Genomic DNA, 922,746 nt, shown 5'->3' on the forward strand with positions numbered 1-922,746 from the left:
GGATAATCCAGATGGTAAGAGTACCCCTGCGGAGTCATACTCCAGCTGTCAAATCCTTACGCAATACCTTATTTATCTATCTAGTAATCGGAACACTACTTCCGCTTCTCTTAGTAGGATTCGTAACCTACACCTCTATTTACTCCATCCTTTCAGGTAAAATTGGCAACGGGATCAGCGCAAGTCTGAGACAGGAAGCCTCAAGCCTGGAGAATGCCATCGACAATATGGATTTTGCCTCCAAACAGTTTGCTTTGGACGGTCAGATTGTGCAGGAGATGTCCTCATTTATTCAGGAAAAACAAATTTTTCGCAAATCGCAAATGATGAATTCCATCAACCAGAAGATCAATCTAGTCAATTTTACGAACCCTTATATTGGACTTACAGCCTACATTATGCCGGACAGCGATGATCCCGTTCTGTTCACCAACATGAGCGCACGCAGAAATTTTGATATCAGTACATTGCCGTCCTTTATGCGATATAACGGGGCTGACTATTATGGACCACATCCCACTATGTACGCTGTTGGTGATAATCTCGTGTTCTCTGAGCAGCGGATTGTCCGTGTGCCGGGCCAGCATAAGCTATATATTTATTTGGAGACGAATTATAGTTTGTTTCGAAAAATCTTTAATCAGGAGTCCTACGGGATGAAAGTAAATCATCTGCTGGTCAATCAGCAAGGTAATAGTACAAAAGTGATCGATGGCAAACTTCCGCTAAGTATTATTAAAGCTGCGGGAAGCAACTCCAATCTCACCCATGAAACGCTAAGCGGATATCATCTGTTTCGTTACGCGAGTCCTCAGGGCTGGAAACTTATTGCCGTTGTGAAAAAATCCGAATTCAACAGTGAAATTTATTCTTGGTTTTTTAAAATGATCTTACTTGCCTTTTCCACCCTTCTTTTTGCCGGATTTCTGGCTTGGATCATCTGGAGGAAAATTTATGGTCCGTTGCGTAAGGTCAACCTTGAAATCAACCGAATGGCGGAAAATGTTACCGCTCCGGTAGCCTATACGAATGTGGAAGAATTTGATTTCGTGCTTACCAACTTTCAGCAGATGAAAAAACAGGTGAATGAGCTGATTGTTGCGGTTGCCCATAATGAGAAACAGAAAAGCCAATTTGAGATTGAGAAGTTGCTCAGCCAGATCAATCCTCATTTTTTGCATAATACCTTAAATACGGTACAGTGGATGGCCCGGCTAAACGGCCAGAAGGAGATCGACAAGCTGGTCACTCTTCTTGTAAAGGTGCTGCATTATAATCTGGGCAAGCAAAGCATCATTGTTACCATTGGCGAGGAAATTGAAGCGATTCGAAATTATATGGAGCTGCAGCGTATCCGTTATGATTATGAATTTGAATTTAACGTTGAAGCTGATGAGGATGTATTGTCTGTGGCTGTCCCGAGATTTTTGCTTCAGCCTCTGGTGGAGAACTCGATTTATCATGGATTAAGCGATAATGGCAAGGTAGATGTTGAGATAATGAAACATGGTGAAGGAGAAGTTCAGTTATGTGTAAAAGATAACGGCGCTGGGATGGATGCAGATACATTAGATCAGCTGTTGTCTGATGATGGAGCGAAAAAACGGGGACTTGGAATTGGTTTTTCATATGTGAACCGGATGCTTAGAACCTATTATGGAGAACAAATGAAGCTAGAGATGTTCAGTAAGCCAGGAGAAGGTACGGTTGTATCTATTGTGATTCCGAGGAAAGGTAAGGAGGACTTCGATGATTAAGGCTGTAGTTGTCGATGACGAGAGACTCGTGCGAAAAGGCTTCATATCCCTGATTGATTGGTCATCCTTAGGGATTGTTATAGTTGGGGAGGCAGGTGATGGTAAATCTGCTTTGGAGCTGCTTCAACAGCAGGAAGTAGATTTATTATTTGTGGATTTGACCATGCCTGGCATTTCAGGCTTCGAGCTTATTAAAATGGTTAGACAACGGTTCGCAGGTATTCGCTGTGTTGTCCTTACTTGTCATCATGAATTTGACTATGTTCAGGAGGCTATGCGTTTAGGTGCCGTTGACTATATTGTAAAAACACTGCTTGAGATGGAAAATGCGGATGAAACTATCAGACGTCTTGTCGATCGTATTAAATGGGAGGACAATACGCGGGATGCTCTGGTTCGTGGGGAAAGTAAACGTATGGCTGCTGATAAGGCTCTGCTATATTTGCCATTAAATCATCAATGCAATGAAGAAGAATTATTTCAGCTGTCCAGCGTGAAAAATAATCCGCTTATTACTTTTCATGAGATGTGGATGTCGCCCTTATTGCATCGTTTCTCAATAGATGAGAGCAAGCGTGAACTAAAGATCCAGCTATCCGGACGATGGCAGACCGCGCTGATCAGTGGATTGAGAGATCAACCGTTACAGGAATTAGAGGAACAGCTCACTGCGAAATTACGCCGTATTCTATTTTATCATCCTGAACCTGAGGATTTGACCTCATTGAAATATGAAGACATAAAGAAGGAACCAGGGGCTCCTTATTCAAAACAAGAGGCGGATAATTTGCTGGAGCAAGCACAGAATTTGAAGTGGACAATTGATGGAAATGAGTGGGAGAAATTTGTAGCAAACATACTTCAGCAGAAACCCCGTTCTGATCAGTTTCTGGCGTTTGCACACTCTCTAATACAAAGTTGGAGTTCTTTACTTTTAAAGCCTGAAGATGCTGCTCAACTGGAAAAGGACATTTCCCATAATCTGAACTGGTGTCATTGGAAGAACTGGCTGCGGCGATTTTCTGATCATGTGGGACGAAGAATGCTGGAGCTTGGATTAACTAAAGAGGTTATGTCCTGTCTTATTCGCGCAGTTCGTTATATGCAGTGCCATGCAGGTGACAAAATCAATCAGAGCGACGTAGCAGCCGTCATTAATATGAGCCGTGGTTATTTCAGCCAGTGTTTCGCTCGTTTTGCCGGAGAGACATTTGGTGAATGTTTACGGGGAATGCGGCTGGAGCTTGCCAAATCACTGCTGCTGGAGACTACACTTCCCGTCTGTGAGATTGCTTCGCGGTCCGGTTTTGAGGATGATCGTTATTTCAGCAGATTGTTTAGAGAACGTATTGGTAAATTACCAAGTGAATTCCGTGCGGAGGGGAAAAACCAAATATGAAATTTTGGAAATCTATCCTCCTAGTGTTTATGGTCATTGGAATGACATCATGTCGTGACAATATCGGTACTGTAGATTCAGTTGCAAGCCCTCAGGCAGGGGATGAAGATACTTCTATCGCTTATAGTAAATATGAGGATCCGATTGTGATCCGGGTGGGATTTAAGGTTCCCGACTCGCGACTTAATACAGGTGACAGCAACGATAACAATCCAATCACCCGTTATTTAGAGAGCATTACGAATATCAAAGTGGTTCACTCCTGGGAAGCGAAGGGTGAGGATGCTTTTACGCAAAAGGTGCAGCTTGCCATTGATAGCAACGATTTGCCTGATGCCATGGTTGTGGATCGGGATCAATTGAAGAAATTAATTGATAATGACATGATTGAAGATTTGACAGAGACATATAAAATATATGGATCTGAACTTATCAAGGATATGTACAATTCTACAAAGGGAGAGGCATTAGAGGACGCTTCCCGCGACGGTAAATTATATGGATTACCGAATGTAGCTATTGATGCAGACTCTCCCGTGCTGCTCTGGGTACGTCAGGATTGGCTGGAGAAGCTGGAGCTGCGACCTCCACAAACTTTTGAAGACATCGAGAAAATTGCCAAAGCTTTTATTGAAAAAGACCCTGACGGGAATGGAAAAAGAGATACCGTCGGTCTAAGCGGCTACAAAAATATCGTATATGGAACTAAACCATTAGTTAATGGTCTGGATGCTGTTTTTAGTGCATTTCATGCTTTCCCCACGAATTGGATTAAGGATAACAACGGAAATATCGTGTATGGCTCCATTACACCAGAAACCAAACAAGCGCTTGCTAAACTTGCTGATTGGTATAAACACGGGTTGCTGGATCCGGACTTTGCACTATATAAGGAAACTCAGGAGCCTATTATTACAGGTAAATCAGGGATGTTTTTTGGTCCTTGGTGGATGCCTTATTATCCTTTGTCAGAGGCAGTGGCTTTGGATACGAAGGCAGAATGGAGAGCATATGCAGCTCCAGTTGATGATTCCGGTAAGTTTGTCGCTCATTTGGCTCCGGTAACAGATCGATATCTTGTTGTGCGTAAAGGGTTTGAACATCCAGAGGCTGTAATCAAGCAATTGAACGTGTTTACAAGACTCGAAAGAAGACAAGATCCTAATCAAGAGGAGGTAAAAAAGCTGGGTGATTTCTCTGCGCAGACAGGCATTCAGCTGCGTGCTTATTATCCGTTCGATCTTTTGATAGATTATAGGGATGCGATTGAGAAACATTATGCTGATATCCAGCAGGCTTTGCACGGAAAGATAGACCCGGATACATTAAATTCTGATACCCGGCTCATTTATGATCAATGGGTAGCGGAAACAGAGCAGCCCAAAAAAGATCTTGAAGGCTGGAAAGCAGCGAATGCGTATAAATATGGAGTAGCTGTGTTAACCTCAACTGCTATAGAGGGAGTGCGTGGGGTCTTTTATGGAAACACCCGACTTATGAAGACCAAATGGCCGGAACTGCAGAATCTGGAGAATGAGACGTTCTTAAATATTATTGTGGGTGATTCACCGCTTAGTGATTTTGATGTGTTTGTAGCTAAATGGAAGAGTATGGGCGGGGAAGAGATTACGGAAGAAGTTGCTGAAATTGTAAAGCAAAAGTAAACGTAAAAGTGGGATGCCTCAACAGCCGAGTGGCTTTGGGACATCCTTTTTCTTATGTTCTATTCTTCGTTTGTACTGATTTTTTGCAGCAGGAAATGTAGTTGCTCTACTTCTTCATCGGTTAAATGGCCCACAAGGCTTTTATTAAATTCATCTAAGATGGACTGTAAAACTGGGAAGAAATCGATGGCTTTCGGGGTAGGATATAGAAGGTGGGAGCGTCGATCATTAGGATCGTCTTTGCGCTCGATATACCCCGAATTCTCTAATTGCTTCACAGAACGTGCTGTAGTTGCTTTATCGAACTTCAATTCGGCAGTTAACTGATCCTGAGTAATGCCTGGCCGAGAAAGAATCAATTTAAGAAAGCTATGCTGTCCACCACTACCGATTCCATAAGGGACAAACTGCTTAACCAGTTTCTTTTGATTTTGACGGTGAAGATGGGAAATTAGCTTCCCGATAGGCTCTCTTGCCAATATAGACACCTCTTTGGGTTATAAGTTCGCTCATTTTTTGCCTTGAAATAAAGTGTACAATAAAGTCGTTGCGCACGCAACTAAATTGTTGTACACTGGGTATGGCGAGTTTGGTTGCGTGCGCAACTAAACGGTGATTATTAATATTTAATGAGGTGTTAGTTATGAGTTCTGTAAGTGCAACCTACCAGGAGGATAAAGAAATTCAGAAGAAGCGCTGGATGATTTTAATTGTTCTGAATATTTTTACGTTTATGTCCACTCTTGATGGTAGTATTGTCAATATTGCTCTGCCTGAGCTATCCAAACAACTGAAGTTGCCCATGGCGCAAATCGAATGGGTAACTACAGGTTATTTAATGGCGATCTGTGCAGCGATACTTTTCTTCGGCAAGCTTGGAGATATCGTAGGAAAGATTCGAATCTTTAAGATTGGCACCATTATATTTGTTATTGGATCTATGCTGTGTGGGCTTAGTGTAAGTTTACCAGCCTTGATCGCTTCGCGTGTTATTCAAGCCTTGGGTGCTTCGATGACCATGGCGAACAGTCAGGGAATTGTTACGGATATCTTTCCTGCCACGGAGCGTGGTAAAGCCCTTGGTTTCATTGGTACATTCGTGTCTCTGGGAAGTATAGCTGGTCCAAGTTTAGGCGGGATTATGGTTTCCACCTTAGGCTGGGAGTATATCTTTTGGGTTAACGTGCCTATTGGTCTGATCGCTATATTTTTTGGCTGGAAGGTATTGCCTAAGGATTTAACGAGAGTGAAATCTTCGATTGATGTGCCGGGCAGTTTACTGTTCGCTGTTTTTATTATTACTTTGTTCGCAGGATTATTACTAGGACAACAGCTAGGGTATGGTAACAGCTTAATTGTTACATCAATAATTGTTGCTGTCGTCAGCTTCATTGCTTTCATATGGACGGAGCTTCGTAGAAAAGAACCGTTGTTGCAGCTGTCATTATTTAAGAATCCGTTGTTTTCTTTAAGTATATTATGTGGTTTTCTCGTATTTACAGCGAATTTCTGCTTCAATATTATCGCGCCGTTTTATGCACAGAACATGCTTAATTTATCGCCATTCTATGCAGGCTTCTTGTTAATGTTGTTGCCGATATGTATGGTAGTCGTGGCTCCAATGAGTGGTGCGCTATCGGATAAAATAGGCTCTGAATTTTTGACTTTTGCGGGGCTGGTGGTCATGGTTATTGCACAGTTCGGATTAGCACAGCTTCATGTAGGAAGTTCTGTTGTGCTGGTAGGTGTGTGGATCGCTATGCTGGGTATAGGAAGTGGCCTGTTTCAATCGCCGAACAACTCGCTTGTTATGTCTAAGGTACCAAGAACACAGCTTGGTTCTGCGGGTAGTGTCAATTCGTTAGTTCGTAATGTCGGTATGGTTGTCGGCATTACAATTGCTACTACAATTCTTTTTCAAGTGATGAGCAGTAAAGCCGGCTATAGAGTGACAGGGTTAGTTCCCGGCCGACCAGAGTTATTTATCGAGGGTATGCATGTAGTGTTTGTAACCTCGGCATCCATATGTCTAGTGGCTGCTTTATTAACTGGCTGGAGATTGGTGAGTGCAAGAAGCGCCAGAGTGCAGTCATCGGAAAGATAACATAAAATGAAAAAGATCCTTCTGGCGCTACGGCTAAGAAGGATCTTCTTTGTGATGAAATTGTAGGGCTTCCTTAACGGCTTGCAAGTATTGATATTGATAACGCTCATCCGGTTCCAGATAGGCGCCTTCAGCCCATTCATTCCAGGCGTTGATATAAATATATTCACTTTTGAACATTTTTTTGGCGCGCTCAATTTGTCGTGAAAGGTATTGGCCGAATTTTTGAGGATTAGCACCTAAGGTGCTTTGTCCGGCAGGGCCTTTCCGTGGTGTGTTATCCCAGTTGACAAAGGCTCCCGGATATATGATTTCTCCGTCCCTATGGGGTGTCCGCTCCAACATGGATTCCCATAACTCATCATAATCAATTACGATATGCCTCTGATCCTCCACCTGCTTTGAGCTCCATAAATGCTTAACCCCGCCATGTGCGAATGTGTAATGCGGCTCAAATTCCAGACTGGCATCGAATCCTCGCTCTTTCTGTAGGGGGAAACCGCCCAGTGTCCGGACCAGATGAAGTCCTTTAAGTCCGTTCTGCAGAGCCAATTCGCGCCAATATTGAAGCATTTCTTCACAGCGCGGGATACTAGCAGATCTATAAATGATAAAGACAGGCTTATCTTCCACTCGGATATAACGATCATCTTTGAAGGCTTCCAGCAATGCAAAAAAGTGCATTCGCCAATCCCGTTCTTCTCCGTATTCCTGTGGCATCAGTACATCCTCTTCGGTGCCATCCCAGCTACGTGTCCATGGTTCGTTAGCCCAAGAAAGGCAAAAGGGGAAGTCAGGCTCTTTGCTCGCAAGAATCTGCTGAACCGGTTGTTCCAGTAGTCGCCTGCCATTAAACCAATAGTGATAATAACAAAAACCGTAAATGCCATGAGCCCTTGCAGTCTCTGCCTGCCATTGTTTCACTTTAGGATCCGTTAAATCATAGTAGTTATTATTTAATGGCTTCTTGGGCTGATCATGTTCAGGATAAAGGGCTGCAGCCTTCCTGACATTTGTCCATTCTGTAAAACCCTCACCCCACCAAGAATCGTTCTCTGTGATCTGATGAAACTGAGGCAATACAAAAGCAATGCATCTCAAGTCATGCCACCCCCTATGGTTCCTTGAATATTTTTCTCAGCAGTAACTTTCCTTGCTGGATATAAGAATGGTTATATTTAAGTTCCTTTAGAGCACGAGAGGCAGAAATTCTCCTTTCTTCACTATGTGAAAAATAGTGCTTAAAGCTTTCGGAGAGCTCTTTGAAGTTCTGGAAACGAATGAGATCTTCTTCTGCAATTCGGTAATTATGAAGATGGGGATGATCCTCCACTAACTGAAATACACCGCAAGCGGTGACCTCCATAATCTGCTGCATAGAACCAGTGCAATTGATGACGATTTTTGCTCCATTATAATAACTGGACATATCTTTACTATGGGTGATATCCAGGAAATTTCTGGGGGGGTCCCAACCACGCCCGGCGATCATTACCTTAAGGCCTTGAAGCAGGTCTGAATACGCCAACGTGTAAAGCACACTATCGATTTGAAAATCGCCGAGAATGAGTACGTCACTCTGATAACAGTCCTCCACACGTCTTGGATAATAGAGATCCGTATCCGCAGCATATGGGAGATAACTGGAATGTTTGCCCCATAAACCCTGATAATAGATCAGATTAGCTATGTTCTGTGTGAAAATATAATCGAATAACAATGCCAGATTACGTTCTGTTGGAGTAAGACAAGCTGCATCTGCCATCCATACCGCTTTGGGAACGTTGGAAGTTTTCAGAGCAGGGAGGTTCTCCTCCGGAAATAGGGTCTCCGATCCTAGAGCTAATATTAGATCAGGTTGAAAATGGGCTAAATATTCCTCCAGATTATGCTGGAATTTAATAGCAAGTACTTCTTTGACCAAATGCCTTAGTTGATCTTTAAAAAGTCGTACATTAGGCATTTTATCGCTGGCCTCTGTAGGAACCAGCAGCAATATTCTTAATTGCTTGAGTTCCCGTTGCAGCGGCTCTGCTCTATAAGAGTTCATCTCAAGGATGAGGTTATGGTGTTGCGATGGATTAACTTGGCTGATGGTGACTTCGTGACTTGAAGGCCTTTCAGGAGTGAGCCTATTAGCTGTCTTCTTCATAATTCCTCCTGTATTCTGTGGAGCCAGTCGTCCGCTCTAGCACCGAGTCTTGCTAATCATTATATGTGTAGGGGGTTATTTTGACTTTAGGTATAAGACCATTAATCAGAGCCCTGAAGATAAAAAGCGGATTTAGTGAAAGCTGTATATCTATCTATGACAGGGCTGGCTTGTTTAACATAAGATATGCTATAAAACCTGAAAGGGATGATCGCCTTGCCAACCTTCGATAACGTTCTAGTTACAGGAAGTCAGACCATTCAAAATGATCTGCACGTTAATGGAAATGAGACTATCGATTCGAATCTGCATTTGAATGGTAGTCAGACCATAATGGGAAGCCTAAATGTGAACGGCAGTGAATCCATACTTGGTCATCTGGGGGTAACCGGTGAAATTAGCGGGGCAGGCACCATTAGAGCTGCAACCCGGTTGATCGCTACGAACCAAGCAACATTGCCACCAGGCGCTCCTACCAGCCTGCAACAGGTTCGATACTTTTCTGTAGGTGCTGTAGGTCAGACTGGTCTCGTGCTGAAGGGCACGGATGGAAATGATTATGTATTATTTATCGATTTGACCGGCGGAACACCTAATATCGGTATCCAACGGGCTTAATCAAGACAAACAAACATTCTCAGCATCAGATTAATAAAAAAACAGCAAGTCTCCTAAGTACAAATAGGGACTTGCTGTTTGAGGTTTCTATTAATTCTTAAAGCTATGAATTGGAGCTGGGATTCGTCCGCCACGATTAACGAAGTTTGCGCAGTTGAAGCCGTTTACTGCCATAACTGGTGCATATCCGAGCAGACCGCCAAATTCGACCATTTCACCAACGTCCTTGCCGATTACTGGAATCACGCGAACCGCAGTGGTTTTGTTATTCACCATGCCGATAGCCGCTTCATCGGCGATGATGCCGGAAATAGTCTCCTTGGTGGTGCTTCCTGGGATAGCTATCATATCCAGTCCTACGGAACACACACAGGTCATAGCTTCCAGCTTCTCTAGTGTAAGGGCACCCCGCTGAACCGCTTGAATCATGCCGTGATCTTCACTGACCGGAATAAAGGCTCCACTAAGCCCACCTACATAGGAGGAGGCCATTACGCCACCTTTTTTAACATTGTCATTTAGGATCGCCAGAGCAGCGGTTGTTCCCGGAGCGCCAGCTTCCTCCAGACCCATGACTTGAAAGATTTCGGCAATGGAATCACCGATTTCTGGAGTAGGAGCTAAGGATAGATCGATAATCCCAAAAGGAACATTCATCCGTTTGGAAGCCTCTTGAGCAACTAGCTGACCGACACGTGTGACTTTGAAGGCTGTCCGTTTAATGGTTTCACATAAGGTTTCAAAATCCTGCCCTCTAACCTCTTCAAGCGCACGTTTGATTACACCAGGACCGCTGACGCCAACGTTGATGACACATTCCCGCTCTCCAACCCCGTGAAATGCTCCGGCCATAAAAGGGTTGTCCTCAACTGCATTACAGAAGACTACCAGCTTGGCGCAGCCGATGGAATCCCGATCCTTGGTGCGTTCCGCAGTTTGGATAATGATGTCGCCCATTAATTTCACAGCGTCCATGTTGATTCCACTTCTGGAGGAACCGACATTGACCGAGGAGCAGACTCGTTCAGTGACTGCCAATGCTTCAGGAATACTGTCAATCAAAATACGATCGCCTTTGGTGCAGCCTTTTTGTACAAGTGCAGAGAAACCGCCGATAAAGTTAACGCCTACCTCTTTTGCAGCCTTGTCCAGGATTTCAGCAACAGGTACATAGGTATCTGTCTTCACCGCACCAGCGGCAATAGCGATGGGTGTGACAGAGATCCGTTTGTTAACAATAGGAACCCCAAATTGTCTTTCCAGATCTTCACCCGTCTTTACGAGCTTTTCAGCGGATCTGGTGATTTTGTCATATACATTTTGATTAAAGGTGCGCATATCCGTGTGGGCACAATCCATGAGGCTGATCCCCATCGTTATGGTACGCACATCCAGATTCATTTCACGAATCATCTTATTCGTTTCTTGTACTTCCACTAGTGATATCATGGTCAGCCATCCTCCTAGATTCGGTGCATAATATTAAAAATATCCTCATGCTGAAGCTTGATTTCCACGCCAATCGATTCGCCAAGCAAATGTAATTCCTCTACAATATTCTCAAAAGCTTTAGTTGAGCTAGAAATGTCTACAATCATCATCATGTTAAAATAATCTTGAACAATCGTCTGCGAAATATCCAGAATGTTCAAATTGTGTTCGGCTAGATATGTACATACTTTAGCAATAATCCCTACTTTATCTTTTCCCAATACAGTAATAATTCCCTTCATGAATACAGCCTCCCTTTGTATTTATTGATTTCACCGTGTATACGGAAATGAACCATTCCAACTATTATTGCAAATGATGAAACAAGCTTCAACCAAAGGTTTTTTGTCAGTTTGATTAAATATTTATTTTGACAGCTGAAATTATAGAAAATTCATTTGACAGCCTATAAAAAATGTGATGAACTGAGAGTTTGATATGATAGTCTGAAGGAGTAAATATGACTACACAAAAATATAAAGACATGGTTGAGCAAAGAACGAAGATGACCCTCCAGGAATGGACGGAACAGGCGGAAGTGAAGGAAAAGGACATTTATCGTTTTTTGCATAATTTAAAAGGCACTGCTGGAACTGTCGGATTACCAGATGTCGAACAATTTGCCGAGGATACGCTGCCCTATTTCATGGAAAGCAGTCTTAAGAGTTGGTCGGTCGAGGAATGGGGGGATTATTTATATCCACTGATTCCATTGTTTAATGTCCATTCATTGGCAGCTTCAAGCTCTGTTAAAGCATTGGATAAAAAGGGACCCGCTGAGACGCTCACGCAGAATGATATTCTTCTTATCGATGACGATGTAGAGCTAGTTGCTTATCTGAAAGAGTCGTTGGAGAGGCAGAATTACTATGTAAGCATTGCCTTATCTGCTGAACGGGGACTCAAAATCTTTTATGAAACGAAACCAGATCTCATTCTGCTGGATATTCTTTTACCGGATAAAAGCGGGATTGAGGTGTTGAACCAAATTATCGGCAAGGCCAAAAAAGAACGAATTCCCATTATCATTATTAGCGGGGAGTACTCCAAAGCGACGCAAATGCAGGCGTATTCGTTGGGGGTGATGGATTTTTTACCGAAGCCTGTAGATATTGATTTATTTCTGGTATTGATCAAAAATCGCTTTCAGCTCAAGAGAGAATGGCAGGAGTCCATCATCGTGGATGATTTGACCGGCGCATTCAATCGCAAACACTTTAATCAAGTTATGAAGCAGCTGATTGGTGATTTTAAGCGGACCAACCGCGTATTTTCGTTAGCGCTGATTGATTTGGATTATTTTAAAAACGTTAATGATACATATGGTCACCTAATCGGAGACGAAGTTCTGCAGGGCTTTTCAGAGCTTGTGAAGAATTCCATCCGTCTGGAGGATACCTTTTGCCGTTATGGGGGAGAAGAGTTTGCAGTGTTCTTACCTCACACGGATGCGGAATCTGCAATGTTGGTTATACAGCGTATTCAAGAGCGGTTTGCGGCGACTGACTTTTTTGCAAAAAATGAAATCTTTCATGTGACTATCTCTAGCGGGATTTCTGAGGTAACAGATGCCGAGAATATAGCCGATAAATTGATTGAGGAAGCAGATCAGGCTCTTTATGCCAGTAAGCATGCTGGAAGGAATCAGACAACGCTTTATTCGGATCATTTATCCACTACTAAAAAGCATTCGGTTCTGAATGTGATTGTTGTAGATGATGATACGCTAATTCGGAGAATTGTGACGAGTCAGTTCGCCATTTGGGAGCCGGATAATATTGCTGAGGTGAAGGTCAGCAGCTATGCGAATGGGCTTGATTTCCTGCAATCGGATTGGTATGCCGTGGATGAGAAGTATATTATTTTGCTGGATGGTGTGATGCCTGATCTGGATGGAGTAGAAGTTCTGGAAAGAATCCGCAAAACGTATCCGGAAGTAAATATATTAGTGATCATGCTGACGGGAAGAAATAATCAGGCGGATATTGTACATGCCCTGCAGATGGGTGCCGATGATTATGTAGTGAAACCGGTTCATATGCCTGAGTTATTGTCGAGAATAGAGCGGTTGGCTCATAGATTTTTGTTCTAATTGGTTTCTGAATATGTTGTGAGCACCAGGAGAGATCTAAAGCGGAGGGAATTAGGCAGCTATGCAAAAGGTAATGGTAGTGGATGATGAAGAAGTATTACGAATGTTAATTGTAGACACCTTAGAAGATTTGGAAGACGTGGAGATCCATACTGCCGAGAACGGATTAGAGGCGCTTTCAAAATTGTCACAGGATCATTATGATTTGGTGATATTGGATTATATGATGCCTGAAATGACAGGGATTGAAGTCCTAGGCCAACTGGATGATGAGAAAAAGAAGGCTACAGCTATTTTAATGTTAACAGCCAAAGCCCAAGATGTAGATCGTCTTCGAGCGGTAGATGCAGGCGCACGTTATTTTATGCCAAAACCTTTTAGTCCGATGGAACTCTTGCAGATTGTGGAGGGGATCCTAAGTGACAAAGGGAAGCAGCTCTAATCACAGTATTAAAAATAGATATTTTCGTATCATTGCCTTGGTTTTTTCGTTAATCATTATTATGGGATCTGTATTTTTATTTTTCATAAATAATGAGCAGAACAAATTAAGTAGAGACCGTGAAGTTCTGCAGAATAAGGCGGACACGATTAACGAATTGGCGACTGCATTAAATGAGGTTTTTTTCCGAGCGAGGGGATTCAGCGCACTTAAGAGTGCCAATGAATTAGATCTCCTAAACCTAGGACTTGTTAACTTTGATAAGATTCTGGATACCTATTCTAATCTCAATTTATCTCCGGAAGAAGCCTTGTTTAGAGATGGTTTGAAAGCATTTTATGTTCAGTACAAAACTAAAGTTTTACCTGAAGCGATTCGGTTTGTCGAGGCAGACGATTATGTGTCTTTGAGAGCTCTATCCGCAGATGGCAACACGAAATCAGTGAATGATTTTTTAATGTATACAAAAGAGTACAAGCAACGATCCGATGCCGCATTAAATACTATGGCTATGGATTACATCAAACGTGCCAATGAATTTACCTTTATCGCATTCTTTTTCAGCACGATTATTCTGCTAATCTTCACCTTTATGATCTGGCGGATTCTGAAGAACCTTATAGATCCTATTCTGAAGCTGGAAGGGGCAACCCATTCCCTGGCTGCAGGAGAAGAAATTCTTCTGGGCAAGCTTAAGAATCAAGATGAAATTGGCCGACTTTATGATGCTTTTCTTAATATGGCTAGAAGTATTCAAGATAAAGAAGAAGAATTAATGATGCAGAATGAAGAGCTGCATGCGCAGCAGGATGAACTTCAGGATCAGCAATATAGGCTGCAACGCTCGCTTAGTGAAATTGAAAGTATGATGAAAGCTTTGGATCAATCGTCTGCGGTCGGGATCCTTACTGCTAAAGGTGTCTTTACCTACGCGAATGATAATTTAAGTGGATATACCCGCTATAAAAAGTCTGAGATTATCGGTTACACCTATAAGTTATTTGAACTTTATAATATCTCTGACGAGGGTTATCAGAAAATCTTTAACAAATTAAATACAGGCGGAGTGTGGAACAATGAGCTGCAGATTCTAGCCAAAGACGGATTGCCCATCTGGCTGCAACTAACGATTGTGCCGTACCTGAATGAAGAGGGTGTGATTTATCAATACATCCTTATTGCGAACGATATCACCTCAATGAAGAGCGTACAGCAGGAGCTAGCCGAAACGTTAAAAAATACAGAACAGACCAAGATGATGCTTGAGCTTAATAATCAGCTGAATCATGATATTACTTATACCTTGGATAAGCATGAATTTGCTGATAAGTTTATTGAGTTTATGCATCGCTTGTATGCCTTTGATTCGAGTTTCTTCCTGCTTGTGAAAGATAATATCGCAGCTGTGAAAGGCATTCCGCAGGAGAATGTGGAGCGTTATCTTGATCATGAGAACAATGAGATGTTATATCGCTTGCAAGCGGAAAAAACGTACCTAATCAAGCGTTTGGCCACACAACCAGAGCAAGGGATTTCTGCGAGTGAGGTCTATGTTTACGACTTCTACACTACTGTTGTGAACGCAGAGGATGAGATTCTTGCAGTGTTCTGTGGCAGCCGGATTGGTCATTCCTTCAGCAAAGAAGAGATTAATGAGGTTCAGGGGATGATGAACCGCGTAGCGCTGGCGATTGAACGTTTATTCATGTATGAAGAGATTGAACATGGACGAAAGCTGAATCGGGACATCGTAAATAATGTGAACGAGGGCATACAATTTGTGAATACAGAAGGTATGCTCCTGCAGATGAATAAAGCGTTGAGCAACATTTTTAATTATGAGTGGACAGAAGGAACTTTGATTCCCCGACAGAAATGGATGGATTATTTCATCGAGCACTCGAATGAGAACCATGAACTTCGGATGTTTTTTGAAAAAGCGATTGCTGAGGATGCTCTGGAATCCAGCAGCATGCAATACTCCATTGGAACTGAATCGATGAAGCATATTGATGTGTATGCGATCCCTGTATTCCGTCGCGAGCTGCGTATTGGTACATTGTTTGTCTACAGAGATATCACTAGAGAATATGAGCTGGACCTTATGAAATCTGATCTTGTCAGTACGGTAAGTCATGAGCTAAGAACACCGCTATCGAGTGTGCTTGGTTTCACAGAACTGCTATTGTCTAAGACCATGAAGCCTGAGAAGCAGCTTAAATATCTGGAGACGATTCATAAAGAAGCTAAACGACTGACGGAGCTCATAAATGATTTTCTTGATTTGCAGAGAATGGAGTCAGGTAAGCAGCAATATATCACGGAGCATTTGAATCTCAGTGAAATTGTATTAGGCGTAATTGATCAATATAAACTGAGCAGTACCCATCATGTGCTCCTAGTGGATGAGGCTTTGAATGCGGATGTTGATGTGGACAAGGATAAGATTGTCCAAGTTCTGACGAATCTGTTAAGTAATGCGATTAAGTTCTCGCCTGATAACAATGAAGTTAAAGTACTGCTGCATAACGAGTCGGATAGGATTATTGTACGTATCCAGGATAATGGTCTTGGCATTCCTAAGGATCAAATAGGACAGCTATTCCAAAAATTCAGAAGAGTGGATAATAGCGCCTCTAAAAGAATTGGAGGAACAGGACTTGGACTTGCTATCTGTAAGGAGATCATTGAGAAGCAAAAGGGAAATATCGGTATAGATTCCGTAGAAGGAGAAGGCACTACCGTCTGGTTTAGCCTCCCTATCCTCCATGCGGAAGCGAGCCGGCAACAGGATGAGCTTAATAAATGGAGCACCGATAAAGAGCTCAAGCCTAATGTAATGATCGTTGAAGATGATTACAGTCTTTCGTTGCTTTTATCAGAAGAGCTTAAAGGGAAGGGCTTCCGTGTTACCCATCATTACCATCCACAGCAAGCTTTTGATCAGGCCTTGAAAACACCATTTGTGGCGATAGTGGTAGATTTGATGTTGGGTGAAGAGCTGGATGGCTGGGATTTGATCCGAATGCTTAAAGAAGATCCAAGAACTGAAAATATCCCTATCGTTATTTCTTCTGCTCTGGATCAATCGGATAAGAATCAATTAAACGATGTAATTCAAAAATATTTAACTAAACCTTATCCGCCCGGCGAGCTATCGAATACGCTTGAGGAGATAGTGAAGATTAAGACGGGGATCGGCGAGGTGTTATTTCCCGAAAGTAAGCAAAAATTATAGCTTTTATTTATCACAATATTTTATAAATAGTATCACTTTTTATAATGAAACCGATCAAAACAGGTTAAATCATACTGTTTTGATCGGTTTTTACGTACTATATAGATACTTTTTCAATAAATTACAATTATTAGGTTAAATCGACATCATTGATCGTTTACAATTATTGTGATAGCCTGATTTCATGAGGTACGGATCATCAGAAGATTTCATGTTTAGGAGAGGTGGATATTGTTGCAACTACAGGTAACGAACAGTCCTTTTAACGAGAGCCAAGTCGAGCTACTCAATCGTCTTCTACCATCCTTAACGGAGACACAGCAAATATGGCTTAGCGGTTATTTGTCGGCCATGGGCCTTACTACTGCACCATCGGCAGGTGCCGGGGTTCAAGCAGTGCAATCAAATACGATAGGAAATGCGGAAGGTAGTGCCGTTAGTCAACCTGTAGCTTCACGTGAAGTGACCGTGTTGTTTGGGTCCCAGACAGGGAATTGCCAACGGCTGGCTGGGAGCTTGTCCCGCAAGCTGGAGGAGCAAGGATTTCAGGTCACGATCACTGCGATGAACAGCTTTAAGCCCAATGCACTTAAGAAGGTTGAGAACCTCCTATTGCTGGTCAGTACTCACGGTGAAGGCGAGCCGCCAGATAATGCACGGATGTTCCATGAATTTCTCTATAGCAAAAGAGCCCCTCAATTAGAGAATCTGAAGTTCTCAGTGTTGGCACTGGGGGATACCTCTTACGAATTCTTTTGTCAGACCGGCAAAGACTTCGATCAGCGGCTTGAGGAACTTGGCGGCAAGCGGTTAAGTCCGCGTGTGGATTGTGATCTTGATTATGATGATTCGGTTACCGAATGGTTTGAAGGCGTGATTGGTGCCTTAAATGCACATTTAAATGCTCCGGCCATTGCGGCAAAAGCGGTTCAAGCTGCGGAAGACACAGATTCTCAGGAGCCTTTGTATACCCGCAACAATCCTTTTAAAGCGGAAGTATTAGAAAATCTAAATCTGAACGGACGCGGTTCCGACCGGGAGACCCGCCATTTGGAGCTATCACTAGAAGGCTCTAACATACAATTTGAGCCAGGGGATGCGCTGGGTGTCTACCCGGAGAATCATCCTGAATTGGTAGACGCTATTATTCATACTATGGGCTGGAATCCTAATGATATTGTTCCATTTAATAAAAAAGGGGAAGAAGGTTCCTTACGTGAGGCACTTCTTCACCACTATGAAATCACTGTATTAACCAAACCGTTGCTTGAGCAAGCGGCGAAGTTATCTTCTTCTAACAAACTAAAGGATTTATTGGCGCCAGAACGTGCGCAACAGCTTAAGGAATATATTCAAGGCCGCGATCTGCTCGATTTGGTTCAGGACTTCTCTCCATGGGAAGGTTCAGCCAGTAACTTTGTGACTATTTTGCGCAAGCTTCCAGCACGACTCTATTCAATTGCTAGCAGCTATAAAGCTAATCCAGATGAGGTTCATTTAACGGTTAGAGCTGTACGTTATGAGGCACATGGCCGTGAGCGTTATGGGGTCTGCTCGGTACATTGTGCTGAAAGAGTCCAGCCGGGAGATACGTTGCCCATCTACATTCAACATAATCCTAACTTTAAGCTTCCAACAAATCCTGATGCGCCGATCATTATGATTGGACCGGGGACAGGCGTTGCACCCTTCCGCTCTTTCTTGGAGGAACGTGGCGAGCTTGGGGTGGAAGGTAAATCATGGCTGTTCTACGGAGATCGGCATTTCGTGACGGACTTCCTCTATCAGACGGACTGGCAGAGAATGCTAAAAGACGGCTTGTTAACTAAGCTGGATGTTGCTTTCTCCCGTGATACCGAAGAGAAAGTATATGTTCAGCATCGCATTCTGGAAAAGAGCCGCGAGGTCTACGAATGGCTGCAAGCGGGAGCTCATATTTACATTTGCGGTGACGAGAAGCATATGGCACATGATGTTCATTCTGCTCTGATTACTGTCATCCAGCATGAGGGTGGGCTGAGTCCTGAAGAAGCGGCAGCTTATTTGGATAATATGCAGCAGGCGCAGCGCTACCAACGTGATGTTTACTAATGGATAGAGGAAAGTTATCGAATGACTTCGGGGGGAGATAACAACAATGGCAAACAATGAAAAGGTTAAGCCGATCGGCGGGCCTCCAAGTGATGTTGAACACATTAAGCAAGAGAGTAACTATCTGCGGGGCGCGCTTGTTGAGACATTAAGCAATCCGATTACCGGAGGTTTGCCGGAAGATGATAATCGGCTGCTGAAATTTCACGGAAGTTATATGCAGGACGATCGGGATTTACGCAATGAGCGTGAACGGCAAAAGCTGGAGCCTGCATTTCAGTTCATGCTTCGTGTAGTTGCCCCAGGCGGGGTAGCGACACCAGAGCAGTGGCTAGTGATGGATGATCTGGCACAAAAATACGGTAATGGGACCTTACGTCTGACTACCAGACAGGCGTTTCAAATGCACGGGGTACTCAAATGGAATCTTAAGAAAACCATTCGCAGCATTAATGATACGCTGATGACGACGCTGGCAGCTTGCGGCGATGTTAACCGTAACGTAATGAGTAATCCGAATCCTTACCAGTCAGAGGTGCATGCAGAGGTCTATGAATGGGCGCGCAAAGTGAGTGATCACTTATCCCCACGTACTCCCGCCTACCATGAGATTTGGCTAGACGGTGAAAAGGTAGTAGATAGCTTAGGCGAACGTGCGGAAGTAGAACCAATCTATGGTCCGGTATATTTACCTCGTAAATTTAAGATTGGTTTAGCGGTGCCACCTTCTAATGATGTGGATGTATTCTCGCAAGATCTGGGTTTTATCGCTATTCTGGAAAATGAGAAGCTAGTAGGCTTTAACGTTTCTGTAGGCGGCGGTATGGGGATGACTCATGGGGATACCAGTACTTATCCTCAGTTGGGACGTATTATTGGTTTTTGCCGTCCCGAACAGTTGATTGATGTGGCAGAAAAGACCGTAACGATCCAGCGGGATTATGGCAATCGCTCTGTCCGCAAAAATGCAAGGTTCAAATATACGATTGACCGCCACGGTCTGGAATGGTTCGTTGACGAACTGCATGAAAGACTCGGATGGCAGCTTGAAGCGGCACATGATTATCATTTTGATCACAACGGAGACCGTTACGGCTGGGTGAAGGGTACCAATGGAAAATGGAATCTGACACTTTATATCCAAAGCGGACGGATTCATGACCAAGAAGGATACACCTTGATGACTGGCTTGCGGGAGATTGCTAAAATCCATACTGGAGATTTCCGGCTAACGCCGAATCAGAATCTAACGATTGCCAACGTCACTACTGCCAAAAAACGAAAAGTAGCTGAGCTGGCTAAACAGCATGGACTTACAGATGGAGCACATCTTTCTGCATTGCGGCGCAGCTCCATGTCCTGTGTAGCACTGCCAACCTGCGGACTTGCGATGGCTGAAGCGGAACGTTATCTGCCTTCGTTGATAGATAAGCTGGAGCTTGTTATAGATAAAGCTGGTTTGCGCGACGAGGAAATTGTAATCCGGATGACCGGCTGCCCTAATGGATGTGCTAGACCGGCGCTGGGTGAAATCTCGTTTATCGGCAAGGCTCCAGGCAGATATAATATGTATTTAGGAGCAGGCTTTACGGGTGATCGCCTCAATAAAATGTATAAAGAAAACATAGATGAGAAGGAGATCCTAGAGACGCTTGAACCTATTCTTCACCGATATGCCAAAGAACGTCAACAAGGTGAGCATTTTGGAGATTTCGTGATCCGTGCAGATTATGTTAAAGCCGTTACCTCTGGACTTAATTTCCATGACTAAATGAAAGTAGATTTAAAAATGTCCCGGGGCCAGTTGGATGGCTGCCGGGGTATTTTTTGTGGTTTGGGCGTAGTTAGGTGCGCGAGGTGTCGTGTCGTACACAAAATGCTCCAGAGGTAAAGACGGTAGACAAGAGTAAATGAGCAGCAGATAAGCAGCAGATAAGCGCATACGAGTAGTAGATGAGCGGAAGATGAGTAGTAGATGAGCGATAGTAGAGCAGTAGATGAGCGCGACGAGCGGCAGTAGACTAACAAGGTGACGGACTCAGGAGCCCTTATTTTCTGAAACCTTGCCAATTTGCAGAGTATTCGGACACCAGCGCTGTTATGGGTATGAAAAGAGGCCGAAATAGGCCTTTTTCAGAGGAATAGCGTCTCTCCAGTCCGAAAGTTGCTCAAAACGGCTTAAATTGCACAAATAGCGTCATCTGAGTCCGAAAACCACAACCGAGTGTTCAAAAAGTAAAGAACGGCAGATGAGCAGCAGATGAGCGGCAGATGAGCGATAGTAGATTAACGTCAGAGTAATGAAAGAGTCGAATTAGATCGTGTGAAAGAGTGAAATCAGATCAGTAGGAGCAACAGTAGAGTAGTACGCAGAATAGCCAAACAAAAGAGCAGCAACCGACTAGCGGAACAATAGACGAGCAATAGTAAACTAACATCAAAGTAGTAACAGTCCAGCAGCAGACTAACAGCAGTAGATCACCGTTGACTGACAAATCTAGCAGCAGCCTTTATTTGATCTACAATAATCTAGTAAGATCCCAACATTTGCGCTACAACAGATCCATCAAAGTAGTAACAGTCCGACAGTAGACTAACATCAAAGTAACAACAGTCCGGGAGCAGACTAACAGCAGTAGATCACTGTTGACTGACAAATCTAGCAACAGTCATCTTTTGAGCTACTATAAGTAAGCATTATCCTAACATCTGCGCTACAACAGATCTAATTTTAAAAACCAGCAAGTCCCCAATCTTGGGAGGCTCGCTGGTTTATGTTTTTAAGGAGCGATGCCGGAGAGCAGTACATCGTTTTGATACAAGGTTACTTTGTTCCAAGTGCTGAAGGAAACTTTGGTTGGGTCGAACGAATAGTCATTTGCTTCATTGAAGTTAGACCAGTCGCTTTTATGCACTCGTAATTGGATTTCTCCTGACTGTCCACCGGCAGGTATGGAGCCCGCGCTAGCGTTGAAAGTAAGCTCAACATAAGAGTCGGCGTTCGTTCCACTAGTGGACCCAAGGGCAACTGATATATTAGAAGCACCGATCTGCGCCCAATCGATCACACCATTGAGGGAGGCGCTTCCATCTTTAGTAAAGTAATAACGAATTTTCAGTCCATTTAGATTGACTGCCGTTGTTCCGTTGTTATAAATGTTGAAGTAAGGTTTGATTGAGTTATCTGTAGCATTGGTATCTGCTGCACGGTAGTAAAGTGCCAGATTACTGGATGGCGAGCCGGTAGGAGTGGCTGTAGGTGTTGCTGTTGGCGTTGGTGTTGGTGTTGGCGTTGGTGTTGGCGTAGGTGTAGGTGTAGGTGTAGGTGTAGGAGTTGTGCCACCATCCGGCACAGGTTGGTAACCAGGCGTTGTATAAATTTTATTAAGCACGGAGGTTGCTAAGGTTCCGTTTGCTCCATTAACGACTGTATTTCCCCAGTTGCTGAGTGTTCCTGCTGGACCGCTGGCTAGATCCAGATATTCGACGCCTCCGCCATTACCATACCAGGACCAGGCGAGCCATCCTACCTTTTTTTCCTTAGTGTAGCTCATAATGGTGGCTTCATCGACATCTCCACCCGTGTGCTTGTCACCGAATTCGCCGATAATCACGGGGGCTCCAATGGCCAAGGCACTATCGATATTGCTCTTAACGGTAGCAGCATTACCTCCGGCATATTCGTACATATGAATCGAGAAAATAGTATTTTTTAAGGTATCTGAATTAAATACAGCCTGACCACTAGTGAAAATGGATTGTGGGTATTGACCCCATCCCGCTGCATCTACAACTAAAGTGTTCTTAATGCCCGCATTTCTTAACGCAGGAATTGCCGCTTGGTAACCACTGGCCCATGTTGCAGTGTTCCAAGAACCGTACCATTCATTAGCAATATTCACAATGACACGATCTTCTTTACCAATCAAAGCATCCTTGATGCTGATCCAATAGTTGACTGCAGCGTTAAGATCAGATGTGTTGTCTGAGCCAGTAGCATCATGCACTTCCAGCATGGCAATCAATTTATACTGATCACAAAGCTTAAGAATATTTTGGACATCCGCCAAGGTATCGAGAGACCACTTGCTGCCATTAGAAAGTACAATTCTGACGGTATTGGAGCCAGTGGCTGCAATGGCCGGTATTGCAGTAGCCAGATCGTTTTTGTACCAAGTGTGTGCATGATTAACCCCACGCATTACAAAAGGACTGCCGGTGGCATCATACAAAGTGGTACCGCTTACATAAAAGCCCTTAACAGAAGTGTTTGCTGCCGCTGCCTGCTGTTGAGGTAAAGAAATAGAAAGAGTAAGGATACTAATTAATACTAACAAACTGATTTTCCGGAACGAAAAATGCTTACTGAATTTCATCAACATTTCCTCCTTAATCAAATAGGGTTGCTTCTTAGATTATGCGTATCCTTCAGGTGGTTGCAGTAAATGCACTCAATTACAGGCATGTATCACCTCCTCAGTTATTTTGAATATAACATATAAAGGAATTTTTAGGAATAATAAATAATTTAACGATAACAATAATTTTATGTTTTATTAGAAAATAAGACGAAGTGCTGATCAGGCACTCGTCTTTCATCTAACATTATCATAAAAAATGATGTTATTTTTAGATTCAGGAAGGAAAATATAATTTTTTTTGACTAATGATTTGGATTTCTCGCGATTTTCTTTCATAATATAAAGGGTAAACTAAATACAAAAGAAGAACCGTTGCCCGAGAGCGATGAGTTCTGTACAGAAGAGGCGATATTATGATTATCATGAAAACGATGGAAGAGATCGAAAAAATGCGTGCGGCGGGAAAAATTCTCGCTGAATGTCATCGTCAAATTGCGCAAATTTTGCAGCCTGGTATTACGACCTGGGAAATTGATGAATTTGCAGAAAAATTTATATTGTCTCAAGGAGCTACTCCTGAGCAAAAAGGATATAATGGGTACCCGTACGCAACCTGTGCATCTGTAAATGATGTAATATGCCACGGATTCCCGAAAAAAGAGCCGCTAAAAGACGGGGATATCGTAACCATTGACATGGTTGTTAACTTAAACGGCTGGTTGGCAGATTCGGCCTGGTCTTACGGCATTGGCAATATTAGTGAACAGGCGACCAAACTTCTAGACACTACTAAGGAATCGTTATTCCGTGGAATCGAGCAGGCGGTTGCAGGCAACCGTATCGGGGATGTTGCGCATGCCATCCAAGTTTATGCAGAGTCTAACGGATTTTCTGTAGTACGTGATTTTATTGGCCACGGGATCGGTTCAGAAATGCATGAAGCTCCGGAAGTGCCTCACTATGGTCCAGCAGGGAGAGGGCCTCGTCTTAAAGAGGGGATGGTATTTACCATTGAGCCCATGCTGAACACAGGCAGTTACAGAACAAAAATTGATGCGGATGGTTGGACTGCGCGTACCATTGACGGCGGATTGTCAGCACAATATGAGCATACTTTAGCGATTACCCCACAAGGAACGATTATCCTGACTGAACTGTAATTTTGATGAAAAATAAAATGACCAGTCTCCGTAATGGAGATTGGTCATTTTTTATTAATCCGTAATGTTGCGAGTGTAATATTCAATGATATCTTTTCTCCTAATAATTCCAACAAATACACCCTCATTATCAATCACAGGAACGAAATTCTGATCCGCAGCGAGCGTCAGCATATCTTCCATTTCTGCATTAATGAGAACACTTTCGTTATGAACATGCTTTTGGATGTCGCTTACTTGAACTTCCCCTATATTGTCAAAGGTTAAGTCTGCTGTGTTTTTTAGCTTCCACAATAGATCACCCTCCGAAAGTGTTCCTACATATTTTCCTTCATTATCAATAATAGGGATAGCCGTGTAATGGTGCTGTTCTAATTGTTCTAAGGCTTCCAGCATGGATAGTGAGTTAGTGATATAGGCAACTTGATCTTTTGGCAACAAAAAAGAGGATATTTCCATCGGCATGAACTCCTTTGTATTATGTTTTTTTGATTAGGCTACTTTTATTTAAACATACTTTTGGAATGGATAGAATTTTAAATTTTCATCCCTTAAATTATAGGTAATAAGTCCTATTGAATAGAGGTCGTATTTTGTCGATTAAAGATATATTATCCTAGAGTGGAGTTGTTCAGATGGCATTGTATCGAAGGCTTTCTTTAACGTTTAAGTTTGTTATGGTGGTAAGTTTAGTAATTATTGTGATCTTTTTCTTTAGTTTAGTCGCAAACCTGGCTAATCTGCGTAGTGTGAGCATATCCAACGGTGAACTTCAGGCAGAGATCGCAGGGAAAAGTTATGCGGAGACCATTCAGAATAGAATGATAGACATTCAGTCGACGGGTGAAGCGCTCGCTGAGGTACTGATTGAATCAAGAGAACGTCAAACCTTGGACCGTGAAGATGTTGTTTCTACAATGAAAACTATGCTGGAGCACAGACCAGAAATTTTTGGGATGAGCATATTATGGGAACCCAATGCTTTTGATCAGAACGATCAGGCTAATATAAATAAGATGCCATATGATGACGGTACGGGGCGTTTTATTCCTTATGTCTTTAGAAATCAAGGTGCAATTAAGGTTGAACCCTTAAAAAATTACGATGTAGAAGGTGCGGGTGATTATTACCTTTTACCTAAAAAAGAGAAAAAACCGGTCTATATTGAACCCTATTCCTATGAGACGACTGGTGGAGCAATAGAGATGATTTCGGTCATGCTGCCGATTTTGGATAAAACGGGTGCATTTCTTGGGACTGTAGGGTTCGATGTTTCGTTAACCCAATTGCAGGAAGAAGCTGTTAACTATAAACCTCTGGGAGGTTATGTTTCTTTAATCACTGGTAATGGCAAATATGCAGCCAATCCAAATGATCCTCAAAGTGTACTCAAAGAGTTCGGTGATACAGAAGATAAAACATTACTGTGGAAGCGTGTGAAGAATGGGGAGGCCACACTGGGATACACGATAAATTCCAAGGGAGAAGACGTGCTGCGGACTTTTGTTCCGATACCAATGCCTGGAAGTGACCAGGTCTGGTACACACAGACAGCGATTTCTAAGGATGTAATCATGGCTGATTATGAACAAGCCAAAACAGAATTTTTTATCATTATGATTATTGGTATTTTGATTTTAGCTGTTATTGTTGGTCTTCAGCTATGGTTGATGGTAGTTAAACCGCTTCGCTTGTTATCTGATAAATTGCAGCTGATGTCTCAGGGTGATTTGACTCAAACCCTGCAGGTTCGAAATGATGATGAATTCGGCAAGATGGCTACACATTTTAATCATATGACCCATAAGCTTCGAGAAATGTTTGGACTTGTTGCTGATTTATCAATGTCTGTGGGAGCTACCTCTGAAGAGCTGACAGCTAACGCTGAGCAGACTGGGAAAGCTGCTGAACAAATTGCTGTGGCAATTGGACGAGTAGCCGAAGGAGCGCAGCTGCAGAGTGATTATGCGGGTGATTCTTCAATGGCGATGAGCGAGCTGAATGTTGGAGTGCAACGGATCGCTGACTCTTCGTCATCGGTGTCTGCGTCTGCAGATGAAGTTACCGATCAGACGAAAAAGGGCAGTGCGCAGCTTCAAATGGCAGTGAACCAAATGTCAGAGTTAAAGCTGTCTGTGGATGAGACGAGTCTGGCAATCGAACGTTTAGGCGAACGATCTGCTCAGATCAGCGGGATTATAGGCCTGATTTCGAACATAAGTAAACAGACCAATCTGTTGGCACTAAATGCGGCTATTGAGGCGTCCAGAGTGGGTGAACATGGCCGAGGTTTTGCTGTAGTGGCCTCAGAAATTCGTATGCTGGCAGATCAGACTAAAAAAGCTGCCGAACAAGTTACTGCTTTGGTTGAAGATGTGGTGCAAGATACTAATCAAGCTTCAAAAGCAATGGCTGTCGGCAATGAAAAAGTAATTCTTGGTGTGCAAAGTGTATCTGATAGTGATCTTTTATTTACTTCGATTCTGACAGAGATGACGCAGGTGACTGATCAAATCCAAGAGGTGTCCGCAGCTGCACAGCAGATGACCGCGGGTACGGAGCAAATTTCAGTTACAGTTAAACAATTAGCCGATCTTGCTTCGGAAGCTTCATCTGACTCCCAAAGTGTGGCAGCAGCCTCAGAGGAGCAGCTTGCTTCTATGGAAGAGATCTCAGCTTCGTCGGAGTCACTTAGCTCAATGGTGCAAGACCTGTTGGATAAATTGTCCTATTTTAAAATTTAAATTCCCTTTTCAAATTTTAGAAAAAGGGCTATCCCCTAAGCTATGAAAATGACTGCTGTGTCGAAAGCACATGCTTAGTCACTGGAAAATACGCTTAGTAACCTGCTAAGGGACACAGTGATCCTTAAACGTAGGATTATCCGATATTTGGAATGTTATCGGACTCCAGTGCAGCTATTGGCCCAAAAAATGCTTAATATGAGCCTCTTTCCAAGGAATAACGTCGCTGGTGTCCGAATTCTAGCTGTAAAGGATAAAAACATGTAAATAACGTCAACTGAGTCCGAAAGCCCCGCAGGATAATGAAAGTGTAGTTGAAGCAGACCGCGAATGACCAAAAAACGCCGAACAGCGATTCTTCGAGAACAGAAGAATCGCTGTTTTGTTGATTTTAAGATTTTGAAAGTGAGGAGGTCAGTCTCCACTCGTAGAATCACTTATGACACAGCTCCTTCTTTCTTCCCATTTTGTTCATAATGCAGAAGAGTATCTATTTGGTGTTAGCTGTGCTATAATCAATCTATCGAAAGTATTTACCTGGCGAATTCACATAGCGTAGAGGGTTATTCTTTAGACGTTAATAACCTTGTACCATATGTGAATTTTTATTTTTTTAGAGATTTTGTAAGAGATTTTTTGAGGATAAGAATAACATGTAAATAAAAATAAGGTGGTAATTATATTATGCAAACAGGAACAGTGAAATGGTTTAACGCAGACAAAGGTTTTGGTTTTATCGAGGTTGAAGGTGGAGAAGATGTATTCGTACATTTCAGTGCAATTACTGGTGACGGATTTAAGTCCCTGGATGAAGGACAACGTGTAGAATTTAACGTAGTTCAAGGCAATCGTGGTCAACAAGCTGAGAATGTTGTAAAACTGTAAGTAGTAAAATGAATCCCCAAACGTATCGTTTGGGGATTTTTTTATAGAAAGGTGGCGGATGTAAATGCAGGTGTTTGAAGACTGGAATTTAAAAGTTAAGAAAACCTTTAACGCTACAAGTAACAAGGAAGTATTGACGGTATCTGAAGCGGGAAGCTTGCTTGGGCTGTCTAAAGATCAAATGAAAAGTTATGTAGATCAGCATAAGTTGACTAAAGTTCCGATCATGAGAAGTGTCGTCAGATATCTTTTACTGAAGAGCGAGATCGATATGATTGTGAAAAAAATCTAAGATCAGCATTAATAAATAGGGTAGACCAATCCTTGATAGGATATGGTCTTTTTTTGTCTCACAAATTTCTTATAAATAGAAACTTATCGACCCGAAGATCGTCTATAATAATGGGATATTTTAGGTAACAGTGTCATCCAGCAAAAAATATCCTCACATACTGGTGGTTATCTATCAAAACATTACGTGATATCTAAGGAGAAAATTATGAAACGACTAGAGAGTAAAGATTATTACAAAGCTATTGAGCCTTTAGGAAAAGTGAAAATAAATACGATGTTCGCTGAGTCAGTGGTGAAGCAAGTCATACCTGGCAGCTTATATGTTGACGATATCGTTAACCCGCGTGCTTTTTACATTGCACACCCTTGTGGAATGTCTTTATTAATTGGTGAGTCGGATAATGAAGAGTTTAAGCGCGACCTTTTTGATTACATAACCAATAAAAATATGATTCGGCATCATCAAGAGTTGCTGCAGGCTGATCCAGCGGGAGGTTGGCCGGAAGTTATCGCTCATTGGAGTGAACAGGAAATGCTCCATAGAAATACAAGGGTCAACTTCAGCTTTAACCGCGAGAGATATCTGAACCAGAAAGCTTCTTATCTTAACCAAGACCTTGAAGTGGTGCGAATGAACAAAGAACGGTTTATGGCGGCAACAGGAGGTGTCAATCCTAAGGATTTTTGGAGGAATGAAGAGCAATTTCTTGCTGAGGGGCTGGGCTTCAATATTCTTGATGCTGGGGAAATTGCCTCTACGGCATTTTCGGGTTTTGTTAATGAGTATCAACTGGAAATTGGCATAGAAACCTCAGAAGCACATCGGGGGAAGGGCTATGCCTACGCTGTCTGTTCAGCCTTAATCGAATACTGTCTAGAACATCAGCTTGAGCCGGTGTGGGCGTGTCGTCTGGATAACGAAGGTTCTTTCAACTTAGCGCATAGATTAGGCTTTGAGACAACCTACATGATTCCCTATTACCGGCTGGTAGAATCCGTCATCAGGAAGGGTTAAGGATCCGAATGAAAAATAAACAGATTACCCATTCAGCTTCTTCTTTTTCTTTAAGTAGAATTGAGAAAAAGAAGGTGAAGAAGAAAACTAAGACCAGCAGGAAAAAAAAGATCTGGCTATTTATGCTTGCTATCGTACTTATTGCTGGGCTAGGATCTTATGTTTTTCGTAAAGAACTGCTGATTTTCGGATTTAATAATGTTGTGGCTCCAACTATAGAACACACGCTTGATGGGTCATACGTTCCTTTAAAAAATAATGAAAATGCTGAAGCTCCTGGATTCCAACCCACGACGGATAATAAGGATCGTCCATTTTCTATCCTCCTATTGGGTACTGATCAGCGGGGAAAAGAGAACGGGCTTTCTGATTCGATTATATATACTGTGATTCGGCCAGTTGATCATAAAGTATTGTTCGTGTCGATCCCTCGTGATTCCTATGCAGAAATTATCGGAGCGGAAAATGTTAAAGGAGCTAGGAAAGAAACCAAGATTAATGCAGCACATTCCTATGGCGGTCCTCAGATGAGTGTAGACACCGTTAAAAATTTATTAAACGCGCCTATCGAATATTACGCTACTATTAATTTCAACGGTCTTGTGGGCGTTACAGATGCTCTAGGGGGTGTTGAACTTCCGATTACCAAGGTGATTGAGAACAAGAGCCCGGATCATGAGAAATTAAGAATTGAACCGAACAAACCAATTTATTCTGGCGCTGAAGCATTAATGTATGTAAGATACCGTGAGGATTCTGATTTTAAACGAACGGAGCGGCAGCGGATCTTTTTGAAATCTGCGCTTGAACGGATGAAGAGAGTAGATAATATCCTTAATATACAGAAAATCATCGAAATAGCAGGCAGTAATTTCCAAACCAATATGAAGTCAGACTTTATTCTTGATTTGGCGAAAAGAGTAATTCTCGAGGGGGGTACTCCTGAGATCACAAGCCATATGTTGCAGGGTGAAGGCAGACGGAAGGATCAATGGTATTATATGCTTGACGAAAATGATGTGAAGCGTACCCATGAGTTGATTGAGATTTGGCTGAATCCTGACTCTACCGATATGGATCTGGCCGCAGCTTCTGCGGATGACGCAGCATAGATGTTGTGACTGAATTATTTTATTTTTCATGTGGAGGTTGATCTCTCTGGCTGCAAAAACAAATGAGCAAATGTTACTCGAATTTAAGTCCCTCATCCCGTTCGTAGAATCTTTAGGGGAAGTATCAGACAAACATTGGAATCAGCCTATTGCAGCTGGTAAATGGACTGTAAAGGATATCATCTGTCATCTCATGTTATGGGATAAATATTTTTATGAAGGTGCGATTAAGAAAATAATTCTCCGGGAACCGATCACAACTAAGCATTTGGATTTTAACGAGTTTAATGCTAACGCTGTAGAATATGCTAAATTATTATCTGAACAAACATTAATTGAACAATTTGTACGTTATAGAACTAAAATCATAGATGCAGCTGCAGGGTTAACGGAAGATGAATTCAATCAGGAATATAAGGACGGAGATCGCAAAAAATTCAGCGTTCGCAAGTATTTGAGAAGTTTTATCCCACATGATAAGCATCATAAAAAACAGATTGAGCAGTTCTTAAAACCTTAAACCTTGGCGCGGTTTTGAACTAACTTCATGGATTGGCGTATGAGGATAGGACCAAACATGCTTCCGGCAGAGGCGGCAATTAAGGAATGGAAGGGGAATTTTATAGCAAAATAAAAGACCCATCCAGCAACAATATCAATAAGGATGAACTTCTTGATCTCGGATAATGGAATGGTCACGAAGACAATGGATTGTTTGTTTCTCACAGCAATGACCTCCTAATTTTAAGAAAACATCTTATAAATCCACTGTTCATTCTATTTTGGAACTAAGATGTCCCATTCCGTCTAAATCTACAATCGAATCGTAAAAAAAGGAAGTATGCCTTGCGGATCTTTTTCGCAAAGTGTACTTCCTTTTTTGTATGTGAGGATATTATCTGACTAATATTTGGCAGGGTATGGAAAGTCACAGAAGATATATTCAATCACTAGTACAATGTAAGCGTTATCTTTTTGTGAAAATATATCCTAAAGGAGCTAAGCTATGAGAGTGAAGAGACTATCTTTTAACCAGCTTGTGTTTATCTGTTTAGGTTTTCAATACTTGTTAATGCGTTTGTTCTCTGCCGGCGAGGCGATCGTTATCACATCGATAGAGCTAGTAATATATATTGTTTATACTGTCGCCACCCTTGCCGGATTGTTTCTCCGGAGCAGACGAATTGATAGTGAAGCTGTATCTGGGTTGTCGTCGTTATTTTTCAGCGTGTTATGGACGGTATCTTTGTTCTCACAGTTTCGGAAAGAAAGTTATCCAAATGCTTTAACAATCATTAATTCGCTGGGGGTGTCTTCAGCGGTAATCGTGATGCTCACACAATTTATTATTTTGGCCAAGGCTTAGGCTTTAGCTGAAAAAAAAGGCGGGTGCCCCAGCAGCCATTTCATGGCTTATGCGGCACTCGTTTGTTTTTTTTCATCCCCAGAAATGAAAGCTCACCCTGTTCATTCCGTTTAAATTCAAATTCACTGTCATGCTTGGTATGATGGAATCTTGTTTCTGAGATAGGATAGAACGGTGTAACCTCTTCATCATTCCAGACAAAATAATAGTCCTGGCCCCTACGCTCTACGCTCGCTTTGCAGCCAAATCCCTCATAGGTCCCCATATATTCAGCATACATGCTATCATCAAGTGGGAAGGCTTGCGGGAATATCGGCATCTCGGCAGGCTCACCGAATACTAATCCAGATAGAGATTCCGTTAACTTGGTAATGGGGACACAATCATAATTGGTCAACATGATGACGGTCGTCTGCTCTTCTGGATATCTGTGCATTTCACTTCGGAAGCCGCGATAAGCGCCGCCGTGATACATTCTTTTGCGATCATAACGTTCGTCCAAAAACCAACCAAAACGATATTTGAGATTACTTGAATGAAAAGCCATCTCCAAAGTATCGTGGGATACTAATTGATCGGAGTATAACGCTTGATCCCACAGGAAAAGATCAGCAGCCGTCGAATACATAGCACCCGCTGATAGGATAGAGCTCATATTTATGTATTCACCCTGAGTATACTCACCCCATGAGGAATGATAAGGTGAGGCTAATTTTGAAATGATTTGCTGATTGTTATAAACTCCTGTATTTACCATGCCAAGAGGCTGTAATATAAAAGTAGTGATATAATCTTCAAATGTCATGCCTGTAATCTTCTCAATAATCATTCCTAATAAATAATAACCTGAATTATTATAGGAAAACGATGTGCCAGGCATAAATGCAGGCGGTTGACTCACAAATAGCTGTAACATCTCCAGTGGAGTCAGCTTCAGCTTATTTAATTTTTGATTATATTCGGGTAGAGAAGTGTAGTTGGCTATACCCGAGGTATGTCCCAGCAGATGAAGGACGGTAATCCCCTCGAATGCATGCTGTTCAGGAAGATACTTAAGGATCGGATCTTCCAGTCGCAGACGTTTTTGTTCTTTTAGCATCAGAATTGCCATGCCAGTGAATGACTTGGTTAATGACCAGATCCGGAATTTGGTATCTATAGTGTTCGGAACCTGATGTTCAAGATTCGCATATCCGTATGCTTTTTGTAGCTTGATTTCTCCATGCTGAGCTATTAAGACTGTGCCGCTCAGTGGCCAGCTTTGTTCGTATTTTTCTAAATATTGCTCCAGACGCTGGGATTGTTTATCCACAGGTAACCCCTCCTTAAAGGCATATTCTAACATAATACTAAATTCTGTTGAAGCGGAGAGAAATCCATGAGATATGATTGTTTAATTATTGATGATGAAACTGAACTTGCGGAGAGCACCTGCGAATATTTTAATTTGTTTGATGTTCAAACCGCGTTTGTTACAAGCGCTGCTGCCTGCCGGAGCTTTTTGCGTGAGCATCAAGTCTCAATGTTACTGCTTGATATTAATTTAGGCGGTGAATCCGGCTTCCAGTTATGCAAAGAGCTGCGTCAGACGATGGGGATTCCTATCTTGTTTATTAGTGCCCGCTCCAGTGAAGATGATGTATTGATTGCTCTTGATATCGGAGGAGATGACTATATTCATAAGCCGTATACCCTGAGAGTGCTGCTCGCAAAAGTGAAGGCGGTGCTTAAACGCCACAATAACGAAGTTATAGCTGAGGCAGCGGTCCTTCAAGCCGGCTCTATCCAGATAGACCCTGAACTTAGGAGGGCAAGCCTTAATGGCTTAGCTCTCAAGCTGAAAACGATGGAATATAAACTGCTCAGCTATTTGATTCAGCATAAAAATAGGGTAATCCCCAAAGAGGAGTTATTTACAGAGGTATGGGGAGATGTTTTTGCGGGGGATGGCACCTTAAATGTACATATTCGCCATCTACGCGAGAAGATTGAGCAGAATCCTAATGATCCTCAGTACATCCGTACAGTATGGGGCATCGGTTATGCTTTTGAGGACAAATAGTTATGACTAAAAAACTGCTGTTGGCTCTTCTACTTACTATATTTGCCGCAAGTTTAACGCTCACATTCCTAATTCTTAATTTGCAGGAGGAGACAGGAACAGATAGAGTGGCTATCAATACCATTGTGAAGCTCACGGAACAGAACTGGGACAAGCTTGATCCGAACCTGTACAAGGAAGGTCCTTATGAATTTTCCATTATCGATACCGCGGGAGTACATAAATATCAGACGGGAAATGCGATTTCCGTTACCGTTAACGAAGCCATCAACAATCGGGATACTCTAGTGGACGTTTTTGTTCAGGATAAGATGGTGGGTAAGGTGATTATTAATAATGATTACCATGCGATTTTTATACATATGAAAAAACAATTTATACAAGTTTCTATTGTGATGCTGCTACTGCTTACGGTTCTAGGCATTCTCTATATTTGGTTCCTGAATCGATCGGTTCTCCGTCCGTTTCGCAAAATGCAGCTATTCGCGAAGCATATCGCGAGAGGTGATCTGGAAGTTCCGCTGGAGATGGATCGTAATCATCTGTTTGGTGCTTTTACCGAAAGCTTTGATATGATGCGGGAAGAGCTTGCAGCGGCTAGACACAGCGAATATTTGGCGAATAAAAGTAAAAAGGAACTGGTTGCTAGTCTCAGTCATGATATTAAAACACCAGTTGCTTCGTTAAAGGCGATTACGGAACTGATGTTATTAAGCGCAAGGGATGAGAAGACCAGCAGACAGCTTAACACTTTGTATTCAAAAGCGGATCAGATTGATCGTCTGGTGACCGATATGTTCCATTCGACCTTAGAGGAACTAAATGAACTTAAAGTCAGCTTAACGGAGGAGCAAAGCCACCTGCTGATCCAAATTATAAATAATGTAAATTTCTATGAACGGATTTCAGCAGCAGCAGTGCCTGACTGTATCATTACGGTGGACTCCTTGCGGCTGCAGCAGGTGATTGATAATGTTGTGAATAATTCCTACAAATATGCCTACATAGACACACCTATTGATATTAGGTTCGAGATTACGGATCATTATCTGGAGGTAGATATTCTGGATTATGGCCCCGGGGTTCCGGAGGAGGAGCTGCCTTTAGTTTTTAATAAATTTTTTCGGGGCAGTCTGGCCGTGAGCCAGAATGGTGCGGGTCTAGGCCTGTACATTTCCCGTTATATGATGCAAAAAATGCAAGGCGACATTGTGTGCTCCAATCGGGAGGATGGATTTACAGTCAAACTGCTAATTCCTTTAGCAGGACAGAATTAAGAATTAGCTAAGGATTGCACAAAGACATGTTAAGAACATTTAACGTACGATAAGGTTGCAATTACGAATGAGCTTGTGATTGCAGCCATTATATTTCGCGTAGAGCAATGATTTTCTTTTAGCGCAATTAATGAGCATGAATGTAAATGGAGTGTTCAACATGAGCGAAGTGAATAATAAAGTGCTGATGCAGACTAATAAGCTTGGAAAAACCTTCTCCCATGGAGGAACTCAGCAGCATGTTTTGAAAAATCTGGATCTGACCTTATATCATGGTGATTTCACGATTATCATGGGCAGCTCTGGTTCTGGTAAATCAACACTGCTGTATGCCATTTCGGGTATGGATAAGCCAACGCTTGGAGAGGTTCTATTTGAAGGTCAGGATATCACAGCCATGAGTAATGATCAGCTTGCGATATTCCGGCGGAAGAATTGTGGGTTCGTGTTTCAGCAGATTCATCTGCTGGATACGATGAGTGTCCTCGACAATGTATTATCTAGTGCTTTTCTTGTACAAAAGGATAGAGCAGGGGCTGTGAAAAAAGCCAAAAAGCTACTCTCAGATGTAGGTCTGGATGACTCTGTCTGGGGCAAGTTTCCGGCGCAAATCTCAGGTGGCGAAGCTCAGCGGGCGGGTATTATCCGGGCATTGATCAACAGTCCAAAAGCGGTTTTCGCTGATGAGCCGACAGGTGCGTTAAACAGTTCAGCAGGAATAGGTGTATTGCGCGTCCTCACTGAGGTGAATAGGCAAGGGCAAAGCATAATTATGGTTACACATGATCTTAAAACCGCGTTGCGTGGTAATCGGATATTGTATCTGCGGGACGGAGTCATCGTTGGTGATTTGCGTCTTACCCCTTATAGCGAAGATAACGGACCTGAACGGCAGCAGCAAGTACAGTCCTTTCTAACCGAATTGGGGTGGTAGGGATGAGCAGCCTAATAGGAAAACTAGCTTGGTCAAATATTCGTAAAAGAAAAAGCGCCACGTTTACGCTCTTCATTTTGATCATGATAGCTGTGCTGCTGCTGAACATTGGCCTTACGGTCAGTTTAAAGCTCAATTCTTTTCAGCAAGAAAAAATGACTGAATTAAGGACTCCAGAAATAAGTGCATTTTTCCCAAAAGATGATCATCTAGAAGAGTATGAGGAGCTTGTGGATAGTTATTCATATACAGAAACCTGGGAGAATGAAGCAGCAATTCTGTTAGCAGACGCTAAAATGAAGTACGGACAAACGGACACTACGGTAGCTTTTATAATTCTTAACATGGATACACCGCGGACCAAGGGACTATTCAAGACAACGACTCCGCTAGGATCTAAGGATGCGGATATGATCTATTTGCCTTATTTGTTCCATGTTGGATCGGGGTATAACCTTGGCGATACCTTTTCTTTTGTATACGATAATAAGCCATTCTCTTATACCATAGGTGGATTTATTGAGGAGCCGTTGCTAGGGACGTTAACTAATGGAGCTTTAAAAGTATTTTTGAATGATGAAGGTTATAAGCAGTTGGAGAAACGTCTTGGAACAGAAGCTCAGTACAGCTTTCTATCAGCAGATTTAACCGATCCTTCAAAGGATGTAAAGCTGGAACAAATGCTAAGTGAGCGGATTTTTGCCTCAGGAAGTACGGATCAATTTCAAGTCATGCGGGCAGAGGTTGGTCTCCAAGGGAACCGTGTTTTTGTTAATCTTTTAGCGGCCATTCTGATCGTATTTGCCCTGATTATGGTTCTAATCTCGCTTATTGTCATCAGGTTTCAAATATTGGGACATATTGAAGACAATTTGACGAATATCGGTATTTTAAAAGCCAACGGTTATACTTCATGGCAGATTAAAAACGCGCTTCTGCTACAGTTCACCTCAGTGTCAATCATCGCAGCTATACCGGGAGGTGGGTTATCTGGGTTTGTTATGCCGTTGGTAGGAAATATGATTTCGTCTTCAATCGGACTTCTGTGGCCAATATCCTTTGAAGGGGTCAGTGCAGTACTTAGTTTGGTTATTGTCTCTGGACTAGTGCTACTTGTTACCTATCTGTCGAGCCGGCGAATTCGGAACATTACTCCGATTACAGCTCTGCAGAGCGGAATCCTCACTCACAATTTTAAGCGGAACCCAATTCCACTCGAAACATCCCGAATGAATCTGCAATTCAGCTTAAGCCTTAAAGCTTTAGTAAGGCAAATGAAGCAGAATATGATGATCGTATTGATCGTTGCCGGATTAACCTTTTCTAGTATTTTTTGCTCTATATTGAATTTCAACTTTAAGGGAGACACCTCAGCAGTTATAAAACTGGTAGGTATAGAACGCAGCGACTTTTTGTTGTTGCCGAAAAACGGTGACCTACAGCAGGGGAAGTTTACAGAATTAGAAGCCATGCCAGGGGTTGAAAAGTTGACTGTATTGGATAGCATGGTCGCTTCGATTAAAAATACCAGCTTTATGCTCCGGGTATCTGACGATTATAGCAAGCTGGAGACACAAACCATATACAAAGGGCGAGAGCCTATTTATGATAATGAAATTGTGATTTCCGGTGTTATTGCAAAGTTGAAAAATACAGAAATAGGGGACGAGGTACCTATCACTTTTAATGGTGTGACGGAGAATTATTTGGTCACTGGCTTAAGCCAGCAGATTAGCCAACTTGGAATGGTGGCGAGTATGACCGGTGATGGAATGAGAAGACTTCAACCGGAGTACACCCCTCTGTCCATCAATGTGTATCTGAAAGAGGGGGGAGATGCGCAAGCTTTTGTGAAGGATCTGGAAGCACATTTCCCCGGAAAATGGAATATTACTAACATTCGAGAAACGGTTGATAGTACGCTCAGTACATTCACTGCCGCAGTATCTTCTATGACAGCAGTCATCACTGTGGTGACGATTATAGTAGTAAGCCTGATTTTATATTTAGTGATTAAGACTTTGATTCTGAAGCGGAAGCGTGAGTTCGGCATTCTTAAAGGAATGGGTTATACCACTTTTAATCTGATGACGCAGATTACCTTTAGTCTGTTTCCGGTGATTGTGGTGGGAGTAGCTTTGGGGAGTATAGGCGGTTATTTTTTCTCGGACTCTGCGTTTGTACTATTGCTCTCGAGTTTAGGGATTTATAACGTCCAACTGGCGGTTAGTTTGCCACAAGTATTGCTATTGTGTGCAGCCATTCTAGTAGTCGCTTATGCGGTGTCTATGCTTGTTGCCCGGCGAATTCGGAAGGTTAGTGTTTACGATTTGATTATGGACTAAGCAAAAGACAAAAAAACAACGAGCAGGAGGTTTGTTACTCCATACTCGTTGTTTTTTTTACATATTCATTCGTCCGTCATCATAATTGAATTGCCAATCAATGCCGAATTTATCTTTTAGACTACCATAACAAGAGCTCCAGAAGGTTTCTTGCAGTTCCATAACTACTTTACCGCCCTCTTGAAGTTTATTGAAATATTTCTTTATGTTATCTAAATCCTTACTAACTACGGAAAGACTAATATTGTTTCCTTCGATAAAAGGCATGCCTGGAAAAACATCAGAAAACATTACATTACTGCCTTCGATATTCAAGCGGGTGTGCATAACCAAATCTTTAGCTTCCTCAGGAAGAGTGAAATTGGGATCGGGTGGTGTTTCACCAAAGGTCATGATTTGTGGACGTTCAGTGCCAAACACCTCTGCGTAAAACTCTGCTGCGTCACGACAATTCCCGTTGAAATTAAGATAAACATCGATAGACATTTTTTTCACTCCTTAAAGGTTTGTTAGCGGCACATCAAAAGTTCTTAAAATTCAAAATACCTTATCACATCCACATTGTATCATTTACCAGTTTATAAACAAATATACTTTTAGTCTCATTATTAAACTTTTATTTCATCTACTATCTTCTAATTAAAAATAGGATATGGTAGTATTCAAGAAAAGGGATAATTTTCTATAAATTAAATAAAATTATATTTATGATAAATAGTTGGGGTGGATTTGGGCTCGTGTTTGATCTTTACCACTGAGAGGAGGTGATGGTGAGTGCGGGTAAGGCATAGAGGAGGTGACAATTCTTTAAAGGAGTGAATACTGCAATTGTAGCATCGCGTGGCTATTAATAAATTATTTACGAATTTATTTAATTGTCGAAAGGAGAATAATAAATGACAAAAGCACTAAGGAAGCAAATGTTGTTATTGCTTACGATCATGGCTTTAGTTATCACCGGATATGCTCCTTCTACCACGTATGCCAGTGAGGCACATGTTGACAATCCGTTTGTAGGAGCTACAGCATATGTGAATCCTGATTATGCCGCACTGATTGATACCTCTATTGCTCAGGTTACCGATAGTACTTTAGTTTCCAAGATGGAGACCATTAAAAAATATCCGACAGCCGTATGGCTGGATCGAATTGCTGCAATTTATGGCGGAGAGGACAATGGAGGTAGAAAAAGTCTGGAACAGACTTTAGATGCCGTACTCGCGCAAAAGCAACCCAATACGCCGATTACAGCCACGTTCGTAATTTATGACATGCCTGGGCGGGATTGCCACGCTCTTGCCTCCAATGGCGAGCTGCCACTGACAGCTGCGGGTCTTACAACCTATAAGTCAGATTATGTTGACGTAATCGCCAGTATTTTTGCAAAGCCCAAATATAGTGACATTCGTATAGTGACTATCGTAGAGCCGGACTCGCTTCCGAATCTAGTCACCAATCTCAGCACACCACAGTGTGCTCAAGCTAACTCCACGAATATTTACCGTGATGCTACGCGTTACACTTTAAATGCTCTCCATGCCATTCCGAATGTATATACTTACATGGATATTGGCCACTCCGGCTGGCTCGGATGGGATACTAACCGTGGCCCCGCTATCGACCTCTTTACTTCGGTTGTGTCAGGCACTACAGCTGGACTTGCTAGTGTCGATGGATTTATTACGAATACAGCCAATACCACTCCACTAGTAGAACCTAATCTTCCAGATCCGAATCTTACGATAGGCAGCCAGCAGCTTCGCTCCGCAAGTTATTATGAATGGAATCCGTATTTTGATGAAGCCGATTTCACAGCAGCTTTGTATTCAGGTTTTGTAGCAAAAGGTTGGCCTTCCACGATCGGCTTCCTTATTGATACCTCCCGTAACGGGTGGGGTGGACCTAATCGCCCGACTAGTGCAAGCGGAACAACCGTTAACGCTTATGCAGATTCCGGTCGGATTGATAAACGTCTCCATCGCGGCAATTGGTGTAATGCCAGCGGCGCTGGAATTGGAGAAGTTCCACAAGCAGCCCCTGCAGGTTATGCAGCCTCACATTTGGACGCATTTGTCTGGGTGAAACCTCCGGGAGAATCTGATGGTTCCAGCAGTGCCATTCCAAATAATGAAGGCAAGGGCTTTGACAGAATGTGTGATCCGACTTATACCAGCTCAAGCGGCACACTGACCGGTGCATTACCTAATGCGCCTGTATCAGGTCACTGGTTCCATGATCAATTTGTTCAGCTGGTACAGAATGCTTACCCTGTAATTCCTCTGAGCAACGGAGGGGGCACTGTAGTTCCAGAGGCACCCACTAACTTGGTAGCGACAGCGGGAGATGCAAAGGTAAGCCTGAGCTGGAGCGCATCCAGTGGTGCGACTAGTTACACGGTAAAACGAGCGACCACAAGCGGAGGGCCGTATACCACAGTAGCGACAGGATTAACAGCTACGAGCTACTCCAACACCGCCTTAACGAACGGAACAACTTATTACTATGTTGTAAGCGCAACCAATAGTGTGGGAGAGAGTGTGGATTCTACACAAGCGAGTGCGACTCCAGCAGCAGTGGCGACTGTTCCCGCGGCACCAACCAATTTGGTAGCGACAGCAGGTGAGGCGAAAGTAAGCCTGAGCTGGAGCGCATCCAGTGGAGCGACTAGTTACACTGTGAAAAGTGCAACCACAAGCGGAGGACCGTACACTACTGTAGCGACAGGGCTAACGGCAACGAGCTACACCAACACGGGCCTAACGAACGGAACAACCTATTACTATGTTGTAAGCGCAAACAATAGTGTAGGAGAGAGTGTGAATTCGGGACAAGCAAGTGCGATCCCAGCAGCGGTGGCAACTGTTCCAGTGGCACCAACTAACTTGGTAGCGACAGCAGGAGATGCGAAAGTGAGCCTGAGCTGGAGCGCATCCAGTGGTGCGACGAGTTACACTGTGAAAAGTGCAACCACAAGCGGAGGACCGTACACCACTGTAGCAACAGGGCTAACGGCAACGAGCTACATCAACACGGGCTTAACGAACGGAACAACCTATTACTATGTTGTAAGCGCAACCAATAGTGCGGGAGAGAGTGTGAATTCGGCACAAGCGAGTGCTGTTCCACAAGTTCCGGCAGCAACTAGTCTGACGTTGCAGTATCGGGCGGGAGATACTAATGCGACAGACAATCAGATCAAACCTTATTTTAATATTAAAAATAACGGCACAGCCGCAGTGAACTTAAGCGATCTTAAAATCCGTTATTATTTCACTAAAGATAGTAATCAGACGTTAAACAGCGCAATTGACTGGGCACAAGTTGGCAACAATAATATTCAAGTCGCCTTTGCAGACTACACAGGCACGAATGCAGACACTTACGTTGAACTTTCGTTTACTTCTGCAGCTGGTTCCATTCCAGCTGGAGGCCAGTCCGGAGATATTCAGCTCAGAATATATAAATTCGATTGGACTAATTTTAACGAAGCCAATGACTACTCCTTTGATGCTACTAAAACTGCTTATACTAACTGGGATAAAGTGACACTTTATCAAAGTGATGCTCTCGTATGGGGGATTGCTCCGTAACGGATAGCAGGGGATATTTAAAAGAGCCGCTGGAGTGTGATAAGCTCCCATCATAGTAGACAGTAGAAAAAACAAAAACTTCTACTGCTACAATGATGGGAGTTTTTCTAATGTCTAATAGAAGTCCAACATCTTTAAAAGTAAAATTACATGTCGTAGGGCTGTGCCTTGAGCACAAGTCAAATCCAAACTATGAGGCAAAGCAGCTAGGTCTTAGTTCACACACAGTTAGAGAATGGATTAGGAAATATAAAGCAGATGGTTTGGACGGGTTGAGGGAATCGAGAACATGGAAATCATACCCAAAGGAATTGAAGCTTGCTGCTGTTAACGAAGTGTTGTCTGGTCGTTGCTCCGTTGAAGAGGTGACAAACAAGCATTATATTTCAAGCAGAAGTGTTTTGACAAAATGGATTACCAAGTATACTAATGAGATAGAATTGAAACCTACACATACAGGAAAAGGACTATCTCATATGAACCAAGGACGTAAAACAACTTTCGAAGAACGCATTGAAATTGCACAATATACCATCGCTAATGGATTGGATTATCAGAAAGCGATTGAAAAGTACGGAGTATCTTATCAGCAAGTTTACGCATGGGTCCGGAAATATCAAGTTGGCCGCGAGGAGGCTCTTCAGGACAATCGCGGTCGCAAAAAGCCTGTAGAAGAACTAGATGAGCATGACCGCCTTAAACTACGGATTAAAGAGCTAGAAGCGCGAAATGAATACCTAGAGATGGAGAATGACTTCGCAAAAAAGTTGGCGGAGATCAAGCGACGAAATACACGCTAACCCTCGTTCGACAAGTAAACTTGTATCAAGCGATTCAAGAACTGAACAAAGAAAAAGGTCACGCAATTACGAAGTTGTGTGCGTTAGCTGGGGTTGCTCGATCTGCCTATTACAAGTGGTTAAAATGGAAACCCTCTTGCATAGAACTTGAAACTCGTGCGTTAGCGAAAGAAGTAAAGCTACGATATGACAAGCGAAAAGGGATTCTTGGCTATCGTCAAATGCGCACGCAATTAAACCGAAAGCTCAAAAAGCAGTACAACAAAAAGCGTTATTACCGAATTATGTGTGCTCTTGGGCTTAAAGCAGTCATTCGCAGAAAACGAGCGAGTTATGTGAAAGCTACGGAGATCCATGTAGTTGAAAATGTAATGAACCGTAACTTTGATGCCAATTCTCCTAATTCAAAATGGTGTACAGATGTGACTGAACTGAAGTACGGGAATGGACGCAAAGCCTATTTGAGCGCTATTATTGATGTATATGATAATTCCATTGTCTCATGGGTATTAAGCCATTCCAACAACAATAAACTCGTGATGGATACGTTGAAGAGGGCTTACGCAAAGAATCCTGGCGTATCCCCTCTTTTACAAAGCGACAGAGGCTTCCAGTACACGTCTCATGAGTACAACCGACTTCATATAAAATACGGATTTAAGAAAAGCATGTCTCGTGTGAGTCGGTGTTTGGACAACCAACCTATTGAGCGTTTTTGGGGTACATACAAGTCAGAAAGCTATTATCTTACAAAGTATGACACCTATGATGATGTCCTTACAGAGGTTAGCAAATATATTCACTACTACAATAATTACCGCTACACAGAGTGTTTGGATGGCTTGTCACCTAGCGAATACCGACGAGCTGCATAACGAAGATACCTCAGTTCTGGCAATACGAACTGAGGTATCTAAACTAACTATTTTTGTTTTTTACACTGTCCACTTGACAGGGAGCACTTCAGTGATCCTGGCGGCTCTTTCTGTATTATTTAATTCGTTTACCGAGTAGCACAAGCAGCCAGATGATTCCAGCCCCAACAATGGCGTGACCAAGCCCCGCAATATGGGGCAGGAAGCTAATATCACTGCCGTTAATTTGCAGCATTCCACGTGTAGCCATTGCACCAATCGTGATTAGAAGACCAATGTTATAGACAATGTACCATGCACCAAAAGATTTAGCCTCATGGATATTAAATAACTTATCTAAGATCATAGCAATAATAAAGAAAAAGAATCCTAAGATTAGAATGTGGGTGTGAAGCGCAACTAATATAGTATCTCCTGTGAAATCATTCATTTTAGTAATTTCGCGATAGGCCACTCCGGCTATCAAACCAAGAATTGCATAGAAAAAAGACGTGTAATACAATTTTTTCATAAGAATATCTCCTTTGTAGTTATCGTTATGATTGAAGTGTATCAAGCAATTAAGAACGCAATATGAACAAATGATTACAAGGTGAAATAAATCACTAGTTTATAAATACATTATATCCTAAAGGAAGTTTCACTTTCCACGACGAACTGTACTACTAGAGAAATGAGAGGAGACTTAAGGAAAATATGAATGATAACGTTGAAGTATTTCCGGTGCTCGAAACTGACCGCTTTATTTTGAGAAGAATTACACTGGATGATGCTAAAGAAATATATGATTATTTTTCAAAAGATGAAGTGACCCAGTATTATGATCTGGATAGCTTCACCGATATACAGCAAGCGATCAACCTTATCGAAAGATGGGATGAACGTTTCAAAGGCAAACAAAGCATTCGCTGGGGAATAGCCAGGCGTGAGGATAATATAATGATTGGTTCATGCGGATATCATAACTGGGCGCACAGAAATTTCAAAGCAGAGATTGGGTATGAATTATCTCCACTTTATTGGCGGCAGGGTGTGATGACGGAAGTTCTGACAGCTATTATTGCGTATGGCTTTGAGCATATGAAGCTCCATCGAATTGAGGCGTTTTATGATCCGGCTAATATTGCCTCCAAGAAGTCGCTTTTGAAAGCGGGCTTTAAGTATGAGGGGTTGTTACGCGAATCTTTTTTTGAAAAAGGTAGATTTGTAGATGCGGAGATTTGCTCTTGGTTAGCTTCCGATACGAACTAAGAAGTGTAAAATTAATAAAAGCAAGTTAACCATAATGCGAGAGGACGTATTATGGTTTTTTGTTTGTGATACAATAAATAGATTATCGAATTTATCCTACGTGGTACTAATCCAACATACATATCATGATGAAAGAAGGTGAAGGTATGGAGTTTGAGTATTTGCTTCGTGTAATTGGCGCGGGAATTTGTGGCGTATTAGTTGGATATGAACGCAAAAGCCGGATGAAAGAAGCTGGAGTTAGAACACATTTTGTTGTAGCCTTAGGTGCTGCACTCATGATGGTCATCTCCAAATATGGGTTTCAGGACCAAGCGGATTGGCCTAATCTTTCTCTTGATCCCGCTCGGATAGCTGCTCAGGTAGTAAGCGGAGTAGGTTTTTTGGGAGCAGGGATGATTTTTATGCAAAGACACACAGTCAAAGGGCTCACTACTGCTGCAGGGATTTGGGCAACAGCCGGAGTGGGCATGGCTATAGGGTCTGGTCTTTATATTCTTGGCGTAGGAGCAACGATAATCATTTTACTTGGGCAAAAGATCTTACACAGTCGTAACAGCTGGCTGGCCGCACCAAAAACCCAACAGCTCGTTATAAGTCTAGCTAACACAGAAGGCACTATGGGCCGAATTCAAGAGTTACTTAAAGAACACAAAATTGCTGTTCTAAGTTTTCATGCTGAAAATAACAGTGTAGAATCCGAATTAAACGTAGAAATCGTTGTAAGATTGCCTGAATCATTTAATCCAGTGCAATTGTTATCGATGATCCAAGAGGACGCAGCCGTTAAGACCGTTGAGTTTCAATGATTTTTTAGCACCCTCGATGTAACTAACTCACTTCGCATCAAAGGTTACCTCCCTTTAGAGAGCTTCCTTTTGATGCGAGTGTTACCTTCCATTTTACAATCGATTCACACACCTCACATTAATCCAAACAAAATACTTCTTTCAGTCTTTCTATCCCAATTAATAGGTTCAAGATTCAAATTAAATGCTAATTCATGGGTATGTGTGTTATGTCTGTGTTATATATTTAATGGTTTTTGTGTTGGTTATCTTTAGTTAACCGCTTACATTTATTTTTAAATAAAAAATATGTCATTTATATTGACACATAAACCATGACCCTTTATTATTAATCCCATCACTGGAGAAACTAAATTAAAATTTAAATCAAACAATACATTATCAGCGCTTTATTTGCAAATATTTTCTTGTTTTTGTGGTTTATTAATCCAGTTAATGCACTGGAGAAAATAATTAGGAGAATGCCCGTGAAAAAGCACGATCAGGATTTCATGAAGCGACAAAATCGTTTAACGGTTTTCGAAATTATAAAAAATCAACAACCGATTTCTCGCGCTTCTATTGCTAAACAGACTGGTATGAGCCCTACGACTGTAAGTCGAATCGTCGGAGAGTTGACGGAGGAAGGATATTTACTCGACTCTGAGCAAGTATCATCAGGATTAGGTCGGAAATCAACGTTAATAGGTATGATTGACACTTCTGTATTATCGGTTGGCGTTGAACTAGATCGCAGTCTTATGTCTATTGGAATTGTGGACTTACAAGGACAGCTTATCTGCAGTAGTCAATTTCCCCGTACACCAGACGAAAGTCCAGATCGAACGCTGGAACGAATTAAGGATGCCATCGATCAATTGTTCCAGCAGCATGTGATTGACAGAACACGTATCGTGGGTATTGGCGTTGGACTTCCCGGCATTGTGAATAACGAAGAAGGAATTGTTGTCTTCTCTGTTCAGCTAGGATGGAAAAATGTGCCGTTAGCCAAACGCTTGAAGGAACTGACAGGTTTTGAAATCGCTGTGGACAATGAGCTGAAAGTAAGGGCTCTTGCAGAACATCTTAAAGGAGCCGCAGTCGGCTCCAGCCGTACGGCATTATTGGGGTTCGGTCAAGGCGTGGGTTCTGCGATGATTCTCGAGGGAGAGATTTACCGAGGGGTGATGAACAGTGCGGGTGAAATTGGGCATACGACAGTGGATCCTAACGGAATGATGTGTGAGTGCGGCAAAGCGGGCTGTTTACAGACTTATATAAATATCAGTTCTTTATTATCTGAAGCTAATCGGATTCGCCCGATCCGTACGATTGAGGAGTTATTCGCAGCAAAACATGCAGGAGAACAATGGGCGATTCACTTGATCGACCGTGCACTCATGTATATGGCGATCACCATTAATAATGTCGTATGCATGTATAACCCCGACAGCGTGATTTTGAGTGGAGAACTCGTGGACAAATTCCCGGATATATACGAAGAAGTTGAGCAGCTGTACCTCTCGCGCTTTACATGGGAGCCGCTTCGGGGTTCCTTTACGATTCATCGTTCGTTGCTGAATGAGAAGGGTGTAATTATCGGATCGGGACTTTTATCGCAGAACCGATTTTTCGCCTTAGATTAAATTAACTACTGCTAGGGAGGGTGTACAGATGGGATTTACAACATTGGTAGAAGAATATCGTGGAGGCCTGCTGGAGAATGTGCATTATGGTGCAGTTAGTGTAGTTGATGAGAAGGGCAGCATTTTGTACAAAGCAGGTGATCCGGAGCATATGACTTATCTTCGCTCTGCTGCTAAGCCATTCCAAGCTTTGCCGGTAATGAAACGCCGGATCGATGAAGTATATGGTTTGACAAGTAAAGAAGCATCGCTGTTTACCGCTTCACACCGGGGAGAAGCCTTCCATATTGAAGCGCTTGAAGCTCTTTTTCAGAAAATGGGATTAAAAGAAGAGTCACTTCATTGCTGCTCTACATACCCGCTGAATGAAGAAGCCAAAGCAGAACGTCACCGGGCAAATGAGCCAACTCGTAAAATCTTTCATAACTGCTCAGGCAAACATGCAGGTTTAATGGGCCTTAGCAAATATATGGGTTGGGATATAGACACTTATTACGATCCTAACCATCCTGTACAACAGGAGATTCTTGAGATGATGGCTTATATCGCTGAAGTTCCCAAAGCGTCCATCCCGCAAGGTATTGATGGCTGTGGACTTCCTATCTTCGCACTTCCGCTTCATAAAATCGCTTATTCCTATCTAAAGCTAGCGTGTCCCGATTTGATTGAGGATACGGATATACGTAAGGCAGCCGCTGCCATTGCAAAACTTATGAACGATAACCCGGTTATGATTGCTGACACGAAATTTGTATGCTCAGAGCTCCTGAAGGATGACAATCTGACAGCTAAAGGTGGAGCAAAAGGGGTATACGGTATCGGACTCCGTAAAGAACGAATGGGGATATCACTGAAAGTATCCGACGGATCAGAACAAGTCTGGCCATGTATTATCGCATCGATTCTAGAACGTATTGGTTACAGCAATCAAGACACAATTGATCGCTTATATGCACTTGTGCCTAACACGATTGTTAATGATGGCGGTACTGTGGTCGGCGAACGCCGTGCTGTATTTCAATGGGAGATCTAGAGCATAAGGTCAAGAATAATCTTCAAGTTTGGTGATTAATCGGACTAGAAGCTTTTCTAATACATCGTTTGAATAGGGGAGTGTAAAAAATGAAAGCAAAAGGAAAAGTATGGTCAATGTTCATGCTGCTGCTTATTACAGTAGTAGTGACTGCAGGGTGCGGCAACAAAGCGAGCAACGAGGGACAAAAAGGCAATACTGCTGGTGGAACTGAAACTAGCACCCCAACTACAAAGAATGATAAAGACATTGTAATTGCCATCAATTCTAACTTTATTACGCTGGACCCTCATAACGCAAGCGATACGCATTCAATCAGCGCTGCCAGAACGATGTACGAAGGTCTGATGGGTTTTGACGAGAATATGAACGTAGTTCCTGTTCTTGCCGCAAGCCATTCCATAAGTGAAGACGGGTTGGTCTACACGTTCACACTGCAAGAGAATGTTAAATTCCAAGACGGTACTGACTTTAATGCTGAAGCGGTTAAAGTAAACATCGCCCGTATTCAAGATGAGAAGAACAATCTGAGACTGCGCAAAAGCTTCGCAAAGGTAGCGAAAGTGGAGACTCCTGATGCTAAAACCGTGGTTATTACACTCAGCGAGCCGTACAACGCATTTTTAAATAAAGTAGCTATGGCACCTATTATTAGTCCGAAAGCTTTAGAAGAAAATGGCGCCGATATTTCGAAAAATCCTGTAGGAACGGGACCATTTAAGTTCAAAGAATGGGTGCAAGGCGACCGCTTGGTTGTCGTTAAGAACCCTGACTACTGGCAAGCTGGGTTGCCAAAAGTAGATAGTGTGACCTTTAGACCTGTTCCAGAGAATGGATCACGGATAGCCATGCTAAAAACCGGCGAGGCGGATTTTATTTATCCAATGCCAACTGAGCAAGTATCTGAGGTTGAAGGTCTTGAAGGAATTACTGTAGATACCATCGATTCGACAATTGTTCGTTATGTAACGTTAAATACGATGAAAAAACCTTTTGATGATGTGAAGGTTCGTCAAGCCATTAACTATGCTATCAATAAAGAAGCTTATATCAAAGTTGTGAAATCGGGTCTTGGCGCTAAGCTTGATTCCACGATGTCTTCCAAAACACAATACTATTCCCCACAAACAGGTTATGACTATGACATTGAAAAAGCTAAACAATTGCTTGCTGAGGCAGGATATCCTGATGGATTCGAAACCGAAATTTGGGGTGAAAATGAATCCGAAACTATGAAGGGTATGCAATTTATTCAGCAACAGCTAGCACTTGTAGGGATTAAGGTAGACGTGAAATCCATGGAAGGCGGCACATTGTCCGACCAAATTAACTCTGCTAAGACGCCAGAAGAAGCAAAAATTCAAATGTGGTATGTCAGCTGGTCTCCGTCTTCAGGTGATGCAGATGGTGCAACCAGAGGGTTGTTCAGTAGTGAAATGTTCCCGCCTGCTGGCTCAAATACAGCTTATTATAAAAATGAAAATGTAGACAAGTGGATCGCTGAGGCGAATAAATCTGTTGATCCAGAAGCGGCTAAATCCATTTATGGCAATATTCAAAAAACAATATGGGAAGATGCTCCATGGGCATTCATGGGCGTCGACCAAATCATCTCAGGCAAAAGATCGTATCTGGAAGGAGTTAAGGTCTTCCCGGATGGTTCCATTAATGTCCTGAATGCAGAAGTGAAATAATGCTAAACAAACGTTAGGTTTAATATCCCAAGAAATGAACGAGGCCGCTTCTGTAGTATGGTGGGAAGCGGCCTCACTAAATCATTTGTCGATACTGAAGGGGGCTTATGAGTTGGGTAGATATGCTTTACAAAGACTCCTCGGGGTTATTCCGCTGTTGTTCATTGTATCGGTGCTTGTCTTTTTGTTTATTCACTTAATCCCAGGCGATCCAGCCCGACTTATTGCCGGTAAAGATGCCACACTTGAAGAGATTCGTGGAATTCAGGAGCAGCTGGGTCTCAATCTGCCTTTGTGGAAGCAATACATAAACTACATGGGTGATCTGCTAAGTGGGAATCTGGGCAATTCGATCCGTTCAGGGATCCCGGTTACCGACATGCTAGAAAGCAGAGTAATGCCAACGTTGTGGCTGACTTTTCTCAGTATGGCCTGGGCTCTAATTATTGGTCTTCTAATTGGCGTGGTTTCAGCCGTTTATCGCAATCGGTGGCCAGATCATTTAGGGACGTTGACAGCCATTTCAGGGATGTCTATTCCTGGATTTTGGTTAGGCTTGGTACTCATTCAAATTTTCTCGGTAGAGCTTGGTTGGTTTCCAACAGGTGGTGTTGATTCCTGGAAGTCCTATATTCTTCCTTCCATTACACTTGGGATGGGAATTATGTCTATGTTGGCCCGTTATTCTAGGTCATCTATGCTGGAGACCCTTCGGGAGGATTATATCCGTACAGGACGTGCAAAAGGCTTACGCGAGTATGTTGTTATCGGCAGGCATGCGCTGCGCAACTCTTTGATTCAGGTGGTTACCGTAGCTGGACTTCAGTTTGGGTTCCTGCTCGGCGGCTCTGTAATGGTTGAGACGGTATTCAGTATTCCGGGTCTTGGCAGGCTGCTAGTAGACTCCATTTTGTTCCGGGATTATACAGTCATTCAAGCCTTACTGCTTCTGTTTGCTACACAATTTATTCTTATCAATCTATTAGTAGATTTATTGTATGGCGTACTTAATCCGAAAATAAGGTTTTCTCAGTAGCTAATGCGACTAAGAAGCAGAATTTCAATAGATTTATAGGGTGAATTTAGGATCAGGAGGGATATCATGAGTGACAATTCGGCGGTGATGGGAGCAAAATCTCCATTACCCGGAGAGGTACTGGCCCCGGGGAAAACAAAAGGCCGTATGGGTGTTTTTTTACGTAAGTTCAGTAAACAAAAGATGCCCCTTGTGGCCGCATTTTTTATTATATTGCTATTCCTAATTGCAATTTTCGGGCCATTTCTGACCCCGTATAATCCTGATGAACCAAACTACGATGCCCTTATGGCGGGTCCTTCTGCTGCACATTGGGCCGGGACAGACGAATATGGCCGTGATATTCTAAGCCGTTTGATTGATGGTACTCGCTTAACCTTAGCGGTCAGTCTCAGTTCTGTCTTCATCGCAGGCGTACTTGGAACCATCCTAGGTCTGTTAAGTGGATATTATGGCGGTTGGCTAGATCGGATTATTATGCGTGGCAGTGATGTACTATTTTCATTTCCTGACTTGCTGCTTGCCATTGGAATCGTCGCCATCCTCGGTCCGGGTCTATCCAACGTTGTTATCGCAGTTGCAGTCTTTGGGACTCCATCGTTCGCCCGGATTATTCGGAGCGTAACGCTATCTGCGAAAGAAACATTGTTTGTCGAAGCGGCTCGTTCCATGGGAGCGAAGCATCGCCGGATTATTTGGCGTCATATTTTTCCTGAGACCGTGCCCAGTATTATCGTTAATCTATCCATGAAGATTGGCGGAGCGATCTTGGCTGCTGCATCACTAAGCTTTCTCGGAATGGGTGCAAAAACAACGGAGCCTGATTGGGGCGCAATGTTAAGTATGGGACGTGATTATTTAAGTATTGCTCCACATATCGTTTATTTTCCGGGGATAGCCATCTTTTTAACTGTACTTGCATTTAACCTGGTCGGGGACGGACTGCGTGATGCTCTTGATCCCAAAATGAAAAACTAAGGAGGGACAAGACATGACTCAACATTTGCTGGATGTACAAGGGCTGAAAACGGAGTTCAAACGCGGCGATGGAAGTATTACTGCGGTTGCGGGGGTAGACTTTGCCATTAAGAAAGGTGAAGTGCTAGGCCTGGTTGGTGAATCTGGTTGTGGCAAAAGTGTAACCTCATTATCGATCATGCGGTTGCTTAAAGATACGCCGGGTAGAATTTCTGAAGGTTCTGTGCGTTTTGAAGGAAAGGATTTGACGAAGATTTCTGAGAAGGAGATGCGCCAAATCCGGGGAAATGATCTGGCAATGATTTTTCAGGAGCCGATGACCTCTCTTAATCCAGTGCTGCGGATTGGGCTGCAATTAACAGAGCCGATTAGACTGCATTTGGGTTATGGACGCAAGAAGGCTCGTGAGCATGCGATTCATATGTTGCGGCTTGTAGGTATCCCTCGCGCAGAGGAATTAATCGATGAATATCCGCATCAACTATCCGGCGGGATGAGACAGCGGGTCATGATTGCAATGGCCATGTCTTGTCATCCTAAGCTGTTGATTGCCGATGAACCCACGACCGCACTCGATGTAACGATTCAAGCGCAAATTCTTGATCTGATGAAGCAGTTGAAAGATGAACAGGATATGGGAATGCTGCTCATTACCCATGATCTTGGAGTAGTTGCCGAATTATGTGACCGGGTAGTTGTAATGTATGCAGGTCGTGTGGTGGAGGAAGCCTCTGTTCAGGAGCTGTTTGCCAGACCGCAGCATCCGTATACCAAGGGATTGATTCAATCGGTACCTAAGCTGCGCCAGAATGTACATCGCTTGGAGTCTATAAAAGGGAATGTGCCAGACCTTTCACAAATGCCTGCCGGCTGTAAGTTTGCGCCTCGCTGCGAATTTGCCATGGAGCGTTGTCTGTCGCACGAACCTGAGCTACTTCCGATTGAGGGACTAGAGCGCAAGAGCCGTTGTTGGCTTACACAGCAGGAGGACACGGAAGGAGCGGGATGTTTATGAAAGAGACTCCACTAATTGAAGTTAAGGGTTTGAAGAAGTTGTTTTCTGTGAAGAAGGGCTTCTTCGGAACGACTAAATATTTGCACGCCGTTGATGGGATTTCATTCGCCATTCGTAAAGGAGAAACGTTCAGCCTTGTAGGTGAAAGTGGCTGTGGGAAATCGACTACGGGCAGGCTAGTGACTCGCTTACTGGAACCCAATCATGGAGAAGTGTGGTTTAAGGGGCAAAATATTAGCCATATCTCAGATAACCAAATGCGGCCTCTGCGCAAAGATATGCAGATGGTGTTTCAAGACCCTTACGCTTCACTTAATCCACGCATGAAGGTGAAGGATCTTGTCGCCGAACCCCTGCTTATTCATACAAAGCTGTCCTCCAAAGAGCGGGATAAGCTAGCTTGCGAACTGCTGGAGACCGTTGGATTGAACAGTTTGCACGCTGAGCGATTTGCGTTTGAGTTCAGCGGTGGACAGCGGCAACGGATTGGGATTGCCCGGGCTTTGTCAGTGCGCCCTAGTCTAATCGTGGCGGATGAACCCGTGTCAGCACTGGATGTATCGATTCAGTCCCAAGTGTTGAATCTGTTACAGGACTTGCAGGAGGAATATGGCCTGACCTATTTATTCATCTCTCATGATCTTAGTGTGGTCGAGCATATTAGTGATCGAATTGGGGTCATGTATCTGGGTTCCCTTGTGGAGACGGCTGATAAGGATACATTGTATGACCGTCCCTTGCATCCTTACACCCAAGCGCTGCTATCTTCAGTTCCCGTGCCCGATCCAAGCTTGAAGAAGGAACGCATTATTCTAAAAGGTGACCTTCCAAGTCCCGTTGATCCGCCGACGGGCTGTCGCTTTCATACAAGATGCCCTTCCTGTATGGAGATCTGTAAGCAACATGTGCCTGTATTCCGGGAAGTTGAACCAGGTCATGAGCTCGCTTGTCATCTGTTTGATGAAGAAATGTTGAAACTAGAACGATAATTTTAAATGTGAGTACACTTTACGGAAAAGAAGGGACAGCTATGAATATCTTGTTCGATTCTGCTAATGGGGCGGATATGCTTATCTACTTAGCCTATGAAGAGGAGCCTTTTCCTCTTCGGCTGGGAGAAGCTCACAAACAGAGTGGCAGTGTGACATGGTTATATGCTCGTTCTGAGGAAGAGTCCGATGTGTTAGCTGTTGGAATGGGAAAACGCAAGGCTCTTACGCTTGAGAAAATTCGTCGAGCAGCGGGATCTGCCGCCCGCTTAGCTCTAAGAGAAGGGCTGAATTTCGCTTCATTTGTTCGTAGGACAGCAGAAAGTGATATTTCCGCTGCGGATGAGCTGCAAGCATGGATTGAAGGCTGGCTTCTCGGATTATATCGTTTCCAAACCTATCGTGGCGTTACTAAAATAGACAATTCAGTTGATTTGCTGCTCCAGACAGCCGATTGGCCTGAGCTGACTAAGCTTGAACTGGAAGTTGTACTAAGTACTGGCCGCATACGCGCTGAAGGAGCAGTGGTTGCTCGCGATCTGGTGAATGAGGTGCCCGGGACTCTAAATCCGGATCGGTTCGCAGAATGGATGGTCGAATATTTCGAGCGTGATAACGCAGCAGTGAAAGTTCATGTTTACCGGGGGCAGGAGCTGGTTGACCTACAGATGAATGGGTTGCTGGCGGTTGGAGCAGGCAGTAAACACTCCCCGGCCCTCGTTGAAATTCGCTATGAGAGTAACCCTGAATTGCCAATGCTGGCATTGGTGGGTAAAGGTGTTACCTTCGATTTGGGTGGGATGAATGTTAAGACCGCAAGTGATATCAGCGATGCACGTATGGATATGGGTGGCGCAGCAGCTGTTATTGGGGCGCTGGATATTTTAGTACGGAATCAAGCTCATGTAAATGTGACCGCATTGATCCCAGTTGTTGATAACGTACCAGATGCTGAAGCGATGCTGCCATCGTCTGTTATACGCTATCCTAATGGGCTGACGGTTCAGGTTGCAAATACGGATGGCGAGGGGCGGCTTATTATCGCGGATGCGCTTATTCATGCAGCAAATATCGGGGCAACTAAGGTCATCGATATTGCAACACTTACTGGAAATGTTGGCGCAGCGCTAGGATTAGGTATCGCCGGCATATGGGGTGATGGAGAGATGACGCAGAACCTCGTCGAAATCGGTGAGCGCAATGGTGAGCGACTGTGGCCCATGCCGCTTATGGATGAATATGAAGTCGATCTTCGAAGCAATTACGCTGATCTACGTAATGTTAGTACTTCACCTTTTGCAGGTGCGATTACAGCAGCGCTTTTTATACGGCGTTTTGTAGCGGAATCGCTGAGCTGGGTTCATATTGATATGGCTGGGACGGTTCAGTACAAGCAGGATGTGGGGTATTCAGAAGCTGGAGCAACGGGCTATGGTGCTCGACTGCTCGCTGATTATGTCATGAAACAGGCACAACAATAACAACCGGAAGAGTGGGGGAAAGTTATGAGATTGGAAGTCATCGCTACCTGTATGGACGATGCTCTTACAGCCGAAGCGAACGGGGCTGACCGCCTGGAGCTCATTACTGCGATTACGGAAGGCGGTCTAACACCAGGGATAGGATTGGTGCAACAAGTTGCTAAATCGGTTAGCATTCCTGCGTTTGTTATGGTTCGCCCGCACAGCCGTTCTTTTTGCTATTCAAAGTATGACATTTTGACCATGGCAGCAGAGATAAAGCAAATTGCAGCCAGCGGAGCGGCGGGGATTGTGATTGGTGCGTTAACACCGGAAGGGACTATCGACGAGCGAGCGCTTGAAACATTATTGCCGTTGACCGATGGATTGCAAGTAACCTTCCACCGTGCTTTTGATGAGTTGAAGGATCAAATAGAAGGTTATCGAACGCTTTGTAAGTATCCGCAAATTACGCGTGTACTCACTTCTGCTGGGCCAGGTCCGGCACCAGAAGCTATTCCTGCTATGCGGAAGCTAGTCGAGGAATCAAGAGGTAAAACGGTAAGTATACTGGCTGGAAGCGGTTTGAAGCCGGAAGGTATTACTTCATTTATACATCAGACTGGAGTAACAGAAGTGCATTTTGGGTCGGCTGTTCGTTATGATAAAGACGCTTTGTCGCCAATCGATCCAGCAGCCTTACGGGCGTTAGCAGAGAGTATTCATTCTAACGGCTAATAATAGATAGTGAAAAGGTGAATGGGTTATGCAGAAGGTTGAGAGCTACGTAGTTGGAATCGATTTAGGAGGCACAAAAATTGCCGCAGCATTGTTCGATTCAAAGGGGACCGTGTTGAAACGGGAACTGATGGAAACGGCTGGGGCACGTACCGCTAAAGAAGTGGTGCAGCGAATGATCGATATGATCCGCTCCGTATCCGAAGGACGACCACTCACTGGAGTGGGGCTGGCTTCTCCCGGAGCTGTAAATAGCCAGGACGGGATCGTTATTCACGGCACCAATCTTCCGGAATGGGATAATGTTCCGCTGAAGCACTGGATGGAGTCGGAGCTAGGCGTTGAAGTAAAGGTAGTGAATGATGCGAACGCTGCGGCTTGGGGTGAGTATGTCCGAGGAGCTGGCAAAGGTGCAGACAACATGGTTTATGTTACCTTTAGCACAGGGATTGGAGCAGGTATCGTCATTGACGGCAAGCTGCTTCTTGGCAAAAATTCATTTGCTGGTGAACTAGGTCATAATATTATTGACCCGAACGGAACGGAATGTAGCTGTGGAAGATTCGGCTGCTGGGAAGTTTTCGCTTCGGGCACAGCGATTCGGGATATGGCGCTGCGAAGTATGGAGAGCAGACCGTCGATGATTACGGAACTGGCTAATATAAATGGAGAAAAAATTACTTCGCGGCACGTATTTGAAGCCATGGCACTTAACGATGCCGTGGCCGTCGAGGTTATTGACCGCAGTATTCATTATATGGCACTAGGTCTAGCCAATGCAGTTCATACGTTCAATCCTGATCGGATCGTGATCGGTGGAGGCGTGAGTAAGGCTGGAGATTTGTTATTCCCTGCACTGGTGGAGAAGACGGAGCAATTTGTCATGGATCCATATAAGGGTACTTTTACAATTGAACCTGCCGCTCTCAAAGACGATGTAGGTTTAATTGGAGCCGCAGCATTATTTCATACCGCTTAGGTGGAGTGAAAGATTGATTATAGCTTTCATTAACGAGGAGTTGGAGAGATGGGTGCAAGAGAAGAAAGAACGAAATGGTTCTTACAGGATAGGTTCGGGATGTTTATCCATTGGGGATTATATTCAATTCCTGCTAGAGGGGAATGGATACGCGGTAACGAGCGGATGAGTAGAGAGCATTACATGACGTATTTCGATGAATTTGACGCCTCTCGATATGATCCGAAGAAATGGGCAAGTGCAGCAAAAGCTGCGGGTCAGAAATACGCTGTTCTTACGACCAAACATCATGACGGGTTCTGTCTGTTCGATAGTAAGCTGACTGATTTCAAAGCCACTAATACGCCCGCTGGGCGTGATCTAGTGCGGGAATATGTAGACGCTTTCCGGGCTGAAGGGATTGCAGTAGGTCTATATTACTCTATCATAGACTGGCACCATGAGGATTATCCCGGATATGGAGATAAGGCACATCCTGATCGGGATAACGAAGCGGCTAAAGATAAGCCGATTGATTTCGATAGATACTTGGAGTATATGCATGGGCAAGTAAAGGAACTGCTCACCAATTACGGTAAAATCGACATTATGTGGTTTGACTTCTCCTACGATAATATGACAGGGGAGAAGTGGAAGGCGACGGAGCTTATCCGGATGATTCGTTCCATACAACCTGATATTATTATCGACAATCGATTAGGTGGCAATATTCGTGCGGCAGAACCTGAGGAATATGCTGGAGATTTCTTCTCCCCCGAGCAGATCATTCCACCTGGCGGCATTGTTGACGTAAACGGCCAATCCATCCCTTGGGAAGCCTGCATTACCCTTAATGACAACTGGGGTTATCATTCCGAGGATAAGAATTATAAATCAACCAAGCAAGTCATCCGTACGATGGTCGAATGTATCAGTAAGAATGGTAACCTGCTCCTCAATGTTGGACCAGATGCTAAAGGTGAAATGACACGGGAATCACTGGTTATCCTTGACGAAGTTGGGGAGTGGATGCGCCTTAATGGAGACAGTATTTATGGATGCGGGAAGTCTTTGTTACCTAAGCCAGAGTGGGGACGTTATACGCAAAAGGGCAATAAGTTATATGCGCACGTTTACGACCGTGGAATTGGCCCGATCTATTTCCAAGGCTTGAAAGGGAAGATTAAAAAGGCCAGATTACTACGTGATGGTACCGAGCTAAAGGTGGAGGCGCCGTGGATGGCTGAGGAATATTCGGATGTTGACGGTGGAGCGTTTATTACATTAAAAGGCGCGATGTTACCTGATGAGATGGATACGGTTATCGAGCTTGAACTATTTAATTAAATCAGAAGGAGTTGTCCTAGCAGCCATTCATGGCTTATGGGACAACTCCTTTTTTTCGTATTCTTCGCTAACATTTGCACATACGAAACACCTATCGGACACAGATGACACTAAACCCAGAAATATCGCACGTTTGGGATGCCAACGGACCGCATAGCCGCTATTGCCTTGAAACACCCCGATATGGAGCTCTTTCGAGGGAATAACGTCATTGGAGTCCGAAGCCCTGTTCCAAAGGCAGAAAATGTGCAAATTAAGTCATCTGGGTCCGTAACTCTTAGAGGGTGACAATACTGTTGAAGCATTTGAAGCAGGCATTCAACGAGTCAGAAAACAAAGCGGCAATTCTCCAAATAACAGGAGAATCACCGCTCTGCGAATACTAGAGGCGAGCCTTGCGGAAGCCTTCATATATATTGAGGACCGCAACTAAAATCAAGACTGCTATACCTCCACCTACTAGCCCCGTTTCAAATTGGTTAGCTGTAGTAGTTAATAAATTAGACATGTAGTTAATGAATTCTTGGTTAAATACATTCGGATTTATAAGGATAACAGCGAATACAATAAGTACAATGAGCTCGAGGACCGTATTACATAATGCTAATTCTCTAGTCCATTGTCTCTTGATTAATTTATATATAGTTAATGCGACTTCTAATCCGATCACAATAAGAATAATAGGCCAATAATCAAGTAACACATGCTGATTAAAAGCTGGGGCTACGAAGTTAAGTGCGCCTTCACCGCCTCTATAGACTCTGATCAGGTGTTCAGCATTAAAATAAACAGTAGCCCAAATGGCAGTCCACAGTAAACTTCCGAACACTTCGAAGCTTGTAATTGCTTTTTTCTTATGGACAAGCGCGATATCCTTCAAATCATCAGGAGTCCATTTCCTTAATTTTGTAGTAAGCGGATGCCCTTCCTTTCCTTTATCCGCCCGTTCGATAATAGCGAACACAACAGTTATCCAAAAAAAGACTTGGATTCCTACTTCAAGGAAGGTTCCAATTCCTGTACTTATAACTGCAGTAACAATATCCGCAACTGTTTTATCGCCGCTGTAGCCAATCAAGTAATCAGCAACCAGAGCGATTAAAGAAACAACTACAGCGATTGGTATAATCATTTTTAATAACGTAACATATAAATCGAAATAGCGTGGGCCGATGAGATACATGGGCTGATCGCGGTACTCACTAGCTAAAATAGCTGGATTGCCCAATTTTTCAAGGACGGCCTTTACCTCTTTTTCGTCATAATCATCCGGTAACATATCCTCGATGGTTGATCGTAATTCTAATGCGATGTCTTCCCGATTTTGTTCCGGTAACCTCCGAGTAACTTCATGAATGTAAATCTCAATTAGCTTCATGGTCATCCTCCCCTTGTAATAGGCCGTAGAGTTCTTTCGAATTCTTAAGCCATTCTTCCTTTAGCTGTAAAAAAATCTCTACGCCATAGTCACTTAGAACATAATACTTACGGGGTCTGCTCTCGGATGTGTCCCAGCTGCTCGTCACTAATTCCTGTTTCTCTAATCGGCGAAGTAATGGATATAAGGTGCTTTGATCGATGATGATGCTGGATTCCTCCAACAATTGAACGAGCGAATATCCATACTGGGGTGTTCGTAATTGACTTAAAACGGCTAGCGTTAACGTACCTCTTCTAAGCTCTGTGATTAAAGAATTTAATAAAGTACTCATTCACCCACCTCATTATTTAAAATATAAGGATTTATAATCTCTTATAAATTGTTCTTATATTTTTGGTTTAAACGCTTGTTGTCCTTGAGAGGACGTCGAAGCCGCTTATACTTACTATGTGTCATACAGTATTCAATCTATACTATGCATCATACACTATTGTTGTTCCAACATCAATTGAATAAAATAATCTTCTAAGAAATAAATAAGAAAATTTTTCTATTTTGTGAAGCAGTTTGATTAAAAGGAGGTTGTGAAATGACCTCTTCAGTTTGGGGTGGAAGATCGATAAGTACATCACGAAATATCAAACATTCGGCATTGTTCTAAAGGGAGCAGAGCAGGTCATTGAGTTTGTGGAGGCGAATCGTTACTTATTGGAGGGGCGGCCGCAGACTTTTCAACACGGCGACTATCATGTAGGGAATATGATCATTACGAAGTCGAGGGAACTTGGAATTATTGATTTTAATAGATTTGATTATGGTGATCCTTGGGAGGAATTTAATCGCATTTCTTGGTGTGCACTAACGAGTCCAGAGTTCGCACCGGGCCGAATCCATGGGTATTTTAATCATGATGTTCCAGATCTTTTCTTTAGGCTTTTTATACCGAAGTGGTATTTGGCAAGTTATACTGAGTGAAAAGACTCAGCTATTTGAGATTAGTTAGGGGAATTGAGCGATGAATATACTGATTGCTGAAGATGAAACTGATATAAGAAAACTAGTGAAAATACATTTAGAAGATCGATTCTATCGAGTATTCGAAGCCAAGGATGGCATTGAGGCTTTAGAGGTTGTTAATCAACATGAAATAAATCTTGCCATTCTGGATATTGTAATGCCCAAGCTTGATGGGCTTAATCTGTTGCGACAGATAAGAGAGAAAAGCCATATTCCGGTTATCTTGTTAACTGCCCGCGGTGAAGAAATTGATAAGGTTGTTGGTTTAGGTCTTGGAGCGGACGATTATATGGTGAAGCCATTTAGTGCTTCAGAGCTTGTGGCTAGGGTTGAGGCGCAGCTGAGACGAAGAAATGTATACGATCTTAGCCAATCGATAACTGAAGAAACAATCCAACATAGAGAATTGAAGCTGAATTTAAAGGAATGTATGTTGTACATAAATGAAAGTCCGGTTCTTTTAAATGCCAAGGAATATAAGGTATTACAATGTCTGATGCAGAGTCCTAATCAAATTTTTACGCCCAAAAAGTTATATGCAGCGGCGTGGGAAGAGGATTTCTATAGTGATAATAATACGATTATGGTTACTATCAGCCGTCTAAGGAATAAGATTGAACGGGACCCACACCATCCCGAATTTATCGTCACAGTGCGTGGACTAGGTTACAAATTCTACAATCCAGGTAAATAAGATGAAAAAACATAATATATCCTATCAATTGTTAAAAAACTATATCGCGATCTTTCTTATAACAACGGTTATCACGATATTGGTGATTGTTGCTTTGTTTAGCATGAACAGGCTGGGATCTAAGGACATTATTTATAATCAGTTAACGGCTGCTAAACTTATGCAAAATGACTATCAAAGAATTGACACTAGTGTTATTAATGATGTCGGGGGCAGTTTACAGGTTGTGAATTCCAATTACGAAGTCATACACTCCATTGGCAACAATCCATTTACGTCCAAGCAGATTAGTGTCAAAGAATTTACGGATTTTCTAATGAATACTGGAGCTAACAAAGATATGATCACTGTTGAATATAATGAGCAGGAACATTTTTGGCTGATCGTCTTTTTACCTATACAAGTGAAGATGACAGGCAGTTTCCATTGGAATTCAGATTCACCTATGCAGGATCATACCCTTCAAATGCTTGGGTTTATTGGGTTAGGTTATTTGTTGATTTTGATTCTAAGCACGATGATTTATGCGAGAATTACAGCGGTTAGTTTCATTAAACCCTTAGACCAGTTGTCCGCTGCTGTTGAAAAGGTTAAGAATGGGGATTATTCAGCAAGAGTACAGGTAGGCGGAAATCGGGAGTTTAGTCAACTGGAGCAGGCTTTTAATCATATGGCAGAAGTGATTCAGATCCAGACCTCGTTAAAAGAACAGAGTGAAATCAATCGAAAAAATCTAATATTGGATATATCCCATGATTTAAAAAATCCATTAACAAGTATTATGGGTTACGCAGAGCTTGAACTAAAAGAACAGGTGAGCGGTCGGATAGAACATTTGGAATTTGCCAAAATAATATACGAAAATAGTATCCGTGCCAATGTATTGATTCAGGATTTGTTTGAATTATCGAGAATGGAAAGTCCCGAATTTCGTTTGGATGTTACAACAGATGATTTCTCAGAATATTTGAGAGAAGAAATGATACATATGTTGCCCGAGCTTGAGGCTGCGGGTCTGATTCCTGATTTTGTAATCGAGCCAGAAGAAATAATTCTACAGTTTGATAAAAAAAGAATGAACCGTGTATTCTCAAACCTGCTTTATAATGCCATCGCTTATCAGGAGCGAGGTTCTAAGTTTCAAGTTGTGCTGGAAAAGGTGAGTGATGGAGCCAAGCTTACTTTTGTTAATTACGGTCAACCATCAGCCTTGAACCCGGCAGGTTCTGGATTAGGGCTACTCATTGTTCAGAAAATAATAACTGCTCATGGAGGAACTGTTCAGCTGAATACGCAGGATAACCAGTTTGAAATTATAATTGGGCTGAACTGGAAAATTTAAGGTCTATGTAAGATTACATTAAGTCGTATGAAATTTCCCAATGCTAAAATGGTTGATATTCAGTCTATTAACAATTTTACATGGGGGATTAGATTATAATGATTGATGAGAAATTAAGTAAAAGGCAATTGATCTTGGGCGTTATATTAGCAGTAATGTACTTTTTAGGATTGTTCTCTATTCTCTTGATCCGGCCGATTATGGAGATTCTTAACCATGTTTTTATTTGGCAGCCAGAACAACAAAATCGAATGGCCTTACTGTTGAATAGTCTGATCTACATAGGAGTGATTATAGGTATTAGAGGGTTCTATAAACAAGCTGTTCATGATTTCACACAACACTGGGTGCGTAATATGGTATGGATGGTTTGGGGACTTTGTTTGATTATTATCATCGGAAGTATGTTGATTCCCACACTAATTTCCATCTTTCATCCCATTACAAAGTCTGTTAATGAGGTGGATTTACGGGCAATGTTGTCTTCGTATCCATTTATTTTTACAGTGAATGTGGTATGGATTGGTCCCGTGATTGAAGAATTAGTGTATCGGGCGACCATTTACAGAACGATCCGCAGGAAGAGTCGTCTTCTGGCTTATCTGATATCTTGCTTTTTATTTGGCTTCCAGCATGTCTATAGAGCCGTGGTTTTTCAGGGTAACTATAACGAAATGTGGAATATCTTCTCCTATATGACTGCTGGATTAATCTTTGCCTACCTATATGAGAAAAGAAAAAATATATTAGTGCCTATAGTTGCACACATGGCTAGTAATGGTTTATCTGTGCTTCTCTATTTCTTAAGTTAATACGAAACTTGACTCCACATCAGATTACTAGTAAACTGATAATCAAATAGATCCAATTCCAAAGCAATGGATGTGGCATAATGCGAAACAATGGATTCACTGAAGACAACAAACTAAGCTTGTTGATCTGGCTGCGGCTGGTAAGAGTTTATGACAATAGTAACGATCTTTCCAATGAGTTCTTGAAGCAGTTTGATTTAACGGTTAGCCAGTTTGATGCGTTAGTACAAATACTATTACATCAGCCTGTGACACAGATGGATATTGCAGAGCATTTAACCATTACTAAAGGTGGAGTATCACATATGCTTGGCAGATTAGAAAAAGAAGGATGGATTGAGCGTAAGCAGGATTGGAAGGTGAAGTATATTTCTTTAACTGAAAAGGGCCAGGCGCTTATCGAGAAAGTTCTTCCTTTGCAATCGGATTTCCAAGCTTCGTTATTCGATCCACTGACGGACGAGGAGAAAAAGGTATTTTACAGCATGCTTAAGAAGATTCACCGCCATATCCAGAATGAGAATCGAATTCCACGAGGAGTTTAGTAGTATTGTAAAAGCTTTATTCTGAATAAAGCTTCCTTTTTTCAGCATCAGTTTACTAGTAAACCATAATCATATTAGGAGGAAATTAAAATGAGCCAACAACAAATAACCGGACAACATCATGTATCAATGATTACTAAAGACGCTAAACAAAACCTATGGTTTTATACAAAAGTTCTGGGACTAAGACTTGTCAAAAAAACCGTAAATCAGGACGATCCAACCATGTACCATTTATTCTATGGCAACCCTAATGGCGCTCCAGGCACCGAGGTATCCTTTTTTGAAATGCCAAATGCAGGCCGGACCCGGAAAGGAACGAACAGCATTTCTGCAATCTCTCTTCTCGTTCCTAGCGATGAGGCCTTAGTATATTGGGCTAACAGATTAGATACATTTGAAATCGCTCATGAAGCTATCGTAAGTATAGAGGAGCGTAATTCGCTTACTTTTCAGGATAGTGATGAATTAACGGTTCATCTGGTGTCCGCAGAAAAAGATAATGTGACTCAGCTGGTAGAACCTTGGATTACTGATGATATTCCACCACAATATGCCATTGTTGGTTTGGGTCCCGTTGAATTGACTGTCCGTGAGGCTAGCCGTACAAAGGCTGTTTTAGAGGATATTTTAGGCTATACACAAGTTCGTAGAGTGCCATCCATGGGTGACCCGAAGGTAATGGTGGATATTTATGAAACAGCTAAAGGCGGCTTGTACACTGAACTTCAGCTCAAAGAAGTTAATGATCAAGACCGGGAAAGACCGGGAAAAGGCAGTATTCATCATGTGGCTATAAGAGTGAAGGATCTGGAAGAGTTAACCGCATGGGCTGCTAAAATCACAGCTGAAGGGTTCAAGAACACAGGGGTCATTGATCGTTATTACTTCCATTCCTTGTATTTCCGTGATCCGAACCATATTCTTTTTGAGCTTGCTACAGATGGTCCAGGGTTTGAGATTGATGAATCTTTTGATGCGCTGGGCGAGAATTTGACCTTACCTTCTTTTCTGGAAGAACGCCGGGAAGAGATTGAATCGAAACTTCATCCTATCCAATAATATAGCTAAGAAATAAGAAAAACTATGAGATTGGAAAAAATTATATTAAAATCATTCCTATAAGGTTAGACGATGGTTTGATAAGGTTCACTTAAGGAGGTAAAGTGTGACGAATAAAATGATAGCTACTCAGCGTTTATATAATCAGAAGATCGTTGATTCCAAGCTAATCAAGCCCGAACAGGTCGTTAAAGAATTAGGGGCAATACAGGCGCAGGATTACATGCAGGCGATGTGGGCGATCGGATTACGTACTCCATCTTCGAATTTAGCTGATATAGAGTGTGCTATCGTTGATCGCAAGATGATTCTGAATTGGACGCTGCGTGGTACGCTTCATTTTGTCCCACCGGAAGATGTAAAGTGGATGCATCAGCTATCTGTGCCGCGTTTAACGGGACAAACAAAGCGACGAAATGCAGAGCTTGGGCTAGATGATCAGACACTAGAACGTTGTAGACATATTATAGTTAATGCTTTACAAGGTGGAAAGCAGCTAGATCGTGCTCTTTTACTTCAGCTAATAGAAGAAGAAGGTATTCACACAGGGAACCAGCGTGGTTATCATATGTTGTGGAATGTTGCGTACCAAGGGCTGATTTGTTTCGGGCCGATGAATGGTAAGCAGCAAACGATTGTTTTGCTAGAGGAATGGGTGCCTCATTTTCGCGATCTTACTTACGAAGAGTCATTGTATGAACTCGCTCGGAGATATTTCACTGGACATGGTTTAGCAACTGTTCAAGATTTTGCTTGGTGGGCAGGCATAACCCTTACAGATGCCAGACGAGGACTGGAAGCGGCCAAAAGTCAACTGCAATCAGAGGTTATTGATGGCACTGAGTATTGGATGTCTGCTGATCGGCTAGAGTCAACTGCTGAGGAATCGGGCGTTCATCTGCTTCCGGGTTTTGATGAGTACATTCTTGGTTATAAAGACCGAAGTGCCGTTCTAGAGCCCGACGTTGCTCCTTTGATAGTTCCGGGGAATAATGGTGTTTTTCTTCCAACGATTGTTGTGGAGGGTCAGGTTGTGGGTACATGGAAAAGAACCCTAAAGACCAAGGGGATTGAGATTATGATCCATCCTTTTGCCGATCTGGGCGATACGGAAAAGTTGGTACTTAAAGAAGCTGAGCGATATGCGGCATTTATTGGGCTGCCGATACTCAAAATGAATGTGAGTGGTTCATTGATATGAGTATTTCACTATTCTCATCATTCTCACCGTTTTCATCTTTCTTACCATACTTTTGTGCGCACCTTTAACGCTAACGGACACCAGTGCACTTATTAGCTCCTAAATGCTGATTTGCTGAGCTTTTCGGACTCCAATACAGTTATTCCCGTCGCAGCACCACTTTTGCCCCCTGTTTTTGCGGAATAGCGGCATCTGGGTCCGATAGATTCGTAAAAAGACTACTTTTAGCTCAATAGCGCCTCCTGAGTCCGAACGACAGAACGGCATAATGGTTGAATGGATACCGATTACCGGATAACCGCTCACGAATGCACTCTGAGTAAAAAATAACCCGGCAGGGCGACCTGCCGGGTTTATTTCATAAATCTTATAGCTAGCTTAATTAGATTCGTCTAGCTAATTCAGCGCCTTCCCAAATCGCATTAAGCGCTCTACGCGCTTGCACCGCATCGCCAATTATATGATAAGGGATGGAGCTTTCCTCCAAGAAATCCTGAAGAGGTTGTTTGTTGAGGGCGCGTGAACCTACGGCGATTACTACATAATCAGCAGGTAGGCTGTGAGATTCGCCGTCTTTTTCAACAATTACGCTATCCCCTTGAATCGCCATACATTTGCTGTTGGTTATTAATTCAACGCCATGTCCATATAGACTTTCCATGACACAGATTTTACGCAAAAGTCCTAGATCATTAGCAACATCGGCTTGCATTTCAACTACAGTGATTTGATGTCCGCGTTCTACAAGCAGCTCTGCGACCTCAAGCCCCACTAAACCGCCACCGATAATAACGACTCTTCCTTCTGGATGAACCGTTCCCCACAACACATCATGTGAATTGACCACATGTGAACTGTCGACGCCTTCCACAGGCGGAATAATAGGAGAAGATCCGATTGCAAGAATGACCTCATCTGGACCAATTCCTTGGATTAATTCAGGTGTAACCTCTGTATTCAATCGAATGTCTACACCTTCACGTTTAGCGGTTTCTCCCATATTCAGAGCGGCTGCAGCCATTTCCTCTTTACGTGGTGCGGCGCCGGCAATATAAAGCTGTCCGCCTAGAATGTCATTTTTTTCGCATAATATTGGATGATGCCCACGTCGTTTCAGTGTGACAGCTGCTTCTAATCCACCAGGGCCACCACCAGCAATAAGTATTTTCTTGGGGATATTCGTTTGCTGCAATTCATATTCACTTTCACGGCCGGTTGCAGGATTAAACACACAGCTGATAAATGGCACATTAGGATTCACGAATCCATCGAAGCAGCCTTGGTCGCAACCCACACATTTAACGATGGTGTCTGCACGTCCGGCTAAAGCTTTATTGCAGAATTCCGGATCAGCCAGCTGCGCACGCCCAATGGCTACAAAATCAGCCAAACCCTCCGCGATTATCCGGTCTGCAATTGCTGGATCATTAATACGGCCTACGGCAATAACAGGGATGTTAACCACAGATTTAATTTGTGCTGCGTTATCTACATTGAAGCCCACAGGTAAATCGATTGGCGGAACTTCATATTTAATTGCAGCGCCAGCAGGGACCCCACGAGATACATTAATAGCATCAATTCCAGCTTCTTCAGCGAGCTTCGAGAAGAGCTTCATATCTTCCAGCGTAAGTCCGCCCGGTAGATCCTCAATTGCAGAAATTCTCATCAAGATAGGGAACCCAGGTCCAACCGCTTCCCGGATAGCGCGGATACAAGCCAAGGGGAAGCGGCAACGATTCTCCCAAGAACCGCCGTATTCATCCTGACGAAAATTCATTGCAGGACTTAGAAATTGTTGGGGCAAATAACCATGGCCGGCATGGAATTCCACGCTGTCAAATCCGGCTTTCTTCGCACGTGAGGCTGTATCTGCGTAAGCTTGAACCATCTCGCCGACTTCATGATGCGCAAGTTCACGTGGTATATGACTTACGCCTTCAAATGGAACAGGTGAAGAGGAGACCTGAATTAGGTTGGGAGTTACTTTACCTCCATGCCATAACTGTAGACAGCTTTTGCCTCCTGCCTCTCGAATAGCTAATGCTAATTGAGCCATACCTGGAATAAATTTATCATCATAAAGGGCAGGAGCATCATCGGAGGCCGCCGTTGGGTGAATAGTTGTTACTTCTACAGTATTTAAGCCGTTGCCGCCTTTAGCTCGTGCTACATGGTAATCAATCAGACGATCACTGACGTATCCACCCGGCGCATTCATTTTCGTGCCCATCGCTGGTAAAATGACCCGGTTCTTAAGCTCCATATTTCCGATTGTGCCCTTGCTAAATAAATGTGTGAATTCCATATGATAACTTCCTCTCTACATATAGGTTAAAAATAAATAGGTTATTTTAACCTATATTAGCGAAAGGGTAGGGTGAAAGTATGTGCAAAAAATCACGAGTGATTTGGCAGAAATGTAGTAATTGAGGTAATATAAGAAAATGATGAACCGGATACGTATTCCGGAAGCCCGGAGGATGATTATGGATATTGAAGTTTTGATTCTGGCCCAATTAATGAAAGGGGCCAAACATGGTTATGAAATTAAAAAAAACATTATTTTTGTAATGGGCAATGATAAAATCGTAAACAATAACTCGCTTTATCCAAAGCTGAAATTATTTGAAAAGCGAAAATGGGTAATCAAAAAAACGGAAATTCAGGAACGCCGGCCTAAACGTTATGTATATTCTATAACTACTGAGGGTGAGGAGCGGTTTAACACCTGCTTAACAGAATTTACGCTGGAGACTATTCGAATTGATAATGAATGGTCTATTCGTCTTGCTTATTATGAGCTTTTGGATCAGGAGACACGTAGAAGATTGCTTGATTACAGAGAGACTTATATGAACGAAAAGCTGGACCATTTACAGCAATTATCCAAGGTAGTAGGCAATAGTGAGGATATGGATTACTCTGAGGAGCTCTATTTTTACACCCGAAGTATGGTTTTACGAGAGATCGAGTTAATTAAGGAGCTGTCACGTAAATTAGAAGCATAAGGAAACAGTTTAGCACCCTATGAACCAATCATTTTTTAAAATATGAGGAGGTACAATAGAATATAAGATTGGAGAGTCAAGCTTATGACTGTGAAGAAATACTTAAGTATGATACAAAAGTAGCAAACGATAATGAGTATAATTTGATGATTACTAATAACAGTCCGTTATTTTTGAAAAGCGTAGTTGTAACAGAAGAAGAAGAAGAAGAAGATAACAAGCACAAAAATGCTTTAATTGATGCTAATATCAACCGAGGTAATCAGAAGTGAGGATGCCCCCTGCTCAATAGAGAGCAGGGGGCATCCTCCTTAATTTGGCTAGTCTTTTATTGTTCGCCTTTATTTTTTGGCTTTAAAACCTGATGCTTGCATAAGCTTGGTGAATACTTCGGTGTTTTCGTAGATTCCAGTAAATAATTGTGCATTTTTGCCCATAGCTGTGATTGGAATATCAACCGCAGTATGGCCTGAGGTCGTCCAGTCCACTACAAAATTGTGTTTGGAATTGGCGATGGCGAATGGACCGTCTTCTTTGGATATGCCGTCACCGGACTCATCATCTGCGTCAACTGCTTCAATAGAAAATCCGCCGGTCTCATGGTCGGCAAGAACTAGAACCAGTGTATCTGGATTCTTTTTGGCGAAGTCTTTGGCTACTTGCACGGATTTATCCAGTTCTTGACCTGATTTAATCGTCATTTTAGCGTTGTTTTGGTGTGCAAATTCGTCAGTGCCTTCTTCTTCCACCATAAGGAAAAATCCCTTTTTATTTGTTGCTAGCGTATCTATAGCTTTCTTAGTCATCTCGGGCAGCGATACCACCGGATTATAAATATCCCCTTCACCCTCAGGATTTTGCTGGAACATTTCCTCGTTTGCGAATATTCCCAGCAGCTTGCCGTCTTTTGCTTTTTGCATATCCGCTTTGTTCGTTACATAGGTGTAGCCCAATTGTTTAGCTTTATCAACAAGGTTACCTTGTGTTCCTTTGCTTTTCTCTGAAGGATCTTCAGCGGGTTCATCTGGGAATTTCCCGGGATTGCCTGCAGGGTACCAGAAATCCTCACCCCCACCAAGCAGAACATCAACCTTGCTCTTAGTCAGAAGCTGGAGGGCGATATCACTTTGCTTTGAGCGGTCTTCGACGTGAGCACCAAATGCGGCGCCAGTCGCGTCTGTAATCTGACTAGTAGTAACGACACCTGTTGATTTTCCGGCATCTTTAGCATATTCCATAATGGTTTTAACACTTTTTTTATCGGCATCCATTCCGATAGCTCCATTATAAGTTTTCACACCGCTGGCATAGGCTGAAGCAGAAGCAGCCGAATCTGTAACAGGGACAGTGGAGCTTGTATGAATTAATCCAACGTATGGCATCGAATCCATTGCTAGATTTCCTTTTTCACCTACGGTGGCAAGCCGGATGGCATCACGCTGAGCAGCACCCATTCCGTCTCCAATAAACAGAATTACATTTCTTGTGTTCGAAGATGCTGCGTCTGCTTGATTAGGTGCATGAGTAGTGACTATGCTGGATACAAAAAGAGCCGTTGCCGCTGTCGCTACAATTGCTGTTTTGACGCCATGCTTTTTCGGTGATTTCATAATTTCCCTCCTAATGTATGTTTACAGTCTCATATTATAGTAGTTACATTAAGAGAATGTTTTCTTGTCTTGTAAAAAATGTAAAATGATATAGCGAATATAAATTATCCGAGCTGTGATAAAAGATTTTAAAATAGAAAATATCTAGGTGTATTATTGGCATATTGGATATATTCATCTCTGAATACGGACTTTAAATGTTGCTCTTCTTGAAGAATTAGTAAATGAATCGCGGCAATGTTAAGAAAGAATATTAGGAGTGTTAACAGATTGGGGTACATCAGATACAATCCCAGAAACATGAGATCAAACCCGACAAATGCAGCGTTTCTACTATATTTATAAATACCGTGTGTGATGAGTTTGGTTAAAGTAGTCTTATCAATCCCAACTCTCCATGAAGTGCGCATAGCAATCATAGCTTGAATGAAAATGAAACATCCGAGCGCAGCTATAACAACACCGCTAAAGTGCAGTACAGGAATATCAAACGTTTTGCCTACAAGTGTAACCATAAAAGACTCTGCTAAGGAAAAAACAAACCATGCTGCGCCCCATAAAAAAGTAGAGGTTTTTACCAATAGCTCGGTATAATAGATTTTAGATAGTTTAGAGCCTTTAGCCAGAACGTTTCCTTTAATGTGGTTTTTCTTGTAAAGTATAAGGAGCTTTAATAGATAAGAAATTAGGAAGATGCAGAAAAGAAGTAGAGATAGGATATTTTTAAGATCGCTCATTATAATTTCCTCCTCAGCAATACATATGAATGATTGCTCATATGTTTGTTTATATCTTATTTCCTAATATTGTACATGTCAACTAATTATTGATTTAGGGGGATATCGTGAAAACAAATGTATACAAAAAACGGTGGCTTTGGGTGTTGGTTATCGTGGTTATTGCACTTGCAGGTACTGTAATCGGTATGCTGCTTACGCAAACTGGGCTTGCAACCTTTACTTCCAATGCTTATGGAGTCTCTTTGAAGTATCCAACGGAATGGGTCGTCGATTCAGCAGATGATGAGAAGGGTCAGGGGGAGGATGGTTTTTTTCAATTATCCGCTATGTCTGGAGAGGGACAATCAATAGATGAAGTAGCTGAAATTATTGCCTCCCATCAGCTGAAGCCTTATGGCTCCAATCCGCAAATCACTGAACTGACATTAGAGAGGTTAAAAGAGGAAGAGAAGGCAAAGTTGATTATGCCTTCTGCTGACCAAGGGGAGGAATGGAATCATCAAGCGGCGCTTATAATTAAATATCCCGAAGCGGTGAAAATAGGAGATGATGTATACTATTATTTTATTTTGCAGGGCGATAAGGAACATGTGGAGGAGATAGGTCAGACCGTAAGATTTACAGGTAAACCGTAAAGTGCTTGTGCACGAAGGTAGTCTACGGGTTTATTTACAGGGATATCCAAGAAATATTCCGACTGCCATGTTTGCGTTTTTTGAGCTTGGCGACTCGTGGGATTGTCCCAAGGCGGGTAGACTCGAAAAGCTCTTTTTCCACCTTCACCTTTAGCAGATAGAATATCTTGTTCTCCTAGGACAGCTTTTGGAAAAATAAATTGGCCAAAGTGATTCCCATTTCGTGTACTTATAACGAAGAGATCAGCAGGATTTGAGATGTCATAGGGTTGGATGGGATGATCTCCAATTCGCTCCCATAGTGTCACAAATTGCCCGACTTTAGTGGGTGTGATTTTAGCCACCCGGAATCTAATGGCCAGCGCATTTAAGGTAAAGATATATGCTCCGTATTCCGCATTTTGCGGTTCAAGAATTGGTTCGGAGCAATCAAACCTGCAAGGATTATATACTTCTTCCATGGTAGCAAGTAAGTCACTATGTAGGGTATCTAAAAAGCTCATCTTCTTATCATTCATCTGTTATTCTCCCATTTGAGTTCGTAATGTTCACTATCTTAATGCAAGTGAACCGAGTTCACAAGTCTAGGAATAATAGAGAAATTGGGCTTATGCTAAACTAGGGATCTTCAGAAGTGGTTATGGCGGAAACCTATTCGGGGAGTTGTTTGTTTTACTTACTGACGTATTGTCATTTGTTGGATTTTTTTATTAATATGGTTTTCCAAAGAAAAATAGTTTGTGATTTTTGGGGGAGTAGAAATTTTGGATATGATGAACATACTGGTTGAAGAACGCCATTGTCCTTTATGTAAAGAATTGAATCGTTGTGGCGCTGAAAGCGGTGACTGTTGGTGTTTCCATACAGAAATTCCACTCGAATTGCAGGAACAGATCCCGGAAGAACTGAGAGGGAAAGCTTGTATCTGCCAAAAATGCGTAGAAGCATTTAATAAACATTAACCGGGATATTAATTAATTCTCGACGAAAACCGTAATTTCATTGTATATAATTAAAGTGTAATCTAAAAAAATAATGGAGGCGCAGATGAGGAAGCCAATAATTGCAGTAGATATGGATGATACAATTTGCCATCTAGTGAAGCGAGCCATATACCATAATAATAATGATTTTCCCACGCATCTGCTACGGTATGAGGAAATGCTTGATTGGAATACGGATCATTTACGTCATCCGGATTGTACACAAGAGATTTTCTATGGGCGGCCCGGTCTGTATGAAGAGCTTGAACTGTTTGACGAACATGTCGTAGGAGAAATGGAGAAACTGCATAACGCTTATGATGTAATTATTGTTACGGCAGCCCAACCCCAGTCGGTGGTGGAAAAATGGAACTGGTTGCAGAAGCATATGCCGTTTATTCCGATTGAAAATTTCTTTACCTGTAAGCGAAAAAATCTTATTAACTACGATCTATTGATCGATGACGGGGTGCATAACCTGGTTCCGGCATTGCAGGGGGGAAGAAAAGTGCTTTGTATTCCGCATCCATGGAATTTGCGGGCCCGTGAACAATATGCTTTTCCATTATTGACCTCATGGGAAGGTGCAAAAGAGAAGATAGATCAGATGTTAGGACGTCCAAAGAGCGAATGAGACTGTTTTTTATAGATGATGTACAGAAAAATATCCTCCACCAAAAAATGAAGGTATCCCATTAGCCAGTGTGGCTTTTGAGATACCTTTTTTATATCTATTGCAGAAGGACAATTTCATTTTTATGCTCTGGATGTAAATATGTTGAATTAGTGACATTTCGATTCTTGGACTCTTTTCTTTGTATATTATTGTATATAAAAGGAGTGGAGATAGTAGTGAGAACAATCGGAATTGATTTAGGAACGACCTATAGTCTTGCTGCTTATTGGGACGGCAGTCAGGCTGTAATTATTCCCAATGTACTTGGGGAGCATGTAACACCCTCGATTGTTAGTGTAGATGCAGAGGGAGAAGTATTAGTTGGAAGAATCGCACAGGAACGACTGATTACACATCCACAGTTAACCGCCTCGACTTTTAAGCGCTTTATGGGATCAGCAAAAAAATACAAACTAGGTACGATGACTTTTACTCCTGAAGAGTTATCTTCTTTTGTTCTGCGGTCACTGAAAGAGGATGCGGAAAATCATCTAGGTGAGTCCGTAACGAAAGCTATAATCAGTGTTCCGGCTTATTTCAATGATGTTCAGCGGAAAGCAACTAAGAAAGCGGCTGAGCTGGCCGGTTTACAAGTAGAGCGGCTTATTAGTGAACCTACGGCGGCAGCACTCGCTTATGGTCTGCATCAGAATCAGGAGACTTCATTTCTTGTTTTTGATCTGGGTGGAGGAACCTTTGATGTGTCAATTCTGGAGCTTTTCGAAGGGGTAATGGATGTTAAGTCGATTGCCGGAGATAACTATCTTGGCGGGGAAGATTTCACAGAGATACTAGTGGCCTACTTTATCCAAAAGAATAAGCTGGACGCGGAATCGTTAACACCAATAACGAGGTCGATGTTGTATAAGCAGGCAGAGCAGAGTAAACGAATTCTTGGTACAGAGTCTGCTGCGACTATGCGGATAGTTATTAAAGAGGAAGAATACGTGCTGACTATAGATCGCTTAGAGCTTGAGCAATTGGTGCAACCGTTACTAATACGTCTAAGGCAGCCGATAGAAAGAGCATTACGGGATGCTTCTTTGCAGCCTTCCGATCTGGATGGGATTGTGATGATTGGGGGTGCGACTAAAATGCCTCTGATTAAGCAAATTATCAGCCGTATGTTCGGGAAAATGCCTTATGCGAATATCAGCCCAGATGAGACCGTCGCACTTGGAGCTGCGGTTCAGGTAGCTCTGAAGCAGCGTGATCAAGCGCTGGATGAAATGATTTTGACGGACGTTTGCCCCTATACATTAGGGACCAGTGTTTTGCGTAGAGGTTCAAGCGGACAAACGTCATCTGGACATTACTTTCCGATCATTGAACGTAACACTCCGATTCCTGTTAGCCGGGTAGAACGTCTATATACAGCCGCAGATAATCAGAAGATCATAAGTGTGGATGTGTATCAGGGGGAGAGTCCTCGCGTTGAAAATAATCTTTTCCTAGGAGAAATGGAGTTTCAGATTCCGCAAGCACCTCGGGGAGAAGAAAGTATTGATGTCAGATATACATATGATGTGAATGGGATTCTTGAGGTGGAGGTTACAACAGTTTCAACAGGTCAGAAGCATCAGATGATCATCGAGCAAAATGCTGGTGCAATGACGAAAAAGCAAATTGAAGCTCGTTTACTGGAACTGCGGAGTATCAAAATTCATCCGCGTGAGCGTACCGAGAACAGGCTTCTGCTTGCTAGAGGTGAGCGTTTATATGAAGAGGTGCTTGGGGACCAACGGAAGTTTATCGCACAGTGTCTGAAAGTATTCGAAGATGCTTTATATACTCAGAACGAGAAAGTGATTGAAAAAGCGGCACAAGCTTTCAATGAGCAATTGGCGGAAATTGAAGGGTGGTCATACTTCACATGACAATCTGGAGTATGTTGGAGATTGAACCCACAGATGAACTAGCTATCATCAAAAAGGCCTATGCCAAAAAACTGAAATCGCATCACCCCGAAGATGACCCTGAAGGATACCAGCAGCTTAGAGAAGCTTATGATACAGCTGTGAAATGGGCCCGCTCCGGGCAGCGTATAGCAAGCACTGTCCCTTCATTTGTAGGTGAGGATAAGAAAGAAATAGCGGAAGCAATATCAAAAGAAATAGAAGAAATGGTGATACAAGCAGAAAAAGTAATACGAGTAGATGAAGCTGAGGAGGAAGAAGGCGAGGAGGAAGAACAAGAAGTTGAGGAGGTAGACACCGAGGAAGAAGTAGAAGGGGCAACTTCTATACCGCATGAAAACGAGTGGGCGCTGGTTCGCCCTCTTCCCATCCAACTTGATGCTGATCTTCAAGAACAGCCAGCAGATATTTTTGACAGACAAATTAGGGAACTGTATGCGGATTTCTCGCGCCGGATTAAACAAGCTTCGTGGCATTCACTTTTGAATGAAGATTTCATGTGGAGTATAGAGCATCGTGATCGGCTAAGGGATAAGCTTATGTTGTTCCTTGATCAGCATCGGAATTTGCCTCATGCCGTATGGGAGGCTTTGGATTCATTTTTTCATTTTCGTGAGGACAAGGAAATATTTCTTCAACGTTATGATAATAAGTTAGTCGAGTACATACTAGGGCAGGTCGACGGAAGTTTGGAGATGCGTTATGAGTGTTTCCTTTTGCAGGCGTCTCTTGAGTTTGACATAGAACACTATCTAAATTTGAGGCGATCCGCTCAATTCATGCTGATGGAGGATAAACATACTGAAGCTGGTCAACTGCTCGACGAAGCAAATAAGCTGTTTCAGAATGATCCGGATCTGCAATTAATGCGAGCTAAGTATTGTCTGGATACTGCTGATTATATGGAAGCGCTGGTGTGTTTAAACCAAGTAACCACTATGTGGCCTAACGAAAGAGACGGTTACTTATTAAGAGGGCGGCTTCTCTACTATTTGCAGCGTTATGAGGAAGCGATGAAGGATTGTGAATATCTGTTGCAGGAGGATGCTGGAAATAGAGATGTGCAATGTTTAATTCTGGAATGTAAGATTGCACGTTCTCAAATTGAGGAAGCTCTTACACAAACGGAGACAAATGAGCCTAAAAAAGACGAGTTCGTTCATTTTCGTTATCTTGCGAATAAGTACATGTTGAAGAACAAAAAACTGTATCCACAACGTCTTCGTATCTCTTCGCTAGTAACCATTGGAAAGAACATTATAGGGCCTATATTATTCTATCTATTGGTTTTCCTGAAATTAAGCTGGTTCTATATTTTGGTATATACCATATGTTATTTTTCAGTTTCTGAGCTTCCCCCGCTTGTCAATGCGGTGTTCATTCTTATTATTCTATGGAAAATCAGGAACATTTGCAAAACAGCATACTTATTCTCGAACTAATATCAGGAGGCTCTACATGCTGAAGGAATACAATGTTAAGCAAAGAAAACGATTGGAAATGTATTTCCGCTGTCTTTCCTCTACCTGCATACGTGGTCTCTTAGGGAGATACTATGTGGTTTATGAGTTTGATTTCAGTAATGTCTTCTTCAAAAGAGGATTAATCAAAAATGCTTGTGAAAGATGGAATATCGAGGATGCTAACTCCTTTCATCGCCAAATTCGCTGGCTTTTAGAAGATGGCAACCGTGCAGAATATAGATCTTTACATGCTCGTTTAGCCACACTTTCCGAAACCTCACGCAGTAAATATCTTGAGGCACATAAGGATCATGAGGATTTTGTTAATCTGAAGGTTGTTGCACAAGGAATACATCAGTTGCCTTCTGGTGACATTTCTGCTTTTGGGTTAGCTTGGGTAATTTATCTGAGCCGGATTGGTTATGTTGAGGATTATTTGAAGAAGGAAGAAGCCTGGGAATACAAAATAGAAGCAGCAAGGCAGCTACAAGAACGTTATAGCAGTTGGGCGGATTATTATATAGCCTATTCCTTGGGCAGCAAATTTTCATTAGTACAATCCGGCGGATTAGATAATCTTTTTGAGACGGGATTGCAGAAGCTCATGCGAAATAGCAGCATTCTATACAGGGAAGCCGTTTGGGGGCAAAATCTGCAGCCGGAAGCCACTTAGTCCGTACTTAGGTAATTAATACCTATTGAATACCTATAGAATACCTATCCCGTGTAGCTTAAGGACCCAAAGGACGCTATTTGCAAATTTATAGCCCTTTGAGCCGGTTTTCGGACTCCAGTGCAGCTATTCCTTGAGGAAGGGGTCTTTTGTGGTGTTTTTCATGTCAATAGTGGCTATGCGGTCCGTTAGGATTCCAAATGGGGGATAATGCAGCATATAAGGTCAGCTGTGTCCGATAGGCTATTATGTCGTAAGTGTAAATGTGATATAAGCAAACGAAGTTTAGTGTTACAACACGAGCAAAGGTTTCGCTCAACGGATCAGATCAAAGAGCAAGCTAAAAGTAAAACGCAGCCGGAAGACCAAACAGTAAAACCCAACAGTAAAACCAAACAGTAAAACCAAACAGTAAAATCCAACAATAAACAATAAGACCCAACAGTAAAACCTAACAGTAAAATCCAACAGTAAACAATTAGACTAAACAGAAAATAGTAAGACTAAAACCAACAGTAAAACTCAAAAGTGAATCACAAAAAAAGAGGGAGTTCCAGCTGCTATAACATAGCTTTTGTAATTCTCTCTTTTTGTGATGCCGGATTAATCTTGACAGGATCTGATATTTGTATATAATTGGAATAGACCGACGGTCGGTCAATAGAATGGAGGACGTTTCAGATGAGAATTTCCAAAGAAGCGGAAGAACGTAGAAATGAAATATTGGATACAGCAGAAATGCTGTTTTTTACGAAAGGGTATACCAAAACGACAGTGAATGATGTCTTGCAGGCTATAGGTATTGCGAAGGGAACCTTTTACTATTATTTTAAATCGAAGGAAGAGGTCATGGATGCTGTAGTGCTGCGATTTATTGATGTTGGTGTAGCAACCGCTAAGCAAATTGCTGCAGATCCTAAGCTGACCGTTCATGAAAAGCTGCTGCAAATCATTATGGTGCAAAAGCCGGATACGGACAGAAAAAGCCAAATGATTGAGCAGTTCCATCAGGCTGATAATGCACAGCTGCACCAGAAAAGCTTGGTGGAAACCATTTTGCGGCTAACTCCTGTTTTGACGGAGGTCATTGAGCAGGGCATAGAGGAGGGACTGTTTCACAATCCGTATCCCCGGGAGACGATGGAATTTCTATTGATCACCTCTCAATTTCTTTTTGATGAAGGTATATTCAAGTGGCAGCCTGAGGAAATCATCCAGAAGATAAGAGCTTTTATCTATACGATGGAAATTACGCTAGGGGCGGAGAAAGGTAGCTTCGACTATGTGTTTCAAATGTTTGAGTAGGGGAGAGGGAATATTCTGAACAACAAATCCTTCGGAAATTTTATGATCATTTGGATGGGGGAGTGGATATCCAGTATTGGCAGCGGGTTGACGGCTTTCACCTTAGGGGTTTATGTGTTCCAGATGACGCAGACTGCCTCTAGCGTGGCACTTTTAACCTTATGTGCTTTTCTCCCTTCCATTGTGCTCAGTCCTTTTGGCGGCGTGTTAGCGGATCGGTTTGATCGTCGATTGATGATGATAGCAGGGGATTTGTTATCTGCTTTTGGACTAGTATATGTTCTCATCATCATGCTGCTGGGTGAACCTCATTTATGGCAGATTTGTCTGGGTGTGACGTTTAGTTCGATTTTTGTATCCTTGCTTGAACCTGCCTACAAGGCTACCATTACAGATTTATTAACAGAGAAGCAATTTGCCAAGGCCAGTGGTTTAGTTCAGCTTGCTGCGTCCTCAAAATATCTTCTTTCCCCTATCCTTGCCGGGATTTTGCTTAGCTTTATGGATATAACAACTATCCTGCTTATAGATATCTCAACCTTTCTAGTTACAGTTCTTGCAGTGATGGCTGTTCGCAGGAATCTACAGACTGAACACAGAGTCCCAACGAATCAGTCGTTTGTAAAAGATTTGAAGGAGGGCTGGGATGCTCTTATTTACACGAAAGGTGTACTGCAGCTTACGATCATTTTGTCTGTCGTTACTTTTTATGTGGGTTTTCTCCAAACCTTATATACGCCTATGCTTCTACCCTTTACGGATACGAAAACTCTAGGCACGGTATTGTCTGTAAGTGCTATAGGGATGTTGCTCGGCAGTCTGATTATTGGAGTTTTTAGCATCGATCGTAAATATATTAAAGTATTAGCGCTCGGCCTAGGATTCGCCGGTTTGTTTTTTTCATTGGTGGGTCTGACCACGAATGTTGCTTTTATTACAGCTGCTGGCTTTTTATTTTTTGCAACGTTGCCTTTTGTTAATACCAGTGCTGACGTTATGATTCGCAACCATATCCCAAATGACACACAGGGGCGGGCATGGGGGATCATTGGCATTTTATCACAACTCGGTTATGTGGCTGCGTATGCTTTTGCTGGCATATTGGCTGATCAAGTGTTTAATCCTCTTTTGCGAGAGGGAGGTCTGCTTACTTCATCAGTAGGTAAGGTGATAGGCACAGGGGAAGGACGGGGAATCGGTTTATTATTTATCATCTCTGGTTTGCTCATCATTATTATGGCATTTGTGATCCCCCGAATGAAATCCATTCGCTGCCTTGAACATGAATAATTAAACGAATTAAAAACCATAAAGGAAAGAAACGAAGAGAAAGTTTGGAACTGTAGGAGCGATAGCGACCGCCTTTGTCTCCGGAAGTCCAAATTTTCGCGCAGTGACACTAATTCTAGTGATTATCTGTAGGTGGATTCAACTAAGGAGAGGAGAAGGCCCGTCAATGCTGCTACGAATTGTAAAAAGAGACCTTCAACGCAATAAAATCATTACCTTCGGATTATTTGTGTTTATCATGTTATCGGCTTTGCTTGTTGCTTCTGCGTCGCAAGTGATTATGGAGTTGTCGGGGTCCTTGAATCAGCTATTGATTAAATCCAAAGCCCCTCATTTCGTGCAGATGCACGCAGGACAAATCGACAGCTCAGCAATCGAGAGCTTTACAGCTACTAATCCACTGGTGAAAGATCAACAAACCGTAGAGATGCTTAACTTGGATGGATCTAACGTTTATCTAGGCAGTAACCAAGGCTCGGAAGCAAACAGCGTGATGGATATCGGCTTTGTAGAGCAGAATCCTTCGTTTGATTTGCTGCTGAATTTAGAGAACAAGGTGATTGAGGTATCGGCAGGAGAAATCGCTGTCCCCATTTATTATATGAAGCAAAAGAATCTGAAAATCGGCGACGTAGTTAGCGTTTTAGGTGAACAGTTCGATAAAAAGTTTGTGATTACTGATTTTGTAAGGGATGTCCAAATGAATCCAGCCATGGTCAGCTCCAAACGTTTTGTCGTAAACGCTGCTGACTTTACAGCGCTTAAACAAAAGCTCGGCGAACCTGAATACCTGATTGAATTTCAGCTTACGGATCTATCCAAGCTCAATGATTTCCGCAATGAGTATCAATCCTCAAATCTGCCCAATAAAGGCCCCTCTATTGACTATCCTTTATTTAAAACGCTGAATGCACTGACGGATGGGATTATCGCAGTTGTTATTATTTTGGTAAGTGTTCTGCTGATGCTGATTGCTATTTTATGTCTCAGATTTACGATGATCGCTACCTTGGAAGAGGATTACAGAGAGATAGGTGTCATGAAAGCGATTGGGATCACGCAGCAAGATATTCGCAGCATTTATTTAGCAAAATATATCGTGATGGCAGCCGTCGCCTCTGTATGTGGATATTTACTATCTTTAGGTGTGGTGCGTTTGTTTACAGCCAATATTACTTTGTATTTGGGCGTTGCTCCTGCCAGTATCCTTCAATATTTTGTTCCTGTCCTGGCGGTAGGTTTGATCTTTGGAGTTGTTGTATTCTTTTGCCGGATGATTCTTAGACGCTTTAATCGCATCACGGTTGTAGAAGCTTTACGGTCAGGTACGAGGGGTGAAGCAAGGATTAACACAAGCAGATTTTCACTTAGTAAGCGTAAATTTGTTAACGTGAATGCTTTTCTCGGGGTAAAAGATGTTTACGGGCGCTTCACCATGTACGGATTATTGTTCTTCGTATTTGTGATCAGTTTGTTTATCGTTCTAGTGCCAGTGAATATATTGAATACCCTTCAGTCTCCCCGGTTTGTTTCTTATATGGGCGTCGGTCAGAGCGATATTCGTATAGATTTGCAGCAATCGAACCAAATAGAGAAGCGTTTTAATGAGATGATAACCAAGCTTGAAAATGACCCGGACATCTCTAAATTATCTCCACTGATTACTTCTAGATTTAAGGTATTAGGTAGTGATGGTGTATGGGAATCGCTAAATGTTGAAACCGGTGACTTTACTATTTTTCCGCTCTCGTATGTTAATGGAGGAACTCCTAGCAGTGCAAGTGAGATCGCTCTTTCTGACCTGAACGCCAAGGAACTGAATAAAAAGGTGGGGGATACCGTTCTTTTAGAAGTTGCTGGGGTGGCAAAAAAATTGACTGTTAGCGGGATCTATCAGGATATAACTAATGGTGGCCGAACCGCAAAAGCGCAATTGTCATATGATCCGAAGACGGTTCTCTGGTATGTCGTAGCTTTGGATGTGAACCCGGGAATTTCCGTCCAGGCAAAAATGGATCAGTACACCAAATTATTTTATCCAGCAAAAATCACTCATCTGCAAAGCTATTTAGCTCAGACATTAGGAAATACAATTCGCCAATTGAAGCTGGTTACAGGCTTATCCATCGTTATCGCATTTTCGATTTCGATATTGATTACCTCTTTATTTCTGAAAATGCTGCTTGCCAAGGATTCTTCGCAAACCGCTATTTTGAGAAGTGTTGGCTTTACGTTAGGAGATATTCGTAGGCAGTATCTGGTAAGGATGCTGATAATATCAGGGCTGGGCGTCATTCTTGGTACTTTTGCGGCTAACACTCTCGGGCAAAAAATTGCACAAATGCTAGGCTCTTTTATGGGTGCTTCTAAGATACAGTTTGTAATCAATCCGGCGGTAGCCTATCTTATTCTTCCGCTACTTTTCATGCTGATTGTAGCGCTCACCACCGTAACAAGCACGATCTCAATGAGAAAATCCAGTATAGCCAAACTAATTGTCGAATGATAGGAGGTGGCAGAATGTTCATATTAGAGACGAAGGGGTTAAAAAAAAGTTATTCAACAGGGCAAGGAACTCCGCAGTCGATATTAAAGGATGTTCAGCTTCAGGTGTCACAGGGGGAATTCATAGCTGTCATGGGACCTTCTGGTTCAGGAAAATCAACATTGCTGTATACGATCAGCGGGATGGATAAGTTGACAGCGGGAAGTGTTATTTTTAAAGGGCAGGAGATCAGCGGAGTTTCAGAGAACGAATTAGCCGGACTGCGCTTAAAGCATATGGGCTTTATTTTTCAGCAAATGCATCTGTTAAAAAACTTGAATATCCGCGACAATATCATCCTGTCTGCTTATCGGGCGAGAACCAGCAGCCGTAGAACTATCAATAAAAGAGCAGCCGAGTTAATGAACAAAACAGGAATTGCTACGCTGGCTGAACGTGATATTACACAGGTGTCAGGAGGACAATTGCAAAGAGCAGCAATCTGCAGAGCACTCATTAATCAGCCAGATATATTGTTTGGCGATGAGCCAACCGGGGCGCTTAACTCAAAAGCAGCTAGTGAAATCATGGACATATTAGCAGATATTAATCAATCAGGAACAACGCTTATAATCGCCACACATGATGCTAAAGTCGCTGCTCAAGCTGAGCGTGTCTTATATATGCTAGATGGCAGCATTGCAGCTGAGCAACAGCTTGGAAAATATAATCGCGTAGATGGTGAATTGAAAAGGCGGGAGGAGAAGCTTGCGGCCTGGCTATTAAAGCTGGGATTCTGATTGGGAATCTAGGATCATACCCATAACGTTTCTCATACACTATCCAGAAAGGAGTTATGAACCTTATGGATAGAAACTGCAAACTAAGCAATGTGACACAAGCTTATCTGAATGCTTATTATAATATTCTAAATACCATGATTAGAAGAATGACATGTGTTCCGCTATCGTGTAGTATATCAGACACCTTTATTCAACAGATGATACCGCATCATATCGCAGCTATTGAGATGTCTCGTAATATTCTTAAATACACGACCAATCTTGAAATACAGCGTATTGCTACAAATATCATTTCAGCACAAACCAAAAGTATCTCCAATATGCAAGCTATCCAGTGCAAATGTAGAATGCTGACGAATACAGATTTTGAACGATCTCAATACATGAAGAAATTCGAGCAAATAACGCAAACGATGTTCTCAGAAATGGGATCGGCAACTGTAACCAACGGAGTGAATGCGAATTTTGTACGAGAGATGATACCCCATCATGAGGGCGCTGTACGAATGTCAAACAACGTTTTACAGTTTAATATCTGCCCAGCACTAAAACCTATTTTATATGCAATAATAACCACTCAATGCGAAGGCATTAAACAATTAAAAAAACTATTAACGCACCTCGATCATTGCTGATATAAACCGAACAAAAAAGCAATTGCCCCGGCACATCCGGATAACTGCAATTGCTTTTTTATTCACTTACTAATTCTTTAGAAAGCTTACGGCACTACGTAGATATTGGGTTTAGACACAGTGGGCATACCGTTGCCTAGGAAAAATCCTGTGTGCGGAGGTTGATTGTAAGCTGTATTCTGCCAGGCAATGCTCAACCGATATACTGGATCATGCATTAAGGTATATATTTTATTAGTGGTGATGTTCGTAGTTGTATAGATTCGTAGAGCCGAGTTATCGGACTTTCTCCAGATAGCCTCTTCGCGCCAGTCTCCAAGCAGGTCGGCCTGTAGGCTTGGCGTTGCTTTGGTACTATTGTTGGATGCTACGCTCGCTCCGGTTAATAAATTGGTAACGGAGTTGCTTGCAGGGTTCCATTTGTCAATCTTGACACCATCCAGCAGTTCGCGGGACAAGTCGCCATCCCACCAGATTCCAAAATTCACAGAAGGCATTGTGCTGCTTATTTTGGTGCCTGTAATGGAGTATAGGCCAACGCCGTGAGCCCATACCTCTTCCCCGGGATAATTGGGATCAATATCGGCAGCCATCCCCCGGCCGGTATCTTTTCCCGTGTATACACCCCATAAGACCGTCCCGTTTGCAGCATCCCATACCGCAGCGCCATAGGGAGAACTAGTATTTTCCATGACTTTAAAAACTTCGAGACCGGGGCGGTTCGGATTTAAATCGCCTACATGCAGCGCGTCTCCATGACCCAGCCCTGTATTGTATAAGGTCGCACCGTTATTATCAATGTTTAAGGCACCATAAATGATCTCATCCTTACCATCGTTATCCACATCGGCTACACTTAAGCTATGATTACCTTGACCGGCGGTTCCAGCATTGGTGGAGCTATTGCTATCAAAGGTCCATTTACGGGTCAAAGCACTGCCATTCCAGTCAAAAGCTACAACGACTGTGCGTGTATAATAACCACGTGCCATAATGATGCTTGGATGTACTCCATCCAGATAGGCTACTCCTGCTAAAAAGCGGTCTACTCGATTGCCGTAATTGTCACCCCAACTGGATACCGTTCCTCTGGCAGGAACATAATCAATTGTGCTTAAGGCTTTCCCCGTTTGTCCGGAAAATACACTCAGATATTCAGGTCCGGTCAGGATATATCCACTGGAATTGCGATAATCTGCACTTGCGTTTCCAATGGTTACGCCAACTCCGTCAACCGTACCGTCTGCTGTTTTGCAGACTACTTCGGCTTTACCATCACCATTGAAATCATAGACTAGAAATTGAGTATAATGTGCGCCAGCCCGAATATTTTTACCCAGATCAATTCGCCATAGCCGAGTTCCATTCAGCTTATAGGCATCCAGATAGACGTTGCCTGTATAGCCACTTTGCGAGTTGTCTTTGGAATTGGAAGGATCCCACTTCAACACGATTTCATATTCCCCGTCACCGTCTAAGTCGCCTACGCTGGCATCATTGGCACTATAGGTATAACTTACGCCATCTGGTGTAGTGCCGCCAGCCGGAATCTGAATTGGAACGTCCAAATAATTGTTGGCCCATACATTTGCTGCTGGAGAATCAGATTGCTCAATACCGCCAACGATTGCTCGAACTGTATAGCTAGACGAAGCTGTGCCGGCGTTATCCTGATAATTCGTGCTGTCCGTGATTGGGGTAACGTTTACTTTTGTGCCATTGCGGTATAAATTAAAAGAAACCGACAGTTCTTCTGTTCCGAGTAGCCGCCAGCTCACAAATACACCGCTGGATACCTTCACTGCTACTAGTCCCCGATTTAGCTTTTCCGCTTGCCGGGCAGCTGCTGCCGACACAGAGGAAAGAGAGCCAAAAGCTGCCGTCCCTAAGGTAAAGACTAAAAACCAAATGATTACAAGATACCCTGATTGATGTAACCGCTTACTCATTAACGAAGCCTCCTTTTCATTTTTGGTTCACGAGGGTTACACAGGATGTCATAGTGAACAGTACATAATATTTCATAAAGATAAAAATATGTTTTAAATTTACTTGAACCATTTTATATGAGTACGGCTTCACTCACACGGAAAGGAATACATAACATGGAAAATATGAGCTATAATTTAAAATTCGCAACACTTTGTGCCAAATATAATCTGGGTCTGTTGATGAATGAACCTGAACCGATAACAGGTGGACTCTTGCACAGAATGTATCGCCTGCAAACGGATAAAGCGCAATACGCAGTAAAGGCCTTAAATCCTCAAATTATGCAACGAGATACAGCTATGTCCAATTATATTTTTTCTGAAATGGTTGCGAATCTGGCTTATCAAAAGGGGATCCATGCTGTTCCGGCAATCGTATCTAATGGCAGTAGTATGCACGAGGTTGAGGGGCAATTTTATTTATTGTTTCCATGGGTTCAGGGGAAGGCATTACCTTTAGGTGAAATAGATTTAGATTGTTGTAAAAAGATTGGGGCAATTCTTGTGCAGCTCCACATCATCGATTTCTCACAGGGAACGGATGATCATCACTTTGAAACGCTTATAGCGTCTAATGCTGCAGTTGCCAATTGGAAAGAGCTTGCTCTCAAAGGAGAGCAGCAGCGTGCAGAATGGTCAAGCTTGCTGGCAGATCACCTGCATAAGATAGAGAATTGGGAGGCATTGATTCATTCTTCAGCGAGTCTATTGACGAATCATTATGTTATCAGCCATCGGGATTTAGACCCCAAAAATGTCTTGTGGGATGAGCAGAAAGTTCCGATAATAATCGATTGGGAAGCAGCAGGACCTATTCATCCGACAGTAGAGCTGATAGATGTAGCTTTATATTGGTCAGGTTCTGAATCGGGAGATTTAAGCAAAAAGGCATTCTCAAATTTGATTAACAGCTATCTGGAGCATGGCGGAGAGATTTATGCGGATTGGCAGGTTGTGCTCAACTATGGCTTTTTGGGAAAATTAGAATGGTTAGCTTACAATATCAGACGTTCGCTAGGACTGGAGAGCTCGGATGACGCAGAACGGGAGCTGGGTACTTGTGAGGTAATCCGTACGATTAATGCATTACAGAACTATGCAGATTTTATTCCACAATGTTTATTATGGTTGGGAGATTTAGATAACCGTCACTACCTTTGGTGAGGATCATTTAGCAGGCCAACCTGCCAGGGAGTTTTATCGGAAATTAGGATTTAGTCCTTTGCAGGAATATGTTCCCGATGGACCGGATGGGGGTTCACGCCAAAAGTTTAAACTGACTGTAAGTTAAAAAGGAGGACTTATGAAGAAGTTTATAGTTATATCTGGCGTCTCGCTATTTTTGCTGGCGATTTCTTTTAACCCATTGTTCAACTATATACGTGAAAACAGGCAGGAAAGCAGATATGACTCCATGGGATGAAGAGGAGAAGGCCCCGCCTGGTGATATTGTCAAAGTTCAGTTCTTATTAAATGATCAAAAAATCTCCACCCCTGATGAAATATGGCTATCCAATCGGGACAGAGGCAGCAGATATTTTTCGTGGATAGATATTCTCACAGTAAAGGACCGAAAGACTGGTGAGGAACAAGTAAGTATAGTCCAAAGACTGACCGATGATAGTCAACCCATGGAAACAAGAAAATGGAAAATCATCACGATTGCACAAAACGGAGAAGTAGACGAAGAGGTTCTCAGCTATGCGCAAAGAAGCATCAATCATTTAGGTGTCAAGCTAATCGAGTTCTCCGGTACCTCCCTTATGGGTATGGGGTATTATTCAGATGTTACTAAGGCCTATCCTAGTATTTTCTTCCCACTCCTATTTCCGTTTCTAACTGGAATAGCGGGTCTCCTGTTATTGATTTTTCTGGTTGTTCTATTACTGTTTGAGCTTTATCTTAGACGCGTTATTAGAAAAAGAAGGCGATAAAGAACACAGGGTACATTCTGAAATTACTTGTAGTTTCGAATTACCTTTAATTTAGTGATAGTTGATAAGGCAAACAGCAGCAGTAAGACTCCGATTGAACCCATGACAGGACCAGGGCTGAAGAGATCAGACAAGAACGAGACAGCAGTAAGACCAATGGATGGGGCTACACTAATGATAGAACCTAATACACCGAACACCCTACCCTGGATGTCTTCTGAAACTTCCAGCCTAAGGATTGTATTAATCAGCAACGTGGAGAATGAGAACATGAAGCCAATCACAAGAATGATAGGAATGGCAATCGCAGCGGAAGTGACGAATGATAACAGGAGGTACAGGGGACCGAGACATAGCAGTCCAGTCATAATAAGGAAACCTCTGTTTTTCAATTTGGAGCCAAGCAGCAAGATCAGTCCGGACCCGATCATATAACCAAGTGGAATACAGGCTTCAATAAGTCCAAACTGAAAGGGAGTGGAATCCCACGCTTTGACGGCCATAACCTGCGTCAACATCAGGGAGGGGACAAAAAATAAGGTTAAGGTAGGAAGCATAATCATAACGGCGCGTGCGAAAGGATACCTCCAAATATAGCGAATTCCATCAACCAGATCCTGTGTGAATTTCCGTTCTTTCTTGGGTGCGTTATTTAATTGAGTTGGCAAAGGAAGGGAGCGAACTGCTAAAACGAGCAGAAAGGAGAGGAAAAATGTAGCTCCATCAAATAAAATAGCGTCGGCTGCTCCAAAACTCGCTACGAAAATACCACCGGCTGAATAACCAATAGTCCGGCAGATGTTTTCAGACAAGTTCAACAATCCTACCGCTTTTTGTAGATGTTCTTTACCAACAACAGTAGTGATAGAAGCTTGGTATGCCGGGGACTGGAATAAAGCTGAAACGGTCGTAAGACCCGTCAGTATAGCGACTATAATGAACGATGTAGAGGGCAGGGAAATGGCTAAAGCAAGTGTCACTACGAGTCCGCAACTTATCAGATCGGTGATCAGCATGAGGGTTCGACGATTGACCCTATCCGCAAAAGTTCCCCCTATCGATCCAAGTAAAGAACTGAGCACTAAATTGATTATCGTGATGATGGCAATCATTTTGGCGCTGCCGGTCGTTTGCAGTACCCATAAACTTAAAGCAATACTATGAAAAGTGTTACCGAATAAGGAAATGGAGTACGAACTGAGTAGCAGCAGGAATCTCCGATTTCCCCAAAGAGAGGGATGAGCTTGAACAGCAGGGGGAACTTGTTTCACTAATAAAGGACCAGACATAAGTTATGCTCCCTTCAACTTAAACGCTTAAGTGAATAGCCAAAAAAATTATTCTACAAAATAACAATTATTTTCTTGTGCGGAGTAGTCAGAATGATGCAATAATTTGTCCATTAGTTCAAATGCAGTAGCCGCTTTATCCCCTGTGAAAATGAATTTATGAACGTCATCGCCTAATATTTCCGGACAATTGCAGGTACAAAGAACAGAGAGTTGTTCGAACCTCCCGTTTTTTTCAACGTAACTTCCAATAAACTCATTAATGACAATGGCCTCTTTATAGCCCCCCTCCTGTAAGAATGTATTTAATTTCTCCAAATTGACAACGGTGAATATCGCTTCTTCAGGTAATGGAATACTGTCCTGAATAAAACGGGTGAGGAAAGAGTTATTGAAGCTCTCCATAATTAAACATACCTGTGAAAGGTCCTGTGGTTTTACCTTTTGCAGAGCTGCTCGATAGTTGAAAAGGACCTGCTTAAAGAGTTTATCTTCAATCATGCTGTCGATCAGAATCAAAGGAATTCCTTCTACAAAATGCTTGGAGATCGAATAAAAGGCTTCCTCGCGCACATCGATCAGAAATACAGCCTCCAGCTTTCTTTCTACGATAATATCCAAAGAAGGCTGGTCAACATCAAGTGAATATAGCAGCGTATGGTAACCAGCATTTGTTAACCGTTGTTCCAAGGCATGTATAAATGAGAACTGGGCATGGAGCTTCCAGTGTGGGGTATGGGCTGAGGTGTTAACGAGCACACCTACCAATCCTGTTTTCTGATTCGCAAGTGAACGTGCCGCCAGATTGGGTATGTAGTGTAGTTCCTCGGCAAGCTGAAGAATCTGCTGGCGCGTTTTCTCAGGAATGGTTTGGTTGCCGACACGATTCAGAACATAGCTCACTGTTGCGACGGAGACATTGGCACGAAGTGCGATGTCCTTCATGGTTGTCTTTTTCACCAGTAAATAGCTCCCTTATCCTTGTGATATTTTCTAAAGATTAACATTCTGATCCCAAAGCGTCAATGGGAAGTGAGTGTGCAGTTAGATGACCCTGCTAGGTTCTAGAAATGGAAGAATTGCGGTGAAATTAATCTATCGGAATCAATAGATTCCATGTTATTCTAGTTAATAAAAATAATAGAAATAGGGGGAGTGTCGATGAAAAAATTGCTCCATGTTCTCTTTGTTTTAGTATTACTAATAGGTTTAAATGTAAGTGAAGGGAACACTGCATCTGCTGTACAGGCTAAACAGGTGTTGCGTATTGGTTTTGATTATATTCCTGTAGATCTAGATCCTGCCTCTTCCACAGATAGTAGTACGACTACGGTCATTAAAGGGATATTTGAGGGATTGGTGCGTTTGAATGATGCGGGAGAGGCGGTTCCCGGGATAGCCAAGTCGTGGACAGTCTCCAAGGATGGGAAAACATACACGTTCTCCTTGCGGCCGAGCGCAAAATGGAGTAATCAGCAGCAGGTTAAGGCTTCAGATTTTGAGTATGCATGGAAACAAGCGCTTGCACCTCAGTCTATGAATAGCTATGCATTCAAAATGTTCATAATTGCTAACGCAGAGAATTATCATAAAGGGAAGCTAAAGGAGTCTTCGAAAGTGGGTGTGAAAGCGTTAAATAACGATACACTCCAAGTGACTTTGAATGAAAAAACTTCACATTTCCCGCAGCTTCTCGCGGAAAGTATTTACATGCCAATTAATGCGCAAGTCGCGAAAGCAGATAAGAATTGGGCGTACAATATTAAAACTATGGTTACTAATGGCCCTTTTAAACTGCAACAGTGGGATGAAAATTCGATTCATCTAATTAAAAATCCAAACTATTATGCGGCGCAAGAAATTCGTTTCTCAGAGGTGCATCTACTTCGGCCTAAAGCTGGAACACCTTCGCCAACTATGGCCTACTTAAACAATGAAGTTGACTGGGTAGGGGCAAAAGATGAGCTGATAGATAAGGCTTCTTTAAATTCTGTATTCCCTCAGGAGTTATATGCTTTGCCGTATGCTTCTACATATTATTATCAGTATAATCTAAGCAAAGCACCTTTCAAAAATCTGAAGATACGTAAAGCATTAGCCATGGCAGCTAACCGAGAATCTATCGGCTATGGTACACCTGCTTACGGTTTTATTCCTCGGAGTATTCGTGGTTCCAAGTTGAATTTTAGATCAGAGATTATTGATACACGGTATTTCAAAGAGGATGTAATACAGGCTAAGAAATTACTTCAGGAAGGTTTGAAGGAAGAGGGCTTAACTCAGCTTCCTAGTTTTTCGATTATTATAAATGAAGGGCATGAAGAAATTGCAGAAGCCGTTATTAACAGCTGGAACAAAAATCTGGGCATTACAGTAGGCTTTGAGGTTCAACCCTGGGAAGATCTGCTTGATAATCGTCTTAAGCTGAATTATACAATGGCAAAAGCGGCTTGGGCAGCCGACTATAACGATCCATCGACTTTTTTAGATTATTTCACATCTTGGAGCAGCGATAATGATTCGGGCTGGAGCAGTGCACTTTATGATAGTTATATTAAACAAGCTAGGCTTACATTAGACACTAGCGAACGAAACAAGCTTTATGCAAAAGCTGAAAAAATGCTCATTGACCAAATGGTCATCCTTCCGCTGTATTATTTTTATGCTGATGTTTTGCATAAACCTAACATTAAAAAAGTAAGTGTAGAGTATGATGGTTCCATATCTTTTTCAAGAGGGTATTTAATCTAAAAAATTATAGTAATAAAGACTATGAGGATACTTCCGCAGTTATTGGGAGTGTCCTTTTTGTATGGAATTAATCACCTTTGTGAAACCGCTTCAGATAACGACACAATATTGTGAAAATTTTCACCTATTTATTAAAAATTTTAATATATAATTAATTTATAATCAAAAACAAGGGGGATTTAAAATGAAGTTATTTAAAATGATGTTAGTAGCAGGCGTCTCGGTTGCAGTCTTGTCTGGTTGTGGTGCGAATAATAATAATGCGACTAATTTGGCGGCTACTACGGCTCCAGCTACAGAGCAAACGGATGCAGTTACTACAGCTTCAATCGTAAATCAAGCAGATGCGTTTACCAAGGCTGTAAGTAAAGATGGAAACTGGATTATTGCCATTCTAAATGATGTGACCATTGCCCAAGATGTTGTTGTTGAAGGCGAATTCCATGATAAAGGGGCCGCAGACGGCGACATCTACCGTAAGATTGCTCTTTATGCCCAAGACGCTGATCACAAAGTTACTGCCAATTACACACTCACTGTACCTAAGTTAACTGTACAAAGTGAAAATTTACGAGTTCAAGGCGGAACCATTAAAGGTGATGTTTATGTAGATGCGAACGGATTTAATCTGCATGAAACTTCGACTATTGATGGAAATCTTTACTTCGCAAACGAAGATGTGAAAGCAACTGCAGGGATTGAAGGTAAAGTGACTGGGGCAACTGAAGTTAAATAAGTTAGTGATGATTTCGATTAGGTAGAAGTAGAAGGACTAACTATATAGATAGAATTATCCGGATAGGTTCAGGAAAAAGGAATCAGTATGAATGGGCTGACTCATAATGGACTACACCCCATCTAGTTACCATATGAGAGCCAACGGCTTCGAAGTAACAAGTAATGGAGTATTGAAGCAGTGAATTATTGGAGTATGAAGTAATGGAGTATGAAGTAATGGAGTATGAAACATTGAAGTGTACAGTAGATGGTTTTAACTGTATTTTGTACAACTAAAATGCTCAAAACGCCCGGCCAATGCAAATAGCTGTATTTTGTACATCTATTTTCCTGATTTAATACTCTATAGGCTATTTCTCTAGTTTTTAATTGTATAGAATACACTTAAAGTTAGAATTAGCCCTTGTGGATATCGAATAAGTGTATAGATTGCAGTTATCTTACAGATATATCAAGATAGTGCGCTACAACGGAGTGGTTATCCGAAAGCTACGAATGATTAAGCTTAGCTCATAACCTATCAAGCAAATCACAACAGACCCAAAACACCAGTCAGCGAACCTCCAATAACGGAGAATTGCTGCCTGGTTGTTTTTTTGTGGATGATGAATATATGAACTATTGTTGATTTTCTTCCTATTGACTTATAATATTACTATCACTACTAGGAGGAACACATATGTCTAAGGAGTATTCGCGCACATATATTGAGAGCGTAAAGCTTGAAATGTTAAATAGGTTGGGATTAAAGCAGGTGTTCTTCAAGGAGCAAATAGGGGACAGCCTAATTTTTGAAGCTGTGGGCTTTGATAAAGGGGCAAAACACCGTTTTTGCGTTAGACCAAAGACGAAAACGATTGATGAATTCATTTCAGGCAAATGGATGAAGGTACGCAGTTTTATAATCAAAAGTGTGGATATTTAATGTTGAACGCTAAAAAGGTAGCCCCGTTAATCGGAGTTACCTTTTTATTTTTTTAATACATAGTCATTGATAATGTGAAGTATCTCCATACAGATCGATGGTTGTATTGTTATCAGTTAGGGTTACTTTACATAATGCAGTAGAGAGAATATCCGGTAACTCCCCTATTTCCTGCAATGATTTATTAAGAAAATAAGCCATAATGACTTTTAAAGTCATCCGATGGGTGACGATGAGCACCTCTAGCCCTACGTTATCGTTTATGATGCGCTCCATTGTCGGCACTACTCTTCCTTCAAGCTGCTTATAAGTCTCACCTGAGGTTAGAGGAATATATAGATCGGGTCTGGTGAAAAAATGGGAATATTGTAAAGGGGATTCTAGTTGTATCTGATCCGTATTCATTCCTTCCCAGCTCCCCATGTTTATTTCCATTAAAGAAACTTGCTGTTGAATAGGTAAACTCCGCTTTCCCCGTAAAATCTGCGCAGTATGCAATGCTCTTGGACTAGTACTAGAATAAATTGCGCCTAAGTTTTCTACTTGCAAACGATCCCTTAACCATTCGGCCTGCTGTTCGCCCAAGGCTGTAAGCGCAGAATTTTGATGCCCTTGCATTCGTTTTTGTAAATTCCATTCTGTTTGCCCGTGGCGGGTTAAGTATAATACTGTCTTTGTCATTAACAAAACCTCCCTTATGAATAGTTGTAAGTATAAAAGAAATAAATATAAATAAACAATATATAATAGTTAACATCCATAATGTATAGTTATAGTAAAATGACTGAGGATAAGCGGCGAATACAGATATTATTTTATGAAGTGAGGAAGAGATCACGATGAACTATCATGTATTAAAATTGTTTTATTACGTTGCGATCACAGGTAGTGTGACCAAAGCCTCTGAACGTTTGCATATCAGTCAACCCGCTATATCAGCGCAAATCCGTAAGTTTGAACGGGAGAATCATATTTTGTTATTTGAAATTAAAGGAAAGAGGATGGTGCTCACCCCTTTAGGAAAAAGGTTAATCGAACCTCTTGAGAAGTTTTTTGCCATGGGTGATCAAGTCCAGCAAATCATTGAAGACTATCACAAATTTCCTGAGGGGAATCTGCGGATTGCAGGTAATTATTTGGCAACAAGCATCCTCATTCCCCGGTGGGCGTCATTATTCAAACAATCTTTTCCGGAAGTTAACATTCAGATCACTACTACTAATTCTCATGGTGTTATGAAAAAATTAAATAATTTTGAAGCAGACGTAGCGATTTACAGTGATATGGAGTTTCCTACGCATAATACAGGAGTGTTCGAACATCGGGAGTTATATAGGGACGAGTATGTATTCGTGGTTTCTTCCCAGCACCCTTATGCCAATCAGCAGGTAAGCTTTGAAGAAGTGATGTCTGAAGCATTTATTATGAGAGAAGAGGGCAGTGCAGCCAGAGAGCGGCTTGTCCGGTTGTGTGAAGAAAGAAGTGTACAGCAGCCAACGATTGGGCTTCAATTTAATGGAGTGAATGAAGTTATTCAAGCTGTGATTGCCGGTTATGGAATTAGTTATGTATCTGCTTTGTTGGCGAAACCTTATCTTGATCAGGGAACATTAGCTAATGTAGCAGTAGAAAATGTAGTCTCCAAGCATTCGATATGGATGGGCTACAGAAAGAAGGAACTTCAAGAAAGTTATATGCAGTCGTTTATTACGTTCGTTATGAAACAATTAAGTTTAAAATAATATTAGGAAATTAAAGATAAGCTTATGGTAAACTATGGATAAAAGTTAGGAGGGGTTATAATGGATCAAATTATATTCAAACAAATTAAGTTTGTGCGTAGTGTTACTGTGCGTGCTGTCGAGGGACTATCTGAGGGAATTTTAGATAGTATTCCAGAAGGTTTTAATAACAATATCCGCTGGAACTTGGGACATATTTATTTGGTGCAAGAGAAGTTTGCCTTTCATTCTGCTAGGGAGCTTATACAATTGCCGGCAAGCTTTGAACGCTTATTTGCGAAAGGGACTAAACCAGCCGAGTGGAATGAGGAACCGCCAACGCTTGAAGTTTTACTTGAGATGCTTACGGAGCAACCCAAACGGATCCAGGAAGCTTTTCACAATCGCTTAAGTGAGCAAGTAACCCCTCTTACAACAGGAAGTGGATTAACCTTAAATTCAATCGGTGAATTCATAAATTTCACACTTTACCATGAAGGTATGCACTTCAATACAATAAAATTATTAAATCGCTTTGCAGATAAATAAATTCAAATAACAAAAGATATCGATATATAATTGGTATCTTTTGTTAGCTTTATGATCAAAAAAAAGATTTGTAAATGAAAAGGTTATGTGATAATCTAATTTATGTAATACATGTAACCGGTTACACATTGGGGGATGAATTAAAGAATGATGACGATCAAAGATGTCGCAAAAATAGCTGGAGTTTCGGTAGCAACAGTCTCACGGGTTATAAATGAATCTGGATATGTGAATATCGATACTCGCAAAAAGGTTGAGGCAGCGATCAAAGAAATGAATTATACCCCTAATGAGGTTGCAAGATCATTGTACAAGCGGAAATCTAAATTAATCGGGCTGCTCTTGCCTGATATTACTAACCCGTTCTTCCCGCAGTTAGCGCGGGGGATAGAGGATCGGATGCAGGAGCAAGGTTATCGGATCATCTTTGGCAATAGTGATGAGAACGAGGACAAAGAGATGGATTATATTCAAACCTTTATCCAAAATAATGTCATTGGCATGATATCGTCAACCAACTTCCCTGAGAGCGACGTTTATTCTAACTTGAAAATTCCGGTCGTATTTCTGGACCGTACTTCTAACGATAGCCCTTCCGTATACGCAGATGGCAAAAAGGGCGGACGTCTTGCAGCACAAGAGATTATCGCACGGGGAAGCAAAAAAATCACAGTAATACAAGGACCGGCGCATATCAAACCTGCACAAGATCGATTTCTTGGGGCGATTGAAGTACTTAATGAAATGGGAATCAGCTATAATGTGATCCAAACTTCATCCTTCTCCCATACAGTAGCAGAACAATGGGCTGTGGAGTTATTTGCTAAATATATAGATACAGATGGCGTAATTGCCAGTAATGATATTGTCGCGACGGCAGTCATTCATGAAGCACATCGTTTAGGTAAAAGAGTGCCGCAGGATCTGCAAATCATCGGATTTGATGATATCCCGCTTAGCAGCTTGTTGTCACCTGCTTTATCCACCATTCGCCAGCCGGCACATGATATGGGTAGAGAAGCGGCGGGTTTACTTATTAAGCTAATTGAGCAAGATAAGGTGGAAGAGAAGATTATTCAACTACCCGTTAGCTTTGTGGAGCGGGAAACTACAAGAAGTAAAGAATAAATGACAACATGAGAAAGGTTGATGAAAATGGCTAAGATTTGTGTAATTGGCAGCTGTTCAATGGATTTAGTAGTGACTTCGAATAAGCGACCTCACGCGGGTGAGACTGTGCTTGGAGAACAATTCTCCACCGTTCCGGGCGGTAAGGGCGCGAACCAAGCAGTCGCTGCTGCCCGTCTTGGAGCAGAAGTTACGATGGTTGGTTGTGTAGGTGATGATTTCTATGGTACCGCTATCATGGATAATCTGAAAAAGAATCGCGTTTTTACCGCCAATGTGGAACCGGTTACACATGCCGAAAGTGGCACAGCCCACATCATTTTAGCGGAAGGCGATAACAGCATTATCGTTGTAAAAGGAGCCAATGATTTAGTTACTCCTGCATTGGTTGAACGGGCACTTGAGAATATTAAAGGCTCTGACATGGTATTAATCCAACAAGAAATTCCGGAAGAAACGGTGTCTTTTGTAAGTGAGATTTGCCACAAATTCAATGTGCCTATGTTGCTTAACCCAGCACCTGCTCGTCCTATCAGTGAAACGATTATAAACAATGCCACCTATTTAACACCCAATGAACATGAATGTGCAATATTATTTCCTGAGATGAGTACTGCTGAAGCTTTACGCAAATATCCCAATAAGTTATTTATAACCGAGGGCAGCAATGGTGTGCGTTATTACGATGGTAAGCAGGAAGTTTTAGTTCCCACCTATAAAGTGAATGCTATAGATACCACTGGAGCAGGAGATACTTTTAATGCGGCATTTGCTGTTGCTCTAGCTGAAGGCAAGTCTATTCGAACTAGTGTAAAGTTTGCCAATCGCGCGGCTTCTTTATCCGTCACAAAATTTGGTGCCCAAGGTGGCATGCCAACAAGAGTAGAGGTGGAGGTGAGTCTTTAATTATGAAAAAACAAGGAATCTTAAACAGTCATATTTCCAAAGTGCTTACTGATTTAGGCCACACCGATACGATTGTCATTGCTGATATTGGATTACCCGTTCCACCTGGTGTTCCAAAGATTGATTTAGCACTTAAATTGGGAGTTCCCAGCTTCCAAGAGCTTGTCGAAATCATTTCAGAGGATATGGTCATTGAGAAAGTTATCGTAGCAGAGGAATTAGCTGAAAAAAATAAAGATACCTCTGAATACTTGAATGACAAATTTAAGGAAATACCTATAGAGGCGATTTCACATGAACAATTTAAATGGTTAACCCAGCATGCGAAGGTCATCATTCGTACGGGGGAAGCTAAGCCTTATGCAAATTGTATTTTACAAGCCGGGGTCTATTTTTGATAAAAAGGGGGTTCAAAGCGTATGCACATTACGATGAAAGATATTTATAAATCTTTTGGGGCTAACCGTGTGTTGACGGGTGTGGATTTTGAACTGAAGGATGGCGAAGTTCATGCCCTAATGGGAGAAAATGGCGCAGGCAAGTCTACTCTGATGAACATTCTGATTGGACTGCATCAGCGTGATCAAGGGACCATTACTATAGATGGTCAGGAAACATACTTTAATAATCCCAAAGAGGCTGAACGTTATGGGATCGCTTTTATCCATCAGGAGCTGAACGTGTGGCCGGATATGACGGTTCTAGATAATCTGTTTATTGGTAAGGAACGAACCTCCAAACTAGGGATCTTAAATATGAAAGAGATGAAAGCGTTAGCAAATGAACAATTTCGTAAGCTCTCCGTAACGATTCCCTTAAATCAAGAGGCGGGGGAATGTTCGGTAGGTGAGAAACAGATGATTGAGATTGCAAAAGCGCTTATGACTCATGCAAAAGTTATCGTCATGGACGAACCGACAGCGGCATTAACCGAACGGGAAATCCAAAAATTGTTCGAAGTCATAACTTCCCTTAAAAAGGAAGGCGTCTCCATCGTGTATATTTCGCACCGGATGGAAGAGATCTTTACGATATGTGACCGAATAACGGTCATGCGAGATGGGAAAACAGTAGACACGAAGCCTATTCCAGAGACTAACTTCGATGATGTAGTTCGGAAGATGGTAGGGCGTGAATTAACTGACCGGTTTCCTGAGCGTACCTCCAAACCCGGAGAGGTTGTTCTTGAAGTCAAAAATGCCACGAAAAAAGGGCAATTTAAAGATGTTAATTTCTCCGTTCGTTCTGGTGAGATCTTAGGCTTCTCAGGATTAATGGGATCTGGACGAACAGAAATGATGAGAACCTTATTCGGATTGGAATCGTTAGACCGTGGTGAGATTATGGTACGGGGAGAAAAGGTCACGATTCGAAATCCCAATGATGCGATGAAGGTGGGGATAGGATTCGTTACGGAGGATCGGAAAGATGAAGGGTTAGTGCTTGATTTCTCTATTCGAGACAATATGGTCCTTACAAATTTATATAGCTTCGCTCCTAAGGGTGTAATCATTGATAAAAAAGAACAAGAATTTGTAGACATACTTATCAAACGGCTGCACATCAAGACACAGTCTTCCTCCACTTTGGTCCGGAATTTATCCGGGGGGAATCAACAAAAAGTGGTCATCGCCAAATGGATTGGGATTGGCTTAAGTGTGCTTATCCTCGATGAACCTACCCGTGGAGTGGACGTAGGAGCTAAACGGGAGATCTACCAGCTCATGAACGAATTAACGGAACGTGGAGTCGCCATTATCATGGTATCGTCAGAGCTTCCTGAAGTTTTAGGAATGAGCGACCGGATCGTAGTGGTTCATGAAGGGGAAATTAGTGGAGAGCTATCACAACAAGAAGCTACGCAAGAAAAAATCATGACGTTAGCTACAGGGGGGCAATAGTAATGACAACTATCAAAGGTGAGAGAGAAAATAAAGGTTTTCAAATCGGGCAAATTACACAGAAGCTAGGTCCATTACTAGGGCTGATTATTCTAATTGTTATCGTTACGGTGTTGAACCCAAGCTTTATGGAGCCCCTTAATATCCTGAACTTGCTTAGACAAGTTGCCATAAATGCGCTTATCGCTTTTGGGATGACCTTTGTTATTCTAACGGGTGGTATCGATTTATCGGTGGGTTCTATTCTAGCCCTATCCAGTGCCTTCACAGCTAACCTGATGTTGTCAGGTTGGGATCCTGTCTTAGCTATTATTGTAGGTTGTTTAGCGGGTGGTGTGATGGGGATGGTCAACGGACTGATGATTACCAAAGGTAAAATGGCACCATTTATCGCTACGTTGGCGACCATGACGATTTTCCGGGGATTAACTCTTGTATACACAGACGGTAATCCAATCACAGGTCTTGGAGACAGCATGACCTTCCAATTGTTTGGTCGTGGATATTTACTGGGAATACCTGTACCTGCTATAACAATGCTCATCGTCTTCGCAGTCTTATGGGTTGTATTGCACAAAACTCCATTTGGTCGTAAAACCTATGCCATTGGTGGTAATGAAAAAGCATCAATTATTTCAGGGATTAAAGTAGACCGCATTAAAATTATGATCTATTCATTGACCGGTATGTTGTCCGCATTGGCAGGAGCTATCCTGACTTCCAGATTGAACTCAGCACAACCCACAGCAGGCACATCCTATGAGCTGGATGCTATCGCAGCTGTAGTATTAGGCGGTACGAGCTTAACTGGTGGTCGTGGACGTATCGTAGGCACATTGATTGGTGCACTGATTATCGGGATTTTGAACAATGGTTTGAACTTGCTCGGCGTATCCTCTTTTTACCAAATGGTGGTCAAAGGGATCGTTATTGCCATTGCCGTACTCATAGACCGTAAGAAAGCCGTATAAGGGGGATTCCAACATGAAAAAGTTAACTTTGATTCTTACTTCCTTACTATTAATTCTCATGACAGGTTGTTCCTTGGAGCCTCCAGAGTGGGCTAAGCCTAGCAGTGGTGGAAGCATGGAGAATATGAAGATTGGATTATCCATATCTACTTTAAATAACCCCTTCTTTGTATCCGTTAAAGATGGTGTTTTGGCCGAGGCTAAGAAGCAAGGCTTGGAAGTCCTTGTCATTGATGCCCAAAATGATTCTGCTAAACAAAGTAATGACGTCGAAGATTTGATGCAAAAAGGTGTGAATGCGTTATTGATCAATCCTGTAGATTCATCAGCGATCTCGACGGTAGTGCAAACAGCTAACAGTTTAAATATTCCCGTCGTTACTTTGGACCGTTCCGCAGATCAAGGGGATATCAAAGCTCTTGTTGCCTCTGACAATGTAAAGGGTGGCTCTATGGCGGCAGAATATATTGTAGAGCAGCTTGGGAAAGGTGCAAAGGTCATCGAGCTAGAAGGATCCCCAGGAGCGTCAGCGACTCGGGAACGCGGTAAGGGATTCCATGAAATTGCGGACAGCCAGCTAGATGTCATTGCTAAGCAAACGGCTGATTTCGACCGTACGAAAGGCCTGACCGTTATGGAGAACCTTCTACAAGGAAATCCTGGTGTACAAGCAGTTTTCGCTCATAATGATGAAATGGCGCTAGGTGCCATTGAAGCCATTCAAAGTTCAGGCAAGAATATCCCTGTGATTGGTTTTGATGGAAATGAAGATGCACTTAAATCCATCGAAGCTGGTAAATTAACAGGAACCGTTGCTCAGCAGCCTGAATTAATTGGCCAGCTAGCCATTCAAGCCGCTAAGGATGTATTAGAAGGCAAAACCGTAGAAAAGCTGATTGCGGCACCGCTTAAACTAGTTGTTAAAGAGTCAAAATAATAACCATTATAGAAAGAGACTGCGCTCGCCGATTTGGCGAGCACAGTCTTTTTTGCTGTACATTGCAGCTTATTCTTCAATAACTCTATCCGGTAGCTGTGTAACATAGCTGTCTGACAAATGGAGCAGTTGTAAGGCACGCTCGAATTCGTCTTCTGTGGATTGCAGAGGTTGATCGCCGTTACCAGATAAAGTATAATGCTGGCCATCCTCGAAGCCACTGCCGGATAAGAAGAGCTCTTCGTTATTTACGAAAGATCCTGTAGGCAAATAATACCGTTGTGGAAGTAAGTTATATGTTGATTGATTCAAGAGATCTTGTCCGAAATGAATATGATCTGTAAGAGAGACACCCAATAAATTAGATACGGTAGGTAAAATATCCACTTGCCCGCCCAGCTGTTCTTTTACACTAGGTGTTGTAATCCCTGTCGCTGACATGATCAACGGAATATTAATCAATTCACGTTCCGAATATTCATGGCCGAGAATCTCTTCCAGTAGGAGATGATCATCCTCTTTTAGAGAGAAGATAGGCAGCCCACGATGATCCCCGTACAATACGATCAAGCTGTTATCCCACACTCCGTTTTGTTTGAGCTCATCAATAAAAAGTCCTAGCGCATAATCAGCATAATTCTGAGCCCGAATATAATCGCCAACAAGCGTTCCTTCGAATCGCACTGGAAGTGTCATTTTGTATTTATCCTCTGGGATGGAGAACGGGTTATGAGATGACATCGAAATTACATGGGAGTAGAAGGGCTGGTCATCCTGATCCATTCTTGCCAGCTCTGCAGCGGTTTTTTCATACAAAACTTCATCAGAAGCGCCATAAAATACTGTGTCTTCTTCCCCGAAGTAAGTTTTATCATAATAACGATTGAATCCCAAAGCACTATAAAGCTCACCACGGTTCCAAAAGTCGACTTCGTTCGTATGGAATGTTGCCGTATCGTAACCTTGTGCTTGCAGCAGCTTGGGTAAGCTTGGAAGCTCTTTAGGAGCGTACATTTGGGTAGCTGGACCATCAGGTGGTACATAAAAAGAAGTGTTTACAATAAACTCTGCGTCAGAAGTGTTGCCTTGTCCAACCTGCTGGTAGAAACGCGGGAAGTAGAAGCTGCTGGCCGCAAGCTTGTTCATATTTGGTGTGATTTCTTGTCCATCAATCTTTAGATTGATTAAGAAGTTCTGGAAAGACTCCATTTGCAGAATGATTAGATTTTTTCCTTTGGCGGCTCCAAATAAAACCGGGTTAGAGATCGCTTGAATTCCTTTGGTTTTATCAATAGTGGATTGCGTAATCTCAGAGACGTCAATTTGTTCTTCCTCTTGATCAGCTAGCAGAGAGTAGGCTTCATAATTAAGAATGCCCATTTGCTCCGCTTTAATCGTTTCGTTCATACTGGCACGGTTTGGAAAAATATTCATTGCACAAATGATGATGGAAATACAGAACAGGACTGCCACCGCTTTACGGTTACTTTTGCGCGACATGGCTTTTTTCCAATCCAGTGCTTTCTGTTTTCTAAACATCACCAAGCTGATGACAATGATATCCACAAAGATAAGCATATATTGAGGACGAAGGACCGAAAATATACTTTTCTTTACGGCTCCCACTTGTTTGACCTGATCTAATACTTGCGAAGTAGCAATGATGCCAAAATGATTATGATATACAATTAATGAGAAAAATAGAGTAGTAATCAACACATTGACAAGCATGTAAATTGCAATTTTTCGTTTCGTAGCGAACCATTCAATCAAGCAAAAGACTAGAAGTACAAAAGGGATTTCTTTAAGCCAAGTGGTCCAAGTAGGGCCATCTTCAAATAGAAAATACCAGGCAAAATAGCTTTTTACAAGCATAATGAGAGAGAAGAATAGCAGGGATCTTTTACTGAGGGTACGAGGTTCTTTAAACGGCATTGCTTATGCCCATCCTTTTCTTTTTAGATTAGTTCATTCTATTACATTGAAGCGTTTAAAATCAACTAGATTTGGGTATGTCTGAGTGAAATTTTCCTGAATATTACAGTTTAGGTGGATTGAATAGTTCGCGATATATAAAAATTTTTTATGAAGATGAACTTTTTACAGTGCTCCTGACTCATATAGGGGAGAGAGGTGAAGGCATGGATGTTATGCGATTGGTGAAAAAAGCCAAAAAAGGAAATAAAGAAGTTTTGCTGCAATTAATTATGTCTGAAAAAGATGTTTTTTATAGGCTTGCGTACAGCTATATGGGAAATGCGCAAGATGCAATGGATGCCATGGAGGAAATGATAGTTACGTTATACGAGAAGATTGATCAACTTAAGAAAGAGGAGTCTTTTTACAGCTGGAGTAAAACGATTTTGGTAAATGGCTGCAAAAGGCAGCTTCATAAGCGAAGCAAACTGGTGTTATTAGAGGATTGGAGCTCCAATGATAAGATGGAAAGCGTCCATGTTGCACCAGGCGATCCTTATCATAAAAGTGAACAGCAAATGGATATGCAGACGTTATTGTTACATGTGAACGAGCAGCAAAGAGAAGCAATTCAATTAAAGTATTTTCATGATCTCGATTATCAAACGATAGCTGACATTACACAGGTCTCGATCGGAACTGTTAAATCAAGAATCTACAATGGATTACAAACGCTAAAAAATCATTACAGAGGTGATGTTGATGAACGATAACGTCGAACAACGATTAGTGGATGAGAAGAGGAATTTAGAGTCCATAACTGCACCTGTGGGTTTAGAAATGAGATTAAGAAATGCTTTAGACTCGGCACCCCCAAAAAGAATAAAAAGAAAAAGCTCCCCCCTCTGGAAGATTGCAGTCGTCATCTTATTAGTGATAGTGGTTTCTGGAAACAGCTATAATGCCTTCGCTTATTATGGAAAAAAGTTATTTGGTTTTGATGAGGTGTTAGAGGGAACTTTGCAACAACTCAATGAACAAGGAATGGGACAAAGCATAGACAAAAAGACGACGTTAGCAGATGGCACAGAACTTACGATTAACGGAATTATGGCTGATGCCAATCAATTTATTGTGTATTATACGTTAATCAATCCTAAGGGACTAGAGGAGACGGGAGATCATTTTAGTCCTTCTAAAATAGAAGGGTTTCTCACGAATTCTAACATAAGAAGTGGCGTATCTTTAATCAACGACGAACATACAGAAATAAAAGGCACGATGACATTTGATAGCGTAAACCCATTTTCGAAAAAACTATCACTTCGTTACTGGGAACCTCTACAGAAAGGGCAGATGAGTGAAGGGAGCATAACGTTTTCTTATAATCCAAATCAAGCGATGGGGACTCAGATCAAGCAATCGATTAATAAAAAGGTCAAAGCCGACAGAGGATCAATTACCTTCAAGTCGATCACGGCCACACCAACCATGACTGTGATTAAAGGGAGTATGAATGTCGAGAATTTCGATCGAATAAGATTAGGGCTAGAAGGCATTCAATTAATTGCCAATGGAAAGCCTGTAGAAATATTAGGTAGTAGCAATAAAACCTCGCTGGGTGGGAGATCATTTGATATTCGTTATGACACCTTGCCAAAAGAACTACATTCATTGCAGCTGGTTGTTAAAGAGTTTGTTGGATATCAGAAGCTGGAAGAGAAGTATCCTCTAAATGCTGATAGTAATGAGCCGATTCTACTGGGGGATAAAGAATTATGGATTAAGGATGTGTCCAATACCGCTCAAGGGATTGAAGTAACTATTGCTACAGATGAGGATGTAATGCTGGATGGTGTGTCTATAGAAAATGCTGGCGAAAACACGGCTTTAAAAACAACAATTAATCAAAAAGAGTCAGAACAAACGAACGGTAAACTCATGAAGGAACGCACCTTATTATTTGATACACAAACGAAACCTGAAAATATTCTGATAGAAGGAATACATTATATGAAGGAATATAACAAGGTGATTGAGATTCCAGTGGATTAAAAAGAGGTGCCATATCCATAATTTATGAAATATAGTAAGCTATAATAGTCTGAGAAAGTGAGGGGGTTATGGAAAATATAGGAGCTTATAAAGTGAGTCGTCCATCGTTAATGTCGCTTCTGTTTTCTATGATTTTTTCAAGTAGCATACTACTGTTAAATGCCAGAAATAATATGGAGTATAAAGTATTACTTTATTTTGGTTATATATGGTTGACCTTCTGTCTGATTGTTGTAATCATATTGCTCTATAGGATCATTACGATTAGAAAGTTCATTGAGGTTCGGATTCTTCCAGACTCTATACTAGTAGATAACAAAGAAATTCAAGCGAAAAAAATTGAGAATATTTATGTAAAGGGCTATTTCATACCCGTAATAGGCATTAAACCTGTAGATCACAAATTTCCTCCCTATAGATTATGTTTTAGTTTTCTTGACGAAGAATACAAGGGAATGAAAGAACTAACCGCATGGGCCGAACATAATCAGATTAAACTATCTAAAAAAAGATTTATGAGATGGCTTTAACCGGGCTCTGACCAGTCCACCATACCGCGCTATATGCGCACTGCGGAGAGGATGGGTGTCCCAAAAGCCGAAAATGGCTACTGGGGCACCTCATTTTTTTTGCTCCATCATCGAACCCCAAAACGTCGCTCGTTTCCTCTATCTGCGAATCCAGAAACGTCGTTCGCTTCCTCCATCCGCAAATCCAGAAACGTCGTTTGCTGCTATCACCGATTTCCCAAACCTCGCGCACATTCTCCATCATCGAACACTCTAATTTTGTCACCTCCGCTATCCCCCAAAAACTACTCTTTCTTCGATCACATTTGCGCACCCGGAAGTGGCTAACGGACTCAGATGACCCTTAGACGCGTCATATCCCACTTTTGGAATCCTAACGGACCGCATAGTCGCTATTGGCCTGAAAAACACCCCAAATGATGCCTTTTCGACGGAATAACTGCGCTGGAGTCCGAAACCTTGCTCCAAAGCCGAAATATTCGCAAATAACGTCATCTGGGTCCGAAAAGCAACCGTCATCCATCATCGAATCCCCAAACGTCGTTCGCTTCCTCCATCCGCGATTTCTCATACTTCGTTTGTTACCGCTATCACCGATTTCCCAAACCTCGCTCACATTCTCCATCATTCAACCCCAAACCTCGCTCACATTCTTCATCACCGAATCCTCAAATTTTGTTCTCTTCCGCTATCACACTCCCAAGCCACACTTTCTTCGATCACATTTGCGCGTCCGGAAGCATCTATCGGACTCAGATGACCCTTAGACGCGTCATATCCCACTTTTGGAATTCTAACGGACCGCATAGTCGCTATTGGCCTGAAAAACACCCCGAAAGCAGCCTTTTCAGGGGAATAACTGCACTGGAGTCCGAACCCTTGCTCCAAAGCCGAAATATTCGCAAATAACGTCATCTGGGTCTGAAAGTAACCGCCATCCATCATCGAACCCCAAAAACCTCGTTCGCTTCCACTTTTGGAGTCCTGACTGCCGCATAGAGACTGATTACGCCAATACGCTAATAGGTGGGATGAATGGAAAACACTTAGTTTTTGTTGCAAATACAACAATTATGGTATACTATTTTCCTGTCACATCTGCATAACACCATATAAATAGAGCTCAAAATAAGAGTTTATTTGTAAATTGATATTTTAAAAGGAGAAAACACAATGGCTATAAATATAAAAAAGTGCACGTTCGAAGATTTAGGTTCACTTCAAGGAATTAGTGTTGAAACATTTAATGAGACATTTAGTAATCAGAATTCACCTGAAAATATGAAAGCCTACTTGGATAGAGCATTTAACTTAAAGCAATTAGAAAAAGAATTGTCGGATAGCTCATCAGAATTCTATTTTATTTATTTTAATGAAGAAATAGCCGGGTATTTAAAGGTTAACACCGATGATGCTCAATCTGAAGTAATGGGCAATGATTCGCTTGAAATCGAGAGGATTTATATTAGGAAAAAATTTCATAAACAGGGGCTTGGGCAATATCTAATATATAAAGCTATAGAAATAGCGATACAATGTAATAAAGAGAAGATTTGGCTGGGGGTTTGGGAAAAAAATAAGAACGCCATTAGCTTTTATGAAAAAATGAAGTTTGTTCATACAGGAACTCATTCTTTTTATATGGGTGATGAGGAACAAATAGACTTTATTATGACAAAACAACTATAACATTTCTCTAAAATGATGTTAACTAAGGAGCGATAGGAGGCTTAGAATGAAGCAACTTTATATAAAACAAAAGGTATTCAGTCTAAGTGGTAAATTCACGGTAAAGAATCAGCAGGAGCAAGATGTCTATTACGTAGAGGGCAGTTTTATGCAAATTCCCAAGACTTTCTCTATTATGAATACAACAAGAGAAGAAGTCGCACTAATTACGAAAAAGGTGTTCAGTTTTTTACCAAAGTTTTTTGTTGAAGTAGATGGTCGAGAGGTGTTAACGATTAAGAAGGAGTTTTCTTTCTTTAAAGCACGTTATACGATTGATGCGGCTGACATTGAGGTACATGGTAACTGGTGGGACATGGATTTTCAGGTTTTACAGCATGGTGTAGTCATCGGTAAAGTGAACAAGGAGTGGTTCACTTGGGGTGATAGCTATAAGGTTCAAATATTGAATGATGAGATGGAGACGCTCATGATTGCGTTCGTTGTCGCTATTGATTGTGTGAAGGCTGACCAAGCATCTGCATCTCATCAGTGACGATTTAACATTAAAGCTGAAAACTTAACAAGGTGACGTGGACGGAATTAATTCAGCAGGTGCTGATGAGTGTAATTGGCTTAGTTTATTTATGATGCGTTGAACCGTAGTATAAGTAGGAGCAAGTTTAGTTTTTTGATATTGCCTATGTTAGATCTTATTGTTGATTTTCATTTTTTGGAAAAACGCCCATTGCGCCCAAGCGCCCTTTCCACGAATGCATATGATGATTATGCCTACTCATTGAAAGGAGCGATCACATATGGGATTTTTTCCAACACCGGGAGCCGGCGGAGGATTTCCAGGATTCCCGGGCGGACCTGGCGGACCTGGCATACCGGGAGGACCCGGAGGACCTGGAGGACCCGGGGGACCAGGGTTTCCGGGAACCCCCGGACAATTTCCGGGGGGTGCACCAGGAGGCGTTCAAGCGCCGACGGCTCCTCCACCGCAATTCGTGCCGCAAATGTCGACTACCACATTTGCCATTGATCCCGGCGGGATCAGACGCTGCCTGTTCCGCAACACATACATTTGGCTGAACAACGGCGAGCAATTTTGGTTCTTTCCAGTATTCGTCGGGCGTAATTCTATTGCAGGGTTCAGATGGAACGGTTTTTTCTGGTCGTACTTTGGTATTGATTTGAATCGGATCGCTTCGTTCACGTGCTTCTAAAGCAGACAGCGATAGAGAACAGCCAGCAGGCTGTTCTCTATGTTGTACAAATTATCGTGTCCCGGGAGTTGTGAATTACGCAAAAGATAGATAGTAAAGAATCGTTTCCCCTGACGCTAACGTCAATGCTGGATAAAAAAAAGGACCACTCTGCGAAGGATAACCTTAAAGCTTGCCGTTACAGACAGCGCGTTGAGTCATATCATTAATCACGGTAATGCGGAGGGTTGGGCACGTTGGGTGATCCATTCTGTTATGAATTCAATTAGTTTTTTTGCCGCTGGAGAGGCATTTTTAATGGAGGCGGCTGCAATGCCAATAGAACGATAATGCTCTCCTTCTAATGGGCGATAACATACATTGTCGGGGAGATGTGACAGAATCATTTCGGGGAGTATACTTACTAGGCAGATTTACAAATCCCAAGTCAGCGGTTCCATCGGCAATCCATTCTTCTATTTCAGAGTAGTTACCATCAAGTAGTTTTATTTCAATATGTGGAAACTGATTTTGAAATTGTTTAATGATTTGGGGCATCCATTGGATCGATACACTAGAGAAAGTACCTATTTTCACAGTGCCAATCTCAACTACCTTACTGAAAATCTGATATTTTAAAAGATTCATAATGATTTCTCTCCTCAATAATATATGAAAAAAATTCATTAAACTAATAATTAATATTCATTATTTTTATCTTAATTATAATAGTATAATCTGTTTTATATAAAAACATCTACGATTAAAGGGGAGTTTGAGCGGAATGGTTCATGAATCAAACGGATCTTATTATGCAGTCATATTTTCAAGTCAACGTACGGAGGGGGATAACGGATATAACATTATGGCTGAAAAAATGGAGCAGCTTGCGTCCGGGCAACCAGGGTTTTTAGGAGTGGAAAGTGTCCGGAATTCTTCAGGAGCGGGTATTACGATTTCTTATTGGGAGAGCTTAGAGGCGATTAGTAACTGGAAACAGCATCAATCTCACAAAGTTGCTCAGGAGAAAGGTAAGAAAGAATGGTACCAAAATTACAAAGTAAAAATTTGTAAAGTTGAAAGAGAGTATTCTTGAGTGGTAACATATCACTGCAAAGTAATTGGGAATCAATCCATTGAAGCGTACAACAACAATCATTTTATTTCAAAAGGATGCGAAGAAACTTATCCGAGAAAATAGAAGATTCCGTTACTAATTAGATAAAATATAGATATGGGATGATTATTAAATGAACTATCAAATTAAAAGGGCGACCCTTGAAGAAAAAGAAATCCTCAACAACCTAATGCAATTTTATATGTATGATTTCTCCGAGTATATGGATTTGCACCTTGAAGAAAACGGAAAATTTAATGATTATCCTCTCAACGATTACTGGACAGAAGCCTCGAATTTCCCATATCTGTTAACTCTGAATGAGAAAAATGCTGGATTCGTTTTAGTCAAATTAAAAAATAGAGATGATGATTTATACTTTTCCATTGCAGAGTTTTTTATTATAAAAAAGTATCGGAGAGTAGGATTAGGTAGACTAGTTGCAAAAGATATTTTTAATTTACATAAGGGGCAATGGGAAGTTTATCAAAAAGATAATAATGAGCCCGCACAACGCTTTTGGAAAAAGGTAATAGAGGAATACACTGGCGGAAAATTCACTGAACGAATTGAAGCAGGGAGAAAGACACAGGTGTTTGTTAATTGAGTTTGAATCTTAAGCTAACAGGATACAGTAGATCAATAAAAAGCGGCAGTCGTGGACTTTATTTACTAGTTCAGGGCTGCCGTTGTTTTTTAGGTTCTCCAGAAGTGATGTTATAAGCCAGTTGCTTTGGTATTTTTGAGTAGTACAAAATCTCTTCTGGTGTTAAAATTACCCAAAAAGTATTTTAGGAGGCTAAGACGGGAATTATGCTAAATATACAGCAGATTGTAGAACTTATTCCTCATCGGTATCCGTTTATTTTAGTGGACAGAATTATAGAGTTGGAGGAGAACAAGAGAGCAGTAGGTATAAAAAAAGTATCCATTAATGAACCGTTTTTTAGCGGCCATTTTCCTGAGCATCCTGTAATGCCAGGTGTTTTAATTGTGGAGGCATTAGCCCAGGTAGGAGGAATCACAATGTGCAAAAACGAAAAGCTGATGGGCAAGATAGGGTTATTAGTTGGCATTGATAATGCCCGTTTTAAGCGCCAAGTAACGCCTGGGGATCAGCTTCTTCTCGAATTCGAAGTCAATCGGATGAAAGGTGAGATTGTAAAAGGCAAAGGCATCGCAACAGTAAATAGTGAGCTGGTATGTGAAGCTGAGATTTCTTTTGCATTTGTGCAAAAAGGAGGTTCAAAATGAAAAGGATGCCGTTTGTACGACCAACTGAACATTACGATCTGCAAATTAAGGATATCGACGAGCAAATATGTGCATTGATCAAGCAACGAAAGGAAATCTCGAATAATAATCCAGGATTCCCACCGTTTGAATCTATCTCTAAATGGGCAGAAAATTATGAGCTCTATGAGGATTTTTTGAAAGCGGTATTTGGGACATTGCTAAGTGAAGAGCATTTTAAACCGATGGTTGAGCCAATTGATTTTAGAAAACATATTGCAGTTCTTAAATCAATTGAGAAAGATGAATTATTTTATACACTGACCTCTATACGTCAATACAGTAATGCTAGTGTGGTCACCCTTAATATAGATTGGGACATGACAACTGAGCTTCCAGCAAATTCTCATAGCCATAGCTTTTTCGAGCTGTTTATAGGAGAAGAATATGATAGTCGAATGACGAATGGCGGAAGTTCAACCGGACAAGCTTCTTATAATTACGTGATTTCTCCACCGCTTTCTGACGATCCTTCTGGCGTTACATTAGAGTTCAGGAAATATGGTAAACCCTTCAAGAACAATGAGACAGGAGATCAAATTGTTTTTAGGCTGTAGTACTTATTTATTCATCGGAAAATATTGCTTATAGCTGTCTCCATTGCTATGATCAAAAGTGGAGATCCGAGCGAAGTTAAATTAGGCGCCGCTCCATATCACAGTTAACGGATTTTTAGTGAAATAAAAACCGGCCATCCTGAGGGGATGGCTGTTTTCTGTGTAAAACAAATTCAATGATTCATTTCCAGCCATAAAAACTACGAAGGTACAGTTTATAATGTGGATATTCAGGAATACGAAAATTGATGACCCCATACAGACTTCAGATGTCTGTATTTTTTTGCTAATTGTGGTTCTATAGTATGATTTTTTGGGATTATTTGAAAAATGGTTGAGAAATACTTAGTGTATAGTCAATACTGTGACTTATAATGTTAGCTTAGGTAATGATCTAAAACCCTTAATATAACCTTGAATATATTCATTTACGCAGCAAAAGGCTGAAAGGAAGTCATCTCTTGTTTGAAACCCTACTTTTGAATTTTTTGTTTTTGCTTTTTCCAGTATTAACATTTCTGATATTTTTTGAGAATCGGGCCTATTCCTACAATAGATTGATTCTCGTTTTTATGTCAGCAGTGACCATGAGTCTCTGTATCGCTAAACCTATCAGACTAGAAATTGGCTATATTTTTGATTTAAGGTACATTCCGTTTATTATTGTGGCACTCTTTGGAGGATATAGGAATGTTTTTCCTCTATATATTATTTTGAATGCGTACAGATTCTATGTGGGTGGAGATGGCGTATTTTATTCGTTTCTATTTGCGACGGCGATTCTGATTTTGGTGCCGTTATATAAAAACAGATTTTTAAAATTACCATCGAAAGGTCGTGTGATTGCGGCAAATCTGATTGCTTTGCTAATTATGGGGGTTTATCTGTTTATTTTAGGTTTGGTTCAGGATTCTTTAGACAGGCAATTTTGGATTCTTTCATTAAATGCTTTGACGACTCATGTTGGGGTGATGAGTGTCATTATGATTTTGATTGAAAAAATTATATCTAATATTAAAAATCGGGAACGGATTGTCCAATCGGAAAGATTAAATGTCGTCAGCGAGCTAGCGGCAAGTGTATCCCATGAAATCAGAAATCCACTTACAGTGACTAGTGGTTTTTTGCAGCTATTAAATAAATCTAAAACAATGACGCCAGAGGAAAAGGGATTTGTAGAGTTGTCTTTACAAGAGCTACAGCGAGCAGAAAAAATTGTAAGTGATTATCTCTCCTTTGCCAAGCCACAATCTGAAAACATGGTTTACTCCAATATGAAGGCAGAATCAGAATATACTAAAAATATCATAATGCCTTATGCCACCATGCACAAAGTAGATGTTCAATTCAATTTTAATAATTCCTTAAATAAAAATTATGACCGGAACCAGATTCAGCAGTGTCTAATTAATTTATATAAAAACGGTATAGAAGCGATGAAGGAAACCGATGGCGGAACGCTATTTATCGATATATTTGAAAAAAAGCAAAATATTATGATCAGTATCAAAGATAACGGAGTCGGCATGACTAAAGATGAAATATCGCGACTCGGTAAACCGTATTATTCTACTAAAGCAGAAGGGACGGGGCTGGGTATGCTTATGGTCTACAGTACCGTCGATAAAGTGAAAGGAAATATTGAAGTCGATAGTGAAAAAGGCAAAGGGACAACATTCCTTATAACCATCCCAACATAGGCAAGTTGCAGAGAGTATCTTTTGCTGTTTATACCCCACTAGGAGTGTGTAATACCTTTCATGAATGGATTTCGTGTAAAAAGGGCAACGTGCCTGCGCGAGTCCCATCTGGAGGTGCAGCAGTGGAGATATTTGTAACTATAGGCGTCAAATTGGTCATCAGCTTTTTTGGTTTGTGGATCATTACCTTTATTACCGGCCGCAAGACGCTTAGTCAATTGACACCACTTGATTTTCTGTCTTCATTGATTTTAAGTGAAATTGTCGGCAATACGATATATGATGATGAGGTGAAGATCTGGCATCTGCTGTTTGCTCTTTTTATTTGGACCGCATTATCTTATCTGTTCGAAAAGGTGACTACCCATTTTGTGAAATTCGGGAACATGGCGGAAGGCCGGACAGTGCTGCTAATTGACGATGGCATAGTGAATCAGGATTTGTTGGAGAAATATGATATTGAGTATACCCAACTGCTGTTCATGCTGAGGCAACAAAATATCTTTTCCCTAAGTGAAGTACGGTATGCTCTGCTCGAAACGAACGGTTCTCTATCGGTAATGCGCAAGTCTGAAGATGAGCAATCTTCTGCTTTTTCCGTTACAGTTATTGATAAAGGCAGGGTACTGGAAGAGTCTATGCGTGGCAGAGCGATGAACAAGGAGCAGATTAAGGAACGCGTCAGAGAGCAGGGCTATAATTGCATTGAGGATATTGCCTATGCTGAATATAAAGAAGACGGAACGCTCTATATCCTTCCCAAAAACAAACCATAAATCCACATGATGAGACGCTGGAGCCGGGAGGCTCAAGTGTCTTTTTTCAAATCAGGAGTGCCTAGTGAATAATAAATCTTAATGGAGGTAAGGATGATTAGTTTAGGATTATGGATCTTAACCGCTCTAATTGTGCTAGTTGTTGTAATGTTTCACGCAGGAGCATTATTAGATTTTATCCGGCCTAGTGTCCTACAAACTCAGCTTTTTGGTCTTCACATTACATTGTTTGGAGTAGTTGTGATATTAGCCTATGAGGGTGGCCGCGGGATAGGCGTTTTTATTGGATTAATTGGGCTGTTTACGGGTATCTTGGGCTCTTTTAGAGATTCCTCTAAATCGGAGGATAAAAAGAATATCTGACAGCTTATATATTTACTAACTTTCGGAGGGGTATAACTTTATGGAGATTTCTATATGTAAAGCAGACGCGAGTGACGCAGCGTTTATTCATGAAATGCAAGTCAAAGCCTTTATGCCATTGCTGGAGAAATATAAAGATTATGAAACCAGCCCAGCCAATGAATCTGTGGAACAAATAAGGGATCGAATTAATCAGTCTTTTGCAGATTATTACATGATTAAGAGTTTTGATATTGTTGTGGGTGGTGTCCGCATCGTTAAAAAGGAAAATAAAACTTATCGGGTCAGTATCAAAGAAATGGGAGCTGGATAGTATTATACAAGAGCAAAGGAATTGCTATTTATATGAAAAGTTAGGGTATAGAAGCACGGGGGAAACCAAAAAAATAAATGACAACTTAATATTAGTTTTTTATGAAAAACATATGAGTTAAAGCCTTAGGATTATACTTGAAAAAAAAGACAGCGGGCAGTTCATGTCCACTGTCTTTTTAACATACAAATCAATACACTCGAATACGCTTCACAAATAACGATATAATCAATCCTATACCTGCAATTGCTGCGATAAATAAGTAAGCATGTGTAATTCCAGCGGTTAATATTTCAGGCTGTGCAGCGGTTGGATGTGTGTTTGCGAATCGTGTTTGTCCACTAGACATTAGCGTAACAGCGAACGTTGTACCAAGAGCACCTGCAATTTGCTGAAGTGTACTCATAACAGCAGCCCCATCCGGATAGTATTTCACAGGTAATTGATTTAACCCATTGGTTTGAGCGGGCATAATGACCATTGCTAATCCGATAAACATTGCGCAGTGTATTAAAATAAAGGTTAGGCTACTGGTTTCAGTTGAGTTTCTTGTAAATAGAAAACCAGCAATGGTTGTGATGGAAAATCCAAGCGGCAGCAATAATTTCGGACCGTATTTATCGAATACTCTACCCGTAACTGGAGCCATAGCCCCGTTAATAACACTGCCTGGAAGAAGTAGAGAACCAGCCATTGTGGCCGATAACAACAAACCTCCTTTTAAATATAAAGGTAATAAAATTGCAGAAGATAAAATGATCATCATTCCTAAAAAGAGCATTATAAGACCTATCGTAAACATGGGATATTTAAATACCCGTAAATTCAACATTGGGGTTTCCAATTTAAATTGCCGTAATACAAACAAGATTAAGCTGATGAAACCAATAATAAGAGGCAACAAAACAATGATTTCACTCAAAGAATGATCAGCAAAGTTACTAAAACCAAAGACGATTCCACCAAATCCAAGCGTAGAAAGCAAGATGGATAAAATATCTATTTTAGGTTTTGTGATGTTGGCTACATTTTTGATGAATGTTAATCCGAAACCTAATGTAAATAACAATAAAGGTAAGCTTATCCAAAAGATATACTCCCAGCCAAAATGATCTACAATTAAACCAGATAGAGTAGGTCCAAGGGCCGGTGCACACATAATAACGAGCCCCATCATTCCCATGACAGTTCCGCGTTTATGTGCAGGGAAAATAATAAGAATAATATTGGTCATTAATGGAAGCAATAAGCCTGTCCCTAAGGCTTGCACTAAACGTGCAATTAATAATGAGCTGAAATTAGGGGAGAGGGCAGCAATTAAAGTACCGATAATAGAAAATAGCAAGGAAGCTGTGAATAATTGTCTAGTGGTAAACCATTGCATTAATAGGGCGGATATTGGAACGAGGATTCCTAATACAAGTAAATATCCTGTGGTTAGCCATTGAACCGTTGAGGCGTTGATTGAAAATTCATCCATTAAATTTGTAAAAGCCATGTTTAAGGCGGTTTCACTAAATAGCCCGACGAATGCACCTAGCATAAGCGAGAAGGCCATAAGGGCGGGACGTTTAACTTGAACAGTTGATGTTGATTCCATGATTATGATGAACCTCTTTTCAGAATTGTGATTCGGATTATTTATGCTGGATAGATGATATATCAACTATGAGGAGGAGAGAAATGCTCTAAGCACCTCTTACATTATCCTGCACACGAGTTAACAAAGTCTTAAGTGTTGAGTAATCTGAAGCAGATAATCCTGACTCGATAATTTCGTTTAAATTGACCGTCACCTCATTTATAGTATTCTCTAATTTCCGTCCTTCTTCTGTTACATATACATTTACCGCTCGGCGATCTTGCGCACTTGTTACTTTGCGTATGTAACCTTTGCTCTCTAAGCTGGCGATCATTCTGGCAACACTGGCTTTGTCCTTACCAAGATTAGCAGCAATCTCGTTCTGAGATAGACCTTCTTTCTCAAGCATCAGAGCCATAAGTAGATGCTGTTCAGGTGCAAGTCGAAAAGGAGCAAGTAACTTTGTTAAATAATTTGCTATTTCTAAATGCAAATCTCGAATGACCAAACCTAAAGGTTCTCTTGAATCCATATGATCTCTCCTAATTGAAGAATAGATGATATATCAACGTTATTGATTTGTCTATATTAGCATAAAGTTATGGATGCTTGTCAAGTTAAAGAAAATGAATAGAATCATAGAATTAAATACAAGCGGTAAAGTTGTTTAATGCCCAATCACTTGATGATACATAGTCATATGCTGTTGTGAAATTAAAATAAAATAATTAGGGAGGGATTTAAATGGGGTATAACTGTGTTGGGGGCGTTCAAGAACAAAAAAAGGCTCCAGTTTGTATTAATCCTTGGACATCAACGGGTACGATTCTTGTGCTTTACATTCTCCTCGTCATTATCCTTAAAACTTGTTGGATCTAGAATTTATGTAAATTGACGCCCCGAAGTTTTTTTCTTCGGGGCGTTTCTTTGTTTTCTTTAGCAGGATAGACTTAACGGGAATAATCGGGTTGTGTCATAGAAATGGGCTGAGGATTGGCAAGTACCCATTGCACCGCCAGCTCGCATAATCTGGCTGGTTGCTCATTGCCAGCAATGTTGCGGAACCGCTTGGCGAGTGCAGCTGCCTCTTGAAGAAGGGCGGGCGTTAAAGGCGTGCCCGTGCTAAAATGCCGTATCAGTGCATCCAGCATTTTACGGTAATCGGCATCCCAGTTTCCTCCGCCATTATTAAGTATTTCATGAGACACCCGCCCTGTGATGCGGATAACCTCACCCTGCACCGTTGTCGCATGTCCTGAAGCAGGGACAAGAAAATCCCACAGCTCTTGGTGCTGTGCGGGCCATGCGGCTGCCGTTACCTTGATGGGAGAAATTCCGTCATGTCTCTCCAGTTTCGCTATAGGCTCGACATCAAATTGCCGGTACAGCTCCAGGAGAGCATTTGCAGTTTCATCCAGTCGATCTTTATTGTAATTTGTTCTGACGAATTCAAAATCCTTGCCGATACGCCGCACGGATTCCTTCATCTCCGGCGTAATTGCTGCACCTGCATCCAGCATAATTCGCGAGATTTCTGCCATGTGAACTATATCGATATTCCGGCATTGTAATAATCCTTTGGCGAGAGGTGTGTTTTTTCGCTTATTTTCTGCATGGACATTTGCACCGCGTTCCACCAGATCCCGCACTACTTTTGTTTTGTAAGAAGCTGCTGCTGAGTGCAGCGGTGTCTCATTCTGGTAATCCAGAGCTTCCATATCTGCACCTAGCTCAAGGAGTAAGGGGACATTTCCGGACCAGGTTGCAGCCTGAGCATGAAGAGGGGTACGCTTATAGTTGTCGGCAGCGTTGATGTCAGCACCCTGCTCCACAAGCCAGGAAACCATTTCATCCGGTATTTGCCGGAAGCTGAGGGCGGTACCTTTGCTGTAACCCCCACGGGCATCCCATTCGCATAGCTCAAATACCTCTTTTAAGGCAGATATATCATTCGTTTTAACCAGCTCGGCAAAATTGGCGGGTAATGTTTTTTTCTTTTTGCCCATCTCATTTTTCCGCTCCTTTATTAATAGATAAATAGCAGATAACTTCTTGCAAGTTTATCATATAGGAGAATTGAACACTAATTCATGCAGGACGAAAAGGTTGAAGATATAAACGTAACTTTATTGGAAAAGAGTGGAATATCGTTTATATGTCGATTTCGAATCATAGACTAATAGAAAATAAAAACATTAAGCTTGTGTCTTGGAAATATATTCGAGATTTACGAAGGACATCGAAATTACGCTAACACTAGGCAGTCAGACAAAGCGATCGACTCTGCTTTTGTTGTTTTTTAAGTTCGTTCATTTCTAATTTTTCTGAACTCCTTAGGAGTTATGTTTAAGTGTTTTTTAAAAGACTGGATAAAGTGATTGGCGTTATTGAAACCAACTCGCTGTGCGATTTCAGTTATCGTGTAGTCAGTTGCTATTAACAAATCACAGCTTTTATTAATGCGATATTTAATTAAGTAGAAATACGGAGTCATAAGGATACCTTTCTTAAAACCTCGAGTGCACTCCGATACACTTAGATGTGCTGTGTCTGCTATTTCCTTCAATGTCAAATTATTAGAATAGTTTTTGTGAATAAAACTAAGCATTAATTGTAGTCTCTCTTGCTGGAGTCTGTTATATTTAGACGATTCCTCAGAGGATAGAGAAAAATTTGATATAAGGATTAACCATAACTGGACAGTTTTGATAGAAACTTCGTACTCCCATCCCCATTTTTTTTTCGATTCAAATTCTTTTTTCATATCCCAAAGAATTTGTAGGATTTGATTATGCCAGTCCTTATCTCCTTTGATTTCTAAACTTAACAAGAATGAATTGGTATACGGAAGTACATACTTTTTTTCCATTGCACTTTCAGAATAAAAAGCGAGTAACTTCTCTGGGAAGTTAAAACTAACATATTCACCCTCTTGGTTAAGGTACGTAACAATATGAAGTACGCTCTTATTAATAAAGATGGCCTGACCTGCTTCTAAATCATAATTGATTCCGTTGACTTGTATGGTTAGTTTCCCTTTGGTCACTAAAGTAATTTGTAGTTCTTGGTGCCAATGTAGATCGTTAACCCCTCTGCCATTAGGAATAGATTCATAATTGGTATGAGTGTACATGATGTATGGAAATGCATCATCAGGAAATTGAATGGCTTCGTGCAATTGCTTTTTCAAAGTGCTTATTCTCCTTATTTGACGATATTTCTATATAAATTAAAGATATAGTTGCACAATATAGACCCTGACGGTGATATTATTATATCCAGCCTAGACTTATCATACAATTCTGTGCACAGGGATTGTCACACATTTTGGAGGAACTATGGTTAGTTCAAATAAACCGCCTATACTATTTCATCCGTTTATTCTGTTATTTATCAGTATTTTGTCCGTTTCTATCTCTTCAATCATGATTAAACTATCAGATACACCTACTTCAGTGGCCGGGATGTATAGATTGTTTATTTCTGTAATCATCATGCTCTGTTTTACATCTGGGAAAATGGCTCGTTCTGCTGAGATGAATAAAAAAGATTGGGCCATCGTTGTTTTATCCGGCCTATTTCTAGGGTTACACTTTTTATTCTGGATGGAATCATTGGTCTATACTTCAGTTGCAAGCTCCATGGTGATCTTATCGTTACAGCCGCTATTTGTTATGATGGGGTCTTACTTTTTATTCAAAGAACATGTTAACCTGCTAACCGTTTTTTGCCTGATTGTTGCTCTTTTAGGTTCGATTGTTATTGCATGGGGAGACATATGGGTTTCGAAAGATGCACTAATCGGCGATGCTTTATCGTTAATTGGCACATTCTGCGCTTCAGTCTATCTGTTGGCCGGGCAAAAAGTAAGCGGCAAAATCAATGCAAATATATACAGCATTTTCGTCTTTTTTATTGGTGGTACTGTTATGCTCGTGTACAATTTGATAGATAATGTCTCATTAATTAATTATGCTTCATCAGATTGGATTTATTTTTTGCTTCTTGCAATAATTCCAACTATTTTTGGTCAATACATCTTTAACCTTTTGTTAAAGTCGATTGGAGCAACTACTGTCTCGGTTGGGATTATTGGTGAGCCTGTTCTTGCCATTGTCCTTGCATACCTATTATTAGGGGAAACTATGTCATTATTCCAGCTTTTAGGCGGCATAATAACCTTACTCGGTATGGGAATGTATTTTTGGTCGAAATCTTTAAAGTACAACATTCAAAATAAGTAAATGAGTAGTCGGAAATATGTATAGGGGGATGGAAAATGGTAACTATTGATGATTTTTTGAAACTTGATGTTCGTGTTGGAACGATTATTAAAGCGGAGTTTTTTGCAAAAGCAAAAATACCTGCGATTAAACTCCAAATTGATTTTGGACCAGATATCGGAAGCAAAACATCAAGTGCACAGATTACTAAACGATATAGGCCTGAAGAGATTGTAGGGCAACAAATCATTGGGGTAGTTAACTTCCCTGCTCGAAATATAGCGGGTTTCCTATCAGAAGTATTAGTTCTTGGAGGAATACCGGATAAAGGGGATGTGGTTCTCTTGAAGCCAGATATTAAATTACCTAATGGGACACCTATTGGGTAATATAGGGTAATTGTAGTATACAAAAATTGATAGTAATCGGAGAGAAGACCATGGAAGAATTAACAAGCTTAGTATCTGAAAGTATTGAGGCAAGTAAAACGGCGCTAGTCGTGATCGACCTGCAACAAGGAATTGTCCTCAGTCCAAAGCAGGGGCCGCATACAAGTGCTCAGGTGGTTGAGAATGCCTGCAAATTAGCTCAATCCTTTACGGAGAAAGGAGGATTTGTTGTTCTAGTGAGGGTGTCATGGCTAGATGGGCAAGATATGCTTAAACCTAAAACTGATTTACAAATGAATTCTGTCACCTATCCAGAAGGTTGGGACAACATCGTGCCAGAATTAGCGAATATCAAAAATGCACATCTGATTTCCAAACGTCAGTGGGGGGCATTTTTCGGTACAGATCTTGATTTGCAGTTACGGCGCCGCGGAATAGATACGATCGTATTATGTGGTATTTCTACCTCGATTGGTGTGGATACTACTGCTAGAGAAGCTTATCAGCTTGGTTATCATCAAGTTTTAGTAGAAGACGCTATGACCGCGATGACTAAAGAAGAGCATGATTATGTATGCAAAACTATCTTCCCTCGTATAGGTAAGATCCGGTCGAGCGATGAAGTAATATCCATGTTGAAATAGTATGAAAAAAACCTCAGGCTTTCTCTGTAATCTCAGAGATTGTCATGAGGTTTTTTGCTTGAAATTATGTGCTTACATAAAGATGAGGAGAAGTATCCCAGCTAAGAAGCAGTAATAAGAGAAATACTTCAAATTACCTTTAGCCATAATCCCCATAAACCAGCGCATGGAGAAATAAGTAACGATAAGTGTAGTAATAAATGCAATCAAGTATGGAATTGCTAGCTGCGAGCGGTTAGGATCGTGGGCAATATCAGATGCGCCCATAACAAGTCCGCCCAAACTGACAGGAATATAAAGCATAAAAGAAAAGCGTAAAGCAGTTTCTTGCTTCATTCCCACAGCGATGGAAGAGATGACAGTTGCACCAGAGCGGCTTATCCCAGGAATAAGGGCGACTGCTTGGGCAAGTCCGACTATAACTGCATCCTTCGCTTTTAAGTCACCATCTTGTTTACGGCCGCGAAGGTTACGGATCAACCATAAAGCTACCCCCGTAACCAGCAAGGCGATGGATACGGTATGAACTGACGAGAAGATATCCTCAATCTGATCCTTGAAGAGTAAAGCAACGATTACCGCAGGCAAGGTACCGATGATGATGTACAAAGAGAACAGGAAATCTGACTTATATTCCTCTTTGCGGGTCAGAATAAATTGAACGAATCCAGTGATCAATCTTCCGATATCTTTACGGAAAATAAAACAAATCGCGATTAGTGAAGCCGTATTTGTTAAGATTTCAAATGATAGCCCATTTTGTTTTAAGCCTAGCAATTTCTGTGCGATGATCAAATGGCCGCTCGAAGAGACGGGGATTGGCTCAGTTGCCCCTTGAACAAACCCTAGAAACAAGTATTTAAGCCACAGTATAATATCTTCCATTTTACCTCCCAGTATTTTTGTAATCTTTTCAATCATATCGTATTCAATAAAGAAATGACAATAGAACCATCGTGCCATATTCAATTGGACGAGTTATACTAATTCGTAAGACTATTAAATGAGGTGGAACTATTTGTAGTACATTACTAAAAATTCAGAAGCATGATATTCCGAGAGCAGCCAGTGTTCTGGCCGAAGCATTTGCTAAAAATGATCCTTTATATCAGCATATCTTGCCTGATGAATCAACCAGATTACGCGTGTTGAATATTTTTTTTCATCGTTACATTGAGATGTTGTATCCATATTCGGATTTACTAACGACTTCTACTAACTTTGAAGCAGTGGCTTTAGTGTTCCATTTGGAGCGTCAGACAGGGACATTGATTTCGAACGTCAGGTATATGAAACAGATAGTCCTTGCGATCATCAAGTCATTACCGATCTGCCGAATCATTGGGGTGCGAGGATTTATACGTGGTTTATCTATTTTGCGTAGTATGAGTTCTTTATGGTTATCAATGTTTGGGGATCAGAAGGTTAAACATTTGGATATGCTTGCAGTGCAAGAACAATATCGAGGCCAAGGATATGTATCAAAAATCATGACACCGCTGCTCGCGGAATGTCGTGTGAACAATACATTATGCACGTTAGAGACACAGACGCCGAGCAACTTGCCCATTTATGAGCATTATCATTTCCGTACGGTTAAAGTCATTCCTCTACCTAATAGCCCACTTGAGCAGTATTGTATGGCGTTTACGCAAGGAGTTGCTGAGTAGTTAATAAAAAAGGGCCGTCTCATTCAGCCAATTCATGGTTTTTGGGGCAGCCTTTTTTTGCTTAGTCCATAAGGGTTAATGAAGCTTCAAGAGAAAAATCAGGGGATTTCTCCCTGTAATTCTGCGATCTTTTGTCATCCGGCTAGAATCTATTATTTTGTTTAACAAAAATAGCATAAGCTTCGAAGGATTGTTATAATAGAAACATATATTCCCGTGTTTCAGAACCCTATACAGGATGTATAGGGGTTTTATTTCTTTTAGTGAGGGTGATCGAGAATAAGTATGGCGTTGTCCGTACAGGGAGAAGAGGACCGGAGAGTTCCGCAGGAAATTTTAAATTATGAAGTGATGGCGAGGTTAGCAGAAAGATGAATTGGTCGGATTTTGGCGAACGAAACAAACGATTGAATCCCCTGTGGAATTTGGGGGCTGGCATGAACCTTGGCGAAATCCAACCTTACAAAGAAATGGTATCTTTAAGCGTTCTGCTGCAAGTCTATTATCTGGAGTTAGAATCGAATGAGAGAAGATCCAAAGAGGATATTATAGAACTTACTTGGACTGCACTGGAACGTTTTAATATCGCCAATCTTGGGACTACCGAATCCGTAGAGCGTCTCGTGGACGGTTTATTGTGGAGCGGGAATGGTGGAGATTTCGAATCCTTTTTCTATGATGATGTGACCCGGCAAATGTCCGTGCAGAAATATAAGTATTTCACGGTGGACGAGGATGCGACCCGCAGCAGTTGGGAAGAGAATGGAAGAACCATCTATCGTCTCTCCGAATATGCAATGGAGCTTATTTTTATGAGCCATGAGATTATTGATGAATTTCAGATCAGCATCAAACTGCTCGAGATTCAAATGCATATTAAACATGGGCGCGTAACTCGGGCTCTTCAGGATGTTAATGAACTGATCTCCCGTGTCCGTAAGATGACCCAGCAACAGCAAGAATACCGCAATGCGTTACGCCGCAATCCGAAGCATATTTTTAGTGAATTCGGAGTGGCTCGGCATCAGCGACTCGAAGAGATTCATCATCAGTTCGAGGAGGAACGCAAACATTTTGATAGTATTCACCGTTCTCTGGCCAGGCTGGCCAATGATGAGAAAGACGTAATCGACTTCAATGAGATCCGTATTCTCTCTGAACGAGTCGAGCTTTCTAGGCGTGTACACGATGAGCTGGCTGAGGTAGTGTTGAATATTTTTGAGATGGAGACCAATTTAAGATTGAACTTTCCTGAATTATTCTGGGGAGCAGCCGGGTTTAACTTCCGTACTCACGTATGGGAGGAATGGGTGAAAGAAGAGGGTCTGCCAAGTGGTGACAGTCTTGAACTGCTGCTCAGCGGATTATTCGCTCCGAATCAGGACTTCGTTTATCCGCTTCCTTGGGCTTGGGAGGAACAAGAGGTAGGGTTTATCCCTGACTTAGTGATGGATGATTTCGAAGATGAGGTGGACGCAGAGCCTGTTCAATATATTCCTAAAGGTATCCCATGGGCAAAAGTAGTGGATCTGTGGAAGCCGGTTTTTACTGCCTTGGCTGAGCAGGGAAGCTTTACCTTTACTGCAGACGCTTTTTCCGCCGAAGAACTGACAGGGTGGGCAAACACACCGGATGCTGTTGATCTGTGGGTGCAGTTTTTTCATACAGATTTTTTAGTGCAGGAACAGGCACCAGAAGGTGGTAGCGGCGTTTCTGATGAATGCCAACAGCTAATCCAATATGTGCTTGCAGAAGATCTTCTGTTGGAGAGTTTACGCGGCAAAACGCTGCGGACGAGCATTGCTCCAGAACCAGCCTCAAGGGTACGGTGTCCTGGTCTGGATATGAGTCCATATATGATTACGATTGTGGAGAGGTGAGAAGTTACTAACATGAGTTATACATTAGAACAGGTACAGCAAGCTTCGCGGCTATTTTTTGAATTGCTCCGTAAAAAAGTAATTCCTCTTGATGACCCTGCAGCGGCAGAATGCCTTCAGGATGCAGGAACTTATGATGCACTTCAGTATGTTGCCAAAGAAGGGGGCTGTCGGGTGATGAATTCCGGGCACCGTCTCCATCTGCTAGTTAATCCGCTGGGGTCAGTGTTTGCAACCAATTTCACCCAGTTAAAGAACAAATATTCACGTGTTGAGCGTAAAACACACTTACATATTATCAATATTATTATTCTGGTTTTTCTGGCCGAAATGGATCAGGATGAGACTCATTTTAAGTCGGGGCAGGACAGTATGTCCTATATTCAAATTGCTGATCAGGTGTCCTCGCTCTTTCAGACGTGGATTCAGATGGATGAGGATGGGCGATTTAGCCAGCAGTGGCAGCTTGATATCCAAGCGATGTCTAAGGTATGGACCAGTCTGTACATGCAGACTAAGAGTCAGGAAGAAAGCGATCTTCTGACCAGAGGCGCAGGCTCACGAATTGGACTGATCCATGAAGGCATGAAACTTCTGGAAGAGGAGAAGCTCGTATTCATCTCTGAGACAGAGAAGCGTATCTTTCCTCGGGAAGAGCTGTATGAGAGAATGCGTTATTTATATCATGATGTCGATCGATACCAGGAATTAAAGAGCCTCATTGGAAGAACTTTAGCTGAGAAAGACGGTGCTACCTATGCCGCGGATTGAACGCATACGAATTACAGGACTTAAATACGAGAAGATGCTCAAGAAATACGACGATATGATTCTGGACCTCTGCAACGAAGAGGGACCCGCTAATACGCTTATTACGCTCATGAATGGCGGTGGAAAGGGAGTACTGCTGCAATCCATTTTTCAGCTGTTAATGCCCAAAACACCATGGGGCAAAGACAGTGAGAACCAGGTTGAGGCTTTTTTTCATAATCATAAAAAACAACTTAAACCGTACACTTTTCACGTAGCTATCGAATGGCATCTCGACAACAATGAGCGCAATGAGTATATGACTACGGGAATCGCTATGACGGCACATAATTCGCTTGATCAGCAGGATATCAAAGTGGATTACTTGCTGTACGCGCTTACAGATTACGGTGAAGCGGCTGAACTTACGCTATCAACGTTGCCGTTATTTGACGAAGTGACTGCTGAACCTACGAGTTTTGAAACGATCCAGCAATTTGTACGCGATCGGCGGGGGGAGATTGTACCTTTTGGCAGCCATAGCTCGGATTTGAAAAGATATTATGACTTCCTGGCTATCCGGGATATCCATATCGCCGAGTGGCGTAATATGCGGCGGATCAATGGTGAAGAGGGCGGTATCAAAGGTTATTTTAAAAAGAATGATGCCTTCACCAATCATAACTTGTTCGAAAAGCTGATTATTCCTGAAATCGGATCTAGTCTGAATGAAGGATTAAAGGAAGACGACAATACGCTGCAGCGGATGTTTATCGATACAGCAACAGTGGCTCAGCGCTTGCCGATGCTTGAACAGCGGGAGCAGGTCTATTCAGAGTTTCTTGGTATGGCCGCACCGCTTTATGAGCTGGTGAAACTTGGCGTGGAGGCGGAAAACGTAGTACAAGAAACTGAACTACGTGGACGCCAAATCTATACGGTTATCTATGAAGAGCAGAGAAATGCAGAAGTTGAGCGAAGTAAGATTGCTGATGAACTGGCTGGACGTTATCAGGATGCGAAGCAACTGCGCTTTGAGACAGACAATCTTAAATACTTACGCAGCAAGGAAGAAACGGAACTGAAGCAAGAAGAGTTTAAGAAGCTCAGTGATGATCAGAGCCGTGCGCGTGGTCGGTTGGAGGATTCCAAAGCGCAAGAGAAGAAGCTTGAAGTAGCTTATTTTCTGGCTAAACGTTTGCTCCATACCCGGCAAATTGAGCAGTGGCAAAAAGAAATTCAAGCTATCGAAGGTTCTCTGGAGATGAAAGAACGGCAAGAGGTCATTCAGGCAGCCAAGGAACAGCTGCGGAAACAGTGGGATGTGGTGTTTAATCTCTGGCAGCAAACGATTAGAGAGTTTGAGACAGCGCAGCAAGACCTGACGGCGGAAGAAAGGGAATTGCGCAAGGAAAGGGAAAGTTTCTTGGTAGAGCTGGCGGGGCTGGATAATCAGATCAATGAATTGACCTTATCTATTCGGCAATATACGGAAGAACTCGGAGCATTCGCAGCCCAATATGGGCAGGATGCCGCCCATTCTCCGGCAGCTGCGCTGCAGCGTACGGTCTCAGCGGCCAAAACGATTCTTCAAGACATTGGAGACTTGGAAGAACAGCACAAGCAGGAAGAGATTCGGAAGCTGGCACTGCATAAGAGTCATGCTGAGCTGAGTGAGAAACGGCGTTCTTATGAGCGTGAAGCGGACGAGCTTGGGGTTCTGCTTGAGTCACAGACTCAGAAAGAATCCCAATTATGGTCACAGCTCGTTGTACTGCTGGAAATGTATGAAGAGCATAATCGTTTAGGAGCTACTGGCCTTTTTGAAGAACAAGATGTTATCCCGGCACGTTTTATCCGAAAAATAGATGAAGTAGAGCAACAGACTAAACGTTCCAGAAGGGATTACTATAATCAGCTCATGGATGTGGAACTACAGAACCAATCCTACTGGCTACCCAATTCAGATATTCTGACGGTCAAAGATACACTCGATTCGTTAAAGATTCAATCAACGCTAGGTAGTTCCTACTTAAATGACCGTCCGTATCTTGAACGTGAGGAAGAACTGGAGCAATATCCGTTACTTCCATATAGTTTGATTTTGACCCGGCGCGAAGCTGATAAAATTCAGCCGGAACTGATGAAGGACACCTTGCTGAAATCAGCGGTGCCGATCTTTATCCGTGAAGAGATGGCAGCTTCGCATCAAGCATCCTTCATGCTTTTTGCGAATCAAGGGCCGCAAATGGTCTTGCAGCCGGATCGTTTCCAGGATTGGAAGAGTAGTATTCAGGGGAAGCTCAAAGAACAGGAGCAGATCCTTCAGGACTCTGAAGCTTATTTATCTAAGTTAAAATCGGTGCGTCAGGAATATGAACGTTTATTCCAAAACGAGAATACCATGACGCTTACAACCAAGCATGAGGCCCTTATTAAACTGCAGGCTGAACTTCAGCAGAGCATTATCAATCTGAGCAATGAGATGAATGAGAACGAAGGGACGCTTACCCGGATCGGACGGGAGCTCGCGGAGAACAAAGCTCTAAGTGTGGAGCATGAGCAGAGAGCGGGGGTTCTGCAAGCTTGGATTGAACGGACGAAGAAACAGGAACAAGATTATAAGGAAAAACAAAAAATAATCGAACGAAAGAATCTGGTGAGTAAAGAGTTAGCAGGTAAAGATCAGCAGCTTGAACACCTAAAGGTGCAAATGGAAAGCTTGAGCGGACAACGCAATAAATGGACGAGAGAAACCGAATATGCGATGTTCCCTAGACTGCAACGATGGTTTCCTGAGATTGTTTTCCCAACAGATCGCCAGCTTTCTGATGAAGGAGAAGTCATACCTGTAGATCCTGTAGAGCAGAATCTTCTCTTGCAGCAGCTCAGTACCGTTGAAAGCCTGCAGCAATCACTTACCGAAAATGAGCTGGAAGTTCGGACAAGAGCTGCACAGATTAAGGCAGCAAGCGAGAATCTGGCTGAGCTTGAATCCAGCCTGAATCAAGTAGATGTGAATTGGCGGAAGGCGACTGAACCTACGGAAACGTCCGAGTCTATTATGGCTGCAAGAAATCGCCAAAAGACGGATACTACTTCGTTAGAGGAAGACTATCAGATTGTTCACGACGGTTACATCCGCTGCCAGACTGAATTGGAGAACTTGCAGAAAGAGTTGCGCAAAGTAGAGAAGGGTATCAAGGAGAAACATGAACGTGCCGTGGAGCTTTGGAATGAGGCGCTAGAGGATAAGGAGACAGAAATTCAGGAGCGCTGCCAAGCGAATGAGCTTATGCTTAACCAGTGTAAAAGATCCTTGGATCGAATGGATGTCCTCATCCAGACTTTATCCAATCAAATCAAAATAATGAATGCGCATATTGAGGATCGCGTCAACCTACGGAGTGTACCAGAAGAAATAACGCTGAGGGTTAGAGAAAGCTGCGAGCCTCTAGTAGCCGACTGGCTTCTCCGCATCAAGGATAGCCGGATTAGACAGGATGAAATCTCCAAAAAGGTGAAGGAAGAGAAAAATTCATTAACCGAAAAACTTGCGAAAAATGAACGGAACTCCGAACTGGAGACCAAGATTCTAGATCGATTGAATACGGTCCATTGGGATAATTTCTCTATTGCACTGCAAGTCCTAGATTCCATGCTACGCAGTTCGCGTGATCAGATCGAGAGCATTCAAAGCGATAAGGAAGGCATGGATCTCTCCCGCAAGATGTGGGTAGGCCGGGCTTCTCTACGTGTGGTACAAATCATTGATATTATGAAGCGAATGGAACGCCGGATGATTATTCATAACGAGAATAATTATGCCTTCCCGCTGGTACGTCTGAATTACAAGAATATCAATGTGCCAAGAACAAGCGATGAGGTAGAGCCGATGGTGAGTGACTACTTCAATCAATGTATCAATGAATTGCTCAAAAAGTATCCAAAGATAGAACAAGTGCCGGCACTGGTAATCAAAGAGGTTATTAATGACGGACGAATTGTCTATGCGGCGCTGCAGAACCGCTTTCCAGTTCTTCAGGTGTATAAACCGGTAACGGAGAATTATTTCCTCTACGCCGCACCGGAAGATTATCATTATTCGGACTGGGAGATTATTAATCGCGGCGCACTGGATGAAGCTGTCGGCAGTGGGGGGCAACGTCAATCTGTACAGCTGCTGGTCGCAATGATGATCATGACGCATAAACGGGTGAATCGTGAGAATAAAGGCTGGACGGTCTTTTTATATGACAATCCTTTCGGAGAAATGGTCTCCAATAACGTGCTTGACCCCGTCTTCGAAATTTCCAAGGCACTCAAATTCCAATGGCTGATTGTTACGCCGCCGGAGCTTGTCAAGAATGATGTCAGCGTGCGTTTTGGCGTGTATTGGCAGCTTTATTTTGGAGGCGTCAAAGGGGACATGCTGGAATCAACCCTGATCAAGGGAGGAAGAAAGCTTATTCCTGTCTCGTTGTTCTGAGTATGGAATGAAACTTAAAGAAGCTCCAGTATGCATCACGCTGCTGGGGCTTCTTTTTATTAAATGTTAAAGATATTTTGTTTATTTAGGTTTGCGTTCGGAAATATAAGAACCGGTGAGCGTTAAAAAAGTTCCCGTTAGGATTGCCCAGGTGATCTTTTCATTCAGAACAAGGGCGGAAGCTGCCACTGTAATTACAGGAACAATATAGATATATACACTTGTTTTTACAGCCCCTAGAATCCCTACAGCTTTATTCCAAGTCAAAAAACACAGTGCCGAGGCACCCAGACCTAAGAAAAGCAGGTGAGCTACATTTGAAATTTCTTTAAATCTACTCGGACCTAGCTGAAAATCAAACAGAAACAGAGCAGGCAGCATAAACAGCAGACCATAGAAAAATACTCTGCGGGTAGCCCCTATAGTATGAACCTTTAATACGCTTATTTTTCTCATCAACACTGAATAAATTGCCCAAACCACAGGTGCCAGCAATGCCAGCAAGTCACCGATGGGGTTCAGCTGCAGAAGAAAACTCCCGTTCAGCCCAATTAATATAATTCCTGCCAAGGCTATCAAAAATCCTATAATAAACTGCCTACGAAATTTCTCTTCTTCTAAAAAGAAATGAGCGATCACCGCCGTGAAAAATGGAGCGATGGAGACAATCACACCTACATTGGATGCAAGGGTATAGACTAGGGCAATATTTTCTATAAGAAAATATAACGTGACCCCACAAAGACCTGCTGAGATAAAGAGTAATTCCTCTTTAAAGGATGTAGTTCGGATTGGACGTGAATAGATCAGTAACAGTACAAAGTACCCAATAAGAAAACGGAAGAACAGAATTTCCACAGGCGTAAAGTCTTTTAACAGTATTTTAGTGGAGATAAAGGTGGTTCCCCAGATTAAAATCGTAAGTAATGCCAGCAGATGTCCTGTGTTAATCTTGCGTTGATTTATCATATCGTAAGTTCCGTTGATGACTTTACTCCCGTTTGCTGAACAAATATACGCATATATTGCTTAGGGGTTAAGCCTATGAGTCTTTTGAAAAAATTTGTGAAATGGCTCTGATCACTGAAACCGGTTAGAGAGGCCACTTCTATTGGCAATATTCCTTGTTCTAAAAGTTTTTTTGCGTGGTTAATGCGAATGGTTTCCAAGTAACGGTAAGGTGATATTCCTTTCTGTCTGGTAAATAAACGCAGCAAGTGATATTTACTTAAGCCGCTCAATTCACTTAGCTGGTTCAGCGTAATGTTCTGCGCATAATGTAACTCTATGTATTCGCAAATGATTTTAATTTCAGAAGTAGGCTCTTGAGCGGGACAGAGGGTTTCTGTCTCCGTGTATTCTCTCAGAAGCTGCTCCAGGAGAAATAGAAACAACTCTTCTTTTTGAAAATCGGATTGATCCTCTAATATCATTTGGTGCAGATCGTGTAAAGGGCTCGACAGTTCACTTTGGTAGAGAACATTGTGTGTGAACCGCGGTAAGTAGTCTATGCCGGTAATTTCTAGCACATACTCACGCATGACTTCCGGCTGAATATTGATGCAGCGATAGTCAAGCGTTCTCCCGTCTATCTGTTCACAGGCATGGGGATCCGCCGGATTAAAGATGACCACATCTCCGCTGTTAAGAATATGCTCTTCTTGGTTACATAGCAGATGTCTCTTTCCTTGTTCAATAAAACCTATGACATAATAGTCATGAAAATGGTTGGGAAACTTCTGCATAATACCTTCGAATCGATACGCCTCAAATTTTAAGTCATGATCGAAAACTACAGTTCGAACTTCACGAGTCATTGCTGCACCTTCTTTTCCAATTATGTATAACCATTATATTGTGAAAATTAGGGGCATTCTTGCATGATGTTGCGATACCACATCTTCTACATGATAGGTTCCTCAGGTGTAATGATCGTTGGAATACTCACAGTAAAAGTTGTTCCTTGCTCCAGAATACTTTCTACAGAGATCGCTCCGCCATGATTATGTATAATATTTTGTGTGATCATATAACCTAAGCCTGTTCCTGTTTCTTTGGTCGTATAAAATGGTTTGCCGAGGGCATTGATCTGTTCCTCTGTCATCCCACAGCCTTCATCCTGCACACTGATTCGGGCTTCTCTGTCATAGGTTTGCACATGAATATAGATGTTTCCCCCATGATTCATTGCTTCCATCGCATTTTTAAGTAAGTTAATAAATACCTGCTTCATCTGATAAGCCTCACCATTAATCCAAATGGATTGATCAGTACAGACAGGGAGGATCTTGAGATTTTTTAGGGCAGCTTGTCCATTCATTAGTGTGGTGACTTGTTCCAGCAAAGACAATAAATCCACTGGTTTACTAATATGAGTGGTTTGGGGTTTAGATAAGACAAGCAGTTCGTTGACGATGAACTCGATGCGTTTCAATTCTGACTCAATAATGGAAATATATTTATCATTCATCCGCTCGGAAGAGCGCAGTAGCTTCATAAAGCCATTAATGGCTGTAAGAGGATTCCGTATTTCATGAGCGATTCCAGCGGCTAACTGTCCTGCTGTAGATAATTTCTCGGACTGTATCAGTCGTTCATCTTCCAATACTTGCTCGGATATATCTTTGAATATGCCAATGTACGCTTCGTTTCCCTCATAAATGATTGGCAATGTAATTCCATCCACATATTTCTGCTGGTTATTTAAACAATTAATCAGGTAGCAGACAGAACCTGTTGTTCTATCAGTGTTGAATTTCTTTCTTCGTTCTGAGAGAATTTCATAATTAGAGTAGTCTACAATATCCATAGTCGATAGACCAAGCACTTGATCTAGGCTTTCTGCATGGATTAATTGTAAACCTGCCGAATTTGCATATAGAACAATCCCTCCCCTAGTGATAAGCACGGGCTGAGGCAGTTCCTCCAGCAGCTGTAGAAAAGAGCTCTCTTTTTCAAGTAGATGGGTCTTCACAACCTGAAGCTGAGTCTCCATCTCCCTGATCAGGGTCTTATTCTCGAATTGAGTAAGATAAAATATGGGTTCACCATTGTCATCCGGAAGGATAGATATGGAGACGTTTAAAGATAACCGGTGTCCGGTTGGATGGAAATAATCTAATTCGAGTCTCTGCGGATCAGTACTCGTAGATGGAAGAGAGCTTCCTAATGAAATGAATTTATGAATCTGATCTAGAAGGGTACGGACGGTTGGAGAGGGTGTCGTTAACTCGTTTTCATCATACCCCAAGAGGTCGCATAATGCTGAATTCAGTTTTAGGAACGTTCCATCAAGCGAAATAAGGGCCATACCCATCACGGCTTGGGTAAAAACAAAGTCAAAACCTTGAAAATCATTTGTCCGCACAGCAGGTTACCTCTCTTCTTTATAGGGGAGTGAGTGTTATCTCAAAATGCAATATATCCAACAGTCATAGTATAAAACATATAACTCAATAAAACATATAAAATTTCTGGGTTATTAGATATTCATACAACAGTTAAATAAAATCAGGTAGAATGGGAAGATACGTTGCATTTTAAGACAAGTGGAGGCGTTGTATCATGTTATCAGTTGTTGGTGAAATTCAAGGAATTAATCGTTACCCGGTCAAGTCATTTGCGGGTGAGAATTTAGAAAGCTGTATGATTGAACCGTATGGAATGCTTGGTGACCGTTTTTGCTCCTTTTACGATGAGTCAAAAGAGGGCTGGCGAAAATATATCACCGCTAGAAATATTCCGAATATGCTTACCTATCAAGCGCAATTTATAGATGGACAAATCCATGTAACGGCATCAGACGGGCGAACCTTTGGATGGGATGATAATCTATTGGAAGAAATCCAAAGCCAAACCAAAACTCCAATCACTATGTCTGGTCTAAAAGCTGCACATCCTCAGCCAGAACATCCGCAGCTCCTATCCGTGGATGGCGCTAGTATTCTACTCATTACGGATGCCAGCTTAAAAAAAATGGAAGCAACCTGGGGGCATTCCTTGGATCCACGGCGTTTTCGCGGGAATTTTGTTATTGCGCTGAATGATGATTCTCTTTTTGAAGGAGATTGGATTGGACGCCGGCTTAACATTGGGGACGCACAGCTACAGGTAGATAGTTTTTGTGAGAGATGTGTTGTGATTACGATGGACCCGGATAGTCTCCAGAAGGACCCAGTGCTTTTGAAAAAACTGCATAAAGAGTTTGATTTGCATTTTGGAGTTTATGCTTCAGTAATCAAAACTGGGCAAATTCGAATCGGAGATAAAGTAGAATTAGTAGATTAGATACATGGTCCCAATATTGCAAACTTCCTTTACATTACTCCATGGATAAATTATCCTTTAAAGGATGACGATTTCATATCGGGAGGTTATGTATGAAGAAGAATTTGGCATCCCTATTAGTTGCATTGCTTCTACTGGTAATGTATGTCCCTACGAGTGCATTAGCAGCAGATAGCGGCAAAGGGCAAACGTATGTGAACACTCAGAAGGTGGCAGCAGAGAAGGCAGCATTCTTAACGGAAAAGCTGGGAACGACTAGTCTCCAATATGCTCTTATTGATGGCGATAATATCGTTGTGAGCGGTCAATCTGGATATAGTCATGTGGAGAGTAAGACAGCACCAAGCGCTACAACGATGTATGGAATTGGCTCAACGAGTAAAATGTATACAACAGCTTCTATTATGAAGCTTGTTGAGCAAGGGAAAGTAGACTTGGACGGTTCAGTCGTATCTTATTTGAATAATTTTACGATGGAAGATCCTCGGTATAAGCAAATCACTGTACGGATGCTGTTGAATCATTCCTCAGGTCTTGCTGGCTCGAACTTATCCAATTCTTTTTTATTTAATGATTCTGATCCTATTGCAAAAGATAGTTTACTAGAAACGTTGTCAACACAACGTCTGAAGGCCGATCCAGGTGCCTACTCAGTATATTGTAATGATGGATTTACGCTGGCTGAGTTGATTGTTGAAAAGGTCAGCGGTACGGACTTTACCACATTCATTCATCAAAATTTCACAGAACCTCTAGGGCTTGAACATACGAAAACGCCTGTAGATTCTGTAGCTTCTTCTCAGCTGGCTAGTGTCTACAATGCTACCTACTCAGCAGCTTTACCCAAAGAAACCATTAACGTGATTGGAACAGGTGGTATCTATTCCACTGCAGAGGATTTGGTGCGCTTTGCAACTATTTTTACGGGCCAATCGACTGGCATTTTGTCAGAAAAGTCTGTGAAAGCGATGGAACAAGAGGAATATAAGCGTGGAATATGGCCTAAGGGAACAGATAATTCGTTAGCTTATGGATTAGGCTGGGACAGTGTGAACTTATATCCATTTAACCAGTACGAAATCAAGGCTTTGACAAAGGGGGGAGATACGGGTCTGTATCATACCTCATTAGTTGTATTGCCCGAACAACGGATGGCAGCAGCAGTAATATCTTCTGGCGGAGCAAGTACAACGGACCAGATGCTTGCCAACGAAATTTTACTCAGTGCCTTACAGGAAAAGGGAGTTATTAAGGAACTGAAAGCTACACCTACCTTTAAAGCTTCGAACAAAGAGGATATGCCGCAAGAATTGGTAAACTATGCGGGTGTCTATGGTGATTCTACGCAACTAATGAAGATAGAAGTTAGTAAAGCTGGGGAATTGAGTATATCTTCGATTATAGCTCCTACAATGCCAGCGCAGAAATTTTCATATAATTCGAACGGTGAATTTTTAGATGCCGAGGGTACAAGTAAAGTTAGCTTTGTGAAGGAGAGCAATGGCCGTATCTATCTTTGGAGTCAAGGGTATGGGGTAATTCCAGGACTTGGTGAAACTGCCGTTATCCAATATGCAGCTGAGAAGCTTGAACCTAATGCCCTATCTCAAGAGGTCACTACTGCTTGGCAGCAGCGTCAAGGGAAATTGTATTTTGATGTCAGCGAGAAGTACAGCTCCCAATATTACATGAGTATGCCGGTAGCTGGAATCGCTATGTTCCCTGACGCACCTGGTTATATGGGCTCGAATAAAATAACTGGGCCTAATAAAGCAGAAATGACCGTGCAAATTCCAACCATCGCTGGACGCGATCTTGCGGATCTTATTTTTGAAGAGAAAAATGGTGTGGAGTATTTAAAGATTGGCAATCAATTATTTATACATCAAGATGCGGTTAAACCGATTTATGCAGGCCCGCAATCTATGGTAACGATCCAATCAGATGGATATGCTAGATGGTATGGAGTTCCTGAAACCGCAACAGGTAAGATAATGACAGTAGAGCTGCCAACCAAGAGTTCCTTTGCCGTCTATGATGAGAATGGTGTATGTGTGAATTACTTTACCATTAGCGGTCTTAAGCAAGTCAAACTTCCTAGCAACGGCAAAATTGTATTTGTAGGTGATGTCGGTGCGAAGTTTGAAGTGACCCTCAAGGCGCAATAAACGTATATAAAAAAAGAATCCTGTTATCAAGATTTTCGTCTTGGTAACAGGATTTTTTATTTGAAATTTTGTGAGAATTCTTTTATTTTATCTACCAATATCCCTTTGAGCTGATCAGTACCTTCCTTTGGAGCCTTATAGGCCTTATAACCTCCAAAAGATTCAATACAAATCGCAGCTTCTTTCAGATCATCAGGGAAATTTTTCTCTATTAATTCTTCGGTTTTCTTGGGTTTCTCGTTACAAATGTAGTAGCCCATCTTCTTAGTCAGTAACTCATCTTTATTTTTTTTGATAAAGTCACGAATGGCTTTATATATTTTTTCATCTCTTACTCCTGCCCCTAAAATAATGCTATCAAATGCCTCGATATTTGGCTTCTCTAATTCTATATTGCAAATTTTGCTCTGAGGTAGCTCTTCTGATAATACTTTTGCACATTGTTCTGTTGCTCCAGATTTTGTAGCGTATAGAATAAGTACTGCCATTGTGTTCCCTCTTTTCAGTTAAGATTAATCGCGTTCCCTCATGGAAAAAATCTCGTAAATCAATTATCTTGATTATCAAGATATAGTATATTTTAGCGAATATGCTGATCATTTGTCAAGCCAACGGCAAGCTCCTGAGTGTTAATTAGATATCCTTATTATGGTATCATGGGAATAATATTAATCTAATGCTAACAATATCTTTAAGGAAATAAACAAAAAAAGAGGAGTGAACATAAATTGGGGATCATCGTAATGCTAATCATCTATTTGTTGCTTGGAATATTTGTGATTAAAGTAGGCATCGATAACTCTAGAAGTACGCAACTATCAAAAGAAATATTAAATGAGTTAAAAGAAATCAAAGAACTAATGATCAGAAATAAATACGAATGAATTCTATATAAGGGTGGAGGTGAACGAAAGTGAAAATTGGACTTATACTTATAATCCTTGCTTTTTCTAACCTGTTTCTAAGGATATGGATTGTTAGCCCGGACAAAGAAAAACTTCCGGAAGAAGGTTATGAGCTTAATATAAAAGTGAAGCTTATACTTGCACTTGTGGGATTAATTACGGGGGTTGTGATCATAATTGCCGATGGCCCAGAGGGTGTGGTTATGAAGTGGTTTTGGATTGTAGTTATAATAGTTGCAATAGGGTTTCAGTCGTTTATCGACTGGAAGTTTCTAAAACATACGAAACAGCACATAGTTTCACTTATTCTGTTAGTCCTGGGTGTGGTATTAGTTTATTTTATATTCTGACCTAGTCTCATTCGTACCGGTTTCTAACCCATATGACGTTAATTGCTGAATAATCGCTTTTTTACAGCATTTCGGACTCCAGTGCAGCTATTCGTTAGAAAGTGACTTATATTAGGTGTTTTTTATACCAATAGTGGCCATGGAGTCCGCTGGGATTTTTAAAGTGGAAATATACTGCTGTTAGTGTCAATGGAGTCTGTTAGTGACTTTGTAACTGCTGATGGCATCGAATCATACGAAGAAAAGAGGTGTTTCGGCAGCCAGCATATGGCTTGTTGGGCACCTCCTTTTTGGGTTCACATTATACTTCTGCTTTCGTAGCCACGAGAGGACAGAATCCAGGGTTCGTTATACATAATTCTTGAGCGAATTCCGGTTGGAGCTTGGAGAGCTCGGCGAAATAGCTGCTGATTACGTGATTACCACTTGCAGATCCATTTTGGAAAGACAGTGAGTTAAAAGTATGGACATGATTGTAATAATACTTTTTTTCCCGTTTGGGGAGCTTATAGACATGCGGAGGTGCGTAGGTTACAACATCAAAAAGATTGGCATACCGGTAACTCTTCTGCACATATTGTTTGAAAATATTAACGAAGTCCGGATCGCCTACCCGTGGGGAACCATAAGTATAGAGGTTAGGTGAGGTGTAAGAGGTATTTGCCGCAATATCTAAGGTACATAAGGTGGCGAGCGCTGCACCGAGGCTGTGGCCCGTAATGTATAAGGTCTTGTCGGGAGATAGCTTGGAGAGCGTAGAGAAGATGCCATCCCGAGCTGAAGAATAAATGTTGGTGAAGCCACGATGGGTGAGAGAGTCTTCTTTAAGATATTTGAACCGTTCCTGTGAAGCGAGGACGTTGGATATCCAATTGGTCGTCGTACTGGTTCCCCGAAAGGCAATAATAATCTCTTGTGGAGACTCCAAAATAAAGCCGAAACGTTCCCATACATTATTGAAGGATTGTGCTTCAATGGGATGACATAGCTGATAATCTAATGGAATGACGAAAACTCCATCTATATTTGAAAATTGTGTATAGGTCTGCCCGCAGACTGCAGCTAGAAAGATCGCCCTTTGCCCTTGCTCATTCCTCTTACTCACGTGCATCCCGCCTTTCTTTCCTACACTATATTAGGGGGATGAAGGAGTGATTCCTAAGAAAAAGGATTCCCTGAAACTTCTCTCTGAGTTACTATATATAAATAACTCCAACAGGAGAGAGAAGGGGGAAATGCATACATGAGCAACTTATTGGAAATTTTACACAAGGAAGTCGTACCGGCAGAAGGCTGTACGGAGCCGATTGCAGTTGCGTATGCCGTCTCCTTGGCGGCAGAGCTTCTCGAGGAAGAAATTACGGGGATTCAGCTGCATCTCAGCGGTAATATTATCAAAAATGCAATGGGAGTGGGCATTCCCGGGACAGGCCAGACAGGCCTGCCCATCGCAGCAGCCCTTGGAGCGGTGGTCGGCCGTTCTCACAAGGAACTGGAAATTCTGTCAGGTCTGACACAGGCTGAGTTGAAGATGGCAAATGACCTGCTGGATAGAAAGCTGCTAAAAGTGGAGATAAAGGACACTCCTGAGAAATTATATATTGAAGCCCAGTTGTTTACGCAGAACCATACGGCGACTGCCATTATTGCCAGAGAGCACACCCATATAGAATATTTGGCTCTGGACGGGGAGAAAATAACACCCCGGAATTCAAAAGCCGACTGTGGCAAGCCTGGTCTTTCCGACACGGAAGAGTATGCGGGCTCAGTTGATCAGATATTCGAGTTTATCTGTACCGCTCCTTTTTCAGAGCTTAGCTTTCTCTTGGAAGGAGCGCGGATGAACAAAGCGATCTCTGATGAGGGATTGCGAGGCGATTATGGCTTGCAGGTAGGTAAGAAAATGAATCAGCAATCTGCGGTGAATCTGTTCGGCAATGATGTAGCGAACAGAATTATCGCGGCTACCGCAGCGGCTTCAGATGCTCGAATGGATGGCAGTGCAATGCCTGTGATGACAACTGCGGGCAGTGGTAATCAAGGCATCGCCTGTACGCTTCCCGTTATAGCTCTGGCGGAATTGCTGGGCAAAGATGAAGAAATGCTAGCTCGGGCGCTTGCACTGAGCAATCTGGTCACTGTGCACATCAAACATTATATCGGGCGGTTGTCCCCATTATGTGGTTCAGGGATTGCAGGGGGAGTAGGAGCAAATAGCGGGATCATTTATCTCATGGGCGGCAGTCTTGAGCAGATCAAGCATGGGATACAGAATACGATAGCTTCTTTGTCAGGTATGATCTGTGACGGTGCGAATTCTACCTGTGCGCTGAAGATTTCCACCTCCACCAATACGGCGATCCAGGCAGCCACACTAGCTATGAACAACATTGCTCCTACAACCAAGGATGGTGTGATTTTCGAAGAGGTGGAAGATACCATCCGCAACATGGAGCGTTTGGTTCAGGAAGGGCTGGCGGATACTGACAAGACCATTCTCAATATTATGCTCTCCAAAGGCGGAGCGAATTAGCTTCCAAATAAGTTGAAAACAAGATAGAACATCATAATTAAGACCGCCCGGTTTCCTGCATAAAATGGCAGGAAGCCGGGCGGTCTTTGTAACACTTCGGCAAAACATAGGTCTGCGAGAAGATTTGCATTAAATTTTAACATAACTTATTCTGAGTTAATAAAGGCATAGAGACTGAGGGTATAAAAAGGAGATAATATGACAGAGAAAATAGATATAGGCTGGAATTTTGCGAATAGTTATATTCATCTGCCGGAATCAATGTTTACAAGAATTAAGCCAACGCCTGTGCGTAAACCGGAACTGATTATTTTTAATGAACCATTGGCTGCTACTCTAGGGCTGAATAGCACAGCACTACAGAGCAAGGAGGGTCTTGGAATTCTTGCCGGCAACGAAGTTCCTGAAGGTACCGTGTCGCTTGCGCAAGCTTATGCTGGACATCAATTCGGACATTTTACCATGTTGGGAGACGGTCGAGCAGTGCTGCTGGGCGAACAGATCACCCCTCAAGGTGATCGTGTAGATATTCAGTTGAAGGGTGCGGGAAGAACCCCATACTCTCGTGGTGGCGATGGCCGGGCAGCGCTTGGACCGATGTTACGCGAATATATCATCAGTGAAGCTATGAATGGACTCGGGATTCCTACGACTCGCAGCTTGGCGGTGGTAGCTACAGGGGAGTCGCTAATCCGGGAAACGGAACAGCCGGGGGCGGTTTTGACCCGGATCGCGGCGAGTCATTTGCGTGTTGGAACTTTCCAATATGCTGCTGCATGGGGGACTGTGGAGGATCTGCGTATTCTGGCTGATTACACATTGCAAAGACATTATCCAGAAGCTCCTGTGGAAGATAATCCATATCTTGTTCTGCTTCGGGAAGTAATGGAACGTCAAGCAGCGCTAATTGCCAAATGGCAGCTTGTAGGTTTTATTCACGGAGTGATGAATACCGATAATATGGCCCTTAGCGGAGAAACGATTGATTATGGTCCATGTGCCTTCATGGATGTGTACAATCCTGAGACAGTATTTAGTTCCATAGACCAGCAAGGTCGTTATGCCTACCACAATCAACCCGGGATTGGCGCATGGAATCTCGCCAGATTTGCCGAGACTCTCTTGCCATTGCTGGCTGACGATCAGGCACAGGCAATTAAGCTGGCTGAGGAGGCAATTTCAGATTTTTCGGAGCGGTCCTATCAATATTGGCTAACGGGAATGAGAGCGAAGCTGGGAATCTTTAACGAAGAGTTAGAGGATGTTGCTCTGATTGATACCCTCCTTGAACTGATGCAAAAATATCGGTCTGACTACACTAATACATTTCGGTCTTTAACTTTAGGCGTAATGGAAGATGCTGATCTGTTTGGCACTCCTGAATTTAAGCAATGGAATGAGCTGTGGCAGGCGCGCCTTAGCAGGCAGCAGGAATCACAATCCTCTTCACAGGAGCTGATGCGTACCAGTAATCCTGCGATTATTCCGCGGAATCATCGTGTGGAAGAAGCGCTTGAGGCGGCGGTAGAGCGGAAAGATTACGATGTGATGGAGAGGTTACTTCAAGCATTGTCTAACCCATACGCCTACTCCCCTGAACAAGAGGAATACTCGGCACTTCCTGAGGAATCCGCATGTCCATATCGTACATTCTGCGGTACTTAAATTGCTTATAATCTATCTGGAAAATGGGGGAAGGAAGAATGTTTCATGCTTATGATGTTCTAGCCAACCAGTTGCTGGCCAATGCAAATGATCCGAGTTGGTATGTGCCCTTTGAAGTGGCGGTTAAAGACTTAAGTGAAGAAGAAGCTTTTTGGAAGGTAACGGAAGAAAGCAATAGTATTGCTGAGATTGTGCAGCATCTGCTTTACTGGAATGAAACTTGGCAAACAAGGTATAAAGAAGCCAGTGTTCATGCGGTTCCTTCAGTGGATAATAATAATACCTTTGTCGTTGCAGAAGGGAAAACGTTCGAAGCGTTGCAAAAACAACTTTTAGAGGTTCTTTTACATTGGCAGGAATTGATTAAGAAAGAACAATTGGAAGCTGATGTTCAAGGATTCCCAGACAGTAAATGGTGGGAAGTACTCGGAAATGTAACAACCCATAATGCTTATCATGTGGGCCAGATTGTTTTTATTCGAAAAATACAAAAAAGCTGGAACCGCAAGGTGAAGTGACATTGTGAAGTAAATCCTAAAAAAATAAAATTAAAAAGGCGTTAGCGGATGCACATTCATCTGGCTTTCGTCTTTTTTTACGTATTAATACTTACATATGCTTAATCATATACTCATAAACGCTTGTAAATACTTATTAAATGACTTATGATGACTTTAGGAGGTGGATTACCTTATGTATCAAGAGGAACGATTATTAAAAATACTCGAATATTTGAAACAACACCAAGCAATGAGTGTTCAAGATATCTGTACGCAATTTGAAGTCTCAAGAGATACTGCCCGACGGGATATTGTTAGGTTAGTACAAGAGGGCGTCGTTGTTCGGACGCATGGCGGTCTAGCGTTACCAGAATTACAAAAAGAATTATTATCTTACCAGGATCGTTTGATCGATGAATCCGAGAGTAAGCAGAGAATAGGGAAGATCGGAGCCGCGCTTATCCAAGATCGTGAGACTGTGATTTTAGACGTATCGACCACTGTACAGTTTGTTGCTGAACAAATTAGTGCACAGGATATTACGGTTGTCACGCATTCAATAGATAATGTAGGGATTTTATCCCATCGTGAGGATCTGCAAATTTATGTACTTGGTGGTTACTTGAATGTGAAAAACCGCTTGTTATATGGTTCTTCCATTATCGATAAACTTAGTGAAATTCGTGCGGATAAAGCCTTTATTGGAGCGTCGGCGATCTGTGCTGATGGGCTCTATTATCCTTATGAAGAAGATGCGCGGGTAAAAAGAGAAATGGCTCGAAGATCTGATCAAGTGATTTTAGTAGCCGATCACACCAAATTTAATGCCAAATCCTTTTATCGGCTAGACTTTGACTTCATTGATATTTTAATTACAAATCGAGAGCTTCCAATCGAGATCAGAGAAGTTCTAGATCAGAAGAACATCACAGTTATTGAGTGTCAAGATGAAGCTGAAGAGGTTCGAAATCAAGAGTGATAACGAAATGGAGGAGAACGTTTATGACTTATATTTTGCAAAATGTACAAGTAGTGCTTCAGAATAGTATAGTTTCAGCGGCCAATGTATGGATTTCTGAAGGAAAAGTGATGAGGATAGACTCAGGAGATACCTCTATTCCAGAGGGTGAGTATGAACGGATTGATGGCGGAGGGCATTTGTTAGTGCCCGGAATGATAGATGTGCATATTCATGGTGCTAACGGGTTTGATATGATGGACGGTACTGAAGAGAGTATTCAAGAAGTATCGAAGGCTTGCGCAGCATCTGGTTGCACCTCATTTCTGGCTACCTCTGTGAGTTCTACGATGGAAGATCTTTTAGAGATGATTCGTAGTGTCAAACGTGTAATTGGGCATGAAGTGGGAGCAAAGATCGCAGGCATTCACTTAGAGGGACCTTATCTAAACCCCAAGAGAAAAGGAATGCAAAATGAAAAGTATCTGCGGCATCCTAACTTAGAGGAAATGAAGCTCATTTTCCAAGAAGCTGGATCACTCATTAAAATGGTTACGATTGCTCCTGAGCTGCCGGGAGGCATGGAGCTTCTTTCCTTTTTGAAGGAACGGGGAGTGGTGATAGCAATTGCTCATTCGGATGCCACATATGAGGAATCCAAACAAGCTTTTGCCGCTGGGGCAAGTCATGTTACGCATTGTTTTAATGGCATGCGGCCGATCCATCATCGAGATCCGGGGATTGTGGTTGCCGCTTTCGAAGAGAAACATGTAAGCCTGCAAGCTATTGTGGATAATGTCCATCTGCATCCTGCAATTATCCGATTGATGCATACCATGAAAGGACCAGAAGGAATGGTCTTGATCACAGATGCGTTACAAGCAATGGGGTTAGGGGATGGGAACTATATATTTGGAGGACATCAGGTTACGGTATCTGGGGGCATAGCGCGATTGGAAGATGGCACGCTGGCCTCCAGTACAGTTACCATGAATGAAGCCTTACGTTATACTGTCGAAACTGGAATTTCGCTGACAGATGCCGTACAAATGGCTTCAACTACACCTGCTAATATTCTTGAACTTCAACAAAAGGGGACGATAATCACTGGCTTAGATGCTGACCTGGTCCTCATGGATGATGAATTTAAAGTGCTCTGGACAATGGTAGGAGGGCAAATCTTACAGCTGTGACCGATATTCATGTGCGGTTATTCCGAACACGCTCTTAAAATGCCTGTTCAGATGAGTTAGATCCACAAATCCGCAATCTACAACAGCTGCATAGATATCCTTGGTTCTCTCAATGGACTGCTTGGCACGCTCTACCTTGCAATTTAAGAAAAATTGATAGGGCGATATTCCTGTATGTGTCTTAAACTCGCGAATAAACTGATATTTGGACAGACCAAATTCTGTGCAGAGATCGTCCAGCTTCAGCACATGGTCTAAACTGCAGTACATCATTTCCTTTGCTTTTTTGAGAAATTTATTATTCGTTCTACGATCGGTAACTATTTCAGTATTAGATACTAAATGAACCAGAGTGAATAACAGTTCACTGCACAAAGACTCCTCTTTGCCATTCTGGATGGCATGGTTTAGGGCTAATATGCACTGCGCCAATTTGTCATCGTATAAGATAGGAGTGGCGAAGCGGAGTTCTTTTTTATCTAGTATCTCTCGCATTAGGGTTGGCTTAATATAAAGCATGACATAATCAATGCCACCTTTATCATACGCATTGCCATCATGTGTTTGTTCTGGATTAAACAACATTACGCCATTTTTATGTGAGGATTGCAAACTACCGTCAAGATTATATTGCTGAATGCCACGAAGGGTCACACCGAGTGCATATTCCTCATGGCAATGTTTTTTATAGGTGAAATCAGTAAGGCTGGCGGATAAGGACAGGATCTCTGCTGACTTTTTATAGTTAAATCTCTCCACGTTCTTAACCTCCGCGACTTTATAGGATTCCCGATATCATAATGGCTGAGTATACTAAAAACAGTGCCATCACGGTATTTAGAACTTTTTGATGATTTTTCATAAATGTTCTGAAGATTGTCCCAAATACAACCCATGTCGTAAATGCAAAAAATCCGATCACAGTTATAATTATAACAAACATAAACAAGGCAAGCGAAGAGGTATAGAATGGCATTACGTAGTTGGGAATGACCGTTAGTGTAAATACTAGCACTTTAGGATTCACAAGCTGCATAAGCACGCCTGAGCGGAAATTGGCATTGGGGTCAGGCTGGTCTTCCATTGAACCCATTTTAAAGATTTTATAAGCAAGGTAGAGCATATATAAACTCCCAATGACTTGCATAATGATCAGGATATTTGGGATGATTTCTACTAGAACACGGTTCAGCAGAGTAGAAATGATAAGTAATAAGCCAAAAGCCAGCGTGGATCCGTATACATACCCCATTGATTTTTTAGCCCCGGAATGTTGCACGGAAGAAAGAATAACAATATTGGTAGGACCGGGTGTAAATGTAGCGACAACGCAATAGATCAGAAAGGACAATATATTCATGATGACCTCCAGTAAAGTAGTTCTATGAATATAAACCTTTCAGTCTGAATGCTGATAGTATATTATTGCAGGATTTTTAAGAATTCCGGCCGGGAATAGAAGAGGTGTACGAATCAATGAATAAGAGTAATCAAATGGCCATAAGCACACTTTCTCCAGCTGATTTTGAATCCACATGCTCTGTTTTTGAAATTTCAATCCCAGATGCTTTTGAAAAAGAAGGGCTTGATCATTTACAAGACGATATCCAAAGTGAAATAGATCATAAAAAGCAAATGGTGATGACTTCACTGGATACTACAACTGCGGAGCCTTACTTCCTTCTTGCAAAAATAGAAGAGCAGGTGGTCGGTACGATTTCCTTTGGAGCTTGTGGCGAAGATATTCAAACCTGCACGGATCATCAGTTAGATGAAATAGGGGAATTGGGCAGTCTATACATTATGCCAAGTTATCAGGGTCAAGGTGTGGGTTCAGCCTTAATTAAGGAAATGATGATATTTCTAAAAAAGCAAGGGGTAGAGCGGTTTTGTCTGGACAGCGGGTATAAACGTGCACAAATCAGGTGGCAACGTAAATTTGGGAAACCTTATAAAGTAGTGGAAGACTATTGGGGACCTGATTCCGTCCATATGGTTTGGTTGTGTAATGTGAGTGATCATTTAAGCTAGAGATATATTTTTCATAAAAATAACAGTCCCTTTGCTGCGCGCAGAGGGATTTTTTGTTTTGTTGGATAAAACGGGTGTAATGTCGTTTGACAGATGATCTTTTGCCGGGTAATATGAATCTTAGATTTAGTAAATTAGTAATTTAGTAAATGAGTAAATTAGTAAATCATAAAATGGAGAGTGACTAATCATGAAAATTCCAACAACTCTAAAACATAAACCTGTAATCGTGTCAGAAAATTACGAGCAGGTTGATGGCCGCTACGCCGGGGACACAGATGCAAAAGGTCTGTCCCTAGGATTAGCACAATGGAACGATAGAGGAAAAGTCGACATCTCAGCAAAGGTATGGAGACATACAGGGGACAAATGGTCGAGACAGTCCGAAGAGCTGCCAATGCACAGAGTGCTTGACCTGGCAATTTTGATTTGCAGAAGTAGTTTGTATTTTCAAGAGGCCTATCGTTTTCCGAAAATGTATGATCCCGAGAGCCCTATGATTGATCGTGTTGGGCTGCAAGGAGATGCAATGAGTGTATCTGTCTGTGCAGACAATCCCATGATTGATAATGATATTAAGCTGTTCGCCCAGGCGCTTAGTGATGATGGTGAAATGATTGGAGAACGACTTTCGGTATTGTCCCGTTTATTAAAAGAAATGGGGTACTGAAATTTAGCAGAATTGTTTGTGGAAGGAGAATCATGAATCATAATGGACAAAAGCAAACGTAAAGAACTTCAGGAGCAATATAAGCAGCTCAAGACTTACATGGGTGCTATTCAAATTACAAACAAAATAAGCGGAAAAATATTCGTTGACAGCTATCCCAACCTGAAGAATAAATGGATGACTATACAGATGCAATTAGATATGGGCAGATTTGCGAATGCAGAGCTGCAAAAGGACTGGAAGGAACTTGGAGCAGAAGCTTTCAGCTATGAGGTATTAGAGCAGAAGGAGTCAGAAGACTTAACCGACGTGCGCTGGGAGCTTAAACTATTGAAAAAGAAGTGGTTCGAGAAATTGCAACCCTTTGATGACAAAGGATATAATAAGCCACTTACCCATTAAGCCAAGTATAAAGAAACCTTTAGCTTTCATAGCAAGGGTTTCTTTTTTTTGGATCGTATTTCACTCCGGATTTTATGTGTCGTAATATTATATATGTTTTGTCGCATTTTCCTACTAAAAAAGCTGTTTATTATGTGTTATTTTTATAGCAGATGTCAGAATAACATATATACGGGAGGCACAAGTAAATGACCATTAGAATTGGTAAGCTCAGCTATTGGCATGTGCATGCATGGGATTATACCAAGCAAGCTCAGGAGCATGAAGATACCGTATTAGCTGCAGTTTGGGACGAAAACGTAGAGCGTGGGAACAAAGCTGCGGAAAGCTTGAATATTCCTTATTTTGAATCACTGGATGATCTGCTTGCGCAAGAGGATATAGATGCCGTTATCGTGGATGCACCAACGAATATGCATAGAGACGTAATCATGGCTGCGGCCAAAGCGGGTAAACATATTTTCACAGAAAAAGTTATTGCCCCAACGTTAAAAGAAGTTAACGCAATCATCGCAGAAGTTAACGAGAACAAAGTGAAGCTAACGGTCTCCTTGCCTCGTTTAAATGACGGCTATACATTAACTATTCAAGAGATTCTAAGTCAGGAACTGCTCGGCAAGATTACTTACGTTAGAGTTCGCTTATCCCATAACGGAGCAACGGAAAGCTGGCTTCCTGATCATTTCTTTAGCTTGGAGCAATGTGGAGGCGGAGCTTTGATTGATCTGGGCTGTCATCCCATGTATTTGGCGAAGCTTTTCTTAGATCAAGATGTGACTGGGGTAAGTGCTAATTTTGGTTATGTAACCGGTAAAGAAGTGGAAGATAATGCCGTAGTGACACTATTTACGGATTCAGGAGCAATTGGTGTGGTGGAGGCTGGTTTCGTGAATAGTCATTCGCCGTTTACTATCGAGGTGCATGGAACTGAAGGAACGCTGCTTTACGGAACACCAGAGAATAAGCTTCTTCTTAGAACGAACAAATCCACGGATAAAGAAGAAGGCTGGAAAGAAGTAGCCCTGCAAAGCAATCGTGAAAGCGCCTTCCATCAATGGGTTGATCATATTCAAAATAATACACTTGGCACTCAAAATGTTGAAATGGCAGTTGAGCTTACCAGATTAATGGAGGCGGCGAACCGCTCGGCTAAAGAAGGCTGTGTAATTCCGATTGGGAGGACTTAACGTTGAGCAGCTTTCCCTATGAGATGATGTTTGAGAAGCAGGATATGCTTGAAAGATTGGATATCACGATTCTATGGGGACATTACGAGATTACAGTGTTTAGATTTCATTTGACATCTTTTCCACCGGGCAGAGTAGTCGAGTTCCATAATCATTCTGAATTTGAATTTCATTTCATTCCGCGCGGGAAGGGAGAAGTCATTCTTGGGGATCAAAAATATCCTCTTTCAGAAGGAATGTTCTATCTAACCGGACCAGGTGTTATGCATCGTCAAGAGGCGGATGCTGATGAATCTATGGAAGAGCTATGTCTGCATGTTGACATCAAAAAGAGGATCAGGGATGATGCTGATCTTTGGGAGGTTGCGGAAGCTGAAACCTGTGTGGAGAAGCTGAAGTGTTTACCCTTGGTTCCAGCACAAGACTATCACGGGGCTATGAAGTGTTTTCGAGAAGCGTACGAAGCATGCGATGGGAAGTTGACCGGATATTATACTTCAATTAAGCATCTTGTGATCAGTATTTTACTAAAGGCCGTTAGAGCGTATGATTCAGGCGGGATCCGCACGGAGGCGCCGGTTAGAGATATGCTGACTTACCGGTATCAATACGCAATGCAATATATGGAAGCGAATTATTCAGGAACGGTTACCTTAGAAAATGTTGCGGAAAAGCTAAATATTAGTTCAAGGCAGCTGCAGCGGGTGTTTAAGCAAGTAAATGCAGAACAATCATTCAGTAGGGCGCTTGAGGATATTCGATTGCAAGCGGTCTGCCGCAAGCTTGAAGAAAGCAATTATCCGATAGAACAAATCGCACAGTCGGAAGGGTTTACCAATGCTACCTATTTGCATATTGTCTTCCGCAAGCGGTTAGGTATGACACCGGCAACTTATCGAAACAGCAAACAAATCCATTAGAGGTGAGGGTGAAGGATATGAGTAAGGTTTTTCGTGTAGGGATTATTGGATGTGGTGGTATTGCGAATGGCAAACATCTTCCAAGCTTGAGCAGACAAAGTAAGGTTGAAATCGTGGCTTTTTGTGACATTATTAAAGAACGTGCTGAAGAAGCAGCGGAGAAATACGGAAATAATAAAGCTACTGTCTATACGGATTACACTGAACTATTAAAAGATCAATCCATTGATATTATTCATGTGCTTACGCCTAATGATGTCCATGCGGAAATATCAATCGCTGCTCTAGAAGCCGGAAAACATGTGATGTGCGAAAAACCAATGGCTAAGACGGCGGCAGATGCCAAACGAATGGTTGAAGCAGCGAAACGTACAGGCAAGAAGCTGACCATTGGATATGACAACCGGTACAGAGAAGACAGCTTATATTTGAAAAAAGCTTGTGAGTCCGGAGAGCTTGGTCATATTTATTTTGCAAAAGCACATGCCATCAGACGGAGAGCCGTACCGACCTGGGGAGTATTTCTTGATGAAGAGAAACAAGGCGGCGGTCCGCTTATCGATATCGGAACCCATGCGCTGGATCTAACCCTTTGGATGATGGATAACTATAAACCAAAAGTTGTGCTGGGCACTAAATATCATGAACTTTCACAAAAAGAAGAAGCCGCCAACGCATGGGGACCGTGGGACCCTAAAAAGTTCACCGTAGAGGATTCAGCCTTTGGAATGGTCGTAATGGAGAATGGTGCAACAATCATGCTGGAAGCGAGCTGGGCTCTGAATTCACTAGACATACATGAAGCGAAATGCAGCTTAAGTGGGACGGAAGCAGGCGCAGATATGAAGGACGGACTTAGAATTAACGGAGAGAAATTCAGCAAGCTGTACACCAATAAAATTGAGCTTGGGGCAGGCGGTGTTGCCTATTATGAAGGAAAAGCTGAAAGTGCTCCGGATATAGAATTAAGAAAGTGGATTGAAGCGATTGAACAGGATAAAGACCCGGTTGTAACTCCTGAACAGGCTTTTGTCGTTTCGCAAATATTGGAAGCTATTTATGAATCGGCGCAGACCGGCAAGGCTGTGTATCTGGATTAGATTTTTGACAACTATAGCGATTTAGAGTAATATCCACTTGTGATTTAATTATAGGGATCCGAGACAAGACTCTCTCTTTACCGGGAGAGTTTTTTTGTTTTTTTACTTGTTTAGACTCTGGGTAATAGGGGTGGAAATCGTGGATACTGTTGATCGCAATCATGTGCTTATTGTGGAAGATGACGATAATATTAGACGTTTTATATCTATAAATTTAACGAATAATGGGTTTGTGGTTAGTGAAGCTGCTTGTGGAGAAGAAGCATTGCAGAGCTTTGAGGTGAGCCGTCCAGATGTTATGGTTCTGGATATCATGTTGCCTGATTCTAATGGGTTCGAAATATGCCGAAAGCTAAGAGAGAAAGACGCTGGGGTCATCATCATTTTCTTAACCGCACGTGGACAGGATTTGGACAAAATCAATGGCCTTGAAATGGGTGCTGACGATTACATTGTTAAACCTTTTAATCCATTAGAATTGGTAGCACGTATTAAAGCTATTTTGCGCCGTACAGAATCCGCTCTAAAGCCGCAAAGAACTATACTTCAAGCTGGACCGATCCGGCTGGATTTGAACGCGAACAAGATGTTTAAGCAGGATGACAGCATTGAATTAACTCCGAAGGAATTTCAGTTGATGAAAACCTTTCTGGAGCATCCGGATACAGCACTCTCTAGAAATGAATTAATGAATCTTGTCTGGGGAGAGGATTATATTGGAGATCCCAAAACGGTGGATGTTCATGTGCGTAAGTTAAGAGAGAAAATTGAGGTTGATGCTTCTAATCCGCATTGGCTTGAGACGGTATGGGGGCTCGGTTACCGCTTTAGAAAGGATGGTTGAAGAATGGGGATTCAGAAAAGATTAGTAGGAAGCTATTTTATACTCATTTGTCTTACTGTGCTCATTCTTGAAATCATTCTTAATGTATCTTTGCGATATTATTATTTTCATAACATAGAGGAAACCTTGATGAATCAAGCAGAGCTATCGGCTTCTTTTTTTCAGCAATACTTTGGGGACCAGGATCTGGTGGAACAATCGGATAGGTTACTGAAGGGTTTTGCGAGTCATTCTGATGCACAGGTGCAGATTATTAATGTTGAAGGCTGGCTGTTGCAGGACTCAAATGGACTTCAAGGCGATCTAACTATGACTGAGTACATAGATGTACAAGCAGCAATAAAAGGGCAGCCCGGCAGTTGGAAAGGTGCGGACCCTAACACAGAGGAAGCAATTTACGCGGTATCTTATCCCTTGCAGGCTAATGGAAACATAGTGGGGGGAGTCAGATTTATCACGTCCTTAACGGAAACTATACATACAGTTAAACATATTACGGTTTTACTGATCGGGGTGGGGATAATCGTTATTGGCATTGTCACCTTACTTGGATTATTGCTGTCTTGGACCATAACCAGATCAATTAAAGATCTGAAGCAGGCAGCAGACCAGATGACCGAAGGAGATTTCAGCATCAGAGTGCATAAGCGCTATCAAGATGAGCTTGGTTCATTGGCGGATACGTTAAATATGATGGCAAGCCGAATCTCCAAGAGTGAACAGCTTAAGAATGATTTTATCGCTTCCGTATCCCATGAACTGCGAACACCCTTGACCTCGATCAAAGGTTGGGCAATTACCTTAAAGGCGAGTGAGGTGAGTAATCAACCTCTATTTTATGATGGGCTTGATATTATTGAATCCGAAAGTGACAGGTTAACTCATATGGTGGATGAATTGTTGGATTTCTCTAAGTTGGATAACGGAAGAATCGCCGTTCACTTCACATCAGTGGATCTAACAGAACTGCTGCAGCATATCGGCAGACAACTTACCCCTAGAGCGACCCGACAAGGCATCTCACTAGAAGTGAAAATAGAAGAACATCTGCCAGTGATTCAAGCTGACGAGAATCGTGTGAAGCAAGTCATGATTAATCTCATTGATAATTCACTCAAATTTACTGGTTCATCAGATCGGATTTTAATCAGCGCCCATACGGTTCCAGGGAAAGTCGTGATTTCTGTAGAGGATACAGGCTCAGGTATCGCAGAGACGGATTTAGAGAATGTGCGGCAAAAATTCTACAAAGGGGATCAACAGGCTTCGGGCAGTGGCTTGGGTTTATCCATCTCGGAACAGATCATTAAATTGCATCATGGAGAGCTGCGAATAAGCAGCACTTTAGGCAAAGGAACGATTGTCCAATTTGACTTACCGATAGAATAAGAATTCAAATTTAACTATTTCATAACCACTTTCACCTCTTTCAAAGATAAAATACTATATATGCGGACAAGCGAGGAGTCGATGATCCAAATGCCGGGCAAATTCATAAAAATTGGTACCCTGTTTACAACTTTATTTTTGCTCGGAGGATGCGGAGTCCCGGCAACACCCGGAGAGCTGATTAAACCTCCATCATCAGAAGCAAGCCTAGAGCGAGACAAAACGAGCCAGGAATTTATTAAGTGGCTTCCAGACAAAGCTCAATTGATAACTCCGATGAAGGGACAAGAGGATAATGCCATCTCTTTTGGCGATATGGATGGAGACGGAATTGACGAAGCCGTAGTTGTGTATGAGTACAGTAAAAACAAAGGATATACTATAAAAGCAATGTTGTTGAGGCAGGAAAATGAAGCTTGGCAGAAGATTTCCGAGGTTGAGGGGTTTGGGTATGGTCTAGATTATGCCGGATTCTTTGATGTTGATGAAGATGGCCATAAGGAGCTCGCGCTGGGCTGGTCATTGGGTGAGGCTGGGAATGGTCTGGATATCTATACGCTAAGTGAAGATAAACTGAAGCTGTTATCGAAGAAAGCGTATCAGGGCAAATTTGATCTGAGGTAATCATTCAATTTAATCATCCGTAGCGCTTCAATGTGAAAAAAAGAAGTAAAAGTGCTCAGCACAACAAGAAAACTACAGAAATTAAATAGAGGTTGTTTTATGCTCATCTCTACCAAAATTGCAAAGCTGGACAGATCCGTACTTTTTCTCACCACCTGCTTAGTTGGCGTGGGTACTGTTGCTATTTATGAAGCGACTACGGATACGCGGTTAGACGGTCTTTACATAAGTTATTTGTATTTATTTGCTTTATTTTGCCTACCCATGTTATTCATTGCTTTGGTAGATTATAAGATTCTATTAGGCAGGTTAGCGTATCTCTTTTATGGCGTGGGCATAGGTTTACTCGTACTAGTCAAGCTGGTTGGAGAAAATCTCAATGGTGCCGTGCGTTGGTTAAGCATTGGGAGCTTTCAGCTTCAGCCCTCCGAGCTGGCTAAAATATGTACGGTGCTGCTCATTGCTCATCTATTAGGTACACGAGAGGGCCAGCAGCTGCGGTTTTTTCAAGATTTAGTACCGGTTTGTTTCGTTTTTTTAATTCCTTTCATTTTAATAATGGAGCAGCCCGATTTGGGTACAGCACTCGTATTTGTTGGCATATTACTTAGTATGCTGTGGATTGGCAACATCCGTGCTCTATATATGATTCTGATCCTTAGTGTTGTGATTATTTCGATCGGCACGATACTATGGCTGTATTATGCCAACTTCGACTTGTTATCCAAGATTGTCGAGCCCCATCAACTGTCACGAATCCAATCCTTTTTGGACCCGCAGAGCGATCCTGATAAATCTTGGCATGTGAAAAACGCAATGATAGCCATTGGCTCCGGAGGATTATCGGGCAATGAAGGTATTTTTTTGCGAAAAGGATATATTCCATATGCGTATTCCGATTCGATCTATGTAGTCATCGGGGGGAAATACGGTTTTATAGGTTCATCCGTGCTGCTGATGCTTTATTTACTGCTCGTGTACCGAATGATCTTTATTGCGCTGGATAGTAGGGACCGTGCGGGTACCTATATTGTCACCGGGTTTATCGCCATGTTCATCTTTCAAGTTTCCGTTAATCTTGGGATGCATATTGGGTTGCTGCCCCTGACGGGGATTTCATTGCCTTTTATTAGTTATGGAGGCAGCTCATTGCTAACTAATATGATTGCGATTGGCATGGTGTTAAGTGTTAAAGTTCATAAGGATGAAAGCACTGATTGAATTAGCTATTGGAACTGAGTGGAGGAAATTATGTCTAACAAACGCAAGTGGACAACAACCCGTAAAATTCTGACGAGCATTGGTCTTGTCTTAGGCGCAGCTATTATAGGGATTGGAGTATATGCAGGGTATTTATATAAAAAGACGGATGATGCGATACAGCGTATGGCAGCTCCAGTCACCATCCAGCCCACAGCTGCTCCAGAGGAAAAAAAGGAGACGGTATCGGTTGAACCTATGATTTTTCTGCTAGCCGGGGTAGATAGTCGGGATGGCGGTGGTGGAGTAATGAATACCGATGTTCTGATGCTTGTCAGCTTCAATCCGGACACGAAGTCGACGAGTTTCTTATCATTACCACGGGATTTGTTGCTAAAACCTAAATCGTTGCCTTCCCGCAAAGCCAATTATTATTATGCTTATCATTACATAAAAGACAAAACAGAGGCTATTCCAAATACAAAAGAGTTCTTCAGCAATTTGCTCGGTCTGCCGATAGAGCACATGGTTGTGGTGAATTTTGATGTGTTGCAGAAGACCGTGGATTTGCTTGGCGGACTGACTATAGATGTCGATATGGATATGAAATATACCGATACGGCAGATGGTACACACATCGATTTAAAGAAAGGCTTGCAGAAGCTGGATGGCAAACAAGTTCTTGATTTTGTACGGTACCGTAAATCGAATCAAGGAACGGCTGAATCCTCCGATTTCCAGCGCAATGATCGGCAGCAGCAAGTAATCAAGCAGATTCTGGATAAGCTAGGAAATTTCCAAGGCGTGTCCCAATGGGGAAATGTATTGGATATCATTGGTGAAAATGTGAAGACGGATATTCCTCAAGCAGATCTGCAGCAGTGGTTATTCAACTTCCCTAAACTTAAACCAGAGCATATTAATTCCTTACATGTGGAATCTCTTTGGAAGAGTCCGTATGTCTATGTGAATAAAGAGGATCTAAAACAAGCACTTACTACTCTGAGTACGGAAGCAGGCGTCAGCTCCGAAAGCTCATTACACTTGGAGAATGTTGGGACGGTGGATTAACATCAAAAAACTGCTCTTAGGAGCAGTTTTTTTGTAGCTTTCTGCCGGCTGTGAGTTTATGTAGAAAATAAGGTGAAAGAGTTTTTTACCTCGTATTGAGCTTCCAATTAATAGTATAATAAGAACTCGTAGGAGTTATTTCAATATGTTGTAGAGAGCTTATCCACAATAACTTTATGCGAATACATACTCATATTTTTTTGAGGAATAAGGAGATGAGAGCATGACTGTAAAAACTACAGCGGAACAAATCCGCATTATCGAATACGATTCTTCTTATGCTGGGGCGGTCGCAGAAATGTGGAACCGCAGCAACGAAAGCTGGGGCGGAGGCACTAATCAGAGAACTGAGGACAGTGTGCGCCGTGAGATGGAGATCTCGTCCAATCTTAATGCCTTTCTTGCCGTTGATGGCAAAGAGGTAGTCGGCTTCTGCAGCTTCGCCCACTACCGTCAAGATGAAGGGGCTTTGTATGTCCCGCTATTAAATGTGCGCCCCGATTATCACGGATACAAGGTTGGCCGCAATCTGATTCTGAACGCTGTTCGCCAAACAATAGAAGCGGGCTGGCCACGTCTTGATCTGTTCACTTGGGCAGGTAATACGAAAGCCGTACCGATGTATAAGAAATGCGGATTTTTTTGGGAGAAAAATGAAGATTACGTCCATCTGATGAACTTCATTCCAACTGTATTGCAAACGGAAGCACTTGCTCCTTATTTTGAAGAACTGGATTGGTATGCAGACAGTACCCGTGAACTTCCCATCCAGCCAGATGGCCGCCAGGAGCGTGGCTTTGATTTCTTTGATTATACTTGGCAAAAGGGAGAACTCTCCTTGCGGGCGGAATTCGAGAAGACTGGCCGCGGTCTGACCGCTCTTGATACACCAGACTATGAAATCTCCACGGAGATTGATGATCATGATCTTGTGTTCGGTTCGACCTACAAGATTCGCTATCGCATCAAGAATCGTTCGGCGTCTGAGCTGGCCATTGAGATCGAAGGCCAGAACGATAAAAATATCCGTTTTACTCTATCTGCTGCGCGAACACTAGCACCAGGTGAAACGGTTATCGTGGAAGGTGATTTTGAGCTTGATTCGGTTCGGGAAGAGCAGAACGATAAGAAGACACACCCCGTTGTTTTGAGCAAGTGGATCATCGGTGGCAAGCGTGCTGAATTCCGCATTGGCGTTGCTCCTAAATTCCCACTCAAAATGAAGATAGCGCTGCCACACCGGGAACTATATCTGGGTCTTCCTTCGGAACTGTACCTTAATGTGGAGAATAATTTTGCTTCAGAAGCAGAATTTTCTTTTGATTTGCCCGAAGACGAATTCCTGATGTGGGCGGACCGTACAGTAAGCTTTACTGTTCCAGCTAAGAGTAAGGCTTCTATTCAAGTACCCTTTACCCTAAAGTCATACGGTCTTTATTCACAGGCTATTGAGGTAACGGCCGTTCCGGTTGGAGAGAAGGCAGTCACCTTTATCAGCAAGCTATCCGTTCTAATGAAGGGAACGCATGGCCGCTTTGGTGGGGAAAACGGGGATCAGTGGGTGGCTGTAAATGGCGCCTACTCCATTCATCTTAATAATACCGACAATGGAATGTGGATTGAATATCCCGGCTCGAGCCATAATTTCTGGTTGACCCATCCGAAGTTAGGCAAGCCATTCGCAGAAGAATTCTCTAAGAAACAGGCCAAAGAAGTAAAGATCTATTCTGAAGGGGAGAGTCAGGTGCTCGAAGCCCTTTACGAGTCGGAAGAATTTCCGGGTCTTGAGATAAAAAGAGTGGCTAAGCTATTTGCTAACGGAATCGCTGAGTTTTATAGCGAGGTCTGCAATACCAATAGTGACATCCTGGAAGAAGACATGTATCTGTTGACGAATTTCGGCTTTTTCGGTAAACAGCTTATCTTGCCATATCAGGGCCAATACGTGGACATGGGCGATGCTTACTCAGGCGATCCAAGTCTTTGGGACAGTGCACAAATTACGGAGAACTGGTTGTTCTGCAAGGAAGAGAACGTCACATGCGGAATCTGCTGGGATCCTTCGCTAAAATTACTTCGCCCGGAATACCCGCTTGGGCTGGAGCATAATCTTGGCCGAATCTCCGCTGGAGATGTCGTACGGACAAAAACTATGATGTTTGCTCTTAACACCTTCCTTAAGTGGTCGGAATTTCGCGCCTTTGCCCTAAAACAGCAGAATTCGGTCATACCGGTGTTGGATGACCATCTTGAGCTAACGCTCGGCGGTGGAAATCCGTTTGCGGCAGGGGCACTTCATGCCGAGCTAATCGAACGAAAGGTGACACCGCTTGATGGAAGCCTTGAATTGTATGTACAGGCTGATGGAGAAGAGGAGCGAAGTGTCGCTGAGATGGAGTTGCAAAGAGGACAAAATTTGCACTCCGCAGGTTTTGAGCTCTCTACTGAGGATACAGAATCACCAGAACACAACGAATCTGGCCGTAAGGTCCGGGTCGTCTATCGCGGTGAGGACCGCATTCAAGAGCGAACAGGCCTCTGGTTTCCACAAACGGAAACAAGCGTTGTTTGTGGGATAGAAGAAGGACCTGCGGGTCCCATTTACACAGTGACCAACGGAGTTCTATCTATTGCAGCTGCTCCTGATTTCGGCAGTGTTGTGCATTCCTTGAAGCACCGAGGAGAAGAGTGGTTGGACAGCACCTTTCCGAAAGCAGAACCACGCTCCTGGTGGAATCCTTGGCATGGTGGACTCGGTGTGGGTATTTCTGGAATAGGCGGATTTAGCCGGTTGCAGGAGCCAAGAAGCGCAGCTTGGACGGAGCAGATGGATGATCACGGCAACGTCTGGAAGGGTTTGAGACTGACCACTTCGATGGAGAAGCAGGAAGCAAACCGGGGGATCACGATCAATCAGCATTACCTCATGCTGCCCGGAGTTCCTGTGCTCTGTGTGTTGATTTCAGTAACCAATGAAAGTGGAATGACGCTGCCGCATTATTCGCTATCCGAGGATAGTTACTTTAAGCCTTCACCAATCTATTCGGAAGGCTGGATGGAGCTCCCAGAGGAAGGCAACTTCCCTATCGGGAAGGTCGAAGCCCATCTGGAATCCAAGGGGCTTATCCGAATCGGTGCAACTTCGCGTAAAGACATGCTGCATGTGGTGCATAGTTATCCTAATCAGAGAGCTATGTCTTACGTGAACAATAAGGTATTCACATATGGTGTGAATCACCATCTACTACTTCTGAACGGAGAAACCGCTTGGACACAGCCGACCTTCATGATCATGGGAGAGCTCGCTCTGGATCCAGAGGTAATTCGTAATCTTATGAAGGTGACCTTTGCTAGTGCTTCTGACAAAAAGGAGACTATAAATGCCAATCATTGATATTCACATACATCTGTCGGACATCGATAGCTTTCATCAGACAGCACAGGACCTCTCCAAAGTTGATTACACAGCTGCTGGGCTCAAAGCGGAGTTTGACAAGAACGACGTTGTTCTCGGCATTGGAATGGGGGTCACGGAGCAGACGAAGGGTGCCTTTCCTGACTCTGCCTCTCCCAATCCGATGGGGCTTGACTTGGAAGATAGTGTGCCGCCATTCTTAATGGAATGCGTGGGCATTAATCCGAATATGCTCGGAGGAAAGGATGCTTTGGATGAGCTGGACCGAATTGAGGCACGGCTGCAAGCTCCTGAGGTAGCTGGTATTAAGCTTTATGCCGGGTACTATCATCATTACGTTTATGACAAAATCTACTCGCCGATCTATGAGCTGGCGGCCAAGTATGGCACGCCTGTGGTTATTCATACCGGTGATACGTATTCGATGAATGGATTGCTTAAGTATGCGCATCCGCTTACCGTGGACGAACTAGCGTTCCAACGGCGCGACGTGAACTTTATGATCTGCCATTTAGGCGATCCATGGGTGATGGATGCTGCCGAAGTGGTCGCCAAGAATCCGAACGTCTATGCCGATTTGTCCGGTCTCGTTGTTGGTGATCGGCCTCATTTTCAGCGGTTCATGAATGAACCCCTGTTTATGGATCATTTTCGCCGGGCGCTGGTATACTCTGATCACTATGAAAAAATGTTGTTCGGTACCGATTGGCCACTCGCGCCTATTGACCTGTATGCGGAGTTCGTCCGCCGACTTGTGCCTGAGCAGCACCACGAGAAAGTATTTTATGAGAATGCCTTTGCATTATTCCCACGCATCCAGCAGAGAATTGCAGCGCTCTGAGCGGAGCGGGACAGTATATTTTAAGCGCAGGAAAATAATATAATTACGAACAAGCCATCCTTAGTTAGTACTAAAGGGTGGCTTATTTTTGCATTTGTATGAAACCATGCCTATTTTTAGATTGAGTTTCCAAATTTTAATCTTCCTTTTCTTTACTTAACAGATCAGCTAGCTCAACCGAATTCTTATTTCTTAAATCCAGCATCTTTTCGCTATTGCTAGCTTTAATCAGGAAACCATCTTTCGTTTTAAAATCCATATAAAGGCTGAATCCGACCACCTTTGAATTAGCGTAAGTAACAGTCATTCGATAAGTTGGTTGACCGACATCAACAGACCCGCGTACTTTTTTTACAGTTCTTATAGCATCTTCGAAGATTTGAAGGCTTTCACGGTCAGTATAAGTGATTTCTGTTGTTTCGGATACAAGATTGACACTTAAGATCTTTTGCGTGGGTCTGACTAATACAAATAATAAAATCAGTAAAATTATCAGTGAAAATGATAGAATACTAAATTTTTTCATAACCTGCCCTCCTTACTTAAGAATAATGCAGACCAATCACTTAGTTTCCAAAATAGTTATAAATTTCAGCTGAGTGTGCGTTGGTTATCTCATTGTTGGAATCTTATAAAAGTTCCTAGGGTTCTATTTATTATTTGCTACTGGACTGGTGAAACCTTTATTAAAATAATAAACGTCTAAGAATGTATACATATTTTAGAAATAATGTGCTTGCTTTTTAATTATACGTTTGTATAATGAATGTATTACACAAATGTATAACAAGGAGAAATAGGGATGAATATCAAAATCAAACGCTTGCCAGATGCTGAACTGGAAATTATGCTGGTGATTTGGCGAGCCGAGAGTTGGGTTAGCTCCTCTTACATTTTGAATCAACTGGGGGATAAACGTAAGTGGGCGCTTGCAACTTTGATGACAGTGCTGTCACGGCTGGTTGAAAAGGGCTTTCTATCTTGCGAAAAAGAAGGGCGGAGCAACCGTTATCTCGCTGCAATTTCTGAGACAGATTATAAAGAGAGCGAAGGGAAGTCTACCCTTGAAAAGCTTTTTGGCAACTCTGTGCAGGATATGGTGATGTCCTTATACAATGGGAAGGCGATTGATAAAAGCGATCTTGCTGAGTTGCGGGAAATGCTCGATAGAGTAGATAAGGAGGAATCCTGATGATAACAGGTCTTTTTACAGATTTTCTGGTTATCTCTGTGACCATAAGTTTAGTTATTATCGGCTTAATCACATTAACTCCCTTGTTAAGAAAACATTATTCGGCTAAGTTGAGCTATTGGATATGGTTGATCCTAACCCTGCGATTATTGTTGCCATTCAACTTTTCCTTTACCAATCCTCCTGTGGCGATTCAGCTACCCGAAGGTCAGGCCATAGCAACTGTCTTTCAAAGCTCAGTGTCCCAGAATTTGCAGGCGGATACGTCAGTAATCTCTCAGCCGGTCCAGACAGGGGATGTAAGCCATATCCCTTCTATAACTAATATCTTAGCGTACATCTGGGTTACTGGAGCTGTGCTTTTTTTAGGGTATCATTTGCTTAGTTATTTCTTTTTCAGAAAACAGGTATTACGTTGGAGCAGCCCTCTTCAGAGAGAGGATATGTTCTCCAAGCTCAAACAAGTCGCTAAAGAAATGCATGTAACACCCGCCATTCCGGTTCTGATAAGCAGTAAAGTTCCGAATCCGATGCTAATGGGTTTTTACAAGCCAACACTATTCTTGCCGCATGATCAATATAGTGAGGAAGAGCTGGAGTTTATCTTAAAACATGAGCTGGTCCATTACAAAAGGCATGACATCATATATAAGCTGTTGCTACTGATTGTGCAGGCAGTGCATTGGTTTAATCCATTGGTCTGGTTCATGGCACGCGAAGCTGTCCGCGAAATTGAAATTTATTGTGATGACACCGTTGTACGTAAGCAAAATGCAGCATATCGAAAGAAATACTGCGAAGCTATTTTATCGGTTATGCAAAGTAATGCTACTCGGCATGTAGCTTTATCAACGAATTTTGCAGGAGGAAAACACTCGATGAAGCAGCGATTCGGCAGTATTTTAAATATGAAAGAAAAACGAAATGGAGTAGGTGCATTTCTTGCGGTCTTAATGGTGGTTGGTATAACTGCAGTGCTAGCAGCCTGTACGAACCTAACCGGACAATCTACAGATACGGCGCTCAAACCAGGTACTATTTATTCCTACAGCTCTAGTGGTGAACAAGTTGTTGTGCGTGACGCTGGGAATACGTATTCCATGGACGAGGATGGTAATGTCTCTGTCTCCTATCGGAAAGGGGAGATCCAAGCGCAAACGCCTTTAAAACTTGATACGACTGGAACTGAAATGGGGATGGGGAGAGCGGATACCGGATTTTATATCTCCGAGGACAAAACCGCAATTGTATATGGATTTGCGGATGGTAAAGAATCCCCTCTACATGTATTAATCAGCGATGACATGGGGAAATCGTGGAATAACTACAACATTGAAGGTGCTAAGGGTTATGATGCCAAGTTCATCGGGTTTACTGACAAGCAAAATGGTTGGATCGTCTCCGGAGGTTCTGTAGGTGTGGGACGTTCGCTAAATTATGTATATCAGACCTCTGACGGCGGGAAGACATGGACGGAGCTTGGAAATCCTAACGATTTATACGCGGAAAGTTTAGCCGGGGCAGGGTTTTCTAACAAGGATATCGGATTCTTGGGGTTCAGATATTATGAAGATAATGGGCCTGTTATTTATTGGACTAAAGGTAAGGGTAAGTCATGGGAAAAGCTCGTGGTATCCCTGCCGGAAACCTTTGATGAATATCAAAAAACGCCGCTTTCACCTATTTTTAATGGAAAAGAGGGATTGTATCCTATTCTGCTCAGCAAAGAGGGCAACACTGTAGGTACCATCTATCTGTCGAGTAAGGACAACGGCCTGAAGTGGACGTATGATTCAGCATATGATCAAATGGGCGATTCTAAATAGGAGCAAGTGGAGCAGGGGGTGGTCTACAAAGATCCCGCCCCTTTTTTATATGGAGGGCTGACGATTTTAATATGTAGTGGCTTTTAATTGTATTTCGTACAGCTATTTTCGCTCGAAAAACTCGCTCCTGAAGATAGTTGTATTTTGTACACCTATTTTTTAGTTTTTTGCCGCTAAAGCTGATAACTGTGATTTTTAATTGTATAGAATACAGTTAAAGTGAGAAGTTAGCCTTTTACAGACGAAATAAGTGTATAGAGTGCAGTTATCTCATAGGTTGCATAAAGTTACAGCGATTTTTCTCCGAGGGTTGCCCAAAGGAGACCTTAAAGTCGGATAGCTACGATTTATCATTATCTGCTTAAACTTCCGCTACAAACCAAAAACACCAGGCAGAGCTTCTCCAATAATCGGATAGTCAATGCCTGGTTGTCTTTTTACTATTTTTTTAATAACGAGACTTTATTTGAATCTATCATCATCTGCTTTAGTATAACGCCTCGTCACCGATAAAAGAGGAATAAATTACTTTTTCCAGCCTCCACCGCTATGTGAGGAGGACTCTACATAGTCTACGTTGATTTTGCCAGTGCTCGTTCCTACCTCAGTGTTGAAATTATATTGTCGCAGGTTCCAATCATCGAAGGTTCCCTGCCAGTCATTATCTACGATGAAGGTGTAACGTGTTGTGGCGGAATTAGTGCCTCGAATATGAGAGCAGACTGCTCGTGATCCGTAGATACCCATTTTATAGCCTTTGGAATTTTTAGTACTGCTGTCTAGCACTGATTTTATGCCTTGAAAATAAGGTACTATATTGTTTGTGATTTCGGTAGAGGTCATATCGCGGTCTATGGCAAAATAAATCGGAGTGCTGCTGGTTTGTCCCAAATCACTTGCTAAGCCTACAGCCGTTTCAGCATCTTTAACACCATTGGCTTTCGTAAAATGATCGAGCGATTTGCTGATTTGATAAAGGGATATGATATATAATCCCCCATCTGAAATCCGTGTAATCTCAGCTGAGGTGAGACCATCCTGATATCCTTCCACGCGATTTAAATAGCGGCAAACGAATGTGAATTTATTATTTTTAAGTGTAGTTAATCTTGCTGCTGTTACATTTGTAGCTGTATCACAACCTAAAGCCATTGTAATTGCCTTCTTTCAATTATTTTGTTTAAGGTTTGGCGCCAACCTCCCTATCAATATATGAGAAAACTTTCACAGATTCTTGGGGGAACCACGAAATGAGAGAAAAAGAGGCAGATTGAGAGGATTAATAGAAGGAGAGACTTTGATCGCTTATTTTACTTTCATTATGGATGGAGGCGGGAAAGGTAGGAGCGCTGCACTAGTAAAGGATGGGATTACTTATGTATCAGCTAGTCACTGGGAAGCGGCAGGGTTGAAGGTTGTATGGGATAAATCGCATCAAAGAGCGAAGTTTACTGGATGGGGAAAAAAGATAGCCGTTCGTATTGGAAGTAAACAGGGAGTTTATATCTAACAGATTCCGCAGGACAAACTCGCTTGCTAACGAACCTTGGTTCGCAGTTATTCGATGCTGTTCAATTCGATTTTCAGAAGACGCCGAAAGGTCTAATCTATCTAACCGTAACAGATGTTTACGGAGAACCACATATCAATAATAAATGGTATACGATGATTATTAAGGATGGAATGGTCATTCGCCAGGAATGGACGAGGATTTTCTGCTGATTCGGTCCAATCAACAAGGTTTCCTCATGATGATAGATCGCAAAACAAGTGCCAAAACATTGTTGTACAAGGCACTTCTTGACGTAGAGCAGCAAAAATATGCCGAAACAAACGACCTTCCTTTTTTTGGAGATAATCTGAAGTTCCTGAAAAGAGAAGGGGATGCCCTGCTTTTTAATAATGAATATGTACAAGACGGTAAGGTTTATAAGTTTATGCTGGACGATTCATAATGGGGAGGCTGAGTGGCGTCTCCGCAGGTTATCATAGTAAGATTTGATCCCAAGGTTTAAGAACCTTGGTTTTTTTGCTAACTAGAATAGTATAAGATCATGCTTAAACGGGTCAATGATTCTCCTGGATTATAATATACATGGGGTTTGTCTGCGTTAAACGTGATAGAATCACCAGATTTTAATAGATATTCATTATCATTGACACGCAAAGACAATTCACCATCAAATACAGTGATTAATTCTTCAGTTCCTTCCATATGTGGATTGGCATCAAGGTATCCACCTTCGTCTATCTCGACTGTATAACCCTCAAATCGTTTGCTTTCATCAAATGGGAAAGATGGATACACTCGATATTTTCCGTTGTCTTCAAGCAGTGGTTGAATTTCATTTCTTAATATCACTCTTGTGTCAGGCTTTGGGTAATCTATTAGCGTAGAAAATGAAGTTTTTAATCCATTAGCGATCTTCCAAATGGTTGTAATGGTAGGTGTTGATTCGCCTCTTTCGATTTGACCAATCATTGTTTTGCTTACTCCTGTTAATTCTGCCACCTTTTCCAGGCTTAAATCTTTACTTCTTCTAATCTTTTTTATATTCTCCGCAATGATTTGATTTATCTCTTCCACGGTAATTCTCCACTCCCTATTTACTTTATAACGACCAAGATATACAATAAAACGCACATGAGGACGTTATAACGTTCGATAAATACATTATAACATACAAAAAGGGAAGGGGAGAAATGAGTTAGTGATTGTTTCTTTGTTTTTATATGCATTTGTTGCTAGCTTTACTCCGGGACCCAATAACATTATGGCAATGACTTTTGCAAACCAGTTTGGTTTACGAAAAACAATGAAATTCTGTTTAGGAGTGGGCACAGGTTTTTTCGTGATCATATTGTTATGTTGCTATTTTAATATACTTCTGATTAATCTTATCCCAAAGATTGAATCTATTATGGCTGTGATAGGCGGAGTCTACATGTTTTATTTAGCATTTAAAATTATTACAAGTAAACATCAAGAAAATGATGGAAGTGGCGATAAACACAACAGCTTTATTCCGGGTATGCTTTTACAATTTATTAATCCAAAAGGGATATTATATGGAATCACAGTTACATCTACATTTATTCTTACCTCTCATTCTTCCTATTTTAGTTTATTGAGTTACTCTATAGTCTTAGCTCTCATAGGTTTTATGGGCACTTTTAGTTGGTGTTTATGTGGTTCTCTTTTCAAAAAAATGATATCTAAATATAGAAGTCAATTTAATATACTGATGGGATTGTTGTTAGTGTATTGTGGAGTTTCGATAGTGATAGGATGAATAAATGAAGCCTCATGTCAATAACGCCATAACATTGAACCGGCTTGATAACCTGATCCCAATGTCCAAAATAACAAGTTATCGCCACGTTTGATCAAACCATGTTCAATTGCACAATATAAGGCCAGAAAGGGACTGCTTGTGCCAGTATAGCCATATTCGTCGGCTACATAAATTATTTTATGCTGATCCAGGTTCAGCTTAGCCTGAAGTAATTTAATATTAGCCAATGTAAATTGTGAAAAACAAAAAACTTGTATATCCTCGAATGTTAGGTGATGTTTGTTCAATAATTCAACAATAGATGTTTCCGCAAATCGTACACTGTCTATTCCGCTGAATCTCCCCCAGTGTAAGTAGCGGTGTTCAGCCCCATCACGCAAAGACTTAGCCAATCCTTGAGCGGGGTACACAATTTCTTCTGTAAAACGGCTGTCCGAAAGATACCTTACGTCAATTAATCCACTCTCTGAATGGTCTTTTTCTAAAATGAGGGCTACGGCGGCATCGCCAAAAATTGAATATGTTATTGGATGTGATGGATCAGCCCATAAATTTAAAAAATCCGAACCGATAACCAACGCTCTATCTTTATCAGGATCATCGTATAAAGTACGAGCAGCCTGTTCAACCGCAATAAACATTCCTATACAATTACCATTCAAGTCATAGCAAAGCGTATCATCTTTACCTTTGATAGCTTTGTGAATAAGCAATGAATTCGTAGGTGATAAATATTCCGGAGTTGAGCTGGAAAAAAGAATCAGGTCTATATCTGCAGATTTCAATGAAGCAGCATCAATTGCTTGTTGAGCGGCATTAATCGCCATCGTCAACGAGTTCTCCTTCGTTCCTTCAATAACATGGCGGTTTTTTCTGCCTGTCTTTTTAAGAATCCGCTTAATATCTATGCCTTGCTTTTGAAAATGGTCAATAAAATATTGGTTGTTAATCACTCTTTCAGGACAATAAATGGAGACTTGTTTTATCGAGATACCTTCTAACATAGCATGATCACCCCTTGTAATAATTTTGCAATCACATTACATTAAGTAATCTAAAAGTATCTGTTTACCTAACAACGCCTGCTCATTTCTATAAGCTTGTTTGTCCAAAAAAATTTGTGATGTTATAGTTTATTATCTTAATAAAGCATAACACTAATTAGTAAAAAATTCTATAAATTCCTAAAAGTGTAACAAAATCAACGAATCTAATATATCCACTAAGATTAAGTCCACAGCAACCATGTTGCGGGTGGACTTTTTTGCTTTTTATATTTTTGAATTAGGGATGAATAAATCAGTGGTACTTTACAAAAACTTTATTCGATTAAGTCACTACTTTGCCAAATCAGGAGGGGTTCTTATTAAACCATTTATCGTTATAGTAGCGCTATTACTCGTTACTGCTTGTTCGGGTAATAACTCGGCCAACAACCAAATGACTACTCAACAAACGAAGGTTGACAATCATGCTCGTAAAACTACCTCAACGTCAACTTTAACGCAAGCATCTTCCATTTCCACGGAGAATGCAGGGAATTCAACAATTAAGACTAAACAAGTTCCTGGCGATGTAACGAAATGGCTGGATGGGTTCATCCGCACCAATCCACCTACAGGAGGCACAACAGACCAAACAACGTATCCGCAGCAGTCGGCCAAACCACAATATTCTGCAAATCCGCAACATTCTGCTGTCCCGCAGAAGTCTGCAAATCCACAACCATCCGCCAATACATCCCAATCAGTACAGCAAGTATTGGATCTTGTGAATAAAGAAAGAACGAATGCAGGCTTGAAGCCCCTTAGTTTAAATAGCGAACTTTCGAAAATGGCTTTGGCTAAAGCGCAGGATATGTATGACAACAATTATTTTGACCATCAGTCTCCTACGTATGGATCTCCGTTTGATATGATGAAAGCCTTCGGGATCTCATACAATTCAGCAGGGGAAAACATCGCCAAAGGTCAGTCGAGTGCAGAAGAAGTAATGAACCAATGGATGAACAGTCCTGGTCATCGTGCCAACATCCTGAATAGCAGCTTCACAGAAATTGGAATAGGTTACTATAACAGCGAGTGGGTTCAAGAATTTATTGGTTAGTGCGATTAAAGTAATAAACTTAACAGGGGTGTCCTAATAAGCTAAAAGTGGCTGTAGGGCATCCCTACTTTTCTGAAGTCTGCAAAATGAGATAGGGGATATTGAATCCGTATAGAACGGGTTATTTTTTGTGTTTTTTTATATGATAACGAATGAAAGTGACCAATAGAATCAGAAGAAATGGCAGGGTGTAAGCTAGGTTAGTGATCAAGGGCCATGTAATATTCACGATTTCCTCAAGCTCAGACTCTTGTGTGTAAGTCGTTACAGATAACAGCAGGCAAACAAAAGCAAGAGGGAAAACAATTAAACGTTCATCCTTCAATCTCAGAAGCTCCTTTAGTACTTTAATAAGAATAAGCAGCAGGATAGAAGCCTTGAAATAGAAGCCGATAATGAGTGAAAAACCAATCACGGATTCGATTCTTTCAATGGTTTCCTGAAAATAAATGAGTCTCGCCAACTGATATAATGAATATTTTAAGCTGCCGGACAGTGGTCCCAGTACCATAATACTGCTAATGACAGAAGCAATTAACGTCAGGGCATTGATGATGAGTGCAAGATACATTTGTTTTCCCAGTTTAGAATTGTCTTCTTTACGCACGAACGGTAAAATCATCGAAAAAACGATAAGCTCGGAATAGGGAAAGCCATAGACTACATATGCAGCGCTTAGGATAGGCCTAAATCCATCAGGCATGATGGGCAGTAGGTATTCGGGATGATATAACCCTGCTACGAGTATCCAGACTAAGATGATAAATCCGAACATTAGTGACATTAGGACGGCTGCCATGCGGGCAATCACTTCGATTCCAGCTAGAGCTGTCATCGCAATCGTTATAAAAAACATGGTATTTACCGCGTAAGTGGGCGTTTCTTTTAACATCGTACTTTTGAAAAAGGTTCCGATCTCAATTACAATTCCTGCGACATTCCAAAACAGCACACAAGTGAAAGGAATTAGGAGGACAAGGGTCAGTCCGTTTCCAAGTACGGAGCGGCTTTGTTCCACAAGCGAAAGATCTGGCGCTCGTCGGTTCAAATATAGAATGCCGGAAAGCAGAAGCATTCCTATGGCCGAGGCGATTAAGAGGGATATCCAGGCTCCGTTGCCGGCAAAGTTAGTTAATGATGCAGGGACGATGACGATTGAGGAACCGGTCATAAAGAAGAGAAACAGCATGGACATTTGGATCGAGCTAACACGTTCTTGCTTATTCATACGCTCCTCCTCATTCTTTAAGCTTATGAAATGGTTGGGTTGATCCAATGGACGATGTGCTCAGCTGGAGCCGTAAGTAAATTGAAGATGGAGTCTAAATTGGGCCATGGCTTAGCTGCAATAAAGATAAATCCGAGATAAAGTACGGGTAGTAATAATACTCCATAAACTACTCGATCGCGGATGGAGGCTTGCCTAAACCTTGGAATGTCATGGGCTAGCATAGCGGAAGCTAATAAGAGGACGCAGATTATTTTTCCCACCATAGCTACTTCTCCTTTGTTCCGAATATTGTACCTGAGTTCATTCCAGTGCTTAACACTTTGACATCAACGTTGATATCGAACTGAGTCTGGGCGAATGTATCCTTCCATTGAGGCTCTAGTTGTTTCCACAGCTGCGGATTTTTCCGGTAAATCTGATTGCCAATTCCGAGTGCGTCGATCTTTTTTGTTTTCAAAAACTTGGTTGCATGCTCAACCTGTTGTTCAACCTGAGTTATGACACGCTGCTCAAAAAGCTTCATGTCCTTATTGTTTTTTATATGTGAGCAACGTAATTCTCCGATCATCCCTTCAATAGCAATTTTTACACCGACGGATACAGAACCATTTTTCACGGTTGGAGTAAGCGTACTGTTGAAGGTAAGCACTTCAAGCGTTTCTTTTTTTCGCAGCGGTTCTTCGGTCTCATCCGGGCAAGGAAATTCTAGTACTCCATAGATATATCTATCCGTCAGCATCATGAATGCTTCTGTATCCTTTTCCTTTAGGATGTCAATCATTTTCCCGTCATGGATTACAGCCAGCCCAGATATCAATGGTTTATGATCCAAACTGGTCTTATGCAGGTAAGGGATGATGGAAGTATTGGAGGGGCTACACATTTGTATAGCCAGCTCATAGAGAGGAATCTTGGAAGTTTTTGCGGCATATAGAGCACCGCTCGTCTCCATTCTCTTATACTGTTGACCAATGGTCTGCTCGATAAACGGGTTGATATCTAAAAATGGTGCCGCAGATTGCTCAGCGATGAGAGGAAGAACGGTACCACGCGGTTCTTGATCTCTGGAGAAAAAATCAAGCACCTCCCGGATGTTCGAGGTTCTGGCTAGTTGCTCCCCGATTAATATGACACGCATATGATCCCATTTGGCTTTTCGACCAAATTTTGCCGGGATCTCCCTTATTGCTTCAAAAAAGGTTTCTCCACTTGTAACAATATTAATTCCCTTCGACGCTGGATCCCCTGCTTGTCCCATTTCTATTTTGGTGGAAGGATTATAGAAATGTGTCGTGATCACAATCCGATTGTCTTCGCTTTGGTCAATGGCGACCGCCTGCACATACCCATACTCGTCCAATTCTTTATTATCCCAGCATCCGCTAGTTAGAGTGAGTACAAGAAGGGAAATTAGTATGGTAGTAAGTCGCTTCACTATATCTACTTCCTTCCTGAAGTCTTTTTATATAGGTGTCGATTCCGTGGTGAATGAAGCAGCAGTCTTCTCGGAAGTAGAAAAATAGAATCACGTACTCTTTTGAGATCTAGCGGAGCTAACGAGTCTAAATACGGTTCTCCTAAAGAGCGCAAGGTAGCCAGATGGAGGTAAATTAGAATAAAACCGACCATGATGCCAAGTCCTCCGAACGTTGCCGCGAGAATCATTAAGGGAAACCGTAAAATCCGCAGCGCAATTGCCATATTGTATTGAGGTAGCGCAAATGAGGCAATGCCCGTCAAAGCGACGACAATGACCATGACCGGAGAGGCAATCTGCGATTGAATAGCCGCTTGTCCAATGACCAATGCTCCAACGATACTGACGGCCGATCCAATCGGTCTGGGTAAGCGTATGCCCGCCTCTCTCAAAAGCTCAAAGAAAAACTCCATGATCAAAGCTTCAACCATAGCCGGAAAGGGGATTCCTTCGCGTGTGTTTAGAATGGCAAGCAGCAGAACCGTGGGAATTAGTTCGGAATGGAAGTTGGATAAGGCAATATAGGTACTGGGTAACAGCAGGGCGATGATGAAGGCAGCGACCCTAATCAATCTTATCAATGATGAAAAAATGGTTCGGTAGTAATAATCTTCGCTATTCGTAAAAAACTCCATGAAATTCCCGGGACAGATCAGAATGGAAGGACTTCCGTTAACCATAGCAATAATCTTCCCGTCTAGCAGAGCTGTTATAGCTGTATCCGGTCGTTCTGTGTAGCGGACTTGTGGAAATGGTGAGTAGAGAGAATCACCGATCCACTCTTCGAGATAGGAGACGTCAAGAATTTCTTCCTGATCAATACTTGCTATACGTTGTTTGAATTGATTTAATGCTTCTGGTTTCACCACTCCATCCAGATAACCATAGGACAACGTTCTTTGAACCTGCTTACCAGAGGTAAAGAACTCGAACTTAAGATTAGTAGATTTTAGCAAACTACGAATAACACCTATATTACGCTCTAAGCTTTCTATAAAGCTGACGTGGGGACCTTGAACAGTAGGCTCTGAAATGGGCTCAGAGGTTTGGCGCTGTTCTACATCAAAGGCATAATAGGCAACGGCTTTTTGCCAACCTGTAAAGAAAAGGACAACTTTCCCATCAAGAATCCCCTTAATGGCTTGACCGATATTGTCCATTAATTCAAGCAGCGGTGATGAAACACCATTTTTTTCAAAATAAGAGATGACATCTTCAACGGTTACGTCCAAGGTGGGCCCCAGCTCATGCGGAACTATATTTTGCAAGACATCTTTAAAATAATTTGTAGGGTCAGACTTAGTAAGTGTATTGAAATAGACGGATGAGGCTTCATACTTAAGATCCGGGCCATAATGCCATGGAATAACCTTTAGGTCTGAGCAATTGGCAAAACAGTCATTAATAATCTGCAAGTTGTCTTCGAGAGACGCAGAGATAGCATGGGAAAAAAGATCCTTCATTGAAAGCTCATTTTCGGCTTCGATTTGAGGGGGCACCTTAGGATTAGACGGAGGCGTCTTGGCGATAAAAAATTTCCGCATGCAATTCTCCTTAAATAAATTAGATGTTAAGTGTGATTTTTATCTTCTCCCTTATTTAGGAATTTATTCGGAAGATAGAGATAGATCAAATTCTTCGCAAAATGAACAATTGGAACTGGCTCATGGAGGAGTTGCGATGTTATAATGAACATAATTTTTTCAGGAGGTGCTCCTTGTGACCCATTCCATTCGTTTATGGTAGTCCGTGGTGCAAGACAAGTGGACTCATTCATTTTTTTGAGATAAGGAAATGAGTTTATTTGTGATGTGCCTGTTTCAGTGTGCCTATGCTCATGGAATGAGTTTATTTAAGTATTTAATCAAAGGAGATGACCTTATGCAAATACAATGGAAAAAAGCCTTCGCCCTTATTTTTAGCGGACAGATTTTCTCGATTCTCACGAGTTCGATGGTTCAATTCGCGGTGATCTGGCACTTGACGGAATCGACAGGGTCAGCGGCAGTTTTGATGATTGCTGGGTTGGCAGCGTTTTTGCCGCAAGCGGTCTTGGGTCCTTTCGTAGGGGTTTGGCTGGACCGTTGGAATCGTAAAATAACAATGATTATTGCTGATAGCGCAATAGCGCTTTTCAGTCTGATATTAGGTATTTATTTCATGTGGGGGGAACCGGGACTTGGTTTTGTGTATGTCATTCTGAGCTTGCGTTCAGCGGCTTCGGCCTTTCATGCCCCGGCTTTTCAGGCGGCTGTTCCGTTGATTGCACCTGAAGAAGAATTGACAAGAGTCGCGGGCTGGCAGCAGATGGTGTTCTCTTTCTCGAATGTAATTGGTCCTGCACTTGGGATAGCGGTTTACTCGGCAACTTCGCTTGGGGCGGTATTGCTACTCGATGTGGCCGGGGCTTTGATTGCGAATCTGATGCTGTTCATGGTGAAGATCCATCAGCCTAAAGTGCAGGCTACAGCTGCGCCGTCTTTCGTTCAAGAATTCCGATTGGGCTGGAACGCACTCATTCAAGCGAAACCCATTGTGTTGATTACGGGGGCTACTGCGGTGTTTAGTATCGCATTTATGCCGCTGGCGACACTGTTTCCTTATATGACTTTGTCTCATTTTGGCCGTGGAGGATACAGTGCCAGCCTGGTGGAAGCGGTGTTCAGCATCGGGATGATTTTAGGTGGTCTGCTATTGTCGATGTTCTCATCAAAATGGAGCGACATTAGCTATATGAGCGTAGGTCTGCTAGTCATCGGTCTTACCTGTGTGATCAGTGGTTTGATTGGTCCGAATGCATTTGTGATCTTTGCCATTCTCTCGTTCTTCATGGGCAGTGCGGCACCCTTCTTCAATGGTCCCTTCATGGCGATGATCCAGCGTTCTTTTGAACCCGAGATGCTTGGGCGTGTCATTTCACTTGTGACCAGCATTATGATGTTGTCTTCGCCAATTGGACTGCTGTTGGCAGGACCTGTAGTGGATCGATACGGAGTGCAGCTATGGTTCCTCGGTTCAGGAATTGTGGTGATGCTGACCGCTCTGTTTATTTTCATCCAGTTTCGGCGGCTGGCGTCCGCGATTCCGATGAATTGATTAGGGTAAAAACTTTCCTATGAAAAGAGTTTATTGGCCGGTCCGAGAGGATCGGCTTTTTGGCGGTTCTTCATATTTTTCCAAATTATAATATGATAGAATTACGTTCACTTGGAGGGATACATAATATGAATCTTAACATTGCTATCTGTGACGATCAGAGGCAAGATGCCTCGCGGTTGGAAGAATTACTCAAGAAGCAGATGACTAGCCTGCAAGGGATGACCGCCTCTATTGAGATTTATGAATCAGGCCAAACCCTGCTTCAGACAATGACGTCTACCGCATACGATATAGTTTATCTGGATATGGAGATGCCCGAGTATAACGGTATAGAAGTCGCTGAGAAGATCCGGCTCAAAGATGCCAGGGTATTAATTATTTATGTCACCATTCATACAAGTTATATGAGAAGAAGCTTTGCGGTTCATCCCTTTCGCTATTTGCTGAAACCTATTGATGAACATGAACTGCAGACCGCCACAGTCAAAGCCATTCAGCAATGCTTGCAAAGAAACAATGTGCTGACATTCTCAATCCATCATATGAGCTATAATTTAAGGGTAGATGATATTATGTATATCACGGTAGAACGAGGTAAAAAGTTGGTCCTTTATACTGAACAAGAGACTTACTCGTATTATGGTAAACTGGGAGAGTTGGAAGGACAGCTGGGATCACATGATTTCTGTCGCGTACATACGGGATTCCTGGTAAATTGGCTGCATGTTCGTTCTTTAAGCAAGGAACTTATTCAGCTGAAGAACGGGGTGGAACTTCCAGTCAGCCGCAGTAAAAGCTCTGATTCTTTACGGTCTTACCATGCCTTTATAGAAAAGAGGCTCTTAAGATAAATGTCTTTCATCCGGGAGATTAGTCCTTACTTTTTTGGTGTATTTATGCTCATCCTTATATATGTTCCGCAAGGGGTCACATTTTATATTTTTCTCAAGAAATTTCTAATCCTGAACAGGAGCAAAAAGTCATTTATAGGCTGTCTTATTATCTTTTATATGGTTAAATCGCTTACTGCTGCTAGCTTATCTCTAGTTGATTCGGTCATCCTTCACCTGATTGTGTATAGTCTGATTACTATTATTTATTTCCGCGGCAGTGTGCTACAAAAGCTGTTCTTTAGCAGTTTCTATACAGTGTTTACGGTTGTTATTGAAATGTTGGTATGGTATGGGATTCAGCATATCCCGCTCAATACCGGTGGAATAAATGAAGCTAATTTTTGGTGGTTATCTTTTTCTTTCCTATTTGTTATCTTGCTAAGCATCATGTTATGTCTGCTATTGTTGCGGTTATTCAAAGTGGACACCACTACGTTATTGTCGAATCAGGATTGGGCTGTGTTGAATCTTGTTTCGGCGGGTTCTTTGCTTATTATTATTGTGAATCTGAGACATTCCAGTGATAAACCTTTTAATATTCCGCTTGATTTTGTATTCATCCTGCTTGGGATTCTTGTAATTAATGTGGCTGTAATGTTTATATATCAAAAGTTAATGAAACGGATGCAGATCGAATTCCATAATCATGTGCTTCAGCAGCAAGTGAAGGATTACACGAGTAAACTGAAAGATAATCAGGAAGCACAGCGTTTGCGGCATGATCTGAATCATGTGCTGATCCTTATTCATTCTCTGCTGGATGAAGGCGCTTTAGAAGAAGCCAAGCGATATATTGCAGAGGTTGCTTCGACACAGGAGGCGGGAGAAAAGTTTATTTCTTCTGGAAATATCGCTATTGATGCCATTTATAATGAGAAATTCGCAAAAGCTGAGCTACATCAAGTTACAATGCAATCTCATTTTCGCATCCCGCAGGACCTGTCACTTGCAGGCAAAGAGGTTGATATTGCAATTATTCTAGGCAATGCATTAGATAATGCAATTGAAGGGGTTCAGAGATTACCAGAGTCAGAGCAGAATGTTATTGAGCTGGAAGTAATTTATACCGAAGGGTTATTGGTGATTTCTTTAAAGAATCCTGCATCTCTGCTTACAGAGGACGGGCAGGGCTCTTTTTTGTCCAGCAAGCGGAACTTTGGGAGTAGAGGGTTCGGAATCGAAAGCATTGAGTATGCGGTTCAACAGCTTCAAGGAAGCGTCAGTTTCAGATATGAGAATGGGCAGTTCATGATGTTGGCGGTATTACCACTGCCTGAGTAGCAATCCGAAACCAACTACTCCACCTAACCTGCAAGTTACGGTCTCTTCCCGCGGGCAAGCAGCGGTCCATGATATATTGAGGCTGTTCTTATTAAAGGGAGGGTATTCCGTTGACATTGTCATTGCTCATCAGTGCAGTCCTTCAGCTCATCTTATTCAGCATCATTCCCTATACATACTGGTTTTTTACAAGCAGAACAACATCATCCTTTGCCATGTGGATTGGCTGGAAGAAACCCCAATTGATTTCTAGGAAGCAGTTCATACTATGTTTTATACTTACGATGACTATATTCACCAGTCTGGGAATGCTTACAGCAATCTACATGCTGGATAGGAATACTTTGGCCAGCTCACAGTTTTATGGTACAGGTCTTAAAGGTTTGATTCCGGCATTGATTTATTCTTGGTTGCAGACTAGCTTGTCCGAAGAGATTCTGTTCCGCGGCTTCATTGGAAAACGGTTAAGTTCGAAATTCGGATTCGGAATTGGAAACTGTGCTCAAGCTTTATTATTTGGTGTCGTACATGCTGTGCTGTTATACAGTAGTGCCGGATTTTTGAATTCTGCTGTTGTAATGCTTCTTACGGGTCTTGTGGGTTGGAGTATCGGAATATTGAATGAGAAGTTATCCGGCGGTTCGATCATTCCAGGTTGGGTCCTGCACGGGCTGACTAATCTGATTTCCTCCATTTTTATGATGTATCAATGGATGTAGCGATCAAAGTTTTTAGAGAGTACATTTTAAAAATATGGTAAACTAAAAAAGTCTTAAATTATAAGATTAAAGTTTATATACCATTTTTATTGGGAGGTAGATATTATGAAAAACAATGTCAGCTTGCAAAATTATATGGGGAAAACGTTTAACTGATCAAGCGTGTTAGCGTTCCCCACCATTCGAAAGGGGAAAATCATTTGAATCAGGTATTATTAATCATCGATGCACAACAAGAATTAATGGATGGAAACGAAAAGGAAAGTGCGGTATTCAATAAAGAGCAGCTTATCCGGAATATTAATAAAGTGATTGAACAAGCAAAAGAAGCCAATGTCGAAGTTGTGTTTGTTAGGGATCTTGATGTCGCTGAAGGAACAGGTGCAGGCTTTCAAGTGCACAATGAAATCAATAGGTCTGTAAATGCCAAAATCTTTGATAAGCTGGCAACGAATTCTTTTCACGGAACTGAACTGCTACAATATCTGAAAGATCAGCAGATTGAGCATGTGGTCATTATGGGATGTAAAACTCAACACTGCATCGATACTGCGGTTCGGACGGCTACGGTTAGCGGCATGGATGTTACATTGGTCGGAGATGGTCATTCTACAACGGGCAATGATGTTTTAAGTGCAGAACAAATCATCAAGCATCACAATAAAACATTACATGGGCACTACAATGTCGAACATTTTTCTATGGTCAGAAGTTCCGAAGAAGATTTGTTTCGCCCAACGCATGACTCTTATAGATAATAATTCAGAGGCGGCACTTAAATGTGCCGCTTTTTGCTGTTTTGCATTACCTCTGATTTTCCTCACCTATTCTGATAGACATATTCGCCTAAACCATTTCCATCCCATCTTTATGGGATTGTTCTTGCAAGGGATCTACTTATAATTGTTAGTAATTCTTAAACAATATGAGTAGGGACGGGATCAACATGATAGCAGCAAAAGATATAGAGTTTAAAAGCAGACACGGGCAGCGGCTGGGGATGATGGCGGCTATTTGTATGGGGGCGTTTATTTCCCATTTTACAGCCGGAATTGTGAATGTGTCGCTTCCTTTTATTGTGGATTATTTTCAGACAGAGCTTGGGAAGGGATTATGGATCACAACAGGGTATCTGCTAGTGATTACGGCACTTCTTCCTGTTATGGGGAAACTGGGCGACCGTTATGGTTTTCGCCGGATTCACAATCTTGGATTTGTGATCTTTACTGTGGGTTCCATCCTGGTCGCTTTTTCACCTAATTTACCAATATTGCTAACGCTCAGAGTTATACAGGGAGTAGGAGCTGCGATTTTCCAAGCAACTAATATTGCGCTCATCACCATTCATATGCCGAAAGAGCAAAGAGGACGTGCACTCGGAATTTTAAGTACAGCTGTCGCACTGGGCGGGATGACGGGACCTATAGCGGGAGGTTTGATTGCAGAGTGGCTGAGCTGGAAATGGTTATTTTTAATCCATGTTCCTGTGGCGATTGTGGCTACAATTATGGCATATCGGTACATACCCAACCGTGTGCAAGAGCGCAAACCGGGTGCTATCAGCTTCGTGGGGGCCAGCTTGTTTATGGCATTCATCACCTTGGTTCTTCTCGTAATAACAAATGGGAGCAAATGGGGCTGGGTGTCCGTGTGGACGATGACAAGTTTGGTGGGGGGGTTCTTGTTACTGATTACTTTTCTATTCTGGGAACGGAAGCAAAAGAATCCTTTTCTACCCTTACAAGCTTTGAAAATTCCAACTGTAGCGGGAGGCTTGATCGTTAGCTGTGCCTCTTTTATTCTGTCTAATACATTGCTTGTCCTTATTCCATTTTATTTGATGGGGGCGGCGGTTCCGTTCTCGTCATCTACGACAGGATATATTATGGCGGCTTATCCCATTGCCTTGGCGTTTGCAGGTCCTCTCGCAGGCTACTGTTCCGACCGTTATGGCTCTCATCGTCTGATGCTTATGGGACTGAGCTGTATGGGAAGCGGGTTTATCTTGTTGCTGGTGTATTTAGACCATATACCGGTTTATGGAATCGCGGCGATTCTATCTCTTATAGGCCTTGGTATGGGGCTCATTGCCTCTCCTAATAATAGCTTTATTATGCAGCAGACGCCTCGGGAACACGTAGGTTCGATTGGCGGATTAATTGCTTTAACAAGAAATGCGGGGATGGTCTTTGGCTCAGCACTTGGACTTGGTGTGATGAGTGGAGGGACAGGACAAGGGAGTCAGTTGCAGGCGTACAAATTGGTTTTTGAGATTAATATTTTCATTTGTTTAGGCGTTATTGTACTAATGATTGTTATAAATAGAAGGTCATTTAAATCTGCTTGATCTAAAAAAATGTGTGTGTAATCACAACTCAAGGTTTGGTGTTCTGTTACGTTGGAAGTAACGAATGATTATCTAGATATGGAGGATAACGATATGTTTTGTTACCAATGTGAACAGACACCGAATGGCGGATGCACCGTTGTAGGGGTATGTGGCAAAAATGAAACCATTGCGAGTTTACAAGATACGATGATTTTTGCATTAAAAGGAATTGCAGCTTATGCGACACATGCCCGGCAGCTAGGATATAGCGACCCCGAGGTGGATCGTATCACCCACGAAGCTTTGTATATGACGTTGACCAATTCCAACTTTAATACGCAGGAACATTTGGAGATGGCGATGAAGGTCGGAGATGCGGCGGTGCGCATCATGGATGTACTGGATCGTGCGCATACGGACCGCTTTGGCATTCCGCAACCAATCACAGTCAGTCAGAACAAAATTGAAGGTCAATGTATTGTTGTGACTGGACATAATTTATATGCGTTGGAGGAATTACTGCGGCAGACAGAGGGGAAAGGCATCAACATTTATACTCACTCAGAAATGCTGCCTGCGCATGGATATCCTGCACTCAAAAAGTATAAGCATCTTAAAGGCAACATCGGCAAAGCGTGGTATGATCAGCGTAGATTGTTTGAGCAGTTTCCCGGTGCAATTCTTGCTACCACAAACTGTGTAATGCCGATTAAAGGCACTTATGCAGACCGCTTTTTCTCATATGAAGTAGCGGGGCTGGAAGGTGTAGAGAAAATAACGGGCGACGACTTCTCCCCACTAATTAATCGAGCGTTGTCCCTACCTGCGGCTGATGTAGAGTCAGATCTGGTACTCACGACCGGATATCATCATGAAACTGTAATCGGGTTAGCACCAGAGATCATTCAAGCAGTCAAAGACGGGCATATCCGCCGGTTTTTCGTCATTGCAGGCTGTGATGCGCCAGGTACGGGCGGGAATTACTACCGTGAGTTGGCGACTTCCTTACCGAACGATACCGTCATTTTAACTACTTCTTGCGGAAAGTTCCGCTTTAATGACGTAGATTATGGCACCGTTGGAGACACCGGTATTCCGCGTTACATTGACCTTGGGCAATGTAATAATTCCGGTTCTACAGTGAAGATTGCCATGGCTCTGGCTGAGGCATTTGAGTGTACGGTGAACGAGCTGCCTGTCAGCATCGTGCTGTCTTGGTTTGAGCAAAAAGCAGTGGCTATTCTGCTAGGCTTGTTCAGTCTCGGCATTCAGGACATCCGCATCGGACCAAAGCCACCCGAGTTCATCTCGCCAGGTGTACTGGATGTGTTGGTAGAGCTTTTTGGGTTGAAGCTAATTACTACTGCTGAGGAAGATATGAACGCGATGTTGGCGTTGTCGTAGAGTAAAAATCAAAGGTTGCCGCCCATAAGGGATTGGCAGCCTTTTTTTGATAGGGGATTTAGGAGTTACATCATTGTCGAAGCACGGCGATCCGTAAAGGATGATCATGCTTCTTAACTTGCCATTACGAGATGAACTTATCGCGTGCTCGCCACATAATTATAGAGGGTATCTCTCAACTCGAACTCGTACGTCAAACCATTAACAATCCCCACAACATGATCGTTGTCATACAGATCAAGCATGAATACAGCCATTTCCTTCGCGGTATGATATTTCGGCACAGTCCCATGATATTCGAATTCGGGGACATCGAAAGAAAGCTTCGCGAATTCTGTTTCTGTTGCGGCAGGTGCCAGCACTTTAGCCTGCATAAGTGCACCTTGACTCTTCAACTCATGAGAGAGTCCTTCAGTAAAGGCACTCACATAGAACTTAGTCGCACAGTACGTAATGGCATTTCCCACAATCGTATAGCCGCCACCGGATGAAACGTTGATTAATTGTGTTCCTTCAACATTGGAGTAATCACGAACGAATAGAGAGGAAAGGATCGTCAACGATTCAATGTTCAGATGCAGCATTGCAGAAATTTTATCTAAATCTTGCTTGGCCACTGAAGCGAAATTTCCAAATCCCGCATTGTTGATCCAAGTTTCGATTTCGAACCCTTGTAGATCCTCATAAAGCTTATAAGCATTACTAGAAACGGATAAGTCAGTCACTCGAATAACGACAACTACATCGGGGTAGTTATGATTGATTTCAGATTTTAGCTCCTCCAGTTGCTCCCTTCTGCGGGCTGTAACAATTAAGTTTTTACCGCGAGCCGCAAAGGCTAGAGCGGTTTCATAACCTATACCTGAACTGGCGCCTGTAACTACAGTATATTTCATGTGAATTCCTCCGTTTTTACAAGAATATTTAGTGTTTCAACAACGATGTAATCATAAAGCTTAGAGTTTACTCTAAGTCAAATGTTTTTTATAATTATGGGGACTCTTAAAATCAACATAGATTCGGGGGCTTGTATGTATACGATCAGCGATGTAGCCAAATTACTAGGGATTACCGCATATACACTGAGATATTATGAAAAGGAAAAGATTATTGCTCCGATACGGAATGCGAATGGAGAAAGAATATATGATGACTCCAATCTTGCTTGGCTGCGATTTGTGATGAGGTTGAAACAAACCCAAATGCCGATCTCACAAATTAGAGAATATGCGCAGTTATATTTAGAAGGAGAGCATACGGCCCAAGCCCGCTTGAACCTTCTTGAGAATCATAGTAACTCTATACAGAGCCAAATCAGAAACTTAACAGCCACAGAGAAGATGTTGAAAGACAAAATTGCAGCCTACAAAAATTCCCTTACGAAAGAGACAGGCATTCACTAAGCAGGCAACATAAAAGTATGCTAATGATTAAGATAATTGAGAGTTCAAAGAAAGGGCCCTCACGATTCATTGATAGACGCTAGTTCCGCACGTATGTTTGCGGAACTAGCGTCTTTTGCTTTTGGGCTAGACTCCGGAAAAATAGCCGTATGCCTAGCTATTCGCATCCTCGTCTCATTCGGCAATACCTTATTGACAGCGCTAGATGTATTCGTTATTGTGTTTAGAAACATGATTCAATTGAGAATGATTATCTCTTGAGAATTTAAAGGGAGTTTGCGAATCAGCTATGGACGTTCTGAAACTTATACAAATATGGAACCAGGTGATTATGAGTGTGCTGGACGTAAGGCTAAAGCAGGCCGGAACCGAGAACGATTTGAATCAATACCGTTTGCCAGCAAGCGCATTTATATTCGCTTTCCAAGGACAAGGCGAGTTGTGGGTTGATGATGAGGTGTGGCTGTGCGATCGTTTTCATGTACTGCACGCCGGCAAAGGCTCTTTGGTGACGGTTCGGAGCCGAGAAGCGCTGAATGTATATATCGTACTCTACAAAGCGTCTCTCCCCGCTTCGGCCTCGCGCGAATTTCATATGATGATGGAGGAATCCGACCCGTTTCTGGAAAGCTGGGGGTTCCCGCCTGGCGAACCGCTGGCCATGCTCGAGCTGCTTCAAACGATACGCGACGGTTGGCTTAATTCTGACGACGGATTGACCCGGCTGTCGGCCAAGGGAGACTTTATCCGCTTCGTTCACGCTGTCCTGAGGGAGCGTCTGTTCGGAGCCGGTGAGCCATCTTTATCGGAGCAAGTTATTCGGCATTTGTCCAGGAATTACCGCCAGCCGATCTCGTTTGAGGAGCTTGCTCGGCAATTGAATTACAGCCAACAATACATTTCGCGAAAATTTAAAGAACAGACGGGGCTCAGTCCGCTGGACTACGTCATTCGTTTCCGAATGGAAGATGCGAAGGCTCTGCTGGCCGGCACGATAGCAACGCAACAGGAAATAGCATCACATGTCGGTTATCCGGACCTCATTTATTTCAGCCGCATGTTCAAAAAGTATGCCGGCATGACGCCAGGCCAATATCGTAAACGATACGGCCAGTTCGTTTCAGATTATGCAAGGAATATGTCACAATCGTCCGTTGTTCTAAGCCGGTCATTAAGCTATCCTTTTTATGTGAGTGATATTGATTATCAATTTCAACAGGATGGGGCGAATAAAATGACTAGAGCAACCAGAAGTTTTTATGCAGTGATGCTGTTATGTTTGACCGTGATGTTAACAGCTTGTGGTGGGGCGGTGAACAACGGAGGCGCAACGAACAGCCAGGTTGCCGTCAGCGCTTCTCCAACCATGGTCACCCAAGAGTCAGAGGTTTTGACATCTTCGGAGATCAAGGTAGTTAAGACTGCTTTCGGCGATGTCGAGGTTCCTGCACATCCTCAGCGCGTAGCGGCAATTTCTTATCTCGGCACCGTACTTGCGCTGGAAGTCCAGCCGATCGCAGCCGAATCGTTCTTGATGTCGAGTCCTTATCTTGAGGGAATGCTGGACGTCGTGACGGATGTTGGTGACTCATTAGAGAAGCTGCTGGAGCTCAATCCGGATTTAATCATAACGCATAATCCACAGCCTGAGGTAGTCGATAAATATCAGATGATCGCACCTACGGTATCTGTTCCTTACAATCAGTTTGCATCCATTCAGGAGGAAATGATGTATTTCGGCGACTTGCTGGATAAACGCGAGGAAGCGGAGAAATGGAACGAACAATTCGAGAAGGACATTGCAGACATTCGGGAGAAAGTCCAACAAGCCGTTCCCGAAGGAGAGACGCTTTCAATTATGCAAGAGTACGATGGAAACGTGAGCCTTTTTGGTCCGAAGTCGGGACGAGGCGGCCGGCTAATGTATGAAATAATGGGGCTGAAACCGCCGACGACGGTTCCAGAATTTATGCTGAAAGAATCCTACTATGAATTTTCGCTGGAGAAACTTTCGGAGTACATGGGTGATTATTTGATTCTGACGACAGAAGCCAGCTTGGAATCGCTGCAGGCTGATCCGATCTGGGGGACGCTCGAGCCGATTCGCAACAATCGGGTATTTTTATGGACGGAGAACCAATCCTGGTACCGCGACCCAATCGCCGTGAAAAGACAAATCAACGAATTGACCGACTGGATCATGGAGGCAGCGAGTCGGTAACTGCCCAAAGTATGGATTGATCGAACAACGGTAAGTTAAAATCAGAACTTGCCGTTACAGCCAGCGCGCTGATCCGTACCATTAGGGACGACAGGGAATTTTTGAGCGGAAAGTTGGAGAGTGCTGTAATAAGGATGTGGAATAGTTCGACAGAGGGTGTCCCAAACGTCATAAATTGACGTAGGGATACCCTCCTTTTTTAATGAGTGAGCGAAGCGAGAAGGAGGGAAGGAGCTAGAGATTGTGCTGAACGGGCAAGGTTATATCTCTTCCTTTGCGAAGGTTATTTCCAAAATTCAGGTGAAAAGTAGGTAGACTCAGGACAAGCGATCACTATAATGGAAATATGAGACATTCATAGAACCGATCAATAGGATATAAATAGAATCTGGCTGAGTAAAAAAAGCGATTAGAGGAGGCCATCTCGTGGGAAGATCATTCGCAAATTTGCATATCAAGTCGAACAACCTTGAGAAGACTGTCGAAGCATTAAGAGAGCTAAGCGAAGGGCATGCCAAAGTATTAGGCAAGTCCAATCATGAGGCTCCAGAGAGCAAAGTTGTCATGTACGTAAGCAAAAGCAACGAGAACTGGATCAGCGTGCTCCACGATTACTTTGTATGGGGTACGGTGAAGGAGGCCGGCAAAACGTTGTCCCAGCTTATCGGGGAGCCAGTGATGACCGCCGGATATATGAATGAGGAAATATTCGAGTTGTCGTTGTTCGAGAATGGAGACATTCAAGCCGAAAAGATCTTTTGTGAACAGTGGACGAGGGATGAATATGAACAACTCCGGGAAGAGCGTCTCAATGATGACTACCTGCGAAAAGCGTTGGATATCCGTAATGAGGATTTTGACGGCTTCATTGACATAACGAGTCCGGGACAAGCCGTAGATAAGCTGTCAGAACTCGTAAGTATGTCTTTATGGAGTGATTGGGAGTGGATCCCGTACGAAGAAACTCTCAGAAAACGATTTGTGAAATATGAATTTTGAAAATACACGAGCAAATGGCTAAGGACAGCTGAGATGACATTTTAGTACATGGCGGTGAGCGAAAAGAAATGGATAGATTAAAGAACAGCGGATTTTATAAGCTTAGATTCTTCATAAGGCCGGAAGAGTTTGAAAGCGTTTTGAAGCTTTTTGAACATAAGCAAGCGCAATTTCATCTAACCAATTATGCCCAGACAGAGCATGATCTGAATCAGGTGTATGAGGCGTATAAGACCTTTTATGATTATTTTAGGGCAGAAGAAAAAAGGAATGAGGGTTTCCCTTTCTTTGTTTATTCTATTTCTGTTGCGTCTGATAATGAAAGCTCTGGATTTTTCGCGAGAAATGAAGGTGTCTATTTTCCATATTACGGACAATGGGCAGAGGATGAACTGCCGTGTATCTTGCTATCATTTCCTAAAGGCTTTCAAATAGATTTGGAAGATGAAAAAGGGAAGTATTATATCTATGAGGATATTCGGGACCATAAGCCATTAACATATACGTTTTTCGATGAAATAACGGGTACTATTAAAAAAATGACAAGGCCGCTTCGCTTCTCGGCGCATGATGCAGATGCTATGAAGGAGCAAAAGCCTTCTGTGCGTATAAGCCATGGTGCGATGCAAGATTTGAGCAAATCGTGGATTTTCAATAAATATGGGCTTGTGATGGGTGGAAAATAGTTCAGGGCAAATGACACCGAAGCACTGGCCAAGCTGGAGAATTCAAAAATTGGGGATTGATATGTTGCACTCTCTAAAATTTCAGTATTATCTTGGATAAAAAAGCTCCTCAACCTGCAATATTTTAAAGAATTCTCTTATTTGGAAGAGTTGCATGTTGGGGGCAGCAGGAGGAGTATTTATGTACATCGTATCTCGGCCAAAACCGCTGTCTGATGACCAAAACCAAGCACTTGCGAAGGAAGATGCCGCTGTTTATCCACCGGGCTACCTCCGGTTTTTGCGGCGATTCGGCGAAGGAACTTACAGAGGGTGGTTGAATGTTCAGCTTCCGGATGCGGAGGTGCTCAAACCTTTTGCAGAGTACGGATTATGGGAGCATGACGAAAACAGCCCCATTACTGAGCAACAGATCGGGGAGTGTATCGTTATAGGTACAACGGTTGACGGTGATTTTCTGGCAGTGTATCCACAGACAGCTGGGCTGCTCTGGCTACCTCGGCATGCGGAGCACGTGAAGGCGATTTTCCTGCAGGTACCGGAGCAGGAAGACGAGGGGATGTACGCTTTGGTGCTGGACGAAATATATCGTCAGGTGTATGGAATCATTCAAGGGGAGAGCGTCTATTATGAACCGTGGACGGGCACTCGCAGCCATCGCTTTTTGCGTTTGCCACAAGGGCAGGACCAGCTTACGCTACCCGAACTGGCTGGATTGTGCCAACATGAATTTCCGCCGGATTTGTTTTATGAGAATGCCTATGCTTGTTTCCTGTTCTACCGGCAGCTGGGAGGCTATGTACGATTGAATTATGCCTACCAGCAAGAGGTGGCCGTCTTCTATGAACAGGATACGGGGCAGGCGTTTGCCGATATGGAGCAGTGGCTCTTGTCGAAAGGCTGCGAAGCGATTTCAGAAAATAACAGCTGATCTGGGTGCTCCTTACGTATGGGAGAGGGAGGTAGGCATGAAACTAGTTTTTACTTTGGATACACATGGAACGTGTGTGGGTCAATTTGTCAGAGTCAGTTGCTAAATATAATAAGCATGCAGATAAGGAAACCCAAAATCAACTACTGGACCTAGTGAAAAAATGGATGCTCGAAAACAATTGGCTAAATGGAAAGTTAAATCAAGCACGGAAACTACTTTCGCAAGACATGGAGCTTTATGAAGTCAGCCAGAAATTGCAGATGCCATTAGAAGAGATTGAGTATATCCTTCTCCGTATGAATGACTATGAGCCAACTGATATTCATCCTGATAACCTTGTAGTAGAAAAAGCGCCGCCATATCATTTGTAGAAGGCTGGAGCTAATAGAAGACATCCTGCCTGAGCGGATCCACTAACGGAAAGGAGGAAGCCGATGCAAGAAATAGAGACGCTGGCGATAGAGATCGCCGATGCTGCTAGAACGTCTTTTCGCACTCTTTTTGAAAATGGCGAACGTTACTATTACTGTACTCTATACACTACTGGCGAGGGACATGCGCCAAGTATCTCCGCCTGGTCGTGGGAAGCTTTGGAGATGGAAGCAGCCAGGCAAGGAGTGGAAAGTGACACACCGGCATCGACGATTGCGGAACTTATCAAATGGTCTTATGCGGATTCGCCCTATTGTTGTTTCGGCGATGAGAACTTCGATAACGTTAAACAACGATTTACCGAGCGTCCTTTCATTGCGGATCTTGAGAATGACGAAGGGAATCGTGAGTTTGATTTGAGGCTGAAGGCCATGGAGCTGGCGATGAAAATGCTCGATGATGAAGGTGTGTTTGCCTTGAATCAACTGCGAGAGTCAGTATGCGTCCTTGTCGAAGTCATGCCGCCGGATGAGATCAATACTGAGATCGCCCTCCGTTTGAATCGGGCAGAATCTTCGGCTATGCAAGTATGGTTGGCGGAAGCGGCGGAGTAGAAGCATCCGCTTTCGGGAACCGTCTACTATATTCGGATTTAATAAAATGGTCGAGATTAAGCAGGGCGTAAGCCTTGGGGCATGTGAGGAAATAATGGAAATTTCAAAATGAAGGGAAAATAATGTATGAGCAATCTTTTCCGATTCATTCCTATTAGCCAGCTAGCAGATAAATTTCCCGAAGGATCTTGGTGGGCGAAGTTTTACCAAGATTTTAGTGACGAGCAACTTGCCGCTTACTATGAAGGGGATTTGACGCTGCCTTCTCTTAATCTAGATTGGGAGCAACCTTTCCCGCAACAAAAAGAGGTAATCATCATTTTTATAGAAGGAAATTTTACTGTAGACAATCTTTATAATAAAGAAACTGATGGCGCCATAGGGCTTTTGGTGACCGGTAATTTGAGTGCAAAAAATATAGCTGTAGGAGGTCAGGAAATTTATGTTTCGGGCAACCTGATGATTGAGGAAATATTATGCGGCTCCTACAATCATGGGGAAACGATTGTTAAAGGTGATCTCAGCGCTGCGGTTTTAGTTCAGGATGACGAGTACAGTTTCAAAGTGGTCGGACATAAATCGATCGCCTGCTTAGTAAATGTGTGGGAGGGGGACGGCGTATTTCAGGAGCTTCCGGTGGACATTCATGAGGTGTTGATTGATGAAGTTTTTTTGGATATGGATGAGGATGAGGAGGACTTTTCCTTTGCCACACTGGTGAACGTAATTAAAGAAGGCCGTTCTGCTCTAAAAAAAATAAATGAATCCCCCGCTAGCAAGAACGCAGTTCATTTATATTTCACCCATAACACGATCAATGAAGAAAATATATTGAAGTTGACGCAGTGTATTTTAATGCCAAGTGACAAGCCTTCTTTTAATTTTCGCGAGCAAGACGTTTTTTTCAAAGTTCAACTGGAGCATATTGATGCTGACGGGGATGAGCGGGATCTTAGCGTTTATATGAATGATAACCGGCATCACTATTATATTTGGCTGGAGCAAGATCATTCTGTCGGTTTGTTGAAGAGAACCATAGAAGAAGGGTCTGAGTGGGAGGACATTACAGAAGAGACTCAGGAACAACTAGCAGAGATTAGCGATTGCTGGACGATGTTGCTGACCTGCGTTAATATGGCTGAGCTTTATTTACCAAACATTGAGGTACAGTATGTGCAAGACATTTTGCAACACACTGTAATTCAGGAATTAAATTCGGAAGTGGAGGAGAATGGCGGGTTCTGGGACGGCTCCAAATGTTACAGCTTCCGTCAAACGCATACGGACGAGGACGGAGACCTCCTACATGGTCGGATTGAAATCAGGACTCCAGATGAAACGTATTATTTTTATACACTGGACAATGGAACTTATGTTTCCCGGCATTATCAGCCGCCCGATCAATATGGCAAGCAGGACATGCCCTATTTGGATCTTAGGCGCTGGGAAGCATCAGAGCGGTATTTTACAAGATTTAAACAATTTATTACTGAGAAGATAGAGTCAGGTGTGAATAGTTAGATCTTGATATGCTTTAGAGGAAAGGATGATAGAAATGCCAAATGATAGCCAAGCTGGTCCTTCAGCTGGTTCTGTTAGAGAAGTTGGTAGTTATCCTATCAACCTGACAGGTCCACGTAGTCATACTCTTGTCCTTAAGCCCGGTGTGGGCAGTCTATCAATGGGTCCGTCGCAATTGGGGAAAAAGGTTGACCTTCATGTCGCGTCTGATGCGCCTATCGATTGGACCGTATTCGATGTCTTTGCCACACCGGCCGGCTCTCCCTGGCCGAGATTTCTGCATTATACAGGCAGTGATTTAGGCTTCTTTGACTGGGCACAGAAACGTCCCATTGAAGAGATGACATGGACTCCGATCCTGTCTGCAGACACGGTGGCGGACGCCAGTCAGTCCAATTTGCATGGCTTGCATGTCAAGTTGGAACCATCCGGGAGGTCCCTTAGCCTAATACTTCCGAAGCAGCCTTTCCGCCTGAGTGTGTCTGGCGATCTATCACGCTTCTCGGCCACAGGTGATATGCCATCTTCTCTTACACTAGCACCGCGCACCGGCCGACGTAAGAATGATTCCCCTTTTTTGCTGCCCGATATGGGGGAGCTGCACCAGGTAACGAGCTTGACGCTACATAACGCACCGCTGGGACAGCCCATCTCGCTAGAGTGTCTAAACCGGTACCCAAACCTTAAATCACTGAGTTTGTGGGGAAACTTCTGCGATTTGAATCTATTGGCTCATCATACCGAGTTAACGAATCTGGAGCTGCGCTTCATGCCTGATCTGGAGGATTTGCCGACCTTGAACGCGTGGCCGTTGCTTGACAGATTTATCGCCTACAATGTGGAAGAGAGCGCTGGCAAGCATCTAAAAAAGCAAATGAAAACTCGCGCTGAAACCCGTCCTTGGACCGACCATGCTTCAGTGAGCCAATTACGAAAGCCAGAGTGGTGGACGACCGAGTTTGGCCGCCCATTCTCCTCCTGGACTAAACGTCTAGCCAAGCTGGCTAATGAAGCTTACAACGTTGCACAGGTAACCTTGTCCGAGGCCCATAGCTTTGCTGAAGCAGAGGCCGCCATTACCGCTTTCACCGTGCGCTTCAACAATCTTAAGGGCATCGAAACCACCGAACGAGAAGATCTTGGTGAAGCGGTATGGCAACTTAGCCAGTCTGACCACCTGATTGGCCAGCCTATCACAGAGGAGATGGCTCAACGCTGGTTCGATGCAGCGCGCGATTACTAAATGAATTGAAAGTCACACCCCTAGAATAGAAATCGGATTGACCCAGGGGTTTATCCAATGTCTATTCTAAGGGGTGCACTTTACTATACTGGCGGGGTTTTTTTATACGATCATCCCCATTTCTCGGAGTCTATCTTTAATTTTCTTTAAACGAGCTTCTTTTTCGCTGTCTTCAGTTAATACCTCTACAGATGTTTCGTTATACTTCTTAATGATCCTCTTTAAAGTTAATTCTTTCATTTCCTTTTTACTGTGGATGGTAACAGGAGGGACAGTTGTATAGTTTTCTATGGTCTTGGGATCTGCAGAAATTCGTTCTAGTAAACTAAGTAGAAGCACCAGTCTTTGCTGGCCCAACCTCGGAACTTGGTATAGTTTTTTCCATGTGGAATTTAATAGATGATCAAGGTCTGTATATCCCTTTGAGTATAAAGCGTTTATGAGGCCTGTTAAATTTGGACCCCGTTCTTCTTCATGAGCCACAGCAACAATACAAGCAATATTCTTAGAATAAAGATGCGCCGGAAGTGGAAAAAAATGTATTAATGCCGCATTTCCGTCGATGATGTCAATCATGATGATATACCTCCATTAAAATATGTGTTCACTATACATGTTTAGTATTCTGGCAAGGTTGTAAGTCAGTAGGGTGAATTTCCCTGACTTGGTACAATAGATTGATACACTCTGCATTATTAAACCCCAAGCTACTGATCATTTTCTGAACACCAGCAAAACCCATTACATAAGCTCTTAGAATATGTAGCAGATATGATTCGTTGCGCTTCATAATCATTGCTAAGTAATGATATGATATAGGCATCAATTTTGTGGGGTGCACTGATATGGATTTCCGAATCAAAGAACTAGTTAATGCTACACAGCAAACCTATGGATTGGACAACTACTACTTACATACAAATGAAATTTATCGCGAAGTTACGATGCTGGGAGAAACCGACTATTTGCTTAGTATGGAATGGTTTCCTTCTCACATTAAGGAATGGAAGGAGGATTATAATCCGGAAGGAACTGCAGTCATTACGCTTGACTTACTATCCCGCAACTATAAAAGTGTTATTTTTGTTGGAGGGAAATCTTATGCAAATCGAACACCATTCCAAAACATTGAAATAAACGGCGTTATTCAGTGGATGGAAGCTGAAGTAGGGCTTGAATATGGTAAACAATTCTACCTATTGAAGGAAGAAAGAGGAGAATATCATTTTGCCGAATGTATAGACGGTATCCCCATCTCCCCCGGCGGGCGAATGGAATTACGCTTCGATGCGGAAGGTAGGATTATTTTTTATAGTGTATATGGCCAGTTTCCTTCTAGCTCCCTTGTGCACAAAGAGCATTATTCTCTCACGCTTCAAGCGGTAGAGCCACTGGCGAAAAAACAACTACAGCTTATCGAATATCCAGTGTACGAGATGAAGCATCTCCTGCCGATCTATGGGATAGAAGAAATCTACATTACAAATGATGGAACAACCACAATTCCATTTGAGATGATATCAGGTACGAGAGCACGACTGAATATTGATCAAGTAATACATTGGGAGCAAGTGGACACGGAACAGTTCGCAAGGACGGAGATCCGTCTGCAAGAAGTAGTTACAATCGAACAGGCAGTAGCACGTGAGCCGCATCCAGATTCATTTTCAATCACAGACGTAGAACAAGCCCAATGTATAGCCGCAGTCGAAGCTGGTTTAAGCCAGCTCTATCCGGATGAATCCGGACAATGGATTCTGAAGACTTTACATCGGGAAAGAGGACATATTCAAGCGACATTGAGGAGGAATGCGCCAAGTAATCGTATTTTTCAGCGTAAGATCCTCCTGTTTATCGATACGAAAAATTATAAGGTTATAGATTATATGGATAACAAGTTAATGCTCGATACGTTTGATGAGTTCCAGAGCGAAGGGGAAATTGCTGTGAGCCATGACGAAGCTTATGACAAGCTCAGGGGATGGTTCGAATTAACACCCGTCTATGTGTATAATCCTGGGCAGAAGAAGTATGTGCTGTGCGGGAAGCTGGATTGTGATTTTGCAGTGAAGGCTACTAGCGGAGATGTGGTGGAGTTGGGTAGTTTGGATTGATAGTGAAACCAGATTGATTTAGTCAAAAAGATAACTTCCGAAACTCATGTCCAAGAGACATGGGTTTTTCTTTATGTAGTTGGATGCCAAAAATTTAGACTTAATGAAAATAATTGTATAAAAATTTGATTTACTCGCAGAGAAATTCTAGTGTATAGCGTCAAATATAAGTAGACGTTAGAAAAAAAGAAAGTTCCGTTAGGTACAAGTATGAAATGAGAGACAATAACCGTTTTAAGGATGGTGAATGAGTTGGGTTTCAAAATACGTAAAAACACGGTGCAGTCCGTCTGGATGATGTGGGAAAAAGCTTTTGCGTTGCTTTCACATTTTCGCGGATCGCATAAGTCACGCTTTGGAATATGTACCGTGATGCTAAAAAAGCATCGGGGACAGCCTATTGTATGCCAAGACGCCACGGTCATCAATCAGGGAGAGTGGGTGGGAGAACTCCACCTCGACAATGAAAGAATCCTGAAGTTGATCCGGTCCGAAGGATCGGATCGTGCCGCATTGCAAACGGCTCGCATGCTGCGCAAATCAATGCAGCAAATCAACGAAGCCTTCGAATCGCAGTCCGAGTTCAGGCAGGTCAAGGCTTTATTGGGGATTACACTGCTCCATCGGGGATTAACACACGGTCTTGGCTTTGAACAACAAAATATAAAGTCCGGCGTTTTCGAACGCATCACCACCATCTATCTTCGATTGCTGCTGTCTGCCATGCATCCTGAAGGGAGACAAAGAATCAATCGGCGAACAGAGCAACTGGTCCCGATGTTACTGATCCATTCACGCGCCTCACTGAAAAATCGATTCTCACCCGGACAGAACTACTCTGGATAGGTCTAAAGCTTGTTATATGGAGGTGTAATCATGCTTACATATCTGATAGGAGGAATACTATGTGCCGCCACTCTTTACATGTTTATTCCGAGTTTGATTACGCGAGTGAGCGGCTTTGGTGTCTTTCGCAAAGGAACGGTGAAAAAACAGGTGGCATTCACTTTTGATGATGGGCCACATCCGAAATATACGCCGGAATTGCTGGATTTATTGAAGTTACATCAAGTGAAGGCTACTTTTTTCGTGCTTGGATCGCGAGCGGAGCAGTATCCAGATCTGATCAGAAGAATGGATCGGGAAGGCCATCAGATTGGCATCCATAATTATTGCCATACATCTAACTGGCTGATGCTGCCCAGTACTGTTAGGCGAGAACATCTGGACCGCTCCGCTGATATTATAGAGTCTATTGTCGGAATCAGACCCAATCATTACCGTCCACCCTGGGGATTAATCAATCTATTTGATTTCTTTCGGCACAAGCAGTATCGAATTGTTTTATGGTCCCTGAAGGCGGGCGACTGGAACATCCGGGCCTGTCAAACCCGGATGCAGGCCATTCTATTAGGTGGAATCACCGATGGCTCCGTTGTTTTACTTCACGACAGCGGTGAGACTGCGGGCGCGGACCGGCATGCTCCTTATTTTATGCTGCAAGCTCTAGAAGAAGTGCTAAACCAACTGCAGGCAAGAAACCTGCAATTTGTTCGGCTTGACGAAATGTCTTGACGTTGCTATTTAGACTTAAATTGTTTGCGGAAGCAGAGCGGCGAGATGCCCATTATTAATTTGAAGGTTCGTCCAAAATGGGAGGTGTTATCAAACCCAACCATTCCCGCAATTTCAGTAACATTAAACGAAGAGCCAACCAGCAAATCACGCGCTTTTTTGATGCGGATATTATTGATATATTCAATGAAGCTGAACCCGGTGGATTCTTTAAAAGTTCGGCAAAGGTAGGAGGAGCTTATGTCGAATTGCCGTGAAATCTCACAGAGCTTAAGTGGTTCCATATAATGTTGATTTACATAATTAACGATGTCCAGGACTTTCTTATGTGTACGATTGGATTCCACAAATGAAGCTGTGCGGCTGTCAAATAGTTTACGATTAAGATAGAGGAGCAGCTCCACCAATAATATTTGTTGGTACTGTTCGTATCCGCGGGCTTGCTTCTTTCCCTCCTGGATCATCTTCTGAAAAAGCTGTTCGATGAAATATTGATCCATCCCGGTCATCTTCAAAGCGCGGTAATCACTTTTGAACAATTCGAGCAGTTCCTCACATTGACTGCCGGTGCAGAAATGCTGCAGGAATTCTTTTTTAAACAGGAGTGTTACCCGCTCATACATATTGCAGCCTGAATTGACCAGTTTGTGCATTTCGTGAATATCCATAAATAGCAGTGTTCCGCCCGCAACCTGATAGGTTCTGTCCCCTATAAAATAATAAAAATCCCCGGATATTAAATACAGAATCTCATATGCATCATGATAGTGTCTTGCAGGCATGCTGGTGTATACCTGTTTCTTGCGGCTGATGTCAAAAAGAGTAGACTCATAAAATACCGGCTTCATTCAGCACCTCCTAAGAGGATTGTAGACTTAATCTATGGTTTGTAGCAACATATGTATAAAAATTAATAAATACAAGAAAATACGTGCTGTTTGGACAAACTTTTTGAGATAAGCTTGAACTGAATTACCAAGTGTTGGTAAAAGGAGGGCTGTCATGCTCAGATGGGTTGGGGATAAGGTTCACTGCCGCTAAAAGTTAAAGCGCTTAAACTATTCAATTAAAGGAGAGATTGCGGTGCTAAATTCAACGAAGAGTAAGGTTTCCAAGAAGATGAAATTTTCATTGATGATTCTGCTCAGTTTTTCAATGATTTTTTCTTATGGCTGTCTGTCCAAAACATCTCAACAGAAAAGTTATGCGGCAGGGAACCCTGATTCTAACTTCTCACCGGCAACACTTCAATTCTTGCGTGACAACACAGGACTGGATGGTGAGCAGTGGAACAATATTATGATGCTTGTCAACAAACCGGAGCAGGACGATCTGAACTGGATCGATTTTTACGGATATTGTGAAGATATTGATGATGACCGCGGGTATACGATTGGAATATTTGGTGCAACTACAGGCGGCTCAAATGATACCGGTCCTGACGGTCCGGATCTGTTCAAGGCATATGACGCTGCTAAAGGCGCGAGTAATCCTTCGGTTAAAGGTGCATTGGCCCGGATCGGTGTTAAGGGTTCGATGAAAGGGAAGATCCTCGAGATCAATGAAAGCGAAGAGAGCTTCTGTAGAAAAATCGGCAATTTGCAAGATGATCCCGAGTGGAGAGAGGCTATGTGGAAAACGTTCTACAATATCTATATTAAATACAGTGTGGAGCAGGCCCGCAAACGCGGCTTTAACTCGGCATTAACTATTGGTTCCTTCGTGGATGCAGCGCTGAACCATGGAGCTACCGGCGGCTCCGAGACCCTTCAAGGGCTTTTGGGTAAATCCGGAAGCAGCACGGATGAGAAGACTTTCATGACCAAATTTTATAAAGAACGGACCAAGATTGTGGATACTAATGAGTACAACTCTCCGCCTAACGGCAAGAACCGTGTGAAGCAGTGGAGCAATTTGCTGAACATGGGAGAGACAGACCTGAAAGGTGCAGATTCGGCAATTCTTCAAGTCACCGACTGGGAACTCCAATAACAGGAATGTAAGGGCAGTAGAACCACCGTTCTTCTCGGTGACTGCGGTTCGATGATAAGTGAGATTAAGGAAGAGGGAGATGGGCTGAATGGATAACAACCAATCTTATCTCAAAAATAGATTTTACAAGGTAATCAGTCTAATGGTTATAGGTTTGCTGCTTGCCATGGAGTTGACCGGGTTTGTCTCAGCAGGAAGAGAGGGAAATGAGGAAGATCTTGCAAGCGAAGCAACTGCAGTTCAGGAAACGATTGCCCAGTGGATTTTTAAAGACAAAGGCGAGAACGGTGTATTTCCGGCTACAGGCGGGGTATATCAGACGGCTTCATCCATTCGTGATGTAGGAACTAATACGAATGCGTACACCTATGAGTCAGGTGAGAACAGCGTACGCAACCAGGGGTGGCATGAAGGAACGGGCCTGAAATACTGGCTTGCCACGCTTTCTACCAAAGGTTTCGAAGGTATCTTCCTCTCTTCACAGCAAACTTCTTCAAGTACAGGACCCAGGGATTTTAAGGTGCAATACAGTATAGATCAACAGGAATGGACAGATGTTACGGGCGGCAACCTTGTTTTAGCCCAGAACAATTTTAATTGTTCCAATAATTCCTGCAAATTAACTAACCTCGCTTTGCCTGCGGGAACAAACAATCAAGATGTACTCTATATCCGCTGGGTGGTAAACTCTGCGAAAAGTGTAAGCGGGGGAACGGTGTCCAGCTCAGGCTCAAGCAGAATCAAAGATGTGATAATTAAAGGAACACGCAGCAGCGGCGAACCTGGGGACACTCCCACACTTGAGGTAAGCAAAACTCCCGCTTCAGGGGCTGCAGATGTTTCCCTTAACGCAGAGATCACAGTGAAGTTTAACAAAGCGATCAGTCTCGACAGTGGTTATCAAGTTGTAATCACGGAAAACAATCTCCCTCTTAATAACATTTCTGCTTCGCTCCTCGGTCAAGACACAGTCAGAGTCAGCCACCCTAATTTTACTGCCGGCAAAACTTACAACGTGACCGTCCCTAAAGAGCTTGTTAAGGGGACTGCGGATGGCCGGACACCTGAGAACGATATTACCTGGAGCTTTAAGACAAAGTCTCCGGATACCGGCATCAAAACACCAACGCTGCTGAACATGACTTTTAACGGGGACCCAAAGACAAGTATCGCCTTTGACTGGTATACAGCCGAAACCGTCAGAGGTACAGTAGTGCAAGTAGTGGAGGCCTCCAATGCGGGAGGAAGCGAGTTTCCGGAACAACTGGCAGCTTCTTATGAGGGCAGCTCAACAGTTATTGAAACCTTAATGACATCAGGAGACAGAAGTTCTCAAAAGTATAAAAAGTTCGCCAGCCACAAGGTTATTGCAAGCGGTCTTAAGCCTGGAACCCAATATATCTACCGGGCCGGTAACGGTGATGCGGACGGCTGGAGCGAGGCGGGTTCTTTTACCACGGACAAGGCGGATAATCAGGATTTCCATTTCCTCTATGTAACCGACACCCAAGGCTCAAGTAAATCGAATTTTGATCTGTGGCAGGATACTTTTAAGAGAGCTATTGAGAAAACGGTAGATCCCAAGTTTGTTCTTCTTACAGGGGATCTAACGGATGACGGTGATCTGGAGCAGCTGTGGCAGTGGTTCTTGGGTGTGCCGAAAAAGGAATTTGCCAATGTGCCATTTGCACCGATTATCGGCAACCATGAGATAGAAGATTATCCGAATAACAACTTCTATAACCATTTTAATCTTCCAAAAGATGTCGGGACGGGTGCTCATGACGGTTCGGTATATGCTTTCGAATACGGCGATGCCCTGTTTATGCAGATCAATTCCCAGTACGAAGGGGAGGTCAAGCCATACAAAGCGGATATTCAGTTCACCAAACAATTGGAATGGATGCGGAATCAGGTGGCAAAGACCGATAAAAAGTGGAAATTCGTCTCGATGCATAAGGGAGCGTATTCTTCAGGGGATAATGCTTCGGCAGAAAGCGACCGGGTAGAATTTTACCGGAAATATCTGATTCCTGTATTGGATGAGCTGGGTGTGGACATGGTTTTTGAAGGTCATGACCATATGTATATGAGGTCTTTTCAAATGCTGAACAACGTTCCGATTAAGAATGTCATTACCGATGAGCAAGGAAATGTGCTGAATCCCAAAGGGACCGTATATCTAATGGGCAACTCGGCAGCTTCGAAATTCTATGCTATTAATCCAGATGCAGACACTTTTTTTGCAGCAAAAAACGATCAGCCCAACAAGAAAATGTTCGTGGATGTTTCCATTACAAGCGACGTGCTGAAATTCACATCCTACACAGCAGTTAAAGATAAACCCCTTGCCGTCTATGATGCTTACAGTATTAAACGGACTGATGTCAAACCCGGCATTGTCCAAAATCCAAGCGCAGTAAGACAGTCAGGGAACCGTGCAGTTCTTTCTTGGAAAGCGCCAGCAAATAGTTCTGAGCCGGTGCGAGGTTACCGGATTTACGAGAAAAATGATAAAGTCAGCACAAACTGGAGCGTGTATGTACCGACGGTAAGCGGTCAGACGAGTTACAGCTATACATTAAACGGCATAGATTCTGCTAAAGCCTACAATTTCGTTATTAAAGCAGTGGGGACAAGAAATAACTCGCTTCCAGCAGAGGCAGGAATACAATGAAAGGATAGAGGAAGCGTTGACGGAGCTTAGGCATCCGTTAACGCCTTTTTTTAGTTGTTGAAGCTGTCCATTCCTCCTACGGTAACTCCTCAGAAAGATAGCCTCACTTTTTACCAGATCATGATTCATTGCGCATTGGCGTGACTTTTGTTCCTTTTAACGGCATAACCTCTGCATTGGTACCTTCAAAATATAACGGCAGTCCTTCTGCCAGGATAGTCAAGAGGGTTTGGGTTGGGTCCTACGAAACCTAGAATGGGGATGATAAATTTAAGTGCCATCCATTCATAGACACCAGGTAAGCCGTGAATCAAAAATACGCAGATCCATGACAGTAAAGCTGCAGCCAAAATTGTACTACCTAAATACCCGAATGCTTGAATTATTCTTTTCATATTCGCACCTAACGTATAAGAAAGTGTCTAATAGTTAGAAGAATATAACTGTAAAAATCACTTCAATTGCTAACATATCCGAGGCTCGATACGGTTATTTGGATAATACCACCATAGGGAAATCTGAAAAACAAACATTTGTACAACTGTATTTGTCTTGTACCGTTCTTTGAAGTTAGTAATAAACTATATCAATCTCAGAAAAGGAGTTGATTTAGTTGGCTAACAGTGATATACGTCTTACTCTTTGGTCGGGTACTAATTTTACCAATCGTCGGATTCGATTCAGACGTGGAGGAGTTGCGGTTCGTGATCTTGGAGCGTTTCGGTTTAACAACGTTCTCTCGAGTTTCCGTCTCAGAAATGTTGTGGAAAGCTCTCAAGTAACGCTTGTGCTTTTTTCGCGAATTAACTTTCAGGGATCGTTCCGTGTGTTCCGTGGCAGCCAAAACGTAGCGAACTTGAATAATTTTAACTTTAACAATGTCACATCTTCGTTGATATTGGTAGGACGTATCCTTACAAGCTCCGAAATTTCCCAAATTCAAAGTACCGGTAGAGCGCCTCGAGATGTCCTCGTAATAAGACAATAATAATGCAAAGGGGGCCCCTAGGGCGCCCCTTTTTTACAAATATCAGTAGCACAGGTCAAGACAAAATATGCATAGAATTTAATATAAAATAAGAGAATAGGTGCTGCTCCCGCAAACAATCCTCCTTTAAACTAGTAACGTACTTAACAAAATCTGCTAGAGGAGGATTCAAATGCGCAAAAAGGTTATCGGGAGAATTTGCAGTACAGTTATGATTTGCAGTCTGCTTGCAGCAGGCAACGGAACGACCTACGCCGATGGCGCCAATAACTCTGATGCTCCTACCAACAAATCGGTCAAAAACGTAATCCTGTTTATTACGGATGGGATGAGCTTATCCGATGTGAACTTGGCCAGATGGTATCAGGGAGGGCAGGCGCTTGCGATGGATAAGTATTTCAGCGGGCTGGTGAGAACATATTCTACGGATTCACTGACCACAGATTCCGCTGCGGGAGCTACGGCTTATGCTACAGGCCATAAGGTTAAGAGTGAGACGGTATCCATACTTCCAGACCGAATAACGATGCCTTTCATAAGCGCAGTTAAGCCAGAGGACGTGAACAAACCTCTGCCTACCCTTATGGATGCAGCGAGAATGGCAGGGAAAAGTACAGGAACGGTATTCACTTGTGAATTAACGGATGCGACGCCGGCTACATTTTTAAGTCATGCATACACGCGTGACAATGCGCAGTCTATTGCAGAACAGATGGTCTATAGTGGTGTAGATGTTCTACTTGGGGGTGGTTCCGGGTATTTGGTACCCGGCAAAGAAGACATTAACCGCAAGGACGGAGAAGATTTAACCAAAGTTCTGAAATCAAATGGGTATGAATACGTAACGGATAAAGCAGGGTTAATGAATTCTAAAACGAATAAAATCTGGGGTCTCTTCAACCCCGAAGCACTGGATGCTGATTTTGACCTGAACCCGCAAAAGCAACCGAGCCTTGCTGAAATGACCAAAGTAGCGATAGAGAAGTTGTCGCAGAACGAGAACGGTTTTATTCTGATGGTCGAAGCAAGCCAGATTGACTGGTATGGTCATGATAACGATCCAGTGGGTATTATGAGTGAGACCTTAGCGTTTGATAAAGCCTTTAAAGCCGCTGTTGACTTTGCAGAAAAAGATGGCAATACAGCAGTCTTATCGGTTTCGGATCATGCTACCGGCGGGCTCAATATGACGAACTATGATTCTACCAAAGACCTAATCTCCGTGCTGAAGAAAGCGAAGCATACCAGTTATTACATTGAAGGCAGTATTAATGAGAGCAATTTCAAAAAGGTCCTTGCAGATCATTATGGACTTAGTGATCTAACCAAAGAAGAAGCAGATCAAGTCAGATTGGGAATGCAGGATAACCTTTCGCCGGTCATCGGTAAAATTTTGGGGGATAAAATAGGTGTAACCTTCTCTACGGATGATCACACATCGGAAGAAGTTGGCTTATTCGCGTACCATCCGGCTAATTTTAAACCGACTGATTTCGTGAACAGCGGTGTAATCCAGAATACGGATGTGAATAAGTATATTCAAGAAGTGACCGGACTCAATCTGGCGCAGCTTCAGGATACACTGTACGTATCCAGTGATAAATTCAAGGCCAAAGGAGCTACGATTACCCTAGATAAGACTGATAAGAATAATCCGGTGGTTGTAGTGAAAAAAGCAGGCCAAGTTCTCAAGCTGCCTATAGATAAAAATATCGCCATACAGGATGGCAAAACAACGAAACTAAATGTGCTGACGGTAATGATTAAAGATAAAGTGTGGATTTCGCAGGATGCTTTGGACTTGATTCTCTGATTCTTAATGTTCATGTTGTGATCTGTCGGATAAAAGTTAAAGCGCTTAAACTTGAGAACCCCTTTTTATAAGGGGTTTTTGGGTTGGAAAAATAAATTCCGACTTGCATTAAGAGGAGGAAAGTGAAGTTTTTATCGTTTTGTTGCAGGCTTTTTTCCATAGGTCATCAAGCGCCAAACCTTTTCTAAGGGTCCCATGGAAAAGAACTTGAACCAGATGGTACTAAAAATGATTTGAATAAAATAAATCAGAACTGCGATGTAGAGAATATCTTTCGGTGAAACGACTTCGAGACCTATCATTGAAATGATTGCCGTCCCTATAATGCTTTGTGCTACATAATTTGTAAACGCCATTTGACCCACCCGTGATATGGGTTTCAGGAATTTCACCATTTGTTTATTTTCTAATAGTAGAAATAATGTTGTTAAGTAGAACAAAGTGGTTGGGAGAGATCCTAAGCCCGTAACTGAATCTACATTGCTGCTCCCACTTTGAGAAGCGTTCCAAATCCATAGTGAAAAACCAATGAACAACAGAAATGATACCATTTGAATTCCTCTAATTGGTTTAGACAATTCTTGTATGTGTGTCAGCCAACCTGACTTTGCGGTTAAAAAACCAGCTAAAAACATAATAAAGATTTGTATAGCATCATTAGAAAAAATATCAAGGATAGATGATATAACCCCTAGAGTGGGTAGAAATATTTTTGCCACCAAGGAAATGATGTAAATGGATGTCATACCTATCAGCCATTTTTTAAGTGTAGAAACCGTTGAGTGATAAAAAGGGATCAGAAACAATCCGATAATGGCGTATGCGGGCAGAATGGTTCCCCAAAAGATAAATACATGAATGATTCCCAGCAGCAAAAGGATTAGTAAACGTCTAGCCATACGCCATCTGGGTTTATCTCCCCGGCTTTCGGCTCTTGAGGCGAAAATGTATAGACCTACACCAAATAGAAAGGAAAAAATAGAAAAGAACTTTTTTTGTACGAAGATGATTATCAAGCTATGGATGATTCCATTAATGCCACTATAGTCTGGTAAGGGATCTCCTTCCATAATAACTTTAAAGGCTCCAACATTTATAAGCAGAATGCCGAAAAGAGCAAGTCCGCGAATGATGTCGAGTGAAATGATTCTTTCTTTTTGCGAAATGGAGGGATTCATTAATAGTGCTCCTTTGAAAATATTTTTATTTGCTTAGGAGTTAGTATAAGTTGCGAACCTTACATTAAATTGATGCCAACATTACAGGATCCTTAAATTTGATGAAATGTTCCAACTCCAGTTGAATTAGAATCAGTTTTATGGTTAATATGAATACTAAATCATTTTGGGGTGTGAACTAGAAATGTCAGCATATACTCAACCGATCTTTGTGGCAGCGATCTTTTTTGTGGTTTTAGCATTTGCCTTATTTATCCCATGGCTCATTTATACCTATAGAAAATATAATTACCTTCCCTTTTCTACCACGTTAGTTTCGTTTTCGTTTATCTTTTACTTTCTAGCAGCGTTATTTTTAGTATTGTTGCCGTTGCCGGAAATACGTAATACTTGTTCTCTTCAAAAACCGGGCACACAACATTATTCACTTATGCCATTTCAATTTATAGTGGGCACCTTTGGCAATAGTGGCATCGTGTTATCACAGCCAGCTACTTATAGACTGTTATTTAGCCAACCCTCATTCTATCAAGCTTTTTTTAATTTCTTGCTATTATTACCTTTTGGTGTTTATCTGCGTTACTTTTTTCATGATAAAAAATATTGGAAGAAAGCTCTAGGCTTCACGTTCCTATTAACTTTATTTTATGAGATAACACAGGTAACCGGTATTTACGGGATTTATAATTGCCCTTATCGTATTTTTGATGTGGATGATTTATTGTTAAATACTTCTGGCGGAGTACTGGGGTTCTTTATTGCTCCAGCCGTGTTGGCGTTATTCCCATCAAAAAAGAAAATTAAGGAGAAAGCAGAAAGATTATTAGCTCTTGATGAAGTAAGAGGGATGTCTGTGTTACTGGCTGTTATTATTGATCTATTTATCAGCAACCTAGTAGTTAAAGTTGTGTTGAGTATGACCAACGTTAATATGGTTAGTGAATTTATTGCGAGCACAATTACACTTTCTGTAACCTTTTTTATTATTCCGATAATTTGGAATGGATCGACAATCGGTACGAAAATAATGCGTTATCGCTATGACAGTAAAATAAGTCGAGTGGAAACTAACAAGCGATTATTTAAACGCTTTGGTGCCATTTACGCGATGTACTTCATAACAGTCATTGCGAATATTTTGAATAATGTGGAACTATCAATGGATTCTCCATTTTATAAGGCATCTATATTCTTAACGCTAGGTGCTGGATTGACCTCCATTATTTTAACGATCGTGTTGTTCATCCATATTGTCTTAGTCGTGTTTGGCAAACAAAAACGCCGCTTTTACTTTGATGAAGCTTCTGATTTATATACAACCAGAAAAAAATGAATGCTATTCAATAGCAAAGGGATACTCCGTAGTCTTAAATGGCTACAGGGTATCCCTTTTTTTGTAGATTTAAGCTTGTTGTAAGGTTGGCATGAATTTGCTGTAAGGTTCGGTGCCTATAGTATAAGTATCAGCAAATTATGAGGTGAAATGAATGGAACCATTATTAAAAGTAGAAAACGTAAAAAAAGTGTACGGGAAGTTAAGTGCTGCTTACACAGCGTTGGAAAACGTGTCTTTTGACATTCATGAAGGTGAGTTTGTAGGGATTATGGGACCTTCCGGAGCGGGAAAATCAACCTTGCTAAATTTGTTAGCAACCATAGATTCTCCAACAGAAGGAAAGATATATATGAAGAACAAGAGTATTCATGATCTGAAGGAAGCAGCTTTGTCAGACTTCCGGCGTGAACATCTCGGGTTCATCTTTCAAGATTACAATTTACTCGATTCCTTGACGGTAAAGGAGAACATATTGCTTCCCCTGGCGATTGCTAAAATTCCAGCGAAGAAAATTAATCACCTCGTGACTCAGATCTCTAAAGTATTTGGGATTGAAGATTTACTGGGGAAATATCCTTACCAAATCTCTGGGGGTCAAAAGCAAAGAACCGCTGCGGCTAGAGCGCTCGTGACAGAGCCAGCACTGATTTTGGCTGATGAACCAACAGGTGCACTTGACTCTAAATCAGCAACAGATTTATTGGAAAGCTTAAGTACTTTAAATGAAAATAACAATTCGACCATTATGATGGTAACCCATGATGCCTTTGCCGCAAGCTTCTGCCGCCGGATTATTTTCATCAAAGATGGTTCGTTTTCAACAGAAATCTATCGTCGTGATCAGACACGCAAAGCCTTCTTCCAAGAGATCTTAGATGTTCATGCGGCCATTGGGGGTGAGGTAGATGACGTTATTTAGTCTAGCAAGAAAAAATATAGCCAGAAATTTCTCGCAATATTTTTTATACATTGCATCGATGGTGTTTAGTATCATCATTTACTTTACATTTGTGACCTTAAAATATAGTGATACGATAGCAGAACAGACGGCTTCATCCCAAAAACTGGGTTCCCTAATGAGTGGCGCGGCAGTCATTCTTATCTTTTTCGTGTTCATATTTATAGCTTATTCCAATTCATTTTTTATGAAAAAACGTAAAAAAGAAGTCGCACTGTATGCGTTGCTGGGGGTACGTAATCGTCAAATAGGTTTTATGCTCTTTTTTGAAAATTTGTTATTAGGATTATTCTCTTTAATAGTAGGGATTGTATTTGGCTTCCTCTGTTCAAAAGGATTTATGACGATTTTGATTCATTTAATGGGTTATGACGTTGTAGCACCCTTTACATTTTCAATGGCGGCAGCGATGAACACGGCTATCGTATTTCTAGTTATATTCTTAGTGACATCATTTCAAGGCTACCGCTTGATCTATCAATTTAAGCTGATTGATTTATTTCATGCTTCCAAAAAGGGAGAAGTGGCGCCTAAACCATCTATGATAGTAGCTGTTCTTGGAGTGTTACTTATTGTCTTGGGCTATTGGCTTGCAATGCAGGACCTTTTCACTTCTAAGGTATGGGCAAAAATCGGATTTCTCATGACCGTATTAATTATTTTAACAACGGTAATTGTGGGTACATTTTTATTGTTCCACAGTGTGACTGGCTTTGTGTTAGCAATGATTAAGAAAAATGAAAAGTGGCTGTGGAAAGGCCTTCATGTAATAACCATATCGCAGCTGCTCTATCGTATCCGTGGGAATGCACGTACATTAACTGTGATTGCTGTGTTGAGTGCTACAACAGTAACTGCCGGTGGAGCGGTCTATAGCCTGTATTACAATACGAATGACTCGGCAAAAACGATTAATCCGAATACCTTTATGTATCAATCAACAGATGCAGAAATGGATAAACAAGTAAATGCTGTACTGCCAGCTACAAAATATGATGAAAATATCGATGCGCTATCCATTACGTTTCATACAAAAGAATTAAACTCACCATCCTCGTTCGATAGCTCTGATAAAAGAGGGTATACAGTTATCGATGAAAAAACATACAACAACTTAGCAAATGTACAGCATAGAGAAAAATTAAATGTAAAGGATGGTTACGCGGTTATTTTAGATATCGGATATGACAAAAGGTTCTCACCTATGTATACAGGAAAAACTATAACAACAGGCAACGGCCATCCACTCACATTCCAAAGCTTTAAAACACAAACCGTATTGAATGCAGGCACAGCAGGTATAACAGTTGTAGTCTCGGATGAACAGTATAAAGTATTACGGAATGATGGAGAAGTGCTACGCTATCGTGTTCTTGGGATAGAGGATGCCTCTGTGGATTTATCTGCAAAAATCGCAAACCATTTGCCTGAAGAAGCGCCATTTTCCAGTAGGCCTCAAGATTACCAAACAAGCTTGGAAAGTGTGGGTTCTCTACTTTTTATAGGAAGTTTCCTTGGGCTCGTATTTCTGGCTGCAACAGGCAGTATCATTTACTTTAAAGTTTTAACAGAGGCAGAAGAGGATAAAGCACAGTACAATATGCTGCATAAAATGGGTGTCAGTGCAAAAGAAATGCAGAAATCCATTGCGTCACAGGTATTCGTTATCTTTGTTGTACCGCTTATAGTAGGGTTATTGCATAGTGTAGTGGCTTTAAAAGCATTCTCTAGTCTACTGATGATAGATTTAGCAAAGCCAGTGTTGCTCTGGATGATTGCTTATACCGTAATTTACGGGTTGTATTATTTCTTAACCGTAGCTTCATACAATCGTATTATCACACTAAATAATAGAACAGAAGGATGATTGAGATGAAAAAATTTCTAACCACTATGGGTATTTTGTTTGTTATTGGGGTTGTAGGTGTCTTTGCTCTAGCAAAGATTGATTTCAATCGCATGAATGCCGAAAATTACTATTTACAAATTACAGAGGATGGGGAACCCCATGAATATAAACTGAGTGATGGTACAGTGATGACTTCCTATTCGTATACACTAGAGGCTACAAATGCTAAAGGTAATACAATTCCACTGGAATTTAATGCACAAAAAAATCTTCGTAAAGGCGCCTACTTAAAAATGTATGTAAAAAAAGGTGATCAAGTCTCCTCATATGATGAAGTGAAAGTAGAGGATATTCCGCTAAAAGCAATAAAAAACTAATAAATTGAAGAAGGGCTGTCTCCAATAAAGGTAATGGAGCACAGCCCTTTTCTCTGCCTAATGAGTAAGTAAGGCATTTGTATTATAAAAGTATAGTAATGGTGGTTCCGGTATTTTCAATGCTCGTCATATCGAGGTTCCCCTCATGAGCCCAAATAATGTCTCTTGCGATGGCCATTCCTAAACCAGTACCATGCTTGCTGGTTGTATTTGTACCCCGATAGTAGCGTTCGAAAACCTGTTCCAGATCTTTAGTTGGAATACCCTGACCATTATCAGAAATCGAAATTTGGGTATGACATTCGGGACCTGTATCCACTCGAATCTTCACCACGACATTTTCATCGTTATGCACCAGCGCGTTGTAGATCAAGTTAAGGATCGCTCGTTTTAGTAACTTTTTATCTACTTTATGCATTGCTTTAGCCACATTCGCCTCAAACTCTATCTGCCGTTCACCAAAGGTCGGGTCATTTAAAAGTTCAATCGTCATTTCTCGTAGAAACTGAACGAGATTCACCTCTTCAAATTGCAGGGATAGCTGGTGATTACGTAAACGTGTTGTTAAATTGAGGTCATCTAACAGATCTTTCATATACATCGATTTACTTTTGATAATTGACGTGTATTCCTGTAATTCTTGGGCTGTTAAATCTGTGGCACTGTCGTTAATAAATTCTGCATAACCTTGAATAGAAGCAAGTGGTGTTTTCATGTCATGTGAAACATTGCTAATCCATTCCTCACGCATTTGATCGAGACGTTTACGCTCCTCTTCATGCCGATCGAGCTTTTCAGATAGTTCATTCATATTACGAAAAACATCTTCATAAACACCTTTGGGAGTAGGCATTTTCTTAAAACGTCGTTCCCTGAGCTGTTGAATACCCTCTATTAATGTATGAAGGGGTGCAGTTAACTTTTTCCCAAATAGAAATCCAATGATGATTACAATAAGCACATCAACGATTAAAAAAATGGAAAGAAAAACATTAACATCTTTGAAAATTTTAGCGTAGTCATAGGTCATTACGTAGCGGCCTATTTTAGGATTATTAATCCCTAAAAAGTAACTGAAATTTTGGGCTTCGCTGACAAAAACCGTCGTGCGTGCATCTAATTCTTTATATTTATACATTTGGACAATTTCAATAGGAGAATACTCTGTTTTCAATTCTTCAGGGGTATAAAAGGCTGCTGCTTGCTCCCCTTGGTCATTCAAGAATTGTACCCAGGCGCTCATTTCTTGTAGTTTTTTGAGACCTTCTTCGTTCACAACAGGTTTGCCAGCCTGTAGTTCTACGTATTGTGAAAAGGTTCGGCTAAAGGTTTCTGCAGATGCTTCTTCAGTGCCAAAGTTATTATTATTTACCTTTATAAAGAATAGGGAAAGGAACAAAATCGCGTTTACAATACCAACGATCACAACAATAGTCATAACCGATCTTAGAAAGCGGAGTGTCAATTTCCATTTCAACTAGGCTCACTCCTTGGTATTTAATTTATAACCTAACCCTTTAACCGTCAAAATAAAGGTAGGATTTGAAGGGTCGGCCTCAATTTTTTCGCGTAATCGCCGAATATGTACCATCACTGTATTATCGGAACCAAAAAAGTCCTCACCCCACACCTGTCCAAACAAGGTTTCTTTGCTTAGAATCTGATTGGGATGATGCATAAAACAGCTCATTAAACCGACTTCTTTGGCGGTTAGCACGAGGACCTCGCCATTCTTTTTTAATTCTGTCTCATTGGCACTAAGCTCAAAGGGGCCAGCTTGTAAGCTTTTCGGAGCCTTTTTTTCTTCTGTAAAGCCAGCTCTTCTCAGTTGTGCCTTTACCCGATAAGCGACTTCTTTCGGACTGAACGGTTTAGTAATATAATCATCGCCACCTATCGCCAGTCCTAACAGCTTATTAATTTCCTCGTCTTTTGCAGACATAAATAAGATGGGTGCATTTGATGTTTCCCGAATTTTTCTGCATAAGTCATATCCTTCTCCATCTGGGAGCATAATATCTAGCAATATAAGCTCAGGATTATACTCCTGGAACTTGTCCCAACCCTCTGCAACGGTCCCGGCAGTTACAACGTCTGGAACACCTTCTTTATGTAAAACAGCCTTCATTAGACGCGCTAAATCATCTTCATCGTCTATGATTAATACCCATTTACGACTTGCCATTTATTTCCCTCCAAATCCGTCTTTATGTACATTATTACATTATAAAGGACTCTTTATTTCTTGCGCAAAAAAATCGCAAAAGAAAGGCTTGCATGAAGATGGGGATTACATAGACGAACATAGCAAAGCAATATTCGGTGATTTATTAAAAATTCATTCTAGATATAGCCAAATCAGGTAAGGAGGAGAAATTGTTACGCCCCCTGCCTTCCATGGCATTGATCTGCACTGTATATAGCCCTTTGAAGAAGTTCGCTAAAATGATGGAAGAAGGTGAGTTACTGTATTCGCTTGAGCTCGAAGAAGAACTTGCAGACAGCTTTTGGAATGCCATTAGATGGCAGCGACTTGCAGGTGCAAGCAGCCTTAACAGGAACAACTGCAACCAATGCTGATTTGCAGAATATTTCACAGGATGACTTTGTACGTACAGCCGTGATTATGCTGGTCGGAATCATAATTGTGCCAATAGTCATTACGCGCTCTGTGTCCAGCTCTCTGTTCATTATTGCTTCCTTGGTGCTAGAGTACTTACTTCTCTTGGAATCAGTGAAATCTTGAGCTGGATCGTTCCATTTTTCAGCTTCATTATGATTACAGCCCTAGGCGTTGATTACAGCATATTCCTGATGATGCGGTATAACGAACTTGAAGGGGATGTTGGATCGAGAATTGAGTGGCATCACGTTATATGGTTGGTGTAGTATTGTCTGCTGCCTTTATTCTAGGAGGTACCTGCGCCGCGTTGATTCCTTCGGGCGTAATGACACTTTTACAGGTAGCATTCGTAATAATCATTGCACTATGATTACTAAGTGTAGCGGCCATGCCGGTGTTCTTGACTGCATTAAAGCAGCTTGCTAGCAAATTAAATGGTTCAAGCAACGGTGCTACATCAAAGAATGTAGTTGACAAATCGAGTCATATTTAGAGGGCAGTAAAATTTAAAAATACATGCGTATTACGTATGCTGAGAACAATAGAAAGAATCTTCGGGGACCTTTGTGGTCCCTTGTTTCACCATATCAGAAAGTATATAATTATCGACTATACCTTACAACTTTATTACGCTATAATCAACGTAAAGTCACCAGATGACCTAAGAGTAGGATGATTTTAATAGATTAATTAATATTAGCTTTTGATATGCCGAAACGTATTTTGTTATTGTAATAGGTTGTTTATATTGTTTATGATATTAATAAAGGTGTTAATTAAATCTAGAGTAGGTAGATTATGAGTCTAAATGACAACGTATTAATTAAAATTCGTGATATGCGAGAGAGTTATACACCAGTTGAACGATTGGTCGGAGATTACATTTTAGAAAATACGGAAGAGATCCCTCATTTGTCGATTAAGGAATTGGCTCAATCGAGTAAGACAAGTGATGCATCTGTCCTTCGTTTCTGTAAGACGATGGGTTACAGCGGATACCGCAATTTTATTGTGAGTATATCGGCATCTTTGGGTTCTCGTGATGAGGATTCAAAGGCTCAATATACTGATATTCAGCCAGGTGATGATCTCTCGACAATTATATCAAATATTTCATTGAATAATTGCAAGTCCATTGAGGATACGCTTAGCGTTATTGATCGAAAAGAAATTACAAGAGCTGTAGAATTACTATGTCATAGTAAGCGAATTGTTTTCTTTGGAATAGGTGCTTCGGGACTCGTTTGTATGGACGGGGAACAGAAGTTCTCGCGAATTAATAAGATGTGTCATGCCTATACAGATGGTCATAGTCAGCTCACGGCAGCAACTTTACTTGAGAAAGATGATGTTGCCATTTTCATTTCTAACTCTGGAGCAACTAGTGATATTATTGATGCACTGGAAATTGCCCAAAAGAATAGAGCGAAATGTATTGCGATTACGAAGTACAATAAAAGTGAGCTTGCGGAGCGGGCGGATATTGTATTGAGCATATCCACACCTGAAATAACAATCCGCAGTGGGGCTATGGGCTCGCGTATTGCGATGCTTACGATCATCGACATATTATTTGCTGGTGTCGCAAGTGCTGAATATGAAGAAGTAAAAACCTACTTAACAAAAACGCATAATATATTAAAGAAAAAACTTAGAAATTAGGTTCTGATAGAATGAATGTGGAGGAAAGCATTGATCATGGATCAATGCTTTCTTTTTTTGTATTTCATTCACTTATTCGTGTACTAAAATGTACTACTTATCAATCTATGTCAGATTATCTACATGATGAATACGTTGATCTAATGAATATAATAAGTAGTTTAATTCAATAATTAATAGCTTGGCACACAATTATGAGGAAGAAAATGAATGGAATCGAAGACGAAACATCATCCGGTTGAACACGGATGATGTAACTTTATGTTTCGTTTGGAGCAATAATCAGCAAATAATACATTTTTTTAAATCGCTTTAACCTTAGAGCCATAGCGATCAAAGCAATTGTTAAAAATTTAAATTGCATCTTGTAAGCGCTTTATAAATGTGGTATAACATAGTATGTAAGAAATGAAATAAAACATCAGAAATTAATTTCTTAGTGAAATTATATTTCAAAATCTATTGACGAAGCGATGGTGTTGTATTAGTATAAGAACATAATAATTGTAAGTTAATCTAACACGTTTTGTTAATTAAATGACAGATTAAGGCTGGGAAGAAGGAGGATGGCTATGAATGACTACCTTGCGGGATTGACAACAGAGGCTGTGAATCCAGACACATTAATGATTGATGAATGTACTACGGAAGAAATGATCCAGTTAATGAATCAACAAGATGCACTGGTCCCCAGAGCTATAGCTGAGGAGATTCCGCAGATTGCAAAGGCGGTAGATATTCTACATCATAGGTTGTCTAATGGTGGAAGAATGTTTTACATAGGAGCTGGCTCATCAGGAAGATTAGGTGTTCTGGATGCTTCCGAATGTCCTCCTACCTTTGGTACAGATCCTTCCTTGGTGCAGGGCTATATTGCTGGTGGTGATATTGCTTTGCGTACTGCGGTTGAAGGCTGTGAAGACGATATGGATGAAGGGATCGCATTAATCGAAAGCATTGGTGTAACAAACAAAGATGTACTTATTGGGATTTCGGCAAGCGGTAGTGCAAACTACGTTATTGCAGCTTTAGCGAAAGCAAAGGAACTTGGAGCAGCCACTATCGGTGTTTGTAACAACAGAGGCTCAAAGTTCGAACCCATTGTAGATGTTTGTATAACACCTGTTGTAGGACCTGAGGTCATTAGCGGTTCGACTCGATTAAAAGCAGGAACTGCTCAAAAGTTGGTGCTTAATATGCTGACAACATGCACAATGGTCAAGTTAGGAAAAACGTACAACAACTTGATGGTTGATCTGAAGGCTAGTAATTTTAAGCTCGTAGATCGCTCGATTCGTATCATCATGAACACGACTGGTGTAGATACATCAACCGCCGAAGAAACACTTGAAAAAGCATCTATGAACTGTAAGCTGGCAATTATGATGATTAAATCGGGGTTAGATGCAAAAGAAGCAGAACAAGTACTTAACGCAAACGGAGGACGCTTGAAACAGGCAATCGCATCATTGGTCTAGGTGAGAAAAGTGAAATAACAGGATGGATGCTATTAATAATTGAGGAGGCTGTTTTCGATGAAAAAAAGATCACGTGGATTAACTCTGTTTTTGTCAGGAATCATGATGGTATCACTATTATCGGCTTGCGGAGGAAACGGAAATAACGCTCCAGCTTCTACAGATTCCGGTAACACAGGAACTAGTAACGGTGGTTCTGAGCCTAAAAAGGATACGATTACAGCGCTTTTACCTCCGATATCAGCGAACTATCAAACACGTTTTGCTGATATGGAAAAAGAATTTAATACACTACATCCTAACTTGACTTTGAAAATCGAGCCAGCGAGCTGGGAAGATATGACGCAAAAACTTGATACTCAAGTAAATGCAGGTTCTCCTCCAGATATTGCTTTTATCGGTGCTTCAGGAATTTCGAAATATGCAGCACTTAATGTACTAATCGACCTTAACGGTGCCCTTTCTGATGAAGCCAAGGCAGATTATGACGAAGTTCCATTGAAATATTTCCAACTAGGTGACGCTCAATACGGCCTACCAGCGTATATGGAAATCCACACTATCGGTGGTAACAAACAATTCCTTGAAGAAGCCGGAATTGATTGGAAAAGCATTCAACAAAACGGTTGGACTTATGAAGAGTTCCGTAATGCAATTTCTAAAGGCGTAGTGAAAAATGATAAAGGTGAAACTACTCGTTATGGTTTCGTGTTCGCAACATCTGGTGTAGCATCTAAAGACTATCTAGCTATTCTTGCTAAAACTGCTGGTTTACCAGATTACTTCGATAAAGATCTTAAATATACGTATACAAGCAAAAACTTCTTGGGGCTACTTACATCTATTCGCGAAATGATCAACGATGGTTCTATGCCTAAAGAGCTAAGCTCTATCGATGCTGGTAAACGGTGGAACATGTTCCTAACGGGTCAAACGATGATTACAGGTAAAGGTTTATCTGCATTTGAAAACTCTGCTCGTCTAAACAATGAGAAGATTAAAGCGAACGATGGTTCAGCTGTTGCAGATTCTATTGAAGTTGATTATATTTCACTTCCAGTCCCAACATTCAACGGTGCCGATTATGTCCCTACTTCAATCGTTGATGGTTATATCGCACTTCGTGGTAAAAAAGCTCCATCTGAAGAGCACATCAAAAATATTGCCCTAGCAACGAATTTCTTGTCTTCTGGTTCAATTGCTGCTAACTACAGTAATGAGCTGTTCTTATCACCAATTACTGAATCTGCACGTAATGCAGAAGTACTTGAAAAATTCCCTCGTAACGAAGATAACGTTGCTGCAGGTAAAGCTATGATGGCAAAAGCGCTTCCGGCTCGTACAGATATTCCTACTGATCTGGCTGCTGAAGCATTAAAAATTGAAACAGAAGTTATTATTCCTAAACTACAAGCCTTACTTGCAAATGAGATTGCTCCACAAGAAATGTATGATGCAGTTAAAGCAGCTGCAATTAAATCTTTCGGTAAAGATGGTATTGTAGTTGACTAGTCTGTCGTAGGCTGACATGTGAAAGCTGTGCGTAGCTAGAACGTACAGCTTTCCTTCTAAATTAGCTAGAGCTTGTACTGTTTTTAGAAGAGAGGTGCGACCCAATGAATCAAACGTTGACTAAAAGAAAAAAATTGAAACTCGAAAGTGACTCAGGTTGGGGATACGCGTTTATCGCAGTAGCACTTATTGCGTTTTCTTTATTTACCGCATATCCAGTCATCAATGCTTTTATTATCAGCTTACAAAAATATGGTCCATTAGGATCCACTTTTGTCGGCGTGGATAACTTCGTTAACTCTTTTTCAGATGAACTTTTCTGGAAAGCGCTGAAAAATACGTTAGTATATACGCTATTAACTGTTCCGTTTAATATTCTTCTATCATTTTTAATTTCAATTTTGATTATTCCTTTCAAGAAAAAAACACAAACGATCTTTAAAGCACTATATTACTTGCCAGCCGTAGCATCTGGTGTAGCGCTTTCTGTTGTGTGGCTGTGGATCTTCGATCCGTTAAAATCAGGTATTGCCAATAAGCTCGTGAGTTTTTTAGGTATTGAAAATCAAAACTGGCTTGGTTCCAGTGCAACTGCAATGTTCTCACTTGTATTAATGTCATGGTTATCAAGTCATGGTACAGCAATTATTATTTATATAGCCGCATTACTCGCTATTGATAACAGCTATTATGAAGCAGCTGAAATTGATGGCGCGTCTTTCCTGCAAAAGCTTTGGTTTATCGTTGTCCCTTTCCTTAAGCCAACAACGCTATTCCTACTTGTTACTGGTGTTATCGGTTCCTTCCAAGTATTCCAAAACGCTTATCTTATGACAGGCGGTGGACCAGACCATGCAACAACAATGGTAGGTTTGTTAATCTTTAACAATGCGTTCACATATTTTGAGTTTGGTGAGGCAGCGGCACAATCATTAGTTCTAGCAGCGATTATCGGATTTATCTCATTCCTTCAATTCAAGTTTATAGGTAAAGATGTAGAATACTAGGAAAAGGAGCAGAATACTATGGGTTTGTACAACAATAGCTTAAGAAGCAAAGGGTATCTGTTTATACGTAATGGTGCAAACATTACGTTCCTTATCCTATTTGCCGCAGCTACCATATTCCCGATATACTTTATGGTCATCTCCTCGTTCGGTGATCCGGTAGAAGCTGGTGCAATGAGCTATTCTATCCTACCATCGAAGATTTCATTTGAATCTTATAAATTCTTCTTTAACTTCAGCCCACATACATGGGACTGGTTATTGAACTCCTTTATAGTGGCAGCGTGTATCACGGTATCTAACGTATTTTTTGCTACACTTGCTGGATATGCTTTTGCAAAAATGAAATTTAAAGGGAAAAACATTTTGTTCGCTATTTTGCTGGGATCTATGATGATTCCTGTTCAAGTCACTCAGGTTCCACTATATATTTTGATCGTAAACATTTTTGAATTACAAAATACGTACACAGCGTTGATTATGCCGAGCATAGTAACGGTATACAATATCTTCTTGGTTAAGCAGTTCATGTCCTCCATTCCAGGTGAAATTATTGAATCTGCTAAAATCGAAGGTTGTTCCCAGCCTAAAATCTTCTGGTATATCATTATGCCTCTATCTAAAACAATTATGGCAGTACTAGCAATCCTAACGTTCATGGCGGCATGGAATGACTTTTTCTGGCCGTTCCTAGTAACGAATACGATGGATATGCAAACCATTCAGGTCGGCTTGAAAAACTTTCGCTTTGCGAATACAACTTACTTTGCACCGATGATGGCGGGGGCAACCATTTCAGCAGTTCCAATGTTTATTTTGTTCTTCAGTTTACAAAAATACTTCCTTGAAGGGGTAACAGTTGGAGCGGTGAAAGGTTAATGGACAAACAATCAAAAGTTGATGCAACATACTTAGTTGGCTTGATGTCAGGTACATCAGTAGATGGTATTGATGCAGCAGTAGTTAAGCTTTTCCCATCAGCCGAAAAAGAGCATGGAGTAGAGATTGAATTACTGGCTTTTGAAAACACACCTTTTGAGGTGCAAGTTAGAAACTCCATATTTGAGCTTTTTGATCCCGCTAGCGCTACGATTGATAAGGTTGGCGCAATGAATATGTGGCTTGGCGAATTATACGCCCAAGCCACATTATCCGTTATAGGGAAATGCGGCCTTTCGCACTCGCAAATATTCGCAGTAGGATCACATGGTCAAACAATCTATCATGCTCCGGAAGAGAATGTTATGGGCGGCTATAATCTGCATTGTACTGTTCAGATTGGGGATGGTGCAGTTATCGCCAATCGCACAGGAATTCCTTGCGTATCAGACTTTCGAGTTGCTGACATGGCAATGGGTGGACAAGGAGCTCCGTTAGTACCATTTACCGAATACTTATTGTTTAACAATCCAGAGAAAACAATTCTGATGCAAAATATTGGCGGAATAGGCAATGTGACTGTTTTGCCTGTAAATGCCTCACCGGATGAGGTATTTGCTTTTGATACGGGTCCTGGAAATATGATTATCGATGGCCTTGTATCGCAATTATTTGCACCAATGACCATGGATGTTGATGGCGAAATTGGTGCGGGCGGTCAAGTGATTGATGAGCTATTGAAATGGATGCAGCAGGATAAATATTATACGATGCCGTTACCAAAATCGACAGGCAGAGAACGGTTTGGCCAACAATACGTGGCACAAATTATTGAAATGATGAAGGTTAATCACTGGAAAGCGGAAGATGTTGTTGCAACAGCTACGTACTTAACTGCCTGGAGCATCGTCGATAGCTATGAACGGTATATTGCACCGCAGCATCAGGCTGAGCAATTGTTAATTGGCGGCGGTGGAAGCTATAACAAGACGCTTTTGCGTGATTTACAACACTTATTTGCACCGCATAACGTGCAGGTGCTGACGCAGGAGGATATCGGTGGTAATAGTGATGCTAAGGAAGCAATTGCTTTTGCTCTGCTAGCGTATTACACGATGGAGCGCTTACCAAACAATATCCCGCTAGTAACTGGAGCTTCACAGCCAGTAGTAATGGGCAAAATTTCCTGGCCCTATATTGGACGTTCACAGGAGGCTTAAATGATGCAAATCAGAACCTTTTCAATTGAAGATCACTCTGCAGTTGTAGAGCTTTGGAATCGTGAGGCTACAAAATATGATTATAAGCCATTTACAGAGCGAGAGTTTCAAGATACATTCATCGACCATCCTTATTTTGACGCTGACTGTATATGGGTAGGCTGTGACGAAAAAGGGATTGTTGGTTTTGCAGCTGGCTGCTGCGGTGACGATCTCCCTCTTGGAGATGTGGCGGGTTATATTACGAGTGTTATTATAGATACCCATGTGGCTTCTCTGGAGTTTTACGATGCTTTTCTATTGCGTTTAGAAAAAAGATTCCAAGAACTTGGGAAAAGACAAGCGGATGTATTGTTTTTCAACCCTGTTAAGCTGAAGTGGAGTATACCAAGTGCACCTCAGCATGAGCATAATAATGCCCCGGGCATCAGTAAGGACCAGCCATTATATGAAGCTTTAATTGCTAGAGGCTACGAAGATCGAGCGAGGCAATGCGGCATGTATTTAAGACTCGGAAGCTTTATAGTTCCCGAAGATATTTTAGATAAGGAAACCAATGCAAATAGCAAGGACTATTACATTACTTCCTATGTCCCTGATTTACATACAGGGCTTGAAGCAACGCTTGCTGCCCTGCAAAATCCGCAGTGGAAGAAGGATGTTGTTACTTATGTGAAGGTTGGCGCACCACTTGTAGTAGCTGTGTACGGCAACGAGGTTGTGGGCTTTGCGGGTCCAATTATTTCGCAGCCTGATGGAAGAGCATTTTTTTGCGGTATCGGAGTGCACCCAGAGCATGAGGGTCATGGCCTTGGCAGTGTATTATTTTTCAGAATGGTTGAAGCTTTTCAAAATGTGGGCTGTCAATATATCTCTCTATTCACTGGAAATAATAATCCGGCTCTTCGAATCTATCAAAAAGCGGGCTTTACTATTGAAAAACAATTTTCTATATTGCGGAGGGAACTTTAAAGATGAGCGAAAAATTCACAGTATTAGCAATTGGAGCGCATGTTGGTGATGTGGAGCTAGCTTCTGGTGGTGTGCTCGCTAGTCATAGTTTAAAGGGAGATCGCATTGTGACACTAGCGTTAACTGCGGGTGAACGAGGGGTCCCGGCAGGACAGGATATGAAGGAATATCGTCAGCAAAAAGTGAAAGAGGCACAGGTTTTTGCGGATATGCTAGGCGGTGAAGCCATTGTATTCGATGATTATTGTGACGGAGAGTTGGCTGACAATCAAGAAATTCGTATGGAGGTTTGTGATGTAATTCGTCGCGTGAAGCCTAATATTATTATTACACACTGGAAAAACAGTATGCATAAGGATCACGCGCTAACGCATCATATCGTAAATGATGCCCGTTTCTTCGCAAGTCTATCATCCTTTGAACGAGCGCTCCCCGCGCACTTTGCAGCAAGATTATATTACTCCGAAAACTGGGAGGATGCGGTTGATTATGTCCCTTACGTATATGTGGATTTCGATCAAGCGGCATTTGATCTATGGATAGATGCATTAAGCAAGCATTGGTTTGTGACGAATAGCAAATCTTTCAAATACATGGATTATTATAAAGCACTAGCAGTTGTTCGCGGCTGTGAAGCAAGAAAGACATATGCAGAAGCATTTATGGTGCCTGCTGAAACGGTGAAGGTTAGGCAGTCTAGTCTTTGGTAACTATTAAACTAGCTAAGAGGGAGTGTTTCTATGTATAGCAGGAAACATTCCCTTGTTCTATCCATTTATGCGAAAAAGCAGCTAGGAGGCAGCTTCATATGGTGTTAAATGGGATTGATTCTATAACGAATTATCGTTATTTGTTCGAAGGTAAGCGCGTAGGATTGATTACAGCGCCGACAGGTCTTACGAAGGATTTTGCATCAACGATTACTATATTACATGAAAATTTTAATCTTGCTGCGATGTTTTCACCTGAGCATGGCGTTCGCGGAGATTTGGATGCAGGGGCAGTAGTAGACACTTACATGGATCCTTTTACGAATGTTCCAGTCTATAGCTTGTACCGTAAAGACTCCAAGCGTTTAACAAAAGAAATGCTGAATGAAGTAGACATCATTGTATACGATATTCAAGATGTTGGTGTACGCTATTACACATTTATTTATACGATGCTTTATGCACTTGAAGATTGTGCAAATGCAGGTGTAGAATTTGTTGTTCTTGATCGTGTTAATCCGCTTAACGGGGTAACGGTAGAAGGGAATGTCTTGAAGCCCGGCTTCAAATCATTTGTTGGAAATTACGAGCTAGCCGTGCGATACGGCTTAACAGCAGGTGAGGTAGCAACGATGGCAAATGATCAAATGAATTGGAATGCATCGCTGCATGTCGTTCGTTTGGAAGGCTGGGAACGGAGCATGTCCTTCCCGGATACAGGATTAACTTGGGTTCATCCTTCACTTGGAATGCCACGATATGAAACAGCGTTATTATATACAGGAACATGTTTATTTGAAGGCACGAACTGCTCGGAAGGACGAGGCACAACGTTCCCGTTTGAAATGATTGGTGCTCCGTTCATTCAAGCGCAGCAATTGGCAGATGAGATGAATGCAAAAGGTATCCCGGGTGTGCTTTTTCGTCCAGTTCATTTCAAGCCAACGTCATCTAAACATTGTGGCGAGCTATGCGGCGGGGTACAAATTTACATTACAGATCTCCAAGTGCTGAGGCCTTTAGAAGTTGGGGTAACCTTATTATTTACGATAAGAGATTTGTACGAGCAATTTTCATTCCTGCCTCCTGTGAAGGAGGGCTCTCGTCCATTTATCGATTTGCTGGGGGGAGACAACATGTATCGTACGGAAAATATGCAAGCCAAGCAGCTGCTTGAACAGTTTGCAGCGGAAAGCAAGCAATTTGCAGAAATAACACAGCAGTATCATTTGTATCGCTAGAGGAAGGTGAATAATTGATGAGAACAATAGAACATATGAGCTTGCGCGAAAAGATTGGACAAATGTTCGTAACAGGCTTCCCTTCAACCGAGATCACTCCTGAGCTGAAGGAAGTTATTGAGCATTATAAAGTCGGCAATATTATTTTATTCTCACATAATATCGACAATAAATATCAATTAGGCGAGCTTGTTACTGAGCTGCAGCAATGGTACACGACACATACTGGTATCCCGGGTTTTATTACGATCGACCAAGAAGGAGGTCGAGTCACTCGTATGCCTAAAGACGCGACCAATGTTGCTGGAGCCATGGCAATTGCTTCTTCAGGAAGACCTGAAAATGCGTATGCAGCAGGCAGAATGACTGCCAGAGAATTGAAAGCATTAGGTATTAATTTTAATCTAGCTCCAGTTATGGACGTTAACAATAATGCATTGAATCCAGTCATAAATGTTCGTTCATATGGTGATTCTGTTGCAACAGTATCCCAGTATGGAATTCAAATGATGAAGGGATTGCTCGATGGAGGCGTCATGTCCTCACTTAAGCATTTTCCAGGTCATGGTGATACAAATGTCGATTCACATATTGGCTTGCCTACCATTGAAAAAACACTTGAGGAATTAGAGCAGCTTGAGCTGCTGCCGTTTAAGGCCGCAATTGAGCAAGGCGCTCAAGCGATTATGAGTGCACATATTTTATTTCCGAAAATTGAAAAATCCGGTGTGCCCGGAACTATGTCTCATACCATTATTACAGAGATATTAAAAGGAAAATTAGGATATAAAGGGTTAGTTGTATCGGATTGTTTAGAAATGGACGCGATCAAACGATACTATGGTACGGCAAAAGGAGCGTTAGGAGCTGTTAAAGCAGGTATTGATTTGGTATTCATTAGTCATACTCCTGAGACAGTGAAGGAAGCGATTCATTTGATCGAAGAAGCTGTAGCCACCGGTGATTTGGATGAAGCGCTGATTGATGCAGCTGTTACAAAAATTTTAGCTTATAAAGCACAATATGCGACGATTGAGGAGCTAGATTATGAACTAGTTGGCTGCGATGTACATCGCCGAGCAAATGAGCTAATGCGTACGGAAACGATCTGCCTCATTAAAGGTGAGCTCCAGCCCATTCATACCGGTGACGAGCAAGTGTTATTTATGGGTTCCTATTCATACCGCACCGATCTTGCGTCCAGCAGCTTGAATCAAGCTCTTAGCTTTCCGCAATATATGGGGGAGCATTTTAATACAGCTTATGAGATTATCGACATTGACCCGAGCGAGGAGCAAAACAACGCTGCGCTGCCAAAGGTACAAGGCTACAAGCATATTGTTATCGGCTTGTTCAATGCGCGTGAAAACAAAGGTCAGCTTGCGCTTGTTCAGAAGCTGCTGGCAGCAGGCTGCAAAGTAACGGCCATTACATTAGGTCGCCCGTATGATTTACCGTTAATCGAAGGCGAGTTCTGCGGAATTGCGGCATTTGAGTATACACTTGATGCATTCAAATCACTCCTTCCAATCCTAAATGGTGAGGTTGTACCCACCGCCAAGATTACGATACAGATGTAGATAAAAAGTACAACAAGGGGACATAGGTATGGCATTTATCGTTGGAATTGATGGGGGTGGCACGAAAACAGCTGTCACCATTACGCATGACCAGGAAGACTCTTTATTCACCTTTACTGTAGGGCCTATTAATTATAACGGTGGTGATGCTGATGCTATTGCCGCCTCCTTTGAGGAAATTTTTAGTCAAACGAAGCTCTACTGCGGTAATTTACAAGAAGTTGCTCATATATGTATAGGTGCGGCAGGAATAAGTAATCCGCTGGTCATCAATTTTTTGGAGCAGCATGTGAGAAATAACGGTTATATCGGGCCATTAACGATTACAGGCGATCAAGAAACCGCATTATACGGGGCACAAAATGCGATGCAAGGCATCATTCTCATTGCCGGTACAGGATCGATTTGCTTTGGGGTCAATGAAAAAGGAGAGCAGCATCGCACAGGAGGTTTTGGTCATCTGATTGATGACGAGGGAAGCGGTTATAGTATTGGGCGCGATCTATTATCCGGATTAGTTCAAGTGGAGGACGGAAGAATAACCGATACGGTCATCCCAGCGATGGTATATGAGCAGCTTGGATTAAGCACTGTGAAAGAGATTATTGGCTTTGTTTATGATAAAAATACGACGAAAAAAGATATTGCGCAGCTCGCACCGATTATGACGACCGCATGCGAGAAGGGCGATGCACATGCAATAGCGTTAGCGGAGAAATGTGCAGCCAATCTATATGAGCTTGTTGTGCCTGTTATTGAACGGCTTAAGCTATATGAAAGTCCGATTGCGATTGCAGGAAGTGTGCTGCAAAAGTCTCGCTTTGTGAAAGAAGCCTTGGAGCGAAAGCTCGCACAGAGCTACCCGCAAACAAAGTTGATTTTGCCGATTAAGGATGCAGCCTACGGTGCTGTCCTGTTAGGAAGATCAAAAAAGAACAACGACTAGTTTTTGTCGCTATGGAAAAATAAGGGTGTGTCATAAGTCCGAGCAGTTGGACTTGCGACACACCCTTATTTTAAAATGGTAGGAATCAAAAATGGCTTAAAATTTATCAGTCAAATAAAACACGGCTTGTTGTTTCGGAAATAGAGCTTGAAGGATGTTAGCGTGCTCAGTACTGTCCTTTGCTGCGCCTGCTTCATTATAGCCGAACATGATATAAGTCATTAGCTCGCGTTCATCTACTTCTATTGAAGTATAGGGATTGGTATGATTACTAGCATCGGAAACAGAAAGCTGCTTTTGCTTATAATCCAAGTAGATACAGTCCTCATTACTGCGAAGTGCAATATGCAGCTCCTGGTCTGCAATTATGTTGCTACGGTTTAGGCGATCTTCTAATTCAGGCTGAAGCTTATGGAAAGTTGAACTGAGATTGATCATTTTCCACATCGCCATATTGATTTGAATTGAATTAGCTTGATGCTGTTGGTAATAGGAATATAGCTTATGGTCCTCTGGGAGCATCGCTAATATTTGCTTTGCATTTTGACGCAGCTGACATAAGGCATGAAACAAAGCTTCAACGCCGTTTTCGGCTTCGTTCAAATACAATAATTCATTAATAAATACTTGTTCAGTATCTTTCTTTTCAATGATGCCATAAGCGACGATTTTTCCATTTCTGCGAAGGAGCAAGCAGTCAACTTTCTTCCATTCCGGCCAGGTCAATAAATCATTCCAATACGTTCTACTTCGGATCACGGTGTAGGTACGATTCTTATTGAATTGTTCATAGATGAAACGGATATCATCGAGATAACAGGCTTCAAAAGGAATGATTTCATCACTGTTTTGCTGCTGCTCCAAACTTGCTGGTTTTTCAATTGCGAAAGCAGTCTCCGGAATAAGTCTCCAGCCAGCCTTTTCATAAAACGCATGCTTGCTAGCCAAAAGCAAGCTTATATCATAATCGGTTTCTTTCATATAGTTGGTCTGCGCATGAAGAATTTTGTGTGCAAGCCCCAGCCCGCGGTAATTTAGATCTGTTCCGACACTCCCCATTGCACCTGTTTTCAAGATCGCTTGACCGACTCTAATATGAAACGGGAAAATTTGTACATTGGATGCAATCTTACCGTCTACCATCGCAAACCATGTTGTATCTGGATCATATGTGGTGTCGAGGTCTAATCTTTCTTGGAAAAAAGCTCGGCCTACGGAAAAGCATTCATCTAAAATATCGTAAATCTTTTCAAGCTGCTCTCTAGTTGGATGGTTCATTACGATGATGTTTGGTGTCGTCGTCATCTTTCATTTCCTCCTGCGCCGTAATGTTGGGATAAATTTAATAAATGAAAAAAAACGGTTTTTTTTGAAATTTAATTTCTTAACTTATAGTTTAATGTTGAAAAAAAAATTCGTCAATAATGGAACGTGTGGAATCATAGATAAACCGTTCAAGAAATTTTTGCGAAAAATCGGAAATATTTTCATACCATTGATTCCTGCATTTGTTGGAGCGGGTTTAATTGCGGGGAAGTATGATTTCGCAAATTGAGCTAGACTTAAATGAATTGCCAGAATCAGAGAAAAAGTAGCGGAGTACATTCTTGCAAATGCTAAAGAAGTGCTGCATATGACCATACATGAGTTAATGGAACAAACCTGAGCAAGTACTATATTAAGCATGGACGGACTTATTTATACTCTGACGCAGTAATCCGCACCATTGCAGATACGAGGCGAGTCCTTTACCTACACAGAATTTCAAACAGATGTACTTGCCATAATTCAGTTGTCAGATGAGTAGCTCTGCGTAGCAAAAAAACTGGATAAATTGTTAATTTTACCCCTATATTCACTAAAATCGATTATAATAAAATTTATGTTCAAGCCGATTACCTATCCTAAGTTAATAGGATAATCATACGCAAAAAGGCATAGTGATGAATCGCCTATGCTATAAGGGTTATAGAGTTTTCAAATACACACTTATGTATAAGAGGAGGCGAATGATATGACGATAATGCCTGTTATAGTAATGATCTTAGTATTTGTACCTGCCATTGTACTCATGGTAAGCATGCCTTATTTAACAAGAGAGACGATTAGTTTTGGGGTCACCGTCAGCCCTGTACAATTCCATAGTGAGCCTCTGCGCCAGATGCGGAAGTCATATGCTAGGATTAGTGCTACCTTACATACCATCCTATTCATTATTTGTATCCTCTGTCTAATATACGGTGATGAACATTCCAAGCAACCAAGTTGGATCATTGTCACTTATTCACTCGCCATGGTCGTAATCTCCCTAGTCATAAACATTAGCTATTATTTCAAAATGAAAAGTTTACTACCTATGCTGCCTATTGCTCTGGAACCATCGATCATGGCAGTGGACACTGGATTTCGGAAAAGAAACATTGGCTTGTCTAATAAATGGTTCCTCATTCATGTTTTAATTATTGTTGTTACTATTGTAAATGTGCTACGCAACTACGATCTGATTCCTGATCAGATTCCGATCCATTACAACAGCAGTTGGAACGTAGACGGCTATGCAGCTAAATCTTATAGTTCTGTGTTTATGCCTACGATCATGCAAGTGTTCATAACACTTTTGTTCATATTTGAGAATTGGAGTATTCGCAGAGTGAAGCAGCAGGTTCAACCCAATGATCCTAACCGTTCCATCAGACAAGACGCAACTTACCGCCGTACTTGGTCATATTTTATGCTTACAGCAAGCTTCTTAATAGTTATCCTGTTTTCCGTCGTGCAACTAAATATGATATCTCAGCTTAACATGAATTTCGCTATCCCTATTATCCTAATCATAATAGCCCTTATCATCCTATACGCCTTGGCCTTAACGTTCTGGGCTGGTCAGGGTGAAAGCCGCTTGGAGCGATCTGCCGATAGCTCCAATGTCAGACCTGTCCATGATGATGAAAAATGGCTATTAGGTATGGTTTATTTCAATCGCAAAGATCCAAACCTAATCGTCAAGAAAAGGCTCGGAGTCGGCTGGGGATTAAATTTCGGTCACCCAGTAAGCTGGCTGTTTTGGCTCGGAATTATTGTACTGTTAGTTGTGGTGCGGTAACAAAGCTTGGAGGTTAATACTCACCGGAGTATAGGCGAAGTTAGAGTTTCGAAACAGAATATTTACCGAAAAAAACGCCTAAAGGGCGTTTTTTTATTATCTTTAAGTGTCTCAGTAATATCTATTTTGAATTAAACTGCATATTAAAGAGTATTTCTCGTATTAATATCTCTTTGTTACAATCAGATTGTTATCTAAAGGAGGGTATAAAATGAACTATCGCAAATTAGGAACTAGTGGCTTACATCTAAGTGAGATTGCTTATGGTAATTGGATTACACATGGTGCTCAAGTGGACAATGATACTGCCCATGCTTGTGTTCGCGCTGCATTGGATGTAGGGATCACAACATTTGATACTGCAGATGTATATTCCGATACGAAAGCTGAGATGGTGCTGGGCCAAGCATTAAAAGGAGTGCACAGAGCTGATATCGAATTGTGTACCAAGGTGTGCCATCCCACAGGGACGGGACGTAACGCAAGAGGTCTGTCTCGCAAGCATATTATGGAGGCGTGCCATGCTTCACTGAACAGATTACAGACCGATTATATTGATATCTATTATGCGCATCGCTTTGACGCAACAGTATCCCTTGAAGAGACCTTTTTGGCTTTTTCGGATCTGGTGCGTCAAGGTAAGGTTCTCTATGTCGGGATAAGTGAGTGGACGGCGGATCAGATAGCAGAAGGTGCTAGTTTGGCGAGGGAATTGAAGGTGCCATTGGTGGCTAGTCAACCTCAATATTCGATGTTATGGCGCGTGATGGAGACGGAGGTAGTTCAAGCTTGTGAGCGGGAAGGGATTGGACAGGTGGTCTGGTCACCGCTTGCTCAAGGGATTCTTTCAGGTAAATATATGCCAGGGCAACCATTGCCAGAGGGTTCTCGTGCTTCAACCGCTGCGGGCTCACCATTTATGAATAAATTGGCGGGTCAGTGGCTTCGGACTGAGGTGCTTGAGGCGGTCTCGAATCTCTCTTCCATCGCCAGTGAAGTTGGGTTGACGCTTCCGCAGTTGGCTATAGCATGGGTGTTGCAAAATACACAAGTCTCCTCTGCAATTATTGGGGCATCCAAGCCTGAGCAGGTTATAGAAAATGCCAAAGCTGCGGGAGTTCGTCTGGATAGGGAAGTGATGTTGGAAATCGATAGGGTGCTAGAAGGACTCGTTGAACGTGATCCTAGAAAAACGGGCTGAATATTATATTATTCACCATTAATAGCTTCTGAACTCATTTGTCCTATGATCTCTAGTAACGCGGATAAGGAGGCACGATCGCAATCGGTTCTCCAAGCGGCATAAAGGGGAATCGATGGTGTGCTTTCTTCAAAGGGACGAAATGCGACACCTTCACGCTGAAAAATAGCAACTGAAGAGGGCACAATGGAAACTCCAAGATTAGCAGCTACCAAATTTACAATGGTGTACATCTGAATGGCTTCCTGTACAACATTCGGATACATGTCGTGTTGGGCGCAGAAGCTCATAATGAGGTCATGAAAAGGAGCTCCTAAATGACGCGGGAACGATATAAACGGCTCTAAAGCTAAAGAGCGAATGGATAACACCGGTAATTGAGATAGGTGATGCTGCTCTGGCAAAACGGCAATAAGCGATTCATTGACTAAGGGACGATGGTCGATATGTTTGCCCGACTCTGTATAACGTACAAATCCAATGTGAATCGTTCCTTCATGTAAAGCCTGCCATTGCTGAGCAGACGTCATCTCATGTAATCTGAGTTGTACTTGTGGATAACGTTCCCGAAACATTTTTAACATATTAACCAATACTCCACCAGCTGCAGAATCTATAAATCCAATGTTCAAATGTCCGATAATTCCTTGATCGACTAATTGTGTTGTTTTAATAGAGCGTTCCAGTTGAGATAAAATGGATTTAGCCTCTTCTAGAAATACCGCCCCCGCTGGCGTGAGACGAACTTGTCTTTTGTTCCGTTCTAATAGTTTCACACCAATCTCATTCTCCAGAGCTTGAATTTGCTGGCTTAAGGGAGGCTGTGTCATATTTAGCTTCTCTGCTGCACGGTTAAAATGCAGTTCCTCTGCTACTGCGATAAAGTATTGCAATTTTTTTATGTCCATACTTTTCATTCTCCCTTGAAATGCTTCTTCAAGCAAGTATAAGGATCTTTGAAGAAAAATGAAAGGAATGACATGTCCTTTGAGGTGTTTTATTCGAGTGCCAAATGCGCTAGACTTGGAATGGGTACCCAGAACAATGATGTACTGTTTGATTGGTCATAAAGGGGGAGATCTACGATGATAAGAGGATTAACAACAGCAGGTTTGGGTGAGATTAGTTCCAATGAAGAATACATCAGACTTGCGAGCCAATTCGGGTTTCGGTCCATAGACGTCAATCCATTAGAGTTGGTACAGCAATATGGCAAGGATGGGGCAGTTCAATTGTTGGAAAGTCATGGCGTCATGCTAGGATCTTTTGGTTTAGAGGTAGATTGGCGCACGACAGAGGATAGCTTTAGGGAGAGTCTGAAATCGCTTACCCAGATGGCTGAGGCCGCTGCTGACTTAAAGTGCACCACATGCTGCACATATATTTTACCTTCGACTGATCTTCCGGTCGCACCGTTTATGATTGCAGCCACTAGACGTTTAAGACTATGTGCAGAAATATTAGGCGCTTATGGTATTTCGCTAGCCTTAGAGTTCGTTGGCCCTCATCACTTACGTAAACAATGGGCAAATCCGCTGATCTGGACGATGCATGATACGTTGAACTGGATAGACACCATTCAAGTGAGAAATATCGGCTTGTTGCTGGATTCCTATCATTGGCATACAAATGGATTAACAAGTGAGGATCTGCTGAAATTACAACCGCATCAAATCGCGTATGTCCATATCAATGATGCTAAACCTCTGCCCATAGAAGAATTGCTTGATTTTGATCGATTGTATCCAGGGGAAGGGGCTATTGATCTTACAGGCTTCCTGGGAAGCCTTACAAAGATCGGGTATACCGGCGTTATCGCCCAAGAAGTGCTGGCACCAGCCTCCGCACACAGTTCATCTGAATTATTTTCCCGTTCCAAAGCAGGTTTCGATAAAGTATTCTCATTGCTAGAAATCTAAACACATCGAACTCTACATTAGAAGAAGCGTTAAGGAAGGAATCAACTATCTGCTCTATGGGATAGTTGATTTTTTTCCTCTAAACATAGGATTACATACGTCTATAGGCCTCTTAATATAGTATAATCATACTGTATTGCTCAAAGTTGGAGATAGGGATATAGCACTATTAAATACTATTGACGAATGAGGAGTCTATGAGAACTTCGGAGAATAAAATTAAGTTAAGTCATATGTTGTACATAGTAGTATTCATCTGCCTGCTGATTGCAATACGCTGGAGCTGGTACAATCATTTTACTCTGTCTAATCCTCCTGTAGTGGAGCAAGGTGTGCTCGATTTGCGGGGAGTGGACCTTGAATCACTAAGCTCTTTTCCATTGGATGGAGAATGGGAGTTTTATCCTCAACAATGGGTGAATGCCGCCAATGTGGATAGCGTTTTAAAAGGCCAAATGCTTCAGGTGCCGGGTAACTGGAGTACCGCATTTAATCCTTCAGAGCAAAAAAAGGCATATGGATACGGAACTTATCATATGCGTATTTTGCTAGATCAACCCTTGTCTGAGCCGCTAAGCTTTTGGTTCCAGTCCATCTATACTTCTTCTGAAGTGGAGATCAATGGAACAGTGCTCGCACGGTTTGGTGTGTTATCTGACGAGAAGGAAGAGCATGTTTATGTGACGAAAGCATTCTTAATCAGTTATACACCTACAGATCAGAAGCATCTGGATCTATTTGTTCGGACGTCAAACTATGAGTCTCCACTAAAAGGGGGCATAATTCGGTCCGTGGAGTTTGGCATTCAACATGAAGTAGACACTATATACTGGAATTCCATTGGCTTGCAGCTAGTCGTAGGGGTCATGCTTCTTCTACATGGGTTGTATTTATTGATTATCTATCTGATGGATGTACGAAAAACAGAGCTGATTATTTTTTTCCTCATGATGGTCGCTGCGGCTGTATCCATTGGGGTTGAACATAATGGACTAATGTTCCGGTTTCTTCATGTTGATTTTGCCTGGATGTTGAGGTTAAAGGTTCTTTCGTATATAGGGTTTTGTCTATTCCTTTTATTGATGGGAAGAGAACTATTGGGGAATCGACGGAAAGGCAAGGCGTTTTATAGTTACATCCTGTCAGTTCTCATTTTTACTTTATTTATTATTGTAGGTCCTGAAGAGGCAGTGTTATATATCATCGGAAAAGGGTATTACATGATCCTGTATTACGTTCCAGTGTGTTGGACGGTATATTATTTTTGGAAGATGGTATCCTTACGAGCTGAAGGTGCTCTATTTTTATTGTTTTCAGTGTTAGCAGTACTAAATAATATGTTGTGGGGGGCTGTCTACTATGCCAGTAGCTCACAATTTATGTTTTATCCCGTAGATTTAATAGCTGCCCTTGCCGCATTTTCCGCCTATTGGTTTAGGAGATATTTTCATCAATCCCATCAAAATGTGTTACTGAACGCTCAATTGGCGGAATCCAATAAATTAAAGGACCGTTTTCTAGCCAATACATCACATGAGCTGCGCACTCCACTGCATGGGATTATGAATATTGCCCAAAGTGTGTTAACAAGAAAAAAACATGTGCTGGATGAAGAGAGCCAGCGTGACATGGAATTGCTAATTATGGTCAGTCGCCGGATGTCGCTTATGCTGAATGACTTGCTTGATGTTGTGCGATTGCAGGATAAGCGGATTGTGATGAATATAAAGGTCTTGCAAGTGAGGTCATTGGCTGAAGGTGTACTGGATATGTTACGCTTCTTAACCGGTGGGACGAAGGTAGAGCTTCGAATGTCTATAGATGAGAAACTGCCTCGTGTTTATGCGGATGAGGAGCGATTGGTGCAGATTCTGATTAATTTAGTTCATAACGCACTAAAGTACACCGAACAGGGAAGTGTTGAACTGGCCGCAGAACAAGTAGGTGGGGATGTATGGATACATGTTACGGATACAGGAGTAGGTATGGATGAAGCTTTGAAAAAGCGTGTTTTTATGCGCTATGAACAAGGGGCTTACGGTCAAGGCGGCATTGGGCTGGGACTTAGCATCTGTAAGGAGCTGGTCGAACTGCATGGCAGTGAATTATTGCTGCAATCGCAGCCGGGTCAGGGAAGTAAGTTCAGCTTCAAATTACCTGTAGCCAAAGGGAGCTTGCAGTCATCCATTCCGGATGTCTATGCAGAAAAAGATTCGGATCCATTGTCACCATTCAGCACGTGGATAACTGCTGAGAAATCAGCTATGGTGGCTGCCACCTATAATACAAAGGAAGTAGAGCCACTCTCGAAGCTCGATACAGACGCTGATATCATACATGTGCTGGCAGTTGATGATGATTCGGTCAATTTAAAAGTTTTGCAAAATATTTTATCAGATGGAGCTTATCGGATTGATACAACGACTTCAGCCCGTGAGGCGCTGGATATGTTGCATCATGAGCAGTTTGATTTGGTTATCGCTGATGTGATGATGCCGGGCATGTCTGGTTATGAATTGACAAGATTGATACGCGAGCGGTTTACGATGTATGAACTTCCTATTATTCTATTGACCGCTCGCAGTGAGCAGGAGGATGTCTACGCAGGTTTCTTGGCTGGCGCTAATGACTATGTAACCAAGCCAGTAGATGCCATAGAATTGAAGTATCGTGCTTCGTCGCTCACTTCTATGAAGCAAGCAGTCAATGATCGTTTGAGAATGGAGGCTGCTTATTTACAAGCGCAGATCCATCCACATTTTCTCTTTAATACATTAAATTCGATTATGTCCTTGAGTGATTTTGACACTGTCAAAATGAAAGATCTTTCAGATGCGTTCACTACTTATCTGCGGATCAGCTTTGACTTCTTAAATGCAGGCAAACTTGTTTCGCTGTCGCAAGAGCTGGAGCTGGTCGAGAATTATGTATATATCCAGCAGCAGCGTTTTGAGGAGAGGCTGCAAGTTGAATGGGAAGTAGACGCGAATCTCCAGCTTCTAATTCCTCCGCTGACGATTCAGCCACTGGTCGAGAACGCCGTCCGGCATGGGATCTTAAGTCGGGCAAAAGGTGGAACCTTGCGTATTCACATCGAGACACATGCGGAGGCTGTTCATTTTATCATTGCAGATACGGGGATTGGAATGGATGAAGCTCAAGTCAGCAAGTTATTACAGCCCAAAAGTCTTAAGGATCAAGGAATTGGTCTCCTTAATACAGATCGGAGATTAACACAATTATATGGACAAGGCTTGAAGATTCAAAGTATTCCTGGGGTGGGAACTACAGTGTCTTTCATTATTCCTGATTAGGATGGTTGTAAAACCATCCTTTTCTGTCCAGCTGTAATTGAGTGGATGTGATTTGGATGATCAATTCTTCCACGGCGGATAAGGTTGCAATTATACAGACAATGGTTGTCCAAATGGTGTGGGTACTATGGGAAAGCCATAAAGGAGTTATAAATAAGAGGAGCCCGGTGAGTTTATTGCCGTAGGTATGGATGCTTGCGTAAGTTTTGAATCTCCGGAGGGCGATCCCTATCGATGTTATGCGGATGACCGCGATCAAGAAGATCCATAAGATGAATTCGAGTGTAAGACCCAGAAACGGATACAAAGTAAATAAGCAGATCCCGATTAGTATCGTGTCGGCAGCAGAATCCAGCTTTGCTCCGAGATGACTTGTTGTGCCTGATTTTCGGGCAATTGGACCATCTATCAGATCGGTGACTCCGCAAAGGATATAAATTGCAAGAAAGGGCGAACTTAGGGGCTCGAAGAATAACAGCATGATTGCCAAAATAATTCTGCCAAGTGTAATACAGTTAGGTATAACTTTCAACTTCAATCCCACCTTTGTTCATGACCTCATTTAATTCTATTGTACCAGAGGCAGAGTATATGCTATATGCTATTTGGAAAAGGATTATAAGATAGTATTGAAGAAGTAGTGAAGTAGAAGTATAGATTAGGATTCTAGTAGTAATTCAGGAGGGATTTTATGAAGCAGAATACAAACTTAAAGGTACATACATTAGCTGATATCGAACATCTGAAAATTCACGGCAGAACAACAGGTTTACTTTCTCCACTAACGTTATTTTGGACAGGCAGTGCGGTCGAATTAAATGTTAAAAGTTCTGAGCTATGGCTTGAAGTAGAAGCAGATTATGATGTTTATGAACCTTGGATTAGCATCCTGATCAACTCCGTTCCTGTAAGCAGACAAATGTTAGTAACAGGCCGGTATTGGATTTGTGTATTTAGAGGCATGAATGATCGTGTTGTGAAAAATGTCCGTATTGTAAAAGATGTGCAGGCAATGAGTGGAGACCCTGGCTGCTCTTTGCAGATACATGCGGTGAAGATGGATGGGAAATTTCTGCCGGTTGCGGACAAACCCCACAAGATAGAGTTCATAGGTGACAGTATAACATCCGGTGAAGGAAGTATAGGTGCCAAGGCTGAAGAAGACTGGATACCAATGTGGTTTAGTGCCATTAACAACTATACTAGCATGACGGCAGATGCTTTAAATGCAGAATATAGAGTTATTTCTCAAAGTGGCTGGGGCGTCCTTACTAGCTGGGATAATAATCCGCACGGTAATATCCCTGATTGTTATGAACAGGTTTGTGGTCTTCTAACTGGAGCAAAAAACGAAGCTTTAGGAGCTTTTCAAGAACACTCTTTTGAATCCTGGCAGCCAGATGTTGTGGTAGTTAATCTAGGAACAAATGATGGGGGCGCTTTTCAATCGCCAGAATGGAAAGATGAGGTAACAGGGGAAAGCCATAAACAACGCTTAAATGAAGACGGGACCTATCATGAGGATGATATACAAGCTTTTGTCGATGCCGCCGAGAAATTTCTGATGAAGCTTAGAAAAAATAATCAACATGCACATCTCGTATGGGCATACGGGATGCTTGGTATCCCCATGATGCCGGCGATCTACCGAGCGGTCGATGTTTATAGCAAGAAAACAGGGGACAAGCAGGTTTCAGTGTTGCAGCTTCCAAATATGACGGATGAGACCATAGGGGCAAGAAGTCATCCGGGAGCATTAGCTCATGAACAAGCGGCAAAAGAGTTGACGGGGTATTTGAAAGGGATTCTAGCGGGCGAAAGTTAATGATGAATTCATAAAAAAACAAGCCGGAGCGTAAGGAACACGCTCCGGCTTGTTTTATTTACTTTAGTCTATTTGGTGGATACAGACTTGAACCATTCGTTAACTTCTTTGGTGATTTGGTCACCACCATTTGCTTTCCAGTTGGAAACAAAGGAGTCAAAGGCATCTACTGGAAGCTTGCCGTAAATGATTTTGTTGAAGGTTTCCATTTCGGATTGACGAAGCAGATTCCATTTGGATACCATCGTTGGTGTCGCAGCACCAGTGAAATAGTTCTGTCTACGAATGTCTATTTGCGACATAACAACTTTTGCAGCGGCCCAGTTTTCCGGTTTACGGAACTCAGCCATTTGTTTTTCATAAGGAGTTACAGGTGTTTCACCATCAGCAAGTTTAACCAATGTCTTCATGAACAGATCAGGAATACGAGCCGGTCCAGTTAAGAAAGGAAACTCATTGGAGAAGTCTTTAATCTTCTCTTTATCACTAGTAGGCTTTCCATCAATCATGTCCCAATCGTAGCCTTTAGCAAAGCCGTATTCAAATTCACTACCAGCTGCAGGATTAGCTAGGTTATCAAGCAAGTAGTTGTAGTATAAGAAAATTGCTTCAGGGTGCTTAGCATCTTTGTTAATCATGATACTAGCGTTTACCCCAGAGTTCTGCCATTTGGTACCGATGAGTCCGTCTGGACCTGCTGGAACCGGATAAGCTTTGATCTTCGCTCCAGGTACATTTTTCATAAGATCGGGAGCCGGCCAGTCTGGAACCCAGTTTGCTCCTGGTAGAATACCTGCGGCGCCTTTTGTCCAGCTTTCAGCAGATTTACCTTCATCCCAAAGTGCGGAGTCTGTGTGAATATAACCTTTTTCCATCCACTCACTAAGCTTAGCAAGGGCTTGTTTAGCACCAGGATTAATGGAACCGTATTCTAGATTGCCATCGGCATCTTTATTCCATTGTTCCTCAATCGTACCATAAGCACCGAATAACCAGTCGAGTTGGCCCATCCAGGTGTTTGTATTGTTTTTCAAAGAAATCGCAAGTGGGAAAACATCTTTAGGTGCTAGACCGTCAGGGTTTTCGTTCTTGAATTTGTCCATAATGATCTCAAGATCGGCGATTGTTTTTGGAGCTTGAAGGTTCAGCTTTTCCATCCAATCTTCCCGTAACCAGAGAAGGGTATCGTCATTATCGGTATATTCAAGGATCGGCATATTGTATTTCTTACCGTCTTTTGTGAATGGATACCAAAGTTCTGGGTGTGCTGCAGCATGATCTTTTAGAATTTTATTAGCATACTTGTCAAACAACTCATCGATAGCAATGAACTGACCGGAATCAATCAGTTGATTGGTCAACACTGCATTGGTTGGTACAGAAACGAAGTCAGGCAGCTTTTCGCCAGAAGCAATGGCAAGCTGAAGCTTTTGTCTGTATTGATCGTCATTGGCAGGATACCAAGTATCTTTATGCTTCATGCCCAGTGTTTCCAGCATCCAGCGATCGTGAACATTGTTTTCTTTTGTATCGCCTTGAACATATTTCTTCGGCATCAATACCGAACTGAACTCGATGGGTGGATCGTATTTACCTTTTTCAAAAGCAGCATCTGCTTCAGATAAACTAGTCTCAGACGATGTGGTATTGTTTTGTTTGGCGTTTTCATTATTTCCGCCGCCACTGCCACAGGCTGTGAGTGTGATAAGTGCTGTGACCGTTAACAACGACCACATTTTTTTGAACTTGATCATTCTTTAATTCCCCCTACTGTGTATGATCTTTACAAGTGTAACTTTAACAACTAGTCGGGGATGGCATCTATATGAGATTTTTAGTTTCGATAGGACTCTATCATGCTATTTATTATTGTCTCGATATTCCTGCGGTGTTACTCCGAACTGTCGTTTGAATACTTTTATAAAATAAGCAGGGTCCATATAGCCAATCTCCATGCTGATTTCATAGACTTTTTTAGAAGTGTTTTTCAGCTTATGGCAGGCCCGATCCATGCGCAGGCGCGAGATATAATCGCTTATTCCTTCACCCGTTTCAATCTTATAAATTTTTGATAAATGAGTCGGATGGAGGTTTACATGGTCAGCCAGAACCCGTAATGAAACATCTAAATGCAGGTTTTTGTCTGTGAAATCTTGAATCTTTTTCACATATTCAGACCTGATGTCCTTAATTTCGTTAGACGTTCCTTCTTTCAATTTGCTCAGGATGCTGAGGGACCATTTTCTAAGTTTACCGATGGTCGAGAACGCTTCACCGCTTTGCAACCAACCGAGATCGTCTCCCACTAAGTTAGCTAGAGTATGTCCATTTCGGTGTGCGAGATTCGTGAAGGATGCAGTGATTAAAAAACCGGCCTCCATGCAATGCTCCCACGATTCAGACCATTTCTCATCCAGCTCCGCGCAGACAGCGAGTAGTTTCTCTTCCGCAGCATCCCAATGCCCACTTTCAAGCAGGTGAATTAGTGTCGGCGGGGTGTAAAGGGCATCCAAAGGTCCTTGGGTGGTGGAAGGTTCAAATTCGCTGACCCGCATTACGAATTCGCGCTCGTCTCCCACGATCTGCCGGAAATAAGCTGTAGCCTGACGGAAACGGCTCGACACCTTCTCGGGAAACTGGAACCACTCGGTGATTACTATGGACAGGGAACCTTTCAGAAATTGCTTAACCTTATACTGAAGCTGTAAAGAAAGCTTTTCTAGGATGGTTTCTTTGCCGATGTCGGATCCTTTCTCTTTAAGCTGAAGCAGAAACACAAGATATCCATGTTCTTCTTTAACGCCCCAGACCTGCATGAATTCACCCATAATCTCTTCAGCCATATTGATGATGGCATATTCAATTAAGGTTTGATCATTATTGTTATAATGGCTAAATTCTTCTTCCATGCGTACAAGCATCAAAGCGCAATCGCCAGAATGGAAGGGCAAATCATAATTTACGAGCTTCCGTTCCCATTCGCCAGCTTGAAATTGATGACCTTGCAAGGCATCAAGCAGCAGTTGACCACGTAAAAGCGGCAGATTTTCCCGTAGGGTAAACTGGGTTCGTTTAAGCGAACTGATAAGTTCCCATTCTGTGTTCAATTGCTCGATGGCAGTTTTGACTGCACCGATGATTTCATCATCGGTAGGTGGCTTAAGCAAATAATCGACAGCATTATGCTGGAGTGCTTTTTTGGCGTAATCGAACTCCGAATGGCCTGATAAAATAATGCATTTAATCTTTTTATCACGTTTTCTTATCCGCTCTATTAATTCAATTCCCGTCATTTCGGGCATTTGGATATCCGAGATCACAATATCAATCGGGTTGGTATCGATAATTTGTAGCGCCTCACGTGCCGAATACGCTTTATGCACCTGTTCAATTCCTAGCGTATGCCAGGGTTTAGTCATGGCAAGATTATCTACCCAGTGCGCTTCATCGTCTACTATAATCATTTGCATGTTGTTATTCTCCTTGATGATTCTTAAATTTAGAATATTCATCCTCAGTAGGGATTTCCCAGATAATCTCTGTTCGGAAACCTCCAAGAGGGGATGGTTTAAAGGTTAGACAGGATTGATTACCGAACAGGTGCATGATCCGCTGATTCGTATTCCAGAGCCCACAGCCCATTTCTTCCTGCAATGGCTCCTGCATTTTACGATTCAAAGCTTCTAACTGCTCCGGATTCAAGCCAGGCCCGTCGTCATCAATATAAATCTTGCAGAAGCCGTTCGAAATCTCACCACTAATGCTAATCTCACCCGATGAATACGATTTGGCCACTCCGTGAATGACTGAGTTCTCCACAATAGGCTGAAGCATTAGACGTGGCACAGACTGGCTTAACATGTTCTCAGGGATTTCGATATGATAATCAATTCTGGCATTGCGCAGCTTTTGAATATCCAAATAGTTGACGAGCAGCTTGATTTCTTCATCCAGTGACGCGGTTTCCCGTTCCATTCGGGTAGTATAACGATAGTAAGCACTTAAATTATAAGCCATTGAGACGACAGCGTCCTCATCCTTCATTTGGGCCATATTGATAATATAACCAAGGCAGTTATAGAGAAAATGTGGATTGATTTGCGCCTGCAGTTGCTTAAGTGTAGCTTCGCGGGCACGGATTTTCTCATTGAACACATTCTCTATCAGGTCTTGAATTTGATGGGACATATCATTAAAGCGATGGAATAGAAACGAAAACTCGTTCCGGCCCTCGTTATGAAGACGTACAGAATAATCTCCACGCTGCACGCGCCGTAAGCCTTTAATTAGCTTTTTGATAGGATATTGAACATTTCTGTATAGTAATATGGAAGCGGAAATTCCCATAACAAACAGCAAAATCATCGAGATATAGAACAAATCCTGACTGAGCGAAATGGGTTTTAGGATTTGATATAGAGGGACAACATCTATTAAATTCCAATCCAAATAGGAGGACTTCACAGAGCTGACCAGGTAGTTCTTGCCATTGAGTTTGACTACATCCTGGGTAGTGTTCTCAGGTGAGTGTTTATCCAGGTAAAGAATGAGTTCTTCAGATAACTGCTTGTCCGCACTGCGATTCAGAATTGGCGAGTTCCCTTTATGATAGAAAAAAGGATCACCTTGTCCACCTTCCTTGTACGTATCCAGCATGTTCTGAATATTCTCATAACTGAAGCTGGCTTCAATCACCAAGTTGCTTCCCGTCAACATCCCCGGCTGAGCTAAGGAATCCGTATAGAACCAGTAAAAGGATTTTAGCTCGTCTTTAGATTCCAAGCTATGATCGCCATACGTCCATTTTCCACTCATATTTCTTTTTAAGTAATCCTCATCATACCCAAATGTCCGGTTGTAGTTGGAGATGACATCTTTATTTTGCTGTGAATGTACGGCATATCTGGCAGGCCAAATATCTGCAACCCCGGATTGAAGCACCATCTTTTCCTGAATGACATACCGGGTCTGCATCTGATCATATCGATCCGCCCAAATGTTTAATCCGTTGAAGGCTCTGACATTGGGATCTCTAGAAAGGATAAGGGCGAAGTCCATCATCTGATTAATACGCGAATCAATTTGACTGGACAGAAAAGTGAGCTGCTTCGTATTGGACACCTGCAGCTCTTTGCTTACAACATCGTATGTGACGTTATTTGAAAAGGTATACATGATAATGATGGGGATGAACAAGAGTATGATCAGGCAGTTTATTTTGGCAAACAAACTAAACCGGGATTGTGTTAATTCTCTCAGGGATGTAAAGCGCTTCCAAATATTCATAAATGTACCCTCCAGATGATGTCCTAATAAAACCATATCAAGCCTAACAATGTTATATAGTCAAACCTGAGAAACGCCTGATACTATTTATAGCAGAGATCCCCATCACACACAAAATATTTTTTTTGGGAACAGGAGAGAGCTATGGAGGCTAATTCAATACAGCAGGTAGGCCTGGAAAATAAACCAAGTATAAAAAGAAAAAGAAAAAAAGGCTATAAACAACCATGGGTGCTCCACTTCATGGTATTACCAGCGGCAATTATGGTTTTTATTTTTTCTTATATCCCCATGTCAGGAATACTCATGGCATTTCAGGATTATAAGCCTGCATTAGGATTTTTTGATTCCGAATGGGTCGGACTTAAGCATTTTAGGTACATGTGGGAGAACGATTATTTCCTGCAAATCACCTGGAATACACTGTTTTTTGCTTGCTCCAAAATTGTTTTGAACCTGATTATTCCTTTTATATTCGCTTTGTTGCTCAATGAGGTAAGGAATATGGGTCTTAAAAGATCTATTCAAACACTCGTCTATCTACCGCATTTCTTGTCTTGGGTTACCCTTTCAGGAATTCTGATCGATATCCTAGCACAAACAGGGATCGTCAATCAGTTTATTTCGTCCGTTTTCGGCATAAAACCGATCTTTTTTCTAGGGGACGGCAATTGGTTCCGATTTACCATCATAGCCAGTGATGTTTGGAAAGAATTTGGTTTCAACACGATCATTTTCCTAGCTGCGCTATCCGGCATTAATCCATCACTTTATGAAGCTGCTGAAGTGGATGGGGCAGGTCGCTGGAAGCAAACGATGTATATTACCATACCAGCACTTATTCCAATTGCTATTGTAATTGCGACCTTGGCACTGGGCAATGTATTGAACGCCAACTTTGACCAGGTATTTAATCTATATAGTCCTTTGATCTATCAACAAGGGGATATCATTGATACCTTTGTGTACAGAGAAGGTCTTCTCAGCGGACAATTCAGCTTTGCGACCGCAGTTAATCTTTTTAAATCGGCAATTAGTTTAATTCTAATCGTTATTTCATACCGACTTGCCTATAGATTTGCAGGGTACAGAATTTTCTAGAAAGGATGACAACAAATGTACCATAAAACCCTTCCATATCGAATATTTAGCATATTCAACAATGTGCTCCTAACTATCCTTTCGGTGCTCTGCTTGCTGCCATTGTATCACTTACTCATGGTATCTCTTAGTGCGTCCGCCCCAGCCAATGCTGGTTTGGTCACCTTTTGGCCAATTGGCTTCACTTTGGAGGCCTATGCAAAAACTTTTAACAACACTAATTTTCTTACATCCCTGTGGGTGTCGGTAGAGCGGACAATCCTAGGAACAGCACTTGCACTGGTAGTAAATACGGTTGCAGCCTATGCTCTTTCTAAGGAAACTAGAGTTTTCCGGGCGCGTAATATCTACCTTTGGTATTTTGTCGTAACCATGCTGTTCAGTGGGGGTCTGATTCCGGGATATATCCTGATTCTAAAGCTCGGGCTGATGAATTCTTTGATGGCACTTATCCTACCTGGATTGGTAGCCGTATTTAACATCATTTTGCTGCTGAACTTCTTCCGTGGTGTACCTAAGGACCTTGAGGAAGCGGCCTTTATTGATGGGGCAGGACATTTTAAGACCTTTTTGAAAATATATTTACCAGTCTCCTTACCAGTCATTGCAACGGTTTCTCTATTCATGATGGTGGGTCATTGGAACTCTTATTTTGACGGTATAATCTATATCAGAGATTCGGATAAGCTGCCGCTGGCGACGTTTATGCAGACCATTATCGTTCAGGCAGATATGTCCAAGCTTGATCCGTCAGCCGTAGCTAACTTGTCTCAACGGACCATACGGGCTTCACAGATTTTCATAAGTGCGCTACCGATATTGTTGGTTTATCCATTCCTGCAACGTTATTTTGTGACAGGGATCGTAGTCGGCGCTGTAAAAGAATAGTCAAAAAAGAGGGAGTTACTGGACTAGTCCATGTAGCTCCCTTTTTTTGTAGGTATGGCATGAAAAATAGACACCCGAGATGAATTGCGCCTTCTAAAATACGGTGCTATACTTTTGGCATGAAATATGCTCGGAGGTGGTACAGTGCTAATGTTGAAATGCCCATTAGCTAGAAGTTCCTCACGCAAAGCCTAATATAGGGCGATACTTTGCGTGAGGTGCGATGGATGGATATATCGCCCAACTTAATTTTATCGTTTCTATAAATGGGCTTTGCACCTTATGAACTTTTAATATAAATAAGGGGCTGAAAAGCGATGTGTACACCATTTATTAGAAACCATCAATATAACTTAATTAAGAAACAAACGAAATTTGTTCTGCATACCCTGCGAACCGTTGCGGATCGCAGAGTCTTGGAGACTGTAAGATATAGTGCTGCTACGAACATTATTGAGGCATTTCCTTCTCTTACGGAGAATCACAAGCAGATGCTGGAACAAATATCGACCTTCGAAACTGCAGAAGATTTCCAGAGATATCTTAGTGAATTAGAACCATACCTAGAGTCATATCCGACGATTACGCTGAAGCAGATTCAGAAGCTATTCCCTAAGAATAAGAAACTGAAAGTACCTGATCTACAACTCATCGACTATCGCAACATAACGTATTTGAGTTGGATAGATATTGCCAGTAATAAATTATTCATTATCTATCCGTACGAAGGACAGTTCATTGGTATAGAGGGTAGAATTACACCAACGCACAAAAAAGGGTACTGCATGTTCTGCAATCGGCATCAAGAGCTTGCATTCTTTTATGTTAAGACCAAGAATGTGAACGTTTCGCCGGATAATATTTCTGCTGTGGGTCAATACGTATGTTTGGATAATCAGGAATGTAATCGGAGCATAACCGATACAGCTAAGCTTGAGAGGTTCATTCTCTCTGTCCGCAAATAATGTTTAGAAAAGGCTCCCTTAGTGGGAGCCTTTTTTGTTAAAAGATATCGTCAGGATATAGACAATTCGTTTCATTGAAGCAATGAGGCACGACATTAGTGGATATAATGAGAAAGGGGAGTTAGTAGTATAATTCTTCGTAAGATTCAGTGACTGAATAAACAATATAAGCGTTTACAAACAGAAAATTTGAGTAGTTATAAGAATAGTCAGAAAATTTCCATATGACGTGCTTTGTTACTTAAGCTATAATGAGGTCTAAAAAAGAAAACGGGGCGTTATAATGAATCAAATTAAGGGTAACAAAAATCTTCTCTCGGAGAAGGAGGAACGCTTCTCTTCCGCGGGCTTTATTTTTGCCGCCATTGGCAGCTCGGTTGGGCTAGGGAATATGTGGAAGTTTCCTTATATTACAGGGGAAAATGGGGGGGCAGCTTTTTTCCTTCTTTTCATCGTCTGTTTGGTGCTGATAGGGTTACCGGTGCTGTTGGCAGAACTGGCTATCGGACGCAGTGGGCGTGGTAGTGCGGCGACCTCTTTTATGCGGGCTGGAGGCGGGAAGAGTTGGTTTGCAGCTGGAATGTTGCAGGTGCTTGCGCCGTTTCTAATTCTCTCCTTTTATATTATTGTTGCTGGCTGGACGCTGAACTATTCGATGATTGCTTTTAATGGACAACTATTCAGCACTACTGATTATGCAGGCGAATTCAATTCGTTTGTCTCTGGATATATGCCAATCGTTTGGCAGGGGATAGCCATTCTGATTACGGCGGGTGTAGTCATCCTTGGTGTATCAGGCGGGATTGAGAAATTTAACAAAGTATTAATTCCTGGTATGGTCGTACTCCTTGTAGTGTTAATGATTCGCGCGGTAACCTTACCGGGTGCATCCGCAGGGGTATCCTTTTTCCTAAAACCGGACTTTTCAGTGTTGACAGCGGAATCTGCGCTAGTTGCATTGGGACATGCCTTCTTTTCATTATCGCTCGGGATGGGGATTCTCCTGACTTACGGATCTTATGTTGATAAAAAACAATCGCTGGGTACCGCTGCCATCGCAATCGGTGCAGGAGATTTGTTATATGCTTTTATCGCAGGCTTGATTATTTTTCCGACGACGTTCTCATTTGGTATTGCTCCTGATCAGGGGCCTTCGCTGATTTTTATCGCTTTGCCAGCCGCTTTCTCGGCTATGCCTTTTGGTGCGCTCTTCGGCGGTTTGTTCTTTATCTTGCTGGCGATTGCTGCTCTAACCTCAGCTGTATCGCTGCTTGAAGTGCCTGTATCCTTCACAATGGAGCGCTGGAATTGGAGCCGGAAACGTTCGGTTTGGATTTTGACGCTGATCTGTTTCCTTCTTAGTATTCCTTTAGCGATGTCACTGGGAATGTTCCCGGAGCTAACGATTGGTGGCAAATCTCTATTTGATGGGCTGGATTTTATCACCTCTAACATTATGCTGCCGCTTGGAGGTCTGCTGATTACCATCTTCGCCGGTTATTTCTGGAAAGGTGCAGCGGAAGCCGCTGGACTACAGGCGCGCTGGTTCCGTGTTTGGCTGTTTATGCTCCGTTATGTGGCGCCGATCCTAGTGTTCCTAGTGCTGCTCCATACCTCGGGAATTATTTCTTTCTAATTCTGAAATTTATTTATTCAAAAATAGCTCTACGACCCTTGTTGGTTGTAGGGTTTTTTTGTGTTGAAAAGAGGGGATTAGATTGATTTTTAATTCCTACTTGACTAGGTGGAATAATTGGAATATAGTATAAAAAAGCTTGAACGGTATGGAAGGGAATGTAACTAACTAATCAATCCTTAACTAATAATTGTATACAATTATACAAATATATTATTGGGGTTCGGACCCCATAGATTATCGATGAGGAGCAGTATAGAAATGGCGATACGATCACGAAGGTTATCAAAGGATAATACCTACTATGAATTAAAACAAAAAATTATTGATAGCGAGTTTGAACCGAATCAACCTGTAAATGAAGAAAATTTGGCGGCCTTGCTCGGAGTCAGCCGCACACCTCTAAGAGAGGCGATACAGAGACTGGAGAACGAGGATTTTCTGGTTCGACAGCCAAATGGAAGACTGCGGGTAGCTTCAGTAACCCGTAAAGAGGTTGAAGAAATATTTCTTATTCGCAGCATGCTTGAAGGCTATATTGCAAGAAGTGCAGCTAAGCATGCCACAGAGAAAGATATTGTTAACTTAACGACGATGATTACAAAAATGAAACACTCGTTCCAGCTTGGTGATAATCAGAATTTTGTTACTTATGGATTTGAGTTCCATGATTATTTATCAGAAATCAGTGAACTTAAAACCTTCGAGAAGGTTCTGAATCAATTAAGAGATCATTCGCTTCGTTATTGTCGATTCGTCTCTATGCATGGGGATTGGAACACACAAGCGGATGAAGAACATGATCTTATTTTACAAATGATCGCTGCTAAAAATGAAGATGGTGCTGAAAAAGCCATGCAAGATCATATTTTAAGCAGTCTATCGACTGCGCTTGATCGCATCAAAGGGATTGAAGAAAAGCTGGAAGCATAACGAAAGGGGAGTACATCAGCTATGAAACCACTAAATGAGGTTGAGCAAGCTTTAGCTAATCAATTAATAGAGGTTCGCAGAAACCTGCATCGTGAGCCTGAATTAGCGTATGAAGAGTTTAAAACCACAACAAAATTACGGGAATGGCTGACCCAAGCCAATATTCACATCCTTGACTTGCCTTTACAAACAGGACTCATCGCAGAGATCGGGCAGGGTCACGGACCCATAGTGGCCATTCGTTGTGATATTGATGCACTTCCCATAGAGGAACAAACTGAATTGTCCTTTGCCTCAGAGATCCCAGGAAAGATGCATGCCTGTGGTCACGATTTTCACACGGCTACTATTTTAGGTGCTGCATTATTATTAAAGGCTCGTGAAAGTGAATTACCTGGAAAGGTTAGAGTATTGTTTCAACCCGCGGAAGAAACAGGGCATGGGGCGGAAAGTGTCTTAGCCTCGGGAGGACTCCAGGATGTGGCGGCTATATTTGGTCTCCATAATTCACCTGACTTGCCTACAGGAGCTTTTGGAACAAGAACAGGAGCTTTAACAGCCGGTGTTGACCGGTTTGAAATTACAATAAAAGGTGTCGGCGCTCATGCTGCTTATCCTGAAAAAGGTGTGGATACGATTGTAACTGCGGCTCAAATCATTACCGCTCTACAAACCATCGTAAGTCGTCAAAACAGCACCACGGAACCAGTAGTGTTAAGTGTTACCCGAATTAATGGAGGCTTCACATGGAATGTATTGCCGGAAAAAGTCGAATTAGAAGGTACAGTAAGAACTTACAATGAAGAGATTCGCCGCAATATTCCGATACAAATGACTCGTCTTATCGAAGGGATTGCTGCGGGAGCTGGGGCAGAGGCACAGTTACATTGGTATCCAGGTCCACCCGCAACGATAAATCATGGGGAATGGGCGGACTTTACCAAAAAGATCGCCTCAGATTTCGGCTATGAAGTACATGATATTCCTCCACAGATGGGTGGAGAAGATTTCTCTTTTTATTTACAACAGATACCGGGTGCTTTTGTGAATATAGGATCAGGTCCAGCCTATCCCTTACATCACCCTCGTTTCGATGTTGATGAAGCTGCGATATTACCAGCTGCTAAGTATTTCGCTTTATTGGCAGAACAAGCGCTGGTGAAGCAGCAAGAGGAAGCTTAATCCTATATATGATTGAGGGGAATGGAAATGATTGAATTAAAGAATGTTTACAAATCGTTCACTCGGAAAGGGACCACTATTGATGCTCTTAAAGGGATTGATTTAAAGGTCGAAAAAGGCGATATATTTGGGGTTATCGGCTATAGCGGTGCTGGGAAAAGTACATTAATTCGTTTAGTCAATTATTTGGAAAGACCCACCAAAGGACAAGTTATGGTCGCTGGACGTGATTTGGGAACATACAACGATAAAGAGTTGCGTACCGCTAAGAAAAATATCGGAATGATTTTTCAACATTTTAATCTATTAGAATCTAAAAAAGTTTTTGATAATGTGGCGATCCCTCTAGTTCTCCTAAAAAAGAATAAAAATGAAATCCGCCAACGGGTAATGGAGCTGCTAGAGTTTGTTGGATTAAGTGACAAAGCGGGGAGTTACCCGAGTGAGTTATCAGGTGGTCAGAAGCAACGTGTCGGGATTGCCAGAGCGCTTGCCTCGAATCCGTCTATCCTTTTATGTGACGAAGCGACCTCTGCCTTAGATCCACAGACCACACATTCTATCTTACAGCTATTAAAAAAAATCAATGCTGAATACAACATTACCGTGATGATCATTACACATGAAATGTCCGTGATTCAAGAGATTTGTAACAAGGTAGCGGTCATGGAAGAAGGCCGGATTATTGAGCAAGGAAGCGTTCTAGATGTATTCGGAAGTCCAAAACATCTGACCACGCAAAATTTCGTGAAGACGGTTATTCAAAATAGCATGACCTCTAGCGTGCGGAAATCTATCAAAACAGAACCCGGAAGTCAGCTGTACAAGCTTAATTTTGTGGGAGCAAGTGCCTCCGAGCCTATCCTGTTTGAAATGATTCGCTCCTGCGATATAAAGGTCAATATTTTATTTGCGAATACGACGGAAATTCAAGAAACAACACTGGGAACAGTGATCATTCAATTCGATGGTGAGGCAGCAGAGATTAACAATGCATTATCTTTCTTAACAAGAAATGGAGTCGGTGTAGAGGAGGTAGAATCTAATGTTTTCGACCACAGTAACAGGTGATCAATTTCTGCAGGCGATTATAGAAACCATTCAAATGGTAGGGTTCTCCTTGTTTGTTGGCTCCCTGATTGGGATCCCATTTGGGATATTGCTTGTCATCACTCGTCCGGGTGGGGTTTTGGAGAACAAAGCGCTTTACGCCGTACTAAATCCGATTATCAACATCATTCGCTCATTGCCTTTTATTATTTTACTGGTTGCGATTGTGCCTTTCACACGATTGATTGTTCATACTTCAATTGGGACAAGCGCAGCGATCGTACCCTTGATTATCTATATCGCACCTTATATAGGGCGGTTGGTAGAGAACTCACTGCTTGAAGTGAATCCGGGAATCCTTGAAGCCGCTGAGGCGATGGGAGCCACTCCTTTTCAAGTCATTTGGTACTTTTTATTGCCAGAGGCGGTTGGATCCTTAATCCTGTCTCTTACAACAGCGACGATTGGTCTGATAGGTGCAACTGCAATGGCTGGAACGGTAGGGGGAGGCGGCGTGGGAGACTTGGCGATCGTATATGGATACCAACGCTTTGACACTGTTGTCGTAGTAGCCACCGTGATTATCCTCATTATTTTAGTGCAAGGGATTCAATCTTTAGGCAACACGCTAGCAAGAAAAATTCGCCGTTACTAGTTACTACATATTCTGGGAGGGACTCGACAGATGAGTGAATGGAGTAAGCAAGATCGTTTTAACGCATTATTATCAGGAGAACGGGCGGATCGTCCAATCGGAAGTGGTTGGCGCCATTTTATCGACAAAGAACAAACTGCGGATGATTTAGCAGAAACTACGATTTCTTTTACGAAAAAATATGATTGGGATTGGGTCAAGATTAATCCAAGAGCGACTTATCTGGCGGAAGCTTGGGGGAATCAATACGATTTTACGGATTATCAGACCGTATTTCCGAGACAGCAAACGACGGCTATTCCAACAGCGGCTAGTCTGTGGGATATCGATGTTAAAAAGGCAGTCCAGTCAGCCCCTTTGGCAGAGCATTTAGATGCGGTTAGAAAAATTCGCCAAGGGTTACCAGATACCCCACTAATCCAGACGGTATTTTCACCATTAACAGTGCTGCTATTTATTGTAGGACGTTCTGCTTACGTTACTAAAACGGTGTTTGGTATTGAGCACCCGGTAACTTTGGAATCCTTGTTTAAAGAACATCGAGCGGCAGCACACCATGCGCTACATGCGATTTCCTTAACTTTAGCCGATTATGTACAAGAGTTACAGCAAGCGGGCTCTGACGGTTTGTTCTACGCAGTGACGGGCACAGCTCACCCAGGATTATTTGATGAAGCAATGTTTGATGAGCTGTCCAGACCTTATGATTCTATTGTGTTAGAAGCAGCAAGCTATGGAAAAAACATTCTTCATACTTGTGGAGCTTACGCCCAGCCTGAGAAGTTCAACGATTATCGGATTGATGGGATCAGTTGGGATACGATAGCCGAGGGGAATCCAGGGTTAGAGGCAAATCTCAAAGCTACTAAAGTGGGGGGAGTCGATCATGGGTTGTTTGCGGTAAACGATATTGCCCAAATCAAGCAGCAGGCTGAAGATGCATTAAAGTTAATGAAAGACCAGCCGTTTATTCTATCTCCAAACTGCGCAATCCCACTCAATGTGACGGATGAGGCGTTGGCACAATTTAAAAAATCTATATTGGAATAGGGGAAGTAAGTATGAAAAAGTTAATGTTAGTGATGATGATAGGTGTTCTTGCAGTGTTGACGGCTTGTGGCAATAAAGAGGCGGGGGATTCTGGAGATAAGAAAAAGCTTACCGTTGGATTTGGTGTTGGAACCTATGAGGAACAATTCCGCCAATCGATTCTACCGATTTTAGAGAAACAAGGGTATTCCGTTGACATTAAAACCTTCTCGCAAAATATGCAGGTCAATCCAGCAATGAAAGAAGGCTCCATTGACGCAAGTATATTCCAAAGTACAGCCTATATGGAGGCCATTAACGAAGAAATCAATGCAGATATGGTCGGAATTGCTTATGTTCCAGGTGCTCCACAAGGTCTTTATTCTGTAAATCATACCACGCTAGACGATGTTAAAGACGGTACAACCGTAGCTGTTCCGAACGATCCGGTAAACCAAGAGCGTGCACTACGTATTCTGGAAGAATTGGGTTGGGTCAAAATTAAAGAAGGGGCGGGCGTAGCGGATTTCAATATTAATAGTATGGAACCGGATAAATATAATATTGATATTAAAATACTGGACCCCGCTCAAATCCTTGTCTCCCTTCAAGATGTTGATTATGGCGTTGTAAACGGTAATTATATTGCCAATTCGGACAGAAAGATTACGGATGCTTTGAAAATAGAAAACACACCTATGGAACACAGAATTATCGTATCGGTTAATAAAAAGGATGAAAATTCTCAGTGGGCTAAAGATTTGAAAGCTGCTTATGAATCCAAAGAGTTTGAAGAATATATTCTTGGATTAGAAAAATATGATGGTTTCATTCTACCTGAAGCTTGGGACAACAATTAATTAAGGAAGTGAACGGAGTGACCAAAGAAAAGATTCATTTTATTGGTGGCGGACAGATGGCGGAAGCGATCATCCGCGCATGTATAGCGAATAACACCTTGTCTGTAAATCAAATTAGTGTATCGGATATTAATGAAGCGCGTCTGCAGTTTTTGAATACCAAATACGGTGTGGATACGGAGAGTTCGCAAGAGCATAACCTGTCTACAGCAGATGTGATTGTAGTGGCAGTTCGCCCACAGGATGATTTAACTACACTTGGTCAAAACGTACAACAATTCGCTACAGCTTCTGCCGCAATCGTATCGATTGTGGCGGGTGTGACAAATGATCAATTAGCTGGGTATTTTGGAGCTGAACGGTCCATTATCCGGGTTATCCCCAATACTTTAACCGATACAGGATATGGCTATAGTGGTGTAGCGTTAAATGCTTATGCTACTCGTGATCAAGTGGAGCATTTTTTACTTGGCTTTGGAAAAGTACAATATCTGGATGAGGCGTTAATGGATGTTTTCACTGGATTTGGTGTGGCGGGTCCTAACTATATCTATTATTTCATTGAATCTCTCGTGGATGCAGGTGTACTTGCCGGACTGCCGCGTGAGCAAGCCTGGAAGGTTGCATTGGAGAATCTGATGGGATCGGTAGCAATGCTGCAACAGACAGGGCTGCATCCACGACAGCTGCTGGATATTAATAATTCACCTGGCGGTGTCGGCATGCATGGCTTGTACGAATTAAACAACAGTGATTTCGCAGCGGGCCTGCAAAGAAGTGTTCTGGCAGCCGTAAAACGTACTACTGAGCTGGGAGTGAAGTAATCATGACAACGATGAAATGGGATCATTTAGTTCACTATGTCAATGATTTGGCCAAACCGGTTGAGATCTTTGGAGCTCATGGATTGGTTGCTTTTAAAGGAGGATCTCATAAAGATTGGGGAACCTATAATGCCTTAAGTTACTTTGGGCTAACCTATCTCGAGTTTCTGGGCATTGAGAATCTTGAGCTGGCAAAGGCAACTGAACATAATCTAGTGGTGAAAGATGCAGTTGAACTTTTACCAGAACATGAAGTTCTAAGTAGAGTAGTCATCCGGACGGATGATATTGAAGAAGTAGCGGCTTCCCTGAAAGCAGCAGGCTTATCATTATCTCCAATTATCGATGGTAAGCGACTAGATAACGAGGGCAGATTAATAGAGTGGCGGATGATGACCATTGCTGGTGACTTTGGGGGACTGGTCTATCCGTTCATCATTCAATGGAGCGGAACGGATACAGAGCGAGTGGAAAGATTAACATCATCTGGAGTCATTAAGCCTCATCCTGCGGGAGAAGTCGAAATCGTCCGTGCTGTATTTCATGTCTCCGATCCTGAAGCTGCAGCCAACCATTGGGGAACCATATTCGGACTGCCTGTTACGAAGTCAGAGGATGATACCTTCAGCCTTAAGATTGGCGATAGATCATTTGCTTTCGTGCAAGGAGACGAGAACCAATTCAAGCAGGTGGTTTTTGAAACGGATTCGTTAGAGCTGAAAGGGAAGACGATTCGGATTGGTGATGGGGAGTATGTTTTCGTTTAAGGGACTAGTATCTTTATAACTTTAGAAATAAAGACTTACTTGAAGGGATCGATACCTCGAGTAAGTCTTTTTGCTATTCACCGAAGGTACTAATGATGCTGGCATTTTTTTGTTTTAATCAATTTGTAAGATTTATTGAATTCCATTATATGGTACGATATCCATGGTATAAAAGGAATGAAGATAATTTCTCTTGCTTGGCACTATGGATTTTGATAAACATAATGGATAATTTAAATATTACATATGGAGGTAATTACGGATGAAAACTCACTATTACTTGGATTGGTTTTATGATAAGGGTTTTTCTGAGAAGTTAGTCAATGTGTTGCATGAGGATATAACAGACAGAAAATCGCTGGTTATGATTAGCGCTGAATCGTCTGATTTTAGTGATGAACAAGTTAATATTGATAGTGTTTTTGAAAGGACATGGTTTAATCAGGCTAACATTTATTTTGATGAATATCATTTCATTGATGACCGCACGCAGAAGGAAGATGCCCAGCGATTAATTCAAAACGCCTCTGTCGTTTTTTTATGTGGTGGAACCGCTCGGAACCAAAAGCACCTTTTGACGGAATATGAATTATCGGATTTGATTAAAAAAAGCAATGCTGTTGTAATGGGAACAAGTGCTGGTGGGATGAACATGTCTGATGAATATGTGGATGAATGCACTGTTTGTGAAGGTATGGCTCTTAATCACTTTTCTTTTGAAGCTCATTTTGATCATGATAACACCGCGATGATTGAGGAGCGTTTCCCTTTATCGAATAAAATGGATATTTATGTGGCGGCAGACAAAGATGGTGCTGTACGTGTGAAGGGCAGCAAAATCGACATTATAGGCAATGTATATTTAATTTCCCACTCAAAGATTCAGAAATTGGCTGAGACGCTCTAATAATGGTTGAGTGGTTGTGACACTGACGGTTAACTGAATGGTATTTGTTTTGAGTCCCTATTTGACAGCACCTTACGAGCAAATCGAGTTGATTACTATTTTGAATTTATATCATTCCAGATCCACGTAAAGTTATCGGATTCCGCGATTGTAAGGATATGAAGTTTCAAGTGAAGAAGCGTTTGATACAGTGAGAGGAGAACTCAAGTCTCTTTTCTTATGGACTGGGTCTAGAAAGGAGTGAATAAGCAATGGAGTGGAAAGGCGATGCAAATGCCAATAAAATAAGAGAGTCTCAGTTCACTGAGGAACTATCGGAGTCACAATTATCGGCTTTAGAATATGTTACGAATTACGCGCGAACTCGAAAAAGTGAAGCAGTTCAGACTATCCATGAAATTCTTCAAATGTCTAATGTGGATCGGGAAGAGTTTGAAGATGCTGTGGTCAAAATAAAGTCACAGGCGAAGATTGCTCTACATTTCCATCCAGATCGACTAGATCCGGTAAAGAAAAGTGTTGCAGAGGCGCTATTGGAGCAAGGCGTGTACAAGAGCCAATTTGAGACCTTGTTATCCAGTGGTAGTGTATCAGCCTATTCTGGCGGTCCACGTGATTTGTGGGAGGAAAGACTATTTGGAGGGGCATACCAACAAGAGGGTGCTTCGAATAGCGAACGCCCTAAATATGGCGCTCTTGATTTGATGCTTCATTCGGATGGGCCAGCTCCGCGCTTTGGCTCCTGCTATTTCCTCCTGTCCCCTGAGGTTTCTTATCGCAGTACATACACCTATATGGATTCGCATCAAAACCCTGTACAGAAAGGGACATATGCAGAATTTGATGATATGATGGCGGCATTACTAGAGGAGATTTTCTTAAGAGATTCCGCTCTAGGGGAAAAAGATCTTCGATCACAAAAATTAGTTGACCATCTTCGGGACAACCTCACAATGCCGTTTTCAGACTCTTCAAAATGTGAAGCTAAACGTAATCTTAACCACTATATTGAAGCGCAAGTTCATGGAAACATCCGTCTAAAGGAAGATGTGGAAATCTTAGTAGCCGATCCTTCATTCAAGGGTACTCCAACAGGGCAAGTCCTGGAGCAAATATGTTTACAGTATGCCATCCAACTCTATTGGCACATGGGATTCGCGATGTGGGTAGACGAAGTGCCTTCGGATTTTAGAGGGCCTACGATGCCCTCCTTGGCTAAGCGTATTGCTCATCACGGTTATATCGATACGAGCATGATTGGATCTGCTGCTATGCACTTAAAGCATGATCCTGCAGCATGGCGGGACCGAGGAACCGAAAAAGAAGTACTTCAAGAATTAAAACTCTTATGGCATGTTTTGGTACGGTACGGAAAGCCGCTCCGAAACTTTAAGTTGTAAGAAGCCTTGGTACGCTTGAAGTTAAGGCATTTAAGTAAACAAACAAACAAATAAATAAATAAATAAGCAAGCGAATTTCCCTCCGTATGGGATATTTGACTTGTCATTGATGGGATGTTCGCGTGAATCAATGTTATTTAACTCCTCCTAATAAATATTGGTGGGAGTTTTTTTTGCATGTGGAAATTTTCTCGATTAGGTAGATTTACAAAATATGGAATATATGCTATCTTATCTATGAAAGCGCATCCAAGAGATGGTATATTGAACTTTTATTTACCATATTTAACATAGGGAGGAAAGGTGGAAATGAAAAATTTGCTCAAGAAGGCAATCACAATGATGCTGGCATTTACTCTGCTACTTGGATTGATGACAGCGCCGCCCGTTCATGCAGACAACGCACTTTTCACAATTGAAAGCGAAAACGCTCAGCTCACCTCCGATCTTCAAGTGACGACCCAAATTTACGGACAGCCCAAACCCGGATACTCTGGAAGCGGATTTGTCTGGATGCAGAATTCCGGTACAATTTCCTTCACAGTGACTGTCCCAGAAACCGGCATGTATACGATCTCCACACGTTATATGCAGGAGCTCAGTGCTGACGGCAGGCTTCAATCTTTAGCCGTTAACGGCGTTACGAAAGGGTCGTATATGCTGCCCTATACGACCACATGGTCGAATTTCGATTTTGGCTATCACAAGCTGAATCAAGGCAGCAACACTATTCAACTGAAGGCTGGCTGGGGTTTCGCTTATTTTGATACCTTCACTGTGGATTATGCCGATCTTGATCCCCTGGATGTGCAACCTGTCCTCAGCGATACTCAAGCGACTCCGGAAACTCAGCTTCTGATGAATTATTTAACGGAGGTTTACGGCAATCATATGATCTCCGGCCAGCAGGAGATTTACGGAGGCGGAAATGACGGCAATTCCGAGCTGGAGTTTGATTGGATTCACAATTTAACGGGAAAGTATCCGGCGATCCGCGGATTTGATCTGATGAATTACAATCCGCTTTACGGCTGGGAGGATGGTACGACCGCCCGGATGATCGATTGGGTGAATAACCGGGGCGGGATCGCGACAAACAGCTGGCATATCACTGTGCCCCGAGATTTCACCGCCTATCAGCTCGGGGAATTTGTAGATTGGAAGAAAGCCACCTACAAGCCGACAGAAACCAATTTTAATACAGCCAATGCGGTAGTTCCAGGTACGAAAGAATACCAATATGTACAACTGGCCATTGGGGATTTGGCGGAGCAACTGCAGATTCTGCAAAATAACAATGTGCCGGTTATCTTCAGACCCTTCCATGAGGCGGAGGGCAACGGCGGATTGAATGGAGAAGGTGCATGGTTCTGGTGGGCTTCGGCAGGCTCGGAGGTATACAAGCAGTTGTGGGATCTGCTCTATACTGAACTTACAGAAACGTACGGTCTGCACAATTTGATCTGGACCTACAACAGCTATGTCTACAGCACTTCTCCCGCATGGTATCCCGGCGATGATCAGGTGGATATTGTAGGCTATGATAAATACAACACGATCTATAACCGCTATGACGGTTTGTCTGGTGTTCCCAATGAGGACGCGATTACCTCGATTTTCTATCAGCTTGTTGATTTAACCGGCGGTAAGAAAATGGTAGCCATGACGGAGAACGACACCGTTCCAAGCGTTCAGAATCTGACAGAGGAAAAATCGGGCTGGCTCTATTTCTTACCGTGGTATGGTGAGCATCTCATGAGTTCCGCCTTTAATTATCCGGCCACCTTAACAACGCTGTACCAAAGCAATTATGTAATCACGCTCGATGAGCTGCCTGATTTGAAGGTTAACAATCCAATTCCAAGTGCGTCTATCACACCTGCGAACGTCGAATTTGATAAAAATGCCTCCAATGAGAATGACAAAGCCATCACCGTGAATTCAAACGGCAATACGTTAACCGCTCTCCGGGCAGGCGCAAATACATTAATAGAGACTCAGAATTATACCTTGAGTGGAAATACGCTGCTGCTCAAAAAAGCATTTCTGGCGACACTGCCGGTTGGCGAGCATTCGATCATCTTTGATTTTAATAAAGGACAAGATCCCGTGTTAAAAGTGAAAATTGTCGATTCCACGCCAAGCGCATCCATTGCGCCCGTGAGCGCTGCATTTGATAAAGCGGCGAATCTAACCCAGGATATTTCCGTAGTCCTTACCTTAAATGGACACCAGCTTGCAAGTATCACAAATGGAAATTCCACACTTTTAGCGAGTCAGGATTATACGGCATCAAGCGCTGCTGTTGTTCTGAAAAAATCCTATCTTTCCACGCTTCCGCTGGGACAGAATACCATAACCTTTCATTTTAATGGAGGAAATAATGCTGTTCTTACAGTGAACGTAGCGGATAGCAGTGTTCCAGTACCCACTGGAGATTTGACGGTCCAAGCTTTTAATGGCAACACAAGTGCCTCCACCAACGGGATTTCACCCAAAATCAAAGTTGTCAATACCGGTGATTCAGCGATTCAACTAAGTGATGTGAAGGTCCGGTATTACTATACGATTGATGGCGAGAAAGATCAGAGTTTCTGGATCGACTGGGCCAGCATCGGAAATGCGAATGTAACCGGAAATTTCGTTAAGCTGGCGACTCCTGTTGCCAGTGCCGATTATGTTTTGGAAATTGGTTTCACGAGTTCGGCTGGAACACTTAATCCAGGTCAGAGCGCAGAAATTCAAACCCGTTTCTCCAAAAACGACTGGTCCAATTACAACCAGGCTAATGATTATTCGTTCAAGGCATCCAGCAGTCAGTTCATCAACAATGAACAGGTCACCGGGTATATGAATGGTCAGCTTGTGTGGGGGATTGAGCCGTAAGCTTTTAATGAAAAAAGGTATCTTTGTGTAATACAAAGATACCTTTTTTCATTTGGGAAGAAGCAGGGACTGCAATGGGAGAACCATTTCTGAAGTAGCCAGATTGCTCGATGATCAGTTTCTGGAGAAGGAAAAGCTTGAATTGAGCAATGTTACCATCGATTGTGTTGACATATTTGCAGAGCTGGAGCAAAGAAATTTTGTTGAAATTAGGGAATTGGGTGCTTGTGTGGAATTTTTGTAGTCAGTCACGATTCTCCTGAGTCGTTCCTATGGTGTGCAATGTCGCATTAATCCGGCTGTAATGTCGCAAAAGTACATGGAAATAGAGTATGAAGATAGATTATACTCGCTTTATTGATCTGATAATGAAAATCATTATCATACATAAGGGGGAGTCAGCATGAAAAGAACAAAGAAGAGGCAAGCAACCGGTAGAAAGGTAGATGCTGCCCAAAAAGCAGGACTATTAATGATATGGATGATGGCGCTGGTACTTGTGCTAACGGCTTGCGGTACTGGAGGGGGAGCAAATGCGGGCACTGCCGCACTGCCATCTGCTTCAGCCGAGCCGTCACCTACATCTGAGACACAGGCTCAGACTGCAGCCTTCCCGGTTACCATCTCGCATATGAAGGGCGAATATACGCTGACTGAGAAGCCGAAGGTCATCGCCGCGCTTGATGTGAAATTCATCGATCAATTGTTAGCGATAGGCGAGCATCCGGCAGGCAGCGTTGTAGCTGGAGCGAAAGATGCAAAGTTTCCAGAATATTTAAGTGAACAATTGGGTGATGTGAAGGTCCTGGGCACACGCGATGAGCCCAATCTTGAAGCTATTGTAGCGATGAATCCGGATCTTATATTGATGACCGACTTTCAGGAGCAGGTGTATGACAGCGTCAGTAAAATAGCGCCCACAATAGTACTCGACTTCTATGAAGATTGGCGGGATACATCGGCTACCATCGGTATGATAACGGGCAAGCAGGCGGAGGCGAAGGTAGTGCGTCAAGCCTACGAGGACAAAATCGTCGGACTGCGGGAACAGCTGTCGGCGAAGCTGGGTGACGAAACGGTAGCTCTGATTCGCCCAAGACCGGAAGGTATTCGCGTACACGGTCCCGAACATCGGACCGGAAGCATTCTTTATGAGGATTTGGGATTGAATATCCCTGCATTCGTTCAGGAGATCAAAGATGATACCTCCGTTGAAATTTCGATGGAGACCATCGCTGATATCGGAGCAGATCACTATTTCCTGTTATCGGATGAATTGTTTGCCAAAGAGGCAGAGGCAATGGCGAACAGTCCGGTCTGGAAATCTCATGATGCCGTTAAAAATAACCGCGTATACAATGTGAATTCAACGCTATGGATCGCTTATTATGGGCCAATTGCCCTCAACATTATTGTAGATCAAACCGCGGAAGCGCTGTTGGGATCGCATTAAAATGGACAACTATCTGTCGTCGGCCACCTGGAAACAAATGGCGGAGGAATACCGTCTGTGGGTAGGTGAACCGCCTGAAGGCAACGTTCGTACAATTGCCCTTAGCCATTTGCACGAAGAAGCTGCATGCCGCGAATATGTAAGCTGGCTTAAGGGTTATATCGGTGCGCCTGATATGCAGGTTGCCGCTTCCATGCTGGCCAAGCGGATCGGTTATCTGTGGATCGCACCGATGCTGACCGCTATGACCCTTCATAACCGGGAAGTCTCCATCCCGCTGGAGAACTGCTTCCTCTATCATCCGGCTTCCCCAGCTTTTAAAGGGGATACGCGTTTTCCTTTCCTTGCGCTGAACGGGCTTCGAGCGACGGCGGCACCGGAAGACAGGGAAGCCTGGCGAGAAGAGATCGTAGAGGAAATTTTCGCGGTACGTCTTGCGCCGATGCTGCACACGCTTGCTGCAATTGGTCCCGTCTCCATGGCAGTACTTTGGGAGAATATTATGGTACGCATTGCCCCGTTGTATTCTCCTGGAACAGATGAATTTGGGCAAGAAAGGCAACGAATGCAAGCCGATTTTGCCTTCCTGACCCGGATAGCTCCCGGACAATTGTTCGGCGCAAGACGCAATCCGTTTACCCGGTTCACAGAGAACAATGACCTGGCTCCGGTTGCAAAAAACAAGCGTATCACCTGCTGTTTTTATTACAGGATGTCGGCGGAATATTGCGGAAAATGTCCGAAAATTGACAATGAGAATGAATCTCAATTAAAATGACAACAGCAACGCACTCACTTATGTTGCGGACGCGCTTTCACTAAAGCATGTAATCCTATTCAGTGCGCCCGTTAAACAGAGGATGCTATTGTCAGGAGATGAGAGAAATGCCGCTCAAAGAACAGGCAAGTTTATGGAGTGATACAACGATCAAGATGCTTGATGTGCGCAGCGGTACTTTGCCACCCGGCGGCGTTATGAGCGAAACCGGATTAACAGCCAATGTGTTGCTGCTGGCAGGCGGCGGGGAAGGTAGGCTTGTGATGAATGGCGAAATTTGCCATATCCAGGCCTATTTCGCTTGTCACGCAGTCAAGGGATCAGCATTTACTTTGACTGCTGGATCAGAAACCATTCATTATACCGTTATTATGTACAAGGCTTTTCCAATGTTGGGGGCTGCCCATGTTCTGTTTCCGCAGCGCAATCACCCATTACGAACTTCATTTGTTCACCGTCCTGTGCTCCTGGCTGAACTGCATCAGACTGCGGAACAAATCGAAGCCAAATGGAGCCGGGGCGAAGGGCTGGAGCGTTTCCATGCGAATGCGCTACTGCAAGGAATGCTTTACGAGCTTATTATGGAGTATGAATGTGGTCAGAAAGGCACAGAGGCGGATATGGTGGATGTTGTCGCTGCCTATATAGCGGGGCATTATCGTCAGGAGCTGGAGCTTAAGGAGCTGGCAGCGCTTGCCGGATGCAGTACAAGACAGTTACAGCGGCGATTCAAACAGGAGAAGTTACTAGGACCGATGGAATATGTAATCCAGCTGCGGATGGAGAGTGCCGAGCGGATGTTGCGTCATACGGATGCTCCCATCGGCGAAATTGCAGAAAAAACGGGCTATCGCGACATGTATTACTTTAGCAGGGCATTTAAGAAATATCATGGAGTTCCCCCGCAGATCTACAGGCGCACTGCCGCTTCAGGGATCGGTGCTCTCTCAGCATATTCTGGGCTGCCGGATCGCCTGGCCTCATCGTACGAGTCGCTGCAAGGCCCGGTAATTTGTCATATGCGAGGCGAATATTGCGTCACCGCTATTCCGAGGCGTATCGCCGTACTCGACGTTCAATATGCAGACCATTTGCTTGCGCTTGAGATATCCCCGGCAGGAAGTGTAGGAACGGGCAGTGCAGCGTTAAAATTCCCTCAATATATCAGGGAAAGGCTTAAGACAACGGAAATGCTCGGAACTTATGAGTACCCGGACCTGCAAGCTGTCGAACGGCTGCGGCCGGATTTGATTGTCTGTACTGAGGTGCATGCCCAGCATTATGAACGGTTAAACCGGATTGCGCCAACCCTAATGTTTCAACGGAATGAGAGCTGGCAGACGATTTTGAGCCTGTTCGGTGAATTGACGGACAAGCGGACAGAGGTGGAGCGTATTATTGCGGATTACCTGCGCCGAACAGCATTGCTGTCTGAGCAGCTTGCAACGGCGCTGGCGGGTCAGAGCGTGGCCTTGATCCGTCCGCGTGAGTCGCTGGTACGGGTACATACTGCCTCCCATCGCACAGGTGCCGTGCTGTACCGGGATCTTGGTCTGCCAGCTCCTCTATTTGTCGCAGACACTTCCGACACGGCTTATCATATTACAGTTGATAGACTGCCGGCTGTGCATGCCAGCCATTATTTTTTACTTAGTAATGAGATGATGCAGGAGGGGATATCTGCGACAGAGCAAAGCGTGCGAGGGATGTTGGATTCCGATGAGCGGCCGTATATATACCCGGTAGATGCCGCTACATGGATCGGCTGCTACGGACCGACAGGTATCAATTACATTGTGGATCAGGTAGCCCGTACCTTGCTGGCCTGAGCGGTATCTAAGAGCATCCGCTAATTTTAGGCTAAGTTTTAGCCTAAACGTGAACAAGCTCCGGTGATTATCACAGGAGCTTGTTTGTGCTGCGGATTATTTTTTGTTGGGATAGCGCTTAGAACTATCTGTTGGCTCATGCAGGTGCTAAGGGCAGGGCTTTCTTTACGTTATTCCAGATCATTGACAATTATTGTAATGATGGTGTATTGTAAGTGATAAGTAGTAAGTAGTAAGTAGTAAGTAAATCAAACGCTCACCATACGGAATAAATATCATCCTGTAAATACGAATTAATGGATAGGGGTGGATGGTTATGATGGATCTTAAATTAGTACCAAGTTTTTCATTGATTGCGCTTAATGCACAGAGAAGTCTTCAGATGACTACTGTCAAGAAAGTGTCTTTGCGCTGCATGGCAGCAGCGGTTATATTGGAGCTTTACTTAGAGGGATGTTTTACACAATCTGAGAACAAGTTAACTTTGCACAAGGAAGCACTTGATCAATCTCATTCAACACTCTATAGAGAAACTGTTCTACAATCCTTACTTCATAATAGTGCTGAGGTGAAGGGTGACCTAAATTGGTGGTTAAAGAAGGCTTCGAGGAAGTCTAACCATCAATTAAAAAAGTTCGAAACCGCGATTTCAGATGATCTTCAAGCCATGAATTTGCTTGAAGATATACCAAGCCTGATAGGGAGCGACATGTATTTTGATTCTGCTGAAGTTGAAATTAGAGCCTATCGCAGTAATATGGAGGCGTACACGAGCATTACAGAGAATATGCGGGCAGAGATTTTGGAAGAGGGCCCAGTTACGGATGAGGTCATTTGTATGCTATGGCTACTTCGTGAAAGTGGATGTATGCAAGATTTCTTCTCGCTGAACGAATTAGAACAGGTGAATATCAAATTACATGATCTATACCAAAGTAACTTATGGGCAAAGGCATTGTTTCCTATACAAATCCGCCAGGGAATTGAGTTAGGCATCAAACGTTTTTTAGCATTGAAGACAAAGTTTGCGAAGACATTTATCGGCAGTAGTCTCAATCTTATCTTCCCTGCCCTAGAGCGATCACGAGCTGTCTTTATAGAAACAGAGTCTTGGTTTGATAATTCTAATCAAAGGTTAGACGCAGTTATTACAAGATTAATGTCCTATGGACATGAAGTTAAGGTGCTGGAGAGAGGATCAATTGCGACCCTTAAAATTGATAATTTGCTCTACGATGCGATCCCACATTTTGTAATGATGAAAGTGCCAATTCAAGGTGTGCGTCTTATTCCGAAGCGCCCGCTGTAAAGGAGTTGGTTATCAATGTCTAGACAACGATCCATGGAGAATATTATGGCGTCAGAATATGTATCGATAGGGGAATTAGTAAGAATCACAAATGCTCGTTATAGTACACTCAAACATTACACAGAAGAAGGCATGCTGCCCTTTGAACAGGCAGAGGAGAACTTAACACGCAGATATAAAAGAGAAGAAACCGTCGCGCGCATTCTTTGGATCAAAGAAATGAAAGCAAACGGTTTATCTATCCCACAAATTAAAGAAGCTTTAGGAATGAATTAAATATTTCTTCACCTTGCAGTCAAATCTAAACCTAACTCCGCGGGAGCTTCCCCCCATACTGCGCGCGCAATTGCTGCAATTTATCCAGCTTGCTTAGACTACTGTCCCTGTTTGCTAATCCCACTCCAAGGATCAGATTCTCAATAATATAGGTGGGGCCAACCATGGAGTGGAACTCCCAAACCTCACCTCTCCCGGCATAAAGCACGATATCTGCATCTTGCGATCGCGGGTAGACGAGTCTATCTGTGATCAGGATGACTTGGTAATTTACTTCACGTGCATGGTTCAGTATGACTTCAATCTCAGGCAGTATTTGCACAAATCCAAAGACAAGCAAGACATCTTGTTTGTCAGCATGCATTAAGGTCTCTAGCAGCTCATGGCCGCTGGGGGCCATTTTTTTCATTTGAAGACCAAAACGCGCCATTCGATAGATCATTAGCTCGGCTAATCCGGCGCAAGGGCCAGGGCTGTATACATAAATAATCCGAGCTGTTGATATTGCATCTACTGCACGCTTTAGTACATCGTCACTTAAATAGCGGCGTGTTTCTTGCAAATGATGTGAACAATTGTCCAGCAGCAGTTGAGGGAGTGAGGTATCGTCTGATCGCTGCATGGCATCACGCATTTTTACAGAAGGTGTGGATTCAAAGCGGAAACGGAGCCGGTTTTTAAAATCTTTGGCATGTTTATACCCCGCAGCTTTCCAGAACCGTGAAACGGAGGCAATGCTCAAATGCAGCTCGTCTGCCATTTCTTGTTCGGTCATATAGACCACACGTTGCTCATTTTTCTGAATAAAGTCGGCAATTATCCGTTGATTAGGCGAAAAAGCGCGATGGTTCCAATCTTTATACAATCTCTCAATCCTCCTATGATGATGCGATAGATAGAATATAACGTGCGAATATGTTGTAAATATTTTTACAACGTTAAAAATATTGAAAAAAATATTACTCTCATTTAACAAATGAAAAAAGCTGTGATGACATGGCCTTCTTATAATGAAGATAAATTCTTATTGGGAGGCCAAATATTTCATGAGCACGATAAAAACGCGTTACACACTGACTCAGTCACAAAAAATGATGATTTTTGTACTGTCGATGTCGCTTTACGGGTTGTCCAATATGTTTACCGAGCTAGTGCCTGGGATCAAACTGGGCCCGATTGAATTATCCATTGAATATTTCGCTTTCATTCCTTTGACATTATGTATGTTGTTTCACCCCTTATATGCGGCGGTCGGAGCAGCTGTTGGTGAGGTAATCTTCGGGGAATTGATGTTAGGTCAATTTGGTGGTTTAGGGGAGCTGGAGAAATTTATTACCTTCTCACTGGCGATGTATACCGCAGGCCGCATGGTATCTGATCCGAAGAATCGTAGACAGGTTGGAGTGGCTGCGATTACCGGCGTGGTGATTCACCAGTTTTTTAGCTCCGTTATAGATATTGTGAAGGTATGGGTAGGGGTAGAAGAGCTAGAGGCTGTTAAAGGGCTGGCAGAAAGTATCGTTGTAATTGAGGGAGTAGGGTTCCTGAATGATGTACTCTTCTCCGGCATTTTGTTCGCGCTGATTCCTACTATGTATCTGGTTCCGCGTTTATATGGAAAAATTGAACCATTGATCGGCATGAAGCCACGTGAGCGGAATATGAAATATGCAACAGGAGCATGGCTATCTCCTAAGCTGGTCATTGCCGGAACCTTTCTAGTGATGGTAGCGGTGGGTTCGGAATTGTTATCGGAATCGGGCTGGAACTTCGGTGATTTTGAGCTTGCAGGAGCGGAATCGAATGAAAAGACCTTGATTTGGCTCAGTATGTTGGTAGCGGCTGTAGTAGCGGCAACGGCGATTATTACACTGCTTCGGCGTTCGGCACGAAAAAGACAGGAAGCGGGTCAAGCAGATGCGTAATACAATTCTTGAATTGAACAAAATTAACTTTACGTATCCGGGAGCTGAACAACCAGTACTGCAAGACGTAGACTTACGACTGGGAGAAGGAGATTTTATTGCGATCATCGGCAGTAATGGCTCCGGGAAATCTACTCTCTGCAAATGCTTTAACGGCTTAATTCCTCATTATTACACTGGTGATTTCAGTGGAGAGGTGACAGTTTGCAGCCAATCTGCGGATGGAAAAAGTGTAGCAGAGCTGTCCAAACGTATCGGTTATGTTTATCAGGATTTCGAGAATCAATTGGTACGGCCGACGGTACTTGATGATGTGTCTTTTACACCTCTGAATTATGGGTTTACGGATTACAAGGAACGGGGAGAGCGTGCGCTGGCGTTAACCGGACTTAGTGACTTGAGGCATGAATTTATTTGGCAGTTAAGTGGTGGGCAAAAACACCTGCTCGCTCTGGCCGGAGCATTAGCTATGGATCCGGAAATTCTGGTTATCGACGAACCCGTAGCCCAGCTGGATCCGCAGCATGCCCGTCATATCTATGATATTTTGCAGCGTTTGAATGAAGAGCATGGAAAGACCATTGTAGTGATTGAGCATCATGCGGAATTTATTGCGGATTATTGTAAAAATGTTGTCCTGATGGATCAGGGTAAAATGCGCTGGCAGAAGCCTGTGCGTGAAGCTTTGTCATCTGTAGAAGAATTGCTAGAGCTGGGCATTTACCCACCGGATGTGACCCGGGCGGCTTGGCTGCTACAGCCTGATGATCAGAAGTCAAAGCTGCTTCCCTTAAATGCTGAGGAAGGCAGTACCCGCATGATGCTTCGTCAAGGTGCCAATGTGGAGACACTTCCAATCGGACGTATTCAAGATCAGCTCCCCATAGCTGCAAAAGAAGAAAATTCTATTGCTCAGCTGGAGAATGTTCACCTCTCTTACCGTACGATTCATAAGGTGCTGCATCCTGTACTGAATGGAATTCAGCTAGAACTGCGGCAGGGAGAGTCCATTGCTCTTATTGGCAACAACGGAGCAGGTAAATCTTCATTAATGAAGCTGATTGCTGGTATTGTCAGACCTACAGCTGGAACCGTAAAGGTTAAAGAAATGACGGTGAACGGGTTGCCGCCTGAACGTCTCTCCGGTACGGTAGCTTACGTATTCCAGAATCCGGAGGAAATGTTTATCGAGGATTCTGTGCGTAAGGAAATCGCTTATTATCTGAAGGCGCGGATATTACCAGATACGGATGAAAGAGTGGATGAGATGCTAAAGGCGTTTCGCTTAAGCGAGCTGGCTGAACGGGATGCCCGACTGCTAAGTGGCGGGCAGCAGCGCCGGGTATCCTTGGCGATTGGTGCCGCGGTTAAACCCGCCATCATGCTGCTTGATGAACCGACAGCTAATCTGGACATTTCGACCAAACAAGAAATGGTACATGTGCTGGAGACGCTTCGTAATCATGTGAAGACGGTCGTCATCGCAACTCATGATATGCAGCTTGTCTCAGAATGGGCCAGCAGAATAATTGTAATGCATCAAGGGCGGATAATCGCGGATGGGACGAAGGATGAAATTTTCGCTGACGGCCCTCTTTTACGGCGTGCGGGTCTGGCTCAGACCCAATTGATGGAGCTAAGTCGTATGCTCGGTCTCCCTAGAATTTGCAGTAGCTTAGAAGAGTTTGTGAGTTTAGTGGAAAAGAAGGAGGTAGCTGCAATCCATGGAAGCCGTTAAACGGGCACTTGACCGTATATCTGTAGAACAAATCAAATTGGAGTTACTCGGGACCGCATATAACAGCAGCAGCACTTTTCTGGGCAGGCTGGACCCGCGAACCCTGCTGCTCTGGTATCTCTTTTTTGCCATCGTGCCTTGGTTTGTACATAACCGGACAATCCTGTTAGGGATGTTCGTGCTTATGGTTTTAACGACCGTCCTCTCCCGGGTCAGCCCTTATATTATTTTTATATTATGTCTCGGCTTAATCAGCCAGATTGGCTGGATGTTTATATTGTCGCTCTTTTTCGGCGGGGGGATTGAATCCTTGCTGCCTATGCTGACACTGACGCTTAAGCTTTCGGTGATTTCGCTGGCAAGTATTACGGTTTTCTCAAGTCTTGATCCGGAACGACTTAGTGACGGCTTACTATCTTTAGGAATCCCTGATACCTTTGCGTTCAGCTTATCTTATGGCTATCGTATTTTGCCTACTTTACTGGAGGAATTCCATCAAATTCTACTTTCCTTTAGATTGAGAGGGCAACGACCGCTTCAACATGGAATTTTCTACTGGCGAACAATAACGTATTATTTGCGAATCGTCATTCTGGCATTTTACCCGCTCATGTTGAACACAGCTAAACGTTCTCGAACAACGATTGAAGCTCTTGAGACTCGGGGATTTAGCTACGGGCTTAATAATAAGAAAGTGAAGAAGATCAAGTTATCTTATTTGAAAATGAAGCGGTCCGACTGGTACTTTTTATCCGGATCCATTGCTTATGTCATCTTGATATTCTGTATTGGTTATCTCTACCCTGAACTGGTGTATTAACATAACTTACAAGCTCAAAGGAGACGAATTAGACATGATGAATATTGATCTGCATACCCATGGTAAATTATCTAAGAAATCTACGTTTTCCCCCGAATATTTTGCGGAGATGATGTTCGAAGCCAAGGCAAATGGATTACAGGCTGTAGCATTGACCGAGCATTTTAATACTTCTAATTTCTTTGCGATGTATGATGCGCTGGATCAGACTTATCCCTATAACGGGCATTATTACGATGTGAACGGACTTAAACTGTTTCCAGGCATGGAAGTGGATATCGCGGAGACAGGTCACATCCTGTTGATCGGACTGAAGGAGAATGTTCTAGCTGTCCGCGCTTTACTAGATGAACATACACAGGAGGGGAATTTCATACCTTTTAAGCAGTTGCTTGATATGGCCGACGAACATAATCTTTGGAAAATCGGAGCCCACCCCTTCCGAACTTCTACGCCTTTACATCAACTGGATCCGGCATTGCTTCAGCGATTAGACGCTTTTGATTTCAACGCTAAGGATATTTACATGCAGGGGGTGGAGACTTATAAAAACTTGATCACGCCCTTTGCTGAGAAGCTGGGTATGCCTGTGATTGCTGGCAGTGACAGTCATCAGTGTTTGCAGTATGGCAGTGTTGTGAATCGACTGCAAGACTCCTGCTCAACTGTGGAAGAATTGAAGGAAGCTATCAAACAAGGAAACTATGTAATAGAGGTTTCTCCGTGTCTTCATACCAAAGTAAAAGCTTCGGTAATGATGAAAAAACTATTGAAGCAGTTAATTGGCGAAGCCCCCTCCAGAGATGAAGCGGAGTTAGGATATATGGCGTAGAAAGTAGAAGAGGGTTGTTCCATAAGCCATGAAATGATGAAATGGCTACTGGGACAACCCTTTTTGTTGTTCGCTGGATTTCATTACTTTTGCATGTACAAAGATAACTATCGGACACAGATGACTCTAAACGCAGTTTTATTCCAGATTTGGGATGCTAACGGACCGCATAGTCACTAATGGCACGAAAAACACCATATATGAACCTCTTTCAACGGAATAACGGCTCTGGAGTCCGAAACTCTGCTCAGAAGGCTGGGAATTTGCCAATAACGTCATCTGGGTCCTCAAATCTTAGAATGTATGAATTATCGTTTGTCTTTCGAATCTTTATTGCTGACTCGGGTGGGTCTGGTCACCCAATTCGTGCGATTCATCGGTTTTACAGTATCAATTCTTGAATTGGAAGGTTCCTTCGAAGGTTCTGTGGATTCAGTTTCAGTAGAAGCTGTACCCTCTTGATCTACGGTTTTTTTTCTCGATAGTCCTGTACCATCATGTTTGCCTCTGTTCCATACTCTTCCCTTACTCATACATACACTCCATTTCTATACGCTTATTTATAAACCATATCATATAAGGACAAGTTAAGGAAGAAAGACATAGCACAGATCGAAGAATTTTTCAAGTTATAAAGGTTACTGGAGATTTCATTTTATGGTGGCTATAATAGTACTGATATTGAAAGGAGAGTACTTATATTATGGCAATCAAGATCATAACAGACAGCGGTTCAGACCTGCCCCTTGACTACATGGAGAAGTATAATGTTTCCGTGATCCACCTACCGGTTCATTTTGGGCATGAGTTAATGCCGGCAGATACGGACACGAAAAGCTTTTATGCTCAAATGCGCGAATCCAAGGAGCTGCCTACCACAGCTAGTCCAAGTCCCAACGAATTCCTTGAGAAGTTCAAGCAAGTGGAGGAGGGAACTGACATTATGGTCATTTGTATGTCCTCTAATATTAGTAGCACTTATCAGACGGCTATGATTGCTATGGAAATGTATAAGGATGAAGGACATACCAATGCAATAGAGGTTATAGATTCCAAAAACTTCTCAGGCGGGCTGTCATTGATTGTCGGCCTGGCGGCGCAGTGGTCCTTAACTTGTTCAAGCTTGCAAGAGCTCAAGGAAAAGGTACTTCAGCAGATAGAGGAAGTTAACGCTTATTTTACGCTGGACACTCTGGAGAATGTAATGAAGGGCGGACGTCTAAGTCGGCTCTCGGGAGCCGTAGCGTCTGTACTCAATATAAAGTTGCTGCTCAAAATCAGCGAAGAAGGCACTGTCGAAGTAGTGGAGAAGACCCGGGGTCTTCCAAAAGCACTGAATCGTCTGCTTGCGCATTTGGATGAGAAGCAGCATGATTACGAGAAAGCGGTTATCGCTATTGTACACAGTAATTGTGAGAAGCTGGCACTCGAGATTAAAGAACGCATTTTACTAAAGCATCCCTTCAAAGAAGTCTTACTCTCAAGCATGGGTCCGGTAATGGGAACCTATGCTGGGGAAGGCGGAATTGGCGTAGCTTTTTAAAGTAGTGATCCTCACAATCCAGACAAATTACGATCGTACATGGGACGGTTTCCCGTGTGCGATTTTTATTTTATTCCTATGTGATAATTTAGCTATTCTTTAGATTGTGTTTAGGCTCTGTTAATAATCACAGAATATAGTTAGATGGGGGGATTATCATGTATACAATATTGATCGCTGATGATGAAGCAGAAATTGTGGAATTGCTAAGATTATATTTAGAGAAAGAGTACAACATTTTGGAAGCGAACAGTGGAACTGAAGCCTTAACGCAGGTGCAGAACCATAAGGTTGATTTGGCAATACTAGATATTATGATGCCGGGTCTGGATGGACTGCAATTATTGAAAAAGATACGCGAGGTGCATCATTTTCCAGTGTTATTTTTATCCGCCAAAAGTGAACATCATGACAAGATTCTGGGTCTTGAACTAGGAGCTGACGATTATATTTCGAAACCGTTTAATCCATTAGAAATAGTAGCCCGTGTTGGAGCACTGCTGCGGCGTGTACATCATTTCGATGCGCAAGTCGTTGAGGAAAAAGAAGCTGAACAGATCGTATTAGGTGAATTAATGCTGGATCAAAGCCAGTGTCTGCTCTATCGATCAGGTGAACCTGTGGTGCTTACTTCTACCGAGTACAAAATTTTGGAACTAATGATGAAGCAGCCTGGACGAGTCTTTACACGCAAAAAAATATATGAGGCCGTGTGGGAAGATTTCTATGTGTACGAAGATAATAGTATCATGGTACATATCAGCAATATCCGGGAAAAAATTGAGGAAGACTCCAAAAAGCCAGTATATTTAAAGACTATTAGAGGGCTGGGATACAAAATTGAAGCGCCTATGGAGCAATAGAGATCAACGACCTTTACAATCATCGCTGACGCTGGATTTTTTGTTGTTTATCTGTATTTTGTTTTTTCTCGTGATTGTATATTATTTGTTTATTAATCTTGATGTGACCCATATTTTTGAAAAAAATAAAATCGCTGATCCTGATTTGAAGGTGGAAGCTAGTGCTTATCGAGATAATCTGGAGCATGGGATAGAAACCAAACGTCTTCTGCGTAGCGGGGGATGGATCGAGGTCTTGGATCAAGACATGAAGGTCACCAAGGTTGTTGGAGAAAAAAAAGACGGTGTAACCCAATATACCAGTAACCAGCTTTTAAAAAGTTTGGAAAATGGAGAAGATCAAGCTTACTATTACTCGTTGACCACGCTAAATGCTCAGAGCGAATCGGAGTGGCTGCTGCTGAAGCTGCCGCGGGAAGCTATCACCATCACCATAAATAGTGATCCCTTCGTCGCCTACTTTAATCATTCGCTTTCATACTATGTCTTTTTGGGTGTGGGAATGATTCTTTTGCTAATTATCGTGTACAGCTATTGGGTGGCGCGGCGAATCAGGAAACCACTGCGTATCATCACGCTTGGATTGAAGCAGATGATTCAGGGGAATTATGATACTCGAATCGCTTTATATGCAGAGAAGGAATTTTCGCAAATTGGAGAGACTTTTAATTATATGGCAGATGTAATTGAAAAGACGACCAAAGAAAAACGCCAGGCAGAAGAAAGTAAGAAACGGATGATGGTTGATCTGTCCCATGATCTAAAGACGCCGATAACGAGTATACAGGGCTTTGCACAGGCGCTTGTAGAGGGCAGAGGCGAGGATGAAGAACGCCAAAAAAGATATTTAAGCTATATTTATAATAAATCCTCACAAGTTACTAAGCTGATTCAGAACATGCTGGAGCTGTTAAAAATAGATTCACCGGATTTCTTGCTACGAATGGAGCGTCAAGAACTGGGCGAATTTATTCGTGAAATCATTGCAGATACCTACGGAGAGATTGAACAAAAGAATTTTGTTTTGCATCTAAATGTTCCCGAAGAGGATGTGTTCTTGAACTTTGATGCGGAGCTGCTCTCGAGTGTGGTTCATAATTTGATCTCCAATGCACTGATCTATAATCCTCCAGGTACACATTTGCGTGTGGAGGTGATCCCTTTGGAGAAAGAAGTCACGATTGAAATCGCTGATACTGGAGTGGGTATTCCAGAAGAGCTGTGGTCCACAATGTTTGATCCGTTTGTTCGGGGAGATAAAGCGCGGACAGCTTCGGGAGGAACAGGGCTAGGTCTCTCGATAGCTATGAAAAATACAGAGAAAATGGGGGGTACGCTTCATCTCAGTCGCCGAAAGAAGGAACCTACGGTGTTCACCATCCGGATTCCGAAATAACGAGCTGGAAGACATCCAAATCAGAAGACGGGAGAGAAACTATGGCTAAACTGAACAATTTCATCAGAGTTTGTCTAGCGATCCTTTTAGTGTTAGGCATTGTATTTTTAGGCTCACGCGTAGATTTTTTATTCACACCGATCCTGTCTTTGTTCAGTGTCATTATAGTGCCTTTAATGCTGGCGGGTTTCTTTTATTACCTGCTGCGGCCACTGATCGATACCTTGGAGAAATATAAGCTGAATCGTTCTTTGGCGATTATCATCGTATATGTAGTTATTTTAGTGCTTCTGTTTGCTTTTATTATCGGTGTTTGGCCTTCACTTCGCACACAATTAGTTAATTTCGTCGATAATATGCCGAATCTCATTGCCTCCTTGAATCAACAGCTGTTGAAACTAGAAGATAATGAATTTCTGTCTGCGTTGATCCCTGCTGATGCGAATCCAGCCTCCACATTGACGGATTATTTGAATAAAGGGTTTACGCTGTTAACGAATTACGTTTCAGGACTGTTCTCTTTTGTTTCGAATTTCGCGATCATTTTGTTCACCTTTCCGATTATGTTATTCTACATGCTTAAGGAAGGTGGGAAATTCGGACGTAAGATTGTAAGTTTCTTCCCAAAGAAGTATCGTGAAGAAGGAACTACAATGATGACTGAAATCGACAGTGCGCTTAGTGGCTTTATCGTGGGCCGGGTGCTTGTTAATTTAGCCTTAGGCGTTCTGATGTATATTGGTTTCCTTATTATCGGCCTGCAATATGCATTGCTGTTGACTGTAATCGCAGTTGTGATGAACTTCGTGCCTTTTATTGGTGCGATACTGTCTAGTATCCCTATTTTCATCATCGGATTCATTCAATCGCCGTCTATAGCCGTCTGGTCCATCATCATTGTTCTGGTAGCGCAGCAGATACAGGATAATTTAATCGCTCCCTACATCTTTGGGAAAAAGCTCGATATTCATCCACTGACAACGATTATCCTGGTATTGGTTGGCGGGGATTTAGGCGGGATCATAGCGATATTGCTGATTATTCCGCTGTATATGATTGTTAAAATCGTCTTGACCAAGGCCTATTATTTGTTTGTCAAGCAACGACGGGTAGAGATAGAGGTAGAGGAGAGTCCTGATATCTCTTAAGGTAATAAAACATTATGGAGGGATTTCTATGAATGAAGGAACGGAGCAAGGACTAATTCATATTTCAGATGATGTGGTGACTTCGATCGTCGGGCAAGTGGTTCTGGACACACCGGGTATTGCCGGCATGTCAGGAAGCAGTATCTCGGACAACTGGGCTAAACGTCTAAGCGGTAAAAATGTAAAAAAAGGAATGTCCGTTGAAGTAAAAGAAGTGGATGTTGCCATCGATCTTCAGGTCATAGTTAATTACGGATGTGTGATTCAAGAGGTCTGCTATATGCTGCAGCAAAATGTAAGAAATGCTGTTGAAAATATGATGGGACTGTCTCTAGTTTCCGTAAATGTTAAGGTTGAGAAGGTCGCACTGCCATTCTAAGAATAGCCCATTTAATAGGCACCGTAATCTAGGCTTCTGCATAGAATGGAGCAAATCCATTTACGGAGGTCAGAACATCCATGTCGACATTTAACACTGGGCAGCAACAGAATGTGATTTATCAGGCCGATCCTGCTGTGATCCGGCACCTGCACGGTGTCCGTGATTCCCTACATCAATCTTGCAAGCCATACCTTAACCATAAGGTGAACGTACAGACAATAGATGGCTTTGTACATGAAGGCGTTATAGCCGGAGTAGATAATAAACACTTGTATCTGAATGTTGCAGCTAATGGGCAAATGCCCCGCGGGTTTTACAACCCTCATCAGCCTTATCATCCTCATCCGGGCCCGGGACCTGGCCCATATCCAGGACCTTATCCAGGTCCCCCATACAATAATAATGTGATTTTACCGCTTGTGTTGTTTGAACTGCTTGCTATCTCTTTAATCTAGTGCTTGGGTTTAATTGAAGAAGGACATGTGCAGGATTTGTGGTCATACGTTGACGCATCCCGCCAGGTCCTTTTTTTGTAGGCGTAAAGTATGTGTTAGAAGGAGGTGTTCTCATTATCACTTTAGGGATATAATGGGTACAAACTCTGGGAGGTGGCATATGATTAGATACCCTTTTTTGAAAAAAAATGCGACGATAGGCGTTACAGCACCTTCATCTGGAGTAGGCATTCAAAATGCAGAACTTCTTACACTGGCCTCCAGCCGGTTGAAGTCGCAAGGATTTAATGTCATTATCGGCGAAACGGCATGGAAGCAAGATAAGGCTAAATCTGCACCAGCCAATGTTCGTGGTCATGAGTTTAATGAGATGATCAATGATGACGGAATCGATGCCCTTATTCCGCCTTGGGGCGGGGAATTGTTAATTGAAGCTCTGGAATATATTGATTTTGATGCTTTGCAGGACAAATGGATCGTGGGATATTCAGATATAAGCGTCTTGCTGCTTGCGGTCACGCTGACAACCGGTCTGGCTACTGCTCACGGAGCGAATCTCATTGATTTACGGGGAGAGTATTCAGATGATACTACAGCCCTCTGGCAGGCGGTTCTAGAGACATCAGTGGGTGAGTCCATTGTCCAGCATTCATCTCTTAAATATCAGCGGGAATGGCAGCATGATGTGCCTTCGCCATGCGTTTTTCATTTGACAGAGGAGACCTATTGGAAGTCTCTAACTACAGATGCTGTAACGATGAAAGGACGTCTGTTGGGTGGTTGTATAGATGTAATTAGGCATTTAATCGGCACGCCCTATGGAAAGCTCCAGCATTTTCAGCAAGAAATGATTCATGACGAACCTATAGTTTGGTATTTGGAAAATTGTGAATTGAACACAGCGGATTTACGCAGATCTTTAGTGCAGATGAAGCTGGCAGGGTGGTTTGAGAATTGTTCGGGGATTATGTTTGGCAGAAGTCCAGCTAATCGGCCTGTGGATAACTATACTGCCGAGGATATCTATGCTGAACTTTCTGAAGAGCTTAAGGTACCGATCGTTTATGATATCGATTGTGGTCATGTCCCGCCGCAGGTTACTTTTATTAATGGAGCTTATGCAGAAATTGAAGTGGCAGATGGAGTAGGGACGGTAAAGCAATATTTCTATGAATAGCGTTATATCAAAAAGGACAACCCCTTGGGTTGTCCCTTTTACTATCATTAGTTCCCTGTATTTACAATCGCTGTGATTTCCTCATCCAGGTCCAGTCTTACATCTTCACGATAGGCGCGAACACCATATTCGCTGAGCATGTAACGCAGGATCGCTTCAATCATATTGGACTCCACTAGAAATTGACTGCGGCCCTGTACCCAAACCTCTGCAGAGTAACCGGTATCTTCTTCCCAGCTCAGTTCCACCTGAACATCCTCTGGGCGAACAGCCTTTCGTTCCGCCATGTGCAGACAGAGGGCATTGATGATCTCATCCATGCTTAGAACGATTGTAGACATTAGTAACGACCATTCTGTTCTTCTAAGCGGCGACGTTCTTTTCTACGACGGAAGAAGGACATCACGAGCATAACCAGTACATAGATAGCTAGCATATTAACGGCAAAGCCTAGGAAGTCACCAAAAGCTCCCATTCCACCAAACATTCCACCGAATAATAATCCGGCCAAACCACCGATCATCATGCCCTTCATTAAGCTGCCGCCGCTGAAGAATCCACGTTTCGTATTAGCGGCAGATCCTGCTGTGGAGCTTTTAGTGCTGTCACTTTTTTTGATGTTATTTGTTGTTGTTGATTTTTTTGGAGTTGTTGAATAGCTGCGAGTGCCGGATTTGAAACCGCCGCCACCTCGACGTGCATCGGCAAAGTCTGGAGCAGCCACTGCAAAAAATAGAGTGAAGGCCATTAGAATCATCATTACGCGTTTCATTGGTTTCATTTAGTACGAAAACCCTCCTGTGAGCATGAATTTTTGTGTATGGTCGGTAATACGCAGACATGCCCCACAAGGTTTCAATTTTATTTATCATAATTTATACTTTTATGCACAAAAAAAGCGTGGATCCAGGATCCACGCAAACAGCAGTTAGAGAGTCGTCATTCGTTACTTATACCCATCAGCGACAAGCTCAAGCGCTCCGGTTGCCGGATCGATGATCATGCCATGGATAGGTACATTAGGGGGAAGCAGTGGATGACGTTTAATCAGGTCCACAGTCTGAATTACCCCTTCTTCGACATTGTCAAACCCACGCAGCCATTTTGTTAGTTTGATTCCGGAATTCTCCAGTGTAGACAGCACTTCTTCAGATACGCCACGTTCTTTAATGGAATTGATCATATGGTCTGCATTGAGGGAGGCCATACCGCATTCATAGTGTCCAACCACGATTACTTCTTCAGCATCTAGTTCATATAGAGCTACCATTACACTACGCATAACACTACCGAAAGGCTGAGAAATAACCGCACCAGCATTTTTGATAATTTTGACATCACCGTTTTTGAAATTCATGGCTTTCGGCAATAATTCAACGAGTCTAGTGTCCATACAGGTGATGATCAGCATTTTTTTGTCAGGATAACGACTGGTTAAATAAGCTTCATAGTCCTTATTCTCTACAAAACTTTTATTAAAGTTAATAATTTCTGATACGTGGCTCATATTAGCTTCCTCCCTTAAAATCCTTGAATTGTACTTACGTTGCGCATATCTCTTACCATGATATTGTTGCCATAAATCTGAGAATCACTGACCAGCTTATAGGAAGAGAAACGTTCCTCTGCATCGAGTCGCATCTTGTCTTCATAAAAGATTTCCTGTTGCCGGCTTACGATAAAGGGAAGAGAATTCGTCTCTATCCTAGAATCGCCTTGCTCCACTTCTGAAACAATCAGTAACACATTAATTCCGTCACACCCGCAGCCTACCGTATCATAAAAGAGCTTGAAAAATCCTGGCTGATCTCCAAGCCTTTCCTTCAACTTCCTTTCTGCGAGAGGTGTAACTTGAATCATCATAGCCCTGTTCACGCTCCTTGATTTTTGTTCGAAGCATGCTCTGCTTCTTATGTAACTCATTAAATATTTAAAATTAGAGATGTAATCTCTGAAGTTGATTATACTCATTCAAAAAAGTATCATCAAGAGGAGTCTGTAAAACAGAGAAAGCAGGTGGAGTAGAATGGAACAACAAGTAAAGGAACGATGGGAACAATTCAGCGAGTTATTGGCAAAAATTAGTGGATATTCAGAGGCCATAGAATTAATGCACTGGGATTTGCGCACAGGTGCACCGCGTAAGGGAGTAGAAGTTCGTTCCGGTACGATTGGGATGCTGAGTGGAGAATTGTTCAGACTCGAGATTTCACAGGAGATGGGTGACTTCACAGCATTTTTCAGTCGTCCAGAAGTGTTGAGCCAGCTTACAGCTAATCAACAAAAGATCGTCAACGATTGCCGCAAAGAGTATGAGCGCAGTAAGAGTATTCCTTCCAAAAGATTTGAAGAGTACGCTGTCCTGTCTGCTCATTCCCAAACGATCTGGGAAGAAGCTAAGGAGAACAATGACTTTGCTACATTTGAACCTTATTTGAGCAAAATCGTAGCTCTGAAACAAGAGTTCATCGATTATTGGGGTGTAAATGGCACACGTTACGATACGCTACTAGATATGTATGAGCCTGATCTCACGGTAGAGAAGGTGGATGAAGTGTTCAGTCGCCTCCGCAGCCGCTTGGTTCCGTTAGTGGAAGCTATCGCTGCTTCACCTAATAAACCTGATACCAGCTTCTTGCAGCAGATTTTCCCTAAAGAGCAGCAACAAAAGTTTGGTAACTTTATTCTGAAGCAAATGGGCTATGACTTCGACGCAGGCCGCTTGGATGAGAGTGTGCATCCTTTTGCTACAGGGCTGAATCCAGGTGACGTTCGTATTACGACCGCTTATTTACTTGATAACGTGACTAGTGCCGTCTTCAGTTCACTGCATGAAGGTGGACATGCGCTTTACGAACAAAATATCAGCCAAGATTTAGTGGGAACACCACTGGCTCAAGGCGCATCGATGGGGATTCATGAATCTCAGTCGAGACTATGGGAGAATATGATCGGCCGCAGCCGTGCGTTCTGGCAACGTTATTACGGTGATCTACAGCAGCATTTCCCAGAGCAGCTTGCTAATGTAGATGTAGAGGATTTCTACCGGGCTATTAACAGTGTGGAAAATTCATTCATCCGAATTGAAGCAGATGAGCTTACATACAATCTGCACATTATTGTGCGTTACGAGATCGAAAAGCTTATTTTTAATGAAGGTCTATCTGTCAAAGATCTGCCTCAGGTATGGAATGCTAAATATCAAGAATATTTAGGTATTACACCGCCTAATGATGCACTTGGTGTATTGCAGGATGTGCACTGGTCCGGTGGAGACTTCGGATATTTTGCATCCTACTCTTTGGGGAATATGTACGCTGCCCAAATCTTGAATACACTCCGCAAGGAGCTGCCGAACTACGATGAATTGATTGCTGCGGGAAATCTTTTGCCGATTAAAGAATGGTTAACAGAAAAAATCTACCGTTTCGGAAAAAGCCTGACCCCTTCGCAAATTATCGAACAAGTAACAGGTGAGCCGCTGAGCCCAGATTATCTGGCTGATTATTTGGAGGAGAAATACACGGAGATTTACAAACTGTGATCCAGTGAGGTCCGCGTGGTATAATAGAAAGAAAGCTTAGACGGAAGGATATGGATATGGCAAATACTCACACCTACACCCGGAGAGAAGAAGTCGCGAATGCGATTACGCACGGGATCGGAGCTGTATTAAGCGTCGCTGCACTTGTCCTGCTTGTTGTTTTTGCAAGTCTGAAAGGAACGGCATGGCATGTGGTCAGCTTCTCCATTTATGGAACGACAATGCTGCTTCTGTATCTCAATTCAACACTTGTGCATAGTCTCAAAGAGGGCAAGGCGAAGGATTTGTTCGAATTTTTCGATCACTCCTCTATTTATCTGTTTATCGCAGGCACGTACACTCCCTTTTTGCTAGTAGCTATTCGGGGAACACTTGGCTGGAGTTTATTTGGAGTCATTTGGGGGATCGCAGTATTTGGCGTTTTCTTCAAAGCATTTTTTGTTAAAAAGTTTCTGTTCATGTCTACGGTATTCTACATTGCTATGGGGTGGCTGATTGTTATCGCCTGGAATCCTCTTTCGGCAGTTGTAGCGGACGGTGGTATGATTCTGCTGATGGCTGGCGGAGTGCTTTATACTTTAGGTACAGTTTTTTATGTATGGAGAGGGTTTCCGTTCCATCACGCGATCTGGCATGTATTTGTTCTTGCAGGCAGTGTCACACATTTCTTCGCCATATTGATTTATGTACTGCCAATCCAATAATTTCAAGCGGATTTATCGCGGAAAATATGGATTTTTAATAAAGAAAGAGATGACAAGCAAAAGTGCTTGACATCTCTCTTTCTTTTAGGTATCATAAGGGACGTTGTGAAGGTGTAAAGTGTTTTTCCTTGACGAAGGGGTTGTCCTTAATGAGTCAGGAGAATAGGCTCGAGAAAACGAATCGTATCAATTTGCTTTTTGCCTTCTATGAACGACTGCTTACAGATAAGCAGCAAACATTTCTTAAATATTATTTTCACGATGATTTTTCCTTGGGAGAAATCGCCGCTGAATTTGAAATCAGCCGCCAAGCTGTTTATGAGCATATTAAACGGGCTGAGCAAGTCCTTGAGAATTATGAAGAAAAACTTGGACTATTAGTGAAACATGAGAGTCGTACTAAATATTTAGAAGAGCTGCGCAGACTGCCGGAGAATGGGATGCTGCCTGAGCAATATAAACTTCGGTTCGCGGAGATCGTGGATCGCTTGCAGAGGTTAGAGTAGCACGAAGGGAGAAATCTGCATATGGCGTTTGAGGGTTTAACCGGAAGATTGCAGAATGTGTTCAGCAAGCTACGCGGTAAAGGTAAGGTATCCGAAGAAGACGTAAACGAAGCTATGCGTGAAGTGCGGTTAGCCCTTCTGGAAGCCGATGTTAACTTCAAGGTAGTTAAAGAATTCGTAGCTAAGGTGAAAGAAAAGTCCATCGGCAAGGAAGTCATGGACAGCTTTACGCCTGGCATGGTAATTATCGACATCGTCAACAAGGAACTAACCGAGCTGATGGGCGGAAGCCAAGCGAAGCTGGCCAAGTCGAACAAGCCACCGACCGTCATTATGATGGCGGGTCTACAAGGGGCTGGTAAGACAACCACTTCGGGTAAGCTAGCTAAGCTGTTACAGAAGGGCAATCATCGTCCGCTCCTCGTTGCGGGAGATATTTACCGGCCTGCTGCTATCAAGCAGCTGCAAGTGCTGGGAGAACAGATCAAGGTTCCTGTATTCTCGCTGGGTGATCAGACTAGTCCGGTAGAAATTGCCAGACAAGCTGTACAACATGCGAAAGATAACGGACTGGATTATGTTATTATCGATACTGCAGGCCGCCTGCATATTGATGAAGAACTAATGGAAGAACTCAAGCAGATTCACAATGTTGTAAATCCTGATGAAGTACTTCTTGTAGTAGATGCTATGACGGGTCAAGACGCCGTGAATGTAGCCGAGAGCTTTAATAAGCAGCTTGAGCTTACAGGGGTCGTATTGACGAAACTCGACGGCGACAGCCGTGGTGGTGCTGCACTGTCAGTAAAAGCTGTTACCGGTTGCCCGATCAAATTCGCCGCTTTAGGGGAGAAGATCGACGCGCTGGAGCCGTTCCATCCGGAACGTATGGCTTCGCGGATTCTGGGTATGGGCGACATGCTGTCGCTGATTGAGAAAGCCCAGGCGAACATTGATACTGACAAGGCTAAAGAAATGGAACGTAAGATGCGTAATGCAGAGTTTACGTTCGATGATTTCCTTGAGCAAATGGATCAGGTGAAGAAGCTAGGCCCTATCGATCAAATTCTTGATATGCTTCCGGGTATGAACAAAGCCAAGGGTATTAAAGATTTAAAGGTCGACGATAAGCAAATGGGACGCGTTGAAGCCATAGTTCATTCTATGACTAAGGCGGAGAAGCAACAGCCTGAGATCATTAACCATAACCGCCGCAAGCGTATCGCAACCGGCAGCGGAACCTCAGTCGCTGAGGTCAACCGCCTCATCAAACAATTTGATGAGATGCGTAAGATGATGAAGCAATTCTCCGGCATGATGGGCGGAGGCGGCAAAGCCTCCAAGAAAAATGCCATGAAGCAGCTTAAAGGTCTTGGTGGTGGAAAAGGGCTGAAATTCCCTTTTAAATGATCTTGAATGTCTGTCCAACTAATGTTGGAAACTATTATAAGGAGGTGATTTTTCGTGGCAGTACGTATTCGTCTAAAAAGAATGGGAGCGCATAAAGCGCCTTTCTATCGTGTAGTGGTTTCCGATTCCCGGTCCCCTCGTGACGGTCGTTTTATCGAGGAAATCGGTTATTATAATCCGATTGAACAACCGGCAGTAGTTAAGATCGATGAGGAAAAAGCTCTTAAATGGCTTCAAACAGGTGCGCAAGCATCTGATACCGTCCGCAACTTGCTTTCCAAAGCAGGCGTGATGAAGAAGTTTCATGAGCTTAAGCAACAGAAATAATGACTGATTGCGAGGGTCCTCTATGGAAGAATTAGTTGGAGTAATTGCTAAGGCTTTAGTGGATCATCCAGAAGATGTGACGGTACGGGCTGTGGAGAAAGAACACTTGATTGTCTATGAGCTGTCCGTACATCCAGATGATGTAGGAAAGGTCATCGGCAAGCAAGGCAGGATCGCCAAGGCGCTCCGTACAGTAGTCACATCTGCAGCAGTCAAGAGCGATAAACGCGTAACTGTAGATATTTTATCTTAAATAATGCGTACAATGAGGGGCTAGGGATAGTATATCCCGGCTCCTTTTTGTTCAAATATATAGATGAAGCTTGTAAAGGAGAGGGTTATATGACGGAAGAATTAACCGTAGGCCGGCTTGTGAATACGCATGGAATTCGCGGGGAGATTAAAGTATTATCCCATACCGATTTTCCTGAGGTTCGTTTCGCTAAAGACAAGAAACTGTTCGTCATCCCTGCGGATGGCAGTGCAAAATTTGAAGTGACTGTAGAATCCGCTCGAGAGCATAAGGGTATGTTTATCGTTAAGCTTAAGGGATATACCAATATTAACGAAGTGGAAAAGTATAAGGGAAGTTTGCTTAAGGTACCAAGTAATGATCTGGTTGATCTGCCAGAGAACGAATATTACTTCCACCAAATCGTTGGCTGTGAAGTTTATACGGATGATGCTGGAAATGAACCGCTTGGCACAATTACGGAAATTTTACAGCCAGGTGCAAATGACGTGTGGGTTGTTAAGCCTGCTAAAGGGCAAGACATCCTTATCCCTGTAATTAACGATGTAGTGCTGAACGTGGACATTGAGGCCAAACGAATTACGGTTCACTTAATGGAAGGACTATTGCCATGATCAGAATTGATGTGCTAACGCTCTTTCCGGAGATGTGCGAAGGCGTATTTAGCACAAGCATTCTTGGTAAGGCACGCGAAAAAGGGATTGTATCTTTGAATGCTGTGAACTTTCGTGATTTCTCAGGAAATAAGCACAACAGTGTAGATGATACACCGTATGGCGGGGGCGGGGGCATGGTACTGAAGCCTGACCCGATCTTTGCAGCGGTAGAACATGTATTGGGGATCGAGGCTAGTCCTTTGGAGAATGGTTCTGAATCTGCAGTCCCGACGCCTTCCTCTGTGAAGCCGCGCATCATTCTTATGTGCCCGCAAGGAAAGACGTATAATCAGAAGATTGCTGAGGAACTGGCACAAGAGCAGCATCTAATCTTTATATGTGGTCATTATGAGGGCTACGATGAGCGGATACGGGAGCATCTGGTTACAGATGAACTGTCGATTGGCGATTACGTGTTAACGGGTGGAGAACTACCGGCACTGACGGTTATTGATTCAGTAGTTCGGCTACAGCCAGGAGCGCTTGGAAATGAAACCTCTGCGATCACGGATTCGTTCAGTACAGGGCTGTTGGAATATCCCCACTACACTCGGCCAGCTGAATTTCGGGGCTGGAAGGTACCAGATATGTTGCTGAGTGGCCATCATGCCAACATCGAAGTATGGCGAAGAGAGCAAGCGTTACAGCGTACATTTGAACGTAGACCTGATTTGCTCGAAAGTGCAGAACTAACGTTGAAAGACAAGAAAACACTGGAACGTCTGAAAAATGAAATCAAGCCGGAGTAAAATTTTAATAAAACAGGCATATTTTACGTCTTTTTAACGTATCTTACGTTAAGGAGGCGTTTTTGTTATGTTTACTTAAATATAAGAAGGGCTATAATCTCGTATTTTTTTTTGCGTAATTTCCAAAACAAATGAGCATATGTGCGTTGAACTCTTCTATTTGGGGTAATAGATAGAGGTGGCGTAATACTATATGCAGCTTACGATGCAGCAAGCTTAACTATTGAAAGGAATGAACTGAAGTGACTACGAAGACGCGTGAAGAATTCAAGCCTAGCGTGGACACGATCCACAAAGAAGCGGAGCCGCTCCGCACCGTGAATGATATTATCGATTATTATACAAATCGCAAATCGTAATTCCCATTCGCCCTTTAAAGCTTGAACATATAAGATTAATAATTAAGTATGAATAAGCAAGTCCAATAAAACCATTAGAGTATAGCGAACGAAAGTTCACTACATCTAATGGTTTTATTGTTCCTGCTAAGAGAGGTCAAACCCTGTGACTCTGATCAGAATGTAAACACCCCCTCTTCAAGGAAAATTAAAAACTCTTTGGAAAGGGGGTGTTTGGTTAACTATAAAAATTCGTGGAGGCGCATTCTACTCTTTGCGAAAGAGGCGATATACTCCTGTAAGTAGAGCGTAAAGCGCAAAACATACGAGAACAGTAACTGCCCATGCATAGTTGCGAACGGTATAGGTAAGCGATGATAAAATAATAAAGATGGTAATACGCAGTACGCCTTCCTTAATAAACTGTTTACGTGCTACATTCATTCGATTGGCCTCCTTGAATGGATAGGATGGTACGGATAACAAGCCGAAAATATGTCTTTCCTTATATATAACCTTTGGGAATACAAAAAATGCAGAGAACGGAAAGTAAATATCGATGCAAACAAATGACCTATGTAACTTAGCCGTTACCGACCTGTACTCCTCACCATAGAGTATATCATTACGAATGAGGAGGAGTACACTAGTGGAGGCTTATTATAATTGCTTACGTTGTAAGAATAGAAGGGTACGTATCCTGACTACTGATGGCAGACAGCATGAAGGTGTGATTACAGATGTGGACAGATATAATGTTTACTTAAGAACAGGATCAAATGGACCTGTGCAGACTTCTGCATTTTTTGGTTACCCTTATGCTGCAGACAATATTTTAACTCTCAGCTTGTTCACGCTGTTGGCTATTGCATTAATTTAATCATGATGATGCAAAAACAGACCGTCCGCTCATCCGGACGGTCTGTTTATTAGTGGTTGGTTACTCTACTGTAATTGCGCCTATATCAGAGCTTAAGGACAACAATGGACCTCCTCCGTTAACATCACGTTTGCCACCCTCAACCCCGGTGATCTGGCCTAGATCACTTTTAGCCACCAAGCTACATTTCACGCCATCGGCTAGAACAGCATTGAGGCTACCCACATTTGTTGTCGCTTTAAGGCGGCTATCACTCTTCATTCCGGCTATATCCATGCGTATGCTTCCTGTATTAGACTCTAGAGTGGACTTACCGGTGATGTTCGCTCCTTCGATATCAATAGCTCCAACGTTGCTGACGATGCGGTAGTTTCCGTCCAGATTGCGGAGATGAATTTGTCCGACATTATTGGTGATTTGATATTCATCCATACTGGTGGGGATCTCTATAGTATAGTTAATACTAAAATCCGAATAGCCGTATTTATCTTGAGCCCAAGTCCATAAATCCTTCTTCGGATTTGATTTGGAATTTGTAGATACCTTCAAAGTATCGCCACTAACGTCTATTGAAATCTCAGCGTCATCCAAGATTTTCTGACGGTCAGCTTTATGGGCAGAGCCGTTATGCGCTAAGATTGTTGCACTTACATTAATTTGATCACCCGTAGTTGATGTAACTTCAATTTCTCCCACTGCATTGTTCATGCTAAGCACTGAAGCAGAGCCGATCTCTTTTGATAAGGATAGTTCTTTGCTAATGCTGTTTGCTTTAACTTCGTCGACCACCTTGGTAGCTGTATCCTGAACGGCTTGCTCCACGCTTGCAGCGGCTTTACCTAACTCTTGCTTCACAGCCTCACCAATATTTTGCTGCACATCTTCAGTAATATTCTTTCCTAGTTCGTTATTAGCGGATTGCCTACCCGGTAACTCTGTGCATCCTGCCAGAAGTACGATGGACAAGACGGCTACAGCTGCCATTACGCTAGTTGTATTACTCTTTTTCATTGAATAAAATCCTCCTTATTTTAGGGTATATGTGTTTTTCCCTAAGCGCTACGTTATGTACGTACTTCTGTAAGTATAGCCTACGGGGATTTATTGTAAAAACGGCTGTAGACGGGTTAATATACTGGACCAAAGACTAGGTATTTAAAAAGTGTTCACTACACTTCAAATTTCAATTGTGCTAAAATGTAATATAGATCTTACGCTGACATTAAAATGGGTAAGGATACATATAAAAAGAGCGAAGATGCTCTCATATATAATCTTCAGCAGCTACTGAAAAGCGCTTTTTAAAGTGAGATGTGCTAGGGCTAGTTTGCGAATACGATATAGACCGTTGCCTTACTTGCATCACAGGGCGGTCTTTTTATTTTCTTACCTCAATTAAATCATGAAGAGCGGAGGGAGCCAGATGCAATATGTAGTTATTTTGCTTGCCTTGCTAGCGCTGGGTGTTGTGTATTATATAGCTCAGAAAAAGAAAACAAGCAGCTCAAGCAATCCTTTGCGCACCACTAGCAGTAATGTGATCTCAATGGATAGTCATCGCAAAGCCAAACAGAGTCCAGGGGAGCAGCCTTGCTCTTCTTGCAAGAAGAAGAATGGAAAGTTGATCTTCTATGCTCAAGACAACGGAACCGTGGTCGGCTTGTGTAAAGACTGCCAGTCTAAGGCAAAAAAAAGAGATATGTTGCCGTTATAAAATAGAAAAATAAGTTGTATTAGCCCGTCCTTTATGATATTATTAACTCTGTTGTGTGGAATACGGTGGTCCGCTGCGGATAATGAGGGAGAGCTTAGATCTCTCCGGAAGAGGCAAGAACACCTGTACGGAAGGAGGAAGTCCTTAATGAATATCCTACAAGCTATTACGCAAGAGCAACTTCGTAAAGATATCCCTAGTTTTCGTCCGGGTGACACTTTGAAGGTGCATGTAAAAGTTATCGAGGGAACTCGTGAGCGTATCCAGTTGTTCGAAGGCGTTGTAATCAAACGTCGTGGCGGTGGAATCAGTGAGACTTTTACGGTTCGTAAAATTTCTTACGGTGTTGGTGTGGAAAGAACATTCCCAATCAACTCGCCTAAACTCGAAAAAATCGAAGTGGCTCGTCGTGGTAAAGTGCGTCGTGCTAAGCTTTATTACCTTCGTGAACTACGTGGTAAAGCAGCGAGAATTAAAGAAATTCGTCGCTAGAATAGTGACAGAGGAGAGGGGCTTGAGTTCAAGCCCCTTTCGCTTTATTTTTTTTTGAAAATATAAGAAAAGCATAAGTTTTACGTTATACATTATTCTTAAATTTCTCGCATAAACGCTTACCGTCCTTAAAAGGACGCTGAGGGCGTTTTAGCTTGGTATACAATGCGTGTGACATATACGCTTGGGGATAAGCTTCTCCGAAAAGGCCTCCTGAAGGAGTATCTGTGGAGGGGTTTTTGGCAGGAGTTTTTTTGTGTTGTATAGTAAGAGTAGTATTAAGAGAGGACGGTGAACTATGCAGCAGGAACAAAGCGAAACTTTGGAATCAAGCGAGCAGAACCCACGTAAACAGAAAAATGAAGTGCTGGAATGGGTCAAGGCCATTGCGATTGCTTTAGTTCTGGTTATACTGATTCGCTGGCTTTTATTCAAGCCTTTTATTGTAGATGGACCTTCCATGCAGCCTAATTTCCATACGGGAGAACGTGTTATCGTTAATGAAATTTTATACGATATAAGATCACCGCAGCGGGGTGAGGTTATTGTATTCCACGTGCCATCTGAAGGCAGAGATTTTATTAAACGTGTAATTGGTGTGGCTGGAGATACTGTGAAAGTAGAAGGAGATGTAGTTACAGTTAACGGTGAGGTTGTTAACGAGACTTACATCCAAGGCGCTATTGATGCTGCGCATAGTAACAACGCTCTGTATAATAATAAAGATTTCCCAAATGAAAAATTCACGGATGGTACTGTACCAGAAGGACATATTTTCGTTATGGGGGATAATCGCTCGGATAGTACAGACAGCCGGATGATTGGCTATGTGCCGCTGGGTGATATTGTGGGTCGTGCAGATTTAATCTTCTGGCCGATAAAAGATATTACACTGATTAACCATTAAGTTGACAGAAGTCAAAGGAGGTGACGGCAATGGCCATTCATTGGTTTCCTGGTCATATGACGAAGGCTAGGCGGCAAATCGAGGATAAGCTGAAGCTGATTGATGTTGTTATAGAGTTGCTCGATTCCCGTCTGCCGCTTTCCAGCCGCAATCCGATGATTGACGATATTTTGCGGGACAAGCCGAGATTAATTATTTTGAACAAAGCGGATCTGGCGGATCCGGAAATTACTCGGAAGTGGCTGGCTTACTTTAAGGAACAAGGGCATGTTGCCCATCCTGTGGATGCATCTACTGGAACAGGCGTCAAGGAGATTCCGGAGCAGGTCAAGCTGCTGCTGAAGGAAAAAATTGATCGGCAGATCGCAAGAGGAATGAACCCACGAGCTATGCGCGCATTGATCGTCGGTATTCCTAACGTCGGTAAATCAACGCTGATTAATCGAATGGCTGGTAAGAGTATCGCTGCTACGGGTGACCGCCCGGGGGTTACTAAGGGCCAGCAGTGGATTAAAACAGGAGGTAATCTGGAGCTTCTGGATACTCCTGGTATCTTATGGCCGAAGTTTGAGGATCAAGACGTGGGTTACCGCTTGGCAGTGACGGGTGCGATCAAAGAAGAAATCCTGAACATTGAGGACATTGCTTTTTATGCAGTGAAGTATTTGGTGAAGGATTATGGTTCCAGATTTCAAGAACGCTTTGGTATTGAGAAGCTTCCTGAGGATCTTGAGAACCCTGATGAGATCGTCGCAGTTATGGAAGCCGTGGGCCGCAAACGCGGTTGTCTGATTAGCGGTGGACGTGTTGATCTGGAAAAAGCTTCACGTGCTTTGCTGCATGAGCTGCGGGCAGGTAAGCTTGGTCGTTTTACGCTGGAAACACCTTAAAGGCGTTTAAATGAATGGGTATGGAAGAGCCATCCGGAATTTTTCGGGGGCTCTTTTTTTTGCCGATTTGGATCAAATTGGAGTGGTTATTTGTACATGACCATGTGAGCTTTACTATGGTAAGCTGACTTATGTAGTTTATAGAATAAATTATAATTGGCGGTGACAGATTCGTGAGTACGATAGATATGTTGAGCTATGAAAAAGAGGGCTGGGAACAGTCTTATCGCCGTATAGCCGGCGTAGATGAAGTAGGCAGAGGTTGTTTGTTTGGGGATGTTGTTGCAGCAGCGGTGATTTTGCCGGAAGGGCTTATTATTGATGGCGTCAACGACTCTAAGAAGCTTACAGCGAAAAAAAGAGATGCCTTATTCGAGATTATTATGGAGCAGGCGATAGCTATTGGTGTAGGTTATGTGGATTCCCGCATGATTGATGAAATTAATATTAAGCAGGCTTCTCGTCTGGCGATGAAAAAAGCGGTAGAAGGTCTTAGTCATACCCCGGACTATATGTTAATCGATGCTGAAAAAGTAGATCTTCCGTTGCCGCAGCAGGCGATCATAAAAGGGGATGCTAACAGCCAGTCCATTGCGGCAGCTTCGATTATAGCTAAAGTAACAAGAGATAGACTGTGTGAAGGGGTGTGGGAGGAATTATACCCTGATTATGGGATTGCGATACATAAAGGTTATGCGACCAAGCTTCACAGGGAACAAATTACGGCGTTAGGTCCGACACCTATGCATCGGCGCAGCTTTATTGGGAAGATTCTTGCTGAACAGCAAACCCTTTTTTAAAATATCAGAATATAAAAGACGCCAAAGGCGCTTGAGCTTGGATAAATTCACCGCTCAAAAAAGTCGGATTAATACCGATATAGTAAGAAGAGAGAAAATGGAGGGAGGAGAAACGGTATGAATATCGGAACATTGATCCGCGGATTGCTCGGGGATAATAAACCGGGAGCGGCCAAGTCTTTGGAATTAAAAGAAGGGCAAGTTGTACGTGGTGTTGTTTTGTCTGTATCGGATTCGGGAAAAGAAGCCGTTGTGCAGATTCAAGGTACACCTGTTCGTGCGGAGTTGGAAACACCACTACTGCCAGGAGAGACCCTGAACTTGCAGGTTGGAGCACCCGGAGAAGGCGGATTGCCCGTATTGAAGCCGGTCTCCCTCGGCGAAATGGTGTTAGCTACGCCGCAAAACATGGGCGAGGCGTTGGAATCGCTTGGGCTTACTGACTCCAAAGCGGGTCGGGAAATTGTGTTGGCGATGCAGTCGGGTGGTATTCCGCTTACCAAAGAGACAGCGGCGATTCTGGATGCTGTAATGAGTGCGAAACCTGCGGGCGTGCCGACCTCAGAGTGGCTTGATGCAGCTGTCATTTCTGTAAAGCGGGGCCTGCCGGTTACCCCTGAAAGTGTGAAAGGATTGCAGCAGGCGGTTTTTGGTCCGCAGCTTCATCAGCTTTTGTCAGCGCTCGAAGAACAGATTACGATTTGGGCAGGTCAAGTCGCCGGTGAAGAAACAACAACAGCTGAAGCTAAAGCTGAAATGGGTACCCAAACCGGAAAGCTGAATGCTCCTGTAACGACAGGTACAGGCGCTGTGATTAACGGGGAAGCGGTATCAGCAGGTGATGCTGATGCGGAAATGGACCAGGTGGCGGTTAAAGGGACTGGACAACCTGTAAGTAAACCTGCTGAAGGTAGCACTGGTGTTACTACTACAAGCGGAAGTGCTGCTGCAACGGGAGGGGCAATGGGAGCCGGAGTTATTTCTGACGAACCTGCAATTCCTTTGAATTCAGTGAAATCAGAAATATCGGGAAGTGCAGCTGCGAGTACAGCTGAAGCTCCTGAGAATGAAACCGGTATTGTAACTGCCAAGCCACTGGTGCCCGAAGAGGCTGGTGAGGTTGTTCAGCTCTTGAAGAGTGGAAATACTGGTGAACCTTTGGCTGGGAAGACAACTTCTACGATTGCTGCCGGGACTCAGAGTAGTGCCGCTAACACGCAAGGGGACGGGATTGTAAACAATCAAAATAGTTCTAATGGGAGCGAAACTCATGGCAATGAAATGAGTCTAAATAAAGATAGAGCGCAGGGCAGTGTCAGTGGCGCGAATACAAGCGCCACTGGATCAGCTGGTGCAGATAGCCAAGCTGCTGCGGCAAACCAAGCTGGTGCAGCAAGCCAAGCTGCTGCGCCTAGCGGGGCTGCCCTGCTCGCGAAGCTGCAGGGCGTGCTCACCGAGCTGCGCGGCAGCATGCCGCAGCTCGCGAACGTCCCGCCCGCTGACGCGGCGGGACAAGATCCTGCCCCCGCGCCGGCAGCGCCGCGCGGGGAGACCACGGCTGCTGCGGCTTCGCCGGTGCAGCCAGACACCGCCCCACCCGCGGATGCGGAGTCGTGGGTGGGGCGGGTGTTGAAGCTGCTCGGTGCGGAGCACGAGCAGCAGGCCGTGCGCGGCGGCGCTTTGCCGGCCGCGGAGACGGCGCGAGCGGCAGCGGGGACAGCTGCAGCCGCGCTAGGCAGTGTCGGCGGGGAGCAAGCTGCCGACACGTTGAAGGGCGTGCTGCTGCAGCTTATGAGCAGCAGCGAGGTGCCGCCCGCGGTAAAAGATGCCGCGAGCGGGCTAGTGCAGCAGCTGACAGGCCAACAGCTGCTGCTGAATACAGACCGGACTGCTCCCTTCGCGCAGGTTACACTGTTCTTGCCGCTGCAAGGTCCAGATGGGCAGGAAACTGCATCGGTTCATATCCAGTCCAGGCGGGGCCGCAAAGGGGAGTTGGATGCAGCTAACTGTCGATTATGGTTCGATTTGGACATGAAGCAGCTAGGGCAGACATTGGTAGACGTGCAGGTTGTAGATCGAATCGTTAGTCTTAAGCTTCATAATGATCATCCGTGGGTGCTTGAGCTGCTGGAGACGCGGCGTGATGATATAAAAACTGCAGTAGAATCCATCGGTTATCAATTATCAGGTTTAAGAACCGAACCCTTGCCAGAATTGAATTTACCTAAAGAGCTTGCTGGTTCCAATACTAATAAGTTTGTTGATTATGTTCCTGAGGCTTACAAAGGAGTGGATTACCGTATATGAATGAGCCTGTACAGCCAATTTCACAAGGGCTCAAAAAAGCGGTCGCTCTCAAATATAGTCCCGGACAAAACGAGGCTCCTGTCGTAGTAGCCAAGGGACAAGGCGCGATAGCAGACCTTATTCTGCAAAAGGCTAAGGAGAGCGGGGTTGCTGTTCAGGAAGATGCAGCCCTCGTGGAGGTTCTTTCAAAGCTTGATCTGGACCAACAGATTCCGTCTGAGCTCTATCAGCTGGTGGCAGAAATCCTTAGCTTTGTGTATCAGAGCGATCGTTCCGCTGGTGAACGGGGGCGAGAATGAAAGAGCCATATGTAAGAAAACACTATAACCGCAAAGAGAAAGGAACTGCTGCAGAGAACGGAGCTGTGCAGTACCTATCTTCTAGCGGGTATATGATATTGGAACGGAATTGGCGTTGTCGTACTGGAGAGCTTGATATCATTGCGGAGCGTGAAGACTGTATTGTTGTTGTCGAAGTTCGTAGCCGCAGTGGAGAGCTGCTTCAGGGAACTCCAGAAGAATCGGTGAATGCTCGCAAAATAAACCAGGTTCGGAATACAACACAGGTTTATTTGCATATGAAGGGTTATGAGGAACGGCGGGTTTCTTTTGATGTAATTAGCGTCTTGTTAAATGACGATCTTAGCCTAGCTTCACTTAGTCATATTCGCGAGGCGTTTTAAGAGTAACTCACTTTTCTCATGCGATTCTTTATGAATTTACTGCTGATCTGATAAAAAAGTCTTTACATACCTTCCGCACTGTGGGTCATTTCTCAAAAGAAATGGGTAAACATTAGGAGTAACTTTTTAATGTCATCATGAGGAGGGCTGTCTAGTGAAGAATAAACCTTCTGAAATGCAGGTTAGTTTTACATGCCAATATTGCCAGCAGAAGATTGAAGTGAAATTTAAAGCAGAGCCAATATCTGTCGTCTGTTGCGATAATTGCAATAAGACCTTCACGGTAATGCGGCCCACTATAGCGGAGGAAATATTAATAGATTGGGAAAATGAAGCGTTATTTCAAAAAATCCGGGCTGAAAAGTCGCAAAACAGCAATAGCAGTCTCTTAGCGCTTGTAATTAGAGTTATTGAACTGCTTACATGGCGTGACAAAGGCAATGGACAGGTGGAAGCGATCAAGGAGATGCGTGGCTGGCTTATTGACAATGAGGAGGCGCCTCCTTTAGCTGAACTGATTCAGAGTGATGTTAATAAACGTTCGAGTAAGCGGCGCGACTGGGAAAAGTAACATTAACAATAAAGAGGTATTCCGTCATCGCCTCATGACATAGAATGATACGTATAATTTCGTGAGAAATTAGGCGGAAAAGTCCTCGGGGCTCCGAATTTCCTAGGGTTTATGGGTAGTCGGAGCTTTTTTCATACATACTGTCATTAGAATAGGAACAAAGGGAGGGTGCAAATGGCTAAGGTTTTTTTCACATCAGATCATCATTTTGGGCATAAGTTGATCATTGATTTTGAATCCAGACCCTTCAACGATGTAGAGCAAATGAATGAAGTTATGATTGAAAGTTGGAATTCGGTAGTGAATCCGGACGATAAAGTATTTCATTTGGGAGACTTTTCTTTTTTTAATAAGGAGGCGACTCGTGCGATTGTGGCCAGGCTGCATGGATACAAAATCCTGATCCTTGGCAATCATGATCGCGGCCGCAGCCGAAGCTGGTGGCTTGAGGCAGGTTTTGATGAGGTTAGTGAATATCCTTTGATTTATAAGGATTTCTTTTTCCTCTCACATGAGCCTATGTACATGAATAAACATATGCCTTACGTAAATGTGCACGGCCATATTCATGGGCAAAAATATGAGGGAAACAATCATTTTAACATTTGTGTAGAGCATTGGAACTATAAACCGTTGACTTTTGAGCAGATTAGGGACTCGGTCGTAGTTAAAGAAGGAGATTGATGTAGGTCTTTAGAGATGCGCTTTCGCTTTTATGTAAAACTTGAATTTCTTATTCTAGAGATAAATTGCTCACAGATTGCGTTAGGACACAACTTCTATAATGTACTTAACAGCTAATATATATTTGGAAAATAAGGAAGCACCTTTTTTCTTGAAGCTATGACACCCCAAATTAGGGTGTATTTCAGGAGATGAGGTGTTTTTATTATGTATGGGAAAATGTTTAGCGCGTGTCTGTATGGGATTGAAGGGGTAATGATTGGTGTGGAAATCGATCTTGCAAATGGATTGCCGCAGACGAATATCATTGGCTTACCAGATTCAGCAATTCGCGAGGCTGTTGAACGAGTTAGGGCTGCCGTTAAAAATTGCGGTTACCGCTATCCACAGCAGCGTATTACGATCAATCTTGCCCCAGCTGACCTGCGTAAAGAAGGTTCCGCTTTTGATCTAGCGATTGCTTTAGGCATACTGATAACTAGTGGCCAGTTGATTATGCCTTCAGCTCAAGAGATGCTTTTAATTGGAGAGCTTGCGCTCGACGGCAGTCTGCGTCCGGTATCGGGTGTGCTGCCGATGGTTGAAGCAGCGCGTAAAAGCGGGTTTAAAGCCGTTCTGCTCCCGCAGGGCAATGCGGCAGAAGCCGCTTTAATCAGTGGCATGAATGTTTACACCCTCAACCATTTGCAAGCGTTAGTGAATGCTGCTGAACCTGTGGCCAGCTTTGGTCCGATTATAGATAAGCTAGTTCCTAAAGAAGAATCTGAAGGATCACCACTTCCTTTTCCTGTATCCGTGAGTATGGGGGCGGGGGCAAAAGAACAACCTCCGGTGCTTGTTCTTTCTGTAGAGCATCTCAAATATAACCCTATATATTCTGATTCTGAGGCTGCTTCTTCCGAAGCTAATGAGATTATGGATGATTACAGTGATGTGCTTGGACAGCAACATGTGAAAAGAGCACTAACTATCGCGGCTGCAGGAATGCATAATATTATGCTCATCGGTCCACCTGGCACAGGCAAGACGATGCTGATCAAACGCCTTCCCAGTATCCTTCCGCAATTGTCGGACAGTGAGGCGCTGGAGGTAACCAAAATTTTTAGTGCGGCTGGAAATTTGAAGGATGCACACAACGGTTTGCTGCGAAGTCGTCCATTTCGTTCTCCACACCACACGATATCTTCTGCCGGATTAATTGGAGGGGGCGGTATTCCCAAGCCAGGTGAGGTAAGTCTTGCACATCGAGGTATTCTGTTTCTGGATGAATTGCCAGAATTCTCTCGGAATGTACTTGAAGTGCTGCGACAGCCCCTCGAAGATGGGGTGGTTACTATAAGTCGTGCCCGAGCTTCCTTTACTTTTCCTGCCAAATTCATGCTCGCTGCATCGATGAATCCGTGCAGCTGCGGCTTTTTTGGAAGCGGTATCTCCCAGCAAAATTGTACCTGTAGTCCTGCCAGGATTGCCCAATATCGGGCAAAAATATCTGGTCCTTTATTGGATCGGATCGACTTACAGGTTGATGTTCCCCGCCCGAAGGAATGGGATCGGCAGGGGCATGTTTTATCGTCAGCAGATATGCGTGCGGAGGTGTTGGCTGCTCAGGCCATCCAAGCTAAACGTTACAAACGACTGGCGATTTCATGGAACAGTGAACTTTCCGGTGCTTCCCTTCGGAAATATGCGAGCCTAAACCGAGAGAGTGCTCAAATGCTGTATGACATTTTGGAGAATTTAGGTCTAAGCATGCGAGCGCATGATCGGATTATTAAGCTATCCCGTACCATAGCTGATCTAGAGGGTGCACAGGATATTTCTTCTGCACATCTCGCGGAAGCTGTGCAATACCGTAATCTGGATCGGCAGGTAATAGCGGAGGAATAAAGATAAAAGAGCAGCGATTCCCGTTATGGGAGAATCGCTGCTCTATATTATGGACCGTTAGTTACGAACACCGCCGAATCATTATTATCCTCTGATGTTTACGGAACGGACCTAGAGGACGTTATTTGCAAGTTTTTAGCCCTTGGAGCGTAGGTTCGGACTCTGGAGACGCTATTCCTTCGGAAGAAGGTTATATTGGGTGATTTTCATTCCAATAGCTTCCATGAGGTCCGATAGCATTCCAAATATGGGATTAAGTTGCGTTTAAGATCAACTGTGTCCGTTAGCTACTTCGAATGCGAAATGCCACGTATTCAAACGAAGGTTAGATCGTTTAGTGAATTTCACATACATTTTTCTCTATAATTTCTTACAGTACATTCAATTCTACTTCGATATTGCCACGAGTAGCACGGGAGTAAGGACATGCGCCATGGGCAGCTTCTACCAAAGATGCTGCGGTTTCTCTGTCAACGCCTTTAACCAGCACGTCAAGCTTAACCGCAATGCCGAACCCGCCATCTTCAACTTTACCAAAGCTAACAGTAGCCGTAACTTCACTGCCTTCAATCTTCACTTTGCCAAGTCGAGCAACCATGTTTAGGGCACTGTCAAAACAAGCGGAGTAGCCAGCTGCAAATAATTGTTCAGGATTAGTACCTTCACCACCGGCACCACCCATTTCGCGTGGTGTACTGATCGTAAGGTTGAGTTTAGGACTTTCTGATTCTATATAACCGTTTCTTCCCCCAACCGCTTTAACTGTTGTTTCATACATCTTTTGTTGAATTGTCATCATAATAAATCTCTCCTATTCATTAATTAGTTTGTGTACAATCTAATTTATCACAATTAATATAAAAGTCAAATTAATTTTTTGCTATTATTATGATGTGTGAGTGAATTATGATAAAATAAAGAGATAAGGCAGGTGAATAAATATGAAAATGAGTGAAGAAGATATGCAGAAAATGACTACAACCCCAGAGCTGCTGATCGAGAATCAGCTCTGTTTTACCATTTATGCTTGCTCGCGTGAGATTACAAAGCTGTACCAACCGTATTTGGATAAGATCGGTTTAACTTACTCCCAATACCTAGTAATGCTTGTGTTATGGGAACGGCAGCAATGTACAGTGAAAGAGATTGGTGAGGCGTTATTTTTGGATTCAGGAACGCTGACTCCGCTATTGAAGCGCTTGCAAGCCGCAGGCCTGATTATACGTGAACGCTCGATGCAGGATGAGCGAAAAGTATTAATCTCACTAACGAAACAAGGCTGGGCACTCCAAAGTGATGCCGTGTGTATTCCCGGCAAAATGATGGAAGAAACGACACTGACTAATAATGAATCCATAGAGCTACTTGATCAGTTTAAAGACTTATTGAATCGTGTTCACGAAGCTAATATCCAAGATAGTAAAAAGTAAGCGTAGTAAGGAGTCAATGCGATCGTTCGCATTTCGGCATGAAATCAAGCGAAAAAATGTGTACAAATCATGAATATATTTAAGGTAAGCGTTTTAAAAACATGTTACACTATTCTGGGTTCCTTTGTATGGCATATAGGTAAATATAAGCTTAGTCTTATAGATTTACACAATGTCTCTTGCAGAAATAGTGCCATTCTTTTTACGAGTGGTAGATCAGTTTCTGCTGGTTCCGGAATAGTGCTGCATGTATAACATCAGCCTATCCCTAACCCCGCGGCAATCAAAACGGAAAGCGAGATGACGACAGGCTGCCTGTTTAGTCACCACGCTACTTTAGGAGGCTACCGCTATGAATATCCACGAGTATCAGGGAAAAGAAGTGCTTAAGAAGTACGGTGTAGCCGTACCGAATGGAAAAGTAGCTTATACAGTGGAGGAAGCGGTAGAAGCCGCAGAGTCACTGAGCACACCAGTTGTTGTAGTTAAAGCTCAGATTCACGCAGGTGGACGCGGTAAAGCTGGAGGAGTAAAGGTTGCTAAGAATATCGATGAGGTGCGTAGTTACGCAACTGAGATTCTTGGAAAGACTCTAGTAACTCACCAGACTGGACCGGAGGGTAAGGTAGTAAAAAGACTGCTCATTGAAGAGGGTTGTCAAATTGTTAAGGAGTATTACATTGGTATCGTAGTTGACAGAGGAACTGGCCGAGTGGTCATGATGGCTTCTGAAGAAGGCGGTACTGAGATTGAAGAAGTAGCTGCAACACATCCGGAGAAAATTTTTAAAGAGATCATTGATCCGGCAGTGGGTTTGCAGACTTTCCAGGCGCGCAAGCTGGCTTACAGCATCTCTATTCCCAATGAGCTGGTAGGCAAAACTGTGAAATTCATGCAAGCGCTATATTTAGCTTTCGTGGATAAAGATTGCTCTATTGCCGAAATTAACCCATTGGTAGTGACTGCGGATGGGAATGTGATGGCACTGGATGCCAAACTGAATTTTGATTCCAATGCCTTGTTCCGTCATAAGGATATTCTAGAGCTGCGGGATTTGGATGAAGAGGATTTAAAGGAAATCGAAGCCTCGAAGTATGACCTTAGCTATATTGCGCTTGATGGCAATATTGGGTGCATGGTAAACGGTGCAGGTCTCGCGATGGCGACTATGGATATTATTAAGTATTATGGGGGCGAACCCGCCAACTTCCTGGATGTAGGGGGCGGTGCAACGACCGAGAAGGTAACAGAAGCCTTTAAAATCATTTTATCGGATGAAAAGGTGAACGGGATTTTTGTTAATATTTTCGGCGGTATTATGCGCTGTGATGTTATCGCTAACGGTGTTGTAGAAGCGGCTAGTCAACTGGGTTTGACCAAACCGCTGGTTGTGCGTCTTGAGGGAACAAATGTTGGATTAGGCAAGCAGATTTTGGCTGGATCGGGACTTAATATTGTTGCTGCTGATTCTATGGCGGACGGTGCCCGTAAGATTGTGTCTCTTGTGCAATAATGGCCTGATTTAGGAAGCCAGTTATCGTATTTGACAATATAAGTAGGGATGTGACTTAAGGCATGAGCATTCTTGTAGATAAAAATACGAAAGTTATCACGCAAGGAATTACAGGATCAACGGGTTTGTTCCATACTAAAGGTGCGCTGGATTATGGAACACAGATGGTTGGAGGGGTAACACCGGGTAAAGGTGGAACATCTGTCAATATCACGCTTGAAAATGGCAGTGAGGTTAGCCTTCCGGTATTCGATACTGTTGTAGCTGCTAAGGCGGCTACAGGCGCAACCGCTAGTGTAATCTATGTACCGCCAGCATTCGCAGCAGACTCCATAATGGAAGCCGTGGACGCAGAACTCGACTTGGTGATTTGTATTACCGAAGGGATTCCAGTGCTTGATATGGTAAAGGTGTCCCGTTATATGGAGGGGCGCTCTACTGTATTGATCGGACCCAACTGTCCGGGAGTTATCACTCCTGGGGAATGCAAAATAGGAATTATGCCGGGTTATATTCATATGCCAGGGTATGTAGGTGTTGTCTCGCGCAGCGGAACTCTAACCTATGAGGCTGTTCATCAGCTGACCACGCGTGGAATCGGGCAATCTTCAGCTGTAGGTATTGGCGGAGACCCTGTTAAAGGCTCGGAGTTTATTGATATTCTGAAGCTTTTTAATGAGGATCCGGGTACAAAGGCAGTCATCATGATTGGTGAAATTGGCGGAACCGCAGAGGAAGAAGCAGCAGAGTGGATTCGTGAGCATATGACTAAGCCGGTTGTAGGGTTTATTGGCGGTGCTACTGCCCCTCCTGGCAAACGTATGGGGCATGCGGGTGCTATTATTTCCGGAGGCAAAGGAACAGCGAGTGAGAAAATTGCCGTACTTGAATCGTGCGGAATCAAGGTCGCTCCTACACCTGCCGAAATGGGCTCAACGCTTGTGAGTGTGCTTGAAGAACGCGGTATTCTTAGCGCATTTACAACGCATTAATTATTTTATATAATTGAAGGAATTCACTCTACGCGAGTGGGCTTCTTTCGTGTATAATTATTTCAGAGGTAAGCAACCTTTTGTTCCTATCCAAGGGATGAAAGGTTGCTTTTTTTGTTTTTTAATATAGAAAAATATTGAATTAAAAGAAAATATTGCATTCGTCAAATTCATGTTACAAATAGGGAAGGCTAACCCTTCCATTAAAGGAGAGTAAACTTATATGGAAGAAAAAGATCTGCTGTTTGGTTTTAATGAAGTGGAGGGGATTGGCTGGAAGAGTATCGACAAGATCCGCAGAGCCGGCTTAATGTCAGAACGAGCATTTTCCTGTAGTGCAAAAGATTGGGAAACGATCGGATTGAACAGAAAGCTGTCGAATTATCTTGCTTCCATATATACGTTAGAGTGGATCGCCAAAAGGCGCTTATTAATGGAAGAATGTGCAGTGAAGATGGTAACTGTGTTTGATGCGGCTTATCCTGTTTTGTTGAAGGAGACGACACAGCCACCGTGGATCCTTTATTATCGAGGTCGATTGGAACTGTTATCAACTCCTAGTGTGGCGATGGTTGGCACTCGTGTGCCAACAGCATATGGACGAAAGGTAGGGGAGATTCTCGCGGAGGAGCTTAGTGCAGCAGGTCTAACGGTGGTTAGCGGACTTGCGAGGGGGATCGATAGCATTTGTCATGAAGCGGCGCTAAGAAGCGGTGGAGGGACGATAGCGGTAGTGGCAACAGGGTTGGACAAAGTCTATCCAACTGAGAATATTGAGCTGGAGCGGCGTATCTCTCAAAAAGGGCTTGTCATCACAGAGTATCCTCTTGGAACTAAAAGTCATCCTGGATTATTTCCACAGCGTAATCGGATCATAGCAGGTTTATCACGGGGGACAGTGGTCGTGGAGGCTGACAGTCGCAGTGGATCACTTATTACAGCCGATGCTGCCTTGGAAGCTGGAAGGGATGTCTTCGCAGTTCCCGGACCTATCACATCACCTAAGAGCAGAGGGGCGTTAGAGCTTATCAAACAGGGTGCAAAGCTGGTAACCAGTGGATTAGATATTATAGAAGAATATACTTCTTATTTGCCGACAAACGTAATAAAAACAGGGAATAATAGCACTACCGAACAGACAGCAGACGACTTTATGATTGAAAAGAAATTGACAAATGAGGAGTCTCACCTATACCATATACTGCATCAAGGCCCTTTTATATTGGACGATCTGCTTGTAAGAACAGGATGGGATTTTGGACATTTGCATTCAGTTCTGTTATCTTTAATCATAAAAAAAGCGGTAACACAATTACCAGGAGCTATTTATAAGGTAATTTAATATAGAGGTGCGAGTGTTAACGAGGAGGAAGAGTCTATGGCAGATGCATTAGTTATTGTCGAGTCGCCTGCAAAAGCGAAGACAATTGGCAAATATCTAGGTAGTAAATATATTGTAAAGGCATCAATGGGACATATTAGAGATCTACCGAAGAGTCAAATTGGTGTTGAGGTGGAGAATGATTTCAGTCCCAAATATATTACTATCCGCGGTAAAGGATCTATATTGAAGGAATTGAAAGACGCTAGTAAAAAAGTTAAAAAAGTTTATCTCGCAGCTGACCCCGACCGCGAAGGGGAAGCAATTGCTTGGCATTTGGCGCATGCGCTGGATTTAGATAATACACAAGAATGCAGAGTTGTTTTTAATGAGATCACCAAACAAGCGGTAAAAGATGCTTTTAAGACACCGCGTAAGATTAATATGGATCTCGTGAATGCACAGCAGGCTAGACGTATTCTGGATCGACTGGTAGGGTACAAGATTAGCCCTCTATTATGGAAGAAAGTCAAAAAAGGTTTATCTGCTGGACGTGTACAATCCGTTGCCGTGAAGATCATTATGGATCGTGAGAATGAAATCTCCGCTTTTGTACCCACCGAATATTGGAGCATAACAGCCAAGCTTGGAATACGGGATTCCGTCTTTGAAGCTAAGTTTCATAAGCTGAATGGTGTGAAAAAAGAACTGAACCAGGAAAGTGATGTTCAGGAGGTTCTTGAAGCCATTAAGAACGCATCTTTTAAGGTGAGTGATGTGAAGGAGAAGGAAAGACAACGTCATCCTTCGGCTCCTTTTACCACCAGCTCCCTACAACAGGAAGCAGCCCGTAAGCTTGGATTCCGTGCCGCTAAGACAATGTCTGTTGCACAGCAGCTATACGAAGGTGTGGAACTCGGTAAAGAAGGTACCGTAGGTTTGATCACTTATATGCGTACAGACTCCACGCGTCTCTCTGTCACCGCTCAGGATGAAGCTAAAGAGCTTATAACAGCTAAGTATGGTGAGAAGTTCTTGCCAGAATCCCCACGGCAGTATTCTAAAAAGGCAGCTGGAGCACAGGAAGCGCATGAAGCGATTCGTCCTACCTCGGCATTACGCGAACCTGAAATGGTCAAAGAGTTCTTGAGCCGTGATCAATTCCGTCTCTACAAGCTAGTGTGGGAGCGGTTCGTATCAAGTCAGATGTCTTCTGCCCTGCTGGATACGCTTTCGGTCGATATTGCTGCAGGTACTGCTACATTCAGAGCTGTTGGTTCGAAGGTTTCATTCCCCGGGTTCATGAAGGTTTATGTAGAAGGCAACGATGACGGAACTACAGATGAAGACAAGTATTTGCCGCCGCTTCAAGCGGGAGATGCTTTAAATAAGCAGGAGATCGAGCCTAAGCAGCACTTTACACAACCGCCTCCACGATATACGGAAGCAAGACTTGTAAAGACGCTTGAGGAGCTGGGTATAGGCCGTCCAAGTACATATGCCCCAACGCTGGAAACCATCCAGAAGCGTGGGTATGTGGCTATTGAAGAGAAAAAATTCATGCCAACCGAACTTGGCGAGCTTGTTATAGAGCAGATGGAGCAATTTTTCCCGGAAATCCTAAACGTTGAGTTCACGGCGAACATGGAAGGGGATCTTGACCATGTGGAAGAGGGCTCAGAAGACTGGGTAAAGGTTCTTGCAGAGTTTTACGAATCGTTTGAGAAGCGTTTGGTGTTCGCGGAAGAAGAGATGAAAGAAATTGAGATTGAAGATGAAGTCTCTGATGAGATCTGTGAGAAATGCGGCAAACCTCTCGTGTATAAGCTGGGTCGCTTTGGAAAATTCCTAGCATGCTCTGGCTTTCCTGATTGCCGAAACACAAAACCGATTATCAAGGATATTGGCGTAACTTGTCCTAAATGTCATGAAGGTAAGGTTGTGGAGCGACGCAGTAAAAAAGGGCGTGTTTTCTATGGCTGCGATCAGTACCCTGGTTGTGATTTCGTTTCATGGGATAGACCTTCTATAAAACCATGTCCATCATGTGGATCTTGGATGATTGAGAAACGTAATAAGCAAGGAACCAAGCTACAATGTACGTCTTGTGATCATACAGAGGCGGTTCTAGACAACGAAGAAGAATTAGCAGATTAATAGTCTCTATGGGAGGAAAAAAGACAGTGTCAGATACAGCAAAAGTAACAGTAATTGGAGCGGGTCTCGCAGGAAGCGAAGCCGCTTGGCAAATAGCATCACTAGGAGTACCGGTAAGATTATATGAGATGAGACCCGTAGTAAAGACACCAGCCCATCACACGAATCAATTTGCTGAACTGGTATGCAGCAACTCCTTGCGTGCGAATGGACTAGGAAATGCTGTAGGTGTATTGAAGGAAGAAATGCGGCGTTTGAACTCTCTTGTATTAGGTGCTGCTGACCGACACGCGGTACCCGCAGGAGGAGCACTCGCCGTAGATCGTGACGGATTCTCAGGTGAGATCACCCATACTTTGCATAATCATCCGCTCGTTGAAGTCATAAATGAAGAACTTACGCATATACCGGAGGAAGGGATTGTTGTTATTGCAACGGGCCCTCTAACTTCACCGGCATTATCTGCTGAAATAAAAGGGCTGCTGGGTGAAGAGTATTTCTACTTCTATGATGCAGCAGCACCGATTGTTGAGAAAGACACCATTGATATGAACAAGGTGTATTTGGCTTCCCGTTATGATAAGGGAGAAGCGGCTTATCTGAACTGTCCGATGACAGAAGAGGAGTTCGACGTGTTTTATGATGCGTTGATTTCTGCTGAAACAGCAGCTCTCAAGGATTTTGAGAAAGAGATATACTTTGAAGGCTGTATGCCTATTGAAATCATGATGAAACGCGGTAAGCAAACAGCGTTATTTGGCCCAATGAAGCCAGTAGGACTTATCAATCCGCATACAGGTAAACTTCCTTACGCGGTTGTGCAACTCCGTCAGGATAACGCTGCCGGCACACTTTACAATCTTGTTGGTTTTCAGACCCATTTGAAATGGGGCGAGCAGAAGCGTGTATTCTCGCTGATCCCAGGTCTTGAGAATGCTGAATATGTTCGTTATGGTGTGATGCACAGAAATACATTTATTAATTCTCCTAAACTTCTGCACCCTACCTATCAGATGAAAGGCAAGGAAAGACTCTTTTTTGCTGGACAGATGACAGGTGTAGAAGGTTATGTTGAATCAGCTGCTTCCGGGCTCATAGCTGGTATTAATGCTGCACGGGCAGCACTCGGACAGGAAGGACTGATCTTCCCGCAGGATACTGTTCTAGGCAGCATGCCAGCTTATATTACTTCAGCCGATCCAGAGCATTTTCAGCCTATGAATGCCAATTTTGGTCTGTTGCCGAAGGTAGAGAAGAAGATCCGCAATAAGAAGGAAAAGAATGAAATGTTAGCTCATCGCGCTCTGGACAGTCTTGCCGAGTATGCCAACCGTACAGGACTCGCTTATTCGGAGCCGGAGGTTGTCGATATCGAACAAAGCCCATCTTAAGGAGGTAACTTACAATCATGGTACCCAGCTTTCATGCGACTACAATTTGTGCTGTAAGACATAACGGACAGGCAGCTATAGCAGGTGATGGACAGGTTACATTCGGAGAGAGTGTTATTATGAAGACGACGGCCAGAAAAGTCCGTCGCCTGTACAGAGGACAAGTAATAGCAGGTTTTGCGGGGTCCGTTGCGGATGCTATTACCCTATTCGAAAAATTCGAGGGCAAGCTGGAGGAGCATCATGGGAACCTGCAGCGGGCTGCAGTTGAATTAGCGAAGGACTGGCGTCAAGATCGTATTCTTCGGAAGCTTGAAGCTTTGATGATTGTTATGGATAAGGAAGGAATGCTCCTGATCTCCGGAAATGGTGAAATTATCGAACCGGATGATGACGTTCTTGCGATTGGTTCCGGTGGTAATTTTGCGCTGGCTTCAGGTCGAGCACTCAAACGTCATGCACCCAATCTTTCCGCTGCGGATATTGCTAGAGAATCGCTTCAGGTAGCATCTGAAATTTGTGTGTACACTAATTCCAACATTATTGTTGAACAATTATAGACTCAGTGCCATAGAGACAAGGAGGAATTCACGATGGTGAATCAATCGCTTACACCCCGTCAAATTGTAGCCGAATTGGATAAATATATCGTAGGTCAGAAGCAAGCCAAGAAATCGGTAGCTGTTGCGCTCCGTAATCGGTATCGGCGCAGTCTGCTAACAGAGGAACTGCGTGATGAAGTCGTCCCTAAGAACATCCTGATGATCGGACCTACAGGTGTGGGTAAGACAGAGATCGCCCGGCGTCTAGCAAAGCTTGTTAATGCACCGTTCATCAAAGTGGAGGCTACTAAATTCACTGAGGTCGGTTATGTAGGTCGAGATGTGGAATCTATGGTTCGTGATCTGGTAGAGACTTCTATTCGTATGGTCAAGCTTGAGCGTACGGAGAAGGTTAAGGATCGTGCGGAAGAACTGGCTAATGAGCGGATCGTTTCTATATTGGTCCCTTCCTCTTCCAAAAATAAATCACAAAAGAATCCTTTCGAGATGATTTTTGGAGGGAATTCTGCACAAGAGGACTCTAAAGAAGACACTGAGCAGGATGGAAGTTTAAGTGAACGCCGCCGTGGGGTTAGATTTAAGCTGTTAGCTGGTCAGCTGGAAGATGACATCATTGAAATTGATGTTGAGGATACAGCGCCAACTATGATGGATATGTTTGCAGGTCAAGGTAACGACCAAATGGGTATGAATATGCAAGAGATGTTCGGCAGTTTGCTGCCTAAGCGGACGAAGAAACGTAAGCTTCCTATTCGCGAAGCGCGCAAGGTACTCATTCAGGATGAGGCGGCTAAGCTGATTGATATGGATGATGTGATCCAGGAATCCGTGACTCGGGCTGAACAATCAGGCATTATTTTTATCGATGAAATCGATAAAGTAGCAAGTCAGGGAAAAGGGTCTGGACCGGATGTGTCGCGTGAAGGCGTGCAACGGGATATTTTGCCGATTGTAGAGGGTTCAACCATTATGACGAAATACGGTCCTGTGAAGACGGACTATGTACTCTTTATGGCTGCCGGAGCTTTCCATATTGCTAAGCCTTCAGATTTGATTCCAGAACTTCAAGGCCGTTTTCCGATTCGCGTAGAGCTGAGCAGTCTAACGTTAGAGGATTTCGTTTCTATTTTGACGGAACCAGAGAATGCTTTAACTAAACAATATGTGAATCTGCTTAAAACAGAAAATTTAGAAGTGGAATTCCAGAAGGATGCTATACATGAGATCGCCAAAATAGCGGCTTCAGTGAATCAAAATATGGAGAATATAGGTGCACGGCGTCTTCATACTATTTTGGAGAAGCTGTTAGAGGATCTTTCTTTTGAAGCCCCTGAGCTGACTTTGGAGAAAATGGTTATTACCCCAGAGTATGTGCGCGAGAAATTGGCAAGTATAGCTCAGGATCGTGATTTAAGTCAGTATATTCTTTAAAGCGACAAAAAAACAAAAAATCTATGTATTTTGAATTTGGGCATAACGGATTAGATAAATTACAAATTGGTGTCGTGGAAACGTAAAAATATGTCAAAACATGCAATTAAAAAGAAAATAATGAGTTAAAAATGTAAATAAATAGTAATAAAGTGCTAAAAGCCCTGTCTTTTCTAAAAAGATAGGGCTTATTTCTTATTGTAATAATATACAAATTAAATGAAAATCAATGTATGTGAAAATGCTAAGTGTTGTTCATTGCGACAGCGTTCGACGGAATACCGTAAATTTTGAGTATTTTTCTTCTTTATTTGTCGAAAGCAAGCAGGTTTTTTGATGGAAGTTGTGGAATTCTTTTCATTATGATAGCTTTGAAAGGAGGAATTGTCTTGGGATTGCTGAATAGTGTCAGTTTTCAACGATTGCAGGGAGGCATTGATGCTGCCTATAAACGACAAAGTGCTCTAGCAAATAACGTGGCTAATCAAGATACGCCCAATTTCAAACGTTCTGATGTTTCATTCGAAAGTATCCTGCAACAACAGGAAAGTGGAATCCAATCTACACTTAGAGCGAAAGTTTCGGATACCCGGCATTATCAATTTGGCAGCAACACAATTGTTCCCGCTGCTGTTGAAAATACTGATGAAACTACCTCTATGAACAATAACGACAATAATGTGGATGTAGATCGCGAAATGGCGTTAAGCGCAGAGAACCAGCTTAGGTATAGTTCTTATGTTGAACAGATTAACAGCCAGATTTCGATGATGCGAGCCGTAATTCAAGGAGGATAAGAGAGTATGAACTTTGGTAGTAGTTTTGGGATCAGCGCATCTGCATTAACGGCTCAACGGTTGCGGATGGATGTAATTTCTTCCAACGTAGCCAACGCTGAAACTACAAGAGCATCCGTGGTTGATGGCAAGGCTGTTCCTTACCGACGTAAGTTGGTGGTTTTGGAAACGAACGAAAGTAATAAATTCTCGAATATACTAAATTCGAAAATGAACAATAGCAATGAAGGGGTTAAGGTGCAGTCGATCATAGAAGACACTTCACCATTGAAACCGGTATACAATCCGAGCCATCCTGATGCGGATGCTGAAGGATATGTCTATATGCCAAACGTAGACATTACCAAAGAAATGGTTGATATGTTATCTGCATCTCGTTCTTATGATGCCAATGTCACGATGCTTAATGCATCCAAGGCTATGGTAAGCAAGGCACTCGAAATTGGTAGATAAATGAATGTTAATTAACTTAAGGGGGGGAAACAGTTGATACAGAATATATCTAATGGGGTTCAGGCTGTACAGCAGCTTGCTATGAAACCGACATCTTCCGAAGTTTCATCCACTCCTGCTAATTCGATGGAGAGCTTTGGCTCTTATCTTGAGGATGCGCTCAATAAAGTGGCTGATCAGGAACAACAAGCTAAGGATATGAGTAATAAATTTGTATTGGGAGAAGTGAACATTGACGAAGTGATGATTTCTTCCCAACAGGCTCTACTGAGTTTACAGTTGACTACACAAGTCCGGAACAAAGTGATTGAAGCCTATCAAGAAATTATGAGAACTCAAATATAATAAATCCTAGCTTAGTTTCGGATGGGGTGACACTGTGAATGAAAGATTTGCCCAATATCGGGAGAAGGTTCTCTTGTATTGGAACAGATTTAGTGGTAAACAGAAGATTTTATTCTTTTCAACATTGTTTATCATTCTAATAATAATCGTAGTTATGACCATGCAGCTTTCAAAAACAGAATATGAAGTAGCATTTCAAGATTTGGACAGTACGGATTCGGCTGGAGTAATGAAAGCCTTAGATTCAGCAGGTGTTTCATACCGATTAAGTCAAGATGGAAAGAGTATTTCTGTACCAAGTACAGAAGCAGCTCGGGTCAAGGTGGATATCGGTTCTCAGGGGATTGTTCAAGGTGGTTCTATCGGATATAAAGTCTTTGATGAAAACTCATCGATGATTGGTACAACAGATAGCGAGTTTAACGTGAAGTACAATAATGCATTAAACGGTGAAGTTGAACAGTTAATGAGACGCATGCAAGGGATTAAAGATGCAAAAGTGCTGATTAATTTGCCTAAAGAGACAGTTTTTGCCTCACAGGCTGATCAGGAGCAGGCATCTGCATCCGTTGTGCTTTCATTTGATCCAGGATTTAGACCTACTCAAGACAATATTGACGGGTATTTCAATCTTGTGAAAACTGCTGTGCCCAATTTGCCAATTGACAACATTACCATTGCAAATAATGAAATTGAATTAATGCCAACAGCTAAAGGTGGACAGGCTGGAGTCACAAACCAAGTTGAAGAAAACTTCGCTCTTCAGAAAAAATTCGAAGAAGAAGTAAAGAAAAATGTGAAACAATTCCTTAGCACTCTTACCGGTCCTGATAAAGTGGATGTTCTTGTGTTCTCAAAGTTGAACTTTGACAAGGAAAACCGGAAGGAAGATCTTGTTACCCCTGTGGATACAGAGAACATGAAGGGGATTGAGATCAGTTCACAGATAATTAGTAATTCGTATTCGGGTCAAGGAAACACGACTGGCGGAGTGGCTGGCACTGGTTCTCAAGATGTTACGGGCTATCCTTCTGATGCGGGTGCGGATACTTCTACCTCGGAGGAATCTTCTGAAACGAGGAACTACGAAGTTAACCGAATTACTAAAGATGTTATTGCTAGTCCGTATACTGTTAAAGACTTAACCATAAATGTTGCAGTTGAACCACCTTCAGGAGAAAAAACTTTAGATGATGCAACATCAGCTGCAATTCAAAATATTTTGGTGAATATTGTTCGCGCTTCTCTTGCAGATTCAGGTACTACATATACAGACGCTGATTTGACCAAAAAGGTTTCGGTCTACTCGCAACAATTTGGTGGCACCGATGCCAACACCGTTAAAGGTGGTCTCGCTTCTTGGATGATATGGGCTATCGGAGCAGCAGCATTGCTGGTTGGAGCAGGTGGAGGATATCTAATCTACCGGAGTCGTAAACAGACTGTGGAAGAGGAAGATGAAGACATTCCATTGCAGGTTCCTACTGAATTTCCTTCTATTAACTTGGAGAGCGTGACGAATGAAAGTCAAGTTCGTAAGCAATTGGAAAGTTTGGCCAAGAAGAAGCCAGACGAATTCGTAAATCTGCTGCGTACATGGCTTGCAGACGAACAGAGGTGAACTAATGGCAAAGGCTAGCCAGCAGGGACTTAGTGGCCGTCAAAAAGCTGCGATCCTGCTTATCACACTAGGGCCCGAGGTATCGGCGCAAATTTTCAAACATTTAAGAGACGAGGAAATTGAACAGCTGACTCTTGAAATTGCCAATGTTCGCAAAGTGGACAGCAGTGAAAAAGAGTCGATCATGTCTGAATTCCATCAGATATGCCTCGCCCAGGAATATATATCACAAGGCGGTATTAACTACGCTAAAGAAATTCTGGAGAAAGCGCTTGGGTCAACAAAAGCAATGGAGGTCATTAATCGTCTGACTGCAACATTGCAAGTAAGACCTTTCGATTTTGCACGAAAAGCGGATCCTAATCAGATTCTCAACTTTATCCAGAATGAAAATGTACAGACTATTGCACTTGTATTGTCTTATCTGCAATTTGAACAAGCTGCCGCAATCCTCTCCTCGCTTCCTCAAGAGAAGCAGGCAGAGGTGGCGAGAAGAATTGCTGTTATGGACAGCACCTCTCCGGAGGTAATTACGCAAATTGAACGTGTGCTGGAGCAGAAGCTTTCCGCTACAGTAACTCAGGATTATACAAATGCTGGTGGTATCGAATCGATTGTACAAATCTTGAATGGGGTTGACCGGGGGACAGAACGTACGATTCTGGATTCTCTCGAAATTCAAGATCCAGAACTTGCCGAAGAGATCAAGAAACGGATGTTCGTATTCGAAGATATTGTCAATGTGGACAATCGTTCGATCCAACGCATTATCCGTGATATTGATAATGCGGATCTACAGCTTGCTCTCAAGGTTGCCAGCGAAGAAGTACGGGATGTTATTTTCAGAAATATGTCCAAGCGTATGGCAGAAACGTTCCGAGAAGAAATGGAATACATGGGTCCTGTGCGGCTGCGTGATGTTGAAGAAGCACAGACTCGTATTGTAGGCACGATCCGCAGACTCGAAGAGTCTGGTGAAATTATCATCGCTCGTGGCGGAGGAGATGACATCATTGTCTAAGCTGATCAAACACTCCCAGTATGTTCCGGTTGATGTCTTTAAAAGATTGGAACAGGCCCGGCAATATGCGGGCCTAACTGAGGAGCCCGTTCCCGAGGAGACTTTAAGCGAGACTGACTATCATGATCCCGCACGTGAAGAGGCAGAAGAGACGCGTAAGCAAATGCTTAAGGACGCTCAGGATTTTGCTGAAGAGCAGGTTCGGAATGCATCTCTTGAAGCGGAACAGATTGTAGAGTCCTCGAAAGCGGAGGCTGAAGAGTGGTGGAAACAACGGCGTGAGCAGGATGAACATCTGATCGAAGCTATCAAAGCTGAAGCTCATCAGCAAGGTTATGAGGAAGGTGTTTCTCAGGCTGAGGAAGAGATGAAGCATAAGATTGCAGAGATGATGGAAGAAGCGCGTGCTGTTTTGACTGAGGCTTATAAAGCTAGAGAAGTTATTATTCAGGAAGCGGAGCCTTTTTTAGTAGAGTTAAGCTGTGATATTGCAGAAAAAATTGTGGACAAGCAATTAACAGTAGAGCCACAATTCGCAATGGACTTAATTCGCAAAAATCTGGCTCGTAAGCGAGAACAGGGTTTGATCTCACTTTGTGTATCCCCAGCGCAGTTCGCTTTTGTGAATGCTGCTCGGGAAGAATTATCACTAGCTGTTGATTCACAGGCTGAACTGCAAATCTTGCCCGACTCAACGGTAAAAGACCAAGGATGTGTTATCCGCTCTTCCTTTGGCAGCATAGATGCTCGAATCGACACTCAGCTCGCAGAGATCAAAAAAGAGCTGGTAAGAATTGCGCTGGACACCGATGAGCAGAGAAATGGGGAAGACGATGCTTAATAGCAACCGTTATAAGGAGCAACTTCGTAATCTCGATCCGGTGAGGATCAATGGGAAAGTGACGCAGGTAATCGGTCTAATGGTTGAATCGGAAGGTCCTGACGCAAGTATAGGTGATGTATGCTACATCTACCCTTCTAAAGGAAACAAACCGCTGCAAGCTGAGGTCGTTGGTTTCCGTGATAACAAGGTACTATTGATGCCACTTGGTGAACTGCAGGCGATTGGACCTGGTTGTGATGTAGTGGGCACTGGTAAGCCGCTTAGCGTGCAAGTAGGTTCTGAATTATTAGGAAAAGTACTGGATGGTCTGGGGCAGCCGCTTGATGGCTCTCTCATTCCAGCACGAATGCCACATAGCTCTACCTTTAATATTCCTTCCAATCCACTTAATAGACCGCGGGTGCAGGAGCCCATTAGTATCGGTGTGAGAGCGATTGACGGTTTGCTAACGATTGGCAAGGGACAACGGGTCGGTATTTTTGCTGGCTCGGGGGTCGGTAAGAGTACTTTGATGGGGATGATTGCCCGGAATACATCAGCTGACGTAAATGTTATTGCTCTGATTGGTGAGCGTGGCAGAGAAGTATTGGATTTCATTGAACGAGATTTGGGACCAGAGGGCTTGCAGCGATCCGTAGTAATTGTTGCTACCTCAGACCAACCTGCATTGATTCGCATAAAAGGTGCGCTTATCGCTACAACGATTGCCGAGTATTTCCGCGATCGAGGCCTTAATGTAATGCTGATGATGGATTCGGTCACCCGTTATGCTATGGCCCAACGTGAAGTTGGACTTGCAGTTGGAGAGCCGCCAGCCATGCGGGGATATACACCTTCGGTGTTTGCAAGCTTACCCAAACTGCTGGAACGTGCTGGTACAGGTCCTACAGGCTCTATAACAGCCTTCTACACGGTACTAGTTGATGGTGATGACATGAACGAGCCAATCGCAGATGCAGTCAGAGGAATACTTGACGGACATATCGTACTCAATCGAAACATTGCTAACAAAGGACACTTTCCAGCAATAGATGTTCTTTCCAGCATAAGTCGAGTAATGAAGGATATTGCTCCAGAAGAACAGATTGCAGCAGCGGAGAATGTGAAGCGCCTTATGGCCGTTTACAAGGATTCAGAGGATTTGATTAATATTGGAGCTTATCAGAGAGGCTCTAATGCTCAAATCGACGAGTCGATGGAATTTATCGACAGTATATGGGATTTCACCAAACAAAAGGTGAATGAAAAAGTTACGCTGGCTGAAGTTCAACAGTCTTTAATTTCACAGTTCTCAAGGAGTTGATTCGGTATTATGAGGTTTCATTATACTTTTCAAAAAGTCGTTGACTTGAAGGGCAATGAGAAGACACAGGCAGAATGGATGCTCTCAAGCGCGCTTGGAGAATTGCAGGCACAGGAAAGAAGCCTGGATGAACTCATCTTTCAGCGGAGTGCTATCATGCTATCCTTACAAAATGCCGCAGAGCAAAAGACACCTATGGTTAAGATTCGTGAAATGCAGGAGTATGTGGAATATCTGGATAAATGCATTGCCCGTAAGCATACGGACATTAGCCGTGCACATCAAGAAGTCCAGAAGAAACAAGATCAGTTAAGCACTAAGGTTTTAGATGAAAAAGTATGGTTGAAGGCAAAAGACAAGGCTGAGACATTGTTTCAGCAAAGTATGATTTTACGGGAACAAAACGAACTGGATGAGATGGCAACCGTCCGCTTCGCGATGAAATCCCTCTAACCCGGGAGGTTTCCGCTAGTGGCTAATATTGATAATGATATGGAACTTGAAAATGAAGGGTCAGCGGGGAAATTTGAGCGGTTCTTATTCTTAATGATACCGATTATATTCACGCTAGTACTGCTTGGAGTACTGTTGACGCTTTTTAATATGGACATTCGTAATAATGTACTTGAAGTTGCGAATAAAATTCCTATCCTGGAAAAATGGGTTCCTGATCCGCCTGCAGATCCTTCTAAACCGAAGGAAGAAAGCAAAAAGCAGGAAGTGAGCTCAGCGACAACGATTAAGGAGCTTAAAGCTCAGCTCGCCCAGCAGGAAGAAAACCTGAAGAAGGTTACAGATGAAAAAACTGCCCAGGATACCAAGGTTCAGGCGCTAGAGTCACAGATTGAAGGAATGAAGAAGGAAGCTGAAACCGCAGAGGCAAGCACAGAAGAAGCTGAGGATCCTTATCAGAAACAGGTTTCTGATTTGGCTAAGCTGTATGCGGGCATGAAAGCTTCAAAGGCTGCACCGATCATGGAGAATTTAACTACAGAAGAAATGGTGCAGATCTTCAGTGTCATGAGTAAAGCGAGTAAAACTGCGATTTTGGAAAAAATGGATCCGCAAAAAGCTGCAGATGTAACGATAAAGTTAAAAGAAACTACATCTTCGAGTGACATGGCGATTGCAGCTCTTCAATCTAGATTGAAGAAAGACGCCGGTACAACAGCAACTGCGACAACCAGTACGAATTTGGATAAGGAAAAGTTGAATCAGACCTTCAGTTCAATGACTCCTGCTAATGCAGCATCGTTACTAGGAGAAATGTACAAGATTAGCCCTGATAAGGTTGTGACGATTATGAATACCGTAAGTGATAGTGTTCGTTCATCTATTTTGGGAGAAATGACTAAAAATGATAGCGCGCAAACTGCGAAAATTGTTAATCGTCTGATGGGTGCTAAATAGATAGGGAAAGGAGGTGAAAAATAAATGAGTTTAGTCGTTCAATCGCTTGTGAGTGCAAACACAACTGCAGTAAATGGGAGTACATCGACTACAACGGGCACAACAACGACAGCTGCACCATTTGCTCAAACCCTGGTACAAACCATGGGAGGCAATGCCAACACCTCGTCGACTCCAGCTGAACCCCTATTGGCAAATCTAGCTTCTTTGCTGCAAGGCCTGTTAAAGGAAGTGCAGCCGACTGGAGAAGAGCAAGCAGGGCAAGACACTCAGAAGGGTGATCTCCTTGAAAAACTTGCTGCTGATGTTGAGAAGCTGGATGAAAGTATCAGTAGTGATCCTGCTCTGTTGGTAGCCTTACAGGCTTGGATTCTTCAGGTATCTGCACTTTTATCTGGAAGCCATGCCACAGAGGATGGCACTGCTACAACGGAAGCAGAAGTGGCTGGAAGCTTGTCCCCATTGGCACAGAATGCTGATACATTGAGATTTGCAGTTCAAGACGACCTGCAAAGTTTAGTTTCTATGATTCAGGAAGCTGCAGTGAGTGGCAATGAGGAAGTAGCAACTAAGGGAATCAGTTTATTGAATAATTTCACAGCGCTTTTAGAAGAGTCCTCCTCTAACACTAATAAAGGGAAGGGAAAGACGAGCAATGTGAATGCTGCTTCTGTTTCTTCCGTAGAACAGCCCGCTATCACTGAAAGCAAAAATAATCCAACGGATAAAACACTTCAGAATGTGAGCAATCGTTCCGGAGAAGCTGTTGTAGTGAAAAATGATACGGTTGTCAGCTCGCCAGTGACCTCAGGAACTGTGCAAGAAGCTGAAGCAGAGACTGCGAACACGCCGTTAATCAAGACAGGTGTAACCGGGGAAACGAAGTCAACAGAATCCACTCTAGATTCCACGCTAGGAATTACAGCTAACGAAGGGGATCATGAGGTTGTTACTGCGGGTCAGTTATCTCTGCGCGGAGGAATTACAGCACCGCTGAAGGCTGAAGTGCCAGCAGCGCCTGTTCCGGTTCAGCAATTTGCTCAAGAAATGACAGGTTTCATTACAGGCAAATTAGAGATTGTGCAAAAAGGTGGGATCGCTGAAGCGACTATATCCCTTTTTCCAGAAAATCTCGGACAAGTTGATGTTAAGATCACAATGCAAAATGGTCATTTAGTTGCCCAGTTCATGACTGAACATACCGGTGCTAAAGATATGCTGGAGCAACAAATGAACCAGCTTCGCGCTGCATTGCAATCTCAGGGTCTTCAAGTGGAGAAGCTGGAAGTTACGCAAAATAATACCCCACTTAATTCGCAATGGGGGCAGGAAGGACGCCAACCTAATTCCGGAAGTGGACAGCAGGGTAGACGTTCCAAAGAAAGCAGAGAGGAAGCCAGTGATGCCGTTCTTGCCGCAGAGCTGAATGGTGAATGGAAGGACTGGGTTTCAAATGCGGGACAAGAAGATCAGTCCCAAGGTGGATCTTTTTCTGCTAAGGCTTAACTCTAATAACAAACGAAAGAGAGGTGAGTGGTTATGGCGACAACAGTTCCGGTCTCTACTAAAGATCAGTGGAATTATACAACTCCCGACTCTAGTGCACGGACAACGGGTAATTCTACTTTAGGTAAGGATCAGTTTTTGAAGATTTTGATTACTCAGCTGCAAAATCAAGATCCGATGCAACCGATGGAAGATAAAGAATTTATTGCGCAAATGGCCCAGTTTACATCCGTGGAGCAATTGATGAATATCTCTACTCAGCTTAATGCTATGAATCAGTCCCTTGGATCTGTATCCGGGTTGATTGGTAAAGATATTACTTGGACAGACACCGCCACAAAGCTGCCTAAGACAGGTAATGTTGAATCTATCGTTGTTAGCAATGGTATTCAATATGCGGTTGTGGGAAAAGACAGAATTGCTTTAACCGATATTACACAAATTCAGAATGCCGCAGCAACGCCAGAAAGCGGTTCTGGTACAGATAGTAATACTCCGGAGAATAGCGGAGGAAGCGGGGCGAGCATATGAGTGACAGGCTTACTATAGGCCAGCTGTATCCTGCGTCCCTGCATTCTACAACGTTACAACGATCTTCGCTGCCTAAGCAGTCTGTGGCGGGGGAAGCTTCTTTTGAGAGTTTGCTGCAACAGAAACTATTAAAATTCAGCAATCATGCTGCTAAGCGCCTAGAACAAAGAGGGATAGAGCTTGGTAGCGGTCAGCTGGATCAAATTTCATCTGCTGTGGACAAAGCTGCTGCTAAAGGAAGTAAAGAATCCTTGATATTAATGAAGGATTTGGCGTTTATCGTTAGCGTTCCTAATCGCACAGTAGTTACTGCTATGGATGGTAACTCGATCAAAGATAATGTATTTACACAAATCGATAGTGCAATAGTGATTTCATAATAGGCTGGTCCTAACGGAAAGCCGAGGCGGCCGCTGACCGACTGACGCGGTCCCAATTCACTTGGAAAGTTATTAGGACTCTATAATCTGGGAGGACATTAAACATGTTAAGATCAATGTATTCAGGGGTTTCAGGAATGAGAGGCTTTCAAACTAAGCTTGATGTAATCGGTAATAATATTGCTAACGTCAACACTATCGGGTTTAAATCCGGACGTGTTATGTTCAAGGATATTATGAGCCAAACCGTTTCTGGTGTTACTGCACCGGGTGAGGATGGTCAAGGTGGGGTAAATGCGAAACAAGTTGGACTAGGTGTTAGTATTGCTTCTATAGATACCCTACATTTGGCTGGTAGTGCTCAAACCACCAACAACCCAACAGATTTACGTATCGATGGAGATGGTTTTTTTCTGGTTAAGCTTACTGAGGATCAAGATACTGCATTTTTGACCCGCGCCGGAGATTTCCACATTGACGCTGCGCGTAATCTTGTTACCGCTGACGGACTTCATGTTTTAGATTCCGACGGTGGGATCATTCAATTAGGTGACGATGTAACGGCGTTTTCTATCTCTAATGATGGAACAATTGTTCAGACCATGGAAGATGGAACGACTGGAGCTGGGGTGAAGATTGGTGTAGCCAAGGTTACTAACCCATCTGGTCTGGAGAAAATCGGAGGCAATCTGTATCGTATGACACTTAATGCGAATGCAGAAGGCGAACTAGTTCCGACTACAGCGAACAATACAGAAGATGGCACCGGGGCAATCATCTCTGGACAGCTGGAAATGTCCAATGTGGATCTTACCAATGAATTTACAGAAATGATCGTATCACAGCGTGGATTCCAGGCGAATTCCCGTATCATCACAACTTCTGATGAAGTGCTGCAGGAAGTAGTAAACCTGAAGCGTTAATTTAATCAATAAATTCTATATTTTCTTAAATGGTTCATGCGGAGTCGTGGGGGAGTTACTCCTCCCCCTATTTTGTTAGGAGGCCTGTTATGATATCGGTAACAAGATTAAATGGAACACCGATGTGGATCAATGCCCTACTGGTCGAAATGGTAGAAGAAAGCCCGGATACATACATTACGCTCGTAACCGGAAAAAGACTGATCGTTCTCGAAAAAGCCGATGAGGTTATTACGAAGATCCGGGATTATAACAGGGACATAGGCACATATGCTGCCACCATTAAAATCCAGTCAATGGAGGAGCTAACATGAAAAAGATGATGCCGTGGCTCATCACGATATTACTAGCGATTACTCTGATCGTGGTCGCCGCATTTTTACTATTGGACAGGATCTTTCCGAAAGATACGAACGAGGTAAGTGCTGCTGTTCAAAATGTGGAAACAAAACATTTAACTGCAGATGAAATCGTCGAATTGACGGCAGAGATCATTGATATCAAAACAAATCTTGCTGATCCCGATTTTATCCTTCAAGTAGATTTCGCCTTCCAACTGAGTTCTGCGAAATCAAAGGAAGAATTCGAAAAAATAAAAGAGATCAAAATCAAACCAATAATTATCAAGACGCTTGCAGATACCAAACCTGAGGACCTTAATGGAGCGAATGGAAAAGATCAGCTTAGCAGTAAGCTTATTAATCTGATCAATAAGACATTGACTGAGGGCCAAATTACTCAGATCGAAATCACCAAATTCCTTTTGGCTTCTGTGTAGCTTTATTCCTGATAATTCTTTGATAGGGGGGTGATTGAATTGGTTGATGTACTATCACAAAACGAAATTGATGCTCTGCTTGCTGCACTTTCTTCAGGTGAGATGGACGCCGATGAACTTAAAAAGGAAGAAACTCAGAAGAAAATCCGCTCTTATGACTTTAAACGGGCTGTCCGCTTTTCCAAAGATCATATCCGCAGTCTTACACGGATACATGACAATTTCGCCCGTTATCTTACAACGTATTTTTCAGCCCAATTGCGCACCTTCGTTCAGATTAATGTCGTTCAAGTAGAGCAGCTCCCTTATGATGAATTTATTCGCTCCATACCGAAAATGACGATATTGAACATTTTTGAAGCTGAACCTTTAGAGGGCCGCATGGTAATGGAAGTTCATCCAAACATTGCTTTTGCTATGCTGGACAGGTTGCTTGGGGGCTTTGGAACTGCACCTTCTAAGATTAATGCTCTAACTGAGATCGAAACAACGATTATGGAGCGTATCTTTAGTAGATGTTTTGAGAGTCTGCAGGAGGCTTGGAAAACGGTGCTGGATATTCATCCGCGGATGGAAGCTCTTGAGACGAACCCGCAGTTCATGCAGATTGTATCGCCCAATGAGACCATTGCATTAATCTCTCTAAGTACCAAAATTGGAGATACAACAGGCATGATCAATCTTTGTATACCGCATGTCGTTCTAGAGCCTATCATGTCCAGACTTTCTGTTCACCAATGGTTTGTGACAGAGAAGAAGACGCGGGATGAAGATGAGCTACTGGCCATTAGAGCTAGAGTTCATAAAGCGAAGCTGCCGATTGTTGCTGAACTTGGAGAATCGAGCTTATCCATATCTGAATTCCTAGGGCTTAGTGTCGGTGACGTGATTTCTCTCAACAGAAACGTAGATTCTGGACTGTCAATTAAGGTAGGGGAGAAGCTTAAGTTCATCGGAAGTCCCGGAATGGTTAAAGATCGGGTAGCCGTGCAAATAGACGAAATTGTCAATGAAGGAGTTGAAGAATTTGACGAGTAAAGATTATTTATCCCAAGAAGAAATCGACGCCCTTCTGAGACAATCTGCGGAGGGCTCATTAGCTCCTACGGAGAAAACGGTAGATGACTATCTAACACCGTTTGAACAGGATGCTTTGGGCGAAATTGGTAATATAACGTTTGGCAGTGCAGCAACAGCACTTTCCACTTTACTAGGGAAAAAAGTAGATATTACAACCCCTCAAGTTTCGATCATTACACGCGGGGAGTTTGAAATTGCTTTTCCTAAACCGCATGTAGCTGTTCACGTTCAATATGTGGATGGGTTTCAAGGGATTAACTCACTTGTTATTAAGATTAGGGATGCACAGGTCATTGCCGATCTGATGCTTGGCGGTGCCGGCGAACCTAAGGATGAAGAGTTGAATGAAATTCATATTAGCGCTGTGCAAGAAGCTATGAATCAAATGATGGGTTCTTCTGCTACATCGATGTCTACGATTTTTAATCGTTTTGTTAATATCTCGCCTCCGGGTATCGACATTTTGAATATGTCCAGCGGAGAAGGAGTAGGCAGTCTGCCAGACGATGAAACCCTAATTCGTATTTCGTTCCGGCTTAAAATTGGTGATTTGATAGATTCTACTATTATGCAGCTCTTGCCTGTTCAGTTCGCAAAAGATATGGTATCCATGCTACTTGGTGATGTTAGTCCGGCAGAGGAGGAGGCAGCGGTCACAATGGCTGAAACACCTGCTATGACTAATTCTGCGGAGACACCACCTCCAGCACCTCCGGTGCAACAGGCGCCCTCACAGCCCGCAGGAGGAACGCAACCACCATATCCACCGCAGGGTATGCCAGCGTATCCAGGGATGCCAGAAGGCGGGTATTATTATCCTCCAGCGGGTATGCCAGCGTACGGAATGCCTGGGATGCCACCATACGGTATGCCACCGCAAGGGATGCCATATGGACAGACACCACCGCTTAATTCTGAGGCAAATCGCAATGTAAATGTACAGCCTGTGCAATTTGCAAATCTGAATGGTGGGGCCTTTGGTCATATTGATGAAAATAATTTAAATTTATTGATGGACATACCGCTTAGAGTAACCGTAGAATTAGGAAGGACCCAGAAGCAGATCAAAGATATTTTAGAAATGTCACAAGGCTCAATTATTGAGCTGGACAAGCTCGCAGGTGAGCCTGTAGATATTTTGGTTAACAACAAGCTTATTGCCAAAGGTGAAGTCGTTGTTATCGACGAAAACTTTGGCGTACGCGTTACGGATATCGTCAGCCAGTGGGACCGAATTCAGAAATTACAATAAGCATACTTAGGGAGGATTTTGTAAAAATGGCTAACCGAATTCTAATCGTGGACGATGCAGCATTTATGAGAATGATGATCCGTGACATTTTGTCGAAAAACGGATTTGAAGTAGTGGGCGAAGCTCAGGACGGTTCTCAAGCGATAGAAAAATTCAAGGAACTGCGTCCGGACCTCATCACGATGGATATTACTATGCCTGAGATGGACGGAATCGCCGCCCTGAAAGAAATCAAAAAAGTAGATCCGGCTGCAAAGGTTATTATGTGTTCAGCCATGGGCCAGCAGGCTATGGTTATCGATGCAATCCAAGCAGGAGCTAAAGACTTTATAGTGAAGCCTTTCCAAGCTGACCGGGTTATCGAAGCTATTAACAAAACGTTGGGCGTGTAGGATAAAGTCATGTTATATTCCGAAACGCTCGGAAGCAGTAACACCCTGCTGAATTTGTTTAAAGTTATTATTGTCCTGGCGATAATCATTGTACTTATAGTGGTACTGATTCGTTTTCTTGGACGACGTAATCAGACCTTTATGAGCAACCGTTCTATAAGAACGCTTGGTGCAATAGGGCTTGGACCTAATAAGTCGATGCAGGTTATCGAACTGGGAAGCAGTCTTTACTTAATCGGGATTGGTGAAAATATATCCATTTTGGATAAAGTCACCGATCCGGATGAGGTAGCATTGATCATTGCGGCATTTGAGGATCAGTCCTCTAACCAGAATAATTTCCTCGCACCGCTTATTGCCAAGGTAAAGGTAAAGCTGCGTGGGGAGGTTCCATCTCAGGAAATTGAACTTAGTGAAACATCATCTTTTTACGAGACTCTGCAATCCAAGCTTCGTTCTGCACCAGAGCGTAAAGAGAAAATGGAAGAGCTGCTTCGGGATGATGTTACTAAGGATGAGTCGAGGAATATATGAAAAAGAAGCTAATTCTTGCTATTCTGCTGTTCGGTATTATCAGTGTGGTTATGATGACGCCGATACATGCTGATCCTATACCTAATGTTAATATTCAGGTCGGTAATGAAGGTTCAAGCAGTGGTACCAGTTCCATATCAATTCTTCTTCTTGTAACGGTTCTGAGTATTGCTCCGGCGTTTCTGGTTCTTATGACTAGCTTTACTAGAATTGTAATCGTATTAGGCTTTGTGAGAACCTCGCTGGGTACTCAGGCTATGCCTCCAAACCAGGTGCTGGTAGGACTTGCTCTGTTTCTGACCCTGTTCATTATGTCACCAACGCTGGCCACAGTGAATGAAAATGCGTTGCAGCCGTATATGAAGGGGACAATCACACAAACTGAGGCTTTTGATAAAGCTGCTGATCCGATGAAAGAATTTATGTTTAAACAGACGAACACCAAAGATCTTCTGTTATTTATGAAATACACCGGTTATACCGGATCTACTAAACCGGCTACATACAGTGATATTCCACTGACGGTGATGGTGCCAGCTTTTGCAATTGGCGAATTGAAAAAGGCTTTTACAATGGGCTTCTTAATTTTCATACCATTCCTGATTATTGATATTGTTGTGGCGAGCACACTGATGGCCATGGGGATGATGATGCTTCCCCCGGTTATGATTTCATTACCTTTTAAAATAATGCTCTTCGTACTGGTAGACGGCTGGTACTTAGTCATTAAATCACTACTTCTTAGTTTTAACACCTGACCTAAAGAGGAGGCATGAGGGATGAGTACGGAGTTTATAATCGGGCTAGCAAGCCAAGCCGTATATTTAGTGCTGGAAGTCAGCGCACCCATGCTGATTCTTGGTCTGGTGGTAGGGCTAATAATCAGTATTTTTCAGGCTACGACACAGATTCAGGAACAGACGCTAGCGTTTGTTCCCAAAATCGTCGCAGTGCTATTGGCTTTATTGCTATTTGGTCCGTGGATCATCACGAAGCTGATTGACTTTACAAGCCAAATTTTGGGTAATCTCTATATGTATATTGGTTAATCAATGAACATGGAGACCATACTGCAAAGTTTACCCGTCTTTTTGCTTATTTTTTGTCGAATAACCGCTTTTTTTGTTGTCGTTCCTGTATTTTCTTCACAAGGAGTCCCGACAACCTTTAAGATTGGCATTTCTTTTTTTGTAGCATTGGTTGTCTTTAGTGCTAACGGAACAGGGCTTACGATCCCGCAGGATTTCAGTTATATTTTGCTGATTGCCAGAGAGGTATTAATAGGATTATTGCTAGGTTTCGTTGGATATTTGATGTTTATGGCGATTCAGACAGCAGGTTCATTTATTGATATTCAGATTGGCTTCGGTATTGCTAATGTTATCGATCCTATGACTGGAACGTCTGCACCAATTCTTGGTAATTTCAAATATATGATAGCCCTGCTAATGTTTCTGAGCATGAATGGTCATCACCATCTGCTAGATGCTATTGTGTACAGTTATAAATGGGTTCCTATGAATAACGATTTATTTCTAGGCATGATTGACGGTAGTTTATCAGAGTTTCTGGTTCGAACATTTGCTCAGTCCTTTGTACTCGCTTTTCAAATGTCGGCTCCTTTAGTAACTGCGCTGTTTCTGACTGATGTTGGCCTTGCTTTCTTGGCGAGAACGGCTCCGCAATATAATGTATTTGTTATTGGGGTTCCGCTCAAAATCATTATAGGTCTTGCACTGCTTTTAGTGCTGATGCCTGGTCTGGCTGTGCTGTTTCAGAATCTCTTCGATATCATGTTCGAATCCATGGAGAATTTATTGAATCTCATGGGGAAGAGTCCGTAGGTGACCGTAAGGGGAGCGTATTATGCCTAAGACGAAGCGGTATAGACTGGATCTTCAACAATTCGCCGGTGAAAAGACGGAAAAAGCAACCCCGAAGAAACGGCAAGATGCTCGTAAAAAGGGTCAAGTAGCCAAAAGTGCTGAGCTATCCGGTGCAGTTGTATTGTTATCAGCAGTAGTTAGCTTGATGATGTTTGGTGGTTTTATGAAAGAACGCTTCATGAAGCTATATATGGATGTATTTCAGAATCAAATGACACTGGAGGTTACTCCTGAGAATATAACGCTGCTATTTAATCAATATGGACTACAAATACTGATTTTGCTAGCTCCATTACTTGGAATAGTTTTTGTTATGGCGCTGGTAAGCAATCTGGCGCAGGTGGGCTTTATGACCACGGGAGAGGGGATCACCCCTAAATTCAGCAAGCTTAATCCGATAAAAGGGTTCAAAAATATTTTCTCCATGCGTTCGTTTGTCGAGTTCCTGAAATCCATATTTAAGCTTCTAATTATTGCTTATCTGGTATATAGCACTTTATGGGGAGAAAAGAAGAACTTTGCATCCCTGTCGCATATCAGTGCGGAGGGGATTTTTAAATTTGCGGCCAAGCTGACGATGAGTCTTGGTTTGAAAATCGGGGCTGCACTATTGGCTATGGCTTTTCTGGACTACATGTATCAGAAGTACGAGCATGAAAAAAGCCTGAAAATGTCCAAGCAGGATATCAAGGATGAATACAAAAAAATGGAGGGTGACCCTCTAATCAAAGGTAAGATCAGGGAACGCCAACGTAGAATGGCCATGCAGCGTATGATGCAGGAAGTTCCAAATGCGGATGTAATCATTACGAATCCTACGCACTTTGCTGTTGCGCTTAAATATGACGGTACCAAGATGGAAGCGCCGCAGATTATAGCAAAGGGTCAGGATTATGTAGCACTTCGCATCCGGGAGCTGGCTAAAGAGCACGGCGTCGTGACTATGGAAAACAAACCGCTGGCACGGGCATTATTCCAAAGGGCAGAGATTGGAGATGTCGTTCCAAATGATCTGTTCCAGGCTGTGGCTGAAGTGCTGGCATATGTATATAAGCTTAAAGGTAAGAGGAGATAAGGCGGGGGGGTTAGGACATTGAAAGCTAAAGATTTAACAGTTTTGCTAGGCATCATCGGGATCGTGCTTATGATGATTCTGCCTATCCCGTCCTGGCTATTGGACGTTTTGCTTGTTATTAACATCTCAATCGCATTAATTATCATTCTGGTTGCTATGAATACGAAAAATGCACTCGAATTTTCAATTTTTCCTTCACTGCTCCTAGTAACCACACTTTTTCGTCTGTCACTTAACATCTCGACTACAAAACTGATCCTGACTTACGGAGATGCCGGTTCAGTGGTATCTACTTTCGGTAGCTGGATCGCTGGCGGACAGATTGCGGTTGGATTTATCGTGTTTCTGATTTTGGTAGTAGTACAGTTTATTGTTATTACCAAAGGTTCAGAGCGCGTAGCTGAGGTAGGCGCTAGATTTACCTTGGATGCGATGCCCGGTAAACAAATGAGTATTGATGCCGATCTTAACGCAGGCATGATTAACGAAACCCAGGCACGTGAGCGCCGGCGTAACGTAGAACGCGAAGCGGATTTTTTCGGAGCCATGGACGGTGCAAGTAAATTCGTTAAAGGAGACGCGATTGCGAGTATTATCATCTTGCTGATCAATCTCATCGGTGGATTTATTATCGGTATGATGGTTCACGGGATGGACTTTGCTACTGCGTTATCCACTTATTCTGTATTGACCATCGGGGACGGTCTTGTCAGTCAAATTCCAGCTTTGCTTATTTCGACAGCAGCCGGCTTGATTGTTACTAGAGCTTCTTCGGAAGGTAATCTTGCAGAAGAGCTGACAGGACAGTTGTTGTCCTATCCGAAATTGTTGTATATTGTCGCAGTTACGGTAGCTTTTCTTGGACTCTTTACACCCATACATATGATTACAACGCTCCCATTGGCCGGATTGCTGGCTTTTGCAGCCTACCGTATGGGACAAAATTTAAATAAGAAACAGATTGCCGAAGAGCAACTTGTTGAAGAGAAGCAGATTGAAGAGGTACGAAGTCCGGAAAGTGTCATTAATTTGCTGTCAGTTGATCCCATTGAATTCGAGTTTGGTTATGGTCTTATTCCTTTGGCGGATACAGGTCAGGGAGGCGATCTGCTAGATCGTATCATCATGATTCGACGGCAATGTGCCCTAGAAATGGGTCTTGTAGTACCTGTTATTCGCATTCGCGACAATATTCAACTAAAACCGAATGAATATGTCATAAAAATTAAAGGAAATACAGTTGGCGGTGGTGAATTATTACTTAATCATTACCTTGCAATGAGTCCAGGATATGATGATGAATCTATAAACGGTATTGAGACCATCGAACCATCCTTTGGGCTTCCAGCATTATGGATTGATGAATCGGTTAAAGAGCGGGCTGAATTGTCCGGCTATACTGTAGTAGACCCTCCATCTGTTGTCGCAACACATCTGACGGAGTTAATCAAACGTCATGGACATGAGCTGATAGGAAGACAAGAAACTAAGATGCTGGTGGACAACCTTAGGGATAATTATCCAGTGCTCGTCGACGATCTTATTCCTTCCGTATTGGCGATTGGGGATGTGCAGAAGGTTCTTGCTAAGCTGCTTCGTGAAAAAATATCGATCAGAGATTTGGTTACGATTTTTGAGACATTGGCGGATTATGGGACATACACCAAGGATCCTGATATTCTCACTGAATATGTTCGTCAGTCCTTGTCCAGACAGATTACCCAGCAATTCTCACAAGTAGGAGAGACGCTGAAAGTCATCACGGTGGGGCCTAATCTTGAAAAGAAAATTTCCGAGAGTGTGCAGCAATCTGAACAGGGAAGTTATTTGGCACTAGATCCAACTTCGACACAAACGATCTATCAGCGGTTAAGTGAACAGATTAATCGATTGCTGCAGACAGGGCAACAGCCAATAGTGCTCACATCACCAACCATTCGTATGTATTTGCGGCAGGTGATTGAACGAACGATGCAGGATATTCCTGTACTGTCTTATAGCGAGCTAGAGCCTAACATTGAAATACAAAGCGTCGGAGTGGTGAATTTATGAGAGTGAAGCGTTACGTGGTCGATTCGATGCCTGACGCCATGCTTTCCATTCGCAACGAGCTTGGGAGCGAGGCCGTCATTTTAAGTACAAAGGAAATCAAAATCGGCGGATTTTTAGGGTTATTTAAGAAGAAAAAAATAGAAGTTGTAGCAGCAGTAGAAAAGGCAGAGAAGAATAATGTTCCAAAAAAGCCGGCTGCGCCAGCGATGAACATTCCACGGAGTGCAGTACCACAGGCTTATCAAAAAGCTTCATCTGCTTCCACTACACCTTCTATACCTTCCGTACCTTCTGTTTCATTAGAAAAGCCAGAAGAGTCACGGACGTTTGCAGAGATTGCTGCAGCCTTATCGGAAGCTATCAATGTACAAGAATCGATAGCCAAGCATCCGGAGCCAGAACCTGAGCAAAAACTTCCTGAATTAAATCTGGAAGATGCACCTTCTATATCAGCGTTGTATGAATCATTAGGATTAGAACAATCGCCAGAGGTTGCCACTGCTCTCGAAAATGATGTTCTTCGTGAGATTAGAGATATGAAGCTCTGGATGGAGCGAATTGCCAGACAATCCTCAGGTGGAAGAGAACTGCCAGACAGTCTGCAGGAGCTACGGGATCTTTTATTAGAGCAAGAAATGGATGCTGTGCTTGTTGAGGAATGGATCAGTAACATCTCGGAACGTTGGGTGGATGAAGGGCGTACTTGGGGACCAGAGAAATTTATGGGATCTCTTAAAGAACAGATTGATGGTTTCCTGACGGGACGAATTGCTGATGGAATTGCCCGGGATACTCAAATTGTATATATTGCCGGACCCACTGGAGTTGGAAAGACCACAACCATAGCTAAGCTTGCGGCAGAACAGCTATTTAAGCACGGACGCAAGGTAGGTTTTATCACCTCCGATACGTATAGAATCTCAGCTGTGGAACAGTTGCGAACCTACGCTGCTATTCTCAATGTTCCATTGGAGGTTGTCCAATCGCCAGGAGATTTGCAAAGAGCACTCTTTCGCTTGGAGAGTTGTGATCTAGTATTAATGGATACAGCTGGCCGAAATTATCGTAATGATATGCTAGTAGCCGAACTGCAAAGCTTGCTTGCGAAGGAATTGAGAAGTGAAACTTATCTTGTGCTTAGCTTGACCTCGAAAAGCCGTGATATGAAACTTATTGCAGAGCATTTCGGCAGATATAGGCTGGATAAGGTTATTTTCACAAAGCTGGATGAGACGGGGAGTTACGGCCCGCTCTTTAATGTCCTGAATGACTTCCCGCTTACCTTGTCTTATATGACCGATGGTCAAAATGTTCCTGATGACCTGCTTATGGCTACCAAAGGACAGCTGAGTGAGTTGCTTCTTGGAACAGGTGAAACATGATGGATCAGGCACAATCCTTAAGACAGCTTGTATCCAGTCAGGATTCTAAAGTAGCTGTAAGAGGGGGATCATCCGCCAGGATCATTACGGTGTGTAGTGGTAAAGGGGGCGTTGGTAAGTCGAATTTTACACTTAACTTCGCTCTAACTTTAAAGGCTATGGGCAAACGGGTTTTGCTGTTCGATGCAGATATCGGCATGGCTAATATAGACGTGTTGATGGGCGTATCGGCGAGATATAATCTTTATCATTTGTTAAAAAGAGAAGCGGATATCGAGCAGATTATTCAATACGGTCCGAATTCGCTCCCTTTTATAGCAGGTGGCTCTGGAATGGATGAGCTATTCACGCTTTCAGAGTCTGATCTTGATTATTTCACAAATCAGATAACACTTATCGCGGACAGCATGGATTTTATTTTGTTCGATACAGGCGCTGGTTTATCTAAGGAAACGATGAAGTTTATAACTTCTGCCGACGATTGCCTAGTGGTTACTACACCAGAACCAACAGCTATCACAGATGCATACGCATTAATGAAGGTTGTGAATCGTTCCTATCCTGAGACTTCCTTTAAATTGATTGTGAACCAGGCAGGTGATGAAAGGGAAGCCATAGCGACAAGCGACAAGATCCGAATGGCCGCCAGTCGTTTTTTGCAATTAGATATTTCTTATCTTGGTCATATAAGCTCAGATGCCCATGTAGTGCAAGCTGTCAAAAGGCAAACGCCATTCACATTGGCTTTTCCAAACAGTATTGCTGCAAAAGATATACATCGGCTTGCCCTAAGTTATTTGACCATTGATTCTAAAAAGAGCACAAAAGTCCAAGGGATTAAAGGCTTTATCCATAAATGGTTAAAGCGGAGTAAATAGTTGTTCTGAATTTGGGACAGAGGTGGAAATGATATGAAGCCATATAAAGTATTGGTTGTTGATGATTCGGCATTTATGCGCAAGATCATTTCCGATTTAATTGAAAATGACGCTGACTTTCAGGTGACGGCAACAGCAAAAAACGGTCGTGAGGCTATCGAAAAAATCAATGAGCTTCGTCCAGATCTGGTTACTATGGATGTAGAAATGCCAGAAATGAACGGCCTGGAAGCGCTGAAAATAATAATGGCCTCAGACCCTCTGCCAGTGATTATGCTGTCAGGGATCAATGAAGAGGGTATGAAGGAAACCATTCTTGCACTGGAATGGGGCGCTTTTGACTTTATTCGTAAACCTTCGATTACCAACTCTCAGGATATCATGGGAGTGGGAGAATCCTTAAGGGAACAAATGAAAGAGGCTATGATGGCCCGGGAGCAGCGCGAAGCACGTGCTTCTGCATTTAAGTTGCCAGACATACCGCCAGTAGAAGTCGCACCGCCAACTGTACCGAGAGTGATGCCCGGCAAACCCAAGGTAGAACCTAAAGCTTCACTCAAAAATGAAGTGATCAAAAAACCGCGGGTGAAGCAGCCGTTAGATCATACTGTTCCTAAAAGAGCAGCCAAACCATTAATCTCTACTCCACCACCTTTATCAGAAAAGAGTAATGCAAGGTCAAGAGTAGAGAATAACGCTACCCCACCAAAACCGTTGCCTAAACCTAAAGTGGAAGTGTCTTCTGACGCTCCTGCAAATCCTCAGGTCCGGAAGTATGGGAGTAATGATCTGCAAAAGTTGGTTGCCGTGGGGTGCTCTACAGGTGGACCACGTGCTCTAAAGGTATTTCTGGAGAAGATTCCTGCGGATTTTCCAGCGCCTATTGTTATCGTGCAGCATATGCCGCCTAACTTTACCAAATCACTAGCCCAGCGACTGAATACCTTTAGCCCGCTAGAAGTGATTGAAGCTGAGCAGGGGATGATATTGCAAAAAGGAACTGCTTATATAGCACCTGGAGGCTATCATTTACAAGTTGTCCCATCCTCTAGAGGGCAATATGTGGTTGTACTCACAAAGGAGGAGGCACGTAATGGCCATCGACCTTCTGTGGATGTTTTATTTGAATCATTGCTGCCGCTCACATCGTTAGAACGTCATTTGTTACTAATGACAGGGATGGGTAGTGATGGGGCAAGAATGATGAAAACCTTATACGACTCTGGGGTAACCTCAACCTTTGCTGAAAGCGAAGAAACATGTGTCGTATATGGAATGCCGCGATCTGCGGTGGAATTACAGTGCGTCCAGCACGTACTGCCTTTGCAAGAAATTGCTCCAAGGCTGGTGCAAGCTGTTAAATAACAGAAAAGCGAACTCAAAGGGGAGGTGCTCACTGATGGACATGAACCAATATTTATCCATGTTTATTGATGAGTCGAACGATCATCTGCAGTCATTGAACGAGAGCATGATGGGGCTGGAAGCGAATCCTGAGGACATTAGTATTGTACAGGTAATATTCCGCTCTGCGCATACCTTAAAAGGTATGGCAGCAACTATGGGCTTTGAAGATTTGGCTTCACTCACACACCAAATGGAAAATGTTCTTGATTTGGTACGCAACAACAAACTGCGCATGCAGGATTTCATTTTTGATACGTTGTTCAAAAGTTTGGATGCCTTGGAGTCTATGGTTGAGGATATTACGGGAGGAGGCGAGGGTAAAGCGGATGTTTCGTCTATCGTCTCCTCCTTACAGGCTATAGTCCGGGGAGAGATTCCTGTTGCGGGTGGTGAGGCAGCTTCTGTCTCAGGACCTGCTGCACAAGCGGTTGAAACCCCGATTCATTTAGATGAGTTTCAATTTTCTGTTCTAGAACAGTCGATTCAAGAAGGACATCAAGTATTATATGTGGACGTAACCATTCGCAAGGATTGTCAGCTTAAGGCAGTACGTGCATATATGGTGTTTGATCTTTTGGAGCGTTCAGGTGAAGTGGTTAAATCCTTCCCATCCGTTCAGGATATTGAACAAGAGAAATTTGATCAAAGCTTCTCTCTATATTACATAACTCAAAAAAGTGCTGATCAAATTCAGGCTATGATTCTAAATCTGTCTGAGATTGACAAGGTATCGGCAGTAGCATTGGATCAAGATTCTCTGCAACAGCTGGGTCAGGAAGCAGCAGCAGCCTCTGAAGTGGCAGCCACGACTACTGAGGCTCCAGCTGCACCTGCGGCTTCTGCCGCTAAACCCCTGCCAACCAAAGAAGAGGGCAACAAACCGGCAGCTCACAAAACAGGTGGTGCACCATCACGTACCATTCGTGTAGATATTGAACGTTTGGACGTGTTGATGAATTTATTCAGTGAACTTCTTATCGACCGTGTCCGATTGGAACAGCTGGCTTCTGAGGTTCAAAATGGTGATCTTACAGAAACGGTTGAGCATATGGGCCGGGTAAGCGGAGATCTCCAGAATATTGTAATGAAGCTGCGGATGGTTCCAGTAGATACAGTATTTAACCGATTCCCACGTATGATTCGTGATCTAGCCAAGTCACTAGACAAAAAAGTAGATCTTATCATCACAGGAGCAGAAACTGAGCTAGACCGAACGGTCATTGACGAAATCGGGGATCCGCTGGTGCATTTATTGCGTAATGCAGTTGACCATGGTATCGAATCCATTGCGGATCGTGTTGCTGCTGGTAAGCCGGAGACCGGAACGGTCTATTTGCGGGCTTTCCACAGTGGTAATCACGTCTTCATTGAGATCGAAGAAGATGGAACAGGGATTTATCCGGAGAAGGTTCTGAAATCTGCTGTGAAGAAGGGTGTTATAACACAAGAGCAGGCAGCCAGTATGTCAGACGACGAAGCTTTTCAGTTGTTATTTGCCCCAGGCTTCAGTACAGCAGAGGTCATTTCTGATGTTTCAGGGCGCGGGGTAGGGCTAGATGTTGTGAAATCTAAGATTTCTTCTTTGGGCGGCAATGTAACGATTTATTCTGCTCCAGGTAAAGGAACAAATTTCTCAGTACAACTGCCTCTAACTCTATCTATCATTGCTGCAATGCTTATCCGTTTAGGTTCTGAGAAGTATGCCATTCCTTTGACTTCTATAGTGGAAACCGGAATCGTGAAGCAATCTCAGATCCGTACAATCCATGGCAATAAAATGGTAGAATTCCGTGATTCACATATTCCTCTGGTTTCGCTAAGTCGTCTCTTTTCAGTACCAGATTATGATGAGAGTACCGAAGAAGAAACAGAAATCGTAGTTGTGCGCAAGGGAGAAAGATTAGTTGCCTTAGCAGTACAGGATTTTATTGGCCAGAACGAGGTTGTGATTAAGAATCTGGGTAAATATTTGCCTGATGTACAAGGAATATCTGGCGCAACCATTCTTGGTGATGGTCAAGTAGCACTTATTATTGATCCCAACGCTTTTATTAAATAACTAGGATAGAACAGGGAGGTTCATTCCATGGCTGAAGATATTAAAGTGATAGTGTTCAAATTAGGCGTAGAGGAATATGGAATTGAAGTTGAGAAGGTACAAACTATTGAGCGCATGATGCCCATTACTCGTGTACCTAAGACCTATTCATTTATCAAAGGTGTAATTAATTTACGTGGTGTTGTTATTCCTGTAATTGATTTACGGGGCCGTTTCGGCATCGAAGAGGCTGAACACACCGATCAGACAAGAATCATCATCGTATCTGTTAATGAAATGGAAGTAGGCTTCATTGTAGACTCTGCAAATGATGTTATAGATCTGAACAGAGATTCTATTGATACACCTCCTGATGTTGTTGGCGGCATCAAGGCGAAGTATTTGGATGGGGTGGCCAAGATTGGAGACGAGCGCTTACTGATTATGCTCAACTTGTCAGAAGTGCTTAACAAAAGCGAAATCGTTCAATTAGAAAGCCTAGAGGGCTAACCTGTGGAACTATTTAAGCACTATAAGGATTTCAAAATGGATGTGCTTAAGGAAGTTGGGAACATTGGAGCTGGAAATGCAGCCACCGCATTATCACAGCTCTTGAACAAGCCGATAGATATGGCTGTTCCTAAGGTACAGCTCCTTAACTTTGAAGAAATTACTGATAAAGTTGGCGGAGCCGAAGAACTAGTATATGCGGTGTTTCTACGTGTGGAGGGTGAAGCTCCAGGTAACCTGTTTTTCATTCTGTCACCAGAAGCGGCAATGAACTTGCTTAGTCGTATTGCAGGCATTGAGCTGTCGAGTGATGAAGAGCTTGGAGAAATGGAACTTTCTGCGCTAAGCGAAATTGGCAATATTTTGGCAGGTTCGTATCTTTCTTCTCTAGCAGACTTCACCTCACTTTCTATGTATCCAACGGTTCCGGCCCTTGCTATGGACATGGCTGGCGCCATCCTTAGCTACGGTCTGCTGCAATTCGGGCAGATGGGGGACGATGCATTGTTGATCGACACTACCTTCTTTGAGGGGAAAAACGAAATTGAAGGGCAATTTTTCCTTATTCCCGATCCGGAATCATTCCCGAAAATCTTCAAATCGCTAGGAGTTCCTTTTGAAAATGATTGAAGAACAAAGCATTATTAAAGTAGGGATGGCGGATCTTAACGTTGGCAGCCAAGATAGTTTAATTCGTACCACAGGTCTTGGCTCCTGCGTGGGATTAACATTGTTTGACCCTGGAAAAAAGCTCGCAGGGATGGCGCATGTGATGCTCCCATCATCTGAGATTGCTAGGGAAGGGCAGCTAAACATCGCTAAGTTTGCAGATACCGCAGTGCCGGAGCTCTTATCCCGTCTGCTAGAGCTTGGGGCGGTTCGGAGCCGGATCGTAGCCAAGATGGCCGGAGGTTCACAAATGTTTGCCTTTGCCGGGGGGAGCGACACCATGAGGATCGGGCCTCGTAATGTTGAATCTTGTAAACTAGCACTTGAAAATTTAAAAATTCCGTTAATCGCAGAAGACACAGGCGGCAATTATGGCCGTACGATAGAAATAGCCTGCAACACTGGTATATTGTTTATTCGCAGTGTGCAAAAAGGCGCTAAGGAACTATAATTATGAATATGATTGGAAACATTTTGATAAACTTGGTGTCGGGTTTGGTAGGTTTCATATTTACCTTTTTTGTAACCTACAGTAACAATGTATTGGGTACTAGTTTATTAAGAAGCCTAATTGCATTTATCATCTGGTTTCTGCTTGCTTTTCTCTTAAGATGGGTATTGGGTTTTATTATGATTCAAACATCGCCTCCGGATGAAGTGGACACTGGCGGTGAAGAACTTGGGGCGAAGCTGGACATCAGCACCCCTAATGAGGATGAAGAATTAATCAATCTACTAAAACCGAAGCCAGGACAAGGAAACGAAAATAGCGAGGGATTTAAGCCTCTTACACCTCCTAAGCTAGTTTCGATGAAGGATCCTGAAGAATTGGCCAAGGCCGTTCGTCACCTGAAAGAAGAATAAGTGAGGGCTGAGGCGGAATCGGTGATCTTATTGGAAGGTACATTTCGCCGCGAATGCTCGCTGACTAAACTTTGGGAAGGGTGAAAGCTATTGAACGAGCGTAAAGCTTCTCAATTGGAAACTGACGAGCTATGGGAACAGTGGAAAGAACACAGAGACCCTGAAGCCAAAAAGAAGCTGATAGAGAGTTATCTCCATATTGTTGATTATGTATCCAGTCGTTTGGCTGTGGGATTACCCAAAAATGTATCCAAAGATGATTTAGCCAGCAATGGGGTTATGGGACTAATTGATGCGATTGAGAAATTCGACTACAAACGAGGATTGCAATTTCAGACCTATGCGTCCTGGCGTGTGCGTGGTGCGATATTAGATTCATTACGCCAAAGTGATTGGGTACCTAGATCCGTTCGGGAAAAAGCTAAAAAAATCGAGGACGCTTATCAGCAGCTGGAGCAGAAGCACTTAAGGTCAGTTAGTGACGAGGAAATGAGCCAATACCTTAATATTAGTGAACTGGAATTTCAAAATATGTTGCAGGATGTGGCTGTGATGTCACTTTGCTCACTGGAAGACCCGATTCGTGAAGAGGAATCAGAGACCCGAATGTCCATACTGGTGGACGATAAAGCTAAGAATCCGGATAGCAAGGTAAATGAATTCTACTTGCGCGAAGCGCTCACCAAAGGTATTGAGAAATTAACGGTGAAAGAAAGGACCGTTGTGTCCCTTTTATATTATGAAGATTTATCTTTAAGTGAGATTGCAGAGGTCATGTCGTTATCTCCTTCAAGAATTTCGCAGTTGCATTCCAAAGCTATTTTGCGGCTGAGGGGAACGCTCGAGAAGAACCGTGATCTCCTTATGCAGAACGATTAACCGTTAGCGGTGACAAGGGGGAGCAAAATTTGATCGGTCAATATGCTTTGAATCAGTACTTGAGTATAACTTTTTCGGAGGACAAAGGGATCGCGTATTTGCAGTTCTCCAAAAAGGATGAGAATTTTTCCTGCTCATCTACAGAACTGGAAGCCTTCCTGCACAGTCACAATATTCGCTACGGTATCAAGAGTGATGTTGTCGAACGTATTTGTAGTCATCCTGAGGAGTTTTTTTGGAGTAAAGTTCCGATTGCTGCAGGTTATCCTGCTGTGCATGGCACGGATGGACGAGTTATGCTTACAGTAGATCTGGAAGAGGACCGCAAACCGCTTGAGAAAGCGGATGGTAAGGTCGACTATAAGGACTTGGTCCGGCTTCGTAATGTACTTAAAGGAAAGTTAATAGCTAAAATTATCCCTGCCCAGCCTGGAAAGCTAGGGATGACTGTAACTGGTGATGAGCTTGCTTTCAAGGCTGGAAAGGAAGCTCATTTTAAAATCGGGAAAAATGTACTCATTGATAATGACGGCACTTCGATGTATGCAGCGATTGATGGACTGGTAACGTTAACTGATAACGGGAAAATCAATGTGTTTCCTGTATATGAAGTGAATGGTGATGTGGATTACAGCACTGGAAATATTGATTTTGTAGGTACGGTCGTCATACGCGGGAATGTCCTTTCAGGCTTCACTGTAAAGTCTGCCGGTGATATTCGGGTTGTAGGCGGCGTTGAAGGTGCAGAGTTAATCTCTGGGGGCTCCATTGAAATTACTGGTGGAATTATCGGATATAACAAAGGCCAAGTTACCGCTGGAAAAAGTGTGAAGGTTTCTTTCATTCAAGATGGAAACGTAACCGCTGGGGAAGATGTAATTGTTTCTCAGAGTATTATGCACTCCAATATACGTGCTGGTAGAGATGTTATCTGTAACGGCTCTAAAGGTTTGATTGTGGGTGGAATCGTTCAGTCTGGAGAAAGAGTTGTAGCAAGAACTATAGGTAACACCATGTCCACTGCGACTGTGATTGAGGTAGGCGTGGTTCCAGAGCTTAGAAATGAGATTAACGAGCTTCGTCAAGAGTTGCGGCAGCTGCTGGAGAACGAGGATAAAACCTCTAAAGCTTTGTATCTATTAAATCAATTGGCTACTAACGGTCAGCTCCCTGCGGATAAAGTGGCGCTTCGCGTCAAATTAAATGCTACTAAACAATCCCATCAACGTGAAGAAAAAAGAATTAAAGAACGAGTGCTAGAGATAGAAAGAATGTTAGAAGATACAGGTAGAGCGAGAGTTGAGGTTATCAAAACCATTTATGGCGGTTCAAAGATCATGATCGGCAGATATACCCGATTTGTTAAGGATGCTACGGAGCGGGTTGTGTTTATTTACAGTGATGGGGATATATCTTTAACGCCGTACAATTAATCGGGCGGGCAGCATTTGCGGCCGGCCATTACTTGTGAGAGAAGGGTTAAGATGAGCCTAAAACCGGTAGAACTGCAAATTGCTTTGCCTCGCACCACGGAGGCGGGCAAGCTTCAGAATGAATCTCAGCAACGTCCTGCTATCGACCAACATCAATTGGCTGGGCAAAATGTAAAACAAAGTCAGGAATTGGCCATGCGGAGCACTGAAGTGGATGAGTCTTCTGAATCAGCTTTACGGGATGGCGGTGGAAAAGGCAATCCTCATTCAGGTGGAAATTCTTCTTCAGATAAACACTCGAACTCGCCTGCAACCCGTGATGCCGAGCATCCTTACAAAGGCCAACGCATTGATCTAAGTCTTTAATAAGAATCCACATGAATCTACATCTGAAATGTAAAAGGAGATAAGGCACTTGCAACCATGGGTTTATATTGTGCTAGTAGGTGTCGCTGCTATTCTTTATGCCCTTTTACTTCCCGCACGTGTAAAGGAAGGAAAAGCTAATCAGCAAAGCCTCAAGGAAACAGAGGCTGCGCTTGAGCTATATATGGCAGACATAGAGCGCGAGAATGAGGAACTGGTACAATTAGTTAGTAGTATTAAACAACAATCGCAAACTAATCATAATTTACTGCAGGGACAGGTTAATGAATTACAGAGTCAAGTGGTAGAGTTGCAGAACAGCTCTTTAAAGCTAGAAGCACGAGTGGCCGAGGAAGAGAAGGGTTTGAAAGAACTTGCAGTGACGGTTGAACAAGGTTCGAAGGTTAAAGTTGGTGTTAACGAAGATACGTCTCTGCCAGCAGAGATGAGTTCAGTGTCGCCAGATGTGAAAGCGAAACCTATTAGTTCGATAAAATTACGTTACCCAAGATTGTTTGAACTGCATGAGCAGGGCAAATCGATAGACTCCATTGCCAAGACGGCTGGACTTCAGCGAGGGGAAGTGCAACTGATTCTGCAACTTGCCAAACAGGAGGAATCGGTATGATTAAGAACCGTTCATTCTTGTTCGGACTAGGCACAGGACTAATTACTGGCGCTTTATTACTTCAGTTAATGATCTCCGGTGGAGCGGCTCCACTTACCAAAGAACAAGTTCTACAGGGTGCTGAAAAATTGAATATGAAAGTCATCGATGAAGCTGCAGAATCTGCCTCGGGGGAAGCTGAGAATGATAATAAAGAGGAAATCACAGAGACTGAGGGATCGACAGTAGTAAGCAAGGAGAACGTCAGCCCCTCTGCGCCGGCTGCTGCAGCCTCCCCCACGCCGGTAGTGTCACCTACAGTACCTGAGAGCTCTGATAAAGCCATTGCGCCAAACAAGCCATCTACGCCTACTGACGGGAAGGTTGAGCAGCCAAAGATCACTCCAAAGGCTAGTGCCGCTCCAACCGCTGTAGCACCTGTAACGCCTAAAGTCACAGCAAATGCTAGTGTTTCTGTTCGAATTCCATCTGGAAGCACATTGACCGCAACAACAGATATTTTAGCGAAGGCTGGCGTCATTAAGGATAAGTCTACTTTTCTAGAGGCTGCAAACAAACGAAAGATTAATACGAAAATTCAATCCGGTTCTTATAGCTTTAATAAGGGAGAGAGTATTGACTCCATAATAGAGAAGTTAATAACTTTAAAGTGATCGTTGCATACACTGAGATAATATGGTATAGTAATTGACGGTGTTAAAACACACGCCGGTTGATTTCGACAAGGGGTGCTTTCTTCTGAAGAAAGTCTTGCTGAAAGATGACGCATGGCGGAGGAGACACACAATAAACCAAACTTAGGAGGTGTGTGAAGATGGCAGTAATCTCCATGAAACAGCTTCTAGAAGCTGGGGTACACTTCGGTCACCAGACTCGTCGTTGGAACCCAAAGATGGATCGTTATATCTTCACTGAAAGAAACGGAATTTACATTATTGACTTGCAAAAAACAGTCAAAAAGGTAGAGGAAGCTTACAACTTTGTAAAAAGCGTCGCTGGTGACAACGGCACAATCCTATTCGTAGGAACAAAGAAACAAGCTCAAGATTCCGTAAAAGAAGAAGCAGAACGTTCCGGTATGTTCTTCATTAACCAACGTTGGTTGGGCGGAACGCTTACTAACTTCCAAACTATTCAAAAGCGTATTGATCGCTTGAAGAAATTGGAATCTTGGGAAGAAGACGGTACTTTTGAAGTACTACCTAAGAAAGAAGTTATCCTTCTTCGCAAAGAGAAAGATCGTCTTGAAAAATTCTTGGGCGGTATCAAGAACATGAAAGGTCTTCCAAGCGCGTTGTTCATCATTGACCCGCGTAAAGAGCGTATTGCAGTTGCAGAAGCTCGCAAATTGGGTATTCCAATCGTAGCTATCGTTGATACTAACTGTGATCCAGACGAAATCGACTACGTAATTCCAGGTAACGACGACGCTATCCGCGCTGTTAAATTGTTGACTGGTAAAATGGCAGACGCTGTTGTTGAAGCTCACCAAGGCGAAGACACAACTACTGCTTAAGTAGCGGCTAGCACATACAAGAACTTAAATGAAAAGGGTGGTTGGCAGGTGGATAACCTCTCACTGCCCTTTTTTTAGGATAAAGGCCTTGAATAATGTAAGAAAACGACAATTACCTGGAGGGAATAAACAATGGCAGTTGATGCAAAAGCAGTAAAAGAACTTCGTGAAAGAACAGGCGCTGGTATGCTTGATTGTAAAAAAGCGCTTGAAGAAGCTAATAACGATATTACTAAAGCAGCAGAATTGCTTCGTGAAAAAGGTCTGTCCGCAGCAGCAAACAAAGCAGGACGTATTGCTACTGAAGGCGTTGTAGAATCTTACATCCACGCTGGCGGCCGCATTGGTGTACTTGTAGAAATCAACTGCGAAACTGACTTTGTTGGTAAAACAGATTCCTTCAAGGAATTTGCTCGCGATATCGCTATGCAAATCGCTGCAGCAAACCCTCGTTATGTTCGTCGTGAAGAAGTACCACAAGAAGATGTTGAAAAAGAAAAAGAAATCCTGAAAGCTCAAGCTTTGAACGAAGGTAAGCCTGAGAAAATCATTGAAAAAATGGTTGAAGGACGTATTGGTAAATATTACGAAGAATATTGCTTGCTTGAGCAAACTTTCGTTAAAGACCCAGACAAAACAATCTCCCAATTGTTGAATGAAAAAATCAGCACCATCGGAGAAAACATCTCGATCCGTCGTTTTGCTCGTTTTGAACTAGGCGAAGGTTTGGAAAAGAAAGTGGATAACTTTGTTGAAGAAGTTATGGCACAAGTTAATCAATAATAGCTTCATCATAAATATGAAGAATTGAATAAAGGCAAGCATCAGAAGAGCGGAACACGTACACGTAGTGTTCCGTCTTTTGCAGAAAGTGAGGGTATACATTTGGAACAGCCGGTATTTAAGAGAGTAGTCCTTAAGGTAAGTGGAGAGTCTTTGGCAGGACAAAACGGATATGGTATTGATGCCGACATGATTATTTCCATCGCTGAACAGATCAAGGAAGTTGTAGAACTTGGCGTTCAGGTTGCAATTGTTTGTGGCGGGGGTAACATTTGGCGCGGGATCGCGGGCAGCGCAAGCGGCATAGATCGCGCTACTGCAGATTATATGGGCATGCTGGCAACAGTAATGAACTCACTTGCTCTTCAGGACGCATTAGAGCAAATTGATGTGCCAACAAGAGTGCAGACTTCGATCTCGATGCAGCAAATTGCTGAACCATATATTCGTCGTCGTGCGATTCGCCACTTGGAGAAGGGCCGGGTTGTTATTTTTGCAGCAGGCACAGGTAACCCATTCTTCTCAACAGATACTACTGCAGCACTTAGAGCGGCAGAGATCGAAGCAGAAGTTATTCTGATGGCGAAAAATAAGGTTGACGGAGTATATTCTGCTGATCCGTTCAAAGATAGTACAGCTGAGAAATTCGAACAGCTTACTTATATGGATGTTCTGAATAAAAACCTCGGTGTTATGGATTCAACAGCTTCATCTTTATGCATGGATAACAATATACCGCTCATTGTATTCGCCATTACAGAACAAGGCAATATCAAACGTGTCGTTCTCGGTGAGAAGATCGGAACGATTGTTAAAGGGAGTGTAGATTAATGCCACAATCGGTCAAAAAAAATGCTGAAGAGCGTATGGACAAAGCGATTTCATCGCTGAAACGTGACTTGGCAACATTACGTGCAGGACGTGCAACAACATCGCTTCTCGATCGTATTCAAGTTGAATATTACGGAGCACCTACTCCAATTAATCAGCTGGCCAACATAAGTACTCCGGATTCCCGGACACTGTTGATTCAGCCGTGGGACAAAACATCGATGTCTGATATTGAACGGGCGATCATGAAATCCGATATCGGATTGACGCCTGCCAATGACGGCACCATTATTCGTCTTTCTATCCCTCCGCTGACTGAAGAGCGTCGGACGGACTTGGTTAAGCTGACTAAGAAGTTTGGTGAAGAAGCGAAAGTAGCGATCCGCAACATTCGCCGTGATGCCAACGATGATATTAAAAAGATGGAGAAAAACGGTATCTCTGAAGATGAGTCCCGTGGCCATCAGGAAGACATTCAAAAAACAACGGATAAGTTCATAGCCGAAGTTGACAAAGTGCTTGTCTCCAAAGAAAAAGAGATTATGGAAGTTTAATGATATTCAAGAGACTTAAGGCCCCTCCGTTAATGGTGGGGTTTGTCTCTTTCTGATAAGAGCTTGGAGGAAACGGAAATGATCAAACGGATTCAAGCGTGGCTGAGCCGTAAAGACAGGCAACAGTCAGTCGAGATTTCACCGGATAACATTCCCCGGCATGTGGCTGTGATTATGGATGGTAATGGACGCTGGGCTAAACGGCGCGGCTTACCGCGCGTTATGGGTCATCAGAACGGCATGAAGGCTGTCAAACGTGCTACGATCGCTGCAGACGAATTAGGTATTAAATACTTAACGATGTATGCGTTCTCGACAGAAAACTGGATACGCCCGAAAGAAGAAGTCGATTACTTGATGCGTTTGCCTGGGGAGTTTCTGGCGATTGAGCTTGATGAGCTAATCGAGAAGAATGTTCAAGTACGCATGATGGGTGACGCTGACGCTTTACCTTCATATACCCGTAAGGCTATGGAAGAGGCGGTAGCTCGAACAAAAGAGAATACTGGATTGATCTTAAATTTTGCTCTTAACTATGGTGGACGCAATGAAATAGAAGGCTGTATGCGCAGTTTAGGGAAAGATATCCAAGCTGGTATATTGTCGCCAGAAGAAATTACATCAGAGTTGATTAACAACAGACTATTAACTGCTGGTTTACCCGATCCTGATTTGTTGATACGAACAAGTGGAGAAATTCGGCTTAGCAATTTTATGTTATGGCAGATTGCCTATAGTGAATTGTGGTTTACTGATGTGTACTGGCCTGAGTTCGACAAAGAGCATTTGCATCAGGCCGTTGCTGAATATCAACGACGAACACGCCGTTATGGTGGACTGAAGTAGCTTGTTAGGAGATGGAACCTTTGAAGCAGCGATTGATTACCGGAATTGTTGCCGGAGTATTATTTTTAGGGTTATGTGTACTGGGAAACTGGCCGTATCAGGTTCTGCTTATTGCTATGGCTCTTATAGGTTTTTATGAATTTGTCAAAATGATAGGTATTCCTACGCTTTCCGGTACTACTTTTCTGGGTTACGCAGCTATTCTAAGCTTCATGATCCCATGGAATTTGCTTGGTGTTTCTGAGCCGCTGTCCTGGGAGCAAGGGATTTGGATTCTGCTGTTATTGTTCCTTCTGGTCACCGTTTTCACTAAAAATAAATTAGATATTCGAGTAACAGCCTTGCTGTTTACTGGTATTGTATACATTGGAATGGGCTTCTCTTATATGGCCGAGGCTCGTGCATCGGATGACGGACATGGTTTGTTCTGGACTTTTTTGCTCCTGTTCTGCATTTGGGGCAGTGATGCGGGGGCATATTTTGTAGGCAGAAGCTTTGGCAAGAACAAGCTCTGGCCGGCCATCAGTCCTAACAAAACGGTGGAAGGTGCTGTTGGCGGGGTACTGATCTCGATGCTTATTTCTATCGTGTTTGCGCTGCTTGCTCCTGAACACTTGGCGATAGGACGAGCATTGCTTATTGGGCTTTCTTGTGCGATATTAGGACAGCTTGGAGATCTTGTGCAGTCAGCTTATAAACGTGCGTATGGCATTAAAGACTCAGGTACACTTTTGCCAGGGCATGGCGGTATTCTTGATCGATGTGACAGCTGGATTATCGTATTTCCATTCGTACATATTGTAATGCTTATGCCTTACTATTAAACGAAGGGAGAGAGAGTATAACTATGAAAAAAATAAGTGTTCTAGGTTCGACGGGTTCGATCGGCACTCAGACTCTAGATGTCATCGCAATGCACCCAGACTCTTTTGAAGTAGATGGCTTGGCGGCCGGAACAAATACAGCATTATTACTGGAACAAGTTCGTCGTTTTAACCCGCGTAGAGTCTCTGTGGCAACGAAAGAGCTGGCAGATGAGATTAGATCCAGCCTACCTTCTGGTATAGAGCTTTACAGCGGGAATGAAGGGCTTGTTGAAGTGGCGGCTGGCGGCGATGCCGAAATGGTCGTAACGGCTGTTATGGGAAGCGTAGGGCTTCAATCAACACTAGCGGCAATTGAAGCCGGCAAACATATTGGACTCGCCAATAAGGAGACATTAGTAACGGCCGGACATTTGGTCACTGATCTTGCTAATCGTAAGGGAGTTAAGCTGTTGCCGATTGATAGTGAGCATTCAGCTATATATCAATGTCTCAATGGCGAGAATATCTCAGATATTGCCTACATCACTTTAACAGCATCCGGCGGCTCATTCCGTGACTTTACGCGTGATCAGCTTAAGGATGTGACGGTAGAAGATGCGCTTCGTCATCCGAATTGGAGCATGGGCGCGAAAATAACGATAGATTCTGCTACAATGGTGAACAAGGGCTTAGAGGTTATTGAAGCGCATTGGTTATTCGGTCTTCCGTATGAACAAGTGAATGTGCTGCTTCACCCGGAGAGCATCATTCACTCTTATGTTGAATTCCGTGACAGCAGTATTATTGCCCAGCTTGGCAATCCCGATATGCGTGTCCCGATTCAATATGCACTTACTTATCCAGATCGTTGGGAATCTCCGGCACAGCGTTTGTCGTTAGCTGAGATAGGACGTTTGACCTTCCGTGAAATGGACTTTGAACGTTACCCTGCACTGAAGCTAGCGATAGATTGCGGAAAAGCTGGTGGAACGGCGACTACTGCTTTCAACGCTGCGAACGAAATAGCAGTTGCTCGATTCTTAAGTCATGAGATCTCGTTCCTGCGTATTGAGGAGATTATCGGAGAAGTGCTAGATTGTCATAATAACGAGCATAATCCGAATCTGGAACAAATTGAATCCTGTGATAGACGTGTTCGAGAGCTGGCAGCTACGCTGTAGAACGTAGAAAGATCTCCTTTTAAAAATATAAGAAAGTATAAGTTTCACTTTATACATTATCCTTATATTTCTCGCGTAAACGCGTACCGTCTCCTTAAGGAACACTGATGGCGTTATTGCTTGACTGGAAATACTTACTTTGCCCTAAAAATAGGTTGGGACAGTTGATTCTCTTGTGCCTGATCGGAGAATAATGATAAATTAAGAGGACATACTTCGGTCTTACACCTAAAGGGGGATGATACGTTTGGAAATGGTTCAGGTCGTTTTTTTAACGGTGCTCATGTTTTTTGTACTTGTGACTGTACACGAATGGGGTCACTATTATTTTGCCAAACGCGCCGGTATTCTCGTGAGGGAATTTGCTATCGGTTTCGGTCCGAAACTGTTTTCTTATAAACGGAATGAGACTCAGTTCACTCTTCGCTTACTGCCTTTTGGCGGTTATGCCCGCATGGCTGGTGAAGATCCTGAGATTGTCGAGATTGGTTCTGGACAGACCATTGCGGTAAGGCTCGGACAAGACAATAAAGTTAAAAACATTTATCTGGATGCACTAGATACCCGTAGAAATGTTATCCGTGGTGAGGCGCTGAGTACCGATCTCGAAGATAAATTGCAGATTACCTTAGATGTGGACGGAGAAGTTACTACTTATGATGTCCATCCGCAAGCGATGATGATTAAAGGGACGCAACAGACACAAATTGCACCTAAAGATCGTCAATTCGGCAGCAAGACCGTGGGTCAGCGTGCGTTGGCTATCGTTGCGGGTCCTGTGATGAACTTTCTGTTAGCTTTTGTACTCTTCGCCATTCATTTGCAAATGGTCGGGATTCAAGTTGAAAATCCTACTTTTGTTAAGATTGGCGACGTCTCCGAAGGAATGCCGGCGCAAGAAGCAGGACTCCAAAAGGGCGACATCATTGTCTCCATCAATGGTGAGAAAATCGGTGCTGATTACCAAAAAATGATTAGCTTGACCTCGGAGTCCAAAGGTAAAGAAATGAACTGGACGCTGCAACGGGGAGAAGAAACCCTTAACGTTAAGCTAGTTCCTCGTAGTATGGAAGGACAAGAAGGCGGTAAAATAGGCATCACTCCTGAGCTACCTACTCGTAAAGCTGGTTTTGGCGAGACGATAACAGGTTCAGGAAAAGCTATGGTCGATACGACAGAAGCTATCTTTTTGGGCTTTAAACAATTGATCAATAAATTCAATATGGATGATATTGGAGGTCCGGTTCGTACGTTTGAGGTAACCGGTCAAATTGCTCAACAAGGTATTCAGTATCTTACATACTGGGCCGCTATTTTGAGTCTATATCTGGGGATATTTAACCTCTTGCCGATACCGGCACTCGATGGAAGCCGTCTGGCATTCCTAGGTGTTGAGGCACTGCGTGGCAAACCTGTGGATCCGGGTCATGAAGGCATGGTTCACTTTGTAGGTTTTGCACTGCTATTTTTATTAATGATTGCTGTTACGTATAATGATATTTTACGTTTGATCAGCGGCTAATTTTCTTCGGGAGGCATTCCATTACATGGCTAAAGATAAACAATTCGTTACGGAAATCACGCCGCAAAGCGAGGATTTCTCACGCTGGTATATTGATGTTATTAAAAAAGGAGACTTGATGGATTACTCTCCTGTTCGTGGCTGTATTGTATTTAAGCCAGAAGGCTATGAAATATGGGAGCATATTCAGGAGGAAATGAACCGTCGCCTCAAGGAAACTGGGCATCGAAACGCTTATTTTCCAGTGTTCATTCCAGAGAGTTTCTTTCAGAAGGAAAAGGATCATATTGAAGGCTTTAATCCAGAGCTGCCATGGGTAACAGAAGCGGGTGGTGACGTACTTGAGGAACGTCTCGCAGTTCGTCCTACTTCAGAGACCATGTTCGGCCACATGTACTCTAAATGGATTCAATCTTATCGTGACCTTCCTGTACTTATCAATCAATGGGCGAACGTGGTTCGTTGGGAGAAACGTACATTACCATTTATCCGCACGACTGAGTTTCTTTGGCAAGAAGGGCATACCGCGCATGAGAATGAAGCGGAAGCTCGTGAAGAAACTATGCGGATGCTGGATAACTACCGTGATTTTGTCGAGACCTATCTTGCCATTCCGGTTATTACTGGACAAAAGACACCTTCCGAGCGTTTTGCCGGTGCGGTAGATACGTATTCTATTGAAGCGATGATGAAGGATGGACGCGCTGTTCAGGCTGCTACTTCACATTACCTCGGCACCAAGTTTGCCACAGCTTTTGAGATTCAATATTTAAGCCGTGACAATAATTTGGAGTATGTACACACTACTTCATGGGGCTCAACCACTCGCTTGATTGGCTCCTTGATTATGGTACATGGAGATGACCGCGGTCTTGTTCTGCCGCCTAAGGTAGCTCCAACGCAAGTTATTATGATTCCTATCGGACCTCCTAAGACCCGCGAAGCTGTGATTGGGCGGACGGACGAGCTGTTCAAGGAATTGAAGAATGCTGGCGTTCGTGTACGTGTGGATGATCGTTCAGATGTTACTCCAGGCTGGAAGTTTAATGAATATGAAATGCGTGGAGTGCCAGTACGTTTGGAGCTTGGACCACGCGACATGGAGAATGGCGTCTGCGTTCTCGTCTCACGTGTCACCGGTGAGAAGAAGGTTATTCAACAGGAAAACCTCGTAGAAGAGGTTCAAACAATGCTTGAACAGGTTCACAACGAAATGTTCGAACGTGCCCTGAAATTCCGCGAGGACCACTTCTATTCTGTGGATTCCTTGGAGGAAATGAAGGCTTCGATGGATGAAAAACGTGGATTTGCTCTAGCTGGATGGTGTGGTTCCGAAGAATGCGAGTCCAAAGTTAAGGAAGAGACAGGTGCGGGTAGCCGCAATATTCCTTTTGATCCAGCGGAGACTAAGCAAGTCTGCATTTGCTGTGGCCAACCAGCCAAGCATACTGTGGTTTTTGCAAAGGCATATTAATCTTTAGGCACCGATCAACAGTCTTGTAGTATTTTAATTTAGCTTCTGGAGAGAGGAGTCGGCGGGCCGTAAGAACCCAATGCTTTTTGAAACCAGAAGCTTTTTAAAATATAAGAATTTATAGGAATTCGCTATAAATTATCCTTATATTTTTACGAGAAACAGTTATCGTCTTTAAAAGGCGACAACATCGTTTCTTCTTATCATATTGTACTTTCACTGTATATCATGGATAGTTTTAACTGGGTTATTAAAGGTGGGAGGAAAGCATGGAACAAAACCAGGAGAGAAGAAAAAGGTTCGAGCTCTTGATGAAGCAGGGTGAAATTCCGCCTGCAATCATGGATCCCTACTTTTTAGACGGGTATATAGAACGTGTTGAGATCAGTCGCGGCAACCGGGACTGGCAAATCGTTATTACGAAAGAAAGTCTGGTTCCAGCACAGGTATATCGGACATTTAGCCTTAGAATGCGGGAGAAGCTACAGCATATAGCTAAAGTAAGCTTTTTGTTCCTATATGATGAGAAGGTTAGTAGAGCGGAGCTTGTCCAAGAATATTGGGGACTGTTTCTGGAGTGGGTGCATCGGGAGATTCCATCGGTAAACGGCTGGCTGACCCGCTCCTCACAGGAGCTTAAAGAGGATACTTTAATGTTAACGATGAGTGATTCCACTTCGATGGAGCTGGCTCGCAAAAAAGGCATCGATGGAGCAATTATTAAATTTTATGATAAGTATTTCGGTCTCTCCTTAAAAGTTAAATTACTAATGGCGGAGAACGAAAATAATAATGTTGAAGCATTCGAAGAATTTCAGCAAAAGCTTCAGCAAGAACAACGCGAGATTGTTGAGCAGATGATGACTGCTGTGGAAACAGAAGCTCCTGCTGATGATAGCGATCCTAATGAAGTAATTAAGCTTCAAGTGGGGTATGAAATTAAGGAACAGGCTGTGCCGATTCTTGAAATTCAAGATGAAGAGAAGAAAATTACAATTCAGGGTACCATTTTTGGTCTGGATCGTAAGGAGCTTCGCAATGGCAGTACCTTGTTCACTTTCAGTCTGACCGATTTTACGGATTCTCTACAAATGAAGATGTTCGCGAAGACTAAAGATGATCTGAAGGTTATGAGTCAGCTAGCTAATGGCAAATGGGTAAGAGCACGCGGAAAAGTAGAATATGACCGTTTTATGCAGATTCCTGAGCTCGTGATGATCCCTTCGGATTTAACGGAAGTTAAGGCACCGCCTGCACGTAAAGATACTGCTCCTAAGAAACGGGTGGAATTCCACCTTCACACTACGATGAGTACGATGGATGCGGTCACTCCGATCACTACCTATGTCAAAACAGCTGCCCAGTGGGGTCATCCTGCGATTGCTATTTCTGATCATGGTGGCGTTCAGGCTTTTCCTGATGCAAACCATGCAGCTCATAAGCATAAGATAAAAATGATTTATGGTGTGGAAGCTAATGTTGTGAATGACTCTGTGAATATTGTCGAGAATGCTCAGCCTTTGGACTTGAAGACAGCTACCTATGTAGTGTTTGATATAGAAACCACGGGTTTATCGATTACCCGCAATAATATTACGGAGCTGGCGGCCATTAAAATGTGCGAAGGCAAAGAAGTAGACCGTTATTCTACTTTTGTTAATCCGCATGAGAAAATCCCTTATCATATTCAGCAATTGACCAATATTACGGATGAAATGGTAAAAGATGCTCCTGATCTTGAACCAGTACTGCGTAAGTTTGTTGAATTTGTGGGTGACAGTATCCTTGTAGCTCATAACGCCAGGTTTGATATGGGTTTTATTCAGGCCTCGTTACGTAAAATAGGTGAACCTGATCTTCCGAATCCATCTCTTGATACGCTTGAGCTCGCTCGCTTACTATATCCAAGCATGAAGAATCACAGGCTGAACACATTAGCCGATAAATATAAAGTTCTTCTGGAAAGCCATCACCGTGCGATTGATGATACCATAGCACTCGGCGGTATATTAACAGGATTGCTCGCAGATGCTGAAAAGATGAAGGGCATGACCCGCCTTGATCGACTAAACGATTATGTGGGTAATGATCTTTCGAACACAAGACCGTTCCACTGTAATATTTATGCACTTAATCAAATAGGCAAAAAAAATCTTTATAAGCTCATTTCCATGTCACATACGGAATATTTCAAACGTGTACCTTGTATTCCAAAATCCAAGCTGGAAGAGCATAGAGATGGACTGCTAGTGATTTCCGGTTGTGAACGTGGAGAGTTTTTTGAAGCAGTACTCAACAAAACGACTGAGGAAGCCATGGAGGTTGCTCATTTTTATGATGTGCTGGAGATTCAGCCATTGACCATGTACATGCACTTGGTGGACAAGGGTTTTGTAGCAGGCCCTGATGAGCTTCGCGATGTAGTCCGCAAGGTTTGCGAAATAGGGGAACAGTTAAATAAACCTGTTATCGCAACGGGGAATGTGCATTATCTTGAACCCCGGGACAAGCTGTATCGTGATATTACGATTAATGGGATCACAGGCTTTAGTCCGCTTAAAGACCAACGCAAACCGGATGCACACTTCCGCACAACGGATGAAATGCTGTCTGAATTCGAATTTCTCGGTGCTGAAAAAGCGATGGAAGTCGTTGTCACAAATACAGTTGAGCTGGCGGAGCGTTTTGAAGAACTGGAGCTATTTCCAGATAAGCTATTTACACCAATTATTGACGGGGCGGACGAAGAAATTCGCGAGACCTGCTACAATACAGCCAAATCCATTTACGGTGAAGAGCTGCCTGAAGTAGTTATTGCCCGTTTGGAGAAAGAGCTTGCACCGATTATTAAATACGGGTTCTCTGCCAACTATTTGATTTCTGAACGTCTCGTAAAAAAATCAAATCAGGATGGGTATCTCGTAGGCTCGCGGGGTTCCGTAGGTTCTTCTGTAGTCGCTACATTTCTTGGGATTTCAGAAGTTAATCCGTTGCCTGCGCATTATATTTGCCTAGATCCCGAGTGTCGCCATAGTGAATGGTTCCTGGACGGTAGTGTGCGGAGCGGATTCGATTTACCAGATAAAGTCTGTCCGGATTGCGGTCAGAAGCTCAAAGGTGAAGGCCAGGATATTCCGTTCGAGACCTTCCTTGGATTTAAAGGGGATAAAGTTCCCGATATCGACTTGAACTTCTCAGGGGAATATCAGCCGAATGCACATAACTTTACCAAAGAAATGTTTGGTGAGAAAAATGTATTCCGTGCCGGAACGATTGGTACCGTAGCTGAGAAGACAGCCTTCGGATTTGCAAAAAAATACGAAGAACTTCACCAGAAACGTTGGCGTGGAGCTGAAGTTGGCCGTCTGGCGGCTGGCTGTACAGGTGTTAAACGTAGTACGGGACAGCATCCGGGTGGTATAGTCGTTGTTCCAGACTATATGGAGGTAGAAGATATTACGCCAGTACAATTCCCGGCGGATGATGTCAATGCTGAATGGAAGACCACGCACTTTGATTATCACGCCTTTGACGCGAATTTGCTGAAGCTTGATATTCTGGGTCATGATGATCCGACGATGATGCGGATGCTTCAGGATTTGACAGGTGTGGATCCAACTTCTATCCCGATGAATGATCCGAAAGTTATGAGCATGTTTAACTCTACAGATGCACTTGGAGTGAGACCTGACGAAATCAGATCACCGGTTGCGACCTATGGTGTGCCCGAAATGGGGACCAAGTTCGTACGTCAAATGCTTATTGAGTCGAAACCGTCCAGCTTTGCTGACTTACTGCAAATATCAGGTTTGTCTCATGGTACTGGAGTTTGGCTTGGTAACGCTCAAGAGCTTATAAAGAATAACACGTGTAACATTAAGACCGTTATCGGTTGTCGTGATGACATCATGCTCTTCTTAATTTATAAAGCGGGAATGGATGCGAGCTTGGCCTTTAAAATTACCGAGAGTGTTCGTAAAGGTAAAGGTTTGTCTGACGAATGGATCGAGGAAATGAAAAAGTGCAAGGTCCCACAATGGTATATTGATTCTTGTCTGAAGATTCAATACATGTTCCCGAAGGCGCATGCTGCTGCATACGTAATTTCTGCAGTACGTACCGCCTACTTCAAGCTGTATCATCCTATTGAATATTATGCGACTTATTTCTCTGTACGTGCAGCAGATTTTGATATTGAATTGTGCTGTAAGGGGTATGAAGCCATCAACCGTCAGATCGTAGAAATCGAGCAAAAAGGATTTCAGGCTTTGCCTAAGGAAAAGGCTATGTTGCCTGTCCTTGAGATGGCTTTGGAGATGACGGCACGTGGGTTTACATTCAAAAACATTGATCTTTACCGCTCAGAAGCGAATAAGTTTATTGTTGATGACAAGAGTTTGATTCCTCCGTTTTCCGCATTAGCGGGAATTGGTGAGAATGCTGCTATCAACATAGCTGCTGCGAAAGATGCTGGAGAGTTCCTGTCTATTGAAGATTTCCAGCAGAAATCAAAGGCAAGTAAGACGGTTATTGAGCTGCTGACTGGCATGGGCTGCTTCCGCGGCTTACCGGAAAGCAATCAACTTTCCCTATTTTAAAGGCTTTAACAACACTTATTTCATGGCTAGAAAAGAGTGCTCCAAAGGGGGAGTCAAGGGCTAGCACTTGTCAGTCCAGTTTCCCTATGGTATAATTTCTTTGGTAATAATGAGATAAGTCCGTTGTGTAAAGAGTGGGGAAACCCACTCTTTATCTTTGGTATATAGCAAAAGACAAGTTCGTGGAGGTAATTTTCTTTTGAGCACACCCAAATCTAAAATTAAACAAACGGTAGAGCAGATGCTCGGGCCCTATCTCGACGACAATGGTTTCGAACTGGTGGACGTTGAATACGTGAAGGAAGGCTCCAATTGGTTTCTGCGTATATTCGTAGATAAAGAAGGCGGCATTGATATTGATGACTGCGGGATCATTAGCGAATATTTCAGTCAGAAGTTAGATGAGAATGATCCTATTCCTGAGGCATATTTCCTTGAGGTTTCCTCGCCGGGAGCAGAGCGTCCTCTCAAAAAAGCTGCGGATGTAGCTAAAGCGGTAGGTAAGGACGTGTATGTGACTGTTTATGAGCCGATTCAAGGACTCAAAGAATTTGAAGGTCGTTTGCTCTCGTTCGAGAACGAGGAACTGCTCATCTCCGCGGGCAAAAAAGAACATGTAGTACCGTACGCCAAGGTCGCAAGTGCGAGATTGGCCATTATTTTTTAACGTCTTGAAAGGGGGGCCGGAAATTCATGAGTATGGAGTTTATTGAAGCAATGAATGAGCTGGAGAGGGAGAGAGGCATCAGTAAAGATGTGCTGTTTGAAGCGATTGAAGCGGCGCTGATCTCTAGTTATAAACGTAATTTCAATGCAGCACAGAACGTGCGTGTTGACATGAATCGCAATACAGGTGTCATTAAAGTGTTTGCCCGCAAGTTAATTGTTGAGGAGGTCCTGGATACAAGGACTGAAATCTCATTGCCGGCAGCCAGAGAAATTAACCCGCATTTCCAGCTGGAAGATATCGCTGAGCTTGAAGTGACACCGCGTGATTTTGGACGTATTGCCGCACAGACTGCTAAGCAGGTTGTAACTCAACGGATTCGCGAAGCAGAGCGTGGACTTATCTATAATGCTTTTATCGACAAAGAAGATGATATCGTTACTGGACTAGTTCAACGTCAAGATATGCGGAACATATACATTGATCTTGGTAAAATCGAAGCGGTTCTTCCGCTTAGCGAATTGATGCCAGGTGAAAAGTTCAAACAAAGCGAACGCATCAAGGCTTATATCACAAAAGTTGAGAATACAACAAAAGGTCCGCAGATTATGCTCTCCCGCAGTCATCCTGGATTACTGAAGCGTCTGTTCGAGCTTGAAGTTCCTGAAATATTTGACGGTGTAGTTGAGATTCGTTCTGTAGCTCGTGAAGCTGGCTTCCGCTCGAAGATTGCTGTGTATTCCCGCAATCCAGAAGTAGATCCCGTTGGTTCTTGCGTAGGTCCAAGAGGCACACGCGTTCAGACCATCGTTACTGAGCTTCGCGGTGAGAAGATCGATATCGTCCGTTATTCTGATCTGGTGCAGGAATATGTTGCGAATGCACTAAGCCCTTCCAAGGTTCTTGAAGTTCAAGTCTTTGAAGCGGAGAAGATGGCGAGAGTTATCGTTCCTGACTATCAATTATCACTGGCTATCGGTATTAAAGGGCAAAATGCACGTCTTGCCGCTAAACTTACCGGCTGGAAGATTGATATCAAGAGTGAAACTCAAGCGGAGCAGGAATACGGCAGACCGAAATCTTCTATTGATGAAATGCATCAGGATTCCGTCTCCATAGATTAATTAACCTGCTTGACGGGAGGCGTTTGGTATGAAACAAAAAAAGGTGCCGCTGCGTAAATGCGTTGCTACCCAAGAGATGATGCCTAAAAAAGAGCTGATTCGTGTGGTAAGAACGCCTGAAGGTGAAGTGCTGATTGATCTGACGGGTAAGAAGTCAGGCCGTGGTGCTTACATATGCGGCAAGCTTGAATGCTTTCAGCTGGCACAAAAGAACAAAGCACTTGACCGTGCATTGAAATGTCAAGTGAGTCCTGAAATCTACGCCCAGCTAGCCCGGGAGTTTACATCCGTGGAAGAGCAGTTTCTAGCAGCAAAGGATAGTGAGGATAATGAGTAAGGCGCTTTCTTATTTAGGGCTTGCCATGAGAGCAGGCAAGATAGTCACCGGTGACGAGGCTGTACTCAAAGCTGTACGGTCTTCAGAGGCGAAGCTGGTCGTTCTGGCAGGTGACGCTTCAGATAATACCCAAAAAAAGTTCCGTGATAAATGCGGAACTTACGATATTCCACTAGTAATCGCATTTCACCGGGATGAACTCGGTGCAAGTATTGGTAAAGACCAGCGTGTAGTACTGGCCATTACGGATAAAGGATTCGCGGAAATGATCTCCAAGCAACTCGGAGATACTGTCGGAGGTGGATTTATTGACTAAAGAAGAGAACAAAGATAAATTGCGCGTGTACGAATACGCAAAGTCACTAAACATGAGCAGTAAAGAAATTATTACTATTCTGAAGCGTTTGAATGTCCCCGTGAATAATCATATGAGTGTCATGGAGAATGGATCCGTGAACAAAGTTGAACAGTTCTTTAAGGATATCAAATCAAACGCTGCAGCCAAGCGGGATACCGGCACCAGCAGCCGGCCGGTAACAACCGGTGCGGTAACAGCCGAACCTCAAAGTGCTCAGAATGCCAACAAAAATCAACAGGAAAAGCAGGTAGGTATGAACAGTAACCAAAACAACAACCAATCGACGACGTCCCCAAGGCCCCAAAGCGGACAAGATTCCCGCAGAACACAAACAGGTTCAACGCAGAATGCACGTCCGCAACAAAGCGGTGCTCCACGTACTAACAGTACTAACAGTACTAGTAGCAGCCGCCCGCAAAGCAGCACTACCGGCGGCAATCGCCCACAAGGTAGCAATACCGGTGGCAGCCGTCCGCAAGGCAGTAATACTGGCGGCAACCGTCCACAAGGTAGCAATACCGGTGGCAGCCGTCCGCAAGGCAGCAATACTGGTGGTAGCCGCCCACAAGGCAGCAACACCGGTGGAAGCCGTCCACAAGGAAGCAACACAAGTGGCAGCCGTCCGCAAGGACAAAACAGTGCACCACGCACTGACAGCCGTCCACAAGGTCAATCTGGCACAGGCGGAGGTTTCACACGCGGTGATGACAGAGGTCCTAAAAAGAACACAACTGGTGGCAGACCAAATAATAATCAAAGACGTTTTGATGATGGTAAAGGTGGTAACTACCGCGGTCGTGGTGGTAAGAATGGTCGTGGCAAGAACCAGCCAATGGTACACCGCGAGAAGATCGATAACACACCTAAGAAAATCATCGTTCGTGGCAGCATGACCGTTGGTGAAACAGCGAAATTGCTTCACAAGGATGCTTCTGAAGTAATCAAAAAGCTGATTTCAATGGGTGTTATGGCTACCATCAACCAAGAACTTGATATCGACACCATTTTGCTACTCGCTGCTGAATTTGGCGTAGAAGTAGAAGTGAAGATTCCTGTTGATGAGGACAGCTTCGAAACAGTGGAAGAGAATGACAATGAAGAGGATCTTCAGACTCGTCCTCCAGTAGTTACTATTATGGGTCACGTTGACCATGGTAAAACTACACTGCTTGATGCTATTCGTTCGACAAATGTGACTCTAGGCGAAGCCGGCGGAATCACTCAGCACATCGGTGCTTATCAAGTCGAAATCAATCAAAAGAAAATCACGTTCCTTGATACACCTGGTCACGAAGCATTTACTGCTATGCGTGCTCGTGGTGCACAGGTTACGGATATGACAATTATCGTAGTTGCTGCTGATGACGGTGTTATGCCTCAGACCGTTGAAGCTATTGCACACGCTAAGGCTGCTGGACTTCCGATTATTGTCGCTGTTAATAAAATCGACAAGCCGGGCGCAGATCCTGATAAGGTGAAGCAAGAGCTTACAAGTTATGAACTTGTTCCTGAAGAGTGGGGTGGAGATACCATCTTCGTTAACCTCTCTGCGAAACAACGTATTAACTTGGAAGAACTGCTGGAAATGATCCTGCTCGTAGCTGAAGTTAATGAGTACAAAGCGAACCCTGACAAACGGGCACGCGGTACTGTTATAGAAGCTGAGCTTGATAAATCCCGTGGACCAGTTGCTCGTATACTCGTTCAGAACGGTACGTTGAAAGTCGGCGATGCCTTTGTAGCAGGTAACTGCTTCGGACGTGTACGTGCGATGGTCAATGATAAAGGTCGTAAGATTAAAGAAGCTGGACCATCTACTCCAGTAGAAATTACTGGTTTGACTGAGGTGCCACAAGCTGGCGATCCGTTTATGGCATTCGAAGACGAGCGTAAAGCCCGTGCGATTGCTGATAGACGTTCCACTTCCCAACGTCAATCTGAGCTGAATACGAACACCCGTGTAACTTTGGATGATCTGTTCCAGCACATTAAAGATGGCGAGATCAAAGACCTTAACGTGATTATCAAAGCTGACGTACAAGGTTCAGTCGAGGCGCTTAAAGGATCCTTGGCTAAGATCGAAGTGGAAGGCGTACGCGTGAAGATCATTCACAGCGGTGCTGGTGCGATTACTGAATCCGATATTACGCTTGCAGCAGCATCTAATGCTATCGTTATCGGCTTTAACGTTCGTCCAGACGCACAGACCAAAGCAGCTGCTGAGCAAGAAAAAGTAGATGTTCGTCTGCACAACATTATCTACAACGTAATTGAAGAAATCGAAAGTGCCATGAAAGGTATGCTCGATCCTATCTATAAAGAGAATGTTATCGGTCACGCTGAAGTTCGCAGCGTGTTCAAAATCAGCAAAGTGGGTACCATTGCAGGATGTATGGTTACTTCTGGTAAAATTACCCGTAATGCTGAAATGCGCTTGATCCGTAGCGGAATCGTAGTGTTCACAGGTAAGGTTGATACTTTGAAACGTTTCAAAGATGATGCCAAAGAAGTGGCGCAAGGTTATGAATGTGGCATAACTTTGGAACGCTATAATGACGTCCAAGAGGGCGACATTATCGAAGCGTTTCTTATGGAAACTGTAGAGCGCTAAGCGAAGAGGTGAATATAGATGTCTAAAATTAGAGCAGGACGAGTGGGCGAGCAGATCAAGAAAGAGCTTAGTCAACTTATCCAAAGCGGTCTGAAAGACCCTCGAATCGGTTTTGTAACTGTAACTGGCGTAGATGTGACTAACGATCTATCGCAAGCCAAGGTATACTTAAGCGTGTTCGGGGATGAAGAGCAGAAGGCAGACTCGCTTAAAGCGATTGAGAAAGCCAATGGTTTTCTTCGCTCAGAGCTTGGCAAGGCCATTCGCCTTCGGCATACACCGGAGCTGATCTTCAAGATCGACGAATCTGTCGCTTATGGCAGTCATATTGAGAAGCTTCTTGGAGAGCTTCATAAGAACGATTAGAAATAAGTGATTAAAGTGGGGTTCAAAATAGCGTTATGCTATTTTGAACAACCTTTAAAAAGGAGACGGCGAATGCAGAGCTATGAACAAAGTCTCCAGCAGACCCGTGAGTTTCTGCTGGAACACGACGATTACCTTGTAGTGTCGCATGTTCAGCCGGACGGAGATGCAGTCAGCTCCACCCTTGCGGTGGGCTGGCTTCTCTCATGTCTGGGCAAAAAGTACACTATGCTGAATGAAGGACCGATCCCGAAGCGAATGGAATACCTATGGCATTCGGATGAAATCATCAATATGGCCTCTAGTGAACCGCCCCGTCAATACAGCAACGTCATCTGTGTGGATTGTGCGGATTTTCAGCGAGTAGGGCTGACAAACCGCTATTTTGCGAATGAGGCTCTTATCCTGAACATTGATCACCATCCAACAAATAACGGTTATGGATTCGTTAATTTAATCAAACCGGATGCAGCTGCGACAGCGGAAATATTGTTCGACCTGCTGAAGACATTCGAGATCGAATGGGATATTGATATCGCCACAGCTATATATACGGGTCTGTTAACAGATACCGGTGGTTTTCGTTATACCAACACATCACCAAAAGTAATGGCAGCTGTATCTGAGCTATTATCCCTTGGAGTTAACGGTCCTGAACTCGCTGAGACATTGCTTGAAGAAATGACGCTGCCACAGGTTAAAATATTAAATAAAGCCTTAAATACGCTGGAATTATCTCCTGAAGGGGATATTGCCTGGCTATATGTTACACCCGAGCATATGATCGAATGTGCTGCTGCTAATGAAGATTTGGAAGGAATCGTAAACTACCCTCGTAATATACGGGGCGTGGAAGTAGGCATTCTTTTTAAAGTTATTCATGAACATGCGGTCAAGGTTAGCCTACGTTCTGCCGGTAAAGTAGACGTGGCTGCATTGGCGCAAACGTTTGGCGGCGGCGGTCATACCCGTGCTGCAGGTGCGCGTATAGAAGCTACGCTTGAAGAGGCAATAACTCAGGTGCTTGAGGAGGTAAGACGTCATTTATGAGTGAATTAGAAGGTGTTCTGGCGGTTTATAAACCGGCAGGCTTCACTTCACATGATGTTGTAGCCAAGGCACGCCGTATTCTCGGCATGAAACGGATTGGTCATACGGGGACACTAGATCCCCAAGTGACTGGTGTATTGCCGCTTTGTCTGGGACGTGCGACTCGCGTTGTGGAGTATATTCAGGAGCTGCCCAAAGAATATGTGGCAACACTGAGACTGGGGATGTCCAGTGATACTGAAGACTTAACTGGAACCATTACGGAAACTGTAGATGAGGTTCATGTATCTGAGGAAGAGATTCTTGCAGTGCTTGCCTCTTTCAAAGGTGTAATTTCTCAGGTTCCTCCCATGTACTCTGCGGTGAAAGTGGATGGCAAACGTCTTTATGAATTGGCTAGAGAAGGCAAGACCGTTGAACGAAAAAGTCGTGAAGTAGAGATTTATGAAATCGAAATGACGGATATGACTTGGGAAGGTAATCATCCCGACATCACTTTCCGGGTATTATGCTCCAAAGGCACGTATATTCGAACACTTTGTGTTGATATCGGTCGTGCGCTTGGACTGCCGGGTGTAATGGTGAAGCTGGAGAGAACAATGTCGGCAGGAATTTCTGCCAGCCATTGTTTATCCCTTGAGGATATTGCCGCGCACAAGGAAGCCGGAACATTAGAAGATCATTTAATCGCTGCTGATGAGGCAATTTCGCATTTGCCTAAGCATACCGTTATGGATGAGAAGAAGAAGGCAGCACTGCAGGGTCAACGTTTGTCTTCGCGGTTCATTGCTCCAGAAGTGAAGACAGCAGGTCAAATTCGGCTATACGATCTTCAGGGATTGTTTCTTGGCATTTATGAGCTGGAAGAGACAGGTGCTATTGCCCCAGTAAAAGTGTTTGCACAAGCTTAAATCAATTTTACCAAGTGAATTGTAGGTGAGAAACAGCGTGAGAACCGTAACGTTAACCTATCCGATGTCGCCGGAGACTGCTGCCGAATGGGCACAACCTCAAGTGGCTGCTCTAGGGCAGTTTGACGGCCTGCATCGTGGACATGCCAGTGTCATTACATCCGCTGTGGCCTTAGCCCGTAAACAAGGTGTGCCGGCTGCAGTCCTTACATTTCATCCTCATCCCAAAGATGTTATGGGTAAGGGGGATTATGAAGGGTACTTGACGCCACCCTTTGAAAAGCAAGAGATTCTTGCCAGCATGGGTGTAGATATCCTGTATGTTATTGAATTTAATGAGCAGCTTTCCCGGGTTAGTCCACAGAATTTTGTCTCTGTTATGCTTTTGCCGCTACATATTGTAACTGCAGTTGTTGGCTTTGACTTTCGCTTTGGCTACCAAGGTGAAGGCGATGTTGAGATGCTTCGTAAGCTGGGTGAAGGTGTTATGAATGTGGAAGTTGCTCCTCCTTTTCTGCTTGAAGGCGAAAAGGTTAGCAGCTCCGGCATTCGCAAAAGTCTCCAAAATGGAGATCTGGGACTGGCAAACTCCTGGTTCGGACGTTGCTATCATCTGCGTGGTGAAGTGGGGCATGGTGAGAAGAGAGGCCGCACAATTGGTTTTCCAACTGCCAATTTGAAGCTCAGTGATCATTTTGTCATTCCGACCAAAGGTGTATATGCGGTTCGAGTCTTTTATAAGGATAAAGTTCTGTACGGGGTTATGAATGTGGGCGTTAAACCAACCTTTCATGAGGGTGTGTTGACTCCGAGCTTTGAGGTACATCTGTTTGACTTCGAGGGTGACCTGTATGATCAAGAGCTTAAGGTAGAATTGGTATCTTACATTCGTCCAGAACGGAAGTTTGACTCCATTGGGGCATTGATTACTCAGATTGGCGAGGATGCAGAAACCGCGAAGAAGATTCTGGAGTATAATTTATAGTCATCCCGGACAAGCCGTTTACTTTTGTTAATGGAGATGCTATACTAAGTAACGTTGCTGGCTTACAGCATCATAACCTTAGCTTGGTTGCACGTTCTCACCGACGGTGACGAGGCTAGTGGCGATTATATTGAAGGAGGTGAACAGGATGGCATTAACTCAAGAACGTAAACATCAATTGATCGACGAGCACAAAACTCACGAATCCGATACTGGATCCCCTGAGGTGCAAGTTGCTATCCTAACGGAGAACATCGTTAATTTGACTGACCACTTGCGTACGCACAAGAAAGATCATCACTCCCGTCGCGGATTGTTGAAAATGGTTGGACAACGTCGTAAACTTCTGGCGTATTTGAAAAACAAAGACATCAGACGTTACAGCGCCCTGATCGAAAGACTGGGATTGCGTCGTTAATTTTCCATAAGATTACTCTTAAAGCAGCCTGGTTGTATACCGTATGTCCTTCTCGGAGCGACAGCGGGACAGCTGGGTTGCTTTTTGAAAATTTAGGGAAAACTTAATATTAGGATCGATGAGATTATTCGCAAAAACGGCGACTTTACTTTTCAGTAAGGCCCAGCCGTTTCTTCTTATATGCATACAGAATAGGTAGCCTCCCTTTGGGACAAGCCTTTCCAATTCATTTAGATCGATATGTGAACCTGCTATTTTAGACTGCGGGTCTACTACTATTCAAGGAGGTATTTATGGAAAAACGTGTAGAAATGCAGCTGGGTGGAAGACGCCTTGTGCTGGAAACGGGCCGCCTGGCTAAACAAGCAAATGCAGCTGTTATGGTGCGTTACGGGGATACTTCGGTATTATGTACCGTTACGGCTTCGAAAGAGCCTAAGGATCTGGATTTTTTCCCGCTTACAGTTAACTATGAGGAAAGATTATATGCGGTAGGTAAAATTCCTGGCGGATTTATTAAACGGGAAGGTAGACCGAGTGAGAAAGCGATTCTGTCAAGTCGTTTGACAGACCGTCCAATCAGACCACTATTCCCTGAAGGATTTCGTAACGATGTTCAGGTATTGAACATGGTAATGAGTGTGGATCAGGACTGCGCACCAGATATTGCTGCTATGATCGGTACTTCAGCTGCACTTAGTATTTCCGATGTGCCTTTTGATGGACCCATCGGCGGCGTTGCTGTAGGTCGGATTAATGGAGAGTTTGTGATCAATCCGGATATGTCTCAGCAAGCAATCAGTGATGTTTATGTAGTGGTTGCTGGAACGAAGGATGCAATCATGATGGTTGAAGCAGAAGCGAACGAAGTGACGGAAGATGTGATGCTCGAAGCGATTATGTTCGGTCATGATGAAATCCGCAAGATCGTTGCAACCATTGAAGAACTGGTTAAAGTGGCTGGTAAAGAAAAAATGGCTGTGAAGCTGCATACAGTGAATGCTGACGTGAATACTGAGGTCCGTGCATTTGCTGAGGCTCGTCTGGTGGAAGCCGTTAAAATAGCTGAAAAACATGCGCGTCAGGAAGCGATTGATGTCGTTAATGATGAAGCGGTTGCGTATTTCGTAGAGAAGTACATAGAAGCACCGGAGCTTCTGAAAGATGTTAAAGAAGTCCTACATGATATCGTGAAGGATGAAGTAAGACGTCTAATCACACATGATAAGGTTCGTCCAGATGGACGTAAACTTGATGAAATCCGTCCGATTGAATGTGATACAAGTCTGTTACCGCGTACACACGGTTCCGGTCTGTTTACACGTGGACAAACACAAATCCTTAGCGTTTGTACCCTTGGAGCACTAGGTGATGTACAAATTCTCGACGGAATCGATCCTACTGAAACAAAACGTTTCATGCACCATTACAACTTCCCGCCGTTCAGCGTAGGGGAAGCTCGTCCGCTTAGAGCACCAGGACGCCGTGAAATCGGTCATGGAGCACTTGGAGAACGTGCATTATCCAAGGTTATTCCTAGTGAAACTGAATTCCCGTACACGATTCGTCTAGTATCAGAAGCGATTGAATCTAACGGTTCTACTTCCCAGGCAAGTATCTGTGCCAGCATTCTGGCTATGATGGACGCTGGTGTGCCAATCAAAGCACCGGTAGCCGGAGTAGCAATGGGTCTGATCAAAGACGGAGAGCATGTCTCCATCCTGACGGATATTCAAGGTATGGAAGATCATCTCGGAGATATGGACTTCAAGGTAGCTGGTACAGCAGAAGGTGTTACAGCTATTCAAATGGACATTAAGATTGCCGGTATCGACCGCAACATTCTTCAGGATGCACTTCAGCAGGCTAAAGAAGGCCGTCTGTTCATCTTGGACAAAATGAATGAAGCGATCTCTGCGCCAAGACCTAATCTGTCCAAATATGCTCCAAAAATCATTATTATCAACATCAATCCGGACAAAATCCGTGATGTTATCGGTGCTGGTGGTAAGATTATCAATAAAATTATTGAAGAAACCGGCGTAAAAATCGACATCGAACAAGATGGCCGTGTCTTTATCGGTTCTTCAGATGAAGAGATGATCCAAAAGGCACGTTCGATTATCGAAGGACTAGTGCGTGAAGTACAAGTCGGAGAAATCTATGTGGGTACAGTTAGACGTATTGAGAAATTCGGAGCATTTGTTGAACTAATTCCGGGTAAAGACGGATTGGTACACATTTCCCAATTGTCCACTGAGCGCGTAGCTAAGGTTGAAGATGTTGTAGCTGTCGGGGATACAATTACCGTTAAAGTTACCGAAATCGACCAACAAGGCCGGGTTAACCTGTCGCGTAAAGCGGTATTGACTTCGGAAACTGGAGCTAAAGCTTAAGTTTCAATTGTAGAGGTACCTTTTCTAAAGTACCTAATAGCATAATAAAAGGAGACAGAAGCGATTGCGTTCTGGCTCTTTTTTTATATGAAATAAAGTAAAGTGCATCACTATCACGCCTCTTGCCTCTGTTCTTATGACATAAATTCCTCTCTTGTCTCATAGATTGGGACAAAGTGTCTTTGTATTCGTGTGGAACGGACTACAAGTCGTTTCTGCCGGGGAGGAAGTCGTCATGAAGACGGAAAAAGTGGCTTTAGTGGTTGCTTGTATTGCGATCGTGATAGGAATTGGCAGCACTCAGGGACCGGTAAAGGACATGCTTGCGCAATTGAAGCCGCAGGATGACCTAGCTGTGTGGAAGGATATTTCTAAGCCGGAGAACAATGATCTTCGGACACGGATTGAGACCGCCGCAGCCAAACTTAATGCCCCTCCAGTGAATGCCGTGGTTGATCGGGTATGGAAGGCGATTCCGGGTTATAACGGACTTGAGATTGATGTAGAGAGTACATATCGGAATGCTCTTTTGGCGCCAAAAGAACCTATAAAATTTATGTATCGGCAGATTGAACCACAGATATCACTGAATCAACTGGGAGCTGAACCCATATATCGTGGGAATCCGGCCAAACCGATGGTATCGTTGATGATTAATGTGGCGTGGGGAAATGAGTACATTGTGCCAATGTTGGATGTTTTGGATGAAGAGAACGTTAAAGTTACGTTTTTTCTGGATGGGAGCTGGCTGAGTAAAAATCCGGAGCTGGCTAAAGAAATGCTAAAACGTGGTCATGAGATGGAGAATCATGCTTATACCCACCCTAATATGAGTACTTTAAGTCGTGCGCGAGCTACTGTAGAAATTGAGAAGACACAAAAGCTGTTAAAGGAATCGCTTGGAGTCACTAATAAATGGTTCGCACCCCCTTCTGGTGATTTCGATCAGGAGACAGTAGAAATTGCCAGCAGTTTAGGGCTCAAGACCGTACTATGGACCGTGGATACCGTGGATTGGCGTAATCCTTCTCCTGAATCTGTAGTTGCCAAAATCACAAGCAAAGCGGAACCAGGCACTCTAGTCTTAATGCATCCCACAGCCTCATCCTCCAAAGCTCTGAGGGCCATGATACGTGGAATCAAAGCAAAAGGGTTGCAGTTAGGTACAGTTAGTCAAACGCTCTCAGCAGAGCGGCTGATCCCCTCTAATGTTGAGTGAGAGCTGTATTTCTGGTAGGATTATAGGCACGTGTAATTAAATTAGATAGAACATGGCTATTTGCCAGGAGGACTTGAAGTGGAAAAAATAGTGTTATCCAATGGTTTACGAGTGGTAATGGAGAAAATCCCGACTGGCCGGTCCGTTTCTTTCGGAATCTGGGTAAAGACAGGCTCTCGGAATGAACACCCTGGAAACAACGGGATATCCCATTTTGTAGAACATATGCTTTTTAAAGGTACGGATCGGTACAGCGCCAAGGATATTGCTGAGCAGTTTGACGCCATCGGGGGCAATGTAAATGCGTTTACCTCAAAGGAATATACATGTTATTATGCTAAAGTACTGGATGAGCATCTGCCCATCGCTGTAGATGTATTAGCGGATATGTTCTTCCGTTCACGGATGGACGCTGAAGAGCTGGAGAAAGAAAAGAATGTCATCCTTGAGGAAATCTCCATGTGCGAAGACACGCCGGATGATCTTGTACATGATTTGATGTGTGCTGCTGCCTACAAGGACCATCCGCTAGCGTATTCCATCCTTGGCTTGAAGGAACGGCTGATGGAGATGAAGCCGGATGATCTTCGGGCGTATATGAAGGAACAATACACGATTGAGAATACGGTTATAAGTGTAGCCGGCAACATTAGTGATGGATTGATCGAACTGCTGGAACAGCATTTTGGTTCTTTTGATAATCATGGTACAAGTGCGCCGCTGACTCCACCAGATTACTATGGAGAACTCTTATTTCACCGCAAGAAAACAGAGCAGAATCACATCTGTCTTTCCTTGCCTGGCGTACGTTCTGGCGATCCCTTGCAATATGCTATGGTGCTGATCAATAATGCCGTAGGCGGAGGGATGAGCTCCCGTATGTTCCAGGAAATTCGTGAAAAACGCGGATTAGCTTATTCGGTGTATTCCTATCACAGCTCCCAGGCAGATTCTGGTCTGTTTACGGTCTATGCCGGTACAGCGCCCAAGCAAACAAAAGATGTCATGGAGTTAATCAAGGAAATGATGTACGAACTTGCTACCAACGGCCTCAGTGAAGATGAGCTGAGAAAAGGCAAGGAGCAGCTTAAAGGCAGTCTCATTCTTAGTCTCGAAAGCACTAGCAGCCGAATGAACCGTATCGGAAAAAATGAACTTATGCTCGGAAGACATAATACATTGGACGATATGATCGCCAAAATTCAGCTAGTGACGATGGACAATATCAACAGTGTGCTGGACCATATGTTCGCGGAGCCGCTTTCTTTAGCGATGGTAGGCTCATCAGATAAAGCTATTGCAAATGTTAGGAGAGATGATCTTGTCTTATTACGTACAAATCAATAAACTTACTGGAAACGAGGATGTAAATCTTCCTTGTAAAATGTCGGAGCAAGCTTCCGGTTATGATCTTTATGCTGCAGTTGCGGGTGAAATTGTACTTGCACCAGGAGAGCGTGCTTTAATTCCAACAGGGATTTCACTGGCTATGCCAGAGGGGCTTGAAGCGCAGATCCGTCCGCGTAGTGGACTGGCCTTGAAGCACGGGATTACCTGCTTGAATACACCTGGAACTATAGACGCTGATTACCGCGGAGAGATCAAAGTACTCTTGATCAATCTGGGGCAGGAGCCGTTTGCTATCGCTCGCAATGAGCGGATTGCCCAAATGGTATTTCAAGCTGTTCCAGTGGTTAATTTGGTGGAAGTGGAAGAGTTGTCCGAAACACAACGCGGAGCCGGAGGCTTTGGTCATACTGGCAAATAAGATTGTTGATATAATTCATTTAAAAAGCTTACGAATTCATGCCCAAGGCATGATTCGTGAGCTTTTTTTGTTATACAGAGTTAATTATCAAAAACATTATTTTCTTCGATTGTTATGCAGATAGCATTTTATAAAGTGCTATCTGCTACTCCAACTACATCCGATTTCCCCATCGAATAAACTCAGCATTTTCATTGGCGCTCTGCCACAACTCTAACCCTACCGTCAAATTAAAAACGAAGCCCCTATCGGACCTCAGCGCTCTTATTAACAACAAATCTTCTTAATTTGGCTGTTTTCGGACCCCAGTGTCACTATTGGATCAAAAACACCTGATATCGAACCTGTTTATGTCGAATAAGAGCTCTCCAGTCCGAAACTCCTCCTAAAAGACAAAAAATACACAAATAGTTGCATCTCGGTCCGTAACTCATCAGCCGTAAGCCATCTGCTCATCAGCCATCAGCCATGCGTGCCGGGGATTTCATTTCCGCTCTTCACCCATTAACTATGCCCAGCATAAGATGCTTTATAGTCGATAGTGTATGTTGAAAGGAGCGTCATCCCTATGCTTACTGGCGTCAGGATCGTGTTCCTGGGCGGGGACGCGAGACAGCTTGAAGTGATTCGGAAATGTGTGGAATTGGATGCGACGGTAAGCGCTGCCGGGTTCGATAAGTGGGAGACCCCTAGCCCAGGGGTGAGCCTGGAACAATTGACGGTAGAGCTGCTAAGTAATGCAGATGTATTAGTGTTGCCTACGGTAGGCTGTGATGATGAAGGAAATATTAGTGCTCTATTTTCTTCTGAGCGTTTAACGATTCTGGAGGAGCATTTCACTGCGCTGCCATCCGATTGTTTAGTGTATACCGGTATGGCTAAAAGTTACTTGCGCGGGATGTGTACCAAGCACTCACTAAAGTTAATCGAACTGCTTAATCGTGATGATGTGGCTATTTACAACTCTATCCCGACAGCGGAGGGAGCGCTGGTAATGGCCATTCAGAACACGGATTTTACGATTCACAGCTCGAAATCAATGGTGCTTGGTTTAGGTAGAACTGGATTTACAATGGCTCGAAGTCTACAGGGACTGGGGGCTAGTGTAAAGGTTGGTGTCAGAAAACAAGAACATTATGCACGTGCTGAGGAAATGGGCTGGAAGCCTTTTATGACCAGTGAGCTGCTGCTTCACGTACCGGATGTGGATCTTATATTTAATACGATACCAAGTATGATCATCACCGCTCAGGTGCTCTCGCGGCTTGCGCCGCATTGCGTAATTATTGATCTGGCATCTGCACCAGGCGGTTGTGACTTTCGTTATGCTGAAAAACGTGGGATTAAGGCGATGCTGGCTCCAGGACTCCCTGGCATTGTAGCTCCAAAAAGCGCTGGGATTATTATGGCAAATGCGCTGGTACAGTCGATTTCGGACGAGGCTTTAATCAAGGGGGACGAATAAAATGGATTGGCACGGAAAAACAGTAGGGTATGCGATCACTGGATCTCATTGCACTTTTGCTGAGGTAATGCCACAAATTCAGCGCTTCGTAGACGGGGGAGCAAACGTAGTACCTATAGTTTCAGCATCTGTACTAGGAACAGACACCCGCTTTGGGACATCGCAAAATTGGTTAAAACAGTTGAAAGATATAACAGGGAATGATATCATTTCTACAATTGTTGAAGCGGAGCCGCTGGGTCCTTCCAAGCTGCTGGATGTGCTGACAATAGCACCTTGCACAGGAAATACAACGAGTAAACTGGCTAATGCCATGACGGATAGTCCCGTGCTAATGGCAGCTAAATCGCAGATGCGCAACGGACGTCCACTAGTTCTAGCGATATCTACAAATGATGGATTGGGCCTAAATGCCGCAAATATTGCTAAGCTTCTGGTGGCTAAACATATTTATTTTGTACCATTCGGTCAAGATAACCCTGAGGGTAAACCTAACTCGCTCGTGGCACGCATGGATCTTATCCCGGAAGCTTGCTATGCCGCTTTGCAAGGTAAACAACTACAGCCGATGATCATCGAACGGTTTCATTCAGCATAGAAAATTAACAGAGCTCGGCTGATTTTGTTGTGGACAATAAAAGGGGAGATGCACCAAATGAGCAATGAGAAGTGCCAAGATAACGTAGTGGAAACAGCTAAGTTCATTGCTATCAAAAAAATATAAGCAATATTGCTACCGTCCTCAGGTTCGAGGGCGGTACAGCCATTTAACAACTTACTTAACGAATAAGCTCACGTACCGTAATCTTTTCACGAATGATTAGTGTGTTTGCTTTGATAATAATGGGGGAATTATACATGGGTATTCTGGTACAAAAATTCGGAGGAACATCGCTATCCACACCGCAAGCTAGAGAACACGTAATCCGCAATGTCAAAAGAGAGCTGGCAAGTGGCTACAGTCTTGTTATTGTTGTATCGGCCATGGGCCGTCGCGGAGAGCCTTACGCAACAGACACTTTGCTGGATTGGGCCGTGCAGAACGGAGATGCACTTCCTGACCGGGAAAAAGATCTCCTGATGTGCTGCGGTGAAATTATTTCAGCTACTACTCTATGTGGGCTGTTGGAGAATGAAGGTATCGCTTCTACAGTATTAACGGGAGCTCAGGCAGGATTTCTGACAGACAGCAACTATGGCAATGCCAGAATTCTGGATGTACGTCCGGAACGCATTCTCCGTGAGCTGCGTGAGGATAAAGTGGTTATTGTTACCGGGTTCCAGGGCCAGACTGAAGCGGGTGATTTAACAACTTTAGGCCGTGGCGGTAGTGATACCTCTGCTACAGCACTTGGTGCTGCTCTTCATGCTGATATGGTGGATATTTATACGGATGTTAACGGGATACTTACAGCTGATCCACGGATCGTTGAAGATGCTAAGCCATTAACTTACGTTAGTTATACAGAAATTTGCAATATGGCTCATCAGGGAGCAAAAGTCATTCATCCACGTGCGGTTGAGATTGCTATGCAGGCACAGATTCCAGTTCGTGTTCGTTCAACCTTTTCAGAAGCTGAAGGTACGCTGGTTACGAATCCAGAAGGATTTAACGATATCCAAGCAGGGGGTATTGTGGATCGATTCGTTACAGGGATTGCTTATGTCAGCAACGTTACACAGATTTCTGTGGAATGCCCGGACGGTAACGGAACCGGAGTGCAATTGCAAATCTTTAAGAGTATGGCAGATAACGGGATAAGCGTTGATTTTATTAATGTAACACCTACGGAAGCTCTTTATACGGTTTTTGATGACAAATCAGAGAAGGCTATTTCTGCTCTGCAACAGCTGGGTTTGCGACCTAAGAGTTTATCGGGTTGTGCCAAAGTTTCTGTTATCGGGGGAGGAATTAACGGTGTGCCTGGTATTATGGCGCGCATCGTTGAGGCGCTTAGCTCGCAAAACATTCAAATTCTACAATCCGCAGATTCGAATACAACGATATGGGTGCTTGTGAAAAAAGAAGATATGGTGCAGTCCTTGCGTTCGCTGCATGCTATGTTTGAATTGCACCGCTGACAAGGAGGAATTCAAAGTGGATTTCGGAAGATTAATAACAGCCATGGTAACCCCTTTTGATGGGGATGGAGAAATCAACTGGGATGTAACTTCACAGCTTGTCGATTATTTAATTGAGGTACAGAAATCAGAGGCTTTGGTTGTCTGCGGAACGACAGGGGAATCGCCTACGTTAAGCGATGAGGAAAAGCTGCAGCTGTTTTCTTTTGTGCTGGAAAAGGCGAATGGACGTTGTAAAGTTATTGCTGGAACTGGCAGCAATAACACGAAACATTCCATTCATCTGACGAAGGAAGCAGAGAAAATAGGTGTAGATGGAGTGCTTTTGGTCGTTCCTTATTATAATAAACCGAATCAGGAAGGTCTTTATCAGCATTTTTCCACGATTGCTTCAGAGACTTCATTACCAGTGATTCTATATAATGTTCCAGGTCGAACAGGTGTAAGTATGAGCGTGGCCACTACCCTGCGACTTGCTGAGATTCCGAACATCATTGCTACGAAAGAATGCGCGTCTGTGGATCAGGTAACACTTATTGCCTCTGCTTGTTCAGATGATTTCCGTGTATATACAGGTGATGATGCCTCGGGTCTTGCCAGTCTGGCTGTTGGTGGATACGGAATTATAAGTGTATCTAGCCATGTGGTTGGTGCGCAGATGTCAGAAATGATTTACGCTTATACCTCCGGCAATGTTCAGCTTGCTGGAGAGATTCATCGCCAGCTGTTCCCGATTTTTAAAGGAATGTTTGAATGCCCACAACCGCTGCCCAATCCATCAGCAGTAAAATATGCTTTAGGACTCAAGGGGATCCCTGTGGGCGGAGTCAGATTGCCACTTATTTCGCCAACGGAAGCGGAAGCGGCTTTTATTGAAGGTCTATTTCACTAAGAATTAATCATTGATGATGAACGTTCTAAACCGGCTACTCTATTGGGGGAGCCGGTTTTTGCATTTATATTTTTTTTCTGAAATATTGAGGCGAATTTAAGGAAAGAATTTGGATACGAGGCGGATGACTTGTCTTTTGCCAAAAAAATCATGTATAATGATCTTAAGTGACTGGGTGCGGTTAAAATTAAATATGCGGTAATCTTCCGTCAATGTAATACATTGTGAGACAGGATAGGTCCCAAGATGAGTCTGTTTAAATAAATGACATGTCTTCGCGCGAGGGGCGCGACGGTGAATTTTGACGGCGTTTGTCCGCTTCAATATGAACTTTACTGCCCGGAATCGGGAGCTTTCGCATTGCGCATTTTACAGATTTCAGGAATTTCCTTGTTGATTGGAAGTTATTAGCTGTTTGAAGAATGTGTTCAGCGCCGCTGAAATAATCGAAGTTCGATATTTACCAATAAAAGTATGACGTCCAACATCATAGGAGGGTTAGATTCATTTGTCCAAAAAAAACAACAACGATAAATTGACGATTTTCGCATTGGGCGGAGTCGGAGAAATCGGGAAAAACATGTATGTTATTCAATACGGAGCTGACATTGTAGTCGTGGATTCGGGACTCAAGTTTCCGGAAGAGGATATGCTCGGTATTGACATCGTAATTCCTGATATCTCGTATTTGACAGAGAACCGTGACAAGGTAAGAGGTATTGTGCTTACTCACGGACACGAGGATCACATCGGTGGTCTGCCTTATGTCCTGAAGAATTTGAATGTTCCAGTCTATGGAACAAGATTAACTTTAGGCCTTGTAGAGAACAAATTGAAGGAAGCGAACCTGCTGGGTGACACCAAACGGATTCTGATCAACGAAGATTCAGAAATTCAATTGGGGAACTCACTTAAGGTAACTTTCTTTAGAACCAATCACAGCATTCCTGATTCCGTGGGTGTATGCATTGAGACTCCGGAAGGAAATGTTGTTCATACGGGCGATTTCAAATTTGACCACACCCCAGTCAACGGTCAATTTGCAAATCTGCATCGGATGGCAGAGATTGGCCAAAAGGGCGTGCTTGCTCTTTTGTCGGATAGTACGAATGCTGAGAAACCAGGCTTTACCCCTTCTGAGAAGAATGTCGGTATTGTGCTGGAAGATATTTTCCGCAAAGCTGAGCAACGTGTCGTTGTAGCAACTTTTGCTTCCAATGTGCACCGTATTCAGCAAGTGGTTAATGCAGCAGAATCCACGGGTCGTAAGATTACAGTAATTGGCCGTAGTATGGTTAACGTTGTATCTATCGCTTCTGAGCTTGGGTATCTGAACGTACCTGACGGTATGCTGATCGAACCAGAAGAAATGAATAGAATGGCAGCTAATCGTGTCGTTGTTCTTTGCACAGGCAGCCAAGGCGAGCCAATGTCTGCATTGACACGTATGGCGCGTTCCAGTCATCGTAAAGTAGATATCCTGCCAGGCGATACCGTTATTATTGCGGCAACACCTGTACCAGGTAATGAGAAATATGTAGGCCGTACCATCGATGAATTGTTCCGTCTTGGTGCTGATGTGATTTACAGCGGTTCCAACTCCGGCGTTCACGTATCCGGTCACGGTAGCCAAGAAGAACTTAAGCTTATGCTCAACCTCATGAAGCCGAAATTCTTCATTCCGATCCACGGTGAATTCCGCATGCAACGCAAACATGCTTTGCTGGCAGAATCCGTTGGCGTAGATCCACAGAACATTTTCATCACTGAAATCGGTGAAATTGTTGAGATCCAAGGCGGTGCCGCTCGTAAAGCTGGTAAAGTAACGGCTGGTAACGTATTGATTGACGGACTAGGTGTAGGCGATGTGGGTAACATTGTATTGCGTGACCGTAAGCTGCTGTCTCAAGACGGTATCTTGGTTGTCGTGGTTACACTTAGCAAACAGAATGGTGCCATTGTTTCTGGACCTGACATCATTTCACGTGGTTTCGTTTATGTTCGGGAGTCCGAAGGACTGCTCGACGAAGCTAACCGAATTGTATCCAGTACATTGCAACGCCTGATGAGTGAAAAAGTAAATGAGTGGGCTTCCCTAAAAACAAGCGTAAAAGATTCGCTGGGCCGTTTCTTATATGAACAAACGCGCCGCAGACCGATGATTTTGCCAATTATCATGGAAGTGTAAGGAGAGTTTCTCCTTCAAAGAATATATAGCTAGGGCTGAGCCCCTTTTCCCCGGAAATATTGGACGGTTTCCTCGGGAGAAGGGGTTTTTGCATGTCATAATTACTTCATAAGCTGAAAATTGCATAAGGCAGCACCCTGAAATGTCATACTAAGGATTGTTAGTAAGGCAACAGCAGACTAGAGCTGCATATGACAAGGGAGAGCTGCGAAGATGAACTACATCGAAGGATCAAATGGAGCAAAAAATGAGGAAGTTGTCCCAGGAGAAACTAATCCGAATCCTAATGAAAATATGCCGCCCACTGCAATGGGAGCGATTAAGGAGCTTGGACAAACGGTAGTCCCAAGTGGAGAGCCTGATATTTTTTGCTTAACGATTATTGGTCAGATTGAAGGACATATTGTAATGCCTCCACAGAACAAAACAACAAAGTATGAGCATATCATTCCACAGCTGGTGGCTGCTGAGCAGAATAAAAACATCAAAGGTCTGCTTATCATTTTAAATACGGTAGGTGGAGATGTAGAAGCGGGATTAGCAATTGCGGAAATGATTGCATCCCTCTCCAAGCCAACGGTAACCGTGGTCATTGGAGGCGGGCATAGTATCGGGGTGCCGATTGCAGTTTCCTCCACTTATTCGATCATTGCCGAAAGTGCAACGATGACGATTCATCCGATTCGTATGAATGGTTTAGTGATCGGAGTGCCGCAAACGTTCGAGTATATGGAGAAAATGCAGGAACGTGTCGTTAAATTTGTGACTTCCCATTCGCGTATTTCTGAAGAACAGTTCCGTGATCTCATGTTTAAGACAGGTGAGCTCAATCGTGATATCGGGACGGCTGTGGGGGGCTTGGATGCCGTTAAATATGGCCTTATGGATGAGGTCGGCGGGATCGGAGCGGCTCTAGCGCATCTCAACCGAATGATCGGCGGAGATTTCTCTGCATCGACTCCAGGAGGGATTACGCAATGACACTGTACACAGTAGTTGCAATGGAACAGGTGTGGGAGGGGGCATTTAACAATTATGCAACAACCCGAGAAGTGAGTGTGCAGGGCATGCTGATGCAGGTAGAACCGATGGAGGAAGGGCGTGCGCGGATCGTGAGATTATTGGATTGTCCACTGAACCGTTATCTAGATCCGGCGTTCTCTCCAGGTGCGATAATTACATTAACATAAAGATTCAATTTCTGACAAAAGAGAACATAGGTACGCCACGCCATTATATGGTATAATGTTGTTCCGGGGGTGGCTGGCGTGGCTAAACGAAAAAAGAAGAAGAAAAAAGCGCTGCTCGGCAGCGTTTTAAAATATGAAATATATGGAATTTTATTAATAACTATTTCCGTCATTGCACTGTCTGGTGAAGCAGCCGTAGGGCGCTCACTTTCAAGTATGGCGGGTTACTTATTAGGGAGATTTTATTTTGTGTTGCCGCTTGTCGGCATTTTTTATGGACTTATGGTTATGATCCATCGAAGATGGCCTTCCTCGTGGAACAGCAGGCATACTGGCGTGCTTCTGCTTCTGTTGTCTATGTGCCTTATGAGCACAATATCTGCAATGGAGCAGAAGCTTGGCCCGTTGTCTTTGTTACATCCTGGCAATGTAATGACACAAATACATAATGATCTTTCGGGATCACTTTCACCTGGCTCGAACGACAGCAATGTCTATATGCTGGGTAAGGATATAAGCGGAGGTTACATCGGCGGGTTGGAGTATGCAGCGCTGTTATGGCTTTTTGGCAGTCTGGGCGCTAAGCTGCTTATGATCGTCATGCTGGCGATCAGCTTTATGCTAATTACCAACTTGTCATATGTGGAGATTTTTACGCTTTTGCGAGTGCGATCGGTTAAGTTTGTGGAGGGGATTCGTCTCCATGCTGCAAATCGCCCGAAGGCGGTCCCAGTAGCGGCGAGACCATCTAGAGCCGCTGCTCCAGCTAAAGCTCGGCAGGTGAAGCAGCCTGTCTATGATGACGAGGATGAAGAAGACGAAGACGATCGGTATCTGCCTAATCGCAAACAACCTGTCCTTTTGAAAAAAATATCTGGCTGGTTCTCAGGTTCCACGCGTTCACAGGTGGAAGCAGATCCTGAGGATGACGATCAGGGTCCAATTGTGACAAGTGCTTCGAGCGGTCCGATTATTTCGGGATTAACACCAGATAGCCGTGTAATTCCATTAGAGGATATCGATCATGATTTTGACGATGCGGATCTGGATATTGAACCTGTGACGCCTATTATTCGAGATTTCTTTGAACATATCCGTTCAGAAGGTTTAAACGAAGAAGATCGGGAAGAGTGGAGTGAATTCTCACCCGCAGCTCGTGGTGAAGCAGCTAAACCTGCTGTAGCCGGAGCTAATGCCGCTAAGCAGCAGCCTACGGATGAGTCTGAGGAGAATGTAAGTATTGACTTGGAAGGCCTGCTAGGTGCTTCTCCAGATGGAGAGATTATTCCCGCTCCTCCAGCACCACCGCCACCGAAGCCATATAAGCTGCCATCGTTCCGTCTTTTAGCCAAACCTAACAATGGTGGCAAAGCTGGAGATCAGAATGATTATATGCAGACAGCCCGTAAATTAGAAGCAACACTTGAAAGCTTTGGGGTACGAGCTAAAGTGCTGGAGGTAGTAAGAGGCCCAGCTGTTACAAGATATGAGATACAACCGGATATTGGGGTTAAGGTTAGCCGTATTGTAAATCTGACGGATGACATTGCCCTTGCACTTGCAGCCAAAGACATTCGGATGGAAGCACCGATTCCGGGTAAATCTGCGATCGGGATAGAAGTTCCGAACTCTGAAGTGTCTATTGTTACCATGCGCGAAGTTATGGAAACACAGATTTTTCAGGAGGCTGAATCCAGATTATCGATTGCTTTTGGCCGTGATATTTCCGGCCAGACCATTATCGGCAATCTGGCTAAGATGCCCCATTTATTGGTGGCCGGTGCAACTGGCTCCGGTAAATCAGTCTGTATCAACGGGATTATAACAAGCATCTTATACAAAGCTAAACCTGATGAGGTCAAATTCCTCATGGTCGATCCTAAGATGGTCGAGCTGAATGTGTATAACGGAATTCCCCATCTTTTGGCTCCGGTTGTCACAGATCCAAAGCGGGCAAGCCTAGCCTTGAAGAAGATCGTAGTCGAAATGGAGAAGCGTTATGAGCTATTCTCCAAATCGGGAACACGGAATATGGAAGGTTATAATAAGCTAATGGCTGAGAATCCAGCGGCTATTCTACCGTATATCGTTGTTATTGTGGACGAGCTTGCGGATTTGATGATGGTTGCAGCCAATGATGTTGAGGATGCGATTTGCCGACTTGCACAAATGGCGCGGGCGGCAGGGATTCATCTAATTATCGCTACACAACGTCCTTCAGTAGATGTCATCACAGGTTTAATTAAAGCTAATATTCCATCCCGGATCGCTTTTGGCGTATCGTCCAATGTGGATTCACGTACCATTCTGGATATGCCCGGTGCAGAGAAGTTGTTAGGCCGAGGTGATATGTTGTTCTTACCAATGGGCGCATCTAAGCCTATTCGTGTACAGGGAGCTTTTATGAGTGACCAAGAAGTAGAGACTATTGTTCAATATGTCAGCAGTCAAGGTGAAGCCGAATACGATGAGTCCATCGTTCCTGAAGTGGATGATACAATCACTGAGGATCAGGAGCCACAGGATGAATTATACGAGCAAGCCGTACAAATTGTACTAGAGGCTAAGCAGGCTTCAGTGTCGCTGCTGCAGCGACGTATGCGGGTCGGTTATACCCGTGCAGCCCGGTTGATTGACTCTATGGAGGCTCGTGGGGTCATCGGTCCTTACGAGGGCAGCAAGCCGCGTGAGGTGCTGATGTCACTTGAGCAATATCAGCATAACAAGATCAGCTCCTAAGCTGTAGAAGCCCGTTGAAACCTTCAATAGACAGTAAAAGAGATGGCCACTTTATGAAGTGGACCATCTCTTTTTTTGTATCCTGAGTACTTATTTGACTCTTGGCGCAGCAAGCAAAGCTTCAACAATATAATCCAGTTGCACATTTAGAGAATAGATATCACTGTAATAACCTAAGCCAAAATCGATCTCCATCAAACGGCCTTCTTTCACGGCAGGGATATTGTTCCAAATTGGGTTTTGGGTCAGATCAGCCATACCATCATAAGAGGAGCGGAAGATATAGTCACCACTGTATTTGCCAAGGACTTCAAAGGATACGGATTCCCCATCCGCACCAGTCGCCGTATCTATTTTCTGTTGAATGATGTCCGGCGCCTTCATGCCTAAATATTCATAAATGATTTGTGAACCACGTCCGAATTGTTTGCTCGCCACAACAGCCATGCTGTTGTCTTTTCCACCTTCCATGATGGATATTGTGTGATCAAGAATACCAGCTTCTTGCAGCTTTTGTTTGCTGACCTCAACTTTTTTATGGAAATCAGTAAATAATTCTTTTGCTTGATCTTCTTTGCCTACGACTTGTCCAATAAAGGACACCCGTTCTTCTGTTGACATTTTTTCATACGGAACTAAGACTGTTGGCGCAATTTGGTGAAGGGCTTCATAAGTTTCCTCTGACGGCACAATGATAAGATCGGGATTAAGAGCAAGGATTGCTTCAGGGCTAGCCTCAAACCAGGTGCCAAGCTTTTGCACATCTTTTAGCTCATCTTCAAATGCTGCACCCTCGGATACATCGGATACACCTATAGGTTTAATGCCGAGAGCCAGTACATCACCGAGCAAATAAAGAACTACAACTCTTTGTGGACTAGCGGGAACGGCAATGTCTCCTTTAACTGTGGAAATTATCCGGGTTTGTGCTTCGACAGCAGCTTTGTCTGTATTTGCCCCTGTACTTGTTTCTGCTGAGGGGGTGGGTTTCCTATTGCTTGATGCATTTGAATTTGTGGTTCCCGTGGAACAAGCGCTTAACACTATGGTAAAGCATAATAACAGGGTGAGCAGTAATGATGGTTTGGCATTTCTAAACATTGGTAATTCCCCTTCTCCGTTATATTGATAATGATTATCATAATCAATATAACGGAGAGGTTGTGTTCGGGCAATGTCAATTTGTGCACCTTGAGATGGCATATCACGCCAACTGGAGTGGGTGATAACTTTATTTTTGTATCGGACAGGGGAGATTCCGTAATATTTTTTAAACATTTTTCCTAGATAATAGCCATCAGGATAACCTACTGCAATTGCGATGTCATGCAAGCTAGCCTCTGTGTTCAGGAGCAATATTTTCGATTTTTCCATGCGGATGTTGATTAAGTACTGAGCAGGGCTAGTCTGCAGCTGTGTTCTGAATAATCTGGATAATGTTCTAGGACTGCTGTTTACCGCTTTAGCTAATTTTTCAAGAGAGAAGGTTTCCTTATAATAAGTCTGCATATAGCGAATTGCTTGATCTAGCGGATCAGGTTGAATTAACTGTGTTTCCAGCGTATGCAGCTGCCTAAGCATCTCATAAATCCATTGATAAAAAAGTGTTTTGACATACAGCCGATCCAAAATCCCTGTTTTGCTCCAATCAGTAAACATGTTCTCCATCTTATCAAATAAGGGCAGTGGACTAGTAGGCGTAAATCCATATTGGAGATTAAAGGGATTATTGTGTTCCATGATTGCTTTTAGATTGTTGCGTGAGGCGAGTGAAAGGTTTGCTTTATATAAAATTAAGTAATACTCCAGTAGTTCATCCATGCGTAAAAATTGAATGTTCATTCCTTTTCCACCATGAAGGATATGAAAGTTGCTGATCTCGTGCGGGACCTCGTCAATTAGTATTTCGGCCTTGCCGTTTATGATCAACAAGAATGCACTTGAGGGCAGCTGATAATGTGAATTCAGATCACCTGATCGTTGAAAAGTATGGCGTATATCAATAATTTCTATTAATGCGTGGTTCCACAATAACATGTGGTCCTTTAAATTCATGATTAATATCAACTCCAACGTTTTCTTATTTCGATTATAGTTGATAATCATTCTCAATTACAATGAAATGCTATTACTTCTTTTTTAGTAATGCATAGGATGTCCTGACAGTCGTCATAATAACTTTAGCCATTCATGCAGAACTCACAAAAGAAAGGTAGAGCGAACCCCTATGAAGAAACATAAGTTGTGGATCTTTGCTTCTTTAACCCTTGCACTTGCTGCCGCACCGTTTGCAGGAATGTTGCTCCAGGGTAATGGCATAGTACAGACCAAGCAAAGTGCTGCTGCGTCATTTGTCCATGAACTAAATCATCCTGAAGAAGAGGCCTTGCCTGCCTTCAGCACGACTCCGATTAAACTCGGTTCTTCTGGTCAGGATGTTTATGAGTTGCAAGGACGTTTAAAACATCTGGGCTTTTATGAAGGGAAAATAGACAGTCAGTTTGGTCCGAAAACGAAAAATTCAGTAACGTGGTTTCAATGGAAGTTTGGAATGAAGTCTGATGGCATCGTAGGCGCTAAGACTAAGTTGAAATTGTATAACGCAACTAAGAACTGGAAGCCGACAGAGTCGGCTTCAGCAACCGGAAATAATACAGCAAACAACAACACCGGTAACAAAACAAATACAACCAATAATTCGGATTCAGCGTCTCTGTCTTCAGGGAATACGATGGGATTATCAGAAAATGATCTCAAAATTATGGCTAATGCCGTCTATGGTGAATCAAGAGGTGAACCTTTCGAAGGTCAAGTTGCTGTTGCTGCAGTAATCTTGAACCGGGTAAAATCTCCGAGCTTTCCTAATACACCGTCTGGCGTTATTTTTCAGCCGGGAGCTTTTACAGCTGTAGCTGACGGGCAGATTTATTTAGAGCCAAATGAGCAGGCACGAAAAGCAGTGCAGCAAGCGCTGAATGGCTGGGACCCTTCGGGTGGATGTTTGTATTATTTCAACCCTAAAACGGCGACCTCCAAATGGATTTGGACTCGTCCACAGGTCAAGACTATCGGCCAGCATATTTTCTGTATGTAGATAAGTAAAGAAGTAAATCCAGAGAGCAACCGGGAAGAGGCATCCGGTTGCTTCCTTACTTTGGAATGGTTTAGAATGGTTATTAATTCATAAACATGTTAATGAGCAACTATCCACGCGGTAAAGGAGTTTTGGACTTGACTAATAATGTATTTCAGCATGGCAACGTTGCAGGTATGCGTATTCACGTGATGCCTACCAAGGCGTTCAAGACCTACGCCATCTCACTTTATGCCGGCGTCCCACTTAATGAGGATATGGTCACCCCTACAGCACTTGCTCCATTTGTGCTCCGCAGAGGTACCGCTTCTTATCCAGAGACTACTCAATTCCGCGAGCGTTTGGAGGAGCTGTATGGCGCTGGATTTGGTTTTGATATTTATAAAAGAGGCGATTATCAGATTGTTCAGTTTCGCATGGACACCATTAATGACTCCTTCGTGCAGAGTCAGGAGAGCTTGCTTGAACAATCCTTTGCTTTTCTAGGAGAAGTCCTGACCCGTCCATTGGTCGAGGATGGAAGCTTCCGTCCTTCCTATGTTGCAACAGAGCGTGAAACAGTGCGCAAGAAGCTGGAATCTATCGTAAATGATAAGATTCGTTATGCAGCGGAGCGCTGTATCGAAGAAATGTGCCGTAACGAGCCCTATCGTCTTCATCCACTGGGTCAAAGAGCGGATTTGGACCGGATTACCCCAAAAAGTTTGTACGAATCCTATAATTCATGGCTGGATGGAGCTATTTTGGATCTCTATGTAGTGGGAGATACGACTACTGAGGAAGTTGAAAAGCTTGTGCAGCATCACTTCGGACGCATTCAGTCGGAGGTGGGCTTATATAGCTCCAAGTTTGTCCCAGTATCCGTTAGCGAGGTAAGGACGGTAGAGGAGAAGCTGGATGTCAGTCAGGGCAAGTTGAACATGGGTCTGCGCACATCAATTACGTATAAGGACGATACATATGCGTCCGCACTTATGTACAACGGAATATTAGGAGGGTATCCACACTCCAAACTCTTCGTCAATGTACGGGAGAAGGCCAGTCTTGCATATTATGCTTCTTCACGCTATGACGGTCACAAGGGGATTGGAACGATACAATCAGGCATCGAAACGCAAAATTACAACAAAGCTGTTGAAATTATAGAGAAACAACTGGAAGAGATGAAAGCTGGCAACATCAGTGATCTGGAGTTAAGCCAGACCAAAGCCATGATCCGCAATCAGCTTTCCGAGATTCCGGATTCTGCTTTTGAGATGATCTCTTACGACTTCAACCGCCAGTTGTCAGGAAAAGAACGGACAGCGGATCAGCTGCTAGAAGAGGTGGAACAAATCGGTGCAGGGGAAGTAAAAGCCGCAGCGGAGACCTTTCAGCTGGATACGATTTATTTCTTGACAGGGAAGGAGGAATAGAGATGGAACAGATTCAATACGACAGACTTCAAGAGACCCTTTATCATGAGGTGATGGATAATGGGCTTCAGGTTTATGTATTGCCAAAACCAACATTCAAAAAAACTTACGCCACATTTGCAACTAAATACGGTTCTGTAGATAACCATTTTCATGTCGCAGGTGGAGAAGAGACCACTGTTCCTGATGGTATAGCTCACTTTTTGGAGCACAAAATGTTTGAAGAGCCAGAAGGCGATATTTTTGCCACTTTTGCCTCAAATGGAGCTTCAGCTAACGCTTTTACAAGTTTCGATCAGACGGTTTATCTTTTCTCGGCAACAGAAAACATAGAGACCAACCTTAGTACACTCGTTGATTTTGTGCAACGACCTTATTTTACGGATGAGAATGTAGAAAAGGAAAAAGGGATCATTGGTCAAGAAATCAATATGTATGCAGATAATCCAGACTGGCGTGTGTACTTTGGCCTTATTGAGGCGATGTATTCGAAACATCCGGTTCGGATTGATATTGCCGGAACTATAGAGTCGATTAGTACGATTACGAAAGAAACACTGTACACTTGTTACAATTCTTTTTATCATCCCAGCAATATGCTGTTGTTCGTAGTGGGTGGTGTGGATCCGGAGAAGGTATTCTCCTTGATTCGCAGCAATCAGCAGGGGAAATCTTATGGTAAACAAGGTGAGATTAAGCGTATTTTTGAAGAGGAGCCGGAACAAGTCGCTACGAAGCGCTTAGAAAGCAAACTGGCTGTTTCGATGCCTAAGATTATGTTTGGATTTAAGGAAAAAGTTGATGGTCTTACAGGTGAAGCTGCGCTTAAGCGTGATTTGGCCACTAAGCTTATGCTTGATTTGCTGGTTGGCAGCAGCACAGCGTTGTACCAAAAGCTCTATGATGAAGAACTGATCTCAGACAGCTTTGGCCATGAATTTAATAGTTCAGAACAATATACTTTTTCAGCTATGGGTGGAGATACCAAGGACCCTGATTTGCTTCTAAAACGAATAAAAGAAGAAGTGGATCAGATCTTAAAGTCTGGCTTTGCTGAGAAGGATTTCGAGCGGGCACGGAAAAAGAAAATAGGCGGATATTTGCGCATGCTGAACTCCCCTGAAAGTATCGCACATGAATTTACACGTTACCAATTCCGCGGTGGTGACCTGTTTGAAGTTCTGCCTATTTACGAATCGATTACTTTAGCTGAAGTGAATGAGCGTTTACATGCCCATGTAAATTGGGAGCAGCTCGCTGTTTCACTAGTGGTGAGTCCTTAAATGGCGCTTTTGGGAGAGAGCAACAAACCATTAGGAGAAATGACAGTTCTGGTGACAGGGGGCAGCGGGGGAATCGGTGGCGCCATTGCAGAACGGTTTGCCTCTGTGGGCATGAATATTGTTATACACTACAAGCACTCACATGAAGCTGCTAATGATGTCGCTCGGCGTTGTATGGCCCTTGGAGCAAAGGTAATGACTGTAAATGCGGATATGAAGGATCGCAGTCAGATTGTACGAATGGCGGAGAAGCTTGAAAGCAATGGAATGCAGCCGGATATCCTTGTTAACAATGCCGGTAAATCTCATTACGGGATGCTCGCTGATGTGAGCGAAGAGGAATGGGACGATATTATGGCCATTAACTTGAAAGGTACCTTTATGTGCAGCCAGATTTTTATGCCGTACATGGTATCCCAGCGTTATGGTCGAATCATCAACGTTTCTTCCGTGTGGGGAATATCGGGAGCCTCTTGTGAGGTCGCTTATTCAGCTAGTAAAGGCGGAGTAAATGCTTTTACTAAGGCGTTAGCCAAAGAATTAGCACCTTCTGGCGTAACTGTGAACGCGGTAGCTCCAGGAGCGGTTAATACGAATATGTTGTCTAACCTACAGGAGGATGAGGTCCGGATGCTGGAGGATGAGATTCCGGCGGGACGTTTGGCTACTCCGAACGAAATCTCCTCATTGATTTACTTTTTGGCACTGCCAGAATCCGGGTATATTACTGGGCAGATCATTAGCCCTAACGGTGGCTGGATTACGTAATGCTTAACTTGGAGAAAAGCTCCAGCATAAGAAGCTATCGTCTGAGACATATTATAAGTGTTGTTTTTTAATCTCTCGTAAGGCGGCTTACAGCCTGTATGCAGGTGTTCGACCGTAAACATGAAGGAGGATTTAAGATGACACAAGACGATAGCGTAATCAAAAATTTTGACACCTGGAAGAAATTCTTAGGTAAACGGGTTGTACAGGCAGAGAAACTTGGGATGAGTCAAGACACAATCTCAAAGCTGGCTTTTGAAATCGGGGAATTCCTTGATGAAAAAGTGGATCCAGCAAACACTCAAAACCGTGCGATCAAAGAGCTATGGGATGTCGGCAACGATGAAGAAAAGCAAACGATTGCTAAACTCATGGTCAAGTTGGCGAAAGACAACGCCTAAGCTTGCGGAAAAGCTCCCCCTGTGGGAGCTTTTCTGCAATTATTACAGGACTGACCTTGCCTTTCATTTTTATTTTATATATCATTAACATGACCCGTGTAAAAGACCGCTTTGCCGGGGCAGCTTTTTTTGCTGTATTGGCAAAGGGTAGGGAAAAGGAATCTATGAGGTGTACAAGTGGAATATAAACAGTGGTATATGGAATACAAGATTCACAAGAACAGACCCGGTCTGCTTGGTGATATCGCTTCAATGTTAGGGATGCTGGAAGTTAACATTCTGACGATTAATGGAGTTGAAGGAAAAACTCGCGGAATGTTGCTGGAGACCAATGATGATGAGAAAATTATGCTGATGGGCGAAATGCTCAAAAAAGTTGATAATATTACAGTTTCAGCTCTGCGGTCTCCTAGGCTCGTGGACAAGCTGGCTGTGCGCCATGGGCGATATATTGAACGGGATTCAGATGATCGGAAGACGTTTCGTTTCACCCGCGATGAGTTAGGTCTATTGGTTGATTTTCTCGGTGAGCTGTTTAAAAAAGATGGGAATCAGGTTGTAGGACTGCGTGGTATGCCCCGTGTAGGAAAGACGGAATCCATTATAGCTGGCAGTGTCTGTGCTATGAAACGCTGGACATTTGTCTCGTCCACACTGTTGCGGCAGACGGTGCGGAGTCAATTGGCTGAAGATGAGATGAACCCACATAATGTATTTATTATTGATGGTATAGTTAGTACGATCCGCTCTAATGAGAAACATTATAATTTATTACAAAATGTTATGAGCATGCCAAGCACAAAGGTTATAGAGCATCCAGATATTTTCGTACGCGAATCTGAGTACAGTTATGATGACTTTGATATTATTATTGAGCTGCGGAATAATCCAACTGAAGAAATCTTGTACGAGTCGTTTACGACGAGCTACAGTGATGATTTATAGAACACAAACAATGAAGAATACACTTCCGAGCATGTTTATTTATAAAGCTGGTTAAGGAAGTTTACATTCATAGAACTTACAGGAGGTGATGGTATGTCGGAACTGGGCCGGCAATTGAAAGAGGCACGTCTGCAAAAAGGGATGAGTCTTGACGATGTCCAGGAAGTAACAAAAATTCGCAAAAAGTATTTGGAAGCCATCGAGTCTGGAGACTACAAGGTGCTTCCAGGAAGTTTTTATGTGAGGGCGTTTATCAAAACGTATGCAGAAGCAGTAGGCATGAGTCCTGACGAACTGCTCGAGGAGCATGGGAACGTACCTGCACCACCCGCAGACACGACCATGGAGACGGTGATTCAAAAGCGCAGCCGTAGACCCGAAACCGAACGGAATGCAAAATGGCTGCCAACGGTGCTAATGTGGACATTCCCTATATTGATTATTGTAGTGATTTACATTTATGCTTCTAGTTTAAACAAAGCAGACCCTGATCAAGTTGATCAAACAAATATCACCAATAATGTGCAGGATCCTAATACAGCACAAACTTCTCCACCCGCATCAGGAGGCGGTGTTGTAGCGCCTACTTCCTCGGCAGGTGCTGAAGCAACTACAGAGCCAACTACGGAGCCTACGCCAACACCGACGCCAACGCCGACTCCTCAATCTATCACGGTTACACCAGATGGGAAGTCAGGCAAAACAACGAAATTTAAGGTCACAGCTCCTGCCGGAAGCGAAGTTAAGGTTGAGATTGTTGCATCCGGAGTAAGCTGGCTTGAAGTTTACAAAGGCGAGAACTCTAAAGGTGAAAAACTCTCCTTCGGAAATACAGCTGCAGGAGAAACTATGAGCTTCGTTCTTGGTAGTGAGGGCATGTATATTAAGTCTGGGTATTCCCCAGCAACTGAGATTACCGTAAATGGTCAAGTAATCACGGATGAGAAGACTTCTTCACGTCTCCTGCTTAATCTTGACGACGGTTCTGGAAGTGAAGGTACCCAAAGTGAAGGGACAGGCGAATAACAAATAGGATGTATAGACTTTGGCTTTAGGGAGAACATAAGACTGTTTTCAGTTTTAGCCAAAGTGAGGTGTACATCTTATGACAGTTAGCTGGATTGTAGCTGGCCTTGGGGTTGTTGTCAGTCTCATCGGATACTATTTGACACCAGGTGCTTGGGGATACGGAATTCTCGGATTCGGTATTGCACATATTGTGCTAGGAATTCTGGATATGTTTCGTAATCCGGTCCGAAGCAGATAGAAGCTGTAGAAATGAACGTCTCCAACGGCGTACTTCCGGTGGAGACGTGTTTCTACCCTTTGAATCAAACTCACTCGAAGGAAAAGCTCCACTTAGTGGGGCTGTTTTCTATGTCGGGTGAGCTACATAATGATTTATCCAAAATTAGACTTAATAGTACCATTCTCTTATAATAGTAGCAGACTAATTGTATAAAGGACGTGGAGTTTAATGAGTTCAGAATGTTCATTTGATATTGTATCCAAAATGGATATGCAGGAGTTAACGAATGCTATTCACCAAACAGAGAAAGAGATCGACAACCGCTTTGATTTTAAGAACAGCAAAAGCAGTCTGAAGATGGAGAAAGACGCACTTATAATCGCCTCTGAAGACGAATATAAGCTAAACGCTGTTATTGATATTTTACAATCAAAGATGGTGAAAAGAGGCATCACCCTAAAGAATCTGGACTTTGGTAAAGTAGAACCGGCTTCCCTGGGATCTGTACGTCAACGTTTAGGGCTTAAGCAAGGCATTGATCAGGAGAATGCGAAAAAGATTAATATTCTGATCCGTGATTCAAAATTAAAGGTGAAGAGCCAGATCCAAGGGGATCAAATTCGTGTAACCGGCAAGAGCCGCGATGATTTGCAGCAGATTATTCAGATTTTGCGTAAAGCTGATTTGCCGCTGGATCTACAATTCATGAACATGAAATAGAATTTTGTGCCCCGCAGTGCTTATTAGCACTAACAACGCGGGGTGCTTTCTGTTTTTTTGACACCTATTTATTGCTATAATATACTTGCTTAAGTAGAAATGGATTAGCCTGATTTAGGCAATTTGTATGAACGATTTAGGGGAGGAAAACTTCAGTGAATTTGCCCAACCGCATCACGCTAGCTCGTATTTGCCTGATCCCGATTATGATGTTTTTTTTACTGGTGGATTTCAGTTTTTATCCAGAACCGATACATTGGGGCTCGTTTCAGCTATCTGTTAATCATTTGGTAGCAGCTGTAATCTTTTTGCTTGCGGCCAGCACGGATGGAATAGACGGCTACATTGCTAGGAAATATAATATGGTCACCAATCTCGGTAAACTCCTTGATCCACTTGCGGACAAACTGCTGGTATCTGCAGTTCTGATTTCACTTGTGGAGCTGGGCAGATGCGATTCATGGATTGCTATTGTAATCATCAGTCGTGAGTTTGCAGTCACCGGACTTCGCCAGATTGCATTGCTAGAGGGAAAAGTGGTTGCCGCCAGCAAATGGGGCAAGATAAAGACGGTTGTACAAATTGTTGCGATCTCACTGCTGTTGTTGAATAATTTCCCATTTCAATTTGTCAGTATTCCTGTAGACGATATTGCTATTTGGGCCGCAGCGCTGATCACTATTTATTCTGGAATTGATTATTTTGTGAAGAATAAGGATCTGCTACAGCTGCATAATGCGTAAGAATGTAAGCTGGACATACAAGGAAAGGTAATAGGTGAAGCACCTATTACCTTTTTTGAAATCTAAAAGCAGTGTACCTACATTATAACTAGGAGGCGAAAGCCAGGTATGAAAGCGGAGATTATTGCAGTAGGGACAGAGCTTTTGCTCGGTCAAATCGTGAATAGTAATGCCCAGTTTTTGTCTATAGAGCTAGCTGCCATCGGGATCGATGTATACTTTCAAACTGTTGTCGGTGATAACAGCAGCCGCCTGCAGCAAGCCATCGAGATCGCTCAGAGTCGGGCCGACGTTATTATCTTTACAGGCGGAATTGGCCCCACTGAGGATGATCTGACTAAAGACGCACTGGCTGCATCGCTAGGTAGAACGCTCCACATTGATCGTTTGGCGATGGATCATGTACAACGTTTCTTTGATGATCGTAAGATCGTTATGACCGAAAATAACCGCAAACAGGCACTTATAATTGAAGGAACTACACCGTTGCCGAATGAAATCGGTCTTGCGGTTGGGATTGCTTTTGAGCATGAGAAGAAATATTATATTGTGCTTCCAGGTCCACCTCGTGAGATGAAACCGATGTTCGTAGATAAAGCAGTACCGTGGCTACAGCAGCACGCCTTGACGAACGAAACACCGCTTTATTCAAAAATGCTCAAATTTGCCGGCATCGGAGAATCACTGCTGGAGGACAAGCTCATTGAGCTGATTCGCAGTCAGACTGATCCAACGATTGCTCCGTATGCCAAAGAGGGAGAGGTAACTGTTCGTATTTCGACAAAGGCCCCTTCTGAGCATGAAGCTACAAAAAAGCTGGAGATACTGGAACAACAAATCAAGGAGATTTTGCCGGAACATTTGTATGCGAACATTGATGTGCCGCTAGAGCAATTGATAGTGGATTGGATGGCGGATGCCGGCCTGACCTTAAGTGCGGCAGAGAGCTGCACCGGAGGTTTGCTGATGGAGAGTATAACAAATATTCCAGGCAGTGCTTCGATGTTTGCCGGCGGAATCGTCTGCTATTCAAATGACTTAAAGAAAAAGCTGCTGAATGTGCCAAGTGCTTATTTGGAGGGACCCAATGCCCCTGGAGCCGTAAGCCGAGAAGTTGCCGAGGTGTTGGCTGACCAAGTGAGAATGATTGCAGACAGCGATTTCGGCTTATCTGTTACAGGTGTAGCTGGACCGGGTTATTCTGAACGAAAGCCTGTTGGACTTGTATTTATCGGCTTGGCTGAACGGGGACGTAAGACAGAGGTTTATGAGCTTAATCTTAAAGGTACGCGGGAAAATATCCGCTTACGAACAGTTAAGGCTTTGCTGTATCGTCTCTGGCGGAGACTTGAGGAACGCAAGGTGGAGACACCTCTTGAGGGTTCAGACTTGTAATGGGAGATTAGCCCAGTTATAATAAACACATACGGAAGAACCGTGGCACTGAGATTTCTTTGCTGCGGTTTTTTGTATATTTGCAGAGATTTTGATCACGATGCTTTCTCATGATCATAAGTCGTTGATGTCCGGTGAAGTGGAGAATTTAATTAACTTCTATCTCCGGAGGGAGGCTTACAATAAAAGGGATAAATAACGCCCAAGACAAAAAAAACGAATGTATGTTCGAAAAAAAGCTTGGCAAGACCTTAAAAACACGTTATTATATTACTATAAACAGTGAAGGAAGTGGTCTGATTGTCAGATCGTCGTGCAGCGCTTGATATGGCGCTTCGTCAAATAGAAAAACAATTTGGTAAAGGTTCGGTAATGAAACTGGGAGAATCCACGCATATGCAAGTGGAAGTTGTACCTAGCGGATCTTTGGCACTTGATATTGCGTTAGGTATAGGCGGACTTCCAAAGGGACGTATTATTGAAGTATATGGACCGGAATCTTCAGGTAAAACAACAGTTGCTCTTCATGCTATTGCAGAAGTGCAAAGACAAGGCGGACAAGCTGCTTTTATCGATGCCGAGCATGCGCTTGATCCGAAATATGCACGTAACTTGGGCGTAAATATCGATGAATTGCTGCTTTCTCAGCCAGATACGGGTGAACAAGCGCTGGAAATCGCCGAAGCACTTGTTCGTAGTGGAGCCGTTGACATTATTGTCGTTGACTCCGTTGCTGCTTTGGTACCTAAGGCTGAAATTGAAGGCGATATGGGTGATTCCCACGTCGGACTGCAAGCTCGCTTGATGTCTCAAGCACTTCGTAAGCTTTCTGGTGCCATTAGCAAATCGAATACGATTGCTATCTTTATCAACCAGCTTCGTGAGAAGATCGGTGTTATGTTCGGTAACCCTGAGACAACTCCGGGTGGTCGTGCATTGAAATTCTACTCCTCTGTACGTTTAGATGTACGTCGCGTAGAGAGCATCAAGATGGGGAACGATGTGGTTGGTAACCGTACTAAGATCAAGATTGTGAAGAATAAAGTAGCCCCTCCATTTAAACAGGCTGATGTTGATATCATGTATGGTGAAGGGATTTCCAAAGAGGGAAGTCTTGTAGATATCGGTACTGAAATGGATATCGTGAATAAGAGTGGTGCATGGTATTCCTACGAAGGCGAGCGTCTCGGCCAAGGTCGTGAGAATGCTAAGCAGTTTTTGAAGGAACATCAGGATATTGCCCTTATTATTGAGAATAAGATCCGTGAAGCAAGTAATTTATCCACTATTGTTGCTGCGCCGAATAATGATGAGATTGTTGCAGAGCAAGAGGAAGAAGAAAAATTGCTCCTCGAAATCGAATAGTATATTAAACAATAGGACGCCCTGTGATTGATTGTTGCAGGGTGTCTTTTCTTAACAAGTATTGAAAGTAAGACGATAACTGATCTATTGCTATGAGGTGACAAACAACTATGGTAATACAACTGGATTTTGAAGCAGAAGAACAAGATGAGCAGGTGTTATCTGATTTTCCTGAAGGAGAACTCTTAGAGATCACTAAAGTAGAACGTCAAAAGAAATCTGACCACCGTTATATCATACATTTCGGAGCATATAACATGACTGTGCACGAGGACGTCATGATTAAATATCGAATGATTACTGGTAATTCTTTTATGAAGGCTGATTTGGAAGAAATTGTTGTAGCTGATGAGCGTCAACGAGCTTATGTGGAAGGCCTCCGTTATCTTGAACGTAAACCACGCACCGCTATGGAAATGACTCGCCGTTTACGCCAGAAGGAAATAGGAGAGACTATTATTGCGGAAGTGGTGCAGCGGCTACAGCAGGAAAGATTTCTTGATGACCCTTTATATGCTAAGCAATGGGCGGAGCAACGAATAGCGAACCAGCGGAAAGGGAAGATGTGGATTCGACAAGAGCTACGTGAGAAGGGGATTGACAAAACCCTTATATCGGAAGCTTTGGAGAATATTACTCCTGAACAAGAGCTGGAGAGTGCACTCGAAACAGGGCGCAAGAAATGGAATCTCATCCGTGGAGACGCTTCAGATAAGCGAAGAAAGACTGGAGCCTTCCTTATGCGCCGTGGATTCTCGGGCGATATGGTTCGCCAAGTGATCAATACTTTACTTGCGGAAGACAATTATGAAGGTGAAGATGAGGAGTTTTACTAGAATCACTGATTCTCTTGACATTAATGCGTATATCGACTCTCTTGACAATGTCTTTTTATAAATAATAAAATATAACATGAATCGGCATAAAATTAGAATCCTTTTTCCTTCCCAAAAAGGAGACTGTTTTAAACGGTTCACGTACAACTCATATGAAATGTAATCGCCGGATAAGGCGGGCAGTGTGCATGTGCAGCATGTGCAGTATGGCAATCGGTTGTTTACCGGTTTTTTGTATGGTGATGAACGGATAGTTAAACAACTGCACAATTCCCAGGGATATACCTTGGAGAGGAACCAACGAGGAGGTGAACAGATGCTGGAATCATGGATCTGGGTCATTATCGTTCTCGTTGTAGCTGCAATATTCTTTGGGTTCGGTTATTTTATTCGTAAATCCCTTGCAGAAGCTAAAATCCAAAGCGCAGAAAGAGAAGCCGTTGTCATCGTTGAGAATGCGAAGAAGGACGCTGAGGCGCTGAAGAAAGAAACAGTATTGGAAGCTAAGGACGAAGTCCATAGAATCCGTACTGAAGCTGAGAAAGAAACTCGTGAACGTCGGAATGAAATCCAACGGCAAGAGAGACGTTTGCTGCAAAAGGAAGAATCTCTGGATAAAAAAATGGAATCGCTTGAAAGAAAAGAAGAACAAGTAGCTAACAAAGAGAAACGAATTGATGAAACCCAACAGCAAATTGATGTTATTTACAAAAACCAAGTCACTGAATTGGAACGTATCTCCAATTTAAGCATCGAAGATGCAAGAAGTATCATTCTTAGCAATGTTGAGCAAGAAGTTCGCCATGAAACGGCACAAATGATCAAAGAAATTGAACAGCAGGCGAAAGAAGAAGCGGATAAGAAATCCCGTGAAATCATTACACTCGCTATCCAACGCTGTGCAGCTGATCACGTGGCGGAAACAACGGTTTCAGTTGTTACGTTGCCGAATGAAGAGATGAAGGGTCGGATTATCGGTCGTGAAGGCCGTAATATTCGTGCGTTGGAAACTCTTACAGGTATCGACCTCATTATTGATGATACGCCGGAAGCAGTTATTTTGTCGGGATTTGATCCAATCCGCCGTGAAGTGGCCCGTACGGCACTTGAGAAATTGGTGGCTGATGGACGTATTCACCCCGCTCGTATTGAAGAGATGGTGGAGAAATCCCGCAAAGAAGTGGACGAACGGATTCGGGAATATGGTGAGCAAGCTACTTTCGAAGTGGGCGTTCACGGTTTGCATCCAGATTTGATCAAGATTCTGGGGCGTCTGAAATTCCGTACAAGCTATGGTCAAAATGTATTGAAGCACTCCATGGAGGTTGCTTATTTAACAGGACTGATGGCCGGTGAGCTTGGGGAAGACATCGTGCTTGCAAAACGTGCAGGATTACTTCATGATATCGGCAAAGCGCTGGATCATGAAGTGGAAGGTTCGCACGTTGAGATCGGCGTTGAACTAGCGAAGAAATATAAGGAACATCCGGTTGTTATCAACAGTATCGCATCTCATCATGGAGACTGCGAAGCTACCTCGGTTATTGCTATGTTGGTTGGTGCCGCTGACGCATTGTCGGCTGCTAGACCTGGTGCTCGCCGTGAAACACTGGAAACGTATATTAAACGTCTAGAGAAGCTGGAAGAAATCTCAGAGTCGTTCGAAGGCGTTGAGAAATCATTTGCTATTCAAGCGGGCCGTGAGGTGCGCGTGATGGTACAGCCAGAGAAGATTGACGATGCAGAGGCATTCCGTCTTGCTCGCGATATTACGAAGATGATTGAAAGTGAACTGGATTATCCAGGACATATCAAGGTTACCGTTATTCGTGAGACACGGGCTGTTGAATACGCTAAATAGGCAATAAGTAGATAACATACGCTTCGGAAATAACGATATTTATGATCGTTTCCTGGTACATGTTTCTGCTAGGAATATAAGGTTAAAGGATAAGATATAACTTATACTTTCTTATATTTGATGAAAATTGGCCCCTAAGCGGGGCCTTTTTTCTTTTAAATATGAAGACTTATCCGTTAGATGAAGAGGTTAAGATTAGGAGGAGAGAAACATTAAAGTACTATTCATTGGAGATATCGTAGGTAGTGTAGGTAGGAAGGCACTTCGGGAGATGTTGCCCTCATTAAAAAGCAAATATCAACCACATATAATCATAGTTAACGGTGAAAATTCTGCTGCCGGTAGAGGGATTACTAAAGCGATCGCAAATGAATTTTTTAACTGGGGCATTCACGGAATCACCATGGGTAATCACACATGGGACAACAAGGATATCTTCGAGTTTATCGACGATGAGGCCCGGATTATCCGTCCTGCTAATTTTCCTCCAGGAACACCAGGAAGAGGATATACGGTTGTTAAAGGTAACGGGAAAGAGCTGGCTATAGTTAACCTGCAAGGCCGTACATTTTTGCCTGCGATTGATTGCCCTTTCCGTGTGGGTGAAGAAATTGTGGAAGAGCTACGTAGAGATCATAAATGCATTCTCGTTGATTTCCATGCAGAGGTTACCTCCGAAAAAATCGCCATGGGCTATTTCATGGATGGTCGCGCATCAATTGTAGTTGGGACCCACACTCACGTGCAGACGAATGATGATGTGATTTTGCCAGGTGGAACGGCTTACTTGACCGATGCGGGTATGGTTGGTTCAAGCGAAGGGATTCTGGGTATGGAAAGAGATGCAGTACTTTATAAGTTCACTACACAGCTTCCAGCACGATTTGTTGTTGATGAAGGCAAATGGCAGCTTCACGGTTTATTTGCAGAATTAGACGAGAATACTGGCGCGGCTACCCGTCTGGAGAAAATACGGCTACGTGAAGATGAATGGGTAATGAGCTAGTAGTAGGATAAGATAAGTGATTTTCTGGGTAATTTCGCCGAATAAGGGTAAAGTGTGATATTTATTATATCGAAAAAGAGTATCTATTGTACCATTTTCTCCAGAGTAGTCCGCAAAAAGAAGGAATTATTTCTTCTCTCGCGAATAACATCTAAAGTAGTGGAAGAACACCATTATTTTCCCAGGGGAGGTACTTACTATGGATGTATTAAAAGTATCAGCTAAATCCAATCCAAATTCCGTCGCCGGCGCTTTAGCAGGTGTTCTTCGTGAACGTGGATCGGCCGAATTACAAGCTATTGGAGCTGGAGCACTGAATCAAGCAGTCAAAGCAGTTGCCATTGCCCGGGGATTTGTTGCACCAAGCGGAGTAGATTTGATCTGCATTCCGGCATTTACAGACATTGTGATTGATGGAGAGGATCGAACCGCGATTAAATTGATTGTAGAACCCAGATAATAGAAGCATAGAACGATGAACCTGTTTACTTATGTAAACAGGTTTTTTGCTTTTGGTATATAGTCTGGCGTTTTTAAGCATAGAATCTGGAATAGGGCTGCATGAAAGCGAGGGCTTGGGATGAGAACCGATAAGCTACAGGTTGCGGATTTTCATTGTGATGTGCTGAGTAAAATGCAAGCATCACCGGATATGGATTTTAAGAATGATCCCCGGTTGGATGTTACCGGAGAGCGGTTGGTAGCGGGCGGTGTAGAATTGCAGATTTTTGCGATATACCTTTCGGCAAGTAGAGGTAGACCTAGCTTTGAGAATGTTTTAGGACAAATTGATTTGTTCCGGAAAAAAATATTAGGCGCAGAGAGCCTTCAGTGGCTGCGTTGGAAGGAGGAGGTAGGTAAACGAGCAGTTGGAGCACCTCCATGGGGAATGCTCTCTCTGGAGGGTGTAGACGGTCTAGAAGGGAACCTATTTTATGCACAGCTCTGCTTTGAGCTTGGCGTGCGGTTTTTGGGGATCACTTGGAATTATGCCAATTGGGCAGCGGACGGAGTATTGGAGCAGCGCAACGGCGGATTTACGGAAAAAGGGCGAAAGCTGATCGAATGGTGCAACGACAGTGGAATGTTGCTTGATGTGTCACATTTGTCTCAAGCAGGTTTTTGGGAGCTAGCCGACTTAAGCACACGTCCGTTTATAGCTTCCCATTCGAACGCCGCAAAGATCTGCGGGCATGTTAGAAATTTAAATGATGAACAGATTAAAGCATTAATTGCAATGGACGGAAGAATGGGCCTGACCTTTTATCCGTGGTTTGTATGTGATGATGGAAAAGCTCGTATAGATGATTTGTTTAAGCATATTGATCATGTATGTAGTCTGGGTGGGGAGAAACATATGATGTTTGGTTCGGACTTTGACGGCATTGACACTTGGGTAGAGAATATGGAACATCCGGGAAAATACCCTGAGCTTGCCGAGCACCTGCTTCGTTACTATCCAGAAGCTTCCGTTAAAGGTTGGTTATATGAGAATGCGGTCTCCTACTTGCGTACAAACTTACCTTCACAGGTGTCTAAATCATGACAATCCTGTTCTAAAAGTATGAATTGTCGAAAAAAAGGCCCTCGTTATGATGTGGGGCTTTTTATTTTTGGTTAAGAAGATGTATAATGGTTAATGGCTTGTACAGATACTAGAGAAAATACAAGGAGTGACTTTACTATGAGTAAGACTGTACCCGTAGGTGTGTCGGCTAGACATATTCACCTTACGCAAGAGCATGTGGAGGCTTTGTTTGGCCCAGGATATCAACTAACGGAGTTCAAACCCCTCTCTCAACCAGGACAGTTTGCAGCAAATGAGCAAGTAGCAGTTATCGGCAGCAAAGGTAAATTTGACAAAGTAAGAATTTTGGGACCTGCTCGTCCGGCTTCCCAATTAGAAATTTCCCGTACTGACTCCTTCGCACTTGGCGTGAAAGCTCCAGTTCGCGAATCTGGAAATATTGATGGAACACCTGGCATTACGCTTAAAGGACCTGCTGGCGAAGTAGAATTGGAACAAGGCGTTATCATCGCCGCTCGTCACATTCACTTCCATACTTCTGAAGCTGAAGCTTGGGGCATTGCTGATAAGCAATTGCTTAAAGTTCGTCTCGGAGGCGATCGTGGTCTCGTATTGGAGAACGTAATTGCACGCGTATCAGACAGCTTTAAACTGGATATGCATATTGACACTGACGAAGCTAACGCTGCAGGTGCCAACAACGGCGATACTGCTGAAATCGTAGAATAGTCATCATAGTTATAGCAAAGATAAGGAGCGGGGGAGAAATCCTCCGCTTTTTTGTGCGTGTCTGATCCGCGTGCTGTAAGGATTGCGTGTCTGATCCGCGTGCTGTAAGGATTGCGTGTCTGATCCGCGTGCTGTAAGGATTGCGTGTCTGATCCGCGTGCTGTAAAGATTGTGTGTCTGATCTGAGTGCTGTAAGGATTGTGTGTCTGATCCGCGTGCTGTAAGGATTGCGTGTCTGATCCGCGTGCTGTAAGGATTGCGTGTCTGATCTGCGTGCTGTAAAGATTGCGTGTCTGATCCGCGTGCTGTAAGGATTGCGTGTCTGATCCGAGTGCTGTAAGGATTGCGTGTCTGATCCGCGTGCTGTAAGGATTGCGTGTCTGATCTGCGTGCTGTAAGGATTGTGTGTCTGATCTGCGTGCTGTAAGGATTGTGTGTCTGATCCGCGTGCTGTAAAGTTTGCGTGGTTTACCCGACCGCTTGTACATATCGGACTGTATCGCAGCTATTTCAGCATTTTGATCTATTTTGCCAAGGTATCGGACCGCATAGCTCTTATTGCCTTATATTTGTACTGAATTGGGCTTCGAAGGTGTGAATAAGTGCATCTGAGTCCGATAGCATCGCCAAAAACCATGAATCTTCAAAATAAGGGCGTCTGAGTCCGATGGATCAACAGGATCAACAGGATCAACAGGATCAACAGGATCAACAAATGATACGCCCCAGGATAAATTGAGGAGGAGTATTTTACGGTTAGCAAAATATTTCTGTACGAGCAGAACGAATAGTATCCTGAAATGGATTTTTAATGAAAATTGGTGTGATGATAAAGAAAATCTATTATTATGTAACTTATTGTGTTATGATTATGGTTTATGACGTGACAAAAGGATTTATTGTTAAGAATATATGTATTAGAAATTAAGGAGACCCAATGACATTTAATGAACTGAATATTGTGCCTGCAATTTTGAAGGCTTTAAGCAAAGAAAACTATACATCACCTACACCAATACAGGAGCAGTCGATTCCAGCTGTATTAGCGGGTAGAGATTTACTTGGATGCGCACAAACGGGAACAGGAAAAACAGCTGCATTTTCCGTGCCTATTATTCAATTGTTAAGCGAACAATCCAACCCAAACAAATCCAATAATGTGCGACGCATTCGCTCGTTGATTTTAACACCGACAAGAGAACTAGCGATTCAAATTGCTGATAACATAAAAGCGTATAGCCAATATACAGATATCCGCTCTGCTGCCATTGTTGGCGGTGTGTCACAGAAAGTGCAAGAACGCGCACTGAATCAAGGTGCCGATATTCTTATTGCTACCCCTGGTAGACTTATCGACCTGATCAATCAGAAACGTGTAGATCTGCAATATGTACAAATTTTAGTTCTGGATGAAGCTGACCGGATGCTGGATATGGGCTTTATTCATGATGTGAAACGAATCATCGCCAAAATGCCTACGAAGAAGCAAACTCTGTTTTTCTCGGCAACGATGCCAACTGAAATTTCTAAATTGATCAAAACATTGCTTGTGAATCCAGTGAAGGTAGAAATCACACCCGTGTCATCTACTGCGGATAGAATCAATCAATCGATCTATTTATTAGAGAACGGAAATAAGCAAAACCAGTTGAACCTGCTATTACAGGATAAATCCATCGTTTCAGCTTTGGTGTTTACTCGTACCAAACGTGGTGCGGACCGTGTTACCCGCGATCTGGCTAAAGTGAACATTGCTGCTCAAGCCATACACGGCAATAAATCTCAAAATGATCGCCAGAACGCCTTGCGGAATTTTAAAAGCGGTGCGACTCGTGTTCTCGTAGCTACGGATATAGCTGCCCGGGGAATTGATATTGATGAGCTGTCTCACGTAATTAACTTCAACTTACCGAACATTCCGGAAACCTATGTGCACCGGATCGGTCGTACAGGCAGAGCGGGATTGAGCGGAACGGCAATTTCTTTTTGCGAAGCTGAAGAGCTTCCTTTCCTTAAAGATATTGAAAAATTGATTGGAAAATCGATTCCGGAAGTTAAGGATCATCCTTATCCGATGTCTCGTAAAACGCAAATGAAGACAGATCGTTCGGCGAAACCGTCAGGTTCGAAAGCAGCAGCTTCGAGACCATCGTCTTCCAGACCGTCGAATTCCAAACCAGCAACTGCTAAACCTGCGGCAACAAAACCGGCAGCAACAAAATCAGCGGCATCCAAACCAGCTAAAGCAAAACCTAAGTCTAACCCTCCATTGAAGCCAAAGTCCGAGTGGTTCACAAAAGGAAGACAAAAAACGAGCAGCAGATAAGTAAGTTTGAATGCGTATCGTTTCTATAGCAAAATAAAAAAACGTCAGAGTAAATTGAACTGCACCCCAATTGTTAGCACAACTAACATTTGGAGGTGCAGTTTTTTATGTTTTATGTCCTGATGATTTACAACAAAAAACAGCCGCTAAACAGTTCCTCACTGTACAACGGCTGTTGTTATTTCATTTATGCGGTTGCTTCAATTGTATTGTCCTGAACATAGGGGCTCAGTTCTTGCTGAAGTCCTGTGCTGATGGAAGTCATAGGGAGGCGAAGCGTATCCGAGGATAGTAGGCCGTTTTGGTTAAGCATCCATTTAATTGGAGCGGGATTCGATTCCTTGAACAATAGGCGGATGATCGGCAGTAGTTGTTCAAAGCTTTCTTTAGCGAAGTCCACTTGACCAGATGTAAAGGCTTCAAAGATACGAAGGCATTCTGCCGGATAAACGTTGGCAGTAGCGAGCATACCCCCAGCTGCTCCGCAGCTAAGCATTTCATAAAAGAGGGAATCATCGCCGCCAAGCACAGGTTTGGCACCTGTACGGACTAACTCTGTAACCATTTTTGTACTGCCTGAGCAGTCTTTTAAACCGACAACATTATTCATTTCTAGGATTGTACGTGCAGTATCTACCGTCATGGCGGTACCTGTACGACTTGGAATATCATAAGCCATGATTGGTATGCCTACTTCTGCAGCTTTGCGGAAATGGGCAATGATACCCTCTTGTGAAGGACGACTATAATAAGGTACGACTACTAGTGCACAATCAGCACCAAGGTTTGCAGCAATTTCCGTGCGTGCAACCGTAGAGGCTGTATCATTGGTACCTGTACCAACTACTAAGGGGATTGATGTGGATTGTAGAAGCTCACGGGAAGTGTTTACTAGAAGCTGCATTTCATTTACGGTTACAGTGGGCGATTCTCCGGTGGTTCCATTAACGACCAGACCTTGTATGCTGTTGTTAATAATGTTCTTTACATAACGCTGATACGAATCCAAATCAACTTCACCAGCAGCATTGAACGGGGTGACCACGGGGACATAAACTCCATAAATCTGTTGTTCTGTAAGCATAAATTATCGGCCTCCAAAATATTTTAATTCCTCTACATACACTTTACCATGGAAAGTAGCATCGTCGTTAGCTATAATAAATGATATGGATCATCAAAAATATTGATGTTAGGGTGAGGTAATGGATTTAACCTATTTACGAACCTTCCGCGAGGTGGCTAAACGTCAGAGCTTTACGCGAGCTGCTGAAGAATTGGGATATGCACAATCAAGTGTGACGATGCAGATACAGAAGATAGAGAAGGAATATGGAGTACCTTTAATAGAGAGGCATGGCCGTCAGCTGCGGCTTACCCCGCCAGGAGAAGAGTTATTGAAGCTGTTCGTGGAGATTTTGGATTTGTATGATCGTTCAAAAGAAACCATCGCCCAGCAAATCGGAGGAACGATAACTATTGGGACGATAGATTCTTTAGCGGCCTTTTATTTACCTCCTTACCTGCAGCAGCTAAGGACTAAATTTCCGAAGCTGGATATTCATCTGCAAACGATGCAGGAAGCTAATCTTCTTGCCAAAATAAAAGATGGCGAAGTAGATCTAGGCTTAATGTTGGATCGCACCACTGCGGATTCCATCCTTGAGCGTACGATCGTCAGAGATGAGCCGCTTGTATTGATAGCCCCCATTCATCATCCGCTTGCCCAGATGGATACGGTAACCCTAAACGATCTGAATAACTGTGAGCTAATAGTCTCGGAGGAAAGCTGTATTTACCGCAGTCTGTTCGAGAATTTGTTAAAAGAGCACGGGATCATATTCCGCATAGGTTTTGAGCTTTCGAATCTGGAGGCCATCAAACGTTGTGTAATGAATGGTCTTGGAATTGCTTTGTTACCAAAAATCGTGGCAGAGGAAGAAATTGAACGAGGAAGCTTGGCGGAGCTGTCCTTTATTCATCCCGAAATTCACTTTGATCTGCAGCTTCTGATGCACCCTAAGAAGTGGAAATCACAACCGCTGCAATTTTTAATCCAAATGTTGCTTGCAAATCATTAATTTATTCCCATCAGGATCTTTCACAACAAACCAATGCTCATCTTGAATTTCAGTTACTAGCTCTACACCGAGAGCCTTCACATAATTGAAAGAGGCTTGCAAATCATCGGTCAGTAACAAAAAAGCTGGTGTTGTAATGGGCGGTGTTCCTTCAGGTTCTAAGCCGCCCCACAACGGCATGGTATCCAGTATGATTCCAGTGTTTCCCTGCATAGGCAGCGGGCATAAATGACCGTTCATGATCTTACAATCTGTCTCTGGAAGCCCCAGGACTTGGCAATACCAGCGACGGGATTTTTCAATATCATGTACGGGAATGAATACACTGCCAATTAAGTTCTTTACGGGGCTTTTTATTGTGGAATTTAAAGCGGACATTGCTTGTTCATTCATTTAAAGACCTCCCAAATCCGAAATGGATAAACCTTTATTTGGAAATTATGTATCTAATCTATTTAAATCATACAATCAATAGGACTCCAAGGGAATTGTAAAGGGTTATATTTTCATATGAAAGTAGCCAAAAAATTTGACATTGAAAATGAGTTTATGTTATATAAAAAGAAGAATTAGCACTCATCTAAGAAGAGTGCTAATCACGGAATGATGAATAATAAGGTTATTTTGAAAGGAGATTTATTTATTCATGGCCAAAAAAGAGTTTAAAGCCGAATCGAAAAGATTGCTGGAAATGATGATTAACTCCATTTATACTCAACGGGAAATTTTCCTGCGTGAACTGATTTCCAATGCAAGTGATGCGATTGATAAGATCTATTACAAAGCCTTAGCTGATGAAGGCCTGGTCTTCAATAAAGAGGATTATTATATTAAAGTGACCGCCGATAAGGCGAACAGAACCTTGACGATTTCCGATACAGGTATCGGGATGACACAAGAAGAGCTGGAGAATAACTTAGGAATTATCGCGAAGAGTGGATCTCTTGCTTTTAAGAAAGAGAACGAAGCTAAAGATGGCCACAACATCATCGGACAGTTCGGGGTGGGCTTCTACGCTGCGTTTATGGTGGCTGATGACGTTATAGTGATCAGTAAGGCATTAGGAAGCGACGAGGCCTTTAAATGGGAGTCTAAGGGCGCTGACGGCTATACCATCGAGACTGTTGAGAAGGATTCTGTCGGCACTGATGTGATTTTGAAGATTAAAGAGAATACTGAAGAAGATCAATATGATGAATATTTGGAAGAATATCGCCTGAAATCCATCATTAAAAAATACTCCGACTTCATCCGTTTCCCAATCAAAATGGACTTGAAGGAACAAAAGCCAAAAGAAGGCACGGAGAATGAGTTCGAAGAAGTTGTTCAAGAACAAACCGTAAACAGCATGGTGCCAATCTGGCGCAAGAACAAAAGCGAGCTGACTACAGAAGATTACGATAACTTCTATGCAGAGAAACGTTACGGCTTCGATAAGCCGCTTAAACATATTCATATCAGTGCTGATGGTGCTGTAGTGTACAATGCGATTTTGTTCATCCCAGAAAATACACCGTTTGACTATTACACAAAGGAATATGAAAAAGGTCTTGAGCTCTATTCCAACGGTGTGTTGATCATGAACAAATGTGCGGATCTGCTGCCTGATTACTTCAGTTTTGTAAAAGGTATGGTGGACTCAGAGGATCTTTCCTTGAACATTTCCAGAGAGATGCTCCAGCATGACCGTCAGCTGACTTTGATCGCTAAGAATATTAAGAATAAAGTGAAAAGCCAACTGCAAAGCCTGCTGAAGGATGAAAGAGAGAAATATGAGCAGTTCTATAATGCTTTTGGCAGACAGCTTAAGTTTGGTGTTTATAACGATTATGGGATGCACAAAGACACCCTCCAAGATTTACTGATGTTCTACTCCTCCAAGGAGAAGAAGCTGGTTACGCTGGACGAATACGTCTCAAGAATGCCAGAAGATCAGAAGTATATCTACTATGCTTCCGGAGAGTCGATCGACAGAATCGAGAAGCTCCCGCAAACCGAGCTTGTATCGGATAAAGGGTATGAAATTCTCTACTTCACTGATGATATTGATGAATTTGCGATCAAGATGATTCAGTCTTATAAGGAAAAAGAATTTAAATCCGTATCCAGCGGAGATCTGGGGATCGAAGCCGACGAAGCGGACAAGCCAACGGAAGCGGAAGAGAACGAAAACAAGGAGCTTTTTGAAGCGATGAAGGACATCCTGTCCGGCAAAGTGAAAAATGTTAAAGCTTCCAAACGTTTAAAGACTCATCCGGTATGTCTCTCTGCAGAAGGTGAGCTGACGATCGAGATGGAGAAAATTCTGAAATCGATGCCGAATGGCCAAGAGGTGCAAGCGGATAAGGTACTTGAAATCAACATCCATCACGAAGTATTCCAGTCCTTGAAGGCGGCAGCAGAGAACGACAAAGAAAAGCTCGGTTTATACACGAACCTGCTGTACAACCAAGCGCTGTTGATCGAAGGTCTACAGGTTAGTGATCCTGTTCAATTCACCAATGATATTTGCAAAATCATGAAATAATATGAAGTACAGAGACCATCCAATTGTATTATGATTGGGTGGTCTTTTTTATTTCAGCATTTCATTTTGTTGTGCGAAAAAGGTAGTAATCAATTTCAGAGTCATTATTTGTGCAACCGCTGATCGAATAGATAATTTCACCTTGTGTGCTTTTTTTACTCGTCACTTCGGAGCAGGTATCGGTTCTGACTCCTGTGTTGCTTCCACCGAATGCATCATTAGAGGTATCATAGCTATAATTAATCACGTTACCGTCAAATTTCAAATCCTTAAATATAGGATCGCCTTCATCTGTGTAACTTGTAACGCGTATATTGTCTGCTTTTTTGCTGGAGAGATTCGTTATAAATTGCTCGAATTTATCGAGGTTGTACACTTTTTCCCAAGAAACAATATCCCCTCTACTGATGGCTTCTTTGGAAGTATAGGGCTCACTTTTAGGTACAGAATTGACTTGATTATCGGAGCAACCCCATACCCCTGCTAGTAAAAGAACAGAGAGTGTAAGCAAATTTACCTTTTTCACTGAGGGACCTCCTTGTAACGTATTTATATAAAAGACGGAGATTAACTGGAAAAGTTACAGTGAGCTTGATTTTTCACATTGACAATAAACAACAAATTGATTATTATTTTCTCTAACTTGAATATGTAAAAGCAAAGAAGAGAAAGAGTACCACGGCAATTCTTTCAACAGAGAGCTCCGGTCGCTGAAAAGGAGTAAAGAAAACCCTTGGGAATATGGTCTCAGAGCTGCGCATCGAAACCTTATGGGTTGTAGGCTGCGCCGGAACCTGCATCCGTTACAGTGCTAGGGTATAAACGTTAATTAACGTCGTACCTGAAGAGGTAAATGTCATGAGGCATTTATAAAATTAGGTGGTAACACGTGAGTAGAACTCTCGTCCTTTGTGGATGGGAGTTTTTTTGTTGTCAAAAAAAGGAGGAGAAGGTTAATGAGTAATGTGTTTATAGGTGGTGCTTGGCCGTATGCGAATGGATCTTTACATCTTGGGAGATTATCAAGTGTGTTGCCTGGGGATGTGCTGGCACGATATTTTCGCTCCAAAGGGGATAACGTATTATATGTATCAGGCAGTGATTGCCATGGCACACCCGTAGCGGTTCAGGCTGCGAATGAAGGGATTACACCCGGAGCTTTTGCAAGCAGATATCATGAGGAGTTTCTGAAGTGTTTTAAACAGCTGGGATTTAGTTATGATCTATATACTCGAACGGATCAACCGCAGCATCATAAGGTCGTGCAAGAGTTGTTTACAAAGCTACTAGAGAATGGTCATTTACATAAAAAAACCATTGCGCAATGTTACTGCGAGGTGGATCAGCGCTTTTTGCCAGACAGATATGTGGAAGGGACTTGTCCGGTATGTGGCCAGCGGGCGCGAGGGGATCAATGTGATTATTGTTCTACGATTCTAGATCCTGCCGATTTGTTAGACAGAGTCTGCAAATTATGTGGTAATACACCATCAGAAAGGCCGACAGAACATTATTATCTTAGCTTATCTAATTTTCAGTCTGAATTAACGGAATATGTAGAGGAAGCACAATTTTGGAGAGATAACGCTATAAAACTGACCAAACGTTATTTACAAGAAGAGCTGCAGGACCGCGCGGTAACAAGAGACTTGTCTTGGGGTGTAGATGTTCCTGTGGCTGGATTTGAAGATAAAAAGATTTATGTTTGGATTGAGGCGGTAAGTGGTTATTTATCAGCCAGTAAGCAGTGGGCTGCACAGTCCGGAGGAAGCTGGGAGGATTTTTGGTTAGAGGAAAAAGGGGAGATTACTGCTTATTATGTGCATGGTAAAGACAATATTCCTTTTCACACTTTAATATGGCCGGCTGTGTTATTAGGAGCTGGAGGTCTGCATTTACCGGACAGGATTATATCTAGCGAATATTTAACCCTTGAAGGGCAGAAGTTCTCCACTAGCCGAAACTGGGCGGTCTGGGTACCTGATATTTTAGAGCGGTATCAGCCAGATTCTATTCGTTATTTCTTAATTGCTAATGGACCCGAGAAGCGGGACACGGATTTTTCCTGGAGAGAGTTTATTTATAGCCATAATGGAGAGCTGCTTGGAGCATTTGGTAACTTTGTGAACCGTTCATTGGCTTTTGTAGATAAGTTTTATGAAGGGAAAGTGCCGAATGGGCAATTGGATAAGGGGTGGAATGACAACATTGACCTCTTGTATCTCGAATCAGGGCGGCTTATTGAGGCTGGGAATCTAAAAGATGCGCTGGAGTATATTTTTTCTTATGTGCGCAAGGCAAACCAGTATTTCGACCTGCAAAAACCATGGATACAGATAAAAGAGGATCAGGTTTCTTGTGATTCTGCAATATACACATGTGTGCAGATTATTGCGAACCTAGCGAATTTGTTACATCCGTTTCTGCCGTTCTCTTGTGACAAGATCAGGGGGTTCCTGTCGTTAGAACTACCGAATTGGCAGCCTTGCTCGGTACCCCCTTACCAACAGGTTACTGATTTACAATTATTGTTTGAACGAATTGATATTAACCGTATTAAAGAAGAAGAGGATAGGCTCGTTCAACAGCAAGTGAATAAATAGAGCTGGTATTATCCATTCTTGAAACTCTCAATAAACTTTGAAGCCAATGATGACAAGTATTTATCCTTAATCCAGACGGCGGCGACCCGCGTGCGTAGTGATTCACTACTAATTTCTTTATAGATCAAATTACTATTACTCGTTAATTCGAAAGCGGATTTGGGGATGATTCCGATGCCAAGACCAGCGTTTGCCCAGAGCAGTGTTGTTCTAGCATCATCATTCATACAGAAAATCAGCGGATCAAAGCCGTTCTCAAGACATGTTTCCCGGATAAGCTGCTCAAAACGGCGGTAGATAATAAGCGGCTTATCCTTTAGCTCACCGATCTCAATAAAGTTTTCATCCGTTTTCCAGTCATACTCAGGTGTCATTACGGCAATCATAGGTTCAGCTTGTGTGTAAAGACATTCTAAATTTGTACCATTAAAGGGTGTCCTAACAATCCCGACTTCGACAATGCCTTTATTCAAGAGGTCAATGATTCTAAAGGTATTTCCTTCATGAATCTCAAACTTCACACCTTTATAGGTTTTGTGAAATTCACATAGCCGATCTTGAAGCAACGTAGCTCCAGAGGAAGAAACTGTACCAATGGCTAGGGTTCCTTTTAAACCTTTGACAAAATCAGTGAGCTCACGGGCAGTGGAATCTGCCAGCTCCAGAATTTGTTGGGCACGGTCCCGCAAAATGGCTCCAGCTTCAGTGAGCTGCACGCTGCGTGGACCTCGTTCCACTAGCTTTACACCGAGTTCTTCCTCCAGGAGCTTTAGCTGCTGGCTCAGTGGAGGCTGGGCCATTTGCAGTTTTTTGGCTGCAGATGTGATCTGTCCTTCCTCAGCTATCGCCATAAAATATTTAAGCTGTCTAATATCCATATAAAAATCCTCCGAACTTGAGATATGCTAATCGTATGGGAGCGATACGAATCCAATATTATTAATATGTGAGTAGATATGCCATAATCATAACTGTTCTTATACATATTTCAAGTGGTTAAATACTTCTTATGTTGGGTGTGGATAAATTTGTTCAAAATTGCAGTATATTTAAAGCCGTACAAAAAAGAAGCGATCATTGGACCGATCTTCAAACTGATGGAAGCGATTCTGGAGCTGATTTTGCCTACCATTGTCGCATTGATCATCAACAACGGGGTTGGCAATCATGACAGCGCCTATGTTTACCGCATGGGTGGCCTAATGGTTCTGATGTCACTGCTTGGCTTCGGCTGCTCCATGGTATGCCAATACTATGCAGCCCGGGCTTCACAGGGATTCGGTACGACACTACGCAATAAGATGTTTAGACATATTACATCCTTGTCGTATGCTGAACTGGATACCTTAGGTACGCCTACACTGATTAATCGGATTACCAATGACGTAAACCAGCTGCAAATTGCTGTGGCCATGCTGATTCGTCTAGTTATTCGTGCACCGTTTATCTGCATCGGGGCTATCCTAATGTCCATGATTTTGGATTTTAGATTATCGCTGATTCTAATAGCGGCAACACCGGTTTTTGGCATTATTTTATATTTTATTATCACCCGCAGTGCTCCTTTGTACCGAAAATACCAGCAGAAGCTGGATGCCCTTGCGCTCGTACTGAGTGAGAATTTATCGGGGATTCGAGTGATTCGTGCTTTTGCCAAAAGACGTACAGAAAAAGAACGTTTTGATGCCTCATCTGATGATTTGACTACTACGGCGATCCGGGTTTCGCGGATTTCTGCTTTGCTTGGGCCGATGACTACACTTGTAGTAAATGCGGCGATCATAGCTATTTTGTGGGTAGGCGGAATTCATATCGATGGGGGCCGATTGTCTCAAGGGGAGATCATTGCCTTCATCAATTACATCACTCAGATCTTGCTGGCGCTGATAGTGGTCTCCAACTTGGTTATTATTTTTACAAAAGCCTCATCCTCAGCGAATCGTGTGAATGAAGTGCTTGGTGTTAAGGTATCCGTGTCCGAGGAAGGAAATGCATTGATTGCAGAACCTGCCCCTGCTGCCCCTGCTATACAATTCGATCACGTATCCTTTGGGTATAATACGACAGGTGAATCGGCATTAGAGGATATATCTTTAGTAATTAATCGCGGAGAGACCGTGGGCCTGATTGGCAGTACGGGTTCAGGTAAGTCTACTTTTGTGAATTTGATCCCTCGTTTTTATGATGTGGTGCAAGGTGAAGTGAAAGTGGATGGTGTGGATGTCAGAGATTACAAGCTGCACCAGCTTCGTGAGAAAATAGGGATTGTACCGCAAAAAGCTGTGCTGTTTACAGGAACAATCGCTGAGAATATACGTTGGGGTAAGGAAGATGCAACTGAGGAAGAAATCATGCAGGCAGCCTCTATCGCTCAAGCGGAGGAGTTTATACGTAAATTACCCGAAGGCTTGAATACGCAAGTATCTCGTGGTGGATTAAATTTATCCGGTGGACAAAAGCAGCGCTTAACCATAGCTCGTGCAGTAGTAGGTAAGCCATCGATTCTTATTTTGGATGACTCCTCCAGTGCGCTGGATTTCTCCACAGATGCGGCACTTCGAAAGGCTCTTAAAGAGAGCAGCCAGGAAATGACCGTGCTCCTTGTCTCGCAGAGGGTAAGCACTGTAAGACAAGCGGATAAAATAATGGTATTTGAGGAAGGGCGGATCGCCGGTGTCGGAACCCATGAGGAGCTGATGCGGGGTTGTGAAGAGTATAAAGAAATCTGCCTGTCCCAGCTATCAAGTGAGGAGTCGGGCCAATGAACAAAAACAACATTTGGAAAAGACTTATTGTATACACAGGGCATTATAAAAAAATAGCTATAGGCGCAGTAATCTGCGCAATACTCAGTGTGATTGCCAGTCTAATTGGCCCGTTGCTTATCGGCAGCGCCATCGATTTTATGATCGGGCCGGGAGAGGTTGATTTTGACGCCGTACTTAGACTGCTTTTGATTCTGGCAGGGGTGTATATTGTCGGCAGCTTTTTCGGATGGCTTCTTACCTACCTGACTAATCGAATTGCCTACCGGACTGTATATGACTTACGGCGGGAGCTTTTTGATAAATTAAATGTTTTGCCGTTAAAATTTCATGATAACCACCCGCAAGGGGACAGCATCAGCCGGTTTGTTAATGACATGGATGCGGTCTCTGATGGACTGCTGCAAGGCTTCTCAACACTGCTCACGGGGATCATCACCATCGTGGGGGCAATTGCACTCATGTTGTACATTAGTCCTTTAATGACCTTAGTTGTTCTTCTGTCAGCACCCGTTACATTTTTTGTGGCAAGATTCATTACGATGCGCTCCCAGAAGATGTTTAAGGAGCAGGCTAAAATTCTGGGCGGTCTCAACGGATACGTGGAGGAAATGATCGGCGGACAAAAAGTGGTCACTGCTTATCATTATGAAGACCGTGCACTGACCCAGTTTGAAGAACGAAACGAGACTTTGTACCAGACTGGCGTGAAATCACAATTTTACGGTTCTTTGTCTAATCCGACAACACGGTTAGTAAATAATATTACCTTCTCTGTTATCGCGATGATCGGAAGTGTTATGGTGATTCGCGGGCTTATGACGGTAGGGGATTTGTCCAGCTTTTTGATCTTCTCCAACTTGTTCGCTAAGCCGTTTAATGAAATTACAGGTGTGATTACGCAGCTTCAATCGGCAACAGCATCAGCGCAGCGGATTTTCGCCATTCTAGACCTATCGCCAGAACCAGCTGATGCAACAGACGCCAAAATTATGAATACAAGCCAAGGAACAATTACCTTTGAAAAAGTATCCTTTGCTTATAATCCTGAACGTCCTCTGATTAATGATTTCAGTCTGGAAGTGAAACCAGGTACCCGGGTTGCAATTGTAGGGCAGACGGGAGCGGGGAAGACGACACTGGTTAATCTGCTTATGCGTTTTTATGATGTGGATAGGGGTTCCATCAAGATTGACGGCGTGGATATCAAGACGATTACCCGGGACAGTCTGCGGCGTAATTTCGGGATGGTGTTGCAGGACACTTGGCTGTTTGGCGGCACAATTAGAGAAAATATTGCCTACGGTAAACCTGAGGCTACCGAAGAAGAGGTCATCGCTGCTGCTAAGGCTGCTAATGCTCATAGCTTCATTAAACGCCTGCCTGAGGGATATGATACGAAGATCAGTGGCTCAGGAGATAATTTGTCGCAAGGACAAAAGCAGCTGCTAACCATAGCACGAGTGATGCTCGTAGATACACCTATGCTCATTTTGGATGAAGCCACCAGCAGTATTGATACGCTGACTGAGGTACGGATTCAGAAGGCTTTTCTAAAAATGATCGCAGGCCGGACCAGCTTTGTAATTGCCCACCGTTTGTCAACGATTCGAGAATCGGATCTCATTCTTTTCATGAAGGACGGAGACATTGTGGAGAGTGGTACGCATGACCAACTCCTAGCTAGCGGTGGATATTACGCCAGATTATATAACAGTCAGTTCGCATCAGCGTAGACTTTGCATTTAGAAAAAAGAGCATTCAATCCCGAATTTGGGGGTGAATGCTCTTTTTGTCGGGTGGATAGTTAGTTTGGCTAAGCTTAGCTTGGCTTGGCTTGGCTTGGCTTACCTTACCTTACCTTACCTTACCTTACCTTACCTTACCTTACCTTACCTTACCTTACCTTACCTTACCCTTGCGGACCGTATTGCAGCTAAATTGTGTTTTTGGCGCCTTTTTTCAAAGTAACGGACTGCATAGCACTTATTCGGCTGATTTTGCAGCAAAAAGGAGCGGATATGGCACAATAGCTGCATCTGAGTCCGAACGAAGTGGAAAAAGGCATGATTTTGTGAAATTAGGGCGCCTCGGTCCAATACGTAGGAATGGCAGCCATCGCCAAAGGTAAATTGCTTCTGTTCCAGTGTAGAATGCTTAGAAAGTAGTTCGCTTACGTGCCAAGGTAGTTAGCTCATCGTCCCCAAAGTAGTTTGCTTAGCGTTCAAAGTAGTTAGCTCATCGTCCCCAAAGTAGTTTGGATAGCGTTCCAAAGTTAGTTATCTCACCGTCCCCAAAGTAATTTGCTTAGCGTTCCAAAGTAGCTATCACATCGTCAGCAAAGTAGTTTGTTTACCCTTGCGGACCGTATTGCAGCTAAATAGTGTTTTTGGCGCCTTATTTCAAAGTAACGGACTGCATAGCACTTATTCGGCTGATTTTGCAGCAAAAAGGAGCAGAAATGGCACAATAGCTGCATCTGAGTCCGAACGGAGTGGAAAAAGGCATGATTTTGTGAAATAAGGGCGCCTCGGTCCTATACATCGTGGCACCAACGAAGTCGATTGTTTAGCGTTCAAAAGTAAATTGCTTACCCTTACGGACCCGGTTACTATTCACCTCGCGCGCTATAGGGTGGGAATTTCCGATAAAAATATTTGTGAACGAATGAACTATCTGGACGGGCTAAACGTATTATAAGAAACGTATATTGAAGACGACGAAGCTATAGTAAATATGACTTCTCGAGAGTGTTATGAGATTGGAAGGGGAGTGGCAAGATGTTGACAATCAAACATTTTACCAAGAGCTACAAGGGTGGCAAGAAGGCGGTAAATGATCTGAATTTGGTGGTCGAAAAAGGTGACATCTATGGCTTTATCGGTCATAACGGTGCGGGGAAAACAACAACTATCCGAGCAGTGGTCGGAGTTTTAGATTTTGAGGAGGGAGATATCGAGATTGGTGGGTACTCCATTAAAAAAGATCCCTTAGCCTGCAAAGCGATTACTGCGTATATTCCAGATAATCCGGATCTATACGATCATCTGACGGGCATTCAGTACTTGAATTTTATTGGTGATCTTTTTAGTGTATCGAAAGCGGATCGGGAGTTATTGATAAAGAAGTATAGCGATGAATTTGAGATTACCTCTAATCTGGGGGATTTAATCTCCGCATATTCTCATGGTATGAAACAGAAACTCGCGATTATCTCCGCGCTTATTCATAAACCGAAGCTACTCGTTCTGGATGAACCCTTTGTGGGACTTGATCCAAAAGCGGCACACACGCTCAAGAAAATCATGGCGGAGATTTGCAGCCAGGGCAGTGCGATCTTTTTTTCGACGCATGTACTGGATGTGGCCGAGAAGCTCTGTAATAAGATTGCCATTATCAAAGCGGGTGAATTGATCACTCATGGGAAAACAGAAGAGGTGAAAGGTGACAGTAGCCTTGAAGATGTGTTTTTGGAGTTGATTAAACATGATTAATATCTGGCGATTGACGAAAATTCAGCTGATCTCATCGTTTGGGTTAAATAAAGCTTTGCATACAAGGGATATGAAAGAAAGACGAAAAATGCTTTTGCTGAGCATCGGTATCTTAATAGGGATTGTCATGATGGCAGTAGTTTCATTTGGATATAGCTTCATGATAGCAGAGACCCTTGAACAGATAGGCCGGCCAGAGCTGCTGCTTGCGATTATGATGGCTGTTACTTGCTTGATTGGATTTTTTACAACGATCTATAAGGCGAGTGGGGTATTATTTGGCTCCAAAGATTACGATCTCGTAATGTCGTTGCCTATCAAAACGAGCCATATCGTAGCAAGCCGTGTAGTTCAGCTCTATGTGCTGAATATACTGTTCTCATTGATGGTGATGGTGCCAGCAGGTGTAGTTTATGCTATAAAGGTAAATCCGGCAGTAGTATATTATTTATTTTTCATGATAACGCTGCTATTTATCCCATTAGTGCCAATCATTGCTGCAACAATTATAGGGGCATTGATTAGTTGGATTTCCTCACGTTTTAAAGGAAGTCGTTTAATAAGTCTCATTCTGACTTTTGCCGTAATCATTGTTATTATTTTGGGTTCAGGCCAAATGAATGGGAATGACCCGCAGTTACTTGCGGATATGAGCACACAAATTGCCGATCAAATCTTCAACTTATATCCTTTGACGGTTATGTATGTAGATGCTGTCTGCTCGTATCAGGTAGCTCCTTTGCTATTATTTATAGGGATTTCGTTACTTTCTTTTATGTCGTTTACCCTTATTCTTGGCAGCAAATATAAAGCAATACACACAGGCCTTACGACTTCTTACTCAAAGAATAAGTATCAAATGAGGTCACTTGCAGTCTCTTCACCGCTTTACACATTGTATAAAAAAGAGCTGCGCCGCTATTTCAGTTCTTCTATATATGTGCTAAATACGAGTATCGGTATGGTTATGTTACTTGTCATGGCGATTACCTTACTGTTTGTTAGCTCAGAGCAATTAGGACAAATTATTGAGATACCTGAACTCTCTAACTATCTAAGCAGATTGGCGCCACTATTTGTTTCCCTCTTTGTAGCATTAAGCTGCACGACATCGAGTTCGATTTCGCTTGAAGGTAACCATATTTGGATTTTAAAAAGCGCCCCCGTTCCGACAAAAACCATATTATTAAGTAAAATCGCAGTGAATCTCACCATTACAGTACCGATTGTGATTGTTAGTAGTGTGCTTCTTATGATTTCTCTGGGCACAGGCTGGATGGAGAGCTTGTTATTGCTAATAATCCCCGTCCTATACGCTTGTCTTACCGCAATGGTAGGTGTGATCGTTAACTTGAAGCTTCCTAAACTGGAGTGGACCAATGAAGTCTCTGTAATTAAACAAAGTGCTTCGGTCCTTGTAGCGATGATTATAGGATTTATCAGCTTGCTGATTCCATTTGGTTTGAGTTTTCTTTTATCCGATCTAAATGGTAATCTCGTTATGTTAGGTATTGGTGTGGTGATATTTGTGGCATGTGGAGTGATGTATAGATACATTCAGTCCAAAGGAGAACTTTTATTTCGGGCTCTTTAAAAAAGGGCATTCCAAAAGCCGAAATCGGCTGCTGGGATGCCCTTTATTTGTGCCAAGATTTATTGTCGTGAAAAATCCCCTAAGCTCTACTGTCGCTCATTAGCTAACTGTTCAATTCCACTCACCATTATTTTTAGACCTGTATAGAACATCTTATCGGAGCCAATTTCATTAAAGATATTGTTTTCGTACATTCGTTTTATAACATTAGGTCCATCCCCTGATAAGTGCTCAAGCGATTGTTTAAATACCTCTCTAGCATCTCCATTAGGTTCATTTTTCATGGCTAAGTCAATTCGATCCTGCTCATATTTGTCCAATTCGAAAGAGATTACATAGTTTAACACGCAAGCAATTAAGGAGAATTTGTCACTATCGCTTAAAGGAAGATGATCCACGATCTGAAGCAAAGTATTCAGTAAAGATAGATAATTAGGTTCAGAAGGCAAGGTTCTCATCATCAGCTGAGCCGAGCAAGGATACTTATGTAAAACCCCGCGGATTCGATCTGCAAAATGAAAAAGCTGTTCTTGCCAATCACCTTCGAGATTCGCAGTTTCGAGGGCTTCTTTGGCGATCTCATTAGCCAGTGTCTGGAAAATACTCTGTTTACTCTTAAAATGCCAATAGAGAGAGGCGGCTTGTATATTTAATAGTTCTGCTAATTTACGCATACTAAATGCCTCTATGCCGATATCATCTAGCAGCTCCCAAGAAGCTTTTATTATATCTTGTTCAGTGATTTGCAGATTTTTGATTCTCATCGAAACGACCTCCTGTTACTGTCTTCTTTTATCATAAGCGAAGATGGATGGCTGGTCTACCATCGTTAGATTACCGGTTTATCTTACACTGTTAGATATTTTTATTTACAAGCAAATAAACGGGTGCTATATTAATCTTACACTGTTAGTTTAACGGTGCGATTTTTTAAAAAGGAGGCAGCGGTTAGCTATTTTATTAGTAAAAATTAAAAAGGATGTGTATAGACCCATGAGTAATCTACAAGTGGAACAATCCCAACCAGTCACCAAAGAATTTTCTATAAAAGCAATACTTCCCGTAATACTGGCACTTATAACAGGAATGTTGCTGGTTATGCTCGACAGTACAATTATGAATGTAGCGATCCCGCAGCTTGAAAAAACCTTTGATGCCAGCCTAAAAACAATACAGTGGGCCATCACGGGTTATACGCTGGCTTTATCCGTAATTATCCCATTGGCCGGATGGTTCTCGGATAAGTTTACTGCCAAACGTGTTTTTTTAGCTTCGATCGTATTGTTTACCATAGGTTCTTTATTATGCTCAATGGCACAATCCACAACAGAGCTGATAATCTTTCGTATTTTGCAGGGATTAGGCGGAGGGATGATTGCTCCAATTGGTATGGCTATGTCATTCAAAATCGCACCTCCCGATAAAAGAGGTTCAATCATGGGATTGCTTGGCCTACCGATGTTAATTGCGCCTGTTCTTGGTCCTGTACTGTCAGGATGGCTGTTGGAATATGCAAGCTGGCACTGGATTTTTCTGATTAATGTCCCCATTGGTATTATTGCAATGATTGTTGGAGTGAAATTTCTTCCGGTAATAGAGAAGGGGAATAAAGCTAAATTGGATATTTGGGGTGTGATTTTATCACCACTCGCTTTCTCCAGCTTGGTATTTGGGGTGCATAGAGGGGGAGTGGACGGCTGGGGGGATCGTATAACGATTATATCTCTTGCGTTCAGCTTCATTGCTTTAGCCTTGTTTATTTTCGTGGAATTGCGCCAAAAAGAACCGTTATTGGAACTTCGCTCTTTTCGATCTCTAGAATTTAGTAAAGGTATGATTTTGACCTGGATTAATCAGTTCGCCTTATTTGGTTCGATTCTGTTAATTCCAATTTTTTTGCAGCAGGTCAGAGGTTTTTCTTCCTTTGAATCGGGACTTTTAGTTATTCCTCAAGCTTTAATATCCTTTGCTGGCATGATTATTGGAGGAAAATTATTTGATAAGTATGGAGCTCGGCCCGTTGTGTTCTCTGGACTTGTGCTGCTGTCCACCGGACTCTTTCTTTTGTCACGTTTACAAAATGATACAAGTGTATACGTTATGATCAGTTATTTTGCCATTATGGGACTTGGCCAAGGATTAACTACTATGCAGCTCGGTACACATGTGCTTAAGGCCGCTCCGAAGGATTTGATCAGCCGTGTGACCCCACTTACTGCCTCTGCACAACAAATTGTGGGTTCCTTTGCTGTCGCTATAATGTCGGGCTTATTGACTTCGAATATAGCTACTCAAATGAGTCAAGGAAATCAGAAGCTACCTTTAGAGGCTATGGTTGCAGGATTCCACGACACGTTCCTAGTTTCATTGGGCTTGGTGCTGTGTGGTGTGGTTCTTAGTCTCTTTTTGCATAATCCGAAGAGCTGATCCTATCGTACTCTACCAATATTTTAGCGATGTTTATGGATTGTATCCTTGGTATAATTCAAAGATTGATAACCAAGGGGGAATCTCTTAACCCGTGAAGAATATATTTGCTAGATTTACTATAATGACCCTCGCTGTCGTGCTATACGCCGGAGTATTTATTCAGCATATATCGGCCGATAACGGGGTTCCTTTTGAGGATATAAACACTAGTTATGCAAAAAAAGAAATCATAGATTTATATAACCGGAATATATTAACTGGCACCTCGAATACTAAATTTTCACCTACTCAATCGATTACTAGAGCTGAATTTATTACAGTTCTTGATCGTCTGTTGAAGCTTGATCCAGCGTTGAGTCCGGTATCTCCTTATACCGACGTAGCCAAAAGCGCTTGGTATTACGGCTGGATACAGGCAGCAATTCAGCTTGAACTGGCGAACGGCACTTCGGCAACTACTTTTGCACCCGCAAAAGCAGTTACTCGGCAGGAAGCGGCTGTGTGGATAGCCAAAGCGCTAAAGCAAACAAACACTGCAACTACCGCACAAACCAATTTTAAAGATCGGCAACAAATTGCTAGCTGGGCAAGTGCTGCTGTAGCCAAGGTTAATGATCGCGGATTAATGAAGGGCGATAATAGCGGAAATTTTCGACCCACGGACCCGATAACCAGGCAAGAGACGGCAGTGCTGATGGATCGGGTGCTGCAACATACAAGCTGGGCGGCAGAGCTGGAAAGTGATCCGGACAAACGTATTGTTATAGGCTGGCAGTATGGTCTCACGACGTCACAATTTGAGAATCATGTTTTGCAATCGAACGTCAACACACTCTCACCACGTTGGTATTATGTTGGAAAAACAGGGACAGTAACGGATTCGACAGATGTCTCGCTGGTAACTTGGGCAAAAAAGAATAAAAGGCAAGTCTGGGCGATGGTTGGCAATCGATCGGATCAAGAAGCGACGCATCAAATGCTGTTGAGTACAACCGCAAGGAATACGGCAGTCAAACAATTAGCTGCTTTAGTGAGTAAATATGGATTAGATGGACTAAATATAGATTTTGAAAATGTAGCGGCCGAAGATCGTGTGTATTTGACTTCGTTTATTACTTTATTGGCCGAGAAAATGCATTCGCTCAATGTTATTCTGTCGATGGATGTATCCCCTGATCTTGGAACGGATTGGACAGAAGCTTTTGACTATGCTGCCCTAGGCAAGCAAGTGAATTACATGGTGATGATGGGGTATGATGAGCATTATGACGGGAGTCAAGTTCCGGGGTCCAATGCTTCGCTTTCTTATGATCAAAAGGCTGTGAATACAATCCTAAAAGTTGTACCTAGTCAAAAAGTTATATTGGCATTGCCCTTATATAATCGGGATTGGACACTGAACCAGAAGGGAACGGTTTTATCCTCTGAATATATTACGCTTCCGGAGCAAAATCAGATCATCAGCAGCTATGCATCGAAACCTGTGTGGAATTCTACTCTGGGACAATATGTCGCGAGCTACTCGAAACAAGCTATAAAACATACGATTTGGATTGAGGATGGGCGTTCATTAATAACTAAATACAACTTAGCGGTTACTAAAAAACTAGCTGGAGTAGCTTATTGGTATATAGGCGGAGAAAGCTCTGATATATGGGCTAGTTTAAGGAATGCAGAGAAATTTTTCGATTACACTTTTTAAAAATATGAAAGACTGGATGCGAATAGCCGCTTAGCTAATTGCTGTCCAGTCTTTTTATTGGGTTACTAAGTCGCAACTGCTAGAATGAGTTTGATTAAATCAGCCTCGAGTTACGTATTTTTTGAAGTTTTTTACCTTTAGAACTTTAACATTTTGAGCTAGAAGTTTCTTGTCACTAACGATCCATGTGTGATCTTTGGAGTTTTTTCTACGAACCGCAGCGAAGTTATACTTATTTCCTGCATAAATCTTAAAGCCCTGTGCAGCGCAATCCGCACAAAACTTAACACATTCACCTTTATTCCAATCTGGAAAAGAAATCTGCTGGAAGACATTTCGTTTTACGAGTAGGGTGGCACCCTGAACATTGGTTACCTGTTTATTTTCCATATGAAGATAACGAAGCAAAAGTAGCTTCTTATCATTTAAATACATATAGTGAGCTCGTTTTCCAACGATATCAGCTTTAGTTTTATGGAGGATGTTCATACTATCCGTTAAATAGTTGGCAGAGTAATAATCGTCGTCATCAAATTTAGCGATACAACTATAATTCGCTAAGTGCACACCAAAATTCAGACAAAACCCGAGTGAACGATATTCTGGTAGTTTATAGATCCGTACGTTTTTATGTTTTTTTGCAGCTTGTATATAATCTTCTATTCTCAAGCTATCATTATTTATGATCACGATAAGTTCTTTAGATTTGAAATTCTGTCGTTGATAGTTATCAAACATGGTTTTAATACAATCAATTCGTTTCGTACAAGTTAGAATAGACACAGCAGATGAAGTAGATTCAGCAGTTAACTTCATAACGGAATCTTTGGACTGCGTCCAACAAAATTCCTGTAGTTTTTAATATTCCGGATGATCTTATGGTTAGCTATTAACGTACTATCACTGATAATCCATGTATGTTTTGAAGAGTTTTTTCTACGTATGGCAACGAAGTTATTTTTACTCGCAGAATAAACCTTATAACCTTTCTTTCTGCTTCTGCTGCAAAAGAGATCATCCTCACCTACGTTTTTATTAGGAAATTTCACATGATCGAATACTTTTCGTTTGAAGACGAGCGTAGCGCCAGGGAGATGGGTAACCGTCCGGTGTTCATCATTTGCAAAACGAAGAATCAAAGTCTTTGAACCTAGTAAATACATATAGTGAGCCCGTTTTCCAAGGATATCAGCTTTAGTTCTTTGTAAGGTCAGATTACTTTCCGTCAAATAATGAGGGGCATAATAATCGTCGTCATCAAATTTGGCGATGGTATGATATTTGCATTTTGTTACGGCATAGTTTAAGCATGAACCGAGAGATTGATGTTCAGGTTTACGAAATATCTTAATATTTTTGTGTTTTTTAGCTAAGGTTAGGTAGGGGGATAGTGGAATTTTATTATTATTGATAATAATGATAAGTTCTTTATTTGCATATTTTTGTCTGCTGTAATTTTGAAATAGGTTGTTTAAATAATTATGGCGATTGGTACAGGTAATAATGGAAATACCTTGTTGGTTCGCCTTGTAGTGAGGTACAGCACTCATTTAACCAACCCCTCATATGCATTTTTGGGAAAAGTCTCATTTATACGATATGTCCAAGTTAGGATAGAGTCACGGCATATCAACCTCTTAAAAGCAAAATGGACTTGTTTAGAGAACACAAAACCCACAGTGATAGCTGTGGGTTTTGTAAGAGAGACACATCATATGAAACGCTTTGGATGTTTGTTCAGAAATAAGACTCAATGATGGAAATACCATTCTCAATTCTCGCCTTACTCTGCGTTAAATAATCTTTGGTCCAATCATCTAGGTTAGACATATCAAAACTCCGGTACATCCCTGTATAAACAATAATCTCTCTTAATCGAAGAAAAAGAGGAATTAGCTTCAGCTCATTTTCTGAAATACTGTTCTCTTTAACGTAGCCTTTTAGAAAGTGCTCCATAAAACGCTGACATTGAAGCTGCCTGTCCTCCATACTATCATCCCCGTAAACGTAGACTAGATAATACAGTTGAATGGCGATATCTTCTACAAACCAGCTGTACTGAGCTTCATCAAAATCAAACAAGGTCAGCTTACCATTGTCGACCAAAAAGTTGCCTACATTGATATCCCCATGGATGAGACCATAGGTATTTATATCAGCGTCGAGATGCTTTAGCCGATCCATAAGCGCCTTACAGCTTTCTAAAACGCCACTTTGGGATGAAGGAATAAACCTGGTTACATTCTGCAGGTAGTAGTTCTGATGCCACGCATGTCTTTTGGTGTGTGGTTTATAAGATTTTGCTAATCTGTGCATTTGTCCAGTGATCATGCCACACTGCTCATAGAGCTCTACATCTTTCAGGCAGTCTGGGTAACCTATTCGTTTCCCTTGTGCTTTTTCAAAGGAAGATACCCTAAAGCACGAATCACCGATCTCTATTTGCTCAACTAAATTACCCTGAAGAGAACATACGGGTCTTGATACTGAAACGCCATGATCTGCTATGTATAGAATCCATTCAAGTTCAGCCGCCAACAAATCCTTACTACGTAGCGAGCTATGAGTAAATCTTAGAATATATTGATGGTTACTAAGTTGGTATTCATAAACAAAATTTTGAAATCCGCCAATGAACGTTAGCTCATCTATGGGGATACCATATTTCGTACAGGCGGCACTTACAATCTGGTCATTAAATAAGGACTTAATCTTTTGTTCCAAGGGTTCTACTCCGTTCTACATTACAATGATTTTATCGAAATCGTTCTGGAGCTTTCCTGGATCTCAATAAGCAGCGGCCGTTCTTGTGGGTTGAGATTTGGGGCATGAATAGCCAGCATAAGTCTGCCCGTCAAATCACGAAACAACATCCCAGGTCCGCCATCTTTGGCATAAAGAGGCTCAGGATCATGTTGCCAAGGTCCACTAATGTCACCGCTGATGGATCGGGCTAAACCCATGGCATAACCACCGGCTCCACTGCTAGACCACAACATAAGCAGCTCACCACTGCTAGTCTGATGCATAAAAGGACCGTCAGTTACGTACTGCCCTTCTTTGCCACCTACCGTCCAAGGAGCTTGTGAAGCCTGGAAAAGCAGCACGGGTTCACCAATACTAGCGCTTAAATCCTCCTTCAGCCGAACGGCATACATTTCTCCATCCGTCACTTCAATCCATTCACGGCAAAAGATCATCCAAGGTTTGTCTTCTTTATCTACATATAACGTTCCGTCAAGGCACTCCCAAGAAGCAGGGGTAATCGGATGATTGCTGATAGGGAGATAAGGACCCTCAGGTGTTTCCGCGCTTAATATTTGTGTCCCCCGTGGAACCCCATGTCTTTTAAAAGAAGCGAACATATAATATTTTCCGTTGTAGCGGTGAACCTCTGGTGCCCAGAAATGATGATCAGCCCAAAAATTAGGATCTGGACGAAAGGCAGCAATGGGTTCGGACCATTCCTGAAGATCTGAGCTGATATATACATCGAAGCCGTGAGGTGTGCCACTCCAAGCTGTTAGGCCATCTGTGGTGCCCCCAATTCACAAGCTATCATCTGCTTAATTTTACAATATCTTCATTAGGCTTGGAAGCGTTACTTCATTTGCTCGCCTAGTAGCAAACGTATTTTCATTACTCCTGGTGTACAGCCGTAGTTTTTTCGGAAGACACGTATAAAATAATTAGTCTCCATGCCCAGCTGAAGCGCAATATCTTGAACGGGGATCTCCACATCCTCCGTCATTAATTGCAGCGCCCGCTCCAGCCGCAGATTCTGCAAATACTTATGCGGAGTGACCCCGTATTCCTGCACGAATAAACGCTGGAAATGCTGCACGGAGTAGCCGACTGCTGCTGCAAGATTGGAGATCAGAAGCGGTTCTGTGTAATGCTCGTTGATCAGCCCGACGGCTGTAGTTAGGGCTTCATTTCGGACAGACTCGAAGGCTAGACGATTAGCGGAGCTTTGTGAACTCTTGGCAGGGCGCAGCATTAAGAGCAGTCTATAGAGCGTGATAGACAACTCCTGCATCCACATCTCGTCTTGCCGATTGGAGGCAGGAGAATTCACCGTATGCCAAATTTGGCCGATTTCTTCCCAGCATTGTTCAAAACGCTCCGGTCGATAAGGAGCAGAAGGGAGCAGTTCAAGCGCTTCCAGCAATCCTTGAGCTTGACTGCCTTGAAAACCGATAAAGCCAACATGCCACGGTTCATGAGAGGTAGGATAATATTCATGACCTCGATCTGGTGGGAAGGCAAAAGCCATCCCCGGTTCCAGTATGATTTCTGTGCCATTTTCCAGATCACGAAATAAACCGGTTCCGGTCCGGATCAAAAAGATTTGATACACAGGAAATCCTGCTGGGCGCACATGATGGAATTGGATATGACGACCTACAGAGTAGGGGGATAGGGGTAACGTTCCAGAGTCGCGTGGTAATTCAATCAGAGAAAAAGGCAGCAGGTTTATCACCTCATCTTCATTTTGTGCTATCACTTCGAGACTATATTCCTACTGATTGAAATGACTTTTCTTATATTATAAATAGTATAAATGATGATTCCTGAATTAGATAGCTTACGCTTCTAGCCTGTCATCAGAGAATAGTCCCATTCCATAAATGGGCAGAATTGAGAGGATGATCGTACACAATGAATAAAAAACATTCCCCGATAAGCAGTAAAGCTGGTGTCATGCTGCACGGTGCTGATTATAATCCTGAACAATGGCTTAAATATCCGGAAGTATTGCGTGAGGATATCCGATTAATGAAGCTGGCGGGCTGCAATGTCATGTCCGTAGGCATTTTCTCGTGGGTATCTCTTGAACCAGAAGAGGGTGTGTTCACTTTCGAATGGTTGGATGGTGTACTTGATTCTTTTGCAGAGAATGGGATTTACGCTATCTTGGCAACGCCAAGTGGTGCCCGCCCAGCATGGATGTCGCAAAAATATCCAGAAGTCTTAAGAGTGGAGCGTAACCGTGTTCACAATTTGCATGGCTTCCGTCATAACCATTGCTATACCTCACCAGTGTACCGTGAGAAAACTGCAATTCTAAATGCAAAGCTAGCGGAACGGTACAGCCAGCATCCAGCCATTATCGGGTGGCATATTTCGAATGAGTTCGGTGGGGAGTGTCACTGTGAGCTCTGCCAGGATGCTTTTAGAGAATGGCTGAAGGTGAAATATAATAACAGTTTGGATGAGGTGAATCATGCTTGGTGGGCTACTTTTTGGAGCCATACCTATACTTCATGGTCACAGATTGAATCCCCAGCTCCACATGGTGAGACACAAGTACACGGCTTGAATCTTGACTGGCGGCGTTTTGTTAGTGAACGGACAATTGATTTCTGCCAGCACGAGATCAATACGGTTCGTCCTTACAATCCAGAGCTGCCTATCACGACGAATATGCATATGATCGATGGCATTGATTACCGCGAGCTGGCCAAAATCCTGGATGTGGTCTCATGGGACGCTTATCCAGACTGGCATTATACCGAAGACGGTGATGATACTAGATTGGCAGCATGGACGGCGATGCACTACGACTTAATGCGCTCTTTTAAAAAGAAACCGTTCCTGCTGATGGAAAGCACGCCATCCCTTACGAACTGGCAATCGGTCAGTAAGCTGAAACGTCCTGGTATGCACAAGCTGTCTTCCTTGCAAGCGGTAGCGCATGGTTCGGATTCTGTGCAGTATTTTCAATGGCGCAAAAGCCGCGGATCAAGTGAGAAGTTCCACGGTGCAGTTGTAGACCACAGTGGCCACTCCGAGACTCGAGTATTCCAAGATGTAGCGGAAGTAGGCAAGACGCTGGCGGGAATGACGGAAGTAGTGGGTACGTCCACTCCGGCGCAGACGGCGATTATTTTCGATTGGGACAACCGCTGGGCGATAAAGGATGCGCAAGGCATCCGTAATTCCGGATTACGTTATGAGGAGACGGTGCTGCAGCATTATCGTGCCCTTTGGGAGCTGGGCATTCCAGTTGATATTATAGGCTCTGGAGATGATCTGTCTGCTTACAAGCTGGTTGTTGCCCCTATGTTATATCTGATTAGTGAAGAGAATGGAAAGCGTATCGAGAAATATGTGGAGCAAGGCGGCACATTCCTCGCAACCTATTGGTCAGGCGTAGTTAACGAAACGGATTTATGTCATCTGGGAGGATTCCCTGGTCCACTGCGCAGAACACTGGGGATTTGGGCAGAGGAGACAGAAGGGCTGCACAGCCGTGATCTGAATGGGTTAGTAATGGAGGCAGGTAATAAACTTAAGCTAAGCGGTGACTACGATGCGCATGAGATTGCCGAGCTGATTCATTTGGAAGGTGCAGAGGCTTTGGGGCATTATCGCAACGATTTCTATGCGGGCCGTCCAGCGCTTACAGTCAATCGTTTTGGTGAAGGAAATGCGTACCATCTTGCTACCCGTGTGAAAGACACTTCGTTCTATGTTGAGCTATACGCAGCGATCACATCTAAGGCAGGAATTACCCGTGCGATGGAGAGTGAACTTCCAGCAGGTGTGACTGCACAACTTCGCACAGATGGCGAAAGTGATTATGTTTTTGTGCAAAATTTCAGCGGCAGTCCGCAAACGGTAGAGCTGGATGGAGCGGAATACACAGACTTGGAAACAGGTCTTTCAGCTCCGGCCCTATTGAATCTAGCGGTGAATGGACTTGCGATGTTGAAGCGTAAAGCATTAGTATAATAAAAAGGCAGGACCTGAGTTTCAGGTTCTGCCTTTTTTTTGAATAGAATCAATTCTTAACTCTTCCCATCATAATGGTGTTATACAATTTGCCGTCCGATAGAAGTTTATCTTTCTTTAAAATCCCTTCGATTTCAAAGCCAAGCTTTTGATATAGCTTAATAGCGTTGGTGTTCGTTTCCAGCACATTTAGGGTGATCTTTTGAATACCGTTAGTGTCAGCCCAGGCAATCGATTCGGCGAGAAGATTTTTTCCAATACCATATCCCCAATAATCCTGCAGCACACATACTCCAAATTCTACTTTATGAGCAAATCTTTTTAAGGAATAACCTTCGCATCTGGAGAACGCAACGATTTGATTATCAACTACTGCGACTAGAAAAAGGTTATTATTTTTCTCTGAATCGGCTTGAATAAGCTGTTCAAACCCTTTTTCGTCAATAAAGGCTTCGCCTGGTTCCCGATCTAAATTCTCGGTTTCTCCATCGATCCGCACTCTTAATTCAGATAACACTTTAGCGTCTTTAGAGGCAGCAGATCTAATGCTATATTGGATTCCATTCACTGTAAATGTTTGAGGATTAATGATCATATGTCCTCCGTGACGATGGGTGATGTTAGAATTATTGCTTCGATGCCCTCAATGATCCGAGTGAAATAAGCTGCTTCATGAGGCACAAAATGAGTCCGATCCACTCTCTGTTGAATGTTGATTTTTTGCCCGTTTGAATCGACTTTGAAACCATTGATTTGTAGACTATGTATTTCTCCCTGCCAAAAGCTTCGGAAGTCCGCAAACTTTGTGATAACTATTCCTGCAACCTCTTCTTCTTGCAGCTTAAAATCGTCCAGAGGATAAGGATTGTTATAAACAAAAACATGCGCTCGTTCTTTATCGATAAGATTTTCTTTGATCATACAGTAAGGAATTGTATCTAAGGGAATCAGCTCATCAAAAGCTAGCTCCAAACCGAGTTCTTCTTGGACCTCGCGAATCCCGTCCTCTACCGTTTCGTGTGTCAGCAAATGTCCAGCGGCCGTGATGTCCAGCAATCCTGCATAATCTTGTTTCTGCTCACTACGAAGCTGTAAATAAATATAGGGGATTTCTTGGGTTTTGCTTATAAACCAGCAGTGGAAGGTCTCGTGCCAATGTCCTAACCGATGTACTTCTGCCCGTGGAGCTGTACCGATTCGGTGACCCGCTTCATCAAATATAGTAAGTATCTCATTATGCATAGAAAAGCTCCTTTGTGAAAATATCTACTGCTTAAAGCCTATCATAAAAACGATCGAATTGCTTAATGTCCCCAAGTGATTTTTATTGACATCGTTAAGAAATATATGTATATTTTTGGATGTTAATCAAAGGAGGAGTTAAATGAATTTAGTAGCCATGAAGCGGGAAGACTTGGACACTTTAAGTGATGAAAGGTTAGGATGGGCCTGTATGGAGCCTACCTTTCAGCTGATTCGCGGAAAATCGCCATCGACCAAATCAGAAGTGATCTCGAAGCTCACAGAGGGGCAACAAGCCTTATGTATGTTCAGAGTGCTATATGGTCACAGCTGTAATTCCGAAGGAGAATATTATGCTTGGATTTCCTACATGCAAGACCTGCCAGGGTATTGGACAGGGGTGATAGGAGGCATACGATTTTTTGACGAATCACCCATGATTCTTTTGCTTCAGGAAACAAAGACATTTCTCGAGGAAAGAAATCATCGACTGGGTAAAGAGTGGGCGGATGCTGCCATCACGGATTTGGATCGAGACCCTCAGCTGTTAGAAGTAATTACTGGGTTATTCGAACGATATAAGAACCTGACACCAAATACGCATAGAATAATTGGCGAATATATTCGCACTCATCCAGAGGAGTTTGTAGAACTAGGGAGTTCATAATTATGAATATGAAGAAACGTTATATATTTCTCGTACTTATTTTTTTATTGATCGAAATCCCAGTAATCATTAATCTCTACCATAGTTATAATTCATTTGAGAATTTAGTGTTGGATCAAATCGACGAAACAGAAATCACCTCTATCGAGATTGAGAAATACTCAGTGGATGAAAAGGTAGTGATTGAAGATCCGAAGGAAATTGAAAAGATCATTTATGCTTTTTCAGATGTAAAATTGAGAAGAAGTAGTGCTTTGGACAAATCTACGGAGACCTACTGGATAAGTATTATTGTGAATAACAGCTTGAGGTTTGGCATGAATCTTACGGATACTAACTTCCTGTATGTGACGGATCTTGATAAGAAGGACAAATACAGTTCGGGAAACTTTAGAATGACTAGTGATTTTGATGTGAATTCCATTGCAAGCTTATTTAAATGACGCAGAAGGATCAACCACCACTGGTACTGTGATTTTCGGACCCAGATGCCCCTATTTGCGAATTTACCGCCTTTTGAGCAGGTTTTCGGACTCCAGCGTCGCTAATGGTCATGAAAGAGCTTATAATTGGTGTTTTTTGCGCCAATAGCGGCTATGATCCAAATAGCGGATAAAACGGTGTATAAGGTCAGCTGAGTCCTTTAGGTGCTGCATGTGCAGATCGCTCAGTTGAGTCTTTTAGCTGCTGCGTATGGAGATCGGTCAACTGTGTCCTCTAGCTGCTGCATGTGCAGATCGGTCAGCTGAGTCCTTTAGCTGCTGCGTGTGCAGATCGGTTAGTTGAATCCTTTAAGCTACTGCGTATGTAGATGGGTCAGCTGAGTCAAAAAAAATGGGTGCCCCTATGGGACACCCATTTTTGTATGGATTATCTAGCCATCCATCCGCCATCCACATTAAGAACGTGACCGTTCAAGTAGTCAGATGCTGCGGAAGCCAAGAATACGGCAGGACCTTTAACATCATCAGGCGTTCCCCAACGTGCTGCAGGGATACGGTCTAAGATAGAGTCCGAACGACTTTGGTCGGCACGGATTGGTGCGGTATTTTCAGTAGCCATATAACCTGGTGCAATTGCATTGATGTTCAGACCGGAGCCTGCCCATTCATTTGCAAAAGCTTTAGTAAGACCAGCAACCCCGTGTTTACTCGCAGTGTAACCAGGGACATTGATTCCGCCTTGATAGGAGAGCATGGAGGCGATGTTAATGATTTTGCCGGATCCTCTTTCCAGGAAGTGGCGGCCTGCAATTTGCGACAGAAGGAACACTGTGTTCAGGTTCAAATTGATTACATCAAACCAGTCTTTTTCACTATGATCTTTTGCCGGTGCACGGCGGATCATTCCGGCGCAGTTTACGAGAATGTCAACATGTCCGGTCAGCTCTAGCGCTTGGTCAAAAGTGCTTTGCAGCTTGCTATGATCACTTAAGTCAGATTCGATACTAACTGCTTTTACTCCAAAAGCTTTTGCTGCATTTACAGTTTCTTCACTCGAATTAAGGGAGACTGATGCAACATCTGCACCGGCTTCTGCAAATGCAAGCGCGATTCCTTGTCCAAGACCTTGAGCTGCGCCTGTTACAATAGCTGTTTTACCTGCCAAGCTGAATAATGATGACATATAAATTACGCCCCTTTATTGTAAATGGATTGTTATTCCGGGTTTACCCGCATTCAATTGTAACGCCTGCACTGCGGAACTGTTCTGCCGTTTCGGGGGAGAGCCCATTGTCCGTCAGGATCACGTCAACTTCTTGTAGGGAAGCGAAGGTACGCAGTGCAGTATGGCCGAATTTATGATGATCTACAACCGCGAATACCTTACGGGCTGTAGATACAAGGGCTTGCTTGAACTCAATTAAATCTCCGGTATAAATGGAGAGTCCATGCTCTATATGAATAGCAGTCGATGAAAGGAATGCTTTTTGAATATTAAGCTTTTGTACATAGGAGACGGCTTCAGGACCAGCCAACATATTACGGACACGATAACCACCGGGAACGACCAGACGGATGTTATCTTTGGGAACCAGTTCGCTGATGATGTATACATCATTGGTGACTACCGTTAGTGGCATATTGTCCAGACGCCGAGCAATTTCAAGCGTAGTGCTACCGCCGTCAAGAGCGATAATATCGTCCGGTTCAATATGAGCAAGCGCACGCAAGGCAATCTCCGTCTTTTCGTCAGAGTATTTATCCAGCGGGTCTTTGGAGGGCAAAATACCAAACTGGTCGCTTTGTGCCAGCACAGCTCCGCCATGTACACGTACGATCAGCCCTTGTTCCTCCAGCCTGCTTAAATCCTCGCGTATTGTTTTTCCAGTAACCTGAAGCTTATCGCTCAGTTCATTCACCGTTACATCTTTTTGGTTCAGCATAACTTCCATAATCATCTCGTGTCGTCGTATCGGGTTCATCCGCCTGCCTCATCTTTCCGTAGTTGATTTATCTCTATTGTAATTCTTTCATGGATACGGGGTCCATATCATCATATCTTTTATTATCGCCAGCCATACTCCAGATAAAAGTATAGTTATGAGTGCCGACACCACTGTGGATGGACCAGCTTGGAGAAATAACCGCTTGTTCGTTATGCATTACGATATGGCGGGTTTCATCAGGTTCTCCCATCAAGTGGAATACAACGGAATCGTCCGGAAGATCAAAATAGAAATAGGCTTCCATCCGGCGTGGATGGGTATGTGCTGGCATTGTGTTCCACATGCTGCCTGGTTTCAGTTGGGTCATACCCATAACCAGTTGGGCACTTTGCACACCATTTGTGTGAATGAAGCGGTGGATTGTCCGCTCGTTAGAGTTCTCCAGACCACCCATCGCACCGGATTCAGAATCGGCCAGTGTGGTTTTGGTAGTAGGGTAGGACTGATGAGCTGGAGCAGAATTCAAATAGAATTTAGCAGGCTTGGAAGCGTCTGCACTTTTGAAGACTACATCTTTAGAGCCTTGACCTACATAAAGACATTCTTTGAAATCTACTTCATATTCTGTGCCATCTACAACCACGGAGCCTTTACCACCGACATTGATGATGCCCAGTTCACGGCGTTCCAAGAAATAAGTAACCCCAAGTTCTTTAAGGTCAGTAGTTAGCGCAACCTCTTCTTTTACAGGATTAGCTCCACCAACGATCATACGATCTTCATGAGTTAGGACAAGCTTTAGCTCATCAGGTGCAAAAATAACGGGAATGTGGAATTCCTTACGGAGGCGCTCAGTGTCAAATTGTTTTACTTCATTAGGATGGGATGCGAAACGTCTTTCCATTGAATGTTCAATCTCCTTTGTGTACATATTATCGTTCGTATAGGTACACTTTAGTACATTTATGTTCATTTTACAAGTACTAATCTTTTTTATTTCGTTTATTTATGTTTATTTATTGGTTTTTCCAATTGCAAAATGAACGGAAAGTGTGCACAATAGAGCTATTATGCTCGATTTTCATGAATGCCGGAAGATGATATAAAACTGAAATGATGGAGGTTGAAAAGTAATGCCGGGGTTGAAAAATATCCAGAGTACTTATAAGGAACGTCAGAAAGAAATTATTTTTAATATAGCACTGGAAGCGGAGCAACGCTCTTTATTGGAAAGTGGACTCTGGTTCCATGATGATGTGCGAAATAACTTTTATTATGCTTCGTATCTTTTTGCAGCGGCTGTTGATGATTCTTTTGAGCTGCCTTTTGATCGTGAGCAAGCGAAACAGAAAGCACAGGATGTGCTGCTGGAGATCTTAATGCTTCAGAACCGGCAGCCTGGCACGGAGTTATACGGCCATTGGCCACTCGGATTAAATCCAGTGCCGCGAGATGCGTCACCGCATGAGTTACCAGTGGAGCTTATGGGCAACCTGCTGGCGTATTTTTGCAAAAGATACGGAGGAGCATTAAACGCTCAACTTCGCATAGTTCTGAATACAGCGTTTGGACATATTTATCGCAGTGATTTCTACCGTAAGCCGGTGGTTACTTTTGGGCATCATGAAGCTAAATATACAGCTGCTAAGCTGATTTTTGGCACCATGTTTGCGGATGAAATATTGCTTGAGGATGGCCGGCAGAGTCTGAAGGATACACTGGCTTATATTCGTACTAAAGGGATGCCGGAATACGGCAGTCTTCCGTGGTTTTGGCATTGGGTGCAGGCATTCACCTGTGCGTTGGAACTTGTCCCGCCTGAGGATACGGAGCTTACTACAAGCCTTAAAGAAATGCTTGACCATTTATGGAATGTACGAGCTGAATTCTATCTGCGTGGCGCTTGGGTTGGTGCGCATTCTAGAGGCTGGCCGCATGATGTTCCCGGCGATGCTAATGTGCTTCATGATTATGTTCAGTTTGGAGATTTCCAGCTGCCTGAGATGATGCCGCGCACGGAGTATGCCGGTTTATTATTCTATCAAGCATCCGATGAAATATTAGCCGCAGCCATGAATCACCAGTCACCAGTGGAAGTAAGGAAGATTACTCAGAAGGTTGTCCCAACGGATCCACAGCCGCAGCCTTTGCTTCATTCCTATGCTTATATTACAGAAGAGTTTGCAGCAGGCGGGATGTGGGAGCGGGTTGAGGAATTCGATAATGAGCAGCTTCGCTGGGCTTTTTCGTTACCTGTGAGTGGAGAGGGAGGCGCAAATCAGCTGTATTTCTTCCACCCGGGACAAGGCTACAATGAGGGAGATCCCCGCCATCAAAGCCGTTATATGGAGGTTCTCTATCACAAGAATGTCATCATTTCTCTATTCCCAATCCCCCAGGGTGAAAAGAATACGATCATCGGTGTACTTCCCCAAGGGGAATGGAAACAAGAGCCTAACACATTGTACGGGCAGGTTGGTGAGACGTATGTTGTTATTTATTTATCTCACTCTTATCAGCTGCAGGAACGGTCCAGATTCATAGAGGTATCAGTCGCAGGGATGCCGGGTGGTGTGATCGTTGAAGCATTGGGCATTAAGAAAGCGGCTGAATGTGGTATTATTGGTTTAGAGGCTTTTGCCGCAGCTATGGCTCATAAAGAAAGGAATTTCGAAGTGGGAGAGGGATTAGCAGCGAATTATACCAACATGGATGGTGAAAGCTTAGTTCTGAGTATTAGTAGGGAGTCAGAATTACCGCAAGCTCAGCTTAATGGAATCCAGATCTCATTAGATCATTATTCAGTATAAAAAATACACAATTGCTGTGATAAATAGTAATCCAAGTCGGCCTTTTTGGCCGGCTTCTTTAATAAGGAGGTACATGAAAGGATGTGATGCCCCATTGCACAGCCCGCAATAGATACCTAAGTATCCGTAAACGTGATTTTGTCCAAAATACTTATAATTGGGGTGAGCGACAATTTATCTGGATAAACTAGACCTAACGATTTGGTAATTCAATCCTCCCTAAGCACATTTCCCTTTAGAATAGCGGTGTTAGGTTACTAAATAGTAATTAATTACATTAAACCCTATTTTTCTGAGAGACATTTGTCACAATAAAGGTTAATATCTAAGTGAGATAGAAATGATTGCGCTTACTTATTTTCTAATAAACCTAATCATAATGAATGCGAGGGATATAACAGTGATTGAAACTGAATTTCGTGTAGAAAATGACTTTCTAGGCAGTAAACAGGTAGATAAGAACGCTTATTATGGGATTCAGACACTACGCGCAGTCGAGAACTTTCCTATTACGGGCTATCGGGTTCACAAAGAGTTAATCAAAGCGATGGGGATTGTAAAAAAAGCCGCTGCGCTTGCAAATATGGAAGTTGGCCGTCTCTATCGAGGGCTTGGAGAGGTTGTAGTGAAAGCAGCAGAAGAAATCATCGAGGGTCAATGGCATGAGCAATTTATTGTAGATCCTATTCAGGGTGGTGCGGGTACCTCGTTAAATATGAATGCGAATGAGGTTATTGCTAACCGTGCTTTAGAACTGCTTGGCCATGAAAAAGGAGACTATCGTCACTTAAGCCCCAATTCACATGTAAATATGGCGCAGTCTACAAATGATGCGTTCCCGACGGCAATTCATATTGCCACACTTTCACTGCTGGAGCAGCTGCTTGTAACGATGCACAGAATGCATGATGTGTTTGCGGTAAAAGCGGATGAATTCGATCCTGTGATAAAAATGGGTCGGACACATCTTCAAGATGCAGTGCCGATTCGTCTGGGTCAAGAATTCGAGGCTTATCGCAGAGTGCTGGAAAGAGATATCAAACGTATTGAACATACACGCCATCATCTGTATGAAGTCAATATGGGGGCAACAGCAGTAGGTACAGGATTAAATGCTGATCCTCGTTATATTGAATTGGTGGTAGAGCACTTAGCTGAGATCAGTGAATTGCCACTCGTAACGGCAGATCATCTCGTCGATGCCACCCAAAATACAGACGCCTATACAGAAGTGTCTGCTGCCCTAAAAGTATGCATGATGAACATGTCCAAGATCGCTAATGATCTGCGATTGATGGCCTCCGGTCCGCGTACTGGGTTTAATGAGATTTCATTGCCTGCACGCCAGCCTGGATCTTCAATTATGCCGGGTAAAGTTAACCCGGTTATGGCAGAGGTCATCAATCAGGTGGCTTTTCAAGTCATAGGGAACGATCATACGATCTGTCTGGCTTCCCAAGCGGGTCAACTGGAGCTGAATGTTATGGAGCCTGTGCTTGTGTTCAATCTCATTCAGTCCATCAGCATCATGAACAATTCCTTCCAAGTCTTCACAGACTTCTGTCTGGCTGGGATTGAAGCCAATAAGGAAAAGCTTGAGCGGGATGTGGAGCGGAGTGTCGGAATCATTACGGCTGTGAACCCGCATCTGGGGTATGAAGTGGTATCGCGGATCGCTAGAGAGGCGATTTTGACTGGGGAATCTGTACGGGAATTGTGCATTAAATATAATGTACTAACCGAAGAAGAGCTTAATCTGATTCTGGACCCTTACGAAATGACACATCCGGGAATTGCAGGAGCAGCTTTATTGCATAAAGAGTAGAATGTTCCGGAGGATCGAGCTTTTTGCTAGGAAAAAGCAAACCCCCGCCACCGTTTAGGGTGACAGGGGGAGATCCTAAATATGTTTATACTTATATGAATCTACTTCGCGATTGTCTGAAGTAGGTTCTTTTTTTTACATTTCAGGCTTAAAAGAAAAATAAAGAACGTAATAGACCGCGTTTTCTTGGCGGAGCCGTTAGCCTGGTAGTGGCAGTGGACTGGGAATTTTCATAAGAGGTGAGCGGTTTGCCGTTAGACACTTGCAACGGTTCTATGGATGCCGCTATTTGCTTGATCATTATTCGTAGATCCTCAAGCTCCTCACGCTGCTGTAGCAGTTGTATCAATACTACTTCGTCGGCTTTTTGATCGAGTGCACGTTCAACATTGTTGATGCGAGACAAGATATCCTTCATAGGCTCAGCATCTGTGTGCTGTAGTGGATTTTCCTGTTGTGATGTGGAAATTTGCTGCTCATTCGTGAGTGTGAGTTGTATACATTCCAAGGCTTCTCCGTGATTAATACGGTCTTTAATATGATTGAGCAGGCCGATTTGCTGCTCTGAGAACACATAATGGCCAAATCGGTCTTTTGGAAAAAAATCAGGGAACATGGCAGCCCAACGTTTAATTGTGGTTATACTAACTGACATCAGCTCTGCGGCATCTTTTGTTTTTAGAATATCCATTTCGATTCCTCCAGTTCACGTAGTCATGTTATGAGTAATATTCGTTGTCCAGCAGCGGCTCCCTGCACGGTTGACAAAGGTAGTGCGTATTCGCTAAACAAAGTGTAATTACGAGCAATCTCACTCTTTTGAATTTCACTATCTTGCTTTTCCATTCCAAATTGAGTACAGATGAGCCTGCTCAGGGGTATAATTGCATTAGAGGTGAAGGCGATGAACAGGATTGAAGATGAGGAACAAATGACTGAGGAGCAATGGCAGGCTATTTTGCAAAACGATGTTGCTTATAACGACATATTTTTTTATGCGGTGAAGACTACAGGAATTTTTTGTCGACCCTCCTGCAAATCCAAAGCACCCAATCGGGAGAATGCGTGTATTTTTCAGAATGCTGAACAAGCGCTGGCAGCCGGATTTCGTCCTTGTAAAAGATGTAAACCGACAGGTGAGCGTCTTCCTGATAAGGAATGGGTAGCTTTGATGACTGAATACATTGATCATAATTATATGGCCCCCCTCACCCTTGAAACGTTAGCTGAGGTATGTCATGGCAGTCCTTATCATTTACATCGAACCTTTAAGAAAGTAAAGGGAATCACTCCTGTGGATTATATACAGCAAAAGAGAATCGCTAAGGCATCTGAGTATTTGCTTACTACAGAGCAGGCAGTTGCTGAGATTGCATTACGCGTGGGTCTGCCCAATACGTCATATTTTATTACTTTATATAAGAAAAAAACGGGGTATACGCCTACACAGTTTCGTCAGCTTAACAAACAGAAAGTAACGTTGGCTTCTGATTTTATTTTGGAGGGACCGAATCATGGAGAATAAAACAAATGCTATTCTATACTGGACATTATTAACCGATAAGGACTGGAGTTTTTATATTGCTGCCACAGAGAATGGGTTAAGTTATGTGGGTTCGCAGCAGCAACCCTTTGAGGAATTAAGTGAATGGGTTAGACGTCGTTTTCCGGGGAGTGAACTGGTGCAGGACGATGAGAAGATGGCGCCTTATGTGAGGGAGCTTAGTGAATATTTGCAAGGGAACCGGCAGAGCTTCGGCATTCCTTTTGATTATCAGGGTACTCCTTTTCAGCTTGCGGTATGGAAGGCGTTATGTGAAATTCCATATGGGCAAACCTGGTCCTATTCGGATATTGCCACACATATACAAAAACCAGCTGCGGTGCGCGCGGTAGGGACTGCCATTGGTGCGAATCCGATTCTGATTACGGTGCCCTGCCACCGGGTTATTGGTAAGAATGGGACATTAACAGGATACCGGGGTGGTTTGGATATGAAGACCAAACTACTTCAGTTGGAGAGAGGAGAGTATACAGCAGATATATGAAAATAGAGTCCAATTACACCTCCCCAAAAACCTTGCTGAATAAAGGAACAGGTTATCTGTCAGGCTACAGTCATTCCTTAAATCCATATACGGGCTGCACTTACGGCTGTTCCTATTGTTATGTGCGCCAGATGCCTGTCTCGCTGTTCCGCAAAGAGGAGTGGGGGACGTGGGTAGATGTTAAACAAGAAGCGGCTGTGATTTTACAAAAAGAACTGCACAAAGCGAAGGCGAAAGGTCCCGTCTCTATTTTTATGTCGTCAAGCACAGATCCCTATCAACCGGTAGAGCACAAGGAACAGGTGACGAGATCTTTACTGGAGGTTATGGTACAAGACCCGCCCGATTTCCTATTCGTGCAGACCCGTAGTCCGCTGGTTCGCAGAGATATAGATTTATTATTACGTTTAGAGGATAAGGTTCGAGTAAGTATAACTGTAGAAACAGACCGTGAAGATATTCGGCAAAAATTCACACCAAGCGCTCCACCCATTGCGGCAAGACTGAAGACGTTACAGCTTCTACGTGAAGCTGGCATCCCTGTTCAAGCTACTATAGCGCCAGTACTGCCAAGCAGTCCAGCTTTTCCAGCGACCTTAAGGGCTTTGGTGGATAGAGTCTGTGTGGATGACTATTTTATGGGCGACGGCAGCGGCGGCAAACGCACACGGAGATTAGGGATTTATTCCCTATATGAAGAGCTGCAACTGGAAGATTGGTATGATCCTGCAGCATATCGCAGAGTGTATGAAGGACTTCAGCAAGTTTTTTCCGAAGAGGAGCTATTCTTGAGCCAGAAGGGGTTCGAGCCTTAATCTGAAACATGGTATAATAAATGAGAGCATTCATACTTAGTATTTAATATACTTAATATCCGTAATAGCTTATTGGAGGATTAGTGTGGCAAAAGCAAAGGTGGCCAAGCGGCCCACAAGAGATGAATTTGTGCTTGAGGAGTTAGGTAATCAGTTAGTTGAAGCTAAGCAAGAAGGTTCTGAGATTTTATTGACCGTATGGGGAAAAGAAGAAGAGGTACGCGGCATGATCGTGGAAATGGATTCGCGAACCGGGAAAGTACACCTCAGTAATCATGAAGAAATCATAAAAGTTCCTTTTATGGATATCATGCAGGTTAATTATCCCAGAGATTAATGGGCACGGCAGCAACAGGAGGTCCTGAAAGCTATATTAGCTTTGGGGCCTCTTTGATCATAAAGTTAACGAATAGAGGATATTGAAAGGTAGGTCAACAATGCAAGTAACCAAAACCAACGCAATGCGAATGCTGGATGCCAAAAAAATCGGCTATAAAGTGTTCGCTTATGACAATGAAGATGGACTCATCCATGGCACGGCTGTGGCTGAGAAGATTGGAAAGGCGGCAGAGACGGTTTTTAAAACGTTGGTCGCTCATAGCGGTGCGAATCTTTATGTATTTGTTATCCCGGTTGCCGAAGAGCTGGATCTCAAAAAGGCGGCCAAAGCCGCCGGAGAGAAAAAAATTGAGATGCTGCCAGTGAAGGATCTGCAGAAATGGACAGGCTATATCCGCGGTGGTTGTTCACCTGTTGGAATGAAAAAGCTGTACCCCACGTTCATTGACAGCAGTGCAGAAGGGCTGGACACGATGGCTGTCAGCGCTGGGAAGATTGGCCAGCAAATGGACGTAGCCCCACAGTTACTCGCTGAGGTTGTGCATGCGAAGTTTACAGAACTAATCAAATAGCCGAGCAGCAAGCTGGCCTAAATATTCCTTCAATGCTAACCCTGTTGTGGAGATCGCTCCTGGGGAGGGACTGAACTTGGCGGGCTGCAGTGCAATATCAGCGCTGGCGATATAATCCGTAGGATAGGCTTGCGCTGTTAGCCCCGCATTCTTAAAGTGCAACATCGCACGGGACATATGAAAACCTGAAGTAACTAGTATAGGCTTTTTAAGTCCGGTTTGTTGCAGGATGGCTGCGGTATTTATAGCGTTTTGCTCCGTGTTGAGGGATTGATTCTCGATCAGGATATCCTCTTCGGGTATGCCGAGACCCAGTAGTTGTCTTTGCGCGATATCCGCTTCATTACCACTGTCGGAGAATACTTGTCCGCCAGAAAATAAGATTGGCAGACCTGTCTGCCGATGGAGGCGAACAGCAGTAAGCAGGCGATTTGCTGCTGATCCGTATAAATTGCCCTCGCCATCTATATCCGGTGTGCCAGAGCTGGCGCCCCCGCCGAGTACGACGATGACATCTCCTTGCAAAGTATCCGGCTGCGGATATTTCCGTTCTAGACTGCCGATCAGCGCATCGCTGACTAAGGGTGTCATGGAGAAATACATTAATAGTGTAACCCCGAGTAGAACTAGTGCTGGCCGGCGGTTTTTTTTCCATAACCAAATGACTAGACCTAGCAGAAGCACGATAAACAGACCGGGAGGAAGCACAAAGCTGTATACAAATTTGATGATGTAAATCAACAGTATCAACCGCCTTCTAAAAATATAAGTTCAGGTTGTATTGTAACATGAGATTGCAAGATTACATATTTACACGCGTATCCTTATACAAAACGGATATTGCCGCAGCTATCAGGATCATCCCCATAAAAGCGGGTGCGGCATGACCAAGTGATACATAAATTTGACCTCCAATGACAGGTCCAATCATTCTGGCTAAAGCCTGAATAGATTGGCTACCTCCTTGAATCCTTCCTTGTTCACTAGAATCGACAGACTTGGAGAGCATCCCATTGAATGAAGGCCCAAAAATCGAATCCCCAAAACCAAATATAAACATTCCAGCGATAAAAAGCGGATAGTATGAGAACAAAGCAGATAGCGCAATGAGACTGTAGCCTATAATCTCCGAAACCATTCCAAGAATTGCGATCTGTTTATCACTAAGTTTCAGCAAAAGCTTAGGCATGATGAAACCCTGTGAAAGGATGTCTTGGAAGCCCATAATTGAAAACATCAGTCCGATTAGTGCAGGCTTCCAGCTGAAAGTATCCATTGTGAATTGTGAAAAAACAGCCTGTAAAGATCCGTTGGGTATCCAAAGTAAGAATGCTGAGACCAGTAGCCTTTTTAAGTTTTTTATGGACAATATGCTTGCAAGCTGTGTAAATGGATTCAGTCTTACCAAGGTAATTTCTTTCAGTCTATTGTTCTTGTCAAGGCTCTCAGGCATAAAAAAGAATCCGTAAAGAACATTCAATAAGGTTATTATGGCTCCAAAATACATGGGTACAGAATAACCAAACTTGGCAAGTAATCCGCCTAGCGTTGGACCAATGACGGTACCTACACCTACTACCGCACTCACCCAGCCAAAGTATTTAGTTCTCTGTTCTGGAGGAATGATATCAGCAAAATAGGCGAAGATAGTACCTATGCTTCCGCCTGTTATACCTTCTATTATGCGTCCAACAAAAAGTACCCATAACGCTCCTCCTATCCCAAAAACAAAGTACCCAATTGCGGAACCTAAAAGGCATACCAAAAGTAATGGACGACGCCCGTATTTGTCACTCAAAGCTCCAAGTGCAGGGGCTGCAAAAAATACGCAGACTGCATAAACAGAGGTCAGCAGTGTGACAACTATAGCCTGTTCTCCCGGATTGCTTATATAAGGCTGCACTAAAAAGGGGACAACGGGCATGATGATACTGAAGCCTATTCCGCACAGAAACACAGAGATCAAACCGAAGATTAGAGCGTGTTTATCTACGGATTGATCTATGTTCTGTTTATTATGTGATCTGAATTTGAACATTAAATTCTCTCCTCAAAAGTTGATGTTTTGATTCCTTGGAAACAAATTTGGTACATCACCATTTTTATCACGTCTTTGTTTCCGTGTCAACAAAATAATGACCATAAAAATGCAGCCTTACTCATAAGAGCCCGGCTGCATGGAGTTTCATTTTCATTATTCGAATTTATTCGGATTAAAATCTATACCCTGTTTCTTTATTTCTGCATCCAAATGCCTACTATACTTTTCTACGAAGGTAAGCATACTGTCAAATTGCTCCTCAGTTACCTGCTCAAATACGGCTTTATCCCGCTCTTGGAACTCTTTGTGCAGGTCCTCATGGACGTTATAAATTACTTTCCCTTGTTCAGTAAGCTTAAAATAGATTTCTTTTTTGTTATCCGATTTTTGGTAGCTTTCGATGAGGCCCTTTTGGATGAGCTTCTTAGTTAATTTACTTATGGCACCGCGAGTCATATAAAAGGACTCTGCAAGTTTTGTGACGTTGGAATCTGCATTTTTTTCAATGTATTCGATGCAATGTACTTCAGAAGGTTTATAACCCTTAAGACTGTCTTCCATCTTATCCTTATTAAGCCAAACCATCTTGTTATATACGTCCCTGAAACCCATCATGACCTGATCTTCTTTGTTCATGGCCTGTCCTCCCAGCGCTCTTACATTAACAAATTATATTGATTTTTTGTTTCTATTTCAACAATATTAAAGTAGAGGATAGTTTGTTTTATTGAACTTTAGATAAAAATAACAGGTGAGCAGTAACGGAGGAAGTTCAAACATTCCCCGCAGTTACGCCCACCACCTTTTTAAGCTTAGATAAATTAATCTTAAGAAACTGCGGTTTCTTCTTAAGAAAGTTCATCCGCTTGAAGCTGCACCAAAGATTGTTTGTCTGTTATCATAAGATTAAGATGATTGGACAGCTGTGGGATGATTTCTCGAAGGTAGGAGGACTGCATAATGAAGAGTATCCGGGTACTGCTCGCAGATGATGAACCGGTGATTTTGCGAGGCCTAAAAAAACTGATTTCATGGGAGAAGCTTGGACTGACCATTGTTGGAGAGGCCAGTGATGGAATCGAGCTGAAACAACAGATCGAGGATTGTGATCCTGATCTGATTATTAGTGATATAAGCATGCCAGGATATACAGGGATTGATATTATCCGTGAAATTCATGAAGCTGGCAGAGCAGTGAAGGTTATTTTTATAAGCGCTTATCAAGAGTTTACGTATGCCCGTCAAGCACTGCAATATGGTGCGCTGGATTATTTGGTGAAGCCCGTGAACAAAAACCAGCTGGAACAGGTTGTGAGCAAAGCCGTTTCCCTTATTCGTCAAGAAACAGAAGGCGAGCGCAACAAAGAGAAGCTGAACCATTATGAACAGAGAAACCGCAGATTAACGATCGAAGAATTGCTCGACAAGCTGACGGACGGCAATAAGGGGACAGCAGACACCTTGCTTGATATGGAGATTATTGCGCTAAGTCGCTACGTCAGTATTTGTTTGGTAGAGACGGACGAATCGTCGGGGCAGCCTTCCAGATGGGAAGAACGCGAACGTAAGCTGATTGATTTTGCACTGTCTAACATTATTAAAGAAACCGTGGAGCAAAGCGATAATAGTTATATGTTCCGTAAAGGGGAACGTTTTTGTATCCTGCTCCAGCATGAGCATGCTGAGGAACCAGCGGGAATTGCCTTAGATCTCCATGACAAAATCACAAGTTTTCTGAAATTAAAGGTGACCCTTGGAGTAGGCAATCCTGTTGACGGTATGGATGATGCTGATGAATCTTATCGTCAAGCTTTGAAAGCGCTAAATTATAAATATTTTACAGGGCCTAATCGTGTGATTTCTGTTAAAGAGAGCAGGTATGAGAGTGAATCATTGATTCAAACTCCGCTGCATGAAATCCAGTCCGCCCTTGGGATTGCCATGAAATCACAACATAAAGAGCAAATTGAGCAGGAGTGCCTGCGATTATTTCAGACGATCCGGCAGATGGCAGACGGAAATAGAAACCAAGCCGTTTCTACCGTATACAATACATTTTTGCAGCTTGAACAGGAGCTTATTCAATTTGGTGTGGAGGCAGGGCCCTCACTTCAGGATACAAATCCGATTCTTGAACGATTGGCTAATTATTCTACCTTTCAAGAGGTGGAGGAAGATTTCCGTGTGCTTTTGAGCAAAATGTCTGGGCAAATTGCCAGTCGCATGGGCAATAAGGAACTGAAGCAGCTTTCCCAGGTGAAGGCTTATATTGAGGAGCATTATCCAGAAAATATTACACTGGAATCTATGGCAGGGATGATGTTTATGAATTCCTATTATTTCAGCAGCTTTTTCAAAAAACATACCGGACAGAACTTTAAGAATTATGTCACTGAGGTGAGGATGAATCATGCCCTTCGTTTATTGCTGCAAAGCGATATGATGGTTTATGAGATTGCCGATAGTGTAGGCTACAACAATGCCCGGCATTTTAGCGATATGTTTAAGAAGAAATATGGCAAGCTGCCACAAGAATATAAGCAATCCTTCAAAAGCCAATAGTCAGATGGATAGCAAAGGGGATGCCTTCATTCATGTTTATCTGGGGCCGAAGATCCAAAAGTATATTTGTTAAATTCTCCGCTTCCTTTTTATTAGTCGGCTTAATTCCGCTTTTTGCACTTAGTTACATTTCTGTGCAGACTTTTTCCGGATATGTCGAGCGTTACACAACAAGTAATTTGCAGCAAATGGTACTATATATGAGCTATAATCTGAATTCTGCCTTCAATCAGTACAATGAGGTCTCTAAGCTGATGTATACGGGACGATATGAAGGTTTTATCGAGAGTTATTCACAGAATCAAACCTATAATGTAAATGAGCTGGAGCAGATCAATACGATTCCTATTGAAACCTTTCTAAAAACAGTTCTCTACAGTGATTCCTACATCACCAGTGTTTATTTTCATAGGGAGTCAGACGATAAGCTCTACTATCAGGAAAAAGAAAACAGAGGGGTCAACTTTGATCTGCTGCCTTATCAAGAGTGGTTAACTAAAATGGCTCCAAATCCTTCACAAGTGGCAATTTTCCCTACCCATTCCGAAGAATATTACACAGGTTCAAAGCGCAGTGTGTTCACTATCGGCCGTACTTTAATTGATATTTCTGGGCGTGTCACCAAAGATCCCAAGATAGTAGGGACCTTATTTATGGACGTGGATGTTTCGTTATTTAATCAGTTCTTCAGAGAATTAAATCTGGGGGGACAGGATGAATTATTTCTGCTGGATGGCGACGGAAATGTATATTTCACGAATGAGACAAGGTCAGCGAATGGAGAGGCTTTTCGGGCTAAAAAGGACGAGGAGATGATCGTTCTCAGTGAAGAGATTCCTTTTCTTAAAGGCACGGTGACTGCCAGAATTCATCGGGCGAATTTATTCGATCAGCTTTTTTCAGCCCGTACGACGGTGTTTATAGCGATGTTTATTTGTGCGATTGCAATGATCATCATGGGTGTCTGGTTCTCAAGGCGGCTGGCTGCTCCGATTCGGAACTTAATTAAGCAAATGGCTATCGTAGAATCCGGTAATTTGGATACCCAGATGGTCGTGAACAGCAATGATGAAATGGGTAGACTTAGCCATGGTTTTAACCGAATGGTCGAGCGTTTACAAGCCTATATCGATGAAGCTTACGTTGCCCAGATCAAGCAGAAGCAAACGGAGTTAAATGCTCTGAAAAGCCAGATTCGTCCGCATTATTTATACAACACCCTGGAAGTCATTCGAATGAATGCGGTGGATAAAGATAATGATGAGGTCGCAGATATGATTTTATCGCTCTCTAACCAGTTGAAATATGTAATCGACTATGGAGAGGATAGGGTAAGCATACGACAGGAGCTGGAGCATCTACGGGATTATTTCTATATTATCTCTGTGCGGTATGAGAATAAATTTGAGCTTGTAGTCGATCTCTCACCCGAAGTGGATCTGAACTGGTACATTCTGAAATTGTCACTTCAGCCGATAGTTGAAAATGCTATCCAGCATGGCTTGCGCAGTCAAGGCAGAGGGACAGTTGGATTGACGATCGAAAAGAAAGATGAAATGTTGTTGGTTACGATCTATGATGATGGAATCGGTATGAGCAAGGAAAAGGTACAGCAGTTGGCTGAAACCTTGGAAGAGCCTAGTTCGCCTAGCAAAAATGTTGGACTAAAAAATGTACATGAACGAATTCGTACAGTGCACGGTGCAGAATACGGATTATCCATCAGCAGCCGGGAGCATATTGGGACATCGATTCTATTGTTGCTTCCGATTGTAGAGGACCCTTATAAAATCTCAGATTCGGAGAATGCGTAAAGGATGGACGATGAACGGAAGACTGCGGTCTTTCGTTCTTTTTTTACTTATTCTTAAATTCACCGCATATCCCGCTTAAAAAAGTTCATTCTAACTATTTATAAGGAATGCTATTCTATTAGCAACGGAAACGCTTTCGAGAGATGATGCGCACATCTTGCTTCAGTTTCCACGGTTCACTAAAAGGGGAGGCTATTATGATATGTACAAAAAAACAATGATGAAACTATCCGTATTGTTACTCGCCACTACAACAGTTTTGACTGCTTGCGGTGGAAATAATAATAATGCAGGGAGTAAGGCAACCGATACGCCAGCATCCGAAACGCCTTCAAATACACCACAAGAGACCAAAAAAGAGGTTAGCTTTACGATAGGTTACGCCTCCGGAGATCCGGCCACTAAAAAGGCTATCTCAGATACGGTCAAAAAGTTTACAACAGCTAATCCGAATGTCACTATTAAAGATTTGAGCGAAACTTCATCCGCTGCCTATCTTGATTGGCTTAAAACAAAGGATGCTGTGGGTGAATTCCCGGACCTGGTGGAAATGCGTGATACAGAAGTTTTTGCCGATGCGGGTAAGATTGTAGAGCTGCCTTCCGATCTGCTAGATTTGTTCGAAGCCCCACCACAAGTGGATGGTAAGGTGTGGAACGCACCGCTGCAAGTGAACGCTCCCCAAGGGATTATCTACAGCAAAAAAGCATATGCGGATGCAGGGATCACCGAGCTTCCAAAAACCTATGACGAATTCATCGCCATCCAAGAAAAATTGAAAACATCGGGCATTACTCCGATTGTAGTAGGTGGAAAAGATATTTTCCATATGGGTTTCTGGGTTAACAAATTCCTGATTGATGAGGTCTACTCGAAAGATGCAGATTGGAATTCCAAACGTACCGCTAAAACGGTCAGCTTCACAGATGCTAATGTAGTTCAAGGCATAACGGACTTCAAAGAATTGTTCAAGAATTATGTAGATAAAGGTTGGCTCAGCACGGGCGACAATCAGACCGCTTCGATTCTTGTTTCTGGCAAAGCAGCACAATTGTACTCCGGTACGTGGATGTTTACACAAATCGCTGAAGCGGACCCGAACTTTGAATTTGGCTTCTATGCTCTTCCTGACCGTGAAGGGAAAATCAATGTCATAGGTCTTCCGTCACCTGCAGGCTGGTCTTTATCGGCTGAAGCCGCTAAGGATGCAGACAAAACAGAAGCCATCAAAGACTTTATCCGTTTCTTCTTCGCCCCAGAACAGTATTCGAACTATTTAGCAACCATAAATGCGATTCCTTCAACAAAAGAGAAAGTAACCTATGACACAAGTGAACAAATGCAAGTGGCTTTGGATCTTATTGCTGACCCGAATGTAGTGAAATCCTTGGCGATCAATAACTGGTGGGGAGACAATCTAATCCCTCCACAGTTCCGTAACTGGTACTACAAACTGTTGCAGGATCTCGTGGTAAAAGATGGAGATGTAGCGAAGTACATGAAAGATGCGGATACAGAGTATGACAACCAAGTGAAAGCTAATCAGATGTAAGAGCAGCGCCTGATCGAGCAACCTCTGCTGCTGCAGAGGTTCTCTTTTTAACAAGCACGGTCTTTAAGGGAGGGAGAGTAGCCATGGCTACATCCGCAGTAAATGCTGACAAGTCATTGATAGGCACTGTGCAGCAGAAAAAGAAAAAGAAAAAATGGCAGTCCTACGCTCTGCTGTTCATATTACCATCATTTATTTTGTACACCTTGTTCGTTATCGTCCCAACGGTTGGGAGTGTCTATTTAAGCTTCACCTCATGGGATGGCATTAGCGACAACGTAAGGTATATCGGCTTCGCTAACTTTGTGGAAATTTGGAATAGTCCAAGGGTGCATAACGCACTGAAAAATACGATGATCATGACCATTTCACTTGTTGTTCTAGAGAATATTGCAGCAATTGCAATGGCTATGATGGTCGATAAGGTACGCTGGTTCCGGAATTTATTCAGAAGTGTATTTTATTTCCCTACGTTGCTTAGTGGGATCGTAATGGGTTTCGTCTGGGCGATGATCCTGAATTACAACTTTGGTGTATTTAATCAGATCCTGGAGTCTGTTGGACTCGGAAGCTGGATTGTGGATTGGTTGGGCAATCCTAAATATGCGATGCTGTCGATTATTTTGTCTACCGTTTGGAAAGGCGCGGGTTATTATATGATCATTTACCTCGCTGGATTGCAAGGCATTCCGCAGGAATTAAATGAGGCGGCCAGTATTGATGGGGCAGGGGGCTGGCAACAGTTCCGGCATATTACCTTTCCGCTGCTTGCGGGGTCAATGACTGTATGTATGGTATTATCGATGATCAGCGCCTTGAAGATTTTTGATCAGATTGCCGTCATGACCGATGGTGGTCCGGGCTTTGAGACGGAGACATTAACTTATATTATTTATAAAGTCGGGTTTGGTGAATTAAGACAAGGTTTTGGTACTGCACTGGCGATGGTCTTGTTCTTAATCATACTCATCATTACAGTCTTCCAAGTGAAGGTTCTCCAGAAGCGGGAGGTGCAGCTCTAAGATGACGATGCAGACACGCAAAAGAGTTGGGCAAATCGCACTTTTCATTGTTACATTATTAGTGGCTATTATCTTTTTCTTTCCTATTTTCTTTAATTTAATGTCAGCCTTCAAGAGTAATGCAGAGATTATGAAGGATGCAATCGCTTTTCCGAAAACCCTTTATCTGGACAGCTTTAAATATCTGTTAACCGAAACAGAGTTTCCACGGGCTATTCTGAATAGTCTGATTTTGACAGCAGTTTCTATTGCGGCACAGGTCTTGATTATTCCGATGGCGGGCTACGCAATTGAACGCAGAAATGCCAGATGGACTCGGTTCATGTTCGTTTACTTTTTAGCAGGAATGATGATCCCTTTTCAGGCGTATATGATTCCTCTGTTTAAAGAGCTTAGAATGCTGGGGTTATACGGCAGCCTTGCCGGCCCAATTCTAATTTATGTAGCCGGTGCGGTGGGCTTTGGATGCCTGCTGTATACAAGCTTTGTCAAAGGCATTCCTAGAGAAATTGAAGAAGCGGCGGAGATCGACGGATGTTCTCGTTATGGGATATTCTGGAAAATTGTTTTCCCGCTGCTAGGACCCGTCACAGCCAGTATGGTGGTCTTAAACGGACTTGGAATCTGGAATGATTTCCTGATGCCGATGCTGGTATTGCCTTCAGGACAGGCTAAAACTATGGTCGTGGAAATTTACCGTTATATCGGAGAATTCTCCTCACGTTGGGATATGATTTTTGCAGGAACAGCAATGTCGGTTGTACCTGTGCTGATTGTGTTTATCGCCTTGCAGAAGTATTTTGTTAAGGGGATTGCGTCTGGTGCAACGAAGGGTTAATTCATAAAAGGGATATATCCTGTAACCACTTAGTGGGCTGCGGGGTACATCCCTTTTTTTGTAAGCGAAACAATCACTAAAGCGTATTTGGATTCGCGGTTAAACGGCGGTAGCCCATTGGCGGGAGACCTGTCCAGCGTTTGAATTGCTTGCTGAAATGGGACACATCCCGATACCCCAGCCGGTGGGCGACCGATTCGACAGATAGGTTATTATCCATTAGCAGCAGTTTGGCGTGACGAATGATCAAGCGGGATAAATATTGTCTTGGCGACATGCCATAAATTTGGTGGAAAACACGATTGCAGTGAGTTGTACTGTATCCAAGCTTTGCCGCAATGTGCTCAATACCGCCGCCTCTTTCGCCTGTGCTTGCAGCGGTGGAGACAGATTCTTGCAGCAGTCCTTCGATCGCGTTAGCTAGAGCGACGGTATTTTCCGTAGCCTCTGTATCTGTCAGAAGGGGCATTTCCGAAAGTACCCAGCCGCTGAGCGCGGTTAGAAGTTGCAGCGAAGCATGCAATGTAATCAGACGATTTCTGTGTGTGTCCTTTGACTCTGACAGAATGGAAGAATTAATGATCACATCTAGAGCGGAACGAATGGCTCGCAGCTCCGGGGTATTCCCACTTAGACTAACAGCGTCTGCTGTTAATAATGCTCGCCGTAAAATCAGATCATCAATATCAAAATGCAGGCAGTAATAAGTCATGTCACGACTAGCATTCGAACCGAGGCTGCTATGTTCTACACCGGGACGAATGAATAAAATATCACCGCTTTGCTGGATAAAAGATTTATTGCCGACCGTCATATGTTGCTCACCCTGCAGTACAACGTTAATCTCAAACATGGGATGAGTGTGTACGGGATATTGCCAATCCGGATTTACTTTTCTCCAATGCGCGGCGAAGATATGGAAAGCCGCTTGAATGTCTGGAGCCATCTGGCCATCAATAGAATTATGAAAAGCGGGATCATTCGAGATCATTTCAATCCTCTTTTACTGTAAAGTTTGGCTTCATTATAACATAGGTTTTTGTTGATGTTTGATTTGCCCAAATAATAGAAGGCTTTAACCCTGTTGCACTTCCGGAAAGATCGATAACATGGAGATATAGCCCGGTAGTATCCGGGACCATGCTGGAAGGAGTGTTATTATTAATGTCGCATAATCAATTTTTTAATGCCCATCATTCACCGATCGGTGCATTTGCGAGTTTCACTTTAGGATTCAAAGGAGCTAGTGGAGGTTTCGATCTGGAGATTGGAAAACCACCTAGACAAAATATATTCATAGGATTAGAACGTGCTGATGGGAAGGGATATGACACACTGCCATTTCATGAGATCGGAGGAGAGGACGAGAGCAAACGCTATGATATCGAGAATCCGGATCCTAATCCTGACAAGGAGAATATTCTGTTCCCTTTTCAAGAGCGTGAGATTTCTAGAGATTTTCATGTAGCCACAGACGGCTGGAGTGCGGGTGATTTGACCTTCCGGATTCTGTCCCCCGTTCGTTCTGTACCCGATCCAGAAACTGCCTCTATAGAAGAAATGAAGGATGTACTGCTGCCTGCAGTGCTGGTTGAACTCGAAGTGGACAACACCTCATCCGCAACCTCGCGCCGTGCATTCTTTGGTTTTCAGGGAACAGATGTGTATAGCGGAATGAGAAGACTGGATGATGTATCATCGGAGATTACTGGCGTTGGCCAAGGAAGATTTATTGCAATTGCTGCGGAAAAAGGAACTGCAAAGTCCGCACTGCACTTCACAATGGAGGATATTCTAACGGAGGAGCTGCAGGAGAATTGGACCTTTGGGCTGGGACGAGTCGGTGCTTTGCTCATGGATGTTCCAGCCAGAGTAAAAGAAACTTACCGCTTTGCTATCTGTTTTCACCGTTCAGGTTATGTCACCTCAGGAATTGATGCTTCCTATTATTATAATCATTTTTTCAACAATATAGAGGCAGTGGCTGCATATGCATTAGCTAGATTTGATATCCTTAAGCAAGAAGCGGAGCAAGCTAACGATAGATTTACTCATGATGACCTATCCGCAGATCAAACCTTTATGTTAGCGCATGCGATACGTAGTTATTATGGCTCCACACAATTGCTGGACTACAAGAATAAGCCATTTTGGATCGTCAACGAAGGCGAATACCGGATGATGAATACCTTTGATCTTACCGTCGATCAGTTATTTTATGAGCTGCGTTTGAATCCTTGGACTGTACGTAATGAACTGGATATGTTCGTGGAAAGATTCAGCTACGAAGATACGGTGCGTTTCCCGGGTGAGGATACAGAGTATCCAGGTGGAATTAGCTTCACACATGATATGGGTGTAGCCAACGTAGTTTCACGTCCGGGATATTCTGCTTATGAGGTCTATGGCATTGATGGTTGTTTCTCACATATGACACATGAACAATTGGTTAACTGGGTGCTGAGTGCAGCAACTTATGTAGAGCATACAGGCGACCGGGGCTGGATGGAACGTAATCTCAGTATTATGGAGAAATGCCTGAATAGCATGGTAAATCGCGATCATCCAGATCCTGAACAAAGAAATGGTGTCATGGGGCTTGATAGCTCACGTACGATGGGCGGAGCAGAAATTACTACGTATGACAGTCTGGATGTGTCTTTAGGTCAGGCTCGTAACAATATTTATCTGGCAGGAAAATGCTGGGCTGCTTACTTGGCTATGGAGAAAATATTTGCAGAGCATGGGCGTGCGGAACAGTCCAAAACAGCAGGTGATCAGGCTGAAAAATGCGCCGCAACAATGGTGGCAAGTGTTACAGCAGACGGGTATATTCCGGCTGTCATTGGAGAAGGCAATGACTCTAAGATCATTCCGGCTATCGAAGGTCTTGTGTTCCCTTACTTTACAGGCTGCAAAGAAGCTCTTGATCGTAATGGACGGTTCGCCGCCTATATTGGCGCACTCGACAAGCATCTGCATGCGGTGTTACAGCCGGGAGTATGCTTATTCGAAGACGGAGGCTGGAAAATCTCCTCAACTAGCAACAATAGCTGGCTCAGCAAAATCTATCTCTCCCAGTTCATCGCCCGCAGCATTCTGGGATTGGAATGGGAGGAACGGGGAGCGGCAGCGGATCGTGCTCACGTAGCTTGGCTTACCCATCCGGAGTTGTCGATTTGGAGCTGGAGCGATCAGATTATTTCCGGTGAGATCACGGGCAGTAAATATTATCCGCGTGGCGTTACAGCGATTTTGTGGTTAGATGAGAAATAAGAGTAGATAGTTTCAATAAGTAGAAACGGAATATGCAAAAATACTAAGAGGGGGCTACCCCTCTTTTTTGCTGTGTCGACGCTCCCTCCTTGATTCAATCTACCCCCTACTGAAGGGTCTTCATTCAAGAATTAACTTGTCGATAGATCTAATTGCTGCTATAGTCATACTGACTTATTAAATGCGTTTAATAAGTCAGTATGACTATAGGTGGGAGAGCCATGGCGAGTGAGAAACGACTTCCTTCACTGCAAATGAAATCTGAAATTATCCGAAATATTCGAACAGCATTATTAGAACTAGGAAAAGCAACGAAGGCAGAGTTAAGCCATAAATTACAATATAGTTTCCCGACGATAAGTAAATTTCTAATGCAGATGGAAGAGGCAGGGGAAATAACGATCAGCGGTCTGGATGAGTCAAGTGGTGGAAGAAGGGCAATAAGATATGCCTACAATCCGAATTATCGGTTAGGTATGGCTATTTTTTTGGAAAAAAATGAAACGAATTATACCATCTATAATTGCATTGGTGAGGTAATCAAAGAAGGGAGTTTGCCCAGTATTCTTGAGGAAGATGTTAGTAAACTGGTCACGCTTATTGAAGATGAAAAAAAGGCCAATCCTAAAATCCATTCTGTGGCTATTGGAGTTCCAGGTGCGGTGAATCATGGGCAGATTTTTCTGATTCCGGGTTATGAGAAATATCAGAATTTAGATTTGAGAAAACACATAGAAGATCAACTATCCATTCCGACAATCGTGGAAAATGATATGAATGCGGCTGTAATCGGCTATATGACGCAACGAAATTTGAAAGAGAATACTTCTCTAATGTATCTGTATTTAGGGAAAAATGGTCCGGGAGCTGGGATCGCGGTCAATGGTGAAATTGTGCGAGGAAAGACGTTTTTTTCAGGGGAAGTTCAATTCTTGCCCCAGTATGACAATAGAAATTTCATAGAGGCATTAACTGGAGATCCTGGTGGATCAAATATGCAATCGAATCAAAGCGTGGATGCGATTAGTCGATTAGTGGCTACTATGACTTCTATTTTGAATCCGCATTATATTATTTTTTGTGAGGATGAATTAGCTCCAGCTATGCTTAATCAAATCGCTGAGCGAAGTGCCACATACGTTCCGAAGGAGCATCTTCCTGCGTTAGCGGTGAGTAACTTGAAGCGTGATTATCTGAATGGATTACAAAGTCTTGGATTAGGATTATTAGTTTCACAACAAATAGATGAGAACAATTAAGGAGATAACTATGGCAACTTTTTTTCTTATTATTATTTATTTAGCCTTTATTAGTTTAGGCTTGCCAGATTCATTGCTTGGATCCGCTTGGCCAGTGATGAGAATGGACTTAAATGCTTCATTAGGTACGGCTGGAATTCTTTCGATGGTCATTGCAGTAGGCACAATAGTGTCCAGTTTGATGAGTGGCATTATCCTTAAACGTTTTGGTACGGGGAAAGTGACTCTTGTTAGCTGCATCATGACTGCTGTAGCGTTGCTTGGTTTTGCATGGTCACCTTCGTTAGTGTGGTTAATTGTTGCTGCGATTCCACTCGGTTTAGGTGCGGGATCTGTAGATGCCGGATTAAATAGTTATGTTGCTACGCACTATAAAGCCCATCATATGAGTTGGTTACATTGTTTCTGGGGAGTGGGCGCCACGCTGGGTCCTATTATTATGGGCTCTTTTATCTCTGGTGAAGGTCTATGGCGGCAAGGTTATCTTACGGTTGCTTACATACAATTGAGCTTAGTCATTATTCTATTCGTTACACTGCCTTTATGGGATAGAGTGGCTGGGAGTAATAACCACCCGAATGCTGAAAGTGATCCCGAGTTCAATCATCCGGAGCTAGAGCATGCCGGAGAGAACACAAAACCTTGGAAATTAAGAGGGGTGAAGCTAGCGATGTTAACCTTTTTATTTTATTCTGCCATAGAAACGAGTATGGGGTTATGGGGGAGCAGCTTTCTTGTAAACATTAAAGATATTCCTGCATCAACTGCAGCGACATGGGTATCGTTTTTTTATCTAGGGATTACTTTTGGTAGAATGGTGACGGGTTTCATTACTTTTAAAATGAGTAATAAACAGCTTATTCGATATGGTCAACTCATTGCTTTAATCGGTACGGTGCTGTTAGTATTGCCGCTTCCAACTATAGTTTCACTTGTAGGATTTATGATTATAGGTTTAGGGTTAGCCCCCATTTTTCCGTGTATGCTACATGAAACCCCTGAACGATTCGGGAAGAGACATGCTCAGTCAATTATGGGCTTTCAGATGGCAACAGCTTATACCGGCACCACGCTGATGCCGCCTTTTATCGGCTTATTAGCTTCGAAATTCACGCTGGGTATTTTTCCTGCGATGATCGTTTTTTTTGCCATCGTTATGCTCTTGTGTACAGAAAAGCTTAATCATTACTCAGCAAAAGTAAATGTCGGTTAAATTTGAATTGAATATATTACGGACTAACCCTTCATATATATAGCTATAGGAGGGGGGAGCTGTACATGTGGTTGTTAATTATTATAGGTGTTGGATGTCTCTCCGGTTTTATATTGTTTAGAAAGAATATATTGGCCGCTGATCAAGAATATTTTCAAGGACCGGAGAAATTGTCCATCATCATCCCCGCAAGGAATGAAGAATATAATTTGCGTCTTCTGCTCGACTCACTCCAGCTCCAAACCATTACCCCCTATGAAATTATTGTTGTGGATGACTTCTCGGAGGATCGGACCAAGGAAATTGCCGAAAGCTGTGGAGTTAAGGTTATTGCAAATAGCAGTCTCCCTGAGGGATGGACGGGCAAGAGCTGGGCAGTATGGAATGGATATTTGCAAGCCTCGGGCGATATTTTTGCTTTTCTGGATGCAGATATCCGGTTAAAGCCTAACGCTCTGGCCTCATTATTAAAAGCAAGGGAGCTATCGAAAGGTGTCATTTCGGTAGTTCCTTTTCATCATACAGAAAAGCTGTTTGAGAAACTTGCCTTAATTATGAATATGCTGGGGATCTTCACATTCACCTCCGTTTTTGAAAAGAATAACGCCAAAAAAGGATTATACGGTTCGTGTATTCTAGCTTTAAGGCAGGATTATGAAAAGGTTAATGGCCATCAAAGCATTAGATCTGAAGTGCTGGATGATTTGTCTTTAGGAGAGAAGTTTATCGCGGCAGGTGTTCCCATTAGAAATTTTATCGGTTATGGCTTAGTATCTTTTCGTATGTATCCGAAGGGGATAAAAAGTGAAATTGAAGGCTTCAGTAAAGGGGCTGTCTTAAGCACCTCAACGTTAAGCCCGCGGACGATTATTCCAATTGCACTTTGGGTGGTCGGGCTCATCATCTCAGAAACTGTGTTTATTTTTGCGAATACTTCTTGGGGATTGCCGTTACTTTTTGGTTATCTCCTTTATATGTTCCAGCTCTTTTATTTTATTAAATATGTAGGGGTTTTTGGCATCGTCATTCCAGTATTTCACGTGGTTGCTACTCTTTTCTTTATCTTGATTATGCTTTATTCGATATATCAGGTCGTTTTTCTGAGGCATGTAAGCTGGAAAGGAAGGCATATCCAGGTGGGAGGCCATAGGGACTAATGATCATATTGTGGGTTGCGGGTTTATTTTTGTCGGGATCTCTTATGTTTTCCTATTGGCTTGGGCTGGCGCGTAAAAAGAATTTAAAGGTCATAGGCGACGGTAATCCGGGGGCTTTGAATCTCTGGAAGTCATCTGGGTATAAATTCGGAATTTTTGGGGTGTTGTTGGATTTTTTAAAAGGATATCTGCCTCTTTTATGGGTAATGGGAAGCCATTATAGTCAGGGTTATTTCATTATTCCGCTTGCCTTAGCTCCTATTGCCGGTCATGCCTTCTCTCCATTTCTTAAAGGAAAAGGAGGGAAGGCGATTGCCGTAACCTTTGGGGTATGGAGTGCATTGACAGGATTCAAAGCCTCTTTAGCGTTAGCGGTCATCCTGGCAGTGTTGAAAGTGCTCGGCAGCGGGTACAAAAGCAGAGGAAATTCACCTGTCTCGGATGGTGTGCAAGTGGTTAGCGGAATGCTGCTCCTTTTTGTCTATTTGTGCATCAGTAAGTGGTCTGCTCCTATCCTATGGGTATGGCTTGGGAGCTTTGTAATCCTTGTGTATACGCACAGGTTAGAATGGATTGCATGGGTGAAGGAATATTTAAAAAGGGAGCGGGGGCATTGAAGTTACTTTTATCTCGTATAGGTTAATAAACAGGTTTCCAGCGATTAATTTCGGGGAAGCCTGTTTTTTTCGGTTTTATAAAGATGCGTTATCTTTAAACAGAAGATTTTATAATGGCTAAAGTTGGTGCATTTTAGTATCTTTAATTATAAATGCTTTCAATTTAGAAAGTTACAGAGATAGGGTTATGAACTAAAGGGGGGCTTGTGATGAAGATCGGCGGCAGACTAAGAAATGGAGGCACATTGTTTACCCATCTGATTTTTTCATTCACATTATTAGCCGTTGTTTTAATCGGACTTGTGGGCAGTTATCTGTATGTTCAGGCTAATCGCTTAATGGTGGATGAGATTGCCAGAGACAGCAAGCAACGACTGATGACTTCAAGTGATTTTGTGGAAAATACACTGCTGCAAAAATACGAAAACAGTATCCGCAACCGAGCAGTGTCTACCTTGTCGTTAGAGAATCAATCTATGCTGAATTATTTACTGGACAGTGAATGGGAAGGTAATACGAGCAGAATATTAGCTTTTCGCAAGGATCTCGAAATTTTCAAGCTTACTAATGAAGGCGTTTACAAAATATCCACATACTTCGAGAAAGGTAATTATATCATCGATAACAGCCAGTTTTATTCGAAGCTGGACAATTCTCCAGATGCTTCCTTCTTAAAAACATCAGTTACACCAGCCTTAAACCGCTGGACTTATAGAACGTTATCGGATGAAGAAGAGGTGTTGACTTACGCAATCGCCCTTCCCTACGGTGCTTTATCAAAAACATCAACCGGAACCATGTATATTGACGTTAGCTTAGAATACATCAATAAAATGATCTCCAGCACGATGAGCTCGCCGATGGAAAAGCTATATGCTTTTGATGAAAAGGGCAGCCCTATTATCCATACGGGCTCGAACGTCGAAGAGGGGCTTAAGACTGCTAAGCAATGGATGGAGTCAGCGGGGAATAATAAGGAAATTCATTATAATAAACGCGACAAATATGTGCTGTCTTTTAAAAATGACCAAACCTCGAATAATCAATGGAAATACGTATTAATACGGCCTATGAATTCATTTGTATCCTCATCAAAGCAGCTGAAGAGTCAAATATTTGTCAGCTGTATCCTGGTATTGTTAATTGGGCTTCTATTCGCTTATTTGATCTCCAAACGTGTATATGTTCCTATGAAGAAGCTTGTAAACAATGTTCGCAGCTTTTATCATCCAGGCACCGTAAACTATTCGCAAAATGAGTTTGCTATTATTGGTAGTACAATCTCAAAGCTAGGTCAAAAAATCGAAACCTTAGAATCTAAAGCTAAAGTGAATGAACTAAAAAATCTGGTATTAGGTGCAGGTGCTGGCTCGGATTACTACGATTATTTACCTTTGCAATGTTATTACATGACTAGCTATATTCGTATAACCAAGGGAGATTGCGAGGAATTCAGGGCTTTTTATGAACAGCATGCTGCCTATAGCTTTTATAAATTCGTCAGCTTGAATACCCAGGAAGCGGCGCTTATCTATTTCAGTGAGTTGAATAAGGATCCCGAAGAGCTGGAGCTTTTATTATTGAAGGAGCTGGAGCTTATAAAAAATGGATTGCCCGAGCAACTACACTTTGGAGCAGCGCTTGGATCGAAGGTTCAGGCACCTGAAGAAATCCCCTTTTCGTATCAAAATGCCTTACATGCCTATCGTTATCGGTTTATCTATGGTTCGGAAGCTATTGTGCGGTATTCACATATCCCGCTCAACGATGTTACGCCACACTTATTCTCTTTTGATCTTTATAAAAATGCATTAAAGGCAGGCAATGACGTTACGATGAATAGGTTTATGGACGATTTCCAGAGGGTCCTGGAGAAAGGTGATGTCCAATTGGAGACGGTTGAGTTAGGCTTGCTTCAGTTGGTTACGGTTCTGTATCAGACCATTATTGAGCTTGATCTGCAACAAATCGTTTCGCCTTCCAGTCTGTTCGATGAGTTCAAAAAGGAAACGTTGGCCGAAACACTTGATTCCATTCGTGATTTATCAGCACAAATTACAGCTTATATTCAAGAGTCAGGTAATCACGCACATACGGAGATCATTCATAAATTAAAAATCTTTATCGATGATAATATTCAAGAGGATTTATCGCTAAATAAATTATCTGAGGTTGCTTCGTTGGCGCCATCGTATATTTCTACCTTGTTCGGAACCGTTATGAATGAATCATTCACTGAATATGTAACCCGAGTGCGGTTGGAGAAGGCGGCTGATTTATTAAGAGAAAAAAAGCAGCTGTCCGTGGCTGAGATTTCTGCTCAGGTGGGTTATCGTAACCCGCAATATTTTCACAACAAATTCAAAACACGTTACGGAGTTACACCGGTCCAGTATAGGAATGCAGGCAATGCAAACCATTCGAGCCATTCAAGTGCATAATTCTCTAATCCATGTGGAAAAGGCAATCGTCTCGCGATTGTCTTTTCTTTTGTTTGAAAAATTATAGCCCCAATACGAAGATAATTTACTGATTTTAATGAATTTACAATAGAAAAAGCGCTTACAATACCCTAACGTAAGGGGTGTTCAGACACAGTCTTAACGCAAAATCGTATTCGGAAGGAGAAAACAACTATGAACCCGGCAAGCACTGCTGGCATTCAAAAACAGGGAGAGAATCTTAAGCCGAAAGTCTCGAGGTGGACACATACTTGGCGCCAATACAAAAAAAACAAATATTTATTCTTATTACTAGCTCCCGTGATCATCTGGTATACCGTATTTGCTTATGGCCCGATGTATGGCATTCAACTGGCTTTTAAAGATTATTTTATTCGTGATGGAATTTGGGGAAGTCCTTGGGTCGGCTTTAAGCATTTCGAATATTTGTTCACAGCTTCACCCGACTTTTGGAAAATTATTAAGAACACGCTTATTATCAGTTTTTACCATATCATCTTTGGTTTTCCTGCACCGATTATATTGGCGCTGTTATTTAACGAACTTAGGTTTTCCTTCTTCAAGAAGGTTGCACAGACGATTTCCTATTTACCCCATTTTTTATCCTGGATCGTTATTGGGGGGATATTGATCACTCTGTTATCTCCGAATTCGGGTGTGGTCAATTATATTATTCAGTGGCTCGGCTTTGATCCCATTTACTTTTTAGGCAGCGAGAAATATTTCCGCTTTACGCTCGTTATGTCAGGAATATGGAAGGAAATCGGCTGGGGAACGATTATATACTTAGCTGCATTAGCAAGCATTGATTCCCAAATGTACGAAGCTGCAGTTCTGGACGGAGCCAATCGCTGGAAACAAACGTTATTTATCACCATTCCTTCGATCCTGCCGGTGATTGCTATTCTGCTTATTCTTCGGGTAGGGAGTGTGCTGGATGCTGGCTTCGATCAAGTCTTAACACTTTATTCACCAGCTGTATATGGGGTGGCGGATACGTTAGATACTTATGTGTACCGGATAGGTCTGCAAAACTTTCAGTTCAGTCTAACGACGGCTGTTGGATTATTTAAAAATGTGGTGGGTCTTATCCTGGTGTTATTTGCAAACTTCATAACGAAAAAAATGGGGCAGGAAGGTCTTTATTAATGAATGAATGTAAGGAAGGAGTAACTACAATTGAAGCTATCCACTGGTGAAAAAGTATTCCAAGTCTTTCTAATCCTATTTGTAATCATTCTTTGTATTACGATGATTTATCCCTTCTTGCATGTGCTCTCTATATCATTTAGCACACCTGCGGAAGCCCTTCGGCCGGGAATTCATTTCTATCCTAAAGAAGTTTCCTTCTTTGCTTGGAAGCGTGTACTGACAACTGATACGGTCTGGCAAACGATGGGAAATACGGTTTTTCGCACAGTTGTAGGAACGGCTCTGACACTGGTGTTTCTGTCACTGGGAGCATATCCGCTGTCTCGCAAATATTTGCCGCACCGGGGATTTTATACAATGTTCATTGTTGTAACGATGTTTTTTGGCGGCGGGCTTATCCCTACCTATCTGCTAATCAAAAGTCTGGGACTTATAAATTCGTTATGGGTTTATATTGTCCCCGGCCTGCTCAGCACGTTTAATCTTCTGCTCCTGCGAAATTTCTTTATGGGTATACCGGAGGAACTGGAGGATTCAGCTAAAATAGATGGGGCTAATGATATGCGGATCTTATTTACGATTGTTATTCCGCTGTCGAAGCCTGTTCTAGTAACATTAGCCCTATGGACTGCAGTAGGGCACTGGAACGCTTGGTTTGATGCAATGTTATATATGCAGGATCAATCAAAGATTGTACTGCAGCTCTTCTTAAGACGGCTTGTTATTTCAGCCGAAGGAGATCCGATGTTACCACTTCCTACTAATGAGCAGGCTCCTGAAATGGTCAAAGCAGCTATTATTATGTTTACAGCGCTGCCTATATTAATGATCTATCCATTCCTGCAACGTTTCTTCGTCAAAGGAATTATGGTTGGATCACTTAAGGGTTAGAAGACTCAGAATGGTTTAAACAGTCCGCTATATCCGCGAGCTGTCTAAATATATAGATGAACAAGAAAAGGGAGGAAATAAAAGAATATGAGGCATACATCCAAGAAATGGTTGGAAATTGCTGCGATAGCCCTATCGGCTTCACTTGTCATGAGTGGTTGTGGCGGGAATGCGGCGAATAATAGCACTAACGAAGCTAAGCCGACGAATCAAGGTCAAGGGGGGACATCAGCAGCTGAAGCTCCGATTGAAATTATTTGGGCGAACAACTTTAATACGCCAGAAGAAGACGGTAACTATGTGCAAACCGAGCTAGAGAAGAAATTTAATGTAAAAATCAAAAATATTAAATTGGAACGTGGAACTTGGAAAGAACAATTTTCGGTGCTTCTAGCTTCTGGAGATATTCCTGATATCTTCCCGGTCGATGCAAACGAAACGGATATGGTGCAATGGGCAGATCAAGGGATCATTGCGACAATTGATAAGGCTGAAATTGAATCCCTGATGCCGAAATATGCAGCAGCATTGGATTCCGTTGATTCCGGGGCATGGGGCGTAGGCTTATACAACGAAAAAAACTGGGGGATCCCGAAAATTTGGCCAGGTGGTCTTGATGGATTTATTCCGGGCTATAATGAAGCCTGGCTGAAAAATATTGGCTACTCAGAACCACCCAAGACATTGGAAGAGCTTGAAGATGTACTCACCAAATTTGTTAATGAAGATCCGGACAAAAATGGGAAGAAAGATACTTACGGCTTAATCGGCCGCGGCAAGCTTCCAGAACAATTGTTCACAAGTGTGTTCTCAGCCTATGCTGTTTCCCCTTATCAATTCAAGAAGGATGCTTCCGGGAACGTAGTTTATGGAGGCGTTACAGAAGAGACACGATCAGCATTGGCGTTATTGAGCAAATGGTACAAAGCGGGTCTGATTGATCCTGAATTCATAACTAGTGATAATAACGAAATCAATATTAAATTTGCTGATCAAAAAGTGGGTATGGTGGATAACGGGAAGTGGGGCAATTTTTATAAAGAATCTGGGTTTGTCGCAAAACCTGGTCTAGAGAAAGGTCAAATATTCGTGCCTGGCAAGCCGTTTACAGCTCCAGATGGCGTTGCTTATTCATTCGCGTATGGTGCAAGACAGGCGCCAGTATTGTTCGGTGTTCAACTCGAAAAGGATGAGAAAAAACGCCATAAAATTATGGAAATTCTTGAATATGTGTCTACGGATTCCGAAGGTTTTCTGCTGACAGGTTTCGGTCAATTGGGGGTGAGCTATGATATGGAAGGGGACCTTGCCATTCCAAAAGCGGATGAAGAGGTTAGTGCTCCGAAGATGGGAGCGGGCAATTTCTATAATCCACTTAGCTCCACAGACACTTCAATGGAAAAACATACGGTAAAACAAGAATTGCTAGATTTGAGAGACAAGATCACTCCAGGTGTTACACCATTGCTTGATGTACTAGGCCCAGCGGTATTGACAAGCAAACCCAAGTATTGGGGCAATCTGAAGACGTTACAAGATACGTTTGTTATCAAGGCGATTACAGGAGAAGCGAACACGGGTAAAGATTTTGATAATTTCAAGGATAGCTGGCTAAAAGCCGGAGGTCAGGAAGTAACGGATGAAGTAAATAAAGTGTTGGCGGATCGTAAATAGAGCGGTTGTCCGCTGATTAGTACTGGATGATAGGCTGGAGCAAAAGCTTGCTCCAGCCTATTTATTAAACCCTTAAGAGAGTTGATTCTAAGATAACGGAGGTAGAAATGAGCGAATTAATTATTTATGAGCAGCCGAATGAAGCCCTGGGGAAAGACGATTTTACAGTAAGCGTAAGAGAGCCTGGTGGGGTATGGCAATCTCTGTTTGTTTTTGAAGCAAAGGTGGATATGCATCAGGTTCGGTCGACATCGATGGTTTATTTTGATATGGATGGCACGGTGGAGGTCTCTGTTCATTGTAAAAAACAACAGATTGAACAAGCGGTTATTCGCCCTTTGGCATCCCAAATCTCCTTTCAAATCGAAGAGAATACCCTTTTGTTCACATTGGAGCACCCGTGTAAGCTTTCCATTGAAATCAATGGAGAACGTTTTAGTAACTTGCATCTTTTTGCCAACCCCTTGGAGACAGCCCCTCCTAGACATGACGATGATAATGTAGTGCTTGTCCAACCAGGAATACATCAATTTGCGGCTATCGCAGAACAAGTTCAGCGTTTGTCAGAAAGGGCTAACGGGGAGCGTCAGACGATATATTTTATGCCCGGGCTTCATCAATTCGAGAATCCAATGCTGCATATCCCTTCTGGGACCACCGTTTATATTGCCGGAGGCGCGATCCTTTGTGGATCCATAATGATTGACCATGCTGAGAATGTTGTTGTTCGCGGCAGAGGTGTTCTGTATTTGGCGGATATGGAGAAAACGACTTATTTAAGAGGCGTTCAAATCCAGCATTCTGAACAGATTGAGATCGAAGGGATCATCACGCTTGATCCTCCGCATTACAGTATATATATCGGAGCGTCTAAGCATATTCGCATTCATAACTTCAAAGCTTTCAGTACACGCGGCTGGTGTGATGGAATTGATATGATGGCTAGCTCAAATGTGGATATTAAAGATGTGTTCTTGAGAACTTCTGATGATTGCATTGCCATTTACGGCAGTCGTGGAGAGTATTACGGAGACTCACGCCATATCACGGTTAAAGATTCCATACTCTGGGCGGACGTCGCTCATGCCATACATGTCGGTATTCATGGTGATCACCAACATAATGGCGATTTTATAGAAAATATTTGGTTCGAAAATATCGATGTGCTTGAACATCACGAGCCGCAGGAAAATTATTGGGGCGTTATGGCAATTTGTGCAGGGGACAACAATACCATTCGTAAGGTTACTTTCAAAAATATCCGGGTGGAGGATTTCGAACTAGGTCAGCTGTTTGATGTCCGCGTGGTGTGGAATAAAACCTATAATCCGGTGCCAGGACGCTGTATCGAAAATATTGAATTTAGCGATATCCACTACAATGGGAAGAATACCCATCCTTCCCGTATATTCGGCTATGACGAGGAAAGAGGTGTGAAGGACATTTATTTTTATAATCTCCAGATTAATGGAGAGGTTATTGTCGACCTGAATAACAAACATTTTGTAGTGAATGAATTTGCCAGCGGTATTTATTTGCATTAAATCAGAGGATGTAAATGAATGGAGGAGAACAATGAATTCACTTAGAGGGCTACTCTTTGGAAAATCGCTTAAACGTATTTTTAGGATCACAGTTTCCTTAAGTTTGTTGGTAACGCTAGTGCCTTTATCAGCAGAAGGAGCCGCAGTAGAATCGACAGAGCTGTCGATAATTACGGATTACCAACCTGCCATTAATGAGGTTATAGATGAAAGCGGATTCAAACATCCGGGTGTTGGCCTGACCAAGGATATTCTTGAGAATATTAGGACACAGGTACGGGCGCAAAAAGAACCCTGGATCACTTATTATAATCAGATGCTTCTCTCTCCGGCAGCTTCAAGAACGGTCACTTCCAACAATCAGAGTGGTGCGAATCCGTTGAAACCAGCGAGCGATGCTTTTAATAGCCAAGGCTTTAATTCAAGATTTATAGCGGATGGGTTGAAGGCTTATACACAAGCTCTATTGTATGTAATATCAGGTGATGAGGTTTACAGAGCTAATGCCATGCATATTATCCGGATTTGGTCACAGATGGACCCTGAGAAATACGTGTATTTTAATGATGCACATATTCATACAGGAATTCCGCTTAATCGAATGGTTACTGCGGCGGAAATCTTAAGGTACACAAGTACTCAAACTGAAGAGCTGAAATGGACGGAACAAGATGTCGCTGATTTTACGAATAATCTTATTAATCCGGTTATTGAAACATTCCAACACACCAATGATCGTTTTATGAACCAGCATCTTTATCCGCTGCTTGGAGCTATGTCAGGTTATATTTTTACAGGAAATAAAGATAGGTACAATGAGGGAGTTGAATGGTTTACCGTCAATAAAACTGCTGTCGATCAGGGGCAAAATGGCGCGATAAAAGCATTATTCAGATGGGTTGATACAAATATTGTAACAGGGAAAAAAGTTAATCCTCCCGTAGTTCAGCATGTTGAAATGGGCAGAGATCAGGCGCATGGCGCTGGGGATATAACGAATGTAGAGATTTTATCACGTTTATTATTGGCTCAGGAAACAAAGGTAGATCCGGTAGAGGGGACTGTTTCTAATACGCCAAATGCGGTGGGTCCGTATGAGTTTCTAGATCAACGGATTTTAAAAGCTGCCGACTACTTTGCGCAGTATATGATTGGCTATGATACACCATGGTTTCCAGTGGCGGCACATACAGATGTAAATGGAAATCCAACGATTATCTATAAACACTTGGCTGGCGGTTACAGGGGGAGAATTGGCGGTAATGTCTATGACCTTTATTATTATTATAAATATTCAGCTGGAATAAATATGGAGGTTGAAGCTCCTTACTTTAGCGAGATGTTTACTAAGAGATTGCCTTTCTATTGGGAGTCTCCGGATGGAGGCGGGGATTATTGGCTGTACATCCCTAAAGAAGCAGAGGGCGAGGGTACGCTCAATCTGCCGAAGGGGATAACGAATCCAGATTTGAGAGAACTAGAAGACCGGTATACGAAGCTTGATAGTCACTCCACCACAAAACAAGAAGGAGACACTACTTACGTTGAGATTACCGCAACAGATGAGGGCAGTAAAATTGCTTATGTGGGTGCAAGCAGCGGCGAACGAACCATTGCTTTTAAGATTCGGACTACTGGCATAGCAACCATGGAGGTGTTTGGCGATACCGTTACGCTGCCTGATACAAAGGGGCAATGGAGGTATATTCAGTATGCGTTCAATGAGTTCCAAGGCTTCAGCGATCTTGTCTATTTTAATGTGAAAGGAAATGGGACAACAGTCGATATTGACCATATTAATTTAAAAGCTGGGGCACAGCTTACCCCTCCAGTATTTACATCAGGGAAGGCACCGGTATCTTTATTTACCTATGAGGGTTCTACAGCGGCAATTCAATTTGATTTCTCTGCGACAGACGCAGGTGCAACGGATGTTGTTGCCTATCAAGCGGATCAATTACCTGAGGGCGCACTGTTCAATGAAACTTCAGGTGTGTTCTCTTGGTCTGGAGCACATGCGGGAACGTATTCCTTTGTAGTGATTGCCTCAGACGGAACTTCGGTTACAACCAAGGATGTTACTGTTGTAGTAGCGAATGATCGGCAATCTGCCGTCAACGCTGTCATTTCTCCTTATCATGCTGATGTGCCTTACATTTCGGCAACGTTAGCTCACTATAAGCAAGTGCATGCTGAGGTAATGGATGTAATTACTAATGTCACTGACGAGGTCTTCTATCAGAAGTTATTTGACCTGAATCTTGCAGTGCAAAGTCTTAAAGAATTGACGCCTTTAATGAAAGATGGAAGTGTTAATTTTACGAATATGTTTGTCAGCTCAACCTTTGGTAATGCAGTCCCGAACCTGCTGGACAACACAAATGATAGTTTTGTGGGGTATTATACAGCGCAGGATCGGGCGCATTACATGGATTTAGGACCGGATTTTCAAATATCAGCAGAAAGCTTTGAGCTTCAGGTAAGAGCTAGTTTTCCGGAGAGAATTGGCGGCGTTGCAATGTTCGGATCGAATGACAAAGAAAATTGGACCCGCTTAACTCCCGGTTTGACAACAGTTACTGAAGAGATGCAGAGACTAGAGGTTCAAGCAGGCCTGGAGCATGAAAAATTCCGATTTTTGAAAATGGAAATGATAAAGCCTTCGAGTACTATGCTGGAAATTGCTGAATTTAGAATCTTTGGCCAGCGGTATGAGACAGTAAATCAATTAGAGTCCGTGTCCATTCACTCAGATCAAAGCTTAAAAAATCGGATTATTCCAGGGGATACGATTCAATTATCCTTTAAGTCTACAGAAATGATCCATAATGTCACGGCCAATATACAGGGTCAACCTGTTGCAGTCAGTTCTGTGGACAATATCAACTGGACAGCTAAGCTTGTGGTGAATGAAAATGTTCCATCAGGTACTGTGAAATTTAAGATCAATTATAAAACGGCAGCTGGAGAGGATGCTGTAGAGACTATTTTTACAACAGATGGTTCTACTTTATTCATTGCAGATCAGACAGGGCTTGTCGCTAATGTGCTTGAGATAGCAAATCTAATCGATTCCAGTGGAAGGAATCCGGCTGATCTTTTGGCAACAGCAAAAGTTTTATTTGATAATCATTTAGGTTCTATCACGGATTTTCGTTTAAATGGCAGTGGTTATGGTGCCTATCTAACCTTTGACTTTAAAGAAGGTGGCCAGGCATTGCTGTCTAGGGTAGAAGTAATCGGAAGGCAAGATAATTATGCGGGCAGAATTAATGGAACAGTGGTGCAAGGCTCCAACGACAATGTGACGTGGACTACGATCTCTAATGCAGCCTGGAATACGCCGGAATGGCAGACGTTGACGATTAACAGCACAGAACCCTATCGTTATATCCGCATCACCAATGGAAACAACTGGTATGGAAACATGGCTGAACTACGTTTGTATGGTGATGTTAAAATCAATTCAAAGCTTGATGCGGTGTCCATTAGCTCCGACCAAAGTATCCAGAAACGAATTGTGTCTGGGAACACGGTGAAATTGTCTTTTAAAGCAAGCGATGCAATAAACCAAGTGAATGTCAATATTCAGGGTCAAGTCGCAACCATTGCTACTGTCGATAAGATCAATTGGACGGCTGAAGCGGTGATGGGCAATAACGTACAACCTGGACCTGTGAACTTTAGTATTAAATACAAGACAAAGGAGGGAATCGAGGGGCCGGAAAAAACATCAACTACAGATGGTTCATCTCTGTACATTCCCGATGAGACCGAGTTGATTAGTAATGTGCTTGCGATTACTAATTTAAGTGATTCCAGTGGGAGAACATCCACTGATCTCAGGAATGTTGCGGGATCATTATTCGATGGAAATGCAGGCTCAATTACGGATTTTCGGGTAAATGGCAGTGGATATGGAGGATTTATAACGTTTGATTTTAAAGAAGGGAATAGGGTTCAGCTGTCCAAGGCAGAGGTGCTTTCCAGGCAAGATAATTATTTTACACGAATCAATGGGACTGTGGTTCAGGGTTCGAATGATAATACAAGCTGGACGACAATCTCCTCTCCTGCAGGAAAAACGATGGATTGGCAGACCTTAAGTATTAGTAATGCAGAAGCCTATCGTTATATCCGGATCTATAATAGTAGTAATTGGTTTGGAAACATGGCAGAATTACGCTTTTATGGTGTAGTAAAAGGGGCAGATCATACAGCTCCGGTGACAATGGATGATGCGCCACAAGGTTGGACTAACAAGGATACGTTGGTAACCTTCACAGCTACAGATGCGGGCTCTGGTGTTGCGGTAACCTATTTCACAGTAAACGATGGCGAACAGCAAACCGGGAATTCAGTTATTTTGTCCAATGAAGGAACACATAAGTTAGTTTATTGGAGCGTTGATAGAGAGGGTAATGTGGAACAGCCGCAGAAGACTGCTGTGGTGAAGATTGATCGGACCGCACCACAGGTGGTAATTAACGGAGAGATTTCCTATACCATAGAGCAGACATTAAACATCACCTGTAGTGCAGCTGATACTGTATCAGGCATCACTTATTCGCCATGTGATTCAACGCTCGCAGATGTAAAGGCGTATACGCTGGAACCGGGAACTCATAGTGTAACTGCGAAAGCCGAGGATGCGGCGGGCAATGTCGGGTTGGCAGAGCATTCGTTTAGTGTATATGCGACATTTGACAGCTTGTCGGCATTAACCGAAACTTTTGCAGCTGAGACGGGTGCTCCAGATTTAGAAAACGTAACCAACTCACTTTTGCAGCAGCTGGCTAACGCAAAAGAAAAAGCTGAGCAGTATGCTGGCGCAGAAGTTCACAGCTTGCTGGAAGCTTTTAATAGTGAAGTGAACCTCCAGAGCAATCAGGTGTTCACTTCTGAGCAGGCAGAGGTTCTAGTCCGTTGGTCACAATGGCTCCAGAATACAACTCCGCTTGCTGGTGGAGCCCCTGGAAAGCCAGTGTTGTCTGACAATAATGGGCACGACACCGGGCTTCGAGATGGCAGATATACCGTCACCATGAATCTTTGGTGGGGGAACAACGGTACCGAATTTAAGCTCTATGAAAACGATGTGCTGATCAGTAACCAGATGCTGACGGACAGCTCACCGAATGCGCAAGCCATGAGTACGGATATTGTGGGCAAATCAAATGGAACCTACACGTACACGTGCGAGCTGGTCAACAGCTTCGGTTCGACAACCTGCGATCCGCTTATCCTTACTGTTACCGATGCAGTGCCGGGCAAACCATTAGTATCCCACGACAACTGGAGCGGGGATGGAACTTATGACGTTGTGATGAATATGTGGTGGGGAACCAATGGTACTGAGTACCGTTTGTATGAGAATGGAGAAGTGATCGACACCCAGACACTAAACACGGCTACCCCTGCGGCTCAGATGACAGTTACGAAACTTAAAGATAAAGCACCAGGTGTATATGAATATTACGCAGTATTAGTCAATGCATCAGGCGAGACATCTAGTGAGAAAATCACAGTAACTGTCAAGCCAAGAAACTGATCATAGAGCTGATGAAATAGGAAGGCCCTTTCTTCGGGATGACCGAGGGAGGGGCTTTTTTATAGCTGTAAAGGATACTATTGAGGGATTGAGACGTTGAATAACGAACGGAGAATTAGGGAATTCTGTAAATTGACATAACACCTATAGGTGTTATAATCAAAAGTGAACCCAAAAGGTGTTATATTAATTGAATGCTGGAGGCTATTTATTATGCAAACTCAAGAACCCTTACAAGAAATTCGTCAAACGATTTTACTAGATGCGCCAATAGAAAAGGTTTGGAAAGCTGTTGCCACGGCAGAAGGAATGGCAGCCTGGTGGATGCCTAGTACATTCGAGCCTGTTGTTGGGCATGAATTCATCCTGCATGCTGGACAATTCGGAGATTCTCCTTGTAAAGTAACCGAAGTTGATCCTCCGAATCGTGTTGGTTTTAATTGGGGGAAGGATTGGCATCTTGCTTTTGAACTGAAAGAAATCGAAGGGAAAACTGAATTTACCTTGATTCATTCTGGATGGGACCCTGAAAAAGTTACTGAATTTGGACAACCACATCCAATCGTACGCGGCTTTATGAACAGCGGCTGGGAAAAAATCGTCCAAGAAAAACTTCCTGCTTATATCGAGGCTTAATATGCCGGTTGCTGAAGCAGGACATGATGTATTTCAGGCGATAGCAGATCCTACCCGCCGCAGTCTGCTAAAGCTGCTCGCTAATAAGGAAATGTCTATAGCATCTATTACGGATTGTTACCCGATCAGCCGAACCGCTGTTAATAAGCATTTACAGGTATTGTCCGATGCGCAGCTTGTTAGCAGTCAGAAAGTCGGACGGGAGACCCGGTATAAGCTTCAGCCAGAACCTTTGCTGGAGCTGCAAGATTGGCTTGCCTTTTTTGAAGGTTATTGGGCTAATAAATTGTTTGCGCTTAAAGAATATGTTGAGGCTGACTCAGAGGAGAAGTAATAAACCGGGAGGCGTGAGATCGCGCTCCCCGGTTTTTTGTGTTGTTTAAATTCAGTTTATAAAAGGGAGTTACCATCACAATACAAACTAAAACGTTGGAGGAATTGTAATGGTAAATGAACGCAAAAAAATAATTGAGCCCAACCCTGGAGATTGGGCCGTCGAAGCGCGTGGGCTCGTCAAAACGTTTGGTGACAATCGCGCAGTTGATGAAGTAAATCTAAACGTTAAGGCAGGCACAATTTACGGTGTTCTTGGTCCCAATGGGGCTGGAAAGACGACGGTAATTCGGATGCTGGCAACGTTACTTCGTCCGGATGCGGGGTCGGCGCGAATCTTCGGGCATGATGTGGTAAAGGAGTCGCAGATTGTTCGGCAATTGATAGGGGTTACGGGACAATATGCTTCTGTGGATGAGTCACTTAGTGCTACAGAGAATCTGATTATCTTTTCACGTCTTTTAGGGTTAGGGCGGGTAGAGGCGCGGCAAAAGGCAGCGGAGTTGTTAGAAGAGTTTGGTCTGACGGAGGCGGCGAAACGGCCACTTCGAAATTTCTCTGGCGGTATGCGCCGACGTCTGGATCTTGCAGCGAGTCTGATTGCCCAGCCTCCGCTTATCTTTTTGGATGAACCAACAACAGGCCTGGACCCACGGACACGTTCGCAAATGTGGGATACCATTCGTCGGTTGGTGAACACAGGATCAACAGTGCTGTTAACTACACAGTATCTTGAAGAAGCCGATCAGCTGGCCGATCGCATTGCAGTTATTGATCATGGCCATGTCGTTGCAGAAGGCACCGTGGATGAGCTAAAAGCTTCAGTGGGCACCACCTCGCTGCACTTAAAAGTCCAAAATCTTAAAGATATCGCTCAAGCGCGCCGGATTGTGGAACATGTGCTGCATATCCAGTCTATTGTGCCGAATGAGGCTGGGAAAATTACTGCACCGATGGCGAACGCTGATTTAGTCACTGATTTGCTTATTGCACTCCGCGAAGCGGGGATTCCACTTGCGGAGATGAGTGTGCAGAAACCGACGCTTGATGAAGTGTTTTTGACGATCACTGGCCATGGAGTTACGGATGAGGCGTCCCAAGCGTCACAAGAATCAATTAATAAGGAGGCAGCAAGAGCATGAGTATGAGAACTTCTACTATTAGTCCAGGTGCGACCCGACAATTGAAAAACCATACGAGCTTCAAACAATCTGTTCGTAACTCGTTAACGATGGCTTATCGCGGGATATTGAAAATCCGCCGCACACCCGAGCAATTGTTCGACGTAACGCTGCAGCCAATTATTTTCACACTAATGTTTACTTATATTTTTGGTGGAGCCATATCAGGAGATGTAGTGAGCTATTTGCCCGTTATTATTCCTGGTATTCTAGTGCAGACTGTAATCACGACCTCCATCGTCACTGGGGTCCAACTGCGGGAAGACATGGATAAAGGGGTGTTTGACCGCTTTAAGTCATTGCCGATTGCCCGAATAGCCCCATTAGCCGGAGCTTTGTTGGCAGATACAATTCGATATACGATCGCAACTGTGCTTACTTTTGTCATGGGCTATATTATGGGTTACCGACCTGATGGCGGTCTGGAGCATGTCGCAATTGCTGCGCTTTTGGTTATCGTCTGCTCCTGGTCGATTAGCTGGATTTTCGCTTTCTTTGGTGTGATTGCCCGAACCGCTTCCAGCGTACAAGGGATATCAATGATTGTGCTGTTCCCACTCACTTTTCTATCCAACGCCTTCGTGCCTGTAGATACGATGCCTAACTGGCTGCAATGGTTTGTCAAAGTAAATCCAATCTCGCATCTTGTGTCAGCTGTCCGTCAGCTTGCTAACTCTGGAACCGTAGGCTGGGATTTCGCTATCTCACTTATCGGAGCCGCTGTGATTGTTGCGATTTTTGCACCTATTACTGTGCGTGCATATATGCGCCGGACATAATTAGAGATGAAGAAACAGCAGAAATGCCGTTTTTTTTGTGTTTATTATTATGTTGAAAAAGCCGTGATCAAAGGATATCCCAAGATTACGGCTTAAATTTGTTGAGGGGGGACTTGCAAAGAGGCTTTTTAGAATTACTTATCTTTTTTAAAAAAGGTATGAATTAAATTGGAGACCGATCTATCATACAATATTTTAGCAGTTTCCTCATTTTGAATATGTCCACCCAAATGCAGATGAATGACGCCATGCAATGACGCCCAAACCAGGTTAACAACAAGGAGAGGGTCTTTCTCATTAATAAACCCTTGTTCGATCGCTTCTGTAATAAGGGCTATCACTTGTTGTAGTGCCGTAAAGATAGCATGTAAGCTTTCCTCCTCCGGTTTGAATTCACTAAAGGCCCCTCCGAACATAACCATATAATAGCTGGTATGATTCCGTGAGAAATCCCAATAAGCTTGTCCAAGCCCGCGAAGATATAAATTTAGATTATCTTGTTTTGGAACCGCTTGAAAGGCAGCAGCTAATAATTTACACCCTTGCAAAAAAAGCTCCTTCGCTAAACCTTCCTTGTTTCCAAACAAGTTATAAATGATCTTTGTGGGACATTCCATTTTTTCAGCAACCTTGCGAATAGTTACACCTTCGGGTCCGGATTCATGCATGATGGCCGCAGCGGCTTCGATAATGTTCAGTCTTAATGTTTCCGCATGCTGTTGTTTTGCTTTTGGGTAGGTTGTAACAGATTGAGCATCTATAGAAGATATTTCGGACGATTTTTGCATGTAGTTTCACTTCCTTAGAACTTTACTTTAGCTTTTTAGATAGCCGTTATTTCTAAACCTTATTTTACTGATGTAGAAGAGAAATAGCCAATAATTAAATGTGTAGAACTTTATTTGACAACGCAACCTCACTTGGATACAATGATTCATATTGAAACAGTGTTTCTAGATGGTCATTAAAGGGAGAGATGATAGCAATGATTACAATTCAAAATAAATGGGCGTTGATTACCGGAGCTTCTTCGGGTATAGGTGAAGCGTTTGCTCGAGAACTTGCAGCCAAAGGAAGTCACTTAATTTTAGTCGCCCGTTCTGAAGATAAATTGATTGCTTTAGCGGGAAAATTACAACGAGAATTTCAAATTCAAGCGGAGGTTCTAGTTGCTGATTTATCTCAAGAAGGTTCCCCTGACAGGCTCTATCAACAATGTGTAGAACGTGGCTTGAACGTTGATATTCTTATTAATAATGCAGGTTTTGCTACGCATGGGCTTTTTGAACAACTATCTGGTTCGAGACAACATGAAGAAGTGATGCTAAATGTATTGGCGGTTGTAGATCTGACCCATTTGTTTTTGCCAGAGATGTTAAAAAGAAAAAGCGGAGTGATTATAAACGTTGCATCAACAGCAGCATTTCAACCTCTTCCTAATATGGCTGTATATGGAGCGACAAAAGCTTTTGTATTATCATTTACACAAGCGCTATGGGAGGAAAATCGGAAACGGGGCGTACAATTTCTTGCGTTATGTCCGGGGTCTACGGAAACAGAATTTTTTAATGTTGTAGGAGCCGATGAAGCTTCGGTCGGGAAACGAGATACTCCAGAAAATGTGGTTCAAGTGGCTATTCGTTCGCTTCAAGCTAAAAAAGTGTTTGCTGTCCCAGGATTTACAAACTATATTTCAGCTCAAATGTCACGTTTTTTCACACGTAAACAAATGCTTTATTTTGTTGGACGCATGCTCCGTACGCGACATTAATGGGTCAACGTATTCAAGCTGGTGTATTCCTTAGCAATGATTAACTATTTTAATTATAAAAAAACAACAAAACAGCGGTTCTCCCCAATATGGGAGAACCGCTGTTTTGTGTTTTGACTTGCTGACTTTGACTCCGTTCGCTTGAATTTACATCAACATCAGTAACATCACCAACACCAACACCAACAACAACATCAACGTCAACGTCAACGTCACCATCAACATCACCATCAACGTCAACGTCAACATCAACGTCACCATCACCATCAACATCAACATCACCAACATCATCAACATCTACAACAACAACATCAACAAAATTACCAATCGACTTCTAAATCACATCGCCGACTCATAATTGTCCACTGTGGTACGGACCCCAATGGTGTTATTAGTATGTTTTTCGCAGTTCCAGCGTAGTTTCGGACTCCAGTGCAGCTATTCCCTAGAAGGGGTTCTAAATATGATGTTTTGTGCGCCAATAGGTGCATTGAGGTCCCATAGGATCAGAAAAGTGGGGGATTTCTGCGAATAAGGTCAACTGAGTCCGATTGTACCTCGTTCGTCAAAGTAAGGCGAGGTAAACACTTATGTTCTTGCAGTCAACCTTATTGTATTAAGGTTCAATAAAAAGGACAAAAAACCAGCGTTGGTTGCTTCAACAAAAATTTAGGCAAGCAAGGCTGGCTAACGGACCCCAATGACGTTATTAGCATATTTTTCGCAGTTCCAGCGCAGTTTCGGACTCCAGTGCAGCTATTCCCTAGAAAGGGTTCTAAATATGGTGATTTGTGCGCCAATAGGTGCATTGAGGTCCGATAGGATCAGAAAAGTGGGGAAGTTCTACGAATAAGGTCAACTGAGTCCGATAGTACCTCGTCCGCCAAAGTAAGGGGAGGTAAACACCCTCGCCCTCGCAAATAGCCTACTAGTAATTATCTAAGTCTACGCAAATAGCCTACTAGTAAACACCCCCGTCCTCGCAAACAACCTACTAGTAAACACCATCGTCCCCGCAAATACTACTGGCATGAACCTTCGTACACGTAACTCCGTATTGGAAGCTACGTCATGCGCAGAAAGCAATTGGATTTAATCAAAGAAGGTTCGGTCCTCAAATTATTTTGGCCTATTTTTCCATTAACTACTTCATCTGTCGTAGTAATTATGTTATACTGCAACTACTACGACAGATGAAGTAATCATGGGGGGATATTCTTGATCAGCAGTGATGTTATACGCGGCTACAATGATACGATGATCCTCTACATGCTGCTGGACGGGGAATCTTACGGGTACGAGATTTCCAAAAATATCAGGCAGTTAACGCAGGAGAAATATGTCATGAAAGAGACAACGTTATATTCTGCCTTCACCCGACTGGAGAAAAACGGGTATATAGAATCCTTTTATCTGGATGAGAGTCTTGGCAAGCGGCGTACGTATTACCGGATTACCTCGTTGGGTCTCGCCTATTACCGAGAAAAATGTGAGGAATGGAAGGTTACGCAGCAAGTTGTAAACCAATTTATCAAGGAGTGGTGATAGAGCATGGAGACGATCATAGTATATCTGGATAATATGTTTGCGGGTCTGCCAAAGACTCAGGAACTGGAACATCTGAAGCAAGAGCTGCTATCCGGGATGGAGGAGAAGTACCTAGAGCTGAAGCTTGCTGGCAAGTCGGAGAATGAGGCGATTGGTATCGTCATATCGGAATTCGGCAATATTGAAGAGCTGACAGCGGAGCTTGGCATCGATCCAGTTGCGCCGGAACAGGCTATTCCGGTGCTGACGGAAGAAGAGGTTTACGCTTATGCGGCGGCCAGACGAAGCGCTGGATTATGGACGGGTATCGGCGTTTTTCTCTGCGCATGCGGAGTGGCGTTTTTGATCACTCTGGATACAATATTTGAAAATAAGGCTGTTATGAGTGATAAAGGTTCTATGCTGGGGCTGGTCGGAATGTTCTTGCTGGTCGCTATCGCGGTCGGGATGTTTATACACAGCGGAATGAAGCTGGATCGCTTTAAGAGTCTGGAGCAAGGTTTTCAGCTGCCTTACGCTCTAAAGATGGCGCTTCAACGGAGCCAAAGTCTTTATGCTCCGACTTACCGTCTTTCTCTGATTACAGGAGTCTGCCTGTGTGTGCTGTCGCCGGCTTTTATCTTCACCACTAGCTATGTCAACGATGACTATGCTCCCTATGGAGTCGCTGCTTTTCTGTTTATTGCGGCTGTAGCGGTGTTTCTGTTCATCTATTACGGGAATATCCAGGGTACTTATACGAAGTTGCTGGAGGAGCCGAATATCATTGCAGAGAAGCAGGAAGAGAACCGATTTGTTGGAGTTGTTGGGGCTGTGTTATGGCCTTTGGCGACGGCGATTTTTCTGTTCACGGGTTTTGTCTATGGGCGCTGGGACATCAATTGGGCAGTATTCCCAATTGCGGGTATCCTGTCCGGCATGTTAAGCAATGTTAATCATGTTCTGAACCGTAAAGATATCTCCTGATGGTGTTGACTACACTTGTACATTCCTGAACTAGATAGATTATATGTAAGGTATTCTACCAGTAGATTTGGCTGGAGAATGCCTTTTTTTGTTGGATTTTAACAGGTGAGCTAAATGAGCTCTTTAATATTTTGACATTTAAATTTTAAGTACGGACTTGGACATATGTTGAGAGAAAGAGAATATGAATATACAACAATAATCTTGTTAAAGAAGCGACAATACATTAACTAGTTAGGAGAAATGATCGATGGAATTCGAACTGGGCAGCATTTTGAAACTAGTAAAACGTAGGCTGCTGTTCATTATTGTATTATGTATCGCTGCAGTCGGGCTCGCTGGTAGTGTTAGCTATTACGTTTTACAGCCGAAATACGAAGCGACAGCTTCTATACTTATTCAAGGGGACAGGCAGCAGAAAGCAATTAATGACATTATGGCCGGACAAAAGCTGGTCACTACTTACGGGGAGATCATTCGAAGCAGCAGGATAGCGGAAGAGGTCGTCAGAAAGCTGCAGCTAAAAATGACAGCAGAAGAGTTACTCAAAAATGTTAAGACAAGAACCAATAGCGAGTCACTCGTAACAACGGTAATTGTGACTGATTCAAAAGCTCAACGGGCAACAGATATCGCGAATGGCTTCGGAGAGGCCTTTAATGCGAATATTCAATCGATTATGGGAGTGGAGAATGTTGTATTTCTCGACCGTGCCAAGGTTCCTTCTGATCCTGTCTCACCTAAGCCCGTCTTCAATATGGCTGTTGCCTTCGGATTGGCGCTGATTACCGGGATTGCAATCTCTATCCTCCGGGAATTGATGGAGAAACCCGTGAGAAGTGCCAAAGATATTCAGCTTGATTTGCAGCTTCCGCTTCTGGGAACCGTGGGCAAATTAAAGCCACACAAACGACGGAATAAAGCGAAAACCAAATCAGCAGAAGGAGCCATCAGTTATGAAGAAGAAAACGCCAAAATTATATTGCCTGGAACAACCGAAGTCATCTAGCGGAGATCAATTCCGAAGCATACGCTCCAATATTCGTTATACCCGCGTTGGTGGAGAGATCCGCTCTTTATTAGTCACAAGCTCGCTTCCGGATGAAGGAAAATCAACGGTAGCCATAAACCTGGCGATTGCCATGGCGGAAGCTGGTAAGACAGTTCTACTCATTGATGGGGATCTACGTACGCCAACGGTGCATAAGGCATTTGATCTGCCTAATTGGATCGGGCTTAGCAGTATCTTAGTGGATCATACCCGCTTAGAGGATTGCATTATTTCTATTGAGGAAGCAGAAGGTTTGTCTGTATTGACCTCTGGTCCGATTTCACCAAATCCCGCTGAATTACTAGGCTCTGAAGGAATGAAGCGATTGTTTGCAGAGCTGAGCGTGCGTTTTGATACGATTGTCATCGACTCATCCTCTGTATTAATGCCATTTTCGGATGCCCTTATTTTGGCAACGATGACTGAGGGGGTATTGCTAGTTGTGAAATCCGGAAAAGTGCTCTTAAAGCACACGAGTTCTGCCAAGCACTTGTTAGAGCAGCAGGGAGCACATTTACTGGGAGCCGTATTGAATTATCGGAAAAAGAGCAGGCGTTCCAAGATTCGTGGTGAAGATTTTGCCGAGTGGGCCTCTTCTTCAGGAATGGTCTGACGTCTATGTCATTTGCTTCTCTTCGTTATTTGCTCGGGAATATCACTTACGCTGGTGCTCAGTTTGTGATTGTGATCCTGCTGAATAAATTCGGGTCTTCGGCAATCGTGGGGCAATATTCGCTAGGGCTTGCAGTTACTGCTCCGATCTTTATGCTGTCGCATCTACATCTTCGTTCCGTATTAATCGTTGATTCATCGGGGAAATACAGTTTTGGAGACTTTCTGGGCTTACGGCTGATAACAACCGCCCTTGCGTTTACGATTACCGCAGGTTTTTGCATAATGAGTGGTTTGGATTGGAATACAGCATTGGTTATTTTCTTCATCGGTCTGTATAGAATCGTTGAATCAATCAGTGATATTTTATTAGGCATCGTTCAAAAGGAGGAGAGATTAGATCAAATCTCAATCTCCAGAATGGCAAAAGGGTTATTCTCCATTCTAATCTTCATCCTCGTATTTATCCCTACACAGAGCCTTGTTCTTGCCTTGTTAGTCATGATAATCGGATGGTTAGCGATAACGATTGGATATGATGCTCGTAAAGCGAGAATATACACTTCTCTCAGGCCACTCTTCAACAAAAGAAGCCTATGGAGTTTACTGATCGTCAGTTCACCGCTAGGCGTGGTATTGGCGTTGATGTCGTTAAATACGAATATCCCATTATACGCGATTTCCTATTTTAAAGGGGAGCATGACTTAGGTATTTATGCTTCACTCTCATATATGATTGTTGCCTGCAATGTTGTCGTCACCGCACTTGGTGAAGCCATAACACCACGTCTTGCCAGGTGGCACGCAGGCGGGAGACACAAGGAGTTTGTCACTTTACTCAGCCGAATGATAGCGATGGGTTTGGGTTTTAGTGCGGTCGCTTGTTTGATAGGGTGGTTGTTTGGACACAAGCTGTTAACCGTATTATTCAGTTCAGACGTGGCAGGAGAGTTAGGGTTGTTTCATTGGCTGCTGGCGTCCACCATGCTGGTATTTATTTCATCCTACCTGTGGTACGCCATAACGGCTACCGGAAGGTACAAAGCCCAGATTCCATTGTTTTTGTGCACAGCATTCACTAATGGCTTGTGTTGTCTGATCTTCGTACCTCATTACGGGGTAGTAGGTGCTGCGATGGGAGCTAGTTCGTCGTTATTTGTACAGATGATTGGCAGTGTAGTTGTGCTGTATCGTGTCATCGGAAAGGCAAGAAATCGGGAACAGTCGGAAGCGGCAGCATAAGTTCTTGTTTTATAGGAAAGTAGGAAAGTAGGGACTTGTATGACATCTGTATCTGTTGTAGGGAAGCCCTACACCATGCACAATTTATTTCTGTTTGCGGTCATGGGGTACATCATATGCCTTCCGGCGCAGATTGATTTTGGGGGAGCCTTCCGTATCGCCCCGTCGGATCTCTTCTTAATGTTAGGTTTATTTGCCGCTGGATTCCATCTCAAATTGGACCGGAGGATATTCAGTTCATGGCATTGGGGCATGCTGTTCATTTTTGTTTTAGCTTCCTTTGTATCCATTTGGCGCAACGGCTTCATTACTCAATACGCCCTGCTGCAAAAAGATATTGGATTTATTCTCCTTTTGTTGACCTACATCATGCTTGTGCAAGCAGCAGATAGCTGGGAACGGTTATATAAAATGCTCCGATTTTTCCTGATCAGTGTGCTGCTCTTAAATGGTGTTGCCCTATTCGCTTTTTTCAGCGGAGTAAAGGTTCCGTTCATGGTGCAAGACGGGCGGTTGTCCGGCATGTTAATTGATCCCAATGCATACGGGGGATTGCTGGTGACGGCTTTTGCCATTCATATCATGACGAGTGGGGAGAAGATAAAGCTGCTGCGGGGATGGGTCAGCGTACTAGCGACGATAAGCTTAGCCGGGGGCATTATAATGACCTTCTCGCGCTCGTCTTGGATTGGTCTGTTCCTAGTATTACTTACACTTCTGATTACCAAACCGTCCAGACTGATCAAGATCGGTATGGGGTTTGGGGTGGCTTTTATAGCTCTGCTGCTGTATAAAGGCACCGCTTATCTAAATGTGCTGGAGTCTATGTCCAGCAGACCTTCCCAGATCCAGTCGCGTCTTGACATCATTGACAAAGCGGTGGATTGGATCGCACAAAGTCCGTTATTAGGCATTGGGCTTGGTTCCTATAATTACGAACTGCGCATTATTATCCACAACACCCCTATATGGTTTTTGACTGAATTCGGCTTATTGGGCTTGATTGTATATGGCGGATTTATGATTTGGTTCTTTATTGTGGGTATCCGTTCTTATCGTGCAGCAGATCCGATTCATAGACCGATTATTATGGCATTGCTGCTGTCCCATGCGGCGATGATTGGGTTATCGATGGGCATTGAGGCGTTATTCCAGCGGTATTGGTGGTTCATGATGGCGATGAACGGAGCTTGCATCCGGTTAACAGACAAAAACCTGAAAGGAGAGATGCCCTATCGAACCCAACACGTTGAAAGGCCAACTGGGCGCAAGCTTCGACAACGAGCAGAGCAACCTCAATAAAAGCTCAAGTAAGGACATCGGGAGTGTTCCAGCTGAGGAAGGCTTACAAGCAAAGGTTGCTTTTGTAGCCTCCATATATGGGCATTTCGAGAGTTTTCATTTACCTTACATGGTGTTATTGCAGCAAAAAGGGTGTGAAGTCCATGCTTACGCTCAGCCGGGCGAAGCCAGACAGCGCTTGGAACAGCGGGGAATTGTATGTCACGATGTACCTATACAACGAAGTCCTTTACAGTTGAAGAATTGGACGGCTCTGCGGATCTTAACTAAAAGCTTCCAAGCGGAAAAATTTCAGTTCGTCCATGTACATACACCAGTGGCTTCGATTCTCGGACGGATTGCAGCCCATAGAACAGGTGTCCCCAGCCTATTGTATACAGCTCATGGTTTTCATTTTTTTAAAGGTGCTCCTCTTCTGAACTGGATGCTTTATTATCCGTTGGAGTATTTGATGGCCCGTTGGACGGATGTGCTGATCACTATCAATAGTGAAGATTATGAGCGCGCTCAAAAATTCCCTGTGCGAAAAAAAGTAACTTATGTGAGTGGAGTCGGGCTTGATCTTCAGGTATACGGTAGCGGTGAGAGGGATAATGAAGTTGCAAAAATGAAGGGGGAAAGTCGTCGCCAGCTATTTGATTTACCTAAGAGATACAATGATAATCCTTCATTCGTTGTTCTCTGCGTCGCTGAGTTAAATGCTAACAAGAACCAAAAACAGTTGATCCAAGCACTACATCATTTGGGTGATCAAGCAAGCGATATTCATCTAGCATTCGCAGGTACAGGTCCTTTCGAGCAAACTCTTATAGAACTTGCTACTCGGTTAGGGGTTAGGGATCAGGTGCATTTTCTGGGGTTTCGAAGAGATATACCGGATTTGCTACAAGCGTGTGATGTTGCGGCACTCGTGTCCTATCGCGAGGGGTTACCCCGGGCGATTATGGAGGCGATGGCAGCAGGTAAACCCGTGATCGGCACACATATTCGGGGCATTCGCGATTTGATTGAGCATGAGTCAACGGGCATGTTGGTTCCAGTAGATGATATTGCTGCTACGGCAAAAGCACTGGTTCAACTGCGAGCGGATGCAGCTTTGACCGCAGCAATGGGGAAAGCGAATAAGGACAGGATTATTCGCTATGGATTGCCTGCGGTGCTTTGTGAAATGGACTCGATTTATATAGAAGCGCTGAAAGAACCAGGGATAAAGGCATTTCCGACTGAATTGCAACCGGGTCTGACAGCAGATAGATAATTCATTCTCGCATATACGACAACAAACGAATAAACGAATAATTAGTTAATTAGGGAGAAAGAAGTGATGAAAATGCGGATCGTACGTTTAGTCATGTTGGATGCGGGAATTATAGCGGCTTCAGTGTGGCTTGTGTTTTTACTTCGGTTTGATTTTCAAATCCCTGAGCAGTACATGTGGATGCTTCCGTGGGCGATACTCATTCACATTACGGTGTACGCAGCGTTCTCTTTTGGATTTAAGGTGTATAACAATATCTGGCGATACACCGGTATAGGTGAGTTATTGCAGCTGCTAAAAGTGAGTGCTTTAACACTTTGCGGAGTGGTCGCTGTCAATGTATCTACGCATGTATTCGTCCCTTCTTATCGATTGCCGATTTCGATTTATTTTGCAGCGGGATACGTATTTCTCGGCATTGCCGGCTTACGTTTAGTAAACCGTCTCATCAACGATAGATTTGAAACAGCGGGGGCAAAGGGTTCATCCGAAGGCAATCTGCTAATCGTAGGGGCAGGGAAAGCAGGCATCCTCGTTACCAAAGATATCAAGCATTCAAGATTTAAATTCATGAACCCAGTCGCCTTCATAGATGATGATATCTCAAAGCGCAAGCTGGAGCTTATGGGGTTACCGATTGTCGGTAACCGTAACTTCATTCCCCAGGCAGTCGAGCAGCTGGATATTTCGTTCATTATCATCGCTTTGCCTACGGCTCCACAAAAGGAATTACTGGAGATCATCGAAATCTGCAAATCTACCAAAGCTCAGATCAAGTTAATGCCCAGTATGACCGATATTTTGGACGGGAAAATGGCCATTAACATGATCCGTGAAGTATCCGTAAATGATTTGCTGGGGAGAAGCCCAATAGAAATTAATACGGAAGAGATTCGTGAGAATTTGGGAAGCGAGTGTATTCTCATCACCGGTGCAGGCGGTTCAATTGGTTCGGAGTTATGCCGGCAATTGGCTGCGTACCGTCCGAAGGAAATGCTGCTTTTGGGGCATGGAGAAAATAGCATTTATCTTATTGAACAAGAATTGCGGCAGTTATATCCCGATCAGATCATTCATCCCATTATAGCGGACATTCAGGATGTATCGCGGATTGATAACGTTTTTCAAAAATTCCGCCCCTCCATTGTGTATCATGCCGCTGCTCACAAGCATGTTCCTCTTATGGAGATGAATCCAGTAGAGGCAGTTAAAAATAATGTGATCGGCACAAGGAATGTAGCGGAAGCGAGTGCTAAATATGGCGCTAAACGGTTCATCCTCATCTCATCGGATAAGGCGGTTAATCCTACCAGTGTTATGGGGGCCACGAAACGAGCCGCGGAAATGATCATTAATGATCAGAATTCCTTAAGCAAGACGGTTTTTGCTGCTGTACGTTTTGGTAATGTGCTGGGCAGTAGGGGAAGTGTCATTCCGTTATTCAAAAGACAAATCGAAAACGGCGGCCCGGTGACGGTTACACATATGGATATGGTGCGTTACTTCATGACGATACCCGAAGCGGTACAGTTGGTTATTCAAGCAAGTGTGCTGGCACAAGGGGGAGAAGTGTTTGTGCTGGATATGGGTAAGCCAGTTCGTATATACGATCTAGCGAGGGATTTAATCCGCTTGTCGGGTCTCGAGCCTGACAAAGATATTCCCATTGTGGTCACTGGCATTCGTCCTGGAGAAAAATTGTTTGAGGAGCTTTTGACTGAAGAAGAAGGGTTATTGGTCACTAACAACTACCGTATTATGATTAGCCGCCCGCAAAGTGTCTCCAGATCTGAACTGAATTTGGTGTTGGGGGTTCTGGAGAACTTGTGCAAACGGTATGAACTGATGCCAAGCAGTCATCAGATCAAAAAACTGCTAAAGCAGCTAATTCCAAGCTATTCGGGTTTTCAGGAAGAAACGCAGGTGGGCACACATGATCTTGAACGCATTAAATCCGAAGTTCATGCGGGAATCTGACCTATGAAGTCGACTAAGTATTCATGGATGACAAGATTATGGGGCAAGCGCGACAAGCCAATTACAGGTAAACGTTCACGCATGCGGCGGGTGGGACGATACAGCCTGATTGTTATTCTTGTTGTGGTTGTAGTTGGGGGGATCTGGATTGGAGGGATATTGAATCCAGAGCATCGTTTTAACAAGGCGATTCTTAACCCCTTGACGATCCCTAGCTCTAATGTGGTTACGGACAATGAAGAGATGGTACAGTCGCTCAGCACACCAGCCCCACAAGCGCAAACGGATGAGCTTATCCTAACAACGCCTACACAAACTCCAGCTGCGGCGATTTCCCCAGCAGACAAGAAAAGCTCATCCTTTAATGTAGTGCTGATTGGAACAGACACTTGGGGCGGAGAAAGCTCGCGGGCAGATACGATCATGGTTGCCCATGTGATGCCGGATCAACGGAAGGTGAATATCGTATCTGTGCCGCGGGACACGCGGGTTTATGTGCAGAATGTCGGTTATACCAAGATCAATCATGCACATATCGTTGGTGAGACAAAGGGTGGGAATCAGCAGGGTACGCTGACACTGATTCAAGCCGTTAGTGATTTTATGAATATTCCTATTCATTACTACATCAAGACGAACTTCTCCGGTGTTCGTGATTTCATCGATTCGATTGGCGGGATCGATATGCTAATTGATCAGGATGTGACCATCACTCCGGAGATCACCATCAAGAAAGGTGAGCAGCATCTGGATGGTGCCCACACGCTTTATTTAGCAAGGGAGCGCTACTCGACTCCGGAGGGTGACTTTAGCCGCCAACGGGAGCAATTCAATATCGTTCGGGCTGTAGCCAAAAAGCTATTAAGTCCGGAGCATATTCCTGATCTAGCTGGACTGCTACTGCGTGAAAAGAAAGACATTATTGATACGAGTTTTAGTGACAGTGATTTGATGAGCTTAGCTTGGCTATTCAAGGGAATGGATTCCGCGGATTTTGCTTACGAACAGATTCCTGGCCATAACAGCTCTGCTCTAGATCCGCTCGTCCGAACTAAAGTGTATTACTGGAGTGCTAATTCGGAAGAGGTAAAGTCACTCACAGAACGTCTTTTTACGGAATAAGAGAAAGGCGGGGGGATGACTACCATGTATCGCCATATGAAGCGGGGCTTCGATTTGGTGGGAGCGATCTTTATGTTAGGTGTGTTTAGTCCGGTCATGGCTGTAGTGGCGTTGCTGATTCGGATAAAGTTGGGAAGTCCTATTTTGTTCAAGCAGCAGCGGCCGGGAATGGGAGAAAGACCCTTCTACATCTACAAGTTTCGAACCATGGCTGAAATGTATGATGCGCAGGGCCAGCCGTTATCGGATGCTCGGCGTTATATCAAATTCGGCGGATTGATTCGAAAGCTGAGTCTGGATGAGCTGCCGCAATTAGTGAATGTTGTGAAGGGAGAAATGAGTCTGATCGGACCAAGACCTTTGCTCATCCGTTACAGCCCGCATTACTCTGAACGGGAGCGGCTGCGATTCACTGTAAGACCCGGAATCACGGGATTGGCGCAGGTATCTGGACGTAATACTTCGGAATGGAAACAGCGGCTTTCCTATGACGTTACCTATGTTGAGAAGCTGAGCTTTAGATTAGATGCGTTGATCTTATGTAAAACTGTGCTGAAGGTTATCCGCCAAGATGACGTTGTGGCCAATCCGGGTGAGCATAGTCTGCCGCTCGATGAGTACAGAATGAACCAAAAGGAGGGGTCGGCATGAATTTGCGGTTTAGTCCGCTTCAGGAAGATGATATTCACCTTGCATGCCGGCTCTTACAGAGCAACTTGCCAGAGTCGGTCTACAATCAAACCATATTCGCCTGTGGCGGTTATCCCGAATATTTGAAAGCAGCATGTAAATGCGGAAGCCATTCAGCAACACTGCTGATTGGTGCCTATTCTGAAAATCTTCTTATTGGATTCGCTGAATGGCGAAGAATGGAACAGATGCTGGTTCTGAATAACTTGAATGTGGACGCAGCTTATCGAAAAGACGGCATCGGCGGCAAGCTTATGGCGTACGGGGAGACGTTAGCCCAAAAGGATGGCATTTCGAAGCTGGTACTTGATGTATTTTCGTGGAATGAGCAAGCTCATGCTTGGTATTTGCGGCTTGGTTTTGCAGAGGAAGGCCGGACTTACTGGTATGTAAGAGATTTGGCTCCATCGATTGATAGGGATAGAGAAGTATTGGCGTACATCATAGATGATTACCCGATGGCAGAGGCACATCATCAAAAGTATGGATTCTCTGCTCTTAGGATTAGAACAAAAAAAGAGACTTCAGTAGTGGGCCGGCTAGGTGAACAGTATTATCGTATCCAACTGCAAAATGGAGGGTGGAGTGGCTGCAATCTTTTGACAGACGTATTAATGGATTTAGACCGGGAGAAAAGGCTGCTGTTGCTTTCTTCAGATGCTTATTTGCGTGAGCGAGACCCCGAGCTAATCTTAAGCACTGAAAGTATACGTATGATCAAAATATTGGAGAATCAAGAGGTGCTGTATGAGTAACTTTATCGTGCTAGGCAGCTCTAGTTCAGAGGAATGGGATGCCTATTTGAACCAGTTAGAGACGAAGGATATCTATTTCTCCTCAGCGTTTTTTCGGCTGTTTGAGGACGGAGAGCACCAGCAGGCAGAGCTGTTTGTATTCAAGCAAGGAGACCAGCTCATAATGTATCCTTACTTGCTTCGCTCCATAAGCCATCTTCCTGCCGTAATCCAACTGGGGCTTGATGGTGATTGGTACGATATTAGTACACCTTATGGATACGGGGGACCGATATCGAATCTCCCTCCAGGAGCCGAACGAAGTGAGCTGTACCGGCAATTCAGTGAAACGTTCACGGATTACTGTAGAGAGAAAAAGATCATGACCGAGTTTGTAAGATTTCATCCCTTGATTGGCAACGCTACGGAATATCAAAGCGGTCTGACCACCGAGTGGAATAGAAATACAATATATATTGATTTGACTGTGGGTTCGGAGGCAGAGCTCATCCGGCATTATGGCAGCAATCATAAACGGAATATTCACAAAATAAAGTCTGCGCCCTTTACAATTCGGAATTCCAATCTGAAAGATCGTATTGAGTCCTTCAGTGAATTGTATTACGGAACACTAAATGATTTACAGGCGGATTCTTTTTATTATTTCCCCAAAAAATTTATAGAAGATACTAGTTATCTACTTGAGGGGAGAGTAGAGCTATTCGAAGCTATGGTTGGGGAGAAAACGGTGGCAACCAGCATCGTGTTACATGAACGACCGTGGATGCATTATCACCTATGTGGTTGGGATCGCGCCTATCTGCAGTGGTCACCTACCAAATTGCTAATTCACGCAGCAGCCAAGTGGGGGATGGAAAATGGCTTTGAACGTTTTCATCTTGGCGGGGGATATAAGGGGAATGACGACTTATTTCAATTCAAGCATAGATTCGCGACACAACTGGAACCCCTTGACTATTACTTAGGTAAACGAATTTTTTTTCCAGAGTTGTATGAGCGGATCATATCCTTTTGTGACACTAGAGTATCAGGAAGTTACTTTCCGCTCTATCGGCATCCAGAACTCGATATGATATGTATTCCATCTGGAGAAATCGGTCCAAATGGAGAAAGGAGCTTCGCATGAGCATTCGTCAAACGAGCATTTTGCCACGAATCTTGTTATCCCCGCCGCATATTAGTGGACGTGAGCAGGTCTACATGGAGGACGCTATACACTCTGGTTGGATTGCTCCTATTGGTCCGCAAGTCGATGCGTTCGAGCGGGAGATGGCCGCCTACACAGGATCAAAGGGTGCACTAGCGTTAAGCTCTGGCACGGCGGCGATTCATCTCGCACTTCGTCTAGCCGGTGTCACACAAGGAGATTACGTGATCTGTTCAACGCTCACGTTCGTAGCTAGCGCCAATCCTATTTTATATTTGGGGGCCACCCCCGTATTTGTCGATTCAGAGCCTGAGACCTGGAACATGTGTCCGCTAGCTTTTCAGCGGGCCTGCCAAGATTTGAATGACAAAGGGCTGCTGCCAAAAGCGGCTGTTGTCGTCAATTTATACGGACAAAGCGCAGACATGGAGCCCATTGTAGAAATAGCTAACCGATATGGAATTACCTTGATTGAGGATGCTGCCGAATCACTGGGTGCTTTCTACCAAGGCAAGGCCAGCGGAACCTGGGGCCAATTCGGAATCTATTCTTTCAACGGAAATAAGATTATTACGACCTCAGGTGGGGGCATGCTCGTATCTGACGATACCGAAGCCCTAGAGCAAGCGCGCTTCTGGTCTACGCAAGCCCGAGACACTGCCCCTCATTATCAACATTCCGAAATGGGATACAACTATCGGTTAAGCAACCTGTTGGCAGCCATAGGACGCGGTCAATTAGAACTGCTTGAAGAGCGAGTAGAGCGTCGCAGATCTATTGGCCGGCGATATAGGGAACGTTTAGGTTCCATACCGGGTCTTCATTTTATGCCGGAAGCGCGCAATTGTCGCAGCACGCACTGGTTGAGTGCGCTGACCATTGATGAAGAAGTGGCAGGGTTCTCTTCACAACAACTTCTGTCATGTCTGGAACATCACAATATAGAAGCTAGACCTGTATGGAAACCGCTGCATTTACAACCGTTGTTCGAGAGCAATTACTACTATCCTTACAGTGAGGAATACAGTGTATCGGATAAATTATTTTCAACAGGTGTCTGTCTGCCTTCTGGAAGCTCTTTATCGGATGAGGATTTGGAACGTGTCATTTATGCGATAGAGACATGTAACCAATACCGTTGATTCATCTTATTTAGCCTTCCATCCACTCGCAGCTGATCCGCTTTCCTTCACATACAAAGTGGCTTGTGCGGTGCCATCCGTTCGCATAGCCAGACTGCCAACTGGGGCGGTTACGACTCCCTCGGGCGAACCTTCCACTATGAACACTGCGGGCAACACTGCCCCGCCAGTGAGGCGAATGGCCCGTTTGAAGTTACCGTAGGTCGAGAACCATTCAAGAAGCGAATAAGGATTATACAAGGTGCCTAGTGATGTGCCTTGCATGCCGATTAGTGTTTCGAATTCTAGAATTCGCTTTACCTTCACTGCTCGGGTATCAAACACCGCTACATTATTGAGGCGCAGAGACGGTTTAGCTGCACCGTAAGAAGAGACTAGCACTACCTGATTGGTTCCGCTATTGCGGACGATCATATTGTCGACAGTAGCCATTGCGTCAGACTCCGTTGTGAATAAATGCAAGGTATTGCCCGTTAAATCCTGTGCATCTATCGTCCCCACATAAAGATCTCCTCCGTCGATTCGGACACCACTTGCTAAGGTGGAACCCGAGCCGTACATTCCTAACGAACCGATATGCAATCTTGGTTTACCTCCGGCAGCATTAAACGCTGCATAGATCGCAGGGCCTCCGATGCCATCGAACTTGGCGCTAGCGATATCAATAAATTGTGAATAGATCGTCTGTAGGCCGAAGCTAGCTTTGTGATCGGTGGAGCGGATAGCCAAATGATTGATTTTCAGCGTCAATCCATAGGACAGTAAGGCTGGACTTACCGATCCGCTTACACGCATATCTAGTGAACCGATGTCGAGTGTCCAGAGTCTAGCGATAGCATCTGTAAGCCCTGCTGATAGATCGTTACCGAAACCAATGGTTGTCAAGGAGTCGAATCGCTGATAAAAGCTGCGCGTTCCTTTAAAGACATCGGGTTCAAGATCGAGAGAGTTAGCACCAGTAAATCCAGGCGCGCCACCGCGGCTATTATTCAGAACCGCTCTGTTGACATGAAGCTGGTCTACAAAATGGACCACAAAGTTCTTTCGTCCAGCAGTCTCACAGCGGGCATATCCGATGTGCACATTAACGGAGGGGATTTCTTCTGTCCCTCCAATGAAGATATTATCCCCATAGCAATCGTGAGAGTACACTGACTCTATCGTTATATTTTGCGAAGAAGAAATGAACAGGCCGTGAAGCTGATCGTTGACGGCTGTTTTAACAGTCGATGCACTTCCATCAATTTCAAGGGTGCCCGCGATTGTGATATTTGAGGCATTTAAGATGACTAGAACCCTAGTGTCTGAGGGTGGATTCGGGGCAAGCACAAGTTTGGAGCCGGCTTCAAAACTTAAATTAGTTTTGGCTGGAATTCGAAGACACCACCAGTCGAGGACGGAGGGGTTACGCATGCGTCCCGAAGATACCTTATATATACCAGGAGGAAAGATTACTACTTTGTTTTTGGCGTTTCCCGCATTGATAGCATTTTGAATCGCTACTGTATCGTCCTTGATACCGTTTCCTACAGCGCCGTACGATCGGACGTTCACATAACCGTTAGTCTCAGGGTCTAATTTAATAGATGTGACCGCACCGTCAGAAAGGATGGACGTAGTCACCGAGCTGTCTGGAATAGGGGCAGTAGCCATATACTTCACTCCTTTATACTTTGATTTTGTATTTTATGTGAATTTTTCGGGGAATGCACGGTACAAAGATCACTCTTAGCGGGCGAAAGGAGTTTTTTATTTTGAAGGTATTGGTAACTGGGGGGTTAGGCTTTATTGGGTCCCATGTGGTTGATCGGCTAATAAAAAAGGGCATAGAAACTGTGATTGTTGATAATGTATCCGGAGCCTCCGGTCTGACTTATATGAATCCTGCTGCGGTTTTGTATAAGTACGATATTCGGGATGAGACTTTGCATGAGGTTTTTAGCCTTGAAAAGCCAAATGCAGTCATTCATCTGGCTGCACAGATCGACGTCAGAGAATCACAGCGGAACCCGTTATTTGATGCAAATGTGAATATTGTTGGCACGCTGAATGTACTGCGCATGTGCGAGATCCATCAGGTTCAAAAGCTAGTTTATGCCTCGTCGGCAGCGGTTTATGGGAACCCGGAATATTTGAGCATTGATGAGCAGCATCCCATAAATCCCGAGTCCTGCTATGGTCTATCCAAAAGTGTACCAGAGTCATATATTCGGATGTTTGCCAGCTTACATGGGCTTAAATATACGATTTTGCGTCTCGCTAATGTATATGGGCCAAGGCAAAGTTCGCATGGAGAAGCTGGCGTTGTTTCCGTTTTTCTGGATCGTATAAAGCAAGGGAAGGATCTCGTTATCTATGGGGACGGTGAGCAGACAAGAGATTTCGTCTATGTGGAGGATGTGGCGCAGGCGTTCGTTGATGCGGTTCAGACCGACGGCAGAGTGAATAATGAGACGATGAATATTAGCTGTGGAATACCAACCTCGATAAATACGATGGTTCGGATGTTAGGGGACATCACAGGTCGGGATTTCCTGACAACCTATGCGGAGCCTCGTCCGGGGGATATTCTCCATAGCTATTTAAATAATCAAAAAGCCCAGGAATTATTGTCTTGGTTCCCTAACCATAACTTTCATACCGGGCTCGAAAAAACAATTACTGTCCGCTTAAGTGTAGGAAGTGCAGTAGATCATTAAAAGCACCCATTGAAAGGGGGCACTCCGCATGGAACGCAAAATGAACTCGGAAATGTTCGTTCTTCGTAGTGTAGCCTGCTTAAGTATAGCCCTGCTGCATGCTCTTTATCGGGTTTATGACGATGGAAATACACCCTGGGTAGAGTCGGTGGGTTTACTGCTAACGTTTGGCACACCTGTATTCGTATTTATCTCTCAATTCGTGTTGTCATTTGCCTATCCCAATGAAATTCCAGCGAGATTTTGGGAGAAAAGAATCAAGTATATTTTATTGCCTTACTTTTTTTTCGGGACCTTGTATGCAGGACTAAAAGGATTGGAGATGTCGGGTAGTGACGGCATTCCTTTGCTGCAGGCTTTTTGGTATTACCTCTGGCGTCATTTGCTGATTGGAGATTTCCATGGCTATTTTATACTGATTATCTTTCAGTTTTATGCTTTATTCCTCTGGTTTCAGACGTATGCGAAGCGGCTTAACCCCCGCACTATTCTAATCGTATCGTTCCTTATTAACGTTATCTATTTGGGTTTCTTCAACTTTACTACGCCCGCAGATACGGCTGCCGCCCATTATTTCTGGGATAAAATGTACTGGATTTTCGCACCAGGTTGGATTTTTTACTTTACAGTAGCCTATTACTTGGGACGAAATGAGCTGTGGTTCCGGGAAAAATTAAAAAAGTTCCGCATAGCGGTATACACGCTCCCGGTTCTGACAGGTGCGCTTGTGCTGTTCGTGAATAGTCAAGGCTGGATAACGGCGCATAGCTCCAAAAGAATTGATATGCTTCTATTCGCCTTAAGCATGATTTTGCTGCTCTTCTCCGTGGCATCGAAAATGAAGAAAGTGCCACGTGTACTGGAATGGAGCAGCAGATACTCTTTTGGCATATACTTGCTTCATCCTTTGCTATTGGCTATATTCGTCAAGCTTCCAGCTTCATTTGGGTTGCAAAACCTTGGACTATTTAGTGTTCTGCTGCAATTTGTCGGTTGTGTGGTAGGCTCGGCACTTATAATGAATTTAGCGAATCGAATTCCTGGCGGAGCGTATGTATTCGGTCGGATCGGCGTAGGGATAAACCCAAGCAAACCACCGAAATCGCTGGATAAGCCGATAACTCCGAGTATTGGGAATGCAAACTAGCTTGGATTTGACCGGCCGCTAATCGTCTGTGTTTAGGTGATTAGTGGTCTTTTTTTTGTTTTTGCATTTATTGCGATTACTTCGCTAATTACATTGCTAATTACATTGCTAATTACATTGCTATTACATCGCGATTACATCGCACTAGCAGCATCCTCTCAATTCTCATTAAAAAAGCAAAATAGTTGTAAAAAGTACAATTAAGCTCTTATGCTCGCAGCTTTGGGGCAGTTTAATTGCATATTTTACAACTATTATTCTAGAATCCCGCCATATTGAGGCAAATGCTCGTATTTAAGTGTACAGAGTGCAACTAAATCCACAAAGGCTACCTTCAAAGCGTATATAGTTGCACAAAATACAATTAAACAAACTTCGTCGTAACCTCGCATTAGCTACACTGTGCGTTTGCGGTAGATGCAATTAAACTAACTTCGTCGTTACCTAACATTAGCTACACTCTTGCACATTGGCGGCAAAGTCCCAGTATAATTGTTGTATTGTAGTCAGTTCACACGAGGTTTTGTTTGTTCGGACCGTATTGCAGCTATTTTCACTTTTTAGTTGATTTTACGATAGTTTCGGACTGTATTGCGCTTATTTCCATAAAAACACACATTATGGAAGCTACTTTACACGAATAGCTGCATCTAAGTCCGATAATTTAGCAAAATGAATGAAATTATTAAAATAACGGCTCCTCAGTCCGATCTATAGTGAGGGGGATCTAATTAGATGAACTTCGATTATAGTCGAAGGGAACTAAATTAGTTAGAATAATTAGGTAGTCCCTTTATGGTTTTTTACATCCAGAGAATAATGCATCGTGCAGAATATTAGGAGGAAATGAATAGTGGAACTTGGAGTAAGCACATTTGTCGAGACCACACCTGATGTCCAAACGGGTGAGACAATAAGTCATGCAGAACGACTACGTGAAGTAGTGGAGGAAATTGTACTTGCCGAAGAGGTGGGATTAGATGTATACGGAGTAGGTGAGCATCATCGGCATGATTATGCGGCATCTTCACCTGCGGTTGTACTGGCTGCAGCTGCTTCGTTGACTACTAAGATCCGGTTGAGCAGTGCTGTAATGATCCTGTCTTCAGCCGATCCGGTGCGTGTGTTTCAGGACTTTGCAACGCTGGACGGAATTTCGAACGGACGTGCGGAGATTATGATCGGCCGGGGTTCGTTTACAGAGTCTTTTCCTCTATTCGGATATGATCTGAAGGATTATGAAGAACTGTTTAATGAGAAGCTGGAATTGTTATTAGCCATCCAAAAGTCAGAAAAAGTGACCTGGAAAGGCAAACACCGAGCAGCTATAGAAAATTTGGGGATTTATCCGCGTCCGGTTCAAGATCCTTTACCGATTTGGATCGGGAGTGCAGGAAGTCCAGAGTCTGCGATCCGCACAGGATCACTAGGTTTGCCTTTTGTTTTAGCGATTATAGGGAATGTTCTACCGCTGGATTATGCGTCACATGTACAGCTTTACAAAAAAGCAGCAGCTGAAGCCGGGCATGATATTTCAAAATTTCCAATCGCTTCGCATTCACACGGGTTTATAGCGGAGACTAATCAGTTAGCGCTGGAGAAATTTTTCCCTTCAACGCATGCCCGGACCAATGTGCGGGCGAAGGAAAAAGGAACACCTCCGTACCATCGTGCAGATTATGATGCAGCGTGCAGCTTAGATGGCGCCCTTTACGTAGGTGATCCAGAAACTGTTGCTAATAAAATCATTCATCTGCGCAAGCATGTGGGAATTACGCGATTCTTTTTACATGTGCCGCACGGCACGATGCCGCATGAGGATGTTATGCAGGCGATTAGACTGCTGGGCACCGAAGTGGCCCCACGTGTTCGGGAAGAAGTAGCGCGCTGGGAAGCAAGTAATCGGTAATTTAGTAAGCTGCGTCCTTAGGACGTGGCTTTTTTTGTAAGGTATACTGAAGAAATGAATAACGTTTTATACAGGAGGGGCAATGGATAAAATTCATTATTTATCTCAATTCAATTTGCTTCAATCGTTAGGACTGGAAGATCTAATTGAAATGGAAGAATTAACGCGAATAACAGTAGTCCCCAAAAATACATATATCCAAACACCGTCAACCTTTTCTGAAGGACTGTTTTTTGTGAAAAAAGGGAAGGTTCGTTTATACCAATTAAATGCAAACGGTAAGCAATTTACATCGGATATCCTTAATGAAGGCAATGTTTTTGGTGAAATGGGTGTGATTTCTTTTGGAACGAAGGAACATTATATTGAAACGATTGAGGAAAGCCATATCTGCACAATTGATCCTGGAAGGTTTGAAGAATTCATCTCTCACCGGCCTAGGTTTATGATGTCATTATTGCAAGTATTGAGCGACCGCATAAAAAGTATGAGTCAGTTAACTCAAAATCTAGCCATTGGAAATCTGCATGATAAAATATTGTGTGTTCTTTTAAAGCTGGCGGATCAGCATGGGGTTGAGCATAAGGATAATTGTTACAAAATTAATGTTCCTCTATCGCATCAAGAAATCGCTAATTTAATTGGAGCCAGCAGAGAAGCTGTAACAGTGGCATTACAAGAATTGGTGAAAGCGGAAGTTATTCGGACAGGGTTCAGAACTATCTATATCCAGCGAGACAAGATTTTGGAAAGAAATATAACATAGCTATCGAGTTGTAAACGAGATTACAGCTTCATTTTTAGAAACAACGGTATCCTAGCTATGACATGAAGGTGATTTAAGCTTTCAAATCATAGTGAAGGGACGATTTCCATGGAACGCAGGAAGGGCGCTCGGAAGGTTACTGAAATTCCCGTTGAGATTGTAGAACTGCTGAATAAAGGATATTTACAGAGCGTGAATTTAACGGAATGGCTTGCTGTGGATCATCTTATATTGCTGGAAAATGTACTGAATGAGCTAGGTTTTGAACAGGAAGCTAAACCAATTTTACAAAGGCTGAATGCGTTATCGGAAAAGAAAATCATGAAGCTCATCCCGGTGATTTCACGTGAGTGGCAGCTTCTATTTGACTGTAAATCAGAGCTGGAACGTTCCCGACTATTTGCTGTGTTAGCTCATCATAACTCCGATAGTGTTCGCTGCTGGGCTGCTTATATCGTGGGGCAGAATCATCAATGGAGTCTAGTTCAAAAACTAACAGCAATCCGTCCTTTTGCAGCGGATGGTCATTTTGGGGTGCGTGAGATTTCTTGGATGGCTTTGAGGGAATCAGTCATTGCCGAGCTGGAAGCGTCCATTGAATCGTTAAAGGCTTGGGTTCATGACCAGGACGCGAATATTAGGAGATTTGCGGTCGAATTGACGCGCCCACATGGGGTATGGGCAAAGCATATTACAGCGCTCAAAGAAAATCCAGCGATTGCCCTACCGCTATTAGAACCGCTTAACTCTGATCCGGCAAAATACGTTCAGGATTCTGTAAGCAATTGGTTAAATGATGCTAGCAAAATCAATCCGGCATGGGTACAGCAAATTTGTGATGAATGGTTGAACCTATCAGGTACCAAGGAAACAAAGCGGATTGTAACCCGGGCTACAAGAAGTATTACTGATCAAAAATAAAATTAGTGCATCACTTTAGACTGGATAATCAAACGTCAAACACTATGGGCTAATAAGTGTTGGCGTTTTTTTATTATGGAGTTAACTTGGATAATTCAAGAGAAAGACTACTTCCTATTTATTATTTAAACCAAACTTCGTGAAAATATTTATATTGTTAATCCTCAGGTCATCTGTTATACTCAGAAACACCGAATGTTACAAAAACTAACACTAATTAAAGGAATGGAGGATTTTCGTATGAAAAAACAAATAATTCGTAATGTAGGCGTCACGTTATCCATGTTTTTAGTGGTGAATTCGTTATCCAGTGTCATGTATGCTAACACAACGAATGATGCGTATAAGCCAAAAACCCATGTTCTGAAGGCGAATTCGGAGACTGTTCGATGGGGGAATATTGGTAAGGGAGATCCAGCTCTGACTGTACATTCGGGAGACATCGTAACGGTTGAGGCTATTACACATCACTCTGGTGATGATTACGAGCGGATGATTAAAGGAGATGCGGGAGTGGAGGATATTTTCCACTGGATTGAAGGGGAGAAGAACGAAGCGCTCCGCGGGCCAGGCGTACATATTATGACGGGTCCCATCGCAGTAGAAGGTGCTGAACCAGGGGATGTGCTGGAAGTGAAGATTCTGGACATGAAGCTGAGACCTAATGGAAATGAACAATACGCTGGAAAAACATATGGCGTGAATGCCGCGGCGAACTGGGGTTATCTATACGGAGATATGGTGGAGGAGCCGAAAAAGCGTGAGGTAGTAACCATCTATGAGATGGATACGGAGGGTGGAACAGATTATGCAACAGCTGTATATAACTACAAATGGTCTGTGCAAACCGATCCGGATGGTCAAGTGCACCCGACAATTGACTACCCGGGTGTTATCGTTGACCATAAAACGATTGATAAGAATTTCGGTGTGCTAAAAGGTGTGAAAATTCCGGTGCGTCTCCACTTTGGTACAATGGGTGTGGCGCCGAAAGAAGCGGATGTTGTTGACTCCGTTCCACCTTCTTACAACGGCGGTAACGTAGATGATTGGCGGATTACCGAAGGTGCAACGATGTATTATCCTGTATCCGTAGCTGGTGCACTACTGTCGATCGGTGACCCGCATGCCGGTCAAGGCGATTCGGAGATTAACGGTACTGCGATTGAGACATCGGTCACTGGGGATATACAAGTTATTCTTCATAAAAAAACATCGCTTAACAACAAGCTGAAAGGTTTAAACTTCCCATTACTTGAAAATGAGAACGAGTGGGTCGTGCATGGATTCAGCTACGCTAATTATTTGGAGGAGCTGGGGGCTAGTGCTCAGACGGATATCTTTAAAAACTCATCCATCGACAAAGCAATGAAGGATGCCGCTCATAAAACAAAAGATTTTTTAATGGCTGGAATGGAATTGAGCGAAGATGAAGCATACTCTCTGATGTCGGTGTCAGCTGATTTTGGAATTACACAAGTGGTGGATGGAAACTGGGGCGTTCACGCCTTAATTGATAAAGGTCAATTCGGCGATTCCGAGCGCAAGCCCGTGGTTTTACGGAGCAGCTTTGAGAACTTTGGAGCAAAGGTTGGCTGGCAGCCAGCCACTAAGACAGTTACGCTGAGCTACAATGGCAATGTACTGGAGATGAAGGTTGGAGCGACAACGGGAATTTACAACGGAGAGACAGTGAAGCTTGTAGCCCCATTAAGTGTTGTGAATGAGAAGGTTGTGGTCAGCGAATATTTCGTGAACTTTTATAAAGCTAAGCTGGCTAAGACAGAGTAGGACGAAATAGCAATTATTTGATAATTCTAATAAAAATCCAGATGAGAAAAGAACCGTCTTTATAGGCGGTTCTTTTTCTTATATATTTAAGCCGTCTTGATTTTTGTGGCGTTTCAATAAAATTTGGTTTTCTACACGTACCAGTCCATCCAGACAATAGATTGATTCATGCATAAACCGTTCCATCTCTTCAAGATTCTCAACTAAGATGTGAATATGCAGAATACAAGGTCCTGTCATTTCGTATAATACAGCTACACGTTCGTTTTCTTTTAATACGTCGACGATATGATTCAAATGAGCAGGTTCTACTTCAAGTTCCAGGTAGGCGGAGATTTTCTTTCCTAACTTTTCGGCACTGATGACAATCGAGAACTGTTCAATAATCCCTTGATTGACTAGCCGATCAATACGGTCTTTCACCGCGACACTTGATAAACTGACTTCTTTAGCTAGATCAGTATAGGAAATTCTGCTGTTTTGGGCCAGCCGCATCAAAATATGGTTATCGATAGGATCTAGCATGCGGATTCGTTCACCTCTTTTTTCGTAATTGTATCAGAAAAAAAGTGGAAATGCCTAGTAGCGCTTTACAGTAGAAGTGTGTGACGGCATTCTCTGCTGAAGATAGTTGACATAAAAGAATTATTTCACTATACTGGCTGTAATCTTATATACGATATACGTTGAAGGAGCCCAGTAGTAACTTAGTCCCTGTTCCAGAAAGCCGGGGGTTGATGAAACCCGGTACACACTAAGCTTGCGAATTACACTTTGGAGTATCTCGGGTAACACCGAGCGGAATGGCGAACGATATCTCGTCAAGAGTGGTATCAATGGTATGCTTGAGCATAAGCGTTTCATGGGTGCAATCTGGGTGGTAACACGGTTATTCAATCGTCCCTATGTCTACAATAGACAAGGGGACGATTTTTTTGTTTTTAAATATAAGGATTTATAGGGTTCACTTCATCAATGATCCTTATATTTCTCGCTGAAACGGTACCGTCCTAATCAGGAGGGCAAAGCCGTTTCCGCTTGGCGGACTGATGTTTCATTATAGGATAACTACTAATTTTGAGGGGTGTAAGGCAATGAATATTATCGACGAACTAGAATGGCGCGATGCCATCAATCAACAAACAGATGCCGAAGGGCTTAGAGAACTGACCAATCAAAAATCGGTATCCCTGTACTGCGGTGTAGATCCAACTGGTGACAGTATGCATATTGGCCACTTGATTCCGTTCATGGTGCTCAAAAGATTCCAGCTGGCAGGACATCGTCCGGTTATTCTAATTGGTGGGGCTACGGGAACGATCGGTGATCCAAGTGGACGTCAATCCGAGCGCTCTTTGCAAACGCTGGAGCAAGTCCAAGCCAACGTTGATGCACTTACAGCACAAATGAAAAAATTGTTCGTGACTGATGGCGACAATCAAATCCGCATGGTGAACAACTACGATTGGACGCATAAAATCAATGTTATCGAATTTTTGCGTGACTATGGTAAAAACTTCAGTATCAATTCGATGCTTGCCAAGGATGTTGTAGCGAGCAGATTGGACAGCGGAATTTCCTTTACGGAATTCTCCTACCAAATCCTGCAATCCCTGGACTACCTGCACCTGTTCCAGCATGAAGATGTGCAGCTGCAAATCGGTGGTTCTGACCAATGGGGGAACATCACAAGTGGCTTAGATCTGATTCGTAAAAAAGAAGGTTCTGAAGCGGTGGCATTCGGACTTACCATCCCGCTTATGCTGAAAGCCGATGGTACAAAATTCGGTAAAACAGCTGGTGGAGCCATTTGGTTGGATCCGAACAAAACGACAGCTTTTGAATTCTACCAGTTCTGGGCAAATACAGATGACCGTGATGTTGTGAAATACCTGAAGTACTTTACATTCCTCTCTAAAGAGCAAATTGATGCACTAGCAGAAAAGGTGCAAACCGAACCGCATAAACGTGAAGCGCAAATAACACTGGCTGAAGAAATGACCAGATTCGTGCATGGTGAGGAATTGCTGGAGCAGGCTAAACGCATTACTGCCGCTCTGTTCAGTGGAGATATTAAATCTCTGACCGCTGACGAGATCGAGCAAGGCTTCAAGGAAATGCCGACCTACGAAACGACATTGGAGTCCAAAAATATCGTGGAGTGGCTGGTAGATCTAGGAATTGAGCCATCCAAACGTCAAGCGCGTGAAGACATCACCAAAGGCGCAATTTCCATGAACGGTGAAAAAGTTAGCGATGTAGCATTTGAAGTTACAGCCAGCGAAGCCATCGGCGGACGTTTTATCATTATCCGTAAGGGTAAGAAAAACTACAGCCTGGTGAAATTGTCCTAATAATAAGAAGCCTTCCTTATGAATAAGGAAGGTTTTTTGTTGTATTTTAAGTATAGAGGCAGACTATTTGCATATTAAGTGAAATTTGAAAGGTGAAATCGTCAAAATTATGGTAAGCTTAGGATTCGTGTGATTTATGGATTAACATGATATTCTACAACTATAACAGAAAATTAGGAGTGGTAATTTGAGAAGACAAAAACCAATGACCATGGAAGAATTGATGAATGAGTTACAAGGACAGAAAACGTATCAAGAAGATCCCAATCACATCTCTTTCGAGAAATTGTTTAATGAAGCGTTTATGAGTAAGTATTCCAATTACAAAAGTTTCGATGAGTTTGTAACCAAAGGGAACTTTCAAGTAAAGACAGAAGAAGATGTTGCTGACATACCTGATGAACTCTTTGATCGTCATGTTGTTAGGGAGACGAAGTTTGCGGATTGGAAATCCATGTTGGAAACAGCAAATAGAGAATACGTCCGTAATTAATAAGACTTAGTCTCTAACTACCGTTAGTTAGACTCATCCACAAAGAAACTGCACACCCTTATTGCTTTGTTCCAACGGACAATGGGGAGTGCAGCTTTTTTATGCCCAGTTATTCGACCAGCTATGATGTTTTACTCATCGTTGACTTGCAGATCTATGATTTAATTGAACAAATAGGAATTAGGTTCTACAAAGATAGTATTACATAGGAGGGGCAGAATCGTATGACTGCATGTATACAAACCTCTAAGCAGGAGACCCTTCATGTCATGTGGAAAACCGTCTCAGAGGATTGTAATCTAGCCTGTGATTATTGCTATTACAGTACAGCCGGGGGACATCCTCAGCAACCGATCCGGGTGATGGATACGGAGCTTCTGGAGCGGTTTATCGCTCAGTACATGAAAAGATCATCAGGGATAGCGAATTTCTCTTGGCAGGGTGGGGAGCCATTATTGGCCGGACTTTCGTATTTTGAACAAGTGATTTCATTTCAAGCTAAGTACGCTCCGCCTCATACGATGATCAGTAATGCACTGCAGACCAATGGAACGCTTATCCATGAGAAATGGGCGAAATTTTTTAAACGGTATAACTTTTTGGTTGGGATTAGTCTGGATGGCCCAGAGCCTATTCATGATGCTCATCGTGTAACGGGTTCGGGGAAAGGCAGTTATAGTCTAGTTATGCGTGGGATTCGTCATTTACAGAATGAGGGTGTGGAGTATAGTATTCTGACGGTGATTCATGAAGATAACGTGACGAAACCAGAGGAGTTGATGGCATTTTATCTAGAACATACCTTTCCGAATATTCAGTTTATCCCCTGCATGGATTTTGTTTCTCAGAAAAGTGATGTAGCGGGACGTTTCCGAATTACACCTGAACAATACGGAGTCTTTTTATGCCGTACATTTGACCTTTGGTACAACGGTGGGTATCCAGAGCTTCCTATTCGTATTTTTGAGAATATGCTTCTTGTATTCATGCATCGTGAGGCAGAGTTATGCGTTCACAACTCATGTTGCCCGAAGATGATGGTGCTTGAAACGAACGGGGATGCCTACCCTTGCGATTTCTTTATTGATGAAGAGCATAGGTTAGGAAATATCGGCCAAACTGACCTGAAAGCGCTGCTAACCAGCCCAGTATATGATGATTTTTTGTTAATGAAGCCCAATATGAATGAATCATGCTATAAGTGTGAGTACCTTAGCTTTTGCAATGGGGGATGTCCGCGCAACCGGAATTGGCTTGATGTTAATGATCGGACTGAGGTTGATTATTTCTGCCATAGTTACAAAATGTTCTACTCACACGCCTATGAACGCATGTTATTACTGGCGAACCGACTTAGATCGGAGCGGATGCTGGAGTACAGGAAAAGTGCAAAACCACTTCCAGGTCGAAATGATCCATGTCTCTGCGGAAGCGGGAAGAAATTCAAAAATTGCTGTCAGGCATTATAGCTTTGACTAGATAAGGTTGTCCCAACAGTCATGCAAAGGATTGGGAACAACCTTTTTGTTATGCTATAGAACCATATGATTTCTCGCCATTATTGCCGCACCAGTCACCACAGCTTCTTCTTTTAATATACCTAGGGAGAAGTGAGGTTGGTATTCAGGATAACGGTAAGTGTTTCTCTGTGCCACCTCCACCGCTGTTTGGAAAAACAACTCGTGAGAGTGAATGAGCGCACCGCCTAGAATGATGGTCTCTGGATGAAACAGGTTGATAACGTTAGCGAGCCCGATCCCGAAATGGCTGGCAGCTTGGGTAAATAATTCACGCGCATGTGGATTACCGTCTCTAAAGGCTTGTACCAATACATCATAAGTCAGCTTCTCAGGCGCCACTTTATATCTTTGGAGGATCAGATCGTTGTCCATTTTCGCCTCCGAGCGTGCACTTTGTTCTATGGCCTGCACAGATACAAATGCTTCCAGAGCCCCGTAGTTCCCGTCATGATTTAATCGGGGTCCATCTGTCTGGATGATCATTTGACCAATGGCATCTTCCATATCCATTGTGCCATGAACAATACTTCCATGCGACATCATCGCATAGCGGAGTCCTGCTCCAGCATGTACATAAAGCATATGCTGAATGTTTGCGTGACGGATAGACCATCGTTCCCCAAGCAATGCGGAATTGGCACCGTTGTCCAACCAAGCTTTGAACCCCGTCCGTTCCTCCACCAATTTGCAAATCGGAAGATTGTTCCAGCCCGAAGAAGGGAAGTGCAGCGGCTTTAGGATCAAGCCATGTTCCCGATCAAGTGGCCCCACAGCCCCTATTCCTATCCCGATGATTTGACTGTCCACTAACTGATGGTCCCGAAGGAAAGCGCGTATTTGATTACTGATATGATCTATAAATCTTTCAGGTGTGAATGCCTGATCCATTCGCCAGTGAACAATTGATTTTGGGTTCATTTGCATATCAAATAAACCAAGAGAAGAATACACCCTGGAAATCTCTAAACCGATTATATAACCGTAGAAAGGATTGATCTGGTATAAAATAGGTCTTCTGCCTCCGCTAGATTCTCCAAATCCGCTTTCTATCAGCAAGCTTTCTTCGGTCATCTCATCCAATATCCGCGTCATTGTGCTTTTGGTAAGTGAAAATGTCTGTAGAAGATCCAACTTGGAAACAGTGCCTTGTTCGGCGATTCGGTCGTATAGAAGTTTTTTTGGTGATGGAATTTGTGTCGAGCGCTTTTCCACGATATACCTCCAAGCTATATATAGGATGAACTTGTAAGATCGTTTTTTATATAGTTTGTATTTATTAACATGAATATAGTATAACTCATAAACCCTTGGTTGTATTTTACCGTTCAAAAAACTTAATTCCATTTTGGGAAAAAGTGATATAATGAAATTACGACAGATTATAAAAGGGTGGATTCCATGAGAACAACTATGAAAACAAATATGATACCGAATACAGACCTGAGGATAAGTCTACTGTTTCAGTTGTTTTGGGTATTTGTTCGAATTGGTCCAGTAACCTTCGGGGGAGGTTATGCGATGATCCCTATGATCGAACGGGAAATTTCCGCTAAACGAAAATGGCTGGGTGAAGAAGAGATGGATGAAATTCTATCTTTAGCTGGTGCTGCACCTGGTGGTGTAGGTGTAAATGCAGCGGCATTCATTGGTTATCGTCTTGCTGGTGTGACGGGGGCGATTGCTGCAATCGCAGGGATAACGATTCCGACCTTTATCATTGTTTGTTTGCTTAGCGCCGTGTACTCCCAACTGGCCGACCAACCAAAAGTCATTGCCGCTATGAAAGGGATTAATGGTGCAGTTATTGCTTTGATCCTAGTAGCTGCATATCGAATGGCCAAGAACGCTATAATTGACAAGACTACCGCAGTTACGGCGTTAGTTATACCGGTTGTTTTACTGGTTTTCGGAATTAATCCCATTTACGTGATTGCAGTTGGTTTATGTATTGGGTTTGTATATCTGCAAATTAAACAGCTCTTAGGGCTCCAAGTTCGAACGGAGAAGGAGTCCTTGAAAGCTTCTGATGAAGAATCGAATTATCCGGAGTATTACATCTAGGGGGAAGCGATGTGATTTGGAATTTATTTTTCACTTTTATAAAAATAGGTCTTCTGTCTTTTGGAGGAGGGTACGCCATCATTCCGATGATTCAGCATGAAGCCATGGCTGGGGGTTGGTTATCCGAAGGGGAATTTCAAGAGGTAGTTTCCATCGCAGGGATGTCACCTGGTCCTGTTGCGACGAACAGTGCAACCTTAATCGGATATCGTATAGCCGGAATGGAAGGAGCGATTGTGTCAACATTAGGCATGGTTCTGCCCTCATTTTTAATCATCATTGTTATTTCTGTCTTCTTTTATCGGGTGAGGGATAGTCAATGGATTAAAACGTTATTTTATGGTTTGCGGCCAGTGATTACAGGCTTGATTGCCTATGCTGTGATTCGTTTTGGCTTAAATAGCGTGGAACATGCTTTTATTACTTGGCAGACCCTTGGCATGTTGATCATTGTATTCGCTGCACTTTATGGTTTAATGAAATATAAGCTGCATCCGCTCACCATTATCGTTGCTTCTGGCATTCTTGGGGTAGCTTTTTTTTAGACAGAGCCGGGACGATCCCAGATTGGAGGTAAATCATGTCAGAGAATATAAGGGCATGTTGTTCAGCTAGTCGAAATCAAGTCGCGAAACAAGAATCTATTGATGTTTGTAAGGAGAACACAACGGTTCAAGGAGTAACAGGGGAAAAAGATTTCTCGGACATGATCCTTATCCCTGGAGGCACTTTTCTTATGGGGACGGATGATAAGGAAGGGTTCCCCGCAGATGGAGAAGGGCCGACTAGGAAGGTTACCTTATCTTCCTTTTTGATGGATGCAACGGCGGTTACGAACAAGCAGTTTGCTGCTTTTATCCAGGAAACAAACTACGTTACAGATGCGGAACGTTTTGGATGGTCTTACGTGTTTCATTCTTTTGTATCCATGGAAACTGGGAAAAAGGTGACCCAAGTAGCCACTCAAACCCCCTGGTGGTGGGTGGTGGAGGGAGCGGATTGGTGTCATCCTGAAGGTCCGGATTCCCATGTAGATGAACGACTTGATCATCCGGCTATTCACCTATCATGGCATGATGCGGATGCATATTGTCGCTGGGCTGGTAAACGTCTGCCTACGGAAGCGGAGTGGGAGTATGCCGCACGAGGAGGACTGGTTCAGAAACGGTATCCTTGGGGGGATGAATTAAAACCAGGCGGAGAGCATCGCTGTAATATATGGCAGGGAAAGTTTCCCGATAAAAATCATGCCAGTGATGGTTTTGCAGGTACCGCACCTGTAAGTTCCTATCTGCCTAACGGCTATGGTCTTTATAATATGTCAGGAAACGTGTGGGAATGGTGCGCGGATTGGTTTACTAAGGACTATCATTTATCTTCCGAATCCGTGAATCCGAAAGGTCCAGTAAGTGGTGTCGCAAGATCGATGCGCGGAGGATCATATTTGTGCCATAAATCTTACTGCAACCGTTATCGGGTGGCGGCTAGAAGCAAAAATACTCCAGACAGCTCTGCCGGAAATATTGGCTTTCGATGTACGGCTGATTATACAAGTTAAAGCACTTTTACGACTACTACATAAGAAGGAGGAACTTCCTTGTCCTCTATCATCCATAGTCAGTTTGACATCAACGTGCTGGACGTCCTAAAGATTCAATATCAGAAGCGGATCCTGTTCGATTATGTCCAGTCTTGTTATACCGTCTCTTATATCCAAAAAGGTGAGGTATTGACGACATCCTCCGAAGGAGAATATGTTGCTTCTGCCGGAGATGTGATGATCCACCGTCCTAACGAGCCTTTTAATGTGATCTCCAAAACGGATGGCGTACATTATCTGTTTAATATTAACGCTAAAGTTAAAGACGGAGATGACTTCTTTAAGTTATTCCCTTTAGGCAAGGTGATTCGGGTCCGGGATCGAAGCGAATATGAGCGGAGGTTTGACGAGTTGCGAAGCCTGTGGTTGCAGGAGGAAGATGATTTCAGGAATGTTCAGGTCGGTTCATTGGCATTTTTTCTTCTTTATGAAATTATGGAGAGTACCAAGCTTGGCGGGCGACGTTCTTCACGAGATCCCTTTATCACGGACCGCTTTAATGAAGCGTTGCAATATATGGAGGAGAGGCTTGATCAGGAGATTAGTAGAGAGGAGCTTTCCAAGCTCTATCATATGAATCCTGTTTATTTTAGCCGGGCATTTCAGAAAATATATAAACTGACACCCATGCAAATGCTGCGAAAATTGCGGCTGCAGCAAGCTAAACAAATGCTGGAATATACGGATTTTACAATCGAGCATATCTCCCAGAGATGTGGTTATTATGATGCTTCACACTTCAGCAAGGTATTTCGTGGCGAATACGGCAAGGGGCCGGCAGAGTACCGGAAAAGTATCGAATTTACAAAAACAAACATCGCTACTCCATAGCGGAGCTTTCCATATTCATTTACTCTTATGAGCATGAGCAGATCATTCTAAGCTGCCCGAATCGAGCGTAACCATTTCGATGAAAAGGAAAGGCAGGGAATAAACTCATGAGAATCTTGTATTTGGATTTGGATTCGCTTCGCCCGGACCATCTGGGATGTTATGGCTATCATCGGAATACCTCCCCGAATATCGATTCAATCGCAAAAGAAGGTGTCACCTTTACCAACTACTATTGTTCAGATGCTCCTTGCCTGCCGTCTCGTTCTGCTTTAATGTCGGGGCGATTTGGCATTCATAATGGGATTATAGGGCATGGCGGAACCGCTGCTGATATGCGTAGAGAAGGAGCAAAACGTGAATTCAATGACCGGTTGGGGAGGGAGAGCCTTCCGGCTATATTAAGGCAAGCTGCGATGAAAACTGCATCGATCAGCACCTTCTCCGAACGACACTCGGCTTGGACCTTTAACGCCGGGTTCCAAGAAGTGTTTAATGTTGGTGGCAGAGGGCATGAGACGGCAGAGCAGGTGCTTCCAGTGGCACTTAAATGGCTTGAGGATAATGGGGAGTCCGAAAATTGGTTTCTGCATCTGAATTTCTGGGATCCGCATACACCTTATCGTACACCTGAGAGCTACGGTAATCCGTTCGAGAAGGAGCCTTTACCCGATTGGATCACGGAAGACGTGTTTGAGCTTCACCGAAATAAGAAGGGGCAGCATAGTATTGAAGATATGAATGTGCTCGCGAAATCGCATTATCAGCTGCATTTCAGGCATCAGCAGGAGATAGAGAACCGTGATGACCTGCGTGTTATCTTTGACAACTATGATGCTGGAGTTAAGTATCTGGACGAGCATCTCGGAAAAGTTTTTTCTAAGCTGAGAGAACTTGGCGTGATGGAAGATACGGCTATCTTGATCTCTGCGGATCATGGAGAGAGTCTGGGTGAACTAGGAATTTACTCCGAACATGGCACAGCAGACGAGGCGACTTGCCGTATTCCGATGATTGTTCGCTGGCCAGGGGGCAAGAAGGGAATCGTGGAGGAGGGGCTACATTATCACCTTGATCTAGGACCTACATTAGCAAGCCTTTTGAATTTGAAAGCGGCTGCTTCTTGGGATGGTGAAAGTTATGCAGGTACCATTCTGGAGGGGGATTTGGGAGGGCGTGAGTATCTCGTAATCTCACAATGTGCGCATGTGTGTCAACGCAGTGTTCGGTTTGCGGATTGGTTATATATACGTACCTATCATGACGGACACCATGGATTCCCGCAAGAAATGCTGTTTGATTTGAAGCATGATCCTTATGAACAACATAATCTTGCCGAAGTGCGTAAAGACGTTTGTATGGAGGCTGTCTATCTGTTGAATGAATGGCATGATAATATGATGGGCTCCATGGATTGTGATATCGATCCATTATGGACGGTACTTATGGAAGGTGGACCCTACCATGCCAAAGAGTATCTGAGCTCATCCTTATAGGATGCTTAATAATATCCTAGTAAATGCGGCGAATGAAAGACATATGAAATGGAGGTTGCCCTGAATGGGCAACCTCCCTATTTATGTTCTCGCTTTTTGTGGATCTATTAAAGATCCGGGAAGCCTCAAAACGGTCTTCGTCCCGCTACCCTCCTTACTATACAGCAGAACGCCGCAAGGATCGCCATACTTAAGATTTAGACGATTATTGACATTTAGGAGACCGATATGATCTCCTGATTCTATATTCTTACCAGCCAGCAACTCCGTAAGTTGTTCCAGTCTTGTTGTATCGATGCCTACACCATTATCTTCTACCACGATTTCAAGTAGCCCCGCTTCGTTTTTCTCTACGGAGATCAGCAAAATTCCTTGTCCTTGTGCCTCAAGCCCATGACCAAGCGCATTTTCAACAATAGGTTGAAGGATCATTTTAGGCACGGGAATGTGTAACCATTCCTGGGGACACAATAGCTTGTAAGTAAATTTGTCCGGGAAACGGCCTTGGTAAATCCTCACACAAGATTCCGCGATTTTCAGCTCTTCCCCAAGAGTTACCTCCTCTTTGCCTTTGATGCTGTACTTGAGCATTGTGCTTAAGGCGGTAGTCATCTCGAAGATATCCCGATTTCCTTTTACGATCGCAACGCCCTTGATTGTATCTAAAGTATTGCTTAAGAAATGCGGATTAATTTGACTTTGTAAATACGAATATTCCGCCCGCTGCTTTTCCAGATCGGTCAGATAAAGTTGAGTTGAAGCATCGATTAATTGGTCCGTCAAATCGTGGATCCGTGTGGTCATATCGTTGAACTGTCGAGAGATGATTTCAATCTCAGCATAGCCCTTTAAATCGACCTTGTTGTTCAATATCCCCAGACTTCCGCCCTTTAATTGATTCATATAGCGCATAAGCCTAGACAACGGTCTTAAGAGATTCATCATAAGCACAGAATAGGGGATAGAGACGACCAGCAAGATTAAGGCTAGAAGAGCATAGCTGACCTTCTTCAATTTCTCCAGTTCTTTCATTAAATTATGGACAGGAACAGCGGTTATGATTTTTCCAGAGATCTCCGGTAAGCTAAAGGACTGAATTGCATATTTCTTTCCATGAACGGTCTCGACGATGGACTCTCCATCCCTTCCAGTTGCCCGAGTTTGAAACTGCTGGAGCATATCCTCCGGCTCATTGCTATTAGAGTAGATCATGCCTTTATCATCCATCATAAAAAAGCTGGTTCCGACCAATCGGGGATACTCAGAAATTTCAGTTTGAATGGCCTTCATATCTACAATAACTGCGAGATAGCCAATTTTTTCACCATATAGGGACGTGTCACCTGAAGCGAAGATGTTCATCCCGAAAAGCAGTTTTCTCTTGTCGATGACTTTGTCTGGAGGACTGTATCCGCGATAATGAACGATTCCATCCTCCTCAGCTGTTTTCATAAGATCGATAGCATATTTTGTTCTTCCTGCTAAGGAAATACGTGTGTTTGAGCTGCCGATAACAATAATATCTAAGATATCCGTGTTCATATTTCGGGCGATGCTCAACAATCCTTCAACTTTTTGGGATAGATCGTAGACTCGAAGCTTATCATTCTCGACTAGGAACTTTTGGACGGTCGAATCGTAACCCACATTCATCATCATGGAAGAAACGTTGGCATAGTTGTCAGAAATCCGTTGCTTGAGGAGGGAGACCAGCTCTGTATTGTATTGCGTATTTTGATTAATGATAGTTTCGCTTGATAGTTGGTAGACTCGTGAAACGATGATTGGGATAATGGCAACAATAAATAACCCGAATAGCAAAACCTGAGTTCGGATGGATAGTCTCTTAAATGTCTTCATTGTTTTGTTCCCTATATTGTGTAGGTGTCATTTTGAGATGCCGTTTAAAAATTCGTGTGAAATAGAAATAATCCTGAAAACCGCATTTCTCACCGATTTGGTAAATGGAAAGGTTGGTTTTGATCAGCGTTTTACAAGCGTATTCAATTCGTAAACGACTGATATGTTCGATGATGGTCTCGCCGACCTCTTTTTTGAATAATTGGCATAAATAATTTGGACTTAAAAAAAACTGATTGGCTAAATGCTGGATCGAAATTTCTTGATTGAAATGGTTGCGGATGTATAACATGATTTCTTTGACTTTGTGGTTTGAGATTCGTGAAATATCAGTTTCGTTTCTGTTCATAAAAATATCAAGTGTCATAAGAATCAGATCATCAATCATAGCTTCAGCCGTGCCGTACCGATAATAGAGCTGTTCATATCCTTCAAAAAAACGGCCGCTAACCCGAGTCCCTTCCCGAGGAAATAAGTAGAGGATCGATGTATAGAGCAAATAGGCTTCTTTAATGGTGAACGTTCCCTCTTTGAATAATTTCTTTATCGATTCCATGGCTGCTATGAAACCGAGCCGGTCTTTATTATGAAGAATCCGGGAAATCTCTTTGAGTTTCTCGTCGATCGTTATTTCCTGCTGTGGATTCACCCGGTAACATCCGGGCATCCCCGTTGCGAACATACTGAAAGCAGCATGAGAGGCGGACTCTAAAGACGCATCCAATTGGTGTATATCCGAAATAGGAGGACCGATCCCGACTCCGCATTCTTGTACAACTTCTGTTTGTTCAAGACCCTGGAGGAAGACTTCGTATTGGCACTCTTCCAATAAGTAACCATACCGACGGCGGCTCATTGGGAAACACAGGGAAGAGAACTGCCTGACATCTACAGGTGAACTTAACCCTTGGATAACAATGGGGATATGAGGGGTATCTTTCGACAAGGGTATTTTCTTCTCATCCAACCATAAGTTAATTCGTTCAAGATCTCCGGAACAAACCGCTTCATAAAGTTCGAAGTCGTGGATAGGTTGTTCTTTAACTGTCTTGGAATCGTGTTGCTGGGCTATTCGGTTGAGCATACCTTCAATTTCTTCGATTTCAAAGGGTTTGAGACAATATCCGAAAGTACCATAATTCATTGCTTTTTGTGCATAAGCGAACTCGGCATGTCCGCTGAGTACGATAAAGATCGTATCAGGCGCGATGGCCTTGCCACGTTGAATGAGCTCTAGTCCATTCATAACAGGCATCTTGATATCTGTTAGAACAAGGGTGGGGCGAAGCGATTGAATTAATTGAAGGGCTTCTTGCCCGTTTTCGGCATCGTCGATCACTTCAAAGCCGTATTTCTTCCAATTCACTCCTGCTTTAATTCCTTCTACAATCCACTTCTCATCATCTGCAATAATTACTGAACGCATAAGTGAATCCCCCTCTCTTTATAGAGCTCTTAGATTTATCCTAGCGATTGTGGACCATGGGGGGTATGGACTATCTTACGCTCACTATGTCCGATATTACGTGCTACAGGAAGGTCTCCCGCAAAGGTGTGAAAAATCCACATGACCGGAGTTGTATTCTCTATACAAGAGAATTTACACTCCCGATATAATTTACCATATAAATCGCTTACAAGCATAACAATCTCATACAGAAAGGTGGGGAGAAGATTGGCTGATTCTGTAACCACTCGAACGCCTAAGCGAAGCTTAAAAACTCTTGCTCCAAAGCAAAGTTTAGGGAAAACGATTTTACAGTACAAGTATTTTTACCTTATGGTTCTACCGGTGTTAATCTGGTACGCCCTCTTCAGCTATGCTCCCATGTACGGTGTAACGCTAGCGTTCAAAACATTTAATTACAGTGAGGGGATTCTGGGCAGTCCTTGGGTTGGATTGGAGAATTTTCAAACGCTGCTGACCGACCCCGATTTTCGCAAGGCGTTTTGGAATACGGTCATTATCAGCTTGATGAAGCTGGTCACTCATTTCCCGATGCCCATTATCCTGGCGATTGTTTTATATGAGTTTTCCAGGACAAAAATGAAGCGGTTTTTTCAGACGATCCTGACGTTCCCGCATTTTATATCGTGGGTTGTACTGTCGGGGATTATTATCAATATTTTAAGCAAGGACGGGATTTATAACCAGATCATCATGCTGTTTGGTGGAGATCCGAATTCTCCTCTTGTCGATGAAAGTGCATTCAGACCCGTTCTGTATATCACGCATGTGTGGCGAGAGATCGGTTGGGATTCAATCATTTACCTGGCGGCTCTGGCAGGGATCAATCCTGAGCTGTTTGAAGCGGCTGAAGTGGACGGAGCGAACCGGTTTCGCCGTTTGCTAAACATCGCATGGCCGGGTTTGAAGAGTACAGTCGCAGTTCTGTTAATCCTTCAAGTTGGACAACTACTAACCCAAGGTTCGAGCTTCGAGCAAATTTTCAACCTGTATAGTTCGCCGGTATATTCGGTTGCCGACACGATCGATACTTACATTTATCGGACTTCCTTCACGATTGGAGGAGACTTTGGATATATGACCGCCGTGGGTGTCGTCAAGTCCATTATCAGCCTAATCCTTTTATGGGCGGCCAATACGTTCGCTAAGAAGATGGGCGAGGAAGGACTGTATTAATCTGCAGGAAAAGGGGAGAAGCAAGTGACCGACATAACGGTTAAAAAGAGAAAAAAGTGGAGTGTTTTCGATATCGTCGCATTCGTGGTGCTGGGGCTCCTAGCAATAGTAACATTTTTTCCCTTCTATAATGTTCTTATTATCTCTGTGGCAAAGTTCGAAGCGATTAGTAAAAGCGACTTTTATATTTTTCCGCTTTCGTTTGACCTGTCCGCTTACAAGCTTTTGCTTCAGGATATGAAGTTTTGGACTTCCATCTTTAATTCTGTCATCGTAACAGTGGTTGGCGTGTTGTTCAGCATGACAATCTCTGTGGCGGGAGCTTACGCATTATCCAAGCGGGGTATGCCCGGCAGAAACATAATGCTTAGCTTGATCTTGTTCACTATGTTTTTCAATGGCGGTTTAATTCCTTTTTACTTAGTCGTTAAAGATCTAGGATTCGTAAACAATATACTCGTCATGATCATCCCTGCGGGTCTCAATACGTTTTATCTAATCATTATGAAAAACTATTTCAATACCATTCCAGAAAGCTTGGAAGAATCGGCTAAGCTGGATGGGGCGAATGATCTGTACATTCTTTTCAAAATCATTATTCCAATTTCTGCTCCATTCATGGCGACTTTTGCTTTGTTCTATGCTGTGGAAAGATGGAATGAATGGTGGTATGCATTAATTTTTATCAGTGACGCGGCAAAAGCACCCCTTCAGATTTATCTACGGGAGACACTTATTACTTCGAATTCCTTGCTAAGCCAAATGGCACAAACGATGGCCGAGCAGGAGCAGACGGGAAAGGTCTACACACCTGCACTTCAAATGGCAGCGATTGTAGTTTCGAGTATTCCGATTATTGTTGTTTATCCGTTCCTGCAGAAGCATTTTAATAAAGGCATTATGGTGGGTTCAATAAAAGGATAAGAAAGATTTTAAATAGATTGATTCTATCCTAAAATAGTATAAAGGGAGGTTTCAAGCATGCATAGAAAGAAAATAATGACATTGGCATTATGTATAACTTTGTTGGCTTCAGTACTCACGGCTTGCGGTGGAGGCAATAACGGCAAAGGGCAGGCTGGTTCAAACGGTGAAACATCTCCGAATTCTTCTAACTCCACTGATAATCCTTACAAGGATCCAATGACTATTTCTCTTGGGTTTTGGGATGCGGATGCCGAGATTGCTAACCTCGAAAAGGACCCGATCGCTAAACAAGTGTTGGAGAAATTCAACATCACACTAAAACCTGTCAATTTGTCTTGGGATGACTATACCCAGAAGATTCAAATGTGGGCCGCCTCCGGCCAATTGCCAGACATTTTCGCGATCGACGCCGTCGGTACACAATATCAGCGCAAATGGGTGAATCAAGGCGTTGTTAAAGCGCTCCCGGATCTTTCAAAGTATCCGAATCTTGCAAAATACTTCGAATCGCCAGATATTAAAGGATTAGGAGTAGATGGAAAGTATTATACTGTACCTCGCCGGATGTTCCCGAGTGTCGATTGGAGTGCACTGGACCGTATGGTTTTCTATCGTTGGGATCTTGCTCAAAAGGCTGGGATCACCAAAGAACCAGAGACATGGCAAGAGTTTGAAGCCATGCTTGATGCAATCGTAAAGTCGGATCCGGAAGGCAAGCATGTTACTGGTCTTACGACGACAACTACCAAGATGCTGGGCGGATTCTTCTGGTTGTATGGCAACCCGGTTGCTACTAGTGATGGAAGCGGCAGTGATTTTAAATGGATCAAAGAGGATGGAAAGTTTATCCCTGCTGTATTCTCTAAAAATGCGCTGCCAGCGCTGCAAAACATGAAGAATATGTACGAAAAAGGATTGATCGATCCAGACATCGCGCTTGTTAAACCAGCAGAGTCCTATGACAATTTCGTAGCAGGCAAAGCAGCTGCTCTCCTGAGCGGTGGAGGTTTCATAAATTTAAATAGCGATATGTATGAAAAACGCTGGAAAACAGCTTATCCGGATAAGGATATGACGGAGAGCGTGAAGGCGCTCAAACCGCTTATCGGTCCTGATGGTGAACGTTCACATTCCATCTTTAAAACATACTGGTCAGAAAGCTATTTCAGCAATAAGATTGACGATAAAAAGATGGATCGCATCATGGCACTCTATGATTATGTGTTGTCTCCTGAAGGCAAGGATCTGTTGACTTATGGCATCGAAGGTGTAGATTACAAGCTCGAAAATGGGCAGAAGGTTGTCATTGAAAAGGGTTCGTTAAATGAGAAGTATCCAGCTAGCAGATTTCTGAAGAATTTGGTAGCTTATGAAACTTCAGATAGCTATAACATGGATAACCCGACGATTGCTAACGAAGGAATCCGCAAAGAAGCTGTCGATTACATCGACTGGATTCAGAACAATACAAAGGTGCCAGAATACGACATTCGGTTAACTTATATGTCCACCCCAACAAAGGATAAATTTACTGTGCTTGACCATGATGATTTGCTTAAGATCATGCTTTCCAAAGAACCTGTTGAGAGTTACTGGAATAGCATTGTGAACGATTATAAGGCTAAAGGCCTTGATAAAATGATTGAGGAAGTAAATGAGAAGGCCAAGGAACAAGGTATTGAATAATGGATAAATAGAGAAGATCCGGGCGGAAGTAGCCCGGATCTTCCGTTTAATTATTTGAAGTATGGCTTAGACGGTGCGGCGCTACTGACCGCATACTTATAAGATTGGGAGGGTAAAGTTTATGAACCTTAGCATTCACTTGACAGGGTTAACTGAGAAACAGCTAGCAGCTGTTTCAGAAGTAGCGGGAATATTGAGAATTCGAATGGAACGCTCAGGGATACCAGTGAATTGTAAGAAGCAAGGGAAGGGCATTCGAATATCTTACGATGAGGCTCAGGTCACCATTGTGTATGAAGAGGAACATCAGTTGATCCGGGCACTCAGCCGATTTCTTGAGAACATACGCCGTGGAGAACGAGTTGAAATTAATGAACGACCGGTTTATGAACAGTTAGGCTTCATGGTAGACTGTTCGCGAAATGCGGTTCTTAACTATGAAGGATATAAGGAATTGATCCGGCGTTTAGCGCTTATGGGATATTCAACGGTTCAGTTGTATACGGAAGACACCTACGAACTGGAGGGATACCCTTATTTCGGCTATTTGCGAGGCCGATATACAGGAGATCAAATTCGGGAGCTGGATCAGTATGCCGCGTTATTTGGCATAGAACTGGTTCCTTGTATTCAGACCCTGGCCCATCTCGGACAAGCATTGAAATGGCAGGCACATGCACCGCTTGTGGATTTCCAGGATATTCTCCTTATTGATGATTCCAGAACTTACAAGTTAATTGATCGAATGTTTGCTTTTATGTCGGCTCATGTAAGCAGTCGCCGCATAAATATCGGGATGGACGAAGCTCATATGATGGGACTTGGTAAATACCTGGATAAGCATGGGTATCAGGATCGATCCTCATTAATGTTAAAACACTTTAGCACTGTTATGGAGATCGCCAGAAAATATGCTTTCCAGACGATGATGTGGAGCGACATGTTTTTCCGTCTGGCCAGTGCCGGAGAATATTACGATGCCGAAAGTCCAATTAGCCCTGATATTGTAAAGCTGATTCCTGAAGATGTTACCTTGATCTACTGGGATTATTATTCGGAAACGCAGGAGAAATACGACGGGATGTTAAGCAAACATAAGCAGCTGAATGATCATATTGGATTTGCAGGTGGTGCTTGGAAATGGATGGGCTTCGCGCCAAACAATGAATTCAGTCGCCATGTCAGTCTGCTGGCTCATGATAGCTGTGTTAAGCATGGAATTCAAGAAGTGTTGATTACCGCATGGGGAGATAATGGCGCTGAAGCTTCCGTTTTCTCGGTTCTTCCTACCCTTCAACTTTGGGCGGAGCTGAGCTACACGGGATGTTTCGTGGAGAACCATGTCAAAGAAAGATTCAGCAGCTGTGTGCAAGGCAATTATGATGACTTTATGGCACTTGATGCGGCCAACCTGGTTCCGGGTAATTCGGCTCCGGGGGGATGTTCTATCAATCCGGCTAAATACTTGCTTTATCAAGATATTTTGTGTGGTTTGTTTGATCGACATGTTATTCCTAACGCGTATTCGAAGCATTATCAGCAAAGTGCAGAAAAGCTCGAACAGGCGATCACTCGCAATTCGCCTTGGCAATCCTTATTCTCTGTACAAGCCAGCTTGTGTCGCTTGCTCGAAATAAAGAGCGAAATCGGGATTTCTATACGCGACGCTTATCATCGGGGGAATTTAGAGGAATTGGCTCACTTTGCCAAGGTGACTTTGCCACAATTATCTGATTTGGCCAGACAATTCATGGACGACTATCGAGTGCAATGGGAGCTGGAAAATAAGGTATTTGGTCTTGATGTTTTTGATCTTCGTATGGGAGGAATGCTTGAGAGAATCAGAACGGCGATTCATCGAATCAATCGTTATGTCGAAGGGAACGTGGAGCAGATTGCTGAATTAGAAGAGGAGCTTCTGACGTTCGACGGTCTTGTTGACGAGGGCGACCCCAGGACGATAAGTGCGAATTTATGGCACACGATTGCAACACCATCCGTGATCGCTGGGGTTTAAGAAGGGGGTGAGGTTATGATTGATACTAATCTGGACCATCAAAAGGGCACAAAGCAGCCCAACCTTTTGCTTATCACCGTAGATCAGATGCGTTTTGATTGCCTGAGCATTATGGGACATCCCGTCGTTGAGACACCCAACCTGGACGCTCTGGCATCAAGGGGGATCTTATTTGAGCACGCTTACTCGGCTACCCCCAGTTGTATTCCCGCCAGGGCTGCTATCATGACAGGAATGGGGCAGAGATCACATGGGCGGGTTGGTTATCAGGATAGGGTTGAATGGAATTACGCCCATACGATTGCCGGAGAGCTTGCTCAAGCTGGTTATCATACGCAGTGTGTTGGCAAGATGCATGTGTATCCTGCACGTAATCTATGTGGATTCCATAATGTGGTGCTTCATGATGGATATCTTCACTACAATCGGGATAAGAGCAAAACGTTACAGGATGAACACTATGATCAAGTGGATGATTATTTGCAGTGGCTGCGAAGACAAACTAATGCTAACTCGGATATCACTGATTTAGGCCTTGATTGCAACGCCTCAACGGTTGCCCGCCCCTGGCACTTGCCGGAAGCGATGCATCCCACGAATTGGTGCGTGACCGAGTCGCTAGAATTTTTGCGAAGAAGGGACCCTGGAAAACCATTTTTCTTATGGTCTTCCTTCGTTCGCCCGCATTCCCCATTGGATCCGCCACAATGTTATCTAGATATGTACAAGGACTTGGAATTTCCCGATCCTCCAATCGGAGACTGGGTGGACGAGAGTGCGGCCTTAAACGGAGCTAAGGATCCAACTTCTTCGTTCACTAATTTGCCAAAGCGCAGATTGGATCGTGCCCGTGCGGCGTATTACGCGCTAATTACGCATCTTGACGACCAAATTGGGAGGTTGATCAATGGGCTGCAGGAGTATGGAGTTTTAAATGAAACTTTGATTCTATTTACTTCTGATCATGGTGAAATGATGGGGGATCACCATTACTTCCGCAAATCTCTTCCTTATGAAGGAAGTGCTAAGATTCCTTTCATAGTGTTTGATCCGGGAGAAACGCTTGGACTTCTTGCAGGCTCCCGGCCTGATTCCATTGTAGAGCTTCGCGATATTATGCCCACATTTCTTGAAGCTGCTGGCGTCCAAATACCAGTTCCAGTAGAAGGGCAAAGTGTGTTGCCGCTGTGCAGGGGAGATCAGACATTATGGCGATCTTATATTCATGGGGAACAAGCCTATGGAGAAAAGTCCCACCACTTCTTAACGGATGGAAGAGAGAAATTTATTTGGTATTCTCAGACAGGGGAAGAGCAGTATTTTGATCTAGCGGCAGACCCCTCAGAGAAGATTAATGCGATAGGCTGTACTGATAAATTTGAGCGTATAAAAGAGTGGAGAGAGCGTCTTATTCACGAGCTGGAGGGACGAGAGGAAGGGTTTGTAAACAACGGCGAATGGATTGCCGGACGCCCAATATCTCATATTCTAAAGGCATCCCAATTGGGGAAATAATCATAACATAGGGCAACCAGAACTCACAGGTTGCCCTACGTCTGTTACGGATATAAAGAAAGGTTAGTGAATTTACCAGCTACTCCGGCGTTCAGGCAAAGGGTCCTGATCTTGAATCATTCGATGGACGAGCAATTCAACCATCGAATGGCGAATATCACTATAATCGGGATCTTCAAAACGATTGGAGTTTTCATGAGGATCCTCTTTCAAATCATACAATTCGCCGTAGGTCTCACCTGCGAAAATCACCAGCTTATAACGTGTTGTACGCAAACACTTAGCGTTAATGCCGCGGTCATGAGCAATATAAGCGGTCAGGGCAGAATTGCGCACATGGGACTCTCTTCCAGCCAGCACCTCCATCTGTGACACACCTTGAATTCCGTAGGGAGTTTTGAGACCTGCGGCTGCAAGCAGTGTGGGGACAATATCAACATGTTCCATCAAAGCAGGGACCCGTTGCCCGGAAGCAATCCCAGGACCGCGTACGATCATCGGGATTCGTGTTAACCCTTCATAAAACCACGGCCCCTTGTAAATTAGTCCATGGTCACCGAGCAGTTCTCCATGATCGCTGGTAAAGAGGATGACTACATCATCGTACATTTCTTTTTGACGCCAAGCTTTTATAATACGTCCGATCTGCGCATCAATGAAGGTAATCATCGCATAATAATTTCGGGTGAGCCGTTTCATATGCGCTTCATCAAGAGAATGCTCCTCACCGCCACCAGGCCAATATCCTCCCTGACTCTGACGCAGCAGATGTGGAGGACGAAGATGCACGTCATCTGCTTCTCTGGCTGGAGATGGAATGTCAGTGTCAGCGTACATATCCGCGTAAGCTTTTGGAGGGTCAAAGGGGTGATGTGGATCGACGAAACTGGTCCATAAAAATAGCGGTTGCTCGGTTTTGTGGGCGAGGATAGCATCGATACTCCGTTCAGCAATCCAATAAGTCTGATGCAGCTCCGGAGGGAGTTCGCTCTCCCACACATCGTTTTGAGCATTAGAAGCTCTGTAATGATCCTTGCTGAAACGCTCTGCCACTTCAGGGTTACGCTGTCTAAGCCACTCCATATATTCCCCGATACAATTGTCTTCCGTAATATGATGTTCATCAAATCCGTAGTACGTTCCATCGGAAGCTCTTCCGCGGTCACGATAAGCAGGCTCTTCATATTCTTGTGAAAAGTTCCCCTTCATCTGAGGGCGGAAATGCATCTTTCCTATACCGATGGTTTTATAATCCGCTTTCTTTAAATGATCGCATAAGGTAAGTTCGTCTTCTCTGAGTGTGGTACCGATGTTCCAGGCACCATGAACATGCGGATACCTGCCTGTAAAAATGGAAGAACGTGAAGGCGTGCAAACGGGACTAGCGCAGTAAGCGCCAGTGAAGAGTGTGCCTTCCGAAGCAAGCTGGTCAAGTTCAGGTGTCAGTACGGAAGCGTTTTCGATACCTAGTGCGTCCGCGCGCATTTGATCTGTGGTAATTAACCAAATATGAGTTCTTTTTGACATCCGTAATAACCCCCTATGAATATAGTGTATAGCATCACAAAAGCCCCTAGCAACCAATGAATTCTCCATATATTTCATTAGAATCGTCCATATGGGTTGATATTTTTATTACCTATAATTAAATAGTCTATCTCAATGTTGGAGGAGAAATTATATGCGGAAGTTATCCATATCAGGGGATCATTTTATATTGGACGAACAACCCATCCGGTTGCTTTCTGGTGCGCTTCATTATTTCCGGATCGTTCCGGAATATTGGCAGGATCGTTTGCTGAAGCTGAAGGCTTGTGGATTGAATACTGTTGAAACCTATATTCCTTGGAATTTACACGAACCAGAGGAGGGGAACTTCAATTTTGCTGGATTTGCTGACATCGAGGCTTTCGTTAGACTTGCCGGAGAGCTTGGTTTGCACGTGATTTTGCGGCCAAGTCCTTATATTTGTGCGGAATGGGAATTCGGTGGATTGCCAGCTTGGTTACTTGCGGACAATAACATACAACTGCGTTGTAATGATAACGTCTATTTATCTAAGTTGGATGCCTATTTCGATGAGTTGCTTCCACGTCTGCGGCCCTTGTTAAGCACTAACGGTGGGCCTGTGCTTGCCCTTCAAGTAGAGAACGAATATGGAAGCTTTGGTAGTGATAAGACTTACCTGAATGATCTAAAAGCAGGAATGATCGCCCGCGGCATGGACGTTCTGCTGTTTACTTCAGATGGAGCTGAAGATCATATGCTCCAAGGCGGTATGATTGACGGAGTGTTCGCCACTGTGAATTTTGGTTCACGGGCAAAGGAAGCCTTTGCTAAACTACGTGAATATCAGCCTACGGGACCGTTGATGTGTATGGAATTCTGGAATGGATGGTTTGACCACTGGATGAAACCGCATAATACACGCCCCGAATCTGAAGTAGCGGAGACTTTGGATGAAATGCTGGCTTTAGGAGCCTCTGTTAACTTCTATATGTTCCATGGGGGGACGAATTTTGGATTTATGAATGGGGCAAATCTTTTTGACAAATATGAGCCCATCGTAACCAGCTACGATTATGATACGCTGCTGGACGAATCCGGTAAGCCAACTGCAAAATTCTATGCAGCACGAAAAATAATTGAGAAATACGTAACGTTACCGCCACTGGAATTACCGCCGTTATTAAAGTCACAAGCTTATGGTAAAGTGTTGATGACAGAAGCAGCACCACTGTTCACTCAGTTAGACGTTTTGTCTACCCCAGAACATAGAGCATGTCCCGAGCCAATGGAGAAACTGGGTCAGAATCATGGGTTCATCTTATATTCGACGAGGATCAGTGGACCCCGCAGCAGTATGGAGCTCGTCCTTCAAGAAGTACGTGATCGTGCGCTTGTATTCGCGAATGGGGCCTTTGTCGGTACAGTTGAACGCTGGGATCCGCGAGGAATTCCATTAGAGGTTCCAACGGAGGGACTGCAGATCGACATCCTTGTGGAGAATATGGGGCGTGTAAATTATGGCCCGCTGCTTTGTGATCCAAAAGGCATAACCTGTGGCGTTAGACTCGGCTATCAATTCCTGCATGATTGGACCATTCATTCTTTGCCTTTAACCAATCTTAAGGGATTATCATTCACACCGATAGATTGCGAGCAACGTCAGCAGCCTACTTTTTACCGGGGGAGCTTTCAAGTCAGTAAGTCTGAGGATACTTTTTTGCGGCTGGACGGATGGAGTAAAGGTCAGGTTTTCATAAACGGCTTTAATTTAGGGCGCTACTGGGAGCAGGGTCCAACTAAAACACTATACTTACCAGCGCCGCTTCTGCGTCAAGGTGATAACGAGCTTATCTTATTCGAACTACATGGCGTAATGGAGCCAGTGGTTACTTTTGTAGATACACCGGAGCTCACATGATATTTAACGGTTGAGTAAGTATCATGATTCTATAGTACGGGTCTGATGATTTTTAATATATAATCAAGACAGCCCAACAATTTATAGGAACTGAAAATGCACGATTAGGGTGGGTTAGAGGAGGATTTTAAATGAGCTATGATTTGATGGCATTTGAGACGTCTAAAGCACCGCAAGAGAGAGCAACGTTTATGGAGTGGTATGAGCAGCAAGTGCAGTGGTCGGAAGACCATGCCTATAACGATCCATCGGTTTTATCGGAGGCGCTGCAACGCTTTTATAGTGAGTTGTCTGAGCAATTTCCTAATATGAATGTAGAGGACGAGATTTTTGAGGCGATGGAGGAAGCCGGAACGGATAACCGGTTAACTGACTACTCGCTTGGCTCATCCGTCATCTATGCGGCTTTTGCGTATTCCGTAGCTGACGAAGCTTATACGGCGATGCGGGAGTTGGCTATAAAACATAAAGTTGGATTTTTTGATGTAAGCAGCAACGAAGGTGATATTATTTTTCCTTGAAGCAATATGATTTAGAGTGTAGACAGCTGGTTGCTCTCCTAGTTGTGAATGAAGGGGCAACCAGCATGTTTTTTATCTTCTTTACTCTACTACAGACGGAATAATACACTCCTTAATCAGAGGCCAGCGGTCACGAGGCTGAAGTGTGAATTCTGAGGCGATGGTTACGACAAGATCCTTTTCTGGAATGCAGCAAATGACATTACCACCATCACCTAACGCTGAGTAGGTGTAAACCCCGTCTTCTTCGCGTAGCCACCACAAGTAACCGTAATGATTAGGGTTCATCGCTGTTGATTCCTCAATCCATGTCTCCGAAATGATCTGATTTTGCTCCCATTGTCCACGGTTCAAATATAATAAACCAAAACGCGCCATATCGCGTGGAGACAACGTAAGTCCCCATCCTCCTGTGGTGATACGATTTGGGTCTTCCACCCACCCCTTCACATTTACCCCAAACAAATCATCGAACCCAAATGAGCTCATCTCATAATCCGGGATTTCATTCATTCCGATAGGTTTAAATAAACGTTCGTTGGCGAACTCACGGGCACTTTGTCCAGTGCTGCGCGTGATGATGGCAGAAAGCAGATGTGCTCCAGCGGTAGAATATTTGAAATCCCCAATTGTTCCTTGTTGGCCTAGCATATCCAGCGTATATTTTACCCAGTCAGGCTGCATACACATTTGCTCCAGCGGTTCGTGCCAATCTGCAAAAGCATAAGGTGCGGTCATCGTAAGGAGATGGTGCAAGGTGATTTCTTGTTTTTGCGGATCTTGAGCAGCGTTTGGAACATAGTCCGGGAAAAACTCCAGTACCTTTTGATCTGCATTGTTAATAAAGCCAGCATCTATGGCAATGCCTATGAGCGCGGATATGATACTTTTTGTTACAGAGGCCACATGATGTGTGTCATTCGGGCCAGCGCCATTATAATATTTTTCATAAGCGATAGTTCCACTTCTTATCACAACAATCCCGTTGATATTGCTATACTCGGATTTGATCCTTGATTCTAGTTCTGAAAGCATATCAGCATCCATTCCCAAGTTTGCGGGGGCTGAGATTTGCCAATCTGAAGTTGGATAATTGTTTTTGAGCATGAAAGTATCTCCTTTATGAATTTTTTTTCTTTACTGGAAAATAGACCTGGGTAACCAGATCCTCAGGCACAGCGGCTTGTATCGGGTCCGTTACATATATTTCATAGGGCGAATTCACCATTTCATAACCTTCATTTTCTATCCATTCTCTCAGCTTTGCATAGACCGAGGTCAATTCTGAATAGGCGCCTTTAAGAACAGATCTCGCACAAAGAGCATCAGGCAAATCTCTTGTACCTTTTACAACCTCTTTTATGGGGAGAGCAAACTCTGTATCATTTCCGGCTGGATTATATTCATGGCTGTGATAAATTGTTATTGGCGTACCGAGCAAAGTGAGTTTTTCAGTGGCGATTTTTTCATATAGCCCGCTAAAATAATGTCCATAACCTAGCGCATAGTCATCACTGCTCAACATCTGACGCGTAAAAAGAATATTCATAGGCTGAGTTTCAACAAGCTCTACTTTTATCTCATTCAGGTAGGACATCATGGGGATACCTTTCTCCAAATTTAATACATCACTATTGATTTGTTTTAAGGTGTATTCATAAGTACTTATTTTCTCCTGTATTTCTTTTTTCTTGAGATTAAGGGCTGAGTAGAGCTTCTCTTCTGAATGATCCTGTTCCCATTGCAAAATGTCTCTGATTTCTTCCAGCGAGAAATAATAAGCTTTTAGACGATTGATAAAAAGCATTTTTTTAAGTTGTTTGATGGAGTAATACCTATAACCGTTCTCAGGGTTAATCTCATCGGGATGAATTAATCCGATCTCATCATAATATCGAAGCGTCTTCGTAGAAACTTCGCATATCTTCGAGAATTCTCCAATCGACAGCAAAAAGTCATCTCCCTTTTTCGTTTGAATTAAGCTTCCAAGCTAAAACATCGATGTTTGGTTCTAGCTCTACTTAACACCTTACCCTAAGGTCAAAGTCAACAGCAAAATAGTGAACCGATTCCAAGGTTACGACAATATATAGGTAAATGGCCATTCAGAAAGGAGTAGCCAACGGGGCTACCCTTATTTATTAGAGTGTATCATTTTAGCTAAAGCCTTCAAATATTTCCCATAAAACTTCTAGAACATGTTAAGATTTTCACAAGAAAAGATTATAGGAATGGAGAGGAGAACATTTTGTCTAGAAAAAAATACGTATCTTTATTCGTTTTGTTTATCGTCCTGTTATCGGGTTGCGAAAAAAACAATGCCGATATATCCAATAATACAGATGTAGATGTAACTGATGATCAAGAATATAACTTGCTGATTACGAATAACAGTCCGTTATTTTTAAAAAGTGTAGTTGTTACCGTTGATGAAGGAAATGACGTTCAAATTAACTCTTTGATCGACAGTAATATTAAGCATGGTGGGGTAGCAAAGTTCCCCATAGATAATGGAAAGCATTTATTTAAGGTTACACTCAATCCGAAAGATAATTACTCGGTCAGTAAAGAATTTAAGGAAGAATTTAAAGCAGGAGAGATTGTTGAATATCAGATCCTAATAGAACAAAACGAAGTATCTATTCAAAAGATTAAGGATATTAAATAGCAGACTCAATTATAGCAATGAAAAAGCAGGTGGACTAGCCACCTGCTTTACCGATCACCACACTTTAATATAATTTTTGCCCTTATTCAAAAGTGTAAGAGGTCCTAAAGTGCTTTTATTCTCTTTCTTGTTATCCAGAAAATCTGTATCCAGAATTATATTGCTGCCATCCGGATTCTCAAACTCGGCATCCACGATGCGCACCCGCGGCAAAGTCTCAGTTGAATGTACCTCACCTAAGAAGTTAACGAAGCTTTCAGGCAGATCAATGGAAAGGAGTCCCTCATCTCCTTGATCTACAATAAAGAAGTCTGGATCAAAGCTTTCCTCAACCAGCTTTACATTCTCTCTTTCGAAAGGCTCAGCACTGTTTAAATAAGCGTTGTTATTAATGAACATAGGCTGTTCAACGAGTTCAAACTCCTCAAGATCACCGTGTAACTTATGGACATTCTCGATATACTCCGCCAAAGAGGTGGTGTAGTTATTGAAATGTGATGTTCCCACGCCTGTCCATCCATCTTTTCCAACAATGATATTGTTATAGAATCGATCGTCCCCACCATAAATAAGTGAGAAACCGGCAATTTTTGTACTATGCGGAAGATGATATTGCGTGGACCGGTTTAGTACCTTTCGATGAACCATCCTGCCGCCGATCAGATTGTTGATATAGGCTCCACCTTGGGCTACATTCTCTAAAGCATGTTTAGCTGTCAAGATATTATGGTCAACAATGTAAGGGCCATGGCTTACTTCTATAAACAAATCCCGGTGATTTTGATAGAACAGATTTTTACTGATTCTTGTCCCTTGGGTCTGCCAATCCAGCCATAAACCTAAAGTACAATCGTGAATCCGGTTATGGTGGATGTGAGTATCGATCGGTGCGTGAAGCTTGATCCCGGCAATTTCGTGGCCCCAGAATTCCCGTTTTATCGCAATGTTGTAAATATGGTTATGATGAATTTCGCTGAAAATACAACCTAAGTGGCCGACGATGGCATTTTGGCCGCAATCATAAATGGTATTATGGCGGATAAGATGTGAACCGATCGATTCTTTGCTCCAGCCCTGACGCTCAGCAGTAAAGACGGATTCAAGCTGATATTGATATCCGGGTTTGTCTTTTCGAATGGTACGGTAATTATGGCCTGTGGAAGCTTCTTTGCCGATACTGATAGCGCTGCATTTGGCATCGTGAATGATATTATTTTCAATAATCCAGCCTTTGCTCCAGTTAGTGCCTAGCAGTCCGGGCTGGTCTGCCGTTGGAGGTGCCCAAGGTGTTGCAGCATGCGCCATTTCAAAACCTTTTACAGTAATATAATCAATCCCGGTTTCTTCAGGGTAGAAACAAGATCTGCGTACATTGATTTCTACCAGTTCTTTGTTCGGGTTGGCACCTTGGAAATTAGCGTAAATCGTGGTGTGGTCAGGGCTTACTTTGGCAAACCAAACATAGGTTGTCTGTTTTGGATTTTGGACCGGAACCATCTCATGTGTCCAGAGATCCTTGAACTCCAGCTTTTCGACGGGAGCTGCCAGTTGATCATACTGACTGACCTCATAAAAAGACATGCCATTTAGATATACATCGCCTAAGTGTCTTGTCTCCTCTATAGTGACGAGCCAATCGCCAGACACTTCCTCAACATACGGATTAAAGCTGCCAAAAAACGTGTTCGGCAAGATCACTTTCCAAATATGATTCTCAACCTGCTGCCAATCTTGTATATGTTCAGAGCCTTTTATGACAACCTGCTCGTCTTCAGCGGCTTGATAAATAATTCTTCTTTGTTCGCTTAATCCTTTGTATCTCGGTTTTACCCATTCGCGATATATCCCTTCATGAACGATAATCTTGTCCCCAGCCACAGCTGCTGAAGCCGCTTTATTGATGGTTAAAAAGGGATCATGTTGAGTACCTTGACCTTGATCTGCACCAGTTTTTGATACGTGATATTCCATTGTCCTATAACCTCCGCTTGGTTGACTTTATCCAATATTATAGGAAATAACGTTGTTAGTTCTATACTTTATATAGTACACTTTAAGACAAAATTAGTGTTTTCGTGAAGGAGAATCTACTTGTGGCCCTTTTTTGAAAAACATGGTGTCAGCGAAAAAGATTACTTTAAACTCATTCCCTTGAAAAACTATCATTTTCCACTTCATTTTCATCGGGCATTTGAGATTATTTATGTCAACGACGGGCAGTTATCTATCACCATTGATGGGAAAAGCTATCAGGTGCAGAAAAATGATCTGGTTTTTATTTTTCCTAATCAGATGCATGAATTTGAGACGATTGATTTTTCGGAGATTATGGTGATCCTTTTTTCCACAGAATTGATAGGTGATTTTCACATGAATTATAAAAGCTTTATTCCAACTGACAATGTCCTCCATGCTGTGAATGAACCTGATTGTTCAAAGCTGGATTCGATTTATAGCCAGAAAAGTTTCCTGTATGGTGTATGCGCGGGGTTGATCTGTCAGACATCATTTGCTCCGGTCAAACAGTCCCCGCAAACAAAGGTGCTCTATAAAATCCTGCTTTTTGTAGAACAAAATTATTCTGCCGATTGCACATTAAAAGCTGTAGCAAAACATCTGCAATATGATTACCCGTATTTATCAAAGCTGTTTGTCCAGCTGATGAAAATACCCTTCACAGATTACTTGAATCACTATCGGATCTCACACGCATGTTATATATTAAAAAACTCGAATGTGACTATTGGTGAAGTCGCCAACCTTTGCGGCTATAGCAACTTACGGTCATTTCATCGGAATTTTCAGAAAATCACCCATCAATCGCCGAAAGGGTATCGGGTTTCCAATCCGCCTGATAAGAAAATGAACTAGAAGACTTTAAGACGGTAGGGAAGAGGATAAAAAGAACTCCAAAACCACGAGTATAGTGGTCTTGGAGTTCTTCTTTTTTTATTGTTGCATCATAATTCTGTAAATCAGCATGGCTGCTTCGGCACGTGTGGAATGGGCAGTTGGTGTAAGCTGCTGCTGAGAGTCTCCTTTAATGAGACCTGCTGATACCAGCGCCGCAATATCATTTGCCGCATAATTAGAAATTTGATTATGGTCAGTGTAGCCGTCTAATGCAGAGGAAGAGGTCGTATTCGATTTCCATACCTCTGCAGCCTTCAATGCCCTAGCTGCCATAACAAACATCTCTTGTCTGGAGATGGAATCATGAGGGTGGTAAAGACCGTCGGTTTGGCCCGTAACGACCCCTAATTTCTGAGCAGTCATAAGTCCCTCATAAAAATAATCGTTAGGTGACACATCAGCAAAGCTATTTCCTTCTGCTGCGGATAGACCTATAGCTCTAACTAATAAAAGTGCGAAATCTGCACGTGTAATAGTCTGTTCGGGTCTAAACTCTGTTTCCGTTACACCATTAATGACACCTTTTGATGTTAGTACTTCTACAATAAACTTCGCCCAATGAGAATCTGTTATATCCCTGAACGTTTTGTGATTGTAAACGGCGGCGTATTGTCCAGATGAATTTGTTGTTGAGAAAATAGCTTGCTTCTTATCTGAATCATAATTCCCGCCTAATACCGGTTGGATGACTCCGTACTCATTGACGTTCCACACTACAATAAAGGTGTTGCTCAATGGAGGTACAGCTTCTAGATAAGGAAGCCCAATTTGTATGGCTGAATTTAAGCTCTCTAATTGAACTGTTGTACCATCCAAAAGTAGCTCGTAATCAATAAGCAAACGTTCACCCAATCGCTTCTTTAAACTTCCTGTTGTATCGACAGATTTGAGGAGCAAAGTAACTGTCTTCACATTGTCCAGTGTCTTCGCCGGGAATAGATTATCCGGAAGTACAAAGGTAGCTAGTGTTGTATTGATCTCAAGCTGCAATGTGGAAGTTCCAACAAGAAATGCAGCGGCAGGGAGAGTGACTTCAAATGAGCTATCATCTGACGATTGTTCCTCTGCAAGCTGAATTCTTAGGATATTATGGCCTGCAGAATTAGGTTTGGCTAAAGCGATAATCTTTTGTAAGGAAGATTCAGTCAATATCGCACTAGTTTTTCCTCCATTCATAGTAGTAGGTATCTCAATCCTTACGCTACCGTCCAAATGGAGTATAGTAGTGGCCGAATCTCCAACCGATGATCCGGGACTGCCTGAGCTCGGGGCAGCCGTCGGACTTGGAGAAGCCGTCGGACTCGGAGAAACAGTCGGACTCGGAGAAGCCGCCGGGCTCGGAGAAGCCGTCGGACTCGGAGAAGCCGTCGGGCTCGGAGAAGCGGTCGGACTCGGAGAAGCCGTCGGACTTGGAGAAGCCGTCGGACTTGGTTCCGGTCCATCAAAAGGAATGAACTTCAAGAAATCGCCCCAGATTATATTCCCGTCAGCATCCCGAGAGTAATTGACTACAGGATTTAAGCTGACAAAGTTAGAATCGGTCAGTTCTAAACCTGATTTATTCGCCGATCGCGTACCGTCAAACATGAAATTATTGTCCGCAGCTAAAGAAGCTGGATATTGGTCTTTTGCAATGTTGGCAGTTCGGTAAGATAAGAAACCGTCAATCGTAAAGTCAGCAGTAATGTGATCATAAGTGGTGAAGCTTATATTACCACGCATATTGTTAAATCCGATGTTGTTGATGGCGATCACACCTGGATTACTATTGCTTGTAAAACCATAAGCGCCATTACCAAAGGCGATTGAATCGCGAATGGTATGTGTGACATGAATGCCTTCGCCACCAAGCTTGAAGCCATTTTTATCACCGGCACCTACGGTTCCGTCTGTTAAGAACCCATTGTTGAAGGTGGCGCTGTGCTCAATCAGCACTGAACCTATCGCTCCTGAGCCTGCTTTCGTATATAAGTCCCAGCCATCGTCGATATTGTTATGCGCCAGACAACCTCTAAAAATATTACCAACACCCGCAGTCAATTTTGCCGCAAAGCCATCGGCATTATTGTCGGATGGATCACGGTTGTCGAAAGAGGTACTGTTGAGAATTAAGTTGTAGGAAGGCCATTCACTGAGTTCTATCGCGGTACCATCTGTTCGGCTGATTTGTAGACCAGTGTCACCATTCGCATAGAAACGGCTATTTTCAACGATGTTATAATTGCCTCCCACTGTAAAGCCCTTGGTATTCCCAGCTGAGCGAGTGAAATCAAGTCCCTTCACATGCCAATAGTTTCCGCTCAAGAGAACGCCTTCTGTTTTTTTGTCAAAATCAAAGATAGGTCTTGCTCCTGGTGCTGCTTCTATATACTTTTTGGCGGAGGCTTTACCATCATTGTACTTTTTAATCTCAAGTGGTGATTTCCGCACATAACGACCCTCAAGCACAATAATATGCTGACCTGGTTTAACGAAATCAATCGCAGTATCGATATCAAGTGGGAGATTGATCGTTCCATCTCCGGAGCTTGATCCGGTGGGCGATACGTAGATCTCATCATCTTCGTTATAACTTTTTAGGGTGACGGTAAAGTTGCTGATAATCTTCTCATAAGAGGTCAAATACTGAGTATCATCTGGTAAAAAAGTAATACTAAAGTTCGTATCTCCTTGATCAAGAAGTCTCGTGGGAATAGAAAGACGTTTACCAGCTATTGCCTCGATATCCTGAGCGATGATCGTAGAACCTTGCTTCAACGTCACCGTTCCGTTGACATTAGAGCGTACAATCATTTGGTAAGCTGGATCTGAAGTTTTACTTAGTGAAAGAATATTTAAGCTAGGTGTGACGGGAATCGCAGGTGGTTCTATTTTAGGAGAATCTGTAGCTGCTGAAGTGACTGTTAATTGAATATTGCTTACATTAATTGTGGCTAAACGAGCGGCATAGAATCCGACGTACATTTTTGAATCCTGTACGCTAAGAATGTCTGGTGTGAAATGAATAGCTTGCTGGCCATTATTGAGCTGTCCTGTAAAACCACTATTCGTCTTTGCTAACGTTAAATGGTAAGGTGCTGCAGGAACAGTATTGGCAGGTGCCGGACGTTCTTTTTGAAGCATGATGGTTTGAATCCCTTTACTGCCAGTCCCATCCGTTTTTTCAACTCCAGTGCGGACAAAAAGCTGTGTGCCCAGATCGCTTTTCGTCCCACCGCTATAACCACCGAGGGCAGCTATATTGGATGCAAAGACGCTAGAATTTCCTTGTGTGCCGATGACGTCACGTGCCATAATGCCAAAAGATTCTTGCCCGTCATATGGATTTTTTGCAAAAGCCAACACTTGGACATCCGCAGACAGCACGAAATTATCTTCCGAAGCATCTAGCTCGGTGTAATAGAAGGTAATGCCGTCATGATCTTCGGTGACTTTACCGCCGCCTTCCAAAGCGATCAGCTGGGCGGATCCATCCTCGTTGACAATCGTCTGATTGTTAGCAGCTGAAGTGGACTGACCGAATTGAATGCTTTTCCAAATGGGATCCATCTTTTCTTTTACTGTAACGGAATACGTAATGGGCTTAATAGAAGAATCGGTAGGGAGTATACCAATTTCATACAATCCAGCTGCCTGATTGTCGAACTTGGAAGTGTCGAGCGTATAGCTGTTTAGCTTCTCTCTATCTGAATTATCATACACTTTGGATACGAGCAGATTTTTGCTGTCAAAGTTGTCGTTAATAAAAAAGGTAGTTTTAGGATAGCTGGTGACTTCGATGCCTACTAGTTTTTTAACGTTGACCTTAACTTGAAAAGAGGTTATTAAGCCTTTATGCGCAATTGTGATTTTTTTATCGCCAGATGTCGTGGTGTCGAGAGGAGAGACTTTGTATTCATTGTTCAACAGCCGAATCTGTGTACCATCACTGTAATGAGCATAAACCACAAGTCCTTCTAGTTTGAGGGAGTCACCGATATAGTAGAGTGTTTGTTTAGGTTCATTTCGAATTTCTAAAGCGGATAACGTCGCTGCTTTTACTTCCACATTAAAGGTCGTTGTGATTGCCGGCGCCTCTGTTGAAGTAACGGATACCGCTGTGGAGCCTGATTGCGTAAATAGATACGGTAATAAATCGCTGACCGGTTGTCCGTTAATGGAGAGGGAATAAAGATCACTGGTCAGTTCTTTGGTCAAGAAGCCGTCATTATAATTGGCAACAAGAACAAGACCTTCTGGATCGAACGTATCCCCTGGATAATATACGGTTTTAGCTGGATAATACTTCACTGATAATGAGGTCATAGATAATGGAACGATTTGCAAAGGAATGCTCACGAAAGCACCGTTGTAGTTAATGGTTATGATATTTTCTCCAACCTTGCTGCTATCAAAGCCTGTAACAATATAATCCGTAGAAGACAAAACTGCCTCACTCTCATCAGAAAAAATAGCCTTAACGACTAATCCAGTCAAATCAAGGGATTCACCAACCAGATAAGTGGTTTTCGTCATTGCGCTGGTATCAGCGGTTAAGCTGGTTACGATTTTGGATTCAAGCTGGATGTCTATGTCACTGAAAGTAACAGTTGCATCTCTAGCTACATAGATTCCGGCAAAAAGAGTATCTGTGAACGTATCGTCCAGTGTTATGATTTCGGTCTGATCACCCACACTTAATCGATAAGTATCTCCTGTTTTTTTAATACTTAGCGAATATACAGCTCCTGCGGACGGGGCCTGGATATCGCTAAAAGGATTTAACTTCACTTGGGTGTCTTTTTTATAAAAACCTTTCATTACCTGATCCAAAGCACCCACCGCCGCATAGTTAGAAGTGGTTGTGTTTGTATCTCCGTTCGTCCCAACACTGTCGCGGAGCATAAGACCGAAGGATTTCTGGTTAGGTGTGCTGACAGTGCTATTGCTATTAAAAGCAATCACTGAAGCGGTCGCTTTCAGTTCAAAGTTCGCATCCACCGGAATCTCTTTCGAATAAAAAGATAATCCCTCATCGCTGCTGGAGATTTTGCCGCCGTAGGTCGTCATCGTTACAGAGGTTGGACTTTCAATTATAGGCTCGGGGTTCTTAGTTGGACTAGTGTTGCCTCCGAAGGCGCTGAAGCCCCAAGGTCCTAACTCGATTTGACCTTCTTGACTGAATTGAATATTACGGAACGTAACCGTAGTATTTCTAGCGGTATAAAGGCCCGCATATTGAATGGAGCCGTCAAAGCTTTCGATCGTTTTGATTTCATTACCGATGCGGACAATATACAGATTTCCGGTCTTTTTGATGCTTAATTCGTAATTCTCTCCTTGGGCAGGGCGATTAACGTTATCAAACACGTACCCAAGTTTCTGTAGGCTTGTATTTTGCGATTTGTGAAACGTTTTCATTTCTTGATCCAAAGCACCCACGGCGACATAATCTCCAGAGTAGGCTCCGAATTGGTTATCCCACACATTGCCGCGCAGCATTATTCCGAAGGAAACTTGGTTATTGGCTGTCCAAGCATCCACGTGAGCCGTTGCCTTCAACTCAAAATTAACACTTGGATCAACCTCTTTAAAGTAATAAGCGATACCTTCCGTGCTGCCCGATACTTTGCCTCTATCGTTCGAGCTTCGCAGTGTAGCTGATCCATCCGTGTTCTCCGTAATGCCAAAGTTGGCTGCAGTAATCTTGTCTTGCCCCCCAACATCACCAAATACGCTGCCTTGCCATTCACTTTGAATGTTAATCATTCCTTCATAAGGATCAGGTGCTTCCTCTGCAAACATCGATAACGGAAAAGAGGAACACAAAAGCAGGAAGGTTACGAGCATGGCTAACAAACGTTGTTGTTTTCTCAATGATTAAAACCTCTCCTTATATGATCGATTTTGACCAAAGCTAAGCTTGATCATCCGAAATTATACGTTATCACTAAAGCGTACAGCTATAATCAATACGCCATATAACGCTGTTTATGCAGTAGGAGAGGGAGAATCTGAGTTAATGACACCCGGTTTATGCCTTTGCTTCTGCTACTTATGTGGAGTTTTCGGAGCTTGGTGTTGGTGGTTAGCACGCTGGCGTGGTGGTTACGGGCGCCGAAACTGCCGATAAGTACGTTCGCAGTGGAAGTCCGCGATCGTTTGAGCGAAAATTACGCCCGCCATTGGAGTTACGGACCGTAATGCAGCTATTTCAGCTAATTCGCTCATTTTCCCTGAGTTTCGGACTGCATAGCTCTTAATGAGCTGAAAAAGTGGATCAGAGCAGTGTTTTTGAGTAAATAGCTGCAACGGAGTCCGATAGCGTGGCGAAAACGAGGAAATTCAGCAAATAAGGGCTATACGGTCCGAACGTAGGGAGTGCATTGGTGATAGTCGTAGGTATTCTATAAGATACGTAGATTCTGGGGAAATCAAAGCCAATACACGGGCTTGGGCTGTCGGTAATTCCTTCCGCGGTTGTCGTTACGGACCGTAAGGCAGCTATTTCAGCTAATTCGCTCATTTTCCCTGAGTTTCGGACTGCATAGCTCTTAATGAACTGAAAAAGGGGATCTGAGGGGTGCTTTTGAGTAAATAGCTGCAACTGAGTCCGATAGTGTGGTGAAAACGAAGAAAATTGGCAGATAGGGGCTATACGGTCCGAACGTAGGGAGTTCAACTGGCGAGAGTGCATTAATGGATGGCAAACAGATTAAAACTGGCTTACAAAGTGAACCAAATCATCTAAATATTGCTCAACAACAATATGTCGTGGGAAAAAGACTGCGGTCAAATATGTTCTTAATGGTGATGAGGCATTCTTTTTTGAGAGCATAGAGTGATCAGCATCAGGAAGATAGAAGACGGAGAGTAGGTTTTTAGGAATTTTTTCACGGTAAACACGTTCGGTTTCCTCAACATCTACATTTATATCTTGCCCGCCAAGAACTAAGTGGACAGGAGTAGTGAAGTTTTTTAAATCCTCGCTCGCATCTGACTGATAATTTTTAGAGAAAAAACCCCATTTTTCTTTGGAAATTAAATCGTCCGATTGTGCAATTCGCAAGTAACTTTCATATGACGCCTGTTCCTTAAGTAGCAGTAGGATTTGCGCGTTATAATCTTCTCTCTTTTTTATCTCCTTTTCCGAAAAACCTTCTAAAATCATCTCTTGTCTGGTATTGTATTGTCCTTGAGAAATCCATTGAATGGCGGGGGATACAAGAATACTGAAGGCGAGATCAGGCACTTTTTTAACAATCTTGGGAATCACCCAGCCCGCCTGACTTGCTCCCCACAAACCAATAGCTTGAGCATCAATCATAGGTAAGGCTTTAGCCCAGTTAATCGCATATATAGTTTCTTGTGCTCTATCCTCCATGCTTTGCTCTAGCCAGTTCCCTGAGGAACCCCCAATACCTGGTTTGTTAAGAGATAAGGAAGCATATCCGGCAGAGGCGAGCTTTTCCCACAAAGGTTTATATCCATCATCGTAAGTATCATTAACTGGGCCATCCCCATGAACAAAAACTACCAGTCCGACGGTTCCAGAGTAGCTTTCGGGCAGAACTAAGGTTCCTGTTAGTTGACCTTGAGGCGTATCAATTTCAATTTTTTGCTCAGTCATTGAGAAAGAATGTTGCTGTAGTACGAACAAGACCGCTGCAATTAACAACGAAATGGTAATCATCCAGACAGTTAGCTTAATTTTCTTTTTCATTCATTGATCCCCCAGATTGTAGCGATGTTTTTCTTGTCATGTAATGCCAAATAGGCTCTTTAAAAAGTAAATGTCTTACCGCGCTATAGTTAGATTTATGGATCTCAAAGTTCAACTGCTGGTACATATTAATGGCTCGTTTATTCTTGTTAGCAACATGTAGCGTTAATTTTTCAACCTTAGAATGACTGTTTACAAAATCCGCCGCCCAACCCAGCAACTCTTTGCCAATTCCCTTATTGCGGTGACTGGACCGAACAGCCAAATGAGCCACATAACACTCTTTTGCTCTAGGTTGATAATCCAAAAAATATAACCCAAGGATTAACTTACAAACATTTAAGTATCCAAATTTCTTGAATAGCTGCAAAAAGGGAGCCCGATTTAGTGGTTTAATTGATCCTTTTTTAAGGGAGAGCGTATCCTGCCATTTTAAGTAGATAGTGCCAACCACTTCTCCGTTTTCATAAGCGATTATTTGTTTAGATGATAAGGAAGAAGAATCTTGTTCCCAAAGTCTTATAAGTAGATCAGCAATTTCATTGTCCTCGAGAGAGAGGAGAGAGTGAAATTTCCCGTGAAATGCATCTACCAATAGCCTGCTTACAGCCTCACGATCTTGTTCCTGGTAATGGGCGATGATAACCTCGTTTGTACTCATTTAGTAGTATCAGCTAGGGCATGCTCGATTTGAATTTGAAGCTCATAATGAAGCTTGTCGTTGTTAAACATGGATAGGTACGATTTTTCCAGAATGATGATTGGTCCCAATACCATGTAGTGATGCCCATTTAAAAAGTGTTCCAGCTTGGCAATTTCATGATCTACATCCTGATCGTCTGTTACAAAAAATGCTTTATAGAGATAGCACCCTTTTTCTAAAAAAATGTCAGGGGCGGGAGTGGTTTCAATGGTTTCAAAGCATAAGGTTACTTGTTCAGAATCGTATACATAATGCAAATCTGTTTCAAATAAATGATGGTTCTGCGGTCTTTTTTCATATAAACTTCGTGCAGTTAGTGTTTCGTTATCCTCTAGCACCAACCACTTTTTCAGATAACGATTGTCCACATGTTTAATTTGATAATCCCCCTCCATGTTGCCATAATCTGCATGTTCTTTTAGTACCTTTTGTATAAATTGTTGCAGCATTATTAATTGGTTTATTTCTGAGTTGATTTTGTTTAGCGATTTCTCTAACAGCTGTTGGTAGTCATTCGTTGCGGATTTATTCATACTTTGGTTAATGGTACTGACAGGGATGTTTAATTTGCGGAGCAACAGGATATGTGCCAATTGATAGATCTCATCGATGCCGTACATCCGGTACTGATTATTGTCTATATAGGATGGAAACAGGATTTCTTTTTCTTCAAAATATCGAATCTGGTGGATAGATACATTCATAAGTTTTGATAGTTCTCCAATTGTAAGGTACGGATTCAAGGGCGGTGCTCCTAACTGTAAGTTATTTGATAAAATAACTATAAACCTTAGGTCAGACCTAAGGTCAAGCGTCGATTAAAATACGGGATAAGCAGAGCACTTTTTTTCTAAATAATGATTAGTAATAGTAATGGGTGGTATTGAAAAAGACTTAGATTTTGGAAGGACAATGCGGGGGTACAACGGATTAGATTCATGATCATTTTTTTTGTATGAGCCTTGTTGGTATGACCTTAGAGTTGCCATTACGGACCGTAATGCAGCTATTCGTACATTTCCGCTCGTATTCCAAAAGTTAGGGACTGCATAGCTCTTATTAGCTGCAAATCGACTCAAAATGGGGTGGTTATGAGCATATAGTTGCAACTGAGTCCGATAGCGTGGCGAAAACGAAGATAATTGGGAAATAAGAGCTATACGGTCCGAACGTAACTTTGTTAATCAAACCAAACTAATCAAAACAAACTAATCAAATCAAATCATCACATTCTAAGCTGATAGGTTCGATTGCGTTCTTTTCCACCAACGATCTCTAGTAGCTGCTGTTCAACTAACTCATGTAAAACACGTCGGGCATGACGATTAGTGACTCTAAGATGATGGGTGAGTTCAACAGGTGTGAAAGGACGCAGAAGACGTCTTGCGAAACGAAGTGTTTCAGCTTCTAACCATGTTAATGAAGAGGGCACGTCTGAAGCCATGAATTTGCCGATGAATGCGAGTACTAGTTGTTGACATAGCTGAGGCTCGTCCGTGATTGAGGGATAGGCGATGGATAGGAAGGTCCAACCGTCTAGCGATAATAAGGAATGGCGTCTACATAAATCTTTGAATCGTCGTACATCAAGATCTCTAGCATGCGGACCGTAGCCTTGAATCTCAATTCCGCCCTTTGCTCCACCTGGCATATAGGCCAGATCAAGATAACGATAACCATTGTTGAAATCGCGCACTTCCCATTCCGGGAACAAGTAGTTGAAGTTTCCTACAGCAGGAAACCATACCGCACGTAGAAATTCGACTGTTCCATAGCCCAACCCTTTTGCAAGAAGCTCCTGTCTGCGGGGATTGTTCTCCTTATCCAAGTTGATCTGTAACCATTCCTCTAGTTGCTGTTCGAATCTGAACATTTTGTGTATCCTCCTTAAGTAATTTTTTTTGAAAAAAGAAAAAGCCGCTCCCATACAATTCCTCCTGAGCTCAGCCCAGGATAGAGATTGTATAAAAGCGGCGTGTTCTTCACGACCTATAGTTGCTATTATAACGAGTGCTGAAGATTTCTTCAATGAGTTACTGTGTATAAAGATGACGAATCTGATTAGGTTTTAGTTGAAGGAAGCTAGCAGGGTGAACGAGCTAAATTTGCTGAAGTTAATAGTTACTCTAAAAGCGGATTCTTCCCTCAGCGCGGCCGCATGGCTTTTCTAGGACGATCATCATGTGGTTACTGATCCGCAAAAATGGATTACGTGCTCTGCGCAATATCATTATTCATTTTCGAACGTTGCGGACCGTATTGCAGCTATTCGTACATTTTCGCTCGTATTCCAAAAGTTACGGACTGCATAGCTCTTATTAGCTGCAAATCGACTCAAAATGGGGTAGTTATGAGCGAATAGTTGCAACTGAGTCCGATAGCGTGGCAAAACCCTCATTTTTCAGCAAATAAGGTCTCCTGAGTCCGCATGCGCGCGGTGTAAGTATTCAGAGTTCCCAACGACGTCAGAATTGTCTATCTAGTCCAAGTCGTCAGATTATCATTGTGTCCATGTCTTCCATGTCCCAAAGTCGTGTAACTCCAGCATGAACGGACCGTATTGCAGCTATTCGTACATTTTCGCTCGTATTCCAAAAGTTACGGACTGCATAGCTCTTACTAGCTGCAAATCGACTCAAAATGCGGTAGTTATGAGCGAATAGTTGCAACTGAGTCCGATAGCGTGGCAAAAACCTCATTTTTCAGCAAATAAGGTCTCCTGATTCCGCATGCGCGCGGTGTAAGTATTCAGAGTTCCCAACGACGTCGGATTTATCTATCTAGTCCAAGATGTCAGATATCATTGTGTTCATGTCTTCCATGTCACCAAAGTCATGTAACTCCAGCATGAACGGACCGTATTGCAGCTATTCGTACATTTTCGCTCGTATTCCAAAAGTTACGGACTGCAAAGCTCTTATTAGCTGCAAATCGACTCAAAATGGGGTAGTTATGAGCGAATAGTTGCAACTGAGTCCGATAGCGTGGCAAAACCCTCATTTTTCAGCAAATAAGGTCTCCTGAGTCCGCATGCGCGCGGTGTAAGTATTCAGAGTTCCCAACGACGTCAGAATTGTCTATCTAGTCCAAGTCGTCAGATTATCATTGTGTCCATGTCTTCCATGTCCCAAAGTCGTGTAACTCCAGCATGAACGGACCGTATTGCAGCTATTCGTACATTTTCGCTCGTATTCCAAAAGTTACGGACTGCATAGCTCTTATTAGCTGCAAATCGACTCAAAATGGGGTAGTTATGTGCAAATAGCTGCAACTGAGTCCGATAGCGTGGCAAAACCCTCATTTTTCAGCAAATAAGGTCTCCTGAGTCCGCATGCGCGCGGCAGATACATTCGAGTTGCCAAAGTAGCATAAGTCGCCCAACTGGTCCTTTCATTTCGTCATTAAACTCATCAAGCTCATACCGTCGTCCTACTCATCGTGCTCATTTCGTCGTCCTACTCATCATGCTCATATCGTCATCATCCTCACACCGTCATCCTACTCATCATGGTCATATCAGACCATCTTTTCATACAAGTCCCGCTTTTTCAGAAAAAAATCCTAATAAAGGCCCATTACTTTGTCGAATTGTGAAGGAAATTAGAAAATTTTATAGAATTATCTATGTTCATCTAAACTTTTTACTCTTCAACACGTGTTGCAGGATGGCCCTGGTGATTGCTGCAGCTTTACTCTTCCATAAAAGGGGCCGATACGATGCTCAAAAGGACATTACTTATCTATCTGATTGGTTTAATTTTATTATCTGCGATTCCTCTATCCATTCTTATGGGTCACGATAAACAAGGGAGTCACCTGCAAGTGCAGCATGGAGTCATGGATCTCGCAGCTTGGGATTACGAACAGGATAAGATTATCAAGTTAGACGGTGAATGGGAGTTTTATTGGAATCACTTATTAACTCCTGAGCATTTTAGGGCGGGTAGCGCAGATATACCTGCTTCTTCAGCTTGGATGGAGGTGCCCTCCCGGTGGAACGGCAACATCGTTAATGGAAGCCCTTTACCCGCCTTCGGTTCTGCCACCTATCGGATGGTTCTAAAAAACCTGCCCGTAAGTGGGGTATTCGCCTTGAAAAAAACAAATATCCGCTTTTCAAGCAGGATTTTTGTTAATGGACAGTCAGTTATTGAGGATGGTAATCCTGCTGCTAATGAAGCTGATTATCGGTCAGGAAATATCCCGCAGATTGGGCTTTTTTCGTCTGATAAGGGAGATGTAGAAATCATAATTCAAGTCTCCAACTTCGATTATGTAAATGGGGGCATTCCGGTTTCTTTATCCTTTGGTGAGGAAGCAGCAATGATGGAGGTTCAGCAGAAGAGTACGGCCCGTGAATTTAGCACCGTTGCTATTTTAGGCACACTTGCCCTTATCTTTTTTATCTGCTTTGGGGCAGCGTCCTTATACCGTAAGCAGGATTACTCTTTACTTGTGTTTGCGACTATTTGTTTGCTGTTTGCGATATATCATGGGTTGATCGGTGAGCGTTCACTCTTACTCTTTTTCCCTAAACTTTCGTTCATAATGCTCTACAAAGTAAAGGATATAAGCTCCATCTCCTGCTTTATTGTGCTCGCAATATTTTTTTACCAAATGCACAAAAGCATAATATCTTTAAAATTTACTCAAGCCATAACGATTGTTTTAGGCAGCTTTATAATTCTGGTCGCCATCCTGCCGATTCGTTCTTACACGGTCATTTATCCGTATGTGATTATTTTATATGAGCTGATGTTAATTTGGATGTTATGTAGAGTGGCCACCCTGTATATCAGAAGCGCAGAAGTAAATAGAATCAAATTGCTGCTGATGTTTATGGCGATTCTAGCTATTAATCTATATTCCATAGATATTATTCTGTTTGCTCTATCTATAAAAGAGAACCTTTGGCTCGGACAGTTTTACATTGTGGCTTTTAATATCATCATGATCGTGCTGATTGTTCTACGTTTTTTTGAAGCCTACCATACCATAGACGAGATGAAAAACCAGTTGATTGGGCTGGATAAAATTAAAGATGAATTCCTTTCCAACACCTCACATGAACTAAAAACACCTCTAAATGCCATAGTGAACATTACAGCTACGCTGCTGGATGGGGTTGAGGGTCCAGTTAATGAAAAACAAGCGCAGAATCTAGCGATCGTAATCGGGAGCGGCAGAAGATTAACACATATGGTAAATGAACTACTCGATTATTCCAAAATGAAGTACGGAGACATCACATTATACAAAAGCAAACTGGATTTGAAAGCCGTTGTTGATTCCGTCATTGGCATTCATTCTTTTCTGCTCGGAGAAAAGTCGATCCTGCTCGTTAACAGAGTCGCTTCGAATTTCCCTATGGTGAATGCAGATGGCAATCGCCTGATTCAAATTTTCCACAACTTGGTTGATAATGCGATTAAATTTACGGAACAGGGTGAAATAGAGATTAGTGCCAGAGTTATTCAGGAGTGGGTGGAAGTACGTGTGGCAGACACAGGTTTGGGAATCTCACCGGAAATGCAGGAGCGTATTTTCAAAGCTTTTGAGCAGGTGGATGAGGCGGAGATTCATAGTCATGGTGGAACAGGACTCGGATTAAGTATTACTAAGAAGCTAGTAGAACTGCATGGCGGGAACATAGCTGTGGAATCTACAGTGGGAAAAGGTTCGGTGTTTATTTTTACACTTCCACGGTGGGATAAAGCGGTTAAGCCAATCACGAGACCTACCCTTAAGGCGGTACATTCTTATAAAGAATTAAGTTTCTCCCATGGTGGTTATCCCCTTTATATCAAAGGCGAGATCGATGAGCCCATTTTAGTAGTGGACGATGATTTTGCCAATCTGCAATCTATGATCAATCTGTTTAAGCTAGAGAAATATTCTATTGTGGTTGTTAATCGCGGGCAGATGGCACTTGAGGAGCTAGCGAAAAACACAGATTTTTTTCTGGTGGTACTGGATATTACCATGCCGGACATTTCGGGTTACGAGGTTCTGCAAAAGATTAGAGAGAGATTTACTCCTTTTGAGCTGCCTGTGTTAATGTTGACGGCCAAGAACAGGGTGAGCGATATGAAGATGTCCATGGATAACGGTGCAAATGACTATGTGGGAAAACCTTTTGAAGCTGAAGAGCTAATGGCACGTGTTAAAAGTCTGACCCGATTGAGAGCTTCCGTGAAGACTGCCAAAGACGCCGAAATAGCTTTTTTACGATCCCAGATCAAACCTCATTTCTTATACAATGCTCTGAATTCAATTGCTGAACTATGTGTGGAAGAACCTGAGAAGGCCGAAGAGTTGACACTGCAGCTGTCACAGTATTCGCGAAGCAGCTTTGATTTCAAACAACTGGATTCACTAACGAGTCTGGAGAATGAGATTGAGCTGGTAGAGGCTTATATCAATATTGAAAAAGCACGCTTCGGTGCCAGATTAAATGTGGAATATGATGTGAGAGTTAATACGGATTACCGGATTCCTCCGCTGATTCTACAGCCTTTGGTCGAAAATGCAATAAGGCATGGCCTAATGTCCAATTTGCGGGGTGGCACGGTAAATATATCTGTAAAAGAATTAGAGAATTCGGTGATTAGCTTTATTGTGGAGGATAATGGATCTGGAATGAGTGAGCATAAATTGAAAGAAGTAATGAAGTCAGATGTAGATAAAAGAGGGGTGGGGCTGTGGAATATCAGTCAGCGCATCAAGCTATTATATGGAAAAAATATTCATATTCAAAGTGCTGAAGGATTAGGCACAACGGTATCTTTTGAAATTCCAATACAGCAGCTTAAGCGGATGGGAGGTTAAGGCATGCTGCGAGCGATTATTGTAGATGATGAGGAGTTATCGGTAAAACGCCTGAAGCGGATCTTATCGCAGAGCGGAGAGATTGAAGTCTATGAGACGTTTTTGGATCCAGCGGAAGCCTATGCTTTTGCGAAGGCCAATCCGATAGATGTAGCTTTTTTGGATATTTCTATGCCTGAGACGAATGGGATGAAGCTTTCTAGCCTTTTGCATGAATTGGATGAATCGATAGATGTGGTTTTTGTAACCGGATTTGATGAGTATGCGCTGCAGGCTTTTGACCTAAGTGCAGTGGATTATCTTTTGAAGCCTGTAACTGCGGAGCGGTTGTCTAAGACGTTAGAGAAACTCAAAAAAATGAATCGAAATACAACGGCTGAGCCTACGTTAGAAGTTTTTTTGTTTAATGGTTTAAAAGTGTATCGCAGAACGCAGAACAGAGAGCTAATCAAGCTGAGAAGTCCAAAAACAGAAGAATTATTTGCTTTTCTGGTTAGTAAAGGAACGGTTAGCCGGGAGGAAATTATCGACACGTTGTGGAGCGGATTGGAGCCTGAAAAAGCATGGAAGAATCTGAACTCGACGCTGTATTATATTCGAAAAGCAATCGGCGCCAATTATATAAAAGCAAGCAGGAACGAAATTCATGTAGTAGAGAGCAGCATTTATTGTGATCTGTATGAATTTGAGCGATTGTTAAAGCAAATCAGGCAAACCTCTGAAAGACATGTTGAATGGATGATTCAAGCAGAAGTTTTATACTCAGGAGCATTACTCAAAGGAAAAGCCTATGAATGGGCTAGTAGCAGGACCCGGAGACTCGAGCATGAATATATAGGATTGCTGGAGCTGGCTGCAAGATTTCATTTAGAGCAGAATCAGCAGCATCAAGCACTACATTATTTTGGAGAAATATTAAAATTAGATTCCTTGCGAGAGGACATCTATCATGAAATCATCAACTTATTAATTGAATTAGGGCGAATGAATGAAGCACAGCGGAAATTTGGCCAATTGGAAGAGATGTTGCAGCAAGAGCTCGGAACAACACCTGATCCTAAACTCAAAGCGTTAATGAAACAGAAGTTATTGTAATGGAAGGAACCTTCGAATGGATGGTTATCGAGGGTTCTTTTTTTGTTTATTTTTTGTTTATCTTAATTTTGTATAATACTCTCGATTATTGTCGAATTAATGACATGATTTATGCTAGAGGGGGAAATAGAGTTTGAAGCCATCATTTATGAAAATAGGCATTAGTATTTCTTTATGTACTGGACTTGTGGTGCAGGGGGTGGGTCCTATGCAAACTCCAATCATAAGTGCAAAAGCTAGTTTCGGTTGGATCGAGAATAGCCCAGCTATAATAACGTCCATCAATGAAGATGACTATTCCAACGCAGGGGTTGAGGTAGCCAGCTTTTTGACAGGAAAAGTATCGGATCCAGCGTCAACAGGGATTGCTGTAGTAGCTTTAGATAATACCAAAGGGGCCTGGCAGTATTACAACACGGTGGGAAGAATTTGGTATAATATCGAGCCGGTGTCGAACAGTAATGCTTTTCTGCTGCTGAAATCGGAGAAAATCCGTTTTGTCCCGGCTAAAGACTGGAACGGAACTGCTTCCATTAGCTTTAAGCTATGGGATACAACAGCATCAGGTTATCAAAATTATCAAAAAAATGCGAATACCACAGTATCTGCCGCGTTCAGCTCAGATCCGGGTATAGCCGTAATTACTGTAAATCCAGTGAACGATGCACCTTATCTGACAGAACTAAATGGTGGGGACTATCTTAGTTTTGACGGCAACGGGGATTATGTGACCTTCCCGGATCAACGGATTTATGGGAATTCTTTTACAGTTGAAGGATTTTTGAAGGTAGATGCTTTTCAGACCTGGATGAGATTTTTTGAATCATCGATCGCAGAGCAGAACCACAATATTTTTGTGGGTTTTAACGGCAAACGGATGAATTTCACTGCCTACACTAATAAGGGAGATATTAATGTCACTGAGGATTTCCCGATTTCTAAATGGGTTCATGTCGCGATTGTTTATGATCACAGTCAGAAAAAGGGACGGATTTATTGGGATGGTGTACTTAAGGCAGAAGGGGCTATGGATTTAAGTACTGTAGGCAACGTTGCACGTCCGAATAACTGGCTTGGAAAAAGCACGTGGAGACAGGACGGAGATTATAACGGTGGAATGAGAGACGTGAGGTTCTGGAGTAAAGCCAAGACCCAAAGTGATATTGTTCGAGAAATGAATGTCGACTTGACAGGCTCGGAGCCTAATCTGGCTTTAAACTATAAATTAGCGAATAGCAATGATGGGAATGTCGCTATTAATACTTCTGGTCTTCCCCTTAAGAACGGTACAATTACTGGGGCAACCTGGAAGCAGGACACAGGTTTTATGGGGAATACTACAACCGATAAAAACAAGTCGGTCTCACGATCCTTTAAGGTCCTCGATGTGGATGGAGATGACCTACAAGTATCAGCTACTTCCTCGAATACGCTCTTAATTCCGAATAATGGACTGAAAATAAGTGGAAGTGGTGAGCAACGAACTTTAGAAATAACACCCGCAGCGAATGCTTTTGGCACCAGTGTGATTTCAGTCAAAGTAAGTGATGGAACATTAAACAACACCTACACTTTTAATGTGACGGTAAACAATACGGGGGATGTAATCGTAACCGGAGTGTCTTTGGATAAACCATCACTGAGTTTAACACAAGGAGAAGCAGGGGACACACTTAGTGCCGTAATAACACCTGCTGATGCCACGAACAAAACAGTAAATTGGAGCACTAGTGATGAAACTGTTGCAACCGTTGTAAACGGAGTGGTAACTCCAGTTGGCGTTGGAACAGCGATCATCACGGTAACGACTACTGATGGAAGTTTTACTGCTTCGTCTGTAGTAAATGTAAGTTCTCCAATCCCGCCGGTTGTGAACGTAACTGGTGTGAAGCTAGATCAGGAGACACTGGAATTAACAGCTGGAGAAGCTGATGGACTCCTAAAAGCAACAATAGAGCCTGCCAATGCAACGGATAAAGACGTGATCTGGAGCTCCAGCGATGAGACAGTTGCGACCGTTGTAAACGGAGTGGTAACTCCGGTTGGTGAGGGTACAGCTGTTATTACGGTAACGACGAAAGATGGAAGTTTTAAGGCTTCAACCACAGTAAATGTAAGTGCTCCAATCCCGTCGGTTGTGGACGTAACTGGAGTGAAGCTAGATCAGGAGACACTGGAATTAACAGCTGGAGAAGCTGATGGACTCCTAAAAGCAACAATAGAGCCTGCCAATGCAACGGATAAAGACGTGATCTGGAGCTCTAGCGATGAGACAGTCGCGACCGTTGTGAACGGAGTAGTAACTCCGGTTGGTGAGGGTACAGCAGTTATTACGGTAACGACCAAAGATGGAAGTTTTACGGCTTCAACCACAGTTAGTGTGAGTGCCCCAATCCCTCCCATTGTGGACGTAACTGGAGTGAAGCTAGATCAGGAGACACTGGAATTAACAGCTGGAGAAGCTGATGGAATCCTAAAAGCAACAATAGAGCCTGCCAATGCAACGGATAAAGACGTGATCTGGAGCTCCAGCGATGAGACAGTCGCGACCGTTATAAACGGAGTGGTAACTCCGGTTGGTGAGGGTACAGCTGTTATTACGGTAACGACCAAAGATGGAAGTTTTAAGGCTTCAACCACAGTAAATGTAGCCGCTCCTAAGCCACCTAGCGTTATCGTAACTGGGGTGACTTTAGACCAGACAGAACTTAACTTAACGGTGGGTGAAGGCGACGGTAATCTACAAGTTACAGTAGCACCTGCTAATGCGACAAATAAAGGTGTGATCTGGAGCTCCAGCGATGAGACAGTAGCTAAGGTTGTTTATGGAGTAGTAACTCCGATTGGTGAGGGAACAGCCATCATTACGGTAACGACGAAAGATGGAAGTTATACGGCTTCTACAACCGTCACTGTGAAGGCTCCTGTTAAGCCAGTTACAGCACCAGGAATTCCAACATCTGTAACTGCAACTGCAGAGAATGGTCAAGCAATCATCACCTTTATACCGCCGGTGAACGATGGAGGCAGCGAAATCATAGGATATATTGTAACTGCTAATCCGGGAGGTTTGACGGTTATGGGAACTGGAAGTCCGCTGACAATCAGTGGTTTGACGAATGGAACAAGCTATACCTTCACGATACAGGCAATCAATAAAGCTGGCATCAGCGAATCCTCTGCTGAGTCCAATGCAGTTGTTCCTAGCACTTCATCTGGTGGTGATGTTGTTGTTCCGTGGCAACCAACCCCATCAGCAACTCCGGCACCTGTGGTAAATGATGCTTCCATCCTAATCAATGGTAAAGCGGAAACAGTGGGAACCGCAACGAATGGTAAACGGAATGAGCAAACGTTAACCACCATTGTGTTAGATCAGAAGAAGCTAGAGGACAAGCTCGCCACTGAAGGTAAAGGTACGGTAGTTTCTATCGCTGCAAATAGTAAATCTGATGTTATAGTTGGCGAACTAAACGGACAAATGGTTAAAAATATGCAGGGTAATCAGGCAATTCTTGAGATCAAAACAGGAAATGCGACATTTACACTGCCTGCTCAGCAAATTAATATTGACGCTTTGAACGAGCAAATCGGCAAGTCGGTAGCTTTGCAAGATATTAAGATACAGATTGAAATTAGCGCCCCTACAGCCGATAAAGTTAAAGCTTTAGAAGCAGCTGCGCAAAAAGGATCCTTTTCATTAGTTTCCGCGCCAGTTAATTTTACGGCCAGAGGTATCTACGGAGATAAGAGTATTGAACTTTCCCAATTCAATACGTATGTTAAACGTACCATAGCCATTCCTGAGGGGATGGACCCGAACAAGATTACAACTGGAGTGTATGTTGATTCCGAAGGTTCGGTACACCATGTACCTACTAAAGTGGTTGTAATTGATGGCAAATATTTTGCTACTATCAACAGCTTAAGCGGAGGTACTTACTCCGTAATCTGGCATCCGCTTGAATTTAGTGATGTGGCTAATCACTGGGCAAAAGAGGCAGTGAACGATATGGGCTCTCGATTAGTCATTGAGGGAACAGGTAATGGTCAATTTACTCCGGATCAAGCCATTACCCGTGCAGAGTTTGCGGCGATTGTTGTACGCGGTCTGGGACTTGAGATGGAACAAGCTGCAACACCATTCTCAGATGTAAAGACCACGGATTGGTATAACAGTGCGATCAACACAGCATTTGCTTATCAATTAATCAATGGTTTTGAAGATGGTATGTTCCGCCCTGATGAACATATTACCCGCGAACAAGCGATGTTAATTATCGCCAAAGCGATGAAAATTACAGCGCTACAGACTAAGCTTTCTGTTCAATCGGCTGACGTTTTGTTAGCTCCATTTACAGATAGTAGTGAGGTTTCTAACTGGGCGATCAGTGGAGTTACTGACACTTTGCAGGCAGGCATTATCATGGGAAGAAGCAGTAAAGGGCTTGCTCCAAAAGATGATATGACAAGAGCTGAGGTTGCAGAGATCGTGAAGCGGCTACTTGAAAAGTCAGATTTAATTTAATCTACTAAGCTCCAGAATTGTGATGAAGAAAGAGGATTCGTTCAAAGAACATTGAACGAGTCCTCTTTTCTTTTTATGGTTAGCCAAGCAGGAGAATGGCTAGTTATCCAGAAAAAATAACTTAGATCGTTTATACGATAATTAGAAAAGAGGCGAAATCTATGGAAATAAATCCACTCATTAATGATGTATTTCAGGCAGCAGAATCAGGCCATGTAGAACGGCTGAAAGAAATCCTGGAAGCTCATCCGTACCTTGCGAATATGGAGAATAACGAGGGTCTTACACCGCTTGGTTATGCCGCGCATTTTGGTAAAGTGGAAGCTGTTCAGGTTTTGTTAGACTATGGTGCTGACATTGATGCAATGTCACATTCCCAAATCAGCTATATTCCATCCAACACAGCATTACATGCGGCAATTGCTGGTGAGCGAAATATGGAGGTGATCCGGGTTCTTTTGCAACATCAGGCCAAGACCAATATATTTGATAGTGATGGTTATACTTCCTTACATTCTGCTGCTTTTCATACGGATAATGTAGAACTAATAGAGTTGTTAATCGAACATGGCGCCGACATTTCTGCTAAAATTAAAAGTGGTGAATCTGCATGGTCGGTTGCGATTAAGCAGAGTAATCATAATGTTGCAGAATTTCTCCGCGGAAAAGGAGTAGTCTTGAATGAAAATCACAGTGGATGATAAGAATGATTCAACGGTAGCTATAATCTCTGGAGAAGAGATCATTATCAATAATGTAAGGGATGCCTTAGACTTAATGATGAATGTGAAATACCAAGGATGCGATAAAATGCTTCTGAGGAAGGAACAGATTACGGATGATTTTTTCGAGCTAAAGTCTGGAATTGCTGGTGAGATTGCTCAAAAATATACAAACTATCAGATGAGAGTTGCTATCGTAGGAGAATTTACAAGCTATAACAGCAAAAGTCTGAATGATTTTTTTTACGAATGCAATCAAGGCGATAAGATGTTGTTCAAAAGTACTGAAGCTGAGGCTTTAGCAGCCCTTCATTTATGCAAATCGTGGAGATGATCTTGAGAGGAGATATATCATGGATGAAAGTAAAATCACATATGAATCGATCGATGCCTATATTTCCGGGTTTTCGCTTGAGGTTCAGGAAATCCTTAATACGTTAAGAAAGGTGATAAAAGAGGCGGCACCGGAAGCAGAGGAAAAAATAAGCTATCAGATGCCTACTTTTGCATTACACGGAAATTTGGTGCATTTCGCTGCTTATCCCAAGCATATTGGATTCTACCCCACACCAAGTGGAATTAATGCTTTTAAAGATGAATTATCAGGCTATAAAGGTGCTAAAGGTTCCGTTCAATTCCCCATTGATAAGCCTATGCCTTATGAATTAATTAGCAAGATTGTAACCTTCAGAGTCTCTGAGAATCTAAAAAAAGTTGAAGCAAAATAAGGCGTCTACTGGTATGAAATAGAGTTGTACGTCTGGCTAGGGCTGGAAGTGTGTATCCATTGTTGATCTTCTTCTTGAAGCTAGTGAACATTTGGATCCTCTTACGAGGCACTTCTTGCCTTTCTATCCTCATTGCGGACGTCGTACGAATGCCAGTATAATATCCTGGGCATAGTCCCCAAACCCACTTCCGAACAGATTTAATCCTCTTTTATTGAGTGCATCCTCCCGAATTTCAAAACGTACACGAATAGGTTCATTAAACGCCAGCTTTAAAGAGCTGATTGTAGTGGAAGATGAGAGAGAACCATTACAACTGCTGCCCGATTTAGAGACACTCCATGTAGTAAGAGCTCCATATTCAGTTCCACTTCTCCAACGTTCAGGGGTCAGCTTCCCTTTGCGGTTACCGAAATCGGAGGGGCAAGTCCAAGTCCCGACTAACTGGTCATTGATGGATAAGCTGATATCACTGGCCCAATCCTCTCGGAACGAAGGGGCTTCTGAGCATACTTCTGCCGAAATGCGGATTTCATCCAACTCGACGCCTGGAGGCAGGGGGTTGGCAAAATAGTATTCGACATAACCCGCTTCCGCGAACCATAAGAGTGAGGCATCGACTCGTTCAGGCATGTAGAATGCTCTTGGATCATCCTGGGAGCCAATGACGCCACCATCTTTTCCAGCCATCCCACAGGACGGTTGTATGGAGCAGCGGGAGAACATGCCGATGGGCATATGTATTTCCTCGGTTTGATGCAGGCCATCCCCTAGTTTCGAAGGGAGATCGAGATGAATAGAGCGACAGGTAACCGCACAGATTTTTTCGCGATTTGCTCCTTGCGTAGACGAGATAAGATTAACCTGTTCTAATGTCTGCACATTGATAGATATGGTTGGCTGAGCTACACCTAACGTCTCAGCTAATTGACTGACACTCATAGGCTTTTCGCCAAGGGCTTCAAGAATGCGGACGCGGACGTCACCAGACAGTGCTTTAGCTACATCTAAAATGCGTGACGCGGGATAACGTATCGTTTCTTGTGAAATATCATTCATCATATTTGTTCCTTTTCGTTTAGGATGGGTTGAGGTTATTGTACAATGAAGAGTGAGTATTGTAAAATCATAATAAACATTGCGAAAATAATATACTGGTGCTAAAATGGGCTCAACTTCTTATTTTGAAAGGCTGTGCTCGCCAAATGACAACTTCTATATTAGCTTCTGAGACACTTGAGATTCCTCGATCTGAACACCCTCATCCACATTGGCAACGTCAGGAATGGATGAATTTGAATGGGCAATGGTCATTTAACTTTGATCCGAACAACGAAGGTATGAAGGCGTTATGGTACTCCAATCCTGAAATCGCTTACGATTCAATGATCACTGTACCTTTTTCTTGGGTAAGTCCCTTATCCGGAATTGGCTGCGATCAACAAGGAATCGGCTGGTATCGACGCACCGTGAATGGGCAGGCTATCGACCAACAAACACGATTGTTTTTACGTTTTGGGGCAGTAGATTATTCATGTGATGTGTGGATAAATGGAGAACATGTAGGTTCACATCAAGGTGGATATGGTTCATTTGAATTTGATGTTACACCTTACTGGGCAGCTAACAGTGAGAATAATATTGTCGTAAGAGCTGAGGATTCCGATCATGCTTATCAAGCGCGGGGCAAACAAGGATATGGAGAAATCCGTGGAATTTGGCAGCCAGTATGGCTTGAAGCACGCCCCGAAACTTATATGAAAGATGCAAAGTTTGTGACCAGTATAGATGGACAGGTGATTATAACTACAAGAATAAATTCGCATGAAACGGGTTCGGCAGATTTTACGCTGCAATTCGCTGATCATTCCGTTGTTCATACAGAGAAGCTGCAGCTTATAGCAGGGGAGAACGAATGTAAGCTGTCTATCGATATTCCCAATCCGCATTTGTGGAGTCCAGAAACTCCTTATTTATACGAAGGTGAACTGCAGCTTAGTGGATCGTTTGGTACAGATACAGTCAGCACTTATTTCGGAATTCGCGAAATTCAGACTGCCCGCTTTGACGATCGTGATTATCGGTGGATCACCTTAAATGGCAAGCCGATATATTTGAACGGCACTCTTGATCAGTCCTATCACAAGACAGGTTATTTCACCTATCCAACGGATGAAGACATGCGGGATGAAATTTATCTAATGAAACGTTTGGGACTAAACATGGTGCGAATTCATATCAAGCCCGAAGAACCCCGTAAGCTGTATTGGGCGGATAAGCTTGGCATTCTTGTTATGGAAGATATGCCTTGTTTCTGGGGTAATCCAGATGACAAAGCCAGAGCCTCCTATGAGAGTGAAGCCCTTGAGGTGATTGAACGAGATTATAATCATCCATCTATTTTTTCGTGGGTTATGTTCAATGAGACCTGGGGTTTGAAGACAGATGCTCAGAAGGCTGGCCTCACAAGTGATGTACAGCAGCAGAGTAGTTATCTTAAAGAGACACAGGAATGGGTGCGGGAGAAATATCGCTGGGCGAAGCAGCTTGATCCGACTAGAATTGTTGAGGATAACTCGCCTTGTAATTATGATCATGTGGAATCGGATATTAATACATGGCACTTTTACATTAATGGTTACGAGCAGCTGCAAGCCCACATGAATGAGGTTGTAGATAAAACATTCCCAGGGTCGGAGTTTAACTGTATTGGCGGCAACGTACAGTCTGATGCACCTCTAATGAACAGCGAATGCGGCAACGTGTGGGGGATCGAAGGTGGTGCAGGGGACAGTGATTTGGCATGGCATTACCGCTATATGATGAATGAATTCCGGCGGCATGATAAGCTATGTGGATTCGTATTTACAGAATTCCGTGATGTTACGAATGAGTTCAATGGTTATTACCGGCTAGACGGGAGCGATAAGGATTTTGGATATGGGGATTTTGTTCCCGGGATGACGATTGCGGATCTGCATTCCCCAGATTTTATCGTGATAGATGCTCCTCCATGCCAGACAGTAGAAGCAGGGCAGAGTGTTAAAGTACCTTTGCTAGGTTCCAGCTTCGCGGACAGCTATCACGGTCATAATTTGAAGCTGAAATGGGAACTGTGGTACGACAATTTGGGGATTCGGGTCACTGCGCAAAGTGGACATATGTCTGTGAAATGGGATAACTTTGGAAACACTATACTTCCTTCTTTGAACATTACAATGCCTGGTCAGGAGGCGGCTGCAATACTTGCTGTTTCTCTGATTAATGAGAAGGGTGAAGTGATCACGCGGAATTTCATTACTTTCGATGTAAGAGGCGGTAATAACACTGTATTGTTTAAAGGTGAAGGAGAATTTATAAAAATTCCAGTGGGAGCTTATACCGAACATAACTTTAAGCATCAATGGGATGCTATCCAAGGATCTAAGATTAATGGTGCTGGGCAAGGTCATTATGTATATGAGGTTACACTGCCAGATGCAGCAGATAAATCGATGATTGGTGAGATTGAGATCATGTTCGAAGCAAGTGCTAAACGATTGCTGGCGCGGCATGTTGAAGGTACGAAGCTTAATGATATGGGCCTTGATCTTATGCATGGGGCAGATGCGAGGGTGGAATATAATCCGAATACGTATTATATGACGGATGAAGAGCGTCATCCTTCCCGAGTGAACGTTCTGGTGGATGGGCAGCGGATTGGTTCTTTCTATTTACCGGATGATCCGGCTGATAGCAGAGGGATTTTGTCTTGGCATTATCAGCCAATAGCGAATAAGCTGGATGAGGCTGGATCTTACGGCTACCTATGCAAGGCAAGTGTACCGGGGCAGTTAGCAGCGAAGCTGGATCGCAATCGTGTTTTTCGTTTGGAGCTGCAAGCAGAGGACGGCGGGCTAGCTTTGTATGGCCGTAATGCAGGTCGTTATCCACTGGACTTGTTGATTCGTTATCGCTAAATAACCTCGATGTGCAAAAAAAAGCAATCCCAGCTAAGAAGCAGGGATTGCTTTTTTATCGGTACTGCAAGGTATTATTAAAGTTCTTTATCATTAATGCTGTTTAACCAGCTTTCAATCTCCCCAATGACCGAGCTAATGCAGCCATCTTCAAAAGGTGAAGTCAGGCCCGCAAGTTCAACTAGCTTGATAAAGGATTTGCTTCCTCCGGCTTGACATAACTCCAAATAATCACTCCAAGCGGATTTGAAATCTTCATTTGAGCGTTTCCAGAACTGGAAGGCACATAGCTGTGCTAGTGTATAGTCAATGTAATAGAACGGGGAAGCGAAGATATGGCCTTGCTTATGCCAAAATCCACCCTGTTCCAGATAAGCATTACCTTCATAATTGCGGTGCGGCAAATATTTTTTCTCGATTTCTCGCCATGCTTGCTTACGTTCAGCAGGGGTTGCTTCAGGATTGCTGTAAACAAAATGCTGGAATTCATCTACAGTAACTCCGTAAGGAATAAACTGAAGGCTATCTGCCAAATGATTGAAACGGTATTTGTCTGCATCCTCTTCAAAGAACAATTCCATCCATGGCCAAGCAAAAAACTCCATGCTCATGGAATGGATCTCACAGGCTTCATAAGTAGGAAAAGCATATTCGGGTACATTAATATTTCGGCTTTCATACACCTGGAAGGCATGCCCCACTTCATGGGTCAAGACATCAATATCCCCTGAGGTTCCATTGAAATTCGAGAAAATAAAAGGTGCCTGGTATTGGCTGAAGTAAGTACAATAGCCGCCGCCTTGCTTTCCTTTTTTACTTACTAAATCCACTAGATTGTTATCCAACATAAAAGTAAAAAATTCATCAGTTTCCGGAGAGAGCTCTTTGTACATCTTTGATCCGTTAGCTACAATCCAGTCAGGATCTCCTTTAGGAGTGGCGTTGCCAGTCTTGAAGCTGAAGTTCTCGTCATAAAATTTCAAGGCATCCAGGCCTAGACGTTCAGTCTGCCGTTTCTTAAGCTGTTGGGAGACGGGTACGATATGCTCCAGAACTTGTTTGCGGAAGTTGGCTACCATGTCGGCGTTATAATCGGTCCGCATCATCCGGTCATAACCTAGCTCCACAAAGTTGCTGTAACCAAGCTTTTTAGCAATGCGGTCACGGACTTTAACTAGCTCGTCATAGATTCGATCAAATTCACTTTCATGTTCAGACATAAAATCATATCTGGCTTGTGAAGCACGTTTACGCATATCACGGTCCGTGGACAATTCAAAAGGAGTAAGCTGAGTCAGTGTGCGTTCTTCGCCTTCGAATGGAATCTTAGCGGACGCGATAAGCTGAGCGTATTCTGTAGAGAGTTTGTTCTCCAATTGTAAATCTTCGATGATTTCTGGACTAAAAGTACGCAGAGCTACTTCTGCAAGCTGAAGCAGCTGTGTGCCCCATTCTTGTTCGAATTCGGCTCTGTATTTGGAATTGACGAGTGCTTTGTAATAGTCCGTTATGTATTCCTGAACGATAGGCCCAATTTCGTCCATGAATTCCTGTTCAGCCTTGTAGAATTCATCTGTTGTATTGATCGAATGGCGAACGCTAACCAATGTCTGCAGCGTGTCAAACTCATTGCGAAGCTTGTTAATAGCGGTAACGGAAGCCTTTTGCACTTCTAATGGCTCGGTGTCATTGAGATCTTTAAGCAGGTTGTTAAAATCCTGTTTGAACTTCTCTACATCCGGGCGCTCATAGCGATAATCATTAAATTTCATTAACTATTCAACTTCCTTTCTATACCAGATAGTCTCTATTATATATTCTGAACAGCAATTTACGATAGACCTGTGTTAGCTGTTTTTGAATAAAAAAAGAACAAATGGACAAAAGTGTAAAAACTTGTTAGATGAAATACGGTTTGATATTATCTAAGAATATAGTAAAAATGCAATTTATGAGCGCATCCGTACAATGTAATGAAACGAAAATAGGAGGCTCGATATAGATGAAACCCCGGATTACAGTAATAACACTAGGTGTGGACGATCTGGAGAAGGCTTTTATTTTTTACAAGGATGGATTAGGATTCCCGACCAAAGGGATCATTGGGAACGAATTTGAACATGGAGCAGTTGCCTTTCAACAGCTTATCGATTACTTAGCCTTTATTTAACCCGCATTCGCTGAATACGGGTTATCTCTGTTTATATATGAATATTTGTATTTTTCCACTTTACACTTTACACCATACATCCTTCCTCCCTCTTTTTTTGCAGCAGCAGTACAAATGTCGACAAACTTAATATATCATGATATATTATTATGTATAAGATGAAAAAATTAGAGTCAGGAGATAACGAAAGTCATGAGTGAGACAACATCATCCAAACCGATGTATGAAAAAATATTTGATGAAGTGAAGCAGCTTATCGTTAATAAATCTTATGGACAAGGGGAACGGGTTCCCTCTGAGAAAGAACTGGCTGAAGCCTATAATGTTAGTCGGATTACGAGTAAAAAAGCTCTGGAAATGCTCGCCGCGGAACAATTAATTGTGAGAAAACCTGGAAGAGGTTCATTTGTGGCTGATCCAGCAGTCGATTACATGGAATCAGCAATATCTCCGGGGACGGTCTCCGACGGAACTGTTTTCAATTCCTTTAACCATGAGGAAAAGACGATCGGTCTGGTTATTACCGACTTTGGCAACAGCTATGGCACAGGCTTGATTTATGGCATGGAGCAGGCTTCACGTGATAATGATTGTTTTCTGGTTTTAAGAAGAACCTTTGGGGTCCCGGAGAACGAAGAGAAGTCTATTCAGAAGTTGCTCAGCTTAGGTGTAGATGGTCTGATCATTTTTCCGGCTCAAGGCGAATTTTTTAATGCTGAGATTCTAAAATTGGTGATAGGGCGCTTCCCGCTAGTTCTGGTAGATCGCCATTTAAAAGGAGTGGCAGCAGCATCGATCAGTACTGATAATATGCAGGCTGCACTCAAAGGTACGGAGTATTTATTTGATCTCGGGCATACTCACATCTCCTTTCTCTCTCCACCTCCAGCGGATACCACAGCTCTTGAAGAGCGGGTAGAAGGATTTATTCAAGCGCATGCGGAGCGGGGGATAGCTGTAGACAAGGGATTGTGGGTCAGCGATTTGACCTCAACACTACCGGATTCCTTCAACGATGAGAATATTGAACATGACATTTCACGGCTTATTTCTCATTTGCAAAAGAATCCAACAATAACAGCGCTTTTTGCTGTGGAATATAATATTGCGCTGCTGGCTAGAACTGCGGTCCAACGACTTGGGCTACGGATTCCAGAAGATATTTCGATCATTTGCTTTGATAGTCCGCCAACTCCACTCGGTTCGGGTTATGCATTTACCCATTTACGGCAAAATGAAGAAGAGATGGGGCGACTCGCAGTAGAAAATGTATTGCGAATTATGAACGGGCAAAGTGTGTCCAATAAGATAATGCTGGAAGCTGAGTTGATTTCTGGTGAATCAACAAGCTCTGCTAAACAATCCATCTCTAAATAGAAATTTGGGTTATTATCCAAATTAAACATATATTAGTTGTTATGAAAACCTATCTTTATGGATGGGTTTTTTTATTTATTTTAGAAATATATTTATCTTTATAGATGTATTGATATATTATTATAATAAATAAACATATTGACATACCAATTACATGACAATATACTAATCAATGAAAGCGCTTCAAAGCTCAAAAGAAAAAGGGGGTATTATAACTGAAAGCAACTAGAGAAATACCCGAGTCGATGCAAAAACTGGCATCTAGCGTAAAAGCACAGCTGAGTGATCGTCCGAAATTAGCCGACATGTTCGAGAAATGTATGGCTAACACCTGGAACACAACCTTAAAACGAATGCCAAACGGAAGCACTTTTGTTATTACCGGGGATATTCCAGCGATGTGGCTACGGGATTCCGCCGCACAGGTCAGACCTTTCCTAATCCTTGCCTCCGAAGATGAAGAAATTGCAGACATGATTGAGGGACTTGTACGTAGACAATTTACTTACATCCAGCTTGATCCTTATGCTAACGCATTCAATGAAGAAGAAAGTGGGCATGGTCACCAAGAGGATCTGACAGAGATGAGCCCGGGAGTCTGGGAAAGAAAATATGAAATTGATTCGTTATGTTATCCAATCCAACTGAGTTATCTGCTCTGGAAGAATTCGGGTCGCACAAGTCAGTTTAATGAGTCATTTGTAACGGGCATAGAAAGAATCATAACATTATGGACTACCGAACAGAACCATGAGCGCGATTCAAAATATCTTTTTCAACGGATGAACTGTCCGCCCACGGATACGTTAGCTCGAGAAGGCAAAGGGACGTTGACGGCTTATACCGGAATGACTTGGTCTGGATTTCGTCCTAGTGACGATGCCTGTGAATATGGGTATTTGGTTCCAGCCAATATGTTCGCGGTGGTTGTTTTACGATATGTGTGTGAAATTGCCCGTGAGATTTTAGGTGATCAGGAGCTGGAAAAGAAAGCTAGAAAACTATCTGACCAGCTCAATAAGGGAATAAGTGAGTATGGAATTGTAGAACATCCAGAGTTTGGGACGGTCTATGCCTATGAAGTAGATGGTCTGGGACAGGTGAATATTATGGATGATGCAAATGTACCGAGTCTTCTCTCCATCCCTTATTTGGGTTATGTGACTGCTGATGATCCTATCTATAAAAATACCCGTGAACTTATTTTAAGTAGCACTAATCCCTATTTTTTCGCTGGAAAAGCGGCTGCTGGCATTGGAAGTCCGCATACGTCAAATCGGTACATCTGGCCCATAGCTTTAGCGATGCAGGGAATGACATCTACCCGCTTTGAGGAACAGGAAGCCTTACTTCAGCTGCTGGAGAAGACGGATGCTGGAACTGGATTTATGCATGAAGGGTTTCATGTGGATAATCCTGATGAATTTACACGTCCATGGTTCTCTTGGGCAAACATGATGTTCTGTGAGCTTGTACTCATGCGCTGTGGTAGGCAAATTAAGCGCGGTTGAGACCAACAAGGTTTTTATAATCGACTCTAAAGGGGATAGAGAACATGAAAAAATGGCTGGTTACCTCAATTGTTTTGGTAATGACTACTGCTCTTGCTGCGGGCTGCGGTGGTAATAACGGATCTGCGGACAAAGAGACCGGAAACACAAGCAAAGCTGGGAGCAGTACCGGGAAAAAGACAGAGCTTACCTTCTGGGGAGATTGGGGCGGTGAGGGGCAGAAGCAATTCGAGACCATGGTGGATGCTTTTAATAAATCGCAGGAAAAAATTCACGTAAAATATGTGCTGCAACAGGATATGATTACGAAATTCCTAACTTCTGCGACCAATGGCGGCACTCCTGATGTACTGTTTTGGGACCGTTGGAGAACTTCGCTGTATGCCCCGAAAAATGTACTGCATCCGGTGGATGAATACTTAACGCGTGACGGCATTTCCGAAGATGATTTCTACAGTGAATCCCTACGGGAGCTTTCATACGATGACAAATTATATGGGCTGCCGCTTACAGTAGATGCACGTGCTCTTTTCTATAATAAGAAGCTGCTCGCAGAGGCAGGACTTCAGCCTCCAACAACTTGGGATGAGCTAGAGGCAGCGGCTACGAAGCTAACGAAATGGAATGGCAATAAACTGGAGACTGCAGGTTTTTCCATGGGAGATTTGGGACTTTTTAATATGTATCTCCAACAGGCTGGCGGCACCATGCTTACAGAGGATGGAAAGACCAATTTTAATAATGAGCAGGGCAAGCAAGTGCTTGAGTTCTGGGATCGCCTAATGAATAAGGACAAAGTGTATAAAGTAGGTTTCGAACTTGGACTTGGTGAAGGGCAAGATGCTTTTGTCACAGGTAAAGTGGCTATGCTGTATTCCGGTCCATGGATGCTCAGCACCTATAACAAATATGGTAAAGATCTGGATTATGGAATCGTTCCTCCTCCGGCCGGACCAAATGGTGATAAAGGCAGTGTCATGGGGGGATTTGGTCTAGTGATTCCAGAAGGCTCCAAACATAAAGAAGAGGCATGGGAGTTCATCAAATGGTGGACAGCGAACAAGGATAACGCGTTGCTCTGGGCTAAGACGAGTCTAAATCTGCCGGGTTATAAGCCATCGATGGAAGATCCATTTTTCAAGGATGATCCAAAGTGGCAGCCGTTTCTGGAAACGCTGGAGTTCGCTAAGGTTCGTCCGAACCACCCTGGTTATTCCGTGATGGAGACTGATGCTTTGGCCCCTAATTTGCAGCTTAACCAGCAAAACAAGATGAGCATTGATGAGACCTTAAAGAAATCGCAAGAAGAGGGCGACAAAATGCTGAAGGATAATGAAGTAGTGAAGTAATAAGTAAGACATTTGAAGTGAAGGGAGGTTTCGCCTCCCTTTTGCTTAGGAGGGGGGAGCTGAAATGGCTTCCATCAGAAAGCTAGAGAAACATCAGGCGCGGACGGCTTATCTGTTTATTACACCCACGGTATTGCTGTTTACAGTTTTCACGGTCATCCCCGTGGTAATGGCGCTATATTTAAGCTTTACCAACTACGATGTACTTAGTAGAAACGATTGGATCGGTTTTGATAACTATCGCCGTTTGATAGAGGACAGTTTGTTATGGAAAACATTCCGAAATGTATTTCTGTATTCCATCATTTTCGTTCCATTTAATATTCTGATTTCGCTTCTCCTCGGGATTCTACTTAGTCGATCCTGGCGTGGGGTAAAGTTGTTCCGCACACTGAATTATCTGCCTACCCTTACATCCGCTGTTGCTGCAGCTACGGTATGGATCTGGCTTTTGCATCCTGAATTTGGTTTGGTTAACGGATTGTTGTCTTATGTTGGGATTACAGGTCCGGCTTGGTTATCCGAGACACGAACGGCGATGTTGTCCATTATTATGCTTACCCTCTGGCAGTCGGTAGGTTCTAATATGATTATCTACTTGGCAGGTCTGCAAGGCGTGCCTGACTATTTGTACGAATCTGCACGGCTGGACGGTGCTAATAAGCTGGCTTGTTTCCGGTTTATTACTTGGCCGCAGCTGCGACCAACGACCTTTCTTGTCAGTACGATGTCAATCATTGGTGCGTTGCAGTTGTTCGACCAAGCTTTTGTGCTGACGCAGGGTGGTCCGGCGAATATGACAAAGACCCCGGTTTATCTGATCTATCAGCAGGGCTTTAATCAATTGCAAATGGGGTATGCGTCTGCACAAGCATTTGTGCTTGCTGTGGCGATTCTCATATTCTCACTTATAAACATGCGGATCACAAAGGCGGAGGAGTCCATTGTATAAGCCGGGCTTGCCATGCAGAAGGGGGATAGAGGTATGGATACTAGCGGAAGTTCGTTATTAAAAAGAAGCTTAAGTAAATCTATCTATTATATAGTGTGCATTGTTATTGCCATCGTAATGTTTCTACCTTTTTATTGGAGTGTTCTTACATCCTTGAAGCCTGACGAAGAGATATTCGCCATGCCCATCCGGTGGTTTCCTTCACATTTGACCTTAGAACACTATCGTAAGGCATTTACTACGGTTCCGTTTGCGCTCTATTTCTGGAATTCGCTTGTACTTGCAGTAGCGGGTGTACTGGCGAATCTGTTCTTTGGTTCCATCAGTGGATACGCGTTTGCAAAGTTGAATTTTAAGCTCAATAAGCCAATATTCCGCGTGCTGCTTGCGGCGATGATGATACCAGGCATTGTGACGATGATCCCCACGGTTTATGTTATGCGCCATATTCCTCTTTTTGGAGGCAATGATATTTTTGGTAGCGGGGGTAACGGGCTGATGAACTCATTCTGGGGGATTATTCTTCCGGGCGCTTCAGGAACCTTTGCTGTGTTCTTTATGCGGCAATTCTTTCTCACCTTGCCTAGTGACATGATGGAAATGGCCCGGATCGAAGGCTGTGGAGAGTTTAAAATATTTTGGCGGATTTATTTGCCGTTGACTAAACCAGCGTTGGCTACTTTAAGTATCTTTACCTTCCAAGCGGGCTGGAACAGTTTCTTATGGCCAATGATTGTGCTGAATGATCCCGACAAAGCAACGATTCAAATGGGACTTCAAGCTTTTTCTTATAATTTTCAAACAGACTACGGTCCAATGATGGCTGGTGCACTAGTAGCGATCTTGCCGATATTGGTGTTGTTTTTAGCGCTTCAGCGTTATTTTGTACAGGGAATAGCCTTTAGTGGTATTAAGGGTTAATGCAACAAAAATCGAACCAGGGAGAGAGTCTATATGAACCAATTGGAGATAGGGATTTGGGAGGCACGGGCGAATCAAGCACAAGCTGCGCTGGATTCATTCTTCTGGAATGAAGCGATCAAAATGTACAATATAGAAACACCTTGTCCAAATGGAGAATGCAACACGATTTTTCATTATTGGTGGATGGCTCATGCTGTGGATGTATTGGTAGATGGACTACAGCGGACTAGAGAGAACTGGTATGCCGAAAGGCTTTCCGCACTTCATGAAGGTCTGCTTCAGCGAAATGGTGGAGTATGGCCAAACGAGTTGTATGATGATATGGAATGGATGGCTCTCGCGTGGCTTCGTGCATATCAAGCAACAGGAGTGGAAGGTTATAAAGATACAGCCCTTCTTTTATGGAATGACATTCAGACAGGTTGGAACGAGCATATGGGCGGTGGGATTGCTTGGCAGAAGTCACAGTTGGATTATAAAAATACACCAGCCAACGCACCGGCAGCTATACTTGCGGCACGCTTGTATCAAGCTTTTGGTGAAGCTAGCAATCTTGAATGGGCGTTAAAAATATACAGATGGCAAAAAGAGCATCTGGTAGATCCGGCAACGGGTTTTGTATGGGATGGCATGAATCGCACTGGCAATGGCCAGATCGATAAGGATTGGAAATACTCCTACAATCAAGGCGTCTTCATTGGCGCAGCAGTTGAACTGTACCGTATTACTAAAGAGCAAGAATATTTAGAAGATGCTCACCTAACCTTTGCCGCCGCAGCACATGAACTTGCTGACTCTCAGGGAGGTGTGCTGCCAGATGAAGGGAATGGTGATGCGGGACTGTTTAAAGGGATCCTGATTCGCTATACAGCTGAATGGGTTAAAGCTGATTCTGCAGCAGTTGATGCTGTTGATTTCCTGCGTGCGAATGCAGAATGTCTCTGGGAACAAGGAAAGTCAGAGGACACAGTGTTGTTTGGCACAGATTGGACTTCGTCCACTGCTGGTGTAATTCAGCTCAGCTCCCAGCTTAGTGCGATCAAACTGCTGGAGAAGATGGCTGAATTAACTAAGGAACAGGTTTGAGGTGAGTTCTTAATGACACAAGCAAAGGAAGCCATAGAAGGGGTCAGTTGGCAGGAAAAGTCCGAGTGGTTCCAACAATGTCTACTACGTAATTATTATAATGCTGAGACTGGGATCATGAACCAATGGTATCCCAGAGAGTACAACGTTGCGGGGGAAAACTTTTATTATTGGTGGCAGGCTCATGTCATTGATATTTTAGTAGATGGTTATGAGCGTAGTGGAGATCCTGTGTATTCCTTGAGAATTAAGGAGCTAAGTCAAAGTCTGCAAACTTATAACGGGGGGACTTTCAGGCATAATTACTATGATGATATGGAATGGACAGCATTGGCGTTGCTGCGTGCTTATCGGGTTACAGGATATGAAGCCTATTTAAGTGCTGTGCTTGATCTATGGGAGGATATTAAGACGGCTTGGAATGAACAGTTGGGTGGAGGTCTGGCGTGGAAGAAGGATCAGCTCGATTATAAAAACACTCCTGCCAATGCACCTGCCGTTATCCTTGCAGCCCGGTTATATGAACTTTTTCATAAGCAAGAGGATCTGGAGTGGGCACTCCGTATCTATGAATGGAACAAGACATATTTAGTGGATTCTGCGACTGGTTTTGTGTGGGATGGGATGAATAGACGCGGGGATGGCCAGATCGATTACGATTGGGAGTTTACGTACTGTCAGGGAGTGTTTCTAGGCGCTGGCCTAGAGCTTTACAAGAATACGGGTAATGTTCATTACTTAGAAGATGCGAATCGAACGGCTAATACTTGTATTGATCGGTTATGTGATCCGGTTAATCTGATACTGCCTGATGAAGGCATTGATGATACGGGTTTGTTCAAGGGTATTCTGATTCGTTATTTGGTTCAGCTCTGTAAAGAATCTCCTGAAAATATCCGTATTCGCGAGGTCGTATTGGCCGATGCAATGCAGTTATGGGAAAAAGGTCTGGATAAACAACTGGGTCTGTGCAGTTCATCGTGGGAAGTGAAACCGGAGCTTCCGGTTCAGCTGAGCATTCAACTCAGCGGCTTGATGCTGCTGGAGGGTGCGGCGGCACTGGCGAACGAGTAGCATATAAAATATAAAGACACCTCAAGAGAGGTGTCTTTTTGTTGTTTGAATAACTATCTACAATTAGAAGATTCGACGCTTCCAGCCATTTAATTTAGCGATAGCCTCAATATAATAGTAGTCTCCATAGATCAGGGATACATCAATGAAGGAATCGCCACTGCCAGTTCCGTGCAATAAAATCGCTTCATGCTCCGGCTGCTCCCAGGTTGCGTAATTTTCAGTCAGTGAGCGCAGAATTCGCTCCGCTGCATTTGCATATAGACTTTTTTCGCCTAATGGTACGATATCTGCAAGCTCTAATAATCCTGAAGCGGCTATAGAGGCTGCAGAGCTATCTCGAAACATCCGTGTGTCATCCTCTAGGCGGAAATCCCAAAAAGGGACTTGATCCTCGGGTAAAGCAGAGATGAAATAATGTGCGATCCGTTTAGCAGTGTTCAGGAAACGTTCATCTCCAGTGTGGCGATAAGTATTGATGAAGCCGTACAGTCCCCAAGCCGTTCCACGGCTCCAAGAGGATTCAGCCGAGTAGCCTTGACCGCCAAAATTCTCAATATAAGCACCTGTCTCTGCATCAAAAGAAATAATATGTTTGGTGGATCCATCCTCACGTATGCCATATTGCATCGTCGTCTCGGCGTGGTTAATTGCAATATGCTTATAGCGGGGATCACCTGTCACTTTGCTGGCCCAGAACAGCAGGGAGATATTTAACATACAGTCGATAATTACCCAGCCGTATTTATCTTCATTCCATGCGCGGATGAATTTACCTACAGGATTATAGCGGGCAGCGAGGAAATTCGCCGCTTCAATTCCTCTGCGCAGGGCATCTTCGTCACCTGTAATTGTATGTTTGATTACAGCTGTCGGTAGGAATTGGAATCCCACATCGTGATGCATCTCAACCGTTGGTTTAATAAACCATTCCTCCAAGGTACCGTCCCAATGCCAAGCGGCCTCCTTGTAAAGGTCTTTTCCGGTCATATCATGCATGATCCAGAGGAGTCCAGGCCAGAACCCTGTAGTCCACCAGTCTGAACCAATATCATCAAATTTGCCATCTTTTCCGGCGAAATGCGGGCACTTATCACCGATCTGCTCTATCATACGTTCTACTTTTGTATCGAGTCTACCCATGATCTCTTGCCAATAAGGGTTTGTCATTGTTACTGCCTCCAGTGTATTTAGGATGTTATGAGTATAGCTTTCTAAAGCTCAGGAAAGTTGTGTTTTGATATAAGGAAATGTTTGATTATTGTCATGTTGTAACAGGCTTTTAATCTATAACTGACAAAATACAAACATTTCTGCATAACACATTAAAACTTTATCGGTGTTAGAAGCGATACAATCTAAATGAACAGGAGGATGGTAAAGTGGATGATTTACAAGTATATAAAGCACCTAAAGATTTCCCGGGACGTGAGGATTATAAGGTCAGAGTACGGCAGCCTGAAGGAGAATGGCATAGCTTGTTTATTTACGAGGTTAAGGTAGATATGCATGAGGTACGTCCTGCATCCATGGCTTATTTTGATCTGGAAGGTACAGTAGAAGTTGAAGTCACCTGTCTTTATACGGAGATTGATTGTGTGAACATTGCTCCGGCTTCGCGAGGGATCACTTACGAACATCATGGAAATACCATTTTGTTTAAACTAACGGGTCCGCAAAAGTTATCGATTGAGATCAACGGTGATATTTTTCGGAATCTGCATTTATTTACTAACCCTAAGGAGAAGGATGCCCCTCAACCAGAGGATGCTAATGTCTTAGTAGTCCAACCGGGTATACACCGGAAACCTGATCTTTTACGTCTGCTGGATAATACCGCTGCTGATCCTCGTGAAAAGAGGAAGGTGCTTTATTTCGCTCCGGGCACACATTATATAGAAGAAACAGTATTGCCGGTCCCTTCGGAAACCACGGTGTATCTTGCCGGAGGTTCAGTGCTTGTAGGTTCCTTGGTATGCGAGGGAGTTCATGATGTATCCATTCGTGGTCGCGGTGTAATTTATCTTGCGGATTTTCATCGATTCTCGGCCTTTCGAGGGATACGAATTGTTTTTTCACGATCTATAAATGTGGAAGGTATTACCGTGATTGATCCGCCACATTATAGCATTTTCATCGGGCAGTCTGAGCAGATTGTGATTGATAATTTCAAATCGTTTAGCACTCGCGGTTGGTCTGATGGCATTGATATCATGTCTAGTTCTGAGATTAGAATCCGGGATGTTTTTATGCGTAATTCTGATGATTGTATTGCTATCTATGGCTCAAGATGGGATTTTTATGGGGATACCCGCAATATTAGCGTTCGTGATTCTATTCTGTGGGCGGATGTTGCTCATCCATTGATGATTGGCACTCATGGTGACCATGAACGGAATGGTGACGTAATTGAGTCTATTGTTTTTGCGAATATTGATATCTTGAATCATCACGAACCGCAAGAGAATTATTGGGGGGCACTGGCGATTAATGCCGGGGATCGAAATAAGGTATGTAATGTTCTATATGAGAATATACGTGTGGAACGTATTGAGCAGGGGCAGCTAATTGATGTGCGAGTGGTCTATAACAAGGACTACAATCCAGAGCCGGGGACAAGCATCCGGGACATTACATTTCGAGACATCAGCTATAGCGGGACGGCCAACCCTTCACGAATTTATGGATATGACGAAGAGAGAGCTGTTGAAAATGTGACCTTTGTCAATTTAAGGTTCAATGGTGAACTGATGGACGCCCCCCGCCCAGAGCTGATAGATATTAATCATTTTGCTAAAAATATACTCTTCGTTACTGAAAAAAATACGGTTGTGTAGATTAGATCTAATTACTTTTTCTATATTTTAATGGAGTCGTCCCTAGGACTCTTTTGAACAGTTGATTGAAATAAGAGGCATTTGGAAAACCAACAGTGATTCCGATTTGCTCCACAGGCAGGTCTGTCGTTCCTAACAAGCGGCAGGCCTGTTTGATCCGGCGGGCAGTCAGATAATCAACAAGCCTTCCTCCGGTTTCCTGATGAAAGATTCTGGAGATATAGGATTTGGACAAGTGAATCTCCTCAGCCAACTGATTCAGATTAACCTCCTCATGATAATGCTCTTCGATAAAACTCATGATTTTCTCAGAATAGCGCAAGGTTCGCCGTTCTCCTGATTGGAATACATGCTGATCTTCAGTTCCTATACTGCTCAATAATTGAAGAATTAACAGTGAAATGTCTTCGGTATCCTCAGTCAGACTGACTTTTTTATTGTGATTATAATGCTCCAGAATCCACTCCACAGACTCAACGTGGTCCTTAAGATCAAAGGCACAATGTGTATTTTTTCCTTGCCAAAGCGCTGTGAATAAAGCCTTTCTTTTCGCAAAACCCTCCAGCAGGTGCTCAGCAACATGTGGATCAATGTAGAAGATGGTTCGTTCAAAAGGACACTCGGGAGAAACCTCAGAATAGATCCGGTGCAGCTGATAGGGCTGGAAAAAGAATAACATTCCCCTGCGAATATCGTACATCTGCTGATTCACAACAACGTTTCCCTGTCCGCCATACACGAACATGACTTCGCAGCATTGATGCCAGTGATAATAACCTTTGTAATAGTCGTCGGTATATATTTTATAATCCCAAATCAAGGTCTTGTGTTCTTCAAAAACAACAGGTTCGAACAGCTGCTTCATAGGCCCTCCAAGATGACAAAATATAAACATTTTCTTATATCCCATTATAACTTTAATTATTATGAAAGCGATACAATAAATACGTTAAACTATGAAAAATCCGGTAGTGGAGGGTAACATTATGACGCGAAAAATTGTTAATCCGGTGTTGGCAGGTTTTCATCCAGATCCGTCTTTTATTAGAGTAGGGGATGATTATTATATCGCAACATCTACTTTTGAATGGTTTCCAGGTGTAGAAATCCATCATTCCAAGGATCTAGTCCATTGGCATTCCATTTCACGTGTTCTGACAGAAGCCTCACAAGTAGATCTGCGTGGTAACGTAAGTTCTGGTTCCATTTGGGCACCAGCGCTTTCTTATGATCAAGGCGTGTTCTATCTGCTATTTACAGATGTGAAATCTCGCAAAAGTGTATATAAAGATCTGCATAACTATTTAATTACAGCGACTGATATCATGGGTCCGTGGAGTGAGCCGGTTAGACTTAATGGCAGCGGGTTTGATCCATTTTTGTTCCATGATCTGGACGGGACCAAATGGCTGCTTAATATGCGTTGGGATTTCCGTAAAAATCACAATAACTTCTCTGGCATCATTATGCAGGAATATGACCCGGAGACTGGCAAATTAACGGGACCTATCCATGAAATTTATAAAGGGACACCTATCGGAGTGACCGAAGGTCCGCAATTGTACCAGAAGGATGGGTACTATTACTTACTGACAGCTGAAGGGGGCACCGGCATCAACCATATGGTTACCTTAGCTAGAAGCCGAAGCCTCACAGGTCCTTATGAGACTGATCCGGATTTCCCGATTATGACCACGGCGCATGATCTGACCTACCCGTTTCAGCAAGCAGGTCATGGATCGCTCGTAGAGACTCAGAATGGGGACTGGTACATGGCACATTTATGCACACGTCCGATTCCGGGAACGTCAACGATGAATCCGTTAGGCCGGGAAACTGCTATTCAACGCTGTGAATGGACAGAGGATGGCTGGTTGCGATTGGCTCACGGAGGGAAGCTGCCTGCATTGGAGACAATGGCTCCTGAACTGCCTATATTCACTTTTGAGGAGCTGCCATACAGAGATGATTTTGATGGAGAGGTTCTTGGATTTCCATACCAAAGCTTGCGTGTGCCCTTTGATGAATCTTGGGTTAGCTTGAAGGAACGCCCAGGGTTTCTTCGTCTGCGCGGTAGAGAGTCGTTAGCTTCACTGCATGATCAGAGCTTAATTGCCCGGCCGATTCAACATTTTGAATGCTCAGCTACAACCTGTCTGGAATTCGAGCCGGATAGCTTCCTGCAAATGGCTGGACTAGTCCTCTATTATGATGACAGTGATTACTATTATTTGCGTGTTACCGCAGATGAGATCCGTGGAACTAGTTTGGGCGTTGTGCTGTGTAGAGGTGGCAAATACGATGAGATTTCCTCTATGCAGCTATCTGTGAAGAATTGGGATCGTTATTATCTAAAGGCGGAAATTCATGGACGTGATCTGTTGTTTTATGCCTCTCCAGATGGGGTGAATTGGACAGCTGTCTGTACTCCCTTAGATTTTGGCACGCTTTCGGATGAATATGGCGGTAAGCTCGGCTTTACCGGTTCCTATGTCGGGGTATGTGCTCAGGATTTGGATCAGCAAGCGAAGCCGGCTTATTTTGACTATTTTGAATATAAAGCTTTATAGGTGTTCAAAAAAACCATAACATTCTTCATATTCTATTTTAGGATAAAATGTTAATTTTTACTTATCTTACATAGAAAGGGATGTTTGTGATTTTGAAAAAGACTTATAAAGTCGTATTAACCTGCACACTCTTGCTGAATCTGGCCCTGTCCTCTGCTGCAATGGCCGCACCCATCGACGTCGACGTGAGTAATTTGAAAGAAGTCCAAACTTCTGGACCGGAAAAGGCTTGGGTTGGAGAATGGAAAGGCGACGATACGATTATTGTGGACACACAAGGAAATGTTACTACTGTTGGAGAACTCAAAGAGTCTTCAAGCTTTGTGCCCCCAGCAGATGACAACCTTATAAATAATGAATTGTTGGCACCGGAGCTAATAACACCTACTTTTGAACCTGATTCTCCGCAAGCAACCCTATCTTCCGCTTATGGTCATGCATGGCCGTATACAGCCGAAAATAGCTATGGAATTAACTGTTATGGTTATGCCTTAAGATTTCCAGGGGCAATCAACCCTGGTGATGGAGACGGGGTCTCAAATGTCAGAGATCCTGCCTATTTTACTAATGTGTATTATACTGCTGGTCTTGTGGTTCAAGATGGCAATACGAATCCTTTATATTTTAAGCCAGGTTGGCGGATACTTCCGGGCCGAACTGCAGCGATTAATTCCGATGAACATCGTATTGCACTTAGAGTGGGGTGGATCGACTCAAATGGGAATGGTAAAGTCGATATTCCTGAGGATAACGTTGATTACCACTTCATGCTTCAAAATAGCTCAGGTCTATGGTCAGAGAAACATGGACATCAACCTTCTCAAAACACAGCAATTTCAGATCCTAGCAATTTCGTCTGGAGCAATGGCTCTCATTATGGTTTTTACAATAGCGTGACCGTTTATATTGCTGCAAAAATATTTTAGAATTTCATAAACATTACGTATGGAATAGCGATAGTCTTTTTTTTGAAGATTATGGCTATTCTTTTTTAGTTTCGAATTGTTTATGGGATGATGTATACACTTTTTAACTTTGGTATGATAAAATTAAATTGTACACAAATTAAATAAAGGTGGTTATTTTGATGGTATGGGTAGCTAATATTATGGTCGGTGTTGTTGCGTTAATACATATCTATATTGTTTATTTAGAAATGTTCGCTTGGTCAAAGCCAAAAGGGCTTCGAGTCTTTGGAATGACACAGGAAGTTGCGGATGCTTCTAAAACTCTGGCCGCGAATCAAGGGTTATACAATGGATTTTTGGCGGCAGGTTTAATTTGGGGATTGGTTCATCCGAATGTAAATTTCGGCCATCAAATTGAAATCTTCTTCTTGGCAACAGTTATTGTGGCGGCATTATATGGCGGACTGACGGTGAAAAAGTCTATTTTGTTTATGCAAGGTCTTCCAGCCTTAGTTGCATTAATCCTCGTGGTTTCGATTTAAGATAACTTAGAAGTAGTGGACTTTAGTAGGGTTTCTACTCGCATACATGCGTGGTGGAAGCCTTTTTTGCGTAAGATCAAGAAATTATTGGGTAAGGAAATATGCTGGATTAAAAACAGGAATTATGGATGGTGTACCGAGAAACAACAGAGAAGTGGTAGATTAATATGTTTTAGGTAAAGGTATGGCCTTTAGATAAGATGAAAGGGGGACTTTAGCAAACCTATTGCATGATTGTGTGGGCTAAAAGAGTAGACGAAATGGCGTTTAATCTGAAAGTTCTAGACTTTAAAAGTAAAACCTTATCATAAAAAAGAGCTGCTTCCCAGCAGGGATCACCTGTCAGGGAAACAGCTCTTTTTATGTGCTGGTTAAATGGGGATCTTATTTAATAGATGCTGTATAAATCGCTTCTACAGATTTGGAGAGGAGCGCGTTAAACTCTTCTTCTGATTGTCCAGCGCTTAGTCCCTGCGATAACGCACGTGAGAAGCTGGCAATCAGTCCTTGATTATGGGCGAGCTTATCGTTTGCTTCTGCTTGTGTGTAACCGCCTGATAAAGCGACAATTCGCAAAACGTGAGGATCATCCATTAATTCGCGGTAGAAATTATTCTCCGTTGGAATGGAGAGCTTAAGCATGACCTTCACGTCTTTGCCCAGCGTAGACAATTGGGCCGATAGTTCTTCTTTTAGCAGCTTCTCTGAAGCTGTTTTATCAGCAGTGTGGATATCAACTTCCGGTTCGATAATAGGAACGAGTCCCGCTGCTAAAATCTGCTTGCCGATTTCAAACTGCTGTTCTACCACCTTTTTTATACCGGCAGGGTTAGCCTCTTTAATCACCGAGCGCATTTTTGTACCGAAGATGTTACGTTCGTTGGCCCGCTTCAGAAGATCATTCAAGCCGGGAATAGGCTTCATTAGTTGTACTCCGTCCTCAGGGTCGGCAAGCCCTTTATCGATTTTCAGGAAAGGCACAATACCTTTTTTCTCCCATAGAAAATCGGCAGTATATTGACCGTCTATAGAACGATCCATTGTGTTCTCAAATAAGATTGCACCCAGTATATGCTTAGAATCAAATGCAGGGCTCTTGATAATGCGCGTTCTCATCTCGTGAACCAACCCATACATTTGATCTTCATTAGAGTAACTGTCCTCTGCAACACCATATTGCAGCAGCGCTTTTGGTGTACTGCCACCACTTTGATCCAAGGCAGCTATAAATCCCTGTCCCGTCCGAATTCGTTCCCATTGCTCCATATTCATGAAAATTCTCCTTCCTTTCGTGAACTGAATGAAAATTCTTATGTTCATTAACTATAACACTTAATGTAGCGGCTCTAAACAAATGGTATTGTAAACTCGGCTGGTAACTAGTCTATTGTGAGGGGATTTGAATCTGCGATATAAGGACTTCTGGGTCCGGCTGTTCTATGAGGATGACGTGGTATCGACGTGTGTGGTCTTCTGAGTCCGGATTAGCCAAGATAGACGATACTACATCATCGTTCGGACTGTATTGCAGCTATTTGGCGTTTTTGGAGCATTATTCAGAAGTATCGGACCGCAAAGCTCTTATTGCCAAGTTTTTGCTCCAAAGAAGAGTGGATTTGATCGAATAGCTGCATCCGAGTCCGATAGCAGGGCAACATGGCCTAAATCTGCGAAATAGCGTCTCCTGAGTCCGGACCGTCGATGGCGAGGACGAGTAGCCTCAGCAGACGATTAAGAATCGACATATAGCGTCATCTGAGTCCGAACCCATAGTTAGTGTGGACATAAAGCCTCAACTGACGAGTACGAATCGACGTTTGAGGTCATCTGAGTCCGGACTAGCCAAGATTGACGATAATACACACCGTAACGGACTGTATTGCAGCTATTTAGTGTTTTTGGAGCATTTTTCAGGAGTATCGGACCGCATAGCTCTTATTGCCAAGTTTTTGCTCCAAAGAAGAGTATATTTGGTCGAATAGCTGCATCTGGGTCCGATAGCATGGCGAAATGGGCTAAATCTGCGAAATAGCGTCTCCTGAGTCCGGACTTTCGATGGCGAGGACGGTAGCCTCAGCAGACGATTAAGATCGACGTATAGCGTCATCTGAGTCCGAACCCATAGTTAGTGTGGACATAAAGCCTCAACTGAAGAGTACGAATCGACGTTTGAGGTCATCTGAGTCCGGACTAGCCAAGATTGACGATAATACACACTGTAACGGACTGTATTGCAGCTATTTAGTGTTATTGGAACATTTTTCAGAAGTTTCGGACCGCATAGCTCTTATTGGCAAGTTCTTGCTCCAAAGAGGCGTACATTTGGTCGAATAGCTGCATCTGAGTCCGATAGTATGGCGAAATGACCAAAATCTGTGAAATAGCGTCTCCTGAGTCCGGACCATACATGGTGTGGAGATAAAGCCTCGGCAGACGCGTGCGAATCGACGTTTGAGGTCAACTAAGTCCGACTAGCCACTATTGACGATAATACACGCCGTAACGGACTGTATTGCAGCTATTTGGTGTTTTTGGAGCATTTTTCAGGAGTATCGGACCGCATAGCTCTTATTGCCAAGTTTTTGCTCCAAAGAGGCGTACATTTGGTCGAATAGCTGCATCTGAGTCCGATAGTATGGCGAAATGACCTAAATCTGCGAAATAGCGTCTCCTGAGTCCGGACCATACATGGTGTGGAGATAAAGCCTCGGCAGATGAGTAAGCATCGACGTATAATGTCACCTGAGTCCGAACCCATAGTTAGTGTGGGCATACAGCCTCGGTTGATGAGAACGAATCGACGTTTGAGGCCACCTGAGTCCGTCCCCTCCATAGTGTGGACATGCAGCCAACGCAGACGAGTGAGAATCGACGAATAAGGTCTTGTTAGGTCCGATCTCGCAGCAGTCGGAGATGCGGGCAAACATAAATGTTACTCCAAGCAGAAACTAAAGACGCTCTATGCGAACTTTAAAGTGATCCCCCAAAGCGCACACCTAGCAAACTTCAAGACATCCACAGGGTTCACCTAGCAAACCTCAACTCGTTCCCAAAGGTACTCTTTACAACATATTATCCTCTGGGGAGACTCCAAGTCATTCCGAAATGCTGAGTGAAAATTCCTTCGAAGTATTCTCTGATAATATTCCTCGAAGTAGTCACTTTTTATGCTTAATTCCCAAACTTGGAATCAAATCGCATAGTCTTCTTCGAGGCGCGACAGACCAATCCAGTCAATTACTTAAAGTTAGTTTGAAACACAGTGGAAGGATGATCACATTTAGGCGACTGGGAATTTTGATCATGTTATAAACAGCTTTGTATGAAGAATTTTAAATCAGAGTGTGTAAAGTTAGAGCACCTAAACCCATGCTGGGAGCGGGTTGTTAACTTGCTCGCGGATTATTTCCTAGTAATTTAATATGAATAATCCAATAAGATAATTGGTGTGACATTAATCATAATTACCAATTCGAAGCTTTGTGAAAATAATAACTTTTCGTAAATGTCGAAATGAGGTTGACGAATAAAAATATCAGTCGTATGATTGATTCTACTGAGTATGCTAGTAATTAAAAGTAAGTTAATAAATAATATATAATAGCAGGAGGAATGAAAGTGGAATCATCAACATTTGTGCTTTTTGGCGCTACAGGAGATTTAGCAAAACGTAAAATCTATCCTGCACTATATAACCTCTTTTTAGATGGTCAAATTTCAGGTCCTCTCTCAGTGATTGGATTAGGAAGAAGAGAAGTTTCAACCGAAGCTTTCCGTAAGCAAGTCCTGCAATCTTTGCAGACATTTTCTAGACAACCGGCAGTAGAATCTCCACAGTTGCAGGTTTTCTTGGAAGCTTTTGAATATAGCGTTCTAGATGTAGGTAATACAGAAGATTATTTTAAGCTACTGGAGCACGTTAAACGTCGTGAGCAATTGCTTAACATTCCGGAGAATCGGATGTTCTATTTATCGGTAGGTCCTGAGTTTTTCAAGGAAATTGCCGCCAATATTCACTCCAGTGGTCTGGGATCGACGAAGGGCTGGAAGCGTCTGATTATTGAGAAGCCTTTTGGTACAGACTTGCAAACAGCAAGAGAGTTAAATGACAGCTTGAATGCCGTATTTGCAGAAGAAGAGATTTTCCGAATTGACCATTTCTTGGGTAAACCAATGGTTCAGAATCTGGAAGTTCTAAAATATTCAAATCCTGTACTTAGAGCACTGTGGAAAAATCGTTATATCGCAAATGTGCAAATTACGGCGAGTGAGATTGTCGGCGTTGAAGAACGGGCAGGCTATTATGATAAAGCTGGGGCACTTCGTGATATGTTCCAGAACCATATGCTGCAATTGCTCATGATGATGGCGATGCAGCTTCCAAAAGGCAGTACACCTGAAGAGATCCGCGGGAAGAAAAGATATGTCATGGAGCGCCTCATTCCGTTAAGTAAAGACGAGGTTAATCAATACGTTATCCGCGGACAATATGCTGAAGGTGAAATTAAAGGTAAATCTGTTGCAGGATACTTAGATGAACCAGGAATTAGCCAATCCTCACAAAATGAGACGTTTATTGCAGCGCGATTGTTTATAGATGATCCATTGTGGAATGAAGTTCCGTTCTATATCCGTACCGGCAAGAGAATGAAAGAGAAATCAACAAGAATTGTTATAGAATTTAAAGAACCGTTTAATGATAACAATAACAAAAATAAAGGGAATGACGTTCCAAATCTACTCATCATCGAGATCGGTCCGAATGAAGCCATTACGCTTCAGTTGAATACGAAGGATCAGTTGCAGAAAGGGAAACTTGAACCTGTCCTCGCTACTTATGAAGCCGGAACTTCAGACGTACCAGAAGCTTACGAAAATCTGATCTTTGATGCGCTTCGTGGTGACGCCACTTTCTTCGCTCACTGGAAAGAAGTCGAGCTGTCATGGCAATGGGTTACACCAATCCAGGAAGCTATGGAGGAGGGGCTAATGCCACTTCATACCTATGCTTCAGGTTCTTATGGTCCAAATGCGGCTATGGAGCTTTTGGGTGAAGACCGCTGGTGGTTTGATGATGCAGATCAGGAGTCAGATGTTCTCGACGCTCAAGCAGAAGTTGCAGCAGCGCAGGAATCTATACGGCCAGGGGCTTAAGCCCCTGCCTGTTTTTTTTGCCAATTTAGCTAAAATACATCATAAGAATCTATAAATCGGAGGGAATTTACATGAAAGTAGGATTAGTTGGGTTAGGAAAAATGGGTTTTAATTTGGGTCAAAATTTGCTGGATCATGGACATGAGGTTGTTGCTTTTGATCTGAATGCACCTGCTGTAGAAGAAATGAAAGCTAAAGGCGCTAGTGGAGCAGTTACGCTTCCTGAATTGGTGCAGCAATTGGAAACGCCAAGAATCATTTGGATCATGGTTCCGCATCAGGTCGTTGATTCTGTAATCGCTGAACTCACTCCACAATTGTCTAAAGGTGATATCGTTATTGAAGCAGGAAACTCGCACTACAAGGAATCTATTCGCCGGTATGAGGAATTGAAGGAGCACGGAATTCACTTTATGGATGCAGGCACCTCTGGTGGTATGGAAGGGGCGCGTAATGGCGCTTGTTACATGGTTGGCGGAGATCCCGAAGCTTGGGAAGTTGTGGAGCCGATTTTCCGTGATACAGCTGTAGAAAGCGGCTTTTTATATGCTGGTAAAGCAGGTAGCGGCCATTTTCTAAAAATGGTGCATAACGGTATCGAATACGGCATGATGGCTGCGATCGGTGAAGGTTTTGAGGTTCTGGAAAAGAGTGAATTTGACTACAACTTTGAGGAAGTAGCTCGGGTGTGGAATCACGGCTCTGTAATCCGTTCATGGCTGATGGAACTTGTGGAACGCGCCTTCTCGAAGGACGCTAAACTAGATGAGATCAAGGGCATTATGCATTCGTCTGGTGAAGGCAGATGGACGCTTGAAACCGCCTTTGATTTACAAGCGGCGACTCCGGTTATCGCAATGGCGTTATTGATGCGTTACCGTTCCCTAGAGACTGACACATTTACTGGTAAAGTAGTAGCTGCACTGCGGAACGAATTCGGTGGACACGCTGTGGAAACTAAATAAGATTGGCCGACTCTGAAATGAGTGTTTACAAGCTCGAATTTCCCGCAATTTATGTTGCGGAGAAATTTGGGCTTTTTATTTTAAGGGGAATAGATAATGGGAAGTATAGATGGAGTACGAATTTAATGCAGTTTACATATTTTAGGGGTAGAAGGGTAAGTTAGGAAGCAAGGGGGAGATTTCATGCAAAGTGGAATTCGTGAGCGACTTAATTTTCTATATAAATTTCTGCATGCGCCCCGACAATATGGTAGTGTGACTCCCAGTTCACATTGGCTGGCCCAGACGTTGCTTGATCCAGTGCCTTGGAACCAAGTGCATTCTATGGCTGAGTTGGGTGCGGGGACTGGTGCAATCACAAGGTTTATTCCGCGTGGAGAAAAGACCGGTATGAATGTTTTTCTATTTGAAATAGATCCTGATTTTCGCAGTCAATTAAGAGAGGAATTCCCCGGATGTTTCTGCAACAACGATTGTCTCCGGCTGCGTCTTGCGCTTCATAACAGTAGTCTGGAGAAGCTGGATTGTATCGTGAGTAGTTTGTCTTTGATGAATTTCTCGAAGCCAGACCGCACTAGGTTTATGGAACAGATCATTTCTTCTTTAAAAGAAGGAGGGTGGTTTATAACCTATGAATATTTTCCGCGGATGAAAACAGAGTTGAGCCAGCATTTTGAGATCCTACACACGAAGTGGGTGCTGCTGAATTTTCCGCCAGCGCTTGTATATATTTGCAGGAAAAAAACCACAACGCAAGTGAAGCGCGAAAATCCCAAATCAACCGTCGACGTGGTCCCAATCTCTCAGGTTTATACAAAAAGATAATCATCTCCATACAACAAATGCCGTCACCCATTACTCATTGGGGAACGGCATTTTTAATTGGGACCGAAGGCATTTGAGCCCGATCAATAGAGAAGCTCAATATTCTCTTTGTTCAGGCGCTTCAACCAAACCTCAGAAGGCTGGCGGTCTGTGATCAAAAAGTCGATTTGGCCAAGCTCGATCAGCTTCGTAAAGGCGGTCTTATCGAATTTGGTGTGATCGGCCAGGAGTATGACCTTGTTAGCTTGACGTAGCATATATTTCTTGAGCTCACACTCCGGTTCATTAGAATCTGTGATGCCTCGCTCCATATCAATTCCTTTACAACTGATAACCGCAGTGTCCACATTGTATCTTTGAATGGTGTCATGTGCTACAGGACCCACGAGTGACATGGATCGGTAACGTAAAGAACCACCGGTAGAGATGATATCCATCCCTGAATTCGAGAACTCATGCAAAATATTAATCGAGTTCGTGATAATGGTCAGATTGTTTTTATTGCCAAGCAGTTTTAGAAACTCAAAGGCTGTGGAGCTAGGATCCACCATTAACGTATCTCCATCATTGATTAAATCGAGCGCCTTGAGGGCGATTCCCCGTTTGATATCTGTATTCAGCGCATTGCGTGTAACAAAAGGCAAATCCTCGTTCGTGTGACGATTCAGCATGGCCCCGCCATAGGTTCGGCTCAGAATGCCATCCTTCTCCAGCTTCTCCAAATCTCTGCGTATCGTCTCTTCTGTAACTTCAAACATCCGGCTTAGATCAGAGACTAATACTCGTTTATCCTGATGAACAAGATCTATTATTTTTTTTCGTCTTTCAGCTGCAAGCATAGGGATCACCTTTCCGAAATCTGTATATTCCTTAATCATAGCTCCAAATATCTGTGTTTTGCAATAAAATCAACGTAGAATCATGTTTGTTTTCCAATAATATTCACAAAACGGATATAAAACAAATAAAAACAACATAAATAATATTTAAAATGTTGACAACAAAGATTTACAGGCATACGATGAAGGAGAAAAGAAGTCCTGTAGTGGTAATTAGATTTGAAAGATACCAGAGCCGGCCCAGTTGCGATTCAGAGGCCAGCCTGAGGCGCTGCAGCCGGAATACTACGCTCTAGCTTGCAGAGTTGTGTGTAAAACTTTGGTGTTGATAAATTAACTTTAGGAGGCTGGTCAAGCAATGAGCACGCATGTGTATTATGTTCCATCGATCAATATTATGGGCAAGGGATGCTTGCAGGAGATTGGTCCATACATCCAAGAACTTAAATTAAAAAAGGCGCTAGTAGTTACGGACAAATTCCTTATGAAAAGTAGCATTGCTGGTAAATTGCTGGCGGTATTGGACGAAGCGGGGATTGAATATGCCATCTATGATGAAGTGAAACCCAATCCGACCTGTAAAAATGTCCACGATGGCGTTGATTATCTCAAGTCGCAGAATTGTGATTATCTGATTTCCATCGGCGGTGGATCACCACAGGATACTGCCAAAGCCATTGGTATCATTGCCACAAATGGCGGTCATATCAAAGAATATGAAGGTGTACACAAGTCTAAGCATAAATCACTGCCGATTGTCGCCGTGAATACCACTGCTGGTACTTCGGCTGAAGTGACCATTAACTATGTAATCACAGACGAAGATCGCAAAGTGAAGATGGTTATGGTAGATAAAAACAGCCTTGCGACGATTTCAGTCAACGATCCTGAGCTTATGGTTGATAAACCAGCTGCACTTACCGCGGCCACGGGTATGGATGCACTGACTCATGCGATTGAAGCGTTGGTGACGCCAGGAGCTTATCCGGTAACTGATGCTACGGCACTAGCCGCAGTGGAGCTAATTTTTGCTAACCTGGCTCGTACTGTGAAGAATGGCCATGATATCGAAGCGCGTGAACAGATGGTATACGCGATATTCCTTGGCGGATTGGCTTTCAATAATGCGGGGCTTGGTTATGTGCATGCGATGGCGCATCAGCTGGGCGGCGTATACGATCTGCCGCACGGCGTATGTAACGCGATGCTGCTGCCTTTTGTGGAAGAAGAAAATGCCAAATATGTGCCTGAGAAATTCAGATCCATTGCTAAAGCGATTGGACTTAATGTAGAGAACCAAACGGATAAACAATGCGCGGATTTCGTAATTGAGTCGATCAAGGCGTTGTCTAAAGAAGTAGGGATTCCAGCCAAATTATCCGAGCTTGGTGTAGAAGAAGTAGATCTTGATCTTCTGGCTGAAAATTCGATGAAGGATGCTTGTGCACCAGGTAACCCTTTTATTCCTACTAAAGAAGAAGTTATTACACTGTTCAAAAAAATATTATAAATCACCCCTTATCATAGGAGATTGTTTATGAATAATCACATCGCCGTTGACATCGGTGCCTCAAGTGGGCGGTTGGTGCGCGGAATATTGCAAGAAGGTATTCTTTCCTTAGAAGAGCTTCATCGCTTTAGCAATAGCTTTACGGAACAAGAGGGTTCCTGTTTCTGGGACATTGATTATTTAGTAGAGCAGATTATGATCGGGCTTCAGAAGGCTAAAACCGATGGAATTACTACCTGTACGCTCGGTATTGATACATGGGGTGTAGATTATGTGCTGGTAGATGCGGACGGGAATCGTGTTCAGGAAGTATACGCCTACCGGGACCGCAGAACGGATCTGGCTGTGGATCTGGTGGCAAAGCAGCTTTCACCACAAACCGTCTATGAAAAGACAGGAATCCAGCAGTTATCCATCAATACCTTGAATCAGTTATATGTTCATAATGAAGAAGAGTTAGCGCAAGCGGATCAAATTTTACTTGTACCAGATTATCTATATTACCGACTGACTGGCCGCAAGATCAATGAGGTTACTATTGCATCTACAACACAGCTGTTGAATCTGGAAAGCCGGGATTTTGACGATGACCTATTAGAATTCTTGAATATCAGGAAAGATCAATTTTCAAAATTAACTGAGCCTGGTGTAGTGGTTGGTCCTCTTGACGAAGCTTTAATCCAACAATATGACCTGCCAGAATGCCAACTGATCTGTGTGGCTTCCCATGATACGGCCTCAGCAGTGCTAGGTGCTCCACTTCAAGAAGGCTCAGCTTATATCAGCAGTGGAACTTGGTCTTTACTCGGTGTAGAAAGAACGGAGCCTCTAAATTCTCTACAAGCCATGCAGGCCAACTACACCAATGAGTGGGGAGCCTACGGAACTTATAGATTCCTCAAAAATGTAATGGGCTTATGGCTTATTCAAGAGGTTCGCAGATTACTGAACAATTGTTATAGTTTTGCGGAGCTTGCAGAGCTTGCGCAGGGAGAAGAGGGGTTTCGTAGCCTCATCCCTTGTAATGCACCAAGGTTTCTAAATCCATCCAACATGATAGAAGAAATCCGCAGTGCCTGTATGGAGAGTGGGCAGCCCGTTCCGGAGACACCTGGACAGTTAGCACGTTGTGTTTTTGACAGCTTGGCGTTATCCTATCTAACTTATTTGGAAGAGTTGGAGGAGCTGACAGAAGGTCGGATCGAGGGGTTGCAAATTGTCGGCGGAGGGGCGAACAACCGGCTTTTATGCCAACTAACAGCTGACGTTATCGGCAGGGAAGTAAAGGCTGGACCAACGGAAGCGACTGCTCTAGGAAATATAGTAGTGCAGATGATTAGCACAGATTCCATTGCAGACATAACTGAGGCAAGAGCTATTATCGAACAATCTTTTGAAATAACATCATACATTCCGCAGCCGATCAAGCATTTTGATAACATTCTAAATCGCTGGAGAAGCCTTCATCTGTCCAGAGTGAATGAGCTTATCTAAGCGAAACAGACATTGCACTATTTTAGGAGGATAAACAGCATGGATCAGAGCATTATCACTAGCTATAACGAAGCCAAAAAACTATACGCCGCCCACGGTATTGATGTGGATAAAGTGCTGGAGCGACTCGCGCAAATTAAAATTTCCATACATTGCTGGCAGGGTGATGATGTAAAAGGTTTTCTTTTTAAGGAAAAAGAACTAAGCGGGGGCATTGCGGTAACGGGAAGTTATCCGGGCCGGGCGGGTACACCAGATGAACTACGTCAAGATTTAGAAAAGGCGTTATCTCTTATTCCTGGTAAACATAAGGTTAACCTGCATGCTATTTACGCAGATACAGATGAACCTGTAGATTTGGATGAACTAGAGCCACGACATTTTCAATCCTGGGTGGATTGGGCGAAGGAGCAGGGCTTAGGGCTTGATTTTAACCCTACTTGTTTCTCACATCCGAAAGCAGCCGATGGATTCACTCTCAGTCATTCGGACGCGGAGATTCGGGATTTCTGGATCAGACACTGTAAAGCTTCACGTACGATCGCTGAGCATTTTGGGCGGGAGCTGGGTCAGCCTTGTGTGACGAATTTTTGGATTCCAGACGGTTATAAAGATACGCCAGTAGATCGGCTAGCTCCAAGAGTACGTTTAAAAGAGTCGCTGGATGAGATTTTTAGTCAGGAAATAGATCCGCTTTATAATATGGATGCCTTGGAAAGTAAACTGTTTGGAATTGGCTCTGAAAGTTATGTGGTTGGCTCTCATGAATTCTATATGGGTTATGGTTTAACAAATGGAAAAGCAATCTGTCTGGATGCGGGACATTTTCATCCTACAGAAGTGATTTCGAATAAATTATCTTCGATTCTGATGTTCAGTGAGCAGCTGCTGCTGCATGTTAGCAGACCTGTCCGCTGGGACAGTGACCATGTGGTAACGATGGATGATGAGCTGCTGGAAATCGCCCGTGAATTAGTTCGCGGGGATTTACTTCCTCGTACAAATATTGGATTGGATTTCTTTGATGGCAGTATCAATCATCTCGCGGCATGGGTCATTGGCACCCGCAACACTATTAAGGCGTTGCTGCGTGCGATGCTGGAACCAGTGGAAGAACTTAAGCAAATCGAGCAGTCCGGGGATTATACTTCACGTCTTGCTCTGGTAGAAGAGTTCAAATCGTATCCGTTTGGAGCGGTCTGGGATTACTACTGTGCATCACAAGGTACACCGGTGCGTGAGCAATGGCTTACTGAAGTCAAAAATTATGAACAGGACGTTTTGTCTTTAAGATAAAAGTGGATACGGAGAGCAGCAAATACAAAGGAGAGAATAGACTATGAGTACATCCTTGTTAGAGTCAAAAGGTTATATTGCCAGCAGTGAAGCTCCATTTATTCAGGAAATGTCAGAGATCACCCGTCATATGTGGGAGCTTGGCTGGGATGAACTGAATGGTGGGAATGTCAGCTATTTGCTGGATGAGAATGAGGTGGCTAAGTATATTAATGTACTGGAGCCGTTGCGCACGATCAAACTCACCTTTCCGGTAAAAGAATTAGCAGGCAAGTATTTTATCGTAACAGGTTCGGGCAAATATTTCAGAAATGTGATTAAAGACCCTGAAGCGAATCTGGGTGTGTTAAGGGTTAGCGGCAATGGCGAAAGTGTGGAAGTATTGTGGGGATTGCGGAATGGTGCAGTTCCTACGAGTGAGCTCGCTTCGCATTTTATGAGTCATATTGAACGCTTGAAAGTAGATCCCACACACCGTATCGTGCTGCATACACATGCTACAAATGTTATCGCGATGACCTTCACGCATGATCTGGACGAACTGAAGTTTACCAAAACACTATGGGAAATGTGCACAGAGTGTCTTGTTGTTTTCCCTGATGGGGTCAGCGTTATTCCGTGGATTGTTCCGGGCAGCAGTGAGATCGGCCGTGAGACTGCCAAAAAAATGAAGGATCACCGTTTAGTCATCTGGCCGCAGCATGGGATTTTTGGCACGGGCTCCACCATGGATGCTACCTTTGGTCTAGTAGAAACGGTTGAAAAGGCTGCAACGATCTACAACTTGATTGGCGGTAGAGAGATCAAACAAAAGATCACAGACCAACAGCTATGGGATTTAGCTAAAGCATTTGGAGTTACACCTAAAGCGGGGATTCTTGAAGTCTAGAGAGTCATTATAATTTGGTGAAAACCGGGCATTCGTAGATTCTGCGAGGTCCGTTTTTTTTGTCTTTTTCTTAAAATTTGCATTTCCCATCTTTTGGGTAGATAATAAGCTTACTTAAAGTAATCAATTAATAAATTGGAGGTAACATATGAATACAGAGCAACTATTTTCACCTTTTCAAGTGGGGAATCTTTCGCTGTCGAACCGATTTGTAATGGCGCCGATGACACGCGCGCAGTCTCCGAATGGTGTGCCGGGAAGCAATGTTGCCGCTTATTATCGTAGACGTGCAGAGGGTGGAGTGGGATTAATTGTTACTGAGGGTACTGCGGTAAATCATCCAGCGGCTGTCAGTCACCAAGATATTCCTAATATACATGAAGAAGCATCTTTAGAAGGCTGGAAGAAGGTTGTGGAAGAGGTTCACGCAGCTGGGGGCAAGATCATCCCGCAGCTTTGGCATGTGGGGATGGCGCGTACAATCGGCGAGTATCCTAACGTAGAAGCCCTTCCTGTAGGCCCTTCGGGACTGAATTTAGCAGGTGAGCCGGTGACAGAGCCGCTGACCACAGAAGAGGTTGAAAGCTTAGTAACAGCCTTCGCTCAAGCGGCGGCAAATGCCAAAAGCGTTGGCTTTGATGGCATCGAGCTGCATGGCGCTCATGGGTATCTGATAGACCAGTTCTTCTGGGATAGAACGAATAAACGTACCGATCGTTACGGTGGCGATTTGGTAGGAAGAACAACATTCGCAGTCGAGATCATTAAAGCATGCCGTCAAGCGGTTGGACCAGACTTCCCAATCGTGCTGCGCTTTTCCCAGTGGAAGTTGGGGGCGTATGATGAGAAGCTGGCGAAGACTTCAGAAGAACTTGCGAGTTTCCTGGCACCGCTTAGCGAAGCGGGTGTAGATATTTTTCATTGCTCGACCCGACGCTTCAGTCAACCTGAATTTGCTGGCTCTGATCTTAATTTAGCTGGATGGACTAAGAAACTTACCGGGAAGCCGTGTATTACAGTGGGCTCTATTGGCCTGCAAAGCGATTTCTTCGCAGAAGATAAAGCTCAGAAGCCTGCGGATAATATCGATGAGTTAACTGAAAGGTTCGGTCGGGAGGAGTTTGATTTGGTTGCAGTGGGCAGAGCGCTTATTAGCGATCCGGCTTGGCCCGCTAAAGTACAAAGTGGAGCGATAGACGAAATCATCCCATTTACTCCTGAAGCGACGAACACTCTTTACTAAAACTAGCAGAATATACAATGACTATTTTTTTAGGTAAGAGGTTGTATAACTGTTTCAAGAGTAGTGTATCTGCTTATAATAGTAGCATACCCCCCCTTAATATGATAGAACTTGACCCTGCCAAACGTTGGCGGGGTATTTTTTTGTCGATATGCAACGCTCCTTTACATCATTAATAGATCGGGCACTTCTATGTTAGGCCAGCATTATGTTATAATTTTAAATTAGCAAAGTATAAAAATAATTGTTGAACAATAGAGGACGTGAAAACAGCATGACAAAGGGGAACCACAACTCACCGGACTTAAAATCCGGCAAGGGTTCTAAGGATTATTCGAAATATTTTGATTTTAGTGATGCAAAGGTAATTAGTGAAGAAGAAGGTAAGGTTACTTACCGGATTAAAGGAAGAAATGTGCAAATTAATAGCCAGCCTGACTATAAAGAAGGAAAACGGCGCGGCAAGGAAGAAATAGAAGTGCATTATGATTTCGAGATTCCTGAAGAGATGCAGAATTTCGGAGTGGGCAAATATTATCATATAACGACTTATGGCTGCCAAATGAATGAGCATGACACGGAAACGATGAAGGGCCTATTGGAACAGATGGGCTACCGCAGTGTCGCTGACCGTAATGACGCGGATCTCATTTTGCTGAATACTTGTGCGATTCGGGAGAACGCCGAGGATAAGGTATTTGGAGAGCTAGGACATCTTAAGAACCTGAAGATCGAGAAGCCGGGTCTGTTGTTAGGGGTATGCGGTTGCATGTCCCAAGAGGAAGGCGTAGTCAACCGGATTATGTCAAAGCATGGCTTCGTGGATATGATCTTCGGTACGCATAATATTCACAGATTGCCACACCTCATTAAAGAAGCGGTATTTAGTAAAGAGCTTGTGGTTGAGGTATGGTCTAAAGAAGGCGACATTATTGAGAACTTGCCGAAGAAGCGGGAAGGCATGCGCGCTTGGGTGAACATTATGTATGGCTGTGATAAGTTCTGCACGTATTGCATCGTACCGTTTACACGCGGTAAAGAACGCAGTCGTCGTCCAGAGGACGTTATCGCTGAGGTGAGAGAGCTTGCCCGCCAAGGCTTCAAGGAAGTAACGTTGCTGGGGCAGAACGTAAATGCTTACGGTAAAGATTTTACAGACATTGATTACACTTTCGGTAACCTGATGGATGATATGCGCCTGATTGATATTCCGCGCATTCGCTTCATGACATCGCATCCGCGGGATTTTGACGATAAATTGATTGAGGTTCTAGGCAAAGGCGGCAACTTGGTGGAGCATATCCATCTGCCGGTACAATCGGGAAGTACTGCCGTTCTTAAGAAAATGAGCCGTAAATATACCCGGGAAGCTTACCTGGAATTAGTGCGTAAGATTAAGATAAGTGTGCCGAATGCTGTATTAAGTACCGATATTATCGTTGGTTTCCCTGGGGAGACTGATGAGCAATTTGAAGATACCCTATCGCTTGTGCGTGAGGTTGGGTATGATATGGCATATACGTTTATTTATTCTCCACGGGAGGGTACACCAGCAGCGGCCATGGAAGATAATGTACCGATGTCGGTGAAAAGTGAACGTCTGCAAAGATTAAATGATCTCATCAAGGAGAACAGCCGGATCATTAATGACCGGATGCTGGGTGAAGTTGTAGAGGTGCTGGTAGAAGGGGAGAGTAAGAATAACTCCGAAGTCCTTTCTGGCCGTTCCCGCGCTAACAAGCTGGTCCATTTTGAAGGTCCGAAGGAGCTTATCGGCACATTTGTAAACGTGAGAATTACAGATACCAAAACATGGTACATTAAAGGGGATATTGTGGTTGAGGCCGCAGCTGTTCATTAATCACATACGAATGGGGAGATGACTAATGAGTACAGAAGAACAACGGTTGAATAAATATGGAATGAAGACTTATAATACTCGTGATCTGATCGTTCGCGAGGATATTATGGGCAAAGCTAAAGAATTAGCATCATTAATCTCAACCAGCGAAGAGGTTCGCCATTTTCAGCAGGCGGAGCAAAAAATTCTTAATCACGAGCGTGTGCAAGGACTGATTGCAACCATTAAGAAAAAACAAAAAGAAATCGTGGCCTTCGAAAGCTTCAATAATAAAGATATGGTCGCCAAAATTGAACGTGAAATTGAAGTGCTGCAAGATGAGATCGACGGTATTCCTGTCGTCAATGAATTTCAGCAAAGCCAGAGCGATATTAATTATTTGCTCCAGCTGGTAATTTCCGTGATTAGAGATACCGTTTCGGAAAAAATAAATGTGGAAGCCGGCACCGAAGCGCCTCCGACCACATGCGGATAACCCACACTCAGTTCAGGGGGCGGATGCAGATCCGTCCCTTTATTTCAATATAAGAGGTAGAAGTAAGATTCAAGAATATACATAATCCTTATAATTCAACGACAAGGTCGTTTCTCATATAGTCTTTTTTGTAGGATAATGTAAAATAATGGAATTTAGCTGTTGATTTATGAAGAACATGTTTGGTACATTTAAAGATACGAATAAGTAAAACTACAGCTTCGGAAAAGGATGGGGCAATTATGAGCGACAATGGGGAATTAACCTATAACGCCAAAAAATATCGTACACCGGATGGTGTTCCGGCCGACATTGTAATGTTTACACTGACCAAACGCGAACGGAAGACGGTCACTAAGACGCTGCCTTTACGTGAATTGAAGGTAATGTTAATTAGACGGAAAAAATGGCCATGTGCAGGCATGTGGGCTCTACCAGGCGGATTCTGTCAGGAAGATGAGTCTATTTATGATGCTGCAACTCGTGAGCTGAAAGAAGAGACCGGTGTCGATGGAGGTCACTTAGAATATCTTGGAGTTTATAGTACACCTGGCCGCGACCCTCGGGGATGGATAATCAGCCATGCCTTTTTCGCCTTAGTAGAAGAGTGGATGCTGGAACAAAGACAAGCTTCCGACGATGCGGGTGAAGTGGGTTTATTTACGTTGCAGGAAGCGTTAGAAGAACTGGAGCTCGCTTTTGACCACCATGAAATCATCAAGGATGCATACGTACGTATCCAACAGCAAATGCTGCAGACAACGATAGCAAGACAGTTTTTGCCTAGGCATTTTACGCTAAGTGAGCTTTATCAGGTGATTCAGACAGTAGTGCCGGAATTTAAAGAGCCAAATTTTATTCGTAAAATCACGTCAACACGCAGCCGTCAGGGTATATTAAAAGAAGTGAGAGATGAAGAGGGCAATGCACTCAGCTCCAATCAATACTCACAACGCCCGGCTCAGCTGTATATGTTTACAGATCACGAGCCATTGTTGTCCATTTATACGTAGTGTCTTAAATCAGGGGAGGGACGATTCTCATGAGAGCACTAATAGTAATTGACTTTACCAATGATTTTGTCAATGGGAATTTACCGGTTGGGCAGCCTGCAATCGACATCGAGCCAAGAATCAGCCAATTAACATCTGAGTTTGTCCAAAATGGCGATTATGTTGTAATGGCTGTAGATTTACATGAAGACAATGATCCTTATCATCCTGAGAGTAAACTGTTTCCACCTCACAATGTACGAGGGACTGAGGGGCGGGAGCTTTATGGAAGTCTGAAAACTGTTTATGAAGCTGACCAGGATTCCATCTATTGGATGGACAAAACTCGATATAGCGCTTTTAGTGGAACCGATCTAGAGATCAAGCTGCGGGAACGTGGCATTACTGACCTTCATTTGATTGGTGTATGTACAGATATATGTGTTTTGCACACTGCGGTGGATGCATATAACAAAGGTTTTACTATTACTGTGCACGAAGATGCGGTCGCCAGCTTCAACGCGGATGGACATAAATGGGCACTAAATCATTTCCGGGGAAGTTTAGGAGCAGACGTTGTTAAGGCATAATACTATAAAAAACATACACATACAGCAACGTGGATATTAGGAGATGAGGACTTGAAGAGAGAACTTGCGCTACATACAGATAAATATCAGATCAATATGATGTATGCTCACTGGGTGAATGGAAGCCATAAGCGAAAAGCTGTATTTGAAGCTTATTTCCGCAAGTTACCTTTCGGAAACGGCTATGCCGTGTTCGCAGGATTAGAGCGTATCGTTGGGTACATCGGCGGTTTGCGTTTCACCGAAGATGATATCCGTTACTTGTCGGAGCAAGAAGAAAATTACGCTCCCGCTTTTTTGGAAGAATTGCTGCAATTTCATTTTCAGGGCAATGTTTATTCGATGAAAGAAGGGGCGTTGATTTTTCCGGATGAGCCACTAATCCGTGTGGAAGGGACGATCATGGAAGCGCAGCTGGTGGAGACCGCCATTCTGAACTTCATGAACTACCAGACGCTGATCGCTACGAAGGCTTCCCGAATTAAGCAGGTGGCTCCGAATGATATTCTGCTGGAGTTTGGTACCCGACGGGCACAAGAAGCGGATGCGGCGGTCTGGGGCGCTAGAGCGGCTTATATCGGCGGCTTTGATGCAACCTCTAACATGCTGGCAGGTAAAATGTTTGGCATCCCTACCAAAGGTACACATGCGCATTCTTGGGTTCAGAGCTTCAGCAGCGAGCAGGAAGCTTTTGATGCTTATGCCAAGGTGATGCCGGATGAAGTTACACTATTAGTTGATACCTTCGATACGTTGCGCAGTGGTGTGCCGAATGCGATTAGAACCGCCAAAAAGCTTGAAGCTCAAGGTAAAAAGATGATCGGTATCCGCTTAGACAGCGGTGACTTAGCCTATCTATCCCGGCAGGCGCGGAACATGCTGGATGAAGCTGGGCTCGATTATGTGAAGATTGTGGCATCCAATGATTTGGATGAGAATACAATCATGGATCTGAAGCTGCAAGGTGCAGCCATCGACACGTGGGGCGTAGGCACCCAATTGATTACGGCTTCGGATCAACCCTCTTTGGGTGGGGTCTATAAGCTAGTAGAAATTGAGTCCGCAACGGGAGAAATGGTACCGACGATCAAGATTTCTTCTAACCCTGAAAAAGTATCCACGCCAGGCAGCAAGGACGTATTCCGGATTATCGGGAAAAATGGCAAAGCGCTAGCAGATTATATCTGCTTCCCGGAAGAGGAAGCTCCGCGCAACGGCGGTCGGGTGAAGCTGTTTAATCCGCTGCATCCATACATGCACAAGTATGTGGAGCGCTATGAAGCGCTGCCTATGCTTGAGCCGATCTATGTGAACGGCTTCCAGGTCTATACTTTGCCGGATCTGAATGAAGTTCGCCGTTACCATCGGGAGCAGAAGGATCTGTTCTGGCCGGAATATCTGCGTAAGCTCAATCCTGAGGTGTACCGGGTGAATCTGAGTGAGAAGGTCTGGACCAACAAGCAACAATTGATCGCGGAGCATATTCAGCCGGAGATCGAGTAGATTTTGTAGTTTCGATGGAAAGAAGCATGGGAGGATTAGATTCCCGTGCTTTTTTGCGTTTGGGTGAAGCCGATGTTTGGGTGAAGCTTGCGTTTGTTAACTTCGAACGCCGCGAGTTTATTTTCTGAGAGTATATTAAGCCAGCTTGTCTGCGTATATCTGATTTGGATTTCGTTGCATTTTGTGCAGCAGAACACTAGTTAAAGTATATCGACAAATTACCATAAACCCAAAAGAATAAGTAATTCCCGCAGAATGGGGCGCATCCGGTGCGAGTAGGCGAATCAACGGTATAAATCCCGCAGAATGAGGCGCATCCGTTGCGAGTAGGCGAATCAACGGTATAAATCCCGTAGAATGAGGCGAATCCGGTGTGAGGAGGTAAATCAACGGTATAAATCCCGCAGAATGGGGCGAATCCGGTGCGAGTGGGCGAATCAACGGTATATCTCCCGCAGAATGAGGCGAACCCGGTGCGAGTGAGCAAATCTACGGTATAAATCCCGTAGAATGAGCCGAATCCGTGTGAGTAGGCAAATCAACGGTATAAATCCCGCAGAATGTGGCGAATCCGGTACGAGTGGGCAAATCTACGGTATAAATCCCGTAGAATGAGCCGAATCCGTTGCGAGTAGGCGAATCAACGGTATATATACCGCAGAATGTGGCGAATCCGGTGCGAGTAGGCGAATCAACGGTATAAATCCCGTAGAATGAGCCGAATCCGTTGCGAGTAGGTAAATCAACGGTATAAATCCCGTAGAATGAGGCGCATCCGGTGTGAGGAGGTAAATCAACGGTATAAATCCCGTAGAATGAGGCGCATCCGGTGTGAGGAGGTAAATCAACGGTATATATACCGCAGAACGGGACGAATCCGGTGCGAGTAGGCAAATCAACGGTCCCATAAGAAAAGGTGTATCCCCGTTCTACGCTATCGCGTGGAACAATGGATACACCTTCTTACATGTCAATGCGAGCAATTTAGTTTAGTTCTTCTTCCGGAATTTCGCGAATGACCAGATGGTAAGCATCAGCAGGAAGCCCAGACATGTGCCTATGCTGATCCGGTTCTGAGTGTCGAAAAGGAAGGAAATCGTAATAACCGACAAACAGATAAGTGTCAAAATCGTTATATAAGGAAAGCCCCAGACTTTAAAGCTTGGCTCTTTAGGATAGGTTTTCCGCAGCTTCAGCTGTGATAGACAGATGCTGATCCATACCAAGCTTACTACGAAGCCGGGAACAGCCATCAGCAGCCGGAAAAGTCCATCCTGTGCGAAGTACGCTAACATAGAACCAACAAAAAGAACTATAGCGCAAAGTTTAAGACTGTTGATCGGCACACCTTTTGCTGAGGTCTTTGCTAAGCTACGTGGAGCTTCACCCTGTGAAGCCAAAGAGTGCAACATCCGTGTGGCGCCATAGATACCGGAGTTAGCAGCAGAGAGCACAGCTGTAATCAGTATGAAGTTCATAACATGGTCAGCACCCTTAAGTCCTGTAGCTGCTAAAACCTGCACAAAGGGGCTGGTATGCTCGTTAAGCTGATTCCAAGGAATTAACCCACAGATGATCAGAATTGGAATCGTATAGAACAGAATAACGCGCAAAATGAAGCTTTTGACAACTCTAGGCAACACTTTTTCTGCATCTTGAGTTTCTGTTAAAGTTAGTCCAATCAGCTCAGATCCGCCATATGAGAACATGACGACCAGAAGGGCAGAGAAGATAGGTGTCCAGCCTTGTGGGAATAATCCGCCATAATCCGTAAAATTACTTAAATAGGGTGTCCCTTCAGACATAGGCAATAGCCCAAACAATAATGCAGCTCCCAGAATAATAAAGATGATAATCATAGCTATTTTGATTCCTGCTAACCAAAACTCCGTCTCTCCATAACCGCTTACACTCATCATATTGATGCCAATAATTAAAGCACCACTTGCTAGACTCAGTAGCCATAACGGAACATCCGGTAACCAGTATTGCAAGAAGCTTCCTGCCGCCAGCACTTCGATCACGCAGACAGTCAACCACATGAAGCAATAGAGCCAACCCACGATAAAGGAAAGCCGTTCTCCAAAAGCTTCGCGAATGAATTCCTTCATATTTTTGTTCGGGTATACCGTGGCCATTTCGGCAATTGCACCCATAACGACTAGTAGCAGCAAGCCTGCCAATACATAGGAGAGAACAACCCCTGGTCCAGCAATGCTTATCGTCTCAGAGCTTCCTTTAAAAATCCCCGTACCGATTACGCCGCCCATCGCCATAAAGCTGATATGCCGTGGAAGCAATTTTTTCTGTAATGATGCTTCGTTTGACTTCACATTTAATGCCTCCTAAGTAGGTTCAAAAAATTACACCAAGAATCAGTTTATCCTGAAATGGACTAGTTGAAAAGTATAAATGATACACATTTGTAGAAATAGAGGTGATTTTTCATCGGTGTGTGATATTTATCATGAACAATGTGATGAATTTAACATCTTAATTTTTAATTTTATTGCTAAATGAAAGTAGATAAATAAGCTTAGGCAACACTTGGAAAATGCAAGATTTGTCACTTCGCGTCTTGCGAAATCAAGTTACAATCGTTGAAAAAGTCAAAAGGATATTATACTAGATGACATTCTGAAAGGGGCTATGTCGGTGGTACAGTTACCAAAAGTGAACGAGCTCGGATTTTTTGAGATTCGTCTGGAGTCAATTGGAGGGTTGGGTGCGAACCTGGCTGGTAAAATGCTTGCGGAAGCAGGTGTTGTCGGTGCTGGAATGAATGGGGTCAGCTTTTCGTCATATGGTTCGGAGAAGAAGGGATCAGCGGTAAAAGCGCATATCCGGTTTTGTGATTTGAACACACCTATTCGTGACACGTCTCCGGTTGAGCGTCCGCATGTTGTTGGGGTATTTCACGAAGCACTAGCAAAGACAGTTAACGTAATTAGCGGAATTTATGAACATAGCACAGTATTGGTAAACTCAGCAAAATCGCCGGAGGAATTGAAATCCTCCCTGAATATGATGGCAGGAACTATTGCAGTAGTTGATGCTACAACTATCGCCTTAAATGAGAAAAACCGCGTTAATATGGCGATGCTGGGCGCGTTGTTCCGGATGTGTGATTTCTTGGACCCTGAAATTATGAAAGGCGTTATAGAGAAATCACTAGGCAAAAAGTATCCACAGGCAGTACAGTCAGCGCTGACTACTTTCGACCGTGGATTTAATGAAGTTAAGTTTATGCATTTTCCACTGCCTGCGGGCGTGACAATGCCTGAATTCGTGCGGTCTGATATTTCCGCATTGGGTTATGAAACACAGCCTATCGGCGGTACCATTACGAATCCTGGGAGCAGCTTTTTAAAGAACTTGAGCATTTCTCGCTCCGGTTTGCTGCCTCATTTTAAGCAGGAGGATTGTATTCATTGTGCGCAGTGCGATACGGTGTGTCCTGATCTGTGTTTTGTTTGGGATGAGCAGCCTGATAAGAAGGGGCGTCCACAAATGTTCCTGCAAGGTATTGATTACCAATACTGTAAAGGCTGTTTAAAATGTGTAGAAGCTTGTCCTACAACTGCCTTGTCTGGCGAACGTGAGGAAGAAGGCTACGCAGAGAGTCATACGGTCCGGCATATTTTTGATCTCGTTACTGAGGCCTAATTAACGGAGGAAAGGTGGAATACACGTGGCAATAGATTATGAAAAAGAAGTAGGCTCTGCTAAAGTAGAGCAGAAATTCCTATATGAATCCGGCAATGAAATGGCAGCTTATGCTGCTCATCAGATTAATTATCATGTAATGGGGTATTTTCCGATTTCTCCATCGACAGAAGTAGCGCAATTTCTTGATACGATGAAAGCGAACGGACAGCATGATATTATGCTGATTCCGTCAGATGGCGAGCATAGCTCTGCTGGAATCTGTTATGGCGCTTCAACGGCTGGCGGACGTGTATTTAATGCTACCAGTGCCCAAGGTTATATGTTCATGCTTGAGCAATTGCCTGTACAAGCTGGTACGCGTATGCCTATGGTTATGAATCTAATCTGCCGTTCGATCTCTGGACCGCTGAATATTCACGGGGATCATTCTGATTTGTATTTTGCCCTGAATACAGGTTGGCCAATTTTAATGTGCCGGGATCCACAATCTGTTTATGATATGAATCTAATGGCATTGAAGCTTGCTGAACATGCTAAAGTTCGTCTTCCGGTAATGGTGGCCTCAGATGGATATTTCACTTCCCACCAGAAGCGCCGCGTACAGGCCTTTACTCATCGGGAGGATGTTCATAAATTTGTTGGAGCACAACCTCCAACAGGTTTCACCGATACTTTAGACCGCAATAATCCGGTAACCGTTGGCCCTTATATGAACGAACCTGACTATATTAACAACCGTTATCAACAGTCCGTAGCTATGTACAATGCGGGTGAAGTTTTTGAAGAAATCGCGAAGGAATTTGCTGAGTTAACCGGACGTTATTATCCAATGATCGAGGAATATCGGATGGAAGATGCTGAAGTAGCCGTATTCTTGATGAATTCTGCCTCTGAGATTATTAAGGATGTTGTAGATCAGCTTCGTTTGCAAGGAATCAAAGCCGGTGCAATCTCGCCGAATATGATCCGTCCTTTCCCACAGAAGCAAATTGCTGAAGCGCTGAAAAACGTTAAAGCAATCACCGTTGGTGACCGCGCAGATTCTGTTGGCGGACACGGTGGTAACATGGTCAATGAAATTAAGGCAGCCCTGTTCACATATGGCAACACTACGACTAAAGTAATAAGCCGTATTTACGGTTTGGGTGGTAAGGACTTCTACGCAGAAGATGGTCATGCATTTTTCCAATTAGCAATTGATGCTGTTGCTGCAGATCGAGTAGACATACCATTTGATTATTACGGCCACAATCCGGGTACACCAGATAAAGCTCCACAACGTCTTCTGAAGCCAATGGACTTTGACTCACTGAAGACAGGCTTGATCACTGTGAAACAGGATGAAGCAACGGGCAAATTAAGCGTACGGATTCCGCCGCTACGTAGCTTGACGAAGAAACCTAAACGGCTCTCCCCAGGGCATGGTGCGTGTCCGGGTTGTGGGATTTTCTCAGGACTAGAGACTTTCTTCAAAGGGATTGAAGGGGATATCGTCGCACTTTATCATACAGGCTGTGCCATGGTAACGACTACGGGGTACCCGTATTCCTCCCATAAATCAACATTTATCCATAATCTTTTCCAAAATGGAGCGGCTACCTTGTCCGGTGTCGTAGAGATGTTCTGGGAACGCAAACGTCGCGGTGAGCTGGATGGACTAGGGCTTAAAGAGGACTTTACGTTTGTTATGGTAACCGGAGATGGCGGCATGGACATCGGGATGGGACCGGCAATTGGAGCTGCACTGCGTGGTCACAAAATGATTATTGTAGAGTACGATAACGAGGGTTACATGAATACTGGAGCACAGCAGTCCTATTCGACACCACTGGGTCACCGTACTTCAACCTCCAGTATCGGCAAGCAGCAGCAAGGTAAAGTGACTCAGCATAAAGATACAGCACAAATTATGGCGGCTACTAACATTCCTTATGTCTTCACGGGTTCGGAGGCTTATCCGCAGGATCTGGTGAAAAAAGCGGCAAAAGCACAGTGGTACGCACAAAACGAAGGTTTGGTGTATGGTAAAATCCTGATCGCATGTCCGCTAAACTGGATGTCTGATGATAAGGAAGGCACTAACATCGTTTCATTAGCTGTTGAGTCTTGCTTCTTCCCGTTATATGAAGTAGAGCATGGTTCTACGAATATCACATATAATCCCGAAGACAAGGGCAAACGTGTCGAGCTCTCAGCATGGCTGAAGACAATGGGTAAAACTCGTCACTTGTTGAAACCTGAGAATGAGCCAGCTTTGCACAGCTTCGAAGAAGAAGTTGAGCGCCGTTGGAATCGTCTCAAGGCAAAACACGAACATCCTGACTTATAAGATGTGTTTATCTCCAGCATATAAAATATGAAAAAACCCGGCAGATTTGTCTGCCGGGTTTTTTGTGGTTAGGGAGCATTTGCGCGTAAGAAACAGTTTTCGGACACCACTGACCTTAAACACAGTCTTCTTTCCCATTTGGAATTCTAACGGACTGCATAGCAGTTATCTGCCCTAAAAACTCCCAATATGAACCCTTTTTGAAGGAATAGTGTCACTGGAGTCCGCGAAACTTCTGAAAAAGCTAAGAACCGGCAAATAACGTCATTTAGGTCCTATGTGTTAAAGACTTGGTCATTTACAATTAGAATAAAGTCCAATTCCCTTTTACTCTTGCATGTTGTTCTGCCCTAACCAGAAGATAGCGGGTACAAATGACAAGACAAGAACTACCTACGATTAAAGCGCCGAGAGCCCACCACCAGCTAATCCCGATATTATCGTATAACGCCCCGCGCACGAGAACCAGACTATATGTGAGTGGAAACAGAAGGGATAGGCCCGTTGCCCATGCTGGGAATACCGCTGGTGGAATACGAACCCCACCAAACAGCTCCATTGGTGCTTGAAAGATGTAATAGAGTAGCCCTGAATCCCTTGAGAATAGAGATATCGCACACAGCAAAGCTCCCCATATAACCGCTGATATCATGATAAGTACTAATACAGGCAATAAGGCGCCCCAGTTAACAGTCGTTGCATCCGCAAGAAAAATGAAAGTCAGGATGGAGAAACAAGCGAACATCCATATTCCGTGAAATAGTGAATATATGGAACGTCCATACAGGAAGGCCATTTTTGACGCTGGGGTTAGGAACACTACCTCAAGTGTGCCCCCTTTGCGTTCTTGTTCGAATAACCATGCGGCTTGCACAACCGTCCAGTATAACTGAAAGACGAGATATCCGCTCAGCAGAAAAAGGGGAATCCGTCCATCTGGTATTACTTTTGAGAGTGCTGATCCTGCTCCTGTTCTAAAGGGCTGCATAGTAAAGTAGGTGGTTAAAAAGGTGAGCGCCGGCCAGAGTAGAAGTGAAAAAAACACTGCGCGTCCCTTAACTCTATTTCGATGCTGCTTAGTGATCTCCGCGCTAAGGGTAAACCATAAGCTATGTAAGTTCATGATACCCTTCCTTCCGAAAGGAGGATAATCGCATCCTCCAAATTAGGTTTTTCGGATGCGAAGCTTTTAATGCTAAGTCCATGCTCCGTAGTCCATGGCAGCAGCTCTGTAATGATCCTATCAGCCGAAGGTGTCTTTACAGAAATGCGCTGCAGTCCATCATTTCGAAGTTCAAGTTTTTCTGTTGCGCAGACACCCATTAATTCCGCAGGCTGAGTATATGTTCGTAGATGCTCTAGTAGCTTGGGACGAAGTGATTCATGCCAGCCTGTAACCTCTAAATGAGCAGTTTGCGAGCCTGCAACCTGATGGACAATCCGCTCAGGTTTGTCACAGAGCAGAAGCTCGCCTCGATTCAGTACATAAACCCGGTCACAGAGTTCTTCGACCTCCTGCAAATAATGGCTGGTCAGAAGGATACCCTTTCCACTGTCCAGTGCAAGCTTTCTTATCGTACCGCGAAGCTGCCTGGCAATGGGGGCATCAAGGCCAAGTGTGGGCTCATCTAGAAATAAGTATTGTGGATCGTTGATAAGTCCGCGGGCGATTTGCAGCCGTTGCTTCATCCCTTTAGAATATTGCTCAACGGGTTGGTCAGCAGCTTGGGTCAAACCTACTTCCTCCAGAAGACGTTCTGCTTCTCTAGCGATTTGAGGGCTGTTCATTCCATAGAGTTTACCGAAGTATTGAAGATTCTCTCTACCAGTGAGTCGCCAGTACAACATTCGTTCTCCTCCGGCGATCATATTTACTTTTTGCTGAATGGCCTGTCGATTCTTGTGCAGTGACATTCCATCGACTTCAATACTGCCTGAGGTTGGCTCTAGGAGAGTAGAGAGCATACGTATTGTAGTGGTTTTTCCAGCGCCATTTAGACCGAGAAGACCTACGATTTCCCCCGCAGCGATATCTAAAGATAGTGATTTCACTGCAGTCACTGATCTTTTTTCCGAACGGAACCAGCCCAGTCTATGTTTGCTTTCGTAAATTTTAGTAACTTCATGCATGTTTATCAATGGTTTTCACCCTCCAAGGTTTTAGAAACGTTCGAACAACCCGCGCTCTATGCGCCGATTTGTCCATTGACCAACCGTTATGTATACAACACTAAGTAGTATGATAGGCAATGCATCAATTAATCGTATTGATTCTCCAGTTAGCAGCGTGCCTCGTAGCAGTTGTAGCGCATAGGTCAATGGGAAAATCTCACCTATAGCCTGCAAGTAGTCAGGCAAGTATTGCCTTGGAAACTGAAATCCACATAGTAGAGCAGTTATCGTAAATAGAGTATTTTGAACAATGAAGGTGTCCCTTGTATAAAGCATAATGCTTCCTAGCACCAGCGCCATCGCATAACATGATAGTAAAAACAGCAAAATTCCCACGAGGAGAGATATAAAGTGAACAGAGGGGAACCGAAGTCCTGCCAAAAGGCCAAAGAAGAGAACCACCAGCAATTCCGCCCCGCTTCGATACAACTGCTGGACTGCGTTTCCTAGAAAATAACCGCTCCGGCTTGAAGGGGAGAGCAACAGTGCCTCAAGTGTACCTTCTCTCCATTCGGTAATAAGTGCCCTGGATACATTCATCATCATACTGACGGAAAATATACTGAGCATACCTCCAATAATTACATAGGTCAGATAGTCATCACTGCCACTATAGATAGCGAATTTTGAATCTATATCCCCATTGATTAGATACACATAAGAAAAATAAGAGATGATGACTAGATAAACTCCATCAATAATGTGCCCGAATGTAAAGGTCCAGGGAAAGGCTCTAAGATTAGATTTTTGGTTTCTTTTTAGGGTTGCGATAGCGATATGCCACAACTGTACTCACACCTTTCATTAACCTTATTGTTCAAGGTACTGCCTCTGCAGAACGAGAAGATTATCAAAGACTTCTTTGTTCACTGAATAAAATAAATAATTCCCTTTTCGCTGTGATTGGGTAAATCCTGCTTCACTTAGTTGTTTTAGCTGTTTAGAGACCGCAGCTTCAGAAATACCCAATATTGGCGCAAGCTGCTTGGTACAATGTGGACTTTTCCACAGTAGTTTCAGAATTCGCATCCGCGTATCATCACTTAAAGCTTTGAGTTGGCGCAACAGGTCACTCGGCGGTCCTTCACTAAAGGCAAGACCGGGAACATCCACCGTGAGTGGTAAAAATAAAGTATCTTCGTACCAGCCAACAAGCAGATGCGGAAATATGAATGTAGAGGGAAAAACGTACACTTGTCCAAACTGTTCATAAGAAAAGTAATACGTTACTGCCTTTTGAACTGTTAGAGTCCCGTTCTCTGCGAGGAGGCGTGGGTGGAGCGTATTTAGTGCCTTTTCCGGGGAACGACTGGCTAAGTCTTGAAACTGAGCGGCTGAGATGTTCATAAATGGTTCAATATAGTCCCATTCCTGCCCGAAATAATCATGTTCGTATGTAATTAATGTTGAGATTAACAGCTTGCGAACACTAGCCAGATTGTTTATCAGGTACTTCACGTTTCCACTCAACTTCATCAGCGAACGCTTGCTTTCAGATTCATTCAGCCATTCGACTAGGGTACTTAGTGCAATTTCTTGATTCATAAATAGATACACTAGCTCTGCATCCGGAAGTTTTTTGAGTAGGGTGATTCCTTGATTGCAAGAAATAGGGACACCCATACGGTCCGGTAAATCTAGCAGAGCGATCCAACGGTCTGACAACTGCCCAAGTGTGTGGATGTTCTCCTGTAGAGCAAGAGGCATCCTTTTCTTGAGCTCCAGAGCCCATTGTAATCTTGTTGGATGGTGTTCTGGTTGATGGAAGACATGCAGACTGCATAATAACTCATGAAAAGGACTGACGACCGTTTTGATCTTTCGATTTAAAGTTTGGAGTGAGCTCATCTCTTTCCTCTCCGATTAACTGTTTGGTTAATCAAAAACCACTTTCGCGTAAAGTGTTCAAAATTATAGGGGGATTGGTCAGGATTGTCAAATCTTTTATGCAGAAAAAAGCGAGAGCACATCCCCATGCGATGGACATGGATGATGTTTCTCTCACTTATAGGATTCTTTTGATAGAGTTATGAAGTAGAGTTATCTTCTGCCTCTAGGCATCATGGAGTTATCGCACATGATATCTTTAACAGAATAGGTGTAGCAATGACGAGGAACTGGGACACAGTGATGGCGTCTAACGATTTCTACCGGGTGAATAACATTCACAACTTGAGGGTGGTAGTAATCTTGATAAACCACCTTAGGTGGGTCAGTGACAGTTTGGGCCGGGCATTTTGGACATCCTTCTGACATTTCCTTCAGCTCCTTTGTGTGTGAACTTACCGTATTATACGCACAGAACAAAGGCATGCTTGGTTATTTGTCTAGTTTATAAAAAAAATGGGTGGGATTATTGTTTGTATATCTCTCGCATTACATGACGAAGCTCCGGGATAATGAGCCGTTCCATAGCCAATTTAACGGCTCCAGTGGAGCCAGGCATAGAAAAAACAGCTGTGTTGCCAATCGTACCTGCAATTGCCCGGCTAAGGATTGCCGCCGAACCAATGTCCTCTGTGTAGCTTAACATTCGAAAAATCTCACCGAAGCCCGGTAGCGTTTTATCAAGCAAGGATGAAACTGCTTCGTAGGTGGTATCACGGGGAGAGATTCCTGTTCCACCTGTCAGCAACACGGCCTCAACTTCAGTGTGATCAGCGTTTTTATAGAGTAGTTCACGAATGTCCTGATAGTTGTCTTTGATAATGGTATGACCAATAACTTCATACCCGGCAGCCTCGAGCATGGATTTGATTAATGCTCCACCGGTATCTGTTTCAGTAGTTCTGGTGTCTGAGACGGTAATGATGTAGCAGGAAACGGATTGTGGTGCTTCCTTCCGATGTTCTTCAACGGATGACAATGAGATCAGCTCCTAAATTAGAGATGTTCTCATGATAGGGTATGGGGAAGGCAAAGACAAGTTTTGTTATCAATCGCTATTCTTTTGAGGTTATAGGTGTGCCGCTTGCGTGCTTTGGCATCATGTAGTAAACTCGCTACCATACCCGTAATTTGCAAGGAGCGATGAATCATGGAACAGGTTGTACCTGTGTATATATTGTCAGGATTTCTGGGAAGCGGCAAAACTACCCTGCTGCAGCGCCTGCTGGAACATTGGAAAGATCAGGGCTTGCGCCCGGCCGTAGTGATGAATGAGCTGGGTGAAGTGAACCTGGATGGGCTGCTGGTTGAGCAAACCGTTCCTATGGCAGAGCTGCTCGGCGGCTGTATCTGTTGTTCTATCCGAGGGGATCTTAGCACAGAGCTAACTACTCTTATCAAGAAGGAATCACCTGATGTGGTTGTTATTGAGGCCACAGGTGCGGCGAACCCGTTGGAAATTGTAGATGGTGTAACCGAAACTTCACTGTATCAAAAAGTCGAGCTAAAAAGCTTGATCACCGTCGTTGACGCCGCGCATCTGCTCGAATTGTACCGTGCGCAGCAGGGGGCAACCTATCGACTGATGCAGGAGCAAATTCGCTGCGCATCTGTTTTGATTCTGAATAAAAATGACCGTGTCTCAGCAGATGAAGCGGAAGAGATCACAACTGTTCTGCGAAAATGGAATTCTTATGCACCGATTATGCCAGCGGAGCGTTGTGAGATTGACATAGAGGAGCTCCTGCGTAGCGCAGGTGGAGTTCTTACGGATACACAGCTTGAAGAGAGCGACAGCGAAAGCCATGTGCATGAGGAAGCTCTGCAACCTTCAGGAGGCACCCATGCTTCCCACGATCACGTGATGGCATACACACATTACTTCAAACGACCTGTCAACAGCGAGACCTTTGAACAGTTCGTCAAGGAGCTTCCGCGTGATGTTTATAGGGCTAAAGGCATTGTGACCTTTAATGACACCTCCAGTCGTTTTCTTTTTCAATATGCTTACCGTGAAGCTGATTTTATGAAAATCACACCTCAAGGCGAAGTCCCAGACGTAGCTGTATTTATCGGGGAACACTTCTCATCCAGTGAGTTACGCACGAAGCTGCTGGAGATGGAAGGACGTATTTTAGTTCGGCCTGGCACGATCAAAAGAAGCCTGTAATCCGTTCTGCTTCAGAAGAAGCTGTGGTTCATTCCTAATCTTGTAGGTTAATAGTAAGGCATACCCATTAAAAATGCAGGAGGTTGAAGGCTATGACCCGAATTCAATATCAGGAGTGCATTGACGCTTGTCTCGAAAGTATGAATGCCTGTAACTACAGCTATGTCTCAAGCCTAAAAGAATATGATCTTGCATCACTTCGTGAGAGCATGCGACTCGATCGTGAATGTGCGGATATTTGTTCTTATGCCATTCAAGCAATGACCCGTCAAAGTCCGTTTGTATCTGGAATTCTAAAACTATGTGCAGAAATATGTGAAGCATGCGCAGATGAGAGCAGCAAGCATATACATAATCACTGCCAAGAATGTATTAATGCCTGCCGTAAAGCTGCAGAGGCATGCCGTTTGATTAGCGATGCTGTTGAGGTATATGCGTAAGATCGTATAGCTTAACTCTCATATATGAACTAATAGCCAGACTGTTGCTGTAGAAATATAGCAATAGTCTGGTTTTTTATATTCGGGTCTGTTTGATTAATGCTACTGGTAGAAAAAAAGGGGAGGAATACTGGATAGAAAGGAAGTTTTAGAAAGGGCTGCTATAGCAGTTCTTTCATTTTTTTGATTCCTAGAAGAGGAAATTCGTAGGGAACCGGAGAATTAACAGTAGATATGAAGGGAGAATGTTAAGTGGCGAACTTAGTAGATCGTAACTTTGCCAGCGGTAGTATAGATGTTGCTATTCCCCTGATAGAATTAGAACAGATCAGTAAACAGTATGGACGCCGACCCGTATTGGAAGATGTATCGTTTACTATTGAAAAGGGGACTGCAACTGCTCTGATCGGACGGAACGGATCCGGCAAAAGTACGCTGTTGTCAATCTTAGCTGGACTGGTCCATATTTCCTCTGGAAAGCTGAGTTGTAAGGATTCAAATCTGAGAATTGGTTATGCACCTGAGATGTTTCCAGGGTTGAAGCTGACCCCAGAACAGTACTTGCGAAGTATGGGACAGATTAGCGGCCTTGCGCCAGTCCTGATCGAGCAGGAGCTAACAACGTTATTTCAACTTTTTAAGCTGGAGCACTTTCGCAAGCAGTCTATGCTAAACTTCTCCAAAGGAATGCTGCAAAAAATTAATTTGATTCAAAGCTTGCTGGGGAGTCCCTCGTTGCTGCTTCTTGATGAACCTATGTCGGGCCTTGATCTCCCCTCAATGAATAAGTTAGCTGAGCTTCTCATCGGTTTGAGAAATAAGGGTACTGCTATAGTCTTCTCTGTACATGAACCCCAATGGATTGAATTGCTTGCGGATCAGGTTCATGTGATACATGAAGGGAAAATTGTAAAGTCAATTCAGGGGTCAGAGAAGCTGAACTTTAAACCCTCTACATACATACTATTGTCTAATCTGTCGATTCAGAAACTGCAGCAATTGAAGGAAATGGCAGGTTTCATTGCAATAAATACGTTTAAGGATAGTTGTAACATAGAACGTACGGCATTGACAGTAACAAGTTCAGAATCAGATGCTTTTTTGCGGGTTATCTTGGAGTCGGGTGGTTCAATACAATCGGTAGAACCTCGCGGAGGATCGCATGACTTAGAAAAATGGATGAATCCTAGAAGTTGAACAGGGGGTCTTACGTGTATCCGTTTATCGTTTACATGCTGCGAAGTTATACTCGATCTCAGCGTTATTTCGGCCCGTTAGCAGGGATTGTGATTGCAGTCTTGATATTGTATTCTTATAAGCCCAATCCAGTTATGAATAGCTATGCCGCTACAGCAGTAATGTTCTTTATAAGCTGCGCTTGGATGAGTCTTAGTTTTTTGAATCATGAGCACGCTGTTCATCGGCAGATTGCAGTTGTTCACATGCGAAGTGCGGCAAAACATAGTGCAGGTGGTATCTTAACGCTTGCATTTCTAACGTTGCTGATAGATCTATTGATTGTCCTTTATCCTTGGGTAACAGGTCATTTCGCAGAATCACCTGGGGCATATCGGTTAATTCTAGCGCTTATAGGACATGGATTGTTGGGTATGCTTGGTGTGGCTATTGCCCTATTCTTTCAATCTTCTTGGATTCAAAAAGGCAGTCACGCAACAGGTATGTTATTAGCTATCGTTGTATTATCACTGGGTGGAGCACAAATCAGCGAAAGTTTGCCTGGTATATTTCATTTTTTGATCTGGTTGTTGCCGCCAGTAACTCCTGTAATGGAGGCCATGATGAAAGCTGATACATTGTCATTAGCGGAGTTGTTAGGTTCATTTGCACAAGCATTAGTATATATAACACTGCTTATCGGTTTTTATTTGTACAGATCAAGACAGAGGGATTACAACAAAACATAACTTGTATAGATAAAAGGAACAAGGATACAGAAGTGGGGGAAAAGATGAAGGATACATATGTACCTGAGAGTGAACAATCGAAAGAGTTATTCGCCTATTTTGGACTGGCAGTTTATTATGGACAGGCCCTCGAGCAGCAGCTTACCAACTTGCTATTGCTTACTAAGCTATCACAAGGAAAAACGCCAACAGAAGCAGATCTGACAGACCTTTATCAGCGAAAACTCAGCAATTCACTCGGCCAACTCATCAAAGAAATCCAACATCATTTTCCTTTCTCGGAGCAAGAAACCGCTCAGTTGGAGGAAGTGTGGAAACAACGTAATTACATCGTTCATGATTACTTTAAAGAGCGTATACAGGAAACCTTTACGCCTGCCGGAAGAGCTAAAATGATTCGGGAGCTGAAACGTTTTAAAAATAAAGCAAGTAGACTTGAAGTTAAACTGCAAGGCTACTGCACAGAAATGTTCACGAAGCTTGGATTAGAGGAGGAAAACTTATTGTAATAATCCTTCTAAGCCGCAAGCTGTTACAACCTCTGGTCTAAAATGAACCGAAGAAGCTCTAACACAGCGAGAGAGTGCAGTTAAAGCTTCGCCTAATGCCGGAATCATCTCCGGTGTTAGGCTTTCTCCAGGTTCCCACCACCAATTGTTAATATTCAATGTTTGCTTCTTCTTATCCATCACCGGTTCAAATCTGCCAACAAAACGATCATTATATAATATTGGCAGTACATAGTAACCATATTCTCGTTCTATTGCCGGCTTATAGACCTCCCAGCGGTAATGAAATCCGAATAATTGCCGAACCAGCTCGCGTTCCCACAACAAATTATCCAGCGGAGCCAAAACAGCCGCAAATGAATCACGTGGTTGAAGCCCAATCTCTTCAGATTCTTGCAGCATCACAGACTCCAAGGTTGGAGCATCTATACTGCGGATATAAAGCGGAACCTTAATCCCCTCGACCCAAACTTCTCTGAGACTATCCTTCTCCAGCAATCTCTGAACCGCCGCCGCACGCTCTTTGCTCTTCAGTCCGGATATGCCCAGCCATCCGTCTCCAGATTTATTCCATAACAAGCCGATACTTCCTATTCTACGTAACACATACCAATCGTGAAATTGTTCTTCCGTGACATTTGGATCGGCTGAACTCAGCAGCTCTGAGGGTAACAAACGTTCAACGAAATCATAATATCGCCGAGTATGTACACGATGGTGGACAACAATCTCTCCCCAAAAGTACATGCTTTCCATTGCAGCTCGTGATAATCTTGTCGGAGCCCAAGCCCAATCTACTTTCTCCTTTCCGTCTAAATCCAAAGAGGAGAGGGGACCGCGCTTCTGAAGCTCTTCACGAACCTGTGCTACAGCGACCATTACAGGCTCATTAGCCTGATGGTGGGAGGCAGCAGCTGTTCTTCTCCGCTTAAAATAAGGCCAATCCTCTGTACAATAAATAGACATGTTCTTGTCCCAGCCATCAACGAGCAACCTGTCTTTATACAGAAGCTCTTGGACCAGTTCTGGCGTAAATCCCGGAATCCGTGCTTGGAGGACCAGCTCATGATTATGGCCGGCAATATTAAGGGGGTCATATTGGATGCAGCCTACGTGACGAACATAGTCATAAATACTAAGTTTTCCGGAAGGGATAGCTCCGGCAGTTAACTTTTGATGAGATAGCAGAAAAAGCCTGGCTTGTTTCTTAGTCAGATTATAAGTAAGCATCGTTTACTCCTCCAAGGATATGTATTAATTTCCATAATACAGAACATCTGTTCTAAGATCAAGCAGGAAAAAACCCTGAATCACAATGAAGTGACTCAGGGTTGTAAATTACATTTTCTCAAGAGAGGGTTGCAAGTTTCCGAGTGCTGGACGGTTGCTTGCGCCAGCGTTATCGTCAGAGCTGTTAGCAGCGGCACCTACTTGCAGCTGGTACATACGGAAGTATCTTCCGCCAAGCGCCATCAGTTCATCGTGGCTACCGCGTTCTACGATCTCTCCGTGATGTAGGACTAGAATCTGATCTGCACTGCGAATCGTGGATAAGCGGTGAGCGATGATGAAAGTGGTGCGTCCTTTTTTGAGAACTTCCAGCGCATCCTGAATGACGCTTTCCGTTTCTGTATCGATGTTGGAGGTAGCTTCATCTAGAATAAGAATAGCTGGGTCAAAGGAGAGAGCTCTCGCAAAAGAAATCAATTGCCGCTGACCCGCAGATAAAGTACTTCCTTTCTCAATTACCGGTTCATCAAATCCTTGTGGAAGATGAGCGAGCAACTTATCCGCACCAACCTCACGCAATGCACGTTCTACACGTTCACGTGAAATTCGTTCATCCCCTAGGCTGACGTTCGAAGCAATGGTGCCCATGAAGAGGTACGGATCCTGCAGCACGATGCCCATGTGATTCCGCAGCCACTGCTTCGGAATATCCGTAACCTTTTGACCGTCAATCGTAATATCGCCTTTTTGTGGATCATAGAACCGGAACAGCAGATTGATGATTGAGCTTTTGCCGGAACCCGTATGACCTACAAGAGCGACAGTTTCACCCGGGCGTGCTTCAAAGGAGATATCGCGAAGGACGTAGTCTTTTTTATAAGCAAAAGATACATTCTTAAATTCCACTTTTCCTTTGTAGCGTGGCATGGAGCCGTCCGTAACATTCTCTCCAGGTTCATCCATAAGCGTAAACACACGTCCCGCAGATACCATAGAAGTATCCAGGTTCGCCAACTGGTTCACCATACCCGTGATAGGCTGGAACAAACGTCCGAGCACATCGACAAAGGCATATAGAACGCCTAAGGATACAAAGGTTGAACCAGTAATACTGCCATGTCCGAAATACCAAAGCACCATCACAAAAGAGAGAGAACGAAGTGAGTTCACCAGATTGTGGGACGTGAAAGCATTCAGATTTAACATTTTATTCTGATATTTCAAGTAATCATCGTTCAGGTTCTCAAATTCTGCACTAAGCTGCTTCTGACGGCGGAATATCCGGACGATTGACATCCCCTGAATCGATTCATTAATAATGGCGTTAATTTCACTTAGACGTGAGCGAATGATCGTATTGTATTTGGTCGCAATTTTGCGATAGAGCACGATCCACAGCACAAGAATAGGTACAATGAACAAGCTGATCAGACCCAGACGGACATCAAGTAAGAACAGAGCGATATATACGCCAGTTATATTGATAATACCGGTGCTGAAATTGGAAAGGACGGCAATGAATAGATCCTTAATCGCCTCGGTATCATTTGTAACCCGCGACACTACCTTACCAGCAGGCAAATTGTCAAAAAAATGAACGGGTAGTCGCTGGATATGTGCGTATACATCTGTCCGCAGCTTCCGGATTACCTGATTCGCCGAAGATTGCAGCCAGTAGGTTTTTCCGAATTCAGCAAAGATGGAGATTACAAGAAAAATAGCATACATTCCGACCAACTGATAGATTCCAGGAAGCTCAGGTTTGTAAAAAGCGAACAGCTCATCGGCCGATAGCTTAACCGCCGGATAGATAACTTCGTTATCACCACGGGTGATATGCATCTCTCCATCGATGAACTTTCGTTCACCGTCAGGCTGTGTTACAGCTTCGTTAATAAAATAAAAACTTCTCCCTGCTTGAAGAACACGAATTTCTTGGCCTTTAGTTTCACCAGGCTCAAAGCGATCGCCGCGTTTGTATAAACTATTGTTATATTCAGCCGCCTTATCGGGAGACGTGGTGCTGAAATAGGGCTTCTCGATGGCCAGCATGTGATTGTCGATCATGCTTTTGGCTATAAATGGACCTGCCAGCTCTGCCGCTACCCCGATTGAAAGCAGCAGAAGGGCTGCGATAAAGGTTTTCTTTGCGGTCAATGCATATTCCAGCAGGCGTTTGCCTGTACTTTGTGTCAACCGTGACACCTCCTAAAATGTTTTGCGTAGTCGTAGCTCGTTTATTTATGGTTGTAGTTTAATCATTCGACAAGTTATTTTCGACTTGCTGCCGATCATATTGTTCACGGTACCAGCCATTCAAATCCAACAGCTCCTGATGTGTACCTCGCTCAACGATTTGTCCGTTATCCAGTACAACAATCATATCGGCATGTTGGACGGCGGAGAGACGGTGAGTAGAGATTAATGTGGTTTTTCCGGCACGTTCATTCCGGATATTGTCGATAATCTGAGCTTCCGTACGAGCGTCAACGGCTGATAAGGCATCGTCCAGAATAAGAATATCAGGATTAGCGATAAAAGCTCTGGACAGAGAGACACGTTGCTTTTGTCCACCGGAGAGAGATACACCACGTTCACCCACCAGAGTATCCAGACCATCGGACAATGTGCCCAGGTCGTTCTGGAAAGCGGCAGCTGTAATGGCTTGCATAATCGTATCGTCATCGGCGTTGTCTAGACCAAATTGAATGTTTTGCCGAACGGATTTGGAGAAAAGAATTTGCTCTTGCGGAACATAACCCATCCAGCTATGCAGCTGATCCAGGGAAATCTGTTGAATAGGCACGCCAGAGATAAGGATCTCTCCATTACCTGTCGGATATTCGCGGAGCAATTGTTTGAGCAGTGTAGATTTCCCGCTTCCTGTACGCCCGACTACACCTAATGTCTGCCCTTGGTTCAGGGTTAAGTTGACATGGCTTAGATTGTCAATCGTCGAAGAAGGATAACGGAAAGTCACATCGTTAAGCTCGATTCGAGTAGGATGGGGAACTTGAACAGGATGGGCAGCATTTTGAACATCGGGTTTGGAGTTTAACGTCTCGTCGATACGTTCGAGGGAAGCTCCGCCACGCTGCATAATGTTGATCAATTCTCCAATAGCGAACATCGGCCATACAATCATACCGAGGTACATATTAAAGGAGACTAGATCACCCAGTGTGATCTGATTGCGGAATACAAGGTAAATCCCATAAGTAAGACCAATAATGTAGCTGAGTCCAACGCAGAAGCGGATAGTTGGTTCGAAGAAAGCATCGACACGAGCTACGGCCATATTTTTGTTGTAAACATCTTCAGTAATATCCGAGAAACGTTTTTCATCAAGACGCTCTTGGACATAAGCACGGATTACGCGCACACCAGAGACAGATTCGAGCACTTGGTCATTCATATCTCCGAATGCATCCTGCGCTAAGCTGTATCGATCATGAATAGCTTTACCATAAAAAATCATAGCTATTGCAATTAGGGGTAATGGTAATACTGCTGCAAGGGTCAATTTCCAACTCACGAGAAAGCCCATCGCAAACAGCACAACCGTGAGGTAGATTGTAGAATCCACCAGTGTAAGCATCCCGAATCCTACGGTAGCTGAGACGGCTCTGATATCATTGGTTGCCCGGGCCATGAGGTCACCAGTTCTATTTTTTTCGAAGAACGAGGGTGTCATAGTCATAAGATGATTCATAAATCGGGAGCGCAGCAGGCGCTCAACAAGGTTGGAACCTCCGAAAAGTTTGTGCATCCATATGTAGGTAATCCAATAAATAACTAGCAGCAAAATAAAGATCATGCCGATATATTTGGCAAGCGAAGCTGTAGTAATCGAACCGCGTACTATGTCGTCAATGGCATTGCCTAGCAGACGTGGAGGGAGTAATTCAAGAACGCCTACACCTATGAGTAATATGAGTCCAATCAGGTAACGCCTTTTTTCTCGGCGAAAAAACCAGCCGAGATCGCGAAGAACAGAGAACAAGTAAATCCCTTCCTTTCAGGTTGTAATGATTGCTTGTGATGCTGATAAAAGCGCAAGTGATTATCTCTTCAGCAAACAAAAAAGGCATATCATCCGAAAACGGACGATATGCCTGTAATTTACAGCTATCATGCGCACGGTGCGTTACAGCACCAAGCATGTGAGAGACCTTCAAGAACTAAAGTTATACGGTCCATAAGACTCGCAAAAACTTCAGGATGGCTTAATCACTTGGGCTGCTTCGGTATTCGGTTGAGTAAAAATTCCAACAATAGTAAAATAATATGGCTGTAACTTCGTAAACACCGCGCTCACCCCTTTCATTAATTTGGTAATAACTAGAAGACGTTTAGTTATGTTCAGAGTTTATCATCCGGTTCGCGAATTTGTCAAACTTAATTTTAAATGGATTGGGAAATCATTAATTGCATAAAGTTGTTTGAATATCGACTTATTTTCGTTATGATTAGAATATACAAAGGAGCTGAGAGAAATGAACATGGAAATTAGTCAAGCAGCGGCAGCTTGGTTTAAGAGAGAATTGGACCTTAAGAATGGAGACTATATTCGTTTATTTCCCCGTTATAGCTCGGGAGGTGGACTTCACCCCGGTTTTTCGCTGGGCATTGCTACAGAAGCGCCTGGGCGTCCAGCTATTCAGGTCAAACAGGATGATATTGTGTTCTACATGGAGGAGCAGGACTTGTGGTATATGGAAGGTTATGACCTATCTATCGTATACTCTGAGTCAGAGGATGACATTGAATATAAGTACGAACCAAAGCCGGTATCCGGCGAAGTGCAGGTATTGTTGTCTTAATGATTGTTTATTTTAATCAGGAAAAGCCCTTGCCAAAAGGCAGGGGCTTTTCAAATGCTGTCTTTAAAAATGAGGGTATTCCAGTTGGAAATACATAGGTGTTATCAGTGCAAATTGCGAGAGGTTTCTTCCTCCAGAGCGAAGTCGAAGTCGTCAATATCGTACACCTGAACTGGAACTCCACCCTCGATGATCCGTTGAATCAATTCAAATTGATCCGTTAGGATAGGTACTTTCTCACGTTGTGAGGACAGCAGAAGCTCTGTTTCGATGGGATCGAACATCTCACCGTAGACAGCGGTATCCATACTGTTAATGATGGTGATTTTGGATTGCCCGCCAAGGAGAATACCTGAGCTTTTCGCCCATGGCACTGCTAAACAGCGGTTGATCTTCTTCGCGTTGAGCGGTTCTTCAAAATAAGCAATGAGCTCACTAATCTTCAACTTAACATGCTTGTCGTCGTCCGGACGGTTCATCAACGGATCATCGCTGTCTCGCAGTTCGTATAGTTCCATCACAGTAGTATAAGGCACTATATATTCTACAGGGCTGCTCGATACGAGAAGCTGGCCGTAAATCGCCATCATGACGGCTTCCGTCACAAATTGTCTAGACATCGTTATCCTCCTGAAGTTCGGTACTGCAATTGTACTTATGATCTAAAATTATAAAAACACTGTAGAGAGCAAAAGTCAACTGTACTTAGCAACTCACTAAAGAGAAGGGAAAGAATATTCCTGTGAAGCAATGGAAATCATATTTTACTTTTGTACGACCTTATATGAAATTGATTGTGTTTACGCTGTTTATCGGCATGATCAAATTCAGTATTCCGCTAACACTGCCAATGATTCTGAAATACGTGGTTGATGACCTCCTAATGAACCCGAGCATGGGGATTGAGGAACGGGTATCGCATTTGATGCTTATTCTGGGTGGTGCCTTAATTTTATTTGTTATCGTAAGAGGACCCGTGGAGTATTATCGCCAATACTTTGCTCAGCTTATCACAAGTAAAGTGTTGTTCGATATGCGAAATAAGCTTTACAGTCATTTACAGCGGCTGTCACTGCGGTATTATCAGAATACCAAGGTGGGAGAAGCCATCTCCAGATTTATTAACGATGTTGAGCAGACCAAAAATTTGGTCGAAGTCGGCATGATGAATGTATGGCTCGACACGTTTACGCTAGTTTTTGCTTTGGGATTTATGTTTTATTTAAATCCGGTGCTGGCGCTCGTGTCTATCTCGGTATTGCCTTTTTACGCAATTGCTGTTAACAAATTGTATAAGCGGCTTAAGCTTTTAACGAAAGATCGTTCCCAAGCTCTGGCTGGCATTCAAGGTTATCTCCATGAACGGATTCAAGGGATATCAATTATCCGCAGCTTTACGATGGAAAAAGTGGATCAGAAGCAGTTTGAAGACATCAACGGTAACTTTCTTAAAAAAGCGATGGCGCAAACCCGCTGGAACGCTATGACCTTCGCAATTATTAATACATTAACGGATATAGCACCTCTTTTGGTCATCGGATATGGTGGTTATCAGGTCATTCATGGCAATTTGACAGTAGGTACCTTTGTAGCTTTCTTTGGCTATCTGGACCGGATGTATTCTCCGCTGCGAAGATTGATTAATTCCTCGACGGTGCTTACACAAGCCTCTGCTTCTCTTGAACGGGTGCTTGAGCTGCTGAATGAGCCTTACGATATTGTAGACAAGCCGGGAGCAAAAGTGCTAAAGGATGCACGTGGTGAGATTGCTTTTCAGAATGTATGGTTTAAATATAACGAAGAGAATGATTGGGTCTTAAAAGATATTAATCTGAGTATTCAGCCCGGACAGACCATTGCGTTCGTCGGAATGAGCGGTGGAGGAAAGTCCTCCCTTATAAGCTTGATCCCGAGATTCTATGACATCAGTAAAGGCAGCCTCCAAATGGATGGTTATGATATACAGGAATTAACACAGGAAAGCTTGCGCAGGTCTGTCGGTATGGTCTTACAAGATAATTTCTTATTCAGCGGATCTGTGCGTGAGAATATTTTATTCGGTAATCCTAACGCCACGGAAGAAGAGGTCATTTCAGCAGCGAAAGCTGCCAATGCGCATGATTTTATTGAGCAGCTGCCACTGGGTTATGAGACAGAAGTGGGAGAACGTGGTGTTAAGCTATCCGGAGGACAGAAGCAGCGGGTTGCTATCGCAAGGGTATTTCTCAAGGATCCGAAGGTTCTTATATTAGACGAGGCTACTTCGGCGCTGGATCTGGAATCGGAGCATTTAATTCAACAAGCGCTGCAGTCCCTTTCTTCGCAACGTACTACACTAATTGTAGCGCATAGACTGTCAACGATTACTCATGCAGATCAGATTGTCGTACTTGAGAATGGTGAAATTACTGAACGGGGTACGCATGAACAGCTGATGTCGATAGAGGGTAGTTATGCGCGATTATTTAACGTACAGCATTTAGACGCTTAATATGTTTTGAATAATTAAACACTTTAGTGGTCCTCTCGAAAGAGAAGGCCACTTTTTTTGAATTCCAATCAGGCTTGTGGCACACAGTAACTTATACTATGGCAAAAATTCTACAGGGGACTTGAGTCTTTTCGGTGATCATGTGCGTCTAAAGCTTATAAACATCATGAAAGGAAGTGAGGAACGTGAATAAAACCACGCTTGAGGAAAAGGCGATAGATGGTGATGAAGACAGCTTTACTGTTCTTATTGACGGCATGCAGGAGCGTTTATACCGAATGGCCTACTCCTATGTGCGGAATCAAGAGGATGCGCTGGAGATTGTGCAGGAGACCGTCTTCAAAGCCTATATCTCCATTCATAAATTGAAGCAACCGCAATATTTTAAAACTTGGCTCACCAAGATCGCTGTCAACTGTGCGCTGGACTTTATCCGTAAATCTAAAAAAATCGTGTATATAGATCAAGAGCTAGGAGGCAGCTATGCTCCGAAATCTAGGGAAGAAGTTATGGACTTGCATGAAGCGCTCAGCGGCCTTGATGAAAAATCAAGAATGGTGATTGTGATGAGATATTTGGAGGACTTGCCCATAAAGGAAATTGCAGAGGTTCTTGATATGCCCCTGAGCAGCGTCAAAACCGTTATTTATAGAGGTTTGGAAAAATTAAAAATAAGTATGGAGGAGAGTGAGAACTTTGGATAAGCAACTAGAACGTCTACAACAAGCCTATAATGAGATTGAAATTCCTAAAGAACTATCATTCGCTTCTCGTAAAGGAATTGAAAGAGGGAAAATCTATAAACAGAAAAACAGTTCTTCAAAACGTGCCTTGAAATGGACAGGATCAGTAGCTGCTGCTGTATTGATTTCTTTTACGGTGGGTGTAAATACGGTTCCTGCTTTTGCGAGTAGTATGGATCAAATACCGGTTCTAGGTAAGCTGGTCAGTGTTCTGCAATTTACGGAGGGAAGCGCAGGAGGGGGAACCATTCAGGATGGAGTAGATGTGAATTTTATTTCGGTCAAACAACTGAAGAATAGTGATCAATTGATTTTGAATTTTGCAAATCCGGATGAAACTCAACAGATGGCAAGCTCATATAACGTAAAGTTTACGGAAAATCCGGCAACAATGACGATTACAGTAAGTGGGGCCAGAAAATTCTCAGCAGTCAAAGATCTGGAGACATTAAAACAAAGCCGATATGTTCAGGATGCTTATCCACTAATTACACTAGATGATTCGGCCATTCGGTTCAATGTCACACTTACGGACTCGGTTGCTTATGAGGTGAAAGAATATAAAGAGCCAGCACAGGTAGTGATTACGTTAAAAGAGAAAGGAGACGAAGCAAAAGGGGGCTCTGTATATTCCTTAAGAACGGTCTCACAGCCTTCTGGTGAGGCGCTGGGTATGGCTGAAGAAATGTTATATGGGTTAGAGGATGTGCGGATGTTAAAGGATCAGAAAGGCTTATATCTCGTGGAAGCAGGATATTTTAATTCAGAAGAAGAGGCTTTGAAGCAGTTGCAGAAAATTAAGACAGAGTATGGCGTTGAAGATTTATTAGTCGTTGAAAAAAGAGCGGCGCAGCAAATTCCGCAGTCCATTTCTCAGGTGGAGGAATAGTGAAGAAGATGGTTGTATAAAAGGCACAATAAAAAAGACCGCCAAAAGCGGTCTTTTTTGTGCTGTTCTATTACATTTTGCCGATCATAAGTGATAAAATGCCGGCTGCGATCAGCGGTCCGACCGGAACGCCTTTAAATAACGCAACCCCGATCACCGTGCCAATCAGCAGACCTGCAACAACTGTGGGTTGGTTGGTCATGAGCGTAGCACCGCGGCCTCCAAGAAAAGCGACGAGAATGCCAATAGCGATAGCAAGCAAGGACTTCCAGTGCAAGAAGGATTGACCGACTGTCTGCAGCGATATTTTGCCGCTGGCTAATGGGGTCATGACCCCGATGGTCAGGATGATAATCCCGATGGTTAAACCGTATTTTTCTAGCCAAGGAAAGGTTTGCTGCAGGCCAAGTACTCTTAGCAGTAATAGGACGACCATTGCTATTGTTACAGGGGAATTGCTGCTGATAATTCCCAGCGCTGCAAGTCCAAGCAAAAGCAAAGAGGTCATGTCCATCTTAATGTTTCAACTCCTTAGGATTAGAACTTTCTTTTGACACAATGTGATCTGCGATAAGCTTACCATGCCCTCTTCCGGTCTCAATAAACACTTCGTTAGCATTGCGGCCGGAGGCGATTACTCCAGCAACATACAACCCTGGAACATTACTTTCCATGGTAGAGGTGTTAAAAGCAGGCTTATCCATGTCGTCATCCATGATCACACCCGCTGAAGTGAGGAGGGTACGGCTAGGACGGAAGCCAGTCAAGGCAAGAACGAAATCATTATCCAATGCTTTCTTGTCCCCCTTATGATCCGTAACAATTACTGAGCTTGCAGTAATTTCAGTGACACGCGAGCCTAAGTGCAGAGTGATTTTCCCTTTTTGCACCATGCCTTCAAAGATTGGCCGAACCCAAGGTTTAATATTCTCTGAGATGCTTTCACCACGATATACCATATCTACCGTAGCTCCTACACGCATAAGCTCCAGCGCTGCATCTACTGCGGAATTACTGCCGCCAATTACAGTTACCTTCATTCCCGTGTAAGGATGAGCTTCACCGAAATAATGAGTAACTTTAGGTAGTTCTTCACCTGGAATGCCAATCATATTCGGCTGATCAAAATAACCTGTTGCTATAACTACATTAGCAGTGATACGTTTCTGATGCTCACCACGCATATTTGACGTATGTACGGCAAAGGTTCCATCTTCAAGCGGCTCAATGGATAAAGCTTCTTCATAAGCGGCGATCTCTAGACCATATTGCTCAGCGGCTCGGCGATAATAGACAAGCGCTTCGTGACGGTAAGGTTTGTCGTTGGTCGAAGTGAACGGAACATCCCCGATTTCTAATAACTGAGCCGTACTGAAAAATTGCATATTTGTTGGATACAAATAAATGGAGTGTACAATAAAGCTTTTTTCAATGATAAGGCTGGACAGGCCTTGGCGTTGGCATTCGATAGCTGCCGAGAGGCCGCAAGGACCTGCACCGATAATAATGACATCTTTCATAAAGCGGGTTACCTCCTGATTGTTACTATCTTTTCTTTAAATCCTACCCTAAATTCATGAATTTTTCCATAAGAGCAGATTGAGTATAATAACCATTGCAAGAATAACGTTGATTATTATATAATTAGATATATATCTAATGTTTCAATTTATTGTGAAATTCTAGGAGCGTGAACCCAGTGCAGTTGGAGAAAATCGTGAGTTATCATAAAGCTTTAGCTGATCCAACGCGTCTTCGCTTATTGTTGCTTCTGTCCCAAGGAGAAATGCACGGGCAAGCGCTGGCTGAGAAGTTGAATTTATCGCAGCCTACAGTCACTCATCATGCGGCTAAATTACGTGAAGCGGCTCTAATAAAAGAAAGACGCGACAAAAATACAGTTTATTTTAAGTTGAATCCGGAGTTTATCAATAATGGTGCTGAGGCTTCACTGCAGTTTATTTTTTCGAAAGGAGCTGAGAATATGGAAGAGCAATTACCTGAGAATAGTCTTCAGGATACTGTAATTCGTAATTTTTTCTCTAAAGATGGCCGGCTGCGGCAAATTCCAGCACAATACAAGAAGAAATTGATAGCGCTTCAATACATGGTTGAGAAGCTGGAGCCAGGAGTTGTTTATACGGAAAAGGAAATCAATGAGTTTATTAAGCAGTTTCATGAAGATTTCGCCACTATTCGTCGTGAATTCATCATGCATCAGTTTATGTATCGTGAGAAGGACAAGTATGAACTAAATCCTCGAGAAGTATGGACTCGGTGGGAATATGTCAAATAATGATCTTTTAAATATTAACATTCTGTGTCGATTTGAAATGTACTGATTAATTATTCGAATTTCGAATAAAATGGAATTGTAAGCGTTATCTGAGACATATTTAGAAAGGAGACTTTCGTTATGTTATTTAAACGCACAAAAAAGCAACCCAAATCAGATCATGTAACCGTCACATTACCCCAAGTGAAACAGGCGATTCGAAAGTTCGAAGAAGATATGCCTGGACCTATTAATAGAACAGCATTAATCTTAGAGGACAAAAGAATCGATATGAGTCGCCTGAAACGTTATTTGGGTGGAATACCCGAACGGAATTTCTATATGTCACGAGAGACCTATGAAATTTTCGAGGAAGAAGACAAGTTAGTGCCGTATTATCTGGATTTAGTTCAGGCTGCTGTAGACAGTTATATTAGTGATACAGGCAAGCTACCGTTGCTTGAAGACACCTGGTTGCCAGAGGTTCATTATCGATTGTTATCTACAGAAAGTTATCTAAAAGAAACACCTCCTTTTCCGCTGTATATTACGGATGAAGAAATGATGCTGACCCATCGGGCAGAGCATTTCGAGTAAAGGAATGACGCAGATACGAATCTTCATAAAGACTGTTCAGTAAAAGGGAAGCCATAAATCCTTTTTGTTGAATAGTCTTTTCTTTGTCTCTTAAGGCATAGTACAATTACATTCTGTAGGTTAGGTTTGAAAATTAACAGCATGTAAGGGGAATCGCTTGATGAAGGAAGTACAAGCTATTTTATTTGATCTGGACAATACTTTAATGGATCGCGACTATACATTTCGCAGCTTTAGCACTCAGTTCGTGCAGGATTTTCTTGGGCATCTGAAACCTGCGGAAGCGCAGGCCGTGATTGAGGATATGATCCACAGAGACGCTGATGGCTATCGTGATAAAGACGGATTTTTCTTAGAACTTAGTGAGATCCTGCCTTGGGAAAAGCCTGTGACGGCTGAACATATCCGGGCGTATTATGATGCGAGCTACATCAATCATGGCGCAGTCATGGAGCATGCTTTGGAGGTTCTGGAGTATTGCGTGGAGCGTGGATATACTTTGGGGCTGGTCACCAACGGTAAAAAAGAAATCCAGAACACCAAAATCGATATTCTCGGCCTGCGAGAGTACTTCAAGGCTATAGTTATATCTGGAGAAGTTGGCATTGCGAAGCCTGATCCTGCGATTTATCAATTGGCACTAGACAAGCTGGGTGCCTCTGCGGATCAAACCTTGTTTATAGGGGATCATCCGGTAAATGATATCTGGGGTGCAGGTAAGGCTGGCCTTGAAGGAATTTGGCTGCAAAGGAAACATCCTTGGGACGATCAGCTGGACATCCGACCTTGGAAAATGATCCGTGAGCTGAAAGAATTAAAGGCTATTTTGTAATCCGGAAAATTTGGGGTTGACATTTTACTGCTGCACCAATTATGATAACAGCATCTTAAATTTCGGAAGGAGACGATGTTTTATGACAGTTTTAAATGTAATGAACTCAACTGTTGTGGATACGTGTCTTCCGGGAACAGCTGCTGCCGAATAATTGATTCGTGCAGTTTAGCAGGTAAGCTCAATTACGCTTATTAGAGCCGCCGGGAACCGTATAGGGTCCGGTGGCTTTTTTGCGTGTGTAGAAAGATTGGATTTGGTGTAATAAATCCACATGTCTATATACCGCCGCCGGAGTCTTTATTTCCGGCGGCTTTTTGTGTTCTCGGAAAACGCCAAGGGGCAAGAAAAAACATAAACATATCTTTTAGGAGGAAATGAATGAATAGCATAAAGCAATATGGTTGGAATGAAAACTGGAGTACAAAATGGAATGAAAAGTGGAGTCATGCAGAGGATAAACAATTTATACCCGGGAGAATCGTTGGTGATTTCGGCAGTAAGTACAAAGTGTTAACTGATGTAGGAGAGACGTGGGGAGAGCTTGCCGGGAAGCTGAGACACACATTTGTAGCCTCGGGTGATTTTCCTGCCATTGGAGACTGGGTAGCATTAGCAATGCAAGATGGCGGCGAGCATGGAATTATACATGGCGTATTGCCCCGGCAGAGTGTGATCTCACGCAAGGTCGCAGGAAATACACAAGATGAGCAAATTGTTGCCTCCAATGTAGACACGTTATTTCTGGTCAGCGCGTTGAATGATGACTTTAATGTTCGCCGGATGGAGAGATATCTGATCATGGCTTGGAATAGTGGGGCAAATCCAGTTATTCTACTCACTAAAGCGGATCTTTGTCCGGATGCAGACAGTAAAATCGCTGAAATGGAGAGCGCGGCTCCCGGAGTATCAGTACATGCTGTTAGTGCATTACAAGATGAAGGGCGCGAGAAGCTGCTGCCTTACATTGGTGAGGGTCAAACAGTAGCTCTAACGGGCTCCTCCGGTTGTGGGAAGTCGACAATGGTCAACTGGCTATGCGGGAAGAACCTTCAGATTACTCAGGATGTTAGAGAAGGGGATAGCCGCGGACGTCATACTACTACCCACCGTGAACTGTTTGTTTTGCCGGATGGGGGGATTATCGTAGATACACCGGGGATGCGGGAGCTGCAGTTCTGGGAAGATGAAGGTGGTCTTGATCTAGCCTTTAGTGATATCAGCGGCCTAGCTATTAAGTGCCGGTTTAGTAACTGTAGTCATGAACGCGAAGAGGGCTGTGCTGTACTTGAAGCAGTCCAAACAGGTGAACTGGAAGAGAAGAGACTAATCAACTACCGAAAAACACAACGAGAAGTATTGTACCAAAATAATAAAGAAGCCAAGCTTAAGAGAAAAAGCGCAGCTTCCACTAAAGTGAGTTCATCCAGAACCAGAGGATACGGATGGCGTAAAGAGCTGGATGAATATTAAAAAGAATTGATATAACGGCATAGACATTGGAAAAGGGCGCCCCTTAGCTTTTGACAGCTAAGGGGCGCCCTTAATTATTGAATTGAATCTAAACGGTTATGGTTTAGAAGGATGCAGCAGTTTCCTTAGCCAGTTGCAATCCGTTTTCAATGATTTCAGCGGATTGTGCTGGAAGTTGGTTGTGGCCTTCGATGATTACTTGTGTAATATCTTTAATTCCCCACAGGTTAAGGTTACCAACGATGAAGTTTACTGCCATTTCAGCACTTGCTGCAGGACCTTCAGAGTAGATACCGCCTCTTGCATTCAGAACGATTGCTTTTTTACCTGTCAAAAGACCAACTGGACCTTCAGCAGTGTAAGAGAATGTTTTACCAGCTTGGCAAAGGTAATCTACATAAGTGTGCAATACAGCAGGTACAGTCATGTTCCACAGTGGGAAACCGAATACTACCTTATCTGCAGCGATGAACTGGTTAAGATATTTATTAACGATAGCGGCACCAGCTGCTTCATCAGGTGTTGCTTCGTATCCTTGAGCGGCTTTATACATACCAGTGATCAGGGTATTGTCGTAGTATGGAAGTTGCTCTGCGAACAGATCAAGCTCAGTGATTTCATCTTCTGGGTTGTTGAGCTTGTAGCTCTCCAAGAATTCATTGTAAAGCTTAACACTTACGGATTGTTCTGCTGGACGGTTGTTTGCTTTAATAAATAGAACTTTAGACATTATGATTTCTCCCTTGCATGTGTGTATTTAATATTAACTATATTTAATATAGCATGTAATCTTTTGTTTGTAAATTATTTTTTTGTCATTGAAATTTGTTTATGCTCAAGGAGTTTGAAAAAATGAAAACAAGGTTAATAGGTGATACAAGAGAAACAGGAAATAATTTCCTGTCTCTATAAGTTCCAGAATGATCTAAAAGGAGCGATTGACATGTCCATCGATCGGTTTATCATTAAAAAATTGGACAGCTGTCACGAAGAGCATACGCGTCAGAATTTAGTGAAGCTATTTAGACTTCGAATCCAAAAAGCTGAAAAAGCAGAGCAGAAGAATTACAAGATCAGCTGATAATTGCTTAGCTCTTCCTAATAGTAGATTTTTCGCTGAATGAGACAGAGTCCTTGGGTTAAAAAAGTCCGTAAATATAGCAGAGCAGTGATCCTCCCGTTAAGGGGGGATCACTGCTCTGCGTTTTTAGTCTTGGGCAGATTGTTTCAGCTTAGAATCAGCAAAGGAAGCTGACCGACCACAAACGTTACTTTGGCAAGTGACATTGTAGCGTCAGGTAAACCGCTACCTCTAATCTGCTGACAAATGCAAAGTCATTTGTTGAGTTACACACTAAGTGACCTTCCAAGTTATCCTCAGCGGCCAACGGACTCAGATGACGTTATATGCGAAATTATGGGCATTAGAGCAGAGTTTCGGACTCCAACGCAGCTATTTAGCTTTTTGAGGTCGTTAATTAGTGTTTTTCGTGCCAATAGTGACTCTGGGGTCCGATAGGATTCTAAATGAGCCAAAAAGCTGCGATTAAGGTCAACTGAGTCCGAAAGCATCCAACAATGAGTCCAATAGCAGTCAGCTATGTGACTAGTCAGTAAACAGCAATTCAATTTTGCTATATAGCAGTCCCAAGTCGAACCAAAGCAAACCATGCAGAACTCAAGCAGAACCAGACAGAACTAAGGTCGCATACTTTAATAGTTGAAGCTATGTATGTGTAAATGGTATCTAATACAAATGATGGCTCGGATTTAGATCAAGATGCTAGAGGGAGCTCCAAAATGGTCAAGAGGTCCCAGCGGTTATTATAGTGTTAAGTGACAACTCCCTGGAATTTCATGTAACCCGCTATACATACATCTGCACCACCGAGTAATAAACATCCATCGCAGGCAACGGACTCAGATGACGTTATATGCGAAATTATGGGCATTAGAGCAGAGTTTCGGACTCCAGCGCAGCTATTCAGCTTTTTGAGGTCGATAATTAGTGTTTTTCGTACCAATAGCGACTCTGGGGTCCAATAGGATTCCAAATGAGTCAAAAAGCTGCGATTAAGGTCTTCTGGGTCCGATAGCAGTCGGCTATGGGGATGGCCGGCAAGCAGCAATCTAAAATGTGCTATGAAATAGCACAAAGCAGTACAAAATAGCACCAAGCAGAACCAAGGTCGCTGATTTTGATAGTAGAAGCTATGTATGCGCAAATGGTATCTAAATCAAACGGAGTGTCATTTTGGATCAAGTTTAGCTTCAAAAAGAAAACGAGTCTAAGCAGCAATTCTTAGTTGCTTAGGACGCTCTTTATTAGAAGCGTAGGACTGCAATGTTGTGACAAAAAAACTACCCCTCCATTAATAGAGGGATAGCGCCAATGAATCATTTTCACTGTAACTGTGCAATATAGCTTCAGAGCCTTTAATTTCGATACTAATCAGAGAATTGAGGCATTTCTGGAGGGCACTTTTGCCCTTTTGAATTTTGAGCTCCAGCGTACTGTTAAGTAATCTAAGTACTTTTTGAGTGGGCTGTTTATTTTCTGTTGTGAAATACACAGGTACAAGTTTGTTCTGAAATGTGATGAGCATTCTCATTTTGAAATCACCTCGCTACAAGTATTTCATGTTAATGATCATACCCCTTGTTTCTTAATTTTACCTTAAAATTAGCTTATGATAACATAAAGATTGCTAGTTTAATATACATTTATATGTAATACAGGAAGGATACAATAATGTGAATGAGAAAGAACGAACGGATTTAACGGATTTAACGGAATTTTTATTTCCAGATCGGGTAACCGACCAAGTAGTATTAAATGAATTGTTAAATACTGCGCCTACAGCAGAAAGGATAGGTAGATTCAAATATAGAGAGAAGGAGAAAACTAAAGATCTGTGTTTGCAAATACATAAGGATAAAATACTAGCCTACTGCAATAATACACCGGACTCTCCTCCGTGTGTGCTGAAGAGCAGAGATGAAACAGAGAGCTTTTGTCTCGAGTTGTTCGAATGTGAGAGAGCGATGGAGCCCTTTGCTCACGGGATTCCGGCGTTGCTAATGTCAAAAAAAAGGTTTGAGGAGCTGAAAAAAGGCTCAGATTCCTCTACGGTTCACAGACTCTCAGAGTGTTTAGCTGCAGAGACAGGGGATGACGTCCATTCCAACCATCTTGCACGAGTGATGAAATGCTTCGACGCAGAGGGAGAATTACGACTTTGCATTTCTAGTGATAATGGCTGGAAGTTTCAGTATGCTAGCTTCATAAGCGATCATTCAAGTGGCTGGTTGCTGCGAATGAGCAGCGATCCTTCCCAAGACTGGATTGTAGCTCTTCCTATATCGAAAGCACAATTATGTAGTTCAGTGGCAGAGTGGGTATTAGATTCCTCCTCTTTTCCTACTTCACAATAACCGTTGAATAGGGAGGAAGAGTAAGCTGATCTGAATTTAAGGTCACTTTGTCAGCAGTTGTCTTTTGGATCTTGGTGTAAGAGATACCTTCGACATTTGGATGAAGCGTAATGATTTGTTCATCTCCAGTTAGGTTATGAACAACGAGGACTTGATCCTTTGTTGTTATACGTTCGTAGGCCATTACCCCTACATTGCCAGAAGTGTAGTCTCGAATTCCGCCATCACGGAGCGCAGGGACTTCGTTTCTTAACGCAATGAATTCGCGGTATCTTTTAAGCAGTGAGCTGCTGTCGTTAGTCTGGCTTTCGACATTAATGCTAACATCATCAGCGTTATTGCTGCCGACCTCCCAAGTAGTCTGCCCCTCACCCTGATCCGCTGTCATCCATCTCATGGGCTCACGAATTCCTTCATCTGGTTTTACACCAAGCATTCCTATTTCTTCACCATAATAAATAAAAGGATTTCCAGGCAAGGTTAACAGCAGGGCTGCTGCCATTTTTGCATGATCCAGATTGCCGTCTAATTGACTCATGACTCTGTTTTGATCATGATTTGTCAAAAAAATCGCATCGGTAAAATGGCTCTCAGATATTTTGGAGTACAGATTATACGTACGTTCCAGCGTAAAGGCAGTCCCGCTGTCTTTTTCAGTTTTCACGGAATTAATAAGAGTTTCCGCTAAACCAAAGTTAAAGCTGGAGTCAAAGGCTTGATCCAAATAAGCCCCTACGGTGACTGCAGAATTCTCCCATACTTCACCAACAATATAAGCTTGAGGATTCACTTCATTCATCGCTTTGCGGAAATCCTGCCACCAAGATACATTTTTATGGGTTGTGGCTTGGCTTTTGTCGGTTAGAAGGTCTTCGTAAATATGTTTAGCAGCGTCTAAACGGAATCCATCAACCCCTTGTTCCAGCCAAAACTTGCCGATATCCTTCATTTCATTACGAACTTCCGTATGATCAAAATTTAGATCAGGCATGCCTTCCCAAAAGCCACCTAGATAATGACTACCCAGTAAAGAGTGCCATGCATTTCCACTACCAGCGGCACTGGCTCCATTCGCAGGACGTCCTTGATCTTCAGCCCATATGTACCAGTCGCGATATTTGCTGTCCTTATTTTTAGCGGAATCTACGAACCAAGGATGTTCTTTGGAGGTGTGATTCACGACCAAATCCATAATTACTTTAATCCCACGTTTATGCGCCTCCGTAACGAGCTCCTGTAAATCCTCAATCGTCCCATAATCTGGATTGATTGCACGATAATCAGTCACATCGTAACCATGATAGCTTGGTGAAGGGTTGATAGGCATAAGCCAAATCCCACCGATCCCCAGATCGTCTGTGGTGTCAGGATTTCCGTCATTTAAGTAATCTAATTTTTTGGAAATCCCTTTGAGGTCACCGATGCCATCCCCGTCAGAGTCATAGAATGAACGAACAAAAATCTCATAATAAACCGTTGAGGGTTGTTCGTCAGTAGTTATCGTTTTTGCAGCGGGAGGTGTTGTAGTATCCTGAACAGTATTTGCTTTTGGCGATGGAAAAGGGGAGGCAGAGGAAGAAATATTGTTATTATTTCCTGAACACCCGGAGAGCAGAAAGGCAGTTAAGCTAAGACCCAAAAGTCCGTTTATTGTGTGTTTTTTGGTGATAGGTGTTGCTTGTTTATCCATATAAAATAACCCCTTCTGCTGCAATTTTCCTATAAAGGAAATGGTAAGCGCTTTAATTCTTATAGTACTGTAATCATATCCTCAGGTAAAACGTTTGCACAGATATAAAAACAGCAAATCCAGTGATATTTATCCATAAATTCAATAAAAACTGCTGATATCATGGATATTCTTTTAATTCCCCACGATATTCGGGATTTTAACCTTTCAGTAGGCATGTGCATATGCTTTAAGCAAGGGCGAAGGACCCGGTAAGAAAGGAGAATGAAGAATGAAGATTCGGAAAAAGCTGTCATTGTCGCTCATGATCATTACTTTATGCTTTTCAGTACTTGCCGGTTGCGGCGGAAAGTCAGAGACGGTAAAGGTGAAGATTGGGGAGGTTACCCGCTCTGTCTTTTATGCACCCGAGTATGTTGCCTTGACTCAAGGTTTCTTCAAAGATGAAGGGCTGGATGTAGAACTGCAGACGATTCCCGGTGGCGATAAAACGATGACTGCATTGCTCTCAGGAGCTATTGATGTGGCGTTGGTTGGTTCAGAAACCTCCATTTACGTGTATCAGCAGGGCTCGGATGATCCGGTCATTAATTTTGCACAGCTGACTCAAAGGGATGGAACATTCCTGTTCGCCCGGAAGGCTGATGGAGATTTTAATTGGGATAAAGTGAAGGGCTCTACCTTCCTTGGTCAAAGAAAAGGCGGAATGCCACAAATGGCAGGCGCGTTTACTTTATCTAAAAAAGGAATTGATCCTGCGAAGGATATTACCTTGATCCAAAATATCGATTTTGCTAATATTGCCGGTGCATTTGCTTCAGGTACTGGTGATTATGTGCAGCTGTTTGAGCCGCAGGCCTCTATCTTCGAACGAGAAGACCGGGGAGCTGTAGTGGCATCGTTTGGGGTAGAGAGCGGTTATTTACCTTACACAGTATTTATGTCAAAGAACAGCTATATAAGCAAAAATGGGGACACCGTGCAAAAGTTCACTAATGCCATCCAGCGTGCTCAGCTTTGGGTGAAGGAACATAGTCCTGAAGAAATTACGGATGCCATAATAACTTATTTTGATAAAACGGATCGTGACATTGTGATTTCTGCTGTAAAACGTTACAAGGAGCAAGACACCTACGCCATTAATCCGGTTGTTGATAATGAAGAATGGAATAATCTGCTAGATGTTATGGATAACGCAGGTGAACTTAAAGAACGTGTTCCAGCAGAAAAAATCGTGAACAATACTTTTGCTGAAAAAGCTGAAAAGACCATAAAGAGCAGTGGCTCTAAATAAGAGAGATAAGATCCTAAAAGGATTTTGTTAACTATAAGGAGGGGATGACCTTGCTTCCAGTAGTGCAATTAAAGGGAGTAACGCATGCCTATCTCGGCGATCGGGAAGCTTCACTGGCCGTTGAGGATCTAAATCTTAATGTCGAGCAAGGAGAGTTCGTCAGCTTAGTAGGCCCAAGTGGCTGTGGCAAGACGACTCTCCTGTCGATTATTGCCGGACTGCTGCAGCCCTCTGAGGGTGAAGTATTCGTAAATGGCCAACCCATTCTAGGCCCTTCACCTGAGGTTGGATATATGCTGCAGCAGGATTATCTTTTTCCTTGGCGGAGTATTCTTGACAATGCTGTGCTTGGACTGGAGCTGACCGGAAGCTTAAACGAGGAGAGCCATAAACGGACTTTGGAGCTGCTTCGCGAGATGGGATTAGAAGGGAAAGAACATGCCTATCCTTCTCAGCTATCCGGAGGGATGCGGCAACGGGTGGCTCTTGTACGAACATTAGCTACCAATCCAGGACTGCTGCTGCTAGACGAGCCGTTCTCGGCACTTGATTATCAGATCAAACTTCAGCTGGAGGATTTAGTCTCAGAGACCTTACGCAGCCGGGGAACCACGGCTATTTTGGTCACGCATGATCTGTCAGAAGCGATTGCGGTCAGCAGTAGGGTTATTTTATTGCAGCGAAATCCAGGGAAGATTCGTAAAGTTTTTCCTGTTCCGGAGCTAATCCGCTCAGCCCCACCGCTGTATGCGCGTGATCAGCCAGGGTTTGCGGAGCTTTTTCATGAAGTATGGACAGAGATGGAGATCGCAGGGAGGGAAAGCTAATGAAACGAACAGAGCAAGCGGGAGTTTTAGCTTCCCGTGAACTGTGGCTGCAGCAAATGCATGTGGATTTCAAAAAAAGAAAGCAGCGCCGGCGTAATCAGGTAATCGCTGTAAGAAGCAGTCTGTTGCTGCTGTTCTTTGTGCTGTGGGAAGCGGGAGCAAGAATGGGCTGGATTGATGAGTTATTGTTCAGCTACCCGACAAAAATCTTCAAGCAGATTTGGCAGGATATGATCAGTGGAAGCTTGTGGCCTCATTTGGGGATGACGGTAGGAGAGACTGCGGTAGGGTTTGTTCTGGGAACCTTGTTAGGAACGCTGCTGGCAGTGATTATTTGGTGGTCTCCGTTTTTATCAGCGGTGCTTGATCCGTTTATGGTTGTCTTTAACAGTATGCCGAAGGTGGCCTTGGGGCCGATTTTTATCGTAATGTTCGGGGCGGGTTTCACCGCTATCGTTGTAACAACCTTATCGATTACGGTGATCATTACTACACTTGTTGTTTACAATAGCTTTTGTAGTGTGGATCCTAATCTTGTGAAGGTGGTTCGTTCTTTTGGAGCTTCTAAAGTTCAGGTGTTTTTTAAAGTGATTCTTCCGGCATCTTTTCCAACGGTTGTCTCTACCCTAAAGGTGAATGTGGGTATGTCATGGGTCGGGGTTATCGTGGGAGAGTTTCTAGTAGCAAAATCCGGTCTTGGGTACCTGATCATATATGGATTCCAGGTGTTTAATTTCACGCTTGTGATGTCCAGTCTGCTGATTATCGCAGCCGTAGCAACGGCAATGTATCAACTGGTAGTGTATCTGGAGAAGCGCTTGTTATACCGGCGGTAAGTCTAATGTAACGTTGTGTCCGTACACAAAATCTTGTAACATGTCTATATCTTTACCTATTAACGGTTAGTGCTTTTAAGGAGAGATAGGGTTATGGGATTTCGTGTGATTAAAACAGCTGCTGCGACGTTAATGTCCGTTCTTCTCGCGTCTGCAGTAGGCATACCCAATGCACAAAGTGCAGGGCTTTTAGCCATTTTGGGTGTGGAGGTTACCTTGAAAAGGAGTTTCCGGACGATAACGGCGCGTTTTTTGGCCTCGCTCGTGGGACTCTTTTTTGGGTGTATTTTATTTTGGATATTAGGGTTTCATTACTGGGTGCTTGGACTATACGTTCTGGTTGGCTTTCCGATGATTGTGAAGTCTGGCTACAAGGAAGGGATTGTCACTAGCTCTGTTATTGTGTTTCGTGTTTTTGGACAAGCTGAGTTATCGCTTCATGTGTTGTTGCAGCAAGTAGAGCTTCTGGCCATAGGTCTCGGTTCAGCGGGGGTGGTTAACTTGATTTACATGCCACAGACCGGGGGAGTTATTTATGGAATCCGCAAGGAAGTGGATCGATACTTTTCAGTTATTTTTACTCAGATGGCCCGTACTTTGCGTGAACCTGCGTATATGTGGGATGGCAAAGAATTAATTGATGCGGATAATGCAGTGCAGCGGGGACTGACTGCCGCTACTCGTGAGATGGAGAATCATGTGATTCATCCTGATGAAGCTTGGAATGTCTATTTCTATATGCGTAAGGAGCAGCTGGAATCGATTCAAAGCATGATGCAGCTGATTTCTCAAGTATATCGCCATTTACCGCATGGAGAGATGGTAGCTGAATTGTTCGACCAGCTTAGCGGAGATGTTTTGGCTGAAGAATATACAGGCCGCACGGAACATTTGCTGGAAGAGCTTGAACAAGAATTTGAAAGCATGGATTTGCCGGAGACACGTGAGGAATTCGAAGTGCGATCAGCGATTCTGCAGCTTTGCAGAGAATTGGCACTTTATTTGAAAATTGCGAAACGCCATAAAATACCGGTCAGCTATAAGCCTGAGAAACGTTTGCTCACCCGGAAAAAAGCTTAAAATTAGGCTTTAATAAAGTGAAGTATTAACATTCGCCCCTGAAATCACGATAAAATATGTATGAACTAAAAGTTGATCTCCGAAAGGGATTAACAATTATAGGGTGAGTTCAAATTCAAGCAGGAAATTCATATACGAATTTTCCGCATTGGCAGGTGAGGCGTATGGACAAAGATATGGAATCATTTATCGGAAAACAACTTGTAGCTAACCTCTTTAATGACAAAGGAGTATTTGTTTTACCCGCATTGACTTTATTGAGTGCTGAACATATTAGATTAATTCGACAACATAAGATCACTCTGGAATCTCATGACGTCGTCCAGCTGGATAGCGCGGAATTTTTCCAGCTTGCAATTGATGATTGTACAGCTGCGATTGAGAATATTTTTGAACAGATTCGTCATAACAAAAATAAAAGAATTCCTATGCTGGAAGTTAGAAATGAAGTGATTCCGTTTATCCAGCAGGTAAGCGAAAAGAATGACTTCTACGGAGTATTGGCTGCTTTGCAGACCAAAGATGATTATACATACAGACATAATGTAGCCGTGGGCATAATATCTACCTTGCTAGGCAAATGGCTGAAGCTAAAGTCTGAGGATTTGAGCATGTTGACCATTGCAGCGACTCTTCATGATATCGGCAAAATGAGAATCCCGGATGACATATTAACCAAGCCCGGTCCATTATCCGACGAAGAGTTTCAGCTGATGAAAAAGCATACGACCTTTGGGTATGAGATGATCAGGGATACGGTAGGCACAAACCATACCCAAGCGCTAGTAGCCTTACAGCATCATGAAAGAATGGACGGCAGTGGTTATCCATTTGGTGTGCTTGGGAACCGGATTACTGATTTCAGTAAAATCGTTGCTGTGGCTGATGTGTTTCACGCGATGACCTCCGACCGTTTTTATCGCAAAGCGGCTCCTTTATACGAAGTATTACTGCAAATGGAGGAGAGTGTGTTCGGTAAGCTCGACCCTTATATTTGCAGAGTGTTTATTAATAAGTTAATGCAGTCAATGCTAGGGAACGAAGTGGAATTGACAGATGGGCGAAAAGGAAAAATTGTTATGATTCTTGCTACAGACCCTTTGCGGCCACTGGTGAATATTGATGAGGATTTTATTGACTTAAGCAAACATAGATCGCTTGGAATTGTGCGGGTAATCCCGCAATAGCTGGTGTTTTAAGGTTTTTTGAGGGGTCAGGAATGGCTCTGGAACAGGTTGGACCATTTTTGGAATCTACTCATATATGTACAAATTTTGAAATAAAATGAACTATGAGTCTCCTGAAAAAGCCTTCTTGAGGGCTTACTCAAATTTATTTATAGTCTAACAATCAACAAATGCCTAGAACCTGCATACACTTGATAGTGAATGATTGTATGGAGGAGGTTCAAAGATGTCATTAAGCCATAAACGTCAAACAAGGGAGATCATTACGAAGGCAATTTGCGGCAAAGGTCGTAAGTTCTCTACAGCAACCCATACCGTGACTCCGCCACATCATCCGACTAGTATTTTGGGGGCTTGGATTATCAACCACCAATACGAAGCGGTTGCCGCCGGGAACGGAATCGAAGTAATTGGTACTTATGATGTAAACATCTGGTACTCGTACGACAAGAACAAGCAGACCGAGGTAGCAAAGGAAACAGTCTCTTATGTGGAGCTCATCCCGCTTTCCTACCTGGACACGAGACACCGCACTTCAACAGTTGAGGTCTCTGCGGAGGCAACGCAGGAACCCAACTGTGTAGAAGCGGGCGTATCGCCAGGCGGAGGCAGTGTGACACTTCGCGTAGAGCGCGAATTCGAAGTGGAGTTGGTGGCTGAGACCAAAGTCCGTGTGTATGTCACTGAGCAAAGTGATGATCCAGAAGACAAGGATTATGATTTTGAAGGTGATAGCTTCGATTACGATGATCTGGACCCTGACAATCTGGATGATGAGCTGTAAGGAAGGATACGCCGCCGTTAACTGAGTATCAATGGGTTATGGTCCATTATATGTAGGGAGTGCGGCGGCGTAGAGGGCGAATGCCCTCCTTTTTTTTATTTATTTTTAGGATGAAAAAAGGTTCACGCTCGGATGGAGGCGCTAAAGAGTATGAATGAAGGTCTTAAGGTGTATTCAGAATTGTCTGTGGCAGAGAGAGAGTCTAGATTGCTTAGAAGCGGAGTTGAAGCAACGCTGACGCCATCTGTAAAACGTTTTGTCGATACATATGCTTTACACGCTACTGAGAAGGGGCACAGGCAGTGTTATAAGATATTGGTTTATCATTTGACTGTGCTCCACATCTCTTTGCTTGGAGCGGGTCTTGGAATGCGTGCGGCCACCGATAATTATAGCGAAGCTGTGAGCTTTGCTAATGCCGAGAGCAATACCACGGGAGGCCGAGTGCGGGGAGAGCTTCGCGGGGTGATGAAATTGCTCCAGCGGATTGCTGTCCGCACGCTGTACAGCTTGGGGCTGGATAGCGGTGAGGTACTGCTGAGGGCAATGGGGAACCGGAGGTATGTGGTGGAGGGAGTCACTCCACTAGTAAAGACCTCCGGGCAACGATTGCCCGAGCCTTATCGTTCCGCAGCGTTAGCGCTGGAACGAAAGCTGGATCTGGAGCAGCCGGGCCGCAGCGGCTTGCTGATGGGTATGGACCCGGAGTTCATCATCCTCCGGGAATCCACCGGCCGCGTCGTGCCTGCGTCGCGGTACCTGCCCACGGACGGCGTCGCAGGCTGCGACGCCGGACCTCCGGGAACGCGCGGCGCGTTCCCGGTCGCCGAGCTGCGCCCTCAGCCGCGCGGGGAACCGCGCGCACTGCTGGCGCAGCTGATGTCCGCCGCGGCGCTGGCGGACCGGCTCATCGCCGACCGCTCGCTGCGCTGGCGGGCGGGAGGCATGCCGCTGACGGGCTGGGCCCTCGGCGGCCATCTGCACTTCAGCGGCGTGACGCTGACGGCGCCGCTGCTGCGCGCGCTCGATAACTATCTCGCGCTGCCCATGCTTCTACTCGAAGACGTCCGCGCAGGGGCGCGTCGTCCCCGATACGGCGTGCTCGGCGATTTCCGGACTCAGCCGCATGGCGGCTTCGAGTACCGGACCTTGCCGAGCTTCCTGGTATCCCCGGTCATCGCTAAAGGCGCGGTCTATCTGGCTCATCTGATCGTGAGCCATTATGAGGACCTGACGCAACGCCCGCTAGACCGGGAAGACCTGCATATCGCCTACTACAGCGGCGATAAACCTCCGCTGCGCGCCGCAATCCCCCCATTGCTGGCGCAGCTGCGTTCCCTAGGCGGCTACGAGATTGCCGCCCCCTATATCGAGCCTTTATTCGAATATATTGCCGCTGAGCGGACGTGGGATGAGTCGCGTGATATACGTGAGTTATGGTGCAGCAAAGTAAAAATGTGATATTTTACTATTTGGTCTACATGTTAACGATGGTCCATGAACCGATATCTTGAAAGCCAAGTCGTTTATAAATAACTCCGGCATGTGGGTTGTCATAAAAGAGGCATAATGACTTTCCTTCATGAAGCAGGTCTGCACATAGCTGTGCCATTACGCGCGAAGCAAGGCCTTGCTCTCTGAATGCTTGATGTGTGGCAACCCCGACAATCATCGCTGACATGGAATTTTCCGCTGAAGTTGAAGCTGTGACAATGACCTTATCTTCCCGTTCCATATAATACGTGCGGCCGGTGTTGCTTTCCAGCGTTTTACGCAGGCTGGTTCTTGAACCATTCCGGCTGCTTTCAAATTCTTCAATGGTATCGGTGAGTGCGCAAATCGCTTCTACATCCTGAACTGTAGCTTTTTTGATAGGCTCAGCTGAAGAGAAGGACTCACTTATTTTATTGTTCATATCTTTTAATTCAGCAAAATACAGCTGTTTTACTTGTTTGAAATTAATTTCCCCGTCAAAAGCCTTCACCACCTCTGAGGCTCCGGAGATCATATGCATGTCATTATCCTTTCGGATAATCTCAGCGAACCCCTCGACATCAAAAGGGCCATCTGCATAAGGAAGGTAGCTTCTATAGAAGCGCAGCAGAACGGCTTTTATCCGCCCGTCAGCTGGATCAATCTCTCCCCACAAATCCATGAAATCCTGTTCAAACCCAAAATTCTCCACATCGCCAATGATAAATAAATTAAGCGCCGGCTCTTTCCGCAGCAATGCCATCAGCAGCTCTTGATCATCCTTCGTTAGCTTTCGTATCATATTGTATTCTCCTTTGATTTTCATATGGGCTGATGCTCTGTGTTAATATTTTACAATATTTAAAAGCAGAAGAATATACCTCCTGTAAGTGTTTGTCTGATAAGTATTCTAGTCTTTCGTTGTACTAATGTGAGGTTTCAGGGTAACTTTGTCCACCAATTTTCTGTTATAATGGGGGACAGCATTAAATAGGCATGGAGGTTGACCATGGCACAATATACGCCGATGATAGAGCAATATTTAAAGGTAAAGGAAGGGGCTAAGGATGCCTTCCTATTTTTTAGACTGGGCGATTTCTATGAAATGTTCTTTGAAGATGCCATTTTGGCTTCCAAGGAGCTTGAGATTACGTTGACAGGCCGCGAAGGCGGGGGCGAGGAGAAAATCCCTATGTGTGGAGTGCCTTACCACGCCGCCGAGGGATATATTCAACGCCTGATAGAAAAAGGATATAAAGTCGCCATTTGTGAGCAGTTAGAGGATGCTTCAGTCACGAAAGGCATGGTGAAGCGGGATATTGTACGCGTCGTGACACCAGGAACCGTGATGGATGGAAAAATCATTGCTGACAAGAGCAACAACTACCTCGTTTGCGTTACCGAAAGTGACGGAATGATGGCATTAGCTGCCTGCGATTTAACAACTGGTGAGCTATATGTTACTTCGGTATTATCTGGAGCCGAATGGCTGCGTGATGAGATTGGCATCTATGAACCGGCTGAGATCATCGGAGACGCTGCACTGTTGGAGATTCTGCGAAGCGAAACGCCGCTGTTAGCCAAACCTGTAGTTTACACCCCTTGGGAGAAACGCGAGGAGGAGCTGGCACGTCGTCAGTTCGGTGAAGCGGCATGGGTACGTCTAGAGAAGGAACGTGGACAATGTCTGGCGCTTCTGATCTCTTATCTGAATGAGACCCAGCGGCGTTCGTTAGGGCAGCTTAGTCAGATTTCTCCTTATGAACCAGGCAATTATATGATTCTAGATCCATTTACACGCCGGAACCTTGAACTAACCGAAACGGTTCGCGAACGCTCCAAAAAAGGATCCTTGCTCTGGCTGCTGGATCGAACGGAAACGTCGATGGGCGCCCGTCTGTTGCGCCGTAGAATTGATAAGCCGCTATTGCAGCGAGCTCCGATCGAACGGCGCCTAGAGGCTGTCGATTATTTGTACAATCAGTTTATCGTTCGCGAGGACCTGCGTTTAGCGCTTAAAGAAATTTATGATTTGGAGCGGTTGGTGGGTCGTATTGCTTTTGGCAGCGCCAATGGCCGTGATATGAATGCCCTGAAATTATCGCTGGCGCAAATTCCTGCATTGAAGGAATTATGTATGACCTCCGGTTCAGCTACTTTACGAGAGATCGGTGCAAGCATGGATGAATGCGCCGAGCTGCGAGAGGACATTGACCGTGCAATCGTCGAGGATGCCCCGGTGTCTGTGCGCGACGGTGGAATTATCCGTTCCGGTTATCATGAACGTTTAGACGAGCTTAGGGAAGCTAGCAGTAACGGTAAACGTTGGATCGCTGAACTGGAGGCTAAGGAAAGACAGGCCACTGGCATTAAGTCACTGAAGATCGGCTATAACAAAATCTTCGGTTATTTCATAGAGATCACCAAATCCAATCTGGCTGCATTGCCGGAAGGACGTTATGAACGCAAACAGACGCTTGCTAACGCAGAGCGTTTTGTCACACCTGAGCTTAAAGAGAAGGAAGCACTTATTCTTGAAGCTCAGGATAAAATGACGGATTTGGAATACAGCCTCTTTACCGAGCTGCGTAATCGCATCAACGGGCAAATCCCCCGCCTGCAAAATCTTGCAGAAAAGGTTGCCGAGATTGATGTGTATCAATGCTTGGCGGCAGTTAGTGCCGAACATCGTTTTGTGAAGCCAGTCCTTTCGGATGGTTATGATCTTCGGCTTGAAGGGGGCCGTCATCCTGTTGTGGAGGCGGTGCTTAAAGATTCCGCGTTTATTGCAAATGGAAGCACGCTGAGTAAGGAAGAAGGTAACATTCTTCTAATTACAGGTCCTAATATGGCGGGCAAAAGCACCTACATGCGTCAGGTGGCGCTGATCTGCATCATGGCTCAGATTGGATGTTTTGTTCCAGCAAACAGTGCTGAAGTTCCGCTTATAGACCGGATCTTTACTCGTATTGGAGCAGCTGATGATTTGATCGGTGGTCAAAGTACATTTATGGTGGAAATGGCTGACATCCAGGTTATGACAGAGAAAGCAACAGCTCGCAGCTTGATTATTATTGATGAGCTGGGAAGAGGTACCTCGACCAGTGAAGGTATGGCCATCGCTCAGGCGGTTATTGAATATGTACATGATGTTATTTCTTGCAAAGCTCTAGTTTCGACCCATTTTCATGAATTGGCTCATTTGGAAGGGAGTCTTAAAGGACTGCGGAATTACTCTATGGCTGTTCAAGAGAGCGGCGATAAAGTAAACTTCCTGCGCAAGCTAGTTCCTGGAGCGGCTGACAGCAGCTATGGGATCTATTGTGCACGTCTTGCGGGTCTTCCTGAAGGGATTATTGACCGAGCTTATGGTCTCTTACAGAGCATTGAGCAGGCAGCCCATCCTGGTGGTACTGAACTTCATTACGGGGGAAGCCTCGAAAGACAGGCGGCTGTAAGAGAAGTTGCTAGCACATCTTCCGTGGCGCAAGCCGTAAGTGTCATCACTGAGGCACCTGTAGAAAATGAGGTTGTTCAGTTGTCTATCTTTGGTGAGGAAGAACCACCCAAGAACCGCAAAGGTAGTGCACATCAAGTAGCGGTAACTGAAATCCATGAGAATCCCGCGCTAAAAGAGTTCATTTCTTCTGTGCGTGACGCTGATCTTATGAATATGACGCCGCTGCAGGCGATGAGTCTGTTGAACGAGCTGAAGATGAAGGTTAAGGATCTGCAATAAAGATTTTATAATAATTGATTGCCTAAATAAGAGGTGAATGAAATGGCCAAAATTCATATATTGGACGAGCATATTGCCAACCAGATTGCTGCGGGTGAAGTAGTAGAGCGGCCAGCTTCTGTTGTAAAGGAGCTTGTCGAGAATGCGATTGACGCTGGCAGTACAAGAATTGAGGTATCGGTAGAAGAGGGGGGCTTGCAGAGCATCCGCGTTAAAGATAATGGCTCTGGGATTGATCCTGAAGATTGTGAGACCGCCTTTTACCGGCATGCTACAAGTAAAATTCTGAATGGCCGTGATCTATTTCAAATCACAAGCTTAGGCTTCCGCGGAGAGGCACTTCCCAGTATTGCCGCGGTATCCAAGGTATCGCTTCTAACTGCAACTGCCGATGACGGCAAAGGGCGCCTAGTAGACATTGAGGGTGGCAATCTCATACGAAATGAGGACGCTCCTTCCGGCCGGGGAAGTGATCTTGCCGTTCGTGAATTATTTTTTAATACGCCGGCAAGGCTGAAATATATGAAGAGTATTCAGACGGAGCTGGGCCATATCTCAGATGCCATGTACCGCATGGCGCTCGCTCATCCGGGGATCTCTTTTACCTTGCATCATAATGGCAATCAGCTGCTGCATACGCTCGGAAATGGTGATCTGCTGCAGGTCATCGCAGCTGTTTACGGAACCAATGCCGCCAAAGCAATGCTGCCGATTACGGCAGAAGACTTGGATTACCGGATTTCCGGATATATTAGTCGTCCAGAATGGACTCGTTCCAATCGAAATGCAATCACTACTATTGTCGGTGGACGTTATATTCGCAGTAATGGTCTGAACGCAGCAATCATGCGCGCTTATCATACCTTGCTTCCGATTAACCGTTATCCGCTATTAGTTCTTGAACTGGATATGCACCCCTCTTTGGTAGATGTCAATGTACATCCAGCAAAACTGGAGGTTCGATTTAGTAAAGAGAATGAGCTTTACACCTTTGTTGAGCAGGAGATCCGCAAAATACTGCTGGGGCAAAGTCTGATTCCACGTCCAAGCAAGGAAACAATCGGACCCAAGGGCAGCAACTCCTTTATTCAGGAGCAATTTGCTTTTTCCAAAGGGGCCGTTCCACCGTCATCTTCGACTGGTGATGTGAAGGATACAGCTCCCACGGGATCTGCCAACTTCTTAAGTGGACTACAGTCATCGAGCCTTGACCGTAATACCCGTGATTTTAGCAAGGAAGGTCAGGCGGATCATCAGGTGGCTCGCGAGGTGGCTCCAGCTTACGGGTCAGGCTATCCGTCTTCATCTTCGCAGGGGCGCCAAACTAGTGCGAATACTAGTTATTCCAATAGCTATCGCCCGCAAGAAACCTCAATGTCGCAGAAGCAGCTCCTTTCGGTTGAGAAGCTATGGGCTCCACCACAACAAGAAGAGCCTGGACTTCCGGCCTTTCCTGAGCTTAATTATATAGGTCAGCATCATGGGACGTATATTATTGCTCAGAATGATGGAGGGCTTTATTTAATCGATCAGCATGCGGCACATGAACGAATTAATTACGAATACTTCTATGAGAAATTTGGTCGGCCGGAGGATGCCTCACAGGAGCTGCTACTGCCGATTACGCTGGAGTTCACGCCTTCTGAAAGTCGCCAGCTTAGTGAACGTCTACATTGGTTTCAGCAGGCCGGGGTATACCTTGAGCACTTTGGCGGACAAACCTTTCTCGTTCGTTCCTTGCCCTATTGGTTTCCTGAAGGGGATGAGAAGGCGGTCGTTGAAGAAATGGCGGAGTGGGTCTTAAGTGAGCGTATGATTGATCTTGCGAAGCTAAGAGAAAAGTCATCGATTCTGTGTTCATGTAAAGCCTCGATTAAGGCCAACCATAAACTAACAGAACAGGAAGTGGAAGCTCTGTTATCCCGACTTGCAGAGTGCAAGCAACCGTATACTTGCCCACATGGACGGCCGATTGTGATCTCTTTTTCATCCTATGATTTAGAGAAATTGTTCAAGCGGGTTATGTAATTATACATTTTTTGAAATTTGTTGAGAGCAAGACTGGAGGCACCATGATTATAACTACGGGGTATAGCCCGATAATGGAAATAGTAGAACGCGCGCAAAGCCTTGCGGAGAGAACGGGTTGTAGTTATGCTTCACGTGAGAAACTCTCAATTACAAGGATGGTTGAACATTACGGAGATGAGGATATTCTGATTCTATCTCAGGACGCTGTTCGACTACACCGCTTAGGAATGGAGCCTATGGAGTTTCATCCAAGCATGGGCTTCGTTCGCGCTAAACGAATCCTAAAGGGTGAGATCGAGCCGATGCTTGTTGCTGCTCGAATGCTTCCCGGAGATAGCGTATTGGATTGTACAGCCGGATTAGGAGCCGACTCCTTACTGTTTGCTGTGCATGGTGGTGAGTCCTCGGAGGTTACCGCTTTGGAGAGCTCATTACCGCTGTACGCACTGCTCAGTGAAGGGATGTCTCATTACACCTCTGGGCAAGTAAAGGTCAATGAGGCTTTACGCAGAGTTAATGTCGTGCATAGTGAACATTTGGATTATTTACGGTCTCAACCAGATCGAAGTGTGGATATTGTCTACTTCGATCCTATGTTTCGCGTGCCTCTGACGGGTTCTGCCTCGATTTCCCCGCTGCGGCAATTCGCTAACCGTGCAGCCTTATCGACAGAGAGTGTAGCAGAGGCGGTTAGGGTCGCCCGTAAGACTGTTCTTTTAAAAGAAAAGGCTTTGAGTGGCGAATTTGAACGCCTAGGGTTTACTGAGCTGCTCCGAAGCAACTCCAAAACATCGTACGGGGTGATACACATTGACAACTAAAGAAAGGCATAAGGTTCTAGTGCTGTTAGGACCAACTGCCGTAGGCAAAACCCGGTTAAGTCTGGAGCTGGCAGCAGCTTATAACGCTGAGATTATTTCCGGCGATTCGATGCAGGTTTATTGTGGTATGGATATTGGTACAGCTAAGATTACAACCGCTGAAATGAAGGGAATTCCCCATCACCTGATCGATATTCATGATCCGCAGGATGCGTATTCTGCCGCTGAATTTCAAGAGCAGGGCACTAGACTTATCGAGGAGATAAGCGCTAGAGGGAAGCTTCCCTTTATCGTAGGGGGGACTGGACTGTATATTGAGTCTTTATGTTACGGCTTTCAGTTCTCGGAAGCAGTGGCTGATGAAGCCTTCCGTAAAGAGCAGGATCAATTTGCGGAAGAATATGGAGCGCTTGCACTGCATGCCAGACTCGAGGCGGTTGATCCAGTCAGCGCAGCCAAACTTCATCCTAACGACCGTCGCAGAATTATCCGTGCACTGGAAATTCAACACCAGACAAACACTACACTTTCCGCTTCTCATGCTGCTCAAAAGAAGGAATCACCCTATGACTTATGTCTCATAGGTTTGACAATGGACCGGAAAATACTATATAAACGTATTGAGGACCGAATTGATAGCATGCTGGCGGATGGTCTCGTTGCTGAGGTGAAGGGACTGCTGGATAACGGTTACAGCAGAAGCCTTGTGTCCATGCAGGGATTGGGTTACAAGGAAATTGCCGCTTACCTGGCGGGAGAACTGACGCTGGAAGAAGCTGTGATACTGCTTAAACGCGATACTCGCCGATTCGCCAAAAGACAGTTGTCATGGTTTCGCCACATGAAGGAAATCGAGTGGATCGATGTCGAAGGTGAACAAAACTTTTCTGAGAATTTCTCAAAAATACGTGGTATAATAGCAGGAAAGTTTCTCTCAGGTCTTGAATATACTTCTGAACAATCTAATTGAACCATTGGGGGTACGTCATATGAACAAGTCCATTAACATCCAAGATACATTCTTGAACCAACTACGCAAAGAAAATATCCCTGCTACGGTATATCTGACCAACGGTTTTCAAATCCGGGGAATAATTAAAGCATTCGACAATTTTACAATCGTCATTGACAGTGATGGACGCCAGCAAATGGTGTATAAACACGCAATTTCCACGTTCACACCACAGCGTAGTGTATCACTGATGCAAGACAGCAGTAGTGAAGAATAATATTTATCAAAAATGAATTGAAACCTTTCTTGTTTATAAATCGTTTGAATAGAGTGTGAGAGAGCAACCTGTGAAGGTTGTTCTTTTCATTCATGGCAGACCATTTATGTTTATTTCCGAAAGGGAGTCAGGAGGCATTATGTCTAGAGACGATACATCCAGGACGAATCACAATAGAGATAGAGGATCGTCCAGTTCCAAATCAAAACCAAAATCAAAACCAAAAAAGAAAAAGAAATTTTTGACGAAGAAGCGTGTGCTGTGGAGCTTGTTCTTCGCTACGGCATTAGCCATTTTTTGTGCATTAGGTGGATATCTGTTCATTATGCTAAATGGTCAAAAGCTTCTGCTTGAGAACCAAGATAAGCTAACAGTGAATGAAACTACTAAGGTATATGACCGCAATGCTAATTTAATCGGCGAATTATCACTGGAGAAAAGTGATCCAGTAGAGTATGAAGAAATTCCACCGTTATTGGTTAATGCTTTTGTAGCCACAGAGGATAAACGTTTCTTCGAACATTCTGGTGTGGATTTATGGTCGATTGGCCGGGCAGCAGTAAAGGATATCGCCGCACGAAGTATGGTAGAGGGCGGTAGTACCATTACTCAACAGCTCGCCAAAAACATCTTCCTGACACGGGACAAGACGTTTTTCCGTAAAGCAACTGAAGTGTCTATTGCCGTAGCCCTTGAGAATCAGAAATCTAAAGAAGAGATCATTACGATGTATCTGAACCGGATTAACTTCGGGGGTACAATTTACGGAATTAAAGCAGCATCAGTAAGATATTTTGGTAAAAGTGATTTGAGTCAGCTTAAGGTCTGGGAAATCGCGACATTGGCGGCAATGCCAAAAGGCCCGTCTCGTTACAACCCGCTGCGTAACCCAGATCTTTCGAAGGAACGGCGCGCAGTAGTGCTTCAGCTTATGTATGAGCAAGGGTACATAACGGAGCAGGAAAGAGACGAAGCAAAAGCCGTAGATTATAACTATAAGCCGCCAGAAAAGAAACAGCGTTATCAAGCATTTATTGATTTTGCAGTAGATGAGGCGGAAGAAAAATTTGGATTGTCAGAAGATGATCTGAATATCGGCGGATACAAAATTTACACTACCATGGATAAGCATGCTCAAGAAACGGTTGAAGATGCTTTTGCAGATAGTGATAATTTTGAAAAGAGTGTAGATGAAGAGCTGGTACAAGGCTCAATGACGATTGTGAATCAGGAGAATGGCAGCATTGTCGCACTCCTTGGCGGACGGAATTATGAGAAAAAAGGCTACAGTCGTGTAACTGGCAGCCGTCGTTCTCCAGGTTCTGCTTTCAAACCAATTGTCTCTTATGCTCCAGCGCTGGAATCTGGGAAATTCACCATGAATTCAACGCTAAGCAATGAGAAGCAATGTTTCGCGAACTATTGTCCAACCAACCTGCACGGATATTCTAAGAGCATCAACATGAGTGATGCCATTCAGAAATCAGAGAATATTCCTGCTGTTTGGCTGCTCAATGAAATTGGTGTGAATACCGGATTTAAATTTGCCAAGAAACTAGGCATTGGATTGGAAGACGAGGATAAGAACCTCTCGCTGGCTCTTGGAGGCATGAGCAAAGGAACCAATACGCTGGAAATGGCGCAAGCCTACAGCGCTTTTGCAAATGGCGGCGAACTAAGAGAGGCTTATTCCATTAAATCCATCTCTGACAGCAGTGGTGAGACGGTCTACAAAGCGAATACAACGCCTGAGCGTGTGATGAGTAAGGAAACGGCTTATCAAATGACTGAGATGATGCAGAAGGTCGTGGAGAGCGGTACGGGTAGAAAAGCTAGGATTGACCGTCCTGTGGCGGGTAAGACCGGTACGACGCAAAGTGGATATTCTGGAATCAGCTCGAACCGTGATGTGTGGTTTGTAGGCTACACGCCGGAATGGACAGCAGCAGTCTGGATGGGTTATGACAAGCCAAGTAAAAAGCATCTGCTTAAGAACAGCAGTCCGCTTGCCGCTGCTTTCTGGGGTAAGGTCATGGAGGAAGCGCTGAAGGATGTTCCTAAGAAATCCTTCCCGCAGATCGATAACGAGATTGCCCCTGAGCCTACAGAAACACCAGAAACAGCTCAGACCGTTACTGGACTATCAGCAGCATATGATCCTTCTACGATGACTGTAAATCTCAATTGGGAGGCAGTTCCTATTTCCGGAGTTGAGTATCGTATTTATCGTAGAGAGACATCGGAAGCTGAGTTTGGCTCACTGTTAAATACAGTGACTACCAGCGCAGGGGATTTTAGTGCACTGCCTGGTTTGGTTTACGAGTATTATGTAACTTCTTATGACCCTGCGCTGAAAGTGGAGAGCGAACCATCCAATGTGGTTAGTGTATCCGTGCAGGATGAAATGCCAACCCCTGAACCAACCATAGATCCTAATCTTCCGACCCCGACCCCAGAGGAAGGTGGCAACAACGGAGAGAATGGAAATGGTGGCAATAACGGAGGCGGCAACGAGGGTGGCGGAAATGACGGAGGTACAGGGACGATCCCTGAAATCACCCCGCCACCGCCAACACCAGTGCCGACTCCAACTCCAGAACCCACTATCGGTGGAGAAGGTTCCGGCGATGAGAGCGGGAATGTGTCCACAAACCCTGATCCAGAGGCGGGGTTTGTGAACGGAGATTCTTCCGCTCAATAAACGAGTTTGAATTTCAAATAATAAGCTTTATCCATGGCAGCCCAGCTTCGCTTTATTTAAAAAGCGAAGCTAGGCTGCCGTTTTTGTTAGGTTTAGAAGAAAATTTCTTGTATTTTGCGGGATGTTTTGAGTGTATCCTCTAAATGTGTTAAGCTGAATAGACCATACTGGAGAGGGTAATTTCTATGAAACGTAAATTCGGAGACCGGGCCAACTGGCGCCGGATTACGCGTCGCCATTTTGCCTGCCGCTATGTGGAGAGCCGGGAATTCAGCGGATATATTACGCTTTATACCATCTACGGGCTGAAAGAACCACTGTGGAAGAGCTATGGACGACATACATATCGTATTGCAGATAAAGGTTATTCCTGGCTGCAATATTTTCCGAAAGACAGTCACTATATTGTGACGGCTATGTTCGACGAAAAACAAAATATTGTTCAATGGTACATAGACACCTGTAAGGTGCAAGGCGTCACTGACCAAGGTGTGCCTTGGTTTGACGATTTGTATCTGGACGTGGTAGTACTTTGGAACGGCGAGGTGTTTTTGCTCGATGAGGATGAACTGGAGGAAGCACTGGAGAGGCAAGATATCTCAGAAAGCGATTATAAGCTAGCCTGGGAGACTGCCCATACTATTTTACGTGGCATCGATGCTCATGCTTTCCCTTATTTCTCTCTCTCTTTGAAACATCGTGCCGAATTATTTCATCATGGAGAATTCAGGAGGAAATAAAGATGGAATGGTACGTTTATGGAAGAGACTCTTCCCCGATTCGGATTGTTCCCAAAAAACGCCGGATTTGGTCTAAACGAACGTTGCTTATTGCTTTAATGCTTATTGTTGTAGTTGGATTGTTGTGGTGTGCGTACGCATTGAGGAATATCAATAAAGCCGCAACGACAGATCCTATGCTCAAAGCCGATACAGGGATCATTCTTGGCATGTCGATGTGGGGAGATGAACCTAGCCCGGGATTGAAGGAACGATTGGATTACGGGCTTAAGCTTTATCAAGAGGGGATGTTCTCGCATTTCATAGTTTCTGGAGGTTTGGATAAACCTGATCTTAAATATACCGAAGGTCAAGGCATGCGCAATTATTTAGTAGCTCATGGAGTTCCGGATAGCGCCATTTCTGTTGAAAATAAAGCTACCAGCACTTACGAGAATCTTCTGTATAGCAAAGCCATTATGACAAGTGAGGGATTGTCTTCAGCAATTATTATTACGCATACATATCATGGATGGCGTTCACACGAAATCGCGGACGAGCTCGGTTATGTGAATCCTGAACTGGGACTTACAGAATCCACTGTTCTGTCGATGACAAGGCATAAGTCGCGTGAAATTCTAGCCTATACGAAATGGAAAATCCAGCAGTTGTTCCTGTAATTGTTCCCGAATATCAGAATCTTCTAATAACGCCTCCTATTCCGGAAGAGACTTGATTAGAAAAGCCAGCCCCCAAATGGATTAAACTCTAACTGGGGGCTATTTGTTATTTGTATATCAAAAATAATGGGAGTGTAAAATGATAAAAAAATAAGCGTTTGCTTATGGCTTTTATGTATTTCGGTCATTCTATCCTCGTGTACCATCGTAGAAGATGCGAGAGATAGCAGGGAATCCAATGTCGAAACCCCATTCTTTAAAACAAGTGCATGATGTCATTCAGTTATTGCATATAATGCTCTAACGAGGTGATTACAATGGGTGAAGAAAATTTAAGAAAGATAACCATTAATGATTCCAGAATGAATATAACTTTCAAAAATCAAGACCCAACAAATATTACGAATGAAACATTGGAGAGCGCGCTGGCTCAAAATAATCATTTAGAATCTACAAAAGAAATCCTGCAAGAGCTTCATGAGCTTATCGGTCTTGAAAAGGTGAAGGATCTTATATATGAAATTCATGCGCTTATCCAAGTGGAAAAAATGAGACAAGAACTGGGGTTAAATGTAGTTAATCAGGTTTATCATATGCTGTTTAAAGGCAACCCCGGGACTGGAAAAACAACTGTAGCAAGAATCGTTGCCAAGCTGTTAAAGAATATGGGCATATTAAGTAAAGGTCAATTAATCGAAGTAGAGAGAGCGGATTTAGTGGGGGAATACATAGGGCATACAGCTCAAAAGACCAGAGACCTTGTTAAGAAGGCTATGGGTGGCGTATTATTCATTGACGAGGCTTATAGCTTGGCTAGAGGCGGAGATAAAGATTTTGGGAAAGAGGCAATCGACTGTCTTGTAAAGGTTATGGAGGACAGGAATGATGATCTCATCATTATCTTAGCGGGTTATCCAAATGAAATGGAGATGTTCATGGAGGCTAATACCGGACTTCCCTCACGATTTCCAATTCAACTTGATTTTCAGGACTACACAACAGATGAACTGATATTGATTGCACATAAAATGGCAGCTGAAAGAGACTATATAATTACTCCAGAAACAAATGGGAAACTAAAAGAGTTAATCCTTAATGAGAAAATTATTGAAGAAAATTTTAGTAATGCGCGGTATGTACGCAATATCCTCGAGCAGGCAATTCGCCATCAAGCGGTTAGATTAATAAGCAGACATGTCAAAATATCCAAGCAATCTTTGATGGAGATCTTACCGAGAGACCTTGTTCTTCCGGTCGATGATTATTCAAAAGGGGAGAGTATAATCTCATAAATAAATTGACACCGGCTAAGTTTATACGTGCTTAGTCGGTTTATCTTTTATAAAAGATTGAAGATTATCATAATGAAAATGCTGACAGCATGGGGAGCCGTTCCATTATCAGCCTATATTACCAATGAAACTTATGATAAAATGTTTTGAAGTGCTGTGAATGAACAGTTTCATCTGTATAACATCAGCAAGAAGTGAAAAACTGATTAAATGGTACACAAAGATTCTATTACCGTCATAAGGAGCATGAATAAATGGCAATAACTACGCATGATACAGAAACGGATATTCAAGATCGGGCGATATTGGTCACTCTCGTCACAGATAAAATTAAACGTACCGGTATTGACCCAGAGCTTTCTCTGCAGGAATTAGTACAGTTAGCAGAAACAGCAGGTGTTGAAGTCCTGGATGTGTTGCGTCAGAATAAGGAAACACCGGATTCAAAATGGTTTATCGGGAAAGGTAAGGTAGAAGAGCTCCGCATGGCCGCTGATGGTCTTGGAGCTAATACGGCTATTTTTGATCAGGAATTATCTGGAGCGCAGGTACGGAACCTTGAAGAGTCTTTGGATCTGAAGATTATTGATCGGACGCAACTCATTTTGGATATTTTTGCTGGGCGGGCCAAAACGAGAGAGGGTATTATTCAAGTAGAGCTGGCACAGCTGTCCTATCTTTTGCCGCGGTTATCCGGTCAAGGCAAAAACTTATCCAGATTAGGCGGGGGGATAGGAACCAGAGGTCCAGGTGAAAGTAAGCTTGAGACCGATCGCCGGCATATTCGCAATCGGATTACGGAGTTGAAACGCCAGTTGGATGAGGTAGTTAAAACCCGTGAATTGCACCGTGAACGCCGTCGTAAGGCAGGGGCAGTGCAGGTTGCTCTAGTCGGCTACACAAATGCTGGTAAATCGACGCTGCTTAAGCAGCTTACGGATGCGGATGTTTATATTGAAAATCAATTGTTTGCTACGCTTGACCCTACTTCACGTGTGCTTCAGCTAACGGGTGGCAAAGAGGTAGTGCTTACGGATACTGTAGGCTTCATTCAGAATCTTCCGCATGATCTTGTGGCATCTTTCCGCGCAACGCTGGAGGAAGTCAATGAGGCCAATCTGGTGTTGCATGTAGTGGATGCCTCATCTCCAATGCGTGAGGAGCAGATGGAGATTGTGCAAACTATTTTGCAGGACTTAGGGGCAGCCAGCAAACCGCAAATAGTGCTTTTTAATAAAATCGATCTATGTGAGCCTGAGCAACTGGAAATGCTGCCAACAGGCACAGGGTTTTTGAAGATCAGTGCGTTTAACCCTGAGGATTTAACCCGGATTATTGAAATTATCTCTGATGAGTTGGCCGGAGATACGCTGAACTTTCGCATTCCTGGAGACCGAGGCGATATTTCTTCCTTGCTTTACAGAGTAGGTGAGGTGCTGGAAACCACCTATGATGAGAACGATGTTATCTATAACGTCCGTCTTAATAAAGAGGATTATGATAAATGGGGTTACATGCTTGCTGATTTTGTGGACCAGCCGTAATCTTCTCTGTTCCCCTAAAGTGGAAATGCTTGTTGTATAGGTATAAAATAATAGCTAATGACAAAAAGCGTCAGGCAACTGTCGCTTTCTGTCATTATGATGGCAAGTAAATGTAAGGAGCGAATAAGAACTAATGGCAGTTTTTGCAGAAGATATTTTAGGAGCGGCAGAGTCCGCAGAAGTTGAAATCGAAGGTGCAGTCAAAGCTCTTGATCGAATTGTCGATAAGAATCAATGGAAGGTTATAGAAGCGTTTCAACGTCATCAGGTCAGTGATTATCATTTTGCGGGTTCAACGGGGTATGCTTACAACGACCGTGGACGCGAAGTGCTGGATCTTGTCTATGCTGACGTTTTTGGTGCGGAATCAGCTTTGGTGCGTCCGCATTTTGCTTCAGGAACACATACCATTTCAACAGCCCTCTTTGGTGTGCTGCGACCAGGAGACGAGCTTTTATACATCACAGGTCGTCCGTACGATACCTTACACAAGGTGATTGGCCAAGCAGGAGATGGGACAGGCTCACTCGCAGACTTCGGAATTACATATCGGGAGGTTGCCCTTACCGCAGAGGGTAAGATTGATTGGGAAGAGGTAACTCTCTCTATCAATGAGAAGACTAAAGTAATTGGAATTCAAAGATCGCGTGGTTATGATTGGCGTGCTTCCTTCACAGTAGCCGAAATAGGTGACATGACAGCGAGAGTGAAGTCATTGAAACCGGATGTTATTGTGTTCGTTGATAATTGCTATGGTGAGTTTACTGAAGAGCTTGAGCCTCCGCAGGTTGGAGTGGATCTAGTAGCGGGTTCATTAATTAAAAATCCTGGTGGTGGAATTGCTGAGACGGGTGGATACATCTGTGGGCGCAGAGATCTAGTAGAGCTTACAGCGTACCGTCTTACAGCTCCTGGTATCGGTGGCGAGGTAGGCGCAATGTTAGGAACTACCCGCGGGTTATACCAAGGTCTGTTCATGGCTCCGCATACAGTTGGACAAGCCCTTAAAGGCAGTATTTTTGCGGCAGCTGTATTTCAGCGCTGCGGGTTTGAGACGAAACCAGCGTGGAATGAACCTCGTACAGATTTGATTCAGGCGGTTTCCTTTGATGGACCGGATCACTTGATTGCCTTCGTGCAGGGAATTCAACGTGCTGCGGCGGTAGACAGCCATGTAGTTCCAGAACCATGGGATATGCCGGGATATGAACATCCTGTCATCATGGCGGCAGGTACGTTTATACAAGGTGGTAGCTTAGAGTTATCGGCAGATGCGCCTATCCGTGCGCCTTATATTGGCTATATGCAAGGGGGATTAACCTACTCCCATGTCAAATATGGCGTTTTGATGGCACTCCAAAGTATGCGTGATCGAAAATTACTGTCAGAAAATCTTACACACCATTGACACGCTGTATTAGGAAATGTACAATGAGATCAGAAAAAGATCATTGGAAGGTTGGATGAGTCATGGGTGATGAAATCCGCAGAAATATGGCATTATTTCCTATTGGAATTGTAATGAAGTTAACTGATTTATCTGCAAGACAAATTCGTTATTATGAACAGCATAGTCTAATCGTACCTGCACGTACCTCTGGGAATCAACGTTTGTTCTCTTTTAATGATGTTGAGCGCCTATTAGAAATTAAGGCCTTGATTGAAAAGGGTGTTAACATTGCTGGCATCAAGCAAGTAATGAACCCAGTCTCGAAGGAATCCGAAGAAGCTACTGTGATTACCCCTGACACAGAGGTTAGACGTAGAGAGCTATCAGATTCGCAGCTTCACCGTTTGCTGAAGCAAGAACTAGTTTCCGGTAAAAGACCGGGACAGGTATCGCTTATTCAAGGTGAGTTATCCCGGTTTTTTAATAAATAATAATATACAGAGTTTTGAAAGGGAGAGGATCACGTGAGCTTTTCTAAAGAGGATATTTTACGCATTGCCAAGGAAGAGAATGTTCGTTTCATTCGTCTGCAATTTACAGATCTGTTAGGTACTATCAAGAATGTAGAGATTCCGGTTAGCCAATTGGAAAAAGCACTCGACAACAAAATGATGTTTGATGGTTCCTCCATCGAAGGTTATGTACGGATTGAAGAATCCGATATGTATCTCTTCCCAGACCTTGATACTTGGGTAATCTTCCCTTGGGTGACTGATAGCCGTGTTGCACGTCTGATTTGTGACGTGTATATGCCGGATGGTACTCCATTTGCTGGAGACCCACGTGGTATCCTGAAGCGTTGTCTGAAGGAAGCCGAAGAAATGGGCTTTACAGCGATGAATGTTGGACCTGAACCTGAATTCTTCTTGTTCAAAACAGACGAAAGAGGTAACCCAACTACAGAATTGAATGACCAAGGTGGTTATTTCGACTTAGCTCCTACAGACTTAGGGGAAAACTGTCGTCGTGAAATCGTGTTGACCCTTGAAGAAATGGGCTTTGAAATCGAAGCTTCCCACCATGAAGTGGCTTCCGGCCAGCATGAAATTGATTTCAAATATGCTGACGCGATCACTTCTGCTGACCAAATTCAAACCTTTAAGCTCGTTGTGAAGACGGTTGCCCGTCAACATGGCTTGCATGCAACTTTTATGCCTAAACCATTGTTTGGTATTAACGGATCTGGTATGCACGCTCACCAATCCTTGTTTAATGGCAAAGAAAACATGTTCTACGATGAAAGTGACAAGCTAGGTCTGAGTAAAACTGCACGTTATTATATGGCTGGTATTTTGAAGCACGCTCGTGCTTTTGCAGCGATTACTAACCCAACAGTGAACTCTTACAAACGCCTTGTTCCTGGTTATGAAGCACCTTGTTACGTAGCTTGGTCTGCAAGTAACCGTAGCCCGATGATTCGTATCCCGGCTTCGAGAGGGCTTAGCACACGTGTTGAAGTTCGTAACCCGGACCCGGCAGCTAACCCATACCTCGCACTTGCTGTTATGTTGAAAGCAGGGCTAGACGGAATTAAGCGTAAGCTTGATCTTCCAGCTCCAATTGACCGTAACATCTATGTGATGTCTGAGGAAGAGCGTATTGAAGAAGGCATCCCGAGCTTGCCATCCGATTTGAAAGAAGCGCTAAGCGAAATGATCCGCAGCCATGTAATTACCGAAGCTCTCGGCGAACATGCGCTGGCTCACTTCTACGAGCTGAAAGAAATCGAATGGGATATCTATCGTACTCAGGTTCACGAGTGGGAAAGAAACCAATACATGACTTTGTACTAGAACCTTTAAACCCTTGACACCTTTGGTGTTGAGGGTTTTTTTGTTTGGGCAAAATAGTGGTTTTGTAACCATCAATGATATGTCTACGAAAAATGCCCGCGAAATGCCCACAAATAGCTGAGGTTAAGGTTATTCGAGGATGTTTTACAGGTGAATATCAAAATTGGCATATTGTTGATTAACAATTTTAACGTGTAAGAAGTTGTTCATTTATCATAAATAATGGGATATGATTTGATATAGAAGAATTAAATGCAGAGACGGAGGAGTGAATTTGGATATAGTTTGGTCAAACTTAATATTAACTTTGATAATTTTCGGGATATTAGTGGTTTTGATTTTTAAAGGTATAAGTTTATTAGTAAGAAGTTATAAATCAAAAAAATAACTCTTCAGACGAGTCTGCATAGTCATGACAGATATTGGTTATATTCCCGCATCGCTCTGACTTTAAAAGGATTTATCAAAGAGTGTTGACACAAATCTGAGTTACAGATCATTAAGGATGGCGATTTACAGAACCACCCCGCGGTTGGCTGTGAGTCGCTATTTTATTATTTTTGTATATTCTAAAAGTGTTAAAGTAAAAGTGATTGTAAATTTTTTTCACTTTAATTGATTTATCGTCTACCTTGCTCTTGCTCAGTCCAATTAACCTTATAAAACCGAGAAGAACTAAGATCTCATGGGTCACTTTATGGAATCTGGTGGCATTAATTAAGATAGTAGGTGCCCGAATCGTCCGGGAACAATTTGAATTTCGAGCACAACTCCATAGCTGTCAATAAGAGTGAGTCGATTGAATGAAATTTTTCAATCCGTAGCAATAAAAATGAAGAAAAGATTTTGAAGAATAAGAGGACACGTTAGTCATGTGGGTAATAACTATTATAGTAATAAGGAGGTGCGTAATGAAAAAAATATTATTAACTACAGCTACTAGTATTCTTCTGTCTGCCTCAATTCTCGGTGCATGTAGTAACAATAAAACAACAAACGAGGCAGAGCCTACAGCGTCAAGTGCAGCGCCTACGCCAGTTGTCGAAGCTACAACCACTCCCGAACCTTCTGCTACTCCTTCTATGGAGGCGCAGGAGTCCGCCAGTCCGGAGGCCACTGATCCTCTAGCATCCGATCGACCAAAGACCAAAGCATTTGGTGAACAGGAGGGAGGGGTCTCAGGGCAAGAAGGTACACTTGGGCAAGGTGATGGATATTCCCTGTATGTTTTTCAGGGTTTCACACTAGACTCACAGTCTGGTCGTTTATCATTAACTGAGGATCCAACCTATTATGCCGAAATTGAACACTTGCCTGCCGGTTACGATCTCACAGCTTTGAAGCAACAGGGACAAACCGAGCTTTCTGCAATTGGTAAAGCAAACGACCATAGCGGGGAACTAATTGAACATCCTCTAGGTTTTGCAGAATTATATCTGCAGGCTACCAGTGATAAGGGGATAGAAGATTATATGGTCTGGAAAAATCAGGCGGGGGAAGCTTTTCTTTTTCGGATACACAATCCTAAGGGTGATTCGTCGAATAACTTTGCACCTTGGGTGATGGTTTCACTGGCAACACTTGAACTTGAAAGGAATTAAGTGTAAACAGAACCGAAGGGGTTGTATGGAGTAGAAGAAGTGTGCCATAACCATAATCAAAAAATGGTTGTTGGCACACTTCCTCTTCTTCTTCTTTTTGGTACCTTACTTCATTTGAACGCCAATTTCCGTTTGCTGAGGTTGCAAATTTCGCGTATGAGCCCGCTATAAGACCCAGCAGACCTTATATGAAGCTTTATCCCACATTTTGGATACTAAAGGACCCCATAGTCGCTATTGGCATTAAAAACACTCAATATGAGCCTCATTCTTAGGAATAACGTCACTGGAGTCCGAAACCATGCTCCAAAGGCTGAAAATAAGCAAATAGCGTCATCTGGGTCCGAAAGTCATGGCGCGTAGCAGAGGAATTTAATGTTAAAATATCTTATATATAGATAACTAATTCTTACCTGCGAAGGAGTAAGTTCATGCAAATTTTTATTTACATAGGCTTGGGATTTTTTATAATTTCAGGTATATGTGTTGGAGCCTTCACGACAGGTACACAACAAAGAGGTAACTTTTATTCGGAATCTAAGCAAGACCGTAAAGCTAAAAACAAAGTAGCGAATGGGTCCGCTTTAGGTGGTCTTATTTCATTAGCTATAGCTGGGATTCTTTATTTGTTGTAATTGAACGCAAAATATAAGGAGGAGGAGTGTGCAGATGGTAAAGATTTTTAATGAAAATACGGTCTCATTTACTCAAAAACAGTCCCCGATCCCAGAGTTTGCTTGGCATACGAGTGAAAGATTAGCTGAAATGGTGGGCTCCAAGCATTTAGTTTTTGATATCAGATCTTTAGATCCTGATAAATATTCTTATCCTTATCATTTTCATAGAAATGCTGAAGAAATATTTGTGATTTTAGCGGGAAAAGCGATGTTAAGAACACCGGAGGGTTTTACGGAGGTTACTGAAGGGGATGTAATATTTTTTGAAATGGGACCGGAAGGGGCGCACCAGCTTTATAATCATACGGATGCACCATGCAGGTATCTGGATCTCCGAACGAATCAGGGAATAGATGTTTGCGAATATCCAGACTCTGGAAAAATCAACATTTTGCCTTATCAAGAAATCTATCAAGCGGATGAACAGGCGGATTATTATAAGGGTGAAGAGCATGTAAGGGAAAAATGGAATGGGGGAGCGTAATTGATTAAAGATCGTTGGTTTACAGTAACGGAAATTGATCCGACCACCTATGCAATCAGTGAATATGGACATTGGGAAAAGGTGCATTCTTTTTTACTCTTGGGGCAAAAACAAGCCGCGTTAATTGATACGGGATTAGGTATTGATAATATAAAAAGAATAACGGATCAGTTAACGGATTTACCTATCGCTGTCATAACTACACATGTGCATGCAGATCATATTGGCAGTCACGGACAATTCGAGACAATCTATGTTCATAAAGAGGATGAGGATTGGCTGATTAACGGAATAAAAGGCTTGTCCCTTGCCCAGATTCGAAAGGATATGAGTCGAGACATCACTCTTCCTGTTCCTGAAACCTTTGATCCTAACAGCTACATACCTTTTCAAGGGAAACCAACGGCTCTTTTACAAGAGGGGGATGTGCTCGACATAGGTGGGCGCGAAATAGAAATTTACCACACACCAGGTCATTCGCCAGGTCATATCAGCCTATTTGATCATGCCAACGGATATCTGTTTACAGGTGATTTATTATATGACGTTACGCCAATCTATGCTTTTTACCCTTCGACTAGTCCGGTTGATTTAGTGGCATCCTTAGAGAAGATTACAGAAATTCCAGGGGTTACCCAAGTATATGGCTCTCATAATACGCTGGGTTTAGATCCATCTATTTTACAAGAGGTCAAAAAGGCAGTTCGTGAGTTACGTGAGCAAAAAGTAGTGGCACATGGTACGGGTATTCACCAGTTTGATGGGTTTAGTGTGCAATTTTAGGTTCTTTCTATTTCGAAATCAAATGAGAGGTATGGCGATAACAACTTAATTATTCAGATACGATTGACCTGAAGAGTGCATGCAATTGTTGTACTTGGGAGTAAGCTTCCTTGTACTGGTTGTCGGATTGTCGAATAGGCAATAAACCCGGCAAGAAGGAAATACAATACACAGGCGTTTCTTTGCTGTTCATATATATTTTAAGCGTGAGTTCTTCTATCACATTAGCTTCTTCATCAGGTTCCTTAAGGACGTTAATATCTGCACTAGTTGCAGTTGTTTTGCTGTTTTGTTGTCTTTTGGAGACTTTTGAAAGGGTAAGTGCGTTAACCACAATCTCGGATCCCATTACATTATCGAAAGAGTATAGCTTTGCTACTGCTTTTTTGTTGCTCTTCGGATTTCTGGTGCCTATTGCTAATTTTTTATTAGGTTCGTTAAGTGCGATCAAGTGAGATTGATTGGGGGGAATGAATGTTTTGGTGAAAATGATGTTAAAGGATGCAGCCGCATTAACTAGCATAGAAATATCAGATGAAGTGGATAGCGTTTTCAATTTTATAATGGCGGCACTTAGAATTAAAACAACTCCTAAAATAGCAAATAAGTACACTAAGATAATCAGCATATAATCACCTCCCAGTTATCTCATTAGACTCAAATTGTTGCTTATTGAAAGATATGCCTGAATGATCCCCACTAGTATCTTTTAAAAGGGAAATTCGTGGAATTATAGGATCGGCTTCGGAATTAGCCCAAAAAAAGCACCCGGAGAAACCTGCCGATTCTGCAAATGGCGCAAAATTGGGGGTTGCTGCAAGGGTGCTTTTTAAGGTAAGTATGTAACCTATAGAAAATTGAAGGCAGTGATATGATCGGTATAAACAATCAGCTGTTTGTATTCGATCGGAGTCCCATAACTAGCATAAGGTCTTAAAGTAACGTCATTGAGGACAACAAAGTTATAGCTGAAATTTTTATCAGGGTGTTCTGCTCCCAAATAAGATATGTATTCGTCTACTATTACATCATCCATCAAAGATTTTAAATCAAATACATCCTCTTTGTTGGAGACGGCTGGAGAGACGATTCCCTGAATGCTGCCAAAAGAGGTGAGCAAATTCACTTTTTTTCCACTAGCTTGTTCATCATTTAAAAGTAAACCGGACAGCTTACCCAGTGCATCGACTTTAAAATCGACGAGGGTTCTAATTTTTGAGTTATTCAAAACTAAACACATCCTTTTCAATTTGCAATCCTGTTAACAATATTCGACATATAATCACCAAACTCCTAGTATGCTAATGAAAAAATACTTACTTATGTAATGACCCCCATTCTGTATATGGTGATTTGGGGGTTGTGACGTCCTCAGCGAATTCAATTCCTTATCGTTACTCGTGTTCCTATAGGGACGATAGCTGCGAGTGTTAACACATCCTCGTTGTACATCCGGATACAGCCGTGGGATACCTCTTTCCCAATGGAGGAAGGATCATTCGTTCCATGAATCCCGTAGTGTGGTTTAGACAGTCCCATCCAAAAGGCACCAAAGGGACCGCCTGGATTGGGTTGTTTGTTAATAATCGTGAATTCTCCCACTGGGGATTGGGTTAACATCTTACCAATGCCGACAGGGAAACCTCTAATCACAATATCATTGTCCAGAAGATATAACATTCGTTGGGTCAGATCTACAATAATTCGGTAATTTGGCATTATGCACAACACTCCTTTCTAATTAGGATATGAGCAGAACGCCTAAACGGTTATTCATAGAAAATGCCCATTTTAGCGAACGAGAACAAATGTTCGTTAGTGGTTGAGAAAGCAAAATACACAGAAAAAAGGCTGTTCCGCATTTGCGGAACAGCCTTTTATGGTAGGAGTGCATACTTAGTGGATATCTCGAAACAATCCGATGACTCTTCCGAGAATAGTTACGCGATTAAGGCGAAGAGGCTCATAAGCTGGATTCTCCGGCTGAAGCCGTATATGATCACGTTCCTTGTAAAAGGTCTTAACGGTTGCTTCATCTTCTTCAGTCATGGCTACAACGATATCTCCGTTGTCCGCTGTTTGTTGTTGGCGAACAATTACATAATCACCATTCATAATGCCAGCATCCACCATACTATCACCCATAACTGACAGCATAAATACTTTGTTGTCACCTACATAGTGAGTAGGAAGTGGGAAGTAGTCCTCGATATTCTCTGTAGCAGTGATAGGTACCCCGGCGGTAACTTTACCTACGACAGGAATCCGTGAGATGGTCTGGGCGAATTGGTGAACATTCTCTGAATCCTCTTGGCCTAGTAATTCTATTGCACGTGGCTTCGTTGGATCTCGACGAATAAGTCCCTTCTTCTCAAGCCGGTCCAAATGACCGTGAACTGTGGAGCTGGAAGCAAGGCCAACAGCTTCTCCAATTTCCCGGACGGAAGGTGGATAACCCTTGCTGCGGACTTCGCTTCGTATAAATTCCAGGATCGCCAGCTGGCGACTTGAAATCTTTGACATTGGAATCAACCCCATATAGTAATGTTTGGGAAAATTATAACATAGAACTACCGTTCGCACAAACATAAGTTCTAACTATTATAAATATTAATCTGCTAGAGTTAAAAAATGGTAGACAAATGATAATAAAATGTACCACTTGAGTCTCTCGAAAAAAAGAGAACAATTGTTCTGAAATAGTATTGAACAAAACACATGTTCGTGTTATTATGAATTCGAAAGTAAGAACAAGTGTTTGGAGGATGATAATTATGCTAAAATACAGTACATATCGCAGCATCTACGATAAGGCCCCAGTGGTTGAATCTTTAGGACATAATGACGTTGCCCGTAATTCCGCTAAGGTGAAAGAGATAACGGAACGTTTGCTAGGAGGGATGATTTCGTTGTTCCGTCAGGACTTCTTTATTAAGTTAATATTGATTATCGTGCTAGTATTTTCTGGCCTAACAGTAGTGGGAAATGTATTTGCAGGATCGACGACTATAATGAAGGAAGAGAAGCGGATTGTGGTTGAACGTGGAGATACACTATGGAGTATTGCCCTTAAGAATAAACCGGCTGATATGAAGACAGTTGTTTATATAGAAGGAATTAAACGTTCAAGTGGGATTAAGAGTAGTCAAATTAACGCTGGAGACATACTTACTTTACCTATTTATTAATTTTCTGAGAACATAATAGAATGACCAGTAGAGCTTGCAGGGAGTAGACCTTGACAAGCTCTTTTTCTCATGGCAGAGTTAGAATTAATTTATAGGGGGAGGGAAAGTATTGAATATTGATGAGTTGGTCGCGCGAATTAACGAATTGGCACGCAAACAGAAGAGCGTAGGCCTTAATCAAGAGGAAGTGGCGGAACGCGCCAAGCTTCGTGAAATTTACCTGGGGAATATCCGCAATAACTTCCGAGCACAATTAAATACTATTGAAGTAGTAGATAACGATGAGCATGAACAAGGTAACAAGGGGCTTTAACATTAGCTCGCTGTTCCTTTTCATAGATATTTCAGGATGACTAGGGGGAACGCACATGGCCCGTTCTTGGGAAAGAATGGTTCAACGCAACACACAGCAAATCAACAAGCAAAGAAAGAAACAAGGCAAGGATACGATTTATGCCTCTAAATCTCCTACCCAGAATGCCGAAGTCTTTAAAGGTCGCAACATTGCATTTCCGGTAGTGTTAGTGATACTTGGCACTATGTTTTGGGTAGTTGGTTCTATTGATCAGGCCAAAGGAAACGGCATGCTGGCTAATTGGTTGGGAGTAGTACTGTACTATTTGCTGGCAGCGCTATTGTTCTTCCGTCGTCCGTACTTGAAGGTGGAAAAAGCAAGACTGTCTACTATTAAATTCAATCGCGAACGCGGGCTTCCAGCTGCAGATATTGAGAAAATCACCCTTTCGCGTGGAGCTGTAGTCATTAAGCACAAAGGGAAACGTACGAAATGGATTTTCACAAGACTTATGAATCGCTATGATACTAATGCGATGAGTACACGATTAGAAGCATTTGCTAAAGCTCACAACATTGAAGTAGTTCACGAATAGAACTAGACCAGTTAAAGGGAGAGGGAGACCTGTAATGCCAATTTCTGCTGTACTATTTGACCTTGATGATACATTGCTGTGGGATGATCGGAGCGTCGAAGAAGCATTTCGTTCTGCTTGTGAAGCCGCCGGGGATACGATTGATCCACAAGAACTAGAAGTTGCAGTTCGTAAGGAAGCAAGTAGCTTGTATGAATCTTATGAGACGTTCCCATTTACAAAGATGATCGGAATTAATCCATATGAAGCACTCTGGGCTAACTTTACGGCAGGTGAACAGCCAGAATTCCGTCAATTGGAGCAGCTTGCACCGGTTTATCGTAAAGAGTCTTGGCGTCGCGGACTTGCAACCTTAGGGGTGGAAGACGAAGCACTAGCTGAGACCTTGGCAACTAAATTCGCAGCAGAGCGCAGAAAACGTCCATACATCTATGAAGAAACAATGCATGTACTGGAGCAGTTACGGGGTCAAGTGAAGCTTTTGCTACTTACGAACGGTTGTCCTGCACTGCAACAAGAAAAACTAGATGGTGTGCCAGAGTTAATTCCTTTCTTTGATCATATTGTGATTTCCGGAAGCTTTGGTAAAGGCAAACCGGATAAGGAAATTTTCCTGCATGCTTTAGAGCTTCTTGATGTAACTCCTGAGCAAGCGGTTATGGTCGGCGATAAGCTTACAACGGATATCCGTGGGGGGCTGGCAGCAGGGTTGACCACGGTCTGGATTAATAGAAAAGGTAGAGCACCTAGTCTTGATATTCATCCGGATCATGAAATCAATCACCTTGAGGAGCTTCTTCCACTAGTTCAATCCTTGTAAGATATACAGAGCTATTAGCTCCAACATAAAGACTTTATAAAAGCAGCGAGTTTCTGAGATCCTAAGAAACTCGCTGCTTTTCTGTACATACATACTAACATAAGGATTTCATTAGATTTTTAAGTAAATGATTTAAGTCACAAGTCTAATGCGGAATTGATGCAAAATACTGAAAAACCAATAATAATGTGTATAATAGATGGAGATGTATAACATGAATTGGTAGATTTTTATTATTCGATAATGATTGGGAGGGCTCCAAATGATGAGATCGAAGAAATTAGTCGCTGTATTATTAGGTGCAACACTTCTAGTACTAGGTGGATGTTCTTCAAATGGAACCAAGCATTCAGAAATACATAACATGAATATGAACATGTCTATGGAACCTATCAAAGTCGAACTACAATGGAGTCCTGAAGAAGTTGTTGTAAATCAAAAGGTAACCTTTGAAGCTGTGGTGACCCAAGATAACGAGGCAGTAGATGATGCAAAAGAGGTTCTGTTCGAAATTGTGAATAAAAATGATGAGGGACAGAAAATAGAGCTTAAGGGAAAGCTAATAGGTAAAGGAGTCTATCAAGCAGAAGGGACCCTTGAAAAGGAAGGACAATATAATGTCACTTCACATGTGACAGCCCGGACACAGCACTCTATGCCTAGCAAAGAGCTGTCTGTGAAACCATGATTCAAAGGTTCACAACGGTTGCTGAGCAATAACAGATAAAGCAGAGTGGAAAGGAAGGCTTTTCGAAATTCCTTTATTCTGCTAAACTTACTCTAATGTTTTACTGGGGGGACTATTAGTTGGCTAAATATACACTTGAGGAAAGCTTACAACAAAGGATTTTGATCCTTGATGGCGCAATGGGCACAATGATCCAACAGGTGCCTCTTACTGGAGAAGATTTTGGTGGCGATGAGCTGGATGGCTGTAATGAAATGCTGGTATTAACACGTCCAGAAGTCATTCAGACGATTCATGAGCAGTATCTCGAAGCAGGGGCTGATCTCATTGAGACTAACACATTTGGTGCAACCTCTGTTGTACTAGCTGAATATGATATTCCTCAGCGCGCACGTGAGATCAATCTAGCGGCAGCAGAGTTGGCCCGCAGAGCAGTAGACAAATATGACACACCTGACCGTCCGCGATACGTCGTGGGGGCTATGGGTCCAACAACAAAAACGCTCTCAGTAACTGGAGGCGTTACTTTCCAAGAGCTAGTTGATAGCTATGAGGAACAAGCAGTGGCATTGATCGACGGTAAAGTAGATGTTTTGCTGCTGGAGACCTCTCAAGATACACTTAACGTTAAAGCTGGAAGTATTGGTATTCGTAATGCTTTTGAAAAGACTGGCATCACATTACCGGTTATGATTTCAGGAACAATTGAACCAATGGGTACTACACTGGCGGGTCAGAATATTGAAGCATTTTATATCTCATTAGAACATCTGAAGCCTATCTCTATGGGCCTCAACTGTGCGACTGGTCCAGAGTTCATGCGGGATCATATTCGTTCGCTTTCGGAGATCTCCTCGGCAGCCGTGAGCTGTTATCCAAACGCAGGATTGCCGGATGAGAATGGACATTATCATGAATCTCCAGATTCTTTAGCTCGCAAGATTGCAGCCTTTGCTGAAAAAGGCTGGCTGAATATTGCGGGGGGCTGCTGTGGAACGACACCAGAGCATATCCGTGCGATGAAGGAAGCACTTTCCGAATATCCTCCACGCCCGCTGGCAGGTAATCATCCACCTGCACTTTCAGGTATTGAGCCAATCTATATTGAGAACGACAACCGTCCTTACATGGTTGGTGAACGTACGAATGTACTTGGCTCTCGTAAATTCAAACGTCTTATCGTCGAAGGTAAATATGAGGAAGCCTCAGAAATTGCCCGAGCTCAGGTAAAGAGTGGGGCACAGGTTATTGACGTGTGTGTACAAGACCCTGACCGCGATGAGATTGAAGATATTAAGCTTTTCTTAGAACTGGTTGTAAAAAAGGTTAAAGTACCTCTGATGATCGATACTACCGATCCTAAGGTTATTGATTTAGCTTTGCAGTACTGCCAAGGTAAGGCGATAATTAACTCTATTAACCTTGAAGATGGTGAAGAGAAATTCGAGCTGGTGACGCCGATCATTCATAAATATGGCGCAGCTATTGTTGTGGGTACCATCGATGAGACGGGACAAGCAATTAAGGCGACAGATAAACTGGAAGTGGCTAAACGCTCCTATGACTTGCTAGTGAACAAGTATGGTTTAGCAGGAGAAGATCTTATTTTTGACACGCTGGTGTTCCCTGTAGGAACCGGAGATGAACAATATATCGGTTCAGCAAAAGAAACGATTGACGGCATTCGTTTGATCAAGGAAGCACTTCCAGGTGTTCATACGATCTTGGGCATCAGCAACGTCTCCTTTGGATTGCCGGAAGCGGGACGTGAAGTGTTGAATTCAGTATTCCTTTATGAATGTACAAAAGCTGGATTAGATTATGCGATCGTAAATACAGAGAAAGTGGAGCGGTATGCTTCCATTCCTGCCGTAGAACGTCATCTTGCTGAGGAACTGATTTATAATACGAATGATGAGACGCTTTCTGCTTTTGTAGCTGCTTTCCGTGGTAAAAAAGTAGAGAAAAAAGAGAAGATTTCCAACCTGTCACTTGAAGAACGTTTAGCCTCCTATGTGGTTGAAGGTACGAAGGAAGGACTCATTCCTGATCTAAATGAAGCATTGACTAAATCTGGTCCGCTGGAGATCATCAATGGACCGCTGATGGCAGGGATGTCGGAAGTCGGCCGGTTATTTAATAATAATGAATTGATTGTTGCTGAAGTGCTACAAAGCGCTGAAGTGATGAAGGCTTCTGTGAATCACCTAGAGCAGTTTATGCAGAAGGATGAGACAGCGGTTAAAGGAAAAATTATGCTGGCGACCGTAAAAGGGGACGTACATGATATTGGTAAGAATCTAGTGGAGATCATCCTCTCCAACAATGGTTATCAGATCATTAATTTGGGTATAAAAGTACCACCAGAGACCATTATCGAAGCCTTCCGTCGAGAAAAAGCTGATGCGATAGGATTGTCCGGGCTGCTTGTAAAATCTGCTCAGCAGATGGTGCTCACCGCTCAGGATTTACGTACAGCTGGGATCGATGTTCCGATTATGGTTGGCGGCGCAGCTTTGACCCGTAAATTTACGAAGACCCGTATTCGTCCAGAATATGACGGCCTAGTATTGTATGCTAAGGACGCTATGGACGGGCTGGATATTGCCAATCGGCTTATGAACCCTGAAGAACGGGAGAAGATTGCCGAGGAAATTCGTGTGGAGGCAGAAGCAGCGGTTGCGGTTGCGCCTAAGCAAGAACTGCCGAAACTAACCAGAGCAGTGCGTTCCAAAATATCTCCAGATGCACCTGTTTTTGTTCCACCGGATTTAGAACGCCACGTACTGCGTAACTATCCATTGGGGCATATTATCCCCTATGTGAATATGCAAATGCTGCTGGGTCATCATTTGGGGTTACGGGGTTCTGTAGAAGCCCAATTAGCTGCTGGAGATCAGCGGACTGTTGAACTGAAGGGTACCGCAGACGATATTCTCCATCAAGCGATGCTAGAGGGTACCATTACTCCACATGCTATGTATCAATTCTTCCCTGCACAATCGCAAGGGAATGATATTATAGTGTATAATCCACAGAATACGTCCGAGATCCTGCATACCTTTACTTTCCCAAGACAAGGGGTAGAGCCTCATCTGTGCTTGGCGGACTTCTTGAAACCTGTTGACAGTGGTATTATGGACTATGTTGGATTCCTAGTTGTAACAGCAGGTCACGGTGTACGTGAATTGTCTACTCAGCTGAAAGAAAGCGGAGATTATCTGCGTTCACACGCCTTGCAGTCGGTTGCACTTGAAGTGGCAGAAGGACTGGCAGAACGTGTCCATCATATGATGCGCGATACTTGGGGTTTCCCAGATCCGGCGGATATGACGATGAAGCAAAGACATGGGGCAAGATACCAAGGGATCCGTGTTTCATTTGGTTATCCTGCATGCCCGGATTTAGAAGATCAAGGTCCACTGTTTAAGTTGTTATCTCCGGAGGATATCGGTGTTCACCTTACAGAAGGCTTTATGATGGAGCCCGAAGCTTCCGTTTCGGCTATGGTATTTGCCCATCCAGAAGCGCAGTATTTTAATGTAGAGAAGCTGTAATTCTTTCATTTATATACCTGGTCTGTAGGGGATTGTATCCCTTTCAGCGGAACCTCCCGTAACTGGGGGGTTTTTTGCTGGAAGAAGGTCGTTTAGAATTGAAAAGAGATGGTTGAGCCAATAAGTAGAAGGGAGGAAAAAGAATGGATTTATATTTTTTAGGTACTAATGCAGGTGTGCCAACGCTACAACGCAATGTAACGTCCGTTACATTAAGACTGCTGGAAGAACGTCGCAGTATTTGGATGTTTGATTGTGGGGAAGGTACACAACATCAGGTTCTTAGTTCGCCGATTCGGTTAGGAAAGCTGGAAAAGCTATTCATTACCCACTTGCATGGTGATCACCTATTTGGTCTTCCAGGTCTATTATCAAGTCGTGGCTATCAGGGAGGTACAGCGCCGTTAACGGTGTACGGACCCCCTGGATTAAAAGCATACCTAGAGATCTCCTTAGCTGTGAGCCAATCCCGAATTCCTTACAAGATTGAGATTGTAGAGCATACAGGAGGAATTATATTCGAGGATGATGGCTTTAAAGTTGAGGCGGCATTACTTGAGCATCGCATTGACAGCTATGGCTACCGGGTAACGGAAAAGGATAGTCCCGGAAGCCTCAATACGGAATTGCTTAAGAGTTATGGTTTAAAACCGGGACCGATTTATGGGAAATTAAAAAAAGGTGAAGATGTTGTTACGGATGAAGGTGTACGAATCTGTGCTGCTGATGTTGTCAGGGAACCTAAACGAGGACGTATTGTTACTATCCTTGGGGATACAAGACCTTGTTCGGGAGCCTTAGAACTCTCTCTTAATGCAGACCTTGTTGTTCATGAAGCAACCTTCGCCCATGATCTGGCTGACATGGCGTATCAATATCATCACAGTACAGCGCGTCAGGCTGCAGAGTTAGCAAAAGAAGCCAAAGCAGGTCAGCTGTTGCTGACTCATTTCAGTTCTCGTTACAGCTCGCATGAAGAGTTAATTCCTTTGCTTGAGGAAGCTGAACTCATATTCCCTGAGACATTATTAGCTGAGGAATTTAATGCATATCCGGTACCTCGCAGACTAAATGGGCAATAGGGGGAATGATTATTTTCCGGGAAAGCGCAGGAAATGACAGTGCTATGCTAAAAAATGCTGGATGGGACGCTTGTTCGATTTCATTCGACGAAGTGTGTTAGATTTAAAGTAATCACGGAGTAAAAGACGAACGAATGGCTGGACATATTGCCGAAAATCAGTAGGTGATATCTTCCACCTAAAGGGATTGAGTATGCTTGTAAATCCAAGCAGGGCAAAGGCTGCGAGTTTGTTAATACTATTATTTATTTATTATATTAATTAAATTTATTATGGAAACTGAGGGGTTAGTGATGGAACAAATTGAAGGATTATTGATTGATCTAGACGGTACATTGTACCATGGGCATAAAATGATTCCCGGTGCTGATCTGCTGATAAAAGCTCTTCGTGAAGCGGATATCCCTTTTTTATTTGTTACCAATAACTCATCGCGTACGGCAGCTAACGTTGCTGCCCACTTAAGTGGAATGGGAATTGAGGCGAAAGCTGAGGAGGTATGTACCTCTTCTATGGCAGCCGCACGTTACATAGCTGAGGAATCACCTGGGGCTACAGTGGCGATACTTGGAGAAGAGGGACTGCGTATGGCTTGCATTGAGGCAGGGCTCCAAATCGTCACAGAATCCCCTGATTATGTGGTGCAAGGTATCGATCGTTCTTTTAATTATGCTTCGCTAGCTCAAGCTTCGCGTTGGATTTTGAGCGGGGCAAAGTTTGTGCTCACCAATCCAGATTTAATGTTACCATCAGATGATGGGGTTATGCCGGGTGCGGGTACGATCGGTGCAGCAATTGAGGCTGCCAGTGGTGTGAAGCCAGTAGTGATCGGTAAGCCTGAATCGCATCTGATCAAATATGCGACAGATCTTCTGAAAATTCAACCTGAACATGCTGCTGTTGTTGGGGATAATATGCGTACGGATATCGCTGCCGGTGTTAATGCGGGCTGTCGTACAATCCTTGTTCTTACCGGTTTAACCACTACAGAGAATCTGGAGCACTATAAAAGTATCACAGGGATCACTCCCGATGAAATATGTGCCGATTTAGCTGAACTTAAAATGTTTCTCGGTGTATAATAGCTAGGGTCTTATTACTTCACCAACTTAGAGGGGACGATGAGTATGCCAGAATTGCCGGAAATGGAGAATTATAGACAGCTGCTTAGCCAGCGTATTATAAATGTTCCGATAACTAATGTAATTGTGAACAGAGAAAAAACAATTAACATGGAAACAGAAGCTTTCATTGATGCCTTGATCGGTGCGCGTGTTGTTTTTGTAGAGCGGCGCGCCAAGTACATTTTGTTTCATCTCCATGATGGACGAAGATTACTATTGCATTTAATGCTGGGTGGATTGCTTTTTTATGGTTCAGAAGAAGAGCGGCCGGATCGTAATACGCAAGTAGAAATCGCATTTGGTGATCAGATCCTTTATTTTATGGGCCTGCGGTTAGGGTTCTTACATTTAGTATCCGTGAAGGAAAGCGAAGCAACGATGGGTAAGCTTGGACCTGAGCTGCTGGATCGACGGATGACGCCGGAACGTTTTGCAGGAATATTAAAAGGGCGGCGTGGTGCGTTAAAAAGTCTGTTAGTGAATCAGCATGTAATGGCGGGTATTGGAAATTGTTATGCGGATGAGATTGCTTTTGACGCTGGGCTTCTGCCTTCAGTTTTAGTACAAAATTTATCACCTGAAGCCATTTCCCGTCTGTATCAAAGCATTCAAAAAGTATTAACTGATGCGACAGAGATCGGCGGATACATGGAAATGCCGTTTATGACAGGTGACATGGTTACGGGTTCCTATAATGATCAATGTAAAGTCTATGACCGTGAGGGCGAGCCTTGCCTACGCGATGGGGGAACGATTATCAAAACAGAGCTGTCTGGACGCAAAGTATTTTATTGTCCAGACTGTCAGCATGAAGCCTAAACCCAAAATAGGGGCTCATGTTAGCATTCGTGGTGGATATGGGAGAGCTGCCCGATTGGCTTGGGAGAGCGGTGCAACAAGTTTTCAATATTTTCCGAAAAATCCGCGCAGTCTGAAGCTAAAGACGGTTGATATTCGAGATACAAGGGATTGTGCACTCTTTTGCCAAGAAAAAGGAATCACCTCTATCGCCCACACCCCTTATGCAATCAATATGGCTGCGAATAGGGATGACGCAACCCCTCGAAAGGTGTATGTAGACTCCCTTCTTAATGATCTGGAAATTGCTGAAGCCTGCGGTTCCTTAGGTATTGTTGTTCATTTTGGACATTTTGCTGGAATGGAGCCGTTACAAGGCTATCAAAATATTATACAATGTATGAATGAGACGCTGCAGTCCTGGGAAGGTAACGCCAAGCTGCTAATTGAGAATCAAGCGGGCAACCATGGTACCGAAGGGATTACACTTGAAGAATTGGTGAAGGTTCGTGAGCTTAGCCAGTTTCCCGAGAAGATTGGATTTTGTCTGGATACCTGTCATGCTTTTGCAGCAGGAATTTGGAATCCTGAGCATACGGAAGACTTGCTTGAACGAGGAAACCAGCTTGGATTTTGGCCGCATCTTGTAGCTGTTCATCTTAATGATTCTAAGTTTCCCTTTGGTTCAAGACGGGACCGGCATGCTGGAATAGGAAAAGGTTTTATCGGCGAAAAGGGTCTTGAAAGCTTAATAACTTCTGATCGATTACGTAAAACATCTGTTGTTTTGGAAACTGAAAAGGGTCCAGATGGCAGTCATCGGAATGAAATAGCTACTGTTCGCAGTTGGTTTGAAGCGGGGGCTAGAAAGTGATTCATATCTATATGGACGATCTCCGTAAAGGTCCGCTTGGATTTGCTTTAGCCCGGACAACAGAAGAATGTCTTCTGATGCTGCGTGAGTGTGAGGTCGGTATTTTATCGTTAGATTATGATATGGGACCGGATGATTATTCAGGTGGGGAAGTGGCTAGACGGATTGTTCTGGAAGGACTGTACCCCTGTGAAATCTATCTACACACCTCCAGCGTTTTAGGGAGAAAAGAAATGTATGAAATCTTATACGCGGCTAAACCTGAGGGGATGCGCTTGTTTAATGGTCCCCTGAGTTCTGATAAGCTTCATGATATCGCTGGGGAGACGGGACTAAAATGAAGGAAATGAACGAAGCGGATTTACTGGAGATACTCACGAGACCGGGAGAACCGCTGGTAGTGTTTTTGCATACTCCGCTGTGTGGTACCTGTAAGGCAACAGAACGCATGTTGGAAGTGGCGGCACATCTGTTGCCTGCTGAACTCCAAATGGTTGCTGGAAATGTGAACATGTTGCCTAATCTGGTACAACAATACCGTATTACCAGTGTTCCTGCTCTACTAGTGGCTTCTGCTGACCGGATAGAGGATCCGCTTATTTATTATTCAATGGTTTCAGTTGAGCGGATTCTGGAATACATAAGGAGTATTATATCATGATCATTTCATTACAACATTTATCTCTGCGCAGAGAAGAAAGCCTAATCTTGGACGATGTGTCCTTAGAAGTTAAGGAAGGCGAAAACTGGGTCATTTTGGGACGGAATGGTTCTGGCAAAACAACAATTTTGGAGATTATGACAGGTTATTTATTCCCTAGCAAAGGAACTGTTGAGGTATTGGGGAATAAATATGGTCAATGTGATTTACGCGAGGTTCGTAAAGAAATTGGTTATATTGGTCCTTCCTTAATGGAGAAGATGTCTTTAAATGATCCGGTGTGGGAGGTTGTCGCTACAGGAGCTTACGCTTATTTGCGTTTCTACGAGAGCATTCCACACGAAGTGAAGGAGAAGGCAATCCGCTTGCTAGAGGATATGAATCTGGGCAATATGGCACTTCATCCTTTTGGAACCTTGTCACAGGGAGAGCGAAAAAAAGCAATGCTGGCAAGATGTCTTATGGCTGACCCCAAACTACTGATTATGGACGAGCCTTGTGCAGGTCTTGATCTGTACGAAAGAGAAAAAATGCTGGCTGAAGTAGATAAGCTAAGACAACGTAATGTCTCCGTTGTTTATGTAACTCATCATGTGGAAGAAATTGTCCCGCTTTTTACACATGTTGCTTTAATTCGCGACGGTAAGCTAGCTGGTTCCGGACCGAAAGAAGAAGTATTAACCAAAGAAATGATCTTGGCCACCTATGATATTCCTGTTGATGTAGAATGGGATAGCGGTCGTCCCTGGATTAAAATTAGACCTGGAGGCAAAACGATTTGAACGAATTAAGACATGATAACGAAGAGCAGACCACTGCTCCGGAAGAAATAGTGTACTCCCGATATATTTGTACAGCTAATCACGGCTTTGCGCCATATGCTCAGGAAGAGCTTCGGCGCTTGTTCGGCGCAGTGAAGAGTACGCTGCTGTTGCCGGGAGAAATCTTTCTCGCCACCTTGCAGTCTGAACCCGAGGAAGTATCACGATTGCTCACACAGAATCTGCCCATTTTCCTTCGTCATATACAGCCTGTGCAGTTTCAGGATGAAGGAACCATGGAAGCACTACAGCGTTTGGCTGTGTATTTAAGCCGCCGCAGTGAGCTAGAGGGGGAGAAAGTATCCCTAAATGTTCGTAAAGGGGATCCTTCCTTCTGGCAGGAAAGTCCGGGCGAACTTCGTGAATGGCTGCAGGAGCAATTACAAAGCTTGGGTGCAGAATTTACAGTACAAGATCCGGCATGGGTCATTTCTGTCTACGCAGACGGGAATGCCTTATATGCAGGAGTTTCCAGACCAGAAGAGAATCTATCCGGCTGGAATGGCGGTGCAATCCGCTTCCGCAAAGAAGACGGACAAATCTCACGTGCTAAGTTCAAGCTGATGGAAGCGGAGAAGGAGTTCGCTATTCCTTTTTACAGCTTCCGTAATGCGCTTGATATTGGCGCCTCTCCAGGGGGCTGGACTTCTTTCTTGCTGGAGCGTGGAATGAAGGTAACAGCGGTTGACCCTGCTTTGATGCATGAATCGCTGCGTAATTACCCGGGTCTGAAGATCCTGCGCAAAAATGCCGGAGAAGTGAAATTCCGCGATAATGAATTTGATCTGCTTGTATGTGATATGAGCTGGAGTCCTAAGCTGATGGCAAAGCTTGTAACCGGGCTGCTGCACAGCCTGTCACCAGGCGGAACAGCGATTGTGACCGTAAAGCTGATGCATAAGAAACCTCTAGCGATGATCAAAGAGATCATTGCAATGTTTGAGGGCGAACGTATGCAGATTCAGCGGGCTAAGCAGCTGTTTCATAATCGTGACGAGATCACGCTTTATATGATTAAATACTAGGTAAGATCCTAATTTAAAAATCTTAAGGGAAAGCATCCCGTTATTAACGTTATCGTAATCTGCGGTAACAACGTTAATGGCGGAAGCTTTCTCTTTTTTTTATGTGAAAAAGGGGGAAGTTCAGTGAATTTTGCATCGAAGCTTGGGGTAGGGCAGATAATGGACGCCAGATACAGAATTATTGACCAGATTGGAACAGGTGGAATGAGTATTGTTTATCTTGCGGAGGATCTGCGTTTAAAGGGGAAACGTTGGGCTGTAAAAGAAAGTGTTAGCTCAGCAACGCTGCATTCGGACATTGAAGCGGAAGCGGAGATGCTAATGGGGCTGGATCACCCGCGGCTTCCACGTATTGTTGATTACTATCTTTCGGATAAAGAAGGGTATTCTTATTTAGTCATGGATTATATTGAAGGGATAACTTTAAGTCAGCTGATGAGGGATAATCCCGGACCTTTGCCTTGTGAATTCATCCTACAAATTGCTAAACAGCTTTTAGAAGTCCTGCAATATTTGCATGGTCATCATCCGCCCATTGTTTATCGTGATTTAAAGCCCTCCAATCTTATGTTAACTAAGCAAAAAGAATTAATGTTAATCGACTTCGGAATCGCTCGAAATTTTAGAAAAGGCATCGCTGAAGATACGGTGAAGCTTGGTACGGTAGGATTCGCGGCTCCTGAGCAGTATGGGAATGGGCAGAGTCAACCGGTTTCTGACTTATATGGTCTTGGTGCGTTGCTTTTATATATGGCTACCGGAGGATTATGCAGCCACTGGGAGTCAGGAATGGAAAATAAGTTGCGTGACCAAGTTCCCGCAGCTTTTATTCCGATAATTAGACGTTTATTACGGCCACATCCGGAGGAAAGATATCAGGAGGCAACAGCTGTTATTCAAGCACTGGTTCATGTGGAGGCTGATATGGATGAAGGTAATCATTCAGCAGTGTCTGTACCCCTAGCAGTTGATAAACGGAAAGCTAAAGTGATTGCCTTACTTGGAGTAGGGCCGGGGCTTGGAACAACACATACTTCATTTGCGATTAGCAGTTATCTGGCACAGATTGGTTCAACAGCTTGGGTTGATCTATCACCGGATTCATCGGTTTATGATCGCATGCACAATTTGCTTGATGTGCAGAGCGCTTCAGTTCCTGCTGAGAGCTCTGAGTCTGTATTTTCCTGGAGGAAGGTTCATTACTGGAAGCGACCTCACCATGGGGATGTAGCAGAGCTTATGAGAGGGGCTTATCAATTTGTGGTATTAGATCTGGGCACGGGTGGATTTGATGGAGCGCTGGAAGAAATCAAACATAGCGATATTCCCATTCTAATTGCTTCTGGCGCAGATTGGCGACTGGAGGAAACTTTATTATGGATTAGGAGGAAGGGGCTGCAGCCTGAACGGGATTGGAGAGTGGGTTTACCACTTGCTGAACAGCAATCTGTTGAACTGTTGCGAAATTCTTTAGGTATAGATAGGGTTTATAATTTACCGTGTCAGCAAGATCCATTTTTACAAAAAGGGAAGTTGGCAGATGTAATTGCTGAGCTATTAGGGGACATTAAGGGCGAACGAAACGATGGAAAACGCCGTGGTTTTTTCTTAAGATAGGCTATTGGGACTAACATTTAATTCAGTGTTCCGCTAAAGTGTGATAAAATATATATTTATACGTGATTTGATTTACGCATTATTTAAGTATAGACAGGAGCTTGCGGAGAATTTATGAGTTTACTTACTGTAGAAGACGTTTCCCACAATTTTGGGGATCGGACGTTGTTCAAGAACGTGTCTTTCCGGTTGTTACCAGGAGAACATGTTGGAATTGTTGGAGCAAATGGCGTTGGTAAATCGACGCTAATGAATATTTTGACAGGAAAGCTTTTGAAGGATAATGGTAAAGTAGAATGGACCCCTCGGGTGCGTTACGGTTATTTGGACCAACATACGATTCTTACACCAGGAAAAACGATTCGCGATGTTCTAAAGGACGCTTTTCTGCCACTGCTTGAGTTAGAGCAGGAAATGCTGAAGATCACAGAGCAGATGGGTGATGCTTCGCCTGAGGAACTAGAAGTACTACTGGAGCAGATGGGGGACATTCAGGAACAACTGGACATCGGAGATTTCTATCTGATTGATGTAAAAGTGGAGGAAATGGCAAATGGTTTAGGCCTGTCCGTGATTGGGCTTGATCGTGATGTAGCTTCTCTTAGCGGTGGTCAAAGAACCAAAGTACTGCTGGCAAAGCTTTTGCTTGAGAAACCCAATGTACTATTGCTTGATGAGCCTACCAACTATTTGGATGTTGAGCATATCGATTGGCTGACCAACTATTTGAAACAGTACCCATATGCATTTATATTGATTTCCCATGACACTGAGTTCATGAATAAAGTCGTTAATGTCGTTTATCACTTGGAGTTTGGTAAATTGACCCGTTACACGGCGAACTATGAGAAATTCCTTGATATGGCGGAGATGAACAAAAACCAGCATATCGATGCCTATGAGAAACAACAAGATTTTATCAAAAAACAAGAGGACTTCATCCAACGGAATAAAGCGCGTGCTTCAACCTCAGGCCGGGCAAAAAGCCGTGAGAAGCAGCTTGATCGTATGGACCGAATTGATCGTCCTGAAGAAGCTGCTAAGCCGACCTTTAAGTTTAAAGAGAGCCGGGCAAGCGGCAAAACCGTATTCGAAGGAATTGATTTCGAGATTGGTTATGATCGTCCGCTGCTGCCACAGCTAAATATGGTCATTGAACGTGGGGAGAAGATTGCTATTGTTGGCTGCAATGGTGTAGGTAAATCTACACTGCTGAAGACTATTCTGGGAGTGATCCCAACATACAGCGGCAAAACCTATCTTGGGGATTATCTGAACCCTGCATATTTCCAACAAGAAGTGAAAGCAGCTAGTCTTACGCCTATTGAGGATGTCTGGAATGAATTCTCCAGTTTAACTCAGAACGAAGTTCGTGGGCATCTGGCTCGCTGTGGTCTAAAAAATGAACATATTACACGTCCGCTTAGTATGCTGAGCGGTGGGGAGCAAGCGAAGGTGCGTCTTTGTAAGCTTTTGATGCGTGAAAGCAACTGGGTACTGTTCGATGAACCTACCAATCACCTTGACGTTATTGCTAAAGCAGAGCTGAAGCGCGCTTTGCAAGAATATAAAGGCACAGTCCTGCTTGTATCCCATGAACCTGATTTCTATGAAGATTGGGTTACGAAAATTTGGGATGTTGAGCAGTGGTCAGCTGTACAAGTATAGAATAATCATAAATCCGGAGAATAGCAGACATCCTGCTGTTCTCCGCTTTTTGGATATGGGGAGGAGATAATGTATGTTTCATAACGCCGGGCGAGAAGATCGATACTCACGACAGATACGTTTCGCGCCATTTGGTACTGAAGGACAGCAGGGGCTCGCAAAATCAAAAGTGCTTGTGGTTGGTGCGGGTGCGTTAGGTACAGGGATTGCAGAGACATTGGTCCGCTGTGGTGTTGGGCATGTCCTTATCGTTGATCGCGATTATGTAGAGTGGAGTAACCTGCAGCGGCAACAGCTGTATACCGAGATAGATGCACAGGAGCGAGCTCCGAAAGCCATAGCAGCCCAGAACAGACTGCAGCAGATTAATTCTGAGGTTGTCATAGAAGCGCATGTTATGGATGTGCGGAAGGAAGAACTGGAAGGACTCATCTCAGGGGTGGATCTGATTATGGATGGGACCGATAATTTCGATACACGTCTCATCATTAATGATATTGCCCAAAAGAATAATATCCCTTGGATTTATGGAGCTTGTGTAGGAAGCTATGGAATTACATATACGATTTTGCCTGGAGAAACGCCATGTCTTCATTGTCTTTTAGGTACAGTCCCACTAGGGGGAGATACCTGTGATACAGCGGGTATTCTTCCACAGGCCGTGCAATTGGTTACTGCAAATGCTACAGCTGAGGCGTTAAAGCTTCTCGGTAACCGTAAGGACCAATTAAGAAATAAACTGCTCACTTTCGATGTATGGCGTAATGAACATCAAGAAATTGGAGTGAAAAGTGCCAAAAAGGAGAATTGCCCTTCTTGTGGGACTCATCCGATCTACCCTTATCTAACAGCCTTGAATACGGAACGAAGTGATGTGCTTTGTGGTAGGGATACCGTACAAATCCGCCCTGCCCGGCCGCAGAGCCTTAACCTGCAGGAAACAGCCAGCCGCTTGTCTCGTTTAGGAGACGGTGAGGTAGAGAGCAATCCTTATCTAATTTCCTTTAAAGAAGGTCCTTACCGGATGGTGATCTTCGCAGATGGCCGGGCATTGATTCATGGGACGAAGGATATTGCCGCCGCCCGTAGCTTTTATCATCGATATTTCGGTTAAAAAGCAAGATAAACTGATCTTCAGACCATTTCCTAGGAATGGTCTCTTTGCTTTCCGGGGATTCTATATCTATTAATGGGATGCTGATGCATGTCTGATGGATACGGGGGATCTTTGTGAGTGAGCAACTGATATGGTATATGTCTGAGGGAAACGAAAGAGGAGTAGAAGAGCGAATCGCTATAGAAAAAGTGTTTAATGATATCGGTCTGCAAATAACAAAAAGCGAAGATCCCGAAGATCTTCGCTTATCCATTTCTGAAGTAGAACCGGTATTGCTGCTTGCTGATTTAGGCGAGGTGGGAACATGGGAAGGATGGAAAATCATTTCCGCAGTAAGAGATGAGGGAATGATTCTTCCGGTCATGGTGATTTCCGAAGAGTTATCGGGTAACGGAGCGGTTGCGGCCTTTTTAGCCGGGGGGAATGATTTTATGTCAAAACCACTACATACCGGTGAATTCAAATGTAGAATTCTAAATTTATTAACCCTCACGGGTCGGCGTCGAAATTTAAAACATCTGTTAAAGGTGGATGGTTTAATGCTCGATCCCAGCCGCAGGCTGGTCACCCGTGAAGGGATCGAGCTTAAGATGACGCATAAAGAATTCGATCTTTTATATTATCTCGCTGCGAATCGAGGGATTATATGTTCCCGCGAGGAAATACTCAAACAAGTATGGGGATATCAATTCCATGCAGATACCAATGTTGTAGATGTATACATCAGGCATATCCGCTTAAAGATTGATAAAGGGTACCGGAACAAGTTAATTCACACTGTTCGCGGAACAGGATATGTAATGAGGGTGCCCGAAGGCAGCACCACATCCTGAGACTTATTCTCTTTTATAGAAAAGACTCTACTATAGAGCTGTTGTTTACAGTACGCGGCGAGCCTTTAGATAAGTCTTTTTCCATGTACCAGAATTAAGATCAGAAACCGTAACACCTGGTTTACCGTAAGTGTGCAGAATTTTACCGTTTCCGGCGTAAACAGCTACGTGAGTTACATTTTTACCAGTTGCTCTGCTGCCGCTAGAGAAGAATACAAGATCGCCCACACGAAGGTTTGCTTTGGAAACAGAAGTTCCTACTTTTGATTGAGCTGCAGCTGTACGGGGTAATGATACATTATACTTTTTAAAGATATGTTTCATAAATGAAGAGCAATCAAAAACCTTAGTAGTAGAAGTAGATGCTCCGAATTTGTATGGAGTTCCCATATAGTTTTTCCCAAAATTGACAACGCTTTGTCCTTTGGACACCGTAGCGGCTTCGACTTTAGTTGCGCCTACGCCTGTTGCCATCATTGTTCCTAAGCCCATCGTAGTAACCATTCCTATGACAATCGCTTTTTTTATCCATTGTTGTTTATTCATGTTGTAAGTACCTCCAAAGTTAGTATATCAATCTGTCTTGCTGTGTCTTGTCTTGCTTGCCTGATTCGTAGTATAGCAGGTTATCTATGTCATAAAATTTGGTAGAGCAGCAATAAAGTGAGGCTGGGCCTAGGTTGTAAACGTTTTATTAAAAATTCATTAAAAGTTACAAAAAATTAATAACTTGATATTTTGGACAATAAAATAAGCCGTAAACCCCTTGATATATAAAGGATTTATCGGCTTTTTGATTTTAAAACAAAAGTTACAAGGATGTTTCTATATCACTATGTATTTAGTCTTTGCTCTGGATAATCAGCAATAATCCACTACGTATTCTAACTGTTCCAGTGGAGGAAATCAGTTTGTTGCTTACACCTAGAGATTGGCCTAGCTTTAAAGTGGCGTCATTCAAAGGATATTGAAATCCTTCTAATGTAATCCCTGTTACTTCAGGAGTTAATGGAAGCAAAGATACATAGGTGTAGCCCAAATCTTCAATGACTGTTTGGGATCCGGTAAGTGTCACATAGTTATTAGAATCCATGACGTAGCAATTGATTTGACGTTGCAGAGCCCTTGTCATCATTTGAATGCTGGCTAAGGAGTGGTCAATTCGAGTGCCTGTAACTCCTAATAGTAAAATAGAATCAGGTTGCTGATTCATCGCAATATCGAGCGCCATCTCACTGTCGGTTAAATCCTTGTTTACGGCATCACAAGTGATGGTTTTTTTACTTTTGGATTGAATATCCTGAAAAGCTTCAGGCGATACAGAATCAAAATCACCTACTGCAATATCTGGTATATATCCATGTGAGATTAGGAATAATGCACCCCGGTCCGCACCGATAATAAAATCTTCTTCATCTAATAGAGCGAAATAATCCGGAGATAGTTCTCCACCGGCAAAAATAACGACACGTTTGGATGGCATAACATCCATTCCTCCTCTAAAACTCTAGTTGGTTATCCTGTCCCAGTATAATGCAGATTGAAAAGTTGCACAATTGACCAAGACAACGCTAAAATGATAGTGTGCGATTTTTTATGTGCATAAATTCATATTTACTTATGTTTTAATAATTGGGAGGTGAATGAAATCGTAAACGTGCTATTTGTATGTCTGGGTAATATTTGTCGCTCACCAATGGCGGAGGCAGTTCTGCGCCATAAGATTGATGAACAAGAGCTTTCACATAAGATTCTGGTTGACAGTGCGGGAACTGGAGATTGGCATATTGGTAAGGAACCGCATGAAGGGACTAGACGTATACTTGATCAAAACATGATTAGTTATGCAAATATGGCAGCGCGTTTGGTCAGTAGCGAGGATTTTCAGAAGTTTGATTATATCGTTTGTATGGACAAGTCTAATGGAGAGAATGTTCGAAAGGTTCCTGGTGGGGAAGAGGCTAAGCTTTTGTTCTTCATGGATTTATTGCCTGAGGAAGAATTGAGAGAAGTGCCAGACCCTTATTTTACAGGGGATTTTGAGCAGGTATATGATTTAATCAATGCAGGCTGTGACGTTTTGCTTGAAATGGTGATAAGAGAAAAGCTGTAACCCGGTTGGGTTCCAGCCCTCTCTGATTAGTATTAAAGTAAATTAAGGAAATTCGCTGGATTAAACTGTAAGCGCAAACACGGCTGAAATCTACATACGTTCTTTAGATGTTCATTTTTTGCTTCTATCAATAAGGCATTATGTGTTTAAAAAATAGAGTAGAGATTCAGGGAGTTCCTTTTGCCAAAAGCCCCAGAGATGACGACCGTCTTTCTCACGGTAGGATACGGTAGCTCCACGTGCTTCAAGCAACGCTTTTGTTTCTCTGTTCATCTGAACAAAATCATAGGTCCCTGTATCAGTCTGGTAATCTGTTTCCTGCAGTCCAACGACCATATTAATGTTAAGCCAGGCGAGATCTTCTTCTTTTGCCAGCATGGCTTGTGATTCGGGATAGAATGCACCGGATAGGCTGATGATACGTGTGAAGATAGCTGGATAAGCAAGTGCGAGATGGAGGGAGACGCTGCCTCCAAGGGAATCGCCGGCTAAGATTCGTTCTTCGGGTGTACGGCGTACGGGATAATTTTTTTCAATGAAGGGAATAATCTCTTCGGAAAAGCAAGATAGGTACTGCTTGAATCGGCTGCCGAACGGAGCGTATTCTTGAGTCCGAACAGCGACGTTAACTTCTACACCGACGATAATGAAGGGCTCGACATCTTCTTCTATAATAAGTTGTCCAGCAAGTGTAGCAATGCGTCCAAAGTTGAAAAATTCTTCTCCGTCTTGGCAGTACACCACGGGGTAACTGAGAACTTCATTGTAGCCTGGGGGCAGATAGATACGTAATTTACGTTCCTCCTGCAGATGTTCACTCCAAAGCGTTTCTTTTACAATTGTGCGTTTCAGAAAAACAGAATCGCTCATCGTTGTCACGTCACCTTTCTTGTCGAATTTTGCAATACACACAGGGTTACGCTAAAATTATTAAATGTGTAACTGTGTTATTAATCATTTACTTGTTGGAAAAGTGTTAAACTGTTATATTAAATTATCTCACCTGTTATACATACAAAATTTAAAGAAATATAAATTTTATAAGTATTTCTTTGACGAAAGTAACTAAACAGGTGTATAATAATATTATAACAGAGGCAGCTGATATTCAAATTTTTTTATTGAGGTGAAGATAATGAGTAAAGTTCCTTATGAAGTGTATACAGAGGACGTCGAGGCTCTATCGGTACTTTCCCCGGATGGAGAAATTATCAATAAGGATAAGATGCCAGATTTAACTGACGATCAACTGAAAGAAATTATGTATCGTATGGTATTTACCCGTACTTGGGATGATCGTGCAGTAAACCTTGGCCGTCAAGGTCGTCTTGGTTTCTACGCACCGGTATCCGGTCAAGAAGCTACCATGATTGGTAGTGAGTTCGCTTTGGAGAAAGAAGACTTCTTATGCCCAGGCTACCGTGATATTCCGCAGCTAGTATGGCACGGACTTCCATTGTACCAAGCTTTCTTATATTCCCGTGGTCACCAACATGGTGGAGCTATTCCTGATGGTGTTAATGTATTGATGCCACAAATTATCATTGGTGCGCAAATCCTGCACGCTACTGGTATTGCTATGGGCTTCAAATTGAAAAAACAAAAGAGTGTTGCAATTACTTACACTGGTGATGGCGGTTCTTCAGAAGGTGACTTCTACGAAGGCTTGAACTTTGCTGGTCGTTTTAAACTGCCTGTAATCTTCTTTGTTCAAAACAATGGTTACGCGATTACGACTCCGTTCGCTAAACAAACGGCTTCCAAATCGATCGCTCACAAAGCGGTTGCAGCTGGTATTCCAGGGATTAAGGTTGACGGTATGGACATCTTTGCAGTAATCAGTGCTGTACGCGATGCTGCTGAACGTGCACGCAACGGCGAAGGTGCTACATTGATCGAAGCTGTAACTTACCGTTTCCGTCCACACTCCCTTTCTGACGATGCAAGTAAATATCGTTCGAAAGAAGAAGAAGGACAGTGGAGTGAAAAGGATCCAATCGCCCGTCTTGCCAAGTATTTGGAGAAGAAAGGTCTTTGGACTGAAGAAGATACACTGCGCGTGAAAGATGAAGCGAAAGCTACTGTTAACGAGCAGATCAAAAAAGCTGAACAAACCGAAAAAATGACAATACCTGGCTTGATCGACAGCATGTTCGAAGTAACACCTAAACATCTGGAAGAGCAAAAAGCCGATTTTGAATAAGGGGGATATCAGGCAATGGCACAAATGAATATGAAAGAAGCGATCCGCGACGCGATGCGCGTTGAACTGAATCGTGACCCTAACGTTCTTATCTTCGGAGAGGATGTTGGTAATGTAGGTGGCGTTTTCCGTGTAACAGAAGGTCTGCAAAAGGAATTTGGCGAAGATCGTATTTTTGATACACCACTAGCTGAGTCCGCTATCGGCGGTCTGGCATTTGGTCTTGGTGTACAAGGCTTCCGCCCAATTGCAGAAATTCAATTCGTAGGTTTTATCTTTGAAGCTCTGGATCAGATCGTTGTTCAAGCGGCACGTCTGCGCTGGCGTTCTGGCGGTAAATATAATGCTCCAGTAGTATTCCGTACTCCTTTTGGTGGCGGAGTTAAGGCTGCTGAGCTTCACACTGACTCACTCGAAGGTTTGATCGCACAAAGCCCAGGGATTAAAGTTGTAATTCCTTCAAACCCATATGATGCTAAGGGACTTTTAATCGCGTCTATCCGCGACAATGACCCTGTATTCTTCATGGAGCACTTGAACCTTTATCATGCATTCCGTGCTGAAGTGCCAGAAGGTGAATATACAGTTGAACTTGGTAAAGCGAACGTAGTACGTGAAGGTTCTGACGTTTCGATCATTACTTACGGGCTGATGGTACATACAGCTACCAAAGCAGCCGAGCAACTCGAAAAAGAAGGCGTTAATGTTGAAATTATCGACCTTCGTACTGTAAGTCCGATCGACATTGACACTATTGTAGCGTCTGTGAAGAAGACTAACCGTGCTATCGTGGTGCAAGAAGCACAAAAGAGTGCGGGTGTAGCTGCTGAAGTTATCGCACAAATCAATGAAAAAGCTCTACTGCACTTAGAAGCTCCTGTGCTTCGTATCGCAGGTCCTGACACTGTATATCCATTTGCACAAATTGAAGATACATGGCTTCCAAACCCAGCGCGTATTATTGCAGGCGTGAAGAAAGTTTTGGAATTCTAAATATTTTTACGAGAAACAGTTGTCATCCATATGGATGACAACGTTGTTTCATCTTATAAAGTTTAAATCATAAGGTTAGTCCCAATTTCACGAGGAGGTTTTCAAAGTGGCAAAGTTTGAATACCGATTTCCTGAACTAGGTGAAGGTCTGCATGAAGGTGAAATCATCAAAATGCATATCAAAGCCGGTGACAAGGTAACGGATGATGATATCGTAATGGAAGTTCAAAATGACAAGGCGGTAGTTGAGGTGCCTTGCCCAGTAAACGGTACTGTATTGGAAGTTCTGACTAAAGACGGTCAAGTATGCCGTGTCGGTGAAGTAGTGGCTATTATCGAAGCAGAAGGTGACGTGCCTGATCAAGAGGGTGCTGCTACTGAAGCTCCTGCTGCTCAAGCGCCAGCTGCACCAGCTGCTCCAGCATCTAACAAAGCATCGAATTTTGAATATCGCTTCCCTGAGCTGGGTGAAGGTCTGCATGAAGGTGAAATCATCAAAATGCATATCAAAGCCGGTGACAAGGTAACGGATGATGACATCATCATGGAAGTTCAAAATGACAAGGCGGTAGTTGAGGTTCCATGTCCAGTGAATGGTACTGTATTGGAAGTTCTGACTAAAGATGGCCAAGTTTGCCGCGTAGGCGAAGTTGTTGCTATTATCGCTGCTGAAGGCGACGTTCCTGAACAAGAAGGTCATGCATCTGCTGAAGCTGATGCAGCAAAAGGAAGTGCAAACACTACTTCTTCCCCTGCAGCAACAAGCCCTGCTGGTGCTAAAGAAGGCGGATCTGCAAGTGTAACACCAGCTCCTGACCGCGATGTATTGGCTACACCAAGCGTTCGCAAATTTGCTCGTGAGCAAAAAGTGGATATTTCCAAAGTGAACGGAACTGGAAAAGGTGGCAAAATCACTCGTGAAGACGTAGAAGCCTTCTTGAAAGGTGGTTCTACACCTGCGGCTCCTGCAGCAGCAGCGGCGTCTGAAGCTCCTAAGGCTGCTAAGACCGAAGCTAAAGCAGCACCTGCAGCAGCTAGCGGTAACGTTAGTCTTGAAGAAGAACGTGTACCATTCAAGGGTATTCGTAAGGCGATCTCCAACGCAATGGTTAAATCGGCTTACACTGCTCCGCACGTAACCATCATGGATGAAGTAGATGTTACTGAACTGGTAGCATTCCGTACGCGTATGAAACCTATTGCTGAGAAAAAAGGCGTTAAGGTTACTTACCTTCCATTCATCGTTAAGGCTCTTGTTGCAGCTTCCCGTCAATTCCCAGCACTTAATGCTATGATTGATGAAGAAGCAGGCGAAATTGTCTACAAGAAATACTACAATATCGGTATCGCTACTGATACACCAAACGGTTTGATCGTTCCAGTTATCAAAGACGCTGACCGTAAGAGCATTTGGATGATCGCTAGCAGCATCACTGACTTGGCTGTTCGTGGCCGTGACGGTAAATTGTCTGCTAACGAAATGAAGGGCAGCACGATCTCCATCAGTAACATCGGTTCTGCTGGCGGTATGTTCTTTACTCCAATCATCAACTTCCCTGAAGTGGCTATCCTCGGAACTGGCCGTATCAGTGAAAAAGCAGTTGTGAAAAATGGTGAAATCGTAGTTGCTCCAGTAATGGCGTTGTCACTCAGCTTTGACCACCGTATTATCGATGGTGCGACTGCTCAAAACTTTATGAACTACATTAAATCGCTGCTCAATAATCCTGAGCTGCTGGTTATGGAGGTATAATTATGGTAGTAGGAGACGCTTCACTAGATATTGATACATTGGTCATTGGTGCAGGTCCTGGTGGGTATGTGGCGGCAATTCGTGCCGCCCAGCTCGGCCAAAAAGTCCTCATCGTGGATAAATCGGAACTCGGCGGTGTATGTTTGAACCGTGGATGTATTCCTTCTAAAGCCTTGATCGCTGCTGCACATCAATTTGAATCTGCACAGCATGGTGAAGTTTTCGGCGTTACAGCTGAGAATGTTAAAGTGGATTTTGCCAAAACTCAAGAGTTCAAGAACAGCGTAGTTAAAAAAATGACTAGCGGTGTGACTAGCTTGATGAAGGGCAACAAAATTGAAGTATTTAACGGCGAGTGCATGTTTATCAGCGACACAGAAGCACGTGTGTTCAATGATCATGAATCTCCACGTTACCGCTTCAAACACTGCATCATTGCTACAGGTTCCCGTCCAATTGAACTTAAACCTTTCCCATTCGGCGGACGTATTCTGTCTTCGACTGAAGCTCTGGAACTTCCAGAAATTCCGAAGAGCATGATCGTAATCGGTGGTGGATACATCGGTGCCGAGCTTGGTCAAATGTACTCTAAATTTGGCACTAAAGTAACAATCATCGAAGGTTTGGATACTGTACTTCCAGGCTTCGATAAAGATATGACTCGTCTTGTTGCGAAAAACATGGCTAAAACTGGCATCGAAATCGTAACTAACGCTAAAGCTGAAAGTGCTGTTCAGAACGACAAAGAAGTAACCGTGAAATACTCTGTTGGTGGCGAGTCCAAAGAAGTTACAGCAGATTACTTGCTTGTTACTGTAGGTCGTCGTCCTAACACTGACGGTGAACTTGGTCTGGACCTGATCGGTCTTGAGCTCGACGAGCGCGGATTGATCAAAGTTGATCACCAAGGACGCACAAGCATTCCTACCATCTTCGCTATCGGCGACGTTGTTCCAGGTCTTGCTTTGGCTCACAAGGCTTCTTACGAAGGTAAAATCGCTGCAGAAGCAATCGCAGGACTTACATCTGTTGTTGACTACAAAGTCATCCCAGCTGTTGTATTTACAGATCCTGAGTGCTCAAGCGTTGGTTTGACTGAGAAAGAAGCAAAAGACAAAGGCTACAAAGTGAAAAGCGGCAAATTCCCATTCGCAGGAAATGGTCGCGCAGTATCTTTGAACAGCCCAGAGGGCTTCATCAAAATTGTTGCTAACTCCGAGAACAATTTGGTACTGGGAGCTCAAATCGTTGGTATCGAAGCATCCAATTTGATCGCTGAACTTGGTTTGGCAATCGAAATGGGCGCAACGCTTGAAGATATCGCCTTGACTATTCACGCGCATCCAACCCTTGGCGAAATCGTCATGGAAGCTGCTGAATTGGTTGAAGGTCACCCAATTCATGTAATGAAATAATTTTTCTCCAAAATTGCTCTAGCAGGCAACAGAAAGGCGGACGCAAATGCGTTCCGCCTTTTTTTGTGTTTTCCACTTTTTTGAAAAGAGATATACTGGGAGGAAGAGCAATTACTTAATCTGTATTTTATAAATATAGGGAGGTTCAATGATGAGAGCTGATAAATTAAAGCCTGGAGATGAGCTGCGTATTATCTCTCCTTCCAGAAGTTTGTCATTAATCGATGCTCAGCAAAGAAAAATCGCTAAAGAGCAGCTTGAACGGTTAGGTTTTCGGATATCCATTTCAACAAATTCTTTTGAGACGGATGATTTTGTTTCCTCTTCTATTGATTCGAGAATTGAGGATTTGCACGAAGCCTTTTTAGACCCCAAAGTGAAAGGAATATTAACGACCATTGGAGGCTTCAATAGTAACCAGCTGCTGCGTTATATAGATTATTCAATCATTGCGGAGAATCCAAAGCGTTTATGTGGTTATTCGGATATTACTGCACTAAGTAATGCGATTTATGCTCAAACAGGATTAGTTACATACTCCGGGCCGCATTTTTCCACATTTGCGATGCTCCACGATAATGAATATACCATCGAATATTTCCGCAGGCTGATGATGGACAATAAAGAAATTCTCGTGCAGCCTTCCAGGCATTGGAGTGATGATGAGTGGTATCTGGATCAGGTAAACCGGATATTTATTAAAAATGAAGGTCCATTCATTATCAATGATGGGGAAGCGAAAGGAACGATTATTGGTGGCAATTTATGCACTTTAAATCTTTTGCAGGGAACAGAGTATATGCCTAGTTTAAAAAATTCTATTTTGTTCATCGAGGATGATTATGAGTCAGCACCTGCAACCTTTGATCGAGATCTGCAATCCCTAATTCATCAGCCTGAGTTTGAAGAGGTCAAAGGGTTGGTGATCGGCAGATTCCAAAAAGAATCGCGTATGTCAAAGAAGCTGCTAACTACAATTATCCGCTCGAAAGAAGAATTATCTGATATTCCTGTGATCGCAGACGTGGACTTTGGACATACATCGCCGAGGATTACCTTTCCTGTGGGTGGACAAGCAAACGTTCGTGCTTATGGGGCCAGAGTGGAGCTTAGGATAGCGGAGTAGAGATACACTTGCTGAACCAATCCTTTATAATTGAATATGTAACCCGATTATTAAATATATTTAAAAATTATCTTACCTTCTACAAAATTCGGATTTTTCAGATATAATATATGAGGTGTAATATTACGGAGGTGCAGTACATTGACGAATGAGTTAGAACAAACCTATTTGAATTTTTTACGATATATTTTAGATCATGGTGTAAAAAAAGAAGATCGTACAGGAACTGGTACAATTAGTGTTTTTGGTTATCAAATGCGATTTGATTTATCAAAAGGGTTCCCGCTGTTTACAACAAAACGTACACCGTTTCGTTTAATTGCAAGTGAGTTATTGTGGTTTATTAAAGGCGATACCAACATTCGTTATTTATTGAAAAATAATAATCATATTTGGGATGAATGGGCTTTTAAAAGATGGGTTGAATCAGACGAATATGTTGGCCCAGATATGACAGACTTCGGGAATCGTTGTTTAGTTGATGAAGATTTTAATCAAGTGTATCAAGCAGAGATGAAATCATTCTGTGATCGTGTCTTAGAAGATGATGAGTTTGCTGCGAAATATGGTGAGCTAGGGAATGTTTACGGTAAACAATGGCGGAATTGGACATCTTCTACTGGTGAATCAATTGACCAATTACAAGACGTTATTCATCAGATCAAAACAAATCCTGATTCTCGGCGTTTAATCGTGAGCGCATGGAACCCGGAAGATGTTATAAATGCCGGAACAAAAGGAAGTAAAGCTGCGTTACCGCCCTGCCACGTTATGTTCCAGTTCTATGTTGCAAATGGTAAACTAAGCTGCCACTTGCTGCAACGCAGTGCTGACTCCTTTCTCGGGGCAAACTTCAATATTCCATCTTACTCATTACTTACGCATTTAATTGCATATGAATGTGGTCTAGAAGTAGGTGAGTTTGTATACAGCATTAGTGATGCGCATATCTATTCAAACCATGTTGAGCAAGTGAAAGAGCAATTATCAAGAGAATTAAGAGCATTGCCTACCCTGGTTATTAATTCACAGAAGAAATCAATTTTTGATATTGAACTGGAAGATCTGGTCATTGAGGGGTACAATCCGCATCCTTCGATAAAAGCGCCGATCGCAGTATAACGTAATTGTTATAAATTAAGATTCGCAAATATAATTTCTGGCAGCGTAGTTTTTTAATTTAGTATGAAGGAAGGAGGGAACTTCATGAGTATTAGCTTAATATGGGCAATGGGTGCCAATCATGTCATAGGAAAAGATAACGATATGCCTTGGCATTTACCGCTGGATTTTGCTTATTTCAAAGCAGAAACATTGGGCAAAAGAATGCTAATGGGCCGCAAAACATGGGATTCGCTCGGAGGCAAGCCCTTGAAGGGCAGAACGAGCCTAATTCTAACTAGGGATACTGATTATTCAGCTGAAGGTGCAGTGGTTCTACACACGCTTGAAGAGGCTCTCAGCGAGGGTAGAAAAGAAGATGAGCTGATGGTGATCGGTGGTGCAGAAATTTATCGCTTGATGCTGCCGTATGCTGACAAGCTAATGTTGACGCAGATCGATCAGGATTTTGAAGGAGATACCCGGTTTCCTGAGATTGACTGGAGGATGTGGAAAGAGGTCTCCAATATCAAGGGAATTCGTGATGAGAAGAATCCGTATGATTACCGTTTCCTTGTTTATGAACGTACGGAATAGCAATAAAACGTTTTCTCTGACATAACATGTGAAATAGTACAAATAATCAGTAGATTTATCCATTACTGTGCAAAAGTGATGAATGTTACTATAATTAAAATTAGAAATGATTATGTATAGGTATAGAATAGAATGTGCAGGTACTTCATTGCGTTGCTGACAACCATACGAAGCCGCAATATGCTACAATGTACTATACTTCAACACGAAGAGAACGGATGGGGGAAACGTAAACATGTCTACACCTACAGGTTTTATGGAGTATAAACGGCAGCTCCCAGGTGATCGGGATCCTGAGCAGCGGGTAAAGGACTGGGAAGAATTCCACCATCATTTATCCGAGGACGAGCTTCGGACACAGGGCGCACGCTGTATGGATTGCGGAACCCCCTATTGCCATACAGGTATTGATATGGCTGGCGGGACCTCAGGTTGTCCAGTACACAATTTAATTCCGGAGTGGAATAACTTGGTGTATCGTGGACTCTGGAAAGAAGCACTGGAACGTCTGCATAAGACAAACAACTTTCCTGAATTCACAGGCAGTATTTGTCCCGCCCCATGTGAAGGCTCTTGCACAGTGGGTCTGATCGGACAGCCGGTAACCATCAAAACAATTGAACTTGCGATCGTTGATAAGGGTTTTGAAGAGGGCTGGGTTGTACCTAATCCTCCTGAGAAACGGACTGGCAAAAAAATTGCAATTGTAGGCTCTGGACCTGCTGGACTTGCCGCGGCAGCACAGCTTAACAAGGCTGGACACACTGTAACTGTATTTGAGCGCAGTGACCGCATTGGCGGACTGCTGACATATGGAATACCTACTATGAAGCTTGATAAAAAAGTTGTACAACGTCGTGTGGATTTGCTGGCTGCTGAAGGAATTAACTTCGTGGTGAACACTGAGATCGGTAAAGACATTCCGGCTCAGCAGCTTGTTGATGAATATGATGCGGTTGTTCTGTGTGGTGGAGCTACTAAAGCACGCCGTTTCAACATTGAAGGCAGTGAGCTTAAGGGCGTTATGTATGCCATGGATTATTTAAATGGAACGATCAAGAGTTACTTGAATTCCAATCTGGAGGATGGTAACTATGTATCCGCTGAAGGTAAAGATGTAATCGTCTTGGGTGGAGGGGATACAGGTTCTGACTGTGTTGCCACAGCACTTCGTCATGGCTGCGGCAGTATCACTCAATTTGGTACACATGAAAAAGCGCCTCTGCAACGGGATCCGATTGCTAATCCTTGGCCGCAATTTCCGAATGTGTACAGCTTGGATTATGCGCAAGAAGAAGCGAAAGCTATTTTTGGTGATGATCCGCGTGAATTCTCAATCATGACCACTAAATTTGTTGGGGATGAAGAGGGGAACTTGAAGGAGCTTCATACCGTGCAGATCCGCCGGATCGTGGATGAGACAGGTCGTAAAATCTATCAGCCCGTTCCTGGAACAGAAGCTGTATATCCTGCTCAACTCGCTCTTATCGCTATTGGTTTCGATGGACCAGAGCAAGATATTGTTGAGGAGCTTAAACTGGAGACCGATCGTCGTACCAATGTGAAAGCACGTTACGGCAAGTTCAACACGAACGTGGATAAGGTGTTTGCTGCTGGCGATATGCGTCGTGGTCAAAGTTTGGTGGTCTGGGCCATCAACGAAGGTCGCGAAGCTGCACGTGAAGTGGATAAATATCTGATGGGCTCAAGCGTTCTTGTCTAGGCTTTAATTTAAGAAGCCGTTTCAAAAGCAGTTTACCTGCTGGAGAAGCGGCTTTTTTTTGGAGCCGACGCTTGACGGAAATATTATTTTCATATAGATTTAATACAATATTTAAATGACAAAAGCATTGACCAAGGACTTACGATCCTAGAAGCGTTAGAACAGAGAGGGAACTCACCGGCTGAAAGGTTCCTCAAATACGTGTGGATGGTATCCTGCCTGGGTAGCTGCAGCGTACAACCGCTGCCGGAATCGGCCGTTATTCGATCGAGGATCGCCATGTAGACTATAATGGGCTGGCGGTTAAATAAGGGTGGTATCACGACACATTCGTCCCTGACGAATGTGTCTTTTTGCGTTTAGAGCGTTCATTTTTTAGGGAGGGTACAAATATGCGTCAAAGTAATCTTTTATTAACAACTCTGCGTGAGGCACCTTCAGAGGCGGAGACAAGCAGTCATCAGCTACTGCTGCGTGCGGGATATATTCGCCAATTAGCAGCGGGTGTGTACACTTATTTACCGCTTGGAAGACGTGTTTTACGGAAAATAGAAGCGATTGTGCGGAATGAGATGGATTTCTCTGGGGCTCAGGAGGTATTGATGCCATCTATGCAGCCTGCGGAGCTCTGGAAAGAATCAGGCCGATATGAGGTATACGGTAAGGAGTTGATGACGCTGCGGGATCGTCATGAGCGGGAATTCATATTAGGTCCTACACATGAGGAAGTAGTAACCACGCTCGTACGGAATGAGATCAGCTCTTATCGTAAGCTTCCTATTACCGTATATCAGATTCAGACCAAGTTCCGTGATGAACGCCGACCACGTTTTGGACTGCTGAGAGGCAGAGAGTTTTTGATGAAGGATGCTTACTCTTTTGATACAAACATGGAAGGTCTCGATAAATCTTATATCCAAATGTTCGAGGCTTATCACCGGATATTTGAGCGATGTGGATTGAAATTCCGTGCTGTCCATGCGGATTCCGGTGCGATTGGAGGCGAGGGCGGCAGTCATGAATTTATGGCGCTGGCTGAGATTGGGGAGGATACGATTGCTGCATGCTCCGTTTGTGATTATGCGGCCAATCTGGAACAGGCAGAGTCCGTGCGGCCTGCAAAAAATGAAGTTGTCATGCAAGTACCGGAGATAGAGAAGTTCCTCACTCCTGATTTGCGCACAATTGAGCAACTAGAGCAGGAGCTAGATATCCGGCCAGAGCAGATTATTAAAACATTAATCTATGAAGGTGACGGACAGATTTTTGCTGTTCTGGTCCGGGGAGATCATGAAGTCAATGAAATTAAGGTAAGTAAATATTTAGGAATGAATGAGATTAAGCTTGCTGACTACGAGGCTGTGAAATCCTTAGCCGGTGTAGAGAGTGGATTTGTAGGACCTGTGGGTTTAACCCTGACTGTCCTAGTGGATGCAGCAGTAGCAGATATGACCCAAGGGATTACAGGGGCGGGAGAAAAAGATTATCACTTCCGTAACGTAGTACCAGGTAGAGATTTTGCGCTTGAGCATGTGGGGGATCTACGGAATGTAGCAGAAGGTGAAGTTTGTCCGCATTGTTTGGAGGGTATTCTGCATTTTCATCAAGGGATTGAAGTGGGTCATGTCTTCAAATTAGGTACTAAATACAGTGAAAAGCTAGGCGCTTCTTACTTAGATTCTTCAGGCAAAAGTCAACCTATGATTATGGGCTGTTACGGAATTGGTATCTCACGGCTTTTATCCGCTATTGCTGAACAGCATCATGATGAGGATGGATTAATGTGGCCAGCAGCATTGGCACCTTATCAGGTTCATATCTTGATAATGGCCGTCAAGGATAGTGAGCAGCGGACGGTTGCAGAAGGTCTCTATGATCAACTAACCAAGCTTGGCATTGAGACGCTGATCGATGATAGGGATGAACGCGCTGGCGTGAAATTTAAAGATTCAAGCTTGATCGGGATACCTTTATCAATAGTTGTGGGCAAGGAAGCATCTCAGGGAAGAGTAGAGTATCTGGAACGAAACACAGCGGAGAAAGAAGTCTTAGAAATTATGGAAGCTGTGTCTCGGATCAAAAAATTCTATTCACCGCTGATATAAATGATCTTTTTAATCTAATGAGAGTGCCAATGATCAGGGCACAAGAGTGCTGCTGGTAATTTCGTGAGAGTATTGCCTTTTGCCGCATTGATCTGTGCCTGGGTGAGAAAGAGAGCTTCTGCTAAATTAGCACCTCTGAGGTTAGTATCGCGAAAGTCTGCCCCAATAAGGTCTGCACCTCTGAGATCAGCATCCCTAAGGTCTGCGGCTATTAAATAGGCTCCTCTCAAGTTGGCGCCTCTAAGATCGGCTCCTTTGAGCTTTGCTCCCATAAGGTCGGCACCTCGACTGAAATTCTTCGTGGATTTTTTTAGTTTACGACGAGCGTCAGTTCTTACAATTTCACTGACCTGCAACAGTAACATATTGATTTTTGCTCGATGAGCGGAAACATCCACCTTTATAAGAGCTTCAGGATTGAGCAAGGTGAGCTGTTCTGTTTCATCGAGAGCTGTTTGCAGCTCAGTATGGATTGTACGGGTTATTTCTAGGTTCAAAGATTCATGTAAATACCAAAGCAGCTCGTGCAAATGCCACATAATCGGAAATACCTCGAACATCTGCTTCGCAGTTTTCGGCTTTTTCCTCCAGTCTTCTCCAGCATAAGTGACTTGAGAAATCTTTTGCCCAGCTCCAAAACAGTCATAGACCGTACAACCACGGTAGCCTAATTCTCTTAGCTCTGTATGTACACCACAGCGAAAGTCCGACTGTAGATTGTGACACGGCTGTCCAGCGTCTTTGTCTCTAGCGAAATCTACGGAAGCAGCAAAAGGTAATGCGGCACAACATAAGCCGAAGCACTGCTCACAATCCGCCTTCAGGGCAGAGAGGCTTCGATCAGAAAAAGGTTCTGTAAATCTGTGATTCTCATACAAGGTTTGTTTCCCTCCGATACATGAATACGCTTATACCAACTTATTTTAAATCAAACGAAAGACTATGAAAAGTCCGGTCGATTAAAAAAAACCGAGGTTAATGTTATAATAGAGTACTGGACCTATTTTGGACTTAAGAACGAGAAGGTAAGGAGCGAATGTTTTTGAAGACACTTATTATTGCGGAGAAACCGGACATGGGGCGGAATATCGCCGCCGCAATAGAACCAAAGGCTAAAAATTACCGTTCCTATCTTGAAGGGGAGCAGTACATTATTACATGGGCAATAGGGCATCTAATAGGATTGGCTGAGCCGGATGCATATGATGTAAAATACAAAAAATGGAATATTAATGATCTTCCCATTATTCCGGACCAATTCAAGCTGGTTCCTAATGCGCGGACCATTGATCAGCTGAAGGTAATCGGAGAGCTGGCTAAACGAAGCGATCTGCTAGTAAATTCTTGTGACGCCGGGCGGGAAGGCCAGCATATATTTTCGCTCATTCAGCGGCATTTGAAGCTTGAACATCCTGTGAAACGGCTGTGGATTTCCGATTTGACACCAGAGACAATCCGCAAAGGATTTCAAGAGCTAAAGGATGGGGCGGAGTACGAGAATCTAACAAAAGCGGCAAAAGCGCGCAGTGAAGCCGATTGGCTAATCGGTATGAACGGATCACGTGCATTTACTACGAAACATAATGTGCTGCTGTCGGTGGGGAGAGTTCAAACTCCAGTACTTGCACTTATTTATGATCGCCAGAAGACGATTGAGGCGTTCTCATCCCTTAAGTTTTTTGAGGTAGAGGGCCATTTTACACAAAATGAAATGACTTATAAAGGCATGTGGCAGGGTGACCGGCTGACTGATGGTGAGAAGGCGGAGGCGCTGGCTGCCAAGGTCAAAGGAAAACCGGGACGGATTGACTCTTATGAGGTTAAGGAAACGAAAGAGTATCCGAATAAACTGTATGATTTGACGCTGTTGCAGCGGGAGGCGAATGGGAAGTACGCTTTTTCCGCTAAAAAAACACTCGATATCGCACAAGCGTTATATGAAAAGCATAAGGTGATATCCTATCCGCGGACAAATTCTAACTATGTTACAGAACAGAATATTCCGGAGATGCATAAGACTTTATCTGCGCTCCAAGGGACGGCTTATGATGAATGGGTGAAAGGCGCGAATCGTAATCTCATTCATAAAGGAAATAAATTTATCTGCAATCCCTCGAAGGTCGAGGATCACCATGCGATCTTGCCTACATATCGAAAAGCAACAGGGCTTAGTGCGGATGAGGGAAAGCTGTATGATTTGATTGTGCGGCGATTTTTGTCACAGTTCTATCCGGCTGCGGAATATAAAGTGCATACGGTTATGACTGATGTAGAGGACGAAAAGTTCAAAACTACTGTTAAGGAATTATTAAGTCTCGGCTGGAAGGTCATTTACGCGGACCAGAAAAAAGACAAAGCAAAGTCGTCCAAGGGAAAAAACAAAGATGATGAGGAAGACGAAGAGATTGAAGTGAATGAACCGTTCGCAATCGCTCCGGCAGACGAGGTGATCTGTAGTGACGCTATCGTTAAAGAGAAAGATACACAGCCGCCAAAACACTATACGGAAGGCACGCTGCTTAGAGCAATGGAAAGTGCCGGAAAGCAGATTGAGGACGAAGAGCTTCGGGATGCTATGAAGGATTCAGGTCTAGGTACTCCAGCCACCCGTGCTGCAACTATTGAACGGCTTAAGAATGTCGGATACATTGAAATGCAAGGTAAAAAAATCGCCATCACGCAAAAAGGACGAACGGCTATTGAACTGATACGTGGAGCGGGCATCGAGCTGTTGACTTCACCTGAAATGACCGGCCAGTGGGAACGTCGCTTGAACGAGATATCCAGAGGAACGGCGTCGGACGGACAATTTATGGAGAATGTAAAAAGATTCGCCTGTATGATCGTGGACAAGGTTCGTGTGCAGTCTCGGGCGTCCAAAACTTCTTTTGAAGGGGAAACTCCTTCTGTGAATACAGGGGCTAAAGGTCGGAGTGGTGGAGGTACATCTCGTAAAACTAGCGATAAACCTGCCGCGCCAAGAAAACGTAAACCAGCTAACGAAGAGGAATCAGCAAATTCAGGTCCGAAAATTATCGGAAACTGCCCGCGTCCTGGCTGTGGCGGGATGATTTTTATGGGTAAAAAAGGCTACGGCTGCTCTCATTACAAAGAAGGCTGCAAATTCGTGATCTGGAAAGAGAACCACGGGCGTACCCTTACAGATACACAAGTAAAGGCATTGATTGAAAAGGGCCGTACGGGTAAGCTGAAGCTTGCGAGCGAAGACGGCACCCCGCTGGAAGGGAAACTTGTGCTTAATAATATGGATACGGGTCAATTAACAGTGGAGTCATAGTCTAACTGGAAGTTTGTATGGATCATGGGTGATTACATCACATTTGTATGTACGAAGCCACTATCGGACACAGATGACCCTAAACGCGGGAATACGTCCTTTTTGGACTGCTATCGGACCGCATAGTCGTTATTGGCATGAAAAGGGGTATATATGCACCGCTTGCGGGAGAATAGCAGCACTGGAGTCCGCAAACTTGCCCCAACGGCTATAAATTCGCCAATAGCTTCAGCTGGGTCCGTAGTCATGACTATTAGTCGGACTCGCCGTATAGAGGATATGGTTTCAGTGTCGGCTGTGGGTGACCATATCTTTTACACATAAAATTAATTAGTTAAAGAGTGTAGGACGCACCTATTTTAAACGGGATGTAGTAACTTGTGTGCACAAGATATTATGATTACGTAGGGGGCTGATCTTCACTCTTTTTTCATCCTGCGGGATAAATCCAATGTTACATTTTGATTGGGCAGTATAGTCACTACTAGAATGGAAGGAAGGATGACATCATGGGAATGCGTGGATATTACTTCGCAATGGATGACAACCTAGTGCAGCAAATTATTGCAGGCGACATTGCATTGAAGAGCTTGAAAATAGACGATTATCCCGGACTGGACATTGATAGATCCTGGGAGGCGATTCACTACTTGCTTTGTGGAGCTATTTCCGATGGAGATGCCCCTCTTGGCTATGTTGTTCCGCTGACGTCAGACAAAGGCATCGATTTTGGCTCATTCGGGGCGTTTTCCTTACGCGCTGAGCAAGTTGCAGAAGCGCTTCAGGCTATTTCTGAGCTGGATGAAGCGCAGCTCCGCTTGCGGTATAATTTCCCGGCCATGGTGAAGGAAGAGGTGTATCCTCTTGAACCTGATATTGTTTCGGACGAGGATGAGGACGCGTTCTTTGCCTACATGCTTCAACATTTTAACGAAATTCGGCGTTTTTACAACCAAACTGTAGCCGAGAGCAAAGGTCTCATCTTTTATATTTTCTGATTCTGACCAAAAGGCGATACACGTCTCCTGATTCCAATGAGCGCGATAAAAAAAGAACCTTGGACTGCTGAAGATTATGACGATTAGAGAAATAAATGACCAATGCGGGAAACAGTAGGTTCAAGTAATCGATGAGACGAAGAGGGGGAAACGGAAATGAAGACGATCAAGCGCATGATGGACCACCTGTACTGGGCGGACGCACGAATCTTGGAAGCGCTCGAGGAGAGTGAGATGAAGAACAATGACCTTCTGAAGCTGGTTCGGCATGTCGCGGTTGCGGAACGAGTCTGGCTGTCCCGATTGCAGGGCAAGGGCAGTGCGCAATATTCGTTATGGGAGGAAGCGGAAGACCTGACGGCGATCCGAACGATGTTCGAAGAAAACGCCGAGCAATATCGTGTGTATATCGAAGGGCTGGAGGAATTTGATTTGGACGTGATGATCGACTACGCGAACCAGAACGGAGTCCCGTTCCGAACGTCCGTCCGTGACATCCTGTCGCAGGTCATTTTACATGGGCAATATCACCGGGGACAGATCAACCGGGCACTGCGGATCGAATTGGCAGAGCCTGTCCAAGTCGATTACATCACGTTCGCGAGACTCTAACAGGGCCTAATCATCACCATTACCCGGAATGAGATGGGCATTGAACTTCTCCGATATGATCTAGTTTACTCACGCAGGCTCATGAATTCGTAGGATTTTACCTTTAGCTAAATGTGAGATAAGAAGGAAATTGAGGAGGCGGTGGCTTGGAACAACTGTAAGGGCATGTGATTTTCACTCCCATGTCTCAACGGGTCCGAGCCCTTTTATTTAATGCCTCCCGGTACTCCGTGCTTCTTGTCCATCCTGCGAATGCATGACACGCTTAAGCTGCTTGCGGAAATACTTTGACAGAACGATAGGGTTATACACCGACCACTAAGTGCAAAGAGGAAATCTGATGAGATTCCGAAATAGTAGGACCAAAACGTTTGATTTGTCATTGAATGATAACGTTGATATTTTCCAAGGCGATTTAAGGTACAAATATATCCTCTCCTCTCTTTTCCGCAAGTAGAATCAAGTAATGCAAATTCCATTACTCTACAATGACTATAGAGTGGTTGAAACGAGGTGAACAGACCAATTGTACGAGTGGCACAAGCAAATCCAAATAATCGTTAATGAAATTGACGAGTGTATTAAGAATCGTAACAGTGAAGCAATAACGCTACGATTTCTTTCTCACAAGTTAGGTTATTCCGAATTTCATACTACGAGAAAATTTAAGGAAATATCGGGAATGCAATTTAGGGATTATCTACGGCATAGAAAATTAGCCTTCGCACTAAAAGAGGTTCGGGATAGTGAAAAGAGCATTTTGGATATTGCTTTTGATTATGGTTTTTCATCACATGAAGCTTTTACCAGGGCTTTCAAGGGAACATATGGTGTAACTCCAAGTGAATACCGGAAAAAGCCTATGCCTGTCGCCCTTCGTACAAAAATAAACTCTTTCGACCGCTACTTTTTCGGATTTGGAGAGATTGGTATGATGAAATCTACAGATGATCTTAACATTTATTTTGTAACCATCCCCACTCACAAATTTTTGCACATTAAAAACTATGAGAGTAATGGGTATTGGGATTTTTGGCAAAAGCAAAGCCTTATTACAGGACAGGACTGCGAAACTATTTGCGGCTTACTCGATAGTATCAAGGGCAAATTGGATGACGATGGTGGGAGTGAATCTAACGGTGGCAGCGGTCAGATTATGGCTTACATTAATGACCCGGATGGCAGACTCTGCGATTGGGGTATTCCACGTACAGAGTGTTTTGGTGTACGTCTTCCTCTTGATTATAAAGGTGAAGTACCTCCACAAATGCTTATGATTGATGTTCTCGAAGCCGAGTATATTGTTTTTGAACATGGGCCATTCAATTATGAACAGGAAAATCGTAGTGTAGAGGAAAAGATGGAAAGGGCAATGGCAGCTTTTAATTTTGCAGACACTGGTTACTGCTTTGATACTTCCCCTGGGAGAATCAATTACGTGTATCACGATCCGGAGCGGTTTTTGAAGTATATCAGGCCAGTAGTGAAGTTGACCTCCAAGCTAATCGAAACAGATTAAGCAGGTGCTATGTGTTGATGAAGAAAATAAGCAGACTGTAGTGTAGTCTCCGCAATCATATAGTCGCATGATTAGTTGGATTATCTGCTTTAGAAGCAATATAAGTTTAGAGATCCCTATTGTTGTTTGAGTTATTGACAGAATATTCCTATTATCTTATATTAAACTTAATTAATAATTACCAAATGCGATGAAGAGGACAATTAGATCTGGAAACGCCGTTCAGAGAACTGCCGGTTGGTGCGAGGCAGCGGATATCCGAATCAAAAAATCACCTCAGAGCTGTCCCCCGAATTATAGTAGATGGGACCGGGATTCTACCGTTACAAAGAAGCATCGTTGTTGGACGATGGCTAAGAGGGCGTTTATTATAAACGTCAATCAGGGTGGTAACGCGGAGCAACTCCGTCCCTAATGGGATGGGGTTTTTTGCGTCTTCATTAATTAATTATTAAATTGGCAGGCGAAAAATCAACAAACTGTAAGAAGAACGATTAGTTCGAAAAATCTGGAAAAACGTTGAGCAGATGAAAGGGTGATATTGCAATGCAATTCAAGTTGTATACGGATGTGCATGAGTTTTACAATGATACCTATGGTATGCTGATGCGTCATGAAGCACAAAATTTGATTCCTCTTGGCAATATCATAATTGGGCATGAAGGAAAAGACAAAACAGACTGGCGTGACCCTGTAAATTGGCTTATGGTAACTATTTCAGATTCTAGGGGCATACAACTTACCGCCATAATGACACCGCCACACAATATTACGCTTTATGCAACAGACAACATAATAAACCCAGAAGCTATAAACTGTCTGATAGATGGGCTGAAAGACCGTGAAATTCCAGGTGTGATGACCGAAAAAACCTTGGCAGAGTATTTTGCCAAAGAATATACCTTGCGCAAGGGAATATCCTTTAAAACAATGATGAGCCAACGTATATATGAACTTACTGCAGTAAATCCAGACATTCAAAAGGTTGGTATCGTTCGATTGCTAGATGAAAAGGATATTCACTTTTTCCCATACTGGGCTGAAGCATTTTATGCAGCGGGGAATTATGGTAAAACAGAAATGTCCATCCCGCAAGATGCAGACCCTTACCTCTACCGAATAGCATCGAAGAAACTCTATATTTTAGAGGACAACGGGATACCCGTATCTATGGCAGGATATACAAGGGAAATGCAGACGGCAATTGGCGTGGCATTTGTTTATACCCCTCCATATGAGCGCGGAAAGGGTTACGCTACTTCAATTGTGGCGCAAATAAGCCAACTTGCATTGGATAAAGGGTTTATTAAGTGCGTCTTATATACGGACTTAGCAAATCCCACATCTAATAGCATCTATCAAAAGATAGGCTATATGCCAATTTGTGATTCGCTTCAGTTAAAATTCGAATAGTAGAATGATGCGGACAGAACTTCTACTACTTTAGAAAATAAGAGCACAATATTCACTATACGACGGCGCGTTTTGGTGATGTAGGTTCAACAGATATGCTTGCAGCTGCAGCTGTAGGTGCCAAAAGAATTCTCGTAGAGACAGGATGGAGTAAGCAGTCTCTGGAAAATTATCGTCACACATGGTATGAGCTAGCATCAACAGATTTTGTTGCAAAGGACCTCTTGAATTGAAGAGCTTGAAGGTCGATTGATCGAGCTTTGGGAGAAATATAGAGTTACAACCAAATCCAACTGTATAACTCCAGGGTTGACGAGTTATAAAAAAATGAGTTGACACAAAAGTAGTTAGGGACCATACTACATATATGAACAACAATAATAAAAAAATAAACGACATTGAGGCTATTCCCTCGCTTGTACAATCCAAGCGTCAGATTGATCGTTATAACCTAGACATAGACGCACAGGCTATACTCGTCGCGTCTAGGCTAATGGCAGCGGGAGCCATGCTTGGACACGCCTCTGAGATTCATTTCTCTAGATTCGGTTTATCAACAGGGCGTTATCGTTTATTGGCAGATCTTGAAGATAACGAAGGAGAAGAGTTGCCTTCGCAATTAGCGGAGCATCTAGGCGTTACACGTGCTACAGTGACTGGTCTTATCGACATTCTTGAACGAGATGGGCTAGTATCTCGGCGATTAAGCTCAGACGATGGCCGTCAGAAATCAGTCGTTTTAACGGAAGAAGGAGCGAAGAAGCTCCGTGAAATGGCTCCTGAGCATTTCGCTCGGTTGGAAGCGATGGTGGGGTTGCTCAACATCGAAGAACGCAGCGTATTTCTCGACTTGCTGGGTCGAGTTACACAGGGCATTTCAGCACTTACGGGCGAATTAGGCTCGAAACCAAAGGGAAACATCAGTAATGAGTAGAATTGGGCTAGTGAAGCTAGCCTTTTTTTACTCTTATATAGTTAGGTGCCTAATTATAATTTACTGAAATCAATCGTTGAACTATTTCAAAGAAGAAGGGAGCAACTAAATGAACCAGATGAAATACCCGAATCAGACAGAAGATGTTTACAGCATCAAGGCTGTTGGTTCCAAGAAAAAGACTTTTGTACTATGGCGTGAAGTTGTAATGGCCTATGCTGCTCCTGCCATTATGGCAGGTATCGGGGGATTGGTTACTGTAGATAGGGGGCTTCAAATAGCGGCATTGACTACTATTGGCGGTGCATCGACCTTGATGGCCTTGATGATTGGACTTTTGTTGCACAGCCGAGTGGGCCGTTTGCGATGGGTCATCGGTGCACCTCACTTGGTTGTGGTAGGGGTATTCGCAATGGCCGGGTCCTCATTTGGGCTATACGCTGCATGGGTGACATCTGTTGTAGTAGAAATTATGATTCCGAGTAATCACTTGGCCTGGGTAAATCGTGTCTGGATCGATTTCCCGTTGTCTGGATTCATAGCGAGCACGATAGTGACATGGCGGTGGCGACTTGCCTTCACAACTAATTTTTCATCCAAAAGGAGAAGATAAAAATGATAGTTATTATCGGAGCAACAGGTACGATTGGAAGTGCGCTTTTGGAACGTTTGGTTGATCTTGGCGTACCTGTCAGGGCGCTGAGCAGAGAGCCAGAGAAGTTGCGTGATCAAATCGGAGAGAAAGGCCGATCGACTACTGAGGTCGCAAGGGTAGACGCTTCCGATCCTGAATCGCTGCGACGTGTGTTTACAGGTGCTAGCCAGCTCTTCCTTGCCATGTCCAACAGTCCAAGACAAATCGAATTGGAAACCTCAATCATTCAGATTGCCACCGAATCTGGAATCAAACACATCGTAAAAATATCCAGTCCAGCTTTTGAGCAGAGCTCTCCAGTGGCAGTGGCGGGCTGGCATCAAGAAATTGAGAACACGTTGAGGGAATCGGGTATCACCCATACCGTATTGCGCCCTTATGCGTTCATGCAAAATTTAATGCGCTTTGCACCAACGATCACAACCCAAAATGTTTTCTTCGGCTCTATGGGCGTTTCACCGTGTAACTTTATTGACTGTCGCGATATTGCAGACGTTGCCGCAGAAGTTCTGACCAACCACAAGGTATCAGGCCATATATATACGCTTACTGGTTCGGAGATTTTCAGTTATCCCCAGATCGCGAGTCGACTATCTGCCCTGCTTAATCGGCCGATAAGTTACATCAACATGGAACCTCAAGTACTACTCCGTAATCTTATTGAGCATGGGAATCTGCCTCCTTGGCTCGCGAACCACGTTGTGGAAATTCAAACCATGTCTAGGATGGTGCCAGAAAGTCCAAATGACACTGTGAAGCGTTTGCTCGGCAGAGATCCACGCACACTAGACGCCTTTCTACATGAGTGTATAGATAATTTCCGGTAGAGGCGGAGTCCACCTATTCTGATATTTGTATCGATAGCAGTATTTTATTCCGATTCCCATATCTCAATGGTTCAGAGTGTATCCCAAAGGTCATAAAATGACTGCTGGGATACACTCTTTTTATTATGTTCTATGGAACTCATAGAACTTGTTCTTCTATAGCGTTTATAACAGCATTACAAGAAATAAGCTAAAATTCGTCAATAAGTTAGTGTTATTTACGAAATAACACTAAAAAAGCTAATAAAATATTAACGAAAAATTCATATTAAACAAATAAGTTATATTAAAAATAACGAGTTATGCTAACTAACGTAACATTTTTTCTTGACAATCTTTGTGGAAAATTTTAGAATGTAAGCGATTACTCTTAGTTTTCTAAGTGAAATTCAAAAGAAGACATTCGAAAGTTCACAAACAAACATCTGAGTTTAAATTTAGGGGGGCAAAACATGAGAAGGTGAAGGATAACATCATAGATAACAAAAAATAAAATGTTATTTTTTAGATTCATGACTTTGTACGAGGGGGTTCACTTGAGGATGAAAAAAAAGAACGCGTTCTTAGCTCTACTTCTGTCATTTTCTTTGTTATCTGTGACTGCTTGCAGTAATTCCTCTAATAGTGCCAATGAGAACGGTAAAAATGCTGCAGGCAATAGCAATACTTCGGTAAAAGCAACCAGTGATGTGGGTCAAACGGCAGTTAAGAATGAAGGTGCTGCTGATCTTGAAATTAAGGCGGGAAGTTCGGTAACCGTTTTCAATCCAAAGATCCCGACGCTTGATCCTACACAATGGCAAGGACAAATTCTGGTAGGGCAAGGAACTTTGCTCGAAGGGCTTTATGGCTACAATCAGGATAATGAAATCGTTCCGAAAATTGCGACAGGTTATACCGTCTCCGACGACAAAAAAACTTGGACATTTACCCTCCGTAAAGATGCCAAATGGTCTAACGGCGATCCTGTGACCGCCCATGATTTTTATTTTTCTTATATGTATCAATTGGATCCAGCTAACACAACCGCACAACTTTGGCTAAGCGTGCTTAATTTTGTGAAGAACGGATATGCATACCATGCCGGATCTGTAAGTAAAGAAGAAGTTGGTCTAAAAGTAGTTGATGATTACACGCTGGAAATTACGACCACGCTGCCTCACGCGATTCTGGGTGATATGGTTCTTTCCGGGTCGATGCCTATGAATCCTAAAGCGGTCGAAGCGAACCCTGGTAAGTGGTTTGAACCGGGGAATTTTGTGAGCAATGGCCCTTACATGGTTAAATCTTTTACACCAAACGGTGAACTCGTCATGGTGAGCAATCCGAATTATGTAGGTGCAGCTGGCCAGCTTAATCACGGCAATGTAGAGACCATCCATGTTCTTCCGGCAACAACCGTGCCGGTGGAGGATTATATGTCCGGCCATGCGGATGTTGTTCTAATCCAAAGCGCGTCTGATTTACAATACGTGAAGAAAACGGATGAGCTAAAGTCCCAGTTGTATACTGCAGCGACTTATGCGATCAAATATTTGCTCTGGAGCAACCCGACAACGGAATCTCCATATGACAAAAAAGAGGTGCGCCAGGCTATCGCCAAAGCGATCCAACGTAAACCGATCGTAGAATCGGTGCTGAACGGCATGGGCGGGGCGACCAATATCTTTGCTTCACCAGGTTGGCCAACGGAAAAACTGGAGCAAGGACTTCCGGAAGATCTCGAGGCAGCCAAACAATTATTGAAGGATGCCGGTTATGAAGGCGGTAAAGGTCTGCCAACCTTATCGCTGTATGTTGGGGTCAAGCAAGTAGATGCTCAGGGTGAGCAAATCGCTTTGGCGTTAGGTCAATTACTGCAACAAAATCTTGGTATCAAAACAGAGCTAGTTCAGCTCAATGAGGCGCAGTTTAACGCTTATCAGTACAGCGGACCTCAGGGCGATGCAAAACCAGGCTTTATTCTGGCGTCGGGCGCAACAAACTGGAGTGAACCAGGAAGTTTGGACATGGGTGCAACGCAGCAACTATATTCCATAGGAACGCTGGATGCTCCATTAGAAGCTACGAAACAATTCGTGGATTGGACCAAGGAAACTTATTATAAACCGGCCATTAAAAAATATGGAGATCCGGACAATAAGAACGCCGGTGTGGAATGGAGCGACTGGGCAGCATTAGAAAAAGCTGCCAAAGAGGATATCGTCTTTTTGGATAAATGGACAGCAGAGCAACCTGCGGATTGGCAGCCTTATCTGAAACAACTGGGGCTTCCAACGGCCGCTGAACAATGGCAACAGATTGTAGATCTTTGGAAAAATGCTAAAAATAACGATGAAAAACATGCCGCCTTTGTAACCGCTTGGACCTTCGTAGCACCAAACGCGCCAGGTGGCAAGTTGAATCAAAATGCACTTGATGTACAGGTATACTACAACGGTTATCAATCCGATACCTTAAGAGATTTGAGAATGTGGCAAGCGCAATTCGTAAATGCGCTGACCGTCGAAGACGCTGCTCCTATCGCGGCTAAGGTAGTTAATAACCTGCTAGAAGAAGCTTATGCTATTCCGTTGTATTATCAACAGCAATACTTCTTGGTAAAACCCGGCATTACAGGAGTGCAATCAAATCCTTGGGCATGGGGCAACTTCTATGGGCTGCATCTTTTATCTGTAGAATAATCCTAAATGGGTTGAATAATTACCAATCGCGGGCGCCAATTATGGTGCCCGTGAATCGGTAAAGGAGGGTCGGATTTGACCATATTGAAATTTATTTCAAAGCGCATTTTACAAATCATTATCACTTTAATTTTGGTCATTTCAGTCAGCTATACCATGATGTATTATTCACCTGGCGGTTTCATGAATACGAATACCATGGCTACGGCACTGGCTCCGCTGCAAGGGCAAAACCCTGTTCTCTATCAGCAAGTCATGGACCAATTTCAAAGCCGGTATGGTTTAAATTTACCGCTGTGGCAGCAAATCATGAAGTATATATGGCATCAATTAACCTTCGATTTCGGTAATTCGATGCAGAATCCGTCTTTGCAAATTGCGACTCAACTGAAGCAGGCTTTGCCGATCAGTACACTTTTGGCATTTGGTTCTGTTGTTCTTTCGGTAATTATCGGGGTTCCGCTTGGCATTATTGCAGCACTCAAACGTAACACTTGGATCGATTATGTTGTAAGCACCATCTCATTGACGGGTCAGGCCATTCCGGCATTTGTTCTCGCGGTGATTATGGTTTTGTTATTTGGTGTTGTGTTTCAAGGGATTCTGCCTGTAACGGGATGGGGTCACTGGAGGCAAGCAATTTTGCCGATTATTTGTTTATCTGCGGCAAATGTCGGTGTTGTGGCCAGATATATGCGGGGCAGTCTGATCGAAACCATGAGGTCGGATTTTATGCGGACCGCAAAAGCTAAGGGCGTCAAATATTGGCCGATGATTTTTAAGCATGGTGTCAAAAATTCGCTGACAGCGATGATAACCGTCATCGGACCTCAATTTGCTTTTACAGTGATGGGCACGATCTGGGTGGAGCAAATTTTCGCCATTCCAGCGCTTGGTCAGGTGATGCAGACGGCATTTACCAGTTTCGACTATCCGCTCGCCATCACATCTGTATTTCTGCTGGGATCCATGATTATGATTATGAATTTACTTGTTGACATTATTTATGCCTTTATTGATCCGCGTGTCAGATTATAAGCGGCACAGACTATACGAACCTAGGAGGGGGAGCAATTGGCTGGCACAGTTGCAGCAACTCAATCGGATGTAGCTTTGAAGAGAAAAAAGAATCTTCAGAGATCCCAGTTTTATCAAGGTTGGAAGCGATTTAAAAGACATCGTCTTGCCGTTATTGGTTTGGTCTGGGTTGTCCTTTTTTTGATCGCGGGGATTATCGGACCTTGGGTGGCTCCGTATGATTATCGCACGGGAGATTTTTTGGCCATCAATCAAGGGCCGACATGGCAGCATATTTTTGGCACGGATAATGTGGGGCATGACATGTTCAGCCAGATCTTGTTCAGTGTTCGAAGCGCTTTGATTATTGCCTTTGGCGCGACTTTGGTCAGCTTCATCATCGGGATCATATTGGGCTTATGGGCCGGATTGCGCGGCGGAATTGCCGATATGATTATTATGCGTGCTGTGGATTTCATGATGACCTTGCCGGGATTTTTGTTCGCCTTGATATTAGTCATTATGCTGGGACGTGGGTATTTATCTTTGATTCTAGCGATTGGGATTCCGGGCTGGGCGGGGTATGCGCGCTTGATCCGAAGTCTGGTCCTGAGTATGCGGGACGGGGAGATGGTGGAAGCGGCAAGAGCGTTAGGCGCATCTCAGGCGCATATTGCTAGAAGGTATATGTTGCCGAATGTTATCGGCAGTATGGGTGTCTCTCTTGCCTTCGGGATTCCCGGTGATCTCATCCAGATTGCAGGCTTAAGTATTTTTGGCATGGGGCTTCGGCCGCCAATCCCTTCATTTGGGAGTATGATTGCTCAAGCCAGTGAGAATATTCTCGGCTTTCCGTGGCTGCTGTATTTTCCGGCAGGTATCTTTGCAATAACCTTGCTTTCGTTTCTGTTTGTAGCAGACGGTCTCCAGGAAGCATTCAGTCCGAAAGGAGGCAATTAATATGGGTGAACCGCTACTTTCTATTGATGACCTTCATGTGAAGTTCTCCCGCAGTGAAGATGAAGTTTATGCCGTAAACGGCGTTAGTTTTTCAATCAATGAAAATGAATCCTTGGGGATTGTTGGTGAAAGTGGCTCCGGCAAGTCCGTTACATTGATGTCATCAATTGGGCTCATTCGCGAAAATGGAAAAATAACATCGGGGACAGCTCAGTTTAATGGTAAGGACTTACTTAAAATGCGTCCCAAACAATTAGAAGATATTCGTGGACGTGACATCGGCGTTGTTTTTCAAGATCCGATGACCAGCTTGAACCCGATCATGCGTATCGGGGATCAAATAATGGAAGCCATGCTGACGCATCAATATGCAAACCGGAAGGAAGCTTTTGACCGAACCATTCAGCTCTTGCATGAAATGGGGATTCCGGATCCCAAATCACGGTTTAAAAGTTATCCTCACGAATTTTCCGGGGGTATGCGCCAACGTATCATGATTGCTATTGCTTTGGCATGTGAACCGCAATTATTGATTGCCGATGAGCCAACAACCGCGCTTGATGTCACTGTGCAGATGCAGATTCTTGCACTATTGCAGGAATTGCGCAGAAAACATGGGATGAGCGTAGTGATGGTAACGCATGATTTTGGCCTTGCGACCAACTTTTGTGACAAAATCATCGTGATGTACGGGGGCCAAATCATGGAGAAAGCCACTACGGACAAGTTCATAAGTGAGGCGGCGCATCCCTATTCACTTGGATTGAAACGCTCCATTATCGAAGTGGGCCACAAGGGAAAAGAAATAATGCCTATTCCAAAGACGGCAAAGACACTTACACAGACATTGACCGGCTGCCCATTTGCCGATCGTTGCTTCTATACAACTGAGCGGTGTCAGAATGAGGTTCCCAAGCTTCGAGATTTTAGCACCGATCATCAGATCGCCTGCCATCATGCTGAGGAGGTCGCTTCCTATGCCCAATAATCCGCTCTTGCGCGTAGAGAATGTCTCAAAAACTTTTCGGGTACAAGGAAAAAAGCTGCATGCCATCGAGAATGTTTCTTTTACTCTGGAAGCAGGGAAAACATTGGGGCTTGTTGGGGAAAGTGGCTCAGGAAAATCAACCTTGGGGAGAATGGTTTTGCGTCTACTCGAATCTGACAAAGGAAAAATATTTTTTGAGGACGTTGAACTATCAAAGGCAAATAAAGAGAAGCTGCGGGCGATGCGCCGTGATATGCAAATTATTTTCCAGGATCCCAAGGCGAGCCTTAGCCCGAGAATGACGGTAGGAGACGCTATTGAAGATGCAATGGCTATCCACAAAATTGGAACTAAAGTAAGCCGGCATGAGCGTGTGCTCGAACTTCTTGAGCGGGTCGGTTTGCCTTCTGAAGTCCAATACGCTTATCCGCATGAACTGTCAGGTGGACAGTTGCAGCGGGTTGGAATTGCCAGAGCGTTGTCACTGAATCCCAAATTGCTTATTTGTGATGAACCGGTGTCCGCATTGGATGTATCTATTCAGGTTCAAGTCATTCAACTACTAAAGGATTTGCAGAAGGAATTTAACCTGACTTATATCTTTATTTCGCATAATTTGGCAGTAGTGGAGTATTTGAGTGATGATATCGCGGTTCTTTATTTAGGAGAGGTGGTTGAGCAGGCTCCGGCGGATGAATTGTTCAAGAAACCTACGCATCCTTACACGCAGGTTTTGCTAAATTCGATTTTGAAGATTCCGGATAGTGTGGAGCAGAAGCAGCAGATGGTATCGATTCAAGGCGAGGTGCCATCACCGCTCAATCCACCAAGTGGCTGCACTTTTCATCCGCGGTGTTCTTTTGCCTCGGATGTATGTATGGCTGTCAAGCCTGAACGGAAAATCGTGTCAGAAGGCCATAGTGCCGTGTGTCATTTGGTAGAATAAGCAGTGGCTTAATTAAGTAATCAGCAGATGACTTCTGTATATCACAGAAGTCATCTTTTTTAATTCATAGACACAAAAAAGCCCTGTAAGAAGGTCGCTTTTTTCAAAGTGAACAGCTTATAGGGCACAAGTTAAAGGCTGCTTACTGCTTGTCAATCGCTGCTGCTAACCCTTCATAGGAAGAATCCTGAAGCAGCACTCCGTTCACCATAAATTTAGGAGTACCGTTCACTCCGTAGGAACCAGCGATCTTAAAGTCTTCTTTTACATCGAACATGTAGGTATGATTCTTGAGATCTGTTTCAAATTGAGCGTAATCAATGCCCTCGATGTTATTCTTAACGAATTTTAAAATGAATTTCTGAGTGGCCCAAATTTCGCTCTCATCGCCTTGATTAGCGTACAGCTTATGAAGGTATTCCCAGAACTTCTCGTTACTTTGCTTGTAGATGGCTTCGCCGGCGCTAGCAGCAAGATAAGAGTCCCGGTCCAAAAATGCAAAGTTCATGAAGAAAAGTTCCACTTTTCCGGTATCCACGTAGTCTTTAATAAAAGTATCCAGATACTTTTCAGTCCACATTTTGCAGGCGGGACATTTGAAATCTGCGAATTCGATAACTTTAACTTTGGCATCAGGACTTCCAAGATGAGGTTGCTTCTCATATTTCAGCCCATCAACAACAATGCTTCCCTTTACGTCGGTGTAGTTGGGTAGATCTGCTGTATCATCAGTCTTATTGCTTAAGATGAAAACAATTACAGCGAGAAGGATCACAACAACGACACCTAATATCATGGGAAGCAAAGGTCTTTTGGTCTGAGATTGTTTAGCTGACACTTTCTTATTCATATCTCACCTCCTAGACAATATAGGAATACTATAAAAATAGTATAATCATCCAGTAGGTAGTGTAGATATGTCATTTGTAACAATGCTACGTAACGTTGTAGCTAGATTATTAGTTTTTGAATTTAGCGGCTGAGCGAATGACAGGAGGCACCTCGTGGATGGACGAAATAGTCATCACGGCTTGCTGCATCTCTTGCTCCAGCTCGATAAGGTTATAGCTCCATTCATTTTGTTGCTTCAGGTAGATACTGTTAATGCCTGCGGTAACTGCGGGAAGTACATCTGTACGTAACGAGTTGCCAATCATCCAGGTACGTTTGCGGTCAAAGCTTTGGGTAGCCAAAATATTTTCAAGTGCCTCAACATTTTTATGCTTCCGAATATAGATACGATCGTCAAAATAAGCATCCAGCTTCATTTGTTCAATTTTACGTTGCTGAATGGTGTCGTCCCCGCCAGTATACAAGAATAAATGGTGACCCTCTTGCTTCAGCGTATCGAGTGTTTCAACCATGCCAGGGTAAGCTTCAATTTCTTGGTCATAGACACTTAGGCCGAGCTTGTGTAATTGCTGCTCTTGAAAGCGATCTGTCGGACAGTTATATTTGCCGCAGAAATAACGGTAGGTGGCGATTAAGGATTTGGGAAAGTTGTCGCTGGCCAGGCCACTCGTGTTGACGGTATCAACATCAATTTCTATTTGCTTGCTGCGTAATTCACTGGTGCTTGGGCCAAATTCATTAAACCAATCAGTCATGAGCTCGAAATATTGCCCTAAAATTAAATCGAAATATTTGTTGCAGTGAACCAGCGTATCATCTAGATCGAAAATTACCTGTTGAGTTGTGTATTTCATATCTCTCACTCCTTGGATCTGTATCTGTATAGTGTTCTATAGGTGAATATAAGATTCTAGAAACATTTGAAGCTCAGAAGCGCCGTCTGGACGGATACTGAAGCGCTCGTCTTGTTCCCCGCGAAGATGGATACGGAGTAAACCGGCTACGCGTAGGATCATTAGGTGATGCATAAGCATTTCTCTGGATTGATTTAGATCGGACTGCATCTCCCATAGAGATTTGGGTTCATGGGCGACATACCGAAGCAATCGGAGTCTGGTTGGATCTGACAGCGCCTTGGTCATGCGCAATAGCACCATCGGTGGCTCATTTTCATCTTCCAATGGCACATCTACAGGATACTGTACAATCACCATAGTTTTGTAGAAGCAGTAGGTGTTGATTGGTCGATTATGAACGGTAGGCAATAATACTATAGTCTTAAGATCCCGTATATCCTCGAAAACTACACCACCGGATGCGTATTCAATTAAAGAAATAGGATCCATTTTGCTTTCCAGCATTTTTTTCTCAGAGGCATCTTCAATTAATAACGGTAAAATCTTGTGTTCAACATGACGGAAATATTGCTCATACCAGAGTCTAAGAAGCGGACTATAGCTGCTCTTGATCCGGGAAGCTTCATCTATGGTGAAATCATGAATTAACGGTGCGATCTGCTGATAACACTCTTCTATAGAAGCTGAATCCAGATCATCCAGGAAATGCAGTACTGACGTTGCGGGCCCTCGGCTGTAAACCCAAGCATATAACACATCATAATCCGTAAATGGCCACTCCGCAGCTTGCATGAGAGCTGTTACTTTATGAGGAGTAATGCGATCTTCCACATCACTTACCCAGTGGGGACCGAGGTCCAAATTGGAGATCCATTTTCTGGTTACATATATCATAAAACTGTCCAGCAGTTCATAAACCGGCGATACGTCGATTTTTAATTCGTAATCCATGTAACATGCACCCCCAGAAATCCGTAACTTCTACATATTATCTCTTGTTTTGAAGAGGGTTGTCCACTATAATGTTCGGTGTTTGCCAATTGGCGTTCGATCACATCATTGTTTTTATTATAGGGGGATATCATCCGTGTCAGACCGGCTTAAAGTATCTATACGAAGTAATAGCAAAATGACTTTCATGATTCTTATTACAGCTACTATAGCCGCGGGGCTTAGCCAAGGGCTGTTGCTGCCCATTCTATCCATTCTTTTGGAGCAAAAAGGAGTCTCCTCGTCACTGAACGGACTGAATGCTGCTGCCCTATACATAGGATCATTTGGGATGACCTTGATTGCTGAACGTGTTCTTGGAGCGGTTGGATTTAAAAAATTGATAGCTGGTGGGATTAGTTTAGTCTTAGTAAGCTTGCTCATGTTTCCCTTTTTTACAGGGATCAAGGTATGGTTTGTATTGCGTCTGCTTGTGGGTGTGGGCGATGCTGCGATTAATTACGGGGCCCAGCTTTGGGTTCTGCTCATGACACCTGCCGAGCATCGCGGACGTAATCTTTCACTATATGGCATGTCCTATGGTCTGGGTTTCAGCTTGGGTCCACTTGGGATAAGTCTGCTGCGTTATGGACAGGCAGTGCCTTTTATTGTTCTCGCATTTCTATTTTTGTTAGTCTTAATTCTTGTGACTACAATTCTGCCGGATTCCCGGCCAGATAAAGCGGAGAGTGGTGAAAGTCAGGTTCGCCGTTTCGGTCGTTGTTACAGCTTAGCCTGGTTCGCTTTAATTCCAGCCCTTTTATATGGCTTTATGGAAGCCAGCTTAAATAGCAGCTTTCCGGTATATGGTCTGCGTATCGGTTACAGCACAGATCAAATTGCAGCGTTATTGCCTTTTGCGGGGGTCGGAGGACTGCTTCTGCAGTTTCCATTAGGTCTGTGGAGCGACCGGTTTGGCCGCAAGCGGGTACTGATTATTGCCGGGATCGGAGGCGGGATCGCCTTCACTATGTTGCCGCTGTCAGGTGACCATTTTACGTTGACAATGGTGCTTCTGATGATCGCAGGAGGACTAGTGGGCTCCTTTTTCTCATTAGGGCTAAGTCTGGCCGCGGATATTTTGCCACGACATCTACTGCCTGCTGCCAATGTGGTTGCTTCTTTCCATTTTAGTATTGGCAGTATTATTGGTCCCGGCATTGGTGGTTTGTTGCTGCAAGTGGGCTTAAGCGGCGGTATTTTTGCCCTGATGGGTGGTTTATATATCGTGTTCGGCTTGCTTGGGTTATTATTCTCGCCACAACCTAGAAATTGAGGTAAGATAAGAACGAGTGCTCGCATGGAAATTGAACTCACATTCAGAGTACACTATAGATTATAGATGAAGACAGGGAGAGGCTGAACTATGATCACAGTTGAACACTTAGCCAAGGCAGTTGGGGAAGATAAAAATCCGGTCCTGCAGGATATAGGATTTCAATTAGAGCCGGGTGAGCTCGTAGCCATACTTGGAGCGAGTGGGAGCGGTAAGACCACTTTATTACGCTGTTTAGCGCTGCGAGAGAAGTGGGACAGAGGGAATTTTAGAGTGGACGGTACGGATATTATGGCGAGTGCCTTTTCCGGAAAAAGAAAAATTCGCCGGGAGTGGGCTTACCTGGAGCAGAATGCTGAGCTCAATCCTAACCGCACAGCGCTGAAAAACGTGCTGATCGGCCAGTCCGCACAGACGCCAATGTGGCGTATGGTTACAGGGATGGTTCGTTCAGATGATTATATGGGTGCGATGGATGAATTAGATGCCCTTGGACTTCTAGATAAAGCGAAGATGAAGACTAGCCAGCTAAGCGGTGGTGAACGTCAGCGTGTAGCGATTGCTAGAGCATTAACTCATGGTGCCAAAGTAATTCTAGCGGATGAACCGGTTACGGGTCTTGATCCCAAATCGGCAGAGAGTGTATTGGAAACTTTGCGCAGACTATGTAAAGAGACGGGGCTTACCGTAGTGACGGTGCTGCCTATTGAACTGGCTGAACGTTTCGCTTCACGTATATGGGTACTAGAAGATGGACGAATTAAACATGATATAAAGGGACGTAGATTAACGTCTCAGGAACGCGCGAATTTGTAAAGTTCGGACACGGATAAGGAAAAGAGTGATGAGGTTGAGTATAAAAAGTCTTAGGTGCCTGGCAGCTGCAACACTGTCGTTATCCGTACTTTCGGGTTGTACTTTCATCAGTGATCCCGTTTCGAAGATGAAAGCTCCGCAGCTGTCTGCTGACAAAGCAACACTTATGGCTGCTATTAATTCACATATTCCAGCGGGTACGGAGTTGATCCGTCCGGTTAATGATGAGAGCTCAATTTTCACAGAGGATCTCAATAACGATGGAATTATGGAGTCGTTGGTGTTCTATAGAACGCCAAGCGAAGCTGTAGAGATTCACGGGATGATCTTAGAGAAGCAAGGAGATGCCTGGGTCAAAAAGCTTGTTTTTGATGGGGATGGAACTATGCTGGAGTCCGTCGATCTGAAAGATATGACAGGTGACGGGAAGCTGAATATCATTACAGGTTATTCACGTGGGGAAGAAAAAGGCCTCGTCGTGTATAGCTATTCCAGTGGATCATTAGAAGAAGTGCTTTCACTTCCTTACACCAAATATATGATTGATGATCTTAACAAGGATGGAATTGAAGACATCACCGTTGTTTATTTTAAAAGAAATGAATTTGCAACCATTTCGATCTATCAGTACAATGATGGCTTTAAGGTGCTCGATAAGATCGAGGATATCGATCCATATTTTTTTAATTATTACAATATTGTCGCAGGAAAGATTGCCAAAGATAAAGAAGGAATCGTATTGGACGCTTCGGTGGATTTCCAATCCGCCTACAGTTTAATTGTTCTTATGGAGCATAACAAGCTGCGCGTGGTTTTGCCAGGTGATACGAGGACTTACAAAGATCGTCTGATTGCAAGCGAAGATATTGATCATGATGGCATTATTGAAGTTGGATTGCTTGAAGCACCAAAAGGATGGGAGTATTTCGACCCCGCAGATATTCCTTATTTCACCTCCTATTATAAATGGGATGGAAAAGATGGCCTAACCTTTGCAGTCCAGCTATATCGTGATCCATCGGATCGCTTTACTATTAATTTTGATCCAGAGCTGCATGGAAAGGTAAGTATTGACACGAAATCTGTTCTGGATAAAAACCTTAAGTTCATCATGACCGACACCGGAGAGACGTTTGCTGAGGTTTCCTTCTTTTCTCCTTCGGAATGGGATAAGGCTAAGAATGAAGGCTGGGAGCTGCTTGGACGGGATTCAGATAAAGTCATCGGCTACCGTGGTGAGCTAGAACAAAGTACAACTAAAGAAGGAAGCAATAAGATTGCCTCCCCTATTGAAAGGAAGGGAATAGATGAGTAAAGTTCTGATATTGGAAGATGAAGAGTCCATTCGCAGTTTCATAGTCATTAATTTGAAGCGTAATGGTTTCGAAGTGCTGGAGGCTGCTGACGGAAATGAAGCATTGCATAAATTAACCACTATACCTGATATTGATATTGCGTTATTGGATGTTATGGTTCCCGGCATTGATGGATTTGAAGTTTGTAGACGGATTAGGGAGACTAATGAACGCTTGGGAATTATTTTTCTTACCGCCAAGGTTCAGGAGCAGGATAAAGTTTACGCTTTGTCCGTAGGTGCAGATGATCATGTTAGTAAGCCATTTAGCCCAACGGAGCTAATTGCGCGTATTCAATCTTTGCTGCGCCGTGTAAATGTGCATCGTGAACAGTCGGCCAAGGTTTCTTTTCATTCGGGGCCTTTCAGCTTGGATCTTATTACCAAACAATTCAAACGTGATAATGTAGCCATTGAACTGACGCCTACGGAGTTCTCTCTGATTCAATTCTTTCTTGAAAAAGAAAACACTCCACTTAGCCGCGATCTTCTGTTGGATCATGTGTGGGGCAAGGAGTATATGGGTGATCCCAAAATTGTAGATGTAAATATCCGGCGCTTACGCCAGAAGATTGAGAACAATCCTTCGGAACCGGAATTTTTGCAGACTGTATGGGGGCACGGATATAGATGGAAAGGCCAAGGACAATGATTAAGAAGGGGATGCGCAGACAGATTGTTCTGCACTACATTCTTGTAGTTTTTTTGGCGCTTCTCCTCGTAGAAGTTATCTTCCTGCTGGCCATCAGAACATATTATTATGACAGTGTATACAGCAAGATTAAGAATCACATTTCTGTTTCAGAGTCGTTTTTTCAAAAGAACATGATACCAAGCGATAATAGCATCTATCTGCTACAAGAAGTACTGGAGAGGTTCTCATTGAGCAAGACGGAGCTGGAAATCTTATCGCTAAATGGGGATATCATCACTAGTTCCACTGGCTTTCAGCCGGATCGGACCATTACGACCAGTGATGTACCAGAAGCCGTTGGCGGCAGCGTTGGACGCTGGGTAGGGCGTCAGGCAGGCACGAATGAGAGCGTGATGGCGGTTTCCAAAATGCTGCAGATTCATGGACAGGATAAGTATGTCCTAAGGTATATTACTTCACTAGAAGAAATCAATAATGATTTGCTTAATCTTACCTTATTGTCTACTGCTATTGCTGCAGCTGTTATGGCTGTAGTTGTTGGGTTTAGCTTCGGACTGGCCAATTCGATTGTGAAGCCGCTGAATAATATTACGGCAGTTTCAGCCCAGATGGCCAAGGGGAGATTCAACGTACGGATTAAGGGAGACTATAAATTTGAGATTGGTGATTTGGCTTCAACGCTGAATTATATGGCTCAGGAAATTGTGCGCAGCAATCAGATTAAGGATGATTTTATCTCGTCCATTTCTCACGAGCTGAGGACACCTCTTACAAGTATCAAGGGCTGGAGTGAAACTTTAGTTTCCGGCGGGTATGATCCGGAGGAGACAAAACTTGGAGTCAGCATCATCTCCAAAGAAAGTGAACGTCTGATTGGGCTGGTGGAGGAAATTCTCGACTTTTCTAAGCTGCAGCAGAACCAAATGAAGCTGTCGATTGGGGTTGTAGATGTAAAGGTACTGCTACAAGAGACGATACTGAATGTTTGGGCTAAAGCGGAAAAGAAACGAATTCATCTGCTGCTGGAATGTGAAGACGCGATCTTTGTTAAAGGGGATGCCAATCGCTTAAAACAGGTATTTTTGAACTTGGTAGACAATGCAGTGAAATTCTCACATGAAGATTCCAGTATTGAATTGTCAGCAAAGAGGCTGTCTGCTACAGAAACAGCGATTATGGTACGAGACAGCGGGATAGGGATTAGTGAAGCGCATATATCCAGAGTTAAGGACCGTTTCTTTCAAGTGGATGCACTTAATGGAGGAACAGGCTTGGGGTTAGCGATCTCACAGCAGATTGTAGAACTTCATAATGGGACACTTGATATGGCAAGTGAGCTTGGAAAGGGAACGGAAGTAACCGTCATCTTGCCTCTTACTGAACCACAGCCGGAAGTTAACTCAGATGAGGTAACTCAAATTACAGCTACCTTTCCTGAATTAGATGATTGGGAGACGTGACCTGGAATGGGGATAACGAAGAATTCGATCCGTATAGTTCGTGGAGAGCCTGATCGGGTTAACGACATCTTGAGGCTGTTGCAAGAAGCGGCAGGATGGATGGAGCGTAACGGGATTAACCAATGGACACCCGGACAATTTAATGAGACCGATATTGCAGGATATTTCGCTGACAGACATGTTTATTTAGCCCTTGACGATGGGGCTGTAGTTGGCATGTTCACGTTGCAATTCAGTGATCCACAGTACTGGGGCAGTAAAAATGATAAGTCCTACGCTTATTTGCACCGATTGGCTGTGAAAGACTCCCACCGCGGCCGAGGACTTGGACAGCAAATGCTTAAATATGCAGTAGTGCTAGCCAAAGATCTAGGCTGTAAGAGTCTTAGGTTTGACACTGTGGCACATAACATTAAGCTCAATCGTTATTATCAGAGCATGGGTTTTCACTACATGGGCACTAACGATATGGGAAATGGTCGTTTAGTGAACTTATATGAACATTTTGAGGAGAGTGCTGAGTCAGACCGTCTGATCCTCAGGTTTATATCAGAATCTGATTTTGAACACTTAAAGCGCTGGAGTGTTTCTCCAGAGTATCTGAAGCAGTGGGCAGGACCTTCGCTTACTTATCCTTTAGACGATGAGCAGCTTGTTAAATACTTAACGGATGCTAATCATCCAGGCTTATCCGATCGCCTTATCTTCTTTGCAATTCAGGAAGCTACGCAGCAGGTAGTGGGCCATATTAGCTTTTCAGCCATTGACCGGGTTAATCGTTCTGCACGTATCGGCAGGGTAGTAGTGGACCCTGAGTTTCAAGGTAGAGGCATTGGTAAACGGATGATACAAGAAATGCTTCGAATTGGATTTGAAGGTCTGGACCTGCATCGTCTGTCTCTAGGCGCTTTCGATTTCAATACAGCTGCCCTGAAAGCTTATGAAGCTGTTGGCTTCAAGCGGGAGGGTGTTCAACGTGAGTCCGCTTTATTCGGTGAGCAATATGTAGATTGTGTGGAAATGAGCATATTAGACAGAGAATGGACGGCTAGCCGTAATTCATAAAATCATTAATTTTGCACAACCGAAGGGGCTGTTGCTCTGGTCATGATCGACCAGGACAACAGCCCCTTTTTATATAAAGTATTTTTCTATATAATGGTTGTTATGAAGGAAGAACTTCACGCAAACGTCCTGTCTTCTCATACACATCCTGAAACAGACGGGAAGGTTGGTTTCGGACCGCCGGCTTGGCAGCCACAGTCTCATGTGGTCCAACGACAACGATATTATTTATGCTTCCCTTGATGACTGCGCCATCCTTAATGATTGCCCCTTCACCAATAATGGCATTCTCAATCAGCACTCCACGACCAATGCGAGCTCCAGGCATAATAACACTTTGTTTGATCTGGCTCATCTTACCGATTTCTACCCCATTAAAGACTACAGAACGTTGTAGACTACCTTCTTGGGAGCAGGATTCATTCACGAGAGAGTCCGTTGACGGGATCTGTACACGTGGTTTATGAACTGCAAGCTTATTCCGGCGAACCCGACTATACATAGGCCAATGAGTCTTGTCTAACTTCATGCCATTGTCTTTTTGCAGAAGGTCCATATGTGCTTCCCAGAGACTGCCGACTGTACCTACATCTCTCCAGTAACCCTTGAAACGGTAAGCGAATAAATCATCATTCTGATCCAGCATGGTAGGAATAACGTCTTTACCAAAGTCATGGCTGGAATTAGGATTAGCTGCATCCCGCAACAAGTGCTCCTTCAGATAAGCCCACTCGAACAGGTAGATACCCATTGAAGCAAGATTACTTTTTGGTACTTTAGGTTTTTCCGCAAATTCGGAAATTTTCAGATCATCGTTTACGTTCATTACTCCAAAACGACTAGCCTCATCCCAAGGAACCTCCATTACGGAGATAGTTGCTTTTGCTCCTTTTTCAATATGATAATTCAGCATCTTACGGTAATTCATATGGTAAATATGATCACCGGATAGAATGAGCACATGTTCTGGGTTGCGGCTATCAATAAAGTCAATGTTTTTATAAATCGCATCAGCAGTTCCTGTATAACTGTCTCTGCCTTCAACACCTGAAGGAAGCAATGTGACACCTTTATCCTTTCGACTAACTAAGCCCCAAGGCTCGCCTTCACCGATATGATTATGCAAAGAGTCAGCTTCGTATTGTGTCAGAACACCTACTGTATCAATGTTCGAATTTACACAGTTACTTAGCGGGAAATCAATAATTTTATACTGTCCACCGAAAGGGACTGCAGGCTTAGCCATACTGGAAGTCAAGGGAGCCAATCTGCGGCCTTCCCCTCCTGCCAATAACATGGCGATACAATCTTTTTTGTTGTTCATTTGTTATCCCTCCCATTATTTTGTCAATGCTTGTAATATAAACTTACGACAAGCGCTTGAAACGACATAGGTGAAATATATTGCTTTGTAAACAGAAAAATTACAATTAATATTTCTTTATCAGAAAATCTTTTCTTTTAACATCAAAACATTTTCAAAATGGTAATATTCGGGTAAGGTAATAGGTACAAGCACATTGAAAAAGGTGGTGTAGAATTGGCTGAAAAAGCAAAAATCGAGACCCTTCCGTCAGCTGCTGATATCTATCTGTTCCATGAGGGCACCAATTATCGCAGCTATTCTATGCTGGGTGCACACACTGCCGCTGAAGAAGGCGTTACCGGTGTGCGCTTTACCGTGTGGGCTCCTCATGCGACATATGTAGGACTAGCTGGTGATCATAATGATTGGGACGGAACACAGGGCGTGGACTCGTTATATAAGATACCCGATTCAGGATTTTGGAGTCGTTTTTTTCCGGGAATACAGCCGGGAACTTTTTACAAATACAGGATTCTTGCCTCAGATGGATCAAGTTTCCTAAAAGCGGATCCTTTTGCTTTCAAAGCCGAGGTTCGACCGGCAACGGCTTCGGTAGTAGCAGAACTGGATGGCTACCGATGGGGAGATGCAGCATGGCGTCGGAAAAGCAAAGCGCCTTATCAACAACCAATGAACATTTATGAAATGCACTTCGGTACCTGGCGTCAAAAAGAAGATGGAGAGTTCTACACCTATCGGGAAATGAGCGAGCTCTTAATTCCTTATTTGGTGGAGCTGAACTATACACACGTGGAATTTATGCCGCTGGCAGAACATCCATACGATCTATCCTGGGGTTATCAAGGGACGGGGTATTTTGCGGCAACCAGCCGTTATGGCGAACCCCATGAGTTGATGTATTTGATCGATCAGCTGCATCAGGCAGGTATCGGTGTGATTTTAGATTGGGTTCCAGCTCACTTTGCCAAAGACGCACACGGATTACGTATGTTTGATGGAGCGCCACTTTATGAATATGCCGATCCAATGTTAGCTGAAAAACCAGGCTGGGGGACACTTTCGTTTGATTTCAGTAAGCCGGAGATTTCTTCTTTTCTTATTTCTAATGCGCTGTTTTGGTTTGAGTATTATCATATCGACGGAATGCGTGTAGATGCGGTTACCAGTATGCTTCGATTAGATTTCGAAAAGCGGGATCATCAATATCGGCGGAATGTTAACGGTGGATTGGAGAATCTGGAAGCCATCAAATTTATCCAGAATCTGAACAAGGCTATCTTTCATTATTTCCCAAAGGCATTGATGATGGCTGAGGAGTCCAGTGCTTGGCCGGGGGTTACTGCACCAGTGCATGAAGGGGGCCTTGGCTTCAATTACAAATGGAATATGGGTTGGATGAATGACACGCTAGGCTACATAGAACATGATTTTGGTGGGCGCCCTTATCATCATAATTTACTTACGTTCCCAATATGTTATGCTTATGCCGAAAATTACGCATTGCCGCTATCGCATGACGAGGTTGTCCACGGCAAGAAGTCTTTGTTAGACAAAATGCCAGGTGCTTATGAACAGAAGTTTGCAGGGCTCAGACAGCTGCTGGGATATCAGATCTCACATCCCGGTAAAAAGCTTCTGTTTATGGGTGGAGAGTTCGGTCAGTTTATCGAATGGAAGGATCAGGAGCAGCTGGACTGGCTGCTGTTGGATTATGAGAGCCATCGTCGGATGCTTGCCTACACGGCTGCACTTAATAAACTGTACCGCTCCGAAAAAGCGCTGTGGGAGCTGGATCATGCTCAAGAAGGTTATCAGTGGATTGATGCAGATGACAATGATCAAAGTGTGATTTCGTATATACGCCGAGGGAAGAAACCAGGAGATACGCTGCTTATTGTCATCAATTTCCAACCGGTAGAACGGCACAATTATCGTATAGGCGTGCCACGGGCTGGGACATATGAAGAGTTCTTTAGCTCCGAAAATGTAGAGTACGGCGGTTCCGGATTGCACAATGTCCCTCAAAAGAGCGTTAAGCTGGAATGGCACAATCAGGTGAACAGCATAGAGCTGACTCTTCCGCCCCTTAGCTTCCTGGTGTTTAAAAAAACGTCACGAATGGGTAAGAATAAAGAGGCAAAAGAGTTATAGATCTAAGTACGAATAGAGAATCCGTACAGTTTAAGGGGGAAATAATCATGAAAGTTTTATTTGCCGCAGCTGAAGCCCATCCTTTTGTCAAAACGGGTGGTTTGGCCGATGTCATTGGAGCACTACCTAAAGCGCTGAAGGCTGCCGGGGTAGATGTACGAGTGATTTTGCCTAAATATCGTGGGATTCCTGACAAGTTCACCGCTCAAATGGAGCATTTAACGGAAGTGTATGTCCCAATTGGCTGGCGAAAACAATACTGTGGAATTGAACGCATTATCTATGAGGGTATCCCCGTTTATTTTATCGACAATGAGTATTATTTTGGGCGTGATGGAATTTATGGTTATATGGACGATGGTGAACGGTTTGCGTTCTATAATCGTGCAGTACTGGAGTGTCTGCCGGCCATTGATTTCCAGCCTGATGTTCTGCATTGCCATGATTGGCACGCGGCCGTAATTCCAATGCTCCTACAGGGGCATTATCGTCACAATCCATTTTACAGTGAAATGCGGAGTGTATTTACAATACATAACCTGTTGTATCAGGGAGTGTTTCCTTATGAGGTACTTGGAGAGCTGTTAGGTCTGGATAGCAGTTATTTTGGTAGTGTGGAGTACTATGGTAATGTGAATTTCTTAAAAGGCGGGATTGTATTCAGTGATCGGGTCACGACCGTTAGTCCGACCTATTCAGAAGAAATTCGCACACCTTATTATGGTTACGGCCTGGATGGTTTATTGAACGCACGGTCAGATGTTTTAAGTGGGATTGTGAATGGCATTGATACTAAAAGTTATAATCCAGCGACAGATTCCAGCCTTGTCACCCGTTATCGTTCTAATTTGACCAAGAAGACGGAGAACAAAGTAGCCTTGCAGGAAGAGCTGGGATTACCAGTAGATGCTAATATCCCAATGGTAGCTATGGTCACGCGTCTTGTGGACTCCAAAGGCTTAGATCTGCTTACCCGAGTGCTGGATGAGCTGCTATATCACGATGATATTCAATTTGTGCTGCTTGGAACTGGTGATGAATCCTACGAGCGTTGGTTCAAGGAAGCAGCATGGCGTTATCCGACAAAGCTGTCTTCACAGATCCTATTTAATGATGCACTCTCACGTAAAATATATGCTGCCAGCGATATCTTCCTTATGCCGTCCAAGTTTGAGCCATGTGGCATCAGTCAGCTGCTCGCTTTGCGCTATGGTAGTATACCCGTTGTACGTGAGACAGGTGGCCTCAATGATACTGTGCACGCTTATAATGAAGAAACCGGTGAAGGCAATGGCTTTACGTTCAGCAATTATAATGCTCACGATATGATGTTTACGCTGCGCCGGGCACTTTCTTTTTACAAGCAGCCTGAACATTGGAAAAAGATCACAAAAAATGCATTCGCGGGAGATTATAGCTGGAATGTATCCGCTCAACAGTACATGGATATCTATGATGATATAACAAGATAAAGTTTAACAAATTCTGTAATGGGTTAATAAGGGATTGCACCCGGGAGTATGGTAAATACTCTGGGAGCAGTCCTTTTTTTTATGACATAAGGGAATGAACAATCGAATGATTTAGCTAGTATAGGGGATAGTAAAAATGTATAAATCTTGCTTCATCGTGAATAAAAGCGGTTTTTTAGTTGTGTATTATAGAATTACCCTCATAGAAATCCATTAAAAGGAAGTTATTGTCACAATTATGCCTTTGCATATTCATGCGTTCTGATTTATAATAAGTCAGTCATTGGGTCAACTTAGATTTTTTCATATGAATAGGGGAGATATAGAAATGAACAAATGGGGTAAACTTAGTTTAGGAATGGTATTAGCGGTAGGTCTGCTCTCAGGCTGCGGTCAAAATAAAAATGATAATGATACCGCTGCTAGTGGTAATGCAAATTCCGGTGCAGTTACTAAAAAGCTGATTATGGGAACAAGTGCAGATTTTCCTCCGTACGAATTCCATAAAGTAGTGGACGGAAAAGATACTATCGTAGGTTTCGATATCGACATCGCTAAGGAAATTGCTGCTGACATGGGCGCTGAGCTTGAAGTTAAGGATCTGCCTTTTGATTCACTGCTTAACGAATTGTCCAGTGGACGTGTAGATATGGTGATTTCCGGTCTTAGCCCGACTGAAGAACGCAAAAAAGCGGTTGAACTCTCAGATATTTATTACAAAGCAGAGCAAGCTATTGTAGTGCGCGAAGCAGATAAAGATAAATACGCTACTATGGACGCGGTGAAGGGCACCAAAATTGGTGTACAGACAGGCTCTATTCAAGAAGAAATCGCCAAAGAGATTGAAGGCGCAAAGATCACTTCTCTTGGTAAAATCTCCGAGATCGTTCTGCAATTGCAATCTAACCGTATCGATACAGCAATTATTGAAGGACCTGTAGCCAAATCTTTTGTTAAGAATTTAGCGGGTCTTGTAATTACCGATGCTAAGCCTGAAGTAGAAGATGATGGATACGCAATTGGTATTAAAAAAGGCAATACAGAGCTTCTAGATAAAGTAAATGCAACACTTAAACGTCTAGAATCAGAAGGTAAGATTGATGAATATGTAGCGGCAGCCAGTGAGCTTGCTGAAAGCACGAAGTAAGGAATGGATATTGTTTTAGGTCTGCTGAAGTAAATTGTATGTGTATTACAGAAAATAGCGGAACTTTGCTATTTTCTATTTTTTTGGAGATAGGGGGATAAGATATTGGATATTACTTTATTTAGAATGGCTTATGATTATCGTGATCTTTTCTTGACTGGATTACAATATACCTTGCTTCTTGCTGTTCTTGGTGTCTTTTTTGGCTTCATTCTTGGGATTATCGTCTCTCTACTACGGATGTCAAAATGGAGAGTGTTACGTTTCTTAGCCACTGCTTGGGTTGAATTTTTGCGGGGCACTCCAATGCTTGTGCAACTGTTTCTCATCCATTACGGGCTGGCGACGTTTGGGATTGAGTTTACTCCGATTCAGTCCGGGGCGATTACACTCTCCATTAACAGTTCTGCTTATCTGGCAGAAATATTTCGCGCCGGAATTCAGGGTGTCGATCGTGGACAAACGGAGGCCGCACGTTCACTTGGAATGAAACAAGGGATGACAATGCGTCATATTGTACTTCCTCAGGCACTTAAAAGTGTACTTCCGGCAATCGGTAATGAATTCATTACCATTATCAAGGAATCATCAATTATTTCATTTATCGGAGTAACGGATTTGATGTTTCAAGCTCGTACGGTTACAACGATTTCGTATGATGGTATGACACCACTCGTGATTGCTGCCTTTATGTATTTTGTTCTAACATTTACGCTTTCCAAGATCCTAGGTAGACTCGAAAGGAGGCTGAATACCGATGATCGCCGTTAAGAACCTGCAGAAGCATTATGGAAAGCTGGAGATTCTCAAGGGAATCGATTTGGAGATTAAAAAGGGTGAGGTTGTCGTTGTAATCGGGCCCAGTGGTTCGGGAAAAAGTACCTTTCTGCGTTGCTTGAATCTATTGGAGCAGCCTACAGGTGGAGAGATCACTTTTGAAGGGGAATCGATCACCTCAAAGAAGCATGATATCAATGCAACGCGTGAGAAGATGGGGATGGTTTTTCAACAGTTCAACCTTTTTCCGCACAAAACCGTTCTGCAAAACATTACACTCGCACCGATTAAAGTAAGAAAACAGCAACAGGCTGTGGCCGATAAATTCGCAATGGAGCTCCTCAAGACTGTAGGGCTTGAAGATAAAAAGGATGTTTATCCAGCTCAATTGTCCGGTGGACAGAAGCAGCGGATTGCGATTGCTCGTGCATTAGCCATGCAGCCGCATGTGATGCTTTTTGATGAGCCTACCTCAGCGCTTGATCCGGAAATGGTAGGAGAGGTACTTGAGGTTATGAAAAAGCTTGCCGAAGACGGAATGACAATGGTTATTGTTACACATGAGATGGGCTTTGCCCGTGAAGTGGGTGACCGCATTCTGTTTATGGATGGCGGGGTAATCGTTGAACAGGGTACTCCTGAACAAGTATTTGGTAATCCTACACATGCTCGGACTAAGGATTTTTTAAGTAAAGTATTATAAAGAATTCGTCAAAACGGCCCTGGACAAGTATCCGGTGGCCGTTTTGTTATAGGGTCCTGAGGGTAATGTGGGGATATATCGCTGGGACTGAGTTCATTTATTTATGTAAACCATGTATAATAGATGGTCAGTCAATCAACAGGAAAAGGAGTACATACATAATGAGAGATGATCTACACCGGATAGGCATTATTGATATTGGTTCGAACTCCATTCGTCTTGTAATTTATGATACAACGCGCGAAGGAGGCTATAAGATCATCAAGGAGTGTAAGTACTCCGCTCGCCTTAGTGAGAAGATTACGAAGGAGAATAGACTGGAACAAAAGGACATGGAAACGATTGTTCCGGTCTTGCGGCAGTTTAAGGAAATCTGCAATGCTTTTGCAGTGGAAACCATTCGGGCGGGTGCAACGGCAGCTATTCGTAATGCAGCTAACTCAAGCGAAATAATAAGCTTTTTGTCACAATCTTCTTCCATTCCGATTGAGGTGATCAGTGGCCACCAGGAGGCATATTATGGCTTCTTGGGTGTTATTAATGCCTTTAATGTTGAGGATGGTTATGTCATTGATATTGGTGGCGGGAGTACTGAAATCACTCTTTTTTGTCAGCGGCGTTATCAACACAGCATTTCTTTCCCGTTTGGGGCAGTAAATACCAACCTAATGTTTGGCCAAGGTGGGAATTGGAGCGATGAGCAGATTCACAAGCTGCAGACCTTTGTTCTGGGCAGGCTGGTTGAGCATGATTGGCTAAATGCCAAAGCTGGGCTTCCTTTATTCGGTTTAGGAGGGACGGTTCGTTCTTTGGGGAAGCTGGATCAGAAGACACGAGCATACTCATTGCCTAACTCCCACGGTTATACGATGACCAGTGAGACAATCGAGCACTTTATGAACACCCTACCTTCAATGCCTTACGAAAAACGTAAGGATTTAGATGGATTATCTAAGAGTCGGGCGGATATCATTGTATCCGGGTTGATTATTTTTCATACGGTGTATCAGTATATTGGGGCGAGTGAGGCGGTGATCAGCGGGGAAGGACTCAGAGAAGGTTTGCTGCATGATCTGCTGGAGCCGGAGCAGCCAGTGCGTGCTAGTGCTTTGGAATATAGCTTAAACACGATCATTCGCTTTGATATTCATACCTCTAAACGGTATTTAGATCATATCAACAAGCTAGCGCTCAGCCTGTTTGACGCATTTAAAGATGAATCGAATAGAGCAGAGCACGAGATGTTAATCTATGTGTCCATCATGCTGCATCGTACGGGAACGAATATTAACTATTACCAATCCAAACGACATACTTTGTATTGGTTGATGAATTCACCGATTCGTGGACTTACCCACCGTCAGCTTATTCTTTGCGCTATGATTGCCTCATACAGCACAAAAAGCCGGAAGCAGAAATTGTCCCAACAACATAAGGACATTTTGCTGCCATCCGACGAAGAGTGGATTCATAAGCTCGGATCGCTTGTCCAGCTTAGCATTGCGCTGGACAGCACCGAGATTGGGATTGTAAGCGGCCTGAAGGCCAATCTGCACGGCAATACGCTTCATCTGGACTTAGAGGGCGCATCAGCACTGCTAATTGGCTTAGAGGACATTGAGAACGCGATAAAAGCGTTTAAGAATGCTTGGGCGGTGAAGGTAAAACTCGGCTTCCCTTCCAACGTGTAACATCCATTGCAGCAAACTGGCTCCGGAAAGGGGCCTTTTTGTCGTCTGGTTGTTCGTAATATCCATTAGCCTGCAAGAAGCTGGCTTTAACATTATCTTGTAGAGACAACTCTAGAATCTTGACGATCTGTTTGCGAATGCCGCTGTCTCTGACAGGACACATCAGCTCAATCCGGCGGGTTAGGTTTCTAGTCATCCAGTCGGCACTGGATAAATACACCTCAGGTTTGCCGCCATTTTCGAAATAATAGATCCGGGAGTGCTCCAGAAAACGGTCTACGATACTGCGTACTGTAATGTTTTCACTTAAGCCCTCTATTCCCGGACGTAGGCAGCAAACCCCTCGCACGATTAAGTCAATGGAGACACCGGCTTGGGCTGCGCCATATAAATCGTCGATCACTTGCTGATTAGAGAGTGAGTTCATCTTGGCGATTATTCGTGCGGGTCTGCCTGCCCGCGCATGTTCAGCTTCACGCATCATTAGCTTTTGCAGGGATAAGCTCATATTCGTTGGCGCTACAATGAAGGAATGCCAGTCAAAATTAGCCGAATATCCAGTCATTTGATTAAACAGCTCGGAAGCATCCAGTCCGATATCGCTTTGGGCGGTGAATAGACTGAGATCCGTGTAAGCCTTGGCTGTACTGTCATTATAGTTTCCTGTGCCTACATGCACGTAACGACGCAGTTCAGGGCCTTCCTGGCGGACAATCAAGGTCACTTTGGCATGCGTTTTGAGTCCGATCAGACCATAAACGACATGACAGCCTGATTTTTCAAGCTGGCGTGCCCAAGCGATGTTCCGTTCCTCATCAAATCGGGCTTTTAACTCTACAACCACTGTAACTTGCTTGCCAGACTCCGCAGCATTGGCTAGTGCAGTGATAAGTGGAGAATTTCCGCTGACGCGGTATAAGGTCATTTTAATAGCCATCACTTGCTCATCTTCTGAAGCTTGAATGATAAAGTCTGTCATCGCATCAAAAGACTCGTAAGGGTGGTAGACTAATACATCCCGTTCACGCAGCACCTCGAAGAAATCCTCGTTTTCTTGAAATTCAGCAGGGTAGACCGGCTCAATAGGTGGATAGTTCAAGTAACTAAAACCTTTTAAGCTTCCGGCAAAATTACGAAGAAAGCCCAGATCGAGCGGACCTTCTATTTCAAATACGAAGTCCTCCAGCTCAAATTCAGCTTGTAGCTGCTCAAGAGCATAGGGATGGATACCTTTTTGTACCTCCAGACGAGCAGGCACCCCGCGACGACGCTTGCGCAGCTCTTTTTCGATCTCTTCCAGCAGATCCTCGGCACCTTCCTCATCGATTGTAAGATCTGAGTTACGAGTCAAACGAAACTCACTAACCGCAACAGGTTCGTAACCGCTGAATAAGGTTTGAATGTGATGGCGGATCACATCTTCAATAAATACAAATTGTCTTTTCTTACTATTAGAGCGGTGTGGAAGAGGGATACATCTTGGCAGATTCGAAGGAATTTGCAGGATAGCAAAATAAGGCTCCTCTTCAAGGCCATTCTTACGAGTAAGAACAACAGCTAGGTAGATAAACTGGCTGTGCACGAGTGGAAACGGCCGGCTCTGATCAACAGCCATTGGCGTAAGTACAGGATAGATGATATCCCGGTAATACTGTTCTATGGACTGCTCTTGGGCATGGGTAAGATCCTTATAATCCACAAATACTATGCCTTCTTTATGCAAACTCCGCGAAATATCACGGAATGTCCGGTATTGATCGGCAATGATTTTGGTTACGCGTTTGATGAGGCGTTTATACAGCCCGGAAGGGGTGTAGCCTGTGAAATCTTTTTTAGTATAACCCGCCCGGATCTGATCTTGAATTCCCGCTACGCGAACGCTTATGAATTCATCCAGATTGCTCGAGACGATTGCCAGAAATCTGGCACGTTCCATTAAAGGGTTATCAGGGTCCTGCGCCTCCTTGAGTACACGGCGGTTAAATTCGATCCAGCTCAAATCCCTATTGAGGTAAGCAGTGGCTGGACTGCTTTGGTTGTTTTTAATCTCTTCTGTATTCATGGGACCTCCAAATATGCTTCGATGTCTGTATCTCAAATCTATTTATCATATTCTATCATTTTACTATTGGATGAGGCACGAAATGTTAAATCTATGTAAAATCTCAAAGAATATTATTTAATTATCTTATATAATAGGATATGATTGTCGCTGATTAGTTAACATAATGAAAATTATGTTAACTTTTTAATGAATCAAAGACAATAATTAAACATGTTATTTCAGAATGGTAACAATTACATACGCATAGGTTACAAAATTGTGATATATTAAGTCCTGTCAGTTTTACAAAAGACAACAATACATCAGGACATCACACAAGATGTACATAAGTACAGGAAATGTACACGAGCGTATACGGAAGTCATACCGCTTACGCCCATCTAAAGAGGAGGCATTTATGAAGAACAAGTTCAGAACCATTAAAACCCTTGCTGCAGTTATGGGAATTAGTGCATTGCTGCACACCGCTCCTGCTTTTGCAGACAGCGTTCATATTGCAAAGGAAGGCAATACTTTCTATACTCTTTCTCAACAATACAATGTCGGTGTTAATGATCTAATGAAAGCTAATCCAAACGTTGCAGCTCTTAATATTTACGATGGACTTAAAATAACGATCCCTAGTAAAATGCAAGCAGAAGCTGTAGCTACGACAGAAACTCCAGTGCTTACCCCAAGCCTGAATGTTACTCCAGAATCAAAAACAGTTGAAGCATGGGGCAAGTCATTTAACTATGAGAAAACGATACAAGTTAAGGCTTCTGCTTATTCCTCAGCGGCTAGTGAGAATGGAGGCTGGGGTGCGGTTGATTATTTTGGAAACCCACTTAAGCTAGGAACCATTGCGGTTGATCCAAGTGTAATTCCTCTTGGAACAAAAGTGTTGGTTACCGGCCATTCACACTCAGGATTGCCTAAAGAAGCTTTTCTGGCTACTGCAACCGATATGGGAAGTGCCATTAAAGGTAACCGCATCGATATCTTTATTCCAGGCAGCCAAAGCTTTGTAGCGGATTTTGGTTATCAATATGTACAATTATACATTGTTAAATAGCTAGCTAAAAATATAGAGATTTATACAGAGATATGGAATGGTTTTAAATAGGTTAAATAAGAAACGGAGGGAGTCCTTAGCGGCTGCCTCCGTTTCTTATTTATTTATTTATTTTTAGAGACCTGCAGCAATTGAGGCACGGTAACGAAAGAATAGCCGCGTTTACGCATAATCGTGATTACCTCAGGTAAAGCCTGAATCGTTCCACTAAGATCACTACCCGGCCCACCTCCACCATGCTGAAGGATAATTGCTCCTTTTCCTGCATTAGCTAAGATGTTATTTCTAACTTGAGTTTTGGAAAGTCCCTTCCAGTCCAACGAATCCACATTCCAATTTACGAGCTTATAACCATGATTTTTTGCCCATCTCAATTGTTGCTCAGAGATATCTCCATAGGGTGGACGAATCAGGCGAGGTTTATATCCGGCTAAGGTTTGAATAATGTTCTCGGTCTCAATGATCTGTGATCTGAAATCATGCATCTTCAGCTTCACAAACTGAGGATGGTCATAAGAGTGATTTCCAATAGCATGTCCTTCTCTAATCATCCGCTTCACTAGAGCAGGATGTTTCTCAGCTCGGCTTCCTACCACGAAGAAGGTTGCTTTGACATGATATTTTTTAAGAACATCTAGCAATTGGGGTGTAAACCTTGGGTCAGGCACATCGTCAAAAGTTAAGGCGATGACTTTATTCCGAGGACCGCTGGTCTTAAAGGTCTCGGGATATTTGTGTAATAGCTGACTCAGAGACAAGCCCTTAGTGTTCTTATTGTTGCTGCTCGTTGAATTATTTGTAGTAGAAGTTCCCGCAGATATCGCCTTGTCTTCGTCAGTGGTCTGCGTACTTTTAATTTGATCCTGTGAGGACTTCTGATTCTGAGCTGGAGCTGAAGCAACCTCTGCTGAAGAGGTTGGAAATAGCAGGACAATGATTGATCCTAATACTACTAGCAGTTTCTGGACTCTCCGTTGATCATACATCCCCAAATGCCTCCTTTACTACCTGATCATCACCATATTCTTCATTGTTATCTCCATTGAAGGATGAATTTATGCCGTTTCTTCAAGGTCTCTGGTAAAGATTTCTTGCACACACTAATGCGTGTATACTAAATAGAACGGGATATTCCCGGGCCAATTATAGACAGGTGGAAGGATGGGGACAAGGATGTCAGAATTGTTTGCACCTTATGAATTGAAGGGTTTAACGCTGAAAAATCGTATTGTTATGCCACCTATGTGCCAGTATTCGGTGGATAAAGAGGATGGCATCCCCAATGATTGGCATTTTGTTCATTATGTAAGCCGTGCTATTGGAGGTACTGGTCTAACCATTGTCGAGATGACTGGAGTACATCCGGACGGTAGAATAACGAACCGGGATACAGGGCTTTGGAGTGATACGCATATAGAGGCGTATCGTAAGCTCACAGATAGTGTACATGCCTATGGAGCAAAAATAGCCATTCAACTAGGGCATGCCGGACGTAAAGCGGTCGATGCTGAGCCGCCGGTTGCACCTTCTGCAATTCCTTTTGATGCTCGTTCTAAGCAGCCACAGGTGCTTTCTAAGGAAGGCATCCTTGAGATGATAGAAGCCTTTCGTGATGCCGCTCGTAGAGCTGTGGAGGCAGGATTTGATACTGTGGAGATTCATGGTGCGCATGGTTACTTAATTCACCAGTTTCATTCACCTCTGTCCAACCTCAGAGAGGATGAATATGGACAAGATCCTGCACTTTTTGGAGAACAAGTAGTTGCAGCAATCCGAGAAGTAGTGCCAGTAGATATGCCCTTGATCATGAGGGTATCCGCGAAAGAATATGTTGATGGTGGATATGATGCTGCCTATGCCCTGGAGTTTTGCCGCCGATATAAGGATGCTGGAGTGGATATGTTCCATGTGTCTTCAGGTGGTGAAGGGCCCATTGGCTCTAATGGTGGACCTAATGCGGGCCCAGCCTACCAAGCAGATCTGGCAGAATATATTCGCAGTGGATTACAAGTGCCAGTAATTGCGGTAGGACGGCTTGAAGCCTATTCTGAGGCACAGTCCATCATTGCAGAAAAAAGGGCGGAGCTTGTAGCTATTGGCCGTGGGATGTTAAGTGATCCTTATTGGGCTTTACATGCTGAAGAAGCGCTTGGTGGCGTACATGATGTACCTAAACCTTATGAACGTGGGATTTGGAAAAGAGGCTAGACCGTTTTAGATGTGAAGTTTGTCACAGATTTTATGCTCCTTCTAAGGCAATCTTAATAAAGATAAAATTTGAAGGAGCTTGATAACGTGGGGACGGTTCTAAGTAACGAACGGCTGACAGATGGTGTGTATCACCTTAAGGTAGAGACGAATAGTGGCGGAGCAATGGGTCAATTCTACATGTTACGGGCATGGGGAGCTTACCCCATCCTATCCAGACCCTTAAGTATACATGAAGTACACGAGGATAGTGTTGAATTTCTGTATCACGTAGTTGGGGAAGGTACGGAGATATTCTCACGACTGGGTTCAGGTGATTCGGTAGAGCTTGAGGGCCCTTTTGGAAATGGATTTCCACAGGTTGAAGGGAAGGTTGCGCTCATCGGCGGTGGGATCGGAATTGCACCGCTATATTATTGTGCGAAGCAGCTTCCGGGGAGTGATATCTTTTTGGGCTTTAGCCGTGAAGCTTACCGGACAGAAGCGTTTCGCCCACTTGCAAGTGAGCTTGTAGTCGATGTTGGCGGTTTAATTTTGGATAGTGTGGATTTCAGCCAATATGATCATGTCTTTGTCTGCGGCCCACACCCTATGCTTAAAGCTGCTCAACGTAAAGGCATTGCTGCTGAAGAAGCAGGCATTAGAACGAAAGTATACCTTTCTCTAGAGAACCGAATGGCTTGTGGGATTGGAGCCTGTCTGGTCTGCAGTGTATCCTGCCGTGATGGTCAAAAGAAGGCCTGTGCAGACGGACCTGTGTTTCTTTCTGAGGAGGTGATTTTCCATGACTAAGTTGAACACAACAATTGCTGGCGTTCATTTTAAAAATCCAATTATAATGGCCTCTGGAACGTTTGGTTTTGGCCGTGAATATGGCAAGCTGTATGATGTGTCTCTGCTGGGTGGAATCTCTGGCAAGGGGTTAACCCTCAATCCGAAAGCGGGGAATCCCGGCACTCGTGTATATGAGACAGCTTCTGGTATGCTGAATAGTGTGGGACTCGAGAATCCGGGTGTAGCTGCATTTATAGATAAAGAATGCCCTTATTGGGAAACACTCGATACTGCTCGTTTGGTCAACCTGGGTGGAGGCACACTTGAAGATTATGTTCTTGGTGCTGAGATGATTCAGCGGGATGCAGATGCTCGTGCGAGTGCAGGTAAGACAGCAGTGGACATGATTGAATTGAATATTTCTTGTCCAAATGTTAAAGAAGGCGGCATTGCGTTTGGGATCCAAACTTCAGAAGCTCAAAAAGTAGTACAGGCTGTTAGACGCGCAACTAAACTGCCCCTCGCTGTAAAGCTGTCGCCGGGAGCCGAAAATATCGTTGAAATGGCACAAATGTGTCAGGAGGAGGGAGCAGACGCTGTCTCACTCATCAACACGATCTCAGGAATGAAGATTGATGTCCGCCGCAGAAGCAGTGTATTCAATAACTTATACGCTGGATTGTCTGGACCTGCGATTAAGCCTGTCGCTCTTCGTATGGTGCATCAAGTTGCACAAAACGTAACGATTCCCGTGATCGGAATGGGTGGCATCACTTCAGCAACGGATATCATCGAGTTTATTATGGCAGGTGCTGCAGTTATCCAAGTGGGAACTTATAATTTCATGAACTTGCGTGCAGGTAGTCAGCTAGTTGCAGAGCTTGAGCAATTTATGGTTGAAGAAAATATTCAGTCACTAGAGGAAATACGGGGCATTATATAAAGTGAAGTAGTGAGGGGAATACTATTGACTACTAACCAGATTGATCCTGAGGATATTGAGCTGAAGGCGACGGCTGTCGGACGTGATCTCTTGCTCTTAATTAGTGGAGGTGTTCGGCATATTGGTGCCACGAGTACTGCTTATCTGGAGGGGGAGCAGGTTAAAGTACTGACTTCAGCGGTTCCTCATCATAAAGAGCACACGATAAGCGAGCCCATTGCGATCAAAGTAGCTGAAGCGCTGAACAAGACGGTCACAGTAGTGATGGGGATTCATTACGACAATCTCACGAAAGAAGGTATTATGGAAGTCGTGGAAATTGTGAATTTAAAAGTAAATCAATATTTAGCGCAACAAATATGAAACGGTAGTGACAATTCTACGTAAAAGATAGCATGTGAGGAATTAAATTATCTTTTGGAGGAATGAAACCATGTCTATATTTAAAAGATTGCGCGATTTAACCATGTCTAATGTGAACGCGATTATTGACAAAGCAGAAGACCCGATTAAAATGACAGATCAATACATTCGTGATATGACCGAAGATTTAGAAGATGCAGAAAAAGCTGTAGCGGCGCAAATCGCCATTGAGAAGAAATTCAAACAGCTGTATGAAGAACAAGAAGCGCTTGTTAACAAACGTACCCAACAGGCTCATGCAGCAGCTCAAGCGGGTAATGTTGACCTTGCTCGCCGCGCTCTGGAAGAGAAAAATGCTGCTGAAGCTAAACTGGTAGAATACAAAGCCAGCTTTGATCAGAACAAAGCCTCTGCGGATAACCTTCGTGGCAAGCTTGAAGAGATGCGCAAACAGCTTACCCAAATGAAGAACAAACGTGAGACATTGGTTGCGCGTTATAACGCTGCCAAAGCTCAAACCGAGATCAACAAAGCAATGAGCGGATTTAGCTCCGATTCAGCGTCTGCAGGTCTCAAACGTATGGAAGATAAAATGCTGCAAGCAGAAGCTCAGGCTGAAGCCAGCAATGAGATGAGTTCAGGCAATAAATCTCTGGATGATGAATTCGAGAAGCTGAACAAAGATCAAGCGGTTGAAGATGAACTGGCGGCTCTGATGAAACAATACGAGAAGCAATAACATTTGATCTTTAGCCGGTTCACGGCTGGTGTTCACAGGCGAAGGGGAGACAGAAATTCGTTTCTTCTTCGCTTTATCTATGCTTATGAAAGGCATGCAAAATGATTAAGCGGGGGCTATAGAATGGATCTCCATATTCTGGTGTCCATGGTCGTGTGGACGGTGAGCGGCGCTGTGTTGCTGTTTGTACTGATGTATATAGATTCACTTTTTACTCGTTATAACGATATTGAAGAGTTAAAGGCTGGAAATATGGCGGTGACTACACGGTTTGTAATGAAGCTTTTAGCTCAGGCCTTCATTTTATCTTCATCGATAGCGGCTTCCAATAGTTTGTTAGATGCCTTGCTGATTTCGTTGGTATCATTTTTGCTTTTGTTAATTTTAGAAAGAACGGTTCGGCTTCTACTAGCAAATTGGGGGAAGCTGGATCTGGATCATGGTACACAGCTTGGTAAAATCGGATATGGCCTGCTATCAGGTTCACTGCAAATTACGGGTGCTTTAATTATTACTGCCTTTATGTAGGAGGAACGATCAAGTTGAGTATGTGGAAACGTATAGGTAACCTTTTCTCTAAGCCAGCGCCTCAGGAAGTTCAAAAAAGTATGCTTAATTTGTCTCCCGGAGACATTTGTGAAGTATCGCTTGTCACCTATGAAGTTACTGGCCGGACACATAATCGGGGCCGTAATGCTGTAGTTCTGACCCTTAGAGATGGAAGCCAGATAGCTTATCTTCATATAGAAGAGCGGGAACAGCTGCAATATGGATTGTACAGACCTATCGATGGGCGGCTTGATAATCCTGCTGAGGTTCCAGCAACTCTTGAGCTCGATGGCTATACATTTTTCCTGGAGGAAGAATATGAAGGTTTTGTCGCTGTTGCAGGTCAGACGCCATTTATGAATGGTGGAGAGCAGCATGTGTGGCAATATCAATCAGATGATTCACGTCTACTGCGTGTAGAGTGGCAACATGGACGGTTTATGCTTTATGAAGGGGAGAAAATAATCCCTGGGGATGTAAAGGTAATTAGAGCATCCTAGCCTAGTAGAGAAGTAATAGATCACTATACCGGAAAAAATATTGTAGAAAAGGCTGCTGCCCATAAACATGGATGGTGGCCTTTTGTGTTTATAATTTTACTTCAAGAGGTCTCATGTTAAAATAATACCTATTACAGCAAAAATCGACGTTTCAGAGCGGAGGTCTTTATGAAGGATAATAAATTTCAGCGGGAAGCGCTGCAAGTCAAAGAAGCTCAGGCCAAAATAATCAAATATGCCAATCCGCTAGAATCAGAAGACGTATCGCTAGATGAGTGTTGTGGACGTTATTTGGCTGAAAAAGTGATTGCTCCACACCCATTTCCTGCGTTTAATCGATCTAGTATGGATGGATATGCGATTATCGCGGGGGATACCCGTAACTGTGTTAATGGACAAGTTGTATGGTTAGAAATTGTGGATAATATTCCGTGTGGCGCAGTGCCTGCGGTAGATATAACTCCGGGAACAGCCGCAAGAATTATGACTGGTGCACAAGTACCGGTTGGGGCTGATGCTGTGGTGATGCTGGAGGTCACGGAGAGACGTGAAGAGGAAGGAAAGACTTACGTTGGAATTCGAAAAAAACTAGAAGCAAACAGCAATATCACACCTCAAGGTTTCGAATTAAGCCAAGGTGATCTTGTATTGCCAACAGGAAGGTTAATCTCTGCGGGGGATATAGCTGTTCTTGCAGCGTTTGGATTACATACCGTGAAAGTCTATCGTCGTCCCAAGGTAGCCATCTTTGCCACAGGAACAGAGCTGCTGGAAGTGCATGAGCCGCTGGAGCCTGGCAAAATCCGCAATAGTAACTCCCCTATGCTCGAAGCTCTAGTCAAAGAGACAGGGGGTGTTCCAGTAATGTTAGGCGCTATTGTGGATGATCTGGAGCTGGCTAGAAGTAAAGTACAGATGGCGCTGGAAACTTATGATTTTGTGATCACAACGGGTGGCGTTTCTGTGGGGGATTATGATATCATGGGCGACTTGGTTCGTGAACAAAGTGGTAATATGTTGTTCAACAAAGTGACGATGCGTCCAGGAAGCGTAACTACTGCTGCGGTTAGAGGGGGTAAGCTGCTGTTAGCTTTATCCGGGAATCCGGGGGCTTGTTTCGTTGGGTTTCAACTGTTTGCACGGCCTGTGATTTCACTGATGCAAAGTGCTTCTCAGCCTTTTTTACCGGAATGGAACGTTACACTCGGTACAGATTATAAAAGAGTGAATAATTTTACTAGATTTGTGCGAGCTCGCTTAGAAATAAAAGACGGCAGCTTGTTTGCTTATCCGGCACTCATTGATGAATCTTCCGTAACGGTCACGATCAAGGATAGCGACTGTTTGATAGTTGTACCCCCAGAAGAAAAGGGGCTATCTGCCGGAGATAAGGTAACGGTGATCAAGCTGCCAGGAGAGATTCGGGGCTAGATGTGGATGGTACTCTGCCCATCGATGATGAATAAAATTTCACCGCAGGTATTGGAGTAATTAAAGGTATTTGATATCCACGCACGCACAGAAATCGCCATAGAATTGCTAGGTCAACGGTATTATTTCCAATATTTCAACATATGAAAAATTCACAATAGATAAGCAAAAAAACAGCGTTCCTGCTAACCCAATAGTCGCTAACAACCGGTTTTAAAGGGAGGGTTACCCCAGAAATTAGAATAAGAAAACCCACTTGCGTACCGTAAGTGGGTTTTTAGTGCAACAATAATCGGGTTAGGGGTGCCCGCCGAATGTAATTCAAATTTGAAGAAAAGCGAAAGTAAAGTTTCCGGGTAGGCGACACAAATCGCAGTAAATCTCCTATCGGAAGAGTTACTGCTCTATTGTTTTGAGTTATTGGCTGCGCCACTGCCGAGATTAATCCCCCGCGGATGCTTAAGGACCCAGATGATCTTATTTGCATATTTATCACCTTTTAAGCGGGGTTTCGGACCTCAGCGTCGCTATTTCATAGAATGGAGCTCATATTTGCGTATTTCAGGCCAATAGCGACCTTGAGGTCCGTTAGCCACCCAAATGTGAGATAATCCTGCGTTTAAGGTCAGCTGAGTCCGATAACAACTCTGCACTAGCGAAGAGCAACTACTCAACCGAAGTAGGAGCACCCTTTTTGTGATGATTAATTATCGACACGCCGCTCGATCGCCTCAGACATCGTTTTATCCGTTAGATGAGCGTAGATCTCAGTTGTCTCGGTGGATGCGTGCCCGAGCTGTTCCTTCGTTTTATAAATATCATTTTGCAGATAATAATCTGTTGCAAAAGAATGACGCAGCTTATGAACCGTAAGATACGGTTTACCAAAGCGTTTAGCGTACTTAATAATCATTTCTTGAATCGCACGTTTGGTCATACGTTTGCCTTCTTGACGCCCGTTAGGGAGAGAGATAAATAAGGCCTTTTCTCTCTTGGGTGTTTTGTAGCGAGATTGGCGCAGACTAAGATAAAGAGCTAGATCATCTTTAGCTTGCTCTCTAAAATAGACGGGTGTCTTAAACGTTTCGTCATTATTCCCTTTGCGGGTGACATAGAGCAGCTTGTTGTTAATATCCAAATCGTCTACGTTTAGATTGACTACCTCAGATACACGCAGGCCAGAGTTCAGAATCAAGCTGGCAATACAGGCATCACGCTCGTGATTCAATTGAAACGAATAATAAGCCTGTTTGTTGCCTTCCACATCCCGTCCATACCCTTCATAAATGTACCCCACAAACTCCAGTAATTCCTCATCTTCCAAAATCTTACCCTTTAATTTAGCGGCAGTATCCTTTGGCTTATGTGTTCGTTTGACCTCAACCTTAGCCATAATGTTTCGCTTAAGCAATGGATAAAAGTTCTCGTCCTCAGCGATTTGACTTAAATAATGAAATAAGGAGCGTAATGCAGATAGTTTACGGGATACAGTAACACGAGTGTTCGTACCTTCGGCTCGGGTAGTTAGATGCAACCGATATCCGACAATACTGTCCATATGTAGGGTTTCCAATTCTAGAAGCGTGATCTCGGTATTTGAGCCGGCTTGGGATAAGCCCTCTGCCCGCAACCAGCCGAAAAAAGATTCATAATCCCGGATATACTCCAGCAGTGTGGAGGGGGAGAGATCAGGCCGTTTATAGTCAATAAACTGCTGAACGAACCAGGGCATGAGGGGTAGCTTTTGATCAAGTTTTTTACGGTCATCGTTCTTTTGAACGCTCATGTGATTCACCTTTTTCCATAGATTGCATAAAATCTCTTCCTTCTATCTTAACATGTTTTGTCCCAGATTGGACTTCGAATGAAGGGAAAACTAGGGCCGAGCCTTGCTCCTGATGCCGGTAAGCTTTATGATGTGAAGTAAACATAAATGTCAGAGGTGCACATAATGAAACTTGAAATTGAGCTGGTTCCCAAAGAACGTAAGCATACTATAAGCAGATTAATGCAGTTCTACCTATATGATTTCACCCGTTATTTAGAATTTGATGTCAATCAAGACGGGGTATTTCCAGCCTATCCGGGTCTAGAAGCTTATTGGAGTAGCGGAAATAATAAATCAGCGTATTTGTTTAAGGTGGACGGGCATATTGCTGGTTTTGCTTTGGTGGACAGGTTATTGCGTAATCCTGAAGGCCAGTTTTATATGACTGAGTTTTTTGTGATGCAAAAATACCGCCGAAGTGGTGTAGGTACATGGGCTGCGCATAAGCTATTTGATATGTACTCTGGTGAATGGAAGGTTTCACAAGTCCGTGCGAATACGCCCGCTCGTGATTTCTGGCATAAAGTGATCGGGGACTATACCCATGGAGAGTTTCAAGAGCGCTTTAATCCACAACAAGGCAACCCCAGCCAATACTTCAACACATTAACTATTAATCGAATTAAGAAATGAAAATCCGTGTGTTTTCGGGTTTTTCTTAAATAAGGAGTTTACTATTAACAGCAAATGGAATGGAAAAGTGGTGCTAAGCGAGTGAGAGCTAGACAGTGGAGGATGACCAAGAGAGCGTCAAGAAGGACGGCCAGGAAACTGTATTTTTTATAAAACTGGCTAGCTATTAAGAACATATACGAATTGTAAAGTAATGAGCATCTAATGCTCTCTACTTTAGTTAACATAACATTATTTATGTAAACCAATTAAACCATTCACCATAAAAAGGGTCGTTGGTTTATTTTTTGTGTTCAAAATACCCAGTCAGTGAGGGCAATATTGCATATCTTATGATGTACTCAATTACAAAGGAGGAGTCAACAATGGGCGAATTTGCAGGAGGATACGGTGGTTTCACTTCCACAGGAGCTATTCTGGTTCTGTTTATCCTGTTGGTTATCATTACTAAAACCCTCTGTCTGTAATCCTTTAACTTCACAAATTAAAGGTTCCGTCAGTCTAAATGACTGGCGGATTTTTTATGTCCAGATATGTAGATTGGAGGAGGGGGATACATGTGACTAAGGATATTGACATAATACTAATCCAAAACATATATTAAACAGTGTTCAAAGATTAAACGGTGTTCAACACATGAGGAGACAAATTTATGACTAAAGAACAACGAAAAGTACGTGAACGTGAAGAAATGAGAAATCTAATCCTGCAAAATGCAGCTTTATTGATTGCCGAAGAGGGAATAGAGAAGCTCTCTATCCGAAAAATCGCTGAGAAAATCGAATATTCACCGGGAATTATTTATCATTATTTTAAAGGCAAAGAAGAGATTATCGAGAGCTATTTGCAACAAAAATATACGGATATGCTTACTGAGCTTCAGTCTGTGCAACTAGAGGTACAGCAGGAATTACCTCCAGATATACTTTTAAAACAATCATTGGAGAAGTTCATCAGGATGTCTCTTTCTACGGGTGTAGAATACCGTAATGTTATGCTAAACGATACACCGGCTGTTCTTAGTTACACAGCTGTTCTATTTAGAGGAGCTGCACAGGAACGTAAAGCGATTGGGATGCTCTGCCAGGGCCTGCTCAGATTTGAAGCACAAAAAAACCGTGCGGAAGCTTTCGTAGAACTCATTGCTCAGGTGATATGGAGTGCAGCGTTCGGTTTAATTATGCGTTTGCTTGTCGAAAAGGATCTGCCTGATGATCAGGTCGAAGCTCTGCTTTCATGTCATTTGGATTCAATGGTTGCTATTGCCTCCAGGTAAAATCTAAATATTTTCATGAAGGGAGGGGGAGGTTGTTATAAAACATATAAGGAAAGTCGTAGTGCTGTCGGTGTTGATTTCGGTTATTGCAATGTTTGCAACAGCGGTTGGGTTGTTTTCAGATGGGATAAGTGATGGAACAAAATATACTTTTACGTCAATATGGGGCGAGGATGTAAAGCTTCAGGGGTCAGGAGTGTACAGCCATGATTCTGTCTCTGCGGCGGCACAAGCTAAAGCACAGGATGGAGTTACATTATTTCTTGCCATACCTTTACTGCTCAGTTCGCTCATCATGACAATTAAAGGCTCGATAAAGGGGAGGATGCTCCTTACGGGTACTCTGGGGTACTTTTTATATACTTACGCATCCTACAGCTTTCTGACGATGTACAATTCATTGTTTTTAGTTTATGTGCTGTTGTTTTCTTTAAGTTTTTTCGCATTCATCCTAGCCTTATTTTCCTTCGATAAAGAATCCATACATACTTACTTTAAAAACAGTTTACCTTCTAAAGGAATCGGCTTTTCACTAATGGTTATTGCTTTTATGATTTTATTTCTCTGGCTAGGGAAAATACTGAATTCACTACTGGGGGGAATACCGCCACAAGGGCTAGAGCACTATAGTACGTTGGTAATTCAAGTTTTGGATCTTGCGATCTTGGTCCCATTAGCAATTGTAACGGGGATTATGGTCATTCGTAGACAACCTTTTGGGTACCTACTGGCAACTGTCGTTGTTTTCAAAGGAGTTACCTTACTGCTAGCAATTACGGCAATGCTGGCGGCAATGATCTATAGCGGTGTGGTTGTGTCTATAGCCGAGTGTGTAATTTTTCCGACGATGGCTTTAGCTATTGCTGCTTGTATGGTTATTTTGTTAAAGCATGTACGTGAACCCTTAAGATAATAAGTGACCAGCGAGCGGAAGGGAGCGATTAGAATGAAGACAATAATTATGTTTACCTCGAAATATGGGTGTGCGGAGAAAGCGGCTTATTTATTAAAATCTCAACTGGGCGAAGAAACCGAAGTAGTTAATTTGATGCATGCTAAAGAGCCGACACTGGAACGATATGATACGGTCATCTTGGGAGGATCTATTTATTATGGGAAAATCCAAAAACAAATGACTGATTTTACAGCAAAATATCAACATGAACTAGGGAAAAAACGAGTAGGATTGTTTATTTGTGCAGGAGCAAAAGGTGAGGAGGCCTCACAAGAATTGAAATCTGCGTTTCCAGAAGTGTTATATAACCAATCGGTGACGAAAGAAGTTTTTGGAGATGAGATCTATGAAGAGAAGCTAACTTTGCTAGATCGGTTTGTATTGCGGATGGTAAAAGGAAAAAATAAGAACGTAAATGGGTTGTCAAAAGAGACGATAGAGCGTTTTGCGCTTGCTATGAAAAGGCAGTGAAAGTAGTGGACAAACGAACTGCTGAACGTACTTCAGGTTATAGTTAACATAATTATGATTATGTTAACTATAATCTTGACATTCAAAAAAAGTAGTCCTTCTTGTGAGAAGAATTTTACTTCCTCATATCGAGTCTCTGTTCATCGAAACATGAAAACCCTACAGAATCGTGCAGAAAAAGTCGGGAAGGTAAAAACCTTCTCTGATAACCTATAATTAACGAGGGGAGGCAACGTCATGGATACGCTGGTACAACTGAACAAAGCAATAAACTATATTGAGGAGAACCTAACAAATCAAATTGATTATCAGGAGGTTGTGAAAATAGCCTGCTGTTCGGAATATCATTTTACTCGCATGTTCTCATTCCTAGCAGGCATTACTCTGTCGGAATACATCCGGCGTCGACGTCTAACCTTGGCAGCACTCGAGCTTTCACAAAGTAATATCAAAATTATCGATACCGCTCTGAAATATGGTTATAATTCGCCTGATTCCTTTTCTAGGGCTTTCCATAGCATGCATGGGGTAAATCCTTCGGAAGCTCGGGTCCATGGACAATCCCTTAAGGCGTTCCCTCGGATGTCGTTTCAGCTGACTATCAAAGGAGGAAATGAAATGAATTACCGTATTGAAATCAAAGAATCTTTTCACATCGTGGGCATAAAAAAACGGGTACCAATCATTTTCCAAGGGGTCAATCCGGAGATTGCGTCGATGTATGAAGGGTTGACGCCGGAAATGATTGATGAGATGAAGAGATTTTCCGATGTTGAGCCCTCAGGGTTTATAAGCGCCTCTGCAAATTTCTCTGAGGGGCGTATGGAGGAAAAAGGAGAGTTCGATCATTATATTGGCGTTGCCACTACGAAAGACGCATGGAATGGCTTGGATCAGCTGGAAGTGGCGGCCTCCATGTGGGCTGTATTCACAGTCGTCGGCTCTTTTCCGAGTGCGCTACAAGAGATCTGGGGGCGAATATATTCGGAATGGGCTCCGTCATCGGGATATGAGCTAATTAAAGGGCCTGAAATTCTTTGGAATGAGCACAAAGATATCACATCGCCAAATTTTAAAAGCGAAATATGGGTGCCTATCACTAAGAAATAAAAGAGTTTGGTTGGATTAATGAGACTGAGAGCTGAATATCCTTTCACTACGAAGCTGCCGCGAAAAACATTCCGGCAGCTTCGTCAAGCTATAGGCAGGATATTTCGAAAATGTTGTAGAAGTACAATTGGTGAGTCGAATGATTTTTGGAATGTAGTAGATTTCAATTTTTATGATTCAGACGAAGATTGAATCAATGAATCCTTCTATTTTAAAGGAGTCCTTATGACGAACGAGAAGCTTTTGGACTTACTAGGCAGTTACGATATCCAACAGCCTGAGATTATTTTCTTAAGGCATAACGAGAACAGAACCTATCGTGTTAATGACAGAACGGGAAAATCATATTTACTCCGCATTCATGACCCTTTTATAGATGACATGAAAGGTCTGCAACATACATACGGCGGCATTCTTGGAGAATTGCAAATGCTTGAGAAGCTGGGAAGCTGGAGCAGCAACGAAATACAGACTCCCGTAAGAAACAATGAGGGTGAACTTATTACGATCATTGAATACGAAGGTGAACTGCTAAACTGCTCCGTCCTCACCTGGCTGGATGGAAGAGACATGAATATGAATGATGTTAACAATCTTGAACTGGTAAAAGAACTGGGATCGCAAATAGCAGAACTGCATACTTTTTTTCGGCAGTACGAACATACAGGTATGGAGATTCGACCGAGTCAAGGTAAAGCTTATAATGAACGGATGATCCGTGTGATTCATTCGGGTGTGAAAAAGAATTTATTTACGCCTTCTGATGCTAATGTCATTGAACAAACGCTGCAATTGATCAACTCCCGGTTAGATGACCGTGGCGGGGAGGCTGGCCCTGACCTTATTCATGGGGATTTGTGTATGGGTAATATCATCATCACAACCGAAGGAGAGGTGCGCTTCATCGATTTTGGCTTTTTCGGTAACGGTTATGCCTTACTTGATGTAGCCATGGGAGCTATGATGCTGCCATCCGATCGAAGAGATACTTTCCTAAAGGGTTACTACAGAGAGTACGAAAATACAGCGAATGATCTACTTCAGTTGGAAGGTTTAATGTTGGTCGCTATTATTGGATATTACGTCTTCCAGATGGAGAATGTACATGTTCATGCCTGGATGCGTGAAAGAATGCCCAAATTATGCGCTGAGTATTGTCGCCCCTTCCTCAATGGTGAAAGTATATTTTATAAAATATGAAATGGAATGTTCATGGTTGAACTAACGAGGAGTGGTAGGTTTGATAAAAATTGATTATATCCGTTTATCACCAAACGTGTTATCAAAAAAATAGTAAAATAATACTGTTAAGCGCGATGGCTGTCGATGAGCATTTATTTCGATTATATTATAACAAGGAATGAAAGGGGGAATGGTGTTGATTGAACATAGCAATCTTGAAGAATTTCAAGATCCGGTAAATTACGATCTTGAATTTGACGGTGAAATGGACAAATATCAGTTCTATCTTGAGCTTGCTAGATCGAGTCCTGGGGAAGTGTTAGAACTTGCTTGTGGTACAGGCTTAACAACGATCCCCCTCTCGAAAGCCGGTATAACAATGACCGGTGTAGATATCTCTTCAGCAATGATTGCATATGCGCGGTTGAAGGCGAAAGGGCTGACTGTTACTTTTATGGAAGGTGATGCCCGTACCTTCGAATCGGACAAGCGATTTTCGATGATTTATTTGACTGGTAATGCATTTCAGGCATTTTTAAGTGATCAAGATCAAAGCGATTTGCTCACGACCGTTCACAAACATTTACAACCTCATGGAATCTTTGCATTTGAGACCCGTAATCCGGAGGGAACGGATTTATCCGATCAAGAGGAGACAGAATGGGGATCATTTATTGATAAGGATGGAAATAACGTCAAGGTATCAGGCACACAATGTTACGATGCTGGCCAGCATATCATGCATTGGGTCACGATGCGTGATTGGGGGTATAAGCGAACGACTTCCCGGATTGCTTGTCGGTTCACGGATCCGAATACGCTGCATTCTTTATTAACCCGTTACGGCTTTCGCGTCGAACATCAATATGCTGACTGGAATAAAACGCCGTTTTCTCCGTCATCTTCATCTATCATTAGCGTTTGTAGGAAATGTTAGGAGAAACGTAATGCATTGCAATAGAACCCCCCCTCAGATTGAGGGGGATTTTGTTGTTCCTAAGTTTAGCATACTTTTCGCATTAAGAATTCAATCGGTCCGCGGGACATTCTTTTTCTCCACCTATGTGAGAAGATCACACATGTATCGGATGAAGAAAGAAGTTCTGCTCAATAAATAAAAAAGAAGTCGACCCTCTCGTTGGTCGGCTTCTAATTGTTCTATTGCGCGGTCAGGATTTGTGGACCTTCAGCGGTGATGGCGATCGTATGCTCGTATTGGGCGGCGAGTTTGCGGTCCAGCGTCCGGGCGGTCCAGCCGTCCTGATCAATTGTCATGTTGTAGGTGCCTTCAGTGATCATGGGCTCGATCGTGAATACCATGCCTTCCTTGATGCGGGGGCCTTTGCCGGGCTTGCCGACATGCATATAGGTAGGCTCCTCATGCAGGTCACGACCGATGCCATGAGCGAGAAGGTCGCGCACGACGCCAAAGTTGTTCGATTCGGCATGCTGCTGGATTGCGCTCGTCACGTCTCCGAGCCGATTGCCGGGCTGTGCCTGCGCGATGCCGAGGTCAAGGCACTCCTTCGTGACGCGCATCAGCTTCTCAGCCGCCGGTGAGATCTTCCCGACCGCATAGCTCCAGGCTGAATCGCCGAGCCAGCCGTCGAGCTCCGCTACCGTGTCGATCGTCACGATATCGCCTTCCTCAAGTGGCTTATTTGTAGGGAAGCCATGTGCAATTACGTCATTGACGGAGGCACAGGTCGCATATTGATAACCATTGTAGCCCTTCGTATATGGTTTGGCGCCGTGCTTCAAAATAATATCCTCGAATATGCGCTCAATCTCGTTCGTTGTGATGCCCGGTTTGATGAGCGGGGCAATTGTGCGATGGCATTCGGCCACAACCTGGCATGCCTTGCGGATGGCTTCGATTTCATACTTGCTTTTTAAGATGACCATGTTTGTTTCAGGACTCCTTTGTAATGGCTTGTATCGCGAGCTGGGCGATTCGATCGATGTCCAGCTCGGAATTGCTCGCATAGTAGTGCAGCCCGCAGCAGCCGACCAACACGGCAAGCATAAGGTTGATGCTGTCGTCTTCACGCTGCATAGTCGATTGGAGTGGAACATACAGCCTTTCCATGAATCGTCTCTTGGCAGGGTGCCGATCTTTCTCTGGCAAGCCTGTAAAATGTTCCGCTGCCATTTTGTAGACGAGATATGCGCGGGCATCTGACTGCCACAACTGGAGTAGCGTCTTGCAATACGTTAACAACTGCCTGTCGTCAGGGTTGTCCCGGCTGATGTTCGCCCATTGAGTCAGGGTTTGCTCACATCGCTCGAAGCCGCTGCTCAGCACATCTTCTATTAGTAAATGCCGGTTGGGGTAATAATGGTATACCGTGCCATAACCGAGACCAGCCTCGCGGGCGACGTCGCGAATATCAAAGCTTCCGCCCGTACGGAAGTAGGTATGCGCGGCGAAGTCCAGGATCTGTTCTCTGCGCTGCATGCGTATGAGCTCATTTTGTTCTTTGGTACGGGGGCACATGGGCGCGTTAACCTCCTTTTTTAATATAGACCTGCAAATTTGTCAATATAAAGAGTGTAACGCATGAGGGGGAGAAATGCAATTATCTGTTGGCGTTCGATGAAAACAAGTATTAGACTGAATAATAAAGTGCTTACCGGGTAGACAATCCTGAGATACGTGTTCGCGTTGAATCGCTTCGTCAGCAGCAAGTTCAAGTGCCGACACCGAAACAAATTAAGCGGGAGATGGATGAAAACAACAAGGACGCCATCATTGCGTTGTTAAAACGAAAGATGAAGAACTCGAAGAAGAAAATAAAAAGTTGCGAGAACAACTTAAGTTTTCCTATGCGGAGGTCTATCAAAGGATTTGAGGGAATGACTGTTAGCTTATTTAACTTACGGGCAGCTTAGTTTAAGATCATACTCGGTGAACTGTATCATAAATAGGGGCAAGTTTAACCCTTGAAACCAGTGAGCTAGGATCAATTTCGTTTCGAGTTAATGTGAATAATAGCCATTATTTTTAAATATGCGACAAAAATTGCATTTGAAGAAATATTATTGTATGATTTGGTGTGTTAAAAATTGGAAAATTTAATCGTCATTGTGTGGACAGTACGGACACTACTTCAGCAGTTAATTATGGCGTAACCAAAGTTTCTTATACTTATTAACTAAGGAGAAGCAGCCTTGCGTAAGAAGAAATATGTTAGCATAGCCTCAATTACATTGATTGTGATTATGGTCGTTCTATTCTTCAGTATGAAAAATGTTCTTTTCGACGGCTCTTCTAACAAATCAGAGGAACAGGCCGTCACAACAACCAGTGAGATGATTAACGAGACAGAGAAACCAGCTGCCACAATAACGAATAAGGGAACCAATGAAAAGAAGAGCGTAACCGCGATGGAGGCACTGCGCCTTGGGTACTCAGAGGCGAATAAGCTTACGGAAGAAGAGCCATTACTTATTAACATAACAAGCACGGATGACACTTCTGTTTCTCAGGAACGAACCGATGGTTCGGATGGAACAAGAGATGCTTGGAATCTCGAATTTGGCAGCAAGAAAGGGAATGTTTTTATTTATATCAAGATCGATAATGGAATGGCCATTAAGACTGATGTGAAAAAGCACGATAAGAATTTACTTGTAAAAGGACAGTATGCGATATCTGATATTCAAATCGATTCTTCCGATGCAGTTAAACAAGCTGTTGAGAGACTGGGGATGAAACCAGGAAATCCTGCTATAGCAGATGACTGGATCAAGGGGTATCATTTTACTATCAGCAGGTATAATACTGATCCTAACTCCTCCAAAACACGTCTGCTGCTAAGAGTTATGGGTATCTCGCCAAATTCTCCTAATCGTGAGAATGACAGTTTGAGAATGAGCGCTTTCTTTGATGTCAAAACAGGCGAATTGATGAGCGCTACCGAGATGACAGGCTTCGACAAGGATGGGAATACCATGTGGAAGAATATTGAGCTTAAATACTGATGACGGCATAAATAAATGAAGAAGGAAGATATTTTCGTAAAAATACAACATATTACCAAATAAAGAGTTATTATTGATGGAACTTACCGTGCGTTACTGCTCATGAGCAGACGCATGGTAAGTTTGTTTTTGTGTAAAGGCGTTATTAACTGTCTACTTGGTAAAGTCTATACGCATCACTCAAGTTTATTGAACTGGAAATATCCATTCTTCGAGGTGATGTATATGCTGAGTATATTCTTTAGTCCCCTGAACGGCGGTTAGGGCAATTGGAACCTAGCGGATCAAAGAAAGAGCATCCTGCAAAGGATGACCCAAAAACTCACCGTTAAAAACAGCGCGGTGAACTGTATCACAAGTTGTGGTAAAGTAGATTGTTGGGTTGAGCTAAGAGCAGCAATGTTAAAAATTGCAGATTGTTGTTTATAGATTGCTAAGTGAGGATTGAAAGGCTGGAAGATCGATGAATAAAGGGATGCAGGCGATTCGCAAAGCTAATAATTTTGAGCGATCCTAATAAAAGATGAGGTATATGTGATGCCAAAAAACGATAATATGCTGGCAATCCTATGGATGCTGAATTCGGGTGTTAAAATGACCGCAAAACAAATATCCGAAAAGTTAGAAATAAATATAAGGACAGTCTATCGGTATATTGATGCGCTAAGTGCCAGTGGAGTGCCTATAATATCCGACACTGGTCATAATGGCGGGTATAGCCTACTGAATAATTTTATCAGAGCACCACTGCTATTTGATATTGAAGAAAAAAAAGCACTTCTTCATGCTGCTGTTTTTGCAAAAGAAGCCGGATACCCTTTGAGTGAGGCATTAGGTAATGCGACATCCAAATTGAAAATGTATTCGAATGAGGAACAGGAAAGTGTTCTCAGCCGTCATTTAGCCGGATTTGAAGTTATAAACCGTAGGGGAGACCCTTCTATTCAGCCAGTATTAGCGGAATTGGAGCAAGCTGTAGCAAACGAATTCTCTGTAGAAATTGATTATCACACACGCCGTGATGATCAACCCAAGACTAGAGTGATAGATCCCTATGGAATGGTGTACTGGAACAATAAATGGTATATTGTTGCATTTTGCCATCTGAGAAATGAGATCCGCAGCTTTCGGGTAGAACGGATTTTACAAATCAAGCGTACTCAAAACATATTTAAACGTTCTAAAGCTTTTTTGGCTCGAGAATTTTTTTTGCGAAATCTATTACCTGATTTAGTCGGCAAGGACGGGTTGATTGCATTAATTATCGAAGGTAGGTCAGAGGCGTTGGATGACTTATGCCTGCATTGGTTTTTGGGGCATCATCTGAAAGAGCGTACATCAAATCAAGCAATCTTTTTACTTGAGGAAAAATCAATTCATACCTATGTTCCTAATTTTCTCTTATCCTACGGGAAATCCATTCAAATAATCGAACCACAGAGTTTGAAGGAAAAACTTGTTGGTGTTGTGTCGGAGTTAATGGAATATTATCAACTTTAATAACTTCACTGACAGCGGATGTCAGTGAAGTCATTTTATAATGACGATAATCATTGATTACCGATGGTTGGTATCACTAGATGAATTGTAAAATAAGGAGAACTTGCAAATGAATAATACGGTATATCTTTATGTGTTTGACACAATGGCAGACTGGGAAATAGGCTACGTAACTGCCGAACTGAAATCGGGAAGATATTATAAAAAGGGGCTGGTCCCGTCAAAAATAGTTACCGTGGGAATTGATAAGACTCCAGTAACTACAATGGGCGGATTGAAAATACTGCCTGACATCAAATTGGATGAGTGCAGCATTGAAAGATCAGATCTATTGATTTTACCCGGTGGAAATACATGGACAGAAACCATTCACCACCCCCTCTTGAAAATCGCTGAAAGGTGTTTAAGGGAAGGTATATGGGTTGCAGCGATTTGTGGTGCTACAATGGGACTTGCCCAGACAGGATTGCTGAATTCACGTGGGCATACAAGCAATGATCTGGAATACCTTAAAATGATCTGTCCCACTTATACAGGAGAAAAGTATTACAAAATGGAGTCTGCTGTAACGGATGGAAAACTGATCACAGCATCTGGAATAGCTCCATTGGAATTTTCTGCACACATCTTGAAAGCTTTGGATGTGTTTTCTCCAAAAACATTAGACGCCTGGTATAACCTTAATAAGACTAATGATTCTAAATATTACTATGAGTTGATGAATTCAATACAATGAAGGTATCAGCATTTAAGGAAAAGTGAAAGTGTGTTGTATATATGGATATGGACAAGATGCCACATGAGTAACAATGCGACTTAAAATATTCCTTCCATAGGAATCCTAATGGAGTACGATAGTTAAGCATAAAGGGTTCCACATATTAGTCATGTATAATATGTGGAACCCTTTATTATATCTGACTTTCCTAAATCTAGATCTTGATTAATTGAAAAAATAAAGTTGTAGACTGCAAGCTGGCATTAAGTTGTTTAAGAATACATTTGGATAAAGTGGGAGATATTACTGAAAACTTCTCCAGATGGGCGGTTATTATGAAAAAAATACTGATATCATTTTTGGTGATACTTATTTTTTCCACTGTTACAGTAGAGGCTGCGCCTGAATACGCAAAATGGGGCAAAATTGCAGTAGAGGAAACACAAAAACGATACAATGCAGTCATAATTGATTATAAGCACATTGGTCGTACTGAACTAACACCTAAAAAGTCTGAAGAGAAATTCAAACTATGGATTAGAAGCAAAGCAGGTAACGAGTTTGGGGTTTTTGTATCAATCCAATTTGACCCATCAACTGATACAATCCAATCGATTCAGTTTTCTGAAACTAATCGTTAGATTTAATAAATCTCGCTATTTACGCTAATGGGGCACGATAGCACAATGACAACAGGCTGCCGAGATCATAGGCAGCCTGTTCAGCTCCCTCGAAATGATTCAGTTTCCTCACTCAGACTCATGAATTCGCAGGATTTCATCCTGTAGTTAAAGTGATGAAGAGGATGATGAAGGAGCCGGTGGCTGGGAGATGGGGAATTGGGCATGCGTAAATAAGGGTGAATAAGGATCACCCATATTGTTCCATTATATGCACGTCTCCACTTCGCCCTAGCGATTCTCACTCCCATGTCTCAACGGGTCATAGCCCTTTCATTCCTTCGTCACATCTAACTAAGGGGTGGAGGTCGGTCTTTCTAACGGAACGGGTCCGAGCCCTTTTGCGTAACGTCTCCCGATACTCCGTGCTTCTTGTTATCCTGCGAATGCATGAGTCGATGAGGATTAATTGGTTTTATGCTGCTTGTGGGAATACCTTGATCGGTTCGTAAGCGGTACTGCTTTTAGCCAATGCGACTAGCATTCTCGCTACTTTACCGATTAATTTCATAATGGATTTCATCTTCTTCAGTTTCTTTTCCTCTACATTATAACGATGTGCCGCTCGTATCTCCGGATTTGTCATAACCATACTCATTGTCATGAGATAAAGAAAATGACGTAAACGTGGTAAGCTCGTTTGCTGAGCACCATCTTTCCTCGCCATTTCCCGGAGCTAGCTTCAGCTAGATTTAACCCAGCATGACGCAGTAAAGCATTTCCGTGCGTATATCCGCTTAGATCACCAGCCTCACCGAGTACACCAGCTAGATTCGTAACATAGATGCCTCGTATTTCAAGGAGCTTCTGTGCATAAGGAATACGCTTAAGAATGAGGCGGAGCTCATGCTCAATTTGTTCAAGCTGGCGCTGGGTACCAGGTCATATTCTTCGAGCAATTGCCCAAGATGGAGCTTGTATGCGTGGAGTGCCTGAGTGGCACCCACACTGGATTTCGCAAGTGAAATGAGTAGCTCAGCACGTTTAACTCCAGCATGACGCTTTACATATTGCTTCCAACCGGCAAGGACCTGTTCCGTATTTAACAGACGGATCTCTTTTGGCAAGGGGAAGAGTCGGAGTGTTGCGATTGCACTGGTGCAAGTGAGGATTTTAAAAACCTGACGAAGTTCAGGGAAAACAATGTCTACCCAGCGATGAATCTGATTAACCGCAGCGTTGAGGCGCTTGGTAACCGTCTCTCGGTTCGCCATTAGAATACGTAGTTCCTCGTAATCTTCGGGATGAAAACGAACAGGGGAGTAGTACCCGTTTTTGACCATGTCTGCTATGACAAGCGCATCTTTATGGTCACTTTTAGACGGTGTATTATCTCGGTTTTCCTTGTTCTTTTTGACGAGATGAGGATTAACCAGAACGGGCTCCATGCCTTGATCGAGGAGCCAACGTGCCAGGCTAAACCAGTAGTGGTAAGGGTTCCATACCAACTATGACGCTGCTAAGTTTGTAGGATTTGAGTAGATCTTGGATCCAGCGTTCGAACAGATCGAACCCTTCACGATGGTTACCGAATTCGAGCGGAGTTCCCAAAGCAATCCCACGAAAGCTGACCGCGCGAGTACATGGACTTCTTGGGCGATGTCTACGCCAATGACCAAATGATGAACGGTAATGTTTTCAATGAGTTGATTTTGCTTGTCTTGAGCTTTAAACTTCATAGTAGAGCGACCTCCTAAATGGTGAGATTAAAAGGGCTGTAGACCCGTATCCAACTCCCATGTTACCGAGGCGCTCGTTTTTGTTCAAACTCCAAATTATTCAGTTTACAGGAATTCTAACGGGCAGAATAACGTGATGTAGGTGTGTACTTTAAATGAGAAGAGTAATAGAGGTGGATTAAAGATAGGACTTTATTTTCCAGTCCAAGACTGCCGCTGGTTTTATAAGGCGCCATTCTAAAACCCTATTTGCCTCGGACATTACCTCCTCAATATCAGCAGGGTCCACGATTTTTGGGAATTTTCATCGTATGACTAGTTTAACCTCTAATTGAACTATCTTAATCCCAGGATGAAATCTCTCCAAAATGCTGTGAAATAACAGCATTTTATAAACTAGAACTAAGGACAGCTTACCAAAAAGGACTAAAATTACTACTTTGTTCTATAATTTCAACATATGAAAAATTCACAATAGAAAAATCAAAACCTATTCCTCTCCCTAGCTACAATTCACTAATTCAATAAGTTCTACGCCCCCACAAACAAAACCCATGAAAAAGGATACCCAACACCAACCTCTATGTTTACACAAGCTTTTTTTCTATTTTTATTGCTAGTTCCATAGCTTGTAGGGCATGGTCTAACTCGATTATGGATGAAGTACCCTCCTCTAAGCATTGGATAGCATGCGTAATACTCTTTTCAAAAGGATTAGCTTGTTCTATCAATAGTTGCTGTTTACCTGCAGAGGTATATTCAATTAATGATCCTTCAACCTTTCCGTTCATGTCGTCACTTTCTTGATAGACAAGCTTTCCTTGTTCAAAATAAGCTTCATACCCTACGGAAAAAGGATAACCAGCTGGCATTTGTGAGGATACAACGATTTCTGCGGAGACATTCGTTTTCTGAAAATGGGTACGTACTAACGCTTGTTCATTTCGTCCACCATCGGTTCCCCACACAGAGTATTCTTCTAAAGATCCAAGCAGCCAGGTAACAAAATCAAGTTCGTGAATCATCAGATTTGTGGAGATAGAATGAAGTCCGAGATCACCCCACAGAGGTGCCGTTTCTCTTTTTAAGGTGAAGGCTAAGAGCTTTCCATATTTCTCTTGATGAGTGGTTTCGTATAAATATTTGTACGCAGGATCAAATTTAATAAATTGGTTCACGAGGATTCGTCTGCCATACTGTTGTTCTGCTTCCTTCATCGCAAGGGCATCTTCATTGTTAAAGCATACAGGTGTTTCACAGAATACATGTTTTCCATGCTTAAGCGCCTCAACGGCAAACTGTCTATGTAAAGTTACGGGCAGACAGATATCGATCACATCAATTGTGGTATCAAGCATGATATCCTCTATATTTGTGGTAATCTCAACGCCTAACGCTTGTTTTAAATTTTGCAGCTTAGCTTCATTTCTACCATAAACAATAACTTTGTCTACACGCTCATTTTTCGTCAATAATTCTGCATGATAAGCTCCGAACCCTGTTCCTAAAACGGCAATTTTCATATGTTTCAGCTCCCTTTATGTAATGAACTAATCATAACCTCTTATTGTTGACAACATCATGGCAAGAATTTTGAAGTATACTTGATAAAAAAGAAAAGCTCGGAGGTTCCCATGCGCTTGCATCGTTTGATTGCTATTTTATTATTAGTGGAGTCGAGAGGGAAAATGAAGGCCAATGAACTAGCTCAAGCCTTGGAGACTTCTGTACGTTCAATCTATAGAGATATTGATGTACTAGCTGAAGCTGGAATTCCTTTGTTGTCTATGTCGGGGCCGAATGGTGGTATCTCTTTAATGGAGGGATATACAGTTAACCTGAAGCAGTTACATGGTGAAGATGTAATCAATCTATATTTAACAGGTATGGGCATCTATTCTGGGGGACATTCTGAATCTGGTCTTAAGCTGAAGACGACGCTGTTGAAATTAGAAAAAACATTGCCCGCATCCTATCAACCTGACATTCAGAAAGCGCGAAAGCGCTTTTATTTCGATGACACACCATGGTGGACAGAACGAATAGAAATCCCCTGTCTGGAATCTATCCGGACAGCCGTTTGGCGATCTCAGAAACTACAGGTTAAGTACCAAAAGGTTAACGGAGAAGTATCGTGCAGGAAATTACAGCCCTATGGTCTTGTGGTGAAAAAAGAGGAATGGTATCTTATAGCCTACTGTGAAGAAGCTAATCAAATCCGAACGTTTAAATGTGAGCGAATTGTCTCTACGCAGCTTGTGGAAGAAGAGTACTCTATACCTATGGATTTTTCATTAGAAGAACACTGGAAGCAGCAGGGACAGGTTTTTAAGCAAGCGTGTAAAGAAGAAGAGGTCTATCCTGTTGTGATCAGAGCTGATAAGAGAACAATGTCTTCTTTATCTCAGCTAGAGATCATGGAAATGAGAGAAGAAGGGGATGCATTCATTTTAAAGGTGAATATGTTTGGTTATGAAAGTGCATGTGCTAATGTCTGGTGCATAATAGGTCATTCCGAAATCATGGAGCCCTTAGAGCTAAGGCAATATGTAAAAGGCCAGCTGAGTTTTCTTCAGGGAATATATGATTAACCGTTTTTTCTATGTAAAAGAGACCGTAGCTATTGCATATTCTGCAAAGATACGGTCCCTCTTTTCTGATAAAAGAATTAATTCACATAATTGGTTTACATAATAATGATTATGTTAACCGAGATGAGGATGATCCAATAAACAACGTATTGAATTGGAAAATCATCCTTTTATTGCTCTATTTTTAATACCAAGTGTTAATTTCTCTCTGGCAACAAGTCTTTTGTGCGCTACGAGAAGAAAAGGAAGACCAAAAGCTGTTGTTAAAGCCAACGGCACAAAGATCGCAAGGCCATTCTGAGCGCCATAATGGTCTAACAACACCCCACCGAAGATAGGTGCCATAACACTCCCTAAATTATTAAAGCCAATCGTACCAAAGTACGTCCCTTTCATTTCAGGTTTGGCAATCCGATCGATTAACATATCCATCATCGTAAAGAGTAAGACTTCCCCTATAGTGAACAGAACTACACTGATCATTAGTAGAGCCACACCACCAGCAAGCCCCACTAAGAGAAGACTAAGTGCAACGCAGATATTCCCAAGTATTAAAGGGACAATCGGTGGAAATTTACTTGCCGTACGTACAATGGGATACTGCACTACTAACACGGTTATAGCATTCAGTGAAAGCATATAGGAGAACAATTGCCCCCCATTGGTGAAATGCGTGTTCATCGCTAAATATTGAGCCATTGTTGAGCCGAAGTGACCGTATCCTAACACACAAAAGATTGTACCCAGCAATACTGGCAGGAACACACGGTCTTTTCCTGTGATCGTCAAAGCTTCGAGTAAACGTGGTGCTTGAGCTTGTGTACGGGCGGGCATGCTTGAACGATGTGCCTTAAATTGCATGAATAATACAATTCCGTATGCAACATATACGATTCCGGCGATTAGAAAAGGAAAAGTTGATTCCGCAGAGCCGAGCTGTAGCCCAATGATCGGACCAAATACTACACCAAGATTAATTGCTGCATATCTAAGATTAAAGACAAGCAGCTTGCTCTCGGGTGGCGTAATATCGGACAAAAGTGCCCGTGAAGTAGGCTCGAATACTGATCGACATAAGCCATTTAGGGTGTTTACCAAGAAAAATACCCATAGATGCTGAGCCACTGAGAAACCGAAGAAGACGGCTGCCCAGCCAAATACCGAGATTAACATCACGATTTTGCGGCCAACAATATCAGAAATATAACCGCCATAGAAACTAGCCAATACGCCTGCCAGCGAGCTAACCGCGACCGTAATCCCTGTTTGTGTCGGGGAAGCTCCGAGAACTTGGGTCAGATAAATGGATAAGAATGGGATGCTCATCGAGGTCACCAGACGTCCGAACATAGTGCCGATGATAATTGTCCAGGCTAGAGGGTGAATGTGCCTTAGATGCTGTTTCATAATGATTACGATCTCCTAGTCTTATTGCTCTAATATTGTTGCTGCATATTCATTGTTGATTTATGTATAATTATAATGATAAAAGGGGGAAGGAAAAGTGTAAGAAATACATTGACCGTTTCACCTTTAAAGGAGTGAACCATTTGGACCAGATAAGTAATCATTTTTTATGTTTAGCAGCAAGCGTTACTAGTTCGTTCAAAGTGAATGAACCTGTTCCTGTGACGATAGATTTATTGGCTTCGATCCTAATTTGCACTCCACGCAATGTTAAATTCGTTCTGCGGAAACTGGAAGAGCAGGAATATATTCTATGGCAGCCGGGGAGAGGCAGGGGGCATATCTCTCAACTTACTTTTTTAAAAAGTATTGATGAGGTGTTCGAGGATAGCTTTCAGGAGTTAGTCAGTAAAGGCAAGATAAAAGAAGCTATCGAATTGATGAGCAGCGATCAGGTGACCGGACCCTTAAAGGAACGATTGTTAACGATGTTAAATAAACAGATGGGTTTTCGTAGTGAAGCAGAGTCAACCTCAGGGCTGGACGTCCTGCGGATTACCCGTAACCGGCATAAGGAAGTACTGGACCCTGCTTATGTATACACCGCTTTTGAATCCTATTTGCTGGGTCAGATCTATAGCACACTAGTTACTTATGACGCAACGACCGATGCCTTTCTTCCTGGTTTGGCCCATATGTGGGAAGCTAATGAGGAGCATACAAGTTATATTTTTTACCTCCGCAAGGGGGTACGCTTTCATCACGGAAGAATTATGACCTCGAGAGATGTAAAAGAGACGCTACAACGGCTTATTGACTTGAATAGCCCTGCGGTGAACCTTTATAAGGATATCGAACGAGTAGAGGTTGAAGGAGATCATCGAATCCGGTTTGATCTGTCTCGTCCAAATCTCTTTTTTCTGCATCTGTTTAGTTGCATTCACATGTCCATACTCCCATACGATATAGACATCACTAGTGAAGTGATCGGTACAGGTCCTTACCGTTTAATGGATCTGAATGAGGATGTATTGGTGCTCGCAGCTTTTGATTTTTATTTCGGAATTCGGCCGCTCCTGGATCGTGTTGAGATTTGGTATTTGCCAAAAGAGGCTTCTAATGAACGCCAATACCAGCTGCCAGATCCTGAACATGGAGAACTTTTACCTGATATCATCAGCAATCACAGTATAGATTACCCGGCCTTAGGCTGTAGATATATTCTGTTTAATTTTCATAGAGAGGGAATTCATCAGCAGCTATGGTTTCGTCAAGTGATCCGTATCCTTTACAGTCGAACGGCTTTAATAAAAGAGTTGGGTGGCAATCGTATCACTCCAGCAGATAGCTTTTTGCCATGGGAGAGCAGTAAGAGAGAGCTTGTAGATCCAACTTTGGAACATGCACAAGCGCTTTTAGTGGAAAATGGGTATCAGGGAGAAGTCATTACTTTAGCAACTAAGGATAAAAAAGAAGAACGAGAAGAAGCGTTATGGCTCAAAACACGCGCTGCCTCCGTAGGTTTGCAAATTGAGTTATATTTTTTTAATGAATTTAAGGCAGATCATATACAGACAACAGCCGAGATCCAACTTGCTGAAGAGGTGCTGGAAGATGATTGGCAATGGGGAATGATTAACTACTTTAATAATAAATCTAATTATTTATTTTCTTTGCTTAGAGAGGATCAGATTTCATTGTTTTCGAAGGTATTAGGTCCTTTCACAGAATCTCCAAAGGATGAACGGGTGAAGCTGCTGAATCAAGCGGAGGGGATTTTACGAGACAATTATTGGGTGCTGCATGGCTGTCATATGAATAAAAAAGCTCAGCTAAATCAAAGCCTGTTTGGTCTGCACACCGGTTCCTTCGGGTTTTTGGACATCTCCAAGTTATGGATTAAAACTAGGCTTTAAGGTTTTCTTTTGTTATACTTTCCAGGGAGGCTGTATCGATAGAATCGAATGGTGCTCTAGTTGGATCAGATTTATGAATAGTAATTTAATTGTAGCCATGGAGGTGAACTCGTTGGATTTTGCTCAGATCCGTATGGACCGAGACAAAAGAACGGTCGATACTTGACTCTTTTTTTGCCATTCGGACCTGTTTAGCGGATAAGCTAAGCGGTCTTTTTATTTGTTTAAAATAAGGTGAAAAAAGGGGAGACTTACATGCGTTTTCTATTCGTGGGTGCAGGAGCTATTGGTGGTTATTTTGGAGGGCGTCTAGTTCAAAAAGGGGAAGATGTAACTTTTCTAGTCCGTTCTACTAAACAAAAGCAGTTAGAAGATGAGGGTCTGGCAATAAAAAGTGTGCATGGTGACTTTCAGACTCCCGTTCGGACGATTACATACGGGGAGAAGGCAGAGCCTTTTGACTGTATTATTATTGCAGTGAAGGCCTATCATTTGCCTCAGGTGATGATGGATCTAACCCCTTTCGTCGGTGAACATACAATGATTCTCCCGCTCCTCAATGGGTATAAACATTTTGGTATTTTGCAGCAGCATTTTGGAGCAGAAAAGGTACTGGGTGGTCTTTGTTATATCGAAACAACGTTAGATTCGAATGGAGCTATCATACAAAGTAGTTCTTTCCATAGTATTGTGTTTGGTGAATGGGCGGGTGGGGAGTCAGAACGGATGCAGATACTTCTCAGCCATTTGGATAAAGCAGGATTCACTGTGATATTAAGTTCTGATATTCAACGCGAAGTGTGGCAGAAATATATATTCGTAGCTAGTTTAAGCGGGATTACAACTTTAATGGATAGCTCGGTTGGACCTATTTTAGCCTCACCTACAGCTCGTGCTATTTATGAGCAGCTTCTGAATGAGATCGTGAGCATAGCGCAAAGTGCAGGTATGCCTGTTGGACCAGATATGGTGTCGGTCACGATGCAAAAGATGGATTCGGTCCTGCCCGAATTTACCTCCTCTATGCATAGGGATATGCTAAAACATCTGCCAGTGGAAGCTGAGCATCTGCATGGTGCACTTTTGGCGATGGCTGTACCTGGTCAAGTTGCGTATCCCATTCTTGAAACCGTATATGCCCGTTTGAAAGTATACGAAAGCGTTAATGATATGAGATGATCTGTATAAAATGACTGTAAGGAGCTGGACGATTATGAAGGAACTGAATCAAAAGATAATGACTTTTCTAATGTTCGAAGGAAAGGCTGAAGAAGCTATGAATTTCTATACTTCTTTATTTGATCACTCCGAAATCATCAGTATTAAGCGTTATGGAGCGGACGAAGCAGGACCTGAAGGGAGTGTCATGCAGGCTACTTTTTCATTACATGGACAAGTTTTTATGTGTATAGATAGCTATGTGAAGCATGGATTCACCTTTACTCCAGCGGTATCCTTATATGTGAATTGTGAAAGTGAAGCTGAAATTGACCGCGTTTATGAAGCATTATCCCAGGGTGGACAGGTGCTCATGCCACTAGGTGAATATCCATTCAGTTCGAAATTTGGCTGGGTGGCGGATCAATTTGGCGTGTCTTGGCAATTAAATCTTCTGGGGAATGTGTAAACGATTGATGTGTTGCACAGACAGATAATACGCTGTATCACAAGGGGCCGAGGTCGTCTATAAATGACGAACTCGGCCCCTTAGTGTCAGGCAGCGGAAAGGTCTGAGGACTCTTCTGATTTTAATTCACGATTGCAGCCCGCTTATGACTAATGATGAAATTCTCTCGGCGACTTCTTGTTGATTTATAGTATTATTCCCTGTTACCCATTGATAGACACCTTCATGGATCATTTGTGCGATGATCGGTACATAAAAGCTTTTCTCGTTATCTGGGTAGATATCTCCTAAAGCGTTAGATAAGTGAACCTTCAGTTCATTTATAATCTTCTCTTTCAATTGAGGGAAAACCATCTCTATATAACTGCTGCGGCATTGTATGTTCGGTTGCTGATAGAAATCGAATACCGATAATACGAGTTGAATGATGCCTTCTTGATCGAATTTAATTTCTCCTTCAGTATGTTTTACAATAGCAGCGGATGCCGAATCACCCATAATATAATCCAATAATTCATATTTATCATTAAAGTGTGCGTAGAACGTGGCTCGATTAACTTTAGCTCCCTTTGTTATATCGACGATTGTTATTTTCTCAAAATCCTTCAGGGAAACTAACCGTAAAAAGGAGTCAATTAAAGACTGTTTAGTCTGTGTCAGCCGAATATTGTTTACTTTAGTAGCCATTACTTCACTCCTACCCAACAATTTAGCAATCTTGTTGCTATAGCAACATTTGCAGGTTGATTGTTGATTGATACATTAAATTAGTAGCTGTATATTAGCAATTAAAGCAACAGCTGTTACTTTAATATATCATAGAAAAGGAGTTCATCAAAAATGAGAAATATTGTTATCGTTGGTGCAGGGCCCGGATTAGGATTGTCTCTAGCTAAAAAATTCGGAGTTAATGGATTTAGGGTGGCTGTCATTTCACGCAATCCCGAGAAATTATCAATGATCATTAGTGAACTTAAGAAACTTAATATTGAAGCACAATCTTTTGTAGCAGATGTGACAGATTTAGCAGCGCTAAAACAAGTCTTTCAAGCGATAATAAAAGAGTTTGGTTCAATCGATGTACTAGAGTTCAGTCCGTATGCAGGGTGGGATAAATTCACTCATGTGCTGGAAACTACACCTCAAAGTGTGTTGGAACAAATAAACAGTTACTTGCTGCCCGCCGTTCTTTCAGTTAATGAAGTATTACCCGATATGATCCATAGAGGATCAGGAGCCATTCTTTTTACCACTGGTATTTCTGCTATGTTCCCGTTGCCTTTTGTAGGAAATGGCGGCATTGTTATGTCTGGTATACGAAATTATGCTACTGCTTTACACAATCAGTTAATAGATAAAGGAGTATTTGTCGGCCATCTTTCCATAGGGACAATGATACAAGCTGGAACAGCTGGTGATCCTGATGTTATTGCAGAGACTTGGTATAGCTTATATGAAAAGCAAGATAACTTTGAGGAAGTATTCCCTCTAGGATTCGACCCGACCCTTTTTCCAAATTAAAAAACTAAATCTTATTGGATAAGCAAGTCGCCTTAATGGCGGCTTTTTATCTATTAGAAGACTTATCTCTCATCAGAGTGAAGCAGGATTGAAGGGTCAGATGAAAGGATTTAATTACATTGCTGAACAACGGTTGTGCTTTCATTAGTAATCGTGACTTTGGAATGACCTGATAAATATTCGGTATAACCGCACACGGTTTGTTCTTTAGACTGTCCGTTAGAGTTGGTGTATCGAAGATATATAGCACCTTCACCATTTAGACTCAATTTTGGTTTGAATTTTTTCTTTTGTCCTGCTTTTATTGGACTTGTATACGATTTCTTTGAATCCGCACGAATTAATCCTACTTCGATAGAGCTAATATCAACATCAGATTGATTATCTACGATGACTGAGAAGCTTTTAAACGGACTCAGAAGATTTGATATCGTCCCTACGCCAAGAACAACTCCACAAGCAATCAGAAATATCGTAATCCCTATAAAAAATCGTTTTCTCATCTTTTAGTCCCCCTATATAAGTAAGACAGGGTTTACTTAAAAAATGTTACATCAAGGAGAAGTTATTTATAACAATTAATTACCAAATGTAGCGTGGACATGCATGTTATTATAAATATATTCCATATTAATGATTTGAAAAGGGGTTTTGCATTGACTACTATTCGTCATTTTGAACAAGGTGACATGCCATTACTTGGGGAACTTTATAACTCGGTATCTACAAAGGGGAATGTTGTTTTTTGGTGGGTTGGTAATGAGGAAAATTGGGAAAATGTATATTGCGCTTTCGAGGACGGTAAAATGGTGGCCAAAGGCCAAGTGAGCATCATCAATATTGTGCCGCCCGGCCGTTCCAAGGATAGCAGACATTCGATCTACCTGAACTTAAAAACAATACCAGAACGTGAAAGTGATTTTGATTTATTAGAAAAAGTGTATCAGTCACTCTTATTAAGAGCCCTTGAATTAAAAGAAACTTTATCAAAGGATTACAAAACCACTCTTTGTGTAGGGAACGATTCGGCAGAGGTCTTGAATACTCAATTTTTCGAAAAAGTGAAGGGCTTCTCTCATTATAATAGCTTATTTAAGATGAAACATAATTTAAGAGATGGTTTGTCCGAACCCACTCTGGCTGAGGCGTTTGAATTCGCAACCTGGGATATGGAGACGCCTGAAGAAGACGAGCATTATTTGGAATTAGAAGCTGAGATTTGGCCGGAAACTCCGCTAGGGAAAGAACGGTTAGCTGAATTCAAACAAAATCCGCTCTGGACATCACTTGTTGTTCGAGAAGGGGAGAAGGTTGCGGGTAGCTTAATGGTCTGGCAGGAAGAGAAGGGCGGCTATATCGAAAATGTATTTGTACTTGAACCATGGAGAAGATCCGGAATTGCTAAGTACATGCTTTTTCAAGCATTGAGCTATTTTAGAACCCACGGACTGGAAGAGGCATGCCTGATGGTGCTTACGGAAAATGATTCAGCATTACGGCTATATGAATCAGTGGGATTTATTCTAACAAATGAGGAAAGAAGATATCGGATTGAGCTATAAAAGTTATTGGAGTGAAGGATTACCAAGCAAGTGCGATAGCTTTTTTGTCGAGCCTAGGTTCGAGGTTAAGGTCGCACTTTATTTGGTAACCCTTTCTGTGAATCAACTGCTAAATGCTTTCATGCCTTTTGCTTTCCATCACATTTCTTACATACGTTAAGTTTTTCACCTGAAATGCCTTTCCCGAAGTACAACAGCTTAATACGTGTGCTGCCACAGATCGGACATGTTCCTCTAGCCCGGGATGGAATGCGCCAAAGTGCTTTGCCGCGTTTGTTTTTAGACATGATTTGACCCCACCTTTACTCTGGATACTCCATCTTATGACCAAGAGGAACTTAAAGTTCGAAGAGCGAAAAGAATAGAAAATCGGATGAAAAAGGGCCAAAAAACACCTTTAAAAAACAGCGTATAACTTAAATTATACGCTGTTTTGATTTTAAGGCGTTTTTTTAGGGGGAATGGGGCACTTGGACGAGTAAAACAGGTGGATTTTAAAGGGATATTTTATAAATAACGGATGTCGATATCTTTGAATCTTCCCGCTGACATTTTAGCCATTCTGAATTGCAGGGAACCTTGCTTATAAGTGCCTCTGCTCTGATCTGGAATGACGGGAACTGGCAGCTGAATAATCTCGCTATGATCTTTTCCTAAACCTGTTAATTTAATTTGTGTGCGATTGATTTGTGCCCATATACTTTCGGGGTGGATTCCGCTCGGAATACGAATTTTGGTAATCAGGTGATTATGAGTGTCGATATGCTCAAAGCTTAAACTTGAGGTTTCGTTCATAAATGAAGAGGAGGTCGCTGCAGTTGCTTCTCGGATGACTTTTTCGACATACCCGTCAATTTGGTTAGGATCCAACTTCCACTGCTCTTCAAGAGCTTTCAAGGATAACTTTTTCTTAAAAAAAGGATCTTCATTCATCCAATCTAAAGGGTTCGTCTTATTGGGACTCATAGCTCTGCGCCTCCTACGGTTTTTATCCATTGTATGGGCGTTTGACTTATTCAGTGACATCTGGGCGAATATCTACATAGAATAGCTTATCATTCCGAAAGGAGGAGTGGTTTGGTGGTTTCAATCATCGGCAATATTAAAATCAATAGCGTAGGCCCCAGCTCCACAGTCTTAGTAGGAAATACGGCATCCGTTATCCTGAGCAGCAACTCTAAAATTTATGCCGGTGCCAACTCCTTCTCCATAGGTGACTCCATAGGTACGAATATAACGAATAATGCGGCCAGCAGTACAAATACGATGGATTCAGATGTGGTGGATCAAGTATCACCTCCTTAAGGGTGGGGTTTAAATGAACATTACGGTATATCAATGCATATCGATCTATAATCTAAAAATCGGTACTATCTCTAATTCCTCGGTTCTTCAGATTGGTACATCGGGACGAATCAATACTTTGTCTCATAATTATGAGACCTCTGGAGCTCCATCATCGCCTCCAACACCTCCAGCGGAAAAAATGGATTCACCCCTTGTGTCCTTACCGCCAGCGGCGGAACTATATGCACATCTGAATTAGGCTCTTTGTCCCCGCATACAATAAACCATAGGAGGGGGTTGTATGCATCCGTATTACGCTCAGCAGGTTTTTAATACACTAAGATTGCAAGCGGAGAAGATTCAACAGCTAGAGAAGCAGCTTCGAGATTTGCAAGGCGATGTAGACAGCATAAAGAACAATAAATCTGCAAGTATAGGACCTATCAATTATCATTTTGAACAATTAAAAATCGAAAAGCTGGAAGGCACTTTAAATATAGGCATTACACCGAATGAGGGGAACAATCTGGATGAAGCGATGATCAACGGTAAACCTATTGGAGAGCAGGAGGTAGGTACAACTGCCTTATCGGATCAGATTCGCCCACAGATTCTGAAGTATGTGCAAGAAGAGGTTCCCTCGCAATTTTCACGTTTAGAAAAAGAGAAGAATTTAAGCATTGATGAGCAATATATCCAAATGGTGACTCAGGATCTGCTGAATCAGATGGATGGACGGATTAACGAGTATGTAAGCCAACTCCCTGCCACAGAAGAAGGGCGTGGATACACTGATGAGGAATGCGCTTCTATTGTAGAGCAAATCAAACGAGATATCGTTATGGCAGTAGAGCGGCATTTGGAAATAAATATAACCGGAAGGCGGGAGACGAATGAAGATAACGGTGATCAATAGAGATATTAGTGTCAATGCAGTGAAAGTCGTTTCGATCTCGGGTTCATCAGTATTTTTAGTAGGGGATACTCAATCCATTCATTGCTCCTCGGCGTTTGACAGCGTAATAGAATATACTCAGAGCGCTCCAGATCAAGTCAAAAAAGGCAGTTAACCTATGCACACCTCACGCATACAAGATGTCTATATCAACAATCTGTCTGACAGTTCTATTTTTATATGTGGATCTGTAGGCCGGGTTCAATCTAAATTCCTGGGAAGCAAGGAGAATTACCTTTTTAACATAAAGGAGATTAATAATCGCACGAAAGATACTACACTCATAGACATTCCTATCCCTGTATGGACAAACCAAGGGAATGAAGTGGATGAATTTGTGATATTAAAGGATTCCGCGGAATCAACAATTAATATACAATATATCAAAATTCTGTCGATTGGGTCTGGCACGACCTTCCAGATTGGAAACAGCGGGTCAGTTCATCTGGAGAGTCGAACCATTGAGTTTAAACGAGAAGTGGCTGCAAAAGATAAGGAGTAACAACAACTATTTTAATTCTTTTGGCAGAGAAATTGCGAATATATTGTGCTCCGTCTGGATGTAGAGAATACCATTCGCACTGAATAGTTTGCCGTATTGTTGTGCTCCAGTTTTTACTTTGCCAAGCGCTTTTCCTGTTTCTGCATTTATGATAAAGAAATATCCGTTCTCATAGCCGGCGTATAGCCCCTTACCCATAGATTGAACGCTTAACGCAGGACTGTCCGGCCCGTTGAAGCTTATAATGCGATTATCGTTCATTTGAACGGCAGTGATCTGTGCATCCTTTTGGAAAAAAGCCATGTTATTTACTGGACCAGCCACCCAATTTCCGTACTCCTCATAACTTTTGGGTTCACTCGCTGTTTCTTGACCTAAGGTAAAGCGGTATAGTGGATGACCCCCCCATTGGTCTAAACCTCCATCGACTGTATATAGATACGAGCCTTGAAGTGATGTAAAATAATTACCGAGTCTACTGACACCTTCGAGCGGTTTATAGTTCTTTTTGGTCTTCGCTTTTCCAGTTTTAACATCAACATGTACCAAGGTCAACTGATAGCCTTTAAGAGGCTCGTTAGAGGCATCATTTGCAGCATTTACTTGTTCGCGGAGTAATAATTCACCATCCCGGTAAGCAACAAAGCTATAAAATCCCTGAATTCTCCATAACCTCTTGCCTGTAGCCGGATCGAGCCCGAAAAACTGTGTACGCCTATTATCAACAGTACTGGATACTACCAATACCCCGTTATATAGGCCGTCGATACTTCCTACATACATAGGGATGTCTTTATTCTCCCAGATTTTTTTACCAGTAACCGGGTGATAAGCTGCAATTCCACCATGCTCGTTCCGGAAGTACAACACTCCGTTAACTAACTCCGCGAAAGCACCGATTTCAATCGGATCTTTGGCAGCCTTAACCTTCCAAAGCAATTTCCCCGTTTGGGCATTAACTTTTACAAGATAACCCTCATAAGTGATAAAGAAAATCGAGTTATTCGTTATAATCTCAGGATTTGTTCCGTTTTTGTAGGACCATTTAACTTTGCCTGTACTGAGATCGGCGGCCTTTAGTGTCCCGCCTGATGAATAATAGAATAATCCATTTGCAGTAGGGGCCTGTTGGCTATAAATCCCTTGACCATCTGCCTTGTCGTGCCATAAGGGTTTAATTGTGGTGATAGAGTCGACGGTTGTTGAAGAGGAGGCAGGGGTTGTTACTGCTGCTTGAGCACCAGGCAAATATACACCAGCTCCAGATACGAGCAAGGAGGATGCTATAACGGTCTTTAGGATAAACGGTACATATTTCACGATTTTAGCTCCTTATAGATCATTTATAATATATTGACGCAGGGAATGGATATTTGTTTCTCAATTGTAAAAATACACTTGTTAACATAATAAATAATATGTTAACAAGAAAAGACGAATCAGTTTCGCACAAAATTCTTGTGAGAACCAATTCGCCTAGTAAAAGAATATGTCAACAGTTGATTTGTTTAGAAACCTTCACGAAGCCATGTAGTCGCTAACTTGATAGCTCCTTTTTTAGCATGAGTCTCGGCTAAAGGATTCAGCATGACAAAATCATGAATGATGCCTTGGAAGCGGACAGCCGTAACATTCACGCCAGCTTCCCGCAATTTGGCGGCATAAGCTTCACCTTCATCCCGTAGCACATCTGCTTCACCAGTAATAACCAGTGCATCTGGTAAATCCCGTAGCTGCTCTAGGTTAGCCCGAAGAGGAGAGGCAGTGATTTGATTTCGTTCCTCAGGGTCAGTGGTATACTGATCCCAGAACCATTTCATGCCGTCCCGCTGTAAGAAATAACCTTCGGCGAACTCATGATAGGATTCAGTATCAAACGAGGCATCCGTTACCGGATAGAATAGTAGTTGTTTCGCTATCTTCGGTCCACTCCGTTCTTTCGCCATGAGAGTAATAGCAGCTGCCATATTCCCACCGACGCTGTCTCCGGCTATAGAAAGCTTGCTAGTATCTAATCCGTGCTCGCTTCCTTTTTCAGCTGTCCACTGGAGAACTGCGTAGATTTCTTCAATAGCTGTAGGATATTTAGCTTCTGGGGAGAGGCTGTAATTTGGGAAAACAATAGCGGCCTCCGCTCCGACAGCTAGTTCACGGATCAAGCGATCATGGGTATGGGCATTCCCAAACACCCATCCTGCGCCATGAATGTACAGGATAACAGGCAACGATGCTGATGAGGAGCTAGGGGGGCGAACGATTCGTATGGAAACATCACCGTTAGGTCCACCTGGCACCATTAGATCTTCAATATCAACTTCCGGTTTATATATATCACTGGATTGTACGCTATCTACCGTTTCACGACCTTTTTCTGGCCCAAGGTCAGGTAGAAAGGGAGGTTTCGCATTATCATCGGCAAATTTTTGAGCTGCTGGCTCAAGAATGATCTTAGTTTTGTTTGGCATGATTTATCGTCTCCTTTGACTGGTCATAGTCTAGTATACCCTCTTCATTCCATAACCATCTAAGCAGCTGCTGAAACGAATGCCAGTTTACGACTAGTTAGAGATTTGACACTATTTGCACATTTATCGCCTATTGAGCACGGTTTCGGACACCAGTGTAACTATTCCTTTGGGAGAGGTTCAAACGCAGTTAGAGCCTTACAACACCTTTTGTTGTTTCTCATGCATTCCACGACTAATTTCCTCAGTGACACTTATCCTCTGTTTACTTTTATTACGGATAATCCAAACGAACACTAAAGTGATGAGCAGCGGATAGCCTATCGCCCAACCCGTAAAAGGAAACACAGCAGCTGTTGCTAAAAAAGAAATCCAGCTTATCGTCACACCTAAGCGACTTCCTTTGAGCAGGCGTATCCCTGCGGCACACCCTCCGATATAAGTCAGGATAAAAGTAGCATTCGGAAACTGAATCAGAGTGGTGATGGAGATGGATCCGCTGCCATACAGTGTCATCACCGATACAAAACAGAGCAGAAGAAAAGCTATGCCACCGATAGGGGTATGGTATAGTTTGGATATTTTACCCATCCATTTCGGTGCGGAGCCTTGGCGCGATAAAGCATAAGCCACACGTGAGGCAGCTCCTGCATAGGCAATAATTGTGGCTGTACAGATGAACAGACCGGTAAGTCCGGCGATAAATCCTCCCCAGCGCCCAAGAGGCTGACTAATAATCCAGACGAGTGATGTGCTTGCTCCACCTTTGAGGTAGCTTTGTGTACCAACAGTTGCTAGTGCGGAGAGAAAATATAGAATCCCTACTATAATAGCGGCGATGGTGACCCCTTTAACGGCGGCACGCTGTGGGTCCTTGAACTCCTCAGATAGGTGTGAGACAGCTTCCCAGCCAATAAAACACCAGAATAAGATTGCTGCAGCCTGGCCAATGCTCATCCATCCATGTGGGACAAAGGGAGTGAAGTGTTCGACTTCCATGCGGGGCAGTGCAGTAGCAAAGGAGAAGACCAGCACAGCAACAATCGCTATTACTACCGCTATCTGTACCTTTCCAGCGACCTGCATGCCAATCCAGTTCGTAATCAGACCAATGACCAGCATAATAGCGGCGATAGTAATTCTCGCAGATTCGTCCCAGCCCATAGCGGCTGTCATATAACCCGCTCCAGTCAGTGCAGCAACAGGTGCACCTATCGGAACGGACATCAGAAAAAACCATCCCACCAGTGAGCCAGCTTTTGGACCAAAAGCAAGCGTTACAAAATGGGACACGCCTCCAGCGTTAGGGAATTTAGCAGAGAGCAGACCCATTGATAAGGCCATCGGCAAAATCAGCAACGACATAAATCCCCACGCCAGTAATGAAGCGGGACCCGCCATTTCTGCAGCCAAACCAGGAACAATTAAGACCCCAGAACCCAACACAGCCCCGATGTAAAGGGCAATAGCCTGAGGCATGCCAATGTTTTTTTGTAAAGTGTTTGAAGCGGATTCCTTCATGTTTTTTTATCCTGCTTTCCTTGTCTTTTTTTCTAGAGTAGCAGATAATAGATCCATTGGAAAAACAGAATTTTTGAATAGTATCCATTCGATATTCCGATGGTTCATTTTCATTTAGGGGGAAATTCATGGAGTCACGTCATCTTTTTACCTTTTTAGTGGTAGTGGAGACGGGCAGTTTTACTAGAGCAGCACAGAAGCTTGATTATGCACAGTCCAGTATTACTGCACAAATCCAAGCACTAGAGTCTGAAATTGGCCAGCCATTATTTGATCGGATCAGTAAAAAGATTATTCTAACCGACGCAGGCCGTCGTTTGCTTCCGTTCGCACAGGAAATATCCAGAATGCACAATTTAGCACAGGACGCGTTACGCTCGGATAGTGAACTAACGGGTTCTTTGCGGATTGGGGCTCCTGAATCTCTGGCTGCTTTTCGCTTACCAGGCATTATTAAGGAGTTTCGTGCTAAATATCCGCAGGTGCAAATTATTCTGAAGCCTGGAGCTTGCTGGGAACTATCAGATTTTGTCCGTTCGGGTGAACTGGATTTAGCGTTCTTATTGCAACCTGAGACGGAAGATAAAGATTTAAATATAGAAACATTAGTACATGAGCCGATGACGCTGATCGCAGCGCCAGATCATCCCTTATTAAACGTTGCTGAGGTAGAACCCCTTCATTTAAAAGGAGTGACCATACTTCATACCGAAACTGGCTGTTCCTACCGGACTTTATTTGAACGGCATTTGAACAGTTACGGTGTATTTCCTGACCCCACGTTAGAGTTTTGGAGTATCGAGGCGATAAAGCAATGTGTAATGGCTGATCTTGGCATTGCCTTTCTTCCATTAATTACTGTAAAAAATGAACTGGCTGAAGGCAAACTTGCCAGATTAAATTGGAATGATGAATCACAGCGTGTGGCGACGCAGATCGCCTATCATCATAAAAAATGGAAATCGCCCGTGCTTACGGAGTTCTTACTTGCAATAAAAAAACATGCTGAGCAATGGAGATGTCTAATATAGATCAACATTAACAAGGAGGCTCTAAGGCATGAATGAGTGGTGTGAAGACTACGAAGAAGGGCTGGAGGCCTTTCTCATCTGGATGAAGGATGCCGGGTACACTCCCTATACGCAAAAATCCTATTTAGTAGATGTGAAACAGTTTTTAGACAGTCTGAATGGTAAAAAGCTTGAGACAGTGAAGAAGCTGCATGTCATTTCCTTTTTGACCTCTGTCCGCGAAAGTGGAGTGAGTGATGCCACCCGTAACCGGAAGCATGCTGCGATTAACTGTTTTTTCAAGGCATTGATTGAGCTGGAATTACTTCAAAACAACCCGGCAGCCGGAATTAAGAAATCCAAAACTGAGATCAATCGTGAGCCGGTTTACTTAGATGAAAGTGATCTGGGGCGGTTTTTATCTTCTATAGATGGTAAATACAAAAAGCGTAATTTAGCAGTTTTTTTGTTGATGTCCTATATGGGGCTTCGGGTGGGGGAAGTCCACACGCTGAATTTGAGTGATTATAATGTAGAAAGACATTCCCTCCGTGTGTTTGGGAAGGGGCGTAAATGGCGTAATGTGCCAGTTCCCGAGGATGTAGTGCCTTTTCTCGACTCCGCGTTAGCAGAAAGGTTAGACCCTTGGCGCAGTAAAGAGGAAGCGATGTTCATTTCACAAAAAGGACGCAGGTTGTCTATCCGAGGCATTCAGCAAATCGCAGCAGATACCTTCGATCGTTTCCAAAGGGATGTGCCAGCAGCACAGCGACGCCCGTATTCAAGCCATAAGCTCCGACATTCTTTTGCAACCATGCTGCTGAGAAAAGGGGCAGATCTGCGTACCGTACAGGAACTGCTAGGTCACTCCTCGATCCAGACTACAACCGTATACACACATATCACGAGTCGTGAGAAGGAAGAGGCCATGTCTAAATTACAAATCCAGCTGTGATTGAAAAGAAAGCAACCTCCTTAGAAAATCGATAACAAAAAATAACTTGTTATTATAACGGTATTGATTTATTCTAACAGTTATTAAGAGTTTTATAGGAGGTCCTAATCGTGAAGAATGTTTTTCTAAAAGGGATGACTTATGGCTGGGGATCAAAACGAGGTGAATACCGTACAGAATATGCAGAAGATTCGATGAGAAAGCTGGCAGAGACAGGTAGTGAATGGATTGCCTTATCTTTTTGGACATGGCAAGACACTGTGCATTCAACAGAAATTCATTATGATTACGGTTACACGGTGACTGATCGTGATCTCGCACATGCGGTACAACTGGCAAAACAGCTTGGTCTTAAAGTTTGTCTTAAACCTGTAGTGAATTCGAGGGATGGCATTTGGAGAGCTAGGATTGGATTTCCGGAAGAGGGAGATGTTTATTGGGCAGCATGGTTCCGTTCTTATACTAATTTCATTAAACACTACGCAGAGTTGGCGGAAGAAATTGAATGTGAGATGTTCTGTATCGGCTGCGAAATGGTCGGCACAGAGTCTAGAACTGCGGAATGGAGACAATTGATTCAAGAGGTCACCAATCTTTATACAGGGCCGATCATTTATAATGCCAATCATGGCAAAGAAGAAGGAATCGAGTGGCTGGATGAGGTGGATTTTATCGGAACCAGCGCTTATTATCCGGTAGCTTCAGTGCCGGGAGATTCTTATGAGAATATGCTGGCTGGTTGGGAGCGGCAGAAACCGCGGCTTAAGTCACTCTCTGAGCGATTTGGCAAGCCTCTCGTATTCATCGAGATTGGCTGCCGAAGTGCTCATGGGTGTGCCGCCATGCCATGGGACTTTACATACACAGACTTACCATATTCAGAAGATGAACAGGCCAACTTCTATCGCTCAGCGCTGGAAGCATTCTGGAATGAACCTTGGTTTGCCGGTTACTTCTGGTGGGATTGGAGCACGAAATTGTATGACTTAGAAGAGGCTTCCATTGACCGTGGTTTTGATATTTATGGCAAAAAAGCCGAACAAGTTCTCAAAGAATATTATAAGCAAACTATCACTAAATAAATTGATAAAAAAGATCCGGAATTTCAGGTGAGCCTGGCCTGCTAAAGGATCTTTTTGTCATTGGCAGGCTAAGTTAATTCGTGTTATATTAAAAACCGTCCTTTTCATAGTGGAGGCAACGCTCCACATATAAGAAGGACGGTTTCTTGTGTCTTTTGTAGTCAAAAAGGGCTGTTTTCAGCCATATTCGCTTACAATTCTAGCTTAGCTATTTCTGCTTTTAGCTTCTCAGCGGATTTCTGGAATAAAGCCTGTTCGGTTTCATTGAGTGGGAGGTCCAGTACCTGTCGAACACCCGAGCGATCTACTACGCAAGGTGCACCGAGATAGACATCCGAAACCCCGTTATAGTTATTTAATAAAGTAGAAACATTCAACACGGCGCCTTCATTATGAAGAATGGAGACTACAATTCGGTCCAGTGCAAGCGCTATTGCATAAGAGGTTGAGCCTTTGGCATCAATTATTTCATAGGCTGCATTCTTGGTATCTTGGAAGATTTCTTCGCGTTCTGCTTCGTCAAAACCAAGATCAATCCCAGCTACATTCGCAAGACTCCAAACCGGAAGCTCTGAATCTCCATGTTCACCGATGATCTGTCCGTGAATACTGCGAGGATCGATTTCTTTGTGAAGACCGATCAAATAGCGAAAACGAGCACTATCAAGTACCGTACCAGAACCAATTACACGTCTGCGGTCAAACCCGCTTATTTTCAAAGTCGCGTAAGACAGAATATCTACAGGGTTAGTCGCAATAAGTAGAATGGCATGTTGGTTATACTTTGTAATTTTTTCAATGATATCTTTAAAAATTGAAATATTTTTACGAAGCAGATCTATCCGGGTTTCTCCCGGTTTTTGTGATGCACCGGCAGTTACTATAATGATATCTGCTTCACGGCAGTCTTCATAAGTACCAGCCCATAACTTCACACCACCGACAAAAGGCATGCCGTGATTCATATCCAGTGCTTCGCCAAGTGCTTTCTGATGATTAACGTCAATAAGTACGAGTTCGGGCATACGTCTACGTAACAATAATGTATAGGCTGTAGTTGTACCAACTGCTCCAGTACCGATAACTACGACCCGATTGGGTTTTGGGGGGGCCATGTCTCCATCTCCTTAATATTTCAAATTTTTGGTTTCAATCTTGTCCATCATAATCGTTAACGGTAGTGTTTTCAAGCTGATCTTATTTAATGCATTACCCTAATTAAGGCCATACTAAAATGTGATTTTTATTTCATTATCTTAGCAAGACTAGACAGGAGAGAATGTAAGGATGGATTTATTTCGTAAAAAGGCTCTAAACATACCCACAAGTTCTGAGGGGACGCAGTTAAACAAGACGTTGGGTGCCCTGGATCTAACAATGCTTGGGGTAGGAGCCATTATCGGCACAGGTATTTTTGTAATGACAGGAGTTGCCGCAGCAGAACATGCAGGTCCTGGTCTTATAATTTCTTTTTTACTGGCGGCGTTTGCCTGTGTGCTCTCGGCATTATGTTATTCGGAATTTGCTTCGACCATTCCTGTTTCCGGGAGTGCTTATGCTTATAGTTATGTAGCCTTTGGAGAACTATTAGCTTGGATCTTAGGCTGGGATCTCGTCTTGGAATACGGAGTTGCCGCAGCGGCTGTAAGCAGTGGCTGGTCAGGGTATTTTCAGGGGTTATTAGAGGGCTTTGGGATACATCTCCCAACTGCACTATCGGGGGCTTATAATCCGGAAGCGGGTACAATAATAAATCTGCCTGCAGTAATCATCATTTTGTTAATTTCCTATTTACTGACTCGGGGAACGAAAGAAACGGCACGTTTTAACGCCATCATGGTCTTTATCAAAATAGCAGTGGTGCTTCTATTTATCGTAACTGGATTTTTCTATGTGAAGCCAGAGAATTGGACTCCATTTCTCCCCTTTGGATACCATGGCGTGATCAATGGCGCGGCCACAGTGTTTTTTGCCTACATAGGTTTTGATGCGCTAGCAACCGCTGCAGAAGAGGTGAAAAGACCCCAACGCGATTTGCCGATTGGAATTATTTCATCCCTTGCTATCTGCACTGTCTTGTACGTTCTTGTCTCACTCGTATTAACAGGTATTGTTCCATATACTGATCTCAATGTTAGTGATCCTGTATCATATGCGCTTCGCTTTGTAAATCAGGATATGATTGCCGGTCTGATCTCTGTTGGAGCCATCGCGGGAATGACTACAGTACTCCTCGTGATGTTATTCGGTCAAACCCGGCTGTTATTTGCCATCTCACGTGATGGCCTACTGCCAATAAGTTTATCTAAGATTAATGCTAAAACACAGGTACCCGTACGAAGCACATGGATGGTAGGCATCTTAATAGCCGTGTTAACGGGTTTCATCCCACTGGATCGGTTGGCAAATCTGACAAGCATAGGAACATTGTTTGCCTTTTTTGTAGTGTCTTTAGGGGTAATCGCGCTTAGATATATTCATCCGGATTTAAAAAGAGGGTTCAGAGTTCCTTGGGTACCTTTCATTCCGCTGTTAAGTGCGGCAACTTGTGGTATTTTGATGTATAATCTAGGAAGTGAGACATGGATTGGTTTTCTAATTTGGACAGTTGTTGGACTTCTAATCTATGCACTATACGGCTATCGTAATAGTAATTTGAATCATAAATAAGATTCAATCCATCCGAGAGGAGAGAGGTTATTGGCATCTAAGATTGCTGGATTGAAGGGAATAAGATTAATATTGATGCTGATTTTGTTAGCGTGGGTGGTCACGGCTTGTTCATCTCCTCCCCCGGAACCTACTCAGCAGCCCCAGCCGACAGAGGCACCTGAAGAAGGACAGACGATAACCCTGATTACTCCAGACGCCAATCATGTTGACAATGATAGCGCTCCGAAATATCAAATTCAGACTCGTCTTACAGATTTTCAGCTGCTTAGTGAAAGTGAAGGTCTGGCCTGGGGGGTTACCAAAAACGAACTCCGGTTGTACTTAACCCGGGATAACGGAGCAACTTGGGCTAATATTTCACCAGCACCAAATGTGCAGTTCCTCTCCAACCCTGTGTATGGGAAGGGGATTTTCTTCACGGATCCATCACATGGTTGGATTATAAGAAGTGCTTTTGGCTCGACAGAAACGATTGTGCTGCGAACCACAGATGGTGGCCAAAGCTGGAAAATCTCATCTTTAGGAGATGTTAATACAGTATCCTCTGTATATTTCAACTCACCAAAACGGGGTTGGCTGATGACCTCATGGAACGCTTCTTCCAATAAAGAGAACAAGGCACTTTTTTCAACGACAGACGGTGGGGCCACTTGGGAAGAAGTGATGCAGAATGAGCAATACAATCCGAATTTCCCTAATGATTCGATACCGTTTGCCGGCGTCACCACTGGAATGATTTTTCGCAATAGTACACATGGATTTGTGACAATGCAGACAGGTGCTCTTCCCAAAATCTTTATGACAAAAGATGGCGGTAAGAGCTGGAGCCTCGGGCCGGCTTTTCTGGTTAACGAACGTTTAGAGGATTGTGACCGAGTAATTACGGGCAAACCGGAGTTCTTCGATGCCAGTAAGTCTACTGGTTGGATGTCTGTTGGCTGCCAAAAGGATAAAGAAAAAACAATCGCCTACCATGGATATTTTACAGCTAACGGAGGTGCTAACTGGAAATTTGCATCCTTTGGATTGAACGCACAAGCTGGTGTTAATCGTCAAATTACTCCGACGTTTTTGAACTCACAGATCGGTTGGACCATACTCGGCGACACTCTTTACCATACGGTTGATCAAGGAGCTACGTGGTTGCCCCTTAAAGAGAGTAGTGTATTGCGATCTAAACTTCTGGAATATCCGGAGATTGTAAAGCTGCAGTTTTTTTCCACTGAGGTGGGGTGGCTTTTGATTGAGAAAAAAGAGGACAAGCGCTCGATACTGTTACAGACTACGAATGGTGGTATCAGCTGGCGCGTAATGTAATAAGGAAAAAGAACCTGCCTGTTGGTAGGTTCTTTTGTTGTTAGCAGAGTGGGGGTTTATTGTTGTTTGTGAATGATTGAATATAAGGAAAAAACTTATTTAAAATTTTCTTTATAAATGTGAAAAAAATCACATGACATTTAAAGAATCCTGTGATATATTTAACACATAGAAAACAAGTTCAAATTTTCACAAACTCAGACATCGAATAGGAGAGATTACAATGAAAACATTCGAAACAGATTATATGACAAGAAACCTTTTGCAACTTTGCTACAACTGTGATGACGCTCATCTTTGTGAAACTGAAGAACAATGCAGAGCTTGCTGGGCTGAAAATGGAATGTTAGATGATCAGACAGACGAAACTAAGAAATTGCTAGACCTAGTTCATGCTTAATTTAATTACTGAAAACTCTGTATAGAGACCACTCGAATTCTTGATTTTTAAGAAAACGAAGTGGTCTTTTTGCATCTAGTCTCACTTATTTAATGCTTTCTGGACTAGATGAGGCATATACATGTACAGAAGTACCCAGAACGCAGCAATTAGGCTGAATTACAAGGGGAAGAAGGGGGAAACTGTCATGGGAATGGGCCCGGATCTTTCGTGGATGTTTGATTTTGCCGGAACGGTGATGCCGATCTTTATCGTTGTTATGATTGGTATTCTTGCTATATCAGCAGGCAGGGGCTTGCTTCAATGGGGCAGGAACAATGGCTCACCCATACTAACAATCCCTGCACATATCGTTAGCAAACGGACTGAAGTACGTCAGCAGCAGCTTCAGGAAGAGAATGGCTCAACTCGTACGAGTACAACTTACTATTTAACGTACGAGCTGGAAGGCGGCAGTCGCATGGAATTTAAAGTAGATGGCCATGAATATGGCTTGAGCGCAGAAGGCGATAGAGGAATGCTTACTTATCAAGGAACTAGATATCATGGATTCCAACGACAGCCACAATACTCAACTGCGGAGTAGTCATTTGTATTAAATCAAAACAGCGATCCTCATGCTAATGGAGGATCGCTGCTTTGCGTTTTGGTTATGTACAATTCAAGTTCATTGACCCTGTAGCTCTCAAAGCTCACTGATCCCGTAGCGCTCAAAGCTCACTGTAGGTGCGATCATCTATTAAGTGTCAGATATTCATTACCCTCTTACCTTACGGACCCAGATGACGTTATTTGTAATTTCACAGCCTTTTGAGCCTAGTTTCGGACTCCAATGCAGCTATTCATTAGAAAGATGCTTATAATCGGTGCTTTGCGGGCCAATAGGGGCTTTGGGGTCCGATAGAATCCCAAAAGTGGATTAATATCGCGAATAAGGTCGGCTGTGTCCGATAGCGCCTTCTGAGCGGACGTTTACGTGGATGCTGTTGCTGACGTTGAAGCTATTGCTGTTGCTAACAAGGACATCGACGCTGACGTGTACATTGTGGCTAAAACCGACAACGATTCCAGCACCGATTCGACGCTAAAACCGACGCCGACCCTGATGCTGCCACCAACATCGACTCAGACGCTAACGCTGTCGTTAACGAGGACATCGATGCTGACGCTGACTTTGTCGCTAACACCGCAGCTGCCCCCGACTCTTACGCTGTAACGCGAATGTAATTGGGCAAACGCAGCTTAGAGTGTAGATAAAGGGGATTTGCTGAGTGGTTAAAAGGAAAAATCCCTACTCTAAAAAATAGGCGGGAACTGTCACCTCTTAGGCGAATGCACATACTATACAGCATGCAGTTAAGAACGAGGTTGCTACAAGAAGTGACCCCAAGGAGGAGACAGCGTGGCCGTCATCAAAACGAACTCGGAAGATGTGAAGGTGCTGGCGCGGTTGATGAGAGCGGAAGCTGAGGAAGATGGAGAACTCGGTATGCTCATGGTCGGCAATGTTGGCGTCAACCGGATTCTTGGCAATTGCTTGGACTTTAATAACATTCGGAATGTGAATGACATGGTCTATCAAAGTCCAGGAGGTTTCGAAGCGCCGCAGAAGGGATACTTCTATCAGCGAGCCAGAGAAGCAGATATCCGTCTAGCCAAACGTGTAATTGCAGGTGAAAGAACCTGGCCAGCTACCAATGCTTTGTGGTTCTTCAGACCCGCAGGTGATTGTCCTGCAACCTGGTATAACCAACAAAACACAGGCCGCTTCAAAGCCCATTGCTTCTTTACTCCGACCGGAGAAGATTGCCCGACTGTATTTATCGGCAATTAGAATGGTAACTGTGCAAAGAGAATTACTCAATAAAATGAGTAATTCTCACAGAAAGTAAGAGTGATTTCAATTGTGTCCAAAGGAGTTTATGCTCCGATAAACATTTAGGAGGTTTCATTAAATGATCGTTCAACCTTACCGCCCCGTAACTTATACCATCGGTAGTGTCTCTTCTTCAGGTATGCCAATGTCTTCCGGAATGCCGATGTCATCAGGAATGCAAGGCATGGGCAGCATGCCACCTCAAGTAAGCAGTGGCAGTCCAATGACGCCAGGGGGAGTAGTAGTTCAGAATCCACCACAAACGTTCGAACAATCCTACATCGAAAATATTTTCCGCCTGAATTTAGGAAAAGTAGGTACGTTTTATTTTACTTATGAGAACAACAAAGACTGGAATGCCAAAGTTTACAAGGGTGTGCTGGAAGCGGCAGGCCGTGACCACATTATTATCAGTGACCCTGCGACTGGCCAACGCACCGTCTTACTTATGATTTATTTTGATTATGCTACCTTCGATGAGCCCCTTACTTATCAATACCCAGGTGTAATTGGCAATCCTCCAACGATGAGAAATTGTCGCTAAATGTAATCCATCTTCGATGAGAAGAACTCCAACGCCAAACGGTTAGGAGTTCTTTTTATTTGTGATTAATTTATGGAATAATCTTGATAATCACTGCCCATTTTTTTTCGAAAGGACACGCATGCTTGCGGTTTGCCCCAATATATTAATATAATAAAGTATATATTCAAAAACGTGATTCTAGACTGGAGATGAAACCATTGGGAAATTGATACTGAAAGGAACAAACGGCGAGCATTTTGCCAATACTCTGAAAAAACGAAGGAGGTGGGCCTATCCATCCATGTACGGAAAATGGTGGATAGGAGTATAAATTGAGCGACCCTTTACCCGGTATATTACATGTTGGTCTTATTATTTTGTTGGTATTGTTAAATGGATTTTTTGTTTCAGTCGAATATGCAATGGTGAAAGTGCGAAGTGGTAGAATTGATACCCTGATTGAAGAAGGTAGTAAAAAAGCTTTTAATGCAAAAAGCATTGTCAGCAACCTGGATGGCTATCTCTCAGCCTGTCAGCTCGGCATTACATTGGCTTCACTTGCATTAGGGTGGCTGGGTCAACCAGCTATAGCTAATCTTATAGGACCTTTATTAGGAAGCATAGGTTTAGGAGAAACTGCTGTTAATGTTGTATCTTTGGTTATTGCTCTTATGTTCATTACTATCTTGCATATCGTATTAGGTGAGCTTGCACCTAAGACCATTGCTGTTAACAAGGCTGAATCTGTCCTTTTACTAACAGCAGGACCGATGAATGTATTTTACAAAATCATGTATCCAGTGATATGGATCGTTAATGGGCTGGCGCGTGGTTTACTGCAAATTTTCCGATTAGCCCCGGCTTCAGAGCTGGGAACGGCGCATACGGAAGAAGAAATTCGTATTATCATGCAGGAAAGTAACAAAAGCGGCTTTATCGATAATACTGAAATGGCTTTGGTTGACAATATTTTTGAATTTGTGGATACCATGGCTCGGGAGATCATGATTCCGCGGACAGAGATGATCTGTCTGAATAATCATGTTTCTGCTGAGGAGAACCTTGAGATTGCCTATGATGGCATGAGGACACGTTATCCCGTCTGTGATGGTGATAAGGATCATATTTTAGGCTTCATCCATATAAAGGACTTAATTAAGGATCGCCCGCAAAGTTATCAGAAATTAATTCGTCCAATATTAACCGTGCCGGAATCCATTCAGATTAGCGCTTTGCTGAAAGTTATGCAGCGTGCGAAGACACAAATCGCCATATTGATCGATGAATATGGTGGAACTTCAGGAATGGTGACATTGGAAGATATCATGGAGGAAATTGTTGGAGAAATTCAGGATGAATTTGATGAGGAACGTCCCGGTGTTGAGAAGCTTGGCGAGGATGAACACTCCATTGACGGTTTGATGCTTATTGAAGAGATTAATGATCTTTTGGGTCTTCATATGGAGACTGAGGATTACGATACGATAGGCGGCTGGCTGTATTCTAAATTGGAGGTTAATCCACCTCAAAAAGGGCAATCCGTAGAATTTGATGATCATCTATTTATTGTAGAAGAGACTGAGAATAAGCGAATTTCTCGAATTAAGCTATTGCGGTTACAGTTATTGAATGAAGAAGCTGGAGCTTGATGGAATTATATATTTTTAAAATAAGAGCAGCGTTTCTCCTTTTGGAGTCACGCTGTTTTTTTTGACTATACTGTTTGCCAAAAAGAGATTAATAATTATATAATTTTAAATGTATATGATAAAAACTACATTAGTCCCTAGAGGACAGAAAGGAATTCTCCTTGAGTAAACCTAAAAAAAGTCCAAATGTTCCCCAGTTGAGCAAACAAGAGAAACGACGGGTAGAACAGGAGCAACAGAAGCAGAAAACGAGAATTTTAGTTATTAGTTCAATAGCTGTAGTAGTTATCATTTTTGTTGGATTGTTTATGTTAGCTTCGAAAGATGCAGCAAAGAATGTCTCTACAGGAGAACCGGTAGAATTCAATTACAGTGAGCTACCTAGGATTGGTAATGAGGATGCACCTGTTAAGCTTGTTGAATTTGGCGATTTCAAATGTCCAGCTTGTTCCCAGTTTGCTGGCTCCATGAAACCGAAAATTGTTCAAGATTTTGTCAACGAGGGAAAAGCAGCTCTTTACTTTGTAAATATGGCTTTCGTTGGTCCTGACTCTGAGACAGCTTCACTAGCTGCATTGTCTGTATACCATCAGAATAAGGATGAATTCTGGAAGTTCTATGATGCTGTATATGCGCAGCAAGGGGATGAGAGCGACGAATGGGCCACTGAGGATTTCTTGATAAGCCTTGCTGAAAAAGAGAAATTAGCGATCGATTACGATCTGTTGCGTAAAGACATCCAAGAGAAAACTTATGCAGATGAGCTGAAGAAAGACATTCAGTTGGCAACTGACGCAGGCGTGACAACTACGCCTTCGCTCTACATTAATGGGGTGAAAACGGCTGAACCTTTCGATATTGAAGCGATTACATCTGAAATTAACACCGCCGCAAAAGCAGTGGAGGCAAAGTGACAAAATTCCTATCTTTTTGCAAGCGTAACTGCCTCTATCTGGCCTGGTTTGTCTCTTTGGTTGCTGTAGCTGGTAGCTTGTATTTAAGTGAAGTCTTGAAATATGAACCTTGTAAGCTTTGCTGGTTTCAGCGGATTTTTATGTATCCGCAGTTATTTTTGTTGGGAATTGCCACTTTCCGTGGAGATAAGCGCATCATTCCTTATGTGCTTCCATTAAGTTTGATTGGTGGCAGTATCTCAATCTATCATTATGCGGAACAGAAGATTCCAGCGTTAAGTAAAGTTCTACCTTGTACAATTGGTGTTCCTTGTAATAAAGATTACTTGAACTACTTCGGATTTATTACGATTCCTTTGTTAGCTTTAATCGCTTTTGCTCTAATTAGTCTCCTTCTTTGGTATGGACGTAAGGAAGAAGAAATGATTGAAGTAGATGCAGAGGAGAGCTTAGGATTTTAGTTTTCGCTTTGGAAGTTACAAAAAAGCTGAAAAGGTATTAAAATCACGGGCTAGAGGGATAATTGAAGATAATGAAAGAGAGCATCCAATAAGACGCTATATTTGAGCTTATTGGATGTTTTTTCATTCTTTTTTCATTTTTTTCAACGCTTTACTGTAGGCACTTTGTAGACTAATATTAGACCTTGTGAGAAGTTGAATATGCGCTGAATTTTCTTAGGAAAAACGGGGGAACCAAACTTGGCATTCATGCCAATGGGGTGAATCGGAACCGGGTCGAACAGACCTGTACCGTAGGGCTATAACCACAGCCCGAATCCGCCAGCTAACCTCGTAAGCAAGGTGGGAAAATGACCATGCATAAGCATGCGGATCATTTCCGTATGCTTATTTTTGTGTCTGCATTTATGAAATCCACCGATGAAAACAGCGCACGGAAATTCCGTTTCAGCTCCCAAAGAAAGGAACTGTATCCACCATGGTAAGCAAGGTAAAACGACTATTGATCGGACGTCCGATGAAGTCGAATGAACTCGATCATGAAAAGTTATCCAAGGTTAAAGCACTGGCTGTCCTGTCTTCTGATGCGCTCTCGTCTGTAGCCTACGGAACGGAACAAATACTGATTGTACTGGTGGCTGCCGGGTTTACTGCCATCTGGTATTCCCTGCCAATTGCATTAGCCGTATTGGGCCTGCTGGCCATCCTGATTTTATCCTATCGGCAGACGATTTTTGCTTATCCGCAAGGAGGCGGAGCTTATATCGTAGCCAAGAGCAATCTTGGTATTCCGACAGGGCTGCTCGCTGGGGGTTCATTATTGGTGGATTACATTCTTACCGTAGCGGTTAGTGCCTCGGCAGGGACGGATGCGATCACATCGGCTTTTCCAAGTCTTCATAATCATACTGTTCTCATCGCTGTATCTGTTATCGTTCTATTAACAATCATTAATCTTCGCGGAGTGACTGAATCGGCTTCGTTCATCGCAATTCCAGTGTATTTGTTTGTGGTTTCGATTGTTGTTCTGATTATCTCCGGTATCGTTAAATATGCAATGGGTGGCGCGCATGCGAATGTTCCTGAAATAGGCAGCGCCGTATCTAATGTAAGTTTGTTTCTACTATTAAAAGCGTTTAGCTCTGGTTGTTCAGCCCTAACGGGGGTTGAGGCCGTATCTAATGCGATCCCAAACTTTAAAGCACCGGCTGAGAAGAATGCAGCCAAGACGCTAATGATCATGGGACTTATCCTTGGCTTTATGTTTACCGGAATCACTGTGCTGGCGTATTGGTATGGTATTGTGCCAGATGAAAAGGCTACGGTTGTCTCTCAGATCGCTGAATCGACCTTTGGCCGTGGCGGATTGTACTTTTTCATTCAAGGGATTACAGCAGTGATTTTGTTCTTGGCAGCTAATACAGCATATTCAGCGTTTCCGCTGCTTGCCTTTATGTTTGCAAAAGATAAATATCTGCCACACGCATTTATGGTCCGTGGTGACCGCCTGGGCTTCTCAAACGGCATTATTTTTCTAGGAGTTATGTCTATCATACTTGTGGCTGCATTCCATGGGAATACGGAAGGTTTGATTCCACTTTATGCGGTAGGCGTGTTCATTCCTTTTACCTTATCCCAACTGGGGATGATGGTGCATTGGATCAAAACAAGACCTGCTGGATGGGTGAAAAGATTTGTTGTAAATACCATCGGTATGCTGACTACATTGACGATTACGCTTATATTTATTATTACTAAATTCTCAAGCGTATGGATGGCATTCATTTTCTTACCTGCTGTAATGTTCGTGTTCCACCGTATTCATAAGCACTATTTGAACACTGCGGATCAACTGCGTATATGTCCGGCTACTGATAAACCTATAATTAAAGGAAGTACTGTAGTTGTTCCTGTTGCAGGGGTTACACGTGCTGTATTACATTCCATCAGCTATGCGAAGTCTCTAACAGATAATGTTGTTGCTGTGTATGTAGGCTTTGATGAAGAAGACATTCATAAGATGGAGCAACGGTGGGAGGAATGGAATCCAGGCGTACGCCTGATTGTACTTCGCTCCAGATATCGTAGTATCATTCGTCCGTTAGTGAAGTTTATCGATACGGTTGAGTGGAAGACAGCTGCGACGGATCACATCACGATTCTGATTCCACAGTTTATTACCAAACATTGGTGGCAAGCCGTGCTTCATAATCAGACCAGCTTTTTAATCCGCTCGTATCTAATGAATCAAAAGGACGTTGTAGTAGCGACTGTCCCTTATCATTTAAATAAATAAGTAGAAGATTAAAGATGAGGTTATATCCGGAACGTTCGGAATATAACCTCTTTTGTATTTTATATGAAGGAAATTGTTGCAAATCCACAGAATTTGAAATTTATATGTTGACACAGAGAATGAGAATCAATATCATTTAAAAGTGAAGCAGAGGTAAAGGTCACCTTTGAATATCAAAGCAGTTACATATAGGAGGGTTTTTAATGTTTTGGCTTAACAGAAAAAGATCAGGAAGCATGAAAGTGACAATGAGCGGACTAATAGTGATGACGCTATTACTTTCCGCTTGTGGTAATAATAATGCTGAAAGTTCATCAAATGCAGGAACAGCGCCTACAACAGCTCCTACAGCAGAATCTACAGAGGCACCTGCTGCTCCTAAGACATTAACAGATGCAATGGGCCATGAAGTAACGATTCCGGCTAATCCACAGCGCGTCCTGGGTTCATATTTGGAAGACTCATTGGTAACTCTGGGTGTGACTCCAGTAGCTCAATGGTCAGTTACAAATGGCGTTCAGGATTATCTGGCCACTGAATTGAAGGATGTTCCTACAATTAGTTACGATCTTCCGTTAGAGGCTGTAACCAGCTTTGCTCCGGATCTTATTATCATCCCATCGGAGTCTTCTGTTCAGAACGGGATTTACGATCAGTTGAATAAGATTGCACCCACTTATGTAATTGGGGATGAACTAAATCAAGATTGGCGCAAATCTTTGCTCAAGATTGGTGAGATTTTGAACAAAACCTCTGAAGCAGAAAAAGCCATTAAAGATTATGATGTTAAAGCAGCGGCTGCGAAAGAACAGCTTGCAGGAGCTATTGGACAAGAGTCCGCGGCTATTCTATGGTTGGTGCAAAAAAACTTCTATATTGTAGACGAAACCCGCAGCAGTGGTGCTGTATTATATACAGACCTTGGCGTAAAGCTTCCTAACTTAGTAACAGAGATCCCAGTAGGAACAAGAGCAACTTGGAATCCAATCTCGCTAGAGAAGCTTTCTGAGCTGACTGCAGATCATATTTTCCTTGTAAATAGTGATAAGACTGAGGGTTCGGAGATCTTAGATAGTGCAATTTGGAAGGGCATCCCAGCTGTGAAAGCTGGAAATGTGCATGAAATGAGCTCAACAAGCAGCTGGCTTTACAGTGGTGCGAACGCTGGCAGCAAAATCATTGACGATGTGCTAAAAAGTCTTGTGAAATAAAAGTCGTAATTCACCATGAATGAGACTGATCATTTCGGTGGGGAAGGGCGTGCAGATCAAGTATCTCGTGATACAAAGATCTGCACCATTTTTTTATAAACCAATCCCATAGTACGGAAAAATCGTTCCTGCAATTGTACAACATAAATATTTTTGCGATAATGAGAATGATTGTTGTTATCATATAAACCATTGTAACTATTGAATAAGGAGACAACCCATGGTTTCACCCTCAGATTTCGCAAATCGTATTAACAATGAACCCAAAAAAGCTCTACATACCCGACCGGCAGCTGCCATTGGTATTCTTATTTTTGGACTTGCTGCCATTGCCTTCGGATTGGCACTTTCGGTCTCAGTGGGTGCGGCAGATATCAAGTTAGCTACGGTATGGGAAGCAATATTTCATTTCAATCCAGATTTACAAAAACATCAGGTGATTAGAGAACTGCGATTTCCACGTGCTATTGCTGGCGCCTTAGTCGGTGCTTGCTTCGCAGTAGCAGGGGCTATCATGCAGGGGATGACAAGAAACCCGCTTGCGGATTCAGGGCTGTTAGGCTTGAATGCAGGAGCAGGAGTAGCGCTGGCAATAGTATTTGCTTTTGCACCCTCACTCTCATTCACTTCACTAATGTTGTATTGCTTTATCGGTGCCGCTGTGGCCTCTTTTATCGTATTCGGAATCGGTTCGCTTTCTTTTAATGGCCTGACCCCCTTGCGATTGACACTAGCAGGTTCGGCAGTTAGTGCTTTATTGGTTGCTATTAGTCAGGGAGTAGCTATTCTTTTCAACTTATCTCAGGATATAGCCTTCTGGTTAGCCGGTGGGATGGGGGGAGCTAGCTGGACTCAGATCAAGATTATATTCCCTTGGGTGGCCGTAGCCTTAATTGCAGCGATGATGTTATCACGATCCGTTACATTGCTCAGCTTAGGAAGAGAAGTTGCGGTTGGTCTGGGGCAGCGGACAAGGTTAGTTCAGTTGGCATGTATGATTGTTGTGGTTATCTTAGCTGGAAGTGCGGTTTCAACGGTTGGCCCGATTGCTTTTATAGGACTAATTATTCCACATGTTACACGTTATTTCGTTGGAGTGGACTACCGCTGGATTATACCTTGCTCGGCTGTTCTGGGGAGCTTATTGATTATCTTTGCAGATATTGCCGCAAGAATGATAAATGCACCGTATGAGACACCGCTAGGAGCCTTAATTGCCATCATCGGCGTACCTTTCTTTATTTATTTAGCGAGTAAGCGGAAGGGGGAGCTGTAATGCCCAAAATAACCCTTACTCCAGATGAAAAAGAACGCCGTACACGCGCCCTAACGGTGTTATCGCTCCTTGCTATACTGATCGTCGTGGTGTTTATAGTCAGTATGAATACAGGGTTTATGCGTCTATCCCCACTGGAGGTATTACATACACTGCTGGGTGATGGAACACATCAGCAAAAGCTTATTTTATTTGATTTCAGATTACCCCGCATCGTAATTTCATTGTTAGTTGGAGCGGGCTTTGCAGTATCAGGCTGTATTCTACAAAGTCTCGCACGTAATGCACTCGCCGAACCGGCTACGCTGGGCATAAGTGCTGGTGCAGGTTTTGCTGTAATCATTTTTATCTCGTTCTTTCCGGCTACAACAGCAGCTCCGGTATTTGTCTTGCCTCTCCTAGCGCTTGGTGGGGCTGGCCTGACCGCAGCTTTAATCTATATTCTTGCCTACCGGAAGGCAGATGGTCTGTCTCCTACAAGGCTGATCCTTATCGGGATTGCGGTCGCTGCAGGAATCAATGCTTGCCAGCTTGTATTGGCACTTAGGCTTGATCCTAATAATTATCAATTTGTAGCTACTTGGATCGCCGGGAAAATATGGGGTGGGGATTGGAGATTCGTCCTTGCTTTGCTGCCTTGGATCGCGATTCTGTTACCGTTCGCCTTCTATAAAGCCCGGGTTCTAAATGTATTGAATCTAGGGGACCATACTTCATTAGGTCTAGGAATGCGTGTGGAGAAGGAACGTATTCTCCTTCTGGTAACAGCCGTAGCGCTTGCCGGCTCCTGCGTCGCAGTAAGCGGAGGTATTGGCTTCGTCGGCCTGATAGCACCACACCTGGCTCGCAGGCTCGTGGGACCCCGTCATCAGGTGTTATTACCTGCTAGTGCTTTGACAGGGGCGCTTCTTATGATTACCGCTGATACCATCGGCAGATGGGTGTTGCAACCTGCGGAAGTTCCTACTGGCATTGTGGTTGCGATTATTGGCGCACCTTACTTTTTATATTTACTCGCCAAGTCTAAAGCGTAAATTAGTTCATACTTAGGAGCAAAGCTCCATAAAACTTTTAAGGGAGTTGTAGATCATGTCAGAACGTTTGAATACAGAAGAATTAAGTATTGGGTATGCAGAGGCTACTATAGTTAAAGGATTGAACTTGTCTATCCCTACGGGAAAAATCACCGCACTAGTGGGCGCTAACGGCTCCGGTAAATCTACAATCCTCAAAACGATGGCCCGGATTATGAAGCCGAAGAGTGGCACCGTAATGCTGGACGGCAAATCGATCCATAACTTTTCAACTAAAGAGGTTGCTAGGCAGCTAGCGATTCTACCGCAGAACCCAACGGCTCCTGACGGTCTGACGGTATCTGAGCTGGTCAGCTACGGTCGTTTCCCTCATCAGAAGGGATTTGGCACGATGACCGCTGAGGATCGCAACATCATCTCCAACGCCATCTCTGTTACGGGCATGGAATCTTTTCATGATCGCCCTATTGACCGTCTCTCAGGTGGACAACGTCAACGCGCATGGATCGCTATGGCGTTAGCTCAAGAAACAGATATTTTATTCCTTGACGAGCCTACAACCTTCCTAGATATGGCGCATCAGCTCGAAGTTCTTCAGCTATTGCAAAAGCTGAATGAGGAAGAAGGCCGTACCATCATCATGGTCGTGCATGATTTGAATCATGCTACTCGTTATGCGCAGCATATGGTAGCGATTAAGTCCGGTACTGTGGTTAGCGAAGGCTCACCTACTGAGGTTATGACACCAGATGTATTGCGGGAAGTGTTTGGAATTGAAGCGGATATCGTTCCGGATCCACGTACGGGTGTGCCACTGTGTCTTCCTTACGAGCTTGCTGCCTATAAAGCTGTGTAATTATCATCTAAAATCATACAACGAACAGGCTCCCGTCATTGACAAGGGAGCCTGTTCGTTGTTACAGTTGTGGTTGCCTACAATTTCATAATAACTCTTTAAAATAGATCAAGGACCATCATTTATACATGGTTAAAGGAGCATGAAAACATGAATATTGACAAAATTCAAGATGACCTAGAGCAGCTAATGACTGCAGGAAAAGTGAAAAGTCATGAGAATTTAAAAGATCACGTGTACACTAAAATGGGCGGCAAAGCTGATATTTTGGCTGCACCAGCTACTTATGATGAAATTCAAAAGATCGTTACATATGCAGAACAAAATGGGATAACCCTTACGGTACTTGGGAATGGCTCCAATGTGATTATCCGTGATGGAGGTGTACGTGGGATCGTTCTGCAAACGGCAGGACTGACCGAAATGGGGATTCGCGACAATCTCTTATATGCGCAATGTGGTGCCAAAATAATTGATGTTTCCAGATATGCACTTGATAAGGAGCTTACGGGTCTTGAGTTCGCCTGTGGCATTCCAGGAACAGTTGGTGGAGCGCTCTATATGAACGCAGGTGCTTATGGCGGTGAGATCAAAGATGTCCTGCATAGTGCACTAGCTATAAATAAGAACGGGCAATTGGTAACTCTGCAAGGTGATGAGCTGCAATGGGGTTACAGAAAAAGCGTGTTCGCAAGCGGTGAGTACATTGTACTTGAGGCCAAATTTGCTATGACTTCCGGTGATGTTTTAACGATCAAGGCAAAAATGGATGAACTAACTTATTTACGTGAATCGAAGCAACCGCTTGAGTATCCATCCTGTGGGAGTGTATTTAAGCGGCCTCCAGGCCGTTTTGCAGGTCAGTTAATTCAAGAGAGCGGCTTACAGGGTACAAGAATCGGCGGTGCTGAGGTATCCAAGAAGCATGCGGGATTTATTGTGAATGCAGATAATGCAACAGCCAGTGATTACATCGGGCTAATCCACCATGTAAGAGCGACTGTGAAGGATAAATTCGGTGTAGAGCTGGAAACTGAAGTGGAGATCATTGGAGAAGAATAAATGATAAGCAAAAAGAGCCCGCAATCGCTGTGGGCTCTTTTTGCTTATCATAATCATGTTCGTTTAATCTACTGAAAGGGTGTAATTAGCTCTGTCCGTAGTTATTTCTGCCTTGCGGTCGGCTAAGTCTACGATTTGAAGACCTTCAACAGCTAAATCATAAGTGGATTGTGGCAGGGATACCAGTTCACCATCGGCGTTAAGTGTGCTGCCGAAACCTCTTAATATCAGTGCACTTCCAAGATATTCATCAATAACATCGTCTGCACTCCGGAAATCTACGGACTCTAAATTGAAGTGAACTTTATCCAAATCACGAAGTTCTTTCTTTTCAATAGCGATTGTTTCATTCAAATGATTGTTAAGCCAATCCATAAGCTGCTGTATACTTTGTTCCATAAAATGCTCCCACCCTTAGCTCGAAGATTATTATGAATAAGTTACCCTTTTCTTAGGGTTTGAATCCTTTTTTTTGCCGCATCTTAATTAATCATATGAATAATTCATGTCATTAAAAAGAAATTCACGATCAAATGGCATTGTTTTTGAACTTCATAAACTCTACGTACGTAAAGAGTAGAACTTGTCAGGAGCGGGCTACCCATGGTATAGTTCAAGACGCAATATGCTTTAAGAAGAAGTCTGCACTAAAGTTGTGCAGGAGAGGTTCGCGAACTCCCTCTATAAAAAACTAAGAATATATTAAACAGTACAAGCGGTTGCTGTCCTTTATCCGGACGTTGCTTCCGTTTCTTCTTAGTGGAGCCAAGTTTTCGAAATCTCGTTCTTCTTTCCATTACCGGCCAAGGCCGAAGGAAAAGAGAGGGGTTTTTTGTCGTGTCAGAAGGAAGATTGAAAGAGGAAATGCAAGAAGTTACTTTGCTTGGTAATCAGGGAACACAGTACAAGTTTGGTTATGATCCAGACATTCTGGAGGTGTTTGATAACAAACATCCCGGACGTGATTATTTTGTTAAATTCAACTGCCCTGAGTTCACTAGCTTGTGTCCTGTAACGGGTCAGCCGGATTTTGCCACGCTGTATATTTCGTATATTCCTGAACAAAAAATGGTGGAATCCAAATCATTAAAGCTGTATCTGTTTAGCTTCCGCAACCATGGTGACTTTCATGAGGACTGTGTCAACATTATTATGAATGATCTGATCTCACTGATGGATCCGCGCTACATTGAGGTATGGGGCAAGTTCACTCCGCGCGGAGGCATTTCAATTGATCCTTATTGCAACTATGGAAGACCGGGTACGAAGTATGAGGCGATGGCGGAACACCGCTTAATCAATCACGACCTCTATCCAGAAAAAGTGGACAACCGCTAAATTCCAACTTGTGATAAGGAGAGATTCATATGAACAAAAAAGCACTCGTCGTATTCAGCGGCGGACAAGATAGCACCACTTGCCTGGTTTGGGCATTGCAGCAGTATGAGGAAGTGCAGGTAGTTACCTTCAACTATAATCAACGTCATGCGGCTGAAATCGAAGTTGCAACAGAGATAGCAGCTAAGTTTAATGTAAAACAGCATATTCTTGATCTGGGGCTGCTTAATCAGCTGGCACCCAATGCACTTACCCGTCAGGATATAGATATCGTGGCTGGGGAAGGGGATGAGCTTCCAAGTACTTTCGTCGATGGACGGAATTTGTTGTTTTTATCTTTTGCCGCAATATTAGCTAAACAACTGGGGTACTCCCATATCGTCACTGGGGTTTGCCAAACGGACTTTAGCGGTTATCCGGACTGCCGTGATGTTTTTGTGAAATCATTGAATGTTACGCTGAACTTATCTATGGACTATGAGTTTGCGATCCACACTCCCCTAATGTGGCTGGATAAAAAAGAAACGTGGAAAATGGCCGATCAACTGGGGTATTTTGATTATGTTCGCGAACACACACTGACCTGTTACAACGGTATTATTGGCAGTGGCTGCGGTACTTGTCCAGCCTGTCTATTGCGTCAGCGTGGTCTTGAGCAATATGAGGCAGAGAGAATGGAGGCCGGCTCTTAATGCTTAACGAGGTTTCAGTCTGCAAAATATTTACGTTCGATGCGGCACACCAGTTAGTGGGACACAAAGGGAAATGCAGCAATCTGCACGGACATACTTATAAGCTCGAAGTAGTGCTTAAGGGCAAACCTATGGCCGCGGAAGGCCACTCGGATGAAGGCTTCGTCATTGATTTTAGCGATATCAAAATGACAGTACAACAAAGCCTAGTAGATCGTTTAGATCACGCTTTTCTTGCTATGGGAAATGAACCTGTGTTAGAGACGTTAACGAATACGGGCTCCAAAGTAGCCTTATTGTCTTTCCGCACCACAGTGGAGAATATGTCTTCATATATTGCCTACAAGCTTAAGCAAGCAGGGTTGCCTTTATACTCGGTAAAGCTATGGGAGACTCCAACCTCTTGGGCAGAGGTGCTGGCTGAAGATGTTCCGGATGAAGGGCCATCCTACCGTTTGTATGGAGGCTGTGACTGTGAGTAAGATTCCTGTAATTGAAATGTTCGGTCCAACTATTCAAGGCGAAGGTGCGGTAATTGGAGTGAAGACGATGTTTGTCCGCACCTATGGCTGCGATTATCGCTGCGGCTGGTGTGACTCCGCTTTTACTTGGGATGGTACGGCTAAGAATAAGGTTCGCATGATGGAAGCAGAAGAAATCATAAATGAATTATTGGCGTTAGCTGGAGATAATTTCGACTGTGTTACGATTTCAGGCGGTAATCCTGCCTTGATTGGTGAAGGAATGGGTACCTTCATCAACCTGCTTCATGAGCGTGGAATAAAAGCAGCGATAGAAACTCAGGGGAGTAAATGGCAGGATTGGTTCAATGACGTGGATGTGCTGACAATCAGTCCTAAACCTCCAAGCTCAGGAATGACAACGAATTGGGAAATGCTAGATAACATCATGAGTAAGATGGAGAAACTGGGTCGTTCTACGCATAGCTTGAAGGTCGTAGTGTTTGATGATAAGGATTTTGATTATGCGAAAAACGTTCACCAGCGATATCCGAATGTGCAGCTCTTTCTGCAGCCTGGTAATGATGATGTCACGGAAGAGGGCAACATTTCTGCTCGACTTCTGGGAAGGCTGGAGTGGTTGTTTAATAAAGTAATCGTGGATTCGGATATGAACAAGGTTCGTGTACTTCCACAGCTGCATGCATTGATCTGGCATAATAAGCGTGGCAAATAAAAGATTGATGAAATCGTCCGGGTATCTGCTTACAGATGCTCGGTTTTTATTTTTAACATTTGTAACTTCTAGTAGGTAGATAGTCTGTCCCAGTTTCTGGTATGATTTTGAAAAAAGCTCTTGGAGGTTATTCATTTGGAACAATCAACAGCATTATTAATTATCGATGTTCAAGAAGCCATGTTCTCCTATGAACTAAAGCTGTACGATGAAGAGGGTGTGATGGACAGGATTGTCTCCCTTCAGCAAAAAGCTCGATTAGCAGGTACTCCTATTGTGTATATTCAACATACCGAAGATGAGGAGTACACAAAAGGTACACCCACTTGGCAGATCAGTCACCGCATCACACCGCAGGAAGGCGAAGTTATCGTTGAGAAGCCTACTTGGGATGCTTTTCACCGAACGGAATTGCAAGATGAACTCCAAAAGCTCGGGATCACGAATCTGGTGATCTGTGGGATGCAAAGTGAATTCTGTCTGGATACGACAATAAGACGCGCATACAGCATGGGATATAAAAGTGTACTGGTTTCAGATGCTCATAGCACCTTTGATAATGGGGTTCTGAGTAGTAGGGAGATCGTTAAGCATCATAATGCGATAATTGGAGGTAGATTCGCCCAGTTACGAGCTGAAAGCGAGGTTCAGTTCTAGATGAATACACCCCAGGCTGCCATGAAGCCTATTCAGCGTTCTCGCCTTAGATTGTTTGCTGGCAAACGATATTTTATTTGGAAAAGATATTTGAAATGGTACACTGGACGAAGCAAAATAGCGAAGCAGCGTACGGATGAAACATTATCTTATGCAGCTATGACTCATGCTACCCCGTTATTAAGAAGTCTTCGGAATGTAGATATGGTGCTTCAATACAATAAAATTACTAACTTACGGCTGGCAATTGCGAAGCTGGATGGACTTGTTGTGCAGCCGGGGGAGACTTTTTCCTACTGGAGAAGTATTGGTAAGCCCACTAAACGAAAAGGGTATCTGGAGGGTATGGTGCTTCATTATGGTGGTTTTCATTCCGGGGTTGGAGGAGGCTTATGCCAGTTGTCTAATCTGATCTATTGGATGGCACTGCACACACCACTTACCGTTATGGAACGGCATCGTCACAGCTATGATGTATTTCCAGATGAACAACGAACACAACCTTTTGGAAGCGGGGCGACCTGTTCTTATAACTATTTGGATCTTCAATTGAAAAATAACACCGCTCAAACGTATCAACTAAAGCTCTGGCTGGACGATAGCCATTTACACGGGGAATGGAGATGCAATGAGCAGGCGCTTTATGATTATGAAGTATACGAAAGTGATCATAGGATTAGTCTAGAGCCTTGGGGCGGATATATACGCAGTAATAAGATCAGTCGAAAAGTATATACCCGATCTGGAGATCTAATTGGAGATGAAGCTGTAACTGATAATTACGCACTGATGATGTATTCTCCGCTTCTTCATGGATAAGAGGTTAGGGCTTAGGGATATAACATAGAAAGGCATGAAAATTATATCTCTAGACCATCTTCAAAGGAGCGGATTAACAGCATGAAAGCACTAACCTACCAAGGGAAGAAAAAAGTGGAAGTTAAAGAAGTAGCTGATCCGAAGCTTGAGAAAAAAGATGACATTCTTGTTCGGATTACCACTACGGCGATTTGTGGCTCGGATCTGCACATTTATAACGGAGAAATTCCAGGTATGCATGATGATTATGTTATTGGTCATGAGCCGATGGGGATTGTTGAGGAAGTGGGATCTGACGTAACTAGAGTCAAAAAAGGTGACCGAGTCATCATCCCCTTTAATGTCGCCTGTGGGCAGTGTTTTTTCTGCCAGCATGAGATGGAGAGCCAATGCGACAATGCTAATGACGCCAAGGACACAGGCGGTTATCTTGGTTATTCCGATACTTATGGCGGTTTTGCTGGCGGACAAGCTGAATTGCTGCGGGTACCTTATGGTAATTTTGGGCCTTTTGTAGTTCCGGAGGATGCAGAAATGGAAGATGAGAAAATTCTTTTCTTATCTGATATTGTGCCTACTGCTTGGTGGGGAGTAGAAAGCGGGGGAGTGAAGCCGGGAGATACGGTCATTGTTCTCGGCTGCGGGCCCGTGGGACTGCTAACTCAAAAGTTTGCCTGGATCAAAGGAGCCTCTAGAGTCATTGCTGTTGACCATATCGGCTACCGATTGCAACATGCGAAGCTGACCAATAATGTTGAAGTTTATAACTTCGAAGAGATCAAGGACATTGGTGCTCATTTGAAGGAGATCACTCATGGGGGCGCAGATGTGGTTATTGACTGTGTGGGTCTAGATGCCAAAATATCTGCCTTGGAGAAAGTGGAAACGGTTCTGAAGCTGCAAGGGGGCTCGCTCAGTGCATTCAGAATGGCCGCGGATATCGTACGTAAATTCGGAACCATCCAGCTTGTAGGGATCTATGGACTTAATTACAATATGTTCCCGCTGGGTCAGCTATTTGAACGAAACATCACATTAAAGATGGGACAAGCGCCGGTGATTCACTATATGCCGTTGCTGTATAAGATGATTAAAGAAAATAAATTTGATCCTACAGATATCATTACGCATCGTCTGCCAATTAGTAAAGCGGAGCATGGCTATGACGTTTTTAGTGAGAAAAAAGAAGATTGCATCAAGGTTGTTCTGAAGCCGTAGCCTTTTAAGAAGCATGAGCTTTCGTCAGAAATGACATTGCTTGTGCTTTTTTTAGTGAAATCTTATGAAAAAAGATGCATTTTTTCACGGTCTGCGTTAAATTAACATAAGTGACTTAAGATATTGAAAGGACGCGTAACATGTGAAACTTAAAAAACCGCCACTTCCGATTCCACTATTAATGTTGATAGGGATTGTGGCCATCTCTTTTTCCGCCATTTTTATTAAATGGTCTGATGCACCTGCATCTATACAAGGCATGTACAGATTATTATTTACCTCACTGCTGATGCTGCCTTTTGCAAGACCCTATAGTGGAGCTGCTTTTGCTCTTCGTAAAAAAGACTGGCTAATGCTCATCCTTTCAGGCGCAATGCTTGCGCTGCATTTTTTGCTATGGATGGGATCATTAAAGTATACTTCGGTAGCTAGTTCAACAATGATCATGGCGCTGGAGCCTGTATTTATTATGCTGGGTGTTTATTTTTTGTATAAGGAAAAGACAGCTCTGTCTGCTATTCTAGGGCTTGGCATTGCAATTGGCGGTGTCGTGTTTATCGGCTGGGGTGATATTGGAATCTCTGCAGATAATCTTAAAGGTGATCTATTATCGGTCGGAGGCACTGTGGCGGTAGCTATACATATGCTGATCGGTCAAAAGCTAGTGGTGCGCATGCCCTCTTATTTATATAGCTTGATTGTCTTCTTGTCAGCCGCTGGCGTGTTCGCCGTATACAATCTGTTCATGGGGATTTCCTTTTTTAATTATCCGGCCAAGGAATGGGGAATCTTTGTATTGTTAGCAGTGGTGCCAACGGTGTTTGGCCATATTTTGTTTAATTGGTTACTACAATATGTATCTGCGACTACGGTTTCAATGAACATTTTAGGAGAACCAGTGGGTGCCAGTATCTTAGCGTATTTACTCTTGGGTGAACAGCTAACAACCTTACAATGGGCAGGTGGGCTGCTCGTTATGATTGGACTCGCAGTATATTTGTACGCGGGAAGAAGGAAAACTATCCGGATGGCTGATGCCATTCAGAATGCTTCATAACAGATATTTTACACATAAAGGGGTAGCAATGGATGGAAGAGCAGAATCAATATTCAAATAATCAGGCAGAAAAAAACGCTGTGCCAACAAGCGAAGAGCTTTGGAACGAAGATACTTATACCGCTTGGGTAACTCGGTTTGGTACACCGCCAGAAGCAGCTGCAAAATTAATAAAGGAACCAAGTGCAAAGCTTTACCCGCTCCTTTCTTTTTTTGGAGAGGTGAAGGGGAAGAAAATGATGAATTTAATGGGCTCAAACGGAATGAAGGCCGTGGCACTCTCATTACTAGGTGCGGAAGTAACGGTTGCTGACTTCTCGGAAGCCAATGCGCGATATGCGGCTGATCTTGCCCAAGAAGCAGGGGTACCACTAACCTATATCGTCTCAGATATTCTTAAGCTGCCAGAAGACGTCCTTGATGGTTCATATGACATCGTCTTCGCGGAGTTAGGAATTGTTCATTACTTTACCAACCTTACACTATTCATGGAAACAGCTCGCCGATTGCTTTCTCCTGGAGGCGTATTTGTACTCCGCGATTTTCATCCGGTAACGACCAAGCTTATTTCCTCGAAGGGATCTACTGCGAAGGTACGCAAACACAAAGTAAACGGAGATTATTTTGACTCATCATTGGAAGAGAAAAAGGTATCCTATTCCAAGTATTTGCCTTCCACAGGTAAACCAGCAGGTGTACAAGAGCATAGTGTTGTGTATTGGCGCCGCTGGACACTCGGAGAAATTGTAACCGCAGCAGCTAATAGCGGACTAGTGATCCGCCAATTAGTAGAAGAACCTAATCTATCTTCCGACGTGTATGATAAGGGAATTCCTAAGACCTTCACATTGGTGGCTGGAAATGGCGCAAGCCTGTAAGAGGGATCGCTGACATGTGATTTTTTAGGATATAACATTTGTGCTGAACTGAGGTGCTCTCGGTTCAGTTTTTTTGTGTGTAAAACATAAAATTTTAAACTTTTTTACGGAGATTATTCCATTACAATGGCAACTTATAGGGAATACAATGATTTTACATTCCGGATTGTAAGCGATTACTTTAAGGGTTAATGCATTCTCAAAGAATTTGAGGTGGATATCAAAATGAACGAAGTGTTGCTTCGTATGGAGGGAATCAACAAGTTTTTCCCAGGTGTTCATGCTTTGAATGAATGTCAATTTGAGCTGAAGCGTGGAGAAGTTCATGCGTTAGTAGGAGAAAATGGCGCTGGCAAGTCTACCCTTATGAAGATTGCGACAGGTGTCTATTCCAAGGATGCTGGTCAAATGTGGTACAAGGGAAATGAAGTGCAAATTGTTAATACCCGTGAAGCACAGGAGCTTGGAATTAGTATCATCCATCAGGAATTGAATTTAATGCCTCATCTTACGGTCGCCCAGAACATTTACATTGGACGAGAGCCGCGAAAAGCTCTGAAATGGTTCGTTGATGATTTAGAGATAAACCGAAAAGTTCAGGTTTTGTTTGATCAAATGAATCTGAAGCTGGATCCCAGAGTTTTGGTATCAGATCTGACAGTTGCTAATCAGCAAATGGTTGAAATCGCTAAAGCCTTGTCTTTCCAAGCCGAGGTATTGATCATGGATGAACCAACCGCCGCGTTAACAGATACAGAAATTAACGAGTTATTTCGAATGATTGAGCAGCTACGAGATAAAGGTGTGGGAATTATTTATATCTCTCACCGCATGGATGAATTGAAGCGAATTACAGACCGCATTACAGTTATGCGCGATGGTTGTTATGTAGATACCGTTCGTACCGATTCAATAACGATTGATCAGATCATCAGCATGATGGTTGGACGTGAATTATATCAAACGTCGAAACCAACGATTGCGAAACAGACTCAGCAAGTTGTCTTAGAAGTTCGGAATCTTTCTAGAGGGCATGCGTTCAAGGATATTAGCTTTCATCTGTATAAAGGTGAGATTTTGGGCTTCGCTGGTTTAATGGGAGCTGGACGTACCGAGGTTGTTCGTGCCGTATTTGGTGCCGATCCCATCGATGAGGGTGAAATTATGCTCCATGGAAAATCGGTTCGTATACGTCAGCCACATCAAGCGGTACAGCATGGTATTGGGTATTTGTCCGAAGACCGTAAACGTTTCGGACTGCTTGTGGATATGGATATCAGCATGAATAATGCGATTGCCTCCTTTTATAAATTCCGTAATTCATTTGGCTGGATGAAGGAGCGGGAGATGCGAAGCTCAGCGGAGCAGCATGTTGAAGCGCTAGCCACCAAAACTCCAAGTGTAGGTCAAAAGGTTAAGTTTCTGTCCGGAGGTAATCAACAGAAAGTGGTCATCGGCAAGTGGTTGACTAGAGACTGTGATGTACTCATCTTCGATGAGCCCACACGAGGTATTGATGTAGGCGCGAAAAGTGAAATTTATAAGCTGCTGGATCAGCTTGCGAGTCAAGGGAAGGCGATCATTATCATTTCTTCAGATCTTCCTGAGATTCTAAGAATGAGCCATCGGATTATCATTATGTGTGAAGGGCGTATAACAGGAGAACTCCCCGCAGAAGAAGCATCGCAGGAGGCGATTATGAAATATGCGACGAAACGTTCATAACTGTTCAAGAGTTAACCGGAGGTGTCAGGACTATGAAGATCGCGGATAAAGAGATTAGTCAGCCAGCGGGTATGAAGCAAACGGGAGGGCAATCCGGATTCAAACAAAAATTATTGGCATTTGCCAGTCTGATCATATTGGTCATCGTATTCTCTTTATCCTCCAGTAACTTTTTTCAATTCTCAAATCTTGTCGGAATTCTAGTTTCTACAGCTGTAATCGGAGTATTAGCGCTTGGAGCTACCTTTGTTATTATTACGGGTGGCATCGACCTCGCTCTGGGTACTGTAATGACATTCTCATCTGTTATGGTTGGAGTCATTATTACCTTCTGGGGTCTGCCCGTCCCGTTAGGTATTGTAGGTGGGATTCTGGCTGGAGCACTGTGCGGCTTTATCAGCGGTTTGATGGTGGCGAAGATGAACATTCCACCCTTCATCGCCACTCTGGCGATTATGATGGTCACCAAAGGCTTGTCGCTTGTCATTACAGGAGCCAAACCCATTTATTTCAACGATGATCCGATCTTCGCCAAGATCGCTATGGGTAAAATGATCCCCGGTATACCCAATACCATCGTTATCTTCTTATTACTCGGTATGATCGCAAGCATAATCTTGTCTAAGACGATTATTGGGCGTTACAACTTCGCGCTTGGCAGTAATGAAGAAGCCACTCGCTTATCAGGTGTGAACACAGTCAAATGGAAGATTATTATCTATTCCATTACAGGAATCTTTAGCGGAATCGCAGGTATCCTGATGGCCTCACGTCTGAATTCAGCTCAGCCATCACTAGGCACTGGCTATGAACTAGAGGCTATTGCGGCAGTGGTCATTGGCGGAACTTCCTTAAGTGGAGGTGTAGGTTCTATTCTAGGCACGATTATTGGCGCACTGATTATGAGTGTGCTGACGAATGGCTTGCAGATTATGTCCGTGGCTCAGGAATGGCGGACGGTTATTGTCGGTGTTGTAATCATCATTGCGGTTTACGCTGATATTCTACGCCGCCGTAAGCAATAAACTTGGTATGATCTCCATCCGGAGTGATATACAAAGCAAATGACGAGGGGGAAGATTCAAATGAAACTACGTCGTAGAGGGTTTATCATGCTTGCCAGTCTATTGTTAGTCACTACTTTGCTGAGTGCATGTAACAACAATGATAGTAACAAGAGTGCATCCGGTTCAGACAAACCATACATTCCAGTCATATCAAAAGGGTTCCAGCATCAATTCTGGCAAGCGGTAAAGCAAGGAGCGGAGAAAGCTGCTAAGGAGTTTGATGTTGAGATTACCTTCGAAGGTCCAGAAAATGAGAGTCAGGTGGATAAACAAATTGAGATGCTGCAAACAGCTCTCGACAAGAAGCCAGCAGCAATTGCGCTAGCCGCACTAGACAGCAAGTCTGCGATTCCTTATCTAGAAAAGGCAAAGGAAAATAAGATTCCGGTCATCGGCTTCGACTCTGGTGTAGACAGTGATATCCCTGTAGCAACAGCAGCGACTAACAATAAAGCAGCAGCTGCTTTGGCCGCAGATAAAATGGCTGAACTGATTGGCAAGAAAGGTAAAGTGGGCCTTGTCATACATGACCAAACGAGCAGCACAGGGCAACAGCGTCGCGATGGCTTCTTGGAACAAATGAAAGCAAAATATCCGGATATTCAAGTGTTAGAGCCGCAATATGGGGGTGGAGATCAGTTAAAGTCCACAGACCTTGCGAAAGCGATGATGCAGGCAAATCCGGATCTGAAAGGAATCTATGGCTCTAACGAAGGTTCTGCTGTAGGTGTGGCTAATGCAGTAAATGAATTGCAAATGAATGGTAAGATCGTAGTCGTCGGCTTTGACTCTGGCAAGCAGTTGATGGATGCTATCCGCAGTGGTGTTGTGGCTGGCGCTGTTACACAAGACCCCATTGGTATTGGCTATCAAGCTGTGAAGGCAGCTGTGCAAGCGATTAAAGGGGAAGCGGTTGAAAAGAACATCGACACGGGGTTCCACTGGTATGATAAAAACAATATGGATTCCGATGAGATCAAACCTCTACTATACAAATAGAGTTTAATAATAGAGGTTGCCTCACGCAGGCGGCCTCTATTATGCTTATGCTGATAAGTTTAAAGTTGTGGAGGTGTTGGATGTATAAGATAATTCTGGTTGATGATGAAGATGAGGTTCGCGAAGGGATCAAACAGAAGATCACATGGAGTAAATATGGGTTTGAGCTGGTTGGTGATTTCGATAATGGCCGAGATGCGCTGGAAGCGATCGAGCAGCATCGGCCTGACGTAATTATTACTGATATTTGTATGCCTTTTATGGATGGACTGGGATTGGCCAGAGCTGTGATGGATAGGTACCGGGATATGAAGGTCATTATCGTCACTGGATATGAAGACTTCGAATATGCGAAGCAGGCGATAACGCTAAAGGTGACTGAGTACTTATTAAAACCGATTAATGCACGTGAGTTTGCTGAATTTCTAAGTAAGATGAAGCAGGATTTAGATGAAGAGCATTTACAGAAAGCGAATTTAGTTAAGCTTCGTATGCAACTTAATCAGAGTCTTCCATTGCTGCGGGAACGATTTTTGGAGCAGCTGGTAACTACTCGAATGAAAAGCGAAGAAATCGAGAATAAATTGAGTTATTTTCATATTCAGTTGCAGGGTCAAGTGTACCTTGCGCTCGTTATAGATATAGAACTGGAGAAACGAAGCCAGAACATAACTTTTGATGCAGAGCTACTGCGTTTCGGCGCCTTTAACATTGTTCAAGAGCAGCTGGAGAAAGAGCAAGACGGAGTGGTATTCCAGACGAGAGATGGAAAAATCGCTGCGATATTATCCGGCAATTCAGAGGCGTTAGAAGTAGCAACGCAGCTTCTCGCAGAGCAAGTCCAGAGTAGCTTAAATAAATATTTGAAGCTGTCATCAACCATAGGCATCGGTAGAAAATATAATACTGTACAACAAATTCCACTATCCTTCCAAGAAGCGGTCTCCTCCATAGAATATCGTTACCTTTTAGGCATAAATAAAGTTATCTCCATACAGGATCTTGAGTTTGGCAAGGGATTGGATCAGGCGCATTTCACCTCATGGGAAAAGCAATTCATATCCGCTTTAAAGACAGGTAAAGCTTCTGCTGTATCGGAAATTCTATTGAAGTGGTTTCAGGAGCTTAAAAGTAATACCTCCTCTATAGAAGGTTGCCGTAGCAGCATCTATCAGCTGCTGGTTTCTTTGATGAACTATGTAGTCGACATCGGCTTCCCAAATACAGTAGTTGTTTCGCATAATATGTTTGCAGAGGTTGCTGCGCTTAAGACTTTAGATGAAGCTAGGAATTATCTGGAGAGGACTTGCCATGAGCTGATACTTAAACTATCGGAACAGAGAACAACGGTTCGGACTTCTCAGATGCAAGCCGCAGAAGCTTATATTCGCGAGAATTATTGTAATGACAGCTTTTCACTCAATGAGCTGTGTAGCCATATTTTTATGAGCATCAGTTATTTCAGTGCAACTTTTAAACAGCATACCGGTGAAACATTTATAGAGTATCTGACTCGACTCCGTTTGGAAAAAGCAAAAGAACTCCTTACCGTCACACAGTTGAAGACATATGATATCGCTGCCAGAGTTGGTTATGCTGATCCACAGTATTTTAGTGTTATTTTCAAACGTAATGTAGGAAGCACACCGAAGGAATATCGACACCGGCAGAAGGAGAATCTCTCTCTATGAGAGCACAGCGCTTTTTCCGCAGCCGAAGCATTCATACTAATATTGCTGTCTCCTTTTCACTTCTTATCCTCTGCACAACTATTGTCCTGAGTTATACTTCCTATCGCCTGTCCTCAGCCGCGGTCAAGGGCAATTCTGTTGCCTACACTTCACAATTAATAGAACAAGTAAAACTGAATATCGAGAATTACATTGGCAATATGGAGAGCATAGCCGCTCTGGTGTTAACTAGCAGTGATCTAGAGAAATATATAAAAGGCTCGAATTTAGATAAAGAAGAAGCGCTTAAGAATAAACTGCTTGCCAGTCATTATCTCCGGTCAGTCGTTCAATCCCGCTCGGATATTTCCTCTATATTATATGCAGGCTCAGATGGCATGACCGTTTCGGATCGACAGCATGCTGTTTTGAAACCGCTTCCTGAACTAATAGCTCAAGATTGGTATCAAAAAGCTATGAATCAACTAGACGTTGCAGTTTCTTCCTCACATGTGCAGCACATCTTTCAAGATGAATACCGGTGGGTAGTGTCGATAAGCCGAAAGCTCTCGAATGCGAATGCTATGACGGAAGCGGATCAACAAGGTGTACTGCTCGTAGATCTCAATTACAGTGTAATTAATAATCTATGTAAACAAATCGAACTGGGAAAACGCGGTTATGTTTTTATCGTCGATCCCGCAGGTAGCCTTGTCTATCATCCACAACAGCAGTTGATTTACTCCCAGCTCAAGTTCGAACAATTGGAGACGGTCCTTGGGATCAAAAATGGATCTGTTACGGTTAACACGGGGAATGACCAGAAACTGTACACTGTGGACACTACCAGCTTTGGCTGGAAAATAGTTGGAGTCACTTATCCAGATGATTTGGTCGCGAACAAGCAACGTATGCAAGGAACCGCCGCCTTATGGGGAGCAATTAGTTTGATTTTTGCTATGGCTATATCGATTTTTCTCTCTTACGCACTGACCAAACCGCTGAAGAATTTGGAGCTGAATATGAAAAAAGCGGAACGTGGAGAGTTCGACATACGCGTAGAGATTGAGAGCACGAATGAAATCGGCAAGCTTGCTCGTACGTTTAATCTTATGATCATGAAGATTAAAGAGTTAATGGGTCAGATCGTCTTGGAGCAAGAGATGAAGCGTGTGAGTGAACTGAAGGCGCTGCAAGCGCAGATTAAACCTCACTTTTTGTACAATACACTTGATTCGATTATTTGGATGGCAGAGACAGGAAAGATGGAGGAAGTGGTGGAGATGACTTCATCTCTATCCAAGCTGCTCCGTTCAACAATTGGTGAGGGTGAGGAATTGATTCCGCTGGCCAAAGAATTAGAGCATATTCGGCACTATTTAACGATTCAGAACATGCGTTATCGTAATAAATTCACTTATTCCATAGAGGTACAAGAAGATATCCTAACCTGCAGCATTTTAAAAATGGTACTTCAGCCTTTGGTTGAAAATGCGATCTATCACGGCATAAAACATAATCCTGAGCAAGGGCACATTCTGATCCGGGCAAGACAAGAACAGAACGATATTATCGTACAGATCATTGATGACGGTATTGGGATGGATGAAGAGCAGATGGGTAAGGTACTGCTGCAAAAGTCAGATTTCAAGACTGGCAGCGGTGTAGGTGTCGCAAATGTGAACCATCGTGTCCAGCTGTATTTCGGTGTGAAATACGGTTTGTCTTTTACAAGCGAGATGGAGGAAGGAACGACGGCCACTTTACGAATACCTGTAATTTATGAGGAGGAGAGTCAATGAGCGCATTACGGTCAAAAATTGGCCTGTATACTCTGTTGCTGCTCTTCATTGTTACTTTGGGTTCATTAGCCTATCGTATGTTTGCAAATGAGCTTGACGCAAAGGTTAGGACCATTATTTATGTGCCCAAGACTATCGACAGCAGTATTGAATTCTGGGAAGTGATGAAACAAGGTGTGGCAACAGCGGCTAAGGAGTTCGGTGCAGAGGTTCGCACGGTTGGAACGGATACAGAGCTTGATGTAGATCAACAAATAGAACTGTTGGAGCAAGCAATTAAGGAGAAGCCTGACGCCATTATTTTATCTGCTACGGATTATTATCGCCTCATTCCAATCGCGGAAAAGATCAAATCAGCTGGCATTACGCTTATTACTGTAGATTCGGGCTTGAGCGGTGGTGTATCAGAGAGTTTTATTGCTACGGATAATTATGAAGCAGGACGTAAGGCAGGGCAGGAGTTAAGAAAATATATCGATCCAGAGGATAAAGTCGCCATCGTTAACTTTGTACAAGGCTCTGCGACAGCAATAGAGAGGGAAAGAGGAGCTCGTGACGCCCTTTTAGAAAATGGAGTTCATGATGTGCAGCCTACATTATACAGTGATGGTTCCGTGCGAAAAGCGTATCAGTTAACTATTGATTTGCTAAAGGACGAGCCAAATTTAAAGGGAATAATCGGTCTTAATGAACCTTCTACACTAGGTGCTGGGGAGGCGATTATGGATATGGGATTTCAGGACAAAGTGAAATTGTTTGGGTTCGACAATTCTAGCAATGAGGTGAAGCTCCTCGAAAAAGGGATTTTGCTTGGCACGGTCATGCAGAAGCCCTTTAATATGGGGTATTTAGCTGTGAAGACGGCGATTGAAGCTGTTGAGGGTGAGGAAGTGGAACAGATAATAGACACAGGCTCCGTGGTCATCACGAAGGAGAATATGTATTTAAGTGAAAATGAGAAATTAATGTTTCCTTTTATAGAATAAATGAACAAGGAAGCTTCTAAAACCGTTTGCGGCTTTAGAAGCTTCCTTGTTTTTTTAAAGATCAAGAGTCGTTACTATTTCAACAAAGGATTGCTGCAACGGTGTTAAAATATGATCTTTACGCCAGCCGAGCACAAACCCGCCGCTTTCAGGCAAAATCCCTGGTAGGTTGGCATAGCTAAGCTTGCCTAGCTCAATCTCAGCTTTAACAGCCGCTTTAGAACATATGCCAACACAGTCACTCCCGCTAACTAGCTGCTTAATCACTTCTGGAGAATTCAACTCGGATCGGTTCCATAAACGGATTTGATTGAATTGTGCCCATTGATCGGCATACCCCCGTAAACAAGATCCTTGCTCATGCTGAATCCACGGCTCATTGGCAATTAGTTCAGGTGTTAATTTCTTTAGGTCTTCAAATGGATGACCAGGTGCAAAAATTAGGACAGGTTCATCACGGACAATAAGCTGAAAATCAAAAGATTCGTCCTGCCAATCCGAAGTATGTAAAATGGCCATCTGAATATCCCGACTACGGAGACGTTCACGTAACAAAGCATCGCTTTGAACAGTCAAGGAGTTGTTAATCCCCGGATAGAGTTTCATGAATTGGATTAACACATTAGGTAAAATATAAGTTGCAGGAATAAAACTGGCTTCCAGCTCTAATGTTCCTTTTGAGGGAGAAGAAAATTGTTTGACTGTACGCTCAGCTTCTGCTGTGAGGGAAACGATTTTGAGGGCGTATTGATAAAGGGCTCGCCCAGCATCCGTAAGCAGCACTCTTCCGCTGCGGTAAAGAAATAGAGGGGTTCCGAGCTCAGCCTCCAGATTCTTCATATGAAAAGAAACAGTAGGCTGTTTAAGGCCTAATTCTGCGGCTACATCGGTTACCTTTTTATATTTTTCAATTAGAACTACGATGTTCAATTTCATAATATTCATGACTTTCCTCCACATAATGCTAAGTTGGATTACAAATTATATCTCCATTATAGATTATATCTATACAGATATACACTTTATATTGGTATTTTTTTCGTTCACTTTACAAAGATAAGAAGTTTCTCTAACGAACGAGCTCTAGAATAAGAAGAGTCAGAGGGGCCAAGAAGTCCCGGACAACATATAACATATGCGTTTGATGAACTTTTACAGTAACCATGCATATGGGGGCCAAGCTCCACAACACCATGTTAAAGCTTTCGAAGCCAGTTTGGTATGAACTGATCAGGGAGCCATGCTAACAAACCATTTAGGAGGAGACAAAACAATGCAATTCAAAAAATCATGGATCATGACTTTGGCTTTAACAAGCGTACTGGCACTATCGGCTTGCGGTAACGGCGGGGCAAACAACACAGGAGGAAACGCTGCAGCAACTAACGAAGGAAGCGGCGGCGCTGAAATAAGTGGTTCGATTCTGGCTTCTGGTTCAACAGCATTACAACCCTTGGTTGAGCTGGTAGCAGAGAATTTCATGGATAAAAACACTGGCGTGGACATTCAAGTTCAAGGCGGTGGCAGTGGTACTGGTCTTACTCAAGTAGCTGAGAAACAAGTAGATATCGGAAACTCTGACGTATTCGCAGAAGAAAAATTAAAAGATGCAGATGCAGAAAAAGCAGCAGCACTCGTAGATCATCAAGTAGCAGTAGTAGCGATCGCAGCAGTAGCTCATCCTGATGCTGGTGTGGATAGCTTAACTAAACAACAACTGGTGGACATTTTCACTGGTAAAATCACTAACTGGTCTGAAGTAGGCGGAGCGGATCAAAAAATCCAAATCATCAACCGTCCAGGCAGCTCCGGTACTCGTGCAACCTTTGAAAGCTTTGCACTTGGAACCAAAACAGAAGATATCCCAGGTTCGATTCAAGAAGATTCCTCCGGTACGGTTAAGAAAATGATCGGTGAAACTCCAGGGGCAATCGGATACCTTGCTCTTTCTTACCTGGATGATTCCATTAAAACACTTAGTCTTGACGGTGTGGAAGCATCTGTTGATAATGTTGTTTCTGGTAAATACCCAGTGTGGGCTTACGAGCATATGTACACAAATGGTGAACCTAACGCGACAGTAAAAGCATTCCTCGACTTTTTCTTAACTGACGAAGTTCAAACTGGTGAAGTTGTTGAACTTGGATACATCCCAGCTGTTAAAATGCAAGTTGTTCGCGACGTTGCAGGAACTGTTACCGCTAAGTAATTAAATTCTAGGCAATGTTATTGATTAGAATCTCAAGTGATTAGAGGCGGATACATCTGCCTCTCTTTTCACTTTAGAAAGAGGGAGCAATTGAGGGTGAAACTAAAGAACTCACGATTCGAAAAACATCATATTGAAGATTTTGTTGGACGTACTTATATGTCCTTCTGTGTATTACTGTTGATAACAATCATTGTATCGATGGTATATTTTGTAGCGTCTAAAGGAATTTCAACCTTCACAAGTGGTAATGCTACAGTTTCTGAATTTCTATTCGGTACAAAGTGGTCGCCAGAAGCGGATACGCCTTCCTTCGGAGCTTTTCCATTTATCTCGGGTTCCTTTCTGGTTACTTTGCTTGCCGCATTGATTGCTAGTCCACTTAGCTTATGCGCTGCGTTATTTATGACTGAGATTGTTCCAGGGTGGGGCAAAAAATTACTTCAACCTGTTATTGAGCTTTTGGCAGGGATTCCTTCGGTAGTATATGGTTTCATCGGATTAAGTGTAATTGTACCGTTTCTACGCAACAACCTGCCGGGCCAAGGCATCGGGGTAGCTGCAGGCGCGCTTGTGCTCTCGGTAATGATTCTTCCGACGATTACAAGCGTGGCTGCAGACGCGCTGGCTTCATTGCCGCAAAACTTAAAAGAATCTTCCTATGCGCTTGGTGCCACCCGGTGGCAGACGATTTCGCGGGTGATTATTCCAACAACCTTTCCTGCCATAATGACAGGGATTGTATTGGGAATGGCTCGTGCTTTCGGTGAAGCACTCGCTGTACAAATGGTTATCGGGAACGCGCCATTCGTACCAAAATCACTCTTTGAGTCAGCTTCTACCTTGACCAGTGTGATCACACTCGGTATGGGGAACACGACCATGGGCTCACCTCACAATAATGCACTGTGGAGTATGGCACTGGTTCTCATGCTGATGACTTTCGTATTTGTCTTCTTTGTGAGAATGCTTGAAAGGAGAAATAAAATTTGAAGCCGAGAACCGTAAATAAAATTGCCACCAGTCTTATTGTATTTTTCGCGATGCTCATCGTTGCCATTCTACTTGGACTTTTGGGATATATCCTCTTTAGAGGCTTAAGCCATATCAGTTGGGATTTTCTTTTCTCCGCACCGCAAAAGATTCGTGCAGGTGGAGGGATCGGACCACAGCTATTTAACTCCTTATTCCTGTTAGTACTGACACTTATTATTACAGTTCCGCTTGGACTGGGTGCCGGTATTTATATGGCGGAATATGCTCGTCCCGGTAAGATTACCGGCTTTATTCGCTTGATTGTTGAAGTATTGTCATCTTTCCCTTCCATCGTAGTCGGCTTGTTTGGTCTATTGCTGATTGTTAACTATTTCAATCTAGGCTTCTCCTTAATCTCCGGTGCATTGGCATTGACGGTCTTTAATCTACCACTGATGGTGCGGATTACGGAGCAAGCTTTTCGTAGTGTTCCAAAACAACAAAAAGAGGCTGGTTTTGCACTAGGATTATCCAAGTGGAAAATTGTTACCTCGGTGTTGTTTCCGGTAGCATTACCTACAATTATTACAGGTACTATCCTGTCCGCTGGCCGTGTCTTTGGGGAAGCAGCTGCGTTGATGTTCACAGCAGGAATGAGTAGCCCTAGATTGGATTTCACCAACTGGAATCCACTTAGTGCGAATTCGCCACTGAATCCCTTCCGTCCAGCGGAAACGCTGGCTGTCCACATTTGGAAGGTCAACAGTGAAGGTCTAGCTCCAGATGCTGCACAGATTGCTGCGGGAGCTTCGGCGGTGCTTGTAATTATGGTGTTAATCTTCAATCTGGCAGCACGTTATTTCGGAAGATTTATTTATCGTAAGCTTACAGCTTCAAAAAGAATGAACTAATCATACAAATTAAAGTAGAGATGTAGGAGGAGTAATCGATGGGAACGTCGGCAACAGCAGTGCGTGAATCTTTTCAAACCGAAGACCTGAGTATTTTTTACGGAACATATGAGGCAGTAAAGGGGATAAGCCTTCCATTTGCTGAAAATACGGTTACTGCACTGATCGGCCCATCCGGCTGCGGTAAATCAACCTTTCTTCGTTCTTTGAACCGGATGAATGACGAAATTTCTGGCTCAAAAACAAAAGGAAGCATCTGGATTGATGGAGTGGATATTAATGCTCCGGGTACGGATGTGATTAAGCTGCGTCAGAAGATCGGGATGGTATGGCAAAAGCCAAATCCGTTCTATAAATCGATTTACGATAACATCGCTTTTGGACCTAAGTATCACGGCATTAAAGGCAAAAAGGCTCTTGATGAGATTGTTGAGAGCAGTCTTCGCAAAGCAGCATTGTGGGATGAGGTAAAGGATCGTTTAAAAGATTCAGCACTTGCACTTTCCGGTGGACAACAGCAGCGCCTTTGTATTGCTAGAGCGTTGTCGGTTAACCCGCAAATTCTGCTCTTGGACGAACCAGCATCAGCTCTAGACCCGGTCTCCACAGGTAAAGTAGAGGAGCTAATCAAGGAGTTGAAAGAAGAGCTTCGCATCGTTATTGTGACACATAATATGCAGCAGGCAGCTCGGATCTCTGATTATACCGCATACTTTTATCTAGGCTCCCTTGTCGAATATGATAAGACGGATAAAGTCTTTACCAATCCAGAGAATCAAATGACGCAAGAATATATCATGGGCCGATTCGGCTGAAGCTGTGAACATCGTTCTTTCGGGAACGGTGTTTTTTTGTGAATTCAAGAGTTGTGATTCGAATGGTTGCCTATTATTTGCAAAAGGCAGAAAGATGCTGTATCATTTGTGATAATGATTATCATTATTACTATATTAGGGAGTGGATCTTATGACGCAATCTCAACAGACTCAACAGAATAGTGTGGCCGAAATAATAAAAGAACGACGCTCGATTAAGCTTTTTAAAAAAGATCCACTTCCACAAGGCCTTTTAGAGGAATTATTAAATGTAGCGGTATGGGCACCGAATCATGGTGTGCGTGAGCCGTGGAGATTTATTGCTTTTCAAGGGGAAGGTTCGAAATTCCTAGCTGAATCTGCATTTGCTTTTGTAAAACGTGCTATAGCTGATCCAGAAGTGGCTGCTAAACGTAAAGAATATATCTCGAATATTCCATTAACAGTAATCGTAGTGATGCCTGAAGATCCTCGGCAAAGAGAGTGGGACGAGGATTTTGCAGCAGCGTCCGCACTAGTACAGAACTTCCAGCTCGCAGCTTGGGAACAAGGTGTAGGAACGATTTGGAAGACAGATCCATACATCAACAACCCTGAATTCCGCACTAAAATTGGTGTGAAGCCCGGCGAAAAAATTGTAGCCATGATCCATGCCGGATATCCGGAGACTGTACCTGACAGCCGTCCACGCACAGACGCTTCGGAGCTGCTGAAGATCGTAGACTTCTATCCAGAGAATGGCGTAGTGGAATAAGGAAAGTCGAAGGCATTCGTATATTAAAAGCGGAAAGATCATAAACATCGAAAAAGCGTCGAAATATCAAAAAGATCGAAATATCAAAAGCATCGAAAGATCAAAAGTATCCTTAGGGATGCTTTTTTTTGTTACTTTGACTAGCGATAGTAGGGTGATGGCTGATGGCTGCTGATCACTTGTCGCTGCCGGTTCCTCTGCTGATGTGGCTCAACCTTCTACTTACTTCTTAGTAATATCCTATTGACCTCCTAGTGGCTTCCTAGTGATATCCTAGTGACCTCTTGCGGGGCTTACTAGTGACCTTCTAGAGATCTCCTAGTGACCTTCTAGAGATCTCCTAGTGACCTTCTATGGGCTTCCTACTGATCTCCGCATCGGACTGTATTGCAGCTATTTGAGCTTTTTGAGTCATTTTGCCGAACTATCGGACCGCATAGCTCTTATTACCAAGTAACTGTGCAGAATTGGTGTGGTTTTGAGTAAATAGCTGCAACTGGGTCCGATAGCACGTCAATTAGCTGCAAATATACGAAATAAGGACTCCTCAGTCCGATGCAACGGCGAATAAGCGAACTAACCCCAAACTAACCTAAACTAACTAAAGAACCTCATGTTGGGGACTGTATTGCAGCTATTTGAGCTTTTTGAGTCATTTTGTAGAAGTATCGGACCCCATAGCTCTTATTACCTTGTAAAGGCGCAGAATTGGTGTGGTTTTGAGTAAATAGCTGCAATTGAGTCCGATAACCCGTAGAAAACACTCGAATTTGCATTATAAGGTCATCTGAGTCCGAACTATTGGCAAAAGTGTGCTTACATACTAGCCAAGGCGGCGAGTTAGGCATCGCAGCTGACTGGCTATGGACTCAGTTACAATCACTCTTCACCATTTGATCCAACGGTGGGGAGAAAGTATTTCCTGATGGAGAGGGAATGGAAAATGAAGTCTGGATCCTAAAATGACACGTCGATCCTAAAGTGAAATGTTGATCCCAATAAACAAATGTAATATATAATGTACATAATGACCGATATAGATTACAATGGTGGAAAATGGAATGCATCACAAACATTAAAGGGAGGTTATGGAGTGGGAGAGAACAAAAACATCAAGTTAAAGCTGGCAAGGATCCAAAAGAATCTTTCCCAAGAACAGTTAGCGGAAGTTGTAGGGGTTACACGGCAGACGATCGGCCTGATTGAAGCTGGTAACTATAACCCGACGATTAAGCTGTGCATAGCCATCTGCAAGGCGTTAGATACGTCATTAAACGATATTTTTTGGGAGGATTAGTTGTGAAAGGGCCAAAGATTAAAGACGAACGAATTATCACAGAAATTCAGAAGTTTAGTACGCACGGATTATTGATTGTGTTAGTGGGATTTATGATCAGCCTTTTGGTAAAAGTATTTATCCTGGAATGGGACATCAAATATTGGGTAGATACTTTTGGGATTATGCTGTTAGGTTGCTTGTATGTTACCGTTTGTTGTGTCAAAGATGGGATATACCTGCTGCCGAGTAAGGAAGGAGAACTCAGACGGTTTAAGAAGATTCATTTAATATCGGGTGTTATCAGCACGATTATTTGGGCCACGCTAACATTTTTGCTTGATTTTAGAGAAGCGGGAGAAGTGGATATTAGAAAAAATATATCGAGTACTCTCGTGGGGGCGGTTGTTTTTTTCATAGGGATCACTTGGGCGATGTGGTACATAATTAATAAATCCAACAAAAATGCTGACAAGAACATTGAGAGTTAAATATTAAAGATAACAATCTCTTGCAAAACTAATATCATTAGTTTATATTTAAGCTAATATCATTAGTTTATCGGAGGGGTAAGGATGAGAGTAACACGTGAAGGTCATTTATTGCAGTTGACTTGGATGCCAAATTTTTTTCCAGTGAATTGTTACATTATTGAGGAAAAGGATGGATTGACTTTAATAGATGCCGCTATGCCATTTAGTCTAAAAGGAATTATGGATACTGAAGCGAAGCTAAATAAGAAGCTTACACGCATAATCTTAACGCATGCGCATGATGATCATATTGGGGCACTGGATGGACTAAAAAAGCAACGTCCAGAGGCTCAGGTGTACATCTCTGAGCGAGATTCGGCATTACTACGTGGAGATCGTTCACTTCGGGAAGGAGAACCTCAGACCCCTATTAAGGGAGGCGTGCCGAAGAAGATAGCTACCAAGCCAGATGTCCTTCTCCACGAAGGGGATACCATTGGATCATTAACAGCGATTCACACTCCAGGACATACCCCCGGCTCTATGTCTTTCCTTGATTCACGCAGCGGTGCTGTAATCGTTGGGGATGCTCTTCAGACCTTCCGGGGAACTGCGGTGGCTGGAACCATCATCCCCCTGTTTCCTTTTCCAGCAATGGCTACATGGAATAAAGCTCAAGCTCTGAATAGTGCGATTAAGCTTCTAGAGTTATCTCCAGCTTTACTTGCTGTTGGTCACGGCAACTTACTGAAAGCGCCAAAGCAGGAGATGGAGAAAGCCATACGTAAGGCAGAAATGATTCAGGATAGGAGTAATTAAATGTCACCTAGAGCAGGATTAGATCGTCACACACTAGTGATTAGAGCAGCAGAAATTGCCGATGATGAAGGTATAGAGGCCGTTACCTTGGCTGCATTAGCAGGTAAACTAGGTGTTCGTTCCCCGTCATTATACAACCATATAAATGGACTGCAGGATTTGCGGACTGGGCTCGCCATTTACGGATTAGAGTTATTATTTACAAGCATGTCGAACGCAGCTGAAGGATTAAATGGAGATGCTGCTGTACACGCAATGGGCCGGGCATATGTGGATTTTGCTAGGAGTAGACCAGGTCTGTATGAGACTACACTACGAGCGCCTGAGCAGGAGAACACGGAGCTTGAAGCGGCTGGTGAGCATATTTTGCAGTTTATAATTCAGGTGATGAAGAGTTATCTATTAGGCGAAGAAGGAGAACTTCATGCCGTAAGGGGATTACGGAGTATCCTGCATGGATTCGCCTCATTGGAGCAAAAGGGTGGATTCGGTATGGCGCTCGATACTAACGAGAGTCTAACCCGCTTGATTAGCACTTTTATAACCGGAATTGGAAATATGAAATCTGATTAAATTAGATCTAGGAGATGATGAACAAATGGGTCAGGAATATGAACAAGGTAGTGTCACCACTTATGGTGAAACAGCAGAGGTTATTGCGAAATTGGGGATTTTACCGCTTGCTGCGCTCATCCCCGGGCACCCGTCTTTAAACGGCTTAACTAAGCCCGAGAATTGGCATACTGGAACAGATTTAGATCCGTGGTCATGGCGTGCGCAGTTTCCAGGTGAGGGCCTTGCAGGATACGGAAAGTTTATTAAGAAAAAGGCTATTTTGGTCTCAAGGGAGTGGTTCCCGGCATTTGTAGCAGCAGCAGGCAGTACCAAATCTATTGAAGAGCGGTATAAGGATGGGTTGGCTAGTAAAGAAGCTGTGACCTTGCTGCAGATTGTTCGTGAACATGAAGGTATTGATACACGTAAACTTCGGGCAGAGGCTGATATGAAGGCAAAAGAAAAGAAAACAGCCTTCGATAACGCGGTTACTGAGCTGCAAGGATCTTTAGATATGGTGATCTCAGGCATCAAGCAACGCCTGAATGATGAAGGTGAAGTAAATGGTTGGAGTAGTACCTCGTTCGAGACGGTCAGTCACTGGATGTCAGATAACGGTTTATCCGCTTTTGAAGGGGATAGAGAAGAGGCCATAGCTTGGATACAATCGAAGATGAACGGGGTATGGTCGCCTACAGCAATAGCTTGGACAAACAAAGCATTCTCATGGAATTAATAAAAACGGTTAATCACTACTCCATAGAGAGTGATTAACCGTAAGCGTTTTCCAATAAAGTTATATCCATCACATTAAGGTTCCAACATAGGCGCCAAGTAAGCAATCAGGAAATACAAGAATCCAAAAAGCAGCATAACATAGGCAGTGTATTTAATAGCATTAGATGCAACAATTCTTGAATCTACCGGTGGTTGAATTTCTAGCTGTTCTTCTTCGATGCTGTCAACTTCTTTGGATACTGGGTCTCTCAACATGATAATCCCCTCCTTGGAAATTCAATCCTTAATTGTATTGTGACATATTTGTGAACGAAAATCAACAATAGTGTGAACAAATATTGAACATTTATTCAAATTTGGGCATTTCACCACCTGAAATGTTATTGTTAAAACAAAAACAACCCGCTTACTCTCTAATTAGAGAGCTAAGCGGGTTGTTTGAAGTTGGTTCTATCTAGGATCTAACGGGTGTTGTTTAAGCCTTAAGCCCAATCCCCATTACGGAAGATAGGTACTGTTGTTCCATCATCGTTAATTCCGTCAATATTCATTTCAGGAGAGCCCATCATAAAGTCAACATGGGTATGGCTTTGATTCATTCCTTTTTCCAACAGCTGTTCCTTAGTCATCGTAATTCCTTCTTGAATTGTGAAGGCATAAGCTGCACCTAAAGCCAAATGACAGGAGGCATTCTCATCATACAACGTAGTGTAATAAAGAATACCGCTCTCAGAAATCGGAGAGTGGAAAGGTACCAAAGCAACTTCGCCAAGATAGGAAGAGCCTTCATCCAGCGCGATTAGTGATGCCAAAGTTTCAGCGCCTTCTTCAGCAGTAAAATCAATCACTTTACCGTTCTCAAAGGTCAGCGTGAAGTTATTGATTAGATTGCCGCCGTAGCTAAGTGGCTTAGTGCTGCTCACTTTACCATTAATACCAGACTTCAAAGGGGCAGTAAACACTTCTTCCGTAGGAATATTGGCTAAGAAAGGGACGCCCTTACCGTTCACAGCTCCTGCCTGACACCAGATGTGTCCTTCCGGCAACTCAATAGTTAAATCTGTACCAGGTGCTGTATAGTGCAGCTTGCGAAACTTACTTTCATTCAAGGAAGCGCAACGAGTTTTGAGTCCATCTAAATGGCGGCTCCATGCTTCAATAGGATCGTCCTGATCCGCACGTGTGGCTTTAAAGATGGCATCCCATAACAGTTCAACCTGCTGCTCGGATGGAGCATCAGGGAACACTTTTGCCGCCCAAGAGGCTGATGGGAAGGCAAGACCGCTCCAGCTCGCATGATTTCCCATTAAGTACTCACGATATGGCGCTAGGGTCTGCCCAGAGATACGCTGATTATCGGCAATTCTTCCAGGTTCAACGCCTTTTAAAAGATCCGGGTCAGCAGAGATAATGGTTAGAAATGCGGCTCCCTTTTTAGCAAGATCCTCTAATTCATCGGCTTGCCACTGCGGCGGCTCCAGGAAGGAATCGGATGGAGCAAGATCATATCGTGTACGTAATACAACTTCATCACTATAATTCACCTTTACAAGTCTCGCGCCGGCTTCATAGGCTTTACGAACCACAAGTCGCACAAGCTCTGCGGATACAATATCTGCATTCACAACGAGTGTCTGACCCGGTTGAATATTAACGCCAATCTTCACGGCCAGCAATGCGTAATTCTCCAGCTTTTGCTTGAAATCCAACATAGTTTCTATTCCTCCCAATATCCTGTATCTCTTGTGTGCTTAAATTAGAACGCCCAGTTTCCATTCAGGAAGACAGGTTCTTCAGTTCCATCAGCAGTTATCCCGTAAATGTTCATCTCAGCTGACCCGATCATGAAATCCACATGGGTTACACTATTGTTGAGGCCATGCTCAATTAACTGCTCTGGATTCATATCTTTACCGCCTTCTAAACAGAAGGCATAAGCCATACCTATAGCAAGGTGATTAGAAGCATTTTCGTCAAACAATGTGTTGTAATAAAGAATGTTGGATTCAGAAATAGGGGATTTATGAGGAACCAAGGCAACTTCCCCTAAGTATTTCGCTCCTTCATCCATACTAATGAGGTGCTCTAGCGCTTCTTGACCTTGCTCAGCAGTAACACTTACAATACGGCCGTTCTCAAAGCTAATAGAGAAGCCATCGATGATGTTGCCGCCATGACTAAGTGGCTTTGTGCTTCTTACAGTGCCATTAACACCAGTTTTTAGTGGTGCAGTGAAGACTTCTTCGGTAGGCATATTGGCTACAAAAGAATGACCTTTTGCATTAATGCTGTCTCCTTGTGCCCAGATATGGCCTTCAGGAAGCTCGATGCTAAGGTCAGTGCCAGGTGCTATGTAATGCAGCTTTTTATATTTTTTTGCATTGAGTACATTTGCTTTTTGTTCTAAGGTGTCGAGATGCTCCTGCCATGCAGCTACTGGATCTTCACGGTCAAGACGCACGGTGTGGAAAATGGCTTCCCAGAGTTTATCTACACGTTCTTCGGCTGGAACCTCAGGGAACACTTTATCCGCCCAAGCTTGACAAGGAACAGCTACAATACTCCAGCTAACTTTGTCGGACATTTGCATTTCACGATATTTGGTGAGGGCAGCTCCACGTACTTTTTGAAAATTGGAGATACGTACTGGATCAATACCTTTAAGTGCATCAGGATCTTCAGCGATCACGTTAAGGATAGCCGCACCTTTTTCGGCGAATTCAGTCATTTCACCTGCGTACCAAGTAGGAGGCTGAGTGAATACCTCTGGCGCAGCGTGTTCAAACTGTTGGCGTGTAATGCTCGCATCACTCCAGTTCACCTTAACTAAACTTGCTCCGATGGCATATGCCTTAGCGGTAATTAGACGTACGAAATCAGCGGCAAGAATCGGTGCATTCACCACTAGAATTTGCCCGGGTTGAACATTAACACCTATTTGTACAGCTAAATCTGCATATTTACTAAGCTTAGCCTGAAAATCAGTCATTGTAATTTCCTCCATTTACTAATAGTTTAGTACTTTACAAGCATTGTACTAAATTATTAACCGCCGGATGAAAAAAGTCAATTACGTGGAATTTACAGAGCAAAGAGAAGGAATTACAATCATTTCAATGATATACTGAAAGGGTAGCTGATTTGATGATAGGAAGGAAGATAAGTGGATGAATTTAGAGATCGTAAGTGCTGAAATGAGCCGTAAAGAAGATAAAAGTTATGTAGGGAGGACTGTATTCACTCTCGAAAATCATAAGGCTCCATATGAAATTACTTTCTTCAGTACAAGAGGAACGGAATGGGATTACAGTCTAAGCTTTGCGGGTGAGCCTGGGAGCGAGGAACAGTTCTTAGAAACGGATGCATTGCTGGAGAATGACGATGATGTGTACAATCAGTTGCTGGATGCGGCACTTGATCAACAAGAAATCGTGGAAGAATAATACTATTATTGATATGACGCCAGCGGCATTATCTGGTAGCCGCTGGCCATATCATGACTATCCAATCGTTATCTTACCTTCTGGGTAACGATACAGTTCTTTACTACCTTTTGGTTTCAAAGCATAAGCAAGTGTAAGTGGTCCGGTCCGGCCCATAAACATCAGGATAATCACTAGAACCTTTCCTGCCGTAGTCAGTTCCGGAGTAAGGCCCATAGATAAGCCTGAGGTTCCAAAAGCAGATACAGCTTCAAAAAGTACAGTTAGAAATTCAGCGCTCTCGGTCAAGGATAATAACATCGTAGCGATGACAAGCAGCATAAGAGACATTAATGTGATGGTAAGGGCTCTATATACATTTTCTTTAGCGATCCGGTGGCGAAACATTACAATATCTTCTTTCCCCCGTAATCGTGCAGCTACCGCAGTAACCAGTACGGCGAATGTAGTGATCTTAATTCCTCCACCCGTCGACCCAGGTGCAGCACCGATAAACATCAATAGAATCATCAGAAATTGTGTGGATTGCCGTAAAAGTGGAACTTCAATGGTGGTGACACCACCAGATCGCGGAGTTACCGCTTGTAAAAAGGTCGCCCAAAACTTTCCGCTTGCACTCAAGGGCTTCAGCGTAGAATTATACTCCAGTAGGAAAAACAGCCCCGCACCAATAATAATCAATATAAGAGAAGTCCAAAGAACAACCTTTGAATGAAGAGTGAGTCTTCTGCGTTTAGGAAAGTCCATAAGATCAGACAGAACGATAAAACCAATCCCTCCAAGAAATATAAGGCTCATTGAGGTGAAGTTAACAATGGGATCATTTACAAAACGAGTAAGTCCGCTAAAAGGCCCATGAATATCACCGAAGAGATCAAAGCCTGCATTATTAAAGATAGATATACTGTGAAAAATCCCATAATATGCTGCTTTCCCAAAGGGCATATCCATCATAAACCTTCCAGCAAACAACACGGCACCCGACAGCTGAATAACAAGAGAATAGATCAGGACCCTACGGATTAAGAGTACAATTCCCTGCATCGAATTTTGGTTCATAGATTCTTGCAAAAGGATTCGCTCTTTCAAGGATATCCGTTTATTAAGGACCAAGGTAATCAAAGTAGCCATCGTTACAAAGCCTAATCCTCCGATTTGAAATAAAATGAGTAGAACAACTTGTCCGAAGGTAGTTAGCTGAGTTCCCGTATCAATGACTGCAAGACCTGTAACACATGTGGCTGAAGTCGCCATAAACAAGGCATCGATAAAGGATATTTGTCCGGATGTTGAGGAGACCGGGAGACTAAGCAGAAAAGTCCCGGCAGTGATAAGGATTAAGAATCCTAGTGATAAAACTTTGGGCGGGGTCATTTTAAAACCACCGAAGTTCAGGTTAGCCAATGTAATTCTCCTGACGTACGTGATATTGGAGTAATGCTCACAGAATTATAACACAACTTACCAGCCCTTCCCTAAATGGAGGGAGGTAATTGACATATTTTATCGAATTATTCTAGAATAACACCCTATCCGTCAACTTTAAAGAGGAGGCTTTCTTAATGATGATAAGTCCGATTCTGAATCAGATTGGTGCTGTTTTTATTCCGGTAAAGGATATTGAGAAATCTAAACAATGGTATTGCCAATTGCTTGGACTGCCACTAGATGGAGAGGTATTATTCGGCCATTTATATGTAGTCCCTATGCAGGGACCGGGCATCGTTTTGGACAGTAAGATTTACACCGCTGAATCTGTTCTAAACATCCCTTCGTTTCATCTAAACACCGAGGACATTGATGCTGCTTATGATTATGTAAAGGCCAACGGAGGAGAGATTCTGACGGATATCGAACATGATCATTGGTTTAATTTTAAAGATCCCGATGGAAATGTGATTATGGTCTGTCGTTGTTAAGCGTTATATAGAAGGGAGTAGACGAATGATAAGAGAAGCTGTGCCCAAAGACGCTATCAATATTGAAGAACTATACCGGATTTTGCTGCCTGAGCATCCAGCTATTCATGTATCCCCTGAGCGACTGAAGCAGATAGCAGATCATCCGGATAGTTTTCTTTATGTGTACGAAGAACAAGGAATAATTGTCGGGTCGTTACATCTTCATTTTTGTATGGATGCTTTGTGTGACGATAGGCCCTTTGCTGTTATAGAAAGAGTTATTGTGGCTGAAAAAGTACGAGGAAAAGGGTATGGCGCAATGCTAATGAGACATGCCGAGAATGTAGCAATCTCCAAGGGAGCCCTTAAGATTATGTTAGCAAGTGCTGCAAAGAGAGAAGAAGCGCATCGTTTTTACGAGCATCTAGGTTATGATGGCAGCTCCAGCAAGTTGTTCAAGAAGTATTTATAGTTATTTACGATTGGAAGTGATGATATGATGGTTACACTTAGAGAACTGGTGCCGGAGGATGCAGGTGAATTGCTTCGACTTCAGCATCAGTTAGACCAGGAGTCCAAATTTATGTTATTGGAACCGGATGAAAGACAAGCTAGTCTTTGTCAGGTCAAAGAAATGCTCGAAAGCTTTCTGGTAGCAGAAACTTCAATTCTTATAGGGGCAGAGGTTGACAATCATTTGGCAGGTTACTTGTCTGTTAGAGGTGGAAGTGTTAGACGTAATAGACATAGCGCGTACATAGTGATTGGGATTCAGAAACAATATCAGGGGAATGGGATTGGAGCTGGCCTGTTCCGTGAGATGGACATCTGGGCTATGAACAATGGGATTGTTCGTCTTGAGTTATCCGTCATGACCCATAATCAAGCTGCTTTGGCGCTATATATCAAGAACGGGTTTGAAATCGAAGGGACGAAGCGGAAATCTCTTATTATCGATGGTGAGTGGGTGGACGAATATTATATGAGCAAAATTCTCCCAAAAGAAAAAAGGATAGAGGATCAGATTTAATCTGATGACCCTATCCTTTTTTTTATGAATAAAGGTTATGATTTCGTAATTTATGATGATTCAGTGTTGCTTGATTGTTCGATAACAACTTCAACCTTGCGGACACGGTATCTGTTCATCTCGCGGATGGTCAATGTTACATGGTCACGAACAATACTTTTGCCAATGGCTGGATCGGTAATATGACTGTATACCCAACCTCCAACTGTGGTCACTTCTTCATCTTCGAAATCAAGCCCTGTAAGATCCTTGACCTCTAACAGAGATACCTTACCATCGAATAGATAGTTAGTATCGCTTATTTTTTCGACTTCTCTGCGTTCATCACCGTCAAACTCGTCACGGATTTCACCAACGATTTCTTCCAAAATATCTTCAATCGTGATGAGACCGGATGTTCCACCATATTCATCAAGCAGCAAGGCAATATGCACACGCTCCAACTGCATACGAGTTAGAAGATTCTTGACTGGTGTCACCTCAGATACTGTCAGTACGGGTTGAATTAAGCTGTGGAAATCAAAATCAGGATTGTTATCATACTGCAAATAGAGCTGTTTCGTGTTGATCATTCCGATAATATTATCCTTGCTGCCTTGTGCCACAGGGAAACGAGTATATTGCTCCTTGCGGATAATTTCGAAATTTTCTTTCAACGAATGATTGGTAAAAAGACATACCATATCGGTTCGCGGAACCATGATTTCTTTGGCGAGCATCTCATCAAAAGTAAAGATTCGGTTAACATAGCCATATTCGGCTTTATTGATTTTCCCACTTTCGTAACTCTCGGACAAGATCAAACGAATCTCATCTTCACTATGCGCGTCTCCATGCTCACTAGCTGGTTTCATCCCAAAAAGTCGAACAAGCATATTAGCGGAACCGTTCATGAACCAAATGAGAGGGTACAAAATTCTGTAGAACCAAATAATCAGCGGTGAAGTAATTTGACCGATTTTTTCCGGAATGTTTATAGCTGCCGTCTTCGGAGCAAGTTCTCCGACAACGACGTGTAAGAATGTTGCAATGATGAATGCGAGTAAAAACGCAAGAGGGTGACTCACACTAGAACTGATATTGGCCCAGTCGAAAATAGGAAGCAATAACTGTTCGAATGCAGGCTCTGCCAGTGCACCAATACCCAGCGCAGTGATAGTAATCCCGAGCTGACAAGCGGATAAATAGCCATCGAGATTAGCGGATACCTTCTGAACTGCTAAGGCATTCTTCTTTCCGTCAAGCACCATTTGACTGATCTGGCTACCTCTAAGTCTCACCAATGCAAATTCTGTTGCTACAAAAAAAGCGGTTAAAATAATCAAAATAACCACCAACGTCAAACTAAGTCCTATACCCATATAATCTTTACCATCCCTTTCGTTCCTAAAATAGGTTATACTCATTATTATGAGTTCTTATGAACTATTCTACGAACTTTTCAGTAAAATATCAAATGGTGGAGGGAAACAGATATGGAATCATTTGCATTGACTCGTGTGGAGATGTCCAGTCTACTGCTCTCATTGACCGGATTGTCAGACCGGAAACCGCTGAATATCCTCCAAGAGGCATGGGCAAAGTTTCACCGTGAAGAATTACAAAAGGGGACTTCGTTACCCGCTTTTTTATCAACCAATGTTCCACCCATATTACAAAAGATCATTAAAGGCGGCCATGTAAAAGGCTTTTCACTTGGTGAAATTGCTTCATTGGGCCATCTTATAGAGTATTCCACATTGACCGTCACAGCTATGCAAAATTGGGTCAAGCGCGACTTCAAGGAATATCTCGGTTCGCCTAAAGAAGGAAAGAAATATTCGGTTAATCAGGCGGCGCTTTTGTTTATTATTGATGATCTCAAATCAGCCCTTAACTTTGAAAGTATTCGCCAATTGTTCCAGCTAATGTTCCTAAAGCCGGATCGCGATGATGATGATCTAATTGAACCGGCCAAGCTGTATTACGCATATGCAGGGCTTTTTGAGGAGATCAAAAGCAATCCATCGATTCAGACGCAATGTAAAGTAGATCAAGTGTTGCACAAGGAGTTCTCTTGGAAAGAAGATACCTCGTTAAAAAGCTCTATAGATCGTGTAATTAACCGGCTGACACATTTGTCGAGAGCGCAGAGAGAATCCGTTCGTAATATGCTGCTTATCGCCACAATTTCTGTGCAGACCTGTTATTTTCAATCGCTGGCTAGGCAATACTTTAATGCTGCTTTATTTCTTGATTTTTGAGCACTTCAATTTTAAAATGTATAAGTGAAACAATCAAAAGTAAGTTTTATTAGTTAGCAGGTTGAAATAAGGGGGCTTCGAAGTGAATCAAATGACACTGCTGCGGAATCCGAAACAAAGGAAATTACTCTTCAGCGCTGGCTTGAGCTGGATGTTCGATGCGATGGACGTCGGAATGATTTCTTTTGTTGTAGCAGCTTTAGCTAAGGATTGGAATCTGGGACCGGAGCAGATCGGTATATTGACTAGTATTAATTCCGTCGGTATGGCAGTAGGTGCTGCAGCGGCAGGAATATTAGCAGACCGCTTTGGTCGTAAACCGGTATTGCTGTGGACACTCCTTATTTTCTCGGCGGCAAGCGGATTATCTGCATTTGCAACAGGCTTTGCGATCCTCTGTGTGCTTCGTTTTATTGCTGGGTTTGGCCTTGGCGGAGAGCTGCCTGTCGCTTCTACCTTGGTCTCAGAGAGCATGCCTGCTCAGGAGAGAGGCCGTGCGGTTGTGCTTTTGGAGAGCTTTTGGGCAGTCGGTTGGATTGCATCTGCATTAATCGCGTTCTTCATTATCCCTGATTATGGCTGGCGTATAGCTTTCGGAATTGGGGCTGTACCTGCACTCTACGCTTTATATCTAAGACGGGCGATTGATGATTCACCGAAATTTGCTGAGATTAAAAAGGCACCCGTTTCCTTAAAGAAACGAATCGCTACCGTATGGTCGCCAGAATATCGCCGTTCTACAATTATGTTGTGGATTTTATGGTTTACGGTGGTGTTCTCGTATTATGGCATGTTTCTATGGCTGCCTACAGTTATGGTACTTAAAGGCTTCAGCTTGGTCAAAAGCTTCGAGTATGTGCTTATTATGACGCTCGCTCAGCTGCCTGGGTATTTTACTGCCGCTTACTTTATTGAAAAGTTCGGACGTAAATTTGTCCTAGTCATCTATATGCTGTTCACTGCGGTTAGCGCTGCATGGTTCGGAAATGCGACTACTGAAGGAATGCTGATGGCTGCCGGAATTTGTTTATCCTTCTTCAATCTTGGCGCTTGGGGTGGCATGTACGCTTATACGCCAGAGCTGTACCCAACGGCTATTCGTTCCACAGGTGCTGGTTTAGCGACGTCCTTTGGCCGGATTGGGGGAATTATCGCACCTTTGCTGGTAGGGGTTCTAGTAGGTAAATCTATGGCGATTGGCTCGATCTTTATGTTATTTTTTGTAACGATTATTATCGGTGCATTAGCGGTATTGTTCCTTGGCAAAGAAACAAAGGGAACCGAGCTTCTCTAAAGTGTGATTCTGCATTACATACTTGATGTTAATCTATCAACAGTGCTAAAATATCAAGAAGAAACGATGTTGTCGTCCTGTATGGACAACCACTACTATTACGTAAGAACAAAACGGTTCCTTCACAGTTGTGAACAGGACCGTTTTTTTACATTAATCCTTATTTATAAGGACGGAGCGATCGCACATGAGTAATGATAGGAAGCAGCCGCATTTCACAGAATTAGTCTGGGAAAGTACGGAACAAAATGTACCGATTCCGCCGCGAAATTCCCCTGAACCGCTGTTGTCTAAGTCATCTTCAACGAATAAAGGCAAAACGAATTCATCCCCTGAACCATCATTACAGCTGCAGCTTTGGGATACAGAGATGGAAACGCCGGAGCCTGTGACTACCACCGAAGGGCAGTTCGTAACAAGAGCGAAGGAATTGGTTGATAAAACTGAGGATTCAGCGCTATTTGTTCCTTTTAAGAGTTACTGGCCTACATATGGCCATATGACAGGCACGCAGAGCAGATGGTATTTCTATTGGCGGAATGAAGTTAGACAAGGCAGATATCTGAAAACAGATCTTTCTTATATTTTTCTGCATGTATATGAGCTTATTAATGGTGTGGGGTGGACTGATCCTTATGATGGCTATAGGCAGCTAAATCAGATCTGGGAAGCTTACCGGGAAAGTTATAAACGCTTGGATCAATATCTTGGCGGCTGGATCGCGGACTTCTCTTTTGTACATCACTTGGATGTCCCGCTTTCTATCATTGTGGCTCGTTCACGTGGTCTTGCAGGAGATCTGGCGGAACTTGAATTAATGAGAGGCTTGACCGCAGCGCCTGAGCAACTAACCTTTGCAGTATTAACGGCAATGTCGGACTATGATATTAGTAAATCCAAGTTCTACATCGGAGAAGGCAAAGAAGCTCTTGAACAATACATTCCGCAGGTCGTGGCGTTAATCAATGCTTATGTCACCCGGAAACACGGCTCCAATCTAGTTGAAATGTTTCCACCTGGACCAGCGGTGATGCGGGAGCGTTATTTATTCCGAAGTGCCGTATATGACATTTCATTATATGGCTATTCTGTTCTTATACCGGTTGTACGTATTAGTAAATCTCCACCACTTCGCAGTCTGATTACCAGGCTATTTCGTCTGACTGAGAATAAACTACGGGAACTGATGGGCTACCGCGGACGACTTAAAGGTGTTAATGTGGATGCCGATATGGACGATTTGATCACTCGTTTTCTAAAGCGTGAATACCTTAAAGAGACGCAGGAAGACAAGGGACCGGCAGTCGTCATAGATCCGGAGAAGCTAGAACGCCTGCAAAGTGATTCTGAAATTGTACGGACGATGCTTACGGTTGAGAATATGGACGAGCAGGAAGATTACGAGGATAGCGAGATCGATGTAACTATCGATGAAATCGGTCCAATAAAAGACAGCAAGGAAGAATTGTTGCCTGTAGATGTGATTGAAGAAGCTCAAGTGGTTAACATAGGGTCGGAGGCAGAACAGTTTGCCAATGCTTTAAATCCACTACAACGGGAAGCACTGCTTGCTCTTTTGGATGAGGATGGAAGTCAATCTATGCTGAAGCTGGCTGCTGCCAATGGCACGATGTCAGAGCTTTTAATTGATGAGATTAATGAAATCGCAATGGATATTCTCGGTGATCTGATCATTGAGGGGGAAGACATTGTTGAGGAATATATCTCTATGCTGCGCAATATTTAATGAGGTGAACTTTGGATGAGTGAATTAAAAATACCTAAACGAATGACAACTGCGCTAGTCAATTCGTTGACGGCTGGTGTTGTTCCGCGTATCGGACTAGAGCATATAGCCGTTGGCCGCCGGCCGGAGATTGAAGCCATATTAAGAGATATGGAGAACATTGCAGAGGGTGGGGCAGCTTTTAAGCTGATTACAGGCAAATTCGGCAGCGGCAAAAGCTTTCTGCTTCAGATGATCCGTAATTACGCGATGGATCGTGATTTTGTAGTAGCAGATGCTGACCTCTCCCCTGAGCGCAGATTAGTGGGAACCAAAGGACAAGGCCTAGCGACTTACCGGGAGCTAATGAGCCATTTATCGACCCGCACACGTCCAGATGGTGGAGCGTTGGAGATCATCCTGCAAAAATGGATTATTACGCTACAGCAGTCCGTGATGCAGGAGAAGGAATATGGACCTGATCACCCTCAGCTTGGTGAAGAAGTAGAGAAGCGAATTTACGCTGTAGCCTCTGAAATGCGTGGTTTGGTACATGGTTTTGATTTTGCCAAAGTACTCGCCTCTTATTGGAATGCACACAAGCTGGCTGATGATGACCAGAAACAGGATTCGCTTCGCTGGTTGCGTGGAGAATTTGCAACTCGGACAGAAGCCCGCAAAGCGCTTGGAGTTGGCGTGATTATTGATGATGATAATTGGTATGACTATATGAAGCTTTGGGCGGAATTTACCGCGGCTATTGGCTATAAAGGTCTGCTGCTGTTTATTGATGAAGGTGTCAATCTCTATAAAATTACGAACAGTATTTCCCGCCAGAGCAACTATGAAAAGCTGCTTACTATGTTCAATGATACGATGCAGGGGAAGGCAGAGAACCTTGGGATTTTTATAGGGGGAACTCCGCAATTTGTGGAAGATGGACGGCGTGGATTATTTAGTTATGAGGCACTGCGATCGAGATTGGTTGCAGGCCGGTACGGGGCGGCGGGTCTGAACAATTATACTGGACCTATCATTGCACTGGACATGTTATCACACGAGGAAATTCTGGTACTGCTGCAAAAGCTTAAAGGGATTCACGCCCTACATTATGGTTATGAAGCGCGTTTATCACAGGAACAATTGGTTCATTTTATGGAGGAAGCGGTTGGAAGATTAGGGGCTGAGGAACTCTTGACTCCACGGGAGGTAGTTCGTGATTTCATGGATCTGCTGCATACGCTCCACCAGCATCCGGAGATTACTTTTGAACAGCTAGTGGGCGAAAAAACAGCTAAGCCAGCTGAGACCGAGCAAAATGAACTGGATGGGTTCTTAGCGGAGTTTGAATTATGAGTGATAATCCGTTCTATAGGCTGGCACCCTTCATTAAAGAGTTTATTTATAAGAACCGCTGGGAGACTTTGCGTGAGGCACAGGTGGATGCCTGCCGTGTGCTTTTTGATACCCCGCATCATCTGCTGATTGCCTCAGGTACCGCTTCAGGTAAGACAGAGGCAGCTTTTTTCCCTGCGCTTACTGAGCTGTATGAACGTCCTTCCGGTTCGGTTGGCATTTTGTATATCGCCCCTTTGAAAGCTTTGATCAACGATCAATTTACACGTTTGAATGATTTGCTTCGCGAAGGCAACATTCCGGTGTGGCACTGGCATGGAGATGTACCACAAGCCGATAAAACAAAACTGGTGCAGAATCCTTCAGGCGTGCTGCAAATCACCCCTGAATCGCTTGAAGGATTGTTGATGAACCGCCCGAATGCTATTCCAGCGTTGTTCCATGATCTGCGTTTTATTGTCATTGACGAGGTGCATGCCTTTATGGGAGCTGACCGGGGGATCCAGGTGTTAAGCCAGCTGGCGAGAATTTCACGAATGGCGGGATGCCATCCTCGCAGAATCGGTCTATCTGCTACGCTGAGCGACTACGCATCTGTCACGGAGTGGCTAGCGGCAGGCACACGGGAGAGCGTTGAAGTGTCCGCTCCACAAGGCGGGCGTAAGCTCAGGTTAAGTGTGGAGCATTTCTCTTTCCCGGATGCACGGGATGAGGTGCAGGCGGAGCATTTAGAACGTGCGAAGCAGTCTTATTACGATTTTATTTATGATCATACGCATCTGAAGAAGGCGTTGATCTTCACCAACAGCCGCTCAGATGCGGAGACGGCGACCCTAGAGATGCGGAGAACGGCCGCGAAGCGTGGTGAACGGGATGTGTTTCACGTTCACCATGGCAGCATCTCCGCGATGCTGCGTGAAGAGACGGAAGCCGCGCTGCGGCAAGGCACCGGACCGGCTGTTGCCGCAGCGACGTTGACGCTGGAGCTGGGCATTGATCTGGGCGAGCTGGAGCGAGTGCTACAGGTCGGCGCTCCCTATAGCTGTGCTAGCTTTGTGCAGCGGTTAGGCCGCTCGGGCAGGCGTGGAGACGCTGCATCCGAGATGATCTTTGTCACGCCCGAGGAAGAGGACGAGGAAGCTCAGCTTCCGGCGCGGATGCCGTGGACACTGCTTCGAGCGATAGCGGTTATTGAGCTATATGTGCGCGAGAAATGGGTTGAACCCCTGGTCGTGCGTCAGCTGCCAGTTGGACTGCTATACCATCAGACGATGAGCATTTTGAAAAGTATGGGTGAGGCCGAACCGGATGATTTAAAAGAAGCGGTTCTGAGTTTGCCTTCGTTTAAAACCATAGATCCTACTGATTATGATATTTTCATGACCTATATGTTAGGCATGGGACAAATTGAGAAGATGGACGAAGGCAGCTTGATCATCGGGATGGCGGGAGAGAAGATCGTGAATAACTTCCGCTTCTACGCGGTCTTCAAAGATGATGAAGAGCATGTGGTCTATAACGGAACTGAGGAAATCGGATCGATCACAACGGTTCCACCACCAGGCTACTGTTTTACTCTGGCAGGTAAGCTTTGGAAGGTAGAAGAGGTGGATAATCGCCATAAAGCCGTTTATGTGAAAACCTCACGCGGCAAAGTAGATACGTTGTGGCTTGGTGCGGGTGGGGATGTACATACACGCATCATGAACAAGATCCGTGAAATCTTAGGAGCCACTTCATTGTATCCGTATTTAGCTCCGAGTGCCGCTGCGCGGCTCGAACGAGCTCGTCGTTTAGCGAAGGAAAGCGGAATGCTTGTGCGATCCGTTATGCCGGCGGGTGGAGATTCTATGTTCATTCTGCCCTGGGCGGGCAGTCGACAATTCCGCACGCTGGAGCGCCTTCTGAAGAACAATCTGAAGAGCCCTCTGGGACTGCGTTCTATCGTTCCGATGGAACCTTATTATATGGTTGTTGCGGGTAAAACTGATGCAGAAACGCTGGAAGCAGAGATCATTGCCGAAAGTATGGCTGCCACAGATCCATTATCATTGTTATCACCAGATGAAGCACCCTACCTCGGAAAATACGATGAGTTCATCCCGCATGAGCTGCTGCGCAAAGCTTTTTCCTTGGATGGATTAGATGTCCCGGGTTTGATTGAAGTTTTAAAGCAGTGGCAGTAACCTAATTAACCTTGGGCAGTAAACATCGAAAATACTCTAAATTGCAGACGCCCGCATAAGCGGGCGTTTTGTTATGTCCGGATCCATGGTGATATATGAACTTTCCTTAAGTTTCAAATGTTGCATAAGAATAGGGTGGAAGGAGAATAGTACTAACAGATTCCTATAGAGGATGATTGCGATGTGGCCTAAAATAGTCTCTTATATTCCGGACTGGACAATTTTTATGCAGGCGGCGATTACGCTGCTCTTTCCCGTAGGGATTTTTTATCTTTACAGGCATTTGTATTTTTATGTTGGAAGCGGACGCTCTAAGGAAACAGAGGCCAAATCACAGGATGCGGAACTGAAGAAGAATGACAATCGGGAAGTAAATCCGCAGCCTCCTGTGTCTACTGCTTTTACTCAGGACTATGATGCCGATCTGACAGCGATAAAAACGGCATTGGGGGAGAACAGTGATGTACATTTTCGTGAATTCTCAGTTAAAGGTATTCAGGCACGTGCCGCATTAGTCTATGTAGAGGGGATGCAGCACGAAGAACTGATCAATCAGCAGGTGCTGCAGAATTTGATGTTTGCCGGCGAAACGCAAGCTTCAGAAGGAATATACAACTACTTGAAACAGAATATGCTCCCGCTAGCTCAGCTCAGTGAAGCCAAGGATTTAGACCAGCTGCAGGAGTTTGTCCTATTCGGATACACTGCGCTGATTGTCGAAGGCATGTGTGAGATGTTGCTGGTGGGTTCTCCGCATGGAGCAGTGCGCTCGATTACTGAGCCGACCTCAGAGGCTTTGCTGCGGGGGCCTCGGATTGGCTTTACCGAGGTGCTCAGTGAGAATACCTCTATGCTGCGGCGCCAAGGGCTTAATAAGAATCTGGAAATGAAAATGGTTGAAGTAGGCAGCGAAATCAAGAAGAACCTGGTTATCGCTTATATGAAAAACATTGTAAATCCTGATCTGCTCCAGGAAGTGAAGGAACGTATCTCCAAAATTGATATGGACTTTATTCTGGAATCCGGCTATGTGGAACAGTTGATCGAGGATGATTATTTAAGCCCGTTTCAGCAGACACAGAATACGGAAAGACCCGATCGGGTAATTGCTTCCTTGTTAGAGGGAAGAGTCGCTATTTTGCTGGATGGCACACCGTTTGCACTCGTTGTTCCAGTGACGTTCAGTATGCTTTTGCAGTCTCCTGAGGATTATTATGAGCGCTGGATTCCGGGTACACTTTTGCGGATACTCCGGTTTTGCGCATCATTTCTGGCTCTGTTGGCTCCGGCGCTGTATATTTCCTTTATCTCCTTTCATCCGGGACTGATTCCTACACAACTGGCGATCTCCATTATCGAAACACGCCAAGGTGTACCCTTTCCTGCATTAATTGAAGTGTTGATTCTGGAAATTTCCATTGAAATCTTGCGTGAAGCTGGAATCCGGCTGCCGAAGCCCATAGGTCCGGCAATGGGGATTGTCGGAGGTCTGATCATTGGAGATGCCGCGGTACAGGCTGGTATTGTGAGTCCGTTTCTGGTAATTGTTGTAGCCGTGACAGCGATCTCTTCGTTTTCCATACCGATGTACAGTGCGGGGATTACTCTCCGGATCTTACGATTCGCAGGCATGTTATTTGCGGCGGTCCTGGGCATGTTCGGAACCATCCTTTTCTTCCTGCTTATTTGCAGTCATCTGACTCGGCTTTCAAGCTTTGGAGTTCCTTACGTCACTCCTATTTCCCCTTTCCGGTTAAGTGACTGGAAGGATTTGTTCGTCCGTGCACCGTTATCAATCATGAAGCGAAGACCGGAGATGCTGAAGACCCAGAAGAAAAAGCGCAGGTCCTAGAGAATGTATTCTTAGCAGGAGCAGAGGGGAGACCACAGTGTTCAAACGAACTGATGACAAGATCACAACCTCGCAGGCTTCCATAATCTTGACCAATTCAATGCTAGGTGCGGGAATTTTGACTTTGCCCAGAAATGTTGTTAAGGCTGTACAGACTCCCGATGCCTGGATTTCAGTAGTGCTGGGAGGTATCACCGTATCTTTGGTGATATTGGTTATGGTGAAGCTTAGCCAGCAATTTCCAGGGAAGACTGTCTTTCAGTATTCTAAAAGAATTGTTGGGAATCTTCCAGGCAGTGTAATGAGTACAATATTGATTCTGTACTTTATTGTGATAGCGGGTTTCGAAATCCGCGTTTTGGCGGAAGTAACATTGTTTTTTCTTCTGGAAGGGACACCGATCTGGGCGATTGTGATGCCGTTCATCTGGGTGGGCACTTATTTGGTGTATGGTGGGATTAATTCCATGGCCCGCGTGTTTCAGATTGTATTTCCGATCAGTATTTTTATCCTGATAATTTGTTATATCTTAAGTACCAGAATATTTGATATCCAGCATTTGCGTCCTTTTCTGAGTGAAGGTATGATCCCGGTGATCCGAGGCATGAAGTCGAGCATCCTGATCTTTACCGGTTGTGAGGTTGTGATGACAATGACGGCCTTTATGGAGCATCCACAGCAAGCAGTCAAGGGAATGTTGGTTGGTTTAAGCATACCATTTGTATTATATTTGGTTACTGTTGTAATGGTTATCGGCGGCTTATCTATTAATTCTGTAATCTCCAGCACCTGGCCGACGATAGATTTGGTGCGGAGCTTTGAAATTTCAGGGTTCTTTTTTGAACGATTTGAATTTCCGTTGCTGGTTATCTGGCTGATGCAGATGTTCTGCAATTTTTGCAGCTTTTTCTTTAATGCGTCACTCGGAATCTCCCAGGTGTTTCACCTAAAGATCCATCCGGTTATGTTCGCTTTAATGCCCATCATCTTCATCTGTACGATGATCCCTCAACGCATCAATGATGTCTTCAGTCTTGGTGATGCGATTGGCTATATGGGTGTGCTGATCTTTATATTGCTGCCACTGTTATTGTCGATTGTATTAATCATTAGGAAGAAAGGACTCAAGCAGAATGTTTAGACAGCAGGTTATTCGCTTACTATTGGTATTTATGATTCTGCTTACGCAGTCCGGCTGCTGGAGCAGTAAGGAAATTGAAGACTTGAGTGTTTATACGGGATTGGCGCTTGACAAGGGGGAACCCCAAACAGTCGAAAAGAAATTTGAGGAACTCGGAGGAAGTTACCTTAAGCATAATAAATTGACGGCTACGGTACAAATTGTGCCTGAAAATGTAATTGGAAACTCCGGCAAAGAAGGTGAAACACCCAAAACTCATTTCCATAATATTTCAGAGTCTGGAGATTCCCTGCTTGAAGTATTCCGCCAGATTTCGATCCGCAAGAACCGTCCGATTATAGGCCATCACCTCAAGGTTGTTGTCATATCCGAGAAATTGATACAACAGGAGAAAATCCGACGGCTAATGGACTTTCTGTTGCGTGATAACGATATTCGCCCTAGCTGCCTCATCTTTCTTAGCCAAGGACGTGCGTCTGATACGCTAAACACGACAGCAGAGGAGGTTCCTTCTTTTCGTCTGGAGGACATGGTCCATAACCACTTCAGGACTAGTAAAGTTATGAAGGGCATAACATTGTCGAATCTAGATGCATTGATGTATTCGAAGCAAAGCTTTGTTTTGCAGAACGTTATTGAGGCAAATGGTGAGGTGGAGTTTTCCGGCGCCGGTATTATCAAGGGAGACACAGGATATTGGATCGGCAATCTGAACCAACAGGATGTGGAGAGTATTGCCTGGATCAAAGGCGATGTTAAAGGCGGGAGCATCAAAACATATGATCAGTCAAACGAAGCAATTACTTATGAGATTAAATCAGTCAAGAGCAAGATTACACTGAAGGAGACTGCTGATGAGAAGTTTTCCTTTCATGTTGCGATTGAGTCTGATGGACGTCTTATTGAGCATTGGGATGATAATGAACATTCCGCGGAAGTTGCCTATTTCAAAGAATTGGAGAAGATATTCGAGGAGAGATTGACCGAAAAAATTAATGCTCTTATTCACAAAATGCATTCCACCTATAAAGTAGATGTGGCAGGGTTCGGAAATTGGTTCAGCATAGAAAAACCGCAGGTTTGGAAAAAGGTCAAGGATCATTGGGACGAGGAATTTATTCGGATGCCATTAACCTTTGATGTAAAGCTTAAAATCACCGATTTTGGTTCCACGACTGAATGAAGGGTTCACTTGATAAACGTGTTAACTCAAAAAGGATCTCAGCAGCCGATGATGGCTATTGAGATCCTTTTCGTGGTTAGTAAGTAGAAGCTGCAAAAACAAACACAACGACGAATAATATAATAATTGCGTACATCAGCGTGCCCACAATTCCACATACCAGACCTGCAATCGCTAAGCCTTTGCCTTGTTCATAACGATTACGGATTTCCTTCAGCGATAAGGCGGATAGAATAATCGCAATAATTCCTAACAGAAAACCAATATAAGGCACAACAATGGAGAGGATTCCCAAGACAAAACCAGCGATTGATTTGCCATTCGTTGGTGCCGGAGGGGGTGGAGGCTGATAATAGTTCAAATTGTCGTTTGGTGGATAGCTCATTAAAATCACCTCCAATAGAAATTGTTATTGAATGTAGTTAATCCAGTGCTCTAGCTGCACACAAGGGACAAGTCCAATAGATTCAGCTAGACGAATGGACGCTTGATTTCTTTCAAGGACGTGATAGCGTGGAATAAAGCCTCGTTCTAACGTTTCTTGTATGGCTGTGCGAACTACCATTTTCGCGTATCCGTATCTTTGAAATGCTTCTAAAGTATGTACAGCGCCGATTTCCCAAATCTGCTCTTCATTGCGGAACGCTAGGCAGGTACTAACCGGATTGTCGCCCTGAAAGATTGAAACGGAAAACGCTCCTTTTTGGAAATATTCCTCAATTTCTTCCTTATTGTAATGGTTAGCAGCCCAAAGTGGAAGTAGTCTGTCGTCAAATGAATGATTGATTGTTACCTCTTTGTCCTTAACATACCTTAACCCCTCAGTTGTGCTGTAAGAGAAAAACCCCCGAACTTTTTCTAAAGAAAAATGCGCAGACAGTGCCTCTTGGTACTTCACATCCTGTAGTTTAAAAACAAGCTTCGCCTCTGTGGGGAGCAGCGTTAGTAATGCTGGAAATATATCGGGGCAGCTGTAATCCAAAAATACGATGTAATCCGCTTGAGGATATACCCTATGATCATATGCGTATGCTGTGGCTGGAAGAAGTAAAGCAACACCCCACTGCTCACCTTGCTCTACTAGATGTGTTTCCATGACTTCGTGGAAGGAGGTTAACATTTTTAACAAGCTAACATTCTTTAAGGGGTTCTTTTGTAGTTTGTTTATGATTTGTTCGTTCTGGTGCACACCCATCCACTCCTAGCTCAGATTTATATATTTTACTATAAATTGTACTTATGCAGATATTTATATTTTTCCTTTACTAATCATTAATCTATTGAAAAAAGAAGGTTGACAGTGACTGCTATAATATATTAGGGAAAATAAAGCTCGCTGTTTGAAGCAGCATACGTGAACGGAGGCACATAATTTCATGACACAATCTATCACAAGCGCTGCTGTTCGTGTAGGAGGAGGTCTATCTAAGCAATTCATCCTAATTCTAGCCATTGCATCAGGGCTAAGCGTGGCAAATATGTATTATAATCAGCCGCTCCTGGCTGAGATAGGACGCACATTTAATGCTTCCTCTAACGCAGTGGGATATGTATCGATGCTTACTCAAATCGGCTACGCGCTGGGAATGTTATTTTTTGTTCCACTAGGTGACATTCGTGAACGCAGAACACTGATATCCGGACTTCTTATTGCTGTATCACTGTCCCTAATTGGTTTCGCTACCGCACAAAACCTCACTTGGATGTATATCGCCAGCTTTGCTATCGGCATAACTACGGTGGTGCCGCAGGTCATCATTCCTCTCTCGGCTGAGTTAGCTTTACCGGAGGAACGGGGGAAGGTTATAGGTACAGTAATGAGTGGATTGTTTTTTGGTATTCTGCTAGCAAGAACAATATCCGGAATTATAGGGGATATGTTCGGCTGGAGGGCGATGTACTGGATTGCCGCAGTAGTCATGTTATTGCTATCCCTTATTCTTTATCGGCTAATCCCGGCAACGAAACCAGACAATAATTCTTCGTACTCCGATCTGCTGAAATCAATGGGGCAACTGATTCTCAGATATTCGACGCTTCGTGAGTCATCTTTAATTGGGGCTTGCATGTTTGGCGGCTTCAGTGTGTTCTGGACTTCTCTAGCTTTCTTTCTGGAAGGAGAACCTTATCACTACAGTAGCTCAATCACAGGATTGTTTGGTCTTATTGGTGTAGCAGGTGCTGCTGGTGCTCCATTTATCGGGAGGTTAGCAGACAGAATTGCTCCCAAAAAGATTGTAGGAATCCTACTGTTAATTACATTGATTGCTTACGGATTTTTTGGTTTAGCCGGATTTACAATCTGGAGTTTGATTGCAGGAGTTATTATTCTGGATCTTGGGGTACAGGGATCACAGGTCAGTAACCAAACACGGATATATGCACTTGAACCAGCGGCTCGAAGTCGTATAAATACTGTTTTTATGGTCAGCACTTTTACAGGTGGAGCGATTGGATCCACGCTGGGAAGTTTTGCATGGCAGCATTGGGGCTGGAGTGGCGTCTGCTTAATGGGGGGAACGCTTGTTGTAGCCGCTCTATGTATATGGATAGTCTATAGAGTGATCGAGAAAGAGGATATACCGGAGATTAGCTAGAAACGTATTATATTACCTTTTATTATACCCGGGAGGTGTTTGATCATCGCTGAGAAGACGAAAGTTATAGAGGTTGTCCCGTATAACCCAGAGTGGAAGGCAGAATTCAATAGATTAAAAGAACAGCTCTTATCTTATGTCGGAGATCTTATTATTTCTATCGAGCATGTGGGCAGTACTTCCATTGAAGGGCTGGCTGCTAAACCTATCATCGACCTAGATCTTGTGATGGAAAGCTACGATGTACTCCCACAAATCATCGAACGTTTACAACAGCGTGGTTATGAACACCAAGGGAACTTGGGAATAGAGGGCAGAGAAGCTTTTCAAAGACTTCAGGATGACGGGTTTATGAAATATCATCTGTATGTTTGCCCTAAGGATGGAAAAGGCTACTTGGAGCATATCGCTTTCAGAGACTATCTGCGATCGAATACAGCAGCGCGTCAAGCGTATGCAGAGGTCAAACAGCGCCTGGCAGAACAACATCGTTATGACATTGATGCTTATTGTGAAGGAAAGACAACGTTTGTTACCTCTATTTTATCTAAAGCCATGAAAGAAACGTAAGAAAGATCAATCATTTGCCCGTTCGAAGATGATTTCGAAATTCACTTGGAGACATGCCGCTCCACTTACGAAACTGCTTGGAGAAGTATAACGCGTCATTGAAACCGACCGAGGAAGAGATCTGGTCGATGGTCAGCGTTCCTCCTAGCAGTTTTTTTGCGTTATCCATACGAACCTTTAATAAATATTGTTTGGGAGACATGCCGATCTTTTGTTTAAAGACTTTAGAGAGATGCGCTCTATGATAGCCTAGAGACGATGCCATATGGTCGATACTGATCTGTTGATGAAACTGCAGAGAAATCCAACGGATCGCTTGATCGATCTGGCGGTCGATAACATCCGGTAATTCTATCGATTGAGAGGAAAGCGAACTTATGTTCGCAACACCGAATTTGTGCACTAGCAGCCGCAGCCAACCCGAAGCTTCTAAGCTCTCCAGTCGAGGATAAGCAGATTGCTGAAAGGATAAACGAATATGTTCATATATTTTATGTATCTCTATTAGGTTATCTAAGTGGATTATTGGCTTGTCCCTTGTAATTCCCACTTCGTGTAGTAGCTGTTCAACCGCTTCCCCTTGTAAGGCCACCCATACATATGTCCACGGACGATCCATGTCTGCCTGATAGCTAAATAACGCACCCGGAAAAATTACAAAGGTATCCCCCTTACTACATCCCTGTGAATTACTGCCACTTTGAAAAACACCTTTACCATCAATTACTGTATGAATGAGATAGTAATCATGAACAGAGGGGCCCATTTTATGGCCAGGAACAGGCTTGCCTTCTCCGCTGAATAATACAGATAGGTCATGATCATCGGGAGCCAGATTAAACCCTGCTGTAAAATGATAATGCTCTGAAGCCATTCACTTAGGACCTCCCCAAGATTGCTTTTATAATACATTTAGAGTATAGGATTGAATATACAAATGCAACAAACGTCCATATTTCTCTTGTATTTCTCCATACTCATTGGGACCGCTCTCATTTATAGTGATTAGTGAAGAGAGCAGACGGTTATGATCTAACATCCTAGTGTTTATAAGGGAATTATAGTTTACTCTACTCCATAAAACTGCGATGTTAACACCGTTCACCTCACCTATAAGGAGGAATATTTCATATGTCTAAAATTACATTTATCGGAGCGGGTAGCACCGTATTCGCCAAAAACGTGTTGGGAGATTGTATGAGAACGCCAGCCCTGCAAGGGTTTGAACTTGCCCTGTATGATATTGATCTGCAACGCCTTAAAGATTCCGAGAATATGCTTAATAATATAAAAGAGAGCAGCGGCAGCACTTGTGTTGTGAAATCCTATACGGATCGTAAAGAAGCTTTGCGTGGAGCTAAATATGTCATTAATGCAATCCAAGTGGGAGGTTACGATCCTTGCACCATCACAGATTTTGAAATTCCGAAGAAATATGGCTTGCGGCAAACGATTGCGGACACAGTTGGCATAGGTGGGATATTCCGTAACCTGCGTACTATTCCAGTGATGCTGGACTTTGCTGCGGATGTACGGGAGGTTTGTCCGGACGCACTCTTTATGAACTATACGAATCCTATGGCAGTTCTGACCAATGTGATGAATACCTATGGCGGTGTAAAGACGGTGGGATTATGTCATAGTGTGCAGCATTGTATTCCGGGCTTGTTCGAGCATCTGGGTATGGATCAGACAGGTGTTCAGGCTAAGATCGCTGGGATTAACCATATGGCTTGGTTATTGGAGGTTACTAAAGACGGCGAGGATTTGTATCCGGAAATTAAACGCCGTGCAGCTGAGAAGCAAAAAGAACATCACGGAGACATGGTCCGTTATGAAATGATGCTTAAATTCGGTTACTACATTACGGAATCTTCGGAACATAACGCAGAGTATCATCCTTATTTTATCAAACGTAATTACCCTGAGCTTATCGAACGGTTTCAAATTCCACTCGACGAGTATCCACGCCGCTGTGTAGATCAAATTGAACGTTGGCAACAAATGCGGGAAGAATTGGTTAATAACAAAGAACTTAAACATGAACGTTCGCATGAATATGCGTCTTATATCATGGAAGCCATCGAAACTAATGTGCCTTTCAAAATAGGTGGCAATGTTATGAACACAGGTCTTATCACCAATTTGCCAAATGAAGCATGTGTAGAGGTCCCTTGTTTAGTAGATAGAAGCGGAGTAACTCCGACCTACGTGGGAGATCTGCCTCCACAGTGCGCCGCACTGAATCGTACAAACATTAATACACAATTGTTAACGATCGAAGCAGCGATTACCCATAAGAAAGAGCATATCTATCACGCCGCAATGCTCGATCCACATACAGCAGCTGAATTGTCGATGGATGACATTACAAATATGTGCGACGAGCTGATCACAGCCCATGGAGACTGGCTCCCGGCGTATAAATAAATTAACTAGTTAGGACTAAGGAAGCCTGAGAAATCAGGCTTTTTTTGAATATATTTCTACGAGAAACGATTGTTATCTTTAAAAAAAGACAACGTCGTTTCTTCTTGCTTATATGTCTAGGACAACTGGGGTATATCGGAATACACATATATGGATTATCTAAATGTGGAGGTGATCCTTTATGATCGTTGAAAGCTATACCTTAGCATCGTCCACAGCTTTTGCTACCCCTTATTATGTGATTAGAGGTGAGCTTCCTGGTCCTGTCTTTATGGTGGTGTCGGGGATACATGGGAATGAGACAGGAAGTATTCGTGCCGCACAGATCATTGTAGAACGTTTTAACCAGAGAAGGTTGTATATACACCGGGGCACGATCATTGTAGTTCCTCTATTGAATCAAAAAGCTTACCGCAAACGGATCAGAGGTGTACCTGATTTAAATCGCACCTTTTCACGTTTCAGCAAAACAGCGGCAAAACATCCATTAGCTTCAGCTTTGCTACAGCTAGTACTAAGATATCGTCCCACCTGGTTTCTGGACCTTCATGAAGCAAATGGGTTGTCACAAAAAAATCCGAAGCGACTTGGCCAGTCGATCATCGTCACTCCGGGAAGCCGAGGAATAGGTACAGCAAAACGTGTCATCAAAGGCATTAATCGAACGATTCCCAAAACCGCTTATCATTTTAATATCCGTTTACGGGAGCGCCCCGGCTCCTCAAGGGCAGCCGTTACCCGTATATTAGGAGCTAAAGCATTTACTGTGGAAACCTGCTGGAGCCTTGATCGTGACCTACGGATTCGCTATCAGATAGATATTGTTAGCCGTTTTTTAAAAAGTGCTGGATTATTGTGATGAAGAAAATATCTGATAACTATGTAAGCTGGTTCTTAGATCCTAGGAATCAGCTTTTTTGCCGATACAAGAAAGGTAATTGACAACATTGAGTATAGTGTATATATTACATATATACAATGATAACACATAAACTAGGAGTGAGGGCACAATTCCATGAACATATTGATATCCAACACTTCCGGTGAACCCATCTATGCACAGATTGTCAGCCAGATCCGCCAGATGATTCTGCAAGGAGAGTTAGTGTCTGGCACCCCATTACCTTCTATCCGGCTATTAGCCAAAGAGCTGCAGATTAGCGTAATTACAACGAAACGAGCCTATGAAGAACTGGAGAGAGAAGGGCTTATCAATTCAATTGTGGGGAAAGGTTCCTTTGTTTCTGGTGCAGATCAGGAGTTTATTCGGGAACAACGGCTACGGATTATGGAGAACAAAATGAAGGGGATTATCGACGAGAGTAAAATGCTGGGGATTGATTTTGCTGAGTTTAGTGAGATGTTGAAATTGCTTTATGAGGAGGAGACAGAATGAAAGAAGTCATTCAATTGGACCAAATTTCTAAAAAATATGGCCATTTTAGCCTATGCGAACTTACGTTCGGAATCAAAGAAGGGTATATCACGGGGCTAATTGGACCGAATGGGGCAGGGAAAACAACATTAATTAAAATGATGATGGGGATGGTGTTTCCTGATCACGGCAGCGTCAAGATTTTTGATCAAGAGATGTCTATCCATGAAGCAGAGAATAAGGATCGGATTGGCTATGTCTCCGATGAGAATTACTTTTACGATCAATTAACCATCGATCAGATGAGTAAGATTATTGCTCCTTTTTATAGTCGTTGGGATCAAGAAACGTATAGGAAATACATAGAGATGTTCAAGCTTTCCCCGCGGAAAAAGATTAAGGAGCTCTCCAAAGGAATGAAAATGAAGTATTCGCTCGCTATTGCCTTATCACATGGTGCAGATCTGCTCATTATGGATGAACCTACTGCAGGACTTGATCCTATATTCCGAAGAGAGTTGCTTGATTTGCTTAGTGAGCATATCCAGGATGAGAAGAAGTCTATTCTTTTTTCAACGCATAATACGACTGATTTGGACCGGATCGCAGACTATATTGTTTTTGTGAATGAAGGGCGCCTAGTATTTAATGAAATGAAAGAATCTCTAGCCAACAAATACATGCTGGTAAAAGGCAATAAAGAGTTGCTTGATCGGGATGTACGAAAATGGTTCATCGGGCTTAGAGAGACGGAAGTTGGTTTCGAGGGTCTTCTGAACAATCGCTCTGAGGGGGAACACTTCTTTAGGGGTCATGCCATATGCGAAACACCTACTCTGGAAGAAATCATGTATTTTACGGTAAAGGGAAACACTTTGTATGTTTAATCTCTTTTTGCTGATTCGAAAAGACTTTATTCTCCTGCGGAATTTTATCCCTATATTTCTCTTGAGTATCTTGTTTATCGCATATGTTCAACTGGATAACTCCAGCATGTTTGCTACATTTCAATCTTTACTGTTGCTCGTATACTCCTGTTCTATGGATGCACAGAATAACAACACAAAGTTTGTTATAGGGTTGCCAGTAAGACGGCAAGAGATTATCTTGGCTAAATACTTATCACTTGTTCCTTATTGTTTCATCGGTTTGGTTTGCACTTTAGCTTTGTTACTAATTTCCTTTTCATTTGGATATTCCATTAGCCCGTTTTATTGGATAGGGGTATCTTTAACATTACTGATGATTCCTTTGACTGCGTCTATTTATCTGCCGATTCATTATTGGCTTGGTTCCAAAAACTATTACTTCAATATCCTTTTTAATGTAGTAATAACGATTACCACCCTAAACACTGGATCTTCACTCTCAAATTCATCCTTTTTCTTAACAATTACCCATTTAAAGCTGCAGGATCATCTGGTGCCGATTGGTTTGACAGGGATTGTTTATCTATTCATATTGTACTGCTCTTATAGGATTTCACTACGATTGTTTAGCAAGGAAGAGTTATAAGCTAAGGAGGACGTAAAGTGTATAAATCATTTTTTTTAATTCAAAAAGACTTCATTCTTTTGCGTAAATTTCTGATGCTGCTAATCCCTTTCTTTATTTTCATAGCATACTCAAACTATCATAGCTTCAGTTTATTTACGGTAATGCCACCTATGCTGTTATTGATAAGCTCCTGTTCAATGGATACTCAGCAGATGACGCAACGGTTTCTCGTTAATCTCCCTGTACGGAGACAAGAGCTTGTCCGTGCCAAATATTTTTCGATCCTTCCGTTTGCTCTTGTCGGGCTGGCAGCAACGGCCTTTACCTATCTCCTGATTGTTGTGACAGGTAAAGCCGTAACCCCTCATTTTTGGCAAGAGGTTGGTATTACGATATCCATTTTCCCTCTCCTTGCGATGCTTTATTTACCGATTCATTACTGGTTAGGGGCAAAGGGGGCACAAGTGGTTAATCTTGTATTTATGATGATTGTTATGTTTGGCCCGAACGTGTTTAGCTTTTTGATCCAGTGGATACCTGATGTGAACAGATGGCTAAGTTTTGGAGTGAAAGGTACGGTCATTCCCTTTATAATCCTAGGGCTGGCTTATATATTCTTGCTTAGCTGTTCATATATCATTTCTCTGCGGATTTTTGTGCGGAAAGATCTTTAATTCGAAGGATTTGAGATTTTGAATGAATTCATATACCATTGTCACTACAAAGATAAATAGTAGGGGAAGGGTATACAACCAATGCCTAAAATGATTTATAGCTTTCGTACAAAAATGATTATGCTGCTGATGGCCAGTATGCTTGTATCCGGTGGAATTACCTTTTCAATCTATAAAATTCTGCAGAGATATTATCGATCAGAGGTCTTATTAGAAAATCCATTGACTAAAGTTCGCTACTTGATGCGGGATATCGGTGATGTTAATGCGTTTTTGATTATCTTCATTCCTTTGGCCATCTTATTCTTTTTTATATTTACTAAACCATATGCAAATTATTTCAAGGAAATCTCGAAAGGGATCCATCAGCTGGCGTCGGGTGATTTCTCGGAGCGGGTGGATATCCCTTCTAAAGATGAATTCGGCCTTATTGGCCATGATATCAATCTGGCTATTGATCATCTTCAGGAAGCTATTGAGCGGGGAGACTTTGCGGAGAGCAGTAAAGATCAACTTGTGTTAAATCTGGCACATGATCTGCGTACTCCACTTACCTCAGTTATAGGTTATTTGGATTTTATCCTTAAGGACAATGAATTAACGCCAGAACAGACCAGACATTACACAACGATTGCTTATACTAAATCTCAACGTTTGGAAAAATTAATTGATGAGCTATTTGAAATTACAAGAATGAACTACGGTAAGCTTACGCTTGAGAAAACCTCGATCGACCTTAGTGAGCTTCTTTTACAATTAAATGAAGAGTTATATCCCGTTTTTGAGAAAAATGGTCTTACTTCCCGCTTGGATGTAACCCAACCTCTGAAGATAGAGGGTGACGGTGAGCTGCTGGCACGTGTATTTGAGAATCTTCTCACTAACGCAGCGCGATACGGAAGCGACGGTCAATTTATTGATATTCATGGGTATTTAGAAGAAAACGAAGTCGTTATTGAGATTATTAACTATGGAGATTGTATTGATCCGGAAGAGCTGCCGCGTATTTTTGATATGTTCTACACCGGGGATCGAGCGCGAACGCATCCCACAGGGAGTACGGGACTGGGCTTATTTATCACTAAAAACATTGTGGAACAACATGCTGGAACAGTTTCTGCACAAAGCAGTGTAGTGCGGACGATGTTTGAAGTGCGGCTTCCACAAAATAATTGAGAACGAAGTCAAGTGTTGACTGGGCAGGAGTAAAAAAACAAGATCTACGTGATCTTGTGGTTTTACTCCTTTTTTAATGGTTTGGTCAGCAGACAGGATGAACGTTACCGGACATTTATTTGAAATTTTTAATAAATCGTGATATTATTAGCTTGCTAAGTAATTTGTATGGCAGTACGGAGGAAATATCTGTGATAGAAGATGAGATAAGGGAACTACTGGATAGAATATCAGCGGAAATGCGTAGAGATTATGCAGAGCTGCTTAGAGAACTTAATCTTCATGTGGGTCAAGAACAGTTATTATGCCGGTTATGGAGAACAGATGGAATGACACAGATACAGCTAAGTGAACGCTTGAATTGTGAGCCTCCAACCATAACGAATATGGTGAAATCTCTTGAAAATCATGGGTTTGTTGTTCGAAAAAGAGATCCTGAAGATGGCAGAGTTAGCCGAGTGTATCTAACCCCAGCCGGACGTAATCTCTGCGAACCTGTGGAACAGATCTGGAACAAACAGCTGAATAAATTACTAGCCGGAATTATACCTGAAGAACGTTTATTATTAAGAAGACTTATGAAACAAATGGCTGATAATTTAGCTTGAATCTGGAACTAATCGCCATAACCGTTAGTAAGCTAATTAAAACTAAGAAAAGAGGAACATAGATGATTACAAGTTTGACTCGCATCAATGAATTAGCTAAGAAAGAACGTGAAGTAGGTCTGACACAAGGCGAATGGGTTGAACAGATCGCTTTGCGTGAAGACTACCTGCGTGAAATTCGTGGACAAGTTCGTAATAGTCTTTCTGGAGTGACAATTTTAGATCCGGATGGAAACGATGTAACCCCTGAGAAGCTTCGTGCAGCGCGTAAATAATCAATGAACTAATAAGTGGAAACTACACCTTTAGATAACGTTAGATTAGCCTATGGTTAATCGACGGATAACTAAAGGTGTTTTTTTGTTATTCCAATCTTAACAGAAGCTTAAATCGTTATCATTAGGGGCTGTTGAAAGTTAAGAATCAATTAAACTTGCGTTACACAGGATCTAAGACTGGATTGATAGAATGGAATAGACAAAAGATAAGGGATAACAAGAAGGGGTGCAGAAGTTGGAGAAACTAAAAGAAACATCAAGGAAGGAAATGAAAGTATGAAGAAAACATTATTAATTTTACTTAAAGTAATAGTCGCTATAGTCCTCCTCCTAGCACTTTTTCTGGTCATCGTTTTTACAGTCAATGTGATCAGCAATAAAGTGGAGAAAGGAAAAATAGAACCCTATGGTCAGCTTGTACCTGTCGACGGGAAAAAGATGAATGTAACCATACAAGGGCAAGGCAAGGAAACGGTCGTGTTACTCCCAGGGTTTGGAACCGCATCACCCGTAATTGATTTCAAACCACTTGTAGATGAACTGACTCCTTTCTATAAAGTTGTAGTAGTTGAGCCGTTTGGTTATGGACTAAGTGATGTCACCACAAAAGAACGAACGGTCGACAATATAGTGAGTGAGCTTCATGAAGCTTTACAAGAATTAAAGATAGATCGTTATATTCTGATGGGACACTCTATAGCAGGAATTTACGGACTGGACTATGTGAACAAATACGAAAACGAAGTTAGTGCATTCGTAGGCATCGACAGCAGCGTACCCACACAAGGGGGCAACGATGAAGAATTTCCATCAGGAACCTATAAGCTGCTTAAAAAATCAGGATTTATGCGATTGCTGGTAAAACTCAACCCGGCCCAAATCGTTCCACCAAGTGATGATGAGGAAACTAAAGAACAAAATAGAATGATTTCACTTAAAAACATGATGAATCCTAATATCATCAGCGAAGCAGAGCATTTTAAAAGCAATTTCAAAGCCACGGAAACATTAAATTTCCCTAAAGATCTTCCTGTTATTTTCTTCCTAGTGAAAGACAATACGGATGTTCCAGGCTGGGAATCCCTGCATAAAGAACAGATTAAAGACTCCTTACACGGGAAATTGATGTTGCTTGATGGGGAGCATTATTTGCACCATACCCGATCTAAAGACATTGTCGAGAACTTTAGAAGCTTTCTGGGAGAGATAAAGTAAAAATGAATGAGAAAAGCCTGCTAATACAGGCTTTTCTTTTTTTATATTTTCAAATAAGTGAATCCTTTAGAAAAAAATGATAAATTTATCAAAGCAATTATGGGCACTCTATATCCTAATCTTTATAATAGGAAGGACTGCCAGAGTATGTGCGGAATAGCAGGAATATTAAAATATAATGGACAGCCACCACATGAAGAAACCTTAAAACAAATGACAGGGGTTATGAATCACCGAGGTCCCAATCATGAGGGAGTATGGCTCGATTCTCGCATTGGACTTGGTTTTCGCAGATTGTCTGTAATTGATTTACGTGATGGCAATCAACCGATGACGAATGAAGATCGTACTCTTTGGATTATTTTTAATGGTGAAATCTATAATTATAAAACACTACGAGATCAACTTAAGCTAAAGGGACATCACTTTCAGACGCAATCAGATACAGAGGTCATTGTGCATTTATTTGAGGAATACGGCAAGGACTGTGTCCATCATTTACGTGGAATGTTTAGTTTTGCGATTTGGGATCTTAAGGAACAATCTCTTTTTGCTGCTAGAGATCATTTCGGGATCAAGCCTTTTTATTATTACAAAGACGAAAATAATCTTTTATTTGCTTCGGAAATTAAAAGCATACTTGCAGTGCAAGGGGTACCCAGAAAGCTTCAGTATCAAAGTTTATTCAGCTACTTAACTTTTCAGTATGTCCCGCATCCTGATACGATGTTTGAACACATTCATAAATTAGGACCTGCAGAGCGAGTATTTGTTAACTCGGAAGGTGAAATGAAGATCGAGAAATATTGGGAACCCCATTTTCAACCGGTAGTACGATCTTTAGCAGACTACGCAGAAGAAATTCAGTGGAAATTGAAAGAGTCTGTAAACCTTCATTTACAAAGTGATGTGAATAGAGGATGTTTTTTGTCCAGTGGAATTGACTCTACAGCTATAGCTGCAATGATGAGAACAGAAGAATCCACCAAAACCTTTTCAATTGGATTTGAAGGGTTGAACAATGAAACAATCATTGCAAATCAAACAGCAGCCAAACTGGGGACAGATCATTATTTTCACATCTTATCGCAAAAAGACTTTTTTGAAAGTATCCCGAAAACGGTCTGGCATCTAGATGAACCTGTAGCGGATCCTTCTGCCATTGCACTCTATCATCTAAACCAGCTTGCCAAAGAACATGTTACGGTTGTCTTATCAGGGGAAGGTGCTGACGAATTATTCGGAGGATACAGAATCTATAGAGAGCCAAATGCTTTAAGACCGATAACCTGGATGCCTAACTTTATAAAGGATTCGTTACGAAAATCATTATCCGTATATCCCTATCATTTTTATGGAAAAAATTATTTGCTTCGGGGTCTGACACCTTTAGAAGAACGTTTTTTCGGTAATGCGAACATCTTCAACAAAACCGGTAAGATGAATTTGCTCCACGAATCGGTACACGCTCAGCATAGCTTTTTACATCCCGCGGATATCGTTAAGCCTTTTTATGATAAGACAGCTCACCTAGACCCTACGACAAGAATGCAGTTTATTGATATGAATTTTTGGTTACCTGGAGATATTTTATCAAAAGCAGATAAGCTATCCATGGCACATTCATTAGAATTAAGAGTCCCATTTTTAGATAAAGAGGTTTTCGAAACGGCTAGTAAAATACCTGTATCCAATCGGATTGGGCAAAAAACAACAAAACTTGCTTTGCGTAAAGCTATGGAAGGAATCGTTCCGGAAGCTATTGTGAATCGCCCGAAACTAGGATTTCCCGTCCCCATTCGTGATTGGCTCAAAACTCCAATTTCAGATATAATGTTCGAACAAATACGATATAGTGGCATTGAAGAAATATTCAATATGAATATCATCGAAGAGATGTTTACCCAGCATCGGAGTAATAAAGGCGACTATTCGCGTAGAATATGGCTAATTTACATTTTTTCAGTATGGTACACTCTTTTTATAAAAGAAGATCTGAAGCAATTAAATAGTGCCGTATTGTAATGGGGGAGTGATTCGTTGAATATTGAGGAATATGCATGGAATAAACATGAACAGCAATTAAGAGAAACTAACATGTTTACTTATACTAGTCCAAAGATAAAGATTATAGATAACCATGAATTAAGAAATCGGCTTGAAGAAACGCTTGAAGAGCTGCCGCAGAAGTTTCTGGCCAAATGGGCTTTGAAAGTAGCAGTTGAGCACCTGGATCATCTGGACCAGCAGCTTGTAAATGACCCGCGGATTGATTTAGGTATAGAAACGCTAGAAAAGCGTATAACTGGTGAGATTAGAGCCTTTGACTTAAGAAAAGTTGGATTTATAGTCAATGAATTAGCCAAAGAGTCCACAACCGAGGCTAGTAAGTATGCTGCCCGTTCTTTTGCACAAGCCATAGCAACTGGACATATGCGAGGACACGCTATGGTTTGCAGTGACTATACAGTAAAACTGGTGAATTACATATCAGATCATTCTTCAGTTGCAGAGGCAGCTACTAAAGAACGGGAAAGACAATTAAGGATAGCTGAAGAGTTGCTTTGAAATTAAAGCTTTAAAGATGAACATGTATGAGGATGATTATAAAAGTTAAATAATGGTAATAGTAAATTTATATAATCAAGAGTTATGTAATCTAATGCAACAATAAAAACATTATCAGCACTTAAAGTTTTATGCGAGACTTGATGAGCTTTAAAGCTTAATACTCGTTTAAGATAAATCGATTACTAAATAAGAATCAATTGCTTATGAAAGGGCAGTTATTTTGAACAGGTTTGAACATTGATTAGATAATCATTAATAGACAGTAGATTGGCAATAATTTGCATCAAATTGGTTGGTTCCTTTAATTTATATACTACTTCCTCACAAAACCCGTATTTTGTACATATGTCACTAAGATGCATTCTACTTAGACTATACATAGATCTATATGGATTGTGTCACAATCTAGGGGTTTATATTATTTGATCTATTTATCACTTCCTCTTTCGAGTTCCGAGCAATAACCACATCATTAATTAGAGCCTTGCGATTTCGACTGGCCATATCAATTGCTCAGAGTTTCATCAACCACTTATAGGACGACACACAAATGCATTCAAAAAAACCGTTGAGCTGATTCAACGGTTTTTTTGAAATTCCTACAAGGCATCACATCCAAGTTAAACATTGAGCGATAATCACCCTTTGTTTATATGCGCTAATAACCGGTAGCGAAGCCAGATAATCTTCTTCGCTTATTGCACACAGTATGTACTAATTTCTTCTTTTTTGAAAAGATTAGATAATAAAGAACTTTGCTGCGTTCTATAGATATCCCCAAAAGTCCCGACAACAATTGTAAGTCTCTTTTGAAGAGTACTATTATTATTTAACTAATCACCGGAAAACGAATCATAACTGTCGTACCACACCCTACCCCGCTGCTAATGTGGACAGTACCTTGATGTTGATCGACGATCCAACGTGCGATCGATAGCCCTAGACCTGCTCCATGATCCCCTCTACTTCTAGAGGAATCTCCCTTATAAAAGCGATTAAATACGAGTGGTAATTCATGTTCCGAAATACCCACTCCGTTATCCTTGACGGTTACAAGAACTGATTTTCCCTGCCTCACTCAAGATCGATTTGCCCATCCGCCTGCGTAAATTTAATGGCATTGTCCAACAAAATCATGAACAACTGTATGAGACGATTCTCATCTCCATTCATGAGCAATTCCGAGCCTTCGACATGAAGCTGTACCCGCAACTGCCTGTAATCCATTATTGGCTCCATTTTTTTGGCGATCTCTTTAATGATCCCGTCAATACGAACAGGTGTGCATGAGATAACTTCCTCATGTGAATCGCCTCTTGCCAGAAGAAGTAGGCCGTCTACCATGTTGCTCATTCTTTTGGTTTCTTTCAGAATGGCTGAAATTGGAGCACTTTCTTCCTCGATCGTATGATCGGGATGGCGTAACAATATTCTACTTCGGCTACGGTACTTAAAAGGGTAAAGTTAACGGGTGGCTGTTAGCTTAATAAAAAGACAGCCGATCATCTAGACGGCTGCTATCGTGTATGGATTGATCGATCATTCCCCGTAAGCGTAATGATGTTGCTTCAGTCTAAAATAACTGCAATCATATTAAACTGCTCCGTAATTTATAGCGAGGTTACGAACTTCACCTCCGGAAAACGGCTATCCGGTCCTTTCATTAAGATTCCGTCTTGATTTTTCAGATACATATCGAAGAAATTCAGCATATAGGTATTGGTAACGGAGTCCGCTCTATCGGGCTCAATCTTTCCTGTAATGCCCAGCATTTTGAAAATCGGAGAAATGAACTGTACGTCGGTAAAATTCAAATGCTCCGTATTTTCGATATAGAGGACTTGTCCCCCTTCGTCGACCGCTTTGCGCATCCGTTCTAGCTCTAACTTTTTATCTTCCGTTACTTGATCCTCCCACTCTCTGGTTGAGCCTATACGGTTAATTTCTGCATCCGTGTAGACCCGGTTATCCATCACCATTTTTAATTTTTCAAAATAGCTTTCCGAGTTGAGGAATAAAAACGGTTTTTGCAGTCCCTCTCTTTCACGCAAACGATAAAGCCCTCCATCTAGGTCTATGCCAACCGCTATTCGCGGATCGTAAGAAGCGTCATAAGCCGTTGCTCCACCGATAGAATGACCGAACACCCCGACATGGTCGAGATCAATCCAGCCTTTTAGATGACTTGGAATCTGCCCCGATTGGATAAGTTCGAATTGGTCCAGCACAAACACCACATCGTCGGTTAAAACTTTCCCTAACTTGTCGCGATTTCCGCTTTCCGTCCGATAATCATGGTCAGGCGAGAATAAGTCGTTGGTTGTGCTGGTCGTGATTCGACCGTCCGGAAACTCGGTTGCAGATGTGTTGTAGGTGTGGTCGATCATTGCCACGATATATCCGTGACTCGCGAGATATTCGGCTTGCGACGTGTGGAGGAACCTAGAAGAGCCGTTGCCGGGATTCCCAAGGATCAGTGGGTATGAAGTCTTTGCCGTAGAGATTTCCGCTTCCGAATATGCATGACTGGATACGTACTTCAGGTGTTGAAAAGTAAACCCGGGAAGACCATAGTTCGCGGCCATATAACTTAAAATCCGCGTATCGGGAATTAAAGCAGTTCGCTTGCCACTACCAGCTTGAGTCGGATACCATACCTGAACCATCAATTCTCTTTTACCCTCTCTTGCTTTATCAAAAATCTCTTCCCTATTGGTATCCACAAAATGAAACGTTTGCGTTCCTACCTTAAATATGCCTGTCAGTTCAGGGAGTTTAAATACAGGAAAAGTATACATGAGGACCGCTGTTCCGACCAGCATGATCGCTATAGCGGTATAAGCTGAACCCAACAGGAAACGAGGGATTTTTTGGAAACTGCTTTTTTTAAAATAACTATAACTTGAAATGGCTAAAAAAAAGACCGTTATGCAATATGATAAAAACAGCTGCACTCTGTATCCTTCCACCGTCCAATGAATGACCAGTAAAACTGCGGCGATCCCGCTTGCAACGAATACTGGAATTATACGCTGACCTTTTTTTAATACAACTGTTAATACAAACAAACTGATGTTTGACAAATATAGCAATAATTCAAACAATCTCATCTCAAGTCTCCTTTAAAAAAATTTCATTTTCATTTGTTCCAATCATTCCTGCCTAGCTAGCCTAATCTCCCCTCCTTTTGCTGCTTCAGTATAAAGACGGTTTCTCAATCCAAAATGTATCAGTTTCGTTACTGTAAACTGCTTATTAGCTAATGAAAAGGCAGCCGATCATTTGACCGGCTGCCTTTTCATTTTGATTGAGCTATCGTTTATCATTAACTAGCTTAATGGATCACATTTGTAGTTTTAATGCAACCTACCACTTATTCCCTTAATCTCCCTTTACTTCATTATCGTTCGGAATTAATTCATACAAGGCACGAACATCACAACCGATGGAATCGGCGATCGATATGGCAATTTTGAGTGGCATCACTCTTTTGTTTTCAATAAAGTCGTAAACTCGTTCCGGTTTAAAAAACAAGTCTTTTGCCAGCCATTCCGCTGACTTTCCGGATTCCATCAATCGTTCATTCAGTAAGCAACGTCCTAGTTCAAATTTCAAGAAGCGATGACCTCCCGTATAAGATAATACTTAACCTTAAGCGTTGTCCATTGCCAGCATGAATATACTTCATAATGAGTCCTATAACGATGAAGTTCCCCATGCGTCTGCCCAATTGTTGGGCGAGTTCCATCGCGGGCCTTCGTTTCCCGTTAGTTCAACCGTGTTAGACTCCGAAGAACTCTTTTATCTTCAACCAAGACTCATACCAAAATGTTTTCGATTTATATGGTATGGCGTTCTCTATCTGTTCCTCATTTTTTATTATAAAAACTGCATTATCTGTGGCTTTCAAATTATTTATCTTGGCTGTCTTTTCTATATTGTTCCTCTCTTCTATCTTCACACTCCGCTTATCAACCGAAGTTTCAAACGAATTTTCCTGTTCACGATTGAGATATATGATGCATAATAGCACTGTGTAGAAAATCTGCAAAATCCTCATTGCTATATTGATTAAAGTAGTTATTGAATCGTACATCGAATTTATAAGTATCGGCAATGCAAGCCAGTAGCTCTTTATCACATGGCATGAATTGCATTAGATTTTTTTTCCATTCCTCGATTAATCGTTGAACTTCATCGGAGGAAGGATGCTGATCGACACAAGATGCAATTTGCTTGAATACTTCCTCCATCGATTGAAAACGTTCATCTTTTTCATCTTGTGATAGTTTATCCAACGTTTCATTAAACACATTATACGCTTCTGTTTCACCATAGATGAATCTCGCCTCATTTGCATATTGTTCTTTTAATGGCAAAACGGAAGAATTGTTGAAAATTTGCAAATTACTAATATCATTCCCCGAAACGTATTCTTCGAGAGCAACCATGATGGTTTCTAGTCTTTGTTTTCTCGAAAATAAGGTTTGTCTCTGCTTCTTTAATATTTGATTCTGTTCTTGCCTGGTCAGCTTTAAAATGTCCGCAATTTCTTTCAAGGGAAAATCCAATTCCTTTAAGAACAAAATAGTTTGAAGTTTTTCCAAACTGCTTCGATCATATAAGCGATACCCTTTTTCCGTCAGATGTGTCGGTTTAAATAAATCAATCCTATCGTAATAATGCAAGGTCCGGCTAGTAATGCCTGTAATCTGAACAATATCTTTAACAGCTAATAATGGTTTCTTCATCCCAAAATCCTTTTACTTCGTCTAGTATTTGAGCAGCAGGTGTTATTGTGGCCTCAAAGATTGTTCTTCCTGTTTTTCTTAAATAATATTGGATTAAATAATATCCGCAAGCGTAGCCAGCACTATAAGGCATATTGACCGGTTCAAAGTTTTGAAGTTTGGCGATCTCGTCACCGTAAAGATACGGAGCAAATTTATCAAACCCTGTTAATTGCAATTGCTCTATAAGGACAGGCTTTATGCGCCTGTTAAGTGTGTCTGCGTTTGTTTTCGTTACCCAAGGGCCGAGCAATTCTTCGCCAAACATGAACATAGCATAGTTTTCAGCTAATCCTTCACTTACAATGAGCTCGCCCAAATTAACGGTGTGATCCCATTGAATAAATTGATATCGCACATTATGGTTGCATTCGTGCGCCAGCGCAGCCTTCATTCGAGAAATCGTGTACTCATTTGGCAAGAGTGTACCCCAGATAAACCCGGGAATGCCCCCAAAGCCACTATATCCTTCGTTTATTGTTAAGGCACTGCTTTCAGGATTCCCTAGTTGAATGGTAAACAAATATTCGGATACGGGGAGACTTATTTCATGCTCTATAAATAGACGGAGGCTTTTCCTTACCGCGTGCTCACACTCTAACCAAAAAGAATCTGATGAAATCAACTCTACCTCAGATGAAATCTGCTGGGTAATCTGATCAGGGGATCGATGCATTATACTATTAAACGTAACAACGTCAAAACCATTCCCCTCTTCAGCTCTAAAAGGGATCTGTTGAATTTGCCATTGTTTCATAAAGGGAGCCATCATTTCATTTCTGAATAATTCAAGTTTTTCCTCGGGCGAAGCTTGGGCAACTTTTTGATAAATGTGGTCTGAACGCAATGTTTTTATGTTCATATCTCTCACTCCTAGTCGTCTATAGTGAGAATTATGCACTATGACCTAACGTCATAGTCAAGTAATTTGGATCAAATACTGATAATTAGGTACTTTTATCGCCAGTTATATAAGTTTCTTCCCAGATGATTCTCCTTTGCCCTAATAATTATGATTACACCGTTGAATCAATTGTTAGATACGAATTTGCAAAAGGTTACAAACAATTTCGTTGATATTTCAATATAACAGAAACTGATCGTATGGAATGTCGCTCCGTACATATATAAGCAATAACGCCCTATCTCGTGCTCTAAAACATCGTCCACCTTAAGAGTAGGTTAGGCCAGTCTTTTGGAGTCTATTGGGTAAACAAGCTTATGCACGCTTTTTTATTGTTATAGAACATATGGATTTGGTTTGAATGACAGACTCATTCTTTAAAATAGGGCGTAATCCCTGTTGAATATAGGTTCTCCACTAACTTGAAAAATTCTTCTGACGATAAATCCTTTTGACGCTGGAGCCAAAGACGAAATAAAGAAAGGGAAGTTGTCAGGTAAAACTCAATGAAGTATGGCGTTAAGGAATAGTTTTGTGGAACGTTTAATTCTAATTGATCCAAAGTGATTTCTTTCTTTAAGCGTTTTAAAAAACGGGTACTTCCATAATCACCCAAAAGGGCATTAAGAACCAGGAGATGTTCTTTTTTATCCAGACAATTGAGCGTATCTTGAACCGTATCCTTCGATAGCTCTTTATTCGCCAATTCTTTTTTCATGTCATTCAATAAGTCATTTTCTACAGAGTCTAACAATTCGTAAATGTCGGTAAAATATTGATAAAAGGTGCTGCGGTTATATCCTGACTTATTCGCAATTTCCTGAACCGAAATTTTTTCAATCGGCTTTTGGCTATATAACTCACAAAAAACTTCTACAAACTTTTGTCTTGTTTTCTCCGTTATTTGGGGTTGCTTTTTCATGTTACCCTCCTACTAGTGAATAAGAATATCATCCGACAAATCATAAAAAACTGATGGTTGATCAAGGAATAATGAAGATTTATAATCACATCATACAACATGTTGTTGGATAATCAAAAGGAATATTAATAAGTAGGGGTGGTTTATATGTCGGCAAAACAAGATAGAATTTTAATTTTTGGTGCAGGTGTCATCGGGAGCATGTACGCAATTAAGCTTATTGAAGCAGGGTTTGACGTTAGCCTGTTTGCACATTCGAATAGATATAAATCATTAAGAGAAAATGGCCTGCAGTATATAGAAAAAGGTACAATTAGATCGATACAAGTGAATGTCATTGATACGCTCGAAAATGACGATGTATACGATTTTATTTTCGTTACCGTTCGTTATGATCGGTCCGAATCAGCATTGTTAGCGCTAAAAGATAATCAAAGCAAAAATATAGTTACGATGATTAGTAATTCAATTGGATTTTCTTCGTGGCTGGATATCATAGGAGATAGACTTTTACCAGCTTTTCCTGGCTTCGGAGGACAGATTAAAGATGGAGTATTGCATGCTCGATTTCTACCAAAGTTCATAGCGGCAACTGCATTTGGAGAAATTAATAGTGTAGTGACAGAACGCATAGAAAACCTCGCAAAATTATTTAAGACAGCAAAGCTTCCCTACGTTATTAAAAAGGATATGCAAGCGTATTTAATCACACATTCCGTATCAGATATTGCCATGTTGAGTTTTTTGCATTCTGAGAATAAGATAATTGACAAAAAAACAGCCAGAACCAGAAAGACGGCACGCAAAATAACAGTCACTTTAAAAACCTATCTAAGGGCAATACAAAAAGCTGGCGTTTCAATTGATCCATCAATGCTTAAAATGGTGCTGAAATTTCCAAACTTATTTTTGGATCTTTTCTTTATGACATGGCTAAGAACTAAAATGGTTAGGGATATGATGTTGCCGGATTATGCGAATAATGCTAACAATGAGATTGTGCAGCTGAGTAATGATTTAATGAAATTTTTAAGTCAAAATGATATCAAATCGGAAATACATGTTCAGTAATTTTTTGTTAAAATAGTATGGTGATTTTTAATTTATTTTCATTAAATCCTTCAATTGGGGTTAATCTAAATATGAAAATCGAAATATATAGTTTTTTCGTAACATCCTTGACTAAACTAACGGGAAACGATAATTGAACAACAACAGCGGCTATCTAAGACTTTATTTATCAAGTCTTAGATAGCCGCTGCTTTATTATCCGGGACAGTCAGCTGATAAACGCATTTCAGTATTCAAAGTTTACTCACACCTGGGGTGATTCCTATCTTGGTTGTGGTTCTTGCCTGGATGCTGGCTCATAATATTTTGTACACCTATATCTCTCCTTTCCTTGGGCACTCCTGCTTCTCTTGCTTCTTGCTCTGTTTGTTGCCTGGCGTGCTAAAAGGTATGGATTTCGCCCATCCCAGAGCCGTTAAGTAATCCGATTGCCATCCGTCTGCTATTGACTGTGAATTGTTCTTGCACGATCGTGGCAATCATTCATCGATTTGCACCACTGAAAATCATAAAATGCACCACCAAAAACAAAAACCATAAATTACATTAGATCGATATGTGAACCTGACGGAATCATGAATTTCGTCAGGTTCTTTTTGTAGTCTAGTCTTGTAAATCAAAGCAATCTAAGTAAACATAAAGGTTTTATATTACTTAGTATAAGTATACTTTACTTTTGTTAAAAATAAGTTTATAATTTGCTTCAAGAGGTGATGGTCATGAAGAAAGATTTTGGTGATTCGATATCCAATAAGGTTTATGAATATCGTGTACTTGCCAGAATGTCTCAGCAAGAATTAGCAGAGAAAGTCGGGGTTTCCAAACAAACCATTTTCGTAATGGAAAAAGGGAATTATGTTCCGACTCTGCTATTGGCTTTTCGGATTGCTGATTTTTTTAATGTTGATGTAAACGATGTTTTTACTTATTTGAAAGGAAATGATCAAAATGAAAATTAAGTCTCTTTCTGATATCCATAACGCAATTTTTCACCCTTTAAAGTCCTGGGCTGAGCAATCTACGGGAAATTGGAATATTCTCATTGGAGTTGGTTTTTTACTGCTCATGGGTAGTGCGATTTTTACCTATGTATTTTATAAGAAGATTGGGCAAGACGATGAACGGACAAATAAAATCTTTTTGAAAAGCAGTTACTTTATGCTGTTGACAATTATTCTATGTGACATGATTTTTCCTAAAGAGTATATGTGGAACATCTTTTTCTTGTTCAAATATGCGCTAGCATTTTTAGCTGGTGGAATTTACATGGCCATCCAGTATAAAAAGGATTTGTCGTAAGGAAGGGTCGCAGAGCGAGGGCCAGCTAAGGATGGGGATTAGACAATGTTGATAAATATGCTAACTAAGTGATATGGAAGTTCAATAGGTGCAATCGGGTTGTAAAATAAATTGCTAAAATCAAAAATATCCTTTTATGTTCCTTCCCCCTTCTGCTTCTAGCGGCAATGGTTACATGTTCTTGTCCTTTGATCGCGACAAGAACATGTATTCATAAATCAAAAAAACCTCGCTCTGCCCCGCCTCTTATGAGACTATTATATCGGTGAGTGTATACAAACCATGTAATGCTTGCTGTTAATAATGCTGACGAAATCAAGGCTGTAAGAACACTATATGTTTGCCAAATAAGTATCGTTGACCAATCTAATACACAGCACATTATACACAGGGCAATCGTAGCAATCAGCAAAATAGATGTTACGATTATTCGCTTTTTTGTCATTGGCTGCTGCCCATTAATTTTTCTTCTGCGTAATCCTAAGAGAAAGAACAGAACGGCCAATAGGCAAAAAATAATTGTGGTAGACGATAAAATGATGTCCAAAAGCTGTGTGCCGCTTATTTCATATGACTGCGTTAGATTGCCGTCTAATATATCTTTGATTTTTAGTACCATGCTTCTGTTGATATTGGCGCCGTTGGTCAGCAAGCAGACGGCTGTTCGTTCATTGGGCAGTATGATCACTTCGGTTCCAAAATTGGGATTTCCCCCGGGGTGCTCTATAATCGTTTGGTTGGCGTTTACCGTCCAGCCCGCCGCATAATACATTTCGTTGACATCCGGAACAGACATATCCCCCTGATGTGATTTTTCGATAACCGTATGGAATATTTCGGGTATGTCCTTCACAATACCCATCTGTATGCCCATCCAACGCGCCATATCTTTTGTAGAAGAAATGATGTAGCCTGCGGGTTTATTCCCGGAATAATCCGGCGCGTTATATGGAGTTGTCATAAAAAAGGAAGAACGGTAGCCCTGTGCCAACTGTCCGGTGGCTTGAGCCTCTTCTTTATAAACATACGTCTGGTGAAGACCTAACGGCTGAAATACCTGTTCCCTCATAAAGTCTTCATAGCTTTGTCCCGACACATTCTCAATAACCAAACCCAATACGTCATAATTAACGGTTCCATAGCTATACTGTTCACCGGGAGGGAACACCAACCCAGCATCTACCAGCTTTTCCACAGTCTTTTGCAGCAAATCTGGTGTATTGCCTTGTGGAATATTTTGAGAATGCCTACTATTTGTTAGGCCGCTAGTATGGTGAAGAAAGTTATTGAGTGTAAGGCTTGTCATATCAACAGGTTTCCCTTGATACTTTAACGTAAACCAAGGTAAATATTTTTGGACAGTGTCAGTCATTGACAGCAGCCCTTGCTCCTCCAACAGCAGAATGCCCATGCCGGTAAAAGCTTTACTGACCGAGGCCAACTCATATAGTGTATTTTCACTTGCAGACGACCCACTTTCACGGTCTGCATACCCGGAAGAAAAGTAGAACATTTCATCATCAGCAAGTATCGAGATTGACATTCCCGGCACACCTGATATACGACGGGCATCATCCAGCAACGCGTGTATTGCCGCAGATTGCGTATCTGACAACGACGCATAACTTTGTGTTGCGAATCTTGAGATTAATATAAGTATCGTTATCACACAAACAATAGTCTTTTTCATAAACTCTCCATATCAAAAAAATTATGCGAGGATAATATAAACAACCCGTAGTACGCCTTATCCGCCTAATGCGTCGTTCCATTTTACTTAATGCTAAACGTTCAATAATTAGATTACTATTGTAAACTTCACAGACCCATGTATATTATTTCTTGTTTCGCAAAAAAGACCCCTCTGATTGCTTACCGGAAAGGTCTCCTTTCTTTTATAAAAATTTCACCCTATAATGATAAAGCTCAGTGTAGGCAAGCTTCATTAATCTTTCCATGTTACCTGCCATCCATAAGACTGAAGTTTAAAGTATTTATTAAACTCCGCGACTACGGACTTCGCATTCTCTTTTGATGTTGCATGAAATATAGTTATATCGACTATATTACAGTCTGAAATTTCCTCCAAACCTTTAAGTCTTGATGCATCTACTCCAATCTGCTTTAGACTCATACAATTTTTGAGTATTGTTAAATCTCCAACCGGATAAGTGAACTGCTTTAATTTCTTCAATTCTCCTATAACCTCTATATGTGATTCATCTATTGCACAGCTATCTGTCTCAAAAACCGTTAGATTCTTTAAAGCTTTTAAGAATGATAAATGTGGTATTGTCACTTGTTTGAGCTCTAGTTTTATTAACTTACTAAGGTTTGAAATATAAAGCAGGTCGCCAACCTCCATTTCTTCTAAACTTAGTTCCTTCAAATTTTTTATAGTTCCTATTAATCCCCTATCAATTGAGTTCATTCTACATAATCTCAAACTCTTTAATTTCTTTATATCTTTCAGTTTATGTATATCTTTTAATGGAAGTCCTATTAATGTTAGCTTCCTTAACCCATCTAAAGAAACCAAGTACTTCAAATCAGACTCTTTAAAAGCTTCTGATCCTATCACAAGTTCTGCTAAAGAAGTCAACCGTTGAAGTACATCAAAATTAGTAATTTCATCCGCATGTATAATAAGTTCTTTAAGATTAACCATATGGGTTAAAATATCCAAAGATATTGCTCCGTATTTTTGAGCTTGATCAGCTCTAATAAATACCATTCTCTTTTTTTTCAATGTTTTTGAAGATACAAAACCACTCTCAACATCGTCTTTAAAATACTCTTCCCAAAATCCGCTTACAGGGATAAGGCTGTTCTCTTCGATATTCCAATTAGTCAAAGCTAAAATATCATCTAACAAACTTCCATTTTCACGAGATAATATGATTACATCATCTTCTTCACGAATGCCAATACTACTATTTCTGAGGCTCGAATCAATAAATTCAAAGAAATGCCCCAAACTTTCAGCAATAACATAGGAAAAATGAGAATTATGATCTAACGTAATAATTTGCCCATAAACGCCTTTATTTCCGGGGTCTAAATCTATTGCCAAAAATGAGCCACCACCATCTTCAGCAAAAGGAATCCAGCCTTCTCTGTAGTTCCCATCTTTTATTACATCTGATTTGCTGGATATAATATCGTAAGCTGATTCCAAAAGGGACTTCCAGTTGCTTACTATCGATTCAATGTTCATCCAACCAAGACCAGCCATAATGCCAAAAATCTGCTCTCCTTCTCCATTAAAATTCATGTATAACTTTCTGAAATCTTCTGGAAATTTACAGTTCATCATGCTCTCGAAAAGATCTATTTCTGATTCCTCAACTGCTGGATTCAGTAATTCCTCTACATTTGGTATATGCGATTTTAATGTCTCAATAAGTAAACACTCTTCTTTTTTATTAGCTAATGTCATATAGTGGCCCCCATTCTACAGAGTCATAATAGTTTCAGTAAACATCCTTGGTTGATCATCAATCATTTTGTTATGATTCATCTTCAACAGTTCTATCAATAATTAATTCTAACTTACATATGGAGCATCTATTTCCCAATTTAGCAATATCGTATCATGAATTTGTAAATATTGTTGTATTAAGTCATATACAAAAACCTAAGAGTCATCTTAGGGGTTAATTTTATCTCTATATAAACTTCAATCACAACTAATTTTTCACCCTATTTATGGTACGGTTCAGCCCGATTTGTCCTCACCGCGGGATACATCTGTTCCAAGCTTTCAGCCACGTTTAGATTTTATTGTGATTGTGCGCCCTGAGTCTGAACCAGCTGATCTTCTCAACTGCTGTGTTGCGGTCCCCATCTGCAGTTTCCGGGCAATCTGCTTGTTGCACATTCCTCTGATACCTTCAATAGTCCTCCTTGCTTCATTTAGAGTTATATATACTGGTTTTCTCAAATTAATCATGTAACCTAGTGCTCCGAATAATAAAAAAAAAGCCCGCAAGCTAGGTACCTGCGGCTTTGAATATTATTTAGGATATGTTGTTATTTATTATTATCTCTCCCCTCTCCAACAAAGCCCTAGCCCCCTGTTATGGAGTTGCTTGTGGAAGCTACAGCAAAGGCTATATGCGTTGAATCGTGGCTATCACGACCCCGGTAAATCCAATGCCTAACTGCAGCCAGTATTTCCGTGCGCCTAGGAGGACACGCTATGCGATTTTCAAGTGGAAATCGCCTCTTTCTGTTCCTTAGCTTTTGGGAATCCTTGATCTACTCCTTGTTCTCTACGACTATCACGCATGAGCTCGTACGTCACATAAACCGGTCGCCCTGTTCGTGGTTCCAGCATAATCTCGGCATCAATGGCAAACACCTCACGCAGCGTCCGTACCGTCATTACACGCTCTGGCGAACCATGCTCCACCACCTGGCCCTCACGAATCGCCACCATATAGTCGGAGAAGCGTGCTGCCAGATTCAGGTCATGCAACACCATCACAATCGTCACCTGTTGACTGCGATTCAGTTCATAGAGCAGTTCCAGCACTTCAAGCTGATGCGCCAGGTCCAGATAGGTGGTGGGTTCATCCAGCAGGATCAGATCGGTTTGCTGGGCGAGCGCCATCGCAATCCATACGCGCTGACGCTGACCGCCAGATAGCGTATCGATCTCACGATGCTCAAACGCTGTAAGCTGTGTAACCGATAGGGCCCAGGCTACTACTTGTTTATCCTCTTTGGAGAGCTTGCCGAAGCCCCGTTGATGTGGAAAACGCCCATAGGCGACTAATTGACCGACCGTCAAACCGCTTGGTGCGGTCGGCGTCTGCGGCAGAATCGCCATCTGCTTGGCCACTTCCTTGGTGGACAGCGTGCGGATATCTGAACCATTCAGATAAACCGTACCATTATTCGTCTTAAGCAGCCGACCAACTGCCTTTAGTACGGTTGATTTACCGCATCCATTGGGACCAATAATCGAGGTAATCTGTCCACGCGGAATCTGCAAGTCCAGTTCTTGTACGATAAGCGTGTCATTATAGGCAATATCGATTTGTTGCGCTGTAATACTTTCCATGACGTCCTCCTAATTGGCCTTCGATAGTAAATAAAGAAAGTACGGAACACTGATGACCGTAATGACAATTCCCGTCGGCACATCTCCCCCCAGGCTAACCGTGCGCGTAATCGTGTCAGCAAGTACCACGACTAATCCCCCGGTCAGGCTGGCAGCGGGAACGAGCAATTTGTGATCGGGCCCGACCAGTTTTCTTGCCATATGCGGAGCGATCAAGCCAACGAAAAAGAAGCTTCCGCCCACTGCCACACTGCCAGAGGATAAAGCAACCGCAGCGACCGACAACCCCAAAAACTGCTGCTTCACGGCAAGACCCAGCCCTTCTGCCGTCTGATTGCCCAGATGGAGGGTGTTGAGTATGCGAGACTTGTAGAAAATATAGCCGAGTAAAATCAATACCCATGGTGCCAGTACGGAAATATAACGCCAATCAGCGCCCCACAAGCTTCCCGCCAGCCAGTGCAGCATGAAATCCATCTGCGAATCATTCAGATTGAGAGTCAGGAAGGTGGTCAGCGCTTCATACCCGCTTCCGAGTGCGACCCCGGTTAAGATCAAACCGATTGGCGAAATATCTCGCCCACGGCGATACGATATTAAGAAGATCAATCCCGCCGCCAACAATCCGCCAACAAAGGCCAGTAGTGGCAGGGCTATAAAGGAGCCCTTTCCTGTCGATGCGATGAATACGACGAAGAACAGGACAAACAAACCCGATCCCGAACTAATCCCCAGCGTCCCCGGACTAGCCATGTCATTACGCAGCAAACTCTGCATCACGACCCCAGCCGCTCCCATTCCCAGGCCTACCAAGATGGACAGTGTGATTCGTGGCAGGCGAAAATCGAACACGATCAGATTTTGCTTGTCTGTACCGTTTCCCAGGAGAACATTCAGCACTTCTAGCGGTGAAAGATTCATTTTGCCAGAATTCATGCTAATGACAGCAAACATAAGGATGAGCACCATAAGCACTATATTGACGATTATGCCCCTTTGCACCGTATAACGCTGCTTGATCATTCAGCTTCCCTCCTTTGCTTGCGAGCCAGGAAGAGAAAGTACGGCACACCAATGATAGAAAATATAATGCCAATCGGTGTTTCGAACGGCTTATTGATCAAGCGTCCAGCCAGATCGGCCGACACGGTCAGCAACGCACCATATAGCGCAGCTGCCGGAATAATGTAACGATAGTCGACACCGATCATGTATCGCACAATATGTGGGGTAATCAGACCAACAAAACCGATGGGGCCAACTAAGACAACAGCCAATCCAGTCAGCACGAGCACGATAATCGTCGATAACCCCTTGACCAGTCCGCTACGAATACCGAGACCACTTGCCACATCATCCCCCAAACTGAGCAGTGTAACAGAAGGAGATAGCGCCAGCGCCAGCAGCACACCACCAACAAATAGCGGTGAGATAATCAGCAATTCCCCCCACTTGACCCCCGCTGTACTGCCTGCCGTCCAAAATGCCAATGCTCGACCCAGGTTATAATTGATCGCTAAATACTGACTGAGTGCGCCAAATAGCATGGAGATGGACAGTCCTGCCAGTACCAGCCGCTGAGGCGTCATCCCGCGCTTGCCCAGTGACGCGATGAAATAAGTGATCCCGGTCGCGAGCGCTGCTCCCAGACAAGCAAACAGCATCATCTGCCCATACGAATAACCCGGCAGAAAGGCCAGGCAAAGAGCAATCGCGAATGCTGCCCCAGAGCTGATCCCCATCAGCCCGGAGTCGGCCAGCGGATTGCGCGTCGTTCCCTGCATAATAGCCCCACATACCGCAAGGCTGCACCCGACGATCAGATCGGCTACGGTACGCGGAAGACGTAGGGTTTGAATAATTTGATGCTCAGTGAGCGTTGGATCAAATCGGAAAATAGCCTCCCATGCAGTCGCTAACCTCATGTCGGCGGCACCGAAGCTAATCGACGCCGCCGACATGAGAACCGTTAATCCAAGCCCTACCACCATGTACATGGTGAAGTTCACCGCCCCACGGCGTTTTTGTTCAGGCTTGTTTTTCATTACGTTTTCCTTTCCTTACCTACTGACAGTCATATTTGTAAATTGGAGTACTTCTTAATACCTTGTCAAAACCCTTATTGAGGCATTGCCAGCAATTGTTTGATAATATGATCAATCAATGCACTGGAAGTCATTATATCCGTGGACCAAGATAGCGATGTACCCACCGTTATGATCCGATTATGTTGCACAGCAGGTAGTGATTTCCAGACCGCATTATTAGTAGGAACTTCCGTATCTCCTATAGCGATTAGATAATCCCCTATGTAAGCAGCCAATACCTCCATAGAGATATCTCCCCAATATTTATCTGCGTCAATAATATCAGTTTGAACTTTTGATGGTGCCTTCATTTTAAGTTCATTATAAACAAGCTCGCCAACCGCATGTTTGGCTCCAGCGATGTAGTTACTTTTATCACTGAATTCCCCCATAGTAATCGTCACGTCTGAAAGACCTGCATTCTGAAGGGCTAACTTCGCTTCTTCGATTTTTCCGGCATAAGCACTCAAAACAGCCTTAGCCTCTTCCTGCTTGTTCAAAACATCGCCAATAAAATGTATACGCTCTTCTGTAGTCATATCACCATAAGGGACATAAATTGTTGGGGCAATTTTGGATAAATCTTCATAATTTTCATCACCCCATGCTAAAATGATCAGATCAGGCTCAAGAGTCATGACATCTTCCGGCTCCATAGCTATTTTAATGGAGTCTGTAATCTGGTTAGCAAAAACAGCCTCTTTCCCGTCCCTTGCTGCTCTCGCCACACCTAGAGGAGTTACACCCAGGGCTACCACATCACCAACCAAGTAATCGACTACAACACGCTGAGGGTTGTTAGGCACCTTAACGTCACCCTTTACTGTGGATATCGTTCTCGTCTGCGAGACTGCTTCTGAAGCTTTCGTCTCCGATACTTCCGGTTGTGTCGTCTGTTGTGTCTGTGCAGGGTTTGGATTTACCGTTCCCCCGTTATTCGATGGCGTTCCCGACGCACATGCCGACAATAACAGCATCAAGCTCATCGCCGCCGCCAAGATCATTTCTTTACTTCTTACTTTTCCAAACATGATTGATTCCCCTTCTCTATAAGACTGGACTAGACCTGCTAGTTCCCTCTCATAGTAAAGAAAATGAGAATCATTATCAATACCATCAACCTGCATGGATAGTGCGTTTATTTTCCGATAATCACTTGGTGTCATCTTGTAATACTTCTTAAACATCCGAAACAGATTTTTCTCATCTGCAAAACCAGATCCTGTTGCGATCTCTTTAATGGTTGCTTCTGTATGCTTCAAGTCATGGCAGGCAGCTTCAATCCTTCTCTGAATGAGGTACTCCTGTAAGCTCATGCCTTCCTTCTTTTTGAACAGCCGCGTCAATTGCCCGCCACTGATCCCAAACATATCGGCAATTTCTTGAAACATAATCGGCTGCATGTAATGTTTATCGAGGTATATCTTGGCAGAACAAGCCGGATCTGGCTGGAGATACCGAATCTCACCACTCTCAAAATCTCTGTAGACCCCATGAATCAATTGATATAGAAAACTTTTGGCCTGCAGCTGATCCATCGCCTTGCCGCGGTTCCAGCCATTCATCATCTGTTGAAACCAATCGAGTAGCAAGATAGGATTACTTGGTGTATAACCAAACTGTTGAACAAATGGGTTCACTTCCTCCAGTAATTGCTGCAGGTGCCTCTTGAAAAAAAGAGGTAATTCTGCTTTATAAAACACCATAAAGGTCTTCACATTCTCCCCTATAGGTGAAATACTGAGCAGGCTCCCCTTCCCTCCGTGAACTAAACCAAAGCGTTCCATTCCAAATGTGGTTTCATTCAGTTGAATTTGTGCTTCTCCTCCACATGCATAGATAAACATGCTACTAGGCATTTTATACTGCTCCAACGGGTATTGGGACGCTACATTCTGAAAACGCACGTCTATTAATGTAATGATCGAACGTGTCCAAATAAGGGCCATCGTATCGATCATCTCCGGTGTAAATACCTGGCTTGCTGCTGCTTCGTCTTGCATCTATCTGCGCTCCCTCATCTCACTTTTTCCATTTTATATATCACCTATTAATTGATATTGATTATCAATATCATAATTCATGAGGTAAGTATATCATCATTAAGTGACATTGGGGACAGGGGCCGAATAAATGTATAGAATCCTTATCTAGGATGCTTTCATGAACGGTCATCGTTGCATCAACCCCACCTTTAAACACAGATATCGTAAAAATGAACGTTTCAGCGGGCTTCCGCTTCGAGAAATTTAGAAGAACATCGAATCGGCAATCACAAGTTCTTGCCCTGAACAAAAGACAAGAACTTGTTCCAATAAAAAAACCGCGCCCAGCGCGGATTCCAGTGAGACTATGTTCTTGTCCTCTGATCGGAGAATCGTTTCTCAATCTCAGCAGAAGATATAGTTTACAGCTAAATATCACGAAGCAGTGAAGTATTAAGCTCCGCTCTCCCCAAGTAGCCGCTGCAGATAACGGGGCGGTTAATGATTTCATACATTTTTTTAAGATCGGAAATGTACTCTTGGCTCCAAGTTTCAAACGAATCGAATTCCGCCATTGATATTTGATGGTACTCCGGGGAGTCGGTTACCCCCGTTAGGACCTCATATGCATAAATATTGTCACCAAACTTTCCTACAGATTGGTATCTACCTGTTTTCAGGCGGATATAATCGGTATATCTCACGGTCTTCCCTCATCCTTTCATTGATTTCATCATGTCTATTTTCTTAATCTTGTATAAATCTAACTCCGCAGCAACTCGTCCCGCGCTTCCGTCAGTGCGAACCCCAGCAGATTTCTACCCCGCCATTTCACGGGATTCTCCGCATCTGGATTGGACTGGCCCATGCCGATCCCCCAAATACGGTCCCGCGGGCTAGCCTCCACAAGGATGCGGTTCTTCGTCGAGTTAAGATAATCGTTAAGCTTCGGATTCTGCGAAAATTTGGCCAAGCTGGCTCTTTTGACGATACCGTAACATTCCTTATCCCAAATATCTTTGTCAAAGTTTTGGACCGCACGTCCAAAAGCCTTCATCTCTTTTGGGTGCTTAGCTTTAAGGATGGACTCCAGCATTTCGTCATCGCCGAACAACCTTGCCTTTTCGGCCATCATAAACTGCTCGGCGCAGGAGTACTGCGTTCCCTCTACCGTGAACGGGCACATCCACCATTGGCTGAAGCAGCTTTTATCGACGCTCCCGTCCTTAGGCGGTGTATGTCCCCAAAAAAATACGAATTTGAACTTTTTTCCTTCGTTATATACTTTTCTTAACTCATCGATATTGTAAATCATCGTTAACCCTCCAAATTTCTCCGATATAAGCGGGATGGCCTATGCCCCGCATTTTCGGTATAATGATCGGTCTCCACTACAAGATCTGCAACTTTACGCCGGAAGGCCGCCTTCAACAGCTCTTTATCCATAATTACCTCATACACCTGCTGCAGTTCCGTCAAGGTAAAAAGCATCGGCATCAAGTGCAGTGCAATATCGGTATAATTCACTTTTCCCCGCAACCGATCAATCGCGCATGCTATGATCTTCGCATGGTCGAAGGCTAATCCGTCATTCGATACGATCTCATAATCCGTGCCAGTCGATGTAGTCTTCGCTGTCATAGTCCTTGCCACGACCGCCGAAAGTTCTTCTTCTTCACTGCTTAGTTTGAGTTCGTACTCCAGCGTCTTGATGTATCCGTCCTCAATCAGCTCTTTTTGCTCCCGCAGCGGCCGATAGGATACCTTGAACCAGGCGGCGTCTGCTGCATCATCTCCTGCCTTAAGCTCCAACTTGTCGTTGTTGATCAGAGCCATATAGCTGCAGCTTATCACCCAGGTTCGTGGGTCGCGCCCGATATCACTGAACGTATACAGCTGCTCCAGATAAATGTCTTCCACGCCGGTTTCCTCGCATAGTTCCCTTACTGCTGCCTGCTCAGTCGTCTCATTCGGCCGGACAAAACCGCCAGGCAGAGCCCATTTGCCCAAGAAGGGGTGAGCCCCCCGGCGAATAAGGAGGACGCGTAGCTCTTTTTCCGGCAGTTTGCGATAACTGTCAGCATCCTCTTCCGTCACAGTGAAAATAACCATATCCGTTGTCACTGAAGGCCGCTCGTAATCCCCTGCTCTGTATTGCTCCAAAAATTCGCGTTCCATAAGTCCATCCTTATCCAACAAATCCAAGTGGGTACGCCTCCTTTATATTTGATTTAACCGTTCAGCTCTCCGAAATAGTTTCCGTAGGGCTCGAACTTTGCCAACACTTCATCAACCTTGCGAATACGTTCCTCCAGGCTCCCCCGCAGCGTAATATAGGGGATCCGACGCTCCTTCAAATCCGCGATAATCTGTTTATGAAACACATGCCGCTTCTGATCCCCACTGCGGTCCCACGTATCGTCGTAAGGAATATCGTCAGCGCATAGGAAGAACAGATCATAACGTTGCGCGTTCTCAAGAGCGATCCGGGTTAACAGCTCAGGGGCCCGGCCGTGGTAATCCAGGGCGAACATATACGTCGTGATCGCATTGGTATCGACGAACAGAACCCGGTTCGCCTCAAGTATTGCCTGTTCTTCGCGCTCGATATGACCCACCGCGATTTCATCGAACGCTTCCAAGCCGATTCGGCGGTCCACCTGATGTTCGGTCCAATAATCGCGTCCGTATTCGTTCGCGAACGTCGTGCAATATCGCCGTGCCAGCGCTTCGGTGATCGTCGACTTCCCCGTCGACATCGCTCCAACGAACACCACTTTCGTGATCAAATCCCGGTACACGATATCACTTACGAACTCCCTGTACTTATATGGATTGGAACGGACCATCGTCGCTGAGATCGGAACCCGCTCTCGGGCTTCATCCACCCGCCGGTCTATTGCACCCAAAGAGAGACTCATATGTTTGCCGTAGAACTCGCTCGAGTAAAAATGCGTTACTTGCTCTCCGTTCAGCAAACCGAGTATATACTGTTCTTCCCGAATCTCATGCTCCCTGTCATCCGAATACCCGTCCGGACCGTCCCAAGCCTCGATTACCCGGACTTCCGGATAGAGCCTGCGAATCCAATTTGCCCGGACATGAAGCGGGATCGGGGTGACCGTCGTTTCGTAAATGACCAAGATCAATTCATCGACTTCTTGTAGCGCCGTCTCGATCATGAACTGATGGCCTTTATGCAGCGGGGCAAACTTCCCCAGTGTTAGTCCAAGCGTTTTCATGCCGCCACCTCCTTAGCCCCTTTATTCCAAATATAGTACCCGTATACTGCGTTGACCAGATACGCGCTCCACATCACGATCATCATCAGGCCTTCTCCGCTACCCTCCAGCATACGAATCACCCACAATAGCACCGTAAAGAGATTTAGCACGATATAGACCAGCCATTGTTCCTTGAATCTTCTAACCATTAAGAAGGCCGCCCCAACAGACAGCACCGTCGTAGTAGCATCGATGTAAGGCGAGTTCTGTCCCGGAATGAACGAAAGACCAAATCCGAGGAGCAAGCAGCCGATTACACAGACCATCCCAACGAGGAGCAGTCTTCTAAGATCCATCTGCCTCATGGTCAGCCTACCGTCTTCTTGCCGATTACTTTTCCACATGTAGAAGCCAATGACATTCATTGGAACGAAGAATAGCAGATTGAGCATAACCTCTCCAAACAAACCGTTAATATAGGCCAAATAAGCGTAACCGACTGTATTGTACATGCCGAAAACATAGCTCATCAGGTTGCCCTTCGCCGCAAGCACCACGCATAACACCCCAGTAATAAAAACCGTAAATCCGAATAAAGAGTCCTTTGTTATCACCGTAAACCCGACAGCGATTGAGGTAAACAGTACCAACCACGTAATTTCGAACAGATTCCAGCTACCCGCCACCTTTTTCATCTTGCATCCCTCCGCTTTTTCGACTCATTCATAGAGTGAAAAACATAAGTTTTACTTAGTATCATTTTGTTAATAACATATTGTTACTATCAAAAATAACAGAAAATCCTGCGAAGGGCAAGTAAATTCTTCCTATTTCTACAGACAGGTACTTATTCATTTGTAATGGTTCGTTATAGGATCAAGCATAAGCCCTTTGCTCTAGGGATAATTGAACTCCTCGCCAGTAAGGTATGCGTTTGGAAGTCCAGAAGGCTTCTCAACAGAACTAACTTTAATTGTGTGAAAATAAAAGAAAACCCCTAATAAAAGGGGTTTCCTCCAATCTTGTTCAACTAACGTACCAATAGGTGAACTGTTTTTTTAGGTATGTATTTTATAATTCTCACTCTATAAGGTTTACTATTCCGTCTTTATACTTAAATAAATAATCACCCTCTTTTTCTAAGAGAACAGGTAAATATTGAGCTACCATTTCAGCAATTCCTAAATTACTTGGGTTCAATATCCAATCAATTTGTTTCCAATCGAGAATACCTTCTCTCGTTATTTGTATGGGCTGATTTCCTAAATTCTTATCTACTTCGAATAAGTACAGATACAATCCATCTTTTTCCTCGCCATTTTTATCCCAGGTAATGATACCTTTTGAATAGTATTTGCTTACTTTAATACCCGTTTCTTCTAATACTTCACGTTTTGCACCATCATCAGCATTTTCGCCTACTTCATTTTTACCGCCAACACCGTTCCACACGCCCATAATTGGTGGTTTTTCACGATTCAACATTAAGATACGGTCGTCACTCTTTAAAAAACACACATTATATTGAAACACGAAATCATCTCCACAATTAAATTGTGCACTACATCAGATAAACCCGTCTTCGGGTTCACCAACATCAAATCCTAATACTTTTGTCGCTTCCAATTTAAATCTCTCTATCCAAGAATTCCAATCACCATTACTCATCTGTGCATAAAATGATAATCCACTTGGCTCTACTGAGGCCACAATAAAAATATCATCATCTTCCTGCCCGAACCAATAGGGAATTCCATTTTTATATCCTATCCAACCTGGCATACTCTCATATATATTAGTTACTTTATCCCAGACTTCATCTGATAGGTAATACCATATATTTAGATTGCAATTTTGAGAGGTTAGGTTACTCATTTGTGTCCCTCCTTTAGCCAAGATCTATTTCAGATCCTAGCTTCACTTATCTCTATATAGCATCAGCAACTTATAAGAGTCAGCAGCTCTGATAGAATAACTCTAAGCTCATGCTCCGTCTGCTCTGACTTCACGGCTTTTTCCAGCTTTGCTCGACTTCCGAATATCCGGTATAGAACCTGCTCCCGTTCATATATTTCTTTAGGAGACACCTCTCGAAGCAGCACTTCTGCTAGCTCGGCCCGATCGATCACGAAGTTTTTGACAGATCTTGCTTCCTCATTTCCTGCTAGCAGAATGTCTACTAGGACTGGTATAAGCTCAGCCTCTACACCGTGCGCATCAATAAAGGCCTCCGCATAACCATCCTGTATCATTTGGTGCTCCGTATCTACCATCTCCATATAACGAGAGATGAGTGAAAAATATTCCTTGCTATATAATCCTAATCCGAGTACAGCATAGGTACCAGGCATGACCGACTTTTCACCCGGATTTGTGTCCTTGTACCACGCATAGGGCTCCATAGCGATATTCGCATACGCAGCTAGCTTAGGATATAGAGCCGGATATGCGAGTGCACCAGCAAAAAACTGATGAAGACCTGATTTAGCCATTTTTTTTAGAGGAAGATAGTTCTTTTGTGTGCTTTTAAGCTTCAGGTAATATTCCTTCGGAAATCCTTGCTGCAGCAATTCGTTAATGTGATCTAATGCTTCTCCATAAGCTGTTTCCTCCTCGGTCAAAATCCGGATTTCAATGCTCTGGGTTACATCATTATTATCAACTTCAACACGGGTTCCTTTATATACTGGAGTGAATTTCCCGCTTCCCCCCTGAATATACTCCGCTGCGCGTTTTGAACCAAGCTGGACAGCAAGTTTCAAATATTGTTCCCGGATGTCCGGTTTCGTTTTTCCAATTTGCAGAGCGGCATATACAAAAAAGGAAAGTTGATCTGCATTCGGATCCATAAGCGCCATATTCTCTTTAGGTATCCAATCCATTCTAAAGCTGCCTGTACGCACAAAATGGCGAGGAAGAAAAACATTCTGAATCCAATCATCCATAGCCGAAGTATACTGGCCAGTCCATTCGTCTAAGCGTCCCCTATTACTTCTGAGCTTGTCGGACAAACGCTCTATTAATGGGCCAACCGCATTCTCTTCCTGCTTCAAAAGATCAGGATTCATCAAGTGATGAGAAAAGAAAAACTGGTCATCAACACTCGGCAATACCGGAAGATCAGACATGATTTTGGATGTTATAAACTTCTGTAATGATTTGCGGAGTTCGTTCAGCTTCTCTTCGTTTACCAGATGCACGCAAAGCGTTAAGTCTTCGTCTTCCATTTCAAAGGAAAGTACGATCTGGAATCGGTAATCAAAAAAACGAGGACCTAGTTTATCTGATAAAAAAAGCTCCTCCACTCTCTTGCATAATGCCGGGTAAAGTTCAGATCTAATTAATTCATCCGTGAGCTCGGCGATATAAGGACCTGCTTCGATTTCATAAGAGCTGTCCGTCCAATCAAGCGGTTCTTCAACATCAATATGTATTTTTCCTTCACGCCAAGCTACTTGGAGATAATCCTTTATCCCAGCCTGAAGCGGACGATTGCCTATGAATTCATTTATTCTTATAGTCTCTTTGTTATATATGGTCATCATCTCGCTCCACACATCGTTTAAAAACCTCTGTACTGCTGCGTTCATTCCCACTCCTCCTCATAGTTAATGCTAATAGAACTTAGTACTCCTCATGCAGATTGAAGACGGAGCAGCAGTTGATCAACCAGATCTGTCTCTCGCAGCTGGTTGATCCAGCGCTGAGGGATATGCTCATAGCCATATCGGATTCCGGCAAGACCGCCTGTGATACAGGCCGTTGTATCCGTGTCGTTGCCTAAGGCAACTGCTCGTTTGACGGCATTTTCGTAGGAAGTGCAGGTTTGGAGGATCATACATGCACTGAACAAGGAATCCACGACATAACCAGATCCTTCGCCATAGAATACTTTATCAGGCTGAATGTTCTCTTCAAGCTCCCGTTCATGCTCAGGCATCTGCTGGTAGATCTTTCGAAGCTTGCTAAGAGCAGTTCGGTAGCACAGATTGAAGTCTTGCTTTTGCAACAGTTCACGTGCAATTAACACATACAAGGCACAACATACCTGATTACAGATATGTCCATGAGTTACAAGGCATTGAGTATGTGCGTTTTGAACGAGCTGCTCGTCTGTTCCTTTATGCCACAAGGCAAGTGGTAGCACGCGCATCAGCGCTCCATTCCCTTTCCCATCAGGAACCGTATTGCCACTCTCGTAAGGGGACATTCCATGGTAATAAGTAGTCAGCGTACGACTGGTTTGTATCCCAATATCAAAAACTTGTTGGGCTACTGCCCATCTACCTTCGTGATACCAATCGACCAATTTGTCTGCAAAATCAGTTAGCTCCAGTGTACCTTTATCGATCAGACTCTCCAGCAGACATAGTGCCTGCGCACCATCATCCGACCAGGTGCCTGCAGGGACATCTCGGTAGGTGGGCTGAAAGCCCACAGGAGGAGTAAACTCAATATGCTTCAGAGGTGGGAGCTGCTCCGCTGATCTGAATTCATAGGGGACACCAAGAGCATCTCCAATCAATAAGCCGTAAAGCCCACCCTTAATTTTATCCCACATGTTGTATTCTCCTTATCACTAGATATAATTTGGATCAAGTTGCCTACAAATATATAAGCCTACCCTATCAATATTTAAACTGTTTTGCATCATCTAAATAAAAATTGAAAAAATAAGCTTCCAATGAACAATACGATAGTAATCTAAGCCTATTTTGAAATCAATACATAACAAAAGATGAGGCTGTTTTTAAAAATCAACAACCTCATCTTTTTTATTAATCTTTCCCGAATAATTACGTATCTCTACTTAAATAACCAATCAACTTTTTCTGCGTATTCGCTGTTTACTTTAGTCTCAGTAATTAGTTAGGGTGAAGTGCCCGGGCCATCGCATCCATATAGCCCTGAACAGCGCGCTGACTCACTTCTGTTTCTGGAGCGAAAATTTCGAAAAGGTGAAAACAACCGGGATACAGGTGGAATTCAACATCTACACCTGCTTGTGCAAGTCGTGCCACATACTCCATTGTCTCGTCTCGGAATAGATCGAGCTGACCTATACAAGTATAGGCTGGCGGCAAACCTGCCAAGTTCTCCGCTCTCGAGGGTACTGCATAAGTAGATTCTCCTCTGCCAACGCTCTCCTCGCCCAGGTACATGTTCCAAGCTGCTATGTTGTCTGTTCGGTTCCAGATTGCGCCTGCTTCTGTAATCTCATGACTGGACGGTGTGATGTTACGGTTGTCAAGCATCGGGTATAATGGCATTTGGAAAATAAGAGAGGGTCCTCCTTTATCACGCGCCATCAGCGCGAGTGCTGCTGTCAGTCCGCCACCACCGCTAGCACCGGCAATTGCAACCCGATTCACATCAATGCCAAGCAAGGCTGCCTCCTCCGTCATCCATACCAATCCAGCATAACAATCTTCGATCGCCGCCGGATAAGGATGCTCGGGAGCAAGCCTATAATCAACCGATACGACAATACATTCAGCTGTCTGAACAAAACGTTCGCATAATTCGTCGTCCATATCCGGATGTCCTAACACGTATCCGCCCCCGTGAATCCATAGCATGGCAGGTAACAAGTCATTCGTTCGCCCGGCAGGTTCATAAATTTTCACCAGCATCTCGCCTCCATCCCTCGGGATTTTGCGACTGGTTGTGTTTACATGCTCTGATCCTTTCACGGATGCAGCTGACACTAAGCTCCTGCTCCACTCTAAATTCTTCTCCAATTCAAACCCAGGAAATTGTGAATAAACCTCTCTTAATTCTGGTAGTATACGTGTTTCATTACTCATAATAATCCCTCCAAATAAAATAATGAATTCGTTCGTTTACGTCTTATTCATAGATAATCCTTATCCCATTTGAGCTTCCCACTTGGCAATTTCCTCTCGAACTCGCGGCGCAACCTCTGTACCGAGCAGTTCTATAGCCCGCATAACCAACTCATGCGGCATCGTACTTAAGGGAACATACATCATGAATCGTGTAATCCCTACATGCTTACGCAGATGGATTATTTTTTGGGCGACTGTTTCCGGATCCCCTACATACAACGCACCATCAAAGCGTCGGGCAGCATCATAGCTGGAACGATCGTAGTACGCCCACCCCCGTTCTTTGCCGAGCTTATTCATACCGTACTGGGTAGACGGAAAAAAGAGTTCTGCCGCCTGTTCCGTATCTTCTGCAACAAATCCGATGGAATGTGAACCTACCTGAAGCCGCGATACATCATGTCCGGCATGAGCTGCCGCCTTTTTATACAGTTGTACAAGCGGTGCAAAATTGGTTGGGTTTCCACCGATAATCGCCAGGACTAATGGCAGGCCCAGAAGTCCTGCACGCACGGCAGACTCCTGGGTACCGCCACTACCAATCCATATGGGTAAAGAGTGCTGAACAGGGCGCGGGTATACACCCAGATTATTTATCGCTGATCGATGTCCTCCACTCCATGTAACTTTCTCAGATTCCCGTATTTTCAGAAGCAGCTCGATGTTTTCATTAAATAAATCCTCATAGTCATGCAAGTCATACCCAAAAAGCGGAAAGGATTCAACAAAGGAACCCCGGCCCGCTATAATCTCGGCACGTCCATTGGATAAGCCGTCAAGCGTGGCAAAATCCTGAAACACACGGACAGGATCAGCTGATGAAAGAACCGTCACAGCACTCGTCAATCGAATCTGCTTTGTTAGGGGGGCTGCAGCAGACAACACCACTGCTGGTGATGAAGCTGCATAATCTTCACGATGATGCTCACCTATGCCAAACACATCAAGTCCTACCTGATCCGCAAGGACGATTTCTTCGACGACTTCTCGTAATCGCTGTGCGTGACTCATCACAACTCCGGTCTCAGTATCAGGCTTTGTTTCTATGAACGAAGTAACACCTATTTCCATAGTTAATCTCTCCTTATATTTTCTCTTGCAATTCGCCCGACATCATCGGTGCAACCCAATTTTTTAAGAAGAATGCTCAAGACAACGGATTAAAGCCGTCCAATCCAACTCACCATAACCATTGGCAATTCCTTCAGACAAGTGATGGTGGATAAGCTGACCTAAAGGTAGAGGAGTTTGAACGGACTTCGCTGCCTCAATAGCCAATGCAACATCTTTTAACCCAAGCTTCATTTTAAAACCGGCCGGTTCAAAGCGTTGTTCGCTCATGATCGCTCCATAGTTCTGATATATTGGAGATTGAAAAAGAGCATTCACGACATTCATAAATCGGGACGAATCAATACCGTGCTTTTCTACCATTAGCTGCACTTCCGACAAAGCTTCCAGCATTGAAGCAATTAGAAAGTTAACGCCAATTTTCACAACGTTCCCTTCTTCGCCGTGATCCCCAATCTCTACTATCTCTTGACCCAATACTGTTAAAACGGGAAGTACCCGTTGTCTTGCTTGTTCCGGACCAGCTAAAATAATACGCAATTTAGCTTCTTTAGCGGCATCTGGGCGCCCCATCACCGTGGCAGACACAAAGTGTTGCTTTCGCTCCGCATGCGAGACGGATAATTTTCGAGCCAGATCTACGCTGATTGTACTGGCAGAGATGTGAATTCCATTTTCCGACAATCCATTCAGAACACCATCTGGTCCCTCGACGACCTCCTTCAAAGCAGCATCATCAGAAAGCATGGTAATTACAAGATTGCTTTCTTTCACTGCCTCTAGCGGTGTTTTGGCATATCGTGCTCCCTGTTTCATTAAGGGTTCAACTTTTTCAGGGGTCCGATTAAAGATGACTAATTCATAACCCGCTTTCGACAGATTTTGGGCCATTGGGAGCCCCATATTTCCAAGCCCAATAAACGATACTTTCATTAGACACCTCTCCTTATTTTGATGGGTTTCTCAATAACGGAATGATCGTTCCAAAATAATCAAAAAAATATAGTCTAACATATACTCTTCAATTATCACTTTCATAATATGGGGAATATGATAACGGAACGATCGTTCCGAAATAATTAAAAAAAATTAGATTCCTGCTATTACAAAGCTAATCATCTCTTTTGCACGTTCCGGATTCTGATCTGCTTTGGCCATAATATTAATACTTTGATGTAAATTCAACAATAAATAAGACAACGCTTTGATATCAGTCGTTTTATCAATTTCTCCCCGTTGCTGGCCCTTTTCTAAAAGGTCACAAAAAGCTTGCTCTAATTCCAAAAAACTAGTCTTTATCAACTCATTAATTTTTTCATCTGGCGACTCCAATGTTGTAGCTACATTCGTAACAAAACACCCGCCCGGCAGGCTGGTATCGTATGCTGAAGCAATATGATACTCAAAAAATTGAAGAATTCCATCTCTAACACTAGATGCATGTTCAAGAATAGCCTGCTTATTGAAATTCCCCTTTTTATAATGCTCAAGGGCATCTGTATACAAGGTTTGCTTGTCGGAAAACGTATCGTAAAGGCTGGATCGGCTAATGCCCATCACCTCTAGTAAATCCGGTATGCTAGCCGCTTCATATCCTTTTTTCCAAAACAACAGCATGGCTTGATGCAGGGCTTGATCTTTGTTAAATTCTTTTGTCCTAGCGATAAGTAACACCTCCCGTCATTGAAATATAACATATCTGAACTGATCAGTCCAGATTTATAAAATAAACGGACACTCATATTGGTGTCCGTTCTTAAGAGCAAATACTTATTTATTGAATTGCTCAAAAATATCTTTTATCCAAACATCAATGTTTGTTGCATATTATTCTAGTTTAATGATCAAATCAGCTAGTTCAGAGTTAGGCATCTCGTTTACGGTAAAATATAATAGCTGCTGTAATAAAGATCAGTGTCCATAACAGGGAAATACCTGTCCCTTCCATTGGTGTAAGGACATTTATTTCATTAGAGGAAGGTGGCATATACATATAATATCCTGCTGTATCCGGAAAAAAATATTTAGTATTGTCTAGAAAATCTTTCGACAATGGACTGACAATGAAGTAATAGCCAAGCAGTACCACTAAAGCAGGAGTAGTTCGTCTTAATAAAGCACCTATAGCTGCACTGAGAAGTGTGGTTAAAGTTAGATAGCCTGTTGCACCTGCTAATGATTTTATCATTTCGTCTATTTCAATCACTACTGCTGTGTCTTTCATCATGATAAAGGTATATAGTACACCTGATGCAGTAGTAAAAGACGCCGCAGGAATGGTTATAATGGTTAAGGCCAAATACTTCGTGGATAATTGAAACCCTCGCCAAGGTATCGTAGTTAAAGTAGTTCGAATCTGTCCCCCTGTATACTCTGAACAAGTAGCTAAGATACCAAGAATAATGAATCCTGCTTGAAGATATCCCATAGAAGAAAGTCCTGTATTCAGTATATTTTGCGTTCCTGCTGCCCCTTGTAGATCAACAGAAGTAAAAGCAGCGGCTAAACCTAAATTAAGAATGAATGTAACCAAAAGAGTGAGCCCTATCAATGGTAATGTAACTAATTTATCCAGTTCAGCACCCAGGATTTGTGTTATCTTTCTACTAGATGAGACACTCATGCTGCAACGTCCCTCCTATGGAATACAATAGCTGCAACAATGAAAACAACGACTACCCAGGCAAACATGACTAAACCGCCTGTGAGGGGGGTGTGAAACCTCTCGAATAAACTGCCTGTGGACGTGTTGTCCGTAAACATAAACATTTCAGCGCCAGCCCTATCTGGTAAGTAAAACGCCAACTTTGTAATCCTATACAACAGGACACTAAATGATACAACGGATGAATTTATTATGAGCACAGCAAGCGGGAGGATGCCATTCTTAGTTAGAAAAGTAATTCCAAGTGCTAAAAGAGCAGTGAATGTCCAGTAACAAATGGCACCGATAAGTCTGGACCATTCAAATGCAGGGGCATATTCACCAAGAATAAGATGCGTTGCAGACACAGTTGTCATAATAGCAACAATACAAAGCAGTATGCTGATCACAGTCACAGCGCCTGCTTTTGCCAGCAAAAAATGAAGACGGGATGAAACAACAGTTAAACTCGTTGTAATCTGTTGTCCTCCACCAGATTCACTGCTCTCTGTCAAATACTCACTGCTGACAGCAAGCACACCAAGAATAATAACGCCTTGCACACCAAGAGCTAACCCGATATAGCCAACTTCCGATAGCCGCGTGCTAACTCCAGCTATAATCTCCTCTTTTTGTGCTATGCTGTCCAAGGCAGAAATAAGCGCTGGGGCAAACGCTCCAATGAGAAAAGCAAGCCAAATACCCGGTAAGGAGAACAATTTAGATAGTTCCGCGTTGAATGCTCTCATACAACTTCACCCGCATTTTCAGATGTCAGGGCAAAAAAGGCTTCCTCCAGCGTGGAATAGTTACCTATTACTTCTTCCAATGTTCCATCTGCAACGATAGTTCCATGCTTAATAATCACCACATCATCAACCGTCTCTGCAAGCTCTCCCATTAGATGACTGGATAACAACACCGTATTTCCAGACTCAGCACGTTCACGTAAAAATGTCCGAATCCACCGAATTCCTTCTGGGTCGAGCCCATTTACGGGTTCATCTAAAATCAATACTTTTGGATCACCGAGTAGCGCAGCTGCTATTCCAAGTCTCCTCCCCATACCAAGAGAATACTTCCCAACTCTTTTTCCGGCTGCATTAGTAAGACCTACTATTTCCAGAACTTCCTCGACACGTGAGTTAGACAATCCTGCGGCACGGGCAATCCAACGCAAGTGTGCCCGTCCTGTTCGCATACGATGAGCTCCAAATCCATCAAGTGCGGCACCTACTGTTGATACAGGATTATGTAATTCTGCGTATGGCTTTCCATTGATTAGTGCACTCCCTGAGGTAGCACGATCTAATCCAAGCAGGATGCGAAGTGTAGAGCTTTTACCTGCTCCATTTGGACCTAGAAAACCAGTTACTCTGCCAGGTCTAGCTTTAAAACTGATACCTGATAAGATTTTCCCAGTTCCGCGATGTTTGACTAAGTTATTAATTGTAAGCAACCATAACACTTCCTTTCTGTTATGGTTCTAATTATAAAGAAGCAAAGTTACATCTCGGTTATCCTGCTGTTTACTTCTGGTTTAACTTTAGGTTAAGCTCTACCAATAGCCACTGTTGTGCCGTTTTCATTTGATGTAAAGCCAGCTTTAAGCTTCATTTTATTCAACATATAATTTGAAGTCGATAAACCTATCCCCACCCCACGCTCATAGGAAGAGTTATCCATCCCCGGACCTCTGTCTGCAACAATGATCTGTTCTTTTTCTACATCAACCACAATGTTTACATATTTCCCCTCTGCTGCATGGCGGAGAATATTCTGAAATAAATTATCCAGAACACGTGTTATCCATTTAGGATCTGCTTCCCAATAAAAAGTCTTCTCTGTCGGTAAATCAACCTCGATCCGGATTTCTTTTTCTTCAAATACAGGATACCACGCAGCAACAGATGCTCTTACTAAACGTCCAATATCTGTTGAAGTGGGCTCAAAAGGATGTTTTCCTGATGTAAGCAATGTATAGGAAAGTAAATCATCCATTAGATCTCCGACTCTAGTAATCGTATGGTTCATCTCTGATAATGAGTTTTGTCCTTCTAGACTCATTGATTCTTTATTTAATCGGGTGACATGTCCTCTCAAAATGGTAAGCGGCGTTCGTAAGTCGTGAGATAAATTCGCGATGAGTCGATGTCGTAACAATTCCTCTTCATGTTCTCGCTTGCGACTGTCTTCAAGCTGTTGAATCATCCAATTAAAGGAACTTCCTAACTGGTCTAATTCATCCATACGATCACTTTGAACAGCTATTGGTTTAGGAAATGAGTTATGATTAGCTGAAAATGACATGACTTCCTGTAAGCAGGTGAGACGTTTACGAAGTCTCAAGAAGAAAATCCAAGAGATTACCACAAATGCGACAATAATAAAACCAAACACAAGAAGTACAATGTAAAAATAATTTAACTTATTCAGCTCTTCTTCATTAAAAGGAGACGCAATGAACGCAGATAAGAAAATAAGTACGATCGGAGGTAAAAAGATAAATAGAAAATGTCCTTTTAGAAAACGACGAAATAATGATTTAGTCTGTCTCATAGTTTCACCCGATAGCCTATTCCCTTCAACGTTTCAATAATCTCTGGGGAGTCTGGATGGCGTTCCAGCTTTTGACGCAGTCGATGAATATGTACCATTAATGTTTTATCACCTGTGATATAAGCTTCTTCCCAGATGGCTTCATAGATTTGTTCTTTTGGTAAAACTTGATTAGGGTGGCGTAAGAAGTACATCAAAATATGATGTTGTTTCCCTGTCAATATAATTTCTTCTCCTGTGTGTTTGTCAAATACCATTTGGATGTCTGGATCTACTTCAATATAATTCCCTAATGAAATGCGTTCGGAATGTGTTCCGCCCTTTCGACGGATTAATACTTCTAATCTAGCAATTAGTTCATCCGTATGGAATGGTTTCGTTAAATAGTCATCAGCAAATTGTAACCCTTCTACCTTATCATCTATCGATGTTCGAGCAGTTAACAGCAAAATAGGAACAGCAGGAGCTGCCTTTTTTAATCGTTTCCCCACAGTAAATCCGTCTAAACCGGGTAACATGATATCCAAAATAACGATTTCATGCTGATTTACTTCTTTTTCAGCTCCTTCACCAGAAAGCAGCCACTGTACTGAAAATCCTCGTTGTTCCAATTCTTCCTTTACCCAACTGCCGATCTTCTCATTATCTTCAATATATAACACGTTTCTTTTCAAGTAACTTCCCTCTTTCTAAACCGAGTTCACTATTAGACAGATTAACACAATCTAAAGAATTGTTTCCAGTTAAGACAATTTTATCGTTCGTGCGGACTTTCACCGCCAAGTTATCGTCCATGACTGTCGCACACTAGAAAACCCTCTAACATGGCAGTGCATGTTAGAGGGTTTCGAGCGTAGCTGCTAATTTTAGGAAATACTACTTCATGATACTAATAGATTTCGAAGTATTATCGAAGAATATATTTGCACCAAAATACTCAACAATGAAACGTAATGGGAGCATAGTACGACCGTTTACAAGTTCAGCTGCTACATCCATTCCTGGTGCAAGTTCACCGATCTTAATCGATAAAGTCTGACCTTTCAAGGTGATCATTACGGTTTTCGTAACGTTATCCCAGCTTACATTTGCTCCTAAGCTCTCGGCAATGAAGCGCAGTGGGACTAACGTTCTGCCTTTAACTACCGTTGAAGCAACGTCCATACTCATTTCGATTCCGTTTAATTTATATCCTGTCTTTCCTAGAGTGAATTCCAATTTCACAGGTTCAGGCTTGGCTGTAATGAAGATATAACCTAGTCCTTTTGCCGTGAAGGTAAATTTACCTGTCTCACGCTCATAGTTGCCGCCTAAACGCTCCATGTTACCGTTCAATTGAAGCATAACACCGCATAGCATGTTAAGATCGTTTGTCGACAGCTTCTCTTTTGACAGATCGAAGGTTACGGGTATAAGCCCTCTATAATCCGTTACTTCCCGGCCATCCACGAAGATCTTTAATTCATATCCCCGCCCTATAGCTCCGTCTCTTTCATTTACAGGTTTAATGACAATCTTCATCCGCTTTCCTGTATTCAATTGCTTCAACAATTCAGCGGATAATTTAACAGATACGGTGTCATTCGTAACGATTAGCGGTTTGTCGGCATTAATAATCGCACCGATCGTATCGCTTTGAATCTCAAGCTCATCTTTTCCGGCTGACATCGTCAATGCAATGGAATTGCCCTTCTTCAGCTGCTCTTTGATTGTAGCATCAATACGCTCCGCTACTGATGACTCTGGCGAAGGAGTCGGCGTACTGCTGTGGCCATTTGAATTGCCGCCATTGTTATTGCCATTATTGCCACCACTGTCATTTGTAGTAATTACAATAGTTAACTCTATCGTATCCATGCCAGCATGATTGGAAGCCGTAATATTGAATTTGTAAGTTCCCGCTTCAGTAGGCACGCCTGAAATAATACCCGTAGCTCCTTCTAAATTCAGCCCAGCAGGTAAATAATTATCACTCACTTTCCAGGTAATCGGTTTGTCGCCGTAAACCGCTAATGTTACCGTATACGGTTGTCCAACGTTGCCGCTTAGCAGATTCTTAGTGATAATCTCCGGAGCTGTATCCACTGGCTTATCTTCTTTAATCTCGATGCTCAATGCTCGCTCATCTCTACCAAAATCATTCGTTGCTGCAACAGTGAATTCGTAATATCCCGCCTCTAGAGGCGTACCCGAGATAACGCCTGTTGCTTCATCTAGGTTCAAATCTACTGGCAAATCTCCTCCCTGGACCTTCCAAGAAATCGGTTCACTGCCATATACCGCTAGTGTTACTGTATACGGTTGTCCAACTTTGCCATTTGGTAAATTCTTAGTGATAACCTCCGGAGCTGTATCAACTGAGACATCTTCAGTGATCACTATATTGAACTGTTTTGTGTCACTGCCAACGTCATTGTTTGCTTGAACTTTGAACGTAAATTGACCCCATTGATCCGGTGTACCAGAGATAACACCAACATCTTCATCCAAGCTCAATCCTGATGGTAATTGACCCTCTACAACAGCCCATTTGATCGGCTTATCGCCATCAGTGGTAAGAACTGCCGAATAAGGTTGTCCTACCTTGCCATCCGCAAGCGAATTCGTCATTATCGTTGGTGCCGTACCTGCGTCTTCAGCCCATTTCGCATATAATTCAATATCCCTTGTAACAGGATCAGCATCGAAATTCCAAGCATCGTTTAATCCTTTATCTTGATACCAACCGCCGAAAACAGTTTTATCTTTTGTCGGCGCTGTTGGCTCGGTAATTGTACCGCCCATGTCAGCGAACTTCACCGCAACTTCGCTGCCCCCATTGGAATCAAAAGTTACCGCATAAGGGTTGTGCGCGCCGATGGAAGGCGTTCTACCGCTAAGTGAATTGCCGAAGAAGTCTGTTCTCTCCGTCATATGAGGCAGAGCATTCGCCCGATCCACATATGGGCTTACAATCTCGGCACCTGCACCATAGGCCAGGTTATTACCATCCGCAAGACGGAACCCGTTCATCGCATCGTAATCAAGCTTGGCATCCACTGTCCCACTGTTGGTAATCCAATGTTCAGGTGCAGATTTATAATCTTTTAATATAGAATTCAGTTCCTCTTCCGTTACATAGCGGTTGTCTGTTGCTGTTACGCCTGCACCTAGATATCCGCCTCCACCTGCGTTCATGCTGCCAAAAAGATTAGCCGGATACACAATGTTGTTCGTAAACCGTCCGGCTGCAAATGGAGCTGATGTTCCCCCGCCTTTCAGACCAACCTGGTTGTTTGCCCCAGTGTAGGCAAATATATTATTTTGGAAATAAATGTGCAAGTTGAAGGCTGTCGGGTCAAATACTAACGAACTGCTATTCTTCAATGGTGTGACGATGACATTGTTATAGTATAAGCCACTTAATTCCTCGCTCGTTGAAGAACCTCCTGCAAGCAATATTAGACTGTTAAAGCTCTTGTTAAAATCGGGGCTGCGGCCGTCGTTCACGCTAATATTATAGCGAACGATATTGCCCTTGGCAGCATTCATCTGTAAGTACCAACCACCATAGTTATTTCGGCTGTAATTGTATTCATACACATTGTCCTGACAATAGTTGTCAATGTCCCAAGCCATACCGTCATTACTTGCATGATAAGGGTTATCCACAGCTTCATTATAGCGGAAGATGGTGCCTTTACTTGCCATAATCCACGCAGCCGCATAGTTTTGCGAACCTAGATATGTTGGTGTTGTATTATTTGGCCCCCAGTTCGTAACCAGATTGCCGCTCTTATCGCTTAAATAGCTATAACCGTTGTCTGTGACCACATTTCGTTCCACAAGGGAGTTGTTCCCGCCGGACATGACAATGCCATCTCCAACCGAACTAGAAACCCAGTTGTTTCTAAACACAGCGTTGGATGCCCAAGGATAGCTTGAATTACTCCAAGTAATACCTGTGTTATTAGTCCCAGGATTGCTTGGCCCGTAGGCATTATTGCGAATCCCTTCGTTATCACAACGAAGGGTTTTGTTGCCTTCAACCAATATATCCACATAACCATTAATAATGATACCGCCGGATACCTTACTTGCTCCATTTGCTTGGTGCAGCCCATTAACATCATGAACATAGTTATCTCGAATGACGATTCCTTGCATACGAGCATCAGCATAATCTTGAATATTAAACTGACCTTGTCCCAGCTTGGAAATCCGTGACATTACAGCGATACCGGAGCGGCCGTCACCTGCCGCATTGCCGATGTTCGTTACTTCAATTCCACTGACTACCCAATAGTTTACGTCATATAACTCTATGGTACCGCTTAAGGAAATGCCTGATGGGCTCGACGCTGTTCCTCCACCATTAATTACCGGGCGTTGGTTAGGGTCGGTCGTATTATATTTTGTAAGTGTAATCGGATTTCCTTCCTCACCATTGCCGCGCAGTCTGATTTGTTCGTTCCATACGCTATTCGCATCCAGATAAATAGTTGAACCTGGCATAAATACATATTCATTAATCTTGGAGATTGATTTCCATGCCGTAGCTGGTGTGCGTCCATCTGCATGATCGTCACCGTTATTGGAGAGATAATAATCACGGACTTCAAGGGGTACAATGTTCAACTCGAAGGTGATTTCGGCAGGATACAGATCAAGTCTAACGGTATATTTTCCCGGCACGATATTATTTCTTGTGAATGATTTTTTGTTAATCTTCAATACATTACCGCTAACCGTATAATCCACATCCCGCAGCAGAGTTACAGCGCCGATCTTCACTCCAGCCAGATCCGTTAAATCAGGATTTACGGTGATATTATAGTCATCCAGACCAATAACATATGTGCTGTCTTCCAAGTGACTATACTCTTTAGGCAAGAGCTTTAGCGTAATAGAAGCTGTTCCGGTTTGGGCTGCTATTCCACTATCGATAACATATACGTCATCGATAAAATGCCTGTTCTGTATATCCTTAACCGTTCCAGGCTTGTTGCCCCAGTTCGTAGCAAGCTGCAATGCATCGATCTTGGAAATATTGTTCTTAACTGGAGTATCAAAATTTCCGCCAGCTGTTGTTTGCCTTTGAATGTCTTGTCCATCGATTTTATAGGTTGTTCCTGTTGATGTAACGAACCATTGAAATTTATGCCAACCTTCGCTTCGCTGGACATCTACAGGATAGAATCTCCCGGATGAACCAGGCCTGACTGCGTAATTGGTCAGATTTGCCGCCCAGTCACCATCTCCATTGCCATAATTTATTGCGATATGTTCATTGGACGATGGGGTTAAGCCAAAGACAGCGTGGTCATTGGAAGCCGCTCTGCCATCATCATAGTACCAAGCAGTAACGATTGTTGTCTTACCGGTTGCAGGGGCATAATTATAGGTACCTGGAACAGTCGCCACCTGACCGGCGCCGCTTGATGTCGCGGCCTTTCCTCCGGTACGAGACATCACATCGCTGTGAACATATCCGTTCGCACCATTTGAAAATTTCTTCTCCCCTTCAAATCCATCGTAAAACTTAGTGTCAGCCTTATTGAAGTAATCAACGCTCACATGTACAGTAACTTCTTCGTTCCCTGTCGGAATATAACCTTTCTTAACCGTCACGAATCCGGCATCATCAACTTCAATCTTATCCTTGTCTTGATCCGCCGGACTGAAGCTGATGTTATCAGCAACGAACACATCAGCTGTGTCAACCATTAACCGCGTTCTATCTCCTGCCCGTAATGTATCGTTCTGGCGAATTAGCGCAATGTTCGCTGAATATTGTGCACTCTCCCCTGACTCATCAGAGTCTAAGAATCGTGACGTTGCGTTGCCGTTTGCTTTTATTTTAAATGTATCATTTAAAGTCGGGGACAAAGCCGCATCATTGCTTGTTGCTGCAATCGGGCTTCCTTTAGCCACTCCATTACTGAAGAGTTGAACCGAATAGGCAGATGCGTTAGCGACGCGATCCCATGTAGCGTACGTGCCGTTCCATCTGGCATTTGCCGGTACAGGCAATTTCTCAATCTTTAATATTCCGGATGCTGCAACTTCTTCACTGATATCTCCCGCATTATTTATGACAATAGCTGTAACAGTGTAGTTGCCCACTCCCAGTGCCCTTGCATAGGGCAGAACATGATGCCTTTCATGATTGTTAGGATGGTCGGGTCCCCCATTTTTCGATAAATAATAACCAACAGGTACACCGTCTTTGAACAGTGTTACAAGGGTATCCCCGTAATTGGAAGCGCCATTATAAATACCCGAATCCGAGTCAAGCGTTGGATTAATTGGTGCATTCACCTGCGTATTGGTGGTTATCAACAACGGTACAGCATGGGATTTCACTACAACTCCCTCTGCCGAGGAAACTTCGCAATAATAAAAATTGCCTTGTTGTGAAGCTGCGTCCACATTGGAAAGTGTTAATACTGCCTTATCAGCTCCGCTGACTTTTGTCCCGCTCAAGCCAGTCTCATCATCAGATACATACCATTGATAAGCAGTAGCAGCGGCTGATGCCGTAATGCTAAATGTTGCTGTCTCACCTTGTTTCACTTCTGCAGCTGTTGGCTGAGTGCTTATTTCTAAATTTGGCAATCCGCCGGGAGGCACCAAATTCACTGTTAATGTTCTGGTTCCTGTTGTTGTAGCCACATCTTTTACAACATAAAAATCGTCGATTAGATGTTTATTTTTAATATAAGCTTTGTTCCCTGTCTGGCTATTCCATCCTCCCGCTATTTTAGGCTGAATGGTTGTACCGCTCTTCATAGCTCTGTAAATATCACTTTGCGCTGAATCGGATATTAATGTTCCGTCTATTTGTAACGTCGCACCATTTGGTGTAATAAGCCACTCGAATTTATGCCAGCCTGTGGAACGTAAAGCCCCGCTATCTTTCCAACGGTTGCCTGCTGTACCCGCTGATGATGGTGCATAAGCCCAAGTATATTTCGTCGGGTTATGAATAACATCAGCCTCTGAACTTTGATAGAATGTCCCGGCAAAGGTGGCATTTTTACCATCTACAATAGCAAATTGCGTTCTATCCGTCGCAGTCTTCTCCTCATTAGGATACGGGTCAAAATACCATGCCGTCATCTTATAATTGCTGCCAGCCGGCAATGCCACATCTTGAGCTACCTTTTCATTATTCGTATCATCCGAAGGTGTAATCGCTTTCAATCCAGAACGGGACTGTGCATCGGACAGCGTGAATGACGAGCCTAATTTGCTCATAGATGTCATCGGACCATTGTTGTTCTCGAAGTCCTCCATGAATAACACTTCTGAGTCAGGGTAATAACCCGCCCTGGCCGTGATTGTCACCGGAACGCCCGGAGCATCTGGCGACGCAAATGTATAACCGTTAGATAAAGTAATGTTCCCCTGATTATTAACAGTTAAAAGTTGCGAATTGCTGGAATCATAACTTACCTCGTCAATAACCGGTCCTTTAACCAGACTGCTTAAAGGTGAACCTTTATACGTAAGATTTACCCTACCTGTTTGACCTGCCGCTTTTGTCAATTCTAGTACAACGGAGTCAAAAGATTCGCTCCCTCCCGCAGCTGACACTTCGGATGAAGGTGCCAAGCCGAACAGACCAGGGAATGCCAACGTTGTAGCCGTAACTATCGACAAAGCTTTTTGCATCCATTTCCATCGTATCATTCCAAAATTTCCTCCCTTTGAAATTAATAAATTTATACTTTATAAAAAATCTGTATCTATGGAAGTCTCAATAGACATAGATTTTTATAAACTTAAAAACTAACTATTCTAGTTCACTACTAACTCACTGAATCGATTACCGTTATACACGATCTTCAATTCATTCGTATTTGCAATTAACGCTCGCAAGTCAGACTCCGCCGATCCGTATAGAATGGAATCTTTCACTTCTTCCAGTTTAAGCTTGGTGATTTCCGGTTTTGTGGTTAATGTAGCAACGACATCCTCACCCATATATTTACCGATTACTGTCTCACCTACAGAAGCAGCAGCTAAAGACTCCCAGAACTTAAGAGACTCGGTATCTTCTTTGGATATATCTAAACGATTTAGCACTTTCTCTTCTTTGACTTGTCCCGCTGTCGCTAACGCAGCCGTTAATTTATCAGCTACACGAATATAATCCGCACTTTTTGATGCATACTCAACTTGTAACTGGGCGTCGCTCATTTTCGTTTTCTTTACCTGGGTTTCTATCAAATCCGGCCAACGGGCGCCACTTAAATATTGCATGTATTGATATAAATCAAACTGAGGCAACCCATAGTAAGTCTCTCCTGAATCATCCATCTTAGCTCGCTTAACATTTTCTTCTTCCATGTCGGATTTAAGCTCATCAAAGCTTTGGTAAGGGGCGATCCCCCGCTCATCTGCAATAAATTGCTCCTGCTTGGTTTTTAGCAATGCAGTCATCGCAGAATTTTTGGCGTATTCAGAGGGGGTTTCATGATTTTTGCCGTATTTACGTGTCCAGAAGCCCTCATCTACTTGAGCCCCATAAGTTCTGAAGAAATAGTCTGCTGTTACAGCTCTTTGCTCTGTTACATAGAAATGAAATTCTTCCTCTGTTACGGCATATCCATCTACTGTAAATATCCAGTTTTCAGGCAGCTCCGCCTTTTTGTTAGTTAAGCCCAACATGAGTAAAGCAAGAACAATCAGAGCGGTAAACAAGATAATCACTGTTGGTTTTCGTCTTGTAATCCCCATGACAGCCCCCTTTCCAATATTCAACCTAGCTTTGCATGAAAGCCATGACAGTGAAATTCTTCCCCGTTGCAGGAGAAGTTCCCAAATTTAAATGGTTAGACATTATTGTAAGTTTAGCCACCCCTTAATGTAAGCGCTTATTTAGACTGAATTAGAACAAATTTGACTTATAAAAAAACAGTCCTAGTTCGCAACTTTGTGTGTGCTAGGGGATCAATATCTTAAAAAGGAACTGTCGTTTGGTGTAAACGCTTTTATTTATGGATATTAATTTTTAAATTTTATTCACAAACACCTAGACACGGCGAAAATAGTTGTGATACATTTGAGCATAAGTAATGCTGCTGGGTTAGCAATTTCTACCTATAGGTGAAAAGTGACGTTGAGGATGCGATGATTTCCTATTGAAGCGCATATCTTCAAATCTCTTCAGCATATAAGTCAAATGTCACTTCCGCCCTAAAGTTAAAGCGCTTAAACTTTATAGGCTTAAATAACATCTATTGTTAAGCGTGTTACTTTGGAGATCAGACTATAGGGAAGGAGGATTCATTGACGTTAATTAAAAACCGTCACTTAAGGAGAAATTTTTGTGCACTCATTGAAATCGACCTCGGGCACAATGAAAGTGTTAATAGTAACGTTGAGGATGCGATGATTCCCTAAGGAAGCACGTATCTCCAAATCTTTTTCAGCATATAAGTAAATGTCACTTCCGCCCTAAAGTTAAAGCGCTTAAACATTATAAGCGTGTGTAGCACTTATTGTTAAGCGTTTTACTTTGGAGATCATTCTATAGGGAAGGAGAATTCATTGACGTTAATTAAACTAACCATCACTTAAGGAGGAATTTTTATGTACTCATTGAAATCGACCTCAGGCACAATGAAAGTGATGTTACTTGTTATGCTTTCGGCGGTTATGCTTCTATCGACATTAGCCGCACCTGCACCGCTTCAACCAAAAGCTCATGGAGCGGGTGAATTGAAACCGTTTCCTCAACAAGTCAGCTATCCGGGTATCATTAAACCAAACCACGTCAGTCAATCCTCGTTGAATAGTTCTGTAGCTTCCTACTATGACTACTGGAAGGCTACTTATCTTAAAAACAACCTGTCCTCGCTGACTGGAGGATACTATGTAAAAGGTGACATTACTGGCGAAGCGGACGGCTTCGATCCGCTAGGCACATCGGAAGGCCAAGGATACGGTATGGTCATTACCGTGCTTATGGCCGGTTACGATACGAATTCCAGAACAATCTATGACGGTTTGTTCAAAACGGCTAGAGCGTTCAAGAGCTCTAACAACCCGAACCTGATGGGATGGGTAGTAGCAGATAGTACTGGGGCTCAAGGGCACTTCGGTTCGGCAACAGACGGGGACCTCGATATCGCTTACTCCCTTATTCTAGCTGATCGCCAATGGGGCTCGACCGGAACGATCAATTATTTGGCTGAAGCCAAAAAGATGATTGGCGCTATTAAGCTTAGCAATGTGACAACTAACAACAGGCTGAACCTTGGTGACTGGGATACGAAGAGCGCCTTGAATACCCGTCCCTCCGACTGGATGCTCAGCCATCTACGGGCTTTCAATGAAGTAACTGGAGATTCAACTTGGCTAAATGTCATCAACAATCTGTATAACGTATACAGCCAATTTACAGCAGCTTATTCGTCTAGCACAGGTCTGATATCGGACTTCGTGGTAGGCAACCCGCCTAAGCCGGCTCCCCCAAACTATTTGGAAGAGTTCCCTGAAACAAATGAATACAACTACAATGCAAGCCGTGTACCACTTCGGATCGTAATGGATTACGCCTTGTACGGAGATACCCGCGGTAAGGATATCGCTAATAAAATGGTGGTATGGATCAAAGGAAAAACAGGCAACAATCCGAACAATGTGAAGGATGGTTACCAACTGAACGGTTCGAATCGCGGTACTTATGCAACAGCGGTATTCGTAGCGCCTTTCATCTCCGCAGCGACGACTACCAGCACGCATCAAGCTTGGGTCAATGCCGGTTGGGACTGGATGAAGAACAAAAAGGAAAGTTACTTTAGCGACTCCTTTAACATGCTGAACCTACTGTTCATCTCGGGGAACTGGTGGAAGCCTACCTACAGTGCAGCGGATGCACAAGCTCCCTCGGATCCAACGAATCTGACCGCAACAGCAGCTTCAAGCAGCCAAATTAATCTGAGTTGGACTGCTTCCACAGATAATGTCGGTGTAACAGGCTATCGGGTTTTCCGTGGCGGCGTGGAAGTAGGCGCACCTACAGACACATCCTTCAGCGATACCGGACTTACCGCATCGACAGCTTACAGCTATACGGTGAAAGCTGTCGATGCCGCAGGCAACCTGTCTGCTAACAGCAATACCGCAACAGCAACTACAAGTGCAACTTCTCCTGACAACACCAACCTTGCGCTAGGTAAGACAGCGGTAGCCAGCTCTATCGAAGGTGCAGGATTTGAAGCTTCCAAGGCAACAGACGGCAACTCCACTACCCGTTGGGCGAGCATGGAAGGAAGCAACAATGAATGGATTTACGTCGATCTGGGTGCAACCCAAAGTGTGAACCGCGTCAAGTTGAATTGGGAAGATGCTTACGCTAAAGGCTACAAAGTTCAGGTGTCTAACGACGCAACAACATGGACGGATACTTACGTAACAACGACCGGTAATGGTTCTATTGACGATATTACATTTACCGCAAATAGCGGACGTTACGTCAGAGTGCTGTGTACTGCTAGAGGGACCGTATACGGATATTCAATATTCGATTTCGAGGTTTACGGCTCTTAATTGAACAAAGCCTGGCGGATATGAATCCGTCAGGCTTTGTTACTTTTGCTTAGGGTAGCGACGGTTCTATAAACCGTATTATCACTGGATGTGCAGCTATATGGACTTCATTTCGATTATAGGAGAATAAGAACCATTTCCATTGCGACATTTGCTCGTATCTCTTTATTAAAGATTAAATATCCCGAAATCTGGATGCCTCCCTCCACTCTCATATCCTGATCTTGATCATTTATTCGATTTATCGTTCGCAACAAGGTTGATTTCCAGCAACCGGAGGGGCCGATCAAAGCCGTAATTGATTTTTCAAGGATGCACATAGTTATATTTTTTAATCTGGCACATCTCACGTTCAAAATAATACGGTTGGCTGAAATCGCCCTGCTGATCTAGCATGAGCAGTATCGTGTAAATATCACCCAGTTGTGAGCTTTGAAAGATTAGATTAAATACGATTGGATGCTCCGGCATATGTTCCAAAAATGTACTGTCTTCTTACATCATCGTTTTACAAGTGATTTGCATAATTCAATACTAAATTCCTAGAAATAAAAAGCCGAATGGATCGTTCTCATCCACTCAGCTCATAGGTTTATTTTACAATAATCTGTATAGTATCACTTTCCGTAGTTCCACTTCCATTCATAAACTCACAGTGATATTGATAAATGCCAGGAGTTTTCCCTGAGATTTGTGTAATGGCCGATTGAGCACTTGGTGTTTGTGAAGATAAAGATTGCGTTTCAATGAGTTCGCCATTTTCATATAATCGATATTGTGCTGCGTTCGTGCCCCACCACATATTAGCAGTAATGTTATAGTCCCCATCTTGATCCCAGTTGTCACTAGACAACACAGGTTTGCCGGGATTCGCCTCAGTCACGGTGACGGTGTGTGGATCACATGAAGTCGTTCCATACAAATTCGATAACTCACATGTATACACATAGGTTCCATTCGGCTTTCCTTGAATAGGAATAATGGAAGTCTGGGCAGCAGGCGAAACATCGGCCAGTGACTTCGTTTGGATCAATTGGCCATTCTCGTACAACTTATACAGTGAGCCATTGTTTCCCCACCACATATTCATCGTAACTTCGTAATTGCCATCATTTATGCCTGTGGCAACACCGCTATTATTCGAAAGTGCCGGTTTACCTGGCACCCCATTTGCAAGCAATTCCGGGCTAACGGAATGCCGTTCGAACTTGACTGCATCAGCCCTCGTATAAATCATATCGGCAGGTAGAGTTGGCGGATCTACCGTTGTCGGAGTAACCCTGGTTAGACGAACATACTCGCTGCCGTCTCCAGTAAAGTCGAACGTTCCTAGATTAACCCAACCTGAGGAGCCGACGGTTGCATCAATATACGTGACCTCGGTAACCGACTGATGCTTCACTTCTACTTTGACATAATTATCGTTTGCCGTCGTATGGACGAGCTTGTAGATGGAGACCGTATATTTCCCCTCTGGGAACTGGCCTTTCCACGTCGCTGATGATCCTTGCACGGTAGAGTAACGGGACTTAACCCCAATTTTGTATCCGGCTAAATTGCTTTGGCTCCAAGATCCTTCTGTCGTGTATAACCCAGTCGTATTCGTGCTGTCGACAATAACCGTTAAGTCCCTGATCGCAATTGTCAAAGACGGCGTTGTTAAGGTCACCCCGTCAATCGTTACAGTGGCCCATACCTCAATATGATCCGTTTCTCCGTCGAGACTTAGAAGGGTCAACATACCGCTACTGTCCACTTCAGCCAGATCGGTTCGATCAACGAAATATTGCACATTTGCCTGTGATAGATCACCAATCAGACCGTTATCCAAATAGCCGGTCACGCTTAGTTGTGCGGTTTGAGTCATTTGCAGTTCACTCCGATCCGACAGGATCACCACAGACTCCAATTGCGGCATACTGTTTGGATCGACCCACATCATCGCATCGGCAACTACCCGTGACTTGTTGGCCTTATTGGTTAACTCGACATATCCGCTATCGCCTGCTGCAAAAGGATAATCTCCCAGGTGCACCCAAGTCCCATTGGCCGTTGTCTCATCAACGGTAACCGTCTCGGAGCCTCCACTATAATAAACGGTAAATGAGGCATTCGTTGCCCAATTTTCACTTGTAGCGGTTATTTGCGGAAGCTTGTAATACACACTGTAAGTAACACTTTCCGGCAGCTCAGGCTGCCATTTAATTCTGCTTGTCGCTGTGCCGGCAGCCGATTTGGCGTACACATAGTTATCATAGTAATAGTCGTTAGCGGTTGTATCCCGTATCCAGACGCCTTCTGTCTCCGCCTCCGTATTATCCACAATGATCGATGAACCCTTCTGCCAATCCGGTTGAACCGGAGTTTCTTGTACCTGATCAGGCAAATAGAGTGTCCGCTTGCGAGTCTGTTTCCCGTCCGATTCCACATAATAAGTGAAGGTTTGGGATAAATCGTTTACCCGTATCGACCATTCCATCGGATAAATCGTATCTGGAATCGTCGTATACGTCGCCCCGCCATCCAAGGAATAATGGATCGTCGCTGGTTTTGTCGTTTTTGCCTGCACATAAGCATCATAGGCCGTTTCGTCGGGCTTGACGATCAGCATACCTTTAACCGCATCTATAGGGCTGTGGATATCGAAGAAATAGCTTGCCTCCGATGTATCAGCAGTTCTGACCTGGTGCAGCGGCACATCAATGTTGAGTCCTTCTACAATGATAGCGGTTATTCCCTTGCTTGAAACCGTGGCTTGAATGATTCCGCCACTCATAACCGTTTGCTCTGGTGTGCCATTGTCGCGGATGATGGTTACGGTATAATCTTGTGCCGGGTTGAACCCAATGATTTGCGCATTCAATTCGATAGGAGTCTGGACTTCAGCTGACGATTCGTTGCTTAACCCGATGTAGAATTTATTCCCGCTCTCTCCCGTTATCCAGTTCAATTGAGGATGGTTGGTCTTAATAATCCCCTTGGGCATCCAGAGCCAAACGTCGGAATTACCGTAAAAATGACCTGGTTTATTTCCATAGAGGTGATATTTGAACCATAAAAAATTAGTTTCAAATACAGTAGGGAATGTAATACTACCATTCGATTTCAACGATTGTTCGCTGATCAAATAATCCATCGTTTGCCCGAGTTGTCCCGGTATATGGTGATAATAGATAGATGTAGCCCCGCTTGGGCCTTCCAGAGGAAACTCTGGTTCAAGTTGGCTAACGGCGAAGCCCTTATAGTAATAACCTGGATAACTGGAATACCGACCAATAACCGCATTATGAGCAATATCCTGCAGCAGTGTATCACCTGTATAGAGCGACAATCTCAGCATGAATGGAGCTTCCTGAGCATTCATCCGATAATAGCCAGTTGTACTTCCCGCTTCAAACGTCAATCCATTGGGAGAAACAAGCTCACTATCCGCTTGTACGCCTCCGGCTACATCTTCTGGGAGCTTGATCCGAGGATATTGATATTTACCACTTTCCGGCCAATGGAACGACTCCGCGTAATTATACGTCTCAGGCTGCGGAATCGTAACGGCACCTTCAGGAACCGGACGAGCAACGAACATCGTTGCATACCGTTTGGCTTCCTTATAAGCAGCATTCAAGTATTTGGGATCCTGAGTTTCCTCGTAAAGCTCCAAGATCTCCATCCACAGCTTGCTATAATAATAAATGAACTCATTTTTACTCACATTAACAGATGCAGGCGTATCAATATGCTGCATGATATAGCTGTCGGCTGCATCCTTGGCAGCCTGTAAATAATGCGCATCTCCCGTCATACGATACATCATCAGGGGCTGAATGACAGGACCGCGGTCTTTCTGGTCAGGATCACGCACGAGGTACTCTTCCTGTGCTAGCGCCCCAATTCCTGCCGAAGTACCCATCATCTGATTGACAGCGGCTACGCTTGAAAAATCAAACGGCAAGGTTGCCATTTTCCATAACGACGGCACACCGTATACTGGCTTCTGCGTCGGCGACCAACCTATGCCATTTCGCGATAAGCCATACTGGACGGACGGCAATGCTCTCGTATCGTAAAGCTGGTCATCCCCAGTCAAATAGTAAGCCCCCAAAAGAACCGCATTCGAGCTTGTTCGAACGCTATCCTCGTTTTCGATGTCAATGAAGCCCTTGGCACGGCTCCACCACCCGCTGGGTGACGGGACATAATCAACAGAGTCATCTCCTTGCGGCTCTATCTTAAGTAAATCGATCATATTGAACATCGCGTCAGTAAGCGACTGATCTGATACATTCTCACGGTATGCAGAATAACCGTACTCTTTGCGAAGAATATCCGCGTAGGACTCATACAAATTGCTTTTTTGAGCGATTAGTCCCATATGAAATTGATAAGTGCTTTCTGCGTTCATTTGCGAATAGGTCCCTAATTGAGGAGCATACAAGATTGGCTGCACGCTGCCTTCGTTGTTGACAAGGCTCATGCCGAGCCTTTGCTTCGTAACACCTCCCGTCGGTTCAAATTCAACCGGAAGCTCATCCGACGGAACAAATACCCCATACGTCAATGGATTCCCCGAACCGTCATTCTTCTCAACCAGACTCATCGGAGCGCTCAGTTCCCTTAAGCTTGTTGATTCCACTGAACCTACCATTTTGGCGTGTGATCTGAAACCATTTAACACTTCATTGACACCTGAGATTTGCTCTGTTGTGAAGGACTGATAACCGATTACATAATTGCCATCCCTGCGAGGTGTAAAGGCGAAGGAAACATCAGGTTTGTCCCCTGACATAGACCAGTTCACTTGTAAATCGTAATCGCTTTCATGTGATGAATCGGTTAATATCGCCGTGTGGCTGTCGGGGAAGTCGATCTCGTCGAATGTAATCCAGTGTTTGTTCATCGTATCGTAGTAATTGGTACGACTCCCCGCATTCCCATCCAATAAGACCCATTGTTCTTCAAGTCTTTCTGATACATTATTGACAGGTACCCAGTTCTCCGTATCCGCGTCCTTGTAGAACAAATCACGAACGATGGATTTGCCACCATCCCAAGCTGCTTCATAGAAGGTTGCTTTATAGCCGTCATTCTCGATGCTGCCTTTTTCCGTGTAACTGAGATTCGCCAATGTACGGCTGCGCAGCGGAGGCAACGGGGGAGCCTGCTGCCGGATATTCCCTTCAAATTTGACCGCATCGGCCCGCGTAATGATCTTTCCGGTCGTAGGTTGTGTTCGAGTCAGTCTGACAAATTCGCTATCATCACCACTGAAATAATATGACCCCAAATCAACCCATCCGGCCGATGGTCCCGACGAGGGTCTCAGATCCATAAACATGACATCCGTAATCCCATTGTGAACAATTTCGATTTTAACATTACTGTCTGCTTTGTCCGCCCAATCAAGCTTGTTGAATGAAATTTTCGCCGTCCCTGCTTCTAATCGCGGATTCCATGTGATGCTTCTTCCTACTGCATCGGTAAATTTGGAACTGGAATTATTATATCCCTTCACTCCCGTACTTGTAGTCCAATCAGGAGCGGAGAATCCGTTATTTGCGTTATTTACATCAGTGGTGACGACATCATCAATCGTGATGCTTCCATCATCAATGATGATCGTCTTATGAGGTTCTTTTTGCTGAATATTACCTTCGAACTTGACCGCATCTGCACGAGTAAGTATCGTACTGGTTGTGCTGGTAGACCGAGTTAATCTAACGAATTCGTTACCCACTCCGGAAAAATAGTACTCTCCCAAATCAACCCATCCCACAGAAGCGCCAAATGAAGGTCTCAAATCCATAAAAAGAACATCCGTCGTTCCATTGTGGACGATTTCAATTTTTACATTGCTATCTGCTTTATCTTCCCAGTTAAGCTTGTATAACGAAATTCTCGCCGTTCCCGCTTCCAATCGTGGATTCCATGATATCGTTCTGCCTGCTGTACTCGTATATTTGGAACTGGAGTTATCATACCCCTTCACCCCTGTACTTGTGGTCCAATTCGGAGCCAAATATCCGTTGTTCTCGTTACCCACATCAGGTGTCACAACATCACTGATCGTGATGCTCCCGTCATCGATGATAATCGTCTTATACGGTAAGGTCTCTGCATAAGCGGTCCTTATTCCGTCTAGGCTGAAAGGAACTAATATCGTCACGATGAAAACGATTAAGAAAAACAGCTTCCTTTTTATCATACAACTCACAGCCTCCCTTAAGTTGATAACGCTTTCAAAATAATAAAACCCTCCTTTGTTCGAAGATCATAAAGAAGCGATCAGCCGTATCCTTCTGGCTAATCCCGCTCCGTCGTTTTTATCATAGCATGTCACAGAACTGTGAAATTTCTTTGATTTCAAGAATTTCTTATAAGATTTTAAGCAAGAAGAAACGACTTTGTCTTCCTTTAAAAAAGAGACCTACATCATAACTGGCCGCTCAACTGCAGTCAGTATAAAATAGGTCTTTCAATTGGATAAAACCTTTAGATTAATTATAATGGCGGCTGCACCAATAACAACTTCCCAAGCTGGATCACCGTTTGATCATACCAATCTGGATGCTGCCGAACATGCTCAATACTTCGTTCATTGCCGCATGCCTCAAACACAGCCGCTTTGTCTGTCTTTTCGGTATCGACTTCGAAGCGAACTGTATGTTTCCCATTCGGGAGCTCTGGCAAGAATACATACTGATTACGATTATGATCGTTGTGTAGTGTGAATCGATCGACAATAAAGGGTTCTCCACCATCCACCGACACCTTCAATCTGCCAGAATCAGGCCCCCCGATATCGAATAACCCGATATGGGTTCCCTCGAACTGCACCGTGATAGCCTCTCCAGGATCGACTGCTCGCCATAGGCCGGGGAACAACCAATTGTACTCGCGCACTAAAGCACAATCATCCGGAGTCATGTAAGACCATCCTGCGGAAAAATCGGTAAGAATATCCAGTGACAGCATGGTCGCATACTCCCAAGGATTAGCCGGAACCAACGGATTCTGAGGTAAGTGATGTACTGACCTTCCCGGATGATCTTGAAGTTCTCTAATTTTCTCAAATGACCGGGTGATCGTATCCGTGTAAATCTGGTGTCCTTCGGGAATAGTCGGATGGATCGAATCATGCGTAAAAACAACGGCTCCGGAAATGGACACGTCTTCCCTTGAGGTAAAAACGAGTTTTCCCTCCGACACCAAGTGACTGACCTCTACGCCTAGATGAATCGAAGGAATGCCGTAATAGTCGGCCACTTCCTCTTGCATTATAGCCCCCTTCTGGTATTCCCCAGACTGAAATAAGGCCACATCCCGCTCCTTCAGCGTATAAACGAACAGGATATCAGTAAACCGGTTCCGCTTGCGGATCTGACGGACAATCCCTTCGATACGCGCCTTGGATTCGGGATCTCCGCCATCGTTACCGACAAATTCAACAAATACTAGATCAGGCCGATGACGCAGTACATCTGTCTCCAAACGGGCACAGCCCAAATCCGATCCTGTCCCATCAATGCCTGCATTCACAGAGCGGATATCCGCCTTAGGATATTGCTTACGAAGCCAATCCGCCGTCATGACCCTGTAGCCTTCAGAACGTGTATTACTGCCGCCGAAATAGACGATTGTTACGGTATCCCCATTTTCCAATTTTTGAATTATATTGGGGAGCCCTTTACGAGGGAATAATTCCTTCATCGTGACTTCACCTGACCTCATTTATCGATTTTAGGAGCAAACAATTTTACAGCAAACACTTCGAAATAAGGCGAACCATAAGTTGCGCAGAAATTAATCCGGATTCGGGATACACGTTTCTCATCCACCTTATGTTTATTCAAGGTGAGATAATTCCCACGAGTTATGATTGTCCTATCGGTTCCGTCTTCTAAGGTCAAGGTCATATCATAATCTTGAATAAGGGACTCGATCGGATCGTTGAAATGCTCCAAATCCAGCTGTGAATTAAAAACAAGATGGATTTCGTCCAGATTTTTGGGGCTTGTAAAACAGAATTCCAACCATTCCTGTCCTTTCGAATGTTCAGAAATCCAGCCGTTCGGTTGGCCATAAGGTCTGGAGTAGCCATTGACAACATTCTCAGGACTATACATATTCTGAGCTGGCATCAGGTCCTTAAAGCAAATGCTCTTATTGAATTTCTTCAGCCTGGACGGCTCTTCCGGCCTATAATGGAAGCTGACCGCACCTGTCAATTTCTCTTCATTACCGTATATGGCAAGGCTCGCCGTGCCCTCCAATATGATGTAGATTTTGTCGTCATCCGGTTTCTTGCAGTCCAAGTCTAGCGTAATCCAGTCGTCATGACCGGCTGTAATAACCAAGTGGTAGTCTCTCAACTCGCTGGTTGGAATGTAATTTTCCTTCCGTTCCCCGCCAAACAGCTTCACATGTAGAGTTTCCGAATGCTTGGACCTATTTTTAATTTTGATCCGTACGCTTTCAGCCACGGATGTCTGAATCGGCAAGACCAAACATAACCCTTTCTCCAAGGAAATCTCTTCGGTTGGATGAAGATTGTCATAACTGCGCTGAGACGAGGCACGAATAGTTAATCCGTCAGCGAAGTAAGGATCCAATTCTTCTTGAAGGCCTACAATGGTTTGCCCGTCTCGAAGCAGTAGCGCCTGCAGCTCCCCCATATGAGCTTCGACTATGGCCGCGGGGTCTACCTCATATTTCGAGCACAAAGAAGCAGCTGTTCCAACCGCCTGCCCCATACAACCGCAGGTTGCCATAACCCTTGTAGATCCGAAAGCCACATGGGTAGCACTTATATTGCGACCAGCGAACAAGAGATTAGGAATATTTCGTGAATATAAACTGCGGAAAGGGATATTGTACAATCCGGGCACGAAATTCCAAGCTGTAGCCGGCCCCTCATCGTAGATGCCCTTATTAGCATGTAAATCCATATACCATCCACCGACGGATACAGCATCTTCGAAATGCGGCTTTGCTGTGAGATCGTTCTGAGACAACATATGATCCCCAATAAACCTCCTCGACTCCCGCTTTCCCGGGATCGGGCATACATAATCCAAGATGAGATTGTCTACATCATCAAATTCACCGCTATTTTTGAGATAATCCCAAATCCCGTACACCAATTTCCGCAGTTCCAACGCGATGTCTTCATTATTTTTGATAATATCCATATGTCCGCCGTATTCCAGCCACCACAATCCGCCAAGCCCGTTGATTTTTCTTGGAAAAGCCCGATGGTTCAAGCCTTTTCTGATACTATCGAAAAAGGCCAACTTCGTAATATCATACGCAAAGCCAGGTCTTTTGTATGGAACGGAATATCCTACGTCACGGGCTTGAAACAGGATCGTATCGCCCATGGTGTAATGGTCCGCCACTTCAGGAGCCAATTCTTCCTTGTATTCATGTTTCGCTTCTCTCCCCCATCGGAAGAGAGCACCTGCCTGATATCCGACAACTCCATCTCCGGAGCAATCGATATAGGTTCGGCTTTCAAAACGAAATTTCCTTTCGGAAGCCAATTGAAGGCCCTCCACCCATTTAATTCTGCCGTTCTCCATGCCCGTTTCATGCACGCATGTATTCAGAAATAGAGAAATGTTAGGCTCAGCATAGACCATATCCAACAAGACCGTATCCGAAAGCGAAAGCATCAGCTTCTTGTTGTATAACGGATTATAGTGGAAAATCTTCAACTTGAGTTCTTCCACCAACCCTCCTTCGCGTGCATAATAGGATGGACTGTTTCCGAGATATGCCGACCCGTTGATATGAACCCTGACCTCGCTGCTCGCATTTCCCCCAAGAACCGGTCGATCATTAATAAGTGACACTTGCAGCCCTTGGCGTGCGGCAGCAATGGCAGCGCATATCCCAGCAATACCTCCGCCGACGACGGTTACATCTGCTTTAATAAGCTCCATTTTGATAACCTCCATGATTAGATCCTTCTATCATGGTAATCCTTTTGCTCCCTTTTTTTTTACATGATTTCGCGAAAAAATCACACATTTTTTGCAACCTTAATTGGATTCATACCGTGTCATTTTTATCCGATATTGCTTAGGAGTATCACCCGTATATTCTTTAAATAATTTGCAAAAATAACCTTCATTCACAATTCCTACTTCCTCGCACAATTCCAATATAGAATAATCCTGAACATTTAACAGCTCGAGAGCTAATTGGATTTTTTTACGATTGATGTAGCTGATAACGCCCTCGTTCATTGTTTTTTTGAATAAGCTGCTAAAATACGATGGAGCTAAATTCACTTCCTCGGCAATCGCCTCGAGCGTTAATCGCTGTTTCAGGTTTTTCTCTATAAACCGCATAGCACTCATGATTTCTATACGATGTAAAAGTTGGCCAGCGTGTACATATTCGAAGGTAAAGTCGCCAATATAGGCAAGCTGCTCCCGAAAAGCTAAAAATTCTATGGGAAACTCTGCTACTTCCGTGGCCAACTTGTTCCCCGATTTAAACTTCACAATAATGTCTCTGTACAAGTCTCGTAGCATAGGCGCCATGATGGACTTATGGATTTTATGGTCCGTAACAAATTGGTTCAGATCAGCAAATGCTTTCTCCAGCTCTTCCTTGGAAACCTTTCTTTTCACCCCAGCAAGAAAATCAGCCAATTTCTGTTGAACTTCTTCTTTCCTGTCATTCTGGTACTGGAACCGATGCATAGGTGTTTTTACAACTTTCTCTGTATGATAATAGAAATCATCACTCACATTTTGTGCTTCCGTGTAAGCTTGTTTGATGGATTCCCAGCCTCGGTGCTGACCTCCAAAAGCGACGGAAACCCTTTGATTCAAATATTGATGCAAGTGGGAGACGATCTGCCCCCCCAATGTCTGGCAATCATATTCCGTTTCCAGATCACTGCGATTATTTTCCCAGGAAAGAAAGCCAATAAAACGATTATCGGATAGATCCGCAGCTACACCACTGCCACCATTCATCACCGTTTCTTCGATTATATTTGTAATCGCATACCGCAAGATGTTCTGATCAGACGCTGAATAATCGTTTCGGAAACTTTCATACATATTCATTTCGACAATGAAGCAGCGATAGTTGGCTTGAAAGAAATGGAACTGCATACGATTGGCAAAATCCGATGCCCGATGAGAAGGAATTTCGCCTCTGATAAGCTCGTTAAAAAATTGCTTGCGGACTCTATATTTATTTTCAAGCACGGATACGTTTAAAGATTGAAATTCCGCTTCTTTTTTCTTAACTTCATTTAAAATCCCGGCTGCCTTATCTAAAGCCCGATCCAAATCCGCATCTCTGAGCGGAACCTTAACAATGTACTCCAATACGTTGGCTTGAATAGCTCTCTGGGCGTATTCAAAGGATGAATAAGCGGTCAAAAGAATGAATTGGGTATGGGGAAGCTTTGGCTTTAGCTGCTCAATCATGGAAATCCCATCCATACGCGGCATGACGATATCAGATATTACGATATCCGGCTTAAGCTTTACGATCTCCTCTAACCCCTTCAGCCCATTATTCGCTTTTCCCACTAAATGAAATCGCCTATCCCTAAGGGAGAGCTCGTGAAAAAACAATTCCAATCTCTGAATGATTAGATCTTCATCGTCAACAATGAAGCAGGTGTAGTCTCTCATCATCATGCATCTCCTTTAAACAAGCCTGCTGGGAATAAGGCGCGAACCCGGGTTATTTCCTTAGGTATGCTTATGATTTGGAGCCCGAATTGTTCTCCGTAGTGAAGTCTGATTCGGTCATGAATATTGTTTAACCCGATTCTTTTTCTTTTCAATTCCACATCCCCCGGTTCTGAAATTAAAATATGCTTTATTTTATCAGTTGGAATTCCCTCGCCCTGATCAACTACTTCTATGATGACATTGCCGCCCTCCCTGTACGCATGAATAGTAATAGGGCCTTCGATCCCCCCACCGTTATAACCATGGAAGATACTATTCTCCACAAGGGGCTGCAGCAGCATTCTAAAAACCGGAAAATCTATTAGCCCTGCTTCGATATTTTCGATTAAGTGGAAGTTTCTGTTATAGCGGATGTTCTGGATCGCGATATAGTCCGATACATTTTGCAATTCCTGACGCAGTGATACCTTCTCCGAAGCGTCGGCTATCCCATATTCCAATATTGAAATAAGAGACTCAATCACCACATCTACTTTCTCTATTTGTCCGAGTCGTATGACATTGCTGATAGAACCAAGCGTGTTATACAGAAAATGAGGGTTTATTTGAGACTGCAGTACTTGAATTTCCAGCTTGCGTTCAAGTTCATTATGAAGCTCTGCTCCCCGAATCAGTTCCACAATTTGCTGCAGCATACGATCGAATGCTCGGGAAAGATCTCCAAACTCATCGTTTCGGTTAATCGATATTGTAGTTGTGAGGGAGCCTTGCTCCACCCGCTTCATTTTTGTTTTGAGTGCATAGAGCGGAGTCCTTATATATTTGGCAATAAAGAAGGAAACGAACAGACTTAAGAGAAAACCTGCAGCTAGAAGCTCTATATAATAGGTTTCCAATCTGGATAAAGCAGCTTTTAGGCGTGATTCATCGTTGATTGAGATGATGGTCCAGTTAAATTTTTCAGTCGGTTTTTTCAGAAGGGAGACCTGAATCCCCTCCTTGGTGTGCAGTTGAAGGTTTGTTTCTGTAGTATCCAGAATTTGTTCCGCTGACGTTTCACCGACTGAAAAAGTATGATCTTGAACATTCAGGGGTCCTTTATTTTCCGAAAACCCGGCAATGATTTTTCCCGATGCGGTGATTAGAGCCAAATTCATTTGTTCTTTTTTATTAATCTTGAACAAGGTTTCTTCAATGGCATTTAGATCTAAGTCTACCGCAATGGCCATAGGAAACGGAGCACTGTTCAGATATCGGACCATCGTAACTGTCCAGCCGGAATATTTAGATTTGTAAGGATCACTGACAAATGTAATCCTTCTGTTCTTGTCAGCTGCCTCAAACAATGGTTCTCTTTCAGATAAAGGTTCATCAAATATTCGGGTAGGTGTACTTCCGCCTAGAATGGATAAATCGCTTTTGATCAAATAAATATTACTGACGTAATTACTGTTGAGTTCATACAGCTCTCTTAATTGCTTTTTAATCACGTCCGGATTGTCAATGTTGGCTTTCACCGATGACTCGACCGAGAACAGCATCGTCTGGAAGGAGGAAAAATTAACTGTGAAATACTGATCAATCTTATCAAGTATTTGGTTGGTGTAATAAATGTCAGAGGTTCTTATTTCCTTTTGGACATAGCGATAAGACAATTGACTTATCAAGATTATGCAGCTTAATACAAATGCAAACACGATAAAAAATAGTTTTAAAGGCAAGCTGATTCTTCTTCGCATCGATCATCTTCCTTTTAAATCTGTAATAAACAAATAATAGCATATGATAAGAAGAAACGCCTTCGGCGTCCTTTTTAAGGACGATAAGCGTTTCTTCGAAAAATAGAAGGATAAAGTATAAAGTAAAACTTATACTTTCTTATATTTCAATAAAGAGAGGGGCTAATTATAGCCGCTCTCTTCGTTTAAAAGATAAGAATTTATATGCTTCGCGCATAAATGTTCCTTATCTTTCTCGCTGAAACGGTACCGCCCTTTAAAAGGACGGCGAAGCCGTTTCTACTTGATTTACTTGATTAAGCCTGCTTCTTTAAATTGCTTGATTACTGAGTCTTTATACTTCTGCATGTCAAACTTAGTTTCCAATGTATTGAGGAAATTGTCCCAGTTCGAAAGAGGCTCTTTGCCAGTCATAAATTTGACCAAGCTTTCATTAATGTAACGTTGGCGGTCAGCTGCCAATGAATCGTTCGGGTCTTCAGTCAATAAATTCCCGGGCAACGTAGCCGCCACGTATTTCTGATTGTTCTCAAAAGCTTCTGCCGTCTTAGGATTCTGGAAGCTGAAGTACTCAGCATCATCACCACGACGCGGCATTCTATAATGATCGACCCATAAGTACTTTTCTTTCATTTCCTTTGATAATTCGGAGGTTTTATTTTTGATCTTGCCGTCTACCGAATCCCAATGAATCCCTTTAATTCCGTATGCAAAATTCGGATATGCTTCTTTGTCCGTAAAGAGATAATTTAGCATGGACAAGATCCGAATGATTTTGTCCTTATCCGCTTTCTTGGATATGGCCCATGAATTGCCTTGGAACGATTTTCTCTCTACAATTTGATCACCATAAGGACCTGTCATTGGAGGAATGACGATCCATTCCGGCACCTCTCCACTGATTTCTTTCATTTTTTGCTGATAATCTGGTTCCAGCCTGCGGGCATCTCTTATCATGAAGCCAACTTTACCCTTAAATAACTTTTGGTCCAATAAATCGGGAGTATTCATCGTCACCCAGTCTGGATCTACAACTTTAGCTTCCATCATTTTATTGATATAAGCGAGTGCTTCTTTCATTTTTGGGTCGGTAAACAGGAACACTGGTTCATTGTCTTTCACATCAATGGCTGAGGGAGGATTGACACCAAACATCCACATCAAACTATCGAAGCCGTAGGTTTGCAGATTACCTTCTTTATTCATTCCGCCTATGAATCCGTACGTATCATTTTTGCCATTGCCGTCAGGGTCTTTCTCAGTAAAGGCTTTCATAACTTCAAATAGCTCGTCAGGTGTTGTTGGCACTTCCATATTCAGCTTTTTCAGCCAATCATTACGGATAAAGAAGCTTCGGCTAATACCGTTTACGTTATCATAACCTGGAACCCCAATGGTTTTTCCCTGATAGGACATCGCCTCCCAGGAGTCGTTGCTAAAACGTTTCTGCAATTCAGGAAATTGATCCAGATACGGTGTCAAATCCGCAAGAACGCCCTGGTCATAATATTGTGCAAGATCAGCCCGGCTCTTTAAGAAGATCAAATCTGGAATATCTCCGCCAGCAATGAGCGTATTTAATTTAGTCGTTGCTTGCCCTGATTGAGGAATCAGCATTTCCAAGTCGATATTTACTGCTTTCTCCAACATTTGGCGTTGGATATCTTCTTCACGGGGAGGAATCGGAGCAGCAGCATTGAAAGTTCCTTGGTTAAACATCGAAATTTTCAATTTGGTTTCAAAGGGACTAGACTGGCCTTGTGAATTGCCCGAAGCTGTCGATGTAACCTCTTTTTGTTCCCCACAGCCTGACAATACTGTTCCCACACCGACCATTGCTGTCAGAATAGCAAATGTAATCGCTTTACGTTGCATAATGACCTCTCCTTTGCTTCTATATTATCACGGTTTCCCCGTAACAACTCAGGTTGGAATATCTTTTTAACCTTTAACCGATCCCAAGAGCACACCTTTGGTAAAATGCTTTTGCATAAATGGGTAAACGATCAAAATCGGAACTGTAGTCACGACAACTGCTGCCATTTGTATAGCGAACGTACTAACAGCTCCGGTATTGGCAAGCGAATCAGCACTTTGTGTTGCGACATTAAGCAGGATGTTGCGCAAGATCACTTGAAGCGGCATTAAGTTGGAATCATTGATATAAACAATAGCATCGAAGTAACTGTTCCAATGCCCGACTGCGTAAAATAAAGAAATTGTGGAAAGGACGGGCAAGGACAGAGGTAAAATGATCCGCCATAACGACTGAAGTTCACTTGCACCGTCTACCCTCGCTGATTCCTCGATTTCAGCAGGCAATTGCTCGAAAAAGCCTTTAATGATTACCAGATTAAATGCACTAATGAGATTTGGAATAATCAATACCCACGGACTGTTTAGCAATCCCAGAGAGCGGACTAGTAAATAAGTCGGAATTAATCCTCCCCCAAACATCATGGTAAAGACAATGAATAGTAAAAATGGGCTGCGACCCGGCAAATATTTCTTGGATAACGGATATGCCGCGATTACCGTAAAGAACACATTGAGAGCAGTCCCTACAATCGTTCGAAACAATGTAATTTTATACGCCTGCCCAATACCATGAGAAATAAATACTTCTTTATAGGCTAGAAAGGTAAAGGTTTCTGGTATAATAACAATTCCTCTTCTTAGCACTTCCGATTCTGGCGTTACTGAAACAGCAACCACATATAGAAAGGGTAGTAAGCAAAGTAGAGCTAGCAAAATAAGAATAAAATAAACGAATGCTTGCCAGACCTTTTCTCCGATTGTCAAATTGATCATTTTGATAACCACCTCACCAAATTTGCCCATCGAATTCTTTGGCGAGCTTATTCGCTGCCAACACTAAAACAAATCCGATGACCGCTTTAAATAATCCCACAGCAGTAGCCAAGCCAATCTTAAGTCGCTCGAGCCCTTCACGGTATACCCATGTGTCGATAATGTCGATCTTCTCCTGATTAAAGCTGTTGGCAAACATGAATATTTGGTCAAAACCAGCATCCAGAATATGGCTTAGTTTAAGGATCAGCATCAGAATCATAACGCCTCGAATGCCGGGAAGTGTTACATGCCATAGCTGTCTCCACTTGGAAGCGCCATCAATTCTAGCCGCTTCATATAAGCTTGGATCGATTCCTGCTAATGCTGCAAGGTACAATATCGCTCCCCATCCAATATCCTTCCATATTTCAGATAAGATGATCAGCAGTCTGCCCCAGGCAGGTTCCGTTAGGAATGAGATGGGTTCAACTCCAGTTTCCTTCAAAATCATGTTAAAAAGACCATCCCCTGGGGCTAATAATGCCACCATCATTCCATAAACAATGACCCATGATAGAAAGTGGGGTAAATAAGTGATCGTTTGTACGATTTTCTTAAACCATTGGGTATAAACTTCATTGAGCAGCAAAGCAAGTATGATAGGAGCTGAGAAACCGAACAACAGCTTATACAGGGATATGATAATCGTATTTCTCATGATGTCCCAGAAATAAACGCCGTTCATAAAATCTGTGAAATTTCTAAATCCCACCCATGGGCTATCCCATAGTCCCAAAGCCAGATTATAGTTTTTAAAGGCAATAATGATTCCCGCCATAGGAATGTATTTGAATACGGCAAAGTAAACTAATGCCGGGAACAAGAGAGCGTACATCACTTTATACTTTTTTATCGTCCTTATCCATGAGTTCCGCTTTTTGGGGAGGGGAATGGCGTCCGCTGCCAATTTTGCTTGCATATCATCACCTCGTCTTTATTTGTATTTGTATAATAGCATCCCCCTATTGGATAAATTTCTGTAATTTCAAGAATTTCTTATAAGATATTAAGTAAGTACAGCCCTGGATAATTCCAATGCAATAGGCATGATTGTCTTGATTTAAAGCTGTACAATAACTCTGGCTCGAAAGTTTCAGTATAGACCAAATACAATCCTGAGGTCCCAAACAAAAAAAGCCCTAGAAAAAATTGGGCTTAATTTAATGAGTCATGTTTTTTTATATAATGCATCCACGTATTTTATTTTCCATTACTAAAAACTACATTCATGAGCAAAAAAGGCATCCTCCATCCCTGTTCACGTAAGTTTAGACTTCTCAATATATAAATCAATAATGCTTATGACTAGGCCAAAATTCCTTTAACAAACAATGAGACACTATGCTTGTAGAACTCTTCCTCGGTGACGAATTGGGATTGATATTGCCGGTGAATCAGCTCGCTCATCTGAAATCCGTAACACATCGAGAGAAAAGACATTGCGACAAGACGCTCATCCTGCCTGGCGATAACTTTTTTCTTCTGCAAGCGTTCAAAATATTCAACCAGCAAGGAGTGAAGTTTCGCCGGCGGATCGGCCAGCACTCTGTCTAATTCGGGAAGCATTCCTTTGTCGCGGATGCCAATCAAAATGATGTCCGCATTTTTATGGAAAAATAAACGGTACTGCTGACTTACATTCAGCAGATCGACTTCCGGATTATCGGTCGCTTCCTCTTTTAACAGCTTCTCAAATTGCGGAATATCCGAATGTCTTTCAATGATGGCTTCCAATATGCCTTGCTTGCTTCCGAATTGCCGGAAAATCGTAGATTCATTGACTTTAGCTTCCGTTGCAATGGCTTTGGTGCTTACTCCCCGATAGCCATTCTTTTTGATGAGCTGTGTCGCGGCTTCAATGATTCTGTCTGAAGTTTGCATTGTATTTCTCCTTTTGCATATGTTAATCCTATTCTACTACAAGTTTTGCAGTCAGGTACCATTTGCGTGAGCATGCTCTTTTACTATCATATCGCATAGAATAAATGCAAGCAAGTACTCGCTTGCATTTATTCTTTTCATTCTCTATAATAATGACTTAGTCAGTATGCCTTATCCTAAAAACATATACGTAAAGGAGAATTTTTATGAAGTATGGACGTATTATCCAAAAACCTCGCGTTAAATTTTTTGAAGTCGCAGATGGTGTCTTTGCTGGTATTTCGCCGTATCGTGGGATCAGTTGGGCCAATGCCGGATTCATCAACAAGGGTGATGGGTTGGTGTATGACACGTTCTTCGATTTGTTCCATGCGCGGGAAATGCGGGAGGTTTTTATGGAAGTAAGCAACGGCGGCTCTCCCGCATATGTGGTGAACTCGCACTATAACAGCGACCATGCCTGGGGAAACAAAGTGTTTGAAGATGCTTGTATTATTATGCACAAGGAAGCCTCCAGAGAGCGTCTCACCGAAAATATCGCTTGGATGGACAGCGTCATCAGAAGAGGAAAGAATTCTCCGGAATCGACTCCGGGTGAGCGGTTTTTTGCAGCGGAATTTGAAGGATTCGACCTGGAAGGCGTAGAATGGGTGCTCCCGAGTATTGAGATAAAGGACGATATCAACATCCGTCTTGGCGATACAGAAGTTATGATTCACAACGTAGCTCCAGCCCATTCTGATAGTGACTTACTGTTGTGGATGCCAAAAGAAAAAGTGCTGTTCGCTGGCGATGTCGTGTTTAATGGTTGTACGGCATACAGCGAAGAGGGAACCCTCAATTGGGTTAAAGTGCTTGATCGCATTATTGATGAAATTAAACCCGAAATCGTTGTTCCAGGGCATGGCGCCATTTGCGGCTTGGATTTCGTGAAGGAACAGAGAGACTACCTCTTGAACCTGATCAGCGAGTTCAACAAGCATTACAATGATGAAATCGATTCCTTGTCCCTGACCAAGCAAATGGAGATTTCCCGCTTCCTTCATTGGATTCAGCCAGAACGCTTGTATGTTACAGTGGATATCCTATTGAAAAGCAAACGAAGGTTACCACCCCTTCCAATTTGGAACGAGGTGCCTGCTAAGCTGGAAGACATGAAAGTTTTTTTGGCTGGAAAATATGACAATCAGATCAAGCCATGGGACCCTATGAGTGTTTGGCAAGAATAGCAATTTACAGCTAACCTATGAAAACAAAAGAACCGCCCTGTCGCAAATGATGCGAACAGCGGTCGTTCTTTTGAATTGTTCCACGAAATTAAAAACGGTGCTTAGAAACGATTATGATAAAAAATGGAGAAGGACTATGACTTACTAGAGGGTATCCCCTCATTTGGATTGGAGAAGATTCCCGTTGTTGTTGGACTTATTATTCCAAATAACCTTCGGCAAGTTTCATCAAGGTTTCTTTGCTTACCTTATTCAAGTCTCCTTGTATAGTATAGGCGTATTTCACCTTTTTGTCTGGGCTCTCGTATACCCATTTCAGCTCGTGCCACTGCGAAGGACCAAATTCTGTATGCAGCATTTCTACACCCTTCACTTGAACCTTCTCCTGCTTAAATTCAACTTTCTCGTCAATATACGATGTTGGGTCGCTTTTCCCGCTCAGATTATTGATCATAACCCCGATTTTATCTTCGCCATTTTGATACGTAACATTGAGAAGAGAAAACTGATCTGTCATTTCAACAGACATCATTGCATAGCCCTTATTGGACTCTTCCGCCTGTTTTCTCAGCTTTTCTGCCATTTTCTTTTTTTCTTCCGAAGAAGGAGGATTCACTTCCTGAGCATTTTTAAAGATTACGTCCGCCTTTTGGAAAGTATAATTTCCATTGATGTTGTCTGCGATCTTAATGGATTTATCCGTAATCTTATCGCGCAATTGAGATGGATTGTGGAAGATAGTCAACTTTGTTCCAAGATCTGTTTGATGATTCGGGTTATTGGCAACCATATAGAACAGCCCAGCTTCCCCGATCTTTAGCACCTTTTCCTTCAGTTCAAAAAATGCCTTGAAACGATCTGCCTCATCTTTCGATTCTGTTTTTACGCTCTATACAACGAAGAGCTCGACCCAAAATGTGACAGCAATAAAGATCATTACAATCTAAATCGAGCTTCGCAAGGAGCTTGTGTGGCCCTTTTCCGTTGGAATGTTTGTCCTTTTTTCGCCATAAAAATATCCCCTCCAAGTGTCACTCGAACCTCCATGATAACATGCAGGTTTTTTCGAGTGTCTACTTGAAGGGGATAATACCAAACAAGATCAACCTTTAGTTTTTATCTTAACCATTTTTTGAATCAATCGTGTATAAACCATCGGAATCTGAGAAGTGACATTTGCAACAAGTTGATGTGTTTGGTCTATATTTACACTTCAACTTCTCCGATCATTTGCTGTTCGATTTGTTTCATCTCATAAAAATAGCCTTTTTGCCCCATCAACTCCGAATAGGACCCCGTTTCGACTACCCTGCCTTGGTCCATGACCACAATCTGGTCCATCTCTTCTAATCCGGTTAGCCGATGACAAATCAGGAGAAGCGTATCATTAGCCGCCTGTGCGTAGAGATGCTTCAATACGTGATGCTCTGTCACATAATCCAGCGATGAAGTTGGTTCGTCCAGAAGCCATACCCGTCCTTTGCGGAGCATCGCTCGCGCCATAGCCAACCTCTGCTTCTCGCCGTCTGACAGATTCTCCCCTTTTTCATACACCATATCGGTCAACGATGTATCGGGCAGCTGCATTTTAGCTAGCACATCCAACAATTGTTTGTCAGCGTGTTCTTCTCCATTCAGCAGCAGGTTGTCCCGAATCGTTCCCCGGAAGAAATGACTTTGCTGAAATACCACATTAGCCGTTTGCCAAATGCTCGTCTCGTCCAGTTCCTTCACCGAAATACCGTTTAATCGTATCTCGCCAGCCGTTGGTGTTCGCAGTTTGAGCAGCAATTCGATAATTGTTGATTTTCCTGACCCACTCGGCCCGACTATTGCCGTTTTGGAGCCAGGTAAAATGTGCAGGGACATATCCCTGAGTGCCGGTCTCCACTCCCCTTCATATTGAAATGTAACATTGGATAGTTCCATCGTAACAGCATGATTAACAGGCAATGTGCCACTTGGTTGCGAAGACTGCTCATCAAAAGTCTGAACTGTTTCCGTCAGTCGTTTGGCTGCGTGTTCGCTATCCTCTTTATACGCGGGTAATGTGGCCATAGCCGTCGCTTCTTCAAATACGGTTTGTGATGCCATAACCAACATGGCAAGAAATACGCCTGCAAGCGCTCCTTCCATAATTAAATAGGCGCCGAGCGTCAGCACTCCCCAGGAAACGAGAAATGTAACAAAAGTGTGCATCGATTGCCCGCGCAGCAAGTGCCCGGCTGCTCGTTGCTGTTCAGTTGCTAATACAGCGGAAGCATGCTGAAGCTGCTCCTCCCGCTGTGCCAATTGACCATATACTTTCAAATCCCGGAAACCGTACAACACTTCGGTAACTTCCGTGGACAGCTGCGACCTCTGCTCACGAACGCGTCCATGTGTTCTCCGCTGCCCGAGTAACACAATTCCCGGTACAACGAATGCCGTTACCAGCATACCTATTACAAACAAAACGGCAATCCAGATCGAAAAGGTAGAAGTAAACAGCACCGTAGCCAAAAATACCATGACAACCATGATCGGAGGATAAGCGACTCGCAAAAAATAATTTTGCAAACTTTCCACATCCCCAACGATCCGCGCAAGCAGATCCCCGCTTCGATTTTTGTTCAATATACCAGGCGTTAAAGGAATAAGCTTGGCAAAAAAGGATGTACGTAAACGGCTAAGCATGGAGAATGTCGCCCGGTGAGAATACAAGCGTTCTCCATAACGACTCGCCGCCCGAAGCAGACCCAGCAGTTTGACCATGGAGGTGAGTACAATTAAAGTATAAAGCGGTGGCGCAAATACCGTTTGCGAAATCAGATACCCGCTCGCAGAAAAGAGTGCCACACCGGCTATGCCGGCGATAAATCCACCCAAAATCGAAAGAATGATATCCTTGCGCTCCTGAATCATCGCCTTTGACAGAACAGCCAGTTCATTCATGAGGATATCCCCCCTTTCCGCTCTACATCAATCATCTCGGCATACTGAGGCAGGTGCTCCAGAAGCTCGTCATGTCGTCCCGAGTCCACCAACACTCCATTGTCCATAAACAAAATCTTGTCGGCTTGTTGAATCGTATATAATCGGTGAGCCACCGTAATCATCGTAGCCGTTTTTGCCAGTTTGGCTATGGATCGTTGCAGTACCCGCTCGGTGTGCAAATCCAGTCCAACTGTGGGTTCATCAAACAAAATGATAGCAGGACGCTTCAAAAAAGCGCGTGCTAAGGCAAGCCGCTGCTTTTCCCCACCAGACAGTCCCCGGCCTCCTTCACCAACAAAGGTATCAAATCCATGCTCTAATTGGGCTGTAAGCGCAGCGAGTCCGGCTTCCTCCACCGCCCGCTCAATTTCAGCTCTGGAGATGTTTCCACCAGCACCAATCGCAATATTTTCAGAAAATGTGCCTGCAAAAATATACGGATGCTGTGTAATGTAGCTAACATGTTCGAACCATTCGGTTTCATCGTATTGCGAGAGTGGACTTCCATTCACCAGAAGCGTACCCGATTCTGGTTTCAGCAGACCGGCAATGAGATGTAGCAAAGTCGTTTTGCCGGAACCGCTTTTGCCAACAATGGCAATGTGTTCTCCTGGGCTAAGCTTGATCCGCCCCGTCTTAAGCTCGAAAGAATCTGGAGCATACTGAAACCGAAGTTGGTCAATTACGATAGACGGTGGTATTAAAAGGTCTCCAGAATGGGCAAGTTCCAGTTTGCTTATTCTGTCGGTCCTATCCCCGACCTTATCTATGCTGTCGATCTCGTCGATTCCATCGGTTGTTAATGCTCCTTCAATGCCATTAGCGTCCCTGCTCTCCCCTGCCGTTTCCTCAAGCATCTGTTCCACCTTACGAACCGCACCCATACTTGTCCGGCCGCTGTGAAAGGCTGTTCCCGTATTCTTTAACAGGTTGTAAAACTCGGGAACGAGCAGCAAAACGAAAAAGGCAGTGTGGAACGTCATAGCTTTGAAAACAAGCAACTGGATGGCCAGTTCGAGAGCCACAATACCAATGCTTAGCATCACGATTGATTCCAGCATGAATGTATTCGTAAACGCAATCTTCAAAATACCCATCGTGGCATCACGATAACCTAAGCTACTGCGCTCAATCTCCTGTTGCTGACGGTGAGCCCGTCCAAATATTTTCAATGTCACCAGTCCTTGAAGAGAATCTAGAAACGTCCCTGAAAACTCAGCCAGTTGCGCATATTTTTCTTCGGATTTGTTCTTCGTTTTCAGCCCTACCAAAATCATGAACAGCGGGATGAACGGAGCAGTAAACAATAGAATGAACCCCGTGTTGGCATGTTGGATAAATGTAACGACCAAAATCAGAACCGGGATGATAGCAGCTTCCATCATACGCGGCATGTATTGACTGAAATAACTATCAGCCTCATCCACAGCATCCAGAGCAATACTGACCTTCCCTCCCGTCTGTCCACTAAGGGTTGAAGGCATGGAAGCATGGGTCAAGTTTTGCAGCACGGCTGCGCGCATATTTGTCTTGGCAGCAGCTGCCATATGCAAGCCAACAATACCGTTTCCATAAGACAATAGTGTGCGTACAGCCATAATAGCCAGAAGTATACCGAGCAACAGGATAACCGATGAAAATGAAGCTCTCTCCACAAAAATCCGTTGGACTGCTTCAGCAAGCAGTCCAGCCTGACTCACAATAGCTATACCAAGCCCGAACGAAATGATTGCGAGGAGAGCCATGTTTTTCCTTTGTGAAGACATTTGTTGAGAAATCAAACTGGATTTCCTCTTCACAGATCACACCTCCTTTATATATAGGCTTGTAGGGAAACCTCAAACATGCCGTAATGGATTAATCAGCTTTATTTTTTCCCTTTTACATAATCCGCATCAAACAGGAAGAGTCTGAAGACCAGAATAAGGGATGGGATCAACAGGCATAGACCGCCGATAAACACAATAACTAATGCTAAGCCCATTGCCGGTGAAGTTGCACTGCTCTGAATCGTGATATACGGATCAAGAATATAAGGGTATTGCCCAATTCCATAAGCGAAAAAGGCACAGAAAAATTGCAACATGACGCATATAAAAGCTAATCCGTAACGGCGTCCGTTATATAATAGCCACATCGCGATCATGAAGAAAGCAACGGAAAGTGCCAGCAACCACCATAAATCCATCATATTTTGAAAATGCCGCTCATTGTGTTGACCCAAATAGATAAATGCTGTAAGTGCGAGGATTATCGTCGGTGTGCTCCAAAACAGGGCGTAGTTGCGCATCAGCTTCAACGCGGAATGATCCTCTGCCCGAGAAGCGTAAAATGTCAGAAATGAGCCGCTAATGAACAAAACGGACACAATTGCCAGTCCAACGATACTCCACGATAACGGATTGGTGAACAGCGCCCAGTAATCCAGAGAAACCGTCTCCCCCTGCTTCACGATAAAGCTGCCTTCAGACAAAGTTAGCGCCACTGACAACGATGCTGGAATAAGCAAACCTGTAGCTCCGTACAAAAAAAGATATACTATGTTTTTCTTGGAACCGTAATTTTCAAAAGCATAGAATGAACCGCGAATCGCAAGAAGAATCAATGCAATGCTTCCCGGAACAAGTAGCGCGGAGCCATAATAATAGGCTGTGTCCGGAAAAAAACCGACGATGCCAATGTAGAAAAAGATAAAAAATACATTTGTAATTTCCCAAACGGGTGATAAATAACGCGAAATCAGACGATTAATGAGATGATCCTGCTTCGTTAAACGGGCATAAAAGGCGAAGAAGCCCGCTCCGAAATCAATGGAAGCTATAATTAAATAGCCGTACAAAAACAGCCAGAGCACCGAGATGCCAATCAATTCG

The 922,746-nt window shown here is 43.2% G+C and carries 825 protein-coding genes, 8 pseudogenes, 2 riboswitches and 2 other annotated features (1 of these 837 running past the window's edge); of the genes and pseudogenes, 624 read left to right on the forward strand and 209 right to left on the reverse strand.

Annotation, left to right across the window (positions count from 1 at the left end; translation table 11 throughout):
- Window positions 1-11: 11 nt before the first annotated feature.
- The 3 genes from NST45_RS07355 to NST45_RS07365 are packed head-to-tail and all read left to right on the forward strand — an operon-like array spanning window position 12 to window position 4,820.
- On the forward strand, window positions 12-1,757 hold the full coding sequence (locus NST45_RS07355) for a sensor histidine kinase (protein ID WP_339825265.1): 1,746 nt from the start codon (window positions 12-14) through the stop codon (window positions 1,755-1,757).
- A complete protein-coding gene (locus NST45_RS07360; protein WP_036685762.1) occupies window positions 1,750-3,156 on the forward strand; it encodes a response regulator in 1,407 nt (468 codons plus the stop codon). The genes NST45_RS07355 and NST45_RS07360 overlap by 8 nt, the downstream gene beginning before the upstream one ends.
- Complete coding sequence (locus tag NST45_RS07365) at window positions 3,153-4,820, forward strand: extracellular solute-binding protein (RefSeq protein WP_051491407.1); 1,668 nt, start codon at window positions 3,153-3,155, stop codon at window positions 4,818-4,820. Before NST45_RS07360 ends, NST45_RS07365 begins: the two co-directional genes overlap by 4 nt.
- 59 nt (window positions 4,821-4,879) lie before the next feature.
- Here NST45_RS07365 and NST45_RS07370 read toward each other — a convergent pair whose 3' ends face one another.
- A complete protein-coding gene (locus NST45_RS07370; RefSeq protein ID WP_036685765.1) occupies window positions 4,880-5,299 on the reverse strand; it encodes a MarR family winged helix-turn-helix transcriptional regulator in 420 nt (139 codons plus the stop codon).
- Window positions 5,300-5,463: 164 nt separating this feature from the next.
- On the opposite strand from NST45_RS07370, the gene NST45_RS07375 reads away from it, so the two are divergent.
- Window positions 5,464-6,924: an MFS transporter gene (locus NST45_RS07375; RefSeq protein WP_038572373.1), complete on the forward strand. Its 1,461-nt coding sequence runs from the start codon at window positions 5,464-5,466 to the stop codon at window positions 6,922-6,924.
- Window positions 6,925-6,957: 33 nt separating this feature from the next.
- Here NST45_RS07375 and NST45_RS07380 read toward each other — a convergent pair whose 3' ends face one another.
- Together NST45_RS07380 and NST45_RS07385 are read right to left on the reverse strand one after the other, a co-directional pair.
- The gene (locus NST45_RS07380) at window positions 6,958-8,025 is read right to left on the reverse strand and encodes a glycoside hydrolase family 99-like domain-containing protein (protein WP_339825270.1); all 1,068 of its coding nucleotides are present in this window, start codon (window positions 8,023-8,025) and stop codon (window positions 6,958-6,960) included.
- Between the two features lie 13 nt (window positions 8,026-8,038).
- On the reverse strand, window positions 8,039-9,076 hold the full coding sequence (locus tag NST45_RS07385; protein ID WP_052097164.1) for a glycosyltransferase: 1,038 nt from the start codon (window positions 9,074-9,076) through the stop codon (window positions 8,039-8,041).
- Between the two features lie 207 nt (window positions 9,077-9,283).
- Between NST45_RS07385 and NST45_RS07390 the strand changes: the two genes are divergently transcribed.
- A complete protein-coding gene (locus NST45_RS07390; protein WP_232061415.1) occupies window positions 9,284-9,694 on the forward strand; it encodes a hypothetical protein in 411 nt (136 codons plus the stop codon).
- 90 nt (window positions 9,695-9,784) lie between these two features.
- On the opposite strand, the gene NST45_RS07395 is transcribed toward NST45_RS07390, so the two are convergent.
- Both NST45_RS07395 and NST45_RS07400 read right to left on the reverse strand, forming a co-directional pair.
- Window positions 9,785-11,140, reverse strand: coding sequence for a PFL family protein (locus NST45_RS07395; RefSeq protein ID WP_248548616.1), 1,356 nt, complete (start codon window positions 11,138-11,140; stop codon window positions 9,785-9,787).
- Window positions 11,141-11,157: 17 nt separating this feature from the next.
- A complete protein-coding gene (locus NST45_RS07400) occupies window positions 11,158-11,427 on the reverse strand; it encodes an ACT domain-containing protein (RefSeq protein WP_036685776.1) in 270 nt (89 codons plus the stop codon).
- A 218-nt stretch (window positions 11,428-11,645) separates the two neighbouring features.
- Between NST45_RS07400 and NST45_RS07405 the strand changes: the two genes are divergently transcribed.
- The 5 genes from NST45_RS07405 to cysI all read left to right on the forward strand — a co-directional run bounded on the left by NST45_RS07405 (window position 11,646) and on the right by cysI (window position 20,819).
- Window positions 11,646-13,277, forward strand: a complete 1,632-nt coding sequence (locus NST45_RS07405; RefSeq protein ID WP_036685778.1) for a diguanylate cyclase — start codon at window positions 11,646-11,648, stop codon at window positions 13,275-13,277.
- Between the two features lie 61 nt (window positions 13,278-13,338).
- Window positions 13,339-13,719 carry a response regulator gene (locus NST45_RS07410; protein WP_036685780.1) on the forward strand — a complete coding sequence of 127 codons (381 nt, stop codon included), beginning with the start codon at window positions 13,339-13,341 and terminating at the stop codon, window positions 13,717-13,719.
- Window positions 13,697-16,957 (forward strand): ATP-binding protein, encoded by a 3,261-nt coding sequence (locus tag NST45_RS07415; RefSeq protein WP_076100126.1) that lies wholly within the window; start codon window positions 13,697-13,699, stop codon window positions 16,955-16,957. Before NST45_RS07410 ends, NST45_RS07415 begins: the two co-directional genes overlap by 23 nt.
- 234 nt (window positions 16,958-17,191) lie before the next feature.
- Window positions 17,192-19,048 (forward strand): assimilatory sulfite reductase (NADPH) flavoprotein subunit, encoded by a 1,857-nt coding sequence (locus NST45_RS07420; RefSeq protein WP_076100412.1) that lies wholly within the window; start codon window positions 17,192-17,194, stop codon window positions 19,046-19,048.
- A 46-nt stretch (window positions 19,049-19,094) separates the two neighbouring features.
- Window positions 19,095-20,819 carry an assimilatory sulfite reductase (NADPH) hemoprotein subunit gene (gene cysI / locus NST45_RS07425; RefSeq protein ID WP_076100127.1) on the forward strand — a complete coding sequence of 575 codons (1,725 nt, stop codon included), beginning with the start codon at window positions 19,095-19,097 and terminating at the stop codon, window positions 20,817-20,819.
- Between the two features lie 1,009 nt (window positions 20,820-21,828).
- Here cysI and NST45_RS07430 read toward each other — a convergent pair.
- Entirely contained in the window at window positions 21,829-23,424 is a 1,596-nt protein-coding gene (locus NST45_RS07430) for a cellulase family glycosylhydrolase (protein WP_076100129.1), read from the reverse strand.
- Window positions 23,425-23,822: 398 nt separating this feature from the next.
- On the opposite strand from NST45_RS07430, the gene map (NST45_RS07435) reads away from it, so the two are divergent.
- Window positions 23,823-24,569, forward strand: a complete 747-nt coding sequence (gene map, locus NST45_RS07435) for a type I methionyl aminopeptidase (RefSeq protein ID WP_036685786.1) — start codon at window positions 23,823-23,825, stop codon at window positions 24,567-24,569.
- Window positions 24,570-24,623: 54 nt separating this feature from the next.
- Here the strand turns inward: map (NST45_RS07435) and NST45_RS07440 are convergent, their stop codons facing one another.
- On the reverse strand, window positions 24,624-25,028 hold the full coding sequence (locus NST45_RS07440; protein WP_036685788.1) for a CBS domain-containing protein: 405 nt from the start codon (window positions 25,026-25,028) through the stop codon (window positions 24,624-24,626).
- A 176-nt stretch (window positions 25,029-25,204) separates the two neighbouring features.
- Between NST45_RS07440 and NST45_RS07445 the strand changes: the two genes are divergently transcribed.
- From NST45_RS07445 to NST45_RS07470, 6 genes are all read left to right on the forward strand, one after another.
- Complete coding sequence (locus NST45_RS07445; RefSeq protein ID WP_051491410.1) at window positions 25,205-27,313, forward strand: methyl-accepting chemotaxis protein; 2,109 nt, start codon at window positions 25,205-25,207, stop codon at window positions 27,311-27,313.
- Window positions 27,314-27,997: 684 nt separating this feature from the next.
- Window positions 27,998-28,198 (forward strand): cold-shock protein, encoded by a 201-nt coding sequence (locus tag NST45_RS07450; RefSeq protein ID WP_036685790.1) that lies wholly within the window; start codon window positions 27,998-28,000, stop codon window positions 28,196-28,198.
- Window positions 28,199-28,262: 64 nt separating this feature from the next.
- Entirely contained in the window at window positions 28,263-28,490 is a 228-nt protein-coding gene (locus tag NST45_RS07455) for a hypothetical protein (RefSeq protein ID WP_036685795.1), read from the forward strand.
- 207 nt (window positions 28,491-28,697) lie between these two features.
- On the forward strand, window positions 28,698-29,507 hold the full coding sequence (locus NST45_RS07460) for a GNAT family N-acetyltransferase (protein WP_036685798.1): 810 nt from the start codon (window positions 28,698-28,700) through the stop codon (window positions 29,505-29,507).
- Window positions 29,508-29,515: 8 nt separating this feature from the next.
- Entirely contained in the window at window positions 29,516-30,619 is a 1,104-nt protein-coding gene (locus NST45_RS07465) for an LCP family protein (protein WP_051491411.1), read from the forward strand.
- A gap of 37 nt (window positions 30,620-30,656) precedes the next feature.
- Complete coding sequence (locus NST45_RS07470; protein WP_051491412.1) at window positions 30,657-31,139, forward strand: DinB family protein; 483 nt, start codon at window positions 30,657-30,659, stop codon at window positions 31,137-31,139.
- Here NST45_RS07470 and NST45_RS07475 read toward each other — a convergent pair.
- Window positions 31,136-31,345, reverse strand: coding sequence for a hypothetical protein (locus NST45_RS07475; RefSeq protein WP_036685800.1), 210 nt, complete (start codon window positions 31,343-31,345; stop codon window positions 31,136-31,138). The genes NST45_RS07470 and NST45_RS07475 overlap by 4 nt on opposite strands.
- A 280-nt stretch (window positions 31,346-31,625) precedes the next feature.
- On the opposite strand from NST45_RS07475, the gene NST45_RS07480 reads away from it, so the two are divergent.
- Entirely contained in the window at window positions 31,626-31,985 is a 360-nt protein-coding gene (locus tag NST45_RS07480; protein WP_036685802.1) for a hypothetical protein, read from the forward strand.
- A gap of 40 nt (window positions 31,986-32,025) precedes the next feature.
- On the opposite strand, the gene NST45_RS07485 is transcribed toward NST45_RS07480, so the two are convergent.
- Window positions 32,026-33,297 (reverse strand): serine hydrolase domain-containing protein, encoded by a 1,272-nt coding sequence (locus NST45_RS07485; RefSeq protein WP_051491413.1) that lies wholly within the window; start codon window positions 33,295-33,297, stop codon window positions 32,026-32,028.
- Window positions 33,298-33,363: 66 nt separating this feature from the next.
- Here NST45_RS07485 and NST45_RS07490 point away from each other — a divergent pair, with 66 nt between their 5' ends.
- The 4 genes from NST45_RS07490 (at window position 33,364) to NST45_RS07505 (ending at window position 38,603) form a co-directional block, all read left to right on the forward strand.
- Entirely contained in the window at window positions 33,364-34,047 is a 684-nt protein-coding gene (locus NST45_RS07490; RefSeq protein ID WP_036685803.1) for a response regulator transcription factor, read from the forward strand.
- A 2-nt stretch (window positions 34,048-34,049) separates the two neighbouring features.
- Window positions 34,050-35,324, forward strand: coding sequence for a HAMP domain-containing sensor histidine kinase (locus tag NST45_RS07495; RefSeq protein WP_036685806.1), 1,275 nt, complete (start codon window positions 34,050-34,052; stop codon window positions 35,322-35,324).
- Between the two features lie 160 nt (window positions 35,325-35,484).
- Window positions 35,485-36,258 (forward strand): ABC transporter ATP-binding protein, encoded by a 774-nt coding sequence (locus NST45_RS07500; protein WP_036685808.1) that lies wholly within the window; start codon window positions 35,485-35,487, stop codon window positions 36,256-36,258.
- 2 nt (window positions 36,259-36,260) lie between these two features.
- The gene (locus NST45_RS07505) at window positions 36,261-38,603 is read left to right on the forward strand and encodes an ABC transporter permease (RefSeq protein ID WP_036685810.1); all 2,343 of its coding nucleotides are present in this window, start codon (window positions 36,261-36,263) and stop codon (window positions 38,601-38,603) included.
- Between the two features lie 57 nt (window positions 38,604-38,660).
- On the opposite strand, the gene NST45_RS07510 is transcribed toward NST45_RS07505, so the two are convergent.
- Window positions 38,661-39,089, reverse strand: coding sequence for a VOC family protein (locus tag NST45_RS07510; protein ID WP_036685812.1), 429 nt, complete (start codon window positions 39,087-39,089; stop codon window positions 38,661-38,663).
- Between the two features lie 455 nt (window positions 39,090-39,544).
- Between NST45_RS07510 and NST45_RS07515 the strand changes: the two genes are divergently transcribed.
- The 3 genes from NST45_RS07515 (at window position 39,545) to NST45_RS07525 (ending at window position 43,868) form a co-directional block, all read left to right on the forward strand.
- Window positions 39,545-42,193 carry a glycoside hydrolase family 6 protein gene (locus tag NST45_RS07515; protein ID WP_235219523.1) on the forward strand — a complete coding sequence of 883 codons (2,649 nt, stop codon included), beginning with the start codon at window positions 39,545-39,547 and terminating at the stop codon, window positions 42,191-42,193.
- A gap of 110 nt (window positions 42,194-42,303) precedes the next feature.
- On the forward strand, window positions 42,304-42,993 hold the full coding sequence (locus NST45_RS07520) for a helix-turn-helix domain-containing protein (RefSeq protein WP_036683516.1): 690 nt from the start codon (window positions 42,304-42,306) through the stop codon (window positions 42,991-42,993).
- Between the two features lie 20 nt (window positions 42,994-43,013).
- Window positions 43,014-43,868 (forward strand): IS3 family transposase, encoded by an 855-nt coding sequence (locus NST45_RS07525; protein ID WP_339824775.1) that lies wholly within the window; start codon window positions 43,014-43,016, stop codon window positions 43,866-43,868.
- Window positions 43,869-43,983: 115 nt separating this feature from the next.
- On the opposite strand, the gene NST45_RS07530 is transcribed toward NST45_RS07525, so the two are convergent.
- Entirely contained in the window at window positions 43,984-44,379 is a 396-nt protein-coding gene (locus NST45_RS07530) for a DUF2871 domain-containing protein (protein ID WP_036689034.1), read from the reverse strand.
- 185 nt (window positions 44,380-44,564) lie between these two features.
- Between NST45_RS07530 and NST45_RS07535 the strand changes: the two genes are divergently transcribed.
- The 13 genes from NST45_RS07535 (at window position 44,565) to NST45_RS07595 (ending at window position 58,801) form a co-directional block, all read left to right on the forward strand.
- Window positions 44,565-45,119 carry a GNAT family protein gene (locus tag NST45_RS07535; protein ID WP_036689031.1) on the forward strand — a complete coding sequence of 185 codons (555 nt, stop codon included), beginning with the start codon at window positions 44,565-44,567 and terminating at the stop codon, window positions 45,117-45,119.
- 146 nt (window positions 45,120-45,265) lie between these two features.
- Window positions 45,266-45,928: an MgtC/SapB family protein gene (locus NST45_RS07540; protein ID WP_143766861.1), complete on the forward strand. Its 663-nt coding sequence runs from the start codon at window positions 45,266-45,268 to the stop codon at window positions 45,926-45,928.
- Window positions 45,929-46,389: 461 nt separating this feature from the next.
- A complete protein-coding gene (locus tag NST45_RS07545) occupies window positions 46,390-47,553 on the forward strand; it encodes an ROK family transcriptional regulator (RefSeq protein ID WP_256715496.1) in 1,164 nt (387 codons plus the stop codon).
- Between the two features lie 28 nt (window positions 47,554-47,581).
- Entirely contained in the window at window positions 47,582-48,586 is a 1,005-nt protein-coding gene (locus NST45_RS07550) for an asparaginase (protein ID WP_036689028.1), read from the forward strand.
- Between the two features lie 89 nt (window positions 48,587-48,675).
- Window positions 48,676-50,280 (forward strand): glutathione ABC transporter substrate-binding protein, encoded by a 1,605-nt coding sequence (locus NST45_RS07555; protein WP_036689025.1) that lies wholly within the window; start codon window positions 48,676-48,678, stop codon window positions 50,278-50,280.
- A 112-nt stretch (window positions 50,281-50,392) separates the two neighbouring features.
- Window positions 50,393-51,316 carry an ABC transporter permease subunit gene (locus NST45_RS07560; protein WP_036689023.1) on the forward strand — a complete coding sequence of 308 codons (924 nt, stop codon included), beginning with the start codon at window positions 50,393-50,395 and terminating at the stop codon, window positions 51,314-51,316.
- Window positions 51,317-51,382: 66 nt separating this feature from the next.
- Window positions 51,383-52,294: an ABC transporter permease subunit gene (locus NST45_RS07565; protein ID WP_076100141.1), complete on the forward strand. Its 912-nt coding sequence runs from the start codon at window positions 51,383-51,385 to the stop codon at window positions 52,292-52,294.
- Between the two features lie 13 nt (window positions 52,295-52,307).
- Entirely contained in the window at window positions 52,308-53,309 is a 1,002-nt protein-coding gene (locus NST45_RS07570; RefSeq protein WP_036689018.1) for an ABC transporter ATP-binding protein, read from the forward strand.
- The gene (locus NST45_RS07575) at window positions 53,306-54,298 is read left to right on the forward strand and encodes a dipeptide ABC transporter ATP-binding protein (protein ID WP_094903192.1); all 993 of its coding nucleotides are present in this window, start codon (window positions 53,306-53,308) and stop codon (window positions 54,296-54,298) included. The genes NST45_RS07570 and NST45_RS07575 overlap by 4 nt, the downstream gene beginning before the upstream one ends.
- A 41-nt stretch (window positions 54,299-54,339) precedes the next feature.
- Window positions 54,340-55,779: a leucyl aminopeptidase family protein gene (locus NST45_RS07580; protein WP_076105237.1), complete on the forward strand. Its 1,440-nt coding sequence runs from the start codon at window positions 54,340-54,342 to the stop codon at window positions 55,777-55,779.
- 24 nt (window positions 55,780-55,803) lie between these two features.
- Window positions 55,804-56,496: a copper homeostasis protein CutC gene (locus NST45_RS07585; protein ID WP_038572334.1), complete on the forward strand. Its 693-nt coding sequence runs from the start codon at window positions 55,804-55,806 to the stop codon at window positions 56,494-56,496.
- A 28-nt stretch (window positions 56,497-56,524) separates the two neighbouring features.
- The gene (locus NST45_RS07590) at window positions 56,525-57,475 is read left to right on the forward strand and encodes an ROK family protein (protein WP_036689009.1); all 951 of its coding nucleotides are present in this window, start codon (window positions 56,525-56,527) and stop codon (window positions 57,473-57,475) included.
- 48 nt (window positions 57,476-57,523) lie between these two features.
- The gene (locus NST45_RS07595) at window positions 57,524-58,801 is read left to right on the forward strand and encodes an alpha-L-fucosidase (protein ID WP_036689007.1); all 1,278 of its coding nucleotides are present in this window, start codon (window positions 57,524-57,526) and stop codon (window positions 58,799-58,801) included.
- 382 nt (window positions 58,802-59,183) lie between these two features.
- On the opposite strand, the gene NST45_RS07600 is transcribed toward NST45_RS07595, so the two are convergent.
- Both NST45_RS07600 and NST45_RS07605 read right to left on the reverse strand, forming a co-directional pair.
- On the reverse strand, window positions 59,184-60,179 hold the full coding sequence (locus NST45_RS07600; protein ID WP_038572325.1) for a hypothetical protein: 996 nt from the start codon (window positions 60,177-60,179) through the stop codon (window positions 59,184-59,186).
- Window positions 60,166-60,513: a PadR family transcriptional regulator gene (locus tag NST45_RS07605; RefSeq protein WP_036689003.1), complete on the reverse strand. Its 348-nt coding sequence runs from the start codon at window positions 60,511-60,513 to the stop codon at window positions 60,166-60,168. Before NST45_RS07605 ends, NST45_RS07600 begins: the two co-directional genes overlap by 14 nt.
- Before the next feature lie 281 nt (window positions 60,514-60,794).
- Between NST45_RS07605 and NST45_RS07610 the strand changes: the two are divergent.
- From NST45_RS07610 to NST45_RS07640, 7 genes and pseudogenes are all read left to right on the forward strand, one after another.
- Window positions 60,795-61,118, forward strand: a pseudogene (locus NST45_RS07610) (phosphotransferase); the annotation flags it as partial.
- A 79-nt stretch (window positions 61,119-61,197) separates the two neighbouring features.
- Entirely contained in the window at window positions 61,198-61,893 is a 696-nt protein-coding gene (locus NST45_RS07615; protein ID WP_036689002.1) for a response regulator transcription factor, read from the forward strand.
- A gap of 1 nt (window position 61,894) precedes the next feature.
- Entirely contained in the window at window positions 61,895-63,235 is a 1,341-nt protein-coding gene (locus NST45_RS07620) for a HAMP domain-containing sensor histidine kinase (RefSeq protein WP_076100143.1), read from the forward strand.
- A gap of 98 nt (window positions 63,236-63,333) precedes the next feature.
- Window positions 63,334-64,047 (forward strand): type II CAAX endopeptidase family protein, encoded by a 714-nt coding sequence (locus NST45_RS07625; protein ID WP_076100144.1) that lies wholly within the window; start codon window positions 63,334-63,336, stop codon window positions 64,045-64,047.
- 80 nt (window positions 64,048-64,127) lie between these two features.
- Window positions 64,128-64,592, forward strand: a complete 465-nt coding sequence (locus NST45_RS07630; RefSeq protein ID WP_339825289.1) for a MarR family transcriptional regulator — start codon at window positions 64,128-64,130, stop codon at window positions 64,590-64,592.
- Between the two features lie 90 nt (window positions 64,593-64,682).
- Window positions 64,683-65,654 (forward strand): ring-cleaving dioxygenase, encoded by a 972-nt coding sequence (locus tag NST45_RS07635; RefSeq protein ID WP_339825292.1) that lies wholly within the window; start codon window positions 64,683-64,685, stop codon window positions 65,652-65,654.
- 106 nt (window positions 65,655-65,760) lie between these two features.
- Window positions 65,761-66,855, forward strand: a complete 1,095-nt coding sequence (locus NST45_RS07640) for a winged helix DNA-binding domain-containing protein (RefSeq protein ID WP_339825295.1) — start codon at window positions 65,761-65,763, stop codon at window positions 66,853-66,855.
- A 382-nt stretch (window positions 66,856-67,237) separates the two neighbouring features.
- On the opposite strand, the gene NST45_RS07645 is transcribed toward NST45_RS07640, so the two are convergent.
- A complete protein-coding gene (locus tag NST45_RS07645) occupies window positions 67,238-69,163 on the reverse strand; it encodes an FAD-dependent oxidoreductase (RefSeq protein WP_339825298.1) in 1,926 nt (641 codons plus the stop codon).
- Between the two features lie 181 nt (window positions 69,164-69,344).
- Here NST45_RS07645 and NST45_RS07650 point away from each other — a divergent pair, with 181 nt between their 5' ends.
- Window positions 69,345-69,866, forward strand: a complete 522-nt coding sequence (locus NST45_RS07650; protein WP_036688994.1) for a PadR family transcriptional regulator — start codon at window positions 69,345-69,347, stop codon at window positions 69,864-69,866.
- A gap of 68 nt (window positions 69,867-69,934) precedes the next feature.
- Window positions 69,935-70,138 carry a hypothetical protein gene (locus NST45_RS07655; protein WP_038572315.1) on the forward strand — a complete coding sequence of 68 codons (204 nt, stop codon included), beginning with the start codon at window positions 69,935-69,937 and terminating at the stop codon, window positions 70,136-70,138.
- A 69-nt stretch (window positions 70,139-70,207) separates the two neighbouring features.
- Here NST45_RS07655 and NST45_RS07660 read toward each other — a convergent pair whose 3' ends face one another.
- Together NST45_RS07660 and NST45_RS07665 are read right to left on the reverse strand one after the other, a co-directional pair.
- Window positions 70,208-71,476: an alkaline phosphatase gene (locus NST45_RS07660; RefSeq protein ID WP_036688991.1), complete on the reverse strand. Its 1,269-nt coding sequence runs from the start codon at window positions 71,474-71,476 to the stop codon at window positions 70,208-70,210.
- Window positions 71,477-71,604: 128 nt separating this feature from the next.
- Window positions 71,605-72,213 (reverse strand): isoprenylcysteine carboxylmethyltransferase family protein, encoded by a 609-nt coding sequence (locus NST45_RS07665; protein WP_076100153.1) that lies wholly within the window; start codon window positions 72,211-72,213, stop codon window positions 71,605-71,607.
- Between the two features lie 107 nt (window positions 72,214-72,320).
- Between NST45_RS07665 and NST45_RS07670 the strand changes: the two genes are divergently transcribed.
- Entirely contained in the window at window positions 72,321-72,851 is a 531-nt protein-coding gene (locus NST45_RS07670; protein WP_076100155.1) for a hypothetical protein, read from the forward strand.
- On the opposite strand, the gene NST45_RS07675 is transcribed toward NST45_RS07670, so the two are convergent.
- Entirely contained in the window at window positions 72,821-73,369 is a 549-nt protein-coding gene (locus NST45_RS07675; protein ID WP_326047743.1) for a MepB family protein, read from the reverse strand. The two genes, NST45_RS07670 and NST45_RS07675, sit on opposite strands and share 31 nt — an antisense overlap.
- Before the next feature lie 252 nt (window positions 73,370-73,621).
- On the opposite strand from NST45_RS07675, the gene NST45_RS07680 reads away from it, so the two are divergent.
- The 10 genes from NST45_RS07680 to NST45_RS07725 all read left to right on the forward strand — a co-directional run bounded on the left by NST45_RS07680 (window position 73,622) and on the right by NST45_RS07725 (window position 85,080).
- Entirely contained in the window at window positions 73,622-73,813 is a 192-nt protein-coding gene (locus NST45_RS07680; protein ID WP_076141099.1) for a cysteine-rich CWC family protein, read from the forward strand.
- A gap of 85 nt (window positions 73,814-73,898) precedes the next feature.
- Complete coding sequence (locus tag NST45_RS07685) at window positions 73,899-74,468, forward strand: hypothetical protein (protein WP_076141078.1); 570 nt, start codon at window positions 73,899-73,901, stop codon at window positions 74,466-74,468.
- 218 nt (window positions 74,469-74,686) lie between these two features.
- Complete coding sequence (locus NST45_RS07690; RefSeq protein WP_076100179.1) at window positions 74,687-76,387, forward strand: molecular chaperone HscC; 1,701 nt, start codon at window positions 74,687-74,689, stop codon at window positions 76,385-76,387.
- Window positions 76,384-77,868 (forward strand): J domain-containing protein, encoded by a 1,485-nt coding sequence (locus NST45_RS07695; protein WP_076225068.1) that lies wholly within the window; start codon window positions 76,384-76,386, stop codon window positions 77,866-77,868. Before NST45_RS07690 ends, NST45_RS07695 begins: the two co-directional genes overlap by 4 nt.
- A gap of 16 nt (window positions 77,869-77,884) precedes the next feature.
- Window positions 77,885-78,562 carry a DUF1266 domain-containing protein gene (locus NST45_RS07700; protein ID WP_051491590.1) on the forward strand — a complete coding sequence of 226 codons (678 nt, stop codon included), beginning with the start codon at window positions 77,885-77,887 and terminating at the stop codon, window positions 78,560-78,562.
- A gap of 681 nt (window positions 78,563-79,243) precedes the next feature.
- A complete protein-coding gene (locus NST45_RS07705; protein ID WP_339825305.1) occupies window positions 79,244-79,867 on the forward strand; it encodes a TetR/AcrR family transcriptional regulator in 624 nt (207 codons plus the stop codon).
- Between the two features lie 42 nt (window positions 79,868-79,909).
- Window positions 79,910-81,157, forward strand: coding sequence for an MFS transporter (locus NST45_RS07710; RefSeq protein WP_179086372.1), 1,248 nt, complete (start codon window positions 79,910-79,912; stop codon window positions 81,155-81,157).
- Between the two features lie 166 nt (window positions 81,158-81,323).
- Window positions 81,324-83,663, forward strand: a complete 2,340-nt coding sequence (locus tag NST45_RS07715) for an FtsX-like permease family protein (protein ID WP_076105262.1) — start codon at window positions 81,324-81,326, stop codon at window positions 83,661-83,663.
- 14 nt (window positions 83,664-83,677) lie between these two features.
- Complete coding sequence (locus NST45_RS07720; RefSeq protein WP_076105263.1) at window positions 83,678-84,442, forward strand: ABC transporter ATP-binding protein; 765 nt, start codon at window positions 83,678-83,680, stop codon at window positions 84,440-84,442.
- A 65-nt stretch (window positions 84,443-84,507) separates the two neighbouring features.
- Window positions 84,508-85,080 carry a DUF305 domain-containing protein gene (locus tag NST45_RS07725; RefSeq protein WP_076105264.1) on the forward strand — a complete coding sequence of 191 codons (573 nt, stop codon included), beginning with the start codon at window positions 84,508-84,510 and terminating at the stop codon, window positions 85,078-85,080.
- Window positions 85,081-85,166: 86 nt separating this feature from the next.
- On the opposite strand, the gene NST45_RS07730 is transcribed toward NST45_RS07725, so the two are convergent.
- A complete protein-coding gene (locus NST45_RS07730; protein ID WP_339825308.1) occupies window positions 85,167-87,029 on the reverse strand; it encodes a rhamnogalacturonan lyase in 1,863 nt (620 codons plus the stop codon).
- 156 nt (window positions 87,030-87,185) lie between these two features.
- On the opposite strand from NST45_RS07730, the gene NST45_RS07735 reads away from it, so the two are divergent.
- Both NST45_RS07735 and NST45_RS07740 read left to right on the forward strand, forming a co-directional pair.
- Window positions 87,186-88,235 carry a phosphotransferase gene (locus tag NST45_RS07735; protein ID WP_339825311.1) on the forward strand — a complete coding sequence of 350 codons (1,050 nt, stop codon included), beginning with the start codon at window positions 87,186-87,188 and terminating at the stop codon, window positions 88,233-88,235.
- Window positions 88,236-88,477: 242 nt separating this feature from the next.
- Complete coding sequence (locus NST45_RS07740) at window positions 88,478-89,005, forward strand: hypothetical protein (RefSeq protein ID WP_036688960.1); 528 nt, start codon at window positions 88,478-88,480, stop codon at window positions 89,003-89,005.
- A 23-nt stretch (window positions 89,006-89,028) separates the two neighbouring features.
- On the opposite strand, the gene NST45_RS07745 is transcribed toward NST45_RS07740, so the two are convergent.
- On the reverse strand, window positions 89,029-90,294 hold the full coding sequence (locus NST45_RS07745) for an MFS transporter (RefSeq protein WP_339825314.1): 1,266 nt from the start codon (window positions 90,292-90,294) through the stop codon (window positions 89,029-89,031).
- 48 nt (window positions 90,295-90,342) lie between these two features.
- Window positions 90,343-91,254, reverse strand: a complete 912-nt coding sequence (locus NST45_RS07750) for a LacI family DNA-binding transcriptional regulator (RefSeq protein WP_339825317.1) — start codon at window positions 91,252-91,254, stop codon at window positions 90,343-90,345.
- A 201-nt stretch (window positions 91,255-91,455) separates the two neighbouring features.
- Between NST45_RS07750 and NST45_RS07755 the strand changes: the two genes are divergently transcribed.
- The 3 genes from NST45_RS07755 to NST45_RS07765 all read left to right on the forward strand — a co-directional run bounded on the left by NST45_RS07755 (window position 91,456) and on the right by NST45_RS07765 (window position 94,708).
- Complete coding sequence (locus NST45_RS07755) at window positions 91,456-93,045, forward strand: peptide ABC transporter substrate-binding protein (protein ID WP_339825320.1); 1,590 nt, start codon at window positions 91,456-91,458, stop codon at window positions 93,043-93,045.
- A gap of 184 nt (window positions 93,046-93,229) precedes the next feature.
- Complete coding sequence (locus tag NST45_RS07760) at window positions 93,230-93,781, forward strand: polymer-forming cytoskeletal protein (RefSeq protein WP_076141070.1); 552 nt, start codon at window positions 93,230-93,232, stop codon at window positions 93,779-93,781.
- Between the two features lie 681 nt (window positions 93,782-94,462).
- The gene (locus NST45_RS07765; protein ID WP_036688955.1) at window positions 94,463-94,708 is read left to right on the forward strand and encodes a hypothetical protein; all 246 of its coding nucleotides are present in this window, start codon (window positions 94,463-94,465) and stop codon (window positions 94,706-94,708) included.
- Window positions 94,709-94,771: 63 nt separating this feature from the next.
- On the opposite strand, the gene NST45_RS07770 is transcribed toward NST45_RS07765, so the two are convergent.
- The gene (locus NST45_RS07770; protein ID WP_038572239.1) at window positions 94,772-95,389 is read right to left on the reverse strand and encodes a histidine phosphatase family protein; all 618 of its coding nucleotides are present in this window, start codon (window positions 95,387-95,389) and stop codon (window positions 94,772-94,774) included.
- Window positions 95,390-95,547: 158 nt separating this feature from the next.
- Between NST45_RS07770 and NST45_RS07775 the strand changes: the two genes are divergently transcribed.
- From NST45_RS07775 to rbsB, 8 genes are all read left to right on the forward strand, one after another.
- Window positions 95,548-96,450: a LysR family transcriptional regulator gene (locus tag NST45_RS07775; protein WP_339825325.1), complete on the forward strand. Its 903-nt coding sequence runs from the start codon at window positions 95,548-95,550 to the stop codon at window positions 96,448-96,450.
- 60 nt (window positions 96,451-96,510) lie between these two features.
- Window positions 96,511-96,978, forward strand: coding sequence for a DinB family protein (locus tag NST45_RS07780; RefSeq protein WP_339825328.1), 468 nt, complete (start codon window positions 96,511-96,513; stop codon window positions 96,976-96,978).
- A gap of 147 nt (window positions 96,979-97,125) precedes the next feature.
- Window positions 97,126-98,106, forward strand: coding sequence for a LacI family DNA-binding transcriptional regulator (locus NST45_RS07785; RefSeq protein ID WP_036688945.1), 981 nt, complete (start codon window positions 97,126-97,128; stop codon window positions 98,104-98,106).
- 27 nt (window positions 98,107-98,133) lie between these two features.
- Entirely contained in the window at window positions 98,134-99,012 is an 879-nt protein-coding gene (gene rbsK / locus NST45_RS07790) for a ribokinase (protein WP_036689135.1), read from the forward strand.
- Window positions 99,013-99,014: 2 nt separating this feature from the next.
- Window positions 99,015-99,410, forward strand: a complete 396-nt coding sequence (gene rbsD / locus NST45_RS07795; RefSeq protein ID WP_038572233.1) for a D-ribose pyranase — start codon at window positions 99,015-99,017, stop codon at window positions 99,408-99,410.
- Window positions 99,411-99,431: 21 nt separating this feature from the next.
- Window positions 99,432-100,913 (forward strand): sugar ABC transporter ATP-binding protein, encoded by a 1,482-nt coding sequence (locus NST45_RS07800; RefSeq protein ID WP_339825331.1) that lies wholly within the window; start codon window positions 99,432-99,434, stop codon window positions 100,911-100,913.
- Between the two features lie 2 nt (window positions 100,914-100,915).
- Window positions 100,916-101,884: a ribose ABC transporter permease gene (gene rbsC, locus NST45_RS07805; protein WP_036688938.1), complete on the forward strand. Its 969-nt coding sequence runs from the start codon at window positions 100,916-100,918 to the stop codon at window positions 101,882-101,884.
- A 13-nt stretch (window positions 101,885-101,897) separates the two neighbouring features.
- The gene (rbsB, locus tag NST45_RS07810; RefSeq protein ID WP_036688935.1) at window positions 101,898-102,821 is read left to right on the forward strand and encodes a ribose ABC transporter substrate-binding protein RbsB; all 924 of its coding nucleotides are present in this window, start codon (window positions 101,898-101,900) and stop codon (window positions 102,819-102,821) included.
- A gap of 69 nt (window positions 102,822-102,890) precedes the next feature.
- Here the strand turns inward: rbsB and NST45_RS07815 are convergent, their stop codons facing one another.
- Entirely contained in the window at window positions 102,891-104,756 is a 1,866-nt protein-coding gene (locus tag NST45_RS07815; RefSeq protein WP_036688934.1) for an LTA synthase family protein, read from the reverse strand.
- Window positions 104,757-104,962: 206 nt separating this feature from the next.
- Here NST45_RS07815 and NST45_RS07820 point away from each other — a divergent pair, with 206 nt between their 5' ends.
- The 3 genes from NST45_RS07820 (at window position 104,963) to NST45_RS07830 (ending at window position 107,323) form a co-directional block, all read left to right on the forward strand.
- The gene (locus NST45_RS07820) at window positions 104,963-105,511 is read left to right on the forward strand and encodes a sigma-70 family RNA polymerase sigma factor (protein WP_076213381.1); all 549 of its coding nucleotides are present in this window, start codon (window positions 104,963-104,965) and stop codon (window positions 105,509-105,511) included.
- Complete coding sequence (locus NST45_RS07825; RefSeq protein WP_076141064.1) at window positions 105,501-106,793, forward strand: DUF4179 domain-containing protein; 1,293 nt, start codon at window positions 105,501-105,503, stop codon at window positions 106,791-106,793. Before NST45_RS07820 ends, NST45_RS07825 begins: the two co-directional genes overlap by 11 nt.
- 68 nt (window positions 106,794-106,861) lie before the next feature.
- Complete coding sequence (locus NST45_RS07830) at window positions 106,862-107,323, forward strand: hypothetical protein (protein WP_036688926.1); 462 nt, start codon at window positions 106,862-106,864, stop codon at window positions 107,321-107,323.
- Window positions 107,324-107,696: 373 nt separating this feature from the next.
- Here NST45_RS07830 and NST45_RS07835 read toward each other — a convergent pair whose 3' ends face one another.
- Complete coding sequence (locus NST45_RS07835; protein ID WP_143758660.1) at window positions 107,697-107,951, reverse strand: hypothetical protein; 255 nt, start codon at window positions 107,949-107,951, stop codon at window positions 107,697-107,699.
- 545 nt (window positions 107,952-108,496) lie between these two features.
- Between NST45_RS07835 and NST45_RS07840 the strand changes: the two genes are divergently transcribed.
- The 3 genes from NST45_RS07840 to NST45_RS07850 all read left to right on the forward strand — a co-directional run bounded on the left by NST45_RS07840 (window position 108,497) and on the right by NST45_RS07850 (window position 110,223).
- Complete coding sequence (locus tag NST45_RS07840) at window positions 108,497-109,012, forward strand: GNAT family N-acetyltransferase (RefSeq protein ID WP_076100209.1); 516 nt, start codon at window positions 108,497-108,499, stop codon at window positions 109,010-109,012.
- A gap of 46 nt (window positions 109,013-109,058) precedes the next feature.
- On the forward strand, window positions 109,059-109,547 hold the full coding sequence (locus tag NST45_RS07845) for an LURP-one-related family protein (protein WP_076100211.1): 489 nt from the start codon (window positions 109,059-109,061) through the stop codon (window positions 109,545-109,547).
- Between the two features lie 262 nt (window positions 109,548-109,809).
- Window positions 109,810-110,223 carry a transporter gene (locus NST45_RS07850; RefSeq protein WP_076100213.1) on the forward strand — a complete coding sequence of 138 codons (414 nt, stop codon included), beginning with the start codon at window positions 109,810-109,812 and terminating at the stop codon, window positions 110,221-110,223.
- Between the two features lie 209 nt (window positions 110,224-110,432).
- Here NST45_RS07850 and NST45_RS07855 read toward each other — a convergent pair.
- Window positions 110,433-110,820, reverse strand: a pseudogene (locus tag NST45_RS07855) (LysR family transcriptional regulator substrate-binding protein); the annotation flags it as partial.
- A 166-nt stretch (window positions 110,821-110,986) separates the two neighbouring features.
- Here NST45_RS07855 and NST45_RS07860 point away from each other — a divergent pair.
- The 8 genes from NST45_RS07860 (at window position 110,987) to NST45_RS07895 (ending at window position 116,321) form a co-directional block, all read left to right on the forward strand.
- Window positions 110,987-111,298, forward strand: coding sequence for an antibiotic biosynthesis monooxygenase (locus NST45_RS07860; protein ID WP_076104988.1), 312 nt, complete (start codon window positions 110,987-110,989; stop codon window positions 111,296-111,298).
- Between the two features lie 154 nt (window positions 111,299-111,452).
- Complete coding sequence (locus NST45_RS07865) at window positions 111,453-111,926, forward strand: GNAT family N-acetyltransferase (protein ID WP_038572212.1); 474 nt, start codon at window positions 111,453-111,455, stop codon at window positions 111,924-111,926.
- Window positions 111,927-112,132: 206 nt separating this feature from the next.
- A complete protein-coding gene (gene fabZ, locus NST45_RS07870; RefSeq protein WP_038572210.1) occupies window positions 112,133-112,573 on the forward strand; it encodes a 3-hydroxyacyl-ACP dehydratase FabZ in 441 nt (146 codons plus the stop codon).
- A complete protein-coding gene (locus NST45_RS07875) occupies window positions 112,570-113,169 on the forward strand; it encodes a chorismate mutase (RefSeq protein ID WP_036688907.1) in 600 nt (199 codons plus the stop codon). The genes fabZ and NST45_RS07875 overlap by 4 nt, the downstream gene beginning before the upstream one ends.
- A 461-nt stretch (window positions 113,170-113,630) precedes the next feature.
- Window positions 113,631-114,869 carry an ATP-binding protein gene (locus NST45_RS07880; protein ID WP_038572208.1) on the forward strand — a complete coding sequence of 413 codons (1,239 nt, stop codon included), beginning with the start codon at window positions 113,631-113,633 and terminating at the stop codon, window positions 114,867-114,869.
- A gap of 122 nt (window positions 114,870-114,991) precedes the next feature.
- Complete coding sequence (locus tag NST45_RS07885) at window positions 114,992-115,645, forward strand: DUF421 domain-containing protein (RefSeq protein WP_038572205.1); 654 nt, start codon at window positions 114,992-114,994, stop codon at window positions 115,643-115,645.
- Between the two features lie 93 nt (window positions 115,646-115,738).
- Window positions 115,739-116,008, forward strand: coding sequence for a hypothetical protein (locus NST45_RS07890; RefSeq protein ID WP_036688898.1), 270 nt, complete (start codon window positions 115,739-115,741; stop codon window positions 116,006-116,008).
- Window positions 116,009-116,048: 40 nt separating this feature from the next.
- The gene (locus NST45_RS07895; protein WP_305953604.1) at window positions 116,049-116,321 is read left to right on the forward strand and encodes an N-acetyltransferase; all 273 of its coding nucleotides are present in this window, start codon (window positions 116,049-116,051) and stop codon (window positions 116,319-116,321) included.
- A gap of 190 nt (window positions 116,322-116,511) precedes the next feature.
- Here the strand turns inward: NST45_RS07895 and NST45_RS07900 are convergent, their stop codons facing one another.
- A complete protein-coding gene (locus NST45_RS07900) occupies window positions 116,512-117,927 on the reverse strand; it encodes an MDR family MFS transporter (RefSeq protein WP_141118460.1) in 1,416 nt (471 codons plus the stop codon).
- Between the two features lie 82 nt (window positions 117,928-118,009).
- On the reverse strand, window positions 118,010-118,435 hold the full coding sequence (locus tag NST45_RS07905) for a MarR family transcriptional regulator (RefSeq protein ID WP_036688893.1): 426 nt from the start codon (window positions 118,433-118,435) through the stop codon (window positions 118,010-118,012).
- 266 nt (window positions 118,436-118,701) lie between these two features.
- Here NST45_RS07905 and NST45_RS07910 point away from each other — a divergent pair, with 266 nt between their 5' ends.
- On the forward strand, window positions 118,702-118,782 hold the full coding sequence (locus NST45_RS07910; protein ID WP_232061537.1) for a YjcZ family sporulation protein: 81 nt from the start codon (window positions 118,702-118,704) through the stop codon (window positions 118,780-118,782).
- Between the two features lie 71 nt (window positions 118,783-118,853).
- Here the strand turns inward: NST45_RS07910 and NST45_RS07915 are convergent, their stop codons facing one another.
- Window positions 118,854-119,909 carry an ankyrin repeat domain-containing protein gene (locus NST45_RS07915; protein ID WP_076104981.1) on the reverse strand — a complete coding sequence of 352 codons (1,056 nt, stop codon included), beginning with the start codon at window positions 119,907-119,909 and terminating at the stop codon, window positions 118,854-118,856.
- Between the two features lie 293 nt (window positions 119,910-120,202).
- Window positions 120,203-121,093, reverse strand: coding sequence for an AraC family transcriptional regulator (locus NST45_RS07920; RefSeq protein ID WP_036688887.1), 891 nt, complete (start codon window positions 121,091-121,093; stop codon window positions 120,203-120,205).
- A 148-nt stretch (window positions 121,094-121,241) separates the two neighbouring features.
- Here NST45_RS07920 and NST45_RS07925 point away from each other — a divergent pair, with 148 nt between their 5' ends.
- The 3 genes from NST45_RS07925 to NST45_RS07935 are packed head-to-tail and all read left to right on the forward strand — an operon-like array spanning window position 121,242 to window position 123,159.
- A complete protein-coding gene (locus tag NST45_RS07925) occupies window positions 121,242-122,147 on the forward strand; it encodes a DMT family transporter (protein ID WP_076141058.1) in 906 nt (301 codons plus the stop codon).
- Between the two features lie 35 nt (window positions 122,148-122,182).
- Window positions 122,183-122,515, forward strand: a complete 333-nt coding sequence (gene csaA, locus NST45_RS07930) for a chaperone CsaA (protein WP_038572193.1) — start codon at window positions 122,183-122,185, stop codon at window positions 122,513-122,515.
- A 50-nt stretch (window positions 122,516-122,565) separates the two neighbouring features.
- Complete coding sequence (locus NST45_RS07935) at window positions 122,566-123,159, forward strand: hydrolase (protein ID WP_076141057.1); 594 nt, start codon at window positions 122,566-122,568, stop codon at window positions 123,157-123,159.
- A gap of 72 nt (window positions 123,160-123,231) precedes the next feature.
- Here NST45_RS07935 and NST45_RS07940 read toward each other — a convergent pair whose 3' ends face one another.
- Complete coding sequence (locus NST45_RS07940; protein ID WP_036688882.1) at window positions 123,232-124,044, reverse strand: undecaprenyl-diphosphate phosphatase; 813 nt, start codon at window positions 124,042-124,044, stop codon at window positions 123,232-123,234.
- A gap of 404 nt (window positions 124,045-124,448) precedes the next feature.
- Here NST45_RS07940 and NST45_RS07945 point away from each other — a divergent pair, with 404 nt between their 5' ends.
- The 4 genes from NST45_RS07945 to NST45_RS07960 all read left to right on the forward strand — a co-directional run bounded on the left by NST45_RS07945 (window position 124,449) and on the right by NST45_RS07960 (window position 131,948).
- Window positions 124,449-124,829, forward strand: a complete 381-nt coding sequence (locus NST45_RS07945) for a GNAT family N-acetyltransferase (RefSeq protein ID WP_249267676.1) — start codon at window positions 124,449-124,451, stop codon at window positions 124,827-124,829.
- 371 nt (window positions 124,830-125,200) lie between these two features.
- On the forward strand, window positions 125,201-126,709 hold the full coding sequence (locus NST45_RS07950; protein ID WP_141118456.1) for a hypothetical protein: 1,509 nt from the start codon (window positions 125,201-125,203) through the stop codon (window positions 126,707-126,709).
- Between the two features lie 12 nt (window positions 126,710-126,721).
- Window positions 126,722-127,480: a DUF6063 family protein gene (locus NST45_RS07955; protein ID WP_036688875.1), complete on the forward strand. Its 759-nt coding sequence runs from the start codon at window positions 126,722-126,724 to the stop codon at window positions 127,478-127,480.
- Complete coding sequence (locus tag NST45_RS07960; RefSeq protein WP_339825349.1) at window positions 127,467-131,948, forward strand: hypothetical protein; 4,482 nt, start codon at window positions 127,467-127,469, stop codon at window positions 131,946-131,948. Before NST45_RS07955 ends, NST45_RS07960 begins: the two co-directional genes overlap by 14 nt.
- A gap of 81 nt (window positions 131,949-132,029) precedes the next feature.
- Here the strand turns inward: NST45_RS07960 and NST45_RS07965 are convergent, their stop codons facing one another.
- The 3 genes from NST45_RS07965 to NST45_RS07975 all read right to left on the reverse strand — a co-directional run bounded on the left by NST45_RS07965 (window position 132,030) and on the right by NST45_RS07975 (window position 135,315).
- The gene (locus tag NST45_RS07965) at window positions 132,030-132,914 is read right to left on the reverse strand and encodes a DMT family transporter (protein ID WP_256721438.1); all 885 of its coding nucleotides are present in this window, start codon (window positions 132,912-132,914) and stop codon (window positions 132,030-132,032) included.
- On the reverse strand, window positions 132,914-133,765 hold the full coding sequence (locus tag NST45_RS07970; RefSeq protein ID WP_076100236.1) for an AraC family transcriptional regulator: 852 nt from the start codon (window positions 133,763-133,765) through the stop codon (window positions 132,914-132,916). Before NST45_RS07970 ends, NST45_RS07965 begins: the two co-directional genes overlap by 1 nt.
- A gap of 86 nt (window positions 133,766-133,851) precedes the next feature.
- Entirely contained in the window at window positions 133,852-135,315 is a 1,464-nt protein-coding gene (locus tag NST45_RS07975; RefSeq protein WP_254924513.1) for an ATP-binding protein, read from the reverse strand.
- 197 nt (window positions 135,316-135,512) lie between these two features.
- On the opposite strand from NST45_RS07975, the gene NST45_RS07980 reads away from it, so the two are divergent.
- Both NST45_RS07980 and NST45_RS07985 read left to right on the forward strand, forming a co-directional pair.
- Window positions 135,513-136,235, forward strand: coding sequence for an MOSC domain-containing protein (locus NST45_RS07980; protein WP_339825354.1), 723 nt, complete (start codon window positions 135,513-135,515; stop codon window positions 136,233-136,235).
- Between the two features lie 92 nt (window positions 136,236-136,327).
- Entirely contained in the window at window positions 136,328-138,403 is a 2,076-nt protein-coding gene (locus NST45_RS07985) for a serine hydrolase domain-containing protein (protein WP_036688865.1), read from the forward strand.
- 56 nt (window positions 138,404-138,459) lie between these two features.
- Here the strand turns inward: NST45_RS07985 and NST45_RS07990 are convergent, their stop codons facing one another.
- Window positions 138,460-138,891, reverse strand: coding sequence for a flavodoxin domain-containing protein (locus tag NST45_RS07990; protein WP_076100240.1), 432 nt, complete (start codon window positions 138,889-138,891; stop codon window positions 138,460-138,462).
- 425 nt (window positions 138,892-139,316) lie between these two features.
- Here NST45_RS07990 and NST45_RS07995 point away from each other — a divergent pair, with 425 nt between their 5' ends.
- Window positions 139,317-139,658 carry a DUF4181 domain-containing protein gene (locus tag NST45_RS07995; RefSeq protein WP_076100242.1) on the forward strand — a complete coding sequence of 114 codons (342 nt, stop codon included), beginning with the start codon at window positions 139,317-139,319 and terminating at the stop codon, window positions 139,656-139,658.
- 301 nt (window positions 139,659-139,959) lie between these two features.
- On the opposite strand, the gene NST45_RS08000 is transcribed toward NST45_RS07995, so the two are convergent.
- Complete coding sequence (locus NST45_RS08000; RefSeq protein WP_076100244.1) at window positions 139,960-140,769, reverse strand: lipase family protein; 810 nt, start codon at window positions 140,767-140,769, stop codon at window positions 139,960-139,962.
- Window positions 140,770-140,901: 132 nt separating this feature from the next.
- On the opposite strand from NST45_RS08000, the gene NST45_RS08005 reads away from it, so the two are divergent.
- The 5 genes from NST45_RS08005 to nagA all read left to right on the forward strand — a co-directional run bounded on the left by NST45_RS08005 (window position 140,902) and on the right by nagA (window position 146,507).
- Window positions 140,902-142,191 (forward strand): L-serine ammonia-lyase, iron-sulfur-dependent, subunit alpha, encoded by a 1,290-nt coding sequence (locus NST45_RS08005; RefSeq protein WP_076134465.1) that lies wholly within the window; start codon window positions 140,902-140,904, stop codon window positions 142,189-142,191.
- Between the two features lie 198 nt (window positions 142,192-142,389).
- Complete coding sequence (locus tag NST45_RS08010) at window positions 142,390-143,856, forward strand: YdiU family protein (protein ID WP_076141054.1); 1,467 nt, start codon at window positions 142,390-142,392, stop codon at window positions 143,854-143,856.
- A 38-nt stretch (window positions 143,857-143,894) separates the two neighbouring features.
- A complete protein-coding gene (locus NST45_RS08015) occupies window positions 143,895-144,374 on the forward strand; it encodes a DinB family protein (RefSeq protein ID WP_076141053.1) in 480 nt (159 codons plus the stop codon).
- Between the two features lie 175 nt (window positions 144,375-144,549).
- Complete coding sequence (locus NST45_RS08020) at window positions 144,550-145,335, forward strand: DeoR/GlpR family DNA-binding transcription regulator (protein ID WP_038572168.1); 786 nt, start codon at window positions 144,550-144,552, stop codon at window positions 145,333-145,335.
- 23 nt (window positions 145,336-145,358) lie between these two features.
- On the forward strand, window positions 145,359-146,507 hold the full coding sequence (gene nagA, locus NST45_RS08025) for an N-acetylglucosamine-6-phosphate deacetylase (RefSeq protein WP_036688848.1): 1,149 nt from the start codon (window positions 145,359-145,361) through the stop codon (window positions 146,505-146,507).
- Here nagA and NST45_RS08030 read toward each other — a convergent pair.
- Together NST45_RS08030 and NST45_RS08035 are read right to left on the reverse strand one after the other, a co-directional pair.
- Complete coding sequence (locus NST45_RS08030) at window positions 146,496-147,266, reverse strand: AraC family transcriptional regulator (protein WP_038572165.1); 771 nt, start codon at window positions 147,264-147,266, stop codon at window positions 146,496-146,498. The genes nagA and NST45_RS08030 overlap by 12 nt on opposite strands.
- Window positions 147,267-147,285: 19 nt before the next feature.
- The gene (locus tag NST45_RS08035; protein WP_036688845.1) at window positions 147,286-147,867 is read right to left on the reverse strand and encodes a LysE family transporter; all 582 of its coding nucleotides are present in this window, start codon (window positions 147,865-147,867) and stop codon (window positions 147,286-147,288) included.
- A gap of 116 nt (window positions 147,868-147,983) precedes the next feature.
- On the opposite strand from NST45_RS08035, the gene NST45_RS08040 reads away from it, so the two are divergent.
- From NST45_RS08040 to NST45_RS08100, 13 genes are all read left to right on the forward strand, one after another.
- Window positions 147,984-148,538, forward strand: coding sequence for a GNAT family N-acetyltransferase (locus NST45_RS08040; protein ID WP_081382550.1), 555 nt, complete (start codon window positions 147,984-147,986; stop codon window positions 148,536-148,538).
- Between the two features lie 190 nt (window positions 148,539-148,728).
- The gene (locus NST45_RS08045) at window positions 148,729-149,208 is read left to right on the forward strand and encodes a DUF6530 family protein (protein WP_036688841.1); all 480 of its coding nucleotides are present in this window, start codon (window positions 148,729-148,731) and stop codon (window positions 149,206-149,208) included.
- Window positions 149,209-149,250: 42 nt separating this feature from the next.
- Window positions 149,251-149,610: a GIY-YIG nuclease family protein gene (locus NST45_RS08050; RefSeq protein WP_036688839.1), complete on the forward strand. Its 360-nt coding sequence runs from the start codon at window positions 149,251-149,253 to the stop codon at window positions 149,608-149,610.
- A 188-nt stretch (window positions 149,611-149,798) separates the two neighbouring features.
- A complete protein-coding gene (locus NST45_RS08055) occupies window positions 149,799-150,797 on the forward strand; it encodes a Gfo/Idh/MocA family oxidoreductase (RefSeq protein WP_076100250.1) in 999 nt (332 codons plus the stop codon).
- Between the two features lie 2 nt (window positions 150,798-150,799).
- Complete coding sequence (locus NST45_RS08060; protein WP_235219571.1) at window positions 150,800-151,717, forward strand: AraC family transcriptional regulator; 918 nt, start codon at window positions 150,800-150,802, stop codon at window positions 151,715-151,717.
- A 17-nt stretch (window positions 151,718-151,734) separates the two neighbouring features.
- Window positions 151,735-152,817, forward strand: coding sequence for a Gfo/Idh/MocA family oxidoreductase (locus tag NST45_RS08065; protein ID WP_076100251.1), 1,083 nt, complete (start codon window positions 151,735-151,737; stop codon window positions 152,815-152,817).
- Between the two features lie 139 nt (window positions 152,818-152,956).
- Complete coding sequence (locus tag NST45_RS08070) at window positions 152,957-153,661, forward strand: response regulator transcription factor (RefSeq protein WP_036689130.1); 705 nt, start codon at window positions 152,957-152,959, stop codon at window positions 153,659-153,661.
- Between the two features lie 3 nt (window positions 153,662-153,664).
- On the forward strand, window positions 153,665-155,050 hold the full coding sequence (locus tag NST45_RS08075) for a HAMP domain-containing sensor histidine kinase (RefSeq protein WP_076100253.1): 1,386 nt from the start codon (window positions 153,665-153,667) through the stop codon (window positions 155,048-155,050).
- 90 nt (window positions 155,051-155,140) lie between these two features.
- A complete protein-coding gene (locus NST45_RS08080) occupies window positions 155,141-155,674 on the forward strand; it encodes a hypothetical protein (protein ID WP_038572145.1) in 534 nt (177 codons plus the stop codon).
- Window positions 155,675-155,773: 99 nt separating this feature from the next.
- Window positions 155,774-156,895, forward strand: coding sequence for an FtsW/RodA/SpoVE family cell cycle protein (locus NST45_RS08085; protein WP_076100255.1), 1,122 nt, complete (start codon window positions 155,774-155,776; stop codon window positions 156,893-156,895).
- Window positions 156,896-156,925: 30 nt separating this feature from the next.
- Entirely contained in the window at window positions 156,926-157,945 is a 1,020-nt protein-coding gene (locus NST45_RS08090; RefSeq protein WP_036688825.1) for an LCP family protein, read from the forward strand.
- A gap of 223 nt (window positions 157,946-158,168) precedes the next feature.
- Complete coding sequence (locus tag NST45_RS08095; protein WP_076100257.1) at window positions 158,169-161,339, forward strand: GNAT family N-acetyltransferase; 3,171 nt, start codon at window positions 158,169-158,171, stop codon at window positions 161,337-161,339.
- The gene (locus tag NST45_RS08100; protein WP_076100259.1) at window positions 161,326-162,201 is read left to right on the forward strand and encodes a TatD family hydrolase; all 876 of its coding nucleotides are present in this window, start codon (window positions 161,326-161,328) and stop codon (window positions 162,199-162,201) included. Before NST45_RS08095 ends, NST45_RS08100 begins: the two co-directional genes overlap by 14 nt.
- A 136-nt stretch (window positions 162,202-162,337) precedes the next feature.
- On the opposite strand, the gene NST45_RS08105 is transcribed toward NST45_RS08100, so the two are convergent.
- Window positions 162,338-162,727, reverse strand: coding sequence for a hypothetical protein (locus NST45_RS08105; RefSeq protein WP_076100261.1), 390 nt, complete (start codon window positions 162,725-162,727; stop codon window positions 162,338-162,340).
- A 276-nt stretch (window positions 162,728-163,003) separates the two neighbouring features.
- Here NST45_RS08105 and NST45_RS08110 point away from each other — a divergent pair, with 276 nt between their 5' ends.
- The gene (locus NST45_RS08110; protein WP_076100263.1) at window positions 163,004-163,393 is read left to right on the forward strand and encodes a BlaI/MecI/CopY family transcriptional regulator; all 390 of its coding nucleotides are present in this window, start codon (window positions 163,004-163,006) and stop codon (window positions 163,391-163,393) included.
- Window positions 163,393-165,219 carry a M56 family metallopeptidase gene (locus NST45_RS08115; RefSeq protein ID WP_076100265.1) on the forward strand — a complete coding sequence of 609 codons (1,827 nt, stop codon included), beginning with the start codon at window positions 163,393-163,395 and terminating at the stop codon, window positions 165,217-165,219. Before NST45_RS08110 ends, NST45_RS08115 begins: the two co-directional genes overlap by 1 nt.
- 525 nt (window positions 165,220-165,744) lie before the next feature.
- On the opposite strand, the gene NST45_RS08120 is transcribed toward NST45_RS08115, so the two are convergent.
- Window positions 165,745-166,371, reverse strand: coding sequence for a glycoside hydrolase domain-containing protein (locus NST45_RS08120; protein WP_036688810.1), 627 nt, complete (start codon window positions 166,369-166,371; stop codon window positions 165,745-165,747).
- Window positions 166,372-166,489: 118 nt separating this feature from the next.
- Between NST45_RS08120 and NST45_RS08125 the strand changes: the two genes are divergently transcribed.
- The 3 genes from NST45_RS08125 to NST45_RS08135 are packed head-to-tail and all read left to right on the forward strand — an operon-like array spanning window position 166,490 to window position 167,174.
- Window positions 166,490-166,729 (forward strand): hypothetical protein, encoded by a 240-nt coding sequence (locus NST45_RS08125; protein WP_076100267.1) that lies wholly within the window; start codon window positions 166,490-166,492, stop codon window positions 166,727-166,729.
- Between the two features lie 23 nt (window positions 166,730-166,752).
- On the forward strand, window positions 166,753-166,941 hold the full coding sequence (locus tag NST45_RS08130) for a hypothetical protein (protein WP_036688806.1): 189 nt from the start codon (window positions 166,753-166,755) through the stop codon (window positions 166,939-166,941).
- A gap of 26 nt (window positions 166,942-166,967) precedes the next feature.
- The gene (locus NST45_RS08135) at window positions 166,968-167,174 is read left to right on the forward strand and encodes a hypothetical protein (RefSeq protein WP_143763128.1); all 207 of its coding nucleotides are present in this window, start codon (window positions 166,968-166,970) and stop codon (window positions 167,172-167,174) included.
- Window positions 167,175-167,251: 77 nt separating this feature from the next.
- Here the strand turns inward: NST45_RS08135 and NST45_RS08140 are convergent, their stop codons facing one another.
- A complete protein-coding gene (locus NST45_RS08140; RefSeq protein ID WP_038572120.1) occupies window positions 167,252-167,806 on the reverse strand; it encodes an XRE family transcriptional regulator in 555 nt (184 codons plus the stop codon).
- A 124-nt stretch (window positions 167,807-167,930) separates the two neighbouring features.
- On the opposite strand from NST45_RS08140, the gene NST45_RS08145 reads away from it, so the two are divergent.
- Window positions 167,931-168,512, forward strand: a complete 582-nt coding sequence (locus NST45_RS08145) for a LysE family transporter (protein WP_076213374.1) — start codon at window positions 167,931-167,933, stop codon at window positions 168,510-168,512.
- Window positions 168,513-168,529: 17 nt separating this feature from the next.
- Here NST45_RS08145 and NST45_RS08150 read toward each other — a convergent pair whose 3' ends face one another.
- Window positions 168,530-169,519 (reverse strand): ketoacyl-ACP synthase III, encoded by a 990-nt coding sequence (locus NST45_RS08150; protein ID WP_076100274.1) that lies wholly within the window; start codon window positions 169,517-169,519, stop codon window positions 168,530-168,532.
- Between the two features lie 298 nt (window positions 169,520-169,817).
- On the opposite strand from NST45_RS08150, the gene NST45_RS08155 reads away from it, so the two are divergent.
- A complete protein-coding gene (locus NST45_RS08155; protein WP_235219570.1) occupies window positions 169,818-170,621 on the forward strand; it encodes a CAP domain-containing protein in 804 nt (267 codons plus the stop codon).
- Window positions 170,622-170,742: 121 nt separating this feature from the next.
- On the opposite strand, the gene NST45_RS08160 is transcribed toward NST45_RS08155, so the two are convergent.
- The 3 genes from NST45_RS08160 to NST45_RS08170 form a co-directional block, all read right to left on the reverse strand.
- Window positions 170,743-171,849, reverse strand: a complete 1,107-nt coding sequence (locus tag NST45_RS08160) for an endospore germination permease (RefSeq protein WP_036688787.1) — start codon at window positions 171,847-171,849, stop codon at window positions 170,743-170,745.
- 268 nt (window positions 171,850-172,117) lie between these two features.
- Window positions 172,118-173,287, reverse strand: coding sequence for a Ger(x)C family spore germination protein (locus tag NST45_RS08165; RefSeq protein WP_036688784.1), 1,170 nt, complete (start codon window positions 173,285-173,287; stop codon window positions 172,118-172,120).
- 5 nt (window positions 173,288-173,292) lie between these two features.
- Window positions 173,293-174,873: a spore germination protein gene (locus NST45_RS08170; protein WP_080742525.1), complete on the reverse strand. Its 1,581-nt coding sequence runs from the start codon at window positions 174,871-174,873 to the stop codon at window positions 173,293-173,295.
- A 337-nt stretch (window positions 174,874-175,210) separates the two neighbouring features.
- Here NST45_RS08170 and NST45_RS08175 point away from each other — a divergent pair, with 337 nt between their 5' ends.
- The 7 genes from NST45_RS08175 to hcp all read left to right on the forward strand — a co-directional run bounded on the left by NST45_RS08175 (window position 175,211) and on the right by hcp (window position 183,054).
- Window positions 175,211-176,425 carry an MFS transporter gene (locus NST45_RS08175; protein WP_038572114.1) on the forward strand — a complete coding sequence of 405 codons (1,215 nt, stop codon included), beginning with the start codon at window positions 175,211-175,213 and terminating at the stop codon, window positions 176,423-176,425.
- A 128-nt stretch (window positions 176,426-176,553) separates the two neighbouring features.
- On the forward strand, window positions 176,554-177,279 hold the full coding sequence (locus tag NST45_RS08180) for a LytTR family DNA-binding domain-containing protein (RefSeq protein ID WP_076100278.1): 726 nt from the start codon (window positions 176,554-176,556) through the stop codon (window positions 177,277-177,279).
- Window positions 177,280-178,602 (forward strand): sensor histidine kinase, encoded by a 1,323-nt coding sequence (locus NST45_RS08185; RefSeq protein ID WP_076213372.1) that lies wholly within the window; start codon window positions 177,280-177,282, stop codon window positions 178,600-178,602. It abuts the gene before it with no gap.
- Between the two features lie 110 nt (window positions 178,603-178,712).
- Window positions 178,713-179,321, forward strand: a complete 609-nt coding sequence (locus tag NST45_RS08190) for a CPBP family intramembrane glutamic endopeptidase (RefSeq protein WP_036688777.1) — start codon at window positions 178,713-178,715, stop codon at window positions 179,319-179,321.
- Between the two features lie 200 nt (window positions 179,322-179,521).
- Entirely contained in the window at window positions 179,522-180,079 is a 558-nt protein-coding gene (locus tag NST45_RS08195; RefSeq protein ID WP_036688775.1) for a cysteine hydrolase family protein, read from the forward strand.
- Window positions 180,080-180,267: 188 nt separating this feature from the next.
- The gene (locus NST45_RS08200; protein ID WP_143763127.1) at window positions 180,268-181,668 is read left to right on the forward strand and encodes an MFS transporter; all 1,401 of its coding nucleotides are present in this window, start codon (window positions 180,268-180,270) and stop codon (window positions 181,666-181,668) included.
- 93 nt (window positions 181,669-181,761) lie between these two features.
- Entirely contained in the window at window positions 181,762-183,054 is a 1,293-nt protein-coding gene (hcp, locus tag NST45_RS08205) for a hydroxylamine reductase (RefSeq protein WP_036688774.1), read from the forward strand.
- Window positions 183,055-183,191: 137 nt separating this feature from the next.
- On the opposite strand, the gene NST45_RS08210 is transcribed toward hcp, so the two are convergent.
- Entirely contained in the window at window positions 183,192-183,950 is a 759-nt protein-coding gene (locus NST45_RS08210) for an SDR family NAD(P)-dependent oxidoreductase (protein WP_076100281.1), read from the reverse strand.
- Window positions 183,951-184,085: 135 nt separating this feature from the next.
- Here NST45_RS08210 and NST45_RS08215 point away from each other — a divergent pair, with 135 nt between their 5' ends.
- The 9 genes from NST45_RS08215 (at window position 184,086) to NST45_RS08255 (ending at window position 193,047) form a co-directional block, all read left to right on the forward strand.
- Window positions 184,086-184,457 (forward strand): MerR family transcriptional regulator, encoded by a 372-nt coding sequence (locus NST45_RS08215; protein ID WP_038572105.1) that lies wholly within the window; start codon window positions 184,086-184,088, stop codon window positions 184,455-184,457.
- A gap of 289 nt (window positions 184,458-184,746) precedes the next feature.
- On the forward strand, window positions 184,747-186,678 hold the full coding sequence (locus NST45_RS08220) for an AraC family transcriptional regulator (protein WP_076141040.1): 1,932 nt from the start codon (window positions 184,747-184,749) through the stop codon (window positions 186,676-186,678).
- Window positions 186,679-187,104: 426 nt separating this feature from the next.
- Window positions 187,105-187,677 (forward strand): hypothetical protein, encoded by a 573-nt coding sequence (locus NST45_RS08225; protein WP_036688772.1) that lies wholly within the window; start codon window positions 187,105-187,107, stop codon window positions 187,675-187,677.
- A gap of 68 nt (window positions 187,678-187,745) precedes the next feature.
- Window positions 187,746-188,363, forward strand: coding sequence for a hypothetical protein (locus NST45_RS08230; RefSeq protein ID WP_076141039.1), 618 nt, complete (start codon window positions 187,746-187,748; stop codon window positions 188,361-188,363).
- A gap of 181 nt (window positions 188,364-188,544) precedes the next feature.
- Window positions 188,545-189,294 (forward strand): hypothetical protein, encoded by a 750-nt coding sequence (locus NST45_RS08235; RefSeq protein ID WP_076141038.1) that lies wholly within the window; start codon window positions 188,545-188,547, stop codon window positions 189,292-189,294.
- A gap of 86 nt (window positions 189,295-189,380) precedes the next feature.
- Window positions 189,381-189,668: a hypothetical protein gene (locus NST45_RS08240; protein WP_256721436.1), complete on the forward strand. Its 288-nt coding sequence runs from the start codon at window positions 189,381-189,383 to the stop codon at window positions 189,666-189,668.
- A gap of 63 nt (window positions 189,669-189,731) precedes the next feature.
- Entirely contained in the window at window positions 189,732-190,283 is a 552-nt protein-coding gene (locus NST45_RS08245) for a DUF4303 domain-containing protein (RefSeq protein WP_038572095.1), read from the forward strand.
- 126 nt (window positions 190,284-190,409) lie between these two features.
- Window positions 190,410-191,804 (forward strand): hypothetical protein, encoded by a 1,395-nt coding sequence (locus NST45_RS08250; RefSeq protein ID WP_076141037.1) that lies wholly within the window; start codon window positions 190,410-190,412, stop codon window positions 191,802-191,804.
- 34 nt (window positions 191,805-191,838) lie between these two features.
- Window positions 191,839-193,047, forward strand: coding sequence for a hypothetical protein (locus NST45_RS08255; protein WP_038572092.1), 1,209 nt, complete (start codon window positions 191,839-191,841; stop codon window positions 193,045-193,047).
- Window positions 193,048-193,149: 102 nt separating this feature from the next.
- Here the strand turns inward: NST45_RS08255 and NST45_RS08260 are convergent, their stop codons facing one another.
- Window positions 193,150-193,623 (reverse strand): hypothetical protein, encoded by a 474-nt coding sequence (locus NST45_RS08260; protein WP_038572090.1) that lies wholly within the window; start codon window positions 193,621-193,623, stop codon window positions 193,150-193,152.
- A 269-nt stretch (window positions 193,624-193,892) separates the two neighbouring features.
- Between NST45_RS08260 and NST45_RS08265 the strand changes: the two genes are divergently transcribed.
- The 3 genes from NST45_RS08265 (at window position 193,893) to NST45_RS08275 (ending at window position 196,736) form a co-directional block, all read left to right on the forward strand.
- Window positions 193,893-195,161, forward strand: a complete 1,269-nt coding sequence (locus tag NST45_RS08265) for a hypothetical protein (protein ID WP_038572089.1) — start codon at window positions 193,893-193,895, stop codon at window positions 195,159-195,161.
- Window positions 195,162-195,455: 294 nt separating this feature from the next.
- Window positions 195,456-196,007 (forward strand): hypothetical protein, encoded by a 552-nt coding sequence (locus NST45_RS08270; RefSeq protein WP_060623267.1) that lies wholly within the window; start codon window positions 195,456-195,458, stop codon window positions 196,005-196,007.
- 30 nt (window positions 196,008-196,037) lie between these two features.
- Entirely contained in the window at window positions 196,038-196,736 is a 699-nt protein-coding gene (locus NST45_RS08275) for a polysaccharide deacetylase family protein (protein WP_170914173.1), read from the forward strand.
- 5 nt (window positions 196,737-196,741) lie between these two features.
- Here the strand turns inward: NST45_RS08275 and NST45_RS08280 are convergent, their stop codons facing one another.
- Window positions 196,742-197,584, reverse strand: coding sequence for an AraC family transcriptional regulator (locus tag NST45_RS08280; RefSeq protein WP_036688751.1), 843 nt, complete (start codon window positions 197,582-197,584; stop codon window positions 196,742-196,744).
- Between the two features lie 235 nt (window positions 197,585-197,819).
- Here NST45_RS08280 and NST45_RS08285 point away from each other — a divergent pair, with 235 nt between their 5' ends.
- The 3 genes from NST45_RS08285 to NST45_RS08295 all read left to right on the forward strand — a co-directional run bounded on the left by NST45_RS08285 (window position 197,820) and on the right by NST45_RS08295 (window position 204,206).
- Window positions 197,820-198,728 (forward strand): chitosanase, encoded by a 909-nt coding sequence (locus NST45_RS08285; RefSeq protein ID WP_244886353.1) that lies wholly within the window; start codon window positions 197,820-197,822, stop codon window positions 198,726-198,728.
- 88 nt (window positions 198,729-198,816) lie between these two features.
- Window positions 198,817-201,405, forward strand: coding sequence for a metallophosphoesterase (locus tag NST45_RS08290; RefSeq protein WP_076104946.1), 2,589 nt, complete (start codon window positions 198,817-198,819; stop codon window positions 201,403-201,405).
- 1,160 nt (window positions 201,406-202,565) lie between these two features.
- Window positions 202,566-204,206, forward strand: coding sequence for an alkaline phosphatase (locus tag NST45_RS08295; protein WP_036688747.1), 1,641 nt, complete (start codon window positions 202,566-202,568; stop codon window positions 204,204-204,206).
- A 131-nt stretch (window positions 204,207-204,337) separates the two neighbouring features.
- Here the strand turns inward: NST45_RS08295 and NST45_RS08300 are convergent, their stop codons facing one another.
- The gene (locus NST45_RS08300) at window positions 204,338-205,384 is read right to left on the reverse strand and encodes a DUF418 domain-containing protein (protein WP_076141036.1); all 1,047 of its coding nucleotides are present in this window, start codon (window positions 205,382-205,384) and stop codon (window positions 204,338-204,340) included.
- A 184-nt stretch (window positions 205,385-205,568) separates the two neighbouring features.
- Here NST45_RS08300 and NST45_RS08305 point away from each other — a divergent pair, with 184 nt between their 5' ends.
- The 4 genes from NST45_RS08305 (at window position 205,569) to NST45_RS08320 (ending at window position 209,904) form a co-directional block, all read left to right on the forward strand.
- A complete protein-coding gene (locus NST45_RS08305) occupies window positions 205,569-206,717 on the forward strand; it encodes a VanZ family protein (protein WP_076141035.1) in 1,149 nt (382 codons plus the stop codon).
- Window positions 206,718-206,871: 154 nt separating this feature from the next.
- The gene (locus NST45_RS08310; protein WP_038572078.1) at window positions 206,872-207,639 is read left to right on the forward strand and encodes an ABC transporter ATP-binding protein; all 768 of its coding nucleotides are present in this window, start codon (window positions 206,872-206,874) and stop codon (window positions 207,637-207,639) included.
- Complete coding sequence (locus NST45_RS08315) at window positions 207,626-209,545, forward strand: ABC transporter permease (RefSeq protein ID WP_076141034.1); 1,920 nt, start codon at window positions 207,626-207,628, stop codon at window positions 209,543-209,545. Before NST45_RS08310 ends, NST45_RS08315 begins: the two co-directional genes overlap by 14 nt.
- A 5-nt stretch (window positions 209,546-209,550) precedes the next feature.
- Window positions 209,551-209,904 (forward strand): YxeA family protein, encoded by a 354-nt coding sequence (locus tag NST45_RS08320; RefSeq protein ID WP_076141033.1) that lies wholly within the window; start codon window positions 209,551-209,553, stop codon window positions 209,902-209,904.
- Between the two features lie 82 nt (window positions 209,905-209,986).
- Here the strand turns inward: NST45_RS08320 and NST45_RS08325 are convergent, their stop codons facing one another.
- Entirely contained in the window at window positions 209,987-211,381 is a 1,395-nt protein-coding gene (locus tag NST45_RS08325; RefSeq protein WP_076141032.1) for a HAMP domain-containing sensor histidine kinase, read from the reverse strand.
- Between the two features lie 6 nt (window positions 211,382-211,387).
- Window positions 211,388-212,089: a response regulator transcription factor gene (locus NST45_RS08330; protein ID WP_076141031.1), complete on the reverse strand. Its 702-nt coding sequence runs from the start codon at window positions 212,087-212,089 to the stop codon at window positions 211,388-211,390.
- Between the two features lie 333 nt (window positions 212,090-212,422).
- Here NST45_RS08330 and NST45_RS08335 point away from each other — a divergent pair.
- The 12 genes and pseudogenes from NST45_RS08335 to NST45_RS08390 all read left to right on the forward strand — a co-directional run.
- Window positions 212,423-213,020: pseudogene (locus NST45_RS08335) on the forward strand (MMPL family transporter); the annotation flags it as partial.
- Window positions 213,021-213,325: 305 nt separating this feature from the next.
- On the forward strand, window positions 213,326-214,189 hold the full coding sequence (locus tag NST45_RS08340) for a MurR/RpiR family transcriptional regulator (protein ID WP_036688728.1): 864 nt from the start codon (window positions 213,326-213,328) through the stop codon (window positions 214,187-214,189).
- A 572-nt stretch (window positions 214,190-214,761) separates the two neighbouring features.
- Entirely contained in the window at window positions 214,762-215,667 is a 906-nt protein-coding gene (gene murQ, locus NST45_RS08345) for an N-acetylmuramic acid 6-phosphate etherase (protein WP_076141028.1), read from the forward strand.
- A 57-nt stretch (window positions 215,668-215,724) separates the two neighbouring features.
- Window positions 215,725-217,179 (forward strand): extracellular solute-binding protein, encoded by a 1,455-nt coding sequence (locus tag NST45_RS08350; RefSeq protein WP_036688723.1) that lies wholly within the window; start codon window positions 215,725-215,727, stop codon window positions 217,177-217,179.
- A gap of 104 nt (window positions 217,180-217,283) precedes the next feature.
- Window positions 217,284-218,186 (forward strand): sugar ABC transporter permease, encoded by a 903-nt coding sequence (locus NST45_RS08355; RefSeq protein ID WP_036688721.1) that lies wholly within the window; start codon window positions 217,284-217,286, stop codon window positions 218,184-218,186.
- A gap of 18 nt (window positions 218,187-218,204) precedes the next feature.
- On the forward strand, window positions 218,205-219,065 hold the full coding sequence (locus NST45_RS08360; protein ID WP_036688719.1) for a carbohydrate ABC transporter permease: 861 nt from the start codon (window positions 218,205-218,207) through the stop codon (window positions 219,063-219,065).
- Window positions 219,065-220,285: an anhydro-N-acetylmuramic acid kinase gene (locus NST45_RS08365; protein WP_076141027.1), complete on the forward strand. Its 1,221-nt coding sequence runs from the start codon at window positions 219,065-219,067 to the stop codon at window positions 220,283-220,285. Before NST45_RS08360 ends, NST45_RS08365 begins: the two co-directional genes overlap by 1 nt.
- On the forward strand, window positions 220,286-221,257 hold the full coding sequence (locus NST45_RS08370; protein ID WP_249267672.1) for a GNAT family N-acetyltransferase: 972 nt from the start codon (window positions 220,286-220,288) through the stop codon (window positions 221,255-221,257). It abuts the gene before it with no gap.
- A 2-nt stretch (window positions 221,258-221,259) separates the two neighbouring features.
- Complete coding sequence (locus tag NST45_RS08375; RefSeq protein ID WP_076141026.1) at window positions 221,260-221,967, forward strand: PIG-L family deacetylase; 708 nt, start codon at window positions 221,260-221,262, stop codon at window positions 221,965-221,967.
- A 98-nt stretch (window positions 221,968-222,065) separates the two neighbouring features.
- A complete protein-coding gene (locus NST45_RS08380) occupies window positions 222,066-223,208 on the forward strand; it encodes a DUF1343 domain-containing protein (protein ID WP_076141025.1) in 1,143 nt (380 codons plus the stop codon).
- A 17-nt stretch (window positions 223,209-223,225) separates the two neighbouring features.
- The gene (locus NST45_RS08385; RefSeq protein WP_076141024.1) at window positions 223,226-224,788 is read left to right on the forward strand and encodes a glycoside hydrolase family 3 protein; all 1,563 of its coding nucleotides are present in this window, start codon (window positions 223,226-223,228) and stop codon (window positions 224,786-224,788) included.
- Window positions 224,789-224,816: 28 nt separating this feature from the next.
- A complete protein-coding gene (locus NST45_RS08390) occupies window positions 224,817-225,734 on the forward strand; it encodes a BadF/BadG/BcrA/BcrD ATPase family protein (protein WP_076141023.1) in 918 nt (305 codons plus the stop codon).
- Window positions 225,735-225,830: 96 nt separating this feature from the next.
- Here the strand turns inward: NST45_RS08390 and NST45_RS08395 are convergent, their stop codons facing one another.
- Complete coding sequence (locus tag NST45_RS08395) at window positions 225,831-227,039, reverse strand: GNAT family N-acetyltransferase (protein WP_076100315.1); 1,209 nt, start codon at window positions 227,037-227,039, stop codon at window positions 225,831-225,833.
- A gap of 709 nt (window positions 227,040-227,748) precedes the next feature.
- Here NST45_RS08395 and NST45_RS08400 point away from each other — a divergent pair.
- A complete protein-coding gene (locus NST45_RS08400) occupies window positions 227,749-228,837 on the forward strand; it encodes a DUF1648 domain-containing protein (RefSeq protein WP_076141021.1) in 1,089 nt (362 codons plus the stop codon).
- A 211-nt stretch (window positions 228,838-229,048) separates the two neighbouring features.
- Window positions 229,049-230,038, forward strand: coding sequence for an aldo/keto reductase family protein (locus tag NST45_RS08405; protein WP_076141020.1), 990 nt, complete (start codon window positions 229,049-229,051; stop codon window positions 230,036-230,038).
- 8 nt (window positions 230,039-230,046) lie between these two features.
- On the opposite strand, the gene NST45_RS08410 is transcribed toward NST45_RS08405, so the two are convergent.
- Complete coding sequence (locus NST45_RS08410; RefSeq protein WP_038572065.1) at window positions 230,047-230,946, reverse strand: LysR family transcriptional regulator; 900 nt, start codon at window positions 230,944-230,946, stop codon at window positions 230,047-230,049.
- Window positions 230,947-231,123: 177 nt separating this feature from the next.
- On the opposite strand from NST45_RS08410, the gene NST45_RS08415 reads away from it, so the two are divergent.
- Both NST45_RS08415 and NST45_RS08420 read left to right on the forward strand, forming a co-directional pair.
- Entirely contained in the window at window positions 231,124-231,957 is an 834-nt protein-coding gene (locus NST45_RS08415) for a sugar phosphate isomerase/epimerase family protein (protein ID WP_076141019.1), read from the forward strand.
- A gap of 197 nt (window positions 231,958-232,154) precedes the next feature.
- Window positions 232,155-235,271 (forward strand): ATP-binding protein, encoded by a 3,117-nt coding sequence (locus NST45_RS08420; protein WP_076141018.1) that lies wholly within the window; start codon window positions 232,155-232,157, stop codon window positions 235,269-235,271.
- Here the strand turns inward: NST45_RS08420 and NST45_RS08425 are convergent.
- Window positions 235,258-235,803: a CDP-alcohol phosphatidyltransferase family protein gene (locus NST45_RS08425; RefSeq protein WP_076141017.1), complete on the reverse strand. Its 546-nt coding sequence runs from the start codon at window positions 235,801-235,803 to the stop codon at window positions 235,258-235,260. The two genes, NST45_RS08420 and NST45_RS08425, sit on opposite strands and share 14 nt — an antisense overlap.
- A 159-nt stretch (window positions 235,804-235,962) precedes the next feature.
- Between NST45_RS08425 and NST45_RS08430 the strand changes: the two genes are divergently transcribed.
- Entirely contained in the window at window positions 235,963-237,096 is a 1,134-nt protein-coding gene (locus NST45_RS08430) for an SGNH/GDSL hydrolase family protein (RefSeq protein ID WP_076141016.1), read from the forward strand.
- Window positions 237,097-237,164: 68 nt separating this feature from the next.
- Here the strand turns inward: NST45_RS08430 and NST45_RS08435 are convergent, their stop codons facing one another.
- From NST45_RS08435 to NST45_RS08445, 3 genes are all read right to left on the reverse strand, one after another.
- Window positions 237,165-238,850 carry an ABC transporter substrate-binding protein gene (locus NST45_RS08435; protein ID WP_036688689.1) on the reverse strand — a complete coding sequence of 562 codons (1,686 nt, stop codon included), beginning with the start codon at window positions 238,848-238,850 and terminating at the stop codon, window positions 237,165-237,167.
- Window positions 238,851-238,955: 105 nt separating this feature from the next.
- On the reverse strand, window positions 238,956-240,566 hold the full coding sequence (locus NST45_RS08440) for a response regulator (RefSeq protein WP_076141015.1): 1,611 nt from the start codon (window positions 240,564-240,566) through the stop codon (window positions 238,956-238,958).
- A gap of 4 nt (window positions 240,567-240,570) precedes the next feature.
- Window positions 240,571-242,382 (reverse strand): sensor histidine kinase, encoded by a 1,812-nt coding sequence (locus NST45_RS08445; RefSeq protein ID WP_076141014.1) that lies wholly within the window; start codon window positions 242,380-242,382, stop codon window positions 240,571-240,573.
- Between the two features lie 144 nt (window positions 242,383-242,526).
- Between NST45_RS08445 and NST45_RS08450 the strand changes: the two genes are divergently transcribed.
- From NST45_RS08450 to NST45_RS08545, 20 genes are all read left to right on the forward strand, one after another.
- Window positions 242,527-243,483 carry an ABC transporter permease subunit gene (locus NST45_RS08450; RefSeq protein ID WP_036688682.1) on the forward strand — a complete coding sequence of 319 codons (957 nt, stop codon included), beginning with the start codon at window positions 242,527-242,529 and terminating at the stop codon, window positions 243,481-243,483.
- A 15-nt stretch (window positions 243,484-243,498) separates the two neighbouring features.
- The gene (locus NST45_RS08455; protein WP_036688680.1) at window positions 243,499-244,371 is read left to right on the forward strand and encodes a carbohydrate ABC transporter permease; all 873 of its coding nucleotides are present in this window, start codon (window positions 243,499-243,501) and stop codon (window positions 244,369-244,371) included.
- A 317-nt stretch (window positions 244,372-244,688) separates the two neighbouring features.
- On the forward strand, window positions 244,689-245,336 hold the full coding sequence (locus NST45_RS08460) for an elongation factor G-binding protein (RefSeq protein WP_036688678.1): 648 nt from the start codon (window positions 244,689-244,691) through the stop codon (window positions 245,334-245,336).
- 283 nt (window positions 245,337-245,619) lie between these two features.
- Window positions 245,620-246,972, forward strand: a complete 1,353-nt coding sequence (locus NST45_RS08465; RefSeq protein ID WP_036688675.1) for a sodium-dependent transporter — start codon at window positions 245,620-245,622, stop codon at window positions 246,970-246,972.
- 261 nt (window positions 246,973-247,233) lie between these two features.
- Entirely contained in the window at window positions 247,234-247,905 is a 672-nt protein-coding gene (locus tag NST45_RS08470; protein ID WP_036688673.1) for a GntR family transcriptional regulator, read from the forward strand.
- A gap of 21 nt (window positions 247,906-247,926) precedes the next feature.
- Window positions 247,927-249,087: an amidohydrolase gene (locus NST45_RS08475; protein WP_076141013.1), complete on the forward strand. Its 1,161-nt coding sequence runs from the start codon at window positions 247,927-247,929 to the stop codon at window positions 249,085-249,087.
- Window positions 249,088-249,114: 27 nt separating this feature from the next.
- Window positions 249,115-250,158 (forward strand): methionine ABC transporter ATP-binding protein, encoded by a 1,044-nt coding sequence (locus NST45_RS08480; RefSeq protein ID WP_036688670.1) that lies wholly within the window; start codon window positions 249,115-249,117, stop codon window positions 250,156-250,158.
- Window positions 250,133-250,792 carry a methionine ABC transporter permease gene (locus NST45_RS08485; protein WP_036688669.1) on the forward strand — a complete coding sequence of 220 codons (660 nt, stop codon included), beginning with the start codon at window positions 250,133-250,135 and terminating at the stop codon, window positions 250,790-250,792. Before NST45_RS08480 ends, NST45_RS08485 begins: the two co-directional genes overlap by 26 nt.
- 30 nt (window positions 250,793-250,822) lie before the next feature.
- Entirely contained in the window at window positions 250,823-251,842 is a 1,020-nt protein-coding gene (locus tag NST45_RS08490; RefSeq protein ID WP_036688667.1) for a uroporphyrinogen decarboxylase family protein, read from the forward strand.
- 11 nt (window positions 251,843-251,853) lie between these two features.
- The gene (locus tag NST45_RS08495) at window positions 251,854-252,681 is read left to right on the forward strand and encodes a MetQ/NlpA family ABC transporter substrate-binding protein (protein WP_076141012.1); all 828 of its coding nucleotides are present in this window, start codon (window positions 251,854-251,856) and stop codon (window positions 252,679-252,681) included.
- Window positions 252,682-252,698: 17 nt separating this feature from the next.
- Window positions 252,699-253,505 (forward strand): pyrroline-5-carboxylate reductase, encoded by an 807-nt coding sequence (gene proC, locus NST45_RS08500; RefSeq protein WP_076141011.1) that lies wholly within the window; start codon window positions 252,699-252,701, stop codon window positions 253,503-253,505.
- A 2-nt stretch (window positions 253,506-253,507) separates the two neighbouring features.
- A complete protein-coding gene (locus NST45_RS08505; RefSeq protein ID WP_076141010.1) occupies window positions 253,508-254,272 on the forward strand; it encodes a VOC family protein in 765 nt (254 codons plus the stop codon).
- 262 nt (window positions 254,273-254,534) lie between these two features.
- The gene (locus NST45_RS08510; RefSeq protein ID WP_036688655.1) at window positions 254,535-255,179 is read left to right on the forward strand and encodes a Type 1 glutamine amidotransferase-like domain-containing protein; all 645 of its coding nucleotides are present in this window, start codon (window positions 254,535-254,537) and stop codon (window positions 255,177-255,179) included.
- Between the two features lie 251 nt (window positions 255,180-255,430).
- Complete coding sequence (locus NST45_RS08515; RefSeq protein WP_076141009.1) at window positions 255,431-256,579, forward strand: DUF3626 domain-containing protein; 1,149 nt, start codon at window positions 255,431-255,433, stop codon at window positions 256,577-256,579.
- A 309-nt stretch (window positions 256,580-256,888) separates the two neighbouring features.
- On the forward strand, window positions 256,889-259,465 hold the full coding sequence (locus NST45_RS08520; RefSeq protein ID WP_036688653.1) for a glycosyl hydrolase: 2,577 nt from the start codon (window positions 256,889-256,891) through the stop codon (window positions 259,463-259,465).
- Between the two features lie 403 nt (window positions 259,466-259,868).
- Complete coding sequence (locus tag NST45_RS08525) at window positions 259,869-260,918, forward strand: iron-siderophore ABC transporter substrate-binding protein (RefSeq protein ID WP_036688650.1); 1,050 nt, start codon at window positions 259,869-259,871, stop codon at window positions 260,916-260,918.
- 37 nt (window positions 260,919-260,955) lie between these two features.
- Window positions 260,956-261,696 carry an IucA/IucC family C-terminal-domain containing protein gene (locus tag NST45_RS08530; RefSeq protein ID WP_235219565.1) on the forward strand — a complete coding sequence of 247 codons (741 nt, stop codon included), beginning with the start codon at window positions 260,956-260,958 and terminating at the stop codon, window positions 261,694-261,696.
- 107 nt (window positions 261,697-261,803) lie between these two features.
- Entirely contained in the window at window positions 261,804-263,525 is a 1,722-nt protein-coding gene (locus NST45_RS08535) for a helix-turn-helix domain-containing protein (protein WP_036688645.1), read from the forward strand.
- 316 nt (window positions 263,526-263,841) lie between these two features.
- A complete protein-coding gene (locus NST45_RS08540) occupies window positions 263,842-264,834 on the forward strand; it encodes a hypothetical protein (RefSeq protein WP_036688643.1) in 993 nt (330 codons plus the stop codon).
- Between the two features lie 15 nt (window positions 264,835-264,849).
- Window positions 264,850-265,110 (forward strand): helix-turn-helix domain-containing protein, encoded by a 261-nt coding sequence (locus NST45_RS08545; protein WP_036688642.1) that lies wholly within the window; start codon window positions 264,850-264,852, stop codon window positions 265,108-265,110.
- 31 nt (window positions 265,111-265,141) lie between these two features.
- On the opposite strand, the gene NST45_RS08550 is transcribed toward NST45_RS08545, so the two are convergent.
- Complete coding sequence (locus NST45_RS08550; RefSeq protein ID WP_036688639.1) at window positions 265,142-265,975, reverse strand: MurR/RpiR family transcriptional regulator; 834 nt, start codon at window positions 265,973-265,975, stop codon at window positions 265,142-265,144.
- 181 nt (window positions 265,976-266,156) lie between these two features.
- On the opposite strand from NST45_RS08550, the gene NST45_RS08555 reads away from it, so the two are divergent.
- From NST45_RS08555 to NST45_RS08570, 4 genes are read left to right on the forward strand one after another with little or no spacing between them, the layout of a single operon-like run.
- The gene (locus NST45_RS08555; protein ID WP_036688636.1) at window positions 266,157-267,035 is read left to right on the forward strand and encodes a hypothetical protein; all 879 of its coding nucleotides are present in this window, start codon (window positions 266,157-266,159) and stop codon (window positions 267,033-267,035) included.
- Window positions 267,028-268,773 carry an energy-coupling factor transporter ATPase gene (locus NST45_RS08560; protein ID WP_076213365.1) on the forward strand — a complete coding sequence of 582 codons (1,746 nt, stop codon included), beginning with the start codon at window positions 267,028-267,030 and terminating at the stop codon, window positions 268,771-268,773. The genes NST45_RS08555 and NST45_RS08560 overlap by 8 nt, the downstream gene beginning before the upstream one ends.
- Window positions 268,760-269,593, forward strand: a complete 834-nt coding sequence (locus NST45_RS08565) for an energy-coupling factor transporter transmembrane component T (RefSeq protein WP_038572018.1) — start codon at window positions 268,760-268,762, stop codon at window positions 269,591-269,593. The genes NST45_RS08560 and NST45_RS08565 overlap by 14 nt, the downstream gene beginning before the upstream one ends.
- Window positions 269,594-269,627: 34 nt before the next feature.
- The gene (locus NST45_RS08570; RefSeq protein WP_305953805.1) at window positions 269,628-270,425 is read left to right on the forward strand and encodes a PHP domain-containing protein; all 798 of its coding nucleotides are present in this window, start codon (window positions 269,628-269,630) and stop codon (window positions 270,423-270,425) included.
- A 308-nt stretch (window positions 270,426-270,733) separates the two neighbouring features.
- On the opposite strand, the gene NST45_RS08575 is transcribed toward NST45_RS08570, so the two are convergent.
- Window positions 270,734-270,958 (reverse strand): hypothetical protein, encoded by a 225-nt coding sequence (locus NST45_RS08575; RefSeq protein ID WP_076100352.1) that lies wholly within the window; start codon window positions 270,956-270,958, stop codon window positions 270,734-270,736.
- A gap of 170 nt (window positions 270,959-271,128) precedes the next feature.
- Between NST45_RS08575 and NST45_RS08580 the strand changes: the two genes are divergently transcribed.
- From NST45_RS08580 to NST45_RS08610, 7 genes are all read left to right on the forward strand, one after another.
- A complete protein-coding gene (locus NST45_RS08580) occupies window positions 271,129-271,968 on the forward strand; it encodes a DegV family protein (RefSeq protein ID WP_036688632.1) in 840 nt (279 codons plus the stop codon).
- A gap of 155 nt (window positions 271,969-272,123) precedes the next feature.
- Window positions 272,124-272,831 (forward strand): response regulator transcription factor, encoded by a 708-nt coding sequence (locus NST45_RS08585; protein WP_170914177.1) that lies wholly within the window; start codon window positions 272,124-272,126, stop codon window positions 272,829-272,831.
- Window positions 272,809-274,227: a HAMP domain-containing sensor histidine kinase gene (locus NST45_RS08590; RefSeq protein ID WP_036688628.1), complete on the forward strand. Its 1,419-nt coding sequence runs from the start codon at window positions 272,809-272,811 to the stop codon at window positions 274,225-274,227. The genes NST45_RS08585 and NST45_RS08590 overlap by 23 nt, the downstream gene beginning before the upstream one ends.
- Window positions 274,228-274,268: 41 nt before the next feature.
- On the forward strand, window positions 274,269-275,375 hold the full coding sequence (locus NST45_RS08595) for an AI-2E family transporter (RefSeq protein ID WP_036688627.1): 1,107 nt from the start codon (window positions 274,269-274,271) through the stop codon (window positions 275,373-275,375).
- Window positions 275,376-275,403: 28 nt separating this feature from the next.
- Window positions 275,404-275,754, forward strand: a complete 351-nt coding sequence (locus NST45_RS08600) for an Asp23/Gls24 family envelope stress response protein (RefSeq protein ID WP_036688625.1) — start codon at window positions 275,404-275,406, stop codon at window positions 275,752-275,754.
- An 80-nt stretch (window positions 275,755-275,834) separates the two neighbouring features.
- Window positions 275,835-276,212 carry a hypothetical protein gene (locus NST45_RS08605; RefSeq protein WP_036688624.1) on the forward strand — a complete coding sequence of 126 codons (378 nt, stop codon included), beginning with the start codon at window positions 275,835-275,837 and terminating at the stop codon, window positions 276,210-276,212.
- 160 nt (window positions 276,213-276,372) lie between these two features.
- Window positions 276,373-277,389 carry a S66 peptidase family protein gene (locus tag NST45_RS08610; RefSeq protein ID WP_036688621.1) on the forward strand — a complete coding sequence of 339 codons (1,017 nt, stop codon included), beginning with the start codon at window positions 276,373-276,375 and terminating at the stop codon, window positions 277,387-277,389.
- A 47-nt stretch (window positions 277,390-277,436) separates the two neighbouring features.
- On the opposite strand, the gene NST45_RS08615 is transcribed toward NST45_RS08610, so the two are convergent.
- The 4 genes from NST45_RS08615 to NST45_RS08630 form a co-directional block, all read right to left on the reverse strand.
- A complete protein-coding gene (locus tag NST45_RS08615; RefSeq protein WP_036689115.1) occupies window positions 277,437-277,721 on the reverse strand; it encodes a YxcD family protein in 285 nt (94 codons plus the stop codon).
- An 8-nt stretch (window positions 277,722-277,729) separates the two neighbouring features.
- Entirely contained in the window at window positions 277,730-278,161 is a 432-nt protein-coding gene (locus NST45_RS08620; RefSeq protein ID WP_036689112.1) for a hypothetical protein, read from the reverse strand.
- Between the two features lie 174 nt (window positions 278,162-278,335).
- Window positions 278,336-278,896: a carbonic anhydrase gene (locus NST45_RS08625; RefSeq protein ID WP_036688619.1), complete on the reverse strand. Its 561-nt coding sequence runs from the start codon at window positions 278,894-278,896 to the stop codon at window positions 278,336-278,338.
- Between the two features lie 14 nt (window positions 278,897-278,910).
- Window positions 278,911-279,252, reverse strand: a complete 342-nt coding sequence (locus NST45_RS08630; protein ID WP_036688616.1) for an iron-sulfur cluster biosynthesis family protein — start codon at window positions 279,250-279,252, stop codon at window positions 278,911-278,913.
- Between the two features lie 163 nt (window positions 279,253-279,415).
- On the opposite strand from NST45_RS08630, the gene NST45_RS08635 reads away from it, so the two are divergent.
- The 8 genes from NST45_RS08635 to trmD all read left to right on the forward strand — a co-directional run bounded on the left by NST45_RS08635 (window position 279,416) and on the right by trmD (window position 285,538).
- Window positions 279,416-280,933, forward strand: coding sequence for a carboxypeptidase M32 (locus tag NST45_RS08635; RefSeq protein WP_036688614.1), 1,518 nt, complete (start codon window positions 279,416-279,418; stop codon window positions 280,931-280,933).
- Window positions 280,934-280,989: 56 nt separating this feature from the next.
- Entirely contained in the window at window positions 280,990-281,637 is a 648-nt protein-coding gene (locus NST45_RS08640) for a hemolysin III family protein (protein ID WP_036688612.1), read from the forward strand.
- A 149-nt stretch (window positions 281,638-281,786) separates the two neighbouring features.
- Window positions 281,787-282,143: a YlxM family DNA-binding protein gene (ylxM, locus tag NST45_RS08645; RefSeq protein ID WP_036688609.1), complete on the forward strand. Its 357-nt coding sequence runs from the start codon at window positions 281,787-281,789 to the stop codon at window positions 282,141-282,143.
- 21 nt (window positions 282,144-282,164) lie between these two features.
- Entirely contained in the window at window positions 282,165-283,553 is a 1,389-nt protein-coding gene (gene ffh / locus NST45_RS08650) for a signal recognition particle protein (protein WP_036688607.1), read from the forward strand.
- Window positions 283,554-283,607: 54 nt separating this feature from the next.
- Window positions 283,608-283,880, forward strand: coding sequence for a 30S ribosomal protein S16 (gene rpsP, locus NST45_RS08655; protein WP_036688604.1), 273 nt, complete (start codon window positions 283,608-283,610; stop codon window positions 283,878-283,880).
- Window positions 283,881-283,902: 22 nt separating this feature from the next.
- Window positions 283,903-284,133: a KH domain-containing protein gene (locus NST45_RS08660; RefSeq protein WP_036688600.1), complete on the forward strand. Its 231-nt coding sequence runs from the start codon at window positions 283,903-283,905 to the stop codon at window positions 284,131-284,133.
- A gap of 89 nt (window positions 284,134-284,222) precedes the next feature.
- Window positions 284,223-284,747 carry a ribosome maturation factor RimM gene (gene rimM, locus NST45_RS08665; protein ID WP_038572005.1) on the forward strand — a complete coding sequence of 175 codons (525 nt, stop codon included), beginning with the start codon at window positions 284,223-284,225 and terminating at the stop codon, window positions 284,745-284,747.
- Complete coding sequence (trmD, locus tag NST45_RS08670) at window positions 284,747-285,538, forward strand: tRNA (guanosine(37)-N1)-methyltransferase TrmD (protein WP_076141092.1); 792 nt, start codon at window positions 284,747-284,749, stop codon at window positions 285,536-285,538. Before rimM ends, trmD begins: the two co-directional genes overlap by 1 nt.
- Window positions 285,539-286,143: 605 nt before the next feature.
- Here the strand turns inward: trmD and NST45_RS08675 are convergent.
- Window positions 286,144-286,320, reverse strand: coding sequence for a hypothetical protein (locus tag NST45_RS08675; protein ID WP_155288145.1), 177 nt, complete (start codon window positions 286,318-286,320; stop codon window positions 286,144-286,146).
- A gap of 205 nt (window positions 286,321-286,525) precedes the next feature.
- On the opposite strand from NST45_RS08675, the gene NST45_RS08680 reads away from it, so the two are divergent.
- Entirely contained in the window at window positions 286,526-286,756 is a 231-nt protein-coding gene (locus NST45_RS08680; RefSeq protein ID WP_036688596.1) for a hypothetical protein, read from the forward strand.
- A 60-nt stretch (window positions 286,757-286,816) separates the two neighbouring features.
- On the opposite strand, the gene NST45_RS08685 is transcribed toward NST45_RS08680, so the two are convergent.
- Window positions 286,817-287,767 (reverse strand): hypothetical protein, encoded by a 951-nt coding sequence (locus NST45_RS08685; RefSeq protein WP_076141008.1) that lies wholly within the window; start codon window positions 287,765-287,767, stop codon window positions 286,817-286,819.
- A gap of 412 nt (window positions 287,768-288,179) precedes the next feature.
- Here NST45_RS08685 and NST45_RS08690 point away from each other — a divergent pair, with 412 nt between their 5' ends.
- The 11 genes from NST45_RS08690 to NST45_RS08740 all read left to right on the forward strand — a co-directional run bounded on the left by NST45_RS08690 (window position 288,180) and on the right by NST45_RS08740 (window position 297,690).
- Window positions 288,180-288,470, forward strand: coding sequence for a hypothetical protein (locus NST45_RS08690; protein WP_038571998.1), 291 nt, complete (start codon window positions 288,180-288,182; stop codon window positions 288,468-288,470).
- Between the two features lie 147 nt (window positions 288,471-288,617).
- A complete protein-coding gene (gene rplS, locus NST45_RS08695) occupies window positions 288,618-288,962 on the forward strand; it encodes a 50S ribosomal protein L19 (RefSeq protein ID WP_036688590.1) in 345 nt (114 codons plus the stop codon).
- Window positions 288,963-289,260: 298 nt separating this feature from the next.
- On the forward strand, window positions 289,261-289,869 hold the full coding sequence (gene lepB, locus NST45_RS08700) for a signal peptidase I (RefSeq protein WP_036688589.1): 609 nt from the start codon (window positions 289,261-289,263) through the stop codon (window positions 289,867-289,869).
- A 29-nt stretch (window positions 289,870-289,898) separates the two neighbouring features.
- Window positions 289,899-290,759, forward strand: a complete 861-nt coding sequence (gene ylqF, locus NST45_RS08705; RefSeq protein ID WP_036688587.1) for a ribosome biogenesis GTPase YlqF — start codon at window positions 289,899-289,901, stop codon at window positions 290,757-290,759.
- Window positions 290,760-290,947: 188 nt separating this feature from the next.
- Complete coding sequence (locus NST45_RS08710; RefSeq protein ID WP_076100429.1) at window positions 290,948-291,559, forward strand: ribonuclease HII; 612 nt, start codon at window positions 290,948-290,950, stop codon at window positions 291,557-291,559.
- 117 nt (window positions 291,560-291,676) lie between these two features.
- Window positions 291,677-293,866: a hypothetical protein gene (locus tag NST45_RS08715; RefSeq protein WP_076141007.1), complete on the forward strand. Its 2,190-nt coding sequence runs from the start codon at window positions 291,677-291,679 to the stop codon at window positions 293,864-293,866.
- Window positions 293,863-294,165, forward strand: a complete 303-nt coding sequence (locus NST45_RS08720) for an EscU/YscU/HrcU family type III secretion system export apparatus switch protein (protein WP_076141006.1) — start codon at window positions 293,863-293,865, stop codon at window positions 294,163-294,165. The genes NST45_RS08715 and NST45_RS08720 overlap by 4 nt, the downstream gene beginning before the upstream one ends.
- On the forward strand, window positions 294,162-294,548 hold the full coding sequence (locus tag NST45_RS08725; protein ID WP_038571990.1) for a YraN family protein: 387 nt from the start codon (window positions 294,162-294,164) through the stop codon (window positions 294,546-294,548). Before NST45_RS08720 ends, NST45_RS08725 begins: the two co-directional genes overlap by 4 nt.
- A 154-nt stretch (window positions 294,549-294,702) precedes the next feature.
- On the forward strand, window positions 294,703-295,119 hold the full coding sequence (locus NST45_RS08730) for a hypothetical protein (RefSeq protein ID WP_051491578.1): 417 nt from the start codon (window positions 294,703-294,705) through the stop codon (window positions 295,117-295,119).
- A 174-nt stretch (window positions 295,120-295,293) separates the two neighbouring features.
- A complete protein-coding gene (locus tag NST45_RS08735) occupies window positions 295,294-295,803 on the forward strand; it encodes a metallophosphoesterase (protein ID WP_076100363.1) in 510 nt (169 codons plus the stop codon).
- 207 nt (window positions 295,804-296,010) lie between these two features.
- Window positions 296,011-297,690, forward strand: a complete 1,680-nt coding sequence (locus tag NST45_RS08740; RefSeq protein ID WP_076141005.1) for a YifB family Mg chelatase-like AAA ATPase — start codon at window positions 296,011-296,013, stop codon at window positions 297,688-297,690.
- A 370-nt stretch (window positions 297,691-298,060) separates the two neighbouring features.
- Here the strand turns inward: NST45_RS08740 and NST45_RS08745 are convergent, their stop codons facing one another.
- On the reverse strand, window positions 298,061-298,489 hold the full coding sequence (locus NST45_RS08745; RefSeq protein ID WP_036688575.1) for an organic hydroperoxide resistance protein: 429 nt from the start codon (window positions 298,487-298,489) through the stop codon (window positions 298,061-298,063).
- 142 nt (window positions 298,490-298,631) lie between these two features.
- On the opposite strand from NST45_RS08745, the gene NST45_RS08750 reads away from it, so the two are divergent.
- The 77 genes from NST45_RS08750 (at window position 298,632) to NST45_RS09130 (ending at window position 378,602) form a co-directional block, all read left to right on the forward strand.
- Entirely contained in the window at window positions 298,632-299,120 is a 489-nt protein-coding gene (locus NST45_RS08750; RefSeq protein ID WP_235219564.1) for a MarR family transcriptional regulator, read from the forward strand.
- A 352-nt stretch (window positions 299,121-299,472) separates the two neighbouring features.
- A complete protein-coding gene (gene sucC / locus NST45_RS08755; protein WP_038571984.1) occupies window positions 299,473-300,633 on the forward strand; it encodes an ADP-forming succinate--CoA ligase subunit beta in 1,161 nt (386 codons plus the stop codon).
- Between the two features lie 62 nt (window positions 300,634-300,695).
- On the forward strand, window positions 300,696-301,625 hold the full coding sequence (sucD, locus tag NST45_RS08760) for a succinate--CoA ligase subunit alpha (RefSeq protein ID WP_036688571.1): 930 nt from the start codon (window positions 300,696-300,698) through the stop codon (window positions 301,623-301,625).
- Between the two features lie 223 nt (window positions 301,626-301,848).
- Window positions 301,849-302,967 (forward strand): DNA-processing protein DprA, encoded by a 1,119-nt coding sequence (gene dprA, locus NST45_RS08765; RefSeq protein ID WP_076143838.1) that lies wholly within the window; start codon window positions 301,849-301,851, stop codon window positions 302,965-302,967.
- Between the two features lie 36 nt (window positions 302,968-303,003).
- Window positions 303,004-305,103: a type I DNA topoisomerase gene (gene topA, locus NST45_RS08770; RefSeq protein WP_036688567.1), complete on the forward strand. Its 2,100-nt coding sequence runs from the start codon at window positions 303,004-303,006 to the stop codon at window positions 305,101-305,103.
- 8 nt (window positions 305,104-305,111) lie between these two features.
- Window positions 305,112-306,494: an FADH(2)-oxidizing methylenetetrahydrofolate--tRNA-(uracil(54)-C(5))-methyltransferase TrmFO gene (trmFO, locus tag NST45_RS08775; RefSeq protein ID WP_076141003.1), complete on the forward strand. Its 1,383-nt coding sequence runs from the start codon at window positions 305,112-305,114 to the stop codon at window positions 306,492-306,494.
- A gap of 17 nt (window positions 306,495-306,511) precedes the next feature.
- Window positions 306,512-307,054 carry an ATP-dependent protease subunit HslV gene (gene hslV, locus NST45_RS08780; RefSeq protein ID WP_036688562.1) on the forward strand — a complete coding sequence of 181 codons (543 nt, stop codon included), beginning with the start codon at window positions 306,512-306,514 and terminating at the stop codon, window positions 307,052-307,054.
- Between the two features lie 33 nt (window positions 307,055-307,087).
- Window positions 307,088-308,488, forward strand: coding sequence for an ATP-dependent protease ATPase subunit HslU (hslU, locus tag NST45_RS08785; protein WP_076141002.1), 1,401 nt, complete (start codon window positions 307,088-307,090; stop codon window positions 308,486-308,488).
- A 389-nt stretch (window positions 308,489-308,877) separates the two neighbouring features.
- Window positions 308,878-309,285: a flagellar basal body rod protein FlgB gene (gene flgB / locus NST45_RS08790; protein WP_038571975.1), complete on the forward strand. Its 408-nt coding sequence runs from the start codon at window positions 308,878-308,880 to the stop codon at window positions 309,283-309,285.
- A 6-nt stretch (window positions 309,286-309,291) separates the two neighbouring features.
- Window positions 309,292-309,738 (forward strand): flagellar basal body rod protein FlgC, encoded by a 447-nt coding sequence (gene flgC / locus NST45_RS08795; protein WP_036688555.1) that lies wholly within the window; start codon window positions 309,292-309,294, stop codon window positions 309,736-309,738.
- A 33-nt stretch (window positions 309,739-309,771) separates the two neighbouring features.
- Window positions 309,772-310,083, forward strand: a complete 312-nt coding sequence (gene fliE / locus NST45_RS08800) for a flagellar hook-basal body complex protein FliE (protein ID WP_036688553.1) — start codon at window positions 309,772-309,774, stop codon at window positions 310,081-310,083.
- Window positions 310,084-310,117: 34 nt separating this feature from the next.
- Window positions 310,118-311,704, forward strand: a complete 1,587-nt coding sequence (gene fliF / locus NST45_RS08805) for a flagellar basal-body MS-ring/collar protein FliF (RefSeq protein ID WP_076106359.1) — start codon at window positions 310,118-310,120, stop codon at window positions 311,702-311,704.
- Between the two features lie 4 nt (window positions 311,705-311,708).
- Window positions 311,709-312,725: a flagellar motor switch protein FliG gene (gene fliG / locus NST45_RS08810; RefSeq protein ID WP_038571969.1), complete on the forward strand. Its 1,017-nt coding sequence runs from the start codon at window positions 311,709-311,711 to the stop codon at window positions 312,723-312,725.
- On the forward strand, window positions 312,718-313,566 hold the full coding sequence (locus NST45_RS08815; protein ID WP_036688548.1) for a FliH/SctL family protein: 849 nt from the start codon (window positions 312,718-312,720) through the stop codon (window positions 313,564-313,566). Before fliG ends, NST45_RS08815 begins: the two co-directional genes overlap by 8 nt.
- Entirely contained in the window at window positions 313,547-314,872 is a 1,326-nt protein-coding gene (fliI, locus tag NST45_RS08820) for a flagellar protein export ATPase FliI (RefSeq protein WP_235219563.1), read from the forward strand. The genes NST45_RS08815 and fliI overlap by 20 nt, the downstream gene beginning before the upstream one ends.
- Window positions 314,873-314,881: 9 nt before the next feature.
- Window positions 314,882-315,325 (forward strand): flagellar export protein FliJ, encoded by a 444-nt coding sequence (fliJ, locus tag NST45_RS08825; RefSeq protein ID WP_038571963.1) that lies wholly within the window; start codon window positions 314,882-314,884, stop codon window positions 315,323-315,325.
- 39 nt (window positions 315,326-315,364) lie between these two features.
- Window positions 315,365-316,282, forward strand: a complete 918-nt coding sequence (locus NST45_RS08830; protein WP_036689098.1) for a kinesin — start codon at window positions 315,365-315,367, stop codon at window positions 316,280-316,282.
- Between the two features lie 24 nt (window positions 316,283-316,306).
- Window positions 316,307-317,788, forward strand: a complete 1,482-nt coding sequence (locus NST45_RS08835; RefSeq protein ID WP_076141000.1) for a flagellar hook-length control protein FliK — start codon at window positions 316,307-316,309, stop codon at window positions 317,786-317,788.
- Between the two features lie 33 nt (window positions 317,789-317,821).
- The gene (locus NST45_RS08840; RefSeq protein WP_036688543.1) at window positions 317,822-318,319 is read left to right on the forward strand and encodes a flagellar hook capping FlgD N-terminal domain-containing protein; all 498 of its coding nucleotides are present in this window, start codon (window positions 317,822-317,824) and stop codon (window positions 318,317-318,319) included.
- Window positions 318,316-318,699 carry a TIGR02530 family flagellar biosynthesis protein gene (locus NST45_RS08845; RefSeq protein ID WP_036688541.1) on the forward strand — a complete coding sequence of 128 codons (384 nt, stop codon included), beginning with the start codon at window positions 318,316-318,318 and terminating at the stop codon, window positions 318,697-318,699. Before NST45_RS08840 ends, NST45_RS08845 begins: the two co-directional genes overlap by 4 nt.
- 104 nt (window positions 318,700-318,803) lie before the next feature.
- The gene (gene flgG / locus NST45_RS08850; RefSeq protein WP_036688538.1) at window positions 318,804-319,622 is read left to right on the forward strand and encodes a flagellar basal body rod protein FlgG; all 819 of its coding nucleotides are present in this window, start codon (window positions 318,804-318,806) and stop codon (window positions 319,620-319,622) included.
- Window positions 319,623-319,711: 89 nt separating this feature from the next.
- Window positions 319,712-319,936 carry a flagellar FlbD family protein gene (locus NST45_RS08855; protein WP_036688535.1) on the forward strand — a complete coding sequence of 75 codons (225 nt, stop codon included), beginning with the start codon at window positions 319,712-319,714 and terminating at the stop codon, window positions 319,934-319,936.
- Window positions 319,933-320,400, forward strand: a complete 468-nt coding sequence (locus tag NST45_RS08860) for a flagellar basal body-associated FliL family protein (protein WP_036688532.1) — start codon at window positions 319,933-319,935, stop codon at window positions 320,398-320,400. Before NST45_RS08855 ends, NST45_RS08860 begins: the two co-directional genes overlap by 4 nt.
- Before the next feature lie 39 nt (window positions 320,401-320,439).
- Window positions 320,440-321,438: a flagellar motor switch protein FliM gene (fliM, locus tag NST45_RS08865; RefSeq protein WP_036688529.1), complete on the forward strand. Its 999-nt coding sequence runs from the start codon at window positions 320,440-320,442 to the stop codon at window positions 321,436-321,438.
- Window positions 321,428-322,732, forward strand: coding sequence for a flagellar motor switch phosphatase FliY (gene fliY / locus NST45_RS08870; RefSeq protein ID WP_036688526.1), 1,305 nt, complete (start codon window positions 321,428-321,430; stop codon window positions 322,730-322,732). The genes fliM and fliY overlap by 11 nt, the downstream gene beginning before the upstream one ends.
- Window positions 322,733-322,758: 26 nt before the next feature.
- Window positions 322,759-323,124 carry a response regulator gene (locus NST45_RS08875; protein ID WP_036688523.1) on the forward strand — a complete coding sequence of 122 codons (366 nt, stop codon included), beginning with the start codon at window positions 322,759-322,761 and terminating at the stop codon, window positions 323,122-323,124.
- 9 nt (window positions 323,125-323,133) lie between these two features.
- Window positions 323,134-323,658 (forward strand): flagellar biosynthetic protein FliO, encoded by a 525-nt coding sequence (locus tag NST45_RS08880; RefSeq protein WP_036688521.1) that lies wholly within the window; start codon window positions 323,134-323,136, stop codon window positions 323,656-323,658.
- Window positions 323,655-324,416, forward strand: a complete 762-nt coding sequence (fliP, locus tag NST45_RS08885) for a flagellar type III secretion system pore protein FliP (RefSeq protein ID WP_036688518.1) — start codon at window positions 323,655-323,657, stop codon at window positions 324,414-324,416. Before NST45_RS08880 ends, fliP begins: the two co-directional genes overlap by 4 nt.
- Window positions 324,417-324,437: 21 nt before the next feature.
- Complete coding sequence (gene fliQ / locus NST45_RS08890) at window positions 324,438-324,707, forward strand: flagellar biosynthesis protein FliQ (RefSeq protein ID WP_036688516.1); 270 nt, start codon at window positions 324,438-324,440, stop codon at window positions 324,705-324,707.
- Window positions 324,708-324,716: 9 nt separating this feature from the next.
- The gene (gene fliR / locus NST45_RS08895) at window positions 324,717-325,502 is read left to right on the forward strand and encodes a flagellar biosynthetic protein FliR (RefSeq protein WP_036688514.1); all 786 of its coding nucleotides are present in this window, start codon (window positions 324,717-324,719) and stop codon (window positions 325,500-325,502) included.
- A 22-nt stretch (window positions 325,503-325,524) separates the two neighbouring features.
- Window positions 325,525-326,619 carry a flagellar biosynthesis protein FlhB gene (gene flhB / locus NST45_RS08900; RefSeq protein WP_036688512.1) on the forward strand — a complete coding sequence of 365 codons (1,095 nt, stop codon included), beginning with the start codon at window positions 325,525-325,527 and terminating at the stop codon, window positions 326,617-326,619.
- 18 nt (window positions 326,620-326,637) lie between these two features.
- A complete protein-coding gene (gene flhA / locus NST45_RS08905; RefSeq protein ID WP_036688509.1) occupies window positions 326,638-328,671 on the forward strand; it encodes a flagellar biosynthesis protein FlhA in 2,034 nt (677 codons plus the stop codon).
- Window positions 328,668-330,053 carry a flagellar biosynthesis protein FlhF gene (gene flhF / locus NST45_RS08910; protein WP_036688507.1) on the forward strand — a complete coding sequence of 462 codons (1,386 nt, stop codon included), beginning with the start codon at window positions 328,668-328,670 and terminating at the stop codon, window positions 330,051-330,053. The genes flhA and flhF overlap by 4 nt, the downstream gene beginning before the upstream one ends.
- Window positions 330,050-330,931: a MinD/ParA family protein gene (locus NST45_RS08915; RefSeq protein WP_036688505.1), complete on the forward strand. Its 882-nt coding sequence runs from the start codon at window positions 330,050-330,052 to the stop codon at window positions 330,929-330,931. The genes flhF and NST45_RS08915 overlap by 4 nt, the downstream gene beginning before the upstream one ends.
- Window positions 330,932-330,964: 33 nt before the next feature.
- On the forward strand, window positions 330,965-332,296 hold the full coding sequence (locus NST45_RS08920; RefSeq protein ID WP_076140999.1) for a chemotaxis response regulator protein-glutamate methylesterase: 1,332 nt from the start codon (window positions 330,965-330,967) through the stop codon (window positions 332,294-332,296).
- Window positions 332,297-332,330: 34 nt separating this feature from the next.
- A complete protein-coding gene (locus tag NST45_RS08925) occupies window positions 332,331-334,397 on the forward strand; it encodes a chemotaxis protein CheA (RefSeq protein ID WP_076100385.1) in 2,067 nt (688 codons plus the stop codon).
- A 27-nt stretch (window positions 334,398-334,424) separates the two neighbouring features.
- On the forward strand, window positions 334,425-334,886 hold the full coding sequence (locus NST45_RS08930) for a chemotaxis protein CheW (protein ID WP_036688501.1): 462 nt from the start codon (window positions 334,425-334,427) through the stop codon (window positions 334,884-334,886).
- A 3-nt stretch (window positions 334,887-334,889) separates the two neighbouring features.
- On the forward strand, window positions 334,890-335,516 hold the full coding sequence (locus tag NST45_RS08935; RefSeq protein ID WP_036688500.1) for a chemotaxis protein CheC: 627 nt from the start codon (window positions 334,890-334,892) through the stop codon (window positions 335,514-335,516).
- Entirely contained in the window at window positions 335,509-336,006 is a 498-nt protein-coding gene (locus NST45_RS08940; protein WP_036688499.1) for a chemotaxis protein CheD, read from the forward strand. The genes NST45_RS08935 and NST45_RS08940 overlap by 8 nt, the downstream gene beginning before the upstream one ends.
- 8 nt (window positions 336,007-336,014) lie before the next feature.
- Window positions 336,015-336,419 (forward strand): hypothetical protein, encoded by a 405-nt coding sequence (locus tag NST45_RS08945; RefSeq protein WP_036689092.1) that lies wholly within the window; start codon window positions 336,015-336,017, stop codon window positions 336,417-336,419.
- Window positions 336,420-336,509: 90 nt separating this feature from the next.
- Entirely contained in the window at window positions 336,510-337,298 is a 789-nt protein-coding gene (locus NST45_RS08950; RefSeq protein WP_036688498.1) for a FliA/WhiG family RNA polymerase sigma factor, read from the forward strand.
- Between the two features lie 29 nt (window positions 337,299-337,327).
- A complete protein-coding gene (locus NST45_RS08955; protein ID WP_076100387.1) occupies window positions 337,328-338,731 on the forward strand; it encodes a FapA family protein in 1,404 nt (467 codons plus the stop codon).
- Window positions 338,732-338,782: 51 nt separating this feature from the next.
- Window positions 338,783-339,097 carry a hypothetical protein gene (locus NST45_RS08960; RefSeq protein ID WP_036688496.1) on the forward strand — a complete coding sequence of 105 codons (315 nt, stop codon included), beginning with the start codon at window positions 338,783-338,785 and terminating at the stop codon, window positions 339,095-339,097.
- A 49-nt stretch (window positions 339,098-339,146) separates the two neighbouring features.
- A complete protein-coding gene (locus NST45_RS08965) occupies window positions 339,147-339,725 on the forward strand; it encodes a hypothetical protein (RefSeq protein ID WP_038571941.1) in 579 nt (192 codons plus the stop codon).
- Entirely contained in the window at window positions 339,722-340,378 is a 657-nt protein-coding gene (locus NST45_RS08970; protein WP_339825395.1) for an endolytic transglycosylase MltG, read from the forward strand. Before NST45_RS08965 ends, NST45_RS08970 begins: the two co-directional genes overlap by 4 nt.
- 161 nt (window positions 340,379-340,539) lie before the next feature.
- Window positions 340,540-341,241, forward strand: a complete 702-nt coding sequence (gene rpsB / locus NST45_RS08975) for a 30S ribosomal protein S2 (protein ID WP_036688493.1) — start codon at window positions 340,540-340,542, stop codon at window positions 341,239-341,241.
- A 132-nt stretch (window positions 341,242-341,373) separates the two neighbouring features.
- On the forward strand, window positions 341,374-342,024 hold the full coding sequence (tsf, locus tag NST45_RS08980; RefSeq protein WP_036688492.1) for a translation elongation factor Ts: 651 nt from the start codon (window positions 341,374-341,376) through the stop codon (window positions 342,022-342,024).
- Between the two features lie 102 nt (window positions 342,025-342,126).
- A complete protein-coding gene (gene pyrH, locus NST45_RS08985; RefSeq protein WP_036688491.1) occupies window positions 342,127-342,855 on the forward strand; it encodes a UMP kinase in 729 nt (242 codons plus the stop codon).
- The gene (gene frr, locus NST45_RS08990; RefSeq protein WP_036688489.1) at window positions 342,855-343,409 is read left to right on the forward strand and encodes a ribosome recycling factor; all 555 of its coding nucleotides are present in this window, start codon (window positions 342,855-342,857) and stop codon (window positions 343,407-343,409) included. The genes pyrH and frr overlap by 1 nt, the downstream gene beginning before the upstream one ends.
- Window positions 343,410-343,487: 78 nt before the next feature.
- Window positions 343,488-344,255, forward strand: a complete 768-nt coding sequence (locus NST45_RS08995) for an isoprenyl transferase (protein WP_036688488.1) — start codon at window positions 343,488-343,490, stop codon at window positions 344,253-344,255.
- Window positions 344,256-344,275: 20 nt separating this feature from the next.
- On the forward strand, window positions 344,276-345,079 hold the full coding sequence (locus tag NST45_RS09000) for a phosphatidate cytidylyltransferase (RefSeq protein ID WP_076100390.1): 804 nt from the start codon (window positions 344,276-344,278) through the stop codon (window positions 345,077-345,079).
- A 23-nt stretch (window positions 345,080-345,102) separates the two neighbouring features.
- Entirely contained in the window at window positions 345,103-346,242 is a 1,140-nt protein-coding gene (locus NST45_RS09005) for a 1-deoxy-D-xylulose-5-phosphate reductoisomerase (RefSeq protein WP_036688483.1), read from the forward strand.
- 247 nt (window positions 346,243-346,489) lie between these two features.
- On the forward strand, window positions 346,490-347,764 hold the full coding sequence (rseP, locus tag NST45_RS09010) for an RIP metalloprotease RseP (RefSeq protein WP_036688480.1): 1,275 nt from the start codon (window positions 346,490-346,492) through the stop codon (window positions 347,762-347,764).
- Window positions 347,765-347,789: 25 nt separating this feature from the next.
- On the forward strand, window positions 347,790-349,238 hold the full coding sequence (gene proS, locus NST45_RS09015) for a proline--tRNA ligase (protein ID WP_036688477.1): 1,449 nt from the start codon (window positions 347,790-347,792) through the stop codon (window positions 349,236-349,238).
- A gap of 269 nt (window positions 349,239-349,507) precedes the next feature.
- Window positions 349,508-353,836 (forward strand): PolC-type DNA polymerase III, encoded by a 4,329-nt coding sequence (locus NST45_RS09020; protein WP_076100393.1) that lies wholly within the window; start codon window positions 349,508-349,510, stop codon window positions 353,834-353,836.
- Window positions 353,837-354,035: 199 nt separating this feature from the next.
- On the forward strand, window positions 354,036-354,503 hold the full coding sequence (gene rimP, locus NST45_RS09025; RefSeq protein ID WP_076127842.1) for a ribosome maturation factor RimP: 468 nt from the start codon (window positions 354,036-354,038) through the stop codon (window positions 354,501-354,503).
- Window positions 354,504-354,529: 26 nt separating this feature from the next.
- Window positions 354,530-355,627, forward strand: coding sequence for a transcription termination factor NusA (gene nusA / locus NST45_RS09030; RefSeq protein WP_036688470.1), 1,098 nt, complete (start codon window positions 354,530-354,532; stop codon window positions 355,625-355,627).
- A gap of 28 nt (window positions 355,628-355,655) precedes the next feature.
- Window positions 355,656-355,964, forward strand: coding sequence for a YlxR family protein (locus NST45_RS09035; RefSeq protein WP_036688467.1), 309 nt, complete (start codon window positions 355,656-355,658; stop codon window positions 355,962-355,964).
- The gene (locus NST45_RS09040) at window positions 355,957-356,280 is read left to right on the forward strand and encodes a YlxQ family RNA-binding protein (protein WP_036688466.1); all 324 of its coding nucleotides are present in this window, start codon (window positions 355,957-355,959) and stop codon (window positions 356,278-356,280) included. Before NST45_RS09035 ends, NST45_RS09040 begins: the two co-directional genes overlap by 8 nt.
- Complete coding sequence (gene infB / locus NST45_RS09045; protein ID WP_076143852.1) at window positions 356,273-358,933, forward strand: translation initiation factor IF-2; 2,661 nt, start codon at window positions 356,273-356,275, stop codon at window positions 358,931-358,933. The genes NST45_RS09040 and infB overlap by 8 nt, the downstream gene beginning before the upstream one ends.
- Before the next feature lie 18 nt (window positions 358,934-358,951).
- Window positions 358,952-359,299 carry a 30S ribosome-binding factor RbfA gene (rbfA, locus tag NST45_RS09050; protein ID WP_036688461.1) on the forward strand — a complete coding sequence of 116 codons (348 nt, stop codon included), beginning with the start codon at window positions 358,952-358,954 and terminating at the stop codon, window positions 359,297-359,299.
- Between the two features lie 72 nt (window positions 359,300-359,371).
- On the forward strand, window positions 359,372-360,349 hold the full coding sequence (locus tag NST45_RS09055) for a bifunctional oligoribonuclease/PAP phosphatase NrnA (protein WP_038571927.1): 978 nt from the start codon (window positions 359,372-359,374) through the stop codon (window positions 360,347-360,349).
- On the forward strand, window positions 360,346-361,260 hold the full coding sequence (truB, locus tag NST45_RS09060; protein WP_076140993.1) for a tRNA pseudouridine(55) synthase TruB: 915 nt from the start codon (window positions 360,346-360,348) through the stop codon (window positions 361,258-361,260). Before NST45_RS09055 ends, truB begins: the two co-directional genes overlap by 4 nt.
- Window positions 361,261-361,297: 37 nt before the next feature.
- Window positions 361,298-362,245 (forward strand): bifunctional riboflavin kinase/FAD synthetase, encoded by a 948-nt coding sequence (locus tag NST45_RS09065; RefSeq protein WP_038571921.1) that lies wholly within the window; start codon window positions 361,298-361,300, stop codon window positions 362,243-362,245.
- Between the two features lie 148 nt (window positions 362,246-362,393).
- A complete protein-coding gene (gene rpsO / locus NST45_RS09070; RefSeq protein ID WP_036656390.1) occupies window positions 362,394-362,663 on the forward strand; it encodes a 30S ribosomal protein S15 in 270 nt (89 codons plus the stop codon).
- 293 nt (window positions 362,664-362,956) lie between these two features.
- On the forward strand, window positions 362,957-365,059 hold the full coding sequence (gene pnp / locus NST45_RS09075; protein ID WP_036688453.1) for a polyribonucleotide nucleotidyltransferase: 2,103 nt from the start codon (window positions 362,957-362,959) through the stop codon (window positions 365,057-365,059).
- Window positions 365,060-365,294: 235 nt separating this feature from the next.
- The gene (locus NST45_RS09080; RefSeq protein ID WP_076106339.1) at window positions 365,295-366,278 is read left to right on the forward strand and encodes a polysaccharide deacetylase family protein; all 984 of its coding nucleotides are present in this window, start codon (window positions 365,295-365,297) and stop codon (window positions 366,276-366,278) included.
- Between the two features lie 78 nt (window positions 366,279-366,356).
- Entirely contained in the window at window positions 366,357-367,625 is a 1,269-nt protein-coding gene (locus NST45_RS09085) for a pitrilysin family protein (RefSeq protein ID WP_036688449.1), read from the forward strand.
- Window positions 367,600-368,046: a dUTP diphosphatase gene (gene dut, locus NST45_RS09090; protein ID WP_170914171.1), complete on the forward strand. Its 447-nt coding sequence runs from the start codon at window positions 367,600-367,602 to the stop codon at window positions 368,044-368,046. Before NST45_RS09085 ends, dut begins: the two co-directional genes overlap by 26 nt.
- A 568-nt stretch (window positions 368,047-368,614) precedes the next feature.
- Complete coding sequence (gene dpsA / locus NST45_RS09095) at window positions 368,615-369,511, forward strand: dipicolinate synthase subunit DpsA (RefSeq protein WP_036688445.1); 897 nt, start codon at window positions 368,615-368,617, stop codon at window positions 369,509-369,511.
- A gap of 1 nt (window position 369,512) precedes the next feature.
- Entirely contained in the window at window positions 369,513-370,109 is a 597-nt protein-coding gene (locus NST45_RS09100) for a dipicolinate synthase subunit B (protein WP_036688443.1), read from the forward strand.
- Between the two features lie 260 nt (window positions 370,110-370,369).
- Entirely contained in the window at window positions 370,370-371,593 is a 1,224-nt protein-coding gene (gene dapG, locus NST45_RS09105) for an aspartate kinase (protein ID WP_036688442.1), read from the forward strand.
- A gap of 16 nt (window positions 371,594-371,609) precedes the next feature.
- A complete protein-coding gene (dapA, locus tag NST45_RS09110; protein WP_036688439.1) occupies window positions 371,610-372,485 on the forward strand; it encodes a 4-hydroxy-tetrahydrodipicolinate synthase in 876 nt (291 codons plus the stop codon).
- A 508-nt stretch (window positions 372,486-372,993) separates the two neighbouring features.
- On the forward strand, window positions 372,994-374,673 hold the full coding sequence (locus tag NST45_RS09115; RefSeq protein ID WP_036688436.1) for a ribonuclease J: 1,680 nt from the start codon (window positions 372,994-372,996) through the stop codon (window positions 374,671-374,673).
- Between the two features lie 213 nt (window positions 374,674-374,886).
- Window positions 374,887-375,654, forward strand: coding sequence for an ATP-dependent Clp protease proteolytic subunit (locus tag NST45_RS09120; protein WP_076140992.1), 768 nt, complete (start codon window positions 374,887-374,889; stop codon window positions 375,652-375,654).
- Complete coding sequence (locus NST45_RS09125; protein WP_036688432.1) at window positions 375,651-375,863, forward strand: YlzJ-like family protein; 213 nt, start codon at window positions 375,651-375,653, stop codon at window positions 375,861-375,863. Before NST45_RS09120 ends, NST45_RS09125 begins: the two co-directional genes overlap by 4 nt.
- 78 nt (window positions 375,864-375,941) lie before the next feature.
- Entirely contained in the window at window positions 375,942-378,602 is a 2,661-nt protein-coding gene (locus NST45_RS09130) for a DNA translocase FtsK (RefSeq protein WP_076223198.1), read from the forward strand.
- 90 nt (window positions 378,603-378,692) lie between these two features.
- Here NST45_RS09130 and NST45_RS09135 read toward each other — a convergent pair whose 3' ends face one another.
- Window positions 378,693-380,657, reverse strand: coding sequence for an AraC family transcriptional regulator (locus NST45_RS09135; protein ID WP_339825401.1), 1,965 nt, complete (start codon window positions 380,655-380,657; stop codon window positions 378,693-378,695).
- Between the two features lie 172 nt (window positions 380,658-380,829).
- Between NST45_RS09135 and sleB the strand changes: the two genes are divergently transcribed.
- From sleB to NST45_RS09230, 19 genes are all read left to right on the forward strand, one after another.
- Entirely contained in the window at window positions 380,830-381,696 is an 867-nt protein-coding gene (gene sleB, locus NST45_RS09140; RefSeq protein WP_036688421.1) for a spore cortex-lytic enzyme, read from the forward strand.
- 176 nt (window positions 381,697-381,872) lie between these two features.
- Complete coding sequence (locus NST45_RS09145; protein WP_235219574.1) at window positions 381,873-383,111, forward strand: pitrilysin family protein; 1,239 nt, start codon at window positions 381,873-381,875, stop codon at window positions 383,109-383,111.
- Window positions 383,112-383,113: 2 nt separating this feature from the next.
- Window positions 383,114-384,394, forward strand: coding sequence for a pitrilysin family protein (locus tag NST45_RS09150; RefSeq protein WP_076100406.1), 1,281 nt, complete (start codon window positions 383,114-383,116; stop codon window positions 384,392-384,394).
- Entirely contained in the window at window positions 384,395-385,162 is a 768-nt protein-coding gene (gene fabG / locus NST45_RS09155) for a 3-oxoacyl-ACP reductase FabG (RefSeq protein ID WP_036688412.1), read from the forward strand. It begins immediately after the preceding gene.
- 137 nt (window positions 385,163-385,299) lie between these two features.
- On the forward strand, window positions 385,300-385,563 hold the full coding sequence (locus NST45_RS09160; RefSeq protein WP_036688409.1) for a DUF3243 domain-containing protein: 264 nt from the start codon (window positions 385,300-385,302) through the stop codon (window positions 385,561-385,563).
- Window positions 385,564-385,740: 177 nt separating this feature from the next.
- A complete protein-coding gene (locus NST45_RS09165) occupies window positions 385,741-386,508 on the forward strand; it encodes a DUF3388 domain-containing protein (protein ID WP_038571900.1) in 768 nt (255 codons plus the stop codon).
- Window positions 386,509-386,601: 93 nt separating this feature from the next.
- Complete coding sequence (locus NST45_RS09170) at window positions 386,602-387,534, forward strand: RodZ domain-containing protein (RefSeq protein ID WP_036688403.1); 933 nt, start codon at window positions 386,602-386,604, stop codon at window positions 387,532-387,534.
- A gap of 79 nt (window positions 387,535-387,613) precedes the next feature.
- Window positions 387,614-387,775, forward strand: a complete 162-nt coding sequence (locus tag NST45_RS09175) for a hypothetical protein (RefSeq protein ID WP_169744781.1) — start codon at window positions 387,614-387,616, stop codon at window positions 387,773-387,775.
- Between the two features lie 210 nt (window positions 387,776-387,985).
- Window positions 387,986-388,477, forward strand: coding sequence for a YajQ family cyclic di-GMP-binding protein (locus NST45_RS09180; protein ID WP_036688400.1), 492 nt, complete (start codon window positions 387,986-387,988; stop codon window positions 388,475-388,477).
- Between the two features lie 155 nt (window positions 388,478-388,632).
- Window positions 388,633-389,220, forward strand: coding sequence for a CDP-diacylglycerol--glycerol-3-phosphate 3-phosphatidyltransferase (gene pgsA, locus NST45_RS09185; protein ID WP_036688397.1), 588 nt, complete (start codon window positions 388,633-388,635; stop codon window positions 389,218-389,220).
- Window positions 389,221-389,328: 108 nt separating this feature from the next.
- Window positions 389,329-390,615 (forward strand): competence/damage-inducible protein A, encoded by a 1,287-nt coding sequence (locus NST45_RS09190; RefSeq protein ID WP_036688393.1) that lies wholly within the window; start codon window positions 389,329-389,331, stop codon window positions 390,613-390,615.
- Window positions 390,616-390,915: 300 nt separating this feature from the next.
- Window positions 390,916-391,980 carry a recombinase RecA gene (recA, locus tag NST45_RS09195; RefSeq protein ID WP_036688391.1) on the forward strand — a complete coding sequence of 355 codons (1,065 nt, stop codon included), beginning with the start codon at window positions 390,916-390,918 and terminating at the stop codon, window positions 391,978-391,980.
- 110 nt (window positions 391,981-392,090) lie between these two features.
- Window positions 392,091-392,816: a RecX family transcriptional regulator gene (locus NST45_RS09200; protein WP_051491576.1), complete on the forward strand. Its 726-nt coding sequence runs from the start codon at window positions 392,091-392,093 to the stop codon at window positions 392,814-392,816.
- Between the two features lie 319 nt (window positions 392,817-393,135).
- A complete protein-coding gene (gene rny / locus NST45_RS09205) occupies window positions 393,136-394,677 on the forward strand; it encodes a ribonuclease Y (protein WP_036689085.1) in 1,542 nt (513 codons plus the stop codon).
- Window positions 394,678-394,888: 211 nt separating this feature from the next.
- Window positions 394,889-395,683 carry a TIGR00282 family metallophosphoesterase gene (locus NST45_RS09210; protein WP_036688388.1) on the forward strand — a complete coding sequence of 265 codons (795 nt, stop codon included), beginning with the start codon at window positions 394,889-394,891 and terminating at the stop codon, window positions 395,681-395,683.
- 199 nt (window positions 395,684-395,882) lie between these two features.
- Window positions 395,883-396,143, forward strand: a complete 261-nt coding sequence (locus NST45_RS09215; RefSeq protein WP_019910496.1) for a stage V sporulation protein S — start codon at window positions 395,883-395,885, stop codon at window positions 396,141-396,143.
- 120 nt (window positions 396,144-396,263) lie between these two features.
- Window positions 396,264-397,229, forward strand: a complete 966-nt coding sequence (locus tag NST45_RS09220; RefSeq protein ID WP_076225234.1) for a dipeptidase — start codon at window positions 396,264-396,266, stop codon at window positions 397,227-397,229.
- Between the two features lie 138 nt (window positions 397,230-397,367).
- Complete coding sequence (locus NST45_RS09225; protein ID WP_036688383.1) at window positions 397,368-397,940, forward strand: phosphate propanoyltransferase; 573 nt, start codon at window positions 397,368-397,370, stop codon at window positions 397,938-397,940.
- Between the two features lie 937 nt (window positions 397,941-398,877).
- Window positions 398,878-400,266 carry a DEAD/DEAH box helicase gene (locus NST45_RS09230; RefSeq protein WP_081387015.1) on the forward strand — a complete coding sequence of 463 codons (1,389 nt, stop codon included), beginning with the start codon at window positions 398,878-398,880 and terminating at the stop codon, window positions 400,264-400,266.
- A 187-nt stretch (window positions 400,267-400,453) separates the two neighbouring features.
- Here the strand turns inward: NST45_RS09230 and dapA (NST45_RS09235) are convergent, their stop codons facing one another.
- On the reverse strand, window positions 400,454-401,350 hold the full coding sequence (gene dapA / locus NST45_RS09235) for a 4-hydroxy-tetrahydrodipicolinate synthase (RefSeq protein WP_036688378.1): 897 nt from the start codon (window positions 401,348-401,350) through the stop codon (window positions 400,454-400,456).
- Between the two features lie 121 nt (window positions 401,351-401,471).
- Between dapA (NST45_RS09235) and NST45_RS09240 the strand changes: the two genes are divergently transcribed.
- Entirely contained in the window at window positions 401,472-402,347 is an 876-nt protein-coding gene (locus tag NST45_RS09240; RefSeq protein ID WP_036688377.1) for a LysR family transcriptional regulator, read from the forward strand.
- Here the strand turns inward: NST45_RS09240 and NST45_RS09245 are convergent.
- Window positions 402,318-402,740 carry a VOC family protein gene (locus tag NST45_RS09245; RefSeq protein ID WP_051491575.1) on the reverse strand — a complete coding sequence of 141 codons (423 nt, stop codon included), beginning with the start codon at window positions 402,738-402,740 and terminating at the stop codon, window positions 402,318-402,320. The genes NST45_RS09240 and NST45_RS09245 overlap by 30 nt on opposite strands.
- A 253-nt stretch (window positions 402,741-402,993) precedes the next feature.
- Between NST45_RS09245 and htpG the strand changes: the two genes are divergently transcribed.
- Window positions 402,994-404,874: a molecular chaperone HtpG gene (gene htpG, locus NST45_RS09250; RefSeq protein WP_036688374.1), complete on the forward strand. Its 1,881-nt coding sequence runs from the start codon at window positions 402,994-402,996 to the stop codon at window positions 404,872-404,874.
- A gap of 61 nt (window positions 404,875-404,935) precedes the next feature.
- Here the strand turns inward: htpG and NST45_RS09255 are convergent, their stop codons facing one another.
- Window positions 404,936-405,400 (reverse strand): DUF4362 domain-containing protein, encoded by a 465-nt coding sequence (locus NST45_RS09255; protein WP_051491574.1) that lies wholly within the window; start codon window positions 405,398-405,400, stop codon window positions 404,936-404,938.
- Between the two features lie 125 nt (window positions 405,401-405,525).
- Window positions 405,526-405,787: a binding site (T-box leader), on the forward strand.
- A 43-nt stretch (window positions 405,788-405,830) separates the two neighbouring features.
- On the opposite strand from NST45_RS09255, the gene metG reads away from it, so the two are divergent.
- On the forward strand, window positions 405,831-407,477 hold the full coding sequence (gene metG, locus NST45_RS09260) for a methionine--tRNA ligase (protein WP_339825408.1): 1,647 nt from the start codon (window positions 405,831-405,833) through the stop codon (window positions 407,475-407,477).
- An 8-nt stretch (window positions 407,478-407,485) separates the two neighbouring features.
- Here metG and NST45_RS09265 read toward each other — a convergent pair whose 3' ends face one another.
- Window positions 407,486-408,355 carry a LysR family transcriptional regulator gene (locus NST45_RS09265; RefSeq protein ID WP_036688370.1) on the reverse strand — a complete coding sequence of 290 codons (870 nt, stop codon included), beginning with the start codon at window positions 408,353-408,355 and terminating at the stop codon, window positions 407,486-407,488.
- 150 nt (window positions 408,356-408,505) lie between these two features.
- Here NST45_RS09265 and NST45_RS09270 point away from each other — a divergent pair, with 150 nt between their 5' ends.
- The 4 genes from NST45_RS09270 to NST45_RS09285 all read left to right on the forward strand — a co-directional run bounded on the left by NST45_RS09270 (window position 408,506) and on the right by NST45_RS09285 (window position 415,330).
- Complete coding sequence (locus NST45_RS09270; RefSeq protein ID WP_076106321.1) at window positions 408,506-410,242, forward strand: ABC transporter ATP-binding protein; 1,737 nt, start codon at window positions 408,506-408,508, stop codon at window positions 410,240-410,242.
- Window positions 410,239-411,978, forward strand: coding sequence for an ABC transporter ATP-binding protein (locus NST45_RS09275; protein WP_036688366.1), 1,740 nt, complete (start codon window positions 410,239-410,241; stop codon window positions 411,976-411,978). The genes NST45_RS09270 and NST45_RS09275 overlap by 4 nt, the downstream gene beginning before the upstream one ends.
- 1,044 nt (window positions 411,979-413,022) lie before the next feature.
- Entirely contained in the window at window positions 413,023-413,736 is a 714-nt protein-coding gene (locus NST45_RS09280; RefSeq protein WP_076146508.1) for an ABC transporter ATP-binding protein, read from the forward strand.
- A complete protein-coding gene (locus NST45_RS09285) occupies window positions 413,729-415,330 on the forward strand; it encodes a hypothetical protein (RefSeq protein ID WP_076146506.1) in 1,602 nt (533 codons plus the stop codon). Before NST45_RS09280 ends, NST45_RS09285 begins: the two co-directional genes overlap by 8 nt.
- 86 nt (window positions 415,331-415,416) lie before the next feature.
- Here NST45_RS09285 and NST45_RS09290 read toward each other — a convergent pair whose 3' ends face one another.
- Window positions 415,417-416,094, reverse strand: coding sequence for a TetR/AcrR family transcriptional regulator (locus NST45_RS09290; RefSeq protein WP_038571872.1), 678 nt, complete (start codon window positions 416,092-416,094; stop codon window positions 415,417-415,419).
- A gap of 229 nt (window positions 416,095-416,323) precedes the next feature.
- On the opposite strand from NST45_RS09290, the gene NST45_RS09295 reads away from it, so the two are divergent.
- Together NST45_RS09295 and NST45_RS09300 are read left to right on the forward strand one after the other, a co-directional pair.
- Window positions 416,324-417,757: an MDR family MFS transporter gene (locus tag NST45_RS09295; RefSeq protein ID WP_076098927.1), complete on the forward strand. Its 1,434-nt coding sequence runs from the start codon at window positions 416,324-416,326 to the stop codon at window positions 417,755-417,757.
- Between the two features lie 94 nt (window positions 417,758-417,851).
- The gene (locus tag NST45_RS09300) at window positions 417,852-419,462 is read left to right on the forward strand and encodes an S-layer homology domain-containing protein (RefSeq protein ID WP_036688356.1); all 1,611 of its coding nucleotides are present in this window, start codon (window positions 417,852-417,854) and stop codon (window positions 419,460-419,462) included.
- A gap of 99 nt (window positions 419,463-419,561) precedes the next feature.
- Here NST45_RS09300 and NST45_RS09305 read toward each other — a convergent pair whose 3' ends face one another.
- The 5 genes from NST45_RS09305 to NST45_RS09325 all read right to left on the reverse strand — a co-directional run bounded on the left by NST45_RS09305 (window position 419,562) and on the right by NST45_RS09325 (window position 423,969).
- Window positions 419,562-420,278 carry a glycosyltransferase family A protein gene (locus NST45_RS09305; RefSeq protein WP_076098977.1) on the reverse strand — a complete coding sequence of 239 codons (717 nt, stop codon included), beginning with the start codon at window positions 420,276-420,278 and terminating at the stop codon, window positions 419,562-419,564.
- Window positions 420,275-421,012 (reverse strand): glycosyltransferase, encoded by a 738-nt coding sequence (locus NST45_RS09310; RefSeq protein WP_036688350.1) that lies wholly within the window; start codon window positions 421,010-421,012, stop codon window positions 420,275-420,277. The genes NST45_RS09305 and NST45_RS09310 overlap by 4 nt, the downstream gene beginning before the upstream one ends.
- A gap of 187 nt (window positions 421,013-421,199) precedes the next feature.
- Entirely contained in the window at window positions 421,200-422,186 is a 987-nt protein-coding gene (locus NST45_RS09315) for a phosphotransferase (protein WP_038571862.1), read from the reverse strand.
- Window positions 422,187-422,206: 20 nt separating this feature from the next.
- Window positions 422,207-423,010, reverse strand: a complete 804-nt coding sequence (locus NST45_RS09320) for a glycoside hydrolase family 43 protein (RefSeq protein ID WP_155288144.1) — start codon at window positions 423,008-423,010, stop codon at window positions 422,207-422,209.
- 53 nt (window positions 423,011-423,063) lie between these two features.
- Window positions 423,064-423,969, reverse strand: coding sequence for an AraC family transcriptional regulator (locus tag NST45_RS09325; protein ID WP_256719496.1), 906 nt, complete (start codon window positions 423,967-423,969; stop codon window positions 423,064-423,066).
- 155 nt (window positions 423,970-424,124) lie between these two features.
- Between NST45_RS09325 and NST45_RS09330 the strand changes: the two genes are divergently transcribed.
- Window positions 424,125-426,200 (forward strand): beta-galactosidase, encoded by a 2,076-nt coding sequence (locus NST45_RS09330; RefSeq protein WP_339825414.1) that lies wholly within the window; start codon window positions 424,125-424,127, stop codon window positions 426,198-426,200.
- 49 nt (window positions 426,201-426,249) lie between these two features.
- On the opposite strand, the gene NST45_RS09335 is transcribed toward NST45_RS09330, so the two are convergent.
- The gene (locus NST45_RS09335) at window positions 426,250-426,795 is read right to left on the reverse strand and encodes a GNAT family N-acetyltransferase (RefSeq protein WP_076141879.1); all 546 of its coding nucleotides are present in this window, start codon (window positions 426,793-426,795) and stop codon (window positions 426,250-426,252) included.
- Window positions 426,792-427,442: an NUDIX domain-containing protein gene (locus NST45_RS09340; RefSeq protein ID WP_076141880.1), complete on the reverse strand. Its 651-nt coding sequence runs from the start codon at window positions 427,440-427,442 to the stop codon at window positions 426,792-426,794. The genes NST45_RS09335 and NST45_RS09340 overlap by 4 nt, the downstream gene beginning before the upstream one ends.
- Window positions 427,443-427,584: 142 nt before the next feature.
- Here NST45_RS09340 and NST45_RS09345 point away from each other — a divergent pair, with 142 nt between their 5' ends.
- Window positions 427,585-428,109 (forward strand): hypothetical protein, encoded by a 525-nt coding sequence (locus tag NST45_RS09345; RefSeq protein ID WP_076141881.1) that lies wholly within the window; start codon window positions 427,585-427,587, stop codon window positions 428,107-428,109.
- A gap of 2 nt (window positions 428,110-428,111) precedes the next feature.
- On the forward strand, window positions 428,112-428,552 hold the full coding sequence (locus NST45_RS09350) for a hypothetical protein (RefSeq protein ID WP_076141882.1): 441 nt from the start codon (window positions 428,112-428,114) through the stop codon (window positions 428,550-428,552).
- A gap of 427 nt (window positions 428,553-428,979) precedes the next feature.
- On the opposite strand, the gene kduD is transcribed toward NST45_RS09350, so the two are convergent.
- The 3 genes from kduD to kduI are packed head-to-tail and all read right to left on the reverse strand — an operon-like array spanning window position 428,980 to window position 431,402.
- Window positions 428,980-429,735, reverse strand: coding sequence for a 2-dehydro-3-deoxy-D-gluconate 5-dehydrogenase KduD (gene kduD, locus NST45_RS09355; protein WP_036688326.1), 756 nt, complete (start codon window positions 429,733-429,735; stop codon window positions 428,980-428,982).
- Window positions 429,736-429,778: 43 nt separating this feature from the next.
- Window positions 429,779-430,534: a DeoR/GlpR family DNA-binding transcription regulator gene (locus NST45_RS09360; protein ID WP_036688324.1), complete on the reverse strand. Its 756-nt coding sequence runs from the start codon at window positions 430,532-430,534 to the stop codon at window positions 429,779-429,781.
- A 34-nt stretch (window positions 430,535-430,568) separates the two neighbouring features.
- Window positions 430,569-431,402, reverse strand: a complete 834-nt coding sequence (kduI, locus tag NST45_RS09365; protein ID WP_036688322.1) for a 5-dehydro-4-deoxy-D-glucuronate isomerase — start codon at window positions 431,400-431,402, stop codon at window positions 430,569-430,571.
- 229 nt (window positions 431,403-431,631) lie between these two features.
- Between kduI and NST45_RS09370 the strand changes: the two genes are divergently transcribed.
- Together NST45_RS09370 and aspA are read left to right on the forward strand one after the other, a co-directional pair.
- Window positions 431,632-433,308 carry a hypothetical protein gene (locus NST45_RS09370; RefSeq protein WP_076141883.1) on the forward strand — a complete coding sequence of 559 codons (1,677 nt, stop codon included), beginning with the start codon at window positions 431,632-431,634 and terminating at the stop codon, window positions 433,306-433,308.
- A 394-nt stretch (window positions 433,309-433,702) separates the two neighbouring features.
- A complete protein-coding gene (gene aspA, locus NST45_RS09375; RefSeq protein ID WP_094903409.1) occupies window positions 433,703-435,133 on the forward strand; it encodes an aspartate ammonia-lyase in 1,431 nt (476 codons plus the stop codon).
- A gap of 148 nt (window positions 435,134-435,281) precedes the next feature.
- Here the strand turns inward: aspA and NST45_RS09380 are convergent, their stop codons facing one another.
- Window positions 435,282-435,824, reverse strand: a complete 543-nt coding sequence (locus tag NST45_RS09380; protein ID WP_076316953.1) for a MerR family transcriptional regulator — start codon at window positions 435,822-435,824, stop codon at window positions 435,282-435,284.
- A gap of 213 nt (window positions 435,825-436,037) precedes the next feature.
- Between NST45_RS09380 and NST45_RS09385 the strand changes: the two genes are divergently transcribed.
- From NST45_RS09385 to ybaK, 5 genes are all read left to right on the forward strand, one after another.
- The gene (locus NST45_RS09385) at window positions 436,038-436,658 is read left to right on the forward strand and encodes a bifunctional transcriptional activator/DNA repair enzyme AdaA (RefSeq protein WP_076106295.1); all 621 of its coding nucleotides are present in this window, start codon (window positions 436,038-436,040) and stop codon (window positions 436,656-436,658) included.
- Window positions 436,648-437,181: a methylated-DNA--[protein]-cysteine S-methyltransferase gene (locus NST45_RS09390; protein WP_076316954.1), complete on the forward strand. Its 534-nt coding sequence runs from the start codon at window positions 436,648-436,650 to the stop codon at window positions 437,179-437,181. Before NST45_RS09385 ends, NST45_RS09390 begins: the two co-directional genes overlap by 11 nt.
- On the forward strand, window positions 437,178-437,996 hold the full coding sequence (locus tag NST45_RS09395; RefSeq protein ID WP_076146483.1) for a radical SAM protein: 819 nt from the start codon (window positions 437,178-437,180) through the stop codon (window positions 437,994-437,996). Before NST45_RS09390 ends, NST45_RS09395 begins: the two co-directional genes overlap by 4 nt.
- A gap of 85 nt (window positions 437,997-438,081) precedes the next feature.
- The gene (locus NST45_RS09400; RefSeq protein ID WP_036688306.1) at window positions 438,082-438,333 is read left to right on the forward strand and encodes a YolD-like family protein; all 252 of its coding nucleotides are present in this window, start codon (window positions 438,082-438,084) and stop codon (window positions 438,331-438,333) included.
- A 100-nt stretch (window positions 438,334-438,433) separates the two neighbouring features.
- Window positions 438,434-438,907, forward strand: a complete 474-nt coding sequence (ybaK, locus tag NST45_RS09405; protein WP_036688304.1) for a Cys-tRNA(Pro) deacylase — start codon at window positions 438,434-438,436, stop codon at window positions 438,905-438,907.
- Here ybaK and NST45_RS09410 read toward each other — a convergent pair.
- The 3 genes from NST45_RS09410 to NST45_RS09420 form a co-directional block, all read right to left on the reverse strand.
- Window positions 438,896-439,648: a YdcF family protein gene (locus NST45_RS09410; RefSeq protein WP_076316955.1), complete on the reverse strand. Its 753-nt coding sequence runs from the start codon at window positions 439,646-439,648 to the stop codon at window positions 438,896-438,898. The genes ybaK and NST45_RS09410 overlap by 12 nt on opposite strands.
- Window positions 439,649-439,709: 61 nt before the next feature.
- On the reverse strand, window positions 439,710-440,945 hold the full coding sequence (locus NST45_RS09415; RefSeq protein WP_038571831.1) for a tetracycline resistance MFS efflux pump: 1,236 nt from the start codon (window positions 440,943-440,945) through the stop codon (window positions 439,710-439,712).
- A 156-nt stretch (window positions 440,946-441,101) separates the two neighbouring features.
- Complete coding sequence (locus NST45_RS09420; protein ID WP_339825420.1) at window positions 441,102-441,584, reverse strand: MarR family transcriptional regulator; 483 nt, start codon at window positions 441,582-441,584, stop codon at window positions 441,102-441,104.
- A gap of 324 nt (window positions 441,585-441,908) precedes the next feature.
- Between NST45_RS09420 and NST45_RS09425 the strand changes: the two genes are divergently transcribed.
- The 5 genes from NST45_RS09425 (at window position 441,909) to NST45_RS09445 (ending at window position 448,736) form a co-directional block, all read left to right on the forward strand.
- Window positions 441,909-443,510, forward strand: coding sequence for a response regulator (locus NST45_RS09425; protein WP_036688297.1), 1,602 nt, complete (start codon window positions 441,909-441,911; stop codon window positions 443,508-443,510).
- A 32-nt stretch (window positions 443,511-443,542) separates the two neighbouring features.
- Window positions 443,543-445,324, forward strand: a complete 1,782-nt coding sequence (locus tag NST45_RS09430; RefSeq protein ID WP_339825423.1) for a sensor histidine kinase — start codon at window positions 443,543-443,545, stop codon at window positions 445,322-445,324.
- Between the two features lie 202 nt (window positions 445,325-445,526).
- Window positions 445,527-446,876 carry an extracellular solute-binding protein gene (locus NST45_RS09435; RefSeq protein ID WP_076098941.1) on the forward strand — a complete coding sequence of 450 codons (1,350 nt, stop codon included), beginning with the start codon at window positions 445,527-445,529 and terminating at the stop codon, window positions 446,874-446,876.
- Window positions 446,877-446,959: 83 nt separating this feature from the next.
- On the forward strand, window positions 446,960-447,898 hold the full coding sequence (locus tag NST45_RS09440; RefSeq protein ID WP_036688288.1) for a sugar ABC transporter permease: 939 nt from the start codon (window positions 446,960-446,962) through the stop codon (window positions 447,896-447,898).
- Window position 447,899: 1 nt separating this feature from the next.
- Window positions 447,900-448,736, forward strand: a complete 837-nt coding sequence (locus NST45_RS09445; RefSeq protein WP_339825428.1) for a carbohydrate ABC transporter permease — start codon at window positions 447,900-447,902, stop codon at window positions 448,734-448,736.
- Between the two features lie 76 nt (window positions 448,737-448,812).
- Here the strand turns inward: NST45_RS09445 and NST45_RS09450 are convergent, their stop codons facing one another.
- Complete coding sequence (locus tag NST45_RS09450) at window positions 448,813-449,727, reverse strand: helix-turn-helix domain-containing protein (RefSeq protein WP_038571818.1); 915 nt, start codon at window positions 449,725-449,727, stop codon at window positions 448,813-448,815.
- A gap of 173 nt (window positions 449,728-449,900) precedes the next feature.
- On the opposite strand from NST45_RS09450, the gene NST45_RS09455 reads away from it, so the two are divergent.
- From NST45_RS09455 to NST45_RS09525, 15 genes are all read left to right on the forward strand, one after another.
- A complete protein-coding gene (locus NST45_RS09455) occupies window positions 449,901-452,012 on the forward strand; it encodes a glycoside hydrolase family 52 protein (RefSeq protein ID WP_076146473.1) in 2,112 nt (703 codons plus the stop codon).
- Window positions 452,013-452,233: 221 nt separating this feature from the next.
- The gene (locus tag NST45_RS09460; protein WP_076146471.1) at window positions 452,234-453,271 is read left to right on the forward strand and encodes an ROK family protein; all 1,038 of its coding nucleotides are present in this window, start codon (window positions 452,234-452,236) and stop codon (window positions 453,269-453,271) included.
- A gap of 10 nt (window positions 453,272-453,281) precedes the next feature.
- Window positions 453,282-454,484, forward strand: a complete 1,203-nt coding sequence (locus tag NST45_RS09465) for an MFS transporter (protein ID WP_036688277.1) — start codon at window positions 453,282-453,284, stop codon at window positions 454,482-454,484.
- A 65-nt stretch (window positions 454,485-454,549) separates the two neighbouring features.
- Window positions 454,550-455,641: a glycosyltransferase gene (locus tag NST45_RS09470; protein WP_076141891.1), complete on the forward strand. Its 1,092-nt coding sequence runs from the start codon at window positions 454,550-454,552 to the stop codon at window positions 455,639-455,641.
- The gene (locus tag NST45_RS09475; protein WP_076141892.1) at window positions 455,641-456,258 is read left to right on the forward strand and encodes a glycerol-3-phosphate acyltransferase; all 618 of its coding nucleotides are present in this window, start codon (window positions 455,641-455,643) and stop codon (window positions 456,256-456,258) included. The genes NST45_RS09470 and NST45_RS09475 overlap by 1 nt, the downstream gene beginning before the upstream one ends.
- A gap of 209 nt (window positions 456,259-456,467) precedes the next feature.
- Window positions 456,468-458,699: a helix-turn-helix domain-containing protein gene (locus NST45_RS09480; RefSeq protein ID WP_076141893.1), complete on the forward strand. Its 2,232-nt coding sequence runs from the start codon at window positions 456,468-456,470 to the stop codon at window positions 458,697-458,699.
- A 195-nt stretch (window positions 458,700-458,894) separates the two neighbouring features.
- Window positions 458,895-459,869, forward strand: coding sequence for an ABC transporter permease subunit (locus NST45_RS09485; protein ID WP_036688267.1), 975 nt, complete (start codon window positions 458,895-458,897; stop codon window positions 459,867-459,869).
- A gap of 30 nt (window positions 459,870-459,899) precedes the next feature.
- Window positions 459,900-460,763 (forward strand): carbohydrate ABC transporter permease, encoded by an 864-nt coding sequence (locus tag NST45_RS09490; RefSeq protein WP_339825433.1) that lies wholly within the window; start codon window positions 459,900-459,902, stop codon window positions 460,761-460,763.
- Between the two features lie 87 nt (window positions 460,764-460,850).
- On the forward strand, window positions 460,851-462,437 hold the full coding sequence (locus NST45_RS09495) for an extracellular solute-binding protein (protein ID WP_036688263.1): 1,587 nt from the start codon (window positions 460,851-460,853) through the stop codon (window positions 462,435-462,437).
- A 107-nt stretch (window positions 462,438-462,544) separates the two neighbouring features.
- Window positions 462,545-463,981, forward strand: coding sequence for a glycosyl hydrolase family 28 protein (locus tag NST45_RS09500; protein ID WP_076274963.1), 1,437 nt, complete (start codon window positions 462,545-462,547; stop codon window positions 463,979-463,981).
- 31 nt (window positions 463,982-464,012) lie between these two features.
- The gene (locus tag NST45_RS09505) at window positions 464,013-469,532 is read left to right on the forward strand and encodes a discoidin domain-containing protein (RefSeq protein WP_339825436.1); all 5,520 of its coding nucleotides are present in this window, start codon (window positions 464,013-464,015) and stop codon (window positions 469,530-469,532) included.
- A gap of 213 nt (window positions 469,533-469,745) precedes the next feature.
- On the forward strand, window positions 469,746-470,168 hold the full coding sequence (locus tag NST45_RS09510) for an SRPBCC domain-containing protein (protein WP_036688260.1): 423 nt from the start codon (window positions 469,746-469,748) through the stop codon (window positions 470,166-470,168).
- Between the two features lies 1 nt (window position 470,169).
- Window positions 470,170-470,502, forward strand: coding sequence for a metalloregulator ArsR/SmtB family transcription factor (locus NST45_RS09515; protein ID WP_036688259.1), 333 nt, complete (start codon window positions 470,170-470,172; stop codon window positions 470,500-470,502).
- Between the two features lie 109 nt (window positions 470,503-470,611).
- On the forward strand, window positions 470,612-471,643 hold the full coding sequence (locus NST45_RS09520; protein ID WP_076098950.1) for an ATP-binding cassette domain-containing protein: 1,032 nt from the start codon (window positions 470,612-470,614) through the stop codon (window positions 471,641-471,643).
- A gap of 2 nt (window positions 471,644-471,645) precedes the next feature.
- A complete protein-coding gene (locus NST45_RS09525; RefSeq protein WP_036689061.1) occupies window positions 471,646-472,461 on the forward strand; it encodes an ABC transporter permease in 816 nt (271 codons plus the stop codon).
- Window positions 472,462-472,595: 134 nt separating this feature from the next.
- Here NST45_RS09525 and NST45_RS09530 read toward each other — a convergent pair whose 3' ends face one another.
- The gene (locus NST45_RS09530) at window positions 472,596-473,249 is read right to left on the reverse strand and encodes a TetR/AcrR family transcriptional regulator (RefSeq protein WP_094901897.1); all 654 of its coding nucleotides are present in this window, start codon (window positions 473,247-473,249) and stop codon (window positions 472,596-472,598) included.
- A 197-nt stretch (window positions 473,250-473,446) separates the two neighbouring features.
- On the opposite strand from NST45_RS09530, the gene NST45_RS09535 reads away from it, so the two are divergent.
- The 14 genes from NST45_RS09535 (at window position 473,447) to NST45_RS09600 (ending at window position 489,044) form a co-directional block, all read left to right on the forward strand.
- Entirely contained in the window at window positions 473,447-474,232 is a 786-nt protein-coding gene (locus NST45_RS09535) for an SDR family oxidoreductase (RefSeq protein WP_038571784.1), read from the forward strand.
- Between the two features lie 1,218 nt (window positions 474,233-475,450).
- Window positions 475,451-475,777 (forward strand): PadR family transcriptional regulator, encoded by a 327-nt coding sequence (locus NST45_RS09540; protein WP_036688249.1) that lies wholly within the window; start codon window positions 475,451-475,453, stop codon window positions 475,775-475,777.
- Window positions 475,778-475,783: 6 nt separating this feature from the next.
- Window positions 475,784-476,746: a permease prefix domain 1-containing protein gene (locus NST45_RS09545; protein WP_036688247.1), complete on the forward strand. Its 963-nt coding sequence runs from the start codon at window positions 475,784-475,786 to the stop codon at window positions 476,744-476,746.
- Window positions 476,747-476,996: 250 nt separating this feature from the next.
- Complete coding sequence (locus tag NST45_RS09550; RefSeq protein WP_036688245.1) at window positions 476,997-477,755, forward strand: Wzz/FepE/Etk N-terminal domain-containing protein; 759 nt, start codon at window positions 476,997-476,999, stop codon at window positions 477,753-477,755.
- The gene (locus tag NST45_RS09555; RefSeq protein WP_036688243.1) at window positions 477,703-478,410 is read left to right on the forward strand and encodes a CpsD/CapB family tyrosine-protein kinase; all 708 of its coding nucleotides are present in this window, start codon (window positions 477,703-477,705) and stop codon (window positions 478,408-478,410) included. The genes NST45_RS09550 and NST45_RS09555 overlap by 53 nt, the downstream gene beginning before the upstream one ends.
- A 5-nt stretch (window positions 478,411-478,415) precedes the next feature.
- Window positions 478,416-479,651 carry an oligosaccharide flippase family protein gene (locus NST45_RS09560; RefSeq protein WP_036688241.1) on the forward strand — a complete coding sequence of 412 codons (1,236 nt, stop codon included), beginning with the start codon at window positions 478,416-478,418 and terminating at the stop codon, window positions 479,649-479,651.
- Window positions 479,652-479,726: 75 nt separating this feature from the next.
- Window positions 479,727-480,953 carry an O-antigen ligase family protein gene (locus NST45_RS09565; protein WP_076146451.1) on the forward strand — a complete coding sequence of 409 codons (1,227 nt, stop codon included), beginning with the start codon at window positions 479,727-479,729 and terminating at the stop codon, window positions 480,951-480,953.
- Window positions 480,901-482,211 (forward strand): glycosyltransferase family 4 protein, encoded by a 1,311-nt coding sequence (locus NST45_RS09570; RefSeq protein WP_339825441.1) that lies wholly within the window; start codon window positions 480,901-480,903, stop codon window positions 482,209-482,211. The genes NST45_RS09565 and NST45_RS09570 overlap by 53 nt, the downstream gene beginning before the upstream one ends.
- A 66-nt stretch (window positions 482,212-482,277) precedes the next feature.
- The gene (locus NST45_RS09575) at window positions 482,278-484,188 is read left to right on the forward strand and encodes a nucleoside-diphosphate sugar epimerase/dehydratase (RefSeq protein WP_339825444.1); all 1,911 of its coding nucleotides are present in this window, start codon (window positions 482,278-482,280) and stop codon (window positions 484,186-484,188) included.
- A 3-nt stretch (window positions 484,189-484,191) separates the two neighbouring features.
- Entirely contained in the window at window positions 484,192-485,310 is a 1,119-nt protein-coding gene (locus NST45_RS09580) for an LCP family protein (protein WP_244886348.1), read from the forward strand.
- Window positions 485,311-485,334: 24 nt separating this feature from the next.
- Window positions 485,335-485,961, forward strand: coding sequence for a sugar transferase (locus NST45_RS09585; protein WP_063829847.1), 627 nt, complete (start codon window positions 485,335-485,337; stop codon window positions 485,959-485,961).
- The gene (locus NST45_RS09590; protein WP_339825447.1) at window positions 485,958-486,755 is read left to right on the forward strand and encodes a GNAT family N-acetyltransferase; all 798 of its coding nucleotides are present in this window, start codon (window positions 485,958-485,960) and stop codon (window positions 486,753-486,755) included. Before NST45_RS09585 ends, NST45_RS09590 begins: the two co-directional genes overlap by 4 nt.
- The gene (locus tag NST45_RS09595; protein ID WP_339825450.1) at window positions 486,748-487,881 is read left to right on the forward strand and encodes a GNAT family N-acetyltransferase; all 1,134 of its coding nucleotides are present in this window, start codon (window positions 486,748-486,750) and stop codon (window positions 487,879-487,881) included. The genes NST45_RS09590 and NST45_RS09595 overlap by 8 nt, the downstream gene beginning before the upstream one ends.
- The gene (locus NST45_RS09600) at window positions 487,878-489,044 is read left to right on the forward strand and encodes an aminotransferase class I/II-fold pyridoxal phosphate-dependent enzyme (RefSeq protein ID WP_038571770.1); all 1,167 of its coding nucleotides are present in this window, start codon (window positions 487,878-487,880) and stop codon (window positions 489,042-489,044) included. The genes NST45_RS09595 and NST45_RS09600 overlap by 4 nt, the downstream gene beginning before the upstream one ends.
- Window positions 489,045-489,050: 6 nt before the next feature.
- On the opposite strand, the gene NST45_RS09605 is transcribed toward NST45_RS09600, so the two are convergent.
- Window positions 489,051-490,697: a glycosyl hydrolase family 28-related protein gene (locus NST45_RS09605; protein WP_339825454.1), complete on the reverse strand. Its 1,647-nt coding sequence runs from the start codon at window positions 490,695-490,697 to the stop codon at window positions 489,051-489,053.
- A 101-nt stretch (window positions 490,698-490,798) separates the two neighbouring features.
- Here NST45_RS09605 and NST45_RS09610 point away from each other — a divergent pair, with 101 nt between their 5' ends.
- The 6 genes from NST45_RS09610 to NST45_RS09635 all read left to right on the forward strand — a co-directional run bounded on the left by NST45_RS09610 (window position 490,799) and on the right by NST45_RS09635 (window position 498,277).
- Window positions 490,799-491,743: an NAD-dependent epimerase/dehydratase family protein gene (locus NST45_RS09610; RefSeq protein WP_076225195.1), complete on the forward strand. Its 945-nt coding sequence runs from the start codon at window positions 490,799-490,801 to the stop codon at window positions 491,741-491,743.
- A gap of 28 nt (window positions 491,744-491,771) precedes the next feature.
- On the forward strand, window positions 491,772-492,890 hold the full coding sequence (locus NST45_RS09615; RefSeq protein WP_052097105.1) for an acyltransferase family protein: 1,119 nt from the start codon (window positions 491,772-491,774) through the stop codon (window positions 492,888-492,890).
- A gap of 853 nt (window positions 492,891-493,743) precedes the next feature.
- Complete coding sequence (locus NST45_RS09620) at window positions 493,744-494,799, forward strand: LLM class flavin-dependent oxidoreductase (protein ID WP_038571758.1); 1,056 nt, start codon at window positions 493,744-493,746, stop codon at window positions 494,797-494,799.
- 82 nt (window positions 494,800-494,881) lie between these two features.
- Window positions 494,882-495,565, forward strand: a complete 684-nt coding sequence (locus NST45_RS09625; RefSeq protein ID WP_038571755.1) for a Crp/Fnr family transcriptional regulator — start codon at window positions 494,882-494,884, stop codon at window positions 495,563-495,565.
- Between the two features lie 108 nt (window positions 495,566-495,673).
- On the forward strand, window positions 495,674-496,486 hold the full coding sequence (locus tag NST45_RS09630) for a DNA alkylation repair protein (RefSeq protein WP_038571752.1): 813 nt from the start codon (window positions 495,674-495,676) through the stop codon (window positions 496,484-496,486).
- Window positions 496,487-496,726: 240 nt separating this feature from the next.
- Entirely contained in the window at window positions 496,727-498,277 is a 1,551-nt protein-coding gene (locus NST45_RS09635) for an acetamidase/formamidase family protein (protein WP_051491568.1), read from the forward strand.
- Window positions 498,278-498,355: 78 nt separating this feature from the next.
- Here the strand turns inward: NST45_RS09635 and NST45_RS09640 are convergent, their stop codons facing one another.
- Window positions 498,356-498,802, reverse strand: coding sequence for an Lrp/AsnC family transcriptional regulator (locus NST45_RS09640; RefSeq protein WP_038571749.1), 447 nt, complete (start codon window positions 498,800-498,802; stop codon window positions 498,356-498,358).
- A 569-nt stretch (window positions 498,803-499,371) separates the two neighbouring features.
- Between NST45_RS09640 and tyrS the strand changes: the two genes are divergently transcribed.
- The 3 genes from tyrS (at window position 499,372) to NST45_RS09655 (ending at window position 502,593) form a co-directional block, all read left to right on the forward strand.
- Window positions 499,372-500,631, forward strand: a complete 1,260-nt coding sequence (gene tyrS, locus NST45_RS09645; RefSeq protein WP_036688216.1) for a tyrosine--tRNA ligase — start codon at window positions 499,372-499,374, stop codon at window positions 500,629-500,631.
- Window positions 500,632-500,836: 205 nt separating this feature from the next.
- On the forward strand, window positions 500,837-501,124 hold the full coding sequence (locus tag NST45_RS09650; protein WP_036688213.1) for a hypothetical protein: 288 nt from the start codon (window positions 500,837-500,839) through the stop codon (window positions 501,122-501,124).
- Window positions 501,125-501,348: 224 nt separating this feature from the next.
- On the forward strand, window positions 501,349-502,593 hold the full coding sequence (locus NST45_RS09655) for an anaerobic sulfatase maturase (protein WP_339825459.1): 1,245 nt from the start codon (window positions 501,349-501,351) through the stop codon (window positions 502,591-502,593).
- Window positions 502,594-502,656: 63 nt separating this feature from the next.
- Here the strand turns inward: NST45_RS09655 and NST45_RS09660 are convergent, their stop codons facing one another.
- Window positions 502,657-503,856 carry an ROK family protein gene (locus tag NST45_RS09660; RefSeq protein ID WP_036688209.1) on the reverse strand — a complete coding sequence of 400 codons (1,200 nt, stop codon included), beginning with the start codon at window positions 503,854-503,856 and terminating at the stop codon, window positions 502,657-502,659.
- Window positions 503,857-504,066: 210 nt separating this feature from the next.
- Between NST45_RS09660 and NST45_RS09665 the strand changes: the two genes are divergently transcribed.
- From NST45_RS09665 to NST45_RS09685, 5 genes are all read left to right on the forward strand, one after another.
- A complete protein-coding gene (locus NST45_RS09665; protein ID WP_256720302.1) occupies window positions 504,067-504,705 on the forward strand; it encodes a chromate transporter in 639 nt (212 codons plus the stop codon).
- Between the two features lie 11 nt (window positions 504,706-504,716).
- The gene (locus tag NST45_RS09670; RefSeq protein WP_076141899.1) at window positions 504,717-505,250 is read left to right on the forward strand and encodes a chromate transporter; all 534 of its coding nucleotides are present in this window, start codon (window positions 504,717-504,719) and stop codon (window positions 505,248-505,250) included.
- Between the two features lie 35 nt (window positions 505,251-505,285).
- The gene (locus tag NST45_RS09675) at window positions 505,286-506,263 is read left to right on the forward strand and encodes a formylglycine-generating enzyme family protein (protein ID WP_081387006.1); all 978 of its coding nucleotides are present in this window, start codon (window positions 505,286-505,288) and stop codon (window positions 506,261-506,263) included.
- A 39-nt stretch (window positions 506,264-506,302) separates the two neighbouring features.
- Entirely contained in the window at window positions 506,303-507,136 is an 834-nt protein-coding gene (locus NST45_RS09680) for an AraC family transcriptional regulator (protein WP_038571736.1), read from the forward strand.
- A gap of 107 nt (window positions 507,137-507,243) precedes the next feature.
- A complete protein-coding gene (locus tag NST45_RS09685; RefSeq protein ID WP_076225211.1) occupies window positions 507,244-508,632 on the forward strand; it encodes a sulfatase in 1,389 nt (462 codons plus the stop codon).
- Between the two features lie 81 nt (window positions 508,633-508,713).
- Here the strand turns inward: NST45_RS09685 and NST45_RS09690 are convergent, their stop codons facing one another.
- Both NST45_RS09690 and NST45_RS09695 read right to left on the reverse strand, forming a co-directional pair.
- A complete protein-coding gene (locus NST45_RS09690; protein WP_036688197.1) occupies window positions 508,714-510,492 on the reverse strand; it encodes a histidine kinase in 1,779 nt (592 codons plus the stop codon).
- On the reverse strand, window positions 510,479-511,918 hold the full coding sequence (locus NST45_RS09695) for a response regulator (RefSeq protein WP_038571730.1): 1,440 nt from the start codon (window positions 511,916-511,918) through the stop codon (window positions 510,479-510,481). The genes NST45_RS09690 and NST45_RS09695 overlap by 14 nt, the downstream gene beginning before the upstream one ends.
- Window positions 511,919-512,167: 249 nt before the next feature.
- Here NST45_RS09695 and NST45_RS09700 point away from each other — a divergent pair, with 249 nt between their 5' ends.
- From NST45_RS09700 to NST45_RS09720, 5 genes are all read left to right on the forward strand, one after another.
- Window positions 512,168-513,136, forward strand: a complete 969-nt coding sequence (locus NST45_RS09700; RefSeq protein WP_038571727.1) for an ABC transporter permease subunit — start codon at window positions 512,168-512,170, stop codon at window positions 513,134-513,136.
- Between the two features lie 24 nt (window positions 513,137-513,160).
- Window positions 513,161-514,060: a carbohydrate ABC transporter permease gene (locus NST45_RS09705; protein ID WP_051491567.1), complete on the forward strand. Its 900-nt coding sequence runs from the start codon at window positions 513,161-513,163 to the stop codon at window positions 514,058-514,060.
- A gap of 57 nt (window positions 514,061-514,117) precedes the next feature.
- A complete protein-coding gene (locus tag NST45_RS09710) occupies window positions 514,118-515,749 on the forward strand; it encodes an extracellular solute-binding protein (protein ID WP_036688193.1) in 1,632 nt (543 codons plus the stop codon).
- Between the two features lie 121 nt (window positions 515,750-515,870).
- Window positions 515,871-517,766 carry a family 20 glycosylhydrolase gene (locus NST45_RS09715; RefSeq protein ID WP_036688191.1) on the forward strand — a complete coding sequence of 632 codons (1,896 nt, stop codon included), beginning with the start codon at window positions 515,871-515,873 and terminating at the stop codon, window positions 517,764-517,766.
- Between the two features lie 15 nt (window positions 517,767-517,781).
- Window positions 517,782-519,281 carry an arylsulfatase gene (locus tag NST45_RS09720; RefSeq protein WP_051491566.1) on the forward strand — a complete coding sequence of 500 codons (1,500 nt, stop codon included), beginning with the start codon at window positions 517,782-517,784 and terminating at the stop codon, window positions 519,279-519,281.
- Between the two features lie 72 nt (window positions 519,282-519,353).
- Here the strand turns inward: NST45_RS09720 and NST45_RS09725 are convergent, their stop codons facing one another.
- Entirely contained in the window at window positions 519,354-520,808 is a 1,455-nt protein-coding gene (locus tag NST45_RS09725) for a sulfatase-like hydrolase/transferase (RefSeq protein ID WP_038571715.1), read from the reverse strand.
- Between the two features lie 154 nt (window positions 520,809-520,962).
- On the opposite strand from NST45_RS09725, the gene NST45_RS09730 reads away from it, so the two are divergent.
- Entirely contained in the window at window positions 520,963-522,708 is a 1,746-nt protein-coding gene (locus NST45_RS09730; protein ID WP_076106200.1) for a beta-galactosidase, read from the forward strand.
- 131 nt (window positions 522,709-522,839) lie between these two features.
- Complete coding sequence (locus NST45_RS09735; RefSeq protein WP_076225205.1) at window positions 522,840-523,229, forward strand: hypothetical protein; 390 nt, start codon at window positions 522,840-522,842, stop codon at window positions 523,227-523,229.
- An 81-nt stretch (window positions 523,230-523,310) separates the two neighbouring features.
- Here the strand turns inward: NST45_RS09735 and NST45_RS09740 are convergent, their stop codons facing one another.
- Both NST45_RS09740 and NST45_RS09745 read right to left on the reverse strand, forming a co-directional pair.
- A complete protein-coding gene (locus NST45_RS09740) occupies window positions 523,311-524,336 on the reverse strand; it encodes a serine hydrolase (RefSeq protein ID WP_076296232.1) in 1,026 nt (341 codons plus the stop codon).
- Between the two features lie 13 nt (window positions 524,337-524,349).
- A complete protein-coding gene (locus NST45_RS09745) occupies window positions 524,350-525,180 on the reverse strand; it encodes a MerR family transcriptional regulator (RefSeq protein ID WP_339825471.1) in 831 nt (276 codons plus the stop codon).
- A gap of 297 nt (window positions 525,181-525,477) precedes the next feature.
- Between NST45_RS09745 and NST45_RS09750 the strand changes: the two genes are divergently transcribed.
- A complete protein-coding gene (locus NST45_RS09750) occupies window positions 525,478-525,897 on the forward strand; it encodes a hypothetical protein (RefSeq protein ID WP_036688177.1) in 420 nt (139 codons plus the stop codon).
- Window positions 525,898-525,951: 54 nt separating this feature from the next.
- Here the strand turns inward: NST45_RS09750 and NST45_RS09755 are convergent, their stop codons facing one another.
- On the reverse strand, window positions 525,952-527,868 hold the full coding sequence (locus NST45_RS09755) for a right-handed parallel beta-helix repeat-containing protein (RefSeq protein WP_339825474.1): 1,917 nt from the start codon (window positions 527,866-527,868) through the stop codon (window positions 525,952-525,954).
- Between the two features lie 120 nt (window positions 527,869-527,988).
- On the opposite strand from NST45_RS09755, the gene NST45_RS09760 reads away from it, so the two are divergent.
- Window positions 527,989-528,768, forward strand: a complete 780-nt coding sequence (locus NST45_RS09760) for a helix-turn-helix domain-containing protein (RefSeq protein WP_036688173.1) — start codon at window positions 527,989-527,991, stop codon at window positions 528,766-528,768.
- A 78-nt stretch (window positions 528,769-528,846) separates the two neighbouring features.
- Here the strand turns inward: NST45_RS09760 and NST45_RS09765 are convergent, their stop codons facing one another.
- From NST45_RS09765 to NST45_RS09785, 5 genes are all read right to left on the reverse strand, one after another.
- Complete coding sequence (locus NST45_RS09765; RefSeq protein WP_339825479.1) at window positions 528,847-534,666, reverse strand: bacterial Ig-like domain-containing protein; 5,820 nt, start codon at window positions 534,664-534,666, stop codon at window positions 528,847-528,849.
- Between the two features lie 838 nt (window positions 534,667-535,504).
- Entirely contained in the window at window positions 535,505-536,512 is a 1,008-nt protein-coding gene (locus tag NST45_RS09770) for an alpha/beta hydrolase (protein WP_076098976.1), read from the reverse strand.
- A complete protein-coding gene (locus NST45_RS09775; RefSeq protein ID WP_036688169.1) occupies window positions 536,496-537,173 on the reverse strand; it encodes a GNAT family N-acetyltransferase in 678 nt (225 codons plus the stop codon). Before NST45_RS09775 ends, NST45_RS09770 begins: the two co-directional genes overlap by 17 nt.
- A complete protein-coding gene (locus NST45_RS09780; protein WP_036688167.1) occupies window positions 537,170-537,958 on the reverse strand; it encodes a MerR family transcriptional regulator in 789 nt (262 codons plus the stop codon). Before NST45_RS09780 ends, NST45_RS09775 begins: the two co-directional genes overlap by 4 nt.
- Window positions 537,959-538,440: 482 nt before the next feature.
- A complete protein-coding gene (locus NST45_RS09785; RefSeq protein ID WP_076106179.1) occupies window positions 538,441-539,088 on the reverse strand; it encodes a transcriptional regulator in 648 nt (215 codons plus the stop codon).
- A 308-nt stretch (window positions 539,089-539,396) separates the two neighbouring features.
- Between NST45_RS09785 and NST45_RS09790 the strand changes: the two genes are divergently transcribed.
- The 7 genes from NST45_RS09790 to NST45_RS09820 all read left to right on the forward strand — a co-directional run bounded on the left by NST45_RS09790 (window position 539,397) and on the right by NST45_RS09820 (window position 551,116).
- Window positions 539,397-539,537 (forward strand): hypothetical protein, encoded by a 141-nt coding sequence (locus NST45_RS09790; RefSeq protein ID WP_339825483.1) that lies wholly within the window; start codon window positions 539,397-539,399, stop codon window positions 539,535-539,537.
- 1,395 nt (window positions 539,538-540,932) lie between these two features.
- A complete protein-coding gene (locus NST45_RS09795; protein WP_339825486.1) occupies window positions 540,933-544,043 on the forward strand; it encodes an ATP-binding protein in 3,111 nt (1,036 codons plus the stop codon).
- A gap of 3 nt (window positions 544,044-544,046) precedes the next feature.
- Entirely contained in the window at window positions 544,047-545,138 is a 1,092-nt protein-coding gene (locus tag NST45_RS09800; RefSeq protein ID WP_036688106.1) for a response regulator, read from the forward strand.
- A gap of 208 nt (window positions 545,139-545,346) precedes the next feature.
- Window positions 545,347-549,666 carry an Ig-like domain-containing protein gene (locus tag NST45_RS09805; protein ID WP_339825489.1) on the forward strand — a complete coding sequence of 1,440 codons (4,320 nt, stop codon included), beginning with the start codon at window positions 545,347-545,349 and terminating at the stop codon, window positions 549,664-549,666.
- Between the two features lie 161 nt (window positions 549,667-549,827).
- A complete protein-coding gene (locus NST45_RS09810; protein ID WP_038571694.1) occupies window positions 549,828-550,367 on the forward strand; it encodes an ankyrin repeat domain-containing protein in 540 nt (179 codons plus the stop codon).
- Window positions 550,348-550,722 carry a DUF4180 domain-containing protein gene (locus tag NST45_RS09815; RefSeq protein WP_038571690.1) on the forward strand — a complete coding sequence of 125 codons (375 nt, stop codon included), beginning with the start codon at window positions 550,348-550,350 and terminating at the stop codon, window positions 550,720-550,722. Before NST45_RS09810 ends, NST45_RS09815 begins: the two co-directional genes overlap by 20 nt.
- 19 nt (window positions 550,723-550,741) lie before the next feature.
- Window positions 550,742-551,116 carry a DUF1801 domain-containing protein gene (locus NST45_RS09820; protein WP_036688098.1) on the forward strand — a complete coding sequence of 125 codons (375 nt, stop codon included), beginning with the start codon at window positions 550,742-550,744 and terminating at the stop codon, window positions 551,114-551,116.
- Window positions 551,117-551,245: 129 nt separating this feature from the next.
- Here the strand turns inward: NST45_RS09820 and NST45_RS09825 are convergent, their stop codons facing one another.
- The gene (locus NST45_RS09825; RefSeq protein WP_235219558.1) at window positions 551,246-552,178 is read right to left on the reverse strand and encodes a helix-turn-helix domain-containing protein; all 933 of its coding nucleotides are present in this window, start codon (window positions 552,176-552,178) and stop codon (window positions 551,246-551,248) included.
- A gap of 143 nt (window positions 552,179-552,321) precedes the next feature.
- Between NST45_RS09825 and NST45_RS09830 the strand changes: the two genes are divergently transcribed.
- On the forward strand, window positions 552,322-555,075 hold the full coding sequence (locus tag NST45_RS09830) for a glycoside hydrolase family 2 (protein ID WP_038571688.1): 2,754 nt from the start codon (window positions 552,322-552,324) through the stop codon (window positions 555,073-555,075).
- 77 nt (window positions 555,076-555,152) lie between these two features.
- Here the strand turns inward: NST45_RS09830 and NST45_RS09835 are convergent, their stop codons facing one another.
- Window positions 555,153-556,847 (reverse strand): M3 family oligoendopeptidase, encoded by a 1,695-nt coding sequence (locus tag NST45_RS09835; RefSeq protein ID WP_036688094.1) that lies wholly within the window; start codon window positions 556,845-556,847, stop codon window positions 555,153-555,155.
- A gap of 230 nt (window positions 556,848-557,077) precedes the next feature.
- On the opposite strand from NST45_RS09835, the pseudogene NST45_RS09840 reads away from it, so the two are divergent.
- From NST45_RS09840 to NST45_RS09875, 8 genes and pseudogenes are all read left to right on the forward strand, one after another.
- A pseudogene (locus NST45_RS09840) lies at window positions 557,078-557,212 on the forward strand (VOC family protein); the annotation flags it as partial.
- Window positions 557,213-557,437: 225 nt separating this feature from the next.
- Window positions 557,438-558,622, forward strand: a complete 1,185-nt coding sequence (locus tag NST45_RS09845; RefSeq protein ID WP_076194647.1) for a GntR family transcriptional regulator — start codon at window positions 557,438-557,440, stop codon at window positions 558,620-558,622.
- A 245-nt stretch (window positions 558,623-558,867) separates the two neighbouring features.
- A complete protein-coding gene (locus NST45_RS09850; protein ID WP_076106474.1) occupies window positions 558,868-560,133 on the forward strand; it encodes a glycoside hydrolase family 125 protein in 1,266 nt (421 codons plus the stop codon).
- Window positions 560,134-560,177: 44 nt separating this feature from the next.
- Complete coding sequence (locus NST45_RS09855) at window positions 560,178-561,482, forward strand: ABC transporter substrate-binding protein (RefSeq protein ID WP_076100072.1); 1,305 nt, start codon at window positions 560,178-560,180, stop codon at window positions 561,480-561,482.
- A gap of 64 nt (window positions 561,483-561,546) precedes the next feature.
- On the forward strand, window positions 561,547-562,434 hold the full coding sequence (locus NST45_RS09860; RefSeq protein WP_036688088.1) for a sugar ABC transporter permease: 888 nt from the start codon (window positions 561,547-561,549) through the stop codon (window positions 562,432-562,434).
- 33 nt (window positions 562,435-562,467) lie between these two features.
- Complete coding sequence (locus tag NST45_RS09865; RefSeq protein ID WP_076142466.1) at window positions 562,468-563,355, forward strand: carbohydrate ABC transporter permease; 888 nt, start codon at window positions 562,468-562,470, stop codon at window positions 563,353-563,355.
- 33 nt (window positions 563,356-563,388) lie between these two features.
- Window positions 563,389-564,444 carry a glycoside hydrolase family 76 protein gene (locus NST45_RS09870; RefSeq protein WP_326046863.1) on the forward strand — a complete coding sequence of 352 codons (1,056 nt, stop codon included), beginning with the start codon at window positions 563,389-563,391 and terminating at the stop codon, window positions 564,442-564,444.
- Window positions 564,445-564,456: 12 nt separating this feature from the next.
- Entirely contained in the window at window positions 564,457-565,518 is a 1,062-nt protein-coding gene (locus NST45_RS09875) for a glycoside hydrolase family 76 protein (RefSeq protein WP_339825498.1), read from the forward strand.
- A gap of 63 nt (window positions 565,519-565,581) precedes the next feature.
- Here NST45_RS09875 and NST45_RS09880 read toward each other — a convergent pair whose 3' ends face one another.
- Window positions 565,582-566,688, reverse strand: a complete 1,107-nt coding sequence (locus NST45_RS09880) for a glycoside hydrolase family 88 protein (protein WP_339825501.1) — start codon at window positions 566,686-566,688, stop codon at window positions 565,582-565,584.
- Between the two features lie 212 nt (window positions 566,689-566,900).
- Here NST45_RS09880 and NST45_RS09885 point away from each other — a divergent pair, with 212 nt between their 5' ends.
- Complete coding sequence (locus NST45_RS09885) at window positions 566,901-568,355, forward strand: glycosyl hydrolase family 28 protein (RefSeq protein WP_339825504.1); 1,455 nt, start codon at window positions 566,901-566,903, stop codon at window positions 568,353-568,355.
- Window positions 568,356-568,362: 7 nt separating this feature from the next.
- On the opposite strand, the gene NST45_RS09890 is transcribed toward NST45_RS09885, so the two are convergent.
- The gene (locus tag NST45_RS09890; RefSeq protein ID WP_076100068.1) at window positions 568,363-569,220 is read right to left on the reverse strand and encodes an AraC family transcriptional regulator; all 858 of its coding nucleotides are present in this window, start codon (window positions 569,218-569,220) and stop codon (window positions 568,363-568,365) included.
- A gap of 121 nt (window positions 569,221-569,341) precedes the next feature.
- Between NST45_RS09890 and NST45_RS09895 the strand changes: the two genes are divergently transcribed.
- From NST45_RS09895 to NST45_RS09905, 3 genes are all read left to right on the forward strand, one after another.
- Window positions 569,342-570,925 carry a glycoside hydrolase family 43 protein gene (locus NST45_RS09895; protein ID WP_076100066.1) on the forward strand — a complete coding sequence of 528 codons (1,584 nt, stop codon included), beginning with the start codon at window positions 569,342-569,344 and terminating at the stop codon, window positions 570,923-570,925.
- A 92-nt stretch (window positions 570,926-571,017) separates the two neighbouring features.
- The gene (locus NST45_RS09900) at window positions 571,018-571,851 is read left to right on the forward strand and encodes a hypothetical protein (RefSeq protein WP_036688074.1); all 834 of its coding nucleotides are present in this window, start codon (window positions 571,018-571,020) and stop codon (window positions 571,849-571,851) included.
- A gap of 161 nt (window positions 571,852-572,012) precedes the next feature.
- Entirely contained in the window at window positions 572,013-572,375 is a 363-nt protein-coding gene (locus NST45_RS09905; RefSeq protein WP_036688073.1) for a DUF1304 domain-containing protein, read from the forward strand.
- Window positions 572,376-572,759: 384 nt separating this feature from the next.
- Here NST45_RS09905 and NST45_RS09910 read toward each other — a convergent pair whose 3' ends face one another.
- A complete protein-coding gene (locus NST45_RS09910; protein WP_036688071.1) occupies window positions 572,760-573,647 on the reverse strand; it encodes a fructose bisphosphate aldolase in 888 nt (295 codons plus the stop codon).
- Window positions 573,648-573,820: 173 nt separating this feature from the next.
- On the opposite strand from NST45_RS09910, the gene NST45_RS09915 reads away from it, so the two are divergent.
- The 4 genes from NST45_RS09915 (at window position 573,821) to NST45_RS09930 (ending at window position 579,319) form a co-directional block, all read left to right on the forward strand.
- Window positions 573,821-574,003, forward strand: coding sequence for a hypothetical protein (locus tag NST45_RS09915; RefSeq protein WP_339825509.1), 183 nt, complete (start codon window positions 573,821-573,823; stop codon window positions 574,001-574,003).
- A 1,990-nt stretch (window positions 574,004-575,993) separates the two neighbouring features.
- Window positions 575,994-577,529, forward strand: a complete 1,536-nt coding sequence (gene zwf / locus NST45_RS09920; RefSeq protein ID WP_339825512.1) for a glucose-6-phosphate dehydrogenase — start codon at window positions 575,994-575,996, stop codon at window positions 577,527-577,529.
- 71 nt (window positions 577,530-577,600) lie between these two features.
- Complete coding sequence (gene gnd / locus NST45_RS09925) at window positions 577,601-578,494, forward strand: phosphogluconate dehydrogenase (NAD(+)-dependent, decarboxylating) (protein WP_036688068.1); 894 nt, start codon at window positions 577,601-577,603, stop codon at window positions 578,492-578,494.
- Between the two features lie 183 nt (window positions 578,495-578,677).
- A complete protein-coding gene (locus tag NST45_RS09930; protein ID WP_076100064.1) occupies window positions 578,678-579,319 on the forward strand; it encodes a methyltransferase in 642 nt (213 codons plus the stop codon).
- Between the two features lie 83 nt (window positions 579,320-579,402).
- Here NST45_RS09930 and NST45_RS09935 read toward each other — a convergent pair whose 3' ends face one another.
- Window positions 579,403-580,158 (reverse strand): DeoR/GlpR family DNA-binding transcription regulator, encoded by a 756-nt coding sequence (locus NST45_RS09935; protein ID WP_076100077.1) that lies wholly within the window; start codon window positions 580,156-580,158, stop codon window positions 579,403-579,405.
- Window positions 580,159-580,516: 358 nt separating this feature from the next.
- Here NST45_RS09935 and NST45_RS09940 point away from each other — a divergent pair, with 358 nt between their 5' ends.
- The 10 genes from NST45_RS09940 to NST45_RS09985 all read left to right on the forward strand — a co-directional run bounded on the left by NST45_RS09940 (window position 580,517) and on the right by NST45_RS09985 (window position 592,011).
- Window positions 580,517-581,668: an iron-containing alcohol dehydrogenase gene (locus NST45_RS09940; RefSeq protein ID WP_076100062.1), complete on the forward strand. Its 1,152-nt coding sequence runs from the start codon at window positions 580,517-580,519 to the stop codon at window positions 581,666-581,668.
- A 27-nt stretch (window positions 581,669-581,695) separates the two neighbouring features.
- Window positions 581,696-583,162 carry a rhamnulokinase gene (gene rhaB, locus NST45_RS09945; RefSeq protein ID WP_076100060.1) on the forward strand — a complete coding sequence of 489 codons (1,467 nt, stop codon included), beginning with the start codon at window positions 581,696-581,698 and terminating at the stop codon, window positions 583,160-583,162.
- Window positions 583,163-583,201: 39 nt separating this feature from the next.
- Entirely contained in the window at window positions 583,202-584,458 is a 1,257-nt protein-coding gene (rhaA, locus tag NST45_RS09950) for an L-rhamnose isomerase (RefSeq protein ID WP_076100058.1), read from the forward strand.
- A gap of 43 nt (window positions 584,459-584,501) precedes the next feature.
- Window positions 584,502-585,347: a rhamnulose-1-phosphate aldolase gene (gene rhaD, locus NST45_RS09955; RefSeq protein ID WP_036688060.1), complete on the forward strand. Its 846-nt coding sequence runs from the start codon at window positions 584,502-584,504 to the stop codon at window positions 585,345-585,347.
- A 148-nt stretch (window positions 585,348-585,495) separates the two neighbouring features.
- Window positions 585,496-586,590: an NADH:flavin oxidoreductase gene (locus NST45_RS09960; protein ID WP_036688059.1), complete on the forward strand. Its 1,095-nt coding sequence runs from the start codon at window positions 585,496-585,498 to the stop codon at window positions 586,588-586,590.
- Between the two features lie 274 nt (window positions 586,591-586,864).
- Complete coding sequence (gene miaB, locus NST45_RS09965) at window positions 586,865-588,451, forward strand: tRNA (N6-isopentenyl adenosine(37)-C2)-methylthiotransferase MiaB (RefSeq protein ID WP_038571650.1); 1,587 nt, start codon at window positions 586,865-586,867, stop codon at window positions 588,449-588,451.
- A gap of 25 nt (window positions 588,452-588,476) precedes the next feature.
- The gene (locus NST45_RS09970; RefSeq protein ID WP_036688057.1) at window positions 588,477-588,926 is read left to right on the forward strand and encodes a YlbF family regulator; all 450 of its coding nucleotides are present in this window, start codon (window positions 588,477-588,479) and stop codon (window positions 588,924-588,926) included.
- 242 nt (window positions 588,927-589,168) lie between these two features.
- Window positions 589,169-589,939: an NUDIX domain-containing protein gene (locus NST45_RS09975; RefSeq protein ID WP_036688055.1), complete on the forward strand. Its 771-nt coding sequence runs from the start codon at window positions 589,169-589,171 to the stop codon at window positions 589,937-589,939.
- A 29-nt stretch (window positions 589,940-589,968) separates the two neighbouring features.
- Entirely contained in the window at window positions 589,969-590,508 is a 540-nt protein-coding gene (locus NST45_RS09980) for an isochorismatase family cysteine hydrolase (RefSeq protein ID WP_076100056.1), read from the forward strand.
- Window positions 590,509-590,559: 51 nt separating this feature from the next.
- Window positions 590,560-592,011 (forward strand): nicotinate phosphoribosyltransferase, encoded by a 1,452-nt coding sequence (locus tag NST45_RS09985; protein WP_036688051.1) that lies wholly within the window; start codon window positions 590,560-590,562, stop codon window positions 592,009-592,011.
- A gap of 135 nt (window positions 592,012-592,146) precedes the next feature.
- Here the strand turns inward: NST45_RS09985 and NST45_RS09990 are convergent, their stop codons facing one another.
- The 3 genes from NST45_RS09990 to NST45_RS10000 all read right to left on the reverse strand — a co-directional run bounded on the left by NST45_RS09990 (window position 592,147) and on the right by NST45_RS10000 (window position 594,344).
- Entirely contained in the window at window positions 592,147-592,452 is a 306-nt protein-coding gene (locus NST45_RS09990) for a hypothetical protein (protein WP_141118595.1), read from the reverse strand.
- Between the two features lie 48 nt (window positions 592,453-592,500).
- The gene (locus tag NST45_RS09995) at window positions 592,501-592,905 is read right to left on the reverse strand and encodes a hypothetical protein (RefSeq protein WP_141118594.1); all 405 of its coding nucleotides are present in this window, start codon (window positions 592,903-592,905) and stop codon (window positions 592,501-592,503) included.
- 95 nt (window positions 592,906-593,000) lie between these two features.
- The gene (locus NST45_RS10000) at window positions 593,001-594,344 is read right to left on the reverse strand and encodes an amino acid permease (RefSeq protein ID WP_036688050.1); all 1,344 of its coding nucleotides are present in this window, start codon (window positions 594,342-594,344) and stop codon (window positions 593,001-593,003) included.
- A gap of 322 nt (window positions 594,345-594,666) precedes the next feature.
- Here NST45_RS10000 and NST45_RS10005 point away from each other — a divergent pair, with 322 nt between their 5' ends.
- Entirely contained in the window at window positions 594,667-595,677 is a 1,011-nt protein-coding gene (locus tag NST45_RS10005; protein ID WP_076142131.1) for a 2-oxoacid:acceptor oxidoreductase family protein, read from the forward strand.
- A gap of 25 nt (window positions 595,678-595,702) precedes the next feature.
- The gene (locus tag NST45_RS10010; RefSeq protein WP_076103970.1) at window positions 595,703-598,009 is read left to right on the forward strand and encodes a thiamine pyrophosphate-dependent enzyme; all 2,307 of its coding nucleotides are present in this window, start codon (window positions 595,703-595,705) and stop codon (window positions 598,007-598,009) included.
- Window positions 598,010-598,313: 304 nt separating this feature from the next.
- Here NST45_RS10010 and NST45_RS10015 read toward each other — a convergent pair whose 3' ends face one another.
- The 5 genes from NST45_RS10015 to NST45_RS10035 all read right to left on the reverse strand — a co-directional run bounded on the left by NST45_RS10015 (window position 598,314) and on the right by NST45_RS10035 (window position 603,053).
- On the reverse strand, window positions 598,314-599,132 hold the full coding sequence (locus tag NST45_RS10015; protein ID WP_076103969.1) for an ABC transporter permease: 819 nt from the start codon (window positions 599,130-599,132) through the stop codon (window positions 598,314-598,316).
- The gene (locus NST45_RS10020; RefSeq protein WP_038574550.1) at window positions 599,129-600,139 is read right to left on the reverse strand and encodes an ABC transporter ATP-binding protein; all 1,011 of its coding nucleotides are present in this window, start codon (window positions 600,137-600,139) and stop codon (window positions 599,129-599,131) included. Before NST45_RS10020 ends, NST45_RS10015 begins: the two co-directional genes overlap by 4 nt.
- A gap of 30 nt (window positions 600,140-600,169) precedes the next feature.
- The gene (locus NST45_RS10025) at window positions 600,170-600,967 is read right to left on the reverse strand and encodes an ABC transporter permease (protein ID WP_076142130.1); all 798 of its coding nucleotides are present in this window, start codon (window positions 600,965-600,967) and stop codon (window positions 600,170-600,172) included.
- 24 nt (window positions 600,968-600,991) lie between these two features.
- Entirely contained in the window at window positions 600,992-602,029 is a 1,038-nt protein-coding gene (locus tag NST45_RS10030) for a metalloregulator ArsR/SmtB family transcription factor (RefSeq protein ID WP_076142129.1), read from the reverse strand.
- Between the two features lie 505 nt (window positions 602,030-602,534).
- Window positions 602,535-603,053 (reverse strand): molybdenum cofactor biosynthesis protein B, encoded by a 519-nt coding sequence (locus NST45_RS10035; protein WP_036688034.1) that lies wholly within the window; start codon window positions 603,051-603,053, stop codon window positions 602,535-602,537.
- A 165-nt stretch (window positions 603,054-603,218) separates the two neighbouring features.
- On the opposite strand from NST45_RS10035, the gene NST45_RS10040 reads away from it, so the two are divergent.
- The 5 genes from NST45_RS10040 to NST45_RS10060 all read left to right on the forward strand — a co-directional run bounded on the left by NST45_RS10040 (window position 603,219) and on the right by NST45_RS10060 (window position 607,112).
- Window positions 603,219-604,238: a GTP-binding protein gene (locus NST45_RS10040; protein ID WP_076142128.1), complete on the forward strand. Its 1,020-nt coding sequence runs from the start codon at window positions 603,219-603,221 to the stop codon at window positions 604,236-604,238.
- A 92-nt stretch (window positions 604,239-604,330) separates the two neighbouring features.
- On the forward strand, window positions 604,331-604,678 hold the full coding sequence (locus NST45_RS10045; protein WP_036688030.1) for a four-helix bundle copper-binding protein: 348 nt from the start codon (window positions 604,331-604,333) through the stop codon (window positions 604,676-604,678).
- A 252-nt stretch (window positions 604,679-604,930) separates the two neighbouring features.
- Entirely contained in the window at window positions 604,931-605,875 is a 945-nt protein-coding gene (locus NST45_RS10050) for an ABC transporter ATP-binding protein (protein WP_076142127.1), read from the forward strand.
- A 14-nt stretch (window positions 605,876-605,889) separates the two neighbouring features.
- On the forward strand, window positions 605,890-606,603 hold the full coding sequence (locus tag NST45_RS10055) for a hypothetical protein (protein WP_076142126.1): 714 nt from the start codon (window positions 605,890-605,892) through the stop codon (window positions 606,601-606,603).
- A 44-nt stretch (window positions 606,604-606,647) separates the two neighbouring features.
- A complete protein-coding gene (locus NST45_RS10060) occupies window positions 606,648-607,112 on the forward strand; it encodes a hypothetical protein (protein WP_038571625.1) in 465 nt (154 codons plus the stop codon).
- Here NST45_RS10060 and NST45_RS10065 read toward each other — a convergent pair.
- The 3 genes from NST45_RS10065 to NST45_RS10075 all read right to left on the reverse strand — a co-directional run bounded on the left by NST45_RS10065 (window position 607,104) and on the right by NST45_RS10075 (window position 612,345).
- The gene (locus tag NST45_RS10065) at window positions 607,104-608,342 is read right to left on the reverse strand and encodes a winged helix DNA-binding domain-containing protein (RefSeq protein WP_076142125.1); all 1,239 of its coding nucleotides are present in this window, start codon (window positions 608,340-608,342) and stop codon (window positions 607,104-607,106) included. The two genes, NST45_RS10060 and NST45_RS10065, sit on opposite strands and share 9 nt — an antisense overlap.
- A gap of 108 nt (window positions 608,343-608,450) precedes the next feature.
- The gene (locus tag NST45_RS10070; protein WP_339825520.1) at window positions 608,451-610,538 is read right to left on the reverse strand and encodes an ABC transporter ATP-binding protein; all 2,088 of its coding nucleotides are present in this window, start codon (window positions 610,536-610,538) and stop codon (window positions 608,451-608,453) included.
- Between the two features lie 58 nt (window positions 610,539-610,596).
- Window positions 610,597-612,345 carry an ABC transporter transmembrane domain-containing protein gene (locus NST45_RS10075; protein WP_036688020.1) on the reverse strand — a complete coding sequence of 583 codons (1,749 nt, stop codon included), beginning with the start codon at window positions 612,343-612,345 and terminating at the stop codon, window positions 610,597-610,599.
- Window positions 612,346-612,838: 493 nt separating this feature from the next.
- Between NST45_RS10075 and NST45_RS10080 the strand changes: the two genes are divergently transcribed.
- Window positions 612,839-613,165 carry a HesB/YadR/YfhF family protein gene (locus tag NST45_RS10080; protein WP_076142124.1) on the forward strand — a complete coding sequence of 109 codons (327 nt, stop codon included), beginning with the start codon at window positions 612,839-612,841 and terminating at the stop codon, window positions 613,163-613,165.
- Window positions 613,166-613,269: 104 nt separating this feature from the next.
- Here NST45_RS10080 and NST45_RS10085 read toward each other — a convergent pair whose 3' ends face one another.
- Window positions 613,270-613,785: a hypothetical protein gene (locus tag NST45_RS10085; protein ID WP_038571616.1), complete on the reverse strand. Its 516-nt coding sequence runs from the start codon at window positions 613,783-613,785 to the stop codon at window positions 613,270-613,272.
- A 122-nt stretch (window positions 613,786-613,907) separates the two neighbouring features.
- Between NST45_RS10085 and NST45_RS10090 the strand changes: the two genes are divergently transcribed.
- From NST45_RS10090 to NST45_RS10100, 3 genes are all read left to right on the forward strand, one after another.
- Entirely contained in the window at window positions 613,908-615,656 is a 1,749-nt protein-coding gene (locus tag NST45_RS10090; protein WP_036688015.1) for an ABC transporter ATP-binding protein, read from the forward strand.
- A gap of 185 nt (window positions 615,657-615,841) precedes the next feature.
- The gene (locus tag NST45_RS10095) at window positions 615,842-616,360 is read left to right on the forward strand and encodes a sigma-70 family RNA polymerase sigma factor (RefSeq protein ID WP_076098751.1); all 519 of its coding nucleotides are present in this window, start codon (window positions 615,842-615,844) and stop codon (window positions 616,358-616,360) included.
- Window positions 616,353-617,288, forward strand: a complete 936-nt coding sequence (locus NST45_RS10100; protein WP_036688011.1) for a DUF4179 domain-containing protein — start codon at window positions 616,353-616,355, stop codon at window positions 617,286-617,288. Before NST45_RS10095 ends, NST45_RS10100 begins: the two co-directional genes overlap by 8 nt.
- Window positions 617,289-617,358: 70 nt before the next feature.
- Here the strand turns inward: NST45_RS10100 and NST45_RS10105 are convergent, their stop codons facing one another.
- Complete coding sequence (locus tag NST45_RS10105) at window positions 617,359-617,802, reverse strand: DUF441 domain-containing protein (protein WP_036688009.1); 444 nt, start codon at window positions 617,800-617,802, stop codon at window positions 617,359-617,361.
- A gap of 1 nt (window position 617,803) precedes the next feature.
- On the reverse strand, window positions 617,804-618,808 hold the full coding sequence (locus NST45_RS10110; RefSeq protein WP_036688007.1) for a YpdA family putative bacillithiol disulfide reductase: 1,005 nt from the start codon (window positions 618,806-618,808) through the stop codon (window positions 617,804-617,806).
- 179 nt (window positions 618,809-618,987) lie between these two features.
- Between NST45_RS10110 and NST45_RS10115 the strand changes: the two genes are divergently transcribed.
- From NST45_RS10115 to rsgA, 4 genes are all read left to right on the forward strand, one after another.
- A complete protein-coding gene (locus NST45_RS10115) occupies window positions 618,988-619,584 on the forward strand; it encodes a metalloregulator ArsR/SmtB family transcription factor (RefSeq protein ID WP_036688006.1) in 597 nt (198 codons plus the stop codon).
- A gap of 120 nt (window positions 619,585-619,704) precedes the next feature.
- On the forward strand, window positions 619,705-620,160 hold the full coding sequence (locus NST45_RS10120) for a DUF3939 domain-containing protein (protein ID WP_036688004.1): 456 nt from the start codon (window positions 619,705-619,707) through the stop codon (window positions 620,158-620,160).
- A 160-nt stretch (window positions 620,161-620,320) separates the two neighbouring features.
- A complete protein-coding gene (locus tag NST45_RS10125; RefSeq protein WP_036688002.1) occupies window positions 620,321-620,992 on the forward strand; it encodes an HAD family hydrolase in 672 nt (223 codons plus the stop codon).
- Between the two features lie 381 nt (window positions 620,993-621,373).
- Window positions 621,374-622,465 carry a ribosome small subunit-dependent GTPase A gene (gene rsgA / locus NST45_RS10130; protein ID WP_076142121.1) on the forward strand — a complete coding sequence of 364 codons (1,092 nt, stop codon included), beginning with the start codon at window positions 621,374-621,376 and terminating at the stop codon, window positions 622,463-622,465.
- Window positions 622,466-622,568: 103 nt separating this feature from the next.
- Here rsgA and NST45_RS10135 read toward each other — a convergent pair whose 3' ends face one another.
- Window positions 622,569-623,195 carry an FMN-dependent NADH-azoreductase gene (locus NST45_RS10135; protein WP_036687999.1) on the reverse strand — a complete coding sequence of 209 codons (627 nt, stop codon included), beginning with the start codon at window positions 623,193-623,195 and terminating at the stop codon, window positions 622,569-622,571.
- A gap of 213 nt (window positions 623,196-623,408) precedes the next feature.
- Between NST45_RS10135 and NST45_RS10140 the strand changes: the two genes are divergently transcribed.
- Window positions 623,409-623,546 carry a hypothetical protein gene (locus NST45_RS10140; RefSeq protein ID WP_170914292.1) on the forward strand — a complete coding sequence of 46 codons (138 nt, stop codon included), beginning with the start codon at window positions 623,409-623,411 and terminating at the stop codon, window positions 623,544-623,546.
- A 1,291-nt stretch (window positions 623,547-624,837) separates the two neighbouring features.
- Here the strand turns inward: NST45_RS10140 and NST45_RS10145 are convergent.
- Window positions 624,838-625,077 carry a hypothetical protein gene (locus NST45_RS10145; protein ID WP_036687997.1) on the reverse strand — a complete coding sequence of 80 codons (240 nt, stop codon included), beginning with the start codon at window positions 625,075-625,077 and terminating at the stop codon, window positions 624,838-624,840.
- Between the two features lie 142 nt (window positions 625,078-625,219).
- On the opposite strand from NST45_RS10145, the gene NST45_RS10150 reads away from it, so the two are divergent.
- Window positions 625,220-625,900 (forward strand): hypothetical protein, encoded by a 681-nt coding sequence (locus NST45_RS10150; protein ID WP_076098755.1) that lies wholly within the window; start codon window positions 625,220-625,222, stop codon window positions 625,898-625,900.
- Here NST45_RS10150 and NST45_RS10155 read toward each other — a convergent pair.
- Entirely contained in the window at window positions 625,887-627,590 is a 1,704-nt protein-coding gene (locus NST45_RS10155) for an alpha-amylase family glycosyl hydrolase (protein ID WP_076142120.1), read from the reverse strand. The genes NST45_RS10150 and NST45_RS10155 overlap by 14 nt on opposite strands.
- A gap of 271 nt (window positions 627,591-627,861) precedes the next feature.
- Between NST45_RS10155 and NST45_RS10160 the strand changes: the two genes are divergently transcribed.
- The 7 genes from NST45_RS10160 to NST45_RS10190 all read left to right on the forward strand — a co-directional run bounded on the left by NST45_RS10160 (window position 627,862) and on the right by NST45_RS10190 (window position 635,059).
- Window positions 627,862-628,884, forward strand: a complete 1,023-nt coding sequence (locus tag NST45_RS10160; RefSeq protein ID WP_038571597.1) for an ABC transporter substrate-binding protein — start codon at window positions 627,862-627,864, stop codon at window positions 628,882-628,884.
- A gap of 50 nt (window positions 628,885-628,934) precedes the next feature.
- Entirely contained in the window at window positions 628,935-629,711 is a 777-nt protein-coding gene (locus NST45_RS10165; protein WP_339210070.1) for an ABC transporter ATP-binding protein, read from the forward strand.
- Window positions 629,711-630,547 carry an ABC transporter permease gene (locus NST45_RS10170; RefSeq protein ID WP_076273296.1) on the forward strand — a complete coding sequence of 279 codons (837 nt, stop codon included), beginning with the start codon at window positions 629,711-629,713 and terminating at the stop codon, window positions 630,545-630,547. Before NST45_RS10165 ends, NST45_RS10170 begins: the two co-directional genes overlap by 1 nt.
- A gap of 93 nt (window positions 630,548-630,640) precedes the next feature.
- Window positions 630,641-631,627, forward strand: a complete 987-nt coding sequence (locus NST45_RS10175) for an aromatic acid exporter family protein (RefSeq protein WP_036687757.1) — start codon at window positions 630,641-630,643, stop codon at window positions 631,625-631,627.
- A 164-nt stretch (window positions 631,628-631,791) separates the two neighbouring features.
- Window positions 631,792-632,814: an HD-GYP domain-containing protein gene (locus NST45_RS10180; protein WP_051491532.1), complete on the forward strand. Its 1,023-nt coding sequence runs from the start codon at window positions 631,792-631,794 to the stop codon at window positions 632,812-632,814.
- 226 nt (window positions 632,815-633,040) lie between these two features.
- Window positions 633,041-633,598 carry an outer spore coat protein CotE gene (locus NST45_RS10185; RefSeq protein WP_036687755.1) on the forward strand — a complete coding sequence of 186 codons (558 nt, stop codon included), beginning with the start codon at window positions 633,041-633,043 and terminating at the stop codon, window positions 633,596-633,598.
- A gap of 150 nt (window positions 633,599-633,748) precedes the next feature.
- A complete protein-coding gene (locus NST45_RS10190; RefSeq protein WP_339210067.1) occupies window positions 633,749-635,059 on the forward strand; it encodes a hypothetical protein in 1,311 nt (436 codons plus the stop codon).
- Window positions 635,060-635,075: 16 nt separating this feature from the next.
- Here NST45_RS10190 and NST45_RS10195 read toward each other — a convergent pair whose 3' ends face one another.
- Window positions 635,076-635,873 carry a GNAT family N-acetyltransferase gene (locus NST45_RS10195; protein WP_038571594.1) on the reverse strand — a complete coding sequence of 266 codons (798 nt, stop codon included), beginning with the start codon at window positions 635,871-635,873 and terminating at the stop codon, window positions 635,076-635,078.
- Between the two features lie 207 nt (window positions 635,874-636,080).
- Between NST45_RS10195 and mutS the strand changes: the two genes are divergently transcribed.
- From mutS to NST45_RS10280, 17 genes are all read left to right on the forward strand, one after another.
- Entirely contained in the window at window positions 636,081-638,810 is a 2,730-nt protein-coding gene (gene mutS, locus NST45_RS10200) for a DNA mismatch repair protein MutS (protein ID WP_339825526.1), read from the forward strand.
- 42 nt (window positions 638,811-638,852) lie between these two features.
- The gene (mutL, locus tag NST45_RS10205; RefSeq protein ID WP_038571591.1) at window positions 638,853-640,838 is read left to right on the forward strand and encodes a DNA mismatch repair endonuclease MutL; all 1,986 of its coding nucleotides are present in this window, start codon (window positions 638,853-638,855) and stop codon (window positions 640,836-640,838) included.
- A 44-nt stretch (window positions 640,839-640,882) separates the two neighbouring features.
- Window positions 640,883-641,662: a class I SAM-dependent methyltransferase gene (locus NST45_RS10210; protein WP_036687743.1), complete on the forward strand. Its 780-nt coding sequence runs from the start codon at window positions 640,883-640,885 to the stop codon at window positions 641,660-641,662.
- Window positions 641,652-642,632: a tRNA (adenosine(37)-N6)-dimethylallyltransferase MiaA gene (gene miaA, locus NST45_RS10215; RefSeq protein ID WP_076144735.1), complete on the forward strand. Its 981-nt coding sequence runs from the start codon at window positions 641,652-641,654 to the stop codon at window positions 642,630-642,632. Before NST45_RS10210 ends, miaA begins: the two co-directional genes overlap by 11 nt.
- Window positions 642,633-642,651: 19 nt before the next feature.
- Window positions 642,652-642,891, forward strand: a complete 240-nt coding sequence (gene hfq, locus NST45_RS10220) for an RNA chaperone Hfq (protein WP_036687741.1) — start codon at window positions 642,652-642,654, stop codon at window positions 642,889-642,891.
- A 139-nt stretch (window positions 642,892-643,030) separates the two neighbouring features.
- Window positions 643,031-645,592 carry a PBP1A family penicillin-binding protein gene (locus NST45_RS10225; protein ID WP_036687740.1) on the forward strand — a complete coding sequence of 854 codons (2,562 nt, stop codon included), beginning with the start codon at window positions 643,031-643,033 and terminating at the stop codon, window positions 645,590-645,592.
- Between the two features lie 185 nt (window positions 645,593-645,777).
- The gene (locus NST45_RS10230; RefSeq protein ID WP_036687739.1) at window positions 645,778-646,332 is read left to right on the forward strand and encodes a DUF402 domain-containing protein; all 555 of its coding nucleotides are present in this window, start codon (window positions 645,778-645,780) and stop codon (window positions 646,330-646,332) included.
- A gap of 2 nt (window positions 646,333-646,334) precedes the next feature.
- Window positions 646,335-646,991 (forward strand): YdcF family protein, encoded by a 657-nt coding sequence (locus NST45_RS10235; protein ID WP_036687738.1) that lies wholly within the window; start codon window positions 646,335-646,337, stop codon window positions 646,989-646,991.
- A 317-nt stretch (window positions 646,992-647,308) separates the two neighbouring features.
- Complete coding sequence (locus tag NST45_RS10240; RefSeq protein WP_076098759.1) at window positions 647,309-648,283, forward strand: AAA family ATPase; 975 nt, start codon at window positions 647,309-647,311, stop codon at window positions 648,281-648,283.
- Window positions 648,284-648,537: 254 nt separating this feature from the next.
- Entirely contained in the window at window positions 648,538-649,827 is a 1,290-nt protein-coding gene (gene hflX, locus NST45_RS10245; RefSeq protein ID WP_036687733.1) for a GTPase HflX, read from the forward strand.
- A 133-nt stretch (window positions 649,828-649,960) separates the two neighbouring features.
- Window positions 649,961-651,235: a methionine gamma-lyase family protein gene (locus tag NST45_RS10250; protein WP_036687732.1), complete on the forward strand. Its 1,275-nt coding sequence runs from the start codon at window positions 649,961-649,963 to the stop codon at window positions 651,233-651,235.
- Between the two features lie 62 nt (window positions 651,236-651,297).
- On the forward strand, window positions 651,298-651,708 hold the full coding sequence (locus NST45_RS10255) for a MerR family transcriptional regulator (protein WP_019910684.1): 411 nt from the start codon (window positions 651,298-651,300) through the stop codon (window positions 651,706-651,708).
- Between the two features lie 33 nt (window positions 651,709-651,741).
- A complete protein-coding gene (glnA, locus tag NST45_RS10260; RefSeq protein WP_036687730.1) occupies window positions 651,742-653,070 on the forward strand; it encodes a type I glutamate--ammonia ligase in 1,329 nt (442 codons plus the stop codon).
- Window positions 653,071-653,981: 911 nt separating this feature from the next.
- Entirely contained in the window at window positions 653,982-654,671 is a 690-nt protein-coding gene (locus NST45_RS10265) for a hypothetical protein (RefSeq protein ID WP_052097089.1), read from the forward strand.
- A gap of 431 nt (window positions 654,672-655,102) precedes the next feature.
- Window positions 655,103-655,306 carry a DUF5316 domain-containing protein gene (locus NST45_RS10270; protein WP_036687728.1) on the forward strand — a complete coding sequence of 68 codons (204 nt, stop codon included), beginning with the start codon at window positions 655,103-655,105 and terminating at the stop codon, window positions 655,304-655,306.
- Window positions 655,307-655,340: 34 nt separating this feature from the next.
- Window positions 655,341-655,832, forward strand: a complete 492-nt coding sequence (locus tag NST45_RS10275; protein ID WP_051491529.1) for a cupin domain-containing protein — start codon at window positions 655,341-655,343, stop codon at window positions 655,830-655,832.
- On the forward strand, window positions 655,833-656,615 hold the full coding sequence (locus tag NST45_RS10280; RefSeq protein ID WP_036687727.1) for an MBL fold metallo-hydrolase: 783 nt from the start codon (window positions 655,833-655,835) through the stop codon (window positions 656,613-656,615).
- A gap of 49 nt (window positions 656,616-656,664) precedes the next feature.
- Here the strand turns inward: NST45_RS10280 and NST45_RS10285 are convergent, their stop codons facing one another.
- The 4 genes from NST45_RS10285 to lexA form a co-directional block, all read right to left on the reverse strand.
- Window positions 656,665-657,243 (reverse strand): hypothetical protein, encoded by a 579-nt coding sequence (locus tag NST45_RS10285; protein ID WP_036687725.1) that lies wholly within the window; start codon window positions 657,241-657,243, stop codon window positions 656,665-656,667.
- Window positions 657,244-657,462: 219 nt separating this feature from the next.
- Window positions 657,463-657,843, reverse strand: coding sequence for a hypothetical protein (locus NST45_RS10290; RefSeq protein ID WP_036687723.1), 381 nt, complete (start codon window positions 657,841-657,843; stop codon window positions 657,463-657,465).
- Window positions 657,844-657,995: 152 nt separating this feature from the next.
- On the reverse strand, window positions 657,996-658,334 hold the full coding sequence (locus NST45_RS10295; protein WP_036687722.1) for a L,D-transpeptidase: 339 nt from the start codon (window positions 658,332-658,334) through the stop codon (window positions 657,996-657,998).
- 177 nt (window positions 658,335-658,511) lie between these two features.
- Window positions 658,512-659,138: a transcriptional repressor LexA gene (gene lexA, locus NST45_RS10300; protein ID WP_036687720.1), complete on the reverse strand. Its 627-nt coding sequence runs from the start codon at window positions 659,136-659,138 to the stop codon at window positions 658,512-658,514.
- A gap of 251 nt (window positions 659,139-659,389) precedes the next feature.
- Here lexA and NST45_RS10305 point away from each other — a divergent pair, with 251 nt between their 5' ends.
- The 18 genes from NST45_RS10305 (at window position 659,390) to NST45_RS10390 (ending at window position 677,378) form a co-directional block, all read left to right on the forward strand.
- The gene (locus tag NST45_RS10305; protein WP_036687719.1) at window positions 659,390-659,803 is read left to right on the forward strand and encodes a LysM peptidoglycan-binding domain-containing protein; all 414 of its coding nucleotides are present in this window, start codon (window positions 659,390-659,392) and stop codon (window positions 659,801-659,803) included.
- A 109-nt stretch (window positions 659,804-659,912) separates the two neighbouring features.
- Window positions 659,913-660,116 carry a DUF896 domain-containing protein gene (locus tag NST45_RS10310; RefSeq protein ID WP_076141987.1) on the forward strand — a complete coding sequence of 68 codons (204 nt, stop codon included), beginning with the start codon at window positions 659,913-659,915 and terminating at the stop codon, window positions 660,114-660,116.
- A 55-nt stretch (window positions 660,117-660,171) separates the two neighbouring features.
- The gene (locus NST45_RS10315) at window positions 660,172-660,693 is read left to right on the forward strand and encodes a hypothetical protein (RefSeq protein ID WP_036687716.1); all 522 of its coding nucleotides are present in this window, start codon (window positions 660,172-660,174) and stop codon (window positions 660,691-660,693) included.
- Between the two features lie 34 nt (window positions 660,694-660,727).
- A complete protein-coding gene (locus NST45_RS10320; protein ID WP_076141988.1) occupies window positions 660,728-661,513 on the forward strand; it encodes an HAD family hydrolase in 786 nt (261 codons plus the stop codon).
- Between the two features lie 262 nt (window positions 661,514-661,775).
- Complete coding sequence (locus NST45_RS10325) at window positions 661,776-662,201, forward strand: FixH family protein (RefSeq protein WP_038571571.1); 426 nt, start codon at window positions 661,776-661,778, stop codon at window positions 662,199-662,201.
- A gap of 119 nt (window positions 662,202-662,320) precedes the next feature.
- Window positions 662,321-665,758 (forward strand): methionine synthase, encoded by a 3,438-nt coding sequence (gene metH / locus NST45_RS10330; protein WP_076141989.1) that lies wholly within the window; start codon window positions 662,321-662,323, stop codon window positions 665,756-665,758.
- Between the two features lie 143 nt (window positions 665,759-665,901).
- A complete protein-coding gene (gene rnz, locus NST45_RS10335) occupies window positions 665,902-666,840 on the forward strand; it encodes a ribonuclease Z (RefSeq protein ID WP_076103946.1) in 939 nt (312 codons plus the stop codon).
- A gap of 293 nt (window positions 666,841-667,133) precedes the next feature.
- Window positions 667,134-667,922, forward strand: coding sequence for a TIGR01457 family HAD-type hydrolase (locus NST45_RS10340; protein ID WP_038571566.1), 789 nt, complete (start codon window positions 667,134-667,136; stop codon window positions 667,920-667,922).
- A 45-nt stretch (window positions 667,923-667,967) separates the two neighbouring features.
- The gene (locus NST45_RS10345; RefSeq protein ID WP_036687706.1) at window positions 667,968-668,783 is read left to right on the forward strand and encodes a DNA-formamidopyrimidine glycosylase family protein; all 816 of its coding nucleotides are present in this window, start codon (window positions 667,968-667,970) and stop codon (window positions 668,781-668,783) included.
- On the forward strand, window positions 668,773-669,636 hold the full coding sequence (locus NST45_RS10350) for a deoxyribonuclease IV (protein WP_076141990.1): 864 nt from the start codon (window positions 668,773-668,775) through the stop codon (window positions 669,634-669,636). The genes NST45_RS10345 and NST45_RS10350 overlap by 11 nt, the downstream gene beginning before the upstream one ends.
- Window positions 669,633-669,977: a cyclic-phosphate processing receiver domain-containing protein gene (locus NST45_RS10355; RefSeq protein WP_036687703.1), complete on the forward strand. Its 345-nt coding sequence runs from the start codon at window positions 669,633-669,635 to the stop codon at window positions 669,975-669,977. The genes NST45_RS10350 and NST45_RS10355 overlap by 4 nt, the downstream gene beginning before the upstream one ends.
- Window positions 669,974-670,297, forward strand: coding sequence for a thioredoxin family protein (locus NST45_RS10360; protein ID WP_076141991.1), 324 nt, complete (start codon window positions 669,974-669,976; stop codon window positions 670,295-670,297). The genes NST45_RS10355 and NST45_RS10360 overlap by 4 nt, the downstream gene beginning before the upstream one ends.
- Complete coding sequence (locus tag NST45_RS10365) at window positions 670,297-671,079, forward strand: ATP-binding cassette domain-containing protein (RefSeq protein WP_036687827.1); 783 nt, start codon at window positions 670,297-670,299, stop codon at window positions 671,077-671,079. The genes NST45_RS10360 and NST45_RS10365 overlap by 1 nt, the downstream gene beginning before the upstream one ends.
- On the forward strand, window positions 671,076-672,143 hold the full coding sequence (locus tag NST45_RS10370) for an SAM-dependent methyltransferase (protein WP_036687700.1): 1,068 nt from the start codon (window positions 671,076-671,078) through the stop codon (window positions 672,141-672,143). The genes NST45_RS10365 and NST45_RS10370 overlap by 4 nt, the downstream gene beginning before the upstream one ends.
- A gap of 123 nt (window positions 672,144-672,266) precedes the next feature.
- Window positions 672,267-673,760, forward strand: coding sequence for a serine/threonine-protein kinase (locus NST45_RS10375; protein ID WP_081386913.1), 1,494 nt, complete (start codon window positions 672,267-672,269; stop codon window positions 673,758-673,760).
- 114 nt (window positions 673,761-673,874) lie between these two features.
- Window positions 673,875-675,428, forward strand: coding sequence for an ABC-F family ATP-binding cassette domain-containing protein (locus tag NST45_RS10380; RefSeq protein WP_036687697.1), 1,554 nt, complete (start codon window positions 673,875-673,877; stop codon window positions 675,426-675,428).
- A 73-nt stretch (window positions 675,429-675,501) separates the two neighbouring features.
- A complete protein-coding gene (locus NST45_RS10385) occupies window positions 675,502-676,542 on the forward strand; it encodes a ThiF family adenylyltransferase (protein ID WP_076223829.1) in 1,041 nt (346 codons plus the stop codon).
- Between the two features lie 116 nt (window positions 676,543-676,658).
- A complete protein-coding gene (locus NST45_RS10390) occupies window positions 676,659-677,378 on the forward strand; it encodes a response regulator transcription factor (protein WP_076103939.1) in 720 nt (239 codons plus the stop codon).
- A gap of 45 nt (window positions 677,379-677,423) precedes the next feature.
- On the opposite strand, the gene NST45_RS10395 is transcribed toward NST45_RS10390, so the two are convergent.
- Entirely contained in the window at window positions 677,424-677,924 is a 501-nt protein-coding gene (locus NST45_RS10395) for a C40 family peptidase (RefSeq protein ID WP_036687694.1), read from the reverse strand.
- A gap of 295 nt (window positions 677,925-678,219) precedes the next feature.
- On the reverse strand, window positions 678,220-678,861 hold the full coding sequence (locus NST45_RS10400) for a thiamine diphosphokinase (protein WP_036687693.1): 642 nt from the start codon (window positions 678,859-678,861) through the stop codon (window positions 678,220-678,222).
- 165 nt (window positions 678,862-679,026) lie between these two features.
- On the opposite strand from NST45_RS10400, the gene NST45_RS10405 reads away from it, so the two are divergent.
- Window positions 679,027-679,491 (forward strand): low molecular weight protein-tyrosine-phosphatase, encoded by a 465-nt coding sequence (locus NST45_RS10405; protein ID WP_076144776.1) that lies wholly within the window; start codon window positions 679,027-679,029, stop codon window positions 679,489-679,491.
- A gap of 138 nt (window positions 679,492-679,629) precedes the next feature.
- Here the strand turns inward: NST45_RS10405 and NST45_RS10410 are convergent, their stop codons facing one another.
- Window positions 679,630-680,361: an alpha/beta hydrolase-fold protein gene (locus NST45_RS10410; protein WP_036687691.1), complete on the reverse strand. Its 732-nt coding sequence runs from the start codon at window positions 680,359-680,361 to the stop codon at window positions 679,630-679,632.
- A 265-nt stretch (window positions 680,362-680,626) separates the two neighbouring features.
- On the opposite strand from NST45_RS10410, the gene pdhA reads away from it, so the two are divergent.
- The 9 genes from pdhA to NST45_RS10455 all read left to right on the forward strand — a co-directional run bounded on the left by pdhA (window position 680,627) and on the right by NST45_RS10455 (window position 692,507).
- Window positions 680,627-681,694: a pyruvate dehydrogenase (acetyl-transferring) E1 component subunit alpha gene (gene pdhA, locus NST45_RS10415; RefSeq protein ID WP_036687689.1), complete on the forward strand. Its 1,068-nt coding sequence runs from the start codon at window positions 680,627-680,629 to the stop codon at window positions 681,692-681,694.
- Between the two features lie 15 nt (window positions 681,695-681,709).
- Window positions 681,710-682,687 carry an alpha-ketoacid dehydrogenase subunit beta gene (locus NST45_RS10420; protein WP_038571553.1) on the forward strand — a complete coding sequence of 326 codons (978 nt, stop codon included), beginning with the start codon at window positions 681,710-681,712 and terminating at the stop codon, window positions 682,685-682,687.
- A 106-nt stretch (window positions 682,688-682,793) separates the two neighbouring features.
- Complete coding sequence (locus NST45_RS10425) at window positions 682,794-684,440, forward strand: 2-oxo acid dehydrogenase subunit E2 (protein ID WP_339825536.1); 1,647 nt, start codon at window positions 682,794-682,796, stop codon at window positions 684,438-684,440.
- A gap of 2 nt (window positions 684,441-684,442) precedes the next feature.
- Window positions 684,443-685,855 (forward strand): dihydrolipoyl dehydrogenase, encoded by a 1,413-nt coding sequence (gene lpdA, locus NST45_RS10430; RefSeq protein WP_036687684.1) that lies wholly within the window; start codon window positions 684,443-684,445, stop codon window positions 685,853-685,855.
- 151 nt (window positions 685,856-686,006) lie between these two features.
- Window positions 686,007-686,981 carry a S66 peptidase family protein gene (locus NST45_RS10435; RefSeq protein WP_339826145.1) on the forward strand — a complete coding sequence of 325 codons (975 nt, stop codon included), beginning with the start codon at window positions 686,007-686,009 and terminating at the stop codon, window positions 686,979-686,981.
- A 141-nt stretch (window positions 686,982-687,122) separates the two neighbouring features.
- Window positions 687,123-688,103, forward strand: a complete 981-nt coding sequence (locus NST45_RS10440; RefSeq protein ID WP_036687680.1) for a thymidylate synthase — start codon at window positions 687,123-687,125, stop codon at window positions 688,101-688,103.
- Window positions 688,104-688,187: 84 nt separating this feature from the next.
- Window positions 688,188-688,679 (forward strand): dihydrofolate reductase, encoded by a 492-nt coding sequence (locus NST45_RS10445; protein WP_036687679.1) that lies wholly within the window; start codon window positions 688,188-688,190, stop codon window positions 688,677-688,679.
- A 235-nt stretch (window positions 688,680-688,914) separates the two neighbouring features.
- Window positions 688,915-690,402 (forward strand): glutamate synthase subunit beta, encoded by a 1,488-nt coding sequence (locus tag NST45_RS10450; RefSeq protein ID WP_036687677.1) that lies wholly within the window; start codon window positions 688,915-688,917, stop codon window positions 690,400-690,402.
- Between the two features lie 392 nt (window positions 690,403-690,794).
- Window positions 690,795-692,507, forward strand: coding sequence for a proline--tRNA ligase (locus NST45_RS10455; RefSeq protein WP_038571539.1), 1,713 nt, complete (start codon window positions 690,795-690,797; stop codon window positions 692,505-692,507).
- A 14-nt stretch (window positions 692,508-692,521) separates the two neighbouring features.
- Here NST45_RS10455 and NST45_RS10460 read toward each other — a convergent pair whose 3' ends face one another.
- Window positions 692,522-693,385 carry a pentapeptide repeat-containing protein gene (locus NST45_RS10460; RefSeq protein ID WP_339825540.1) on the reverse strand — a complete coding sequence of 288 codons (864 nt, stop codon included), beginning with the start codon at window positions 693,383-693,385 and terminating at the stop codon, window positions 692,522-692,524.
- A 164-nt stretch (window positions 693,386-693,549) separates the two neighbouring features.
- On the opposite strand from NST45_RS10460, the gene NST45_RS10465 reads away from it, so the two are divergent.
- The 14 genes from NST45_RS10465 to NST45_RS10530 all read left to right on the forward strand — a co-directional run bounded on the left by NST45_RS10465 (window position 693,550) and on the right by NST45_RS10530 (window position 709,358).
- Entirely contained in the window at window positions 693,550-695,805 is a 2,256-nt protein-coding gene (locus NST45_RS10465) for a DNA topoisomerase 3 (protein WP_339825543.1), read from the forward strand.
- Between the two features lie 509 nt (window positions 695,806-696,314).
- The gene (locus tag NST45_RS10470) at window positions 696,315-696,803 is read left to right on the forward strand and encodes a YfbM family protein (protein WP_076098775.1); all 489 of its coding nucleotides are present in this window, start codon (window positions 696,315-696,317) and stop codon (window positions 696,801-696,803) included.
- Between the two features lie 156 nt (window positions 696,804-696,959).
- Complete coding sequence (locus NST45_RS10475; RefSeq protein WP_036687671.1) at window positions 696,960-697,415, forward strand: DinB family protein; 456 nt, start codon at window positions 696,960-696,962, stop codon at window positions 697,413-697,415.
- 526 nt (window positions 697,416-697,941) lie between these two features.
- Window positions 697,942-698,934: a helix-turn-helix transcriptional regulator gene (locus tag NST45_RS10480; RefSeq protein WP_036687669.1), complete on the forward strand. Its 993-nt coding sequence runs from the start codon at window positions 697,942-697,944 to the stop codon at window positions 698,932-698,934.
- Window positions 698,935-699,115: 181 nt separating this feature from the next.
- Window positions 699,116-699,350, forward strand: a binding site (T-box leader).
- A gap of 130 nt (window positions 699,351-699,480) precedes the next feature.
- Complete coding sequence (locus NST45_RS10485; RefSeq protein WP_036687666.1) at window positions 699,481-700,347, forward strand: GNAT family N-acetyltransferase; 867 nt, start codon at window positions 699,481-699,483, stop codon at window positions 700,345-700,347.
- 50 nt (window positions 700,348-700,397) lie between these two features.
- Window positions 700,398-700,580 (forward strand): HAD hydrolase-like protein, encoded by a 183-nt coding sequence (locus tag NST45_RS10490; protein WP_256715430.1) that lies wholly within the window; start codon window positions 700,398-700,400, stop codon window positions 700,578-700,580.
- 134 nt (window positions 700,581-700,714) lie between these two features.
- On the forward strand, window positions 700,715-701,281 hold the full coding sequence (locus NST45_RS10495; protein ID WP_036687664.1) for a MarR family transcriptional regulator: 567 nt from the start codon (window positions 700,715-700,717) through the stop codon (window positions 701,279-701,281).
- 109 nt (window positions 701,282-701,390) lie between these two features.
- Window positions 701,391-701,894, forward strand: coding sequence for a hypothetical protein (locus tag NST45_RS10500; protein WP_170914282.1), 504 nt, complete (start codon window positions 701,391-701,393; stop codon window positions 701,892-701,894).
- A gap of 2 nt (window positions 701,895-701,896) precedes the next feature.
- A complete protein-coding gene (locus tag NST45_RS10505) occupies window positions 701,897-702,763 on the forward strand; it encodes an SDR family oxidoreductase (RefSeq protein ID WP_036687662.1) in 867 nt (288 codons plus the stop codon).
- Between the two features lie 542 nt (window positions 702,764-703,305).
- Entirely contained in the window at window positions 703,306-705,447 is a 2,142-nt protein-coding gene (locus NST45_RS10510; protein WP_076316733.1) for a peptide ABC transporter substrate-binding protein, read from the forward strand.
- 75 nt (window positions 705,448-705,522) lie between these two features.
- On the forward strand, window positions 705,523-706,485 hold the full coding sequence (locus tag NST45_RS10515) for an ABC transporter permease (RefSeq protein WP_036687660.1): 963 nt from the start codon (window positions 705,523-705,525) through the stop codon (window positions 706,483-706,485).
- 36 nt (window positions 706,486-706,521) lie between these two features.
- On the forward strand, window positions 706,522-707,424 hold the full coding sequence (locus tag NST45_RS10520; protein WP_080742512.1) for an ABC transporter permease: 903 nt from the start codon (window positions 706,522-706,524) through the stop codon (window positions 707,422-707,424).
- A 1-nt stretch (window position 707,425) separates the two neighbouring features.
- A complete protein-coding gene (locus tag NST45_RS10525) occupies window positions 707,426-708,412 on the forward strand; it encodes an ABC transporter ATP-binding protein (RefSeq protein ID WP_036687658.1) in 987 nt (328 codons plus the stop codon).
- Window positions 708,402-709,358 carry an ABC transporter ATP-binding protein gene (locus tag NST45_RS10530; protein WP_076098781.1) on the forward strand — a complete coding sequence of 319 codons (957 nt, stop codon included), beginning with the start codon at window positions 708,402-708,404 and terminating at the stop codon, window positions 709,356-709,358. The genes NST45_RS10525 and NST45_RS10530 overlap by 11 nt, the downstream gene beginning before the upstream one ends.
- 142 nt (window positions 709,359-709,500) lie before the next feature.
- On the opposite strand, the gene NST45_RS10535 is transcribed toward NST45_RS10530, so the two are convergent.
- The 3 genes from NST45_RS10535 to NST45_RS10545 all read right to left on the reverse strand — a co-directional run bounded on the left by NST45_RS10535 (window position 709,501) and on the right by NST45_RS10545 (window position 712,018).
- A complete protein-coding gene (locus NST45_RS10535) occupies window positions 709,501-710,208 on the reverse strand; it encodes a DsbA family protein (protein WP_036687653.1) in 708 nt (235 codons plus the stop codon).
- 109 nt (window positions 710,209-710,317) lie between these two features.
- Complete coding sequence (locus NST45_RS10540; protein ID WP_076141995.1) at window positions 710,318-711,064, reverse strand: HAD hydrolase-like protein; 747 nt, start codon at window positions 711,062-711,064, stop codon at window positions 710,318-710,320.
- Between the two features lie 36 nt (window positions 711,065-711,100).
- Entirely contained in the window at window positions 711,101-712,018 is a 918-nt protein-coding gene (locus NST45_RS10545) for a helix-turn-helix domain-containing protein (protein WP_036687649.1), read from the reverse strand.
- A gap of 160 nt (window positions 712,019-712,178) precedes the next feature.
- Between NST45_RS10545 and NST45_RS10550 the strand changes: the two genes are divergently transcribed.
- From NST45_RS10550 to NST45_RS10575, 6 genes are all read left to right on the forward strand, one after another.
- Window positions 712,179-713,333: an MFS transporter gene (locus NST45_RS10550; protein WP_076144780.1), complete on the forward strand. Its 1,155-nt coding sequence runs from the start codon at window positions 712,179-712,181 to the stop codon at window positions 713,331-713,333.
- Between the two features lie 90 nt (window positions 713,334-713,423).
- Complete coding sequence (locus NST45_RS10555; protein ID WP_036687647.1) at window positions 713,424-714,149, forward strand: ATP-binding cassette domain-containing protein; 726 nt, start codon at window positions 713,424-713,426, stop codon at window positions 714,147-714,149.
- A 34-nt stretch (window positions 714,150-714,183) separates the two neighbouring features.
- Window positions 714,184-715,464 carry a hypothetical protein gene (locus NST45_RS10560; protein ID WP_235219555.1) on the forward strand — a complete coding sequence of 427 codons (1,281 nt, stop codon included), beginning with the start codon at window positions 714,184-714,186 and terminating at the stop codon, window positions 715,462-715,464.
- Window positions 715,457-716,155 (forward strand): response regulator transcription factor, encoded by a 699-nt coding sequence (locus tag NST45_RS10565; protein WP_036687642.1) that lies wholly within the window; start codon window positions 715,457-715,459, stop codon window positions 716,153-716,155. Before NST45_RS10560 ends, NST45_RS10565 begins: the two co-directional genes overlap by 8 nt.
- On the forward strand, window positions 716,152-717,618 hold the full coding sequence (locus NST45_RS10570; RefSeq protein ID WP_051491526.1) for a HAMP domain-containing sensor histidine kinase: 1,467 nt from the start codon (window positions 716,152-716,154) through the stop codon (window positions 717,616-717,618). The genes NST45_RS10565 and NST45_RS10570 overlap by 4 nt, the downstream gene beginning before the upstream one ends.
- Before the next feature lie 6 nt (window positions 717,619-717,624).
- Entirely contained in the window at window positions 717,625-718,683 is a 1,059-nt protein-coding gene (locus NST45_RS10575) for a GNAT family N-acetyltransferase (RefSeq protein ID WP_081390266.1), read from the forward strand.
- 100 nt (window positions 718,684-718,783) lie between these two features.
- Here the strand turns inward: NST45_RS10575 and NST45_RS10580 are convergent, their stop codons facing one another.
- Window positions 718,784-720,007 (reverse strand): glucose-1-phosphate adenylyltransferase, encoded by a 1,224-nt coding sequence (locus NST45_RS10580; protein ID WP_076144760.1) that lies wholly within the window; start codon window positions 720,005-720,007, stop codon window positions 718,784-718,786.
- Window positions 720,008-720,223: 216 nt separating this feature from the next.
- Between NST45_RS10580 and glgB the strand changes: the two genes are divergently transcribed.
- The 5 genes and pseudogenes from glgB (at window position 720,224) to NST45_RS10605 (ending at window position 727,951) form a co-directional block, all read left to right on the forward strand.
- Entirely contained in the window at window positions 720,224-722,161 is a 1,938-nt protein-coding gene (gene glgB / locus NST45_RS10585) for a 1,4-alpha-glucan branching protein GlgB (RefSeq protein ID WP_038571523.1), read from the forward strand.
- Between the two features lie 47 nt (window positions 722,162-722,208).
- Window positions 722,209-723,633 (forward strand): glycogen synthase GlgA, encoded by a 1,425-nt coding sequence (gene glgA, locus NST45_RS10590; RefSeq protein ID WP_036687636.1) that lies wholly within the window; start codon window positions 722,209-722,211, stop codon window positions 723,631-723,633.
- A 454-nt stretch (window positions 723,634-724,087) separates the two neighbouring features.
- Window positions 724,088-725,551, forward strand: a pseudogene (locus tag NST45_RS10595) (ABC transporter permease subunit); the annotation flags it as partial.
- The gene (locus NST45_RS10600; protein ID WP_036687633.1) at window positions 725,538-726,260 is read left to right on the forward strand and encodes an amino acid ABC transporter ATP-binding protein; all 723 of its coding nucleotides are present in this window, start codon (window positions 725,538-725,540) and stop codon (window positions 726,258-726,260) included. The pseudogene NST45_RS10595 and the gene NST45_RS10600, both read left to right, overlap by 14 nt.
- 161 nt (window positions 726,261-726,421) lie before the next feature.
- The gene (locus NST45_RS10605) at window positions 726,422-727,951 is read left to right on the forward strand and encodes a Ppx/GppA phosphatase family protein (protein ID WP_038571520.1); all 1,530 of its coding nucleotides are present in this window, start codon (window positions 726,422-726,424) and stop codon (window positions 727,949-727,951) included.
- Here NST45_RS10605 and ppk1 read toward each other — a convergent pair.
- Complete coding sequence (ppk1, locus tag NST45_RS10610) at window positions 727,899-730,013, reverse strand: polyphosphate kinase 1 (RefSeq protein WP_036687629.1); 2,115 nt, start codon at window positions 730,011-730,013, stop codon at window positions 727,899-727,901. The two genes, NST45_RS10605 and ppk1, sit on opposite strands and share 53 nt — an antisense overlap.
- A 400-nt stretch (window positions 730,014-730,413) precedes the next feature.
- On the opposite strand from ppk1, the gene NST45_RS10615 reads away from it, so the two are divergent.
- Entirely contained in the window at window positions 730,414-731,070 is a 657-nt protein-coding gene (locus NST45_RS10615) for a 3D domain-containing protein (RefSeq protein WP_036687628.1), read from the forward strand.
- Between the two features lie 104 nt (window positions 731,071-731,174).
- Here NST45_RS10615 and NST45_RS10620 read toward each other — a convergent pair whose 3' ends face one another.
- Window positions 731,175-732,056, reverse strand: a complete 882-nt coding sequence (locus NST45_RS10620; RefSeq protein WP_036687626.1) for a polysaccharide deacetylase family protein — start codon at window positions 732,054-732,056, stop codon at window positions 731,175-731,177.
- A gap of 187 nt (window positions 732,057-732,243) precedes the next feature.
- Here NST45_RS10620 and NST45_RS10625 point away from each other — a divergent pair, with 187 nt between their 5' ends.
- From NST45_RS10625 to glp, 8 genes are all read left to right on the forward strand, one after another.
- Window positions 732,244-733,278 (forward strand): NADH:flavin oxidoreductase/NADH oxidase, encoded by a 1,035-nt coding sequence (locus NST45_RS10625; RefSeq protein WP_076223826.1) that lies wholly within the window; start codon window positions 732,244-732,246, stop codon window positions 733,276-733,278.
- Window positions 733,279-733,365: 87 nt separating this feature from the next.
- Window positions 733,366-734,070, forward strand: a complete 705-nt coding sequence (locus NST45_RS10630) for a dihydroorotate dehydrogenase electron transfer subunit (RefSeq protein ID WP_076144768.1) — start codon at window positions 733,366-733,368, stop codon at window positions 734,068-734,070.
- Window positions 734,063-734,995, forward strand: coding sequence for a dihydroorotate dehydrogenase (locus NST45_RS10635; RefSeq protein ID WP_038571513.1), 933 nt, complete (start codon window positions 734,063-734,065; stop codon window positions 734,993-734,995). The genes NST45_RS10630 and NST45_RS10635 overlap by 8 nt, the downstream gene beginning before the upstream one ends.
- Window positions 734,996-735,019: 24 nt before the next feature.
- Window positions 735,020-735,358 (forward strand): hypothetical protein, encoded by a 339-nt coding sequence (locus tag NST45_RS10640; protein WP_256717052.1) that lies wholly within the window; start codon window positions 735,020-735,022, stop codon window positions 735,356-735,358.
- Between the two features lie 70 nt (window positions 735,359-735,428).
- Window positions 735,429-736,097 (forward strand): PspA/IM30 family protein, encoded by a 669-nt coding sequence (locus NST45_RS10645; protein WP_036687619.1) that lies wholly within the window; start codon window positions 735,429-735,431, stop codon window positions 736,095-736,097.
- A 123-nt stretch (window positions 736,098-736,220) separates the two neighbouring features.
- Entirely contained in the window at window positions 736,221-736,625 is a 405-nt protein-coding gene (locus NST45_RS10650; protein ID WP_036687618.1) for a DUF350 domain-containing protein, read from the forward strand.
- Between the two features lie 14 nt (window positions 736,626-736,639).
- On the forward strand, window positions 736,640-737,146 hold the full coding sequence (locus NST45_RS10655) for a DUF4178 domain-containing protein (RefSeq protein WP_076130052.1): 507 nt from the start codon (window positions 736,640-736,642) through the stop codon (window positions 737,144-737,146).
- A gap of 168 nt (window positions 737,147-737,314) precedes the next feature.
- On the forward strand, window positions 737,315-738,577 hold the full coding sequence (gene glp, locus NST45_RS10660) for a gephyrin-like molybdotransferase Glp (protein WP_076179953.1): 1,263 nt from the start codon (window positions 737,315-737,317) through the stop codon (window positions 738,575-738,577).
- Window positions 738,578-739,280: 703 nt separating this feature from the next.
- Here glp and xerS read toward each other — a convergent pair.
- Window positions 739,281-740,363: a tyrosine recombinase XerS gene (gene xerS / locus NST45_RS10665; RefSeq protein ID WP_036687613.1), complete on the reverse strand. Its 1,083-nt coding sequence runs from the start codon at window positions 740,361-740,363 to the stop codon at window positions 739,281-739,283.
- 165 nt (window positions 740,364-740,528) lie between these two features.
- Between xerS and NST45_RS10670 the strand changes: the two genes are divergently transcribed.
- The 8 genes from NST45_RS10670 to NST45_RS10705 all read left to right on the forward strand — a co-directional run bounded on the left by NST45_RS10670 (window position 740,529) and on the right by NST45_RS10705 (window position 746,969).
- Window positions 740,529-741,038 carry a GNAT family N-acetyltransferase gene (locus tag NST45_RS10670; RefSeq protein ID WP_076099061.1) on the forward strand — a complete coding sequence of 170 codons (510 nt, stop codon included), beginning with the start codon at window positions 740,529-740,531 and terminating at the stop codon, window positions 741,036-741,038.
- Window positions 741,039-741,403: 365 nt separating this feature from the next.
- Window positions 741,404-741,505, forward strand: coding sequence for a sporulation protein YjcZ (locus tag NST45_RS10675; RefSeq protein ID WP_197069683.1), 102 nt, complete (start codon window positions 741,404-741,406; stop codon window positions 741,503-741,505).
- A gap of 185 nt (window positions 741,506-741,690) precedes the next feature.
- Window positions 741,691-742,314 (forward strand): TetR/AcrR family transcriptional regulator, encoded by a 624-nt coding sequence (locus NST45_RS10680; RefSeq protein ID WP_076223824.1) that lies wholly within the window; start codon window positions 741,691-741,693, stop codon window positions 742,312-742,314.
- Window positions 742,315-742,375: 61 nt separating this feature from the next.
- Window positions 742,376-743,227, forward strand: a complete 852-nt coding sequence (locus NST45_RS10685) for a hypothetical protein (RefSeq protein ID WP_081386912.1) — start codon at window positions 742,376-742,378, stop codon at window positions 743,225-743,227.
- Window positions 743,228-743,260: 33 nt separating this feature from the next.
- On the forward strand, window positions 743,261-743,740 hold the full coding sequence (locus NST45_RS10690) for a flavodoxin domain-containing protein (protein ID WP_038571502.1): 480 nt from the start codon (window positions 743,261-743,263) through the stop codon (window positions 743,738-743,740).
- A gap of 237 nt (window positions 743,741-743,977) precedes the next feature.
- Entirely contained in the window at window positions 743,978-744,850 is an 873-nt protein-coding gene (locus NST45_RS10695; protein WP_076223820.1) for an AraC family transcriptional regulator, read from the forward strand.
- Window positions 744,851-745,075: 225 nt separating this feature from the next.
- Window positions 745,076-746,050 (forward strand): aminoglycoside phosphotransferase family protein, encoded by a 975-nt coding sequence (locus NST45_RS10700; RefSeq protein WP_076099066.1) that lies wholly within the window; start codon window positions 745,076-745,078, stop codon window positions 746,048-746,050.
- Window positions 746,051-746,222: 172 nt separating this feature from the next.
- Window positions 746,223-746,969: a class I SAM-dependent methyltransferase gene (locus tag NST45_RS10705; RefSeq protein WP_076223818.1), complete on the forward strand. Its 747-nt coding sequence runs from the start codon at window positions 746,223-746,225 to the stop codon at window positions 746,967-746,969.
- A gap of 221 nt (window positions 746,970-747,190) precedes the next feature.
- Here NST45_RS10705 and map (NST45_RS10710) read toward each other — a convergent pair whose 3' ends face one another.
- Together map (NST45_RS10710) and NST45_RS10715 are read right to left on the reverse strand one after the other, a co-directional pair.
- Window positions 747,191-747,937, reverse strand: a complete 747-nt coding sequence (gene map / locus NST45_RS10710; RefSeq protein ID WP_036687603.1) for a type I methionyl aminopeptidase — start codon at window positions 747,935-747,937, stop codon at window positions 747,191-747,193.
- A gap of 7 nt (window positions 747,938-747,944) precedes the next feature.
- Window positions 747,945-748,529: a TetR/AcrR family transcriptional regulator gene (locus NST45_RS10715; RefSeq protein WP_036687602.1), complete on the reverse strand. Its 585-nt coding sequence runs from the start codon at window positions 748,527-748,529 to the stop codon at window positions 747,945-747,947.
- Between the two features lie 143 nt (window positions 748,530-748,672).
- On the opposite strand from NST45_RS10715, the pseudogene NST45_RS10720 reads away from it, so the two are divergent.
- The 5 genes and pseudogenes from NST45_RS10720 to NST45_RS10740 all read left to right on the forward strand — a co-directional run.
- Window positions 748,673-748,884 (forward strand): annotated as a pseudogene (locus NST45_RS10720) (transposase); the annotation flags it as partial.
- A 319-nt stretch (window positions 748,885-749,203) separates the two neighbouring features.
- Window positions 749,204-750,016, forward strand: coding sequence for a hypothetical protein (locus NST45_RS10725; protein WP_036687600.1), 813 nt, complete (start codon window positions 749,204-749,206; stop codon window positions 750,014-750,016).
- Between the two features lie 537 nt (window positions 750,017-750,553).
- The gene (locus tag NST45_RS10730) at window positions 750,554-751,516 is read left to right on the forward strand and encodes a YafY family protein (protein ID WP_339825565.1); all 963 of its coding nucleotides are present in this window, start codon (window positions 750,554-750,556) and stop codon (window positions 751,514-751,516) included.
- A 109-nt stretch (window positions 751,517-751,625) separates the two neighbouring features.
- Window positions 751,626-752,252 (forward strand): type 1 glutamine amidotransferase family protein, encoded by a 627-nt coding sequence (locus tag NST45_RS10735; RefSeq protein ID WP_036687597.1) that lies wholly within the window; start codon window positions 751,626-751,628, stop codon window positions 752,250-752,252.
- Window positions 752,253-752,569: 317 nt separating this feature from the next.
- On the forward strand, window positions 752,570-752,875 hold the full coding sequence (locus NST45_RS10740; RefSeq protein ID WP_038571483.1) for a DUF3889 domain-containing protein: 306 nt from the start codon (window positions 752,570-752,572) through the stop codon (window positions 752,873-752,875).
- A 454-nt stretch (window positions 752,876-753,329) separates the two neighbouring features.
- Here the strand turns inward: NST45_RS10740 and NST45_RS10745 are convergent.
- A pseudogene (locus tag NST45_RS10745) lies at window positions 753,330-754,593 on the reverse strand (IS110 family transposase).
- A gap of 587 nt (window positions 754,594-755,180) precedes the next feature.
- Window positions 755,181-756,116, reverse strand: a complete 936-nt coding sequence (locus NST45_RS10750; protein WP_076099072.1) for a Gfo/Idh/MocA family oxidoreductase — start codon at window positions 756,114-756,116, stop codon at window positions 755,181-755,183.
- 111 nt (window positions 756,117-756,227) lie between these two features.
- Between NST45_RS10750 and NST45_RS10755 the strand changes: the two genes are divergently transcribed.
- Entirely contained in the window at window positions 756,228-757,184 is a 957-nt protein-coding gene (locus tag NST45_RS10755; protein ID WP_339825569.1) for a WYL domain-containing protein, read from the forward strand.
- 162 nt (window positions 757,185-757,346) lie between these two features.
- Here the strand turns inward: NST45_RS10755 and NST45_RS10760 are convergent, their stop codons facing one another.
- The gene (locus tag NST45_RS10760; RefSeq protein WP_036687590.1) at window positions 757,347-758,591 is read right to left on the reverse strand and encodes an MFS transporter; all 1,245 of its coding nucleotides are present in this window, start codon (window positions 758,589-758,591) and stop codon (window positions 757,347-757,349) included.
- Between the two features lie 143 nt (window positions 758,592-758,734).
- Between NST45_RS10760 and NST45_RS10765 the strand changes: the two genes are divergently transcribed.
- The 3 genes from NST45_RS10765 (at window position 758,735) to NST45_RS10775 (ending at window position 762,134) form a co-directional block, all read left to right on the forward strand.
- Window positions 758,735-760,507, forward strand: a complete 1,773-nt coding sequence (locus tag NST45_RS10765) for an ABC transporter substrate-binding protein (RefSeq protein WP_339210037.1) — start codon at window positions 758,735-758,737, stop codon at window positions 760,505-760,507.
- 255 nt (window positions 760,508-760,762) lie between these two features.
- Window positions 760,763-761,686, forward strand: a complete 924-nt coding sequence (locus NST45_RS10770; RefSeq protein ID WP_076142203.1) for a ketopantoate reductase family protein — start codon at window positions 760,763-760,765, stop codon at window positions 761,684-761,686.
- A gap of 34 nt (window positions 761,687-761,720) precedes the next feature.
- A complete protein-coding gene (locus NST45_RS10775) occupies window positions 761,721-762,134 on the forward strand; it encodes a VOC family protein (protein WP_076142202.1) in 414 nt (137 codons plus the stop codon).
- A 126-nt stretch (window positions 762,135-762,260) separates the two neighbouring features.
- On the opposite strand, the gene NST45_RS10780 is transcribed toward NST45_RS10775, so the two are convergent.
- Window positions 762,261-762,821 (reverse strand): TetR/AcrR family transcriptional regulator, encoded by a 561-nt coding sequence (locus tag NST45_RS10780; protein ID WP_076143430.1) that lies wholly within the window; start codon window positions 762,819-762,821, stop codon window positions 762,261-762,263.
- A 153-nt stretch (window positions 762,822-762,974) separates the two neighbouring features.
- Here NST45_RS10780 and NST45_RS10785 point away from each other — a divergent pair, with 153 nt between their 5' ends.
- Window positions 762,975-763,655, forward strand: coding sequence for an SDR family NAD(P)-dependent oxidoreductase (locus tag NST45_RS10785; RefSeq protein ID WP_076143432.1), 681 nt, complete (start codon window positions 762,975-762,977; stop codon window positions 763,653-763,655).
- 110 nt (window positions 763,656-763,765) lie between these two features.
- On the opposite strand, the gene NST45_RS10790 is transcribed toward NST45_RS10785, so the two are convergent.
- Window positions 763,766-764,158 carry a hypothetical protein gene (locus NST45_RS10790; RefSeq protein ID WP_076143434.1) on the reverse strand — a complete coding sequence of 131 codons (393 nt, stop codon included), beginning with the start codon at window positions 764,156-764,158 and terminating at the stop codon, window positions 763,766-763,768.
- 186 nt (window positions 764,159-764,344) lie between these two features.
- Here NST45_RS10790 and NST45_RS10795 point away from each other — a divergent pair, with 186 nt between their 5' ends.
- On the forward strand, window positions 764,345-765,217 hold the full coding sequence (locus NST45_RS10795) for a GNAT family N-acetyltransferase (protein WP_076143704.1): 873 nt from the start codon (window positions 764,345-764,347) through the stop codon (window positions 765,215-765,217).
- Between the two features lie 119 nt (window positions 765,218-765,336).
- Here NST45_RS10795 and NST45_RS10800 read toward each other — a convergent pair whose 3' ends face one another.
- Window positions 765,337-765,504, reverse strand: coding sequence for a hypothetical protein (locus NST45_RS10800; RefSeq protein ID WP_169744777.1), 168 nt, complete (start codon window positions 765,502-765,504; stop codon window positions 765,337-765,339).
- 220 nt (window positions 765,505-765,724) lie between these two features.
- Window positions 765,725-766,183, reverse strand: a complete 459-nt coding sequence (locus NST45_RS10805) for an Hsp20/alpha crystallin family protein (protein WP_036687578.1) — start codon at window positions 766,181-766,183, stop codon at window positions 765,725-765,727.
- 114 nt (window positions 766,184-766,297) lie between these two features.
- Between NST45_RS10805 and NST45_RS10810 the strand changes: the two genes are divergently transcribed.
- From NST45_RS10810 to NST45_RS10830, 5 genes are read left to right on the forward strand one after another with little or no spacing between them, the layout of a single operon-like run.
- Complete coding sequence (locus NST45_RS10810; protein ID WP_036687577.1) at window positions 766,298-766,522, forward strand: spore germination protein; 225 nt, start codon at window positions 766,298-766,300, stop codon at window positions 766,520-766,522.
- Window positions 766,523-766,535: 13 nt separating this feature from the next.
- Window positions 766,536-766,763: a spore germination protein GerPB gene (locus NST45_RS10815; RefSeq protein ID WP_036687575.1), complete on the forward strand. Its 228-nt coding sequence runs from the start codon at window positions 766,536-766,538 to the stop codon at window positions 766,761-766,763.
- 42 nt (window positions 766,764-766,805) lie between these two features.
- Window positions 766,806-767,420, forward strand: a complete 615-nt coding sequence (gerPC, locus tag NST45_RS10820; protein WP_036687573.1) for a spore germination protein GerPC — start codon at window positions 766,806-766,808, stop codon at window positions 767,418-767,420.
- Window positions 767,398-767,574, forward strand: a complete 177-nt coding sequence (locus tag NST45_RS10825; protein WP_111504304.1) for a spore gernimation protein GerPD — start codon at window positions 767,398-767,400, stop codon at window positions 767,572-767,574. Before gerPC ends, NST45_RS10825 begins: the two co-directional genes overlap by 23 nt.
- Before the next feature lie 3 nt (window positions 767,575-767,577).
- Window positions 767,578-767,961 carry a hypothetical protein gene (locus tag NST45_RS10830; RefSeq protein ID WP_036687572.1) on the forward strand — a complete coding sequence of 128 codons (384 nt, stop codon included), beginning with the start codon at window positions 767,578-767,580 and terminating at the stop codon, window positions 767,959-767,961.
- A 6-nt stretch (window positions 767,962-767,967) separates the two neighbouring features.
- Here NST45_RS10830 and NST45_RS10835 read toward each other — a convergent pair whose 3' ends face one another.
- From NST45_RS10835 to NST45_RS10845, 3 genes are all read right to left on the reverse strand, one after another.
- Window positions 767,968-769,281: a PQQ-binding-like beta-propeller repeat protein gene (locus NST45_RS10835; protein WP_339825576.1), complete on the reverse strand. Its 1,314-nt coding sequence runs from the start codon at window positions 769,279-769,281 to the stop codon at window positions 767,968-767,970.
- 188 nt (window positions 769,282-769,469) lie between these two features.
- On the reverse strand, window positions 769,470-770,426 hold the full coding sequence (locus tag NST45_RS10840; RefSeq protein WP_339825579.1) for an alpha/beta hydrolase: 957 nt from the start codon (window positions 770,424-770,426) through the stop codon (window positions 769,470-769,472).
- Between the two features lie 198 nt (window positions 770,427-770,624).
- Entirely contained in the window at window positions 770,625-771,947 is a 1,323-nt protein-coding gene (locus NST45_RS10845; protein ID WP_036687567.1) for an amino acid permease, read from the reverse strand.
- A 128-nt stretch (window positions 771,948-772,075) separates the two neighbouring features.
- Between NST45_RS10845 and NST45_RS10850 the strand changes: the two genes are divergently transcribed.
- The 3 genes from NST45_RS10850 to NST45_RS10860 all read left to right on the forward strand — a co-directional run bounded on the left by NST45_RS10850 (window position 772,076) and on the right by NST45_RS10860 (window position 774,994).
- Window positions 772,076-772,978, forward strand: a complete 903-nt coding sequence (locus NST45_RS10850) for a LysR family transcriptional regulator (protein ID WP_036687565.1) — start codon at window positions 772,076-772,078, stop codon at window positions 772,976-772,978.
- A gap of 28 nt (window positions 772,979-773,006) precedes the next feature.
- Complete coding sequence (locus NST45_RS10855) at window positions 773,007-773,912, forward strand: tyrosine-type recombinase/integrase (protein ID WP_036687564.1); 906 nt, start codon at window positions 773,007-773,009, stop codon at window positions 773,910-773,912.
- Between the two features lie 110 nt (window positions 773,913-774,022).
- A complete protein-coding gene (locus NST45_RS10860; RefSeq protein WP_235219553.1) occupies window positions 774,023-774,994 on the forward strand; it encodes a glycosyl hydrolase family 53 in 972 nt (323 codons plus the stop codon).
- 191 nt (window positions 774,995-775,185) lie between these two features.
- On the opposite strand, the gene NST45_RS10865 is transcribed toward NST45_RS10860, so the two are convergent.
- On the reverse strand, window positions 775,186-776,109 hold the full coding sequence (locus tag NST45_RS10865; RefSeq protein WP_036687562.1) for an L-lactate dehydrogenase: 924 nt from the start codon (window positions 776,107-776,109) through the stop codon (window positions 775,186-775,188).
- Window positions 776,110-776,281: 172 nt separating this feature from the next.
- On the opposite strand from NST45_RS10865, the gene NST45_RS10870 reads away from it, so the two are divergent.
- The 16 genes from NST45_RS10870 to murB all read left to right on the forward strand — a co-directional run bounded on the left by NST45_RS10870 (window position 776,282) and on the right by murB (window position 792,545).
- Window positions 776,282-777,664 (forward strand): amino acid permease, encoded by a 1,383-nt coding sequence (locus tag NST45_RS10870; RefSeq protein WP_036687561.1) that lies wholly within the window; start codon window positions 776,282-776,284, stop codon window positions 777,662-777,664.
- Window positions 777,665-777,694: 30 nt separating this feature from the next.
- Entirely contained in the window at window positions 777,695-778,984 is a 1,290-nt protein-coding gene (locus NST45_RS10875) for a hypothetical protein (protein WP_036687559.1), read from the forward strand.
- A 223-nt stretch (window positions 778,985-779,207) separates the two neighbouring features.
- On the forward strand, window positions 779,208-779,384 hold the full coding sequence (locus tag NST45_RS10880) for a hypothetical protein (RefSeq protein WP_169744776.1): 177 nt from the start codon (window positions 779,208-779,210) through the stop codon (window positions 779,382-779,384).
- A 193-nt stretch (window positions 779,385-779,577) separates the two neighbouring features.
- A complete protein-coding gene (locus tag NST45_RS10885) occupies window positions 779,578-779,970 on the forward strand; it encodes a DUF2500 domain-containing protein (RefSeq protein WP_036687780.1) in 393 nt (130 codons plus the stop codon).
- A gap of 390 nt (window positions 779,971-780,360) precedes the next feature.
- A complete protein-coding gene (locus tag NST45_RS10890) occupies window positions 780,361-780,600 on the forward strand; it encodes a hypothetical protein (RefSeq protein WP_076142195.1) in 240 nt (79 codons plus the stop codon).
- Window positions 780,601-780,786: 186 nt separating this feature from the next.
- Complete coding sequence (locus NST45_RS10895) at window positions 780,787-781,218, forward strand: cell wall hydrolase (RefSeq protein ID WP_036687557.1); 432 nt, start codon at window positions 780,787-780,789, stop codon at window positions 781,216-781,218.
- Window positions 781,219-781,339: 121 nt separating this feature from the next.
- Window positions 781,340-781,804, forward strand: coding sequence for a spore coat protein GerQ (gene gerQ, locus NST45_RS10900; RefSeq protein WP_036687556.1), 465 nt, complete (start codon window positions 781,340-781,342; stop codon window positions 781,802-781,804).
- A gap of 314 nt (window positions 781,805-782,118) precedes the next feature.
- On the forward strand, window positions 782,119-783,435 hold the full coding sequence (locus NST45_RS10905) for a hemolysin family protein (RefSeq protein WP_036687555.1): 1,317 nt from the start codon (window positions 782,119-782,121) through the stop codon (window positions 783,433-783,435).
- 161 nt (window positions 783,436-783,596) lie between these two features.
- On the forward strand, window positions 783,597-784,349 hold the full coding sequence (locus tag NST45_RS10910) for a DsbA family protein (RefSeq protein ID WP_036687554.1): 753 nt from the start codon (window positions 783,597-783,599) through the stop codon (window positions 784,347-784,349).
- Complete coding sequence (locus NST45_RS10915) at window positions 784,346-784,810, forward strand: disulfide oxidoreductase (protein ID WP_036687553.1); 465 nt, start codon at window positions 784,346-784,348, stop codon at window positions 784,808-784,810. The genes NST45_RS10910 and NST45_RS10915 overlap by 4 nt, the downstream gene beginning before the upstream one ends.
- A 194-nt stretch (window positions 784,811-785,004) precedes the next feature.
- Window positions 785,005-785,164: riboswitch (cyclic di-AMP (ydaO/yuaA leader) on the forward strand.
- A 124-nt stretch (window positions 785,165-785,288) separates the two neighbouring features.
- The gene (locus tag NST45_RS10920; RefSeq protein ID WP_036687552.1) at window positions 785,289-787,106 is read left to right on the forward strand and encodes an APC family permease; all 1,818 of its coding nucleotides are present in this window, start codon (window positions 785,289-785,291) and stop codon (window positions 787,104-787,106) included.
- Between the two features lie 203 nt (window positions 787,107-787,309).
- Entirely contained in the window at window positions 787,310-788,317 is a 1,008-nt protein-coding gene (locus tag NST45_RS10925; protein WP_036687551.1) for an iron-hydroxamate ABC transporter substrate-binding protein, read from the forward strand.
- 220 nt (window positions 788,318-788,537) lie between these two features.
- Window positions 788,538-789,593, forward strand: coding sequence for an iron ABC transporter permease (locus NST45_RS10930; RefSeq protein WP_051491521.1), 1,056 nt, complete (start codon window positions 788,538-788,540; stop codon window positions 789,591-789,593).
- Complete coding sequence (locus tag NST45_RS10935) at window positions 789,593-790,627, forward strand: iron ABC transporter permease (RefSeq protein WP_036687550.1); 1,035 nt, start codon at window positions 789,593-789,595, stop codon at window positions 790,625-790,627. Before NST45_RS10930 ends, NST45_RS10935 begins: the two co-directional genes overlap by 1 nt.
- Before the next feature lie 55 nt (window positions 790,628-790,682).
- Window positions 790,683-791,483 (forward strand): ABC transporter ATP-binding protein, encoded by an 801-nt coding sequence (locus NST45_RS10940; RefSeq protein ID WP_036687549.1) that lies wholly within the window; start codon window positions 790,683-790,685, stop codon window positions 791,481-791,483.
- Window positions 791,484-791,633: 150 nt separating this feature from the next.
- Window positions 791,634-792,545, forward strand: coding sequence for a UDP-N-acetylmuramate dehydrogenase (murB, locus tag NST45_RS10945; RefSeq protein ID WP_036687548.1), 912 nt, complete (start codon window positions 791,634-791,636; stop codon window positions 792,543-792,545).
- Between the two features lie 63 nt (window positions 792,546-792,608).
- Here the strand turns inward: murB and NST45_RS10950 are convergent, their stop codons facing one another.
- On the reverse strand, window positions 792,609-792,944 hold the full coding sequence (locus NST45_RS10950) for a hypothetical protein (protein WP_036687547.1): 336 nt from the start codon (window positions 792,942-792,944) through the stop codon (window positions 792,609-792,611).
- A 258-nt stretch (window positions 792,945-793,202) separates the two neighbouring features.
- A riboswitch (PreQ1 riboswitch) is annotated at window positions 793,203-793,246 on the forward strand.
- 163 nt (window positions 793,247-793,409) lie between these two features.
- On the opposite strand from NST45_RS10950, the gene queF reads away from it, so the two are divergent.
- The 15 genes from queF to NST45_RS11025 all read left to right on the forward strand — a co-directional run bounded on the left by queF (window position 793,410) and on the right by NST45_RS11025 (window position 808,650).
- Window positions 793,410-793,883 carry a preQ(1) synthase gene (queF, locus tag NST45_RS10955; protein WP_036687775.1) on the forward strand — a complete coding sequence of 158 codons (474 nt, stop codon included), beginning with the start codon at window positions 793,410-793,412 and terminating at the stop codon, window positions 793,881-793,883.
- Between the two features lie 29 nt (window positions 793,884-793,912).
- Window positions 793,913-794,575 carry a 7-cyano-7-deazaguanine synthase QueC gene (gene queC / locus NST45_RS10960; protein ID WP_036687545.1) on the forward strand — a complete coding sequence of 221 codons (663 nt, stop codon included), beginning with the start codon at window positions 793,913-793,915 and terminating at the stop codon, window positions 794,573-794,575.
- The gene (locus tag NST45_RS10965) at window positions 794,575-795,057 is read left to right on the forward strand and encodes a 6-carboxytetrahydropterin synthase (RefSeq protein WP_036687544.1); all 483 of its coding nucleotides are present in this window, start codon (window positions 794,575-794,577) and stop codon (window positions 795,055-795,057) included. The genes queC and NST45_RS10965 overlap by 1 nt, the downstream gene beginning before the upstream one ends.
- Window positions 795,050-795,772 carry a 7-carboxy-7-deazaguanine synthase QueE gene (queE, locus tag NST45_RS10970; protein ID WP_036687542.1) on the forward strand — a complete coding sequence of 241 codons (723 nt, stop codon included), beginning with the start codon at window positions 795,050-795,052 and terminating at the stop codon, window positions 795,770-795,772. The genes NST45_RS10965 and queE overlap by 8 nt, the downstream gene beginning before the upstream one ends.
- A gap of 135 nt (window positions 795,773-795,907) precedes the next feature.
- On the forward strand, window positions 795,908-796,429 hold the full coding sequence (locus tag NST45_RS10975) for a cysteine hydrolase family protein (RefSeq protein WP_036687540.1): 522 nt from the start codon (window positions 795,908-795,910) through the stop codon (window positions 796,427-796,429).
- Window positions 796,430-797,248 carry a VanW family protein gene (locus tag NST45_RS10980; RefSeq protein ID WP_036687539.1) on the forward strand — a complete coding sequence of 273 codons (819 nt, stop codon included), beginning with the start codon at window positions 796,430-796,432 and terminating at the stop codon, window positions 797,246-797,248.
- Window positions 797,249-797,329: 81 nt separating this feature from the next.
- Window positions 797,330-798,466, forward strand: coding sequence for a zinc-dependent alcohol dehydrogenase (locus NST45_RS10985; RefSeq protein WP_036687537.1), 1,137 nt, complete (start codon window positions 797,330-797,332; stop codon window positions 798,464-798,466).
- Between the two features lie 142 nt (window positions 798,467-798,608).
- The gene (locus NST45_RS10990) at window positions 798,609-799,523 is read left to right on the forward strand and encodes a DMT family transporter (RefSeq protein ID WP_036687536.1); all 915 of its coding nucleotides are present in this window, start codon (window positions 798,609-798,611) and stop codon (window positions 799,521-799,523) included.
- A 32-nt stretch (window positions 799,524-799,555) separates the two neighbouring features.
- Window positions 799,556-800,401 carry a class I SAM-dependent methyltransferase gene (locus tag NST45_RS10995; protein ID WP_051491520.1) on the forward strand — a complete coding sequence of 282 codons (846 nt, stop codon included), beginning with the start codon at window positions 799,556-799,558 and terminating at the stop codon, window positions 800,399-800,401.
- A 225-nt stretch (window positions 800,402-800,626) separates the two neighbouring features.
- A complete protein-coding gene (locus NST45_RS11000; RefSeq protein WP_036687534.1) occupies window positions 800,627-802,126 on the forward strand; it encodes a sugar ABC transporter ATP-binding protein in 1,500 nt (499 codons plus the stop codon).
- 71 nt (window positions 802,127-802,197) lie between these two features.
- On the forward strand, window positions 802,198-803,151 hold the full coding sequence (locus NST45_RS11005) for an ABC transporter permease (RefSeq protein ID WP_036687770.1): 954 nt from the start codon (window positions 802,198-802,200) through the stop codon (window positions 803,149-803,151).
- 60 nt (window positions 803,152-803,211) lie between these two features.
- The gene (locus tag NST45_RS11010) at window positions 803,212-804,192 is read left to right on the forward strand and encodes an ABC transporter substrate-binding protein (RefSeq protein ID WP_036687532.1); all 981 of its coding nucleotides are present in this window, start codon (window positions 803,212-803,214) and stop codon (window positions 804,190-804,192) included.
- 80 nt (window positions 804,193-804,272) lie between these two features.
- Window positions 804,273-805,883, forward strand: a complete 1,611-nt coding sequence (locus NST45_RS11015; RefSeq protein WP_036687530.1) for a response regulator — start codon at window positions 804,273-804,275, stop codon at window positions 805,881-805,883.
- Window positions 805,880-807,664: a sensor histidine kinase gene (locus NST45_RS11020; RefSeq protein WP_076099094.1), complete on the forward strand. Its 1,785-nt coding sequence runs from the start codon at window positions 805,880-805,882 to the stop codon at window positions 807,662-807,664. The genes NST45_RS11015 and NST45_RS11020 overlap by 4 nt, the downstream gene beginning before the upstream one ends.
- Entirely contained in the window at window positions 807,661-808,650 is a 990-nt protein-coding gene (locus NST45_RS11025; RefSeq protein ID WP_036687526.1) for a substrate-binding domain-containing protein, read from the forward strand. Before NST45_RS11020 ends, NST45_RS11025 begins: the two co-directional genes overlap by 4 nt.
- A gap of 54 nt (window positions 808,651-808,704) precedes the next feature.
- Here NST45_RS11025 and NST45_RS11030 read toward each other — a convergent pair whose 3' ends face one another.
- Window positions 808,705-809,595, reverse strand: a complete 891-nt coding sequence (locus NST45_RS11030) for a LysR family transcriptional regulator (RefSeq protein ID WP_036687523.1) — start codon at window positions 809,593-809,595, stop codon at window positions 808,705-808,707.
- A 328-nt stretch (window positions 809,596-809,923) separates the two neighbouring features.
- Between NST45_RS11030 and NST45_RS11035 the strand changes: the two genes are divergently transcribed.
- From NST45_RS11035 to NST45_RS11080, 10 genes are all read left to right on the forward strand, one after another.
- Window positions 809,924-810,859 carry a phosphate ABC transporter substrate-binding protein PstS family protein gene (locus tag NST45_RS11035; RefSeq protein WP_036687522.1) on the forward strand — a complete coding sequence of 312 codons (936 nt, stop codon included), beginning with the start codon at window positions 809,924-809,926 and terminating at the stop codon, window positions 810,857-810,859.
- 90 nt (window positions 810,860-810,949) lie between these two features.
- The gene (gene pstC / locus NST45_RS11040) at window positions 810,950-811,852 is read left to right on the forward strand and encodes a phosphate ABC transporter permease subunit PstC (RefSeq protein ID WP_036687519.1); all 903 of its coding nucleotides are present in this window, start codon (window positions 810,950-810,952) and stop codon (window positions 811,850-811,852) included.
- The gene (gene pstA, locus NST45_RS11045) at window positions 811,849-812,745 is read left to right on the forward strand and encodes a phosphate ABC transporter permease PstA (RefSeq protein WP_036687518.1); all 897 of its coding nucleotides are present in this window, start codon (window positions 811,849-811,851) and stop codon (window positions 812,743-812,745) included. The genes pstC and pstA overlap by 4 nt, the downstream gene beginning before the upstream one ends.
- 38 nt (window positions 812,746-812,783) lie before the next feature.
- Window positions 812,784-813,560, forward strand: coding sequence for a phosphate ABC transporter ATP-binding protein PstB (gene pstB / locus NST45_RS11050; protein ID WP_036687516.1), 777 nt, complete (start codon window positions 812,784-812,786; stop codon window positions 813,558-813,560).
- Between the two features lie 151 nt (window positions 813,561-813,711).
- Entirely contained in the window at window positions 813,712-814,314 is a 603-nt protein-coding gene (locus tag NST45_RS11055; RefSeq protein WP_076099095.1) for a nitroreductase, read from the forward strand.
- A 1,093-nt stretch (window positions 814,315-815,407) separates the two neighbouring features.
- Window positions 815,408-815,611: a helix-turn-helix transcriptional regulator gene (locus NST45_RS11060; protein WP_036676881.1), complete on the forward strand. Its 204-nt coding sequence runs from the start codon at window positions 815,408-815,410 to the stop codon at window positions 815,609-815,611.
- 2 nt (window positions 815,612-815,613) lie between these two features.
- Window positions 815,614-816,081 carry a DUF6773 family protein gene (locus NST45_RS11065; protein ID WP_076099096.1) on the forward strand — a complete coding sequence of 156 codons (468 nt, stop codon included), beginning with the start codon at window positions 815,614-815,616 and terminating at the stop codon, window positions 816,079-816,081.
- 84 nt (window positions 816,082-816,165) lie between these two features.
- Entirely contained in the window at window positions 816,166-816,882 is a 717-nt protein-coding gene (locus tag NST45_RS11070; RefSeq protein ID WP_076099097.1) for an MBL fold metallo-hydrolase, read from the forward strand.
- Window positions 816,883-817,455, forward strand: coding sequence for a TetR/AcrR family transcriptional regulator (locus tag NST45_RS11075; RefSeq protein WP_038571406.1), 573 nt, complete (start codon window positions 816,883-816,885; stop codon window positions 817,453-817,455).
- Between the two features lie 25 nt (window positions 817,456-817,480).
- Complete coding sequence (locus tag NST45_RS11080) at window positions 817,481-818,173, forward strand: hypothetical protein (RefSeq protein ID WP_036676892.1); 693 nt, start codon at window positions 817,481-817,483, stop codon at window positions 818,171-818,173.
- A 74-nt stretch (window positions 818,174-818,247) separates the two neighbouring features.
- On the opposite strand, the gene NST45_RS11085 is transcribed toward NST45_RS11080, so the two are convergent.
- The 3 genes from NST45_RS11085 to NST45_RS11095 form a co-directional block, all read right to left on the reverse strand.
- Entirely contained in the window at window positions 818,248-818,430 is a 183-nt protein-coding gene (locus tag NST45_RS11085; protein ID WP_036676895.1) for a hypothetical protein, read from the reverse strand.
- A gap of 227 nt (window positions 818,431-818,657) precedes the next feature.
- A complete protein-coding gene (locus NST45_RS11090) occupies window positions 818,658-819,887 on the reverse strand; it encodes an aminopeptidase (protein ID WP_076099098.1) in 1,230 nt (409 codons plus the stop codon).
- A 44-nt stretch (window positions 819,888-819,931) separates the two neighbouring features.
- Window positions 819,932-821,164 carry an aminopeptidase gene (locus NST45_RS11095; protein WP_038571402.1) on the reverse strand — a complete coding sequence of 411 codons (1,233 nt, stop codon included), beginning with the start codon at window positions 821,162-821,164 and terminating at the stop codon, window positions 819,932-819,934.
- Window positions 821,165-821,342: 178 nt separating this feature from the next.
- Here NST45_RS11095 and NST45_RS11100 point away from each other — a divergent pair, with 178 nt between their 5' ends.
- On the forward strand, window positions 821,343-821,618 hold the full coding sequence (locus NST45_RS11100) for a hypothetical protein (protein ID WP_038571400.1): 276 nt from the start codon (window positions 821,343-821,345) through the stop codon (window positions 821,616-821,618).
- A 57-nt stretch (window positions 821,619-821,675) separates the two neighbouring features.
- Here NST45_RS11100 and NST45_RS11105 read toward each other — a convergent pair whose 3' ends face one another.
- Window positions 821,676-822,992 (reverse strand): TrkH family potassium uptake protein, encoded by a 1,317-nt coding sequence (locus NST45_RS11105; RefSeq protein ID WP_036677378.1) that lies wholly within the window; start codon window positions 822,990-822,992, stop codon window positions 821,676-821,678.
- Between the two features lie 191 nt (window positions 822,993-823,183).
- On the opposite strand from NST45_RS11105, the gene NST45_RS11110 reads away from it, so the two are divergent.
- From NST45_RS11110 to NST45_RS11120, 3 genes are read left to right on the forward strand one after another with little or no spacing between them, the layout of a single operon-like run.
- A complete protein-coding gene (locus NST45_RS11110; protein ID WP_036677380.1) occupies window positions 823,184-823,537 on the forward strand; it encodes a VOC family protein in 354 nt (117 codons plus the stop codon).
- A 25-nt stretch (window positions 823,538-823,562) separates the two neighbouring features.
- Window positions 823,563-823,991, forward strand: coding sequence for a GNAT family N-acetyltransferase (locus NST45_RS11115; RefSeq protein ID WP_038571397.1), 429 nt, complete (start codon window positions 823,563-823,565; stop codon window positions 823,989-823,991).
- Between the two features lie 24 nt (window positions 823,992-824,015).
- Complete coding sequence (locus NST45_RS11120; protein WP_339825593.1) at window positions 824,016-824,549, forward strand: GNAT family N-acetyltransferase; 534 nt, start codon at window positions 824,016-824,018, stop codon at window positions 824,547-824,549.
- Between the two features lie 50 nt (window positions 824,550-824,599).
- On the opposite strand, the gene NST45_RS11125 is transcribed toward NST45_RS11120, so the two are convergent.
- The gene (locus tag NST45_RS11125; protein ID WP_036676912.1) at window positions 824,600-825,910 is read right to left on the reverse strand and encodes a hemolysin family protein; all 1,311 of its coding nucleotides are present in this window, start codon (window positions 825,908-825,910) and stop codon (window positions 824,600-824,602) included.
- Between the two features lie 114 nt (window positions 825,911-826,024).
- Here NST45_RS11125 and NST45_RS11130 point away from each other — a divergent pair, with 114 nt between their 5' ends.
- The 8 genes from NST45_RS11130 (at window position 826,025) to NST45_RS11165 (ending at window position 837,530) form a co-directional block, all read left to right on the forward strand.
- On the forward strand, window positions 826,025-826,792 hold the full coding sequence (locus NST45_RS11130; RefSeq protein WP_036676915.1) for a DUF1836 domain-containing protein: 768 nt from the start codon (window positions 826,025-826,027) through the stop codon (window positions 826,790-826,792).
- 82 nt (window positions 826,793-826,874) lie between these two features.
- Entirely contained in the window at window positions 826,875-828,086 is a 1,212-nt protein-coding gene (locus NST45_RS11135; protein ID WP_094900681.1) for an MFS transporter, read from the forward strand.
- A gap of 187 nt (window positions 828,087-828,273) precedes the next feature.
- Window positions 828,274-829,833 (forward strand): TerB N-terminal domain-containing protein, encoded by a 1,560-nt coding sequence (locus NST45_RS11140; protein ID WP_339825596.1) that lies wholly within the window; start codon window positions 828,274-828,276, stop codon window positions 829,831-829,833.
- A gap of 15 nt (window positions 829,834-829,848) precedes the next feature.
- The gene (locus NST45_RS11145; protein WP_036676916.1) at window positions 829,849-831,168 is read left to right on the forward strand and encodes an ATP-binding protein; all 1,320 of its coding nucleotides are present in this window, start codon (window positions 829,849-829,851) and stop codon (window positions 831,166-831,168) included.
- A complete protein-coding gene (locus tag NST45_RS11150) occupies window positions 831,165-833,354 on the forward strand; it encodes a DEAD/DEAH box helicase (RefSeq protein ID WP_036676919.1) in 2,190 nt (729 codons plus the stop codon). Before NST45_RS11145 ends, NST45_RS11150 begins: the two co-directional genes overlap by 4 nt.
- Before the next feature lie 181 nt (window positions 833,355-833,535).
- Window positions 833,536-835,206: a spore germination protein gene (locus tag NST45_RS11155; protein ID WP_036677387.1), complete on the forward strand. Its 1,671-nt coding sequence runs from the start codon at window positions 833,536-833,538 to the stop codon at window positions 835,204-835,206.
- Window positions 835,207-835,243: 37 nt separating this feature from the next.
- Window positions 835,244-836,347 (forward strand): GerAB/ArcD/ProY family transporter, encoded by a 1,104-nt coding sequence (locus tag NST45_RS11160; protein WP_076106749.1) that lies wholly within the window; start codon window positions 835,244-835,246, stop codon window positions 836,345-836,347.
- Window positions 836,340-837,530 (forward strand): Ger(x)C family spore germination protein, encoded by a 1,191-nt coding sequence (locus NST45_RS11165; protein ID WP_076273240.1) that lies wholly within the window; start codon window positions 836,340-836,342, stop codon window positions 837,528-837,530. Before NST45_RS11160 ends, NST45_RS11165 begins: the two co-directional genes overlap by 8 nt.
- A gap of 76 nt (window positions 837,531-837,606) precedes the next feature.
- On the opposite strand, the gene NST45_RS11170 is transcribed toward NST45_RS11165, so the two are convergent.
- Window positions 837,607-837,915: a DUF4190 domain-containing protein gene (locus NST45_RS11170; RefSeq protein WP_036676925.1), complete on the reverse strand. Its 309-nt coding sequence runs from the start codon at window positions 837,913-837,915 to the stop codon at window positions 837,607-837,609.
- A 24-nt stretch (window positions 837,916-837,939) separates the two neighbouring features.
- On the reverse strand, window positions 837,940-838,719 hold the full coding sequence (locus NST45_RS11175; protein WP_076223765.1) for a GNAT family N-acetyltransferase: 780 nt from the start codon (window positions 838,717-838,719) through the stop codon (window positions 837,940-837,942).
- Between the two features lie 187 nt (window positions 838,720-838,906).
- On the opposite strand from NST45_RS11175, the gene NST45_RS11180 reads away from it, so the two are divergent.
- Both NST45_RS11180 and NST45_RS11185 read left to right on the forward strand, forming a co-directional pair.
- On the forward strand, window positions 838,907-840,127 hold the full coding sequence (locus NST45_RS11180) for an MFS transporter (protein ID WP_339825599.1): 1,221 nt from the start codon (window positions 838,907-838,909) through the stop codon (window positions 840,125-840,127).
- Between the two features lie 39 nt (window positions 840,128-840,166).
- Window positions 840,167-840,697: a GrpB family protein gene (locus NST45_RS11185; RefSeq protein WP_235219390.1), complete on the forward strand. Its 531-nt coding sequence runs from the start codon at window positions 840,167-840,169 to the stop codon at window positions 840,695-840,697.
- Window positions 840,698-840,707: 10 nt separating this feature from the next.
- On the opposite strand, the gene NST45_RS11190 is transcribed toward NST45_RS11185, so the two are convergent.
- Entirely contained in the window at window positions 840,708-841,571 is an 864-nt protein-coding gene (locus NST45_RS11190; RefSeq protein ID WP_076099101.1) for an AraC family transcriptional regulator, read from the reverse strand.
- Window positions 841,572-841,828: 257 nt separating this feature from the next.
- Between NST45_RS11190 and NST45_RS11195 the strand changes: the two genes are divergently transcribed.
- The 12 genes from NST45_RS11195 to NST45_RS11250 all read left to right on the forward strand — a co-directional run bounded on the left by NST45_RS11195 (window position 841,829) and on the right by NST45_RS11250 (window position 852,518).
- Window positions 841,829-843,127 (forward strand): alpha-glucosidase/alpha-galactosidase, encoded by a 1,299-nt coding sequence (locus NST45_RS11195; protein WP_036676934.1) that lies wholly within the window; start codon window positions 841,829-841,831, stop codon window positions 843,125-843,127.
- A 181-nt stretch (window positions 843,128-843,308) separates the two neighbouring features.
- Window positions 843,309-843,986: a succinylglutamate desuccinylase/aspartoacylase family protein gene (locus NST45_RS11200; RefSeq protein WP_076141283.1), complete on the forward strand. Its 678-nt coding sequence runs from the start codon at window positions 843,309-843,311 to the stop codon at window positions 843,984-843,986.
- Between the two features lie 156 nt (window positions 843,987-844,142).
- Window positions 844,143-844,523 (forward strand): GntR family transcriptional regulator, encoded by a 381-nt coding sequence (locus NST45_RS11205; RefSeq protein WP_076141282.1) that lies wholly within the window; start codon window positions 844,143-844,145, stop codon window positions 844,521-844,523.
- Complete coding sequence (locus NST45_RS11210) at window positions 844,520-845,389, forward strand: ABC transporter ATP-binding protein (RefSeq protein ID WP_076141281.1); 870 nt, start codon at window positions 844,520-844,522, stop codon at window positions 845,387-845,389. The genes NST45_RS11205 and NST45_RS11210 overlap by 4 nt, the downstream gene beginning before the upstream one ends.
- Entirely contained in the window at window positions 845,382-846,017 is a 636-nt protein-coding gene (locus NST45_RS11215) for an ABC-2 transporter permease (protein WP_076141280.1), read from the forward strand. The genes NST45_RS11210 and NST45_RS11215 overlap by 8 nt, the downstream gene beginning before the upstream one ends.
- A 17-nt stretch (window positions 846,018-846,034) precedes the next feature.
- Complete coding sequence (locus NST45_RS11220; RefSeq protein WP_036676948.1) at window positions 846,035-846,673, forward strand: ABC-2 transporter permease; 639 nt, start codon at window positions 846,035-846,037, stop codon at window positions 846,671-846,673.
- A gap of 81 nt (window positions 846,674-846,754) precedes the next feature.
- Window positions 846,755-847,849: a HAMP domain-containing sensor histidine kinase gene (locus tag NST45_RS11225; protein ID WP_036676951.1), complete on the forward strand. Its 1,095-nt coding sequence runs from the start codon at window positions 846,755-846,757 to the stop codon at window positions 847,847-847,849.
- 191 nt (window positions 847,850-848,040) lie between these two features.
- A complete protein-coding gene (locus tag NST45_RS11230; RefSeq protein WP_249267694.1) occupies window positions 848,041-848,457 on the forward strand; it encodes a MarR family transcriptional regulator in 417 nt (138 codons plus the stop codon).
- A 62-nt stretch (window positions 848,458-848,519) separates the two neighbouring features.
- Entirely contained in the window at window positions 848,520-848,732 is a 213-nt protein-coding gene (locus NST45_RS11235; protein WP_036676956.1) for a DUF896 domain-containing protein, read from the forward strand.
- Window positions 848,733-849,011: 279 nt separating this feature from the next.
- The gene (locus tag NST45_RS11240; RefSeq protein WP_076141279.1) at window positions 849,012-849,950 is read left to right on the forward strand and encodes an alpha/beta hydrolase; all 939 of its coding nucleotides are present in this window, start codon (window positions 849,012-849,014) and stop codon (window positions 849,948-849,950) included.
- A 147-nt stretch (window positions 849,951-850,097) separates the two neighbouring features.
- Window positions 850,098-851,975, forward strand: a complete 1,878-nt coding sequence (gene asnB, locus NST45_RS11245; protein ID WP_076143604.1) for an asparagine synthase (glutamine-hydrolyzing) — start codon at window positions 850,098-850,100, stop codon at window positions 851,973-851,975.
- 15 nt (window positions 851,976-851,990) lie between these two features.
- On the forward strand, window positions 851,991-852,518 hold the full coding sequence (locus NST45_RS11250; RefSeq protein ID WP_081388084.1) for a putative immunity protein: 528 nt from the start codon (window positions 851,991-851,993) through the stop codon (window positions 852,516-852,518).
- A gap of 832 nt (window positions 852,519-853,350) precedes the next feature.
- Here the strand turns inward: NST45_RS11250 and NST45_RS11255 are convergent.
- From NST45_RS11255 to NST45_RS11285, 7 genes are all read right to left on the reverse strand, one after another.
- Entirely contained in the window at window positions 853,351-853,599 is a 249-nt protein-coding gene (locus NST45_RS11255) for a HAMP domain-containing sensor histidine kinase (protein WP_076143606.1), read from the reverse strand.
- Window positions 853,596-853,949, reverse strand: a complete 354-nt coding sequence (locus NST45_RS11260; protein ID WP_076213835.1) for a hypothetical protein — start codon at window positions 853,947-853,949, stop codon at window positions 853,596-853,598. Before NST45_RS11260 ends, NST45_RS11255 begins: the two co-directional genes overlap by 4 nt.
- A gap of 182 nt (window positions 853,950-854,131) precedes the next feature.
- Window positions 854,132-855,631 carry a dienelactone hydrolase gene (locus tag NST45_RS11265; protein ID WP_326047228.1) on the reverse strand — a complete coding sequence of 500 codons (1,500 nt, stop codon included), beginning with the start codon at window positions 855,629-855,631 and terminating at the stop codon, window positions 854,132-854,134.
- Window positions 855,632-855,902: 271 nt separating this feature from the next.
- The gene (locus NST45_RS11270) at window positions 855,903-856,136 is read right to left on the reverse strand and encodes a hypothetical protein (RefSeq protein WP_036676988.1); all 234 of its coding nucleotides are present in this window, start codon (window positions 856,134-856,136) and stop codon (window positions 855,903-855,905) included.
- Window positions 856,137-856,522: 386 nt separating this feature from the next.
- Complete coding sequence (locus NST45_RS11275) at window positions 856,523-857,272, reverse strand: MerR family transcriptional regulator (RefSeq protein ID WP_076099106.1); 750 nt, start codon at window positions 857,270-857,272, stop codon at window positions 856,523-856,525.
- Window positions 857,247-858,173, reverse strand: a complete 927-nt coding sequence (locus NST45_RS11280; RefSeq protein WP_326047227.1) for a DUF2268 domain-containing protein — start codon at window positions 858,171-858,173, stop codon at window positions 857,247-857,249. The genes NST45_RS11275 and NST45_RS11280 overlap by 26 nt, the downstream gene beginning before the upstream one ends.
- A gap of 412 nt (window positions 858,174-858,585) precedes the next feature.
- Window positions 858,586-859,137, reverse strand: coding sequence for a TetR/AcrR family transcriptional regulator (locus NST45_RS11285; RefSeq protein ID WP_326047226.1), 552 nt, complete (start codon window positions 859,135-859,137; stop codon window positions 858,586-858,588).
- 147 nt (window positions 859,138-859,284) lie between these two features.
- On the opposite strand from NST45_RS11285, the gene NST45_RS11290 reads away from it, so the two are divergent.
- The 3 genes from NST45_RS11290 (at window position 859,285) to NST45_RS11300 (ending at window position 861,507) form a co-directional block, all read left to right on the forward strand.
- Entirely contained in the window at window positions 859,285-860,208 is a 924-nt protein-coding gene (locus tag NST45_RS11290) for a 2-dehydropantoate 2-reductase N-terminal domain-containing protein (protein WP_326047224.1), read from the forward strand.
- 719 nt (window positions 860,209-860,927) lie between these two features.
- The gene (locus NST45_RS11295; protein ID WP_036677000.1) at window positions 860,928-861,167 is read left to right on the forward strand and encodes a helix-turn-helix transcriptional regulator; all 240 of its coding nucleotides are present in this window, start codon (window positions 860,928-860,930) and stop codon (window positions 861,165-861,167) included.
- Window positions 861,157-861,507 carry a DUF2178 domain-containing protein gene (locus NST45_RS11300; RefSeq protein ID WP_076213827.1) on the forward strand — a complete coding sequence of 117 codons (351 nt, stop codon included), beginning with the start codon at window positions 861,157-861,159 and terminating at the stop codon, window positions 861,505-861,507. Before NST45_RS11295 ends, NST45_RS11300 begins: the two co-directional genes overlap by 11 nt.
- A 211-nt stretch (window positions 861,508-861,718) precedes the next feature.
- On the opposite strand, the gene NST45_RS11305 is transcribed toward NST45_RS11300, so the two are convergent.
- The 26 genes from NST45_RS11305 to NST45_RS11430 all read right to left on the reverse strand — a co-directional run bounded on the left by NST45_RS11305 (window position 861,719) and on the right by NST45_RS11430 (window position 894,718).
- Window positions 861,719-863,197 (reverse strand): serine hydrolase, encoded by a 1,479-nt coding sequence (locus NST45_RS11305; protein WP_076213822.1) that lies wholly within the window; start codon window positions 863,195-863,197, stop codon window positions 861,719-861,721.
- 255 nt (window positions 863,198-863,452) lie between these two features.
- Window positions 863,453-864,946, reverse strand: a complete 1,494-nt coding sequence (locus tag NST45_RS11310; RefSeq protein ID WP_036677007.1) for an SMI1/KNR4 family protein — start codon at window positions 864,944-864,946, stop codon at window positions 863,453-863,455.
- A gap of 771 nt (window positions 864,947-865,717) precedes the next feature.
- Window positions 865,718-866,575: an ABC transporter ATP-binding protein gene (locus NST45_RS11315; RefSeq protein ID WP_036677009.1), complete on the reverse strand. Its 858-nt coding sequence runs from the start codon at window positions 866,573-866,575 to the stop codon at window positions 865,718-865,720.
- A 9-nt stretch (window positions 866,576-866,584) separates the two neighbouring features.
- Window positions 866,585-867,598 carry an iron ABC transporter permease gene (locus NST45_RS11320; protein WP_036677010.1) on the reverse strand — a complete coding sequence of 338 codons (1,014 nt, stop codon included), beginning with the start codon at window positions 867,596-867,598 and terminating at the stop codon, window positions 866,585-866,587.
- Window positions 867,595-868,620, reverse strand: coding sequence for an iron ABC transporter permease (locus NST45_RS11325; RefSeq protein ID WP_051490946.1), 1,026 nt, complete (start codon window positions 868,618-868,620; stop codon window positions 867,595-867,597). The genes NST45_RS11320 and NST45_RS11325 overlap by 4 nt, the downstream gene beginning before the upstream one ends.
- Before the next feature lie 74 nt (window positions 868,621-868,694).
- Entirely contained in the window at window positions 868,695-870,665 is a 1,971-nt protein-coding gene (locus tag NST45_RS11330; RefSeq protein WP_036677012.1) for an AraC family transcriptional regulator, read from the reverse strand.
- 410 nt (window positions 870,666-871,075) lie between these two features.
- Window positions 871,076-871,351 carry a hypothetical protein gene (locus tag NST45_RS11335; protein ID WP_036677015.1) on the reverse strand — a complete coding sequence of 92 codons (276 nt, stop codon included), beginning with the start codon at window positions 871,349-871,351 and terminating at the stop codon, window positions 871,076-871,078.
- A 59-nt stretch (window positions 871,352-871,410) separates the two neighbouring features.
- Window positions 871,411-871,962 carry an NADAR family protein gene (locus tag NST45_RS11340; RefSeq protein ID WP_036677017.1) on the reverse strand — a complete coding sequence of 184 codons (552 nt, stop codon included), beginning with the start codon at window positions 871,960-871,962 and terminating at the stop codon, window positions 871,411-871,413.
- A gap of 2 nt (window positions 871,963-871,964) precedes the next feature.
- Window positions 871,965-872,852: an NUDIX domain-containing protein gene (locus NST45_RS11345; RefSeq protein WP_036677019.1), complete on the reverse strand. Its 888-nt coding sequence runs from the start codon at window positions 872,850-872,852 to the stop codon at window positions 871,965-871,967.
- Between the two features lie 26 nt (window positions 872,853-872,878).
- Window positions 872,879-873,889 carry an AAA family ATPase gene (locus NST45_RS11350; RefSeq protein ID WP_036677020.1) on the reverse strand — a complete coding sequence of 337 codons (1,011 nt, stop codon included), beginning with the start codon at window positions 873,887-873,889 and terminating at the stop codon, window positions 872,879-872,881.
- Entirely contained in the window at window positions 873,886-874,566 is a 681-nt protein-coding gene (gene pnuC / locus NST45_RS11355) for a nicotinamide riboside transporter PnuC (RefSeq protein WP_036677023.1), read from the reverse strand. Before pnuC ends, NST45_RS11350 begins: the two co-directional genes overlap by 4 nt.
- A gap of 385 nt (window positions 874,567-874,951) precedes the next feature.
- Window positions 874,952-875,404, reverse strand: coding sequence for an 8-oxo-dGTP diphosphatase (locus NST45_RS11360; RefSeq protein WP_036677025.1), 453 nt, complete (start codon window positions 875,402-875,404; stop codon window positions 874,952-874,954).
- A 33-nt stretch (window positions 875,405-875,437) separates the two neighbouring features.
- Window positions 875,438-875,746: a hypothetical protein gene (locus tag NST45_RS11365; RefSeq protein ID WP_036677026.1), complete on the reverse strand. Its 309-nt coding sequence runs from the start codon at window positions 875,744-875,746 to the stop codon at window positions 875,438-875,440.
- A gap of 62 nt (window positions 875,747-875,808) precedes the next feature.
- A complete protein-coding gene (locus NST45_RS11370) occupies window positions 875,809-877,461 on the reverse strand; it encodes a DUF6138 family protein (RefSeq protein ID WP_076141272.1) in 1,653 nt (550 codons plus the stop codon).
- Window positions 877,462-877,505: 44 nt separating this feature from the next.
- Window positions 877,506-878,432: an ADP-ribosylglycohydrolase family protein gene (locus NST45_RS11375; protein ID WP_036677031.1), complete on the reverse strand. Its 927-nt coding sequence runs from the start codon at window positions 878,430-878,432 to the stop codon at window positions 877,506-877,508.
- A 304-nt stretch (window positions 878,433-878,736) separates the two neighbouring features.
- Complete coding sequence (locus NST45_RS11380) at window positions 878,737-879,678, reverse strand: alpha/beta hydrolase (protein ID WP_036677034.1); 942 nt, start codon at window positions 879,676-879,678, stop codon at window positions 878,737-878,739.
- A 60-nt stretch (window positions 879,679-879,738) separates the two neighbouring features.
- Window positions 879,739-880,791 carry an LLM class flavin-dependent oxidoreductase gene (locus NST45_RS11385; protein ID WP_076141271.1) on the reverse strand — a complete coding sequence of 351 codons (1,053 nt, stop codon included), beginning with the start codon at window positions 880,789-880,791 and terminating at the stop codon, window positions 879,739-879,741.
- 63 nt (window positions 880,792-880,854) lie between these two features.
- Window positions 880,855-881,724 (reverse strand): NAD(P)-dependent oxidoreductase, encoded by an 870-nt coding sequence (locus NST45_RS11390; RefSeq protein WP_076141270.1) that lies wholly within the window; start codon window positions 881,722-881,724, stop codon window positions 880,855-880,857.
- Window positions 881,725-881,880: 156 nt separating this feature from the next.
- Complete coding sequence (locus NST45_RS11395) at window positions 881,881-882,465, reverse strand: TetR/AcrR family transcriptional regulator (protein WP_249267693.1); 585 nt, start codon at window positions 882,463-882,465, stop codon at window positions 881,881-881,883.
- Window positions 882,466-882,655: 190 nt separating this feature from the next.
- The gene (locus tag NST45_RS11400; protein WP_076141269.1) at window positions 882,656-883,414 is read right to left on the reverse strand and encodes an ABC transporter permease; all 759 of its coding nucleotides are present in this window, start codon (window positions 883,412-883,414) and stop codon (window positions 882,656-882,658) included.
- Window positions 883,411-884,184, reverse strand: a complete 774-nt coding sequence (locus NST45_RS11405) for an ABC transporter permease (protein WP_076141268.1) — start codon at window positions 884,182-884,184, stop codon at window positions 883,411-883,413. The genes NST45_RS11400 and NST45_RS11405 overlap by 4 nt, the downstream gene beginning before the upstream one ends.
- On the reverse strand, window positions 884,181-884,894 hold the full coding sequence (locus NST45_RS11410; protein WP_076141267.1) for an ATP-binding cassette domain-containing protein: 714 nt from the start codon (window positions 884,892-884,894) through the stop codon (window positions 884,181-884,183). The genes NST45_RS11405 and NST45_RS11410 overlap by 4 nt, the downstream gene beginning before the upstream one ends.
- Before the next feature lie 92 nt (window positions 884,895-884,986).
- Window positions 884,987-885,994 carry a HAMP domain-containing sensor histidine kinase gene (locus tag NST45_RS11415; protein WP_076141266.1) on the reverse strand — a complete coding sequence of 336 codons (1,008 nt, stop codon included), beginning with the start codon at window positions 885,992-885,994 and terminating at the stop codon, window positions 884,987-884,989.
- Window positions 885,991-886,668 carry a response regulator transcription factor gene (locus NST45_RS11420; RefSeq protein ID WP_076126558.1) on the reverse strand — a complete coding sequence of 226 codons (678 nt, stop codon included), beginning with the start codon at window positions 886,666-886,668 and terminating at the stop codon, window positions 885,991-885,993. Before NST45_RS11420 ends, NST45_RS11415 begins: the two co-directional genes overlap by 4 nt.
- Window positions 886,669-886,870: 202 nt before the next feature.
- Window positions 886,871-893,668: a stalk domain-containing protein gene (locus NST45_RS11425; protein ID WP_076141265.1), complete on the reverse strand. Its 6,798-nt coding sequence runs from the start codon at window positions 893,666-893,668 to the stop codon at window positions 886,871-886,873.
- A 108-nt stretch (window positions 893,669-893,776) separates the two neighbouring features.
- The gene (locus NST45_RS11430) at window positions 893,777-894,718 is read right to left on the reverse strand and encodes a hypothetical protein (protein WP_076141264.1); all 942 of its coding nucleotides are present in this window, start codon (window positions 894,716-894,718) and stop codon (window positions 893,777-893,779) included.
- A 975-nt stretch (window positions 894,719-895,693) separates the two neighbouring features.
- Here NST45_RS11430 and NST45_RS11435 point away from each other — a divergent pair.
- Window positions 895,694-896,842: pseudogene (locus NST45_RS11435) on the forward strand (glycosyl hydrolase family 8); the annotation flags it as partial.
- Complete coding sequence (locus NST45_RS11440) at window positions 896,819-897,535, forward strand: discoidin domain-containing protein (protein ID WP_249267696.1); 717 nt, start codon at window positions 896,819-896,821, stop codon at window positions 897,533-897,535. The pseudogene NST45_RS11435 and the gene NST45_RS11440, both read left to right, overlap by 24 nt.
- Window positions 897,536-897,841: 306 nt before the next feature.
- Here NST45_RS11440 and NST45_RS11445 read toward each other — a convergent pair whose 3' ends face one another.
- The 10 genes from NST45_RS11445 to NST45_RS11490 form a co-directional block, all read right to left on the reverse strand.
- On the reverse strand, window positions 897,842-898,015 hold the full coding sequence (locus tag NST45_RS11445) for a hypothetical protein (RefSeq protein ID WP_162164256.1): 174 nt from the start codon (window positions 898,013-898,015) through the stop codon (window positions 897,842-897,844).
- A 112-nt stretch (window positions 898,016-898,127) separates the two neighbouring features.
- On the reverse strand, window positions 898,128-903,734 hold the full coding sequence (locus NST45_RS11450) for a hypothetical protein (RefSeq protein WP_076141261.1): 5,607 nt from the start codon (window positions 903,732-903,734) through the stop codon (window positions 898,128-898,130).
- Window positions 903,735-904,030: 296 nt separating this feature from the next.
- A complete protein-coding gene (locus NST45_RS11455; RefSeq protein ID WP_036677063.1) occupies window positions 904,031-905,239 on the reverse strand; it encodes an SGNH/GDSL hydrolase family protein in 1,209 nt (402 codons plus the stop codon).
- 17 nt (window positions 905,240-905,256) lie between these two features.
- Entirely contained in the window at window positions 905,257-907,488 is a 2,232-nt protein-coding gene (locus NST45_RS11460) for an FAD-dependent oxidoreductase (protein ID WP_076141260.1), read from the reverse strand.
- Window positions 907,489-907,572: 84 nt separating this feature from the next.
- Window positions 907,573-909,198, reverse strand: coding sequence for a response regulator (locus tag NST45_RS11465; protein ID WP_339825619.1), 1,626 nt, complete (start codon window positions 909,196-909,198; stop codon window positions 907,573-907,575).
- Window positions 909,195-910,934: a sensor histidine kinase gene (locus NST45_RS11470; protein WP_076141258.1), complete on the reverse strand. Its 1,740-nt coding sequence runs from the start codon at window positions 910,932-910,934 to the stop codon at window positions 909,195-909,197. The genes NST45_RS11465 and NST45_RS11470 overlap by 4 nt, the downstream gene beginning before the upstream one ends.
- A 288-nt stretch (window positions 910,935-911,222) precedes the next feature.
- The gene (locus NST45_RS11475) at window positions 911,223-912,809 is read right to left on the reverse strand and encodes an extracellular solute-binding protein (RefSeq protein WP_038571309.1); all 1,587 of its coding nucleotides are present in this window, start codon (window positions 912,807-912,809) and stop codon (window positions 911,223-911,225) included.
- 66 nt (window positions 912,810-912,875) lie between these two features.
- Window positions 912,876-913,745 (reverse strand): carbohydrate ABC transporter permease, encoded by an 870-nt coding sequence (locus NST45_RS11480; RefSeq protein WP_036677077.1) that lies wholly within the window; start codon window positions 913,743-913,745, stop codon window positions 912,876-912,878.
- 13 nt (window positions 913,746-913,758) lie between these two features.
- The gene (locus NST45_RS11485) at window positions 913,759-914,706 is read right to left on the reverse strand and encodes an ABC transporter permease subunit (RefSeq protein ID WP_076213804.1); all 948 of its coding nucleotides are present in this window, start codon (window positions 914,704-914,706) and stop codon (window positions 913,759-913,761) included.
- Between the two features lie 386 nt (window positions 914,707-915,092).
- A complete protein-coding gene (locus NST45_RS11490; protein ID WP_036677083.1) occupies window positions 915,093-915,668 on the reverse strand; it encodes a TetR/AcrR family transcriptional regulator in 576 nt (191 codons plus the stop codon).
- Window positions 915,669-915,874: 206 nt separating this feature from the next.
- Here NST45_RS11490 and NST45_RS11495 point away from each other — a divergent pair, with 206 nt between their 5' ends.
- Window positions 915,875-916,897, forward strand: a complete 1,023-nt coding sequence (locus NST45_RS11495) for an MBL fold metallo-hydrolase (protein ID WP_076213799.1) — start codon at window positions 915,875-915,877, stop codon at window positions 916,895-916,897.
- 199 nt (window positions 916,898-917,096) lie between these two features.
- Here NST45_RS11495 and NST45_RS11500 read toward each other — a convergent pair whose 3' ends face one another.
- The 4 genes from NST45_RS11500 to NST45_RS11515 form a co-directional block, all read right to left on the reverse strand.
- On the reverse strand, window positions 917,097-917,720 hold the full coding sequence (locus NST45_RS11500) for a hypothetical protein (protein WP_036677088.1): 624 nt from the start codon (window positions 917,718-917,720) through the stop codon (window positions 917,097-917,099).
- A 383-nt stretch (window positions 917,721-918,103) separates the two neighbouring features.
- Window positions 918,104-919,831, reverse strand: a complete 1,728-nt coding sequence (gene cydC / locus NST45_RS11505; protein ID WP_036677090.1) for a thiol reductant ABC exporter subunit CydC — start codon at window positions 919,829-919,831, stop codon at window positions 918,104-918,106.
- Complete coding sequence (cydD, locus tag NST45_RS11510; protein ID WP_076213794.1) at window positions 919,828-921,672, reverse strand: thiol reductant ABC exporter subunit CydD; 1,845 nt, start codon at window positions 921,670-921,672, stop codon at window positions 919,828-919,830. The genes cydC and cydD overlap by 4 nt, the downstream gene beginning before the upstream one ends.
- 68 nt (window positions 921,673-921,740) lie before the next feature.
- Window positions 921,741-922,746: the 3' portion of a cytochrome d ubiquinol oxidase subunit II gene (locus tag NST45_RS11515; RefSeq protein WP_036677093.1), read on the reverse strand. 11 nt of this gene lie beyond the right edge of the window; only the last 1,006 of its 1,017 coding nucleotides appear in the window; the start codon falls outside the window, past its right edge — the gene reads right to left on this strand; it ends in the stop codon at window positions 921,741-921,743.

The organism is Paenibacillus sp. FSL R7-0163 (assembly GCF_037969975.1).
GTDB classification, from domain to species: domain Bacteria; phylum Bacillota; class Bacilli; order Paenibacillales; family Paenibacillaceae; genus Paenibacillus_AQ; species Paenibacillus_AQ odorifer.

Coding starts and splice junctions, on each gene's coding strand:
- NST45_RS07355 (WP_339825265.1), top strand. CDS start 12: ATGGTAAGAGTACCCCTGCGGAGTCATACTCCAGCTGTCAAATCCTTA.
- NST45_RS07360 (WP_036685762.1), top strand. CDS start 1,750: ATGATTAAGGCTGTAGTTGTCGATGACGAGAGACTCGTGCGAAAAGGC.
- NST45_RS07365 (WP_051491407.1), top strand. CDS start 3,153: ATGAAATTTTGGAAATCTATCCTCCTAGTGTTTATGGTCATTGGAATG.
- NST45_RS07375 (WP_038572373.1), top strand. CDS start 5,464: ATGAGTTCTGTAAGTGCAACCTACCAGGAGGATAAAGAAATTCAGAAG.
- NST45_RS07385 (WP_052097164.1), bottom strand. CDS start 9,076: ATGAAGAAGACAGCTAATAGGCTCACTCCTGAAAGGCCTTCAAGTCAC.
- NST45_RS07390 (WP_232061415.1), top strand. CDS start 9,284: ATGATCGCCTTGCCAACCTTCGATAACGTTCTAGTTACAGGAAGTCAG.
- NST45_RS07400 (WP_036685776.1), bottom strand. CDS start 11,427: ATGAAGGGAATTATTACTGTATTGGGAAAAGATAAAGTAGGGATTATT.
- NST45_RS07405 (WP_036685778.1), top strand. CDS start 11,646: ATGACTACACAAAAATATAAAGACATGGTTGAGCAAAGAACGAAGATG.
- NST45_RS07410 (WP_036685780.1), top strand. CDS start 13,339: ATGCAAAAGGTAATGGTAGTGGATGATGAAGAAGTATTACGAATGTTA.
- cysI (WP_076100127.1), top strand. CDS start 19,095: ATGGCAAACAATGAAAAGGTTAAGCCGATCGGCGGGCCTCCAAGTGAT.
- NST45_RS07430 (WP_076100129.1), bottom strand. CDS start 23,424: ATGAAATTCAGTAAGCATTTTTCGTTCCGGAAAATCAGTTTGTTAGTA.
- map (WP_036685786.1), top strand. CDS start 23,823: ATGATTATCATGAAAACGATGGAAGAGATCGAAAAAATGCGTGCGGCG.
- NST45_RS07440 (WP_036685788.1), bottom strand. CDS start 25,028: ATGGAAATATCCTCTTTTTTGTTGCCAAAAGATCAAGTTGCCTATATC.
- NST45_RS07445 (WP_051491410.1), top strand. CDS start 25,205: ATGGCATTGTATCGAAGGCTTTCTTTAACGTTTAAGTTTGTTATGGTG.
- NST45_RS07450 (WP_036685790.1), top strand. CDS start 27,998: ATGCAAACAGGAACAGTGAAATGGTTTAACGCAGACAAAGGTTTTGGT.
- NST45_RS07455 (WP_036685795.1), top strand. CDS start 28,263: ATGCAGGTGTTTGAAGACTGGAATTTAAAAGTTAAGAAAACCTTTAAC.
- NST45_RS07460 (WP_036685798.1), top strand. CDS start 28,698: ATGAAACGACTAGAGAGTAAAGATTATTACAAAGCTATTGAGCCTTTA.
- NST45_RS07465 (WP_051491411.1), top strand. CDS start 29,516: ATGAAAAATAAACAGATTACCCATTCAGCTTCTTCTTTTTCTTTAAGT.
- NST45_RS07480 (WP_036685802.1), top strand. CDS start 31,626: ATGAGAGTGAAGAGACTATCTTTTAACCAGCTTGTGTTTATCTGTTTA.
- NST45_RS07490 (WP_036685803.1), top strand. CDS start 33,364: ATGAGATATGATTGTTTAATTATTGATGATGAAACTGAACTTGCGGAG.
- NST45_RS07495 (WP_036685806.1), top strand. CDS start 34,050: ATGACTAAAAAACTGCTGTTGGCTCTTCTACTTACTATATTTGCCGCA.
- NST45_RS07500 (WP_036685808.1), top strand. CDS start 35,485: ATGAGCGAAGTGAATAATAAAGTGCTGATGCAGACTAATAAGCTTGGA.
- NST45_RS07505 (WP_036685810.1), top strand. CDS start 36,261: ATGAGCAGCCTAATAGGAAAACTAGCTTGGTCAAATATTCGTAAAAGA.
- NST45_RS07510 (WP_036685812.1), bottom strand. CDS start 39,089: ATGTCTATCGATGTTTATCTTAATTTCAACGGGAATTGTCGTGACGCA.
- NST45_RS07515 (WP_235219523.1), top strand. CDS start 39,545: ATGGCTTTAGTTATCACCGGATATGCTCCTTCTACCACGTATGCCAGT.
- NST45_RS07520 (WP_036683516.1), top strand. CDS start 42,304: ATGTCTAATAGAAGTCCAACATCTTTAAAAGTAAAATTACATGTCGTA.
- NST45_RS07530 (WP_036689034.1), bottom strand. CDS start 44,379: ATGAAAAAATTGTATTACACGTCTTTTTTCTATGCAATTCTTGGTTTG.
- NST45_RS07535 (WP_036689031.1), top strand. CDS start 44,565: ATGAATGATAACGTTGAAGTATTTCCGGTGCTCGAAACTGACCGCTTT.
- NST45_RS07540 (WP_143766861.1), top strand. CDS start 45,266: ATGGAGTTTGAGTATTTGCTTCGTGTAATTGGCGCGGGAATTTGTGGC.
- NST45_RS07545 (WP_256715496.1), top strand. CDS start 46,390: ATGCCCGTGAAAAAGCACGATCAGGATTTCATGAAGCGACAAAATCGT.
- NST45_RS07550 (WP_036689028.1), top strand. CDS start 47,582: ATGGGATTTACAACATTGGTAGAAGAATATCGTGGAGGCCTGCTGGAG.
- NST45_RS07555 (WP_036689025.1), top strand. CDS start 48,676: ATGAAAGCAAAAGGAAAAGTATGGTCAATGTTCATGCTGCTGCTTATT.
- NST45_RS07565 (WP_076100141.1), top strand. CDS start 51,383: ATGAGTGACAATTCGGCGGTGATGGGAGCAAAATCTCCATTACCCGGA.
- NST45_RS07570 (WP_036689018.1), top strand. CDS start 52,308: ATGACTCAACATTTGCTGGATGTACAAGGGCTGAAAACGGAGTTCAAA.
- NST45_RS07575 (WP_094903192.1), top strand. CDS start 53,306: ATGAAAGAGACTCCACTAATTGAAGTTAAGGGTTTGAAGAAGTTGTTT.
- NST45_RS07580 (WP_076105237.1), top strand. CDS start 54,340: ATGAATATCTTGTTCGATTCTGCTAATGGGGCGGATATGCTTATCTAC.
- NST45_RS07585 (WP_038572334.1), top strand. CDS start 55,804: ATGAGATTGGAAGTCATCGCTACCTGTATGGACGATGCTCTTACAGCC.
- NST45_RS07590 (WP_036689009.1), top strand. CDS start 56,525: ATGCAGAAGGTTGAGAGCTACGTAGTTGGAATCGATTTAGGAGGCACA.
- NST45_RS07595 (WP_036689007.1), top strand. CDS start 57,524: ATGGGTGCAAGAGAAGAAAGAACGAAATGGTTCTTACAGGATAGGTTC.
- NST45_RS07600 (WP_038572325.1), bottom strand. CDS start 60,179: ATGAAGCTAATTGAGATTTACATTCATGAAGTTACTCGGAGGTTACCG.
- NST45_RS07605 (WP_036689003.1), bottom strand. CDS start 60,513: ATGAGTACTTTATTAAATTCTTTAATCACAGAGCTTAGAAGAGGTACG.
- NST45_RS07615 (WP_036689002.1), top strand. CDS start 61,198: ATGAATATACTGATTGCTGAAGATGAAACTGATATAAGAAAACTAGTG.
- NST45_RS07620 (WP_076100143.1), top strand. CDS start 61,895: ATGAAAAAACATAATATATCCTATCAATTGTTAAAAAACTATATCGCG.
- NST45_RS07625 (WP_076100144.1), top strand. CDS start 63,334: ATGATTGATGAGAAATTAAGTAAAAGGCAATTGATCTTGGGCGTTATA.
- NST45_RS07630 (WP_339825289.1), top strand. CDS start 64,128: ATGCGAAACAATGGATTCACTGAAGACAACAAACTAAGCTTGTTGATC.
- NST45_RS07635 (WP_339825292.1), top strand. CDS start 64,683: ATGAGCCAACAACAAATAACCGGACAACATCATGTATCAATGATTACT.
- NST45_RS07645 (WP_339825298.1), bottom strand. CDS start 69,163: ATGGAATTCACACATTTATTTAGCAAGGGCACAATCGGAAATATGGAG.
- NST45_RS07650 (WP_036688994.1), top strand. CDS start 69,345: ATGGATATTGAAGTTTTGATTCTGGCCCAATTAATGAAAGGGGCCAAA.
- NST45_RS07660 (WP_036688991.1), bottom strand. CDS start 71,476: ATGAAATCACCGAAAAAGCATGGCGTCAAAACAGCAATTGTAGCGACA.
- NST45_RS07665 (WP_076100153.1), bottom strand. CDS start 72,213: ATGAGCGATCTTAAAAATATCCTATCTCTACTTCTTTTCTGCATCTTC.
- NST45_RS07675 (WP_326047743.1), bottom strand. CDS start 73,369: ATGAATGATAAGAAGATGAGCTTTTTAGATACCCTACATAGTGACTTA.
- NST45_RS07680 (WP_076141099.1), top strand. CDS start 73,622: ATGATGAACATACTGGTTGAAGAACGCCATTGTCCTTTATGTAAAGAA.
- NST45_RS07685 (WP_076141078.1), top strand. CDS start 73,899: ATGAGGAAGCCAATAATTGCAGTAGATATGGATGATACAATTTGCCAT.
- NST45_RS07695 (WP_076225068.1), top strand. CDS start 76,384: ATGACAATCTGGAGTATGTTGGAGATTGAACCCACAGATGAACTAGCT.
- NST45_RS07700 (WP_051491590.1), top strand. CDS start 77,885: ATGCTGAAGGAATACAATGTTAAGCAAAGAAAACGATTGGAAATGTAT.
- NST45_RS07705 (WP_339825305.1), top strand. CDS start 79,244: ATGAGAATTTCCAAAGAAGCGGAAGAACGTAGAAATGAAATATTGGAT.
- NST45_RS07710 (WP_179086372.1), top strand. CDS start 79,910: ATGATCATTTGGATGGGGGAGTGGATATCCAGTATTGGCAGCGGGTTG.
- NST45_RS07715 (WP_076105262.1), top strand. CDS start 81,324: ATGCTGCTACGAATTGTAAAAAGAGACCTTCAACGCAATAAAATCATT.
- NST45_RS07720 (WP_076105263.1), top strand. CDS start 83,678: ATGTTCATATTAGAGACGAAGGGGTTAAAAAAAAGTTATTCAACAGGG.
- NST45_RS07725 (WP_076105264.1), top strand. CDS start 84,508: ATGGATAGAAACTGCAAACTAAGCAATGTGACACAAGCTTATCTGAAT.
- NST45_RS07730 (WP_339825308.1), bottom strand. CDS start 87,029: ATGAGTAAGCGGTTACATCAATCAGGGTATCTTGTAATCATTTGGTTT.
- NST45_RS07735 (WP_339825311.1), top strand. CDS start 87,186: ATGGAAAATATGAGCTATAATTTAAAATTCGCAACACTTTGTGCCAAA.
- NST45_RS07740 (WP_036688960.1), top strand. CDS start 88,478: ATGACTCCATGGGATGAAGAGGAGAAGGCCCCGCCTGGTGATATTGTC.
- NST45_RS07745 (WP_339825314.1), bottom strand. CDS start 90,294: ATGTCTGGTCCTTTATTAGTGAAACAAGTTCCCCCTGCTGTTCAAGCT.
- NST45_RS07755 (WP_339825320.1), top strand. CDS start 91,456: ATGAAAAAATTGCTCCATGTTCTCTTTGTTTTAGTATTACTAATAGGT.
- NST45_RS07760 (WP_076141070.1), top strand. CDS start 93,230: ATGAAGTTATTTAAAATGATGTTAGTAGCAGGCGTCTCGGTTGCAGTC.
- NST45_RS07765 (WP_036688955.1), top strand. CDS start 94,463: ATGTCTAAGGAGTATTCGCGCACATATATTGAGAGCGTAAAGCTTGAA.
- NST45_RS07770 (WP_038572239.1), bottom strand. CDS start 95,389: ATGACAAAGACAGTATTATACTTAACCCGCCACGGGCAAACAGAATGG.
- NST45_RS07775 (WP_339825325.1), top strand. CDS start 95,548: ATGAACTATCATGTATTAAAATTGTTTTATTACGTTGCGATCACAGGT.
- NST45_RS07780 (WP_339825328.1), top strand. CDS start 96,511: ATGGATCAAATTATATTCAAACAAATTAAGTTTGTGCGTAGTGTTACT.
- NST45_RS07785 (WP_036688945.1), top strand. CDS start 97,126: ATGATGACGATCAAAGATGTCGCAAAAATAGCTGGAGTTTCGGTAGCA.
- rbsK (WP_036689135.1), top strand. CDS start 98,134: ATGGCTAAGATTTGTGTAATTGGCAGCTGTTCAATGGATTTAGTAGTG.
- rbsD (WP_038572233.1), top strand. CDS start 99,015: ATGAAAAAACAAGGAATCTTAAACAGTCATATTTCCAAAGTGCTTACT.
- NST45_RS07800 (WP_339825331.1), top strand. CDS start 99,432: ATGCACATTACGATGAAAGATATTTATAAATCTTTTGGGGCTAACCGT.
- rbsC (WP_036688938.1), top strand. CDS start 100,916: ATGACAACTATCAAAGGTGAGAGAGAAAATAAAGGTTTTCAAATCGGG.
- rbsB (WP_036688935.1), top strand. CDS start 101,898: ATGAAAAAGTTAACTTTGATTCTTACTTCCTTACTATTAATTCTCATG.
- NST45_RS07815 (WP_036688934.1), bottom strand. CDS start 104,756: ATGCCGTTTAAAGAACCTCGTACCCTCAGTAAAAGATCCCTGCTATTC.
- NST45_RS07820 (WP_076213381.1), top strand. CDS start 104,963: ATGGATGTTATGCGATTGGTGAAAAAAGCCAAAAAAGGAAATAAAGAA.
- NST45_RS07825 (WP_076141064.1), top strand. CDS start 105,501: ATGAACGATAACGTCGAACAACGATTAGTGGATGAGAAGAGGAATTTA.
- NST45_RS07830 (WP_036688926.1), top strand. CDS start 106,862: ATGGAAAATATAGGAGCTTATAAAGTGAGTCGTCCATCGTTAATGTCG.
- NST45_RS07835 (WP_143758660.1), bottom strand. CDS start 107,951: ATGATGGAGAATGTGAGCGAGGTTTGGGAAATCGGTGATAGCGGTAAC.
- NST45_RS07840 (WP_076100209.1), top strand. CDS start 108,497: ATGGCTATAAATATAAAAAAGTGCACGTTCGAAGATTTAGGTTCACTT.
- NST45_RS07845 (WP_076100211.1), top strand. CDS start 109,059: ATGAAGCAACTTTATATAAAACAAAAGGTATTCAGTCTAAGTGGTAAA.
- NST45_RS07850 (WP_076100213.1), top strand. CDS start 109,810: ATGGGATTTTTTCCAACACCGGGAGCCGGCGGAGGATTTCCAGGATTC.
- NST45_RS07860 (WP_076104988.1), top strand. CDS start 110,987: ATGGTTCATGAATCAAACGGATCTTATTATGCAGTCATATTTTCAAGT.
- NST45_RS07865 (WP_038572212.1), top strand. CDS start 111,453: ATGAACTATCAAATTAAAAGGGCGACCCTTGAAGAAAAAGAAATCCTC.
- fabZ (WP_038572210.1), top strand. CDS start 112,133: ATGCTAAATATACAGCAGATTGTAGAACTTATTCCTCATCGGTATCCG.
- NST45_RS07875 (WP_036688907.1), top strand. CDS start 112,570: ATGAAAAGGATGCCGTTTGTACGACCAACTGAACATTACGATCTGCAA.
- NST45_RS07890 (WP_036688898.1), top strand. CDS start 115,739: ATGATTAGTTTAGGATTATGGATCTTAACCGCTCTAATTGTGCTAGTT.
- NST45_RS07895 (WP_305953604.1), top strand. CDS start 116,049: ATGGAGATTTCTATATGTAAAGCAGACGCGAGTGACGCAGCGTTTATT.
- NST45_RS07905 (WP_036688893.1), bottom strand. CDS start 118,435: ATGGATTCAAGAGAACCTTTAGGTTTGGTCATTCGAGATTTGCATTTA.
- NST45_RS07915 (WP_076104981.1), bottom strand. CDS start 119,909: ATGGGCAAAAAGAAAAAAACATTACCCGCCAATTTTGCCGAGCTGGTT.
- NST45_RS07925 (WP_076141058.1), top strand. CDS start 121,242: ATGGTTAGTTCAAATAAACCGCCTATACTATTTCATCCGTTTATTCTG.
- csaA (WP_038572193.1), top strand. CDS start 122,183: ATGGTAACTATTGATGATTTTTTGAAACTTGATGTTCGTGTTGGAACG.
- NST45_RS07935 (WP_076141057.1), top strand. CDS start 122,566: ATGGAAGAATTAACAAGCTTAGTATCTGAAAGTATTGAGGCAAGTAAA.
- NST45_RS07940 (WP_036688882.1), bottom strand. CDS start 124,044: ATGGAAGATATTATACTGTGGCTTAAATACTTGTTTCTAGGGTTTGTT.
- NST45_RS07945 (WP_249267676.1), top strand. CDS start 124,449: ATGAAACAGATAGTCCTTGCGATCATCAAGTCATTACCGATCTGCCGA.
- NST45_RS07950 (WP_141118456.1), top strand. CDS start 125,201: ATGAATTGGTCGGATTTTGGCGAACGAAACAAACGATTGAATCCCCTG.
- NST45_RS07955 (WP_036688875.1), top strand. CDS start 126,722: ATGAGTTATACATTAGAACAGGTACAGCAAGCTTCGCGGCTATTTTTT.
- NST45_RS07960 (WP_339825349.1), top strand. CDS start 127,467: ATGCCGCGGATTGAACGCATACGAATTACAGGACTTAAATACGAGAAG.
- NST45_RS07970 (WP_076100236.1), bottom strand. CDS start 133,765: ATGACTCGTGAAGTTCGAACTGTAGTTTTCGATCATGACTTAAAATTT.
- NST45_RS07980 (WP_339825354.1), top strand. CDS start 135,513: ATGTTATCAGTTGTTGGTGAAATTCAAGGAATTAATCGTTACCCGGTC.
- NST45_RS07985 (WP_036688865.1), top strand. CDS start 136,328: ATGAAGAAGAATTTGGCATCCCTATTAGTTGCATTGCTTCTACTGGTA.
- NST45_RS07990 (WP_076100240.1), bottom strand. CDS start 138,891: ATGGCAGTACTTATTCTATACGCTACAAAATCTGGAGCAACAGAACAA.
- NST45_RS08000 (WP_076100244.1), bottom strand. CDS start 140,769: ATGCACGTGAGTAAGAGGAATGAGCAAGGGCAAAGGGCGATCTTTCTA.
- NST45_RS08005 (WP_076134465.1), top strand. CDS start 140,902: ATGAGCAACTTATTGGAAATTTTACACAAGGAAGTCGTACCGGCAGAA.
- NST45_RS08010 (WP_076141054.1), top strand. CDS start 142,390: ATGACAGAGAAAATAGATATAGGCTGGAATTTTGCGAATAGTTATATT.
- NST45_RS08015 (WP_076141053.1), top strand. CDS start 143,895: ATGTTTCATGCTTATGATGTTCTAGCCAACCAGTTGCTGGCCAATGCA.
- NST45_RS08020 (WP_038572168.1), top strand. CDS start 144,550: ATGTATCAAGAGGAACGATTATTAAAAATACTCGAATATTTGAAACAA.
- nagA (WP_036688848.1), top strand. CDS start 145,359: ATGACTTATATTTTGCAAAATGTACAAGTAGTGCTTCAGAATAGTATA.
- NST45_RS08035 (WP_036688845.1), bottom strand. CDS start 147,867: ATGAATATATTGTCCTTTCTGATCTATTGCGTTGTCGCTACATTTACA.
- NST45_RS08040 (WP_081382550.1), top strand. CDS start 147,984: ATGAATAAGAGTAATCAAATGGCCATAAGCACACTTTCTCCAGCTGAT.
- NST45_RS08045 (WP_036688841.1), top strand. CDS start 148,729: ATGAAAATTCCAACAACTCTAAAACATAAACCTGTAATCGTGTCAGAA.
- NST45_RS08050 (WP_036688839.1), top strand. CDS start 149,251: ATGGACAAAAGCAAACGTAAAGAACTTCAGGAGCAATATAAGCAGCTC.
- NST45_RS08055 (WP_076100250.1), top strand. CDS start 149,799: ATGACCATTAGAATTGGTAAGCTCAGCTATTGGCATGTGCATGCATGG.
- NST45_RS08065 (WP_076100251.1), top strand. CDS start 151,735: ATGAGTAAGGTTTTTCGTGTAGGGATTATTGGATGTGGTGGTATTGCG.
- NST45_RS08075 (WP_076100253.1), top strand. CDS start 153,665: ATGGGGATTCAGAAAAGATTAGTAGGAAGCTATTTTATACTCATTTGT.
- NST45_RS08080 (WP_038572145.1), top strand. CDS start 155,141: ATGCCGGGCAAATTCATAAAAATTGGTACCCTGTTTACAACTTTATTT.
- NST45_RS08085 (WP_076100255.1), top strand. CDS start 155,774: ATGCTCATCTCTACCAAAATTGCAAAGCTGGACAGATCCGTACTTTTT.
- NST45_RS08090 (WP_036688825.1), top strand. CDS start 156,926: ATGTCTAACAAACGCAAGTGGACAACAACCCGTAAAATTCTGACGAGC.
- NST45_RS08095 (WP_076100257.1), top strand. CDS start 158,169: ATGACTGTAAAAACTACAGCGGAACAAATCCGCATTATCGAATACGAT.
- NST45_RS08100 (WP_076100259.1), top strand. CDS start 161,326: ATGCCAATCATTGATATTCACATACATCTGTCGGACATCGATAGCTTT.
- NST45_RS08105 (WP_076100261.1), bottom strand. CDS start 162,727: ATGAAAAAATTTAGTATTCTATCATTTTCACTGATAATTTTACTGATT.
- NST45_RS08110 (WP_076100263.1), top strand. CDS start 163,004: ATGAATATCAAAATCAAACGCTTGCCAGATGCTGAACTGGAAATTATG.
- NST45_RS08115 (WP_076100265.1), top strand. CDS start 163,393: ATGATAACAGGTCTTTTTACAGATTTTCTGGTTATCTCTGTGACCATA.
- NST45_RS08120 (WP_036688810.1), bottom strand. CDS start 166,371: ATGGCTTTAGGTTGTGATACAGCTACAAATGTAACAGCAGCAAGATTA.
- NST45_RS08135 (WP_143763128.1), top strand. CDS start 166,968: ATGATGATAGATCGCAAAACAAGTGCCAAAACATTGTTGTACAAGGCA.
- NST45_RS08150 (WP_076100274.1), bottom strand. CDS start 169,519: ATGTTAGAAGGTATCTCGATAAAACAAGTCTCCATTTATTGTCCTGAA.
- NST45_RS08160 (WP_036688787.1), bottom strand. CDS start 171,849: ATGAATAAGCAAGAACGTGTTAGCTCGATCCAAATGTCCATGCTGTTT.
- NST45_RS08170 (WP_080742525.1), bottom strand. CDS start 174,873: ATGCGGAAATTTTTTATCGCCAAGACGCCTCCGTCTAATCCTAAGGTG.
- NST45_RS08175 (WP_038572114.1), top strand. CDS start 175,211: ATGCAAATACAATGGAAAAAAGCCTTCGCCCTTATTTTTAGCGGACAG.
- NST45_RS08180 (WP_076100278.1), top strand. CDS start 176,554: ATGAATCTTAACATTGCTATCTGTGACGATCAGAGGCAAGATGCCTCG.
- NST45_RS08185 (WP_076213372.1), top strand. CDS start 177,280: ATGTCTTTCATCCGGGAGATTAGTCCTTACTTTTTTGGTGTATTTATG.
- NST45_RS08200 (WP_143763127.1), top strand. CDS start 180,268: ATGATAGCAGCAAAAGATATAGAGTTTAAAAGCAGACACGGGCAGCGG.
- hcp (WP_036688774.1), top strand. CDS start 181,762: ATGTTTTGTTACCAATGTGAACAGACACCGAATGGCGGATGCACCGTT.
- NST45_RS08210 (WP_076100281.1), bottom strand. CDS start 183,950: ATGAAATATACTGTAGTTACAGGCGCCAGTTCAGGTATAGGTTATGAA.
- NST45_RS08215 (WP_038572105.1), top strand. CDS start 184,086: ATGTATACGATCAGCGATGTAGCCAAATTACTAGGGATTACCGCATAT.
- NST45_RS08220 (WP_076141040.1), top strand. CDS start 184,747: ATGGACGTTCTGAAACTTATACAAATATGGAACCAGGTGATTATGAGT.
- NST45_RS08230 (WP_076141039.1), top strand. CDS start 187,746: ATGGATAGATTAAAGAACAGCGGATTTTATAAGCTTAGATTCTTCATA.
- NST45_RS08235 (WP_076141038.1), top strand. CDS start 188,545: ATGTACATCGTATCTCGGCCAAAACCGCTGTCTGATGACCAAAACCAA.
- NST45_RS08245 (WP_038572095.1), top strand. CDS start 189,732: ATGCAAGAAATAGAGACGCTGGCGATAGAGATCGCCGATGCTGCTAGA.
- NST45_RS08250 (WP_076141037.1), top strand. CDS start 190,410: ATGAGCAATCTTTTCCGATTCATTCCTATTAGCCAGCTAGCAGATAAA.
- NST45_RS08255 (WP_038572092.1), top strand. CDS start 191,839: ATGCCAAATGATAGCCAAGCTGGTCCTTCAGCTGGTTCTGTTAGAGAA.
- NST45_RS08260 (WP_038572090.1), bottom strand. CDS start 193,623: ATGATTGACATCATCGACGGAAATGCGGCATTAATACATTTTTTTCCA.
- NST45_RS08265 (WP_038572089.1), top strand. CDS start 193,893: ATGGATTTCCGAATCAAAGAACTAGTTAATGCTACACAGCAAACCTAT.
- NST45_RS08270 (WP_060623267.1), top strand. CDS start 195,456: ATGATGTGGGAAAAAGCTTTTGCGTTGCTTTCACATTTTCGCGGATCG.
- NST45_RS08275 (WP_170914173.1), top strand. CDS start 196,038: ATGCTTACATATCTGATAGGAGGAATACTATGTGCCGCCACTCTTTAC.
- NST45_RS08280 (WP_036688751.1), bottom strand. CDS start 197,584: ATGAAGCCGGTATTTTATGAGTCTACTCTTTTTGACATCAGCCGCAAG.
- NST45_RS08290 (WP_076104946.1), top strand. CDS start 198,817: ATGGATAACAACCAATCTTATCTCAAAAATAGATTTTACAAGGTAATC.
- NST45_RS08295 (WP_036688747.1), top strand. CDS start 202,566: ATGCGCAAAAAGGTTATCGGGAGAATTTGCAGTACAGTTATGATTTGC.
- NST45_RS08300 (WP_076141036.1), bottom strand. CDS start 205,384: ATGAATCCCTCCATTTCGCAAAAAGAAAGAATCATTTCACTCGACATC.
- NST45_RS08305 (WP_076141035.1), top strand. CDS start 205,569: ATGTCAGCATATACTCAACCGATCTTTGTGGCAGCGATCTTTTTTGTG.
- NST45_RS08310 (WP_038572078.1), top strand. CDS start 206,872: ATGGAACCATTATTAAAAGTAGAAAACGTAAAAAAAGTGTACGGGAAG.
- NST45_RS08315 (WP_076141034.1), top strand. CDS start 207,626: ATGACGTTATTTAGTCTAGCAAGAAAAAATATAGCCAGAAATTTCTCG.
- NST45_RS08320 (WP_076141033.1), top strand. CDS start 209,551: ATGAAAAAATTTCTAACCACTATGGGTATTTTGTTTGTTATTGGGGTT.
- NST45_RS08330 (WP_076141031.1), bottom strand. CDS start 212,089: ATGGCAAGTCGTAAATGGGTATTAATCATAGACGATGAAGATGATTTA.
- NST45_RS08340 (WP_036688728.1), top strand. CDS start 213,326: ATGAGTCTAAATGACAACGTATTAATTAAAATTCGTGATATGCGAGAG.
- murQ (WP_076141028.1), top strand. CDS start 214,762: ATGAATGACTACCTTGCGGGATTGACAACAGAGGCTGTGAATCCAGAC.
- NST45_RS08350 (WP_036688723.1), top strand. CDS start 215,725: ATGAAAAAAAGATCACGTGGATTAACTCTGTTTTTGTCAGGAATCATG.
- NST45_RS08355 (WP_036688721.1), top strand. CDS start 217,284: ATGAATCAAACGTTGACTAAAAGAAAAAAATTGAAACTCGAAAGTGAC.
- NST45_RS08360 (WP_036688719.1), top strand. CDS start 218,205: ATGGGTTTGTACAACAATAGCTTAAGAAGCAAAGGGTATCTGTTTATA.
- NST45_RS08365 (WP_076141027.1), top strand. CDS start 219,065: ATGGACAAACAATCAAAAGTTGATGCAACATACTTAGTTGGCTTGATG.
- NST45_RS08370 (WP_249267672.1), top strand. CDS start 220,286: ATGATGCAAATCAGAACCTTTTCAATTGAAGATCACTCTGCAGTTGTA.
- NST45_RS08375 (WP_076141026.1), top strand. CDS start 221,260: ATGAGCGAAAAATTCACAGTATTAGCAATTGGAGCGCATGTTGGTGAT.
- NST45_RS08380 (WP_076141025.1), top strand. CDS start 222,066: ATGGTGTTAAATGGGATTGATTCTATAACGAATTATCGTTATTTGTTC.
- NST45_RS08385 (WP_076141024.1), top strand. CDS start 223,226: ATGAGAACAATAGAACATATGAGCTTGCGCGAAAAGATTGGACAAATG.
- NST45_RS08390 (WP_076141023.1), top strand. CDS start 224,817: ATGGCATTTATCGTTGGAATTGATGGGGGTGGCACGAAAACAGCTGTC.
- NST45_RS08395 (WP_076100315.1), bottom strand. CDS start 227,039: ATGACGACGACACCAAACATCATCGTAATGAACCATCCAACTAGAGAG.
- NST45_RS08400 (WP_076141021.1), top strand. CDS start 227,749: ATGACGATAATGCCTGTTATAGTAATGATCTTAGTATTTGTACCTGCC.
- NST45_RS08405 (WP_076141020.1), top strand. CDS start 229,049: ATGAACTATCGCAAATTAGGAACTAGTGGCTTACATCTAAGTGAGATT.
- NST45_RS08410 (WP_038572065.1), bottom strand. CDS start 230,946: ATGGACATAAAAAAATTGCAATACTTTATCGCAGTAGCAGAGGAACTG.
- NST45_RS08415 (WP_076141019.1), top strand. CDS start 231,124: ATGATAAGAGGATTAACAACAGCAGGTTTGGGTGAGATTAGTTCCAAT.
- NST45_RS08420 (WP_076141018.1), top strand. CDS start 232,155: ATGAGAACTTCGGAGAATAAAATTAAGTTAAGTCATATGTTGTACATA.
- NST45_RS08430 (WP_076141016.1), top strand. CDS start 235,963: ATGAAGCAGAATACAAACTTAAAGGTACATACATTAGCTGATATCGAA.
- NST45_RS08435 (WP_036688689.1), bottom strand. CDS start 238,850: ATGATCAAGTTCAAAAAAATGTGGTCGTTGTTAACGGTCACAGCACTT.
- NST45_RS08440 (WP_076141015.1), bottom strand. CDS start 240,566: ATGCAAATGATTATAGTAGACGATGAAGCGCACTGGGTAGATAATCTT.
- NST45_RS08445 (WP_076141014.1), bottom strand. CDS start 242,382: ATGAATATTTGGAAGCGCTTTACATCCCTGAGAGAATTAACACAATCC.
- NST45_RS08450 (WP_036688682.1), top strand. CDS start 242,527: ATGGAGGCTAATTCAATACAGCAGGTAGGCCTGGAAAATAAACCAAGT.
- NST45_RS08455 (WP_036688680.1), top strand. CDS start 243,499: ATGTACCATAAAACCCTTCCATATCGAATATTTAGCATATTCAACAAT.
- NST45_RS08460 (WP_036688678.1), top strand. CDS start 244,689: ATGTGTACACCATTTATTAGAAACCATCAATATAACTTAATTAAGAAA.
- NST45_RS08465 (WP_036688675.1), top strand. CDS start 245,620: ATGAATCAAATTAAGGGTAACAAAAATCTTCTCTCGGAGAAGGAGGAA.
- NST45_RS08470 (WP_036688673.1), top strand. CDS start 247,234: ATGGCGATACGATCACGAAGGTTATCAAAGGATAATACCTACTATGAA.
- NST45_RS08475 (WP_076141013.1), top strand. CDS start 247,927: ATGAAACCACTAAATGAGGTTGAGCAAGCTTTAGCTAATCAATTAATA.
- NST45_RS08480 (WP_036688670.1), top strand. CDS start 249,115: ATGATTGAATTAAAGAATGTTTACAAATCGTTCACTCGGAAAGGGACC.
- NST45_RS08485 (WP_036688669.1), top strand. CDS start 250,133: ATGTTTTCGACCACAGTAACAGGTGATCAATTTCTGCAGGCGATTATA.
- NST45_RS08490 (WP_036688667.1), top strand. CDS start 250,823: ATGAGTGAATGGAGTAAGCAAGATCGTTTTAACGCATTATTATCAGGA.
- NST45_RS08495 (WP_076141012.1), top strand. CDS start 251,854: ATGAAAAAGTTAATGTTAGTGATGATGATAGGTGTTCTTGCAGTGTTG.
- NST45_RS08505 (WP_076141010.1), top strand. CDS start 253,508: ATGACAACGATGAAATGGGATCATTTAGTTCACTATGTCAATGATTTG.
- NST45_RS08510 (WP_036688655.1), top strand. CDS start 254,535: ATGAAAACTCACTATTACTTGGATTGGTTTTATGATAAGGGTTTTTCT.
- NST45_RS08515 (WP_076141009.1), top strand. CDS start 255,431: ATGGAGTGGAAAGGCGATGCAAATGCCAATAAAATAAGAGAGTCTCAG.
- NST45_RS08520 (WP_036688653.1), top strand. CDS start 256,889: ATGAAAAATTTGCTCAAGAAGGCAATCACAATGATGCTGGCATTTACT.
- NST45_RS08525 (WP_036688650.1), top strand. CDS start 259,869: ATGAAAAGAACAAAGAAGAGGCAAGCAACCGGTAGAAAGGTAGATGCT.
- NST45_RS08530 (WP_235219565.1), top strand. CDS start 260,956: ATGGCGGAGGAATACCGTCTGTGGGTAGGTGAACCGCCTGAAGGCAAC.
- NST45_RS08535 (WP_036688645.1), top strand. CDS start 261,804: ATGCCGCTCAAAGAACAGGCAAGTTTATGGAGTGATACAACGATCAAG.
- NST45_RS08540 (WP_036688643.1), top strand. CDS start 263,842: ATGATGGATCTTAAATTAGTACCAAGTTTTTCATTGATTGCGCTTAAT.
- NST45_RS08545 (WP_036688642.1), top strand. CDS start 264,850: ATGTCTAGACAACGATCCATGGAGAATATTATGGCGTCAGAATATGTA.
- NST45_RS08555 (WP_036688636.1), top strand. CDS start 266,157: ATGAGCACGATAAAAACGCGTTACACACTGACTCAGTCACAAAAAATG.
- NST45_RS08560 (WP_076213365.1), top strand. CDS start 267,028: ATGCGTAATACAATTCTTGAATTGAACAAAATTAACTTTACGTATCCG.
- NST45_RS08565 (WP_038572018.1), top strand. CDS start 268,760: ATGGAAGCCGTTAAACGGGCACTTGACCGTATATCTGTAGAACAAATC.
- NST45_RS08570 (WP_305953805.1), top strand. CDS start 269,628: ATGATGAATATTGATCTGCATACCCATGGTAAATTATCTAAGAAATCT.
- NST45_RS08575 (WP_076100352.1), bottom strand. CDS start 270,958: ATGAGTAAGGGAAGAGTATGGAACAGAGGCAAACATGATGGTACAGGA.
- NST45_RS08580 (WP_036688632.1), top strand. CDS start 271,129: ATGGCAATCAAGATCATAACAGACAGCGGTTCAGACCTGCCCCTTGAC.
- NST45_RS08595 (WP_036688627.1), top strand. CDS start 274,269: ATGGCTAAACTGAACAATTTCATCAGAGTTTGTCTAGCGATCCTTTTA.
- NST45_RS08600 (WP_036688625.1), top strand. CDS start 275,404: ATGAATGAAGGAACGGAGCAAGGACTAATTCATATTTCAGATGATGTG.
- NST45_RS08605 (WP_036688624.1), top strand. CDS start 275,835: ATGTCGACATTTAACACTGGGCAGCAACAGAATGTGATTTATCAGGCC.
- NST45_RS08610 (WP_036688621.1), top strand. CDS start 276,373: ATGATTAGATACCCTTTTTTGAAAAAAAATGCGACGATAGGCGTTACA.
- NST45_RS08620 (WP_036689112.1), bottom strand. CDS start 278,161: ATGAAACGCGTAATGATGATTCTAATGGCCTTCACTCTATTTTTTGCA.
- NST45_RS08625 (WP_036688619.1), bottom strand. CDS start 278,896: ATGAGCCACGTATCAGAAATTATTAACTTTAATAAAAGTTTTGTAGAG.
- NST45_RS08630 (WP_036688616.1), bottom strand. CDS start 279,252: ATGATGATTCAAGTTACACCTCTCGCAGAAAGGAAGTTGAAGGAAAGG.
- NST45_RS08635 (WP_036688614.1), top strand. CDS start 279,416: ATGGAACAACAAGTAAAGGAACGATGGGAACAATTCAGCGAGTTATTG.
- NST45_RS08640 (WP_036688612.1), top strand. CDS start 280,990: ATGGCAAATACTCACACCTACACCCGGAGAGAAGAAGTCGCGAATGCG.
- ylxM (WP_036688609.1), top strand. CDS start 281,787: ATGAGTCAGGAGAATAGGCTCGAGAAAACGAATCGTATCAATTTGCTT.
- ffh (WP_036688607.1), top strand. CDS start 282,165: ATGGCGTTTGAGGGTTTAACCGGAAGATTGCAGAATGTGTTCAGCAAG.
- NST45_RS08660 (WP_036688600.1), top strand. CDS start 283,903: ATGGAAGAATTAGTTGGAGTAATTGCTAAGGCTTTAGTGGATCATCCA.
- rimM (WP_038572005.1), top strand. CDS start 284,223: ATGACGGAAGAATTAACCGTAGGCCGGCTTGTGAATACGCATGGAATT.
- NST45_RS08675 (WP_155288145.1), bottom strand. CDS start 286,320: ATGAATGTAGCACGTAAACAGTTTATTAAGGAAGGCGTACTGCGTATT.
- NST45_RS08685 (WP_076141008.1), bottom strand. CDS start 287,767: ATGAAAAAGAGTAATACAACTAGCGTAATGGCAGCTGTAGCCGTCTTG.
- NST45_RS08690 (WP_038571998.1), top strand. CDS start 288,180: ATGCAATATGTAGTTATTTTGCTTGCCTTGCTAGCGCTGGGTGTTGTG.
- rplS (WP_036688590.1), top strand. CDS start 288,618: ATGAATATCCTACAAGCTATTACGCAAGAGCAACTTCGTAAAGATATC.
- lepB (WP_036688589.1), top strand. CDS start 289,261: ATGCAGCAGGAACAAAGCGAAACTTTGGAATCAAGCGAGCAGAACCCA.
- ylqF (WP_036688587.1), top strand. CDS start 289,899: ATGGCCATTCATTGGTTTCCTGGTCATATGACGAAGGCTAGGCGGCAA.
- NST45_RS08710 (WP_076100429.1), top strand. CDS start 290,948: ATGTTGAGCTATGAAAAAGAGGGCTGGGAACAGTCTTATCGCCGTATA.
- NST45_RS08715 (WP_076141007.1), top strand. CDS start 291,677: ATGAATATCGGAACATTGATCCGCGGATTGCTCGGGGATAATAAACCG.
- NST45_RS08720 (WP_076141006.1), top strand. CDS start 293,863: ATGAATGAGCCTGTACAGCCAATTTCACAAGGGCTCAAAAAAGCGGTC.
- NST45_RS08725 (WP_038571990.1), top strand. CDS start 294,162: ATGAAAGAGCCATATGTAAGAAAACACTATAACCGCAAAGAGAAAGGA.
- NST45_RS08735 (WP_076100363.1), top strand. CDS start 295,294: ATGGCTAAGGTTTTTTTCACATCAGATCATCATTTTGGGCATAAGTTG.
- NST45_RS08740 (WP_076141005.1), top strand. CDS start 296,011: ATGTATGGGAAAATGTTTAGCGCGTGTCTGTATGGGATTGAAGGGGTA.
- NST45_RS08745 (WP_036688575.1), bottom strand. CDS start 298,489: ATGATGACAATTCAACAAAAGATGTATGAAACAACAGTTAAAGCGGTT.
- NST45_RS08750 (WP_235219564.1), top strand. CDS start 298,632: ATGAAAATGAGTGAAGAAGATATGCAGAAAATGACTACAACCCCAGAG.
- sucC (WP_038571984.1), top strand. CDS start 299,473: ATGAATATCCACGAGTATCAGGGAAAAGAAGTGCTTAAGAAGTACGGT.
- sucD (WP_036688571.1), top strand. CDS start 300,696: ATGAGCATTCTTGTAGATAAAAATACGAAAGTTATCACGCAAGGAATT.
- dprA (WP_076143838.1), top strand. CDS start 301,849: ATGGAAGAAAAAGATCTGCTGTTTGGTTTTAATGAAGTGGAGGGGATT.
- topA (WP_036688567.1), top strand. CDS start 303,004: ATGGCAGATGCATTAGTTATTGTCGAGTCGCCTGCAAAAGCGAAGACA.
- trmFO (WP_076141003.1), top strand. CDS start 305,112: ATGGGAGGAAAAAAGACAGTGTCAGATACAGCAAAAGTAACAGTAATT.
- hslV (WP_036688562.1), top strand. CDS start 306,512: ATGGTACCCAGCTTTCATGCGACTACAATTTGTGCTGTAAGACATAAC.
- hslU (WP_076141002.1), top strand. CDS start 307,088: ATGGTGAATCAATCGCTTACACCCCGTCAAATTGTAGCCGAATTGGAT.
- flgC (WP_036688555.1), top strand. CDS start 309,292: ATGAACTTTGGTAGTAGTTTTGGGATCAGCGCATCTGCATTAACGGCT.
- fliG (WP_038571969.1), top strand. CDS start 311,709: ATGGCAAAGGCTAGCCAGCAGGGACTTAGTGGCCGTCAAAAAGCTGCG.
- fliI (WP_235219563.1), top strand. CDS start 313,547: ATGGGGAAGACGATGCTTAATAGCAACCGTTATAAGGAGCAACTTCGT.
- fliJ (WP_038571963.1), top strand. CDS start 314,882: ATGAGGTTTCATTATACTTTTCAAAAAGTCGTTGACTTGAAGGGCAAT.
- NST45_RS08830 (WP_036689098.1), top strand. CDS start 315,365: ATGGAACTTGAAAATGAAGGGTCAGCGGGGAAATTTGAGCGGTTCTTA.
- NST45_RS08835 (WP_076141000.1), top strand. CDS start 316,307: ATGAGTTTAGTCGTTCAATCGCTTGTGAGTGCAAACACAACTGCAGTA.
- NST45_RS08840 (WP_036688543.1), top strand. CDS start 317,822: ATGGCGACAACAGTTCCGGTCTCTACTAAAGATCAGTGGAATTATACA.
- NST45_RS08845 (WP_036688541.1), top strand. CDS start 318,316: ATGAGTGACAGGCTTACTATAGGCCAGCTGTATCCTGCGTCCCTGCAT.
- flgG (WP_036688538.1), top strand. CDS start 318,804: ATGTTAAGATCAATGTATTCAGGGGTTTCAGGAATGAGAGGCTTTCAA.
- NST45_RS08855 (WP_036688535.1), top strand. CDS start 319,712: ATGATATCGGTAACAAGATTAAATGGAACACCGATGTGGATCAATGCC.
- NST45_RS08860 (WP_036688532.1), top strand. CDS start 319,933: ATGAAAAAGATGATGCCGTGGCTCATCACGATATTACTAGCGATTACT.
- NST45_RS08875 (WP_036688523.1), top strand. CDS start 322,759: ATGGCTAACCGAATTCTAATCGTGGACGATGCAGCATTTATGAGAATG.
- NST45_RS08880 (WP_036688521.1), top strand. CDS start 323,134: ATGTTATATTCCGAAACGCTCGGAAGCAGTAACACCCTGCTGAATTTG.
- fliP (WP_036688518.1), top strand. CDS start 323,655: ATGAAAAAGAAGCTAATTCTTGCTATTCTGCTGTTCGGTATTATCAGT.
- fliQ (WP_036688516.1), top strand. CDS start 324,438: ATGAGTACGGAGTTTATAATCGGGCTAGCAAGCCAAGCCGTATATTTA.
- fliR (WP_036688514.1), top strand. CDS start 324,717: ATGGAGACCATACTGCAAAGTTTACCCGTCTTTTTGCTTATTTTTTGT.
- flhB (WP_036688512.1), top strand. CDS start 325,525: ATGCCTAAGACGAAGCGGTATAGACTGGATCTTCAACAATTCGCCGGT.
- flhF (WP_036688507.1), top strand. CDS start 328,668: ATGAGAGTGAAGCGTTACGTGGTCGATTCGATGCCTGACGCCATGCTT.
- NST45_RS08915 (WP_036688505.1), top strand. CDS start 330,050: ATGATGGATCAGGCACAATCCTTAAGACAGCTTGTATCCAGTCAGGAT.
- NST45_RS08920 (WP_076140999.1), top strand. CDS start 330,965: ATGAAGCCATATAAAGTATTGGTTGTTGATGATTCGGCATTTATGCGC.
- NST45_RS08925 (WP_076100385.1), top strand. CDS start 332,331: ATGGACATGAACCAATATTTATCCATGTTTATTGATGAGTCGAACGAT.
- NST45_RS08930 (WP_036688501.1), top strand. CDS start 334,425: ATGGCTGAAGATATTAAAGTGATAGTGTTCAAATTAGGCGTAGAGGAA.
- NST45_RS08940 (WP_036688499.1), top strand. CDS start 335,509: ATGATTGAAGAACAAAGCATTATTAAAGTAGGGATGGCGGATCTTAAC.
- NST45_RS08945 (WP_036689092.1), top strand. CDS start 336,015: ATGATTGGAAACATTTTGATAAACTTGGTGTCGGGTTTGGTAGGTTTC.
- NST45_RS08960 (WP_036688496.1), top strand. CDS start 338,783: ATGAGCCTAAAACCGGTAGAACTGCAAATTGCTTTGCCTCGCACCACG.
- NST45_RS08970 (WP_339825395.1), top strand. CDS start 339,722: ATGATTAAGAACCGTTCATTCTTGTTCGGACTAGGCACAGGACTAATT.
- rpsB (WP_036688493.1), top strand. CDS start 340,540: ATGGCAGTAATCTCCATGAAACAGCTTCTAGAAGCTGGGGTACACTTC.
- tsf (WP_036688492.1), top strand. CDS start 341,374: ATGGCAGTTGATGCAAAAGCAGTAAAAGAACTTCGTGAAAGAACAGGC.
- frr (WP_036688489.1), top strand. CDS start 342,855: ATGCCACAATCGGTCAAAAAAAATGCTGAAGAGCGTATGGACAAAGCG.
- NST45_RS08995 (WP_036688488.1), top strand. CDS start 343,488: ATGATCAAACGGATTCAAGCGTGGCTGAGCCGTAAAGACAGGCAACAG.
- NST45_RS09005 (WP_036688483.1), top strand. CDS start 345,103: ATGAAAAAAATAAGTGTTCTAGGTTCGACGGGTTCGATCGGCACTCAG.
- proS (WP_036688477.1), top strand. CDS start 347,790: ATGGCTAAAGATAAACAATTCGTTACGGAAATCACGCCGCAAAGCGAG.
- NST45_RS09020 (WP_076100393.1), top strand. CDS start 349,508: ATGGAACAAAACCAGGAGAGAAGAAAAAGGTTCGAGCTCTTGATGAAG.
- nusA (WP_036688470.1), top strand. CDS start 354,530: ATGAGTATGGAGTTTATTGAAGCAATGAATGAGCTGGAGAGGGAGAGA.
- NST45_RS09035 (WP_036688467.1), top strand. CDS start 355,656: ATGAAACAAAAAAAGGTGCCGCTGCGTAAATGCGTTGCTACCCAAGAG.
- NST45_RS09040 (WP_036688466.1), top strand. CDS start 355,957: ATGAGTAAGGCGCTTTCTTATTTAGGGCTTGCCATGAGAGCAGGCAAG.
- rbfA (WP_036688461.1), top strand. CDS start 358,952: ATGTCTAAAATTAGAGCAGGACGAGTGGGCGAGCAGATCAAGAAAGAG.
- NST45_RS09055 (WP_038571927.1), top strand. CDS start 359,372: ATGCAGAGCTATGAACAAAGTCTCCAGCAGACCCGTGAGTTTCTGCTG.
- truB (WP_076140993.1), top strand. CDS start 360,346: ATGAGTGAATTAGAAGGTGTTCTGGCGGTTTATAAACCGGCAGGCTTC.
- rpsO (WP_036656390.1), top strand. CDS start 362,394: ATGGCATTAACTCAAGAACGTAAACATCAATTGATCGACGAGCACAAA.
- pnp (WP_036688453.1), top strand. CDS start 362,957: ATGGAAAAACGTGTAGAAATGCAGCTGGGTGGAAGACGCCTTGTGCTG.
- NST45_RS09080 (WP_076106339.1), top strand. CDS start 365,295: ATGAAGACGGAAAAAGTGGCTTTAGTGGTTGCTTGTATTGCGATCGTG.
- dpsA (WP_036688445.1), top strand. CDS start 368,615: ATGCTTACTGGCGTCAGGATCGTGTTCCTGGGCGGGGACGCGAGACAG.
- NST45_RS09100 (WP_036688443.1), top strand. CDS start 369,513: ATGGATTGGCACGGAAAAACAGTAGGGTATGCGATCACTGGATCTCAT.
- dapG (WP_036688442.1), top strand. CDS start 370,370: ATGGGTATTCTGGTACAAAAATTCGGAGGAACATCGCTATCCACACCG.
- NST45_RS09120 (WP_076140992.1), top strand. CDS start 374,887: ATGAACTACATCGAAGGATCAAATGGAGCAAAAAATGAGGAAGTTGTC.
- NST45_RS09125 (WP_036688432.1), top strand. CDS start 375,651: ATGACACTGTACACAGTAGTTGCAATGGAACAGGTGTGGGAGGGGGCA.
- NST45_RS09135 (WP_339825401.1), bottom strand. CDS start 380,657: ATGAATTTAAAGGACCACATGTTATTGTGGAACCACGCATTAATAGAA.
- sleB (WP_036688421.1), top strand. CDS start 380,830: ATGAAGAAACATAAGTTGTGGATCTTTGCTTCTTTAACCCTTGCACTT.
- NST45_RS09145 (WP_235219574.1), top strand. CDS start 381,873: ATGCGTATTCACGTGATGCCTACCAAGGCGTTCAAGACCTACGCCATC.
- NST45_RS09150 (WP_076100406.1), top strand. CDS start 383,114: ATGGAACAGATTCAATACGACAGACTTCAAGAGACCCTTTATCATGAG.
- fabG (WP_036688412.1), top strand. CDS start 384,395: ATGGCGCTTTTGGGAGAGAGCAACAAACCATTAGGAGAAATGACAGTT.
- NST45_RS09160 (WP_036688409.1), top strand. CDS start 385,300: ATGACACAAGACGATAGCGTAATCAAAAATTTTGACACCTGGAAGAAA.
- NST45_RS09170 (WP_036688403.1), top strand. CDS start 386,602: ATGTCGGAACTGGGCCGGCAATTGAAAGAGGCACGTCTGCAAAAAGGG.
- NST45_RS09175 (WP_169744781.1), top strand. CDS start 387,614: ATGACAGTTAGCTGGATTGTAGCTGGCCTTGGGGTTGTTGTCAGTCTC.
- NST45_RS09180 (WP_036688400.1), top strand. CDS start 387,986: ATGAGTTCAGAATGTTCATTTGATATTGTATCCAAAATGGATATGCAG.
- NST45_RS09190 (WP_036688393.1), top strand. CDS start 389,329: ATGAAAGCGGAGATTATTGCAGTAGGGACAGAGCTTTTGCTCGGTCAA.
- NST45_RS09200 (WP_051491576.1), top strand. CDS start 392,091: ATGGTAATACAACTGGATTTTGAAGCAGAAGAACAAGATGAGCAGGTG.
- NST45_RS09215 (WP_019910496.1), top strand. CDS start 395,883: ATGGATGTATTAAAAGTATCAGCTAAATCCAATCCAAATTCCGTCGCC.
- NST45_RS09220 (WP_076225234.1), top strand. CDS start 396,264: ATGAGAACCGATAAGCTACAGGTTGCGGATTTTCATTGTGATGTGCTG.
- NST45_RS09225 (WP_036688383.1), top strand. CDS start 397,368: ATGAGTAAGACTGTACCCGTAGGTGTGTCGGCTAGACATATTCACCTT.
- NST45_RS09230 (WP_081387015.1), top strand. CDS start 398,878: ATGACATTTAATGAACTGAATATTGTGCCTGCAATTTTGAAGGCTTTA.
- dapA (WP_036688378.1), bottom strand. CDS start 401,350: ATGCTTACAGAACAACAGATTTATGGAGTTTATGTCCCCGTGGTCACC.
- NST45_RS09240 (WP_036688377.1), top strand. CDS start 401,472: ATGGATTTAACCTATTTACGAACCTTCCGCGAGGTGGCTAAACGTCAG.
- NST45_RS09245 (WP_051491575.1), bottom strand. CDS start 402,740: ATGAATGAACAAGCAATGTCCGCTTTAAATTCCACAATAAAAAGCCCC.
- htpG (WP_036688374.1), top strand. CDS start 402,994: ATGGCCAAAAAAGAGTTTAAAGCCGAATCGAAAAGATTGCTGGAAATG.
- metG (WP_339825408.1), top strand. CDS start 405,831: ATGAGTAATGTGTTTATAGGTGGTGCTTGGCCGTATGCGAATGGATCT.
- NST45_RS09265 (WP_036688370.1), bottom strand. CDS start 408,355: ATGGATATTAGACAGCTTAAATATTTTATGGCGATAGCTGAGGAAGGA.
- NST45_RS09275 (WP_036688366.1), top strand. CDS start 410,239: ATGAACAAAAACAACATTTGGAAAAGACTTATTGTATACACAGGGCAT.
- NST45_RS09280 (WP_076146508.1), top strand. CDS start 413,023: ATGTTGACAATCAAACATTTTACCAAGAGCTACAAGGGTGGCAAGAAG.
- NST45_RS09285 (WP_076146506.1), top strand. CDS start 413,729: ATGATTAATATCTGGCGATTGACGAAAATTCAGCTGATCTCATCGTTT.
- NST45_RS09290 (WP_038571872.1), bottom strand. CDS start 416,094: ATGAGAATCAAAAATCTGCAAATCACTGAACAAGATATAATAAAAGCT.
- NST45_RS09295 (WP_076098927.1), top strand. CDS start 416,324: ATGAGTAATCTACAAGTGGAACAATCCCAACCAGTCACCAAAGAATTT.
- NST45_RS09305 (WP_076098977.1), bottom strand. CDS start 420,278: ATGAAGTTAACTGCTGAATCTACTTCATCTGCTGTGTCTATTCTAACT.
- NST45_RS09310 (WP_036688350.1), bottom strand. CDS start 421,012: ATGAGTGCTGTACCTCACTACAAGGCGAACCAACAAGGTATTTCCATT.
- NST45_RS09330 (WP_339825414.1), top strand. CDS start 424,125: ATGAATAAAAAACATTCCCCGATAAGCAGTAAAGCTGGTGTCATGCTG.
- NST45_RS09335 (WP_076141879.1), bottom strand. CDS start 426,795: ATGATCATTAATCCTCAAACATTTACAGTGAATGGAATCCAATATAGC.
- NST45_RS09340 (WP_076141880.1), bottom strand. CDS start 427,442: ATGCATAATGAGATACTTACTATATTTGATGAAGCGGGTCACCGAATC.
- NST45_RS09345 (WP_076141881.1), top strand. CDS start 427,585: ATGAATTTAGTAGCCATGAAGCGGGAAGACTTGGACACTTTAAGTGAT.
- NST45_RS09350 (WP_076141882.1), top strand. CDS start 428,112: ATGAATATGAAGAAACGTTATATATTTCTCGTACTTATTTTTTTATTG.
- kduD (WP_036688326.1), bottom strand. CDS start 429,735: ATGTCATCATTATTCAGCTTGGCAGGTAAAACAGCTATTGTAACAGGC.
- NST45_RS09360 (WP_036688324.1), bottom strand. CDS start 430,534: ATGAACCCGATACGACGACACGAGATGATTATGGAAGTTATGCTGAAC.
- kduI (WP_036688322.1), bottom strand. CDS start 431,402: ATGGAAAGACGTTTCGCATCCCATCCTAATGAAGTAAAACAATTTGAC.
- NST45_RS09370 (WP_076141883.1), top strand. CDS start 431,632: ATGCCGGGGTTGAAAAATATCCAGAGTACTTATAAGGAACGTCAGAAA.
- NST45_RS09380 (WP_076316953.1), bottom strand. CDS start 435,824: ATGGATATTCTAAAAACAAAAGATGCCGCAGAGCTGATGTCAGTTAGT.
- NST45_RS09385 (WP_076106295.1), top strand. CDS start 436,038: ATGAACAGGATTGAAGATGAGGAACAAATGACTGAGGAGCAATGGCAG.
- NST45_RS09390 (WP_076316954.1), top strand. CDS start 436,648: ATGGAGAATAAAACAAATGCTATTCTATACTGGACATTATTAACCGAT.
- NST45_RS09395 (WP_076146483.1), top strand. CDS start 437,178: ATGAAAATAGAGTCCAATTACACCTCCCCAAAAACCTTGCTGAATAAA.
- ybaK (WP_036688304.1), top strand. CDS start 438,434: ATGCAAGTAACCAAAACCAACGCAATGCGAATGCTGGATGCCAAAAAA.
- NST45_RS09415 (WP_038571831.1), bottom strand. CDS start 440,945: ATGTTCAAATTCAGATCACATAATAAACAGAACATAGATCAATCCGTA.
- NST45_RS09420 (WP_339825420.1), bottom strand. CDS start 441,584: ATGAACAAAGAAGATCAGGTCATGATGGGTTTCAGGGACGTATATAAC.
- NST45_RS09425 (WP_036688297.1), top strand. CDS start 441,909: ATGAAGAGTATCCGGGTACTGCTCGCAGATGATGAACCGGTGATTTTG.
- NST45_RS09430 (WP_339825423.1), top strand. CDS start 443,543: ATGTTTATCTGGGGCCGAAGATCCAAAAGTATATTTGTTAAATTCTCC.
- NST45_RS09435 (WP_076098941.1), top strand. CDS start 445,527: ATGTACAAAAAAACAATGATGAAACTATCCGTATTGTTACTCGCCACT.
- NST45_RS09440 (WP_036688288.1), top strand. CDS start 446,960: ATGGCTACATCCGCAGTAAATGCTGACAAGTCATTGATAGGCACTGTG.
- NST45_RS09445 (WP_339825428.1), top strand. CDS start 447,900: ATGACGATGCAGACACGCAAAAGAGTTGGGCAAATCGCACTTTTCATT.
- NST45_RS09450 (WP_038571818.1), bottom strand. CDS start 449,727: ATGATCTCGAATGATCCCGCTTTTCATAATTCTATTGATGGCCAGATG.
- NST45_RS09455 (WP_076146473.1), top strand. CDS start 449,901: ATGTCGCATAATCAATTTTTTAATGCCCATCATTCACCGATCGGTGCA.
- NST45_RS09460 (WP_076146471.1), top strand. CDS start 452,234: ATGGCGAGTGAGAAACGACTTCCTTCACTGCAAATGAAATCTGAAATT.
- NST45_RS09465 (WP_036688277.1), top strand. CDS start 453,282: ATGGCAACTTTTTTTCTTATTATTATTTATTTAGCCTTTATTAGTTTA.
- NST45_RS09470 (WP_076141891.1), top strand. CDS start 454,550: ATGTGGTTGTTAATTATTATAGGTGTTGGATGTCTCTCCGGTTTTATA.
- NST45_RS09475 (WP_076141892.1), top strand. CDS start 455,641: ATGATCATATTGTGGGTTGCGGGTTTATTTTTGTCGGGATCTCTTATG.
- NST45_RS09480 (WP_076141893.1), top strand. CDS start 456,468: ATGAAGATCGGCGGCAGACTAAGAAATGGAGGCACATTGTTTACCCAT.
- NST45_RS09485 (WP_036688267.1), top strand. CDS start 458,895: ATGAACCCGGCAAGCACTGCTGGCATTCAAAAACAGGGAGAGAATCTT.
- NST45_RS09495 (WP_036688263.1), top strand. CDS start 460,851: ATGAGGCATACATCCAAGAAATGGTTGGAAATTGCTGCGATAGCCCTA.
- NST45_RS09500 (WP_076274963.1), top strand. CDS start 462,545: ATGAGCGAATTAATTATTTATGAGCAGCCGAATGAAGCCCTGGGGAAA.
- NST45_RS09505 (WP_339825436.1), top strand. CDS start 464,013: ATGAATTCACTTAGAGGGCTACTCTTTGGAAAATCGCTTAAACGTATT.
- NST45_RS09510 (WP_036688260.1), top strand. CDS start 469,746: ATGCAAACTCAAGAACCCTTACAAGAAATTCGTCAAACGATTTTACTA.
- NST45_RS09515 (WP_036688259.1), top strand. CDS start 470,170: ATGCCGGTTGCTGAAGCAGGACATGATGTATTTCAGGCGATAGCAGAT.
- NST45_RS09520 (WP_076098950.1), top strand. CDS start 470,612: ATGGTAAATGAACGCAAAAAAATAATTGAGCCCAACCCTGGAGATTGG.
- NST45_RS09525 (WP_036689061.1), top strand. CDS start 471,646: ATGAGAACTTCTACTATTAGTCCAGGTGCGACCCGACAATTGAAAAAC.
- NST45_RS09530 (WP_094901897.1), bottom strand. CDS start 473,249: ATGCAAAAATCGTCCGAAATATCTTCTATAGATGCTCAATCTGTTACA.
- NST45_RS09535 (WP_038571784.1), top strand. CDS start 473,447: ATGATTACAATTCAAAATAAATGGGCGTTGATTACCGGAGCTTCTTCG.
- NST45_RS09545 (WP_036688247.1), top strand. CDS start 475,784: ATGGAGACGATCATAGTATATCTGGATAATATGTTTGCGGGTCTGCCA.
- NST45_RS09550 (WP_036688245.1), top strand. CDS start 476,997: ATGGAATTCGAACTGGGCAGCATTTTGAAACTAGTAAAACGTAGGCTG.
- NST45_RS09555 (WP_036688243.1), top strand. CDS start 477,703: ATGAAGAAGAAAACGCCAAAATTATATTGCCTGGAACAACCGAAGTCA.
- NST45_RS09560 (WP_036688241.1), top strand. CDS start 478,416: ATGTCATTTGCTTCTCTTCGTTATTTGCTCGGGAATATCACTTACGCT.
- NST45_RS09565 (WP_076146451.1), top strand. CDS start 479,727: ATGCACAATTTATTTCTGTTTGCGGTCATGGGGTACATCATATGCCTT.
- NST45_RS09575 (WP_339825444.1), top strand. CDS start 482,278: ATGAAAATGCGGATCGTACGTTTAGTCATGTTGGATGCGGGAATTATA.
- NST45_RS09580 (WP_244886348.1), top strand. CDS start 484,192: ATGAAGTCGACTAAGTATTCATGGATGACAAGATTATGGGGCAAGCGC.
- NST45_RS09585 (WP_063829847.1), top strand. CDS start 485,335: ATGTATCGCCATATGAAGCGGGGCTTCGATTTGGTGGGAGCGATCTTT.
- NST45_RS09590 (WP_339825447.1), top strand. CDS start 485,958: ATGAATTTGCGGTTTAGTCCGCTTCAGGAAGATGATATTCACCTTGCA.
- NST45_RS09595 (WP_339825450.1), top strand. CDS start 486,748: ATGAGTAACTTTATCGTGCTAGGCAGCTCTAGTTCAGAGGAATGGGAT.
- NST45_RS09600 (WP_038571770.1), top strand. CDS start 487,878: ATGAGCATTCGTCAAACGAGCATTTTGCCACGAATCTTGTTATCCCCG.
- NST45_RS09605 (WP_339825454.1), bottom strand. CDS start 490,697: ATGGCTACTGCCCCTATTCCAGACAGCTCGGTGACTACGTCCATCCTT.
- NST45_RS09615 (WP_052097105.1), top strand. CDS start 491,772: ATGGAACGCAAAATGAACTCGGAAATGTTCGTTCTTCGTAGTGTAGCC.
- NST45_RS09625 (WP_038571755.1), top strand. CDS start 494,882: ATGGATAAAATTCATTATTTATCTCAATTCAATTTGCTTCAATCGTTA.
- NST45_RS09630 (WP_038571752.1), top strand. CDS start 495,674: ATGGAACGCAGGAAGGGCGCTCGGAAGGTTACTGAAATTCCCGTTGAG.
- NST45_RS09635 (WP_051491568.1), top strand. CDS start 496,727: ATGAAAAAACAAATAATTCGTAATGTAGGCGTCACGTTATCCATGTTT.
- NST45_RS09640 (WP_038571749.1), bottom strand. CDS start 498,802: ATGCTAGATCCTATCGATAACCATATTTTGATGCGGCTGGCCCAAAAC.
- tyrS (WP_036688216.1), top strand. CDS start 499,372: ATGAATATTATCGACGAACTAGAATGGCGCGATGCCATCAATCAACAA.
- NST45_RS09650 (WP_036688213.1), top strand. CDS start 500,837: ATGACCATGGAAGAATTGATGAATGAGTTACAAGGACAGAAAACGTAT.
- NST45_RS09655 (WP_339825459.1), top strand. CDS start 501,349: ATGACTGCATGTATACAAACCTCTAAGCAGGAGACCCTTCATGTCATG.
- NST45_RS09665 (WP_256720302.1), top strand. CDS start 504,067: ATGATACCGAATACAGACCTGAGGATAAGTCTACTGTTTCAGTTGTTT.
- NST45_RS09675 (WP_081387006.1), top strand. CDS start 505,286: ATGTCAGAGAATATAAGGGCATGTTGTTCAGCTAGTCGAAATCAAGTC.
- NST45_RS09685 (WP_076225211.1), top strand. CDS start 507,244: ATGAGAATCTTGTATTTGGATTTGGATTCGCTTCGCCCGGACCATCTG.
- NST45_RS09690 (WP_036688197.1), bottom strand. CDS start 510,492: ATGAAGACATTTAAGAGACTATCCATCCGAACTCAGGTTTTGCTATTC.
- NST45_RS09695 (WP_038571730.1), bottom strand. CDS start 511,918: ATGCGTTCAGTAATTATTGCAGATGATGAGAAGTGGATTGTAGAAGGA.
- NST45_RS09710 (WP_036688193.1), top strand. CDS start 514,118: ATGCATAGAAAGAAAATAATGACATTGGCATTATGTATAACTTTGTTG.
- NST45_RS09715 (WP_036688191.1), top strand. CDS start 515,871: ATGAACCTTAGCATTCACTTGACAGGGTTAACTGAGAAACAGCTAGCA.
- NST45_RS09720 (WP_051491566.1), top strand. CDS start 517,782: ATGATTGATACTAATCTGGACCATCAAAAGGGCACAAAGCAGCCCAAC.
- NST45_RS09725 (WP_038571715.1), bottom strand. CDS start 520,808: ATGTCAAAAAGAACTCATATTTGGTTAATTACCACAGATCAAATGCGC.
- NST45_RS09730 (WP_076106200.1), top strand. CDS start 520,963: ATGCGGAAGTTATCCATATCAGGGGATCATTTTATATTGGACGAACAA.
- NST45_RS09735 (WP_076225205.1), top strand. CDS start 522,840: ATGAGCTATGATTTGATGGCATTTGAGACGTCTAAAGCACCGCAAGAG.
- NST45_RS09740 (WP_076296232.1), bottom strand. CDS start 524,336: ATGCTCAAAAACAATTATCCAACTTCAGATTGGCAAATCTCAGCCCCC.
- NST45_RS09755 (WP_339825474.1), bottom strand. CDS start 527,868: ATGGAATATCACGTATCAAAAACTGGTGCAGATCAAGGTCAAGGTACT.
- NST45_RS09770 (WP_076098976.1), bottom strand. CDS start 536,512: ATGAAAAAGAAAATTAAGCTAACTGTCTGGATGATTACCATTTCGTTG.
- NST45_RS09775 (WP_036688169.1), bottom strand. CDS start 537,173: ATGAGTACAAACGAGGTTATCATCGCCCATTACCAGGAACAAGATCGT.
- NST45_RS09785 (WP_076106179.1), bottom strand. CDS start 539,088: ATGTTCAGATTCGAACAGCAACTAGAGGAATGGTTACAGATCAACTTG.
- NST45_RS09790 (WP_339825483.1), top strand. CDS start 539,397: ATGTGGTTACTGATCCGCAAAAATGGATTACGTGCTCTGCGCAATATC.
- NST45_RS09795 (WP_339825486.1), top strand. CDS start 540,933: ATGCTCAAAAGGACATTACTTATCTATCTGATTGGTTTAATTTTATTA.
- NST45_RS09800 (WP_036688106.1), top strand. CDS start 544,047: ATGCTGCGAGCGATTATTGTAGATGATGAGGAGTTATCGGTAAAACGC.
- NST45_RS09805 (WP_339825489.1), top strand. CDS start 545,347: ATGCAAACTCCAATCATAAGTGCAAAAGCTAGTTTCGGTTGGATCGAG.
- NST45_RS09810 (WP_038571694.1), top strand. CDS start 549,828: ATGGAAATAAATCCACTCATTAATGATGTATTTCAGGCAGCAGAATCA.
- NST45_RS09815 (WP_038571690.1), top strand. CDS start 550,348: ATGAAAATCACAGTGGATGATAAGAATGATTCAACGGTAGCTATAATC.
- NST45_RS09820 (WP_036688098.1), top strand. CDS start 550,742: ATGGATGAAAGTAAAATCACATATGAATCGATCGATGCCTATATTTCC.
- NST45_RS09825 (WP_235219558.1), bottom strand. CDS start 552,178: ATGATGAATGATATTTCACAAGAAACGATACGTTATCCCGCGTCACGC.
- NST45_RS09830 (WP_038571688.1), top strand. CDS start 552,322: ATGACAACTTCTATATTAGCTTCTGAGACACTTGAGATTCCTCGATCT.
- NST45_RS09835 (WP_036688094.1), bottom strand. CDS start 556,847: ATGAAATTTAATGATTATCGCTATGAGCGCCCGGATGTAGAGAAGTTC.
- NST45_RS09845 (WP_076194647.1), top strand. CDS start 557,438: ATGAGTGAGACAACATCATCCAAACCGATGTATGAAAAAATATTTGAT.
- NST45_RS09850 (WP_076106474.1), top strand. CDS start 558,868: ATGCAAAAACTGGCATCTAGCGTAAAAGCACAGCTGAGTGATCGTCCG.
- NST45_RS09855 (WP_076100072.1), top strand. CDS start 560,178: ATGAAAAAATGGCTGGTTACCTCAATTGTTTTGGTAATGACTACTGCT.
- NST45_RS09860 (WP_036688088.1), top strand. CDS start 561,547: ATGGCTTCCATCAGAAAGCTAGAGAAACATCAGGCGCGGACGGCTTAT.
- NST45_RS09865 (WP_076142466.1), top strand. CDS start 562,468: ATGGATACTAGCGGAAGTTCGTTATTAAAAAGAAGCTTAAGTAAATCT.
- NST45_RS09870 (WP_326046863.1), top strand. CDS start 563,389: ATGAACCAATTGGAGATAGGGATTTGGGAGGCACGGGCGAATCAAGCA.
- NST45_RS09875 (WP_339825498.1), top strand. CDS start 564,457: ATGACACAAGCAAAGGAAGCCATAGAAGGGGTCAGTTGGCAGGAAAAG.
- NST45_RS09880 (WP_339825501.1), bottom strand. CDS start 566,688: ATGACAAACCCTTATTGGCAAGAGATCATGGGTAGACTCGATACAAAA.
- NST45_RS09890 (WP_076100068.1), bottom strand. CDS start 569,220: ATGAAGCAGCTGTTCGAACCTGTTGTTTTTGAAGAACACAAGACCTTG.
- NST45_RS09895 (WP_076100066.1), top strand. CDS start 569,342: ATGACGCGAAAAATTGTTAATCCGGTGTTGGCAGGTTTTCATCCAGAT.
- NST45_RS09905 (WP_036688073.1), top strand. CDS start 572,013: ATGGTATGGGTAGCTAATATTATGGTCGGTGTTGTTGCGTTAATACAT.
- NST45_RS09910 (WP_036688071.1), bottom strand. CDS start 573,647: ATGAATATGGAGCAATGGGAACGAATTCGGACGGGACAGGGATTTATA.
- NST45_RS09915 (WP_339825509.1), top strand. CDS start 573,821: ATGACGTGGTATCGACGTGTGTGGTCTTCTGAGTCCGGATTAGCCAAG.
- gnd (WP_036688068.1), top strand. CDS start 577,601: ATGAAAGTAGGATTAGTTGGGTTAGGAAAAATGGGTTTTAATTTGGGT.
- NST45_RS09930 (WP_076100064.1), top strand. CDS start 578,678: ATGCAAAGTGGAATTCGTGAGCGACTTAATTTTCTATATAAATTTCTG.
- NST45_RS09935 (WP_076100077.1), bottom strand. CDS start 580,158: ATGCTTGCAGCTGAAAGACGAAAAAAAATAATAGATCTTGTTCATCAG.
- NST45_RS09940 (WP_076100062.1), top strand. CDS start 580,517: ATGAGCACGCATGTGTATTATGTTCCATCGATCAATATTATGGGCAAG.
- rhaB (WP_076100060.1), top strand. CDS start 581,696: ATGAATAATCACATCGCCGTTGACATCGGTGCCTCAAGTGGGCGGTTG.
- rhaA (WP_076100058.1), top strand. CDS start 583,202: ATGGATCAGAGCATTATCACTAGCTATAACGAAGCCAAAAAACTATAC.
- rhaD (WP_036688060.1), top strand. CDS start 584,502: ATGAGTACATCCTTGTTAGAGTCAAAAGGTTATATTGCCAGCAGTGAA.
- NST45_RS09960 (WP_036688059.1), top strand. CDS start 585,496: ATGAATACAGAGCAACTATTTTCACCTTTTCAAGTGGGGAATCTTTCG.
- miaB (WP_038571650.1), top strand. CDS start 586,865: ATGACAAAGGGGAACCACAACTCACCGGACTTAAAATCCGGCAAGGGT.
- NST45_RS09970 (WP_036688057.1), top strand. CDS start 588,477: ATGAGTACAGAAGAACAACGGTTGAATAAATATGGAATGAAGACTTAT.
- NST45_RS09975 (WP_036688055.1), top strand. CDS start 589,169: ATGAGCGACAATGGGGAATTAACCTATAACGCCAAAAAATATCGTACA.
- NST45_RS09980 (WP_076100056.1), top strand. CDS start 589,969: ATGAGAGCACTAATAGTAATTGACTTTACCAATGATTTTGTCAATGGG.
- NST45_RS10015 (WP_076103969.1), bottom strand. CDS start 599,132: ATGAACTTACATAGCTTATGGTTTACCCTTAGCGCGGAGATCACTAAG.
- NST45_RS10020 (WP_038574550.1), bottom strand. CDS start 600,139: ATGCATGAAGTTACTAAAATTTACGAAAGCAAACATAGACTGGGCTGG.
- NST45_RS10030 (WP_076142129.1), bottom strand. CDS start 602,029: ATGAGCTCACTCCAAACTTTAAATCGAAAGATCAAAACGGTCGTCAGT.
- NST45_RS10040 (WP_076142128.1), top strand. CDS start 603,219: ATGGAACAGGTTGTACCTGTGTATATATTGTCAGGATTTCTGGGAAGC.
- NST45_RS10045 (WP_036688030.1), top strand. CDS start 604,331: ATGACCCGAATTCAATATCAGGAGTGCATTGACGCTTGTCTCGAAAGT.
- NST45_RS10060 (WP_038571625.1), top strand. CDS start 606,648: ATGAAGGATACATATGTACCTGAGAGTGAACAATCGAAAGAGTTATTC.
- NST45_RS10065 (WP_076142125.1), bottom strand. CDS start 608,342: ATGCTTACTTATAATCTGACTAAGAAACAAGCCAGGCTTTTTCTGCTA.
- NST45_RS10080 (WP_076142124.1), top strand. CDS start 612,839: ATGAACATGGAAATTAGTCAAGCAGCGGCAGCTTGGTTTAAGAGAGAA.
- NST45_RS10085 (WP_038571616.1), bottom strand. CDS start 613,785: ATGTCTAGACAATTTGTGACGGAAGCCGTCATGATGGCGATTTACGGC.
- NST45_RS10105 (WP_036688009.1), bottom strand. CDS start 617,802: ATGGACATGACCTCTTTGCTTTTGCTTGGACTTGCAGCGCTGGGAATT.
- NST45_RS10110 (WP_036688007.1), bottom strand. CDS start 618,808: ATGAAAGATGTCATTATTATCGGTGCAGGTCCTTGCGGCCTCTCGGCA.
- NST45_RS10120 (WP_036688004.1), top strand. CDS start 619,705: ATGTTATTTAAACGCACAAAAAAGCAACCCAAATCAGATCATGTAACC.
- NST45_RS10125 (WP_036688002.1), top strand. CDS start 620,321: ATGAAGGAAGTACAAGCTATTTTATTTGATCTGGACAATACTTTAATG.
- rsgA (WP_076142121.1), top strand. CDS start 621,374: ATGAATAGCATAAAGCAATATGGTTGGAATGAAAACTGGAGTACAAAA.
- NST45_RS10135 (WP_036687999.1), bottom strand. CDS start 623,195: ATGTCTAAAGTTCTATTTATTAAAGCAAACAACCGTCCAGCAGAACAA.
- NST45_RS10140 (WP_170914292.1), top strand. CDS start 623,409: ATGTCCATCGATCGGTTTATCATTAAAAAATTGGACAGCTGTCACGAA.
- NST45_RS10145 (WP_036687997.1), bottom strand. CDS start 625,077: ATGAGAATGCTCATCACATTTCAGAACAAACTTGTACCTGTGTATTTC.
- NST45_RS10155 (WP_076142120.1), bottom strand. CDS start 627,590: ATGGATAAACAAGCAACACCTATCACCAAAAAACACACAATAAACGGA.
- NST45_RS10160 (WP_038571597.1), top strand. CDS start 627,862: ATGAAGATTCGGAAAAAGCTGTCATTGTCGCTCATGATCATTACTTTA.
- NST45_RS10170 (WP_076273296.1), top strand. CDS start 629,711: ATGAAACGAACAGAGCAAGCGGGAGTTTTAGCTTCCCGTGAACTGTGG.
- NST45_RS10175 (WP_036687757.1), top strand. CDS start 630,641: ATGGGATTTCGTGTGATTAAAACAGCTGCTGCGACGTTAATGTCCGTT.
- NST45_RS10180 (WP_051491532.1), top strand. CDS start 631,792: ATGGACAAAGATATGGAATCATTTATCGGAAAACAACTTGTAGCTAAC.
- NST45_RS10185 (WP_036687755.1), top strand. CDS start 633,041: ATGTCATTAAGCCATAAACGTCAAACAAGGGAGATCATTACGAAGGCA.
- NST45_RS10190 (WP_339210067.1), top strand. CDS start 633,749: ATGAATGAAGGTCTTAAGGTGTATTCAGAATTGTCTGTGGCAGAGAGA.
- NST45_RS10195 (WP_038571594.1), bottom strand. CDS start 635,873: ATGATACGAAAGCTAACGAAGGATGATCAAGAGCTGCTGATGGCATTG.
- mutS (WP_339825526.1), top strand. CDS start 636,081: ATGGCACAATATACGCCGATGATAGAGCAATATTTAAAGGTAAAGGAA.
- mutL (WP_038571591.1), top strand. CDS start 638,853: ATGGCCAAAATTCATATATTGGACGAGCATATTGCCAACCAGATTGCT.
- NST45_RS10210 (WP_036687743.1), top strand. CDS start 640,883: ATGATTATAACTACGGGGTATAGCCCGATAATGGAAATAGTAGAACGC.
- hfq (WP_036687741.1), top strand. CDS start 642,652: ATGAACAAGTCCATTAACATCCAAGATACATTCTTGAACCAACTACGC.
- NST45_RS10225 (WP_036687740.1), top strand. CDS start 643,031: ATGTCTAGAGACGATACATCCAGGACGAATCACAATAGAGATAGAGGA.
- NST45_RS10230 (WP_036687739.1), top strand. CDS start 645,778: ATGAAACGTAAATTCGGAGACCGGGCCAACTGGCGCCGGATTACGCGT.
- NST45_RS10235 (WP_036687738.1), top strand. CDS start 646,335: ATGGAATGGTACGTTTATGGAAGAGACTCTTCCCCGATTCGGATTGTT.
- NST45_RS10240 (WP_076098759.1), top strand. CDS start 647,309: ATGGGTGAAGAAAATTTAAGAAAGATAACCATTAATGATTCCAGAATG.
- hflX (WP_036687733.1), top strand. CDS start 648,538: ATGGCAATAACTACGCATGATACAGAAACGGATATTCAAGATCGGGCG.
- NST45_RS10250 (WP_036687732.1), top strand. CDS start 649,961: ATGGCAGTTTTTGCAGAAGATATTTTAGGAGCGGCAGAGTCCGCAGAA.
- NST45_RS10255 (WP_019910684.1), top strand. CDS start 651,298: ATGGGTGATGAAATCCGCAGAAATATGGCATTATTTCCTATTGGAATT.
- NST45_RS10265 (WP_052097089.1), top strand. CDS start 653,982: ATGAAAAAAATATTATTAACTACAGCTACTAGTATTCTTCTGTCTGCC.
- NST45_RS10270 (WP_036687728.1), top strand. CDS start 655,103: ATGCAAATTTTTATTTACATAGGCTTGGGATTTTTTATAATTTCAGGT.
- NST45_RS10275 (WP_051491529.1), top strand. CDS start 655,341: ATGGTAAAGATTTTTAATGAAAATACGGTCTCATTTACTCAAAAACAG.
- NST45_RS10285 (WP_036687725.1), bottom strand. CDS start 657,243: ATGCTGATTATCTTAGTGTACTTATTTGCTATTTTAGGAGTTGTTTTA.
- NST45_RS10295 (WP_036687722.1), bottom strand. CDS start 658,334: ATGCCAAATTACCGAATTATTGTAGATCTGACCCAACGAATGTTATAT.
- lexA (WP_036687720.1), bottom strand. CDS start 659,138: ATGTCAAAGATTTCAAGTCGCCAGCTGGCGATCCTGGAATTTATACGA.
- NST45_RS10305 (WP_036687719.1), top strand. CDS start 659,390: ATGCTAAAATACAGTACATATCGCAGCATCTACGATAAGGCCCCAGTG.
- NST45_RS10315 (WP_036687716.1), top strand. CDS start 660,172: ATGGCCCGTTCTTGGGAAAGAATGGTTCAACGCAACACACAGCAAATC.
- NST45_RS10320 (WP_076141988.1), top strand. CDS start 660,728: ATGCCAATTTCTGCTGTACTATTTGACCTTGATGATACATTGCTGTGG.
- NST45_RS10325 (WP_038571571.1), top strand. CDS start 661,776: ATGATGAGATCGAAGAAATTAGTCGCTGTATTATTAGGTGCAACACTT.
- rnz (WP_076103946.1), top strand. CDS start 665,902: ATGGATTTATATTTTTTAGGTACTAATGCAGGTGTGCCAACGCTACAA.
- NST45_RS10340 (WP_038571566.1), top strand. CDS start 667,134: ATGGAACAAATTGAAGGATTATTGATTGATCTAGACGGTACATTGTAC.
- NST45_RS10345 (WP_036687706.1), top strand. CDS start 667,968: ATGCCAGAATTGCCGGAAATGGAGAATTATAGACAGCTGCTTAGCCAG.
- NST45_RS10350 (WP_076141990.1), top strand. CDS start 668,773: ATGAAGCCTAAACCCAAAATAGGGGCTCATGTTAGCATTCGTGGTGGA.
- NST45_RS10360 (WP_076141991.1), top strand. CDS start 669,974: ATGAAGGAAATGAACGAAGCGGATTTACTGGAGATACTCACGAGACCG.
- NST45_RS10380 (WP_036687697.1), top strand. CDS start 673,875: ATGAGTTTACTTACTGTAGAAGACGTTTCCCACAATTTTGGGGATCGG.
- NST45_RS10385 (WP_076223829.1), top strand. CDS start 675,502: ATGTTTCATAACGCCGGGCGAGAAGATCGATACTCACGACAGATACGT.
- NST45_RS10395 (WP_036687694.1), bottom strand. CDS start 677,924: ATGAATAAACAACAATGGATAAAAAAAGCGATTGTCATAGGAATGGTT.
- NST45_RS10400 (WP_036687693.1), bottom strand. CDS start 678,861: ATGCCATCCAAACGTGTCGTTATTTTTGCCGGTGGAGAACTATCTCCG.
- NST45_RS10410 (WP_036687691.1), bottom strand. CDS start 680,361: ATGAGCGATTCTGTTTTTCTGAAACGCACAATTGTAAAAGAAACGCTT.
- pdhA (WP_036687689.1), top strand. CDS start 680,627: ATGAGTAAAGTTCCTTATGAAGTGTATACAGAGGACGTCGAGGCTCTA.
- NST45_RS10420 (WP_038571553.1), top strand. CDS start 681,710: ATGGCACAAATGAATATGAAAGAAGCGATCCGCGACGCGATGCGCGTT.
- lpdA (WP_036687684.1), top strand. CDS start 684,443: ATGGTAGTAGGAGACGCTTCACTAGATATTGATACATTGGTCATTGGT.
- NST45_RS10435 (WP_339826145.1), top strand. CDS start 686,007: ATGAGAGCTGATAAATTAAAGCCTGGAGATGAGCTGCGTATTATCTCT.
- NST45_RS10445 (WP_036687679.1), top strand. CDS start 688,188: ATGAGTATTAGCTTAATATGGGCAATGGGTGCCAATCATGTCATAGGA.
- NST45_RS10450 (WP_036687677.1), top strand. CDS start 688,915: ATGTCTACACCTACAGGTTTTATGGAGTATAAACGGCAGCTCCCAGGT.
- NST45_RS10455 (WP_038571539.1), top strand. CDS start 690,795: ATGCGTCAAAGTAATCTTTTATTAACAACTCTGCGTGAGGCACCTTCA.
- NST45_RS10470 (WP_076098775.1), top strand. CDS start 696,315: ATGGGAATGCGTGGATATTACTTCGCAATGGATGACAACCTAGTGCAG.
- NST45_RS10475 (WP_036687671.1), top strand. CDS start 696,960: ATGAAGACGATCAAGCGCATGATGGACCACCTGTACTGGGCGGACGCA.
- NST45_RS10485 (WP_036687666.1), top strand. CDS start 699,481: ATGCAATTCAAGTTGTATACGGATGTGCATGAGTTTTACAATGATACC.
- NST45_RS10495 (WP_036687664.1), top strand. CDS start 700,715: ATGAACAACAATAATAAAAAAATAAACGACATTGAGGCTATTCCCTCG.
- NST45_RS10500 (WP_170914282.1), top strand. CDS start 701,391: ATGAACCAGATGAAATACCCGAATCAGACAGAAGATGTTTACAGCATC.
- NST45_RS10505 (WP_036687662.1), top strand. CDS start 701,897: ATGATAGTTATTATCGGAGCAACAGGTACGATTGGAAGTGCGCTTTTG.
- NST45_RS10510 (WP_076316733.1), top strand. CDS start 703,306: ATGAAAAAAAAGAACGCGTTCTTAGCTCTACTTCTGTCATTTTCTTTG.
- NST45_RS10525 (WP_036687658.1), top strand. CDS start 707,426: ATGGGTGAACCGCTACTTTCTATTGATGACCTTCATGTGAAGTTCTCC.
- NST45_RS10530 (WP_076098781.1), top strand. CDS start 708,402: ATGCCCAATAATCCGCTCTTGCGCGTAGAGAATGTCTCAAAAACTTTT.
- NST45_RS10535 (WP_036687653.1), bottom strand. CDS start 710,208: ATGAATAAGAAAGTGTCAGCTAAACAATCTCAGACCAAAAGACCTTTG.
- NST45_RS10540 (WP_076141995.1), bottom strand. CDS start 711,064: ATGAAATACACAACTCAACAGGTAATTTTCGATCTAGATGATACGCTG.
- NST45_RS10545 (WP_036687649.1), bottom strand. CDS start 712,018: ATGGATTACGAATTAAAAATCGACGTATCGCCGGTTTATGAACTGCTG.
- NST45_RS10555 (WP_036687647.1), top strand. CDS start 713,424: ATGATCACAGTTGAACACTTAGCCAAGGCAGTTGGGGAAGATAAAAAT.
- NST45_RS10565 (WP_036687642.1), top strand. CDS start 715,457: ATGAGTAAAGTTCTGATATTGGAAGATGAAGAGTCCATTCGCAGTTTC.
- NST45_RS10570 (WP_051491526.1), top strand. CDS start 716,152: ATGATTAAGAAGGGGATGCGCAGACAGATTGTTCTGCACTACATTCTT.
- NST45_RS10575 (WP_081390266.1), top strand. CDS start 717,625: ATGGGGATAACGAAGAATTCGATCCGTATAGTTCGTGGAGAGCCTGAT.
- NST45_RS10580 (WP_076144760.1), bottom strand. CDS start 720,007: ATGAACAACAAAAAAGATTGTATCGCCATGTTATTGGCAGGAGGGGAA.
- glgA (WP_036687636.1), top strand. CDS start 722,209: ATGAAAGTTTTATTTGCCGCAGCTGAAGCCCATCCTTTTGTCAAAACG.
- NST45_RS10600 (WP_036687633.1), top strand. CDS start 725,538: ATGATCGCCGTTAAGAACCTGCAGAAGCATTATGGAAAGCTGGAGATT.
- NST45_RS10605 (WP_038571520.1), top strand. CDS start 726,422: ATGAGAGATGATCTACACCGGATAGGCATTATTGATATTGGTTCGAAC.
- ppk1 (WP_036687629.1), bottom strand. CDS start 730,013: ATGAATACAGAAGAGATTAAAAACAACCAAAGCAGTCCAGCCACTGCT.
- NST45_RS10615 (WP_036687628.1), top strand. CDS start 730,414: ATGAAGAACAAGTTCAGAACCATTAAAACCCTTGCTGCAGTTATGGGA.
- NST45_RS10620 (WP_036687626.1), bottom strand. CDS start 732,056: ATGTATGATCAACGGAGAGTCCAGAAACTGCTAGTAGTATTAGGATCA.
- NST45_RS10625 (WP_076223826.1), top strand. CDS start 732,244: ATGTCAGAATTGTTTGCACCTTATGAATTGAAGGGTTTAACGCTGAAA.
- NST45_RS10635 (WP_038571513.1), top strand. CDS start 734,063: ATGACTAAGTTGAACACAACAATTGCTGGCGTTCATTTTAAAAATCCA.
- NST45_RS10645 (WP_036687619.1), top strand. CDS start 735,429: ATGTCTATATTTAAAAGATTGCGCGATTTAACCATGTCTAATGTGAAC.
- NST45_RS10650 (WP_036687618.1), top strand. CDS start 736,221: ATGGATCTCCATATTCTGGTGTCCATGGTCGTGTGGACGGTGAGCGGC.
- glp (WP_076179953.1), top strand. CDS start 737,315: ATGAAGGATAATAAATTTCAGCGGGAAGCGCTGCAAGTCAAAGAAGCT.
- xerS (WP_036687613.1), bottom strand. CDS start 740,363: ATGAGCGTTCAAAAGAACGATGACCGTAAAAAACTTGATCAAAAGCTA.
- NST45_RS10670 (WP_076099061.1), top strand. CDS start 740,529: ATGAAACTTGAAATTGAGCTGGTTCCCAAAGAACGTAAGCATACTATA.
- NST45_RS10675 (WP_197069683.1), top strand. CDS start 741,404: ATGGGCGAATTTGCAGGAGGATACGGTGGTTTCACTTCCACAGGAGCT.
- NST45_RS10680 (WP_076223824.1), top strand. CDS start 741,691: ATGACTAAAGAACAACGAAAAGTACGTGAACGTGAAGAAATGAGAAAT.
- NST45_RS10690 (WP_038571502.1), top strand. CDS start 743,261: ATGAAGACAATAATTATGTTTACCTCGAAATATGGGTGTGCGGAGAAA.
- NST45_RS10695 (WP_076223820.1), top strand. CDS start 743,978: ATGGATACGCTGGTACAACTGAACAAAGCAATAAACTATATTGAGGAG.
- NST45_RS10700 (WP_076099066.1), top strand. CDS start 745,076: ATGACGAACGAGAAGCTTTTGGACTTACTAGGCAGTTACGATATCCAA.
- NST45_RS10705 (WP_076223818.1), top strand. CDS start 746,223: ATGGTGTTGATTGAACATAGCAATCTTGAAGAATTTCAAGATCCGGTA.
- map (WP_036687603.1), bottom strand. CDS start 747,937: ATGGTCATCTTAAAAAGCAAGTATGAAATCGAAGCCATCCGCAAGGCA.
- NST45_RS10715 (WP_036687602.1), bottom strand. CDS start 748,529: ATGTGCCCCCGTACCAAAGAACAAAATGAGCTCATACGCATGCAGCGC.
- NST45_RS10730 (WP_339825565.1), top strand. CDS start 750,554: ATGCCAAAAAACGATAATATGCTGGCAATCCTATGGATGCTGAATTCG.
- NST45_RS10735 (WP_036687597.1), top strand. CDS start 751,626: ATGAATAATACGGTATATCTTTATGTGTTTGACACAATGGCAGACTGG.
- NST45_RS10740 (WP_038571483.1), top strand. CDS start 752,570: ATGAAAAAAATACTGATATCATTTTTGGTGATACTTATTTTTTCCACT.
- NST45_RS10750 (WP_076099072.1), bottom strand. CDS start 756,116: ATGAAAATTGCCGTTTTAGGAACAGGGTTCGGAGCTTATCATGCAGAA.
- NST45_RS10755 (WP_339825569.1), top strand. CDS start 756,228: ATGCGCTTGCATCGTTTGATTGCTATTTTATTATTAGTGGAGTCGAGA.
- NST45_RS10760 (WP_036687590.1), bottom strand. CDS start 758,591: ATGAAACAGCATCTAAGGCACATTCACCCTCTAGCCTGGACAATTATC.
- NST45_RS10770 (WP_076142203.1), top strand. CDS start 760,763: ATGCGTTTTCTATTCGTGGGTGCAGGAGCTATTGGTGGTTATTTTGGA.
- NST45_RS10775 (WP_076142202.1), top strand. CDS start 761,721: ATGAAGGAACTGAATCAAAAGATAATGACTTTTCTAATGTTCGAAGGA.
- NST45_RS10780 (WP_076143430.1), bottom strand. CDS start 762,821: ATGGCTACTAAAGTAAACAATATTCGGCTGACACAGACTAAACAGTCT.
- NST45_RS10785 (WP_076143432.1), top strand. CDS start 762,975: ATGAGAAATATTGTTATCGTTGGTGCAGGGCCCGGATTAGGATTGTCT.
- NST45_RS10790 (WP_076143434.1), bottom strand. CDS start 764,158: ATGAGAAAACGATTTTTTATAGGGATTACGATATTTCTGATTGCTTGT.
- NST45_RS10795 (WP_076143704.1), top strand. CDS start 764,345: ATGCCATTACTTGGGGAACTTTATAACTCGGTATCTACAAAGGGGAAT.
- NST45_RS10800 (WP_169744777.1), bottom strand. CDS start 765,504: ATGTCTAAAAACAAACGCGGCAAAGCACTTTGGCGCATTCCATCCCGG.
- NST45_RS10805 (WP_036687578.1), bottom strand. CDS start 766,183: ATGAGTCCCAATAAGACGAACCCTTTAGATTGGATGAATGAAGATCCT.
- NST45_RS10815 (WP_036687575.1), top strand. CDS start 766,536: ATGAACATTACGGTATATCAATGCATATCGATCTATAATCTAAAAATC.
- gerPC (WP_036687573.1), top strand. CDS start 766,806: ATGCATCCGTATTACGCTCAGCAGGTTTTTAATACACTAAGATTGCAA.
- NST45_RS10825 (WP_111504304.1), top strand. CDS start 767,398: ATGAAGATAACGGTGATCAATAGAGATATTAGTGTCAATGCAGTGAAA.
- NST45_RS10830 (WP_036687572.1), top strand. CDS start 767,578: ATGCACACCTCACGCATACAAGATGTCTATATCAACAATCTGTCTGAC.
- NST45_RS10840 (WP_339825579.1), bottom strand. CDS start 770,426: ATGCCAAACAAAACTAAGATCATTCTTGAGCCAGCAGCTCAAAAATTT.
- NST45_RS10845 (WP_036687567.1), bottom strand. CDS start 771,947: ATGAAGGAATCCGCTTCAAACACTTTACAAAAAAACATTGGCATGCCT.
- NST45_RS10850 (WP_036687565.1), top strand. CDS start 772,076: ATGGAGTCACGTCATCTTTTTACCTTTTTAGTGGTAGTGGAGACGGGC.
- NST45_RS10855 (WP_036687564.1), top strand. CDS start 773,007: ATGAATGAGTGGTGTGAAGACTACGAAGAAGGGCTGGAGGCCTTTCTC.
- NST45_RS10865 (WP_036687562.1), bottom strand. CDS start 776,109: ATGGCCCCCCCAAAACCCAATCGGGTCGTAGTTATCGGTACTGGAGCA.
- NST45_RS10870 (WP_036687561.1), top strand. CDS start 776,282: ATGGATTTATTTCGTAAAAAGGCTCTAAACATACCCACAAGTTCTGAG.
- NST45_RS10880 (WP_169744776.1), top strand. CDS start 779,208: ATGAAAACATTCGAAACAGATTATATGACAAGAAACCTTTTGCAACTT.
- NST45_RS10885 (WP_036687780.1), top strand. CDS start 779,578: ATGGGCCCGGATCTTTCGTGGATGTTTGATTTTGCCGGAACGGTGATG.
- gerQ (WP_036687556.1), top strand. CDS start 781,340: ATGATCGTTCAACCTTACCGCCCCGTAACTTATACCATCGGTAGTGTC.
- NST45_RS10920 (WP_036687552.1), top strand. CDS start 785,289: ATGGTAAGCAAGGTAAAACGACTATTGATCGGACGTCCGATGAAGTCG.
- NST45_RS10925 (WP_036687551.1), top strand. CDS start 787,310: ATGTTTTGGCTTAACAGAAAAAGATCAGGAAGCATGAAAGTGACAATG.
- NST45_RS10930 (WP_051491521.1), top strand. CDS start 788,538: ATGGTTTCACCCTCAGATTTCGCAAATCGTATTAACAATGAACCCAAA.
- NST45_RS10935 (WP_036687550.1), top strand. CDS start 789,593: ATGCCCAAAATAACCCTTACTCCAGATGAAAAAGAACGCCGTACACGC.
- NST45_RS10940 (WP_036687549.1), top strand. CDS start 790,683: ATGTCAGAACGTTTGAATACAGAAGAATTAAGTATTGGGTATGCAGAG.
- murB (WP_036687548.1), top strand. CDS start 791,634: ATGAATATTGACAAAATTCAAGATGACCTAGAGCAGCTAATGACTGCA.
- NST45_RS10950 (WP_036687547.1), bottom strand. CDS start 792,944: ATGGAACAAAGTATACAGCAGCTTATGGATTGGCTTAACAATCATTTG.
- queF (WP_036687775.1), top strand. CDS start 793,410: ATGCAAGAAGTTACTTTGCTTGGTAATCAGGGAACACAGTACAAGTTT.
- queC (WP_036687545.1), top strand. CDS start 793,913: ATGAACAAAAAAGCACTCGTCGTATTCAGCGGCGGACAAGATAGCACC.
- NST45_RS10965 (WP_036687544.1), top strand. CDS start 794,575: ATGCTTAACGAGGTTTCAGTCTGCAAAATATTTACGTTCGATGCGGCA.
- NST45_RS10980 (WP_036687539.1), top strand. CDS start 796,430: ATGAATACACCCCAGGCTGCCATGAAGCCTATTCAGCGTTCTCGCCTT.
- NST45_RS10985 (WP_036687537.1), top strand. CDS start 797,330: ATGAAAGCACTAACCTACCAAGGGAAGAAAAAAGTGGAAGTTAAAGAA.
- NST45_RS10995 (WP_051491520.1), top strand. CDS start 799,556: ATGGAAGAGCAGAATCAATATTCAAATAATCAGGCAGAAAAAAACGCT.
- NST45_RS11000 (WP_036687534.1), top strand. CDS start 800,627: ATGAACGAAGTGTTGCTTCGTATGGAGGGAATCAACAAGTTTTTCCCA.
- NST45_RS11005 (WP_036687770.1), top strand. CDS start 802,198: ATGAAGCAAACGGGAGGGCAATCCGGATTCAAACAAAAATTATTGGCA.
- NST45_RS11010 (WP_036687532.1), top strand. CDS start 803,212: ATGAAACTACGTCGTAGAGGGTTTATCATGCTTGCCAGTCTATTGTTA.
- NST45_RS11015 (WP_036687530.1), top strand. CDS start 804,273: ATGTATAAGATAATTCTGGTTGATGATGAAGATGAGGTTCGCGAAGGG.
- NST45_RS11020 (WP_076099094.1), top strand. CDS start 805,880: ATGAGAGCACAGCGCTTTTTCCGCAGCCGAAGCATTCATACTAATATT.
- NST45_RS11025 (WP_036687526.1), top strand. CDS start 807,661: ATGAGCGCATTACGGTCAAAAATTGGCCTGTATACTCTGTTGCTGCTC.
- NST45_RS11030 (WP_036687523.1), bottom strand. CDS start 809,595: ATGAATATTATGAAATTGAACATCGTAGTTCTAATTGAAAAATATAAA.
- NST45_RS11035 (WP_036687522.1), top strand. CDS start 809,924: ATGCAATTCAAAAAATCATGGATCATGACTTTGGCTTTAACAAGCGTA.
- pstB (WP_036687516.1), top strand. CDS start 812,784: ATGGGAACGTCGGCAACAGCAGTGCGTGAATCTTTTCAAACCGAAGAC.
- NST45_RS11055 (WP_076099095.1), top strand. CDS start 813,712: ATGACGCAATCTCAACAGACTCAACAGAATAGTGTGGCCGAAATAATA.
- NST45_RS11070 (WP_076099097.1), top strand. CDS start 816,166: ATGAGAGTAACACGTGAAGGTCATTTATTGCAGTTGACTTGGATGCCA.
- NST45_RS11075 (WP_038571406.1), top strand. CDS start 816,883: ATGTCACCTAGAGCAGGATTAGATCGTCACACACTAGTGATTAGAGCA.
- NST45_RS11080 (WP_036676892.1), top strand. CDS start 817,481: ATGGGTCAGGAATATGAACAAGGTAGTGTCACCACTTATGGTGAAACA.
- NST45_RS11085 (WP_036676895.1), bottom strand. CDS start 818,430: ATGTTGAGAGACCCAGTATCCAAAGAAGTTGACAGCATCGAAGAAGAA.
- NST45_RS11090 (WP_076099098.1), bottom strand. CDS start 819,887: ATGTTGGATTTCAAGCAAAAGCTGGAGAATTACGCATTGCTGGCCGTG.
- NST45_RS11095 (WP_038571402.1), bottom strand. CDS start 821,164: ATGACTGATTTTCAGGCTAAGCTTAGTAAATATGCAGATTTAGCTGTA.
- NST45_RS11100 (WP_038571400.1), top strand. CDS start 821,343: ATGAATTTAGAGATCGTAAGTGCTGAAATGAGCCGTAAAGAAGATAAA.
- NST45_RS11105 (WP_036677378.1), bottom strand. CDS start 822,992: ATGACCCCGCCCAAAGTTTTATCACTAGGATTCTTAATCCTTATCACT.
- NST45_RS11110 (WP_036677380.1), top strand. CDS start 823,184: ATGATAAGTCCGATTCTGAATCAGATTGGTGCTGTTTTTATTCCGGTA.
- NST45_RS11115 (WP_038571397.1), top strand. CDS start 823,563: ATGATAAGAGAAGCTGTGCCCAAAGACGCTATCAATATTGAAGAACTA.
- NST45_RS11120 (WP_339825593.1), top strand. CDS start 824,016: ATGATGGTTACACTTAGAGAACTGGTGCCGGAGGATGCAGGTGAATTG.
- NST45_RS11125 (WP_036676912.1), bottom strand. CDS start 825,910: ATGGGTATAGGACTTAGTTTGACGTTGGTGGTTATTTTGATTATTTTA.
- NST45_RS11130 (WP_036676915.1), top strand. CDS start 826,025: ATGGAATCATTTGCATTGACTCGTGTGGAGATGTCCAGTCTACTGCTC.
- NST45_RS11140 (WP_339825596.1), top strand. CDS start 828,274: ATGAGTAATGATAGGAAGCAGCCGCATTTCACAGAATTAGTCTGGGAA.
- NST45_RS11145 (WP_036676916.1), top strand. CDS start 829,849: ATGAGTGAATTAAAAATACCTAAACGAATGACAACTGCGCTAGTCAAT.
- NST45_RS11150 (WP_036676919.1), top strand. CDS start 831,165: ATGAGTGATAATCCGTTCTATAGGCTGGCACCCTTCATTAAAGAGTTT.
- NST45_RS11155 (WP_036677387.1), top strand. CDS start 833,536: ATGTGGCCTAAAATAGTCTCTTATATTCCGGACTGGACAATTTTTATG.
- NST45_RS11165 (WP_076273240.1), top strand. CDS start 836,340: ATGTTTAGACAGCAGGTTATTCGCTTACTATTGGTATTTATGATTCTG.
- NST45_RS11170 (WP_036676925.1), bottom strand. CDS start 837,915: ATGAGCTATCCACCAAACGACAATTTGAACTATTATCAGCCTCCACCC.
- NST45_RS11180 (WP_339825599.1), top strand. CDS start 838,907: ATGACACAATCTATCACAAGCGCTGCTGTTCGTGTAGGAGGAGGTCTA.
- NST45_RS11190 (WP_076099101.1), bottom strand. CDS start 841,571: ATGGCTTCAGAGCATTATCATTTTACAGCAGGGTTTAATCTGGCTCCC.
- NST45_RS11195 (WP_036676934.1), top strand. CDS start 841,829: ATGTCTAAAATTACATTTATCGGAGCGGGTAGCACCGTATTCGCCAAA.
- NST45_RS11200 (WP_076141283.1), top strand. CDS start 843,309: ATGATCGTTGAAAGCTATACCTTAGCATCGTCCACAGCTTTTGCTACC.
- NST45_RS11205 (WP_076141282.1), top strand. CDS start 844,143: ATGAACATATTGATATCCAACACTTCCGGTGAACCCATCTATGCACAG.
- NST45_RS11210 (WP_076141281.1), top strand. CDS start 844,520: ATGAAAGAAGTCATTCAATTGGACCAAATTTCTAAAAAATATGGCCAT.
- NST45_RS11215 (WP_076141280.1), top strand. CDS start 845,382: ATGTTTAATCTCTTTTTGCTGATTCGAAAAGACTTTATTCTCCTGCGG.
- NST45_RS11225 (WP_036676951.1), top strand. CDS start 846,755: ATGCCTAAAATGATTTATAGCTTTCGTACAAAAATGATTATGCTGCTG.
- NST45_RS11235 (WP_036676956.1), top strand. CDS start 848,520: ATGATTACAAGTTTGACTCGCATCAATGAATTAGCTAAGAAAGAACGT.
- NST45_RS11240 (WP_076141279.1), top strand. CDS start 849,012: ATGAAGAAAACATTATTAATTTTACTTAAAGTAATAGTCGCTATAGTC.
- asnB (WP_076143604.1), top strand. CDS start 850,098: ATGTGCGGAATAGCAGGAATATTAAAATATAATGGACAGCCACCACAT.
- NST45_RS11265 (WP_326047228.1), bottom strand. CDS start 855,631: ATGAGATTGTTTGAATTATTGCTATATTTGTCAAACATCAGTTTGTTT.
- NST45_RS11275 (WP_076099106.1), bottom strand. CDS start 857,272: ATGAAGAAACCATTATTAGCTGTTAAAGATATTGTTCAGATTACAGGC.
- NST45_RS11280 (WP_326047227.1), bottom strand. CDS start 858,173: ATGAACATAAAAACATTGCGTTCAGACCACATTTATCAAAAAGTTGCC.
- NST45_RS11285 (WP_326047226.1), bottom strand. CDS start 859,137: ATGAAAAAGCAACCCCAAATAACGGAGAAAACAAGACAAAAGTTTGTA.
- NST45_RS11290 (WP_326047224.1), top strand. CDS start 859,285: ATGTCGGCAAAACAAGATAGAATTTTAATTTTTGGTGCAGGTGTCATC.
- NST45_RS11295 (WP_036677000.1), top strand. CDS start 860,928: ATGAAGAAAGATTTTGGTGATTCGATATCCAATAAGGTTTATGAATAT.
- NST45_RS11300 (WP_076213827.1), top strand. CDS start 861,157: ATGAAAATTAAGTCTCTTTCTGATATCCATAACGCAATTTTTCACCCT.
- NST45_RS11305 (WP_076213822.1), bottom strand. CDS start 863,197: ATGAAAAAGACTATTGTTTGTGTGATAACGATACTTATATTAATCTCA.
- NST45_RS11310 (WP_036677007.1), bottom strand. CDS start 864,946: ATGACATTAGCTAATAAAAAAGAAGAGTGTTTACTTATTGAGACATTA.
- NST45_RS11315 (WP_036677009.1), bottom strand. CDS start 866,575: ATGGAAAGTATTACAGCGCAACAAATCGATATTGCCTATAATGACACG.
- NST45_RS11320 (WP_036677010.1), bottom strand. CDS start 867,598: ATGATCAAGCAGCGTTATACGGTGCAAAGGGGCATAATCGTCAATATA.
- NST45_RS11325 (WP_051490946.1), bottom strand. CDS start 868,620: ATGAAAAACAAGCCTGAACAAAAACGCCGTGGGGCGGTGAACTTCACC.
- NST45_RS11330 (WP_036677012.1), bottom strand. CDS start 870,665: ATGCAAGACGAAGCAGCAGCAAGCCAGGTATTTACACCGGAGATGATC.
- NST45_RS11340 (WP_036677017.1), bottom strand. CDS start 871,962: ATGATTTACAATATCGATGAGTTAAGAAAAGTATATAACGAAGGAAAA.
- NST45_RS11350 (WP_036677020.1), bottom strand. CDS start 873,889: ATGAAAACGCTTGGACTAACACTGGGGAAGTTTGCCCCGCTGCATAAA.
- pnuC (WP_036677023.1), bottom strand. CDS start 874,566: ATGAAAAAGGTGGCGGGTAGCTGGAATCTGTTCGAAATTACGTGGTTG.
- NST45_RS11365 (WP_036677026.1), bottom strand. CDS start 875,746: ATGAGTAACCTAACCTCTCAAAATTGCAATCTAAATATATGGTATTAC.
- NST45_RS11370 (WP_076141272.1), bottom strand. CDS start 877,461: ATGAACGCAGCAGTACAGAGGTTTTTAAACGATGTGTGGAGCGAGATG.
- NST45_RS11375 (WP_036677031.1), bottom strand. CDS start 878,432: ATGTGGGATAAAATTAAGGGTGGGCTTTACGGCTTATTGATTGGAGAT.
- NST45_RS11380 (WP_036677034.1), bottom strand. CDS start 879,678: ATGAGTAATGAAACACGTATACTACCAGAATTAAGAGAGGTTTATTCA.
- NST45_RS11385 (WP_076141271.1), bottom strand. CDS start 880,791: ATGGAAATAGGTGTTACTTCGTTCATAGAAACAAAGCCTGATACTGAG.
- NST45_RS11390 (WP_076141270.1), bottom strand. CDS start 881,724: ATGAAAGTATCGTTTATTGGGCTTGGAAATATGGGGCTCCCAATGGCC.
- NST45_RS11400 (WP_076141269.1), bottom strand. CDS start 883,414: ATGAGTGTCTCATCTAGTAGAAAGATAACACAAATCCTGGGTGCTGAA.
- NST45_RS11405 (WP_076141268.1), bottom strand. CDS start 884,184: ATGAGAGCATTCAACGCGGAACTATCTAAATTGTTCTCCTTACCGGGT.
- NST45_RS11415 (WP_076141266.1), bottom strand. CDS start 885,994: ATGAGACAGACTAAATCATTATTTCGTCGTTTTCTAAAAGGACATTTT.
- NST45_RS11425 (WP_076141265.1), bottom strand. CDS start 893,668: ATGATACGATGGAAATGGATGCAAAAAGCTTTGTCGATAGTTACGGCT.
- NST45_RS11430 (WP_076141264.1), bottom strand. CDS start 894,718: ATGGGGATTACAAGACGAAAACCAACAGTGATTATCTTGTTTACCGCT.
- NST45_RS11450 (WP_076141261.1), bottom strand. CDS start 903,734: ATGATAAAAAGGAAGCTGTTTTTCTTAATCGTTTTCATCGTGACGATA.
- NST45_RS11455 (WP_036677063.1), bottom strand. CDS start 905,239: ATGAAGGAATTATTCCCTCGTAAAGGGCTCCCCAATATAATTCAAAAA.
- NST45_RS11460 (WP_076141260.1), bottom strand. CDS start 907,488: ATGGAGGTTATCAAAATGGAGCTTATTAAAGCAGATGTAACCGTCGTC.
- NST45_RS11465 (WP_339825619.1), bottom strand. CDS start 909,198: ATGATGATGAGAGACTACACCTGCTTCATTGTTGACGATGAAGATCTA.
- NST45_RS11470 (WP_076141258.1), bottom strand. CDS start 910,934: ATGCGAAGAAGAATCAGCTTGCCTTTAAAACTATTTTTTATCGTGTTT.
- NST45_RS11475 (WP_038571309.1), bottom strand. CDS start 912,809: ATGCAACGTAAAGCGATTACATTTGCTATTCTGACAGCAATGGTCGGT.
- NST45_RS11480 (WP_036677077.1), bottom strand. CDS start 913,745: ATGATCAATTTGACAATCGGAGAAAAGGTCTGGCAAGCATTCGTTTAT.
- NST45_RS11485 (WP_076213804.1), bottom strand. CDS start 914,706: ATGCAAGCAAAATTGGCAGCGGACGCCATTCCCCTCCCCAAAAAGCGG.
- NST45_RS11490 (WP_036677083.1), bottom strand. CDS start 915,668: ATGCAAACTTCAGACAGAATCATTGAAGCCGCGACACAGCTCATCAAA.
- NST45_RS11495 (WP_076213799.1), top strand. CDS start 915,875: ATGAAGTATGGACGTATTATCCAAAAACCTCGCGTTAAATTTTTTGAA.
- cydC (WP_036677090.1), bottom strand. CDS start 919,831: ATGAATGAACTGGCTGTTCTGTCAAAGGCGATGATTCAGGAGCGCAAG.